Here is an 800,929-nt window from a genome sequence, read left to right on the forward strand (position 1 = left end):
TCGTTATGGGCCTGCGGCCAGTGCCAGGAGCGCTTCAGCCGCCAGCCGTCGATGATGTCGCCGACGAGATAGATCGTCTCGGCATCGTGCAGGCGCAGGAATTCGACCAGCATCTCGGCCTGGGCCGCCTTGGAGCCCAGATGCACGTCGGACAGGAACAATGTCCGGAAATGCCGCGCCGTCGTCAGCTTGTGCATGGTCGCCATCCCGTGCCTTGCCCCGGTTAAAGCCTTTGCGCTGCTCGGGAAATGCACGATTCTGATTGCAGTCGTGTGACGCTCCGGCAGCTCGCCCCGGCGGTGGACGAGCGGCGCGGTCCGGTTGCCTGCCGGGATCGATACGTTAGAAGAAGCGCGACACGTCGCCGCCGCCATCATCGCGCGGCGACGCCGGGATGGAGGAGCAGGAATGTCCGAACAGGAAACCGCCAAGGATCGGCCGAACATGGGCGATCTCGACGAACAGGCCCTCTTCTATCACCGCTATCCCAAGCCCGGAAAACTGGCGATTCAGGCGACCAAGACCCTGGGCAACCAGCGCGATCTGGCGCTGGCCTATTCGCCGGGCGTCGCCGCGCCGTGCCTCGCCATCGAGGCCGATCCGTCGCTGGCGGCTCTCTACACCAGCCGCGCCAATCTCGTCGGCGTGGTCTCCAACGGCACCGCCGTTCTCGGTCTGGGCAATATCGGCCCCCTCGCCTCCAAGCCGGTGATGGAAGGCAAGGCGGTCCTGTTCAAGAAATTCGCCGACATCGACGTCTTCGACATCGAGATCGACGCCCACGAGATCGACCATATCTGCGACGTCGTCGCGGCAATGGAGCCGACCTTCGGCGGCATCAATCTCGAGGACATCAAGGCGCCGGAATGCTTCGAGGTCGAGTCGCGGCTGCGTGAGCGCATGGCGATCCCGGTCTTCCACGACGACCAGCACGGCACCGCGATCATCGTGGCGGCGGCAATCCGCAACGGGCTGATGCTGGCCGGCAAGTCGCTGGAGAACGCCAAGATCGTCACCTCCGGTGCGGGCGCGGCGGCGATCGCCTGCCTCAATCTCCTTGTCGAGCTCGGCGCCAAGCGCGAGAACATCACCTGTACCGACATCGAGGGCGTGGTCTATGAGGGCCGCGAGAAGCGGATGGACCGCTGGATGGCGGTCTATGCCAAAAAGACCGACAAGCGGACCCTCGCCGAGGTCATCGACGGGGCCGACGTCTTCCTCGGCCTGTCGGCCGGCGGTGTCCTGAAGCCCGAGCTTCTGGAAAAGATGGCCGCAAAGCCGATGATCATGGCGCTGGCCAATCCGAAACCGGAGATCATGCCGGACCTCGCCAAGCAGGTGCGGCCGGACGCGATGATCTGCACCGGGCGCTCGGACTTCCCGAACCAGGTCAACAACGTCCTGTGCTTCCCCTACATCTTCCGCGGCGCGCTGGACTGCGGCGCCACCGGCATCACCGAGGGCATGAAGACCGCCGCGGTCGACGCCATCGCGGCGCTGGCCCGCGAGGAGGTCTCCGAGGTCGCGGCCAAGGCCTATGGCTCGGACACGCCGGTCTTCGGGCCGGACTATCTGATTCCCGCCCCCTTCGACCCGCGGCTGATTCTGAAGATCGCCCCGGCCGTCGCCCGGGCCGCGGTCGCCGACGGCGTCGCCACACGGCCGATCGAGGACATGCCGGCCTATCTCGACCGGCTGAACCGCTTCGTCTTCCGCTCCGGCCTGATCATGAAGCCGATCTTCCGCATCGCGACGGATTCCGGCAAGCGCGTGATCTTCTCCGACGGCGAGGACGAGCGGGTGCTGCGCGCCGCACAGGTGCTTCTGGAAGAGAAGATCTGCGCGCCGATCCTGATCGGCCGTCCCGGCGTCATCGCCGCCCGGCTCGAGCGCTACGGCCTGCGGATCCGGCCGAACGAGGATTTCGAGGTCATCAACCCCGAGGACGATCCGCGCTACCGCGACTATGTCGACCATTATTTCTCGAAGGTCGGCCGCAAGGGCGTCAATCCGGACACCGCCCGCACGATCGTGCGCACCAACACCACGGTGATCGGCGCCGTCGCGGTGTCGCGCGGCGAGGCCGACGCGCTGGTCTGCGGGCTGGAAGGACGCTTCCCGCACCATGTCCGCGACATCAGCCAGGTCGTGGGTGTGCGTGACGAGGCGCACAAATTCGCCGCCATGAGCCTCCTCATCTCGCAGGAGGACACCAAGTTCTTCCTCGACACCTATGTCCAGCGCGATCCGTCGGCGGAAGATCTGGTGGAGATGACGCTTCTGGCGGCCGCCGAGATGCGCCGCTTCGGCATCGAGCCGAAGGTTGCCCTCGTCTCGCATTCCAATTTCGGCTCCGACGACACGAGCGCGACCCGCAAGATGCGCGACGCCGTGAAGATGCTGAAGGCGCGGGCGCCGGAGCTGGAAGTCGACGGCGAGATGCATGGCGATTCGGCGCTGAACACGACGATGCGCGAGCGCACCATGCCGCAGTCGACGCTGAAGGGCGAAGCCAACCTCCTGGTCTTCCCGAATATCGACGCGGCCAACATCACGCTCAACGTGGTCAAGGAGATGACCGGCGCGCTGCATGTCGGGCCGATCCTGCTCGGCGTTTCCTCGCCCGCCCATGTGATGACGCCGTCGGTGACCTCGCGCGGCGTGGTCAACATGGCCGCCATCGCGACCGCCCAGGCGGTGCAGCTCAGCGACTGATCAGACGCGCCCGGCGAAGACTTGCCGGGCGCTCGCTCAACCGAGACGGGCGAGCGTGCGCTGCCGGCCGATGAGCGGCAGCAGGGCGGCGAGTTCCGGCCCGTGATCGCGACCGGTCAGCGCGAGGCGCAGCGGCATGAACAGCGCCCTGCCCTTGCGCCCGGTCGCCTGCTTCAGGGCGCCGGTCCATTCGCGCCAGGTCTCGGGGCCGAACGCGCCCTCCGGCAGGCTGTCGCGCGCAGCCGTCACGAACTGCCGGTCCTCGTCGGACAGCTCCGGCGTCCGGTCGAGATCGCCAAAGGCCACCTCGGCCCATTCCGCCGCATCGGCGACGCGGGCGCAGTTGGCTCGCACGGTCAGCCAGAACGCCTCGGCATCAGTTGACGGCACGCTCATCGCCGCGAGGCGGTCCGCGACATCGGCGTAGGGCATGGCGTGGACGAGATCGGCGTTGAGGCGGTCGAGTTCCGACGGATCGAACTTCGACGCCGATTGCGAGCTGCCCTCGAACTGCATCCGCTCGGCCAGCGCCGCCAGATCCGGCATGGCGTCGATGGCGCCCGGCAGGCCCACCAGCACCGCAAGGGACGCCACGGCCATGGGCTCGAGGCCGTCCTCGCGCAGCGAGACCAGCGACAGGGCGCCGGAACGCTTCGACAGCCCCTCGCCCGTAATCGTCGTCAGAAGATTGTGGTGGCCGAAGACCGGCGGCGTCAGGTCGAGCGCCTCGAAGATGGCGATCTGGACGCCGGTATTGGTGACGTGGTCGTCGCCCCGGATGACATGGGTCACGCCGACGTCGCCGTCATCGACAATGGACGGCAGGGTGTAGAGGTAGCTGCCGTCGCCGCGCATCAGCACCGGGTCCGACAGCGAGGCGAGGTCGACGGTCTGGGGACCGCGCACGAGATCGTCCCAGTGGATCTCGGTGCGCTGGGGCTGCAGCGGATCGTCGGCGAAGTTCGGCAGCAGGAACCGCCAATGCGGCCTGCGCCCCTCGGCCTCCAATGCCTGACGCTCGTCGTCTGTCAGCCGCAACGCCTCGCGGCCATAGACCGGCGGCAAATTGCGCGCAGCCAGCCGCTTGCGCTTGCGGTCGAGTTCGTCCGGCGTCTCGTAGCACGGATAGAGAAGGCCCGCCGCCTTCAGTCGCTCGGCGGCGCCGTCGTAGAGCGCCAGGCGCTCGGACTGGCGGATGACGCGATCGGGCGCAACGCCGACCCAAGCGAGATCGGCGGCGATCTGGTCGGCGAACTCGGTGCGCGAGCGCTGCTTGTCGGTGTCGTCGAAGCGCAGCACGAAGCGGCCGCCCTGCCGCTGCGCGAACAGCCAGTTGAACAGCGCGGTGCGCAGATTGCCGATATGCAGATGCCCGGTGGGCGACGGCGCGAAGCGGACGGTGACGGTCATGGCCTCGACCTAGCGAACGCCGCGCCGGGTGGCAATCGGCACCGGTAGCGACGGGCCGATCAGGTCTCGTGCGGCTGCGGGTCGATGCGGTCGACGGTGCGGCTTGCCCCCGGCGCGGGCGCGTTGCCCAGATTCGCTTTCGGCGCCAGCCGGCCGGCCAGCAGCGCCATGGCGATGGTCATCACCAGGCAATATAGCCCCATGGCGTCGATCTGCAGCGGGTAAGGCACCCCGAGATCGATGAGGATGCCGGTCACGCCCGGCCCGAGCGCCGAGGCCAGCACCATCAGAGCGACGGTCAGGGAGCGGATCGCGCCCAGATGCTTGACGCCGTAGAGCTCCGGCCACAGGGCGCCGAGCAGCGTCGAGGAGAAGCCGTTGGACACGCCGAGGCAGATCATGAAGACGAAGATCGCCGCCTCGGCGGTGAAATTGGCCGCGATGAAACAGGCGATCGTCAGTGGGATCAGGAAATAAGGCAGCAGTCTGAGGGCACTGTAGCGATCGACCATCCAGCCGCAGACGAGTGCGAAGACGACGGTGACCGCCGACATCACCGCGAAGCCCGCGGCGAAGACCTCCAGCGACCAGCCGCGCAGTTCGGTCAGATAGACCTGATGGAAGAACAGCGTCGTGCCGATGAACGGCGGCGCCAGTACGCTCATCGAGACGAGGTAGAAGCGCGGGCTGCGCAGGACCTCGGCCATGGTCCAGTCGGCAACGTCGGGGATCAGCGTTCCCGGCGGCTCCGACTGGGGATCGCGCTCGCGATGGACCAGCGCGACGATGGTCGGGAGCGCAACCAGGATGAGGATCGCGGCGCTTGCGACCCAGGTGCCGCGCCAGCCGAAGGCACCGGCGGCGAGCACGAAGATCAGCGGAAAGAAGCCGGTGCCCGCATGATTGCCAAGGGTCACCAGCGCCATGGCGCGGCCCCGATTGGCGGCGAACCAGCGCCCGGTCGTCGTCATGGAGATTTCGGTCATCATGCCCTGGCCGAACAGGCGCAGCAGGTAGATGGCGAGGATCAGCAGCGGCACCGAGCTCGACACCGCCATGGCCAACGTCGCGATGGCAAGGCAGACGACGGTGACCGCCGCGACCCGCCAGGCCGGATAGCGGTCGAGGGTCCAGCCGAGAAACGGCAGCGTTGCGGCGCTGGCGAGGGTCGCCAGCATGTAAATCATGCCGAACTCGCCATTCGTCAGATCGTAGTCGCGCCGGATATCGCCATTCGACAGCGAGACGAAGAAGGTCTGTCCGAAGGACGAGAAGAAGCACAGCAGGAAACCGCCGCCGAGCCAGCGCGCATTCGTGCCGATGAAGGTCAGAAACTGCATGGGACTCCGGGCCGTGGGCGGCGTCGCCGGGCAGGCCCGAAGGCGGCGCGGCGGAAAAGACCGCCTCCCTTAGCATTTGAGAGGCTGCCCGCGCCAGAGCGCCCCTGCCGCGACATCGCAGAGCGTCAGCCGGCCATGGTCCCGAGGGTCAGACCGCGACGCGAATGGGCACGCCCGTCGCCAGCAACCAGCCGAACAGCAGCAGGCCGGCGATCAGGAAGACGCCACCGAGCACGAGCTGGCGCGCGGCATAGCGGCGTTCGGGCTCGAGCTCGGCACCGAAGGCCCCGGACCGCAAGACTTGGAAATAGCCGCCGAACTGGAAGCTCACGCGGTGCCCCGTCGCCCTCCAGATGCGGCGCATGACGAGGAAATACCGCAGCATGAACAGCGCCCCGACGGCAACGCCGACGGTGGCGAGGGTATCGGGCGGTGGTATCTCCATCGGGTCGTCTCCTTGCATGTCCGCCGGCGAAGCGGTGGTCAGATGCGGCCGGTGCGCGGTGGGGTGGCTCTCGCATCCAGCCTGAGGCCGGGTGTGGTCGGCGACCGGCGCAGCGCGGTCCGGATCAGCCTCTCGGCGATCGCTTGTACCATTGCCCGGTCAAATCCCGCCGCCACGACCGCATCGACGTCGCCGTCACAGGCGAAGAGCCGCTCCGCGACCGTCTCGGCGTCCTGCGCGCCTGCGTCGTCTGTCGGCGTTCCCGTCGGCGCAGCAACCGGCCATTCGAGGAACGGCATCGCGTCCGCGCCAAGACTATCGGCAGGACGATGGCCACGCCGCCACCGGGCAAGGTCGGCGAGATCACTGCGGGATAGATCGGCGATCGGGTTCAATCCGGCGGCCAGAACGCCATCGGCCTCGCCGTTGCCCAGGCGCAAAGCCGTCCGATTTGTCGCGCCGAGCAAAGCCGCGCCGGTGCGCTCGGCCAGCGCGACAAGCAAGGCCCCACGCATCTGCGCGCGCGCCGCTCTCGACGCTGGTACGTCCGACACGTCGTCGTCGGCCGTCATCGCTGCGAGGACAGGCGTGAGGGGCAAAACATGGCACGCAATCCCAAGCTGGGCAGCGCCGGTCCTCACCGCGTCCGTATCGGCGGTGTCGCGGTCCGCGTCCGGCGTCAGCAGCCCCTTCACGAGCGACGGTCCCATCGCGTCCACGGCCATGGCCGCGACGATCGCCGTGTCGGCGTCGCCATGCAGTGCGAGCGCGACCGTCTCTGTGCCTTGCGCTTCGGCATGAGCGCGGATGGCGCAGACGCAGGCGCGCCAGATGGCTTCCTCCGGCCCCGGCAGATCGACCACGTCCCGGGTCTCGCAGCGCCAGCCCGACGCGGTCCGCTGCCAGTCGGACAGGAAGAGCCCGGCCCCGAATTGCGGGCTTTGCAGCGCCAGCGTCCGGTCGGCCTGGAAGGCGAAGGCGCCGCCGTCCATGACGCCGACGCCCTGCCCGCCGACTCCATTGACGAACACCATCGGCAGATCGGTCTCGATCACCTGCCGCAGCACCGCCTGGTGGCGCCGGTCGATCCCGTCGCGGCGGAACGGCATGGCGCTGGGCGCCAGCAGCAACTCGGCCCCGGATTCGGCCAGGGTCTCGCAGACGTCGAGATCGCCCCGGAGATCGTCGCCGATGGGAATGCCGAGGCGTAGGCCGCGAAAGGCCACCGGGCCCGGCATCGGTCCGGCCCGGTAGGCGGGCGGCTCCTCGAAGCTGCGGGCGTGCGGCAGGTCGACCCGGTCGCGCCAGGTCAAGATACGCCCGGCGTCAAGGACAGCGACCGAATCGTGCACACCGTCATCGCTGCGGCGCGGGCTGCCGATCACAAGGCCCGGCCCGCCATAGCCGGTGTCGTTGGCCAATTGATCGACGGCATCCATGCAGGCCGACACGAAGGCGGCGGCGAGCGGACTGTCGGGGTGCGGAGAGCCGGCCAGGAAGCCTGCGGGAAAGACGACGAGCTGGGCCCCGGCACCGGCCGCCTCGTCGCGGGCAGCACGGGCCTTGGCGAGATTGCCGGCGAGATCGCCCGGAATCGCCGCGATCTGGGCAATGGCCAGCCGCAGCCGTCCGTTGAGATTGTCGTCGTGCGGCATTGTCAGCCTGTTCCGGTTGTCGCCGCGCCGCGCCTTGCGGGATGGCGTTGCCGCCCCTTAGCAAGGCGGCCGGCCGCATGCGAGCCCACCGGTCATGCGAGCGCTCCGGCCCTTTCCCGAGGCGTCGCGAACCGCACCGCTGCGACACCGTGCATAGCGAGAACGCACGAAGCCACTTTTTTGCGCCTCAAAACTCTGCAACAAGCGCCGCCAGACTGGAACGCGACGGGACGGTCGGCGGCTGCACGCCGTTTCGCCGCGATGTTCGGAGCCCACGTGTACGAAATCCTGCGCCTCATTTCCGAATTCGGACCGATCATCGTCCTTGCCGGGACGTTCTTCGAAGGCGAGGTTTTTGCGATCATCGGCGGGTTTCTGGCCTATCGCGGCACCTATCCGTTCCAGATGATGATCGCGCTGGCCTTCGTCGGCTCCTTCATCGGCGACTTCGCCGTGTTCCTCTTTGCGCGCTATTCGTCGAATCACCGCTGGGTGGCGCGCTGGCGCAGCCGCAAGAAATTCGCCAAGGCGCTGCAGCTCGTCGAGCGCTACCAGGCGTTCTTCGTCATCGTGAACCGCTACATCTACGGCCTGCGCATGCCGGGGCTGATCGCGCTCGGGCTGTCGCGCATCTCGATCGCCCGCTTCGCCATTCTCAATCTGATCGGCGCGGCCCTCTGGGCCGGCATCTTCACCAGCGTCGGCTACGTCTTCGGCTATTCCATCGGCTCGGTCTTCGCGCGGCTGGAGGTCATGGAGCGCGGTCTCGGCATCACGCTGGCGGTCATCGCCGTCGCACTGACACTGTGGTTCGCCTGGCGGCAATGGGGACCGGCGCTGATCAGCCGGGTGCGCAACGGCCGCGGTCCCGACGACGACCAGCGCCGGCTGCCCTCCAAGCTCGCGCGGATCAAATCCCGATCGCAGCCTCTCCGCGGTCCAGGATCAGAGGAATGATCAGGTCCTCCTCGTCGGCGAGATGCCGCACGAGGCGATCGAGCAGCCGGCCGCTCGCTTCGGCATAGGCATCGCCCGCATAGCGTGCCGCATCCGGCGGCACCGCCCCGCCCCCCGTCTCCTCTGCCAGAAACCGGTTTGCCGTTTCGGCTACCGCCATCAGGTCCGCGTGGATCACCTCATGGTCGTTCTCCAGAAGCTCGAAGCCCGGCGAGAGACGGGATTCGGCGCGCACGAAGACCGGAAAGTAATGGTGGTCCTCGATCTGGTGATGATCTTCGAGCTGGGTCAGGAAGAATTGCAGCCGCGGCGCGAACCAGCGGCGAAACGGGTCGAGCGCCACTTCGCCCTCGCGGTGCTGCGACAGCGCCTCCTGCATCGCGGCGCCGAGTTCGCGGAACATGTCGTGGCGCTGCAGCCAGAACCGGGCCGTCGCACCGAGATTGGCATGATCGGTCCATGTCTCCCGCGGATATTTCCGCAGGAGTTCGGTCAGATCGACCGGCAGGCCGGTGCGGGTGTCGAGATCGAAACTCTGCTTCATCGCTGCTGAACCTGCGTTTTCATTCCGGTCCCTGCCGTCAGCGGAACGCGAAGGCGTCCATAGACAGGACGCCGAAATCCCGGCTGGCATGCAGCCATTCGCCCTTTGCGCCTCGCCCTGCCGCCCCGAGCGCGACATGCAGCGGCATGAGATGCTCGTCGGTCGGATGGTTCTTCTCGGCGAAGGGCGCCTGCCGGCGGTAGTCGGCCAGGGCCGCGCGGTCTCCGGCAACGAGCCGGTCGCCCATCCAGTCGACGAATCGCGCCACCCAGTCCGGCGTCACATCGACCCTGATGCCCTGCCTGATCCGGTCGAACGCTTCCGGCAGATTGTGGGTGAAGGACCCGGAGCCGATCACCAGCACGCCCTCGCCCCGCAGATCCGAGAGCGCCGCGCCGAGGTCCAGATGATAGGCGGCATCGCGCGTCGGATCGACCGACACCTGCACGACGGGAATGTCGGCGCCCGGATAGGCCAGCAGGAGCGGCACCCAGGTGCCGTGGTCGAAGCCACGCCCGGCGACGGCTTCCGCGTCGAACCCCGCCTCCGCAAGAAGGAAGACGATCCGCTGCGCCAGTTCGGGATCGCCCGGCGCCGGATAGCGCATCTCGAACAGCCGCGGATCGAAATTGCCGAAATCGTGGATCGTCTCCGGCGCCGCGTCGCTCGTGACGCCGACGCGGCCGTCACGCTCGAAATGGGCGCTGGCGACGAGGATCGCGCGGGGCACCGGCAGGTCGGCGGCGAGTGTCCGCAGGAATGCGGCGGCCTGCGTATCGGCGACGGCGGTATCGGGCGCGCCGTGGGAGAGGAAGAGCGTCGGCATCGCGGACATGGCGGGAACTCCGTTCGTATCTCAGCCTAACCGGTCATGGCCGCGGCGGCAGGCCCGCATATCCCGACAGACCGTCCACCCCTCAAACGAAAACCGGGCGCAGCGCTGCGCCCGGTCTCCATCATATCCTGTGCGCCGCCCATTGCCGGACGGCGCGAAGTGGCATGAGCCTCAGCCGGCTGCGACCTTGCGGGCCGCGTCCTCGGCATGGTCCTTCTTGACCAGCTCGGCGACGAGGAAGGCCAGTTCCAGCGCCTGGTTGGCGTTGAGGCGCGGATCGCAATGGGTGTGGTAGCGATCCGACAGATCCTCGGCCAGCACTGGCCGCGCACCGCCGGTGCACTCGGTCACGTCCTTGCCGGTCATCTCGATATGGATGCCGCCGGCATGGGTGCCTTCCGCCCGGTGGACGTCGAAGAAGGTCTGCACCTCCGACAGGATCCGGTCGAAGGGCCGGGTCTTGTAGTTGTTCAGCGTGATCGTGTTGCCATGCATGGGATCGCAGGACCACACGACCTTGCGGCCTTCCCGCTCGACCGCGCGAACGAGCTTGGGCAGATGCGCCTCGACCTTCTCGTGGCCGAAGCGGGTGATCAGCGTCAGCCGGCCGGCCTTGTTGTCCGGGTTCAGCTTGTCGATCAGGCGCAGCAGCGCATCCGGCTCCATGGACGGGCCACATTTGAGACCGATCGGGTTCTTGATGCCGCGGCAGAACTCGACATGGGCATGGTCTTCCTGGCGGGTGCGATCGCCGATCCAGATCATGTGGCCGGAGGTCGCGTACCAGTCGCCGGAGGTCGAATCGACCCGGGTCATGGCCTCTTCATAGCCAAGCAGCAGCGCCTCGTGGCTGGTGAAGAAATCCGTCTCGCGCAGCGAGGGATGGCTCTCCGCGTCGATGCCGATCGCCCGCATGAAGTTCATGGTCTCGGAGATGCGGTCGGCCAGCGCCCGGTAGCGCTCCGCCTCGGGGCTGCCGCCAACGAAGCCGAGCATCCACTGATGGACGTTGTCGAGATTGGCATAGCCACCCTGTGCGAAGGCGCGCAGGAGGTTCAGCGTCGCCGCCGACTGCCGGTAGGCCATCTCCTGGCGTTCCGGGTTCGGGATGCGCGAGGCCTCGTCGAACTCGATGCCGTTGATGATGTCGCCGCGATAGGACGGCAGCGTCTTGCCGTCGCGGGTCTCGTTGTTGGACGAGCGCGGCTTGGCGAACTGACCGGCGATGCGGCCGACCTTCACCACCGGCTGCGAGGCCGCGAAGGTCAGGACGACGGCCATCTGGAGGAAGGCGCGGAAGAAGTCGCGGATGTTGTCCGCGCCATGCTCGGCGAAGCTCTCGGCGCAGTCGCCGCCCTGCAAGAGGAATCCGCGGCCTTCTGCGACTTCGGCCAGCGAACGGGTCAGCTTGCGCGCCTCACCCGCAAAAACGAGCGGCGGATAGGTCGCCAGACGCTTCTCGGTGTCGGCGAGCGCCGCCGGATCCGGATAGTCCGGTACCTGCTCGATCGGCATGTTGCGCCAGCTCGACGGGGTCCAGTCCTTCGCCATCACATCACTCCTGACCGGTGCGCGCCGGCCGTTCTTCTCGTTGTTCGCTTTGCGAAATTGCGGCCGTGGACGTCACGATCTGACGATCCGCTCCGGCCGGGGCCGCGTTTAAGCATGTCCGGCCGAAATTGTCATCCTTCTCGGGTTCCGCGGCGTCAGATGGCCGGACCCGGATCGATCAGCCGGGCCCCGCGTGCCGCGACAAGCCGGTCGAAGAGCTCGGGTTCCCCGGGCTCCAGCGTCACCGGACGCGGGTAGCGCGGCGCCGCGCGGTCCCGCAGCACGCGGGTCTCGAAGCCTTCGGTCTCGTCGACGAAACGGCGCAGGCCGTCGTCGCCGTAAAGGGCCCGGAACCCCTGCATCACCGCATCGAGATAGCTCTGCAGGATCGCGGCCTGCAGATCGCCGGCGTCGGCCGCGCCACGATGCGCCTCGTAGATATAGATCGGAATGTCGGCGACGGGGGGCCCGTCTACCGTAAGCTTCGACAAATCGACGATCCGGCGAGCATAGCCGGCCTCGCGCTCGTCCACCGACGGCAGGTGGTCGGCGAGATCGTAGACGACGACGCCGTCGATGGCATGGGTGTCGTTCGGCTTGACCGACAGGAGCGCCATCTCGGCGGCAGCGTCGCGCGGCAGCCAGAAGCGCTGCCAGCCCGCCACACTGGCGCGGCGAATGCCGAGGAACCTGGTGCGCAGCGTCCGCCGGTTGACCAGCGAGCCGTAGCCGAAATAGGCGACGACCCGCCCTTCGGCGGCCAGTCGCGGCAGGTCCGGGTGATCGTCGTGAATATCCATGGCGCGGCTCTAACGGAATGGGCGCGCAGATCAAGAGTGGCGGCACCTTCGTCGCGGCGGCGTGACCGACCATGCGGTCTCGCCCAGCCATTTAACCGTTGACGTAAACGGAAGACTGGACACATTGGCGGCATGGATATCGCCGCGACTGCTCCCGCCTCCGCCCGCCCCGTTGCCGGGCGCGACCTCACCCTGACGACGGCCGATGGCGTGACGCTGCCGGCGACGCTGTTTCGCGGCGAGCGGGCCGGCGACGGACCGGCCGTGCTGGTCTCGGCAGCTGCGGCGGTCGAGCGCCGGTTCTATCGCGGCTTCGCCCAGCATCTGGTCGACCAGGGCGCCCGCGGCGTTCTCACCTATGATTATCGCGGCATCGGCGCTTCCGCCCGCGATCGAGGCGCCGGCGCATACCGGATGCAGCACTGGGGCACGCAGGACCTTCCGGCCGCCCTCGCCGCGCTGGAAGCGGCCGCCGGCCCCGGGCCGGTGGTCGGCATCGGCCATTCCTTCGGCGGGCTCGCCATCGGCCTTTGCGGCCTGTCGGCGCGGTTCGACCGCTACGTGATGGTCGCCTCGCTCAATGGCTGGTACGGGCGCACCCGTGAGCCCATGTCGGTGTTCGCCCGGATGAATCTTCTGGGCGTGCCGATGTCGCGGCTGACCGGTCGCATTCCCGGTTCGATCGGCTTCGGCACCGAACTGGCCGGTCCGGTCTTTCGCGACTGGGCGCGCTGGTGCCGCCGGCGCGATTTCTTCTTCGGCGATCCGGCCGTGCCGGAAGCCGCCCGCTTCGCCGATGTCCGGCTGCCATTGCTGTCGGTGGGGATCGAGGACGATCCCTGGGGCACGCCGGCCGCCGTCGGCGCGCTGCTGCAGCGCTTCGAGAATGCCGACCTGTCGGAAATCTGGCTGTCGCCGCGCGACGCCGGCGGCCCGATTGGTCACAAGGGCTTCTTCCGGCGCGACATGCAGGCGACCCTCTGGCCGGTCGTGACCGACTACCTGCTGGCCGGCGTGGAGCCGATCCGGCCCCCCTCGCCGGCCTGAGGGGCTCGCGTCAGCCGGTGATCTTCTCGCCGCCGCGGACCCGGTAGGTCGGCTCGTACATGGTCACCAGTTCCTCGGCGGCCGTCGGATGCACCGCCATGGTCGCGTCGAACTGGTCCTTGGTGACGCCCGCCTTCAGCGCGATGCCGAGTGCCTGGCTGAGTTCGCCGGCATCGGCACCGAGAATGTGGGCACCGACGACCTTGCGGGACGCCGCATCGACGATCAGTTTCATCATCATCTTGCCGCTGCGGCCCGACAGCGTGTTCTTCATCGGCCGGAACGAGGTCCGGTAGATTTCGATCTCATCGTAGGCCTTGCAGGCCTCGGCCTCGGTGATCCCGACCGTGCCGATCTCGGGCTGCGAGAACACAGCCGTCGGGATCGTCGCATAGTCCGGCTTCGTCGGATTGTTCCGGAACGCGGTCTCGACGAAGCACATGGCCTCGTGGATCGCCACCGGGGTCAGCTGCACCCGGTGGGTGACGTCGCCCAGGGCCCAGATGTTGTCGACGCTGGTGCGCGAATAGTCGTCGACGACGATGCCGCCGCGGGAATCGAGCTCGATGCCGACCGCTTCGCAGCCGAGATTCTCGGTGTTCGCCTTGCGCCCGATGGCCAGCATCACCTGGTCGACCACCCGCACCTCGCCGCTGTCGCAACGCGCCTCCATGCGGCCGTCATCAAGCTGCTTCACCTCCACGATGGTATCCTGGCAGACGACGTTGAGACCCTTGTCGACCATCGCCTGATGCAGGTCGTGGCGCAGATCGTCGTCGAAGCCGTTGAGGATCTCCATGCCGCGATAGATCAACGTCGTTTCGACATCGAGCCCGTGGAAGATGTTGGCGAATTCGACAGCGATATAGCCGCCACCCAGGATCAGAATCGACTTCGGCAACTCCGTCAGATGGAAGGCTTCCTCGGAGGTGATGCAGTGTTCGGCGCCGGGCAGGTCCGGATGCGGGTTCGGCCGGCCGCCCACGGCAATGAGGATCTGGTCGGCGGTGACGACGCGATCGTCGGCCAGAAGCCGGATCTCGTGCTGGCCCTCGAGCACGGCGCGGCTGTTGAAGATCTCCGCCCCGGTCTTGGCGACATTGGCCGCATAGAGGTTTTCCAGCCGCTCGATCTCGCGATCCTTGTTGGCCATCAGGGTCGACCAGTCGAAGGAGCGTTCGCCGAAGCACCAGCCATAGCCGGCCGCATCCTCATGCGCCTCGGAGAATTGCGAGGCGTAGACGAAGAGCTTCTTGGGCACGCAGCCGCGGATCACGCAGGTGCCGCCGAAGCGGTATTCCTCGGCGATGGCGACCCGCTTGCCGAGCATGGCCGCACGCCGCGCGGCGCGGACGCCACCAGAACCGCCGCCGATGACGAAGAGATCGTAGTCGTAGCTGTTGCCGCTCACGCTGGCGCTCCCGCTGCTGTCGCCGCCGCTATCCGGACCGCCACCCGGACGGTCGCGCTTGCGGCGCATCGTCGTCTGTCGCCAAAGCGTGCGGCGAGCGCCGCAGGATCGACGGACGTCATATCGGCACGATGACGGACGGCCGCTCCGGCCGACCCTGCCTTCCGTGCCGCCGCATCTTTACTGCGCGGCGTCGGCCGGCGTCATCGGCTCGATCGGCGCCTGGGCCTCGCCGTTCAACGGCGCGTCGCCGGCGGTGCCATAGAGCTCGTTCATGCCCTGGAAGGCGCTTTCGCGCAGATCGCGAACGATGCCATTGCTCCAGACCTGCGCCGCCGCCATCATCTCGCGGGTGGCCACGGGGCCCTGCGCCAGAAGCTTCTTGCCGGGCTCGGACTGGTAGAAATCGGCGATGGCGCGCAGCTCTTCCTCGGTGAACAGCTTGGCGTAGACACGGGCGACCTCGGTCTCCAGCGCCGCCCGGCGCGACGCAAGCGCCAACGCCCGGTCGTCGACCATGGTCGAGATCTTCTCTTCCATGTCAGGGTTGTTCGGGATCAGTTCCGCCTTGGTCTGGGTCGCCGCATTCATCAGGATATTGTCGAACTGGTCCGTCGCGTCGATGGCCTCGATCGTGTCACGGGCCGCGGCGAGATGGGATTCGGTGTATTCCTGAGCGATGGCGTTGGCCGGCAGCACCAGAAGCAGCGCTGCGGCGGCCGCGATGCGGCCCTGGCGTGTCACTCGACTAAACATCATGAACGTCTGTCTCCGTTCGGTTCGCTCCGACGCTGGTCGGACGCGTTCGGCGCTTGAGTATTGGAACTGGCGGCGTGCTGGCAAGGGGAAGCCGGTCGCAGGCACGGCGCGAGGCGCCCGCCATGCTCAGGCTTCGAGCGTTTCCAGCCCGTCGTCCCCGGCCAGGATCACGGTGTTCGCCATGCCGAGGAACAGCCCGTGCTCGACCACGCCGGGCACCGCGAACAATGCCTGCGAGAGGGCTTCTGGATCGCCAATGCGGCCAAAAGATGCGTCGAGAATCAGGTGGCCGTTGTCGGTGATGAAGGGCTCGTCGCCGCTGCGCCGCAGGATCATGTCGCCTTCCAGCCCCAGCCCGGCCGCCGCCTTGCGGATGGCCAGATAGGTGGCAATCATGCCGAAGCCGTTGATCTCGATCGGCAGCGGAAAGGCGCCCAGCGTCTCGACCTTCTTGGAGGCGTCGGCGATCACCAGGAAGCGCTCGGACGCGGCCGCGACGATCTTCTCGCGCAGAAGCGCGCCGCCACCGCCCTTGATCAGCCGCAGCGAACCGTCGACCTCGTCGGCGCCGTCGATGGTGAGATCGAGCTCGGGCACGGTCTCCAGCGTCTCGGTCGGCACGCCGAGTTCGGCGCACAAAGTCTCGGTGCGGTTGGAGGTCGTCACGCCGACGATCTTCATGCCATCGCGAACCCGCTCGGCCAGCACCCGCACGAAGGCTTCGGCGGTCGAGCCGGTGCCGATGCCGAGGCGCATGCCGTCCTCGACATGGGCCAGTGCGGCCTCGCCGGCCATGGTCTTCAGTGTCGCCGAATCCGTCATGGGCGTTCAATCCTCCGCTCGCGCCTCCGAAGCGTCTAGACGGTCCGGCCGGGACTGTCGATGTCACGCGCCGGCCGGGTCCCTGCCAGGCTTGACCTTGCGGACGCGGATTGCGAAGCAAACGCCGATCCGCGGCGTCAGCGCCGGCTCCCGTCACCTGCAAGGACAGATCATGACCGGCATCGCCGTCTTCGACCTCGACGGCACGCTCGTCGACACCGCCCCCGATCTCGCCGCGAGCCTCAACCATTGCCTCGCCGCCGCGTGCATGGCGCCGATGCCGCTCGACGTCGTGCGCCCGCATGCCGGCCATGGCGCCAAGGTGATGCTGCGCGAGGCCTATCGCCGCGACGGCCGCGATATCGACGAGGCCGAGATGCGCGATCAGGTGACGCGCTTCATCGCCTATTACCAGGACCATATCGCCGACCAGTCGCGGCTGTTTCCCGGCGTCCTCGACTCGATGAACCGGCTGGAAGCCGCCGGCATGCGGCTGGCGGTCTGCACCAACAAATACGAGCGGCTGGCCGGCCTGCTGCTGAATGCGCTGGCCGTCGCCGATCGCTTCGCCGCGATCTGCGGCGCCGACACGTTTGCCCGGCGCAAGCCCGACCCGCTGCATCTGAACGAGACGATCGCGCTGGCCGGCGGACGCTCCGACCTGTCGGTGATGGTCGGCGACACGGTGACCGACATCGACACCGCCGTCGCGGCAGGCGTGCCCTCGGTGCTGGTGGATTTCGGCTATGCGCCGGACGCGGCGGCAAGAGCCCGCGCCAGCGTCATCATCGAGGATTATGCCAGCCTCGATATCAGCCTCGTGGAACGGCTCGTCGCCGATGCGGGCAAAGTGACGCGAACGAAGCCGTGAATGGCGGTTGACGCGGGCCACGAAGCGGCACTATATCGCGGCGTCCCCGACGCGGCTCGCCGCGCCGGCTGGGGCGCGTAGCTCAGCGGGAGAGCACCTCGTTCACACCGAGGGGGTCACAGGTTCAATCCCTGTCGCGCCCACCATATTTTCCAGGCTCCGAGACCTCTCGGTTTCAGTCGTTCGACCCTTGCAGCGACTGTTGTCCGCACCGACAGGTGGTCGGCTATGAATTCCACGCTACCGGCGGCATTGCGCTTGCCGCCGGGTGAACTTCTCGCCCGCTCGGGCGTCAGGATGGAGATGTCCGTCGGGCCGAAAACCGGCGTTCGAAGCGTCTCCTCATTCATGCGGGTTCGCATTTGTAGAAGCCGCGATAACCGACCGTCAGCCCCTGATCGAGCGTGAAGACCAGCTCGGCATCGGATCGCCAATCGGCGTCTTCCCCCAACGAACGGACGGCGACGGACACGCCCGACGCACTGTAGGCGACGCCGGTCTCCGTCCGGTCCCGCGCTTCCAGCGGTACGAGAACGCCGTTCAGTTTCATCGCCCCGTCACCGCCGTCCTGTGCGGCCCAGAAGATCGGATCGGTTTCGCGGCTGCGATGGAAGACGCAGCGCGAACCGCCCTGAAGGATCTGATCTGCCTCGGCCTTCGGCATCGGAGAGGGATCGAGCGTCGAGATCAGGGCCTGGCCAAGGGCGTCCTCCACGGTGCCGACCTTCGCCGGCGGGTCCTGATAGATGGAATCGACCGTGTTGCCGTCCGACACCTCGGCGATGAGGTAGCGCATCTCGGCAATCTCGCGCCGCTGCGCCTCGATGATTTCGTCCGCCAGTTTCCGAACGCGCGGATCACGAATCTGGGCCCGCTCCGAGGTCATGATGGCGATGGAGTGGTGCGGAATCATCGCCTGCATGTAGCTCGAACCGGAAACCGTGACCTGGCTGCGCACGAGCCACAGGGAGAGCGCGAAGACGATGACGGCGCCCGCGAAGATCGCGATGTTCAGCGCCTTGTTGGCATACATTCCCAGCATGTAGGCCAGCATGATGACGGCCATGGTGGCGCCCATCAGGATCGCCATGTAGGTGCGCGTCTCCGAAAAGAAGACGTGCTCCAGGGCGTAGGTGTTGAGATACATCAGGACGAACATCACCACGGTCGAGGTGAGGATCATCAGTCCAAATCGCACGTAAGACATCAGTCTGGCTTCTCCCTAATCGGCCTTTGGGGCGGGGGCGATGCCGTCCCCATCTCGAGCTTCACCGCCACCCGCGGGCACACCGTTCCCGTCGGTATCGGCGGCGTCGCCTGTCATCATTCGAAAATCCTCAGAGGTCAGCCCGGGCAACCGCGCCACGAACGCGGTCAGGGCGACGATCTCGTCGGGTTTGTGGTGATCGCCGAAGGCCGGCATCCCCGTCATCCTGATGCCGTTCTCGATGATCCAGCGGATTTCTTCGGGTCGCCACTCTGCCGCTGCTTCCGCCAGATGTGGCGGCTCCGGTCGCATTCCTCGCGACCACTTCGCCGGGTCCTGACCCGGCGCGCCATGGCAGTAGACGCAACTTTCAGCGTAACGAGCCGCGCCTTCAGCGATAAGCTCGTCCGGGAAACTTTCGGGCAACACAACGTCCCCTGCACGTCGTTCGACTGAGCGACGCATCGTCGTGTCCAACGTCCAGCGCACGGCATCGGTATGCTGAGCGGAAGCAGCGATGTTGTATGCTCCGGTATATGTCACAGTGAGCCATATGGCGATTGCGGTCAGGACGGTTCCGAAGATGAGACCGAAACCGAACCTCTTCATCGTTCATCTCTCCCGATAACATCGGTTGCTTGCCGGGTTATGTCCGGAGGCGCCATGTCGGTGCGCATCCAGTTGTCGTATGGAACTGTTGGCGGAACGGAAAACGACCAGGAGGGTTCCGCTCAACTCTGGTGGGCGGCTACTCACCCCGGATTGCGAGAGGCCCCTACGTAACGAAAGTTCGATAACTGGAAACAGGGCGGTTGCTGAGCGGCGGACCTGCCGCTCAAGCCGTACGACGAGTTCGCCGCCGTGCCGCGCAGACGACACTTACGGCCGGCCTCTGCCCTGCCGAAAGACGGCGCCAGACGAGTTCGGCCTTCAGCATTTTGAATACTGGGCTGCAGCATCATTTTGCTGAACGCCTGCCTCCTCGGACAGCCAGATCGGGATGCCGCGCCGCCTCGGCTCAGATGTGCACTCGACGGCGCGGTGTCGTGGCGCGGTCGGTGTACCCATCTCGAGACTTTTTGCCTCTGGGTCGGCGGCACAAGCCGGGATGCTCGTTTCTACGTCCGCGTGCAGACAAGATCCCCGCACCCGTTGCATATTCGTCGGCAACTCTGCCGTGGACGCTCTAATGCGCCCTCCCTCGCAGTCGCGAAACCAGGTCCGTTCTTCCGCGCCGCACCGGACGGCGACGACGGGGCGGTGAGACTGAACGGCCTCCTCGTGCCGCAGGAAGCGCGCGGCCGGACGGAGGCCGGCCTCTCTTTGTGGGATGCCGCCGCCGGCGGTCACTGCAGCGTATAGAGATAGGCCGTGATGTCGCGGGCCTGCTGCTCCGTCAGTCCCATGTCGGGCATGACGCTGCCCGGTGCGATCGCCTGGGGCTCGCGCAGCCAGTGGATCATGTTGGCCGGCGTGTTGCGCAGCAGCCCGGCAAGATAAAGCCGGTTGGCCATATGGTCGAGCGGCGGGCCGACGAGACCCTCGGCCCCGTCGATGCCGGGGATGATGTGGCAGGCGCCACAACCGGCCTGGCGGATGCGAACCGCGCCGATCGCGACATCGCCGATGGCCTCGGCTCGCGAGTGCGCCGCATCGTCCCCGCAGCCGGCGAGGACGAGCATCACCAGGCCCGCGGCGGCACGTATTACAGACCGCATAGGCTCGTCCAGAACAGCGAGACGGTGTTGAAGGCGATGGCGACGGTGAACAGCGTGCCGATTCCCACGCCCCAGAGGGCGAGGAAGCAGCTTCGCCCCTCCGCCGTGTCCAGAATGTCCCGGTGGAGCCCGGAGGATTGCTTGCGGGTCTGGCGGTAGGCGAGGAGCGCCAGCGTGAGCGAGGCCAGGGCAAGGACTAGGGCCGCGAGATTCGCCGCGACGATCATCGCGCCGATCCCGTCGAGATCGACAACCGGACGTTTCGCGCCGTCGCCAGCGATGCAGGCGTTTCCGGCCAAGGCGGTGGCCGCCGACAATTGCAAGGTCCAGGCCGCCGGAGCCCCGACAATGCCGACGATGAGGCGCCAGTTCGCAACCATGCCCGAGGCCGGCGCCGGATGTCCGATATGGAAGATCGGGCGTGTCCGTTCCGTCATCCGCTCACCTCAGATGGGGCGTGATGTAGAGGCTGAAGAAGACTGCCAGCCAGACGGCATCGACGAAGTGCCAGTACAGGGCGCCGATGGCGACCGGCGCCATGCGCTGGCGGTCGAAATAGCCCAGAGTGCTCCACACGGTCAGCACGGCCAGGATGACCAGCCCGACCACGACATGGGCCAGATGGAATCCCGTCACCGTGAAATACATCGAGCCGTAGGAATGAGCCGACAGGGTGAAGGGCTTGTTGAGCCATTCCTTGAGCTGCAGACCGACGAATATCGTGCCCAGCAGAAGGCCGACCAGCAATCCCGCCACCAGCCGGCCGCGGGACCCGGTTTCGGCGCCCTTTTCCGCGAACCAGACGGCGATACTGCTGGCGATCAGGATGGCCGTGCTCGGCGCCGACAGCGTGAAGGACGGCAGTTCGGCCGGATACCAGTTCGGGCCGGACTGGGTGGCCAGATAGAAATAGCTGAACAGGAGATAGGAAAAGAGGACGGCCTCGGTCGCAACGAGGGTCACCATGCCCCACCAGCCCGAGGCCCGGCGGGCAATGCTGCCGACCGCCAGCGATCCGATCTGCAGGGGCGCCTCGCCCACGGGGACGGCATCACGCATGGCCCGGCTCCCGCTTCTGGCCGAGATCGGCCCGTGGCCAGAGCCAGGCAAGCAGGCCGACAAGGATCGCCAGCCCAGCACCGGCCGCAACCCACCACCAGTGCAGGAGAAGCGCGGCGAAGCCCAGGGTCATGGCGAGGGTCACCAGGAACGGCCAGGGATCGTCGCCGGGCATTTTCACGATCAGGTCCGGCTGGGCGTCGATCGGCGTCGTCACCAGCATCTCCTTGCCATCGTCGAGCAACAGCCCGCGTTCGAGGGAGGAATCGCCGCGGCCTTCGTCGAGCCGGCTCTCCCACAGGGGATGGCGGCTGGCGATGACAGGCAGCACCGCGAAATTGTAGGGCGGCGGCGGCGACGAGACCGCCCATTCCAGCGTCGGCGCGTCCCAGGGATTGGCGCCGGCCGGCGCGCCGCGCCGCAGGCTGACCAGGACGTTGACCAAGAGCATGGCGAAACCGACGGCGAAGATGAAGCTGCCCACCGTGGTGAGCATGTTCATCGCGCTCCAGCCGATGTCCTGCGGATAGGTATAGATCCGGCGCGGCATGCCCAGAAGCCCGGTCCAGTGCATTGGCAGGAAGCCGAGATTGAACCCGGCGAAGATGGTCCAGAAGGTCCAGCGCCCCAAGCGCTCGCCCAGCATCCGCCCGCTCATCTTGGGAAACCAGAAATGCAGCCCGCCGAGCACGCCGAACAAATTGATGCCGATCAGCACGTAATGGATATGCGCCACGACGAAATAGGTGTCGTGCAATTGCAGATCGGCGGGCACCGACGCGGTCATCACGCCCGACACGCCGCCGATGACGAACATGGCGATGAAGGCGGCGAAGTAGAGAAAGGCCGCCGAGACGACGATCCGGCCGGTCCAGATGGTGGCGATCCAGGCGAAGACCGCGATCGCACTGGGAATGGTGATGATGAAGGAGGCACCGCTGAAGAACGACATCGAGAGGTACGGGATGCCGGTGGTGAACATGTGGTGCACCCACACGCCGAAACCCAGCGCCATGGTGCTGATCGTTCCAAGCACCACGAGCGTATAGGCGACCAGGGGACGCCGACAGAACACCGGCAGGACGTCGGACGCCATGCCCATGGCCGGCAGCACGATGATGTAGACCCAGGGATGGGCGAAGATCCAGAACAGGTGCTGCCACAGGAGCGGCTCGCCGCCCCCGCCGGTCTCGTAGAAATGCGTCCCGAACTGTCGGTCCATCCAGAGCAGGAAGAAGGCGAGACTGACGGCGGGCACGGACAGGAGAATGCCCATCGAGATCGTCGTCGTTCCCCAGACCATGATCGGGATGCGGTTGATCGACATGCCGGGCGCCCGGCACCGCAGGAAGGTGACGACGAAGTTCGCCGCGCCGACCGTGGTGGATATGCCGAGGAAGATCATGCCGAGGGCATAGAAATCCATGTTCGGGCCGGGATTGAAGTCCTTCAGCGAATAGGGTGCGTAGTTGAACCAGCCGTCATTCGGCGCCGCGCCGATCAGGAAGCTTGAATACATGAACAGGCCGGAGGCGAGATACACCCAGTAGGAGAAGGCGTTCAGCCGCGGAAACGCCATGTCCCGCGAGCCGAAGAGCAACGGGAAAAGATAGTTCGAGAAGCCCGACAGGATCGGCAGGGCATAGAGGAAGATCATCGTGATGCCGTGCATCGAGAACAGCTGGTCGTACTGTTCCGGGGTCACCACGCTCTGCTCGGGCCCGGCGAGTTGGATCCGCATGATCAGTGCCTCGATGCCGCCCGCGATGAGGAAGGCGAAGGCCGTGACGATGTAGCGGATGCCGATTTCCTTGTGATCGACGGTGCCGATCCAGCCCATCAGGCCGGACTCCGTCTCCCAGATCGCCCGGAGCCGAGCTTCCAGTTCCGGCGTCGCGACGCCCGCCTGCGGGATTTTCTGATGCGGCTCTGCCACGGCTCTCCCCTCAGTCCAGCGTCGCGAGATAGGTGCGGATGGCGTGCAGTTCGGGGCCCGAAATACCCGTATCGGGCATGTGGCTGCCCGGCTTGAGTGCCTGCGGCGCGGCGATCCAGCCCGACAGATGCCCCTTCGTGTTGGGCAGCATTGCGGAGGCGATCGTCGTCCGGCTCATCAGATGGGTGAGATCCGGCCCGACCTCGCCTGCGGACCGGGTGCCGCGCACCGTGTGGCAGGCGCCGCAGCGCAGGCGAAACGCCTGCCGTCCGGCGACCGCCAGCGAGCCGGGCGATGCCGGCTCCGCGTCCGCGGCCTGCGCATCCCACCAGGCCGTGAAGTCGTCGGGCGCGTCGACGAACATGCGCATGGCCATGTTGGTGTGCTGCTGCCCGCAATACTCGGTGCACTGGCCGCGATAGACGCCGACCCGATCGCCCTGGATCCAGGTCTCGTTGATCTGTCCGGGAATGGCGTCGGTCTTGCCGGACAGCGCCGGAACCCAGAAGGAATGAATGACGTCGGTCGAGCGCAGCCTGATGCGCACCGGCTCCCCGAGGGGAATATGCAGTTCGTTGGCCGTCTCGAAGCTGCGTGCGGGATCGTCGGGATCGACGTAGCGCGCCTCCCACCAGAATTGCTGCGCCGTCACCTCGATCATGAAGGACGGCTCACGGCCAGGCGCGGCAATCCGGGCCATGAGGTCCACCGTCCAGGCGGTGAAGCCGATCAGCACGAGGGTCGTCAGAACGAGGCCGGCATGGATCCAGCCGATCCCGCCGGGCGGGCGCGAGACAGCGATGATGCGGCCGCCCGCCTGCAGATCCGGGTCGCGGCGACGCAGGATCCCGGTGATCACCATGGCGCTGATGACGACGACCACCAGCACCGAGACCGCGATCAGCGCCCAGAGCAACGGGACGGTCATGTCGCCCTTCGCGCCGAAGGTCTCCAGGTAATACATCGGCGTGTCGGCTGCGCGCGCCGGCAGCGGGGCGGCCGGAACCGTCCCCCCCAGGGCGACCGCCATCACGGAGGCCGGCCGCACCCGAAAGGGCCGGCCCGCCTCGCAAAGATCGACTCGGGAATGCGGATCCGTGGTCATGCGGCTCCCGGAAAGGTCCTCTGAGGAACAGGTGTCCTGCAGACCTTCGGTATTGTCCCCATCTGTCAGATCGCTCCCGATTGCCGATGATATCCGAGTGACATCTCCGGGATGTAGGCGGCGGACCTTCAGATCAACCGGGTTGCTCCGTCACGGGCAGATCTTCGACGCTGCCCTGACATTGGCGAAGCGGTCATTGCCGGCACCACCGGAATGATGAGCCGGAATATCTCGGCATCACCGATCCGGCCAGGATCGCCCGGCCCGCCGCCGCCCCTCTTCATAGGCGAAGCCGGCGAGCCAGATGGCGTGGTCGGCGGCGTTGGTGCCGGCAAAGCGCGCATTCGGGCCCTCTTCCCGGCAGGCGCGACGGCCCTCGGCCCACACGGCCCGTTCGCGTTCCGCCTCGCGCATGCTCGCCGCGAGAGCGCCGACCGACCGTTCGACCTCGCTCACCTGCTCGTCAGAGTGCCACGATGGTGCCGGCACCGTCGTTCTTCAGACGCTCGACGGCCTCCCGCGATCCCGGTTCCATGGCGACGCCGAGCCGCCCGCCTTCGGCGATGATGAACCGGGCGAGATCGTCGATCCGCTCCTCGTCGGTGATGGCATTGGCCGCGGCGATCCGCCTTGCGGTCTGGCGGACGATCATCAGCGAGCCCGTCGCTGCTGCGCGTGCTACGGCTTCCACTGCCTGCTTCTGGGTCTGATCCATCGAATACCTCCACATCTCCTCCGTTCTGTCGAAACGGCGGAGACGTGTCCCTAAAGTAGGATAAGCACCGCCGTGGCGATCACCGGCCCCGAGGGTAACAGCCCCTGCGCCAAAGGGCGCATCGGAATTTCTGTTGCTTGCCAACGAATGGCGTTTCGCTGGGCGATCGCCGCTTATGCTCCGCATTGCCATCCAAGGACGTCCAATCGGGGATCCCGGGTGTGCGTCTTCCTGTTTCCGGCGAAAGTCACATGATTATATCCCTTGGATGACGCCATCTTCACGAACAAGCGAGACGGAATGAGGCAGGGCACACCCCACGCGCCAATCGGCCATGGACACGAAGAGGCGGAGGCGCGCGCACCTTCCGCTCTGTTGCAGGCGGGACGGAACTGCCGCAGCGTCTCGCGCGCCGAGACGGCCACCGTGCTCGTCGATGGCGCGCGTTATTTCGCGCGTCTGGACGCGTGTCTCGAAGAGGCCCGGCGCTCGATCGTCATCGTCGGCTGGGACTTCGACGCCAGTGTCCGCCTGCGCCCCGATGCCGACGGCAACGGCACCATGCTGGGCGACCGACTGCGCTCTCTGGTCGAGGCGCATGAGACGCTCGAGATCCACATCCTGATCTGGAGCTTCGCGGTCGCGCATGCCCCCAGCCATGGCATGTCGCTGCTCTTCGGCGGCGACTGGCAGGACCATCCGCGAATCCATCTCAAGCTCGACCGCACGAACCGTTTCTACGCGTCCCATCACCAGAAGATCGTCCTCATCGACGGGGTTCTCGCCTTCGTGGGCGGGATCGACCTGACCGTCGGCCGCTGGGATACGCAGGAGCATCGCCCAGCCGACGAAAGACGGGTCGAGGCCGACGGATCGAAGGCGCGGCCGGTGCATGATTGCCAGGTCGCCCTGACGGGCCCCGTCGTGGACGACCTCCTGGCCATTGCGGCTGCGCGCTGGCAGCGGGCCACCGACGCGGCGCCGCGATTTGCAGGCCCGGCCACAGACCCGATCGCCGGCCAACCCGACCGATCCCCCGATTTCAGGCATGTGCCGGCGGGCATCGCGGTCACCGATCCGGGCGGCGGCTGGCGCGGTCCACCGCCCGTGCGCCACGCGGCCTGGCTGACGGTCGACGCGCTGCGCAGCGCACGGCGGACGATCTACATCGAGAACCAGTATTTCGCCGGCGCGCTTGCCCGCACCATCCTGCCCGAACTGCTCGAGGCCCCGGACGGCCCGGAGATCGTGGTCGTCACCACGCGCAGCATGAACGGCTTCGTCGAGCAGTTGTCAGAAGGCACGAACCGGGACCGGCTCCTGCGCCATCTGAAGCGGTTCGACCGGCACGACAGGCTGCGGGTCTTCCACCCGATGCAGGGTCCGGTCTCCGACCCCGACGAGATCTTCATCCATTCCAAGATCCTCGTCGCCGACGACAGCTTCCTTCGGGTCGGGTCGACGAATTTCAACAACCGCTCGATCGGCGTCGACACCGAATGCGACCTCGGCCTCGTCCCCGATACACCGGAGCATCGGGCGGCGATCCGCACGGTCATGGCCCGGCTGGTCGGCGAGCATCTCGGCGCCGATCCGGCGACGGTGCTGGAGACGTTCGCGGAAACCGGATCGCTGATCCGCACCATCGACCGGCTGAACGGCGGCGACCGGCGCCTCGTCGGCTTTCCCGCACTTGGCTCCTCAGGCCCGCAGCGGCCGCAACTCGGTACGCGTCTGCTCGATCCGATCGCTCCCTTCGGCACGGCAGCCTGGTGGCGCGGTCGCTTCAGCTGCTCCTGACCGAGGCGCCCCACGACGACGTCGTCGAGCGCCAGACGGCTTCGGTGATGGCCAGAACCAGGCCACCGATGGCGAGCGGCACGAGGAAATAGGTGAAGCGGAAGACCAGCACCGCGGTCAGCAGGCCGCGACCGGACAGAAGCGTCACCACGACGGCTTCGAAGACACCGAGCCCGCCGGGCACGTGGGTCAGCATGACGCCGGCATTGGCCAGCACATAGACCGTGGCCGCCGACAGATACGGGACTTCGGCGATCCCGAGCAGCGCCTGGTGGAGGCAGGCCGCGACCAGGGCGAAATTGGTGGCGCCGAGCACGACCTGCCCCAACGCCAGGCGCAGGCTCGGCATTTCCAGAACGAAGGAGCGGAATCTCAGGGGGCGGCGCAGGAAGGCGGCCAGAAGCAGATAGATGCCGACCCCCAGCGCCGCGACGACGCCGATGGCAAGGACCATGCCCTGGCCGAGACCCGTCACCTCCGCCGCGAGCGCGGGGCGCAAGAGCACGGCCAGTGCACCAAGAGTGGCGAGGCCGACGGTCACTGTGAGCCCGGAAAACAGGATCAGCTTGGCGACATCGCCGGTCGACAGGCCCCAGCGCCGGTAGAAGCGATAGCGGATCGCGCCGCTGCTCAGGCCGGCAAAGCCGATGGAATGGCCGAGCGATAGCGACACGAATGATGCCAGCGCCACCTTGGGATAGGCCAGCCGGTGCCCGACATAGCGGGTGCCGAGAAGATCGAACAGCGTGAGCGTCGCGTAGCTTCCCGCCGCAAACATGCCGGAAAGGGCCAGATGGTCGAGGGGAAACGCCCGCAGCGCCTGCATCAGTTCGTCAATGCTGTAGTCCCGCAGCGTCCGCCAGATCAGATAACCGGCCAGCGCCACGAAGCCGGCGATGCCGATGCGCCAGAGCCAGGTCAGCCATCGCCCCTTCGCATCCGCATCCATGTTCGTCTCCGATCGCAAGAAGTCAGTGGCCGGCGCCGCCGGATGCCGGCCGCGGCCCCGCGCCGCCGCCGAAGGCCACTGGAAAGCCGCCGCCCATCCGGCAGGCGGGCGGCGACGCGGCCGCGCCGCTCCATGCCGGCACGCTTGCAGGCCGCTGCCACGCGGCAGCGCCGCCCGATCACGCCTTACAGGGTCTCTTCGACCGCGCCGGCGGGCGGTCCTCCGACCTCGACCCGGACCTGGGTGGGATCGAAAGCGATATGGTCGCGCACGGCGCTCAGTTCGTCGACCGGGTCCGTATAGGCCCAGGCCGCGTCCTGGCCGGCGCGGTTCATCGCCGAGATCGTCCAGAACCGCGCCTGCCCCCTGGCTTCGGGTACGCCGCCGCGGTCGCTGTCGACGAAGAACGCCGTGTGAACGCGATCCTTGGGGATATAGTAGATCGGCTCGGCGCCCTCCTCGCGCACGAGAAGCGCATGGTCGGTGCTGGCGATGATGTCGTCGTGGAAATAGACCGTCACCGGCTTGCGGATGTGGTCGATGGCATAACAGCCGGTTTGCAGGGTCCGGGCATCGGACATGACATTCTCCTTTCCTTGACATGTGAACCGCCGCGCGGCGGACGGCGACGCGCCTCAAGCGGCGGGGTTCAGTTCCACTTTCACCCAGCCCTTGTTCTGGGCGTCGAAGGTCTCATAGGCAGCGATGACGTCGGTCATCGGTTCCATCTGGGACAGGATATGTTCGGGCTTCAGCCCGCCGCGCCGCACCAGTTCCACCAGTTCCTGGACGTACTTCTTGTGGTTGGCATTCCCCATCCGCATGGTGATGTTCTTGTTCATCGCCGTGCCGATCGGGAAGGCGTTGTGGCTCTGGGGATAGACGCCGATGATCGCCAGGGTGCCAGCCTTGGCCAGTGCCTCTGTGGCCCATTCGAGCGACAGGGACGGCGCGTCGCCGGCGGCAAAATGCGCCGCATTGGTGTCGGCACCCGCCTCGGCCAGCCGCTCGACCTGCTCGGCATATTGCTCGGCGCGCTTTTCCAGCACCCGCATCGGCCCCTTGGTGGGCATGAAGGCATCGACCCCGACGACATCGATCGCCCGGTCCGGCCCGATGCCGCCGGTGAGTTCGCGGATCGCCTCGATCGGGTTCTCTTCGTCGAAATTGATCGTCTCGGCGCCCAGTTCGCGTGCCTTGTCCAGCCGGTCCGGCAGACGGTCGACGGCGATCACCCGCTGGGCGCCCTTGTGCCAGGCCCCCAAAATGCTGAACAGCCCGACCGGACCGCAGCCCATCACCAGCACCGTCTTGCCGCGGCCGGCCTCGATATCGGCGATGTCGGCGCCGAACCAGCCGGTGGAGGCGATGTCCGAGAGGCAGATCGCCTGATGGTCGGTGATCTCCGGATGCAGCGGCACGAGATTGACGTTGGCATGGGGAATGCGGGCATATTCCGCCTGCAGCCCGTCGAACGGGCCGGTTTGCTGCGGGCCGCCATAGAAGGCCGTCCCGGCGAGGTGACCGTTCGGATTGGCTTCGTCGCACTGGGCGGTATAGCCGTCGCGGCAGTAGGAGCAGTGGCCGCAGGCGATCGTCGACGGGATCACCACGCGCTGGCCGGGACGCAGATTGCGGACGCTGCTGCCCACCTCCTCGATCACGCCGACACCCTCGTGCCCCATGACGGTGCCCTCGACCATCCCCGGCATCGATCCGCGGATCATGTGCAGGTCGGTGCCGCAGATGGCGCTCGACGTGATCCGCACGATGGCGTCGGTCGGGTTCTTGATCGTGGGATCGGGGACCGTGTCCAGGCGAATGTCGCGGATACCGTGGAAAACGACAGCTCTCATTTGCTGGATCCTCGTAGCTATGCGTGGTGGCTCGCTTTGATGGACAGGAGCAAGCGACAGCAGACACGGCGGACTGTGCCACTGCATTGAAGGTCAATGCGGACGGCCGGACCTTGATCCGTTGCAGTTTCGGTGGCTGGCTGCCGACCGCCCGTATGGTCGCGCCCCGCTGCGTTCGATCCGGCCCGCCTGGCGCTCATCGACGAAACAGGGCAGTCGATGAAGATGTTCCGCCGGCCTGCCCGGGCCCCCTCGCGGCGAACGTCGCCAAGCCTGGGTCCCTCACGGTCACTGCAGCCGATGACCCTCCCTGACGCCCTGCGACGGACCGGCATGGCCGCGCCGATGGTCCTCGGTGGTGCCGCGAACGGCATATCCTTGCGGGCCTGTGGCGAACAGGTGCACATGCCGACGCTCGCACGGGGGGAGACTCGACATCGTGTTCATGAATAGTCGAAGAAAGGAGAACTGGCGGGCTGGGACGCCGTCAGCGCTCCGATCCACATCGTCAAGCCGGGCGAATGCGCCAACTATGTTGCCGCGGCCGGCCAGGCACCGGATCAAGCCGGGTGTGTCTTGGTGGCGTCCCGGTGCTGGTCTGCGTTCGCGGCATCTGTCCGGACAGCTTCGATGTGCCCATCGCTTCGGTAAGCACGCCCCCGAAACGAACCGCCGGACAAGGATCGGCCGGGTGTCCCGTCGGCCGATCCATGGATGCAATCAGAATTCTTTCCATGCTGGCGCTGCTTCCGGCGCCCTGAGGGCAGCATTGCCGGCTACCGGCGCCGATCTCGACGTCGTCCTCAACTGGACGACCGACCCGCTCGCGACTGTCTTACTCTGCGATTGGACGCCGTCGTGGTCCGGCTGGACGACATCGAAGTGACCAAGCAGCCTGTTGAGCGTCGTTGTCTGATCCAGAAGATGATGGCAGGCGGCACTCGACTCCTCGACCATCGCGGCGTTCTGCTGCGTCCCCTGGTCGATCGAGCCGACTGCCTTGTTGATCTCGCTCAGACCGACGGCTTGGCTCCGGGCAGCTTCCACGATCGATGCGACATGCGCGCTGATGTCCTGCACCTTCGTGACGATCGCCTTGAGCGCCTGCCCGGTCTCCCCCACAAGCGCCGCGCCTGACTTCACCTGAGCATTGGATTCGTTGATGAGGGTCTTGATCTCTTTGGCCGCGGTCGCCGATCGCTGCGCAAGGGCCCGCACTTCCTGCGCCACCACGGCAAAACCGCGACCCGCCTCGCCAGCCCTGGCCGCCTCGACTCCGGCGTTCAGCGCCAGCAAGTTCGTCTGGAAGGCAATCTCGTCGATCACTGCGATGATACTGACGATCTGATCGGAGGATGTCTCGATCTTCCCCATTGCGGCAACTGTCCGCTCAACGACTTCCCCGGATGCCTCCGCCTCGTTTCGTGTCTGCGTGACAAGGCTCCCGACCTCTTCTGCGCGACGCGTCGACACCTTCACGCTGTCGGTCATCTCCGCAATGGCCGATGCCGTTTGTTCGACCGACGCGGCCTGCTGCTCAGTGCGTCTCGCCAGGTCGTTGGAGGCAACCTGGATCTCTTTCGTGGCGGCGTAGATGGACTGGGCTGTCTCGCCGACTTGCCGCATGGCTTTCTCGACGACCTCGAGCGAAGCATTGAAATCGACGCGAAGCTTGTCGAGCGTCGGGATGAAAGGCCTCTCCACCCGCTGCGCTATGTCGCCATCGGCAAGGCGCTTGAGCCCTTCGGCGATGGAATTGACCGCTTCGATGCGGCCCGTGATGTCGGTGGCGAACTTGACCACCTTCATGACCTTGCCGTTCATATCGAGGATCGGGTTGTAGGAGGCCTGGATCCAGACCTCGCGGCCATTCTTGCCGATGCGCTTGAATTCGGCGGACACGAATTGGCCACTACCGAGCTTTTCCCAGAAATCAGCATAGTCGGATGACGCCGCATATCTGGGCTCCACGAACATGCGGTGATGCTGGCCCTTGATCTCGTCGAGCCGGTAGCCGACGGCATTCAAGAAATTGTCGTTCGCATCGACGATCGTGCCATCGACGGTGAACTCGATCACAGCCTCGGCCCGGGAAAGTGCATCCAATCGTCCGGCGTTCTCGGCTGCCTTCAGCTTCTCCGCAGTGATATCCGTCGCCAGTTTCACGACCTTGATCACCTTGCCGCGGCGGTCGATCACCGGGTTATAGGATGCCTGGATCCAAACTTCGCGACCTCCAGCGCCGACACGCTTGTACTCGCGCGTGTCGAACGTGCCGCTGCCCAACTTATGCCAGAACGCCTTGTATTCTGCCGACCGTGCGTAGGCTGGCTCGACGAACATCGAGTGATGGCGGCCCACGATCTCGTCTGCCCTGTAGCCCATCGCCCGGCAAAAGTTCTCATTCGCCGTGAGAATGTTTCCGATCGGGTCGAATTCGATGATCGCCAGCGATTTGCTCAGCGCGTCAAACACGAGCGATGGATCGGCCAAGCGGGACTGGCTGGAAAAAGGAATGTGCATCGCGAACTGGCTCCCATGGATCGGCTCGGCTCAAGCGAGCTATCTCAAACCGAACTGTTGGCCCGAGATACCAAGGGATTTGCTCAATTCTGCCTAACGGCTTTGCGCCGTCGCTTCTTCTGCAATGGAGAAATCGTGAGAATTCGATCAAGGAAACAGTCTGTTAGCGACTGCGGACACGACTTATAAGGTCAGCATATCAAGAAAAAGTCATAGATGCGTCCGCGTGTCACATCCTCTCCTGGCCGCCTGCAAACGGGTATCCCCGGACCAACAGACGTTCGCCGCCATCGACTTGAAACCAAGGTTGCTGTGGGGACGGACCGGTCGCCTCAGGCCGGGCGCAGGGCTCTAAGGGCGTTGAGGATGACGGCGACGTCGATCAACTCCTGCAGGAGTGCGCCCTGCACGGGCGCCAGGTAGCCCGCCGCCGCCGCAAGCATGCCGAGGCCGGACAGCCCCAGTCCGACCACGACGCTCTGCAGCGCGATGCGGCGCGAGCGGCGGGCGATGGCCATGGCGTCGGCCAGCCCGTCCAGACCGTCGCGCAGGAGAATGATGTCGGCCGCTTCCGCCGAGGCGGCGGCGCCCTCGACACCCATCGCCACGCCGAGATCGGCCGCAACCAGCGCCGGCGCGTCGTTGACCCCGTCGCCGACCATCATCACCGAGCCGCCGGCCTTTTCGCGGCCGACCAGCGCGACCTTGTCCTGCGGCACGAGGTCGGCGGCGACGGCGTCGAGGCCGAGGTCCCCCGTCACGGCGAGCGCTACGTCGCGACGATCCCCCGTGGCCAGGACGATCCGGCCGACGCCAAGGGCCCGCATCCGGGCCAGCGTCGCACCGACACCGTCGCGCAGACCGTCCTGCATCAGGATCAGACCGGCAAGCCGGCCCTCCACCACCAGGGCGACGATCAGCGCGCCGGCGGGCACCGCCGCATCGAGCGCCGCAAGCTCGTCCGGCGCCAGGGCCGACGCGACGTGTTGGCGTCCGCCGACAAGCATCGCGCGGCCGTCGATCGTGCCTTCCACGCCCTCGCCGGCCACTTCGCGGCCCTCCTGCGGCATGACGAGGACGAGGTCCCGCCGATGCGCCTCGGCGACCAGCGCCCTTGCGATCGCGTGCTGCGAGAGCTGGTCGAGACTTGCGGCCAGACGCAGGATCTCGGCCTCGTCCCAGCCCTTCGACGCGACGATCCGGGTGACCGTCGCAATGCCGTGGGTCAGCGTGCCGGTCTTGTCGACCACGAGCGTGTCGATCCGGCCGAGGGTTTCGAGCGCCCCACCGCCCTTGACCAGGACGCCTCTTCCGGCCGCACGGGACATGCCGGCGACGATGGCGACCGGGACCGCCAAGATCAGCGGACAGGGCGTGGCGACGACGAGGACCGCGACGGCGCGCACCGCGTCGCCCGACAGCAACCATGCCCCGAGAGACAGAGCGATGGTCACCGCCATGAAGCCCAAAGCGTAGCGATCGGCGAGCCGGGCCATCGGCGCCTTGGCCCGCGCCGCCTCCTCGACCATGCGCACGATGCCGGCATAGGTGCTGCGCGCCGCCGATTCGCCCGCCACCAGATCGAAGGCGGCGCCGACATTGCTGGCGCCGCTCATCGCGGTCTCGCCGTCGCTGCGCGCGACCGGCAGCGATTCTCCCGTCAGCGCCGACTGGTCGAGCAGCGCCGCGCCGGCGACGGTTCCGTCCACCGGCAGCACGTCGCCGAGATGGATCAGCAGTCTGTCGCCGGGCACGATGGCGGCGATGGGCACGGTTTCCAGCGCGCCGTCGCGGTAGCGCGTCGCATGTTTGGGCACGCGGTCGAGCAGCGCGGTCATCTCGCGGCCGGCGCGGCCTTCGGCGAATGCTTCCAGCGCCTGGCCGCCGGCATACATCAGCGCCACCACCGCGGCCGCGAGCGTCTCGCCGACCAGAAGCGCCGCAAGCATCGCCAGTGCCGCGACGATATCGAGCCCGAAATTGCCCTGCCGCAGGCTGACGACGATCTCGCCGACGAGAATGACCAGGACCGGGATCACGCCCGCGGTCCACGCCAGATCGGCGATGTCGGGCCGGCCGATGCCCCAGGCGAGCAGGCCGAACGCCAGCCCGGTCAGCGCGCAGACGATCGCCCCGATCCGCGCCAGACGCCGGACCAGCGCCCCGTTCGGAGCGGCGGCCATACGCCCGTCCCTCGCCTCAGTCATGCGCGCGCTTCATTCCGGTTTTCCCTGCGATGAGACGATGCGTCGAACCACAGAACCACATGACATGCGAAAAACGTAATGTTTTCGTCCTGCGCGAGCGGACGGGCGTCCGAACGTCGCGGGATGACTTATCGCTCTCGGTCTGGCACCTGCTCGGGATCTGAGGCGGCATGACCTCGTTGCCATGTGCAAACGCCGCCGCAAGTTGCGGCGGCGCTCCGTCTGAGGTCTTTGGCGCCAGCGCGCCACCCGGCGGGCAGATGCGCGCCGGGTCTCGTCGGCTCAGGCCGCGGCGGCGCGTTGGGTGCGGGCGCGATCCTCCATCGACCGGCGGATCGTGACCGCCTGGCTCTCGGTCGCCTCGACATCGTCCCAGCTCAGCATCTGCCCCTCGGCGACGGCGCGCTTCAGCGGCATGTTGTGCGCCAGGCCGATCGGCAGGCCGCCCATGGCCAGGGAATCCTCGGCGCGGGCGATCCGGCCCCAGACGGTGTAGCCGCCCTCGCCGTCGAGCACATCGCCCGGCTTCAGGGCCTTCTTGGCGACGGCCACGACATCGGAGACGAGCCCGTTGGTCCGGCCGGTCGGCTCGCCGCGCAATGCGGCGCTGGCGACGCTGACGCCGAGCTCCAGCCCGATGAGATGGGAGGGGCGGAACAAGGTCGCGTAGCGGCCGGAGCTGTCGGTGACGACCTGATATTCGCGGAAGCAGCGGCGCACATAGTCGGCGCCGCGCCCGTCGTCCTCCATCGCCTCGAAGGTGATGTAGACGCCCCATCTCAGATCGCCGAAGACGTGCCGGCCGTCGCGCTCCAGACTGGAGATCACCTCCACCATGCCGGCCTGTTCGAGAATGCCGCCGGCCGAACGCGGCTTCAGGATCTCGGCGAGATCATGGGTGCCGACGGGGGGAAACAGCAGCCCGTCGCGCGGCGCCAGGAGGCCCGACGCGTTGGAGATCGCCGCCATTTCGAGCGCCGACTTGGTGCCGTCCAGAAACGAGTTGAACATCTGCGGGTTCATGCCGCCCTTCGCCGCCTCCTCGGGCGTCAGGCCGTAATGATCCCAGACCGTCTCCGGCGTCGAGGCGGCGTATTGCGGCAGGTACTTGGTGCCCTTGCCGGCGGCCACGACGCGGAAGCCGCAGGTGCGGGCCCAGTCGATCATCTCGCAGACCAGCGCCGGCTGGTCGCCATAGGCCATCGAATAGACCAGCCCGGCGCGGTCGAACTCCTCGACGAGATAGGCGCCGGCCAGAACGTCCGCCTCGACGTTCACCATGACCATGTGGCGACCGTGCTCGGCCGCCAGCAAGGCGTGGCGGATGCCGGCGGCCGGGTGGCCGGTCGCGTCGATCACCACGTCGAGGCCGTCGGCGCGGATCAGCGCCTCGCCATCCTCGGTGATGCAGGTTCGGCCCGAAGCCAGCGCATTCGCGAAGCTCGACGTGGTCGCCGCCTCGGCGTCCCAGCCGGTGTTGGTCAGCGCCGCCCGGGCGCGGTCGGCGGAGAGGTCGGCGATGCCGTAGAGATGCATGCCGGGAATGTGCCGGACCTGCGACAGGAACATCGATCCGAACTTGCCCGCACCGATCAGGCCGACGCGAATGGGCTTGCCGGCGCTCTGGCGTGCGAGAAGCTTTGTGTAGAGGTTCATGGCGAAGGGTCTCCCTTGAAATGATGTTCGAACGGCCCGGACGGTTCTGCTGGATCGGCTATGCGGAACTCGGCGATAGCCGCCGCAGAGCGACCGCTGCCGACCGCCGGAAGCCGCAGTCTCCCGCCGGGCGCTCGTTCCCCATCGGCTCAGGGCCTCCCTCCCCGGCATGAAGCGTGTCTCCCCCGATCTGCGGCGGGCCTTCCCCCGATCCGATCGCGCGCCCGTCCACCCGGACGTGCGATGGCCTGACGTCTGGAATACCGGCCGGAGACGGGCCGAGGCAAACGACTTTCGCCGGCGCATTGATTAGATTATCTAAATCCGATGCAGATCCCGTTCCGTGCCATTCTCGCCTTTCACGCCACCGCCCGCGCCGGCAGCATGGTCGAGGCGAGCGCCAGCATCGGCGTCACGCCGTCGGCGATCAGCCAGCAGATCCAGCTTCTGGAAGCCTTTTTCGGCATGCGCCTGTTTTCGCGGACCGGTCGCGGCGTCATCCTGACGGAAGCGGGCGAACGCTATTTCGATCTGATCCGGCACGAGGTCGAGCGCGTCGCGAGCGTCACCGAACAGATGCGCGAGCGCCATTCCTACACGGTGCTGAACGTGCGCATCGCGCCGACCTTCGCCAACACCTGGGTGCTGCCGCGTTTGCCGGGCTTCATCACGGCGAACCCCGACATCGAACTGCATGTCGACGCCACGAACGAGCCGCCGGACTACAGCCGCGAGGCGATCGACCTGGAGATCCGCCACGGCTCGGGCGGCTGGCCGGGCCTTTACACCGAATTTCTGCGGGACGAGGAAATGTCGGTCCTATGTGCACCGGGCTGCGCACCGGCCGGCTCGCTCGACATCGCCGATCTGGCGCGCTTCCGGCTGCTGCATTCGGTCAAGAACGTCGTGCAATGGTCGCACTGGTTCGACGCCCAGGGTGAGGCGCCGCCCAAGGGGCTGCAACGCGCCCTCTTCGACCGGGCCCACATGTCGATCGACATGGCGGTCGCCGCCGTCGGGCTGGCGCTGGAATCGGACCTGACCGCGCAGCGCGAGATCGCCGATGGCCGGCTGGTTCGCCCCATGCGACACGAAAAGCGCGTGATGCAACGCTCGCTCTGGCTGGTCTGCCCTCACCAGCACCTCAGTCGCCGCAAGGTGCAACGCTTCGTCGACTGGCTGAAAGCAACGCTCGCCGAGTAAGGCTTAGGACCCAGCGATGGCCAACGCGGGACCCGACCTTGGCGGGCCGATCGTCGCCTGAAGGAGCGTCCTCGCAACTCGCGCAAATCGCCGGATTGTAGAGTCAGGCGCCCAGTGACTGCTCGACCGCAGCGGCAGCCCGCACGACGCTCGCCTCGTCGAAGGCTGCGCCGGCGATCTGGAAGCCGATCGGCAGGCCGCGACTGTCGTCCCCGCAGGGCAGGCTGATCGCGGGCAGGCCAAGCAGGTTCCACGGATAGGTGAAGCGCCAGGAGGTTTCGAGCACGCTCTCGCGCCGGCCGCCCAGCACAACTTCGCGCTGGCCGATCTCCCAGGCGGTGATCGGCATGGTCGGCCCGACCACCACGTCGACCCGATCGAACACCGTCTGGAACTTGCCGGCCAGGAGCCGGCGATAGCGTTCCGCCTGGAGGTAGTCGGATCCGGTCACGAGGCGTCCCATCTCGACGAGCAGCCTGACGTCCTCGCTGTAGTCGTCGACGTCGCCGGAGGCCAGATGCGGAAGATGATAGGCGGTCGAGGAGGACAGCTCGATAGCGAAGATCGCGCCGAGGCCATGGGCGAGTTCCGGCACCTCGAATTCGACGATCTGCGTGCCCGCAGCGGCCAAGCGCTCGATCACCGCCTCGACCGAGGCCGCGACTTCGCTGTCGACCGCCTCGAAGAAATGGTTGCGGCAGACGCCGACGCGCAGCCTCGCAACGGGCGCGGCCGCGAGCGACGCCAGATCGGTCGGCGGCTCGTTCGCCGACGCCGCGTCGTGCGGGTCGTGCCCCGACATCACGTCGACGAGCAGTGCCGCATCGGCGACATTGCGGGTGAGCGGGCCGGCATGATCCAGCGACCAGCTGTGCGGCACAATGCCGGAGCGGCCGATCCGGCCGAAGGTCGGCTTGAAGCCCACCGTTCCGCAGAGGCTGGCCGGGATGCGGATGGAACCGCCGGTATCGGAGCCGGTAGCGGCGAGGCAGAACCCGGCGGCGACGGCAGCCCCCGATCCGCCGCTTGATCCGCCCGGCACCCGGCGCTCGTCATGCGGGTTGCGGGTCGGCGGGGTCTCCATGCCCCAGGCGAATTCATGCATCCGCGTCTTGCCGATGAGGATCGCGCCAGCCTTGCCCAGCCGGGCAATGGCGGCGCCTTCCTCCTTCGGAAAGGCGATCTCGGCGTCCGTACCAGCCGTCGTCGGCATGTCGGCCGTCAGGTAATTGTCCTTGACCGCGATCGGGATGCCGTGGAGCGGGCCCAATGCCCGACCGTCGCGCACGCTTCGCTCGGCCGCTTTCGCCTGATCCAAGGCGTCGCCGGCCAGATGGACGAAGGACTGGAGCGTTCCGTCGCGAGTCGCGATCCGATCCAGGCAGGCACCGACGAGATCTACCGGCGACAAACGCGCGTCCCGGATTGCTCTCGCCACCTCGCCGATCGGCGTGTCGAAGGCTGTGTCGATGTCCATCAGGCGTTCTCCCCGCGGCGCAGCGGCCGGAACACGATGGCCGGGTGGGTCTCGCCCAGATCGAGGCGACGCAGCGCGGCAATCTGTTCAGCGATCGCGGCGTAGGCCGCCCGCACCTCCGTCATGCGATCGGTGCGGATCAGCGTCTCGGGATCGATGTCGCGTTCGTCCTGCATCGGCTTCCTCCTCGTTCCGGTCAGGGCTGGCTGCTGCCGCCGCCGCCCGGTCGGTCCGGCGGTGATTTGAGTAAGAGGTCCATGACCTCCTGTGGGAAGGCGCTTGGCCGTTCGCGCCGGGGCATGCCGTCGATGAAGGGCAGGAGCTGGAGTTTGGCGATTTCGAAGGTCTGGCGAAGCCGCGCCACCGGATCGGCATCCTCGTCGACGCGCAGGTCGAGCCGCGCAAAGGCCTCGCCAGCATAAACGAGCAACGCCGCCGACTGCCTGCCGCGCATGTCGCCGCCGGCCACCTGAGCGGCTTCGAGGCAGCGCATCAGTCGTTCGCCGAGGGGCTCGTCCGCCGTCTCCTGGAAGCTGGCTTCCATGGCGGCGATGACCTCGGCGCCGGTCAGCATGTTGCCCTGCGCCGCATAGTCCGTACCGGTCGCCGCGGCATGGGCGGGCGTACAGCTTGACCCGGTCCAGGACGCCGAGCCGCCGGCCGCGTCGACGACGCCGACCTGCCTCAGATGCGCTTCCGGGTCGGCCGCCATAGCCGCCGCGAGCGCCGCTTCGGCGCCCGCCCCCTCCCCGATCGCATCGAGAATGGCCGAGGCGAGATAGGGATTGACCCAGGACTGGGTCGTCACCGCGCCGAGGGCCGGTCGCACATAGGGGCACATCGACCCGACGGCCGGGACCGCCGAAGCCACCGCGACGCCCAGTTCGCCGGTCCGCGCGCATCGCGCAACGATGGAGAAGGTGTTGGCTTCCATGGCAGTGACGCAGCTCCCGTCTGGCTTGCCGCTAGATCCGCAGATGCTGTTCGAGCGTCGCGGCGGTGTCGGCGTGGGCCGCATCCCCCTGCTCGACGATCTCGCCGATCTTCAGGATCGCGTAGCGGTCGGCGACCGACAGAGCGAAGGGCAGGTTCTGCTCGACTAGGAGCACGGCGACGCCGTTCTTCTGCTTGGTCTGACGCAGCACCTCGGCCATCTTGGTGACCATGGAGGGCTGCAACCCCTCGGAAATCTCGTCGATCAGCATGATCTTCGGCCGGGCGACGAGGCCGCGCGACAAAAGCAGCATCTTCTGCTCGCCGCCGCTCAGCGTACCGGCGCGCTGGCGAAAGCGCCGGGCAATGACCGGAAACGCCGCTTCCACGTCGCCCATCCGCTCGGCGAGGAGCCTGTCGCTCTCGACGCCGAGGCGGAGGTTTTCCTCCACCGTGAGGTCCTGGAAGATGGCGAATTCCTGCGGGGTATAGGCCACCGACTGGCGCGCGATCAGGTGCGGGGGACGGTTGGTGATGTCGCTGCCACCGAGGCGGATGGTGCCGCGCGACGCCCGCACATAGCCCATGATGGTGTTGAGCAGAGTCGACTTGCCCATGCCGTTCTTGCCGAGGATCACCAGGATCTCGCCGGGCGCGATGCCGAAGCTGACGTCGCGCACCACGGTTGCCGCGCCATAGCCGCTGCTGACATTCTCGACGCCGAGCCAGTTCTCTCGGTTCGTGAGGTTCTGCGCTGCGCTCATGCGGCGGTCTCCAGGTTCTGGCCGGCATAGACCGCCTTGACGAGATCGGACGAGACGACCTCCTCGACGCTGCCGTCGAGCAGGAGCTTGCCCTGGTGGAGGACGACGATCCGGTTGGAGATCTCCCGGACGAAGTCGAGATCGTGCTCGATCAGGAAGACGCAGAGCCCATATTCCTCGACAAGGCGTGTCAGGACATGGCCAATCGCGGTGCGCTCGGACTTGGTCAGTCCGGCGGTCGGCTCGTCGAGCAGGAGGACGCGCGGCTCGGTGGCCAGCACCATGGCGAGTTCCAGACCACGCTTCATGCCGTGGGACAGATAACGGGTTTCCAGGCCCAGCTGCTGGTCGAGCCCGGTCGCCTGCAGGATCTCCAGCGCCGGCTTCGGCAGCGCCACCGTCTGCTGCCGCACGAAGGCGGAGGCGCCGTCGATGCGGTAGCGCGCCAGCCGCAGGCAGTCGCCCACGGTCAGGCTGTCGAACAGGCTGGTGTTCTGGAAACTGCGGCCGACGCCGAGGCTCACGATCTTCTGAGGCGAACGGCGACCGATTTCCGTGCCCGCGACGGTCACCTGCCCGCTGGTGCGTTCGGTGCCGTTGCTGATGCAGCGCATCAGCGTCGTCTTGCCGGCGCCGTTCGGGCCGACGATACTGAGAAGCTGCCCTTCTCGGGCTTCCACCTCGATGCCGTCGAGGACGGTCAGGCTGCCATAGCGGCAGGTCAGGGCCGCGATGCGGATCGGCGCGACGGCGGTTGCCGTCGGCCGCACGCCGGTTCCCTCGGCCGCAACCAGACGCACGCTGGTGGCATGATGGCCCTCGCCGTCCGGATTGGAGCGCGCGCGATACCGGCGCCAGGCGCCCGTGACCAGCGAGGCGAAGCCGTTCGGCAGGAGGATGATCACCAGCACGAAGACGACGCCGACGATGAACTTCCACAGAAAAGGCAGGCTGCCGGACAGATACGAGGACGTCACGTCGATGCCGATGGCACCGAGGATCGGGCCGAGCAGCGTGCCGCGTCCGCCGAGCGCCACCCAGATCAACGATTCCGTGCCGAGCAGGAAGCCGCCGAGTTCGGGCGCCACGACGTTAGTGAAGGCGGCATAGCCGAATCCGGCGACCGCGCCGATTGCGCCGCAGGCCACGAACAGGCCGATCTTGATGCGCGAAACCGGGATGCCGAGATAGGCGCAGCGATCCTCGTTCTCGCGGATCGCCACGAGGATGCAGCCGTAATCGGAGCGCACGAAGAGCCACGCGACGGTGGCGACCGCCACGAGCAGGATGCCGGCGATCACAAACCAGGTGTCGATCGACCAGTAATAGGTCGGGAAGCCCGACAGGCCGCTGCTCGAGCCGGTGAACCGGCCGCCTGCGAAGATGATCTGGACGAGCACGATCGGCAGTGCCAGCGTCATGATCGACGAGTAGAGCGGCGAGGCGCCGTGATAGAAGGACAGCAGTCCCACCAGCCAGGCGGTCACCGCCGCGGCGACGATGCCGATGACCAGCGCCAAGGCGAACCAGCCCGGACCGAAGCCCCAGTGGGTGGCGACCAGCGCACAGGCATAGGCGCCGATGCCGAAGAAGGCCGACTGGCCGAAGGTCAGGACGCCGGTATAGCCCCAGACGAGATCCACCGTCAGTGCCAGAACGCCGAGGAAGAGCGCCCGGATCAGGACGTTGGTCATGTAGGTGTCGAGATAGAGCGGTGCAGTCGCCACGATGACCAGTGCGACGGCGGCCCCGGCGAGCGTCGTCCAGATCTGGCGGGACGAGCGCTGCGACGCGTTCGGAATGTTGTCAGCCACGGGACAGTCCTTGGGGTTTGATACGCAGGATGACTGCGGCGAGGACGACAATGGTGATACCGCCGAGGATCGGGCTGACGAAGGTGCTGACGAGTACCTGGGCGCCGCCGAGGAACAGCGAGGCGAGCGCCAGTCCGGGGATCGCGACCCCGGAGACCAGCACCAGCATGAAGGAGTTGACCAGCCAAGGCAGGCCCATGTTCGGGTCGACCGAGAGCAGTGGCGTGATCAGCGCGCCGGCGGCGCAGGCCAGCGCGGCACCTAGGCCGAAGGTCATGGCGCGCACCCGGACGCTGTCGATGCCGAGGCCGCGGGCCAGGTTCTCGTTCATGATCACCGCCCGCGCGTGAAGGCCGAAGCGGGTCAGATACAGAAGAGCCGTCAGAAGCCCGCCGATCATCACGGCGACGGCGACGAGGATCAGCCGCCAGGACGAATAGGTCGTGGCGAAGATGTCGGTCGTGCCGGAGATCGGGCTAGCGGCGAACTGCACTTCACGGCCGAAGATGAAGACGATGACCTGCGCGACGACGATGCCGAGCCCCCAGGTGGCGAGGATCGCGTCGAGCGGCCGCGAATAGAGCGGCCGCACGATCAGGCGCTCCACCACGACGCCCAGCAGGAATCCGACGATGGCGGCGGCCGGAATAGTCAGCCAGGGACTGAAGCCTGCATCGGTCACCACATGCGCGGCGTAGCCGCCGACGGTCAGAAAGGCGCCGTGGGCGAAATTGATCAGTTTCATCACGCCGAGGATGATCATCAGCCCGGCGGCCACGATGAACAGCATCGACGAGGTCGTCAGAATATCGAGAAAGAGCGTCGCCATCCGGTCTCCAGCGGCCTGTGCCTGTCGGGTGGAGATGGCCGGCGGACATCGCCCGCCGGCCATCTCTCATGGTGTGGGTGGTCGGCTCAGAGGTTCGGGCACTGCTCGCCGGGATCGACATTGTCGAAGGTCTTGATGACCTCGACGCCACCGGCATCGGTGACCTGGCCGAGATACATGGTCAGCGGCGTGTGATGCTGCTTGTTCATCTGGATCGCACCACGCGGGCCGGTGAAGGAGACCTCCGGCAGGGCGTCGACGATCGCCTGAGGCTCGACCGAACCGGCCTTCTCGGCGGCCGCCTTGTAGAGATAGATCGCCTCGTACTGCGGCACCGACAGATCGTTCGGGGTCTTCAGCTCGCTGCCGAACTTATTCTCCATGGCGGCGAGGAAGGTCTTGTTCTCCTCGTTGCCGATGCCGGTCAGATAGGACTGGGAGATGAAGATGCCGGCCGCGTCGGCGCCCATGTTCTTCGCGGTACCCTCATCGACGGCGAGGTTGCCATAGGGGATCGAGACGCCGGAATTGCGCAGCTGCTTGGTCAGCGTGACGTTCGGCGCGCCGCCGGCCGTCGAGGTGATCAGCGCGTCGGGATTGCTCGACTTCAGATCGCTGATGATCGCGGTCCAGTCGGAGCCGTCCATCGGCAGATACTGCTCGCCCAGGACCTCGCCGCCCCGCTCCTTGATGTAGTCGCGAGTGAATTCCAGCATGCCGCGGCCGAAATTGTAGTCGCTGCCGATCAGGTAGAAGGACTTGGCACTGAGGTTGTCGACGAAGTGGTCGACGATCGGCTTGACCTGCTGCTCGGGCACCCAGGCATCGACGAACATCCAGGGGCTGCAGGACCGGCCCTCGTAGAAGGACGTGTAGATGAACGGCTTGCCGGCGCGGTTGACGATCGGCAGGCCGGCGTTCCGGGCGGCGCTCGTCTCCATGGAGATCAGCACGTCGACCTCATCCTGGAAAACCAGGGAGTCGAACGCACGCTGGGCGCCCTGGGCACCGCTGCCGTCGTCGGCCACGACCAGTTCGACCTGCCGGCCGAGAATGCCGCCCGCCGCGTTGATCTCCTCGACGGCGAGTTCGCTCGACTGGACGACCGAGGGCGCCACGACGCTGTTGGCGCCGCTGAGGCCGACGGGAATGCCGATCTGGATCGGCTCCTGCGCTGACGCGCTGCAGGTCATGGCTCCCAGAAGCGCGACGCTCCCGGCTAGACTCTTGATGTTCATGACGTGTTTTCCCTGTTTGAGAGGCCTGTTTCAGTACCAGCCAGGCCGAACCGCCGTGCCCAGCATTTCCCCGTAAAGATCGGTCCGGCGATCGCGCATGACCTGGTTGAAGTCGTTCCAGTTGCGCTTCCTGCGGGCCTGCGACAGGTCGCAAATGGCGGTTACCAGCCCCGGCTCGCTCGCACTGGCGGGACCGGCGACCGGCCAGCCATTGTGGTCGACGATGAGGCTCTGGCCGATAAAGGGCTGGCCGCGCTCGGTGCCAACCCGGTCGCAGGCGGCGACCACCATAGAATTGCTGTGCGCCGCGCCCATGCACAGGACGTTCGCCATGGCCGGCATGCCGGCCGGCTGCTCGGCCATCGGCACCCAGTTGGTCGGTACGCAGACGATGTCCGCCCCCTGCAGCGCCAGAATGCGCCAGGCCTCGGGAAACCAGCCGTCGTAGCAGATCAGCACGCCGACCCGGCCGAATGGCGTGTGAAAAACGGGGAAGCCCAGATCGCCGCGCTCAAAATACAGCGCTTCGTCGGCCCACAGATGGTTCTTGCGATAGGTGCCGATGACGCCGTCGGGGCCGATGACGATCGCGCTGTTGTAGAGCTTGATCCCGTCGCGTTCGAGGAAGCCGGCGACGATGTAGAGGCCGCGCTCGGCCGCCAGCGACGCCCAACGGGCGATGGAACTGCCGGTCGCCACATCCTCGGACAGCGCATAGGCCTCTTCGCGGCTTTCCAGCACATAGCCGGAATTGCAGAGCTCCGGCAGGACGATCAGCCGGGAGCCGGAATCGGCGGCCTCGGCAATCAGTTTGAGGCTGGCTTCGACATTGCGCTCGACCTCGCCGATGCGCGGCTCGAACTGCGCACACGAGATCTGGATGCCTGCCGCCTGCGCCATGAAACTCCGCCCTCACTTTAGCGTTTTCGCCACCCCGCACCGGCCCCTATCGCCGTGCCGCGAAAGAGCGGCACACCAAGGGCTGCGATAGGGAAAGCCTACCCGATCCGGGTGCGCGTTCAAGTGACTTGAACGGATTTCTGAAAGAAATATAGGCGCGCACAATACGCAGGCAGCCTGCCGAATCCGCAGGCAGAACGCGCCGGGGTGGCAGCACCGCGGGCGCTGCGCACTACCGGCGAATGGCGTGCTCAGAAAGTAGGCGGCGTGTTGACCCAGAGCACCCGGGCGACCTTGTCGCCGTCATTGCGATATTCATGCGGACGCTCGGAGCGGAAGGCGAACGAGTCGCCCGGCGCGAGCACATGGGTGACGCCCTCGACGGTCAGCGTGAACGTGCCTTCGAGCACGAAGCCGATTTCCTCGCCGACATGCGAGAAGGCGCCGTCGGTCGAACCGCCGGGATTGACGATGTGGATGTTGGCCTCGAGGACATTCTGGGGCGCGGCAGGCGGCAGCCGCTCCAGCATGATACCGGCGCCCCGGCGGGACTGGCCGACGCCGATGACCTGTCGCTCGCCGGCTCGATGGACGATCGCTGCGTCCTCGTCCTGCGGCTCGAACAGGAAGGCGATGTTGATTCCCAGCGCATCCACGAGCTTGCGCAACATCGTCAGGGTGGGATTGACCCTGCCCGTCTCGACCTTGGACAGCATGCTTTCCGAACAGCCCACCGTCGCGGCGAGCTGCTTCAGCGAGAGATTGTGCAGGTTGCGCATGTGACGGAGCTTGCGGCCGACATCCTGCGGCACCGAGTTGCGCATCTGTTGCATCCGGCAAACAACCTCGACTTGGCGGACGGATCGCTCCAGCTACAACCGAACCCATCCATGGCTGGGGCCAGATAACCGCAAGTGGCATGCGACCGGAACCCCTCGTCGCTGTGCAAAGTGCGATGCGAGGATCGCTGCCGCGCGGCTCGACGCTCCGGGCGATGACGATCCTTTTCTCGGATCGTCCGGATTGTTGCAGAATGCCGCGATCCTTGCCGGGACAGGCGTTGCGCAGCGCGAGCGACCTTGCGAACTGGATAAGGGCCCACTGTAGGTCCGCGCGACGCGCGCTGTGGCACATGCTGCTTCCCGTCCGCAGCCCGACCAGGCAGTGGCCACCACGCTCGCAGCGCTTGACGGCGACATGCTCGCGTGGCGCGATGGCGCCCCATCAAATGCGAGGTTCTCGATGAAGATGGTCGCCGCCGCTTGCTTGGCTACGCTCGGCTTCGCAACGAGCACGCAGGCGCAGCTCCTCAATCCCCTGCGAATTGTGCAGTGGAGAACGCCGGTCAGCCCTTTTCAGCCGGACAGCGTCGGGTCGCTTCTTCGTCTGACGAGTCGGGGTGAAGCGTACGCATTGCCCCTGCCGCGCTATCTGGAGTTCCGCAACGACATGGTTCGCATCACGACGGCATCGGGATCCGCATGGCATCTGATACCACTCAGCCCCGAGCCTTCTCATTGCGGCGGAGCCTGGTGCGGGATGGTGGATTAAGATGCGAGATAAGGTGTCGACGCCGCAATGAGCCGCGCCACGAAGGCGGAATGCGTGCAGGCCACCCGTCGCACAGCCCACAGGAATTGATGGTCCCGCCGCCTATCGACATGGAATGTCCGGAGGCATCTCGGGGAAAGAGCCATTAGCCCCTTCGCAGTCACGGCATGTTCCTTGTGCCGGGGCCTTAGCGTCGCATCCACGATTGCCCCGCAATCGAAGTATTTTTCACACAGCCCTCTACGGCGAAATCCGTCTTCTATGATCGCTCGAAATGGTCGTTGGCGCGACAGAGCTCTGCCGGACGCCATCACACCAGCCTATGGCATGCAGCCACATGCCTCGAACGGAGGCGATATGTGCAGATTCTGCACGGACAGTGCCCAAAAGACGCTCATTTTCCTCTGCGTCACTAGAATATATTTCTTAATTAACCAGACCTTACCGCAAAAGTGAGCGGAGATTGACGCAAGACGCCGCGCCCTGTTTAAATCTGCATAGTCGTTTCGGGATTTAATCTGGCAGGCTCCCGCGCAAAAATAGTTGAGGTTTCGATGCTTAGGACAATCTTAGGTGGCATCTGGCTGGTGTGCGCATTGCTTTTCTTCATAATGGTCCAGCAACCTGTGAGCGTAGAGGCGCAATGGTTGATTGCGATTACTGCGCTGGCCGTAGCTATTGGCATATACACACTTCGTCTGAGCGGAACATGAAAATATATATTCCTCGGCGCCGTCAGCCTTGTCGTCCTGCGTTACGCGTACTGGCGCACGACATCGACCCTGCCCTCCGCGGACGATCTCACCAACTTCATCCCGGCCATCATCCTCTATGGCGCCGAGATGTATTGTTTGCTGATGCTGGCGATGAGCCTCTTCGTGTCTGCCGATCCGCTCGAACGCCCGCGGGCGCCGCAATATTCGGACGACGAGTTGCCCAGTGTCGACGTGTTTGTGCCCTCCTACAACGAGAGCTCCGACATCCTATCGCTCACCTTGGCGGCCGCGAAATCCCTCGACTATCCGCAGGACAAGTTGCGCGTGTATCTGCTGGACGACGGCGGCACGGACGAGAAGCGACTGTCGTCGGATCACAAGACCGCGCTCGCAGCGCAGACGCGTCACGAAGAACTGCAGTATCTGTGCCGTGATCTGGGCGTCGGCTATCTGACCCGGCCCGCAAACGTTCACGCCAAAGCCGGCAATCTCAACAACGGACTGGCGCATTCGTCCGGTGCGCTGGTGGTTGTGTTCGATGCCGACCACGCACCTGCCCGGGAGTTCCTGCGCGAGACCGTCGGCTTCTTCAAGCGCGATCCCAGGCTGTTTCTCGTCCAGACGCCGCACTTCTTCTCCAATCCCGACCCGCTGGAGAAGAACCTGTCGACCTTCCGAACGATGCCGTCGGAGAACGAGATGTTCTACGGCACGATCCAGAAGGGCCTGGACAAGTGGAACGCCGCGTTTTTCTGCGGTTCGGCTGCTGTGCTGCGCCGCTCGGCTCTCGACCAGGTTGGCGGCTTCTCCGGCGTGTCCATCACCGAGGATTGCGAGACGGCGCTCGATCTCCATTCGCGCGGTTGGAACAGCCTGTATGTCGACCGGCCGATGGTCTCCGGGCTGCAGCCGGAGACCCTTGTCAGTTTCATCGGCCAGCGGTCGCGCTGGTGCCGGGGCATGATCCAGATCCTGCTGCTGAAGAACCCGGCATTCCGGTCCGGCCTGACCTTGGCACAGCGCATCTGCTACATGTCGAGCGGGATGTTCTGGTTCTTTCCGTTCGTCCGCCTCGTCTTCCTGGCCTCGCCGCTGCTCTTCATCCTATTCGACATGAAGATCTTCGACGCCTCGGTGGACGAGTTCGTCGCCTACTCCCTCACCTATCTCTTCGCCGGCGAACTGCTGCGCAACTATCTCTACGGCCGCGTGCGCTGGCCCTGGGTGTCGGACCTCTACGAGTACATCCAGTCGGTCTATCTAGTGCGCGCCATCATGAGCGTGCTGATCAACCCGCGGCGCCCCACCTTCAACGTCACGGCGAAGGGACTGACGATGGACCGGGACCGCCTTTCGGACCTGTCCTGGCCCTACTTCGTGATCTTCGGTGCGCTCCTGCTCACCATGGGTGTTGCGATCTATCGCTATCAGACCGAGCCGGAAATCGGCGGCATGCTGCTGGTCGTCGGAACCTGGAATCTCATGAACCTGGTCGTCGCAGGCGCGGCGCTTGGGGTCGTCACCGAGCGGATGGAACGCCGGCAGGCGCCGCGGATGCCCAGTGCCCGCAAGGGCGAGCTGGTCGTCGCGGGAGCAACGGTTCCGGTGGTGATCGAAGACGTATCGCTGGGCGGCGCCAAGGTCGCGGTGCTCGGCAGGCTCCCCGAAGCGATCGATCGCGAGGATGCTCGGCTCCTCGTCTGGACGCAGGACGGCACCCGCGAACTGGGCTCGCTGCCGGTGACCGTGAAAAGCTTCGGCGGCGGCGAGGACGGTCTGGGCCTGGGACTACGGTTCCGCGCCGGCGTCACGCACTACCCGCTGATCGCCAACCTGATGCTGGCCGATCTCGGTCCGGTCCGTGCCGCCCGTCTGGCCCGTCGCAACCGCCGCGGCATCCTGGGGGGAAGCCTTGCCTTCATCGGATGGAGTCTCGCCTACCCGCTGGGCGCGTTCCACCATCTCATCTTCGATCGCGATGCGAAGCAGCCGGCGTTGGAGGCGGACACCGCACCGGCCCCGGCGGCTGCCCGGCCGAACTCAGCCAACGCCTGAAGGTATCACCATCATGATTTTCTCCAGGACCCTCCTGTCGACCACCATACTGGCGGTCGCCAGCCTCGCCCCGCTCGCGGCATCCGCCCAGCCTGCCAACCCCTTCGCGGCTCCGGCGCCCGCCATCCCGGCCCCGCCCGCGGCGGTAACGGCTCCTGCCAATCCAGGCGCATCCGCGACCCTGCGCAGGTTCAACGCAGGTTCGGCCGAACTGGCCTTCGCCGGCGAGCGTGTGGAACGGGCCTACCCGTTCTACGTCACGGCAGCGGAAACCGCCCAGGCGGCGCAACTCGTCCTGTCCTACCAGAGCGCCGTCTCGATCATGCCCGAGACATCGCGGATGGCCGTCTTCATCAACGACCTGCCAGTCGGTGAAACACAGCTCGGTCGCAGCGGCGAATTGTCGGTCGCCATTCCGGCGGGCGTCCTGCAGCCCGGCTATAACGGTATCCGCATCCTGGTCGACCAGCACCATCGCGTGGACTGTTCGATCGAGGGAACCTACGAATTGTGGACCCGGATTGCCCCGTCGCTCAGCGGCCTCGACTTCGGAACCCCCTATGTAGAGCTCTCCTCGCTCGCCGACCTGCCGGCGATCGCCCGTATCGGGACGGATCGGATGGCGATCAATCTCGTGCCGAGTGCCGGCCGGACGGCCGATCTCGACCGCGCGATGAGCGTCCTTCAGGCTACCGTACTCCTGGCTGGCATCGATCGTCCCGCCGTCACCGTTTCCGGCAGCGCCGGGAGCGGCCCCGGCCTCGACATCATCATCGGCACACCGCCGGGTGGCGTGCGGCCGGCTTCGACGCGTCCCGCCGTTCAGGTCGCCCCGGACGTATCCCTGATCGCTCCCGAGGCGGGCGGCAGGGCGACCCTGCTCGTCGGCTCGCAGATCACAGGTGACATTGACAGGACAATCGCCGCGCTCGTCGAGGAGGCACGGTCGAACGCTCCGATGGGAACGGCAGCGGGCCTGAGGTCGCTGTCCATTCCCCAGGGCCAGACTGTCTCGTCCGAGACATCCATCCCTCTTGTCGACCTGGGGCTCGACACGCGGGAATTCGCCGGCCGGGCCTACCGCTCCGAAATTGCCTTCGGCCTGCCCAGCGACTTCTACGCTGCAGACTACGACGCGGCACACATCACACTCGATGCCGCCTATGCTGCGGGCTTGTCGGAGGACGCCACGCTCATCGTCCGGGCAAACGGTCGGCAGGTGTCCTCGCTGCCCCTGAGTTCGACCAGACAGGGACGCATCGAACAGCAGACGTTGAAGGTGCCGCTGAGCGCACTCCGACCGGGGCACAATCGCGTCACCTTTGAGGCGACGCTCCTGAGCGGCAGCGACGAAACCTGCGAACCCATCGCATCGATCAGCGATATGCCAGCGCGCTTCGTCATCGGCCCAGGCTCTGCCCTGCATCTGCCGCGCGTCGCGCAGATGGGGCACCTGCCCGATATGGCGGCCATGTCGGCAGGACGAAGCGTAGCCGGCGACGAGAGCGAGACGCTGACGATCTATTCCACCGGCCTGAACGCGCCCGGCCTGGACGGGGCGGCAACTCTTCTGGCGCAGATCGCCGCCTCGTCCGGAAGCGTCCAGCCGGTGAAGGTCTCGCGCGACGTACCGATGGTCGCCTCGGGTGATCTGCTGGCCGTCGGCACCTATGCCGATCTCCCGCCTGCTCTACTGGATCAGGTCGGGCTGGCTGTCCCGTCGAGGCTCGGAGCGGAGGCGGAGACGGACGACACGCAGGCGTCCCTGTCGCAGGAGGAAGCGGGCGAAGCAGGGCTCGGCAACATCCGGATCGCCTCCTTTGCGGATGCCTTCGCTGCCCCCACCGACATCGCGTCCCGCATCGAGGAACTCGGCGGCTGGGTCAGTGGTCTCGTCAGTGCGCAGGCATCGAACTTTCTCGGCCTGGACGGGAACGACGCCTTCACCAACGGCGGAGGTCACGTGCCGGAACCAGCCAGCAGGCTGGTCATGGCGCAGGCCGCCACGCCCGGTGATCGCCCCTATGCCTGGACGGTCGTCGCGGCAGCGGATGCCGCTACACTGACGGCCGGCGTCCAGACAATGGCTGCCGCAGCAAACTGGGCGCAGCTCGGTGGCGCCGTCACGGTGCTTCACGATGACGGCCAGGTGGTCTCCCACGATGCCAGCGAGGAGCGCCTCTACGAGACGCAACCGCGATCCTTCGGCAACCTGCGGCTCGTCTTCGCCGGCTGGCTGTCTCGCCATCTGCAGGCATATGTGCTGACGCTGATCCTTCTGGCCCTGATGCTCGGCATCTCAACGCGCCTGTTCCTGTCGCAGGTCGGAAACCGCGACCGATGAGATCGATCCTCACACTCTGTGCCCTGGCGTCGCTGGTCCCCGCCATGACGTATCCTCCGGCCGCGCACGCCACCCCCGTCACGGCGACGTCTGCCGCACCCGAGGTCCTGCCGGCCGACTATATAGTCGGGTCGTGGCAGCTCTATCGTAGCCTCTTCATGTCCGCCGAAGGGCGGATCATCGACCGTGAAAACGGCTCGATCAGCCATAGCGAAGGCCAGGGCTACGGCATGCTGATCGCCGTTTCCGCGGGCGATCGCCAGAGCTTCGATGCCCTGTGGGACTGGACCGAACGCGAACTCATGGTGCGGGACGATAATCTGGCGGCGTGGAAATGGGATCCGGCCGCCTCGCCCCACGTCACCGACCCTAACAACGCCACGGACGGGGACATCCTGATTGCTTGGGCGCTGCTGCGGGCCTGGAAGCTCTGGGGCGTCAGAGATCATCTGCGCGAGGCCCGCGCCATCGTGGGCGACGTGGTGGCGCTTGCCACGACCGACAGTCGCTACGGCACGGTTCTGCTGCCTGGTGTCCAGGGGTTCACCGTCGAGGACAGCGCCGACGGGCCGGTCGTCAACATGTCCTACTGGGTCTTCCCCGCAATCTCGGAGCTCGGAGAGGCAATGCCCGAATTCAAGGCGCTGAACCTCGCAGCGAGCGGCTTCGCGTTGCTGCATGCGATCGACGCCAGACCCGAGAAGATCCCGTCCGACTGGACGGGGATTGGCGATGAGGTTCCGCATCCGGCCACCGCCTTCGCTCCGACCTTTGGCTACAACGCCGTCCGGATCCCGCTCTACATCGCCTGGCAGACGAACACCGAACCGCAACTGCTCGAAAGCCTTCAGCGTGCCTGGGGCGACGAAGGCCGCAGCGGTCTGGCGGTGCTTGACGTAACCACCGGGACGCCGATCGAGCCGATGGTCTCGCCGGGCTACGACGCAATCCTCGACGTCATCGCGTGCAGCCTGGGCCAGAGCAATTCGGCGCGTCGCGCGAAAGCGTTCGAGCCGTCAACCTATTATGCCAGCACGCTCCACATTCTCAGCCTGATGGCCCTCTCAGAAAGGTATTCCGAATGCTTCTGACGAGATCCCGCGGACTTGCGTCCGTCGCCTTTCTCACCGCCATGCTGGTCGCCCCCGTGTCGGCCGAATCCGATTCCGCGACTCCCGGGAGCCTGTCGTTCGGACTGTCTACGGGGGCCGCCGCACCAGGCGCATCTGCTCCCGATGAGAATGCTGCGCCTCCCGTATCGAGCCGCAGTGGCGAGATCCTGCGAACCTTTTATCCGCAGATTGACGCCGGTGCGATGGCCCCTGCTCCAGCCGGCCTCGCGCCGACCGGCGTCGCACAGACCGGCGGCACGGCTGCTGCCAATCCGTTCGCCATCCCTGCCCCGGTCACGGCGCCGGCAGCCGTGGCCGTCGCCCCAAATCCATTCGTCGTGCCCCCGGCAGCGACCACTGGCGCCCCCGCCGATGCGACGCATCGGAACCGTCCGGCTTTCTCCATCGACGGCGGCGTCGACGCCCAGACCGGATCGGGCGACAGGAGCGGGATCGACGAGAGTGCGCTGCGCTACTATGCGGAGCAGCGCAACCTCGAGCGGGTCGGCGCCGAGATCCGACGCCTGAAGACACTGTATCCGGCCTGGACCCCTCCCGCCGATTTGTTCGCTCCCAAGAGCGATGTCGACGAACAGCCGCTCTGGGACCTGTTCGCGGCCGGCCGCTTCGCTGAGGTGCGTAGCAGGATCGCGACCTACCAGGCGCAGCATCCGACCTATCGACCGTCGGCGGATCTGGCGACCAAGCTCGACGATGCCGATGCCCGCCAACGGATCAAGACAGCTTTCGAGGCCGGTGACTGGTCATCGTCGCTCGCTGCCGCCCGGGAGCGTCCGTCGCTTCTGGTTTGTGCGGAAATGGATGTTCTGTGGCAGGTCGGGGAAGCCTTCGCCCGATCCGGCGATCTGGCTCGTGCCTTCGATCTCTACGGCTACGTTCTGACCACATGCGACAATCCCGGCGAACGCCTCGCCACGATGCAGAAGGCGGCCCTGCTGTTGCCGCAGAAGGGCGTCGACGCCCTGATCACCTTCGGCGGAACCTTGGCGAACGGATCGCGCGAGTTCGACGGCATTCGCTTCCAGAAGCTGCGTGCCCAGATCGGCGAAGCGATCGCCGCCGGACAGAAACGCTCGCGCGTCTCCGCGAACGACCTTCAGGCCTACGAGCGTTTCGCCAAGGCGACTCTGTCGGCCGAGGATGCCAGCCTCCTGGGCTGGTACCATTACAATCTCCAGCGGTTTGACATGGCCAAGGAGTGGTTCAGTCTCGCCTCAGACATCAAGCCCAACCCGAAGCATCTGGAGGGCTATGTCCTCTCGCTCCGCAATCTGGACGAACTCGATACGGCCGAAGATCTGGCCTATCGCGAGTACGAGGACTCGCCCGAACTGGCGAAGATCTATGTCGAGCTGGTGGCCGACAGGATGAACGATCCAGCAGTCGCAGCGGATCTGTCCGTTGCCGATCTCGGTCGCTTCCAGACCGTGGTCGAGGATACACGTTCGGCCCTCGGCGCCCAGACGCTGGGCTGGCATCTTCTGGAAGACGAGAAGATCCACGAGGCCGGAACCTGGTTCGAGAAGTCGGTGGATTGGGACGTCACCGAAGAGGGCGTTCTGGGCCTCGCGGTCGTGGCCAGCCGGACCAAGAACAACGCCGGTCTGAAGCAGATCAAAGCCCGGTACGGCGACGAGTTCGCCACGCTCGCCGAGATCGAGGAATACGCCCCTCCCGCCCGCGTCGTGTCGTACCGGCCGGGCAGGTCTGCTGCGCCCCCTTCGCGCGGAACGCGGCGGGCACGGTCTGGCGGCGGCGACAAGCTGATGCGGCAGGCCAACCAGCAGTTCCAGGCAGGCGACTACAATGGCGCCTTGGCGACCCTCAACAAGCGAGAGGCACGAAGCGGCAAGTCCTACGGCGCCGAGGTGCTGAAGGGCTGGGTCAACATCAAGCTCCGGCGCTGGGACGAGGCCGACCGCATCTTCCGGAACCAGGACAAGAAGCGCTCCACACGGGACACCCGCTTCGGCATTGGTGCGGTTGCGAACTCGAAATACGGAATGTGGCCGGAGGACCAGAACAACTGCAAGGTCCGGTTCAAATGCTAGATCGTCGGGGACCGCTCATTTTCCGCCAACGGCCCATATCCACCGACAGCCACGCGATCCGTATGTCGGTATAAGGCCGACGAGTCTTGACCGACGCACCGGGTTGGTCGCGAGAGCCCGCGCTCGGCCTGAACGAGATGCACGACAACCTGGAGTACCTGGGCTCGTCCCGGTTCAGGCGCGATGCAGCATGGAATCGGTGCGGTACGGGGCACCAAGCGCGGCGTTCAGGGATTCGGGCCCCAGCCCCGCCTCGCGCCAGCTCTCGGCCACCACACTTGCGATGGAGCGGCGGAAGCGGCTGCTGGAGAATTGTTCAGCGTGAGCCCTGATCACCGTGGGCTCGAACGTATCTTCCCGCGCCTCGAACTCGCCGATGGCATCGAGCACCGCCTCGACGGTCTGATCCTGGAAATGGACCCCGACGGTATCGTCGATCACGGTTTCCAGCGCGCCGCCGGAGGCGTAGGCGATCACCGGACGTCCGCAGGCCATCGCCTCGACCGGCAGGATCCCGAAATCCTCCTCTCCGGGAAACAGCAGCGCCCGGCAGCGCGACAGATGATCCTTGAGGACATCAAAGGGCTGGAAGCCGAGAAACCACACCGTCGGCCCGGCGATCGCCTTCAGCTGCTTCGTCGCCTCACCCTCGCCGATGATCACGAGAGGCTTGCGGGCACGGGTGCAGGCCTCCACCGCCAGATCGACGCGCTTGTAGTGCGTCAGCTGGCCTGCATAGAGATAGAAGTCGCCGCGCTCCTCGCCGATGGCGAAATCGTCCACGGCGACGGGGGGATGCACCACTGCAGCCGGCCGGTTGTAGTAACGGGAGATGCGTCGCGCGACATGGGCGGAGTTGGCGATGAAATGGTCGACCCGTGCAGATGTGGTGACGTCCCACATCCGCAACATCGGCGAGGTCACCGACATGGCCAGCCGCCCGGCAGCGTTCAGGTTGTTTCGGTAGACGTGATAGTGGTCCCAGATATAGCGCATCGGCGAATGGCAGTAGCACAGATGCAGTGCATCCGGCCGGGTCACAACACCCTTGGCGGGTCCCGATTCGCTGGAGATCACCAGATCGTATTCCTGCAGATCGAACTCCTCGATCGCGAAAGGCATCAGCGGAAGCAGCTTCTGGTAGTGGCGCCTCGCTCCCGGGATGCGCTGGAGAAAGGATGTCACGATCCGGCGTTCGCGCAGCATCGGGGATAGCTTCTCGCGATCGCAAACCAGCGTGAAGATGTCGGCCTCGGGAAACATCTCGCAGAGGTTTTCGACCACCTTCTCCCCGCCACGCATGCCGACGAGCCAGTAATGAATGATCGCGACCCTAGCCGGACGATCGCGGCGGGCGATCCGCGGGCTGGGAATCCGCCCAGCGGAAAGAGGAGGTGCTGCCGGTTGCACCGGCGGAGACGCGCGAACATTCATGGCCTTATACCTCCAGAGCGGCGGCAAGCCGTCCGATGCCGGCGCGCGTTTCAGCGAGGATGCGCTCTCGACGCCGTTCCGAGGGAAACACCGCCGCCGCTGCGTCGAGACGGCGCGGAATTCCGGACGGAGCAGCATTCCCGATAGCCACAACCTGTTCCGACAGTCCGACCGACGCCATGAACGCGTCGAGCTTCGGATCCCAGTGCAGCGCCAGGGCCGGTACCCCGTAGGAATAGGCGACGATGATCGCGTGCATCCGGAAGGCGATCAGCCGGTCGAGCCCGGCGATGGTCTCGCAGAGTTCGGCCGGCGTGCGCGGCTCGACGAAAGCGACCGATGGTGCGGCCGCTTCGAGGCGCTCGGCGATCGCCGCCAGCATTGCCTTGTCCTCGGGGCTGCCATTGGTAAAGGCGACGACACTGGCGCCGTCCTGACACAGGGCAGAGGCGGCGGCGACGTACCAGTCGGCCAGTTCGCCGGGCCGTAGCACCACATCGGAATGGTAGCGCACCGCCGTGTCGCTCATGATGCCGAGACCCACCCGGCGCCCGACGGATATGGGCCGCGCGGCACGATATGTCTCGCTGGCGAGAAGACCCGGATCGCGGACCAGTTCGGCGAGAACATGCAGGGCATGACCGAACAGCCGGTTCCAGTTGATCCTCGAAGCGTCGTCGCGCACGAACACTGCCTTCAGATCGGTACGCGCCAGCACTCTCGCCAGCATATGCCGGCCGGTGTCCGACCAGCGGGCTGCGCAGCCGACGCCGTAGAAGGCGACGGGCAGATCGCGGCGGGCCGCCTCGTCCAGCGCCAAGGCGAGTTTCGTGGGAAAGTTGAGGTCGAGATCGGCGAGAAGATTGCCGCCGCCGATCACCACCGCATCGCAGGCCTTTAGCCCGGTCTTGTAGTGCGGTCGCCATTTGCGCCGCGACTGCAGCGCCAGTGGCAGACGGACAGCGGTCCGGCGGACCGGCTGCGGGAGGTTGTTCAGAACGGACAAGGCCAGATGACGCCCGGCGCCCGATCCGCCATAGGCCTCTCGCCCGGCCAGGTCGATCGACGCGACATCGGCGGCGCCGAGCCTTCGTGCCAAGGCTTCCTCCAGGCATTCCGACAGGACGCCGTCGCCGAGATTCGGGCTGTATTTGACATTGAACAGGCGGATGCTCCGACCCGCGACCGACGCGGCGCCTTTGCGTGTAACCGTGGCGCAGGAAAACGGCAGCGTGTGATCGTCGAGGGCGTTCAGTGTCATGGCCGCAGCCCGTCCGCCGCCGTCGTCGCAAGGACGTCGCGGTAATGTCCCAGAAGGGCCTCGCACCAGGCCTCCGGCGTCTGGGCAATACGCCCCGCCCGTGCGAAGGCCCGCAGGCTCATCGCCTTCGTCTCTGCGTCGGACATGGCCGCGAACCCTGCCATCGCCTCTTCCAGAGCCGAGGGATCGTCGCCGGGATAGGAAAGGCCGATCCCGGCCGCGTCCACATCGGCCGCAAGCAATGCGCGATCGGACAGGATGACGGGAAGACCACTGAACGAGGCCTCGGCGGTCACCAGGCCGAAGGGTTCGGCATATTGCGTCGGCATGACCAGTGCCCGTGCGCTCGCTGCCATGGCCACGATATCCTCGCGCGCAAGCCAGCCGGTGAATTTTGCCGATGGATGGCGCTGTTCCAGCGTCTCGCGCAGCGGCCCGTCGCCGACGACGATTGCGGCATGGTTCAAAGCGTCGGCCGCGGCGAGGAACGCCTCGATGCCCTTTTCCGGCACCAGCCGGCCGACGAACAGAAACGCCGTGTTCGCCTCCGCTCGGACCCGCTGCGAGGTGAAGGGCCGGACCGGATTCCGCACCGTATGCAGCGCGCTCCCCGGATAGCCGGCCCGCTCCAGAAAGGGCTGCATGCCTTCATGCAGCATCAGGATCCGATGCGAGCCGTGCCTGGGTAGGCTCGATGCGAGGGACAGCGACCGAGCGCTGCGCCAGAGTTTCTGAGCGTAGCTCCGCTTGTCACAATGGGTCCGCATGCACGACAGGCCAAGGGGCTTGCGCTCGCAGACCTTGCCGGCCTGATAGTCATGATACGCGCCATTCGGGCATGCGAGGAAGAAGTCGTGGGCATGAACGACCAGGCGCCTGGACACCACGGACAGCACACGAAACAGCGTTGGCGAGAGGATCTTCGACCAACCATGGACATGATAGACGGTCGCCGGTGTGTCGTTGGCCCGGATCCAGTCCGCGACGAACGTTGCGACCGAGCGATTGTGGATGCCGCTCACCGCCGCGCCCAGGCCCCGGTCGAGAATATGGGCCTCCCCCATCGCGACCAGGTCCACGCCGCACCCGGCCAGTTCGCCGTGATCGGTCTCGCCGCCCGAGAGATAGACGACGGGAATGCCGCGCATCCGGATCATCTTGGCAGAAAGGAGGGCGAGATCGGTCGCGCCTCCCCTGGCTATGGATACGTCGTTGAGGATGACGACCCGCTCGATGTCCGGACGTGCACCCGCCCCACAGGCTGCGCCATCTTGGAGATCCGCGACCGGGCTGCACGGTCGGTCCTCGTCCCGCAGCACCTCACCCTCCATCGTGGCCGCTCCGAATCATGGCGCATGCACCTTCCGGACGGGTGGGGCCGTGGGACGGACCGACATGCTGCGAAGGATGACCATACCGCCCAGCGAGGCGGCAGTTGCCGCTCTCACCCTGTCCACGCTTCACCGCCGCTGCCGTTTCGACACTCGAAGGGCGGGGAGCCGCTCTGGTGATTTGGCGAGGTTGCAGGATCAGCCCCACGGGGCACGGGATCGCAGAATGCGAAGGACGCCAAGACATCCGGCCTGAGAACCGTGATGGCTCCCATTCCGAGTTCGATCAGATTCTTCTCCTCCCAGTTGTGAAGGCAGCGGTTCACCTTCTCACGGGAGGCCGGCAGCATGCAGGCGAGGTCATGCTGGGAGATCGTCACCGTGTCACCGGTCTCGCCGTCGCGCTCTTCGGATTGCGCCAACAGGCGCAACAGGCAGGATGCCAGACGCGCAGGCAGGCTCGGCGTGGCACCGCAGACGACCTTGATCTTCAGATTGGCGATCTTTGCGAGCGCCTCCGTCCACATGGCCTGGCGAAATTTCGGCCAGACTTCCATAGCCTCAAGCAATGTTCGCCGATCGATCAGCAACGCCGTGCACCGGGTCTTGGCGACCATTTCCATCGCAACGGCCCTTGTCTCGGACAGGTTATTCCATCCGAAGAGCGAGCCCTTCGACAAGACATCGATGATGAACACGCGCCCATCAGCGAGATACGAAGTCGCGTAGGCTGTTCCTTCGATCACAATCGCGATCCCCCCCGACGAATGCTCGGAGGAGCTGATCACCGCCCCCTTGGAAAATACTCGGACGGTAGAAAGATTCGCGAAGTGCTCGGTCGCACCGTCTTCTATATTTGCGAGAAACGGGACGCTTCTCAGATACTCTACGCTGTTGCACCTCTTTTTCTCAGTTGTCATTTCAGCGCACCTTCCGAATAACCGCAAATCAGAATATAGTGCTCGGAAAGACACTTTCGAATGTACAGTGCGTCCATCGATCACAACCCATCGTTGCGTTTATTTCTAATATGCTTCATTATGCAGCGCACAAACACACTATGCATCGTTTATCTGGTACCGTTTTATTTAGAGATATCACGATTTTTTTTACGCTCCTATGACCTCGGTCACAGACTTCCTGACCTGACCTGCCGTTAGGTCCCCTTATCAAAGCGTTAACGGAATTGTGCATCGCACATTCGTCGTCTGGAGGTCTCATGCCGTCCGACCCGTCGCACGCCTCTCTGCTCACGAACACGGCCAGCTTTTCCGACGCCTCCGCATCACAACGCAACGTCAGCAGCACCGAACCTTACGGAGGGCGGGCCAAGCGCGTCATCGATTTCACTCTGGCGCTGGTCGGGCTGATCCTGCTGGCGCCGCTCTTCCTGCTCGCCGCGATTGCAGTGAAACTGTCGGATCAGGGTCCCGTCTTATTCTCGCACGAGCGAGTGGGGTTTCGCGGCGGCTCCTTCGGCTGCCTGAAGTTTCGCACGATGCGGATCGATGCCGCCGAGCGCCTTGCCGAGCACCTGCGGTCCGACCCGGAGGTCGTGGAAGAGTGGAACGCTACCCGGAAGCTCAAGAACGACCCGAGGATTACCGCGATCGGAACGCTGCTGCGCAGATCGAGCATTGATGAGTTGCCGCAGCTCATCAATGTCCTGCGGGGCGAGATGAGCCTGGTCGGGCCCCGTCCGGTGGTCGCCGACGAGCTGACAAAATACGGGGCGCTCGTTGGTCTGTATCTTTCGGCCCGGCCGGGCCTGACCGGCCTGTGGCAGGTCAGCGGCCGCAGCGACACGACCTACGACCAGCGGGTTCGGCTCGACGCCGACTACCTCTCCCGGTTTTCCCTGGTCGCCGACACGGAAATCATTTTGAAGACCGTCCCGGCCCTGTTCTCCCAGCGCGGCTCCTACTGAGCCGCCCAGACCCCGATCCCGCGGCTTCCGGGCCGCAGATCCACGACAACGCTACCCAACCCTTCTCATCCGGCGACCCGGGCCCTGCGAACGATCCGCACGCTCCCGCAACGCCATGACGGAGCACCGATGCAAGTCGAGTTGATTGGCCTGATAGTCTTGATTGCCGGCGCCCTGACGGTGCATCGGGGTCTTGGATTCGGGCTTGCGGCCCTGTCATCGTTCAGTCTGCTCGGCGCGTCGGCAGCCCTGATCCTGCCTGCGCTCGGTGGCGCCAGCATCCAGCCGGCACATCTGTTGCTGGCCTTCCTCTGCGCCGCATTGGCGCTGCGTCCGAAGACCTTCGGTATCGCGTTCTCGGCCCTCCACTACCCGGGTCCCGGCTTCTGGTTCGCTCTCTTCGTCGTCTACGGCGTCGTCACGGCGATGTTCCTGCCGCGCATCTTCGCCGGGTCGACCGTGACCTACTCGCTCGCCCGCGGCAACGATCTCCACTACATCCTCGCCACCCCGCTGAAGCCGACGGCCACGAACCTCACCCAAGCCGTCTATCTCCTCGGCGACCTCGTCTGTTTTGCCGCCGCCTTCGCCTATGCCCGGCTCGGCCGCGCGACAGCGCTGGCCAAGGCGATCATTGCCACCGGCGTGGTCTGCGTCGGCTTCGCCTTCCTCGACCTTGCCACCTACGCCACCGGTACGCAGGCGCTGATGGACGTCATCCGGAACGCGAACTACCGCATGCTGGAGGATGGCGAGATCAACGGCTTCAAGAGGATCGTCGGCTCGTTCAGCGAGGCTGGCGCCTATGGTTACGTCGCGCTCGCCTTCTACGGCTTTTCTCTGATGCTCTGGTTGGAGGGCGATCGTTCGCGCTTCGTCGGGCCGCTCGCCGTCACCCTCCTGGCGACGATCCTTCTGGCAACGTCGAGTACGGCCTATGCCGCAACGGCAGTCCTGTCGCTGGGCGTCCTAGGCTATTGCGTGGCGGCAGTGGTCCGGCGGCGCGCCGGCCCCCGCCACCTCCTCTACATCCTGGCCTTCGTCGTGGTCGTGCCGGTCATCGTCGCAGGTTCGACGCTGCTGCCGGAAGTGCGCGACACCGTCTCCGCTCTGGTCCAGGAAACCGTTGTCACCAAGTTGGAAAGCCAGTCGGGCGTGGAGCGCATGCGCTGGAACGAACGGGCGCTGACCTCCTTCGCCGACACCGCAGGCATGGGCGGCGGGCTCGGCAGCATCCGCACGTCGAGCTTCATCGTGGCGCTCCTGTCGAATGTCGGCATTCCGGGCGCCCTTCTCTTCCTGACCTTCTTCGTCTCGCTGCTGCGCCTCGCCATCGCCACCACCAAGCAGGCCGACAGTGATCCGATCGTGATCGCGGCACTGACGGCCTGTTTCGCCCAGATCACCGCCGCGTCGATCTCCGCCGGTTCGGTGGATCTGGGCATCGGCTTCTGTCTGATGGCGGGCCTTGCAACGGGGACAACCCAGGCCTCGAGCGCGCGGCAGGAGACGGCCCTGCCCTTTGCGCCCACATGGTTCGGCGGCCCGGCCCAAGCCCTTCGCATCCCGGCGGGTTTCGTCACAAGGCTGCCGCTCGCCCCGGCGCCGCTCGGAGGATCACGGTCTTGACGTCCCATCGCAGCCCCCTTGCCACGATCCCGGTCGGCTATCCGCTCACGCCCCACCATCCCGAGCGCGAGCGTCCGCTCGACCTGCGCAGGATTTTCGAATTCCTGATCGGCAGCTGGCTTCCGATCCTCGGCATGGCCGCGCTGTTCGGGGGTGCCGCCGCGACCTACGCACTGACCACGCCGCCGACCTATTCGAGCACCACCCAGCTCATGCTCAATCTCGGCCAGACACGCGGTCCTGAGGGCGCTTCCTCGATCGCCGAGCAGGCCATGATGGAAGGTCAGATCGAGGTCGCCCAGTCCAACAATGTCCTGGCCGCGGTGATCAGCCAGCAAAACCTGCTGGAAGACCCGGAATTCTCCGATACCAGCGTCTCGATCGTCGGGAGCCTTCGTGATCTCCTGGCGATGGCGACAAACGACCCGACCCAACCCGCCACGCCACCCCCAGCCGCGAAGGCGCCGGCCAGTGCCGGGGACGATACCGCCGAAGCACTGAGCGGGGTGCGGCCCCAGGATCGCGTCATGGCCGCCCTGAGAAAGCAGATCTGGGTGCGCCGCGTCGGCCAGTCGCCGGTCATCGAGATCGCCGTGACCTCGGTCGATCCGGTCAAGGCCGCGACGCTCGCCAATGCCTTCGCCGCCAACTTCATCGCCCACAACATCGCGATGAAGTCGTCGGCCGCACGCCTGTCGGCGAACTGGCTGGCCGAGCAGGTCAAGGCGCTCCAGCAGCAGGTTTTCGAAGCGGAGCGCGCGGTTGGCGACTTCCGCTCGTCCGGCGCGCCGACCGATCAGTACAAGCTCGCCGAGCTCGAAGCGGTCGCCGACACCACCCGGGAGCTCTACAAGACCTATCTCCAGAGGGCGGCCGAGACCCGTCAGCAGGTCTCCAACCCCCTGTCCGACGCGACGGTCCTTTCGGAAGCCACCGTGCCGATCGGCAAGAGCCATCCGCGCAGCGGCCTCATCGTCGCCCTCGCGCTGGTGCTGGGAGCCGGAGCGGGAACCGCCGGGGCCATCGTGCGCCGTGTCGTCAAGCGCGAGATCACTTCCGCCGATCGCGTGCGCAACAGCACGGGCATCTACAGCGTCAGCACGGTCCGGCGCCTACGCCGCCGCACACTGCTTCGGCGCCGCAGCCTGCCTTTCCCGACCCTGTGCGACGACAGCAAGACCGCCCGCATCAAGAGCCGCTTCTTTCGCAACGACATGGACGAACTGCGCGCCAGCCTCGACGGGCTTCGCCGCCGCCGCGACGCCCGGATCATCGGCTTCGTCGGGGCCGACGCCGATGTCGGTGCCACGACCATCGCGTTCAACCTGGCATGGCTCTGGTCCCGGTCGGGTGCCCGCACCTTGCTGATCGACGCGGACAGCGAGCGCCGTACCCTCAGCCAGACGCTGGGCGCGCCGGACGGGCCGGGGCTGTCGGACCTGCTGGAAGGAACCGCCCAGACAGCGGCGACCCTGCGCGATGTCACCCCGTCCTTGTCGTTTCTGCCGATCGGGCGCACCGACGACGTCACGCCGGCCGCACGGATCTCATCGCAGCGCACGGCGTGGCGCTTTTCCGACGCGGGCGATCAGTTCGATCTCATCATCGTCGACCTGCCGGCCATGGCCCATTCGGCTGATGCCCGGTCCATCGCCCCCCATCTCGACGCGCTGGTGCTGGTCACCCGCTACGGCACGACGCTGGTCGAACACGTCGTGACCCTCGTCGATTCCCTTCAGGAAATCGGGACCGAGCCCATCAGCATCGTCGTCAATCAGGCGCCGTCCGTATCGCAGCAGAGGTGATCCCATGAGCATTGCACAGATCGTCCAGAGCCCGGACCTGAAGGAAAAGGTCCGACGGACCCTGAAGTCGATCGGCTACGAGACCGACGACTGGGTTCGCGTGATGATGTACCGCGACGCCTTCGCCTTCATCCGCGAACTGGGTCCGCAGACCCTCGACACGCTGGAGATTTCCGGTGGGGTGCAGTGGCGCCGGGAGTTCGGTTTCCGCAGTTACCGCGCTACCGAATATCCCGGCTTCGACATCTGCGCCGAGACGCTCGACGAGCGCTTCGACCTGATCATCGCCGACCAGGTCTTCGAGCATCTGAAAAAGCCGACGGCGGCCGCCCGCAATGTCCACGCGATGCTGCGGCCGGGCGGCTACTTCATCATCGCGACGCCGTTTCTCCTGCGCGTTCACGCCTCGCCGATCGACTGCAACCGCTGGACCGAGACCGGCCTCGCACAGCTTCTGGAGGATGCAGGCTTTCCCGCCGACCACATCACCACGCGGTCATGGGGCAATCGCAGCTGTGTGAAGGCCAATTTCTCGCGCTGGGCCAAGCCCGGCCTGTTCGGCTCGCTGAAGAACGAACCCGATTTCCCGGTCATGGTCTGGGCCTATGCCCGCAAGCCGCTGGCCGGTGCAGAGGATCATCCGCAATGAGCCCCGCCGGCGCGTCCCCGCTGCGGATAGCCATCAGCATCGCGACCGCCGGCCGTCCGGACATACTGGAACGTGTCGTCGGCCTACTCGACCGTCAGGTCCGGCCACCCGATGCGATCCTCGTCTGCTCGCCGGATCAGCGAGACATCGACCGTATCGCGGCCGCCTTTCCGCAGGTCCGTGCCATGCAGGGCGAACGCGGCCTGCCGCGCCAGCGCAACCGTCTTCTCGCCGAGGCGCGCGACGTCGATATCCTGCTCTTCATCGACGACGATTTCCTGCTGGGCCCGGACTATCTGGCCACGCTGGAACGCATCTTCGCCGGACACCCCGACATCGCGATGATTACCGGACGGGTGGTCGCAGACGGCATCAAGGGACCGGGATTGTCCGTCGACGAAGGCTTGGCGCGGCTCGCCTCCGCCGCGCCTGCGACCGGTGCCGACCTGGCCGAGGTCTACAATGGCTACGGCTGCAACATGGCGGTCCGCATGGATGCCGTCCGTCGGCACCGGTTGCGCTTCGACGAGGCGCTGCCGCTCTATGGCTGGCTCGAGGACATGGATTTCAGCCGCAGCGTTGCGCCCTATGGGCGGATCATGCGCGCCCGCGACGCGGTCGGGGTTCATCTGGGGGCTAAATCCGGCCGCCAGCCGGGCTTGCGGCTTGGCTACTCCCAGATCGCCAATCCGGTGCATCTGATGCGCAAGGGCACCTGCTCCTGGCAGAAGGGTCTGGCGCAGATCGGCCGCAACCTCGTCGCCAATCTTTACGGCACGGTGCGCGGCGAGGCCGGCATCGACCGTCCGGGGCGCCTTGCCGGCAATGCAGCGGCGATCGCCGACCTCGTCCGCCTGCGCCTCAGTCCATCCAGAATCCTGGCGATGTGAGGCGGCCATGAGCAAGCTCGCGACGCTTCAGGTGCTACGCGGTCTGGCTGCGGTCACGGTCGTGGTCGATCACGCCATCCTGCGGCAGGCCGAGTGGTCGCAGACGTCGAAGACCGTCGTGCGTGCAGCCGAATACAGCGGCGCATTGGCGGTCGCGGTCTTCTTCGTGATCAGCGGCTTCATCATGCTCCACACCAGCGCGCGCAGCTACGGCGCGCCCGGTGCGGTCCGGGTCTTCCTGGTCAAACGCCTGTGGCGGATCGTGCCGCTCTACTGGATCGCGACATCGCTCGAACTCGTCCTGCGGCTGCGGGCCGGCGCGGAGGTGACCCTCGACCGGGTGCTCGCCGCTTATCTGTTCGTCCCCTACCCGGTCGCACAGGGCGAGTACATGCGGCCCCTCCTGGGGGTTGGCTGGACACTCAACTACGAGATGTTCTTCTACCTGCTCTTCGCCGCCTCCCTCGCCCTGCCCATCCGCCGCGGCCTCCCGCTGCTGTTCGCTGCCCTCCTTTCGATCGTCGCGCTCGGGGCGTTCTTCATCACGCCGCTGAACGACGTCTCGCCGCCTCACACGATCCTGAACTTCCTCAGCGAACCGATCATCCTGCTGTTCCCCGCCGGGATGCTGGTCGCGCTTCTGAACAAGTCCGGCTGGCTACCCGTCATTCCCGGAGCCCTGGCGATCATCCTGCTGCTGCTTGGCGAAAACCTTCTCGGATTTTCGCTCTTCGTCGACCGGACTCCGGCACCCTTCGTCTGGTGGGGCGCGACCTGGGTCGTGTGCGCGATCGCCATCGGCCTGAGCGTGGCCGCCCGCGAGGCACAACGCCCGACGCCCGTCTTGCGCTCGGGCGTCTGGCTCGGTGACGTCAGCTACGCCCTCTACCTCTTCCATTTCTTCACGATCGTGGCCGCCGAAAAGATCTGGTGGTCGCTGTTCGGCGTCGCGCACAGCCAGATCGCCTTCGTCGCCTTTGCGACCGCCGCGTCGATCGCCGCGGCCGGTGTCATCCACTTGGCCGTCGAGCAGCCGATCATGCGGCTGTTGCGCGGTCGCAGCGTTGCCTCCAGGCCCATCCCTCAGACGGCTCTCGCCAGCTTGATGCGCAATTCCGGGGGCTCCTGATGCGCGGCCTCTGTCTCCCCTCCCGATGCAACCAGCGAAAGTAGCGATCATGCGTCATGCCACCTGGACCGCCATCGAAGGCAATTCGGTCGCCATGGAAGCCTACCGGGCCTATCGGCGCCTGCCCGGCATCGTGCGCGCGCCGGCGCGCTGGCTCGTCGCCCCGCGCTGGCACGCTGCCTGCGCCTATGTCGTCGGCCGCTCCGGCGGGCGCGTGGTGGACGGGCCCTTCGAGGGCATGAAGCTGCGGCTCAGCGCCGTATCGAGCCGCCATCTCCTCGGCTACATCCTGGGGACGCAGGAACTCGAACTGCACGGGGTCGTCGAGGACATCATCGCCCGGGGATACCGCAACATCATCAATGTCGGCGTGGCCGACGGCTATTACGCCATCGGCTTCGCCCGCCGCATGCCGGCCGCCCGCATCATCGGCTTCGAGGGTCTGCCGGAACATCACCCGCTGGTGCGAAGCGCGGCCGAGGAGAACGGCGTCTCCGACCGGATCGTCCTGCGCGGCTTCTGCGAGACGCACGACCTCGATCGTGCGCTCGACGAAACCGGCCCGGGCAGCCTCATCCTCTGCGATATCGAGGGCGGCGAGAAGGCCCTCCTCGACCCGAGCCTCACGCCGGCCTTGGCCCAGGCCGATCTCCTCGTAGAGACCCATGACGGCCTCGTGCCCGGCTGCACCCGGACGCTGATCCAGCGCTTCGAGAAGACCCACGACATCCTCTCCATCTTCGCCGAACCGCGGACGGCGGCGGATTTCCCGTCGGAAAAGCTGCCGGCCCTGGTGAAACTGGCGCCGAGGACGGCGGTCGAACTGATGAACGAGCGCCGGACCGGCGTGCAGGAATGGCTCTACATGACGGCCCATGCGCGCGTCGGCCTTACCGACGGCTACGGGGAGCACAGGCTTTCATGAAGCTGCTCCTCGCCAGCGGTACCCCGCATCTGCCCCAGCTCTCGGGCGGGCTGGAAGTCAACTCGCATCTGGCGGCCCTGGAACTGACCCGCCGCGGCCACCGGGCCTCCGTGCTCGCCAAGCTCTCGGTGCGCGACGGCTTCGGCATGACCCGCTTCATGGCGAATTGTCTCGCCCGGCGGGACGTCTCCCGCGACCGCAAACTGGGCTACGACGTCTATCGTTCGATCCGTCCCTGGCGCGACCTGCGGGGCCTCGACCGGCCGGACATCGTCGTTGTGCAGAACGGCAACATGGTGGAGATGGGGCGCAATTTTCGCCGCGACGGCATCGCCAGCGTTGCGTATCTGCACGGACTGGAATTCGAAAGCGGCCCGCGTGCCTGGCAGGGCGCGGCGGCCGACCTGCCGTTCTCACACTACATCGCGAATTCGGAATTCACCGCCGACAAGTTCCAGCGGCGGTTCGGTATCCGGCCAAGCATCATCCCGCCGATCTTTCCGGCCGGCGAATACCGGACGGTGCCGCGCGCGCGCAACGTGACCTTCATCAACCCGGTGCCGGTCAAGGGACGCGATCTCGCCTTCGCCATCGCCGAACGCTGCCCCGAGATTTCCTTTCTCTTCGTGCGTGGCTGGCCCCTCTCGGGCAAGGCCGAGGCGGCGCTGCGCCGCCGGGCGGAGGCGCTGGGAAATGTCCATCTTCTCGACCGGCAATCGGCAATGAAGCCGGTCTACGAGCAGACACACATCCTCCTTGCCCCGAGCCAGTGGGAAGAGACTTGGGGCCGCGTCGCCAGCGAGGCGCAGTTCAGCGGCATTCCGGTGCTGGCAAGCCTGCGTGGCGGCCTGCCGGAAGCCGTCGGCCCCGGGGGCCGGCTTCTGGCACACAACGCCCCGGCCGACCTCTGGGCCGAGACGCTGCGCCACATGTGGCATGACGAACACGAGCATGCGCGCCTCAGCGAGGCCGCCTTCGCGCATGCGGCGCGGGCCGAGATCGATATTCGCGAGCAGACGGACCGCCTGGTCGCGATCGCCGAGGCGGCGGCCGCATGAGCCCCCGGCTGGTCCCTTACGGCGCGCGGCAGGACCGCACTTCGGCGGGCCTGCCGGCCACGGGCGGCCTACTCGCCCGCCAGCCGCCAAGCCTTCACGTAATCGACCTCCATGACCGAGGGATCCGGGGCGTCTTCGATGGGCCATCCCGCGCCGAGGCCGAGATCGACGAGCATGTAGAAGCTGCCGTCGCCAAGCTCGACCGGAGTCGGCTGCGACCAGACCTTCCGGCCATTGAAATAATAATCGATGGTCATCGGCCCGACAGCCACCCCGTAGGTGTGGAAGCCGGAATAGAGGCTGCTCTCGGACACAGGGACATGTCCGGTGGCACTGCGGCTGTTTTCCGGAACCTGCCGGTCCCAGACATGCAGCGACGCGCTGTAGCGGGCCGGCTCGTGGCCGTAATGCTCGACAGCATCGACCTCGATGGTGCGCGCCTCGTTGCGGTCGATCAGCCAGAAGGCCGGCCAGGTTCCGGCACCTTCGGGGAACCGCGCCCGCATCTCGAAATAGCCGTAGAGAAGGCTGAACCCATCGCCTTTTGGATCGGCGGACGCGAGAAGGCCGGATTCCCACTTGCCGGCCTCGTCGCGGCGCGCCTCGATGCTGAGCACGCCATCCTGGACGGTGAACGGAAATCCCTCGCGCGGATCGACGAATTTGGCGTCGCCGAAATCCCCGTTCCAGGGCGTGTGGGCGATCCAGCGGGTGCCCGGTCCCCAGGCGGACACATCGAGGGCGTCGAAATTGTCCTCGAAGACCAGTTCCGCCCCTTCCAGATCGATGCGCTCGCCAAAAAATTGGTCGAGTGCGCCCGTATAGGCAGCGAGGCCGGCAGCGGCGGCAAGCCCGACCGCCGTAACGGAAAGAACGCGGACGAAGAACGCCATCAAATCGGACCTTCCATTGCTGCGCACCGTTGTGCGCAGATATTCACTACGCGAGTATCGAGATATAATCAACAATATTTTAGTATATTATCTGAATTATACTTCACCCCACGGAGGATGTAGTGGATGCCTGATGCCCTCCTGAAGAAATCGACGGGATCGGCCATTGCCGGCGCGGCGACGTTGCTGGCAGGTTTCGTCAGCACGGTGGTCGTGGCCAACCTGCTCGGTGTCGAAGGCGCCGGGCTCGTTGCCTTGGCGGTGTGGCTGTCGGTGGTCCTGGCCCCGGTCATCGACGGAGGGACGTCGCTGAGCGTGCTGCGTTTCTTCGCCGACCGGTCCGGGCGCGAAGACCATCGGGGCGCTCGGGCGCTTGCCGGCTTCCTGTTGCGCCGGCTCCTCGGCTTCGCGGCGGTCGCGGCAAGCGCCGCGGTCGCTGTTGCCGTGCTCGCGCCGGGCCCCGCACGCGACGCGATCGCTACGCTGTTTCCTGCCGTCGACACGCGCACCGCGACCGCACTGGTCTCGCTGGTCGTCGCCCTGACCGTGGCCCAGGCTCTCGCCACCTTCACCATCAGCTACCATCGCGGTGCCCAAGCCTTCAGTTCGCTGGCAAAGATCGCGGCCCTCGCCTTCGTCCTGCAGGTCGCGGCCGTCACGATCGGCACGCTTCTCTACGGCGCGACCGGCGCTGTCGCCGGCTATGTCCTCGGCCAGACGACGCTGGCGCTCTTCGCACTGCCGCTCGTCCTGCACCGCGGGCCGCTCGATCGGGCCCTGAAGCGCGAGATCTGGCAATACGGGCGCTACGCTTGGGCCGCGAACATGTGCAACATCTTCGTCTGGTCGCGGATGGAGATCCTGTTCCTGCAGCTCTCCTGGGGGGCGGCCGAGGTCGGGTTGTTCAGCGTGGCGATCGCACTGTCGGCGCTCGCCTCGCAGGGCCCCCTGCTTCTGACCAGTGCTTTCCTGCCGGTCCTGGCCGGCCACAACAGCCGTGGCGACCGCGGCGCCGTGCAGACGGTGTTCTCCAACGGGACCGCCATCGTGGCGCTGCTGGCCCTGCCGGCCTGCTTTGGCATGGCGGCCGTTGCCCAGCCGATGATCGTGCTGCTCTACGGGTCGGATTTCGCCGCCGCCGGAACGGCCTCCGCGATCATCCTCGTCGCGGCCGCGATCTCGGTCTCCTCGACGATCGGCACCCATCTGGTCAATGCGCTCGGTCGTAGCGATTTCATCTTCTGGTCGTCCATCGCCGGAGCGGTCCTGGCCGTGGCGCTCGGCTTCCTGATCATCCCCGAATTCGGTCTCGTCGGTGCGGCGCTGACCCGCGCCTCGGTGCAGATCGCCGCCGTCATGCTCGGCATCTGGTTCATCACCCGGCGCCTGAGATACGCCTATCCCTTCGCCCGCCTGATCCGCCTGACCCTGGCCGCCGCTGCCCCGGCCGGCGCCGCATTCGCGGCCACTCAACTGGTCGCCGGGCCGCTCGGCCTTCTGGAGGCGATCCTCGCGGGTTTCGTGGTTTATCCGCTTTCGCTTCGGCTCTTCGGGGCTCTTGGCCCGGATGAACGCGCCGCGATCATCCATTTTGCAGAGCGCTTTCCGCCCTTTTCCCGTCCCGCGGCCAACGCCTTCGTGTCGTTTCTCGCGCCCGCCCATCAATCCTGACGCCACGCCTTCCGGCGATCGATCAAGAGGTGCCCCATGTTCACCCACCGTTCGACCACATGCAGCGTCCGGGCCAGCAGCCGGATGCGCTGGCTCTCCGGCCTTCTGGCGTTTCTCGCGGTCATCCTGTCCTCTGGACACGCAGCTCAGGCCGAGTCGCGCTCCGCCTACAGCCTCGTCGGCGACGACAAGGTGAAGGTGACCATCGTGGACTGGCGGTCGGGCGAAGGTGAATACCGGGAATGGGAGGCACTGGGCGGTGTCTACCGCATCGACGCCGTCGGCCGAATTGCGATCCCTCTCGTCGGCGAAGTGGACGCGGCGGGCGTGACGACCAGCGAACTCGCCGATCGGATCGCCGGCAAGCTCGCCGGCCGATCGTCCACCGGCAAGCCGCCGTCCGTATCGGTGGAGATTTCGGAATACGGCCCGATCTACGTCACGGGCGAGGTCGAGAAGCCAGGGCAATATCCGTTCGCGCCCGAACTCACCGTGATGAAGGCTGTGAGCCTGGCCGGCGGCTTGCGCCGTCCCTCGGATCCGGCTGAATCCCGCGTCGAGCGCGAACAGATCCAGTCGGCCCGCACCCTGAAGGAAGGCCAGATCGACCGGAACGACCTCCTTGTCCGCCAGGCTCGCTTGCGCGCAGAACTCGCTAGCGAAGACGATTTTGCCGTGCCCGAGGCGATTGTCGGCGCACCCAACGTCGAACAGATCGTGGCCGACGAACGCTCCTTTCAGAGACTTCGCTGGACCGAGTTTCAGGGTAAGCTCGAGGCTGCGCGTAGCCTGAAGGCGCTCTTTGCCGAGGAAATCGACTCGCTCGTCGCCAAGATCGCGTCGCAGGAGGAACAGGTCGCGCTCGTCGGCCGTGAACTCAAGAGCATCAGCGATCTCGTCCAGCGCGGACTGACGGTGTCGTCGCGTGAATTCGGCCTGCAGCGGATCGTGGCGGAATCACAGAGCCAGCTTCTGGATCTTCGCGTAGCCCTCACCCGCGCGCGGCAGGCGCAGGAGCAGGCCGAGCGCAGCCTGACGGAACTGGCGAACGAGCGCAATTCCCAGATTCAGTCGGAACTGGGCACGATCGCCACCCAGCTTCGGAAGGCCGAGCTCGCGATCCGCATTGCAGGCTTGATGATGGACGAGACAGCCTACTTTTCCGCTCGCCTGGATGCCGGTGACGCTGAGAATAGCACCCGGATCGCCTACCGGATCACACGGAAGAACGCCGCAGGAGGACAAGCGGTCATTGCCGCCGATCCGCAGACGATCATAGCGCCCAGGGATCTGGTCGAGGTGATCACGATGCCCCACGGGGCATCGACCTCCGCGGTCGATGGAGGAACGGGAAACAGTCCTCAGGCAGCCGACAGGCTCACGAGACCGAATTCAGGCGCGGCCGGGCCGAGCTGACCGCGCGCCTTGTCAGTGCGTGGGTTGTTCGGACTTGGCGTCGGGACGGGGCGTTGCAGCCTTGCCTGGAAACCAGGAACCGGAATCCCTGCTCGCGGATCTCGATACGCCCGGCTTGCTTCGCATCCGATCGGTCAATCCGGCATGCACCAGGAGGCCGGCGAAATAAGCGACCTGCCCGGCCAGATAGAAGATCAGAACGGCGAAGAGACTGGTGCCCATGGCCAGGGTGGCGACGAGCTTGGCTGCCAGTAGAATCGTGAGAAAGATCGCGAAACCACCGATACGCAGTTTGAAGCCGGCTGCAAAGCAGACGGCACTGACTGCAATCAACTCCCAGGGCACATCTTCCTCCAGCGGCTTGGTGCGGCCCGGTTCTGCCGAGCGCGTGCCTTATTCCCCACAGCATACTATATTTCTTCAGATACCGTTACAATTTTGAACCGTTGTCATAATTGTCGGCACTGTTCCGTTACGTCGCAGGGCTCCAAACGCAACGTCGAACCGCAGCATCTGCGGCCCAAGCGTCCAATCCAGACAAAACCCCATTTGCGCGATCCACCGGCATTAGCCGAGGATTCCCCTCGCGCAAGATGCTCGCTTCCGCATGGCGCAAACAGCCATGGTTTCCCGCCACGTCGTCGGACGGAAAGACTGCATTTCCCGCATCACTTCGCCGAAAAACAGACTATGACACCCAAGCTTGGCGCAATTCAGGCCGAGACTTGAGATCATCGCAATCAAATGATTATCGCGCGAGAATCAGCACACGCAAAGGTGGCATTTTGTAGGGGCTCGAACCTCCCGGCGATCTGGGGAGCGTCCCGCCGGTCTGGAGACCGATGGATCGCAGAAGGCCATCGCCGACATCTTTTCGCAGCCAGTGGTGCGCGGGTATCCGAGAACCGTGGAATGCCGGAACGCATATCGAACGCGATCCTAAGACCGTCGCTCAGGTTAATCGATGATATCGGGATTTGTCAGCGATGCTTCCACGCCGCGCAACTCGCTGGCGCTGCTCAGAGCGTACTGCGTGACGCGTCAGCCCCTAGGAGATTGCTCTTTGTGTGCCAGCGCCATGCGCTCTCGATGCTCGAAGCAAGATCGTGTTGCGGCTGCCAGCCAAGAACGTCCCGCGCGCGCCGGTTGTCGGCCAACAAGATGGAGGGGTCCCCTGGACGCCTGTCTGCCCTGCGGGTTTTGACCGGACGGCCGGAGACCAACGCCACTGTCTCCACAAGTTCGGCGACCGAGGTTCCGGTCCCCGTCCCCAAGTTCAGGGCCACGCTTGCCCCATCGTTCAAAAGATACTCGACGGCGCGGACATGAGCATCGGCGAGATCGATGACATGAACATAGTCGCGGATGCACGTGCCATCGGCAGTGTCGTAATCGTCGCCGAAAATCGTGAAACAGTCACGCTGGCCGAGCGCGGTCTCGATCACCAGCGGCACCGCATGCGTCTCAGGGGTATGCCATTCACCGATGCGCGCCTCGGGGTCCGCTCCGGCCGCATTGAAATAGCGGAGGATGGCGCAACGGATCCGGTCCAGCCCGGAAAGATCACGCAGGATATGCTCGACGAGGAGCTTGCTCCAGCCATACGGACTGATCGGGGCCTGGACGTGATCTTCGGTCAGCGGAGTGAACTGAGGAATTCCGTAGGTGGCGCAGGTCGAGGAGAAGACGATCTTGTCCACGCCCGCCGCTTCGGCCGCGGTGATGAGCGACAGCGTTCCCGAAACGTTGTTGTCGTAGAATGCGAGAGGATCGCGCACTGACTGTGCGACCTCGATCAACCCGGCGAAATGGATAATGGCGTCCGGCTGATACTGACTGAACACGCTGCGCAGCCGGTTCGTATCTCGAATGTCGCCCTGTTCGAACGCCCCCCATCTCACGAACTCAGCATGACCGTTTGACAGATTGTCGTACACGACTGCCTCGTAGCCACGCTCGGCGAGCAGCAGGCATGTGTGGGCACCAATATACCCGGCGCCACCGGTGATCAGGACTCTTTTGGTCATGCCGAACGCATCCTGCATACTTGTTAATCCACCGGCCAGCCGGCCGAACTGGCGGTTCCGACGCGTTACCATCGGGCAGACGGGAGCGGATTGGAAGCAGTTTCCCCTCGCAGACACACAGAAGGAAGATGCCCGATTGCCTTGCGCACCATCTCGGCCTGCCGTCGGACGATCTCATGGCGGGGATATTGGGTCGGATTGACGTCGCCCCGGGACGATTCCGGGCTATCGAGGGCTTCATGATCCTCGCCGGTCGGAACGCCAATCGTCCTGACCAAAGCCATCGCCGATGGCACGATGTCCGCTTCTGCGAAACCGGACGGGCCATCGCCGGCCGGACATTCCGCCCGGATCTTTCTACGAGGCGGGAGGAGACGCAAAGCCCATCGCCGCGCAAGATGAAGATGCGGAGGAGGATGGACCGTCTTCGTTTCCCCTCCAACCACACATCGTTGGAAGCGGTCATGTTCGCGGCTCGCACACTCGGGAGACGGCCTATGAACCGTCCTGCTCAATGAGCGAGGACCCGGTCGCCAGATATTTGGGGGGGGGCTGGGGCCGATGCAGCAGCCGGAGACGCCTTGACGTCGCCTCAGCTCATGGCGAGAACCGCATATCGATGCCAATGCCCTACAGGTGCTGGTGCTCTCCATACACGCTCCTCAGACAAGGCGGTCGACCATGGGAATTGTCGCAAAGGCGACTGCAGTCGTGGGTGGCGCTGTCGCGCTCGTCAGGCGCTTTGGTTCTCCGTCGCATCAAGCCGTCGGGCTGACACCCCAGATTCCGGAGGCGCGAAAGCAGGGAATCATGACCTTGAAACTTCCCGCCGCAGAGGGCTGGAAGGACGGGCGCCTGCCCACCTGCGCGCCGGGGCTTCAGGTCAATGCCTTTGCGTCGAACCTCGATCATCCCCGCTGGATCGAGGTCCTGCCCAATGGCGACGTCCTCGTGGCGGAGTCCAGGGAACATCCGGAGAGTCCGCGCTCCCTCATGGACCATGCTCAGCAGGCCACAATGCGCCGCGTCAAGGCGATCGGCCCCAGCGCCAATCGTGTCACCCTCTGGCGGGACGCGGATGGGGACGGTGTCGCCGAGCGCCGCGAGGTCTTCGTGGAAAACCAGAACCAACCCTTCGGCATGGCGCTGGTCGGCGACCGGTTCTTCCTCGGGAACACGGACGGCATTCGGTGTTTCGACTACCGGCCAGGCGATACGAGCCTCACGGGCGGTGGTGAAAAACTCGTCGACTTCAAGCCGCACGGGCACTGGACCCGCAGCCTGATCGTCTCGCCGGATCGGGCAAAAATTTACGCTGGCGTCGGTTCGCTGTCCAACATCGGCGACAAGGGGATGGCGGCGGAAGAGGGTCGCGCGGCGATCTGGGAACTGGACGTTACCACCGGAAAGGCGCGGATTTTTGCCTCCGGGCTGCGAAACCCGGTCGGCATGGCCTTCGAGCCGGTCACCGGAAAGCTCTGGACCGTCGTCAACGAGCGCGACGGGCTCGGGGACGAAACGCCGCCCGACTACCTTACGTCCGTCGAAGAGGGTGGCTTTTACGGCTGGCCCTATTGCTACTGGGGCAGCACCGTGGACGATCGTGTCACGCAGGCTCCGGACCTCGTCGCCCGTGCCATCCAGCCGGATTACGCTCTTGGCGGGCACACGGCATCGCTCGGCCTCTGCTGGATGCCGGGCGGCAACTTGCCGGGGTTCGGCGAGGGCATGGTGATCGGCCAGCACGGATCGTGGAATCGCTCGACGCTCAGTGGCTACAAGCTGATCTTCGTCCCCTTCGTCAATGGCGCGCCGAGCGGACCGGCTCGCGATATCCTCTCCGGCTTCCTGTCCGAGGACGAGAAACTTGCCTATGGACGTCCCGTCGGCGTGGCGATCGGCCCGGACGGCAAATCGCTGCTGATTGCCGACGATGTGGGAGACATCATCTGGCGCGTGACCGCCGCGTGACACGGTCGGTCGCACCATAGCGGATCGCGAAGGTTGAAACGAAGCCCTAGACCTGGAATGGGCGCATGCAGGTGATCCCGACCACGCGGGAGTCTCGACTGCGCGCCGCCACCCCGATGGTCGAGCGATTGCGGCGGGTTGCGTCAGCGAAACAGCAGTGAAGATCGGTCGAGGGCGGACCGCAAGGAGACTGGCGGCTCCCGGGCTCGGCCGGCGGAAAGCTGTGACAATGATGCGCAACCTTGCTGGCCGCATCACGGCTCTGTGGATTTCTTCGGTGATGACTGCACCATGGGGCGTTCTTCCTTCCAGAAAATAGCATGGAAAGAAGCTTAAAGAGACATATCAAGCAGTCGATGGTCCGTCTCCGCACTTACTCCAGGTAGATCCTCCCGAGAATACCTCTTCGCTATCATATTCATTTCTACTATCCCAATCGAAGCATCACCTAGCACAACCCCAACTAAAACTCTATGCGTACTAATTGAAGTGCTTCCCATTGAGACCCTCACGATGGGAATATCCGTGAGCTGCAACGACAACCTCTAGTCGATTACTCACATCTAGCTTCTGCATTATCATTGTCATGTAGTGTTTTACTGTCTTCTCTCTAATATTCAGCGCAGCGGCAATATTTTTATTGGTGCATCCCTTCATCAATAAGGCTACAACTTGCTCTTCCCTAATGCTCAAGACAGGCATCTCGCCCGCTGTTTGCTGAACGGGATGATGAAGTGCTCTGATAACCTTGGTAGCCAAACGGGGGTTGACGTAGTTATTACCGCTCATAACGCATGATATCGCGTTTTCTAATTCGTCCAAAGTGCTCTCTTTTAGCGCGTAACCATCGGCACCAGCCTCCAATGCTTCAATAGCACAGTCCACGCTTTCAGATGCCGTGAATACGAGAATACGCGCAAGATGTGACATCTTCCGAAAACTCACGATCGCCTCGATCACCCTCCCGGGCACTTGCGTGTCCAAGAGGATCACGTCTGGCACCGTCGACTTTCCGATATCTATAATATCGGAAGCACAGGTCCCAGCGCCTACTACCGAGTAATCAGCGCGCTCAGAAAAAATCTTAATTAATCCGTCGCGAAAAATAGGATGCCCATCGATGATCGCAATCTTGGTAGGGACCATCCCCCCACCTCCTTGACACTGAAATGCCGCAATTGATGATCGCATGCGCATTCCGAAGGGTAAAGGATTTATTGCGAGAATAGCAAAATAGATAATAAGGATTACAATTCAATATCGGCGTCGTGGCTAGCTTCACGTCCCCGGCCTACTTTTAATGGGCTGGGGTGCCAAGGTCGTGTCCCCATCCGTGGTGTAGCTCGGCGGTGGCGTCGTCGATCTCGTCCGCGCCTTTCATCGCGCTGTAGGACGGATCGGCGGCGCGGTGGTCACCAGCGGTTTCCGGTTAGGCTTGGGTTGCGACATCCAACCCGGACCGGAGATCCCCTGATGACCGACGACATGATGAGCCTGCGCAGCCTTCTGGAGAAGACCCCTGATGCCGATCTGCTGCGCGAGATGATCGGCTTTGCCGCCCAGCGGCTGATGGAACTGGAGGCCGGTGCTGCGACCGGCGCCAGCTATGGCGAGAAGAGTGCCGAGCGCCTCGCCCAGCGCAATGGCTACCGCGACAGGGACTGGCAGACGAGAGCCGGCACAGTCGAGTTGCGCATCCCGAAGCTGCGCAGGGGCAGCTACTTTCCCGGCTTTCTGGAACCGCGGCGTATGGCCGAGAAGGCGAGAAGGCGCTGACGGCCGTCATTCAAGAAGCCTATGCCCAGGGCATCTCGACGCGCTCGGTCGACGATCTGGTCAAGGCGATGGGCATGACCGGCATCTCCAAGAGCCAGGTGTCGAGGCTGTGTGAAGAGATCGACGGCAAGGTAAAAGCCTTTCTGGAGCGGCCGATCGAAGGCGATTGGCCCTATCTCTGGATCGACGCGACCTACCTCAAGGTCCGCCGCGGCGGCCGCATCGTCTCGGTTGCCGTGATCATCGCCGTCGGCGTCAACGCCGATGGCCGGCGTGAGGTTCTCGGCAGGGAGATCGGCACCTCGGAAGCCGAGCCGATCTGGACCGAGTTCCTGAGAAAGCTGACCCGACGCGGCCTGCGCGGCGTGAAGCTCGTCGTGTCCGACGCTCACGAGGGCATCAAAGCCGCGGTCACCAAGGTGCTAACGGCGACATGGCTCCCATCCAGCGCCTCGTCGGCGCGCTGCTGCTCGAGCAAAACGATGAGTGGGCGGTTCAGAGGGCCAGGTACATGACACTGGAATCCGTCGCTCCCCTGAGCGATGATCCTCTCGTCAGCCTGCCAGCAACGGCACACTGATCAGCCCGGCCTTGCCGGAAAGCGCCGTGCGATGCCGTGAGCTACACCATGCCCTAGGATACGACCTGGGCCAAAACCGGGCGGATTTTAAAGACAGGTAACGGTCTTGCCTAGGGTTGCTGTATCTGAACAGCCATCGCACTTCAAGGTCAGATGCGGTTCGCTTTGGCTTGGGAGCGGCTATTCCGCATGCCGACACGAGCCAAAAATGAGGGTTGCAGCAAACGCATTGTTGTATTGCTGCCCCTAACGTCTCGGTTCCACGTTGGGCAGCCCCGGAGCCGGCCGCTTTAGCGAGGATCATGGCCGATAAGCCTACCACTCGCTCAGCCTGTCCAAAACACGCGCCATAAGCAGCCAGAAAACCTGACCTACTTTTTGACGTGTACGGCCATTTGGGTCGTGACGTCTGAAACTCCGTCCCGAAGAAGATCAATCACTATGCGGTAGGTACCCGGCACGATCGTCCGGCGGCGACCGCTATAGGCGAGGTAGTTTGCCATCCGCCTCGGCAGAGGCTCGGTGCTCTGATCGAGCATTGTCGTCCCGTCCGGCTGAACGATCTGGATGCGGAATTGATCGCCCTGGCGCATATTAATGGCCCAAACCCAAGCGAGCGTGGCTTCACCACCGTTCTTTGCCACCGGCACCTCGCCCGCAACCAAGCTCGGTAGTGTAGGCGGCATGCTGGACAAACCCGTAGCGAGAATGGCGAGAGCAGGTCGTTCCATCATTCGTCGGACCGGTTCGGCGAATAGCCCGGATAGGGTCGGTCCGCAGCCATGCTCCTCTCGAAGGAAGCGCCCCGTCAATGGATCTATCGCAGCGCCGTCCCGTTGCATCGCAAAATGAACATGGGGAAACTGGGCCTGGCCTGACGAGCCGATGAGCCCTAGCTGCGTGCTTTGGGTGACAGGCATGCCTGGTCGCACGACGATACTGCCCATCCTCAGATGACAGTATTGCGATGTCAGACCACTTCCATGTTCGACAACCACCCCGTTGCCGCACTCAATCCCTTCCAGCTGCGCCGTATCATCGCCGTCCACCATGATGCGGTCCGGCACACCGTCGCGAACTCGGAGAACCCGGCCATCTGCAGCGGATACGACAGGCACGCCGCGGGCCACGTCCACCACCGACCGGACCCTAAAATCCCATCCGTCATGCCCGTCATAGGTCGCATCTCCGCAGAGCGGATCATTGGCCAATGGGCCCGGGCCAACGTCCGGCATCTGCTGGACGAAGCAATCTTTCCCGAGATTGCAATCGACGGGCAGCGCCAACTTTGACAGACTATGATCGGCCTTCGCCGCGCTTGCAAGCAAGCTAATCGAGGCGAGTACAACGATTATCGCTGCGGCGGCGCATCTTACGGATAGCTTGGAGCGCATGGGACAATCGTACTTCGCCGTCTCGGTCACTCTTCTCGGAACGAGCGCATCATCTGGTCGGTAAATGGCTTGACCAGATAGGATAGTGCCGAGCGTTCGCCGGTTTTGAGGAACACCTCAACGGGCATACCTGGAACGAGGATCTGCTTGCCGAGGCCCCGATCCTCGTCGGTGATGGCGATAGTGGAAAGGTAGTAGGTCTGCCCGCTGGCTGGATCGAGTGTCGCCGCGGCACCGACGATGTCAACTCTGCCGTCGATCTCGGGCGTAGTGCGCTGGTTAAAGGCGGAGAAGCGCAGCTTGACGTCTTGGCCCACGCTAACCTGGTCAATGTCGACCGGCGACAGCTTGGCTTCCACGACGAGTTCCTCGCCTTCCGGCACGATCCCCATCACTGTCTCGCCTGGCGAGATGACGCCATCGACCGTGTGTACTTTCAGATCGTTGACGAACCCGGCAATTGGTGCGCGCAAATCCATTCGCGAGAGGCGATCCTTTGCGGCCACGATCCGTTCAGACAATTCGGCCACGCGGGCGTCGACGTCTCTGAGTTCGCGCTGCGCGTCAGTTCGGGTCTGTTGATCCAATTCAATGATCTTCATTCGGGCTTCGCTGATTTGCCCTTTGACCCGAGCAATGTTTGCTTCGATCTCCCCCTTCAAACCGTCGATCTTTGCAAGATCACGTTCCATTATGCGGGTCCGGGTACCCTCGACCAGCTTCCGCTTTACCAGTGGAGCCAGACGGGCCAAATCCTCGGCAATCATCTGACGCTCCAAGGCGTTGGATTCCCGTTGCGATTCCAGTCCCCGAACTTGCTCGCCGTACTGCTCAATCTGGGACTGCAACTGATCGGCCTGGGCGTCGCGGGTGGCTCGGTTGTCACTGAACAGCCGGCGCTCGCCCTCTGCGATTGCAGCCGTCGCACCGGCCGTTTCGAAGACCTGCTCGAACAGGACATCATCAGCTCCGTCGCGTTCGGCGCGCAACCGTGCTTGCCGGCCGATCAGTTCCGACAACTGGGAGGAGATCACGCCGAGCTCCGCTTTGGTCTGGGTCTCGTCGAGCCTGATCAGGACTTCGCCGGCTTCAACCACGTCGCCATTCGCCACGAGGATTGCCCCGACAATCCCGCCGTCGCGATGCTGAATCTGCTTGACCTGCTTCTTCACCGTGACCTTACCTTGGGCAATAATCGCTCCGGAGAGGCTGGCTTGGGCCGCCCAGCCACCGCATCCCACGATCAGGGCAGTCGCCAGCAGGCCTGACGTGATAATCCGTGAGCGAATGCCGAAGCGCTGTCCGGCCTGCGTCGCCTCGCTTTCCTGGGCCTTTTGCGTGCCACTCATCTCATGCTCCTCCAAGGATTATTGCGTCGGCGATCGCGGCTGTCGGCTTCAACCGTCGTCGCGGCCAGCCAGGATAAAATCCTGTTCGGTCAGCAAATGCCGACCATGCAGGACGAGCTCGAATTCCATCTCGGGATCTTCGTCGAGATTCCCGCCCACAATGGTGATGTCCCGGTCGCCAGTCTCGTCGGCGATAAACTGATGACGATAGGTCACGGCGCCGATCTCCGCGGTCGTCGACGAAGCGGCGCCGGCAAAGAACAGCTTTTGCGCAGCGAAGTCGTCGAGGTCTCTGCCGAGACGCGACAGGTCGATACGGTCGCCGACCGAGAAGTCCTGGATATGGTCGCGAGGCCCGCCCTCGTTGGTCAAGGCGTCGAGGGAGCGGAACACGAAGATGTCGTTACCCGCACCGCCGACCATGATGTTGACCTCATCGTCGGCAACGAGCCGATCATTTCCATGACCACCGCGAATGTTCTCAATCTCGAAGAGACGAGCCTCGCGGGTGCCGTCGATCGTCACCCATCCATCAGGCAAGTTGATCGTCGCGTCGAAAACAATCTCGGACAGATCCAGCGTATCGTTGCCGCCACCGCCATAGACGGTGTCAGTCTCGCCATCTGCCACGAGGGCGATGCAATCATCGCCCTCTCCGCCCTCTAGGGTATCAACGCCGGCGCCGTCGAACAGCATGTCGTTGCCAGCGGCGCCGATGATGTAATCGTCACCGTCATCGCCGTGCAGAATGTCGTCGCCCTCGCCACCGTCGATCGCGTCGGCCCCCGCGCCGCCGTGTACTTCATCATTGCCGATGTCACCGAAGATCTGGTCGTCGCCGCCGTTCCCATGCAGAACGTCGTGGCCTTCACCACCGTCGATCAAGTCGGCCCCGGCGCCGCCGTGCGCTACGTCGTCGCCCTCGCCTCCATGGATTGCGTCGTTGCCGGCACCGCCGTGCAGCACGTCGTTGCCACTCGCTCCGAACATCGTGTCGTCGCCATCGTCGCCATGGAGGACGTCGTCGCCTTCGCCGCCGTCGAGTGCGTCATTGCCGCCACCACCGTGCAACTCATCATTGCCGATGCCGCCGAAGAGCTGGTCGCCACCATCATCGCCATGAAGGACGTCGTCATCGGCACCGCCGTCGATCATGTCGGCCCCAGCACCACCGATGAGGACGTCGGCTCCAGCCCCGCCCTCGATATGATCGTCGCCGTCGCCCCCATGGATGACGTCAGCGCCGTCTTCGCCAAAGAGCCGATCGTTTCCGACGCCGCCGTCGATGTAGTCGTTGCCGTCTCCTCCGTGGGCTTCGTCGTTGCCGTCGCCACCGAAGATGACGTCGTTGCCGGCATCGCCATAAAGAAGGTCGTCGCCCTGTTCGCCAAACAGCGTGTCATCGCCATCGCCGCCGAACAGGATGTCATTGCCGCGGCCGCCCCATAGAATGTCGTTGCCGGCGCCTCCGACCAGCCGATCGTTACCGTCGCCGCCATAAAGGATATCGTCGCTCTCGCGGCCGTAGATCATGTCGTTGCCGCCGCGACCATCGATCAGGTCAGCATAGGGCGTGCCGATCAGCATATCGTCGCCATCGGTGCCGACGATCGCTTCGGTTTCCGGCAGACGGATTTCCAGATGCGCTGTCTGCATGACGACTTCGTCGCCGTCGCTGACCTGGTAACGGAAGACCACCGCTCCGGTCTCGTCGGTTGCAGGCGTGTAAAGCCAACGGTCAAGACCGATACGCTCCAGTCTGCCGCCATCCGCCTCCAGATAACGCACGATCAGCGTGTCGCCGTCGGGGTCGCTCGCGCCGTGAAGCAGTTCCCCCATGGTGATGATCACCGACAGGTTAAGCAGCCCGTTGTCGAGATAGACCGGGCCGGAGAGAACCGGACGACGGTTTGTCTTCGTCGGCGCCGGGTCATCGTCATCTTCGTCGCCGGGTGTTGTTTGATCCGGGTCCGGATCGAGAGCGCCGGGGTCTTCGTGATCGCCGGGGCCAGGTCCGTCGGGTTGACCACTCGTGGGCGGTAGGCTCACGACGGGTTGGTTATCATTGGCTGTCGGCAGCGACGAATTTGTCCCCGTCGGATTGCCCGATCCCAACGGTCTGGAACCGACATTTGCACCAGTCGTATCGGCGGGTGCCATCTTCGTCGCTCGTTCAAAGGCGGCCTGAGAGGGGCCGTCCCCCGCTTGCGGGAACGCAAACTCCGACACGTCAAAGGCAGGCAGCGGCCTGCCCTTGGCTATGGCATCGAGGTAGTCCGAGATCCGGACAACCTTATCCAGAGCAGCCGCATCGGCTGCTTCGATGGGGGCAGCCGTCGTCGCCTGAACGTCCGGGGTCTGGTTCGGCTGCGGTGAGGACTTCTGGTTGCCGGGCGCTTCCTTCTCCTCCTCATCGTCCTGGAAGATCTGTTTGAGTATGCCCGCGAAGGCCACGACGAAGAGTGGCAGCACGGCCAGGGAGTTCACCCGCGAAGCGTTGTCCTTGATCTCGAAACGCTTCTTCGGCGCATTGGCCGCGTCCTGGTCCGGTATACCGAGTGTCAGCCTGTCTTCCATCGCCGCCACCTCCTAGACCTTCGATGCCGCAGCGACCGCAGCGGACGCATATCCCTTGCCGGCAGCTGTCATCGGCCGCGTCGCCTGACGAACCGGCTCGCGCAGGATCTCCTCCTTCGGGCCGAAGCCGACAAGCTTGCCCGCCTGGATCACCCCGACCATGTCGACGGCAGCCAGAGCACTGGGACGGTGCGCCACGACAATGGCGATACCACCGCGAGCACGCAGGTTGGTCAGCGCCTCGGTCAGAGCCGCTTCGCCTTCGGCATCAAGATTGGAATTTGGCTCGTCCAGGACCACCAGGAAGGGATCGCCGTAGAGAGCACGTGCCAGACCAATGCGCTGGCGCTGTCCAGCAGACAGCGCCATACCATGCGGTCCCAGCTCAGTCTGATAACCGTTTTCCAGTCTCACGATCATCTCGTGGACCCCTGCCGCCCGCGCCGCGTGGACGATCTTGCGGGCATCGGCCTCCGGATCGAAGCGGCCAATGTTCTCGGCAATCGAACCGTCGAGCAGCGACACGTCCTGCGGCAGATAGCCAATATGGATACCAAGCCTGTCCGTGCGCCATTGACCGAGCTCAGCGTCGTCGAGCCTGACGCTGCCTCGCAGCAGCGGCCAGACCCCGACGATGCCTTTGGCGAGCGATGTCTTGCCGCCGCCGCTGGGCCCGATCAGACCCAGCGCCTGTCCGGCCTTGAGCTCGAAGCTGACATCGCTGAGCAGCACAGTGCCGGTGCTGGGAGCGACCACGGTTGCATTCTCAAGCTTCAGGGACTGGGTGGGGGCCGGCAGGTCGAGGAGACGGGAATCGTCATCCATGGCCGCCAGCGTCTCCTTCAGTCTCGCAAAGCTGCGACGGGCGGCAACGACGCCTTTCCAGTTGCCGATGGCCAGATCCACCGGCGCCAGAGCCCGGGCGGAAGCTACCGAGCAGGCGATGATCGCACCAGCTGTGAGCTCGCCCTGGATCGTCAGATACGCGCCAAGGCCAAGAAGCGCCGATTGCAGCATCATGCGCAGCACTTTCGACAGGCCACTGAACGAGCCGCTGATGTCGCTGGTCTGGGTCTGCAGATCGAGATGGCGGGCATTGGCCTCCTCGAACCGTGCAACAGCCCGACCGCCAAAGCCCATTGCTCGCAGGATATCGGCGTTGCGAGCATGGGAATCGGCAAGGTTGGCGCGCTGCACCGCGGCACGGTTCATCTCCGTGCTGCTGCGTTTGGTCAGGACTTCGGTGATGACGGTCAACGCGATGAGAACGATGGCACCGCCGATGGTCAAGAGACCCAGCATCGGATGCAGCAGGTAGACGAAACCGATGAACAGCGGCATCCACGGCAGATCAAACAGTGCGATCGGTGCCTGGCTGGCAACGAAGCCGCGTACCGTATCAACGTCGCGGCCGCGCTCCAGCGCCTCCGACGTCGAGTACCCGTAGCGCGGCATCTCGATCACGACCTGGTGGGTGATCGGAGCCAGCCTGGCGTCCATGCGAGCACCAAACCGCACCAGAATTTGGGAACGCAGCACGTCGAACATGCCCTGGAAGAGATACAGGCCAATCGCCAGGACCGACAACGCCACCAGCGTTGGAACGCTGCCGCTGGTCAGTGCACGATCGTAGATCTGCAGCATGTAGAAGGCACCGGTCAGGGCGAGGACATTGATCACCCCCGAGAGGAGGAGCAGGAAGATTGCCAGACCGCGATAGTTGCCGATGCGCTCCGACATGGTCGTCGGATTGGGGCGCTGGCGGCGTCGTTGAGTGCCCATGAGAGCCGTCCCCTTGAATGGAAGCGATGATCGGAAAGCTGAGGCGGCGGGAGCTGACGCCCCCGCCGAGCGCTCATCAGGCGACGCCGATGAAGTCCGACTGGGTCAGGTGACGACCCGCGACCTCGAGCGTAAAGTCGGCCTCGGCTCCATCAGACACAGTTCCCTGGATCCGGGTGAGGGCTTCCCCGTCATCCCCCGTCAGATGCGTCACAAGCACCTGGCCAGCGCCGGTAAGGACCGTGGTCTCCAAGGTGAAGCCCTCAGAGCCATTCATGCCGCTCAGATCGATCTTGTCACCGCTCGCAAAGCCGTTGATCCGGTCGCCATCGGCATCCGCCGCCGTTCGGAAGACGAAGGTGTCGTTGCCGCCACCGCCATCCATGACGTTCACCACCGAGCTGGCGGTGATCTCGTCATTGCCCGCACCGCCGATGACGTTCTCGAACCCGAAGATCGCGTCATGACCGCTCTGGCTGCTGTGGACGCTGCCATGCTGCATCGTGCCGTTGCCGAGATCGATCGTCAGATTTGCCGTGATCGCGGCATAGTCCAGCGTATCGTTGCCCGCATCGCCCCAGTAGATGTCGTCGCCGTCACCCTGGCGGGCAATGAAGCGGTCGTTGCCCGCCCCGCCATAGACCGTGTCGAAGCCGCCACCGCCTTCCAGCATGTCGTCGCCGTCGTCGCCGAACATCCGGTCGTCGCCGGCGTCGCCGAAGATCATATCGTTGTCGGCACCGCCGAGCACGACGTCGTCACCGGCACCCCCGAAGATCATGTCGCGGCCGGCGTCTCCCTTGATCAGGTCGCTTCCGGACCCGCCCATCAGCGTGTCGTCGCCGAAGCCGCCAAGGATGATGTCGTCACCGTCGCCGCCGCTTAGGACGTCGGCCTCGGCGCCGCCCATCATGACATCCGCTGCCGCGGTCCCGGTTACCGCCAGGCCTGACACAACCGGCGGGACCGGTGCGAGCGCATCGTCATCATCAACAACCGTGTCGTCGTTGTTGTCTTCGCCAACTGTGTCGCTGTCACCATCTTCGTCGGAGGTGTCATCGCCAACGCCATCGTCGTTGTCGGCCGTGTCATCATTCTCGTCGTTGGCCCGGAAAATTTCTTCTGGAAGACCCGTTAGACCTGTATTCCTAGCTATAATATCAGAAAACTCCTGACCGTCTATGAAATTGTCATAAAAGTCGAAGTTGTCGAACCGTTCCAGATAGTAGAACCGGTCGCCTTCCTGCAGGCGGTCGAACTGTTCGTGCAGCACGACCCAGAACGTCTGGCCCACCATGCCACCCAGAACGTGCTTCTCGGCAAGACCGCCGACCCAGAGGTCAACGCGGTCGATACCCTTCACGATCTTGGTTCCGTTGGCTCCATCCGTCAGCTCGATGTCGGGATTGACCGCAATGAAGGCAGCGATTTCTTCCGGGGTCGACAGGATGAGATCCGGATAAGCCACCTTCATCTGGTCCATGATGGTGTCGCTCAACCCGTTCCGCGCCTGGAAATCGGCCCAGGATGCGTAGGGGTCGAGGTTGCCGGCAAAGCCGACCGCCTCCTGGATATACGGGTCGCCCGAGGCTTTCAGATCGGCGCGGACCTGGTTCAGCGTTCCAAGGCCGACATCCCAGCCGCGAGCGACGTTGAAGGCGAACAGATCGGCGTTGATGCGCACAAGATCGTTGCGGATCGCATCGACGATGTTGAAGTCGACCTCCTCGGCAGATTGTGTCGCGACACCCGCGAGAATGGCTCCTGCGCCAAGTTGGGCGTAGCCAGGTTGCGGGACGTACCCATCCGGAAGGCCCGGCTTGAATGCTCCCAGTTCGCTCGTGGGGTTGAGGAAAGCGTCGAAGAGTTCAACCTGGCGCGGCTGACCGTCGGGCCCGATGACCGTCATCGTCTGGCCGACCAGCGAATGCCCTACGCGGTAGACCGCCGAAGCGAACTCGTGGGAAATCCGCGCATCGGCATTCGGGTTGTAGTCGTTGAACCCGTGGTCCCCCTCACCGCGAATGCCGCCGATGAGCATGTCCGCGAACTCGGTGAAGACAACGCGCTGATACTCAGCCTCGTTGATCATCTTCGCCGCCTGGAACACCTCTTCCTCGGTGCCTTCGAAGCCGGCTTCGAGCAGCATCTCGACGTGGAAGTTATGGTTCCGCGCCCAGATCGTATGCATCGACGTCAGGGCGAAGTTCTCGTTGGCACGGCCATCACCCGCCACATAGTGATCGAGGAGGTTGATGTACGGGTTTGTGTCGAGAAGCAGCGGGTAACCGCCGCCCATGAAGTTGGAGACCATCGAGGCCACGACATCGGGGTCGTAGGCGCCGGTCGCCTCGTCGAAAATGCTGCCGGTCGCGTTGTCGCTGATCGGATAGTCCGTGAAGTAGTCGCGGAAGCTGACCGAGCCCCCCGGCAATGAGGGATCGACGAAGATCGTGTCGTTCTCCCAATGATGAGCAATGAGCTCACGCAGCGTTGGCAGCAGGTTGAAGTCGGGGGTCGAGGGGTCGGTCGCTCCAGAAAGGAGCCGCATGCCGACACCCTGGTCGCCGTCACTTTCTCGCAGGAACTGCCCCACGAGTGCATTGGAACCGTATGCCTGGTTCTGATCGACGAAGGGCGATGCCTTGTTGAGATGCTGAGGCACCCCGTTTTCGTCGATCGTGTACACCTCGCCGCGGGTCAGATCCGCCGGATTGTCGACACCCGGCGCTCGAGACGTACCCGGGCCGCCGATTGCCAGAACCCCGTTGGCCGAGTTCTTCGGCAAGAAGTCGAGACCATGGTCGAAGTATTGTCCGAACGCCATGAAGAAAGTATTGGCGCCCGATGCGGCCGGCGAAAGATCGGCCTCCTGATGACCAAGGACATTGCTGATCGTGCGGGCATCGAGGCCTGCAAAGATCGGATTAATGGCACGGTTGTTCGTCGTACCGTCGTACTCGCCGTAGCGAGCTTCGGTGAGACGGATGAAGACTTCGTCCGCTGCGCCGTATTCAGGATGCGACTCGTTGTTGTTGCGGCCAAGAAGTTCACGGACGCCTCCAGCACCCGCGGTATCGTCATCGTCCTCGAAAGCTTGGTGACCATTGACCAGGTTTTTCAGGCCAGCCAGGTCGCGAGCCGTCAGGGCGAAGCTGCCGCCCGGCGCCGACTCTCCGCCACCACCGCTACCGCCCTGCGACGATGAGTTGTCGGCGAAGGTTGGATGGCTTGTGCTCGGGAAGGCGATCGAATGCCCGCCGAAGGTCATTTTTGTCATGCCGTTCATGGACGTCGTTTGGTAGTCGGCGAGCGTGGCGCCCGGCGCGAGCTCGATCACATCCTGCGGACGAAGTGTCCCGATGATCGTGTCGTTGCCACCGTTGGACTTGAATACGATGCGGTGAGCGGACTGCAGCGCAGTGATATCGACCGTATCGTCGCCCGACGCGCCATCGATGGTGATGGTGTTCAGTGCCAGCGAAGTTGTGGTGAAATCACCGAAGATCTGGACCGTATCGCCGCGGGCGACCGTTGCTCCACCAATCGGCCGAGTATTGATTTCAAGTTCTTCGATGTTGCGAACAAGGGCGATCCGGTCCGCATTGGAATCTGGGGCGCCATCCACCGTACGAGTGATGACGATCTCGTTGTTGGGGCCTCCGGGGTTGATGTTGGCCGCGATGGCGGCAGCCCGGGTGTAGATCCGGAAGGTCTCCGCAACGCCTTCATCGCCGTTGATCGAGAGCGTATCCGTACCGCCACCACCGTTGACGGAGTCCCGACCATCGCCGGTAAACCAGAAGACCGTATCGTCGCCTGCTCCGCCGTTGACGGTATCGTTTCCTCTACCGCCGGCGAGGATATCGTCGTCCTCATCGCCGTTGAGCGTGTCGCTTCCGCCGTCCCCGAGAAGGAGATCGCGGCCGTCACCTCCGCTGATGGTATCGTTGCCGTTCAGGCCACGGATCGTGTCGTCAGCTACGACCCCGTCAAGGTCGCCATTGATGATGTTGTCCTGACCATTTCCTCTCTGGAAATTGGCAATTCGGTTCTCCGCCTGCCGTGTCGTCAGGATTTGACCGTCGCTGAATTCGACCTGTTCGATGTCGATCAGTTCGTCTTCGTCTGCCCCTGCAGCGATTTCGAGACTTCCGCTTGGCGTAAGGAAGAAGGTCGCATCGGCGACGGTGAAGTCGAGCACCGCAGTATCGTTGCCCGCACCGCCGTTGATGATATCGCTTCCTGCGCCTCCAACGAGAATGTCGTCGCCACCATGGCCGAGCAGATCGTCGTCCCCGGCGCCTCCGTTGAGAGTGTCATTGCCGCTCAAGCCCTGAATGGTGTCGTCTCCGGCACCTCCAGTGATCGTATCTTGTCCGTTTTGAGAGACGAAGGCGGTTCCGAAGCTCGGATTGCCGGCCATCGTCATGTCGATGGAATGCGTACCGACGAAGACGAGGTCACCGTTGATATCGGTAAGATCGGTAGCTGGTGACAGCGGTGCCGAGGCCGCGCTGACCACCGTTTCGCGGACGCCGTTCGCATCGGTAAAGCGGATGACCGCACGCACGCGTTCGCCATCGATTCCGGTCACGGGGTTTCCATTCGGGATGAACGTCAGGCCGCCAATCTGGGCGTCTACGAAGACACCGGTGCCCGGTGCGGCTTCGAGTTGCCATGTAACCGTGAAGTCGGTGATCACTCCGCCGTTCGGATTATCCGGATCGGTGACACCGGCGAGCGAACCGTCGGGATTCGTCGCGATCCTGAGCGGTAGCCCGGCCTGGAAAATCGCATTGCCGTCGGTGTCGACCAGTACCTGTAGCGTTGGAGTGCCAACGGGAACCTCGTCGAGACCTGCCGCCGCGTCGATTACGCCGTCGGCAAATTCTAGACGTTCGATACCCTTCAAATAGTCCACACCGTCAATTCCGAGCGTTACGCCGTCGGCAACGAGCGGATCAAGATGTCTCACTTCGATGAAGCCATCGCCGTTCTGGTCAGAAAAGTTCTGGCCACCGACGCCAGCCCCTTCAATGATGTACTCGGAAATGTTGCCTTGGAAGATGGCAGTATCGAAACTTGTGGCCGCATCATCCGCGTCGAACAGGATCTCGCGGACGATCTCCATTTGTGCAGGTTTCACCGTTCGTTCGACCAGAAGTTCGAAGAGCGATTTTCCCGCCCATTCTGCCGGACCACTAATTCCATCGAAGACGTGCCGCAACGTTGTCACGGTCGCGATCTCACCGCCCGAGTCCGGATCAGAGATGCTAATCCGAACGTGCAGCCAATGGTCGCCAGAGATGATGTCGTTGCCGCCATTGCCCTGAATGCGGTCGTTGCCACGTCCGCCCATGAGGATGTTTCCGTCCTCGAAGGCGATGATCTCTTCGAGTTCTTCGGCTGACAGTTGCGGGCGATCCGCGATCAGGACGTCAAGGAATTCACGCAGGTTACGAATCCGATCCACACCTGCCTGACTGAGACCGTCATGGAAGAGAATGTTCTCGTTCGCGGCGACCGTGTCGCCGCCAACACCTTCCTCGGCATTGATCGGGTTTTCGCGGTCATCGCCAAAGAGCTGGTCGTTGCCGTTCCAGCCGGACAGGGCTTCGACCTTGTCGAAGCGGTTACGCAGAATATCTTGCTGCTCGGTCGTGAAGATTTTGATGCGCATGTCGGCATAAGCATCGAGCGAATTACCCTGAAAGGTGGCCCAGTCGAAACCAAACATGCCTTCGTTGCGCATGACGCTTTCGCCCTGCACCATGATGTCGTCGCCGGACTCGGCGTCGAAATCGTGCTCGTCATTGCCGGCGAACATGACGTCATGGCCCAGTATTTTAGAATCAAAGAACAAATCTGAGTTGTCGCCTGCCGTGGTGTCGAACCCGCCGCCGCCTTCGATCCAGTCGTCGCCTTCGTTGCCGAGCAGGAAGTCCACCCCTTCGCCACCAGCAATGAAATCGTCGCCTTCGCCGCCGAACACCTCGGTGTCGTCCGGTCCGACGAAGATCACATCTTTGCCGCGACCGCCCATGAGAATGTCGAACGGACCGGCCGAGTTGGCGATCACGTCATCGCCGTCCTCGCCCTTGATGAAGTTGCCGGAATCCCCATCATCGAGGATAACATCGTCGCCCGAACCGCCCAGGATCAGGTCGACGCCCTGGCCGCCCTGAATGAAGTCGTCGCCGGCATCGCCCCAGATACCATCGTCACCGAAGCTGCCGATCAGCGTATCGTTGCCGCTGGTACCCCCAAGGACAACGTGTTCGCCGCCAGTGAAGCGGAGATAGCTGCCTGGGGTATAGGCCTGTGCAAGCCCCACCGGATCGATGACGGTCTCGTTCGTTGCAGGGCCGTCCACGATGGCCTGGCCAGTGCGCAGGACATTACCGTCAGCGTCGCGGGCAAACGGGTCCGCGGCGGGATCGTATGCCACTCCCATTTGAGCTGGCGTAAGGTCGGAACTGTAGAAAACCTCGGTTGTCGACGAGAAAGAGATTGTGTCGACCAGGATCTGATTGGCGCCGCCATTACCGTCCTGCTGGATCTCGATACGAAGTTCTTGACCCGCCAGGTTCGTTGGAATCGCCGAAGTGCTGATCGATACGTTGGACCACATGCCATTGCTCGGTTCGGGCAATAGCTGGAAAGCCAACAGCGTCGTATTGGCGCCATCGGTAGCAGAGATGCGGACCTGCCCGCCCGGCCACGGGTGATCCGTGCGATCGCCGATATCAAAGCTAAGCGTGTACACGGCGCCTGCGACTGCGCTCTCGCCTGTGTTCCTTGCGAGCGTAGCGCCTTGGCGCAACCACACGACATTGTTCCCGGACGGCCCGGCTTGATCCGTGATGATGGCGGCCGGATCGAAGAGTCCGCCCGATCCTCCGTTGATCTCCCACCCTACGGGTGCGCCTACGGTATAATTTCCGTTGGCATCGGTCGTGACGCCTGGTGCGCCGTCAGCCAAAGAAGTCGCTTCGAAGTCGTTATTCAGGACCGACGCCGTCGTCGTTGCGCCTGGCGTGGGGTTGAAACGGAGGGTTCCATCTGGATTCAGCTTCAGGACCGGTGCATTGGCGAGGTCTTCGTCCGTAAGGATGATGCCCAGGTGCTCGGCGTTCTCCCGAAGGTCGCCGACAGTGATACCCGGAATCACGTTTTCCGAACCATCGATCAGGATTCCCGTCGGGGTGCCGGAGGCGTCGTATTGTTTGACGAGCGCGTTGATCGAGGCGACGTACCCTGAGACAGCACTTTCGTCCTGTGGGGTGCGCGGGTCGTCGCGGATGACCTTGCCCAACCCAAGCGCCTCAAGAACCGGATCGACTCCAGTTGGATCCTCGATCAGCTGATTGGATTTGTTGACCTCGAGAACGTAGTCGTACTGGCCGAAGGCATCGACGCCGATGTGGCGCGCAATTACGTCGTCGCCCGTTCCGCGGATGCCGTCGGGGCCGGGATCGCTCAGATCGGTGTTGGCGATGATCAGCTTCGAGAAGGCGTTGTTTTCTAGCTCGTTGAGCAGGTTGAGGCCCTGCGTACGAGAAAGATAATAGAACCGATCACCATCCTGCAGCGCTTCGAGCTGCGCTTCGAAGATTGCCGCGAATGTCGAGCCGAGCATGCCGCCGAAAAGAAGGATTTGCTCCGCCAGACCACCGACCCAGAGATCAATATCGTTGAGACCAACGGACTCCGCAGTTTCGCCACCGGTGCTGTTCAGGAAGGCAAGGCGATCCGCCGGAGCGCCTTCAGTGTTGAAGACGAGCGCCATGGCCGCATTGCGTCGTTCCTGCAGATTGTTGCCAGCTGCGACAATAGTTTCATGAGTGCCGTAGGCCGCAATGAAGTTCACCACGGACATTGGGTTTTTCAAATTGGCCGCGAAGTCGACCCAGCTGTCATAGGGCTTCAGAAAGCTCGAACCGGTCGCTTGATAGAGTTGCTCGCGCGTTTCGTTCAGCGTCGGCATGCCGGTGTCCCGACCGCGGGCAATGTTGATCGCCGCAAGGTCAAGGGGCAATCCGAGCAGGTTGTTGCGAAGCGCGCTCGTGATGAACTCGTCGATCGCGTTGCCGTGTTCCGAAGTCATTCCTAGAACGATGGAAGCGGTCGCCTCATCGGCACTGACTGTGCTGTTTTTGGTAAATTCGACCGGATTGAGGAAGGCCTGGATCAGACCGATATTATCGGCCGAACCGTCATGAATGTTCGTCCGGGCCACGGTCTCGGTGAGCATCGAGTGGCCAAACCGGTAGACGACATTGGCGAACTCGGAAAAGATCGACGGGTCGATGTCGGTCGACGAATTGAAGACGAACGGGTCGATTGCCGGTTGAATCTTGCGGGCGAACTCTTCGAAAACCAGATGCTGGTACTGCATCTCGGTGCCGAAGCGAGCCGCCTGGAAGACGCGCTCGCCGTCCCAGTCGAGCGTGTTCGCGAAGTTGAGTAAAGGTAGCCCGTCAGCGGGAATGCCTTCCAGCGTGGCGATATCCGTCGCCAACCACTCGTTGATGAAGGCAAGATCGCCGGACTTGAGGACCTCCATCCGGGTCGCGTCAACAAGGCGATTGTGTTCGGAATGGAAGACATGGTGGACTGCAGTCAGCGCGATGTTCTCGTTGCCGCGGCCATCGCCGGTGATGTAGTGCCGGTCCAGAAGCTCGTTGTCGTATTCCGTGTTCTGGCCCTGCTGGCTCGCTACCGTGTTACCGGTAAGGACATCGGCATCAGGTTGCAGAACGCCACCGTTGATGACGGGAGCCGCATTGTGCGCAATGTCGTCAAGGAATGCGTGGCCGATACGGATCGCTCCTATGGCCATGGTATTGACTGGCGTGGTCAGATTGCCTTGCACCACGATGTCATCTGCAGTGTTCGGGATGCCGTCCGGACCGAGCCCGGTCACGATCATAGGCAAACCGTTATCGCCTCGGATGAACTCACCGTACGGGTCGGTCCGAAGTAGGGGAATATTCAGCGCATCTTGATCATCCAGCGCAATCCCCAGTTTCGCTGCCGCCTCGGCCTTGATCTGCCCCCAGGTCGCCAGCCCGCCTTCCAGCCCGTCCAGCAGACGGCCCGTGGAGACGGGCTCACCGTCTGCATTGAACTTGTACTCACGCAGGAAAACCTGGTGCGATGCATGGGATGTGTAGGTTTGATTCTGGTCGACGAAAGGCGTGGTCGTGTTCGTGTGGCTGACAATGTCGTCCGCCGTTCCTAACACCCCGTCCTCGCCTGGCAGATGCTCGGCCTTCGCCGCGCGGGTCAGCACCATGAAGTTTGTGAAACCACCCGGAACGTAAAGAGGATCGTCGGGCTGCAACGGAATGTAAACCGTTCCATTGGTGCCCTTCGTAATCAAGTCCAGGCCATGATCGAAGAACTGACCGAAGAATGTGGTCCAACCATTAAATGGCGCGGAAATACCTTCATCCGGCGCGATATTCGGGATCAATGCCAGATCCGCGTCCGTCACTGCAAGCTGTGTCGCCGAATTGACGACAGTTCCTGGGGCTACGGGTTCAAGTCCACCGTGAAGTTCCTTGAACGTCTCCACCGCCAGCTCATTGTTTAGAAATGCCAATACCGCTGCAGGGTTGTCCACCGACATATCGACGATGAGATTGGAGATGATGCGTGGATCGGTGTCCACAACGCTTCCAGGGGCAGCGTAGTTGTTGTTGGTAACGCCAAAAAACGCACCAGAATTGGTATCCGTGACGAAGCTGCCATCGAGGTAGCGCGGCATCACCGTGTCAGCGGCACCCCATTGTTCACGACCGTCGACAAGATTGTTGTAGGTGCCATCTACTGTGCGTAGGCCCCATGGCACATGCGGGTCCGGAACGAGATCATTGAGGTCGGCGCCAGCGGCGTGCGCTTCCGCGATTTTGATCTGGTCGAGGATGAAGCGCAGATCATTTTCGTTGAGTTTTACAGCCATTGTCCTCACTCCGATGGTGCGGGTAGCGACGCGCGAACCCGGAATTCTCTCGATCCGGCCTAAAGTCTGGGCCTGGCCGGAATTGCCGGGTATCTCCGGCAAGCTTCAAGTTCGGGCGTAATCTGATGGCTGATGATGACCGCAGATTCGAAGAGACCGTCAGGGTAGTAAGTCTGATTATTTTGCTCCACCTTGGTCGGAATATAGATGCGACCAAGGTCGGAATTCGTCTCGAGAAGGCTTTTACATAATCAACAGGTCATCGGCCATTCTTGGACGGCAAGGACTTGGAAATTCTAACGTTCCGGGTGATTGTTTCGGCTACGTCGGCGCATGCAACATGGCCTCCAAGATTGTTCTTTCCATTCTGAGCAGAACGTGACACCCCTCTCCCGGGGCGGTCTACCGTACGGAAAAGCCGGAGGGAAAAGCGTGCATCCATCAGTCGGCGGTCGTAAGAGTGGCCCGTCGACAACACGGTAGCCGTCTCTGCCAGAGATCGCGAAATCCGGCGAAGGAGGGTTACACAATGTGAAAGCAGGTGTTGTTTGAATTGATTTATTGACTGAGCGCGACTGCTTTCCTGTTGCATGAGCTCACAGGCAGCGACCCACGACTTCCAGCCGATTTCTGGCCTCAGGATTCTGCATGAGGATCGTCATGTAGTGCTTGGCAGTTTATATCAACGTGCACTGATCAGATCCGGTGTGGCCAATCTCGCATCCCAATGGAGATGATTCTCCATGGCTGATCGACGAACTTGTTCCACGCGTCGCAGCAGTGGGCGATGATGTCGTCGTAGTCGACGAAGATACGGTTCGACAGCCAATTGTCCCTCATGAATTGCCAAACCTTCTATCGGTCTACGAGCATGTTCTTTCCGAACAGGCCAAGATTGACAGGAAGCTTCAGGATGTCGCGCGATCCGATGAAGTGGTCCGCCGCCTCATGACTGTTCCCGGCATCGGCGTCGTGACCGCACTCGCCTATCGCCACACGATCGACGATCCGTCACGGTTTGCTTCGGCCCAGACAGTCGGTGCCTACCTCGGATTGACGCCGCGACGGCATCAGTCCGGAAAGACAGACACGCAAGGCGGCGTGTCGAAATGGGGCGACCGCGCCCTGCGTGTCTATCTTTACGAAGCAGCCACAGTGCTTCTGCATCGGACGAAGCGGTGGTCTCGGCTGAAAGCCTGGGGGGAACAGCTCGCCCGGCGTGTCGGCTACAAGAAAGCCCACACTGCGCTTGCCCGCAAGCTTGCTGTCATCCTCCATTGTATCTGGACCGATGGTACTGAATTCGAGTGGGGTAAGGAGCCCGCGATGATCTCATCCGTCTGATCGCCATTCCGATCGGTGTCGCATCGAAACTCGACGCGACCCGATGTCCCCGCCGGGACGGTGGTGACGGCGACCTCGGTCATTCGGCTGACGCAGGTATCTGACGTCGTTGCACACATCGAGGCGTCCACCCCCGAAAACCATCATGAGGCAGCGACCTCGAAAAGGACCCTGACCCCGGCGGAGACATCAAAGTGGGAGTTGACAGCGAGCCGCAATTAAAGGGCCGAATGACACGCATGACGGTGAAATCGCTGCTGAGGATGCCAACTGGTGTAACCTGAAGCCTAAAACTACCGAAATCATCAGCTCACACCATCGGTGGGGCTGCGTGGACGCTCGCCCAGCTCAACGCGCTCGGTATTTCGAGGCGTCCAACTTGCAACACGATCCAACAGAGCCAAATCGCCGGCGCCAAGGCCAGCGCGAAGGGGATCCGGCGTTGGCGCGACCATCCCCGTTTTCTGACATGGGAGAGGGCGACAACCATGAGGCATCCGATGGCCGATACCATGATTGCATAGCAGAACATTTCCCAACCGAGCCATATGCCAGCGGTCGCGCCCAATTTTACATCGCCGAACCCCAGTCCATCTACTCCCCTTACTTGGAAGAAGAGTTCGCGAACGGCGAGAAGCGAGGCGCCGCACACAATCCCGGACACCAGGGCCGCGACGATTCCAGCGGAGATATCCTGGTTTTCGGAAATCGAGATCTCGATAACAACGATCATTCCGACAAGCGCCGCAGAGGCGTTGGCCCATGCTGGGACCTGAAAGCGCTTTCTATCTTCGTCTGCAATAATCCCCATCAGGACAGCCAGAACGACGGCTTCAACCGTACGAACCGGGTCGGCAAACAGAATCCCACCGGTAAGGCTGGCAAGAGCCGCGAGTGAGAAAAATCCCGCCACCCTCACACCGATGCCTCCTACTTCAGGGATCCGCCGCCCATGTTCCACATTTGAGCTCGCAAACTCTCAGCTACATTTTGCGCATCGCGCCCGTCACGAATGACGGAGGGGCGGATGAGAATTAGAAGTTCCGTGCGAACATCGGCGCGGCTCTTGCTGCCGAACAGATTGCCAACGACCTTCAACCGATTCAGACCGGGTATGCCGTCCCGCCCAACATCGCTTTGTTCGCTGATCAACCCACCAAGCAGCACGGTCTGACCGTCGACCACAGAAATTGTACTGGCAACGCTCCTGTTGGAAATGACCGGTGTCAGCGAGCCCGCGTTGGCGGTCACCGACGAAATTTCCTGTTCGATGACCATCGTGACGACGCCGTTTTCCGCGATGCGCGGCCTCACGTTCATGATGATGCCGGTATCCCGATATTCGACTTCATTACTGATAGGGGCGTTGGCATCCTCAACGGAATTTACGGTTCGCGTGACAATTGGGATCTGGTCTCCGACACGGAACTTCGCCACTTCATTCTCCATCACCACCAACGACGGTGATGACAGGACCCGAACGTCGGTGACGGCATCGAGTGCATTGAGCACGATATCCGGCGAGCTCTCAGAGCCGACGACAAAATTGAAGCCGGGCACCTCACGAGCGATTCCGTCCGCGATCGTTCGGAACAGTCCGACAGAACCCTTGTCCCGTCCAAGCCCGATATCTCCACTCTTGATAAAATACTGTACCCCGTAACGCAGTTGGTCATTGAGGCGAACCTCAGCCATCGTCACGTTCACCGCCACCTGCATTTGTGGAACGTCGATGTGGGCGAGCGCCTGCAAGACTTTTCCGCGGACTGCTCGGTCGCCATAAATCACCAAGGAATTGTTTGACAGATCCGGTTCGATGCGGAGCGACGTGGCGCCGTCAAGCATGCCGCCGGAAGCGCCGAGGAAGAGTGATGTTGCGGAACCTGCGAGAGGCGCACTGAATGCCGCTTCCACCAGAGCGGAAGGGTCTGCATCTCGTTGTGGTGTAGCTTCCTCAGTAGCCGCGGCTGGATCCGCCGCGGATGACGAAAAAAGCCGCCCGAGCAGTTCGGACAGCTTCTGGGCGTCTCGATACTTGACTCGGTAGACGTGAACATTGCTGTTCAGATCCGGATTTTCCTTGTCGAGCCGCGAAACCCACGTCTGGGCTCGTTCGACCAGGCCTCGACTCTGCGAAACGACCAGAACGGCCTTCAGGCGCGGCATCGCCATGAACTGGATTACATCCTCGCTGGATTCGCCGCTTCGGGAGCCAAACACCCGTGTGAGTTCGGGAATAATTGTCTCTGGTTTGGTCGCGCGCAGCGGCAGAATGGCGACTGATTGGTCCTGCATCCAGTCGGTATCGAAGGACAGCGCCGTTCCCACGGCCGTTCGCCTCGCCTCGCCGCTTCCGGCAACGATCAGGAGGTTGCGGGTTTTCTCGACCCTTACAGATCCCGGCCTGATGGCAAAGCCGTCGATCAACCGCGTAAGGGTTTGCGCCGAGACATATTTCAGCGGAATAACGGAAAGTCCGTGGCCGGCAGTTGCCTGCCCCCTTTCAATGGGAGTGGCCGCGGTGGAAGCATCGGTCGTAATGCGGTAAAGCTCGCCTGCCTTGACAAGCGCAAGGCCATTGCCAGAAAGAACGCTTTCCAGGATCGCTAAAAGATCATCACGCGCCACTGGCCTTGCCGTCGACAGCGTCACCTCTCCCGTCACGTCCGGATCGAGGGTATAGCCAATCCCAAGGGCCTCTCCTAGAATGGCCTCAACTACCTCGGGGATTGCGGCGCCTTGGAAGTTCAAGTTTACTTCCCCTACGGAACTGGCAGAAACACCAGGAGGAAGTGGCGGCGCGTTCCTCGCTTCGGGCCCAAAAAAGGCTCCCGCAGCATCCTGCGAGGTAGCTTGTCCTGGAAATCCGCTCGGATCTGCACGAGGTTGCCTGGCGGAGAAATCCGGCCCGAATGCAGCCCCGTAAATCCCGGAACGATCCGTCGTCTCCATGATCCCGTCGAGGCCAGCGCAGCCGCCGGCAAAAAGCAGAACGCTGATGACGGGAATTGACGGAAGCATCTCAGAGCGCATGATCTCCCTCTCCAGCAGGCGGCTCGAAACCCGTCGTAGCTGTTTGCCCAACGCTTCCGTGAAGCGGCGCATTCAGTAATCCGTTTTGGGGATGCCCCCAAAGGTCCAAGCTCACTTTAATCGCAGAGTTCTATCACGTAACTATCGAACTTGGCCGTCGAAATCTTCGAATGGATTTGAATCATGGCTTCCAATCAGACGGTTGATGATAAATTTGTCACAGAGATTCGTAAGCGTACCGGAATTCCGTGCGCGTTTGATGCCGGAGAAAGGCTGACCTATCGCGACTATTGGGAGCAGCGGATACTTGCAGCGGACGCGCTGGCAGACGCAATAGCCGCATTTCATAATTTGCCTCGAGCGCAGCCCGCCTCGATCAAATATCGAGCGGAACTTTTTGAAGACCTATCTCTGCAATTCCTAAGGGAAGCATGGATTTTCCCATACGAATTCGGAGAAGAGACGGTGCTCGCCGTAGCAGACCCGACCAGGTTCGAAGCCATCCGATCCGCGAGGCTGGCAACAGGCGCCGTGTCGGAACTTCGCATCGCCGCGTTCGACGAGCTGGAGGTTCTTTTCGAGCAAGCCTTTGCGTCGGGACGCGCAGCGGCTTCATTGCCAGCGAGCACACTAATGCAGGACGCCAGATCCGAAGATGATCTGCAGAGATTGCAGGACCTCGCCAGCGGCGCTCCGGTCGTTCGGGCCGTAGATGAGATTTTCGACGCAGCTGTGATGCTGTCGGCGACGGATATTCACATTGAGTCCCAGGAAGATGGGCTGGCTATCCGCCTGCGTGTCGACGGCCTACTCCGGCCTTACGGGTTTCTCCCCGCCGCGCAGTCCCGCCCAGTCATCTCGCGTGTGAAAATCCTAGCGGGCCTTGACATTGCGGAACGCCGGCTGCCGCAGGATGGTCGAACGCGTATTCGCGTCGGCGGCGCTGACGTCGATCTCCGGGTTGCCACGGTTGCCGGGCTCCATGGGGAAACGGCGGTCGTCCGCCTGCTGAGCAGAGATGCAAAATTCCTGGATCTTGCGGCGCTCGGCATGGCCGAAGATGATCTCGCGGCGGTGAATGTGCAGATTCAGGAACCGCATGGCCTAGTCATTGTGGCGGGTCCGACCGGCAGCGGGAAGACCACGACGCTCGCCTCTATCCTGTCGGTCCTGAACACGCCCGACCGCAAGATCATCACAGTTGAGGATCCGGTCGAATATCAGATTCCCGGTCTCGTCCAGACCCAAGTCAAGCCCGCGATCGGCTACACGTTCGCCACAGCGATCCGTTCATTTCTGCGACACGATCCGAACGTGCTCATGGTCGGCGAGATGCGGGACCGCGAGACCGCAGACATCGCCATCCAAGCAGCATTGACGGGGCATCTGCTTCTGACGACGCTCCACACCAACAGTGCGGCGGAAGCGGTGGTCCGCCTCGCGGACCTGGGCATAGACTCGTTCCTGCTACGGTCAACTTTACGCTGCGTCGTCGGCCAACGTCTGGTACGCCAGCTCTGTGCCCGCTGCCGCAGACCCACCGAGGAATGCTCTGCGTCAGCTTCGGCGTTGGCAGATGCAGGTCGATTCCAACCGCGACCGGAAGACTCCTATTTCGTCGCGGTCGGATGTAGCTGGTGCGGCGGTACCGGATACCGGGGTCGTATCGGGCTCTTCGAGGTGATCCGACTGGATGAGGGTCTGCGTACTCTTATCCGCAGCGACGTCGACGCGAGTAAGCTGGCACAGGAAGCCAGTACTCGAGGCATGCGAACCATGCTCCAGGACGGGATGGAGAAATATCGGTGCGGCATCACCACAGTCGAGGAAGTGCTGCGCGCGACGATCTGAACGGGCCGAGACCGGCTATTTTGGCTCGAAAAGCCGAAAGGTCTGGCTTCGACCTGCCATCTGAAATTCGAGCGTCTTCAGGTTTGGTATGGTGGCCGTCCAGCCTTCGTATTGCTCACCGGTCTTCAAGCGCACGGTTCCTGTCCCGGGAATGGCAACCAAGGCCGTTCTTTTGCCACCGATGGCGATCACGCCGAGCAGATGGATATCAGGCGGCGGTGGCGGGACCGGCGGAGCGGGCAGGCGAATGGCGACGGGACGGGGGATAGGCGCCGGCGGGGGAAGAGGCTGGCGCCGCGAGGGGGCAAACAGGGGACGGGCGCGGGTTTGCGTCAAATTGGTCAAGTCCGCGTCATCCAGCGGGAGCCCCAGTTCAAGATCGCCGTCTTCGCTCGCGGCATACTCGGCCAAGGTCCTAATCGGCCCGGTAACGCAAAGCAGGAGTGCCAGCAGGTAGGCGAGAGAGCGCATTCAGTTGCCCTCGGGACTCAGGTAGCCTTCGACCGCCACCACAGTTCGAAGCATGTCCTCGCCATCCGGGACGTCCCCATCCGTCGACGATCCCCGCAGCGACAGGGAGGAAATGAGCATCAGCGGCTGCCGGCTTTCGATGTCGTAGAGAATGTCCTGCACATTCTCCAGTTTGGCGAGGAACGAGAGCCTGAGCGTCGCACGACGATCCGTGTCCTCTTGCTGGGTAAGGAATTCGACCTGCGACACCGCTCCTCCATGATCCTCGACGATCCGGGTCAAGATATTCTGCAGGGTGGCCTCCGCGATAGGAACGGTGTCGCCGGCAATGTAGAAACCGGGCCGATCCTCGGATGCTCCGGCTGGGGCGGACATGGGCGCAGAGGCAACTCGGTGACGCAGATCCGCAAGGATGTTCGACTTGTCCGCGGTTTCCGTTGCAATATCCTGGGACAATCGGTACTCGTTCAGAGCTAGAATGAGCATGCCCGGGGCGAGACAACCAACCGCCGCCCTCGCCCACCAGCGCATCTTCGATGGAGCTACATGGGAAGCCATCACCACGCCGACCTTTCGACGATCACGGCTTCGATCTCGAAGCTGTCCCTGTCCCCGTTTCGATCCCGCGTCACGGGAGCAGTGAAGCGCACGTGTGCCAGCAGCGCAGAGCCGTCCAGTATGGCGATCAGATCGGATGGCGCACTCGACAGACCGGATATTCGGAGCGTCCGGCCGTCCACCGACAGGTCGGTCAGGTATGTGCCATCCGGCAGTACGGCGGATAGGTCTTCCAAGACCAAGACCATCGGCCAGCTCCGCCGTTTGCGATCGAGCACCACGACGGTTCCCCCTGTCTTCGATGCCGCTCCGGTTCCGGCGAGAGCTCCACGAAGATGTTCGATCTCCTGCGTCATGATCGAGGACTGCACCTGACGCTGGTGGTTAGCCCAAGCCTGAAAAGCAAACGCCGCGGTCGCCGCGCCCGCGATAGCGGCCGCGATAAAGATGCCATACCCGCGGTGCGTCCTATGCAAAGGATCAACGTTGGGTTTCAGGTTGAGGATACTCGGACGATCGAGAGGATCATCGCTTACCCCGACCAACGCCGGTCGCAGACCAGCTTCGATCAGGGGAGCAGTTCGCGCCGAGAAGATGGCGCGGGACATCACGGTCAGACGCACCGTCAACTCACCCGGAGCGGCGGACGGGCTCTTCTCCAGGATCACGTGCCCATAGACAGCCTTCTCCGACGACCACGGTGTCAGTCGGTCGACCTGATGCTGAACGATCGAAGCGATGTGGTTCCGACCGGCCGCCGGAAGGCAGATCACGGTGGTGACCGTGTTCGCAGCGTCGAGCCTCAAGTCGAACGACTGACGCCGAAGGATGCGAGCCGTTCGTCCCGTCGGAACATCCTCGAAGGCCCCGCTGTCAATCAACGCCAGTTGACCGTTGCGCCGTCTACGGAAGCATTCGAACCGCCCGTCACGTTCCACAAGAAGAAGCGACGGTTGCCCGGCCTTGGAGACGACAAGCTGTGATAGCCATCTGGCCCAGCCCCGCCATGACACTGCAGGGGCAATTCTCGCCTCACTATTGACGGGGGAAACGAGGCTCATGTTTGGCCATCCCCACTTCCGACACCGTCTTGCAGCCGTGACCACATCAAAACCGCAAACGGCTTAGGAGCCTTATTCCTTTTTGCGATCACGGCCTCAGAGATTCCCACAGCGCCCATTATGGTCCGCGCGGTCAGGCGAACCCGGAACACGCCAGACCGCGCGTCCGTCTGTTCGTTATCCGCCGTAAGGTCATCGGCGCTTACATCCTTGTCGGCAATTCTCGCGGCTGATTTTTCGACTGCGGCCCTGACGGTGGCCGACGCGCCCTTCTCGAGGACGTGCGAACTCGGGCTAAAGACGGTTAGGAAGGGGCGCAGCCTCTGAAAATCCGTCGCGTCCAGCCCGTGCAGAAAGCGAAGCTCGTCGACCGAGCGGAAGAGCCGATTGGGGGGCATTCCGACCCTACCCGCGGCTGCATAGTCGAACCCCTCTGCTCCGTAGATCGAACTGAGACTATCCTCGTCGCGCCAATCCATCACCCTATCAGCAAAGGCTTTTGGGTCCAGCGAGGTGCCGCCCGCAGCATCGAAGAGGCTGGCGAGCAACGTGGGAGTGGCCTTGTTGAGATCGACCCGGATCGCTTCATCGACGACCTCCATTTCAACCGATCCCCCGCCCAGAGACAGGACCGTGGCATTCACGTCGTCGGGCTCCTGATTTTCAACGAACAGAAAATATCCGGCGCCCGTCAGACCGCTATCCAGCAGGGATTCGACCTGCAGCGCCTGACTACCTATCGACATCCTCTGGATGCCTTGCCCAGTCAAATGGACGAGGCCGACGGCGACCACCGACATGAGCCCGGCAAATCCCAGCACCGCGAGAGTGATGTAGCCGTCATCTTCACCGCGCATCTTCGGCTCCATTCGGGGGCGAATTTTCCTCCCCCCGACAGATCCCTTCGAGAGTAACGCAGTCGAAAACTGCGTCGACATGCGTGGCGGCGATCATGCTGGTCGCCAGTCCACGTGTTTTCGCGTCAGTGATATCCAGTCGAAGCAATGCCGGCAACGCGCTCCGCCCGTTCCATCCGGCGTTCCACAGCGACGCTTTGCCAGTACCGTCATGGGCATATGCAAACCGGAAGATCCAAGGGCCGGACATCAGGATCGCGGGGTTTCGCCGATGCAGGCGCGCCCGCGTCGGATCACCCGGGATGAGCGGGGTCTCCCAACGTAGCAACGTGCCGATACCAGACTCATAGTGACTCTCGATCCAGACCATCGTCTCCGGCACTTGGCCGTCGGCGGCGACCGCGTAGACGATGGACGTCTGAGATCCGCTGAAGAGCAGCGGACTGTCTTTCGTCGGACCAGTGCGGACGGCGATCATGCCTGAGACATCCCGCTTCAGCCGTGCAACGCCTGCGGCAAGCACCTCCATCTGGTTGTTCTTTGCGTTGGCAGCCTCGGAATGGCGGACTACCACGCCTGTCGCCAACGACAGCGTCGCAATCACCAGGGCGGACAGGGACAGAACACAGACCGCTTCGATCAGCGCGAAGCCGCCATTGTGCGGAGAGCGTTGACGGCTCACTGCGATACTCCCAGGGTGAGCGCCTCGAGCGTGATGACATGCCCGGACCTTGCCTCGACCGATACCCGGATAGCGAGCAGATCTGAGAATGCAAAATCCCCGTCATCCGCATCGGGTTCAGGCCCATCCCGGTAAAAGCGGGTTTCGGCCACCCATCTCAAGCCATTCTTTGTCCCGCTGCGGACACCAGCGCTTAGGGAGGTATCGCGTTGCTCCGCGGACAGCACTGCCTCCGCGACGATCTGCGCTTGGACCGTTTCTTCGATCCGTTCGATTCCGGCGCGGGACGATGCGACCGCCCGCGGCGCCAGCGAAACAAGACCGGTGAGAATGGCGGCCGCGACGATCATCTCAAGGAGGGTGGTCATAGGCCCCTCCTCGTTCGGTCCGTGTCGATGATGACGCTCGATGTCAGTGGGTTGATGGACACCTGCGCTGCAGCCTGTTGCCACCGGAGCGTCAAAACTCCTCCGGAGGATCGTCCGTCGGGCGAAAATCGAATGTGGGCATGTCCGTCCCGGATTATGCGGCCGCCCTGCCCAAGCTCCGTGGCGATGCCATCCGGGATTCTGAAGTGCGTGGATTGCAGGCCTGATGCGATGAGGCCCGTCTCTAGATCCAGCGTGGTGGCCACCTCGGCACCCGTTCGAGCCGCGCCATGCCGGTCGATCATGAGGACGTTTGCGATCGCCGTCGCCGTTTCCCGCAGATCGGCAAGCCCTTTCATCGGCAGGGCACGCGGCAGGGCGATTACTGCGACCAGTGCGGCAATCGCCAGCGCGACCACCACTTCCAGAAGGCTGAAGCCACCGCCGTGGTCAGCGGCTCGTGATGTCGATCGTTCCACTGCCGCCTCCACTGCCTTCAGGCCCCAGCGAGCGGATATCGAACTTGGTCCCGGTCGCCGTAGATCGGTACTGGTAGGGCTTCCCCCACGGGTCGACGGGGACTCTCCCCTGCTGCACGTAGGGTCCGTTCCAACCCGGAATACTGCTCGGCTCGACCAAGGCCGCCAGGCCCTCCCGTTCGGTCGGGTATCGGCCGATGTCCAGGAAGAAGAGATCGAGCGCCGATGACAAGGATTCGATCTGCATCTGTGCGGTCTTGGCGCGGGCATCGCCGAGATAGCTCAGGACCCGCGGTCCCACGAGCCCCATCACCAGACTCAGGATCACGAGGACGACCAGCAGCTCGACCAGCGTGAATCCGCCGTCGCGATCGCGTGGATGCGAGTAATCCGCCTTAGGCCTTTGGCGATGCGAGGTTTCGTATGGCTGGATCATAGGATCATCTCATTCATCGAAAGCAGGGCGGTCATAACCGAGATGATGATCCACGCGATCAGGCCGCTGACGAGCAACAGGATGGTGGGACCGAGAATGGCGACGGCACGGGTCATGCCGCGATCCAGCCTGGCTTCGTAATACAGCGCCGTTCGTGTCGCCGCGGCGCCCAGCCCCGACTCTTCCCCGACGCGCAGCATATGGACGGCATAAGTTGGCAGCAGGGACCTGGACTCGAGTGAATCGCTCAACCTGCGGCCTTGGCGAACTTCCGCCAGTACGGCGTCGATCGATTGGCGGTCGCGGTCGAAGATCATCGTGTCGCGGATCAACCGGAGAGCGGAGGAAATGTCGACATCGCTGCGGATCAGCAGGCCGAGATTGGCGCAGAACGTGACCGTGCGCGCATCGGACGCCAGTCTTCTCAGTCCCGGCAGACGGCAGAACAGTTCATAGCTGCGCTCTCTGATCGCCCGGCTGCGAGCACCCCACAGCCCGGCCAACAGTGCTACGATAGTCACGATCACGATCTCGGTGCCGTTGGTGCGGAATGTGCGAGACAGCCAGAATATCGTCTGGGCCGGGCCTTCCGGTGACCCGCTCCCCGAGAGGGCGCGATCGAACTCAGGGATGACCACTGCCAGCACGAACGCCAGTACGCCCACGGCTGCGGCGGCGAGGAAGCCGGGATAGGCGAGAGCCGAGGAGATGCGCCGTCGGAGTTCCTCGCTGCGCTGCCGCTCGCGAGCCAGGACGGCGAGTGTCTCCGGCAGGGTGCCTGCAGCCTCTGCGACCTGGACGATCTTGACGTAGTTCGCCGGGAAGGCGGTCGGGTGATTGCCAGTCGCCTCAGCGAGGCTCTGTCCCATCGAGATCGCTTGATGCAGGTCCCGAAGCAAAACGGCGATGACTGGCTTCGTGGCCGTCTGCGATATGATCAGAATAGCGCGATCCAGCGCCACGCCGGCCGTGAGGAGCGCCGACAGGTCTTCGGTGACGCGGGTGACGTCGCCGGCGCCAGGCCGCTGCGCGAAGAGTGCGGTGATCCCGGAGCTGAGGGATTGCCGGCGGGGCACGTCCTTGGCGATCTCGATGGGCAGCAACGACTGGCGCTCCAGCTCGATGCTGATCGCGGCCCTGGTCGGACCTTCGAGAGTGCCGGCGACGATGTGGCCGGTAGGGGTCAGTGCCTGGTAGGCGAAACTCGTCATGTCACCCTACCCTCTTGTGAACGCGACTTACAGGTCTGCTGATCGGGGCGATCAGTCGTGATGTGAACTCCGGGCACGGCCGCGTCCGCGGTCACGATGGTCGTGGGCGGAGTTGGGGTCGGTTGCGCCGTCATGGTGGTCGTGATGTGCGGCTGGCTGCGCCATGCCATGGTCGTGGGAGGGATTGCGGAGCGCCTCCTGTTCTCGCTCCTTGAAAAGCGCGGAACCCACCGCATCGACATAGGCAACGAGATCGGTGGCATCGTTGTCCGACAGGCCCAGCGTCGGCATGCGCACTCCTGGAAAGCGGGCGACAAGGGCGGCCAATTCCGGATCGGCGGTGGCGCGCTGCCGGTCCGGGCTGCGGATGAACGAAACCAGCCAGTCATGATCCCGCCGGTTCGTCGCCCCGAGAAGATCGGGACCCGCCCGATCGCCGGCCCCGATGGTGTGACAACCCGCACAGAGCTTCTTGTAGAGTGCCTGTCCAGGCTGTTCGCTAATCTGCCCGGCAACCGCTTCCCGAGACATGGATCTGTCCGAGAGTGCCCGGCCCGTCCGCCGCCATTCAGGATCCATAGCTAGGATGTCGACGACGAGGCGCTCGAGGTCGCCGAAGGTGCTGTTCCTGGCCCATTCTCCCGTCAGGTCGTTGCCGAGCACCACCTCGTTGCGATGTTCCGACAGCGAACGGCTCCTGTCGCCGAGTGCATGATTGATGACCTTCATGTCCTCCGGCATGCCGGTCACGAAAGTCCATCCGGATCCGACGTCGAACGCATCCGCAAAGGCATTGAGGCGTTCGGGCGTATCCCGCTCGGGATCGACGCTCAGGGAAACGAACGAGATGTTCGTGCCACCTCTTTCAGCTAGGCGGCGTTGCACTTCGACAAGACGGGCCGTCGTCAACGGACACAAATCAAGACAACTCGTGTAGATGAAACTGACGACGACGATGCGATCCTTGATGAGGTCGTCGTAGAAACGCAACTTTTCGCCGTTATGGGTCACGACCGGGCGGTTGGTGAAATAGTCGGCATTGTAGCGGGAGGATCCCGCCTCGGCATCGATCTCGCCCGTCATCGCAAGCAAGCCAAGCAGCAATGCGACCATTCTTTTGCGGAGGATACTCATCGAAATGACCTCATGCCGCTGAGATGCCGGTCAATCGTCGGAGGCGACCTAGTCATCGTCGTCACCGCTGGCGATCGTTGTCTGGAGTTGTGCGGTGCGCACACCTTCGTCGCTCCAGCCGCGAGGCAGACCCTCAGGCAGAATCTCGGGGTCGGTGAAAAATACGCCGTCCGGTGTCGGATTGGGCGTCGGCGTGATCGATGTCTGTGGTGACCCGGCAACGCCTGTCAGAAGCTGGATACGGGCCAGCATGGCGAAGTCCTCGTGGACCGTGTTGTGACAGTGGTTCACATATGAGCCGCCAAATTCTCCGAACTGCACCTGAAAAGTAACACTGCCACCCTCACCAAGTCGCCAGACATCCTTGCGTGCCAAGCGTTCCGTATCCGGCAATTGCATGCCGTTGCGACCCATGGTGATGCCTTCTTCGAAATGCAGATGGATCGGGTGGTCCCAGCCGCCTCCCCCGTTTTCATAGGTCCAATGCTCAACCTCACCGGGCGCCGGGATCAGCATCGAGATTCGGTTGGCGTTCATCGAATGATGGTCTTCACCATTGATGCGAATGGTCCAGGGAAAGGTTGCGTATTCCGGGCAGTCGGGAATGCATTTGCCGTCCGCGCCGCGGGAATCGCCTCCCGATTTCTTGAATTCCACATGACGCGTCCGAACAGGCGCAACGATCGGAATCTGCTCGGTCAGCAATGGGGGTATCTGGCTCTTGTCCGGATCGCTAGCCCTATGGAACACACCCGGGACGTCGACGCTCTCCACTTTGTTGACAATTCGGAATTCCATAAAGGCGCCCACTACAGGATCCTTATCGTCTCCGCGAATTGCCTGCTTAAGCGACAGCTCTTCCTTCATCCGCCGGCCATCGCGGTGCAGCGCCTGATTGACTAGGTATATTCTGTCGCCCTTCCGGAACTGCGAGAAGTCGACGATGATATCGAAGCGTTCCCCCATTCCCTGTGGTCCGAGGGTCGGGATTTGCAGGGGAGAAACGACAAGGTTTCCGTCGTTAGCTATGAAATGAACCGGCACCGCCCGCCCTTGTTGGTCGGCGAGCCCGATCTTCCAAAAGCGCGACATGCTCGCGTTCAAGAGGCGGAAGCGATACTTTCTCGGTAGAACCTCGAAGAATGGCGCATACGAACCATTGACTGCTGGAATATCGCCCAGCATTCCTTCCGTATCGAATATATCGAAGAACAATTGACCGCTGGCATCGTAGCAACAATCCCAGATCACCAAGTTGACGTCGAAATCCGTATTGCCCCAGTCAAGAAGCGTTCCGCTGGGTAGCCTCAGGTTGACGCCGTCGTCCATCTCCTCATTACCGCGATCGGGACCACTATAATAGTTGATGGCTCCGAAGTTTCCCTTGTAAACGTTCTCGGCTGTGAAGAAGAAACGATGGTCGTGCGCCCACATAGATCCCTGGATCTCTCGGAAGTCACCTGGCACGAGGTTAAGACCGCCATTGCCATCGGGGCCGGAAGCTCGCCTGTCCGACGCATCCGTGTTGATTTTGTCGGCACGGGCAAGTGTCGTGCTCCAGCGATAGTCATAGAAGGTACCTGGGAAATGATGGACGTTTGCGGCACCGTCGCTCTCGGCGCCGTTATGGGCGTTGTGGAAATGAAGCTGTGTCTCATTGCGGCCGAAACCGGCATTCTGTGACCGGTCAACTGGCATGTTGTTGTAGACACGGGTCAGCATCGGCTCACTGTACCGTGCCTTGATCAAGAACGGTGGCATACTTCCGACCGCGCTTCGGCCTGAGCCATAGCACCAGAAGCTATCGGAGTTTTGATAAGGAAAACTCTCGTGCATGTAGGTGTCGCCTGCGCATTGGCCGATCGACAGAAGGTAGCCAACCTCGGGGAAGTATTCTTCCCAACGCTGATGCGCGAAAATCTCGCCCGGCGGGCGACCTTCGATTGGTCCCCTTCCGGTCAGCGGATTGCGAAATTTGGCATTGTCCGGATTCTTCGAGAATTGCGTGTGATAGGATTTCCGCCGGCCTGGCAATTCGCCCAACTCGTTGGGAAATTTGGCAATCGACTCACCGTTGTTTGCGACTTTTCGCCGGAGTGGGATCGGTGCCTGTAACTGGCAGCGATGCAATTCCGTCGTGAATTTCTTCGCACCGAACAGCGGACTACGCGGAGCGCCGGTGGGAATGTCGGCAAAGGCGCTGCGGGCGAAGGGACTCAACCCATTGACCATTGCCAGCGTCCCGACCGTGGTAAACAAGCCCCATTTAAATAGTTCCCTGCGAGTGACCTGCTCCTGGTTGAGCGCCCGCACGATCTCGGCTCGGTTCTCTCGGGCTCTTTCCGCTTCGCGGTAGCGAATTCTCGATGCATTCTGCAGGATATACATGGGATCGCTCCGGTCCATTCGGGCCGGCCTGGCCCAAACCCAGACCTACTCGCCAGGCTCCATAACACCGTAGGCGTCATTTCGCCCTGTCCTTAGGGCACTTTGTCTTATCAAATATCAGACTTTATGCCGGTTCGTCGTAAGACCAAGGTCGTAATTGCCTACTGTCAATCGCCAGACGAGTGCGCCACCTCGGCTAGTTTGCTTGTTGGGTAGCCTTCAGCGCGTGCCTTTATTTGGTTTGCCCCCACTGAAGTGCGGCATTAGGTAGCAAAAGCCACAAGATCGATGCGCCGTTTCCGGGTACAAATCCGCGAGTTTCGCGGGAGTTTGGGCAATGGGTTTCGAGGACGATCTGAAGGCCCGAGGGCCAGTGTAGCGGCGGAGATTGCCAAGCTCAGTGCGAGGATTTCGGCGCTGGAGGAGGTTCTGTCATCCTTCGACGGCATTATCCGCTTCTACGACCCGTCGGCGGCCGTAGCGGTACCGTCACCGAAGGCTCAGGTCCAGCGGCAACCATTGCCGCTTCAGCTCCAGCAGATCAACAAAGCCGAGGCAGTGTTCCAGACGCTGCGCGAGGCCGGGCGGCCGATCTCGACGGGCGAGTGTGCGGAAACCATCGGCATGCGCCGCGGTGTTGATCCCGCAGATCCCGCACTGAAACGCTTCTCCAGTAACCTCTCCGCGACCCTCAGTAGCCTGAGGAAGCGCGAGCGTGTGCGTCAGGTGTCGTCCGCCGACGGTACCAAAAAACTTTGGGAAATCGCCGCATAGTGGAAACCTCACACTTGGTGCCCAAGCGGAACGGCAGGTCGACCCAATGCGGACCTACGGGTCGTCGCAGACGAAGCTGGACACCCGCAAGAACCCTCCGCTTTGGCGGTTTCACCGCGGGATCATGCGGAGCGCGGGTCTGGCGCCGTCCTTGGAGCGATCCAAGGTGTTCGCATGACGTTTCTGCCCGTTTCTGAACGGACTCATGCCGTGGTCGCGCGACGTTCGTGGAAGATCAGGCGCTCCATGTTGTAGGCGATGTTGGCGAGCATCAGTTTTGCCTCGGCTCGGGCAAGGCCGATGGTGCGAATGAAGAGACCGAAGCGGATCTTCTGGTGCGCGAACACATGCTCGACGGCAGCCCGAATGGATGACTTTTTCGCATTCGCCTTTGCCATCGCTCTCGGCATCGATTTGCCCGCTGGCTTGCGTCGGTGGATGCGGCTGGTCAGCATCCGTTCCGCTAGCCACTTCTCGTTCTCCCCCGAACGATAGGCGCTGTCGGCCCAGACTTGCGAACCGGTGTTCTGTCGGCTCACGAGATGCCGAAGTTGCCGTCCGTCCGGGGCCGCCGCAGAGGTAACCGCGCTCTCGCGGATGAAGCCGAAGCGCTGGTCGATGCTGATGTGGGACTTGTAGCCAAAGACCGGCGTCGCGATCATCGGCAGCGGCGTACCGCCCGGGCGATACCGAACCTTGCCGCCGATCTTCAGTGTCCAGCGGGCGTCGACATCCTTCTGAGCCGCCTTGGCCGGCTCGTTGGGCCAGATTTCGCGGGCGGACTTTCCGGCCTTGATCGCCGCCTTCTCGCCCTCGGTGATGCGTTGCTTCGGCGCCGGAACCAGCGAGGCGTCTACGATCTGGCCAGCCATCGGGATGTAGCCCTTCTTCTGCAGTTGCCAGTCGAAGGCCTTCATCACCCGCTTCAAAGTTCCCGTCTCGGTCAGCCTGTTGCGAAAGTGCCGGATGGTGTTCTCGTCCGGTGTCGGAGCGCCTAGGTCGAACCCAAGGAACCGCGTCCAGGAAAGCCGCTCACGGATCATGAATTCCATGCGCGCGTCAGAGAGGTTGTGTTGCGCCTGCAGGATCAACGCCTTGAACATCGCTACGGGGTCGAACGGCGGCCGCCCGCCTTTGGAGCCGTCGCCGTAGCCTAGCCCCTCGACCAACCAGCCGCGGAAATGCTCGAAATCCACGGTCGTCTCGAGCGTCTCAAGCGGATCGCCGTTCTTGCTCAGGCGTTCCAGATGCTCCGAGAGCCCGAAAAACGACCGCTGATCCATCGACCTGCCTCCAAATCAAGACAGCCCGAGTGAATCACGAAATCCCCCGCCAAGCGAGGTTCTTGCGGGTGTCCAGCTAACAGAACCAACCCTTGTATGCGAGTACAAGATCAAAAATTTGGTCGATCGCATCTAATCTATATGCGTCACCATTGCGAAGTGCTGGGCTTGAAATTAGCTTCTGCGCTCCGCATGGCTCGATATATGCGGAGGATCGCGTTCGAGGTGAACTCGGTCCCGTGGTCGGAAACGATCATCTCCGGCTTGCCGCGATGCCTGATCAGATCGGTCAGTTCACGTGCCACCCGCCGACCGGAGATCGAAGTGTCGGGGATCGCCGCCAGGGATTCGCGCGTGACGTCATCGACGATGTTGAGCACACGGAAGCGCCGCCCGCAGGCGAACTGGTCGTGCACGAAGTCATTGGACCAGCGCGCGTTCGGTCTCGCCGCGACCAGGATCGGCGCCCGCGTCCCCGGGCCCGGCGCTTGCGCACCGTCAGCCCTTCCTCCCGGTAGAGCCGATAGATGCGGTTGATCCCTGACGGCTCACCCTCCCGCCGCAGCAGGACGAACAGGCGTCGATAGCCGAAGCGCCGTCGCTCATTGGCAAGGTCACGTAGCCGGCCGCGCAGTTCGATCTCCGGCGGACGGCACGACTGGTAGCGGATCATCTTGCGATCGGCGCCGACGAAGGAACAGGCCCGACGCTCCGACAGGCCCATGACGGCCTTCAGATGCGCGACGGCTTCGCGCTTGGCGGCGGGCCCTACCATTAATGGGATGATCCGCCCCGCCCTCTCGCAGCATTATCTGGTTGGTCACACCGAAGGAGGTTGCAATGTCCCCACGCAATGCGCCGCGTCCTGCGGCAGTCTACGGGATCGATATCGGCAAAAACGTCTTCCACGTCGTGGGCCTGAACAGCGGCGGTGAGCCGGTCCAGCGCGCTCGCTTCCGGCGCGATACGCTGCTGCAGTTCTTTGAGCGCGCCGCGCCGGCGATCGTCGGCATGGAATCGTGCGCTGGATCACAATGGATGGCGAGGAGACTGCAGGCGCTGGGACACAAGGTTCGCCTGATCCCGGCGCAGTTCGTGAAGCCTTACGTGAAGTCGAACAAGAGCGACATCATCGATGCCGAGGCCATCGCCGAGGCAGCCACTCGGCCGACAATGCGGTTTGCGACGATCAAGAGCGAGGAACAGGCTGACCTCCAGGCGTTGCATCGGGTACGCGATCAGATGATCGGCACGAGAACTCGTCTCATCAACCAGATGCGGGCTTTCTGCCTGGAGTACGGCCTTGCATTGAGACAGGGAGCGGGCCTGTTCAAGCTCGACTTGCCGCGTGTCCTCGACGATGCGTCGAACGACCTCTCGCCGGCGATGCGCAGACTTCTCACGGACTTGTTCGCCGATCTGCGCCGGCTGGAGCAGCGTATCGACGGGATGACGAAAGAGATCGCTGCGATTGCGGACCGAGAAGATGTTGCCCGCCGGCTTATGACGATCCCCGGGATCGGGGCATTAGGCGCCACAGCCCTTCTTGCGGCCGTCGGCAATGGACGCCAGTTCCGGAAGGCTCGTGATCTGGCTGCATGGCTGGGCCTGGTTCCGAGGGAACATTCGACCGGAGGTAAGCAGAAGCTCCTCGGCATCAGCAAGCGCGGGAACCGCTACGTCCGCAAACTTCTTGTGCACGGCGCTCGATCCTGTTTCCGGCACCTGGATCGAACCCGGGACCGTCTTGGAAATTGGCTTGATGGGCTACAGAGTCGAATGCACCCGAACAAGGCGGTTGTCGCGCTCGCCGCCAAGATGGCGCGCATCGTTTGGGTTGTCCTGACCAAGCCGGGAGCGCTCTACGAACGCAGGGATCCTGCATTCGCCTGAATGCTTCCGGCTCGATTGCAAGGCTCGGGAATAGCGATGACGAAACAGTGGGTCAGCATGCCGTAAGCCCTGTGCAAAAAAGCGGGCTTCGTGCCCGAACCATTTATTGGGAACGGCGTGCGCGGATCTCATCATGGCCTGGCTGCAACGTACGTCTGCGGTGAAGGCCGCCTTGCGGGAGAGATGTTTTCGGCCTGAGAACAGTGCGTATGGACAGGAATACGCACAGAGCCTTTGAGCGGCTTGAGATCGTCGAGATGGGTCGGCGTCGTCGCTGGAGCGACGAGGAGAAGCTGAAGATCGTCGTCGAGAGCATGGCGGCCCCGCGGCTGGCGTCGGCGACGGCACGTCGATACGGGATATCGCGATCGCAACTGGCGACATGGCGGCGGACTTTTCGAGACGAGCCAGCCGGACCGGATCCCGTGCCGACGTTCGTCCCCGCGGTGCTCGCACCGGCACCGGAGTTGCCGAGGCAAGAGAGCGTGGCGACATCCTCTCGCATGGAGATCATCCTGACGGGCGGTCGGCGGATCGTTGTCGACGCCGGTGTCGCTCCCGAGGCTCTGGCGCGGGTCATCGCCGTTGTGGATCGGCGCCGATGATCCCGGTCCCGAGCGGGGTACGGGTCTGGCTGGCGACGGGGCATGTCGACATGCGCAAGGGCTTTCCCGGCCTGTCGCTGCTGGTGCAGGAGACGCTGAAGCGTGATCCTGCGAGCGGCCATCTCTTCGTCTTTCGTGGCCGGCGCGGGGACCTGATCAAGGTCATCTGGCATGACGGCCAGGGCGCCTGCCTGTTCGTGAAGCGGCTGGAGCGGGGCCGCTTCATCTGGCCGTCGCCGGCGGATGGAGCAGTGACGATCTCGCCGGCGCAGCTCGGCTATCTGCTCGAGGGGATCGACTGGCGTCATCCGCAGAGAACCTGGCGCCCGAGCGCGGGGGGATAGAACAAACTCCTTGTGTTGCAGGGGTTCTATGGCAGAATCGGCTTTGTCACGAACTGCTTCGGGCCTTCCGCCATGGCCGCCGCGCCGGACGACATCGCCACCCTGAAGGCCGCCCTCGCGGCGGCCGAACGGCGTGCCGATCGGGCGGAAGCCGAAGTGGCCAACAGAAGGGCGAAGGCCTCGCACGCCGAAGCCCTGATCGCGCATCTGACGCTGGAGATCGAGAAGCTCAAGCGCGAGCTCTACGGGACGCGTTCCGAGAAGAAGGCGCGTCTCCTCGACCAGCTCGAGATGCAGCTCGAAGACGCGCAGGCTGCCGCTACCGAGGACGAACTCGCGGCCGAGCAGGCCGCGGCGAAGACGACCAGCGTTCAGGCATTCATTCGCAAGCGCCCCTCGAAGAAGCCGTTTCCCGAGCATGTGCCGAGAGAGCGGGTGGTCGTTCCGGCGCCGACCGAATGCCCGTGCTGCGGCTCGGGCCGCCTGTCGAAGCTCGGTGAGGACATTACCGAGACGCTGGAGCGTGATCCCGCGACAGTGGAAGGTGATCCAGACCGTGCGGGAGAAGTTCACCTGCCGGGAGTGCAAGAAGATCACCCAGCCGCCAGCGCCGTTCCATCCCACGCCCCGCGGCTTCCTCGGCCCGAGCCTGCTCGCGATGATCCTGTTCGAGAAGTACGGCCAGCATCAGCCGCTGAACCGGCAATCCGAGCGCTATGCCCGCGAGGGGATCGACCTCAGCCTGTCGACGCTGGCAGACCAGGTTGGCGCATGCGTCCCTGTCCTTCGCCCGCTGCACGACCTGATCGAGCGGCATGTTCTCGCTGCAGAGCGCCTGCACGGCGACGACACGACGGTGCCGATCCTGACCAAGGGCAAGACGGTGACCGGCCGGGTCTGGGTCTATGTCCGTGATGATCGGCCGTTTGACGGTCCGGCGCCGCCGGCAGCCCTGTTCTACGCCTCCCGCGACCGCACAGCCAAGCATCCCGAGCGCCACCTCACAGGCTATGGCGGGATTCTTCAGGCCGACGCCTACTCGGGATATGGCCGCCTCTATGACGGCAACCGGCATCCGCGGCCGCTGACCCAGGCGCTGTGCTGGAGCCACGCTCGCCGCAAGTTCTTCGAACTCGCCGACATCGACCGGAGCGCCCGGCGGGGAAAGAACGCGGCACCGATCTCGCCGCTGGCGCTGGAGGCGGTGAAGCGCATCGACGTTCTGTTCGACATCGAGCGCGAGGTGAACGGCCGTTCTGCCGAAGAGCGTCTTGCCGTCCGGCAGGAGCGGAGCGTTTCCGTTCTCGCCGATCTGGAGGACTGGATGCGAACCGAGCGGGCGCGCCTGTCGCGCCACGCGCCGGTCGCCAAGGCCATGGACTACATGCTGACGCGCTCGGAGGGCTTTGCCCGCTTCACCACCGACGGCCGGATCTGCCTCAGCAACAATGCGGCGGAGCGGGCGATCCGCGGCCTGGCGCTCGGCCGCAAGTCGTGGCTCTTCGCCGGCTGCGATCGTGGAGCCGACCGCTGCGCCTTCATGCTGACACTGATCGCCACCGCCAAGCTGAACGACGTCGATCCGCAGGCCTGGCTCGCCGACGTGCTCGCTCGCATCGCCGACACACCGCAGTCCCGCCTCGGCGAGCTCCTGCCGTGGAACTGGCCGGCCAAACATCACCGGGTCGAGCGGGCAGCCGCGTAGCCGATGCTCAGCCCTCGCCCGCCGCGGTTCAGGCCGGATGGTTACGCTGCAACAGCAGTCCACTCGCGAGAGGCCGGATACATTTATGCAACTGGAATCGTCATCCGCGATGTCGCGATCCCTTGCACGGACGGGGCGGACCATACATTTTTTGATAATGGGAGACCGTAGATCGGACGTCGCGGAGTGCCGAGGCTTCCAGCATCTGGTCAGCGAGCAGCTTCTTCAGCTTCGCGTTCCCGTCTTCCAGTGCCTTCAGGCGCTTGGCGTCGGACACATCCATTCCGCCATACTTCGCCTTCCAGTTATACAGCGTAGCCTCATCCGCTACACCGAGCGGTTGGCCGAGGCCGGCATCGCGCCCTCCGTCGGAAGCGTCGGCGACAGCTACGACAATGTCCTGGCCGAGACGATCAACGGTCTCTTCAAGGCCGAGGTGATCCATCGGCACGGGCCGTGGCGCAGCTTCGAAGCCGTCGAGTTTGCCACCCTCGAATGGGTCGCCTGGTTCAATCATCGCCGGCTGCTCGAACCGATCGGCAACCTCCCGCCCGCCGAGGCGGAAGACGCATACTACGCCAAGTTTGAGGCCGTGCCGATAGCCGCGTAGGACTTGAAAAAAATGTTCTCCGGGAAACCCGGGGCGGTTCACCCTGATGCTTGAGACCAACGATGAATGGGCCGTGGCGCGACGCTACATGAGCCTTGAAACGCTCGCCCGCATCGCCGACAATCCATCCGTCAATCTGCCCGCCCTGGCCGCTCGATCAGTTCGAACCTCTCTGAAGGTCGGCGCTCCTACACAACGCCCCGGGACACGATCCGCGCCCAATCACGGCGTCAGCTATGGTGACTGAGCCATTTCTAGCCCCACGCCACAACGAACCGTCCTTGTTCAAGGTATTTTCCATTGAAACGCATTCTGATTACCGGCACCGCTGGTTTTATCGGCTTCCATCTTGCCAAGCTGCTGCTTTCTGAGGGTTTCGTTGTGCACGGTTACGACGGGATCACCGATTATTACGATGTGAGGCTGAAGCAGCGGCGTCATCAGATGCTTCTGCAAAACGCGAACTTTGCTGCAACCGAAGGCATGCTGGAGGACCAGGCGCTGTTCGTCCAGGTGGCGGACGACTTCGCGCCGGATGTCATAGTTCACCTCGCCGCCCAGGCCGGCGTTCGGTACAGCCTCGAGAACCCGCGCGCCTATCTCGACAGCAATGTCATCGGCACATTCAATGTAATGGAGACAGCACGCAGGCTGCGGGTGCAGCATCTGCTGATGGCCTCGACCTCATCGGTCTATGGTGCCAATACCGACATGCCGTTCGTCGAGACGGAAAGGGCCGACACCCAGCTCACGATCTATGCCGCGACGAAAAAGGCCAACGAGAGCATGGGGCATGCCTATGCTCACCTGCATGATTTGCCCACCACGATGTTCCGGTTCTTTACTGTCTACGGTCCGTGGGGAAGGCCGGATCTTGCGCTGTACAAGTTCGTCGACGCGATCCTCGATGGTCGCCCGATCGACATCTACAATCACGGCGACATGTACCGGGACTTTACATATGTCGATGATCTGGTCCGTGCCATCCGCCTGTTGATGGATGCGGTACCTGTTCGGACCGCAGATGGCGTCGTGCCAGATGGCGACAGTCTTTCGCCCGTGGCGCCCTACCGCGTGGTCAACATCGGCAATTCCGACAAGGTGCGCCTTTTGGATTTCGTGGACGCGATCGAGGAATGCCTCGGCCAGAAAGCCTCACGGAACTACATGGGCATGCAGACGGGCGACGTGCCCGCGACCTGGGCCAATGCCGAACTTCTGAAAAAATTGACCGGCTATCGACCCCAGACCGATTTCCGAGTCGGGATCGCGCGATTTGTCGACTGGTACAGAGAGTATTCGGGGAAATGATGTCAGATACCCACGCAATAGCCGTCATCGGCCTAGGCTACGTCGGCCTCCCCCTCGCCGTGGAGTTTGGCAAGACCCGCCCTGTCATCGGCTTTGACGTCAATGCGGGGCGTATCGACGCGCTGCGCAAGGGCAGCGACAGCACATTAGAGGTCTCGGAGGATGAACTTCGAAACGCTGCGCATTTGTCCTTCACAACCGACCCTGCAGATCTTGCAGCGGCGACCATTTACATCGTCACCGTTCCGACGCCGATCGACGCGTACAAGCGCCCAGATTTGACGCCGTTGCTCAGGGCGTCCGAAACGTTGGGCATGGTCCTGAAGCCTGGCGATATCGTGATCTACGAATCCACTGTCTATCCCGGTGCCACGGAGGACGACTGCGTACCCGTACTGGAGCGTGAATCGGGGCTGACCTTCAACGACGAGTTCTTCGTCGGTTACTCCCCCGAACGGGTCAATCCCGGCGACAAGACGCACCGGCTGACCGATATCCGCAAGGTGACATCCGGCTCTACCCCCGATGTCGCGGATACGGTCGACGCGCTCTATGCCAGCATCGTCACGGCAGGCACCTACAAGGCCGAAAGCATTCGGGTGGCCGAGGCTGCCAAGGTGATCGAGAACACCCAGCGCGACCTGAACATCGCGCTGGTCAACGAGTTGGCAATCATCTTCAACAAGATGGGCATCGACACCGAGGCCGTGCTGAAGGCAGCCGGCACCAAGTGGAATTTCCTGCCCTTCCGTCCGGGGCTCGTCGGTGGCCACTGCATCGGCGTGGACCCCTATTACCTGACCCACAAGGCCGAAGTGATCGGCTATCACCCCCAGGTGATCCTTGCCGGACGGCGCATCAACGATGGCATGGGTGCCTATGTTGCCGGGCAACTGGTCAAGGCCATGCTCAAACGCCGGATCCAGGTGGATGGCGCGCGGGTCTTGGTCCTTGGATTGACGTTCAAGGAAAACTGCCCTGACCTGCGCAACACCCGCGTCGTCGACGTGGTCCGTGAGCTGCAGGACTACGGTGTCCAGGTTGATGCGCACGATCCTTGGTCGGATGCGGAAGAGGCGCGTCACGAATACGGCCTCGATCTTGTTCAGATCCCGCAGGACGGCGTCTATGACGGGATCGTTCTGGCCGTGGCACATGAGGAGTTCAAGGCGATGGGTGCAGGCGCGATGCGCTGTTTCGGCAAGGCCGATCACGTACTGTATGACCTCAAAAACGTGCTTGATGTGCAGGAAAGCGATCTGAGGCTGTGATGCATGCGCCTTTGTCCCGTATCGACGGCATTCGCCTTTCTCTGCGGCTCGGCCTGCCGGACGACGCTGCTTACATGCACGGGCTGCGGATGGATCCGCGCTACAGCGGCCATCTGTCCACCGTCACAGGTACGGTCGAGGACCAGCGGGACTGTCAGGAATTCCGTGTGTGGGCGGGCGGTTGAACAATTTCAGGCCATGGCCTGTGTGAAGCGCTCACCGTAGAGGATGGCGAACTGCGCTTTGGCCATTGCCCACTCACGAGGCGGCATTTTCCACTCCTTCTCCGATTGATTCAAGACCAGGAAGAGAAGCTTCATCGCAGCGTCGTCGGTCGGGAAGTGGCCTCGAGCCCGGACAGCCCTGCGCAGTTTTGAGTTCAAAGCCTCAATAGCGTTGGTCGTATAGACCATTCTGCGGACCTCCTCGGGGAAGCCATAGAACGGAACGACCTCGGCCCAGGCCCGGCGCCAGCTCTGCCCAATGGCTGCGTATCGGTGGCCCCATTCGCCTTCCTCAAAGGCCGTCAGGGCCTTCTCGGCTGCCACCGCGTCGGCCGCTCGGTAAATGTCCTTTAGCGCGGCCGCGACGGCCTTGCGGTCCTTGTAGGACGTGAAGTCGAGGCTGTGGCGCAGGAGATGGACAATACAGGTCTGGACGGTGGCTTCAGGGAAGACGGCGACGATGGCCTCAGGAAAGCCCTTCAGCCCGTCGACGATGGCAAGCAGGACGTCCTCAACGCCGCGGTGCTTCATCTCGTTCATGACCCGCAGCCAGAACTTGGCGCCCTCGTTCTGCTCGAGCCAGAGGCCGAGGATCTCCTTGGTGCCGTCGGCGCGCACGCCAAGGGCGATGTGGACCGCCTTGTTTCTGACGAAGCCTTCGTCGCGGATCTTCACACGCAGAGCATCGAAGAACACGATCGGATAGACCGCCTCCAGTGGCCTGGCCTGCCAGGCGGCGACCTCTTCCAGAACGGCGTCCGTGACCACCGAAATCAGGTCCGCAGAAACATCGACGCCGTAGAGATCGTGAAGGTGCCCAACAATCTCCCGATTGCTCATTCCCCGGGCATACATCGAGATGATCTTCTCGTCGAAGCCCGGGAACCGCCGCTGATATTTGGCAATGAGCTGCGGGTCGAAGCTGCCCTGCCGATCCCGCGGCACGGCAAGATTGAACTTGCCGCTGTCCGTCGTCACGGTCTTGCGGCCGTAGCCATTACGGCCGTTTCCGGCGCCGTTCTCGCCGGCCAGATGGTGATCCATCTCGGCGTTCAGGGCACGCTCGGCGAATGCCTTCTTCAGGCCGTCGAGCAAACCGCCCGGGTCGAAGGCAGTCTTCGGATCGGCGCCAGACAGAAGCTGGTCGAGAAGCGCGTCAGGAATGCTGGGTTCTTTGCGGCGGGCCATGGGTCTCTCCTTCGGTCCCATTATGCCCGCTCACACACGGAATTCCTGACAGTCCCAGGACCAGCTCAGATGGATCGAAGCGTACAAGGCGCGCGAGGCCGCCGGTACGGAACATTACTTTGTGACCTAGCGGAAGGACAGGGTTCGCTGCGGGGTCGTGCGTCCTTACGACATTGCGGGTGATCGGTTCACCTGGGGCAGTTGGATCCTCGATCACAACAAGCTGAAGCGGGCCGGGTTTCCCGGAGACCGTTTGGTTTGTCCTACGCAGCGATCGGCATGGCCTCAAGATCGGGATAGTATGCAGCTTCTGCTTCAGCGGGCGGGATGTTGCCGATCGGTTCGTTGAATAGCCCCTAGTTTCTCGGACGCCCTCGGGCTAGATTTTTTCCTGCCGTTCGAAATCGACGGGAGACAGCACCCCGTTTCTGGCGTGCGTTCGCTTTGGGTTGTAGAACATCTCAATGTAGTCGAACACGTCCTGCCTGGCTTCTTCACGCGTCCGGTAGACCCTTCTCCGGATCCCCTCCGTTTGAGCAGGTTGAAGAAGCTCTCCGCCACGGCGTCGTGACAGTTTCCCCGCCGGCTCATCGAATGCTCAAGATTGTGGTGCTTGAGGAAGGCGGCCCAAGTCCATGCTGGACTTGCCTCAAAATTAGGGAAGAAGGCGTCTACAAATCTAGGGGCTATTCACGGCTCTCAGGATCGGATCACACAAGCAGGACGCGGCGAAGAGGTTATGAAGGCGCTCATGGGACATGCCGAGACCGGCATGACAAAGCGCTATGGGACGAAGAAGGCGCCGAGGCCGGTTGATATCGTCAAACTGAATGACGTCATACAGTCCCTGCCTTGGCCGTTCCTGCAAAATGTCCGCGCAGGCAATTCCGCTAGCGAGAGCGCACCGACGCAGGCGACGCGAGGGAGCAAGCCCTCAACAGCGCGCGATCGAGCGGCGCCGGTCCGCAAAGAACTTTGCGCAGAGAAAGCGCACCAGTGTGAATGAATGGTCGAAGGCCGATCCAGGCTTTCGGCAACATGATGAGAGAAGCCCAAACGACCCCGTCGCCAGTCGGATCTCCCCTGACTGCAGCTTTAGTGCGTATGGTGTGGTGGGGGAAAAATATGGCGTTTTCTATGGTCGGTATATGGTCGTTATGACGACCTCATATTCGGCGAAGCAGCCCCTCTTGCTGCAATTGTGAGTGTCAGTTCACCATCTGGCACTGTCCGGCGAAGGTGAGGACCGGCCAGCGGCCCTGCCGGACCGCCTTCTGCGGGATCCAGCCGGTGTAGCTGGCGACCTGGGCCTTGCACCACAACCCGTCTGACGCCGTCGTGCACTGGTCGACGACGACGCAGGTGTTGGCCGGGATGGTGGAGACGATTGGGGCGTCGGGGCGGGCTTCCGCCCGGGCGTTGAGGCGCACGAGCACCGAGGCCTTGGCCGCTTCGCCGGGCGCGGCGGACTCGGGCTGCACGAAGTCCTCCGGCTTGGCGCAGCTCGCGGTGTAGCCGTAGAAGACGCATTCCTCGTCGTTCACCGGCCGTGCCGGCGCGACCGCCGTCTCGCGGATGCGCTCGAAGACCAGCGCCTTGCCGGTCTCGGTGTCGCCGCTCATGCGGATCTGGTTGCCGCCCATGCGGGCCAGCACCTGATCGTCGGCGCCGAGCAGCGCGAGCTGCTTGCCGACGATGCCCCAGCCACCGATGCCGGCAAGGTCGCCGCCGCAATTGCGCGCCGTCAGTGCGTAATTGGCGCCCGACTTCTCGGACGCCAGCGACACGCGACAGGCGCCGCCGTCCGAATAGGCCGGATCCAGCGTCTGCCAGTCGCCGGAGAACGCGGCGACGAAGTCGCTTTCGCTCTGGGCCTTGGCCGCCGAATGGCCCGCCAGGGCCATGACGAGCGACAGCCCGGCAATATTCATGATGTTCATTCTTCCCCGTCCCCGTCCCTGGCCGTCTGACCGCGCTCTCTTGCGGCAGTCCGGCTTGTTCCTCGCGAAAACCGTCCGGCCGGAAGCGCTCCGGGCCGGACGGGTCGATCTCGTGTCCGCTACGGTGCCGTCTCGACGACGCTCCGCGCGATCGTCCGGCCGTCGACGCTCAGCACCAGTTCCACCGAGAGCGCGTCGCCCGCCGCCATGGACAGCCCGACCGTGGCCACGTCGGCACTCTCGCCCTTTTCGAGCGTGAAGCGCCCGCCCTGCGACGTCGAGGTGCGGCCGCCGCTGCCCGACCGCTCGATGGTCATCTTCGCGTCCACCGACAAAACCGAAAGCGCCACGGCCCGGCCGGTCATCCGCACGCCGTCGTCCGTCGGCTCCACCACGATCGCCGCGATCGCGCCCGGCTCGGCCGCCCGGCTCGCACCGCCGGTCACCAGCATGATCCCGGCGGCGAGGAGGGCCGAATGTCGTCCTGCCGCGCGCATCGCCGCACTCAGCGTGCGGTCTGGGTGACGGTCACGGCGCCGCGGGTCGCGACGCTGCCGAAGCCGGTCTGGGTCACCGTCACCGTGCCCGGCACGGTGGTGAAAACCTGGGCGCTGGTCCCCGGCGTCAGGTTGTTGCCGATCTGGGTGTAGACGACCGACGTGCCCGGCGGGGAGCCCTCGATGTCGAGCTCGTTGGTGTTGCCGCTGCCGAGCTGGACGACGGTGCCCTGCGTGCCGGCGCCGGCGTTGACGCTGCCGAGATTGCCGTTGCCGACCTGGATGACCGTCCCGTTGATGGCCTCGCCGCCGGTCAGGGTGCCGGAAAGCGGTCCTGTCACGTTGACCGTGGCATTGTTGCCGACGCCGTACTGGCCGACGAGCGCGTTGCTGCCGTTGAGGGCGTTGATGGTCGCGACGTTGGCTCCGTCGAGGTCGCCGACACGGGCCCCGCCCGGCTGGGTCGCCCCGACGGTCTGGCCGGTGTTGTTCTGGTAGAGATAGACCTCGCCGCCGTTCGCGACTGCATCTGCGCCGTCGTCGGTGACGGTGATCGTGGCGCGGTTGTTGCCGCCCAGCTGCGACGAGCTCTCGTCGAGGCTGAGAAGGCTTCCGAACCGACCGAGCGAGAGGCCGCCGATCGTGCTGCCGCTGGCTTGCGACTGGTCAACGAAGAGCGAGTTGCCCGTGCCGGTCTGCAGGATCGTCAGCGTGTTGTCCTCGGCGCTCGCCGGAACGACCGCGGACCACATGGCCAGGGCCGCGATGGCTGAGCCAAGAAGGGAGGGACGCATGCCGGAACCTTTCCGAATGCGAGATCCCTGCCTTAGCGGGACCTCTGGGTGATGCTGACATTGTTCCCCATCCCGGTCTGGGAGAAGGAGGCGAAGTTGTTGCCGCCGAACTGCTGGACGGCCGCCTGGTTGCCGATGCCCGAGATCGAGCCGACGATGGTGTTGCCGTCGCCCTGCTGCAGCATGGCGAAGAGATTGTTCGAGCCTATTACGTCGAGGCTCATCATGTTGCCCTGTCCGCGCTGCGTCAGCGTGCCCGGCATCAGGCCGGAGCTCAAGGCCGCACTGGTGAAGGTCGACCCCACCGGACCGCCATTGCGGTCGCCCGTCAGGCTGACGCGGACCTTGTTCGTCACGGCGGCGCTCAGCGGGACTTCCTGTAAGATGCTGAGGCCGTTGCCGCTGCCGGCGATCGTCAGTTCCGTAGCGTTCAGCGAATTCGGATCCGTCAGGATCACAAGAGAATTGTCGGCCGCGGCCGGAAAGGTCGTCAACAGGACCGCGACAGTGAGGCATGCACGCATCCGATACATCGAACTGCTCCGGGTTGATCTTACCCGGATTATGGCGCGCAAGCCTTAATAACATTTTTCGCCCACCTCTGGAATTTTGAGCAACAGCAGCATTTTCCGCACATCGGCGGCGCATTGTCGGCTTCTACTGCTGAATCACCAAGCCGTTCCCCTTTCCTCGCTGCGAGAAAGACGCAACGTTTGCAGTTCCCGCCTGGGTCACCACGGCCTGGTTCCCGGTGCCCGAGGCGAGGCCGTAGATCCGGTTGTCCTGGTCCTTCTGCGAGAAGGCGAAGGCGTTCAGGTCGCCGGTGACGATGACGTCCACCGTGTTGAGCGTGCCGGCCTGCACGATGTCGCCGGGCTTCAGCCCCTCGGCGGTGGCCACCGCCAGGCGGTCGCCGGTGAAGCCGGTCACCTGCAGGGCGTTGTTGCTGTTGCCGCTGACCGAGACGACCGCGAGATTGCCGGTGCCGTTCTGCCTGAGGGCGACCCGGTTGCGCTCCCCGGCGAAGTCCGCCGCGGCGGCGTTCGCCGTGCCGTTCTGCAGGAAGGTGAAGCTGTTGTCGTCGCCGATCTGCCGGACCGCCATCTCGTTCTCGTCACCCGACACGGTGCCGGTCGCGCCGTTGCCGTCGCCTTCCTGCGAGAAGCCGTAGAGGTTCCCGGTGCTGTCGTCGGAGGTGACGTAGCTGACGCTGTTGTCGTCGCCGATCTGCAAGATCATGGCCTGGTAGACGGCCGCGGCGTTGCGGATGATGCTGAAATTGTCGGTGGCGCCGTTGCCGCCATTGTCGCTGCCGGCGAGCGTCAGGGTGACCCTGTTGCCGGAGATCCCGACGCCGTCGTTGTTCTGCAGGATCTGCGCGACCTGGTTGCGCGAGCCGCTCTGCAGCAGTTCCAGGCGGTTGAGGATGCCGCTCTGCTCGACGCTGAGGACGGCGTTGTCGAGGCCGTTGGACTGCTCGATCCCGGCGGCGTTCTCGGTGCCGATCTGCCGGACCGTCCCGATCTGCTGGCCGGCCTGGGTCTGGAGGATGCCAGCGTTGTTGCCGGCGCCGTTCTGCAGGACGGTCACCACGGTGTTGTCGCCGGCGATGTCGCCGGTCTGCGTGATGGCGACGCGGTTGGTGACCCGTTCGTCCGGTCCGGCCGCGGTGTTGGTCTGGATCACCTGCCCGACCGACTGGGCGCCGGCCAGCGAGGACTGGCGCAGCACCAGCTCGTTCGAGGCGGCGCCGGCGGCGCTGAAGGCGGCGAGCGCCTGCTGCTGGATCGCCTCGATCGCCGTGCTGGCGAAGCCGAAGAAGGGCGTGTCCTGGATGATGTCGATGACGTTGCGGTTGCCGAGCTGGCCGGTGCCGGTGGCGACCAGCCCGAGGCTCGGCCGCACGCCCGTACGGGTGTTGGTGGCGACGGAATTGTTCGATCCGGTCTGCCGGATGGTGATCTGGTTGTCGCGGCCGTCCTGGCCGAGCGGCAAGCCGTCCGTCGGGCCGCCGACGACGTTGCCGTTGCCGTCCTGCTCGATGGCGATCGCGTTGGTGTTGCCGGTCTGGCCGATGAAGACGGAGTTGTCGCCGGCGGTCTGGGCGTTGGCGGCGGCAAGCGGAACAAGCATGGCGGACGCGATCAGCATCAAACCGGGTAAAGGCCGTCGGACCATTTTACGTCTCCTGCCACTGTGATGCGATCGACCGTCTCGACCGCCTTCTGATCGAATGGCGGGGCGGTCGGATGCACGCATCCAGCCGCCCCAACCGGTTTCTCGTCGCCTGGCTTACTGCCGGACGCCGATGTTGTTGAAGCTGCCGTTCTGGGTGAAGGTCGCCATGTCGCCACCCGACTGCGAGACGACGGCCTGGTTGTTGCTGCCCATGATAGTGCCGTTGATCGTGTTGTTGGAAGACGACTGGCGCATCGAGAACAGGTTGTTGTCGGACGGCGAACCGACCGCGCCCACCTTCAGTTCCATCGTGTTGTTGCTGCCGCCCTGCTCCAGGTAGCCCGGGGTCCGGTTGAAGAAGATCGACCCTGCATCGCCGGTGAAGCCGCCGAGCGACGTCGCGTTGTTGCCGGAACCGACTAGCGAAACGACCAGCGAGGACGTTGCATTGCCGTTCTGCGTCTGGGTGATGCCGAGCCGGTTGTTGCTGCCGTCGATGTCGATGTCGGCAGATACCCGCGCCGAGGCGCCGCTGTTGGTCGTCTGGTTGAGGCCGACGTCGTTGCCCGACCCCGTGATGGTGACGATCGCGTCGTCGCGCAGTGCCTGGCCGATGCCGATGTTCTGGCCGACCGCGAGCTGGTTGTCGGAGCCCCTGACCGAGGCCGTCAGACCCGCCGTCCCGGTCTGGATGAAGCCATAGGCATTGTCGTTGCCGTTGATGGTGACGTCGAGGCCGTTGGAGCCGGTCTGCCGAACGACGCTGCGCTCGAGTCCGGCCACGACGAAGCGCGAGTCCATGCCGAGGCCGGCCGCGAAGCCGGTGCCGAAGCCCGTCTGCCCGTTGTCGGAGCCCAGGATCTCGAGGCTCGCCTGGTTGCCTGCGGCAAAGCCCGTGGAATTCTGCGCCGCGACGTAGGTGCGGTTGCGATCGCCCACCGTCGAGATGGTCAGCGTGTTGTTGCCGCCGTTCTGGTAGATGCCGCTCTCCGTCTCGTTTTGGCTGCTCCGCGGCAGCGCACGGTACTGGCTGCGACCGACGAGGTTCTGGCTGCCGGTCTGGGTGACCGACACGCTGTTGCCGTCGCTCGACTGGGAAATCGAGGTGACGCCGTTGAAGCTGCCGGTCTGGCTCACAGTCGCGCCGTTGTCGTTCCCGATCTGCTTGAGCTGGAAGACGCGGTTCCGGTCGCCGTCCTGGCGGATCGTGGCGGTGTTGTCGTCTCCCTGCTGCAGGAAGCCGGCGTAATCATTGTCGACAGCGTCCACCGAACCGGCGCCGACGAAGTTCTGCCGGCCGCCCCGGATGTCGTCCGCGATCTGCTCGATCCGCAGCGTGTTGTCGTCGCCGTCCTGAGTGATGGCGTGATCGCTGGAGCCGGCGACGTTGCTGCCGACGCCGCTCTGAAGGATGAGGGCAGTGTTGTCCTGGCCCGACTGCAGGGTGAAAGCGTCGTTGTCGTCGGCGAAGGCGATGCTGGCGCCGAGGGCGAGGATGGACGCCGAGAGCAGCGTCGCCTTGAGGGACTTCTTCATGATCTTTTCCTTTGCTGGCGAGGGCATCGGCCTGACCGCTGTCGCGGTTCGAGGCACTGCCGCAGCGCGCTGGTGAAACGGGTCAAGGGGACGAGGGGCAGCCCGAAGGCCGCCCCCGGCTGATCACTGCCTCACGCCGAGGGTGTTGCCGGATCCGACCTGCGAGAAGGTCGCGGTGTTCGAGACCCCGTCCTGGTTGACGACGGCCTGGTTGCCGTCGCCCGCGATGCTGCCCGTGGCGCGGTTGCCGCGATTGGCCTGGTTGACCGAGAAGCGGTTGGAGTCGCCATCGACGTCGAGCGAGACGAGCTGGTTCGAGCCGAACTGCTGGATCAGCCCCGGACGCTGGAAGCCGTAGGCCGCCGAGCGGGCGTCGCCGGAGAAGCCGCCAAGGCCGTTGCTGTTGTTGAGGTCGCCAGTGATGGTGACATCCGCGATGATCCCGGCGCCGCCCTGGTTGAAGACCAGCGCGTTGCTGTCGCCGGCGATGGTGGCGGTTGCCACCGCGCCGTTTGCCTGACGCGCCAAGAGCTGGTTCGAGTCGCCGACCACGGAAGCGACGAGCGAGGTATTGCCGCCCGTCTGGCGCACGGCGAACTGGTTCGAGTTGCCGTCAGCACGATAGTTGAAGTTGTTGTTCGCGCCGCTCTGCGAGACCGAGGCGAGCTGCAGTCCGTTCTGCGCGGCGAATTCGGCGGCCAAGCTGAACCGCTGGAAGCCGCCGACGCCGTTGGAGGAGCCGTCCTGGACGATGGTCATGAAGTTCTGCGGGCCGGCGGCGGTCATCGTCTGCGAGATCGTGTCGACGACATTGCCGGTCCCGCCGGTCTGGGAGACCGATGCGACGTTCGTCGAGGTCGAGTTGGTCGTGAAGTTCGCGGTCTGCTGCACGTTCAGCACTGCATTGCCGCTCGATCCGGCGAACTGGATGATCGTCAGCTTGTTCATGGTGCCGGTCTGGTCGACGCCGAGCGTGCCCGTTCCGACCTGGCTGGTGGACCCGAGCTGCTTGATCGACAGCATGTTGCCGCTGCCGGCCTGCGTTGCGTTCTGCGCGACCGGCGCAAGACCGCCCTGGTTGCCCGACCCGCTCTGCTGGATGAGAGCGGTATTGTCCGTGCCCGACTGCAGGGTGAAGGCGTCGTTGTCGTCGGCGAACGCGCTGCCGGCGCCGAGGGCGAGGATGGACGCCGAGAGCAGCGTCGCCTTGAGGGACTTCTTCATGATCGGCTCCTTCGACGAGGGGCTTGGCCTGGCCGCCTTCGGCGGGGTGAGGCACGGCCGCAACGCCGGCTATGAAATGGGATGAGGCAAGGAAGGGGCGGCTGACGCCGCCCCTTCGCAGGACTTACTGGCTGACGCCGAGGACGTTGCCCGAGCCGGTCTGGCTGAAGGTCGCGCTGTTGCCGTTGCCGGCCTGAACGACCGCGGCCTGGTTGCCCGTGCTGATACCGGTTCCGGCACCGCCGTTGCCGTTGATCGAGCCGTCGATCATGTTGTCATCGCCGATCTGGGAGAAGGCGAAGACGTTGCCGTTCGAGGCACCGGCGTCACCGACACTCATGGTGATGTCGTTGCCCGCGCCGGCCTGGATCAGGTTGCCGGAGGTTAGGCCGAGCGAGCCGGCATCGTTACCGCCGAAGGCGCCGACGTTGTTGAAGCTGCCCCAGAGGGTGACGGTCGCCTCGTTGCGCTCGCCGAAGAACGAGCCGGTCTGGTCGATGTTCAGCTGGTTGCTGTTGCCGGCGGTGAGCGAGACGGTGGCGGTGTTGTTGCCGCCGAACAACGACGACGTCTGCTGGACCGTGAACGTGTTGTCCGAGCCGTTGTTGATGGTCACCGTGGCGTCGTTCGTCCGGCCGAAGCTGCCGATCGGGCCGTCCTGGCTGATGCCCACCTGGTTGCCGTTGGAAACCCCGTTGATCGAGACGCTGGCGTCGTTGCCGAAATCGAACTGCTCGATGCCGACATTGTTGGCGAGGCCGGCGATCATGGAGAGGCTTACGGCATTCTCGGTACCGATCTGACGGATGCCGAGCTGGTTGTTCGTGCCGGCGAGGTCGATGCCCGTCGCCGCGTTGTCGGAGCCGCTCTGGGTGATGCCGAACTGGGCGGTCGTGCCGGAGACGATCATGCCGATCGCGTTGCCTTCGCCGGTCTGCGACAGGGTGCTCGCGGTCGCACCGGAAGCGGCGGCCTGGCCGGAGAGTCCGCCGCCGCCATTGCCGTTGCCGGTCATGTCGATGGTCAGCGTGTTCTTGCCGCCGAGACGGTCGCTACGCTGGCTGACCGATGCGAGGACGTTGTTTTCGCCCGACTGCGTGACGGTCGCTTCGTTGCCGGGACGGGTGGTGGGGAGCCCGAAGAAGCTGCCGGGAACCTCGGTCTGCGAGAACGAGGTGACCAGGTTGCCGCCGCCGGACTGGTCGATCGAACCTTCGTTGTTCCGGCCGGTCTGGCTGGCGGTGGTCACGGTGTTCAGGGTCGCACCCTGCACGATCGTCAGGACGTTGGCGCCGCTGGTGCCGCGGCCCGCCTGCTGGACGTTGCTGATGGTGTTGTCCGTGCCGGTCTGGGTGAGCGTCGCCTCGTTCCGGCCGACAGTCTGGTCGACGCCGGCGCCGCCGGTGCCGATTTCGTTGCCCGAACCGACCTGCTCGACGTCGAGGACGTTCGACGTGCCCGTCTGGGTCATGGCATTGCCTTCAACGCCAGCGATGTTGTCGCCCGCACCCGACTGCAGGATGTCGGCCTCGTTGGTGGTGCCGTTCTGCAGAAGAAACGCTTCGTTGCCGGAGCTGTTCGACTGGGTGACGGAAGCGGTGTTGCCCTGCTGGATCTGTTCGACATCGGCGACGTTGCCGTTCGACTGGGCGTGAGCGGCGCCAGCCATCATGCCCATGGCCGTCGCGGCCAGAAGTACGCTCTTCAGGTTCGTCATGTGTTACCCCTGTTCCCCCGCCCGGCATCACGCCGCAGCGTCGTTGACCTTGCTTGTTGACCGGGGCCTCCCAGGCCTTCCGGGTCTGTTCGAGACACGTCTGGCGCCTCGGCATCGGCCACTGACGCGGCCAAGGTGGGAGAGGTCGTCGCCGTGGCGAAGCACGGACAAGCCGAAGGCGCTCGCAGAAATCTCTCCCTGCGTCGATCCCGTAAGATTTTCTTCGGACTTTCTCCCTCCCCTTTGCCGCTACTTCAGGATCGTTGTCTTTACCGTCCCTTTAACGACTTCCTAACCCTTTAGAAGATTTGCTGTCGAAGGGTCAATCACGGAACGTCGAGTGAGTCCTTTTACCCCTTGGTAACGTTAAGGGTGCGCTCGTTCGAAGTGGCGGCCCCCATCGCCGACGTCGGCCACGGATGCATTGAGCGGCATCGGTGCACCTGAGATAGATCAATAGTAACAGATGGATAGCGCAGCTCTATTCGCCCAAGACTGCCCCTTGGCTGAGCGACCTAGCCGAATGGATGAAGACTTGAGCCGTCTGACCAGGCTGAATGGCCGTCGATAAGAAGGGCCGGGATAACGGCCAGGCCGTTCAAAGCAGTCGGGCGGCCTCGAAGCGTGGCAAGGGGCATTTCAGCGAAAATGTCCTGCGGCAAACTGCCTGTGCATCCGATCGCGGATCGATTTCAAGAATTTTCTGAGGTTCTTGTGATGGGATTGGGTTCTGCATGTTACCAGTCACGACGAATTCTTCCGGCTTGCTATACGGCCCGATTTGTCGTTGCGCCTCAGCTCACAATGTGCACACGGATGACGCCCGCACGGGGGTTCAGCGATCGCTGCGGCGGCGACCGACAAGCTCCGTGCTAAGGAAATGATGGCTACCCGAAGCACTGCGGGTCAGGTCCGGGGCCAGACGCGATTCGGGGACGGGCGCACGAGGCGGCGAACCCGTCGGCTTCTTGCCGGGTGTGGCTGCGGATGGCGTCGTTGGCGAAACGGTGATCGGCTCTCCACCGGCGCCTGAGAGCTCCGGTGGCCCGCTCGTCGGCGCGACCTGCCACCACGCGATGGCCGGGTGCTCGCCAGATACCCAGACCTGGCGCGCGAGCACCGCTAATCCTGTCCGACGTTGGAACCTTCGGGTTCGGCGTCGGAGCCCAGGCGCCGGTCAGGCCTCGCCGCGCCGTCCACGCCATTCGTCTCGTCGCGATCACCGCGATGCTGCCACGGCGCATCGCCACTCGTCCAGCCGACCGCGCCGGCGCGCACCAGCGCCTCCGTCCGGTTGCGCGCGCCAAGCAGACGCAGAAGTCCCGCCACATGCGCCTTTACGGCGCCTTCGGAAAGGCCGAGCGAGCGGGCAATTTGCTTGTTGGAGGCGCCTTTGGCGAGGTGGTTCCACACCTCCGCCTGGCGCGCCGTCAGCGAAACGCGCTGCGGATCGGGGCGCTCGCCTGCCCGCACCCGTGGGAGCAGCGACAGGATCGTCGGCGGCAGATAGAATCCGCCGGCGAGGATGAGGTTCAGGGCCTGGATCATCAGGCGCGGCGAAGAATCCTTGGGAATGAACCCTGCGGCCCCGTCATCCAGCGCAGCACGGATCATTGCGGGCTCGTCCTTGCCCGACACGACCGCGACGGGTGCCCCGCCCGTGCGGCGGCGAATATTGCCGATCTCCGACCCGTGTTCCAGGCCGCCAAGAAGATGGTCGACGAGGATCAGGTCGTAGCTGCCGGCTGACAACAACTGCCAGAGTTCGTCGGCAGTGGCAGCCTCGTGGACTTCGACGACATCCGCCAGCTCCTGCAGGAGATAGCGCAAACCTGCCCGGAACAGCGCGTGCCCGTCCGCCACCACCAGTTTCAATGGCGTCGCCAACCCAGGATGAGACATCCTGTCCTGAGCTCCCGTTTTCGCCGAGACCTGAGCCAAGCGTTGCGCGACGGGTGGGGCACAGGACAACGGAGGGGAGACTGATCCATTCACCGGCCGGTTCAGCCGACGTTGGCTGCGACCCGTGCCGGGTTCGCCTCGCTCGGTTCCATCGATCCGACCGCGTCTTCGTCAGGAGCCGGTGCAGGCGGCAATTGCCGCGGTGCCTGTTCCTCGATCTGGCGCTGGATCGGCGCATTGCTCGGAACACCGGGCAACTGCCGCAGATTCTGCTGCGCAGGCGGCTGCGTTACCACGCGCGGCGCGGCTGCCGGCGAGCTCGCCGGACGGGCAGAGCGCTGGGAAACGCGCACCGGGGCCGCCGGGACCGTCTGCACGGAATCGGCGGCAGCCTCGGTCGCCGGACGCGGCAGGGTCTGGGCCGCCGCAGTCAGCTGTTCGCCGTACTCCTGCGCCTTGTAGGCCTCGACATAGGCGCGGCCGGCCGCCGGATCGCTGAACTCCCAGATCGAGAGATCGGCGCCCTCGACGATGAGCCCCTCGACGGCCTTCTCGATCGCCGACTGGACCGCGATCTGCTTCGGCTCGTTGTAGGTGACGCCGGCCTCGGCCATGAAGAGCTCGTCAATCTTCACGTAGCGGAATGCGCCGCCTTGGAGGGCATAGGATGCGACCGCCTTGCGGACCGTCACCGTGGTCAGGACCTCGCCGGTCTTCGTCGACACGGCCCGGAGCGTCACGGTCACGACGTCGTGGATGTATTTGGTGTCGGCGCTGATCCCGAGGAAGCCGGCGCCCACGCCACCCGTCATGATGTTGGTGTCGTAGCCGATGATGCCGCCCTCGATGATGATGTTGGCATGCAGAAGCGGCGGAACCACTTTCGGATCGAGCTGCGTCTCGTTACGGTACAGCCGGCGCATCTCCGTGATGATCTGACGCTCCTTCAGGAGGTTATCCAGCTCGGCGCGCTCCAGCACGGTGAACCAGCGCCGCTCGCCGGCGTCCTGCAATGCCTGGATCAGCATCGAGGCGCCACCCTGCGTCACCGCGCGCGATAGCGACTGGACGTTTTCCCGTTCCTTGAACTGGCCGGTCAGATCCTCATAGCCATAGACCGCGACGACGGTCTTCTGCCTCGGTGGCGGCACGCGACGGAGATCGTCATTAGGCCGCGATACCGGCGCGATCACGGGCGGCGTATCCGTGAACGCCTCCTGGGTCACGCAGCCGGAAAGCGAAGCCAGGGCGACGATCATCACTGCCAGCCGCGGGCCACCCCGGGTCCAGATACAACTCAACATGGTTTCCCCTCAGGCAAGCACGACCAGGTTCTGACGAACAGGGCCTCCTGCAGATCAATTTAGGCTTGACGTGACGAGTTGCGGAACGACGATGTCCGTCACGGTGCCGTCCGCGCCGTTCACGATGGTCAAACGGATCGAATCCAGCGTCCGCGAGAAGGTAACGCTCGTGTCGCCGAAGGTCACGGTGCCGCTATCCTGCGGGTTCTCGCCGAAGATCGCCTCGGTGACCTGGGAGGCGAGCGCCGAGAGCAGCCGCCCCTGAAGCTGGCTGACGAATAGATCAGCCTGGCTGTTGCCCGCTCCGCCGCCGCCGCCGCCGATGCTGCTGCCCCCCGACAGGCCATCGTCGGCATCGCTCGCCGTCGCGTCACGCTGGGCGTTGGCAATCGCGAAAAGGTGCGAGGAATTGAGCGGATTGCCGCCAAACGACGGGTTCACCGGCGTGTAGACGAGATCGCCGGCTGTCGCCGTATGCGACGCAGCAGCGAAAATAAGCACTGCCCAGCAAACGACGCCAATCTTCCTCACCATTTTCTTCCCCTCGGCCAAAAGTTGCTCCGCATGCTCCCTGAGCACCCGACCCTTACGTCACCTAGCACGCTGCAACCTGAAATAGGGAGTCCATGAACAGGCATTATGCCGACGTTGCGGCATTTTCGTCACACATCATGAACGACGTCTGCAGACGATTGGTGTCCACGACGGACGTTGTAGGTGCGCAGCAAGGAGCTCGGCGCGCATTGATGCTATGCCTTTTTCCTTTCTGTACACCGTTGATCAGGGCTACTGCTTCGCCGAAGTCGGCTTGCTATTCGCCGCTCGTAGCCGACGGAGCCTATATCGAGTGCAGGAGGCGGGATGCCGTGCTCGAGAGTGACGGGCGCCTGCGCCAGTTCTTCATCGAGCGCCTGTCGGAAGGCTGCTCGCCGGAGCAGGTCGCGGGCTGACTGAAGAATGGTGCGGAGCCGAAATTGCGCGTGCTCGCCACCGAGACCATCTACGCCTCCGTCTATCGCGCCTCGCTGAAGGCCCAGGAGCTCTGGCGCTATCTCCTGCGCCGGCGCAGGACGCGCCGCCCGATGAGAGCACGCCTGTCGCGCGATACGATCAAGAACCGCCGCTCCATCCATGACCGTCCGGCCGAGGTCGAGGATCGCCGACAGGTCGAGCATTGGGAGGTTGATCTTGTCATCTGCAAGCGCGCTCGCCCGGTTCTCGTCCTTCATGAGCGAAAGACCCGTGTGACGCTCGCCACGAGGCTGAACGGAAAGACCGCCGCCGAAACCATCGCAGCGATGACAGCCGTCTTCCGGCGTGTTGCTCCCGGCCTGCGCTCCTCGGTGTGGTCTGCCCCCACTGAAGTTCTCTAATCGCATGGGTCAAGGGTCGTTTGTAACGTAAGTACACACGCCGGGCTTCTTGGTTCTCTCCGCGGTCGATCTCGATGGTCGCCGCATGTTGGCGTCAGATGGTGGATCAGCCAAAGTGGTCCTCGCAGTTACCGGTTTGGCACTGCATTCAGAGGGTCGGCCTAATCCGCGCCATACGTCCCGGCGGGGACGCATCCGTTGGTCAGTCTGGCAGCATTTCGGTCATCATGCTGTCACTTGGCTCCAACGGAATGGGGCGTTTGTTTTCCACATGGCGTGGAGGATGACGGCGATATTTCTGGCTACGGCGATGCGCGCCTTCTTGAAGCCGGAAGCCTTGGCAATTTTCATTCCCCAGGCCTTGAGCGTGGAGAACTTCAGATTGCGCGTCAGCAAGGTCGTGGCAGCCTCGTACAGATGCTTCCGCGTCATGCAGTTTCCCTGCTTTGATATTCGCCCGTTGCGGCTCGTTTCGCCGGACTCATATCGACGCGGCGTCAGTCCGAGATAGGCTCCTGCGCTCGATGAATGTTTGAAGCGTGAGGCGTTATCGAACGCGGAGGCGACTGAAAGGGCGGTGATGACACCGAAACCTGGCGCCGTCATGAACAGGCGGGCGGTCGGCGTTGTCTTGGCGATCGCCATGAGACGCTTGTCTAGCAACCGAATCTGATCGTGGACCGAGCTTCTGGCCTTCATCAGCGCCTCGGCGATCAGGCGCATCTGGGGGAGACATCAAGTTCGCCATCAATGATCTCGTCGGCACGGCCTTCAAAGCCATCGACGCGCTTGCCGAATAGCACGCCGAAGGTGCGCAGAAGACCACGGATCTCGTTCTCGATTTTGACCCGTATGCGAACGAGCGTTTCTCGGGCTACGAGAAGAGAGCGGATTTGATAGCTGTTCGCGGCTCTTGATGCGCACCTGCTTGAACCAGCCTATCCGCATGATCTGCGCCAGCCCGGCAGCATCGTTGCGATCCGTCTTGATGGGGCGCATCTTCAAGGCGGCGTTCGCATGTCGTGCGTCGATGCACACGATCGGCAGTTCTCTGATCGCCAGCTCGTTCCACAGCCACACCGCCAACGGACCGGTTTCGAGACCAACCCTTTCCAGGTTGGGCGCGCTGATCTTCAAACAATCGGCAATCGCATCGGGACAGGTCGGGACTTTCTTCTCCAGGAGGATCTGACCGGCTTCGTCGACAATACAAATCGCGGTCATCGCTTGTGAGACATCAAGGGCGGCATAACAGGACATCGAGGCTCTCCTTCATTCGTCGGCAAAGCCGATCGTTGCTGCCTGACCACTCTGGAGGAACCGTTCTCGTCCAGGGAGAGGTGCCACCTGCGATTACGCTAAGTGGTCCTCCCTGAAGTATGGTTTTTGAGCCATTGGAGGACGAGAGCATGCCGCAGAAGAAGCACAAGCCTGAAGAGATCGTCGCGAAGCTGCGGCAGTTCGATGTCCTGGTATCGCAGGGGCGATCGGTTGCTGAAGCCGTGCGCGCGATCAGCGTGACGCAGTTCACCTATTATCGTTGGCGGAAGGAGTACGGCGGCCTGAAGGGCAACCAGGTCAAGCGCCTGAAGGACCTCGAGAAGGAGAAGGATCGCCTTCGAAAGGCGGTCTCCGACCTGACCTTGGAGAAGCTGATCCTTCGAGAGGCCGCATCGGGAAACTTCTGTGCCCTTCCCGCCGCCGGCGTCGCATCGAACATGTCAGGACGATGTTCAAGGAGCGATAGCTCTCTTCCATGTTATGCACGATGTTATGCAGTTCGGGCTCTGTCGAGTCCGAATTCGCGAAAACTGCAAGCGATTGCAATCACTTAGGTAGATCTTGGTGGGCCCGGCAGGACTCGAACCTGCAACCAAGCGGTTATGAGCCGCCGGCTCTGACCAATTGAGCTACAGGCCCGCCGGGGATCGGCGTAGCGCAAAGGCTGGCGCCACTCAAGCGGGAGCGTGGTGGGCGGGAAGCGCCACGCGGGTTCTGCGGGCGCAGCGAGCGATTTCGTGTTGACGCCGCAATGCGACCATAGAAGAGCGGTTCCTGTCACCTTCCATCAACGGAGAGTCAGCGTCCATGAACCGCCGCTTCAGTCCCCTGATCGCCACCCTGATTCTCGTCGCTTCGCCGGCCGTCGCGCTGGCGCAGGCCGGCGCGACGCAGCCCGCCGCCGAGGCGGCCGCGCGCACCCTTGTCGTGACCGGAACCGGCGAGGCCCGGGCGACGCCCGACGTCGCCATGACAAGTTTCACGGTGCTGCGCTCGGCCGAGACCGCACGCGAGGCCCTTGATGCGGCAAATGCCGCGATGCACGAGGTGACGACCGGCATGGGCGAGATAGGCGTCGCGGACCGCGACCTGCAGACCTCCGGCTTCTCGATCAATCCGCAATATCGCTACGACAACCAGAACGACGGCACCCAGAAGCCGCCGGAGATCGCCGCCTATGAGGTGCGCAACAGCCTGACCGTGCGCGTGCGCGACATTGCGAAGCTCGGCGAGATCCTCGACCGGGCGGTCACGCTCGGGGTCAATCAGGGCGGCGAGATCAGTTTCGATGTCGCCGAGCCACAGGAGGCGCGCAATGCGGCACGGCAGGAGGCGGTCGCGGACGCCATGGCCACGGCGGAGGTCCTGGCCGAAGCGGCGGGCGTGACGCTCGGCCCGGTGCGCGAGATCAGCGAAAGCGGCGGGCAGATGCCGCCGCAGCCCTTGGGCCGGTCGATGAAGATGATGGCGGCGGAGGCGGCGCCCAGCGTTCCGGTCGAGACCGGTGAGAACAGCTTCAATGCCAGCGTGCGCATGGTCTTTTCCATCGCCGACTGACACGCCGCGGTCCAAGCCGCGGACAGAACAGCGGTCCCCGCAGCGGCATCAGCCGCACGCGGGGGCTAAAACGGTCAGCGAAGGCGGAAGCTGATCACCGGGCAGCCGCGCTCGCGGGCAAAGCGCACCACGGCACGGTGGCCGCGCGAGTGACCGGCGACGACGACGGCGCGACGGTTGGCCCGGCGGACATGGGCCCGGTGGACGCCCATGTTGCGTGCCTTGCGCACGGCGCGGCGGGGCGAACAGGCGACACGGCCGTGGTGGCCGCGGCGGACATGGCGCACGGGCTGGGCCGCATGGCCGGAGCCGATGGTGACGCCGAAGCGCAGGCCGTCGGCGACAGCCGGGGCGGTTGCCGTCGCGACACCGCCGGTGGCGAGCGCGGCAACGACACAGATCGAGCGGGCGAAAGACTGGAACATCGGGGCGTCTCCTCTTTGGGGTCCGGCGGGCAGACACGCCGCCGGGACCGCATTGGCCGAAGTCCGATCGCAAGGCCGCTGGACAGCGCGTGGCGGATGATGCGATCGCCTCCCCGCCCGTTCGGCAAGAAGTGATCCGACATTAGGAGAGCGGGACTGAATGCTGCCGGAACCGGCCGTTCATCGACGGTTCAGCCGGCATCCGCCGGGACGGCGCGCATCCAGAACTGCATGGTCTTGTCGCTCTCGGCCGCCTCGCCGAGATCGCGCCACGCCATGGTCGCCGTCAGTCCCGACACCGGCCGATAGCCGCGCTTGTGCCAGAAGCCATCCAGGGGCCGGTAGTCCGCGGGCCGCGCCGGGTGATCAACCGGACGCTCGACAGCGCAGAAGGCGGTGACGGCAAAGCCCTGTTCGGCCGCGGCCGCCTCGCGTCCGTCGAAGAAGCGGTGGCCGATGCCCCTGCCCCGCCATCGTGGATCGAGGACCGATTCGCCGAGATAGAAGACGCCGGCCGGGTCGATGCCTTGAGCGGCGAAACTCGCGGCCAGTTGCGGCTGGTGATCGCCCAGCGGCGCCGCTGTCGCGGCACCGACGAGCTGGCCGTCCCCGGCGCGGGCAGCGACGATCACCGCCCCCGGCGACGCGGCATAGGTGGCAAGGTAACGTCGCTCGTAGTCCCGATCGCCCTCATAGAGATAGGGAAAGGCGCTGAAGACGGAGATCCGCAGGCCCGCCAGTTCGTCCAGCACGGCCTCGGCGGCCGCGCCCTGCAGCGTTGCGCCCGACAGACCGCCGGTGTCGTCCCGCGTCATCGCGCCGAGACAGCCGCGATCCAAGCCTTGAGATTGTAGTAGGTGGTGACCCGCGTAATCTTGCCGTCGTCGATCTCGAAGAACTGGCCGGCGGGCACCGTATAGCGCTGTCCGTTCGCTTCGGGCAGGCCCGGGGCGGTCGCCAGATATTCGCCATGGACGGTGTATTCGGCGGCCGCGCGGCCGGAGTTCGCGGCAGTCATGACGACGATGTCGCTCAGCGTCTCGCGGTATTGGCGAGCCATCATGGCGAGGAAGTCGCGGAAGGCGGCGTGGCCGATCTCGCGACCGCTCTCGTTCAAATCATGGGCGACGTCCTCGTGCAGGCAGTCGAGCATGGCGCTCCAGTCGCTGGCGTTGAAGGCCGCGAGATAGCGCTCGATCAGCGCCGCATTGTCGTTCATCGGAAGGCTCCGTCGGTTGGGCTGGGTGGGCTGCGGCCGTCTCGGGTTCAGCCGAGCAGGCGCTGCAGCTTGGTCGGCAGGGATTCGATCACCGCGTCGGGCACGAAGAAGTCCGCGACCGGATCGCCCCCGCCCTCAGGTCCGTAGACCGAGAAATCGGTGACGCCCGTCTCTCGCAGCAGCACCTCGTCGACGAAGAAATTGCCGGTGCATTCGCGCGACGGCCGGGTCAGGATCGCATGGGCGGCATCGGCGACGATCTGCGGCGAGCGGCTCATCCGCGCCATCTGGTCGCCGCCCAGAACGTTGCGAACTGCCGCTGTGTCGATGGCGGTCAGCGGCCAGAGCGAGTTGACCGCGATGCCGTCGCGGCGGAACTCCTCGGCCATGCCGAGGGTGCACATGGACATGCCGAACTTCGCCATGGTGTAGGCGACGTTGTTGCGGAACCATTTCGGGTCCATGTCGAGCGGCGGCGACAGGTTGAGGATATGCGGGTTTGCCGCTGCCTTCAGATGCGGAATGCAGGTCTTCGAGACGAGGAAGGTGCCCCGCGCATTGACGCCGTTCATCAGGTCGTAGCGCTTCATCGGCGTGTCGAGCGTGCCGGTGAGCTGGATCGCCGAGGCGTTGTTGATGCAGATATCGATGCCGCCGAAGCGGGCGACCGCCTGGTCGACGGCGGCCTGTACCTGGTCCTCGTCGCGGATGTCGCAGACGACGGCGAGGCCCCTGCCGCCGGCCGCCTCGATTTCCTCGACCGCGGTATGGATGGTGCCCGGCAGCTTGGGATGCGGCGTGTCGGTCTTGGCCGCCACGACCACATTGGCGCCGTCCGCGGCTGCCTTCAGTGCGATCGCGAGGCCGATGCCGCGCGAACCGCCGGACATGAAGATGGTCTTGTTTCGAAGTGTCACGGTTGGCCTCCCCGTTCGCCTGACCGGCGGGACATCATCATACTCGCCGGCACGTGTCGACCGCCGCTCCAAGGCCGCGTCGTGCGGTGGCGGGCGCTTCCCGGCAGGGCCCGATCACCTGCCCAGGGCGGCATCAGCCGGCGAAGATCGCCTCGCCCTGTTCGTCGATCACCTGCCGGCCCTTCATCAGCGCGAAGCGGGCCGCTTCATCCTCGCTCTGGAACAGGTCGGCGCGCACCAGCCGGTGCGTTCGGGTCTCGCCGTCGATGGTCCGGGTGATGGTGGCGCAGAGCCGGAACTGGCCGCCCTCGGCGATCGGTGTCGCGGCGATGTGGAACCCGTCATAGGTCTCTTCGGCAACAACCCGCGCCGGCTTCGGCGCGGATGGCGCGGAACCTCTGCCGAACAGCTTCTTGAGAAAGGACATGGCTTTCCTTCGCGTGCTGGTGGCACCGGGCGCTGATGCGCCATCGACAGGAGGAGATAGCGGCCTTGCCGGTTCGGCAAGCCCGGGCGGGTGTCGGCCATATCATGGAAGGAGATCGTGCCGGGTCGAAAGGGACCGCGCGGCGCCGGCGTGGAGCGGGCGCAGGGCTGCGCGAGGCAGCAGGCGGGCGTCAGCGCCCCCAACAAAAACGGCGCGCCGGTCCGGATGGCCGGAACCGACGCGCCGCCGATGATCGATCAGCTGTCGAGGAAGGAGCGCAGCTTGCGCGAGCGGCTCGGGTGCTTGAGCTTGCGCAGCGCCTTGGCCTCGATCTGGCGAATACGCTCGCGGGTGACCGAGAACTGCTGGCCGACCTCTTCGAGCGTGTGATCGGTGTTCATGCCGATGCCGAAGCGCATGCGCAGCACCCGCTCCTCGCGCGGGGTGAGCGAGGCGAGGACGCGCGTGGTGGTCTCGCGCAGATTGCCCTGGATCGCCGCGTCGATCGGCAGGATGGCGTTCTTGTCCTCGATGAAGTCACCGAGATGCGAATCTTCCTCGTCGCCGACCGGCGTTTCGAGCGAAATCGGCTCCTTGGCGATCTTCAGGACCTTGCGGACCTTCTCCAGCGGCATGGCCAGCTTCTCGGCCAGCTCTTCCGGGGTCGGCTCGCGGCCGATCTCGTGCAGCATCTGACGCGAGGTGCGGACGATCTTGTTGATCGTCTCGATCATGTGCACCGGAATACGGATGGTGCGCGCCTGATCGGCGATCGAACGGGTGATCGCCTGCCGGATCCACCAGGTGGCGTAGGTCGAGAACTTGTAGCCGCGGCGGTACTCGAACTTGTCCACCGCCTTCATCAGGCCGATATTGCCCTCCTGGATCAGGTCCAGGAACTGCAGGCCGCGATTGGTGTATTTCTTGGCGATCGAGATGACGAGCCGGAGATTGGCCTCGACCATCTCCTTCTTGGCCTGCCGGGCCTCGCGCTCGCCCTTCTGCACCATGTGGACGATGCGGCGGAACTCGGTGATCTCGAGACCGGTCTCGGTCGCCAGATTCTGGATCTCCTGGCGCAGACGCTTGATCTGCTCCTTCTCGGCCTGGACGAATTTCAGCCAGCCCTTGCCGGACAGATTGGCGATATGCCGCGTCCAGTTGGGATCGAGCTCGGTGCCCTGGTACTCGTTCAGGAACTCGTCGCGCTTGACGCCATGGGATTCGGCCAGCCGCAGCAGACGGCCCTCGTTGCCGACCAGCCGCTTGTTGATGTCGTAGAGCTGGGCGACCAGCGCATCGATGCGGTTCTGGTTCAGCGACAGGCTCTTGACCGCCGTGATCAGCTCTTCCTTGAGCTTCTTGTAGGACCGCTCCTGGCTCGGCGACAGGGTGCCCTGCGCGGCGAGACGGTTCTCGACCTGCTGGTCCTGCAGCTTGCGCAGCCGGCGATAGGCGTCGGCGATCTGGTCGAAGGTCTCCATGACCTGCGGCCGGATCTCGGCTTCCATGGCGGCCAGCGAGAGGTTGTTCTCGAGGTCGTCGTCCTCCTCGTCCTCCTCCTCGCCAGGCGCGCGGGCGCCGGTCGAATGAGGCGGGCCGTTGGGAACGCCGCTCACCGAGCCGTTGGAGCCCTCGACGGCAGGCGGCGTCGGGGTCTTGGCCTCGGGGCCGGCATAGGTCGCCTCGAGATCGACGATCTCGCGCAACATGATGTTGCCTTCGTTGAGTTCGTCGCGCCAGATGATGATGGCCTGGAAGGACAGCGGGCTCTCGCAAAGGCCCGCGATCATCGTCTCGCGGCCGGCCTCGATGCGCTTGGCGATGGCGATCTCGCCCTCGCGGGACAGAAGCTCGACCGAGCCCATCTCGCGCAGATACATGCGCACGGGATCGTCCGTGCGGTCGCCGGCTTCCTTCTTGGTGGTGGTGGCGACCTGGGTGCGGCCGGTCTCGGCGACTTCGGTCGATTCGGAGGACTCGGACTGTTCCTCGTTCTCGCCCTCTTCGTCGCTCTCCACGACATTGATGCCCATATCGTTGAGATTGGTCATCATGTCCTCGATCTGCTCGGAGGTGACATCCTCCGCCGACAGCATCGAGTTGAGCTTGTCCATGGTCACGAAGCCGCGCTTCTTGGCGGCCTTGATCATCTTCTTGACAGCGTCATCCGACAGGTCGAGCAAGGGTCCATCGGGAGCACCCTCGTTCCGCTCCTCGATCGGCGCCTCGCTTTCCTTGGCCTTGATCGCCATGCGTGTCATTCTCCAATTCGCGCGTACCGCGCTGTCCGCCGTCGCGGACCGCGGACGCTGCGGTCATCTCGCCCGCCACCATGCGGCACGAGCCGTAAACTTTCGCTTAACCATAAAGCGCCGTGCCACACGGCGCTGATCAAGCAGGACGACGCCCCCAAGAAGGGGCATGTAGCGGCAATTTCAAGCGCGGAGACCGGACGATTGCCCACGACCTCATCCATATGATGAGTCAAGTGCTTGAAAGCAATGGTCTACCTGCACGCAGCGGCAGTGCTCCAGGCTGCGGGCCGTCCGTCAGAATGGTTATATGGCCTTCGCAGGCCGCCCCGACAAGGTGCCGAAGCCCTCGATCAGGGCTTCCGTGCCGTCGACGCGCTCCAGTTCGCGCTTGACCTCCATCAGATGGGCGAAGGCCGCTTCCGAGGATTCGCGGCCTAGCGCCTCCTCGGCAAGTTTCAGCTCAGACGCCAGGGCCCGCGACCGGTGATGCAGGTGCAGCGCCTGGCGAACCGCCTCGCGCGCGTCCTCGGGCGCGGCGTCCGACAGGAAGGGCCAGAGCCGCACCATCCGGGCCTTGTTCTCGTAGCTCTCGAAGATGTCGCGGGCGCCGCGGGCCTGCAGTTCCGCCAGAAGCGCATCGCGATCGGCCGGCGGACTTTCGGCATAGGCGTCGAGGACGCAGGAGCGCAGCCGGTCGAGATCGCCTGTCGGCAGGTCGAGATCGGCGAAATAATCGAACTCCTCGTGGATCAGCGCCGGATGATTGACGAAGCCGAGGACGATGGCGATTTCGCGCAGCGACGGCTGCGGCCCCTGTTGCGGGCGCATCAGGCTGGAGCGCGCGAGGCGGTCCGAGATGGCCGAGCGCCGGCCGCCGGCCGCACCGCCGCGGCGCGGCCCGCCGCCGTGATCGTCCCTGTCCCGGCCCCCGCCCCGGTTGTCGCGTCCGTCGCGGCGATTGCCGTAGCCGGCCGTCTTGGCCGATCCGCCGAAGAAGGAGCGCAGCCGCTCCTCGACGTCCTGCAGATAGTGCCGGCGCACGCTCTCGTCGCCGACCTGGCGCAGCAGCGCCTTGACCCGGTGTTCGAGGTCGGCGCGGCGCTCCGGCGTGTCGAAATCGCCGCCGGCGGTCTCGCGCATCCACAAGAGATCGGCGAGCGGCCGGGCCGCGCCCTGGATCTCGCGGAACGCGTCCGGCCCGCCCTCGCGCACCAGATCGTCCGGGTCCTTGCCCGGCGGCATCAGGGCAAAGCGCAGCGACCGCCCGGGTTTCAGTGCCGGCAGCGCCAGTTCGGCGGAGCGGTGCGCCGCCTTCAATCCTGCAGAGTCGCCGTCGAAACACAGGATCGGCTCGCCGGTGGAGCGCCACAAAAGGTCGAGCTGGCGCTCGGTCAGCGCCGTGCCGAGGGGCGCCACGACATTCTCGAAGCCGGCCTGCGCCAGGGCGATCACGTCCATGTAGCCTTCGACGACGACGAGCGTGCCGGCCGCTTTCGCCGCGCGTCGGGCCTGGCCGAGATTGTAGAGCACCTGCCCCTTGTGGAAGATCTCGGTCTCCGGCGAGTTCAGATATTTCGCCTGGGCCTCGGCCGACATCGCGCGGCCGCCAAAGGCGATCGGCTTGTCATGCAGGTCGACGATGGGGAACATGATGCGGTCGCGGAAGCGGTCGTAGGAAACGGCAATCCCCTCGCCGTGGACGACGAGCCCGGCTGCCTCGATCTCGCTGCGGCCGACGCCCTTGGAGGCCAGATATTCCTTCAGCCGATTGCGCGAATTGGGCGCATAGCCGAGGCCGAATTTCTTCTGGGTGTGCGGGGTCAGGCCACGGTCGCGCAGATAGGCGCGGGCCTTGGCGCCCTCGGGCTCCTGCAGCATCGCCTGGAAGAAGCTGCTGGCATGGCGCATGGCGTCGACGATGGTCGCCTTGGCCGCCTCGCGCTGCTCGGCCTGAGCGTCGCGCGCCGGCATCGGCACGCCGGCCTCGGCGGCCAGCCGCTCCACCGCCTCCGGGAAGGACAGCCCCTCCAGCTCGGTCAGGAAGCGGAAATGATCGCCGGACACGCCGCAGCCGAAGCAATGGTAGCGGCCCTTGGCATCCTCGCAGTGGAAGGACGGCGTCTTCTCGCCGTGGAACGGGCAACAGGCCCAGTGGTCGCCGCGGCCCGGCTGCGACTTGCGCCGGTCCCAGGTCACACGCCGGCCGATCACGTCCGAGATCGGGATCCGGTCGCGGATGTCGTCGAGAAAGGCGGGAGAGAAGCGCATGAGGTGCCTGATACAGCCTTTGACGGCCGCTTGTCATCGACTCTCGACGTCGCGTCGGACGGATCGCCATCGCCGGTCGTCGCGAAGGGTCTGCAAAGCCTTGCGAAGCGTGCCCGGGGCAATGATAGCTGATCCGTGTCGCGACGAAGAGGTGCCCCCTTGCTGCAAGCCCTGACCGCCATCTTCCTGTGCCAACTCGCCGGCGAAGCGATCACGGTCGCCACCGGCCTGCCCCTGCCCGGGCCGGTCATCGGCATGGCGCTGCTGTTCGCCGTCCTTCTCATCAAGCGCAAGGTGCCGGACGATCTGGGCCGCGTCGGCGACGGCCTGCTGTCGCATCTGTCGCTGCTGTTCGTGCCGGCCGGCGCCGGGATCATGATGCATGTGGGGCGGCTGGAGGGCGAGATCCTGTCGGTCGGGGTGACGCTCGTCGTCTCGACCTTGGCGACCATCGCGGTCACCGCCTTCCTGATGAACCGTTTCGGCCCCGGCCGGAAGGCGGCGGCGCGCCGTGGGTGAGACACTCGTCGACGTCTGGGTCTATCTGGCCGCCAGCCCGCTTTTGTTCCTGACCATGACGCTGGTCGCCTATCAGGCCGCGACCTGGCTCTACCGCAAGGCCGGCTCGACCGCGCTGCTCAACCCTGTGTTCCTGACCGTGGCGGCGATCGTTGCGGTGCTGACGCTGACCGGCACCAGTTACCCGACCTATTTCGAGGGGGCGCAGTTCATCCATTTCCTGCTGGGGCCGGCCACCGTGTCGCTGGCGATTCCGCTCTATCGCCAGTTCGACCGGGTGCGCGACAGCGCGCTGGCGGTTGCGGCGAGCCTGTTTGCCGGCTCGCTGACGGCGCTCGCCTCGGCGATCGGGCTCGGCGTCCTCCTGCGGGCGGATGCGGTGAGTCTGGTCTCGATGGCGCCGAAATCGGTCACGGCGCCGGTCGCCATGGGCATCGCCGAGAAGCTCGGCGGCCTGCCCTCGCTGACCGCGGTCTTCGTCATCGCGACGGGAATTCTCGGCGCCTCGCTGGGGCCGGTGCTGCTGGACCTGATGGGGATTCGCGATCCGGCGGCGCGGGGCTTTGCCATGGGCACGGCCTCGCATGGCATCGGCACAGCCCGGGCCCTGCAGGAAAGCGAGATCGCCGGGGCCTTCTCGGGCCTCGCCATGGGCCTCAACGCCCTCGCGACGGCGATCATCCTGCCGCTGCTCTGGACGTTTCTGTTCTAGAGCGTCGGACTGAATCTCAGAATCCCCGGCCCGCTTCCCTTTAAGCCTTCACCGTGATTCCCTCGTGTTGGAGGTGGATCATGAGCAAAAGCTATTCGATTGATCTGCGTGAACGGGTCGCCGGCTTCATCGACAAGGGTCAGTCTCGTCGGGCGGCGGCTCGCCATTTTGGCGTTAGCGAGAGCTTTGCGATCAAGCTGGACCAGCGGCGGGTCCGGTCAGGATCGATCGCACCGCACAAGCAGGGCCGCCCTCGCGGTAGCGGAAAGCTGGAGGTGTTTGAGGCCTTCCTGATCGGCGCCGTCGAAGCCAAGCCCGACATCACCATGCCGGAACTGGCCGCGCTGCTGATGGAGGTGCACAGCGTGACCGCCGCCCCGGCGGTGCTGTCGCGCTTTCTGTGCCGGCGCGGCTTCACATATAAAAAAATGCCTGATGGCGTCGGAATGCGCACGCGCCGGCGTGCGTGAGGAGCGCCGGGTCTGGAAGACCAAGCGCCAGCCCCGGATGCGATTGGCGCCGCAGCGTCTGGTGTTCATCGACGAGACGTCGGTGACGACCAAGATGGCCCGGCTGCGCGGCCGTAGCCGGCGCGGCCGGAGACTGCGCGCCGACGCACCCTTCGGCCACTGGGGCACCCAGACCTTCATTGCCGGCCTGCGCTGCCACGAACTAACCGCACCCTGGGTCATCGACCGGCCGCTCAACCGATCCGCCTTCGACACCTACATCGAGACCCAGCTCGCGCCGACGCTGCGCAAAGGCGACATCGTCATTCTCGACAATCTTGCTGTCCACAAAAGTCAGCGGGCGGCCGAGTGCCTTCGACGAAGAGGCGCCTGGTTCCTATTCCTGCCACCCTATTCGCCGGATCTGAACCCGATCGAGATGGCGTTCTCAAAGCTGAAGGCACATCTGCGCAAGGCTGCCGCCAGAACATTCGACGATCTCTGGAAGGCCATCGGCGATATCTGCGGCCTCTTTGAACCAGAAGAGTGCTGGAACTACCTCAAGGCCGCGGGATATGCGTCTGATTAAGCGTCCGACGCTCTAGCTTGCGGGAATCGTCGTTCGGTCGCGGCGCCTAGCGCAGCAGGCCCTTCACCACGGTGGAGGCCTTGCCCATGTCCATCTTGCCCGGATAGCGCTCCTTGAGCGCGTTCATGCAGCGCCCGACGTCACGCAGACCGCGCGACTCGGTGTCTTCCACCACTTCGCGGCAGGCCTGTTCCATTTCGCCGGAATTGAGCTGCGGCGGCAGCAATTCGCGAATCACCGCGATTTCGCGGCGCTCCTGATCGGCGAGCGCCGGCTGGCCGGTCTCGTCGAAGCCCTTGGCCGATTCGATCCGCTGCTTGATCATCTTCGACAGGATCTGCAGCACCTCGTCGTCGCTGACCGGATCGCGCCCGGCTGTGCGATTGGCGACGTCGCGATCCTTGATGGCGGCGTGGATGAGCCGCAGCGTGGAGCAGCGGGTCTTGTCCTGGCCATTGGTCGCGGATTTGAGGGCGTCCGCAAGATGCTCGCGCATGGGGTCTTTGTCTTTCAGGTTTCGTGAACAGTCTGCATGACCGACGAATGCCACCAGTCCGATACTAATCCATACCTAACGGATGAAAAGGTAAAGCCGGGTCCGGGCGGCGATTCCAGCCTCGGCACAGGAGAGTGCCGCTGGTCCATGTCTGATCGGGCCGTCGAGGCCGCCGTTTTGCAATCCTGTCATCGTGCCGATCTGCGCGAATGCCGGTCCGGCACCCGCCGGCTTCTTGCCGTGCAGCGTGGCGCGCATGTAGAAAATCGCGGAAGACTCCGCAAGGTCCCTTGCAACGACCGCCGTCTCGGCAGATATCGCGGGGACATGCCGGCGCCGATTGTAGGCCTGCCGATGCGACGCTGCGGCCGCGATGGCTGGCCCGGCACGGACCCATAGACGAAAGAGGCGCCCCATGACCGAAGGCTGGACAATCCGCGAGCCGACCGCAGTTCTGGTGCTGGCAGACGGGACGGTCATTGACGGTTTCGGTCTCGGCGCCACCGGCGCGATCGAAGGCGAGGTGTGCTTCAACACCGCCCTCACCGGCTATCAGGAGATTCTCACCGATCCCTCCTATGCGCGGCAGATCGTCACCTTCACCTTCCCGCATATCGGCAATGTCGGAGCGAATGACGAGGACCAGGAAGACCTGGTTCCGGCCAACGCGACCGGCGCGGTCGGCGCGATCTTCCGGGCCGACGTGTCCGAGCCGTCGAACTATCGCTCCTCCGGCCACCTCAATGCCTGGCTCAAGGACCGCGGCGTCATCGCCCTGTCAGGCGTCGACACCCGCGCCCTCACCGCGCTGATTCGCGAAAAGGGTGCCGTGAACGCGGTCATCGCGCACGATCCGGACGGCCAGTTCGACATCGACGCCCTGAAGGCGCGCGCCGCCGCCTGGAGCGGCCTTGTCGGCCTCGATCTCGCCAAGGAAGCGGCGGGCTCCGACGCGGTGATCTGGGACGAGAAGCCCTGGGTCTGGAATGCCGGCTACGCCGCCGAGGCCGAGCCGCGCTACACCATCGTGGCCATCGACTACGGCACCAAGCGCAACATCCTGCGCCGGATGGCCGGCGAAGGCGCACGGGTGATACTGGTGCCGCCGACGACCAGCGCCGAGGACATTCTCGCCCACAATCCCGACGGCGTCTTCCTGTCGAACGGCCCCGGCGATCCGGCGGCGACCGGCGACTACGCCGTGCCGACCATCAAGACGCTGATCGAGAAGGATGTGCCGGTCTTCGGCATCTGCCTCGGCCACCAGATGCTGGCGCTGGCGCTCGGCGCCCAGACCGAGAAGATGCATCAGGGTCACCACGGCGCCAACCATCCGGTGAAGGACTTCACCACCGGCAAGGTCGAGATCGTGTCGATGAACCACGGGTTTGCCGTCGCAGCCGATTCGCTGCCCGAGGGCGTCGAGGAAACCCATCGCTCGCTGTTCGACGGGTCCAATTGCGGCCTGCGGCTCACCGGCAAGCCGGTGTTCTCGGTCCAGCACCATCCCGAGGCCTCGCCTGGCCCGCAGGATTCGCACTACCTCTTCGACCGGTTCTTCCGGATGATCGACGAGCACAAGGGCCGCAAGGCCGCCGCCTGACAGCGGCGACGAGGCCATGGCTACGACGAGCGCCCCCTGGCTGACTGGCCGCCTGCAAAACGTCGGGCGACAGCACCCAGAGATGCGCCGCCGCGACGGCGCCCCGGGCGCTCTGTTTCATCGCCTTGGCCGACGCGATAGCATCGGTGCGGATCTCGTTTCGGGCGCCGGCCGGCAGCGGCCGGTCGCAGATGTGCCGGTCCGGTCACGGGAGGGCTCATGAACGCTGATGGCTTCAGGGCCTGGCGCAAGGCGCTCGGCCTGAAACAGAAGGACGCGGCGGAGAAGCTCGGCCTGAAGAAGCGGGTCATCCAGTATTACGAAAAGGGTGCGCGCGACGGAAAGAGCGTCGAGATCCCGAAGACGGTCGAACTGTCCTGCCTGGCGCTGTCGCTCGGCATCGAGACCTATGACGGCCGCGGTCTGCCGCGCAGTGCCTCGGAGCTGTTCTCGGCCAAACCGCCGCTCCCGGACGCATGAGCGACCTGCCGGTCACACAGGCAGGGGACGCCGTCTTACCGCCCCTGCCGACCGACCGATCGCGTCGCACACAAGATTCCGGACGATCTACCCTTTCGCCATCCACGCCGGTTGCCTATAAGCCGGCCTCAGCCTCGACAGAACCTGAAGCGACCGGCCGTCACATCGTGCAGCCGGGCTTTTTGGCGCGCAACATAACCGGACGAAGCCTCGCCATGCCAAAGCGTACCGATATCAAGTCCATTCTCATCATCGGCGCCGGCCCGATCATCATCGGGCAGGCCTGCGAGTTCGACTATTCCGGCACGCAGGCCTGCAAGGCGCTGAAGGCGGAGGGCTACCGGATCATCCTGGTCAACTCCAATCCGGCCACGATCATGACCGACCCGGATCTGGCCCACGCGACCTATATCGAGCCGATCACCCCGGAAGTCGTCGCCAAGATCATCGCCAAGGAGCGGCCCGACGCGCTGCTGCCGACGATGGGCGGCCAGACCGCGCTCAACACGGCCCTGTCGCTGCGCCGCATGGGTGTCCTGGAGAAATACGGGGTCGAGATGATCGGCGCCGATGCCGACGCCATCGACAAGGCCGAGGACCGCGCGCTGTTCCGCGAGGCGATGGCCAAGATCGGCCTGGAAACCCCGCGTTCGCTGCTGGCCAACGCCACCGACGCCAAGTCGGCCGACCGCAAGGTCCACGACACCCGCCGCGCCGAGATCATCGCGACCATCACCGACGAGGCCGAGCAGGACGCCGCCCTCGCCGCGCTGGAGCACGAGTGGCTGATCGGCGAGCCCGACCGCAAGCAGCGCTACATGACGCGGGCACTGGCCGCGGCGGCCGAAGCGCTCGAGGACGTCGGCCTGCCGGCGATCATCCGGCCATCCTTCACGCTCGGCGGCACCGGTGGCGGCATCGCCTACAACCGCTCGGAATTCTTCGAGATCGTCGAGGGCGGCCTCGACGCCTCCCCGACGACCGAGGTGCTGATCGAGGAGAGCGTCCTCGGCTGGAAGGAATACGAGATGGAGGTCGTCCGCGACAAGGCGGACAACTGCATCATCGTCTGCTCCATCGAGAACATCGACCCGATGGGCGTCCATACGGGCGATTCGATCACCGTCGCGCCGGCACTGACGCTGACCGACAAGGAATACCAGATCATGCGCAACGCCTCGATCGCGGTGCTGCGCGAGATCGGGGTCGAGACCGGCGGTTCGAACGTGCAGTTCGCCGTCGATCCGCAGACCGGCCGCCTCGTCGTCATCGAGATGAATCCGCGCGTGTCGCGCTCCTCCGCCCTCGCCTCCAAGGCGACCGGCTTCCCGATCGCCAAGGTCGCGGCCAAGCTCGCCGTCGGCTACACGCTCGACGAACTGGAGAACGACATCACCGACGGCGCGACGCCGGCCTCCTTCGAGCCGTCGATCGACTATGTCGTCACCAAGATTCCGCGCTTCGCCTTCGAGAAGTTCCCCGGCTCCGAGCCGATCCTGACCACGGCGATGAAGTCCGTCGGCGAGGTCATGGCGATCGGCCGGACCTTCGAGGAATCGCTCCAGAAGGCGCTGCGCGGCCTCGAGACGGGGCTGGACGGCCTCGACGAGATCGAGATTCCGGGCATCGGCGAAGGCGACGACAAGAACGCCATCCGCGCCGCGCTCGGCACGCCGACACCCGACCGCCTGCTGATGGTCGCCCAGGCCCTGCGCATGGGCACCTCGCCGGAGCAGGTCCACCAGTCGTGCAAGATCGACCCGTGGTTCATCGCCCGGATCAAGGCGATCATCGACCAGGAAGAGAAGATCCGCACCCACGGCCTGCCGGACGACGCTGACAATCTGCGCTTCCTGAAGTCGGTCGGCTTCTCCGACGCGCGGCTGGCCAAGCTGATCGGCGGCGAGACGGCCGATGTCTCGGCCCTGCGCGACAGGCTCGACGTGCACCCGGTCTACAAGCGGATCGACACCTGCGCGGCCGAGTTCGCCTCGCCGACGCCCTACATGTACTCGACCTACGAGCGCGCCTTTGCCGGCGAGATGCGCTCGGAGGCCGCGGTCACCGACGCGAAGAAGGTGGTGATCCTGGGCGGCGGTCCGAACCGGATCGGCCAGGGCATCGAGTTCGACTATTGCTGCTGCCACGCGGCCTTCGCGCTGCAGGACGCCGGCTACGAAGCCATCATGATCAACTGCAACCCGGAGACCGTGTCGACCGACTACGACACGTCGGACCGGCTGTATTTCGAGCCGCTGACCGCCGAGGACGTGCTTGAGGTCCTGAAGGCCGAGCAGACCGCCGGCAGGCTGCATGGCGTGATCGTGCAGTTTGGCGGCCAGACTCCGCTGAAGCTCGCCGAAGCGCTGGAGAAAGCCGGTATCCCGATCCTCGGCACGTCGCCCGACGCCATCGATCTCGCCGAGGACCGCGATCGTTTCCAGCGGCTGCTGAACGAGCTCGGCCTGCGCCAGCCGCGCAACGGCATCGCGCGCTCGGTGGACGAGGCCCGCGATATCGTCGCCCGCATCGGCTATCCGGTCGTGGTGCGTCCGTCCTACGTCCTGGGCGGCCGGGCCATGGAGATCGTGCGCAACGAGGCGCAGTTCGAGCGCTACATGCACACGGCCGTCGTCGTGTCCGGCAAGTCGCCGGTGCTGATCGACTCCTATCTGTCGGACGCCATCGAGGTCGATGTCGACTGCCTCAGCGACGGCACCGCGACCTATGTCGCCGGCATCATGGAGCACATCGAGGAGGCCGGCATCCATTCGGGCGACTCGGCCTGCTCGCTGCCGGTCCACTCCCTGTCGACGGCAATGACCGACGAACTGGTCCGCCAGACCCGCGAAATGGCGCTGGCGCTCAAGGTCGGCGGCCTGATGAACGTCCAGTTCGCCATCAAGGACGACGTGGTCTACGTCCTCGAAGTGAACCCCCGCGCCTCGCGCACTGTGCCCTTCGTCGCCAAGACCATCGGCGCACCGATCGCCAAGGTCGCCGCCCGGATCATGGCCGGCGAGACACTGGATGCGGCCTTTGCGGCCTATGGCGGCGCACCGGACCCGCGCGCTTTGAAGCACATCGCGGTCAAGGAAGCGGTCTTCCCCTTCGCCCGCTTCCCGGGCGTCGACACGCTGCTGGGCCCCGAGATGCGGTCGACCGGCGAGGTCATGGGGCTCGACTACGATTTCGCGGTGGCCTTCGCCAAGTCGCAGCTCGGCGCCGGCGTCGACCTGCCCCAGGAGGGCACGGTGTTCATCTCGGTGAAGGAAGCCGACAAGGAGCGCAGCCTCGCGCCGGTCCGCCGGCTCTACGAGATGGGCTTCAAGATCATCGCCACCGGCGGCACCCACCGTTTCCTCGCCGATCGCGGCATCGCAGCCGAGAAGATCAACAAGGTGCTGGAAGGCCGTCCGCATATCGAGGACGCCATCCGCAACCGGCAGGTGCAGCTCGTCCTCAACACGACGGAGGGCGCCAAGGCGCTGTCGGATTCGCGCTCGCTGCGCCGCGCCGCGCTGATCCACAAGGTGCCCTACTACACCACGCTCGCGGGCATGGTGGCGGCCGCGGAGGCCATCGCGGCCCTGCGGAAGGGCAATCTTGAAGTTCGGCCGTTGCAATCGTACTTTAATGCTGCCTGATTGAAACGGCGCCCGACGCCCGGGCGCCCGGGCGTTCAATCTGGATAACCAAGCTGGTTCCAGCGACCCCGGTCGTATGGGACCGGTTTGTTATTGTGCTCCGGCCTGGCGCGTTCGCCGTCCGGCAATCAAAGAATAATGCAGATGCCGCGGCAGGGCCGCGCATCGGAAAGGTGGAGGCCATGGAAAAGGTCCCGATGACGAACCACGGTTACGACGCTCTGCGCGAGGAGCTCCGTCGTCGCCAGCAGGAGGAGCGTCCGCGGATCATCGCGGCGATTTCCGAGGCGCGCGCCCATGGCGACCTGTCGGAGAACGCCGAGTACCATGCCGCCAAGGAATCCCAGAGCCTGAACGAGGGCCGGATCTCCGAACTGGAAGACCTGACGGCCCGCGCCGAGGTCATCGACGTGACCAAGATGTCCGGCGCGACGATCAAGTTCGGCGCCACGGTCAAGCTGATCGACGAGGACACCGAGGAAGAGAAGACCTACCAGATCGTCGGCGATCAGGAAGCCGACGTGAAGAAGGGCCGCATCTCGATCTCCTCGCCCATCGCCCGCGCGCTGATCGGCAAGACCGACGGCGACACCATCGAGGTCGCTGCGCCCGGCGGTGCCCGCTCCTACGAGATCCTCGAGGTTCGCTGGGCCTGATCGCTTCTGTCTCCGCCCGCCCGTCGGCGCCGCGCCCTGGCGCACGCTGACACGGGTGGGCCCTTCCAAGACCGGCAGGCGGACGCGTCTCGCGCCCGCCGCCCCTGCCCGGCAATCGCAGAAGAACGGCCGCCATGGACATCCGGGACGTCGAGGTCATCGCCCCGAACTTCAAGCGCCGGCTGTCGGGCGTCACCTCCACCATCGTCCAGCTGCTGCCGCTGCAGGCCCGCACCCTCGGCATCGCCACCATGGGTCCGGACGTCCTGCCGCCCGGCGTTCCCCGCCTGGCCTGGTCGGCGCTGCCGAAGCTCTGGACGCGGCCGCGCCATCGCCGCCACCGCATCTGGCATGCCCGCCGCAATATCGAGATGATCGCCGGCATCGTCCTGCGCGACATTCTCCGCATGCCGCTGAAACTTGTCTTCACCTCGGCCGCCCAGCGCCATCACAAGGGCCCGACCCGCTTCCTCATCCGCCGGATGGACGCGGTGATCGCCACCAGCGCACGCAGCGCCGCCTTTCTGCAGGTGCGCTCGCGAATCGTCATGCATGGCATCGATCTCGACCGTTTCGGCCCGCACGGTCCGCTCCCCGAAGGCCCGCAGGGGCAGGCGCTCGAAGGCCGCAGGATCGTCGGATGCTCCGGCCGCATCCGGCACCAGAAGGGTACCGATCTCTTCGTCGAGGCGATGATCGCGCTGCTGCCCGCGCGCCCGGACTGGATTGCCGTCATCACCGGTCGCACGACCGCCGAACACGCTGCCTACGAAGCGAGCCTCCGCCAGCGCATCGCCGATGCCGGGCTTGCCGACCGCATCCTCCTTCTCGGGGAAGTCGCGGACGTCACCGCGTGGTTCCGGCGGTTCGACCTCTATGTGGCGCCGCCGCGCAACGAGGGGTTCGGCCTGACGCCGCTGGAAGCGATGGCCAGCGGCACGCCGGTGGTCGCCAGCGACGCCGGCGCCTTTGCCGAGCAGATCGTGGAGGGCGTGACCGGCCGCGTGGTGCCGGTGGGCGACGCCGGCGCGCTGGCGGATGCGATCGCCCCCTATCTGGACGACGCCGCGCTTCGCCAGCGTGCCGCGGAGGCAGGCCTTCTGCGGGTCAGGGACGCGTTTCCGCTGACGCGGGAAGCGGCGGAAATCCGCGAGGTCTACGAGACGCTCTGGTCGTCGTAGCGGCGCAATCGCGCAGCCATCGCGTCGCGCGATACCGGCAGGACGGCCGTGAACGCCGCTGCGTCGAAGCCTGCCGGACGAAACTCGACGTCGGCAAGACGGCGCGCCTGCACCAGCGCCAGCCGTAGCTGCGTGCCGATCCGACGTCCCGTATAGGGCAGATTGGCCCAGCTCAGCGGCAGGCGCTGGCGAGGCTGATGGATCGACGTCTGGGTCGACAGGCCGACATCGAAGCCGCGCTCTTCCAGGAGATGAACCTGCATGGTCGCCGCCGGCTCGACCTGCGCCGTCCGCAAGCGGCAGACGCCGAACATGAAGGCGTCCACCGGGGCGGCCTGCGTCTCGGCCTTCGCCAGCAGCGCCCGGGCGCCGTTCCGGGAGACGAAATAGGCGCCTGCTCCCGACTTCTCGCGCACCAGTTCGGTGAAACGGACCCCGCCAACGGTGGTGCCGCCGCGCTTGCGAAAGAACTTGCGGCGACCGACCGTCTCGAAATTGACGAGGTCGAAGTTGCTGGCCGCAGCGTTTGCGACAGCCCGCGGAAAATGCGTGCCGAAGACCGTGTCGTCCTCCAGGACGATCAGGCCGTCCTCGCTGGCTGCCGCCCGCTCCCACAGCCTGCGATGCGAGAGGAAGGCCGCCAGTTCCGGCCGGGTCATCGGCCGCTCCCAGCTGGTGGAGAGACGCGCGTAGCTCGCGTCGTCGATACCGGCGACAGTGCAGGCTTCCTGGCGATGCACGTCCAGCCCGATTGCTTCGGCCTGCACCTCGATGAGCGCCCGGCGTTCGCGGGCGTCGGCGAGATTGATGAACCAGATGTCGGGGATGGCGCGCACCGTTGTTGTCTCAGTCCGTCCAGACCGACGGGAACAGCAGGATCAGCACCGTCACCAGTTCGAGACGCCCCAGCAGCATCACGACCGACAGGGTCCACAAAGCGGGGTCCGGCAAGGAGGCAAAATTGCCGGCCGGCCCGATGATCTGGCCGAAGCCCGGACCGACATTGGCGATGGCGGTCAAAGTGCCCGAAAAGGCGGTGATCAGGTCGAGCCCGAACATGGTCAAGAGGACGGTGCCGAGGAGCAGCGTCCCGAAGAACAGGAAGAAGAAGATCGTCACCGTCTGGATCGTCTCGGACGAGATGTCGTCATTGCCGTATTTCAGCCGGATGATGGCGTGCGGGCGCACCAGCCGGCGGAAGCTGGAGCGCACGAGGCGGTAGAGGATGACGAGGCGGTTGGCCTTGATTCCGCCCGAGGTCGAGCCGGCACAGCCGCCGAGGAAGGTGGCGAGGAAGAACAGGCCGATCGCGGCGTTCGACCAGAGCGTATAATCCTCCGAGGCAAAGCCCGTAGTGGTGATCACCGAGACGAGGTTGAAGGCCGACGAGATCAGCGCCTCGCCGAAGGGCGTGTCGTTGACCACCCGCCGGGTCACGGCGATGGCGAAGCTGAGGACGAGGCAGGTCATCAGGAAGACGGCGATCTGCGGGTCGCGCCAGAGCTGGAAGCGCCGCGGCAGGAAGGCGCGGATATAGATGACGAAGGGCAGCGCTGCGAGGATCATGAAGAGCGTCGCGGCAACGAGTATGCCGTTGCTCTCGAAATAGCCCATCGAGGCGTCATGGGTGGAGTAGCCGCCCGTCGCCATGGTGGTCATGGCGTGGTTGACCGCATCGAAGAAGCTCATGCCGAGCGAGGTATAGGCGGCGGTGCACAGGATGGTGAGCACCGTATAGGCCGCGATCAGGCCACCGGTCAGCTGGTTCACCCGCGGCAGCACCTTGTCCGACTTGTCGGAGCTTTCCATGTGGAACAGCGCCAGGCCGCCGGCCCGCAGCGACGGCAGGACCAGAAGCACCATGCCGATGATGCCGATGCCGCCGAGCCATTGCAGCAGCGAGCGCCAAAGGAGAAGGCCGCGCGGCAGGGCGTCGAGGCCGGAGATCACCGTCGAGCCGGTCGTCGTCAGGCCGGACATGGATTCGAAGATCGCCCCGGCGAAGGTCACGTTGACGGAGGCGATGTAGATCGGCAGCGCCCCGATCAGCGTAGCGAAGAGCCAGACGCTGGTGACGAGCTGGAATCCCAGCCGCTGGGTGAATTTCGGACGCTCCCCGCGGGTGGCCGTGGCCAGGAGGATGCAGACCATCCCGACCAGCAGGCTGCAGCCGACGAAGACGCGCCAGTCCTCGTTCTGGTCGGCCACGTCGACGAGCGCAGGAATGAGCATCGCAGCCGCGAGTCCCAGCCCGAAATTCGAGGTGACGTACGCGATGGTCCTGAAAATGGAATGGCTCCGGGACGTGGCAGCTTCGGGAGGCGAAGGCCTCGCGTGAAGCGGTCTCTTACCCCCTTGGCGCGCGCTCGGCAATCGAGCGGGGGATGACCGACGCTACGGCAGTCGATCGTGTTGCAGCCCAGCACCCCCTCGTCTATTGAACGGGCGGGCGGCCGTCGCCATCTGCCGGGACGCCAATCCAGCGAGGCCAACATGACCGAACGCCATGCGGAAATCCTGATCGTCGGCTCCGGCCCGGCAGGCTACACCGCCGCCATCTACGCTGCGCGCGCGATGATGAAGCCGCTGCTCGTCGCCGGCCTTCAGGAAGGCGGCCAGCTGACGATCACGACCGACGTCGAGAACTATCCGGGCTACGCCGATCCCGTCCAGGGTCCCTGGATGATGGAGCAGATGAAGGCGCAGGCGCTCAATGTGGGTGCCGAGATGGCGAGCGACCTGATCGTGTCGGCCGATCTCGACCGGCGGCCCTTCCGCCTGACCGGCGATTCCGGCACCGTCTACACCTGCGACGCGCTGATTATCGCGACGGGGGCCCAGGCCAAGTGGCTCGGCCTGCCCAGCGAGGACCTGTTTCAGGGCTTCGGCGTCTCGGCCTGCGCCACCTGCGACGGATTCTTCTATCGCGGCAAGGACGTGGTCGTGGTCGGCGGCGGCAATACCGCCATCGAGGAAGCGCTGTATCTGTCGCACATCGCCAAGTCGGTGACGCTGGTGCATCGCCGCGACGAGTTCCGCGCCGAGCGGATCCTGCAGGAGCGTGTCTTCAAAACCGACAACATCGAGATCGTCTGGAACAGCGAGATCGACGAGATCCTCGGCGAGACCAAGCCGATGAAGTCGGTCACCGGCGTGCGGTTGCGTGACCGCGTCACCGGCGAAACCAGCGAGCGGGCAACCCATGGCGTCTTCGTCGCCATCGGCCATGCGCCGGCGGTCGAACTGTTCACCGGCAAGCTCAAGCAGAAGCCGTCCGGCTATCTGTGGGTCGAGCCGGGCACGACGCAGACCTCGGTTCCGGGTGTCTTTGCGGCGGGCGACGTTGCCGACGATGTGTACCGTCAGGCGGTGACGGCTGCAGGCATGGGCTGCATGGCGGCGCTCGAGGCAGAGAAATGGCTGGCCGTTCAGGCCGTGGAAGACAAGCGGCAGGCTGCCGAGTAGCTGATGCGGGCAGGCATCGTGCCTGCCGGGCCTCAGGCCGTCCGGGGATAACGACCTATGGCTCTCGACTGGGATAAACTGCGGATCTTTCACGCCGCCGCCGAAGCGGGATCGTTTACCCATGCGGCGGACGTCCTGAATCTCAGCCAGTCGGCGATCAGCCGGCAGGTCGCGGCGCTGGAGCAGGAAGTCGGAACGCCCCTCTTCCACCGCCATGCCCGCGGCCTGGTCCTGTCGGAACAGGGCGAACTGCTGTTCCACACCGCCAGCGATGTCCTGAAGCGTCTCGAGCAGGTGCGCATGCAGCTCACCGAGACGCGCGAGAAGCCGACCGGCAAGCTGCGGGTGACGACCACCGTCGGTCTCGGCTCCGGCTGGCTCACGGAACGCGCCAAGGAGTTCCTCGAGCTCTATCCCGAGCTCGAGCTGCAGCTTGTCTTCGACAACGAGGAAATCGACCTCACCATGCGCAAGGCCGACGCGGCGATTCGCCTGCGCCAGCCGCAGCAGCCGGACCTGATCCAGCGCCGCCTGTTCACGGTGCATCTGCATGTCTATGCGTCGCCGGCCTATCTGAACCGCTTCGGCACGCCGGAGACGGTCGAGGATCTCGACAACCACCGGATCATCACCTTCGGCGAGCCGGCTCCGAACTATCTGCGCAACCTGAACACGCTGGAGACGGTGGGCTTGCCCGACGGCAAGAGCCGCAGCCCGATCCTGCAGATCAACAATCTGATGGCGATCCGGTCGGCGATCGAAAGCGGCATCGGCCTGGCGCTTCTGCCGGACTACATGATCGACAAGCGGGTGAAGCTGGTACAGGTGCTGCCGGAGATGGAGATGCCGACCTTCGACACCTATCTCTGCTATCCCGAGCAGATGCGGAACGCCGCCAAGCTCAAGGTGTTTCGCGACTTCCTGATTTCCAAGGCGCGCACCTGGGCCTTCTGAGGGCCGGACTGCGCTGTCTTCTCCCGTAGCAAGGAGGCGCGACGTGCGTTGCTGGAAACCCACCGATCGGCACGGTGCGAGCGAACGCCCCGTGCCGCGCGGCGATCACCGCCGCGAAGGGGAACCGACCGGGTCGGTCCCCGCCGATTGCTACATTCCGGCCTTTTCGGTGATGCCCTTCAGCCCGGCGTCATAGATGCCGAGCATGACCTCTTCGGCCTCGGCATCGGTCGCGCCCTTGGCATCGAAGCTGCCGGTCCAACTGATCTGCGAGCCCTCGCCCGCTTCCGTCACCGTGATGGTCGATTCGTAATTGTCGACCGGCAGCGGGCCCTCCACGGCGGTGTAGGTGTAGCTCATGGCATCGTCGTCCCAGGCCACGAGTTCCTCGACGATCATGGCGCCGTCGCCGAGCGTCAGCGTGCGGCGGGTCTTGCCGTCGGCCTCGGCTTCCTCGCATTTGGCCACAGCCGGATGCCACGCGCCGATCCCGCAGAAATCACCGATCGCAGCCCAGACCGCGGCCGGCTTGGCGTCGACCTCGACCGTTCGGCCGATATCGAGCGCGTAGGCCGGCTCCGCCAGCATCATCGTCGCCGCGGCCACTCCCCAGGTCAGTTTGCGCATATGTCGTCTCCTCCGCACGCACGGCACGGCCGCGCGTCATTGCAGTGCCCGTGACCCAAGCTAGTTCGAACCCCTGGAACTGGAAGGGCGCGACGGGTGATCGACGCGGCGGATGAGGCGGAGACGGCCCCTCCCCCGGTACAATCCGGCGAGCAGGCAAAAAAATGGGCGGCACTGAGGCCGCCCGAAATTTGGCTGGAGTATCAGGCCATGAAAACCTGATGTCGTTCAAACGTGGCCGATACCGGATGGTTGCATCCGGGTCGTCGATTCCGTGGATCATGCGGTTTGCGGCCAAAGCGAAGGCGGAACTGTTCGCACCCGCAACCAATGCAGCACGGTGGCGTTAGGGGAGCGGGGCGCGATCTTACGACCGCAGGCGGGCAGTCGCCCGCCCAGTGGCAAGACGGCGCAGTCAAATTTCGACCTCAGGAGTCACATTCATGTTTCGCGACAAGCCTACCGCCTACGATCGCCTGTCCGACGCACTCAGCGACATCGGCGAGCGTCTCGCGGAGATCGAGGAGCGTGCGGTCGAGACAGTCCGCCCGCGCCCGACGCGCACCGAGCGCCTTCGCCGTTCGTTCGATCGCGCCAACCCGTTCCATTCCGAGCCGACGGGCCTTGCCCGCTATCTGCCGGATTTCGCCACGGGCTGGAGCCTGCCGAGCACCGACGAGGCCCGTCGCCATGCGCGCTCGCTGCGCGACAGCGCCGAGCACGGCGCCCATGACGCCCGCGGCTATTTCGACGACGCGCGCAATTATCTCTCCAGCGTCCGCCTGCCGCGCTCCATCCGGCGCAGCGAGCCCGAGCGGGTTCTCGACAGCCTGCGGGCCCGGCCCGAACTGACCGGCCTCCTCGTCGTCGGCGGCGCGATCGCCGTCGTCGGTGCGGCGTATTTCGTCACCAAGAAGGTGCAGGAGCACACCGAGGAGCCCGATTACGACGTCGTGCGTGACGATGGCGAGATCCAGATCCGCGACTATGACGGCATGGTCGTCGCCGAGACGATCAAGAGCGGCTACCACGAGAAGGCGCGCCGCAGCGGCTTCGAGACACTGTACGACTACATCGCGGCGAAGAGCCGGTCGGGCAAGAAGATCGCCATGACCAGCCCGGTGCTGCAGCAGCTCGCCGAGGGCGACGGCCACACCAAGGGCTGGGCCGTCCGCTTCATCATGCCGAAGAAGTACACGCGGGCCAGCCTGCCGGAGCCGACCAATACCGGCGTCACGCTGAAGGAAGTGCCGGCGCGCCGCATGGTGTCGATTTCGTTCTCCGGCAATTTCAACGCCACGCTGGCCAGCAAGCAGCTGATGAAGCTATACAATTATCTGGCAGACAACAACCTGACCCAGAAGGGCGATCCGGAATACGCCTTCTACAACCCGCCCTGGACGCCGGGCTTCATGAAGCGCAACGAGATCCTCATCGAGATCATGCGCTAACAGCCCTTGCAGCGGTGTCCGGAACCCTACGGAACCCCGGTCGCCGCGCCGATCGTGACGAAGACCTGAAAGCCCGCCACGCGCGGGCTTTCTGCTGTCCGGCAGAAAATCCCTACAATTCGACACATTAACTAGAGATCGTCTTTCCGTTCAGGCTGTCACTGAACATGTTGCAATTTCTTCTGCGCTCGTCTTGACTGTTCTCATCTGAGCAATCGCTGGAGTGTATGAGTATGAAGCGACTTGTTGCTTTGCTGACCGCGGGGAGCAGCCTGCTGCTCGCCGTCTCGCCATCCATGGCGGGCGGAAGCCGTGCCATCTCCTGCTACCAGCCGGTGCATGAGCCGGCGGAATACGCATCGGTTGCGGAAACCGTGATGGTGCGCCCTGCCGAGACCGTCTACGAGACGGTGCCGCCGGTCTATGGCACCGAGAAGCGCCACGTCCTCGTCGAGCCGGAGCGCGTCGTGCGCAGCGTCGTGCCCGCCCGCTACGAGACCGTCGCGCGCAAGGTTCTCATCCACCCGGCCCGGACCGTCCACCGCTCCTCCCCGCCCGTCTATCGCAAGGTCGCCGAAACGGTGATGGTGCATCCGGCGACCGAGCGCTGGGAATGGCGGGTGATCAACGGACACCGGGTCTATTGCCGCGTCGCGGTGCCGGCGCGCTATGAGACCCGGTATCGCAAGGTCGTCGTCGATCCCGGCGATAGCTGGACCGAGACGATCCCGGCCGAATACGGCGTCGAGCATGTGCGGGTGGAGGTCGAGCCGGCCCGGACCCGCGAGCATGTCGTTCCCGCGCGCTACGAGACGGTCCGCGAGACGGTGGTGCTGGAACCGGCGCGTTCGGTCGCACGCACCATTCCGGCCGAATACGATACCCGCCATCGCCGGGTGAAGGTGCGTGAAGGCCGCTCGGGCTGGCAGCAGGTGCATCTGCGCAACTCCTGCTGAGGCAGGCCGGCTGCACGTATTCCATGAACAGAAGAGCTGGCCGGGCGCATCGCCCGGCCAGTTTGTGTTTGCGGCAGATGCCGTCCGGGCAGTGGCGGACCGCCGGCATTCGCGAGTCCGGGCAAGGGCCTGGCCAACTGTCTTCAGGGATCGATTCAACGCCAGGCGACGGCGCGCGCGCCTTGCCCGCCGGCCGATCGGACTGCCGGAAACCGCTCAGACCTTGATGACGTAGTGCTTCTTGGTCGGCTCCACGACCTTCCAGCGTCCCTTGAAGCCGGGGCGGATGACGAAGCTGTCGCCGGCGACGAGCTTGACCGGCTCGCACCCGTCCTCGGTCAGGACGGAGACGCCTTCCAGGATGTGGAAGAACTCCCACTCATCATAGTCGATGTCCCATTCGCCGGCGGAGGATTCCCAGATGCCGGCATAGAGACCGTCGCCGGTCTCCTCCATGTTCCAGGTCTTGTTGCTCGGGCGGCCGCTGCGGATCTTGTCCTTGTCGGGCGCGCCGGTCTCGACGGGCACCAGCGCCTTGTCGAACCGGACGAAATGTTCGGTCATGTCGGTCTCCTTCGTCGATCAGCGACGGCCAGAAAGCGCGGCGCGCGCGAGGCGTTCCCGCCGTTGCAGAGAAAAGGGCCGGCCGCACGAAGCGACCGGCCCTTTCCGGATGGCTCGAGTGGCGGCGATCAGACCTTGGCGAGCGCCTGGTCCAGATCGGCGATGATGTCGTCGACATTCTCGATGCCGATCGACAGGCGCACCACGTCCGGGCCGGCGCCCGCCGCGATCCGCTGCTCGTCGGCGAGCTGCTTGTGGGTGGTCGATGCCGGGTGGATCACCAGCGAGCGGGTGTCGCCGATATTGGCGAGATGCGAGAACAGCTCCAGCGCTTCGACGAAGGTGACACCGGCCTCGAAGCCGCCCTTCAGGCCGAAGGTGAAGACGGCGCCGGCGCCCTTGGGCGAATATTTCTGCATCATCGCGTGGTTCGGATGGTCCGGCAGGCCCGAATAGGACACCCAGCTCACCTTCTCGTGGCCCTCCAGATGCGCCGCGACGGCCTTGGCGTTGTCGCAGTGGCGCTGCATGCGCAGCGGCAGCGTCTCGATGCCGGTCAGAAGCATGAAGGCGTTGAAGGGCGAGATCGCCGGTCCGAGATCGCGCAGGCCGAGAACGCGGCAGGCGATGGCGAAGGCGAAATTGCCGAAGGTCTCGTGCAGCACGACGCCGTTATATTCCGGCCGCGGCTGCGACAGCATCGGGTAGCGGTCGTTCGCCGACCAGTCGAAGGTGCCGGCGTCGACGATGGCGCCGCCCATGGAATTGCCGTGGCCGCCCATGAACTTGGTCAGCGAATGCACGACGATGTCGGCACCGTGCTCGATCGGCCGGCACAGATAAGGCGTCGCCATGGTGTTGTCGACGATCAGCGGAATGCCGTGCTTCTGGGCGATCGCCGAGATGCCGGCGATGTCGACGACGATGCCGCCGGGATTGGCGATCGACTCGATGAAGATCGCCTTGGTCTTGGGGGTGACCGCCGCCTCGAAGCTGGCGAGGTCGTCCGGGTCGGCCCAGTTGACGGTCCAGCCGAACGACTTGAAGGCGTGGCCGAACTGGTTGATCGAACCGCCATAGAGCTTGCGCGAGGCGACGAATTCGTCGCCCGGCTGCATCATCGCCTGGAAGATGATGAGCTGCGCGGCATGGCCCGAGGCCACGGCCAGCGCCGCTGTGCCGCCCTCGAGCGCGGCGACGCGCTCTTCCAGCACCGCCTGGGTCGGGTTCATGATGCGGGTGTAGATGTTGCCGAACTGCTGGAGCCCGAACAGCGAGGCGGCGTGGTCGACATCCTCGAAGACGAAGGACGTGGTCTGGTAGATCGGCGTCGCCCGGGCGCCCGTCGCCGGATCCGGCTGGGCGCCGGCGTGGATCGCCAGGGTCTCGAAATTCGGTCCGCTCATCTGTCTCTCTCCCCTTCCATGATGCCGTTCCGGACAGCCCTTCCGGGGCCTTACGGTGCTCGGCACGCTCTAGCATGCCGCGCCCGGGGCGGCGAGTTGCCGGCACGGATTTTCCAAATGTCGCAGGACCGGGGATGCAACCGCCGCGCATGCCAGCCATTCTGCGAGGATCGAACGAACCACCAGGGGGACAGCACGCATGCCGAATTCCAACGGACAGATCCGCTACGCCGTCGTCGGCGGCGGCTGGATCTCCCAGGGCGCCTTCATGCCGGGCGTCGGCCAGACGTCGAACTCGGTCATGACGGCGATCGTCACCGGCGATCCTGAGAAGGCCCGCGCGCTCGGCGAGCGCTACGACATCAGGCCCTATGGCTATGACAAATACGACGCGCTGCTGGCCAGCGGCGACATCGACGCGGTCTATGTGGCGACGCCGAATTTCCGCCACCGGGAATTCGCCGAGCCGGCGCTGAAGGCCGGCATTCACGTACTCCTGGAAAAGCCGATGGCCGGCAGCCTGGCCGACGCCGAGGCGATCGAGGCCTCGGCCCGCGCTTCCGGCGCCCGGCTGATGCTGGCCTATCGCCTGCATTCCGAGCCCGGCACCCAGGCGATCCTGGCGGCGATCCGCGCCGGCGAGATCGGCACGCCGCGCTTCTTCACCGCGACCTTCGCGCAGAATGTCGATGCCGCGAACCACCGCGCGCAGAACGGCTTCTGGGCCGGGCCGATCCCGGACATGGGCGCCTATCCGATCAACGCGGTGCGCAATTTCTTCGAGGCCGAGCCGATCTCGGTCACGGCCGTCGCGTCGAAGGTGCCCGAACGCGGACTCGGCTGCGCCGACACGGTCAGCGTCATACTCTCCTTCACCGAGGGTCGCGCGGCCAGCTTCACCGTGAGCTATTCCGGCGACAGCGTCGACCGGCTGCATGTGGTCGGAAGCGAGGGAATCATCGAGGCCAACCCGGCCTTCGGCTTCGGCGAGGGCGTGTCCATCGACTTCCGGCTGACGCGGGGTGGCAAGACCGAGGAGCGGACCCATCCGGTGGTCGACCAGTTCGCCGGCGAAACGGCGTATTTCTCCGACTGCATCCTGGAGGACCGCGAGCCCGAGCCGAATGGCGAGGAAGGCGTGCTCGACATGATCGTCATCGAGGCGATCGAGCGAGCGCTGGAGACCGGTCAGCCGCAGGCGCTCGAGCCGCGCAATCGCCAGCGCCGGATGGGAAAGGACCAGGTGCGCGACTTCCCGCTCGCCGACGTGCCGGACTTCGTCAACGCAGCGACGCCCACCGGGTAAGGCCATCGGGGCATCACGCCGGGTGATGCCCCTTTTGCTGCGAGGGAAACCGGCGGTGACCGCGAGGACACAAGGAACCGGTCGGAACGCCCGGTCACGCGTCCAGGGCGATCGTCGAGCCGGCCTCGCCGTTCAGGAGGCGCCTGAGGTGAAAGCTGCAAAGCTGGTCATCCGGCCGCTGCCCGACCTCGGCCGCGAATGCCGCGATCGCGCCCGGATCGCGCGCCACGAGCTTGTCGAAAGCGACGACATAGCCGGCCTGCGACGCGTCCGCCCCGCCGCCGGCCGGGAGCGGTTCGAGCACGCGGAGCGGTTCGTTCCGTCCCTTCAACACAAGGTCGCCCACCGGTCGCCAGCGAAACCCCGGCGCAGCATCGGCAACCCGCGCGCTGACGCAGATCCGCGTCCCGAGCGCCTTGTTGGCCGTTTCCAGACGCGCCGCGACGTTGATCGTGTCGCCATAAGCCGTGTAGTCGAAAAAGCGCTCGCCGCCGAAATTCCCGACGATCGCCGGACCGGAATGAACGCCGATTCGCGTCGCGCCGACGGCAATGCCCCTCTCCTGCCAGGCGGTTCGGAAGCGTTCGGCGAACTGGTCGAGTGCCACGGCGCAAGCAACGGCCCGTTCGGCATGATCCTCCTGTCGGTCCGGTGCGCCGAAGAGAATGTGCAGCGCATCGCCCACCACCTTGGCCAGTGTGCCCGCGTGGTCGAACACGATGGCCGTCATGCCTGCGAGATAGTCGTTCAGGAGCGCGCCGAGGACTTCCGGCTCCATCCTCTCGATCAGGCCGGTGAAATCCGTGATGTCCGTGAAAAGGACTGCGATCTCGCGCCGCTGCCCGGAGAGCTCGGCCATGCCGTTGCCGCTGGCCAGCCGCTCGGCCAGCCCGGGCGAGAAGTAACGCGATAGCACCTCGCGGTTGCGCGCTTCGAGCTCCGCGATCAGGCTGGTATTCTCGATCGCAATGACCGCCTGATCAGCGAAGGTCTGGACCAGTGCCACCTGCCGATCGGTGAAAAGGCGCGCTTCCCGGCGCGACAACCCGATCACTCCGACGACGATGCCGTCGCGTTTCAGCGGTACGGCCAGACCGCCTCGATAGTCCCCGAGCTGGTGCCCCGAGAGCGACCGGAACCGCGGGTCTGCAGGGATATCGGCTATGTTGACGACCTCGCCTGTGAACGCCGCCAGCCCTGTGGTCGTCGCCGCATCGGCAGAGGGCCTCACGGCCAGCTCTTGTGCGAATGTCACCCATTCCGCCGGATAGTTCAGCTGGGCCGCGAGACGGAGATTCTCCCCGCGCCTGAGCCACACGACGCCACGTGTCGCTTCGCACAGCACGATGGCCGAACGGATCAGGGTCGCCAGCACGGTATCGAGGTCGAAGCTGGAGCGACTGATCAATCTGAGAATGTCAGCCGTTGCCTGTTGCTGCATCAGGGCGTCGCCCAGCTCGGTCGCGTCGACCGTGGTGGCATCCGTGCCGGGTTCCTCCCGAGGTCCGGCGTCATCGCCCCGTATCTGCATCACGCTTGTCCTGCTGGCGCGCAGCGGCGCTTCCAAGCCGATGAGAGTGTTCCTGGCCGCGCGGGAAGTCCAGCGGGACGCTCAGCGCTGCGGTCATGGCGAGCAAGCCCTCGCCCTATGGGCACTGTGAGGCGACACTGGACGGCGAACCGGCAACACTTCTTCCATGACCTACGACATCCGCCCGGAACGCTCTGGCGACGCCGCCGAGATCCTGCATCTCGTCACCGCAGCCTTTGCCGATGCGCCACACAGCGGCGGCACCGAGGCCGCCATCATCGATGCGCTGCGCGCCGATGACGCGCTGACGGTGTCGCTCGTCGCGGCCGCGGACGGGAAGATTGTCGGTCATGCCGCCATCTCGCCGGTGACGATCGACGGACGCGCTGTCGGCTGGTTCGGCCTCGGACCGGTGGCCGTCTTGCCCGATCGCCAGAGGCGGGGGATCGGCGGCGCCCTCGTGCGGACTGGTCTCGACCGCCTCCGGAACCAGGGAGCCAGGGGCTGCGTGGTGCTTGGCGGTCCCGGCTATTATCGCCGCTTCGGCTTTGCGGCCGATGCGCAGCTTCGCTACCCGGATGCGCCGGCGCCGTATTTCATGCGCCTTGCCTTCGGTCCCGACATCCCGGCGGGCCGCGTCGCCTACCATCCGGGCTTTGCCGCGCGATGATCGGGTCGGCGCCCCGGTCGCGGAGCGAAGCGCCCTCGCCTATTTCGCCCGGTTCAGCCCGTAGCTCTGGAACCCCTTGCCCATGGCCGGCTTCTTCGACGAGAGGACGCGCGAATTGACGCCGTTCCAGCCGATCTCGCCGGACAGGCGCGCATATTCGATCTTCGGGCAGCGATCCATGACGACGGTGAGGCCTTCGGCCTCGGCCGTCCGCGCCGCCACGTCGTTGCGGATGCCGAGCTGCATCCAGATGACCGAGGGGCGCGGATCCATCCCCAGCGCCTCTTCGACGATCCCCGGCACGGCATCGGCGGAGCGGAAGATGTCGACCATGTCGACCGGCTCGGGGATGCTGGCGAGGTCGGCATGGCAGCGCTGGCCGAGGAGGTCCTGGCCGGCGAGGCCCGGATTGACCGGAATGACGCGGTAGCCCTTGGCCAGCAGGTATTTCAGGACGAAGTAGGAGGGGCGCACCGGCTTGGCGCTGGCGCCGACGAGGGCGATGGTCTTCACCCGGCCGAGCAGGCCGCGCATGGCGGCGTCGTCATAGACCAGCGGTGCCGGCGCGGCGGCACCCGGGGCGATCTCCGCCGGGCTCATTCGTGGGTCCATTCCGGCTTGCGCTTCTCCAGGAAGGCGCCGATGCCCTCTTCCGCGTCCTTGGCCAGCATGTTCTCGGTCATCACCGAGGCGGCATATTCATAGGCGTCCGACAGCCCCATCTCGGCCTGCCGGTAGAACGCCTCCTTGCCGGTCTTCACCGTCATCGCCGACTTGGAGGCGATGGTGGTGGCGTATTTGCCGACGATGGTGCCGAGATATTCCGGCGGCACGACCCGGTTGACCAGACCGAACTCGCGGGCCGAGCGGGCGTCGATGGTCTCGCCCGTCAGCAGCATTTCCATGGCGTGCTTGCGGCTGAGATTGCGCGACAGCGCCACCATCGGCGTCGAGCAGAACAGGCCGATATTGACGCCCGGCGTGCAGAACTGCGCTTCCTCGGAGGCGATGGCGAGATCGCAGGAGGCCACGAGCTGGCAGCCGGCGGCCGTGGCGAGGCCGTTCACCTCGGCGATCACCGGCGCGGGATGGCGGACGATCGCCTGCATCACCTCGGAGCATTTGCGCATCGTCGCCGCGAAGAAGGCGCGGCCGCGATCGGCGTCGCTGCGATGGGCGGTCAGCTCCTTCAGGTCGTGGCCGGCCGAGAAGATCTTGCCGGCGCCGGCGATGACGACGACGCGGTTGTCGGTGTCGGCAGCCGCATCGGCGAGCGCGGCGAGGATCGCGTCCATCATCGCCATCGACAGGGCGTTCGCCGGCGGGCTGGACAGGACGATCCGGGTCAGGCCCGTCGCGCGCTGGATTTCGACGGGATGCTGGCCCGCATCGGCGATTTCAAAGATGTCTGCCATGATCGGTTCCGGTCGACTGAAGGAAGGCGTTACCGCCACCTTCAACAGAATCGCCCCGCCCTCCGCAAGATCGTCGGTGCGCTCCGGCTAATGCTCCCCGCGATATCGTCAGTCCGACTGGCCATAGCAGGGCCCCGAAGCTAGGACGGTGCAGGTCGGGAGGAGGCATCTGCCCGGCCCGGACAGGAGCGGGAGGAACGCGCGCGTGCAGCCGATCATGACGAAAGCCGAACTCGAAGCCTTTCTCGACAGCGACTTTCCGCAGCTCGGCGGACGCGAGGGGGGCTTTTCCATCGTTGATGTCGCACCCGGCTCGGCGACCATGCGGCTCGACGCCGGAGACCGGCATCTGCGACCAGGCGGCACCGTCTCCGGCCCCAGCCTCTTCGCGCTGGCCGATGTCGCTGCCTATGTCGCCATCCTCGCCCATATCGGGCCGGTGGCGCTGGCCGTCACCACCAATCTGTCGATCAACTTCCTGCGCAAGCCCGAGCCCGGCGGCATCCTTGGCGAGGCCCGGCTCCTGAAGCTCGGCAAGCGGCTGGCGGTCGTCGACATCTCCCTGACCAATGCCGCGGACGCGGCGCTGGTCGCCCATGCCGTGGCGACCTATTCGATCCCGCCCCGATGAGACGCGCGCGGCACTGCGGTATCATGATACCTTGACGCCGCGATCCCCTGCATGACAGGGGCTCGCGAAGGGTGCCGATACGTCTTTTGACGTTGACAGACGCGGTGCGGGCCCGTATGTCCCGCTCCACGAAGAGCCGGCTCGCGCCGCCTTCCCAAGATCGACGGCCACAGCGGCCGGCAACGATGCTCACGAACACCCAAGGGCAGAATATGAAAACCTTCTCGCAGAAGACCGAGACGGTGGAGAAGAAGTGGATCCTGATCGACGCCGAAGGGCTCGTCGTCGGCCGCCTCGCTTCCATCGTTGCGCTTCGCCTCCGCGGCAAGCACAAGCCGACCTTCACGCCGCATGTCGATGATGGCGACAACATCATCATCATCAATGCGGACAAGATCGTCCTGACCGGCAAGAAGTACGAGAACAAGACGTACTACTGGCACACCGGTTATGCCGGCGGCATCAAGGAGCGCAAGGCGCGCCACATCCTCGAGGGCCGCTTCCCGGAGCGCGTCGTCGAGAAGGCCATCGAGCGCATGCTGCCGCGCGGCCCGCTCGGCCGTCGCCAGCTCAAGAACCTCCGCGTCTACGCCGGTGCCGAGCACCCGCATGAGGCGCAGTCCCCCGAGACGCTCGACGTCCGGGCCATGAACTCCAAGAACTCGAGGGCCGCATAATGTCCCAGCTCTCTTCGCTCGAAGAACTCGGCACGGCCGAAGTCACCGCACAGCCGGAAGCCCCGGTGCATGTGCAGAAGCTCGACCAGTACGGTCGCGCCTATGCTACCGGCAAGCGCAAGGATGCGGTTGCCCGCGTCTGGGTGAAGCCGGGCACCGGCAAGATCACGATCAACGATCGCGATTTCACCGCGTATTTCGCACGTCCGGTCCTGCAGATGGTGCTGCGTCAGCCGATCGTCGCCGCGGCCCGTGACGGCCAGTTCGACGTCGTCGCCACGGTGGCCGGCGGTGGTCTGTCCGGCCAGGCCGGTGCGGTCCGCCACGGCATCTCCAAGGCGCTGACCTATTACGAGCCGGGCCTGCGCGCGGTTCTCAAGAAGGGCGGCTTCCTGACGCGCGACTCGCGTACGGTCGAGCGCAAGAAGTACGGCAAGGCGAAGGCCCGCCGGTCCTTCCAGTTCTCCAAGCGCTGATCGGCGCGGCGGCGTCTGCCGCCGCCCTTTCTCCCGCGAAGTTCTAAGCCGCCGGGTGGTCGCCCGGCGGCTTTTTGCTTATGTGGGCGCGACAGGCTGGTCTGGCGCATCGGAGCTGCGCCCGGCCCCGGCCACCTTCGGCCCGCCGCCTCCCCGACGCTCCCTCGCGGAAGTGACCATGCCCAGCACGTCCATCGACCATGCCTTCACCGCCGACAGCGCCCACGGCGCGGCGGGCGACCCGACCTATGCCGGCGCCCTCTCCTTCATGCGGCGGCGCCAGACCAAGGCGGTCGACGGCACCGACGTTACGGTCTGGGGCATTCCGTTCGACGCCTCGGTCTCCAACCGCCCGGGCACGCGCTTCGGCCCGCAGGCGCTGCGCCGCGCCTCGGCGATCTTCGACAACGATCCGCAGTTTCCCTTCAATCAGGACCTCTTCGAGACCCTGAGCGTGGTCGATTACGGTGACTGCCTGCTCGACTACCGGCTGCCGGAGACGGCCCACGAGACCATCCGCGCGGAGGCGGCGGCCCTGATCGCCCGGACCGGCTTCCTGATGACGCTGGGCGGCGACCATTCGATCACCTTCCCGCTGCTGCAGGCGCATGTGGCGCGGCACGGCAGGCTGTCGCTGGTCCAGTTCGACGCCCATCAGGACACCTGGCCCGTCGCCACCGGCGGTGACGGCCAGTTCCGCGTCGATCACGGCTCCTTCGTCAAGGCGGCCGTGGATGCGGGCCTGGTCGATCCGGCGACCTCGATCCAGATCGGCATCCGCACCCACGCGCCGGAGGATTGCGGTCTGGCGATCGTCGACGGCGAGGCGGTGGAGGAGATGACCAGCGCGGCCATCGCCGAGGCGATCCTGTCGCGCACAAATGGCACACCGACCTATCTCAGCTTCGACATCGACTGCCTCGACGTCGCGTTCGCGCCGGGCACCGGCACGCCGGTCGCCGGCGGCCCGTCGAGCGCCAAGATGCTGGCGGTGCTGCGCCTGCTCGGCGATCTCCGGCTGGTCGGCGCGGACGTGGTCGAAGTCTCGCCGCCTTATGACCATAGCGACATGACGGCGATCGCCGGCGCAACGGTTGCCATGTATGTGCTCGGCCTGCTGGCGCAGAAGCAGGCGGGATGATGCGGCCCGGCGCGCTGACAAAGTGATTCAACACGCTGCCATCCTGATTCAGGACACGCGCCTAACCCGTTGAAACGACGCTCCGTAAGCAACTGATACGAATCTTGAGTAGCCGGACGCCGGCTTTTCGATCACCACGGCATCGCGCCTTTGCGGCGGCGATTCACCCGACCCAGACGAGCCCCATGACCCAGAACATCCCCTTCATCGACCTCGCCACCCAGCGTGACCGGATCCGCGACAAGGTGGATCACCGCATCGCGACCGTGCTGGACCATGGCGCCTTCGTCATGGGCCCGGAGATCCGCGAGCTGGAAGCTGCGCTCGGCGCATTCGGCCAGATGCCCTACACCCTGTCCTGCGCCTCGGGCACCGACGCGCTGGCACTGCCGCTGATGGCGTGGGGTATCAAGCCCGGCGACGTGGTGTTCTGTCCGAGCTTCACCTTCGCCTCGACCGCGGAAGTCGTCGCCTGGCTCGGCGCGACGCCGTATTTCGTCGATGTCGATGCCGACACCTTCAACATGGACCCAGCGCATCTGGAAGCCGCGATCGCCGAGGTTGCAAGCAAGGACAGGCTGACGCCGCGGGCGATCATCGCCGTCGACCTGTTCGGCCAGCCGGCGGACTATCCGGCGCTGCGCCGCGTCGCCGACGCGCACGGGCTGAAGCTCATCTCCGACGCCGCACAGGGTTATGGCGGAACCATCGACGGCGAACTGTCCAGCAAATGGTCGCATGTCGTGTCGACCAGCTTCTTTCCGGCCAAGCCGCTGGGCTGCTACGGCGATGGCGGCGCGGTCCAGACCGACGACGTCGAGCTCAACGAGATCATGGCGTCGCTGCGCGTCCACGGCCAGAATGCCGAGGACAAGTACGACAACATCCGCATCGGCATGAATGGCCGCATGGACACGCTGCAGGCCGCCATCCTGATGGAAAAGCTGGCGATCTTCCCGGACGAGATCGTTGCACGCGGCCGCATCGCCGCACGCTATTCGGAGATGCTCGCCGGGATCGTGACGCCGCAGAAGCTCCTGCGCGACGCCGTCTCGACCTGGGCGCAATATACGATCCGCCTGCCGGAGGGCACCGACCGCAACGCCTTCGCGGCCAGCCTGCGCGAGGCCGGCGTGCCGACGGCGATCTATTATCCCAAGCCCCTGCACCGGCAGACCGCCTATCGCCACTTCCCGGTGACGGGCGGCGAACTGCCGGTCTCCGACGCCCTGTCCCGCGACGTCATCAGCCTGCCGATGCACGCCTATCTGGACGAGGCGACGCAGGACCGCATCGTGGCGGCCGTGAGAGCAGCACTGCAGGCCTGACATCGGTCGCGGCGCGACACCCCGGTCTGGACGTCGCGCCAGATTTCGATAAACCCCGGCGATGACAGGGGCGCCGCGCGAGGTCGCTGCGGGCCCAAACCCATGCGAGGAGATGGCGATGGCCGACAAGATCAGGATAGGTGTGCTCGGAGCCAGCGGCTATACCGGCGCGGATCTCGTCCGTCTCGCCGCCCGTCACCCGAACATGGAGATCGCCGTCCTCACGGCGAACAGCCACGCCGGCAAGCCGATGCGGCAGGTCTTCCGCCACCTGTCCCATATCGACCTGCCGGATCTGGTGACCATCGAGGAAGCGCCCTGGAGCGACGTCGACGCGGTGTTCTGCGGCCTGCCGCACGGCACGACGCAGGCGATCACCAAGGAGATCTTCGAGACCTATCCGCAGACCAAGATCATCGACATGTCGGCCGATTTTCGCTTGCGGGACCCGGCCGCCTACAAGGAATGGTACGGGCTCGACCATGTCGCGACCGAGTTGCAGGGGGAGGCCGTCTACGGCCTGACCGAGCTCAACCGCGAGGCCATCCGCGACGCGCGGCTGATCGCCTGCCCCGGCTGCTATCCGACGGCCGCGCTGCTGTCGCTGGTACCGCTGACCAGTGCATCGCTGATCGATGCCACCGACATCGTCATCGACGCCAAGTCCGCGTGTCGGCGCAGGGCGCGGGCTGAAGGAGAACACCTGTTCTGCGAGCCGGCGAAGGCCTGTCGCCCTATGCGGTCGGCAAGCACCGGCATTCGGCCGAAATCGAGCAGGAAATCGGCAAGGCCGCCGGAATCGACGATCTGAGGGTCAACTTCACCCCGCATCTCATTCCGATGAGCCGCGGCGAACTCTGCACCAGCTATGTACGGCTCGCCGCCGGCAAGACCGCGGCCGATCTGCGCCAGCACCTGATCGAGACCTATCAGGGCGACCCGTTCATCACCATTCCGGACGAAGACGTCCTGCCCCAGACCCAGATGGTCCGCGGTTCGAACTATGTGGTGATCAACGTCGTGCCCGACCGCATCCCCGGCCGCGCCATCGTCATCTCGACGCTCGACAATCTGGTGAAGGGATCGGCTGGCCAGGCCATCCAGAACTTCAACGTCGCCTATGGCCTCGAGGAAACCACCGGCATCGCCCAGCTGCCGCTGTTCCCCTAAGCTGAGGCAAGCGACCGCGCGGCGTCAGGCGGCGGCGCGGTCGATGCTCTCGATCGCCGCTTCCAGGGCGGCGAAGCAGCGCGCGTCGATCGCCGTTCCCACATCGGCCCGCATAATCGCCAGCGCCTTCGAAACCGGCATCGCGGCGCGATACGGCCGCTCGGCGGTGAGCGCGTCGAAGATGTCGGCCGTGGTGATGATGCGCGTGTCGAAGCAGATGTCATCACCCGCCAGTCCGTTCGGATAGCCGCGACCATCCAGCCGCTCGTGATGGGCGCCGGCAATCCGCGCCAAGTCGGCAAAGATGCTGATGCGCGACAGGATCGCCTCGCTGAAGCCGGGATGGCCCTTGATCACTGCCCATTCGTCGGCGTCCAGCTTGCCCGGCTTGTCGAGGATCTGGTTGGAGACGCTGAGCTTGCCGATGTCGTGCAGCAGCGCGACGCGCTTCAGGAAGCGGCGGTGCTCGTCGCTCAGGCCCAGCTTCTCGGCGATCAGGTCGGTGAACAGCGCCACGCGTTCGCTGTGACCACCCGTATAGGGGCTCTTGGAATCGACGACCTGCGCGAAAGCCTCGGCGAGGCAGTCGAGGAACTCCTCGTCGGCGAGCTCGGCATTGTTGTGGGGGGCAAGGCCGATCACCGTTGCGGCAAGGTCCGGTGCACTGAGCGTCGTCCAGACCGCAGGGTCGGCGGCCACCGTCGTGAAGGCGTCGATCAGGGCCGGGTCGAACCAGCTGCCGCTGCGCGCCGTCACTTCGCGGAGGGCGAAGTCGGCGTCCGCGCTGGAGTGGAAGACGTCGACCACCTGGGCCAGCAGCGCGATGCGGCCGAACAGGGCGATCGCCTCCCCCTTCAGCGCCTGGGGCTGTCCCTTGCCGTTCCAGTGTTCGTCGAGATCGAGAATGCCGGCGGCCACGGTCTCGGGAAAGCGCATCTGGCGGACGATGTCGGCGCCGCGATGGCAGCGCGTCTCGATCAGCTCGCGGGAGATCGTGTCGCCCTTGGCCAGCGCCACCACCATGGCGCGGAAGCGTTCGGCGAGACTGGCCTTCAGCCCGGTGTGCTTGAGGACGAAATGCAGAACGTGCGGAAGGCTGTCGCTGACGGTCTTGATATCGCGCTTGAAGGCGATATCGTCGGTCAGGAAGAGCTGGCAGATGCGCGCCGCGTTCGAGCTGCAGCCGATGTCCTTGAGAAGCAGCGTGTAGTAAAGGTCGGCCATTTCCGGTTCGGACAGGCCGATGGCCCGGCCGACATTCATGCCGATCCAGCAGCAGCGCAGGCCGTGACCGTCGGGCTGGCCTTCGGTAAGGTCCAGCGCGTAGCTGAGGGCGCTGACGAGCTCGGCCTTGGACACCGCCTGCCGTCGTTCCTCCCTGGTGTTCACACTCATCGCGCGCCCCGGCCCTTGGTCCCGTTGGCGGGGATCATCGCAGCCCCAGGTTAACGGACCGACGAAGGCGGCGCGCGACGAAACGGCTCAGGCGACCGGCGCCGGCTCGGGATATTCGCCCTTCAGCGCGCGGGCATGGGTGACCGCCAGCCCCAGGACGATGACGCCGCCGGCCTGATGGGCCAGCGCCCAGTCGATGGGCACGGCCAGAAGCAGGGTCGTGATGCCGATCAGCGCCTGCACGAAAACGGCGGCGAAGAGCAGGATGGCGCGCTTCGTATGGACGCTGCCCGCCGCCTGCAGCAGGGACGCGACCGCGTGGATCGCGACCACCGCGAACAGCACATAGGCGCCGATCCGGTGCATGAACTGCACCGTCATGACGTTCTCGAAGAAGTTCCGCCAGGCCGGGTCCATGACGAACAGGCCGCCGGGGATCAGGGCGCCGTCCATCAGCGGCCATGTGTTGAAGGTCAGGCCGGCATTCAGGCCGGCGACCAGGCCGCCCATGTAGATTTGCGCGAGCGCCAGCAGCGCGATCAGCGCCGCAACGCTCGCCGAGCCGCGCGACGGCGGCATGTCGAAGCGTTTCGGCGCCAGCCCCCGCGCCACCCAGATGATCGCGGCGAAGATCACGCAGGCGATCGTCAGATGCGTCGCCAGCCGGTACTGGCTGACATCGGTGCGCTCGGTGAGGCCCGAGGCGACCATCCACCAGCCGACGGCGCCCTGCAGGCCGCCAAGGGCGAGAATGCCGACGAGACGGGGTTTCAGGAACGGCTCGATGCGGCCGGTCAGCCAGAAGAAGGCCAGCGGGATCGCGAAGACGAAGCCGATCGCGCGGGCCAGGAAGCGATGCGCCCACTCCCACCAGAAAATCGTCTTGAACTCGTCGAGGCTCATGCCGAGGTTGAGCTGCTGGTATTGCGGAATGTGCTTGTAGAGCTCGAATTCCTCGTCCCATTCGGCCGCCGAAAGCGGCGGGACGATGCCGTGGATCGGCTTCCATTCGGTGATCGACAGGCCGGACTCGGTCAGCCGGGTGGCGCCGCCGACGAGCACCAGCGCGAAGATCAACAGCGCGGTGACATAGAGCCACCAGCGGATCGCGGCGCGGTCGCGCAGACGGGGAGACCGGGCCACGGGGCCGGCGGCGGAATGGGAGATCGTCGTCATGTCGCGTGCCATGTGCACCGAAAGCGGCAGGCGATCAAGCGCAGGAAAGTCGCAGGGGCGAGGCTGGCATTGGCGGCCCGGCCGGCCTAGAGGTCGGGCACGGCGACGGCGATGCGGGACGACACCCTGCCTTCGGCGCAAAGGCGCGAACAGGAGAGGCGGATCATGCCGGTCAGAACCAGAAAGCTCATCGGCGCGGTCGTGCTGATCGTCCTCGTCATCGTCTATGCCGTCGTCGCGACGGCGATGGCGACGCTCTATCTGCCCACCGCCAGCGGCTGGGTGCATCTGGCGTATTTCTTCTTCACCGGAATTCTCTGGGTGGTGCCGGCGATGTTCATCATCGCCTGGATGGAGCGGGTGCCGCGCAAGGACCGGGCGGGCGGCAACGAGACGCGCCGCTGAACTTTCGGCTCAGTCCGGCTGATCCGGGGCGCGACGCCCCGCCCGCCGCGTGGCCGCGCACTGCATGAAGATCAGATCGTCGACGCCCAGCGACCTGAGTTCACCGGCGACGGTCGCGTAGCCGTCCGGCGTTGCCGCCTGTCCGGCCACCACGATCGCGGTTTCCTCGTCGAGGAGTGACGGCAGGCTATCCATGCGCCGCGCATCGAGCGCGACGATGGTGCAGTCATAGGCCTCGGCGCAGGCGGCCAGCACCAGCGTGACGTCGGGCGAATCCGGCTGCGGCGCGGCGCCCGTCGCCAGCACCACATGGCAAGCGCCTCGACTGTCGCGATGGATGATCTCGCCGAGCGGCGCCAGATTCTCGGCAAATTCGTGCAGGCCGGGACTGCCCGGCGCAATTCCCGTCTCCGCGGCGATCCGCTCCTCGCCGGTAAGATCGATCAGGATGCAGGACATGCCGGCGCGTGCGATGGCGCGGCCGAGCTCGACACCGCCGAGCCCTCCCTCCCCGCCATCGGCCGACAGCATCACCAGGCGGCCGATGGCGCTGCGATGCAGGGCCATGACGAGTTCGCGGCTGGTGACCACCTCGTCGCCATGGCGCGGCGCGGCGGGAGCGTCGGCAGGGATATCGTGCGGCATGAGCGCAGCCCTCGCTGTGCGTGATGGGACCGTCCGGTTCGCGAACCGCGCCGACGGGCGGCCGAGGCCGCGGGCGACGAAATCGCCGAGCGAGGCGCCGAGGGCGTGAATGCCGGGCCCCATCATCGCCGGGCCCTCGCACCGGGGCAACGGCAGCCGGGCCGCATCGCGGCCGGCATGCCGCGGCGCGGCGAAAGAAGGATTGTCTGGAAACAGGGCGACATGCGCACTCCGGTGCCTGAGCTTCGCCTGCAGCCTGCCATCGACCGGTAACTGTGCCGTTAAGCGACAGTTCGGCAGCGCTCGCCAATTCCCGCTCCCGGCGCCCCGGCATTTTACGGTCGATTAACCCTAACCGTCTATCAACGGGTCATGACGGTGCGATGCCAATTCGGCCGAAGTGCCACGGGAACCTTGACCATGAAGCCGAGACTGGCCTTCATCCTCGCGATCGTGATCAGCGCCCTCGCCGGCTGCGCGTCCTACAAGCCGGTGTCGCCGGCGTTCCACGCGGCGCTCAACCAGTCCTATCGCCTGGACAGTGGCGACGTCCTGCGTGTCACCGTCTTCGAACAGGCCGGGCTCACCAATGCCTATCCGGTGGACAAGGCCGGCTATGTCTCCTTCCCGCTGGTCGGCTCGGTCCCGGCCCGCGGCCGTACCACCACCCAGCTCGAAGCCGAGATCGCCAATCGCCTGCGCGACGGCTATCTCAACGATCCCGACGTCACCGTGCAGGTCGAGACCTACCGGCCCTTCTTCATCATGGGCGAAGTCGCGACCGGCGGGCAGTACGCCTATTTCCCCGGGATGACGGTCCAGAAAGCGATCGCGGTCGCCGGCGGCTTCAGCCCCCGGGCCGAACAGGGCACCGTCGACATAACCCGCCAGGTCGGCAAGCGAATCCTGACCGGCCGGGTGCTGGTCTCCGATCCGATCCTGCCCGGCGACACGGTCTATGTCCGGGAGCGCTGGTTCTGACACGACCCGACTGCGCCGCTGCGGGACGACCCCGCACCGGTCCGGTGAGGCGAATGACGGTCGTCGTTCGCGGGTCACACATGCGAAACCGAGGCATCGGTTTCAGCGCGAGAAGCGGGATCAGGTATTGCGTCCCCGCCCCTTGCCGCATTTCCAGGCAGGGCTCAAGCATATCTTAGCCCTTTGCCTCCATTCTGCGCGGTCGAGAGATCAGACGCGGCCCGCAAAGGTGGGCGCGTCGGCCACCGACCTTGCGGTCGCGGCCCGAACTGCTGGCGGAATGGGAGTCGACCAGACATGGCGAAGATCGAATCCAGCCTGCCTTTGAACGACGTGACGGTCGTCAGCTTCCCCGAGCCCGACGCGCCGGTCGAGCTGAACGCCTTCGCGGCGCGGGCGGCGGCCCAGTACAAGGACGATTTCATCACCCCGCGGATGCTGTCGGGCATCTGGCGCGGTGTCGAGTTCGTGCTGCTGACGCTGCTCGGGCTGGCTCTCTTCGTCGGCTATGTCGGCGTTTCGACGCATCTGTGGGAATCCTACGTCGTCCTGTCGCTGGTCGGCGCGGCGCTCGGCGTCCTCGCGATCAATCTGGCCGACGGCTACGAGATCTCGGTTCTGAAGGGTCGGGCCGCCCAGCTCTGGCGGATCGCCATCGCCTGGGGCCTGACGCTCTGCTTCCTCACGGTGGGCCTGTTCTTCCTGTTCAACGACGCGGCCTATTCGCGGTTCTGGATGGGCAGCTGGTTCGTCGGCGGCGTCGTGTTCCTGTCGATCGGCCGCCTGGCGCTGCGCGCCAAGATCCGCCGCTGGCTGCGCAACGGCCGCATGGAGCGCCGCGCGATCATCGTCGGCGGTGGTCGCGGCGCGGAAAGCCTGATCCGCAGCCTCGAGGGCCAGCCCGACAGCGACATCCGCATCTGCGGCATCTTCGACGACCGCGACGACCGGCGTTCGCCGCCCATCGTCGCCGGCTACCCCAAGCTCGGCAATATCAGCGAGCTGGTGGAATTCGCCCGGCGCACCCGCATCGACATGCTCATCGTCACCCTGCCGCTGTCGGCCGAGCAGCGCGTCCTGTCCCTTCTGAAGCGCTTGTGGGTGCTGCCGCTGGACATCCGGCTGTCGGCGCATTCGGCCGAGCTGCGGTTTCGCCCGCGCACCTATTCCTTCGTCGGCGACGTGCCGCTGATCGACGTCTTCGACCGGCCTCTGGCGGACTGGGACTGGATCGCCAAGCGGGTCTTCGACCTGGTCTTCGCCAGCCTCGCCATCGTCCTTCTGTCGCCGGTCTTCCTTTTGACCGCCCTCGCCGTGAAGCTGGACTCCAAGGGTCCGGTGATCTTCCGCCAGAAGCGGCACGGCTTCAACAATCACATCGTCGACGTGTTCAAGTTCCGCTCGCTCTATGCCGAGATGTCGGATCCGCTGGCCCGGCAGATCGTGACGAAGGGCGACAAACGCGTCACCCGCGTCGGCCGCTTCATCCGCAAGACCTCGCTCGACGAGTTGCCGCAGCTCTTCAACGTGTTGCGCGGCGACCTGTCGCTGGTCGGCCCACGCCCCCATGCCGTCCACGCCATTTCCAGCGGCAACGAGGCGTTCGTGGCCATCGTCGACGGCTATTTCGGTCGTCACAAGGTCAAGCCGGGCGTCACCGGCTGGGCGCAGATCAAGGGCTGGCGCGGCGAGATCGACCAGCCCGACAAGCTGCAGAAGCGCTTCGAGCACGATCTCTACTACATCGAGAACTGGTCGCTGCTGCTCGACCTCTATATCCTCGCCATGACGCCGATCAGCCTGTTGCGGACGAAATCGGCCTACTGACGCCCGGACGGCCGCGGCACGATCCCCGGCCGATCGAGCAGGTCGCGATCGCCGAGCGCGATGAAATGGGGATTGCCGAAGACGTCCTCGTCCGGCGCGTGGGTGCGGCCATAGGCCAGGGGTGTCCCGTCCATGGTGATGGTCAGGCCGCCGGCCGCGCGGAGCACTGCGTCGCCGGCCGCCGTATCCCACTGCATCGTCCGGCCGAAGCGCGGATACAGGTCGGCCTCGGCTTCGGCCAGAAGGCAGAATTTCAGCGAGGAACCGACCGACTTGCGCTCGGCCACGTCGAGGCGGCCGATATAGTCGCGGGTCGGATCGTCGAGATGGTTGCGGCTTGCAACGACATCGAGGGTGGCGCCCGCCCTGCGGCAGGCCAGCGGCGTCGCGGTGCCGTCGCGCTCGACCATGGCCGGCGTTCCGGCCCCGCCATGATAGATCGTCCCGGTCTCGGGAATGCCGACACACCCGAAGACCGGAGCCCCGTCCTCGATCACCGCGACATTGACGGTGTAGTCGGGCGTGCCGGCGATATAGCTTTTGGTACCGTCCAGCGGATCGACCAGCAGGAAGCGCCGGCCGACGGTCGGGATGTCGCCGTCCGAGAAGGCTTCTTCGGCAACAATCGGCAGGGTGCAGCCGCCGCCCTGGATGACCGCGACGATGGCCCGTTCGGCGGCCTTGTCGGCGTCGGTTACCGGAGACCGGTCGGATTTGTAGTCGACGCCGCTGCCGGTCTGGGCGCGGATCGCCGCCATGCCGGCGCGGACCGCCTCGATCATCAGCGCCGTGTCGATCCTGTCGTCGCTCATCGCGTTTCGTCCCTTCCGTGCTTGGCGCCCCGACCGGGCTAATCCGGTTCGGCCGCCCGCCGCAAGGCCCCGAAGTTCGGCCTGCGGTCACCTTTGGCTAACCGTTCGGGCGGATAGGCTCATTTGGCGCGACTTTCCTGAGGGAAAAGTAACCCCCGCGGGCGATGATGCCGGCTTGCGAACCAATTCGGGGACACAAGATCACCGTGCCGTTTCGACCCGCCAGTCCGAAGAAGAGCCCGCGCAAGTCCTTCGGTCGCGACACGTCCGGCGCGACCGCGGTGGAATTCGCCATGGTCGCCGCCCCGCTCTTCATGCTGATCTTCGCCATCGTCGAGACCTTCGTCATCTCGGCCGCCGGCATCCTGCTCGACACCGCCGTCGACGACGTCGCCCGGCAGGTCTTCACCGGTCAGATCCAGCAGTCCGACATCAAGCCATCGGTGTTCCGCGAGAAGATCTGCGACAAGGTCGATTTCCTCTTGAGCTGCGACAAGGTGAAACTCGACCTGCGCACCATCCCGGCCTTCGCCGATATCCCCACCGACGTGCCGATGAAGCTGAAGCAGGTGGACGACAGCCAGTTCTGTTTCGACCCCGGCGCAGCCAATTCGATCACCGTGCTGCGCGCCTATTACGAATGGCCGTGGACGGCATCCTTCCTGCACAAGCTGGCCGCCGAAACCGACGGCAACAGCGTCATGTTCTCCATCGCCGCCTTCATGAACGAGCCCTTCGGGGATCGTCTGAACAGCAATTCCAACTGCGCCTGAGGGATCGATGACCGCCAAATTCTTCGGCCCGCTCCGCCGCGCACGCGCCGCCCTCGCTGCCTTCGGTGGCGATCGCGGCGGCGTCGCCGCGCTGGAATTCGCCATCATCCTGCCCGGCCTGCTGCTGATCTATCTCGGCGGCTTCGAAGCCTCGAAGGCGCTGGAGGCGAGCCGGAAGGTGGAATCGACGGCGGAAACGGTCGGCAATCTCATAGCGCGCAACCGCACGATGACCGAGACGGGCCTCGAGAACATCTACAACATCTCCTCGGCGATCATGGTCCCCTTCTCCACCGACGGGCTGAAGATCGTCGTCACCACGGTGAGCGTCGACGACAAGGGCAAGGGCACAGTCGACTGGTCGCAGGCCAATACCGGCCCGGCGCTCGACAAGGGCGACCGCTACGACGTCCCCTCCGAGCTGGTCTTCGGCACCGAGACCTATCTCGTCGTGGTCAGCGTCAGCTACCCCTACAAGCCGGTCATGGATTATGGCGGGTTCTTCTCGGGCACCACCATGGCCAAGGAATACACCTTCCGGCCGCGCATCAGCAAAAGCATCGTCTGGGAAGGCTGAGCCGGCTCCTCCCGGTCAGCGGCGGGTGCGGTTCTCGCGCCACCAGATCGTCAGCCCACTGGCGATCAGGATCGCCGCGCCGGCCAGGAAGTTCCAGCTGAGCGGATCGCCGAGCAGCGTCACGCTGTAGATGCTGGCGAAGAAGACCTGCGCGTAGAGGAACGGCGAAAGCGCCGAGGCCGAGGCGTAGGCAAAGCCCTGCACGATGCAGAAATGACCCAGCGCCCCCAGCGTCCCGATCGTCACCATCATGGCGAAGACCGGCCAGGTCGGCGTTTCCCAGACGAAAGGCACGGCGATGGTCAAAAGCACCGCGCCGACCGCCGTCGTGTTGAACAGGGTGGCGGCGTTCTCCTGCGGGCCCGACAGGGCGCGGGTCATCAGAAAATAGCCCGACAGGATCACCGCCGACAGAAGCGGCAACAGGAGATACGGGCTGGTGTCGGCAAAGCCCGGCCGCACGATCAGGAGCACGCCGACGAAGCCGGCGAGAACGGCCGCGATGCGCGGCACGCCGATCCGCTCGCCGAGAAAGATCACCGACAGCACCGTGACGAGCACCGGTGCGAAGAACTGCACCGCCGTCGCGTCGGCCAGCGGCACATGCGCGAAGGACACGTACATCAGCGTCGTCGCGCACAGCAGCGCCGCACCGCGCGCGAGCTGCAGTCCCGGGCGCTTGCTGTGCAGGAAGGACGTGCCACGCGTCCGGGCGAGCCACGCCGTCATCAGGATCGCGTGGAAGAAATACCGGGCCCAGACGATCTCGAGCACCGGCAGTTCGCCGGTGAGATACTTGCCGAACGTATCCATGGTGGCGAGCAGCAGCCCGGACAGGATCGTCAGCAGGATGCCGGCCAGAACGCCGCTCGGCCGGGTCATCGAAGGCTGTGCGATAAGTGATGCATACGATCACTTCTGCCTTGCCGGCGGCGCGAAAGCGAGCCCGCGGGCATCAGGCCCACCGGTTTGTCCCCCGGCCGATCCGTCCCGCCATGTCCCGAAGCCTTGCCGGCGACGGGACTGGCGGGCGGGGCCGAGGAAGCAAGGACGGCGATCAGATCGATCCGGCTTCGACCATGTAGTTGTTGGCGCTGCACATGGCGGCGTCGTCGGAGGCCAGGAACAGCACCACCCGCGCCACATAGACCGGCTCGATCAGGTCTGGCAGGCACTGGCGCGCCTTGTGCTTGTCGAGCGCTTCCGGATTGGCCCAGAGCTGCTTCTGGCGCTCGGTCATGATCCAGCCCGGCACGACGGTGTTGACGCGAATCCGGTGAGGGCCGAGATCGCGGGCAAACGAGCGGGTCATGCCGTGCACCGCCGACTTGGCGGTGGTGTAGGCGGGCATGTTGCCGGCCGCCTCCCACCATGAGTTCGACCCCATGTTGATGATCGAGCCCTTGCCGGCCGCGATCATGCCCGGAGCGGCTGCCTGGATGGCGAAGAACATGTGGCGCAGATTGGTGGCGATCCGCTCGTCGAAATAGTCCGGCGTCACGTCTTCCCAGCCGTGGCGATCGTCGCGGGCGGCATTGTTGACGAGCACGGTGGCCGGTCCGTTGGCCTCGGCCAGGGCCGCGAAGGCGCGCTTCAGATCGTCGATGTCGCGCAGGTCGCAGGCCTCGAAGCGTACCTGCCGCCCGGCGCCCGTTAGTTCCCCGGCCAGCGCCGTACCGGCGTCGCGGTCGAGATCGACGAAACCGACGCGGGCGCCCTGTTCGGCGAACGCCCGGACCGTGTCGGCGCCGATGCCCGACGCGCCGCCGGTGACGATGACGCTGGCGTTTTCGAGACTGGGATAGCTGGCAAAGCGCATGGATCGTCCCCTCTAAATCCTGTTGTAGCTCGATAGTGAACTGTTGCGGGGGCTGGTAGCATGCCGGCCATGACCGGGCGAGCCCGCCGGCCCCGCGCATCTATTGCAGCGCCAGCCCCCCGCCCCGATTGCGCAGAGCAGCCAGTTTCAGCCGTGCAACCCTTGTATCCACAAGTATTGACCGCAGCAGGCGTGGTCACGGATCGCGGCGGTCACCACGATCCAAAGCGTAGCCATCCCTTCATGTTGCAGTGCTCACTCGACTTTCGGACTATTGCGCGATCGCAAGCCTTGCTTAGGTTTAGGCAGACTCATCGTATGAGATAACGAGGTCATTCGGGCCAAAGCATCGCCCGCTGCACAGGCTCGCTACTTCATGTGGAACTCGCAATACGAATACGGTCTGGACGACGTCGCCAGTATCGTCGAGCGGATCGCGCAGGACATCGAAGCCGGCGTGCTGCGTCCCGGCGACCGGCTGCCGCCCCAGCGCGAGCTGGCGAACGGGCTTGGCGTCAAGCTGTCCACGATCAGTCGCGCCTATCGCGAGGCGGCGCAGCGGCGCCTGATCGGCGGCGAGATCGGTCGCGGCACCTATGTCCTGGCATCCAGCTCTGATTCGCGGCTCTTCGCTCCCGACGTGTCTGCCGAGCGACTTGTGGACCTGTCCACCAACGTGCCCGTCGCCATGCCGGACGACACGGCGCTGGCCTTGCTGATCGACCGCTTCAGTCCCGCCGAGCGGACGCAGATGACCGGCTATCCCGGCTGTGCACTCGTCCATCGTGCCGCGGAGGCGGTCGGCGACTGGATGGTCTGGCGCGGCATGACCCGCAGACCGGCGACGGTCGTGCCCTGCGCCGGCGCCCATGCGGCGCTGCAGGCGCTGCTGGTCCATGCGACCCGCGAGGGCGACGCGATCCTTGTGGAATCTCTGACTTTCCCGGGCCTGAAGGCGCTGGCGCGGCAGTTGCGGCTGCGCCTGATCCCGGTGGAACTGGACGGCGAAGGCGTCACGCCGGAGGGCCTCGACGCCGCCGCGCGCAGTTCCACAGCCAGGCTGGCCGTGCTGATGCCCAACCTCCAGAACCCGACCGGCGCGGTCATGGGCGACGACCGGCGCCGGGCGATCGCCGGGATCGCCGAACGCCGCGACCTGACGATCATCGAGGACGATGCCTACGGGTCGCTGTCCGGCCGGCCGCCGCTGGCGGAGGATCTGGGTCCGCGCGGCATCGTGGTCTCCAGCCTGTCGATGACGGTCATGCCGGGACTGCGCTTCGGCTTCGTCGCCGGCGACCATCCGATGCTGGCCGCCCTCAAGCGCAACCTGCATCTCACCTCCTGGATGATGACGCCGCTCTCCCTCTTGGCCGGATCGGCCTGGATCGAGGACGGCACAGCCGCCGCGCGCACCGCCTGGCAGGCCGACGCGGTCCGCGAGCGCTGGCGTCAGATGGGGCAGCATCTGGGCCCATCCGACGCGGTGGCCGCACCCCATGTCTGGCTCGGGGTCGACGGCGATGCCGAGGAGGCCGCGACGCGGCTGCGCCAGTGCGGCGTCGCCGTGGTGCCGGCTGAAACCTTCGCCTCGGGACGCACCTTCCATTCGCGCGTGCGCGCCTCGCTGACGGCGGCCCCCACGCGTGCCGACCTCGACACGGCGCTGGCGATTCTCGCAGATTTCGGCGCGCGCCCCGCCGCGCTGCCCCGGGCCGGCGGTTCCACCCCCGCAAGATAGACGCCGCCTGCCCGATTGGGCGGCAGTCGCGGCGGCAGATTGCACAAACGCGCGTCAATCGACGGTCGCGGCCTGCGAGACCCTTGATTTTCCCGCCTGTCGCTTTCTCTTACTCAGAAGACAGGTCTGGAGGGTGCAGGTGACGGCGTTCGACGAAATGCTTCTCGATGACGACAATGTCCGGGAACCCTATGCGCGCTTCAACGAGTGGTTCCGGCAGCAGAACATCGAGGAACTGGCCGCCAAGACCAACGAGGCCGAGGATTTCTTCCGGCGCACGGGCATCACCTTCAACGTCTATGGCGAGGCCGAGGCGGCCGAGCGGCTGATCCCGTTCGATCTCGTGCCGCGGATTATGGCCAAGGCCGAATGGGAGCTTCTCGCCGAGGGCATCGAGCAGCGGGTCCAGGCCCTCAACGCGTTTCTCTACGACATTTACCACGACCAGGAGATCGTGAAGGCGGGCAAGGTGCCCGAGCGCCTGATCGTCGGCAACGAGGCCTATCTGCCGCAGATGGAAGGCTTCCGGCCGCCCGGCGGGGTCTACACCCACATCATCGGCACCGACATCGTGCGGTGCGGCGAGAACGAGTTCTACGTCCTCGAAGACAATGCCCGCACACCGTCCGGCGTCTCGTACATGATCGAGAACCGGGAAACGATGATGCAGATGTTTCCCGAGCTGTTCGCGCAGAATCGCGTGCGGCCGGTCGAGACCTACCCGCATCACCTGCGCCGCTCGCTCGCCGCGGTCGCGCCGCCCGCCTGCGACGGTCCGCCGACCATCGCGGTGCTCACGCCCGGCATCCACAATTCCGCCTTCTACGAGCACGCCTTCCTCGCCGACCAGATGGGTGTCGAGCTGATCGAGGGCGCCGACGCCAAGGTGATCGACGGCCGCATCCAGATGCGGACCACCGAGGGCTACAGGCCGATCGACGTCCTCTATCGCCGGGTCGACGACGAATATCTCGATCCCGAGGCGTTCAAGCCCGATTCCATGCTCGGCATTCCCGGGATCATGGAGGTCTACAAGAACGGCGGGATCACCATCGCCAACGCCCCCGGCACGGGCATCGCCGACGACAAGGCGATCTATTCCTACATGCCGGAAATCGTCGAGTTCTATACCGGCAAGCCGGCCCTTCTGCAGAACGTGCCGACTTGGCGCTGCGCCGAGGAAGACAGCCTCGCCTACGTCCTCGACAATCTGAAGGACCTCGTCGTCAAGGAAGTGCACGGCTCGGGCGGTTACGGCATGCTGGTCGGACCGGCGGCATCGACGGCCGAACGCGAGGCCTTCGCGGAGAAGCTGCGGGCCAGGCCGCGCAACTACATCGCCCAGCCGACGCTGGCGCTGTCGACCGTGCCGATCCTGTCGGACCAGGGTCTCGCCCCGCGCCATGTCGATCTTCGCCCCTTCGTCCTCGTCTCCGACAAGGTCCGGATCATACCCGGCGGACTGACGCGCGTGGCTCTCAAGGAGGGCTCGCTCGTGGTCAATTCCAGCCAGGGCGGCGGCACCAAGGACACCTGGGTACTGAGGGACTGAAGCGAAGCACATGGCACTACTCGGACGCACCGCCAACGGCCTGTTCTGGATGTCCCGCTATATCGAGCGGGCCGAGAACATGGCCCGCCTCGTCGACGCCGGACAGCGGCTGTCGATGACCAACCTCTCCTCGGACGAACCCGACGAATGGCAGTCGGTACTGGTCTCGGCCGGTGTCGAGGCCGCCTATCTGGCCAAATACACCGAATACGACACCGCCTCGATCATCGACTTCCTGCTGCGCGACCGGGACAATCCGTCGAGCGTGCGCTCGTCGATCGACACGGCACGGATGAACGGGCGGATGGTGCGGACCGCCCTCACCCGCGACCTGTGGGAAACGATCAACGAGAGCTGGCTGATCATCAAGAGCCGGCTCGACAAGCCGCTGAACCCGGTCGAACTGACAGCCATCCTGGAACTGGTCAAACGCCAGACGGCGCTGATCCGGGGCGTCTTCCACGGCACGATGCTGCGCAACGAGATCTTCGACTTCTGCAATCTCGGCGCCTTCATCGAGCGGGCCGACAACACGGCCCGCATCCTCGACGTGAAATACTGGGTGCTTCTGCCCGAGCATTCCTCCGTCGGCTCGTCGCTCGACAATTTCCAGTGGGCATCGATCCTGCGCTCGGTCTCGGCGCATCGCGCCTATGCCTGGGAATATGACGGCGAATACCGCGCGATGGACATCATCGACTTCCTGATGCTGAACCGCAGGCTGCCGCGCTCGCTGGCCTATTGCTACCTCTGCATCGAGGAAAGCCTGAAATATCTGAACCGGAACTACGAGACGCAGCACAAATGCTCCCGCACGGCCAGCGATCTCACACGCAGGCTGTCGAATGCGTCGGTGAAGGAGATCATCGACGGCGGCATGCACGAGTTCCTCGAGAACTTCATCATCGAGAACAACCGGGTGGCCAGGGAAATCGCCGAGAGCTACCGCTTCTACGCCTGATAGTGGCAACTCGGCTTCGCTGTCCGACGAACCGTACCCCTCACGGTCGAAAATTATTGCGGAAGGCGCGCGGCCTGCACAAAGATGCAGCCGCGCGCGGGCAGCTGATTCGCCCTGCGCCCCAGAGGGATGTCAGCCAAGATGACCTATTGCGTGGGGCTCCTCGTCGATCGTGGCCTCGTCTTCATGTCGGATACCCGCACCAATGCGGGCATCGACAACATTTCCGTCGTCTCGAAGATGAAGACCTGGGAGGTGCCGGGCGAGCGCTTCCTGTGCCTGCTCAGCGCCGGCAATCTCGCCACCACCCAGTCGACGGTGTCGCTTCTGGAAGAGCGTCTGCTTGCCCCGGCAGAGCGCCAGCCGGCGATCCTGACGCAGCCGTCGATGTTCCAGACCGCCAAGCTCGTCGGCGAGACGATCAAGGAGGTCATCTCCTACACGACGCCGGCCGGCCAGTCGGCCGATGCGCTGTTCTCGGGCACCTTCATCCTCGGCGGCCAGATCAAGGGCGGGCGTCCACGCCTGTTCCTGATCTATCCGGAAGGCAATTTCATCGAGGCCGGGCCCGACAATCCGTTCTTCCAGATCGGCGAGCACAAATACGGCCGGCCGATCATCATCCGCACCTATGATCCGCAGATGAGCCTGGAAGACTGCGCCAAGCTGTTGCTGGTCTCCTTTGATTCGACCATCCGCTCGAACCTGTCGGTCGGGGCGCCGATCGACATGCAGTTCTACGAGACCGACACGATGGTGGCCGGCTACAAGCGCCGCTTCGAATTGTCGGACGAGTATTACCAGCAGATATCGGGCGGCTGGTCCGATGCGCTCAAGGATGCCTTCGATTGTCTGCCGCCCTTCCAGCGTTAGGGTGATACAAAACAAGACACGTGCCGCGCATCGGCATTAATCTTGCGGAAAAGATTGTTCGCAATACTGACGGAACACAGGAAACTGTTTCGGCATGACGCGAACACTCACCCACCAGCCCTTGACGAGACGCGGATTCTGGAAGCTGGCAGGCATCACGCTGTGCGGGGTCCTGTCGTGCATGGCGGTGGCGCTTGCCTACAACGCGGCGCTGTTCCGCAATGCCGATCCCGAGGCCTTCCGGCTGGCGATGATCTGCGCCGTGGTCGTCCCCACCATTCTCGGAGGGCCGCTCTTCGTCTTCCTGTCGCTGAAGCTGCGCGAGCTGCGCATCCTGAACCGCCAGCTCGCGATCGTCGCCGCCCATGACGGCCTGACGACGCTGCTCAACCGGCGGGCCTTCACCGAGCGTGTCGAGGCGCGGCTGGAATCCATGGCCACGGATGGCCTGGCCGGCGCGCTGTTCCTCATCGACGCGGATTTCTTCAAGGCGATCAACGACCGATACGGCCACGCCACCGGCGACCGGGCGCTCAAGGCGATCGCCCTGCGGCTGCAGGATTCGGTCCGCAAGGGCGACGTCATCGGTCGTCTGGGCGGCGAGGAATTCGGCGTGCTGCTCGTTGACGTGGCCCCTGGCGAAGGAGATCGCCGAACGGATGCGCGAGGCCGTGGCGACGATGGAATTGTCGTCGCCGGAGGGCAAGCCGGTGCCGGTATCGGTCAGTATCGGCGGCGTCATCTTCGACCGGCCGGTCGGCTACAGCTATCTCTACCAAGAGGCGGACAACCGGCTCTACGAGGCCAAGGCCCGCGGACGGAACCGCGTGGTCGTGCGCAACACGGCCCCCGTCGCCGCCGAGCCGGATCGGGTCAGCGCCTGAGGCCGGCGCTGGCCTGCCTCAGCGTTCGCGGCGCAGACCCTTGGCGTCAAGCTCGGCCAGATAGGCCTGCCAGCGCGTGTCCTTCTCGCGGAACAGCTCCGCAAGGTAGCTCCAGCTGAAGATGCCGGTATCGTGACCGTCGTCGAAGCCGATGCGCACGGCATAATTTCCGACCGGCGCCACAGAGGCGATGGCCACGTCGATCTTGCCGCCGACGGTCTTGCGCTGGTCCGGCGAATGGCCCTGAACCTCCGCAGACGGCGACATCACCCGCAGCATTTCGGCCGACAGATCCTGGCGAGCGCCGCCGGCCTGGACGAGCATCAGCGTGCGCCGGTCGGGCGTGACGCGAATTTCCTGTGGCGGCGCGACGGTGTCGGTCATGGCAGTTTCGCCTCCCGGGCGTGTTTCAATTTGTCTGGCAATGGTTTGTTCGATGCGTTGCGCTTGACCCGCACGCACCGCGCTTCCACATTCGCGGGCATGGACATCCACATCACCCTCGCCTGCGAGGCCGCAATCTCATGAGTCTCGTCCCCGACATCAAGACCGCGGTCTCCGAAGGCCGGTTGCGAACCGACGCGTTTCCGGAGATGATCGACCCGTTCGGCCGGGCAGTAACCTATCTGCGCGTGTCGGTCACGGACCGCTGCGATTTTCGCTGTGTCTACTGCATGGCCGAGGACATGACGTTCCTGCCCAAGCGCGACCTGCTGACGCTGGAAGAGCTCGACCGGCTGTCCAGCGCCTTCATCGCCAAGGGCGTGCGCAAGTTGCGTTTGACCGGCGGCGAGCCGCTGGTGCGCAAGAACATCATGCATCTGGTGCGCTCGCTGTCGCGGCATCTGGAATCGGGCGCGCTCGAAGAGTTGACCCTGACCACCAACGGCTCGCAGCTCGCCCGCTTCGCCGACGAACTGGCCGATTGCGGCGTGAAGCGCCTCAACGTCTCGCTGGACACGCTCGATCCCGACAAGTTCAAGCAGATCACCCGCTGGGGCGAACTCGACCGGGTGATGGGCGGCATTCGCGCCGCGCAGGCCGCCGGCATAAAGATCAAGCTCAATGCGGTCGCCCTGAAGGGCTTCAACGAGGACGAGATCCCCGGCATGATCGAGTGGGCCCATGGCCAGGGCATCGACTTCACGCTGATCGAGACGATGCCGCTGGGCGAGATCGACGAGGACCGCACCGACCAGTATCTGCCGCTCAGCCAGGTCCGCCGCGATCTGTCGCAGCGCTGGACGCTGAACGACATCCCCTACAAGACCGGCGGTCCGGCGCGTTACGTGGAAGTGGCCGAGACCGGCGGCCGGCTGGGTTTCATCACGCCGATGACCCACAATTTCTGCGAAAGCTGCAACCGCGTCCGCGTCACCTGCACCGGCACCCTCTTCATGTGCCTCGGCCAGGAAGATGCCGCGGATCTCCGGGCGCCGCTACGCGCCTCGGAGGGCGACGAATTGCTGTCGAACGCCATCGACGAGGCGATCGGCCGCAAGCCGAAGGGGCATGACTTCATCATCGACCGCGACACGAGCAAGCCCTCGGTGTCGCGGCACATGAGCATGACCGGAGGATAATGATGCGCCTTGAAGGATTGTCCGTCGCCGCGCTGGCCCTGGCGGCGGCGCTGACCTCTGTCGCGCCGGCCAACGCCGACGACGTCACCTATCGCAACGAACGTTTCGGCACGACGGCGAGCTTTCCCGCCGAAGCCTTTCCGAACCAGCTGCCGGCGCCCACCAATGGCGACGGTCTCGGCTGGAGTTCGCCGGAGGGCGCGGAAATCTTCATCTATGCCCGGCCGCGCGCACCCGGCGAAACGCCGCAGGCGGTGGTCGGGCAGCGCGCAGATACGGACGAGGTTACCTATGACCGGTCCGGCAAGCGCTGGGCCGTCGTCTCGGGCTATCGCGACGGCCGGATCTTCTACGAGCGCTACATCTTCCGCGGCGATCTCGTGCATTCGGTCTCGATCCGCTACCCGGAATCGGAGCGCGCGACCTATGACAAGCTGGTCGGCCCGATCACCATGACGCTGGACGGTCCCGCGGGCAACTGAGCTGAAAAGGGAGGCGCCCGTCGCCGGGCGCCCGCAATCAGGCCCGTTCGCTTTCGCGATAGGCGTCCTTGACGGTCTCGACCACGGCCTGCGGCGCCTGCTGCGTGGCCTCGCCGACCGGCTCGTCTTCGGTCAGCAGCGTCTTCTGCGTCGCGGACGTCCCCAGATCGTCGATCATGCTCTGCGTGCGCATGGCCTCGAGATTGGCCATCGCGGCTTCGCGCAACTGGTCGATCGCCGCGGCAGTCCGCGGCGCGACGACCAGCGCCCGTGTCGCAGCCGCACCGGTCACCGGCGCGCTGTCGCGGCTCGCCGTGCCCGAAGCCGCTGCATTGCTGGACGATGCGCCCGCGCCGGATGACGAGGACGACGTGCCGGCGGTCCCGGCATTCGCCGACGCCGACTGGGTCTCGTTCGACGAGGTGCCGTTGGCGGGCGGTGCCGAAGCGCCCGAACCGCTGTTCGCTTCAGCCGGCGGCGGCGTCTGCTCGCTTGGCTGTGGCTGGCTGCTGGGCGGCGACGACTGCCGACTGCCGGGTGAGACGATGTCGATCAATGCCATAGGTTACGCTCCTGGATACAAAGAGCCGGAGCCTTAGGCCTGAAGGACTTTCCACGGTTTTGCCGGAATCGTTAAAGTTGCAATCACAACGACGTGACGGCGTGTTGCTGGCGGGGATGACGCTTTTCGTGTCGCGCCGTCGCCGCCAAAGCGCTAAGGCTGCCTGACACTTCTCCAGCAACCGATCCGGCGGCTCCCCTTGCTCAGCGACAATGCCCGCGCCGCGCTCTTCATGCTCGTTTCCATGGCGGGCTTCGTCGTCAACGACACCTTCGTGAAGCTGGCGGCCGACCACATTTCGCCACCCCAGATCATGGCCGTGCGCGGCGTCGTCGCCTCGCTGCTGCTGTTCCTCCTGGCCTGGCGGATGGGCGCGCTGCGCCCGCTCGCCATGGCGATGAAGCCGCGGCTGCTGGTGCGCACCATCGCCGACATCACCGCGACCCTGTCCTACATCACGGCCCTCTCCCACATGCCCATCGCCAACGCCTCGGCGATCTTCCAGGCGCTGCCGCTGACCGTCACGCTGGGCGCGGCGCTGTTTCTCGGCGAGCCCGTCGGCTGGCGGCGGTGGGCGGCGATCGCCGTCGGCTTCGTCGGGGTCCTCGTCATCGTGCGGCCAGGTACCGACGGCTTCACCATCTACTCCCTCGCCGTGCTGGCGTCGGTCGCCGCATCGGCGGTTCGCGACCTGACGACCCGGCGCATGGACCCGAAGGTGCCGTCGCTGTTCATCGCCATGATCACCGCGATCGCCGTCTCGCTGCTCGGCTGGCTGCTGATCCCGCTGGCGGGCGGCTGGCGGCCGATGCCGGCCTTGACGCTGGTCCATCTGAGCTGCGCGGCGGCGTCCATCGCCGTCGGCTACATCTTCATCGTCCAGGCGATGCGGATCGGCGACATGGGCTTCGTCGCGCCCTTCCGCTATGCCGTCCTCGTCTTCGCCCTGATCCTCGGGCTGGTCGTCTTCGGCGACCTGCCCTCGCCGCTGACGCTGCTGGGCGCGGCCATCGTGGTGGCGAGCGGACTTTACACCCTATATCGGGAACGGGTCCGGGGCGTCGCCGCGCCAATCAAGACACAGGTGCACTGATGCTGAGGGATACTCCCGGTCACGACGCCGAGCCGACGGTCCTGCCGACGGCCGGAACGCCTCCCGCCGCCGCAGCGGTCACGGGCGCCGCCGCGCGCCGCCCGATGCTGGTCACGCTGATGATCGCCTCGGCGCTGTCGCCGCTTGCCATCAACATCTTCATTCCGTCGATGGCCTCGATCGCCGCCGATCTGTCCGCCGACGGCGCGACGGTCGGCCTCGGCCTGTCGCTCTATCTGGTGGCGACGGCGCTGATCCAGCTCGTCGCCGGACCGCTCTCCGACCGCTATGGCCGGCGGCCGATCATTCTCGGCGGCATGGTGCTGTTCCTCGTCGGCACGCTGCTCTGCCTGATGGCCGACGACGTGGCGCTGTTCCTCGTCGGCCGCGTCGTGCAGGCCGCGAGCGCCACAGGCATCGCCCTGTCGCGGGCCATCGTGCGCGACGTCTACAGCCGCGAGCGGGCGGCCGCGATGATCGGCTACGTCACCATGGGGCTTGCCGTCGCGCCGATGATCGGTCCGCTGATCGGCGGCGTCCTCGACACCGCCTTCGGCTGGCGCAGTGTCTTCTGGCTGCTGACCGGCATCGGCATCGTGACGATCGTGCTTCTGGCCTTCGACCTGTCGGAAACCAACAGCGAGACCGGCCGGCCGATCCTGCCGCAGCTGCGCGCCTATGGCGAACTCGCCGGCTCCTCGGCCTTCTGGATCTATGTCGGCACCTCGTCGCTGACCTCGGCGGTGTTCTTCGGCTTCCTCGGCGGCGCGCCCTTCATCGCCATGACCGTGCTGGGCATGACGCCGGCCGGCTACAGCGTCTGGTTCGCGCTCTGCGCCATCGGCTACATGCTCGGCAATTTCGCCACCGCGCGGCTGTCGGAACGCTTCCGCATCAAGACCATGATGGTCACCGGGGCGGCGATCTCGCTGGCCGCGACCAGCCTGTCGCTGGCGCTGATCGCTGGCGGGCTCCTGTCGCCGCTGACGCTGTTCGCGCCGATGCTCTTCGTCGGCTTCGGCAACGGGCTGGTGCTTCCGACGGCGACCGCCGGCGGCGTCAGCGTCATGCCGCAGGCCGCCGGGGCCGCCGCGGGCATGCTCGGCGCCTGCCAGATCGGCGTCGGGGCCCTCAGCTCGATCCTCGCGGCGCTTCTGGCCACCGGCAGCGGCGGCGCCGTCGGCCTGCTCCTGCTGATGACCGGCATCGCCATTGCCGGCCTCGGCGTGGCGCTGTCGGCCAGGCGCGTGAACGCCGCCGGCTGACGCCAATGATGGTTTCATCCGAAAGCGCTTGACGGTTGCCTCCCCCGGCAAAAATTGCCAGCATTGGCGCCATAACAGGCATGCCTTCCTGACAGGCCACACCGGTCCGGGCATGCCGTCCACCCACAAGAGGTTTTCATGCGTCTCACCCGAACTCTCGCCCTTGCCGCCACCGTTGCCGCCCTCGCCCTCGGGCACGCCCAGGCGCAGGAGAGCGACGCCGACAAGGACTGGTCGAAGGTCGTCATCGGCACCGAAGGCGCATATCCGCCGTTCAACTTCCTCGACGCCTCCGGCGAACTTCAGGGCTTCGACGTCGACATCGCCAAGGCGCTGTGCGCCGAGATGAAGGTCGAGTGCAGCTTCGTCACCCAGGATTGGGACGGCATCATCCCGGCGCTGCAGAACGGCAATTTCGACGCGCTCGTCGCGTCGATGTCGATCACGCCGGAGCGTGAGGAGCAGATCGCCTTCACCAACAAATATTACCAGACCCCGCCGGCCATCGCCGTGCCGAAGGATTCCGACATCACCGAAGCCACCGCCGAGGCACTGGCCGGCAAGGCGATCGGCGCGCAGACCTCGACCACCCATGCCCGCGCCGCGGAGAGCTACTTCCCCGACGCCGAAGTCCGCCAGTACCCGACCGCCGAGGAATACAAGCTCGACATCGAGAGCGGCCGCGTCGACGCGGTGGTCGACGACGTGGTGGTGCTGGACGAGTGGCTGAAGAGCGACGCCGGCGCCTGCTGCAAGCTGCTCGACACGCTGAAGGCCGATCCGGCGATCTACGGCAAGGGCATCGGCATCGGCCTGCGCCAGGGCAGCGACAAGCTGGCCGGCATGTTCAACGACGCCATCGCCGCGATCCGCGAGAACGGCACCTATGACGAGGTGCAGAAGAAGTATTTCGAGTTCGACGTCTACGGCGAGTAAGCCCGGACCCGAGACATGCGAAGCCGCGGCGGGGCGACCCGCCGCGGCTTTTTCATGCGCGATCGACCGCGGCGGTCAGCCGAGATCGTATTGCCATTCGGACGGCCGGAAGGCGTAGGCGGCGTCGCCCGAACCCTCGACCACATGGCCGATGCTGGGAAACGCGATGTGCATGCCGGCGATGCGCGTGCGATTGGCGGCGACATCCGCCAGCAGCGCCTCGCGCGTGGCGATCGCCACCTGCGGATCGCCGTCGAAGGCGATGCCGACATCCGGCCGGGCGAACTGGATCGCGCCGGCATGGACGACGTCGCCCCAGACCAGGAGGCCATCTGCGCCCTCGCCGATCATGTAGCCGCAATGGCCGGGCGTGTGGCCGAAGAGCTCGCGCGCGGCAATGCCCGGTACCACCTCGCCGGCCGCCGCGAAGGTCTTTACCTTGTCGCCGGCGACCTCCATGGCGGTGCGGGCCGCGTCGAAGAAGCCCTTGACCGAATCCGGCGCCGCATCGCGGTTCTCGATGCTGGTCCAGAAATCGTATTCGGCCTTGTGGACATGGACCGTGGCATTCGGGAAGGCGAGCTTCCCGTCGAGCACCAGGCCGCCGACATGGTCGGGATGCAGGTGGGTCAGTAGCACCGCGTCGATGTCCTCGGGCGGGATGCCGGCCGCCGTCAGGCGATCCTGCAGCTTGCCCATCTGCGGGAAGGCGCCGGCGCCGCCGGTGTCGATCAGCACCGTCTGCTCGGGCAGATGCACGACATAGGCGTTGACGCCGGTGGTCACCGGCGGGGCGCCCTTGAAGGCCTCGTCCAGCAGGCGTTCGGCCTCGGACGCCTCGATGTTGGACAGAAGCGCGATGTCGAGGTCGAGATAGCCGTCGGAGACCGCGGTGACGATCGCCTCGCCGACGCGAATCTGCTGGACCGGCAGCACCTGGCTCGTCGGCGTGGGCGCCTTGGCGGCGGCCGGCAGCGCGCCGAAGCGCATGAGGATGGGGGCGCTCAGCGCGCCGGCAACGAAGTGGCGGCGGGAAACGGGCATGGGCAGGCTCCTTGAGGTTGCAGAGCGTGGAAATATCGCCGCGTCCGGCCAATGCAATGAAACGGTGTGTCTGCCCGGCTTGATGATCCCGCCGGTGGCGGCTAACCATGGATTTTGATGGATCATTACTGGACGCTCATCGGCTTTGGCCCCACGGGATGGGGAGACGACATCGCCTGGGGCGCCCTCGTCACCGTTTCGCTCGCCCTCGCGACCCTGCCGATCGGCCTCGTCTTTGGCTTCCTCCTGTCGCTCGCGAAACAGTCCGACGACCGCTATCTGAGCCTGTCGGCCAACATCTACACCACGATCTTCCGGGGCCTGCCGGAACTCTTGACGCTGTTCGTGGTGTATTTCGGCGCCAACGGCCTCCTGCGCTCCATCACCCAGTCCACCGGCCTGCCGGACATCGCCTTGTCGAGCTTCGTGTCCGGCATGATCGCGCTGGGCTTCGTCTTCTCGGCCTTCGCCAGCGAGGTCTTCCTGTCGGCCTTCCGGGCGATTCCCCACGGCCAGCGCGAGGGCGCCGCGGCGCTCGGCCTCGGTCCGGCGCGGATCATGATTCTCGTCATCCTGCCGCAGATCATCCGCATCGCCCTGCCGGGCCTCGCCAATCTGTGGATGAACCTCCTGAAGGACACGGCGCTGGTCTCGGTCATCGGGCTCGCGGACATCATGCGCCAGACCGGCATCGCGGCGCGCGTCACGCGTGAGCCGTTCTACTTCTTCGGCGTGGCGATCGTGCTCTATCTGGTACTCACCATGCTGTCCTCGATTGCCATCGGCGGCATCGACCGCTGGACCAGGCGCGGAGACGTGGCGAAATGAGCGATGCCGCAATGGCCGCGCCGCCGGTGGTCAAGCCGAAGCCGAAGATCGGCGGCCTGATCGCGATTGGCATCTGGATCGCCATCTCCATCGGCCTGGCGATCTACATCATCCGCGGCTTCGATCCGACCTTGTTCACACGCTTCGGCCCGTCCTACCTGTCGGGCCTGTGGATCACCATCACGCTGGTCGTCGGCTCCTTCGTCTGCGGCGCCGTCGTATCCCTGCCGGTGGCGCTCGGCCGCATGTCGGCCAACCCGGTGGCGCGCACCCTCGCCTTCGTCTTCGTCTATTTCTTCCGCGGCACGCCGCTGATCGCCCAGATCTTCCTCGTCTATTACGGCTTCGGCCAGTTCCGCGGCGCCTTCGAGACGGTGGGCCTGTGGTGGTTCTTCCGCGAGGCCTGGTACTGCGCGCTGTTCTCGCTGACGCTCAACACGGCGGCCTATCAGGCCGAGATCCTGCGCGGCGCCATCCAGAGCGTGCCGACCGGCCAGTGGGAGGGCGCCCGGTCGCTGGGCATGCCGCGGGTGGTGATCTTCTTCAAGGTCATTCTGCCCCAGGCGATGATCGTGGCGCTCAGGCCCTATGCCAACGAGATCATCCTGATGATCAAGGCCTCGGCCATCGTGGCGATCATCACCGTCTACGATCTTTTCGGCGAGACGCGGCAGGCCTATTCGCGCACCTTCGACTTCCAGACCTATGTCTGGGCGGCGGTGCTGTATCTCGCCATCGTCGAGGGGCTGAGACACGCGACCAACTTCATCGAGCGGCGGCTGACCCGGCATCTGAAGCGTTAGCTTGAGAGCCGGACGGCCACCGGATTGAAACGCGAGGCGACCGCGCAAGGTCACTCGCATCGCAGAACGACATATTGGGGGAGTGAGAACATGGCGAAAGTTGCATTCATCGGTCTCGGCGTCATGGGATATCCGATGGCCGGACATCTCAAGGCAAAGGGCGGCCACGACGTGACCGTCTTCAACCGGTCCGCCGCCAAGGCGCAGAAATGGGTCGACGCGCATGGCGGCGCCCATGCCGCGACGCCGCGCGAAGCGGCCAAGGACGCCGATTTCGTGTTCTGCTGCGTCGGCAATGACGACGACGTGCGCTCGGTGACCTACGGCGACGACGGCGCCTTTGCCGGCATGAAACCCGGCGCCATGCTGATCGACAACACCACCGCTTCGGCCGAGCTCGCCCGCGAGCTGGCGGAAGCGGCCAGCGCCAAGGGCTTCAAGTTCATCGACGCCCCCGTCTCGGGCGGCCAGGCCGGCGCGGAGAACGGCGCCCTCACCGTGATGTGCGGCGGCGAACAGGGCGATTTCGACGCCGCAAAGCCGGTCATCGACGCCTATGCCAAAATGGTCGGCCTGATGGGCCCGGCCGGCGCCGGGCAGCTCACCAAGATGATGAACCAGATCTGCATCGCCGGTCTCGTCCAGGGCCTGTCCGAGGCGATCGCCTTCGGCAAGAAGTCCGGCCTCGACATCGAGAACGTCGTCAGCGTCATCTCCAAGGGCGCCGCCGGCTCCTGGCAGATGGAGAACCGCCACAAGACCATGGATGCCGGCCAGTACGAGCACGGCTTCGCCATCGAATGGATGCGCAAGGATCTCGGCATCTGCCTCGCCGAGGCCAAGCGCAACGGCGCCACCCTGCCGGTCACCGCGCTGGTCGACCAGTTCTATGCCGAGGTCGAGGCGATGGGCGGCAAGCGCTGGGACACCTCGGCACTGCTCGCCCGCCTGGAGCGCTGAGCGCGCTTCACACATTGCATGAAGTGGCGGCCAGATCGATTCCGGTCTGGCCGCCAAGCAACTGATATCGCGCGCCGATCGCCGGCTCAGGTCTCGCGCGGTTCCTTGTCGAGGACCATGTAATCCAACGGCATCTGCGTCGTGTACTTGATCTGCTCCATGGCGAAGGACGAGGACACGTCGCGGATCTCGATCTTCGAGATCATGCGCTGGTAGAAGGCGTCATAGGCGGCGATGTCCGGCACGACGACGCGCAGCAGGTAATCCACGTCGCCGCTCATGCGGTAGAATTCCATCACCTCGGGAAACTCGCCGATCACCTCGGAGAAGCGCTTCAGCCATTCGTTGGAATGCGAATTGGTGCGGATCGAGACGAAGACGGTGACGCGGGCATTGACCTTGACCGGGTCGAGGATCGCAACGCGGCGGCGGATCACCCCCTCCTCCTCCAGCTTCTGGATGCGGCGCCAGCACGGCGTGGTCGACAGGCCGACACGCTTGGCGACGTCGGCTACCGCCAGCGTCGCGTCTTCCTGCAGCAGTCTCAGTATCTTCTTGTCCAGCCGGTCCATCGACGTGTCACTCCTGTCCTTGCGCCCGAGGATTACAGGAGCCGGCGGCAAATCGGTAGGGTGGCCGATCAATCGCCCGCTCAGACAAGCTCCCCGACGCGCCGGCGCAGTTCCGGCAGCAATTCCTCGCCGAACCAGGGATGACGCTTCAGCCAGCCGCTGTTGCGCCAGGAGGGATGCGGCAGCGGCAGCACCGGAGCGAAGCGTCCGCCCTCGGCGAGGATCGTCCGCCAGTTCGTCACCGTTTCGGTCAGGCTCCGTCCGGCACCGGACGCGATGTGGAAACGCTGGGCATGCTGGCCGATCGCCAGGATCAGCTCGATCTGCGGCATCGCCGCCATCGCCCGGTCGTGCCATGCGGCGCGGCATTCGATGCGCGGCGGCCGGTCGCCGCCCATTGGATCGGTGCCGGGAAAGCAGAAGCCCATGGGCAGGATCGCCACCCGCGCCGAATCGTAGAAGACCTCCGGCGACAGCCCCAGCCAGTCGCGCAGGCGGACGCCCGACGGATCGTTGAACGGCGTCGTCGAGCGGTCGGCGAGGTTGCCAGGGGCCTGGCCGGCGATCAGCAGCCGGGCCGTGCCGGAGAGGGCCAGCACCGGATTGGGCGTGACCGGCAGCGGCGGCCCGACCGGCGCGTCGCGGCAGATCCGGCAGGCGCGGATCGTGTCGTAGAGCGCTGCCGGATCCTCGGCCGCTGCCGATGCCAAGGGGACGTCAGGCCTTCGCGCTGGGCCGTGCCGAGGTCTCGGCGTACCAGCGCGCGACATTGGAGAGGTTGTCCGGCAGGTCGATCTTCGCCGGCTTCATGAAGTCCATGGCCACGAGGCCGGTGATGTCGGCGATGCTGTAGTCGGCGCCGGCGGCGAAGCGGTGGTCGGCCAGATGCTGGTCGAGAAGGGCCAGGAAGTCGAGCGCCTTGGGACGGTTCGCCGCGCCCCATTCGGCGATCTGCGGCACTTCCCATTCGGCCATCGCCGGATGGGTGTGGCGGAAGGCGGCGGCGACGCAGGCGTAGAAGCCGAGCTCGATGCGGCGGTTCCACATCTCGACCAGGGCGCGGCCGAGAGCGCCCGTGCCGAACAGCGCCGGCTCGGGATGCAGTTCCTCGAAATAGCGGCAGATGGCGACGGATTCGGTCAGGATCGTGCCGTCGTCGAGTTCCAGGACGGGAAGCCGCTGCAGCGGGTTGCGACTGCTGATCTCCTCCGACCGATGGCCGAGCTTGGCCATATCCACCGCTTCGGTCGGCACCGACAGGCCCTTCTCGGCCAGGAAGATCCGCACCCGGCGCGGATTGGGCGCGCGGCCACCATCGAACAGCTTCATCGCAAGGTCCTCCCACTCTTTTTTCACTCCGAGCATTAGGCACGCGCCCCTCCGGCGGCAAGCCCGCATCCGCCGCCATGGGGGCGCCGGCGCCGTGCGGCATCGGGTTCGCGACGGCGCTTTTCCCCAGAGAAACTCGACATTTCGCGATTCCTTAAGAGAGTTTCTTAATCTCCTCGAAACATCATGGGCACTCCGGCAAGCGTATGCAGGCGATCGATCGCGTTCATGACAATCGCAGCTCCCCATTCCTACGACCACACGGTCATCGCCAGACGACGGGCCACCCGCAATGGCGACCTGACCCGGACGCTGAAAGCCGCGCGGGAACGTCTGTCGGCGCGTGGCGGGCTGCAGCCGAACTTCGAACGCGAGCTCCTGGTCCAGCATGCCGCGGCGATCCAGGCGGCGGCGATCGTCCTGCCCCTGCCGGTCATTCTCACCGGGTTCGGCCTGTCGATCTTCACCGGGCCGCTGCCGGCGATCCTGTGGACCGGCTTCGCCCTGCTCGGCCATTTCGCCCTCGTCGTCGTGTCGCGGCGGTTTCCGGCCGACAATCTGACCCGTGCCGGCATCACCCGCTGGTCGCGGATCTTCCTCGCCGGCCATGTGGCGGCCGGCCTGTCCTGGGCGTATCTGGCGACGCTGGCCTGCGCCGAATGCCAGCCGCTGCGCTTCGAGCTCTTCCAGTTCACGGTGATCTTCCTCGCCATCGCGATGATCGCCATGGTCTCCTCGACGCTGCGCGCCGTCGTCCCGCTCACCTTCCTGCCGACCATCCTGGTGCTCGGCTATGGCATCGTCACCACCGCCCAGCCCATGGCGTCGGCGATGTACGGGGTCCTGATCGGCGCCGTGCCGTTCTTCGCCTTCGTCGCCGAGATGCTGCGCCGCGCCAGCATCGCCCGGCTGAAGCACCAGAGCGAGAAGGACGAGCTGATCGCCGAGCTGGAAATGGCGAAGATCATGTCCGACGAGGCCCGCAGCCGGGCCGAAGAGGCCAACCTCGCCAAGTCGCGATTCCTGGCCACGATGAGCCACGAGCTGCGCACGCCGCTGAACGCCATCCTCGGCTTCTCCGAAGTGATGAGCAACGAGATCCTCGGCCCCATCGGCAACGAATCCTACAAGGACTACATCGCCGACATCCATGCCTCGGGGCAGCATCTGCTCGGCCTGATCAACGAGATCCTCGATCTGTCGCGGGTCGAGGCTGGGCGCTACGCGCTGAGCGAGGAAGCCGTCGACATCGTCGCCATCGCCCGCGACTGCCTCGGCTATGTCCGGGTGAAGGCGGAGGCCAAGGATCTGGTGATCGGCGCGGAGTTCGAGGCGGACTTGCCGGCCATGTGGGCCGACGAGCGCTCGCTGCGCCAGATCATCCTCAACCTGCTGTCGAACGCGGTGAAGTTCACCCCGCGCGGCGGCGAGATCACCCTGCGCGTCGGCTGGACCGCCGGCGGCGGCCAGTATCTGGCGGTCAAGGACAACGGTCCGGGCATCCCCGAGGAGGAGATCCCGATCGTCCTGTCCTCCTTCGGCCAGGGCTCCATCGCCATCAAGAGCGCCGAACAGGGCACCGGCCTCGGCCTGCCGATCGTCCAGGCGCTGATGAAGATGCATGACGGCTCGTTCGAGCTGCGCTCGCGGCTGCGCGAGGGCACCGAGGCGATCGCGATCTTCCCCAATTCCCGCGTCCTGGAAGTCATGCCGGCCCTCGACGAATACGCCTGAGGCCTGTCCACCGTGGCGGCTCCTTAGCCGGACGCGAGGACGCGGCGCGCTTGTACGTCACGGCCCCAGAGGCCATATCCGGATGACGACACGCGGTGCGACGACGCCCGCCGACGCCCCGATTGTGACACCGACGCGCCGCGGACCCATGAGCATCGAAAGCCCCTGCATCTCCCTGTGCGCGATCGATCCGCGGTCCGGCTTTTGCTTCGGCTGCGGCCGCACGGGCGAGGAGATCGGCGCGTGGATCGCCTTCTCGCCGGAACAGCGCCGCGCCGTGATGGACACCCTGCCGGCGCGCATGGCGACGATCGAGCGCCCGGCCCGGCGCGAGACCAAGCGCCGGCGGCTGGAACGCGAGCGGGCCGAAGCGCAGGGAGCGGACGATGCGTAGAGGCAGCCTCCTCTGGATCATCCTCGCCGTTCTCGGCGCGGCGTGCCTGGCCCTCGTCCTCAACCAGGATGGCACCATCGCCGGCCTGCCGGACAACCAGTTCGCCAGCCTCGCCTATTACGGCGTCTGGGGGCTGGCGCTGGCTTCCGGCGCGATCCTGTTCCTGCGGACGAATCTCGCCGGCGCGCTGAAGGGCGCGGCGATCTGGGGCCTCGCCTTCCTCGTGCTGATCGCCGCCTATGGCTTTGCGCCGGAACTCTCGGCGCTGAAGGACCGAGTCGTTGCCGTTCTCGTGCCCGGCACGCTGGTTTCGGTCGGCGACGGCACTGAAGGCAGCCGCTTCATGTCGCTGCGCGGCGCCGACGACCATTTCCACCTCGACGGCGAGATCGACGGCAAGCCCATCTCCTTCATGGTCGACACCGGCGCCTCGATGATCGCGCTCGACCGCACGACGGCCGAATCCGTCGGCATCGACACGTCCCAGCTGCGCTATTCGCAACAGGTGATGACGGCCAACGGCGTCGTCGGCGCGGCGCCGGTGCGGCTCGACGAGGTGCGGGTCGGCGACATCGTGCGGCGCGGTGTGGCGGCGGCGGTGACGGAGAGCGACGGTCTCGGCGTTGCGTTGCTTGGCATGAGCTTCCTCAACACCCTCACCTCCTTCGACTTTCGCGGCGACCGGCTGATCCTGACCGACTGAACGATCGTCTCAGAGGAGCGAATAGGCGAAGCGCGCGGCGACGATCAGCAGGAAGGCGCCGAAGCCGAGCTCGAGCTGGCGGCGGGTCAGCCGATGCGCCAGCGCGGCCCCCAGCGGCACTGCCAGAATCGAGGCCGGCGCGATCAGCAGCACTGCCGCGAGACTGACGAAGCCGATGCTGTAGGCCGGCAGCAGCGGGTCGCCCCAGCCGCCGATGGCGTAGGAAAGCAGGCCGGGAACCGAGATCAGCACGCCGACGCCGGCGCTGGTCGCCACCGCCTCGATCATCGGCCGGTTGTAGAGCGTCATGAAGGTGTTGTTCAGGACACCGCCGCCGATCCCCATCAGCGAGGACAACAGGCCGATCAGGAAGCCGGCGACCGAGCGGCCGGCAAGGCCGGGCAGCTGCTTGCCGAAGGACATCGGCACCTTGCCGAAGACCAGCTTCAGCCCGAGCACCAGGGCCAGCGCCGCGAAGATGCCGCGCAATTCGCCCGACGAGGCCGCCGCGGCGACCATGGCCCCCGCGATCGCTCCCAGCGGGATCGCCACCACCCATTCCTTCAGGAGCCGCCAGTCGACGACGCCGCGCCGCCAGTGCGAGACCAGCGAACGGATCGAGGTGGGTACGATGATCGCCAGGGACGAGCCGATCGCCAGATGCATCGAGACCTCGTGGCTGACGCCGAGTTCCTCGAAGGTCTGGTAGAGCACCGGCACGAAGATCGCGCCGCCGCCGATGCCGAACAGGCCGGCGAGGAAGCCCGCGGCGGCAGCCGCTCCGAAGAGCGGCAGAAGGTAGGGAATCAGCGCGGACGCTTCGATCGGCTGCATGGTTCCTCATAGGGCGGAACAGTCGCGAATGCATCCGTTATGTTGCACCGCGCAAAAGCCGGCGCGTGGGCGCTGCGATTCTGTCGATGGTCAGCTCCGCAGCATCCCGGCGGGCAGCGCATGATTTGCAGCCAGGCATGGCAGTTATTCCCACGAACCGTTATACTGGCCGTTCTATCTTCTGACAAACCGATGGAACGCCATGACGAAAATCGAGTTTCGAGCCGCCTTGAAGTCTCTTGGCCTGTCCCAGAGCAAGTTCTCCGAGCGCATGGGCGTCAGGCCAAATACCGTCTCGACGTGGGCAAGCGTTGCGGCTGCCGTTCCCGGGCCTGTCCGCGCCTATCTTGAACTGGCGTTGGCCGTTCGGTCGCTACCGGTCTAGCGATTGACGCATCCCGAGGGAATCGTGCACCGTTCATGCACCCGCTCGGAAATGGTGAAACGGCGAAACGGATAGAGGTGGGATCATCCGATTGGATGATCACCACGACCTATCCCATTGTCGTGCATCGCGCCGTCGGCGCCAGTCGAACGGAGTTCCGCGGCCGCTACAGCGTTCTCGGCGCGATGTATATCGAGGCGGATCCGTTCGATCTCATCGACAACGAGCGTGCCAGCGCACGTAATAACCTTTTGACTTACTCTGAATGGCCGCGCAGCTTGAGAGCGTAGCAGGAGGCCCGCCGGCTTGGTGTCGACGGGGACTCTCGTCAAATGGCCGAAGCCGCTAACATCGCCGGTGGGAGGAGCGGAGGCTGCGGCCGGCGGTCTGGCTATCTGCGTTCCACCGGCTTTAAGACGCTTCGTTGCTTCTCGGGGCGGCGAATTATCAGACCAAAGTCCGTCGACAGCATACGCGGTGCAGGTCCACACAAGATCATATCCAGCGGGGAGGTCACTATGCGTCGCATTGCCCTTTGCAGCTTCGTAACTCTCGGCCTGCTTGTAGGCGGCGCCTTGGCGCAGGGGTCGATAGCACCTGAAATCGATCCAATCGAAGCGCGCCAAGCTATCATGTCCAACAATGGTGCTGCCGCAAAGCTCGGTGGCCAGATGGTGAAAGGCGAAACTCCTTTCGATGCGGCTGCCGCCGGAGTTGCCCTGCGAACATTGTATTCAGGATCTCTCGGCTTTGGGCACTATTTCCCAGAAGGTTCGGAGACTGGCGGTGACACTGAGGCCGCCCCGGCAATCTGGGAAAAGCCGGACGAATTTCGGGCGGCCCTCGCCAAATTCCAGAATGATGCGGCCGCCGCGATCGAAGCGAAACCAGAGAACGTAGACGCCTTCAAGCAGGCGTTTAGCTCGGTGACGACAAATTGCAAAAGTTGTCACGATGAATTTCGCGTAGAGAAGAACTAGAATTTCGCTGTCATCGCTCATCCCGGCCGGGTGTTGATTTCCACGCGGAACTGACTCGGGTTTTCCATCGAGAAGCGACCCGGCTTCGAGTTAAGTTGAGATGGTCATGTCTGGGTCAAGGTATGTTCGATTTTCTTCCTTTTGCGGTTCATGGTTGCGGTGTTCGCCCTGAAGCGGAAGCTGTCATTTCCGGTTTCCAAGTTGTGGCAGCAATGGGTGAGCCGATCGAGTAGAGCGGTGGTCATCTTGGCATCGCCGAAGACGGTGGCCCACTCGCTGAAGCCCAGATTGGTCGTGATGACAACGCTGGTGCGCTCGTAGAGCTTCCTCAGCAGATGGAAGAGCAGTGCGCCGCCGGAGGCACTGAACGGCAGGTGTTCAAGCTCGTCCACGGTCACGAGGTCGAGACGGGCAAGGGTCTCGGACAATTGGCCGGCCTTTCCCTTGGCCTTCTCTTGTTGGAGCGTGTTGACGAGAGAGGTGGCTCGGTTTGTCTGAACAGGCTCGTCGGCCTGGTAAGTGGATTGGCTGCCGGGTTTAGGCCGCTGCGAGAAGCGGCCGGTTGAAGTAGGCGCGGTCCGGTGTTTTCCGACCCAAGCTCGAATGCGGACGTCGTCCGTTGTAAAATGCCAGGTATCTGGCGATCGATGCGCGGGCATGGCTGACGGTCTCATAGGCTCGGAGGTAGACCTCGTCGATTTGGGTCGGCCCCCACCGAGTGGTCCAGGGCAAATCTCAGTTTATGAGCGGTCTTTGCGCCAAGGCTGGTGTGGCCAGCGAAGCTGGTCCGGATGGCGAAGCCGGACCGGGTTGGCTTCGAGAGTGGCAAGATGTCCGGCTGGCTCTGGCATGAGCTCGGTCGCTTGGGCCTCCCGGTTGTCTGCGTCGATGCCAGGCACGCTCATGCCGTCCTCTCAACGAGTGTCGTCTAACGCCAGAGGTCAACTTCTCCTGGCGCAGGGGGCAACCATAGTGACCGCCGACATGTCGGGTGATCGTCACCGGCGCGGCCGAACCGCGTCATGCCGCGTGGCGCTTGTCGCCATCCAGCCGCACGGCGGCGAAGGCCTCGCGCAGGAGCTGCGGCCCGGCGTTCGGGCGCACTGCGCCGTCCGATAGGATCTGGCGCCAGCGCCGCGCGCCGGGCATGCCGTTGAACAGGCCGAGCATGTGCCGAGTCACCTGCCCCAGCCGGCCGCCGCGTTCCAGATGCCGCGCCGCGTAGTCCGCCATGGTGTCGATCAACGCAGCGTAATCCACCGGCCGGGGCGCGGCGCCGAAGACGCGGGCGTCGACCTCGGCCAGGCGGTCCGGCGTCTGGTAGGCCGCGCGGCCCATCATCACCCCGTCGACGCGGTCGAGCTCCTCGACGGCCGCATCCAGCGTCGTCAGCCCGCCATTGAGGCCGACGAACGCCTCCGGCAATCGCTGTTTCAGGCGGTGGACGCGGTCGTAGTCGAGCGGTGGGATGTCCCGGTTTTCCTTCGGGCTCAGCCCCTGCAGCCAGGCTTTTCGCGCATGCACCCAGATCGTGGTGACGCCGGCGGCGATCGCCGCATCGGCCAGATCGTCCAGCGCCGGCTCCGGGTCCTGCTCGTCGACTCCGATCCGGCACTTCACCGTCACCGGCACGTCACTCGCTTCGGCCATGGCCGCGAGGCAACGGCCGACCAAGTCGGGCTCGCGCATCAGGCAGGCGCCGAACGCCCCGGACTGCACCCGGTCGGACGGGCAGCCGACATTCAGATTGATCTCGTCATAGCCGAAATCTGCTGCGATCCGGCAGGCTTCCGCCAGTTTCTGCGGCTCCGAGCCGCCGATCTGCAGTGCTAGCGGGCTCTCGACCGCGTCATGGCCAAGCAACCGGTCCCGGTCGCCATGGAGGATCGCGTCGGCGACGACCATCTCGGTATAGAGCAGCGCATGCCAGGTGAGCTGCCGATGGAAGAATCGGCAATGCCGGTCGGTCCAGTCGATCATCGGCGCGATCGCGAACGCAGAACCCTTTGTTGTGCTAGTTTTTGACGCTGATTCAGTCACTTGACCGGACTGCACTGATCTAATGTTCTCGACCAAACTCGGCCTTTTCCGACTGTCTTATAGCTATTGCTACGTCGTAGCGACCTCAGAGGCGCGTAGCAACTTGGGAGCCATCAACGCACGCAGACGGGCCGACGGATCGTCAACGTATACCGCACAAATTCGCATCCCGAGAGCCGAAGCGCTCGTTCACGGATGGCCGATTTGCCCTTCTTGATTGAGTAGAGGTTGCACGTAGAGGCAGAAGAGCACGCCGTGCGGATTCCCGTCGAGAAGCATCTAAGATGTGTCGTTCCCGCAACCATAGGATTGCGACGCTGAGGTAACTAGCGACTTCAAACAAGGATGGTCACCGAGATGCAAAGCCAGCCCGAACAAGCGCAAAACGCCAGTCAAAAACCGCCACTGGATTCAGAGGATCAGCATGATCCTTTCGTGAGCAGACGGTCGCGCTCGAACGACGACTACAGCTGGGATCGCTGGGAAACTGGAGACGTGCGAGGATAAGTCCTCCCTTCCGCGCAACCTGATCACTGAAAACGAAAGCCGTCGCACGCCAGGGGATGCGACGGCTTCGCCAAATGGTTCGCTCGCAAGGTCCACCCGGATGACTACTTCACTAGGATAAGATACTCACTCAAGCGATTCGCTAGGGTCGATACCCATTCATCCTATTGAAGCTTCGAAGCAAATCAGATTCCCTCGTGCGCAAAGGAGCCAAGGGAGGATCGGATGGCACGACTGTTCTGGCTGAACGACGAGGCGTGGGCCGCTATCGAGCCGCATCTGCCAAAGAACCAGCCGGGGGCGCGTCGCGTAGATGATCGCCGGGTCATCAGCGGCATCCTGCACGTTCTCAAGACCGGCAGCCGTTGGCAGGACTGCCCGAGCGAATACGGACCTGCAACGACGATCTATAACCGCTTCAACCGCTGGTCCCGACGGCAAATCTGGACCAGCATTCTGGAGCACTGGTCGCAACAGGTGTGCTAGGGAGCGGACTCATTAGGCATTGATCCAGATGCGGACGGCAGCCAGCTTGAGAGCGGCGGCGAAGTTGTCGGCGCGCCGGTCGTAGCGCGTGGCAAGGCCCCGCATCTGCTTGATGCGATTGGAGAAGCGCTCGACGAGGTTGCGCTGGCGGTAGACCCATCGACTGAAGGCGAAGGTGCCCTTGCGGATAGAGCGCGGCGGGATGTTCGCCCAGGCATTGCGGCTGGCGACGAAGGAGCGGATGCCGTCCGTGTCATAAGCTTTGTCGGCGATGACGGTCGCTCCGGGCGCGACGGCGTCGAGCAGCTTGGTCGCCATCGGCGCGTCGCCGGCCTGTCCGGCCGTCAGCTCAAGGCGCACAGGGCGCCCTTCGGCGTCAACGAGAGCATGGATCTTGGTGGTCAGGCCGCCACGGGAATGTCCCATGCAAGGATCGGCAGATCCCCCTTTTTCGCGCCGGCACCATGCTGGTGGACGCGAACGCAGGAGCTGTCGATCATGACGATGTCGCCGTCATAAGCCTTCGATACCGCTGCCAGGAGGCGATCCCACACACCGGCGGTCAGCCAGCGCGTGAAGCGGTTGTAGAGCGTGGTCCGAGGACCGTAACGCTCCAGGACATCGCGCCAGGATGAGCCGGTGCGGAACCGCCAGAGGATGCCGTTGATCACCCGCCGGTCGTCGACCCGGGCGACGCCGCGGCTGTTTTGCGGCAGCAGCGGCTCGATGACAGCCCATTCCTGGGGACTGTCAGGAATTCCGTGTGTGGGCGGGCGGTTGAACAATTTCAGGCCATGGCCTGTGTGAAGCGCTCACCGTAGAGGATGGCGAACTGCGCTTTGGCCATTGCCCACTCACGAGGCGGCATTTTCCACTCCTTCTCCGATTGATTCAAGACCAGGAAGAGAAGCTTCATCGCAGCGTCGTCGGTCGGGAAGTGGCCTCGAGCCCGGACAGCCCTGCGCAGTTTTGAGTTCAAAGCCTCAATAGCGTTGGTCGTATAGACCATTCTGCGGACCTCCTCGGGGAAGCCATAGAACGGAACGACCTCGGCCCAGGCCCGGCGCCAGCTCTGCCCAATGGCTGCGTATCGGTGGCCCCATTCGCCTTCCTCAAAGGCCGTCAGGGCCTTCTCGGCTGCCACCGCGTCGGCCGCTCGGTAAATGTCCTTTAGCGCGGCCGCGACGGCCTTGCGGTCCTTGTAGGACGTGAAGTCGAGGCTGTGGCGCAGGAGATGGACAATACAGGTCTGGACGGTGGCTTCAGGGAAGACGGCGACGATGGCCTCAGGAAAGCCCTTCAGCCCGTCGACGATGGCAAGCAGGACGTCCTCAACGCCGCGGTGCTTCATCTCGTTCATGACCCGCAGCCAGAACTTGGCGCCCTCGTTCTGCTCGAGCCAGAGGCCGAGGATCTCCTTGGTGCCGTCGGCGCGCACGCCAAGGGCGATGTGGACCGCCTTGTTTCTGACGAAGCCTTCGTCGCGGATCTTCACACGCAGAGCATCGAAGAACACGATCGGATAGACCGCCTCCAGTGGCCTGGCCTGCCAGGCGGCGACCTCTTCCAGAACGGCGTCCGTGACCACCGAAATCAGGTCCGCAGAAACATCGACGCCGTAGAGATCGTGAAGGTGCCCAACAATCTCCCGATTGCTCATTCCCCGGGCATACATCGAGATGATCTTCTCGTCGAAGCCCGGGAACCGCCGCTGATATTTGGCAATGAGCTGCGGGTCGAAGCTGCCCTGCCGATCCCGCGGCACGGCAAGATTGAACTTGCCGCTGTCCGTCGTCACGGTCTTGCGGCCGTAGCCATTACGGCCGTTTCCGGCGCCGTTCTCGCCGGCCAGATGGTGATCCATCTCGGCGTTCAGGGCACGCTCGGCGAATGCCTTCTTCAGGCCGTCGAGCAAACCGCCCGGGTCGAAGGCAGTCTTCGGATCGGCGCCAGACAGAAGCTGGTCGAGAAGCGCGTCAGGAATGCTGGGTTCTTTGCGGCGGGCCATGGGTCTCTCCTTCGGTCCCATTATGCCCGCTCACACACGGAATTCCTGACAGTCCCCATTCCTGATCTGACAGTTCATCGCGACGCATGGCAATCTCCCTTCCAGGAGATTGAATCAGATTACGCCACCTCGCTGAACCCGTTTATGGGGACGCTCTCTAAGCCGCTCAGCCTCGATCGACTCCACCTACGTGAAAGCACACCGATCTGCTCATGGAGGAAAAGGGGGGGGCGAAGGCGGAGACTATCGGCCCTTCTCAAGGTGGGCAGACAACAAAGATCCATGCCATCACCGACTGCCTCGGCCGCCCGGCGATCCTCCGGCTGACACCCGGCAATATCAGCGACGTGGGTGCTGCAAATGACCTGCTGGATGCTGCGGGACCGGTGCGCTGGTTCACCGCTGACAAGGCTATGATGCTGATGCTCTGCGGCAGCGGCTTCGCAATGTCGGCGGGGGCCCGTGATCCCAGGCAGATCAAGCCGGAAGACCCCAGTCGTATACGACAAACGACGCTACCGCGAGCGTTCGCGGATCGAAGCTGCCTTCTGCCGCCTCAAGGACTTTCGACGCATCGCAACCCGCTACGACAAGCTCGCCGCGAACTTCCTGTCCGCCGTCGCCCTAGTGACCATCATCGCTTTCCGGGTTTGATCGAGTCTCGACCCTAGATATCGTTCCGCCCTGCGGCCCAATCATCCACTTGCCGGTGAGCTTCATCTTTCACGACCCCGTAGGCTTCCTGGATTCGCCCAGCGAGCATGTCCTTGTTCCCCTCGACGCGATCAAGGTCGTCGTCAGTCAGCCTCCTCCACTGTTCCTTCGCGCTGCCCTTGAAGGGCTTTCACTTTCCTTCGATCTGATCCCAGGCAAGGTAAAAGCCTTTCTGGAGCGGCCGATCGAAGGCGACTGGCCCTATCTCTGGATCGACGCCACCTACCTCAAGGTCCGCCGCGGCGGCCGCATCGTCTCGGTTGCCGTGATCATCGCCGTCGGCGTCAACGCCGATGGCCGGCGTGAGGTTCTCGGCATGGAGATCGGCACCTCGGAAGCCGAGCCGATCTGGACCGAGTTCCTGAGAAAGCTGACCCGACGCGGCCTTCGCGGCGTGAAGCTCGTCGTGTCCGACGCTCACGAGGGCATCAAAGCCGCGGTCACCAAGGTGCTAACGGCGACATGGCAGCGCTGCCGCGTGCACTTCATGCGCAACGTCCTGGCCCATGCTGGCAAGAGCGGCCGTCGTGTCGTCTCCGCCTTCATCGCCACCGCCTTTGCCCAAGAGACGCCAGAGGCCGCCAGCCAGCAATGGCGCTCCGTCGCCGACCAGATCCGGCCAAAGGTGCCGAAGCTCGCTGCCATCCTCGACGAGGCCGAGCCCGACGTGCTGGCCTACATGACCTTCCCTAGGGAGCATCGGGCCAAATTGCACAGCACGAATCCGATCGAGCGGCTGAACGGCGAGATCAAGCGGCGCACCGACGTCGTCGGCATCTTTCCCAACGATGAGGCCATCCAGCGCCTCGTCGGCGCGCTGCTGCTCGAGCAAAATGATGAGTGGGCGGTTCAGCGGGCCAGGTACATGACACTGGAATCCGTCGCTCCCCTGAGCGATGATCCGTTCGTTAGCCTGCCAGCCGTGGCACGCTGATCAATCCGGCTTGGCCGGAACCGCACGGCCATCGCCGTCAGCTACACCACATGGTGGGACACTATCTGATCACCTTGGTCTGCGCCTCCGCTGCCGCGGTCTGATCGGTGATTTCTCCTGACAACGACCGCGCTATCCACGAGCGCGCAGGTCATCTCGACGGTGTGGCTATACCGTTGCGGACCACCGGCGCGGAATGGTCAGGGAACACACCCGGCAACACTTGGAGGTTGCCCATGCTGTTCCGTCTGCGCAGGTAAACTGTCAGATATCCGTCTTGGCGACGGGTGATTATTAGAGCGTCGGACACTTAATCAGACGCATATCCCGCGGCCTTGAGGTAGTTCCAGCACTCTTCTGGTTCAAAGAGGCCGCAGATATCGCCGATGGCCTTCCAGAGATCGTCGAATGTCCTGGCGGCAGCCTTGCTGCAGATGTGCCTTCAGCTTTGAGAACGCCATCTCAATCGGGTTCAGATCCGGCGAATAGTGTGGCAGGAATAGGAACCAGGCGCCTCTTCGTCCAGCTTGATCGCAAAGCTCTCGCTAACGCTAAAGTGGCGAGCCGCCGCCCGACAAGACTGACCCTTGTCGATGAAGCCGGCGACCCGTTCACGCAGATCAATCGAATAGCTTTTGCTCATGATCCACCTCCAACACGAGGGAATCACGGTGAAGGCTTAAAGGGAAGCGGGCCGGGGATTCTGGGAGTCAGTCCGACGCTCTAGCGGTTGCACATGCTGCGGGATACAGGCGTCACCAAAGAGAAAGCCGCCGCACTACGCTTCAACGAGTGCGGCGGCTTAGCCAATGGGTGGTCCTGCATGATTCATCCAGATGGCACAGTCGAACAATAGCACAGATGTGCAGTACACGGAATACGGAAAATGGCGCGCTCCCCGCCAGGACGGGCCGGTGACGCCGCTTATGTAATGGCTGACATCAGGTGTGCTGCTGTGCCTCACTTTCCGCGTCATGAATATAGATGTCCGCAGCATCTTGTAGGGCGTGTAAAGCGGATTTCGTTGGTGATACAAAGGTATTCCCGTAAACAGGCGTTGGAGAATCCAGCGCGGATCAGTCCACCGAATGCCTCCCCCAAGAATGCCCTCGATAGCTTTGGTTACCATCGAGCTCGACGTAGATATCTTCCGCCTGCAGTGCCAGAGTCAGGAGTGCTTGAGGAAATTCTTCCCAGCTGAAATCACCACCGTCGCTGTACGGGCCGCCTGGGCGGCGGCCCGCAATCTCCTTGGCCAGCCGGATTACGAAACCGGGCGCGGGAGGATAGGAGCGTATTTACAGCCTGAACCTATGTTTTTTCTTGCCCCGCGAGTTGCAGCATTCCGGGGCCCTTCGCGATTTCAGTGACGCGTCCCTAACGGGCTTGATGCCTGATCGTTCACAGAGGCTTTCGTCAGAGACGCTCCCCTGATCACCTTGGTCTGCGCCTCCGCTGCCGCATCATGATTGGTGATGGCAATCGCCTCACCGGTAATCTCTCGGGACCACTGCCGCACGGCCACGCTAAACACGAGCGCGCGGATCACCTAGGTGTTTGGTCCCGGCATGTCATGGCTTGGCCGACGAATGAATCGTTCCGGCTTTTCGAGGCTGATCGATTTGAGAGCCTCGAGTGGCGCTTTGAAGCGTAGTGCCTTGAGCTGCTTGGGGTAGTTGTAGGCGAGCAGCCATTCCCGGACGTGGCGTCGCAGGTTGTCGATCGAAGCGTAGTAGAATGCGCGGACGGTTGCCTCCTTGATCGTGCGGACCATCCGCTCGGCTTGGCCGTTGGTCCACGGGTGGTAAGGCTTGGTGAGCCGATGCTCGACGCCACGCTCGTTGCAGACCCTTCCGAAGACATGTGCGACGGACCGCCCTCGGCTCGTTTGTCAGGCTGGACGAACTGAACGCCGTTGTCGGTCAACACTGTGGGGATCCGGTAAGGAACCGCCCTGAGCAGAGCCTTGAGGAAGCCCGCAGCGACGAGCTTCGTCGCCTTCCTGTAAATCCTGGCGAAGACCAGCTTGGAGGCGCGGTCCACGGGCACGAACAGATAGGCCTTGCCGCCTTCGTAGCGCAACTCTGCGATGTCGATGTGAATGTAGCCGATCTCGTAAACCTTGAACCGCTTCGGCTTCTCGCGATCGGCCTTCGGCAGGCGGGAGATACCATGACGTTGCAGGCAGCGATGCAGCGACGAGGGCGTCAGATGGGGGATGACGTCCCTCAGCGTGACGAAGACGTCATCAAGCGGCAGGCGGGCCTGAACGCGTAGCGCCACGATCGCGGCCTCCTCAGTTGCTGAAAGGACGGAACTACGTCGCTCCTTTGGGCCCATTGGCTCGTCCTCGACCAACGCGCGTGATCGCCAGTTTCTCACGGTCTTCTGGTTGATCCCGAAGCGCCTCGCGAGCTCCGCAGAAGAAGCTTGCGATCGCTGTAGCTCCGCTCGAACGGCGTGCGTGGTCTTGGCGCTCCCGTGAAGAACCGGGCCCATAATGCGTTCCTCTCTGAACGAGATAACGATACGCCATTACACCGTGGGACTAAACACCTAGACGGTGTGGCCATCATGATAGCCCTGAGGGAGGTGCTAGGTGCCGGCGGCCTCTCCGACGTAGACGGTAACATGCCCGGAGATGCCATTCCGCGAGCCATGCCAGAACACCATCACCGCGCCGAGGCGGGCATGGTTTCGACACCGAACCAGAATCAGTTGCGGGCCAAGTGAGGATTGCCCGGGATCAAGCCGGTCGAGCTCTACTGGCCGAAGGCGCGGTCCAGGCCGTCGAGGCCGCGTTCCAGCCCGTCGCGCTCCTCGACGGTCAGCAGCGCCAGCACGTTGCTCTCGGCCTTTTCCACCTTGGGCATCAGCTCAGCGTAGACTCTCGAGCCCTCTACCGTCAGGGCGAGATATTCGAAGCGCCGGTCGGCGGTCGCACGGGTACGATGTAGCCAGCCCCGCTCATCGAGGGCGGAGACAGCGCGGCTAACCTTGGTCTTGTCCATCTCGGTGGCCTCGACGATATGCGAGGACGTCACTGTCTCGCCGTCAGCACTGCCGAGGATGACGAGGACACTGAATTCGGGGGCCGACAGCCGGTGCTCCCTTTTGTGGACCTGTGCGGCGACACGGCCCAGAACCGTGGCGGCACGGATCAGGCGACTGGTCAGGAGCAGGTCGGACCGGCGGTCGGCCGACCGGGATTTTCTTGCCGTGATCTGGCGCGCAGTCATCGTTCTTGTTCCCGGTGGCCGGAGGGGTCGCGGGGAAACAGCCGTGGCGATTGCCGTGCCGACACTTGCACCGCCAATCGTTGGAAACTGATCCGGTCTTGTCCTGTGAACGTCACATGAGCGCCGTGCGTTCCCGACCACCAACCGCTATTCGCCATGCCTTTGCCACAGGAAGGCGCCACGAGGGCCGCCGGCAACGCGCCGCAAGCGCGCCGGCCAAGGCATCACCACAGTCCTCGCTTTGCTTTTTCGGGCGAATTCCCTATAGCTTCGCGCCCAAATCGCTCTTCCAGACATGACAAGGATAATTCATTGTCTTCTACCTTCGACCGGGTCGCGGATATCATCGCCGAGACCAGCGAGATCGACCGCGCCGAGATCACGCCGGAAAGCCACACGATCGACGATCTGGGCATCGATTCGCTCGACTTCCTCGACATCGTCTTCGCGATCGACAAGGAATTCGGGATCAAGATCCCGCTCGAGAAATGGACCCAGGCGGTCAATGACGGCGAGGCGCCGACCGAGGAATACTTCGTCCTGAAGAACCTCTGCGCCAAGATCGACGAACTGCGCGCCGCCAAGGCCGGCTGACACAGCGGAACGGCGCCCGGCGCCGTTCGCCAGCGGGAGGCCCTCGGGAACCGATCGCCGGGCGGGACGGACGATTGGGATAGTGGAACGATTGCATGACACAGAATGCCAGAGACGTGGTGATCACCGGGATCGGGCTGGTGTCCTCGCTCGGCGAGGGCATCGCCACCCATCTCGACGCCATGGGCCGCGCGCCGGCACCGCAGCCGCGGATCGATGCCGAGACCTACGCGCCCTATTTCGTGCACCCGTTGCCGCCGATCGACTGGTCCAGCCAGATCCCCAAGCGGGGTGACCAGCGGCAGATGGAGACCTGGCAGAAGCTGGGCACCTATGCGGCCGGACTGGCGCTCGCGGATGCCGGCATTCCCGCCGACGAGGCCGTGCGCGCCAAGATCGACATGGTCGTGGCCGCCGGCGGCGGCGAACGCGACACCGCCGTCGACGCACTGGTCATGGACAAGGCGCGCGGCGCCAACGACCGCGACCGGATCGTCAACGAGACGCTGGGCAGCGAATTGCGCCCGACGCTGTTCCTGGCGCAGCTCTCCAACCTTCTCGCCGGCAACATCTCCATCGTCCACAAGGTGACGGGCTCCTCGCGCACCTTCATGGGCGAGGAAGCGGCCGGCATCTCGGCCATCGCCTCGGCGCGGGCACGGATCGCCGCCGGCCAGAGCGACATCTGCCTCGTCGGCGGCTCGTTCTCGGCCGAGCGCAAGGACCTGATCCTGAACTTCGACCTCGCCGGCCTGATGCTGCGCGACGACTGGCGGCCAGTGTCTTCGCGCACCGAGGGCCATGACGGCATCACCGTCGGCAGCGTCGGGGCGTTCCTCATCCTGGAATCGGCCGAACACGCGGCGGCCCGTTCAGCCCTCGCCTATGCGCGGCTGGTCAGCGCCTCCGGCGATCGCGGCAAGCGCGACGCCGAGCGCACGGCCGCGCGTTTCGAGGCGCTGCTGCCGCAGGGCGGATCGGCGAGCGACGAGACGCTGATCCTCAGCGGCGCCGCCGGCATCAAGCCGTTGCTGGATATGGAACGCAGCGTCCTGAACAAACGGTTTCCCGATGCCCCGGTCAGAGCGTATGGGACGATGCTCGGCCATGCCTTCGAGGCGCAGGTCCCGGCCGGCGTGGCGCTGGCCGCCGGCGCGCTGTCTCGCGGTGCGGTGATCCCGCCCTTCGATTTCGGCGAGGAACGCCCGGCTTCAGCGGCCCCGCGGCGCGCCATCGTGACCGCGATCGGTCACCTTCATGCAGAGGGTGCCTGCGAACTGGAAGCCGTGGACGGACGCAGACTGTAAGGATCGGATGATGAGCGCGAACGGCAACACCGCAGAGCTGGACTTTCTCGGGCGCCCGGTGATCGCGATCACCGGGCTCGGCCTCGTCTCGTCGCTGGGCCGCGGCGTCGACGACAATTGGGACGCCCTGTCCTCGGGCCGCTCGGGCATCCACCGGATCGAGCGCTTCTCGACCGACAGCCTGCGCACCACGATCTCCGGCTCGGTGGACTTCATGGGTCCCGGCTCGGAGACCTCGACGGGTCTCTCCTACATGATGGCGGAAGCCGCCGGCTCGGAAGCCGTGCGCATGGCCGGCCTCGCCGACGACGATTTCGGCGGTCCGCTGTTCCTCGCCGCCCCGCCGGTGGAGATGGAGTGGCAGCATCGCCTCGCCCTCGACGCGATGGACGGCGCGACCATCGAGGAGGCCGGCTACGACCGGCTGCTGCAGATTGCCCACAGCCGTCCCGACAAGGCGATCTACAACCTGACCCAGTGCAGCCGCATCTCCGAGCTTCTGGCCGACCGGCTGGGCACGCGCGGCCTGCCGATCACCCTGTCGACCGCCTGCGCATCCGGCGCCTCGGCAATCCAGCTCGGCGTCGAGGCGATCCGCCGCGGCGAGACCGACCGCGCCATCGCCATCGGCACCGACGGCTCGATCACCCAGGAATCGCTGATCCGCTTCTCGCTGCTGTCGGCCCTGTCGACCAACAACGAGTATCCGGAAAAGGCCTCCAAGCCCTTCTCCAAGGATCGCGAAGGCTTCGTCATGGCCGAGGGCGCCGGCGCGCTGGTGCTGGAATCGCTGAGCGCGGCCAAGGCGCGCGGCGCCAGGATCCTCGGCGTCATCCATGGTTGCGGCGAGCGCGCCGACGACTTCCACCGCACCCGCTCCAAGCCGGACGGCTCGCCGATCATCGCGACCATCGCGGCCGGCATCGCCGACGCCGGCATGGAGCCGTCGGACATCGACTACATCAACGCCCATGGCACCTCGACGCCGGAGAACGACCGCATGGAGGCAACCGGCCTTGCCGCGGTGTTCGGCGAGGCGCTGAAGACGACGCCGATCTCCTCGAACAAGTCGATGATCGGCCATACGCTGACGGCGGCCGGCGCGATCGAGGCGGTGTTCTCGGTGCTGTCGATCCAGAACGGCCTGCTGCCGCCGACGATCAATTACGAAGTGCCGGACCCGGCGATCGAGCTGGACACCGTGCCGAACAAGGCCCGTCCGGCCGAGATCGCCACGGTGCTGTCGAACTCCTTCGGCTTCGGCGGGCAGAACGCCTGCCTCGTCATCGGGCGCGAACCGCGCCACTGAATGCCAGGGCCGCGGCGGGATCGACCCGCCCGGCCGGCCATCGGCGTCGCCGCGGCCGCAAGGCTGCCTCGCAGCGCGTCACTATCCAGTCTGAGGATCTTCCCATGCGGGCATTGCAACTCGTCGGCGACCGCGAACTCAAGCAGGTGGACCTGCCGCCTCCGCCGCCGCCCGGCCCCGGCGAGGTGACCGTCGACATTGCCGCGGTCGCGCTGAACCATATCGACGTCTGGGGCTGGCGTGGCATGGCCTTCGCCAAGCGCAAGATGCCGCTGGTCATCGGCGCCGAAGCGTCGGGCGTCGTCTCGGCCATCGGACCCGGCGTCGCTTCGGTGCTGCCCGGCCAGCTGGTGGCGATCTACGGTGCGCAGACCTGCGGCCTGTGCCGCCCCTGCCGCGAAGGCCGCGACAATCTCTGCGAACACGTTTCGGGCGTGCACGGCTTCCATCTCGACGGCTTCGCCCAGGAAAAGGTCAATCTGCCGGCGCGCCTCTTGGTCCCCGCCCCTCCCGGCTGCGACGCCATCGGCGCGGCGCTGGCGCCGGTGACCTTCGGCACGGTCGAGCACATGCTGTTCGACAATGCCAAGCTCGAACCGGGCGAGACCATCCTCGTCCATGCCGGCGGGTCCGGCATCGGCTCGGCCGCGATCCAGCTCGCCAAGCGGCACGGCGCGACGGTGATCACCACGGTCGGTTCCGACGACAAGGCCGAGCGCGCCCGGGTACTGGGTGCCGACCACGTCATCAACTACCGCGTCGACCGCTTCGAGGGCGTCACCCGCAAGCTGACCAAGAAGAAGGGCGTCGACGTCGTCTTCGAGCATGTCGGCGCCGACACCTGGGCCGGCTCCATGCTGTGCATGAAGCGCGGCGGCCGGCTGGTCACCTGCGGCTCGACCTCCGGCGTGTCCACCCAGATGAACCTGATGCAGCTCTTCCAGCAGCAGCTGAAGCTGTTCGGCTCCTTCGGCTGCCGCATGGAGAACATGCGCGACGCCATGCAGAAGATGGCCCGCGGCATCGTCCATCCGGTGATCGACACGGAGATCGGCTTCGACCAGATCGACATCGCGCTGAAGCGGATGGAGGCGCGCGAGGTGTTCGGCAAGATCGTGCTGCGCGTCGCCGACGAGGCCGGCACCGAATGCGCAAAACCGCGCGCGGCATGAACCTCTTCGTCGCGCGCTATGCGCTGCGGGCCAAGCGCGCCGCGGACTTCGTCATTGCCCAGGTGCTGTTCGCCGCGCTGCGGACCATCCGGCTGCTACCGGCTGATGTCGGCCTGTCCTTCGCCGACCGCACGGCGCGGCTGCTCGGCCCGCGGACGAGCCGCCACCGGCTGGCCGTCGACAATCTGCAGCTGGCCTATCCGGAAAAGGACGCGGCCTGGGTCGAGCAAGTCGCGCGGGACAATTGGGGCCAGATGGGCCGGCTCGCCGCCGAGTTCGTGTTCCTCGACGATCTCTTCGATTTCGACCCCGAGAACCCCGAGGCCGGGCGCATTGAGGTCGAGGGCGCCGAGATCTTCGCCGAACTGCGCAAGCGCAAGGGGCCGTTCATCTTCTTCACCGGCCACCTCGGCTGCTTCGAGCTGCTGCCGATCGCGGCGGCCGCCTTCGACCTGGAGTTCACCGCCCTCTTCCGGCAGCCCAACAACCGCTACATCGCCAAGGAAGTGCAGGCCGCGCGGCGGACCAGCGGCGGCCACATGGTGCCGTCCAAGGCCGGCGCGGCGTGGTCGCTGGCCGGCATCCTGCAGCGCTCCGGCTCGGTCGGCATGCTCGTGGACCAGAAATTCCGCAAGGGCGAACCGACGACATTCTTCGGCCGGGAATGCCGCACCAACCCGCTCCTGCCGAAGCTGGCGCGCCAGTTCGATTGCGAGATCTACCCGGCGCGGTCGATCCGCCTGCCGGGCGGGCGCTACCGGCTCGAGCTGCAGCCGCGACTGGAGCTGCCGCGGGCCGAGAGCGGCGAGATCGACGTGACCGCCACCTGCCAGCTGCTCAACGACGTGGTCGAGGGCTGGGTGCGCGAGCATCCCGAACAATGGATGTGGTTTCACGACCGCTGGAAGAGCGGCAGGGCCCGCCGCAAGCCCACGCAGCCGAAGCCTGCTTGAAGGCTCGCCGTCGCGACCCGGCCGCTTGCGTGGCCGGGCGCCGGTCGTTCAGCGCTGGACGACGACCCTCGTGTTGCCCATGCCCATCTTGCGGACCATCGTATAGAAGATCTTGGCATTGGCCGTGTGCAGGCGCACGCAGCCGTGCGAGGCCGGGCGGCCGAGCCGGCTGACGGCACCGGTTCCGTGAATGGCATAGCCACGGTGGTAGAACACCGAATACGGCATCGGCGACATGTCGTATTTGCGCGAATGCCACATGCGGTGGATGCGCTTGGCCCGCCAGCTTCCCGTCGGCGTGACATAGCCGCGGCGGGCCGTCGAGACCGGCCAGCGATACATCACCCGGCCGTTCTTGATCACCGTCATCGTCTGGGCAGACAGGTCCACCTTGGCGACCAGGCCGGCGGATGCTGTCGAGATGCCGCAGCCGAGCACGCCCGCGATCATCACGATCGCCACCAGTAGTTTCTTCATGTTTTTGACTCCGACCCAAGAACTCCACATTCCCGCCGCAGAAAAACCTAGTTTCAATTCTGCTGCCGGGTCAACTGCCAAAAGCGTGAACAGATTAACACCTGCCGGCGGCGCGATATTCCGGCAACTGCACCCCCTCGCCCACTTACCGCTGGGTAAGGGTTTGCGCGCCATCAAGACGGCTCCGCGTCTCTTCTGCCGACCCCATCGATCAGCCCTTCGGCCAATGTTCGATAAATCTTTACGTCTTGGACATACGGTCGCAGCGAAATCGGCGCGGAATGGGCGATGGTGCTCAAGTTTTTTTACAGGAATGGACTGACTGTTCTCGGCGGGCTGGCGATCGCCGGCGTCGTCGTGTTCGGCGCGCTGTCCATCGGTGGCGCCACCGTCGGCGGTCTCGTCGAGACCGAGATGCGGACCAAGGGCGAGAACTTCGCCCGGCTCCTGACCCAGCCCGGCGGCAATGTGGATGCCTTCCTCACCGGCCTGTCGCGCGACCCCGACGCCGAAACCGACATCCGTCGGCTGGCCGACCTCGCCAATATCGAGAGTTTCGCCATCTTCGATCGCAACGGCGAAGAGGTCTATCGCACGCGGTCGGACCGCTATGAATGGCTGCTGCGCGACCGCCCCGGCGGCATGCAGTCGGGCGACCGGCTGTCCGAGAGCGTCCTGGCGCGCAAGGGCGACTGGCAGGTGGTCGAGGATGACGGCTTCACCAATCCGACGGTGATCATGCCGCTGATCCGGAACGACCGGACGATCGGCTATGTCTCGATGGTCGGCAACATGGTCGCCAACCGCAGTGCGTTCAAAACGACGCTGGCGCACGCCTCCGCCCTGCTGCTGGTGCTGATCTTCTTCGCCACCGCGGTACCGCTGCTTCTCTATATCCGCCGCAAGCGCAAGATCGCCGAGGCGGACGAGCGCATCATCTTCCTGGCCAATCACGACGCCCTGACCAAGCTGCTCAACCGGCATCGCATGCAGGAGGAGAGTGACCGGGTGCTGGCCACCGTGCGCGCCACCCGCGAGCGCATGGCCTATCTGTATATCGACATCGACGAGATGTCCGAGATCAACGACCGGCTGGGCCAGGCCGCCGGCGACGAGATCCTGCGCGTGGTCGCCGACCGCCTGATCGGCGTCGTCGACCGCAACGACCTGCTGGCCCGCCTCGGCGCCGACGACTTCGCCGTCCTGCAGCGCCGCGTCGCCTCGCAGGAAGATGTCGCGGCCCTGTGCAAGCGGATCGTCGACGCGGTGACCGAGCCCGTCGAGATCGAGGGCACGACGGTGACCCCGAGCGTCTCCATCGGCTGCGCGCTCGCGCCCCAGGACGGGCGCACCCATTCGGAACTGGTCAAGCATGCCGAGCTCGCGCATCTGCAGCACAAGACCGACAAATCCCGCAACCTGATCTATTTCGAACCGTCCATGGACGAGGCGATGCATCATCGCCGGCATATCGAAGGTCTGGTGCGTCGGGCTCTGGAGAACCAGAGCTTCGAACTGTTCTACCAGCCGATCGTCAATGGCGACGGGTCGCGGCTGCTCGGCTTCGAGGCGCTGATCCGCATGCGCGACGAAGAGGGCAACCAGATCTCGCCGGCGGTCTTCATCCCGATCGCCGAAGCGCGCGGCTACATCAAGACCATCGGCACCTGGGTGATCGGCGAGGCCGTCCGCCAGATCGCGCTGTGGCCGGAGCATCTCTTCGTCTCGGTCAATCTAAGCCCGGTACAGTTCGGCGACGGCGACCTCGTCTCGATCGTCAGGTCGGCCCTCGACACGGCCGGCGTCGACGGCAGCCGCCTCGAGATCGAGGTGGTCGAGTCGCTGGTCCTGGAGCGCTCCGACGAGATCCTCGCCCAGCTGCGCGAACTGAAGGCCCTCGGCATTTCCATCGACATGGACGATTTCGGCACCGGCTATTCCTCGCTCGGCTATCTCTGGCGCTTCCCGTTCGACAAGCTGAAGATCGACCAGTCCTTCATGGTAGCCTACGAGAATGGCGAGCCCAGCGTGCCGCAGATTCTCGACACCATCGTCTCGATGGCCCACCACATGAACATGAAGGTCACCGCCGAGGGCATCGAGACCCGCGAGCAGGTCGACCTGCTCAAGAGCCTTGGCTGCGACCAGCTTCAGGGCTTCTACTTCGGCAAGCCGATGCCGGCCGAACGCGTGGCCAGCGAAGCGCTGGCGCGATTCCGCCATGGCCCCTCCGACGACAGCGCGGTGCGTCCGTCAGCGACCGCATAGCGCCGTCGCTGCACTGGCGGGGACCTGCCCGCCGCCACGCCGGCGCAATATTCCGCCTCCCTCAAATCCCCGCGGCAGCCTGTCGCTGCCAGCGCGCCGGGCGCCCCTCTGCAGCGGCCGAATAGGCCGTGGATTTCGCCGCGAGCAGCCCTGTCCGGCTGCCCCACGAGCGCCATATTTGAGAAAACAGGTTGGATTCCGGCCGTTAGCAGGCTAGCCTCTCCAAGAACGTTCAAAGAGATGTCTGCCGTCTGGCAGCAACGAGTCGTATGCGGGCGACATGGGCACAATCACCCCGTGTTCGCGTCGCCATTCCTGCATACGATACTCGCCTCGCACAAAGAAGTAAGGATTACGCATGAAATTTCTTCTCGCCTCAACCTGTCTCGCAGCCGCCCTGTTCGGGTTCAGCGCCACCGCCTCGGCGCAGGAGAACTGTGAACTGAGCGTGTCGAACATGAACTGGGCGTCGGCGGAGGTTCTGGCGGCGATCGACAAGATCATCCTCGAAGAGGGCTATGGCTGCACGGTGCGCCTCCTGCCGGGCGACACCATGCCGACCTTCGCCTCGATGACTGAGAAGCAGGAGCCGGACGTCGCGCCCGAGATGTGGGTCAACCAGTTCCGCGACCAGATCGACAAGGCCGCCGAGGAAGGCACCGTCGTGTTCGGCGCCGAGGTCCTGTCGGACGGCGGCGAGGAAGGCTGGTGGGTCCCGACCTACTTCGCCGAGGCCCATCCCGAGATCAAGACCGTCGGCGACGCGCTGGAGCATCCCGAGCTGTTCCCGGCGAACGAGGATCCGTCCAAGGGCGCCGTCTACAACTGCCCGGCCGGCTGGGGCTGCCAGATCACCACGGCGAACCTGTTCAAGGCCTACGACGGCGAGGAGAAGGGCTTCACCCTGATCGACACCGGCTCGGCCGCCGGCCTCGACGGCTCGATTGCCAAAGCCTACGAGAACAAGGAGCCCTGGCTCGGCTATTACTGGGCGCCGACGGCGATCCTCGGCAAGTATCCGATGAAGAAGCTTCCCTTCGACGCCGAGCATGATGCCAAGGAATGGGCCGAGTGCACGACGCAGGTCGATTGCGCCGAGCCGAAGATCAACGCCTGGACCAAGTCCGAGGTCTTCACCGTCCTGACGCCGAAGGTGCAGGAACAGTCGCCCGAGGTGGCCGAGTATCTGAACACCCGCGCCTGGGGCAACGACACGGTCAACAAGCTCCTCGCCTGGAAGGAAGAGCAGCAGGCGACCGGCGAGGACACCGCCTACTACTTCCTCGAGAACAACCCGGAGCTGTGGACCGGCTGGGTTTCCGAGGACGCGGCCGAGAAGATCAAGTCGGCGCTCTGATCCGGGCCGGCTGACACGATGACGACGGACCTGCCGGTGGTCGCACCACCGGCAGGTCATTTTCGCCCCTGCCCGATTCCGGGTAATGCGCCTGGCGGGCGCTTAACGGCCGATCCCGGCCGACGCGCCCTGCCCCACGGTTGCGACCGGCACCACGGCCCCTTCGCGGGCCCATCGCCGGCGGTGCGACCGAAGGCCCGCCCCGGGCCCCATGATCCAGAAAACGTGCCAAGGAGACCTCGACTGTGGATTGGTTGACCGAATTTCCACAACTGGCGGGGCGAGACCTGCGCTTGATGTCGCGCACGATCGACCAGTACTACCGCTCGTTCTCGCGCGCCTATGGCGACACGATCGAAGCGATCTTCCGCCCGTTGCTCGAGTTCCTCCTGTGGTTCGAACGGCTTCTGATCCAGACCCCGTGGTGGATCATCCTGCTCGTGATCGTCGGCATCGTCTGGCTGGCCAGCCGGTCGAAGGCGATCACCGTCGGCACCTTCGTGGCGCTGATCCTCATCGGCGTGTTCGGCATGTGGGAAGACACCATGCGAACCCTGTCGATCATCGTCGTGTGCACGCTGATGTCGATCATCATCGGCATGCCGATCGGCATCATCATGTCGCGCTCCAACAAGGTGCAGGCGGTGATCAATCCGATCCTCGACGTGATGCAGACGATGCCGTCCTTCGTCTATCTCATCCCGATCGTCATGCTGCTCGGCATCGGCCTGATTCCGGGTCTCCTGGTGGTGGTGATCTACGCCATGCCGCCGATCATCCGGCTGACCAACCTCGGCATCCGGCTGGTCGACAAGGAAGTGCTGGAGGCCGCCAACGCCTTCGGCTCCTCGGGCTGGCAGAAGCTGACACAGGTGCAGCTGCCGCTCGCCTTGCCGACCATCATGGCCGGCATCAACCAGACCATCATGATGGCCCTCGCCATGGTCGTCGTCGCCTCGCTGATCGGCGTGCGCGGCCTCGGCCAGCCGGTGCTGCAGGCGATCACCAATCAGTATTTCACGCAGGGCGTCCTGAATGGCCTGGCGATCGTCGCCATCGCCATCATCTTCGACCGCTCCAGCCAGGCCTACGGCAAGCGCCTGCAGCGTCACCGGGAGGCCGCCCATGGCTGATGAGATCGCCATCAAGATCCGTAATCTCTACAAGATCTTCGGCCCCGAAGACAAAGCGATGGTGGATCTCGTACGCCAGGGGATGTCGAAGTCAGAGCTCCTCGCCGAGCACAGCCACGTGCTCGGGCTGAAGGACATCAACATCGACATCCCGGCCTCCGGCATCCAGGTGGTGATGGGGCTGTCGGGGTCGGGCAAGTCCACCCTGATCCGCCACATCAACCGGCTGATCGAACCGTCGGCGGGCGAGATCCTGATCGACGACGAGGATGTCCTCGCCATGTCGGATACGCGCCTGCGCGATTTCCGACGGCACAAGATCTCGATGGTCTTTCAGCGCTTCGGGCTGCTGCCCCACAAGACCGTGATCGACAATGTCGCCTACGGGCTGGAGGTGATGGGCAAGTCGCGCAAGGAGCAGCGCGACGGCGCAATGCGCTGGATCGAGCGCGTCGGGCTGAAGGGCTACGAGGACAATTATCCGGCGCAGCTGTCCGGCGGCATGCAGCAGCGCGTCGGCCTGGCGCGGGCGCTGGCGACCGACGCCGACATCCTGTTGATGGACGAGGCCTTCTCGGCGCTCGATCCGCTGATCCGCACCGACATGCAGAGCGTGCTCCTCGACCTGCAGACCGAACTGCACAAGACCATCGTGTTCATCACCCACGATCTCGACGAGGCGCTGCGGCTCGGCGAGCAGATCGCCATCCTGCGGGCCGGCGAGATCGTCCAGCAGGGCACCGCGCAGGACATCGTGCTGCGCCCGGCGGACGACTACATCTCGTCCTTCGTGCGCGAGGTGAACCGTGGCCGGGTGATTCAGGTCGAGACGGTGATGGAGCCGATCGTGCCGGGCGAGGCGCCGGCGCCGGAAAGCGTGCCGATCCAGCGCGGCACGATCCTCGAGGAAGCTGCGCGCCGCATGACCGGCGACGGCGTCACCAAGGCGCATGTGGTCAACGGGACCGGCATGCCGATGGGCACCCTGACCATGCGCGGCCTGATGGCGGCCATGGTCACCCCGGTCCTGAAAGACGCGCTGGACGCCAGCGAACTGTAATCCTGCCAGGATGGCCGGCGGCGCAGGGCGTCGCCGGTCGCCGCAGCGATCTCATCCGACCCGCGACATCCCCACGTCGCGGGTTTCGTGCGATCGGCGACGGCCGCGCCGCCGCAATCAGGCGGCGATGCGGTCCGACAGCGTGGAGGCGCCGGCGCCGAAGATGCGCTCGTAGCATTCGGCCAGAAGGTCGAGATCCACCGGCGCCTGGCGGATCAGCGCCTGCTCGATCCGGGCGCGGTCGTAGCCCTCACGGGCCAGCGCGCGAATGGCGGCCGTGACGATGTCGACGTCGTCTAGTCGCTTCGGCAATCGCTCGAACATGGAAAATCCCCCTGCTTCATCCCCTTGCGGCAATTCCCCTCGCGCCTTGCAGCGCGAATCGCCAACGTCAAATTATTAACAGAACCTTGCCGGAACTTTACAGCAACCCCGTTTGCCGCCACGGAAGGCCGCCTGCCATCCGGTGCGTGAGTTCCCTCTTGGCCGCCGAATGTGGCGGTTGCACCGCACGATCCGACTTGTCCCCAAGACATTGTGTCTCAGGTCCCCCGGTCTTCCGTTGCATGCACCGGTTGCCGCGCGCTGACTGCGCGATGACGCGTTCGGAGGATCGCGGCCGTCGCGAGGCCGGCATGATCCGGCCAGACGCACACGGACCGTCTGTCGCGAAGACCCGTGCCGCCGTCGCATCATCATCGGGCGTCGCCACGACGCCGCTCCAACCGGAGGTCGCCAGATGCCGCATTCGCTGACCCAGCTCCTGGACGCGAAGGGCGTCCTCCTCGCGGACGGGGCCACCGGGACCAATCTGTTCGAGGTGGGGCTGGAGGCCGGCGAAGCGCCGGAGATGTGGCTCGAGAGCCATCCCGACCGGATCACGGCGCTGCACCAGGCTTTCGTCGACAACGGCGCCGACATCATCCTCAGCTGCTCCTTCGGCGCCAACCGCCACCGGCTGAAGCTGCACCAGGCCGAAGGCCGCACCCATGCGCTCAACCGGATCGCCGCCGAACTGGCGCGGGCGGTGGCCGATGCGGCCGGCCGTCCCGTCGTCGTCGGCGGATCGGTCGGCCCGACGGGCGAGCTGCTGCAGCCGCTGGGCGCCCTCTCCTATGCCGAGGCCGTCGAGGCCTTCCGCGAGCAGATCGCAGGGCTGAAGGACGGCGGCGTCGACGTCGTGTGGATCGAGACCATGTCGGCGGGCGAAGAGGTGCGCGCGGCGGCCGAGGCCGCGCTTGCCTGCGACATGCCCTATGTCGTCACCGGCTCCTTCGACAGCGCCGGCCGCACCATGATGGGCATCCACCCCTGCGACTTCCACAAGGCGGTCGACGGCCTGTCGCGGCGCCCCGTCGCGGTCGGCGCGAATTGCGGCGTCGGCGCGTCGGACATGCTGGCGACGGCTCTGGAGCTGGAAACGGGCTCGCCGGACTCCGCCCTGGTCGTGAAGGCCAATTGCGGCATTCCGCGCTTCGTCGACGGCGGCACGGTCTATTCCGGCACGCCGGATCAGATGGCCGATTACGCCCGGCTGGCGATCGATGCGGGCGCCCGGATCATCGGCGGCTGCTGCGGAACCTCGCCGCAGCATCTCGGCGCCATGCGCCAGGCGATCGACAGCCATGTGCGTCGTCAACGGCCGAGCATCGCCGAGATCGTCGAGGCCGTCGGCCCGCTGGTCAACAAGGCGGCGTCGGCCGCCGGCGAAACGGCGCCGCGAACGGGCCGCCGGCGAAGCCGGGACTGAGCCGGCTTCGCGCTTTCCCGGTTAGTGGTAGCGCGGGATCTTGCCGGCTCGCAGCTTGGCAAGGTAGCCGGTCATCTCCCGCTTCACCACCGGCATCAGGAAGTAGAGGCCGATGATGTTGGCGATGCCCATGGCGAACAGCGAGGCGTCGGAGAAGTCGAGCACCGCGCCGAGGCTGACCGAGGCGCCGAGCACGACGAACAGGCAGAACAAGATCTTGAAGAACAGGTCCGAGGCCTTGGAATCGCCGAACAGGAACAGCCACGCCTTCAGCCCGTAATAGGACCAGGAGATCATCGTCGAGAAGGCGAAGAGCACCACCGCAAGCCCCAGCACATAGGGGAACCAAGGGATCGCCGTGCCGAAGGCCGCCGAGGTCAGCTCGACGCCGCTGAGCGAACCTTCCGTCGCGATCTGCCCGAGCCCCTGATCCCAGACATACATGCCGGTCGCCGGGTCCTGCTGCATGACGCCACTGATGGTGATCACCAGCGCCGTGGCCGTGCAGATCACCACCGTGTCGATGAAGGGCTCGAGCATCGACACGAAGCCCTCCGTGACCGGATGGTTGGTCTGCACCGCCGCATGGGCGATCGCGGCCGAGCCAATGCCGGCCTCGTTGGAGAAGGTCGCGCGCCGCAGGCCCTGGATCAGCGCGCCGACGATCCCGCCGGCAACACCCAGTCCGGTGAAGGCGCCTGCGAAGATCTGGCCGATCGCCCAGCCGATCCGGTCGTATTCGACACCGATGACGATCAGCGCCGCGCCGAGATAGAGAATGCCCATGAACGGAACGAGCTTCTCGGTGACCCGGGCGATCGACTTGATGCCGCCGACGATGACCATGAAGACGATGATCGCCATGACGATTCCGGTGATCCAGCCACGGCCGTTCAGGAAGCTCGCCTCGCCGCCGGTGATGACGACCAGCTGCGCATGGGCCTGGTTGGCCTGGAACATGTTGCCGCCGCCCCAGGAGGCGAAGACGCAGAAGATCGCGAAGAGAACGGCGAGGAACCGGCCGAGTTTGGCGTAGCCGAGTTCAGCCATGCCCTTGCGCAGATAATGCATCGGGCCGCCGGAGACGCGCCCGTCAGGATATTCCTCGCGGTATTTCACGCCGAGGGTGCATTCGGTGAATTTCGAGGCCATGCCGAGAAGGCCGGCGAGGATCATCCAGAAGGTCGCGCCCGGACCGCCGATGGACACCGCGACGGCGACGCCGGCGATATTGCCGAGGCCGACCGTGCCCGAGACCGCCGTCGCCAGCGCCTGGAAATGGGTGACCTCGCCCGCCGCATCCGGCGAGGTGTACTGGCCGCGCACGAGTTGGATCGCATGGCCGACCAGGCGGAACTGCACGAAGCCGAAATAGACGGTGAAGATCGCGGCCGCCGTGATCAGCCACAGGACGATCCAGGGCAGTTCGGTGCCGGGCAGCGGCGCGAAGATGAAGCTGACGAAGGGGGTCGTCACCGGCTCCATGATCGCCGAAAGGGTCGCGTCGATGGAAAAGCCCGGCTCGGCTTCCTGCGCTGCGGCGGGCCCGGTCAGGAGAAGGCTGGCGCCCGCCAGCGGCAGGAGAGCGGCGGTCTTCGGCATGACGCAACCTCTGTCTGGATCGATATTCCGTGCGGCGGATGCAAGGCGGCTCATGGCACGATCACGGTCGGGATGCGGGCGACCTGCGCCAATCCCAGGGTGACGCTGCCGAAGATCTTGTTCTGGACCGGGCCCCTGCCCGTGCGCCCGACGAAGATCATCGACGCCTTCTGATGCTCGGCGACCGCAAGGATGATCTCGGTCGGTGCGCCGAAGCGGATCTCGCAATCGACGGTGACCCCTTCCGCCGATATCTCGGCGACGAGCGGATCGAGCAGCGTGGTCTTGGCGCGTTCGAGTTCCTGGCGCCGACGCATCTTGCGCTCGTCGAGTTCCTCGGCAGTCAGGAAGCTGTAGGGCGACCATTGCAGCACGTGGACGATGTGCAGGGCCGCCCCGCTCGCCTTGGCCCGCACCACCGCGTAGTCGACGACGCTGCGATCATGCCCGTCATAGGCAACGACAAAGATCTCGGTCGCCATTGGCGATCACCCCTCTATCGGTCGGTCGGGCAGCAAGACGATCTGAGCCAAACCATCAATATTTATCATGGTAGGTTCAATTTCGCTGATGGCAAACGCTTTTCGCGTCATGCGTGTTGCCGCCGAGGCCGCAGCGCACGGCGCAGCCCCCGCCCCCCGATCCCAATCGGTGGGAAATCCTTCGTGTTTCCAGAGAGCTGAGCTCCAGCCACCGTCCGCGCCCGGTCGCGGGATGCGGCTCCACCACCGAAGATCATCCGGGCCTTTTGACGCCATCCGACGGGATGCGATGCCGCTGGGGCAGATTTTCGGTCAGGATGTCAGCGGCTGGCGGCGCTTCAGCGCTTCCACGGCATCGGTCAGGACGGCGTGCAGGCGGTCCCGCTCGACCTCGGTCAGCCGTTCCAGATCGAGGAAGATGCGGGCGCCCTCGGCATATTCGTTGATCACGCCGGGCGCCGCGTCCGTGGCCTCGTCGTGGATGCCCTCCACCACATAGGGGATCACCTCGCGGCTGATGCCCTTCAGCGAGATCGGCGCCAGCGGCCGGGCCCGCACATCGTCCTCCACATGGGCATAGGTTTCGTAGCTCATGACGATGCCGCCCGGCTCGGCGATCTGTTCCAGCCGGGCGGCGAGGTTCGCCTCGGCCCCGATGATCGTATAATCCATGCGGTCGGCGCTGCCGAAATTTCCGACATTGCAGAAGCCGGTATTGATGCCCATCCGGGCTTGGAACGGCTTCTCGATGCCGCGGCGGCGCCATTCGGCGTTGAGTTCGACCATTCGCCGCTGCATGGCGATCGCCATGGCGAGGCACGCCTTGGCATCCTCGCGCGGGCCCATCGTTTCGGGATCGCCGAAGAAGGCGAGGATCGCGTCGCCGATGAACTTGTCGACGGTGGCGCCGTGCTCCTGTGCGATCTTCGACATCTCGGTGAAATACTCGTTGAGAAGCTGGGTCAGCTCCTCCGGCTGCAGCCTCTCGGACGTGACGGTGAAATCCTTGATGTCGGAGAAGAAGATCGTCAGCTTCTTGCGCTCGGTCGAGATGGTGACGTCGCGCTCGCCGCTGAAGATGCTGCGATAGACCTGCGGCGATAGATATTTGGAGATTTTCATGGAAACCGAGGCGAGGAAGGAATTGGCCTCTTCCAGCTCGGTGTTCATGCGGCCGAAGGTGCGGGCCTGGCGCCATTGCAGCGCGGCAAAGCACACCCCGAACAGGCCGGCGCCGACGAAATAGGCCAGCAGATACTTGAAGGAGAGGAGATTGGCCGCGATCGGCTGCTCGATCTCGACCTCCTGGATGCCGCGGACGTCGCCGACCTTCCAGTCCCGCTTCGGGCTCTCGGGGTGGGCGTTGTGGCAGGCGACGCAGGCCTCCCCCATGACCACCGGCGCCGCCAGCCGGATGTGGCGGTCGAGCAGCGATCCGCTGACCTGCGTGATCAGCGGATGGTCGGCGCCCTTGGTCCGGAAGGTCTGCAGCGCGTCACGCTCGAAGGCGTCGAGATCATGCGGCGCGCGCTTGGCGAAGACGAGATCGGAGGCGAAGCGGTAGCGGATGTTCTCGCCGCGCCGGCCGATCACTTCGCCCAGCTCCAGTGACAGCGTGGCCGGGATCGGAATCGCGCCGGGCACCTCCAGATAATTGTGGGCGGCAATCGTCCGGCCGTCGGGATTGGCCAGCACCCGGCCAACGACGTTGCGCGCATAATAGCTGCGGATGTCGGTGATCATGGAATTCAGGCTGTTCGCCTGGGCGTTCAGCGCCGTGTCGGAGAGATGGCGGAGATCCATCCAGACCGCCACCGGCAATAGCGCCAGCGCCAGCGCCACCGTGATGGCGAAGTAGATCGGCCGTGCCATCAGATACCGGAAGATCGCGCCCATCGTTCTCTCCTCGAACGGGTGGCGCAAATATAACGACAAAACGCGGCAGATGTCTTTGCGTCATTTCCCGGGGCGCCGCGAGCTGAGGTCAGCGCACCCCGACCGCGCAGCCGGCGGCGGGCCCGGCCGGCAGGTCCGGCGCCACTTCGCCGTCAGCGCTCGTCGCCGCCGCGCCAGACCGCGCGGTGGATCGTCCGGGCGATCCTCGCCGCCGACGTGGTTTCGGGCTGGGCGGCCGGGTCCGCCTCACCCTTTCAGGCGAAGGCGTCCGCTTCGGCTGCCTTGCGCTTGGCCACGAAAGCCGTCAGCGCTTCGGCGATGGCGGGATCGAGCGCCGGCGCCTCGTAGGAATCCAGCCAGCGGCGGCAAAGCTGGCCGGCGCGGTTCTCGGCCCGCAACGCGCCTTCCGCCGACCATTGCTCGAAGGAATTGTTGTCGGCGATGGCCGAGCGGTAGAAGGCCGTCTGAAAATTGTCTTGGGTGTGCTGGCAGCCGAGGAAATGGCTGCCCGGACCAACCTCGCGGATCGCCGACATGGCCTGCCCGTTCTCCGACAGATCGACGCCGCGCGAGAAGGCCTGCATCATGCCGAGCTGGTCGCAATCCATCATGAATTTCTCGAAGCAGACGGCCAGTCCGCCCTCGAGCCAGCCGGCCGCATGCAGGACGAAATTGGTGCCCGCCAGCATGGTGGAGTTCAGCGTGTTGGCGCTCTCATAGGCGGCCTGGGCGTCGGGCGCCTTGGAGGCGCAGAGCGACCCGCCGGTGCGGAACGGCAGGCCGAGCCGGCGCGCCAGCTGGGCCGCGCCATAGGAGACCAGCGCCGGCTCCGGCGTGCCGAAGGTCGGCGCCCCGGACTGCATCGAGATCGACGAGGCGAAGGTGCCGAAGACCACAGGGGCGCCCGGCCGGCAGAGCTGGGTGAAGGCGGCGCCGGCCAGCGCCTCGGCCAGCACCTGCGCCAGCGTGCCAGCGACCGTGACCGGGCTCATCGCGCCGGCGAGGATGAAGGGCGTGACGATGCAGGCCTGGTTGGCGCGGGCATAGACCTTCAGCGCGCCGAGCATGGTGCCGTCGAAGGTCATCGGCGAATTGGCGTTGATCAGGTTGATCACCACGCAGTTCTCGTCGACGAACTTTTCGCCGAACAGGATGCGGCACATCTCCACCGTGTCGCGGGCCCGCTCCGGCGCGGTCACCGAGCCCATGAACGGCTTGTCCGACAGGGTCATGTGGGCCAGCAGCATGTCGAGATGCCGCTTGTTGACCGGGATGTCGACGGGCTCGCAGACGGTGCCGCCGGAATGGTGCAGCGAGGGCGCCAGATAGGCCAGCTTCACGATATTGCGGAAATCCTCGATGGTCGCATAGCGCCGCACGCCGTCGAGATCGCGCACGAAGGGCGGGCCGTAGACCGGGGCGAAGATGGTCGCCTTGCCGCCGATCTCGACCGAGTTCTCCGGGTTTCGCGCATGCTGGACGAAGGTGTGCGGCGCCGTCTTAAGAAGCTCGCGGCAGAGGCCCTTCGGAAACCGGACGCGCTCGCCCGAGACCTCGGCTCCCGCCGCCTTCCACATCTCCAGCGCCTCGGCATCGTCGCGAAACTCGATGCCGATCTCTTCCAGGATGGTGTCGGCATTCGCCTCGATGATCGCGAGGCCCGCCTCGTCCAGCAGCTCGTATTCCGGCACCTTGCGGCGGATGTAGCTCAGCTTCGTCCCGGACGCGCTCTGGACCCGGGCCGCACGTCGCGCCGTCGCCCCGCCGCCGGTGCCGCGGCCGCGCCGGCCGCCTTCGGTACGCGGCATCTCGCTCAGATGTCCGGTCTCATCGGTCATTGTCAGGTCTCCGGCCAAAGCGGCAGCCCGCGCCGGCTCAAGCCGCACGGGCATTCGATCTGTCCCCGATACTAGGAGCAGCGCCGGCCGCTGCCGTCTTACCTGCGAAGGCCGGTGACGCGCCGAGAACAATGGCGGCGCCGGTCCGCATCGGCCCGGACCCTGACGGGCCCTTCGGCGCCGAGTCGCGCGGCGGCGCGCACGTCGCTTTCGCAATGGCGGATGTCGCAGCAAAGAGATTGCGCGGCTGCGGCTACCCTAGAGTGAGGGCTGCGGACGGACGAGGCGGCGCAGTCGCTGAAAGTCGCGTTCGGGGCAGTTCCGGGTTCGTCCCGCCATAAGGAATGCGCCATGGCCGATGCCGACGACATCATTCTGGCCGAACTGTCGGACGACGATCTCGTCGCCCAGATGAAGGACGACCTCTATGACGGTCTGCGCGAAGAGATCGAGGAGGGAACGCAGATCCTCCTCGAACGCGGATGGACGCCCTACGACGTCCTGACCAGGGCGCTGGTCGGCGGCATGCAGATCGTCGGCGAGGATTTTCGCGACGGCATCCTGTTCGTGCCCGAGGTGCTTCTGTCGGCCAATGCAATGAAGGCCGGCATGGCCATCCTGCGGCCGCTGCTTGCCGAGACCGGCGCACCCAAGCAGGGCAAGATGGTCATCGGCACGGTGAAGGGCGACATCCACGACATCGGCAAGAACCTCGTCGGCATGATGATGGAAGGCGCCGGCTTCGAGATCGTCGATCTCGGCATCAATATCGACGTCGACAAATATCTCGCGGCGATCGAGGACCACCAGCCGGAATTCCTCGGCATGTCGGCGCTGCTGACGACGACCATGCCCTACATGAAGGTGGTCATCGACACGCTCGTCCAGAAGGGCATTCGCGACGATGTCATCGTCCTGGTCGGCGGCGCGCCGCTGAACGAGGATTTCGCCAACCAGGTCGGCGCCGACGCCTATTGCCGGGACGCGGCGGTCACGGTGGAGACCGCCCGGAACCTGATGGAACGGCGGCACAACCAGCTGTGACGCTGCCCCTGCCCGCTCATCCGGTAGCCGTCCGGGCCCCGGATACGCAAAAGGCGCGGCGACCGTCGGTCACCACGCCTTCTCGAACTGCGGACGGGCGCGTTTACCGGGCGACGTCGTTCACGGCGGCGCCGGTGGCATCCACCGTGTTGCCCACGTCGCGGCCGACGCCGCGCACCGTGTTGGCGCAGGCCGAAAGCGCCAGGGCTCCGGCGAGAAGAGTGGACACGATGGCGATGCGCTTGGTCATTGTGGGGTCTCCGGTTGGCAAATGTGACCGAAAAACGGTGCAGTGCCCCGCTGGTTCCCACTGTGTCCCGGTTTTTGACAGGCGTGGTGAATGTCAGGTCACCGGGCAATGAGTCTCCTGCTGCATGACGGCGTACCGACGTCGGCCGCGCCCGCCCCCGAAACGCTGACGATCATCGCCTGCGGCGCCATCGCCCGCGAGGTCCTCGCCATTCTGTCGGCCAACGGGCTGGCGCATGTCACCGTCACCTGCCTGCCCGCCGACCTGCACAACGCACCGCAGAAGATCGCGCCTGCCGTCGAGGCCGCCATCATGGCGGCCCGCGCAGACGGCGCCGGGCGGATCTTCATCGCCTATGCCGATTGCGGCACCGGCGGTCTCCTCGACGCGGTCTGCGCGCGCCACGGCGTCGAGCACATCGCGGGACCGCATTGCTATGCGTTCTTTGCCGGCAACGCGCGCTTCGCCGCCGATGCGGAGGCGCAGATGACGACCTTCTGGCTGACCGACTTTCTCGCCCGGCAGTTCGACGCCTTCGTCACCCGGCCGATGAAGCTCGACCGCCATCCCGAACTGATCGGCATGCTCTTCGGTCATTACGAACGCGTGGTCTATCTCGCCCAGACCGACGCCCCGGAACTCGACCGGCGCGGACGGGAGATCGCGGCGAAACTGGGGCTCGGCTACGAGCGCCGCTTCGTCGGCTACGGCGACCTGACCGCCGCCATCGTCGCTGCTGCGGCGCCCGTGCCGGAACACGCGCCTGCCTGAGGCCCCTGCCGCCGGCCCGTTTGCGCGGTTCGCGCCGTGGGCGGCGGCCGGCACGGTCATGGCCTATGCGACCTTCGCCGGGCCCGCGGGGATCACGTCTTGATCTTTACAGGGAAAACCCCGATTTAACGCCTTCAAGGGCACAGTGGATCGACGAAGCCCGGTCAGGCGGCAGCGTCGTTCGCGGACCGTTCCTCACACGCGACGGAACAGGCCGCATCATGAGCTTTTCTGAAGTCCCCGTTCCCAGAGCGTCCTCCGTGTCACCTGCCGTCTTTTCCAGCCTCCGACAATCGCTCCGGCGGCGTGGTGCCAAGCGGCAGAAGCGGATTTCGGCGATCCTGCGCGGCCTGTCGCATCGCAACCGTGCCGGCGCAACGATCGGCGAGCTCTCCCAGGCCTTCGACACCCGCTCCTTCGGCGCCTTCTTCATCCTGTTCGGCGGCTTGAACCTCGTGCCGCTGCCACCCGGCGCGTCGATCTTTCTCGGCCTGCCGCTGGTGCTGTTCACGCTGCAACTGGCGGTCGGCCGGCGTCGGCTGTGGCTGCCCGAGCGCATCCGCACGATCCGGATCACCTCCGAGATGCTGGGGCGCGTCGTCACCCGCATCGGACCGATGCTGCGCCGGATCGAGCGGCTCGCCCGGCATCGCTACTGGCCCGAGCCCGAATGGCTGCTGCTCTCGGGCATCGGCTGGTTCTGCTTCGTCATGTCGATCCTGATCGCCATTCCGTTTCCGCTGACCAACATGTTCCCGGGCGTCTCCGTCGCCATCGCCGGCATCGCCATCACGGCGCGCGACGGCCTCTGGCTGATCGCCTCGATCCTCGTCGGCATCGCCTCGACGATCTTTCTCCTCAGCGTCTACGGCGCCGCAGCCCTGGCCGTGATGGGGCTGTTCTAGCCGCCCTACGCCACCCCGGCCGCCGTGGTCGGGCCGCATCAGGACGCCTGTCCCCGCGCCCCGCGCGCCCAATGTCGCAAACGACATCACGGCCCGTCGCGCCCGGCATATCCGCACCGTTTCCATCGGACCACAGTGGGGTCATCGGAGGTGGCGGATGGCAGAACTGCAGATCGTCTACTGGCGTGACATTCCCGCCCAGATCGTGGTGCGGCAGGGTCGCAAATCCGCCCGCCGCGAACTTCCCTCCCGCTTCATCGAGGCCATCGACCGCTGCGCCATGCGCGTCGGCGCGAAGGACAGCGACGCCTATCTCGCCGAATGGCGGCGGGGCTCGTCGCCGGCCGAGGTGAGCGACCTCGAAGCCGAAGCCGAACGGCTGACCCGCGATATCGAACAGAGCTACGATGGCGACCGTCTCAAGGCGCTCGTCGCGAACGAGGGGCGCGAACCATGAAGCCGATCGGATACGACCTGCACGCCGGCCGCACGGCCATGCCCGCCTCCATCGAGATCGCCCCGCGCCAGGCGCTGGAATCGCGCGATCTGCCGGGGCTCTTTCCGCCCGGCACGAAGACCTATCTCTGCGATGTCGGCGTCGATGCGGTGAAGGATTTCGTCCGCGCCGTCCGCCGGGTCCGCGACCTCGGCTATGAACCGGTGCCGCACATTCCGGCGCGCCGCATGCGCAGTCGTGCCGAATTGCGCGATCGCGTCCAGGCCTATGCCGAGGAAGGCGGCGCCAGCGACGTGCTGGTGGTCGGCGGCGGACTGACGCGACCGGCCGGGCCCTACAGCTCGACCATGGAAGTCCTGTCGACGGGCATTTTAGACCGTCACGGCTTTCGCGACATCGGCGTCGCCGGCCACCCGGAGGGGACGCCGGACTTCTCCGCCGCCACCGCCGCCGAGGCGCTGCGGCTCAAACGCGATTTCGCCAGGCGCAGCGACGCCCGGCTGCGGATCGTCACGCAGTTCGGCTTCGACGCGGCGGTGTATCTGCAATGGGCGGAGTCCGTTCGCGCGGCGGGCATCGACCTGCCGATCCATCTCGGTGTCGCCGGCCCGGCGAAGATCGCGACGCTGATCCGCTTCGCGGCCCTCTGCGGCATCGGCAATTCGGTGTCTGTCCTGAAGAAGCGGCCGAGCGCTCTCACCGCGCTCGCCACCTCCCATTCGCCCGAATCCGTCGCCGGGCCGATCGAGCGGCACTGGGCCGAGACGCCCGACACACGCGTCCGGCAGCTTCACGTCTTTCCCTTCGGCGGGCTCGCGGCCTCGGCGCAGTGGCTCTACGGCCGCGGCTCCTGGATGGACGCGACGGCGATCCAGACGGTGGCGGGCACCCGCCAGCACGCCTGACGCCGCTTACCGCGCGACGCCTTCACCGACCGGAGCTTCGGCCATGACCCGCACCATTGTCGCATCCGCCAGCCGCGAGGTTGTGATCGGCTTCAACCAGCCCTTCTGCGTCATCGGCGAACGCATCAATCCGACCGGCCGCAAGATCCTCGCCGCCGAGATGGTCGCGGGCAATTTCGAGACGGTGACGCGCGATGTCCTCGCCCAGGTCGCCGCCGGCGCCACCATGCTCGACGTCAATGCCGGCGTCACCGCGGTCGACCCGAACGTCTCCGAACCGCCGCTGCTGGTCGAGACCATCCGCCTCGTCCAGAGCCTCACCGACCTGCCGATCTCGATCGACTCCTCCGTCTCCCCGGCGCTGAGCGCCGCGCTGGCCGTCGCCAAGGGACGGCCGCTGGTCAATTCGGTCACCGGCGAGGTGGAAAAGCTCGAGGCGATCCTGCCGCTGGTGAAGAAATACGACGTGCCGGTCGTTGCCATCTCCAATGACGAGACCGGCATCTCCGAAGACCCGGACGTGCGCTTCGAGGTGGCGAGGCGCATCGTCCGCCATGCCGCCGATTACGGCATCAGTGCCGCCGACATCGTCGTCGATCCGCTGGTCATGCCGATCGGCGCGATGGGCACCGCCGGCCGGCAGGTCTTCGCGCTGGTCCGCCGGCTGCGCGAGGAGTTGGGCGTGAACACCACCTGCGGTGCGTCGAACATCTCCTTCGGCCTGCCCCACCGTCACGCCGTCAACGCCGCCTTCCTGCCCATGGCCATCGCCGCCGGCATGACCTCTGCGATCATGAATCCCTGCCGGCCGCAGGAGATGGAGGCGGTGCGGGCCGCCAACGTGCTGATGGGCAACGACCCGTCCTGCGGCGAGTGGATCCGCCACTATCGCGACGTGGCGCCGGCGGGCAGCGCGTCCGCTGCGGCCGCCGCTCCTGCCACCGGAGGGGGCGGGCGGCGGCGCGGTGGACGCGAAGGTCGGAGGGCCGCGTCTTGACCGGCCGGCCGTTTAAGCTGCGGATCGTGTCGTTGCGGCGCTTTTTGCAGGTGCGAAATAAAGCTACTGACCGGGAGACCATTTCGCCATCTGGCGCGTTTGGTAGAAACTACCGAACAAGGAACACCCCGCATGAGCCGCAACCCGAACCCCGCGTCCTTCTTCCACGCACCGAAGACGGCGGCGGAACTTACGACGCTGATGCTGATGTCGCCCTTCGTCATCGGCACGCGCCTGACCCAGTTCTCGATGGCCGCCGCGTCGCCGCAGGCCAAGGATCGCGACGAAGTCTCCCGCATGCTGAGCGAAAAGATGCAGGCGGCCGGCGAATCCATCGTGGCCATGAACCTTGCCACCATCGAGGCGATGACCTCGCTCGCCATGGCAACGGTTTTCGGCTCCGGCCGCAGCAGCAACCATGGCGACACGATCCTGTCGGCCGGGCTGAAGCCCTATTCCCAGCGCGTGCGCGCCAACCGCAAGCGTCTCGCCCAGTAAGCCTCAGCCGGAACACGGCGCGCCGATGACCACCGGCGCCGATCCTCTCGTCCTGTTCATGCCGTCCGGCCGCCGCGGGCGTTTTCCCCGGGGCACGCCCGTCATCGAGGCGGCGCGGACGCTCGGGGTCTATGTCGAAAGCGTCTGCGGCGGGCGCGGCATCTGCGGGCGCTGCCAGATCGAGGTCGCCGAAGGCGTCTTCGCCAAGCACAAGATCATCTCGGCCGCCGACCATCTCTCCGCCTGGTCGGCCAAGGAAGCGCGCTACGCCGCCAAGCGGCCTTTCCCACCGGGCCGCCGCCTGTCCTGCTCGGCGACCATCGAAGGCGACCTCGTCGTCGACCTGCCCACCGGCATGGCGGTCAATTCCGCCGTCGTGCGCAAGGCCGTCGACACCCGCGACTTTCCCCGCGATCCGGCCATCCGCCTCCTCTATGTCGAGGTCGCCGAGCCCGACATGCACGCGCCGCTCGGCGATCTCGACCGGATCTTCGCGGCGTTGGAGCGCGATTGGGACGTGGCGGCGCCGATCGTCGATCCGGCGATCCTGCCCGAGGTCCAGGCGATCCTGCGCCGCGGCGGCTGGAGAGTGACCTGCGCCATCGCGCTGGACCGGGACGACGAGCGTCCGCGCCTCATGGGCCTCTATCCGGGCTTGAAGAACGAGGCCTATGGCATCGCGGTCGACATCGGCTCGACGACCATCGCGCTGCATCTCTCCTCGCTGCTGTCCGGCGCGACCATCGCATCGGCGGGGGCGCCCAATCCGCAGATCCGCTTCGGCGAAGATCTGATGAGCCGGGTGTCCTACGTGATGATGAACCCGCAGGGCCGGCCGCAGATGACCGTGGCGGTCCGCGCCGCGATCCAGGCGCTGATCGAAGAGGTCGCGGCGGAGGCGCGCATCGCCACCGACGACATCATGGACTGCGTCTTCGTCGGCAATCCGATCATGCATCATCTGTTTCTCGGCATCGATCCGACCGAGCTCGGCCAGGCGCCCTTCGCGCTGGCGGTTTCGGGCGCCGTCGCCGTGCCGGCCAGCGATCTCGACCTGACGCTGCATCCCGCAGCCCGCGCCTATCTCCTGCCCTGCATCGCCGGCCATGTCGGCGCCGATGCGGCCGCCGTGACGCTGTCGGAAGGACCGCACCGGCAGGACGAGACCATGCTGATCGTCGATGTGGGCACCAATGCCGAAATCGTGCTCGGCAACCGCAGCCGGCTGCTGGCCGCCTCCTCGCCCACCGGCCCGGCCTTCGAGGGGGCCGAGATCTCCAGCGGCCAGCGCGCGGCGCCCGGCGCGATCGAGCGCGTGCGGATCGATCCCCACACGCTGGAGCCGCGCTTCAAGGTGATCGGCGTCGAGACATGGTCGCACGAGCCCGGCTTCGCCGAGGCCGCGCGGGCCGTCGGCGTTACCGGCATCTGCGGCTCGGGCATCATCGAGGTCATCGCCGAGATGTTCCTCGCCGGGATCGTCACCGAGGACGGCGTTATCGACGGCGCGCTCGCCGCGCGGTCGCCGCGGATCGTGCGGGAGGGTCGCACCTTCGCCTATGTGCTGCACGAGACCGCCGACCAGACGATCCGCGTCCTGCAGACCGACATCCGCGCCATCCAGCTCGGCAAGGCGGCCCTTTACGCCGGTATCAAGCTGCTGATGGACCGGTTCGCGGTTCCGCCTGCGCTGGCCGTCCCGGCACCGACCTCCGCACCCGCCGCCGCTTCGGACGATCTGCCGCTCGACCTCGACCCGGCCGAAGCCCCGGCTCTCGCCGACGCTCTGTTTGCCGCGCAGGCCGGCAGGGCCGCCGAGCCGGCCATTTCGCCGCCGCCGCCCCTTCCCGTACCCGAGACGACCGCGACGGCGGCGCCGATCCGCATCGACCGGATCGCGCTGGCCGGCGCCTTCGGCTCCTTCATCGAGCCGCGCTATGCGATGATCCTGGGACTGGTGCCCGATTGCGACCTGGCCAAATGCGGCTCGATCGGCAACGCGGCGGGCGCCGGCGCCCGCATGGCGCTGCTCAACCGCGCCTATCGTCGCGAGATCGAGGCGACGGTCACCCGCATCGCCAAGATTGAGACCGCGCTGGAGCCCGACTTCCAGCGCCATTTCGTCGCCGCCATGGCGTTTCCGAACAAGCTCGACGCCTATCCCGAACTCTGCCGGGTGCAGCCACTGCCCAATCGCGGCGCGGACGGCAGCGTCCTCGCAAATCGCCCGGACACTGCCGGCAGTCCCGTCGGCGACGGGCGCCGGCGCCGCGCCGGATCGCGCGCGCGCGAGCGCCAGGCCTGACCGCAAACGCGGCGACGCTTGCAACACCGGACGCAAATTCAGCCCCGAACGGCGCGAATTTCCGCCGCATCAGCGAGAAACGATCGAAGTTTTGCCCGCCAACCGTTGCGCCGGGACGCGCGGAGGCTTATCCAACGGCATCCATAGCGATGACAGGCGACCCCGAAATCCGCGCAGGCATTGCGCGGCGCCGTACCGACGACCACTGGTGATGATTTGAAGCCCAAGGATACCGATTTCGCCGAACGCCGTAATGCGGCGCGCGATGCAAAGCTGGCGCTGCTGCAGAAGGCCAAGGAGCGGCTGGACAGCCCCGAGGCCGAGCAGGCCCGGCAGGAACGCGCGGAGATCGCAGCGGCCCGTGAGGAGCGCCTCGCCAAGAAGCGCGCCGAAGACGAGGTGAAGGCCCGCGAGAAGGCCGCGCGCGACGCCGAGGCGGAAGCCGAGCGGCTCGCCGAGGAAGAGGCCCGCAAGGCCGAAAAGAACCGGCCGCTGGCGCAGATGGTCGCCGACGAGGCCGCCAAGAAGGCCGAGCGCGACGCCCGCTACGCCGCCCGCAAGGCGCGCAAGGGCAAGAAGTAATCCGCACCCGCCGATCGCCGTCGACTGGCTGACATCGGCGGCCGTTCCCGGCTTGCGAAACCCGTCATTCCACTCCACCTTGGGCCGCGCACGCGATGCGTGAATGGCCCTTGATGCGGAGCGGGCGGTATGGGTCCAGGAAATGCGGGCGGCCGGATCGACAAGTCCCGGCTCGGCGCGAGCGAGGGCACGGGCTCCGGTCCGAAGCGGACCATCGTCTTCCTGCTCGTTCCGAACTTCTCGATGATCGCCTTTGCGACCGCCATCGAGCCGTTGCGGATTGCCAACCGGGTCGTCGGCCGCGAGATCTATCGCTGGCGCCTCGCCTCGCCGAACGGTGAGCCGGTCCACGCCTCCAACGGCGTCGAGGTGGCCGTCACCAGTTCGGTGGAAGCCGAGCGCAGGGCGTTGCCCTCCGAGCACCGGCCATCGATGGTGTTCGCCTGTTCCGGCGTCTTCGTCGAGGACTTCACCGACAAGACCAGCTTTTCCTATCTGCGTGAGAGCCACCAGCGCGGCATCAGCGTCGGCGGCCTGTGCACCGGGGCGTGGATTCTCGCCCGCGCCGGGCTCCTGGCCGACCGGCGCTGCGCCATCCACTGGGAAAACCTGCCCGGCTTCTCCGAGGCCTTCCCGCGGGTCGACGCCTATGCCGATCTCTACGAGATCGACCACAACATCTACACCTGCGCCGGCGGCACCGCCGCCCTCGACATGATGCTGACGCTGATCGGCGAGGATCTCGGCGAGGACGTGGTCAACCGGGTCTGCGAGCAGGCTTTGACCGACCGGGTCCGCAGTTCACAGGATCGCCAGCGCCTGCCGCTGCGCGCCCGGCTCGGCGTGCAGCATTCCAAGGTGCTGCGGGTCATCGAGATCATGGAGGCCAACCTCGCCGATCCGCTGTCGCTGGTCGAGATCGCCGAGGATGTCGGCCTGTCGCGACGCCAGGTGGAGCGGCTGTTCCACCGGGAGATGGGCCGCTCGCCGGCCCGCTATTATCTGGAGATCCGGCTCGACCGGGCCCGGCATCTGCTGCTGCAGTCGCAATTGCCGATCGTCGAGATCGCGGTGGCCAGCGGCTTCGTCTCGGCCTCGCATTTTTCCAAATGCTACCGCGAGCTCTATTCGCGCTCGCCCCAGCAGGAGCGCGCCACGCGTTCGGTCCTCGCCCCGGCCTGACGGGCGGCGCATCACCGCCTCTACGAAGCGCGGAGCTAGAAATCCTCTATCCAGCGGCGCTGCCGCTCCTGCCACTGACGCTCACCGATCAGGCAGTCGCTGCTGGCCGTCTCCTGCACCGGCACCACGGCAGGCACGTGCAGGGCCGGATCGGGCCAGCCATCGGCCAGTTCCATCACCAGCTTGCGGCGGACGGCGGCCGGAAACTGGTCCCATTCGTTGACCGGGATCATGAACGCGCCGGGGCCGCCGATGACGCAATCGGCGTAGTAGCGGTCGAGATCGGGGATCGAGCCCCATGAGCTGAAGCCGCCGGTGGTCATCAACGGCAGCCCGTTGATGACGATGCCGCGGGCGATCGCCGCGTCGCGCGCTTCGGTGACCATGCGGCCCTGGTTGTTCGGCCCGTCGCCGGAAATGTCGATGACCCGCCGCAGGCCGGCATAGCCATTGTTGTCGAAGAGGGTGGCGGCATAGTCGATGGCCGAGGAGATCGAGGTGCGCCGTTCGCGATCCGGCTCCTCCGTCTGCAGGCGATAGGCGAAGCCGTCAGCCGCCTCGCGGGAATCGATCAGCGTCCAGGACACCACGACCGCCTGCGACAGGGTGCCGGCCCATTCGATATAGGCGACGGCGACGCGGCCATGCGGCCCGCCGAGGATCGCCTTCTGCACGTCCTCGCTGCGAAAGGCGGCGGCATAGCCGGCCCGCTGAATCTCCTGTTCGCCGCGATCCATCGACCAGGAGACGTCGACGGCGAGAACCAGCTCGGCGTCGACCCTGATGCCGTCGTCCGGGCTGGCTCCGAGGTCGGAACCGAGATCGCGCAGGCCGCGCTGCTGTGCGCCGGCCGCCGCATGTCCGGTCAGCGCCGCCAGAAGCGCCAGCGCCGCCGACAGGAAGGCAAGGATCAGGGTGCGATGTCCCATTATGGAAGCGTCACGCCGGATGGCCGGCCGCGCAATTCACAAAGGCGTCACCTCGGCCCTCGCCTTCCAGCGAGGCCAATCAGGCCGCGAGTTCACCGCGGGTCGGGTAGCCCTTGTCGACGACGAAGCTCAGCCCGCCGAGGAGATCGTCGAGGCTCGGCCGCGTGAAGGGCACCGTCTGCAGCCACATGGCGTAGATCGTGCCATCCGGGCGAACCACTACGAGACCCGGCTCGGCAAAGCGCGCCGGCTCGGAATCCTGCGCCTTGGAGGAGATGTAGAGGCCCCATTCGCGGGCGCTCTCCTCGCTGAGGCCGTTGCCCACCGGCATGCCGTCGAGGTCCCATTCGGCCTGCTGGCGCTGCATGCGGGTCTCGTCATCCATCGAGACGGCATGGACGTTGAAGCCCTTGGCGCGGAATTCCTCGCGACGCTTCGCCAACTCGCCGATCTGCTTCTTGCAGATCGGGCAGTGAACGCCGCGATAGAAGAAGACCAGCGAGAAGTTCTCGGGATTGTCGTTTGCCAGATCGAGCTGGCCGCCGTCGCTCGTCGCGACCTTGAGGGCCGGTGCCTTGTCGCCGGGCATGGGCGTCGTATGGGGCATGCTATGTCCTTTCGATGATGAAAAACGCCGCCGGCGGCATTGCGCGGGCGGCGGAAGCTGCGCCAGCAACGGGTGGCCGGACGGCCCGTTCCATGTCAGCCGCGCAGACGGACATTCTCCGGGTCGAAGGGACTTTCGCCGATCACCGTAGCGTCGTGGCGCGTGCCGAGGATGCGGATCGTCAGCCGCGTCCCCTCGCCGGCATGGGCCGGATCGAGCATCGCCAGGGCAAGGCTCTTGCCGACCCGCCAGCCGAAGCCTCCATTGGTGACGCGGCCGACCAACACGCCGTCGGCATAGACCGGTTCGGAGCCGCGGGCGTCGGCGTCGGTCACGCCGTGTACCTCGAGGGTCGCGAACTGCCAGCGCAGGCCGTTCTCGCGGGCCGCCACCACGGCGTCCCGGCCAATGAAATCGCCCTTGCTGGGATGAACGAACCTCTCAAGGCCCGACTCGAAGGCATTGTATTCGATCGACAGTTCGCGCGGGATCTGGCGGTAGGACTTCTCCAGCGCCATCGCCCCCATGGCGCGAATACCGAAGGGGCGGATGCCGAATTCGGCGCCGGCCTCCATCAGCAGGTCGTAGAGCGCGTTCTGCATCTCGATCGGGTGGTGCAACTCCCAGCCAAGTTCGCCGACGAAATTGACCCGCAGCGCCGTGCAGGCCACCGGGCCGACCGACAGGGGCTGTCCGGTCAGCCAGGGAAACGCCGCGTTCGACAGGTCGGTGCGGGTGAGCTTCGCCAGCACCTCGCGCGATCTCGGGCCGGCGACGACGAGGACGCCGAGCGCGTGGGTCACCGGCTGCATCGCCACGCTGCCGTCGCCCGGCAGCGCCTTCTGCAGGATGTCGTGGTCGATGCCCTCATAGGCGCCGCCGGAGACGAGATAGTAGCTTTCCGCACCGGCCTTGTAGACGGTGAACTCCGAGCGCACGCCGCCGACCGGGGTCAGGAGATGGCAGAGCGCCACGCGGCCCGGCGTCTTGGGAATGCGGTTGGCGAGAAGGCCGTCGAGCCAGGCGGCTGCGCCCGGCCCGCTGACATAGGCCTTGGCGAAGGGCGTCATGTCTAGGAGGCCGACCCCCTCGTGGACCGCCCGCACCTCGGCGCCGACATGCTCGAAATAGTTGGACCGGCGGAACGACCAGCGTTCGCGGATGCGGCCGGTGTGATCGGCCGGCGCATGATTGTGCTTCATCAGGACGTCGGCGCCGACATCGAGCGCGGCCTCGGGCACCGCATAGCCTTCGGGGGCGAACCAGTTGGCCCGCTCCCAGCCATAGACCGAGCCGAAGACGGCGCCGAGCGCCTTCTGCCGCTCGTAGGACGGCGAGGTCTTCAGCGGCCGGGCGGCGGCGCGCTCCTCGTCGGGATAATGCACCGAGAAGACATTGGCATAGGCCTCCTCGTTCTTGGCGCGCAGATAGCCTTCGCCGGCATAGGGGCCGAAGCGGCGCGGATCGACGCCGGCCAGATCGACGGTGGGTTCGCCGTCGACGATCCATTCGGCGAGCTGCCAGCCGGCCCCGCCGGCCGCGGTGATGCCGAAGGAATGGCCCTCGTTGAGCCAGAAATTGGTGCGGCTCGGCGCCGGGCCGACAATGGGCGAGCCGTCGGGCGTATAGGCGATGGCGCCGTTATAGACCTTCTTGATGCCGACCTCGCCGAAGGCCGGCACCCGCGCGATGGCGGTCTCGATATGCGGCATCAGCCGGTCGAGATCCTCCTGGAAGAGCTCGTATTCGCTGTCGGCGTCCGGCCCGTCGAGATAGCAGCAGGGCGCGCCGATCTCGTAGGGACCGAGCAGCAGGCCGCCATTCTCCTCGCGCATGTACCAGGAGGAGTCGCTCTCCCGCAGCACCCCCATTTCCGGCAGGCCCTGGCGGCGGCGCTCGACGATCGCCGGATGCGGTTCGGTGACGATGTACTGGTGCTCGACCGGGATCACCGGCACGTCGAGCCCGACCATGCGGCCCGTCCGCCGGGCGAAATTACCGGTGGCCGAGACGACGTGCTCGCAGACGATCTCCCCCTTGTCGGTGACGATCTTCCACTCGCCGGAGGGGAGCTGCTCGATGGCGCTGACGGTGGTGTTGCGGTGGATGGTGGCGCCGCGCGCGCGGGCGCCCCGCGCCAGCGCCTGAGTCAAGTCGGCGGGCTGGATATAGCCGTCCTCGGGGTGCTGGATCGCGCCGAGAATGCCGTCGGTCTCGCAGAGCGGCCAGATCTCCTTCAGCTCTGCGGGCGTCAGCAGCTTCACCGGCACGCCGATCGTCTCGGCGACGCCGGCATAATACATGTACTCGTCCCAGCGGTCCTGCGTGCGCGCCAGCCGGATATTGGTGACGTTGGAGAAGCCGACATTCATGCCGGTCTCGTCCTGCAGCTCGCGATAGAAGCGCACGGAATAGCGGTGCAGCTGGCCGACGGCATAGCTCATGTTGAATAGCGGCAGCAGGCCGGCGGCGTGCCAGGTGGAGCCGGAGGTCAGTTCGCGCCGCTCGACCAGGACGCTGTCGGTCCAGCCCTTGCGGGCGAGATGATATAGCGTCGACACGCCGACCACGCCGCCGCCGATAACCACTGCCCGCGCCCGATCCTGCATGACCACCCCTCGTCTGCCAGACTGCCGTAGCGGCGTGTCGAGCCTAGTGGAGCAGTCGGGCGCGCGCGCAGTCTCTTTGCGACATCAGCTGTCGGGCGAACGGCGCAGCCGGACAGCCGACCGACCGGGACCGCCGACGGACCAACCGTCCGGGAAGGTTTTGTTAACCATGTTCGCCGAGGATGCGGTTCCGAGACAGGCTCGCGATGGGACGGATCCGTGACGCTCATTTCCTCCGTTGACCGACAGGATGCCGGAACGGTGAAATCCGCCCTCACCTCGCCACTCATTCTCCTCGCGCTGGTCTGTGCCGTCCTCGCCGTCCTCCTGACCTTGAAGCTGACGCTGCCGATCGGCGCCTTCTACTGGGACCTGTTCATCTATTTCGACGCGGCGAACCGGATCTGGAACGGTCAGCTTCCCGGTGTCGATTTCTTCACGCCGGTCGGCCCGCTGGGCTACTGGCTCTTCGCCCTGTTCGTGAAGCTGTTTCCCGACGGCCAGCCGCTGCTGATCGCGCAATGGTCGCTCATGGCGGTCACCGCACCGCTGCTGGCGCTGGTGCTGGCCGATGTCGACCGCCGCTCGCGGCTCATCTCGCTGGCGCTGCTGGTGCCGTTCCTGGTCTTCCAGATCCTGCCAATCAACGTCGAGACCTATTACAGCTTTCCCGGTGTCGACGGCTTCGGCATCTACAACCGGCAGATGTGCCTGCTGCTCTATGTGCTGACCGCCGGGCTGGTCTTCGCGAGGGGCCGCGCGACGGTTTTGATCACGATCGCCGGTTCGATGCTGGCGTTGTTCCTCGTCAAGATCACTGGCTTTGCCGGCGGCGCGCTGATCTGCGCCTTCGCCTTCGCGGCCGGACGCGTGTCCCTGCGCACCGCGATCGGAGCGCTTCTCGGCTTCCTCGCCGTGCTGGCGCTCCTGGAACTGACGACCGCCGTGGTCAGCGCCTATGTCGGCGACATCGCTGCGCTGGTGGCGCTCAACGAAGGCAGCATCCTGCCGCGCTTCCTGCAGGCCGCCTCGATCCATTTCATGGCCTTCGCGCCGCTGGCGATCCTGACCGCCGCGCTGGGGCTAATCGGGCTGCCCGACATCCTGCACGCAACGACGACGCTGGCCCGCTCGCGGCGGGTCGCCGCCTTGGTGGCGCTGCTCGATCGGGACGTCTTCTGGCTCGGCATGGTGACCTTCGCGGCTTTGTTCGTCGAAACCCAGAACACCGGCGGTCTTGCCTTCATCTTCGTCTGGCCGGTGCTCCTGCGCATTCTGGTGCGGGCCGGCGGCGCGCCGACATGGCGGCTGGCGCTGATCCTGGGCCTCGTTGCTGCCAGCGCCCTGCCGACCTTCGTGCAGGTGATCCATCGCGGCGCCCGCGCCCTCGTCGGGCAGATCGCCTATGTCGATCTCGATGCGCCCCGCCTCGGCACGCTCGCCGCCGTCTCGCAGCGGCCCGAACTGATCCGGCGCGCCGCCGTGATGCTGGACACCTACCAGCGCTTTCCCGAAGCCTTCGACCATCTGGCGGACGAGGAGCAGCTGCCGAGCTTCACCCTCTACAACGAGCCGGATTTCCACCTGACCTGGCTGATGGGGGTCGAGGAAGCGGTCAAGGCGATCGAGGCGCTGGAAGCGGCACGCGGCGTGCGCTTCGAAACGATCATGAACCTCAATTTCGTCAACCCCTTCCCCTGGCTCCTCGATCGGCAGGCGCCGCGCGGCATCGCCATCGGCGCCGATCCGTTCCGCGCCGTGCCAGACCCGGACCAGGCGGTGCTCCGCTCGGTGAAGCAGACCGACCTGCTGCTATACCCGCTCTGCCCGGTTACAGTGGCCAACCGCCTGCTGCGCGACCTCTACGCGCCAGGTCTGGCCGGCCACAGCCGCATTCGGCTCTCACCATGCTGGGACGCCTATGTTCGCGACGACCTGCTGGCGCGGCAGTAGCAGCAGGAGTGCTGCGGCGGTCGCCGCCCGCGATCTGGACGTGGTTCTGCAGCACAGCCGATCGCGCGTTGAGTGGGATCTTGTATCGAGACCGAACGGGTTTCGATAAGACGTCCGGGTCTGCCGCTCACACGTTGAGGAACAAGACATGATGGCAAGCAAGCCCCGCCTCGATATTGGAGAGCAGATGGCGACAGCCCTTTCTCATCGGACGCCCCATTGATCACGCGAGCCGAAACCGCGGAGCATGAACTGCTTTCCGCCCTGGGCTGGAGTTCCTTCTTTGCCGAACAGATCACGCCGGACGATGCGGATCTGCAGCCTGTTCGCATCGCGAGGGTCCACCGCTCGCGCCTCACGGCCCTGTCCCCACGAGGGCCGGTCGAACCGGTCCTGACGTCCGACGTCACGACGAGCCATTTCGCCGTTGGCGACTTCGTTCTGATCGACCCCGCCACCCTGCTTCTCCAGCGCCGCCTCGAGCGACGCTCCGTCATCGAGCGTCGCGTTTCGGGCGGCACGGTTCCGCAGCTTGCCGGGGCCAACATCGACACGCTGTTCATCGTCACATCCTGCAACATGGATTTCAGTCCGGCCCGGCTCGAACGGTATCTTGCCTGGGCCAACCAGGCAGGAATGGAGCCGGTCATCCTGCTGACGAAGGCGGATCTCACAGATGATCTCGACTCCTACGAGCGTCAGGCCCGCGCGCTGCAGCGCGGGCTCGAGGTGGTGATCGTCAACACAAAGTCGAGCGATGCGACAGCCTCCTTGGCGCAATGGTGCAAGCCCGGGCAAACGGTCGCGCTGGTCGGCTCGTCCGGCGTCGGCAAATCGACCCTGGTGAACACGCTTGTCGGCGTGACCGGGGAACCGCAGCAGGAGACCGGCTCCATTCGGGAAGACGACGCGAAAGGACGTCACACCACGACGGCCCGCTCCCTTCATCCGATTGCAGGCGGCGGTTGGGTGATCGACACGCCGGGGATCCGGACCTTGCAGGTCAGTGACGTCGCCGACGGCCTCGACATCCTGTTCGCCGAGATCACGGAACAGGCGGCGCAGTGCCGATTTCGCGACTGCACTCACGCCCAAGAGCCGGGATGCGCCGTCCAGGCGGCGGTGGCCGCAGGAGCCATCGATCGAGAACGGCTCGAACGCTGGCGCAAGCTGCAGGACGAGAACGCCGATAACGATCTCGCCAAGGCCCCCTGGGCCGCCGGCACAGGCGGAAGGCGCAACAAGAGGCGCTGAGATCAGGTTGCGCGACCCCGTCCGGGGAGCGGGCAATGCCTATAGGGGCCGATAGCGAACCGGCTGTTTCCGGCTCCCGGACGGCGAAAGCTGCCGTTCCGCCAGCGACCCAACGCAGACACTGACGCAGGGTGTCGAGAAGCTAGGAAGCAAACCAAGCCCGATGAAACCGAATACTAGACTCTGTTTCAAATATCAGCGTCTTTCTCCGTGTCGGCCATCGATTTATCCCAGCAAATTTTGGTCCCGCGCTTTCTCGGCTCTACCGTCATCTCAACCAGTCGGTGAAGACGCGGATACCAGTATTTGGCATCGAACTTTTGATAGCTGGGATGATGAATGCGAGAAAAAACGGATCGGCCATCGTCATAAAAGATGACGTCGCGGGGCTTGCCCTCGAAACCATCGAGATGCGGAGCAGCCCAATCCCACAGGGTCAAGCCGCAGACAATGACCGCTTCCGGTTCAAGCCGATCGAGGATTTTTAGGAAAGGTTCGGCCCCCGCCTCGAACATCCAGTTCTCGGGTCGACGAGCGTTTCCACCAACGGCATGGGCCCTGCCATCCACCAACACCGGGACGTAATTGTAGAAGGCGATCGAGTTCCAGAAATGCGCCGAATGTTGCTTCCAGATTGGTCCTGGGGGAAGACCCAAGGCCGCTCGGACGGTGTTGCGAAAAAACGGATTGTTGTGGGCAGCTAGACCAAACCACCGCACAATCTCATCGGTGAACCCGTCCGGCGCCGTGCCGATTTCTTCCGCCTTGCGCGCATAATGGGACTCGCCCAGAACCAAGACCCTCGTGCCTGCGAACAACCCGCCGTCCGATTTGTAATGAGGCCCTATCCACGGCTCGAACATTCAATCCCCCAGAGTCCACCGTTGGTTGTCGGCAAGATTTCTCTGGCACATTTCTGTCGGGGACGGCCACATGAAACCGAATTATCAATTCTGTTTCATGTGGCGAATTTCTTATGCGAGCGGCAGTTCTTAGTCTCCCACTCTCTGCATACCTGCCAGTCCGGTTTCGACCCGACGCAGCCGTCTTCCTGCGCTCCCGGCCGCGCCCGTTGATGCCCATGCAACCTACAACGCGAAAAGGCCGGGCAAATGCCCGGCCTTCCCATGTCTGTCGCGCGGGGTTGCCCGGCGGTCAGCCCATCTGGGAGCGGATGAAGTCCTTGACGATGGAGACGATGCCGCGGCCGAGCAGCGCGTCCAGCGCGTCGCAGAACTGGTCGACATGGCCCTCGTCGCAGATCAGCGGCGGCTCCAGTCGGATGACATTGCGATTGTACTCGGTGAAGGCCACCAGCACGTCGTGATCGCGCAGCAGGAGCGCGCCGACGAAGCCCGACAGCGAGCCCTTCAGCTTGTCGTCGAGGATCGCCACCATCGGACGCAGCGCCATCGGCAGGGTCCGCGAGAAGTCGTGGAACTCGAGGCCGACCATCAGCCCCTGCCCGCGCACGTCCTTGACGATGGACGGGTATTTCGCCTGGATCGCCTGCAGGCGCTCCAGGAGATACGCCCCGACCTCGGCGGAATTGCCGATCAGATCGTCGTCATAGAGGACGTTCAGCCCCTCGATGGCGGTGACGCAGGCCTCACCGATGCCGCCGAAGGTCGCCTGGGCATGGATCATCGCCGTCTTCGGCGTGCCATAGGCCTTCATATAGACCTCGCGCCGGGCGATCATCGCGCCGACGGCGGCCTTGCCGGCGCCCAGCGATTTGGCCAGCGCGGTCACGTCCGGCACCACGCCGTGATGCTCGAAGGCGTAGAAGCGGCCGGTGCGCCCGTAGCCGCACTGGACCTCGTCGGCGACCCACAGGACGTTGTGCTTGTCGCAGAGGGCGCGCACGCCCTGCCAGTAATCCGTCGAGGCGGTGATGATGCCGCCGCCGCCCTGCACCGTCTCCAGCACGACGACGCCGATCTCTGGGTCGCTGCGGATGGCATTGGTGAGGGCTTCGAGATCGCCGAAGGGCACCTTGCAGGTGTTGCCGACCAGCTTGAACTCACCCTGATAAAGCGGCGAATCCGTCAGTGACAGGACGCCCTTGGTCTTGCCGTGGAAGGAGTTCTCGGCATGGACGATCTTGCAGTTCTTGCGGCCCGAGGCACGCTCGGCGACCTTGATCGCCGCTTCCATGGCTTCCGAGCCGGAGGAGCCGAGGAAGACCATGTCGAGATCGCCGGGCGAGCAGGCCGCCAGGTTCCTGGCCAGCGCCGAGGCGTACTGCGACAGGAAGGCGATGGCGATCTCGTGCCGCCGCTCGTCCTGGAAGCGCTGGCGCGCCTCGATGATGCGCGGGTGGTTGTGGCCGAAGGCCAGCGAGCCGAAGCCGCCGAAGAAATCGAGGATCTTCCGGCCGTTCTGGTCGATGTAATACATGCCCTCGGCGCGTTCGACCTTCACCTTGTGAAAGCCGAGCAGCTTCATGAAATGAAACTGGCCGGGATTGATGTAGTCCTTGAACAGGTCCGCCATCGTCTTGACGTCGAGCGCCTTGGCGTCCTCGACGGTCAGAAGGTTCGGCTTGGCCGGCCCGCGACGATGGGTCGGGGCGAGGTCGGGGTTCGCAGCCATGGGACGGTCGAGCATCGTGTCTCTCCTCGCTAAGGGTCGGCTCACTCGGCCGTCTGCGGGTACGAACCGGCGGCGGGGGCATGGCCCTCGCGCTTGGCCCGATATTCGGAATAGGCGGCGATCAGCATGTCCCCGTCACGGTACTGGGGCACCCAGCCGAGGTCGCGTTCGCCCTTGCCGACGTCCAGCACGCACATCTCGTCGGCGATGAGATACTGCTCGGGATCCATCAGCGGCATGTTGATCAGGTCGAGGAAGTCGAGCGTGCGCTTGACCGCCCAGCCCGGCGTCGGGATCAGCAGCGACTTCGAGCCGGCATGTTTGACCAGGTCGCCGAGCAGCTTCTTGACCGGCGGCGGGTTCAGCGAGCCAAGATTGTAGGCTTCGTTCGGGACGCCCGCTTTCCAGGCCAGCCGCGCCGCCTCGGCGCAGTCGAAGACCGAGATGAACTGATACGGGTTGCGGCCCGAGCCGATCATCGGAACCGGCAGGTTGGCGTCGATCAGCTTGAAGAGCTTTTCCAGGATGCCGAGACGACCGGGGCCGATGATCAGGCGAGGCCGGAACAGGGTGATGTCCATGCCGCGCTCGCGCCATTCGGCCGCCAGATGCTCGGTGTCGAGCTTGGACTGGCCGTATTCGCCGAGCGGCGAGACCGGGTGCTCCTCGGTCATCGGATAGACCTGGGTATGACCGTAGATCATGTCGGTGGTGAAGTGGACGAGCTTCGTCGCCCCCGCCTCGCCCATCGCTTCCATGATGTGCTTGGTGCCGTGATAGTTCACCGGGTAGAAGAAGTCGTGGCGTTTGGCCCGCGGCATGATCGGCGACAGCATCTTGGCCGACAGATTGTAGACCATGTCGTCCGCCGCGATCGGCACGGCGCGCACGGCGGCCGGATCGGTGACGTCGGTGTGCAGGAACTCGCACTGGGCGTAATGCGGCAGGTCGCTTTTGACGATATCGGCGACGAGGACGCTTTCGCCGTCGGCGACGAGCTTCTGGGCCAGATGGCGGCCGACGAAACCGTCGCCGCCGAAGAGAACGTGCTTCATCGGGAAACCTCGTTTGCAGGAGCCTGGGCGACGTCGAGCGCGGGCTCCTCGCCGTGTATCGTGGTGCCGCCCTGGGCGATCAGAATCGTGCCGACGCAGATCAGGCCGATGCCGGCGATGCGCAGGGCGTTGAGGTCCTCGCGAAAGACGAAATAGGCGAAGACCGCGACCGCCACATAGGCCAGCGACAGGAATGGATAGGCAAAGGACAGTTCGACCTTGGACAGGACGAAGAGATGCGAGGCCATGGAGATCACGAAGGTGCAGAGCCCCAGGAACACCCAGGGGCTGAACAGGATCTGCAGTATCTTCAGGATCGGATTGACGCCGGCAAAGCTCAGCGGCCCGAGCTGCATCATGCCGTATTTCAGCATCACCTGCGCCGCGGCGTTGGTGAACACCGTGAACAGGATGAAGGGAAGGAATTTCGCCATCGGCACTGCCTCGTTCCAACGTCCGGACCGGCCGGATCTGCTGAATCTGATCTAAGGGAAACCCGTGTGATATGTTTTAAGATCGGCGTATTCGCGCCGCCGGGCGAGCGACGGTTCATGTCACGGTAAACAAACCCTTTGCCGCAACCTGACGGATTTACAGTTGCTTGGGCGTTTTCGTTGATGTCGTGTCGAGCCGGAGCGCTGTCCGCTTCCAGAAATCGGAGACGATGACCGGGTCGCGCAGCGCCTCCAGTTCGCGCCAGCGTAGAAAGCCCGCCGCGAAGGTGTCCGGCGACATGCGGGCATCCTTGTAGGGATTGACCGCGCCGCCGGCCGCGACGGTGATCCGGTCGAGTTCGGCCAGCAGTTTCAGGGTGATCTCGCCGCGGTGGGGAAAGTCGAGGGTCAACGTGTAGCCCGATCGCGGAAAGCTGGTGAGGCCGGGGCTCGGCCGGTCGCCGAAGCGCTTCAGCACGGTGAGGAACGAGCCCTGCTTGTGGCTGCGGGCGCATTCGATCAGGGCGCGCACGGCGTCCGGCCCGGTGGTCGCCGGCACGACGCTCTGGTGCTGGTGCAGCCCGCGCGGGCCGTAGAGCCGGTTCCACCGGCCCACCCGGTCGAGCGGGTAGAAGAACTGGTCGAAGGGGACCAGTCTTTGCGTCGTGCCGGGGCTGGCCTTGCGATAATAGGCTTCGTTGAAGGCGCGCAGCGCAAGGCCGCGGAGCGGGCTGATCGGCGGCGTGATGGGCACCGCCGCGAGCGGCGGGCGGGCCATGCCGGTCCGCTCGCCGTCGGGGGCATGGTCGCCGGCGATCAGATGACCGCGGCCCAGCGCCCGGCCCGTGGCCAGCGAGTCGATCCAGGCAACGGCGTATTCATGGCGTTCATCCGCCGCCTCGGCCAGTTCGAAATAGTCGGCCAGGCTGTCGAAGCGGGTCGTGGTCTCGGCGATCGTCAAGGACGGCACCTTGAGGAGCCGGATTGTCGCCTCGCGGATCAGCCCGGTCAGGCCCATGCCGGAGATCGTCGCGGCGAAGAGTTCGGGATGGGCGTCGCGGCTGCAGTGCAGGCGCTCCGCGTCGGACCGGTCGAGCACGATCGACTCCACCCAGGCGCCGAAGGTGCCACGGCGGTGGTGGTTCTTGCCGTGGATGTCGTTGGCGATGGCGCCGCCCAGCGTGACGAACTGGGTGCCGGGGGTCACCGGCAGGAACCAGCCGGCCGGCGCGACATGGCGGGTGATCTGGCTGAACAGCACGCCGGCATCGGCGGTGAGGAGTCCCGTCTGCGGATCGAAGGCGTGGATGCGGGCGCCCGGCCGGCTGTCGATCAGCGTGCCGGCATCGTCATGGCAACTGTCGCCATAGGAGCGACCATTGCCGAAAGGCAGGACGGTGCCGTCGCCGCCCCCTGCCCGCCGTTGCGCCTCGGCGGCCGACAGTCGCGGCAGGTCGCAGCCGGCGATCGCCCGGCGCGGCGTGCGGGTGGGGCGTCCCCAGTTCTCGTAGCGGGCCTCAGACAATGGCGGCCAGCAGGAACAGGAGGCCGCCGCCGGCGATCATCACCTGGCTGCGCCAGTCGCTCATGATGAAGACGACCGGGTCCTCGTGCATCTGGTTGCGGCGGGCGAGGATCCATATCCGCACGATGATGTAGAGAACCAGCGGGCACAGCGGCCAGACGAGGAAGGGCTCGGTGTACTGCTCGGCGCCCTCCATGCTGTCGATATAAAGCGCCAGGACCAGCACCGAGGCAAAGCCCGAGGCCATGCCAGCCTGGCCGAGGGTTTCCAGATCGGCGTCGACATAGCCGCGCCCGGTCGTGGCGCGCTCGGCGCCGATGCCGAAATCCTGCAGTTCGGTGAAGCGCTTCACCAGCGCCAGCGACAGGAAGAAGAACAGCGAGAAGGCGAGCAGCCAGAACGAGGTCTCGACCCCCGAGGCTTCCGATCCCGCGACGATGCGCATGGTGTAGAGGCCCGCGAGCGTCAGCACGTCGATCAGCAGCATGCGCTTCAGGGCGAAGGAATAGGCCGTCGTGGTGACGAGGTAGACGCCCAGCACCAGGAGGTAATAGTCGGGCAGGAACAGCCCGATGCCCAGCGAGGTGCCGAGAAGCACAGCGGCGAGCGTGATGCCCGTGGGGATCGCCAGCGCGCCACTGGCAAAGGGCCGGTTGCGCTTGGTGCGATGCCGGCGGTCGGCGGTCAGGTCGAGCAGATCGTTGAGGATATAGACGGCCGACGCCGCGAAGGAGAAGCTGATGAAGGCGAGCATGGCGCCGACCAGCATCTCGATATTGAAGAATTCGTGGGTCAGGACCATCGGCACGAAGATCAGGACGTTCTTCAGCCATTGATGCGGCCGCATCGCCCTCAGCGCCGGGCGCAGTCGGCTGCCGGGATCGTCGATCCGTTCGGCGCCGGAGCGCTTCTGCCATCGCGCCGCGGCCCGGTCCGGCGCCACGACCAGGGCCTCCGCCGCCTTGTCCAGAAGGCAGATGTCCTCGTGGGAATTGCCGACATAGTCGAAGCCAACCTCGCCGCATTCGTCGAGGATGCGGTCGAGCTTGCGGTGCGCGGTTAGATTAACCGTGTCACAGGAGCACATGACCGCGTCGAACAGTCCGAGATGATCGGCCACAGCGTGGGCAAGTTTCTCGTTGGCGCCGGTGGCCAGCACGATGCGGCGGCCATCGGCCCGCGCGCGCCGCAGCCGTTCGACGACCTCCTCGCGATAGGGCAGCAACGCCGGATCGAAATCGACGGCGTGGGCGAGTTCGGCCTTCAAGCGCGCTTTGCCGGCGGCGATCCAGCCGGGCACCTGCAGCATGACCCGGGGCTTCTGGCGCGCCGCCTGGAACAGGGTTTCCCAGAGAAGATCGCTGTGGATCAGCGTGCCGTCGAGATCGACGAAGATCGTCGTCCCGGTCTGCGGAGATCTGGCGTCCAACGCTTGGCTCCTCCTGCCGTCTCCTCTGCCGGGAGATCGCGAAGCTGGAGGTCGGTTGTGGCGCAGACGAGTTTCGGCCCGGTGAATTTCCGGTCCCTGCCGACCGCAAGGCAAGGGCAAGCTGCGGACTTGGTGAATAAATCACAAAGATTGGAGGCGGTCTTACGGAAGAGCCAGGTCGGGCACGCTGGCAGACGCAGCTGCGTCGCGATGCCTCCGCCGCCCTCTCCCGGCTCGGGCGCGCGTCGCCGGCTCAGTCGTTGAGCGCCATCAAGGCATCCCGGTCCTCGAGGACGACATGTCGGGTCGACGGTAGGGCGATCACGCGGTCGCGTTCGAACTGCGACAAGGTGCGCGACACGGTCTCGATAGTCAGGCCGAGATAATCGGCAATGTCCTGGCGGGTCATGGCCAGATGGACCGTTGCCGGCTCCTCGTCGTCGGCCATCTCGACGAGAAAGGCGGCAACGCGCTGGGCGGCGCTGCGTCGACCCAGCAGCAGCGCATGCTGCTGCGCGCGTTGCAGGCACTGCATGGCGAACTGGAAGACCTGCGGCGCCATCTGGTCGTTCCGGGCCGCCGCTGCGCTCAGACCGCGCCAGCGATAGGCGACGATCGTGCAGTCCGAGACCGCCTCGGCCGACAGGCCATGGGTATCGCCGAGCTCCAAGCCGAAGATGTCGCCGGCCGAATGAAATCCCTCGATCTGGCGCCGGCCGTCGCTCAGGAACTTGCAGGTGCGCACGACGCCGCCGACGACCTTGTAGAAGGAGCGGACCTCGCTGCATTCGGCGTAGATTTCGCTGTCCTGGGCAAAGTTCAGGACCTGCCCGGCGATCGTCACGCTGCCGGTCTCGGGCCGCGGGGCCGCTTGCGGACCGGCACGAAGGGCCTCTGCCGCTAGATGTCCTGCCGTGGAGTCCCGCTCGCTTCGCATTGCCAGAACCGTCGTCATGGGAACCTCCTGATGCCGTCCAAGTCGATGACCTGTTGTAGCGGCGGTAGGACCGGCTCTGAATTCGGTTTGCTCCTAAGGGAATCTACGTAAACGAGACTTGCTACGGCTTCGTCCAACTCCAGTCTCGATACGAAATTGAACCTCCCAATGCGAGTGCAGAGGTCCTCAACATATTTGCGGGAAAGTCCAACCACGTCACGGCGGCAATTGAACGTTCCATCGCTACGTCGCTTGGCGAGTAGCGCGCAAATGCCCACGATATTCTGCTGACGGCGGAAGGCTTGGCGCTGTTGTCACAGATCTCGACTTCATTCGTTTCAGAGCCGAGGCTGTTACCATTGCCCCCCTGTCCTTCGACTGGACGGTCATTGAGATCATACATCTCGACGATTTGCTGGCCACCGACTCGGCTGGTCCGCCGTCGGCGACGCCTGCGGCTGAGCAACGGGCGGACCCTCCCGCCCCTCGGCATCGAACGGGTCACCGGCTGCTCCGCCCCCCCTCCGGTGGGACTCCAGGCACACTGGTTCAGCACCGTCCCGATGGCGCGGGCCGTCGCGCCGAGATGCGGCCCGGTAGCGTCAGCCCCGGACCTCGGCCTCCGCCGCCGCCAGCCCCCAGGCAAGCAGCTCCGCCGCCTTCGCCTCCGATCCCGCCTCCACATAGCAGCGCAGCTCCGGCGCGTTGCCCGAGGCGCGAAAATGCACCACCGGCCCGGCGTCGAGGATCACCCGCACGCCGTCCAGCGCATCGACCGACGCGATCCGGCCCGCCGGCGCGAAGAAGCCATCGCGAAACTCCGCATCCTCGGCCAGCCGCGCCAGGAATTCGCCGCTCGCCGCCTGCGGCACATCCTGCAGCCGGTGCGCCGCCGCGTGGCCGGCATCGAGCTCCGCCACCAGCGCCGCCAGATCCATGCCGCGGCGCTTGGCGAAGGCCAGCGTGGCGAGGATCGGCAGCACGCTGTCGCGGGTCGGCAGCGCCGGCAGGCTGCGCCCGTCGCGGGTCACCGCCGAGCCGAGCAGCAGGCCGCCATTCGCCTCGAAACCGACAATGCCCTCGGCGCCGGCCTGCGCCGCCTCGGCCATGCCGGCAATGACGAAGGGCGAGCCGACCTTGGTGCGCACCACCTTGCCCGCGATGCCGGACGTCTCCACCGCCGAGCTCGACGTCACCGGGGTGACGATCGTCGTCAGCCCCAGCGCCCGGCTGGTCAAAAGCCCCAGCACGTCGCCGCGCAGGATCGTGCCCTTGGCGTCGGCCACCAGCGGCCGGTCGCCGTCGCCATCGGTGGAGACGATCGCGTCGAAGCGGCCCTCGGCCGCCCAGTCGCGGATCTGCTTCACGTCTTCCGGCCGGTGCGCTTCCGTATCCACCGGCACGAAGGAGTTTGAGCGCCCGAGCGCCACCGCCGTGCCGCCGAGGGCCGTCACGAGATCCGCCAGCAGGTCGCGCGCCACCGAGCTGTGCTGGAACACGCCGATGGTCAGCCCCGCCAGCGCATCGCGCGCGAAGAAGTCCTTATAGCGCCGGCCGAATACCGCCAGCGCGTCGCGTCCCGCCGCCTGTCCGCCGGCCTCCGGCCCGGGCCGCGGATCGGCCCCGGCAATGGCCGCGAACTCGGCCGCGATTCCCATCTCGTCGGCCTTGGTGATCTCGCCGCCGCGGCCGTAGAATTTCAGCCCGTTGCGGTCGTCGGGAATGTGGCTGCCGGTGATCATCACCGCCGGGCAGCCCTGGTGCATCGCCGCCAGCGCCAGCGCCGGGGTCGGCACCGCGCCGCAATCCACCGCCCGGAAACCGGCGGCATGCCCCGCCGCGATGCAGGCCTCGAGGATCTCCGGACTGCTCGCCCGCAAATCGCGGCCGAAGAACACCATCTGCTCGGCGCCAGCCCGGTCGCCGTCCCGCACATGGCGCAGGAAAGCCAGCGTGTAGCCGAAGCTCGGCCAGCCGATGAGGTCGCTCACCCGCCCGCGCAGCCCGCTCGTTCCGAATTTCAGCGAATCCATCCGTCGTCTCCCGCTTGTCCGTCCCGCGCCGCCAGCCGCAACGACCGGATCGCACAGCCATCGCGCACCACCCTGTCTCGGCACCAGCCTCGCCGCCTTCGATCGCGCCCGCAGCCACGCCCTCGCCACCGGCGTTTGCCCGGACCGCCGCTCTGATCTAAGGGCGAGACCCGCGGCCCCGGTCCGTACATCCTGCCGCCCAGCGGCGATAGCACGAGAAGGCCGTTTCGTGGAAAGACCCGCCGACACGCGGCCCTGCTGGGCAGGTCACATACAACCCAGAAGAAAAACTAGATGCTTCTACCATCATATTCACGCGATACCTTAGAAGAACACTCTGGTTACGAAAACTCCGACCACGAATCCGACTACGACACCGATCGCCCCACCGAACATGAACCATGATATAGCGCCAGATACCCGGTGTGTTTCCGCCTCGATCGCAGATTCGTACATATCATTATCAATTTTTTTATACATCATTTTGGCTCCACTGGTACGTATGTTTCTACGTATTGCAATATGTTAGCAATAATCAGATTTTATCAAATACCACTTTCTTTCATTGCCACTAGTTTTGGCGTATTATCAACCATCTCATTGCGATTTCTATCTATTCCTCTACGTTTTTGATTGATATTCCTTATTTGCATGCCTAATTCTCTTAACTGGAGAGGCGTCGGAAACATTCGGTTATTGTCTCATATGCTGGGTCGCCGCCGCGCCTTCAGGAGTTGTTAAATGGCGAATCAGGTCGGTCGTGATGTCGACAAATGCGCGACTACGCCTTGGGCAATCCCTTATATAAGACTCTCCTTCACCATCGATCTCGAGGTTTTCCGTTCGAATTTGGCAGTGGCGGTTCGTTATTGTAGCAGGAGCGCCAAGCGCCCCCCTGAGTTCCAGCGCGAGGTGCAACACCCCCTAGCCGATGTAGGATCGGCTTGGTTTCCAGACCTTTCGGGAGTGTTGCCATGTCATGCTACGAGCATCTTTCGTCCGCCGAAAGAGAGCGGATTGCCATTCTCCTCGCGGCCGGTCATTCGAAGGCGGGCATAGCCAAGACCCTTGGCCGGTCGCGGTCGACTATCAGTCGCGAACTGGAACGCAACGCGCTGCCAGGCGGCGACTATTCGCCGGTCGTAGCCGACGGAGCCTATATCGAGCGCAGGAGGCGGGATGCCGTGCTCGAGAGTGACGGACGCCTGCGCCAGTTCGTCATCGAGCGCCTGTCGGAAGGCTGGTCGCCGGAGCAAGTCGCGGGCTGGCTGAAGAATGGTGCGGAGCCGAAATTGCGCGTGCTCGCCACCGAGACCATCTACGCCTTCGTCTATCGCGCCTCGCAGAAGGCCGAGGAGCTCTGGCGCTATCTCCTGCGCCGGCGCAGGACGCGCCGCCCGATGAGAGCACGCCGGTCACGCGATACGATCAAGAACCGCCGCTCCATCCATGACCGTCCGGCCGAGGTCGAGGATCGCCGACAGGTCGGGCATTGGGAGGCTGATCTTGTCATCTGCAAGCGCGCTCGCCCGGTTCTCGTCCTTCATGAGCGAAAGACCCGTGTGACGCTCGCCACGAGGCTGAACGGAAAGACCGCCGCCGAAACCATCGCAGCGATGACAGCCGTCTTCCGGCGTGTTGCTCCCGGCCTGCGCTCCTCGGTGACGTTTGATAACGACACCGCCTTCGCCCGCCACCGCCTGCTCGACGACCTGTTCGGCATGTCGACCTGGTTCTGCGACGCCTACGCTTCCTGGCAGAAGGGAGGCGTCGAAAACGCCAACGGACGATTGCGACGATGGCTGCCCAGATGGCTCGATCTCGACACCCTGTCCGAAGCCGATCTCCAGGACGCCATTGTCAGCCTCAACACCACGCCGCGCAAATGCCTCGGCTTCATCACCCCTTTCCAGTGCCTCCTCCAGGAACTTGGCAAGGACGTCCGAATCCGCTTCTCATGAGCATGTTGCGCTTCGCGCTGGAATCCACCCCCCAGATATCAGTTCAGCTGCTGGATGCTAGATGTTCCAAGCGCTTCCCAGTGCCGAGTAGACAAGATTGGTCGGCTACCACATCACGCGCGCGATTGAGGAGTATTTTATGAGGGTTTCGCCGTCCGCCGGATCATACCCGGATCGGCACCCAACAGTTCCCTGCTCCGACCTACCGCTACGTAGAGCGGCCGCTGAGATGGGCCCTACTCGGGAATTACGAGGGCAGGCGATCCAAGTGCTCAGCGTCATTCTGATGCTCGGCCTAGTCTCGGCCGTCTGGGTGGAGAGCGACCTCTATCGCTATTGCGCGCCGTTTCTCCTGCTGCAGGCCCTTGTCACCTTCGTCAGAACCGACGAGCGGCCGTCAATCGGGATCATGGGCTGGCTGTGCATCGCCTGGGTGGTCTACATCCTCTTGCGCAATGCCGCCGTCTTCGTGCTGACCCCCGACATGGCCGGTGGCTCGGCCGAGGGGATCTATCTCTTCCCGCTGGTCTACCCGACGCTGGGCTACGCCTTCTTTTTGAACTGGCAGCGGATGCCCGCAACGGCCTGGGCGTTCCTGGTGATCAGCCTCGTCGCCCTTCTGGCGAGCCTCGAGCCGCAGACGATGCTGTCCGGCGACCGCGCGCCGCTGCTCTTCCACGGCAATCCCATCCACGCCTCGGTCGGCGCCGGTCTGATCGCGCTGGCAGCCATCTGCTTCGGCCTCTATCTCGCGAGACCGGGGCCGCACCACCGGGGCCTGCGGATCGGCGGCATCGCCCTTTGCGTCATTGTGGCCGGCCTGTGCTTCCTCGGCATCGCCGGCGCGTTCTCCAAGGGCGTCTGGCTGGCGCTGCTGGGTGCCCTGCCGGTCCTGTTCGCCATGGTCTTCACCGAGCGCACGCAATTGCGGCACTGGCTGCTCCTGGCCGCGGTCATGGTCGCCGCGGCGATCCCGTCGGTGCTGTTCTATCCGGAGATCTCGGCCCTGATCGCGCCGAACATCGCCACCGCCGTCGCGTTCGTCGCCGGGGCGACCGGCAGCGGCGATCCGCTTGCCGCGGTGGATGCGCTGATCGCCTCGGGCAACGTCCCGTTCAGTCTCCACGAGCGGCTGATGATCTGGATGAATGGCTGGGAGATCTGGCGCACGAACCTCGTCCTGGGAACCGGGATCGCCTGGGAGGCGCTTTGGGAGACGACCAGCTACGCGGGCGTCGGCTACCACCTCATGCACAATGGCTATCTGGAGGTGGCCGTGCGCTACGGCCTCGTCGGGCTCGGCTTCTATGCCGTTCTCATGGTGTGGAGCCTCCGCCAGGCCTTCGTCTGCCGCGCGCGTGGCCTGATCCCGTCATCGGCGCTGGTGCTCTACGTGACCGCGACGGCGTTCTTCGCGCTGACCATGCTGACCAATTCCAACAACCGGCTGGCGATCGGCGAATCCTTCATGCTGGTCGCGGCCGGCTTCGGCTTCTGCTGCTTCTACAGACTGCAACTCACTGTCGAGGAGGAAGAGTTCGGCTCGAAAGACGCAAACGGACGTGCCGATGATGCGTATTAGCGGGGCCGCCCCTCCAACAGGACACAAGCCATTATGAACAACTCACTGTCGGCCAGTGTCCACGACGTACGGGAACCGTTTGGCAAGGCAGGACACACCATTGGCCTCGAACGTACTGCCCAATCCACATCAAGTCGCGCTCTCATCCCCACGCACGCCCCTGCCCTGCACAAGTTCAGGTGCGGGCGTAGATGTCTTTGATCCGAACGATGTCGTCTTCTCCCGTATATGATCCAACCTGCACCTCGATTATCTTCAGGTCGATCTTGCCCGGATTGTGCATCCGATGTGTACATCCGATGGGGAGATAGGCGGCCTCGTTTTCGTGGTAGTGCTTCACAACGCCATCGATCGTCACCTCGGCCGTGCCGTGCACAATGACCCAGTGCTCGGCCCGATGATGATGGCGCTGGAGCGAGAGCGTTCCGCCTGGTTTTACGCAAATGTGCTTTACCTGGAAGCGATCGCCGATATCGATGCGCTGGTACCATCCCCACGGGCGGTGGATGCGAAGATGGTCCGTCGCCTCGCCGTATCCATCATTTTTAAGCTGCACGACGAGTTCTTTCACGCGAGGCGCTTGGCTCTTGTCGGCAACGAGTACCGCGTCGGAAAGCGCGACGACGACTACGTTCTCCATCCCGACTACGGTGGTCAACGGCCCCTCGGAGCGCACAAGACTACCGCTGGTGCCCAGAACCGAAACAGGTCCTTCCAAGACATTTCCGTCGGCGTCCGGCGTCTTGATATCGTAGATTGAATCCCACGAGCCGATGTCTGACCAACCGAATGTCGCGCGCATCACGCCGGCACGACGTGTATTCTCCATGACGGCATAGTCGATCGATATCTTTGGCGCGAGAGCGAAGGCAGCGCCGTCGAGGCGCAGAAAGTCGAGGTCCCGATGGCCACTGGCGAGCGCGGCCCTGGCGGCTTCCAGAACCTGGGGCGCGTATTCCTCGAGCTCTTCGAGCATCGTCTCGGAACGAAACAAGAAGTTGCCACCATTCCAGAGGAAACCCTGCGCGACATAATCCTTCGCGCGCTCGGCATCCGGCTTTTCGACGAAGCGGTCGATATCAAACGCGCCCTCATCACTAAGTGGCGCTCCGCACTTGATATAGCCATAGGCGGTGGAAGGCTGCGTCGGAGTGATTCCAAGCGTCATGATGCGGCGTTCGCGAGCTTCCCGCGCGGCTGCCCTGCAGTTGGCTACGAACTGTTCCGCATTCTGCACAACGTGATCGGCTGCGAGGACCAGGCAGATTGATTCCGGATCGCGTTCATGGCCAATCAGTGCGCCGGTCGCGACAGCGGCCGCCGAATCGCGACGCTCGGGCTCGAGGACAATCTCGCCTTGCACGTCGACGGCCTTCATCTGCTCGGCCACCACGAAACGGAAATCGTTCCCGGTGATCACGATCGGACGAACAAAACCTGGACCGCTTACACGAAGAAGCGTCTCTTGAAACGTCGAGCGTCCATCTTCCATCAGGTTGATGAATTGCTTAGGCATCGTTTCACGAGATACCGGCCAGAGCCTGGTGCCCGATCCGCCCGCCATGATGATGGGCGTAATGCTGGGCAGTCCGTCAAAATCACTCATAAAATCAAAGAACTCCAAAACTGCCATGTATCTACGTGTCCCAGCCAGTTCGCCTAGGTCCACATCCGCTATGCGTAAAGCTTTGCACCGATGGGCAATCCCAAAGAGAAGAGTGAGAAAGCGTATCCGCTGACGCGCCGAAACGGCGCTTCCGGTGAGACAAGTCAATCGCGCAACCAGGTCGAAAGAGTGAGATACGCTCCAAACTAAACCGGACAAGCCGCATCATCCGCGACCTTGGGTCAGAAGGCGCGTGTAAAGCGCGCAATAACGTCGGCCCATTGCTTCCGCCGTAAACAAATCGAGGTAGCGCCTCCGGGCAGATGCGCCCCACTGCTCCGCGCGCTCCGGCGCCCGAATAATTTCGTTCATGGCCGCCGCCAGCGCCTGCGCGTCATTAGGGGGCACCACCAACCCAGTCTCGCCGTCGAAGTTAACGTAGCTTGTTCCCGTACTGATCTCGGTCGAAATCATTGGCCTCGCGAACATCGCAGCCTCCACGAGCGAGAGTCCGAACGCCTCCGATCGCTCGTTGGATGGAAATACGAAAGCGCAGCACCGGCGCATTAGCGCAACCTTCTCCTCATCCGGCAAAGCGCCGACGAATCGCACGTTGGTCAGTCTTTCTGCCTGGGCACGTCGGCGAAGACGATCTTCCAAAGGTCCTGAACCGAGTATGACGATGTCGCCGGGGACAAGCGAAGCGGCGTCTAGTAGCACGTCTAGACCCTTGTAGTAGCGCAACACGCCGGCGAACAAGAAAAACGGCCTGTCCATTGCCAGGCTTGCCGGCAGCATTTCCTCGGCGTCGACCTCGTCTTCCAGTCCGATCGGAATGATCTCGAGCTTGTCGCGGTAGCGCGCCAGAACAGGGCTCGACGCCGCATAATTCGGCGAGGTGGCCACCAGCGAATCGACGCAGCCCAGAAAGCGCTGCATCAGCGGCGCATAGACCCGCTTCAGGGCCCGCTGCTTGATGATGTCCGAATGATAGGTGGCGACGCTAGGCTTGCCGTGCCGCACGAGGAAATGCGCCGCGTCCATGTACGGCCATGGGAAATGGTAGTGGACGATGTCCGCCTCGGCCGCCTCCCGCGCGAACTGGCCGAGGGCGCCCAAGGACAGGCCTGTGGAGGCGATGTCCAGATCGAGCCGAGCCTTTACGGCGCGATGGCCGTGAAATTCCACGCTGCGTTCCAGCGGCTTGCGACTGAGGGACAAGACGGTCGTTTCCACGCCCAGACCCGCCGTTGAGCGTGCAATCGCGTCAATCGTGCGCTCGATTCCGCCGAACGTGTCGGGCCAATAGGTTTTGAAGAAATGGAGGACGCGCATCAGGCGTTTTCGGGACAGTTCAAGAGCAATTCTCTGTTCGTGCAGCGGCGTGTGCGATATCGCCCAATCTGATCGACCCTTATCGTAGCCGGCGGGCGAATGAAACGTGCGGAGGCCTGGCGCCTTTCCTTTCATGTGCCTTACCCGCATCTTTGAGTCCGGACCCCGTCCTCGCGGCGAGGCATCGCAACCCTCGGCCTCGCATGCGGCCAGGGCGGGCCCTGTTCCACTGAGCCTGACCGCTCCGCCAAGCATTCGGACGAACTTTCCTGCCACCGTTGCCATTATGCTGTTGCGGCGTACGCCTGCGGTGAAGGCCGCCTTGCGGGAGAGATGTTTTCGGCCTGAGACCAGTGCGTATGGACAGGAATACGCACAGAGCCTTTGAGCGGCTTGAGATCGTCGAGATGGGTCGGCCTCGTCGCTGGAGCGACGAGGAGAAGCTGAAGATCGTCGTCGAGAGCATGGCGGCCCCGCGGCTGGTGTCGGCGACGGCACGTCGATACGGGATATCGCGATCGCAACTGGCGACATGGCGGCGGACTTTTCGAGACGAGCCAGCCGGACCGGATCCCGTGCCGACGTTCGTCCCCGCGGTGCTCGCACCGGCACCGGAGTCGCCGAGGCAAGAGAGCGTGGCGACATCCTCTCGCATGGAGATCATTCTGATGGGCGGTCGGCGGATCGTTGTCGACGCCGGTGTCGATCCCGAGGCTCTGGCGCGGGTCATCGCCGTTGTGGATCGGCGCCGATGATCCCGGTCCCGAGCGGGGTACGGGTCTGGCTGGCGACGGGGCATGTCGACATGCGCAAGGGCTTTCCCGGCCTGTCGCTTCTGGTGCAGGAGACGCTGAAGCGTGATCCTGCGAGCGGGCATCTCTTCGTCTTTCGTGGGCGGCGCGGGGACCTATCGACGCCTGTTCGTCCTGCTGCGGCGGGAGGGTGAGCCGTCAGGGATCAACCGCATCTATCGGCTCGACCGGGAGGAGGGGCTGACGGTGCGCAAGCGCCGGGCTCGGCGACGCGCGGTGGGGGCGCGGGCGCCGATCCTGGTCGCGGCAAGACCGAACGCGCGCTGGTCCATCGACTTCGTGCATGACCAGTTCGCCTGCGGGCGGCGCTTCCGTGTGCTCACCATCGTCGATGACGTCACGCGCGAATGCCTGGCCGCGATCCCCGACACTTCGATCTCCGGTCGGCGGGTGGCACGTGAACTGACCGATCTGATCAAGCGTCGCGGCAAGCCGGAGATGATTGTTTCCGACCACGGGACCGAGTTCACCTCGAACGCGATCCTCGCCTGGCCCCGCCGCCGTGGTCGGACGTTCAAGACGTATGGCCCGCCCCGTCTGCAAGCGACTTTTCGACGGCTGTTGGTCGGGCCAATCTGGAACGACATCGGCGGCGAGGTTGGGGAAGATTGCCTGATCGTGATCGCTGTCCGTCGTCGTTGTAAACCGACGGCACATGTGGCTGGAGAGCATGCTCTCGCATCAGACGAAGGATCTCTTGTGGTTGACGCCGAGGCCCTGCTGACAGAGGGCGGCACTGACACGGCGCCAGCCGGAATGCTAGAACTCATCACAGATCTCGGCGATCGCCTCGACGCCTGAAGGGTTTGTGCTCAAAGTGGAACGCGTACCCCGCCAGCCCACCAGCCGCAGCCCTCCTGCAGCACGGTGACGTCGAGGCTCATCCCCTGCCCGACCTGCGCCTTGGAGGAGATATGGACAGCGAGAACGGCCGTATCGCCGGGAATCAATACGTGCGGGATCAGCGATTGCGAGATGCTGTCAGCCAGGGCCGCGCCGTCGCTTGCACGCAGGCGTGCAGCCACCCGGATGCCGAACCGGCCAGTTTCATCACCCGTGCTCGACCAGACATGGCCGGAGAGGTTCGTCACCGCGACAATGATCCGAAGGTCGCCGCCCTGGCCGGGCGCCGGTTCCTCTACCACCTTGACGGTGAACCGGCGATCGCCCTCGCGGATCTCGCGCGACATCGCGGCCGCGCCGATATCGGTAAATGGGCGAAAGGCGGCGCCCTCGGGCGGCTCGTAGATCGCATACCAATCGCCATCGACGACGACCGCCTCCAGCTCGGCGGCGCTCTCGGCCCAGCCGGGCCAATTCGCCCGTGGCGCTTCCGCCGAGACGTCGCCCGCGGCGCGCCGCTCAAGAAACCGCCGGAGCGCCTGCTGCAGCGCCGCGGGGGAGCCGACCTCGAAGAACTCGGCCTCGCCAACGCCGCCAGCCACTTCGCGGAAGACCGGGATATCGCTGGCAATCACCGGCTTGCCGAAATGCGCCGCCTCGACGATGGGCAGGCCAAAGCCTTCGGCGTGGGACGCCGCGACAAGAGCATCGGCCTCGCGATAAAGCCGGACAAGCGCGGCATCGTCGACGCCCTTGTGCCAGACCAGACGCCCGCCGAGTTCCGAGCTTTCGCGGATGCGGTGCAGCAGCGGCTCGACGCCCCAGCCGGGCTTGCCGACGATGACCAGGCGGGCATCCACGCCGTCGGCCCAGAGCTGCTCAAATGCGTCGAGGGCGACCCGGTATCCCTTGCGCGGCTCGAGCGTGCCGACCATCAGGAAGACCGGCGCCTTTGCCGCATCTTGGCCAAACGGGGCCGGCGCGGTGGTGGCATCGTCGGCAAAGTCGGCGCCGAGCCGCCAGTAGCCGATCTTCATCGGGTGCGGATACTCGATCGCGCGCAACAGCGCGTGGAACTCGTCCGCGACGGCGCGGGAGATGCAGACGAAGCCGGTGGAAAAGCGGAGGGCCAACCGGATCCAGCTAGCGAAAGCCGGCGGCATGCCGCTGTCGCAGAAAGCCGGCGTCCGTAGCGGCACCAGATCGTAGAGGCAGGTGATGATTTCAGCCCCGCGAAGCCTAGCGGAAAGGAAGAACGGGGCCTGCCCTTTCTCGAATGTCCAGGAGCTGTCGAGCATCAGGATCCGGTCGCCCGGGCGAGGACGCAGACGCTCGGCAACCGTCTTGTCGGGCGGAAAGTCGACGACGCCACGGGCGTCGTACCAGCCGTCCGGCCCGTCGCAGTAGGAGAGAATGCGTCGAGGCTCGGACGCCGTCGAATCGGCGAACATCCGGTGGCAGATTTTGTTGACCACCCGCTGTATGCCGGTCTTCCGATCGGACTGCATAGTCGAGGTGGCGTCAACGATCAGGCGGCCCGGCTCGGTCACTGGTTCTGACAGGGCAAAGATCGTGGACGCGAGATTGATGTTTGCTGCTGTCTTCCCCAAGCGTTCCACACGCGGCTGCCGTGTTGGCTTCTCCGTTTCGACGGGCAAGGTCCCGAGATGCTCGCCGAGGGCGGCGACCGACGTGTCCGCCGACCGTGCCCAGGTGAAGCGCTGCGCGCGACGGGATGCCATCTTAATGCTTTCCGCCCTGAACGGAGCGTCGGTCAGAATTCGCGTCATCACGGTCGCGAGTTCATCGGCCGATGAGGGGTCGAACAGGAGACGCTCGTCGCCGATGACTTCGGGCAGCGCCCCACCTCGCGTCGCGGCGACAGGCGTGCCGCAGACCATGGCCTCTAGCGCGGTCAGGCCGAAGCCTTCCATGAAGGACGGCTGCACCAGGAGGCTGGCGCCACGATAGAGCCGGACGAGCTCGGCTTCCGAAACATGACGATGGCAGACAAGCTGGGACAGGGTGAGCCCCCTTGCCTGCCAGCGCTGCTTGATCTCATCCAGCGCCGCATCGGGATAGTCGCCGGCGAGTACCATACGGAAACTGTCGCGCAACGAAGCGTCGAGCTGGGCAAACGCCTCCGGCAGCAGGCCGACATTCTTCCGCCAGTCCAAGCCGCCGACATAAAGTATGTACGGCACACTCGGGGCGTCGTCAGCAACCGATTCATTCTCCGCAATGGCCTGGCTGAAGATGTCAGAGATACCTGCCGAGATGGTCACTGCCGGAACGTCCCCGAGTAGCTCCAGGAGTTCCGAGCGCGAGAACTCGGATATGCAAAGATTCAGATCATAGGACCGATGCGCTTCGAGACGCCGGGCGTAGGCCGCGGCGTGATTTGGGGTATACAAATAGCGATCGGGAAAGCGCCGGGGGATCGCGTCGTAAAATATCGACCCAATAGGGGTCGCGCTGCCCGGCTGTTTTAGCAGCGGGACCGCCGGATCGAACATCCCCTCGAACGGACTAGTCGAAACGGCAAAATCGGGCGCCAGCGCCTCGACATGGCGGACAAGCGCCGCCTCGCTTAGGCGTCGCCGCCCGGTAAAGCCATCGAGCACCTCGCCATTGTCGCGCGCGCTGTGCCAGACATGGATGTTCTCGAGCCGGAACCAAGGCCGCACCGCCTCGCGGGCCGAGATCGCCTCGACCGGCATCGCGGCGTTGAAAGAGATCAGCATCTCGACGTCGCGGTGATTTTCGGCGATCGCCTTGATCAGCTCGATGGTGTAGCGGCCGATGCCACGGCGATTGCTGGCAGTCTGAAGGCACTGCCCGTCGAACCAGAGACGCATGTCAGCAATCCGCCTTTCTCGTGGCGGGCCTGTCACCCAGCAGCGCCTCCCATTTTGCCTGCATCGCCGGCTCAGGTTCGAGGTACCACTCGCGCCCCGCCAAAAGGTCGAATTCCGGCATGCCGGCTGGCTGTTCGGCAGCAAGGCGGAAGAGCAGCGCCTGGAGCGAAGGCACCAGTGCCGTCAGCCGTATCGCAGCTGCTCTGGCACGGGGTTTGTCGCGGAGATACCCGACACTGGCGCGCGCCAGCCGCCCCGCCACACGCCTCGGTCGCGAGCCCGCCTTAAGCAGCAGCCAGGCGGAGGTACCGCGGACAAGCCAGTCGAGAGACGATGCTCGTCCCGGAGCGAGTGCCCCATCGCTCCCCCAGCGCCCCAGCTCGACAGCCGCATGCTGAAGTTCATGAATCCTCATCGTCTTCTCTGCGAGTTCCGCCGTCAGCGCCAGGCTAGCCCGCTCCCAAGCGGAAGCAGCGTTCTGGAAAGCCGCAAGCTGCTGAAGAGAAGCCTCCGCTTCTTGCGACACCCGCTGCCTGTCCGCGGCCAGGTGCTCCACTTCAGCTACTACCGCTTGAAGCTTCGACTCCAAATGAGCAGCATGCCGACCAACGTGTTCCGCATGCGGGCTGGTGCCTTGTAGCGCCTGCTCATATTCGGAGCGCGCCGCATCAAGCGCTTCCACTAGCCGGCGAAACCATACGATGCTGATTGTATCCGGCTCTGGCTCGGCGCTAGTATCGTTCGATTGTTCGGCTGAGCTACATTGGATAGCCTCCCTTAGTTCATGAAAACTCCAAGTGCCATCTTTTCTAAAAATTCTATCGACGCCGCGCCTAAGCGGCTCAGGCAAGTCGTCGTATTGTAATAATGCGCTGCGAATTGGATACGGATTCAACGAATCATCCGATAATATCTCACGCATAAATATTATGAAAGATAGAAAAAGATCGTATGGCCATGCACAATCTTCTTTCTTCTCTGAAATTGCACCATAGTCTATTATTTTTACGACGCCCTCGTCATTAATGAGACAATTCCATATACGAATGTCGGTATGATAACGATCATTTTCCTCTAGCCAAACCAGTGCATCTAAAACCTGTAAGATTACTTTTTGGCGCCCCGGCGCATCAATATGCCGAATTCTCTCCTCGAGCGGCACACCGTCAATCAGGCGTCTCACCAGCCAAGCCTGAGCTGCTGAGGCGCCAAAGGTGACTATTTTAGGACTGACCACTCCATCGCCAAACTCTCTTAAGAATGCGATTTCCCGCCGCCATTCTACCAAATTCGCTTCCCGGGTATCGCGATTTAAGAGATCATATACTTTGACAAACAATTCTTGCCCAAAGAAGAACCGGCGCGAGCCCTGGTGCACCCCCGGAGCATGAGGATTAGACGAGGCAGACCACTGATCGAACCTCCCCGCGATGTTCTCAAACAGCCAGATACTATTACTTGCCCAGCATAAAGGGCGCTGGACGTCGGACAAATGCGTGTCGTACACGCCCATCACATGATTAAAAGCGTATGCTTTCAGAAATTCATGATACTCCTCAGGTTGTGAAGACGACCAATAAGGCCCCTCCTCCCTAGTAGCGATTTCGAAAATCGCACCCTCAACTTTGCTCGATAGCCTCCTAAGCAGATCATGCGTTCTTTCTTTTCCAAATGAAAAGAACAAATGATGGAATACACTTAACCCCAAAACAACATCATAATCTGAAATATTTGTGGATTCAATTGTATCTGCAATATCTGCGAATTCAAATGAAACGTTACTTAAACCACTCTCTACTTTTAAGCATTCACAAACGTCAATATTTTCTTTAAGGTAGTCCACCCCGTGGACATAATGCCCGTGACTGGCCAGGGTAAACGTAAAAAACCCTTGCGCACATCCCAGATCCAATATTCGAACTGAGCGACCGAGCATTTTGGAGTAAGCCGAAACTGCCTGGCAGACACGATCCGCCCGCTCCACGCTGCTCCGCGATACAACGATCGACATCTCTGGATGGCCAAATATTGGCTGATATACTTCTGGTAGGCTATCCACTAGACGCTGTAGATGATTTGAATGGTCGCTCATCAGAGATGATCTCATATCACGATTTTTCTATCACAGAGAATTTTCCACCGAGATCGACCAAACCCGTCACCCCATCTTGACGTTCGACCGAAAAAATAACTGAATCATACCGCCTATCTAAGGGCTTAAGGTCCTGATCCTTGCCTTCGGAGATACCGAATGAGGCCAAGTAATGACCTGCCGCCACCCGCATCGGCAGCATGCATGAAAATTCATAAACCTCTCCCGCTTTAACTGAGAGATACATTGGGTTTTCGTCTATCATTGTATTTGTACCATAGACATAAGCCCCATCGTGCGTTTTTACGATGAACCCAGCCACTACTGAATCATAATCGTTCTCAAAAACCACTGAGAATCTGAATGACACCTCGGTGTTTGCACGGACTGAATGCGGGTATGATTTACCTTCGCAAATCATACCATAGTCAATTATCCTGGCGCCGCCTTCTCCCCACCGGTACTCTTCCTTCCGATAGTTGGGATGAATATGGAACTGATCCTCGTTATTGCTCAGTTCTGACAGCCGCGCAGACGTTTCTGGCAAGTCGGGTTGGTCGCCTCCAAAAAGTTCGTCGAGGTATAGGTTGCAGGCGTGCCTTGGCTCACCATCGAAAGCCGCTCGTCCCATTCGTAAGAACACCGCCCGATCGCAATGACGGAGAACGTCTGAGGTCGAGTGAGTTACCAAGAGCAATGATGTTCCTAGTCCCCGGAACTCTTCGAGACGGTCGAAACATTTTGCCTGAAACCTTGCGTCGCCCACCGATAGCACCTCGTCGACGATCAGGAGATCGGGCCGCCGGGCCGTGGCGAGGGCAAAGGCGAGGCGCGCCTGCATGCCGCTGGAATAGACCCGGAACGGCTGGTCGAAGAATTCCCCGATTTCGGCAAAGCTCTCGATCTCCGGCATGAGCGTTGCCAGTTCAGGCTGGGAGATGCCCATTAGACCACCGGCGTGGAACGCATTCTCGCGGCCGGTAAACTCCGGATTGAAGCCGAGGCCGAGTTCGAGGATCGCACTGATCGATCCGGCGACGGCCACGGAACCTGTGCTGGGCCGCACCGTGCCGGTGATCAGTTTGAGCAGGGACGACTTTCCGGCGCCGTTCTGGCCGATCAGTGCGACAGACTCACCCCGCCGCACCTGGAAGCTGATGTCGCTGACGGCCCAGAACTCCCCAGATGGCTTAATCCCGGCGCCGAACCAGTTGGCGAAACGCTGCAGATTGGAGGCGTAGGTCGTGTAGCGCTTGCCGACATGCACGACGTCGAGGAGAGTATCGCTCATAGTGCGTCCACTAGTTCGGGGCTGGCGCGACGGAACACAACGAAGGACAGGATCACTGCAACCGCAGCGGCCGCCGAAGGATAGACCAGGCTGGCTGGATTCGGCCATAGATCGTGCAGCAAGGCGTTCTGATAGATCTGCACGAGCGGCACCATCGGATTGAGCTCGGCCGCCCAACGCAGCTTTTCTGGGATGACGTTGGCGGGGTAGACAATTGGGGTCATCCAGAACCACAGCTGGAGGACGAGGGACTGTCAGGAATTCCGTGTGTGGGCGGGCGGTTGAACAATTTCAGGCCATGGCCTGTGTGAAGCGCTCACCGTAGAGGATGGCGAACTGCGCTTTGGCCATTGCCCACTCACGAGGCGGCATTTTCCACTCCTTCTCCGATTGATTCAAGACCAGGAAGAGAAGCTTCATCGCAGCGTCGTCGGTCGGGAAGTGGCCTCGAGCCCGGACAGCCCTGCGCAGTTTTGAGTTCAAAGCCTCAATAGCGTTGGTCGTATAGACCATTCTGCGGACCTCCTCGGGGAAGCCATAGAACGGAACGACCTCGGCCCAGGCCCGGCGCCAGCTCTGCCCAATGGCTGCGTATCGGTGGCCCCATTCGCCTTCCTCAAAGGCCGTCAGGGCCTTCTCGGCTGCCACCGCGTCGGCCGCTCGGTAAATGTCCTTTAGCGCGGCCGCGACGGCCTTGCGGTCCTTGTAGGACGTGAAGTCGAGGCTGTGGCGCAGGAGATGGACAATACAGGTCTGGACGGTGGCTTCAGGGAAGACGGCGACGATGGCCTCAGGAAAGCTCTTCAGCCCGTCGACGATGGCAAGCAGGACGTCCTCAACGCCGCGGTGCTTCATCTCGTTCATGACCCGCAGCCAGAACTTGGCGCCCTCGTTCTGCTCGAGCCAGAGGCCGAGGATCTCCTTGGTGCCGTCGGCGCGCACGCCAAGGGCGATGTGGACCGCCTTGTTTCTGACGAAGCCTTCGTCGCGGATCTTCACACGCAGAGCATCGAAGAACACGATCGGATAGACCGCCTCCAGTGGCCTGGCCTGCCAGGCGGCGACCTCTTCCAGAACGGCGTCCGTGACCACCGAAATCAGGTCCGCAGAAACATCGACGCCGTAGAGATCGTGAAGGTGCCCAACAATCTCCCGATTGCTCATTCCCCGGGCATACATCGAGATGATCTTCTCGTCGAAGCCCGGGAACCGCCGCTGATATTTGGCAATGAGCTGCGGGTCGAAGCTGCCCTGCCGATCCCGCGGCACGGCAAGATTGAACTTGCCGCTGTCCGTCGTCACGGTCTTGCGGCCGTAGCCATTACGGCCGTTTCCGGCGCCGTTCTCGCCGGCCAGATGGTGATCCATCTCGGCGTTCAGGGCACGCTCGGCGAATGCCTTCTTCAGGCCGTCGAGCAAACCGCCCGGGTCGAAGGCAGTCTTCGGATCGGCGCCAGACAGAAGCTGGTCGAGAAGCGCGTCAGGAATGCTGGGTTCTTTGCGGCGGGCCATGGGTCTCTCCTTCGGTCCCATTATGCCCGCTCACACACGGAATTCCTGACAGTCCCGGAGGACGACGGACATCACCTGGGCGACGTCACGGGAAAAGACGTTGAGGGTGCCGCACAGGACGCCGATGCCGAAGGCGAAGGCCGAGATCAGCATGATCCCGAGCGGCAGAACGAGCACCGCCGGACCCGGGAAATGGCCGAGAAAGGCGAAGACCACCAGGATGGCAGCAACCAGCAGCACGTGATTGACCAGCGCGCTTCCCCATACAACGACCGGCAGGCATAACCGTGGAAACGCGATCTTCTTCATCGCTCCGGCCTGCTCAAGGAAGATCGTGATCGAGCGGTTCAGAATCTCGGCGAAGAGGCTCCACGCTGCCATGCCGGACAGCAAGTAGATCGCGTAGGCCGAGTCGTTGTCGGTGTCGGGGAGGCGAGCCCCGAGGACTTCGGAGAGGACGATCGCGAAGATCAGCGCCTGTGCCAGCGGATGCAGCACGAACCACAATGCGCCGAGCTTGGATCGCGCGAAGCGACCCTTCAGGTCACCTCGGATCGAGGATGCGATGAAATAGCGGTAACGCCAGAGACTGATGAGCATGCGGCGTCCTTACATGAGGCACGTGGAGAATCGGAAAGCATTTCGCGATCGCCCCCCCGACGCTCGCGCCAGGGTCTCTTGAGATCGGATAGTGGTCTGCGCATGGCAGGATCAGCCTTGCCTGCGCCAGAATCTCAAAACATCGCGAAGCGTGTCCTCGAACGCAATCTCAGGACGCCAGCCGAGCGCCCGCGATGCGGCCTCCGGATTGCCGACGGCTCGCGGGACAAGGTTTGGGCGCAAACGCGCCGGGTCAACACGAACCTCGATATCCCTCCCCGAGAGCTCGACCAGATGGTCCAGTATGTCGCCGATTCGCCAGGCCCGCCCTGAGGCCAGATTGTAGACGCTGGACGGACCAACCGGCACCGACGGATCTAGTGCGGCAATGGCATAGGCCCGCACGACGTCCCGCGCATCGAGGAAATCCCGTTCCGCCTCGAGACTACCGACCGCGACCACGGGCGCCTGCTTGCCGGCCATGATGTCGGCGATCTGCCGCGCGAATGCCGAGACGACATAGGTATCCGCCTGCCTTGGCGCGGTATGGTTGAATGGGCGAAAGCGCACAGATTTCAGGCCGTCATGGGCCATCTGCCCGACCATTAGGTCAGCCGCCGCCTTCGTGGCGCCGTAGACGCTGGTCGGCTGCAATGGCGCTGATTCCGTCAGGGGCGCATCTGTCGACAGGAACGCATCGCCATAGGCTTCGGAACTGCCTGCATTGACGAAGCGGGCCTCCGGTGCATGCCGCAGCACAGCCTCCGCGACGTTCATCGCGCCAGTCAGATTGACGTCCCAGGCCCGGCGGGGCGAACGATTGGCTTCAGCCGGTGCCGCCATCGCAGCCAAATGCACGACGGCTGTGGGCCGCGCCACCTTCACGGCCCACTCGACGGCTTCCCGGTCGCAGATGTCGACTGCCTCGCCTTCGCGAGCGCCAAAAACCGCTACGGATGCGCCGTTACTGTCACGCGCCGCGAGATGGCGGACGAGCAGCGTGCCGACGAAGCCGCCGGCGCCCGTGACAAGGATTCGATGCTGACGATCCATCACGAAATCGCTCGCCCCCGTGGAATTCGCGCGGTTGATCGATCAACCTTCAACCGGCACCTGCCTCAGCGCGTCAGACGCTTGAGATCGGCCTCGACCATCTCGATGATCATGTCCTCGAGCGAGATCTCCGCTTCCCAGCCGAAGGCGGCCTTGGCCTTAGCCGGGTTGCCGAGCAGCACGTCGACCTCGGCCGGACGGAACAAGGCAGGGTCTATGATGAGATGATCATCGATCGAAAGCCCGGCATGCTCGAAGGCGATGCGGCACATGTCGCGGACCGTCGTCGTACGGCCGGTCGCGATGACGTAGTCGTCCGCCACGTCCTGCTGCAGCATCAGCCACATGGCCCGGACATAGTCCTTTGAATGGCCCCAGTCGCGCTTGGCGTCGATGTTGCCGAGGCGCAACTCGCTGGCCATACCGAGCTTGATGCGCGCAACCGCGTCGGTGACCTTGCGGGTCACGAATTCGATCCCGCGCAGCGGCGACTCGTGGTTGAACAGGATGCCGCTGGACGCGTGCATCCCGTAACTCTCGCGGTAGTTGACGGTCAGCCAATGGCCGTAGAGCTTCGCCACGGCATAAGGTGAACGGGGGTAGAACGGCGTCGTCTCGATCTGCATTGGCTCCTGGATGAGGCCGTACATTTCCGATGAGGAAGCCTGATAGAAGCGCGCTTCCGGCCGCTCCAGCCGCATGGCCTCGAGCATGTTGGTGACGCCGAGCCCAGTTACCTGACCGGTCAGGATTGGCTGCTGCCAAGAAGACTTGACGAAGGACTGGGCGCCGAGATTGTAGACTTCGTCCGGAACGACATCGCGCATCACCCGGATGATGCCGGAGATGTCGAGCAGGTTGCCATCGAGGATCCGCACATCCTTGTCGACGCCGAGCCATTTCAAGCGCACGTCGTTGACGTCGGCCGTGCTCGAGCGCCGCACCAGGCCGTAGACCTCATAGCCCTTTTCAAGCAGCAACTGCGACAGGTAGGCCCCGTCCTGGCCAGTGATGCCCGTGATAAGCGCGCGCTTTGTCATCGAATAATGCTCTTCAATCCGTCGTGGCTGTGCCGCAATAGTCTCCCAGCGGATTTCCGCTTTAACCATCCACGCACTGAGAGGCAAGTTCGTTTGGCGTTTCGGGAAGTGACCAATAACGGCGCGCGGTGTACTTCGATGGACCTCACTCGAGCGGCTGGGCCCGCCCGCATCCTGCGCCGCCGGGCAGCACTTTTCACTAGACCTAGGTAGGACGTGGACTCATCGCGCATTGATGCGGATGGCAGCGAGCTTGAGCGCGGCCATGCAGTCGTCGGCCCTTCGGTCATAACGGGTCGCGAGCCGTTGCATCTGCTTGATACGATTGAGGAAACGTTAAGCGAGGTTGCCCTGACGGTAGACCCAACGCCTGAAGGCGAAGGTGTCCTGCTGGTCGCACGTGGCGGTATGTTTGCCCAGGGTCCCGCGGTCGAGATGGACACCTTGGCGGGCGTAAATCTGCGCCTGGCGATAGAGCGGCAGATGGTCGGCATATTTGGACACGAGCACCTGGGCGACCGTCGCCTCGGTGGGAATGCCAACCTCAATCAACCGCGCCGGTGCGGGCGCCTGGACCACGATCCCTTCGCAGGATCGGCAGCCGTAACGTGGGCGACGGGTGACGGCACGCGGAACTCGGAAGGAACGATGTCGAGGCGTCCGGCGACGTCCTCGGCAATGACATGCAGGATATGCCGGCAGCGTGCGCAGGCCTTGTCCTCGATGTCAACGACGGTCTCGATCCGCGGCAGATGGGCAGGCAGCGGGCCCCGGTTTGCTCGGCGTTTGGCGGCGCGATCCGTCCGCCCTGACGAGGCCGCGGACTCTTCGGCTGCTTCGTCAGCCGCGACGCCCTGCTCGACCTCCTTGAGGCCTAGCAGGAGCTGGTCCTCGGGCAGCGTCTCGGCGCGTCGGCCGAAGCGATGACGCTGCAATTGGTTGATGAACTGAACGAGGCGCTCGGCGATCAGAATCGCCTTCAGCCTACCGGGATCGTAGGGAAGCTTGTCAGCCACAAGTTCATGCTAGGAGTGAGTTACCTCCCCACGCCGGGGGCAACAGGCTTTGTGCCCCTCCCTCAGCCCGATATTGTCGGCGATCGGATACCCCCTAGAAATCACATTTGATTACGCATCGTGATCGCACGCTCAAATACCTCAACCATTGTTTCTGCAAATTTATGCCATTGAAATCTATCAGCATTGGCGCGCGCGCGGCTTGCAAGCCGATCATGCAACGCGTCGTCCACCGCGAGGGTACGGAAGCCTTCAGCGAGCGCAATTTCGTTTCGTGCATCAACGCAAAGCGCCGCCGCCCCCCCGATCTCTGGCAGACAAGATCGGTCAGATACAAGTGCAGGAACGCCGAGAGCATTGCTTTCCACGATGGGCAAACCAAAACCTTCGTAGAGCGACGGCATGACCAGAAATCGAGCATTGGCGTAGAGAAAGCCGAGGTCGCCCTCTGAAACGTATCCGATAAGCTTGACATCCTCGCTGAGGCCTAGTTCCGTGATAATGGTCGGCAGGCCTGAACTCCGCCAGCCGGATCCGCCTATAATCGCCAACATGCAGGTAGCGCGAACCGCCGGTGGCTGAAGCGCGTACGCACGCAGCAGCTGCGGCAGATTTTTGCGTGGCTCGAGAGTACCGACAAAGAGCGCGTAGGGCCGACTGAGCGAGTGGCGCTCCCGGATCGTGGACCCGGCGTCGACATCAATCGCAGTCGCTCCGGGGTACGCGGTAACAACGGGTCCACGAAGCCCCACATAGCGCTTTTCGATATCACGCGCCGTTGCATTGGAATCGGCCACCACGATGTCTGCTGCGTGCACAGCAGAGTCCATAAAGATGCGCTCGCCGAGCCATGTCCGCCGGCGCATCGTGGCCGCGGAGTGGATCCAGACCAGATCATGGATGGTTACCACACGCGGCAACGTACGTGGCAGTTGCGCCGGAAGGCGGTGAGCTGGCCCCCAAAAGACGTCCAGCTTGTCACGCGCGGCGGTCGCCGGCAGGACAGTTTGCCCCCAGAACCCACGGGCCAAAGAACCGTAAAAGTGTCCGACATCGAGATTTAGTCCGCCGGGAATCTGTATGCTCTTGTGGGGAGGAGAAGGCAGATAGAGTTTTACGTCGCAACCTAACATTGAGAGATGCCGACTCGCCTCCAGCACTACTCGAGCAATGCCAGATGGTTGTGGCACGAGATTTCTAGCGTCCACCCCAATCTTCAAATCGTCACCGTTTCTTGCTGCGCCGTAGGGCGCAGGTTGAGCAATCGACGGAAACGCACCTCCCCATTAGGTGAAGCGTCTGATCCGATTGCAGTTAGGGTTCCGGCGAAAGCCGCAGGGTCTAATTTTGAAGCGATGAGTGCGGTATCTCGGTGTTGAATTCCTGCCTCCACGCGGCGATGGCGCCGCGGGCGTAACCTGGCGAAAAACAAGCCCCATGCAGAAACTCGTCGTGCGATCGACCTCTGAAGCTCTCGACATAGCATTCTGGATCGGCTTACCCGGGCGCTTGTATCGCCACTCGACGTAATTTTCCACCGACTCGGCGAGGATTGCGTTCAAAGTGAACTCCGTCCCTTGGTCGGAAACGATCATCTCCGGCTTGCTTCGACACCTGATCAGATCGGTCAGTTTAAAGGCCACTTGCCGACCAGGGATCGGTATGTCCGAAGTCGCGGCCAAACACTGTAGCACTACACGCTGGCGTGCCGCCGACGTCTGGGACCAACATCTGGCCGCAATTTCGCAAGCTTACGACGGCGATATTGCAATGATCGACAGCTCGTACATTCATAGCCGGCGGTATGGCGGCGGACGAAAGAAGCGATCTGCCGATCCGTACATGGGACCATCCGTCGCGGCCTGACATGCTCAATGACTTGATTGAGGCCGAAGGCCACTAGGTGCGCCTAGAACTGACCGCCGGACGGGCGGGCAAAGCGCAGATGGCGACCAGGTTGTTCGGGACAGTCGCGCCCGCTGCCACTGTGATCTCCGGCACAATCTACCATACCGACGACATCCGATCCTACGTTACCGGTCGAACCTTGGACGAACATTCTGCCACGGTCGATCCGCAATGACACCTTCACCTTCAGTCGGAGGATCTACCGCCAACACAATCTGGTCGAGCGCTTCTACAATAGCATCAAGCGGATGCGAGGCCTTGCCACCCGTCACGACGTGTGCGTTGACAACTCCTCGCCGCCTGCGGGATTGGCGTCATGAAGTTCGACCGGGCATACTTCACCATCCCCTCGACTTCCCTTGGTCATTCCCCTTTCCAGGGCGGCCGAAACGATCGGCAAAAAGGTAGTGGCTCTGGAGTTCCGTGAAGGCCCGGGTGCGCTCACGGCGGCCGTCGCCGCAGATCCTGGCCACGGCGATCGTGGTGTTGTCGTACAAGATCGACAGCGGCACCTTGCCGAAGAAGTCGAACGCCGACACGTGCCCGTCCAGGAAGGCTTCCGTCGTCTCCCGCGGATAGGCCTTCACGAACGGCGCGTCCGACTGCGGCACGTCCATGCAGAAGAAGTGGATCTTCTGCCGGACCCCGCCGATGACGCCGATCGCCTCGCCGAAGTCCACCTGGGCATGATCCGGTGAATGCGCCAGCGGAACGAAGGTCTCGCGCAGGCGCCCCGGGCAATCCGGACATAGTCCTTTACCACCGTCAGGCCGCCGCCATAGCCGTGTTCGTCGCGCAGACGCTCGAAGATCCGCTTGGCCGTGTGCCGCTGCTTGACCGTCGCCGCGCCGCCTCCAGGATCGAATCGATCACCGGCAGCAACGCTCCCAGCTTCGGCTTGCCAACCGGCTTCACCCCCGTGTAGCTCGGCGGTAGCGAGAACCGGCACATCTTCGAAACCGTCTCGCGGCTCAGCCCAAACACCCGGGCCGCATCTCGCTGGCTGTTGCGCTGGATAAGCACGAAATGCCGAACGGCGGCGTAAACTTCCACAGCGAACATTCCCGGCCGTTCCCCAAAGGAAATCAGCGTAACCACCGGCCGGACCTTACTCCGGCGCGCATGCCCCTCTTGCCGCCGCTTCTCGCCCTATATTCTCACTTCCCTACACAATCTCAGCCGGTCGACGCTGCCTCGTCAAAAGGTGCGTGCGCGCTCGGCGAGTAAGAACGTCGCGTCGATCTCACCCTGGCGCTGGAGGTCGTCAAACGGATTGATGCCCTGTTCTACATCGAGCGCGCATCAATGGCCGATCCGCCGTCGAACGCCTTACCGTTCGCCAAGCGGTGAGCATGCCACTCCTGCCGAGATGGAAGACTGGAGGCGGCCCAGCGGTCGAGGCATGCGCCAGGTTCATGGGTACCCCCGCGGCGACGACCGCGGTGGTGTTGCGCTTTTGGTCTTTCGTCTTTCTTGTTTTCGTAGCGCGAGTTGGCGCCAACCCATTTTGAGTTTTCGCCAACCTTTTTCGACGTGCGCAGGGCAGGAACGAAGCGTTGCCAACTCGGCGCGGGGCCGGCATACGCCGTATGGCTTTTTCGGCATACGGCGTATGCGGAGGTAACGGGGCGTTCCGGGGGATGAAGCATACGCCGTGACGCCTTGGGATGCGTCGGCTACGCGGCTGCCCGCTCGTTCCGTTGAATTTTGGCCGACCAGTTCCACGGTAGGAGTTCGCCGAGCTGGGACTGCGGTGTGTCGGCGATGCGGGTAAGCACGTCGGCGAGCCAGGCCTGCGGAACGATGTCGTTCAGCTTCGCTGTTGCGATCAGCGTCAGCATGAAGGCGCAGCGGTAGGCTCCGCGATCGGAACCGGCGAAGAGCCACGACTTGCGTCCGAGCGCCAAGCCGCGGAGGGTTCGCTCTGCCGTGTTATGCGTCAATCAAATCCGGCCGTCGGTGGCGAAGCGGGGCTTCGCAGGCGCGTTCATGGGCCAAGGCCAGGATCTCGACCATGAGGCGGTAAGCCTGACGCTCGACAAGCGCCTCGAGCAGGACCTCGAAGGTTCGCCGATAGGCGTCTCGCGGAAAGAGCTGGTCGCGGTAGACCAAGCCCAAAAGCGCCATGGGCTTCTTGCGCAGGGAATGGATCACGTGCCGGTAGTCGACGACGTGACCGTGCTTGCCGTTCGCGCCCGACCGCCCGCGGGGCAGCGTCATCCGCGGCGTCGCGCCGAGGAAGAGGCCGAGACGGCGTCGTAGAGACGGACCCGCAAACGTTGGCCGACGAGCCGGGATGGCACTGAGTAAAACACCTTGCGCAAGGTGAATCCGCTCGAGCTGGTGACCCGCACCACGGTCGCTTCGTACTTCTCGGTACGCCGGTCGGGAAGCTTGTTCAGTTTCGCCCGCTCTGCATCGATTAGCTTTGCACGGCTGGTGTTGTGGCGGCTGACGATCTCGTCGATGAAGCGGCGGTACTGAACCAGATCGGCGAAGTCGCGCGAGGCGCGCAGCAGAAGAGCATCTTCCACAGCCCGCTTGAGATGCCCGTGCACGCTTTCGATCACCCCGTCCTCATGGGCGATGCCCGGGTTGTTACGCGGCGGCTCCATCCGGTAATAGGCACAGAGCGTGTTGTAGCGGCAGGTCAGATCGTCCCGGGCGTTGCGATCGAGATTGCGGAAGGCGGCCGAGAGGCTGTCGCTGCGGTGCTCGAACGGTGCCCCGCCCAACGACCACAGGGCATCTTGCAGTCCCTTGGCCAAGGCCACATAGTCTCGCCGCCGAGGATAACGTGGGCATGCTCGAAGCCGGACTAGGCCAGCCGGAAGTGATAGAGCCGGTGGTCGAGCGGCTCGCCGGCGACCGTCACGCCCAGATCGGCCATGTCGGTGAAGTCCGACAGGCCGAGCCGGCCCGGTTCATGGATCTGACGGAAGATCACCTCCTGCTCCGGACCGCGGACCGCCCGCCATTGGCGGACCCGCCGTTCAACCGTGCGGCGGATGCCTGCGCCCAGATCCGGATGGCGCCGCAGCATCTCCTCGTAGACGGCGATCGACCGCAGATGCGGCGCCGCGGACAGCATCCGCACGATCTCGGCTTCGAAGACATGTTCGAGCGGATCGGGCCGTCGCCGCGATCGCGAAGCCCGCTTCGTGGAGGGAGGTCGGGGATCGGCCTCGATCCGGTAGCCGCTGGCGGTGCTGAAGCCGGCCTTCGCGGCGGCAATTGGCGTATTGTCGGTTTGGCGCAATGTCATGAGAAGCCTCATTTGGTGGTCGGTGATCTGTCGGCCGGGCATGGCGGTCCTCTTGACGTGAAGACCTATCCATCGCCCGGTCGGTCACGGCCGCCAGGGCGGCACGAACCCGAAAGTTCGCGCCATCGCGGACTCGGTTCCTCCGGTCGGGCTACGCCCTCCCTTCGCAACCAAGCTCGCGAAGCTCTCTCATCTTGACTGTCGCGCTGTTCTCACCCTGATTGTCGCGCCGCAGCTCGGGATAATCGGCCGTGCGGTCGCGGGAGGCGTAGAACAGCGCCGCTGGCGGTGCCGGACCGCCAAAGGGACGGTCGTCGCGAACATACACCCAGACCCGGCCGGTCACCGTCTTGCCTTTGGCCAGGATCGGCACAGTCGTATCGTTGCCGTGCAGCCGCTCGGCAGCAAGGACATGTCGCTCGATGAGGTCATGCAGAAGACGCAGGGCATGAACGCAACGCAGGCACCGACCTGGTCGGCGAGCGTCGACAGGCTGAGATCGATACCCTCACGGGCATAGCGCTCGTCCTGGCGGTTCAGCGGCTGATGCTGACCGAACTTCTCGAACAGGATTATCGCCAGCAGGCTCGGGCCGAGAAAGTCCCGCGGCATCGGACGATACGTCGCCGGCGGCTGGGTGATCGTCTCGCATTCTCGGCAGGCGAACTTCTCGCGGACGGGCTGGATCACCTTCCACTGGCGCGGGATCACCTCCAGCGTCTCCGTGAGGGTCTCTCCAAGCTTCGACAGTCGGGCCGGACCGCAGCACGAGCAAGAGGTTGGCGCCTCGGTCACCACCCGCTCCCTCGGCAGATGCTCCGGGAACGGCTTCTTCGACGGGCGCTTGCGGGGGAAGGCCTCGACGACTGTTGTCTGTGCCGCAGCCTGTACGGCCGCCAGTTCGTCTTCGGTCGCGGCCGCCCGAGCGTCCTCGAGCTGCATCTCGAACTGGTCGAGAAGACGCGCCTTCTTCTCCGAACGCGTCCCATAGACGCTCGCGCTTGAGCTTCTCGATCTCCAGCGTCAGATGCGCGATCAGGGCCTCGGCGTGCGAGGCCTTCGCCCTTCTGTTGGCCACTTAGGCTTCCGCGAGATCGGCACGCCGTTCGGCCGCTGCGAGGGCAGCCTTCAGGCCGACGATGTCGTCCGGCGTGGCGGCCATGGAGGAAGGCCCGAAGCAGTTCGTGACGAAGGCGACTCTGCGATAGAACCCCTGCAATGCAGGGCTTGTAAACTATCCTACCGCACTCGGTCGCCAGGTTCTCTGGGAATGAAGCCAGTCGATCCTTTCCAGCAGGTACCCGAGCTGCGCTGGCCAGATCGTCACCGTGCCGTCCGCCGGCGAAGGCCAGATGAAACGGCCCCGCTCCAGCCGCTTCGTGAACAGGCAAGCGCCCTGGCCATCGTGCCAGATCACCTTGATCAGATCGCCACGTCGGCCGCGGATTACGAACAGATGCCCATCGTTCGGATCGCGTTTCAGCGTTTCCTGGACTATGAGCGACAAGCCGGGAAAGCCCTTGCGCATATCGACATGCCCCTCGCCAGCCAGACCGGCACCCCGCTCGGAACCGGGATCATCGGCGCCGTTCCAAAACGGCGATGACCCGCGCCAGAGCCTCGGGATCTGCATCAGCGTCGATGGCGATCCGACGCCCGTCGGTCAGGATGATCTCCATGCGAGAGGACGTCGCCACGCTTCCTTGCCTCGGCGGCTCCGATACTGGTGCGGGTATCACGGGAACAAACGTCGGCACGGGATTCGACCCGGCCGGTTCGTCTCGAAAGGCCCGCCGCCACGTCGCCAATTTTGAGCGCGATATCCCGTACCGCCAGGCCGTCGCCGAGACCAGCCACGGGCCTGCCACGCTCTCAATGACGATCATCAGCTCTTCATCGCTCCAGCGGCTACGCCGGCATGTCTCGATGATCTCAAGCCGTTCAAAGGCTCTGTGCGTATTCTCTATAGGCACCGTTTGCAAGCTGGAAGCCTACTCGCCGCAAGACGGTCTCCTGCGTAGGCGTACGTTCATTGAGGCGATGGACTACATGCGGAAGCGTGGACGACTTCGCCCGCATCATGCCAATGGACGGACCTGCCTAACGAATAGCGCGGCCGAGCGGGCACCCAGCGGTCGGGGGCTCCGCCACAGTTCTTGGCTGTTCGCCGGCTCCTATCGCGGCGCGGACCGCTGCGCTCTTATGCACACGCTGATCGCAATGGCGAAGCTAATGACGCCGCCCCGCAGGCTTCGCTTGCCGACGTGCTCGCCGCATCGCGATATGCTGCAGAGCCGCCTGGAAGAGCTCCTGCCCTGGAACTGGGGAACCAAGCCGAGCAGATCAGACAGGCCACCGCCTGACGAACGCATGCTAAAGCCGCACGGCGTATGCCCCCCGAACGTCCCCGCTACCTCTTTGTGCGCCATACGCCGACAGCCCATACCCGCGTATGCCCGCAATCTTGGCGGCCACCCGAGCAGTGGCGCCGTCTCTTCTCAACACGGCGCCAAGCTGGCGACGCATCGTCCCAACTCCGCGCCACACCAAAGAGGATCGGCGGAAACTTGAAACGGGTTGGCGCCAACTCGCACTACGGAAATAAGAAAGATGTAAGATCAAAATCGCAACATCGCCGCAGTAATTCGGACAGACACTCAGGCGGCGTGCCGAAATGGGGCACACGCGCCTTGCGTGTCTATCTCTACACAGCAGCCATGGTGCTTCTGCATCCGACGAAGCGGTGGTCTCGGTTTGCATCCTAGGAGGTACGGCTTGCCCGGCGTGTCGGTTACGAGAAGGCCCACACCTGCGCTAGCCCACAAACTCGCTGTCATCCCGCACTATAGCTGGACTGACGGTACTGAATTCGAGTGGGGTAGATAGGCTGCGATGATCTCGCCTGTCTGATCGTCAGTCCGATCGATCTCGCATCAATCCCGACGCGACCCCGACGCTCTGCCCGAAAGGCCTTGACAGCGACCTCGGATATTCGGCTGACGCAGCCATCTGACGTCGTTGCACGCATCAATGCGCCCCCAAGCAGTCCAAGAGCGCCCTCGAAGACGACCACACTTTGCAGAGACATCGAAGCAGGAGTTGTCAGCGAACTGGAACCAAAAGGCCGCATAACAGGGTCGGGAAGGCGGCGTCGCGACAAACCCTCCGCTCTGGCAGCAAAAAACTGCGGAACATACTAGCGCTTTTTTCGGGACCGCAGAATCGACGCGATTTCTTCACAGAGATTCTTTCTTGTCGGCGTGGCTACGTAGGTGAACCGAAACCACGGAGCCAACCGCAATGACCCCTTTCATTTGTGTCAGGAAAGAATCGATAACCAACACGGCGGGTGCTGCCACTGGGGCGTCGCACGGTCGCCGCGCTTCGGAGGGCCGCGATCTCGGTCATTGCGATCCGGAACGCCGCAGTCTCATGTTGGCTGGAGCACCTAGACCTGTTGATCCGGCACGGGGGGCGGATCCCTTCGATGTCCGTGCTCGTATCGACGACGCAACAATGGCCACGAATGCCCAAAGGCGGATTGGTGCAGCAATTGCCACAGAACTGCTGTTCACAGTGACAGCAGATGCGCTCAAACGTACGGATGCTGTCGCAGATGAGGACGTTGCAAGTCCGCCGGCTAAAGCCGTTGGGTCGTGTCCCCATAGGTGGTGTAGCTCGGCGATAGCGTCGCCAATCTCGTCCGCGCCTTTCATCGCGCTGTAGGACGAGATTGGCGGCGCGGTGGTCACCAGCGGTTTCCGGTTAGGCTTGGGTTGCGAGACCTAACTGCAACCGGAGATCCCCTGATGACCAATGACATGATGGGCCTGCGCAGCCTTCTGGAGAAGACCCCTGATGCCGATCTGCTGCGCGAGATGATCGGCTTTGCCGCCGAGCGGCTGATGGAACTGGAGGTCGGTGCCGCGACTGGCGCCGGCTATGGCGAGAAGAGTGCCGAGCGCCTCGCCCAGCGCAATGGCTACCGCGACAGGGACTGGCAGACGAGAGCCGGCACAGTCGAGTTGCGCATCCCAAAGCTGCGCAGGGGCAGCTACTTTCCCGGCTTTCTGGAGCCGCGGCGCATGGCCGAGAAGGCCCTGACGGCCGTCATTCAAGAGGCCTATGTCCAGGGCATCTCGACGCGCTCGGTCGACGACCTGGTCAAGGCGATGGGCATGACCGGCATCTCCAAGAGCCAGGTGTCGAGGCTGTGTGAAGAGATCGACGGCAAGGTAAAAGCCTTTCTGGAGCGGCCGATCGAAGGCGACTGGCCCTATCTCTGGATCGACGCCACCTACCTCAAGGTCCGCCGCGGCGGCCGCATCGTCTCGGTTGCCGTGATCATCGCCGTCGGCGTCAACGCCGATGGCCGGCGTGAGGTTCTCGGCATGGAGATCGGCACCTCGGAAGCCGAGCCGATCTGGACCGAGTTCCTGAGAAAGCTGACCCGACGCGGCCTTCGCGGCGTGAAGCTCGTCGTGTCCGACGCTCACGAGGGCATCAAAGCCGCGGTCACCAAGGTGCTAACGGCGACATGGCAGCGCTGCCGCGTGCACTTCATGCGCAACGTCCTGGCCCATGCTGGCAAGAGCGGCCGTCGTGTCGTCTCCGCCTTCATCGCCACCGCCTTTGCCCAAGAGACGCCAGAGGCCGCCAGCCAGCAATGGCGCTCCGTCGCCGACCAGATCCGGCCAAAGGTGCCGAAGCTCGCTGCCATCCTCGACGAGGCCGAGCCCGACGTGCTGGCCTACATGACCTTCCCTAGGGAGCATCGGGCCAAATTGCACAGCACGAATCCGATCGAGCGGCTGAACGGCGAGATCAAGCGGCGCACCGACGTCGTCGGCATCTTTCCCAACGATGAGGCCATCCAGCGCCTCGTCGGCGCGCTGCTGCTCGAGCAAAATGATGAGTGGGCGGTTCAGCGGGCCAGGTACATGACACTGGAATCCGTCGCTCCCCTGAGCGATGATCCGTTCGTTAGCCTGCCAGCCGTGGCACGCTGATCAATCCGGCTTGGCCGGAACCGCACGGCCATCGCCGTCAGCTACACCACATGGTGGGACACTATCAGCCGTTGATGGAGCAGCGATCCTGCGGCGCCTGACGATTGAAAATCATTGGAAGTGTGAATGGCTTGACGACCTTCCCGCCGAAAAGGGGGCATCGTCGACCTCCAACCATAAACTGCAGCACAGATGGCCGGCACTGACGCGCATCGCAGGGGAAGAAACGCGGAGGTGGCTCGAAGCGTTCGATCCACATAAAGTCATGGCGTTCGCGGGGCTTGTGCTTGAGGCTTGTGTCTTGGACGAGCGCTGGCGCGTCGCTTGTTGGCGCCTCGATCTCGATGAAAAGACGCCTCATTTGTCGGTTTTCGTCGTACCGCTCAGGCAGAGCCATTCGAAAACAGGTGAATCAAAAACCTGGGTCAGCGTGCGTACACATCTCGGAAAAAGGCATCAGCTCAGCGCGCTGCAAGACTGGGCCGGGGAGGTTTGCGCTCCGATTGGCCTCGTCCGCGGACGGCCGTGGTCCGAGACAGGCGCGCGGCACGTCTCGCCGAGCCGCTATCGATTTCAGGCGCTGAAGGCGGCAGAAGCAGACCTCGCCCAGCGCGAAGCTGCGCTTCTGGCGAAAGAAGAAGAGTGCGAAGCCAGACAGAACGCTCTCGATGCCCGAGACGCAGCAGCCGCGGCGCGCGAAGCTGCAGATCAGAAGCGGCAAGCAGCCCAGAAGCTCGCCGAACGTGAACTTTCGCAGAAGCAATCGCTGCTGGACGACGATATGGATCGCGCCGCGAATGCGATCCACGCGGCCGCGGGGATCCTGAAACGTAGTCCATCCTCGGGGGCGGCTTCCTCGCTGTATCGCTTCCTCTCTGACTCTTTGCCTGAGCGGCCGGCGTCCAAGGCCGACGAAATTCAGGCGGTCCTTGGGGAATGGGTGCAGCGAACGAGTAGAGTAGCGCAATCATCGCCGCACCGCACCCCCGAGAAGCCGATGCTTCCGACCTTGGTCTTCGATGAACCCAAACTGTCAAATAACGATGGGGTCGATAAGGCGCGCCCGTAGAAGTGGTAAAAAGGCCTGCGTGGGCTGTCGCGCTTGCGCGTTCCTAGTCAGTGGACGCCGCTTCGATCAAGCAGTTGCGTTTGAAACCCCTCGCCTCATCGGCACGGCCAAGCGGGTTCGCGACGACCTGCGTTTCTCCAACCCTGTAGTCGCGGGCCGCATGGATATGCCCGTGGATCCAGACCCGCGGCCGCCACGTCTCAATCGCAGGCTCGAGGTCCGAAGCGTAGCAATGGTCCAGCGGGTCGTGCGGAAGCGCGAGGGAGCGCAAGCTCGGCGCATGATGCGTGACCACGACTGTACGGCGTGGGTCGATGTCTCCGGCGAATGCGTCGGCCAGAAACCGGCACGAGGCACGGTGCCAGGCGAGCGTCGTTGCCGGCGTGATCCGCCGCGAGCGCCGGGTCGACGAGGCGCGGTGGATGCAGCGGTAGTCGTTCATTCCGCGTCGTGCCGCCGCATGGGCCTGCGCTCGGCTGACGTGAAGGTGCGACCGCAGATCCGTCCAGAGCGTTGCTCCGAGGACTGTCATGCCATTGATCGTCGCGGCATCGTCGGACAGGAGCGTGATCCCGAGCCTGGCGGCCAGGTCACGGCCCGCCTGAAGCTCGTCCTCGACGGTGAAGCCATTCGGCGAGCCATCGCGGTACCAATCGTGATTGCCGGGGACATAGATCGTCGGCACCCCGGCAAACCGCTCTCCCAGCCATTTGAGCGAGGCCGTCAGCCTGCCGGCGCAGTCGCCTGCAACGATGGCAATGTCGAACGCCGCGGTGATCTCGGTTGCCGGATCGAAGAAGCGGCCGCCGTCATTCTGATGGAGGTCCGACAGGACGAGCAACCGTGTCATGCGGGCCCTCCGTGGTCAGGATCGATGAACCCATGGCCCCTTGCGAACTCTGCGAGCGCCGCTCGTCCGAGAACACGGCGATCGAGCGCTAGATCGGCGAGCGCTTCAATTGCCGCCCGGTGCCGGCGCACGAGAACGATCGTCTCGGCATAGAGCCGTGCCAGCCGACGATGGACGGCCGCGCCATCGATCTGTGCGCCATGCACGAGCGTGCCGCCGAACCCGAGGGACGTCTCCGCGTTCGCAACGATGCGGGTCACCTGGGCAAGGTCGGAACTGGCAGAGCCACCAGCGCCAGCCGAGGGCGAACCGAGGATGACCTCCTCTGCGGCACGACCGGCCAGCATGCAGACCGCCTCCCTGACGACATCACCGGGTAGGCCCTCGAACGACCCCTCGTCCACATCGAAGACAACCGCGCCGCCGCTGTGTTCCGTCTCGACGAGCGACAGCGATGTCGGCACCTGCCCGAAGTTCATCCGGGCAACGGCGTGGCCAGCCTCATGGATGGCAATGCGCCGGCGAACAGCCGGCGCACGCTCGTCGCCGGGAACCGCAACCGCGATCAGATCCTCGGTCTGGATGGACCGACCGGCAAGCCGGGCCCGGCGCCGTGCATCGCGGGCAATGCGCACGACATCCGCTCCCGACAGCGTTCCGGCAAACAGCGTCGCGACCCGATCGATCGCAGACGCGTCGATGCCGTCGCCAAGATGGTGGCGGAAGATGCCGGCCAGTGATGCTTCGTCGGGCAGATCGATCCAGAACCGCCGGTCAAGGCGTCCCGACCGGACAAGTGCGGCATCGAGGTTTGCATCGTCATTGCAGGCCGCGATGACCACGACGCCTTCGCGCCGACCAATCCCGTCGAGGCATTCCAGAAGGCAGGTCACGATCGCCGTGAACCAGGCGTCGGCGGACCTGTCGGATCCCCCGCGGCCCTGCACCGTGTCGATCTCGTCGATGAAGACGATCGCCGGCAAATTCTTCGCGGCCGCTTCGAACACGGCACGAATGGCCTTGGTGACGTCCCCCAGATGACCGGACCTGTTCGACTGCCATTGGGCATATGAGGTGGCGATGAAGTGGACACCGGCAGAGTTCGCGATCGCCTGGGCCAGCAGGGTCTTGCCCGTCCCGGGCGGGCCGACGAACAGCGCCCCGGCATCGACGTCCTCCCAGCCGATCGTGCCCTCACGATAGGCAGACAGATCGGCAACGAGTTGCAGGGCCCAGCGCCCGGCCTCACCATAGCCATGCAGGTCTTCTATGCGCGGCCGCGCTGCGCCGGTTGTGCCAGCGGGTCCAGCACCGGAGCGCGCGTCATCCGCCAGCCGCAGTCCACTGATCTCCTGGAGCAGGCTCAGACGCTCGGCGGGGGAGCGGCCGCGCCCGACCGCAAAGTCGAGTTCGAGCGGCCGGTAGGCCGAGCCCATCGTTCCGTCCGGCAGATGGGGCAGCGCGTCGCCCAGGCCGAGCAGGCGTTCGATATTCTCGCGTGCAGGATCGGCGATCTCGACGACAGCATCCGAGATAGCGCGCAGCATCTCTGGCGGTTCATGGTCAGGCGGAAAGAGGCAGAGGCAGGGTGACGCCTCGGCCAGCATCTCGGGCAGACGCTGAAGCTCGAACGGATAGCCGTGCTCGAGGCGGCTCTCGGACGTTGCCGTCAAAACGGTGATCGGCAGGTATTGATCGGGCCATGCGGCGCGGATCGACGCCTTCACCGCTTGCCGTGCCGTGTCGAGCCACTCAGGCGAGAACACCCTGACGGTGACGAGGAGCGTCCGCTCCCCTCGCGAGCGTGTGGCGGCCGCGACGTTGCCGTCGATGGCATCGAACAACAGGCGCGCGGACGGGCTCAGCGCCGCGACGATCCGATCCCTGTGCGAACCCGAATCCGCGATGTCGTCCACTTCGCCTTGCATGACGTATTGTTCCCTTCGCGCGCGCTCGCGCAGCTGTTCGAAGCCTGTTCGCAGATCTGTCGGCATCGGAGCCTTCCTCGCGTCTTCGGTCCGGTCGGCACGGCGGTTGCTGGCATCGCGGACGAAGGAGAGCGCTGATGGCAGCGCCCTCCCCTTCGCCGTGCCAAGCCGTTGCCCAGCGCAAACCGATGGCCTGACAACCTGGTGATGCCGGACGTAGGCGTCGTGGTTACGAGACCGATCCACTGCGCACGCGCAGCAGCGGCTCGAGATGATTGGCAAGGACCGCGGCCTTTGGATCATCGACCTGGCGAAGCCGACCGATCAGCGACGCAATCTCGCCGCGCGCCGCACCGGCGCGGCTGCGGCGGATGGTGTAGGCCACCAGGGTGGACGCCGGCATGGCGCAGATCCGCGCCGAGACCGCAGCCGGCTTGCACCTGTCACGCGAACCCTCCCGGTCACCTCGGGCAAACGGCACCACGGTCATGTCCGGCCCCGTTGCCGGGAGCGACTGCTACTTCCAGACACCAGTGCCAGCCGGCGGCGTTCATGCGGACCGACCAGGCGCTGCGGCAGACGGGGAGCGCAACCGACTGGCCTGGTTGACCTGACCGCGAGCTCCCTCGGTGCATGACCATCGCTCTCGGTCCACTCGTCCGCGCCGCCTTGTGTCACATCCGGCGTGTCAAACACTCGGCCAACCAACCGCTGCATCTCGGCCGAGTAACCCGTCGCGATCGTCTGGTTGAACAGCTCGATCAGCGGCGTGATCGGAACATCGAAGAACGTGTCGATCTCGGCGCCGGACACAGAGCGGTCTTTCGCAAAGCCGGCAGCACCCGCGAGATCAATGATCCCCCATGACGCCGAAGCGATCGAGACCTTCACGCGGCGAAGGGCGGCGGGAGCAGTGAGCGAACAGGCGGCCATCGCGGTGCACAGGTCGAGGCGCGCCCGCGAAGAGTAGAGGGCACTGCCGCGCTTGACGTCGAGCAACGTCGCATGGCCGGTGGTCCGGTCGATAACGATGAGATCGACCGCAAGGTACCGGACGGGTCGCTCCTCATCGCCGAGGACGACATTCCTGGCCGTCTCCTGGTCGCCGATGGAGAGTGCGGTTGCTGTGATGGGCAGGCGCGTTTCCTGCAGCACCTTCAGCCGCGGATCGGCTTCGAGACCGATCGCGATGACGCCCGGCAGCGCCTGCCCGACGCGGGTGGTGACCGAAAGCCCGAAGGCCTGGAGTGGCGTCCACGCACCGAAGCATGGATCTTCGACGGTCGGGCTTGCAGCGGCGGCGGCCGCCTTGGCGACGATATCGAGCGCAAGCGATTGCACACGCGCTTCCGGTGTCGACGCGGCGCGGGGTTCCTCCTTGGCCTGCTGGGAGTGGCGGCCGTCTGGTTTGCTGGTTCCAAGTTTGCTGGTTCTGGGCATAGCGGTTCCTCCGCGTCCGCGATGACGATCGGCGGACGACGTGTCTGGAATGATGAGATGAGCGAGAGCAGCGCCGATCGACACGGGGACACGTGACGATCGGGCGTCGGCCACCCCGCATGGCGGAATGGTCAGCGTCGGCTGTCTAGGCGGAGGTGACGATGTTGCCGAACGGGCCAGCGTCGACCCTGCAGATCACGCGGATCCGCGCGAGCCTGGTCAGCAGACCATCGTCGATCACGCAGCCGGGGGCATTGATCCCCTCAGGCGGGACCAGAAACAGCTGCCTGTCGCTGAGCGTCATCAGCAGCCAGCGTGTTGCGGTGATCTCGCTGGCGGAGAACACCGGGCCGAACGGCATGGAGACGGTCGCGGCCGCTCGTGCGTCGGGGACGCGCTCGTCATGGACAGACCGCGGAGCGGCCGCCGGCGAGCGTTCCAGTTCGCAGGGGGAGTTGGCCGGGCCCGCCCTGCCCTTCACGATGCTCGGCACCGTCGCGCCGGCAAATGCTGCCGGGACCGCCGGCGGCTCATCACAGGGCTCGAAGAGATCGTGCTGCGCGAAGGCCATGCCGGCACGCAATGCGGCATGCCGCGAGACCTCAGGCCTTGGCGCCAGGCTTGCCTGATGCTGAAGGGGCGGACGGATGGACGTGATTGGGGTATTGCAAGACGCACGGGTGCGCGTCATCACGGTGTGAGCCATTCTGATCTCCTAGCCGAGTCAGTGATGGTCAGGCTGCTGGGTGGAGTTCGCGCTCCCCCGGTAGCCGCCCTCTAAGCGCTACCTGCATTCCGACCGATGTTGCGACCGCGTGATTGCGGGCGTATCAGCGATATTGGCGGGAAATCGTGGATGACAAGTAAATGCCGGAAGTATTTTTGAATCACTCCGGCAAGTGTCACGCAGTTGAATAAAACTCGATCGAAATATCGATCCAGGCGTATAGCGTCCAGTCGCGTAGCAATTGTCACCTCTGCTAGTTGTGGACGCCACTTAAGCACCACCCCAACAGCATGACAGCCAGCACACAATGTGCTATCCCCACTGAAGCCTCCGCCCGGCATGCGGGAAGCTCTCTTGTGCTAAAACCACCACAAGCCACCTTCGCAACAGACTGCTCTTCCTTGGAAACGGACAAAGGCACCGCTTTCGACGGGAACCACGGAATTGCGAAACTTAGGTCAACAGCCTACGCCTATAAATGTTGTATTGCCGACTATCGTTCTCGATACATCCCTACTAACCATTGCCCAATTTATCCCGACGCAGGGCGCGGGCGAGCCGGCGGATCCGGATGGCGCGGTTGAGCTCGCCGCCGAAGATCAGCACCAGGGCGGCCAGATACAGGAAGTACAGCGCCGCGATGATCCCGGCGAGGCCGGCATAGTAGCTGGCGTAATTGGCGAACTGGCCGATATAGACCGAGAAGGCCGCCACGAGCGCCGACCAGGCGCAGAGCGTGAACAGGATGCCCGGCCACATGTTGCTGAAGCGCGAGCGCCGCGCCGGCAGGAAGACATGGGCGACGAACAGAGCCGTCGTCAGGATCGCCGCGGTCGCGGGATAGCGCACCAGGCTGGGCGTGACCGAGGACGGCTGGAAGCCCGGCATCAGCTGGTGCAGGAACGATCCGGCGCGCGGCGCCAGGACCAGGAGATAGCCGACGACGACAAGCACCAGCCCGGTCAGGACGACGGTCAGCACCTGCAGGAGATAGAGGACGATGGTCGAGCGGGTCTCGCGAATGTCATAGGCGCGGTTCAGGCCGACACGGACGCCGTCGACGCCGCCGATAGCAAACCAGATCGTCAGGAGAACGCCGACGCTGAGCACCCCGCCCCGCCGTATGGTGACGATGTTCATCACCTCCGACACCAGCGGCTCGGCCAGGGCCGGTGGAACGATGGCGATCAGGAAGGTGACGAGGCCGTCGGCCATTTCGCGATTGCCGATGAAGGCCGTGAGCGAACTGGCGAAGATCAGGAACGGAAAGATGGCGAGAACGGCGCGGAAGGCGATGTTGCCGGCCAGCCCCATGGCGTCGTCGTTCCACAGGCGCAGGATGGCTTCCCGCAGCACCGCCCAGACCGCCCGCCAGCCCGAGCCGAAGAGGAGATCCTCGGGATGCTCGCTCAGGACTCCGTTTGGCCGGCGCTTGTCGCGCGCGGTTTCGTTTTCGGCCTTTGCGTCCATTCAGCCGCTCTCGCACAGGCTTGCGTCCGCCGCAATCTCTCCTGCGGGGTCGGGCGGCACAACGCGGGACTCTGCCTCTGGCTCCGCGACCGCAGACCGGTCAAAGCCCGGTGGGCGGATCAGCGCGACCAGCGGGGCAGATGGCGCTTCCAGCGTTCGCCGGCGCGCAGGCCACCGGTCCGCTGGCGACGGCGGCCCGCCGGGCGTGCCTCGGTCGCGGCCGTCTCGATCTCGGCGAGGCTGGTTTCAGCCGTCTGCAGATCCGCCACCGGCGCCGGAGCGACTGGTGCTGCGTCGACGGCCGGGGTGCGGCTCCAGTCGCGCTTGATTTGCGGTTGCGACTGGCTCTCGGCCTCGACTGCGACCGGACGCTGCGGTGTCTCGGCGACCGTCTTGCGCGGCCGGCCGCGACGGCGCACCGGACGCTCGACCGGCTCCGGGTCTGCTTCCGGCTCGGCCATGACGGGTTCGCTCGGCCGGCTCTGGAGAATGCGCGGCTGGCGGGACGGTGTCGCGTCGCTCTTGCCCGCTGACGACTCGGCCTTTGCCCGCGCCTTGGTGGCGGCAGCGGCGGGTGCCTCGTACTCGTCACGGGCAAGGTCGCTCTCGGCCGCGGCGATCAGATGCGAAACATCCGACCAGACGGACTTCTTCTTGCCCTCCGGCGAAAGCTTGCGCCGTTTCACGGCGACGGTGAACGGTTTCGACTGTGGTTTCATCGTGCTCGTAGCTGTGTGCATGGAGGCCGGCCTCAGCCGGCGGTATATGCGAGGGATCAGGTGAATCACGGCCGCAACGACCGTCTCGCCTTATAGATATGTGCTGACAGGCGACTTGCCAATAAGGTTTGCCAGAATAAGCGCGGGAAAACTGTCGCGGCGGAGACAATTGCGTAACTTTCCTTGCCGCCGTCATGCGGTGTCTTGTCCTAAGCGCGCCAACAAACAGATCGGAATGCGTGATGGCAAGTGACGGCAAGTTTCCGCAATGAAACGCCAAATGGCCGGCGCCGCGAGATCGGCAGGACGCGCGGCGCGCCTGCCCTAGAATGGCAGTGATGGAACGGATCGCCGACGCAAGCTCACCGGACATCGACGCAACGCACCGGCGCGCGCTCATCCGCGCCTGGCCGGCGGCGCTCGGCATCGCCATTCTGGCGGGCCTGTGGCTCAGTCCGCTGGTCGAAATGAGCCGGCGGGCCTTTTCCGCCCACATGATCCTGCATCTGGGCATCGTCACCCTGGCCGCGCCGATGATCGTCATCGGGCTGCGGCGGATCGGCATCGGCCTGCACGTCATCCGCCCCGGCATCGGCTCGGCGATCGCTGCCTCCGCCTTCGACATGTTCGTCATCTGGGGCTGGCACACGCCGGTGCTGCACGAGGCCGCGGCGCGGGACGGCGGGGTCTTCGTGGTGCAGCAGGTCAGCTTTCTCGCCGCCGGCCTCCTCGTCTGGGCGGTCAGCTTCGCCGGCCGTCATTCCGGCGACGCGGCCATCGGCGCCTTCGCCATGCTGGCGACCTTCATCCACATGACCATGCTGGGCGTCCTTCTCGCGCTGGCCCCGGTCCTCGTCTACGCACCCGATGTCTGTGTCGGCGCCTTCGGCTTCGAGCGCCTCGACGACCAGCGTCTCGGCGGCATCCTGATGGCGGTGTTCGGCGGCCTTCCCTGCCTCGTCGGGGGCCTCGTGCTGGTGCAACGCCTGCTCGGGTCCGACACCGCCGCGGCGGTCAGGACGAACGGTCCCGGCCGGGGCTGACCGCGACATGATGTCAGGGTGCCGTGCCGCACTGTTTACGCCGGTTTGATAGCCGGCGACCTTTCACGCCGCGGTCGTGGCCCTATCCTGCTGACCCTCGCTGCCTGCAACGCCGGCGGTCGCGGCCAGAAACAGGATCGAGGAGCAGGGTTTGCATCGCAGTATTGCCGACTACGCCATGATCGGGGACTGCGAAAGCGCAGCCCTCGTCTCCAAGGACGGCTCGATCGACTGGCTCTGCCTGCCGCGCTTCGATTCCCGCGCCTGCTTCGCCTCGCTGATCGGCACGCCTGAGAACGGCCGCTGGCGCATCGCGCCGAGCGATCTGGAGTTCACCTCCTCGCGGCGCTATCGCGACGGTACGCTGATCCTCGAGACGACGTTCAGGACGGCAACCGGCAGCGCCATGCTCATCGACTTCATGCCGCCCCGCGACGGCATCGCCAACGTCATGCGCATCGTCGTCGGCCTCGAAGGCAGCGTCGATCTCGATTTCGACCTCGTCATGCGCTTCGACTACGGCCGGACGGTGCCTTGGGTGACGCGCATCGACCGCGACACGATGACGGCCGTCGCGGGACCGGAGATGCTGGTGATGCGCGCGCCGGTCAATCTGCATGGCGAGGACATGCACACCAAGGGGCGCTTCACCGTCTCGGCGGGCGAGCGCCTGGCCTTCACACTTCTGCACCAGCCGTCCAACCAGGAGCCGCTGGCGGGCACCGACCCCGAGGCGGCCCTCGCCGATACCGAAGCCTTCTGGACCGCCTTCTCCTCCCGCTGCCCCGAGGTCGGCAACTGGACCGGGGAGGTGCGCCGCTCGCTGATCACCCTGAAGGCGCTGACCTTCCGCCCGACCGGCGGCATCGTCGCGGCCGCGACGACATCGCTGCCCGAGGAGATCGGCGGCAGCCGCAACTGGGACTACCGTTATTGCTGGCTGCGGGACGCCACGCTGACGCTGATGGCCTTCATGGATCTCGGCTATTACGAGGAAGCCGAAGCGTGGCGCGAATGGCTGATGCGGTCGGTCGCGGGCGATCCGGCGCAGATGCAGATCATGTACGGCGTCGCCGGCGAGCGGCATCTCCTGGAATGGGAAGTGCCGTGGCTCGAAGGCTTCCGCGAGTCGCAGCCGGTGCGGGTCGGCAATGCCGCGTCCGAGCAGTTCCAGCTCGACATCTATGGCGAGGTCGCCGACCTTTTGGCCCAGGCGCGCACGGGCGGCCTCGCCCCGCATCCGCGCTCGGCCGCGCTGGCCCATTCGGTCATGCCGTTCCTGGAAAAGGCCTGGCGCCGGCCCGACGACGGCATCTGGGAAATCCGCGGCGAACACCGGCACTTCGTCCACTCCAAGGTCATGGCCTGGGTGGCCTTCGACCGCGCGTCGAAGATGGCCGCCGACATCGAGGGCGGCGAGAACTACGCCAAGCACTGGCGACGGGTGGCCGACGACATCCATGAGGACGTCTGCAAGAACGGCTATGACGCCGAGCTCGGGTCCTTCGTTCAGGCCTATGGCTCGACGGCGCTGGACGCCAGCCTGCTCCACATCCCACTGACCGGCTTCCTGCCGGCCGACGATCCGCGGGTGAAGGGCACGGTCGCGGCGATCGAGCAGCGCCTTTTGCGCGACGGTCTGGTGATCCGTTACGACAATGGCGAGACCGGCGATGGCCTCGAGGGCGAGGAAGGCGCGTTCCTGGCCTGCTCGTTCTGGCTGGCCGACGTCTACGCCCTCCTCGGACGGTTCGACGACGCGGTGGCCCTCTACGAGCGTCTCTGTAGCCTGAAGAACGATGTCGGCCTGCTGGCGGAGGAATACGATCCGGTGGGCGACGAGATGCTCGGCAATTTCCCCCAGGCCTTCAGCCATGTCGGAGTGATCATCACGGCGCTGAATCTGGCACGGGCCAAGGGTCCGGCCAAGGAACGCACCGACACGAATGGCCAGCCCGTCGCCTGACAGGCCCGCCGCGGGGCTGCCCGGCCTCGGGGCGGATCAGGGCGGCGCGGGCCGCTCGGCAGAGTATCGGCGGGCGGCCGCTCATCAACCATTGCGTGATCGGCCTGATCATTCAGGAGCCATTCAGCTTCCCGGACGTTGAATGGAACAGGATGGAATCTGTCGCCCGGAGGTCGGTATGAAATTGTTCAAGTCGTTTGCGGTCAGGTCTATGGCCGTTGCTCTCGCGCTGGCGGTGGCGCCGGCGACCCTGCCGGCGGGTGCCCCGCTAGGCATCGCCCAAGCCCAGGCCGAGCCCTTTGTCGGCGCCGGCGTTCACCTGGTGGGCGGGCGCCATTACGGCCGTCGCCATTATCGTGGCGGACGGCACTATCGCGGCGGGCGCCGCCATTATCGCCGCCATCGCGGCATCGATTCCGGTGGCGCGGCCGTTCTCGGCGGCATCATCGGCCTCGGCATCGGCGCGGCCATTGCCAGCCAGCCCCGCTATTACGATGCGCCGCGGCCGCTCTACCGCGTGGCGCCGCGCGGCTATGCGCCGGCCTATGGCACCGGCGAATGGTATCGCTACTGCGCCGACAAGTACCGGTCGTTCGATCCGCGCAGCGGCACCTACCAGCCCTATCACGGCCCGCGTCGCGTCTGCCGCTGATCGGCCGCAACGACCCGGCCATCCCCGCGCGTCCCGCGGGCAAGGCCTGCAACCGGAAGACCCGCCGCAATCCCTGCGGCGGGTCTTTTTGCGTCGGTGCCTACGTCAGGCGACGGCGGGCGGTCCGACCGGACGCGTCGCCGCGTCCAGCCAGTCGCGGTCGGTGGCGTCGAGCCGCTCGCCGAGCGCCGCGCGCACCCGCCGGTGATAATCATCCAGCCAGGCGATCTCGTCGGCCGTCATCAGCTCCGGCGCAACCAGCCGCGTGTCGATCGGGGCGAGCGTCAGCGTCTCGAAGCCGTGCATGGCGATGTCGCCGCCGGTGATCTTCGCCGCCGGTTCGGTCAGGATGAGGTTCTCGATGCGGATGCCGAAGGCGCCCTCGCGGTAATAGCCCGGCTCGTTCGACAGGATCATGCCGGCTTCGATCACAGCCATGCCGCGCCGCGAGATCGACTGCGGCCCCTCATGGACAGCGAGATAGGAGCCGATGCCGTGGCCGGTGCCATGGGCGAAGTCGCAGCCCGCCTTCCACAAAGCGATACGGGCCAGCGGATCGAGGTCGACGCCGCGCGTGCCCTTGGGAAACCGCGCCGTCGCAATGGCGATCATGCCCTTGAGCACCAGCGTGAACTTGCGGCGCATCTCGCTGGTCGGCTCGCCCACCGGCAGGGTGCGGGTGATGTCCGTGGTGCCGTCCTGGTACTGGGCGCCGGAATCCAGCAGGAACAATTCGCCCTCGCGCAGCAGCCGGTCGGAGTCGCGGTTCACCCGGTAATGGACGATCGCGCCGTTCGGGCCGGAGCCGGCGATGGTGTCGAAGGAGATGTCCTTCAGCGGAAAACCGTCCTCCTGCGCATGCTCGGCGCGCATCGCCTCCAGCTTTTCGGCGGCGGCGATCTCGGTGACCGTGCCGGGCTCCTGCCGGTCGAACCAGGCGAGGAAGCGCGTCACCGCGACGCCGTCGCGCAGATGCGCGGCACGCGCACCGGCGATCTCGCCGTCATTCTTGATCGCCCGCGGCAGCCGCGCCGGGTCCGGCATCTCGGCCACCGTGCCGCCGGCGGCCTCGACGATGGTCGACAGGCGCGCCGCGGCAAGCTGCGGATCAAGACCGATGGTGCGGCCGGACGCCTCGCGCCGGACCGCCGGCTCGAAGGCCTCCGGCGTATCGATGTCGGCCAGTGCCGCAAGGTGGTCCTGCACCGCGTCGTCCAGCTTGGCCGGATCGACGAAGAGCGTCGGGCGCCCGGTGGCCCGCAGGATGGCGAAGCCCAGCATCAGCGGCGTATGCGACACGTCCGAGCCGCGAATGTTGAAGGCCCAGGCGATCGACGACGGGTCGGTCAGGATCGTCGCGTCGGCCTTCGCATCGGCAATCGCCGTCGCCAGTTCGGCGAGCTTGTCGCCCGCCGGGCTGCCGGCAAAGCTCTCCGGATGGATGACGGCGCGGCCGGCCGGCGGTGCGGGACGGTCGTTCCAGATCCGGTCGATCGGATTGGCGGCCAAGGCGACGAGTTCGCCGCCCACCGATTCCAGCGCGGTGCGCAGGCGTTTCGCCTCGCCCACCGTGTGCAGCCAGGGATCGAAGCCGATGCGCTTGCCGGCTGCTTCATTCTTCAGGAAATCGGCCAGCGAGGTCTCCGCCGAGGCGACCGGTTCGAAGACGTCGAGATCGACCTGCTGGCGCACCTGCAGCGTATAGCGGCCGTCGACGAGAATCGCCGCGCTGCCGGCAAGCACCACCGCGACGCCGGCCGAGCCGGAAAAGCCGGTCAGCCATTCCAGCCGCGCCGCCGAGGGCGGGATGTATTCGCCCTGATGCTCGTCGGCGCGCGGCACGATGAAGCCGTCGACGCCGTCGGCGCGCAGGCCGTCCCGCAGGCGGGCGACCCGGGCCGCGCTCTGGGAGAAGTCGGCGATCTCGTCGAAGCTCTGGAACATCGGATGGCTCTTGCAAAGGAGGAGGCCGCTGCGGTGCGCGGCGATTGTCTGCGGGGCCGGAACATATGCATTTGGCAAGGAAGCGCAAAGGTTACCGGATTATGACGGGATCGCCGATGTTGCACTGCAAAAACGGGACGGACCTATGCAGTGCGGACTCTACCTGACGGGGACGCGGCAACGCATATTGGGGTCACCGGGAGGCCACGAGCCGAACAGGAGACTTTCCATGGCGACTTCCACCTATACCGACGTATCCCTGCGCAATTCCGCCCGCTCCAGGGGCTTCATGCGCAACATGCTCGACCGGGTGATCGAGGCCCGCGAGCGCGAGGCCCGTCGCTATGTCGACAACCACTTCACGATGATGGGCCGCGAGGAATTCGGCTCCAACGCACGCGAGTCGCTATTCGAGGGCCGCGCGCCCGAGCGGGGCTGAGCAGCCCGGCCGCGTCACCGCAGCCATTCCCGACCGAAACAGACGCCGGCCGCAGCCCCCCTGCGCGCCGGCGTTTTCGTGTCCGGTCCGGTGCTGTAGGCTCGGCCTCTCCTGTTCGCCGTGTGAGGCCGCCATGTGCCTGCAGTGCCTGAAGCCCGATGTGGTGTTCGTCGTGCCGAACGCCGTCTGGCGCGACTACGACGCCCTGCGCGCGCGCTGCGGTCCGCTGACGCTTCGGTTTCACCACGCATGCGAGCGCGAGGTGCGGGAAGCCGTCCGGCAACACGATCTCAGGACTGCCCTGCACTGGCGCGCCGTCGATCGTCTCGCCCTCGAATACCGCCGGTCGCCGGTCAGCGCGCTGGAGGTCGGCGGGGTACGGTTTCGCGAGACAGAGAAGCAAGCCTTCCTGCGCTATCCCGACGATGCCGACCTGCGGCCGGTTCCGATCGGTGTCGCGCCGGCCGCCTGACCCGCGCGAGGCCTAGCGCAGATGCAGGGTGACCCATTCGCCGCGCACCAGCGTGGCGACATGGTAGAGGCCCTGGTTGCGGAAGGCGGCGAGAACCGCATTGCGCTGGGTGGTCAAAATGCCCGAGAGGACGATGTCGCCGCCTTGGGCGAGATGCCGGTGGAACTCGGGCGCAAGCTTCATCAGGGGCCCGGCCAGGATATTGGCGACGATCAGATCGTAGGGCGCGCGCTCGCGGATCGCCTCGGCGCCGAAGCCGATGGCCGTGGCGCAATCGACGAAATTCGCCACGCCATTGGCCTCGACATTCGCCCGCGCCACGCGGACGGCCACAGGGTCGATGTCGGTCGCCAGCACCGGCACCCGGGCGAGCTTGGCCAGGCCGATGGCCAGGACCGCGCTGCCGGTGCCCAGATCCAGCGCGTTGCGCGGCTTGCGCCGGGTCGCCAGCCGCGCGATCGTCTCCAGGCAGCCGGCCGTGGTGCCATGATGGCCCGTGCCGAAGGCCTGCCCGGCTTCGATCTCGATCGCCAGATCGTTGGTCTTCACCTTGTTGCGGTCATGGGCGCCATGCACCAGGAAGCGTCCGGCGCGCACCGGCTTCAGCGCCGCCAGCACATCGGCCATCCAGTCCTTGTCGGGCAGGTCCTCGCGGCAGATCTCGCCGCCGCCGGCCTCGGCGATGGCGCCGGCGAACAGGCGTTCCGCCTCCTCGCCATCGGGCGCATCGACATAGGCCGAGACCTCGAAGATCGCCTTCGCCTCGTCGATCTCGGCCAGCGACACCGGCGTACCGAGATCCTCGAAGGCGGTCTCGACGGCGGCGTAGCAGGCGTCGGCCGCGGCCTTGTCCGCGGTGACGTAGAAACGGATCTGCGGCATTCCTGCTAGCCCTCTTTCGGCTTCACGGCTTCGCTGGTCATGCGGGCCTTCTCGGCCCGCGCCTCGCGCTCGGTGGTCGTCGCCTTGACGATCTTTTCCTGGTCGCGCTGGGGCGGCTTGGGTCCGAAGGAGATGATGGTGTCCCCCTCGCCCGGCTCGCCGGAGCCCTCGTTCGACGCAAAGAGCAGATTGCCGGACGGCCGGATCCACAGGATCACGTGGGTGCCTTCCGGCCGCGTCGCCGAAAAGCGCTCATAGTCGAATTCCTCGGTCAGCCGGGTCGCCTGGAAGTTCCAGCCGTCGACCACCAGATCGCGCAGTTCCGTGAAGGTCTTGGGCGGCTGGAACAGCGGCTGGCCGCCGATGGTGAAGTTCATCGAACGCCGGTCGGAGCCCTCGATCTTGCCGATCTGGAAGACCTCGGAGCGGCCGATCTCGGGACCGAAATCGGTACAGACCAGCGCGTTGTAGGCGTCGTTGTCGGTGGCGGCGACCATGTGGTCGAAGCGCGCGAGGTTGAGATTGTGGTGGGCCGCCTCGGAGAGAATCTCGCCGTACCAGACCTCGAGTTCGGCCAGCCGCGCCTCGGAGATGCGCGACCAGTTGGCATCGGCGATGAGCACCGGCACGTCCTGTGCCTTCAGCCGGCGGGCGAAGGCGATGGTGAAGCGCGAGGCGCCGACGAACAGGACGCCGGGCCGGTCGGCCGACCGCAGATCCAGCGCCCGGGCGAGCGGTCCCAGCGTGAAGCCGTGCAGGAGGATGGTCACCGCCACCAGCGCGAAGGTGTAGGCGATCATGCGGTCGGCATCGGCGACGCCGAGGCCGCTGAGGGTCGCGCCGAACAGGCCGGCGACCGCCACGGCGACGATGCCGCGCGGCGCGATCCAGCCGACCAGCAGGCGCTCCCGCCAGGTCAGGCCGGCGCCGAGCGTGCTGACGAACACCGCGACCGGCCGCACCACGAAGAGCACCGCCGCGAGGAAGCCGATGACGCGCCATTCGAGGCTCGCCAGCACCTCGCGCTGCAGCGAGGCGGTGAGGATGATGAACAGGCCCGAGACGAGCAGCAGCGTGATCGTCTCCTTGAACCGCCGCAGGTCGCTCAGGCTGGCGATCCGCGTGTTCGCCATGGTGATGCCCATGACGGTCACGGTCAGCAGGCCGCCCTCCTCCAGCACCAGATTGGTCAGCGAATTCATGCCGACCACGGCCACCAGCAGGATCGGGGCCTTGAGATATTCGGGCGCCTCGCCGCGGGCGAAGACCCAGCTCAGGAAGCGCCCGGCCAGGAAGCCGCCGGGAATGGCGATGATGATCGCCAGGATGACGTTGAGGATCAGGTTCTCGGCCTCGTGGCCGGCGTTCAGGACCAGATAGGTCTCGAAGGCGATCACCGCGAAGAGCGCGCCGATCGGATCGTTGACGATCGCCTCCCAGCGCAGGATCGAGGCCGGCCGGTTCTTCAGCTTGGCGTGGCGCAGCAGCGGCGTGATGACGGTCGGGCCGGTGACCACCAGGATCGCACCGAGGATGATCGCGGTCGGCCAGCTCAGATTGCCGATGTAATGGCCGGCGAGCGCCGTCATCACCCAGACCAGCGGCCCGCCGATGATGACCATCCGGCGCACCGCGGTCGAGGTCTCGCGGATATCGCGGAAATTCAGCGTCATCCCGCCTTCGAACAGGATGATCGCGACAGCGGTCGAGACCAGCGGCGTATAGAGGTCGCCGAAATCCTCGCGCGGATTCATGAAGCCGGTGATCGGCCCGAACAACAGCCCGACGCCGAGCAGGAGGATGATGGCCGGCACCTGGACGCGCCACGCCACCCACTGGGCCGCGATGCCGGCGACGCCGATGAGAGCGAGCTGAAGGGCAAGATCATGCATGAAGGAGATTCCCGGGGCCGGGCGACACGGCCAATGCGGCCTTCACGACCACGCCCGTTCCGACCAATGTTCTGCGATGAGCCGAAACTAGTCCAGCGTGCCGGATCGGAAACCCCTGCATGCCGGTATTCGCGCGGGTTGGATCAGACGCCGACGAGGCGTTCCAGCTTGGCCAGCGCCGTATCGGGGTTCTCGCCATAGGCCAGCGTGCCGGCGAGTTCCCCCGTCTCGTCGATCAGGAAGGTCGTGGCGGTGTGGTCCATGTTGTAGTCGTCGCCCTCGCCGATCTTGGCCGAGTAGACGCCCCAGCCCTTCAGCATGGCGGCGATCTTCTCGGGCGAGCCGCTCAGCGCGGTAATGTCCGGGGAAACGGCCTCGACATAGTTCTTCATCACCTCGGGCGTGTCGCGCTCGGGATCGACGGTGACGAAGACCACCTGCAGATCGCCGCCTTTTTCCGCGAGCTGCTTCTGGTAGCCGGCCAGCTCGTAGAGCGTCGTCGGGCAGACCTCGGGGCAATGGGTGAAGCCGAAGAACACCGCCGTGGGCTTTGCCCGCAGATCGGCCTGGGTGAAGGGCTGGCCGGTCTCGTCGATCAGCGAGAAGTCCGAGCCGTAGGGCTCGCCGCTGCGGCCGGGGCCGCCCTGGGCGTAGATCAGCGCCAGGGCCACCGCGGCGCCGGCAATCAGCGCCACGATCGTCCAGAGCGCGGCCCGGAACATCTTCACTCCACTCATGTCGTCCAGCGGGCGCCGCGTGCGGCCTCGCCCGTCCCCTGCTCGTGCATCGGTCGGTCTGTATTGCAGTGCCGATAGCACGACGGGATGCCCCTGCGCGACATGCGCGGTGCGTATGGGCGTTCACGAAGGCGCCAATCGCTGCGGCATCTTTGCCGACCCGCATCCTTTCAGAAGCAGGCAGCCCAGCCGGCCTCCAGGAGATGCAGGAAGATCGCCTCGCCATGCTGCGCCCAGCCGGCGACAGCGCCGCCCGACAGGAGGGCCAGCGCGACGACCGCCAGGGCGACCGGCAGCGCAGTCCGCGGGCCATGCGTGGCGGTGGCCTGCCGTGGTTCCTCGATCGTCGGGACATCCTGCGTCATCGGCCCGTCCTGCGCACGCCTTCGCTGTGCCGATCATAGCGCCGATCGGCCTGCCGCGCACCTGTCGCCCGGCAACGCTCAACGAACCGGTGCCGCGCCTGCCGCTCAGGCGGATGCGCTCGCCTCCGCGCCGCGATCGGCGACGAGGAAATAGGCAAGCGCCGCCCCCGGCATGGCGATGCCGATGACGCAGATACCGGTCCAGCCGAAGGTCTCCAGCACCGGACTGGTCAGGGCCGAGCCCAGCGCGCCGCCGAGGAAGAAGGTCGTCATGTAGACGGCGTTCAGCCGGTTCCGGATGCTGGCATCGAGCTGATAGATCTCGCGCTGGCCGAAGACGAGATTGGCCTGGACGCCGAGATCGATGAGGATGCCGGCCGCGACCAATGCGACCAGCGAGGTCTCGCCGAACAGCGCCGCGACGAAGGCCAGCACCACCGTCGCGATGGCCGCGATGGTGCCAACGCGGGTGTAGCCGCGATCGGCCAGCCGACCGGCGACCGGGGCGGCGAAGACGCCAAGCACGCCGGCCAGCGCGAACAGCGCGACGCCGCTCGGCGAAAAGCCGTAGGGCTCGCGCAGCAGGATGATCGGCGCCGCCGTCCAGAACAGCGAGAACGCCCCGAACATCGCCGCATGGTAGAGGCCGCGCCGGCGCAGGACTTTCTGGTGCACGAACAGCTTGCCGAGCGAGGCGATCAGCGCGCCATAGCCGCGCGTGCCCTCCGGACGCCGCTGCGGCAACAGCACCAGCGCGGCCACCATCAGCACCGCCACCAGCGCGCCGGACAGGCCGAAGACGCCGCGCCAGCCGACATAATCCGCCAGGAAGCTCGCCGCCGGCCGGGCAAGGAGGATGCCGGCCAGGAGACCGCTCATGACATTGCCAACGACGGCGCCGCGCTCGTCCGGCGGCGCCAGATTGGCGGCCAGCGGCACCAGCATCTGCGCGGCGGTCGACGAGACCCCGACGAACAGCATGGCCGCAAACAGCGCCGTCAGCCCCGGCGCCAGCGCCAGACCGGCCAGCGCCACGAGATTGGCCGCCATGGTGACGAGGATCAGCCGGCGGTTCTCGACGACGTCGCCAAGCGGGACCAGCAGCACGAGGCCGATGGCGTAGCCGAGCTGCGCCACGGTGACGATGGCGCTTTCGGCCGCCACCGACAGGCCGGTATCGGCGCCGATCAGCGCGACGAGGGGCTGGGCATAATAGAGATTGGCCGCCAGCGCCCCACAGGCAAAGGCAAAGAAGGTGGTCAGCACCGGGCCGAGGTTGGCCGGTTGCGCGTCGGTCTTCACCATGTCCTCTGGCGCGCCTGCGATGGCGGAAGCCTGTGTCATCTTCTGTTCCTGTCGATAGGGCCGCAGCGGGTTCGGCGGCATGACGGAGACCGCCGCCGTCTCGCAGTTGCGAGATAGGGCGCGCCTGGCGGCGATCAGCCCCGCTTGACGGTGCGTTCGTCAAACACGCTTGCTGCGGCTTGCAAGTGCCCGGCCGGCCCTTATGGTTCCCGCGATTGCGAAGACGACGAACAGGATGACGCGCATGCGCTTTACCGGGACCGACGCCTATGTGGCCGGCAAGGACCTCACCATCGCGGTCAACGCCGCGATCACGCTGGAGCGGCCGCTGCTGGTGAAGGGCGAGCCCGGCACCGGCAAGACCGAGCTCGCCTTCCAGATCGCCGAGGCGCTGGGGCTGCGGCTGATCCAGTGGACGGTGAAGTCGACGACGCGCGCAGCGCAGGGGCTCTACGAATACGACGCCGTCTCGCGGCTGCGCGACAGCCAGCTCGGCGACGAGAAGGTCAACGACATCCGCAACTACATCCGCCGCGGCAAGCTCTGGGAGGCCTTCGCTTCGGAAGAGCGCGTGGTGCTTCTGATCGACGAGATCGACAAGGCCGACATCGAGTTTCCCAACGACCTGTTGCAGGAACTCGACCGGATGGAGTTCGACGTCTACGAAACTGACGAGACGATCCGCGCGAAGCACCGGCCGATCGTCATCATCACGTCCAACAACGAGAAGGAACTGCCGGACGCCTTCCTGCGCCGCTGCTTCTTCCACTACATCCAGTTCCCCGACCCGGAGACGCTGGCGCGGATCGTCGATGTCCATCATCCGCACATCAAGCAGGATCTGGTGCGCGCGGCGCTCACCCAGTTCTACGAGATCCGCGAACAGCCCGGCATCAAGAAGAAGCCCTCGACGTCCGAGGCGCTGGACTGGATCCGGCTCCTGGTCGCCGAGGACATCGAGGCCAAGGATCTGCGCGACAGCCCGACCAAGGCTCTGCCCAAGCTCGCCGGCGCGCTTCTGAAGAACGAGCAGGACGTCCACCTCTTCGAGCGGCTGGCGTTCCTGGCGCGGCGGCAGGGGTAACGGGCGGTGCCGCACGTCGAACGGAACGGACAGGAGCCAGCATGAACGACGCGGTACGGATTCGCCCGATCGGACCGGACGACGAAGCCGAATGGCGCCGGCTGTGGACCGATTACCTGACCTTCTACGAGGCGAGCGTTTCGGAGGAGGTCTACGCCACGACCTTCGCGCGCCTCCTGTCCGGCGACGACAACGAATTCCGGGGCCTGATTGCGGAAGCGGGCGGCAAGCCCGTCGGCCTCGTGCACTTCCTGTTCCACCGCCATTGCTGGCGGGTCGAGAACGTCTGCTATCTGCAGGATCTCTATGCCGACCCGGAGGTGCGTGGCACCGGTGTCGGACGCAAGCTGATCGAGGCAGTCTATGCAGCGGCGGACGCGGCCGGCTCGCCGACCGTCTACTGGATGACGCAGGACTTCAACACGACGGCGCGCACGCTCTACGACCGCGTCGCGGCGGTGACGCCCTTCATCAAGTACCAGCGAAAGCTCCCGTGATGACCACCCTGCCCCTCTACCAGGTCGATGCCTTCACCGACCGGCTGTTCGCCGGCAATCCGGCGGCCGTCGTGCCGCTCGAAGCCTGGCTGCCCGACGCCGCCATGCTGGCGATCGCGGCCGAGAACAATCTGGCCGAGACCGCCTTCTTCGTGCCGGCCGGCCCGGCGCGCTGGGTGTTGCGCTGGTTCACCCCGACGATCGAGGTGCCGCTCTGCGGCCACGCGACCTTGGCCACGGCCTTCGTCCTCACCGAATGCCTCGGCGAGAGTGCAGCGACGCTGACCTTCGTAACGCGGGAGTCCGGCGAGCTGACGGTCACCCGCGGCGAGGACGGCTGGTTCGTCATGCGATTCCCGCGTCGGCACGAGGCCGGCACCGTCGATGCCGCCGAGATCGACCGTCTGGCCGCGGCTCTCGGCGCGCGGCCCAAGGTCGTGATCTCCTATGCGGTGCCGAACGACACCTCCTGGCTGGCGGTGATGGACAGCGCGGCCGAGGTGGAGGCGCTCGCCCCCGACATCCGGGCGATTGCCGCCCTGCCGCCGCGCAACGTCATCGCCACGGCACAGGGCGCGCCCGGCTCCGGCCTCGACTTCGTCTCGCGCATGTTCGCGCCCAAGGCCGGCATCGACGAGGATCCGGTCACCGGCTCGGCCCATTGCTCGCTGGTGCCCTATTGGGCCGGGCAGCTTGGCGGAAGCGCGTTCACCGCGCGACAGGTGTCGAAGCGCGGCGGCGATCTGCGCTGCCGGCTGGAGGGCGAAACGGTCGTTGTCGCCGGTCAGGCGGTGCTCTATCTGACGGGCGAGATCGCCGTTCCGGGCTGAGCGTCATCAGCGGGCCAGGGCGCCGCGCCCTACTCCGCCGCCTCGACGGTCTGGGCGGCGTCGATGGCCTCCATCACCAGTTCCGGGCGCCGGGCCAGCACGTTCAGCAGCACCCGGGCCGGGCCGGTCGGATAGCGCCGCCCCTGCTCCCAGTTGCGCAACGTCGCGATCGGCACGCCGATCTTCAGCGCGAAATCGGCCTGGGTCAGCTTCAGCTTGCGCCGCAGCCGGGCAACGTCCGGCACCTCGATCTTGTAGCGATGGACGGTGACCTGCGAATCGTCGCCCTGAAACCATTTCAGCGCCTGCTCCAGCGATTCGAGCATATGGGCGTCGGCTTCTTCCTGGGTCTTTCTTGCCTTCATCACGCGCTCACAATCCGAACAGTCGCTTGATTGCATTGATCCGGTCGATCACGGCGAACACCTGCTCCAGAGGCCGCCGCTGCCGAACCGACTGGGGCCTCAACTCGAGAAGCACCAGCTTCGAAAAATCGCCGCTGATCGCATAGATCAGATCGAACTCGCCGAAACTCCATTGCCAAAGCGCCGCGTTTTCCACGTGGGGGCGCCCGATCGCCGGGTCGTTCCCCAGAATATCCAGCGCGCGTTCCTTGGCCGCGCCGCCGAACTGGTAAAGCGCGCAGTCGAGTTCGAAACGCCGCGTCTCGGCGATCTGGATTTCCAGGCTCGAAGCCAATTGCCCCTCATATATACGCCGCTGGCGTAGCGCATTCAACTGCGGGAATGATAGGTTGCGCTTGCCCTCCAGACAATGACTTCCCGCCCCCGCTGCCCTATTCTCGCGGCCATGTTCCTGACCTTCTTCCTCAAGCTCAAGGCCGCCGGCGTGCCGGTCACGCTGCGCGAGCATCTCGCCCTGCTCGACGTCATGCGGGCCGATCTCGTCACCTACGATGTCGAGGGCTTCTACTATCTGGCCCGCGCGACATTGGTGAAGGACGAGCGCTTCATCGACCGCTTCGACCGGGTCTTCGGCGACGTCTTCAAGGGCGTCGAGGCGGTCTCCGGCGAGGCCGGCGACGGCGTCGACGCCCGCGAACTGCCGGAGGAATGGCTGCGGCGGCTGGCCGAGAAGCACCTCACCGACGACGAGAGGAAGCTGGTCGAATCCCTTGGCGGCTTTGACAAACTCATGGAGACGCTCAAACAAAGGCTCGAGGAGCAGAAGGAGCGCCACCAGGGCGGCTCGAAATGGATCGGCACCGGCGGCACCTCCCCCTTCGGCGCCTATGGCTACAATCCGGAAGGCGTGCGCATCGGCCAGAAGGAAAGCCGCCACCGGCGCGCCGTGAAGGTCTGGGACCGGCGCGACTTCCGCGACCTCGACGACAGCATCGAGCTGGGCACCCGCAACATCAAGGTGGCGCTGAAGCGGCTGCGCCGCTGGGTGCGCGACGGCGCCGAGCAGGAGTTCGACCTTTCCGGCACGATCCGCGCCACGGCCGAGCACGGCTATCTCGACGTCAAGACGCGGCCCGAGCGGCGCAACGCGGTCAAGGTGCTGCTCTTCCTCGATATCGGCGGCTCGATGGACGATCATGTGCGCGAGGTCGAGGAGCTGTTCTCCGCTGCCCGCTCGGAGCTCAAGCACCTCGAATTCTTCTATTTCCACAACTGCCCCTATGAGCGGCTGTGGCAGAGCAATCACCGCCGCCACGCCGAGGCGATGCCGACCATGGACGTCCTCAACCGCTTCGGGCCGGACTACCGCGCCGTCTTTGTCGGCGACGCCTCGATGAGCCCCTACGAGATCGCCATGCCCGGCGGCTCTGTCGAGCACTGGAACGCCGAGCCCGGCGCTGTCTGGCTCGACCGCTTCACCCGGCAATGGCCGAAATCGGTCTGGCTCAACCCGGTGCCGCGCCAGCACTGGGACTGGACCCAGTCCATCGCCATGATCCGCGAGGCCATGGAGGACCGGATGTTCCCGATGACCCTGAAGGGCATCGAGGCCGCGACCAAGACGTTGTCGCGGTGATCAGCGGCCGACAACTCGGCTTTCGCCCGTTCTGCATGCATAATTTTCAGGCAGCCATGGCGCGGTGATCCGGCATTCCCCATATTGGGTCCGACGCAACCAGACGGGAACCGACATGGCCAACCGCCTTCGCCTCGGCTCGCTTTTCGCGAGCCTTCTCTTTGTCTTCTCCTTCGTCGCGGTCGACTATGCCGACGCGCGGCGTGGCGGCAGCTTCGGCAGCCGGGGCTTTCGCACCTATCAGAGCGCGCCGGCGACCAGGACGGCCCCGAGCGCCGCGCCCGTGCAGCGCTCGATGACGCCCGGCCAGGCGACCCAGCCCGGCGGCAGCGCCGCGCAGAGCGCCGCCGGCGCCCGGCGTCCCGGCCTCTTCGGCGGCATCGGCGGCGGCCTTCTCGGCGGCCTGATGCTGGGCGGCCTGTTCGGCATGCTGATGGGCACCGGCTTCGGCGGCATGGGCGGCTTCCTCGCCCTTCTGGTCCAGGGCCTGCTGATCGGTCTCGGCGCGATGCTGCTGATCCGCTTCTTCCGCAGCCGCAATCCGAGCCCGGCCCGTGCCAACGGCGGCGGCCATACCGAGCGCCGCGCCTATGAGGAGCCGACGCAGCCGGCCGGCAATGGCAGCTTCCGCATTCCCTCGATCGGCTCGGGCGCAGGTCTCGGCGGTGGTAGCGCCGCGACGGGCGCGGCCACCGCGGCGGCCGAACCGTCCGACGAGATCGGCATCACCGACGCCGACCTCGACACCTTCGAGCAGAAGTTGCACGAGGTTCAGGCGGCGTTCTCGCGCGAGGATTATGCCGCGCTGCGGACGATCACCACGCCGGAGATCATGTCCTATCTCGCCGAGGAGCTGTCGGAGAACGCCACGTCGGGCCGCAAGAACGACGTTCTCGACGTCAAGCTCGAGCAGGGCGACATCGCCGAAGCTTGGCGCGAGGGCGACACCGAGTATGCCAGCCTTGCCATGCGCTATTCGTCGATCGACGTGATGCGCGACCGGACCACCGGCGAGGTCGTCGAGGGCGACCCGGACACTCCGACCGAGACGACGGAATTGTGGACCTTCGTGCGCGACAAGGGCGGCGAGTGGAAACTCTCCGCCATCCAGGAAACCTGATCAGTTACGGGCCGGCATTGCCGGCCCGTTTTCTTGTGGGGCTCTAGAAACCGGCGGCGCGGGCAAAGGCGACCATCGCCGTGCCGATCGCCACGGTGACGATCAGCGGCAGGCGCAGCGCCAGGACGATGCAGACCAGGATGGCGATGCGCTCGGGCCAGCCGCCGGAGACCAGCGCCGGTGTCACGATGGTCGTCAGCACCGCCGCCGGCACGGCGTTCAGCGCCGCATCGAGGCGCGGCGGAATGCTGCCGATCCGCGCCAGCAGCAGATGCCCGCCGGTGCGCGTCAGATAGGTCAGACCGCCGGCCAGCAGGATGATCCACCAGATCTCATCCATGACGATCCTCCCCTTGCGCGGGTGCGGCCGCCGGTTTCGGCGGCATGAGGGCGGCGACCGCGATGCCGGCAAGGCCACCCAGCGTCACGTGCCAGGGCGGCCCGAGGGTCAGATAGACGACGATGGACGCCGCGGCGCTGGTCAGGGCCACCGGATAGAAGCCGCTGCGGGCGCGAAACGTCATCAGCAGCGTCAGGAAATAGACCGGCAGGATGAAATCCAGCCCGTAACGCGCCGGATCGTCGATCAGCGACCCGAACACCGCGCCGAGCGCCGACGAGGCGAGCCAACCGACATACAGCACGCAGCCATAGGCGAAGTAGAAGGTCTTGGTCAGCGGCTGCACGCTGGCGCGCGCCTCGGCCGCGCCGAACACCGGATCGACCAGGAAGAAGAAGGCCATCGCCTTCTGCAAGCCGGAGAAGCGATGCAGGTGCCGGCCAACGGAGGCCGAATAGAGCACGTGCCGGAAGTTCAGCGCCACGACGGCCAGCAGCACCGACCAGACCGGCGCGCCCAGCCCGATGAGCTGGAGCGCCGCCAGCTGCGAGGCCCCGGCATAGACCGTTGCCGAAAAGCCCATTGTCTGGGCAAAGCTCAGCCCTTCCGCCGTGGCGATCGTGCCGTAGACCATGCCGAAGGGCACGACGGCGAGGAGCACGGGCAGAAGCTCGCGCAACGCCGCGCGGATCTCCGATCGGGTGGTCTCGGTCACTGGACACTCGGGGTTTGTGGATGGGCGCGCGCCGATTACTCAGCCCGGCTTATGCTTCTTCGATGCGCTGCACACAAGCCGTGCCCGGATGCAGGGCGCGTTGCGCCGCTCCCGGCTCAGAGCGACGGGTCGAGAATCTGCGCCTCGAACTCGGCCAGCGCGATGGTCCAGCGATCGAAGGCGTCGTTCAGCTGCGTACGGGTGACCCCGCCGCGCAGCGACAGGTTCAGCTCGACCACCGGGTACTGGTCCTCGGTCTGATACGCCTTGTGAAACGGATGCGTGCGGTTCCAGGCGTTCAGCGCGTCGAGCGCCACGTCGGGCCGGCCCCAGATGGCGTAGAAGTTCGCGACCTCGCAATCCGTCCCGTCGGTGCAGTCGAGGAAGAACAGCTGGTAGGCGACGCCGTTGATGATGCCGGTGATGACCGGATCGCCCGTCTCGGTCGTCACGAGCTCGGCCTCGCCATAGCCTTGGGCGATGTCGAGGATGGTGTCGGTTTCGTCGGCGCGCAGCATGTCGACAGTCATTTCGGCCGCTTCGGTGCCCGACTTCGCTGCCAGCGACCGCGACAACAGGCCCGGCTCCTCGTCGACGGCCATCGGAGTCGAGACGGCGGTGGCCGAGACGGCTCCCGCGGAGATGGTGATCAGGGCGACGGCAAGACCGGTGCGCAAGAGGCGCGGCGGGCAGAGGAGCATAGGGATTCCTTGTTCGGACGCCGCCAATCTCTGCCTTGTATCAGAGACCTGCAAGCCGCGATCGGCTCCGCCCTGCGGTTCTGGCGGCGACCGTGGCGGGGATACATCGTGCCAGCCCGGCGGCCCCGACGTCAGCCGCCACGCGCGGTTGCAAACGACGGTTCCCGCCGCCGCCCGGTCATCACGCCACAGCGCGAGCCTGGACCGGAAATCTTCGCGGCGAATCGCGATCAGGCGTCGCGGCCGATCCGCACGAACCAGGCGTCCTCGTCGATCACCTCGACGCCCAGCTCGGCGGCCTTCTTCAGCTTCGAGCCGGCACCCGGCCCGGCGACCACGAGATCGGTCTTCTTCGACACCGAGCCGGCCACCTTGGCCCCCAGCCCCTCGGCCATCGCCTTGGCCTCGTCCCGCGTCATCTTCTCCAGCGAACCGGTGAAGACGATGGTCTGACCCGAGACGGGCGACGTCGCCGCCGGCTGTTCGGCGGGCTGCACGTCGAGCTCGGCGACGAGATCCTCGACCAGCTTCAGATTGTGGTCCTCGGAGAAGAACCGTGCCGTCGCGGTGATCACGGCGCCGCCGATGTCGTCGAGCGCGTCCATCTCGCCGCTCGCCTCCTCGTCGCCGGCCGCCACCTTCAGCGCCGCCTCGTGGAAGGCCTCGAAGGTGCCGTAGGCGCGGGCCAGCGTCTTCGCCGTCGTCTCGCCGACATGGCGAATGCCGAGGGAGAAGATCAGCCGGTCGAGCGGAATGGTGCGCCGCGCCTCGATCGCCGCGAAGAGGTTCTTCGCCGAGACCTCGCCGAACCCCTCCTTGTCCTTCAGCTTCTTCAGCCCCTCCTGATTGCGGCCATGCATGCGGAAGATGTCGGCCGGCGTGCGGACCTGGAAATCGGGATCGTCGTAGAAGAGGTCGATCTGCTTGTCGCCAAGGCCCTCGATGTCGAAGGCCTTGCGCGAGACGAAGAGCTTCAGATGCTCGCGGCGCTGGAAGGGGCAGGCGAACTCGCCGGTGCAGCGGCGCACGACGCTCTGGGCGCCCGAGGCGGTTTCCTCGCGCACCACGTCGGTCTTCAGCTCGCAGGGACAGACCGACGGGAAGGCGAAGGGCTCGGCATCCTCCGGGCGCTTGTCCGCGACGATTCCGAGCACCTGCGGAATCACGTCGCCGGCGCGCTGGATCTGCACCGTGTCGCCGACGCGCACATCCAGCCGCTCGATCTCCTCGGCATTGTGCAGCGTCGCGTTGGCGACCATGACGCCGCCGACATTGACCGGATCCAGCTTGGCCACCGGCGTCAGCGCGCCGGTGCGGCCGACCTGGATCTCGATCGCCCGCAGCACCGTCGTCGCCTGCTCGGCCGGAAACTTGTGGGCGATCGCCCAGCGCGGCGAGCGCGAGACGAAGCCGAGGCGCTTCTGCAGCGCCAGATCGTCGACCTTGTAGACGACACCGTCGATGTCGTAGCCGAGCCCGGCCCGGTTCTCCTCGATCGCATGGTAGTGCGCGATCAGCCCCTCGATGGTCTCGAAGCGCTTCATCCGTTCGTTCACCGGAAAGCCGAAGCCCGCAATCGCCGCGACGACCTCGGTCTGGGTTTCGCCCGGCACCTCGCTCGCCTCGCCCCAGGCATAGGCGAAGAACTGCAGCTTGCGGGCGCGGGTGATCCCGGCGTCGAGCTGGCGCAGCGAGCCGGCGGCGGCATTGCGCGGATTGGCGTAGACCGGCTTGCCCTCCTCCGCCTGGCGGGCATTGAGGTCGGTGAAGGCGGCGTGGCTCATATAGACCTCGCCGCGCACCTCGAAGACCTCTGGCGCCTTGCCCTTCAGCCGGTTCGGGATGTCGTCGATGGTCCGCGCGTTGCGGGTCACGTCCTCGCCGGTGGCGCCGTCGCCGCGGGTCGCGGCCGAGACCAGTTCGCCCTTCTCGTAGCGCAGTGACAGCGACAGGCCGTCGATCTTCGGCTCGGCGGTAATGGCCAGCGGCGCGTCGTCGTCGAGCTTCAGAAAGCGGCGCACGCGCTTGGCGAAGTCGGCCACGTCCTCGTCGGAAAACGCATTGTCGAGCGACAGCATCGGCACGGCATGGCGGATCTTGCCGAATTTCTCCGACACCTCGGTTCCCACCCGCGCGGACGGGGAATCCTCGCGGATCAGCTCGGGAAAGCGCGCCTCGATGGCGGCGTTGCGCCGGCGCAGCGTGTCGTATTCGGCGTCGGTGACGGTCGGCGCGTCCTCGCGGTAATAGGCCCGGTCATGTGCGGCGATCTCGCCGGCCAGTCGTTCCAGTTCGGCCGCCGCCTCGTCCCTGTCCAGCGTCTCGACCGCCTTGTCGCTCATCGCCCGTCCGAATCCCTGATCGTTGTCCGGCCCGTCATAGCCATTCGGGCTGTGGCAGGTCGAGGCCGAGTATGCGGTCCGCGATCCGCCCGCGCAGCCACGGGGTCCACGCCGCCAGTGGCATCAGATAGCGCATCGCCAGCAGCGCGGCCGGCGGCGGCGCCGCAATGAAGTCGGTGCCCCTGCGGGTCGCCTCCATGACGGAGCGCACGGAGGGCAAGCGGCGCATCTCGTATTCGGTCTCGCGGGTCTCGCTGGCCAGGAAGGCCAGGGTCGCCGCGTCCCAGATGCCAAGATTCATGCCGCGCCCGCCGACCGGCGAATGGACATGGGCGGCGTCGCCGGCGAGGAACACCCGGCCCTTGGCCATGCGCTCGGCATGGCGGAAGCTGACATGGAAGCGCGAGGCCCAGGTGACCGACTCGATGCCGGGCACGTCGCCGATCAGCGCTTCGGTCGACGGCGCGATGCCGACATAGCGGCCGCGCCGGGCGCCCAGCGGCAGCATGGCGACGGCGCCGCCGGGATCGCCCGATCCGCTGCGCAGATCGATCTGGCCGACAGCGGGATCGACCGGCTTGTCGAAGACCACGTCGGCCAGCGCGAACTCCGCCGGATAGCCCGCGCCGCTCCACGGAATGCCGACATCCTCGCGTACCGCCGAATGGGCACCGTCGGCGCCGACGACGATGTCCGCCGGGATCGTTTCGCCAGTAGAGAGCGTGACGCGCGGCGCATGGGTGTCGGCGACCGTCTGGAAGGCGACGCCCCATTCGACATCGACGTCATGGGCGGCGAGCCATTCGATCATCAGCCGCTCGGTGCGCCCCTGCGGCAGCACCAGGATGAAGGGGTGGCGGGTATGGCCCGCCGCCGTGGACAGTTCGAACAGAGGTCGGCCATTGTCGGCGACGGCCATGCGCGAGATCCGGTTGCCCTCGGCCAAGAGGCGCTCGCTGATGCCGGACGCCGCGAGGATGTCGAGTGTGCGCGGCAGGACGCCGAGCGCCCGCGACTGGTCCTCCGGCGTCGGCCCCTCGCCGGCATCGACGATGCGCGGTGCAAAGCCCCGGCGGCGAAACTCGACCGCGGCGGCCAGTCCGACCGGCCCGGCGCCTGCGATCAGGACGCGGCGGGCCGTCACGGTCACGCTCCCGCGCCGATGAGCCGGGCAGCGGCTGCGCGGGCCTCGTCGGTCACGGTCTCGCCGGCCAGCATGCGGGCGATCTCCTCGCGCCTTCCGTCCTCGCCGATCGGCGCAACGCGGGTGGCCACGCGGTCCTCGCCGGAAGCGGCACTGCCCTTGGAGATCAGGAGGTGGGTCGTGGCGCGCGCGGCCACCTGCGGGGCATGGGTGACGGCCAGCACCTGCACGTTGCGCCCCAGCCGGCCGAGACGGCGGCCGATGGCGTCGGCCACGGCGCCGCCGACGCCGGTGTCGATCTCGTCGAAAACCAGGGTGGGCGCCGAGCCGCGATCGGCCAGCGCCACCTTGAGCGCCAGCAGGAAGCGCGACAGCTCGCCGCCCGAGGCGACCTTCATCATCGAGCCGGCGCGGGTACCGGGATTGGTCTGGACGTAGAATTCGATCTGGTCGATGCCGGCCGCGGACGGGCTCTGGGGGTCGCTGGTCTGCTCGACGAGGAACGTCGCGCGGTCGAGCTTCAGATCCGGCAGTTCGGCCATGACCGCGCCTTCCAGCAGCCGCGCGGTGGTGCGGCGCTTCTCCGACAGTTCGGCCGCGGCGCGGTCGAAAAGCCGGCGCTTTTCGGCGAGCTCGGCTTCCAGCTTGCCCATGCGCTCCTCGCCAGCGTCGAGATCGGCCAGATCGCCGATCATCCGGGCGGTCAGTTCCGGCAGATCGTCGACGGGCACCGAATATTTGCGGCCCGCGGCGCGCAGCGCGAACAGGCGTTCCTCGGTCTCCTCCAGCGCCCGCGGATCGAACTCCAGCGAGCGCAGCGCCGTCTGCAGCGCCATCTGCGCGTCGGACAGCGCATCGAGCGCCGTGTCCAGCCGGTCGATCGGCTCGTCCAAAAGGCCCGGCAGCTCGTCGCGCTTGCGGTCGAGACGCTTCAGGAGGCCGGCGAGCTGCGGGATCGGCGAGGACGAGCCGGACAGCTCCTCATGGGCGTCGTTGACGTCGGTGGCGATCTTCTCGGACCGCATCATCACCTGCCGGCGCTCGGCCAGTTCCTCCTCCTCGCCGGCGATCGGTGCCAGGTCGGAGAGTTCGTCGACGGAGGAGCGCAGATAGTCGGCCTCGCGGGCCGCCGCCTCGACGCGGGCGCGATGGGTGCGCAGCTCGTGCTCGGTGGCGCGCCAGTCGGCGTGGGCGCGCGCGACGAACGCCGCTTCCTGCTGCAGCCCGCCATACTGGTCGAGCAGCGTGCGGTGGGCCTGCGGGTCGATCAGCGCGCGGTCGTCGTGCTGGCCGTGGATCTCGACCAGCGCCTGGCCGACGCTGCGCATCAGGGAGACGCTGGCGGGACGGTCATTGATGAAACCGCGGGTGCGGCCGTCGGCGGTCTGGATGCGGCGCAGGATCAGATCGCCTTCGCTGAGATCCTGCTCGTCGAAACCGTTGTCGAGAAGGATCGCCCGCACGCCGGCGCCGGACGGCAGGTCGAAGGCGGCCGTCACCTCGCCCTGCTTGGCGCCGTGGCGCACCAGGCCGCCATCGCCGCGCCCGCCGAGGGCGAGCGACAGCGAATCGAGCAGGATCGACTTGCCCGCGCCGGTCTCGCCCGTGAGCACGGAGAGACCCTCGTCGAGGGCAATGTCGAGCCGTTCGATGAGAACGATGTCGCGGATCGAAAGATGAACGAGCATGACCGGGATCGTCGGTACTGAACCGCCACCGAAATGGCAATGGCTCGTCAAGATAGTGCGGATCGAAGCCAAGCGCACCGGCTATCGGCGAAAGCCGCCAGAGGCGTCACCGCGTCCGCGGCGCGCGGCCTGCCGCGCCTGCCCTTGGGCCTGATGACGCAGGTTCCGCAGCCAGGCAGGCCCCGTGCCCGTCTCAAGCGTCGTCGGGAATGCGGACCGGGGACAAACCCCGGCCCGGTCTGTCTCAGGCGCCGGTGATCTTGCGCGCCGCCACGCCGAACCACGACGTCGCACTGCCTTCGCGCGGCGACAGGCCATTGGACTGCAGCAGCTGGTAGGAATCGCGGTACCACTGCGAATCCGGGAAGTTCTGGCCGAGCACCGATGCCGCCGCCTGCGCCTCGCGGGTCAGACCCATGGCGTAATAGGCTTCGGTCAGGCGGGCCAGCGCCTCTTCCACGTGCCGGCTGTCGGAATAGACGTCGACGACATTCTTGAAGCGGTTGATCGCCGCGACGTATTCGCGCCGCTCCAGATAGTACCGGCCGACCTGCATCTCCTTGCCGGCGAGCTGGTCGCGGGCAATGCGCAGCTTGGCGCGCGCGTCGTCGGCATATTCGGAATCGGGGTATTTCTCGAACACCTCGCGCATGGCCGCAGCCGCGCGGGCCGCTTCCTTCTGGTCGCGGGTGACGTCCGGGATCTGGCGGTAATAGGCCAGGCCCATGATGTACTGGGCGTAGGCCGCCTCTTCGCTGCCCGGATAGAGCGACAGATAGCGCTTGGACGAATTGATCGCGGTGTCGTAGTCGCCGCCGCGATAGCTGGCGAAGGCGCTCATCACCAGCGCCTTGCGGGCCCATTCCGAATAGGGATGCTGGCGGTCGATCGCCTCGAACTTCTTGGTCGCCTCTCCGAGACGGCCGCCTTCGAGATTGGCGAGACCCTGATTGTACAGGACGTCCGGCGGATCGGTCTCGGCGGCGAGCGCGAGCGCCTCGACGTCGCTGGTGTCCGAACTCATGCAGCCCGACAGGCCGGCGGATGCGAGACCCAGCGCCAGAGCGCCGGTGAGTTTCGCCACCCGCAGTCGGCGCAAGGCCGGATGGTCGTGCGGATTGCTCATTCGTGCTGATCCCCCTGCTTTCGAAAGCCCGGCTGTCTTACGCCGCGCCTTTGTCGTCAGCAACGCTCAAGCCGGTTCAACCCGTCTTTTTTGTGACGCAGCGTCCCGATCGAGTGCACGTCGTCGTGTGCGACACCGGTTTGTCGACCGGACGAGGCGGTTGCGCGATACCGATGTCAGAGAGTCTGCGGACCGTAGGCGGGCGCCGCGACGGCGACCAGCGGCGCGTGACGGACCGGATCGACCCGGCGCGACGGCGCCTCGACGATCTCGTAGGCCCGGCGGTCGGCCAGAAGCGCCTGCAGCGCGAGACCGTTCAGCTTGTGGCCGCCACGATAGGAACGGTAGCAGCCGAGCACGCGGGCGCCGGCCAGCGCCTGGTCACCCACCGCGTCCAGCGCCTTGTGGCGGACGAATTCGTCGTCGTAGCGCAGGCCGTCCGGGTTGATCACCCGGCCGTCGTCGCCGATGACCACCGAATTGTCGAGCGAGGAGCCCAGCGCGGAGCCGGCGGCCCACAGGCGCTCGACATCCTTCATGAAGCCGAAGGTGCGGGCGCGGGACAGGTCGCGGGCGAAGCGCTCGGCGGTCAGATCGGCCTTGTAGACCTGCCGGCCGATGGCCGGGGTGGCGAAGTCGATCTCGATCTCGAAGCGGGTGCCGTTGTGGGGCAGATATTCGGCGCGGGCGCCGTTCATCTCGACCGAGACGGGCTTCAGCACGCGCACATAGCGGGCCCGGGCCGACTGGCCGACGACGTCGGCCTCGCGGATGCCCTTGATGAAGGCGGCGGCGCAGCCGTCCATGATCGGCGTCTCGTGCGCGTCGAGCTGCACGACGACATTGTCGACGCCCATGGCGTAGAGCGCGGCCATCAGATGTTCAATCGTCGCGACATGGGCGCCGCGCGGATCGCCGACGACGGTCGCCAGATCCATCGGCGCGGCATTGCCGGTCAAGGCCTTGATCTCGTGCAGGTAGCCCTGCTTGTCGCACAGGTGGAAGACGATGCCGGTGTTGACCTCGGCCGGAAGCAGGGTGAGCTGGACCGGGAGACCGCTATGGACGCCAATGCCCTCGAAATAGACCCTGGATCCAATCGTCTGCTGGAACATTCGCACTATCGGCAACCTTTCCCGCCAGCATCGGCGCGGTGTTCCCGCGGCTCAGATACCGGCATCCCCGCTCGGGAGCTTCGTCGTCAGTGCTGACCCGCCCCCTCTCCCCCCATGGAGGAATCGGGCCATCCCGCACTCTGCAATTCGTGACAAATTCCCTAGACCGAACAGGCCCTTCGACAAAATCACGGTTCGTTACCCGTTGTTACTGCCGCTCCGGGGCCAAAAACTCCAATGCCAGCAATTTCATACGCTTGTCATAAAAAAGGCCCGCCGAACGTGCCGGCGGGCCTTGTGTCAAACCTGCAACGTTGACGGTCAGTTCGCCTGACGACGCAGGAAAGCAGGAATTTCGAGCTGGTCTTCCTCACTGACGGCGCGCGGCTGCGGGGCCGGACGGGCCGCCGATTCCGCCGCCTGACGGCGGGGTGCGTAGGGGTTCGGCTCGACCACGGCGCGACGCGGCTGCTCGGCCGGTGCGTGACGTGCCTCGTGCGGTGCAGCCTCGTCCTCATCGCGGCGCGACAGGCCGGTCGTCAGGCGACGCAGCAGGCCCATCGGGCCCCGCTCGTCATGGGCGTCGGCCGCCGCACGGCTCTCGATCTCGGCCCGCACATTCGGCGGGAAGTCCTCGACCTGGGGCATGCGCGGTGCGGCTGCACGCGGCGCCGGCTCGGCGGCCGGGCTGACCTGGGCGATCTCGGCCTCCAGGGCGGCGGTGAAGTCGTCCACCATCTCGGCCTGGGGCGCCGGAGCGGCTTCGGCATGGACCGGAGCTTCGTAGGCGGGCGCGGCGGCCGGGGCCGGCTGCTGGGCCGCCGGACGCACGGCCGCGGCCTGCGTTTCGGGCAGTGCACGCGGGGCCGGAGCCGCCGTCGGACGGACCTGGTAGGCTGCGGTCTGCTCGGCCGCTTCCATTTCCGCCTTGTCGATGCCGGTGGCCACGACCGACACGCGGATCACGCCTTCCAGATTCTCGTCGAAGGTCGCGCCGAGAATGATGTTGGCGTCGTGGTCGACTTCCTCGCGGATGCGGGTCGCCGCCTCGTCCACCTCGAACAGGGTCAGGTCACGGCCGCCGGTGATCGAGATCAAGAGGCCGCGGGCGCCCTTCATCGAGGTCTCGTCGAGCAGCGGGTTGGCGATCGCCGCCTCGGCGGCCGCCATGGCGCGGCCCTCGCCCGACGCTTCGCCGGTGCCCATCATCGCCTTGCCCATCTCGCGCATCACCGAACGCACGTCGGCGAAGTCGAGGTTGATCAGGCCTTCCTTGACCATCAGGTCGGTGATGCAGGCCACGCCCGAATACAGAACCTGGTCGGCCATGCCGAAGGCATCGGCGAAGGTGGTCTTGTCGTTGGCGATCCGGAACAGGTTCTGGTTCGGAATGACGATCAGCGTGTCGACGTTCTTCTGCAGTTCCTCGATGCCCTGGTCGGCGATGCGCAGACGGCGCTGGCCCTCGAAGTGGAACGGCTTGGTGACCACGCCGACCGTGAGGATGCCCTTTTCGCGCGCCGCACGGGCGACGACGGGAGCTGCACCGGTGCCGGTGCCGCCGCCCATGCCGGCGGTGACGAAGCACATGTGCGAGCCGAGCAGGTGATCGCAGATCTCGTCGATGGATTCCTCGGCGGCGGCGCTGCCGACTTCCGGCTGCGAGCCGGCGCCCAGACCCTCGGTGACGGCGACGCCCATCTGGATGATGCGTTCGGCGCGCGAGGAGCGCAGGGCCTGCGCGTCGGTGTTCGCGATGACGAACTCGACGCCTTCCAGCCCGGCATTGATCATGTTGTTGACCGCGTTGCAGCCACCGCCGCCGACGCCGAAGACGGTGATGCGGGGCTTCAGCTCGGTGATGTCGGGCTTCTTCAGGGTAACGCTCATGGTTCGATCCTCTTTCACGCAGTTCTGGCCGGTTCGCCGCGCGGCCGTTCGTTGGTGACTCTTCAGCGGCGCGCGGCGCGCACCGATCTCGTTGTTCGCCCGGCCGTCCACGCGGCCGGGTGCGTTGTCAAAGGCTGCGTCTCAGCCAGGATCCGATCCGGCCGGCGCGGGTGTTCTCGTTGAAGGCGACCGTCGCGATGGACGGCGCCGAGACGTTCTCGCGGTGGGCGACCTGCGGGTAGATCAGCAGGCCGACGGCCGTCGCGAAGGCCGGGCCCTTGCTCGACGGATTCAGTCCCGACACGCCCATCGGCCGGCCGAGCCGGACGTTGCGCTGCAGGATGGTGCGGGCCGTGTCGCCGAGACCGGCAAGCTGGCTGGCACCGCCGGTGAGGACGATGCGCTTGCCGATGACGTGGCCGAGACCGGACGAGGCCAGCCGGTCGCGGACCAGCTCCAGCGTCTCCTCGACGCGCGGCCGGATGATCCGCGCGACCAGCGAGCGGGCCACGGTGACCGGCGCGTCGTGGCCGTCCTCCCCGAGTGCGGCGACCTGCACGGTCTCGCCGTCCTGCATCAGCTCGGTCAGCGTGCAGCCATGCATGACCTTCAGCCGTTCGGCGTCGGCCAGCGGGATGGACAGGCCGCGGGCCAGATCCATGGTGATGTGCCGGCCGCCCATGGCGACCTGGTCGGCATAGACGAAGCGACCGTTCTGGAAGATCGCGATGGTCGTCGCACCGCCGCCCATGTCGATGCAGGCCGAGCCCATGGCGGCCTCGTCCTCGACGAGGGTCGACAGCGCGCTGGCATAGGGCGTGGCGACGAAGGCCTCGACCATCAGCTGGGCGCGGTTGACCACCGCCTCGAGATTGCGCAGCGGCGTTTCCTCGGCCGACAGCACATGCATCGAGGCGCCGAGCCGCGAGCCGGTCATGCCGACCGGATTGTCGAGGCCGCCCTCGCCGTCCAGCGCCAGATCGTAGGCCATGGAATGCAGCGCCACGCGGCGCTCCTCGAGCGGCACGCGGGCGGCCATGCCGAGGACGCGCTCGACGTCCATCCTGTCGATCTCGCCGGATGTGGCGATCTCGGCCGAGCCGCTGTGGCTCTTCAGTCGCCCGGCGGTGACCGAGACGATCAGGGATTCGATGGTCAGGCCGGCCATGCGCTCGGCGGCATCGACGCACAGACGGATCGACTGTTCGGCCGCGTCGAGATCGACGACGACGCCGGACTTGATGCCGTGCGAACGCTGGTGACCGACGCCGATGACCTCGATCGTATGGGTGCGGCCGGGCAGCATCTCGCTGGCCAGGCGCGGCTTCAGGCGCGCGATCAGGCAGGAGATCTTTTCCGAGCCCACGTCGAGCACCGAGATGATCCGGGCGCGGCGCTTCGGCAATGCCTTGATGCGGGGCAATTCGTCCCCGCCGCGATTGAACAGACTCATACCGGCTTGTCCTTCCGGCTACGCTTGATGAGCTTCTCGCGCTCTTCGAGGGCCGCGTTCCGGCGCACCAGGGCGTCGGGGGTGAGCTTGACGACCATGCGATCGGACAGCCGCATATCGACGGAGACGATGTCCCGCGACAGAAGTCCGTTCTCCCGATCCATTCTCGCTACCTCGGCCAATGCTTCTACCGGCTGGTCTTCGGGCAACAGGACGGACAGGCCGTTCTCCAGTCGCAGATCCCACCGGCGGTCTCCGACGCGAACATACGCCTTGACCCTTGCGCGAAGCTCGGGAAGCACTTCCATTTCATCGATCAGGGCCGCGGCATGGGTTGCCGCGCCGGCGCCCACGACGATGGGCAGCGCGGCGAAACGGCCGGCCACGAAGGGGACGATTTCCTGCCCCTCGCGATTGACCACGACGAATTCCCGGCCCTTCTGCCAGACCGCATAGGGGCGGTGTTCGGAAATGCCGATCTTGACGCGGCCGGGGAAGATCTTGGCGACCGAGGCGCGGTCGATCCAGGGCATCGCCTCCAGCGTCTGGCGCGCCGCGGACGGGTCGAGCGAGATCAGGCTCTGGGAGCCGGTCTGCCACAGCGCCTGCAGAACGTCGATTTCCGAAGTCTCGGCATTGCCGACGACGTCGATGTCCTCGATCGCGAAGCCCAGCGGCTGGGCGACGGAATCGACCACGGTGACCGTATGGCCGCCCTGGACGACGCCGTAGACGACCGATGCGCCGACGACGACGGCCGCCAGGCTGCCGAAGCGCGGCAGCGGCAGCTGCGCCACGTCGCCGGCCAGCGCCGAGATCCGGCGGCCGAAGCGCGCGGTGCGCAGCATCAGCCGGCCGGCGGCACCCGGCCGCGGGTCGTCGTGGTGATCATGATAGGCCCCGTAGGGGCGCTGGGCGGTCATCGGCGACATGAGGCATCCTCCACCATCCAGCTGAGAAGTTCGGGGAAGCTGTGACCGGACGCGGCAGCGATGTCGGGCACCAGCGAGGTCTCGGTCATGCCCGGCTGGGTGTTGACCTCCAGCCAGACCACCTCGCCGCCCGGACCGAAGCGGTCGTCATAGCGAAAGTCCGAGCGCGACACGCCGCGGCAGCCGAGCGCCGCATGGGCGGCCAGCGACCAGCCCTGGATCTTGCGCGCGACATCCTTGGGCAGGTCGGCCGGCACGATGTGGCTCGATCCGCCGGGCACATATTTGGAATCGTAATCGTAGAAGGCGTGGCCCTCGGTGACGATCTCGCAGACCTCCAGCGCCACGTCGCCCATCACTGCGCAGGTGAGCTCGCGACCGGCGACGAAGCGCTCGATCATCACGATGTCGCCGTAGGGCCAGTCGTCGCCATAGAGCTGCTGCGGCGGATGCGGCTGGTCCTCGCGGACGATCAGCACGCCGAAGCTCGAGCCCTCGGCCACCGGCTTGATGACGTAGGGCGGCGGCAGGACATGGCTTTCGGCCGCGTCGAGGCGATGGCGGAGCTTGGCTTCGGCCACCGGCACGCCGGCTGCCTTGGCGACGATCTTGGCCCGTTCCTTGTGCATGGCCAGCGCCGAGGCCAGCACCCCGGAATGGGTGTAGGGAATTTCCAGATATTCGAGGATGCCCTGGATGGTGCCGTCCTCGCCGAAGGGCCCATGCAGCGCATTGAAGGCGACGTCCGGGCGCAGACGGGCCAGGGTCTCGGCGACGTTGCGGTCGACATCCACCGTGGTCACGGTGTAGCCGGCGGTCTCCAGCGCAGCCGCGCAGGCCTTGCCGGAGGCCAGGCTCACGGGCCGCTCCGACGAAAACCCACCCATCAAGACTGCTACATGCTTGCCCATAGAACCCGATCCATCCTCAAAACGAGGGTATCGGCCATTCATCGCAGCCAGATGGTTAAGCGCGGGTTAAGGCACTCACGCTGAAGCAAGAAAATCGTAACGTTGCCACAATGGGGGTGGCAGATACGGGTCTGTCGTTCCGTTCAAATTTGCCTTCGCAGACAGCCGGTCCGTTAACGAATTGTCGATCATCTCCATGGTCGTGACCGTCAGGAGACATGCAATGTCGAACGATCTGCATGATGCCGTCGAAGAAGTCGTGATCCGCGCCAAGCAGGAGCGCACGGTGCTGACGCTGGCCGATGCCGCAAGGCAGATCGCCATCGCCAGAGGCGCCACCGACCGCCGCGGGGACGGCGATCTGATGCTCGCCCTGATGAAGGAATCGGCGCGCCGCGGCGTCGCCATGCGCTTCAACTGAGACGCGGCGAAAGAGTCAGGTGCGCGTTGATCGCCCGCGCGGCGCGTTAAGATGGCGTGCGGGTGTCAGTTGCCGAGAAACGGCTCCACCACGGCGCCGTCGCGGAACCGGCCGAGCCGCTTGATCTCCCATTCGAGCCGGATGCCAGACGCCTCCAGCACCCGGGCGCGCACCGTCTCGCCGAGACACTCCAGGTCGTAGGCGGTCGCCGACGCGTCGTTGATCATGAAATTGCAGTGCAGCTCGGACATGTGCGCGCCGCCGACGCGAAGCCCACGGCAGCCAGCCTTGTCGACTTCCTTCCAGGCGGAACTGCCGACCGGGTTCTTGAAGGTCGAGCCGCCGGTCTTCTCGCGGATCGGCTGCACCGTCTCGCGGTGATGCTGGACCTCGTCCATCTTCGCGCGGATCTCGGCCTCCTCGGCCGGATAGCCCTCGAAGACCGCCGAGGTGAAGATCAGGTCGCGCGACGCCGCCGAATGACGATAGGCGTAGCCCATCTCCTCATTGGTGAGGACATGCACGGCGCCCTGGCGATCGAGCGCCCGCACCTCGACCACCCGCTCGCAGGTCTCGACGCCGTTGGCGCCGGCATTCATGCGCAGAGCGCCGCCGATGGCGCCGGGAATGCCGTGGTAGAAGTGAAAGCCGCCGAGCCCCGCCTCGAGCGCCGCCGCGGCGAGCCGCTTGTCGGGCAGCGCGGTGCCGGCGCGCAGGGTGCGCTCTCCGATGCGCTCGACCTGGCCGAAGCCCTTGGCGGACAGGCGGATCACCACGCCCGGCACGCCGCCGTCGCGCACCAGGAGGTTTGAGCCGATCCCGACGACGAGCACCGGGATCTCCTCGGGCAGCGCCGCCAGGAAGGTCGCCAGATCCGCCTCGTCGGCCGGCTGGAACAACAGTTCGGCCGGACCGCCAGCGCGGAACCAGGTGATCTTGTCCATGCCGGCGTCCGGCGTCAGCCGACCCCGGACCGTCTCCAGCCTGTCGCCGAGGGAGGCCAGCAGATCCGCACCCGCCATCAGGCCGAGGCCCGGCCATTGCCGGACGCCAGCGCTTCCAGATCCTTCGGCAGCGCATAGGCCCATTGCGAGATCGAGCCGGCGCCGAGGCAGACCACCATGTCGCCGGGCTCGGCCAGATTGTGGATCAGCGGGGCGAGTTCTTCCGGTCCGTCGATCAGGCGCGCATCGCGATGGCCACCGAGCTTCAGCCGTTCGACCAGGATCTCGGAGCTGACGAAGTCGATCGGCTCCTCGCCGGCGGCATAGACCGGCGCGATGATCACCGTGTCGGCGTCGTTGAAGCAGGCGGCGAAATCGGCGAACAGCGCCTGCAGCCGGCTGTAGCGATGCGGCTGGACCACCGCGATGACCCGGCCGCTGGCCGACGAGCGCGCCGCCGACAGCGCGGCCCGGATCTCCACCGGATGGTGGCCGTAATCGTCGTAGATGGCGACCTCGCCGACGACGCCGGTCAGGGTGAAGCGCCGCTTGACGCCGCCGAAGCCGGCAAGGCCCTTGCGAATGGCGTCTGCCGAGATGTTCAGGCGGTGCGCCACGGCGATCGCGGCGGTCGCGTTGGAGACGTTGTGGCGGCCCGGCATCGGCAGGACGAGGCCGTCGATGCGCTCGGTCGTGCCTTTCACCCGGTCGCGGATCGAGATGTCGAAATGCGACTTGCCGGCGGTGAAGCTGACATTCTCGAAGCGCACGTCGGCCTGCAGGTTCTCGCCATAGGTGATGATGCGGCGATCCTCGATGCGCGAGACCAACGCCTGCACTTCCGGATGGTCAAGGCACATCACGCCGAAACCGTAGAAGGGCACGTTCTCGACGAAGGCGCAGAACGCCTCGCGGACCTTGTCGAAGGTGCCGTAATGGTCGAGATGCTCGGGATCGATGTTGGTGACGACGGCGATATCGGCCGGCAGCTTCAGGAAGGTGCCGTCGGATTCGTCGGCCTCGACGACCATCCACTCGCCCTCGCCCATGCGGGCATTGGTGCCGTAGGCGTTGATGATGCCGCCATTGACCACGGTCGGATCGAGTTCGCCGGCATCCAAGAGGGTCGCGACCATCGAGGTGGTCGTCGTCTTGCCATGGGTGCCGCCGATGGCGATGGCATGGCGGAAGCGCATCAGCTCGGCCAGCATCTCGGCGCGGCGCACGATCGGCAGCAGCCGCTCGCGGGCGGCGGCGAGCTCCGGATTGCTGCGCTTGATCGCCGTGGAGACGACCACGACTTCGGCCTGGCCGAGATTGTCGGCGGAATGGCCGACGAAGATCTTCACGCCCAGTTCCCGCAGACGCTGGACATTGGCGTTCTCGCCCTGGTCGGAGCCCTGGACGTTATAGCCGAGATTGACCAGCACCTCGGCGATGCCGCTCATCCCGATGCCGCCGATCCCGATAAAGTGGACCGGTCCGATGTTCGGCGGCATCTTCATGACCGCATCCCCCTGATTTCATGTGTGTTCAGCTTGGTTTCACGGCCTGCGGCATAGACTCAACGAGGTCGGCAAGCAACTCCGCCGCGTCGGGTATCCCCGTCGCACGCGCCGCTGCGGCCATCGCAGCTGCCTTGGCCGGGTCGTCGGCGATGCCGGCGATCAGACCGGCGAGGCGCTCGGGCGTCAGTTGCGCCTGCGGCTCGACCAGCGCCCCGCCCTCGGCCTCGAGCCGCGCCGCATTGGCGGCCTGGTCGTGGTCGAGCGCATAGGGATAGGGCACGAGGATCGCCGGCCGGCCGACCACCGCGATTTCCGACACCGTCGAGGCGCCGGAGCGGCTGATCACCAGATGCGCCGCGCCGATCCGCTCGGCCATGTCGGAGAAGAACGGCGCGACCGTCGCGGGAATGCCCTCGGCTTCGTAGAAGCGGCGCACGGTCTCCTCGTCCTCGGCCCGCGCCTGCTGGGTGACGACCAGCCGCCGGCGCAGCGCCTCGGGCAGATGCGCAATCGCCTCGGGCATGACCTGCGAGAAGAACTGGGCGCCCTGGCTGCCGCCGAAGACGACGAGATTGAACGGCGCATCCGCCTCGGCCGGCTTGTAGGCCTGGCGTGCGGCGAGGATGACCGCGGGGCGCACCGGATTGCCGGTCACCGTAATCTTGCTGACGATGGCCGGATCGGCCTTGCCCTGCGGGATGCCGGCGGCGATGCGGTCGACCCGCGGCGCCAGGAACTTGTTCGCCCGGCCCATCACGGCGTTCTGCTCGTGGACCATGGTCGGGCGCCCGGCGCGCTGCGCCGCCATCAGCGGCGGCACGGTCGGATAGCCGCCGAAGCCGACGACCACCGCCGGGCGGATCTCGCGGATCAGCGCGCCGGCCTCGCGGAAGCCCCGCCACAGGGTCCACAGCGCGGAGAAGACCTTGACCGGGTTCTTCGAGGCGAAGGTCGCCGAGCGGACGCGGTGGATCTCCTTGACCGGAAACCGGTCGGCGAAACGGCCGGCGCGGTCGTCGGTGACGAGATGGACGTCGTGGCCGCGCGCGACGAGTTCGTGCGCCAGCGCCTCGGCCGGGAACAGATGGCCGCCCGTGCCGCCGGCGGAAAGCAGGATCGTGGTCATGGTCAGGCGATATCCATGCGGGCCGCCGGACGCAAGCGCGCGCCGCGACGGGCTGTCATGCACCGACGGCCTCTCAGGGCACGGCGGCGTTTGTATGGCCGCAGCCGTTCAGGCAGGGCTGTGCATCTGCCAGGTCCGCTCCAGAAGCCGGTCGGTATGCGAGCGGTTCTCGGGGCGCCGGCGCGTCAGCGCCAGGATGAAGCCGGCGGAGACCGCCACGGCCAGCATTGACGAGCCACCGTAGGAGATGAAGGGCAGCGTCATGCCCTTGGCGGGCATCAGCTGCAGGTTCACCGCCATGTTGATGATCGACTGCAGGCCGAACAGCAGGACGAGCCCGGCGATCGCCAGCCGGTTGAACACGTCGCGCTGGACCAGCGCCACCTGCAGCCCGCGGATCACGATGAAGGCGAAGATCGCCGCCAGCAGCGCGCAGGTGACGATGCCGAATTCCTCGGCGAGCACGGAGAAGGCGAAGTCGGTGTGGCTGTCGGGCAGCATCCGCTTGACGGTGCCCTCGCCCGGTCCCTGCCCCAGCCAGCCGCCGCGCATGATCGCCTCGCGGGCGGTGTCGGTCTGGAAGGTATCGCCCTCGCCGGTCAGGAAGCGGTCGATGCGGCTCGCCACATGCGGGAAGGCGACATAGGCCAGCAACGCGCCACCGGCGCCGATGCCGCCGAGAACGGCGATCCACAGCCAGGACAGGCCGGCCATGAAGAACAGCCCGCCCCAGGCGCCGGCGACCAGGATGGTCTGGCCGAGATCGGGCTGGGCAACGAGCAGCGCCACCGCCACCAGCAGCAGGATCAGCGCGAAGAGATTGCCGGGGATTTCGGGACGGCGCTGGTTCTCGGCGAACAGCCAGGCGCAGATCACCACGAAGGCGGGCTTCATGAATTCCGACGGCTGCAGGTTGAGCGGGCCGAGGTCGATCCAGCGCCGCGCGCCCTTGATCTCGGTGCCGAAGAACAGCGCCAGCACCATCAACCCCATGGAGACGGCCAGCATGATCAGCGCGGCGCGCCGCACGCCGCGCGGGCTGAGCAGCGAACAGCCGAACATCACCAGCGCAGACGGGATCAGGAAGACCGCGTGCCGTTTGACGAAGTGGAAGGGCTCGAGCCCGATGCGCTCGGCGACGGGCGGGCTGGCAGCGAAGGACAACACCAGGCCGCCGACCAGCAGCGTCAGGAACGCCGCCAGGAACCAGCGATCGACGCCCCACCACCAGTCACTGATCACACCACGCTTGATCCGGCTCGTCATCGTCATCCCTTCCGGATCATCGCCACGTCCGGCAGCTTGCGTACCGCGTCGCGGAAGGCATCGCCCCGAACCTCGAAATTGCGAAACTGGTCGAAGCTGGCACAGGCCGGCGACAGGAGGACGACCGCCTCCGCCCCCTCGCCCTGCGCTGCCGCGTCCACTGCCGCATCGGCCGCCGCGCGTTCCACCGCGACCTCCAGCGTACCGGAAATTTCGTAAGGAATTCGTTTACCAAGCGTGGCGGCAAAGGACGGCGCCGCTTCGCCGATCAGATAGGCCTTGGCGATCCGCGGGAAGAACGGCGACAGTGAACCGATGCCGCCCTCCTTGGGCAGGCCGCCGGCGATCCAGTGGATGCGCGGGAAGGCCGCCAGAGCGGGCGCTGCGGCCTCGGCATTGGTCGCCTTGGAATCGTTGACGAACAGCACGGAGCCGGCCCGGCCGACCTCTTCCATGCGATGCGCCAGCCCGGGGAAGCTCTCGAGGCCGGCAACGATCTCCTCGTCCGACAGGCCGAGCGCGGTGAAGACGGCGACCGCCGCGGCGGCGTTCTGGCCGTTGTGACGGCCGCGCAGCGAGCCGATGGCGGACAGGTCGAAGCTCGCCTCGGGGCGGCCCTCCATGCGCCGGTGCAGCATCCGGCCGTCGAAGCCGACGCCGGCATCGAGCCCGTCGGTCTGCGAGATCCGCACGACGGTGTGGCCTTCCGATTCCAGTTCGTCGGCGATCTGGCGGCAATGGGGATCGTCGACGCCGACGATGGCGAGCTGCGAGCCCGCCACCAGCCGCGCCTTGACCGCGGCGTAGCTGCTCATCGAGCCGTGGCGGTCGAGATGGTCGGGCGTCAGGTTGAGCAGCAGCCCGATGGACGGCTCGATCGTCGGCGCGAGGTCGATCTGGTAGGATGAGCACTCGACGACGTAGTGGCGCTCGGGCGCCGGCGGCGCGAGGGTCATCACCGCGACGCCGATATTGCCGCCGAGCTGTACGTCGCGCCCGGCATGGGCAAGACAATGGGCGATCAGCGCCGTCGTCGTCGACTTGCCGTTGGTGCCGGTGATGGCGACGAACGGCGCCTCGGGCGCCAGCGCCCGGCGCTCGCGGCAGAACAGTTCGATGTCGCCGATCACCTCGACGCCGGCCGCATAGGCCAGAGCGACGGTCCAGTGCGGCCGCGGATGGGTCAGCGGCACGCCCGGCGACAGCACCAGCGCGGCAAAGCGCGTCCAGTCGGCCGACGCCAGATCGACGGTCGGGATGCCCTCATCGATCGCCGCCTCGACGCTGGCCGGGTTGTCGTCCCAGGCCGCGACCTCGGCGCCGCCCTCCTGCAAGGCGCGCGCGGTCGCCCGGCCCGAGCCGCCCAGCCCGAACAGCGCCACCGACTTGCCAGAGAATGCGCGCGCCGGGATCATCTGCTACCTCAGCTTCAGGGTCGACAGGCCGACGAAGGCCAGCATGAAGGCGATGATCCAGAAGCGGATCACGACCTGGCTTTCGGTCCAGCCGAGCTTTTCGAAATGGTGGTGGATGGGCGCCATCAGGAAGACCCGCCGTCCGGTCAGCTTGAACCAGCCGACCTGGATGATCACCGACAGCGCCTCGATGACGAACAGGCCGCCGATGATGGCGAGGACGATCTCGTGCTTGGTGGCGACCGCCACCGTGCCGGTCATGCCGCCCAGCGCCAGCGAGCCGGTGTCGCCCATGAAGATGGCGGCCGGCGGCGCGTTGAACCACAGGAAGCCGAGGCCGGCGCCGATCACCGCGCCGCAGATCGGCGCCAGTTCGCCGGTGCCGGCGACATAGTGGATCTGCAGATAGTTGGCGAAGTTCACGTTGCCGGCGACATAGGCGATCAGGCCGAAGGCACCGGCAGCGATCATGATCGGCACGATCGCCAGGCCGTCGAGACCGTCGGTCAGGTTCACGGCATTGGCCGCGCCGACGACGACGAAGGCGGCGAAGCCGACATAGAACCAGCCGAGATTGAGGAGGATTTCCTTGACGAAGGGAAACGCCAGCGAGGTCGCGAAGTCGCCGGTGCCGGCATAGATGATCAGCACCGCCGCGACGCCGGCGATCAGGAACTCCAGCGCCAGCCGCATCTTGCCGGAAAAGCCCTTGTCGCTCTGCTTGGTGACCTTGAGATAGTCGTCGTAGAAGCCGATCGCCCCGAAGCCGAGCGTCACCAGCAGCACCGTCCAGACATAGAGATTGCGCAGGTCCGCCCACAGCAGCGTCGCCGTCAGGAAGCCGGTCAGCATCATCAGGCCGCCCATGGTCGGCGTGCCGGCCTTCTTGAAATGGGTCTGCGGCCCGTCGGCGCGGATCGGCTGGCCGCGGCCCTGGCGCACGCGCAGATTGGCGATGACGACGGGGCCGAACAGGAAGACGACGAGGAAGCCGGTGATCATCGCCGCGCCGGTGCGAAAGGTGATGTACCGGAAGACGTTGAACAGCGGAAAATCGGCACCGAACTGGCCGAGATAGGCAATCATTAAGCGGCTCCCGCTGGGTCTGTATCGTCCGCCGGCGGCTCGGCCGGGGACATGGCGTCGCCGGAGGAGGTCTCCGGCGCGTCGGTTTCGGCCGCCTTGGGCGGATAGAGGGCGAGGAGCTTGTCGACCAGCGGCGAGAAGCCGATGCTCTTGGACGCCTTGACCATGACGACGTCGCCGGTGCGCATGGTCTTCAGCAGGCTCTCCAGCAATTCGCCGGCATTCTCGTGCCATTCGCGGCGCACGCGCGATTCCAGCACGTCGTCGAGCGCCTTCATCTCGTCGCCGGCCAGGAAGACGAGGTCGACGCCCGCCGCCTCGATCGGCTCGACCAGGCCGGCATGCAGGCCGGGCGCCTTGTCGCCGAGTTCCAGCATGTCCCCGAGCACGGCGATGCGGCGACCGCCCTCGCCCGGTCGCGAGGCGCTCAGCACATCGAGCGCGGCGCGCATCGAGGCCGGGTTGGCGTTGTAGCTCTCGTCGATCAGTTCGACATGGCCGCCGGCCGGCATCGGCAGGAGGTCGCGCCCGCCGCGTCCCTTGACGGCGCGCCAGTCCTTCAGCGCGCCGGCGACCCGGTGGAGGTCGGCATGGGCCAGCGACGCCGCGCCGAGGACGGCCAGGACGTTCTGCGCCATGTGGCGGCCGCGGGAGGTCAGTTCGACGCGCACGGTCTCGCCGCCCATATTCGCTTCCATCACCGAATGCTCGCCGGTCGGCGCGAAGGACAGCAGCCGGAAGTCGGCGCCGGCACTTTCGCCGAAGGTGCGGATCTCGGTGACGCCGGCCTTGCGGGCCATGGTCGCCAGCGGGCCGCATTGCGGATCGTCGGCGTTGAGGATGGCGGTGCCGTCACTGACCAGCCCCTCGAAAATCTCGGCCTTGGCCTCGGCGATCTCGTCGAGGTCGCGGAAATGGCCGAGATGGGCCGGCGCGATCAGGGTGATGATCGCCAGATGCGGCCGCACCAGCTTGACCAGCGGCCGGATCTCGCCGGGATGGTTCATGCCGATCTCGAAGATGGCGAAGCGGGCGTCGCGCGGCAGGCGGGCGAGGCTCAGCGGCACGCCCCAGTGATTGTTGAAGGAGGCGGCGCTCGCATGGACCTTGCCCTCGGCGGCCAGGCCATGGCGCAGGGCCTCCTTGGTGGTGGTCTTGCCGACGCTGCCGGTCACCGCGACGATGGTCGCCTTGGAGCGCGCCCGCGCGGCTTCCGCCAGCCGCGACATCGCCTTCAGGACGTCGTCGACGATCAGCAGCGGCGACTGCACCCGGCCGAGCGCCGGCAGCTTCTGCTCGGAAACGACATGCAGCGCCGCCCCCGCCTTGGTCGCGGCGGTCAGGAAGTCATGGCCGTCGAAGCGGTCGCCCTGGATGGCGAAGAAGGCGTCGCCCGCCTCCAGCGTCCGCGTGTCGATGGAGATGCCGGAGATCGCCGCCGGCAGATCGCCGAGCGGACGGGCATGCATCGCCGCCGCCATGGCGTCGACGTCCCACAGTGCTTCGTTCATCGGGCCGCCTCCGTGAGTGCTGCGCGGACCTCTTCATGGTCGCTGAAATGATGGGTGATGCCGGCCACCGTCTGGCCGACCTCGTGCCCCTTGCCGGCGATCACCACGGTGTCGCCGGTGCGCGCGCTGGCGACGGCCTCGCGGATCGCGGCGCGGCGGTCGCCGATCTCGCGGGCGCCGTTGGCGGCGGTCATGATCTCGGCGCGGATCGCCGCGGGCTCCTCGGAGCGCGGATTGTCGTCGGTGACGATGACGATGTCGGCGAGGCGCGCGGCGATCTCGCCCATCATCGGCCGCTTCGCCCGGTCGCGGTCGCCGCCGCAACCGATCACCACCACCACGCGGCCCGTCGTGAACGGGCGCACCGCCGCCAGCACGTTCTCCAGCGCCTCGGGCTTGTGGGCGTAATCGACGAAGACCGGCGCGCCGTCCGCCGTGGTGCCGGCAAGGTCGAGCCGTCCGGCCGCGCCCTTCAGATGCTCCAGCGCCGCCAGCGCGTCGGCGGTCGCAACCCCGGTCGCGATGGCGAGACCGGCGGCGACGAGAGCGTTGGCCATCTGGAACTCGCCGGCCAGCGGCAGCACGACCCGGTGGATGCGGCCCTCCGCCTCGATCTCGGCGATCTGGCGCTGGCGCTCCAGCTCGAGCCGCTTTAGCGTCAGGAAATTGCCGCCACGGCCAACCGTCATCACCTTCGCGCCGACGCTCGTCGCCACGTCGATGGCGCGGCCCGACCAGCGGTCGTCGGCGAAGATCACCGCCGGCGCGCCCTTCGGCAGCAGCGTCGTGAACAGCCGCATCTTGGCGGCGAAATAGGACTCGATGTCGGGGTGATAGTCGAGATGGTCGTGGCCGAGATTGCTGAAGGCCGCCGCCGCCAGCCGCACGCCGTCGAGCCGGCGCTGGTCGATGCCGTGGCTCGACGCCTCCATCGCCGCATGGGTCACACCCTCGCCGGCCAGTTCCGCCATCAGCCGCATCAGCGCGATCGGATCGGGGGTGGTCAGCGAGCCGTATTCGTCGCGGCTCGGCGAGACGACACCGGTGGTGCCGACCGAGGCGGCGGCCAGGCCGCAGCGCGCCCAGATCTGGCGGGTGAAGGTGGCGATGGACGTCTTGCCGGCCGTCCCGGTGATGGCGACGACATGCTCCGGCTGGGCGCCATGGAAGCGCGCGGCCATCAGGGCGATCGCCCTACGTGGATCGGCGGCGCGCAGGACCGGCAGCGTGGTTGCAATCTCCGCCCCCTCGCCGGCCAGGATCGCGGCGGCACCGCGCGCCTCGGCATCGGCGACGAAGCCGGCACCGTCGGCACGGCTGCCGGCCAAAGCGGCGAACAGGAAGCCGGCACCGGTCTCGCGCGAGTCGACGCACAGGCCGGCGATGTCCGGATCGGACGTCGTCTGCCCCGTGGCAAGATCCTCAGCGAGTTTGGAAAGCTTCATTAACCATGTTCCGAGCTGGACCGAAAAGCCGGCGCATCGCCCGCCGGCCCGTCGGTCTTCTATAGGCAAGCGCCCGTCCGGTGAAGCGCACATCTCGCTACGGCCCGACGCTTCGGTCCGGCTGTGGCTTTCCTGCGGCAGCGGTTCCGGCCGCCGCAGGTGATCCCCGGTCTAGTAGGAGACCAGCAGCGACTTGCCCTCGTCGCCGAACTCGGGCCGCACGCCCAGGAGGGTCGCCGAACGCCGGATGATGTTGCCGACGGTCGGCGCGGCGTTCATGCCGGCGGTGGCGTAATACTGGCCATCCTCGGGCTTCGGCTCGTCGATGACGACGAGGACGATGTAGCGCGGATTGTCTATCGGGAAGGCCGACAGGAAGGCGTTGAACTTCTTGGTGTCGGAGTAGCGCCCGTTGACCACCTTGTTGGCCGTGCCGGTCTTGCCGCCGACGCGGTAGCCGGTGACGTCGGCCTTGTTGCCCGAGCCGCGCTGGTCGGCGACGTTCAGGCGGAAGAGATAGCGCATCTCGTCGCTGGTCTTCTCGCTGAGAACCCGCGTGGCGACGGCCTCGGCCTCGGCGCGGCTGCGCGGCAGGAAGGTCGGCGGGATCAGCTTGCCGCCGTTCATCAGCGCGGCGGCGGCGACGGCGGTGTTCAGCGGCGTCGTGGACACGCCGTGACCGAAGGAGATCGTCACCGAGTTGATCTGCTTCCAGACCTTCGGCTGGGTCGGCGTGGCGACTTCCGGCAGCTCGGTCGTCATGCGCGACAACAGGCCGACGCGGGTCAGGAATTCCTGGTGCCCCTCGATGCCGACGGCCTCGGCTTCCTTGGCGCTGCCGATGTTCGAGGAATAGATGAAGACCTCGGGCACGCTCAGCACCCGGCGCTTGCCGTGGAAGTCGGAGATGGTGAAGCCGCCCATGCGGATCGGCCGCGTCGCGTCGAAGCTGTCGGTGATCTTCACCTTGCCGGAATCCAGCGCCATCGCCGTGGTGAAGGCCTTGAAGGTCGAGCCCATCTCGTACAGGCCCGCCGACATGCGGTTCATGCGGTCCTTGTCCAGCGCCTGGCTCGGCTGGTTCGGATCGTAATCCGGCAGCGAGGTCATGGCGACGACCTCGCCGGTGTGGACGTCGAGCACGACGCCGCCGGCGGCGATCGCCTTGTAGCGCGCCATGGCGGCGGCCAGTTCGTCGCGCACGATGTGCTGGACGCGCAGGTCGAGCGACAGCTTCACCGGCTCCAGATCGGTGCCGACGGCAAGGCCCGCATCCTGCAGGGCGCGGTAGCCTTGGTCGTCGATGTATTTCTCCATGCCGGCGGTGCCCTGATTGTCGACATTGGTATGTCCGACAATGAAGCCCGCGGTGGTGCCGCCCGGATAGAAGCGCCGCTTCTCGGTGCGGAAGCCGATGCCCGGAATGCCGAGATCGAGCACGGCCTGCTGCTGGCCCGGCGTCAGCTCGCGGCGCAGCCAGACGAAGCCGGCATTGCTGGCGAGACGGCGATAGAGCCATTTCGGGTCGAGATCCGGCATGACGCCGAGCAGCAGTTCGCTCGCCTCGTCCGGATCGATGATGCGGCGCGGCTCGGCGAAGAGCGAGGCGGTCTTGATGTCGGTGGCCAGCACCTCGCCGTTGCGGTCGAGGAGGTCCGGCCGGTCCGACATGATCTTGTCGGCGGCGCCATAGGCCGCGGCGCTTTCGGTGGGCGCGACGCCCCACATGACGAGGCGGCCGCCGATGACGCCGTAGATGCCGACGAACAGGCCCATGGCGATGACGAAGCGGCTGCGGTTCTTCGGGCCGCCGCGATGGCGGCGGGGCCGGCCGAAATGGTCGCAGTCCGGCAGCATGGTGCCGGCGGCGACGGGCTTGTTGCGCTTGAACGGATTGGGGACTCGCATCACCGCACCACCGTGTCGGAGCTGTCGGCATAGCCGCCGAGATTGCCGCCGGTCTCGGGCACGAGGTTCACCGGACGCCGGGGCAACTCGTCGGGCCGCACGATCTGGTCGGGACGCATGGGCTGCAGCTGCAGCTCGTCCTGGAAGGCATTGGCGATGCGCTGCAGCCGGTTCGGCTGGTCGAGCAGGCTCCAGTCGGCTTCTAGGAGCGAGATCGTCTCGCGCTCCAGCGCGATGCGGCGCTCGACCTTGGCGACCTCGGTCTCCAGCGTCTCGGCCTCATGCTTGATCTTGTAGGTCCAGGCCGCCGCAGAAATCATGATTGCAATCAGGACGATATCAAGAGTTTTCAACATGGTACTCAAACTCCGGTATCTGGGAGATCGGCGAGCGACGGCAGTCCGGCGAAGCCGAGCTCGTCGGCGTCCTGGCGGGCCGGCTCGGCGGTGCGGATGCCGGCGCGCAGCTTGGCCGAGCGGGCACGCGGATTGCGCTCCGCCTCGGCGTCGGTCGCGCCGACGGCGCGGTTGCGCGCCACGAAGGTCTGGGTGGCCGGCGCCATGTCCGGCAGATGGCGCGAGCCCGAAGGCGGCGAGGACCGGTCGCGCAGGAAGCGCTTGACGATGCGGTCTTCCAGCGAATGGAAGCTGACGATCACCAGCCGGCCGCCCGGCTTGAGCACCCGCTCGGCCGCCACCAGCGCCCGGGCAAGCTCGCCCAACTCGTCATTGACGAAGATGCGCAGGCCCTGAAAGCTGCGCGTCGCCGGATCGATCTTGTCCTTGGGTCCGCGCCCGACGACCTTGCCGATGACGCCAGCCAGATCGAGGGTCCGCGTGAAGGGCTGCTCGAGACGGCGCGCCTCGATGGCGCGGGCGACCCGGCCTGCCTGCTTTTCCTCGCCGAGAATGCCGATGACCCGCAGGAGGTCGCCGACCTTCAGGCGGTTGACGACATCGGCGGCGCTCGGACCGGCGCCGCTCATGCGCATGTCGAGGGGACCGTCCTTCTGGAAGGAAAAGCCGCGTTCGGCCTCGTCGAGCTGCATGGAGGAGACGCCGACATCGAGAACGATGCCGTCGACCCGCCCGCCGGCGGCCTCGGCCTGGGTCTCGACGATGCGCTGCAGATCGCCGAAGCGGCCTTCGACCGGCGCCAGCCGGCCGTCGTAGCCCTCGGCCAGCCCGCGCGCCGTCGCGATCGCCGCCGGATCGCGGTCGATGGCGATGACATCGGCGCCGGCATCCAGGATGGCGCGCGTATAGCCGCCGGCCCCGAAGGTACCGTCCACGATGACTTCACCCGGCTTCGGTGCCAGCGCCTCGAGCACTTCCGCGAGAAGCACCGGAATGTGGCGAGCCGGTCCGCCAACCACGGGATCGTCGATCCCGCCGTGACCCGCCGTCATTCCGGTGCCCCCGCAGAAGCCTTGCCGCCCGGCGATGTCGCCAGAAGCCGCGCCCGTGCCTCGCTGCGTGCCGCCTCGAACCGCGCCGGCTCCCACAGCTGGAAGTATTTGCGCGTTCCCACGAAGGCGACCTTGTCCGTGATGCCGGTATGCGAGCGGATGAAGTCCGTCACCACGATCCGCCCCTCCGCATCGAATTTGAGATACGCGCCGTCGCCGTAGGCGAACAGCGCAAGGTCCTGATAGGCCTCGCTGAACGGATCCTGGGCATCCATCTGGCGCTCGAAGCGCTCCAGCAGATCCGGGCCGCCCACTTCCATCACCGGCAGCGACAGGCTGCGCATGGCGAACAGGTCGCGAATGCCCCGCGCGGCGATCACCTGCCGGAACGAGGCCGGCACGGACACCCGACCCTTGGAGTCGATGTTGTTGACGTAGTTGGAGAGGAACCAGTCCATCAGCCGCAGCGCTGCCCGTCGCGACAGATTCCCATCTCATCAAGGCCCCCGCCTGCCTGCCGTGCGACCGGTGCACCATCCCCACGGCGCTGCCCGACTTGCGGCGTCTCAAGTCCGCCCCGAACAGTCCGGGACACGTTGCTTTCTGCCCGAAACGGGGTCCCGACCGACCCCTTAATGATGGCTTATGGAATATCATGGGCACTCTTGGTCGTCAATGGGATCGCCCCACATGAAGGCTGCGCACGGCCTTCTGAAATGGCCTAGCATGCAGCCATTAATGGCCTATTAACATTGACGTTTTCCAAACACTTCGGGATTTCTGGCGGCCATGAGTTCAGTCGCAGCAAGGCCTTCGGCCGCCGTCTGACGGAACGGAAATTCCATAGGAATTCGGGGTGCTTGCGGCGCGGGGGGGGACGCCAGCCCATGGCCGAACAGAAATATCTGCCGGAACGCTTTCGGCGGACCGCCGACCGGGACGATCGGCCGATCGCGGCGACGCGCCCGAAGTGGGGAAGTGGGAATGAAAAGTGCCAGCCGGCCTGTAAGCCGGGTTCTGTCAGCGGATTGACCGCCGGACGACCATTCCTCTGGGACGACCCTTGCGGGCCGCCTCTAGCAACCTACCCGAACGACCGGCCCGGAGAGGGCTGGCGACCCGTCTTGCGACGGACCGACCGCGTCGTTCCTATTCGGTCTTGCTCCCGGTGGGGTTTGCCGTGCCGTCGCTGTTGCCAGAGACGCGGTGGGCTCTTACCCCACCGTTTCACCCTTACCCCGCCAGCACTGCGGCTCCGTCGCGCTTCGTCGCGCGAGCCGCACTGCAGGCGGGGCGGTCTGTTTTCTGTGGCACTTTCCCTGGGATCACTCCCGCCGGACGTTATCCGGCACCGTTTCTCCGTGGAGCCCGGACTTTCCTCCCCCGCCGTCTTTCGACATGTGACGGGAGCGGCCGTCCAGCCGGCTGGCGTCCGCTACGTGTTCCGCACGGCCGGCGAAGTCAACGCCTAATCGTCATCGACCGCAGCGCGCCTGTCATTCCGGTGTCGTCGCAGCCAGCCTCGCCTCGGCCTTGGACGGCAGCGCGAACAGCGCCACGAAGCGCTCGGCGACAGCCCGGTCGCCGGTGACGGTCAGCGCGCCGTCGGCCTCCAGTGCCGCCAGTGGCACCTTGCCGTAGACCGCGCCGGCGATCACCGGCGGCTCGGCGGCCAGGACCACGTCGGCCGTGTCCGGCGTCTCGGCGGCGATCTCGATCCGGCCGTCCGCGACATCGGCGAGGAAGCTCTGGTCGCCGACGACGAAGCCGAGCCGCGCGGCAAAGCCGTCGGCCTTTTCGGGATCGAACATGGTGCGCAGCGACAGCATCAGCGAGGACGCGCTGAACGGCATCGCCGGATCGTGCGCGGGCGAGCGCACCGCCCAGCGCCCCAGCGCCTGGAAGATCGGCTCGCTCTCGTAGCCCCATTCGGTGAGCTCGTAGACCTGCGAGGCCGCCGGCGGTGGCAGCTTTCGCCGCAACAGCACGCCGGCCGCCTCCAGACCCTCCAGCCGCTGGGTCAGGACATTGGCGCTGAGCCCCGGCAGGGCCGACCGCAGATCGGAGAAGCGGCGCGGCCCCCACATCAGCTCGCGCACGACCAGAAGCGCCCAGCGCTCGCCGAGCAGGTCCATGGCGTGGGCAGCGGCACAGGCATCTTCATAACGACGGCGCTGGCGGGTGTCAGGATTCTTAGTTATTTTTTCTAACTTCATTGTTGTCTTTTATAACTGGATGCGCCATCAATCGCAAATACGAGATCGCGAGAGGTGTTCATGTCCCGCCTGATATTCGTCAATCTGCCCGTGGCCGACCTGCCACGCGCCATTGCCTTCTACGAGGCCGTCGGCGCCGTGCGAAATCCGCAATACTCCAACGAGACCGCCGCCTGTATGGTGTTTTCGGAGACCATCCACGTGATGATCCTGACCCATGCGCGCTTCGCCGACTTCACCCGCAAGCCGATCGCCGACGCACACGCCACCACCGAGGTGCTGCTCTGCACGACGGTGGACAGCCGCGAGACCGTGGATGCGGTGGTCGGATGGGCCGGCGCGGCCGGCGGCGTCTCCGACCCGACGCCCAGCCAGGATCACGGCTTCATGTACATGCGCAGTTTCGAGGATCCCGACGGTCACATCTGGGAAGTCGCCTGGATGGATCCGGCCGCGGTTCCGGCCGACAGCGAGATGGCGACGGCCTGACACGCCGCGGGGCGGATCGCCGGCTCGGCCCGGCGCGTGGCCCATCACCCGCCGCGGCATCGGCGCGAACCGGACACCGGTCGCGGCCATCCGCCCCCGGCACGGCGACCCTCGCCGTGCCGCAGCGCAGACAGTCCAACGAAGGAGGAACGCATGGAATATGTCGATGGATTCGTGGTGCCGGTGCCCGCCGGCAACAAGGACGCTTATCGCGAGATGGCGGTGAAATTCGCGCCGCTGTTCAAGGAGTTCGGCGCCCTGCGCATGGTCGAATGCTGGGGCGACGACGTTCCCGACGGCAAGGTCACCGACTTTCGCCGCGCGGTGCAGGCCGAGGAGGGCGAGGTCGTCGTCTTCTCCTGGATCACCTGGCCGGACAAGGCGACCCGCGATGCCGGCATGAAGCGGGTGATGGAGGATCCGCGCATGCAGCCGGGCGGCGACATGCCCTTCGACGGCAAGCGGATGATCTACGGCGGCTTCCAGGTCATTCTGGACGGCTGAGCCCATGTCGAAGATTTCCCCCTGCCTCTGGTTCGACACCGAGGCCGAGGCGGCGGCGCGCTTCTATGTCGAGACGTTCCGCGCCTGTGGCCAGACCGCCTCGCTCGGCGACACGCTGCTTTACGGCGAAGCCTTCCCGGACCGGGAGGGCAGCGTCCTGACCATCGGCTTCACGCTGGCCGGACAGGACTTCATCGCGCTCAACGGCGGAACGAGCTTCAAGATCACCCCGGCGGTGTCGCTGTTCGTGTCCTGCGCCGACCAGACCGAGATCGACGCCTTCTGGGAGCGCTTCCTCGACGGCGGCACGGTGCAGCAATGCGGCTGGATCACCGACCGGTTCGGCCTGTCCTGGCAGATCGTTCCGGCCGCCCTCAAGCGGATGACCCACGACCCGGACAAGGCGCGGGCGGCCCGCGTCATGCAGGCGATGATGGGCATGGTGAAACTCGACCTGGCGTCCCTCGAAGCCGCATATCGAGGCGAGGCCTGACGGGAGCGCGGGCGCGCATTGTCACCCCTCTGCCCGCCGCGATCCCGATGGAAGCGGCCGCAGCCCCCTCGCGGCCGCTTCCATCGCATGTAAGGCCGATCAGGCCTGGGCGAGCTCGCGCTTGACCTTCGAGCAATAGCGCTGGGAGATCGGGTTCATCCGCTTGGCGTAGTGACCGGCATTGTACTTCAGGATCGTGCCGCAGGTGGTGCCGCCGCCGCGCTGGACGGCGCCGGCCAGGTAGCGCATGCCCCATTTGATGTTGGTGGCCGGGTCGTAAAGCGCCTTGGTGCTGCCGCGATAGCCCATGCCCCGCGCCGTCGCCGGCTTGATCTGCATCAGCCCGACTTCGCCGGCCGCGCCGGTGACCGAGGAGCGGTAGCTGCTCTCGATGTTGATGACCGCGTGAGCCAGGTTCAGCGGCACGCCATGGGCGGCGGCTTCCTTGGCAATGATCGTCGCGAACGGCCGGTTGGCGAAGCGCTCGAGCGCTGCAACCTGCGTGGCGGGCGTGATCTCGGATGTCGTGTCGTTGGCGAAAGCAGTCGTCGTATGGCCGAATGCAAGCGTCGCGGCGAGAGCCACGGCAGTCAGTCTGTACATAAAAACCCCAAGTGATCGATGCCGGCCATCCCCTTGCAGGGCCGGCGCTATTTCCCTCGAAAGCGGCGCACCGCAGTTGCGAAGGACCGCTGTGTGCGGCGCAAAACCATCGGGATTGTGACGAAGCGATCACGCAACATTTCAGGGTGTAACAAACACCGTGAATCAGACGCCTGTGATTGCGCTTTCATCGGCGTCGAAGGGCGACCGGGGCAGGCTGGTCAGAAGCCGGTGCAGGGTTTCGATCGTCGAGGCGTCGGCGATGCCGTCGACCCGCTCCTGGCGGAAGTGCCGCTGGAAGGCGACGGTCGCCTGACGCGTTGTGTCGTCGAAGGTTCCGTCGCATGGCACGCCGTAGCCATAGGCCGCCAGCAGCGACTGGTAGGCGGCGACGGGCTCGCCCCGATCGCCGAGGCTGAAATAGCGTCCGCCCCGCAATGGCGCAGGATCGACCGCATGGCCGATGCCAGCGGAAAAAAGTTGAAGCCAGGGGAACTTTTCGCCGGGATCGGACTTTCGCGCGGGAGCAACGTCCGAGTGCGCCAGCACGAATTCAGGCCGGATCGGCCACCGGGCGACACAATCGGCACACAATCGGGTCACCGCATCGATCTGTGCGGGCGGGAAATCGGGATAGCCGTTGCCGTGCCCGACATTGACGATCTCGATGCCGATCGAACGCGAATTGATGTCGTCGCGGCCGCGCCAGCTGCCGGCGCCCGCATGCCAGGCGCGCCTTTCCTCCGGCACCAACTGCACGACCCGCCCGTCCTCATGGACGAGATAGTGGCAGGACACCTCGCTTTCGGGGGTGCAGAGCCAGCGCATGGCCGCCTCCCCGGTACCCATGCCGGTATAGTGCAGGATCAGCATGTCCGGGCGCAGCCCGTCGCGGCGTTCGGTATGGTTCGGCGACGGACAGATCTCGTCGACGCCGGCATGGTCTGGAATCACGCCGCGGTCTTTCCTGCAATCTGGCTGTAGGCGTTGTTGATCGCCTTCATCCGCTCGGTGGCGATGAACATGAACTCGTCGGGCACGCCGCGGGCGGCCAGCCGGTCGGGATGGTTCTCGCGCACCAGCGTCAGATAGCGGGCGCGGGTCTCCGACGGCGCGGCGTCCGGGTCGAGCCCGAGCACCGCATAGGGATTGCTCGGCCCCAGAATGTGCCGGTTCTTCACGTCGGTGAACTCGGTCTCGCTCAGGCCGAAGATGCGGGCCACCTCGGCCAGGAACTCCAGCTCGCGCTCATGCACCAGCCCGTCCGCCTTGGCGATGTGGAACAGCCCGTCGAGAACGTCGGTCAGGAGTTCGCAAGTCTCGCCTTCCTCGCGGCACAGCCCCTTCAGCCGCATCGCGTAGGTGTCGAAGCCGGCGATGTCCTGCTTGGCGATGTCGTAGAGACGGAAGACGTTGCGCAGCTCCTCAGGCGGAATCTCGAGGATCTCCTGGAACGCCGTCACCTCGCGCGGCGAGACGATGCCGTCGGCCTTGGCCATCTTGGCGGACAGGGCGATCACGGCGACACCGAAGGCGACGCGCTTGCGGGTGTCGCGATCGCCGCCGAAGATCGCACGGATGCTCTCGAAGATGGCGTCCAGCGTCGCGCGGCTGCCGGCCGGTATGCCCTGCAGCAGCGTGTTGAGGCTCGTCAGAATGTTCATCGCGCCGCCCCGCCGGCCATGTTGTCGAATCGAGATTATCTGCGATCGTTCGCTGCGACGCAAACAGAAGGGCGCGCAACGCCTGCGAACAGCCCGTCACCGCCGCAAAAGCGTGTCGGTCCGTGCCAAACGACGCCATCGCCCGTTGGTTTCGTGCGCCCGCGCCGGAATTTCGCGTCTGCGTCGCCAGCCCCGTTCCAGCCAGCCATGATCAATGGGAGAGCGGCGCAGACCGTCCGCCGTCGCCGATGCGGAACCGTGCGTGCGATCCGGGCCGTGCGGCGACCTTCCTTCTGCTGAATTCGAGTGACCCGATGCGCGACCGCCACGAGACCATTTCTTCCCCCGCCGCGCGCCGCCGCACCGGACGCCGCCTCGCCATGGCCGGCATGGCGCTGGTCCTGGCGCTTGCCGGCTGCCGCTCCACGGCGCTCAGCGTCGCCGAGCTCGGCCTGTCCGACATGGCGGTCGAGGCCTCGCACCAATACCCGATCCACGGCATCGACGTCGCCAAGTACCAGGGCGACATCGACTGGACCGCGGCCCGCCAGGGAGGCGTCGCCTTCGCCTGGCTGAAGGCGACCGAGGGCGGCGACCGCCTCGACGACCGCTTCCAGGAGAACTGGCGCGAGGCCCGCGCCGCCGGCGTGCCGCGCGGCGCCTATCATTTCTGGTATCATTGCCGGCCGGGCATCGAGCAGGCTCGCTGGTTCATCGACAATGTCCCGCGCGAAAAGGGCGCCCTGCCCCCGGTGATCGACGTCGAGTGGACGCCCTTCTCGCCGACCTGCACCAAGCGGCCGCCGCGCGAGGACCTGATCCGCGAGGTCATGGCGATGTCCGACGCGCTGGAGCGCCATTACGGCCAGCGCCCGATCCTCTACGTGCCCATCGACGTGCATCGCGAGCGTCTGGTGGCCGCCTTCCCACGCCATGAATTCTGGGTGCGCGCCGTCGCCGACCACCCCGACAATGTCTATGAGGACCGCAAATTCCGCTTCTGGCAGTACACCGCCACCGGTTCGGTGCCGGGCGTCCGCGGCGAGGTCGACCGCAACGCGTTTGCCGGCTCGCGGGCCGACTGGGCGAAATGGCTGCAGGCGCGCATGCGGCGTTGACCTTCTTCAAAGCGCCATGATGATCGCCTAGGCGCGGGCCAAACGCTCTGTGTCCTGTTTTGGAGGAATTCGCCGATGCCTGTTGCCAGCCGTTTCGCCCTGACCCTGTCGCTTCTCCTGTCCGGCAGCGGCTTCGCGGCGGCCCAGCAATGCGGCGGCGATTTCGGCGCCTTCCTGCAGGGCGTGCGGGCCGAGGCTCAGGCCAAGGGCCTGTCGGCCGGCGCCGTCGGCGCGGCCGTTGCCGACATGCGGCAGGACCCGAAGGTGCTCGCCGCCGATCGCGCCCAGGGCGTCTTTGCCCAGGACTGGCAGCAATTCGCCACCCGCATGGTCAATGGCTACCGGCTGCAGCAGGGCAAGGAAAACCTGCAGAAATACGCCAGCGTCCTGTCGCGCATCGAAGCCGAGACCGGCGTGCCCGGCCCGGTTATCGCCGCGTTCTGGGGACTGGAGACCGATTACGGCGCCGTCCTCGGCAATTTCGACACGCTGGCGGCGCTGGCCACCCTCGCCCATGACTGCCGCCGTCCCGAACTCTTCCGCCCGCATCTGCTGGCGGCGATCGAGATCGTCGATCGCGGCTATCTGACCCCGTCCGAGATGAAGGGCGCCTGGGCCGGCGAGATCGGCCAGACCCAGCTGCTGCCCGAGGAATATCTCGAATTCGGCACCGACGGCGACGGCAATGGCCGGATCGACCTGCGCCAGGACGCCGCCGATGTCCTGTTCACCACCGGCAAATACATCCAGTCGCTCGGCTGGCGCGGCGGCGAGCCGTGGCTCGAAGCGGTGCAGGTGCCGTCGGAATTCCCATGGGACCGCGCCGCTTTGGTCAACAAGGAGCCGCGCGCCAATTTCGCCGAGCTCGGCGTGACCAGGGCCGACGGATCGGCGCTGCCGTCCGACCAGCTGCCGGCCTCGCTGATCCTGCCGATGGGACGCGGCGGCCCGGCCTTCCTCGCCTATCCGAATTTCGACATCTATCTGAAGTGGAACAAGTCGCTGGTCTACTCGCTGACTGCGGCCTATTTCTCGACGCGCCTCGCCGGCGCCCCCCCGGTCGACATGGGCAATCCGCAGCCGGGCCTCGATCTGGAGGCCACCAAGCGGCTCCAGCAGCGCCTGACTGATCTCGGATACGACACCGGCGGCGTCGACGGCATCATCGGCGAGAACACCCGCGCCGCCGTCCGCAAGGAGCAGATGCGCCTCGGCCTGCCGGCCGATGGCTGGCCGACGGCCGATCTCCTCCGCGCACTCTAGAGACGACGGCGCCCCGGCGAACCTTAGCCGGGGCCCCCGCCGGATCGCCGATGGCCGCGTGCCCTCGCCATCCGGTGCCGAAGACGCTAAGCACGGCTTATCTCCATCGATGCCCGCGCCCAGCCATCTGCGGCGCGGGCGGCAGGACGTGCCCGTGACCCGACCCCGTCTCCCCGCTCTTCCAGCCATCGCTCCCTTACGGGCCGGTGCGGAGCGGCGGTGCACCCGGCCAGCTTCGCGGCCCCGCGCGTGAGGGACGACGCCCTTCCGCCCGTCGAGACGCCCGGCGCGGTGAGCCGGACGCCGGTGCCGCTCCAGTGGCTGGCACTGCTGGCGCTCTCGATTCTGATCGGCAGCCTGCTCGAACTCGTCGGCATGCCGGCCGCGATGCTTTTGGGGCCGATGATCGCCGCCATCGTCATCGCGGTGTTCGGCACCACGATCGCCGTGCCCAAGGCGCCCTATCACGGCGCCCAGGCGGCGATCGGCTGCCTCGTCGCCTCGTCCATCACGCTGGAGATCCTCGCCACCTTCCTGCGCGACTGGCCGCTCTATGTCGGTGTCGTCCTTGCCGTGGTGACCGCCAGCGGCGTGCTCGGCGCCCTGATGAGCCGCTGGCACGTCCTGCCCGGCACGACCGCCGTCTGGGGTTCCTGGCCCGGTGCCGCCACCGCGATGATGGTCATGGCCGAAGCCTTCGGGGCGGATGCCCGGCTCGTCGGCTTCATGCAGTATCTGCGGGTGATCTTCGTCGCCTTCGCCGCTGCGCTGATGGCGCGATTCTGGACGGGCAGCGATGCGGCGGCCTATGCCGGCGCGGCAATTGTCTGGTTTCCGGCACTCGACTGGTCGCATTTCGGCCCGGCGCTCGGCTTCGTCGGCCTCGGCATTCTGGTCGGCCGCTTCCCGAAAGTTCCCGCCGGTCCGTTTCTGTTGCCCATGGCCATCGCCGTCGCGCTCACGCTCGGCGGCGTCGTCCAGTTCCAGCTGCCGGAATGGTTCCTGGTTCTCGGCTACGGCATTCTGGGATGGAAGATCGGCCTCGGCTTCACCCGCGCCGTCCTCGCCCATGCCTGGCGGGCGCTGCCCAAGATCGTCGGCTCGATCGTCCTGCTGATGGCGTTCTGCGGCGGCATCGCCGCGCTCTTGCATGTCTGGCTCGGCATCGATCCGGTCACCGCCTATCTGGCGACCAGCCCAGGCGGCATGGATTCCATCGCCATCATCGCGGCGTCGACCGATGTCGATCTGCCCTTCGTCATGGCGCTGCAGACGGTGCGCTTCGTCATCGTGCTGGTGGCCGGCCCGCCGATCGCCCGCCTCGTCGCGAGCCGCATCGGCGCGCGCGACTGACAGCGGGCCCCGGTACTGCGCTATTCGCGCGGTGCCCGCTCGCCGGTCTCGTCCTCGGCTCCCGTCTTGCCGTTGCGCCGGGCGACACGGCGCCGGGTCATCGCCCGACGCAACGCGCGGCCGCGCACCTTCAGCCAGACGCCCATGTCCTCGACGGTCTCGATCCGGTCGCCATAGAGCTCGGTCAGGGCGGCGCGGAACTCGGCGTAGCCGAAGCGCGCCTCGCCCTCCAGATGGCGGATCACCACCATCCAGGCCGGCGAGACCAGCAGCGACACGGCGGTCACCGCCAGCGCCAGCCGGTAGACGTCGCCGCCGATCGCGCCCGAAGCGAAGGCCGCCGCCGCCAGCACGAAGGAGAACTCGCCGATCTGCGCCATGGAGAGCCCCGCCTCGACCGCGGTCTTGTGCGGCAAGCCAGCGAGGCGGATCAGCAGGATGTTGAGGACGGTCTTCGCCAGGATCACGAAGAGCGAGGCGACCAGCACCAGCACCCAGTTCTCGACGATGTAGTTCAGGTCGATCAGGAGGCCGATGGACAGGAAGAACACCACCAGCAGCAGCGCCTGGATCGGCTCGACCACGTGGATGACCGGCGAGCGCAGGGTCGAGGCGCCGACGACCAGCCCGGCGATGAAGGCGCCATAGGCCGGCGACAGGCCGACGAGACCCGAAAAGGAGGCGGCGGCGAAGCAGAAGGCGAGCGAGCCGAGCGCCAGGATCTCGACATTGTTCTCCACCGCCGGCGCGAAGGACGGCTTCAGCTTCGGCCGCCGGCCGAGGAACCACAGCAGCCCGCCGAGAACCGCCACGGCGACGGCGATCTTCAGCCCGACATCGACCCAGCTCACCGCTTCCTCGCCGCCCAGCGAGGTGGCGAGGATCAGCATCGGCACCACCGCCAGGTCCTGGGCGATCAGCACCGCGACGGCGATCCGCCCCGGTTCTTGGCGCAGCTCGCCGATATCCTCCAGCATCTTCATCGCCACCACGGTCGAGGACAGCGCGATGATGAAGCCGAGGATGATCGCCTCGGCCAGCGTCGCCTCCGAGATCGCCATCAGGCCGAAGGAGATCGCCATGGCGGCGATGAGCTGGCCGCCGGCGATCTGCACCGCCGGCTTCAGCGAGGCGACGAAGGCCTTCAGCGACAATTCCATGCCGATGAAGAACAGGAGCATCAAGACGCCCATCTCGGCGAGCATGGTGACGTTCTCGTTGGAGGTGGAGATGACGCCCAGCGCCGAGGGGCCGAGCAGCACGCCGGCGAGGATGAAGCCGACCAGCGGCGGCTGCCGCAGCCGCATCAGCCCGAGGCCGGCGGTCACCGCAACGACGATCACGAAGGCGATGGCGGTCAGCCCGTTGTCGGCGCCGTGGCCGCCATGGGCCCCCTGGGCCACCTCCGCGACCGCGTGTTCGACCGTCGCCGTGGCCTCGGTGACCGCTTCCTCCATGTTGTCTCCCTTTGATCCGCCTGCCTGATTCGCGGTTGCGGCACGAAAGGCGAGAACCTTGGCCCGCTTGTGTCCGGCACCCGCGCACGGGCTGCTTTCCTCGGCATCGGCAGGTCGGGGACGGTCGCGATCACCCTATCACCCTGCCCACGCATCTGTTTCGCCGCTCGGGCGTTCCCATATGGAAACCACCATCGAACCGGAGAGCCGTCCATGAATGCCGCCGACCCTTCCCATCATGCCGACCACCAGCGGCGCCTGACGCGCATCAGCCGGGTCGCGCGGCTGATGGACACGGCGATCCGCATTCCCGGCACCGGCATCCGCTTCGGCGGCGATTCCGTGCTGGGCCTCATTCCGGGCGTCGGCGACGCCGCCGGCAGCCTCATCGGCATCTACATCCTGAACGAGGCCCGGCGGCTCGGCGTGCCCAGGCACAAGCTGGTCAAGATGGCCGGCAATCTCGGCATCGACTTCGCCGTCGGCGCCGTACCGCTGCTCGGCGACGTCTTCGACGTCTTCTACAAGGCGCACCGGCGCAATCTCGACATCGTCCTCGACCATTTCGGCGAGGCCGGCACCGCCTATGGCGACGCCTTGCGCGATCCGCCGATGAAGGACATCACGCCGAAGCGCGCCTGACCGCTTTCGCGCCTTCGCGTCGACATTCATCCGTGCCACCCTTGGCCGCGGTCACGCAGGCGGGGGACGACGGGTGAAGGATGCAGATGCGGCAGCACGCGGGGACCGGGCAGCGGATGCGGTGGCGGGATCGGAACGGCCCGCCCACACTCCGCAGGGCTCGCCCGGCGAGGTGTTCCGCGCCTTCCTGAAACTCGGCGTCTCGGCTTTTGGCGGGCCGATCGCCCATCTGGGCTATTTCCGCGATGAGTTCGTCACCCGGCGACGCTGGGTCGACGAGGCCGGCTATGCCGATCTGGTGGCGCTTTGCCAGTTCCTGCCCGGCCCGGCCTCCAGCCAGGTCGGCTTCGCGCTGGGCCTGATGCGGGCCGGCCCGCTGGGCGCGCTGGCGGCCTGGACCGCCTTCACCCTACCCTCGGCCATCCTGTTGATCCTCTTTGCGGCCGGCGCGTCGGCCTTCGAAAGCGGCATCGGCGCGGCGATCGTCCATGGCCTGAAGATCGTCGCGGTCGCCGTGGTGGCGCAGGCGGTGTTCGGCATGGCGCGTAGCCTCTGTCCCGATCGCACGCGCGCGACCATCGCGGTCGTCGCCGTCGTCGCGGCGGCCGCCCTGGCCGGCTCGCTCGGCCAGATCGCGGCAATCCTCATGGGCGGGCTCGCCGGCCTCTGGTTCTGCCGCGCCGATGCCGCGGCATTGCCGCCGATCCCCATGGTCCCCGTCTCGCGTACCGCGGGGCTCGTCGCCCTCGCCGTCTTCGCCGCTCTCCTGATCCTGCTGCCGGTCTTCGCCGCCATGGGCCCGGCGGCGAACGCTGCCGGTCCCGTCGCGCTGTTCGACGCCTTCTACCGGGCCGGCTCGCTGGTGTTCGGCGGCGGCCATGTCGTCCTGCCGCTCCTGCAGGCCTTCGTCGTCGAGCCGGGATGGGCGAGCGACGATGCCTTCCTCGCCGGCTACGGCGCCGCCCAGGCCGTGCCCGGCCCGCTCTTCACCTTCGCCGCCTATCTCGGCGCCATCGCCTCGCCGCAGGGCTACGGCCTGCCGGGGGCGGTCATCGGGCTGGTGGCGATCTCGCTGCCCGGTCTGCTGCTCGTGGTGGCGGCGCTGCCGTTCTGGGACGAATTTCGCCGCCGCGTCACGGCGCAGGCCGCCATGCGCGGCGCCAATGCCGCCGTCGTCGGCATTCTCGGCGCCGCGCTCTACGATCCGGTGTTCGTCAGCGCCGTGCGCGGACCGGCCGACTTCGCCCTGGCACTGGCCGGCTTCGTGGCGCTGGTCGTCTGGAAGGCGCCGCCCTGGACGGTCGTCCTCGCCTCCGCCCTCGCGAGCATCGCCATCGCCTAGTCCACAGCAACGTCAACGAAGCCGTGATCGGATCATAGCAATCCCTTAAGCGACCCATGGCATTCTTGTGGCCATCGAGAGCAGGCGTGCGCGCGATGCCGGTGGGGGGATGGGGATGAATTCGCGGGTCGACATGGATATCGGCGTCGATGTTCAGACGCTGTTCCTGACCAATGCCATGATCCTCATCGTCATGGGTCTCGCCTTCTATGCGGCCTGGCGCAAGCAGCCGGACGAAACCTACTGGCCGGCCTGGATCGGCGCGAATTTCGTCATCGCGGGATCGCTGTTTTCCTACATGGCCTTTCCCGGCAACGAGCCGAGCTTCGGCCTGGCGCTGCCGAACAGCCTGCTGGTCCTCGGCTTCGGACTGCGCTGGACGGCGTCCCGCCTGTTCGCCCGGCGCCGCGTTCCCATGTCGCTGATCGTCGTGCCGACACTCGTCGTTGCGCTCATGTTCGGCCTTCCCGGCTGGATCGACTATCCTTTGGCCTATTACACCGTGAACGCCATCCTGATGCTGTTCGCCGCCGCGACGGCCTGGGAGTTCTATACCGATCGCGAGACCGGCCTGCCGTCGCGCTACGGCCTGCTCATCGCCTACGGCGTCATGGCGCTGTCCTTCGCCGGCCGCATCGTGCAGGGCATCAACGCCCATACCGCGGAGACCGCACATCTGGTCTTCGACAGCGTGCTGCAGATCCATCTGCTGATCGCGGTGATCCACACCACCGCCAGCGGCGCCTTTGTCCTGTCGGTTGCCTATGAGCGGATGGCCAGGGACCTGCGCCACGCGGCGATGCATGATGCCCTGACCGGACTTCCCAACCGCCGCGCCTTCGAGCAGCGGCTGGAGAAGGCCCTGCAGGACCGCGGCCACTTCGCGCTGGTCGTCTTCGATCTCGATCACTTCAAGAGCATCAACGACCGCTACGGCCACGCCGCCGGCGACGAGGCGCTGAGGCGCTGCGCCCTGCTCTGCCCGTCGGTGCTGCGCCAGCAGGACTTCGTCGCGCGGGTCGGCGGGGAGGAGTTCGCGGCGATCCTGCCCGGTGTCACCCCGACCGAGGCCTTCATGCTGACGGACGGGGTACGTTCCACCGTCGCGGCGACGCGGATCGCGGCCGACGACGTCAGCTTCGGGCTGACGCTCAGCGCCGGCATCGCCCATTCGGCCGAAGGCGAGGCCAGCTTCGACCGGCTGATGCGCGCGGCCGACGCCAATCTCTACCGGGCCAAGAACGGCGGCCGCAATCGCATCGCCGAGACCGCCGCCGCCTGACGCCTCGCCGGCGTTACCACCGCCTGGTGCGGGCGATATAAGCCTCCGCCTCGGCGCCGAAGGCCGACCGCAGGGCCGCCTCCTCGCCGCGGATGAAGCGGGCGGTGATCACGAAGGGAAAGACCAGGGCGATCGCTACGGCCGACAGGGCGCCGATCCAGAACGCGATCCCGACGAGCACCAGCGCCATGCCCGTGTAGATCGGGTTGCGGTTGATCTTGAACGGGCCCTCGACGATCAGCACCTTCGGCACGTCCCGCGGCTCGATCGAGGTTCGCTTGCGCCGGAACCACAGCGCCGACCATGCCGCCAGAACGACGCCGACCACGATCAGCCCGATACCGATCAGCGTCGCAGGCGCCGACACGAAGACGGCGATCGGCAGCACCGACGCGGCGACCACCTCGGCGACGAGAAAGCCGGAGGCCCAGACCGGCGGAAGGTCGGGGAAATCGCGCTTCATCGACATGGTCGTCTCCGTTGGTTTCGTCGCCGGCCCCGCATATGGGGGGCTACGCGGCCGGGCACGAGGCCCTGCGGCCCCGCGTCGGCAGGCAGGGTCTTGCGGGTCGGTTCCAGCGTTGGGTTCAAGATTGGGCGCCCGGCGGGCGCCGGACCGGTCAGGCGGCGCGCGAGCGCAGCGGGTTCTGCATGGTCGAGCTGAACATCCGATAGGCGTTCCGGCCGGACGCCTTGGCGGCGTAGAGAGCAGAATCGGCGCGGCAGAACAGCGTGTCCGGCGCCATCCCGGCTTCGGCCATGGCGATGCCGACCGAGGCGCCGAGATCGGACGCCGTGCCGTCGGCGGCAGGACCGTTGAGGAGATCGACGATGGTCGCGGCCAGGGTTTCGACGGCAACGGCATCGCGGTGGCTGCCGAGCAGCACGGCGAACTCGTCGCCGCCGATACGGGCGACCAGCTCGGCGTCGTCGCAAACCTGCCGCAGCCGGGTCGCCGTCGCTTTCAGGCAAACGTCGCCGAAGGCGTGCCCATAGGTGTCGTTGATCGCCTTGAAGCCGTCGAGATCGATCAGGAGCAGCGCGCCGACGGGACGCTTGCCGGCCGTGGTGCCTTCCAGGTCGGCCAGCCGGGTCTGGAACTGGCTGCGATTGGCGAGACCCGTCATCACGTCATATTCTGCCAGATAGCGCATCTTGTCGGCCAGCAGCTTCTCTTCGGTGATGTCCTGCTTGAACCCGAAGATGCGGACCGGCTCGCCGTTCTCGCACTCCACCGAGGCGGTGATGCGGATCCAGCGCTGGCGACCGGTGGCCGTGGTGATTTCCACGTCGAGGCCGAAACCGCCGCGCGTGGCGATCGCCTCGTTGCGGATCTTCTCCAGGGTCCGCCGGGATTCTTCCGGATAGCATTTGAGGATCGTCTTGCGGTCGAGCGGCGCGCCCCGAGGCAATTCGTAGAGATCGTAGACGACGTCGGTCCAGCGCAGCGTGTTCTGCGGCAAGGCGCATTCCCACACCCCCATCCGCGCGGCCTCGGACGCCCGGTCGAAGATCTTGGTCATGTGCGCAAGCTGGGTGTTCTTCTGGCGCAACAGGCGCGAGGTGGCCTCCAGCGCCGCCGACAGGCGGGCAATGCGCGCGGTATTATTCGTCCGGAAGATCATCGCTGGCCGGCTCCGTCCCGACCCGGCCGAAAGGCCACCTGGCGGCCCGACGCGACGCACGGCGCGGTGACGGAAGCAACGGCTTCGGCGCTTGGCGGGCTCGGCACGACAGTCGGCATGGCGGGTCACGGTTCCTCGGTCGCGATCACCCGACATTCTTAGGCGGCTACGACTTAAGATTTCCCTTGCGCCGGCCGTCTTGATCGATCGGTCAATCCGCCATGGTTTCCAGACTGGCGTAGCTCTCGGCCGCGTCGCCCTCGTCGAACGGGGTTTCCACCTCGACAAAGGTGTCGGGATAGAAGCCGTTGAAGCGGGTGCGCAGCGACAGGGAATAGGCCCCGATATGGCCGATCTCGATCCAGTCGCCGGTATCGACGGTCTCTGGCAGCCAGAACGGCCGCGACAGGATGTCGACGCTGTCGCAGGTCGCGCCGCAGACCTTGAAGGCCTGGATGTTCGCCGGGTCGCCATTGCGGCTCTGGCGGGCCGGATCGGGGATGAAGCGCGCCGGCAGGGTGATCTTGCCGGTCCACGAATCCGACAGCGACGCCCAGATGCCGTCGTTGATGTAGAGCCGCTTGCCCTTGCGCAGCAGCACCCGCACGATCAGCGAGAAGGCCCGCGCGACGACCACCCGGCCCGGCTCGGCGACCATCGGCATGTCCGAAAAGCCCCATTCCTCCATGTCGGCGGTCAGCCGCGTCATGATCGCGCCGAAGCCGGGCATCTCCTTCTTGCGGCGGCGCGGATCGTGGCCGTACTCGGCCGGAAAGCCGCCGCCGACATCGATGCCGGCCAGCGGCACGTCGGCCCGGTTGCGCACCCAGTCGGCCGAGGCGAGCGCCCGCTCGTAGGTGTCCGGGTCCTCGATCTGCGAGCCGACATGGAAGCAGATGCCGACCTTGAAGCCGATCCGGTGGCAGCGCTGCAGGAGCTCCACCGCATGGGCCGGCGCCGCGCCGAACTTCTTGGACAGCTCATAGGCGGCGCTGCCCTTGGTCTGGATGCGGATGAACAGGGTGATCTTGCCCGGATCGAGATCGAGCGCCCGCACGACGCGCAGGATCTTCACCACCTCGTCCTCGTGGTCGAGGGACATCACCCGGATGCCGTAGGTCTCCAAGGCCAGGCGGATGTCGGACTGGGCCTTCACCGGGTGCATGTAGAGCATCTCGGCATCCGGCTGGGCGGCGCGCACCGCCTCGAACTCGCCGGGGGAGGCCACGTCGAAGATGCGCACGCCGGCCCGGCTCAGCGTCTCCAGCACCATCGGCTCGCCATTGGTCTTCACCGCATAGGCGGTGTCGCCGGGAAACGCCGCCATGAAGCGCTCCGCATCGGCGGTCAGGACGGCGGGACGGAAGCAGTAGACCGGCACGTCGGGCCGAAGCGTCAGGGCGGCATCCTTGGCGGACTTGAAGGTCTGCAACAGGCGGTTCTCCACGGGTGACACTCGGGTCACGAAACGGCTCGGACGAACTGCGAATGGGGAATCACCCGCACTACCCGTCATCGCGGCGCAACTAGAGCATGGATCGGCGTTGTCAGCGCCCCTGCCCGCGGCCCGCCTGCGGATCGGCCCCAAGACCCGGCAATTCCGGCGGCGGAAAGCCGGCTCGCGTGCCGCCCGCAGGAGCCGCTTGTCCGACAGCCGGACAGCGCTCTAAACAGGGACACCCGCCAACAGGAACCATCGCCATGTCCGCCGCCCCGCTTCGCCTGACCGACATCGTCCGTGACATCGAGGCCGGGCGCACGACGCCGCAGGCGGTGCTGGCCGCCACCAACGAGCGGATCGACGCGGGCGACGGCGCGCTCGGCGTGTTCACCCACCGCGCGCCGGAGACCTCTCGCGCCGAGGCGGCGGCGGCCAAAGGTCCGCTGGCCGGCGTGCCCTTCGGCGCCAAGGACGTCTTCGACAGTTTCGACATGCCGACCGAACACGGCTCGGCGATCTATCGCGGCCACCAGCCGGCGGCCGATGCCCCGGTCATCGCGCTGGCGCGGGCCCAGGGCGCGGCCATCGTCGGCAAGACCGCGACGACCGAATTCGCCTCGCTCGATCCGACCCCGACCCGCAATCCGCACAATCCGGACCACACGCCGGGCGGCTCCTCCTCCGGCTCGGCGGCGGGCGTTGCCGCCGGCTACCTGGCTGGCGCCTGCGGCACCCAGACCGGCGGCTCGGTCATCCGCCCCGCCTCCTTCTGCGGCGTCGCCGGATACAAGCCGAGCTTCCGGCTGTTTCCGACGGTCGGCGTGAAGACCTATTCCTGGTCGCTCGACACGGTCGGATTCTTCGCCGCCACGGTGCCCGACGTCGCGCTGCTGGCCGCGCTGATCAGCGGCCGGCCGCTGGCCGACACGCCGCCCGCCGATGCGTCGGGGCTGACCATCGGCCTCTACCGTTCGGCCGTCGACGACCTGCTCGAACCCGACATGGCCGCCGCCTGGGACACGGCCGCCCGCGCCATCGAGGCGGCCGGGGCGAAGCTGATCGAGATTGCCGAGCCGGCCTCGCTGTCGGCGGCCCGCGAGATCCACGCGCCGCTGCAGAATTTCGAGGCGGCGCAGGCGCTGTTCCACGAGCGCACCCGGCACCGCGCCCTGATGGGCCCGAAAGTGCTGGAACAGCTCGACCATGGCGCGAGCGTGACTCCGGAGGAATACGACGACGCGCGGCGCACGGCCCGGATCGGCCGCAAGGCGGCGACCACCCTGTTCGAGAATGCCGACGCGCTGCTGGTGCCGTCGGCCATCGGCGCGGCGCCCTACAGCCTCGGCTCGACCGGCGACGCCATGTTCAACAAGCTCTGGACGATCACCGGCAATCCCTGCGTCAATGTCCCCGGCCTGCACGCCGCCAACGGCCTGCCGGTGGGCCTGACCATCGTCACCCGTTTCGGCCGCGACGCACGGGCGCTCGCCATCGCCGCCATGCTGGAACAGCGGCTCGCGGTGGACTGAGCGTCGTCGCGCCGCTTTTCCACCACAATTGCTGGAACCGAACCGACCTCCCCCCGTTGAGACCCCGCCTGTCAACGAGGGGAACAAGCAATGCGGATCGAAACTCTGGTCACCGTCTTCGGCACGGTCGTCTTCTTTGGAATGCTGGGCGGCATTACCACCGTCGGCGCGATCGTCCTCTTCCCCTGATCGCCGCGACGCCGCTCCCTGGCGGCGTCCACGATCGGGTCCATTCCCAAATTCGGCAGCTTCGCCACATTTGCCCCGCTTCGGGGTCGCGTGCCGTTTCGCTCCGTCGCCTGGCCACGACGGGCGCCAATCGCCTGATCACGCTGACTTTCCTGCTGCGTAGACCCTTCAGAGAGAGCCCGGTCCTGCCGCACGCGGCAGCTCGCGTTCCCGCCATTGTCCCAAAAAAACACAGGCCGGATGGCGCAGTGCATCGCCGCGCTCACAGGGGCTGCGCGAATTTGGCACGCCGTCCTTCCGCAGTGCAGCGACGAATTCGCATTTACGCACTGTGTCACGCCGTTACTCTTCGTGTGTCCGTGAACGAGGAGGCAATGCAAATGGAACTGACGCGTCCGCTGAATTTGCTGATGATCTGTGCCGCGTTTGCATTCGTCGGAGCCATGGTGATCGGCGTCGTGCCCTGATCCCATCCGTCCGACGGGCGCCTGACGGTGCCCCATCGACAAAAAAGCCGGGGTCCTGCCCCGGCTTTTCTCGTTTCGGTCGATGCCTTTCGCTCGCGGCCGGCTCAGGCCGCGGCGGCCTCGCTCTTCGGGGCGGCGGCCGTTCCGGCCCGCATGCCGAGGATGTGGCAGATCGAATAGACAAGGTCGGCCCGGTTCATCGTGTAGAAATGGAAGTCCGACAGGCCGCGCTTCTGCAGGTCCAGCACCTGCTCGGCACAGACCGCCGCCGCCACGTGACTGCGGGTCTGCGGGTCTTCCTCCAGCCCGTCGAAGCGTTCGGCCAGCCAGGACGGGATCTTGGCGCCGGTGGCGTTGGAGAAGCGTGCGACCTTGACGAAGTCGTGGATCGGCACGATGCCCGGCACGATCGGAATGTAGATGCCAGCCCGGCGCACCCGCTCGACGTAACGCTCGAAGACGTCGTTGTCGAAGAAGAACTGGGTGATCGCGCGGGTCGCGCCATTGTCGACCTTGCGCTTCAACAGGTCGATGTCGGTGGCGAAATCCGGGCTCTCCGGATGCTTCTCGGGATAGGCCGCGACGGAGATCTCGAAATCGGCGAAGGCCTTCAGCCCGGCGACCAGCTCGACGGCGTTGCGATAGCCGTCCTCGCGCGGGACATATTTGCCGCCGACGCCGTTCTGCCCGTCGCCGCGCAACGCCACGAAATGGCGCACGCCGGTCTCCCAGTACTGGCGCACCACCTCGTCGACCTCTTCCCGGGAGGCATCGACGCAGGTCAGATGCGCGGCCGGGGTCAGCGTGGTCTCCTTGAGGATCCGCTCGATCGTCTGGTGGGTGCGCTCGCGGGTCGAGCCGCCGGCGCCGTAGGTCACCGAGACGAAGCTGGGGCCGAGTGGCGCCAGACGCTCGATCGAGCGCCAGAGGTTCTCTTCCATCTTCTCTGTCTTCGGCGGGAAGAACTCGAAGGATACGCGAAGTCCGGAACCGGCAAGCGGCGGGGTCTGGCTCATGACGGGGCTCTCTATCAGCTGACGAGGGTTGTGCGGTTCGGGCTGTCGCCTGCCACAAGCAGGCGGGGGTCCCGGGCGATGCAGATGGTCACGGTGAGTTCGCCGGTCTCGTCTCCGCTGGAGACGAGATGGTCGAGGGACACCAGTTCGAGGCCGGCATCGTCCAGATAGCCGGCCAGCGTGTCGTCGGAGAAGCCGAGGCGCAGATGCGCATGCTCGGCGCGCAGGAACTCCAGCTCGTGCGGCGCGAAATCGATGATCGCCAGGCGGCCGCCCGGCGCGACGGCCCGGGCCGCCTCGGCCACGGCGGCCTGCGGGTCCTCCAGATAGTGCAGCACCTGATGAATGGTGACGAGGTCGTAGGCCTGACGCTCGACCGGCAGGTGATAGGCCTCGCCCTGGCGCACGACGGCATTGCCGATCCCGGCGCTGTCGAGCTTGGCCCGGGCGATCGCCAGCATCTCGCGCGAGGCGTCGATGCCGACGGCGCGCTCGCAGCGCGGCGCCAGCACCTCCAGCATGCGGCCGGTGCCGGTGCCCACGTCGAGCAGCGTGCCGATGCGCTTGTTGCCGAGCGCGGCCAGAAGCGCCTGCTCGACTTCCGCGTCCGAGGCATGCAGCGCCCGGATCGTGTCCCAGCTTCCGGCATTGCGGGCGAAATAGTCGGCGGCGCGGCGGGCGCGCTCCACCCGGACCGCGTCCAGCCGCTCGCTGTCGCGCTCGACCACCGGATCGGCCTCGTCGGCCCAGTTCAGAACAGCATGGACGAGACCGGAGACGCTGGCCTCCTCCGACAAGCGGAAATAGGCCCAGGCGCCTTCCTGATAGCGGGTCAGCACGCCCGACTCGACCAGCAGCTTCAGGTGCCGCGAGATGCGTGGCTGCGACTGGCCGAGAATCGCGGTAAGGTCGCTGACCGTCAGATCGCTTCGTGCCAGAAGCAGGACGAGCCGCAGGCGCGTCGGCTCGGCGACCGCCTTGAGGGCATCGACCAGTCGGCCGAAGGAGAGCTTCTGAATGTCCAGCATGTTCCGTCCCGATTTCGATATAAAGATATCTTTATGTGAAAATACGGACCGATGCAAGCGATACCATGCGCCGCTGACGACTGGCCGGAGCCACCGCCCCGCCGCCATGGCCGTCGCAGCGCCATGACGCCGCCTGCCGTTTCCCCGGCCGACCGGGACGCCACCGTCGCGCGGCCCGGCGAGCGCCGCTTCGAGGGGCCCGCACCGGCCTATGACGATGCCGGGCTGGTCTTCATCGGCCGCATCCGCTCGCCCTGGACCGAGCGGTCGCAATGCCCGAAGAATGTCGGCCGTGCCCGCGAGGCGGGCCAGCCCGCCGAAATCCGGCTCGACCCGCGTTGGCGCGAGGGCCTTGCGGGTCTGGGCGCCGGGCAATGGGTGCTGCTCCTGACCTGGCTCGACCAGGCGGATCGCGATCTCGCCTTGCAGATGCCGCGCCACGCCGACGGGCCCCGTGGCACCTTCTCTCTGCGCTCGCCGGTGAGGCCCAATCCGGTCGGCCTGCATCTCGTCCAGATCGTCGCCCTCGACCGCGAGACCGGAATCATCGGCATCGATGCCATCGACGTCCTCGACGGCACGCCCCTCCTCGACATCAAGCCCTATCTCGCGTCGGTCGACGCCCCGCCGGCCTGACCGACGGAGTTCCCTTGGCCACCGAACGCCAGAAGCGCATCGCCCGCGCCCTCACCGCCCTGATCCCGCGCGCGCCCTTTATCGACGCCGAGGCGATCCGCGAGGCGGCGCGCGCCCGGCACATGCGCTCCCTGCCGCCCGAACGCGCCGTCTGGCTCGCCGCGGTCGCCCATATCCGCCATGTCCATACCGACTATGACGAGCTCATGGACGACGGCTACGACAAGGACGCGGCACGCTTCTTCGTCCTCGACGACACCAATGCGGTGCTGGACGGCTGGGGCGCCACCCGCCATCTCGCCCCCGACGCTATCGACGAAGAGCCGGGGCTCAACGAAGCGGACGACGACGCTTCCGATTCCGGATGAACGAGCGGGCGCCGCGTCACGCGGCGTTCCTGTCCGGTGACGGCCGGCAAGGCCGCGAGGTCATGCGCGTGAGGTGGCCTGATCCCGCACAATCCCGGCCATCCAGCTGACGAAAATCCCCAACCGGCGCGTAAAACCGACGGGATCGATGTCCGGCGTGATCGCCTGCTCCAGAAAGTAGAGGATCTGTTCGCCCTGCGCCGGGTAACGGCACCGGAACGCCTGAGCATGCTCTGCGAGCGTTCCCGGCCAACACGGATCATCCTCGCTTCGCAACACGTTGGTCGAACGGATCAGCTTGCGCGACGCCTCCCTGACCAGGCGGTTCGCAATGGCGTCGGACCGCGCCACCAGCAACGCGTTACGATAGTCCCCCAGAACGCGCTCGAAATCCCCGTTTACCGCGAGGGCGAGTGTCATCGAGGGACGGAACAGGGCGATACCATCCGCCAGATCCTCACCGACGAGGCAGCGGCAATGGTGCCTGATCCAGTAGCGCCATGCCATACCGGCGTCCTCCGACGTAACCTCCTTGAGCAAGCCCATGTCGAAATCGACCTTGCTGATGACCGGGTGAGCCAGATCGATTTCAAGCCTGATCGCGTCGAGGACAGCCGCTTCGCGATCGGACAACGGTCGGCGCATGATCAGTGACAGGTCGAGGTCCGAACACCCTGGGACTGCACGGCCGGCCGCGATGCTCCCATAGACATAGACGCTGTGAATCGAACGAACCGAATCCAGGGACAGCCGGTCCCGGACCTGCGCGAGGACGGGGAGGAACGCGCCCTGGAACGGGCGGTCTCCGATCACCGGAATGAAACCTCGTTGGTCAGCGGTCATCGTGCCAGCATGCTTCCAGCAATGGGACGGGCCCAGTCAGCCTATCCGCGCATGAGGGCTCCCGTAAGAGCGAAGCTAGTTCTGCTGCACTCACCGGAACGTCCGCTCGGGGCGGGGCACCTGAGCCTCATCGGCAGGGGCCGGATGCCGGGCTCTCAACCCTCTCCGCGCAACGGCAACGTCACGAGAAAACCTCAGGCGTAGATCCACTGCTCGGGAATGCGCGCCTCGACGGCCTCGCCGACAGCGATGCGGCCGGGCTTCTCGACCCAGGCGACGAGGCCGCGGCGGTGCATGGCGGCCTTCACGAAGCCCAGTTCGATGTCGCCGCGATCCGGGTAATGCGCCGCGATCGCTGCGCCGGAGGATCGGCAGGGGCCGTTGTCGCCGTCGACCCGCAGGGTCACGCCGCCGGCAAACATCAGGAGCGTGCGCGGCGGCAGCCAGGTGAGATGCGCAATGCCGCCGACGAGCAGATTGCCGCCGATCCATTCCGGCCGGATCTCGGGAATGCCGAGCGCAGCTGCGGCCTCGGCCAGTTCGTCGGCGGCCAGCAGCGAGAGCTGGCGCTCGTTGCGCATCCTTGTGCCGCGCGGATACCAGGGCTCGCGCCCCCCTGAACGCCGCGTCATCCCGCCATGGCGGTCGCCGTCGATGCCGTCGAAGCCGAGGTCGAGATGATCGACCGGCACGGTGGCAAACCCTTCGCCCTGCGTGCGGAAGAGCCCTTCGATCGTGGCGGCGATCTTGCGCGCCCGCGTGCGTTGCATCTGCATCCGTCGGTGTCGTCCGGCATCGTGTTGGCGGGGACGGCCCGCCTAGCGCGGCGAATCGTCGGTGGTCTCCGCCCGCCCGTGGCTGCGGTCGAAGGTGGCGACACGATAGATGTAGAAGCCGACGATGGCGATGAGCACGGCGTTGGAAACCGGCCCGACATAGGATTCCACCGCCTCGTAGTTCTGGCCGAGCGCATAGCCCGCATAGGCCAGAAGCGTCGTCCAGGCGGCGCTGCCGATGGCGGAGAAGATCAGGAAGGTCAGGAAGGACATCTTCGCGATGCCGGCCGGGACCGAGATCAGCGTGCGCACCGCCGGCACGAGGCGTCCGAACAGGACGGCGGCGATGCCGTATTTGCGGAACCAGCGATCGGCCGCGTCGACGTCTTCCGGGCCCATCGTCAGCCAGCGGCCATGGCGCTCGGTGAAGCGCTTCAGCCGCCGCTCGCCGACAAAGCGGCCGGCATAGTACCAGGGGATGACGCCGAGGAGCGACCCCACCGTGCCGGCGAGGATCACCGTGACCAGCGACATCTGGCCGGTCGCCGATTGGTAGCCGGCCAGCGGCATGATCAGTTCGGAGGGGATCGGCGGAAAGACGTTTTCCAGGAACATCAGAAGCGCGATTCCGAAGGGGCCGAGCGTTTCCATCATGCTGCGGACAAAGGCGTCCATGTCGTCTCCGTTCAGTCTCGCCGCGCGCGGCGCCATTCGTCGGGAAGAAAGCCCCGCATGGCGATTCGGGTTCCGCCCCGCATGCGGCCTGTGGGCATCCCTTCGCGTAAGGCCGGCGCGCTTGCCGGCATCGCGGGAGACTGATCTGTTGCCTGGATGACGACCGGTCTCGACACATTCGACGGCTTCAGCTGGGCGAGCCTCCTCGCCGGACAGGACGTGCTCGTCCTCGACCCCGACGCGGCGCGGGGCCTGCACACAGCCAACGCGCTCGATGCCGCCGGGGCCCGCGCCAGCCGCGTCGCCACCGCGGAGGCGGCGCGCGACCGCATGCTGCGCCGCGCCTTCGTCGTCGCGGTGGTCGCTCTGCCTGGCGAGGCCAGCCTCGACGAGAGCCTGCACGCGCAGTTCGCGGCGGCGGGCCTGCATCTGATGCTGCTGGCCGCGCCCGCGCGCCACGCCGCGCTGCGGGCCCGTTATCCCGGCGCCCGCGTCGCCGGCCTCGACCTCGGCGAACGCCAGTTCGTCATGCTGCTGACCGGCACCGCCGACGAATAGGCCGCGCCTCTCCCCGGACGATCGCGGCAGGCGGCAGCCCTGCCCGTCGCCGTTCCGCCAGCCTCGCCCGCGTCAGGGGGCCGGATGGCTGTCCGCCAGGCACTGGTCGTGATCGGCCAGCACCTCGATCACCCGGCACTCCTCGACGGTCTCGTGGCAGCAGCGGGTCATCCGTTCGACCTCGACGCGCAGCGCTGACAGCCGCGCGATCTTGCGGTCGATGTCGGCCAGATGCGCGGTGGCGATCTCGTCCGCCTTGGCGCAGGGCCGCGTCGGATGTCCGGCCAGATCGAGCAGCTCCCGGATCGCGTCGATGTCGAAGCCGAGTTCGCGCGCATGGCGCACGAAACCGAGGCGGCGCAGATGCGCCTCGCCATAAAGCCGCCGGTTGCCGGTGCTGCGCGGCGGCGCCGGCAGCAGGCCGATCTCCTCGTAATAGCGGATGGTCGGGATCTTCACGCCGGTGCGGCGCGACAGCGCGCCGATCGCGAGATTCATCGGATTTTCCCCTTGCTTCTCCAGTCACTGGAGATTGTAGGGTCGCGCCGAACGCATGAAAAGGAGCCCTGCGATGGCCGACCATTGCTGCGCCAGCACCGCCACACCCGCCGCCCCGACCGAGCCGGCAGCGGCCGAACCCGCACCGACCGCTGCCTGCGGCTGTTCGGGCGGGGTTCCCGTCTTCGACGGCGTCGATCCGCGCTACAAGCGCATCCTGTGGACCGTCATCGCCATCAACGGCGCGATGTTCTTCGTCGAGATGGGCGCCGGCCGCATCGCCGGATCACAGGCGCTCATGGCCGATGCGCTCGACTTCCTCGGCGACACCCTGACCTACGGCCTCAGCCTGGCGGTCATCGGCGCAAGCCTGAAGATCCGTGCCTCGGCGGCCCTGTTCAAGGGCGTCTCGCTCAGCCTGATGGCGCTGTGGGTGTTCGGCTCGACGGCCTATCAGGTGCTGGTGCTCGGCGTTCCCAGCGCCCAGATCATGGGGCTGATCGGACTGCTGGCGCTCATCGCCAACCTGGCCTCGGTCGCCCTCTTGATGCGCTACAAGGACGGCGATGCCAATGTGCGCTCGGTCTGGCTGTGCTCGCGCAACGACGCGATCGGCAATGTGGTGGTGATGGTCGCCGCCCTCGGCGTCTGGGGGGCGGGCTCGGCCTGGCCCGACCTCGCCGTCGCAGGGGTCATGGCCGGCCTGTTCCTCACCTCGTCTGTCGCCATCCTGCGCCAGGCCTTTGCGGAATATGGCGAAACGCCCGCCGGGCTCGCAGCGTCAGAGACCCGCTCCTGACAGGGCACGGCGTGGGAGCACATGGCTCCCAACGTCAGCCAGCCGCACGCGCCTGGACGCGAACCGGCTGTCCTCAGTCGGTGACGGCGAGGATGGAATGCTCGATCTGGCTGGCGCTGTAGGGCTTCTGCAGCACCGGGCAAACCTGCCATTCCGTCTCCAGCCCCTCGCGGCCGTAGCCGGTGGCGAAGACGATCGGGATGCCGGCCTCCCGCAGCCGCGTGGCGATCGGATAGATCTTCTCGCCGCCGATATTGACGTCGAGAATGGCCACGTCGATCGCCATGCCGGAATCCAGCATGTCATGGGCGCGCTTCAGCCGCATGGCCAGTCCGACGACCTCGCAGCCGAGGTCGAACAGCATGTCTTCCAGTTGCATGGCGACGAGGCTCTCGTCCTCGACCACGAACACCTTCAGTCCGGCGACGTCACGAGCAGTGTTATGCGGCTGTGCTTGCAAATTCCTCCACCTCGGACAGGGCTAGTTCGATACGGCAGATGAGGCCGCCGGAGGCAAGGTCAAGGGACAGCGTACCGGATAGTTCGCCTTCGACCACACGGTGCAGCATGCGCATCCCGAACCCCTCGACGAGCGGGTTCGCGGAAACCGGCGTTCCCGCCGTCTCCGTCCAGGCGATCGACAGGTGGCGCCCGGCGCCTTCGCCGGCGACCTGCCAACTCACCGCCAGCTCGCCCTCGTCGCTGGACAGCGCACCGTAGGCGGCCGCGTTGGCGGCCAGCTCGTGGAACACCATGCTCAGGGCGATCGCCGAGCGGGCGGTCAAATGGACCTCCGGCCCGGACATGGTGACCCGGCTGCCCGGGAACGGCGACAGCTCCTGGCGCAGGAGCACGCGGAGCCCTGCCGCCTCCCAGCGCCGCTCGGCCAGAACGTTGTGGGCGTGGCTGAGCGCCAGGATGCGCGCGTCGAATGCGGCGCGCGCCTCCTGGGCCTGCGGCAGCTTGCGGAAGCTCTGGCGCGCCATGGACTGGACGGTGGAGAGCGTGTTCTTCACCCGGTGATTGAGTTCGTCGATCAGCAGCCGCTGGCGATCGGCGGCGCGGATCGCGTCGGTCCGGTCGGCGCCCTGCACGAAGACGCCGGTCACACGGCCTTCGGCATCGCGGATCGGATTGTAGGTGAAATCGATGAAGGTCTCGCTCAGCCCCTCGTCGCCCTCCCCGTGGATGAGCAGGCGCACGCCCTCGCCGGTGAAGGACTTGCCCTCGGCATAGACCGCGTCGAGCATCTCGAAGAAGCCCTGCCCCTCCACCTCGGGCAGCGCCTGGCGGATCGGCAGGCCGATCACGTCGCGATGGCCGACGAATCGGGCATAGCTGTCATTGGCGAAGACGGGGACATGATCGGGTCCCTGCAGTACCGCGATCATGCCCGGCGCCTGTCGGAACAGGCGGCGGAACTCCTCGCTCTCGGAGCGGGTCTCCTGATAGGCCTCCTCGACCTCGCGCGCATTGCGCAGCAGCGCCAGTTCGCCCGGCACGGCGCTGCTCGGCACGGTGTTCGCCTGTTTCAGCCGGACGATCTCGGTGACGTCCACGGTGTTCTGCACGATGAAGGCAACCGCGCCGTCATCGTCCAGGATCGGCGTGTGCGTGGCGGTCCAGTAGCGTTCCTCGACGCCCCCGCCCTGTGATTGCGGCCGTGGGATCTCGTAGGGGATGAAGGCGATCGTGTCGGGTTCGCCGGTCTCCAGGACCTCGGCGAAGGAGGCCCTGAGCCGTCGGCCGCTCTCGCCCTCGTTGGGAAACAGGTCGAACAGCAGCCGGCCGACGAGTTCGTCGCGCGGCTTCAGGAGGGCCTGCTCGTAGGCGCGGTTGACCGACACGTAACGCAGATCCCGGTCCAGCACCATGTAGGGGCTGGGAAGCACGTCGAAAATGTGGGCGAAGAGGGGATCGTTCATGCCAGCGCGGGGGACCTGCAATCCGTACCCGTCATCCCATCGGGTCCGCACCCCGGTCCGGCCGGATCGCGGGGCGATGTCGGGCGGCATCGGGCGGACGCCTTCGTGAATTTCGGCTTGTCTGTCGGCACATCCGCGCCCTTGTTGACGGCAGGCGACCCCAGGTCGGCGCCGAGCGAATTCGTCTCGTCTTCAGTGGAGGCCGGACGGACACCGGCACCGGTATGCACCGTTATTCCACCCCTCGTCCCCCGTAATCCTAAAATGCCATCCCTGCCATTTGGTTGCTGATGCCATGATGAATCTTCACAGGGAAGCGACAGCGCGAACAAAACCTTACCAGGCGCAGATGCGCGTATCGGTCGCGGCGCTCGACCAGCAGGCCGGGTCGCCGCGCTCGCGCACATAGGTGCCGGGCAAGGGAACGTTGCGATGGCCCAGATTGACGAAGCCCGAGGCATAGCCCGGACTGTCGATGACGAGGATATAGGTCACGTCCGGCCCGGTGATGGTGAAGCTGCCAGCCGAATCGGTCATCTGGAAGTCGCAGTCGAAATAGCCGTCGTCGGAGCTGTAGCAATCGGCCGGTTTCGCCTGCGCACCCGCATGGCCGAGGATCAGAAGCCCCGCTCCGGCGAGGGTCGCGATCATGGATAGACGTCTGTTCGTCACGGCTGCCCTCCCTCGCGCCCATTGCGCGAGGACAAAGTAGCAGGACACAACCGGGACCGATAGCCGGCTAACACCCTGTTAACCGTTCGGTCCCGGCCCCCGGTCCGGCTCCCTTCCGGAAACCGGACCGGTGCGAGCCCGTCAGCGGGTCAGGCGCTTGTAGGTCGGACGCTTCGGATTGACCGACTCGGGACCGAGGCGGCGGATCTTGTCCTGCTCGTAATCCTCGAAGTTGCCCTCGAACCATTCGACATGGCTGTCGCCCTCGAAGGCGAGGATGTGCGTCGCCAGCCGGTCGAGGAACATGCGGTCATGGCTGATGACCACGGCGCAGCCGGCGTATTCCTCCAGCGCATCCTCCAGCGCGGTCAGCGTCTCGGTGTCGAGATCGTTGGTCGGCTCGTCGAGCAGGATGACGTTGGAGCCGGACTTCAGCATCTTGGCGAGATGGACGCGGTTGCGCTGGCCGCCCGACAGGGTGCCGACCTTCTGCTGCTGGTTCGGACCCTTGAAGTTGAAGTTGCCGACATAGGCGCGGCTGTTCATCTCGTATTTGCCGAGCTTCATGATGTCGACGCCGCCGGAGATTTCCTCCCAGACGGTGTTGTTCGGCGTCAGGTCGTCGCGGCTCTGGTCGACATAGCCGAGATCGACGGTCTCGCCGATCTTGATCTCGCCGCTGTCGGGCTTCTCCTGGCCGGTGAGCATCTTGAACAGCGTCGACTTGCCGGCGCCGTTCGGGCCGATGATGCCGACGATGCCGCCGGCCGGCAGCTTGAAGGAGAGGTTCTCGATCAGCACCCGGTCGCCGTAGCTCTTGGTCAGGTTCTCGACCTCGATGACCCGGTTGCCAAGGCGCTCGCCGGTCGGGATGACGATCTTGCCGTCCGCCGGCTTGCGGTTCTCGGCGGCCTCGACCAGTTCGTTATAGGCCCGGATACGCGCCTTCGACTTGGTCTGGCGGGCCTTGGCGCCCTGCTGGATCCACTCGCGCTCGCGGGTGATGGCACGCATGCGGGCGTCGTCCTCGCGGCCCTCCTGCTGCATGCGCTTCTGCTTCTTCTCCAGATAGACCGAATAGTTGCCCTCGTAAGGCACGCCATGGCCGCGATCGAGCTCGAGAATCCAGCCCGTGACGTTGTCGAGGAAGTAGCGATCATGGGTGATCATCAGCACCGAGCCCTCGTACTCGCGCAGGTGCTTTTCCAGCCACAGGATCGTCTCGGCGTCGAGATGGTTGGTCGGCTCGTCGAGCAGCAGGATGTCGGGCTTGGACAGGAGCAGCTGGCAGAGCGCGACGCGGCGCTTCTCACCGCCCGAGAGCGGCGCGATCTCGGCGTCCGGCGGCGGACAGCGCAGCGCGTCCATCGCCATCTCGACCTGGTTCTCCAGGTCCCACAGGTTCTGGGCGTCGATGACGTCCTGGAGCTTGGCGCCCTCCTCGGCGATCTCCTCGGAGTAGTTCATCATCAGTTCGTTGTAGCGGTCGAGGATCGCCTGCTTGTCGGCGACGCCTTCCATGACGTTCTCGAACACCGTCTTCGACTCGTCGAGATGCGGCTCCTGCGGCAGGTAGCCGACGGTCGCGCCCTCGGCGGCCCAGGCCTCGCCCGTATAATCCTTGTCTTCGCCGGCCATGATCTTGAGCAGCGTCGACTTGCCGGCGCCGTTCGGGCCGAGAATGCCGATCTTGGCGTCGGGGTAGAAGGAGAGATGGATGTTCTCGAGGACCTTCTTGTTGCCGTAGGCCTTCGAAAGTCCGGACATGTGATAGATGAACTGGCGTGCCATTGCGCGCTGCCGCTCCGTATCGAGATGGAAAGAGAAGTTGCGCCGTACGTAAGCCATCGGAGCAGGCGGAGCAACGGCAGCGACGCGAAGAGGCGCGGCAGACGCTCCCTCGCAACAGCGCGCAGCTCGCCTATCCTTGTCGCCAGCCGCAACGCTGCCGAGGAGCCAGCCCATGTCCATCGCCCTGATCGTGGGGGTCGGCGACGGCCTTTCCGCCTCGCTGGCCCGCCAGCTCGCCGCCCGCGGGCATCATCTGGTGCTGGCCGCCCGGAACACCGACAAGCTCGCCGATCTCGAAGCCGAGACCGGTGCGACGACCGCCGCCGGCGACGCGGCCGATCCGGCTGCCGTCTGCCGCCTGTTTGAACAGGTGGACGGCATCGACGGCGACCTCGCGGTGGCCATCTACAATCCGTCGGCGCGGGTGCGCGGCCCGCTGGTCGATCTCGACCCTGCCGAGGTCCGCCGGGCGCTGGACGTCACCGCCTATGGCGCCTTCCTCGTCGCGCAGGCCGCCGCCCGGCGCATGCTCGCACAGGGCCACGGCACCATCCTGTTCACCGGGGCCTCGGCCGGCGTGAAGGGCTTTGCCCAGTCGGCCCCCTTCGCCATGGGCAAGTTCGCCCTGCGCGGCCTCGCCCAGTCCATGGCCCGCGAGTTGCATCCGCAGAACATCCATGTCGGCCACGTCGTCATCGACGGCGCCATCCGCAATCCCGGCCGCAGCGAGCCGGCCGACAAGCCCGATTCCATGCTCGATCCCGACGCGATCGCCGAGACCTATCTGGCACTGATCGACCAGCATCGCTCGGCCTGGAGCTGGGAGATCGAGCTGCGCCCCTTCGTCGAGCGCTTCTGACCGCGGCAGGCGCGCGCCGTCCCACTGCCCGATCGTCCCCGGCATCGCGGTTGCCAAGCGCGACGCCCTGCCGCATCACTGGCGCCACGAGGGATCGCAAGCGAGGGGAAGAGACATGCTGACCGTATGGGGACGCCGGAATTCGTCGAATGTGCAGGTGGTGATGTGGGGCATCGCCGAACTCGGGCTCGAGGCGACACGCCACGATGCCGGCCACAAATACGGCGGCACCGACACGCCGGAATACCGGGCGATGAACCCCAACGGCCTCGTGCCGGTGCTCAAGGACGGCGATGACGAGCCGCTGTTCGAATCCGCCGTTATCCTGCGGTATCTCGCCAGCCGCTACGGTGACGCGCCGTTCTGGCCGGACGACGTCCCGGCCCGCGCCCAGATCGACAAATGGGCCGAATGGGCCAAGCTCAACATCTGGCTGAATTTCAGCGGCCCGGTGTTCTGGCAGATCGTCCGGGTCCCGGAGGCCGACCGCAACGCGGCCGCCATCGCCGCGGCGGTCCAGGCGCTCAAGCCGCGCTTCGACATCGCCGAGGCGCGCATTGCCGAACACGGCTACATTGCCGGCAAGGACTTCACCCTCGCCGACCTGCAGTTCGGCCATCTGCTCTACCGCTATTACGACCTGCCCATCGACCGGCCGTCACATCCGGCCATCGAACGCTACTACGCCGCCCTCACCGAGCGCCCGGCATATCGCGAACACGTCATGGTGTCCTACGACGACCTGCGCGTGGTCTGATGCCCATGCCCCGGCAGCGCCCCTCTCGACGGGCGCTGGCCGGCCGGCATGTCGCGAGCGATCCGGCGGGCGCTTGCTGCCACGTCCGGGGGCCGGCGCCTACTGGCAGATAAAGCTCGCATAGACCCAGCCGGTCGGCTCGCCATCGGCCTCGACGACGTACCAGGACCCGTCGTCATTGGCATCGATGATGTCGACATAGGTCCGCTGACCCAGCCGGGTCAGTTCCGGATAGCGCGAGCCCGGGCCTTCCCGGACCGACAGGTAATAGTCGCCATTGGGATCGAGGCCGCACACTTCGGCGGCATGGGCAGGCGCCGTGCCCGCCCCGATACGCAGCATGGCCAGCATCACTCCCGAGATCGTCGCGGACCGCAGCATCGCCTTGAACTCCCTGTGCGCGACGCCGGATCCGTGCCGGCGTCCCGCCATGAGTGGCGTGTCTGGCAGGGCGTGACCATGCCCCGGCGTCCGGATTGCACGTCCGGGCGTCCGCTCGCGATCACCAGGCGTGGCGCGGCGGGAAATATCGGCTCCGCCGCGTGCGGGCTCAGTCCTCCGCGAGGATCGCCTGGATGCGCCGGGTCAGGTCGCCCATGTCGAAGGGCTTGGTCACCACCTGCATGCCGTGTTCCAGATGGCCGTGATTGAGAACGGCGTTCTCGGCGTAGCCGGTGATGAACAGCACCTTCAGGCCGGCGCGAATCTGCCGCGCCGCTTCGGCCACCTGCCGCCCGTTCATGCCGTTCGGCAGGCCGACATCGGTGATCAGCAGGTCGATGCGGGCCTCGGACTCGATCACCTTCATGCCCGACGGACCGTCGCCGGCCTCGAGCGCGGTGTAGCCGAGCTCCTCCAGAACGTCGACGACCAGCATGCGCACCAGCGGCTCGTCGTCGATGACCAGCACCGTCCTGCCGGTCTCGGTCGGCGCAACCGCCGGCGCCGGCGGCGCCGCGTCCTCGCTGTCGTCCTTGGTGCCGAGGTAGCGCGGCAGGTAGATGCACACCATCGTGCCCTGGCCGAGCTCGGAATAGATCCGCACCTGGCCGCCCGACTGGCGGGCAAAACCGTAGATCATCGACAGGCCGAGGCCGGTGCCCATGCCGATCGGCTTGGTGGTGAAGAACGGGTCGAAGGCCTTCTCGACCACGTCCGGCGTCATGCCCGAGCCGTTGTCGCTGACGCAGAGCGAGATGTACTGGCCGGGGGCGAGATCGCGCTCTCGCGCCGCGCGCCCGTCGAGCCAGCGGTTCGCGGTCTCGATGGTGATCTTGCCGCCGTCCGGCATGGCGTCGCGCGCATTGATGCACAGGTTCAGCAGCGCGTTTTCGAGCTGGTTGGGATCGACGAGAATGCTCCACACCCCGCCGCCGCCGACGCTCTCGACACCGATCGCCGGCCCCACCGTGCGCCGAATCAGTTCCTCCATGCCGCTGATCAGCGTACCGGTGTTGGTCGGCTTGGGATCGAGCGTCTGGCGCCGCGAGAAGGCGAGCAGCCGGTGCGTCAGCGCCGCGGCGCGCTTGGCCGCGCCCTGGGCCGCCACGAGATAGCGGTCGGCTTCGCTCAGCCGCCCCTGCGCCAGGCGCGTGCCCATCAGGTCCAGCGAGCCCGAAATGCCGGCCAGCAGGTTGTTGAAATCATGGGCCAGCCCGCCGGTGAGCTGGCCGACGGCTTCCATCTTCTGCGACTGGCGCAGCGCTTCCTGCGCCCGCTCCAGCTCGGCCGCGGCGTCCTTCTCGGCGTTCACGTCGCGGGCGACCGCGTGGATGAACTGCTCGTCGGGGACGGCGGTCCAGGACAACCAGACATAGCTGCCGTCCCGTGTGCGGTAGCGGTTCTCGAAGCGCAGGGTCGAGAGCCCCTCGGAGAGCCGGGCCGCCTCGGCTTGCGTCGCTTCGGTGTCGTCAGGATGGATCAGGTCGAGGAAGGAGGTGCCGACGAGGTCCGCCTCGTCCCAGCCGAGCAGCGTCGTCCAGGCCGGATTGGTGGCAAGGATCGTGCCGTCGAACCGCGCCACCAGCATCAGGTCGGTCGACAGCCGCCACATGCGGTCGCGGTCCGCCGTGCGCTCGGCCACCAGACGTTCCAGGTCCTCGCTTTGCCGCGCCTTGGCATCGCGCGCCTCGACGATGTCCTGCATGTCGACGCAGGTGCCGATCCAGCGCAGCGCCGCGCCCTCCTGCGCGGCTCGGGCCGGCACGCAGCGTCCGAGGAACCAGCGATAGACCCCGTCGTCGCGGCGCAGGCGGTACTCGATCTCGAACGGCTCCTCGGCGGCGCGCCGCTCGTCCCAGACCGCCAGCGCCCGGGCGCGGTCGTCCGGATGCAGCGCCTCGCTCCAGCCGAAGCCCGCCAGCGCCTCGGCCGACATGCCGGTAAAGGCCTGCAGGAACGGATTGGTGTAGTCGTAGCGCCCGTCGGCATCAGTGGTGAACAGCACCAGCGGCAGCGCCTCGGCAAAGGTCCGGAAGCGCGTCTCGCTCTCGCGGAGCGCCGCCTGGTTGCGGCGCTGCTCGGTCAGATCCAGCATCGCCCCGAGCATGCGCACCGCCTGTCCGCTGTCGTCGCGGATCACATGGCCGCGGTCGAGCACATCCGCATAGCTGCCGTCGGCCCGCAGAAACCGGTATTCGTCGACCCAGCTGGTCTCCGTCCCGTCGATCGCCGCATGGATGCTGGCATCGACCCGCGCGCGGTCCTCCGGATGAATACGGCCGATCCACCATTCCCCGGTCGGCTCGACATCTTCCGGCTTGTGACCATAGGCGGTCTCCAGCGCCTCGTTCCAGAGCACGTGGTTGCTGGCGAAGTGCCAGTCCCAGATCGCGTCGTTGGTGGCCCGGACCGCAAGGCGGTATCGTTCGGCCGTTTCGCGCGCGACAGCCTCGGTCTGCTTCTGCTCGGTCACGTCGCGGAAGAACACGGCGAGCCCGTCCTCGACCGGATAGGCGCGCGCCTCGACCCAGACCGGGCGACCATCGGGCCAGACGTGGCGATATTCCAGCGCCACCGGGACCCGTTCGCTCATCGCCTTCTTGTATTGGCGGCCGAGTTCGCTGTCCTCGGTTCCGGGATAGAGCTCCCAATGCAAGTGTCCGACCAACTCCTCGCGCGGGCGGCTTTCGATCCGCTGGGCCTCGACATTGAGATCGATGACCCGGAACTCCCGGTCGAGCAGCGCGAAGCCTTCGCCCATCCCGTCGAGAACGCCCTTGGCCCGCGCCTCGCTCTCGCGCAGGCGGCGTTCGGCCAGAACCTGGCCGGTGATCTCGTTGCAGGGACAGAAGAAGCCGGCGATGGCACCGGTCTCATCGCGCACGGGGGTGTAGGAGAAGCTGAAATGCGTCTCCTCGAGATAGCCCCGCCGCTGCATGTGCAGCGTGATGTCGTCCATGTGCACGGGTTCGCCCGCATAGGCCTGGTCGACGATCGGCACCAGGTCGGCGCGGATCTCCTGCCAGACCTCCAGGAAGTCGCGGCCCAGCCCTGCAGGGTGCTTCGACGCGAGAATCTCGGAATAGGCGTCGTTGTAGATCAGCGTGCGCTCCCGCCCCCAGGCGATGAACATGGCCTGGTTGGACGACAGCATGACGCCGACCAGCGTCTTCAGTGCCGTCGGCCAGTGCTGCGGGGCCCCGAGCGGCGTGTCGGCCCAGGCGAATGTGCGCAGGCATTCGCCCGTCGCGCCGCCGCCGGCCAGAAACGCTGGAATGGCCGTAGAGGCGTTGCCAACCTGCTGATCTGTCATGGTCTCCGCATCGCCTCTGCTACCCCGGCCATCAGTTAGTGCCCGTGGCCGTATCCGCCATCCCCGCCTTCCGGCTCTTCGTTGCCGATGAGCCGGGCGATGGCCGGTGCGGGCGCGGCAGGCGCGCGGTGTCTGGGATATTGCGTTCGCGGGCCGTCTTGAGCGGCCCCTTCAGGCTTCGTATCGGTCACAGAACGCCCGTTTACGCAAGAGGCAGACCGGCCGAGTCCCACATCCGGCTACCGACCTGCGCTGCCGTGCCGCGCGGACAGGCGCCGCATGGCCCTGCGCCTGGTGCCCTCCGGCTCGACCGACCCGGATTCTCAGATCGGCATGCGGAAGGTAAACCGGGTCTCGTCCCGGGTCGAAGCAGCATCCAGCGTCCCGCCATGGGCCTCGGCGATCTGCGCGGCGATGTAGAGGCCGAGACCCAGCCCCTGCTGGCTCGGACGCGTGTCGGCGCGAAAGAACGGCTGAAACAGGCTGGCCATCGCCGCGTCGGGGATCGGCGTACCGTGATTGCGGACCGACAGCTCGAATCCGCCGTCGTCGGTGCGCGCCTCGACCATGATCGGCCGGTCCTCGGCACCGTGGGTCAGCGCGTTGCCGAGAAGGTTCGACAGGAGCTGGCCGACCCGCGAGCGGTCGCAGGGCACCGGGCGGTCGATCGTCAGATCCACCTCGACCCGGGCATCCGGCCGAATGGAGCGCAATTCGTCGACCACCTGGCGCAGCGTCTCCTCGATCGGCACATCGGCGTCGCGAGACAGGCTGAGGCCGCCGCCGAGCCGCGACCGGGCGAGATCGAGCACGTTGTCGATGATGCCGCCCATGCGCACGACGCTGCCGCGCATCAGCCCGACGATGTTCCGGGCGCGCTCGTCCAGCGGCCGCTTCGCCAGCATACTGACGCCGGCATCGATGGAGGCGAGCGGGTTGCGCAGATCGTGACCGAGAACCGCGATGAACTGCTCGCGCAGATCGGCTACATGGCGGGCCGACGCCAGTTCCGCCTCGCTGGCCGCCAGCTTCTCCTGGTCGTCGAGATGCGAGGCGATCAGGTCGGCGAACAAGGTGAACGTGCCGACAATCGTCTCGTCCTTGAGCGTCGCCGGCAGCGGATCGATGGCGCAGAGGGTGCCGAAGAACCCGCCGTCGGCGCGGATGATCGGCACCGAGATATAGCTGCGGAAGCCATACATCTGCGGGGTGGGATGATTGCAGTAGGCACCGTCCGTTTCGACGTCGTCGATGATGACGGGTTGGTGGCTCTGCTCGATCTCGTGACAGATGGTGGTCTCCACCTGCAATTCGTCGCCGGGGGTAAGCCCAAAGCCGATCCGGTCGAGGGAACTGCAGGTCACCCAGCGCTCGCCCGTGACCCGCGCCACGGCGACAAAGCGCATCCCCGTTACACGGGCGAGGACATTGAGAATTGTCGGCACCGACGGGATTCGACCTATGGCGTCGATGTCGAACTGCAAATCGGTCTGCACGCGTCAGAAACTTTCCTGCTGGGTCAACCATTTGTTCCGGCAGATCATGCCGGCTCGGTTTTCAAGGCGCAAGCGCGCGGTCCGCGCCGCCAGCCTCATTGCAGGCCGACGGCGTCGACGATCCCTGCGGCACAGCCGCCCCGCATGCGCGGCGCCGCCCGGATCAGCGCGCCGACATCCGCCTGCGGCGTGATCTCGCCCTTCAGGCCAATGATCAGGTCCCGCACGATCCGGCGGCCGCCGTCATCGACGCAGCCGACCCGCACCCGCTCGCCAGCGCCGTTGCCGAACGCCGCGTCGAAGGCCTCGCGGATCTGCGACGCCGTCACCTCCCGCCCGATCGCCCCGGCAAACAGGCGGCGCACCGGCGAGGCGTTGATCGCGCCCAGGACGATCAGCGAGTCGGCAAAATATTCCTCGGCATCGGCCCGGTAGCAGGTGCCGTGGCGCAGCCATTCGTGGCGGTCGAGGGCGGAGCGGGCGCCGGGCATCGCCTCGGCCAGCGCCGCCGCGGTGTCGGGCTTCAGCGGCAGCGGGGCGAGGTCGGACCAGCGCCCGGCCTTGTCGAGCCGCTGCTGTGCCGGTGCGACGCCGCAATATTCGGTGCCGCGCGGCTGTGGCCACAGGCCATGCAGCGAGAAATTGTCGACGTCGAAGCGGCCCTGGTGCTGCGACCGGCATTCGGGCCGCCCCGGCCGGGTCTCGCAGAAGGCCGGCTGCCAGCTGATCGCCAGCACCAGATCGCGATGGGCATTGCGCCCGGCATCCGCGTCCCGCTGGCTGGCCGGCGCGGATATTTCGCCGGCCGTCTCGACGCGGCGCACACGCTCGCCGCAGGTCTTGGCGATCCAGCGCCGTGCCGGATCGGCGCCCGGAATCTGGACCTGGTAGTGGCTGCCGTCGCGGCGGTTCTCGCCGATCAGCCTGTAGGCCCGGTCGACGACCAGCCGCTCTCTCTGCCGGTCGGGACCGCCGCGGATGGACAAAGTCGCGTCGCAGGCCTCGCGGGCGATGACGAAGCCCTCCAGCGGTTCCTGCGCGCGCGCGCCGCTTGTCCCGGGCCATGCCAGGACCAGCGCCAGCCCCATTGCGATCATGCCGTTCCGTGCGAAGCCGTTCATGCGGCGTCCTCCTCCCGTCCAGCCCGAGCCGATTGTGCACGCCGGACGGCGATCGGCCAACCGCCTGACGGTCCGCCGCAGGCGTATGCGCGACTTGCGGTCAGGACGCCGCGTTGTCGGCGGCCGCCTCGATCCGGCCGCAGCCGACCGCGACCCAGCGCCGGGCCGGCTCGGCGCCCGGAATGCGGACGAGATAATGCGTCGCCGGCGCGCCGCTGCGCGCGATCAGCGCATAGGCCTTGCCGGGCTCGGTGGCGACGGTCCCGGGATTGGACGGATCGGTCAGCGAGGCCAGCGCCGGACAGCGCGCCTCGGCGATGAAGCGGCCGGTCACGGGCGTCTGGGCGGCAACCGGCAAGGCTGCGAGAAGAAGGAGGGTAGCGAGAACCGTGCGTGTCATGATCCCGGCGATAGAGCGGAACCACGGCGGACGAAAGGCGAAACCCGCATCAGCGCCCGGCAGCGCACGCGCGCAACGACCGGCCGCCCATTCTGCCGCCATTCCGGCCGCCGATCGCCGTGCGCGGCCCGGCGAATCCGGCTATCGTCCGGCATTGCGACGCGGAGAGACGACATGTTCGACGGCAGCTACACACTGGATACCAAGACCGGCGCCGCGCTCCATGTCCATCATGCGCGGGCAACCGGCCCCGCGCGCGCCATCGTCCTCGTCCATCACGGCCTTGCCGAACATGCCGGACGCTACGGCGATCTCGCCGCGGCGCTCGCCGCGAAGGGCTGTCACGTCTTTGCCCACGATCATCGCGGCCATGGCTCGACCACGGCGGCGGATGCGCCGCTGCGCCGTTTTGCCCGCCGCAACGGCGCCGAAAAGGTGCTGACCGACTGCCGCGCCGTGCATCTGGACGCAACCGCCCGCCATCCGGGCCTGCCGGTGATCGTCTTCGGCCATTCCATGGGCGGCCTGATCGCCCTCAATTACGCCGAACGCCATGGCCGCGAACTGGCCGGCGTCGCCGTCTGGAACGCCAATTTCACCGCCGGGCTCGAGGAGCGCGTCGGCCGTCTGGCGCTCAAGGTGGAGAAGGCGCTGAAGGGCTCCGACGTGCCCAGCGGCATCCTGCAGCGCGCCACCTTCGAGGCCTGGGGCAAGGCGATCTCGCCCCGCCGCACCATGCAGGACTGGCTGTCCCACGATCCGGCGGCGGTCGACGCCTTCATCGCCGATCCGCTCTGCGGCTTCGCACCGACCCTGTCGATGATGGAGGACGTCATGGCGCTGATCTTCCAGGGCGGGTCGGAGGCCGGGCTGGCGATGCTGCCGGCCGAGCTTCCCGTCCACTGCCTCGGCGGCACCGCCGACCCGGCGACGGACAAGGGCGAGGCGGTCACGGTGCTGGCCGGACGGTTGCGCCTCGCCGGCGTCAGGGACGTGACCCTGCAGATCGTCGAGGGGGCGCGCCACGAGACGCTGAACGAGGTGCCGGTCTATCGCGCGCCGGCCATGGCGGGACTGTTCGGCTGGCTCGACCGGATCGTGCCGGCCGGCGGCGCCGCGCCCCGCCCCGGCTGAACGCACGCCGTCCGCGCGCCGCCCCTTGCCGGAGCGCAACGCCGGCGCATTCTCCTCCGCATGTCCGAATTCGTCATCGCGACCTCGTGTCCGGCGCGCGCCGACCGGGTCGCGACAGCGGGGAGAATGCCATGATCGATTTCTTCAGCGAGCCGGCCCTTCGGGAGGTCCTCCAGCAGACCGCGCGGCTCTTCGCGGCGGCGATCTTCGGCGGCATCGTCGGCTACGAGCGCGAGAGCGGCGAACATGCCGCGGGCCTGCGCACCCACATGCTGGTGGCGATCGGCGCCTGCCTCTTCACCCTGCTGATGGTCGTGCTGATCGACCGCTTCGACAGCGACTCGACCCGGGCCGACCCGATCCGCATCGTCGAGGCGGTGACCAGCGGCATCGCGTTCCTCGCCGCCGGCGTCATCATCCAGGCGCGCGGCCGGGTGAAGGGGCTGACCACCGGCGCCTCGCTCTGGTTGGCCGGCGCCGTGGGTCTCGCCTGCGGTCTCGGGGAATATCTGCTCGCGGTGATCGCCGTCGTCCTGACGCTGATCATCCTGCGGGTCGTCAAGCACCTGGAATAGTCAACGGCTTGCTCACCGAATGCGAAGCGCAAGCAGCAGCTTCCGCTGCGTGCGACGGTCGCCGATCCGTCAGGTTAGCTGAGCGAACACGCCGCAGCGTCAGCCGGAACTGTCCGATGAGGCCGGGTCAGCCGCGCCGTCACCCGCCACCGACAGCGTCGGAACCGGCAAGGCCGGCGGCGCCGGCGGGCCGATGAAGCTGGTGTCGTCGGGGAACGGACGCACCATGCGAAAGGCGATCAACTCGTCGCGCGTCAGCACGTAGAGGCTGTCCGCCGGCGTCTGCATCGCCTTGATCCACACCGCCGGGTCGACGCCCATCGCCACCAGCAGTTCCTGGCACCGGGCGATGGTTTCCTGCACGCCGGCGATGGAGCGGTCGACGTCGCGCGACACGTCCGAGAGCGGCAGCGCATAGACCTGGTGGACGCCCACCCAGGCACCCTCCCCCGCGTTTCGGGTCAGGCCGCCGGCCAGCAGCAGCGGACAGGCCGAGGCGCAATAGCCGTCGGCCGGCACCATGGCGGACAGGCGCCGCTCGCGCAGCTCCCGCGCCATGAGGATCGCGTCGTCCACCGCGCCGCCCGGCGAATGCAGGTAGAGCGTGCGGGCTCCGGCCGCCTCGGGGCTCGCCAGGAAATCGCGGAAATCGCCCGCCGTGCCGATCTCGATCCGCCCGATCGCGCTGATCGCACCGTCCGGCCCGGCGACGAAGCGCATGCGCTCGGCCATCGCCTCGCCGTCCACCGGACCGTCCCAGCCGGGCAGGCTCGGCACGCCCCGGTCGGGTGCCACCGGAATCGTCTTCGGCAGATAGGGGCGAACCTGGTCGCCCGGCTCGGGACGCGCCAGCGGCATCGGTTCGGTGCGGCTGATCCGCTCGCGGTCGGCCGTCGCCTCGGCCAGCTGCCGGTAGTCGAGGAAGGCGATCGAGCCGGCGATGACGAGCAGCGCCACGAAGACGCCGCGCAGGACCGCGCCCTCCGGGATCGCCCGGATCAGCCGTTCGACGCGTCCCGGTGATGCCTCCTCGCCGATCATCGCGGTTCAGCGCACCACGGTCTTGGGAAACGGCGTCGGCCCGCCGGCAGTGTTGGCCTGGACGATGTCGTCGTCGGGGACCTCCCGCGGATCGTGCGCCGCCATCTCGGCGCGCGCCGCCGCCGGCAGCGCCTCGTCGGCTTCGGCCGTGCGCAGCTTCTTCTGGATGCGGATCGCCCGCATCAGCTCGGCCGCGCTCATGTCGCCGGTCTCCATCTCCTCGCCGTCCTCGCGGCGGATGACGTCCTGGACGATGCAAAGGATGAAGATCAGCACCGCCGGCAACAGGTCGATGGAGATCGCGCCGGCCCAGGACGGCAGGAAGTCGCGGGCATAGCGGATGACGGCTTCGGGCGACGACAGCGGCGTGAAGCGCACCGGCACCACCACCGGCCGCGCGAGGATCTCGTCGGCGGCGGCCGCGAGAGCCTGGCTCTGGGCCTGCACCGCGGTCTCGACCCGGCCCACGACCTCGCTCTGGCGGGTGCGCAGGTCGTCGTCGGCCCCGTCGGCGATCGGTGCGATGAAGGTGCGGCCGAGATCCTCCGCCGCGCGGCGCACGGTCGGCGCCACCGAGGTCTGCTGCAGGGCGGTGATCAGGCCGGACAGGGCGACCGCCTGCTCGGCATAGGCATTGGCGCGGTCGGCGATCGGCCCCTGCGAGGACACGAGCTGGCGCATCGCCGCCAGGCGCTCGCCGCCCTCCCCGAACAGCGTCTTGACGTCTTCGCGCGAGGCGGTGATCTCGCCCTGCAGCCCAGTGAGCTGGTTCGACATCTGGCGCAGCAGCTGCACCACCGTTCCCGAGCCGGACGTGCCGGTGAGAATGCCCGAACGGGCTTCCTGCTCGGACAGCCGGGCAAAACGCTGCGAGGCGAGCTGGATGTCGGGCAGAAGGCTCTGGGCGGCCAGGGCGTTCTCATGCGCCTCGTTCAGCTTGCCCTGATATTCCTCGGTGGTGACCGCCAGATGCTGCTCCAGCGCCGCCGCGCCGGCCAGCGCCGCGGCGTTCAGCCAGGACGACATGGCGATGATCATCGCCGCGCCGAGGCCCATCGCGACATAGAGCATCCGCCGGCTGCCCGGCTGGCGCACATGCGGCATGAACCGCATCAGATAGGACCAGAAGGCGTAGATCGCGACGGAGACCGCCGAGGAATAGACGATGGCGCCCAGAAACACCGTCGTCGCCGTGCCGTCGAGCAGCTCGCGCACGCCGAGATAGGTGTAGACGCCGCTGGCCAGTGCCAGGACGGCCAGCGTGATGCGGGTGGTCGTATCGAGGCGGGTCAACTGCCCGCGCAGCGTATAGGATTGCGATGCGCTCATCGGCCCCTGGCCCTTCAGACATTCGTCGATGCGGGTCGAGCCGCTCAGCGTTGTTAACCCGACATTAGGGCTATCGCATGTTGGCGGGTAGCCGGGTGCCGCCGAAAGCTGCGCATGCGGTTAACCGCCGCGCCACCCCATCGGTTTTGCCAATCGGCCGATCGGGTTTTGCTATGACGACCAAGCAGAGGCGTCGCCCGCAGTCATGCATTAAGCGCATGGCTCACATACCGAATTGGGCATGGTGCCGAATCCGCCGATGACTATGTTCCACCGCAGTCAGCCGCCGACGGCACCTCCTCCCGCCGTTTGGCACTGGCTGTTTCCTCCCAAGGGTTTTTCGGAATCCTTCCTAATTCAGCCGGGTTCTCGCGAACCCGGCTTTTTTTCTGTCCGGGCCCTGCCCGCACCTGCGCTTCCGACCATCGCCCACGTAAAAAGGCGGCCCCGGGGAGCCGCCTTTCGTCACAGAATCAGTTTCGGAATGTCAGGCCTTGAGGCTGGCGCAGAATCGCTGGATCCGCTTGCAGGCTTCCTCGAGCGCCTCTTCCGACGTCGCATAGGAGATGCGGAAGTTCGGGCCGAGGCCGAAGGCCGAGCCATGCACCACCGCCACGCCCTCGGCCTGCAGCAGTTCGGAGACGAAGGTCTCGTCGCTGTCGATCACCGTGCCGGCTTCGGTCTTGCGGCCGATCAGGCCCTGGCAGGACGGATAGACGTAGAAGGCGCCTTCCGGCGTCGGGCAGTCGATGCCGCTGGCCTGGTTCAGCATCGACACGACGAGGTCACGCCGGCTCTGGAAGATCGCGCGGTTGGTGGCAATGAAGTCCTGCGGACCGTTCAGCGCCTCGACCGCCGCCCATTGCGAGATCGAGCAGGCGCCGGAGGTCTGCTGGCCCTGGATCATGTCCATGGCCTTGATCAGCTGCACCGGGCCGCCGGCATAGCCGATCCGCCAGCCGGTCATGGCATAGGCCTTCGACACGCCGTTCATGGTCAGCGTGCGCTCGTAGAGCGCGGGTTCGACCTGGGCGGGCGTCGTGAAGGTGAAGTCGCCATAGACCAGGTGCTCGTACATGTCGTCGGTCAGCACCCAGACATGCTCGTGGCGCATCAGCACGTCGGTCAGCGCCTTCAGCTCGTCGCGCGTATAGGCGGCGCCCGACGGGTTGGACGGCGAGTTGAACAGGAACCACTTGGTCTGCGGCGTGATCGCCGCTTCCAGCGCCTCCGGCGTCAGCTTGAAATTGGTCTCGATGCCGGCCGGCACGAAGACCGGCGTGCCGCCGCAGATCGACACCATCTCCGGATAGCTGACCCAGTAGGGCGCCGGGATGATCACCTCGTCGCCGGGGTTCATCGTCGCCATGAAGGCGTTGAACAGGATCTGCTTGCCGCCGGTGCCGACGATCACCTGCTCCGGCTTGTAGTCGAGGCCGTTCTCGCGCCTGAACTTGGCGGCGATCGCCTGGCGCAGCTCGGGAATGCCCGAGACCGGCGTGTACTTGGTCTCGCCGCGGTTGATCGCCTCGATGGCCGCCTGCTTGATGTTGTCCGGCGTGTCGAAATCCGGCTCGCCGGCGCCCAGGCCGATGACGTCACGCCCCTGCGCTTTCAGCTCGCGCGCCTTCTGGGTGACGGCGATGGTCGCTGACGGCTTTACGCGGTCAAGGGCGGCGGCAAGAAATGCCATGGGTGCTGAACTCCGATCGTAGCTGCGGGAAGACCCCTGCGGGCGCGCGGACCCTAATGCCAGCGGCGTCGGCCTGCAAGCCGGACCCCGCGCAAGCGCGTCGCTATTGGCCGGCCACCACTGCCGCCGCGACGATGGCGGCAAGACCACCCGCCGCCCGGCCCTCCCCGGCCGCGCCGCGCCGATCCGCGCCGATCCGAGTCGCCACGGCTGCGGAATATTTTCCGATGCGTCGCTATAAGGGCTTATTTTTAAGGCGTTTTAAATCTCATCGGCGCAGTAATAAGACAGCCCTATAGTTCATGCATTGGCGCTCGATGAAACCCTCCGCCCTTCGGTCCAGCTTCCTGCGCGCCAAAGCCGGCAGCATCCCGGTCATGACGGCCCTGATGCTGGTGCCGATGATCGTCATCTCCGGCGGCGCCATCGACCTCATCGCCCATGAACGGCTGCGCTCGGTGCTGCAGGACGGGCTCGATCGCGGCGTCCTGGCAGCGGCCTCCCTGACCCAGACGCGCCCGCCCCGCGAGACCATCGAGAGCTTCCTCAAGGCGGCCGTGACGAAGGGCAGCTACGCCCTCGACGTGAAGGCCGACGAGCTCAGCAACGCCAAGCGGGTCGAGGCCAGTGCCACCGCCGTCACCGACACGGCCTTCCTGCGGCTGATCGGCATCGACAAGCTCACGGTGGAGGCCCATGCGGAGGCCGAGGAGAAGCGCAAGAACATCGAGATCTCGCTGCTGCTCGACATGTCCGGCTCCATGCGCTTCGACAAGTCCGGCAGCTATCCCGGCCCCAGCGGCGCCATGCGCATCAACTACCTGCGCCCGGCCGCCAAATCCTTCATGGACATGGTGCTGGCCGACGGCGCCGAGGACTACACCACCGTCAGCATCGTGCCCTATGCCGGCCAGGTCAGCATCGGCCCGGTGCTGTTCGACGCCCTGGCGCGCAACCGCCGGCAGCACGATCGCTCGTCCTGCTTCCAGTTCGGGCGCAACGACTTCACCCTCGGCGTGCCCGATTTCGCCAATCTTCCCCAGACCCAGCACTTCACCCAGGCGAACCATCACGATGCGCTGAAGAAGGCCGGCGAGGCGCAGATCACCGAACCCTGGTGGTGCCCGGACGATCCCCACGATCCGCGGCCGGGCACGACGCCCGACTTCGTCGCGGGCGAAGGCAAGGACACCGACCGGACCAGCGTCTCATTCCTGTCCAACGACCGCGAATATCTCAAGCGGCAGATCGACAACTACAAGCTCTATGACGGCACCGGCACGCCGATCGCGCTGAAATGGGGGCTGCTGCTGCTCGACCCGGCGATCCAGCCGATGCTGCGCGAAGCGGCGCGCTACCGGGCCCTGTCCGAGGAGCTCGACATCGACGCGCGCTTCAGCAACCGGCCGGCCAGCTTCACCGATCCCGACACGATGAAGTTCCTCGTGCTGATGACCGACGGCGCGATCAGCAGCCAGCGCATTCCCAAGGATGCCAGCAAGCCGGTCCAGTACTACAACAATGGCAGCCTCAACACCGACCTCTATTCCGTCGGCGACGCCGAGCGCTTCGCGGCGGCCCTGTGCACCGCGGCCAAGCAGAAGAACGTCATCGTCTTCACCATCGGCTTCGACGTCAACGACACGGCGGCCAAGCAGATGTCGAACTGCGCCAGCGGCGCGGAGCGCTTCTACCGGGTCAACGCCCTCGACATCCAGGACGCGTTCAAGTCGATCGCCACCGCGATCCAGAAGATCAAGCTGATCGGATGACGCGTCCCCTGCCGCTCCCGAAGGCTCTGCTGCGCCTTGCCCGCGACCGGCGCGGCGCGACCGCCGTCGAGTTCGCGCTGGTGCTGCCGCTGTTCCTTGCCATGGTCTTCTCGATCTTCGAGGCCGGCTGGCTGATGACCCAGACGATCATGCAGGACGGCGCGCTGAACCGGATCGTGCGGCAGCTGCGCATCGCCGACAATGCGGCGATCTCGGCCGACGACCTGAAGCGGCGCATCTGCGCCCAGGCGATGGTCTTCACCAATTGCGCGGCCAATACGACGGTCGAGCTGATCGTCCTGAGCAATGCCTCCGACACGATCCCGAAGACGGCGGCCAGCTGCGTCCATCGCGGCACCGTGCCGGCCTATCGGCCGGGCGAGCGCTCGGAGCTGATGTTCGTGCGGGTCTGCACCTCGGTGCGGCCGATGACGCCGATGCTCGGCCTCGCCGTGGCGCTGCCCGACGGCGACACCGGCGCCTATGGCATCAATTCCTACGCCGCCTTCGTCAACGAGCCGCAATGATGGCCGATCCGGACCCCACGGATGGCGCTCGCCCGCCCGCTCCGCATCGGCGCCTCCTCGGCGACCGGTCCGGCGTCGCGGCGGTCGAGTTCGCGCTGATCGCGCCGCTGCTCGTCCTCGTCCTGCTCGGCACTGTCACGCTCTTCGACTTCTACCGGGAGAGCCTGGCGCTCGAACGCGCCACCGCCTCGATGAGCGACTACATGTCCCGCCAGACCGAACTGCCGAAATCGGTGCTCGACAACCGCATCATCGCCACGCTGAAGGCGCTGGTGCCGCAGCCCGACGGTGCGCTCGAGGTCCGGATCTCCAGCCTGACCCGCTCGTCGCGCGGCTTCGACACCGACTGGACCTACCCGCCGGACGCCTCGTCCGCCTTCGCGGACCGCCCCATGCCCGTCGATCTCCTGCCGTCGGTCGCCATCGGCGACTCGATCCTCGTCACCGAGACGATGATCCCCCAGAACGCCATGTTCGACGTGGTCCGGCTGAAGGGCATGACCCACAGTTCCGTCGCCGCCGTCCGCCCGCGCTTCACCAAGCGCATCGCCGGGCCGAACTGAGCCGACGCGACACGCCCGGCCCGCGCCCGACCTCACTCCACGGCCTGCGCCGCATCTTCATTGCCGGCGGCGGCCGATGCTATGCTGCCCATTCAGGCAAGCGGCGCGAGAGGCACGCGATGTTGACGATCCACGGCATGTCCGATTCCGGCAATTGCTACAAACCCCGGCTGCTGATGGCGCTGCTCGGTCGCCCGTTTCGCCATGTCGAGGTGAGTTCGCTCGACGGCGGCACGAAGCAGCCCGCCTTCCTCGCCGCCAATCCCAACGGCAAGGTGCCGCTGCTCGAACTGGAGGACGGCTGCACCCTGCCGGAATCCAACGCCATCCTCTGCTATCTCGGCGACGGCACGCGCTTCGTGCCGGACGACCGCTTCGCGCGCGCGCAGATGCTCGGCTGGATGTTCTTCGAGCAATACAGCCACGAGCCACAGGTCGCCGTGCGGCGCTCGCTGCTGGTCTATCCGCAGATGCGCGCAGCCGCGACGCCGCAGCGTCTGGCCGACACGCTGGCCGGCGGCCACAAGGCCCTGGCGGTGATGGAGCAGCGTCTGTCCGGGGCGCAATGGCTGGTCGGCGACGCGCCGAGCCTCGCCGACATCGCGCTCTATGCCTACACCCACCGGGCCGGCGAAGGCGGCTTCGAACTGGCGGATTATCCGGGCATCCGGGCCTGGCTGGCACGGATCGAGGGCCTGTCCGACTACCGGCCGATCAGCTGGCTGCCCGGCGCCTGAGCGCCGAGCATCGCTTGAAGTGGCTGCCGGCCTGCGCCGGCAACCCGTTCTGTCAGCGGTCGGCTTACTGGCCCGAATAGACGACACCGCAGGCAATGCGGTTGCCGGCGTCGCCCGAGGGCTGCGAAGAGTAATCGTCGGTGCCGCCGTGCACGACGATCGCCGAGCCGTCGGCATCGTTCAGCGGCGCCTCGCCGCCGGTCAAGGTCAGCGCCGGCGCGAAGCTCTCGAAGCTTGCCGAGCCGTCGGTGGTGGTGAAGTTCGGCAGGTCGCCGGCATGATGGCCGCCCTCGACCTTGTAGCCATGCTCCTTGTCGGTCGGGTTGTAGTGCCCGCCGGCCGAGGAGAAGTCGCCTTCACAGACGCCGGTCTCGTGGACGTGGAAGGCATGATCGCCATCGGCGAGATTGGCGAGATCGGCCGACAGCAGCAGGCCATGCGGCGTCGGGGTCACCGTGACCGTGCCGGCCGAGCTGCCATCGGCGCCCTTCATCTCGACGGTGATCGGCTCCATATCATTCTGCATGCCGGCATTCATGCCGTCGGACGGCGCGTTGGCCGGCTTGTCGGTCGGGGTCGGCGTCGAATCCTGCGCCATGGCCGGAACGGCGAACAGGGCGGAGGTGGCAAGAGCGAGGGTCGCGATGCGAAGCATGGGACGGTTCCTTCCGGTTTCGCAGGCCCGCGTGAAGATTGGTTCGCAGACCTGAGTGTCGTCCCCGCAACGACCGCCCGCCGGCGATCGTTCCGCTCTGATCAGCGAGGTGTGACCGCGCCGGCTGCCCGCAGGCGTTGTGGACGGAAAGGCAAAGCATGGCCCATCTTCTCGAGGCGCTCTGGATACGGCTGGGCGGGCCCGCCGACCAGGGACCGGTCGATCTGGCGACGCTGACGCGGCGCTCCGTGCCGAACGACAGCGTCGCGGCGTCGCCCGGCGCGACCGCGGCCCGGGTCGATGTCGCCCTGCCCGTCTTCGCGCTCCCGCCGCAGGCGCTGCTGGCCCGTCTCGACGTGGCCCTCGCCGAGGACGGCGACGTCGTGCGGGTCGACCACGGCCAGACGCCGAACTACCGCCGCTATGTGGCGCGCAGCGCCGTCCTGCGCTTTCCCGACACGATCGACGTGGATGCCTTCGGCGCGCCGGACGGCACGCTGATGCGGATCTATGCGCGCTCACTGCTCGGCCGTGCCGATCTCGGCGCCAACGCCAGGCGCCTCAGCCGCTGGGCGGAGCTTCTGGCAAACGCCGCCCGCTGATCGCGCGCGCCGATGGCCGGCGCGGCGCTGGGCCTGCCTTGCCTCGCCCCACCGGCTCCGATAGTCAGCGAGGCGATCGGTTCGCGGCGCTCCCAGGCCCTCGCGGACCTCTCCCATCCGTTCTCCGGTCGCCATGACACGCCTTCGCGCCAATTGCCTGCTGCTTCTCGCCGGTGCTGTCTGGGGCATGGGCTTCGTCGCCCAGTCGACGGCGATGGCCGCGGTCGGTCCCTGGACCTTCACCGCGGCGAAGTTCGGCATCGCGGCGCTGACCCTCGTGCCCTTCGCCATCGCCGAAGGCCGCCGTGCGGCCACGCCGGTACCGCCGCGCACCCGGATCGGCTTCGTCGGCATCGGCGCGCTGCTGTTTCTGGCCGCCATCACCCAGCAGATCGGCATGGTCACCACGACCGTGACCAATGCCGGCTTCCTGACCGGTCTGTATGTGGTGCTGACGCCGATCCTCGGCCTTGCCCTGCTGCGGAGCCGGCCGCACTGGGTGGTCTGGCCGGCGGCGCTCACCGCGCTGACCGGCATCGCCCTTCTGGGCGGCGGCAGCCTGGCGGCGCTGAATGTCGGGGATGTGTGGATGCTGGTCTGCGCCGTGTTCTGGGCGCTGCAGATCGTCTTCGTCGGGCTGTTCGCCGGCCCGAGCGGCCGGCCCTACACGCTGTCCTTCGTGCAGTTCGCCGTCACCGCGATCCTTGCCGGCCTCGGCACGCTGGCCTTCGAGACGCCGACCCTGGCCGGCCTGTGGCAGGCCTGGCCGGAAATCGTCTATGGCGGCGTCCTGTCGACCGGGCTCGCCTTCACCCTGCAGATCATCGGGCAGCGTCACACGACGGCGGCGCAGGCGGCGATCTTCCTGTCGTCGGAATCGCTGTTCGCGGCGCTGTTCGGCGCGATCATCCTCGGCGAGCGCATCGCGGCCATCGGCCTCGTCGGCTGCGCCCTGATCTTCACCGCCATGCTGGCGGTCGAACTGGTGCCGATGCGGCGCTGGGGCAAAGCGCGGCACGCCGGGGCCTGACGGCACGCGGCTTGGCATCGCGCGGCGCTGTCTCAGCCGCGCTGTTCCGCCCGGCGCCAGTCGGCGCCGATCCTGCCTACTCGATCATGCCGCGATGGTTGCGGCGGTACTCGTCGCGCATGCGGCGGGCATCCTCGATGACCGCGGCGGCCTCGACGAAGAAGCCGGCGACGCGCTGGTGAAAGCGGCGGGGACGGCTGGGAGAAGTCTGAGGGGCCATGATGGGTCTCCGGTCTGTTTCATGTTGCAATGCAACAGATAGGCCGCTCCGGGGTCGCGTGGCACCGGGCCGCGTGCAAGGCAGCCATGCAGGATTGCCGCGATCGGCGCGCCGCACCGCCTCCTGCCGCTGCCGCCTCACCCCGCTTCACGTTTTCGGGATCGGATCGCAGCGTGCCGCGTTGGCGCTGGACGCTTCCTCTTCACCGCTCCTTAACGGCCCCGATCCGGAACACTCGCCATGATCCTTCTCTCGCTTCTCGGCGCGGCCCTCGTCGCCTGGACCATCATCGAAATCGGCCTGACCACCCTGACGGCCCGCGGCGCCGGCCCGCTCACTGCCTGGTCCATGCAGGGGGCATGGCGGCTGGCGCTCCGGATCTCCGATGGCGGCGAGCGCGGCCATCGGCTGCTGTCGGCCGCCGGCCCGCTCATTCTCGCCGGCTCGGCGCTGGTCTGGTTCGTCGGCCTGTGGCTCGGCTGGTGGCTGATCTTCCTCGGCGGCGGCGACGGCATCGTCAACTCCCAGACCAAGGCGCCGGCCGATGCGGTGGAAATGCTTTATGTCGCCGGCTACACGCTGACGACCCTCGGCCTCGGCGACTTCCAGCCGTCGGGCGCGCTGTGGCAGTTGCTCACCGCGCTCTGCGCCGCCAACGGCCTTCTCGCCCTGACCCTGTCGGTCACCTATCTCGTGCCGGTGATCTCGGCGGCGGTCGCCAAGCGCCAGCTGGCGATCATCATTCACGGCCTGGGCAGCACGCCGGACGGCATTCTGAGCCAGTGCCGGGACGGCGCCGGCTATGGGCGGCTCGCCAGCGTCCTCGATACGCTGTCCCCGAACATCATCACCCTCGGCCAGCAGCATCTGGCCTATCCGGCGCTGCATTACTTCCACTCGGGCGAAGCGGCGGCGGCGCTGCCGCTGCGCCTGGCCGCACTCAGCGAAGCCATCGACAGCATCGCGGCTACCGTGCCCGCCGATCGCCAGCCCGATCGGCTGTCGATGATCCGCTGCCAGTCGGCGATCACCTCGTTCCTCTGGTCGCTGCGATCCGGTCACATCAAGCTGGCCCGGGAGGAGCCACCACGGCTGCATGGCGACGATGCCGCCCGCCCCGCACCGGCCGGCGGCATGGACGGGGTGCCCGCCGGCCATGCCGGATCGGTCGATCGCCGGCTGCTCCTGTCGCTGGTCCAGAGCGACGGCTGGCCCTGGCAGGCGATCAATCGCTGCGACAGCGACGACGACGCCCTGGAGCGCCAGACCCGTCAAAACAGCGACTGACGATCACTGGCCGCGCGGATTGGCCGGCCGCAGATCGGCCAGCTCCGGTCGGAAGAACAGCCCGGCCTTCAGGCTGTCGGCGATCCGCTCGGCCTTCTCGTGGAACACTGCGGCCGTCGCCGCCGGAAACCGCCGGCTGGTCGTCTCGCGCCACAGGCCGAGCCAGCGATCGAACATGGCGAGATCGATCTCGCCGCGATGGCGGTGGTGGACGGCGAAGGGATTGCCCTTGTAGCGGCCCGAGGTGAGCATCACCGACGACCAGAAGGCGGTGAGCCGCTCCAGATGCGCCGGCCAGTCCACGACGGCCCCCTCGAAGACCGGCCCCAACACCGGGTCGGCGCGCACCCGATCGTAGAAATCGGCGACCAGCAGGCACAGCGAATCCTCGTCGACGATCAGCGAAGCAATGCGGTCCTCGGACATGGGTCGACCTCGCGGCAGGCCGGCGGCGTCGCGCCGCTGGCTAAACATGTATTTCTGATATATGTTTTATCCGCACAGCGAAAGGGAGCCCGGCGCATGCGCCTTACCCGCTACACCGACTATGCGCTGCGCGTCGTGATCTACCTCGCCGCGCGGCCCGACGGCCTCTCCTCGGTGGCCGACATTTCCGAGGCCTACGGGATTTCGCGCAACCATCTGACCAAGGTGGTCCACGAGCTCGGCAAGGCCGGCTATGTCACGACCCTGCGTGGGCGGTCCGGCGGGATTCGCCTTGCCCGCCCCGCGTCGCAGATCTTCGTCGGCGAGCTGGTGCGGACGACCGAGGACGGGTTCGACCTTGCCGATTGCAATCGCTGCATCATCCAGCCGGCCTGCGGCATGAGCGGCGTCCTGGCCGAAGCGGTCACTGCCTTCCTCGCCGTTCTCGACCGCTACAGCTTTGCCGACCTGCCGAAGCGCGAGATCGACATCCTGTCGCTGTTCCCGCTGGCCGAGCCCGGCAATGCGCCCCGCGTGGCGGCGCGCGCCTGATGGCCGATCACGCTCCCCAGGACGACAGCGGCGACGTCGAGGTCGACAGCACGGCGGTGGCCGCCGCCTTCGGCCTGCCACTCGCCTTCTTCCGGACCGAGCTGCGCCGCGGCAATGTCCGCGGCACGGTGGAGCGCGGCGTCGGCGCCGATGCCGGGCGCCACCGGCTGGTCTTTCGCTATCGCGGCCAGCGCCGGGTGCTGATCCGCCAGCCCGACGGGCATCTGGTCCCGGAAGAACCGGAGAGCGGCGTCCCGCCCTGCCAGAGCTGATCGCGGCCGAATACCGCCGCAGGCTCCGCCAGGATGCCGCTGCGCCCTCACCCCGCGCGATCCGTCCGTCACCGCTGCCAAGTCCCGCCGCGTCTGCTATGCCATTCGGGCCAATCAGGAGACGCGCGATGGACGAAACCGACGAACAGCCCCGGGGCGAACTGACCATCCGGCTGCCGGCCATGCCGGCCGACGCCAATGCCAATGGCGACATCTTCGGCGGCTGGGTGATGTCGCAGATGGATCTGGCGGCCGGCATCCGCGCCGCCGAGCGGGCCCGCGGCCGGGTCGCCACCATCGCGGTCAACACGCTGATCTTCAAGAAGCCGGTGAAGATCGGCGATACGCTCTGCGTCTATTCGACCATCGACAAGGTCGGCCGCACCTCGATCACCCTGTCCATCGAGGCCTGGGCCAAGGGCCGTGCCCGCCACGAGCGCACCAAGGTCACCGAGGGCACCTTCGTCATGGTGGCGATCGATGACGAGGGCCGCCCCACCGCCGTGCCGGCCGAGACCATCGCCGACTGAGCATAAGCCGTCAGGCGCCGCGCGGCGCCCACAGGATGATCGCCGCGCCGACGAGGCAGAGCCCGGCGCCGGCCATGTCCCAGCGGTCCGGCCGGCTGCCCTCCACCAGCCACAGCCAGCCGAGCGAGGCGGCGATATAGACGCCGCCATAGGCCGCATAGGCCCGTCCCGCCGCCTCCACCGGCACCAATGTCAGGAGGAAGGCAAACAGCGCGAGGCTGGCGAGGCCCGGCACCAGCCAGAGCCCCGACGCGCCGGAGCGCAGCCACGACCACATGGCGAAGCAGCCGGCGATCTCGGCCAGCGCGGCCGCGACATAGGTGACGGCGGTGAGTGCGGGCGTCATCGGATCTCCCTCGGCGCCGCCCGGCCCGGCCCGGCCCGGCCCGGTTCGGTTCGGTTCGGTTCGGTTCGGTTCGGTTCGGCGCATTGCATCAGCGGCAGGCAACCCGCAACCGCGACGGCCGCAAGGATGTCACCGCCATGTCGGCCGGCAAGCCGCCTTTCCCGCACGGCGCAGCATCGGCCGGACATGCCTGCTGCCCATTTCCGGGCGGTCGTTCCCGCAGCGAGGCCCCCCGCCCGGTTGCCTTGTCGTATCGGGGACCGTTATGCCGGACCGGCAGGGTTCGGCCCGCCGGCCGCCGCAGACTGGGCAAGGCAGCGGGTGCCGCCCTGCCGTCGTCACCACACAGACGCCACGCATTCCGAAGGTCCAAGATGCTGCAAATTCTCGTTCGCGACTTCGGCTACGTCCATCTCGGAATCGGCCTCGTCGGCAATCTGCTCTTCGTCATCGGCTCGGTGCTGTTCTTCAAGGCCTTCGAAGAGTGGTACACCCTGGCCGTCTGGATGTTCGTCGCCGGCTCCACCGGGATGTTCCTCGGCTCGCTCGGCGAACTCGCCAAGACGATCTACGAGGCCAGGGAAAAGCGCCGCGACAAGCGCTGACCGGGCGCGGGCCAGCCTCAGGCACCTCACCGCCCCGGCCGGCCTGCCACAGCCGAACGCCGCGTCATCACGCCTTGCGCGTCTTCCGGTCGATCAGCACCGCCTGCTGCCAGGCGCCCGGCGCCTTGTCCGTGCGGTGGATGCAGCCGGCCCAGCAGCAGGGCCGCTTCCGGCCCTCGCGCAATTCGTCGATGGTGCGTGCGATACGCCGCTGCCGCGTCTTCGCCTGCATGGCATCCTCGACCCAGCAGATGAACTCGTTCCGCCCAAGCGGTGTCAGCTTCTGCCAGAGATCCAGCACCTCCGGCTCCGCCGTCAGCGCCGCCTTCATGTCCTCGCCGACCCGGTGGACCGTCCCCTGGGCAAAATCGTCGGCCATGATGCCTCCCGGCATGTCTCGTCCGGTTGCAGGTTCGTGGAAGTCAGGCAACCCTACGGTCCGGACCGGCGCCGCCGCAACCCGCCCTGGCGCTATTTGCAGACGACGCGGCGGCGGTTCTTGGCGTCGAGATGCAGATGGTCGCGGTGGTCGTAATTGTAGCCCGGCCCCAGAACCGTGCCGAAATAGCGGCAGGCCGAATGGCGCACGGCTTTCTGAAAGCTCTTCTCGCGGAAGGAAAAGAAGCCCTTCTTCTCCACGTCGAACACCGAGCCGTCGGAAAAGGCGAAGCCGCGCACGTCGAGGGCGTTGCCCGTGGCGTGCTCGGACACCGTGCGCGAGCCGGCGATGCGCGAGCAGCGATAGGACGAGGCGTTGAGCACCGCCGTCGGTCGCTTCCAAAGTTTCCAGCGGGCGGCGGATTTCACCTCGTCCTCGACCCATTGCGAGATCCGAGCGGCGGCCGCGCAGTTCATCGTCGCGGCGGGCTTCATCGCGACGCCCTTGGCGATCGCGGTGATCTTCACCGGATGGGCGATGCCGCAGGATTTGCTGCTGCCGACCGGATCGATGTCGACGAAGCTCACGCCCATCTTGCGCAGCGCCGTCCGGCACATGGCTTCCGAGCGCGGCATGGTGCGATAGCCGCTCGGCGTCTGGTTCTCCAGCGCGCCGCGGCCCGGCACCGGGCTCTGGGGCGCCGGCTTGCGCGCTTCCCCCAGCGAGGCGACGACGCTGCGCTGCGGCACGATCTTCGAGGTCGCGGGGGCCTGCCGTCGCTGCGGCGGCGGTGCGGCGGTCACGGCCTTCAGGCCGGTCCAGGGATCGGCGGCCGGCGCGGCAGAACTCGTCTCGCCGCCGACGCTGCGCGGCGCGTCCAGCGGCGGCAGGGCGCCATTGCCGGCCGGCTGCATTGGGGCAGCGGCGGGCACGCTGGCGCGGCGGCCGAGAAGATCCTGATAGAGCGAGCTCGTCGTCGATGCCGAAGGCGCAGCGGATGCCGGCGCGGCGGGCGCGGCGCGGACGATCGGCTGGGTCGCGGCAAGCGGTTCGGGGGCCGCCGGCGGCGCGGCGGCGACGCCATCGGGCCGGCCGACGCTCGGCCGGTAGCCCTCGCCGGCCGACGGAACGTGGCCGCCCCAGACCATGCCACCCGTTTGCGGAATGTCGCCGGGCGGGACCGGGGGCGCGAAGCCTGTCTGGGCGGCGGCATGCTGCGAGGAAAGGCTCGCCGTCACGATACAGGCGACGGCGAGCGCAGCGAAGCGCCATTCGCGAATACGCGATACCATGCGATGGCCTTTCGTCTTCCGCGAAACTCGAGCGGACAGCCGAAAGCTAGCCGGGTTTGGTAAGCGAAGAATGAACAGGCGGCGCTTTGTGCCGGGATGGAACAGCGCAGCCCACACGTGAAAGGCCGACCCGGCGCGTCAGGCGCGGCCGTCGTCGCGCAGCGCACTGGCCAGCCAGCCGGCCTCCGCCTGCCGCAGCCGCCGGGCCGCGCGGGCCATGGGCGGTTCGGCGGACAGCGGCCCGGGCAGGTCGCCGGCCGCCGCGCAGCGCTCGCCGGAGGACGGCGCGACCGGCCGGCCCGGCGCGCTCCGCAAAGGGCGGGCCGGCCGGCGGTCTGGAGCCGCAGCGGGGCGATGGCGAATGGTGATCATGGCCGCCAGCATGGTGGCCGGCGGCTGAACCTCGGCTGAACGGCACGGCACTGGCCGTTCATTTGCAGGTCAATGCGAACCTGCGCCCTATATGAAGGGGAACGCAGCGCCCGACGGGCGCGCGCGGCGTCCAACCAACGGAGCTGACGTATGTCTTCCCTGAATTTCGATCTGCCCGCCGATTTCTTCTGGGCCAAGTCGGCGCGCCGCGTCAGCCCGCGCGGCGGCGTCTCGCACAAGCGCTTCGACACGCTGGCCGAGGCGATCTGCAGCGCGATGGAAAACCAGGACACGCCCCGCTACAGCGTCTCGATCGACACCGACGAGACTTCCCTGACCATGGACGAGGTCGACGCGCTGTATCGCAGCGACGATTTCGCCGCCTATCGCAAGCGCTACAGCGCCGCCTGACCCCCGCATCGCCGGCCGCGGGCGCCGCAGAGCCGCGTCCGCGCAGGCCGGAGCGGAGCCGATCCGCATCCCCGACGCCTGACCTCAATCCGGCCGCACAATGGCGGCCGGCATTCCTCAGGCGCGCTCGCGGTTGCGCATGATCCAGGTCAGGAACAGGGCGGTCGGCAGCGCCACCGCCACGATCTTCGCCGTGCCGTGCCGCCGATGCAGGAAGTCTTCCAGTTCCTCGCGCCGGGTCGGCAGGTCCGGCTCCTCCAGCGACACCGAGGCCCGGCCGACCGTGTCGGCCATCGTGGCGCCGCGCGAGCCCAGCGGCTGGGCCGGCGCGCGGGTCGTGTCGCGGGCGGTCTGGTGCTCCATCTCGGCATTCACCTCGCCGCCGACGATCAGGATCGTGGTGGAGATCCAGATCCAGGTCATGAAGCCGATCAGGGCGCCCAGCGAGCCATAGGTGGCGTTGTAGGAGCCGAAATTGGCCACGTACCAGGAGAACAGCATCGAGACGACGACGATCACCACCACCGTCAGCACGGTGCCCGGGGTGATCCAGCGCCATTTGGCGCGGGTGCGGCTCGGGCCCCAATGGTACAGGGCCGCGATGCCGAAGGACACCAGCAGGAAGATGCCGGCATAGCTGGCGATGCTGACCAGCCATTTCGTGTCGGTGCCGATGCCCAGGAGGTCCAGCGCCAGCGGCAGTGCGATGACGAGGCCGATGAACAGGATCGCCGCGACGATCGCCCCCAGCGTGAAGACGAAGGAGGTCAGGGTCAGCGTGACGAAGCTGCGCTTTTCCGCTTCGTCATAGGCAACGTTCATCGCCTCGAACAACGCCTTCATGCCGGCATTGGCGCTCCACAGGGCGATGGCCAGCGAGATGGCGAAGGTGAAGCCCAGCGTGGTGTCGCCCTGCGACGCCAGCCGCGTCAGCTGTTCGTTGATGATCTCCATGCCGCCGCCGGGGATCAGCGCCTGCAGCATCGCGGCGTGCTCCTGCACCGTGGCGGGATCGGCGAACAGGCCATAGACCGAAACGAGCGCCGACAGCGCCGGAACGAAGGCCAGCAGCAGGTAATAGGTCACGCCGGCCGCCACGAGCATCACCCGGTCGTCGCTGATCTCGGCGAGGACCCGCCAGGCCACGTCCTTCCAGCCCGCGGCCGGGATCTGCGACGGCCGCACGGCCCCGCGTCCCCTGCCCGCTTGGTCGGCCCGCCCCGCCGCGTTCCGGGTATCACTCGCCATCGATTGCGCTCCTTGGTCCGTCCATTCGCAGGACAAACGGCGGAAACGCCATTCCGTTGCCACATTGCAGCGAGGTGGGGATGGGGGCCAGTGCGGTAGCCAGATTGCATGACGTAAGCTGCGATTTTCCATTTCCAGCCTGTCATCGCGGATTAGGCTTACGAGGGCCGAGGCACCAAGGCAGCTTCGGCTGTGGGCGCGACGAAATTACGGGGTAAGGTGGATTGCCGACGGTCGGCTTCCACAAGCTGGTGCAGAGAATGCGGCCGCTAACCGAAGCCTTTCATCGGCGCGCCTCTATGCTTCCGGCTTGGCCTCCGCCCATGTCAGAAGGGTGTCAAGCGCCGGGCAGAGTGACTGTCCCCATTCGGTGAGCCCGTACTCGACCTTCGGCGGCACCTGATGGTGTACGAAACGGGTCACGATTCCGTCCGCCTCCATCTGCCGAAGCTGCTGGATCAACATCTTTTGCGAGATGCTGGGAATGGCTCGCTCCAGGTCGGAGAAGCGCATAAGCCGGCCGCCGAAGAGGTGGAATAGGATAACCAGCTTCCAACGCCCTTCGAGCATCCGAAACGCCGCTTCAATGCCCTTGGCTGCCGTCACAGGAGTATGCTGAACGGGCTTACTCTCGGGTAAGTACCCGACTTTTTCGTGCGTACTTGTCATGGCCGTTTTGTAGAGCGATCTCTCAGGCATCACAACTGTCAAGACAAAGGACAGGCCATGACCGCACTTCCCGAAATCATCGCCAACTACTTTTCGCTTCCGGCGAACGCCTCGATCCCCGAACTCGGCCTTATCCTTGCAGAGGATGCCGTCGTCCGGGACGAGCGTCGCGCTCACCAGGGCCTTCGCGCCATCCGCCACTGGCGCATCGACACGATGACCCGCACGCCGTTCCAACTGCGTCCGCTCGACGTCGAGGATCGCGACGGTACCGTGGTCGTGAGGACACAAATCTCGGGCGCCTTCCCAGGCAGCCCCGTGGTACTCGACCATCACTTCACGCTACGCAACGATCGCATAGCCGCGTTGGAGATCGTCTGATGAGCGGCGGCTGGATAGATCTCTCAGATCAGCGCGTCGCTGTGTCAGGCGGCACAAAGGGAGTGGGCGCGGCCGTCGTAGCCGCACTGCTTTCGGCCGGCGCCCGGGTCGCGACTGCTGCACGTACGGCTCCGAACGCAGTGCCGACCGGCGTTCATTTCATGCCCACCGATCTTCTGTCGGCCGAAGGCTCGGCCACCTTTGCGGATTTCGCCCTGTCCGAACTCGGGGGGATCGACATCCTCGTCAATGTGCTCGGCGGCTCCGACGCGCCTGGTGGTGGGTATGCGGCTTCCACCGACGCTGTCTGGGCAAGCGAAATCGACCGGAACCTGATGAGCGCGGTCCGGCTCGACCGCGCATTCCTGCCAGGAATGATCGAGCGAGGCTCAGGCGTCGTGATTCACGTCACCTCGATCCAGCGCGAACTGCCGCTGCCCGAATCAACTATCGCCTACGCCGCGGCCAAGGCCGCGCTCTCGACCTACAGCAAGGCGCTGTCCAAAGAGGTTTCGCCGAAGGGCGTGCGGGTTGTACGGGTCTCTCCCGGTTGGATCGAGACGGAGGCCTCGGTACGGCTAGCCGAACGCCTCGCCGAGGCGGAAGGTACTGATTACGAAGGCGGCAAGCGTATCATCATGCAGGGACTCGGCGGTATTCCGATTGGTCGCCCGGCCAGGCCGGAAGAGGTCGCCGACCTCATCGCTTTCCTCGTCTCGCCGCGGGCTGCTTCCATTACCGGTACGGAGTACGTCATCAACGGGGGGACGGTGCCGACTGCGTAGGAGCGACCGCGGCCTCAGGGCCCTGATCCAATGACCTGCGCCGACATCCGCCACGCAACGTCCGAGCGCCTCGATCGAAAGTCGCCTGCGTGACGGCTCTTGTCCAGATGCCGCACCGTACACGAAAACGGGCCCGGCCTTGCGGCCGGACCCGTCGGTCTCAGTGTCGAGGAATCGCCTCTTAGCGGAAGAGCGACAGCAGCGACTGCGAGGAGGAGTTGGCGATCGACAGCGCCTGCACACCCAGCTGCTGCTGCGTCTGCAGCGCCTTCAGGCGGGTCGATTCCTCGGTCATGTCCGCATCGACCAGCGTGCCGACGCCCTTCTCGATGGAGTCGCGCAGGTTGGAGACGAACTCCGACTGGATATCCATGCGGCTCTTGGCGGCGCCGAGGTTCGAGGCGGCGGTGGTCATCTTGCCCAGCGCGGTCTCGACATTGGTGATCATCTTGCTGAGCACGTCGTCGACCGACAGATAGTTGGGCTGGCCGGCGACAGCCTCGCCCGTGGCGGCGTTCACCTTCGCCTGGTTCAGCGCCGTCGTCGAGATATCCAGACCCGAGACATTGAGGATCAGCTGATCCCCCAACGTCGAGACATCGCCGTCATTGTCCAGGATCGTCGTGCCCAGGGTGCGGATGTCGAGGATGCCGTTCTTGTAGAGGGTCGCGGGGACCGCACTCGAATTGTCACCGAAGAGCTTGAGGCCCGCCGTGTCGATGTCGATGGTGCCGACGCTGACGGCGCCCGCCGAGGAGCGGTTGAAGGAAGCGACGACGCTCTTCGAGGTGCCTTCAACGTCGTTGAAGCTCAGCCAGTTCTCGCCGGAGAAGGAGGCCGAGGTGGCGATCGAGGACAACTGGTTCTGCAACTCGGCGATTTCCGACTGGATCTTGTTGCGGTCGACGCCGGGCTCCTTGGCCGCGACCAGCTTGACCTTGATCTCGTCGACCACGTCGATGGCGGCATTCATGCCCGTATAGGCGGTGTCGACCTTGGCCTGGCCGAGGCCGAGGGCGTCCTCGACGGCGCCCAGCGCCTTGTTGTCGGAGCGCATCGTGGTCGCGATCGACCAGTAGGCTGCATTGTCGGACGCCGCGCCGACGCGGTAACCGGTCGAGATCCGGTTCTGGGTCTGGTCGAGGTTGCTGTTGATCATCGACAGGCTCTGCAGCGCCGTCATCGCCGATGTATTGGTATTGATCGAGGTCATCTGTTCGAAGTCCCATACGCATGACAGGTTTGAAGGGACATTCCGGCTCCCCGGAAAGACGGGACGACATCATGTCTGCGAGACGACTTTCTCTCCCGCCCTGTCTTGAACCATAAGTGCGCCTTAGATGATCTCCGACATGCTAATTTTCATGGTTACCAAGACCTTATATAACTTAGCCGTGCACCGATCGCGCATTGCAACCCGGCGCCTTTGAGGCCGCATCGCGCGCGGCGCCGCGGCGGTTGTCGTCCGCGCATTTTTACGGCGGGGTTCCGGCGAAGAGGTCCGCGCCTGGCTGCTGCGGCAGCGCGCCGCACAGGGGTCGACACGCCGCCGCATTTTGCCCCGTCCGCCCGGCTTCCAACCCCCGGGGGCGGTCCCTATATGTTCCGCCATGGCTTCCAGATCCCGCACCACCCGCTCGCGTCCCGCCTCCGACACCGCCGAGGACGAGGCGCCCTTCGATCCGGGCGCGCCGGCACGGCGCGGCGGCTTCGCGGAGGCCCCGCAGGCCGATTTCGAGGCGGCTCGGGAATTCGCCGGGCCGGTCTCCGGCTGGGCCGACGAGATCGCCCAGGGGCTGGAGACCACGGCCGAGCATGTCGCCGACGGCGACAACCCGGCGCCCGCCGCTGCCGAGCCCGAGCCGGCGAAGGCGAAAGCCAAACCCGCCGCCAAGTCCTCCAAGGCCGCCGCCAGCACCGGCGCGCGCCCCGGCAAGACGTCGCGCGGCACGTCGATGGGCGGCACCAGCGATCCGAAGCAGCGGGCCGCCGCCGGGCTCAACCCGGTCGCCGGCATGGATCTCAGTCTCGAGGACGCCAAGGGCCTGCCCGAGGGCGGCGTCACCGCCACGGTCGACGCCCTCACCAAGCTGATCTCCGAGGGCGACCCGCTCTTGAAGAACGGCGAAATCTGGGTGCCCCACCGCCCGGCCCGGCCGGACAAGTCCGAGGGCGGCGTGCCGTTCCGCATCGCCTCGGACTACACGCCCCAGGGCGACCAGCCGACGGCCATCGCCGACCTCGTCTCCGGCATCACCGACCACGACCAGACCCAGGTGCTGCTCGGCGTCACAGGCTCGGGCAAGACTTTCAGCGTCGCCAACGTCATCGAGCGCACCCAGCGTCCGGCGCTGATCCTCGCCCCCAACAAGACCCTGGCGGCGCAGCTCTACGGCGAGTTCAAGAACTTCTTCCCCGACAACGCCGTCGAGTATTTCGTTTCCTATTACGATTATTACCAGCCCGAAGCCTACGTGCCGCGCTCCGACACCTTCATCGAGAAGGAATCCTCGATCAACGAGCAGATCGACCGGATGCGCCACGCCGCCACCCGCGCCCTCCTGGAGCGCGACGACGTCATCATCGTCGCCTCGGTCTCCTGCATCTACGGTATCGGCTCGGTCGAGACCTACACGGCGATGACCTTCCAGATGTCGATCGGCGACCGGCTCGACCAGCGCCAGCTCCTCGCCGACCTCGTCGCCCAGCAGTACAAGCGCCGCGACATGGATTTCCAGCGCGGCTCCTTCCGGGTGCGCGGCGACACCATCGAGATCTTCCCGGCCCATCTGGAAGACCGGGCCTGGCGCATCTCGCTGTTCGGCGACGAGATCGAGTCGATCCAGGAGTTCGACCCGCTCACCGGCCAGAAGACCGACAGCCTCAAGTCGGTGAAGATCTACGCCAACTCCCACTATGTCACGCCGCGCCCGACGCTGAACCAGGCCGTGCGCCTCATCAAGGAGGAGCTGCGCCACCGCCTCGTCGAGCTGGAAAAGGCCGGCCGCCTGCTGGAGGCCCAGCGGCTGGAGCAGCGCACCCGCTTCGACATCGAGATGATCGAGGCCACCGGCTCGTGCCCCGGCATCGAGAACTATTCGCGCTACCTCACCGGCCGCCAGCCCGGCCACCCGCCGCCGACCCTGTTCGAATACCTGCCCGACAACGCCCTGGTCTTCATCGACGAGAGCCACGTCACCGTGCCGCAGATCGGCGCCATGTATCGCGGCGACTTCCGCCGCAAGGCGACGCTGGCCGAATACGGTTTTCGCCTGCCCTCCTGCATGGACAACCGGCCGCTGCGCTTCGAGGAGTGGAACGCCATGCGGCCGCAGACCGTCGCGGTCTCGGCCACCCCCGGCTCCTGGGAAATGGAGGAGGCCGGCGGCGTCTTCGCCGAACAGGTCATCCGCCCCACCGGCCTGATCGATCCGCCGGTGGAGATCCGCCCGGCCCGCAGCCAGGTCGACGACCTCGTCGGCGAGATCCGCGACACCGTCGACAAGGGCTACCGCGTCCTCGCCACGGTGCTGACCAAGCGCATGGCCGAGGACCTCACCGAATATCTCCACGAGCAGGGCATCCGCGTCCGCTACATGCATTCGGACATCGACACGCTGGAGCGCATCGAGATCATCCGCGACCTGCGCCTCGGCGCCTTCGACGTGCTGGTCGGCATCAACCTGTTGCGCGAGGGCCTCGACATTCCCGAATGCGGCCTCGTCGCCATTCTCGACGCCGACAAGGAGGGCTTCCTGCGCTCCGAGACCTCGCTGATCCAGACCATCGGCCGCGCCGCGCGCAATATCGACGGCAAGGTCATTCTCTATGCCGACCGCACCACCGGCTCGATGGAGCGGGCCATCGCCGAGACCAACCGGCGCCGCGAGAAGCAGGAGGCCTACAATGCCGAGCACGGCATCACCCCGGCCTCGGTGAAGGCGCAGATCGCCGACATTCTCGACAGCTATTACGAAAAGGACCATGTGCGGGTCGATGTCGGCCCGGGCGCGAAGGAGGGCGCCATGGTCGGCAACAATCTCAAGAGCCATCTCGAGCATCTGGAAAAGCAGATGCGCGACGCCGCCGCCGATCTCGACTTCGAGACCGCCGCCCGGCTGCGCGACGAGATCAAGCGGCTGCAGGCCAAGGAGCTGGAATTCGGCGGCCTGCCCGGCGGCGATTCCGGCTCCGGCGGCAAGAAGGCCAGGGGCGGCGGCAATGTCGTCGACGCCGCCGACCCCATGGCGATCGCCGCCGAGCTGGAGGAGGAGGCGATCTCCCCGGTCACCGGCCGCTCCAAATACGGCCGCAAGACCAAGCGCGACCGCCAGCCCGCCGGCGGCGAACGGTTCGGCCCGCGCGGCGAACCGCTGAAACCCCGCGGCGAAGGCTCCGACCGCCGCCCCGCGCCGCTGGCCCGTCCGCCGAGGCCCGGCGACGCCGCCGCCTCCCCCGCCGGCCACGACGCCAGCGCGCCGAGCGACGGCGCCTCGGGCCAGCACGGCGGCGACACGGCGGCCGGCTCCTATTTCCAGAAGCCGTCCCTCGACGACATGGGCCCGGGCACCGACACGGCGCGTCCCGACCGGCCGGGCCTGTTCCGCAAGAACTCGCTGGACGAAATGACCGTCGGCCGCACCGAAAAGCCGGTCGGCAAGCCCGCCCCGAAAAAGCCCGCGCCCCGCAAGCCCGCGGACACCGCCTCTCCCAAGGCGGATACCGGCTCCGGCACGGGTCCGGGCATGGGCAAGAGTACGAACACCAACGCCCCTCATGGTGAGCCTGTCGAACCACGCACCAGCTCGGACGACGCCGCCCCCATCCGCCGCGAACGCATCGGCCGCGGCTCCTACGAGGACCCCACCGACCAGAAGCGCAAGCGCCGCCCAGGCAAGACCGGCCGCCCGGGGCGGTAGCGTGCGACGGCCCCCACCCCCTGATCCCTCATCCTGCGCCTGTCGAAGGATCGGGGATCAGGGCTCCCGCCAGGCGGAATGCCAAGCGCCCCTCGCCCTTCGACAGGCTCAGGATGAGGGCTACGGCAACGCCGCGACCGACGCTGCACGGCGACCGCCACACCAACACCGCGCGACGTCGCAGAACGCCCCCGCACCCCGCCACCGCGTCATCCTCGGGCTCGACCCGAGGACCCATGCCGCCGCGCTACCACAGCCGCTCCAGCGCAGAACCAGCCGCGCCCCCTGATCCCTCATCCTGAGCCTGTCGAAGGATCGGGGATCAGGGCTCCAGCCAGGCGGAACACCAAGCGCCCCTCGCCCTTCGACAGGCTCAGGATGAGGGGCTGTTGCGACGCGCTGCGTCCAGTTTCGAAGGGGCTGGCGTCATCACCGGCACCCCTCATGGTGAGCCTGTCGAACCACGCACGCCATCAGACGCCGCCCCCATCCGCCGCGAACGCATCGGCCGCGGCTCCTACGAGGACCCCGCCGATCAGAAGCGCAAGCGCCGGCCTGGCAAGACCGGACGCCCCGGGCGGTCGAGGGTGACGTTTATCGCCGCACTGAACGCCAGATCAGAGCTCGAATGAAGATATTCGCAGTAACTTGGCGCCATCGGAGGCTAAGCCAACAATCTGTCGCGAGGGTTGGGCAGAACGTAATTAATGGGGGCGTCGTCGCGTTGCTGACCCGCTATTCGCGCATTTCGGAAATGCTAACAGTTCAGCAACTTCAAACTCATCATACAACGCCAACCACAGGCCGATGATATTCTCCCTCATCAGTGCATAATTTCATTGCAAGATATAAGGTATGAATCGCCCTTAAAATGAATCAGATTGATCCGCATCATCAGTTTCGTCCCACTCAGGTTGAAACTCCGACAAATCGATTATCTCCGATTTCCTATCATCGATTTCTTTCTCGATTTCGACTATAATTGATTTTATTTCTGCAATCAGTTTATTCGAAAACGCGACAAAAGGTGGTATATTTTTGAGCGAATCTCTTTCGTCTTGGACGATCTATACAATATCTTTCATGCAATCCCCTTTCTGGCATTGGTCGCTCGCGGATCAGCCATCTTGCTAAATCTGGATACCGTCGGTTGTCGTTTAATTCTTTAGCTAATATTGCATTATACTTGAAGAGTGGAGTTCTCTCTCTATCTTCTCCAATCCAGAAGGCGAGACCCTTATCAACCAGTGAACCATCATCCTCTATAGACTTTCCGGCGAAAGCCCCAGGTATAGATTTTCCGGCGAAAGCCCCAGGTATAGATTTTCCGGCGAAAGCCCCAGGTATAGATTTTCCGGCGAAAGCCCCAGGACTTATGCCTATCTTTTCATAGATGTCTGCAAGCCACGTTTCCTGCCGACCGTCATCCTCAAGTTCTTTGTGACGTCTTACTATTATTCTCGCAGCTGGGAGTACGTATTTTTCCCTAAATCCGTTTCTATTGATCCATCTGGTAAAATTTTGCATATCGTCGCTGAAACGATACGATGCAACCGCAAACGCTTCGAAGTATGCGTTATTCGAATTCTCAACGAACTGCCGAGCGGCAAAATACTCCTGATAAGATCGGTGCATAAATGTATAAGACTCACCGTCTTGTATTAGCATGCATATAGACTCGGATAAGTCTTTGAAAAATTCTCGCAAATCGACATTTATATTGTCCATTTTTGTCGCTTTTTCGCCTAATTCCAAGAATTTATTTATATCAAACCTATACTGGTTTCGCATATAAGATACGAAGCAAAATGTCTGCCATATCCTTTTGAAATCATCCTCGGCAACCAAACAATGGAATCTGCGCTTATATAAAAATTTGGTATTATCATGCGCTGTATAGAATGTTTCGAAGGATTTTTCATAAATTAGATGCTCTTTATCTGGAATATGGTTGTTTTTCCAAAAAGTAAGAAACATCATTCCAATAAGCAGTGGATTCTTTAATAGCTTTCCGTATTTTTCTAGAAAATCCGGATTAATTTTCGAGAGAAACTCTTTCTTGACTTGTTCATCTATCGGTATTTTATTGATTACATCAGCGGCCTGCTCGGGGGTGTAATCGCAGATTTGCGATTCCAGAAACGAGTGCCAACTATTAAACTCCTGTAGTGGCCTACTGGTTATCACCACCGCGCAACGATCAAAAGTGTCGCTAAACCTCATAATCTGGCGCTGGACATGATCGCGAACTGCAGGGGGCACTTCATCATACCCATCTAGCATGACTAAGAACGAGCCATTCTGCAATAAAGCTTGGAGGAACTCTTCACTATGCTGCTTCGTTAGCCCATTCAATCTATCCAGTATAGCAGCCTCGACAGAAAAATCCTCTCCGGCATATTGCCGTAGTTCAATGAAGACCGGGACGAATCCGATATCTATCGTGCATGCATCTAAAAATAAGCTCTTTAGAAGTAATGACTTTCCCTGACCTGCAATACCGGTAACAACTACCCTTCTCTCCCTTATAAATCTATAGAGGATCTCATCGTAGGATAATAACTCTTCGTGAAAATTGACGATCGGCCCTACATAAATATCTTTTAGGTTTAATTGCTTTTCGGGTAAAACTAGAGTCTTTATTTTGGTAAAATTTTTCGTCTCCCTTGAAATGTATCTCTCAATTCCCTTCCTAAAAAATATGTGCAGAGTGTCTCGTGAACTTCTAGCGGCTATTTTTGCTGATTTGTATGCATCTAACGTTATTGCTTCTATCAACGGCTTCAGGCCCGCAATTCGTACTGGCATCTTTAGACGGTTCTCCTAGGAATCTAGCTTTAGAGTAAGTTTCCTCCTATCTGTCGTGGACGCAAGGAGAATCTTAGCTTCAGTAAAGTCTTGTCCCGTCCCCCTCGCAAGGTGAGGGTCTTACCCGCCGCGCCTTCGGCCAGTCAGTTTGATTCGGAACGAATTTGGAAGTCCAGTTGGGATCGGAGCCACGCATCTCCCCCCAACTTATCCCCACCCCTCGCCCCTTCCGCATAATCGCCGCATCGCTGCCCACGGCGGGCACGGACGATCGCCGGGATCGGTCGGGGGTGGCGAGCGGTGTCCGCGACGGGGTGTCTTCCGGAGACGCGCCGGCCCGGACGGCCCGAGACAGCGCCGGACAGTCCCCCTCCCCGAGGGCGCCGCGGATCGCTCGGCTTGAGCCCGCAAGGGCGAAGAGCCGCCCGGAAGGGGATGTCCCGCCCAGCTGAGGCGGACCGCGCCCGCCCCGCGCCCGCAGCACCGTCCCTCCGGCGCACCAGCCACCGCGCGGATCGCCGACGGCGTGCCGCTTCCAGTTCTGCCAGGCGTGCCGTCGGCGATCCGCCGCCCCGCCGCTGCACCGCCGGCCCGGTCCTCCGGGCGCGGCGCCGCTGCCGCACGCCCCTGTCCTTTGACCATCGCCCGCCCCCAGCCGAGGAGCCGCCGACCATGGAGACTGTCGACCCGCCGCTGACACAGGACGAGATCGCCGAAGGTCTTCGCCTGTCCGCCGCCTATCTGGCGCTGGTGCGCGCCGCACTGTCGGGCTATCCGCCACCGCCGCGCACCGCCCGGCGCCGGCGCGCCACGTCGCCCGGTCCTGCCGGCACCCAGCGCGGCGACCGGATGCTGCCCAGCGCCGCCTGGCTCTTCGCCGCCATCTGCAAGCGCGGCGCCTGCCGCCGGGTCCGCGCCTGCCGCTATGGCGAGCGCCCCGGCGACGGCACATGCGACGCCACCGGCCAGCCGCCCGCCCCCTGCTTCGAGGCCCTGCCGCGCGCCGTCCATCTCGCCCTGCCCTTCGCGCTGCAGCGCCAGATCACCCCCGCCGCCTTCCGCGACCCCTACCATCTGCGCCGCGAAGCCGAAGCCATCCGCGCCGCCAGAAGCGACGTGGCGGCGATGCGCAGCGATGGGGTGGAGGCGGGTGCGGGGTCACATGAAGCCGGGCGGCCGGCCCCCGATCCCTCACCCTGAGCCTGTCGAAGGGTGAGCGTGAGGGGGTTCCGCCAAACGCAGCGCCGAGCGCCCCTCGCCCTTCGACAGGCTCAGGATGAGGGGCTGCGGGATGGGATGCGCCAAGGGAAAAACGGAGGGAGGGAGGGAGGGTATAATGCGAGATGCACCCGCGCTGCACTCCACCGCTTGCCGGGGCCAACATCCCCCTCATCCTGAGCCTGTCGAAGGACGAGGGCTCCAGCCAGACGCCTGCCCTAGCCCCAGTCGCGGCGCATGGTGGCCATGCCGTTGCGGCGGCCGAGTTCCTCGTAGCCGGCGGCCTCGTAGACCCGAAGGGCCGGCTCGTTGTCGAGCTCGACCTTCAGCGTGACCGAGATGGCGCCGAGATCGCGGGCGGCCTGTTCGGCCAGCGCCGCCAGCTGCGCCCCGGCCCCGCCGCGGGCCGCCGCCTCGACGAAGACATAGACGAGGTGGCGCACCTCCGGTCCGATGCCGACCCGCAAAGCGAAGAAGCCGACCTCGCGGCCGGTCGCGTCGACCAGGTAGAAGGAGGCGTCGTCGGCCTCGTTCAGCCATTTCTCCCGCCATTCCAGCGGGTCGAACGGATGCTTGGCGTTCGGATTGACCAGCGCGAGGTCGTCGGCCGCGACCAGCAGCCGGGCGAGCGGTGCCAGGTCGAAGGGCACATTGGGGCGAAGGGCGAGGTCGGACACGAGCGGCTCCATGGCGGTGTCGTCAGGGAAGATGGGCGCGCCCCTCGCACGGACCAGCCGCCGTTTCAACCGCCCGCACGCCCAAAGCCGGCCGCACGAAGCGTCCCGCAGGCGGTCCGCCCCCTCCGGCGTCATCCCCGGGCCTGACCCGGGGACCCATGCCAAACCCTCACCGCCGCCGCCAACGCCGACAACGGGACCACCGGCCCGTCAGCGCGGCACGGCGCCGTCCATCATCGCGGCGTTGTTCTCCCAGCGGGCGCTGCGCACCTCATCGGACGGCGTCGCGCAGGCGCCCAGCATCAACAGGGCGAGAAGGGGAAGCAGTTTCATCGGGTCGGCTCCCGAAAGAGAACTATCGGCAGAGTTCGGCGAGGCGCCAGCCGCCGGCCGGGCTCGCGACGTCGGAGAGTGCAAACGAGGAATCTCCGGCAATCTCGCCCGGCGCCCTGCCCCTGTCCACCCGCATCGGCTTCCCGGTCAGTGCGGGTTCTGTCCCGGCACGATGCCGCCGGCCGGAGTATCGGCCATCACCGAGGGCGTCACGCCGTTCACCAGCGGCTGGGCCGATGCCTTGCCGTAGACGCTGCCGACGCCGTAGAGCCACGGCAGGCCGGGGCTGTAGGGCCGCAGCACGACGCGTCCGTCCGGCAGCACCACCCGGCGCGACTGCTGCTTCTCGCGCTCCGACAGGCGCACGCCCACCGGCTCCTGGGCGGCGGCCGGTAGCACCGGTGTCATGAGCGCGGTGGCGAGGAGAGCGGCAAGCATGCGGCGCATGGCGGGAGTCCTTCCTGTTCCGATATCGGCCTCAACGCGCAAGCGGCCATCCGCGTTGCAGGCCATCAGTCGGAGATCTGCCCCGGCACGATCCCGCCCGACGGAGTCCCACGGTCGGCGGAGCTGTTGGCCGAGCGCGTGCCCTGGCAGCCGGCCGCGACTAGAAGCGCGCAGGCGGCGGTGATGGTTAGGATTCTTCGCATGACAGTCTCCGGCAGGTTGGGGTCTGCTCGCAGAACGGCCCGGCCCCGCCGGAGTTGCCGCGCCGCGACGCACGCCTGCGTGAACGGTGCCCTCAGCGCTTGCGGGCCAGCACCAGATGCCCCGGCGCCGGCTCGCCCTCCTGGCGGCGCACGACGATCGGCGTTGCCTCCAGCGTCTCGAAACCATGCGCCGCCAGCCGGTCGCGCACGTAGCTTTCCTTGTGGTGAAAGCGTTGGTGCGGCCCGACCATGAAGTCCCGTGCGCCAAAGGTCGCGTCCGGCATGGTCTCGGTCGAAAAACCGAAGATGCCGCCGCCGCTCATCCGCGCGGCGGTGGCAGCGAACAGCGGATCGAGCCCGCCGAGATAAGGCAGCACGTCGGTCGCCACGACCAGATCGAAAGGCTCGGGCTCGTCGAACTCCTCAAGAAAGCCGACCGCCTCGCCGATATAGAGATGATCGTAGACGCCCTTGTCGAAACAGGTCTCGATCATGCCTTCCGACAGATCGACGCCGATCAGCGTCGCGATGCGGTCCCGCAGCGCCTCGCCGGCCAGCCCGGTACCGCAGCCCAGGTCCAGCGCGCGCTCATAGGGCCCCGGCGCGACCGCCGCCAAGCGCTCGGCGATGAGGCCCGGCACGCCATAGCCAAGCTGACGCACCAGAATGTCCTCGAAATCGTCGGCATGCTGGTCGAACAGCGTCGCCACATAGGCGTCACCCGCCGAGGCCGGTGTCTCGCCTTCGCCCATCGCCGCCATCCGCACCGCGGCGCCGGCATGGTCGTCCGGATCGAGCGCCAGGCAGCGGCGATAGGCGTCGGCTGCAGCGGTGCGATCGCCGGCTTTCTCCAAAGCCAGCGCCTCTTCATAGGCTTCGGCCAGGGCCGCCTCGTCGATGGGGGTGTCGCTCATTGCCGGCTCCTATGGGGTTCGCGGTGCCTCTTAGGGCAAAGTTGAGGCCGGCGACAGCCGACCTGCATTGCTCCGCGGATCAGACGGCGGCCGTGCCGCTGCCCAGTTCGTCCACGAGGGCCAGCGCCGCGGCGGCAATCCGCGCCGCCGGCATGCTGCAGAAGACCTCGGGCATCCCCTCGATCTCGTCAGCCTGCGCCGCAGCCTCGTCGCTCAGCGGCACATGGAAGAAGCCGAAATCGCGCACCCCGAGCGCATCGGCGTTGAAGGCCAACCGGTAGAGCGTGTCGTTGCAAAGATAGCCGCCCGCATCCGACGACCATTCGAAGGACACGCCGGCGCCGCGCAGTGCCGACGTCACGGCCTTCCATGGCATCCGGCAGGCGAGCGCCTCCGGTCCGTCGAGCACCGCCGGCCCTGCCGGAAACGCGCCTGTCGCATCGGCCTGTCCGAGCTTGCGGCGGTTGCGGGCGACCCGTTCGATGCGCAGTCGCTCGGCCCGCTTGTGCAGACCGAACAGGACGACGCTGGTCGGCGCCAGGGTCTCGATCAAGGTGCGCAGGCGCGGCCAGCTCGTCTCCCACTCGACCGGCAGGACGGCGGCGTGAAACGCTTCACCGTGACGAGGGTCGGATTCGAGGGTTCGCACCATCGTTTCCGTCGGATTGCGGGGCGCACCGGGGAAGGAGGAAAATCCGCAAACGAGTATTTTCATTTGAGATGAATGCCTTGGGAAGAGCCCGCCAATTGCGGCGTCGATCCGTCTTTACAGCGGGTTTTGGATGGTGGAAGCTGTATTGCCTGTCCCGAAATGGCACGCGACACGCGCCCTGAATACGTCGCTCGTCGGGCCGGAAACGGGATAGCAATGTAGGAGGCTCCGGGCAATCTCGCGAACAAGGGTCATGGACGAACTGCGTATCGGAGGCGCATCCTCCGGGTGGTCTGCCGTATAATTTCAGGCCACGATGTATCGGTTCCTTTCCTAGTCAAGACTTGCCTGCCACCGCCAGACGGCGACTCGTAATGCCAGGATAAGGGATACCGACGATGGCACAGACCGGTACGGTCAAGTTCTTCAATACCGAAAAGGGCTTCGGTTTCATCAAGCCCGACGATGGCGGCGCGGACATCTTCGTCCATATCTCCGCCGTCCAGGCCTCGGGTCTGCCGGGGCTCGAGGAGAACCAGAAGGTCTCCTACGACACCGAGCCGGACAAGCGCGGCAAGGGCCCGAAGGCCGTCAATCTCGCCGCAGACTGATCTCGCGTCACGATGGTCGCGGTTGGCTTCGGCTCCCGCCCCTTCGTGACGTCCAGACCGGGAAAGCTCGTCACGCGGTTGCGCCGGGCTTTCCTTTCCAGCCACCATCCTGTCCCAGTTCGATACGGAAACGTCTGGCACGCCACGTGCAAGGCCACACCCGAACGCCAGAAAAAGGCGAAAACGGGAGTGCAATCCATGTCTCAACGCCACCGGCAGGCCTGCGCCAGATCCAGCCATATCGCTGTGATCGCCAGCCTTACCGCCATGTTCCTTGCTACAGCACCCGCCAGCGCCCAGACCTATCTCGATGGTGGCGGCGGCAGCAGTTCGCGGCCGCAGTCCAGCGACCCGACAGGTGGCTTCCTCGACGGCGGCGGTCCCCTGCAGCCCCGGCGCGGAGTCCGGAACGGCCAGCGTCGCGATGGTTTCCTCGACGATGGCGGGGGGGTCGGCAGACGGCCCGACATCGTCGCTAGGTCAGGCGGTGATCGCGAATTCCTGAGGGACGGAGGATCGATTCGCACGCCGGCCGATATCGTCTATTCCGACGAGCGGGAAGAGTTTCTCGAAGACGGTGGGTCGATCGTCGTCGAACCGGACATCCTGGTCGACGACCGGCGCCTGCGTCGCGGTCGCGGCTGGCGGGAGGTCGCGGCTCCAAGGACCGTTCAGCGCTCGTCCGGCTCGTTCACCGTCATCACCAGTGATCTCGGCGACCGCGGCTACGGCTCGACCACCCAGGTGTCGGGAAAAAGCGCGAACCGGATGCGAACGAAAGCGAAGATCATCGATGTCGAGAGTGCGCGGCTCGACCGCCGGCCGATGCCGGCCTCCGGCGTGGAGGTGATCTACAAGATCGGCGGACCACAGATCATCCGGATCGCCCCCGGATATGGTCAGCGCGTCGCGGCGCTCGCAACGGACAGCGCCGATGTGCCTCGGCCAACCGCCCGTGCCGAACCGGAACAGGTCGATCGTGCCGCCCCCTGGACCCGCGGATGGCTGGACCGCTGCACGAGCGAGCATGAGAGCTTCGACCCCGACTACGGGACCTATGTCGACGCACAGGGTCAGTCGCAGTTCTGCGACTGACGGAGACGGGGAGCCAGGCTCCTCAGGTCAGGAACGGATTGCCGCGGCGCTCGTCGCCGAGGCGTCCGCCGGGCCCGTGGCCGCAGATGAAGCCGACGTCGTCGCCGAGCGGAAGGACCTTGTCCTTGATCGAGGCGATCAGCGTCGCGTGGTCGCCGCCAGGCAGATCGGTGCGGCCGATCGAGCCGGAGAACAGGACGTCGCCCGCGTGCAGGAACTTGGCGGCCCGGTTGTAGAAGACGACATGGCCCGGCGCATGTCCCGGCGTGTGCAGCACCTCGAAGCGATGGTCGGCAAAGGCAAGGGTCTCGCCCTCCTCCAACCAGCGGTCCGGCGTGCAATCGCGGACCGCGCCAGGAATTCCGAACATCCGCGCCTGTTCCGACAGTCCGGCCAGCAGGAAGTCGTCGGCCTTGTGCGGGCCGACGATGTCGACGCCGAGGTGCTCCTTCAGCTCCATCGCCCCGCCGGCGTGGTCGATATGGCCGTGGGTCAGCCAGATCGCCTCGATGGCGATCCCGGCCTTCTCGATGGCCTCCAAGATCCGGTCGACGTCACCGCCGGGATCGACCACGACGCCGATCTTGTCCTCGACATCGAAGAGGATGCAGCAATTCTGCTGGAATGGCGTGACGGGAACGATCTGGGCGTTGAGTGTGGTCACGTGGGCCTCGGGCGTCGGTTGCTGTGCCCGGCTGTTAACGCGGGGCAGACGCCGCAGGCAAGCATGCGAACGGCCGCAGCGAGTGCCGCGGCCGGAAAGCTGATGATGTCAGCAGCGGGTGTCCGCCTATTCGGCGGCGGCACGCTGGGGCTGCACCACGGCGGTATAATCCTCGACCAGCCGGCGCGTCGTCTCGCCCGGCGTGAAGCGCCATTCGGCGATCTCGGACACCGGCGTCACCTCGGCAGCCGTGCCACAGAGGAAGCACTCGTCGAAATCGGCCAGTTCCTCGGGCATGATCGCCCGCTCGCGCACTTCGATACCGCGACGCTTGGCCAGTTCGATCACCGTGCGGCGCGTGATGCCGTCGAGGAAGCAGTCCGGTGTCGGCGTGTGGATGATGCCGTCCTTGACGAAGAAGACGTTGGCGCCGGTCGCCTCGGCCACCTGGCCGCGCCAGTCCAGCATCAGCGCATCGGCATAGCCCTTGGCCTCGGCCGCGTGCTTGGAGATGGTGCAGATCATGTAGAGGCCGGTCGCCTTGGCCTTCGACGGCGCGGTGCGCGGATCGGGACGGCGATATTCGGCGAGATCCAGCCGGATGCCCTTCATCCGCTGCTCCGGATCGAAATAGCTCGGCCACTGCCAGATGGCGATCGCGACGTTGATCCGGTTCTTCTGCGCCGAAACGCCCATCATCTCGGACCCGCGGAAGGCGATCGGGCGGACATAGGCATCGGTGAAGCCCTGGCGCACCAGGAGTTCGTTCGTTGCCGCGTCGATCTCGTCGGCGCTGTAGGGAATTTCGAACCCGATCATGCGGCCCGATGCGATCAGCCGCTCGGTGTGCTCGCGCAGCTTGAAGACCGTGCCACCATAGGCGCGCTCGCCTTCGAACACGGCGCTGGCGTAGTGCAGACCATGGGTGAGAACGTGGACCTTGGCGTCTTTCCACGGCAGGAACTCGCCGTTGTACCAGATTTCGCCGTCAAGCTGGTCGAATGGAACACTGCTCATGGTTGTCGACGCCTGTCCCGGCGTCCTCCCTATCCGTGGTGTAACGGCGATCGGCTTCTGACCGATTCGTGGCTTGTCTGCCGACTGCGTCCGGTCTTCCTGATGCGGATAGCCCGAAGCCGACAATGGGCCGGGAGGGGAATGGTCGCAAGCGACGGTTTCCACTCTCGCAGGCAAGGTGTAACAATAGAACCAAATTACGTCAACACTGCTGACCTAAATTATGGATGCCGCCCTGACCTCCGATGATCGCGTGCCGGACGCCGAGGACGCGATCGTGCGAGAGCCGCTGCCCACGCGGGGCGAGCTCGATTTTCGCATGATCGAACTGCTGTTCTTCGCCTATCGCGAATTCACGACGGACGCGGACTCGATCCTGATGCGCTATGGTTTCGGCCGGGCCCATCACCGGGTGCTGCATTTCGTCAACCGCGATCCGGGAATGACCATCGCCGAACTCCTCGACCTGCTCCAGATAACGAAGCAGTCGCTGTCGCGGGTGTTGCGCCAGTTGATCGATGGCGGCTTCGTGCGGCAGATGCCCGGCGTAGAGGATCGGCGCCAACGCTGTCTGTTCCCGACCGAACGCGGGCGCGAACTGACGCTGGAACTGTCGCGGGCGCAGGCGCGGCGCATCGAGGCGGCGCTGGGCAACACCTTGCCGGGCGATGCCGGACCGATCGGCGCTTTCCTGATGGAGATGGCCGACGATCGGCCGACGACGCGCGAGTGGTTCAGGAAAAAGGGCATCGATCGAAAGGAGCCGCTATGAGCGAGATGACGGAGACGAAGGCGGTGCAACGGCAACGGCAGGCTCCCTCGCCGCTCGGCGACGATGCGCCTCATATCCTCGTCATCGACGACGATCGCCGGATCCGCTCACTGCTGCTGCGGTTCCTCAGTGAACAGCAGTTCCGGGTCTCCGTGGCGGCGGATGCCGCCGAGGCGCGGCGGATCCTGGAAGGGCTCGACTTCGACCTTCTGGTCGTTGACGTGATGATGCCGGGTGAAAGCGGCATCGAGTTGGTCCGATCGCTACGCACCAACCGGCAGGCGCCGGTGCTTATGCTGACGGCACGCTCGGAGACCGAGCATCGCATCGAGGGTCTGGAAGCCGGCGCCGACGATTATCTGGCCAAGCCTTTCGATCCGCGCGAATTGCTGCTGCGGGTCAACAACATTCTGCGGCGCGGCAGCCAGGCGCCGATCCAGAAACTCGAACATATCCGCTTCGGTCCTTTCACCTTCTCGCTTTCTCGTTGCGAATTGAAGCGCGGGGGCGAGATCATCCGCCTGACCGACCGCGAAAAGGCGATGATGTCGCAATTCGCCGGCAATCCGGGCGAGACGATCCCCCGGCAGGATCTCCTCGGCGACGAAACCGAGGTCGGCGAGCGTACCGTGGACGTCCAGATCAACCGTCTGCGACGCAAGATCGAGGGCGATCCGGCCAACCCGCTCTGGCTGCAGACCGTGCGCGGCATCGGCTATCGCCTGAACACGGACTGAGCGGGTCATGTCGGTTCTCGGACGGCTGATGCGGGAACGGCGCCGGTGGAACCCGTTCCGCCGCGATGCGACGACATCGCATGAGACCGCCCGGCGGTGGCGCCTCGGTCGGCTCCCGTCACTCGACATCTGGCGGGGCCCCCTGCGGCCGATCCCGCGGATCATCCAGCGCTATATGCCGAAGGGCCTCTATGCCCGGTCGCTGATCATCATCATGGCGCCGCTCGTCCTCCTGCAGTGCGTCGTCACCGTGGTGTTCATGGAGCGTCACTGGCAGCTTGTCACCCAGCGCCTGTCGGAGGCGGTGGTGCAGGATATAGCCGCGATCACTGCGCTCGTGCAGACCCGGCCGCCAGGGTCGGACTACAGCGACATCATCCGCATCGCGCGCAACAATCTCGACCTCAACGTTTCGGTGCTGCCGGCCGAGCCGCTGCCGCCGCCTGCGCCGAAGCCGTTCTTCAACATCCTCGACGGCATTCTCAGCGAGGAACTGACACGGCAGATCGGCCGACCGTTCTGGATCGACACAGTCGGCAATTCCAAGATCGTCGAGATCCGCATCCGGCTCGACGACCGGGTGATGCGGATCTTCGCCACGCGCAACTCCGCCTATGCATCCAACACGCACATCTTCCTCGTCTGGATGGTCGGCACATCGCTGGTGCTAATGATCATCGCGGTGCTGTTCCTGCGCAACCAGATCCGGCCGATCCAGACCCTCGCAGCCGCGGCAGAAGGCTTCGGCCGCGGCCAGCCGATGCCGCCGGATTTCCGGCCCCGCGGTGCATCGGAAGTCCGGCTCGCATCGCTCGCCTTCATCCAGATGCGCGACCGGATCGAACGACAGATGGAACAGCGGACCGCCATGCTGACTGGCGTCAGCCACGATCTGCGGACCATTCTCACCCGCTTCCGGCTGCAACTGGCGCTGCTCGGGGAAGGCGAGGACCAGGACGAGCTCAACGCCGACGTCGACGAGATGCAGCGCATGCTGGAGGGCTATCTGGCCTTCGCCAGGAACGAGGCGGCCGAGGAGATCGGCGAACTCGATCTGGCCCCGATGCTGACGAAATTCCGCAACGAAGCCAAGCTCAAGGGCAAGCATCTGGAACTGATGATCGACGGCGACCCGCGCATCGCGGTGCGACCGGATTCCTTCACCCGCATGGTCACCAACATCGTCACCAACGCCATGCGTCACGGCGATCGCGTCAAGGTGGCGGCAACCCACGAGGATCGCTGGCTGACCATCACGGTGGAGGACGACGGGCCGGGTATCGCCGCCGAACAGCGCGAAGAGGTGTTCAAGCCCTTTGTGCGCCTCGACACCGCACGCAACATCGACAGCGGCGGCACCGGTCTGGGCCTGGCCATCGCCCGTGACATCGCCCGCAGCTTCGGCGGCGACATTCTCTTGTCGGATTCCAGGCTCGGCGGGCTGCGGGCGCTGATCCGCGTGCCGGCCTGAGCGTTCGCCTCAGTAGAGGCGGCCGCCCTCGGGGACCTGTTGGCTCGGGCCAATCAGCACGACCTCGCCGTCGGCGTCCGGCACGCCGAGGGTGAGCACCTCAGACATCATCGGCCCGATCTGGCGTGGTGGGAAGTTGACCACCGCCAGCACCTGTCGGCCGACCAGCTCTCCGGGCTCGTAGTGCCGGGTGATCTGGGCCGAGGATTTCTTACGCCCGAGCGGTGCACCGAAATCGATCGTGAGCTTGATCGCCGGCTTGCGCGCTTCAGGGAACGGCGCCGCCTCGACGATCGTGCCGACACGGATGTCGATCTTCATGAAGTCGTCGAAGCCGATCTGCGCTGATGTGGTGTCGTCGTTTTGCGGGCTCAAACGCTACTCCTTCGACAAAGCTTCAGCGCGGTCGCGCGCAGCCCGTACGGCCCGTTCTATGAGCGGGGCCAACCCATCCTCGGCCATCAGCACGTCGAGAGCCGCCTGGGTGGTGCCGTTCGGCGAGGTTACGTTCTGGCGGAGCTTCGCCGGCGTCTGGTCCGAGCGGATCATCAGTTCGCCGGCGCCTGCGACCGTATGGCGAGCCAGACGCATGGCGAGATCGGCCGGCAGGCCTGCCGCCTCTCCCGCCTTCGCCAGGCATTCGGCCATGTGGAAGACGTAGGCCGGACCGCTGCCGGAGACCCCGGTCACTGCGTCGATCAGCGGCTCCGTGTCGACCCACTCCACCGGCCCGTTGGCCGACAGCAACTCGTCGGCCGTTTTGCGGCCCGCCGCATCGACGCGCTCATTGGCGAAGGCTCCGGTCACGCCGCGGCCGATAAGCGCCGGCGTGTTCGGCATGGCCCGTACCACCGGATGCTCGCCGAGCAACCCCTCGATGGAGGCAATGGTCGTACCGGCGGCGATCGAGATCACAAGGCTGTCCGATATCAGCGCGTCGCGCAAATCCGGCAGCGCCGCGCCCATCATCTGCGGCTTCACGGCCAGCAGGGCGACGTCGAAGGTCTCCTGCGGCACGGAAATGGCGTGACGCACGCCGTAGCGTTCGATCAGCGGCCGCAGCGTGTCGCCGACCTTCGGATCGACCACCAGCACCCGGGCCGGATCGAGCCCCTTGTCCAGCCAGCCCCCTAGGAGGGCCGCCCCCATGTTGCCGCCGCCAAGAAGCAGGATGCGCTGGGCCGCCGCTGCCATATCAGGCCTCGCCCTGGGTCTCGAACAGCGCGCAAGCGAGCGCTTCCTGCGCCGTCTTGTCGGCCCAGATGACGAACTGGAACGCTTGGTAGAACCGCTCGCAGCTTTCCAGAGCACTGGTCAGCATGCGCTCGGCCTGCTGGCTGGTCGGCTCCGCACCGCCGGACAAAAGCAGTGCATGGCGGAACATCACCGCATTCTCGTTCTGCCAAAGGTCGAAATGGCCGACCAGGAGCTTCTCGTTGATCGAAGCGAGGAGTTGCAGAACCTCGGCGCGGCGGTGCGCCGGAATGCGAAGATCGAACGCGCATCCCAGATGCAGCGCCTCGATATCCTCGACCCAGGAGAAGGAAACCGAATAGTCGGTCCAGACGCCGGCGACAGCGACCGCAAGCTCGTCGTCGCAGGATCGTTCGAATGCCCATTCCCGCGCAGACGCAACCCATTCGATCATGTCGACCGGGTTGGATTGGCGCAGTGTGGCAAGTTCAGTCAATTGCATGGTGAGTCCCCGTATTCGCATCGGCGGGATCACCATTTGCCGCAACGGCTCCCACCGGGAGTGAGACACCGCTTCGTGTCGAATCACCCTTATGAATCAGCATATAGACGGGGAGTCGCCGGCTTAAGGGGATTAAGGATTTATTCACCACTCGGTGGATTCGAGCGAGATGGCCGGCCGCTGGCGGCGAGTCTTAAGCGACTCTCGCCAAAGGCTTTTCGGGCGCATTGAGCAACGCCCGAAACCTGTTGATAGACTGTGGAAAACTCGGTTGGACGCTCAGTTGGCGTCGCCGGCTCCGGCCATTCGGGCTTCGAGATCAGCAAGCCGCTTCTTCAGCGCTTCGTTTTCCGTACGCGCCTTCATGGCCATGTCGCGGACCGCTTCGAACTCTTCGCGCTGCACCAGGTCCATCTGGTTCAGAAGCCGCTCGCCCTGCGCGCGGAAGACGGTCTCCATCTCGCGGCGCACGCCCTGCGCGGCACCAGCCGCATCGGTCATGACACGGGCGAACTCGTCGAGCATCCGGTTGGGGCCTTGGCGGCCGGGTCCTGTCCTGGACATGAATGGGTCTCCGTTTTGCGCCATTGCGCGGTCTCTTCAAGGTGGAGGTAGAGAGCGCCGGGGACGATGGCAATGGCGACAGGGCTGGCTTACGGCAGTGCCAGCCTGCCTGAACGCTGACCTGTTCAGATAGCAGTGCACGCGAAGGTGAAGGCTTCAGGGCCACACAGGTGGGACGGCAGCGATCTCCGGCGCCAGCCCACGCTTGACCCTGTGAAGGTCGCGGGCCAAGGTCGCGCCGCTTCTGCAAGGGCGCCAAGCGCCCGCTTTCTCCCAATGGCGGACCGATGCTCACCCTCCCCTATCTCGGTGTCCTGACCTATCCGCAGATCGATCCGATTTTTCTGGATCTCGGACTGATTCAGCTGCGCTGGTACGGCTTGTCCTATGTCGCGGGCATTCTCTGCGGCTGGCTCTATGGTCGTCATCTGGCCGGCAACACGCGGCTCTGGCCGAATGGCATCTCGCCGGTCACCAAGCTGCAGATCGACGATTTCATCCTCTACATCACGATCGGCATCGTGGTGGGAGGTCGGCTCGGCTCGGTATTCTTTTACGAATTCGAACGCTACGTCGCCGATCCGCTGGCGGTGTTCCGGGTCTGGGAAGGCGGCATGGCGTTCCACGGCGGCCTGATCGGCGTGGTGGTGGCGATCGCGGTGTTCTGTCGCGTCTACAAGGTGCCTCTCTTTAGCCTGATCGACATCGTCGCCGCCTCGGTGCCCTTCGGTCTGTTTTTCGGCCGCATTGCCAACTTCATCAACGGCGAATTGTGGGGCGCGCCCACGACGGTGCCCTGGGCGATGGTCTTTCCCGATGCCGGCCCGATGCCGCGACACCCCAGCCAGCTCTACGAAGCGCTGCTGGAAGGAATTCTGCTGTTCATCGTGCTGCGGATCGCGACGCACCACTTCAAGATGCTCGGTCGTCCGCGTTTCATCGGCGGCCTGTTCCTCTTCGGCTATGGCTGCTCGCGCATCTTCGTCGAGTTCTTCCGCATGCCGGATGTGCAGCTCGGCTACCTCTATGGCGGCTGGTTCACCATGGGCATGCTGTTGTCGGTTCCGATGCTGATCATCGGCATCTGGGCCATGGCGACGGCCAAACTCCGCGCCTACGAGCCCCAGCCGGTGGAGGACGATCAAGCGGGCGCCGCCCGTCCGTGAACGCCCTCGCCCGCAAGATTGCCGAACATGTCAGGGTCGAAGGTCCACTCGGCGTCGACCGCTACTGGAACTTCGCGCTCTACGATCGCGAGCACGGCTATTATGCGCGTCGCGATCCGTTTGGCCGAGCCGGCGATTTCGTCACCGCCCCCGAGGTGAGCCAGATGTTTGGCGAACTTCTCGGTGCCTGGGTCGCCTCGGCCTGGACGGGGCTCGGCGGACCGGACGCCTTTCTGCTGGTCGAATGCGGGCCAGGCCGCGGCACGATGATGGCCGACATGCTGCGCGCGCTACGCTCCGCCGCCCCGGACTGCATGCGGGCGGCCGATGTGCGGCTCGTCGAAACCAGCGACCGGCTGGCCGACGAGCAGATGCAGACGCTGGGACGCTTCGACCTGCCGATCCGCCGGGTGCGCCGCATTGAGGATCTGGAGCGCCGTCCGATGGTCGTCGTCGCCAACGAACTGTTCGATGCGGTTGCGGTCCGCCAGTATGTCTTCGACGGCAGCGAGTGGCGCGAACGCTGCGTGTCGACGACCGACAGCGGACGCTTCGAGTTCGTGCTGTGCGAAGCCCGCCCGCAGGTTTCCGATGCCGTCCGGGCGATGGGGCTGGTGGAGCCCAAGGCCGGCGCGGTGCTGGAAGTCTCACCGGCACGCGAACGGATCGCCGCGGGCCTGGCCGAGCGGCTGGCCACGGACGGCGGCGCAAGCCTCTTCATCGATTACGGTCATTCCCGCAGCGGTTACGGGGACACATTACAGGCGATGCACGGCCATGCCTTCGCCGACCCGCTGGACCGCCCCGGCGAGAACGACATCACCAGCCACGTCGACTTCGACAGGATTGCTGCCCCGTTCCGCGCGAGCGGGCTTTACGTATCGCCGACGGTCACGCAGAGCGACTTCCTTTTAACCCTCGGCCTTCTGGAGCGGGCTGGCGCGCTCGGTGCCGCGCGTGACGAGAAGACGCGGACGGAAATCATCGGAGCGGTGCAGCGCCTGGCGGGGACGGGCCCCGGCGATATGGGCCAGGTCTTCAAGGTTCTGTGCGCTGCCTCGCGCCCGATGAGACTGTCACCCTTCGGCCTGAACGAGGCCGGATTGCCCGACACAACCGACGGTCCCGCTGCGGATTGACTTCGCCCTGCCCCTCGACCACGATCCCGCGCCATGTCCGAAATTCGAAGCCGATCCGCGTCGCCGCTGCCTGATTCCGCCGTCGTCCGGTCGGACCGTCTGGCAGGACCAGGCATCGCCCATGCCTTTTTCACCCGCATCGGCGGGGTCTCGGAAGGGCTCTATGCCGGGCTCAATGTCGGGATCGGCTCGAACGACCGTCCCGAGCACGTTCTGGAAAACCGAACCCGCGCGCTCGCCACTCTCGCCAGCGCGGATCTCGCGACACCTTGGCAGGTTCATTCGGCGGACGCCGTGGTGGTGGATACCCCCTTCTCCGGCGACCGCCCGCGTGCCGACGGGATCGCCACGCGCCGTAAGGGCCTCGCTATCGGCGTCGTGACCGCCGATTGCGGGCCCGTCCTTTTCGCTGACGCAAAGAACGGCGTGATCGGCGCGGCCCATGCCGGCTGGCGTGGTGCGCTGAACGGCGTCCTGGAAGCGACAATCGCCGCCATGGAAGGGCTCGGCGCAAAGCGCAATTCCATCCGTGCCGTGCTGGGGCCGACGATCACGCAGCCCAATTACGAAGTCGGCTTCGATATGGCGGCGGAGTTCCTCGACGCGGAGCCTGCACGCGAGCGGTTCTTCCAACCCGGGCGCAGCGCCGACAAGCGCCAGTTCGACCTGCCCGGCTTCATCGTCGCGCAACTGCAAGCCAGCGGCGTTGAGGGCAGCTTCGTCGACCGTTGCACCTATGGCGAGCCGGACCGCTTCTTTTCCTTCCGACGCACCACGCATCGCGGCGAGCCCGATTACGGCCGCCAGCTTTCTGCCATCGCCCTCGCGGAGTAACCTCGGATGCTGCATTTCTCACGCGACGAGTTCGACGCCCGCCGCGACCGGCTGATGCTGGAAATGGGCGAGCAGAAGCTCGACGCACTGATGCTGTTCGCCCAGGAATCGATGTACTGGCTGACCGGCTACGACACCTTTGGCTTCTGTCACTTCCAGTGCCTGGTGGTGAAGGCCGATGGCGAGATGCAGCTTCTCACCCGCTCGGCCGATCTGCGGCAGGCGCGTCACACCTCGACGCTGGAATCGATCAGCATCTGGCGCGATCGGGGCAGCGCCGATCCGGTCATCGAACTGCGCGACATGCTCGACGACATGGGCCTTCTCGGTGCCCGCATCGGCGTCGAGTGGGCGACCCATGGCCTGACCGCGGCCAACGGCCAGATGGTACAGGAGCGGCTCGGCTCCTTCGCCACGCTGAAGGAGGCCTCGAACCTCGTCCCACTGCTGCGCGCGGTGAAAACCCCTGCCGAGATCGAGACCGTGCGCGAGGCTGCGCGGCTCGGCGACGAGGCGTTCGATGCCGCCCTGCCGTTGATCAGGGCGGGCGCCAACGAGGCGGACATCCTGGCGGCGCTTCAGGGAGAGGTGCTGCGCCAGGGCGGCGACTACCCGGCCAACCCGTTCATCGTCGGCTCCGGCCGCGATGCCCTGCTGTGCCGGTACAAGTCGGGCCGCCGCATCCTCGACGATCAGGATCAGCTCACGCTGGAATGGGCCGGCGTCAAATCGCAGTACCACGCCGCCTTGATGAAGACCGTGATCGTCGGCCGCCCGAGCGAGCGCCATGTCGAACTGCACACCGCCGCACGCGAGGCGCTGGATGCCGTCGAGGCGGCGATGGTTCCGGGCAGCAGCTTTGGCGATGTCTTCGATGCCCATGCGGCGGTGATGGAAGCCCATGAACTCGTCCGCCACCGTCTTAGCGCTTGCGGCTATTCGCTGGGGGCGCGCTACGCGCCGTCGTGGATGGACACGCCGATGTTCTATTCCGGCAATCCGCAGCCGATCGTGCCGGACATGACCCTCTTTGCACACATGATCATCATGGATTCCGACAGCGATACGGCGATGACCCTCGGCCGGACCTACCTGACGACGACGGGCGCGCCCGAGCCCTTGTCGCGGCTCTCCCTGGATCTGATATCGGTCTGATTCAGGCGGCCGCCGACGCCAGATTGAGGGCCCGTGCCTTGTGGCGCAGGGCTTTCGCAGAAAATCGACCGCCTTTTAACGTTATCTTGCGACTCACGGTCCACGATCCCGGTCGAACGCTGGCCGTCAGTCGCAAGGAACGAGCTCCGTGGAATCCAATCCCCGCCGCCGCGTGCCGATGATCGCCCTGACGCTCGGGATGGTCGGTCTCGGGACCAGCCTTTCCGGATGTACCGAGGCATCGATGGATTTCGGGCCCGACGGTCCGGTGCCGAGCGTCGGTATCGGATCCCTGGGCAGCGGGTCGATGAGCGCGTCCGTCCCGTCCCGGCAATTCGCCGCCGCGCCCCCACCGACTGCCTCAAGCACCATGGGTTATCCGCAGCCGGCCATGTCGCAGCAGCAGCCGATGAACCAGCAGGCCTATCCGCCGGTCCAGCAGCAGTCGGTGTCCTCCGCTCCCATCGCGCCCGTTCAGCAGCAGGCAGCGCTAGCCCCGCAGTCCTCCCAGCCTGTCGCGGCTGCCCCGACGACGTTGGCGGCTGCTCCCGCGCCGGCAGGCCCTGCCCCCGCGTCCGTCAGCGCCGGCCAGAGCGTCGGCGAAGTGCAGTTTCTGCCGCTTGTCGGCGCGCCCGAGGAAAAGGCAGTGCTTCTGGCGCGCGCCCTGTCGGAAAGCGCTGCAGCCAAGGGTGTCAGGATCCGCCCAGCGGCCGAAGCACCGTCGAGCGTCCGGCTGAAGGGCTATTTCTCGGCGTTCAACGACGGGTCCTCCACCACCCTCGTCTATGTCTGGGACGTGCTCGATGCGAGCGACCGCCGTGTCCGGCGCATTCAGGGACAGGAGAGCGTTCCCGGTGCCGCCGCGGACCCGTGGGCTGCCATCGGCCTGTCGACGCTCGCAGCCGTCGCCGACCGCACGCTGCAGGAAGCGGCGCAGGTCGCAACCGGCACCGGCTGAGCCTCCTCGATGCCCCGAACTTATCCCGCATTGCGAAAGGCGGCGGGTTGAAGTTTCGCGCGATGTTGCTATGAGCCCCTGCATCGAACCGGAGGCGACGGAATGGCCCACCGTAGCGGCATAGCCAAGCCGTCCCGACCGGTACCCGCTATCGGAAAGAACGCGATGAAACTCTTCAGCGGCAACTCCAACCGCGTCCTCGCTCAATCCATCGGACGCTATCTGGAATTGCCACTCGGGGAGGCCATGGTCCGGCGCTTCGCCGACCAGGAAGTCTTCGTGGAGATCAAGGAAAACGTCCGCGGCGAGGACGTCTTCATCGTCCAGTCGACGTCCTATCCGGCCAACGATCATCTGATGGAACTGCTCATCATGATCGACGCAATGCGCCGCGCCTCGGCCCGCCGCATCACTGCAGTACTCCCCTATTTCGGCTATGCCCGGCAGGACCGCAAGGCCGGCGGGCGCACCCCGATCTCCGCCAAGCTGGTCGCCAATCTGATCACCGAGGCAGGCGCCGACCGCGTCATGACGCTCGACCTGCATGCCGGTCAGATCCAGGGCTTCTTCGACATCCCGACCGACAATCTCTTCGCCGTGCCGCTGATCGCGCGCGACGTGAAGGAGCATCAGGATCTGTCGAACCTGATGGTCATCTCGCCCGACGTCGGCGGCGTGGTCCGCGCCCGCGCGCTCGCCAAGCGGCTCGATGCGCCACTGGCCATCGTCGACAAGCGCCGCGACCGGCCGGGCGAGTCGGAGGTCATGAACATCATCGGTGACGTCACCGGTCGCAACTGCATCCTGATCGACGACATCATCGATTCCGGCGGCACGCTGTGCAACGCGGCCGACGCGCTGGTGCAGGCCGGTGCCAACAGCGCCTCGGCCTACATCACCCATGGCGTGCTGTCGGGCGGCGCGGTCTCGCGCATCACCGCGTCCAGCCTCAAGGAACTGGTGATCACCGACTCGATCCAGCCGACCAAGGCGATCAACGAGGCTGCGAACATCCGCGTCGTCACCACCGCCAATCTTCTCGGCGAAGCGATCGCCCGCACGGCGTCCGAGGAATCGGTCTCGAGCCTGTTCGACTGAGCATTGCGGCCCGGTCCGCGCCGCTTCACGGCGTCGATAAAGTGCTTCTGGCCGGCTTTCCGTTGCGCTAGACTGTGCGTCTGGCCACACGGGCCATCGGACAGATGCCATGTTCGCGCGACTGGGCAAGTTGGGCACGCAAGGAGTTGTGACGGCCACCGTCGGTCTCGTCGCCATTCTTCTTGCGATCGGCTGGCTCACCCGCGAAACCGACGCGGACCGTCCCTATCTGACGATCGCCGGCTCGAGCTTCATCTTCAATTATCGTGAAGCCGAGGCCTTCTATGGCTTCACCGCGGTCGTGCAGCGGCCGGTGAAGAGCTATTCGCGCATCGAGGCGGTGTTCGAGGATCCTGGCGGCGGCCCGCCGATCCCGGTCAGCGCGAAGCTCACCGCCCGCACGACGCGCTACGCCCTGCGCACGCCGCCCCTGCGGGGGATCGTCAAGGGGCGGCCCTACCGCGTCGACGTGCGCCTGGTGCAGAACGGCGACGGGGCCGTGCTGTTCGAGGACAGCTTCACGGTCACCTCGCAGATGTCGGACGCGGTGATGCCGCCCGCGCCACTCACCATCGGCCCGGGCTATACCCGCAATCCCGATCTGCCGGATGGCTGGAAAGCTTCGCAGGCCGACAAGACTGACGCAGCCCGCCCTTAGGGCCGCCATTCACGGCGCTGTCTTGTCCATCCGCGCGCCTTGGGGTATAGGCACGGCGTCCGCGCAGACACCCTTGGAGGCAGCGCGGAGTTGAGCGGTCCCTCGCAGGTCCGCTCTTCGTCGTTTCAGGCACACCGTCTGACCGACCACCTCACAGCACGAAGGACAAAGCCATGAGCGAGACCTTTACGGTCAAGGCCGAGGCGCGCGAGAAGGTCGGCAAGGGGGCCGCCAGACATCTTCGCCGCAACGGTATGATCCCCGCAGTCATCTACGGCGACAAGCAGGACCCGCTGCCGATCGCCATCCCCTACAAGGAAACCTTCCTGGCGCTTCACGCCGGCGGTTTCATGACCCACGTCGCGACCATCGAGGTCAACGGCCAGAAGATTTCAGTCCTGCCGAAGGACTATCAGCTGGAGCCGGTCCGCGACTTCCTGATGCATGTCGACTTCCTGCGCGTCTCCGAGAAGACCCGCGTGACGGTCAACATTCCCGTGCATTTCGAGAACGAGGAAGCATCCCCGGGTCTCAAGCGCGGCGGTGTCATCAACGTCGTCCGCCACGAGGTCGAGGTCCATGCCCCGGCCAGCGCGATTCCGGAGTACTTCACGCTCGACCTGACCGGTCTGGAAATCGGCGACTCGATCCACGCCTCGGCACTCACCCTGCCGAAGAACGTCGAAGTGACGATCACCGACCGCGACTTCACCATCGCGACGATCGCCGCCCCGGCCGCCCTGCGGTCCGAGGATGACGAGGCCACCGAGGTCGAGGCCGATGCGGTCGAGGCCACCGAGGTCAGCGAAGACGGGTCCGGCGAGGACAAGTAAGTCCCAGCTTCGGCTCAACGCCGAACGAAACAGAAAGGAGCCGGGCGATGTTGCTGATCGCAGGATTGGGCAATCCCGGCTCCCGTTATGCCGGCAATCGCCACAATATCGGGTTCATGGCGCTCGAAGAGATCGCCCGCGACCCGGCCTTTTCCCCCTGGTCGAAGAAGTTCTCGGCGGAAATTTCCGAGGGCCAGATCGGCGGCGAGAAGGTCGTCCTGATCAAACCCCAGACCTTCATGAACGAGTCCGGCCGCTCGGTCGGCGACGCCGCGCGCTTCTTCAAGCTGGAGCCGTCGCAGATCGTCGTCATCCACGACGAGCTCGATCTGCCGCCCGGCAAGCTGCGGGTGAAGACCGGCGGCGGCAATGGCGGCCATAACGGCCTGCGCTCCATCGACGCCCATCTCGGCACGAAGGACTACCGCCGCGTGCGCATGGGCATCGGCCATCCGGGCAACAAGGACGCCGTCTCTCCTTATGTCCTCGGCGATTTCGCCAAGGTCGACCGCGAATGGCTGGAGCCGTTCATCGAAGCCGTCGCCCGCCATGTCGACAGCCTCGCCAAAGGCGAGGACGCGATGTTCATGAACAAGGTCAGCCTTTCCACGAGCTCGAACGAGCCGTCGGGCGCCAAGGGTGCGGCGAGCGCGAGCAAGCCCGCGGGCCCGCCCAAGGGGCGCAGCCACATTCGTCAGGCGCGCGGGGCGCCACCGCAAGTGAAGGTGCCCGACAAGGGCCCGATGGCCGACATGTTGAAGCGGCTCTTCGGCAAGGACTGACCGTCGCCGCCTTCCCGGGCGGCGGCAGAGTTGACCCCTCGCCGCGAAGGCTGCAAACAGCCCCCAAGATCGGCGCGATACGCGTCAGACACGACCATCTTCGAAGGACCACCCCATGGGTTTCAGATGCGGGATCGTCGGCCTGCCGAATGTCGGCAAGTCGACGCTGTTCAACGCTCTCACCAAGACTGCGGCCGCGGCCGCAGCCAATTATCCGTTTTGCACGATCGAGCCGAACACCGGCGACGTGCCGGTTCCCGATCCGCGGCTGAAGGACATCGCCGGCATCGCCAAGTCGGCGAACATCCTGCCGACGCGGATTACCTTCGTCGACATCGCCGGACTGGTGCGTGGCGCATCCAAGGGCGAAGGCCTCGGCAACCAGTTCCTTGCCAACATCCGCGAGGTGGACGCCATCGTCCACGTGCTGCGCTGCTTCGAGGATGACGACGTCGTCCATGTCGAGGGTCGCGTCGATCCCGTCGCTGATGCCGAGACGGTCGAGACCGAACTGATGCTGTCCGACCTCGAGAGCCTGGAGCGCCGCATCGTGGCGACCCGCAAGAAGGCGACCGGCAAGGACAAGGAAGCGATCCAGGCCCTCCCCGTGATGGAAGCGGCGCTGGCCAAGCTGCAGAACGGCGAACCGGTCCGCGTGCTCCTGGCCGGGATGGATGCCGAGGAGCGCAGCGAACTGAAGACGCTCAACCTCCTGACCTCCAAGCCGGTCCTCTATGTCTGCAACGTTGCCGAGGACGATGCGGCGAGCGGCAACGCGCATTCGCAAGCCGTCGCGGCGATGGCCCAGAAGCAGGGCGCCAAGAGCGTCGTCATCTCGGCCGCCATCGAGGCCGAGATCGCGCAGCTTCCCGCCGAGGAAGTCGGCGACTATCTGGAGGCGATGGGCCTGACCGAGCCCGGCCTCGACCGGCTGATCCAGGCGGGCTACTCGCTGCTCGACCTGATCACCTATTTCACGGCAGGCCCGAAGGAGACCCGCGCCTGGACGGTGCGGCGCGGCGCCAAGGCACCGCAGGCGGCCGGCGTGATCCATACCGATTTCGAGAAGGGCTTCATCCGAGCCCAGACCATCGCCTTCGACGACTTCGTCTCGCTCGGCGGCGAGGTCGCGGCCAAGGAAGCGGGCAAGGCCCGCGACGAAGGCAAGGAATACGTCGTCCAGGACGGCGACATCCTGATGTTCAAGTTCAACAACTGAGCTTGCGGGGCCGGCGCAGAGCTGCGTCGGCCCCTCGGAATCCGGCGGGGGAGGAGAGCCTTTCCGCCACTGGGAGGCCCGATGCGCACATACGAGGACTTCACGGAAGGGCTCGAGATCGATCTCGGCCCCTATCCTGTGACCCGGGACGAGGTGATCGAGTTCGGCCGCGAATTCGACCCGCAGCCTTTCCATCTTGATGAAGAGGCGGCGAAGGACACGCTCCTCGGCGGTCTGTCTGCTTCAGGCTGGCATAGCTGCGCGATGATGATGCGCATGATGGCCGACGCCTACATTCTCGACTCCTCGTCGCAGGGCTCGCCCGGTGTCGATTACGTCCGGTGGAAGCGGCCCGTCCGCCCGGGCGACGTTCTTCACGGTACCGCCCGCGTGGTGTCCCGCCGCCTGTCCTCCAAGCGTCCGACCCTTGGCATCCTCAAGATCACGACGGATCTGCGCAACCAGACCGGCGAGACGGTTCTGGAAAGCGCCTACACCCTGCTCGCTCTGACGCGGGAGGGCCTCGCCGCATGACCTTCTGGGACAGTCTGATCGTCGGCGAAGCCCGTGAGATGGGCTCGCACACCTTCCTCGCCGAAGACATCAAGCGCTTTGCGGCCAAATACGACCCGCAGGCCTTCCACCTCGACGAAGACGCCGCGAAGGCGTCCGTTCTCGGCGGCCTGTGCGCATCCGGCTGGCACACCGCCGGTGTCTGCATGCGGCTGAATGTCGAGAGCCAGGTTGCGCTTGGCCGAGCATGGGTCGCCGCCGACAACCAGCCGCCGCGCATGGGCCCCTCCCCCGGCGTGAAGAACCTTGTCTGGCCGAAGCCGGTCTATGCCGGCGATACGGTGACTTTCACCCAGACGCTGACGGGCAAGCGGGCGTCTGCCAGCCGCAAGGGCTGGGGCGTCCTCGAATTCACGACGCAAGGCGTCAATCAGCACGGCGACACCGTGTTCTCGTTCGACGGCGCTGCCTTCTGCGGAACCGACTGAGCGTCGTCGCCCGTCGCGATCCGGCACAGAGCCTCGATCATCACGCCCAACCGGGGCTACGGGCAGCAGCCTCAGCCGCTTCGTCGCGGATGTCGGAGCGTGGCTGCTACGCTCATACTTTTGACCTAAACCAATCAAAAATCTGCGATTACGCGCGCCACTTTACGTAATGTTAGATGGCAACAGACATTGATGGGTGGATCAGTTCGTCAGCGGTACCCATCCATCATGTTCGACGCATCATCCGCCAAGCCTGCCCGGGAGGAGCCTCAGGGCCACGCCGCTGATCGTCTGCGCGGCGTCCAGCTGACGAGCATCCTCAAGACCACCCCGGTCATGATGTTCGGCAACGTGATGAACGCGATCATCATTCTCGGCATGTCATCCGGCGAGGCGTTTTCTCCCTGGGCGCTGATCTGGCTCCTGGGGCTGTCCTACATCGTTCTGGTCTCGATCCGCGCCTGGTCGCGCTTCCAGCGGCGTGCACCGCTGGTGTCGGCGTCGAGCCGCGCCACCGCGCATGCTGTGCGAAGCGCTTTCATCCTCGGCGCCTGGTGGGGTCTGGCGATCCTAACCTTCTACCCCTCCTCCGATGGTGATGCGAAGAGCGTCATCGCCGTCATCGCCATGGGAATGATCTGCGGCGGCGGCTTTGCGCTGTCCGCGCTGAAGCGAGCCCTGCAGGCCTTCATCATCCCGCTGTTCGTCGGATCGGTGGTCGCACTCGGCATCTCGCAGGGGACGAACGACTATTTCCTCCTGGCTCTGCTCTTGGGCTTCACCTTCATCGTCTATCGCGCGAGTTGCGCACGCGGCGAACTGCTGCAGGAGAATCTCGAAGGCCATCAGAAGCTCGCCGAACAATCCTCGATCATCGAGCTCCTCCTGCGCGAGTTCGAGGAAGGCACGAGCGACTGGATCTGGCAGACGGGTCACGACGGACAACTGGTGCGCGGCGGCGACCGGTTCTCGCAGATCTTCGGTCGCGGGACCGACCGTCTGATACCGAACGGCGACCAGACATTCGCAGGACAAGGCCTCGATCTGTCGCCCATCGCCCAGCCGATGCTCGAACGCACCCCGTTCCGCGAAACGATCATCGAGATACCCAGTCCGCAGGGGGCGGCCTGGATCGCCATGACGGGCAAGCCGATCTTCGGCCATGATGGCGCGTTCACCGGCTATCGCGGGGTGGCGTCGGATATCACCGCGACCACGCATGCCGAGCGCCGAATCGCCTATCTCGCCCATCACGACAGCCTGACCGGCCTGGCCAACCGCAGCTGGTTTGCCGAAGAGATCGACCGCATCTGCGCGTCCCCGCCGCCGCAAGGCCCAACCTCCAGCCTGCTGTATCTCGACCTCGACAATTTCAAGCTGATCAACGATCGCAATGGTCACCTCACCGGCGACCAGCTCCTGCGGCAGGTCGCGGCCCGTCTGCTGCGTATCGTGGAGCCGGGCGACATGGTGGCGCGGATCGGCGGCGACGAGTTCGCCATCGTCGCCCACTCGGCGCCTGATACGGCCTCGGCCGACAGTCTGGCGACAGCCATTCTGGCGTGCTTCGCGACGCCCTTCAGCCTTGGCGCCGAACTGGCCAATGTGGGCTGCTCGGTCGGCATCGCCTTTCCGGGGCTCGATGGCGCCAATCCCGACGACCTCCTGCGCAACGCCGACCTGGCGCTCTACGAGGCCAAGGCAGCCGGTAAGAACACCTTCTGCTTCTTCGAAAGCGAGATGGCACAGCGCCTGCGGGACCGGCACCGCCTCGAATACGATCTGCGATGTGCCGTCGAACGCAACGAACTCGTTCTCAATTACCAGCCGATCGTCGACAGCCGCACCCGCCAGACGCTCGGGTTCGAGGCCCTTGTCCGGTGGGAGCATCCCCTGCACGGGCGCGTCCAGCCCGACCATTTCATCCCGCTCGCCGAACAGACCGGCGCGATCTGCGGGATCGGCGCCTGGGTCCTGCGCGAAGCGTGCCGCAACGCGGCCTCATGGGGCGATCATCTGACCGTGGCGGTCAATGTCTCGGTCGATCAGTTCCGGCACGGCACGATCATGACGGATGTGGAAGACGCACTCGCCAGTTCCGGCCTTGCGGCGGACCGGCTCGAACTGGAAATCACGGAGAGCCTGTTCATTGACGACCCGGAGGCGGTCGTGACGGTGCTGCATCGGCTGCGGTCGCTCGGCGTACGGATCGCGCTCGACGATTTCGGAACCGGCTATTCCAGCCTCTCCTATCTGCGCAAATTCCCGTTCGACAAGCTGAAGATCGACCGGTCCTTCGTCAACGCGATCAAGGACGATCGGATTGCCCACGGAATCCTGGAAACGATCCTGGCGCTCGGCCGCGTGCTCGATCTCAGCGTGACGGCGGAAGGCGTCGAAGATGCCGAACAGATCGACATCCTCACCCGAATGACCTGCAACCAGTTCCAAGGCTATTATTTCAGCCGCCCGATGGAAGCCGCCGATCTCGGCGCCTACCTCCTGCGCGATTTCTGCGCCACGGCCGAGACAAGCCGGGCGTCCTGCGTGGCTCTGGCGACCACCTGACTGGAAAGTCAGCCCGCCATTGCCGCCCGCGCCGTCAGTCGCCTTCGAATGCGATCAGCGTACGCACTTGCACGCCGAGCGCTTCGAGCCGCTTGCGCCCGCCCAGATCGGGCAGATCGATAACGAAGCAGGCCGCGACGATCTCCGCTCCGAGTTCCCGCAGCAGCTTGACCGCACCTTCTGCCGTGCCGCCGGTCGCAATCAGATCATCGGTGAGCAGCACGCGCTGGCCCGGACGGACCGCGTCGCGGTGCATCTCCATCTCGTCGACGCCGTATTCGAGGCTGTAGGCCACGCGGATCGTATCGTGCGGCAGCTTGCCCTTCTTCCGGATCGGCACGAAGCCGGCGGAGAGCTGGTGGGCGAGCGCACCGCCGAGGATGAAGCCCCGGGCTTCGATGCCGGCGACGAGATCGACCTGCTCGTCCCGATGACCATCGACCAGCGCATCGACGGCGCCGCGGAATGCATCCGCATCGGCCAGAAGCGTCGTGATATCGCGGAACTGGATGCCCGGCTTGGGGTAGTCCGGGATGGTCCGGATCGCCGCAGTGAGGTCGAAGCCCTTGGCCATCGAAGCGGCTTTGCTCGTGCTCACGCCCCGTCCTCTCGTCCAATGGTCTGGATCACGTCGAAGCCTTCAAACTGCGGATGCCCGTCATAGAGTGGGCGCGTACCGCCGGCCTTGCCGTGAGCGGCGCGGAACGCCTCGGATCGCGTCCAGGCTTCGAACGCACCATGATCGCGCCAGACGGTGTGCGAGGCATAGAGCGTATGGCCTTCGCTGGCCGAGCCCTTCAGCATATGGAACTCGACAAAGCCCGGCACGTCCTGCAGCCGGGATTCCCGGTTGAGCCAGAGCGCTTCGAACTCCTGTTCGGCGCCCGCCAGCACCCTGAAGCGGTTCATCGCGATATACATGCAACGCGTCTCCTTGGCTGAAGTGGATCATGCGAACGGGTCGGCAGGGCACATGCTGCCCTTGCACCGGCGCAGGAAAAAGGGGGCCGTAGCCCCCTTCGATTCCGTCATCGTTCACGTCGTCGTCGACGACGATCAGTGCGGCGTGCCCGCCCATACCCGGCGCTTCACCAGGAACAGCATCGCGGCGAAGATGATCAGGAAGACCATCACGATCAGGCCGGTTGCCTTGCGCTCCACCATGTGCGGCTCGGCGGCCCACATCATGAAGGCGGTCACGTCGCGCGAATACTGCTCGACGGTCTGGGGTGCCCCATCCGGATACTCGATCAGGTCGTCCGACAAGGGCGGCGGCATCGCCAGAGCGGGGCCCGAGAGGAAGTACGGGTTGTAGTAGGTCCCCGGCTGGATCGTGATATCGGCGGGTGCCTCTTCGCCATATCCGGTCAAGAGGGCATGGATGTAATCCGGACCGCCTTCGGCATACTGGGTGAAGATGTCGAACACGAAGGTCGGGAAACCCCGTTCGACGGCGCGCGCCTTGGCGAGCAGCGAGAAGTCTGGCGGATGGGCACCGCCATTGGCCGCGGCGGCGGCTGCCGGGTTCGGGAACGGCGCCGGGAAGTGATCCGACGGGATACCGGGCCGCTCGAACATCTCACCGGAATCATCCGGGCCGTCCTGGACGGTGTATTCGGCGGCGAAGGCCTTCACCTGGGCGTCGCTGTAGCCGAGATCGGTCAGCGTACGCATCGCCACGAGATTCATCGAGTGACAGGACGCGCAGACTTCCTTGTACACCTTCAGACCGCGCTGAAGCTGGCCGAGGTCGTAGTGGCCGAACGGGCCGGCAAAACTCCAGCTCATCTCTTCCGGCTTGCGAAGCGGGTAATGCGGCGTTTCGCCGTGCCCCCCTTCGGCTGCGGCCTCGTGTTCCGCCTCGGTCTCGGCTGCACCTTCGGCCGCCGCACCCTCGGCTGCCGTGCCAATGGCGTCGGCCTGGGCCTCGACTGCTTCCGACTGTGCGTCCTGAGCCATCGCCACCGACATCGGAGCGGTGAAGACGCCGGCCGCGAGCAGGGCTGACAATAGTCTAATCATGGAATGTTCTCTCCGAAGCCGTCCGAGCTCAGCCTTTGGTCTCTGGTGAAGCAGTCGCGCCGGCCGGCCGACCGCTGCCGCCATGCTTGGCCAGCACGGCCTCCGTGATCGAGTTCGGCAGCTTCTTCGGCTTCTCCACGAGACCGAGGATCGGCAGGATGATCAGGAAGTGCGCGAAGTAGTAGATCGTACCGATGAGGGCGAGCGTCGGGTAGATGCCCTCCGCCGGCTTCGCACCGAGCCAGCCCAGAAACACGCAATCGAAGGCGAAGACCCAGAACAGGACCCTGTAGATCGGACGATATGCCGCCGAACGCACCCGCGAGGTATCCAGCCACGGCAGGAAGAACAGGACGATGATCGATCCGAACATCACCAGCACGCCGCCGAGCTTGGAGTCGATCGGGCCGATGTTGAAGGTGATGGCACGCAGCATCGCGTAGAACGGCAGGAAGTACCATTCCGGAACGATGTGAGCCGGCGTTTTAAGCGGGTTCGCCTCGATGTAGTTGTCGGGATGGCCGAGGAAGTTCGGCAGGTAGAAGACGAAATAGGCGAAGATCGCGAGGAACACGACCATCGCGAAACCGTCCTTGACCGTGGCGTGCGGGGTGAACGGAACCGTGTCCTTCGACGACTTGACCTCGACGCCGGTCGGGTTGGTCTGGCCGGTCACATGCAGCGCCCAGACGTGCAGGATCACGACGCCGGCGATCATGAAGGGGAGCAGGTAATGCAGCGAGAAGAAGCGGTTCAGCGTGGCGTTGTCCACCGAGAAGCCGCCGAGCAGCAACTGCTGGATCGGATCGCCGATCAGCGGGAAGGCGGTGAAGAAGCCGGTGATCACCGTGGCGCCCCAGAAGGACATCTGGCCCCACGGCAGAACGTAGCCCATGAAGGCGGTCGCCATCATCAGGAGGAAGATGATCACGCCGAGGATCCAGAGCACTTCGCGCGGCTGCTTGTACGAGCCGTAATAGAGGCCGCGGAAGATGTGCAGATACACCGCGATGAAGAAGAACGAGGCGCCGGTGGCGTGCATGTAGCGCAGCAGCCAGCCCCAGTTGACATCACGCATGATCTTCTCGACCGACTCGAAGGCGATGCCCGAGGAGGCCGCGTAGTGCATGGCCAGGACGACACCGGTGAGGATCTGAGAGACCAGGAAGATCGCGAGGATGCCGCCGAAGGTGTAGGCGTAGTTCAGGTTGCGCGGCGTCGGATATGCCACGAAGGAATCGTAGACGAGACGCGGCAGCGGCAGACGGGCGTCCATCCACTGCATGACACCGCTCGACGGAACGTAGGAAGAATGACTGCTCATTATGGGTAACCTTCTCCCGGATCAGCCGATGCGGACAGTGGTGTCGGACGTGAACGTGTAGGGCGGGATGTCCATGTTCGTCGGGGCCGGCCCCTGGCGGATACGTCCTGCCGTGTCGTAGGCCGAACCGTGGCACGGGCAGAACCAGCCGTCGAAGGGCCCGGAATTGCCGAGCGGGATGCAGCCGAGATGCGTGCAGACGCCAACCATCACGAGCCAGGCTTCCTTGCCGTCTGTCGCACGGTTTTCGTCGGTCGCCGGCGCGTCACCCGACAGATTGGCGTTCCGGGCGATCGGATCCTTCAGCTCTTCGAGCGGAACCGCGCGGGCCTCTTCGATCTCGGCTTCCGTGCGCTGGCGGATGAAGATCGGCTTGCCGCGCCATTTGGCGGTGATCGACTGGCCCACCTCGACTTGGCTAACATCGACGTCGATCTCGGCGAGAGCGAGCGTCGCGGCATCGGGGTTCATCTGGTCGATGAACGGCCAGGCCAACGCCGCCGCGCCGACTGCGCCGACCGCACCAGTGGCGATGTAGAGGAAATCCCGACGGCTGGGTTCGGTGGTTTCGTTGAGGCTCACGGCGGCTGCCACTCCTTGACTGATCGTGCGCGGATCGCCCCGCTTGTTGCGGATTCGACCCCGTGCGGCAAGAGGAGACATGACGCAATATCGCCACGCTCCTGACAGGATTACGATTTCGGGCGTTTCTATGCGCGAACCTTGGCGCTTGTCCAGACTGGAAGGGCTCCAAGGTCCAAGTGTCGCTGTGCGATCACAAGCCTCAGGGCAGCCGGGTGGGTGCCGGCGGACTAGTCTTGGCCTTCATACAGCGGCGCGATCGGCCTCCTGAGGAACCGGTTCGGTCCTCGTGGCGTCGCCCGCGTAGAGGAAGCCGCCGGACTGGCGTGCCCACAGGCTGGCATACAGCCCTCCGCCCGCGACCAGCGCGGCATGAGTCCCCTGCTCCACAATCCGCCCCTCGTCGAGCACGATCAGCCGGTCCATGGCAGCCAGCGTCGACAGGCGATGGGCGATGGCGATCACGGTCTTGCCCTGCATCATGGCGGACAGATTGTCCTGAATGGCAGCCTCCACCTCCGAATCGAGCGCCGAGGTCGCCTCGTCGAGAACGAGGATCGGGGCGTCCTTCAGGAGGACGCGGGCAATCGCGATCCGCTGGCGCTGGCCACCCGAGAGCTTGATGCCCCGCTCACCCACATGGGCATCGTAGCCGCTGCGGCCCTTCGGGTCGCGCAGCCCCGGAATGAACTCCTCGGCGCTGGCGCGCTCGGCCGCCGACAGGATATCGCCATCGTCGGCGCCGGGCCGGCCATAAGCGATATTGTCGCGGATCGAGCGGTGCAGCAGCGACGTGTCCTGCGTCACCACGCCGACGGCACCGCGCAGCGAGGCCTGGGTCACCGCGGCGATGTCCTGCCCGTCGATCAGAATTCGGCCGCCCTCGAGGTCGTAGAGCCGCAGCAGCAGGTTGACGAGCGTCGTCTTGCCGGCACCGGAGCGGCCGACGAGCCCGACCTTCTCTCCGGCCCGGATCGTGAGCGACAGATCCTCGATGATCCCGCCGCCCTTGCCATAGTGGAACGTCACGTTCTCGTAGCGGATCCCGCCGCGCGTCGCCGTCAGCGGCTGGGCATCCGCCCGGTCGATGAGCGCGGGCTGTGCCGTGACGGTGGCCACGGCATCCTGGATCGTCCCGTAATTGCGTACCAGACCGTTGATATTGAACATCATCCAGCCCGACATCTGGTTGAGGCGCAGAACCAGGCCCAGTGCGATCGCAACTCCGCCGGTGGTGACGCTGCCCGCCTGCCAGCCAAGGATCGCGACGGCTCCGACCCCGGTCATCATCAGGCCGTTGAGGACGGCGACCGCGGTGCGCACGCCGGTGAGCGCCCGGGTCATGCGCCGCACCGCCTCGACGAGGTAGCTGAAGCCGTCCTTGACGAAGGCATCTTCGCGCCGGGACGAGTCGAACAGCTTCACCGAGAGGATATTGGTGAAGCTGTCGACGACGCGGCCGGAGACGACGGACCGGGCCTCGGCGGCCGCCCGGCCGTTCTCGCGGATCTTCGGCAGGAGATTGCGGATGATCCAGAGATAGCCGAGCGTCCACAGGCCCAGCACCATCGCCATACGCCAGTCGATGGCGCCGAGGATGCTGACGGTGAGGATGATGAAGGTAACGAAGGACCAGAAGGTCTGGAGGATCGTCGTGATGAAGTCGCCCGTGGCCTGCCCGACCTGCTGGACCTTCTGCGACAGCCGTCCGGCAAAGTCGTTCTGGAAGAAGGTGTAGGTCTGCTCCATCAACCGGCGATAGCTCTGCCAGCGGATTCGATTGTAGAAGCTCGGCGAGATCACCTGCTCTTCCAGCACCGAGGAGGCAAACAGCACCAGGGCGCGGCCGATCAGCGTCAGGAAGGCGAGAATCGCCACCAGCCAGAAATTCTCCGCCAGGAACGTCGCCGGCGAGGACCGCTCCATCGCGTCGATCAACCAGCCGACGCCGGTATAGAGCGCTGCTTCGATGCCCCCAGTCAGCCCGCCCGTGATCAGCAGAGCCCCGAGTGGCCATTTCGCCTGACGGGCGAAGTGCCAGATGAAGCGGTTGATCTCCGACGGCAGCGGGGCCAGATGGCCGGTGCGATTGAGCCGCGCATCCTCGCGGTCCTCGCCCTGATCCTCGAAGGGATCGAGCAGCGTCTCGAAGCGCCGGAGAAAGCGGTCCATCATTCGGCGGCCCTTATGGTCGAGGCCGCACCTGCGTCGGGGTCACCGAGCAGGAAGCCGCCCGTCTGGCGGGTCCACAATTGCGCGTACAGGCCGCCCCGGTCGAGCAGTTCGGAGTGGGTGCCCTCATCCACGATGCGGCCCTCGTCGAGAACGATCAGCCGATCGAGTGCCGCAATGGTCGAGAGACGATGGGCAACCGCAATGACGGTCTTGCCTTCCATCAGCCGGTAGAGATTGCCGGCAATCGCCGCCTCGACCTCGGAGTCCAGTGCCGAGGTGGCTTCGTCGAGAAGCAGGATCGGCGCGTCCTTCAGCATGACGCGGGCAATGGCGATGCGCTGGCGCTGGCCGCCCGAGAGCTTGACGCCTCGCTCGCCGACCTCCGCATCAAGCCCGCTGCGTCCCTCGATGTCCGGCAGTTCGGCGATAAAGTCGGCCGCCTCGGCGCGCTCGATGGCGCGCAGAAGATCGGCCTCGCCGGCGTCGGGCCGCCCGTAGAGGATGTTGTCGCGGATCGAACGGTGCAGCAGCGAGGTGTCCTGCGTGACCATGCCGATCTGGCTGCGCAGCGATTCCTGCTTCACCGTCGCGATATCCTGCCCGTCGATCAGGACGCGGCCGGATTCCACGTCGTGAAAGCGCAGGAGAAGATTGAGGATGGTGGACTTGCCCGCCCCCGAGCGCCCGACAAGGCCGACCTTCTCGCCTGGCCGAACCGTCAGCTCGAAATCCTGCAAGACGCCGTCGCCGCGGCCATAGTGGAAGGCGACGTTCTCGAAGGCGATCTCGCCGCGGTCGACGACCAGCGCGGGCGCGGTCCTGCGGTCGGTGATGGCGTGCGGGAGCGTGAAGGTGGACATGCCGTCGCGGATCGTGCCGATGTTCTCGAACAGCGCCGACACCTCCCACATGATCCATTGCGACATGCCGTTGATCCGCAGAACGAGGCCGATCGCCGCGGCGATGGCGCCGACGCTGACCAGTTCGCCGTGCCACAGCCAGATCGACAGGGCGCCGACGGCGAAGAGCAGCAGCGAGTTCAGCGCGTAGAGCGAGACGTAGAAGAGGTTCACCAGTCGCATCTGACCGTAGACCGTGCCGAGAAAGCCGCGCATGGAGCGCTGCGCGTAGTCGGCCTCGCGCCGGGTGTGGGCGAACAGCTTGACGGTCGCGACATTGGCGTAGGCGTCGACCACGCGGCCGGTCATCTCGGCCCGGGCATCCGCCTGGCTCTGCGAGACCCGGTCGAGGCGCGGGATGAAGTACCACAGGATCAGCGCGTAGATCGCGACCCAGGCGGCGAAGGGCAGAACCAGCTTCCAGTCGGCCGCGGCCACGAGGACGACGATACCGGTGAAATAGACAACCACATAGAGAAAGACGTCGATCGACTTCATCACCGTCTCGCGCACGGCGAGCGCGGTCTGCATCAGCTTGGTCGAGATCCGTCCGGCGAATTCGTCTTGATAGAAGCCCATCGAATGGCCGAGCATCCAGCGATGCACCATCCAGCGGAAACGCATAGGGAAATTGCCGGCCAGGCCCTGGAAGGTGACGAGCCCTTCGAGAAAGACGAGGCCGGGCAGCAGCACCAGCACAACCGCCGCCATCAGCGCCAGCGTCAGGCCGTTTTCGGCCATGAAGGTCTCGCGCGAGACGCCGGAGAACCAGTCGACGATCTGGCCGAGGAAACCGAACAGCGAGACCTCGACGATCGAGATCAGCGAGGTCAGGATCGCGGTTGCGACGAGCAGTGGCCAGACGGGCTTGGCGTAGAACCAGACAAAACGGAACAGGCCGCCCTGCGGCGGCGTGGTCAGATCCCGCGGCGGGAACGGCTCCACCATCCTCTCGAACAACGAGAACATCAAAAAGGCTTTCCAATCGGTGTGTCGGGCGGTTCCGGCCGCTCCGGGAACACCCGAATTGCGACGGAGCGGCGCTCCCGGATCCCGGCGACCATGCCGCCGGACATGTGACTGCAGACTGTGTCGTCGTTGCGAAGGATGGCGCGTTCGCCCCGTCAGGAGCATCGCCGACATATTCGGGATATAGGAAGCCTGGCTGCGGAATCACGGGGCCGGACAGCGCAGGCGAGCGACAGCATCGTGAAACCAGACAGCACCGACAAGTTATTTCAGGAAGGGCCGGGGATCTCGTTGGCGCTGTACCAGCCCGACATCGCCGGAAACACCGGCACGATTATGCGGCTGGGAGCCTGTCTGGGCTTGCCGGTCGAGATCATCGAACCGGCCGGCTTCGACCTGTCGGACCGGGCGCTGAAGCGTGCGGGGATGGACTACCTCGCCATGTCGCGGCTGGTTCGGCACGTCGATTTCGCCGCGTTCGATGCGGCGCGCCGCGCGGCCGGACGGCGTATCGTGCTGTTCACGACCCGCAGTTCCGAAATCTATACGGATTTCACCTATGAGCCGGGTGACGTCCTGATGTTCGGTCGCGAGAGCGCCGGCGTGACCGACGCCATCCATGCGACCGCGGACGCGAGCGTGACGATCCCGATGGAGGGTGGCGGACGGTCGATCAATCTGGCCGTGGCCGCCGGAATGGCGGCTGGTGAAGTTCTTCGACAGTTACGGTGGCAACAATAACTCAAGTCGGAATCGTCATCGTTAGCGTCCAATTAAGCAAATCCAAGCAATATGAGGAACCGACCTGCGAAAGGCACGTTGCCTGTCCAACGTTGGAACTTTGCTCTCTTCTACCTGAAAGGCCAATGAAATGAGTGAACTGGCCAGAACGCTTTCGAACAGACGGCGCCAGTCGGAGATCGCGCGTTTTCTTCAGAACACGCCAAGCTTCTCGGCGCCGACAGGACTGCCACAGTCGATCCGCGAGCAACTCGAGCGTCTGCAGGTTGCCGAAGCGAAGATGCCGCAGCCGGGCAGCAATCCACGCTGATCGCGAAGCCGCGCCGTTCCAGGCGCGGCACTGTCGCTGGTCCCTGATCAACGAAACCGGCTGGCGTCGACGATGTTCCGCAGCCTGTCATCGCCCATTACGCGCGATGGCTTCTCTCCCCCTTCCCCTCTTACAATTACCCCATTCGTCCGCGGCGCCTTGTCGCTGGCGTTCGAGATGCGGTTTATGCCGCATCCAGCGCCCGCGGCGCTTGGCGGAACTCGGATGGCTTCCCACATCGTCGGTGTCGGACAGGCAACTCGCCTGAACCATCACCGGGCTTGCTGCCTTCGAATTTCGGGTTGAGACCGCATTGCCGATCGTCTGGGATATCGCCTCCCTCGTCGCCGGTGCCATCCTGCTGTTCGGTGGCGGCGAGTTTCTGGTTCGCGGCAGCGTCGCCATCGCCACCCGCTACGGGATCTCGAAGCTGGTCGTCGGCCTGGTCATCGTGGGCTTCGGCACGTCGGCGCCGGAACTGCTGGTTTCCGTGCAGGCGGCGCTCTCCGGTTCGCCGGACATCTCGGTCGGCAACGTCGTCGGCTCCAACATCGCCAATGTCCTGCTGATCGTCGGCGCTGCGGGTCTCATCGCGCCGGTCGTCAACAGCGATCCAGCGATCCGGCGCGACCTGATCATGATGGTCGTGGCCTCGCTCATCGCCGTGGTGCTGTTCCTGACCGGCAATATCGGCCGGCTCGCAGGCGCCGGCCTCCTCGCCGTGCTCGCCGTCTACCTCTTCACCACCTATGCGCTGGAGCAAAAGCGGCGGCGGCGTGCGAAAGGCTCGGACCGCGCCGACGCGGACGGCGATGACGACGAAGAAAGCCCCGCGCTCCTGCCGGCGCTGCTCCGCGTGGTCGCCGGTATCGTGATGCTGGTGGTCGGGGCCCGGCTGATGGTCACGGGCGCGGTCGGCATCGCTCGCGACTTCGGCGTATCGGAAGCCGTGATCGGCGTGACCGTCGTCGCGATCGGAACGTCCCTGCCCGAACTGGCGACGGCGCTCATCGCCGGATGGAAGCGGCAGTCGCAAGTCGTTCTCGCCAACGTCGTCGGCTCGAACATCTTCAACATCCTGAGCATTCTCGGCGCGACCGCGGTAATCGCCCCGATCACCGTATCAGGCCGCTTCGCCATCTGGGACGGGCCGATCATGGCCGCGATCGCGGTGGCCATGCTGGTCTATCTGTTTGCATTCCGCACCATCGGACGGCCGATGGCGGCGGTCATGCTCGTCGCCTATGCCGGCTACATCGCAGTTCAGGCGGGGCTCTGAAACGCCGCAGCCCAAGACGCGCTGCGATCGGCCGTGCTTTCGCCGTCAGTCGGCGCTGGGCAAGCGGCGCATGGTGAATTCGATGTCGCCCTCCGGCAAGGCGCGCCAGCTTTCCACCGACGTCCAGTAGGCCGCCTTGGGGTAGCGATCGAGCCATTCGCGCGCCTTGTTGCGCGCGGCGTCGCGCGGCAGGATGAAGGTCTCGCGCACGAAGCTGTCACCTGCCGATCCCGCCATTCTGCTGGCGTCGCGGCCAACGCCGCGTGAGCTGCGCGTCCGTTTGAGCTGGCGGGAAAGACCGCCAAGCGGCGGCGGTGTCAACCGGGACATGCTGGTCGTCTCTCGAACTTCCGATCGTCAGGACCCACAAGATAGCGGGCAGCGAACGCTTTTGCGAATCGCGCGATACCGGCACAACGGAGTTCCTCCGCCTCGTCACGAGGTTGGCATTTTGCGGTTCGGCTCCAGATGTCGTGCCTGTAAGACCGGCGGCGCAACGATCCGGGTGACCGGCGCAAGTGCCAGACAGTCAGTGCGGGACGTCCCGCCAGCAGCGAAAAGAGTGCGTCGCATGGAACGGCCGACTTTGCCCGAGGGGCTTCCCGAAGACATCGAAACCAAGAAGGCGACCGCCCAGGCCTGGTTCGAAGCCCTGCGCGACCGCATCTGCAAGGTGTTCGAGGAGATCGAGGACGGTTTCGGCGAGGAGACCGGACTGGAGCCCGGCCGGTTCGAACAGACCGAATGGTCGCGCGAGAACGAGGGCGGCGGTGGCCTGATGTCGATGATGCATGGCCGCGTCTTCGAGAAGGTCGGCGTTCATACCTCGACGGTGCATGGCGAGTTCTCGCCCGAGTTCCGCAAGCAGATCCCCGGCGCCGAAGAGGATCCGACCTTCTGGGCCTCCGGCATCTCGTTGATCGCCCATATGCGCAATCCCAACGTGCCTGCCGTCCACATGAACACCCGCATGGTGGTGACGACCCGGCAGTGGTTCGGCGGTGGCGCCGACCTCACCCCGACGCTCGACCGGCGCAGGATCGACGACGACCGCGACACGCTCGCCTTCCACAAGGCGCTGCAGTTCGTGTGCGACCGCCATTCGGGCGTTGCGGACTACGCCAAGTTCAAGGAATGGTGCGACACCTATTTCTATCTGCCGCATCGCAACGAGGCGCGCGGCGTCGGCGGCATCTTCTATGACTGGCTGCACTCGTCCGACGAGGCCGGTGGCTGGGATGCCGATTTCGCCTTCACCCGCGATGTCGGCAAGGCGTTTCTCGTCGTCTATCCGCACATCGTCCGGCAGAATGTCGTGCAGCCGTTCACCGAGGCCGATCGTGAAGAGCAGCTCATTCGCCGTGGCCGCTACGTGGAGTACAATCTGCTCTACGACCGGGGCACGCTGTTCGGCCTGAAGACCGGTGGCAACGTCAATTCGATCCTGTCGTCGATGCCGCCCGTAGTGAAATGGCCCTGACAGGCGACGAAATTTCCCCTTGAACTTGAACCATTTAAAAGATCGGACGTTTTCCCTGCTCTAGTCGTGACGGATCAGGGAGGATCTCATGTATGAGCTGGATTGTTCAGGCGTAATTCCCGGTTGCCGCCGGGTCATCCGCGCCGATTCCGAGGCGGAAGTCATCCGCAGGGCCATCGTTCAGGCCCGGCAGTTCGGTCTCGAGCACATCTCACCGGCGATGCTGGATGCGATGCGGACCCGCACCCGCGAAGAGACTGATCTCCGTCGGTCGACGATCGCGGCCTAGAAGAAGCGGGCGCGAGGCCCGCTTTTTTTGTCGGTGGATGCCGCGGGCCGTGTCAGACCCGTTTGAGCAGGCTCTCGCGCCCGAGAACGAAGCCGCTGCTCGCCCAGAGCTTGCGCAGCCTGTCGAGGGTCTTCCCCATCTCTGGGCCCGGCGCGATGCCGGCCGATTTCAGGTCCTCGCCGCTGACCGGAAAGGCAGGTGGCGCGAAGGTAGCGACGATCTCCAGCTGGCCGGTCAGCCTAGCGATGGCATCGAGCGTCTCGCGCGAAGACTCCGCCTTGCCGCGCGCCGATGCGACGGCGAGCCGCAGCCCGTCGGCGATCGCGACCCCATCCCCGAAATACAGCCGGGTGCGAAAGGCGGAGTCGCTCTCTTCCGGCTTCGCCGGTTCGGCGATGGCGAAGCCGACGATGCGATCGCGGTCGGCGTTGGACAGCTTCAACCGTTCGGCCATCTGGGTCAGGCGCGCCGGGTCCGGCGGCACGATGGCCGCGAGCCGCAGCATCGGATCGGGTGCCCAGCCGAAGGCTCCCTCGCTCTCCACCAGCGAATGGATCGCGTCGATCCCCCAGCGCTCGCTTTCCGGCAGAATTCGGGTCAGGACGCCGGTCTGCCGCATCCACAGCAGCGCACGGGACGGGTCCGGTGCGGCAAGGAGCTTCTTCAGCTCGGTCCAGACCCGCTCGACCGACAGTCCGTCGAGCCCGTCCTTCAGGCGCGTCGCAGCCCGGATGCCAGCGGCGTCCGGCCGGCCCTTCCCGTACCAGGCGAAGAAGCGGAAGAAGCGCAAGATGCGCAGATAATCCTCCCTGATGCGGGTCTCCGAATCGCCGATGAAGCGCAGAGCCTGACTTCCGAGATCCTCGATGCCGCCAACGAGGTCGACGATGCTGCCGTCGGCACGCGCATAGAGCGCGTTGATCGTGAAGTCGCGGCGCTCGGCATCGGCCTTCCAGTCGCGACCGAAATGCACGGCCGCGTGGCGGCCGTCGGTCTCGATGTCGCGGCGAAGGGTCGTGACCTCGTAGGCATGCTCAGGCGTCACGACGGTCACGGTGCCGTGCTCGATCCCGGTCGGCACCGCCCGGAAGCCGGCCGCCTCCACGCGGCGCACCGTCTCGTCCGGCAGCGTCGTGGTGGCGATGTCGATGTCGCTCACCGGATGGCCGAGCACCGAGTTGCGGACGGCGCCGCCGACGATCCGCGCCTCCTCGCCATCGGCCGACAGGGTTGCCAGCAGCGTCTGCAGGCCTGGCGTCGTCAGCCAGTCTGCCTCGATCGTCGTGGCGGTCATGCGTAAAGTCCTTCGTACAATGTGCGGATGATGCCTGCGGTGACGCCCCAGATGAAGCGCTCGCCGAAGGGCATCACATAATAACGCCGCTCGATGCCCTGCCAGATGCGGCTTTCCTCGCGGTGGTTCGCTTCGCTCATCAGGAAGCCGAGCGGCACCTCGAAGACGTCCTGCACCTCGTCGGGATTGGCGACGAGGCTGAAACCCGGCCGCACGATCGCGACGACGGGGGTGATGCGGAAGCCTGTCGTGGTCAGGTAGCGCGGCAACCGGCCGACCGGTTCCACATGCTGCGGATCGAGAGCGATCTCCTCCACGCTTTCCCGGATCGCGGCGGCTTCCGGCGACACATCCTCCGGATCGACCGAGCCCCCCGGAAAGGCGATCTGACCCGAATGCTTGCGCAGATGCGCGGTGCGGGTGGTCAGGATCACCGTGGCGCCCTCGCCCCGGTCGACGATCGGCACCAGCACCGCGGCCTCCCGCGCCCGGTCGCGCTCCATCAGCTGGACGAGATCGGGGTTCAGCAGATGATCGCCATATTCGCGGGTCGGCGCGGCATCGCCGGCCCAGCCGCGCGCGGCGATCCGCGCCCGCAGATCGGCCGTGGTGAAGTCGGTATAGCGCCCGGCATGCGCGTCATCGGCGACACCCCGTCCGGGCCGGTCGTCGGCTAGCACGGTCAGGACCCGGCCTGCGATGCGGCTATGTCAAAGGTCGCGCCGCCTGAGCGGACGAACTGGCGTTCACCGTCGGTCTTCACATGGTCGGCAAGGTCGAAGGCCAACGCCCGGGTCAGTCGCGCCTCCAGCCGGCCGCGCACCGTGACATAGGGGCGAAACTCGCCGTTCGGCCCGATGGTCAGGCGCAGGGGATTCTCCGGCCCTGCGGCGCAGATGTCGCCGACATCGGTGCGGAACGTCAGAAGCGGCTCCCCGTCATGGATCTCGCGATTCATCTCGACGGCCTGGAAATGCGCGTCCTCGACCGTGATGCCGAGCTTTTCCACAGGGGTGACGAGATAGGTGCGCCCGTCGACATCCTTGCGCAGGACGGTGGAGAACAGGCGTACCAGAGCGGCGCGGCCGATCGGCGAACCATTGTAGCTCCACCGGCCATCGGCGTGGATCACCATGTCGATATCGCCGCAGAACTCCGGTTCCCACCGATCCACCGGCGGTGCGCCCTTGCCTGCACGCTCGGCACGGGCGACAAGAGCCGCGAGGCTGGCGCCGGCATCGCTCGGCACGGTTCCTGTTGCGTCGTCCTGCATGTCGCTGGGCTGGTGCGGCAATGGGTCCTCCGATCGGGATTCGTCTTATTTTGGCCGGCCTTCGCAGTCACGAAATAGTTGCTCCTCGCCAGCTTGCCAGGAGTCCCGGTGGCCGATTTGATGAGTGGAAGCGGCCGTGCGACGGCCATCGCACATCGACGCTGATCTGGCCATTTCCCTTCGATACCTGACGGAGACCGTCCCGATGACGATGATGAAACCCGAGGAGGAGACCCTCAGCGAGGACGCCATCGTGGGGCTGGCGGAAACGGCACTGACCGACATCGCACGGGTTCGCGAATCCGTCGGGCGGGTCATCTTCGGCCAGGAAAGCGTCGTCGAGCAGAGCCTCATCGCGATCCTCTCCGGCGGGCATGCGCTGCTGGTCGGTGTTCCTGGCCTTGCCAAGACCAAGCTGGTCGACACGCTCGGGCTGTCGCTCGGTCTCGACGCCCGCCGCATCCAGTTCACACCCGACCTGATGCCCTCCGACATCGTCGGCACCGAGGTGATGGACCAGGACGAAACTGGCCGCCGGTCGTTCCGCTATGTGAGGGGGCCCGTCTTCGCCCAGCTTCTGATGGCCGACGAGATCAACCGCGCCTCGCCGCGCACCCAGTCCGCGCTGCTGCAGTCGATGCAGGAATACCACGTGACCGTCGCCGGCGAACGGCATGATCTGCCCAAACCCTTCCATGTGCTGGCGACCCAGAACCCTCTGGAGCAGGAGGGCACCTATCCGCTGCCCGAAGCCCAGCTCGACCGCTTCCTGATGCAGGTCGACGTGTTCTACCCCGATCTGGAATCGGAACGCCGCATCCTGCTGGAGACCACGGGCGGCGCCGATCAGGTCGCCGAGCCGGTGATGACGTCGGACCGCCTGCGCGAGATCCAGACGCTGGTGCGGCGCCTGCCGGTCGCCGAGAACGTCGTCGATGCGATCCTGCGACTGGTGCGGTCGGCCCGGCCGGGCAACGGCCACAAGGAGGCCGACGCCCACATCGCGTGGGGGCCCGGCCCGCGTGCCAGTCAGGCGCTGATGACCTGTGTGCGCGCCCGCGCCCTCTATGACGGGCGCTTCGCGCCGTCGGTGGACGACGTGATGGCGCTGGCCGAGCCGATCCTGCAGCATCGCATGGCGCTGAACTTCTCGGCCCGCGCCGAGGGCATGAATGTCCGCGACGTCATCGGCGCGCTGAAGCGCGACGCGGCGTAGAGGCAGGGTCCAGCATGCCGATCGGCTCCACCGTCGACCTCACCGCCGCACCGGACGCGCTGGCCCGTTCGCGCCAGCGCGCCGCCTTGATGCCCGACCTTCTGGTCGAGGCACGGCGCGTGGTATCGACGGTCATCGCCGGCTGGCACGGCCGGCGGCGGCGCGGCGTCGGCGAAAATTTCTGGCAGTTCCGGCCCTTTGTGCAAGGCGAGCCGGTCTCGCGCATCGACTGGCGCCGCTCGGCCCGCGACGACCATGTCTATCTGCGCGACCGCGAGTGGGAAGCTGCCCAGACCGTATGGCTGTGGGCCGATCCGTCGCAGTCCATGCGCTTCATGTCGAGTGCCGCCCAGGTCTCCAAGGAATCGCGCGCGCTGGTCATCGTGCTGGCCCTCGCCGAAATCCTGTCGCGCTCGGGCGAGCGCATCGGCTATCCGGGCGTCGTCGATCCGATCTCCGCGCGCAATGCCGCCGAGCGGATCGCCGGCGCGCTGCTGTCCCGGCGCCCCGACGACCCCTTTCCGCCGGACGACCGGCTGAAGCGTTTCACCGAACTGGTTATCGTCAGCGATCTTCTCGATCCGGTCGACGAGGTGGTGGCGCGCATCGACCAGCTCGGCCGGCGCGGCATTCGCGGCCACATCGTGATGATCTCCGATCCGGCGGAGGAGATGTTCCCCTATGCCGGCCGGACCGAATTCCGCGATCCCGAGACCGGCGCGACGCTGACGGCAGGACGTGCCGAGACGCTGCGCGAGAAATACGCCACCGTCTACCGGGCGCGCCGCGAGCACATCGCCGAGCATTGCCGCCGGCTCGGCTGGAGCTTCATTCCCCACCGCACCGACCATCTGGCCTCCGAAGCGCTGGTGGCTGTCCACGGGCGCTTGAGCGGCGCACCGCAGGCCGTCGCGCCGCGCGCAGCGGGAGCCTCGGCATGATCGGCGGGCTCGCCCTCTCCTTCGGCGCACCGCTGGTGCTGTTCGGGCTTCTGGCCCTGCCAGCGATCTGGTGGCTCCTCAAGCTGACGCCGCCGCGGCCGCAGATGGAACCGTTTCCGCCGTTGCGCATCCTGGAACGGGTGCTGAAGCGCGAGGAGACGCCGTCGAAGAGTCCGTGGTGGCTGACGCTGCTGCGCCTGCTGCTCGCGGCGCTGATCATTTTCGCCCTCGCCGCCCCGACCCTCAATCCGCGCGAAGGCCAGTTGACCGGTACCGGACCGCTGGCGCTGCTGGTCGACAATGGCTGGGCGAGCGGCGGCGATTTCGACGTACGGCGGACGGCCGCCGAAGGGCTGATCCGTGAAGCCGGCGAAGCCGGGCGCCCGGTCTCCCTCGCCTTCACGGCCGAGGGCCAGTCCGACGACGCGACGCCCGTCGAAGCCAATGCCGCGCTGGAGCGCCTCGCCGCGGCAGCACCGCGTCCTATTCCCACCGACCGCGCAGCCGCAGCCGAGCGCATCGCGACCGCGCTTGCGGGCAACCACATCGGCTCGCTGGCCTTCGTCGCCGACGGTCTCGATGCCGAGGGAACCGACGCCGCCAGCCGCAGCCTTGCCGCCCTCACCCCGTCGCAGGCCATCGTCTATGCGCCGGACGTCGGCGGCCTCGTCGGCCTCACCGGCGCCGACAATTCGACGGAAGCGCTCGTCGTGCAGGCCGTCCGTCCAGGCGCAGCGGCCGAAACGCGCAGCTTCGCCGTTCGCGCGATCGACGCGCAGGAGCGCGAAATCGGTCGCACATCGCTCGATTTCGCTGCCGGATCGGCCAGCGCCGAAGCCCGCTTCGCCATCCCCGTAGAACTGCGCAACGACATCGCCCGGCTCGAGGTCGACGGCGCCGAGACCGCCGGTGCCGTGCGGCTGGTCGACGACAGCTTCCGTCGCCGGCGCGTCGCGCTGGTGTCGGGCGAATCCTCCGACCTCGCCCAGCCGCTGCTGTCGCCGCTCTACTACATCACCCGGGCGCTGGAGCCCTTTGCCGATCTCGTGCGACCGCAGAGCGCCAATCTGTCCGAATCTATCCCTGCGCTGATCGCGCGGCGGCCCTCGGTCATCGTCCTGGCCGATATCGGCATCCTGCCCGACAACGCCCGCGAGGCGCTGCAGGGCTTCGTCGAGGATGGCGGCTATCTCCTGCGCTTTGCCGGCCCGCGCCTTGCTGCCGCGCCTGGCGACGACACGCTGGTGCCGGTGCGCCTGCGCACGGGCGAACGCCAGCTCGGCGGCGCCATGTCCTGGTCCGAGCCCCAGAAGATCGCGCCGATGCCCGACGACGAACCCTTTGCCGGGATCGCCGTCCCGGAAGACGTCACCGTGACCCGCCAGATCCTCGCCGAGCCGGCGGCGGACCTGTCCGAGCGGACATGGGCCAGCCTTGCCGACGGCACGCCGCTCGTCACAGCCGAGACGGTCGGCGCCGGCACCATCGTCCTGTTCCACGTCACCGCCGAGGCGACCTGGTCGAACCTGCCGATCTCGGGTGCCTTCGTCGAAATGCTGCGGCGGATCGTCACGCTGTCGCGGGCCGGTGCCGGCCCCAGCGAGGGCCGCACCGCCGCCGACAGCCTGCCGCCCTATCGCGTGCTCGACGGTCAGGGCCGCCTCACCAGCCCCGGAGCTGACGTCCAGCCGCTGCAGCCCGTCGCCGATGGCGACCAGCCGGTAACACGCGAAAACCCGCCGGGCCTTTATGGCAGCGAGGAAGGCTATCTCGCCCACAACCTCCTGCCGGCCGACGCCGAATTGCTGCCCCTGCCGGCGCTGGATCTCGGTGCGCCGGTCGAGGCGCGCGGCTATGGCGGCGAGAATTCAGTCGACCTGGCGCCCTGGCTGTTTGCCGCCGCCCTCGTCCTCTTCGCCCTCGACGCGCTGGCTCTGCTCTGGCTGAACGGTGCCGCGACCCGCATCGGCAGCAGCTTTTCGCGCGGCCGTGCCGGCGCGCTCCCGGCGATCCTCGCGATTGCCGCGATTGGACTGATCGCCACGGTCCCGGACGCCCGCGCACAGGAGCCGGCACCGACGCCATCCACCGAGCAGGTCGCGGACCACGACGTCGATGTCGAGCGTGCGATCCGGGCGACGGAAACGACGCATCTGGCCTATGTGCTGACCGGCGACGAAGCGACTGACGAGATCTCGCGCCAGGGCCTGGCCGGCCTGTCGCAATTCATCACCGCCAAGACGGCATTGGAGCCGGGCGAGCCGATGGGCGTCGACATCGCCGCCGACGAACTCGCCTTCTTCCCGATCATCTACTGGCCGATCGACGCCAGCGCGCCGATGCCGAGTGAAACCGCGATCGGCCGCATGGATGCCTACATGAAGCAGGGCGGCACGGTGCTGTTCGACGTGGCCGACGACCCGATCTCCGGCCTGTCCAGCGGCAACGTGTCTGCCGGTCAGCGCCGGTTGCGCGAAATCCTCGCCGATCTCGACGTGCCGCCGCTCGATCCGGTGCCGACCGACCACGTCCTGACCAAGGCCTTCTACATGCTGGACGACTTCCCCGGCCGCCACACCGGCTCCCAGCTCTGGGTGGAATCGCTGGTGCGCGATAGCGAAGGTGGTGCGCGGCCGGCGCGCGGCGGTGACGGCGTCTCCTCGATCATGATCACGTCGAACGATTTCGCCAGCGCCTGGGCGGTCGACAGCCAGGGCCTGTTCCTGTTCCCGACGGATTCCGCCGATCCCGCCCAGCGCGAATATGCCTATCGGGCGGGCGTGAACATCGTGATGTACGTCCTGACGGGCAACTACAAGGCCGATCAGGTGCATGTCCCGGCTCTGCTGGAAAGGCTGGGCCAATGAACTGGTCGGTCGATTTCGCGCCGTTCTTCTCCTGGACGGTGATCGCCCTTCTCGCGGTCCCGGCGGTGCTGCTCGCGCTGGCGTTGGTGGTCGCGCGCATCCGCGGCGCACTGGTGCGCATCCTCGCCATCGCGGCGCTGCTGCTGGCGATCATGAACCCGGTGGTGCTGCAGGAAGAGCGTGATCCGCTGAAGAGCGTCGTCGCCCTCGTGGTCGATCGCAGCCAGAGCCAGACCATCGGCGAGCGCAACGCGCAGGCCGACGCCACGGAAGCGGCGCTGAAGGAGAGCCTCGCCCGCTATCCCGAATTCCAGGTGCGCACCGTCGAGGCCCGCTCCGGCGCCTCGCCCACCGACGGCGCCACCACGGCTCTGTTCGGCGCCCTCTCCGGCGCACTCAAGGATGTCGCGCCGGCCCGCGTTGCCGGCGCCATCATGGTGACGGACGGCCAGATCCACGACATTCCGGCCGAAGCCCAGGCGCTCGGCTTTGACGCGCCGGTCCATGGGCTGATCACCGGTCAGCCGGACGAGTTCGACCGCCGGATCGAGATCACCACCAGCCCGCGCTTCGGTCTGGTCGACGAGGACCAGAGGCTGCGCTACCGCGTCCTCGATGACGGCCCGGCCGCCTCCGACCGGCCGGTCGAGGTGCAGGTCTTCCTGAATGGCGACCTGATCTCCCGGGAGAGCGTGCGCCCCGGCGGCGATGCGGAGTTCGTCTTCCAGCTCCCCCGCGCCGGCAAGAACATCCTTGAACTCGTCGCCGCCCGCGCCCCGAACGAGATCACTCCGGTCAACAACCGCGCGATCGCGGTGGTCGACGGCATTCGCGAGAACCTGCGGGTGCTGCTGGTCTCGGGCGAACCCCATGCCGGCGAGCGCACCTGGCGCAATCTCCTGAAATCCGACGCGGCCGTCGATCTGGTGCATTTCACCATCCTGCGGCCACCGGAAAAGCAGGACGGCACGCCGATCGACCAGCTGTCGCTCATCGCTTTCCCGACGCGCGAGCTCTTCGTCGAGAAGATCGACGATTTCGACCTGATCATCTTCGACCGCTATCAGGAGCGCGGCGTGCTGCCGTCGCTCTATTTCGACTACATCGCCCAGTATGTGCAGAATGGCGGCGCAATGCTGATCGCCTCCGGCCCGGAATATGCCAGCCAGGAAAGCGTCGCCCGCACCCCGCTGCAGTCGATCCTGCCGGCCCTGCCAACGGGCGACATCGAACAGAGCGCCTTCCGGCCGCAGATCTCCGAGATCGGCCGCAAGCATCCGGTGACGCGCAACCTGCCCGGCTCGGCCAGCGAGCCGCCGGACTGGAGCCGCTGGTTCCGCTCGATCGACGTGAGCGAGTCAGAGGGCGAAACGGTGATGGACGGGCCGGACGGCAAGCCGCTGCTGGTGCTGGACCGGGTCGGCGAAGGCCGCATCGCGCTTCTCCTGTCCGATCAGGAATGGCTCTGGTCGCGCGGTTTCGAAGGCGGCGGCCCGCATGTCGCCCTGTTCCGCCGCCTTGCCCATTGGCTGATGAAGGAGCCGGAACTGGAGGAAGAGGCGTTGGACGCCGAGGCCCGCGGTTCCGACCTCGTCGTCACGCGCCAGACCATCGGCGATGCCCCCGGCCCGGCAACCGTCCTGACGCCGTCCGGCGAGGCGGTCACCCTGCCGCTGAACGAGGTGGGCGCCGGCCGCTACGAAGGCGTGCTGGAGACCGAAGAACTCGGCCTGTTCCAGGCGGCCAACGACGATCTGCGGGCGCTGGCCAATGTCGGTCCGGTCAATCCGCGCGAATATCGCGAAGCCATCTCCACCGGCGACAAGCTGCAGCCGCTTTCGGACGCCACCCGCGGCAGCGTGCGCCGGGTGGCCGATGGTGACGGCGAATTGTCCGTCCCGCGGGTCGTGCCGGTCAGCGGCCGTGCCAATGCCGACGGCCGCGACTGGATCGGCCTGAAGACCACCGACGAGACCGTACTGCGCGGCGTCGACCGTACGCCCCTCTTCGCCGGCTTCCTCGGCCTTGCCGTGCTCCTCATGGCGCTGTCGGCGACCTGGTATCGCGAGGGCCGGTAGGGCTGCGTCTCTGTCGAGAGCCTTGCCTAACGCTTCGGCACCTCTAGTGTGGGAACACGTCGACACGCCGAACATGCTGGAGCCGCCATGTGGTTTCGTCTGCTTGCCACGGTCTTCGCGGTGCTTCTGCTGCAAGCCCCGGCCTTCGCTGACGTCAAGGACAGGATCGCGTCCCTGGCGCCCTCCGGGCTGGTGTTCGTGCTGGACGAAGACGGCAACGAGCTGCTTGCCCAGAACGCCGACCAGCCCTTCGTCCCGGCGTCGGTCGCCAAGCTCGTCACGGCGTGGCTGGCGATGGAGGAGCTGGGCGGCGATTATCGCTTCAAGACGCAGTTCTATCTCGGCGACGACAGGGTGCTGTATGTGCGCGGCGGCGGCGACCCGTTCCTGGTTTCCGAGGAACTCGCCGTGCTCGCGCCGAAGCTCCTCGACGAAACCGGCACGGAGCCTTTCACCGGCATCGTGGTCGATGCGAGCTACTATCCCGCCGAGCTCCGCATCCCGGGGATCGAGGCCACCGACGAAGCCTACGACGCGCTGAATTCGGCGCTCGCCGTCAACTTCAACACGATCAACGCCCGTCGCAATGGCAAGACGGTCCGGTCGGCCGAGGAGCAGACACCGATCACGCCGCTCGCCATCAGCCAGTTCCGTGCGCGCGGCCCCAACGGTCGCAGCCGGATCAGCCTGACCCAGGAAGATCCGAGCATCGGTATCCGCTATGCGGGTGAGCTGCTCGCCGCCTTCATCGAGCGGTCCGGCGGCAGTGTGAAGGGCGAGATATCGCTCGGACCGGTCGCCGCCGGACTGACACCGGTCTATGTGCACGAGCAGTCGCGCGATCTTGCGGAAATCCTGCGGCAGATGCTGATCGGCTCGAACAACTACATCGCCAACCAGGTCTTTCTAGAAATCGGTGCGCAGCGCGAAGGCGGACCGGTCAGTCTCGGAAAATCGATCCGTGTCGCGCGCGAGATCTTCGCCGCGCATGACGTGCCCGACGCCATGCAACTGGTGGAGGGCTCGGGCATCAGCCGCGACAATAGCTTCACGGCGCGCGGCCTCGCCCGCGTGCTGGGCCATTTCGCGCCCCACGCCGAGCTCCTGCGCAAGACCCGTGCGGGCTCCCGCTACAAGACCGGCACCTTCTCCGGCGTCAGCACGCTGGCCGGCTTCGCCAGGACCGCAGAGCACGGCGACGTGCGGTTCGTGATCTCGCTGAACGGCGGCGGCAAGCTACGCTTCCGCCTGCTCACCGCCATCGAACGTGACTTCTGACGGGAGCCACCGCGCATTGGACTGCATTGTCGTAGGGACGCATGCGCGTTGGCAAACGGCAGATCTGCCCCGCCCGGACAAACGAGGACTATCCGGTCGGGGCGTCGCTGAGGGGTAGACAATCGTTCGAAATCGAAGCTGTCAGAAACCTTCGAGCACGATCTTGCCCTTGGCCCGGCCGGCTTCGGACTTGCGATGTGCTTCCTTCAGGGTCTCGGCATTGATCGGCGTCATCACCTCGCCGAGCGTCGTGCGGATTCTGCCGGTGTCGATCAGCTCGGCGACGTTGTTCAGCAGCTTGCCCTGCTCGTCCATGTCGGCGGTCTCGAACATCGATCGGGTGAACATGAACTCCCAGTGGGTGGACACGGACTTCTGCTTGAAGGCCGAGACGTTCAGCGCCTCGGGGTCGTCGATCAGGCCGAAATGTCCCTGCGGCGCGATCAGTTCGACGATCGCGTCCAGATTGTCGGCGGTCCCGTTGGTCGAGAAGACGAAGCCGGGCGAACCGATGCCGAGGGCCTTGATCTCGTCGGCCAGCGGCTTGCTGTGATCGATCACATGGTGCGCGCCGAGATCCATGACCCAGTCGCGGGTTTCGGGACGTGACGCCGTGGCGATGACCGTCAGGTCGGTCAGGGCCCGAACCAGTTGGATGGCGATCGAGGCGACCCCGCCGGCGCCGCCGATGATCAGGATGGCGTTCGCCGAGCCCGGCACCTTCCGGGTCAGGTCGAACCGGTCGAACAGCATTTCCCACGCCGTGATCGCGGTCAGCGGCAGCGCCGCCGCTTCGGCGTCGGAGAGCGAGGCCGGCTTGTGTCCCACGATGCGCTCGTCGACGAGATGGAACTGGCTGTTGGCCCCGGGACGCACCAGCGATCCGGCATAGTAGACGTCGTCGCCGACCTTGAAGCCCGCGACGGATTCGCCGGTCTCGACGACGCGGCCCACCGCGTCCCAGCCTAGCACTTTCCACGCACCGTCCGGATCGACATTGGCCCGGATCTTGTAGTCGACCGGGTTGACCGAAATCGCGCGGACCTCGACAAGAAGATCGCGGCCCGCCGGAACGGGCCGGTCGAGTTCCACGTTGACCAGCGCGTCCGGCCGATCGATCGCTCCGGCATTCCTGTACGCAATCGCTTTCATCATCCTGCTCCGTCACACCATCCGATTGAACAGGGCCGAAGATGTCTCTATGCTTGCGTGACAGCAATACGCACAAATGACGCCACTAGTATCAAATAGGATACCACCATGGCGAAGGTCCGGCATTCCCGGTTCGACTGCACCCCGGGCTGTTTCGTCGAGGCGGCGATCGGGCTGATCGACGGCAAGTGGAAGTCGGTGATCCTGTTCCACCTGCTGGACGGAACGTTGCGGTTCGGCGAACTGAAGCGGCATCTCGTCAGCATCACGCCACGAACGCTGACGAACCAGCTGCGGGAGATGGAGGAAGACGGCCTCATCGACCGCAAGATCTATGCGCAGGTGCCGCCGAAGGTCGAATACAGCCTGACGCCGCTCGGCCGCAGCATGGAGCCGATCCTGCGGGCGCTGAAACAGTGGGGCGACGCCAATATCGGCCTTTACGGCAAACCGCAGAAGCCGGAATCGCACGGCAAACTCGCGGCTGCGTGAGCCGAGCGCGATGCAGAGGCGCCGGTCGCCGCGCCCGAGGACATTGTTTCCGGCACCTGCCCGCGCACCGCGCCTCTGACCCGGTTCTGTTCAGTCCCGCCGAGCTCCCACCGTACCCCTCACTTCAGCCAACGCGCCTGCGATCAGTTCGAGGCCCAGGAGCCGGGCCAGATCGACGGGCCCCGGCATGATCACCGAGCCGCGCGGCAGAGGGCGATAGCCGAGCGGCGCGTAATAGGGCGGATCGCCGACGAGGATGATCGAGTTCTCGCCCGCCTCGCGGGCTGCCGTCGCGGCGCGTTGCATCAGCGCCTTGCCGACGCCACGGTTCTTGAAGGCAGGCCGGACCGCGAGCGGCCCCAGCATCAGCGACGGCGCGTCGCCGATCGCGATCGGGGTCAGCCGGACCGAACCGATGATCGCCCCGCCGTGCTCGGCGACGAAGGAGAGCCCCGGCGCATGGCGGGCCATCTCGCGAACACGCTCGGCGGCGCGGGTGAAGCGACCAGGGCCGAACGCCTCGGCGGCGATGGCATCGATAGAGGCATGGTGGTCAGGGTGTTCCGGCAGATACCGGACGTCGGAAAGGGCAAGCATGACGGGCATTCCAGGTCGGGCGGGCGTCAGCGCCGCTCGCTGGGCTCCCATCGGCTGATCGGGATACCGGCAAACGACGACGGTCAGTGCGCGTTCGCGCAGATCCTGTGTCGTCGTCGGCGGATGATCATCGGGCGCTCCTCAATCCTGGCAATCCGGTTAGCACTGCGATCCGGGAAGGTCCAGCCGGAGCCCATCCGGCCGGTTGGTGCCCGATCGTTGACGCTGCGTCGCGGCTGCCACAGGAACGGGCCGGTGCCACTTCGGTTAGTCTGGCGAACCCGAACCGAAGGAGATCGCCAATGGGACTGCTCGTAGACGGCCAGTGGCAGGACAAATGGTACGATACGAAATCGACAGGTGGCAGCTTCCAGCGCTCGACCACGAGCTTTCGCGACTGGATCACCGCCGACGGATCGCCCGGCCCGGACGGCCAGACCGGCTACAAGGCCGAGCCTGGCCGCTACAATCTCTACGTCTCCCTCGCCTGCCCCTGGGCCCACCGCACGCTGATCGCCCGCAAGCTGAAGAAGCTAGAGGACGTGATTTCCCTGTCGGTGGTCGACTACCACATGGGCGAGGAAGGCTGGGTCTTCTCCGACCGTCCCGGGGCAATTCCCGATCCGATCTTCGGCAAGAAGCGGCTCTATGAGATCTACTTGGAAGCCGACCCGCACTACACCGGGCGGGTGACCGTGCCGGTCCTCTGGGACAAGCAGACCGGGACCATCGTCAACAATGAGTCTGCCGAAATCCTGCGCATCCTGAACCGCGGCTTCGACGCCTATGGCGATGCCTCGGTCGACCTGTCACCCGACGAGCTGCGGGACGACATCGATGCGATCAACGCGGACGTCTACGACCACGTCAACAACGGCGTCTACAAATGCGGCTTCGCGACGACGCAGCGGGCATACGAGAAGCCCTTCGAGCAACTCTTCGATGCGCTCGATCGGCTCGAGGCGTTGCTGTCGAAGCAGCGCTACCTCGTCGCCAGCGCCGCGCCGACCGAGGCGGACTGGCGGTTGTTCACGACGCTGATCCGGTTCGACCCGGTCTATTTCGGGCACTTCAAATGCAATCTGCAGCAGATCAGAGACTACCCGAACCTCTTCAAATACATGCTTGAACTGTATCAGGTTCCGGGCGTGGCCGAGACGGTCGACTTCGACCATATCAAGGGCCACTACTATTCCAGCCACGCGACGATCAATCCGACCGGCATCATTCCTGTCGGTCCGAAGCAGGATCTCACCGTGCCGCACGGGCGCGAGCGGCTGGCCGTTCACCAATAGGGATCGCGCGTCGTCTCGCCGGCCAGTTCGGCGAGACGACGCCGGGTTGCATTGGTGGTGCCATCCGGCAGCTCGCCGGGCGCAAAGAACCCCATCTCGGCAATCTCGGCGCCCGGCTTGTAGTTCGCCTCGCGCCGGAACGCGCCGCAGCGATAGAGCAGCACGTGGTCGCGGTTGGAGGCGTTGCGGTTGAAATGGGCCGAGACCAGCTCCGGCTCGTCCGAAAGTACGATCCCCGCCTCCTCTCGCACCTCGCGGGTCATCGCCTCCGCCGCCGTCTCGCCGGGATCGACACCGCCGCCGGGCAGGTACCAGCCCGAGACATAGGTGTGTCGCACGAGGCAGATCCGCCCCGCGTCGTCGAAGACGAAACCGCGGACGCCGAGGGTCATGGGCCGTGCCACCACATGCACGCCATGCAGAATGCGCACCATCAGTTTCTCGAAACGCATCGCCGTCCTTCGTTCGCCAACCCTAGCAATCCGTCGCTCCTCACCTAGGATGACAGGCATGTTTCGTCTTGCCCATCTCTCCGATATCCATCTCGGTCCATTGCCTGAATTGTCGATCCGCGAACTCGCGTCGAAGCGGGTGACCGGTTACGTCAACTGGCATCGCAATCGCCGCAGGGTGATGTTCGGCGACACGCTCGCCAACCTCATCCAGGACCTGCAGCAGGAAGCGCCGGACCACATCGCCGTCACCGGCGACCTCGTCAATCTGGCCACCAAGGTCGAGACCATGGCGGCGCGCATCTGGCTCGAGGAGCTCGGCAAGCCGCACGACGTCTCCGTGGTGCCGGGCAATCACGACGCCTATGTGCCCGGCGCGCTGAAGCGGTCCTACCGGGAATGGTACGAGTACATGATCGGCGACAATCCGCTGAACGCCATCGGCAACTCGTTCCCCTATGTGCGGGTCCGCGGTCCCGTCGCGATCTTCGGCGTCTCGACTGCTGAAGCGACGGCGCCGTTCTTCGCCACCGGCACGTTCCGCCGGCGCCAGGCGATGGCGCTGGCAAAGCAGCTAGAACACGCCGGCGCGCACGGCCAGTTTCGCGTGGTGCTGATCCACCATCCGCCGATCTCCGGCTCGACGGCCTGGCACAAGCGGCTGATCGGCAAGCAGTTCTTCTCGAAGGTGATCCACGAGATGGGTGCCGAGCTCGTGCTGCACGGCCACACGCATCTCGATACGCTGCACTGGCTGAAGGGGCCGCAGGGCATGGTGCCGGTGGTCGGCGTGCCGTCGGCGAGCCAAGCCCCCGGCAGCTCGCATCCGGCCTCGCGCTACAATCTGTTCGAGATCGACGGCGAGCCGGGAAAATGGTCGCTGATCCAGCGCGAGCGCGGCGCCCGCGAGGAGCGTCCGGGCATCGGCTGGGTGCGCCAGCGCGAACTGCTGACGGACGGGCGCGCCGTCAACACGACCTCGCGCGAGGATTCGCGGCCGGCGGCCTGATCAGCCGACGGAAACGCCGAGATAGGAAGAGATCGCCAGCAACAGGCCGGCGCCGACGACGACGCCGATCATCAGCCAGACGGCGGCGATGACGAAGTCGGTCGAGCGGGAGCGCTGCGGCTCCGGCTGGCGCAGCGGCGCCTCGTTGGTGCGGCGAACCGGATGCGCCGGCTTGGCGATCTGCTCATTCAGCTCGTCGTTGACCGCGAAGGCCTTGTCGCGCTCCACGATCCGCTCGGCGACGTAGTCCGTCACCCGATCGGCGATAATCCGGGCTTCGGTGGATTCCACCAGTGTGACCCGGCCGAGGCGCGTTTCACGAACAAGCCGATAGGTGCGCCGGTCGCGGGCCATGACGACGTTAGCGGTGCCGTCGATCCACAGCCGCGCATGGGCGCCGCCCGACAGGGTGAAGTCGAACATGTCCTCGCCCGCCGGCAGTTCGTCGATCAGCGGCTGCAGCTCTTCCTGCAGGATTTCGAGCCGCGCGCGATCGGCCTCGCGGATATCGACGACGACGTCCGAGCGCTGCGCGGCAGCGATCTTGGCCTGTCGCACGGCATCGGCCAGTCGCTTCGTCCCCATCAGGGTCGCGACATTGTCCTTGCCTTCGCCCATCGATCGTAGCCTCGAATCCAATTCATTAACCGGGGGTTTATCATATTCGGATTCGCGATTGGAAGAAACTGCGTGACGCTTCGGCTCAGGCGCCATCGACCTGCTCGATCGACGCCAGAATCGCGCTCTCGCAGGCGTCTTCCGCCTCCAGCATCAGCATGTGGCCGTGCCCGGCCAGCGCGGTCAGGGCGAAGCCAGGCGGCGCCTCGGCGCCCTGCGAAAACGGTGTGACCGGATCCTCTGTGCCCCATACGAGCGAGATCGGCACGCCGCTCGCCGCGATGGTCTCGAGCGGCAGAACGCCCTGCGTCCCTCCCCCGCCGCCATCCTTGGCCGTGAACAGGAGATCGAACATCTGCGCGACCGCGGCGCGATCCTCCGGCGTGCGGGCGGCGGCGATCGCGGCGGCCGTCTCGCTGTCCGGCTGCCAGTCCGGGGCGCCCATCGCGCCAAGCGACGCGCGGACTGCCTCGGCGCCCTCGGCCGTCATCACCGCTGCGATCAGGTCGCTGCCGATCTTGGGGCCGAATCCGCCCGGGGCGAGCAGCGTCAGCGAGGCCACGCGGTCCGGTGCGAACAGGCTGACGAGGCAGGCGATGGCGCCGCCCATCGAGTGGCCGACGAGGTGGGCGGAGGCGATGCCCCGCGCCTCCATCTCGGCGATCACCGCCCGCGCCGCCACCTTGGGCGGACCGAAGCCGGGATAGTCCCGCGACCGGCCATGGCCCGGCAGGTCGAAGGCGAGAACCCGCCGTTTCGGGGTGGCGAGGCGCCGTTGCAGCGCCCCCCACACGGCCGCCCGGCCGTCGAAGCCGTGCAGCAGCACGACGGGCCGCGCCGTACCGCCGGTCTCGCCGCCCTGTTCGATGGCAAACAGGCGCGGTGCTTCGGCGTCGCTCATCAGCGCGTTGCCAGGAGGCGGTTCGCCGAGGCGACCAGCGCCTCGAGCGAGGCGGTCACGATGTTCTTGTTCATGCCGACGCCGAACAGCCGTCCGCCCTCATGCTGCACTTCCATGTAGCAGATGGCGCCCGCGTCGGAGCCCGCCCCCAGGGAGTGTTCCGAATAGTCGAACACCGAGAAGTCCAGCCCCAGATGGCGGCAGAGCGCGTTCACGAACCCGTCGATCGGCCCGGTTCCGATCCCCTCGATCGTGGTCTCCACGCCATTGTCGAGGATGGTCGCCTCGATGATCCGCTCGCCCTTCACGTTCGCGCTCGGCCGGGTGGTGTGCTCGACGAACCGGATGCGACCGTCCGGCTGCTCCACGTAACGCTCGATGAAGCGCTCGTAGATGCGCTTGACCGGCAGTTCGCGGCCTTCCTCGTCGGTGATGTGCTGGATGTCCTCGCGGAACTCCACCTGCAGGTTGCGCGGCAGGTTCAGACCGTAATCGGCCTGCAGCACATAGGCGATGCCGCCCTTGCCCGACTGCGAGTTGATGCGGATGATCGCCTCGTAGGACCGACCGACATCCTTCGGATCGATCGGCAGATACGGGACTTCCCACAATTCCTTGTTGGCGACCTTGCGGGCCTTCATGCCCTTGTTGATCGCGTCCTGGTGCGATCCGGAGAAGGCCGTGTAGACCAGTTCGCCCACATAGGGATGACGTTCGTGGATCGTCATCTGGTTGCAGTACTCGAAGATTTCCTTGATGTGGTTGATGTCCGAGACGTCGAGACCCGGGTCCACCCCTTGCGTGAACATGTTCAGCGCCAGGGTGACGAGATCGACATTGCCGGTGCGCTCGCCATTGCCGAACAGCGTGCCCTCGACCCGGTCCGCCCCGGCCATCAGGCCCAGCTCGGTCGCCGCGACCGCGGTGCCACGGTCGTTGTGGGGATGCAGCGAGACGATCAGGCTGTCACGATTGTCAAGGTTGCGGCACATCCATTCCATCTGGTCGGCATGGATGTTCGGCGTCGACATTTCCACCGTCGCCGGCAGATTTAGGATCAGCTTGTTGTCCGGCGTCGGCTGGACGATCTCGGCGACCGCGTTGCAGATCTCGACGGCGAAATCGAGCTCGGTCCCGGTGAAGCTTTCCGGCGAATACTGGAAACGATAGCCGCCGCCGGCCTTGGCCGCCATGTCGACGACCATCTTGGCGGCGTCGGTTGCGATCTCGCGAATGCCCGCGCGATCCTTCTGGAACACCACGCGGCGCTGCAATTCGCTGGTGGAATTGTAGAAATGCACGATCGGCCGGTGCGACCCTTCCAGCGACTCGAAGGTGCGCGAGATCAGCTCCGGCCGGCACTGCACCAGCACCTGCAGCGACACGTCTTCGGGTGTCTCGCCCTCCTCGATGCACCAGCGCACGAAGTCGAAATCGGTCTGCGAGGCGGACGGGAAACCGATCTCGATCTCCTTGAAGTTCATCGCCTTCAGGAGCGCGAAGAACCGGGCCTTGCGGTCCTGTCCCATCGGATCGACCAGCGCCTGGTTGCCGTCGCGCAGATCCACCGAACACCAGATCGGCGGCTCGGTGATGGTCTTGGACGGCCATGTCCGGTCGGGCAGATCGACCTGGCCATAGGGATGGTACTTGCGGGAGGCCGACGGCATCGTGCCGCGGCGCTCGGCCGTTTCGGGCGGCGCCTGCCGGACGTCTGCGGCCGGACGGGTGGCGGGTGTAACGGACATGGTCTTCGCACCTTGATCGCTGGGCGGATGACGACTGCGGCGGCTTCGCGCGCATCTGGCCGGTCATCGGCAATTGGAACCGTCTTGTAAAGCGAGAGGGGCTGAGCGCGCGGGCCGGGTCGGACCACAGTGCCGGCTCGACCGCCGGACGCCCCCTTCAGGTCAACGGGTCCGACGGCCGCAGCTAAGAAGGAGAAGGCGTAGAAGCGAGAGCGGACGCACCGCGTCGCCGGCCCGGCTCGGGGCCGCGATCATGCCGAAAATGGATGGCGTCGCGTTCATGCGGCGAAGATTAGCCGCAAATCCGTCGATGGCAAGCCGAAAATGAAGCCGTCGCGGGTACCCGCTCAGTCCGTCGGCGACGCCGCGAAGGCCGGCCGGGCCTCGAAGGCGAGCGTCGCCACCGCGCCGCCGTCGTTCGACGTCTCGAAGCGCCCACCAATCTGCTGGGTCAGAGAGGCGACGATGCGCATGCCGAGATTGCGGGATGCGGCGATGGAAAAGCCGTCCGGCCAGCCCGGTCCGTCGTCGGCGACCTGCAGCCGTTGGGTCCAACCCTCGCCCGCATTGCCTGCCATCTCCTCGCGGCGAAGCGAGACCCGGATGGTGCCCGGCCGGCCATCGGCGCAGCCATGCTCGATCGCGTTGGAGATCAGTTCGGTCACGATCAATGCCAGCGGCACGGCCGTCTCGGCATCCACCTCGGTGGGCGCGACATCGGTCAGATAGGTGACTTTGGTCACCCCCGATGCCGCCAGGAGGTCGGGGCCGAGCTGTGCCAGATAGGGCGCCATGTCGAGGCTCTGGCGGCTCGGATCATGGAGCTGACGCTGGATCTTGGAGACGAGGCCGATGCGGGCAGAGGCCTGCTGCAGGGCGGCGGTCACCTCGGCGGAGGAGGACACGCGCGCCTGGGTGTTCAAGAGCGCCGACACCACCGCGAGATTGTTGGAGACCCGATGCTGGAGTTCGCGGAACAGCAGATCGCGCTCGTTGGCGTAGCGGGCGGTCGCCTCCTTCTCGACGGTCAGCCGGTCGAGCGCGACGTGCATCCAGTGGATCAGCACGATGTCGACCGTCACGATGAAGACGTAGAAGACCAGCGCCAGCAACGAACCGCCGGTGAGCAGGAAGGAATCGAAGGGCGGAATGAAGAAGTACCAGGCGGACAGCCCGCCGAGGATACCAACCAGCGCTCCCGGTGCTGTGCCGGCAAGGAAGGTCGTGATGATGACGGCGGGAAAGAACGACAGATACGGGAAGCCGGCCGGCAATTGCTCGTCCAGCCCATAGCGGACCCAGAAAGCGAGCCCGATCGCCATGATGGCGAAGACCCAGCGAAGCACCGGCCTTTCGCGCCAGGATATGGCGACGAGAAACGCCTGCACGCCGTTCAGGCCGGCAAGATTGGCCCTGCCGCGCGGCGCGCCGATGTCGACCCCCATGGTGATCCCCGTCCAGTTGCAGTGCGCCGCGAACCCGTCGCGACTCCAGCGTCCCCTCCGCCGCCAGCTATTGCCGTTGCGGCGGGAAATGGCAAGCAATCGTCGTTTGATTTCAAGGGGCTGCCCCCGATCTCAGAGCCATGGCGAGGCGGCGGGGTCAGAGAACCGGCACGCCCGTCTGCTTGGCCTCGCCCTCAGGCTCGACATGGATCGACACCCGGGCTCCATCGAAGGCCACCTGCAGCGCATCCTCGATGCGATCGCAGATTTCATGGGCAATGCCGACGGTCATGGTTTCCGGCACGACCATGTGGAACTCGATGAAGATCGCCCGGCCGGCCAGCCGGGTCTTCAGATCGTGAACCTCGAGCGCTCCATCCGCATGCGAGGAGATGATGTCGCGGACGGTGGCCTCCTCCTCCGGGTCGATCGCACGGTCCATCAGCCCGGACAGCGAGCTCATGACGACGAGATACCCTTCGCGCAGGATGTTCAGGGCGACGAGGGCCGCCATCAGCGGATCGAGGATCGTCCAGCCGGTGCTGGTGGCGATCAGCAATCCGCCGATGACGCCGACGGAGGTCACCACATCCGCCATGATGTGACGCCCGTCCGCCGCGAGCGCGGGCGAGCGCCGGGCGGCGCCCTGGCGGATCAGATAGGTCGCCCAGACGGCATTGATGGTCGTTGCCGCGGCATTGATGGCGATGCCGATCAGCGGCTCCTCCATCGCCCGCGGCACCAGATAGGCCTGCCATGCCTCGCGCAGGATAAGCAGCGCCGCCAGAACGATCAGCACGCCCTCGATCACTGCGGACAGATATTCCGCCTTGGTGTGGCCGAAGGGGTGATCGCTGTCGGCCGGCTTATAGCTGAGCGTGACGGCCCAGAGCGCGATCAGGCCGGCGACGACGTTGACGATGGATTCCAGCGCGTCGGAGAACAGCGCGACCGACCCGGTCATCCGGTAAGCGGCGTATTTGATCGCGAGCACGATCACCGCCACGGCGACAGACGCCATGGCGATGCGCTTCACCAGCGGGGCACCGGCACCCGCCGCCGTCTCCGGGCCGCCGCTCACCGTGTCAGGCCGCCTGTTCGCGGGCCCGGCGCGGCAGTCCCGCGACGATGTTCTCGATCATCCGCATGCCGGCATCGCCGCCCAGGCTCATGATGCTCTCCGGATGAAACTGCACGGCCGCGACCGGCTCGGTCCGGTGCTCGAAGGCCATGACGATGCCGTCCTCGGTCTCGGCGGTCACGTTGAACTCCTTGGGCAGGCGCACGGGATCGGCGAAGATCGAGTGGTAGCGCCCGACGGTGACCTCCGCCGGCAGGCCGGAGAAGATGATGCCCGGATCGGAAATGCGGATGCGCGACGGCTTGCCGTGCACCGGCATGTGCAGCGTCCGCAGCGTGCCGCCATAGGCTTCGGCCAGGGCCTGCAGACCGAGGCAGACGCCGAAGATCGCCGCGCCGTGCTCGCGCGCCCGGGCAATGGTGCCCTTGCAGTCGAAGTCGGACGGATTGCCTGGGCCCGGCGAGAGCACCACCAGATCGGGTGCAATCCGCTCGAAGATCTCCGCCGACACCGGTGTGCGGACCGTCGAGACCTCGGCTCCGGTCTGGCGGAAATAGTTCGCCAGCGTATGGACGAAGGAATCCTCGTGATCGACGAGGAGAATGCGCAGCCCCTCCCCCACCTTGGCGGAATCGCGCTTGGCGGCGGCCGGATCGGGCGCGCCCGCCTCGCGGATGGCGCCGATCAGCGCCGAGGCCTTCAGTTCGGTCTCGGCCTCTTCGTCCTCGGGGTTCGAATCGTAGAGCAGCGTCGCGCCGGCCCGCACTTCCGCGATGCCGTCCTTCAGGCGGATCGTGCGCAGGGTCAGGCCGGTGTTCATGTCACCGTTGAAGTGCACCATGCCGACGGCGCCGCCATACCAGGCGCGCGGGCTCTTCTCGTTGTTCTCGATGAAGCGCATGGCCCACAGCTTGGGCGCGCCGGTCACGGTCACGGCCCAGGCATGGGAGAGGAAGGCGTCGAAGGCGTCCATGCCGTCACGCAGCCGGCCCTCGATGTGATCGACCGTGTGGATCAGGCGCGAATACATCTCGATCTGGCGCCGGCCGATCACCCGCACGGAGCCCGGATCGCAGACCCGGCTCTTGTCGTTGCGGTCGACGTCGGAACACATGGTCAGCTCCGATTCGTCCTTCTTGGAGTTCAGGAGCTTCAGGATCTGCTCGGAATCGGCAATGGCGTCGTCGCCGCGCTTGATCGTGCCGGAAATCGGGCAGGTCTCGACCCGGCGGCCGTTGACCCGCACGAACATCTCCGGCGAGGCGCCGATCAGGAACTCGTTTGATCCGAGATTGACGAAGAAGGAATAGGGCGACGGATTCACCGCCTTGAGCCGGCGCGAGATTTCCGACGGCCGGTGTTCGGCGCGCTCGTAGAAGACCTGCCCGGGCACGACCTCGAAGAGATCGCCGCGCATGAACTTCTCCTTGGCGGAGCGCACGAGGTCGGCATATTCGCCCGGCTTGTGGTCGCCGCGCGGCGGGATCCGGTCGGAGGGCGCGAAGGGCGCATCCGGCCCGCCCCCCTCCAGACCTTCCGTCGAGGCCCCGTCCATGGCGAAGTCGTAGCGGGTCCGGAACGCCGAGGCCGAATAGTGGTCGACCTCGAGCAACTCGTCGGGCAGGTACAGCACCAGGTCGCGGCGCTCGGCATCGCGCTCCAGCACTTCCGGCACCGGCTCGAACTGATAGGCGAGATCATAGCCGAAGGCGCCGTAGAGGCCGAGCTCGCGGCCCTCCTCGGAGCGGAACAGCGACACGATGGTCCGCAGCACGGAAAAGACGCTCGGCATGCGCGAACGCTCTTCCTCGGTCACCGCCGCGGTCGGCTCGACGATGGTCAGGTCGATGATGTCGTCGCTACGCGTGCGACCCGCGATGTCGTCATTGCCAGCCAGCGCCGCGTCTATGAAGCCGAGCAGCACACGGCCGCGCGGGTTCAGCGCCTCGATGCGCATGTCGCGCCTGTCCGACGAGATGACCAGCGGCGGATCGACGAAGGCGACGTCCTGGCGCGTGTAGCGGCCGGGATATTCGTAGTTGGAGAACAGGACCGCCCCGCGGCGCGTGTCGAGCCAGTCGAAATAGGGCTCGATCGCGCCTTCATACGCCACGGCCTGCCGGCTGCGGGTGATGACGATGCCTCCGGCGGTCACATACCGTTCCCGTCCGTCTTCGGTCTGTTCGGTCACCATGAATCTTCTCCGGGTCTTGCGACAAGCTCGTTGCGGGTCTCGTGCCCGGACCCCCGGCGACATAGCAAAAAGGCCGCCGGATGATCCGAGGCGGCCTTGAGGTACTGATCACATGCGTGATGGTCCGGCCGCTATCAGCGAGCCCACCACCAGGTCTTTGCAGAGATCATCGTGTCCATGGGAATCGGATAGACGACCCGGCCTCAAAGGGCAATGGGAAAGGCTGCCGCCCGGCGGCGCGATCGGTTCCGGCGATCTTCCGAAACCCTATGCGGCGTTGGCGAGAAGCTGATCCCGACGGTTTGCGTCGGCAAGAAAGGTCGCGAAAGGCTCGATCCCGAGGGGTCGCGAGATGTGGTAGCCCTGCACAAAGTCGATCGCCGGGCGGAAGGCGCGCAGTTCTTCGAGGCGCTCGGCCGTCGCGATTCCCTCGACCACCATCATCCGACCGGACGAATGGATCATCTCCACGGCATGATACAGCATCCGGGACATCATGCTGTCGGCCGGTGCCATGGCGAAGGCCCGATCCAGCTTGACGCCGTCCACCGACAGCGCCGCCAGGTTCTGGATGTTCGAGTAGCCGCTGCCGAAATCGTCGATATAGGTGCGGATGCCGGTGTCGCGCAATTTCCCGATCTCGAGCTGTGCCGCCTCAACGTCGATGGCGTCGCTTTCGACGAGTTCGATGATCACCCGGAAGCGCTCGGGCTGGGCGAGGAACGGCCCGAAGATGTCGCAGAGCAGGGCACTGTCGAGATCGCGGGGGAAGACGTTGAACGTGACCTTCAGCAACGACCCCGCCGGCATCGCGACGGAGAGTTCGCGGTGCGCCTTCTCGACCACCATCCGGGTGAACTGCCGGGTCAGGCCGTAGCGCTCGACCAGCGGAATGAAGCGGTCCGGATAGACGATGGTGTCGTCGATGTCGCGCCAGCGCGCCAGCACCTCGCAGCCGGCGATGCGGCCGGTCGCGAGCTCCATGATCGGCTGGTAGGCGCACACCACGGTCTCTGCGTCGAGATAGCGGCGAAAGCGTGCATCGAAGGCCCAGCGCCGGACGATCAGCGCGCGCGCCTGGATGGCGAGGACAGCGGCTAGCAACGCGGCGAACAGCAGCGCCACGACGGCTTAGGGCGCTCCGCGTGCGAGCAGGGAGGTCAGCGAGGCCTGGGTGGCCACGCAAATCATTCCGTCGTCGCCGCAATCGATGCTGCGAACGGTGCCGGACAGCGGCGCGGTGCCGTCGATGGCGGCCTGGCGGTTGGCATCGAAGACACCCTCGACGCCATCGAGGTGCCATCGACGACCGCTCGAAGCAGTTGCAACGGTCTCGAACTCCATCCATTGCGAGACCGCGTGCGGCACTTCGTCCTGGCGCACGACAATGGCGAAGTCGCCTTCCTGGACGATGCTCCCGAAAAGACCTTCGAATCCCGAGAAGGACAGGTCGCGCTGCATCCAGACGACGGTCTCTGCCCCGACCCGGATGTCCGGCTCGCCGAACTCCAGGGGTGTCTCGAACACCCCGATGCTGGCCGAGCAAAGCGCCGCGCCATCAACAACGTAGAGGAACTCGTGGAAGCCGTCCGGAAGGAAGGCCACGCGGCGGAGCTGTTCCCGGAATTCAGCGCTGCAGGGCTCGGCCGTGACCTGCTTTTCCAGCTCGGCAAAGGTCGAGTCGAGGTTACGGCGGATCTGGGCGTAGGGCGCCAGCGCCACGCGGCTCTCGGCCCGCATCGACTGACGCGCCTCGTACAGCGCGAACAGCCCGGCCGACACGGTCAGAAACAGGAAGATCATGCTCCCCAAAACGATCGCGATGATCGTCTGCTGGCGACGGGAGATGAACAGACTGACAAGCTTCGCCATGGCGTTTAAGGCCTATTTCCGGTGACGTCAGTGAATGCGAAAACCCTCTATGAGTGCTTAAGAAGCAGGCAAATGCCGCCGGGCTGGCCAAGGCTTCACGCGATGGCGGGGGCGCGACTTCCGTAACGGCTGCACGCGATCGACGGCACCGGCCGACATTCCCCAAGCCGAAAGTTTCGGCTAGAGCGAAGGCATGGAAGAATTCGACTATATCGTCGCCGGGGCCGGTTCGGCCGGATGCGTCCTCGCCAACCGGCTCTCCGCCAATCCGCGCAATCGCGTGCTGCTTCTGGAGGGGGGCGGCAAGGACAACTGGATCTGGTTCCACATCCCGGTCGGCTATCTCTTCGCCATCGGCAATCCGCGCTCGGACTGGATGTTCAAGACGTCGGCCCAGGCCGGGCTGAACGGGCGGGCCCTCTCCTATCCGCGCGGCAAGACCCTCGGCGGATCGTCCGCGATCAACGCCATGATCTACATGCGCGGCCAGGCGGCGGACTACGACCATTGGCGCCAGCTCGGCCTCCAGGGCTGGGGCTGGGACGACGTCCTGCCGCTGTTCAAGGCGATCGAGGACCATGCCGACGGTCCGAGCGAGTATCACGGCGCGGGCGGCGAATGGCGCGTCGAGCATCCGCGCATCCGCTGGGAGATCCTCGACCGGGTCCGGGACGCGGCACATGCTGCGGGCGTGCCCAAGATCGACGACTTCAACACCGGCGACAACGAGGGCTCGGCCTATTTCCAGGTCAACCAGAAGGGCGGGCGGCGCTGGAGCGCGGCACGCGGCTTCCTGAAGCCGGTCCTGCACCGGCCGAACCTGAAGGTCGTGACCGGCGTGATGATCGACCGGGTCACCGTCAAGGACGGGCGCGCCGCCTCGCTGCAGTATCGCCGCGACGGCCAGACCTTCGAGGCGAAGGCGGCCGGCGAGATCGTGCTGTCGGCCGGCGCGGTCGGCACGCCGCTGATCCTCGAGCGGTCCGGCATCGGCGACACCGACCGCCTGCGTCCGCACGGCATCGCCCCGGTCCGGCATCTGCGGGGCGTCGGCGAGAACCTGCAGGACCATCTGCAGATCCGGCCGATCTACAAGGTCGACGGCATCAAGACGCTGAACAGCGAATACAAGAACCTCTTCCGCCGGGCGATGATGGGCGCCGACTACGCGCTGCGCCGCCGCGGGCCGATGACCATGGCGCCCAGCCAGGTCGGGGCCTTCGTCAAGTCGCGACCGGACCGGGCGACCGCCGATCTGGAATTCCACTTCCAGCCGCTTTCGCTCGACGACTGGGGCAAGGGCCTGCACCCGTTCTCGGCCTTCACCGCCAGTGTCTGCAATCTGCGCCCCACGAGCCGCGGCAGCGTTCATCTGACCGGCTCTCTGGTCGAGGACACGCCGGACATCTCGCCCAACTATCTCTCCACGGACGACGACCGACAGGTCGCGGTGGACAGCCTGAAATGGGCCCGCCGGATTGTCGCCCAGTCGCCGCTCGCGCCTTACAAGCCGGAAGAATACAAGCCGGGTGCCCATGTGGTGTCGGACGATGACATGCTGGTCGCGGCAGGCGACCTCGGCACGACCATCTTCCATCCGGTCGGGACGGCGAAGATGGGCCCGGACGGCGATACCGACGCGGTGGTCGACGAACGGCTGCGGGTGCGCGGCATCGAAGGACTGCGCGTCGCCGACGCCTCGGTGATGCCGACCATCACCTCCGGCAACACCAACTCGCCGACGATCATGATAGCCGAAAAGGCCGCCCGGATGATCGTCGAGGATTCCCGCAACTGATTGCCACAACGCCGTCCGCTGGACCGCCCGTCATCTTCCTGTCACGGGTGACGCTGTAGTCGCCCTGCCCGTGGGGCGCCGACGTTTCCGCGAACCCCGAACACGATCTGAGGAGACCGCCATGATCCGCAGCCTCGGCTTCGCTGCCGCCACTCTCGCCGCCATTCTCCTCTCCGGCACGGCCTTCGCCCAGTCCGGCAAGCTGGTGCTCTATACGAGCCAGCCGAACGAGGACGCCCAGGCGACCGTCGACGCCTTCAAGGCGAAGCATCCCGATGTGGACGTGGAATGGGTCCGCGACGGCACGACCAAGATCATGGCCAAGTTGCAAGCCGAGTTCGCCGCCGGCAATCCGCAGCCGGACGTGCTGCTCATCGCCGACAGCGTGACCATGGAAGGGCTGAAGCGCGACGACCGGCTGATGCCCTATGCCGACGCCGACACGACTGGCTTCGCGGACGGCCTGTTCGACACCGACAAGACCTATTTCTCGACCAAGCTGATCACCACCGGCATCGTCAACAACACCCGCGCCGAGACCACGCCGTCCTCCTGGAAGGATCTGGCGGACCCCGCGCTTCAGGGCCAGACGACCATGCCGAGCCCGCTGACCTCGGGCGCCGCGCTGGTGCATCTGGCCACGCTCACCCAGAACCCCGATCTGGGCTGGGACTATGTCGCGGCGCTCGCCGAGAACGGCGCCACGGCGTCCGGCGGCAATGGCGGCGTCCTGAAGGCGGTCGCCGGCGGCGAGAAGGCCTACGGCGTGATCGTCGACTTCCTGCCGATCCGGGAAGCTGCGAACGGCTCGCCGGTCAATTTCGTCTTCCCCAAGGAAGGCGTTTCCGCCGTCACCGAGCCGGTCGCGATCCTGAAAACGGCGCAGAACCCGGAGGCCGCAAAGGCCTTCGTCGATTTCGTCCTCAGCGAGGACGGTCAGAAGCTGGCGGCGAGCCAGGGCTATCTGCCGGCCCGCGACGGCGTCGAGGCGCCCGCCGGATTCCCGGCCCGCGACGCGATCAAGCTGATGCCCTTCGATGCGGCCAAGGCGCTGGCCGACGAGGACGCGAACAAGAAGCGCTTCGCCGAACTCTTCGGCGGCTGACCTCTGCCCGCCATCACTTCCATTGCCAGACGCTGGAACGGCGAGAGCATCACTCTCGTCGTTCTCGTCGTTTTCGTCGGCCTCGTGAGCGTCCTGCCGGTCACGCGGCTCGTCATCGAGGCCTTCGCGCCCGGCGGCACGCCCGACCTTGCCAATATCCGCTCCGTGCTCACCGCCGGTTCCACCTGGACGGCGGCCTGGCACTCGCTGGTCACGGCAACGCTCGGCACCGCGATTTCGCTTGTTCTCGGCACGCTCTTCGCGCTGATCGTCGCCCTCACCGATATCCGCGCCAAGGCGGCGCTGGTGTTCTGCTTCCTGCTGCCGCTGATGATCCCGCCGCAGGTGACTGCGCTATCCTGGGCGCAATTGTTCGGGCCGGCGAGCCCGCTCCTGATCACGCTCGGCCTCGCCCCGCCGCTCGGCTCGCCAAACCCGATCTACAGCCCCGGCGGCATCGTCCTGCTGCTCGGCATCCAGCATGCGCCGCTGGTGTTTCTCGCCGTGCGCGCCGGTCTGCGCGGCCTGCCGCGCGAGATGATCGAGGCGGCACGCGCCTGCGGTGCCGGCCGGCTCCGGGTGATGGCGACCATCGTCCTGCCGATGATGACCCCGCCGCTGGTCGCCGGCGGTGCCCTGGCCTTCGTCTCGGCCGTCGGCAATTTCGGCATTCCGGCCCTGCTCGGCATTCCGGCCGGCTACACCGTTCTGCCGACCCTGATCTATCAGCGGCTGGCGAGCTTCGGCCCGTCGATCATCTCGGAGGTCGCGGTGCTGTCGATCGTCGTCGGCGCCCTCGCCTTCGTCGGCTTCGCCGTGCAGGCACTGGTCATCGGCAAGCGCGACTATCGCACCGTCGGCGCACCTGCGCAGGCGCTGCGCTACGCGCTCGGCCGCTGGCGCGGACCGATCGAGGCGCTCGCCTGGGCGATCATCGTCGCCATTCTGGTGGTGCCGCTGATCGCGCTCGTCGCCACCTCGCTGGTCACGGCCTATGGCGTGCCGCTGACCGGCCAGACGGTGACGCTGTCCAACTACGCCGAGGTGCTGTTCCGGCAGGATTCCACCGTGCGCGCCTTCCGCAACTCGTTCCTTCTGGCGGCCGGCACATCGCTGTTTCTCGTCGCGGTCTGCGTGCCCTTCGCGGCCTTCGTGGTGTGGCGCAAGAGCCGGCTTCTGGATGCCCTGGCGATGATGGCGGAACTGCCCTACGCCCTGCCGGGCATCGTGCTCGGCATCGCCGCGATCCTGATCTTCATCATGCCGCTGCCGGTGCTCGGCATCAGCCTCTACAACACGATCTGGATCATCTTTTTCGCCTATCTGGCGCGCTTCCTCACCCTGTCGCTGCGCCCCGTCGTGGGGGCGGTGCAGCAGGTGGACCGGGCGCTGGAGGAAGCTGCGCGCATGACCGGCGCGCGCTATCTGTTCCGGCTGCGCACGGTGGTCTTCCCGCTGCTCGCGCCGGCCGCCGCGGCGGGCGCGATCCTCACCTTCATGACCAGCTTCAACGAACTGACCGTCTCGGCGCTGCTGTGGTCGGCGGGCAACGAGACGCTCGGCGTCGTGGTCTTCAATCTCGATGATTCCGGCGCGACGGTGCTGGCGTCAGCGGTGGCGGCGGTCACCGTGGTGGCCATCGTCGCGATCATGGGCGGGACGGCGCTTCTTGCGCGCCGCCTGCCGCGCGGCGTCCTGCCCTGGACCGACTGACCGCCGGATCGCCGGGTCAGGCCGCGCGTGCCGGCTTCACCGCAGCGGCGTGACCGGACGGCAGCAGCCAGCCATCCTTCGCCCGCACCCGGATCATGCTGCCGATGGCCGCCAGGTGCGGGGCCCAGACCGGCAGCACGGTCTCGGGCGCCGCCTCCGGCGACACGTCGAGGATCACATGCGAGCCCTTGAAGGTCGCCTTGCGGACGGTCGCGGCAAAGCCGGCGCCCTCGGTCGGCTCCAGATGCTCGGGCCGCAGGCACAAAAGCACTGTGGCGCCGGCCGCCGGCATGGCGTCCGGATTGCACCGCACCGCCACCTCGCTACCGAACAGTTGGACGGCGATGCGATCCGGCCCGAGGCCGCGCAGGATCCGGCCGTCGACGATCTGGCCGTTGCCGACGAACCGGGCCACCTGCTGCGAGCCCGGCTCGGCATACAGCGTCACAGGGTCCGCGACCTGCAGGATCCGGCCCGCCTCCATCACCGCAACCCGGTCGGCCATGGCCATCGCCTCGGCCTGGTCGTGGGTGACATAGACCATGGTCGCGCCGGTGCGCTGGTGGAACTCGCGGAAGGTGTCTTCCATCGAGGCACGCAGATTGACGTCGAGATTGGCCAGCGGCTCATCGAGCAGCACCACCGCCGGGTCCATGGCGAGGCACCGCGCCAGCGCAACTCGCTGGCGCTGGCCGCCGGACAGATCGGCCGGACGCCGCGCCTCGAAACCGGTCAGATCGACCGCCGCCAGCGCCTCGGCGACCTTGCCGGCTCGCGCCGCGCCCTTCAGGCGGCGCACCCGCAGCGGATAGCCGACATTCTCGGCCACGCTCATATGCGGCCAGAGCGCATAGGACTGGAAGACGATGCCGACATTGCGGTCCTCCGGCGGCACGTGCCGGCCGCCGCCGGCCACCAGCGCCCCGTCGAAGCGGATCGCACCGCCGGACAGCGTGTCGAATCCGGCGATCAGGCGAAGCAGGGTCGTCTTGCCGCAGCCCGACGCGCCGAGCAGTGCGACGAACTCGCCCGCCCGGATCTCGAGGGAGACGTCGTCGACGGCCGCGGTCTCGCCGAAGCGTTTGGTGACGGCGGCGAGCGAGATGGCGGACATGCAAGGCTCATGGCTGGACTGCGGACGGCCGGAGAATAGTGCGGGCGGGCGCAAAGGGCGAGCCGCCCGCACACCGGTTCCCGGAGCTACGGTCCTATGCGAAGGACGGCAACGCTGTCATGACGGACGATCGCGAGACGGCCTGTCCCTCTCGGCGATCAGAACAGCCCCTCGACCTCGCCGTCGGCGTTCAGACGGATGGTCTCGGCAGCCGGTTTCGACGGCAGGCCCGGCATGGTCATGATCTCCCCGCAGATGGCGACGACGAAGCCGGCGCCGGCGGACAGACGCACTTCGCGGACGTGGACGGTGTGGCCGTCCGGGGCGCCGCGCAGGGTCGGGTCGGTGGAGAAGGAATATTGCGTCTTGGCCATACAGACCGGCAGGTCGCCATAGCCGGCCTCCTCCCAGGCGGCGAGCTGGTCGCGCACGCTCTTGTCGGCGGTCGCCTCGGCGCCGCGATAGATGCGCTTGACCACCGTCTCGATCTTGTCGAACAGGCTCATCTTGTCCGGATAGAGCGGCGCGAATTGCGACGCACCGCTGTCGGCCAGCGCAACGACCCGATGCGCCAGCTCCTCGATACCGGCCGAGCCGTCGGCCCAGTGACGACAGACGATGGCCTCCTCGCCGAGTTCCGCGACATAGGCCTTGATGGCCTCGATCTCGGCATCCGTGTCGGTGACGAAATGATTGATGGCCACGGTGGCGGGCACGCCGAACTGGCGGATGTTCTCGATATGCCGGCCCAGATTGGCGCAGCCGCGCGTCACCGCTTCGACATCCTCGGTCCCCAGCGCGTCCTTGGCGACGCCGCCATTCATCTTCAGCGCCCGGACGGTGGCGACGATCACGGTCGCGGCCGGCTTCAGCCCGGCCTTGCGACACTTGATGTCGAAGAACTTCTCGGCACCGAGATCGGCGCCGAAGCCGGCTTCGGTCACCACATAGTCGGCCAGTTTCAGCGCCGTCGTCGTGGCGACCACCGAATTGCAGCCATGGGCGATGTTGGCGAAGGGGCCGCCATGGACGAAGGCCGGGTTGTTCTCCAGCGTCTGCACGAGGTTGGGCTGCATGGCGTCCTTGAGGAGGACCGCCATGGCGCCGTCCGCCTTCAGGTCGCGCGCATAGACCGCGCTCTTGTCGCGGCGGTAGCCGACGATGATCGCGCCCAGGCGTTTTTCCAGATCAGCGAGGTCCTTGGCCAGGCACAGGATCGCCATGACCTCGGAGGCGACGGTGATGTCGAAGCCGGTCTCGCGCGGATACCCGTTGGCGACACCGCCGAGGGAGGCCACGATGCCGCGCAGCGCCCGGTCGTTCATGTCCATCACCCGACGCCAGGTCACGCGGCGGGTGTCGATCTCCAGGGCGTTACCCCAGTAGATGTGGTTGTCGATCATCGCCGACAGGAGATTGTGGGCCGTGGTGATGGCGTGGAAGTCGCCGGTGAAGTGGAGGTTCATGTCCTCCATCGGCACGATCTGCGCATAGCCGCCGCCGGCCGCACCGCCCTTCATGCCGAAATTGGGGCCGAGCGAGGCTTCGCGGATGCAGATCGCGGCGCGTTTGCCGATCCGGTTGAGGCCGTCGCCGAGGCCGACCGTGGTGGTGGTCTTGCCCTCGCCGGCCGGCGTCGGATTGATCGCGGTGACGAGGATCAGCTTGCCGTCCGGCCGATCCTGCAGCGACTTGATGAACGGGGCGGAGATCTTTGCCTTGTCGTGGCCGTAGGGGACGATGTCCTCTTCCGCGATGCCAAGCTTGGCTGCGATCTCGCGGATCGGCTTCTTCGCCGCGGCACGCGCAATGGCGATGTCGGTTTTGATCTCGGCCAAGCCCGGTTCTCCCTGTCTGGTCTGCCTCGCAGGCGACCATAGGCAGCCTGATGCGCCAATGCCAATGCCTGCCCGCGTCAGGATTTCCTATCCCGCGATAAGCCGCACTTGGTGCGGCGGCCGCGCTGGAAGCCGGCTGGCCATGGCGGATGCCGGAAGACCGAAACGGAAAGAGCCCGGGCGCAGGCGCACCGGGCTCTTCATTCCATGATCACGATGGGCGGCGTTGGGAGGAGGAACACCGCACTCGGATCGGTATCGCGGCTGTGGTGTCGAACGAGCCCGTCAACAGGGAGGATGAAGTCGGGCTCCCCGTCCGTCCAATACCGCAATAACCAGACTGTAACCCAAGTCGCCGCAAGACGCTGTCACTATTTTGCTACGGACCGTGCCAAATTCGCACAGTTGATGCCCTGAGGAGACATACCCACCATTGCGGAAAATGCCCGAACGGCGTGTAGGCCGCCCCCCCGCATCCAGCCGGGAAAGCCCGGAATTACCGGCTGTTCGAGGCGGTGCAAGGCGCTGTCATGGCCGACAATAAGTCCTGCGAACTGTTGCGTTCACAGGCTACCGCGGCAATAACAATCGCCATCACATTCATGCAGCAGCGGGGCGTGCCAGCGTCCCCGGCCTGCCGATCAGGAGACGATTCCCATGAAGCTTTCCCGAATGTTCGCAGCCGCCATGCTCGGCACCGCTTTCATCGGAACCCCGGCGCTCGCCCAGGAAGCGGAGTCCTGTTCGACGGTCCGCTTCTCCGATGTCGGCTGGACGGACATCACGGCGACGACCGCCGTCACGACGGAAATCCTCAAGGGCCTCGGCTACGACACCGACACCAAGGTCCTGTCGGTGCCGGTCACCTTCGCCTCCATGAAGAACGAGGACATCGACGTCTTCCTCGGCAACTGGATGCCCTCCATGCAGGCCGATATCGCGCCTTATCTCGAGGACGGGTCGGTCGAGGACGTCAAGACCAACCTGACCGGCGCCAAATACACGCTGGCGGTGCCGCAGTACCTGTTCGACGAGGGGCTCAAGAGCTTCGCCGACATCGCCAAGTTCTCCGACCAGCTGGACGGCAAGATCTACGGCATCGAGCCGGGCAATGACGGCAACCGCCTGATCCTCGACATGATCGAGAAGGGCGCCTTCGATCTCGGCGACTTCGACATCGTGGAATCCTCCGAGCAGGGCATGCTCAGCCAGGTCGCCCGCGCCACCCGCTCCGAGGATGCGATCGTCTTCCTCGGCTGGGCACCGCATCCGATGAATAAGAACTTCGAGCTGCAGTATCTGGCCGGCGGCGACGATTTCTTCGGCCCCGACTTCGGCGGCGCCACGGTCCACACCACCGTACGCAAGGGCTATCTCGAGGAGTGCCCGAATGTCGGCGCCCTGCTCTCCGACCTGACCTTCTCGCTGGAGATGGAGAACGCCGTGATGGGCGCGATCCTCGACGATGGCGAGAAGCCGGAAGCGGCGGCCCAGGCATGGCTGAAGGCCAATCCCGACCAGATCGGCACCTGGCTGGAGGGCGTAAAGACCAAGGACGGCGAAGATGGCCTGCCGGCGGTCAAGGCCTATCTCGGTCTGTCGTAAGCCGCAGAATGCCTGACGAGGGCCGGCTGGCGCCGGCCTTCCGTGGCATTGGCAGGCCGGGCCGCTTGTGGTCCCGACTGCGTCCCGCACGGGGCGCCCGATCTGGTTCCGGGCGCCCGGCCGAAACGGCCAGACTCGCGCCAACATCTGCCGTTATGGCGCTTCAGCCGCCGTGACGCGACCTGAAGGACCCTATTGCCCGTGCAGTGGCTCGTAGATCACCCGCTCCCCATCGGCGATTACGCCGAAGCCTTCGTCGATTGGCTGACCGCCAATTTCACGTTCCTCTTCGACGCGATCCGCGACGGGCTGGGCGCCTTCATCGAAGCCATTCTGTTCATCCTGCAATGGCCGCATCCGCTCATTGTCGTCGCGGTCTTCGCCGCCATTGCCTATGCCGCACGGCGCTCGATCCCGATCGTCATCTTCACGGTGGCCGGACTGCTGCTGATCATCAATCTCGGCTTCTGGGAGGAGACGACGGAGACACTGGCGCTGGTGCTGGCCTCGACCGCCGTGTGCATGCTCATAGGCGTGCCGGTGGGCGTGGCGGCCGCCCGGCGCGAATGGCTCTACGCCATCCTGCGGCCGATCCTCGACCTGATGCAGACGATCCCGACCTTCGTCTATCTGATCCCGGCGCTGATCCTGTTCGGCCTCGGCCTGGTGCCGGGCCTCGTGGCGACGGTTATCTTCGCCCTGCCCTCGCCGATCCGGCTGACGCGGCTCGGCATCGCCTCGACGCCGCGCCAGCTTCTCGAAGCGGGTGACGCCTTCGGCGCAACGCCGATGCAGCGGCTGATGACCATCGAGATCCCTTACGCCCTGCCGCAGATCATGGCCGGGCTGACCCAGACCATCATGCTGTCCCTGTCGATGGTGGTGATCGCCGCCCTCGTCGGCGCACCGGGCCTCGGCGTGCCGGTGCTGCGCGCCCTGAACACGATCAATATCGGTCAGGGCTTCGAGGCCGGGCTGGCGATCGTGCTTCTGGCGATCATCCTCGACCGCTTCTTCCGCATCGACGAGGAAGGCCGTTCATGAGCCCGATCGTATCCTTCCAGAACGTCTCGATCGTCTTCGGTCGCAATCCCGAGCAGGCGCTGCCGCTGGTCGATGCCGGCAAGAGCCGCGCCGAGATCCGCGACGAGACCGGCGTGACCCTCGGCGTTGCCGATGCTTCCCTCGACATACAGGAGGGCGAGATCGCGGTGCTGATGGGCCTGTCGGGCTCCGGCAAGTCGACGCTCCTGCGGGCGGTCAACGGTCTTGCCCCGATCACCCGCGGCAAGGTGCTGATCGATACGGGCAAAGGCATCGTCGATCCGAAGGATTGCGGTGCCAAGCGGCTGCGGGATCTGCGCCGCCACGAAGTCGCGATGGTGTTCCAGCAATTCGCCCTGCTGCCCTGGCGCACGGTCGCCGACAATGTCGGCCTCGGGCTGGAGTTTTCCGGCGTGCCGCGCAGCCAGCGACGCGAGCGCGTCGTCGAGCAGCTCGAGCTCGTCGGCCTCGGCGACTGGGTCGACAGCCGCGTCGGCGAACTGTCCGGCGGCATGCAGCAACGCGTCGGCCTTGCCCGCGCCTTCGCCACCAATGCGCCGATCCTCCTGATGGACGAGCCGTTCTCGGCCCTCGATCCGCTGATCCGCTCGCGGCTTCAGGACGAGCTTCTGGAAATCCAGCAGCGGCTGAAGAAGACCATCATCTTCGTCAGCCACGATCTCGACGAGGCATTCAAGATCGGCAATCGCATCGCGATCATGGAAGGTGGCCGCATCGTCCAGGTCGGCACCGCGCAGGACATCGTGCTGCGCCCGGCCGACGACTATGTCGCGGACTTCGTCGCCCACATGAACCCGCTCAACGTCCTGACCGCGGCCGACGTTATGAAGCCCTACGACCGCACCGGCGAGGCGAGCCCTGCCAGTGTCGCCCAGATGGCCGAGCCCGGCACGCCACTGCAGAAGGTCATGTCCGCCGTGAGCCACGGCAAGGGCACCGTGGTCGTCGCGCGCAAGGGCGAAATCCTCGGCCAGATCGGCCCGCAGGAGATCGTCGACGCGCTGGAGCGGCACCAGGCCGGCTGAGAGCCGGCCCGCGGAGCGTCACGGAAAAACTGAGCGGGAGTTCACCGCTCCGCTCGATCAGGGCGGCGGAAGCCGGCCTTCGTCCACCGCGAAACAGGCGACCTTGGTCTCGCCGTGCTGGGTCAGCACCGGCAGCTCGGAGCGGCAGCGCTCGTTGGCATAGGGGCAGCGCGGATTGAACGAACAGCCCGGCGGCGGGTTGAAGGGCGACGGCAATTCGCCCGACAGGCGGATACGCTCGCCGCGGTCGCTCGGCCGGGTCGCCGGCGTCGCCGACAACAGCGCCCGCGTATAGGGATGCAGCGGGTTGGCGTAGAGCGCGTCGACCGGCGCGATCTCGACCGGACGGCCGAGATACATGACCATCACCCGGTCCGCGACGTGCCGGACCACCGACAGATCGTGGCTGATGAAGATGTAGGTGAGGCCGAGCCGTTCCTGCAGATCCGCCAGGAGATTCAGGATCTGCGCCTGGATCGACACGTCGAGGGCCGAGACCGGCTCGTCGAGCACGAGGATCTTCGGCTCCAGGATGATCGCCCGCGCGATCGCGATGCGCTGACGCTGGCCGCCGGAGAACATGTGCGGATAGCGGGCGTAATGCTCCGGACGCAGTCCCACCTCGGCTAGGGCCGCCTCGGCCTTCCTGCGCCGCTCGGCCGACGACAGGTTGGTGTTGATCTTCAGCGGCTCCTCGATGATCGTTCCGACCTTCTGGCGCGAATTGAGCGCGCCATAGGGATTCTGGAAGACGATCTGCACGGTGGAGCGGAGCTTCTTGACGTCGCCCTTGTCCTTGCCAGACACGCGAACGCCGTCGATATCCAGCACGCCCTCGGAGGGGGTCTCGATCATCGTCAGCATGCGCGCGAGGGTGGACTTGCCGCAACCGGACTCGCCGACGATGGCGAGGGTCTCGCCTTCCTCGACGACGAAATTGGCCTCCTTCACCGCCCGCAGGTCGAGCGGCTTCTGGAACATGCCGCGCCTGACCTCGTAGGACTGGCTGAGATCGGTCGCGGTGACGATTGCGGTCATCGTGCGTCTCCCCGCAGATCCGTTGCGATATCGGCGGGGCGGCCCGTCCCCTCCTGAAAGCCACCATCCGGGCCGAAGCCCGCCGGCACGTCGCCCGGCGCACGCGGATCGGCGCCCAGCGGATAATGGCAGAGCGCCTCGCCCAGCGCCGGCGGTTGTCGCGGCGGCACAACCGTGCGGCACACATCGTCGGCCTTGGGGCAGCGCGGATTGAACAGGCAGCCATCCGGGCGGTCGCCCTGCCCCGGCACCACACCCGGAATGGTCGGCAGGCGCGTGCCGGTCGCCCGCTCGGGGATCGCCGAGAGAAGCGCCGCCGTATAGGGGTGATGCGGCTCGTCGAACAGGGTCGCCACCGGCTGGCGCTCGACCTGCTGGCCGGCATATTGCACCACCACCCGCTCGGCGGTTTCGGCGATGACGCCCATGTCGTGGGTGATCAGGATCATTGCCATGCCATGCTGCTTCTGCAGGTCGAGCAGAAGATCGAGGATCTGCGCCTGAATGGTGACGTCGAGCGCGGTGGTCGGCTCGTCGGCGATCAGCAGCTTGGGATTGCAGGCGGTGGCCATGGCGATCATCACGCGCTGGCTCATGCCGCCCGAGAGCTGGTGCGGGAATGCCGTCAGCCGCCGCTCGGGTTCGGGAATGCCGACGAGCTGCAAGAGCTCGACGGCCCGCGCCTGCCGCGCCTTGCGGTCGAGATCGGTATGCGCCTTCAGCGCTTCCTTGATCTGGTAGCCGACATTGAAGCACGGGTTGAGGCTGGCCACCGGCTCCTGGAAGATCATCGCGATGTCGCGGCCGATGATCTTGCGGCGCTCGCGGGCCGACATCGCCTGCATGTCGCGCCCCTCGAAGGCGATCTCGTCGGCGGTCACGGTGGCCGACGGCGGCAGCAGGCCCATCAGGCCGAGCATGGCCACGGACTTGCCGGAACCGGATTCGCCGACGATGCCGAGCACCTCGCCGGAATCGATGACGAGATCGATGCCGTCGACCGCCTTGAACGGACCGGAGGCGGTGTCGAAGGTCACCGACAGATTGCGGATGGAAAGCAGGGGCATGGCTGTCAGCTTCGCTTCATCTTCGGGTCCAGCGCATCGCGCAGGCCGTCGCCGACGAGGTTGATCGCGAGCACCGTGATCAGGATGGCGAGGCCCGGGAAGGTCACCACCCACCAGGCGCGCAGGATGAACTCGCGTGCCTCGGCCAGCATGGTGCCCCATTCGGGCGTCGGCGGCTGCGCGCCCATGCCGAGGAAGCCGAGCGCCGCGGCGTCGAGAATGGCGTTGGAGAAGGACAGGGTCGCCTGGACGATCAGAGGGCCAAGGCAATTGGGCAGGATCGTCACCAGCATCAGCCGCAGCGGCCCGGCGCCGACGACGCGGGCGGCGGTGACGTATTCGCGCTGCTTCTCGGCCATCACCGAGGCGCGCGTCAGGCGGACGAAATGCGGCTGCAGGACGAGCGAGATGGCGATCATCGCATTGGTCAGGCCCGGCCCGAGCACGGCCACGAGAACCAGCGCCAGCAGCAGCGAGGGAAAGGCGAGGATGATGTCCATCACCCGCATGATCACCGTGTCGACCCAGCCGCCGACATAGCCGGCGATCAGGCCAACGGCGATGCCGACACTCACCGCGATGACGACGACCACGACGCCGATGAACAGCGAATAGCGCGAGCCGTAGATCAGCCGCGAGAGGATATCGCGCCCGATCGCGTCGGTGCCGAGGAAATACGCCCACTGGCCGCCTTCCTGCCAGGCCGGCGGCAGCAGTTGCGCGTTGGAATTCGTCAGCACGGCCGAATGGGGCGCCAGCAGCGGAGCCGCCAGGGCGATGAACACGATCGTCAGGAACACGGCGAGGCCGACCACCGCGCCCTTGTTCTCGGAGAAATAGAACCAGAACTCGGCCAGCATCTGCCGGCGCACACTCTTGGCCGGCTTGCGGTCCGGAATGTCGGCGCCAACGCCTTCGGCGGCTTCCTGGGCTTCGATATGGCTCATCGCTCGCCTCCTACTTCGCCCGAACGCGGGGATTGATGACGCCGTACAGGAGATCGACGATCAGGTTGACGAGCATGATCATCATGGCGATCAGCAGCAGGCCGCCCTGGACGACCGGGTAGTCGCGCCGGAAGACGCTGTCGACCATCCACTTGCCGATGCCGGGCCACGAAAAGATCGTCTCGGTGAGGATCGCGCCTGCCATGAGCACGCCGACCTGCAGGCCGATGGTGGTGACGACCGGGATCAGCGCGTTGCGCAGCGCATGGACACCGACCACGCGCTTGCGGGCCAGACCCTTGGCACGGGCGGTGCGGACATAGTCCTCGCCGAGAACCTCCAGCATGGCCGACCGGGTCTGCCGGGCGATGACGGCGAGCGGGATCGTCGCAAGCACGATCGACGGCAGGACGAGATGCGAGAGCGCCGAGGTGAAGGCGCCCTTCTGACCCGACAGCAGCGAATCGATCAGCATGAAGCCGGTCTCGGCGGGGAAATAGTAGAGCAGCGAGATGCGGCCGGAGACAGGTGTCCACTGCAGGGTGCCGGAGAACAGGATGATCAGCAGCAGGCCCCACCAGAAGATCGGCATGGAATAGCCGACGAGCGCCGCGCCCATGACGCTCTGGTCGAACCAGGAGCCGCGCTTCACCGCCGCGATCACGCCGGCCGGAATGCCGAGGCAGATGGCGATCACGATGGCGCAGAAGGACAGTTCCAGCGTTGCCGGGAACAGCGTGAAGAACTCGCCGGCCACGCCGCGCTTGGTGACGATCGAGGTCCCGAAATCGCCTTGGAACAGCCCGAACAGATAATCGAAATACTGGACGAAGAGAGGCCGGTCGTAGCCGAGTTGCTGCATGATCGCCGCGTGGCGCTCGGGGTCCATGACCCGCTCGCCGGCCATCAGCGCCACGGGATCGCCTGGCAGAAGCCGGATGAAGGCGAAGGCGACGATCGAGACACCGATGAAGGTCGGGATCAGGACCAGTAGTCGGGAGAGAAGAAAGCGCTGCATATTGGCTTGTCGCATGTTTTGGGTGAGGCCGGTAGCGGTCTCGCGGCAGCGTCCTACACCATCCCGGCACCAAAGCGAACCCGCAAACGGCGGGAGTTCTGCGTCTTTTCAACCGCTTAGCATTCCGCCACGGCATCGGCGACGGATGCCCGGCGCCCAACGCAAACGGGGCGGCTCGATGCCGCCCCGTTCCATCCTCGCAATGTCGCGTCGAAGTTACTCGGCGATGTCGACGCCGTCGAAGCGGTGATAGCCCAGCGGGTCCTGAACGAAGTTCTGAACCGGCTTCTGCATCGGCATGAACACCGTCGAATGGTCGATGGTCATCCAGGGCGCCTCTTCCTTGAAGACCTTCTGCGCCTGCTTGTAGAGCTCGACGCGTTCGGCCTGGTCCGAGGTTTCCTTGGCCTTGCTGACCAGCGAATCGAACTCCTCGCTGCACCACTGGGCGCGGTTGTTGCCGCCAACAGCGTCGCAGCCGAGCAGCGTGTCGAGGAAGTTGTCCGGGTCGCCATTGTCGCCGGTCCAGCCCAGCATCACCGCGCCGTCGCGGTCCTTGGCCTTGGACTTGTCCAGATACTCGCCCCATTCGTAGGAGACGATCTCCGACGTCACGCCGACCTTCTGCAGATCGGCCTGCATCAGCTCGGCTGCGCGGCGCGCGTTGAGCATGTAGGGACGGCTGACCGGCATCGCCCAGAGCTTCATGGAGAGATCGGTCACGCCAGCCTCCTCGAGCATCTTCTTGGCGGCTTCCGGATCGTAGGTGTCGTCCTCGATGGTGTCGTCATAGGACCACATCGTCGGCGGGATCGGGTTCTTGGCGACGGTGGCGGCGCCCTGGAACACGGCGTCGACGATCGCCTGCTTGTTGACCGCCTTGTTCAGTGCCTTGCGGACCTCGACCTTGTCGAAGGGCGCCTGGGTCGTATTGTAGGCGAGATAGGCGACGTTCAGGCCTTCCTGCTCGAGAACCGTCAGGCTCTCATTGGCCTGCATCGACTCCACGTCGGCGGCGTTCGGATACGGCATGATGTGGCATTCGCCGGCCAGCAGCTTCTGGGCGCGGACCGACGCATCGGTGGTGATCGCGAAGACCAGATCGTCGATCGGCTGCTTGCCGGCCCAGTAGTCCGGATGCGCGCCATAGCGGATCACGGCGTCCGGCTGATAGGCCACGAACTGGAACGGCCCGGTGCCCAGCGGCTGCTGGTTCAGCGTCGCCATGTTGCCGTCAGCTTCCAGCTTGTCGGCATATTCCTTCGACATGATCGAGGCGAAGTCCATCGCCAGATCGGCCAGGAACGGGGCTTCGGGCCGGGTCAGCGTGAACTTGACGGTCAGGTCGTCGACCTTCTCGATCGACTCGATCAGGTCCGGGAAGCCCATGCCGTTGGCATATTCCCAGCTGGCGCCGGTCACATACTGGTTCCAGGGATTGTCGGACTTCAGCTGGCGCTCGAAGGAGAAGATCACGTCGTCGGCGTTGAGCGGCCGGGTCGGCGTGAAGAAGTCGGTGGTCTGGAACTGCGCGTCGGAGCGCAGCTTGAAGGTGTATTCCGTGCCGTCCTCGGAGACTTCCCAGGATTCGGCAAGACCCGGCTCGATCTCGGTGGAGCCGTGCTTGAACTCGACGAGGCGGTTATAGACCGTGCGCGACGCCGCGTCGAAGGTGGTGCCGGCGGTGTAGAGCGCCGGATCGAAGCCCTCGGGCGACCCTTCCGAGCAATAGACGAGCGTCTTGGCCGATGCGGCCGAGCCGAGCGCCATGGTCAGCGCGGTCGCGGCCAGCAGCCGGGTTGCAAACTTCATGGATGACATCTCCCGAATAGCGATGCGGACGGAGAGTCCGCGGAGGCCGGCATCCCACAAGTTTTGCAAAAATCATGCAAGCGCAATTTTTGACCAGTTACTCAAAAACGATCTCGGGAGCCGGCGCCGCATGAGCCCCCAGTTCCAGGCGGGCCAGCGTGCGCGCGGCGATGTCCTTGTAGATGGCGGCATGCGGGCCGTCCGGCTCCCCGGCGACGACCGGGTGGCCGCTGTCCGAGCTCTCGCGGATCGCCATCTCGATCGGCACTTCGCCGAGAAACGGCACGCCCAGCCGCTCGGCCTCGTCGCGGGCGCCGCCATGGCCGAAGATGTCGTAGCGATGGCCGGTATCGGGTGCGATGAAATAGCTCATGTTCTCGACGATGCCGAGCACGGGAACATCGACCTTCTGGAACATGGCGAGACCCTTGCGGGCGTCGATCAGGGCCAGATCCTGCGGCGTCGAGACGATGACCGCCCCGGCCAGCGGCACGTTCTGCGCCATGGTGAGCTGCGCGTCGCCGGTGCCCGGCGGCATGTCGACGACCAGAATGTCGAGCTCGCCCCATTCCACCTCGCGCAGCATCTGGGTCAGCGCCGACATCACCATCGGCCCGCGCCAGATCATCGGCACCTCCTCGTTGACGAGGAAGCCCATCGACATCGCCTTCAGCCCGTAGGCCTCGAGCGGGATCATGGCGCGACCGCCGGAGGTGCGCGGCTTGCCTTTCAGATTGAGCAGACGCGGGATCGACGGGCCGTAGATGTCGGCGTCGAGAATGCCGACCTTCATGCCGACCGCGGCAAAGCCGAGGGCCAGATTGACCGCTGTCGTCGATTTGCCGACGCCGCCCTTGCCCGATGCGACGGCAACGATGCGGGTAATGCCGGGGATGCCGGGCTTCTGCGACGGCTGACGCTGCGGGGCCGGCGACGATGGCGCCTCGCCCGGCCGGATCGCCTGCCCCGGACGTGCGGACGGTGCCGGCCGCTCGGGCGCCGAGCCGGCGGGGCGTTCGGCGGTCAGCGCGACCAGTGCGCTGGTAATCCCTTCGACGCCCGCAACGGCACTTTCGATGCTGCGGCAGAACGGTTCGAAGCGCTCCGCTTCGGTCGTGGGAACCGACAGCGAGAAGAACGCCTTGCCGTCGGCGATGAAGATGTCGGAGACCATGTCGCGGGAAACGACGTCGCCCTTGCCGTCTGGCGCGTCCATCGCTTTCAGGATGGTCAGGATGCGCGACTTCTGCGCTTCGCTCATTCTCGGCTCCTTCGGTCTTGCCGCCCCCGCCGATCCGCTACCGCCTTCGAAGGCATGCTGCGGCCCATGCGGACGATGCCGGCGCGTTCGCCCCGGCTCGGCCCCGTGCTCGTGTGCTTGATGCTTCTGCGCTGATATCGTGCCTCGGCGGCGATATCCAACCGGAATGCCCGGACTTAATGCAACGCCGCCCGTCCTGATGCGCATCGCCGCACGTCGGGCTAGTCTGCCGGGATGACCGATCGCACCGCAACATCCGGGATCTCCGCCGCCCCTGCAGAAAGGGACGCCACGCCCGCGCCGCGCGATGGCGATCCCGCGCCGCGCGATGGCGATCCCGCGCCATCCGTCCTGCAGCAAGTGGACGATTCGGCCCGGCGACTGGCACGATCGCTGCTGCGCGGTGCGCGGGACGGAATGCTGGCGGTGCTGCGACCCGGCGACGGACATCCCGCGGCGAGCCTGGTTCTCGTTGCAACGGACTTCCAGGGACGACCGCTCCTGCTCGTCTCCGCGCTGGCGCTGCATTCCGCGGCGCTCGACGCCGACCGGCGCTGTTCGCTGCTGGTGTCGCGCCCCGGCAAGGGCGATCCCCTCGCCCATCCCCGCCTCACGGTTTTCGCAACCGCCAGTGTCGTGGCAGCGGACGATCCCGAGCGGCCGGGGCTGCGGGACCGCTTCCTGGCGCGACACCCGAAGGCAGCGCTCTACGCGGACTTCGCAGATTTCCGGATGATCCGGCTGGAGCCGGAGACGGCTTCGCTCAATGGCGGCTTTGCCCGCGCCTTCGCCCTCGAACGGGGCGACCTCGTCGACACGCCTGCGCCGGAACTCGCGGCGACGGCAATGCGCGCCCGCGACCACATGAACGACGACCACCGCGACGCCATCGACACGCTGGCGGCGTCAGCCGGGCTTTCGGAAGACGGATGGCGCATCGCGACCATGGATCGCTTCGGGTTCGAAGTCGTTCGCGGAGATCGTCTGGCGCGGATGGAGTTCGGTCTCGATGCGGCCGCGCACGGCTATCGCGACGCGTTTGTGTCGCTCGTTCGCAGTCAGGCGGACTGAACCCGATCGGCGCGGATCGCGAGCGCTAGAGCCTGTAGCCATCCGGGCAGGATGAGCGGAACCGCAGATTGCTATTGCCGCGCACATAGATGCACTGGCCGGCGGCATTGGCGGCCTGGCCGATGACCCGGTCGCCCGGCTCCACGGCAACCTCTGGAAGGCGCCCGACGCGGTAGGGCGCATCCTCTGCGCCTTCCAGTCCGAAGACCGCGCCGAAGACCGGCGGCAATCCCGTGCCGGAACATCCCGAGACGAGCAGCAGGCCGGCCAGTCCCGCTCCCCAAGCAATGAGAGCCGGCCGCCGCCGCTTGCCCAATGCCTGACGGCAATCCTTCGTCATGTGAGCCAGATTCCCTTGATCCGCGAATAGCTGCCTGTGCACCCAAACGAAAAAACGGCCGCCGAGCGCAAGCTCGACGACCGTCATTCTCGTCAGCGGGTCGCGAGACCCGAAGTGATCAATAACCGTCCGGGCAGCGGTAGATGTTACCGTCCGAATAGCGGCAATAACCGTCGCGCTCCTTGGAGCGGCCAATCACGTTACCCGCGATGGCGCCACCGGCCGCGCCGATCGCGCCGCCGATCAGGGCACCCTCGGCATTGCCGCTTACGCCCGCTCCGATCGCCGCGCCGCCGAGGCCGCCGAGCGCCGCACCGCCGGCAGTGTAGCGATCTTCAGTCGTGCAGCCTGCTGCCGCCAGGGTCAGTGCGGCGACAGCCGCGATCGAAAGCTTCTTGAACATATTTCCACCTCTCACAAACACAGTCGTCCCACCACGGAACGCTACGCTATCAGTTTGGTTCCATCACCAGTGCACGATCGTATCCCCCGGCCAATTCGGCCGAACAATCCTTAGCGTGAGGCGACCATCTGCGGCTCGGCATCAAAGGTGATCAGCAGCTGGCCGTCCCGGCTGACCGCCCAGTCGATGGACGCGGACTGTTCGAAGACCTCTTCATCGACAGCCTTGCAGGCGCCGTAGACCTTGCGCTGTTCCGAACCGCTCAAGCGGATCTGCAGACCCAGATCCTGCTGGCATTCGGCAACGGTTTCGTAAGCGGGGACGGGAACCGGAATTTCCTTGCAGACGGAAGCATCGCCTGAACATCCGACCAGCAGCATGAAAGCAGCAACGTGTTCCATCGAACCTCTCCTTTGGCTCTACAACGGGCCTTCGGCAGAGAGGTTCCACAGCGACAGGTTCGGATCGCGATTTTTCCGAAACTACATGATCACGGGGGCGGAACCCGGATCTGACGTTACGTAGGGCTTCCGAAATCGGCGTCAGGCGGAATCGCGCCGGCCGTTGGAGGTGATCTCGTATTGCGCCGCCGGGATGACCAGCGTGTAGCGGATCCCGTCGGGGAGATATTCGAGCCTCGCTTCGCCGCCGACGGCGTTCGGAACGATGCGCTCGAGCGTCGAGGTGCCGAAGCGCGGGTCGCGCTCCAGCCGCACCCGCGGCCCGTTGCGCTCCTGCCAGACGAAGACAATCACCTGATCGTCGCCGCGCCAGTCGAAGCTGGCACGGATCGAGACGGAGCCGCCGGGAACCGACAGCGATCCGTAGGAGGCCGCGTTCACCGCCAATTCGTGCAGCGCCAGCCCGACATGGAGCGACGCCGTGGGCGACAGATAGACGTCGAGCGCGTCCACTACGATCTGGTCCATTCCGTCCGGCGCGTAGCGCTCGACCTGCATCCGCACGAGGCTCATCAGGTCGGCGCCGCGCCAGTCGGCGTCGGTGACGATGTCCTGCGAAGAGGCCAGCGACTGGATACGGCCGCGAAAGCGAACAAGGAATTCGGGAACGGTCACTGAGTGCCGCGCGGTCTGGCTCGCCAGGCTCTGGATGATCGCCAGGAGATTCTTCGACCGGTGCGACAGCTCGCGCAGCAGCGTCTTGAGCGTGTCTTCGCGGCGTTTCTGCTCGGTGATCTCGACCGACGTGCCGATAATCCCGCAGACGTCGCCGGCCTCGTTCTCGTCGACGTCGATGCGGATATCGAACCAGCGCACGGACGCGCCCTTGATCGTCGACAGCTCGAACCGGGCCGGCTTGCGGGTGTCGATGACGTTCTGCTTGAGCTTTTCGGAGCGTTCGGCCGCGCCGACCGGCAGGATGTCGCGATCGGCCATGCCCTCGACCGCCAGAGCAAGCCAGGACTCGCCGGCATTGTAGACCCACGCATAGCGCAGATCACAATCCTGGGCGAAGACGGACACCTCCGTATTCGCCAATGCCCGCAACACCTTGTTCACCAACATCGTATGCTCAATCGACACGAATACAACGGAGCGCGTCCGCCACCATTCGGGTTGCCGCCTCGCTTTGCGAAACGACCGCCCGTCCTCGACGACGCCCTGCCCCGTCCGGACCGCGGGGACCGGCGCCCGGTGTCGGGCGATGCCCCCGCGGCACCGCAAGCAAAGTGCTCCCGGCGGGTCGCGTCCGGCCCATCACGGGTCGACACGCTCCGCGCCGGGGACAGCAGGCGACGTCCGTCAGGCCGCCGCCTTCTTGTCGGTCTCGAAGAACAGCGCCTGGCTGATCAGCGCCTTGACCATGTCGGGATTGAACGGCTTGGTCACCAGGAAGGTCGGTTCCGGGCGTTCACCCGTCAGCAGCCGCTCCGGGAAGGCGGTGATGAAGATCACCGGCACCGACACCTTGTTCAGGATGTCGTTCACCGCGTCGATGCCCGAGCTGCCGTCGGCAAGCTGGATGTCGGCCAGCACCATGCCGGGCCGCTGCTTGTCGAAGAGCTCGATCGCTTCCTTGTGGGTCCGGGCGATGCCCGTCACCGCATGACCGAGGCTCTCGACCATCTGCTCGATGTCCATCGCGATCAGCGGCTCGTCCTCGATGATCATGATCTCGGTCGAAACCTGACGCCCGATATCGGTGCTGGCCTGATCGATCAACTCGGAAAAGCGCGTCTCATCGATGCTCAGGATCGTCGCGGCTTCCTCCGAGGTGAAGCCCTCGACGGCGACGAGCAAAAACGCCTGCCGCGGCAGCGGCGAGATCGCCTTCAGATTGTGCGACGCCTTCTCTTCCCAGGCCGAGGTCGGGGCATCCTCGCGGATGTTCACTTCGACGGACTGCCAAAGGGAGGAAAACAGCTTGTAGAGCGAGATGCGCGGCGTCTGGTCGTCCGAGAACAGGCTCGGATCGGCGATCAGCGCTTCCAGAACCGCAGCCACGTAAGCGTCGCCGCTCGCCTGCGAGCCACTCAAAGCCCGGGAATAGCGCCGAAGATACGGAATATGCGGCGCTATGCGGGATGACATCGACATATAAAAACCCCTCGAGTCGATCGAGACAAACACGTTCACAATGCGCTCGGAAACGTCCTTGTCGAAATAAAGTTCCGTGACCGGGAACCGGATCCGCCTCCCAGCCCTTACAGATGGGATGTTGAAGGCGGATGGAAACCTCGGCGCTTGGATTCCAGGGCAAAAATTGCCTTGGACTTGAGGCGCCGATGTCTGCGTCTATATTCCGGCCTCGACTGGAAGCAATGCGAGCTACGAATGCACACCATGCCGAACGCCAGACACGCGAATTCGAACAGAGCGCCGCGCTCCGGGACTGCCGTAACCGTGCTTCGAGACGCGTGATGGACGACCGGAAGAGCAAGGACGAGAGCATGCAGACTTCCCACGCACAGCGATCGGAGCGCTCGTCGGACACCGGCGTCCAGTCCGCCATCGGCAAGCGTCTGAAGGCCTATTACGACGATGTCGCGAGCGAGCCGGTCCCTGACCGCTTCCTGTCGCTGCTGGATGCGCTGGATGCCGCCGAGTCGTCGTCCAAGGCGGGCAGCAAGTAGGCTCCCATGACAGAACAGACGGATTTCCGTAGCGATCTGATCGCCATCATCCCGAATCTGCGTGCTTTCGCGGCGTCGCTCGCCGGGTCGTTCGACCGGGCCGACGACCTCGTGCAGGAGACCCTCGTCAAGGCGTGGGACAAGCAGCACACCTTCCAGCCGGGCACCAACCTGAAGGCCTGGCTGTTCACCATCCTGCGCAACGAGTTCTACACGCAGATGCGCAAGAAGGGCCGCGAGGTTCAGGATGTCGACGGGATCCACGCCATGCAGCTGGCGGGCCACCCCGAGCAGCACGGCCATCTGGATCTGCAGGATTTCCGCAAGGCGCTCGACATGCTGCCGGACGATCAGCGCGAAGCCCTGATCCTGATCGGCGCATCCGGCTTCTCCTATGAAGAAGCGGCCGAAATCTGCAAATGCGCCGTCGGCACCATCAAGAGCCGCGTGTCGCGGGCCCGGACCCGCATCGGCGAACTTCTCGGCATCGAGGGGGACGGCGAATACGGGCCGGACTCGATCTCCTCCCAGATCATCGGCGTCGCGCCCGCCGCCTGAGGCCACGTCAGTAAACAGCGCGGCGCCGCGCTGCATCGCGAGAAAACCCTCGCGAAACCGGGAACCCCAAGCCCTCGAAACAGTTTCAGTCAGAACCGGATCGCTCACCCCCGAATGGAGGAGACAACCGGATCGTCAGTTTCATTTCGAATGAGGTTCAGCATGGTTTCCGATACCACCCCCCACAATATCCAGTCCGGCGGCACTCCGGGGGGCGCTTCCACCGCTGAGGACAAGGCGGATTTGGAAACCCAGATCGATCATCTCCGCAAGGATCTCGCCGGCGTGACCGATGCGCTGAAGTCGCTGGCCTCCAACCAGGCCGACGATGCCCGTCGCAACGTCTTCGCCCTGCGTGACGACGTGCGCGAGCGCGGCGAGCGCTACATCCAGCAGGCTCAGGACGCAGCGTCAGACCTCGAAGAGCAGCTGAGCGAGCGCGTCCGGGCCGAGCCGATCAAGAGCGTCCTGATCGCCGCGGCCGCCGGCTATCTCTACGCGCGCATCTTCCGCCGCTGATCATGCTCTCTCAGCTAGTTACGAAGCTGATCACCGGCGAGGCGGGCGTCTTCCTCGCGCGGATGAAGCGGGTCGTCGCGCTCTATGTCGTGATGGCCGTCTTCGCCCTCGGGATGGCGATGTCGCTGCTTCTGGCGCTGTTCGTCTACCTCGCCCAGATCTTCGGCCCGCTTCCGGCCGCACTCGGTTTCGCCGGCGTGTTCCTGGTGCTGGTGATCCTGACCTACATCGCGGTCATCATCGCCCGACGTCCGCCGAAGAAGCGGGCGGACGACCGGCTGCAGCGTGACATCGCGTCGATCGCCGGTGTCGCCGCGGTCTCCAACCTGCCGCTGATCCTCGGCACGGTAAAGCGCAAGAAGAGCCTGCTCATCCTGCCCATGGTCGCCGCCGGCGGCTGGGGCGTGTGGCGAGCGATCGCCGCCTACAAACGCGACAGCCGCCACCACTGAGACGTTCGGCGCGCCCACGGCCCGGTCGCGCCGAGCCTCATCCTCATCGCGGTCTCGAACGAAACGAGGTGTTCCCATGGCAGCTCCGACCATCGACCACGAAACATGGATCCTCGTCGCCGACGGGCAGAAGGCACTGTTCCTCTGCAACGAGGGCGATGATGAACTCCGCAACTTCGCGGTTCGCCGCGTCGAGGAACAGAACAATCCCCCGGACCGCGAGCAGGGTACCGATCGCCCCGGACGGATGGGCGATCAGGGATCGGCGCATCGCTCGTCGGTGGCGGAGACCGACTGGCATCAGCTTGCCGAAGACCGGTTCGCCAAGGACCTCAGCGATATCCTCTATCGCATGGCTCACAAGAACCGCTTCGAGAAGCTTGTCCTCGTCGCTCCCCCGAGGGTTCTCGGCGAATTGCGCCAGGAACTGCACAAGGAAGTCCAGGACCGGATCGTCGGTGAAGTACCCAAGACGCTGACCAATCATCCGATCGACCGGATCGAGACGCTTCTCGCCGACTGACAACAATCGACGCCACCGGCCGCCCAGACGCGGCGGGGCCGTCCGGAGGAACCCATATGTCCAATATCGATCCCGATCGCGCCCGCCAGGGCGAAAAGGGCACACCGGTGCTGATGATCCTCGTCGCCGGCCTTGCCCTGTGCGCCGTGGTTTTTGCCGGGCTCGGCATCTACGCCTGGACGATGCCCGACGCGGATGTCGCCGTCGAAGGCGAGGCCATCGAAAAGCCGGCCGAGGCGCCGACGACGGACGGCAGCGGACTTGCGACGCCGCAGGATTCCGATACGGCCGCGCCCGAGTCCGAGACCGCCCAGTAAGGTCGCATATCGGCGTCCGTCATGGACGCCCAACCCAGGGAGAGGTGCCATGCCCGATCCGAACGAACATCCGCAGAGTGAAGTGATCGCGGTCGATCAGGAGCCCGGCGGTGACGCCGACCAGCCCGGCATCGCCCAGCCGATCTCGCAGGACGAGATCAGCGACCTGATCAACAACAGTCAGATGCCGATCGAGGAACGAGAAGCCCGCCTGCACGCGATCGCCCAGCGTCTGGGCACCCGCGAAAACATCGATCTCGCCGACGAGTTCGATCCGATGCGCGAGCAGGTCAACGAGGCGCTGAACATGCTGGCGAGCGGCGGCCACAGCTACGGCTCGCTCGACGCCGCAGGCTTCGATCCCGACGAGCGCTCGGATGCACAGGCGCCGGACGATACCGGACCGTCCAAGGTCTGATATTGCGGATCGCCGCAGCCGCAGCGACATGAGAGCAGATATGAGAAGGGGCGCAGCCGGGCTGCGCCCCTTCTTGCGCTGTCAGCGCAGATAGGTCGCGTCGCTCGGGGCGAGGACGTTCAGCCCCTTCGGCGTCAGCGTGACGGTCATTTCCGGCTCGATATCGACCAGTTCGCCATCCCGGACCGCCCGGTTGCGATGGTGGCGTCCCCGGTAGAAAATCCGGACTTCGTGCGCAGAGGTCACCTTCAGGCTCGGATTCTGGCGCCAGGTTCCCAGCATGATGTCCACGGCGACCTTCAGGACCGAACGCAGGTCGCGGTCGATGCAGATATAGATGCCGAGCTCGCCGCCCCTGGGGTCGTCGGCATAGGGAATATGGCCGTCGCCGTAGAGATTGTTGGAGATGGCGATCGCCGGGCTGGCGATCCGCTGCATGACGCCGTCGATTTCCAGTTCCAGCTCGACCACCGGGAAGCGCCGCAGCGCCATGAACACGGCGCGGGTCGTCGCCATCATCTTGCCGAGGCGCGAGGCGTAGGAGATCTTCTTGCGCATGCGCACCATGCGGGCATGCAGGCCCACGGCATACTGGTGCACAAAAGGCGTGCCGTTGACCGAGGCGATGTCGACCGGCGTGATGACGCCCGACGCGAGCGCGGCCACCGCCTGATCCAGCGGCAGCGGAATCTGCAACGTGCGGGCGAAGAGGTTCATCGTGCCGGCCGGCAGGATGCCCAGTGCAATGCGCCCGTTCGCCAGCGCCGTGGCCGCCGCCGACACGGTTCCGTCGCCGCCGCCGACGAGGAGAACGTCGATATCCTCGCGCTCGGCAGCCTTTCCGATGGCAGCGACAATTTCGTCCCCCGAGCAGTCGTCCACGGTCAGCTCGTGGCCGTGCATCCGGAACTCGTCCTGCATCAGGGTGGTGAGTTGTCCGAGATCGGTCGTCTTGAGACTGCCGCCGTCGCGGTTGAGGAGAGCGAGAATCTTCATGGGGGTGATCCGGAACGCGTATTGCGGGAGCCTGGGCAGCGGACGACTAACTAGGCCGTCCCTGTAGCATCGCCACCTCCGCCGGACACGACCAATCGTATCCATCGATAGTTGCCGATCGGAACCACCGGGGCGATGGGGCGTTCGCCCCCCATACAAACGCCAGGCGCCCGTTCCCTCCGCGCCCTCACTAGGAGACTACCATGATCGAATGGATCGTCATTCTGCTCATCGTCGCCGCCGTCGCCAGCCTGCTCGGCTTTCGCGGCGTCGCCGGTGCCTCTGCCGGCATTGCGAAGATCCTGATCTTCATCGTGCTGGTGGGCCTGCTGCTCATGCTGCTGTTCGGCGTTCTGGTGTTTGCCTGAAGCAGGACACAAGCATGCATCCGGCGCAGCTCGGCTGCGCTGGATGGCAAAAAACAGGAAGCGAACCGGAACCTTAAGCCCGCTCAGTTCTTCCTCTCCCAGATGCCGCGCGACACATGTTTTCCACGACACCATGCCGCGCGGCAGTCGCCTATCGGAAACAATAGACCAGGAGGTCTTATCATGATCCGCACGTTGCTTGCCACTACCGCTCTCGCATCCGTTATCGCAACGGGTGCCTATGCGCAGGACGCCGCCACGACCGCAGAGACCACGGCCCCGGCCAAGGTCGAAGCATCCGCCGATGCCAATGCGACCGCGACGGCCGCCCAGTCCGGCAATTATCTCCGCAATCTCTCCGCCGACCAGTATCTGGCGTCGGAGCTGAACGGCAAGACCATCTACGCGAGCGACGCCGAGGATGCAGAATCGATCGGCGAGATCGAGAACTTCCTGGTCGGCAGTGACGGCAAGGTCGTCGCCGCGGTTGTCGATGCGACCGTGAACGACGAGTCGCGCCGCGTCGCCATTCCGTTCGATCAGATCTCCTGGTCCATGACGGATGAAGACGATGTCCGCGCCGTTCTGAGCGCCGGTGCCGATCAGCTGGCACAGGCTCCCGAGTTCACCATGCCGGACGAGCAGCAGGCTGCTGCAACCGACGCCGGCATGAGCGGCGACGCGATGGGTACGTCAACTGCATCGACGCCGCAGACCGAGACGGCTACCGCACCGGCGGCGCCGGTCGCAGCAGATGATGCCGCCGAGACCAACACAATGGCTGCCGGTTCCGCGACCTCGGAGACGGCTTCCCAGCCGGTCGAGACCGCTGCTGCCGGTCAGGGCGAGTATCCGAGCACCGTTGGTGCCGACCAGTATCTCAGCGAGAACCTCATCGGCGCGTCGGTCTATTCCGGCCCGGGTGAGGATGCCGAAAGCCTCGGCGACATCGGTGATCTCGTCGTCTCGTCGTCCGGTCAGGTCGAAGCAGGCGTCGTGGGCGTCGGTGGCTTCCTCGGCATTGGCGAAAAGGACGTCGCCGTTCCGTTCGACCGTCTCGAGATGACCCGCGCCGACGGTGACGAGGTTCGTATCGTAGCCTCCGCCACCCGCGAGGAGCTCGAGCAGGCCTCCTCCTTCGAGGACGAGCGTCCGTCCGAGATGACGGCCGAGAACGAAGGGGAAATGACGCCGACGGCCGAAGCTCCGACCGATGAGCCGACCGAGCGCGTTGCCGATGCAGCCGAGAACACCGAGCAGCCGGCGGACAACATGGCCGCGACGGACGGTGTCGTGACGACGACCGGTACGGCAGCCGGCACGGGCATGGCGGCGAACTCCACCGCCGAGAACGACACGACCGCTTCGGTCGGTGGTTCGTCCGAGCGTTCGCAGATGACCCCGGTCACCGACTCGGCTCAGCTGACCGCGGACAACCTGATGGGCACGACCGTCTATGGCCCCGATGACTCGACCGTTGGTGACATCGGCGACATCGCCCTCACCGCCGAGGGTTCGGTCGACGCCGTGATCGTCGATGTCGGTGGTTTCCTGGGCATCGGCGAGAAGCCGGTGGCCGTGGCCATGGACAACCTGCAGTTCATGCAGGACGCGAACGGCTCGATGTATCTCTACACGCAGTTCACCGAGGAGCAGCTCGAGAACGCGCCGGAGTACAACGCTGACACCTACGCCGACAACCGCGAGACCATGCGGATCCAGAACGGCGGCATGATGGGCAACGACGCCTCGACGTCGGAGGCGCCGGCCGTCGCAAACTAAGCGACATCCGACTGCACGCATCGAAGGGGCTCGCCGAAAGGCGGGCCCCTTTTTCGTTCGGCGGTCGGCGCGGAAATGGCCACCCGTGCAGAAGTGCCGCCCTTGTGATCGCGTTGTTACGGCTGAATTACAGTTCGTAACAAATCCAGCCGCAAACCGCCGAAATCTCTCCTATACTGGTAGCATCGGCCACGGCGGCCGGACCTCGCGCAATCCTTACGAGTACAAGCGATCCCATGGGTTTCCTGAAGCAGATCTTCGTCACGATCCTGGCGCTGGCCGTCGCGGGTGCGGCCTACATCAAGTTCGACCCGTCGGCGGGGCGTTCCCTGCTCGCAGCGGATCTGCCCCTGCCCGATCCGCTGCGCTCGGCCATTCTGTGGATCGCCCCGGAAGCCGGCGAACCCGCCCCCGAGATCGCCAGCGGCGAGGGTCAGCGCTCCGGCGGGCGTCGCCGCGGCGGTGGTGCGACGATGGTCGTCTCCTCACCCGTGACCACGGGCTCCACGCGGACCCGCATGCGGTCCATCGGCACTGGCGAAGCCGCCCGTTCGGTGGTCGTCCATCCCGACAACACCGCCGGCATCATCGAGGAAGTCGTCGTCCAGTCTGCCGACATGGTGGAGGAAGGCACGGTTCTGGTCCGGCTGGAACGGGCAAGCGAGGAACTCGCGGTCGATCGCGCCCGGCTCGCCCTCGATGCCGCGGAGGACAAGGTCGCCCGCTTCGAGCGCCTGCAAAGGGCCAACACACTCAGCGCCGTCGAGGTCACCGACGTGACGCGCGAGCGCGACAATGCCAGGCTCGACCTGCGGTCCGCCGAGATCGCGCTCGGCAAGCGCGACATCCGCGCGCCGATCCCCGGGCGGGTCGGTATCATCGCCGTCGATCGCGGCGATCTGGTCTCCAACGATACGGTGATCGCCACCGTTGACGACCGCGAGCAACTGAAGGTCATTTTCTACACGCCGGAAAGCTTCGTGCAGCAGCTCGCCATCGGCACGCCGGTCGAGGCGGTGTCCACCGCGCGGCCCGACACGGTCTATGAGGGCGAAATCACCGCCATCGACAGCCGTCTCGACGAAGCGAGCCGGACCCTGCGTACCGAGGCCCGGATCGAGAACGGCTCCGATGACCTGCGTCCGGGCATGTCGTTCAGCGTGTCCTTGTCGCTGGAAGGCGAGACCTTCCTGTCGGTCGACCCCATTTCCGTCGTCTGGGAGCGCACCGGGCCGATCGTCTGGAAGATCGTCGACGGCAAGGCGCAGAAGGCGCCGGTACGGATCGTCGAGCGGACGATCGACCGCGTGCTCGTTGCCTCGGACGATCTGGCCGCCGGCGACTCCGTCGTCGTCGAAGGGCTGCAGTCGGTTCGCGAAGGCGGCGCGGTGGAAAGCGTCAATGATGCCCCCGCGCCGGACGGCACCGCGCCGGCCGCGCCAGTCCCGTCCGCCAGCACCATGCCGAAGTCCGGCGGCGACGACCGCGCAACGGCGCATGGCCTCGTCGGCATTGCACAGGCCAACGCGGCCGAGCAGCCACAGGCTGACGGTCAGGCTTCCGCCGGAGCCGCCCGCTGATGAGCACGCCGGCCAAGCCCGACGGCATCACCGCCTTCACCAGCCTGTTCATCCGCCGGCCGGTGCTGACCATCGTCGTCAATCTGCTGATCGTGGTGGCGGGCCTCGCCGCCTTCGGCGCCATCGAAGTGCGCGAACTGCCGAATGTCGACCGCCCCGTCATCAGCGTGTCCATCGACTTTCCCGGCGCGTCTCCCGAAACCGTCGACCGGCAGATCACCAGCGAGATCGAAAGCGCCGTGGCGCGCGTTTCGGGCATCGCCTCGGTGTCGTCGAAGTCGGAATTCGGCGACAGCCGGGTGACGATCGAATTCACCGACGCCACCGATCTCAACGTCGCCGCCAGCGACGTGCGCAATGCCGTCAGCCGCATCGCCAACAGCCTGCCGGAGGGCGCGGAGGAGCCGCGCATCGTCAAGGCCGACGCCGACGCCTCGGCGATCATGCGCCTGGCGGTCACCGCCCCCGGCCTGTCGATCGAGGATCTGACGACGCTGGTCGAGGACCGGATCGCCGACCAGCTCGCCGCCGTGGAGGGCGTTGCCGACCTGCAGATCTACGGCGAGCGCGAGAAGGTCATCTATGTCGACGTCGACCCGGACAAGCTGGCGACGCGCGGCCTCACGCTGGGCACCGTCTCGACGGCGTTGCAGAACGCGGCGCTCGACGTGCCCGCGGGCTCGCTCGGCTCGCCCTCGCAGGATCTGATCGTGCGCGCCGACGCCAACGTGACCTCGCCGGAAGAGTTCGAGACCATCTTCCTCGACGACCGCACCCGGCTCGGCGATGTCGCCAGCGTGCGCTTCGGTCCCGATGACGCAGCGTCGCAGCTGCGCCGCAACGGCGAGACCGGCGTCGGCATGGGCGTCGTGCGCCAGGCCGGGTCGAGCACGCTCGACATCTCCGACGGCATCCGCGCCGAGGTCGCCAATCTCAACGAGACCCTGCCCGACGGCGTGACCGTGCGCGTCACCAGCGACGACGCGACCTTCATTAATGGCGCCATCCACGAGGTCGAGATCGCCCTCGGCATCTCGGTCGCCGTGGTGATCTTCGTGATCTTCCTGTTCCTGCTGAATGTCCGCGCGACGATCATTCCGGCGGTGACGATGCCGATCGCGCTGATCGGCGTCGTCGCCTTCATCTATCTCGTCGGCTTCTCGATCAACATCCTGACCCTTCTGGCGCTGGTGCTGGCCACCGGCATGGTCGTCGACGACGCGATCATCGTGCTCGAGAACATCGTGCGCCAGCGCGACATGGGGGCACGTCCGCAGGCGGCCGCGGTGCTGGGCACGCGCGAAGTGTTCTTCGCGGTCATCTCGACCACGGCAACGCTGGCGGCGGTCTTCGTGCCGATCTCCTTCCTGCCCGGCCAGGCCGGTGGCCTGTTCCGCGAATTCGGCTTCGTTCTGGCCATGGCGGTGGTGATCTCCTCCTTCATCGCCCTCACCCTCTGCCCGATGCTGGCGGCGTATTTCCTCAAGGCGCGGGAAGCCGAGCGTCGGCCCGGGCCGTTCCAGCGGTCGGTGCGCTGGTTCGGAGCGCGCCTCGCCGGCATGTACGCCGTCTCGCTGCGCTTCTGCCTCGCCTTCCCGCTGCTGATCGTGGTCGGCGCTGGCATCTTCTCCTTCGCGGCCTATCTCACCTTCCTGCAGATGCCGCAGGAGCTGACGCCGACCGAGGACCGCGGCGTCGTCCTGATGAGCATCAGCGCCCCGCAGGGCGCCAGCCTCGAATACACCAACGCCCAGCTTCGCCGGGTCGAGGACGTGGTCATTCCCTATGTGGAGAACGGCGAGGCCGACAACGTTTTCGCGATCTCCGGCCGCGGCTCGGCCAATTCGGCCTTCCTCGTCGTGTCACTGAAGGACTGGGCGGTGCGGGCGCGCAGCCAGCAGGAGATCGTCGCCGAGATCAACGGCAAGCTGCGCCGGATCACCGGCGTGCGGGCCTTTGCCATTCAACCGAACTCGCTCGGCATTCGCGGCGGCGGCCGCGGCCTGCAGTTCGCCATCGCCGGCCAGAATTTCGAGGAGTTGGCGGAAAGCGCCGACGAACTGCTGGCGGCGATGCAGGCGGACGGCCGCTGGGGCGACGTGCGACTGTCCGAAGATGCCACCCAGCCACAGTTGTCGGTGGTGATCGACCGCGCCCGGGCCTCCGACCTCGGCATCGACATCGACGGGCTGGCGACCGCCATGCAGGCGCTGCTCGACGGGCGCGAGATCGGCCAGACCTATGTCGAGGACAAGCAGATCCCGATCCGGCTGATCGCCAGCTCCGATCCGGTCAACGACCCCGATGACATGCGCAACATCTTCCTGAAAGCGAGCGACGGGCGGATCGTGCCCATGTCGACGGTGGCAAGCGTCGAGGAAAAGCCGATCGCTCCGGCGCTGACACGTGAAAACCGCTCGCGGGCGGTCTCGCTGTCGGCGCAGATTCCCGACAACTACTCGATCCAGGAAGGCTGGACGGATCTGCAGGTCTTCGCCGAGGAGATCCTGCCGGCCGACCAGCGCCTCGTGCCGCTGGCCGAAGCCGCTACGCTGAACGAGACCAATAGCGGCCTCGCCCTCGTCTTCGGCTTCGCCATCGTCATCATCATCCTGGTGCTGGCGGCGCAGTTCGAGAGTTTCGTCTCAGCCTTCATCATCATTGCGACCGTACCGCTGGGCGTCGCCTGCGCGATCTTCGCGCTCGACTTCTTCGGCATGAGCCTCAATCTCTACAGCCAGATCGGCCTCGTGCTGCTGGTCGGGATCATGGCCAAGAACGGCATTTTGATCGTCGAGTTCGCCAATCAGTTGCGCGAGGAAGGCCTGTCGGTCCGCGAGGCCGTGGAGCAGGCGGCGCTGATCCGGCTGCGGCCGGTGATGATGACCATGATCGCCACCGTCGTCGGCGGCGTGCCGCTGGTGCTGGCCTCGGGCGCCGGCGCCGAAGCGCGCGTGGCGCTCGGCTATGTCATCGTCGGCGGGCTCGGCCTCGCCACCTTCTCGACGCTCTATGTCACGCCGGTCGCCTATCTCATTCTCGGCCGGTTCTCGACGCCGAACGCCGAAAAGTCCGCCCGGCTGCAGCGCGACATCGCCGAGGCGGAAGCGGCGCAACGCGAGCGGGGCCGAGATCGGGATGCGGGAACGGTGGCGCCGGCCGAATAGGCCGGCTGACGCCGCCCACAAGCAGAGGCCGAACAGGCGAAAGGCCACTTCCCCCACCCGCCCATCCCCGCTAGAACGCGGCCATGGCACCCCCTCCCCTATTGCGCCTCGATGGCGTCCGCCTCACCTTCGGCGGCACGCCGCTCCTGACCGGCGTCGAGCTGAACGTCCTGCCCGGCGAGCGCATCGCGCTGGTCGGTCGCAACGGCTCGGGCAAGTCGACCCTGATGAAGATCGCCGCGGGCCAAGTCGAGCCCGACGGCGGCGAGGTCTTCCTGAAGCCCGGCACGACCCTGCGCTACCTGCCGCAGGAGCCGGATTTCGGCGACTTCAAGACGGTCGGCGCCTATGTCGCCTCGGGCCTCGGCCCCGCCGACGATCCCTACCGGGTCACCATGTGCCTCGACGCCCTGGGCCTGACCGAGGACATGGAGCCGCATCACCTGTCGGGCGGCGAGGCCCGCCGCGCCGCTCTGGCGCGCACCCTGGCGCCCGAGCCGGACATCGTGCTGCTCGACGAGCCCACCAACCATCTCGACCTGCCGACGATCGAATGGCTGGAGGACGAGGTGCGCCAGATGAAGAGCGCCGTCGTCGTCATCAGCCATGACCGCCGCTTCCTGGAACGCGTCACCCGCTCTACCGTCTGGATCGACCGCGGGTCGGCCAAGCGTCTCGACCAGGGCTTCGGGTCCTTCGAGGCCTGGCGCGACAAGGTGCTGGAGGAAGAAGAGCGCGACCTGCAGAAGCTCGACCGCAAAATCGTGCGCGAGGAGCACTGGCTGCGCTATGGCGTGACCGCGCGGCGCACCCGCAACATGCGCCGGCTGGGCGCCCTCCACGATCTGCGCCAGCAGCGCCGCGACACGCGGAGGGCCGTGGGTCAGGTATCGATGGAAGCCAGCGCCACACGCGAAAGCGGCAAGCTGGTCATCGAGGCCTTCAACGTGTCGAAGGCCTATGACGGCCGCACGCTGGTCGACGATTTCTCCACCCGCATCGCCCGCGGCGACCGGGTCGGCTTCGTCGGTCCCAACGGCATCGGCAAGACGACGCTGCTGAAGATGCTGATCGGCGAGCTGAAACCGGATTCCGGCCGGGTGAAGCTCGGCACCAATCTCGACCTCGCCTTCCTCGACCAGAAGCGCGCGGCGCTGGCCGACGACCTCTCGGTGCAGGACGCGATCACCGACGGCCGCGGCGACCAGGTGATGGTCAACGGCGAGCCGCGCCATGTGGTCGGCTATCTGCGCGACTTCCTGTTCACGCCCGAGCAGATCCGCACCCCTGCGGGCAAGCTGTCCGGTGGCGAGCGCGCGCGCCTGCTGCTGGCCAAGACGCTGGCAACGCCGGCGAACTTCCTCGTCCTCGACGAGCCGACCAACGACCTCGACATGGAGACGCTCGATCTCCTCGAGGAACTGATCGCCAATTATCCCGGCACCGTGCTTCTCGTCAGCCACGACCGCGACTTCCTCGACCGCACCGTGACCAGCGTCATCTCGCCCGACGGCAACGGCCACTGGCTGGAATATGCCGGCGGTTACAGCGACATGGTCGCCCAGCGCCGCGACGCGGCCAAGGCAGCCGCCATCGCCGGCAAGCCGTCCGACAAGGGCAGCGCGAAGAACGGTGCCAGCAAGAGCGGCGGCGGCACGTCAGGCGCCTCCAGCGGCGCCGCCGGCAAGGGCGGATCGTCCAAGCTGTCCTTCAAGCAGAAATTCGCGCTCGAAAACCTGCCCAAGGAGATCGCCAAGCTGGAAGCGGCGATCGCCAAGGCCGAAGCCGAGATCGCCGATCCCGCCCTGTTCACGAAGAACCCGGACCGCTTCGCCAAGCTGGCGGCCGGGATCGACAAGCACCGTGCGGCGCTGGCCAAGGCCGAGGATGACTGGCTGGAGCTGGAAATGGTCCGCGCCGAAGCGGAAGACTAGGACGGCGGCGCCTGCGGGCGCGCCTCCCGGCCCGAAGGGGTCAGCCCGGTGCAACCTTCGTCTGCGACGAACGAGCGCCGGATGATATGGCGCAATGGGCGATGAAGCCCGTCTGAGCTTTGGGGTCTGGCGGAACGCAATGCCGCAGAAGGGCCCCCTATGGCCGTCGACACGCTGAAACCCATAGCCTCCGTCGAATCCAAGGGTGGGCGCGACATCGGCTTTGCCGTTGCCGTCGTCTTTGTCCTGACCGTCCTGTTCGTTCCAATCCCGGCCTTCATGATCGACATGGGCCTGGCGCTGTCGATCGCCCTGTCCGTCCTGATCCTCATGGTCTCCCTGTGGATCCAGAAGCCGCTCGACTTCTCGGCCTTCCCGACCGTCCTGCTGCTGGCGACCATGCTGCGGCTGTCGCTGAACATCGCCACCACGCGCGTGATCCTGTCCGAGGGCCACCAGGGCGTGAACGCTGCCGGTCACGTCATCGGCGGCTTCTCGCAATTCGTCATGAGCGGCGACTTCTTCATCGGCATCGTGGTCTTCGTGATCCTGATCGTCGTGAACTTCATGGTCATCACCAAGGGCGCCACGCGTATCGCGGAAGTCGGCGCCCGCTTCACCCTCGACGCCATCCCCGGCAAGCAGATGGCCATCGACGCCGACATGTCGTCGGGCCTGATCGACGAGAAGCAGGCGCAGGCGCGCCGCAAGGAGCTCGAAGAGGAAAGCGCCTTCTTCGGCTCCATGGATGGTGCCTCGAAATTCGTGCGCGGCGACGCCATCGCCGGCCTGATCATCACCGCCGTCAACGTCTTCGGCGGCATCATCATCGGCATCACCCGCCACGACATGGACGCCGCCGGCGCCGCCGAGGTGTTCACCAAGCTGTCGGTCGGCGACGGCCTCGTCTCGCAGATCCCGGCGCTGATCGTCTCGCTGGCCGCCGGTCTGCTCGTCTCCAAGGGCGGCACCCGCGGCGCCGCCCAGACCGCCGTTCTCGGCCAGCTCGGCTTCTACCCGCGCGCCCTCGCCGTCGCCGCCGGCCTGATGGCGCTGCTGGCGTTGCTGCCGGGCCTGCCGTTCATTCCCTTCATGCTGCTCGCCTGCATAATGGCGTCCATCGCCTATCTCGTGCCCAAGCGCCGCAACGAGGAACTGCGCCAGGCCGAGGCGACCGTCGCCGAGGAGAAGCAGGTCGCCCAGAACGCCGAGCGCAACTCGGTCAAGGAATCGCTGAAGATCGTCGAGATCGAGCTGGTCTTCGGCAAGCAGACCTCGGCGCATCTCCTCCTGCAGCGCGACGAGATGGCCCACCGCGTCCAGAAGATGCGTCGCCGCTTTGCCGCGCGCTACGGCTTCGTCGTGCCCGAGATCAAGCTCTCCGACGATCTGACGCTCGATCCGAAATCCTACGCGATCAAGATCCACGGTACTACTATCGCCACCCAGCCGCTGCGGCTCGGCGAGTCGATGATCGTCCTGGGCGACGCCGGCGCGCCCGACGTGCCGCACGATCTCACCAAGGAGCCGGCCTTCGGCATGCGCGCTGCCTGGGTCTCGGAAACCTTCGCCACGGAGGTGCGCCGCCAGGGCTTCGAGCCGATCGACACCCTGTCGATCGTCCTCACCCATCTGTCGGAGACGATCCGCAACAATCTGGCGCAGCTCCTGTCCTACAAGGACATGCGCACCCTGCTCGATCGCCTTGAGCCGGAATACAAGCGCCTGATCGACGAGATCATCCCGGCCAACATGTCCTATTCGGGCCTGCAGGCGGTGCTCAAGCTGCTGCTCGCCGAGCGCGTCTCGATCCGCAACCTGAACCTCATCCTGGAGGCCATCGCCGAGATCGCGCCGCATGTGCGCCGGTCCGAGCAGATCGTCGAGCATGTGCGCATGCGCATGGCCCAGCAGATCTGCGGCGATCTCCTGCACAACGGCCAGCTCGGCGTCCTGCGCCTCGGCAACCAGTGGGACCTTGCCTTCCACCAGGCGCTGAAGCGCGACGCCAAGGGCGAGGTCGTCGAGTTCGACATCGACCCGCGCCTCGTCGAGCAGTTCGCCACCGAGGCCACCAAGGTGATCCGCGAGAAGATGGACCAGGGCGAGATGTTCGTGCTGGTCGCGGCGCCCGACGCCCGCCCGTATGTGCGCATGATGATCGAGCGCATCTTTGTCACCCTGCCGGTGCTCTCGCATCTCGAGATCGCACGCGGCGTGGATATCCGGGCGCTCGGTTCGATCTCATGAGCGTGGAACTGTCGGAACTCGTCTTTTCGCTGTTCCTGATCTTCTGCCGCTTCGGCTCCTGCCTCCTGTTGATGCCGGGCTTCTCGTCGTCGCGCGTGCCGCTGCAAGTGCGCCTGTTCCTGTCCCTCGCCGTCTCGGTGGCGCTGTCGCCAGCCCTCCTGCCGACCTTGCAGCCGCTGGTCGCGGCGGCCGACGACAACGGCAAGCTGGCGCTGATGATCTCCGAGATCCTCAACGGGCTGTTCATTGGCCTGCTCGGCCGCAGCTTCATGATCGCCCTGCAGTTCGCCGGCCACGTCGTCGCCAATTCCATCGGCATGGGCATGCAGATGGGCGTGCCGATCGACGAGAGCGATCCGATGCCGGCCGTCGCCTCGCTGATCACGCTGACCGCCACGACGCTGATCTTCGTGCTCAACCTGCATGCCGAGATCGCCCGGGCGCTGGTCGCGTCCTACACGGCCATGCCGGCCGCCGCCGGCTTCTCGATCCGCGGCAGCCTCGTCAACATCACCGACAATCTCGACGAGGCCTTCCTGCTCTGCCTGCGCATTTCCAGCCCGTTCGTGCTCTACGGCGTCGTCGTCAATTTCGCCATCGGCCTCGCCAACAAGTTGACCCCGACCATCCCGATTTACTTCATCTCGCTGCCTTTCGTTCTTGCCGGCGGCCTCGTGCTGCTCGGCTACACGATCAGCGACTTCCTCATCTTGTTCATGCAGGATTTCGAACGCTGGGTGCTGGTGGGATGAGCGACGACAGATCGCGCGTGCGCCGGCTCGACCGCATTCTCAAGGTTCAGGGCCAGAAGCGGCTCCTGGAGGAATGGCGCCTGTCGAACCTGCGTCAGGAGCGCGAGACCATCGACAAGGACGACGTCGCCCTGCTCGACAGTCTCGGCACGGAATCGCAGCTGCACGGCCTGTTCATCGAGGCCAAGGTCCGCAATCTGCGCCGCAACGAGGTGAAGCGCAGCGCCAATCTGGCCGACCAGAGCGCCACCGAGCAGCGCATCACCACGACGCGCCGCGCCGAAAAGGGTGTCGAGAAGGTGCGCGACGACGCCCGCCGCAACCGCGACGCGGAGGAGGAAACGCGTAGCCTCGAAAGCAGCGTCGAAGGGCATCTGGCCCGCCGCCACCCCAGCTTCGAATAAGCCTGCGCCGGTAGAAGCGGTTCGAACCTTCCCGTGTTTGAACCGCGACCCCGCCGATGACCAGCACCGCCAGCCTCCATGCCCTCCTGCCCGCCGCCCAGTCGGCGAGTGCCAGGACGGCACCTGCCCGCAAGAGCCCAGACGGCGGCAGCGAGACCTTCGTGGCGGCCCTCGACGCGGCCAAGACCGACAAGCCCGATGGTGGCAGCGCCCCCGCCGCCCCCATCGTTCCGCTCGTCAAGCACCGCTCCCGGGAGATCTCGCCGCTCGAACAGTTCGAGGGCTTCGTCCTGCGCAATTTCGTCGAATCCATGCTGCCGACCGAAGCCTCGAACTATTTCGGCGAAGGCACGGCCGGTGAAGTCTGGCGCTCGATGATGGCCGAGGAAATCGGCAACGAGCTGGCCAAGAACGGCGGCATCGGCATCGCCGATTCGATCCGCAGCCGCGAACAGGTCGATCTTGCCTCAGCCAGCGGCGCCGTGTCGGCAACCAACGGCCTCGAGCGCATGCTGCGGCAGGCGGATATCGCCCGCGCCGGCGCCATGCGCGACAACATCGCAGAATAGGAGTTGCACACCGTGGACCTCGCTCTCAGCAAAGCCGTCGACCGCCTCGAAGCGGTCCTCACCGCCGAAACCGGTGCACTGGCCAGCGGTACGCCGATCGATCTCGGCGAGATCGCGGCCCGCAAGAACCAGAGCCTTCTGGAGTTCAGCCGCCTCAGCCGCCGCATGCCGGCGCGCGACGATGTCGAGCCGGAATTCGGCGACCGCCTGAAGCGGCTGGCCGGACTTCTCGAGCAGAACCGCCGGACGCTGGAGCTGCACGTCACGGCCAGCCACGAAGTCTCGGAGATGATCTCGCGCTCCATGACCGAAGCGGAATCCGACGGCACCTATAGCGCCCAGATGGGCCGCCGGGCAGCCGCACGGTGATCAAGCTCCTCGCGGTCGGTCTGTGGGTTTGTGCCGTGACGCTCGGATCGAGCTACGTCATGGCGTCGATCAACTCCGCCCCGAGTGAGGAGGCGGAGCCGAACTATTTCGAAGGGCTCGACTACCGCAAGACCGAAAACATCACGATCCCGATGATCAAGGATTCGGCGATCCGGGGCTATATCCTGGCGCGATTCGTCTACACGATCGACGGCAAGACGGTGGCCCAGCTCAAGGTGCCGCCGGACCCGTTCATCCTCGACGAGGCCTTCCGCCGGCTCTACACGACCGACGGGTTCGACTTCGATGAGCCGACACGGTTCGACCTGAGTTCGCTGACCGACGGGATTCGCGACGCCGTGAACGCCCGCTACAGCGAGGAACTCGTCAAGGAGATCCTGGTCGACCAGTTCGACTACATCGCCAAGGACGACATCCGCAACGGACGGCAGGGGTAAGCACCCCGCGCCGTCAGCCGGTGACGGCGTAGAAGCGTCCGGTGAGGCGGTGGACGTCGGCCCGCGTGCCGGCGCGCGGCGTTCCCACGAAGCGCACGCCGATCTCAGGCCCCCGCGACCAGATCACCAGCGCAAGGCGGAAGCTGTTGTCCGCCTCGTCATAGACCGCCAGGCGTGCGGGAACCCGGCCGGTGTTGAACCGCCGGATGCGGCAGCCGGTCTCCGACACGTCGATCGCGGTTCCGTCCTCGATGAAACGCCCGGCAACGGTGACGAGCTTGACCGGGCGCAGGCGCGTGCGGCGGCGCGACGCCATCCGGCTTTCATGACTGTCGGGATTCGGGGTTCCGGCCATGCCCGATGATAGCCTGCACAAGCCGAACAAATCCTGAAGGCGATGCCTGAGCCCGTTGCACCGGCGGCGCAGAAAGCATTAACCGTTCGATGCGATGTTGGATGGGCAATCCAGCCCCGGACCAGTTCCGGCGGCCGGTTCCCTGAAGTCCAGCCTTCCTCGAGGTCGTCTTGTCCGCGTCAGGTTCCCCATCATCCGACGCCGGTCGCAGGAGCGCTGCGGCCGAACCCAGCTCCGACCGGATCGGGTTCCTGGGCGGCACGCTGTTTGCGCTGTCCATCCTCTTCTTCGGCGGCGTCAACGCCATCTCGTCGCTGGACCCGGGCTATTTCGACCGGCTGCTCTTGTCGGCGATGCGCGACGATGCGATCGACCCGATCGAGACAGGATCGACCGACAAGGGCGAGACGCCCGCCGTCGCCGCCATGCCGGTGTCGACCGTCGTGCGAGCGGTACCGCTGAAGCCCGAGGATTTTCAGATCATCATGGTCTTCCAGGCCGAGGCGCATCTGGCCTCGCCGGGCGAACTCTGGCGTGTGCGCGTCGGCTCGCAGGTGCCCGGCCTCGGCCGCATCCTCGCCATCGAATCGGGCCGCAACGGCGGTACGGTGAAGACCGAGAAGGCCACGCTGATGGGCGTCCTGAAATAAATCTATCGACCTTGCAAGAGTTGCACGGTCTTCCTCCTAATCGGAGATTCCATGCCTGCAGATTATGGCGTGGCCTTAGTCGGCTTTATTGGAGCAATAATCGGCGCAGCAGCTTCATTTGCTGGTCAGTGGTGGCTTCGGCACTTAAGCGACCAAAAGGAAACCCAGGCGCTTGCGTCTGCGCTATCCGCTGAAATTGAGGGCTATGTTAGCCTGATGGAACGCAGAAACCACGTGACGGGCGTGCGCGAAATGGCCATTCGGGCTCGTCAGGGGCATGCTATCGACCTTGGATCACTTATGACCTCGAAAGAGATCGACAGCGAACCATTTCCCGTCATGCATGCGCACTTGGATCGCATAGGCCTTCTTGGACGCTATGCTGGGAGACTCCTCCAGTTCTACTGGCTGATATACGGCGTGCGAATGACCATCATCGCCAACTGCGAAGGCAAGCACGCCGGGTGGACACCTGAACAAATCGCCAGTTTGATCGACAGGGAATGCGATGTTTGGGATGAGGCCATGGCTAAGGGCCGCACCCTCTGCCGCGAGTTGAATAGAATCGCTATGCCGAGTTCTCTGCTATCAAAACTCTCCAAGCGATCGATTTGCGGCTGAACGCCGCCCTACTTCTTTTCGAGCAGGATCTGGCCTTCCTTGCGCAGGCGACCCTTCAGCTTCTCGGCGATGGCGGCGAGGAAGCTTGGCAGGTCGATCTCCAGATGCACCGACTCGTCGAGAACGTCGAGGCGGCCAGTGACGCGCTGGCCCATGACCCGCGCGGTGAAATCCAGATGGTCGCCGGTCCAGGTGTCCTCGAACTTGACCATGCCGCCCAGCATGTCCTGACGCACGCGGTCGAAGCCGTCGTCGATGCGCTGGCGCGCGGTCTCGCGGGTCAGCTTGTGCGGGATGTCCACCTTGATGGTCTCGGCCATGAATAGCACCTCGTCTCGTTGCGCCTCATATGGCGACACCGCCGTCGCCAGACAACGGTCACGCCCGCTACCGGCTCCGGCGCCGTTCGCGGAAATCGTGCCGGACGCCCTGAAACGCAAAAGGGGCGGCCCGTAAGGCCACCCCCTGTCGATGTCGGTTGCTGTGCCGGCCCGCTCTTTCGAGGGGACGGCGAGCGATGTCAGGCGTAGGTCGCCGAACGGTTCGAGGTGCCGCTGCGCCGCGGACGGCTGCTGCGACCGCCGGGCTTGCCGCCCTCGGTGCGCTGGCCACGGCCTTCGCCCGAGCGCTGACCGCCCGCACCCTGGCCACCGCCGCCGCCACGGCGACCGGCGCCCTGCGGCTTGTTGCCGAAACGCTTCGGCGCGCCGCGCGGCGGACGCTTCTCTTCCGGCGCGTTCAGGTCGACATGCGCCGAATAGTCGGTCTGCTGCAGGTCGAAGTTGAGACCGGTCAGACGCTCGATCTGGCGCAGCTTGGAGCGCTCCGACGGATCGACCAGCGCAACCGCGATACCGGACTTGCCGGCGCGGGCGGTGCGGCCGATGCGGTGCACGTAGCTTTCCGGCTCTTCCGGCAGGTCGAAGTTCACGACATGGGAGATGTCGTCGACATGGATGCCGCGGGCCACGATGTCGGTGGCGACGAGTACGCTGACCGTGCCGGTCTGGAACTCGCCCAGCGCCTTCTGACGAGCGCCCTGGCTCTTGTTGCCGTGGATCGCGCGGGCATCGATGCCGGCTTTCTCCAGATCGGCTGCGAGCTTGTTGGCGCCGTGCTTGGTGCGGGTGAAGATCACCGTCTTCTCGAAGTCAGGCTTGGCCAGATGCTCGATGAGCCAGAGCTTCTTGGCCTTCTGCGGCACCAGAAAGACGCTCTGGTTGATCTTCTCGACGGTGACGACTTCCGGCGTCACCTCGACCCGGACCGGATTGGTCAGGATCTTGGCGGCCAGCTCTTCCATCGCACGCGGCATGGTGGCCGAGAACAGCAGCGACTGGCGGTCGGCCGGAAGCTGCGAAACGATGCGCATGACGTCCTTGACGAAGCCCATGTCGAGCATCCGGTCGGCCTCGTCGAGAACGACGTGGTGGACTTCGGACAGCGTCAGGGCACGCTGGTTCAACAGGTCGAGCAGACGGCCCGGCGTCGCGATGACGATGTCGACGCCGCGGCGCATCGCCTCGATCTGCGGACGGATCGAGACACCACCGAAGATCACATGATGGGTCAGCTTGGTGCCGGCGGTGTAGGATTTGACGTTGCCGGCGATCTGCGAGGCGAGCTCGCGGGTCGGGGTCAGGACGAGGACCTTCGGGGTCTTCGGAGCCGGGCGACCGCCCTTGGCGATCAGCGCGTCGATGACGGGCAGCGAGAAGGCCGCGGTCTTGCCGGTGCCGGTCTGGGCGATACCCAGAACGTCGCGGCCCTTCATGACCGCCGGAATCGCCTGGGCCTGGATCGGCGTCGGCTGGGTGATGTCGAGACGCGCAAGCGCGGAAAGAAGCGTGTCGGCGAGGCCGAACGCCTTGAAATCGGTATGGGTCAAGATATGCCTTGCGGAAGGCGGACACTGTGGGTCCGCTTGAGATGCCGATCGTCTTCGCGCTGGCGGACGGTTCGGCGGGCCGTGTCGGAACGCGGGACCCCGCAAGCTTCAGAAGCTGCGGGCCGGTCCGATGGCGCTGGCTAAGAATTCCGTCAGGTGTCGGGAAACAAGCAGGCGCTGCGCGATCACGGCGTGCAGGCTCCATATCGACGTTTAGGTGCGCCGCGTCAAGGCGTTTGTGCGCCGCCCCATGTGAGGTGCCGGGCCAAGGTGTCGGCGATCCGCTGAAACAGCCCCGCCTCCTCGACCGCCGTTTCGGCCACGAGCGGCACCTGCCGCAGGCTCTCGTCGCCCCGGCCGAACCGCACCCAGCCGAGCCGCTGGCCCTTCGCGACGGGCGCTACGAAGGGGCCATTCTCGACCACCTCGCGTTCGACGTCGGCCAGGCTGCCGCGCGGCACCAGCATCCGCAGGTCCTCGGCCGCGGCCATCCCGACGGTCTCGGAGACGCCGCCCCGCACCTGCACGTTGCCGAGGGTTTCGCCCGCGGTCACCAGCACCACTTCCTCAAAATCCTGCAGGCCGAAATTCATCAGCCGGCGTGCTTCGCTGGCCCGCTCGGCAGTCGAGCCCATGCCGCTCATGGCCAGGACGATGCGCCGGCCGTCGCGTTCGGCCGAAGCGACCAGACCATAGCCCGCAGCCGACGTATGCCCCGTTTTCAGGCCATCGGCGCCCAGATCCAGAAGCGGATTGCGGTTCTGCTGCTTGATGCCGTTATAGGTGAAGCTCTCCTCGGCGAAGATCGGGTAATCCTCGGGGAATTCGCGGATGAGATAGGTGGCGAGGCGGGCGAGATCGCGCACGCTGACATGCTGCTCGGGGTCCGGCAGTCCATGCGGATTGGTGAAGTGGGAATGGGTCAGGCCGATCTTTTCGGCCTCGGCGTTCATCCGTCCTGCAAAGGCTTCGACGGAGCCGGACAGGCCTTCGGCGACAACGATCGTCGCGTCGTTGCCGGACTGGACGATGATTCCGCGGATCAGATCCTCGACGGCGACCTCGGAGTTCAGCGGCAGGAACATGGTCGAGCCGCCGGAGGACGCGCCGCCGGTGCGCCAGGCGTGTTCGGACACGACAAAGCGGTCGTCGCGCTGCACCCTGCCCTGTTTCAGATCGTCGAACAGGACCGCGATGGTCATCAGCTTGGCTAGGCTGGCGGGGGGAATCTCGGTATCGGCGTCCTTCTCGTAAAGGACGCGGCCGGTGCCATAGTCCACCAGGATGGCGGTCGGCGCGGTGGTCTCGAAGGCGGCGGCGGGCAGAGCGAACAGCGCAGCAAGCATTGCCAGCACGGCAAAGCCGCGACGCAGGCCGGCGCGAAGGGCGCCGCCGAGACGGCGCGGCATTCCACAAGATGTCTTGTTTCGACTGGTCCTCAACGCCACCTGCCTGCCCTCTTTCCGTCCGCGACGCGGCCTACCGGTCGGGCGCCGCTCCTGTCACGCTGGGTCAACCTACAGGGTTTGACCGGTCTGCGTGAACAGGAAACGGTGAGTTGCGGCGCCAGTGCGCTCAGCGGAAGCCGTTCTCGATGCGCGAGTAGGATTCCTGGGTGAAGGCGTAGACCTGCGCACCGGTGAAGGATGCGGTCAGCGCGATCACCACGAAGATCGCCAGGATCTTCGGGACGAAGGTCAGCGTGACCTCCTGGATCTGGGTGAGTGCCTGAAACAGGGCGATCAGGACACCCACGAACATGGCGGCGCCGACGGCCGGCCCGCAGGCGGCGACGATGGTCCAGACCGCGGACTGGACGATATCGAGTGCGTCGGCTTCGTTCATGTCTTCTACCCCACGGTGGTGCCGGAGATCAGCGGCAGGCTGTCGCCGCTCTCCAGGATGGCCTCGACGACACCATTGACCGCGCGTACAGCAGCAACCTTGCCGGACAGCGTGCCGTCCGCCGAGGTCGCCGTCTGACCGATCAGCGAGTTCGCCTGGGTCAGCGCGGAGACCGTCATCATCGAGTCCAGCTTCTTATTGGTCTGGATGGCTTGCTCGACGCTGGAGAAGGACGCGAACTGGGCGACATATTCGGTGGAATCCGTCGGGTTGAGCGGATCCTGGTTGGACATCTCGGCGACCAGCAGCTTCAGGAAGGCGTCGTAATCCATCCCGGTCTTCTGGGTGGCGGCGCTGATGCCGGTCTGGGCCGCGGTGGCGCTGGTAGCGCCGACACCGGTCACGTTCATCGCATTCCTCCGGCGGCAAGCCGCAGTTCGGGTGTGTGGGGGACGACCGGCGCGCGCGCCTCGCCCTGCCCCTGGATGACGCCGTCCTCGATCGGGATCAGCGTCCGCAGTCCCTTCAGCGCCTCGAAATTGCGCTCGCGACCGACCAGTTCCTTGATCTCCAGAAGACCCTCGATGATGTCGCGATTGCGGTAGGTGCCGATCATCGCCGCGTGGGTGGTGCCGAAGAGTTCGCGGGCGGCCTCGGCACTGCCCGGCTCGATCAGCATCATCTGCACGATGAAGTAGAGCTGGCGCAGCGGGGTCGTGGCATCCTCGGCCTGCATCACGTGGCTTTCGAGGAGGAAGGTCACGTCGTTGAGGAATTCCAGCGTGGTCTTGCGGTCGACCTTCAGGACGGCCCCGTTGACGAAGATCCGTTCGCCTGCCCGCAGGGTGATGCGCAAACTTGCCATGGTTATTTCAAGCCTTCGCGGATGAGGGTCGTGATCTCGATGATGCCCTTGAAGTTCTCGGACTTGCCGAGACGGATCGCTTCGGCCTCGCGCATGATCCACAGGCCGATCGAGATCAGCTCGGCGCGCAGCGCCTCGGGCAGGCCGTTGTCGGCGCTGGCCAAATCCTCGATCACCAGCGCCCAGAGGCTGCGGGTGGTGTAGATCGCTTCGATCGCCGCACGCGAACGTGGCCCCTCGGCATCGGCTTTCTTCAGCTGCTCGATCGAATGATCGAGCGCCTGCCGCTCGCGCTCACGGGCATCGACTTCGATGTCCTGCGCCACTTCCGCGTATGAGAACTGATACATTCCATCCCCTTGTGATCGTCAGATCGGTTAGGCAGCGCCCCGGACCGACCCTTGCGACCTGTCGTTTTCATGTGCCCGGCCGACAGTCCCCGACGCCGGCCGATCGCTCGGTTGCCGGAGGATTTCGGGTCCGGCGCCCGCTGAAACTACAGGTAGTTCATGATGCTGAGCCGCGAGATGCGGGCGGTCAGCGCGTAGGAAGCCTCAAGCAGATTGGTCAGCGTGGTCACTCGCGTCGATGCCTCGTAGGCGTCGACATCCTCGAAGGAGGAGATCGACATGGTCAGGACGTTCTTGCGGGTTCCCAGCGTCTCGTTGGTGATCTCCAGCCGGCTCTGCTTGCCGCCGATCTCCGCCCGGATTTCGGTCAGCTGCGACAGGCCCAGGCTCAGAGTTTCCACTGCCCGGCTTGTGAGAAGCTGACGTTGGCTCTCGTCCATGGTCTTCGCGCCAAGATCACTGATCATGACGTAGGCCTTGACGATGTTGCGGAACGCTTCGTCGCTGGCAGGATAGGACACGTCGAGGGTTTCGCTGTCGCTGATCCGGTTGACCACCGGGGACGAATCCGCCTTCGACCACATGTCCCAGCCGGTGCCGTCGCTGGGCTGCGGGACCTTGAAGAGGTCGTTGAAGGCGCCGTCGAGGAAGGCTTCCAGATCCGCCGCGCTCGCCGGAGCCGCCGCGGTCAACGCGTCGTTGACGGCCTTCTTGGCGGTCGAATTGTCCTCGTAGCTGGACGCGACACCGCCGCCGACCTTGGTGAAGGCAAGCGCCGGCTGGTCGGTCGCGGCGCCCGAGAACAGGAAGCGCGAGCCCGAGGCGGCGTTGATCGCGCCCATGAACTGCTGCAACCCCGCCTTGGCCTGCTGCACGCTGGCCGAGATGCCGGCATCGGCGGGGCCGTTCGAGATCAGCGACGCCAGAAGGTTCTCGCCGGTCTTGGCGATCGATTCCAGGGCCGTCTGCATGGTGTCGAAGCGCTGCCCGATCAGGGTGTTGGCTTCCTGGATCCGGATGGCGCTCTCGCGTTCGACGCGCAGCGACACGGTCTGGTTGGTCCGCGAGCCGAGGGTGAGGCCGACATCGGCGAAGCGGCCGGTCGTGACCTCCTTCTGCGCGTTGCGCAGTTCATCCTGGATGCGGAAGACGGCGGAGCGCGGCGCCGAGGAAAGCGAGAAGCTGGAGACGAGGAAGTTGCTCATCGATGGTCCGTTCAGGCGATCGCAAGGAGGGAGTCGATCATCTGACCGACCGTGGAAATCAGCTTGCTGGACGCCTGGTAGGAGCGCTCCAGGTCGAGCAGGCGCGTCATCTCGTCGTCGATGTTGATGCCGGTCGCGTCTGAGAGCGTCTCCTGGGTCCGCGACAGCAGCACCGTCTGGTAGGACGAGGCGTCGTTCGCCGTGGCGCGGCGGCCCTCGAACCAGCCGATCGACGAGGCGGTATATTCGGTCAGGGTCGCCGAACTGCCCGCGCCGAAGGCCGCATCGAAGCTGCGCGGCATGGAGAAGCCGGCGATCAGGTCGTTCAAGCGGCCGGTGAAGCCGCTCGAGCCATTGGCGTTGTAGCTGAAATACTGCTCGTTCGCGGTGCCGGCGAAGGCGATGCCGCCATCGCGCAGACGGGCCGGTTCGCCGCCGGGCTTGGTCGGATCGACCCCGGCCGCGATCTGGATGGTGCCGGCAAGCCCCTTGGCGCCGGCCATGCTGGCCGGGATGGCATTGCTGCCGCCATCGGTGAACAGGCCGGCATAGCTGCCGGGCAGGTAGCCGGGATCGCCGGCGGCCCGCTGATCGGTCTCGGCGAAGGCCTGGACCAGCGCATAGGCGATGCCGTCGAGCTGGCCCTGGAAGGTCGCGGCGGTCTCGTCGCGCAGGGTGATCAGGCCGTAGACGCTGCCGCCCTTGATCGGCATGGGCGAGGAGGCGCCGGCGACGACGACGCCGTCGATCTTGAAGCTGTTGCCCGCCACGGTGGCGTCATAGGCCGGCTGCGGCGTGAACTCGACCGACCGCGCGGTCTTGTCGAACATCGTGATGCCGGAGTCGGTGTAGAGCGCCATGTCGTTGCCGGCCCGCACCTGCACGTTCAGGCCGACATAGCCCGACAGGGTGCGCACGATCTGGTCGCGCCGGTCGACGGCGTCGGTGACGTCCGAGCCGCTCGCGCTGCCGGCCATGATCTTGGCGTTCAGGGTGCCGAACTCGCCGAGCAGGCGGTTCATGTCCTTGGCGGCGAGATCGAGCTGGTCGTCCGCGTCCTTGCGGGCGGACTGCACCGCGCTGGTGGCACGGTTGAGGCTCAGCGCCATGTCACGGGCGGCGTTCACCGCCGCCTCGGCGGTCTGGCCGTTCTCCGGGGAGACCGCGAACTGCGACAGGGCCGCCTTCAGCGACGACAGGGTCGCCGCCGGCGAGGTCGGGGAATCGACGTCGCCGATGACCTCGCGGATCCGGTTCAGTGACTGGGCACTGACGCTGGCAGAGCCGAGCGCGGAATTGGTCGTGATCAGCGAGCGGAACAGGGCCTGGTCGCCCGACTGGGCGATCGACATGATCCGCACGCCGCCGGTCTGGCCGACGGTGAGGCCGGCATATTTCCGGGTCGCGTAGGGACTGTCCGCATTCGCGATGTTGCGCGACACGAGCGCCGACTGGCTGGCGACGCTCGAAAGCGACGCCGTGGCGTTGGAGAAGGCTGACAGAAGTGACATGATGAGGGCTTATCCGGTACGCAGCAAAGAGCGGGCTCGCGCCTATCGCTTCAGGTTCACGAGGACGTCGAGGATCTCGGCGCCGGTCTGGAAGACTTTCGAGTTCGCGCTGTAGCTGCGCTGGGACTCGATCATGCTGGTCAGTTCCGAGGCGAGGTCGACATTCGACTGCTCCAGACCGCTGGAGACCAGCGAGCCGTAGCCATTGGTACCTGGTCCACCGAGGGCCGCGACGCCCGAAGAGGCGGTGGCGCTGTAGACGTTGCCGGCGGAGGCCTGGAGCTGGTCCGGGCTGGCGAAACGCGCCAGGCTCATCTCGTAGAGCGGAATCAGCTGGCCGGTGTTCATGACGCCGCTCAGCGTCCCGTTCTCGGCAAAGGCAAAGCCGGTGAAGCTGCCGGGAGGATTGCCGTTGGTGACGAGTTTGGACGAAAAGTCGGTGGCATACTCGGTCAACGAACCGAACTCGATGTCGACGGTGTCGCCGTTGACATGGGTATAGGTCATGTTGGCCGGAGCGGCCGTCGGCCGGCCGGTATTGGGATCGAAGACGATGGTCGTGGTCTGCGGCCCGCCGGAATCCGTGTAGCTGACCGTCCAGGTGTTGGCGGCGGTCTTTTCCATATCGACCGGCACTTCGATCGCCTTGCCGATGCTGTCATAGACGACCATCGACGACTTCTTGGTGTCGCCGACCGCGGCCGATTCAGGGAACTGGATGGTAAAGGCGCCTGCGTCGGTGGCCTTCGGGGCGACGATCGCGCCGACAGGCAACTCGATGGGCGCGGCCGCGCCGCCGCCGACGGGCGAGCCGGTCAGGCGGTAGCCGGCGGTATTGACCAGGAAGGTGGTCTCCTTGCCGCCGATCGTCTCGGTGCGCTGCACGAAGGAACCGGCGCGGGTATAGAATTCGCGGCCGGCCGTATCCTGCACGACGAAGAACCCGTCGCCCTGAATGGCGAGGTCCGAACCCGACGAGGTGGCGGCGATACTGCCCTGCTGGCTGATCGACTGGCGAACCTGGGTCTTCACCGAGCCCGGATTGTACTCGCCGCCGCCCTGGGCGAGGACGAGAGAGGCAAATTCGGTGGAATTTCGCTTGTAGCCGTTCGTGCTGGAGTTCGCGATGTTCTCCGACACGGTGGACAGCCGGTTGGCCTGTGCATTCATGCCGGACACGCTGGTCCTGAAGACACCGTTGATGCTCATTGCCTGGTACTCCGTGGCGTAGATCTCTCTTCCGCAATACGGAGTGAAGCTTGCGCCGAACTGTCAGGAACCGGCCTTCTCAGTATATCGACGAAATAAAAGGCCCCGCCGAACTAACGACGAGACCTCTATTCTTAATAACTTGTTAACCAGTTTGTATCAGTCGACGCCGATGCCGTAGCCGAGATAGCGCTTCGAGGAGACCGGATCGTAGCCGAGGCGCATCTTCAACTTCTTGCGCAGCTTCGAGATGTGGCTCTCGATGACGTTCTCCTCGACGTTCTCGTCGAAGATGCCGTAGATCGCGCTGAACAGCTGCTGCTTGGAGACGCGGCGGCCGCGGTTGGCGACCAGATATTCCAGGATCCGGCGCTCGCGGCGCGGCAGGGCCATCGGCTTGCCGGCGACTTCGGCGTCGCGACCGTCCTGATAGACGGAGATCTCGCCGACGACGGTGCGGGCGTCCTCGGTCTCGTTGCGGCGACGGATGGCGCCGACCCGGGCGAGGATTTCCTTGACGTGGACCGGCTTGGCGACGACGTCATCGACGCCGGCGGCGAACAGGTCGAGCGTGCCATCCAGGTTGCGGCCTTCCGACAGCGCGATCATCGGCGCCTTGGAGCGGGCCCGGATCAACCGCGGGCAGATCGTGCGGTCATCGAAATCACCGAGCAGGAAAGCCTCGACGGCCGAGAGATCAGACTCCGGCGCGGTCTCGACCCAGTCGCGGAATTCGTCGGCCTTGAAGCCTGCTGCCGACACGCCTTCGCGACCGAACATGGACTCGTAGCCGTCCGTCACGAGTTCCCGGTTGTCCACTACAACGATCATTTCCGTCACCCTCGGTCCGCCGTTTGTCTGTGAACAGAGAGTTAAACTGACCCCGAACTTGCGCCTATCCTGAAATTTAGTGATCCGTTAACCATGCCGTTCATTTTCGGACTAAGTCACGAATCCGACTCACGAATTTTTTTCGTTAACGAAGTCTTAACGGCCCGATCGCCGCCATGAATGCGCCATGGCCGGTCCATCGCGTCGCCGCGATCGCGTCCCGTCAGGCTGTGTCGTGTCAGAGATAAACGGAGGGATCGAGTTCGCGGCGGCGTGCGCCGGTCTCTTCGGCGGGCGATGCCGTCATGGCCTGCTCCGGTCGCCCACCCCCCTGGCGCGCGGAACCCTCGCCGCCGAAGCCCGCGGCGCCGTCACGGGCCGCGCCATTCTGCGACTGGCCCGTCGACGCCTGGCCATCGGCCTGGCCCTGCGCATTGGCGATGCCACCACGCGGCGCGCCGGCGTCACGGACACCGATGCTGATCGCCGCTTCGTCGACCGAGAAGCCGGCCTTGGTCAAGAGCTTGTTCAGGCCTTCGGCATCGTCCTTGATGCGCAGCGCCGTGTCGGCCTCGCTGGCGACGATGTGGATCGCCAGCTTGCCGTCGATCAGACGCATGGTGACGTCGAGCTTGCCGAGCTGCTCGGGCTGAAGCTGGATCTGGATGGTCTTGAGCGCTGCGCCGCCGGCCCGCATCTGCACCCGGGCGGCTTCGGCAGTGTCGCCCGTCGGCAGCGGTGCCCCGGTCAGCGAGGTGGTCACGGCGTCGGCGACCTGCCGGCCAATGGTCGGCGTCGCGCCTGCAACGGCCATGCCGGTCGCCGCGGTCTCGGAAACCTTCGGGCTCATGCCGGCCGCGGCGTTCCTGTTGCCGTCATTGTCGGCCCGCGGATTGCGGTCGAAGGCGGCGCGCTCGCCCCTCGGCTCGCTGCGGCCGCGGCGCGTCCCGTTGCCCTCGCCGGCTGCGAAGACGTCGCCGGTCTCGCCGTCGACTGCCGGTCCGCCCTCGCCGTCCGGCGTCGTGCCGTTGCCGGCGCGCATGTCGACGGATGCCAGCAACTGGCGAATGTTCGTGGTGGCAGCGCCGCCCGGCTTGCCTGCGGCAACGGCGGATGCGCCGGCGGCGGTGGTCGCCGGTTCGAAATCGGTGCGCTGCGAGACCAGGTCGACCCGCGCACGCGCCTGTTCACCAGCGGCTTGCGCCTTGCTGACATTCGCCGTCGCCGTCTTGCTGGCGCCAAGCGCTTCGCCCGCTGCTGCGGCGATCCGCGACACGGTCTCGTCAGCATCGTTCGCGGCAAACCGCGCGAGCGGATTGGCGGCCTTCTCGTCCTTGCCCATGGCGGTTCTGGCGAGAGGCGCATCGGCAGCCGGCCCTGCCTTGCCATCAGTGGCAGTCCCCACATCAGCATCGGCGACGTTGGTCATGGTCGCGGCGGTCGCGGTTCCCGAGCGCAGCAGCCGGTCCATGTCGGCAAGGATTGCGGCAAGGCCGTTGTCGCGCGGCCGCCCGGCCAGTGCGGCGTCGGCCTGCCTGTCGCTGGCCTGCGTCGTCTCGGCGGCGTCCTCGGAGCCCGCGGCCTTCGTCTCGTCGGTCTCGGCCTCGCGGGTGTCCCGGTTCTCGCTGTCGGACCGCGTCGCCTTCGGAGCCTGCTCGGCGTCCTTGACGAAGCTGTCGAAGGCATCGCGCGCCTCGGTGGCGCTTTCCGCGCCACGACCGGCCGGCGAGCGGGTTGCTGGAGCGCGCATTTCGACGGAGGTGCTGACGGATGCGGTCACGGCATGGCTCTCTTCAGATCGCCGCGAACGGCGTCGAGGAGCGCGGCTCCCCTGGTCAGGACGGCGGATTGCTCCGCGGGCGGCTGCGGCCCGTAGCGCTCGGCGGGGTCGATATTGGCGGCCATCAGCGGCTTGCGCATCTCGCTGAGCACCTCGTAGGCCGCCTCGTGCAGCTTGCGGTCGGCGGGATGAAGCGTCGCGACGTCGATCGCTTCCAGCGCGACACGTGCCTCGACGGGATCGCCCGTCGTCAGCGTGGCGGCGGTCTTGTAGAGCAGCGCGCGCTGGCTGTCGGCGGGAACGGCATTGCCGCTTTCCAGCGCCTCGGTCGCCATTGCGGCGGCGAGCGGCAGATTGCCGCCGACGAGCGCCCGGCGCGCCACGGCGAGGAAGATCGCCAGCCGCTGGTCGTCGGGAATCCGGGCAGTCGCATTGTCGATCGTGGCGACCGTTTCGTCCTTGGTCTCCGCCGGCCGCGCCGCGTAGACCGCCGAGAAGCGGGCGCGGAAGTTGCCGGCATAGGCGGAATCGGCGAAGCGGTCGAAATATTGCCGCGCATAGCGATCGGCGGCCGCGTGGGAGCCGATGTCCTCGGCGAGCAGCACGCCCATTCGCAGCGCCGCCTCTTCCAGAAGCGTGCCGGGCGCCGCCAGCATCACCTGCTCCAGCCGGTGCAGTGCATCGGCCGGGGCGTCCTTCTGCAGGAGCTGCGCAACCGCCAGGTTCAGCTGGGCAGCAAGGGCGGTGTCCATCTCCGACACGTCGATCGGCACCAGGGCCGCGCGCGCGTCGCGCGCACGGTTCTCGACATAGGCCAGGGCGCCGTCGAGAAGGGCCCGCTCGTCGCCATCGATGGTGGCGGTCGACAGTATGCCGCGCAGGACCGCAGGCGGCCCTCCGCTCAGGACGAACAGGGCCGCGGCGCGCAGATTGCGCGGGTCGGTCCACACTTCGGGCGGCTGTTCGAGAAAGGTCGGGCCGTAGCGGCGCAGGAGCTGCGCCTGCACGCGGATCGCCGCGCCGTTGCCGCGGGCGACCTGGTCCTGCAGGAACTGCACCGAGCGCACGATCTCGTAGGGCATGGGGGCCCGTTCGCGCGGCCAGGGCCCGGTGCCGTCGCCGTTCTCGTCCTCATGCGCGTCGGCATCGCCATCCGTCGCGACCTCCGCATGCTCGCTTGCGGCCTCGTCCGCATGGGCTTTCGGTTCGCCCGCAGGACCGCCTTCGGAGCGGATCGCATCCTCGCCGGCCTGGCGCACCCGCTCGGCGACGCTGGCCGGCTCCGATGCGCTCTCTCCGGCCGCCCATGCCATCGGCATGGCAGTCGTCAGCATCAGGGCGCAGGCGATCACGCCCAGCCCCAGTCGGCGTTCGGTGGACAAGCAACCCATTCTCATTGCGCCGGCTCGGTCAGCAGGATCTCGATCCGGCGGTTCGCCGCCGCCTCGGGGTCGTCGGCAATCTTCGGCGCGCGGTCGGCGACCCCCTCGATCGCCTTGACGCGGTCCTCGTCCAGGCCGCCGCGGGCCAGCATGTAATAGGCCATGTGGGCGCGGGCGGTGGACAGGCGCCAGTTATCGTACTGGGCGCTGCGGAACGGCCGGGAATCGGTATGGCCGCGGATCGACACGTTGCCGGGCTGCTTCGACAGGACGGACGCAATGCGCTCCATCATGGCGACGACCTGCGGCGTCGGTCGGGCCGATCCGACCTCGAACATGCCCGACATCATGTCGTCGGCGATCGAGATGGTCACGCCGCCTTCGCCCGGCACGACCTCGAAATTGGTCGGCAGAGGCTCGCCCTGACGGGCGAATTCGGCGGCAATCTCAGCCTTGAGCTCGTCGGCCCGGTCGGCCTGCGCAACGGCTTCGCCATCCGCCGGCTTGGCGTCCGCATCGGCCTCGGCAAGCTCGGCCTCTCCGGCATCAGGAGTCTCGGCTTCGGCCTCAGCATTGGCCTCGGCGACCGCCTCGGCCTGCGTCTCCGCATCCACCGGCACCGGCTCGTCCGACATGTCGTTCGGCAGCACTGCGGTCTTGAATTCGCTCGGCGGGGCCTCGTCGATGACGGCTGCGCTTTCGGTGGCGTTCGGGGCCAGCTGCCAGGAGGCGGGATCGAACGGATCGCGATAGGCGTCGCCGCCATTCAGGCCCGGCAGGCCCGTCCCATCCGGCTTGCCCTGCAACTCGCCCGTGGTCTCGGACGCGCCCTCGGCGGCGATCTCTGCGAGCACCGCATAGGGATCGCGGAACAGCGCCTCTTCCTCGCCGCCTTCCTGGTCGCCAGCCAGCGGCTTGCCGTGGGGATCGCCGTTGGTGTCGGCCTTGCTGATGCCGTTCTCGTTCTCGTCGCGCGAGGCGCCGTCGTCGGACTGCTCGACGCCGCGCGTCGCCGGCGAGGCGTCGTTGAGGCGGATCGGATTGAAATACTGGGCGACCTGCTTGCGCGTCGCCATGTCTGAGGCCTGGGTCAGCCACATCACCAGGAAGAAGGCCATCATTGCCGTCATGAAGTCGGCGAAGGCGATCTTCCAGACGCCGCCGTGATGGGCTTCCTCGCCGTGGCCGCCGCGGCGGCGCACGATAATGATTTCCTGACGGTCCAGATGCCCCGCCCCGGACTGATCGGTCACGCGAGCGCCTCTTCCAGTGCCGTGCGCCAGCCCATCAGCCGTGTCTCGACGACGGTCTGGTCGCATTCAATTTTCACCTCGACCATGTCGGGGTCGGGTTCACAAACGATGAAGGCCTTGCGCTTGCCGAGCGCCTGTTCCAGCGCTTCGAGCAGATCGGCCGGGCCGGTGACGCGGATGTTCAAGGCCTTGCCGTCGCCGATCAGCATGTGGACCGCGTCGGCCAGTTCCAGAACGGTCTGGCGCCGGCGCGCATCGAGCGCGATCGGCTTCAGGACGCTCGACAGCGAGGCCCGCACGATGGTCTCGATCCGGTCGAGCCGATCGGTCAGGAGCGCGCCCATCTGCTCACCCTCCTCGCCGGCCCATTCGCCGCGTGCCGCCTCGACGGCTGCGGCCTTCGCCGCTTCCGCCGTTTCGCGCGCCTCGTTCAGCGCCGCCGCGGCCTCGGCCTCGGCTTCCGCCCTGCCCTGCTGGATGCCCGCCTCACGGGCGGCTTCCAGCGGATCGAGTTCGCCTGACGGTGCCGCTGCCAGATCCGGCAGACCGGCCTCCGCCTCGTCGCCGAAACCATTCATCGCCGCATCGGGATCGAAGTCCGGCGCATCGAAGCCGCCAAGATCCGGCAAACCGCCGGCGGCGCCATCCGCATCGTCGTCATCGAGGTTAAGCGCGGAGAAGTCCGGCAGCATGCCGGCCGGTGCCGGGGTCTCGCCATTGTCCTCGCCGGCGAACTGCGCGGCAAAGTCGATGTCGGCTGCGCCGGTCTCGGCCTCGTCCTCTTCCTCGATCTCCATCTCGGGGATCGGCGAGGTCTTGGTCTGGGCCGCGGGGCGCGCCTGGTTGGCGGCGACCAGCGCCAGCGGCTCGAAGATTGTCGCCTCGCGGGCCGACGCCCCCGGGCGGGCCGGCATGTCGGTATCGGCGTCCAGCTCGGGCAGGTACTGAGCGAGAGAGATCATGGCTTAGGCCGCCTCTTTCTGGTTGAGCCACTGCTTCATGACGGTGGCGGCATGCTCTTCGTTGTGATCCAGGAGCCGCTCGAGGCGGGCTCTCGGCGAATTGCCCACATTGAAGTTGAGGTCGTCGAGGAAGCCGATCTCGTTGCCCGAGCCGCCGGCCGGATCCGAATCGTAGTTCAGGTTCTCCAGGAGGCTTTCCGACAGGGCGCGGGCATCGTCGTCCAGCTCCGGCATCTCGTCGTCGTCCAGCGCGGCCAGGGTGGTCCCTTCGGCGGCCGGCATGGCGGCGATGGCGCGGACGGCCGGCTTGAGGCCGAACCAGATCAGCATGATCGCCACGGCGAGGATAGTCAGAGCGTTGATGAGCGTGCCGGACTGGCGCATGAACATCTCGCCGAGGCTTGGGGCCGGGATCGGCTCGAGGGCGTCGTCGGAGGCGATGAAGTCGACGGCGGTCACCTCGATCTGGTCGCCGCGATCGGCCGAGAAGCCCGACGCCGAGGCGACCAGAGCCTTGATCTCGCCGATCCGCGCGTCGATCTGGGCGTCGGTCGGGTTCTCGCCGATGGCTTCGAGCACGCGCTTGCGGTCGACGACCACAGCCACCGACAGGCGCTCGACCTGATAGCCGTCGCTGGTCGTGGAGATGGTCTTCTCGTTGATCTCGTAGTTGGTGAGTTCCTCGCGGCGCTCGGTCTCTTCCGACGACTGCTCGCCGCCACCGCCGCCCGCCGGGGCCGCGTCGACTTCGCGGACGTCCTGCTCGACGCCCACCGGGGTCTCGCTGGCGCGGTTGGCCGACTGGTTGTTCTCGCGAATGGTGCGGGTCGAGCGCTCGACCCGGCTTTCGGGATCGAAGATGCGCTCGCTGATCTGCTTGCGATCGGTGTCGAGCCGGGCAACGACGCTGGTCTGGAAGTTGCCGATGCCGAGATAGGGCGCGAGGGTGCGGCGGATCGACTGCTCGATGTCCTTGGAGACGACGCTTTCGATGCCGAAGAGCTTGGTGGGCGCGGCCGAAACGCCTTCGTCGCCGGACGCCAGCAGCGTGCCGTCGGCATTGAGGATGGTCACCTCTTCCGGCGTCATGGACGGGATCGCCGAGGCGACCAGCGAGCGGATCGCCTGGGCGGACCCGAAATCATTGCCGTTCTCGGTGCGCACGACGACGCTGGCCGAGGGCTTCTGCTGTTCACGGCGGAACGAGCCCTTGTCGGGCAGGACAATGTGGACGCGGGCGGCGCGCACGTTGCGCAGGGTCTGGATGGTGCGGGCGATCTCGCCTTCCAGGGCGCGAACCCGGGTAATCTCCTGCATGAAGGAGGTCAGGCCGATCGAGCCGAGATTGTCGAAGAGTTCGTAGCCGGCGTTCTCCGAACGCGGCAGGCCCTTTTCGGCAAGCAGCATGCGCGCCGGGGCCGTCTGCGAGAAGGGCGTCAGGATGGCGTCGCCCTTGGAATCGACGTCGAAGGGAATGCCCGCTTCGGTCAGGGCCGCGCCGATGCGCGTCACGTCCGTGCGGTCGAGCCCCGAATAGAGCGTCTCCATGTCGGGACGCGACAGGTAGTAGCTGCCAAGTCCGACCAGGGCGACCACGAGCAGTCCGACCAGACCCAGAGCTCCGAGCCTGCGTGGACCGAGCGCGGTCAGATTCGTCAAAAGCTGCTGAGCTTTTCCGCCAACGGCAAGCGCCATGGATCTCTCTACCCTGCCTTAACTGTGTCTGCGAAGTGACGAGCGGACCATGCCGGTCGAAGCTTGCGCGAGACCACGGTTAATGAAGGGTTAACGCGAGAAACCTGTCGGTGAATGCAATCTGGACGGGTACCCAGTGCTCTGCGGCGAAAGGCCGGAGATGTCCGGGCCGGTCAGGAGGCCTGGGAGAACAGTTCCATCTCGCCGTCGGAATCGTCCGGCTTCACGGCGCCAATGCCGTGCGCCGAGGGGACGAGCCGCAGCTTGAGATCGTTCAGGCGCACGGTCTCGAGCGCCGATTTCAGCGCGACTTCGTAGCTTTCCGGCAGTTCGTCCCGGGCCGCCTCGAGGAAGGTGGAGAGATTGCACAGCGTCTGCTGGGTGCGGTCGATGCGCTGCACGGCGCGCACATAGGCGGCGTCCTGCGTCGCGTGGTCCGGACAGACGAGCTCATGCATCGCCTCGGCATCCCTGGCGAGTTCCCGCAGTTCGAGGGAGAGGGTCCTGAAAAGGTCGGACAGGGAGCTCATCGACATGGCATTTCGCTTCGATCGCTAGAATTGTACGAGACAGTGGCTCGAGACGGCTCGCCAGAGTACGTCGCGATCCTTTCAGAAAAGTTCCACGTCGCCGATGGCATCGGGCTTGCGAACGGGACGGGCCACCGGGATCTGCGGCATGGCCGTCGGCTCGAACAGGATCTGCCGGGCCCGTCCGGAATGCGGCCAGTACTCGATGCGTCGGCCCGATTCCCCGCCCAGGCTGCCACCCAGATAGGTGATCTTCTCCGTGCGCAGGAAGCGCTCGGCGAAGACCGCATTCTTGGAGCCGACATTCGACAGGCGATCGACGGTCTGGGCGCCGCCGAACAGCTTAGCCTCGAGATTTTCGCGGCGCGCGCCCTGCTGCAGCAACCCGTTGATCAGCAGTTCCATCAGATAGAGGCCGAAGCTCTCCGTGCGGCCGCTTTCCGCGTCGCCGGCGCCCGGCAGCAGGAAGTGGTTCATGCCGCCGACCCCCGCCACCCGATCGTGGATGCAGGCCGCAACGCAGGATCCGAGAAGCGTCGTCAGAACCGTATCCGGCCCCGTCGCCACCCGGGCTTCGCCCTGCATGACATGGATGCGCTGCATTCCAGACCGGTTCAGCATCACTGAAGACGACCGACCACCGCTTCCATGGTCTTCTTGAGGACGGGGACCGTGATCGGCTTGGCCAGGAAGTTGTTGACCCCGAACTGCGCCGCGCGCTGCACCAGTTCGCGGTCGCCCTGTCCCGTCAGAATGATGAAGGGCGTCTTCTTCGTCGGTGCGTAGGACCGCACAGCCTTCAAGAGCTGGATCCCGTCCAGCTTGGGCATGTTGAAGTCCGAGATGATGATGTGGCAGGGCGCCGTCATCATCGTCTGCAGTGCTTCTTCACCATCGACGGCAAAGATGATCTGCTTGATTCCAAGTTGTTCCAATGCGTCGCGTATCAGCATCCGGCTGGTACGATGATCGTCGACGATGAGAACTCTGATCCGGTCTGCGATGCTCATGGGGTCTATCCTTGTCGGATCCCTATTAAAGGGGAATTTTATGAAGAGATTCTCTCATCCGGATCGCATTTTGCGCCGACTTCAAACAATGTCCGGGAACATCGGCTGGTCAGGCAAAGATTTGCCGTGTCATTCTGGCAAGAGGGACTCTCTTCTCCGCGGCGCCGATCTCGTAGGCCACCCGCGGCATGCCGTAGACGAGCGAACTCGCCTCATCCTGCGCCAGGGTGCGCGAGCCACCCTTGCGCATTTCCAGGAGCCCCTGCGCGCCGTCGCGGCCCATGCCGGTCAGGATCACGCCGCTGGAGCGGCCCTTGAAGTTCTTGGCGATGGACGCGAACAGGACGTCCACCGAAGGTCGGTGCCCGGACACCGGATCGTCGGCGACGAGCGAGATATAGGGCTGCATCGCCTTGCGCAGGACCATGTGCCGGCCGCCACCGGGGGCGAGATAGACATGGCCGGGCCGCAGGACGTCGCCATCCTTGGCTTCGCTCACCCGGGCCGGGCACAGGCGGTCGAGCCGGGCGGCGAAGGAACCGGTGAAGGCTGCGGGCAGATGCTGTACGATCAGCGTCGGCGGGCAATCGGCCGGAAACTCCGCTAGGACCTGGGTCAGCGCCTCGACGCCGCCGGTCGACGACCCGATGCCGATCAGCTCGGGCCCGGTCGGCGAACAGGTGACCTCATGCGGCGCGCGCGCCGACGGCGCGGTGCGGGTCATCGGTGCCGCCACCCTGCCCCGGCGCTTGACCAGACGGCCCTTGGCCTGCGCTGCCTCCTTGATGAGCCCCGGCAGGGTCTCGAACGTGTTGCTGCCGGCACCGGGCTTGGCGATGCAGTCGAAGGCGCCGATCTCCAGCGCTTCGAGGGTCGCCGACGCTCCGGGCGCGGTGAGGTTCGACACCATGATCACCGGCGTCGGCCGCAACTGCATGATCTTCTGCAGGAAATCGATGCCGTTCATGTTGGGCATCTCGACGTCGAGGGTGACGACGTCGGGATCGAGCGCCTTCATCTTCTCGCGCGCCTCGAAAGGATTGGCTGCTTCGCCGACCACCTCGATGCCCGGATCGTTGCGCAGCACGTTGCGGATCAGCGCCCGCATGGTCATCGAATCGTCGACGATGAGAACGGTCGCGGGTGCCGTCATCGGTGCTTTGCTCCGTCCGGAATCACGAGGGCCGGATCCACTGGACGAATCCGCAATCTGGTTCGGATCGATGCGGTCCATCACGGTCAGCCACCAGCCTTGCGATAGGAGGTGTTGGATTCGTAGCTGAGCGTGTTGGATGCCGGTCCGGTGACCCGCTCGGAATGGCCGACATAGAGGAAGCCGTCGGGCAGGATGCGCTCGGCGAAGCGGTTCCACACCTTTTCGCGGGTCGTCTGGTCGAAATAGATGGTCACGTTCCGGCAGAAGATCGCGTCGAACAGGCCCTTCATCGGCCACTGGCCGATCAGGTTCAGTTCACGAAAGGCGACGAGATCGCGCATCGTGTCCGCGACCTCGAAGGCCATCTCGTCGGTCGCCCCGCGCTTGCCGCCGGTGGCGCCGTGCACCGGGCGGAACCACCGCCGGCGCAAATCCGCGGGCACGTTCTGCAGGTCGCTCGACAGGTAGATACCGGCGCGGCCCGTCGCCACGACGTTCGGGTCGATGTCGGAGGCCAGGATGCGCACGTCGTGATCGGCCGCATCCGGCATCATCGACAGGACGGTCATGGCGATCGAATACGGTTCATGGCCGTTGGAGCAGCCTGCCGACCAGATGCGCACGCGCCCGCCCCGCTTGGCGCTCGCCAGGAGCGGCGGCAGCAGGTTGTTGCGCAGATGGTCGAAATGATGTTGCTCGCGGAAGAAATGCGTGACGTTGGTGGTCAGCGAGGCGAGCATCTTCATCCGCTCGTCGGCGCCACCCGCACCGGCGACATGCTCGCAATAGTCGCGGAAGCTCTCCATGCCGAGGCTGCGCAACCGCTTGGACAGCCGCGAATAGACGAGTGTCGCCTTGGAGGGCGACAAATGGATGCCCGCGTCATCGTAGAGAATGCGCGCGATATTGGTGAAATCCGCCTCGGTCATCGGGAACTCGCCCGCCCCGATCGACGCGGAATCGGCCCGCCGCCTGCCTACCGGCTTTTCCTGCTGATGTCCGGCCGCCAAACGCCCCACTCCACTTCGGGCGCGGGAACCGGGCAACCTATGCCCGGCTCCATCGCACCATTCCTGTCATCTTGTCTGCTGTTGCGTACCGTGCTGCGCCCGGCTCAGGCCGCGTCGCGCAGCTGCGGCAGCACGTTGTCGGTGGCGATCAGGGAGACCATGCGGCCTTCCAGCGCCATGACGCCGCGCACGAACTGCTTGGCGAATTCCGTCGCCATGTCCGGCGGCGGCTGCAGGGCGTCGTCGGTCACCGTCAGTATATCGGAGACCGCATCCACCAGCAGGCCGAAGAGCTGCTGCTGCGAACGGGCGACGATGATGACGCTGCGCGCCGTCGGCTGCGTCTTCGGGAAACCGAGACGAGCCGCCAGGTCGACGATCGGAAGAACCGCGCCGCGCAGGTTGATGACGCCGTTGACGTAGGATGGGGCGTGCGGGATCGGGGTCGCCGGGGTCCAGCCACGGATTTCGCGCACCGACATGATGTCGACGCAGAATTCCTGCTCGCCGATGCGGAAGGCGACGAGCTCGCGGCCGTTGCCTTCACCGCGATTGTCGTTCTGGGCGGGCTTGCCGATCTGGTTGTGAGAAGTCGTCATCTATCCTACTCCGCGGCCTGTTGCATGGCGTTGCTGGCGAAGGCGATATCGCCCCGCGATGTTGCGACGACGGTATCGACGTCGAGAATGAGGGCGACACGACCGTCGCCGAGAATGGTGGCCGCGGCGATGCCGGGCACGTTGCCGTAATTGGTCTCGAGGCTCTTGATCACGACCTGGCGCTGCCCCTGGATGGCATCGACGAGGAGCGCCGAACGCAGGCCCTTTTCCGCCTCGACCAGGATCGCGACGCCGCCGGTGGCGTCCGTCGGCTGATCGGTGAAGCCGAGCTCCCGCCCGACATCGACCAGCGGCAGGAAGCTGTCGCGTACCTTCACCAGCCGCGCGTCGCCGCCGAAGCTCTTCACCTCTTCGGGCTTGGGCTGCAGCGTCTCGATGATCGCGGTCAGCGGCACGACGACGGTCTGGTCGCCAACCGAGACGATCATGCCGTCGAGGACAGCCAGCGTCAGCGGCAGGCTCATCGTGAAGATCGAACCCTTGCCGGGTTCGGAGGTGATCGACACGCGGCCGCCGAGAGCCTGGATCGAACGCTTGACGACATCCATGCCGACACCGCGGCCCGAAAGCTCGGACACCGAAGAGGCGGTCGAGAAGCCCGGCGCGAAGATCAGATTGTCGATCTCCTCGTTGGTCAGGTTCGCATCCGCCGGGACGAGGCCCTTGCTGACGGCGATCTCCTGGACCTTCGGACGGTTGATGCCGGCGCCGTCATCGGTGATCTCGATGACGATGCGGCCCGAACGGTGCATCGCCGCGACCTTCACCACGCCTTCGGCGGGCTTGCCGGCGGCAAGCCGCACGTCAGGCTTCTCCAGCCCGTGGTCGATGGCGTTGCGCAGCATGTGGGTCAGCGGATCGGCGAGGCGCTCGATGACCGTCTTGTCGACTTCGGTCCACTCGCCTTCCGTGACGAGGCGCACGGTCTTGCCGGAGATCTCGGCGACTTCGCGGGCAAGCCGCGGCAGCCGCTGGAAGACCGACTTCACCGGCTGGGCGCGGATCGCCATGACGCTGTCCTGGATGCCGCGGGTGAGCTGCTCGAGTTCGTCGAGACCGACCGCCAGTTCCGAGGTGCGGGCAAGGCCTGCCTGATAGGCGCGCTGGGACAGCATGACCTGATGGATGACCAGCTCGCCGACGAGGTCGATCAGCCGGTCGACGCGCTCCAGATCGACACGGATGGTCTGGGCTGCCGCGGTGGTCGCCGTGGCCGGCTTGCCGTCGGATTCGGAAGCCGCCCTGGCCTCGGAGGGCATCGCCTTCGGCACGGCGTTGACGGCCGGGGCCGGTGCTGCGGCCGCAACACTTGCCGGCTCGGGCGTGGCGGTCGCTACCGGAGCGGCCGGCGCCTCGTCCGCGGCGACGGGTCCGGCATCGGGCGCGGCTGCTTCCGGTGCCTCGGCGATCTCCTCAGGAGCTTCCGCCGGCACGTCACCGCGGATGCGGGCGAGAATCTCGGCCAGATCGGAATCGAAGCCACCGGCGTCGCCTTCCGGCGTGTCGGCCTCGATCGTCAGGTCGCAATCCCACTCGACGAATTCGAAGATCTCGCGCACGGCCTCTTCGGTCGCGGACGTGCGCAGCTCGATGTTCCAGGTGAGATAGGCGCTCTCGGGATCGAGATCCTGCAGCTGCGGCAGCTCGCTGGTGTCGCAGGTCACCTCGGCCTCGCCGAGCTTGCAGAGATCGCGCAGGACGACCGCCGCCTCGTTGGCCTTGGAATAAAGCCCCTCATGCGGCTTGAAGGAGATCTGGAAAACGGTCTCGCCATCATCGTCCGCGTCATCGCCGCCGCCGAGAAGATCGTCGAGATCCACGGCGATCGGGACGAAGTCGAGATCGCCCATGCCCTGGTTGTCGTCCTCGCCGGCCGCATCCTCGGTCTCGACCGCGCCGCCGCCGACCAGTGCCTTGAGTTCGGCGGCCAGGCCGTCATTGCGGGCCGCGTCCGCCACGCCGCCGTCGCGGGCGACGGTGACGAGGTCGGCCAGCGCGTCGCCGGAACGCAGCATCACCTTGATGACCGTGTCCGTCGCTTCCAGCCGGTTGGAGCGCAGCTCGTCGAGCGTCGTCTCGAAGATGTGGGCGAAGCGCACCAGATCATCGAGGCTGAAGGCGCCGGCGCCGCCCTTGATCGAATGGACAGCCCGGAAGACGGCGTTGACCGTATCGGAATCGGCCTCGCCATTCTCGATCGCCAGCAGCCCGGCTTCCAGCTCTGCAAGCTGCTCGGCACATTCCTCGAAGAATGTCTGCCGGATTTCGGCCATCGCGTCCATGTCGCTACCTTCTTGTTCCTGCTCGGACTGCTGTCTGCGTCGCGGTCACCGGCCCGCTCGGGCCACGCGACCGTCGACAGGGCGCTCTGCCTAGGCGGCGACGCGGTTGATCGCGTCGACCAGCTTGACCGGGTCGAACGGCTTGACGATCCAGCCGGTCGCACCCGCGGTGCGGGCCCGCTGCTTCTTCTCGGCGTCGCTCTCGGTGGTCAGCACCAGGATCGGGATGGCGCGGCGCCGGGGATCGACCCGCACTTCCTCGATGAACTGGAAGCCGTCCTTGCGGGGCATGTTGATGTCCGTGATGATGACATCCGGCTCGACTTCCATGCCTTCCAGGACTTCGATCCCGTGGGCACCGTCCTCGGCCTGCACGACAATGAAGCCTTGCGACGACAGCGTCGCCCGCAGCATCTCGCGCATGGTGCGCGAGTCGTCGATCGTCAGAACTGTCCTGCTCATGCGAGGCTTCCCTTGTCGCTGATGTGCTCGGGCGACAGCCCGAGAAGCTCGAGGCCGCTCAAAAAGGCGTCCGAAGGTGTGTCGAGGTCGAACGGCGTGTCATCGACCTTCCAGGTCGCGGCTGCGGAGAGCAGAACCTGAACGCACTGGCCGCCGAGCCGGGTGACCTTGGAGGCGTCGACCTTGACCGGTCCGCCGCGCAGGGCCAGGAGCTGTTCCGCCAGTGGCGCGGCTGCCTTGATGTCGAGAACTTCCGGCAGGCCGACGGATGTCGCCTTGCGAGTTGCGGGCTTCCGGGCCATCAGAACTCCTCCCAGCTATCTTCTTGAATCTGCGTGGCGCGGGCGGCGCCGCCCGAACCGGTCGTGCGCATCTGCGTCACGCCGCGGGACGGCGCATGGCGCTGCGGCTGCGCCCGGCCTTCGCTGCGGCGGGCGCCGGCATTGCCGGCACTGGTGCTGAACTTGGCCATGGCATGGGCCAGCTCGTCGGTCTCGTTGGCCAGCGTCTGGCTGGCCGCGGTCGCCTCTTCCACCATGGCGGCGTTCTGCTGCGTGACCTTGTCCATCTGGTCGGCCGCACCCGAGACTTCCCGCAGGCTCGTCGCCTGTTCGCGAGCGCTCGAAGCAATGGTCGAGATGACCTCGGCCATGGCGCTGACTTCCGTGACGATCTCCTCGAGCGACTTGCCGGACGCCGTCACCAGCTCGACGCCGGTGCCGACCTGCTCGCGGGAGGTGGCGATCAGCGTCTTGATCTCCTTGGCCGCTTCCGCAGAGCGCTGGGCGAGCCCGCGCACTTCCTGCGCGACGACCGCAAAGCCCTTGCCCGCCTCGCCGGCCCGCGCCGCCTCGACGCCGGCATTCAGCGCCAGCAGGTTGGTCTGGAAGGCGATCTCGTCGATGACCGAGATGATCGAGTTGATCTTCTCCGAGGACTGCTCGATCTGGCCCATGGCCGCGACCGCCTTGCCGACGACCTCGCCGCCCTTCTGGGCCTTCTCACGGGCACCCGACGCCACCTGCTGGGCCTTGCCGGCGCCCTCGGCGGTCTCGTTGACGGCCTGGGTCACTTCACCCAAAGCAGCAACGGTTTCTTCCAGGCTCGCCGCCTGCTGCTCGGTGCGGTGGGCGAGATCGTTGGACGCGGTGTTGATCTCGCCGAGACCCGTGCGGATCGAGGCGATGGACGTCACGACATGGCCGATGGCCTCTTCCAGCGACGCGACGCTGGCGTTGAACTTGGCGCGGATCGGCTCGAATTCCTCGGCCACCTTGTCCTGCATGCGCACGGTCAGGTCACCGGCCGACAGGCGCTCGAAGCCCACTTCGACGACGCCGACAAAGGCCCGCAGGTCTTCCGCCTTGGCGTTGTCGAGCGCCGCCTGGCGCTTCTTGGCCTCGTCCTGGCTGATGCGGGCGGCCTCGGCCGTTGCGGCGAGTTCGTCCCGCTCGATCGCGGCCTGCTTGAAGGTCTCGACCGCGCCGGCCATCTCGCCGACCTCATCCTTGCGCTTGGCGCCAGGGACGATGATGGTCTTGTCGCCATCGGCCAGCTTGCGCATCACGCCGGTCATCTGGACGATCGGGGTGGCAATCCCGCGGGACAGGGCCCAACCGAGACCGGCGGCAACCAAGATCAGCGCGCCCATGCCGGCCAGAAGGGCGGTCTCGGCAGCGACATTGGCAGCGGCTTCGGCGCTGCTGGCCGTGGCGACACCCGCCGTCGACGTCTCGCGAACGCCATCGAGAATGGTCTCGATCGGCTCGATGAACGCGTCGGCCTTGCCCGAATTGAACAGCGCCAGCGCCTGCGGGTAGGTGAGTTCGTTGCCGGCATCGCGGATCACCGGGTCAGCGATCTCGGTCTGCCAGGCCTGCATCGCGACCGACACCTGCGGCAATTGCGCGGCGATCGGGCTGCCGACGCCGGCGACCTCGCCGAGATTTGCGACGTTCTTCTGGAAGGTCGCGTAATGCTCCTTCACCCGGCCCGAGAAATAGGCGTCGCGGGTGATCATGAAGCCGCGCAGCGAGTTCTCCTGGCGGGCCAGCGCAAAACGCGCATCGATCGCGGCATTCGACAGCGCGACCTGATGGTTCTTGTCTTCTGCCGCCGTCTCGATCTGGAGCATCGACTGGAACAGCAGTGCCCCCATGCAGGCGGCGATCACGACGAGGATCGCGAAAGCTGCGGCGATCTTCGTTGATATCTTGAGATTGGCCATTTGCATGATGGGGAACGTCCTTGGAAAGCGGCGGCGGCAGTTCCGAGATTCTGGAGTGACGCCAATGGGAAATTAGGGGAGCGATGGTTAACGGATTCTTATCGTCGGCCCGTCGAAGCTTGCGTCAGGGATGCGCTGCATCGTCGTTGCAGTCGCAGGACCATCTGGACCGAAATTGCTTTCATTTGTCTTGCGGAGCCGGTCACGACGTTCATTTCCGCAAAATTTAATCAGTAAGATTCTCTTGGCTTTGCGGTGCGTAAGCTAAGACTGCCGTACAGTTCGTAGCCCGATCTGTTATGCACCCCTCCCCCCGCGCTCGTACCGGACGCCGGACGCAAAACGGGCCCGGCCTTGCGGCCGAACCCGTTCGGTCCCTTCGGACTGTGCGAACCGATTAACGGAAGAGCGACAGCACCGACTGCGAGGACGAGTTGGCGATCGACAGCGCCTGGACGCCGAGCTGCTGCTGCGTCTGCAGCGCCTTCAGCCGGGTCGACTCCTCGGTCATGTCCGCATCGACCAGCGTACCGACGCCCTTGTCGATGGAGTTTCGCAGGTTGGAGACGAACTCCGACTGGATATCCATGCGGCTCTTGGAGGCACCGAGATTGGAAGCCGCCGTGGTCATGTCCGAAAGGATCTTGTCGACGACCCGCACCATGGCGTTCACCTGTGCATCCGTTGTGGTGCTGGCCAGTGCAATCACCGTACCCGTGGCCGAAGTCGTTTCGCCGGTGACGTCGATCAGTCGGTAATTGTCCGGCGTGGTCGTCGGCGTCGCCAGCAGCTGGTCGGCATCGTAGTCCTTGGTCAGCAGACCCAGGGTCTCGTCGTCGGTTCCGATCAGCGTCATGCTGGAGACGTTCAGGCCGATGGTGCCGACCGAGACGTTGCCGCCGGAATCGCGGTTGAACGACGAGACGACGTTCTTGGTGCCGGCTGCGGTCGCGGTCGAGTTCTGCAGCCAGTTCTCGCCCGAGAAGCTGGCCGAGGACGCGATGCTGGACAGCTGGTTCTTCAGCTCGGTCAGTTCCGAATTGATCTTGGTCTTGTCGACGCCCGGCTCGAGAGCCGCCAGCAGCTTGGACTTGATTTCGGAGGTGACGTCGATCGCCGCTTCCATGCCCGTATAGGCCACGTCGACCTTCGCCTGGCCAAGGCCGAGGGCGTCCTCGACGGCGCCGAGCGCCTTGTTGTCGGACCGCATCGTGGTCGCGATCGACCAGTAGGCGGCGTTGTCCGACGCCGCACCGACGCGGTAACCGGTCGAGATGCGGTTCTGGGTCTGGTCGAGGCTGCTGTTGATTGCCGACAGGCTCTGCAGAGCCGTCATCGCCGACGTATTGGTGTTGATGGAAGTCATTGTGTTGTCCCGTAACGCGGAATTTCAAACAGGGGACAGTCCGGATCGGCCGGCATAACGAAGCGGCATCATGCCCGTGACCGACGATCTGTTCGCCGGTCACCTCGCTATGGGGGCACCATCGGCCGGCATCGACTACCGGCTACTTAAATTCATTGGTTAACGCGTGGGCAGGACCGGCCCGGATCGCAGTCATCCTCAACGAAAGATTAACAAGACCGCTAAAAGTCGAGAGATAGGCTGGCAGGCTTTTATGGGCAGACACGAAAACGGGCCCGGCCTTTCGGCCGGACCCGTCTGTCTCCAGTGTCGAGATGTCGTGTCTTAACGGAAGAGCGACAGCAGCGACTGCGAGGAGGAGTTGGCGATCGACAGCGCCTGGACGCCCAACTGCTGCTGCGTCTGCAGCGCCTTCAGGCGGGTCGATTCCTCGGTCATGTCCGCATCGACCAGCGTGCCGACGCCCTTCTCGATGGAGTCGCGCAGGTTGGAGACGAACTCCGACTGGATATCCATGCGGCTCTTGGCGGCGCCGAGGTTGGAAGCAGCGGTGGTCATCGCACCGAGGGCCTCGTCCACGTCCGAGATCATCGTCGAGATGTTCGCGTCGGTGGTGGCACCGGTCAGCGTGAAGGTGGAGACGACCGTGCCACCCGTGCGACCCGTGTCGAGAATGCCGGCCGCGCCGTTCGAATCGAACAGCTTGGTCTTCGACGTGTCGACGCCGATGGTGCCGACCGAGACGTTGCCGCCGGAATCGCGGTTGAACGACGCGACGACGGACTTCGTCGCCGTGTAGCCCGCAGCACCGCTGTTGACCGACAGCCAGTTCTCGCCCGAGAACGACGCCGACGAGGCGATCGAGGTGAGCTGGCCCTGCAGTTCCTTGATTTCCGAGTTGATCTTGGTCTTGTCGACACCCGGCTCGCGCGCGGCAACCAGCTTCGACTTGATCTCGTCGACGACGTCGATGGCGGCGGTCATGCCGGTATAAGCCGTATCAACCTTCGCCTGGCCGAGGCCGAGGGCGTCCTGAACGGCACCGAGCGCCTTGTTGTCGGACCGCATCGTGGTCGCGATCGACCAGTAGGCGGCGTTGTCCGACGCCGCACCGACGCGGTAGCCGGTGGAGATGCGGTTCTGGGTCTGGTCGAGGCTGCTGTTGATTGCCGACAGGCTCTGGAGAGCCGTCATTGCCGACGTATTGGTGTTGATCGAGGTCATTGTGTTGTCCCGTAACGCGGAATTTCAAACAGGGGACAGTCCGGATCGGCCGGCATAACGAAGCGGCATCATGCCCGTGACCGATGATGTGTTCGCCGGTCACCTCGCTATGGGGGCACCATCGGCCGGCATCGACTACCGGCTACTTAAGCCAGATAGTTAACGTCAGGTCCGGGCCCGGCTTTGCCGTGGCATCCTGAATCAAGCGCTAATGAAACCTTGCGGAATCGCTGCAATGCGCGCCCGCATCAACGCGAAAACGGGCCCGGCCTTGCGGCCGGACCCGTCGGTCTCAGTGTCGAGGTGTCGTGTCTTAACGGAAGAGCGACAGCAGCGACTGCGAGGAGGAGTTGGCGATCGACAGCGCCTGCACACCCAGCTGCTGCTGCGTCTGCAGCGCCTTCAGGCGGGTCGACTCTTCGGTCATGTCCGCATCGACCAGCGTGCCGACACCCTTCTCGATGGAATCGCGCAGGTTGGAGACGAACTCCGACTGGATATCCATGCGGCTCTTGGCAGCGCCCAGGTTCGAGGCAGCGGTCGTCATCAGCCCGATCGCTTCGTCGACGTCCGAGATCATCGTCGAGATCGCCGCGTCGGTCGTCGCGCCGGTCAGAGCCAGCGTCGACACGACAGTGGTGCCGGTGCGTGCGCCGTCCAGGATACCGTTGGTATTGTCGGTATCGAACAGCTTCGTCTTGGTGGTGTCGACGCCGATGGTACCGACCGAGACCGTGCCGTCAGCGGCGCGGTTGAACGAGGCCACGACGTTCTTGGTGCCGGCGGCGATACCCGTGCCGATCGACAGCCAGTTCTCGCCCGAGAAAGAGGCGGAGGACGCGATCGAGGTCAGCTGGCCCTGCAGTTCCTTGATTTCGGACTGGATCTTGGTCTTGTCGACACCCGGCTCGCGCGCGGCAACCAGCTTGGTCTTGATCTCGTCGACCACGTCGATGGCGGCGGTCATGCCGGTATAGGCCGTATCGACCTTCGCCTGGCCGAGGCCGAGGGCGTCTTCGACGGCGCCGAGCGCCTTGTTGTCGGACCGCATCGTGGTCGCGATCGACCAGTAGGCGGCGTTGTCCGACGCCGCACCGACGCGGTAGCCGGTCGAGATGCGGTTCTGGGTCTCGTCGAGGCTGTTGTTGATCGCCGACAGGCTCTGCAGAGCCGTCATTGCCGAAGTATTGGTATTGATCGAGGTCATTGTGTTGTCCCGTAACGCGGAATTTCAAACAGGGGACAGTCCGGGCCGGCCGGTATAACGAAGCGGCATCATGCCCGTGACCGGCGTTCCCTATGCCCGTCACCTCGCCATGACGCTACTTTGCGCCGCCGGACCTACCCACTACTTAAATTTGATAGTTAACGACATCTGCCGATCTTCGCTTCAAAGTTCATCCTGAATCAAATGCTAAGATGCGGGCTAACCGCCCTGCCCCGAACGCAAAAACGGGCCCGGCCTTGCGGCCGGACCCGTTCGCTTCAGAATGGCTGCGTTCCGGATTAGCGGAACAGCGACATCAGCGACTGCGAGGAGGAGTTGGCGATCGACAGCGCCTGCACGCCCAGCTGCTGCTGCGTCTGCAGCGCCTTCAGGCGGGTCGACTCTTCCGTCATGTCCGCATCCACCAGCGTGCCGACACCCTTCTCGATGGAATCGCGCAGGTTGGAGACGAACTCCGACTGGATATTCATGCGGCTCTGGGCGGCGCCGAGATTGGACGCGGCGGTGGTCATGCTCTTCAGCGCCGTGTCGACATTCGAGATCATCGCGTCGATGACGGTCTCGACGGTCTCGGCGGTCGTGTAGGCGCCATCGACCGCGGCCTGGTTGAGGACCGCCGTGCTGATGTCGATGTCCATGACGTTGCCGGCGATCTTCGTGGCATCGTCACCAATCAGCGCATCCTTGTTGAGGATACCGTCGTCGTCTGCCGGTGTCGGGACACCCGCACCATTGTTGCCGATGAGCTTCACCGCCGATGCGTCGATGGCGATCGTCCCGACAGAGACGGCGCCCGCGCTGCTGCGGTTGAACGAGGCGACGACGTTCTTGGTGACGGCCGCTCCGTCGAAATTCAGCCAGTTCTCGCCGGAGAAGGAGGCCGATTCGGAGATCGACGTCAGCTGGTTCTTCAGTTCGGCGATCTCGGACTGGATCTTGTTGCGATCGACACCCGGCTCGCGCGCGGCAACCAGCTTGGTCTTGATCTCGTCGACAACGTCGATGGCGGCCTTCATGCCGGTATAGGCCGTATCGACCTTCGCCTGGCCGAGGCCGAGGGCGTCTTCGACCGCGCCGAGGGCCTTGTTGTCCGAGCGCATCGTGGTGGCGATCGACCAGTAGGCGGCGTTGTCCGACGCCGCACCGACGCGGTAGCCGGTCGAGATGCGGTTCTGCGTCTCGTCGAGGTTGTTGTTGATCATCGACAGGCTCTGCAGAGCCGTCATCGCCGACACGTTGGTATTGATCGAGGTCATGTTGTGTCCCGTAACGCGGAAAAATGAACAGGGGGACAGTCCGGGTTGGCCGGCATAGCGAAACGGCATCATGCCTGTGGCCGGAACTCTGGCAGACCACTTCGCTATACCCTCAGGCTGTCAGCTTATCGCTACGTTTCGCTTAAGTAGAATGGTTAACGCTTTACTTCGTGGAAGCTTTCTGCTGCTGCATGGGGAGATGGACAGCGTCATGCAGCTTTCTTCCCGAACGCAAAAACGGGCCCGGCCTTGCGGCCGGACCCGTCTGTCTCAATGTCGAGGTGTCGTGTCTTAGCGGAAGAGGGACAGCAGCGACTGCGAGGAGGAGTTGGCGATCGACAGCGCCTGGACGCCCAGCTGTTGCTGGGTCTGCAGCGCCTTCAGGCGGGTCGATTCCTCGGTCATGTCCGCATCGACCAGCGTGCCGACACCCTTCTCGATGGAATCGCGCAGGTTGGAGACGAACTCCGACTGGATATCCATACGGCTCTTGGCGGCACCGAGGTTCGAGGCACCGGTGGTCATCGACTGGATCGCGCCGTCGACGGCCGAGATCATCTCGCTGATGTCGGTGTCGTCGATGTTCGCTGCGGTGATGTCGAGTGTGCTCACCGATACGGTGGCAGCGCCGGCGCCCGTGGTGGTGAAGGCCGTGTTCAGGATGCCGTTGTTGGCACCGCCGACGCCGACCGTGTCGTCACCGAACAGCTTCGTACCACCGATGACGATGTCGATCGTGCCGACCGACACCGCACCGGCCGCGCTGCGGTTGAAGGACGCCACCACGCTCTTCGACGTGTTTGCGGCACCGTCGAAGGACAGCCAGTTCTCGCCGGAGAAGGAGGCGGACGAGGCGATCGAGGTCAGCTGACCCTGCAGTTCCTTGAGTTCCGCCTGGATCTTCGACTTGTCGACGCCCGGCTCGCGCGCTGCGACGAGCTTCGACTTCATCTCATCGACGACGTCGATGGCGGCCTTCATGCCGGTGTAGGCGGTGTCGACCTTCGCCTGGCCGAGACCGAGCGCGTCCTCGACGGCGCCGAGCGCCTTGTTGTCCGAACGCATCGTGGTGGCGATCGACCAGTAGGCCGCGTTGTCCGACGCCGCACCAACGCGGAAGCCGGTCGAAATGCGGTTCTGGGTCTCGTCGAGATTGCTGTTGATCATCGACAGGCTCTGGAGAGCCGTCATTGCCGACACGTTGGTATTGATCGAGGTCATGTTGGTGTCCCGTAACGCGGAAAATGAACAGGGGGGACAGTCCGGGCTGGCCGGGATAGCGAAACGGCTTCATGCCCGTGGCCCAATTGGCCACCTCGCTATGCCCGCAACATGCCAGCGGCTGGCTACCAAGCGCCTAAGGAATGTGGTTAACATATTCTTTTTCAAAACGAATTCGAAACGGTAGCAAATTTCAACCATTCTTCTGTCGATGGCGGCTATTTGGTCCGCCCCCGCTGACCGCCCGTCCGCGCATGCAAAAACGGGCCCGGCCTTGCGGCCGGATCCGTCGGTCTCAGTGTCGAGGTGTCGTGTCTTAGCGGAAGAGCGACAGCAGCGACTGCGAGGAGGAGTTGGCGATCGACAGCGCCTGGACGCCCAGCTGCTGCTGGGTCTGCAGGGCCTTCAGCCGGGTCGACTCTTCCGTCATGTCCGCATCCACCAGCGTGCCGACGCCCTTCTCGATGGAATCGCGCAGGTTGGAGACGAACTCCGACTGGATATCCATGCGGCTCTTGGCGGCGCCGAGGTTCGAGGCAGCCGTCGTCATCCGCTGCAGGGCATCGTCGACACCGCTGATGTAGGAGTTCAGCGTCGTCACGTCGCCGGCAGCGTCCGTCAGGGCCGAGATGTCGAGGGTCGAGACGTTGAAGCCAGCAGCGGTCTGATCGGCGAGGTAGCTGCCGTCGGCTGCGCTGTACATACCGTCGAGGATGCCGGTACCGGCGGTGGCGGCGTCCGTGGCGGCGTCGAACAGCTTGGTCTTCGAGGTGTCGACCTCGATCGTGCCGACCGAGACGGCGCCTGCACTGTCACGGTTGAAGGAGGCGACGACCGACTTGGTGGCGTTGGCCGGTGCCGTGGAATCGACCGACAGCCAGTTTTCGCCCGAGAAGGAGGCCGAGGTCGCGATCGAGGTCAACTGACCCTGCAACTCGGTGATTTCGGACTGGATCTTGGTCTTGTCGACGCCCGGCTCGCGCGCCGCGACCAGCTTCGCCTTGATCTCGTCGACCACGTCGATGGCGGCGTTCATGCCGGTGTAGGCCGTATCGACCTTCGCCTGGCCGAGGCCGAGCGCGTCCTCGACGGCGCCGAGGGCCTTGTTGTCCGAGCGCATGGTGGTGGCAATCGACCAATAGGCGGCGTTGTCGGAGGCGGCACCGACGCGGAAGCCGGTCGAGATGCGGTTCTGGGTCTCGTCGAGGTTGCTGTTGATCATCGAGAGGCTCTGCAGAGCCGTCATCGCCGACGTATTGGTATTGATCGAGGTCATGATGGTGTCCCGTAACGCGGAAAAATGAACAGGGGGACAGTCCGGATCGGCCGGCATAACGAAACGGCATCATGCCCGTGGCCGAAGAACAAATGGCCACCTCGCTATAGGGACACCATGCCAGTAGCTGGCTACCAAGCACCTAAGGAAGGTGGTTAACGCTTTCTGTTTCCTGCAATTTCTGAAGTGAGCCGGATTGCGGCGTTTTCCGTCACCGGGCGGCAGGCCTCCCTGCCCTGCCCGACAGAGACCGTCTGCAACGCAAAACGGGTCCGGCCTTGCAGCCGGACCCGTCGATCTCAATGTCGAAGCGGCGTGTCTTAGCGGAAGAGCGCCAGCAGCGATTCCGAGGAGGAATTGGCGATGGACAGCGCCTGGACGCCGAGCTGCTGCTGCGTCTGCAGCGCCTTCAGGCGGGTCGACTCCTCGGTCATGTCCGCATCGACCAGCGTGCCGACACCCTTCTCGATGGAGTCGCGCAGGGTCGAGACGAATTCCGACTGGATGTCGACGCGGTTTTTGGCGGCGCCCAGGTTCGAGGCGGCCGTCGTCATGGCCTGCAGCGCCTCGTCCACGTCCGAAATCATGGCGGAGACCTGAGCGTCCGTCGTCCCAGCGGTAATCGTGAAGGTGGAGACGACGGTGCCGTTGGTGCGTCCCACGTCCAGAATGCCATCGGTGTTGTCGGTATCGAACAGCTTGGTCTTGGTGGTGTCGACGCCGATGGTGCTGACCGAAACCGAGGCATCGGCCGCGCGGTTGAACGAGGACACGATCGTCTTGGTGCCGGCCACGATGCCGGTGCCGATCGACAGCCAGTTCTCGCCCGAGAAGGAGGCCGAGGTCGCGATCGAGGTGAGCTGGCCCTGCAACTCGGTGATTTCCGCCTGGATCTTGGTCTTGTCCACGCCCGGCTCACGAGCCGCGACCAGCTTCGCCTTGATCTCGTCGACCACGTCAATGGCGGCCTTCATGCCGGTATAGGCGGTGTCCAGCTTGGCCTGGCCGAGACCGAGCGCGTCCTCGACGGCGCCGAGCGCCTTGTTATCCGAGCGCATCGTGGTGGCGATCGACCAGTAGGCGGCGTTGTCGGACGCCGCGTTGACGCGATAGCCGGTCGAGATGCGGCTCTGCGTCTCGTTGAGGTTGTTGTTGATCATCGACAGGCTCTGGAGAGCCGTCATAGCCGACACATTGGTGTTGATCGAGGTCATGATGATGTCCCGTAACGCGGAAAACTGAATGGGGGGACAGTCCGGGTTGGCCGGTATAGCGAGACGGCATCATGCCCTACGTTCCCGACCTGCAAGGTGGAACGCATCGCTATGAGCGACGACTATCGCGGCAGGCTCCTTCCGAGGCGTTAACGGTAACGCCCCGTTGTCTTTCATGGTTAACGGATGCTTTCGGGCCGTCTCCCCTCACCCCGGCCTGCGCAGTACTTCAGAACGCAAAAAGCCGCCCCGGAGGGCGGCTTTCGTTCGTCATACCGGCGTCCCGCCAGGGGCGCCGCCGGAGTCTTGCGTCGGTCAGTTCTGGAAGAGCTGCAGGATCGCCTGGCTCGAGGAATTGGCGATCGACAGCGCCTGGACGCCGAGCTGCTGCTGCGTCTGCAGCGCCTTCAGCCGGGTCGATTCCTCGGTCATGTCCGCATCCACCAGCGCGCCGATGCCCGACGAAATCGAGTCGGTGAGATTGGAGACGAAGTTCTGCTGCAGCTCGATACGCGACTTGGCGGCGCCGAGATTGGCGGCGACGTTGGTCATGTCCTTGAGGATCGCGTCGACGACCTTGATCATCGACGAAATCTCGAGGGTGGTGGTCGTGCCGGTCAGTGCAATCTCGGTGCCGCTCGCGGCCGTGCCCGTCGCGCCGGCATCCAGCAGAACGTAGTCGGTGGCGTCGCCGATCGGAGTGCTGATGCCGTCGGCATGGTAGTTCTTGGTCAGAACACCGGTGGTCTCGTTCACCGTGCCGATCAGGGTCATCGCCGTCACGTCGACGGTGATGGTGCCGATCGAGACCGCGCCGGTGGAGTCGCGGTTGAAGGAGGCGACGATGTCCTTGGAGCCGGCAGCCACCGACGCGTCGTTCTGCAGCCAGTTCTCTCCGGAGAACGAGGCGGAGGACGCGATGCTCTGCAGCTGCTTCTTCAGCTCGCTGATTTCCGACTGGATCTTGGTCTTGTCGACACCCGGCTCGCTGGCCGCGACCAGCTTGGCCTTGATCTCGTCGACGACGTCGATGGCGCTTTCGAGCGCGGTGTAGGCGATGTCGACCTTGGCGGCGCCAAGCCCCAGCGAATCCTCGACCGCCGACAGGGCCTTGTTGTCCGAGCGCATGGTGGTAGCGATCGACCAATAGGCGGCATTGTCCTTGGCTTCGGCAACGCGGAAGCCCGTCGAGATGCGGTTCTGGGTCGCATCCATCGAACGGTTGGTCGCCTGCAGCGTCTGCAAGGCCGCCATGGCCGCGATATTGGTATTGATGCTGGTCATGACACTCTACCCTCGGTGCTAACTTCGCCCGCATTCCGCCGGCGACGCACGGAGGCCCGCCTGCGCTCGCCCCCATTGGTCATGAAGGTAGTTTGTTAACCTTAATGGGGAGTTAAGGCTGACGGCGCGGCAGGCGGGACGCGCCCGGAAAATCGCGTCGTCAGAAGAAGGATCGGACCAGGGATCCGACCAGCATGTTCCAGCCGTCGATCAGGATGAAGAACAGGATCTTGAACGGCAGCGAGATGATCGTCGGCGGCAGCATCATCATGCCCATCGACATGGTCAGGGTCGCGACGATCATGTCGATCACCAGGAACGGCAGAACGATGAGGAAGCCGATCTCGAAGCCGCGGCGCAGCTCGGAGATCATGAAGGCCGGGATCAGCTCCCGCAGATCGACGTCGCGCTCGTCAGCAGCGCCCTGCTCTTCCGGCTCGACCCGCTCACGGCTGGTGGCCGCGGCGATATCGCCGAACAAAGTCAGGTCTTCCGGCCGCACCTGCGTCAGCATGAAGTCCTTGAACGGCTCGCTGATCCGGTAGAACGCCTCCTCCTCGGTGATCTCGTTGTTCAGGAGCGGCTGCAGGCCGTCGTTCCAGGCCCGGTCGAAGGTCGGCGCCATGACGAAGAAGGTCATGAACAGCGACAGCGAGATCAGGATCAGGTTGGCCGGCGTCGTCTGAAGGCCGAGACCGGTGCGCAGGATCGACAGCGCGATGACGATGCGCGTGAAGGACGTGACCATGACCAGGAGGCCCGGCGCGATCGACAGGATGGTGACGATGCCGAAGAGCTGGACGATGCGGCCGGACGCGGTCGAATCGCCAGCCGGCAGGAGGGCGGCGAGATCGGGCAGCCCTGAGGTCTGGGCGGTCTGTGCGAGAGCTGGTCCCGCAAAGAGCAGCGCCGCCAGAAAGAGGAGCGTTCTCATTCGGCGATCATCGTCTGGATGAGGTAGTCGACAACGGCCGGCGAGCGCAGCTTGGCGCGCTGGCGCAGATCCTCGCGCAGATGCATCAGGCCGCGGGTGCCCTCGACCTGGGACAATTGCACCGAGCGCAGGAAGGCCAGCGTGTCGGCCTCGATCTGGGCGGCCAGCACCTCGGGATCGGCCGAGCCGTCGTCGCGATAGACCAGGGCCGCCTCGACGCGAAGCCAGGTCTGGGGCGGCGAATAGATGTTGGTGAGGACCGGTTTGAGCGGCATCAGCTTGAGCGGCAGCTTCTCCGCGCTCTCGGCCAGATCGCCGGCCTCGATGTCGACGATCTCGGCGCCAGGCGTCTCGGCTGGCGCCGTCGTGGCCGCTGCGGGTTCAGGCGAAGCGAGCATCATGCCCAGCACCGCGCCGCCGCCGCCGCCCACGAGCGTCAGTATCGCCACTGCGATCGCCGTGGGGATCAGGCCCCCTGCCTTTTCGGTCTCTTCGTCCGATGCGCCAATGCTGGCCATGCGCCGAACCCTTCCGCTGTTTCGTCGACGGACGGACCCTCATGGTCCAGCCCTGCCCGACGATCGAGCGTTAGCGGTTCAGCCTGACGCGAGACTTGCCTTGACGGCAGCGTCCCCTACTGGATGGCGACGGCGTCGTAGATCTGCTGCCCCCAGCCGGGCTGCTGGACGTCGGTGATCCGGCCGCGGCCGCCGTAGGAAATCCGCGCCTCGGCGATCTTGTCGTAGTTGATCGTGTTGTCCGGCAGGATGTCGCGCGGCCGGATGATGCCGGCGATCGACAGCACGCGCACCTCGAAATTGACCCGCACCTCCTGCTGGCCCGAGATGAACAGATTGCCGTTCGGCAGCTTCTGGCCGACGACCGCGGCGACCGACAGGTCGATGTCCTCGGAGCGCTTGATCTTGCCCTTGCCGGTCATGTCGGAGCTGTTGTCCGAGCCGAGCTGGGCGCCGACCGTCGGCAGCGTGTACTGGCCGAGATTGCCGGCCAGATCGAGACCGGCAGCGATGCCGGACTTGCGCGAGCGTTCCGAATTGTTGTCGATCGAGGCCTGGTCGCGGATGCGGATCTTGACGGTGACGATGTCGCCCTCGCTCAGAGCCCGCGGGTCCTGGTAGAAATCGGCCCGGGCGTCGGACCACAGCGAGTGCGACGTGTGCGGCTTGCTGGCCGGGAACGACGCCGGTTGGGCGATGATTGGCGGATACTCGTAAAGCCCTGCGCCGACCGGCGAGAGCGACGGCTCGCGCAGCGCGTCGTTGCCGGCTGTCGAACAGCCGGCGAGGGCCGCGACGGCGAGAAGGATCAAGGGCTTCACGTGCGCTTCTCCGCAACCTGCTCGGCGCCCTGCGTGCTGCCGGCCGACGTCTTGGCGACGATGAGCGATGCGATCTCGGCGGCCACCTTCGGCTCCATCTCGCTGAGGATGTCGCTCGCCAGGCGCGATTTCAGGCGCACCAGCACAGACGCGGCATCGCTGCGCGAGACGATCGCAAGCTGCGACGCGGCGGCGACGGAATCCATGTTGGTGTAGATGTCGACGACGATCTTGGAGGCGTCGTCGAGGAAGCGCTGACGCTCGGCGAGCCAGGCGTTGTAGTCCTCGCGCTTGGCCTGCAATTCGTCGATCTGCTCGGAGACCGCCGCTTCCAGTTCGGTCAGCTGCTTCTGCTCGAGGGCATAGCGCGCGTCCTGGGCCTTGTCGGCGATGCTCAGGCAATAGGCCTCGACCTCCGTCGAGGGCTTGGGCGGCGTGATCACCTCCCCCTTCGGCCCGACGACCCGCACTTCCTGCGGCGGCAGTTCGTCCGGCTGCACCGGCTTCCTGGCTTCGACCGCTTGGGCCGTGCCCGCGGCAAGGGAGACGGTGAGGAACAGGGCGAGGCACCGCCAGCGGGGATGGAAAGCCTGGGTCATCATTGCACCACGAGTTCGGCCTGAAGGGCGCCGGCCGTCTTGATCGCCTGCAGGATCGCGATGATCCCGGTCGGCTTGAGTCCGATACGGTTGAGGCCGCGGACAACTGTTTCGAGATCGGCGCCGCCGACGAAGGCGAAATTGCCGCCGTCCTCGCGGGCATCGATGATGGTCTCCGACGTGACAACCGTCTGGCCGTCCGAGAGTGGGGCCGGCTGCGACACCGACGGCATCTCGCTGATCCGCACCGTCAGATTGCCGTGGGTGACGGCGACGAGGGAGATCTGCACGTCCTTGCCGATGATGACGGTGCCGGTGCGCTCGTCGATCACCACGCGGGCCGGCTGGTCCGGTGCGATCCGCAATTCGCCGATCTCGGCGATGAAGCGCGTGCTGGAAACCTCGGACGGGCGCTTGAGATGCACCGTGCGGAAATCCTCCTCGCGCGCCACCGGCTGGCCCCAGCGGCTGCGGGCATAATCGTTGATCACGTCGACGACACGGATCGAGGTGCGGAAATCGGGATTGCGCAGCTCGATCGCCAGCTTGCCGTCGTCGTTGAAGCCGCCGGGCACTTCGCGCTCGACCAGCGCCCCGTTGGGCACGCGGCCTGTGGTCGGCACGCCCTGGGTCAGCTTCTCGCTGTCGCCTTCGGAGGCGAAGCCGCTGACGGCGAGCGAGCCTTGTGCAACCGCATAAATCTCGCCGTCGGCGCCGTAGAGCGGCGTCATCATCAGCGTGCCGCCCATCAACGAGGTGGCGTCGCCGAGCGAGGACACGGTCACGTCGATGCGCGAGCCGGTGCCAATGAAGGCCGGCAGTTCGCTGGTCACGGTGACGGCGGCGACGTTCTTGCTGCGCGAATTCTGCGAGCGGATGTTCACGCCCATGCGGTCGAGCATCGACTGCATCGACTGTTCGGTGAAGGGCGAGTTGCGCATGGAATCGCCGGTGCCCTGCAGGCCGATGACGAGACCGTAGCCGACGAGCTGGTTGGCGCGCACGCCGCGGATGTCGACGATGTCCTTGATGCGCACGCTGCCGCGGGCGCTCGCTGCATCGCCGATGACCGGCGCCGGCAGCGACGGCACGCCGCCGCCCGAGCCGGGATAGTCGGCCGCCAGGCTGCTGTTCACCAATGCGGCGACAAGGCCGGCAACGAGGATCAGACGCTTGCGGATCATCCCGATATCCTGATGCTTCCGTCCGCCGACACGATGCCGGAGACGATGATGCCGCTGTCAGCATTGCGGACGCGCACGGTCTCGCCGGCGCCGGCGGAGCGCAGCGCGGTGCCCTGGCCGGTGATGACGAGGCCGGCCTCGCTGTAGACCAGGGTAACGGCGGCTCCGGCGCGCACCAGATCCGGCTCCTTCAGGTCGGACAGGCGAATCGCCTTGCCCGGCAGAAGGGTACGGCGGGCAACCCGACCGACCAGCGCGCTGTCATCGACGGCGTAGAGCCCGATCTTGTCGTCCTTGACGTAGAAGGCCTTGTGGTGGAGGCCCGGCCCGGTGACGCTCTGGCCGGGATAGATGACCGTCGTCGGCACCGGCAGTTCGAGCTCGGCCGCCAGGGCCCGAACCGGAACCGACAGGATGACGAGGGCCGCGAGCGCCAGCGCCACGGCGTAGAGTACGGCCATGACCCGGCCGGGATCGCGCGTACCGCCGCCCATGATTCAGCGAATCCCCTTCGAGACGACGCTCGCCATCTCGTCGGCGGCCGAGATCACCTTGGAGTTCATCTCGTAGGCGCGCTGGGCCGAGATCAGCTCGGAGATTTCCTTCACCGGATCGACGTTGGAATCTTCCAGATAGCCCTGCTGAAGGGTGGCGTAGCCCTCGTCGCCCGGCACGCCGGCCGTCGGGGCACCCGAAGCGATCGTCTCGCGGAACAGATTGCCGCCCTGCGCCGCAAGGCCGGCATTGTTGGCGAAGGTTGCGAGCGTCAGCTGGCCGAGCTCTTCCAGATCGGCAGCACCGCCGACGCGGGCGAAGACCTGGCCGCTCTCGTTGACGATGACTTCGCTGGTGTTGGCCGGCATGGTGATCGCCGGATCGACCAGCAGGCCGTCGAGGGTCACGAGCTGACCGTCGCCATTGGTGTTGAAGGCGCCGTCGCGGGTGTAGAGGATTTCGCCGCCCGGCCCCTGGACCTGGAACCAGCCTTCGCCGTTCAGGGCGAGATCGAGCTTGTTGCCGGTCTGGTTGAGCGTGCCCTGGATGTGCAGGTTGCGGATGGCTGCAAGCCGCGTACCGAGGCCGAGCTGGGCGCCCTCGGGCACCACGCCCTGCCCGCCGCGGGCCGCGACGCCCTGGGCGCGCTCGACCTGGTAGAGCAGATCGGTGAACTCGGCACGGGCCCGCTTGAAGCCGGTCGTGTTGATGTTCGCGATGTTGTTGGCAATGACCTCGACATTGGTCTGCTGCGCATTCATGCCGGTCGCGGCGATCGCAAGGGCTCGCATCGGATGCTTCCTTCAGGACGGTGTACCCGGTCCCCGTCGATGCGGGGCGCCGTGGGAAATTTCAGGTGGCGGAGACCGCCGGATCAGATCGCCATTCGCGACAGTTCCATGTAGGCGCTGACCGCCTTGTCGCGGATCGAGACCGCAGTCTGCAGCGTCCGCTCGGCTTCCATGACAGCCTCGACGACGGCCTGGGTCGTCGCCTGGCCGTTGATCCCCTTGATCGAGGTGGCCTCGGCGGACTGGACGGTGGTGACCGCGTCCTTGGCGATCTGCGACAGGACGGCGCTGAAATCGGCGCCGGCGCCCTGCGGGGACGCGGTCGCGCCGGTGGTGGCGAGGCCGGCGTCCACACTGCCGGTCTGGATGCGGGGCAGGCTCGCTCCGATAGCAGGAATCATGGTCAGCTCCTCAGCAGGTCGATGGTCATGTTGATGATTTCACGCGCCTGCTTCACCACCTGGATGTTGGCTTCGTAGGAGCGGTTGGCTTCGCGCATGTCGGCCATCTCGACCAGCATCCGCACATTCGGCATCTTCACGTAGCCGTCGGCATTGGCGGCCGGATTGCCGGGATCGCTTTCCAGGATGAAGGGCGTGTCGTCGCGACCGACCTTGTCGACCGAGACCATCTGGGCACCCGAGACCCGGTCGAGCTCGCTCTGGAAGCTGACCATCTTGCGCTGATACGGGTCGCTGCCGGGCGTCGTGCCGGTGGTCTGCGCATTGGCGATGTTCTCGGAGACGATGCGCATGCGCGTCGACTGCGCCTGCAGGCCGCTGGCGGCGATCTTCAGAGACGAGAGCAGTGGATCGGCCATCGGATTATCCCTTCGCGGACATGATGAGCATGCGGTGGAACGACTTCACCACCGACGTGCCGAGGGCGTATTCGCGCGACACTTCGCCGGCCTTCAGCATTTCCTGCGGCAGGCTGACGGAGTTGCCCGAATGCTTGACGCTCCAGGGCATCTCGTTGACGACGTCCGAACCGCCGCCCGCACTGTCCAGCGAGGCCAGATGCATGGCCTGCGACCGCGACATGCGCAGCGCCGTGGCGTCGAGCGCCTCGGTGAAGGACGAGAGATCCTTGGAGGTGTAGCCGGGCGTGTCGACATTGGCGACATTCTCGGCGACCACCGTCTGGCGCTGGGCCAGATAGGCGGTCCGCTGCGATGCGAGCCCGAAGATGTAGAGACTATCCATGACGATCCGCGCTGAAAAACTTGCGACGGGTCCAGCCTTAGGACGAGGCGCTTGTCCGAAGCTTGATGGATCGGCAGGAACGACTTGGAATGAAACGTCCGGGGGACAGTATTGCCCGCAGGAGGCCAGAATCCCGCATCCGCGGCATGGCGCGCGGAGCGGGGCTGGTGCGTGACTTGCGGAGAGGGATCGCAGCGGTCCGCCGGACCGCCCGGATCAGGACGCGCGGGGCTTCAGATGCGCGTCGTGGATGGCGTTTTCCAGACGCTCGACGCCCTCGTCGGGGCAGGCCGGGCTGTCGAAGGAGATGTAGGTGATGTCGACGGCCGCTGTGGCGGCGCCCAGTTCGAGCTGGAAATGCGCCGTCACGCCGTCATAGACGAATTCCAGCGCCAGGCAGACGATTGGCACCGTGCCCCACGACACCCGGACATGGCCGGAATTGGCGAAGCGCAGGACACCCGGCTTGAGAAACAGCTCCGCCGAGGAGGTCACGATGTCGGACAGATTGCCGTAGCGCTCCAGTCGCAGGAAGGCGATGTAATCGACCACTTCGACCAGCCGCAGCTCGGCGGCGACTTCCTTGATGCCTTCGGCGAGCGCGCGCTCCCGGGACAAAGTCCTGTGCTTGCGAATATCCAGCATGGCTACGCTGTAGCAACTCCTACCTTGGATCCCGTGCGGGAGTGGAGGAAATAGATAATCTCAGCGATCGCCTTGAAGAACTTGGGCGGAATCATCTGATCGATTTCGACATGATCGTACATCGACCTTGCCAAGAGCTTGTCTTCGATCACCGGAACATCGTTGGCTTCGGCGATTTCACGAATTTTCAGAGCGACCAGATCGGCGCCCTTGGCGACCACCATCGGAGCGCCGCCCTCTTCGCGATTATAGCGCAGCGCGATGGCGTAATGGGTCGGGTTGGCGATCACCAGGGTGGCCAGGGGGACGTCGGCCATCATGCGGCGGCGCACCCGGTCACGGCCGATCTGGCGCTGGCGGGCCTTGATCTGCGGATCGCCCTCGGCCTGCTTGTTCTCGTCCTTGATTTCCTGCTTCGACATCATCAGGTCGCGGCGCCAGTGAAACCGGGTCATGGCCAGGTCGGCGGCGACGAGGACAATGGTGGCGATCGAGATGCCCGACAGCAGCTTCATCGCCATCTGCAGGATCAACTCGGGCACCAGCACGGGGTCCGCGAACATGGCCTGCATCATCGTCGGGAAGCTCGACACGAGCAACATGCTGACGACGACGCCGATGGTGATGAACTTGAACACCGCCTTGCCGAACTCCGTCAGCCCGCGCAGGCCGAAAATGCGCGTGAAGCCGGATGCCGGCGACACGTTCGACCATTTCGGACGAATGCGCTCGATATTGATCTGGGGCGGATTCTGCAGGACGGAAGAGATGACGCCGCCGGCGACAAAGAGCCCTGCGGCCGGCAGGATGAACCAGACGGCCTCGCGGGCCAGCATGTGCAGGACATGTAGAGCATCGGCACTCGTATCCAAATCCCACTGGAGCGGGTTCTCGAACGTCGTCTGCAGCGACAGCAGGAGGCGCTGAACACCCTCACGGGCCTGCAGCGCGATGAACGCCATGATGGCCAGAAGCGAGGCCAGAATAGGCGCTTCCCGCGAAACCGGAAGGTTGCCCTTCTCGACCGCGTCGCTGATCTTCTTCTCGGTCGGGAACTCTGTTTTTGAGGATTTGTCCTCGCTATCCGACACTGGCGATTAAGCTCCGCAGGTGTTGACGTTCAGTGAAGAGAACGGCTTTCCCGGCCGATGACGGGAAAGCCGTGGAGGACACGCGGCGCGTTTGCGCCGCTATTCCTCGGATTCGCCGTGCAGATCCAGCTTGCCCTGGCTCCACAGCTCGAGCGCCGTGCTGGCCACCTGGCGGCGGGCGCGATCGATGTCGGCTGCCGGCTTTTCGTCGCCGCGCTTGAACTCGGCCTCGACCATGCGCCGCGAACGGGCGCTGAGCGAGGACAATGCGGCCTCCTTCAGCTCTTCGCTCGCGCTGACGAAGGCGGTGATGATCACCTCCGTGTCGATCGCATCGAACAGCACCATGCGGGCGCGCTTGTCGAGCGCCACGATGTCGTCGAAGGCGAAGAGCAGGTTGCGGAGCTTCTCGGCATCCTTCGGCGAGGTTTGGTCGAGCATCACGATCAGGTCGTCGGCATGGCTCTTCGACATGCGGTTGACGATGTCGGCGAGGATCGTGTGGCTGCTCTGCTGCTCGCCCCTGTCCGGCGACGCCAGATAGGCCTGCCGCAGATGGACTTCGAGCAGGCGCTGCACCGGCCGCGTCAGCGACTTCAGCGTCAGCACCCGGCGCATGACGTCATGGCGGAACGCCGGATCGAATTCGCGGGCGACGGTCGCCGCCGTATCGGGCCGGATTTTCGACAGGAGCACGGCCACGACATGCGGGTGTTCGCGCGACAGCCGCGGCGCAAGGATCTCGCCCTGCAGCTCGGCGACCGAATCCCAGACATTGCGGGAGTCGCGCTCGGCAGCCTTGACCCCGTCGTCGCCTTCGCCGGGCGACACCGAGAAGATCGTCTCGAATTCTTCTTCCGACAGCGATTCCTTGAGCAGATTGGTCATCTGCAGAGACGGCGCGTCCAGCCCCGGCGCCTTCTTGAAGGCGTCCTGGAACTCGTCGACCAGTTCGGCGATCTGTTCGGGCGTGACCGATTGCAGGCCGGCCGCGCTTTCCTTCAGAAGCTTGATCTCGCTGGCGGAGAAATGCTTGAGCACCCGGGACGTGCCGGGTGCTCCGAGGGTGAGGAGCAGAACAGCCACGCGGGCCTTGCCGCTTGCCGGCAGTTCCGGAACGTTATCCTGAAAAGCGGCGATCATCGACATGATCGTCAGGCTGCCCGCTGGTTCTTGGTGGCGATGCGCGCGCCCGGCTTGGCCACCTCGGTGAGGGTGACGCCGAAGCGCTGCTCCTCGTTGTCGAGGACGACGATCTCGCCGCGGGCGATGACACGACCGTTGATGATCACGTCGACCGGGTCGCCGACCTTGCTCTCCAGCTTGACCACGGCACCACGACCCAGGTCGAGCACTTCGGCGACCGTCATGCTGGTCGAGCCGAGCACGATGTGCATCGTGACCTGCAGATCCTTCACCAGGTCCAGATCCATCCGGCCGGTGCCCAGGTCAGCGCTGCTGGTGGCGAAGTTGTCGTCGGTCATGGCGTTTTCGTCCTTGGGTCTTCAGCCGTCCGCATCATGCGGGGGCCGTGTCACACGGGAGTGATCAATCCGATTTAGCCGGCCAGACTGGCGTGAAGCCTGCGATCGGTCCATTCGCCTGCCGGCGGCAGGACGCGATGGACGCGGCCGGCCTCCACACGGCGCGGCAGGGCGTCCGCCTCGGCGATCAGCCGCTCGAGCCGATCGGTGGCGTCATCGGCTTCGGCAATCCGGAACTCCAGGCGGCGCAGCGTCTCGACGCCCTCGTGCTTCAGCCCGACCACCACTTCGGCGGCGCGGGTGATCGAGGCATCGGCCTGCGCCAGCGAGGCGGAGAGCGCGCTCTCCGAGGAGCGCAGGGTTCGCAGTTCGCGCTGCATGCGGGTGCAGCGGAACGCCGTCACGACGAGCGCCACGACGAGAACGAAGTCAAGCAGATAGGATATCATCAATAAACTCCTCGGCGGGGTCGATGCGCTCTTCGATGCGGACGACGTAGGAATCGCGCGACCGGCCCATATGGGCGCGGAACAGCGGCTGGTCCTCGCATTCGATGGCGATCAGGCTGTTGGCGCTGACATCCAGCGGAATGGTGTCGCCAACGGCGAAGCCGGCGATCGTTCCCAGGTCGATCTTCTTCTTGGTGACGATGGCACTGAGACGAAGATCGCTCTTGGCGAAGCTTTCCTTGATGGCGTTCGACCAGCTTTCCTCGCGATCCGGCGGCGGCATCTTCGGCGGCTCGCGCAGGAAGCGGAGATGCGGCGCAAAGAGCGCGCCCGGCAGCGCGAAGGTGATGGTCGTAGACAGAGAGGCGACCGTCAGATCGAAGCGGAACAGGATGAACCGGTCGGTCTCGCCGGCAAGCTGCTCGCCGAGTTCGGCCGCGTTGATGATGTTGCCCACCGACAGACGCAACTCGCCGATCATTTCGAACACCGACAATGCGGAGTCGGCGATGGTCGCCAGCCCCAGCTTGACGATGCTGCGGTCGAGATCGGTCGGCGTGCGCGGCGGGGTTCCCGGCGGTGACGGCTCGGCGGCGAAGAGCGCGGAGATCAGGGCCTCCAGCGCCTCGTGGTCGAGCATCGCATAGCCCGGGCTGCGAAAACGCGGCGAAGACAATGGCGCGTACATGGTGCCGTCGTCTTCGGCCTCGTCGAGCTCGGGACCGAAATCCGATTCCACCTCGCGAAGCGTCAGGTCGAGGCTCGCACCGGCGATCGCAGAGATCTTGGTCGCGGCCGAGGCCGCCCAGGTCTCGGCCATGTGCTTGAGGCGCGGCAGGCGCCGGGGTTCGAATTCGGCGGCATTGCGAAGGCGTTCGCCGACATCCGCCCCGCTGATCTGTTCGGTCTGGCTCATCGGATCAGGCTCCACCGCCGATGGTCTCGGTCTCGACCTGGTCGATGGACGGGCGGTCGTAGGCAGAGATGGTCTTGCGGCCGTATTCGAGCGCGACCTGCGGGATGGCACCGTTCATGTAGGCGATCAGGGTGGAGCGCACGATGACGAAGACGCGGATGTTCTTCTCGCGCACCGACTTCACCTTGGTGGCGACCGGGCCGACCACGCCATAGGAGAAGAAAATGCCGGCGAAGGTGCCGACGAGGGCGGCGCCGATCAGGTGACCGAGCACTTCCGGCGACTGGTCGAGCGCGCCCATGGCCTTGATGACGCCGAGAACGGCGGCGACGATGCCCAGTGCCGGCAGGCCGTCGGCCATGTCCTGGAGCGCGTGCTTGGGCTTGAGCCGGTCCGAGGAGATCGTCTGGATCTCTTCTTCCATCAGCGCCTCGATCTCGTGCGGACGGGCGTTGCCGATGATGATGAGGCGGCAATAGTCGCAGATGAAGTGGACGAGCGACTCGTCCTTCATCAGCTCCGGGTAGGCCTGGAAGATCGGCGATTCCTTCGGCTCGTCGATATGCGCCTCGACCTCGCCGCGCGACTTGGAGCGCATCTCGCGCATCAGCTGATGCAGTAGCGCCAGCACCTTCAGATAGTCGTTCTGCGTGGGCACCTTGTTGGCGAAGGCTTCCTTGATCGCCTTGCCGGTGTCCTTGACCACCTTGGTGGGGTTGGCGACCAGGAAGGTTCCGATCGAGGACCCCAGAATGATGACGTACTCGAATGGCTGCACGAGAACGCCGAGATGGCCACCCATGGCGACGAAGCCGCCGAGAAGGCAGCTCAAGGTGACGATCAGTCCGACTAGAATGCCCATGCGGCCCCCGAATGCGAATGTTGCAGACCACCGGTAGGAAGTACCGCTTGTGCGAGCCTTGCCCCCGCACCAATCCGGAGGCGCTGGCGACCGGATCGGGCTTGAGCGGCGCGGGGCGACAGGCTGGCGCAAGGGTGAGCCCGGATTTTCACGGCATACATTCTTCTACCGGAGGCCCGTATGCCGGCCGCAACCACCCGATCGACCCTCAAGCGCCGCGATATGCCCGGCGCCATCGTCCGCATGGCCGGACGGGCCCGTATCGAGCGCGTTCTTGACCGGTCGACCCTGTCCGTCGGTTCGGCAGCCACGTCCGGTCTCCTCCAAGACAGTCGGGATATCTGACGATGGAAACTGCTCTTCCAGTCGCCCTGTCGGCGCAGCTCGCCATGTCGAAGCGGCTCGACACCATTGCCCACAACGTCGCCAATTCGCGCACGACGGGCTTTCGCGCCGAGGAGATCAAGTTCGAGGAGCTGATCTCGCTCAGCGCGCCCGAGCCCGTCTCCTTCGCCTCCGAGGGCACCACCTATTTCTCCACCCGCTCCGGCGAGATGACCCAGACCGGCAATCCGCTGGACATGGCCGTGGACGGCGACGCCTTCTTCGCCTTCCAGGGGCCGAACGGGCCGGTCTATACCCGGGACGGCCGCATGCGGATCAATGCCCAGGGCATGGTCGAGACGATCAGTGGCTATCCGCTCGTCGATGTCGGCGGCGCACCGCTGCAGGTCGATCCGAATGCCGGCCCGGTGACCATCACCCGCGACGGCATGATCACCCAGAACGGCGCCCAGGCCGGCGCCGTCGGCCTGTTCCAGCTGCCGGCCGGCGCCAAGCTGACGCGCTTCGAGAATTCCGGGCTGATCCCGGACCGCGCGGCCGTTCCGATCGTCGAATTCGCCGATGTCGGCGTGATTCAGGGCTTCCAGGAAGGCTCGAACGTCAATCCGATGCTCGAGATCAGCCGGCTGATCTCCCTGCAGCGCGCCTTCGAGAATGCGTCCAACCTCGTGCAGAGCTCGGAGCGCACGCTGGATGACGCGGTCAAGACGCTCGGGACGAACTCGTGACGGCTACGCCGACCTCCGGTTCCGGCCAGACCCGGCTCGACGACCATTGCCTGTCGATCACCGGTCACATCATCGACGTCTCGCCGCAGGCGTTCCGCGTCGCGGGCCTTTCGCCCTTCGTACGGCTGGGCGACCGCATCGCCTGCCCGGGCGATGACGGCGACGCCATCGGCGAAGTGGTGCGCATCGAGCAGGCCAGCCTGACCGTCAAACCCTTCGCCAACCGCTTCGTGCGCGGCGTCAAGGCGCCGGCCCGTCAGATCGGGCCCTTCATGGTCTCGCCCTCGCGCAGCTGGAAAGGCCGCGTTCTCGACGCGTTCGGCCAGCCGACCGACGGCAAGGGACCGGTGAGCGAAGGCGACGATCCCCGCCGCGCCGACGCGCCGCCGCTTCCCGCCATGCAGCGTGGCCGCACCGGCAAGCCCGTCGCCACCGGCGTACGCGCCCTCGACATCTTCACGCCGCTGGTCCGCGGCCAGCGCATCGGCATCTTCGCCGGTTCCGGCGTCGGCAAGTCGACGCTGATGAGCATGCTGGCGCGCGCCAAGGGCTTCGACACGGTGGTGGTCGCCCTTGTGGGCGAGCGTGGCCGCGAAGTGCGCGAATTCCTCGAAGAGACCATGGCCGGCAATCTCGCCAAGGTCGTCACCATCGTCGCCACCGGCGACGAGAGCCCGATGATGCGGCGCCTGGCACCGCGCACCGCCACCAGCGTCGCCGAATATTTTCGCGACCGGGGCGACAGCGTGCTGCTGATCGTCGACAGCGTCACCCGCCTCGCCCATGCCGCCCGCGACGTGGCCCTTGCAGCCGGCGAGCCGCCGGTTGCGCGCGGCTATCCGCCGAGCGTCTTCTCCGAACTGCCGCAGCTCCTGGAGCGCGCCGGACCGGGGCTGGAAGGCTCCGGCTCGATCACCGGCATCTTCTCGGTGCTGGTCGATGGCGACGATCACAACGACCCCATCGCCGACGCCATCCGCGGTACGCTGGACGGCCATATCGTGCTGGACCGCGCGATCGCCGAACAGGGCCGGTTCCCGGCGGTGGACGTCCTGAAATCGATCTCGCGCCTCGCCGACCGGGCCTGGAACCCGCAGGAGCGCGAGCTGGTCAGCCGCCTGCGCAGCATGATCTCGCGCTACGAGGACACGCGGGATCTGCGCCTCCTTGGCGGTTATCAGCGGGGCAGCGACCAGACGCTCGACCAGGCCGTCGATCTGGTGCCGCATGTCTACGAACATCTCGTCCAGCATCCGGAGGAAGGGCCCTGCAAACAACCCTTCGAGGATCTGAGTGCGCGGCTGAAGAAGAGCTTCCAGCCGCCCGCTCCCGTCGTCCCCACGGGGCCGGGCAAGCCCGCCGCCGGCTGATCGGCCTCCTTCTGTGACATTCAGCCATAGCTGAACGATTTGTCTTCGTTCAGTCTTGATTGAACGGCCCGGCGCACGTATCTGCGCCGGATGAACATCGTCCTCGATCCCCAGCCCGTCCCGACCGACGACGGCAGCGCCGTGTGCGCGCATTTCGTCGACCGCATGGGTCACCATCTCGAAGTGGAGGGCCTGCCGCGGATCGCGGGCCGTCTGTTCGGCTATCTGATCCTTGCGCCCGTACCGGTCAGCTTCGGCGCGCTGGCGGAGACGCTCGGCGTCAGCCGCGGTTCGATCTCCACCAATGCCAGGCTCCTCGAAAGCAAGGGGCTGATCGAGCGGATCGCCGTGCCGGGCGAGCGCCAGGACTTCTTCCGCCTCGCCGAGCGCCCTTATGCGAACATGATGCGCGGCATCATCGCGCGGATGCAGGACATGCTCGCCACTCTTGCCGAGACCGCCGATGCCCTGCCCGGCGACGCTGCCGTCGAGCGCGCCCGGCTCGACGAAGCACGTCAGTTCTTCGAAACGTCGGTTTCCGCCTTTGCCGACATCGCCGCGCGCCTGGCCGATCAGCCAGTGCCCGCGCAAACCCCGGACGACCGATGACCAGCACCGACGAAAACCGGACGCAGACACCGGCCGCCGACAGCACGCCCCCGGCCAGGGAACCGAGGTCCTATGCCGGCTGGCTGGCGACCCTCTTCGTTCTCGCCCTCGTGGGGTGGATGGGCTCGGGCTATCTCTACCCTGCCGAGGACACCGCCACGGCGCCGCAGGCGCGCCAGCAGCAGCCCTTCACCGTCGAGGCCTTCGCCTCGAACGCCAAGGCGGTGACCCAGTTCGTCGCCGCCGAGGGGCAGGTCTCGCCCGACCGCATCACCCCGGTGCGCGCCAAGGTGGGCGGCACGGTGGAAGAGGTGCTCGTCGCCAAGGGCGATTTTCTCGAGGAAGGCACGTTGATCGCCCGGATCGCGCTCGACGATCGCAGTGCCCAGGTCGCCCAGGCCGAAGCGGAACTGTCGCGCCGCCAGGGCGAGTACGATCGGGTCTCGGGCCTGGCCGATCGCGGCTATTCGACCGCCGCCGAAGTCGAGGCCGCACAGGCCGAACTCGCCAGCGCCAAGGCGGCACTGGCGGCGATCCGGCAGACCACCGGCGATACCGAAATCCGCGCGCCGATCACCGGCGTTCTCGACGCCTTCGACCTCGATCTCGGCGAGTTCGTTGCCGCGAGCGCCGAGATCGGCCAGCAGATCGACATCGATCCCCTGACCGTCGACGTGCAGATCGCCCAGCAGAATGTCGGCAAGGTCAAGGTCGGCCAGCCGGCCGCCGTCACCTTCATCACCGGCGAGGCGCGCGAGGGCACGGTGCGCTACATCGCCGCCAATGCCGATACAGCCACCCGGACCTTCCCGGTGGAGGTCGTGGTGGAAAATCCCGACCGCGACATCCCGGCCGGCATTTCGGCGCAGGTCCGCATCCCCACCGGCGAGACGCCGGCACATTTCATCTCGGCGGCCCTGCTGGCGCTCGGCCCGGACGGCACGCTCGGCGTCAAGGCGGTCGGCGAAGACGACGTCGTCAGCTTCCATCCGATCGAACTGGTGCGCGCCGAAACCGACGGCATCTGGGTAAGCGGACTGCCCGAAGAGCTGCGCATCATCTCGGTGGGTCAGGGCTTCGTCGCGGCTGGCGAGACCGTGCGCGTGGTTGCGCCCGAACCGGGTGAATCGGGCGAGCCGGAGACGGCGGCGGACCCGCAGGTGGAGCTTCCCGAGCCGGCCCCCGACATCGTCGGCGAGACCGCCAGCGAACAGGAACAGGGCGCTGGCGGGATCGTGGCGCAGGGCGATACGGACGCCGACATGCCGCAGGCCGCGACAACCGACGAGAGCACGGAGACCGCTTCGATCGCTCCGCAGACCGCCGCCGAGATCGAAGCCTCGCTGGAGGCCCTGCCGGTGCGGGCGCTGCAGCAGCGGCTGGAGACGCTCGGCTATTCGCCCGGCACCGTGGACGGCGTTCTCGGCGCATCGACCCGTGCGGCGATCCGCGCCTATCAGCGCGACAACGGCTTGGAGGTGACGGGCGAGGTGACGCCGGCGCTGGCGGGCGCGCTGCTTCTCGATGACGCCGCGGAGACGGCCCGATGAGAGCCCTCATCGACGCCGCCTTCGACCGGTCGCGAACGGTCCTCCTGTTCCTCATCCTGGTGCTGATCGCTGGTGTCGCCGGCTATCAGGCGATCCCGAAGGAATCCTCGCCCGACATCCCGATCCCGGTGATGTATGTCAGCGCGGTGCTGGAAGGCATCTCGCCGGAGGATAGCGAGCGCCTGCTGGTGCGGCCGCTGGAGACCGAGCTGTCGTCGCTCTCAGGGCTCGACGAGATGGAGGCGCATGCCTCCGAGGGCTTCGCCTCGGTGCAGCTGAAGTTCGAGGCGGGCTTCGACGCCGACGAGGCACTGACCGACGTCAAGGACGCCGTCGACCGCGCCAAGCCGAACATGCCGGCCGAGGTCGACGAGCCGGTGGTCACCGAGGTGAACACCTCGCTGTTCCCGATCCTGACCGTCGTCCTGTCCGGGCCGATTCCCGAACGCTCGTTGGTCAACATCGCCAGCGATCTGAAGGACGATCTGGAAGCGCTGTCGGGCGTTCTGGAAATCGACATCGGCGGCGAGCGCGAAGAGCTGATGGAGGTCCTGATCGACCCCACGGTCTTCGAGACCTACAATCTGTCCTTCGACGAACTGGTCAGCCAGATCAGCCGCAACAACCGGCTGATCGCCGCCGGCGCGCTCGACACCGGGGCCGGACGGATCGTCCTCAAGGTACCCGGCCTGATCGAGGACGCGCAGGACGTGCTCGACCTGCCGATCAAGGTCGACGGCTCGACCGTCCTGACCTTCAAGGACGTCGCCATCGCGCGGCGCACCTTCGAGGACCCGGAGGGCTTTGCCCGCATCGACGGCGAACCGTCGCTGGCACTGGAAGTGAAGAAGCGCTCCGGCGCCAACATCATCGAGACGGTGGACGCCGTCCGCGAAGTGGTCGCGCGCCAGAAGGAAGCCTGGCCCCAAACGGTGAGCGTGCGCTACCTGCAGGACGAGTCCGAGCAGGTGAAGACCATGCTCGGCGATCTGGAAAACAACGTCATCTCGGCCATCGTGCTGGTGATGATCGTCATCGTCGCGGCGCTCGGCTTCCGCACCTCGGTGCTGGTCGGCTTGTCGATCCCGGGCTCCTTCCTCGCCGGCATCGCGATCCTCTGGCTCGCCGGCTACACGATGAACATCATCGTGCTGTTCTCGCTGATCCTCGTGGTCGGCATGCTGGTCGACGGAGCCATCGTCACCACCGAGCTCGCCGACCGGCGGCTTCTGGAAGGCGCCTCCCCGCGCGACGCCTATCGCCAAGCGGCCAAGCGCATGGCCTGGCCGATCATCGCCTCGACGGTGACGACGCTCGCCGTGTTCCTGCCGCTTCTGTTCTGGAGCGGGATCGTCGGCGAGTTCATGAAATTCCTGCCGATCACGGTGATGATCACCCTCACCGCGTCGCTGTTCATGGCGCTGGTCTTCATCCCGGTCCTCGGCGGCATGATCGGCAAGGCCCAGCCGATGCCGGCGCGCCAGCGTGCGGCCATCGAGGCCGCCGAGACCGGCGACATGTCGCAGATCGGCGGCTGGACCGGCACCTATCTGCGCGTCCTGCGCAGCGCCGTGAAGGCACCCTTCGCCACCCTCGTCATCGCCACCGTCCTGCTCGTCGGCGCCTTCTACGGCTATTCGCAGCACGGCAAGGGCGTCGAGTTCTTCCCGTCGATCGAACCGGAATTCGCCCAGGTGCAGATCCGCGCCCGCGACAATTTCTCGATCTTCGAGCGCGACGCGCTGGTGCGCCGGGTCGAGAGCCGGCTGCTCGGCATGGAGGAGGTGCAGACTGTCTATGCCCGCACGCTGAGCGAAGGCGGCGCCCGGCAGGTCGGGGCCGACGTCATCGGCACCGTCCAGCTGGAGCTCGACGAATGGGACGAGCGGCGCAAGGCGACGGCGATCTTCGACGACATCCGAGCCCGTGTGGCCGACATTCCCGGCATCACCGTGCAGGTGCAGCAGGAACAGAACGGCCCGGCCAGCGGCAAGCCGGTCAATCTCAAGCTGCTCGGCCCGTCGCTGGAAACGCTGGCCGACGGCATCGCCACGGCGCGCGGCCTGATGGAAGAGATCGGCGGCTTCACCAACGTCACCGACACGCGCCCCCTGCCCGGCGTCGAATGGCAGCTGCAGGTCAACCGCGAGGAGGCCGCGCGCTATGGCGCCGACGTCTCGCTGCTCGGCCAGGCCGTCCGGCTTCTTACCGCCGGGATCGAGGTTTCCAACTATCGGCCGGAGGATGCCGGCGGCGACGGCGAGGTGCCGATCCGCGTGCGCTTCCCGGCCGGCGACCGGACGCTGGAGCGGCTGCAGGATCTAAGGATCCCCACCGCGCAAGGCCTCGTGCCCATCCGCAACTTCGTCTCCTTCAAGCCGGCGCCCAAGGTCGGCACGATCATCCGCATCGACCAGCGCCGGGTCATGGCGGTGGAGGCGGACGTCGCCGAGGGCCTGCTGGTCAACGACCAGATCGTCGCCCTGCGGCAGGCGCTGGAACAGGCCAGCCTGCCGCCCGGCGTCGATTTCCGCTTCGGCGGCGAGGCGGAGGATCAGGCGGAAGCGATGAGCTTCCTCGCCGGCGCCTTCGGCGCGGCGATCTTCCTGATGTTCCTGGTGCTGGTGACCCAGTTCAACTCGATCTACCAGGCCATCCTGGTGATGAGCGCCATCGTGTTCTCGACGGCCGGGGTGTTCTACGGCCTGCTCATCACCGGACGGCCGTTCGGCGTGGTGATGGGCGGCATCGGCGTGATCGCGCTGGCCGGCATCGTGGTCAACAACAACATCGTCCTGATCGACACCTACAACGATCTGCGGCGCTCCGGCCAGCCGCCGCTGGAAGCGCTGTTGCGCACCGGCGCCCAGCGTCTGCGGCCGGTGTTTCTGACCTCGATCACCACCGTTCTGGGGCTCATGCCGATGGTGATCGGCGTCAACATCGACTTCATCCACCGCACCATGGCGTTCGGTGCGCCCTCGACCCAGTGGTGGACGGAACTGTCGAGCGCCATCGCCGGCGGCCTGACCTTCGCGACGGTGCTGACGCTGGTGCTGACCCCGGCCATGCTGATGCTGGGCGAATGCCTGGTCGCCTGGTTCAAGCGCAGGCGCGGCGAGGACGCACCGAGCCCGCTCATCGGCGATCCGCTGGCAAAGCACGCACCGGCACCCGCAAGCGCCGCGCCCGCTCCCGCTCCCGCCTGACGGCATCGCACTGGCGGCGTCGCCGAACGGGTCGATCGACGCGGCTCCCTAAACGCAGAAAGGCCGGGGACATGCCCCGGCCTTTCGCTTGTCCGCACTGACCGGCAGGCGGTCAGTCCATCTCGGCAGCCTTGTCGGTGACGACGCTGGTCCAGGCGCCCTCGGGCTCCTTGGTGATCACCGGGTCGGAACCGCCCGACATCAGGACGCCGACGGTGTTGTCGGCCGCCGCGGTGTCGAGCGCGCCGTCGTCACCGAGAAGCTTGGCGATCTCGCCCATCATGAAGGTCTGGTGCGCCATGGTCTGGGCGCCGGTCATGTCGTTGTCGAGAACGATCTCGGCCGCCTCTTCCGGGTTTTCGGCCGCATATGACCAGCCCTTCATCGACGCCTTCACGAAGCGGGCATAGGCATCCACCATCTCCGGCTTCTGCAGATCCTCTTCAAGGACATAAAGGCCGTCCTCGAGCGTCGCGACGCCCTGGTCGGTGTAGTTGAACACCACCAGTTCCTCGGCCGGGATGCCGGCGTCCAGAACCTGGCCGTATTCGTTGTACGTCATGGTGGAGATGCAGTCGGCCTGCTTCTGGATCAGCGGGTCGACATTGAAGCCCTGCTTGATGACGGTGACGCCGTCATCGCCGCCTTCGGTCGACAGGCCGAGCTGCGACATCCAGGACAGGAACGGATATTCGTTGCCCGAGAACCAGACGCCGAGGGTCTTGCCCTTGAAGTCCGCAGGCTTCTCGATGCCGGTCTCCTTGCGACAGGTCAGCATCATGCCCGAGCGCTCGAAGGGCTGGGCGATGTTGACCAGCGCAACGCCCTTTTCGCGGGCGGCCAGTGCCGACGGCATCCAGTCGACGACGATGTCGGCGCCGCCACCAGCCAGCACCTGCACCGGGGCGATGTCGGGTCCGCCCGGCTTGATGGTGACGTCGAGATCGGCCTCCTCGTAGAAACCCTTCTCCTTGGCGACGTAATAGCCGGCGAACTGCGCCTGGGTGACCCATTTGAGCTGCAGCGTCAGCGCATCCTGCGCCATCGCGGGCATCGCCAGACCAAGACCTGCCAACGCCACCGTGGCGCCTGCCAGTAGCTTCCTCATGCGCATTCTCCTTTGCTGCTGCGTTGCGTCGCCGCCTAGCCCTTGCGGTAGGACGGATGCCAGAAGGTCGTGATCCGCTCGATGACGGACAGAATGCCATAGGTCAGCGAACCGGCGAGCGCGGCGACCGCGATCTCGGCCCAGACCATGTCGGTGTTCATCCGGCCGATCTCGGCCGAGATGCGAAAGCCCATGCCGACGATCGGCGTGCCGAAGAACTCCGCCACGATTGCACCGATCAGGGCGAGGGTCGAGTTGATCTTCAGCGCGTTGAAGATGAAGGGCATGGCCGCCGGCAGCCGTAGCTTCAGAAGGCTCTGCCAGGGTCCGGCAGCATAGGTGCGCATCAGGTCGCGTTCCATCGCCCCGGCCGCCGAGAGGCCGGCGACGGTGTTCACCAGCATGGGGAAGAAGGTCATCACCACGACCACGGCGGCCTTGGACGGCCAGTCGAAACCGAACCACATCACCATGATCGGCGCGACGCCGACGATGGGCAGTGCCGAGACGAGGTTGCCGACCGGCAGGAGGCCGCGCTTGAGGAAGGACGAGCGATCGACCAGCACCGCGACTACGAAGCCGCTGGCACAGCCGATGACGTAGCCGGCGATTACCGCCTTCAGGAAGGTCTGGACGAAGTCGACCCACAGGATCGGCAGCGAGCTGGCAATCCTGACACCGATGTCGGAGGGGGCCGGCAGCAAGACGATCGGCACCTGCAACGCCCGCACCACGAACTCCCAGAGGAACAGCAGCGAGACGCCGAAGACGATCGGAATGAGCACCTGGAGCGCGACGCGCCCTGCCCGCCCCCGCGGCTCGATCGCGGCGAGACTGACGGTCAGCCGCCAGGAGGCGGCCCAGAAGGCGAGGATCGCCAGGATCAGAAGCGGGCCGCGCTGGTCCACACCGAGCAGCGCCAGCGCGGCGATCGCCGCCATTGCCGCAAGGCCACCGGTCAGGGCGATCGCGCCGGGACCGGGGCCGGCGCCGTTCCGCACGGCGCTCATGGCCGGGCCCCCATGCGCTTGAGCGACGCCTTTTCGCCGAGCCCGATCAGCCAGACGAGGACACCCGCCATGATCGCGGCGGCGACGAGCGCCGACCAGATCTGGATGGTCTGGCCATAATAGGAGCCGGCCAGAAGCCGCGCGCCGAGACCGGCTACGGCGCCGGTCGGCAATTCGCCGACGATGGCGCCGACGAGAGCCGCCGCCACGGCGACCTTCATGGAGGTGAACAGGAACGGCATGGACGCCGGCCAGCGCAGCTTGACCAGCGTCTGGCGGCGGGACGCCGAATAGGTGTGCATCAGATCGATCAGCATCGCGTCGGGCGAGCGCAGCCCCTTCACCATGCCGACCGCCACTGGGAAGAAGGACAGATAGGTTGAGATGATCGCCTTGGGCAGAAGGCCGGTCACGCCGACGGAATTGAGGACGACGATCACCATCGGCGCGATGGCAAGGATCGGGATGGTCTGCGAGGCGATGATCCAAGGCATCAGGCTCTTGTCGAGCGTGCGCGAATTGAGGATGCCGACGGCCAGCAGCACGCCCAGGGCGGTGCCGATGAGAAAGCCGAGCAGCGTCGAGGAGAGCGTCACCCAGGCGTGGTAGAGCAGCGAACGCGGCGAGGACGGTTTCACCCCGACCGTCGAGTTCCAGATTTCCACGACGATCTGGTGCGGCGCCGGCAGCACCGGCCGCTCGGCCGACCAGGCGGCCGCGACCGTATCGAGGACGCCATAGGCCTCGCCGGCGCGCTCCAGCTTCACCGTCTCGGTCGCCCAGTTCATGCCGATGGCGGCAAGATACCAGATGGCGAGGATTGCCAGGACGACGGTGAGCACCGGTACGGTCCGCCCGTCGCGCATGCGCCGGCCGAGCCGCCGCAGCGGACCGGCATAGCCGATCCCAGCCCCCGGCTCGGCAATGGGTGTCGGCGGCGGCGTCATTGGCACCGCTCAGTCATAGCCGTGCCCTGCCCGCAGCCCTTCGCGCACCCGGTGGGCGATGGCGAGGAATTCCGGCGTGTCGCGGATGTCGAGGGGACGGTCCGGCCCGAGATCGCAGTCGATGATTTCGTGGATGCGACCGGGGCGCGGGCTCATCACCACGATCCGCGTCGACAGGAACACCGCTTCCGGGATCGAATGCGTCACGAAGACGACGGTCTTCTGCGTCTTGGCCCAGAGCTTCAGCAGTTCCTCGTTGAGATGGTCGCGGACGATTTCGTCGAGCGCGCCGAAGGGTTCGTCCATCAGGAGGAGGTCCGGATCGAAGCACAGGGCGCGGGCGATCGACGCCCGCTGCTGCATGCCGCCGGACAATTGCCAGGGATATTTGCGGCCGAAGCCGGCAAGGCCGACCAGTTCGAGATTGGCGTCGATCCGGCGTTTCCGCTCGGCCCGGTCGAAACCCATGATCTCCAGTGGCAGCGCGACGTTCTTCTCGATCGTGCGCCAGGGATAGAGCGCCGCGGCCTGGAAGACATAGCCATAGGCCCGCGCCTGGCGCGCCTGATCGGGCGTCATGCCGTTGACCGAGATCGATCCGCCGGTCGGCTGCTCAAGGTCGGCGATAACCCTGAGCAGCGTGGTCTTGCCGCAACCGGACGGCCCGATGAAGGAGACGAATTCGCCGCTGTTCACGGTGAGGTCGATGCCCTTCAGCGCATGAACCGGCGTATCGGCGGTCTCGAAGACGAGGTCGAGATTGCGTGCTTCGATGACGTTCACGTTGCGCCTTTACTCACCGCCACCACGATTGGGTGGCCCACTTTCGCTTCGGCTAAAGACCGCAGTGCTTCAATACCACCGACAGCGTGTTCGATGGCGGCGCGCAATCGCTGGTCATGTCCGGGCCGGAAACGACCACCGTTCGTCGTTTCTTCACAACCACATATGCAACGTGGGCTGCTCACCGTAGTCAGACCCCGCTCGCCGGAATGCCGGTGCGCTCGATCCTGCGCGGCGCGGTGAGTTCCTTCCAGGTCGACAGCGCCTTGGCCGCGGGCGCACTGGCGGGACGCTCGACGAAGCGGCCATTGCCCTTTTCGGCGCGCACGTCGCCCTCCTTGTAGGCGAGACGGCCGCGCGAGAACGTCATCACAGGCAGGCCGGTCAGTTCAATGCCCTCGAAGACGTTGTATTCGATCACCGATTTCTGGGTCTTGGCTGAGATGGTCTTGGTGGCGGCCGGATCGAAGATCACCAGATCGGCATCGGCCCCGACGAGGATCGCGCCCTTTTTCGGATAGATGTTCAGGATCTTGGCGATGTTGGTGGAGGTAACGGCGACGAACTCGTTCATCGTCAGCCGGCCGGTGCCGACGCCCTTGGTCCACAGAACCGCCAGCCGGTCTTCCAGGCCGCCGGTGCCATTGGGGATCTTGGTGAAATCGCCAAGCCCCATGCGCTTCTGCTCGTCGGTGAAGGCGCAATGGTCGGTCGCGACGACCTGCAGCGAGCCGGCAGCGAGCCCCGCCCAAAGGGAATCCTGGTTTTTCTTGTCGCGGAAGGGCGGCGACATCACCCGGCGGGCGGCGTGCTGCCAGTCGGGATGGAAGTACTCGCTCTCGTCCAGCACCAGATGCTGGATCAGCGGCTCGCCATAGACCCGCATGCCCTTCTGGCGGGCCCGGCGGATCGCTTCATGGGCCTGTTCGCAGGAGGTGTGGACCACGTAGAGCGGCACGCCGGCCTGATCGGCGATCATGATGGCGCGGTTGACCGCCTCGCCCTCGACCTCGGGCGGGCGCGAATAGGCGTGACCCTCCGGCCCATTGTTGCCCTCGGCCAGCAGCTTCTGCTGCAGGAAGGCGACGACGTCGCCGTTCTCGGCATGGACCAGCGGCATGGCGCCGAGTTCGGCGCAGCGGGTAAAGGACGCGAACATCTCGTCGTCATTCACCATCAGCGCGCCCTTGTAGGCCATGAAGTGCTTGAAGGTGTTGATGCCGGCCTCGACCACCCTGGGCATCTCGTCGAAATATTTCTGGCCCCACCAGGTCACGCCCATGTGGAAGGAATAGTCGGTGCGGGCCGGGCCGGCCTTCTGGAACCAGGTCTGCAGCGCGTCCAGCGGTCCCTGGTCGGGGGCCGGCAGGCAGAAATCTACGGTCATGGTGGTGCCGCCGGCCAGTGCCGCGGCCGAGCCGGAATCGAAATCGTCGGCCGAGTGAGTGCCCATGAAGGGCATTTCCATATGGGTGTGCGGGTCGATGCCGCCGGGCATGACGTAGGTGCGTGAGGCGTCGATCACCTCGTCGCCCGACAGGTCCGGCCCGATCGCCGCGATGGTGTCGCCGTCGATCAGGATGTCGGCCTTGTAGGTGAGATCGGCGGTGACGATCGTGCCGCCCTTGATGACGATGGTCATGGTGACTCCTGGCTGGACGATGGAAGAGTGGAAGACGCAGCGCCGGCGACGCCTGCCAGTTGCAGGAAGATCATCAGGGCGCGGTCGACCTCGAGCATGCGGTCCGGGTCGACACTGCCGATCGGTGCATAGACCTTCTCGCGCGGATAGGTCTGGAGCTTGTCGACCATCAACTGCGACCGCTCCCGCAATCCGTTCGACGGCGCCGGCTCGACGGGAATGCTGATGGAGATGTCCTTGCCAAGATCGGTGGTGAAGGGAACGACGGTGACGCTGCCCAGATGTTCGGCGAAATGGTCAGCCTGCACGACAACGGCCGGCCTGGCCTTGCCGTAGTCTCCCTTCCCCGAGACGAGCACGACATCCCCTCTTCTCATTGAGGGAGATCGTCCCACAGATCGGCGACCTCTTCCGACAGGCGATCGATCTCTCGCGACCGGCGATCCGCCGCGTTGATTGCCCGGCAGTCTTTGTCCAACTGCGCCTGAAAGGCCGGATGGTTCCAGTTCGGCACCCAGACCTCCACAGGACGATATCCGCGAGCTAGAAGATCGGCCCGTTCCGCTTCGGTCAGTTCCTTCGGCCTGCCCATGACGACCTCCTGGCGTTGCGCGATCCCGGTCCAGCCTACTCCACGATCCCCGCAGTCTCCACGACTGCGCGCATCAGGACGTTGGCGCCGGCCGTCGCCCATTCCTTCGAAATCTCTTCCGCCTCGTTGTGGGACAGGCCGTCGACGCAGGGGCACATGACCATGGCGGTCGGCGCGACGCGGTTGATCCAGCACGCGTCGTGGCCGGCGCCCGAGACGATGTTGCGGTGGGAATAGCCGAGCGCCTCGGCGGCATCGCGGATGGCCCTCACGCAGGTCTCGTCGAAGGTCACCGGATCGAAATGGCCGACCTCGTCGACCGACACGTCGATGTCGAGCGCGTCGGCGATCAGGTCGATGCCGTCCTCGATGCGCTCGCGCATCGTGTCGAGGGTCTCCTTGGACGGCGAGCGGATGTCGACGGTGAAGACGCAGCGGCCGGGAATGATGTTGCGCGAGTTCGGATGGACGTCGATCTGGCCGATCGTGCCGACGGCGTTCGGCTGATAATCCATCGCCACCTCGTGGACGAGCTCGATCACCCGCGCCATGCCGAGGCCGGCATTGCGCCGTTTGTACATCGGGGTCGAACCGGTGTGGCTCTCCTTGCCGGCCAGGGTGACCTCCAGCCAGTAGAGCCCCTGCCCGTGGGTGACGACGCCGATGTCGATCCCCTCGTCCTCCAGGATCGGCCCCTGCTCGATATGCAGTTCGAAGAACGCCTTCATCTTGCGGCTGCCGACCGGCTCGTCGCCCTGCCAGCCGATACGTTCGAGTTCAGCGCCGAAGCTCTTGCCGGCGGCGTCCTTGCGGTCCTTGGCCCAGCTCTCTTCCAGCACGCCGGCGAAGACACCCGAGGCCAGCATGGCCGGCGCGAAGCGGGTGCCCTCCTCGTTCGTCCAGTTGGTGACGACGATCGGATGCCTGGTGCGGATGTTGAGGTCGTTGAGCGTGCGCACCAGTTCAAGCCCGGTCAGCACGCCGAGCACGCCGTCATACTTGCCGCCGGTCGGCTGGGTATCGAGATGACTGCCGACATAGACCGGCAGCGCTTCGGGATCGGTGCCCTCGCGGCGGGCGAACATGTTCCCCATCGTGTCGAGGCCCATGGTCAGGCCGGCGGCCTCGCACCACGATCTGAACAGCGACCGGCCCTCGGCGTCCTCGTCGGTCAGGGTCTGGCGGTTGTTGCCGCCGGCGACGCCCGGTCCGATCTTCGCCATCTCCATCAGCGAGTCCCAGAGGCGGTCGCCGTCGATCTGGAGATTGGTGGCTGGGCTCATGGGGTCACTCTCTCGATCTGTTGCGGTGCCGTCAGGCAAGGGTCTTCAGAATGCCGCGCAGCGTCTCGACGATCTCGCCGATCTGGTCCTCGGAGATCATCAGCGGCGGCGACAGGGCGATGATATCGCCGGTGGTGCGGATCAGCAGCCCCTTTTCGTAGGCTTCCAGGAAGGCCGAGAAGGCCCGCTTGGTCGGCGCGCCGGCGATCGGCTCCAGCTCGATGGCGCCGATCAGGCCGATGGTGCGGATATCGATGACATGGGGCTCGCCCTTCAGCGAATGGATCGCCTCGGCCCAGACCGGCTCCAGCGCCTTCGCCCGTTCGAACAGCCCGTCTTCCTTGTAGGTCTCCAGCGTCGCCAGACCTGCCGCCGCGGCGATCGGGTTGCCGGAATAGGTATAGCCGTGGGCGAACTCGATCAGATGCTCCGCGCCGCCCATGAAGGCGTCGTAGATCTCGTCCTTCACATAGACCGCACCCATCGGGATGACGCCGTTGGTCAGCCCCTTGGCGGTGACCATGATGTCCGGCGTCACGCCGAAATAATCGGCGGCGAAGGCCGTGCCCATGCGACCGTAGCCGGTGATCACCTCGTCGAAGATGAGCAGGATGCCGTGCTGGTCGCAGATTTCGCGCAGCCGCTTCAGATAGCCCTTGGGCGGCGGCAGGACGCCGGTCGAACCGGCCACCGGTTCGACGATCACCGCGGCGATGGTCGAGGGATCGTGCAGGGTGGCGATGCGCAGGAGGTCGTCGGCCAGCTCGGCGCCGTGCTCGGTCTCGCCGCTGGAATAGCCGTTGCGGACAGGGTCGTGGGTGTGACGCATATGGTCGACGCCGGTCAGGAGCGTGCCGAACATCTTGCGGTTGCCGACGATGCCGCCGACCGAGATGCCGCCGAAATTGACGCCGTGATAGCCGCGCTCGCGCCCGATCAGGCGGAAGCGGGCACCGTCGCCCTTGGCCCGGTGATAGGCGAGCGCGATCTTCAGCGCGGTCTCGACCGACTCGGAGCCGGAATTGGCGAAGAACACGTGGTCCAGGCCGGACGGCGCGATCGCGGCAAGGCGCGAGGCCAGCTCGAAGGCCTTCGGGTGCCCCATCTGGAAGGCCGGCGCGTAGTCGAGCTCGGCCGCCTGCTTCTGGATCGCCTCGACGATCCGCGGCCGGCAATGACCGGCATTGACGCACCACAGGCCGGCGGTGCCGTCGAGCACCTGCCGCCCATCGGAGGTGGTGTAGTGCATGTCCTTGGCCGCGACGAACATGCGCGGCGTCTGCTTGAACTGCCGGTTCGCGGTGAACGGCATCCAGAAGGCTTCGAGATTGTTGGGCGCGATCGGTGCGTTCTCGTTCATCGGCTGCCGCCTCAATGGGACGGTTCCGAAGCCCGGATCGTCCGAAATCTTGACTAAATGGTCAAAAGCGAGGCTAGAAGGTCGTCAGGAACCGGTCAAGCGTCCTGCTGAAGAACTGCGCAGAATATCGCAGTGCAAAATAGGCGGGCAGACCCCGGTTTGGAGAGGGCGGAACGCGTGGACCAGACAGTCGAGCATTCCGGCACGGAGCCGCCGCATGGCGACCGCCAGCCGACCCGCATCCAGGCGATCAACCGCGAGATCATCCTGGACGCTGCGCTGGACGTGTTTTCGGTCAACGGCTTCCGGGGATCGACCGTCGACCAGATCGCCGTGCGGGCGAAGATGTCGAAGCCGAACCTCCTCTATTATTTCCGCCGCAAGCAGGACATCTACCGGGCAGTGCTGGAGCACACGCTGGATGACTGGCTGGCGCCGCTGGAAGCGATGAACGCCGACGGCGACCCGATCGAGGAGCTGCGCCGCTACATCACCGCGAAGCTCGCCATGTCGGAAGACAATCCGGCCGCCTCGCGCCTGTTCGCCAACGAGGTCCTGGCCGGCGCCCCGGTGGTCGGCGACTTTCTCGCCACCCGGCTCAAGCAGCTCGTCGACGTGAAGGCGCGGGTCATCCGCGACTGGGTCGATCGCGGCCAGCTGGCGCCGGTCGATCCGTACCATCTGATCTTCATGATCTGGGCGACGACCCAGCACTATGCCGATTTCGACGTGCAAATCCGCGCGATCGTCGGTCGTCAGGTCGATGCGCCCGGCTTTCGCGAGCAGACCGCGCAGGCTGTGCTGACGGTCGTCCTCAACGGCATCCGGCCGCGGGACTGACGTTCATTCGCTTGTCGGACGATCTGCGCTCGTCCGCCGTTCAGGCGGCGGTGGCGGCAGCGCTGCGCGGCTCGATTGCTTCCTGGGTCAGCGCCTCGAATTCATGCGGCCAGCGGTCGGCGATCTCCACCAGCATCTTCGGCAGGTCCGAAGCCGGGCGCGGCCGCGAGAAATAATAGCCCTGCATCTCGCGGCATCCCTCGGCGTAGAGGATGCGCATCTGCTCCGGCGTCTCGATACCTTCGGCGATGACCCGCATGTCGAGGGCGTTGGACAGGCCGATGACCGAACGCACGATGGCGATGTTCTCCGGCCGCGACATGTCGCGCACGAAGGACTGGTCGATCTTGATCTTGTCGAAGGGGAAGCGGTTCAGATAGCCGAGCGAGGAATAGCCGGTGCCGAAATCGTCCATCGAGATGGTCAGGCCCATCCGGCGGAATTCCGTCAGGATCGAGAGTACCTTGTCGCCCTCGTCGAGGAACAGGGATTCGGTGACCTCGATCTGCAGTCGCGACGGCTGCAGCCCGGACTTGGCCAGAACCCGCCGCACATCCGCGACGAGGGTCGGGCTCTTGAACTGCACCGCCGAGAGGTTGACCGAGATGGCGAGATCGCTGACCCAGTTCGATGCCTGCTCGCAGGCGGTTTCCAGCGCCCACAGGCCGATCGGCGTGATCATGCCGGTTTCCTCGGCCAGCGGGATGAAGGTGGAGGGGCTGACGCGGCCGCGTTCAGGGTGATTCCAGCGCAGCAGGGCCTCGAAGCCGCTGATTGCGCGGCGCCCAGTATCGACGAAGGGCTGGTAGAACAGCTCGAACTGCCCCTCTTCGATCGCCTTCTGCAGGTCGATCTCCAGTTCGCGGCGCTGCTGCAGCTTCTGGCGCATGCTCGGCTGGAACATCCGGTAGCTGCTGCCGGCCGACTGCTTGGCCTGATAGAGCGCGAGGTCGCAATTCTGCAGCGCGATCGCGGCGTCGAGATCCACGGGACGCTTGCCGCCGGCAACATACAGGGCACCAACACTGCCGGCGGCGCTGATGTGGCGACCCTCGACCTCGAAGGGCTCGTCGAAGCTGGCGACCATCGAGCGGGCCAGATCCTCGGCATCGGCGGCGGAGCGGCCGCCGAGGAGGATGACGGCGAATTCGTTGCCGCCGAGGCGCGCGACCGTCGCCTTCGTGCCGGCCTTTTCGATCAGCCGCGCACCGCACTGGCGCAGGATGGCGTCGCCGACGGGATGGCCATAGGTGTCGTTGATGGTCTTGAAGCCGCGAATGTCGATGACCGCGATGGTCAGCGCCTTGCGGCCCTTGCCGAGCGCCTCGTCGAGGATTTCGGCGAAGACGCCGCGATTGGGCAGTTCGGTCAGGGCGTCGTGACCGGAGAGGTGCTGCAGGCGCCGGGCGATGGCCTCGCGTTCGGTGATGTCCTCGAAGGTGATCAGAAGGCCGTCGCCGGACATGCCGCGACGCTTCACTTCCATGATCTGGCCCTCGCCGACTTCCTGGATGTGCGACGCCGTGTCGTTCGGGGCGACACGGCCGGTCAGCCGCGCATCGGTGAAGAAGTCGCGGGCGTTGGTGCCGGCCGGGTGGTCGCCGAAGAGTTCGGTGAAGGTCTCGTTGCACAGGATCATGCGCTTCTGGCCGTCCAGCATGCAGAGCGCCTGGGTCATGTTGTTCAGGGCCGCAGTCAGCTGATCCTGCTGCGTGTCGAGCCGGCCGGCCATCAGGTCGACCTTGTCGAGCATCATGGTCTCGAGCTTCTCGCAATGCTCCTGCATCTGCCGCAGGGCGTTGAGGACGTCGCGCACCTCGCTTGGGCCGCGCGCCTCGATCATGTCGCACTCGATACCGCTGGCCAGATTACGCGCAAGGCCCGACACCCGGCGCAGCGAGGCGCCGACGGATCGCGACAGGAAAACGGCAAAGCCAGCCATGCCGATGAGGATCGCGGCCAGGCCGGCAAAATTGCGCAACCGCGCGCTCTCGATGGCGCCGACCGCAACGGCCTTGGTCTGCACAAGGTCCGCGTTCAACGCCGTGACCGCGCGGTCCAGAACCAGTGCGGTGCTGGCGATTTCGCGAGCCGCCATCCGGGCCGACATGTTGCCGCCGGAGGCTTCCAGCCGGCTCAACGGATACAGGAGTTCGGACAGGATGGCCTGAACCTCGGCGGAACCGGACTGGTCGAGAGCTGTCTGCACGTCGGCCTTGATCGACGAAATGGTGCGCATCGCCGGCTCCAGCCGCACCTGCGCGTCGTTTCCGACGGCTGCCCCTTCGGCGCCAAGGCTCTCGGCCAGCGCCACCGTCTTGCCCTTGGCGACCTGAAGCCGCCCCAGCGGATCGATCCCGCCATCGTAGAAATTCTGCGCGAAACCGAGGGACACGGACTGGGAATGATAGGAAAAGGCCGCGAACAGGAGCGCCAGCACCGCGAAGATCGAACTGCCGATAATGAGACGCAAATGGATCGACATACAGCTCATTTCCCAATCGGCTGCCATTCCAGGCAACCGCATTCTCGACGCGCACGCCGCGGTTCTGACAGAAGAATGCTTCGGCTAGGTTACTTCACGGTTACGTGACGACGGGTCGCGCAAATTATTTTCGCCGGTTTTTCAACCTGTGGCTTCGGCGGCATACCGGCCGGCCCGGCGTCCGGAGAACAGGCAGCCGCCAAGAAAGCCGCCTTCCACCGCATTTTATCCGTGAACGCCGCCGCCGCCGAAGCCGGCGATCTCACCGGCGGCATACAATCCGGGGATGGGTCGTTCATCCGCCGCGAGCACCCGGCCGTCGAGATCGGTATGAAGACCGCCGAGCGTCTTGCGCGTCAGGACGTTCAGGCGGACTGCAATCAGCGGCCCATGGGCGGAATCGAGAATTGCATGCGGCTTGGCGGTCCGGATCAGCCGGTCGCCGAGATACCGGCGGGCGCCGCGCAGCGCGATGATCTGCGCGTCCTTGGAGAAGGGGTTGGCGATCTCGCGATCGCGCGCGACGATCTGCGCTTCCAGATGCGCCCGGTCGAGCCTGGGCTCGCCGGCGATCGCATTCATGCCGTCGACCAGTTCGCCCAATGTGTCGGCAACGACGAAATCCTCGCCATGCCGCTTGAACGCCTCGACCGGTGGCGGTGCGTTGCGTCCGCGCCGGTTGCGCAGCACCGCGCGCCAGTCCTTGCCGGTCATGTCCGGGTTCTGCTCGGACCCGGACAGCGCGAATTCCTTCTTGATGATCGACTGGGTCAGCACGAACCAGGAATGCCCATGGCCGGTCGACAGGATGCGCTTGAGGGTCGCCAGCGTGTCGAAGCCCGGCAGCGCCGGCGGCTCCATGCGGTCGCCGAGCGCATCGAACCACAGGGACGACGGGCCGGGCAGGATGCGGATGCCGTGCATCGGCCAGATCGGGTCGTGGTTGGTGACACCCTCGGTATAGTGCCACATGCGGTCGCGGTTGATGACGCGGCCGCCGGCCGCCTCGGCGATCTCCAGCATGCGACCGTCGACATGGGCCGGAACGCCCGAGATCAACTTCTGCGGCGCCGGTCCGATCCGGGCGGTCGGCCAGTTGCGCCGCACCATCTCGTGATTGCCGCCGACCCCGCCCGCCGTCAGGAGGATCGCACCGGCCTCGATCTCGAAATCGCCGATCACCGCGCGCGACGAGGTTTCTCCGCGTGCTGTCGTGGCCGGGGCGAGAATCTCGCCCGCCACGCCCGTGGCGGTGCCGTCGACGATCCGCAATTCGCTGACCCGGTGGCGGCCTTTCAGGATGATGCGCCCGGCCGCCATGTGCGCGCGCACGCGCCGCTCGAAGGGCGCGAGCACGCCGGGACCGGTGCCCCAGGTGATGTGAAAGCGCGGCACGGAATTGCCATGGCCGGTGGCCAGGCTGCCGCCGCGCTCGGCCCAGCCGACGACCGGAAACCAGCGCAGGCCCATCGCATGGAGCCAGGGCCGCATCTCGCCGGCGGCGAACTCCACATAGGCCTCGGCCACAATGCGCGGCCAGTGATCCTCCTCGCGGTCGAAGCCGGCCGATCCCAGCCAGTCCTGCAGCGCCAGTTCGCGGCTGTCGCGAATGCCGAGGCGGCGCTGTTCGGGGGTGTCGACCATGAACAGGCCACCGAGCGACCAGAAGGCCTGCCCGCCGAGATGCTCGGCGCTCTCCTGATCGACGATGACGACACGGCGTCCGGCGTCGGCCAGTTCGCTCGCAGCCACCAGTCCGGCCAGACCGGCGCCCACGACGACCGCATCGCTGCGTTCGCTCAAATCGATCCCCTCCCCCGGATGCTTCTCCCGATGCCGCCCTCCGCCAGCCCGGACATGCCTACCGGCGTTCTGCGCGCCGCTACTCGGCGGCGTCGGGCAGCACCACCGGCTCGGCGGCGTGCTGCCGGCGCTCCTTTGCCATCGGATTGTTCGGATGGCTGGTCCAGTTGCCGTATGTGTCGGGGATCGGCCGCTTGGTGCGCGGATCGAAGCCGGTGATCCGCTCCATGGTGATGCAGTCCTCGACCGGGCAGACGTCGACGCACAGATTGCAGCCGACGCATTCCTCGTCGATCACCTCGAACTTGCGGATGCCGTCGAGCATGCTGGTGATCGCCTGATGCGAGGTGTCCTCGCAGGCGATGTGGCAACGCCCGCAGGAGATGCACTTGTCCTGATCGATCCGCGCCTTGGTGACGTAGTTGAGGTTTAGATACTGCCAGTCGGTCACGTTGGGGGCGGCGCGGCCGCGAAAATCCTCGATCGAGGCATAGCCCTTCTCGTCCATCCAGTCGGACAGGCCGGAGCTCATCTCCTTCACCACCTTGAAGCCGTAGGTCATCGCCGCGGTGCAGACCTGCACGGTGCCGCAGCCGAGCGCGATGAACTCCGCCGCGTCGCGCCAGGTGGTGATGCCGCCGATACCCGACATGGGCATTCCGATCGTCTCGGGATCGCGGGCGATCTCCGCCACCATGTTGAGAGCGATCGGCTTGACCGCCGGACCGCAATAGCCGCCATGGCTGCCCTTGCCGTCGATGGTCGGGGTCGGGGCGAAATTGTCGAGATCGATGGAGACGATCGACGAGATGGTGTTGATCAGCGACACGGCGTCGGCGCCGCCCCTCCTGGCCGCCCGGGCCGGGAAGCGGATGTCGGTGATGTTCGGGGTCAGCTTGACGATGACCGGCAGCTTCGAGTGCTGCTTGCACCAGCGCGCGACCATCTCGATATATTCGGGCACCTGGCCGACCGCCGCGCCCATGCCGCGCTCGCTCATGCCGTGCGGGCAGCCGAAGTTCAGTTCCACCCCGTCGGCGCCGGTCTCCTCGACCAGAGCCAGGATCTTCTGCCAGGGCGCCTCCTCGCAGGGCACCATCAGCGACACGATCATCGCCCGGTCGGGCCAGTTGCGCTTGACCCGCGCAATCTCCTCGAGATTGGTATCGAGCGCCCGGTCGGTGATCAGCTCGATGTTGTTGAGGCCCAGCAGCCGCCGGTCGGGGCCATAGATCGCGCCGTAGCGCGGGCCGTTGACATTGACCACCGGTGGGTCTTCGCCGAGGGTCTTCCAGACGACGCCGCCCCAGCCCTGCTCGAAGGCGCGCTGGACGTTGTATTCCTTGTCGGTCGGCGGCGCCGAGGCGAGCCAGAACGGGTTCGGCGAGGAGATGCCGAGGAAGTTCGTTGCGAGATTGGCCATGGCTCATTCTCCCTAGATCCGACCGGGGGTCAGTGCTTCGACCGCATCGGACATGACACCCGCAATCCGGGCGCCGAGCCCGTTCTCCGCCGCCAGCGCCGCATGGATGCTTTCGGCCGCAACCTTGCCGTCCTCGACCGCCACGACGGTGAGGTCCTCGCCCTCGAAAATGCAGTCGCCGCCGGCCCAGACGCCCTTGAGCGACGTGCGCCGCTCGGCATCGACGCGGATGCGGCCGCGCTCCAGCGCAATGCCGTCGCTCTCGTCGTCGAGACCGTCAGGCAGGAAGCTCTGGCCGATCGCCTTGAAGATCTGGTCGGCCTCGATGGTCACCGTCTCGCCGGTGCCCGCCAGCCGCCCATCCTCGACGCGCGTGCGCTCCAGTTCGATGCCGCGGACATGGCCGCCCTCGGCGAGAATGCTCTTCGGCTGCAGATGGCAGCGGATCTGCACGCCGCGGGTCTGGGCGATCTCCTGCTCGTAGGCCGAGGCGTTCATCGCGTCCTGGCCACGGCGATAGGCGATGGTCACCTCCTCCGCGCCGAGCGCCTTGGCCTGCACCGCCGCGTCGACGGCGGTCATGCCGCCCCCGATGACGACGACGCGGCGCCCGACCGGCAGGTTGGCGAGATCGGTGGTCTGGCGCAGATCGGCGATCCAGGCGACGGCGTCGGCCGAACCGCTGCTCGTCTCGCCCTCGGCGCCGAGCGCATTGACGCCGGCCAGCCCGAGCCCGAGGAAGACCGCGTCATAGTCGCGGCGCAGATCGGCGAGATGGATGTCGCGGCCGAGCGCCTTGCCGGTTTCCAGCGTGATGCCGCCGATGGAGAGGATGAAGTCCACCTCGCGCTGGGCGAACTGTTCCGTCGCCTTGTAGGCGGCGATGCCGTATTCGTTGAGGCCGCCGGGCTTGGGCCGTGCGTCAAAGAGCGTGACGTCGTGCCCGTGCAGGGCGAGGCGATGGGCGCAGGAGAGGCCCGAAGGACCGGCGCCGACGACGGCAATTGTCCTGCCGGTCGGCTCGGCGCGGGTGAAGGGATGCTCGCCCGCCTCCATCAGATGGTCGGTCGCATAACGCTGCAGGAGGCCGATCTTCACCGGCTTGCCCTCGCCCACCTCGCGGACGCAGACTTCTTCGCACAGGGTCTCGGTCGGGCAGACGCGGGCGCACATACCACCGAGTATGTTCGCTGAGAGGATGGTCTTGGCCGCGCCGGTCGGATTGCCGGCCTGGATCTCGCGGATGAACAGCGGGATGTCGATCGACGTCGGGCAGGCCGTCATGCAGGGCGCGTCGTAGCAGAAATAGCAACGATCGGCCTCGACCAGTGCCTCGTGCTGCTCGAGCGGCGGATGGATGTCCGAGAAATTGCCCGCCAGCTTGTCGGGAGCGAGGCGCCCCGCGCCGATATCGGGCCGGAACGGTCGGGTTTCGTTCATGCGTCGCATCCCCCTCGAAACCTTCCAGGGAGCCGGCGACGGCGATTTTCCGGCCTTCGACGGCTCGTGGAAGATTAGAATGATGCCAGTTTTTCAAAAGGTCAAATTTTTTATCGTCTGGTCAAAAATTGACCCGATTGCCTCTCGGGCAACACCGACAATTGCCGCCACCGGCGAGGCAATGAACGCGATCCGATGCGCGCGTGCCGAACGACACGCCGTTCCCACCGCGCGCCGGTCCTGCGCCCGAAAGCCGAAGGCGATTGCGGCCCGGCCCTACTGGCCGGTGGCCGTCTGCAGGGTGCCACCGAGATTGCGGCCCATATTGCCGACCTGCCGGCCGAACTCCTCGCGGCCGCGCTGGCTGATGAGCGCGCCGGGGGCGGTGACGACGGCGCCGGCCGCCGAGCCGACGGTCTGGGCCGTGCCGAGAGCCGCCGCGCCAAGGGTCTCGCCAAGGGAGATGCCCTCTTCGCCGATCGCCTGCCCGGCGATCAGCCGTTGCCCGATCAGCCGCACGATCTGCGGGCTCTCGGCGAATTTGCTGTGATTGAGGGCCGAGCCTGACTGCAGCGCGGAGAGGTCGATCACGTCGACACCCTTGGCCTCGATGCCGCTGCGATACGGTTCCTGCGACACGTCGATGGCGCCGAGGCGCTGGACGCCGCCGGCCAATCGTCGCGACACCTGCAGCGCCCGGTCGTCGGTCGAGGCGAAGATCGTCAGCCGCGTGCGCTGCGTGTCGATCTCGTCGAGCTGGCGTGAGAAGACATCGACGTCGAGATCGGGCGAGGCGAGGATCACGTTGCGGACCTTGGCCGGCAACTTGCCGCGGCGGATCGACAGCTGGCGCAGCGCCTCCATCGTCAGCCAGCTTCCCATCGAATGGGCCATCACCGTGACATTGCGCACGCGCGGATCGTCGGCGGCCTTCTCGATGATTTCTTCCAGCGCGTTGCGCGAGAAATTGGCGCTCTCGCGGTCGTAGAGATAGTCGAAGACGCTGCCGTGGGATGGCCAGGAAAACAGGATCGGCGCCGCCGAGGCCGCCGTGTCATGGGCGATCTGGGCGAAGCGGAAGACCGATTCCTCGTAGGTCGTGTTGAAGCCGTGAACGAAGATCAGGACGTCGCCCTGCTTGGTTCCCGCAACCCTGTCGAACCAGCGCTGTGCCGCCGCATCGTCCATCGGCGCCAGCTTCAGCACCGCGAATTCGGTCTGCGGATTGGCCGCGTTGGCGGTGGGATAGGTCAGTTCGCCGGCATTGCGATTGGCGGAGGGCGGGACCGAGACGACGATGTTGTCCACCGACAGGGTGTTGCCGCGATCGCCGGTATAGACGACGCCGGCGACCGGCGACGGCGCGCGCGTGGTGGCGACCAGCATGTCGACCGTGCTGGCGCCGGCGACGGTTCCGGCGATCGGCACCATCGTGCCCAGGGGCCGCCCCGCGCAGCCCGCAACGGCGAGAAGCAGGCAGACAAGGAGCGACAGGCCGGGGCGAGGAAGGCTGCAGGTCAGGATCGAAGCCTCCGATGGGCGCGGAACGGGACAGGCTGGCGGGCAACCCGCCTCGCTGGACATCACGGCGTCACAGCGGCCGACGTCCAGCATCGAAAAGCCGACGTTGCGTTGCCAGTGAACCGCCCCTTCGGCATAGCCGCTCCGCAGGCGAATCTCCAGTCCGCCGGAGCGTCCGGCATGCCCCCGCACTGCCGTTCGCGGAGCCCGCAAGACCGGTGCCGCGGCGGCCTTCCCGGCAAACCCACCGGAATTTCAGACAATTTTAACGATGCCGGTCGAGAGGCCTCCGGTTGCCGCGTCGTCTGAACGTCCGGTTAAGAAATTTCGGCGATTTGTCGGGTTTGGGCGCCGGCGATGCTGGCCGTGCCCCGACACCCTGCTGAGGCTTGCCGCATGGCATTTCGAACCACCATCACGCGCGCCCGGGCGACACTGGCGCTTCTTGCCCTGGTCACTGTGCTGGGCGCCTGCGCCGGCGGGCCGCGCCTGCGGCCGATGACGGCGCATGAATGCATGACTCGGGTGATGTATTTCGAATCCAACCGCAGCAGCGAAGAGGGCATGATCGCGGTCGGCACCGTGGTGATGAACCGGCTGGAGAGCGGCCGCTACCCCACGACCGTCTGCGGCGTTGTCGGCCAGAAGAACCAGTTCGCGCCGGGCGTCCTCACCCGCTCGATGGAAAAGGGCAAGGATCTCGCCTCGCGGACCGCGACCAAGGTGCTGAACGGCGCCCGCCACCGCAATGTCGAGAAGGCGATGTTCTTTCACACCGCCGGCATGACCTTCCCCTACACCAACATGCATTACCTGATCGAAGCGGGCGGCAACGTCTTCTACGAAAAGCGCAAGAATGCCCGGCGGCTGAGCGATCCGCCATTCCGCAATCCCGAGCCCTACGATCCCCGGCGCCCGGCCGCCCAGCCGTCCGGCATGACGACCATGGCCGCATCCCGGTCGGCAGGTTCCACCAGCGCCGCGCTGGAGCCGATCAGCATCGACGACCTGATCCGCGCCGACCGCTACTGATCGCCGCCTCGCTCGCCTCACCATGGCGAGTCTTTCCGCGACGGCCCCTTTGCGTCCAGATCACGCATGGGCCATAGCGGGGCCTTGCGTATCCACAGGGGATGCGCAGCGCCTTCTGGAGATCAGCCGTGCCGACGATCCGCTTTTCCGCCAATCTCGGATTCCTGTGGCAGGAGCTTGCCCTGCCCGACGCCATCCGGCGCGCGAAGGACGCAGGCTTCGACGCGGTCGAGTGCCACTTCCCCTATGCGGTCGATCCGGCTGCGGTGAAGGCAGCGCTCGACGAGACCGGCCTGAAGATGCTCGGCCTCAACACCAGCCGCGGTGATCGCGAGGGTGATTTCGGCCTCGCCGCCCTGCCCGACCGGGTCGAGGAAGCCCGCGCCGCCATCGACCAGGCCGTCGACTATGCCAGCGCGATCGGCGCCGGCGCGGTGCATGTCATGGCAGGAAAGTCGCAAGGTGTGGACGGCGCGCAGGCGACGTTCGAGGCCAATCTCGCCTATGCCTGCGAGGCCGCCGGCGACATGACGATCCTCATCGAGCCGATCAACCAGCGCGATGCGCCGGGCTATTTCCTGTCCTATCAGGCGCAGGCCGCCGACATCGTCGCGCGGGTCGGCAAGCCCAATCTGAAGATCATGTTCGACTGCTATCATGCGCAGATCATGGAGGGTGACCTGCTCAAGCGCTTCGAGCAGCATCTACCGATGATCGGCCATCTGCAGATCGCCGCCGTCCCCTCGCGCGGCGAGCCGGACGAGGGCGAAATCGCCTATGACCGCCTGTTGCCGGCCATGGCCGGCTTCGGCTGGGACGGCCATGTCGGCGCGGAATATCGCCCGCGCACGACGACCGACGCCGGCCTTGGCTGGATGACTGCCTACAAGTCGGCCGCGCGCAGCTGACACCCAGCACCAAATCACCCGGCTGCCGATTCATTCACCGCGTGACACCGCGTCACGGGTTGGAACCGACGCCGGGTTAATGTATACATTGCGTCAGAGGCTGCCCGCGTTGCGGATGCAACCAGAGATCGACGTTCCGGAGACCCCATGACCAACGACATCAAAGCCGGTCCGCTGCGCTCGCGCGCGTGGTTCGACAATCCTTCCAATCCGGACATGACCGCGCTGTATCTCGAGCGCTATCTGAATTTCGGTCTCAGCCAGGAAGAGCTGCAGTCGGGCAAGCCGATCATCGGCATCGCCCAGACCGGCTCCGATCTCAGCCCCTGCAACCGCCATCATCTCGAACTCGCCAAGCGGGTCCGCGAGGGCATTCGCGAGGCCGGCGGCATCGCGCTGGAGTTCCCGGTCCATCCGATCCAGGAGACCGGCAAGCGCCCGACCGCGGGCCTCGACCGCAACCTCGCCTATCTCGGCCTTGTCGAGGTGCTCTACGGCTATCCGCTCGACGGCGTCGTGCTGACCATCGGCTGCGACAAGACGACACCGGCCATGCTGATGGGCGCGGCCACCGTCAATCTGCCGTCGATCGCGCTGTCGGTCGGCCCGATGCTGAACGGCTGGTTCCGCGGCGAGCGCACCGGTTCGGGCACGATCGTCTGGAAGGCCCGCGAGATGATGGCCGCCGGCGAGATCGACTATGCCGGCTTCGTCAAGCTGGTCGCCTCCTCGGCGCCGTCGACGGGCTATTGCAACACCATGGGCACGGCCTCGACGATGAACTCGCTGGCCGAGGCGCTGGGCATGCAGCTGCCGGGCTCGGCGGCGATCCCCGCACCCTACCGCGACCGCCAGGAAGTGGCCTATTTGACCGGCAAGCGCATCGTCGAGATGGTCCATGAGGACCTGAAGCCGACAGACATCATGACCAAGGACGCGTTCATCAACGCGATCCGCGTGAATTCGGCCATCGGCGGCTCGACCAATGCGCCGATCCACCTTAACGGCCTCGCCCGTCACCTCGGCGTCGAGCTGACCATCGACGACTGGCAGACCTACGGCGAGGAAGTGCCGCTGCTGGTCAATCTGCAGCCGGCCGGCGAGTATCTCGCGGAGGATTACTACCACGCCGGCGGCGTGCCGGCGGTGGTCAACCAGCTGATGGAAAGAGGCCTGATCCACGAGGACGCGCCGACCGCCAACGGCAAGACCATCGGCGACAATTGCCGCGGCGCGATCATCGAGGACGAGAACGTCATCCGGCCGATCGACCGGCCGCTGATCGACCATGCCGGCTTCCGGGTCCTGAAGGGCAACCTCTTCGATTCCGCCATCATGAAGCTGTCGGTGATCTCCAAGGAGTTCCGCGACCGCTACCTTTCCAATGCCGACGACCCGATGGCCTTCGAGGGCAAGGCGATCGTCTTCGACGGTCCGGAGGACTACCACCACCGGATCGACGATCCGGCGACGGCGGTGGACGAGCGCTCGGTCCTGTTCATGCGCGGCGCCGGCCCGATCGGCTATCCGGGCGCGGCGGAAGTCGTGAACATGCGGGCCCCCGACTATCTCCTGAAGCGCGGCATCCATTCCCTGCCCTGCATCGGCGACGGCCGGCAGTCGGGCACGTCGGGCAGCCCGTCGATCCTCAACGCCTCGCCCGAGGCGGCGGCCGGCGGCGGTCTCGCCATCCTGAAGACCGGCGACATGGTGCGCATCGATCTGGGCCGCGGCACGGCCAACATCCTGATCTCCGACGAGGAGCTCGCCGAGCGTCACAAGGCGCTCGAGGAAGCCGGCGGTTACGCCTATCCGGCGCACCAGACGCCCTGGCAGGAGATCCAGCGCGGCATCGTCTCGCAGCTCTCCACCGGCGCGGTGCTGGAGCCGGCGATCTCGTATCAGCGCCTCGCCCAGGGCGGCATCGACGGCAAGTCCGACCCGGTGCCGCGCGACAACCACTGATCTGACGGGGCGGACCGCGCATGACGCGGCCCGCCCTTTTCACACCATCGCCGCGCATCGCTACGCGCACCGAGAGGAACGGGACAGAGCCATGACGAAACGCCTGGACGGCAAGACCGCCGTCTGCACTGCGGCCGGCCAGGGGATTGGCCGCCAGGTGGTCGAGACCTTCCTGAAGGAAGGTGCCACCGTCTATGCGAGCGATCGCGATGCCGAGAAGCTGGAAGGCCTCGACGCCTTCGGCCCGGTCCATACCGCCGCGCTGGACGTCACCGACAGCGAGGCGGTGAAGGCGTATCTCGCCGGCGTGCCGACCCCGGACATCCTGTTCAACTGCGCCGGCTACGTTCATCACGGCACCATCCTCGACTGCGACGATGCGGCCTGGGACTTCTCCTTCGACCTCAATGTCCGCTCGATGCACCGGATGATCGCCGGCCTGCTGCCGCGCATGCTGGAGGCGGGCGGCGGCTCGATCGTCAACATCTGCTCGGCCGCCGGCCCGGTCAAAGCCGCCCAGAACCGCTACGTCTACATGGCGACCAAGGCCGCGGTGGCGGGCCTCACACGCTCGGTCGCGGTCGACTTCGTCGGCAAGGGCATCCGCTGCAACGCTATCTGCCCCGGCACGATCGAATCCCCCTCGCTGGAAGAGCGGATCGCCGATCTCGGCAAGACCATCGGCGGCACCGACAAGGCCAAGGCGATGTTCATCGAGCGCCAACCCATGGGCCGCCTCGGCAAGCCGTCGGAGATCGCCATGCTGGCAGTCTATCTCGCCTCGGACGAGAGCGCCTTCACGACAGGAACAATGCAGGTGATCGACGGCGGCTGGACGCTCTAGGAGCGCAGCACACGCGACGACACCACGACAACAGGGAAGAGGACACGATGCGGATTCTGGTACTGGGCGCCGCCGGCATGGTCGGCCGGCAACTGATCGAGGCAATCATCGCCGACGACACGCGCCTCGGCGACAAGGTCACCGAGATTGATGCCTTCGACGTCGTCAAACCGGCCTTCGACAGCCAGGCCGGCGGCATCACCATCGCGTGCAGCGCCGGCAACATCGCCGACGAGGCGACGGTGCGCGCCCTGGTCGACAAGCGGCCCGACATGATCTTCCATCTCGCCGCGATCGTTTCCGGCGAGGCCGAGGCCGAGTTCGAGAAGGGCTACGCCATCAATCTCGACGGCACGCGCTATCTGCTGGAGGCGATCCGCCAGCAGGACGGCGTCTACCGGCCGCGCCTCGTCTTCACCTCCTCCATTGCCGTCTTCGGCGCGCCGTTCGAGGACCCGATCACCGACACCTTCCTGTCGGCCCCGCTGACCAGCTACGGCGCCCAGAAGGCGATCGGCGAACTGCTGCTGTCGGATTACAGCCGCAAGGGCTTCGTCGACGGCGTCGGCATTCGCCTGCCGACCATCGTCGTGCGCCCAGGCAAGCCGAACAAGGCCGCGTCGGGCTTCTTCTCCGGCATCATCCGCGAGCCGCTGGCCGGCCACGAAGCGATCCTGCCGGTCGACGACAGCGTGCGCCACTGGGTTGCCAGCCCGGCCGCAGCGGTCGGCTTCCTGCTGCATGCCGCGACGATGGACACCGAGACGCTGGGCGCCCGCCGCTGCCTGACCATGCCCGGCCTGTCGATCACCATCGGCGAGATGATCGAGGCGCTGCGCGAGGTCGCCGGCAACGAGGCCGTCGCCCTGATCCGCCGCGTGCCGGACGCCACCATCGAAAAGATAGTCGCCGGCTGGCCGCGTGACTTCGACGCCTCGCGGGCGTCCGACGTCGGCTTCGTCGCCGACAACAATTTCGCGAACATCATCCGCGCCCATATCGCCGACGAAGCGGCACGCAATGCCGCGGCCTGACCGCCGCGCAGCGTCCCCGGCATTCGAACAGGAGTTTACATGACAGACCGTCCCAGCATCGGCTTCATCGGCGTCGGCCTGATGGGCCACGGCATGGCCAAGAACATCGTCGAGGCCGGCTACACGCTGACCGTCCTTGCTCATCGCAACCGCGAGCCGATCGAGGATCTGAAGTCCCGCGGCGCGAGCGAGGCCGACAGCGTCGCCGACGTCGCGAAGTCCGCCGAGATCGTCTTCCTCTGCCTGCCCGGCAGCCCGCAGGTGGAAGCCGTCGTCGACGAGATCCTCGCCGCGAACGGCGCTTGCAAGACGATCATCGATTCCTCCACCGCCAATCCGGTCTCGACGCGGGCGCTGGCCGAGCGCTGCAGCGAGGCCGGCGTGACGCTGATCGACGCGCCGTTGTCGCGCACGCCCAAGGAAGCCTGGGAGGGCACTCTCGACACGATGGTCGGCGCCTCCGAGGCTGACTTCGAACGGGTGAAACCGCTGCTGGAGACATGGGCCGGCAAGATCGTGCGGGTCGGAGACACCGGCGCTGGGCACACGATGAAGCTGCTCAACAACTTCGTCTCGCTCGGCTATGCTTCGCTCTATTCCGAGGCGCTGGCGATCGGGGCCAAGAACGGCATCGACGCCAAGACCTTCCACGGCGTCATCAGCGGTGGCCGGATGGATTCGGGCTTCTACCAGACCTTCATGAAATACGTGGTCGACCGCGATCGCGACGCCCATAAGTTCACCATCCGCAACGCCCACAAGGACATGCGCTACGTCGTGTCGATGGCCGACCAGAGCGGTATTGCCACTCATGTTTCGGCGTCGGTGAAGAACGGCCTCGCCACCGCCGAGGCGATCGGCCGGGGCAGCGACTATCTGCCGATGCTGTCCGACATCGTCTTCGAGCTGAACGGCGTTCCGATGCCCGACGGTTCGAAGAGCTGACGAAACGATCGGGGCAGCACGGCCCCGGCACCTGAACGAGGGAGGCCGGCACTGACGAAACAGGATGCGACGAACGCACCCCATCGCCGTCCTCCCGCCAGCGGCTCGCGGCCCCGGCCCAGTATGCAGGGCGTCGCCAAGATGGCGGCGCGTGAGCGGGCCTATCACGAGCTGAAGTACCGGATCCTGGAGGGTCGGCTGCCGCCCGGCACGACGCTTCTGGAGACGGAGGTCGCCAACCTCCTGTCGCTCAGCCGCACGCCGATCCGCGAGGCGCTGATCCGCCTCGAGGAGGAAGGCCTGGTCGAGGTGAAGCCCCGGCACGGGGTCACCGTGCGCGCCCAGTCCCTCGACGATCTGGCGGAAATCTACGAGGTCTTCTCGGCGCTGGAGGTGCAGGCCGCGCGCCTTGCCGCCGTGCGGGGGCTCGAGCCGAGCGAGAGCGAACGGCTGAAATCGCTGATGGACCAGATGGAAAAGGCGACGCGCAGCGACGACATCGAGCGCTGGTCGCAGTTCGACGACGCCTTCCATTCGGACATCGTCTCGCTGTGCGGCAATTCCCGCCTGCAGGCGACCCTGCGGCAATATTGGGAACAGCAGTACCGGGCCCGCATGGCGATCATCCCGCTGCGCATCAAGCCGGTCCAGTCCGACCAGGAACACCGGCAGATCGTCCAGGCGATTCTCGACCGCGACAGCGAGGAAGCCGGGCGCCTGCATCAGTTGCACCGCGACCGCACCGACCGGCAGGCGCTGGAACTGCTGCGCCGGCAGGCCGGCAAGCTCTAGCCCGCCGGCGCCCGCCCCGCGACGCTTGCGCTCGACGCTGGGGAACCTTCAGCGCCCCGGACCCGGTTTGACGGCCGGAAGGCTTGACCTTGCGCGGCCTTGCCGCTAGTCACAAATCGCAATTCTGGGCGTGGCACTGCCGCGCCTGTTTGTTTTCGCCCATTCAGTAACCGACTGACAAGAAGACGGTCCGGGTCCTGCGGGACACGAGAACCGATCGAACGAACGGAGCTAAAATGTTCGCAGTCATTAAGACCGGTGGCAAGCAGTACCGCGTTGTCCCCAACGACAAGTTCACCATCGAGCGTCTCCCGGGCGCCGCCGGTGATCTCGTGACCTTCAACGAGGTCCTGATGGTCGGTTCGACCATCGGTGCGCCGTTCGTTCAGGGCGCTGCCGTCACGGCCGAGATCGTCGAGCAGACCCGCGGCAAGAAGGTGATCTCCTTCAAGAAGCGTCGCCGCCAGAACTCCAAGCGCACCCGTGGCCACCGTCAGGATCTGACGATGATCCGGATCGCCGAGATCCTGACCGACGGCAAGGCCCCGTCGCAGACCGCCGCCGCGCCGAAGCCGGCCAAGGTCGCTGCGCCCAAGCCGTCCGCCGAGACGACCGACGCCACGCCGGACGTGCCGATGTTCACCGCCCCGACCGGCGGCGAGCAGGACAAGCTGACCAAGATCAAGGGCATCGGCCCGGTCGCCGAGAAGCAGCTCAACGAGCAGGGCATCACCACCTACGCCCAGATCGCGGCCCTGTCCGACGAGGACGTTGCCCGTATCGACGCGAACATGCCGTTCAGCGCCGCGCAGATCGAAGACTGGCGCGCCCAGGCCGGCGAACTGGCGAAGCAGTAATTCCGGGGCCATATCCCCCGCGAGCCCTGACAGGCAAGGAGACCTACGATGGCACATAAAAAAGCAGGCGGCTCTTCGCGCAACGGTCGCGATTCGGAGTCCAAGCGCCTTGGCGTGAAGAAGTTCGGTGGCGAGTCCGTCATTCCGGGCAACATCCTGATCCGTCAGCGCGGCACGCGCTGGCATCCGGGTGCCAATGTCGGCATGGGCAAGGACCATACCCTCTTCGCGAAGGCCGAAGGCAACGTGGCGTTCCAGCACAAGGCGAACGGTCGCACCTACGTGGCCGTCATGCCGAAAGCCGAAGCCGCCGAGTGACCGGAGCTTCAGAGCGCCGGCGTTCCACCGACCCGGCACTCTGAACCCTCCGAACGATCGGACCTTCAGAGCACGACAGGGGAGATGGACCGCCATCTCCCCTTTTCGCGTCTGGAAGGAACGATGCGATGCTTGAGGACACGACCGCCGAACGGGACGGCGAGACGATCGAGACCCGCAGGCTGCTGTTGCGGCCGCTGACGATGGACGATGCCGGCGCGCTGGCGAAGCTGATCAACGACCGCGAGATCGCCCGGATGCTGGCCCGCGTGCCGCATCCCTACGGTCTGGCCGACGCCCGCGCCTTCATCAGCGACCACGCACCGGAAACGGTCTTCGCGCTCTGCCTGAAGGACGGCGGCGACCTCGTCGGCTGCTGCAGCCTGAAGCCCGAGAGCGTGCCGGGCCGGTTCGACATCGGCTCCTGGGTCGGCCGCCGTTTCTGGGGCAAGGGTTTTGCCACCGAGGCAGCGCAGGCCGTGATCGATTTCGGATTCGTCGCACTGAAGGCCGACGCCATCGCCGTCGATTGCCGCGTCGTCAACGAGGCCTCGCGCAGGGTGATCCGCAAATGCGGCTTCCACTTCACCGGCAGCGGCCTCATCGACACGATCAGTTCCGGGCGCGTGGCCAGCGAGCATTTCGTCATGGACCGGCGGTGCTGGACGTCGCTCAAGGCATGGGGTCGGGCATGAGCCGCCGGATGATCGTCGCGCGCAGGATCGGCGGCGCCCTCACCGGGGCGCTGCTGCTGGCCGGACTTGCGGCCTGCGGCGACGGTCCTGCCGACGTGCCGCCCGCCTCCGTCGCCGACGGCCTGGCGCTGGAGGAGTTCTTCGCGGGGCCGTCCCATTCGAAGGGGTCGGTCACCACGGCGCTGTTCTTCACGGAGGACTTCACCGCGAACTTTTCCGGCACGCGCCAGGACGGGCGGCTGCTGCTCGACGAGCAGTTCAGCTTTCCCGACGGCGACCGGCTGCAGCGCTGGGACCTCGGCATGACCAGCCCCGGCCTCTATACCGGCACGGTGCGGACCGAGGGCGACGACGGCGAATTGTCACCACCGGTGGCCGTTTCCGGCAGGCTGGCGCCGAACGGTGTCGTTCTCGACTATGACGGCTACGCGCCGGGCGGCGGCGACACGCTGCTGCACTTTCGCCACCGCATGACGCGACAGTCGGACGGAACGGTCGCCAACCATGTCAGCGTGTCGAAATTCGGTATTCCGCTGGCCACGTCCGATGTGGTCTTCGCCAAGGACAAGGCTGCGCTCGACATCCACTGACGCCGCGGGCCTACCAGGTCCGCCAACACGAACCTCCTGATCGCCCGCCTCTTGGCCGGCGATCCGTTCACAAGTCCCGACCGGCCCGCTAGAAGGGGCCGTCCGCCATACCGACCGCAGGCTCAGGAGAGCACAGAGATGAAATTCCTCGACCAGGCCAAGGTCTATGTCCGATCCGGTGACGGCGGTGCCGGCTCGGTGTCGTTCCGCCGCGAGAAATACATCGAGTTCGGCGGCCCGGACGGCGGCGACGGCGGCCGCGGCGGCGACGTGTGGGTGGAGGCGGTCGCCGGCCTCAACACGCTGATCGACTATCGCTACCAGCAGCATTTCAAGGCCAAGACCGGCGGCCACGGCATGGGCCGCAACCGCAATGGCGGCAAGGGCTCGGACATCACGCTGAAGGTGCCGGCCGGCACCCAGATCTTCGCCGAGGACAACGAGACGCTGCTGTTCGACCTGACCGATATCGGCGAGCGTCACTGCATCGCCGCCGGCGGCAATGGCGGCTTCGGCAACGCCTATTTCAAGACCTCGGTGAACCAGGCGCCGCGGCGCGCCAATCCCGGCCAGGAGGGCGAGGAGCTGACGATCTGGCTGCGGCTGAAGCTGATCGCCGATGTCGGGCTCGTCGGCCTGCCCAATGCCGGCAAGTCGACCTTCCTCGCCTCGGTGACGCGGGCCCGGCCGAAGATCGCCGACTATCCCTTCACCACGCTGCATCCCGGTCTCGGCGTCGCCAAGGTCGACGAGGCGGAATTCGTCATCGCCGACATTCCGGGCCTGATCGAGGGCGCCCATGAGGGCGTCGGCATCGGCGACCGCTTCCTCGGCCATGTCGAGCGCACCAGCGTGCTGCTGCATCTCGTCTCGTCCAGCGAGGACGACGTCGCCGGCGCCTACCGCACGGTGCGGCGCGAGCTCGAAGCCTATGAGCACGGCCTCGCTGACAAGACCGAGATCGTCGCCCTGTCGAAGGTCGACACGCTGACGCCGGAGGCGCGCGAGGAGAAGCTGGCGGAGCTGCAGGAGGCCGTCGGCTACGCCCCGCTCGCCCTGTCGGCGGTGAGCCGCGAGGGCATGACCGAGGCGCTGCGCGAGCTGAAGAGCCGCATCAGCCGCCTCGCCCCCACGGAAGAGGAAGAGCCCGACCGCTTTGCCGTGGCCGCGGCCGAACGCGCCGAGGCGGAAGAGGCCGAGAAGAAGGACGCGGAGTGATGAGCAATCCCCTCCACGGCTACCGGCGGATCGTCATCAAGATCGGTTCGTCGCTGCTGGTGGACCGCGAACGCGGACTGAAGCGGACCTGGCTGGAATCGCTGGGCGAGGACATTGCGCGCCTCGTCGGCGAGGGCCGGGAGATTCTCATCGTGTCGTCGGGCGCCATCGCGCTCGGCCGCAAGATCCTGAAGATGCCGCGCGGTCCGCTGCGGCTGGAGGAAAGCCAGGCAGCCGCCTCGGTGGGCCAGATCGCCCTGTCGCGCACCTATCTGGAGATCCTCGGCCGCCACGGCATCGAGACCGGGCAGATCCTGCTCACCCTCGGCGACACCGAAGAGCGCCGGCGCTATCTCAACGCGCGTGCCACCATCGCGACGCTGCTGGCCCTCAAGGCCGTGCCGGTCATCAACGAGAACGACACGGTCGCCACCTCCGAGATCCGCTACGGCGACAATGACCGGCTGGCCGCCCGGGTCGCCACGATGATCGACGCCGACATGCTGGTTCTCCTGTCGGATGTCGACGGGCTCTACACGGCGCCGCCGCATCTCGACCCGAACGCCGAGCACATTCCCCTGGTCGATCAGATTACGCCGCAGATCGAGGCCATGGCGGGCTCCGCCGGTTCGGAACTGTCGCGCGGCGGCATGAAGACCAAGATCGACGCGGCGCGGATCGCGACCGGCTCCGGCACCGCCATGATCATCACGGCCGGCAACCGGCTCTATCCCCTGTCGGCCATCGAGACGGGCGAGCGCGCCACGCTGTTTCGCGCGGTCGATACGCCGGTCGGCGCCCGCAAGCGCTGGATCGCGGGGCAGCTCCATGCCACCGGTCGCCTGTTCGTCGATGCCGGCGCCGTCAAGGCGCTGGTCGCCGGCCGCAGCCTGCTGCCGGCGGGCGTCAGCAACGTCGAGGGCGAGTTTCGCCGGGGCGACACGGTGGCGGTGTACGACAGCGCCCGCCGCGAGATCGCCCGTGGCCTGATCGCCTACGATTCCGACGAGGCGCGGCTGGTCGCCGGACTTCGCTCCTCCGAGATCGGTGCAGCGCTGGGCTATGAAGGTCGCGCGGCGATGATCCATCGGGACGACCTCGCCGTCGATCCGGGTGCGGCGGAGACGCCGGAACAGCAGCTCACCTCGGCCTGAAACAGACGGCGCGAAGGGACGGCGACAGGCCCTGCCCGTTGCCGCGACGCAGTACAGATTTCGGAGACCACACCCATGCGTGACAGCACCGAGACCGGATCGATCGACACGCTGATGGACGCCATCGGCAAGCGGGCCCGCGCAGCGGCGCGCCGCCTCGCACTGGCGCCAACGGACACGAAGAACGCAGCGCTTCTGGCGATGGCCGATGCGCTGGTCGCAGCCACCGACACCATCCTCGCCGAGAATGCCGCCGATCTCGACCGCGCGGCAGAGGCCGGCATGGCCGCCTCCTTCGTCGACCGGCTGACGCTGACGCCCGACCGCATCAACGCAATGGCCGAAGGCCTGCGCGCCATCGCCGCCCTGCCGGACCCGGTCGGCGCGACCGTCGCCGCCTGGGACCGGCCGAACGGCCTGGCAATCGAGCGGGTGCGGACGCCGCTCGGCGTCATCGGCGTCATCTATGAGAGCCGGCCGAACGTGACCGCCGATGCCGGGGCGCTCTGCCTGAAATCCGGCAATGCGGTGATCCTGCGCGGCGGCTCGGATTCGGTCCGATCCTCGGCCGCGATCCACGCCACGATGATCGCCGGTCTGACCTTGGCCGGCCTGCCCGAGGACGCGATCCAGATCGTACCGTCCACCGACCGCGCGGCTGTCGGCGCCATGCTGCGCGGCCTCGACGGCGCGATCGACGTCATCGTGCCGCGCGGCGGCCGTTCGCTGGTTGGCCGCGTGCAGGACGAGGCGCGGGTGCCGGTTTTCGCCCACCTCGAAGGGCTCTGCCACGTCTATGTCGACCGGGCAGCCAATCTCGACATGGCGCGGGACATCGTCGTCAATTCCAAGATGCGCCGCACCGGCATCTGTGGGTCGGCCGAAACCCTGCTGATCGATCGCGCCGTCGCGGACACGCATCTGCTGCCGCTGATGGAGGCGCTGCGCGAGGCCGGCTGCGAGATCCGGGCCACCGACGAGGTGCGCCAGCGCTACCCGACCGCCGAACCGGCCAGCGACGCCGACTTCGTCACCGAATATCTCGACGCCATCATCTCCGTCGCGCTGGTCGACGGCGTCGCGGGCGCCATCGACCATATCGAGAGCCATTCCTCGCATCACACCGAAGCGATCGTGACCGACGACGCGGCGATGGCGGAGACCTTCTTCGCCGGCATCGATTCGGCGATCCTCCTCCACAACGCCTCGACCCAGTTCGCCGACGGCGGCGAATTCGGCATGGGCGCGGAGATCGGCATCGCCACCGGCAAGATGCATGCGCGCGGCCCGGTCGGAGTCGAGCAGTTGACCAGCTTCAACTATCGCGTCCGCGGCAACGGCCAGACGCGCCCGTGAGGCTGGGCGATACCGCCGCCGACGCCCTCAAGGGCGTCGATGCGGCGGCGCTGGCCATGCCACCGGCGCAGCCCGGCATGCGGATCGGCCTGTTCGGCGGCTCGTTCAACCCGCCGCATGAAGGCCATCTGCTGGTCGCCGAGACGGCCCGCCGGCGGCTCGGCCTCGACCGGGTCTGGTGGATGGTGACGCCGGGCAATCCGCTGAAGGATCACGGCAAGCTGCGGCCGATCGGCGAGCGTCTCGCCGCGGTCCGGGCGCTGGCGCCGGGTCGCCATTCGGTGCCCACCGCCTTCGAGGCGCGCCATCGCATCCGCTATTCGGCCGATACGGTCGCCTTGCTGCGGCGGCGCCATCCGGGCGTGCATTTCGTCTGGATCATGGGCGCCGACAGCCTCGCCAGCTTCCACCGCTGGCAGGACTGGCGGGAGATCGCGACCAGCCTGCCGATCGCCGTGGTCGACCGGCCCGGCTCGACCCTCTCCGTCCTCTCGGCGATCACGCCGCAGGTGCTGGCGCGCTTCCGACTGCCGGAGACGGCGGCGAGGGCCCTGCCGCTGCGCCAGCCGCCGGCCTGGGTGTTCCTGCACGGGCCGCGCTCAACCGTCTCATCCACCTTGCTGCGGCGGCAGAACGGCGACTGAGCCGCCCTTGACGCGTCCGGTCAGGCGTCGAGCAGGCCGTAGCGCTCGCGCAGCAGGAAGCGGGCGTTGAGCAGCAATGCCGCGGTAGACAGGCCGAAGGCCAACCCCCACCACAGGCCGACGCCGCCCCACCCCACCATGAAGGCGAGGACATAGGCCACCGGCATGCCGACCAGCCAATAGCTGAACAGCGCGATCAGCATCGGCGTGCCGGTATCCTTCACGCCGCGCAGGATACCGGCGGCCACGACCTGCAGCGCATCGGCGATCTGGAAGAGCGCGGCGACCACCAGCAGCGGCACGCCATAGGCCAACACCGCCTCGGCGTTGGCGTTGCCCCGATCGAGATAGAGGCCGATCAGCTCCTGCGGCCAGAACCAGAACAGGCATGCACCGCCGATCGAAATCAGCGTGCCGATGCCCAGCGCCACCGCCGACGCGCGGTCGAGATCGCGGCGGTCGCCGCGCCCGAAGGCGAGCCCGACCCGCACCGTCGCGGCACTCGACAGGCCGAGGGGCACCATGAAGGCGATGGAGGCGATCTGCAGCGCGATGCCGTGGGCGGCCAGCGGAATGGTGCCAAGCCAGCCCATCATGATCGAGGAGGCCACGAACAGCCCGACCTCGGCGATGATCGTCGCGCCGATCGGCCAGCCGAGCCGCAGCACCTCGAAGAAGTCCGGCCAGTCCGGCCGCCAGAAGCGGGCGTAGAGTTCGTAGCGGCGCAGACTCGGCGCCAGCGCCGTATAGGCGACCAGCAAGCCGGTCATCAGGAGATTGCTGCCGAGCGTCGCCACCGCCGCCCCGACGATGCCGAGCGCCGGCGCACCGAAATGGCCGAAGATCAGGAGGTAGTTCAGCCCGGCATTAACCACGGCGCCCACGAGGATCACCGCCAGGACGAGATAGGCGCGATTGACGACGGTCAGGTAGGAGCGCAGCCCCAGGACCAGCAGCGCCGGAAACATCGACCATAGGGCGACGCGCATATAGGCCCCCGCGAGGGCCGAGATTTCCGGGTCCTGGCCCAGCGCCACCAGGATCGCCTCGGTGTACCAGAGCGGCAGCATGACGAGCGCGCTGTAGAGCATCAGCACCCACAGGCCCATGCGGATCGAGCGGCGCACGTCGCGCACGTCGCCGCGGCCCTCGGCGCCGGCCGCCAGCGGCAGCACGGCCTGCGCGAAGCCGGCCCCGAAGATGAAGACGATGAAGAAGGTCTGGGTGGCCAGGACGCCGGCCGCCAGTTCGGTGGCGCCGAGCCAGCCGATCATCACCGTGTCGGTGACGTTCATGGTCATCTGCGCCAGCTGCGCGCCGATCAGCGGCACCGCCAGAACGACCGTCGCGACGGCGTGGCGCAGCCACGACTGCACCGGCCCACGGCCATCGGCGCGGGGCAGCGGCTGCGTTTGCGCGCTGGACCGTTCTGATACATTCGTCTGCATGACATCACCGCCTGATGCCGGTGGCCTAGAAGGGTGCGACGGGGAAGTCCAGCGCAGCCGTGACGGGGCAACGCCCCGCCGCAAGAACGGGTGTCACGACATCGCAATGTCGACTGCCGGTTTTCGTGAAAGTTGCGTTCGAAGCCGAACTGTTCGGCTTTGCAGCGCCGCAGCTTTCCAGTAAGCAACGCTTAGCAAAGGCGTCGATCCCGTGAAATCCTTCAGTTCCCTCCTGACCGGCATCCTGTTGACGGTCCTTGCCGGCAGCGTCTTTGCGGGCATGGATTCGCTTGGCAAGCATCTGACCACGCTCCTGCCCGTGCTGCAGGTGATCTGGGGCCGCTATTTCTTCCAGACGCTGGTGCTGGGCAGCTACCTGGGCGCCACGACGGGCACCCGCTTCCTGAAGGCCCGCCATCCCTATCTGCAGCTGGTGCGTGGCATGCTGCTGCTGGCGGCCACGATCTGCATGTACAACGCCCTTGCCCGCGTGCCGCTGGCCGATGCGACGGCCGTCCTGTTCTTCACCCCGATCGTCGTCACGATCCTGTCGGTCATGGTGCTGAAGGAAACCATCGGCATCCACCGCATCGGCGCCATCATCGCCGGCTTCTGCGGCATGCTGCTGATCCTGCGGCCGGGCTTTGCCGGCATCGAGCCGGCGCTTGGCTTCGCCCTGGCCGCGTCGGGCTTCAACGCCTGCTACCTGTTGATGACCCGACGCCTCGCCGGCACCGAAGATGCCGCCTCGACCCAGTTCAACACGACGGCGGCCGGTGCGGTCATCCTGACCCTCGTCATCATCCCCTTCTGGGAGACACCGGCCCCGGCGACGCTGGCGCTTCTGGTCCTCAGCGGCGTTGCCGGATCGATCGGCCATTTCACCCTCGTCACGGCCTTCTCCCACGCCCCGGCCTCGCTGCTGTCACCCTTCCTCTATTCGCAGGTGCTGGTCGCCAGCATTCTCAGCGTGGTTCTGTTCGGCGACCCGCTGCAGCCACCGATGATCCTCGGCACGGTGATTTTGGTTGCCAGCGGTCTATACATCTGGTGGCGCGAGAACCGCTGAGACGCATCGCGACGGCCCGCCACGCCGTGTCGGTCCTCCATATCCCGCGTGCGCCCGGCAGTCTTCTCCGCCCCCGGTCCGGTAATGCGGCTGTATCGCCGGCAGATACCTTTGCGGTTGCGTTCGCAGAGCGGTTTCGATTGTATCCAAATTCACATGGGGAGGATCGGAACCGGCCATGACCGGGAAGAGGAACCAGAACGCCAAGCAGCGGACCGTCGATCGCGTCTACGAGGATGTTCGCGCCGACATCATCCGCGGTCAGCATCCGCCGGGCACACGCCTGACAGAGGAGATGCTGGGCGACCGCTATCAGGTCAGCCGGACGCCCGTCCGGGCCGCACTGCACAAGCTGGCGGCCGACGGTTTCGTCGACATGGTCCCGCGGATCGGGGCCCTCGTAAAAACGCGCTCGCAGGCCGAGATCGCCGAAATCTATACCGTCCGCGCCCTGCTGGAGGGCACCGCCGCGGGGCTGGCCGCGAGCCGGCGCAGCGAGGCGGATCTCGCCGCACTGCGCCGGATCGCCGACGAGATGGAGCGAATCGTCGCAGACCGCCGGCAGATCGAACCGCTGTCGCGGCTCAACCAGGAGTTCCACCAGGTGATCGCCGCCGCCAGCGGCAACAAGACGCTGGAGGAAGCCGCCCTGCGGCTGATGGGGATCGGCTTGCTCGTCCACACCTATGGCAGTTTCCGCAGCCCCGACATCGCCCGCAGCCTCGCGGAACATCGCGTCCTGATCGATGCCCTGTCGGCACAGGACGGCGAATGGGCAACTGCCGTCATGCGCTCGCACATGCTGGCGACGCGCACGGCGCTGCTCACCGTGATGGATCCCGATGCGGCGGCCGGGCACCCGCTCCAGGACTCCTGATGACCACCCGCCACCCCGTCATTCTTGCGAGGCAGCGGCCGTACCGGGCGTCGGCGTGTGCAGTGCAGGATTGACGGATTGGATACAATCCCGCTAGCATTGTCGCGTGGCTCCTGTGGGAGCGATGTCGGGCTCGGTGGGACGAGGCCGTGGAGGACATGCCCGGGAGGATCGATGAAGGCGCTAGACGGAATCCGTGTGCTCGAAATGGGCCAGCTCATCGCCGGCCCCTTCTGCGGGCAGCTCCTGGCGGATTTCGGCGCCGAAGTCGTGAAGATCGAGCCGCCGCGCGTCGGCGACGCGATGCGCCAGTGGGGCCGCACCGATGCCGAAGGCCATCCGCTGTGGTGGCCGGTGATCGCCCGCAACAAGAAGTCGATGACGCTCGACCTGCGCAAGTCGGAAGCGCAGGAGTTGGTCCGCGAACTCGTCGCGTCGACCGACATCATCGTCGAGAATTTTCGCGCCGGACGCATGGAGGCCTGGGGCCTCGACTACGAAACGCTGAAGGCGATCAATCCGCGCCTGATCATGGTCCGCATCACCGGCTTCGGCCAGACCGGCCCCTACAGCAACCGCGCCGGCTTCGCCGCCGTCTGCGAAGCGATGGGCGGCATGCGCTACATCGGCGGCTATCCCGACCGCCCGCCGGTGCGCATCGGCCTGTCGATCGGCGACACGCTGGCCGGCCAGAGCGGCTTCCAGGGCGCGCTCTTGGCGCTGCAGCACCGCCATGTCACCGGTGAAGGCCAGATGGTCGACGCCTCGATCTACGAGTCGGTGCTGTCGGTGATGGAGAGTGTCGTCACCGAATACGACCGCGGCGGCCATGTGCGCGAGCGGTCCGGCAGCTTCCTGCCCGGCATCGCTCCCTCCAACGCCTATCCCACCAAGGACGGCGACACGATCATCATCGGCGCCAATCAGGACAGCCTGTTTCGCCGGCTGACGGCCCTGATGGGCCAGCCGGAGCTCGCCGACGACGCGCGTTTCGCCAATCACCAGGCGCGCGGCCGCAACCAGGCGGAGATCGACGCGATCATCGGCGAATGGACACAGACGCAGGAGGCGCATCCGCTGGTCGAGCTCCTGGCCGAGGCCGGCGTCCCGGCCGGCCTGACCTATCGCGCCCACGACATGCTGGAGGACCCGCACTTCATCGCCCGGGAATCGATCGTGCGGGTCGAGGACGAGACGCTGGGGGCGACCGCCATGCAGAACGTCTTCCCCCGCCTCTCCGCCTCGCCCGGCGCCGTGGAGCGGACCGGGCCGAAGCTCGGTGAACACACCCGGCCCGTGCTGCGCGAATGGCTGGACTACGACGACGCGCGGATCGACGCGCTGGAAGCTGCCGAAATCATCTAGGGAACGGGACCGGACGCGCGACGCGGCAGGGAGCCGGGCGCCGCGTGAACCGGCCAGTGGGAGGAACGTCATTGCCACTCGAATTGCGGATGCGCGCGACTAAGGCTGATGCCGGCCGCCGGTCGGCCCCCGGTGCAGAGCGCACGCGGCGGCCCGCCGCGCACGGCAAGGCGGGCACGCGATGATCGAACCCATCCTCGTCGTCGTCATCCTTCTGGCGATGATCGCCATCGGGGCGCCGATCTTCCTCGCGCTGGGCGCCGCCGGCCTCACCGGCCTCTACATGGCGCGCGGGTCGATGGCCTTCTTCTTTGGCCCAACCTCGCTGTTCGGCCAGCTCAACAGCTTCGAATTGCTGGCGCTGCCGCTGTTCGTGCTGATGGGCAATTTCCTTGCGGCGACGCCCGTCGGCAAGAACCTCTTCCATGCCGCCGTCGTCTGGCTGCAGTGGCTGCGCGGCGGACTGGCCATCGCCACCGTTGGCGCCTCGGCGGTCTTCGGCGCGGTCTCCGGCGTGTCCATCGCCGGCGTCGCGGCGGTCGGCTCCATCGCCGTGCCGGAAATGCTGGCGCGCGGCTACAGCCGCTCGATCGCCGCCGGCAGCGTCGTCAGCGCCGGGGCGCTGGCCATGCTGATCCCGCCCAGCGTGCCGCTGATCATCTACGGCGCGGTCTCCGGCGTCTCGGTGGCCGACCTGTTCATCGGGGGCATCGTGCCGGGCGTCGCCCTGGCCCTGGCGCTGTCGGTCTATCTCTACTTCCGGGTCCTGCTGAATCCGTCGGAAGCGCCGCGCCAGGCCCATGTGGAATACAGCTGGGGTGACCGCCTGCGCGCCATCGGCGGCATCTGGCACGCGCTCCTGCTCGTGGCCGTCGTACTCGGCACGATCTACACGGGCGTCGCCACGCCCAGCGAGGCGGCAGCCTTCGGTGCCGTCGGGGCCTTCCTGATCGCTACCGTGATCTTCCGCAGCGTCGGCCTGCGTGGCACGATGGAGGTGCTCGGGTCGAGCGCCCGCATCTCCGGCGCGATCCTGCTGATCATGGGCTGCGCCCGGATCTTCGGCGACTATCTCAATCTCGTGCGGGTGCCCGACGCGATCACCGGCCTCTTGATCGGCACCGATCTGCCGCCGGAGGTGATCCTCGTCCTGATCATGCTGGCCCTTGTCGGCCTCGGCATGCTGGTCGATGCTGTGTCGCTGATCGTCGTGACCACGCCGATCCTGCTGCCGCTGATCACCACCCTCGGCTACGACCCGTTGTGGTTCGGCATCATCCTGGTGATGAACCTGGAGATTGCCGTCGTCACGCCGCCGGTGGGCCTCAACCTCTACACGCTCAAGGCGGTGGCCCCGATGCTGAAGATCGAGGAGATCGTGCGCAGCGTGGTGCCCTTCGTCATGGTGCAGTTCGTGATGCTCATCATCTTCGTGCTGTTCCCCGCCATCAGCCTCTGGCTGCCCAATCTCATGCGTTGAGTTTCATCAAGGGAGGAAAGACATGACCATCGACAGACGCAGGCTCATCACCACCACGGGCGCCGTCGCCCTGGCTTCGGCACTGGGCCTCCGCACCACCCGGCAGGCCGCCGCCGCCCAGAAGCTGACCGGCGTCACCTACCTGCCGCCGTCCTATGCCGACCTCGCCTATGGCTCGCAGGGCCTGGTCGACCGGATCAACGAGAAGGCCGGCGAGACCGTCGCCATCGATTTCTACGATTCCGGACGTCTGCTGTCGGCCGACGAGCAATTGCCGGCGCTGCGGTCGGGCACCATCGACTTCATGTTCCACACCACGTCCTACATCACCCGGTCGCTGCCGATCCTCGGCATCACGGGGCTGCCGGGCGTCGTCGGCGATCTGGCCAAGAACCCCGACCGGCTGAAGCGCGGTTCGCCGCTGTTCCAGCTCATCCAGGACGAGCTGAAGAAGAACGGCCTCACCGTTCTCAGCCTCGGCGGTGGCATCATGGAGCCGGAATATATCTGGAGCACCGAGTCGGCGCCGATCCGCAGCCTCGACGACGTGAAGGGCAAGAAGATTCGTGTCGTGTCCTTTGAGGCGACCAAGGTGATGGAAGACCTCGGCGGCGCGGCGGTGCGCATCCCGTCCTCCGAGCTCTATCTCGCCATGCAGCGCGGCACGGTCGATGCGGCGGTCGCCAACATCTCGACGATCAACGGCCGCAGCATCCAGGAGCAGGTCGGCCAGGTCTACCGCATGCCGCTGACCGCATTCGCGATCGGCGTGTTCGTCCAGACCGATCGCTGGGAAGCGATGGACCAGGCGGTGCGCGACGCCTTCATGGATGGCGTCGAATGGTTCGACACGCACAGCGCCAAGGTCGCCAATACCGAGTATTTCGAAGAGAAGTACTGGCCTGCCTTCCGTGAGCTCGGCATCGAGGAAATCGAGCCTGACGCGGCAGCCGTGGAGCGCTTCAACGAGATCAGCGCCGGCGTGCGCGACAGCTGGGTGCAGGAGGTCGGTGAGGACGTCGGCCGCCGCGCCATCGCGCTGGCGCACGGCGAAGACGCGTAAGGGGAACCATCATGCTCGCCGTTCCGGTCAGGCTGTTCGAACATTTCGCCAGGCTTCTGCAGATCATGGGCCAGGTCGTGCTCGCCTTCATGGCGCTGACGATCACGTATGACGCGACGATGCGCTACATCTTCGCGGCACCGACCTCGTGGAGCCTGGAGATCAACGCCTTCCTGGTCGTCTATCTGGCGGTCATGACGGCGGCGGACGTGCAGCGGCGCGGCGAGCATATCGGCATCACGCTCCTGCCCGACAGCATGGGCGACAACGGGCGGCGCGTGCTGTCCACCATCGTCGGCATCGTCGGCTGCGTGTTCTGCGCGATCATCACCTGGCGCGGCGGCCACATGGCCTACGACGCCTGGGCCTACGGCGAACGCGTCTCGAGCGGCTTCGGCACGCCGATGTGGCTGCCCTACGGCATGCTGCCGATCGGCTTCGGCGCCCTCGGCCTGCAGTTCCTGATCAACACCCTGCAGGGCCCGCCACCCCGCTCGGACGTGATCCACCACGTCTGAGCCCGAAATTCCTGAGCGACGGCGGTCTGAGGATCGTCGCCGCTCAGGCCATCATGCCGCGCGCGGCGACCGGCCAGACGGCCTCGACCCAGCCGTCCCGCACCCCGACATACCAGTCGTAGCGATCGACCGTCGGGTCGCAATGCCCCGGCACCAGCCGCAGGCGCTCGCCCACCGACAGTTTCGTGCCTGCCGCACAGGCCAGTTGGCCGTGCTCGTCCGACGCGCCGGCATAGGTTACGCCGGGCCGTTCGTGGACCAGCGGCAGCCCGCTTTCGATGGCGATGCCCTTGTGGCCGCAATCCACCACCGCGACACCCTCGCGCGCCGCACTCATTACCGTCGCCGCGACGAACAGCGACTGGCGAAAGTCCGGCGCCGGGCGGTTGCGGCCGTAATCGGCATCCATGAAGGCGTAGGAGCCGGCCTGCAATTCGGTGAAGACGCCGCTTGCCGCCTCCAGCTCGAAGGTGCCGGTGCCCGCTCCGGTCACCGCCGGGCAGGCGATCCCCTTCGCGGCAAGACCATCGACGACCGCCCGGGCGGTATCGGCCACCGCCGCAATGGCGGCGCGGCGCGCATCGAGGTCGCGCAGATGCTGGGCGCCGCCGTGATAGGCCTGCAGGCCGCCGAAGATCAGTGTGTGACTGCTTGCGATGCGCTCGGCCAGGGCGATGGCGGCGGCTGGCGAGCCGACGCCGGCACGATTGGCGCCGACATGGATCTCGACCAGCACGGTCAGCCGGCAGCTGGCCGCTTCGGCGGCAGCCTCGATGAGGGCGACCACGCCCGCGTCGTCGGCGCAGAGCGCGATGTTCGTCATCTTCGACAGCGCCGCGACGCGCGCCAGCTTGCGCGGAGAGACGATCTCATTGGTGATGAGAATGTCGGGAACGCCCGCCCAGGCGAGGATCTCGGCCTCGCCGACCTTCTGGACGCATTGCCCGACGGCGCCGCGCTGGGCCTGCCAATGGGCGATGACCGGCGATTTGTGGGTCTTGGCGTGGGGCCGCAGGCGGATGCCGGCGCTGGCTGCGAAGGCCGCCATGCGATCGAGATTGTGTTCCAGCGCATCGAGGTCGACGAGGAGCGCCGGGGTGTCGACCTCCTCCTCGGCCATGCCCGGCTCGGCCGGCGGGTTCTGCAGCATGCGCGGCGGTCCGTTCTTGTCGTAAGACGCCGGAAAGGCCGGCGTGCCTTTCCGGTATTGTCGACGCTCAGGTCGCGGCGGTCCAGTCCGTCAGGTCGAGCTGTACCTTCATCGCCTGGCTGCGGTCACTGGCCAGATCGAAGGCTTCCACCGCCCGGCCCGCCGGCATCCGGTGGCTGATCAGCGGCGCCAGATCGACAAGATGGCGGGCGACGAGATCCGCGGCCAGCGCGAATTCCGTGTCGAAGCGGAAGGAGCCGACCATCTCGATCTCCTTGGCGACCAGCGAGGCGAGCGGGAACTCGACCGGGCCGCCATTGCCGACCGCGACCAGCCGGCCGCGCGGCCGCACGCATTCGACGGCCGTGGTGACGGCGGCCGGGTTGCCCGAACATTCGAACACCACGTCGATGCGGCCCTTGTCCGCCTTCAGCGCGTCGAGCCCGCTGCGGTCGCTGCCGAGATCGATCACCGTGTCGGCGCCGAGCTTGCGGGCAGTCTCCAGCGGTTCGCCGACGACGTCGCAGGCGGTGATGTGCGCCGCCCCGGCGCGGCGGGCCGCGGCCACCGCGAGGCAGCCGATCGGGCCGCAGCCCGAGACCAGCACGCTGGCGCCGAGCAGCGGACCGGCCTGACGCGCGGCGTGCAGGCAGACGGCGAAGGGCTCGGCCAGCGCGGCGAGGCCGGTATCCGTCGCCGCGCCCACAGGCACGGCCTGTGCCGCCGGCACCACCAGCACTTCGCGGAACATGCCCTCTACATGCGGGAAGCGCATGGCGCTGCCGCTGAACACCATGTCGAGACAGTGATTGCGCATGTCCCGGCGGCAGTATTCGCAGTTCTCGCAGGGCCGCGACGGATTGATCGCGACCCGGTCGCCGATGGCGAGGCCGGAGACGCCGGCGCCCAGTTCCTCGACGATGCCCGAGGCTTCGTGCCCGAGGATCATCGGCTCCTTGATGCGGATCGTGCCGAAGCCGCCGTGGTGGTAGTAGTGCAGGTCGGAACCGCAGATGCCGCCCGACTGGACGCGCAGCCGCACCTCGCCCGCCCCCGGCGCACCCGGATCGGGGCGCTCCTCGATGCGCAGATCGTGGGGCCCGTATGCAACGATCGCTTTCATGATGTCTCCAGCTTTCGCGGTCTTAGAGGACCGACAGCATGCCGCCGTCGACATAGATGATCTGGCCGTTGACGTAGTCGGAGGCCGAGGACGCCAGGAAGATCGCCGTGCCGACGAGTTCCTCGGGCTGGCCCCAGCGCCCGGCCGGCGTGCGGCTCTTGACCCAGTTGTCGAAATCCTTGTTGGCGACCAGCGCCTCGTTCATGTCGGTCAGCATGTAGCCGGGTCCGATGGCATTGGCCTGGATGCCGGACGCGGCCCATTCGGCGGCCATGCCCTGGGTCAGGAGCTTGATGCCGCCCTTGGCGACCGTATACGGGATCACCGTCGCACGGGCGAGCGCGCTGGTCAGCGAGCCGATATTGATGATCTTGCCGCGGCCGCGCGGGACCATGCGGCGGGCCGCCTCGCGGCCGATCAGGAAGGCGCTGGTGAGATTGGTGTCGATCACCCGCTGCCAGTCGGCCAGGGCCAGTTCGAGCATCGGCTGGCGATGCTGGATGCCGGCATTGTTGATGACGATGTCGATCTCCAGGCCCTCGGCATCGAACTTCTCGAAGGCGGCGACCACGGCGGCTTCGCCGGTGACGTCGAAGATCGCCTCGTGGACAGTGTGGCCGGCGTCGCGCAGTTCCCTGGCGGCGGCGGCGACCGTCTCGGCATTGCGCCCGTTGAGGATCACGACCGCTCCGGCCTCGGCCAGCCCCTGCGCCATCGCCTTGCCGAGGCCCCGCGAGGAGCCGGTGATCAGCGCCGTGCGGCCTGTCAGGTCGAAGGATGCGGTTTCGGTCATGATGTCTTCCCCTCTAGATTTCACTGATGCGGCGCACGAGATCGCTGCGCTCGAACACGTCGGATTTCAGCTCGACGCCGAGGCCCGGCCCCTCCATCGGGTAGACGTAGCCACCCTCGATTCTCGGCACCGCCGTCACGAGTTGCGTATACCAGCCGCGGTAGAACGCCCTAACGGATTCCTGGATCAGCGTGTTGGGCTGGCTGAATGACATGTGGACGGCGGCGGCGAAGCCGACCGGCCCGATGCAGTCATGCGGCGCGAAAGGCCGGTGCCAGGTCTCGGCCAGCGCGGCGATCTTGCGGCCCTCGGTGAGGCCGCCGGACCAGCACAGATCGACCATCGCCACCGAAAGGGCGTCGCGGTCGAGCATGTCCTTGTAGGGCCAGCGCGAGCCGAGGGTCTCGGACGCGCAGACCCAGACGTCGGTCGAGCGGGCATATTCGGCGAGCGCCTGCGGCGAGTTCATGCGGATCGGGTCTTCGAACCACATGGGCTTGTAGGGCTCGAGTTCCTTCGCGATCATCTTGGCGGCCGGCAGGTTCCACAGCGAGTGGAACTCGACCATGATGTCGATCCTGTCGCCGACGGCCTTGCGGATCTTTTCGAAGGGTTCGAGCCCGCGCCGCATCTGCTCCGCGTTGAGGTAGAGGCCGCCGGTCTCGTTGGCGATCGGGTCGAAGGGCCAGATCTTCATGGCGTCGATGCCGTTGTCGAGGAGGTCCTCGGCCAGCGCGCCGGCATCGGTCATGAAGGCGTCGAGGTCCTCGTAGGGACCGGACGTCTCGCCGAGATTCCAGTTCGACACCGGCCGGATGTTGGTGGAACTGACATAGCGGGTGCCGGCGCAGGTGTTGTAGATGCGCAGACGGTCGCGGCACAGGCCGCCCAACATCTGGTGCACCGGCTGGTCGCAGAGCTTGCCGAAGATGTCCCACAGCGCGATGTCGATCGCCGAGGCGGCGCGATATTCGACGCCGGTCGAGGATTGCGCCATCGGCAGATTGACCATCTCCTTCGACAGCGCCTCGATATGCAGCGGATTGCGGCCGATCAGGCGCCCGGCCAGCGTGTCATGGATATGGGCCGCGACCGCGCCGGCGCCGTAGAAGGTCTCACCGAGCCCGATGATCCCCGCGTCGGTGTGGACGCGCACCCAGACGACATTGGCGAATTCCTCGGTCCCCAGCGTCTCGATGGCGGTGATCTTCATGCCTGCAGGCTCCCCCTTTGCGATTCCCCGGCTCTTCTTCGTCGGGATGGCCGGCCGCGGTCAAGGCATGCGCCTGATGCGAAGCGTGTCATGCCGGGCGGATCGCCACGGTGCCGTCACCGCCATCGGCGCTGGCGTCGATCGCCACGACATCGCCGTCGCCGATGCCGGCAATGTCGCAGACGACGATGGGGCAGTCCCGGCCGTAAAGGGATGCGGCGACCATCGCGCCGACGGTCAGGATCGGATCGGCGCGCGCCAGAAGCACGCCAAGCGGCCCGGTGCCACGCCGGATGGATTCGGCGAAGACGGAGGCGGAGGACGACGAGCCGCGACCACCGGGCATGACCAGGATACGCCCGGTGACGCGGGCACCGAGCGAAGGGTGCGAATGATCGATGATGGTGCCGGTCTCCACGTCGATCCCGCCCCAGAAGCTGAGCGGCTCGCCAAGAACCAGCGCCGTCCCATCCGCGCGGCCGGCGACGACGATCGTTCCCTTGCGCGTCATGTCCGCGTCCTCACGACGCTGCCGCTCGCGGCCGAGAGGATGCAGTCCTCCAGCGAGCCGAAGCCGACCGAGACGCCGATATTGCCGGGTGCGTAATGTGCCCATTTGCCGGAATTGGTCATCACCGCCCCCTCCAAGTCGCGCAGAATCGCGGTGACATAGGTGCAGGTGTCGACGACCGGAACGAGGCCGGTGCCCTCCAGCCCCGCCAGCGCCGCGTCGCGGCGCAGTTCGTCCAGCGTCGCGCGGCTGGTGTTGACGTAGATCGGCAGGCTGCGGTCCGGCCGGATTTCGCGCAAGAGCGGCAGCAGCCGGTCCCATTCGCCGCGCGAGAAATGCGGAGTGCCGAGACAGACCGCGTCGATCGGCGCGCCCTCCGGCACGGTGGACAGGCGGGCAAGAACCGCGTCGACGGAGGCCGGGGTAATCGCAACGACGCGGTCCGGTTCGTGGCCACCGAAGGCGTCCGCCAGCGTCGGAGCCTCCGGCGTGATGCCGACCGCGTGAAACAGGCCGACCGCACCGGCGGAGGCGGCGGCGGCACCGAGTGCTTTCAGCTGGTCCTCGTCGCGCGGCGGCGGCAGGCCCTCGATCACCGGCCCCTGCTCGCCGGAGGCCGCGCCGATGATCAGCCCGACGGCCACATAGAGGGCATCGTCGGGCGTGAGCGACGGCGCGAACCCCTCCAGGCGAAACAGCACCTGACCGCGGCGGTGCTCGTCCAGATGCAGGCCGTAGGCAGGAGCACGGCCGGTGATCGCGCAGCACAGGTCGATGAAGTCGCCATAGCGGTTGGTGCGCGCGCCGATCACCGAATTGGCGAAGACGATGGCGTTGGATTCGCCCCAGGCCACCTGCTCGCCGAAGCGCGGCCGGAACAGGGTCTGATAGGGCGCGCAGGTGAAGGAGGCCTGGCAGCCAAGCGCCTCGTGGGCCTGCATGAGCCGTTGCCGTGGCCGCCGCTCGTCAGCCTCGAGGCGCACGAGTTCGGGATGGATGAGATCGAGCGAGCCGACATTGAGGGTGGTCGGGACACGGACGCGGCCGCCCCCGGCCAGCAGCCGCTCGACGAAATCGAGGCTGACGGCGCCGTGATAGAGGCAGCCATCGACATGGGCGCCGGCAATGTCGAGCAGTGCCTCGGCGCCCACCGACCGCGCAAAGCCGGTCAGGATCTCCATGGCGAAAGCCGCGGCGGCGCCCGCCTCGCCATTCTGCAGCGCGCGGTCATGGTCGCTGAGGTGCAGAGTCATCGCGCACCGCCTTGCAAAACGTGAATCGTGGGGGTGGCGCGGCCGATCCGGCGGCCCTTGCGGACATATTGCTTCGCCCGTCGTCCACAGATCAGTGGCGCGGGATCGCCAGAGTTAAGGATCCGGTTACCGACCCCGTCGATATTGCGGCTCCGGATTCGCGAAGGAGAAACCATGAGTGACACGGCCATGATTGCGGGCGGACAGATCCGTTCGTTCGTCGAGCGCATCGAGCAGATCGAGAGCGAGATTCAGGACCTCAACGACGGCAAGAAGGAAGTCTTCGCCGAGGCCAAGGGCGAGGGTTTCGACGTCAAGGTAATCCGCGAGATCATCAAGCTGCGCAAGCAGGACAAGGACGAGCGGGACGAGCACGAGACGCTGCTCGACCTCTATATGCGGGCGATGGAAGAAGCCCCGTCCGCCGTCGCCGCTTGAGCCGGCGAGACCCGATCATCGCAGACGGCGCCGCATCCGAGGCGCCGTCTTGCGTTTCAGGGCCGGCGCGCGGCACCGGCGCCGCCCTCAGGGAGCGGCATAGTCCAGGTCGCTGACATGCTCCAGCCAGTCGATGGCGACGCCGTCGAGCGCCTCCTGGATCGAGACATGGGTCATCATCGTGTCGGGTCCGGCGCCGTGCCAGTGCTTCTCGCCCGGCGGGATCCAGATCACGTCGCCGGCGCGGATCGTCTCGATCGGCCCGCCCTCGGTCTGGAACCGCCCGGCTCCCGCCGTCACATAGAGCGTCTGGCCGAGCGGATGGGTGTGCCAGGCGGTGCGGGCACCCGGCTCGAAGGTCACCAGGTTGGAGCGCACGCGTGCCGGCTCCGGCGCCTCGATGATGGGGTCCTGCCAGACCGTGCCGGTGAAATAGCTGGCCGGCCCGCGCCGTGTCGGGACCGATCCCCCGCGCCTGATGTCCATGGTCTTCTCCTCCTCGCAGGATTGTCCGGTGCCCCGCGCCGAACGCACCATGGCATCGCCCGCGGCCCGATGCCAGCCGGCCCGCGCACCGTGAAGGCAGGGCGCCGACATGCGGGAAAACCCTATCGCAGCACGGCAATCCCGGACGCTGCATATGCGAACGATACAGGCAACCTTATCGCAACTGTATGTCCCTACGCTGGGTGTTTTCGTCGTGGCGACGCATGGGAGACCCGGTGCAGATATTTACGAGGATCATGCGGTTTCGTCGCGAGAAGGCCGGCAATGTCGCCGTCGTCTTCGGACTGACGCTGCCGGTCCTCGCGCTCTGCTTTGCGACCGCGGTGGACCTGTCGGGCATCTACGGCGCCAATCGCAGCCTGCAGCAGGCGGCCGACGTCGCCGCCCTCGCCGCCGGCCGGGAGTACGGCCGGACCCAGGACGCGGACTATCTCAGCAGCGTCTCGGAAGCCTTCTTCTTCCACAATGCCGGCGATGAAACCCGCGGCACCACCCAGTTCAGCTATGACGGCGTGTTTCGCGAGGACGGTCTGACGATCCTCAAGGTCACCGCCCGGCGTCAATTGCCGACCTTCTTCGGCGATGCGCTGATGTGGGTGACCGGCGGCAAGCTCGACTGGCGGCAGTTCCCGCTCTACGCCAAGAGCGAGATCGTCGTGCAGAACCGCTCGATCGAGTTGGCGCTGGTGCTCGACAATTCCGGTTCGATGCAGGACCGGCCACGCTCGGGCGGCAGCAAGAGCAAGATCGACATCATCAAGGACGCCGCCGAGGACCTCGCCAAGCAGTTCCTGTCGTCCGACAAGGGCTCGACCGAAGAGTTTCCCGTCCAGTTCGCGGTGGTCCCGTTCTCCAGTTCGGTGAATGTCGGCCCGCAATACAAGAATGCCGACTGGATGGACACGCAGGGCCGCTCGCCGATCCATCACGAAAATCTCGACTGGGGCGGCTGGCTGTCCGGCGCGACCAGCGGCGGCTGGGAGTGGATACGGGACAGGGGCTGGGTCTACACCGCTCCATCCAGCGGCGCGCCCATGGCCAGGTACAACGGATCCTACTGGACGCGGATCACCACCGGCGAGCCGCTGACCCGATTCTATGTCTACGACAATGCGCGCTACAAGAGCCAGTTCGGCACCTGGCGGGGCTGCGTCGAGGCGCGGCCGAACGGGCTGGCCGCCACCGACACCGCGCCGGTCAGTTCCAAGCCGGAGACGCTGTTCGTGCCGACCTTCGCGCCGGACGAATACGACGATTCCGACTATGGCTGGAACGACTATCTCGACAGCGGCAGCGGATCGCCCGGCTCGGCCAAGGAGGCGATGGCGGAGCAGGCCAAGGTCGCCAAATATTTCGACAGCGGCTACTCCATCACGACGCCGAGCAGCAATCGCAGCGACTGGGGCCCGAACTCCACCTGCGCGACGACGCCGATCACGCCGCTGACCAAGACGCTCAAGACGGTGACCGACGCCATCGACGTGATGGGCGCCCAGGGCGCCACCAACATTCCGCACGGCCTGGCATGGGGCTGGCGGCTGCTGACGGCGCGGCCGCCCTTCACCGAGGGGCGCAGCCACGACGAGCCGGACAATCTGAAGGTGTTGGTGCTGATGACCGACGGCAACAACACCTACAATCTGAACTCTGGCGGGCGGCCGCTGGAAATCCGCGACTACAACCGCTCCACATACGGCTCCTACGGCTATGGCGCGGCCTATTCCCATGGCAGCAGCAGCCGCAAGCCGGGCCGCATCTACGACGGCACCACCGGCAATGCGAAGGATTACAGCGTCGACAGCTATGTCGCCGCCATGGACCAGAACGTCGCCAAGGTCTGCGAGAACGTGAAGGCCGATGGCCGCAAGCCCGGCGGCACGGACGGCATCCTGATCTTCACCATCGCCTTCGACCTGCGCGACGGCGAACCGGTGAAGAAGCTGATGGAGGACTGCGCCTCGAACGGCCTGATCGATGCCAGCGAAAAGCTCTATTACGACGCCCAGAGCCAGGAAGAGCTGGCGGCCGCCTTCCAGTCGATCACCGAACAGATTTCCAGCCTGCGCATCGCCCGCTGACGCGCGGACACCAGATGGCCGCTGTGGCCAAGCCGTCCGACAGTCAGCGTGCATCTGATCCAGCGTTGCGCGGATCGGCACGTCATCCCGCCCGCGCCATGATCGCGGATCTCATCGTTCCTCGTCCCGGAGGCATCGGCACATGCTCGCAACGACCCTCGTCCTCCTCAGCTTCGGGCTCGCCCAGCCGGTCGCCGCGCCCGGGCCGGTTCCGCTCCCGTCCGGCATCTCGGCCAGCGTCGCCCCGGCGGGCGAACCGACCGAGGCGTTCCGCCTCGTGCAGCATCGCGGCGACGGGCGTCATCACCGGCGCGGCGGCGACCGGCGGGGTCGTGACGGGATTGACCGCGGCAGTCTCGACGCGGACCGTTATCTCTACGATTTCCGCGACGCGCCGCGCTGGCGCGCCGAGGAGCGCGCGCGCCATGACGGCCGCGGACGCGATGGCCGACGCGACGACGGGCGCCGGGATGGCGACCGGCATCACGACCGCGACAGGCATGACCGCAATCATCGCGATCGCGACGACCGGCATCGCGCCGACCATCGCGACCGGGACGAGGATCGGCGCGATTGGGGCTCGGACGGCGACTGGGACTATGGCCGCGGCTTCGACAATGACCGGACCCACGACGGCCAGCGCGGCGACAGCCGGTTTCGCGAACGGCGCGAGCGCTTCGAGGAACGCCGCAAGCGCTGGTAGCCTTTCGCCGAACGGCGTCAGGCGGGCGCCGAAGCTCCGGGGAGACCGGTCTCGGCCAGGACGAAATCCGCCAAGGCCGCGATGTCATCGAGCCCGAAGATCGGTAGCGCGCTGTCCGTGACCGGATGATCGGCGGCGATCGCCGCAATACTTGGTGCGTGGTCCTGCATCGGCCGGCGATCGCGCGCCTCCTGTCGCCGGCACTCGATCTTGGGGTGCGGCTCGCGCTTGTAGCCCTCGACGAGAACCAGGTCGCAGGGCGACAGCCGCGCGACGATGTCGGCAAGGCTCGGCTCGGGCGCGCCGCGCAATTCGTGCATCAGCGCCCAGCGCGTGCCCGAAACGATCGCCACCTCGCCGGCGCCGGCGCTGCGGTGGCGGAAGGAATCGGTGCCCTCCCGGTCGATCTCGAAGGCATGATGGGCGTGCTTGACCGTCGCGACCCGGTAGCCGCGCGCGGTGATCTCGGTCACCAGCCGCTCCGTCAGGGTCGTCTTGCCGGAGTTCTTCCAGCCGGTGATGCCGAATATGCGCTGTTTCACCTGGCACCCGTCCCTTCACTGCATCTGCCCCGCCCGGCGGGGTCCCTGCCCTTCTATGCGAGGAAGGAAAGCGCGGTCGAGATGCGATGCGTCCTGTTGGTTCGCAGCCCACACGACGGCGAAGAGACGTTGCCGCCGCCAGACGCTTGGCGATAGATGGAGCGATGTCCGATACCGCGCCCACCTACCTGACCACCCGCGAACTCGCCGATCTGATGCGCATCAAGGAGCGCAAGGTCTACGATCTGGCGGCCAGCGGCGAGGTGCCCTGCATCCGCGTGGTCGGCAAGCTGCTGTTTCCGCGCGAGGAGGTCGCCGCCTGGATGGCCGCCGCGCGCTCCGGGCCGGTGGCGACCGAAACCCGACTGCCGATGATCCTCGCCGGCAGTCACGACCCGCTGCTGGAATGGGCGCTGCGCCAGTCGGGCAGCGGACTGGCCGCCTTCTTCGACGGCAGCTCCGACGGCATCGGCCGGGTGGCGCGGCGCGAGGCGGCGGCCTGTGCCACCCATATCCGGGAAGCCGGCGGCGACTGGAATGTCGCCACGGTGCGCGACATGCTGGGCGACGCCCCGGTGGTGCTGATCGAATTCGCCCGCCGTCAATGCGGCCTGATCGTCGAGCCCGGCAATCCGCACGCGATCGAGGCGGTCACCGATCTGGCACCGCTGCGCTTTGCCCGGCGGCAGCCCGGCGCCGGCGGACAGAAGCTGTTCGAGGCGCTGGCGACGGAAGCCGGGCTCGATCCGGCCGCACTCGCCGGCCCGCCGGGCGTCGCCAAGACCGAGGACGACGTCGCCCGGCTGGTGTTGGACGGCAAGGCGGATGCGGGCTTCGGGCTTGCGGCGATGGCGGCCCAGTACCGGCTCGGCTTCGTGCCGCTGGCCGAGGACCGCACCGATCTTCTGGTCTGGCGGCAAGCTTTCTTCGAGCCGCCGCTGCAGGCGCTGATGCGGTTTCTGCACACGCCCGAGTTCCGCGAACGCGCGGCCGAGATGAGCGGCTACGACGTCGCCGCGGCAGGCATGGTACATTACAACGCGCCCAGCCCCTGACCGGCAGAGATGAAAGCGCGCCGGCCACGGATGGCCGGCGCACGTGTCAGCTTCGATCGCCGGTCATGTCGGCATTCGGAAAGAACAGCTGCTGACCATCGACCCTGTAGTTCGCGATGGCCGCCTGCCCCTCTTCTCCGGTCAGCCAGTCGATGAAGGCCTGCCCTGCTTCGGCCTTGACCGCCGGATGCCTGTCCGGGTTCACCAGGATCACGCCATACTGGTTGAACAGTTCCGGATCGCCCTCGACGACGACCGTGTGATCGCCCTTGTTGCCGAAGGAAATCCAGGTCGCGCGGTCGGTCAGGACGTAGGCGCCCATGCCGATTCCGGTGTTGAGCGTGGCGCCCATGCCCGATCCGGTTTCGCGGTACCAGCCGCCGGAGGCGGCGGCGAGGTCGATCCCGGCGTCCTTCCAGAGGCGCAATTCGGCCTTGTGGGTGCCGCTGTCGTCGCCGCGCGAGGCGAAGGGCGCCTTGGCGGCGGCGATCTTCCCGAGCGCCGCCTCGGCGTCTTTCATACCGGCGACACCGGCGGGATCGGCGGCCGGGCCGACGACGACGAAATCGTTGTACATCACGTCGAAGCGCTCGACGCCGCCGCCGGCCGCGACGAACTTCTCCTCGGCGGGCTTGGCGTGAACGAGCAGCACGTCGCCATCGCCATTCTCGGCGTTCTTGATCGCCTGGCCGGTCCCCACCGCGACGACGCGAACCTCGATGCCGGATTTTTCCGTGAAGGCCGGCAGGATGGCGTCCAGCAGCCCGGAATTCTGGGTGGAGGTCGTCGACTGGACGACGATGAAGTTCTCCTCGGCCGTCGCCGGAGCGACCATGGCGCCCAATGCCAGCGTGGCGGCGGCGATGGCCCCGATCAGTTGCGTCTTCATGCTTTCCCTCCTTCGCCGCGAACGGCGTTACAGAACCAGTCCGCCGGCGAGAAACTGCCGCGCCGGCTGTGAGACGGGTTCATCGAAAAACCGGTCGACCGGCGTCTGCTCGACGATGCGGCCACCGTGAACGAACACGATCTCGGCGGCCAGGCGTCGCGCCTGGCCGATGTCGTGGGTGACCATGACGATCTTGGTGCCGGCCGCCGCGACGCGGCGCAGCAGGCTCTCGATCGCCTGGGTCGCCCCCGGATCGAGGCTCGAGGTCGGCTCGTCCATGTACAGGATGTCGGGCGCGGTCGAGATCGCGCGGACCACCGCCAGCCGCTGCTGCTCGCCGCCCGAGAGCGTGCGCGCCGGCTGGTTGGCGCGGGCCGCCAGATCGCCCATGGCCAGAAGCGCAGCGACGCGTTCGCGGCGCGCGATGCGCGGCATGCCATGAACCTTCAGCGCGTAGTCGACATTGGCGGCGACGGAGCGGCGCAGCAGCACCGGCCGCTGGAACACCATGGCCTGACGCCGGCGCACAGCCTTGTCGAGACCCTGGCCACTGTAGCGCAACTGCCCGGAAGCCGGCGTGATCAGCCCGTGCAGCAACCGCAGGAGCAGGCTCTTGCCGGCGCCGTTCGGCCCGAGAATCAGGGTGGGGCCACCGGCGGCGATGGTCAGTCCGCTAACGTCCAGCAGGGTCCGCCCCCCGGCCCGGAACACAAGATTCTCGGCCTGCAGCGGCAGGACCGAGGCCCGAGTCGTGCCGGCGTCCGGCAGCGCGCGCACCGGTGACAGGTCGGCGTCGCTGTGCAGCAGGGCGATATCGTCACGCATGGGCGGCCTGCGGGCGGTCGGCGCCGATGAGCCCGACCGACGCGTTGATGGCGATGGCGATGATCAGCAGGATCGCGCCGAGCGCCAGGGCCAGCGACAGATTGCCCTTCGAGGTTTCCAGCGCCACCGCCGTCGTCATCACCCGGGTCACGTGGTTGATGTTGCCGCCGACGATGATGACGGCGCCGACTTCGGCGATGGCCCGACCGAAGCCGGCCAGCAGCGCGGTGACGAGGCTGTGCCGCCCGTCCCAGAGCAGCGTCGGGACCGCCGCGAGGCGCGAGACGCCGAAGGAGCGGAGCTGCTCGGAATATTCGGCGTCGAGATCCTCGATCACCTGACGGGTCAGCGCGGCGATGATCGGGACCACCAGGACGACCTGCGCGATGATCATCGCGGTCGGCGTGTAGAGCAGCTGAAGCACGCCGAGCGGGCCGGCATTGGACAGCATCAGATAGACCAGCAGGCCGACCACGACCGGCGGCAGCCCCATGAGCGCGTTCAGGAGCACGATGGCGAGGCGGCGCAGCGGGAACCGGCCGACGGCGAGGAGCGCACCGAGCGGCATTCCGACCATTGCCGCAATGATCACCGCGGTCATCGAGACTCTGAGCGACAGCAGCACGATGGCCCACAATTCGGGATCCCCCGAGAGGATCAAACCGGCCGCCAACGAAAATGCGTCTGCGAAATCCTGCATTTTCTCCGTTTTAGTCCCCGGTTACAGCTCGTTTCGCTGAATTATGCGCCAGAAGCGCATAGAAGTCCAGATTAAGGAACAGTTACTGCAATTGCGCCTTGGTGAACGCAGCTGCGAGATGATCCCAACCGAGGGCAACGCAACGCGCAGTAGTTAAAGTGGAGTATGGTGATCATGTTTAAGTAAGCGCCTGTGCGACAACGCCGCATATTCAGAAAACCGTTGTGAATCGGACGATTTGTTGCTCTACTGGAGTGGGAGAACAGCCTTGCAGAACCACAATCTCGCTGTAACGACGGAACCGGCCGAGGCCGAGGCCTTGCGCGCCAACCTCTACAGGTTGCTTGCGCGCCTTCTGGCGCGTCCGGCCGACGAGGCGTTGCTGGCGATGCTGCAGGGCCTGTCCGGCGATGACAGCCCGCTCGGCCGGGGCATCGGCGATCTCGCCGGCGAGGCGCGCGCGATATCGCTCGGCGCGGCCCGCGAGGAATATCAGGAGTTGTTCATCGGCGTTGGGCGCGGCGAGCTCGTGCCCTACGGCTCCTACTACCTGACCGGATTTCTCAACGAAAAGCCGCTGGCGCGGCTGCGCTCCGACATGGTGCCGCTGGGCATCGCCCGCTCCGAGGACAGCCGCGACCCGGAGGATCACGCCGGCGCGCTGATGGAGATGATGGCGGGGCTGATCGACGGCAGCTTCGGGCAGATCCAGCCGCTTGCGGTCCAGAAGGATTTCTTCCGCAAGCATGTCGGCTCCTGGGCCGGGCATTTCTTCGCGGATCTGGAGACCAACCGCTCGGCGCGGCTCTACCGCCCGGTCGGCACGATCGGCCGCCAGTTCATGGCCATCGAGGAATCGGGCTTCGACATGTAGCCGCACAATCCGCGGGGACGGCGGCACCCCGCAGAAAGAACGAGACCAGGGCACGGCCCTTCGACCACGGAGAAACGAGATGAGCGACAAGAGCACGGGAATGAAGGGCGGCACGCAGGCCGATCGCCGGGCTTTCCTGAAGTTCGCAGGGCTGGGCGGCGTGGCCGGCGGCGCCGCGCTGGTCACCGGCGCACCCGCCGAAGCGGCAATCACCGAGGACGACACGGCGGGCGCGGGCTACCGCGAAACCGACCATGTCAGGACATTCTACAAGTCGGCACGGTTCTAACCCACCCGCCAGTCAAACGGATCGCGGGCGGCCGCACATCAAGGATCGGAGGCAGATATGCTCAGGAAAAAGGCAAACGGCGCGGCGCGGAGCAACCGGATGGCGTCGGCGCTGTCGGAGCTGGGGACGGCCGCGGTTGATCGCCGGACCTTCCTGAAGCGTTCGGGCCTGACCATCGGCGGTGCCGCGGCCGTGGCGACGCTGTCGGGCGGCATGGTGCGCCGCGCCGAGGCCGCGGGCGAGACCGCAACCGGCGAGATGGAAATCCGCAAGTCGGTCTGTACCCATTGCTCGGTCGGCTGCACGGTGCTGGCGGAAGTGTCGAACGGCGTCTGGGTCGGCCAGGAGCCGGGCTTCGATTCCCCGTTCAATCTCGGTGCTCACTGCGCCAAGGGCGCCTCGGTGCGTGAGCACGCCCATGGCGAGCGCCGCCTGAAGTACCCGATGAAGCTCGTCGGCGGAAAGTGGCAGCGCATCAGCTGGGACGAGGCGATCAACGAGATCGGCGACAAGATGCTGGAGGTCCGCGAGGCCGCCGGTCCCGATTCCGTCTACTGGCTCGGCTCGGCCAAGCATTCCAACGAGCAGTCCTACCTGATCCGCAAGTTCGCCGCCTATTGGGGCACGAACAACATCGACCATCAGGCCCGGATCTGTCACTCCACCACGGTCGCAGGTGTTGCCAACACCTGGGGCTACGGCGCGATGACCAATTCCTACAACGACATCCACAATTCCCGGGCGATCTTCCTGATCGGCGGCAATCCCGCCGAGGCGCATCCCGTCTCGCTGCTGCACCTGCTGAAGGCCAAGGAAGAGAACAACGCGCCGCTGATCGTCTGCGATCCGCGCTTCACGCGCACCGCGGCCCATGCCGACGAGTATGTGCGGTTCCGGCCGGGCACCGACGTCGCGCTGATCTGGGGCGTTCTCTACCACATCTTCGAGAATGGCTGGGAAGACAAGGAATTCATCAACAGCCGCGTCTGGGGCATGGACCAGATCCGCACCGAGGTCGCGCGCTGGACGCCCGAGGAGGTCGAGCGGGTCACCGGCGTTCCGGGCTCGCAGCTCCAGCGCGTCGCACGGACCATGGCCGAGAGCCGTCCGGCGACGCTGATCTGGTGCATGGGCGGCACCCAGCACACCAATGGCAACAACAACACCCGCGCCTACTGCATCCTGCAGCTCGCTCTCGGCAACATGGGCAAGGCCGGCGGCGGCACCAACATCTTCCGCGGCCATGACAACGTGCAGGGCGCGACCGATCTGGGCGTCCTCGCCGACACGCTGCCGGGCTATTACGGCCTGACCGCCGGCTCCTGGGCGCACTGGGCCCGGGTCTGGGAAGAGGAACTCGACTGGCTCAAGGGCCGCTTTGCCGTGATGCCGGGCGCCGGCGACGAGGGCAAGGACCGCCTGATGATGAACGAGACCGGCATCCCGGTCTCGCGCTGGATCGACGGCGTCCTCGAGGCCAGGGAGAACCTCGAGCAGCCCGACAACACCAAGGTCATGGTGTTCTGGGGCCATGCGCCGAACTCGCAGACCCGCCTGCCGGAAATGCAGAAGGCGATGGGCATGCTGGAGATGCTGGTCGTCATCGACCCGTATCCGACCATGACCGCCGTCCTGCAGGACCGCACCGACGGCGTCTATCTGCTGCCGGCCTCCACGCAGTTCGAGACCTCCGGCTCGGTGACCGCGTCGAACCGGTCGCTGCAGTGGCGCGAGAAGGTGGTCGAGCCGCTGTTCGAGTCCCTGCCCGACCACACGATCATGCACAAATTCGCCGAGAAGTTCGGCTTCGCGGACCGCATGTTCCGCAACATCGAGGTCAAGGACGGCGAGCCGGTCGTCGAGGACATCACCCGCGAGTTCAACCGCGGCATGTGGACGATCGGCTATACCGGCCAGTCGCCGGAGCGCATGAAGTCGCACATGCAGAACCAGCACACGTTCGACAGGACGACGCTGCGCGGCGTCGGCGGCGCGCATGACGGCGAGTTCTACGGCATGCCCTGGCCGTGCTGGGGCACCGCCGAGATGAAGCACAGCGGCTCGGCCAATCTCTATGACACCTCGATCCCGGTGGCGCAGGGCGGCATGGGCTTCCGCGCCCGCTTCGGCGTCGAGCGTGACGGCGACAACCTTCTGGCCGAGGGCTCCTGGCCGGTCGGCTCGGAGATCGAGGACGGCTATCCCGAGTTCACCTTCGCCATGCTCAAGGAGCTCGGCTGGGACAAGGACCTGACGCCCTACGAGCGCCGCTACATCGATTACGTGGCCGGCTTCGCCGACCAGCGTCCGAACCAGGGCGACGACGTCGGCGAGCAGTCGCAGACCGGCGAGATCGATTCCGACTACGACGAGAAGGTCGGCGGCGTGAACTGGAAGACCGACCTGTCGGGCGGCATCCAGCGCGTGGCGATCGCCCATGGCTGCGCCCCCTACGGCAACGCCAAGGCCCGCGCCGTGGTCTGGACCTTCCCCGATCCGGTGCCGATCCATCGCGAGCCGCTCTACACGCCGCGCCGCGATCTGGTGACGGATTATCCGACCTATGAAGACAAAACCTTCTGGCGCGTGCCAACGGCCTACGCCTCGATCCAGAAGAACGACTATTCCAAGGACTTCCCGATGATCATGACGTCGGGGCGTCTGGTGGAATACGAGGGCGGCGGCGACGAGACCCGCTCCAATCCGTGGCTCGCCGAGCTGCAGCAGGACATGTTCGTCGAGATCAATCCGTCGGACGCCAACGATCTCGGTCTTCGCGACCGCGACACGGTGTGGCTGCACAGCCCGGAAGGCGGCAAGATCCGTATCATGGCTATGGTCACCGAACGCGTCGGTCGCGGCGTGGTGTTCACGCCCTTCCACTTTGGCGGCTACTTCCAGGGCAACGATCTGCGCGGGAAATATCCCGATGGCGCCGATCCCTACGTGCTCGGCGAAGCCTGCAACACGGCACAGACATACGGCTACGATTCGGTGACGCAGATGCAGGAAACCAAGACCACGCTCTGCCGGATCGAACGGGCGTAAGGGAGGATCAGACCAATGGCACGAATGAAGTTCCTCTGCGACGCCGAGCGCTGCATCGAATGCAACGCCTGCGTGACCGCCTGCAAGAACGAGCACGAGGTTCCGTGGGGCGTGAACCGCCGGCGCGTCGTCACCATCAATGACGGCAAGCCGGGCGAGCGGTCGATCTCGGTCGCCTGCATGCACTGCTCCGACGCACCCTGCATGGCGGTCTGCCCGGTGGACTGCTTCTACCAGACCTCCGACGGCGTGGTTCTCCACTCCAAGGATCTGTGCATCGGCTGCGGCTATTGCTTCTACGCCTGCCCCTTCGGCGCGCCGCAATATCCGCAGGCGTCGAATTTCGGTTCGCGCGGCAAGATGGACAAGTGCACCTTCTGCGCCGGCGGTCCGGAAGAGGACAATTCGGCGGTGGAGTTCCAGAAATACGGCCGCAACCGTCTGGCCGAGGGCAAGCTGCCGCTGTGCGCCGAGATGTGCTCAACCAAGGCGCTTCTCGCCGGCGACGGCGACACGGTGTCGTCGATCTACCGCGAGCGCGTCGTGGCCCGTGGCTTCGGCGCCGGCGCCTGGGGCTGGGGCACCGCCTACGACCAGAAGCTGGGCGGCTGACCCAGCCGCGCATGCAATTCCGGCGGACGGCTCCGGCCGTTTGCCGCCTGACGATGACCGGTGGCGCACCGCGTTGCCCATTCCCGCCGCATCTTTCACCCGAACGGGGATAGAGGACATGCCTAGCCTCAGAGCGTCTCTCGCTGTCTTGTCACGCTCCGCCCCGCTACGGCGTCTCGCAGCTCTCGTGCCGGTCCTCGCCATCGCCGTCCTGATGCTGTTCGCCGCAGCCGGCTCCAGCCACGCCCAGAGCTCGGTCCGGCCGCCGGACAATGCCTCGCCGACCGGCGGCGCCGTTCCGGGCGACGCGCTCGGCACCACCTCCGACGCCGAGATATGGCGGTCGGTGCGCCAGGGCATTTCCGGCGGCGTCTCGATCCCCGACAAGAAGGCCTCGGTGCTGGTGCAGTCCGAGGGCGAGTCCTGGCGCCTTCTGCGCAACGGTCCGATGTTCGACTATCTCGGACTGGCGATGATCGGCATGCTGGTCCTCCTCGCCGTGTTCTTCGCCGTTCGCGGCCGCATCCGCGTCCAGCACGGTCTTGCCGGCGTCACCATCAAGCGCTTCGGCCTGATCGAGCGCACCGCCCATTGGGTGATGGCCCTGTCCTTCATCATCCTCGCCATCAGCGGGCTGAACATCTCCTACGGCCGCGAGCTGATCATGCCGCTGATCGGCAAGGAGCTCTTCGGCCCGATGTCCGGCTTCCTGAAGATGTCGCACAACTACGTGGCCTTCGCCTTCATGGCCGGGCTGGTGGTCGCCTTCGTCCTGTGGATCGTCCACAACCTTCCGTCGCGCACCGACTTCGTCTGGCTGATGAAGGGCGGCGGCTTCTTCTCCAAGGGCGCGCATCCGCCGGCCTGGAAGTTCAACGCCGGACAGAAGGTCATCTTCTGGCTGGTGATGATCGGCGGCCTGTCGCTCAGCGTCTCGGGCTGGGCGCTGCTGTTCCCGTTCGAGCACGGCTTCTTCGGCGACACCTTCACCGCCCTTGCCGGCATCGGCCTCGACGTGCCGGCCTGGCTCGGCCTGCCGCAACCGCCCTATTCGGTGATCCAGGAGCAGCAGTTCAACACCATCTGGCACGCCGTCATGGCGGTGTTCATGGTCTGCGTGATCTTCGGCCACATCTATATCGGCACGATCGGCATGGAAGGCGCCTTCGACGCCATGGGCAGCGGCGACGTCGATCTGAACTGGGCGCGCGAGCATCATGCGCTCTGGGTGGACGAGGTCCTGAAGAAAGATGGTCGCCCCGAGGCCGGGGCGCATCCCGCACCCGCGGAATAGCGGCCGGCGTGACGCGATCATGCGCCCCGCTTTGAGACTGGCGGCGCTCGCCGCCGGCGCAATCCTCGCGATGCTGTCGAACCCGGCCGGCGCAGACGCGCTGCCGGAGCGGCTGGTCGGCCACGGCGGCCCGGTGAAGGCGGTCGCGTTGTCCGATGACGGCACCCGCGCGCTGACCGCCTCCTTCGACTATTCGATCATCCTCTGGGACATGACCGGCCCGGACGGCACCGTCGCCACCCAGCTCGCCGGCCACGACGCGGCGGTCAACGACGTCGCGTTCGTCCCCGGCACGGACAAGGCTGTCTCGGTCTCCGACGACGGCTCCTTCGCCATCTGGGATCTTGCGACCGGCGACCTCGAACAGCGGATCGCCGATACGCCGGTCAAGGTGCTCGACGTCGCCGTCAGCCCGGACGGCCGCTTTGCCGCAGCCGCGCGCTGGGACGGCACGGCGCGGATCTTCGACATTGCGGAGGGCCGCGAGATCGCGCGCGCCGAGGGCCATCAGGGCAATGTCAACGCGGTCGCCTTCGCGCTGGACGGACGGCAATTGTTCACCGCCGGCTATGACGGCGCGATCCGTGCTTGGCCGCTCGACGACGGTCGCATCGCCGGTTCGTCGCGGGTGCTCTACACCCATGGCTGGGGCGTCAACGTCATCACCCCCCTGCCCGGCGGCACCCTGCTCGCCTTCGGCAGCCAGAACGGCGTGACCGGTCTCGTCGACCTGCCGACGCTGGAAACCGTGGAACTCGCCGCGAAAGAGAACCCGGTTCTATCGATCGCGGTGTCACCGCGGGCCGGATGGTTCGCCACTGGCAGCGCCGACGGGCGCATCCGGGTCTTCGACATCGAGACCGGCACGCTGGTCGAGGAATATGGCGACGTCTATGGCCCGGTCTGGGGGCTGTCCTTCACGCCGGACGGCAAGGAGCTCTACCGGGTCGGGCTCGACGATTTCGCCATTCGCTGGCAGGTCTCGCCGCGCCGGCGCATGGAGGCGATCCAGTCGGTCTATCCGCGGCGGTTCCAGGCGCATGGCACGGACGATCCCGGCGAAAGCGAGTTCCTGCGCAAATGTTCGGTCTGCCATACGCTGACGCCGGATGACGGCAACCGCGCCGGGCCGACGCTGTTCGGCCTGTTCGGGCGCAAGGCCGGCACCGTTCCGGGCTATCCCTATTCGAAGGCGCTGACGGAATCGGATATCGTCTGGACCGAGGACACGGTATCACAGCTCTTCGACCATGGACCCGACGTCGTGACGCCGGGCACGAAGATGCCCGTGCAGCGGCTGAAGAGCGTCGAACGGCGCGACGCGCTGATTGCCTATCTGAAGCGGGCGACCGCAACCGATGCCGAAACGCCGCCGCCAAGCGGGCGACCGGCACCAGAACCGGGGGAGACCACACGACAATGAAGGCATTCCTGCTAAGCGTGGCCATCGTGCTGGTCATCGGGCTGGGCGTCGGCCTCTTGCTCAACACCGAGCTGGAACAATCGGCGAGCGAAGCCTATTCGACCGAGAACGTCCGGCTGCAATAGGCCCGATCGACCGCCCACGCACACGTGGCGGGACGCGGCGGCACGGCGCCTTCACACGCCCGGTGCGAGACGGATCATCACGCGGAGCGCGACCGGCGGCACCGCGACAGCAAGGAACAGGACCGATGAGCGAAGAAGCCTTCAACATGTCACTGCGCAAGTTTCTCAAGCAGGTCGGCGTGACCTCGCAGCGCGAGATCGAGGAACTGGTGCGCTCCGGCAAGGCCGGCTCCGGCCCCCTGAAGGTGCGCATGCATCTGACCGCCGAGGGTGAGCCGCTGGACCATGTCGTCGAGGGTGAAATCCAGCTGCCGTGACGCTCAGCCAGATCGACATCGCGCCCCTGGCGGACCCCGAATTCCCGCCCGCCTTCACCGGTCACCCGGTGGCTGCGGGCGTCGACCCCTTCGCGGCGGCGATCGAAGCCGCGCGCGCGCAATCCCATGGCGCGGGCGATCTGTTCTGGAGCCGCGACACGGACTGCGCCGCGGCCGCGCTGATCCTGGAGCCGGACGTCGCGCTCGCCAAGGCCGCGCAGATGCTGCCGCTCCTGATGGTGGCGATCGGCGACGCGTTGGGCGGCATCGGACCGCCCAATCTGGCGCTGACCTTCCGCTGGCCCGGCACGATCCTCGCCAATGGCGCGACCGTCGGCGCCGTGCGCCTCCATGTTCCCGGACCGCGCGATCCGGCCGGGATCCCCGACCACATGGTCGTCGGCTACGCACTGACCATCGAGGCGTCGCGGAACGGGCCCGCCGAACCGGGCCACGACCTGGCCGCGACCGCGCTGATGGAAGAAGGCTGCGGCGAACTCGACCGCACCCTCATCGTCGAGGCGGTGGCGCGCCATTTCCTGTCGTGGATCGACGGATGGACCCATGACGGGTTCCGTGCCGCGCATCAGAGCTGGACGTCCCGCGCCGATGCGATGGGCGAAACCGTGGACATCGTCCTCGACGGTGTCCGGCATTCCGGCACCATGATCGGCCTCGACGACGCCGGCGGGGCCCTGTTGAAGACCGACGGGCGCACGGTGCTGCTGCCCCTGACCGATGCCGCAAGCGGAGCCGATTCCTGATGCAGATGCCTGCGAAACCCCTCGCGCTACAGGGCCGTGTCGTCTGGAAATCCGCCGGCCTGCATCTGACCCACAAGCTGGACAATGGCTGGCTCGCGGTCACGCCGGATTTCCTGCGCGCCTACTACACCCGGCCGGAAATCCACCCGATCGAGGAAAGCTGCGACAACGAGCACCGGTTGTTCGAGCGGCTGATGGAGACGCCCGACGCGACGGTCACCGAGGCCGATCTGGCGGCGCTGGCCGATGCCGACACGGCGGACAATTACCGCATGCTGCTGGCCTATCGCGACCACCTCCTGCGGCACGGCTCCATCGAGGCCGGCTATCTCGCCCTGTTCCGCCCGGATGCACCGCGCGTGCCGCCGGTCTTCATCGAGCAGCTGGTCCATCTGATCCTGGGCGGGCTTCTGGCCCACGAGACCGACCCCTTCGTCCTGCGCGCCGCCGAACTGTTCTTCCGTGACCAGATGGCGACGACGGGCGATGGCCAGCTGACGCTGGCCGATGCGGAAGTGGTCGAGATGTATTCGGAATCCGGCGGCCTCGGCGGGCTGGGCTCGCTTCTGGCCGAAGCCGGCACGCCGATGCGCGAAGTCTCACTCGACGTTTTGAGCGAGGAGAATTGCGAGACCTATTGGGGCCGGGCCGACCAGTTCAATTTCGCCCTCGATTTCCGCTTCACCCAGCCGGGGCAGGATGCGCTGGCGCGGGTGATCGAACGCTGGGTCGCGCATTTCCTGCATCTGCCGGTGCGGGTCCAGGCGATGCAGTCGATCACCGACCAGCACTGGTCCTGGCATGTCGGGCTCGACGCCGAGGCAACGCAGATCCTGAACGGCCTTTACGAGGGCGAAACGGTCGACGAGGACCGCATCGGCCGGATAGCCGCGCTGTTCCGCATGGAGTTCAAGGACGACGACCGGATCCTGCCGACCATGCGGGGCAAGCCGGCCTATCTCGGCGTGGCAGTGAATCCCACCGGTCTCATCCGGCTGAAGCCCCAGAACCTTCTGACCAATCTGCCCCTCACCTCCGGCGTCCAATGATCAAGGAATCGACATGACGACTTCATCACACAGCGTCGCGAACTCCCCCTGGATGCGCCTCGTGGCGCTAGTCTTCGCGATCGCCCTCGCCGCTCTTGCCTTCCTCGTCTATGTCCAGACCGAAGAATGGGTGGCCGGTGTCCAGGAGCGGGGCGAGGAGCTCGGCACGCTGCGGGTCGACCCCGACGTCGCGGCCTGCATGGACAAGCGCTTCGCCGACATCGACGTCATGGTCCAGCAGGATCTGATCACCGCTGAGGCCGCGGAGAAGTCGCGCGCCGACGCGCGCTCCCTCTGCTACCAGCGCAACTGATCCTCAATCGGTGGTGAGGAAGTCGTCGACCGTCAGGCCGCGCCGGCCGGCTTCCAGATAGTCGTCGGTGGTGCGGACCTTGGGGCGCTGGGCGATGGCGAAGGGGTCGCCGCCGTCCGCCGCCAGAGCTTCCAGCCGGCAGCTCTCGCACATGTGCAAAAGCGCCACCCGCTCCTCGGTCTGGAACATCCAGTGCTTGCCGCCGAGCGTTTCCCTGACCCGGTCGAGCATGCCGCGCGCGGCGAAGGGCTTGCCGCAGCAGGTGCATTCGGCCGGCTCGTCCTCGTTCAGCGTCACCGGCTGCATTACTGTCGGCGCCAGATTGTAGCGTGGGTCGAGCGTGATCGCGGTTTCCGGACAAGTCGCGGCACAGATGCCGCACTGGACGCAGGCCGCCTCCACGAAGCGCAGTTCCGGCTTGCCCGGCGTATCGCGCAGGGCGTCGGCCGGACAGGCCGAGACGCAGGCCATGCAGAGCGTGCAGCGTTCCTTGTCGACGAGAATGTTGCCGTAGGGGGCCGAGGCCGGCAGGCGGATCAGATCGTCGCCCGGGCCTGAACCGGCGGCCGCGGCGACGGCGATGCCGGCGCGCGCCACCTCGCGCTTGCCGCCGACCGGCGCGAACGCCGTGCGGGCGATCTCGGCAGCCTCCTGCCGGTCGTACAGCAGCGCCTCGACGATTTCCGGATCGGGCTCGGCGACGATCCGCACCCGGTCGGGCGCATGGCCGAGCCCGGTGAGCAGTGCCTCGGTCAGCCCGATTTCCTCGTGCAGCGCGTGCAGTTCGCCCGATTTGCGCGGATCGACCAGGACCACCAGCGAGCGGAAGCCGGCGGCCAGCGCCGCGACGATCAGGTCGTGGCCGAGCGCCGTCGTCGAATGCATCTCCAGCGGAATGACATTGGCCGGCAGGCCGCGGCCGAAGCGGGCCATGGCGTTGATCAGCGATGCGCCATGCTCGCGCTCATGCACCATCAGCACGGGCGCCACGCCGCCGGCGGCCAGATAGGTGCGGGCCAGCGTCTGCACCCGTTCGATCGACTGGGCACGGGCCGGATAGTCGTAGGAGACCGCGCCGGTCGGGCAATGGGCGGCGCAATTGCCGCAGCCGCCGCAGATCGCCGTGTCGATCAGGATGTTGTCGCCGTCGGGCGAGATCGCGCTGGGCGGGCAATTGTCGATGCACTTGGTGCAGCCGGTCTTCTTCGACCGCTCATGGGCGCAGATCGACGCGTCGTAGCTGACATAGATGGGCTTTTCGAACTCGCCCTCGTAGCCGCTGGCGTCGAAGACGCCCCGCATGACCGCCGCCGGATCGGCGGGATCGGCGCGGAAATAGCCGTCGCGACCGGTCGGGCGGGCGAACAGCGGCGCGTTGCCGGTCATGTCGAAGAGGACGCTGCAGGACGATTTGGCGCCGTTGCGCGGCAGGGCGAATTGCGGCTCGCCGCGCGACGAGGGCAGCATGCCGGCGTAATCGTCGACGACGATGTCGAAACCGCCGAGCGTGCCGGTGGCAGAAACCACCCGGCCGCGGAAGACCGGGAAGTCGAGCACCTCGGGCAGCAGGATATCTTCGGCATCGGTCAAGAGCAGCGTGACCGACAGCGTGCGGTTGAGCAGCGCCGCGGCGTCCAGCGCCGCCTGCCCCCGACCGGTCACCAGGCACAGTCCGTCGCTTTCGATGGCGCGCAGCCGGGCCGGCGCTACCGGCAGCGAGGCCGCGCCGATCAGCGCCGCCATCTTCGGCGCGATCGACGCCTTGTCGGCGGTCCATCCGGCCATTTCGCGGATGTTGACGAAGGCGGAAACCTCGCGGCCCTTCTCCTCGGCGATCTCGGCGAAGAGCGGGCTCTCCTGGGTACAGGCGACGACCACGGGCGCGTCGCCCTCCATCGCGCCTTCGAAGGTGCCGATCTGGCTGCGGCAAAGATGCGTGTGAACCGGCAGCTCCGCGCCGCCGAGGGCATGGCCGATCGCCTTGCCGTCCACCCGCATGGTCTTCTCGCAGTTGCAGACCAGAATCCGTTGGCTCGTCGCGCTCATGACTTCTCCCTTTGTCGATGAGGAATAACACGTTACGCTGTTTATGGCGGGTGAAAAACAAGCTCGCGGACTGCGAAAGGTGCGCCAATTTGGCCCGTGAACTGACGATCATGCTGGGTGTTCTGGCCGAGCGGCGCCGATCCGTCTCGCGCTGGGCGAAGGAGTACTGGATCCCGGTGGGAATCGCCCCGGCATCCGGAGGCCTGACCACCGGCGACGTGATGCTGAGCGACGACGAGCGGACGCGCTATTTCATGGGCGTGCATGCGCTCACCTGCCACGCGGCCGACACCGAGGCCTATGTGCACAATTTCAACAGTCAGGTGCCGGCACTGTTCATCGTGCTGCGCCGCTCCCCGTCGGAAGATGGCCACCCGCTGCCGTGGTTCGTCCATAGCGTCACCGCCTCGCCCTATCTCGCGCAGGATTACGACGACAGCGGCGAAGACATCGTCGAGCGCGTCCCGATGCCTCCGGACATCACCGAGACGCTCAAGGACTTCGTGAACCGCTATCACCAGGAAGAGGAATTCAAGAAGCGGCGGCGCGACAAGCTGGATCTCAAGGACCACAAATTCGGCAAGGACCCGATCTTCCTGCAGCGCGAGAAGCCGGCCGGAGGAAATCTCGATGGCTGACGAAACCGGTGACGACGGCGGCTTCCTGTCGCGCTGGTCGCGGCGCAAGCGCGAGGTCGAGGCGGCCGAAGCCGCCGAAGCGGCGGACGCCCAGACGCCCGACGCCGTCGATCCCGAGGCCGTTGCCCGCGAGGCCGAGGAGCTCGAGCAGAACCGGCTGGCGGCGGAAGCGGTCGACATCGATTCCTTGAAGGCCGGCGACGATTTCGGCCTGTTCATGAAGCGCGGGGTGCCGGAGCTTCTGCGCCGCAAGGCGCTGCGCAAGCTGTGGCGGTCCAATCCGGTCTTCGCCAATCTCGACGGGCTGAACGATTACGACGAGGATTTCCGCAATCCCGCCCACAATCGCTACACCTCGCTGTGGCAGCTCGGACGCGGCTTTCTGAGCACCGAGGAGCAGAGCACCCAGCAGGCGACCGGCCGCCTGACTCGGCCCGAGCCCGAAACGGATGCCGTGTCGGCCGAGGCGGAGGATCAGAGCGAAGCGGGCGCGGTCGCAGACAGTGCGGCAGATGCGCCCGAAGACGTCGCCGTGGCCGAAGACTTGGGGGCCGCGCCGGAGATGGCTGCCGCCGATGCGGGGCCGCAGGCTGCCGGCGACGACGAGCGCCTGATCACGGAGGAGACAGGCCCGCCGATCGCCGTTGCCACGGCTTCCGCGCCGGAGCCCGAGCCGGTCGAGCGGATCGAAAGTCCGGCACAGCCTCCAGCGCGGCGCGTGTCGATCCGCCAGCGCCTGCAGGGTTAGGCCGGCGGCGAATCAGAGATTCGGATCGGCCAGATGATTGCGGAGCATCTCCTTGTAGGTGGCCGCCATCTCTTCGATGTAGACCTCGTGATCCTCCACTTCCCGCACCTTGTTGCCGACGAAGGCGTTGTAGCGGGCGGCGGCGTAGAGAAACGCCATGTGGATGTCGGTCGCCAGAACCTTCTGGTTGGCGCGGTTGGCCACGTCGATGAAGCGGTCCGCCAGCTTCAGGAAGGCGTCCGGATCGAGCGTCGGCGGCGTGCCTGCGGCGCGGCGCTGCTTGCGGTTTCCCTTGGATTCCAAGTCTGCGGGCCTCCGTTCGCGCTGTGAGGTCCGCGCCGATCCGCTCCGGGATCGCGATTGGCCAGGAGCAGCAATTGCCGTAAGAGACGCGGACCCAATTCATAGCAGCGAGAGACCCTTTGGCAATCGACAAGGCAGACATCCTGGAGCAGCTCAAGCGGGTGAAGGGACCGGATCTCACCGGCAACATCGTCGACCTCGGGCTGGTCTCCGACATCTTCGTCGCCGACGGCAAGGTGTTCTTCTCCCTGACCATTCCGGCCGACCGGGCGGAAGAGCTGGAGCCGCTGCGCGCCGCCGCCGAGAAGGCCGCGTCCGGCGTTCCGGGCGTCGAGAAGGCGACCGTCGCGCTCACCGCCGAAGCGACCAAGTCCTCCGCCAAACCCGTACGCCCGGCGCCGAGCCCGTCCCAGGCCGCCGCCGTGCCGCCGCCGATGGCTGGGCGCGCACCGCAGCCTCCCAAGGCGCCCGAGAAGGCCGGCGTACCGGGCATCGGCGCGATCATCGCGGTCGCCTCGGGCAAGGGCGGCGTCGGCAAGTCGACCACCTCCGTCAATCTCGCCCTCGGCCTGCAGGCGAACGGCCTGAAGGTCGGTATCATGGACGCCGACATCTACGGCCCGTCCATGCCGCGGCTCCTGCACATCTCCGGCCGTCCGCAGAACGTCTCGGGCCGGATCATCCGCCCGATGGAAGGCTACGGCCTGAAGGTGATGTCGATGGGCTTCCTCGTCGACGAGGAAACCCCGATGATCTGGCGCGGGCCGATGGTCATCTCGGCGCTGACGCAGATGCTGCGCGAGGTCGAATGGGGCGAACTCGACGTGCTCGTGGTCGACATGCCCCCCGGTACCGGCGACGCCCAGCTCACCATGGCGCAGAACGTGCCGCTGGCCGGCGCGGTCATCGTCTCGACGCCGCAGGATCTGGCGCTGATCGACGCGCGCAAGGGCCTTGCCATGTTCCGCAAGGTGGACGTGCCGATCCTCGGCATCGTCGAGAACATGAGCTATTTCGTCTGCCCCGACTGCGGCGGCCGGCACGACATCTTCGGCCATGGCGGCGCCCGCAAGGAAGCCGAGCGCATCGGCGTGCCGTTCCTCGGCGAAGTGCCGCTGGACATGCAGATCCGCTCGACCTCGGACGGCGGCACGCCCATCGTCATGTCCGAGCCGGACAGCGTGCACTCGAAGACCTATCGGGAGATCGCCCGGACCGCCTGGGAGCGGGTCGGCGAGGAGCGCCGGATGGTCAGCGCGCCGTCGATCGTCTTCGAATAGGCGACCGGTTCAGTATCCGGCGGCCCGGTGATCTGCGCTCCGGGCCGCCGTCGATCCTGCGATCGCTGCCGGTTCAGAACAGGCTGGCATAGGGGATGAAGCCGACGATCTCGCCCGGCGCGACGGCGACGACATCCTCGCCCAGTTCGACCAGGCCGTCGGTGTCGACCAGCGACGACAGGAGGCCCGCCCCCTCGCGCGGGAACTTCTGCACCTCCAGTGTGCCGTCGGCGGCGTGGCGGACGCTCGCGCGGACATATTCGCGCCGGCCGAGTTTCTTCCTGTAGGCAAAAGCCGCCCGCACCGGCGTCGCCACCGTCGCTTCGGGCTCCGCTCCGGCCAGCGCCAGGATTGCCGGGCGGGCGACATGGGCGAAGGTCACGAAACTCGCCACCGGATTGCCCGGCAGGCCGATCAGCGGCGTGCCGTCGATCACCCCCATCGCCACCGGACGGCCCGGCTTGATGGCGATGCGCCAGAACACCATCCGGCCCGTACCCGCGACAGCGTCCTTGACGAAATCCGCCTCACCCGTCGAGACGCCGCCGGAGGTCAGGACCAGATCATGATCCCTCGCCGCGCCGCGCAAGGTCGCCGCGATCGCGTCGCGGTCGTCCGGCAGGATGTTGAGGTCCGAGACCGAGCAGCCGAGGCGCCGCAGCATCGCCATCAGCATGAAACGGTTGGAATCGAAGAGCTGCGACGCGGCGCGTTCGGCGCCCGGCGCGACGATCTCGTTGCCAGTGGAGAAGATCGCCACCCGCACGGGACGGCGAACCGTCAGTTCCACCTGCCCCAGCGCCGCGGCCATGGCGATGTCCTGCGGCAGCAACCGGCGCCCCGAACGCAGCACGATGGCGCCTGTCGCCACATCCTCGCCGGCCGGCCGCATGTTGGCCCCCGGCTTCAGGCCGGCAGGCAGCATCACCGCCCCGTCGGGCTCGACCTGCACATCCTCCTGCATGAAGACGGTATCGGCGCCGCCGGGCATCGGCGCGCCGGTGAAGATGCGCGCGGCCTCGCCGGGCTGAACGTCCTCATCGGAACGCGAGCCGGCCTGGACGCGGCCGGAGACGGAAAAGCGTCGCTCGGCCTCCTGCGGCAGATCGGCGCTGCGGATGGCGTAGCCGTCGACGGCAGAATTGGCGAAGGGCGGCAGCGGCAGCGACGCGACCAGATCGGCGGCAAGGATGCGGCCATCGGCCTCGGCCAGCGGAACGGCCTCGATGCCGGCCAGCGGCTGCAAGCGGGCCGCGATCAGCGCCACGGTCTCGTCGACGGTCATCATCGGCCCGCCGAATGCGAAGCAATCGTCCGAAAGTTGCGCCATCCCCGCACCCGTTCATTGCATCGGCCGCCGCGGTGACCCGCGCGACCGGTCCGGTCCCTATATGAGCGCCGGATCACATTCTACCCTTGCACGACACGCCGGACGCCCGCACACCTTCGGATGCGCCGCCCATGCAACAGCCTATCGACAGGACCCCCCAATGTCAGACACCGACGATCGGCCGACCGTCACGACCATCATGCCGGAGCCCGGCAATCCGCGCCTGACCGAGCGCGTCACCGGGCTCGACCAGACAGGGGCGCAGGTGGCGGTCTCGGTGCCGGTCGAGCGCGCGCTGACGCTCTATCTCAACGCCCAGGAGATCGTCACGATGATGACGATCAACGACTATCCTGAATATCTGGCGCTCGGCTATCTGCTCAACCAGAACATGCTGAAGCCCGACGATGTCGTCACCGGCGTCGATTATGACGACGATCTCGAGGTCGTGGTGGTGCGCACCGAGCGCGGCACCAATTACGAGGATAAGCTGAAGAAGCGCACCCTGACCTCGGGCTGCGCGCAGGGCACGGCCTTCGGCGACCTGATGGAAGCGCTGGACGAGATCGAACTGCCGGCCGCCAGCCTGCACACGTCATGGCTCTACCAACTGGCGAAGACGATCAACACCACCCCGTCGCTCTATCTGGAGGCCGGCGCGATCCATGGCTGCGTCCTTTGCGTGAAGGGCCGGCCGCTCTGCTACATGGAGGATGTCGGCCGCCACAACGCGGTCGACAAGATCGCCGGCTGGATGTTCCGCCACGGGGTCGACCCGGCCGACAAGATCCTCTACACGACCGGCCGCCTGACCTCGGAAATGACCATCAAGACCGTGCGGATGGGCATTCCCATCCTGGTGTCGCGGTCGGGCTTCACCGCCTGGGGCGTGGCGCTGGCGCGGCAGATCGGGCTGACCCTGATCGGCCGGGCCAAGGGCAAGCGCTTCGTGGCGCTGTCGGGCGCCGAGCGCATCGTCTTCGACCAGGATCTCGCGACGGTGGACGACGAACCGAAGCGCAGCAGACGCAAGGGCGCAGACCATGACAGCTGACATTGCCGCGCCGATCGGCGTGATCCTCGCAGGTGGCCTTGCCCGACGCATGGGCGGCGGCGACAAGCCGATGCGCACCATTGCCGGCCGGCCGATTCTCGCCCATGTGATCCACCGCTTCGCGCCGCAATGCGCCGGGGTGATCCTCAATGCCAATGGCGATCCGGAGCGGTTCTCCGGCTTCGACCTGCCGGTGGTGGCGGACAATGTCGAGGGCCATCCCGGCCCCCTCGCCGGCATCCTCGCGGCGCTCGACTGGACGGCGGAACACCGGCCCGATGCGAAGTGGGTCGTCAGCGTCGCCGGAGACTGCCCGTTCCTGCCACGCGATCTCGTGGCGCGGCTGGGTGCAGCGCGCGATGCCGAGGACGCCGACCTTGCCGTCGCCGCGTCGGGCGAGCGCACCCATCCGCCCATCGGCCTGTGGAAGGTCGCCCTGCGCGGCGCCCTTCGCGAGGCGCTGGTCGGCGAGGAACTGCGCAAGATCGATCGCTGGACGGCACGCTACAGGCTGGCGACCGTCTCCTGGCCGGCCGAGCCGGTCGACCCGTTCTTCAATGCCAATACGGTGGAGGATCTCGCCGACGCCGAGGCGCTGGCGCAGCAGACCGCCGACTGAGCGTCAGGCCGGCCGGAACCCCGCCTGCGCAAGGGCATCCCGCACATCGGGGGACTTCAGCGCGGCCAGGAAATCCTGCACCGCGGGCCGGTCCCGCCGCGCCGTCACCAGCGCGAAATCGTAGGATTCCTCGGCCAGCGGCAGGAAGCCGAGACCGGCCGCCTTCGCCACCGGCGCGATGGTCACGCCCCAGTCCGCCCGGCCCTGAATTACGGCCGCTGCGACCGCGTTGTGGGATTTCGGCTGGTTCCAGTAGCCGTCCGGCCGTGCCGTGCCGATGAGCCGGTCGATCAGGATGCGCGTTCCAGCGCCCTGGTTGCGGTTGACCATCAGGCAGTCCGGATCGGCCAGCGCCGCCGCGACCGCATCGTCCGCCGAGCGGCCGGCAAAGCGTGGATCGCCGTCCCTGAAGACGATGCCCTGCATCCGCCGCCAGCCCGGCACGAGCTCCAGCCCCTCGGTCAGGAAGGGCGCGTTGTAGCTCTCGGTGCGCGGGTCGAAGAGGTGGATCGGCGCCAGATCGCATTCGCCGCGCTTGGCTGCCGCGAGCCCGCCCAGACTGCCGACCGCGAGCGTGCGCACCGCCCGCCCCTTATGTGCCAGCGGTGCCAGCACCCGGTCGAGCCCGGTGCAATGGCTGCCGATGATGACGAGATCGGGGATCCGCAGCGACGGCGTGAACAAGGTGACGGACGCTTCGGTCCCGGCCGGCAGATGATCGGCCAGCGCCTCGATGCGCAGGAAGCCGTCGGCCTGGGTGAAGGAGGTGATCGCGCCCGAGCCCTTGCCTGTGGGATAGGCGATCAGTCCGTCCTCGCTTTGGACCAGCGACACCATGGCGAATTCGGTGCGGCCGAGTTCGGAGGGTATGCGCAGCGGGATGTGCGCCGTCACCTGCGTCTCCGCCCGCGGCGGCAGGCCGCCCATGCGGCGCAGGACCGGCACGACCATGTCGTGGAAGGTGAACATCGCCGAGGTCGGAAAGCCCGGCAGGATGACCACCGGCTTGCCGTCGCAGACGGCGAGGCACAAGGGTTTGCCCGGCTTCAGCGCGACGCCGTGGGCGACGATGCCCGGCGCGCCGAGGCGGTCGATGATACGGTGGCTGACATCGCCGGCGCCCTTGGAGGTGCCGCCGGACAGGACCACCATGTCATTGTCCGCCAGCGCCGTCCGCAGCACGGCCTCGAGCCCGGCCTCGTCGTCGGGAAAGGCGCCGAGACGCGCCACGTCGCCGCCATTCTCGCTGATCGCCGCCGCGACGATCGCACCATTGGTGTCGTAGACCGAGGCTGGCCCCAGCGGTTCGCCCGGCTGCACCAGTTCGTCGCCGGTCGACAGTACCGCCACGCGGACCCGGCGTGTCACGGGGATTTCGGGGATGCCGCTGGCGGCCAGCATGCCGATCTCGCGCGAGCCCATGACGGTGCCGGCGCGCAGCAGCAATTCGCCGGCGGCCATGTCCGAACCGGCATGGGAGACGAACTGGCCCGGCGCCGCCGGACGCCTGATCTCCACGCCCCCATCGCCGGCCGGTTCGGTATGCTCGACCATCACGACCGCGTCGGCGCCGCGCGGCACCACGCCGCCGGTGGCGATCGGCGTCGCCGTCCCCGGCGCGACCGGCAGGGTCGGGGCGACGCCGCAAGCCAGCGTTTCGGCATTCAGGGACAACCGCACGGGCCGGCCCTGCCCGCTCGCCGCGACATCCGCGGCACGCAGGGCAAAGCCGTCGACATTCGCCCGGTCGAAGGGCGGCACGTCGATGGGCGAGAGGATGTCGGTCGCCGAGACGCGCCCCAGCGCGTCACCCAGCGCGACGGTCTCGCGAGGCAGGGGCCGCGGAAACAGCGCCGCCTCGAAGCGCAGCAACGCCTCTTCCCGCGACAGGATCGACAGGAATTGCTGCTGGTCGAGGCCCGGCTTCGCCGTCTCGGCGGGCGCGTCGCGGGGATCGGTGGTCATGGCGCCTCGTTGAGGAGTGAGCCGAACAGCATACTGCCAGCGGCATGGCCTTCGCTGGAGGCCGGCATGAGGCACCAGGCATCGGCGGCGGCCATCTCGGCGAGCGGAAGGGCGCCGCATGCGAGCGGCGTCCAGTCATCGTCCGAGCGCTTCAGGAGAGCGAGTTCCACCATGCCGATGGCCGAGGATATCTTGTGGGTCAGCGCGCGCGCAACCATCGGCCGCGGGCGGGTACCGGCAAGGCGCGCCAGCAGCGTCTCCCCGAGCGCAAGCCACACGGCCATGGCCTGATCCGGCTGTCCCGGCAGCGCGATGACCGGCACTCGGTCAATCCGGCCGATGGCTGCGGTCCGCCCGGGGCGAAGCGCAAGCCCGTGGGCGTGAAGCGCGCCGGCGCGGCCGAGTGCCGTGGGCGTGGCGTCGTCATGGCCGGCGCCGGTACCGCCGATGACGACCACCAGATCCACCGCTCCCGTCATGGCAACGGCGATGGACGCCGCGTCGCGCTCGGTCGTCACCCGTATCGTCTCGGCCCCCGCCGCCACCGCCCGTGCGGCGATCAGATCGGCCGTCAGTCCGACGCCGTCGGATGAGAGGTTCACGAGCCGCAGGCGTGGCCGGCGGACCGGCAGGGTCGCAAGGCCGAGGGCTTGCGCGCAGGCGATATCGAACGCCGAAATCCGCCGCCCCGGCCGCAACAGGCCGGCACCGGTGGCGATATCGTCGCCGGCGCGCCGCACGCCCTCGCCGGGTATGGCCTCGCAGGTCGCCTGCGCGAAGGGGCCGTCCACCTCCACCCATTCGGCGTCCACGACGCAGTCGCAGCCCTCCGGCATCGGCGCGCCGACCGCAATCCGGCTCGGCGGTACGGCCAACATCGCCGGCGCATAGGACGACGCGCCGACGAGGTCGGCGGAGGCCAGTGCCCAGCCATCCAGCGCCGCCTCGTCGCGGTCCGGCACGGCGCGCGGGGCCGGCACCGCGTTGGCCGCGATCAGGCCTGACGCACCGGCCAGCGCCATGTCGATGGGTGCCACGGCCTCCATGCCATCCAGCAGCCATGCCGTGACGGTCTCGACATCGGCCAGCGATCCGCCCGGTCCCCGAACCGTCATGCGCCGTGACCGCGGGAGGCTGCGCGCAGGCCGGCCCGCGCGCGACGGGATGTCGACTCGCTGGCGGACAAGCGATCCCGGGCGCGCGCCGGCGTCGGGGTGTGGAGGGAGATCATCGGATATGGCACGTCGTTGTCATGTCGCGGCGGCAGCCTGCGAGAAGATTACCGTCTTTGCCGGGTCGGGCAAACCCGTGAACCGCGCGGGGATCTGCATCTTGCACTGCACAACAGGCGGTGCGCCCCTCCCTTGTTTCCGCTATGGCGGTCGTGCAGTCTCGTCCAAACCCCATTCACGCCGCTGTCCAGCACTCGTTGCGCGCGCGTCTGTCAGCCAAGCCAGGTGACGCATGACTCCAGAAACGACCGCCGCCCTTCGTGGCACCGGTGACCGTGACGCCGTGCGGCAGCGCTATGGCGAGGACGAGGCCATTGTGGTGAAGGATCTGGCCGCCCGGATCAGCCTGAGCGAGACCGACCGCGCCGCCATCAGTGCCGCCGGCGCCGACATCGTCCGGCGGGTGCGCCGCGAGACGTCCCCCAGCATGATGGAAAGCTTCCTCGCCGAATACGGCCTGTCCACCGAGGAAGGGGTCGGCCTGATGTGCCTCGCCGAGGCGCTCTTGCGCGTTCCCGATGCCGAGACTGTCGACGAACTCATCCAGGACAAGATCGAGCCCTCCGACTGGGGCGCGCATCTCGGCCACTCCTCCTCCTCGCTGGTCAATGCCTCGACCTGGGCACTGATGCTGACCGGGCGGATTCTCGACGACGATCCGAGCCGCCCCGCCGCGGCCTTGCGCGGCCTCGTACGCCGGGTCGGCGAGCCGGTCGTGCGCCGCGCCGTCGCCCAGTCCATGCGGCTTCTGGGACGGCAGTTCGTGCTTGGCCAGACCATCGAGGAAGGCATGCGCAACGCCCGCGAGCGCGAGCGCCAGGGCTATACCTATTCCTACGACATGCTCGGCGAGGCGGCCCGGACCGAGGCCGACGCGCTGCGCTATCTCAAATCCTATTCCGATGCGATCGCCTCCATCGCAAAGGCCGCCAAGGGCGACGTGCGCTCCAATCCGGGCATCTCGGTCAAGCTGTCGGCGCTGCATCCGCGCTACGAGACCACCCATCGCGACACGGTGATGGCGACGCTGGTGCCGCGGGCGCTGGAACTCGCCCGGCAGGCGGCGAAGGCCAATATCGGCTTCAACATCGACGCCGAGGAGCAGGACCGGCTGGACCTGTCGCTCGACATCATCGAGGCGGTACTGTCGGATGAGAGCCTCAAGGGCTGGGACGGCTTCGGCGTCGTCGTCCAGGCCTATGGCCGGCGCGCCGTGCCGGTCATCGAATATCTCGACACGCTGGCGCGCCGGCTGGACCGGCGGATCATGGTGCGGCTGGTCAAGGGCGCCTACTGGGACACCGAGATCAAGCTCGCCCAGGAGATGGGCACGCACACCTTCCCGGTCTTCACCCGCAAGGTGAACACCGATCTCAGCTACATGGCCTGCGCCCAGATGCTGCTCGACCGGCGCGACCGGATCTACCCGCAATTTGCCACCCACAACGCCCATACCTGCGCCGCCATCCTGAAGATGGCCGGCAATGATCGCGACAGCTTCGAATTCCAGCGCCTCCACGGCATGGGCGAATCGCTTCATGATATCGTCCACCGACAGAACGACACGCGTTGCCGCATCTATGCGCCGGTCGGGGCGCATCGCGACCTTCTCGCCTATCTGGTGCGGCGGCTCCTGGAGAACGGCGCCAACAGCTCCTTCGTCAACCAGATCGTCAACGAGGCCATTGCGCCGGAAAACATCGCCCGCGACCCGCTGTCCGAGGTCGAGGCGCTGGGCGAAGCCATCGCCAATCCGACGATCCGCACCCCGGCCGAACTCTTCGCGCCCGAACGGCGGAACTCGAAGGGCTTCCGGGTCAACGAACCCGCCTCGATCACCCCGCTGATCGAGGCCCGGCAGGCCTTTGCCGACGCGGTCTGGACCGCCCGGCCGATGCTGGCCGACGATCTTCCGGTCTCCGGCGAAGGTCGCGCGGCCACTTCGCCGGCCGATCCGGGCCGACGGGTCGGCACGGTGCATGAGGCCAGCGTCAAGGACGTTCACCGGGCACTCGCCGCCGCCGAGGCGGGCTTTGCCGCCTGGTCCGCCGTTCCCGTGGCCGAGCGCGCCACCACCCTGCGCGCCATCGCCGATCTCTACGAAGCCAACATCGCCGAGCTGACCGTGATCGCCACCCGCGAGGCCGGCAAGACGCTGGCCGACGGCATCGCCGAGATCCGCGAGGCTGTCGATTTCCTGCGCTACTACGCCGACGAGGCCGAGCGTCTCGAGGTCGAGGAGCCCGGCACGCCGCGCGGCATCTTCGTCTGCATCAGCCCGTGGAACTTTCCGCTGGCGATCTTCACCGGCCAGATCGCCGCGGCGCTCGCCGCCGGCAACGCCGTCCTCGCCAAGCCGGCCGAGCAGACGCCGCTGATCGCCACCCGCGCGGTCGAACTGATGCGCGAGGCCGGCCTTCCCGCCGCAGCGCTGCAATTGCTGCCCGGCGACGGTCCGAATGTCGGTGGCCTGCTGACCTCCGACAGGCGGATCGCCGGCGTCTGCTTCACCGGCTCCACCGAAGTCGCGCAGATCATCCACAAGGCGCTGGCTGCCAATGCCGGCCCCGATGCGGTGCTGATCGCCGAGACCGGCGGGCTGAACGCCATGATCGTCGATTCCACTGCCCTCACCGAGCAGGCGGTGCGCGACATCCTCATCGCCTCCTTCCAGAGCGCCGGCCAGCGCTGCTCGGCGCTGCGCATGCTCTACGTGCAGGAGGACGCGCGCGACCGGCTGCTGCACATGCTGGAGGGGGCGATGGACGCCCTCGTGGTGGGCGATCCGTGGCGGATCGACACCGACGTGTCGCCGGTGATCGATGCCGACGCCCGCGACGACATCGCCGGCTATATCGCAAGCCGCAAGGCTGCCGGCCAGGCGCTGAAGACCCTGCCGGTGCCGCAGGACGGGCTCTATGCCGCGCCCTCGGTGGTCAGCGTCGGCGGCATCGACGACCTCGAACGCGAGGTGTTCGGGCCGGTGCTGCATGTGGCGACCTTCAAGGCCCGCGAGATCGACGGGGTCGTCGATGCCATCAATGCGCGCGGCTACGGCCTGACCTTCGGCCTGCACACCCGGATCGATGACCGGGTGCAGCAGATCGTCGAGCGCATCCAGGTCGGCAACACCTATGTGAACCGCAACCAGATCGGCGCTATCGTCGGCTCGCAGCCCTTCGGCGGCGAAGGCCTGTCGGGCACCGGACCGAAGGCGGGCGGACCGTTCTACGTCGCCCGCTTCCGCCGGACCGAGCCCGCCGAGGACCTGCCGGCACCCGCACCGCCGGATATTCCCGCCGCGACGGTCGCCGAGGCCATCGCCAGGCTCGACGCCCGCAACTGGGCGGCCCGCGGCGACCGCGTCGCGGTGCTGCGCCGGGCGCTCTCCGGCAAGGGCGGCATTATCCGCCGCGCATGTTCGGCGGTCGGCGCCTTCGATCCGGGTCCCTTCACGCTGCCGGGGCCGACGGGCGAGAGTAACCGGCTGAGCCTCTATCCGAGGGGCACCGTCCTCTGCCTCGGCCCGACGGCGGAGATCGCCCTCGCGCAGGCAGTGCAGGCGCTGTCCGCTGGCTGTGCGGTCATCATCGTGGCACCCGGCGCCGCAGCCCTTGCCGGGCCGGTGATCGCTGCCGGTGCCCCGCTCGCCGTGTTCGACGGCACGCTGGCGCCGGGAGACCTCGAACATCTTGACGGCATCGACGTGGTCGCCGCCGCCGGCCGCTCGGACTGGACCTGGGCGCTGCGCAACGCGCTGGCCGCCCGCAAGGGCGCGATCATCCCGCTCGAGACCGCGATCATCGGGCCAAGCCGCTATGTCGTCGAACGGCATCTGTGCATCGACACGACGGCGGCCGGCGGCAATGCCAGCCTGCTCGCCGCGGCCGAATAACCATCGACGCAACCGGCACGGCGGCACCCCGTCGCCCGCCGCCCTATCTGCCGGAACGCCACGCGCCCCTGTCGGCGACAGGCAGTCTCCGGTGCCATGGAACGGCCATTGGCCGTCAGACGAGGAAATGCCCGTGAACCAGTTTTCGCCCCTGCGCCGCGCCTCCGGGCGCCTGACCTTCCGCGCCGCCGATCATGCATCCCAGGCCATCGGCCGGGTTCTTGATCTCGACGAGGATGTCGCCGGCCGCATCTTCACCCGCTTCGACGCCGGGCGCATCGTCGCCGAGGCCGAGGCGCTGGACCGGGACCCGGCGCGCCTCGCCGGGCCGCTGGCCGGTCTTCTCGCGGCGATCAAGGATCTGTTCGACGAGGAGGGCGAGGTCACGACCTCCGGCTCCGTCCACTTCGCGGGCAATGCTCCGGCAACGCGCGACGCCGTCGCCGTGGAGCGGCTACGGGCGGCCGGCGCCATCGGCTGCGGCCGCACCAACATGTCGGAATTCGCCTATTCCGGCGTCGGCCTCAACCCGCATTACGGCACGCCGCCCAACAGCCACGATCCCGAGCGCATTCCCGGCGGTTCGACCTCGGGCGGCGCGATCGCGGTGGCCTTCGGCATCGCCGATTTCGCGCTGGGCTCCGACACTGGCGGTTCGGTGCGCATCCCCGCCGCCTTCAACGCGCTGGCCGGTTTCAAGCCGACCCAGGCGGCCGTCCCGCTCGACGGCGCCTCGCCGCTGTCGGGCACCTATGACAGCGTCGGCCCGCTGGCGCTCGACATCGCCACCTGCGCGGCGGTCCATGCGGTGCTGTCCGGCGAAGACCGGCCGGCACCGACGACAGGCGACAAGCCGCTGCGGCTGGGCGTGATGCGCACGCTCCTGACCGACGACATGGACAAGCAGGTCAAGGCCGATTTCGAGGCCGCGCTGAAGGCGCTGCGCGACGAAGGCATCGAACTGGTCGATGTGGAACTGGCCGAGATCGCCCAGGCGGGCGCGGTGAACCGCATCCTCGTCGCCAGTGACGCCCACGCCATCCATCGCGGCTATCTCGACGCGCTGGAGACGGCCGGCGATCCCCGCGTTCTCAAGCGCATCCGGGCCGCCGAGAGCTTCGGCCCCGGCGAGGCCGCCGCGGCCCGGCAGACCCGCGCCGAGGCGATCGTCGCCTTTGCCGATCTCGCCGACGGCTTCGACGCGATCATCGCGCCGACCGTTCCGATCGTGCCGCCGCTGCTCGAAGAGGTCGAGGACGATTTCGACCGGCTCAATGCGCTGGTCCTGCGCAACCCGTCGACCATCAACTTCCTCGACGGCTGCGCCGCGACGGTGCCGATGCACCGCTCCGGTGAGCTGCCGACCGGCCTGACGATCTTCGGCCCCGGCGGACGCGACTGGCATGTGCTCGACGTGGCCGAAGAGGTCGAGGCCATCGTCGGCGACCGCTGAATTCGTCGCGGCGGCCGGTTCGTTCCGGCCGCCGCGTCTTCATCCGAGAACTTTGCGGATGGCGCGCAGGAAGATGCGGGCGCCGAGTCCGATCAATTCGTCCGGAAAGTCGTATTGCGGCGTGTGCAGGCCGGAATGGTCTTCGCCCGATCCGAGCAGAAACATCGCCGAACGGGCCTTTGCGCCGAACCGTCCGAAATCCTCCGATGCGCGCGTGGGCAGAAGGCTGGTGTCGTGGGGCACGCCCTCCTCGTCCAGCGCCCGGCGCAGGATGGCGGTTGCCTCGCCGTCATTGACGCAATGGGCGAAGACGTCGTCGTAGCGGATCGCGACACCGAGGCCGGACCTCTCCGCAGCGTCCCGCACCAGCGCCTCGGCGCGGGCCACGAGATCGCCCATGCGGGCGTCGGTGAGGGTCCGCAGCGTCGCCCAGAGCTCGGCCGTGCCTGGCGCGATGCCGGCTTCGCGTTCGCCCATCGACGCATGGGTGATCGTCACCAGCGAGAAATCCGCGTCGAGGTCGCCGCCGCAGCCGAGCGCCGTCAGGCCGGGCATGAGCTCGCAAAGCGCGGTCATCGGCGAGCGCCCCTGATCGGGCGAAGAGGCATGCGCCGTCGTGCCCGACAGTGCGATCTGCAGGCTGCGCGAGGCACAGTTCGCCGGCCCCTCGATCAGCGCCGCCCGGCCGCGGGCGATCCCCGGCATGTTGTGCAGGGCGATGGCGATGTCCGGCGCAATGGCGTCGAAGGCCGGGTCGGCCAGCACCGCCGCCGCGCCGCTGCCGTCTTCCTCGGCCGGCTGGAACAGCAGGACCGCGCGGCCTTGGCCCGGACGCTCCCGGCCGAGCGCCAGCGCAACGCCCGCCAGCGTTGCCATATGGCCGTCATGACCGCAGAGATGCGACGTACCCGGCCGCGTCGAGCGCCAGGCACGGTCCGACTTCTGTTCGATCGGCAGGGCGTCCAGTTCGGCACGGACCATCAGCGTGGGGCCCGGCTCACCACTGTCGTAGACCGCGGCCACACCGTGACCGCCAAGGCTCGTCACCAGCCTGTCGGGCCCGGTTTCGCCGAGGAAGGCGGCCACCCGGCGCGCGGTCTCGGCCTCCTCTCCGGAGACCTCCGGTTCCCGGTGCAGCGCGTGGCGCAGGTCGCGCAGCACGCCGAGATCGGCGGCAGACAGGAGCCGCTCGGCGACCTTCTCCATCACCCGTTCCTCAGCTGTTGCGAGCGTTGCCGCGCAGGGTCGGCAGGCCGATGCCCGTCGCCCCGAAGCCGCCATCGACGCCGAGAATCTGGCCGGTGATGTAGCTCGCGCGATCACTGCAGAGGAAGAAGATCGCTTCGGCGATTTCCTCTTCCAGACCGTAGCGGTTGAGCGGGACCGTATCGTGGTAGTCGGCGCGGATGGCGGGGCTGTGCACCGCCTTGGCCATGGCCGTGTCGACCGGCCCCGGCGCCACCGCATTGACGCGGATGCCGAGCTCCGCCAGTTCCACCGCCTGCTGCTTGGTGAGATGGGCGAGACCGGCCTTGCTGGTGCCGTAGGCGACGCGGAGCGTCGAGGCGCGCATGCCGGAGATCGACGTGATGTTGACCACGCTGCCGCCGCCGGTCTCCGCCATGATCGGCGCGGCCTTCTGGGTGCACAGGAACGGCCCGCCGAGATTGACCGCCAGCGAGCGCTGCCAGTCCTCGAACGAGGTCTCGAGCATCGGCTTGAAGACAGCGATGCCGGCGTTGTTCACGAGGGAATCGAGCCGGCCGAAGCGCTGGATCACCGAATCGAGCGCGGCAGCAACCGCATCGGGGTCGGCAACGTCGCAGGTGACGGCGAGCGTGCGGTCCGGCCGGCCGAGCTCCGCGACCGCGGCCTCAAGCGTCTCGCCGTCGATGTCGAGCAGAGCGACCTGCCAGCCTTCGGCCAGAAACCGTCTGGCAGTCGCCAGCCCGATGCCGCGTCCCGCGCCCGTGATCAACGCGACCTTGTCCTGATGCTCCAACGCTCTGCCCTCCCCAGATGAAATTTCCAAGGCAGACATACCGTTGCGGCGCGTCCATGGCGAGGGCCGGCGACGCCGCCCGGCCGAAGCCCGCACGCCGCCGCGCGGATTGCGGCGTCAGCTGTCAGGGATGTTGAGTGGGAATGACCGCCTAGCGACCGTGGGCTATCTGCTTGGGCCATTCGACGCGATCACAGCCCCAGCCAGCGTCCTCGTGTTCGAGCCCGGCCTTGGCGTAGAGACTGTCGATGCTCTCGACGAGCGACTGCTCGATCGCTTCTGCTTCGGTGATGTGGCCGCGCTCCAAAGCGCTCACGATCTCGGATGCCAGCATGTCACGATCTTTCGTTTGTTACTTGTGTGCCAACGCGGCACATGCCGGCCGGTTCCGAAGAAATCCTCCGTTCGGTCATGTCACGTGCCGCTGCGGCATCCGGCCCCGGCCGGACCCGGTTCCGGCACTGCCGGGCGAAGGCTTCAGCGAAGGCCGTAGGCCACTCCGTCGCGGCCCGGATCGGCGGCGCCTTCCATCGTGCCGTCGGGGCGGATTCCGACGGCATGGACCCAGCCGATCGTATGTCCGTACGGATTGCGGATCACCTCGTAGCCCTCGCTCTCCAGCTCGCGGGCGATGGAGCGCCGGATGCGATTGGAGACGTCGATGGGATTGCCGGTCGAGGAAAAGCGCGGCGCGGCCACCGCTTCGCCCACGGACATGCCGAAATCGACGACGTTGAGGATGGTCTGCAGGACGCCCATGACGATCTGGGTGCCGCCGGGCGCGCCCAGAACCAGTTCCGGACGGTCACCATCGAAGACGATGGTCGGGCACATGGCGCTGAAGCGCGACTTGCCGGGCGCGATGCTGCCGGCGCGGCCGGGGCGCGGGTCGAAGACGCCCATGCAGCCATTGTAGAGGAAGCCCAGCCCGTCGGTAATGACGCCGGACGGCATGCCCAGCGAGTGGGTCATGGAGACGCAATTGCCGTCGCCATCGACCACCGACAGATGGGTCGTGTTGACCGGCACCGCATTCGGCGCCTGAAGCCGCGGTACCTCGGCGCGCACGCCGGCGCGGATCTCGCCCGCCAGTTCGCGCGCATAGGCCTTGTCGGTCAGATACGCCAGCGGCACGTCGAGGAAGCGGGGATCGCCGACATGGCGGTCCTTGTCGATGGTGGCGCGCTTCATCGCCTCGCAGACGGTGCGGATGTAGTCCGGCGAATTGTGCCCGAGCCCGGCGAGGTCGAAATTCTCCAGGATGTTCAGCATTTCGACCAGCATCACGCCGCCGCCCGGCGGCTGATTGGTGGTGATGCGGCGGCCGCGATAGCTGGCGGTCAGCGGTGCTTTGCGCTGCGGGGAATAGTCGCTGAGATCGTCGCCCGACAGCAGCGCGCCGTTGGCGGCCATGTCGGCGGCGATGCGGGCACCGATCTCGCCGGTGTAGAAATCCTCCGCGCCGTGTTCGGCGATCCGCCGCAGGGTCGCGGCGTAGTCGGGATTGCGGATCGGCTCGCCGACCGTCAGCGGCGTGCCGTCGGGGCGGCAGTAGAGTTCGCGCCCGGTGGCGCTGAAGGCGAGGCGCTCGGCCGTCGCCGCGCGGCCCATCTTGGAGCCCTCCATGAAGAAGGTGTACATGGCCGGGCGCACGAAGAAGCCGTTCTCAGCCCACTCGACCGCCGGCTGCAGGATGGTCTCCCAGGACAGGCGGCCATGGGCCCGATGCACCTCTTCGTAGGCGCGCAACGCCGCCGGAACGCAGATCGCGCCATAGCCGAGATCGTTGACCCGGTCCTTCAGGACGAAGCCGAAGCCGTCGCGCGTCTCGCCCTCGACGCGATCTTCCCACATGTCCGGGCGGGCGGCCTTCGGTGCCGGGGCGTGGAAGTCGAGATATTCGTGCAGCCCCTTCCCTGGCATGTAGAGGCCGAGACTGCCGAAGCCGGCGATGCCGCACATCAGCGGATCGACGACCGTCTGGGCGAGCGCGCAGGCGATCGCCGCATCGACGGCATTGCCGCCCTTTTCCAGCATCTCGATGCCGGATTCGGCCGCTTCGGGCTGCGGACAGACGACCATCGCCTGAGACTGCATGCTGTCGCTCCTGTCGGGGATCGGAAAGGTCAGAGACGCACGAGGTGGCGCGGCCGGCCCCATTCGCCGGCATCGGCGACCGCGCGGGAGACGTCCTCGCGCAGCATCAGCCCGTCGGCGACCAGCGCCTCCGCGGCCTGGCGGATCGCCGCCACATAGCCGTCGGCGGTGCCGTAGCGGGCAAGGACCGAGCGCCTCGGATCGCCGGTCTGGCCGCGTTCGTCCTCGCTGTCGGGAAACGGAATGTAGCTGCCGGTGATGCCGACCATGGCGCCATGGCCGACGTCACGGCGACGCACGCTCCAGCCGGTATAGGTGCCGAGCGGCGCCTGGACCATCGGCGCGCGGATGCCGGCCAGATCGTTGCCGTCGCCGTCGACGGCCGGCACCTGCACCGGGTAGCACTCGCCGGCCAGGATCTCCGGCGGCTCGTTGGCGATCAGCCCCGCATCGATGTCGGGTCCGAAATCGAGCCGTTCCAGCTTGCTCGGGCCACGCGGCAGGGCGACGCCGGGAATATGCGGGAACGCGGCCCGCCACATGTCCTCGGCGACCAGCGTGCCGTCGCCGCGCGCCGGAATGCGGCTTGCCGGCGGCGGCGTGCCTTCGCTCGCCCAGGCGTCGAGATTGTCGAGCCCGGCGCGAAACAGCATCGAGGTGGCGACGACGTTGAAGCATTCCTGCGCCAGCCCCTTGGCGGGCGCGTCGACGAGGGGCGAGGCGTAATGCTGGGAACTCGCCCACAGATACACCCGGACATTGTCCGGCTGGGGCAAGTCGCGGCCCTTGGTGTCGGTGTGCACCAGCGAGGCCCGGCGATGCCAGTATTCGCAGGCGGTGTCCGTATGGATGACCAGCGGATCGGTGTCCGGCCGCGTGAGGATGGCGTCCTCGCAGCCCGTATAGTGATCGGTGGACATCGCATAGGAAAAGGGGAAGCGATCGGCCGGCGAGAAATGGTTCTCGTGTTCCTGGCCCGGCAGCAGCACCAGATTGGCGAAGCGGTGGTTCATCCACATCTTGCCGGCCCCGGCGACGTGCGGCATCACGCCGTCGAAGACCTTGCGGTTCTTCGCGCCGGCGTTGAAGCCGAGATACAGGAAGTCGCGGATGCAGCGCCCGGTCTGGGAGCGGCCCCAGGCATAGGCCTTCTCGACGCCGATGCCGTTGTCGCGCAGGGGATTGGCCTGCCCGCTGGCGGTCGTCTCCCCGTGCTTCAGGAAGCTGACGAAGTCGCGCACCGCAACATGACCGACGCCGAGAACCAGCGGGTCGCGCGCCTCGTAGACGATCTCGTAGATCCAGCCGGCCTCGAAGCCGTCGGGCAGGAAGACATGGCTGTCGGAGGCGATGATCGCCTCTTCCATGCCTTGGTTGTCGACGCCGCCACCGCTCTCGATGCGGGCAAATGCCCAGGCATCGGCCGGGATCTCCTCGCGCACGCTTTGGGCGTAGCGCCGGCGGGTCAGCCGCGCGGTGCGGGTGTCGAGCGAGACGGTGGGATAGCTGCGCGTCGAGACCAGCGAACTCAGCGGAAACACCCGCGTGCCGGGCTCCACCGCGATGAACTCCGAGCGGGTCCGGCCGGTGATCGGACGGCCGTTCTCGCTCGCCACCGGTGCATCGAGCAGCATGCGGCCATTGCCGGGCAACAGATCGCCCTGCCAGGCGAGCCAGCCGACCGAATAGCCGCGCCGCATCAGGAAGCCGTTGCCGGCATCGGCGCGGCTGCGCGGGTCGTTGGTCGGCGGGGCGTCGTTGAAGAACTGCAGCGCGCGCTTGTTGCCGCGATTGCCGTAGTCGAAGAACAGCCGGCGATTGCCGCGCGACAGATCGACCGGCTTGAGGATGCAGAAATCCGCCTCGAAGACGACGCGGCCGTCGGCATCGACGGGGGCAAGGCCGATATCGGTGACGACGCGCTGGGCCTCGGCCGCGGGATCGACCCGGAAGATCATCCGGCCGGACAGCCGCTCGTAGGAACCCGCGGCGCCGAAGCTCTCGCCCTCCGCGAAGAGGCAGCGCTCGTCCAGCCGGTAATCGATCTCGGAATCCATATGCGGTCCCCTCAGCCTGCCGCGCGCGTGGGATGCGCCGCAGCGCCGAAATTGTTCGGGTGGTGACAGCGAAAGACGGGGTCGATGCCGGCAGGGTTGGGATCGACCTCGGTGCACAGCGCGTCGGCCTTGGGGCAGCGCGGATGGAAGGCGCAGCCGGACGGCGGATTGACCGGGCTGGGGAACTCGGCCTCGAGGCCGAGTTCGGGCAGGCGGGCGCCGGCGCGCGGCGGCAGCACCGCCTTCAATAGGGCGTCGCTATAGGGGTGGCAGGGCCGCTCGAAGATCGCGTCGGCGTCGCCGCGCTCGACGATCTGGCCGAGGTACATCACCGCAACCTCGTCGGCGAGGTGGTGCACCACGGCGAGGTTGTGGCTGATCAGGATCATCGTCAGGTTCAGTTCCTGCTTCAGGCGATGCAGGAGATTGAGGATCTGGCTCTGCACCGAGACATCGAGGGCCGACGTCGGCTCGTCGCAGATCAGAATCTCCGGCTCGCCGATCAGCGCCCGGGCGATCGCGACGCGCTGGCGCTGGCCGCCCGAGAGCTGGCTGGGATAGGCCTCGACCAGATGCCGCGGCAGGCCGACCTCGCCCGCCATCTCATGGACGCGCGCCCGCCGCGACGCGGCCGTGCCCTCGCCGCGCACCTTGAGCGGCGCGCCGATGATCGCCTCGACGGACATGCGCGGATTGAGCGAGGAATAGGGATCCTGGAACACTGGCTGGATCAGCCGGGCCCGGGCCAGACGCTCGTATTCCTGGATCGGCCGGCCGGAGACCAGCACAGTGCCGGCGGTCGGGTCCTCGATGCCGAGGAGAATGCGGGCGAGCGTGCTCTTGCCGCAGCCGGACTCGCCGACAAGGCCGAGCGTGCGGCCGCGGTCGACTGTGAGATCGATGCCGCGCAGAGCCCGCAGGGTCGCCTTCTTGCGGAAGGCACCGCCGACGGCATAGTCGCGCGTGACGCCGCGCATGCTGAGAACGGTCTCGCTCATGAGCTTGCCTCCGACTGCCGCGTCCAGGCTTCGGGATCGCGTCCGCTGCCATCGGCCGGCAGGACGCAGCGCATCAGATGGCCGTCGCCGGCATCGCGCAACGCGATCGGCCCTTCGGCGCAGGGCGCATGGGCATAGGGACAGCGCTCCAGGAAGCCGCAGCGCGTCAGGTCGCCTGTCTGGCGCGGCACGACGCCCGGAATGAAGCCCAGCGTCTCGCCGCGACGGGTCTCGCCCGGCACCGGGATCGAGCGCATCAGCCCCTCGGTATAGGGGTGCAGCGGGCGGGCGAGCACGTCGTCGCAAGTCCCCGCCTCGACCACCTCGCCGCCGTACATGACGACGATGCGGTCGGCCATGCCGGCGACCACGCCGAGATCGTGGGTGATCAGGATCAGGCCGATGCCGGTCTCGCGCTGGATATCGCGCAACAGCCGCAGGATCTGGGCCTGGATGGTCACGTCGAGAGCCGTGGTCGGCTCGTCCGCGATGATCAGCTCGGGCTCGCACAGCAGCGCCATGGCGATCATCACGCGCTGGCGCAGGCCGCCGGAGAGCTGGTGCGGATACTGGTTCAGCCGCTCCTCGGGCGACGGGATGCCGACCTTGCGCAGCAGTTCCAGCGAGCGTTCGCGGGCCGCGCTGCGCGAGACCTTGCGGTGCTGCTTCAGGATCTCGGCCATCTGGTCGCCGATCCGGTAGCAGGGATCGAGGGCCGTCATCGGATCCTGGAAGATCATCGCGATGCGGTCGCCGCGCAGCTTGCGCCAGCGCCGCGGCGAGGCCTCGCTCAGGGATTCGCCGTTGAGGTCGATGCGCTCCGACGTCAGCTTCGCCTGGCGCGGCAGGAGGCCCATGATGGCCAGCGCCGTCAGGCTCTTGCCACAGCCGGATTCGCCGACGATGGCGACCGTCTCACCCTTGGCGACGCTGATGTCGATGCCGCGGACGGGGCGCAGGACCGTGTCCCGGACGGGAATCTCGACCTTGAGGCCGGTCACTTCGAGGATGGGGGCGGTCATGCTCATGCCTTGCCCTCCGGCGTCGTGACATCGCGCAGGGCGTCTCCGACGAGGTTGATCGCGAAGATCAGCAGCACCAGCGCGGCGCCCGGCACGGCGATCATCCAGGGGCGGAACAGGAGCTGGCTCTTGGCTTCCGCTACCATCAGCCCCCAGGACACGTTCGGCGGCTGGACGCCGAGGCCGAGGAAGGACAGCGCCGCTTCCAGAAGGATGGCGTGGGCCAGCTCGATCGAGGCGACGACGATCAGCGGCCCCATGATGTTGGGCAGGATCTCCCGGATCAGGATGCGGGTGGTGGAGCTGCCGATGGTACGCGCCGAGGTGATGTATTCGCGCGAAGCCAGCTGCTGGGTGGCGCTGCGCATGACGATGGCGAAACGATCCCAGAGCAGGAGCCCGATCACCATGACCAGCAGCGACAACGAGCTTCCGACCAGCGCCACGACGACCAGCGCGACGAGGACGACCGGCAGCGTCAGGCGGATGGTGATGATGAAATTGACCACCAGATCGACCCAGCCGCCCCAGTAGCCGGCGGCGACGCCCATGGCGGTGCCGATGGTGCCGGAGATGAGAATGGTCAGGAAGCCGATCATCAGCGAGATGCGGGCGCCGAACAGAAGCCGCGTGAGGTAGTCGCGACCGAGCCCGTCGGTGCCCAACGGATGCGCCCAGCTGCCGCCCTCGGCCCAGACCGGCGCGACGAAGCGCTGGCCGAGATCCTGGATCGACGGATCGTGGGGCGTCAGCCACGGCGCGAAGATGGCGGCGAGGAAGATGACGAGGATGATCAGCCCGCCGACCCAGAAGCTGCCATGCCGAAGGGCGCGGCCGACGGCCACGCGGGTCGGCGAGACCGCGATCTGGAGAGGCGGAGCGTGGGTGACTGGGGGCATGGAACTCACGAGATGCGGATCCGCGGATCGAGGGCCGCGTTGAGAAGGTCGGCGACGAGGGTCAGGATCGCGTAGGCGACGGCGATCAGGAGCAGGATCGCCTGGATCACCTCGATGTCGGCGCGCTGGATGGACTCCCAGGCGAGATGGCCAATGCCCTTGAGGGAGAAGATCGTCTCGATGACGATCGAGCCGCCCAGCATGAAGCCGAGCTGGACCGCGGCGAGCGAGACGACCGGTACGATGGCGTGGCGCAGGCCATGGCGCACAACGACCCGCCAGGGCGTCAGCCCATAGGCGCGGGCCGTGCGCACGTGGTCGGCCTGCATCACGTCGAGCATACCGGAGCGGGTCAGGCGCATGATCGCCGGGGTGGCGTAATAGCCGAGCGCGACCGAGGGCATGATGAAATGCGCCCAGGTGGAATCGCCGGAGATCGGCAGCCAGCGCAGATAGACGCCGAAGAGATACATCAGCCCGAGCGCGAAGAGGAAGGACGGCAGCGCCTGGCCGGCGACCGCCAGCCACAGCGAGATGCGGTCGATCACCGTGTTGGGGCGCAGCGCCGCCAGAACGCCGAGCGGAATGGAGAGCGCCAGCGCGAAGGTCAGCGCCAGAACGCCCAGTGTCGCGGTGACCGGCACGTGTTCGGCCAGAACATCCACCACGTCCATGCGCAGGTAATAGGAACGGCCGAAATCGCCCTGCAGGAGACGGCCGATCCAGTCGAGATATTGCAGGATCAGTGGCCGGTCGAAGCCGAAGAGTTCACGCACCGCCGCAATGTCGCTGGCCGAAGCTCCCTCGCCGGCCATCGCCGCCGCGGGATCGCCGGACATGTGGACGAGGAGGAAGGCGATCACCGAGGTGACCGCCACCACGAGAAACGTCACCAGCAGGCGTTTGAGAATGAAGAAGAGCATTGAGCCTCGGGTCAGTGGCCGGGGAGCCTGAAGCTCCCCGGCGGACGCTGGTTATTTCCACTTGGCGAGATAGAAATGCGCCATCTCGTCAGGGGTCACCGGATAGTCCAGGTCCTTGTTGAAGGCGTAGGTCCGGCCATAGATGAAGAGCGGGATGTAATAGGCTTCATCCGCGATCTTCTTGAGCGCCTTGGAGTAGAGCGCCTCGCGGGCCTCGGTATCCGTGGTCGTCTCGGCTTCCGTCAGCCAGTCGCGCACTTCCTCGTCGCGGGCGTAGTCGTCCGGCCCGAACTGGAAGTAGTAGCCCGTCGACGCCGAGGCATCGAGCATGCCGTTGGAGCCGAAGGTCAGATGCGCGATCTGGGTCTCGTCGCCAACGATCAGCGGACGCAGGGCCCGCCACTGCAGGAACTGCAGGTCACCCTTGATGCCGACGGCACGCAGGTAGTTCAGCACCGCTTCCGAATAGGGCCGGTCACGATAGGCGTGGAACGGGAGCTCGAAGCCGTCCGGGTAGCCCGCCTCGGCCAGAAGCGCCTTGGCCTTCTCCGGATCGTAGGGGTACTGGGTGACATCGGTCTCGCAGCCGAACTGCACCGACACGCACATGGACTTCTGCACCGTCGAGCCTTCGCCGACGAGGTTCTCGGTGATCGCCTCACGGTCGATGGCATGGGCGATGGCCTGACGCACGCGCACGTCCGTCATCGGCGTCTCGCCGGTGCGGCCCGCGGCGTCGAGAGCCAGGAACGACATGCGCATGGTCGGCGCCGAGACGACGGTCAGATTGTCCATGTCGTTGAGCATGCCGGCATTCTCGGGCGGCACGCCCCAGATCCAGTCGACGCCGCCGGTGACGACCTCGGCGATCTGGGTCTCCGGGTCCTTGATGGTCCGGTAGATGATCTTGCCGATGGACGGCTTGCCCTTCGGGCTGCCCTCGAAATAATCCGGGTTGAGTTCCAGGGTCAGCGACTCGCCGGCCTTGTAGTCGGTCAGCTTGTAGGGACCGGTGCAGACCGGGATGACGGCACCCCAGTCGCGGCGCGTCGTGCCGTCGGCACCCGGCACTTCCGGCGCGCTGTCATAATGGCCGGCCGGATAGATCGGCGAGGTACCGGACAGATATTCGAAGGCCGCCGGCGTCGGCGCCTTGGCGTGGATGCGGACCTTGTGGTCGTCCACCACCTCGACATTATCGATCCAGTCGACGATCACGCGGATCTTCATGTCGCTGTCGGGCGCGGCGACATGGTTCAGCGTGTCGGCCACGTCCTGGGCGTCGAAATCGGTGCCGTCGTGGAACTTCACGCCTTCGCGCAGGTCCATCTCCAGCGTCTTGTCGTCGACCCATTCCCAGCTGGTCGCCAGCAGCGGCTGGTACTCGTTGGTCTGCGGATCGCGGTGGATCAGGCTGTCGCACTGGGCGTAGGCGGTGATCAGCGCCTCGCGCTGGTTGCCGTAATAGAGGTCGGGCGTGTCCATCTCGGTGGATGTCGCCCAGACGAAGGTGTCGTTGTCCTTGCCGGCCAAGGCCGGCGAGGCCGCGAGCGTCATCGCGCAGGCGGCCATCAGGGTATTCCTCAGCGTCTTCATCGTGCGTCCCTCTCCTGGTTTCTTCATCGCGGCTGGCTCACCGTCATCGGCAGTTCGACCAGCGACCCGCCGGCTCCGCCTCGAACGATCGTCAAAAGGGGCGGTCGCCCGTGCGGCAGCTGCACGTAATGATCGCAGTCCGCACCAGCGATCGAAAGGCGAATGCGGCTCCCGGCGCCGAACCTCCACGAGGTCGGCAGCAGTGCAAAGCGCATCCGCGCCGGCTTGCCGGGCACCATCGGGGCGGCGCTCGCCCGGCTGAAGTCGCGATAGGGCCACGACCAGTCCTGATCGGCCGGCGCCGGCATCTCGTGCCGGTGCAGGGCCCGCAGCACGCCTTCGGTCACGTAGCGAACGGTGCCATCGGCCTCGACCTCCGACAGATAGACGTGGATCACCGCATCGCCCTCGCTGGAGGCGATGGACAGGTCGATCACCGGATGGCCGGACATACGCGCGGCGGCTTCGAGCGGCGCGCTGGTATAGGACTGCATCGCCGCGTCGCGGCCCTGCCAGTCGGCGTAATAATCGGTGGTGTTGAGGGCGGCGAGGCGCTCGTGGCGCGTGTCGTTGCCGGTGCCGACGGTATAGTCCACCTGGTAGGCGTCCTCGCCGGCCACGCCTCTTGCAGGTGCCAGACGGCCGCCGTCGTCCAGATGCAGGACCTGCCGCTGTTGATGCGGCGGCCATGCATCGGCGGCCTGCCAGACGTCCTCATGCATAGAGAAATAATGGATCGGCGCCTCGTCCTTCAGCCCGGTGTCGAGGCCCATCAGATATTCGTCGAAGAACCGCAACACTTCAGCCAGGACGTCGAAGTCCGGGGCGGTGCGATCGCGCCAGGGCGACACATTGGTGCGGGCGCCATGGTCCCACGGACCCAATAGCAGATGCTGCCTGCGATTGGGGAGTGACCGGTAGCGGGCGATGGCGCCATTGGCGAAGCCGGCCCCGTCCATCCAGCCCGAAATCGAGTAGATCGCCACGTCCGGCGCGATGTCGGCGGCGTAATGGTACGGGCTGAAGGAGTGCGCCCCGAAGGACGGATCGTAGGGTAGCCGGTCGTCGGCGAAGGGAAACTCGCCGATAAAGTCCGGCATGTGGAAATTGCCGAGATGCTCGCGCACCGCTGCGCGGCAGAGCGTGCCGTCGCCGTCCGCGTCCACCGGCTGCGGCCCGGCGAAGTCGGGATTGTCGAAATAGGGCTGCTTTGCCAGCACGTCGCGGCGGTCGTGGTCGAGCCCGACCATGATGTCGTCATAGCTCGCCGCCAGCTTGTTGAGCAGCACACCGCCCGGATAGAGATGATCGACCCAAGTGTTCCAGACCGCGAAGAGCGGCGCGATCGCCTTGACCGCCGGATGGCCCGTACTGGCGAGGAAACAGGCGGCGGCGCCGAGATAGGAAATCCCGGTCGAGCCGATGGTGCCGTCCGACCAGGGCTGGGCGACGATCCAGTCGGCGATCTCGCGGAAATCCTCGCGCTCGGCGGGCGAGCGGAAACTGTCGCGGGTGCCGAAGCTGGCGCCGGTGCCGCGCACGTCGACCACCACCACCGCATAGCCGCGCGGCACGAAGGCGTCGCGGTAGCGCGCCGCGTTAGGGCTGGGCTCGGTATCGGCGGAGGCCCCGTCCCGCAGCGCGAACCGGCGGTAATAGGGCGTCAGGATCAGGATGGTGGGAATGCGGTCCGGCCGTCCGGGCCCTTCCGGCAGGTAGATGTCCGCGGCGATCCGGCAGCCATCGCGCATCTCGACGTAGCAGGAGGCGGGACGGGCCGGGAGCGCAAAGCCCGCAGGGCGCTCGGCCCGATAGCGCGACGGCGGCTTTCGCCAGGCGTCACCCTTCGTATCGCTATCAGACATCAAAACTCCGTACGCGCCTCTCGGGGTGGTCAGCGTACGGGGCCTGTGCCATGCGTCAATTTCGATCTTCGCAAGATTTCATGCGCAAAGCGAATGGAGTGAACTGGTGAATCTGAAGGGTCTGGAAGCCTTGCGCGCCTTCATGGAGGGCGGCTCGCTGAACGGGGCCGCCGAGCGTCTGCACCGCACCCAGCCGCAGGTCAGCCGGCTTCTGGCCGCGCTGGAGGACGAGGTCGGCTTCGCGCTGTTCACTCGCACGAAGCGCCGGCTGGTGCCAACCACCGAGGCGCGCGAATTCTACAGCCATGTGGAGCACGCGCTCTACAGCCTCGACGACGCCATGCACGCAGCGCAGCGGGTCAAGGCGCGCCAGCGCCGGCATGTGCGTATCCTGACCGCGCCGAACATCACCGGCGCGCTTCTGGGCGACGCCATCGCCACCATGACGGCGGAAGACCCCGGCTTCACGGCTGCCATCGATTCGCGATCGCGCCTCGACATCGAGAAATGGCTCGGCCGCGAGCAGTTCGATCTCGGAATCACCGTTTTGCCGATGGACAATGACGCCATCGACATCGAGCCGATCGCCTCGATCCGCGCCGTCGCCGTCATGCGTCACGACCACCCTTTGGCAGGACGCCGACGGATCAATGTCCGGGACTTGCTCGGGCTGCCTGTCATCGCCAATGCGCCGCGCACGGTCATGCGGCACTGCCTCGACGCCGCGTTCCGCAAGATCGACGCCACGCCGACCATCCGGCTGGAAACACCGAACGGCATCGTGGCCTGCGAACTCGCGGGGCTCGGCGTCGGCGTCGCCGTCGCAGACGGCTTCGTGGCGCGCTCCAGCCTCAAGCCGGGCATGGTGATCCTGCCCTTCGAGCCGGCAATCGAACTGCGCTACGTCTTCATCCTGCCGAAATGGCAGGCGCGCACGCCGACGATCAACCGGCTGACCTCGCTGGTGCGGGCGGCGGCGATCGAGGAGGCGGCGCTGGCCGATCTGCAATGGGCGGAGGCGAACGATAAGCACGACTGACCTTCATGCGCGGGGCGCAAGCTCACTTGTGCTTTTGGCATTTGACGCGAGAGCGCCCGGTGGCGAGGCTTCGCGCGAAGTCGAGGAGGAGATCTGCCCGTGAGTCGTGACGCCGCCATCGCCCTTGCCCAGAAATCGTTCGATTCCGGTCGTTTCCGCGCCGAGCTTGCACGCCGCGTGGCGATGCCGACCGAGAGCCAGAACCCCGACCGGCGGGCGGAATTGCTGCGCTATCTCGAAGACGAGATGACCCCGGCGCTGGAGAAGCTCGGCTTCACCACCGAAATCGTCACCGACGACAGCGCGCCGGGGCCGTTCCTGATCGCCGAGCGCATGGAAGACCCGGCCCTGCCGACGGTGTTCGGCTACGGCCATGGCGATGTCATCCGCGGTCTCGATGCCGAGTGGGAAGACGGGCTGTCGCCCTGGTCGGTCACCGATCGCGGCGATCGCTGGTACGGCCGCGGTGTCGTCGACAACAAGGGCCAGCACGGCATCAATCTCGCCGCGCTGGAAGCGGTTCTGGAAACCCGCGGCCGGCTCGGCTTCAACGCCAAATACCTGATCGAGATGGGCGAAGAAGTCGGCTCGCCCGGCCTGCATGCGGTCTGCGACACATATCGCGACCGGCTGAAAGCCGACGTCCTGATCGCCTCCGACGGACCGCGCCTGTCGGCCGACCGGCCCACAATCTTTCTCGGCTCGCGCGGCGGCGTGAACTTCGACATCTGGATCGACGCCCGCGAGGGCGGCCGGCATTCCGGCAATTGGGGCGGTCTCCTCTCCAATCCGGCGGTGCAGCTTTCCCACGCCATCGCCAGCCTTGTGGGGCCGACCGGCCAGATCCGCATTCCCGAGATGGTGCCGACCCATGTGCCCGAAGCGGTGCGCCGGGTGCTGGCCGATTGCGACATCACCGCCGGCGAGGAAGGCAAGATCATCGAGCGGGACTGGGGCGAGCCCGGCCTGACGCCGTCGGAGCGGGTCTTCGGCTGGTGCGCCCTGGAAGTTCTGGCCTTCGAGGCCGGCAATCCGAAGACGCCGGTCAATGCCATCCCGCCGCGGGCCTGGGCCCGCATGCAGCTGCGCTACGTCGTCGGCATCGATCCGCAGGCGGTGATGCCGGCGATCCGCCGGCATCTCGACCGGCAGGGTCTCGGCATGGTGCAGATCGGCCTGACCAGCGACGGCATCTTCAAGGCGACGCGCCTCGATCCCGACGACGCCTGGGTCGGCTGGGCGGTGGATTCCATCGCCAAGACGACCGGCGCCAAGCCGGCGATCCTGCCCAATCTCGGCGGCTCGCTGCCCAACGACGCCTTCTCCGAAGTCCTGGGCATGCGCACCATCTGGGTGCCGCATTCCTATCCGGGCTGCTCCCAGCATGCGCCCAACGAGCATGTGCCCACCGGCATCGTGCGCGAAGGCCTCGCAATGATGGCCGGTCTCTATTGGGACCTCGGCGAGAACGCCCCCGCCGTCGCGCGCTAGGACCTCACAAAACAGGGCCGGGAGCCTGGCGCCCGGCCCTGCCTCCTCCGCATGTCAGCGCGGATACGGGCCGCTCAGCCCCATTTGGCCAGCGAGGCGGCCAGTTCGGGATGGTCCCGGGCCTTGTCGGCCAGCGACAGGCCCTCGGCCGCCGCGTCCCACGCCTGGCGGATGGCGCGCACGCCCGCGGCTGGCCCCATCGGATGGCCATGGATGCCGCCACCGCCGAGATACATCAGGTCGAGCGTGCGGCCGGTGCGCTCGTAGGTCTCGACCGCCTGCCCGCCCCACTGGCCGGAACAGACGACCGGCAGCGGCCGGTCGGCCTCGGAGAAGATCGGCGTCATGCAGTCTTCGAAGGAGCGCACGAAGCTCTCGTCCGGCTCCCAGTATTTCGCCTGGATGCCGTTGATCTGGAACTGGTCGACGCCGAGCAGCCGCCAGATCTTCTGATAGGCGCGGAATTCGAGGCCGAGGCCGGGATGGCGGGTGAGGATGTCCCAGCCATTGCGGTGGGCGTGCAGGCACAGCGCCGAGCGCTTGCGCAGGAAGGTCATGCCGCCATAGCCGATGGAGTTGATGTTGACGACGGCGGCGTTGCCGCCGGCCTCGACCACCAGGTCGTGGTTGCGCATCATCGTGTCGGGATCGGCGGAGGAAATGCCGAACGCGTACATCACCCGCTTGCCGGTCTTCTGCTCGTGGTCGCGGATCACTGGCATGATGGCCGCGATGCGCTGCTCGAGCGGCGAATAGGCCGGGCTCATCAGCTTTTCGTCGTCCTTGATGAAATCGACGCCGGCGGCGCAGAGATCGGCGACGACGGCGGCGGTCTCGTCCGGCAGAAGCCCCAGCGACGGCTTGATGATCGAGGCGATCATCGGCCCCTCCTCCACGCCCATCAGTTGGCGCGAGCCGGCGATGCCGAATTGCGGCCCGGGATGGCACGCCCAGGCTGACGGCAGGTCGATGTCCATCACCCGGATGCCTGTGACGCCCTTGACTGCGAAGACGCCGCCGATCGCGATGGTCATCAGCGCGGCGACATCGGTGCCGATCGCCTCCAGCGGATAGGCGATGGTGACATCGGCGCGGTGGTAGGGACCCTGCCCCGCCGGATCGGGAATCGACGGGACGGTCAGGGGCTTGAGCGGCATGACCTGCTCGACGCGGGCGGCGCAGCGGGCGCGCACCGCCTCGGTCTCGGCCGGCAGTTCGGTGAAGGTGCCGGTCGACTGGTCCGAGGCGATCTTGGCCGCCAGCGCCTCGACGTCGCCGGCGCATTCGATGCGATAGGTCACCCTGATCATGTCGTCCGCCATCGCATTATCCTTCCCGTCGCACGCCATCTCAAATACTCATCATACCTGTTGACATAGTAATGACGATCTCTCAAGCTTCCGGCCGATCTAGGGAGGAGGGCATCCGCACTGGGTGCCACGAATGATCGGGAGGAGCCTTTCATGCTGATCAACCGTCGTATTCTCGTTTCCGCGCTGGCTGGCGCTGCCAGCCTGATCGCGATGCCGGCATTCGCCCAGGACAAGGGCCTGATTGCCATCATCACGCCGAGCCATGACAACCCGTTCTTCAAGGCCGAGGCCGTCGGCGCCGACAAGCGCGCCCAGGAACTCGGCTACGAGACCCTCGTCCTCGTCCATGACGACGACCCGAACAAGCAGTCGGAAATGTACGACACGGCGATCGCCCGCGGCGCCAAGGCGATCATTCTCGACAATGCCGGCGCCGACGCCTCCGTCGCGCCCGTGCGCCGCGCCAAGGAAGCCGGCATCCCGTCCTTCCTGATCGACCGCGAGATCAAGGAAAGCGGCATCGCCGTCAGCCAGATCGTCTCCAACAACTACCAGGGCGCCCAGCTCGGTGCGGAGAAGTTCGTCGAGCTGATGGGCGAGGCAGGCAATTACGTCGAGCTGCTCGGCCGCGAAGCCGACACCAATGCCGGCATCCGGTCCTCGGGCTATCACGACATCATCGACCAGTATCCGGACATGAAGATGGTGGCCCAGCAGTCCGCCAACTGGTCGCAGACCGAAGCCTACGAGAAGATGGAGACCATCCTCCAGGCCAATCCCGACATCCAGGGCGTCATCTCCGGCAACGACACCATGGCGATGGGTGCCTGGGCGGCGCTGGAAGCAGCGGGCCGCACCGACGTCATCCTCGTCGGCTTCGACGGCTCCAACGACGTGCGCGACTCGATCAAGAAGGGCGGCATCAAGGCCACTGTGCTGCAGCCGGCCTATCGCCAGGCCCAGCTCGCCGTCGAGCAGGCCGACCAGTACCTGACCGAAGGCTCCACCGGCCAGTCGGAGAAGCAGCTCATGGACTGCGTGCTGATCGACGAGAGCAACGCCGACAAGCTCGAGACCTTCGCGCTCGCCGACTGACGCTCTCCGTCTCCCAAGACACGCTCGTGCCTGGCCATAGTGCCAGGCACATCACCGTTCAGGGGCAGGCCTGCCATGCGCAACAGAACCATCCGCACCACCATTCTCGCCGCCTCGGTCCTCTGCCTCTGCGGCTTCACCATCGTCTGGGACTCCGAGAAGACCGCCGACGAGAGCGCTGCGGCCGCCGCAACCGACGAGACCCGCATGGCGGCCTATGCCGAAGAGGCATGGGAACCGAAGGTCATGCCCGAGATCGCCAGCCACGTCGTGCCGCTGACCGATCTGCGCGCCGCCATCGCCAGCGATCCCGACGCCGCCGGCGAACAATACGGCTTTCCCCGCGACGGCGAAACCAGCCCGTGGAACTTCGCCGTCTCCGGCGAGGGCAAGATCGTCGACGCCAAGCTGAAGAGCCGGGCCGCCAAGCTGCAGGTCGACACCGACGGCGACGGCAAGGGCGACGTCACCGTCCAGCTCGGCCCGATCATCCGCGGCACGGCGCTGCGCGACGCCATGCCGTTCATCGTCTTCACCGATTTCCGCGACCAGATCGAATTCGCCAAGCTCGCCAATGCGCTGAACGCCGTCGCCCATTCGCGGCTGACGCTTCCCGAGGGCGACGTGGTCGGCCAGACCGCCCGCTTCGAGGGCGTCATCGCGCTGAAGGGCGACGCGCAATCGGTCGAGCTGGTCCCGACCCAGCTCCAGATCGGAGAGTGAAATGGCCGACGCTGCCCATCCGATCGGCCTGTCGATCCGCAACGGCCTGAAGGTCTATCCGGGCACGGTCGCCCTCAAGGACGTCGATTTCGACCTCCATATTGGCGCCGTGAACGTACTGGTCGGCGAGAACGGCGCCGGCAAGTCGACGATGATGAAGGTCATCGCCGGCGTCGAGCAGCTCACCCAGGGCACCATCATGATGGAGGGCGAGGAACGGGTGTTCCGCTCGACCGACGAGGCCGCCCGCCACGGCATCGGCATCGTCTTCCAGGAGCTCAACCTCTTCCCCAACCTGTCGGTCAGCGACAATATCTTCATCGCGCGCGAAAAGACCCGCGCCGGCGTCGACATCGACATGGCCGCGCAGCGCGAGGAAACCCGCCGCCTCCTGCGCCGGCTGGAGCACGACATCGACCCCGACACGCTGGTCGGCGACCTCAAGGTCGGCCAGCAGCAGATCGTCGAGATCGCCAAGAGCCTGGCGCAGGACGCCCGCATCCTGATCCTCGACGAGCCGACCTCGGCGCTGTCGGCCTCCGAGGTGGAGATCCTGTTCCGGGTCATCGCCGATCTGAAGGCCAACGGCGTCGGCATCGTCTACATCTCGCACCGGCTGGAAGAGCTGATCCGGGTCGGCGACTACATCACGGTCCTGCGCGACGGCGCCATCACCGGCGCCCGCTCGATGGACGGCGTCGACGTGCCGTGGATCGTACGCAACATGATCGGCGAGGCCTCGAAGGATTTCGCCAAGGAGGTCGAGCACGATTACGGCGCCGAGATCTTCCGGGCCGAACATATCTCGCTGCCCGACAAGAGCGGCGGACTGGCCGTCGACGACGTCTCCTTCTCGCTGCGCGAGGGCGAGATCCTCGGCGTCTACGGCCTGATGGGCGCCGGTCGCTCGGAACTGCTCGAATGCATCATCGGGCAGCAGCGCGATTATGCCGGCGCCTTCTTCATGCGCGGCGAGCTCCTGGCCAAGCGCGGCGTCTCCGACCGGATCGCCCGTGGCCTTGCCCTCATTCCCGAGGACCGCAAGCAGGACGGGCTCGTGCAGATCCTGTCGATCCGCGAGAACATGACGCTCTCCAGCCTCGGCGCCTTCACCCGCGGCATCCACATGTCGCTGAAGCGCGAGGCCGAAACGGTCGCCGACTTCGTCCGCCGCATGACCATCAAGATCGCCTCGCCCGAGCATGAGGTCTCCTCGCTGTCGGGCGGCAACCAGCAGAAGGTCGTCATCTCCAAGGCGCTGATGACCGATCCGAAGATCCTGCTCATGGACGAGCCGTCCCGCGGCATCGACATCGGCGCCAAGGCCGAGGTGTTCCGGGTCATGCGCAAGCTGGCCGCCGACGGCCTCGGCATCGTCTTCGTCACCTCCGACCTCGAAGAGGTGATGTCGCTCTCCGACCGGATCCTGGTGATGTCGAACGGCCGAGTGACCGGCGTGTTCGGCAAGGACGAGGCGACCGAAACGGCACTCGTCGAGGCTTCCGCGCTGGGGCACGCGCCCGACCACGCTCCCAATACCGCCTTCAAGGAGGCCTCGTGATGACTGCCCAGACCGCCACCGCCGTTCCGCGCCAGCAGATGGACAGCACCTCGATGCTGCTCGTCATCCTGAAGGCGCGCACCTTCATCGCGCTGATCCTCGTCTTCGTCTTCTTCGCCTTCGCCGCGCCGAACTTCCTGTCGACGGCGAACATGGTCATCATGTCGAAGCACGTCGCGCTCAACGCCTTCCTCGCCATCGGCATGACCTTCGTCATCGTGTCCGGCGGCATCGACCTGTCGGTCGGCTCGATCGTCGGCCTGTGCGGCATGGTCGCCGGCTGGCTGATCCTCAACGGCATCGACCTGGGGCTCGGCTGGTCGATCCAGTTCAACACGATCGAGATCTGCCTCCTGGTCATCGTCGTCGGCGTGATCGTCGGGGCGATCAACGGCTTCCTCATAACCAAGCTCAACGTCGCACCCTTCATCGCGACGCTGGGCACGCTCTATGTCGCGCGCGGCGCTGCCATGCTGTCCTCGGACGGCCGGACCTTCCCGAACCTCAACGGCAGCGCCGAATACGGCTCCGACACCTTCCGGATGATCGGCGCCGGCGATTTCCTCGGCATTCCGATCTCGATCTGGATGCTGATCGCGGTGGGCTGCGTTGCCGCCTACATCGCCAAGCGCACGCCGCTTGGCCGCTACATCTACGCCGTCGGCGGCAACGAGAAAGCCGCGGCCCTGTCGGGCGTGAAGGTCAACCGGGTCAAGTATTTCGTCTACATGTTCTCGGGCTTCTGCGCCGCGCTGGTGGGCATCATCATCGCCTCGCAGCTCGTCGCCGCCCATCCGGCCACCGGTGACACGTTCGAGCTCAACGCCATCGCCGCGGCGGTTCTCGGCGGCACGTCCATGTCGGGCGGTCGCGGCAAGATCGGCGGCACCATCATCGGCGCCTTCGTCATCGGCGTCCTGTCGGATGGCCTCGTGATGATGGGCGTCTCGGCCTTCTGGCAGACCGTGATCAAGGGTCTCGTCATCATCGCCGCCGTGGTCATCGACCAGGCCCAGCAGCGCGTCCAGAGCCGCGTCGCCTTGCAGGCCCAGGCGGCCCTTGGCAAGTGAGGAGACTTCCATGAAAGGCGCATTGATCGGCTGCGGCTTCTTTGCACAGAACCAGCTGCATGCCTGGCGCGACATCGACGGCGCGGAGATCGTGGCGCTCTGCGACCGCGATCCGGAGCGGCTGGCCGCCACCGCCGAGACCTTCGGCATCACCCGCACCTATACCGACGCGGCGGCGATGTTCGCAGCCGAGGAGCTGGACTTCGTCGACATCGCGACGACCGTCCAGAGCCACCGGCCGCTGGTCGAGATGGCCGCCGGCGCCGGCTGCCACGTCATCTGCCAGAAGCCCTTCGCCGAGACGATGGACGACGCCCGCGCCATGGTGGCCGCCGTCGAGGCTGCCGGCCGCACGCTGATGGTGCACGAGAACTTCCGCTGGCAGTCGGCCGTGCGCAAGGCCATCGAGACCGTGCGCAGCGGTGCGATCGGCACGCCGTTCTTCGGCCGCGTCGCCTTCCGTTCGGGCTACGACGTTTATTCCGGCCAGCCCTATCTGGCGGAAGGCGAGCGCTTCATCATCGAGGATCTGGGAATTCACATCCTCGACATCTCGCGGGCGCTGTTCGGCGATGTCGAGCGCATCGCGGCGACCACGAAGCGGGTCAATCCGAAGATCAGGGGCGAGGACGTGGCCACCATGCTGCTCGCCCACGAAGGCGGGGTGACCTCCGTCGTCGACTGCTCCTATGCCACCCGCCGCACGCCGGAGACCTTTCCGCAGTCGCTGCTGGAGATCGACGGCGCCGAGGGCACGCTGCGCCTCGACGCCGGCTACAGCCTGGTCGTCCAGACCGGCGGCAACGAGACGGTGACCGACGTGTCGCCGCCCATCCTGCCCTGGGCCGAGCGTCCCTGGCACAACATCCAGGAGAGCGTGCGGATCATCCAGCAGCACTTCGTCGCCTGCATCGACGCCGGCACCCAGCCGGAAACCTCGGGCGCCGACAATCTGAAGACCCTGGCGCTGGTTCAGGCCGCCTACCGCTCGGCCGAGACCGGCGAGACGGTGAGGCTGTCCGGCATATGAGCGATCCGGTCGATCTCTACGGCACGGCCCAGCCGCTCGAAACGGCACGTTCCGTCGAGCGCGGCCCCGTCGCCTTCGCTTTTCGCAACGGCGCGATCTCCCACCTCACCGTGGGAGGCCGCGAACTCCTGCGGCAGGTGGCGTTCCTCGCCCGCGACCGGGACTGGGGCACACTGTTTCCCGAGGTCGGTCCTGTGCACGAGAGCCGCGAGGGCGATGCGCTGGTGCTAAACTGCGCCCTCGCCTTCAGGAACCCGCCGGGCCGGCTCGACGTGGACCTGACCATCCGCGTCCGGCCGGACGGGCTGGATTTCGAAGCGGTCGGCAAGGCGAGCGGCCGGTTCGAGACCAACCGCACCGGCTTTACGGTTCTCCACCCGATCACCGGCCAGGCCGGGGTGCCCGTCACCGTCACCCATACCGACGGACAGGTCGAGGAGGGCCATTTCCCGGAGCGCATCGCGCCGTGGCAGCCCTTCATGGACATGGCCGGCATCACCCATCGGGTCGGCGACAAGGAATGCCGCGGCCGTTTCGAGGGCGATGCCTTCGAGATGGAGGACCAGCGCCAGTGGGGCGACGCCTCCTTCAAGACCTACAACCGGCCGATCGCCCTGCCCTGGCCCTACGACATCGCCGATGGCGAGGAGCTGCGCCAGGCCGTGCGCCTGACATGGTCGGACGTCCCGGCGGCCGCGCCGAAGCCCGCGGCGCCGCCGGCCGGCGGAACGGCGTTCCCGCAGACGGCCATCCTCGTCACCGCCGACCATGCCCGGCGGGCCGTCTCCAGCCCCGGCGATCTCGACGCGGTCAGGCCGCAGCGCCTGCTCTGCCATGTCGACGCCAGCCTCGGCGACGTGGCCGGGCAGTTCGCCGCCCATGCCGCCCTGCAGGCTGCTGCACCGTCCCACGGTTTCGACCTGGAGATGATCGGCGATTTCGCCGGCGGTGCGGAGATTGATCCAGACCCGATCCTCGCCGGCTATGCCGACGCCATGCGCGCGGCGGGCTTTGCGCCGGACAGCGTCATGGTCTGCCCCTCGGTCGACCGGCAATCGACGCCGCCCGGATCGGCCTGGCCGCCCTGCCCGCCGCTCGACGCGATCCATGCCGCCGCGCGCCGCCGATTCGACGTGCCCCTGATGGGCGGCGGCATGGCGAGCTTCTTTCCCGAGCTGAACCGCAAGCGCCCGCCGGTGGAGATGCTCGACTTCGTCACCCATTCGCTGTGCCCGATCGTCCACGACGCCGGCGACCGCGCCGTGATGGAGACGCTGGAGGCCGTCGCCCACATCACCGCCTCGGCGCGGGCGATCATCGGCGATCGCGACTACCGCATCGGCCCGTCGACCATCGCCATGCGGCAGAACCCTTATGGCGCCCGCACCATCCCGAACCCGGATCGCCGCCGCGTCGCCATGGCCGACGACGATCCGCGCCATGCCGGCCGGTTTGCCGCCGCCTATGCGGTGGGGCTGGCCAGCGCGTTCGCCGCGGCGGGGATCTCGGTCTGGACGCCGGCCGAACTCTACGGGCCGCGCGGCCTCTTCGCGCCGGACGGCAGCCGCCTGCCCCTGACCGATGCGATCGGCGCGCTGGCCGCCTGCGCCGGGATGGCGGTGGTATCGAGCGAAGTGGACACACACCGCGCCCGACTTGTCCTGTCGGGCGCCGTGTTCGACGCAAACCTCACATCAGAAGCCTTCGAAGACTTGCCACCTTTCGGTTGGAAGGTAAGAGACGACGTCGGCGCAACGCTGCGGCAGGGCGGCGCGACGAGATCGAAGAGGTAAAGCGGTGTTCCAGCTCGATTCAGGCCACGAGGGCGAGAAAATCGTCCGGCGCAAGCTTTCGGATCAGGTGCTGGACAAATTGCGCCACATGATCCGGTCGCGCGAATTGCGCGCCGGCGACTACATGCCCTCCGAGCGCGCGCTGATGGAGCGTTTCGGCGTCGGCCGCCCGGCGGTGCGCGAAGCGCTGCAATCGCTGCACAATGCCGGCCTGATCACCATCAGCCATGGCGAGCGCAGCCGCGTCAACGAGATCACGGCGGGTACCGTTCTTGACCAGACCGACGAGATCGCCCGCCTGCTGCTCAACGCGGTGCCGTCGAATCTGGAGCATCTGAAACAGGCGCGGCGCATGTTCGAGCTCGGCATCGTCCGGGTGGCCGCCGAGAACGCCACCGACGCCGATGTCGCGGAACTGCGCGAACTTGTGCAGCGCCAGCGTTCCCTCCTCGGCGGCGATCCGGTACCGTTCATCGAGGTCGACATGGCGTTTCACACACGCATCGCCGACATTGTCGCCAACCCGATCATCTCGGCCGTCTCGGTCGCCATGCTGCGCTGGCTGTTCCAGTACCACACCTCGCTGCTGCACTGGTCGAACAACGAGGAGATCACCCTGACCGAGCACGACTGCATCGTCGACGTGATCGCCGCGCACGATCCCGACAAGGCGGTGGAGACCATGCGCGGCCATCTCAACCGGTCGCTCGACTTCTACAGCTTCGGCGACGGCGAGACGCCGCCGCGCTGATCGCCCGGGCCCAGTGACTGCGGTTCAGCCGCGCGGGCCGCCGCCGTCCCTGATCCAGCCGAAGAAATCCTCCGAGCCCATCTGGCCGCCCTTCAGGGCGATCTGCAGCCCGTCATGAGAGCCCTTGCCATAGGCGGTGGACAGCGACGCCCCCGGAATCGTCGGGGCGCAGGCGACCAGCGCGTCGAGACCCAATTGCCGCATGCCGTGGCCCGACGTGTCGCCGCCCGAGATGACGGCGCGGCGGATCCCTGTCACGCTGAGCGTCCGGTCGAGGATCCGGCCCAGGGCCTCGCCGATGCGCCGGTTCGCGATCTCGATGGTCAGGCCGCTCGCCGAGACCGTCGACCGGAAGGCCGCCACCGCCTTGTCCTGGTTGCCGAGCGCCGAATGGACCAACGGGCTGGCGCCATTTGAGGCCACCTCGCAGGCCGCCGCGACGAGCCGGTCCTCCTCCGCAGCCAGTTCCTCTGGCGAACCGCAGACACGGGTCGCGTCGAAGGGCAGCAGCGCGAAACCGTTGGCGCCGGCCCAGGTGAGTTGCGCGCCGGTCATCGGCGATACCGACCCCGAGATCACGGCGATCCGATCGACGCGACCGGCGCTGCCGGCCGGTTCGGCCGGGGCGATCAGGCCGATCTCATGCCAGTGGCGCAGAAGTGCGAATTCGATGCCCTGGCTGCCGACCACGAAGCCGAGCCGGTCGCGGTTTTCCCACAGAAGCCGGCCTGCCGCCGTCTCGCTCGCCGGCTCCATCGAATCGATGGATAGGAGCCGCGCCCCGTCGCGCAGGACCGCCTCCAGCCGCGGCTGCGGCCCGGACCACAGCGCCTCCAGGTCGATCAACGCCGACGGCAGCGACGTCTGTTCGGCCAGATGCTTCAGGAGATCGGCCTCGTGCATCGGTGTAACCGGATGATCCGACATCACCGGATGCCGGTCGAGCCGGTAGACGCCGTCGAAGGTGCCGGCGAAGAGATGGCCGAAGGCCTGGTAGCGGCGCATCTGCGGCGCGGCGGTCAGGATCGGCACCGCGTCGGCCGGACGAATGGCGAGGCCGAGATCGATCGCCTTGCCGATATTGCCGGTCTGCGGCGAGGAATCGAAGGTCGAGCACACCTTGTAGTGCAGCAGCGGCGCGCCGAGATCGTGCAGGAACTGCAGCGGCGCCGGCATGTGCTCCGCCATCCAGTCCGGCCCGTGGCTGCGCGCGGTGGAGGCGATGCCGATCGCCCGGCAGTCGCTGAAGCGGGCGAGCAGTTCGGGGTCCGGAACGTCGCTGAACAGCACGGTCGGCACGCCCGCGAAGGCCAGTGCTTCCATCACGGCGGCCGATCCGGTGAAGTCGTCGCCGTACCACGTCACCCACGGCGTGACGGGCTCTGTCTCTCGCATGAAGCTACCTCGGAGGCCCGCTGCGGGCGTTGACATTTCGGTCCTATTATTATCTCATCATACCAGTTTAGGAAAGGTCCCGTTGGACCTCGGAGGAGTGTAGGCAATGACCACTGTGGCGCTGTTCGGCGCAGGCGGCAAAATGGGTGTCCGTCTTTCCCGCAATCTGGCCAAATCGGATTTCGACGTCCGTCATATCGAGGTCGACCCGAAGGGGCAGGAGCGCCTCAAGGATGCAATCGGCGTCGATTGCGTCGACCAGGAGACCGGTCTGGACGGCGCCGACGTGGTGATCCTCGCCGTGCCGGACACGGTGATCGGCAAGGTCGCGTCGCTGGTGGTCCCGAAGGTCGCGCCAGGCACGATCGTCGTCGTGCTCGACGCCGCAGCGCCCTTCGCCGGCCATCTGCCCGAGCGGGCCGACATTACCTATTTCGTCAGTCATCCCTGCCATCCGCCGATCTTCAACGACGAGAAGACGGAAGCCGGCCGCAAGGACCATTTCGGTGGCATCGCCGCCCAGCAGGGCGTCGTCAATGCGCTGATGCAGGGCCCGCAGGAGCATTACGAGATCGGCGACAAGGTCGCCCGCGCCATCTACGCGCCGGTCGCCCGCACCTATCAGGTGACCGTCGAGCAGATGGCCTATCTGGAGCCGGGCCTGTCGGAGACGGTCTGCGCCTCGCTGCTGGTCGTCATGCGCGAAGCGATGGACGAAGTGGTCAAGAAGGGCGTGCCGCATGATTGCGCCCGCGACTTCCTGCTTGGCCACATGAACATTCTCGGTGCGGTGATCTTCGACGAGGTCGACGGTGTGTTCTCCGACGCCTGCAACAAGGCCATCGAATTCGGCAAGCCGATGCTGATGCGCGACGACTGGAAGCGCGTCTTCGACCGCGACGAGATCGCCGCAAGCATCCAGCGCATCACCTGAAGCACGACGCTTCATCGACATGACAGGAAACGGGCGCGTCGCAGGACGCGCCCGTTTCGTTTGCGAACGACGCCGCCCGCGCTTCGTCTGCCGTCTAGCCCGGCGGCATCTCGGCAAAGCTCTTCAGGCCCGGACCGACCCGGTCCCATTGCTGGGCGCGGGCCGCATAGGTCACCATGCCCGGATGGAAGCAGCTCGGGTCGTCGAGACTGCCGACATGGATCGCGATCATTTCGGGCATCGCCTCGAACGTCACGAAGACGGACGAGCCGCAAATCGGGCAGAAGGCGTTGTGCTTGACGTTGCCGCTGTCGCCGGCGACCGGCCAGGTCTGCAACTCGCCCCGGACGATCAGGTCGTCGCGCCGGTCGAGAACCACGTAGGACGCATGGCCGGTGCCGCTGCGCTGCTGGCATTGGCGGCACTGGCAATGAAGCGCGGCGATCGGTGCGCCGGCCTTCTCATAGCGGATCGCGCCACAGGCGCATCCGCCGGTATAGGCTTCAGACATCTCCTGTCTCCTCGAAGAATGCAGTGCTCCGCGCCGCGTCAGGCGGCCCTCGCCCTGCCGGACAGATCGAAGCCCCGGCCGGTTTCCAGATAGGATTTCAGGCTGGACAGGACGAGCGGCCAACCCTTGCTGACCCCGGCGGCCATGCCGCTGCCGACCTGCAGGTCGTCATGGCTGACGCTCAGCCGGACGCCGTGATCGTTCGGCTCGATCTGGAATGTCACCCGGCTGTAGCTGTCCGGTTCGGATGCCTGGGACGCGCCCGTCCAGGTCATGACCAGACGGTGTGGCGGCGCGCTCTCGACCACCTTGCCGACGATCTCCACCGGCCGCTCGTCATTGTCGCGGACATGCCGCCAGGTCGAACCCGGCGCCCAGTCCGAGACATTCTCGTGCCCCCAGTAAAGCCGCGCGACGTCCGGCCGGGTGATCGCCTCGAAGACCTTCTCCGGCGTCGAAGCAATGTAGGTAATGTAGACAAAGCTGGTCCTGTCCTGCGTCATTTCCATTCTCCTTCGAGTTCGTTCTTCAGGTCGTGCAACAGGGTGAGCCGGTGCGTTTCGAACTTGCGCACCCAGCGCTCGTAGATGTCGTGCAGCGGCACCGGGTTGATGAAGTGCCGCTTCTCCCGCCCGCGTTTGACGGTGCTCACGAGATTGGCCGCTTCCAGGATCCCCAGATGCTGCGTGGCCGACTGGCGGGCCATGTCGAGATTCATGCAGAGCTGCCCGAGGGTCTGGCCATTCTCTTCGCAAAGGCGGTCCAGCAGCTTTCGGCGGGTCGGATCGCCGAGCGCCTTGAAGACCTTGTCATCGTCCATCGATCTCATTTCCATGCTGACGGCCCATAATATGCAGGTTTTCACCTGCATGTAAAGACAGGCAGGCTTATACCTGCATATCTCGGCGCCGCGCCTTGTCGGGTATGTCACGGAAAGGCAATGCTCATAGCCATTCTGCGGTCCGGCAATGTCGCACGAGGCGGGGCGGCAACAGGTCCTGCCCGGTCGGCGTGAAGGGATTGGTGAACCGTCTTTGCCGAAATCGCCGTGCTTGTGATACCGCTGCGCCAGATAGACCGAGGGCGCATCACATTCGGCCCGGATCGGCAGACTGCGAGCAGCATGACCCCTCTCTGGCAATCCCTCTTCGCCAATCTGGCGCTTGTTTCGATTCTCGTGCTCGCATGGGATTTCGTCACCGAATGGACGACCCGCCTGTCACCGAAGATCCAGTCCCTTTTGCTCGGGCTGATTCTCGGCATCGGCGCCGTCGTCTCCTTGGCCTCGGCGCAGCCGCTGATCGCCGGCTTCGTGATCGATTTGCGCGCGCCGCTGGTCGCCGCCGCCGGCTTCTTCGGCGGGGTGCCGGCCGTCATCATTGCCGGCGTCGGCGCCCTGCTCTACCGGCTGCATCTGGGTGGCGCGGGCGCCATGGCCGGCGTCGCGGACATCGCCATCACCATCGTCGTCGGACTGGCCGCCCACTGGTGGACCCGCACGCGTCCGCGCACGATCAACGTCATCCTGGTCTTCGGCCTGGCCGTCGCCTTCGGGCGGCTGGTGGCGTTCCTGGCGATCCCGGCGGATCTGCGGCTGTCGCTCCTGGCCCGCACCGGCGTGCCCTTGTTGGTGCTGACCTTCATCAGCGCCGTGCTCATCGCGGTCGTCCTGCAATGGCAGGCGCGCCGCCGCGAACTGTCGGCGACCAATGCCATTTACCGCGCCATGGTGCGGGAGCTTCCGGATTGCCTCAACGTGAAGGACGTGGACGGGCGGTTCATCGCCGCAAACCCGGCCACCGCCGCCATGATGCGGGTTCGCGGCGCCGCCGACCTGACCGGCAAGACCGACTTCGATTTCTACCCGCCCGAACTGGCGACACGCTTCCGGGCGGACGAGACCGCCATGCTGGAGAGCGGCAAGGCCATCCGGATCGATCAGATGACCGTATTCCCGGACGATTCCGAGGGCTGGCTCAACACGCTGAAGGCACCGTTCCGCGATCATACGGGCCGGATCGTCGGCATCATCACCTATAATCGCGACGTCACCGAGCAGAAGCGCAACGCCGCCGTGAAAAACGAGTTCATCGCCACGATCAGCCACGAGCTGCGCACGCCGCTCACCTCGATCCGCGGCTCGCTCGGCCTGATCACCGCAGGCGTCACCGGGGAATTGCCCCCCAAGGCCGCCCACATGGTCGAGATCGCCCACAACAACAGCGAACGGCTGGTGCTGCTGATCAACGACATTCTCGATCTGGAGAAGCTGGAATCCGGCAAGATGCCCTTCGACCTCCAGCACACGCGGCTGCGCCCCCTGCTGGACCAGGCGATCTCGTCGAGTTCAAGCTACATGCCCGAGCGCCGTGTCACCATCAGGCTTGTGGACGAGGCGCCTGACATCGAGGCAAAGACCGATCCCAACCGTCTGCATCAGGTCTTCGCCAATATCCTCTCCAATGCGATCAAGTTCTCGCCCACCGGGGGAACCGTCACCGTCACCATCGCGCGGCTCGGCGACGACTGGGTGCGCATGTCGGTCTCCGACGAAGGTCAGGGCATCCCCGAATCCTTCCGCAAGCGCATTTTCGGCAAGTTCGAACAGGCAGACGCCACGGACAATCGCCAGAAGGGCGGCACGGGGCTCGGTCTCAGCATCGCCAAGACGATCGTCGAGAAGCTGGGCGGCCGGATCGGTTTTGATACCGGCGACACCGGCACGACCTTCCATGTCGACCTGCCAGAACAGGTCGCCCGGCAGAACGACCCGGCTGGTGTCATCGACCACCGGCCGCGCGTTCTCGTCTGCGAGGACGAGCGGGATATCGCCGAGATCGTGGCGGCCCATCTCGACGCGCAGGGGTTTGCAAGCGACATCGCGCCGGGCATCGCCACGGCGCGGACGCTTCTGTCCAACTTTGAATATGTCGCGGTCACACTCGACATCCGGCTGGCCGGAGACAGCGGCATCGAGCTCTTCCACGAAATCCGCCGGTCGCCGCGCAACCGCGATTTGCCGGTTCTGGTCATTTCGGCCGTCGCCGACGAGACCCGCGAAGCGCTGAACGGATCGGCCGTGGGCATCATCGACTGGCTGGCCAAACCGATCGACACGGACAAGCTGCGGGCCGCCCTGGACCGCGTGGCGATCTGCTCGGCCGAGAGCCGGCCGCGCATCCTGCATGTGGAGGACAACCGGGACGTGACCGAAGTGCTCGCCGGCGGCCTGGGCGGCGATGTCTGCGTCACCTCCGCGCGCACGCTGGAGGCTGCGCGCGAGTTGATCTCGCGGCAGCCCTTCGATCTGGTCATTCTCGACATCAACCTGCCGGACGGCTCCGGCCTTGACCTCTTGCCGGACCTTTCGTCGGATGTTGCGGTGATCATCTTCTCGGCCGACGAGGTCGATCCGAACCTGCCCCGCCGGGTCAACGCGACCCTCACCAAGACCCGCGCCTCCGAGCTCGACGTGGCGCGGCTGGTGCGCAGCTACCTGCCCGTTGGACCGAAGTCCGGCAATGCCTGATCGCCTCGTGGCGGCAGGCGCGAACGGCCTGCTGGTCGCGTTCTAGGCCCGGAGCCTTCTCGGCTCGGGGGCCTCGTTCCCGCCGCTGGCCAGCGACAGGATCGACGCGACGATGCGGGTTTCGGTCACCCGGGACTTCACCAGGATCTCGGCGACGCGGTCGTCGTCGATGATCACGTCGGCGGCCGACAGGACCAGGGTCGGCACCCGCGCGCCGTCAGGGCTGGTTAGTTCGTCGAGAAACGCCAGTCCGTGGCCGTCGGGCAGCGTCAGGTCGAGCACCGCGAAGTCGAAATGCCGGTCCCTCAGCGCCTTCCGCGCCTCGGCGAGGCTGCCGGCGCTGACGAGCTCCACCTTGTTGCGCAGCATCGCCGACAGGATCTCGACGAAGTCGCCGTCGTCCTCAAGATGCAGGCCGACCGGCAGGCCGCGCGGCCCGTCATACGCGGCTTCCGCCTCCGGCGGGCCGGGCGGCAAGGCCGCAGACTCGGCGGGCTGGCACGGCATGTCGATCCAGAACCGCGCGCCCGCCCCCGGGACATTGGCAAAGTCGATCGTCCCGCCCATCGTTTCGATGATCTGGCGCGTGATGTGCAGGCCGAGCCCGGTCCCGCCCTTCTCGCGGGTGGCCGAGGAATCGGCCTGGGTGAAGCGGTCGAAGATGCGCGACTGGAACTCGGCGGGGATGCCGGTGCCATGGTCCGTGACCGAGATCCGGATCGCGCCGTCGATCGGCTCGATCGCCACGTCGATGATTCCCCCTTGCGGCGAGAATTTCGCGGCGTTGGATAGGAGATTCGCCAGAACCTGCTGGAAGCGGGCCGGATCGACCGGGATCCACGCCTCCCCCTTGCCGGTCGCGTTGAACGCGACGGAGACGCCGAAGCGCGCGAAATAGGGCTGATTGGCTTCGATCGCTTGGCTGACCGCCGCGTTCGGATCGACGAGGACGGTCTCGAACGCCATCATTCCGGCGGTGATCTTCTCCAGATCGAGAATGTCGTTGATCAGGGCGACCAGGCGCTCGCAATTGGCGACCGCGATGGTCAGGAGACGCGTCGCCGCCGGCGGAACGTCCTTGGCCATCACGCCCTGGATCAGGCCGAGCGAGCCGCGGATCGAGGTCAATGGCGTGCGCAGCTCATGGCTGACCGTGGCGACGAACTCGTTCTTCAGACGGTCCATCTCCTTGCGGTCGTTGATGTCCTGGACGTGGGAGACGAGATAGGCCTGGCCGTCGTGATCATGCACAAGCGACACGCTGAACAGGCACCAGAGCGCACGGCCGTCGCGATGCAGGAAGCGTTTCTCGACCTGGTAGGTCGGCAGCGTCTGGGCGATCATCTGCGCCATCTGCTCGCGGTCGATCCCGACGTCGTCAGGATGGGTCACGGCGGCCAGATCGCGCTGCAGAAGCTCGTCCTCGCTGTAGCCCAGGAAGGCACAGAGCGCCTGGTTGACCCTGATCCAGCCGCCGTTCAGATCGAGCATGGCCATGCCCACCGGCGCGTCGCGCAGGGCCAGCCGGACCCGCTCCTCGCTGGAGCGCAGGGCCGCCTCGGCGGTTTTCAGCTCGGTGATCTCCGATTGCGTACCGATCACCCGCATCGGCTGGCCGGCCTTGTCGCGCTCGATGACAATGGAATCCGAACGCAGCCAGATCCACACATTGTCCTTGCGGCGGATCCGGTATTCCGCCTCAGACCGGAATGTCGCGGTGTCGTAATAGGCGTCTTCGACCGCCTTGAGGGCCGGAAGATCCTCGGGATGGATGCGGGCCAGCCATTCGGCCCGCGGCTCGATGTCGTCGGAGGGCGAGAAGCCCAGCATCTGCTTCCAGGTGTCGGAGACGAAGGACTGCCCGCGGCGAAAGTCGATGTCGAAGACGCCGATGCCGGCCCCTTCGAGCGCGTGGTTCCAGCGGCGCTCATTGGCTTCCAGCGCCTCGACCGCCAGGCGCTGCGCCGTCACGTCCCGGATGATCAGCGTATGACGCAGATCGCCGGATTCCGTCGACCAGTCGTTGCGCTGCACATCGAGATACAGAGGCTTGCCGGCCTTGCTGCGCGTCCTGATCACCACCGGCGAATCCGACGCGGGCTCGCCCTCGCCGACCGCCGTGGCGAGCGTGACGGCGGTGATGGCGTCGTAGCTGAGGATGGTCTCCACGTGCCGGTTGCGGATCTCGTCGGCGGTGTGACCGAAGATCGCCTCCACGGCGCGGTTGACCGACAGGATATGGCCGGCGCAGTCGAGGACGATGAAGCCGACCACGGCGGTGTCGACGATCGCGCGGTTCTCGCGTTCGCGCGCGGCGATGGCGTGGGTCTTCAGCTCGACGGTGTTGCGGATCGATTCCTCGCGGCGGGCGTGGGAGTACAGCAGCGCGCCGAACAGCACCGTCAGCAGCATGCCGCCGACCAGGATCAGCGTCGGCTCGTTGCTGGCAACGCCCTCCTCGAACTCGGGCGTGCTCTGCCAGAACACCGTCCATTGCTGCCCCATGACCGGCAGCACCTTCTTCACCCGGTAGGCCGGATCATGGTCCTCGGCCGCGGCCGCCTTGCTGGAATAGATCAGCTGTTCGGGATCCGCCATCTTGCCGTCATAGACACTGAGGTCGACCCCGACGCCCTGGCTTGCTGTGAGATTGTCCATGAACAGCGACGCCATGAAGGGCGCATAGACCCAGCCGCGGAACGCGCTGCGCCGTTCGGTGATGCTGCGCAGCGGCCGGCCATTGGCATAGAGCGGGCGCAACAGCAGGAAGCCGGCGCTCTTGGTCGTGTCCTGCACCAGAAAGATCCGGCGGGTGATCACCGCTTCGCCGGTGTCGCGCGCACGCACCGCGGCCTCGTAGCGATTGGTTTCGAAGGCGATGTTGAGGCCGAGGGCCTTCAGGTTGCGATCGCGCGGTTCGATATATTTGATGACGAACTGTGCCGGTGCCGGCGTGTCGGGATGCACCTGCATCGGCCCCACCCCGTCGCGGAACGCCTGGTCGAGGAAGCTCTGCAAACCGCCCGGGGCGACCGGCTGGATGAAGCCGATGCCGTTGATGCCCGGCAGGTTCTCCTCGATGTTCAGGGCTTCGACGAAGGTCTCCCACTCCGGTGCCGTTGTCGATGAAGAGGCCAGGAACAGGCCCGAACCGCCGTCGAGACTCTGCTTGTAGGAAGAGATGCGGTGCAACAGCGCCTGAAGACTGTCCTCCGCCAGCACCGCGAAGGACGCCTGGTTCTTCTGCTCGGAAATCTCCGTCGTCATCTTCCAGGCGTAGAGGGTCAGAGCAAGTGGAACGATCAGCGCCAGCAGCGACGGGGCGGTGAAACGTGTGACCGGCTGGCCCGACCAGCGCAGGCTCCAGTTCCGCCAGGGCGCGACCAGCGCAAGGGGCAGCACGATCAGCACGCCGGCGACATCGCCGAACCACCATGTAAACCAGTTGCGGGCCAGCGCCTCCTGGCTAGCAAGGCCGGCGAGATAGAGAGAGGCGACGCCGATCGAGGCGGCGACGAGGCACGGCAGCGGCCCGGCGCACAGCGTGAAGAGGACCAGATCGCGGCGGCTCGACAGATTGACCGGCACGCCGAAGACCCGGCGCACGAGACCGGCCGCGACCAGCGCCTGGATGGTCGAACCGACGGCAATCGCAACCGCGACGGCAATGCCGGTCGCAGCGATCCCGTCCGGCGCGGCCGCATGCCCGGCGCTCAGATTGACGATCAGCGAGCCGAGCAGCACGCCCGGCCAGAGGCCGGATCCGTAGAGCAGCAGCGCCGCCACGGCGATACCCGAGGCGGGCCACAGGACCGTCGCGTAGCCCGGCGGCACGGCGAGGAGCAGCCCCAGCCAGCCCGCCAGGCCATAGAGAATGATCACGATCGCCAAACGGATCGGATAGAGCTGGGTAAGACGGTGCAGGCCGGTCATGACAGTATCCCCGCGCACCGGACGGCAAGTGTCGACCGGGCAATGCTAGGCGAGCATTCCGTCTTTCCTTTGAGAATAGCTTAAGCTGACGCGACGAGATTGCGCCCTGCGACAAGTCGGCAGTTCCCTACCCCGCCCGTCGGCACGATCGGCCGTGTTCCGGCAGACCGGTCAGCGGTCCAGGTAGCTGCGGGCCTCGCCGGCCAGGGCCATCGGATCGAACGGCTTGGGGATCACGCCGAGGGCACCGAGACCCAGAAAGCGCTCGACATCGGCCGATTGCGTGCGGGCGGTCATGAAGACCACGGGCACCTCGGCGGTGCGCGCGTCTTCGCGCAGGCGTCGCAATGTCTCTGGACCGTCCATGCCCGGCATCATCACGTCGAGCAGAACGAGATCGGGCACCCATTCGCTGGCCACCGCCAGGGCTTCGGCGCCCGAGCTCGCGCCGCGAACCTCGAAACTCGGCTCCAGTTCGAGACACATCACGGCGATTTCCCGTATGTCAGCCTCGTCGTCGACATGGAGAATGCGATGGGTCGCCATGGATATCTTCCTGTCCTGACAGTCTCCGGTACGGCGCATGCCCGGCCCCTCGCGAGGGCTGCGGACGGCGCCCTGCCCGCAATGGCACGAAAGCGCCCCGATGTCGAAGAGCGGGGTGGCAGTGCAACTGCTCTTATTCGTAACCAACTGGATTCAAAGCGCTATCAATTCATCCTTAACGCCGATCCCACATTATCCGGCCCCACACCCATCCTTGGACATATTCCGGGTCCAGGCAAACGGACGGATTGCATATGGACCGCGATATCGGCCTCGCCGTCGTAGACGATGACCCGCTCTTTCTCGACTATGTCTCCAATCTTCTGGCCCTGCAGGGCGGAATGCGGGTGACCTGTCTGGAATCGGAGACCGCGCTGTTCGAGACCCTCGGCCAGGAGCCGTTCGACTGCATCCTCATGGATTACGACCTCGGACAGAACAACGGCCTGTCTGTTGCCGAGCGCGTCAATGCCATGCTGTCGGACCCGCCTCCCATCGTCATGCTGACCGGCGGCGGCAGCGAGCGGACCGCGGTCAAGGCCTTCCGCAGCGGCTTCAGCGACTATGTTTCGAAGCGGGATCTGAAGGTCACCGAACTGGTCGGCGCCGTGCGCGGCGCGGTCGACCGTCACGAGGCCGCCCGGGGCGCCCGGGCCCGGACCGAAGCGCTGCAGGAACGGCTGGAATTCAACGCCACCACCGGCCTCTACGACCAGCGCTTCATGCAGGCGCGGCTGGCCGACTTCACCGCACCCGGCGCGGCCCGGCGCTTCGCGGTCATCGTCATCGACATCGGCGAACTCGCCACCGTGCGCGCCGAGCTCGGCTACATGGCCGGCCAGCGGCTGTCGAACGCCTTCGCCGCCGAATTGCGCAACCATCTGTCCGCCGGCGACATCGCCGGTCATCTCGGCGAGGACGGCTTCGTCGTCATCGTCGACCGGCCGGCGGCCCTGACGGATGTGGACACCATGGTCCAGCGCCTGCGCCAGGCGCTGACCCGGGGCTTCACCCTCGACCGGGCGCAGGTCCACCTCGCGCCGCAGATCGGCGTCGCGCTGCACCCGGACACCGGCACCAGGGGGGACGGCCTGATCGCCGCAGCGCGCCCCGCGACCAGCGGCGAAGCCGCGACCGTAACGGCCTTCTCAGCCACGACGACTGTCGGCGACGGGGCAATTGCACCTGCCGCACGGGCTGAAGCGCAGGCGGGCCAGACGCCGATCACCCAAGCGACGGAGCGCCGCAAGGAGCGACGCCAGCGCGTGCTGCGACAGGCCAAGATCCTGATCAATGGCCAGAGCACCATCATCGACTGCAATGTCCGCGACCTGACCGCGTCGGGCGCCCGGCTCCGGGTCGGCAGCTATTTCGCCGTGCCGGCGGAATTCGACCTCGCCATCGTAGGAACCGGAATGACCCGCCGGGTCACCACGCGCTGGCAGATCGGCCGCGACATCGGCGTCGAATTCGTTGTCGGCGCCGCATGACCGCGCCGCAGCCCGACACCGCCGCCATCGAGGCTAGGCTGATGCGCCTGCGCGAACAATTCGCCGCGCGCGCCGCCACGCATGTCGCGATGCTCGACGCGCTGGCCGGACGGCTCGCGGACGGCGGCGCGCCCGCCGATCGCGAGGAAGTGCGCCGCATCGCCCATTCGCTGGCCGGTGCGGGCGGGACCTTCGGCTTTGCAGTCATCTCGAAAAGCGCCGCCGAGCTGGAAGACTTCATCGCCGCCGACCCCGATGACGCGGCACTCGCCGCGCGCATTCGCGGTGTCGTCGCGGCCATCCGCGACAATCTTACCGCAGACGGGCTCGTAGCCAGCGAACCGGCAGAAGGAGATGGCGCATGACCGCCCAGGCAGCCCCCCTCGCCGTTTCCGAACTCGACAGCGCCATGCGCAGGCAGGATGAAGGCCCGGCGCGCCAGATCGTCTGTGCCTTTGCCGATGACGGCCATATTCCCGGCCTGCTGCGGGCCTTGTCCGGCCTCGGCTATGAAGCGGTGGACGGCCGCTCCGGCGTGCCCGACGGCTGCCTCGCAGCCGTCGTCTGCGGCAGTTACGATCCCGATCTGGCGCGGAGCCGCGTTCTGAAGAACCAGGTGCGGGTGGTACTGGCCGATGCAACGCCGTCCTTCGCCCGGCGGCTCGCCGTCGCGCGGGCCGGCGTCGAAGCGATCATCGCCACGCCCGTCGACACGGTCGAACTCGGCGCGTGGCTGTCGGATTTCGAGACCAGCGGCGACCGCCAGCAACGCTTGTCGATCCTCATCGTCGACGACGATGAACTGATTGCCGAAAGCTACGCGCTGGCGCTGGAAGCGGCCGGCATGGACGCACGCGTGGTCACCGATCCCGCCGACGCGTTGCGGCACATCGCCGAGGTCACGCCTGATCTCGTTCTGCTCGACATGCACATGCCGGGTGCCAGCGGCCTCGAACTGGCGCAGATCATCCGCCAGTCGCGCCAAACCCTGCCCCTGCCGATCGTCTTCCTGTCGGCCGAGCGCGATATCGCCGCCCAGACGCAGGCCCGCCAGATCGGCGGCGACGATTTCATCCGCAAGCCGGTGGACCTCGCCCATCTCGCGGCCACCGTGCGGATGCGGGCCGAGCGGGCGCTGGCGCTGCGCCAGATCATGGAGCGCGACAGCCTGACCGGCCTGTTGAACCACGCCCGGTTCAAGGAGCGGGTGACGCTGGAACTGGAGCGCTCGCGGCGCACCGGCGCACCGCTCACCGTAGCGCTGATCGACATCGACCATTTCAAGCAGGTCAACGACACCCATGGCCACCAGACCGGCGACCGGGTGATCCAGGCCCTGTCGCAATGTCTCGTCGGCGGATTGCGGCGCACCGACGTGGTGGCCCGCTATGGCGGCGAGGAATTCGGCCTGCTGCTGCTCGACACGCCGGTGGCGGCTGCGCAAACCGTGCTCGACCGGATCCGCGTGCGGTTCTCGCAGATCGGCCATGCCGGGGACGATGCCTCGTTCCGGGCGACGTTCAGTGGCGGCGTCGCGGGGACGGCAAAGGGGATCGACAGCACCGCGATGATCGCGGCCGCAGACGCAGCGCTCTATGGCGCCAAGCGCGCCGGACGCAACCGCATCGTCGGCGCCTGACCGCAGCGCTGCCGGCAAGGCTCGGTGGGTTCAGCCTGTCGCGGCTCGCCCCGGAGCCTGCCGCGCCCTTCCGTTCACGCTCGAAACAACCCTGACGCGCTTCCGTCGACCTGAAAGGTCATCCAGACTGACTGTTCGCCGGACGCCATGGGGGACCCGGCGCGATCCGTCTGGGAGGACATCATGAAATTGCTCGTCAACGCCGCGGTCGGCCTGATCGCCGGCCTTCTTGCCGTCACGGGGCCGGCACACGCCTTTCCCGATCGGCCGATCTCGATCATCGTGCCCTGGGCCGCCGGCGGCGGCACCGACGCCGTGGTGCGCACCTTCGCCGCGGGTTTCCAGGAAGAGCTCGGCGTGCCGGTCAACGTCATCAACCGCACCGGCGGCGGCGGCATCACCGGCCACTCGGCCATCATCAATGCCGAGGCCGATGGCTACACGCTCGGCGCCGCCAGCCCGGAGATCGGCCTCTACCGCACCCTCGGGACGGCCGACATCTCGCTCGACGATCTCGACCTGTTCTCGCGCCTGGCGATCATTCCGGCCGGCGTCACCGTGGCGGCGGACTCGCCCTTCGAGACGCTGGAGCAACTGATCGCGGCGATCCAAGCCGAGCCGGCCGGAACCTACTCGTCCTCGGGAACGGGCGTCGGCGGGTCCTGGCATGTGGCCGCGGGCGGGCTTCTCGCGGCAGCCGACATCGACCCGCAGAAGCTGAAATGGGTGCCGAGCCAGGGCGGCGCACCGGCCCTGATGGAGGTGATGTCCGGCGGCATCACGATGTTCACCGGCTCGCCGGTCGAGGCGTTGAGCCTCATCGAGGCCGGCCGGGTGCGCACCCTCGCGGTGATGCTGGACGAGCGTTCCGAGACCTTCCCGGATGCGCCGACCGTCAAGGAGGCGATCGGCAAGGACTGGTCCTATGCCAACTGGTTTGCGCTGGTCGCTCCCAAGGGGATCGACGCCGAGGAGCGCGAGGTCCTCTATCAGGCGGCAGCGCGTGCCAACGCCCGTCCCGAGGTCCAGTCGGCGCTGAAGGAACGGGGCATCACGCCGGTCTGGGACGAACCCGGCGAATTCGACGCCTTCGCGGCGGAATTCACGACAACGGCAAAATCGGTTCTCGAGGGCCTGGGGCTCGCCAAGAACTGAGGCTCCGCCTCGTCATCAATCCCGGCCGGGCGACTGGCCGAGATTGCCCTGGCGGTGGCCATGGGCGCCGGGCTGACCGGGACTGGCAGGAGGACGCCGACCAACAGCTTTGGACTGGCCGCCGATGTTTGTCGGGCGGAACGAAAACGCGGATGCGTCTTTCTTGGCGGCGGTCCGTAACTTTGATTCCCGCCGCCTGACGACAGTCCTTCATGCCCTTCGATCATCTGCGCGAACTCGGCCGTCTCCCGAACCCCGGGACGATGACGCGTCGCGCCATCCTCGCCTGGGGTGGCGCCGCCATGGCCATCGGCTGGGCTCTGGCGATCCTGATCGCCCTGTCGATGATGTGAGCCGGTCGGCGGCCGTCAGACGGCGCGGGCGGTCAGGAACAGCATGCCCGAATAGCCGCTGCGGATCTCCGCCTCAACGATGCCGATCCGCTCGGTCCGGATGTTCGTTGCCAGGGGCGCGAAGACGTCGAGAATGTCGGCCTCCGAGACATTGAGCACTGGAAACGGCCGGCCGGCCACGGCATAGCCCGACGAGCCGACGAGGAACGCCGCGATCAGGCTGCCGCCCGGCTTCACGCAGCGGGCGAAGCGGTGGCAGGCCAGATCGAATTCGCTGCGCTTTTCGGTGATGGACTCGGCGCAGAAAAACATCGTGGCCGCGTCCCATGTGCGCTCCGGCAGATCATAGACCGACCCGCGCCGGACCTCGGCGGCCGCGCGCAGCATCGGCAGCGGATCCTCGGGCAATGACAGTTCCGGCTCACAGGCGGCCTGCGCGACCTGCCAGAAGTGCTGCCATTGCGGGCGCAGGGTGGTCGTCGCGAGTTCGGCCTGCAGCCAGCCGACATTGCTTTCGGCATATTCCCAGGCGGTGATCCGCGCCGCCCGCGGCGCCGCGCACATGAGCGGGAAGAGGTTCGGCCCGGTGCCGACATCGACGATGTCGAGCTTTTCGCCCAAGGGCTCGGCGCGCTTGAAGGCGGCGCAGGCGGACCGGATGACCACCTCGTCGTCGGCGTGCGGCTCGCCGTAATAGTGATTGAAATAGTATTCGGGGTCGAAGTCCGACCAGCTGTAGCTGGCGTTTCCGGCCGGCCCGTCACTGTCTGGCGTCACGCTGTTCCCCCCGGCTCGTCGATCCTGCCATGGCAAGCGCTGGCGCTTTCCATCGCGCAGGCGTCGCTTCTACCGACCAGCCTTTAGCCGACGTTGCCGTTCGATTGAAGCAGATTGCTCGCCTCGTCGAACTGCAGCGCCACGCTGGAGGAATTGTACGAGCCGATGAAGGCGATGAGCTCGTCGGCCGGCAGCGGCCGCGAGAAGAAGTAGCCCTGCAGGTGATCGCTGCCCCAGAAGCGCATGGTGACACTGTCCGTCACGGTTTCCACGCCCTCGGCGACCACTTCCATACCGAGCGCATGACCGAGGCGGATGACCGCCTGCACGACGGTCTGAGCCGACCCCGCCTGGGAAATCGCGCTGACGAAGCTGCGGTCGATCTTCAGCTTGTCGAAACGGTACTCCACCAGATAGCTCAGGCTGGAAAATCCGGTGCCGAAATCGTCCAGCGCGATCTGGAACCCCAGATCCCGGATCGCCTGCAGCGTCGCCATGATGCGGGGCGAGGGTTCGAGCAGCAGCCCTTCGGTGATTTCCAGCGTGACCATCGTCGGGGAGACGCCGGTCTCCGCGATCAGTTCCCGCAGCCGGATTTCCAGATCGCTCTGGTAGAACTGGGCCGGCGACAGGTTGATCGTGACTTCGATGTCCGGCCAGAGTGCAGCCGAGGTCATGGCGCGTTTCAGCACCCAGTCGCCGAGCTTGGACATCAGCCCGATCTCTTCGGCGATCGGAATGAAGACGCTGGGGCTGATCATGCCCTTGACCGGATGGTTCCAGCGCAGGAGTGCTTCCGCGGCGACGATCCGGTTGGAGCGGGCCGAAATGATCGGCTGGTAATGGAGGTCGAACTGTTCGCCGTTCAGCGCCTCGAGAAGATCCATCTCGATCTCGCGCTTCTGGCGCAGGCTCGCCGCCATCTGGGTCGTGAACCAGGCGGCATGGCCGCGGCCGAGCCGCTTGGCCTCGTAGAGCGCAATGTCGGCATGGCGCATCAGATCCTCGATGGAGGTCCCGTGCTCCGGGAACTGGGCCAGGCCCAGCGACGCGGTGACCGTGATCTCGTGACCTTCGATCAGCAGGGGCTGCTCGAACGCCTCGACGACCAGCGAGGCCAGCGGCTTGGCGAAGCTGACACCCCTGCGCGACCGGAAGATCGCAAATTCGTCGCCACCGAAGCGGGCGAGAAAATCGTGCGGCCCCAGATGCTGGCGCAGCCGCTCCCCGAACGCCTTGATCAGCCCGTCGCCGATATGATGGCCGAGCGTATCGTTGATGTCCTTGAAGCGGTCGACGTCGAGATAGCCGATGGTCAGACTGCCGCCCCGGCCCCGCTCCTGAAGACCGTTGAGTGCCTGGTTGGCGGCAAGGACGAAAGCCGGCCGGTTGGGCAGCTTGGACAGGGAATCGTGGGCGGCCTCGTAGCGGGCGGCGGCTTCGCGGGCCGACAGTTCGTTCGAGGCCCGGATCAGCCGGCGCAGCATGACGGCGCACAAAAGGCTGAGGCCGATCACCGCAACGGCAACCAGCGGCAGAACGATCGTCAGGAGCGGCTGTCCCGGTCGCTTCGTGGTCCAGTTCAGATACCCGGTGGAGAGATTGTCGTCTGTGACGAAGGCCTCGGATATGGTCGCAGCGCCGGTGTTCTGACCGGCCGTGAAGGTGATGTCCGGGATCAACAGGAACTGGCTGAGCTGCTTCAGGAAGTCGGCGTCGATCCAGTCCACGCTCAGGAGGACGTAAGGCGGCTGGCGCAGCAGCGTCATGTCGACATTCGGGACGATCGTGATGGCGGTCACGATGGCCGGTTTTTCGTCGACGGTCAGGATCGCGCCTTGCCAGGACGCGACGCCCAGCACCTTCTTCAGCACCTCGTAGTGCTTCTGGCGCTCGGAGAAGAAGTCGTCGCGCTCCGCCAGACCGGCATTGCCGCCGGTGCGCGTCGCCGTCAGCACCTGCAGCACTTCCTGCCGCCGGGTCTCGAAGGCATCGGGCTCCTGCCGCCCCTGGTCGCGATAGGCGTAGACCGGCTCGTTCTGGGAATTGACGATGTAGACCTCGTCGTGTCCGTAGGTCTCGGTCAGGAAGATACCGAAATTGCTGTCGATGAAACCGGGATCGGGCGTATCGACGATCAATCGGACGGCATCGTCCCACCAGGCGACGCTCTTCTGCTGGTCGAGGGTCCGCGCGACGCTCTGGTTCAGCGCATTCTCGATCCGGGCCCTTTCGGCCTGGACCTCGGTGCGGTTCGCCTTGATGCCGGTATACACGATGACACAGATCAACAGGGCGCTGGCCACGGCCACGGTGCCGCCGACGACCTGCGCGAGGCGACGCAGATTGGGCCGGGGGCGAGCCTCATTTTTCTTCGGGATGTCACGCATCTCAATCTCGCTTTCCCCTTTGGCTTAGGGGCGAAGCGCTAAGAATAGCTGAAGGAATGGTGGGTTAGGCTGATTCCCATCCGGCACATTCCTCGCCCGAGGAGCCGCCGACCCCACAAAGGATGGACCTGCCCATGCCGCTTGACATGGCCGCCGCGGCGTTCGGAAGCTGGGTCCCTTCACTGGTGGCTGACAGCCTCCGGCGCAGTGGCGAGACGCAACAGCCGAGCGAGGCCGTCATCGCCGCACATCGGGGATTCCTCGCAGCCAACGAGCCCCGGGTCGCGAATCTCGAGATTCTCGCCGCCTATCTGGCGCCCGGCGCCACGCTGCGGGAGGCGCCGGTCCCGCCCGACATCGCCGATCAGCACGGCGATGTGCCAACCCTGCCGGACGCTCTCGCCGACCTCCTCGCCCTCACCCGCTCCGGTCTGGCCTCGGCCGACGAAGCAGTGCAGCTCTTCCGGTTGCTGCGCCCCTTCACCATGGGCAATGGCCGCATCGCCCGCGCCCTGTGGCTGTGGCGCACGATCCGCGAGCCCGGCATGAGTGCCGAGACGCTCGCGGCCCTGTCGTTTCCGCAAACGCCGGCGTCAGCCGACGGAGACAGTGCCCCGGCGCTGACGGCTTACGTCGGCCATCCGAAGGGTCAGTGCGTGTAAGCCACCCAGACATTGGGTTCCGAATAGGTGCCACACTGGCGTTCGACGTCGATGGCGACCGGCACCAATCCGCCGGCCAGCGTATAGTCGCCCGAGGTCTCGAACCGCCGCCCCGCCCAGGTTTCCCAGAAGGCGATATGCTCCCTGACGACCATGGAGCGTTCGCAGGGGTGAACCACCCGGCCGCCTTGCGCGAGATGGCTGCGCAGCCAGGGATCGAAGCAACGGCCGCGCTCATCCTGCCAGCCGATGTAGTCGGTCATGGTCGCATGCGGATGCACGGTCTTGGCGGAAGGGCGCACCGGCGCAATCATCCGCTCGAAGCCATTGACCTCGGCGATCCGGTGCAGCTCGCCGATCATCCGGAAGGCATAGCCCTTGCCGCGCTCGGCGACCGGCACCGAGATGGCCAGCGCGCCCAGAACATTGGCCTGGCTGCGGCGGCCGGTCCCGCCGGTCTCGACCAGCCAGTCCCAGCCTTCCGCCGGGAGTTCGGAGAGATCGCCCGCGAACGCCACCGGCACGCAATTGGCCAGCGCAACCGGACGTCCGGTCGCCTCGTCGACGAGGCAGAGTTGCAGGTCGGCATGGTCTTCCAGCAGCCTGTCGTAATGTTCGCGATGGGCCCGTGTATGGTTCAGGAAACCCAGCGGGCCCCAGACGGCATCCTCGACCTCGACCGCCTGCCGGCGCAGCGCATCGCTGTCCGCCCGTGTCCGTACAACGAGTTCACTCACAGCCATGCCATTTCCCGCCCGTTAACCATTCGCTCAAGTTCTAATCAAATCTTAATGATCATGGCCAGCTTGTAATTCCTTGCGATCGCCCCGGTCGAACGTGCCGACGAAAGCTGACGCGAGGCCGTCCAGCGAAGAGGCGTCGGGCGGCGATGGTGAGGATGACGGCCAGATGCAGAGGGCGGTGTTCGCGAGGGCTTGGACGCCTACATCTCGCGGGCGCCAGCGCGCTCCTCACGGAACCCAGTTGCAAACGATTTGCACTTGCAAAAGTCGGAAATGGCAGGCAGCGTGCATCGACCGACAGAGATTGGAGACCCCATGCCGTTCGTTCGAACGACAATCCTCGCCACCTTCGCCGCAGCGCTCCTGGCGACGGGCGCGGCCGCGCAGGAGCGGCTCAAGGTCGTGACGACCTTCACGATCCTGTCCGATATCGCGCAGAACGTGGCCGGCGAGCATGCGGATGTGGTGTCCATCACCAAGCCCGGCGCCGAGATCCACGGCTACCAGCCGACACCGCAGGACATCGTGCGGGCCAGCGGCGCCGACCTGATCCTGTGGAACGGCCTTAATCTGGAGCGCTGGTTCGAGCAGTTCGTCGCCAATCTCGGCGACATGCCCTCGGCCACCCTGAGCGACGGCATCGCCCCGATCTCCATCGCCGAGGGCGATTACGAGGGCCTGGCCAATCCGCATGCCTGGATGGGACTGGAGAACGCGATGGTCTATGTCGACAACATCAGCGACGCCCTCGCCACCCACGACCCGGACCATGCCGACGCCTACCGGGCGAATGCCGAGCGCTACAAGCAGCAGATCACGGCGACGATCGCGCCGCTGCGCGACCGGATCGCCGCCATCCCGGAAGACCGGCGCTGGCTGGTCACCTGCGAGGGCGCGTTCAGCTACCTCGCCCGCGACTTCGGCATGAGGGAGCTGTATCTGTGGCCGATCAACGCCGACCAGACCGGCACGCCGCAGCAGGTGCGCAAGGTGATCGACGCGGTGCGCGAGAACGACATTCCCGCCGTGTTCTGCGAGAGCACCGTCAGTTCCGCGCCGGCCGAACAGGTGGCGCGCGAGACCGGCTCGACCTTCGGCGGCGTCCTTTACGTGGATTCGCTGTCCGAGCCGGGCGGGCCGGTGCCAACCTATCTCGACCTCCTGCGGACTGACGCCGAGACGATTGCCGACGGCCTGGCAGTGGACAGCCGGTAACCGCCTCTCCATCTACGGTGGCAAGCCGCGGCGACCTTCGCGCGACGGCTTCCCCATCCGAGCAGCCAAGGGATCTGACAGGCACCACATGACCATCACGCGCGAGACGTCTGACGTAGCGGACGACCGGCCCGCCGGCAGAACTGCGACCGGCGACGGCATCTCGGCGCACAACGTGACCGTGACCTATCGCAACGGCCATACCGCGCTGCACGACGCGACCTTCCAGATCCCGCGCGGCACGATCACCGCGCTGGTCGGCGTCAACGGCGCCGGCAAGTCCACCCTGTTCAAGGCGATCATGGGCTTCGTGCCGGCCGCGCGCGGCGAGATCACCCTGCTCGGCCGTTCGGTGAAGCAGGCGCTGCGCGAGAACCTCGTCGCCTATGTGCCGCAGTCGGAAGAGGTGGACTGGGCGTTCCCCGTCCTCGTCGAGGACGTGGTGATGATGGGCCGCTACGGCCATATGGGCTTCCTGCGCCGCCCCGGCGCGGCCGATCGCGCCGCCGTCGACCAGGCGCTCTCGCGCGTCGGCATGCAGGATCTGCGGCTTCGCCAGATCGGCGAGCTCTCCGGCGGCCAGCGCAAGCGGGTCTTCCTCGCACGGGCCCTGGCGCAGGACGGCCAGGTGATCCTGCTCGACGAGCCCTTCACCGGCGTCGACGTGAAGACCGAGGAACAGATTGTCGCCCTCTTGCGCGAGTTGAAGGCCGAAGGCCGGGTGATGCTGGTCTCCACCCACAATCTCGGCTCGGTGCCGGAGTTCTGCGACCGGGTCGTCCTGGTGAAGGGCACGGTGCTGGCCTACGGGCCGACCGCGGCGATCTTCACCCGGCGCAATCTGGAGCGCGCCTTCGGCGGCGTGCTGCGCCATGTGACGCTGGCCGGCGCCGCGCTGCACGACGACGACGATCCGCGCGAACTCTCGATCATCACCGACGACGAGCGCGCCTTCGTCCATTACGGCGAACCGCGTGCCACCGCCGCACCGGCCAAGATGTCCGGCAAGGCCCCCCAGGACGGGGAGCGGCGATGATCACCACGCTGCTCGAGCCGTTCCAGTACAGCTACATGACCAACGCCATGTGGGTCTCGGCCCTCGTCGGCGGCGTCTGCGCCTTCCTGTCGGCCTATTTGATGCTGAAGGGCTGGTCGCTGATCGGCGACGCGCTCAGCCATTCGGTCGTGCCGGGCGTTGCCGGCGCCTTCATGCTCGGCCTGCCCTTTTCCCTCGGCGCCTTCATCGCCGGCGGGCTGGCGGCCGGCGCCATGCTGTTCCTGTCGGGACGCTCGGGACTGAAGATCGACGTCATCATCGGCATCATCTTCACCTCCTTCTTCGGGCTCGGCCTGTTCATGGTGTCGATCAGCCCGGTCTCGGTGTCGATCCAGACCATCGTCATGGGCAACATCCTCGCCATCACGCCCCAGGATACGCTGCAACTGGCGATCATAGGCCTCGTCTGCCTCGTCGTGCTGCTCGCCAAATGGAAGGACCTGATGGTCACCTTCTTCGACGAGAACCATGCGCGCTCGATCGGCCTGCGGCCGGACCTTCTGAAGGTGATGTTCTTCATGCTGCTTTCGGCAGCGATCGTCGCCGCGATGGTGACCGTCGGCGCCTTCCTCGTCATCGCCATGGTGGTGACGCCCGGCGCCACCGCCTATCTCCTGTCGGACCGGTTTCCGCGGCTGATCGGCCTGTCCGTGGCCATCGGTGCGGTCACCAGCTTCGTCGGCGCCTATCTCAGCTACTTCCTCGACGGGGCGACAGGCGGGGTGATCGTCACACTGCAGACGGTGATCTTCCTCGTCGCCTTCGTCTTCGCGCCCAAGCACGGGCTGATCGCCGCCCGGCGCAAGGCCGCCGCCGCGCTTGCCACGCCGCGGCCGGACACCATCCGAGAGGAAGCAGCATGAGCCTCGAGCAGCTTCTCCTGCCGTTCCAGTTCCCGTTCATGCAGAACGCCTTCTGGATCGTCCTGATGGTCGGGCCGCCGACCGCCCTCCTCTCCTGCTTCCTCGTGCTCAAGGGCTGGGCGCTGATGGGCGATGCCGTCAGCCACGCCACGCTGCCGGGCGTCGTCCTTGCCTGGGTGCTCAACATCCCGCTGATCGTCGGCGCCTTCGTCGCCGGCATGACCTGCGCGCTGCTCACCGGCTATCTGTCGCACAACAGCCGGGTGAAGCAGGACACGGTGATGGGCGTGGTCTTCTCCGGCATGTTCGGGGTCGGCATCATCCTCTACACCTCGATCCACACCAACGAGCATCTCGACCACGTCCTGTTCGGCAACATGCTGGGGATCGGCGGCCAGGACCTCCTGACCTCGGGCATCATCGCGCTGGTCGTCTCGGGCCTGTTGCTGCTGAAATGGAAGGACCTGCTCCTCCATGCCTTCGATCCGGCGCAGGCCCAGGCTTCGGGGCTCAACACCGGCCTCCTGCATTACGGATTGCTCGCCAGCCTGTCCTTGACCATCGTCGCGACGCTGACCTCGGTCGGGCTGATCCTCGCCGTGGCGCTGCTGGTCACGCCGGGCGCGATCGCCTTCCTTCTGGTGCGCAGCTTCGGCCGGATGCTGGTCGTCTCGGTCGCGGTCTGCGTGTCGGCGATGCTGATCGGCACCTATCTCAGCTTCTTCCTCGACAGCGCACCGGCGGCGACAATCGTGCTGGTGCTGACGGCGATCTTCATCGCCGCCTTCGTCAACCGTCTGCGCACCACCCGCCGGCACTCGCGCCGCGCCCGCAAGGACGCGCCGGTCATGCTGGCACGCACCGCAGCGGAGTAACGCGGGTCGTCCTCTAGTCATCACCGGCCCCGCGACGCCGGACCGGTGATCTCTGCCGCCTGCGCTCAGGCCTGTCCGCGACGCCAGAAGCGGCAGAGCGCAAGATCGAGCGCCAGCATAACGATCAGCGAAAGGCCGACCAGCAGAAACAGCACCCCGCCGACCGCAACGATCGCCAGCAGACCCGCAAAGACGCGGTGCGACGCCGTGACCGATCCTGCGATCGCTCATGGATGAAGGAGACGCCGCTGGGACGCGCTCCGCGCGGGGACCGCAAAACGGCGCGTTGGCGCTGCCTTGCGATCCCTCGTCGGCGCAGTCTGCAGACTACCTTCGGAGAGGGCGCGGCCTAGTGCTGGTGCGGCTCGGCGCTCTCGCCCATCGCACCGTGGCCGGCCGTACCGGCCGGCATGTCGCCGGCACCGTGCGACATCGCGGCCCCGCCATGCGCGCCGTGGTCCATGGCGGCCGGGGCCCGGGCGCCGATGCCCTCGACCGCCAGCTCCATCTCGACCGGACCGGCCTTCTCGAACCGAAGGGTCAGCGGCACGCGGCTGCCTTCGGTGAGCGGCTCTGTCAGGTTCATGAGCATGAGGTGATAGGCGCCGGGCTCCAGCGCGACCGTGGCGCCGGCGGGCACCGCGACGCCATCCTCGAGCCGGCGCATCTTCATGACGTCGCCGTCCATCTCCATGGTGTGGATCTGGACCTCGCCGGCGACGGGCGACGCGCCTCCGAGCAGCCGGTCATCCGACGATCCGTGGTTCTCGATGACCAGATAACCGCCGCCGACGGAGGCGTTGGGCGGCGTGGCACGGCTCCACGGATGGGCGATGGTGATGTCGCCGACCTTGTAGTCGTGGGCAGAAGCAGCCGACAGCAGGCCGAGCGTGAGGGCTGCCGCGGCAGCCAGCGTGATGCGAAGGGACATGGAAGTCTCCATTTGAACAGGACAGGCAGGGCCGCGACGGAGTCGGGCCGTTTGTTCAGACGGAGAGAAGCGGTGGGCCGCGCTGCAAAGCGAGTCCCGGCGGCGGCGCGCGGGGGCCGAGGGCGGCGGCTGAAGGCGTCCAGGCCACGACAGCGTCGGTGGCGCCGGCGGCAATCGCGTAGGAGGCGAGATCGGCCATCGCCGGCAGGGCCGGGCTCTGGCCGCATCCCGCCGCGGAGGGGCAATCGACGCAGCAATCGTGCCCGGACGGGTCACCCGCCGGAACCGACCGCGTCTCGAAGCCGTCGCCGACGCAGATGACGGTCACGCCGGCTGCGGCGGACGCGTCCATCCTGGCGCAGGCAAAACCCGATGCCGCCGCCTGTCCCAGCAAAAGCTGGGTCAGGATCAGCATGGCCGCGAGGGCCGCGGATCGGTCCGCAAGGAAGCGCCGGAGCGTCGTCATGTCCGGCAGATATCACGCGATCCGCGGCAAGGGTAGCTGCCGGATCGCGCTTTCAGCCGTTCATCCCATGTGCGGATGCCGATGCTCAATCGTCGAATTCCTCGTGGCTGTCCTTGGTGCCGAGCTTCCAGTAGCCGCTGGATTTCAGCCATTGCTTGGGATGCCCCCAGACGTCGGTCACATGGGCGCGGACCGCCTTGGCGACGCGGCTTTCCGCCGCGATCCAGACGAAGCCCTCGCCCTCCGGCAGCGACAGATCGGCAAGCGCCTGAAGAACCGGCGCGGGATCGGAGGCGGCGGCAAGCGGCCGGTGCACCCAGAGCGGCCGATACGCGGCCCGGGTCGCGAGCGCCTGCTCTTCCGCCGGCCCTTCAACCGCGACCAGCGTGGCGACCGGCGTGCCCGGCGCGAACTCTTCCAGCCGCCGGCCGATCGCCGGCAGCGCGGTCTCGTCGCCGACCATCAGCCACCAGTCGAAATCATGCGGCACGATGGACGATCCGCGTGGCCCCCCGATCTGCAGGCGATCCCCCTCCTTCGCCGAGCGCGCCCAGAGCGTCGCCGGTCCGCCGTCATGCAGGGCGAAGTCGAGGACCAGCGACTGGCTCTGCGGATCGTAGCGGCGCGGGGTGTAGTCGCGCATCGCCGGCTCGCCGTCCGGCTGCGGAATGAACAGCTTCACATGGTCGTCGGCGGACGGGCTGTGAAACCCTTCCAGATCCTCGCCGGTCAGGGTCATGCGGAGCATGCCGGGCGTCGGATATTCGACCCGGCTGACCGCCAGGTCCCGTCGCCGCAACTCATGGCGAACGCGAATGATCTCGTGCTTCATGCGGCATTGCTTCCCTGTCTGTCTTCACGGCGGCGGGCCGTCGTTGCCCGCCCGTCCGGCACGGCGCCCTTGGGCACCGCCGAGGCTTCCGGGCCGCCATAGCCCGGGCCAAACATGATTTCAATTATCAGGTTATGTTGAGCGGTCGCGGAAACCGCATCGGTTCGTGCCCGGCCCCCGGAGCACCGCTAATCTTGACAATTACTTTCATCTTATCCACTCAGCCCTGTCGGCCCGCCGTCCGGGAGACTCGCAAAGGATCAGACATGTCCGCATTCCAGCCCGTTTCGGCCCGCCATGGCGCGCAAGCGTCCCGCGGCGGCCGCCGCCTGTTGCCCCGCCTGATCGCGGCCTGGTGCGCCCTGACGCTGTCCATGGCCCCGGCGCTCGCACAGGAGCCGGCATCCGGCGAGATGACGGTCTCGACCTATCGCGGCGACGTCGTCATTCCGGCCGAGCCGAAGACGGTCGTCGTCTTCGACATGGCGTCTATCGATACGCTCGACGCGCTGGACGTTCCCATGGCCGGCCTGCCGGCCGCGCCGTTCCCGGACTATCTCGCCCATTATGCCGGCGACGCCACACCGAAGGTCGGCTCGATCTTCGAGCCCGATTTCGAGGCGGTCGCCGCCCTCGCACCCGACCTGATCATCGCCGGCGGACGCTCCAGCGAACAGACCGAGGCGCTGGCACGGATCGCGCCGACCATCGACATGACCGTCGATGCCGGGAAACTCCTCGCCAGTTCCTTCGAGCGGATCACCACTCTGGGCGCCATCTTCGGCAAGGCCGAACTGGCCGAGAAGCGGATCGCCGATCTGCAGGGCCGGATCGCCGCGCTGAAAGAGACGTCGGCCGGGATCGGCACCGGCCTCATCGTCATGACCACCGGCAACCGGATCAGCGCCTTCGGCGCCGGCTCGCGTTTCGGGCTGTTGCACGCCGAGTTCGGCGTCACGCCGGCGGATACGGGCCTCGAAGCCGCCAATCACGGCGAAGCGGTCTCCTTTGAATATATCGCCGACACCGATCCGGACTGGCTGTTCGTGATCGACCGCGACGCGGCCATCGGCCAGGGCGCCGCAGCGGCGCTGCTGGAGAACGAACTGGTCGAGAACACCAAGGCGTGGCGTTCGGGCCATGTCGTCTATCTGAACCCGGCCACCTGGTATCTCACCGCCTCGGGCCTGACCGCGCTCGAAACCAATGTCGAGCAACTGACGGCGCGCTTCGACAAGGGCTCCTGACGCGGAGGGGCTCCGCCCCGACGCACGCTTCTTTCGCTCCCTGCCCCGCCCCGCGCCGGCAGCAACCACGACCGTCATGTCCCACTCCCGCATCATCGCTGGCCTGATCGCTACGATCGTCCTCCTGGCTCTCGCCAGCGTCTTCGTCGGCGCGGGCGCATTGACGGTCGGCACGCTCGCGGCCGGGGGGCTGGACGCGGACGGCCTGCGGTTGCTGCTGGTCAGCCGGATTCCGCGGACGCTCGCGGCGCTGCTGGCCGGGGCCGGCCTCGCCGTCGCCGGCCTGATCATGCAGATGCTGTCGTCGAACCGCTTCGTCGAGCCGTCGACCGTCGGCACGACGGAATCGGCGAGCCTCGGCCTGCTCGCGGTGACCATCCTCGCCCCCGGCCTACCGGTCTTCGGCCAGATGCTGATCGCCGCCGGATTCGCGCTGGCCGGCACGGCGCTGTTCATGGCGATCATCGCCCGGCTGCGGCTGCGCTCCGGCATGCTGGTGCCGCTGGTCGGGCTGATCATGTCGGGCATCATCGGCGCCGGGGCGAGCTTTCTCGCCTATCGCTTCGATCTGATGCAGTCGCTCGGCGCCTGGATGAGCGGCGATTTCTCGATGGTGCTGCGCGGCCGCTACGAGCTGCTCTGGATCGCCTTCGGCCTGACGATCCTGGCGGTCTTCGCCGCCGACCGCTTCACCCTCGCCGGCCTCGGCCGCGACGTGGCGACCAATCTGGGGCTCTCCTACGAGCGCGTTCTGGCGCTCGGCCTCGTGGTCGTCTCGCTCGTCGCCGCCGTCACCATCGTGTCGGTGGGCAGCATCCCCTTTGTCGGCCTCGTCGTACCGAACCTCGTCTCCATGCTCGTCGGCGACAATGGCCGGCGCACGGTGCCCTATGTCGCCCTGTTGGGTGCGGCGCTGGTGCTGGCCTGCGATCTCGTCGGGCGGCTGGTGCGGACACCCTACGAGATCCCGGCCGGCACGATCATGGGCGTTCTCGGTACCTGCGTGTTCCTGGCGATCATCTTCCGCCGGAGGCCGAGCCTTGGTTGACCTCGGCGCCCCCCACGGCCGCACCGGGACCGCACGCTCGACGACGCCGCCCCGGCGGAGCGACCGGCCCGAACGCCTGACCCTTTTCGCCCTGGCGGCGCTGGCGATCCTCGCCTGCGTCCTCTTCCTGACGCTCGGGGCGCGCGGCAACTGGTCGTTCGTGCTGCCGTTCCGCGGCGCCAAGCTGGCGGCGATGCTGCTGGTCGCCCACGCCATCGCGACGTCCACCGTGGTGTTCCAGACGATCGCCGGCAACCGAATCCTGACGCCGTCGATCATGGGGTTCGATGCCCTCTACCGGCTGATCCAGACGCTGCTCGTGTTCCTGACCGGCGCCGCCACCACGGCGGCGATCGCTCCCACCGTGCTGTTCGCCGGCGAGCTCCTGGTCATGGTGCTGTTCGCCTGCGGTCTCTACGGCACGCTGATCGGCGCCGGCACGCGCGACATCCACCGGCTGCTCCTGGTCGGCGTCGTGCTGGGTATCCTGTTCCACTCCACTGCCAGTCTCATGCAGCGGCTGATCGACCCGAACGACTTCGTTGTCCTGCAGGACCGGCTCTTCGCCAGCTTCAACACCATCGAGACCGGCCTTCTGGGCATCGCCGGCGTGCTGATCGGCGGCGCCAGTCTCGTTTTGTGGCGCATGACCGCGACGCTCGACGTCCTGTCGCTCGGCCGCGACCGCGCCATCGCGCTCGGCATCGCCCATCGCCGCGCCGTCATGCTGGTCCTCGCCACGGTGGCGGTGCTGGTATCGGTTTCCACCGCGCTGGTCGGCCCGGTCACCTTCTTCGGCCTGCTGGTCGCCAGCCTGGCGGTCAGCCTCGTCGGCGCGCGCAGCCATCGCCTGACGATGACGGCGGCCTCGCTGATCGCGGTCATCTGCCTCGTCGGCGGCCAGACGCTGCTCGAACACGTCCTGCATTTCGATACGGCGCTGGGGATCCTCGTCGAGTTCGCCGGCGGCCTCGTCTTCCTCGCCCTCATCCTGAAGAAAGGCATCGCATGATCGAGGCCGAGCACCTGACCAAGCGCTACGATCGCGCCCTGGTGGTCGATGGCGTCAGCCTGTCGCTTCCGGCGGGCGGGGTGACGGCGATCATCGGGCCGAACGGCGCCGGCAAGTCGACGCTCCTGTCGATGATCGCGCGGCTCCTGCCGATGGATGGCGGCCGCGTCCTCGTGGACGGCCTCGACGTCACCCGCACCAAAGGCGACGAACTCGCCAAACGGCTGGCCATCCTGCGGCAGGAGAACGGGCTGTCGGTGCGGCTGACCGTGCGCGATCTCGTCGGTTTCGGCCGCTTTCCCCATTCGAAAGGCCGGATGGGCGCGTCCGACCACGCCAAGGTGGCCGAAGCCATTGCCTATCTCGATTTGTCGGATCTGGCCGAGCGCTATCTCGACGAACTCAGCGGCGGCCAGCGCCAGCGGGCTTTCGTCGCCATGGTGCTGGCGCAGGACACCGGCACCATCCTCCTCGACGAGCCGCTGAACAATCTCGACATCCGCCATGCGGTGGCGATGATGCGGCTGATCCGCCGCGCCGCGGACGAACTGGGCAAGACGATCGTCGTCGTCCTGCACGACATCAATTTCGCCAGTGCCTATGCCGACCGCATCGTCGCCATGTGCAACGGCAAGGTCGCCCGTGAGGGCCCCGTCGCGACGGTGATCACCGAGGAAGTGGTCGAAGCGGTGTTCGGCCTGCCGGTGATGATCCGCGAGATCGAGGGCCAGCGCACCTGCCTGTTCCGGCGCTGAGATGACGCTGGCCGAAACGACGACGGCCCGCCACCTGAAAGGATGGCAGGCCGTGCGTTCGGTGACGGAACAGGCTTGTCCCGGCAGATCAGCGAGCGGACCCTTCTGCCAGGCGAATCTCTGGAACGGCTTGTCGACCGGGGTCTGCGCCAGATGGTTGGTGTAGTTCGACATCACCCTCTGCGGATAGCCAAGCACCACGTCGAGAATGTTGCGCCTGGTGAAGCCGGCGTCGAGGAACGCCTGCACCTTCACATCATCGACGTTGGCGCGATCGCGCACGACGCTGAGGGTGAAGTCGCGCAGCGCCTCGGTGATGGCATCGTCGACGTCCATCGCCTTGGCGATGCCGGTATGGGCCGGGACGCAGTCATGGCAGGTGTTCTCGACGTTCACCGTCTACCAGACGACGGCGGTCTCGTCCTTGTCGAAGCTGGAGTTCAGGAACAGCTCGTAGACCTGTTGAAAGGCATCCGGCAGTCCCCGGCGCCTCGGCCATGACGGCATGCAGGCCCGGGACCATCCCGAAGGCCTTCTGGGACTTGGCGAGCAGCGGCTTGCTGTTGTCCGGCGCGGTGGTTTCGTCGTGCAGGGTAAAGTCGGTCACGATCGCTTCCTGATGTCGGTGCCGGACGGCTGTCCGGAATACCTGCGGGGGACGGTCCGTGTTCCGGCCGTCGTTCGATGAGCAGGAAGCCAATCATCTTGAGCGATTGCTCAAGATGAGAATTGAGCAACCACTCAAACTTGAAAGCCGAGGAACCCGGCGGTACAGACAGGCTGCCTCGCGCGACCTACATTGGACGACATGAAACGCAGCCGCCCCAATGCCCGGCCCTACGACCGCGACGCCGCCCTCGATGCCGCCCTCAGGCTGTTCTGGGCGAAGGGCTATCACGCGACGTCGCTGAAGGATCTGGAAGCCGCGCTGACGATGAAGCCCGGCAGCATCTATGCGGCCTTCCGGAACAAGGAGGCGTTGTTCCTGGCGGCGCTGGAGCGCTATTTCCTGCGCAACCGCGCCGGCCTCGCCGCGCAGCTGGCGGCAGCGCCCACGCCGATCTCCGGCCTGACCGACCATCTGCGCGCCCTGGGGCGCGGCGAACTCGGCGAGGACCCGGTCCATGCCTGCATGCTGGTCAAGACGCTGCTCGACGCAACGCCCAACGATCCGGCGATCGCCAATGCGGCGCGGCACTATCTCGACCTGATGTGCGCCGAGATCACCGCCGCCTTCGAATGCGCCAGGACGGCCGGCGAGATCCCGCGCGATGCCGATGCCGAGCGGCTGGCGACGCGATTCCAGTCCGACGTCACCGCCCTGCGCATCGAGGCGCATCGCGGCACCGACCGGGCAGCGCTGGCGCAGCTGGCTGACAGCATGGCGGCGGATATCGCCCGCCACTGTCAGCCGGCCTGACCGGCGGACGTCGCGACACTCCCTTCAAACCCGACCCGCAACGACAGATTGGCAATCGACATGACAGACGGTCTGCAGGCGATCTATTTCGCCGACCCCATGTGCTCCTGGTGCTGGGGCTTCGCACCGACCATCGAGACGATCCGCAAGACCTATGGCGACGCCTTGCCGGTCCGGGTGGTGATGGGCGGGCTGAGGCCGGGCACCGAAGAGCCGATGACGGCACAGTCCAAGGCGGAAATCCGCAATCACTGGCAGCATGTGCACGAGCGCTCGGGCCAGGCCTTCGACTTCGACTTCTTCGAACGGGACGGCTTCGTCTACGACACCGATCCGGCCGCACGGGCCGTCGTGGCGGTCCGGGCCGAGAACCCCGAGCTGGAACTGCCGTTCCTCGAGCGCGTCCAGCGCGCCTTCTACGCCGAGAACCGCGACGTCACGCAGGCGGAGACCCTGGCCGATCTCGCCGAGGAGATGGGTCTGGAGCGCGAACCGTTCCTGATGCGGCTTCAGTCCGACGCGGTGCGCGATGCCACGCGCCTCGACTACGCCACCTCTCGCAATGCCGGGGTGCAGGGCTTCCCGACGCTGGTCGTCGGACCGAACGCCGAAGGCACCTACACGATGCTGACCCATGGCTATCGCGGGGCGGACGAGTTGATGCCGCTGGTGGCGAAGGTGCTGGAAGCGCACGGCGCCGCCACCTGATCGACGGCACGCCATTCACCCGGCGGCGGTGACGGCCGCCGGGTATCGCGCTAACGTCTCGCGCTACCTCGCGTCGGGCGCGATCTTGTCCTGCGTCTTCGTGTCGAAGTCGGACGCGTCATGGCGCTCGTGGAGCTGGCTCGACGGCTCGCCCATCACGCGGTTGACCATCCGGCCGCGCTTGACCGCCGGGCGGGCATAGACCGCTTCGGTCCAGCGCTGGACGTTCTTGTAGTCCTGCACCTGCAGGAACTCGCCCGCATCGTAGAGCAGCCCCTTGGCCAGCGCCCCGTACCAGGGCCAGATCGCCATGTCGGCGATGGTGTATTCGGGCCCGGCGACGAACTCGTTGTCGGCCAGCCGGCGATCGAGGACGTCGAGCTGGCGCTTCACCTCCATGGCGTAGCGATTGATCGGGTATTCGTATTTGACCGGCGCATAGGCATAGAAATGGCCGAAGCCGCCGCCCAGGAACGGCGCCGAGCCCATCTGCCACTGCAGCCAGGACAGGCACTCGGCCCGCGCGGCCGGGCTGGTGGGCAGAAAGGCGCCGAACTTCTCGGCCAGATAGATGAGGATCGCACCGGATTCGAACACCCGGATCGGCTCCGGTCCGCTGCGGTCGTTGAGCGCCGGGATCTTGGAGTTCGGGTTGATCTCGACGAAGCCGCTGGAGAACTGGTCGCCCTCGCCGATCTGGATCAGCCAGGCGTCGTATTCGGCGCCACTGTGGCCAGATGCCAGAAGCTCCTCGAGCATCACCGTCACCTTGACGCCGTTCGGCGTCGCCAGCGAATAGAGCTGCAGCGGATGCTTGCCGACCGGCAGTTCCTTGTCATGGGTCGGGCCGGCGATGGGACGGTTGATGCTAGCGAACTTGCCGCCGCTTTCCTTGTCCCAGGTCCAGACGGCGGGCGGCGTGTATTCGGCATTGTCGGTCATCGACATCTCCATTTTCGAATTTTTGCGGGTGAAGGGCGACCGGGTCCGGTGGCTGGCGGCGAATGTCGGCCGCGCCGACCTGCCGTTTTCGGGAAAACCGCGACGGATCCCGGGAACGGGTCCTTGCGCCTTGCAGCCCACTATAGATGCACGGTCGCGCGCCTCAAGCGAACGATGCGGGCGCGAACGGCAACGGAGCGTCACCGTCGGGCAGACAGCGGCACCGCCCGTTCGCGGGCAAGAACGCCTCAGCGATGGCGTCCGGCGCACGCAAAAAAGGGCCGGGAGGTCTTATTCCCGGCCCTGTCCATGATGGGATCTTTCGGTGCGGCGAGCCCTTCGCCCGCCGCCGTCTCGATCAGAACTCGATGCGGGCCGAGACGCCGAAGGAGCGGCCGGGGCTGCGCAGCGGCACGACGGTGGAGAATTCCTGGCCGTAGGTGGCGCGGTCGGAATAGGTCTCGTCGAAGATGTTGTCGACCTTGGCGCGCAGCGTGACGTTGCTGAGCTGCGGCGGGACGTATTCGACGAAGGCGTTGACGACGGCGTAGCTTTCCAGCGGCTGCACGCCAGCCGGGTCGGCACCGTTCTTGGCCGGAGCCTCTTCCTCCAGCGCGAACTCGGCATCGGCGCCGAAGGTCAGACCGTATTCGTCGACCCGCTGGACCAGGGCGAGGGTGAAGATCTCGCCCATCGGCACGGTGAAGTAGTTGCCGACATAGGAGTCCACACCGCTGCCATCCATTTCGGTGGTCACGCTTGTGAAGCCGCCGCGCACATTGCCGGTGCCCCAGTCATAGCCAGCCGCCAGGTCGAAACCGGTGCTGGTGAAGTCGTGGGTCAGCGACGGGCCGCCGCGATATTCCGGCGTGCGGCCGTTCTCGATGTCGGTGCGGAACAGCTGACCGTCGAGCATGAAGCCGGCATAGCGGAATTCGAAGCCCGCAAAGCCGTTGTCGCCGCGCACCGGATCGATGTCGGTGTAGATCCAGGCCGGGTTCTGGATGAAGGTTTCGGCGAGGACGATGCCGCCGAAGACGCTGGAGACGCCGGCCTTCAGGGCGAAATGGTCGGTCAGGGCATACTTCACCGAAGCGTTGCCGCTGGCGCCGGTGTTGCGCTGGTCTCCGCCGTTGGTGCCGGTGAAGACCTGGTGGTCGATACGGCCACCGAAGGAGAGCGACAGCTGGTCCGTCGGATCGAGACGGGCCTGTGCGAAGGCGCCGATATTGTCGGCCTTCTCACCGGTCGAATAGGTCGCGTCGTAGAAATCCGCGGTCTCGCGATAGACGTCCACACCGGCGTTCACCGATCCCATCTCCAGATGGAATTCATTGGCGAAGGTGGCGTTGAAACTCTCGGCCTTGGCCTCGTAGCGGGCCTTGTTGCCGCTGGGCACGCCGCCGAGCAGGATGTCTTCCTCGGTTTCCAGATTGGTCGTGCTGTAGGCGAGCGTCACCTTCGGGTCGAACCAGCCGGTCGCCTGCGTGTTCTCGTAGGAGAAGACGACATTCTGGCGGTCGAGATCGTAGATGCGCGTGTCGGGAACCGGACGGCCGCCGATGATGGAGCCGATATTGGCGCGATAGGGGCGCACGCCGTCGTCGGTCACCCGCTCGTAGCTGAACTCGAAGCGATCTCCCGACAGACCCTCATAGGCCACCTTGCCGAGACCGCTGACGAGGCCGGCGCCGGTGCCGGTCACGGTGCGGCCGTCGCCATCCTCGTAGTCGTCGCCGTCGACACGGTTCAGGAAGCCGAGCACCTCGAAGCCGTTGGAACGGGCATAACCGGCGCCGAGCGTGCTGAAGGTGTCGCCATTGGTCTGGAAGCCGCCCTCGACATAGCCGCCCCAGTTGCGTCCGTCGCGCAGCAGGTCCTCGACATCGACGGTCTCGTAGGCGATCGCGCCGGCCAGGGCGCCCGGACCGGCGTCGGCGGCGGCAACGCCGGCATCGACGCGGGCTGCCTTCAGGAGCCGCGGATCGATGACGTTGGTGGCGTTGTGGTGGAACAGCTTGTTGTTCTGGCGCGACCCGTCGATCGTCACGGCAAGGTTGGTCTCCTCGATGCCGTGGACATAGACCTTCTGGTTGCTCGCGATGGTGCCGCCGACCGACACTGCGGACTCGCGGCGGAAGAGGTCCTGCACCGTCTGCGGGCGGAAGGTCTCGATCTCGGTGTAGTCGACGACGGCGACGGTGTTGCCGTCCTCGATGGACTCCTCGCTGCCGCCGGAACCCGCCACGACAACTTCGCCGAGCAGGACCGTTCCCGTCTCACCGGTGGCGGCGGTGGCCTGCGTATAATCGCGAGCCGGCGATTGCGCGAAAGCCGTGCCGGCCGCGAAGACACAGATGACGGGACTGACCGTCACGAGAAGCATGCGGCGCAGCGAGGTCGTCGCCCGGTCGTCGGTCATCGATCATTTTCCTTTACTCGAACCATGGGAACACGCGCTCGGCACCGTGGCGGACAAGTTGCGTGTGAGAAGATGCGTTACAAAACATGACTCGTAGAATCAACTTTGCATATTGCCGTTGCGACCGCGACACCGCGAGTGTGGCAAAACTGCACTGACTCTGGAATCCCTGTAAGAAAGGGCCTGGAGACCACCGGTCCGGTGCTAGCCACGTTCTGCGGGCCGCCATCGCGGCGCATTCCCGCCCTGCCATCGCCACACTGCCTTCCCGGCTGAGTTGCGGCCAAGGTCCCGTCTCCGCTTCCTTCACCGCCAGCCACTACAAAACCTGATTCTTTTTATCATGTTTATTGTCACGAGGCGGGAAGCCGGTTAGGCAACGCCACGCAATCGGGCGGCACGCGGGTGCGGCCCGGACGCCTGCCCGGAGAGGATCAATGGCTCAGCGCGACAGAATGGTCGGTGACGGAACGGATTCGGACCGTCGTCCGCAATCCGGGCCCCTGCCGGTGATCGTCGCGCGTGCAACGGATGATGCCGCTCGCCCGGTCGGCGCCGAATCGGCATGGCGGCGCCCGGCGGCTTATGGACCGAGGCTCGCCCCGACCCTCGAGCCGAGCTGGACCGTGGCGGAACGCGCCGCGTTCCGCGCCTTCGCCAATTGCTATCTGCGCGAGATCGATGCCGGCCGCTTCGTCGCGCGCGACGGCCCGGCGCCCTCCTTCATCGAATGGCGGCTGACGGGTCAGCGCCGGCGCCTGCGTGCCGCCCTGGCCTATCGCTCGCTCTGCGGGGCGCATGAATTCGGCCTCGTCCAGGCCGCCGATTTCGGGGACGGACGCTTCCGCTCGATCAGCTGGCTGACCGGCATCCAGCTGATGATCGCCGAAGCGAGCGAGCGCAATGGCGGCGCTCTGGCCGGCAGCGCCAACAGCGCCGCGCTCCTCTCCCGGGTGATCCAGAGCATCCGCGCGATCGACGCCAATCTGACGCGCACCCGGACCACCGTTCCCGGCCACGATTTTCTCGCGACGGAGCAGTCGCTGGTCTATGGCCACTGGCTGCATCCGACGCCGAAGAGCATGGAGGGCATCACGCCCTGGCAGCGGGAGGTCTACGCGCCCGAAGCCGGCGGCCGCTTCCAGCTCGTCGCCTTCGCCGTCGACCGGCACCATGTGCGCGAGGATCATGCCTATGGTCCGAAACCCACCGAAATCGCCGCCAGGCTGGCCGGCGACGATCTGGCCAGATGCGGACTGGGCGATAAGGAGGCCATCCTCCTCATGCACCCGCTGCAGGCGGAATATCTGCAGCTGTCCCCCCATGTCGCGGCCGCGCGCCGGGACGGCATCCTGCGACTTCTGGGGCCCGTGGGACCCGACTTCTTCGCCACCTCCTCGATGCGCACGGTCTGCTCGGCCGATGCCGGCTACCAGCTGAAATTCTCGCTGCCGGTACAGATCACCAATTCGGTCCGGCGCAACGGCCTTGAGGAGATGAAGGCGGGCGTCGCCATGGCACGCTGGCTGAAGCGTCAGGGCGCCCTTGCCGAAGCCGGCGGCCTGTCGTTCCTCCCCGACCCGGCCTGGGTGACGGTGGAACTGCCCGGCCAGACCGACACCGGCTTCGAGACCATCTACCGCGAGACCGTCGCGCCCGACGCGGAACCGCCGGTGATGGTCGCGGCGCTGACGGCCGCGCCCGTCCGGCCGCGCCCGTCGATGCTCAAGGGGCTGATCGCGCGGCTGGCCGCACGCGACGGCGCGACACCGCAGGCCACCGCCGCCCGCTGGTTCGATGCCTATCTGAAGGCCAGCGTGGAGCCGGTCATCCGCTTCTTCGACCGCACCGGCATCGCGCTGGAGGCGCATCAGCAGAACTGCCTCTTGCGCCTCGTCGACGGCTGGCCGGACGGTCTGGTCTATCGCGACAATCAGGGCTTCTACCTGTCGGAGTCCGAACGGCCAGCGCTTTCCACCAACTTCCCAGAGGCGAGGGGAATCGACGGGCTGTTCTTCCGCGAGGAAGAGATCGTCGGGCGCCTCACCTACTACCTCCTGGTCAACCAGGTGTTCTCGGTCATCGCCCGGCTAGGCGAAGACGGTCTTCTGCCGGAAGATGCCGCTATTGGGCAGTTGCGCCAGACCCTGCAGACGCTGGCCGGCCGCACATCGCGTGGCGGCCGCCGCTTCTGCGACACCGCGCTTGCCGCGCCCGATCTGGTGCTCAAGGCCAATCTCGGCCTGCGGCTGGCCGATACCGACGAACTCGCGAGCCCCACCGGCGCCGGCGTCTACACGCGCTGGCCCAATCCCCTCATCGCGCCGGGCCCGAGCCGGCCGCAACGGCTGGCCTCATGACATTCGTGCTCGATCTCCCCGGCCCCGACGGCGCCGCGCCCCGTGTCCTGGCGCAGCTCGTGTCGGCAGCCCTCTACGAGGGTTTGCTGGCGGTCGAAGCCGAGGGCGCTCCCGCTCGCGACGGGCGCAGGACCGTGCGCCTCGGCGTCGCCGGTCTCGTCATCGACGCGGAGCTCTACACCGGCGCGTTCGGCCGGCCCCGTGTCGTACCGGACACCGTGCGGCTGAACGGCCTGCCGGCGCATGCCGATGCCGTGGCATCGATCGTCGCGGCGCTGGTGCCGGAGCCGGTGCGCCGCACGCGCCTTCAGGAAGAGTTCGCCCGTACGGCCAGCGGCCTCGCCCATGCCATCCGGGTGGCCCCGGCCAATCGCCGCGAGTTCGACTTCGCCCGGCTCGATTCGGCGATCTACGAAGGCCATCCCTACCATCCGGCCTTCCGGAGCCGGCTGGGCTTCAACGACGCCGACGACATGCGGTTCGGGCCGGAAGCCAAGGCCGGGTTCCTGCTTCGCTGGCTGCTCGTCCGCGACGACCGGCTGCACCGCAGCGGACCGGACCTGCGCGGGCCGGACGGCTGGGCGCAGCTGGCCGGGCCGGTGGTGGCCGCGATGGCGCTGGACCGCGTCGGCGCGGAGGCGGCGGCGCAATGGCAGCTGATGCCGGTCCATCCCTGGCAATGGCGCGCGAAGACCGCCGCCATCGTCGCCCCGGCAATCGCGCTCGGCGAGGTCCACGACCTCGGCGTCGCCGGCGAAAGCTATCGCGCCACCCAGTCGCTGCGCACATTGGTCAATCTCGACCGTCCCGACGCGCCGCACCTCAAGTTGCCGCTGGCGGTGGTGAACACCTCCGTCGCGCGGACACTGGACCCGCACTGGGCGCTGGCCGGCCCCTCCATCTCCGACTGGTTTGCGACACTGGTAGCGAACGACCGCTGGTTGAGCGATGGCGATCGCCTCGTCGTGTTGAAGGAAGCCCGGGCTCTCGTCTTCGACCGGAACGGCACCGAAGCCGAACACACCGGCGCGATCTGGCGCGACAACCCGGCCGCGAGGCTGGCACCGGGCGAAGAGGCGGTGCCGCTCAACGCCCTCTTCGCGGTCGAGGCAGACGGCGACCCGTTCGTGGCCCCCTGGATTCGCCGCTATGGCTGCGCCGGCTTCGTCACGCAGCTGATCGAAGTGGTCGTGCGGCCGATGGTTCACTTGCTTCTGGCCTACGGCCTGGCATCCGAGGCGCATGGCCAGAACCTGGTGCTGATCCATCGCGACGGTTGGCCGGTGCGGATCGCACTGCGGGACTTCTCCGACAATCTGGAATGGGTGCCGGACTTCCTGCGCGGCGCCCCACCACTGCCCGATTTTGTGGCGATCGACCCGCTGTTCGCCGACCGCACGCCCAACCGCTTCTACTGGATGCAGGACGTGGAGGAGCTGCGCTGGCTGTTCACCGACGCCGTGCTGATCTTCTCCCTCGCCGACTTCGCCTTCCTGATGGAGCGACGCTACGGCCACACCCAAAAGGCCTTCTTCGACGAGACCCTGTGCCTCGTCACGAACCACGCGAAGGCCCTGAAGCTGGAGCACCGGGCCGATCAACTCGGGCTGCACACACAGACCGTGGTCACCGACCGGCTGCTCTCCGCCAAGCTCGGACATGCCGCCGAAGGCCCGCTCGTCGTCCCCAATTCCCTTGCCCGCAAGCCATGGAAGGCCCTGGCATGATCCGTTTCGATGATCGCGACTACGATTTCGCCGCGCTGCTCGCCCTCGCCGCGCAGATGCAGCAGGGCGGCCGGCTGGGCAGCACGCTGCACGGCACCCACGCCGTCTGCCTGACCGATCCGGCCGAACTGATGGCGGCGTTCCTGCTGATCCGGCAGGAGGGCGGCAGCATCATGCCGCTGCACCCGGCGACGCCGTCGACGGCGGCCCGGCGCATCGCGCTCAGCGCCTGCTGCGACACGCTGACCTTCGGCCGTGCGCCGGCCGAGGCGCTGGAGCCCGACGCCCGCCAGCGCGAATTCGGCCATCGCCTGATCCAGACCAGTTCCGGCACGACGGGCGAGGCGAAGATCATCGCCCGGACCTTCGAGGACATCGAGGCCGAGATCGAATCCTATGTCGGCTTCTTCGAGGGCGCCCATGACAAGGTGCCGGTGGTGGCCTGCCCGATCAGCCATTCCTACGGCCTGATCTGCGGCCTTCTGGCCGGTGTCGCGCGCGGCGTGACCCCACTGGTGCTGTCGCCGGACAATCCGAAATACGTCCTGTCCCGCATGGCCGAGATGGAGCGGCCGCTCCTCTACGCCGCGCCGGCCTTTCTCAACGTGGCGGCCCGCTTCCTGAAGCCGGGCGAGACCATGCATGCGGCGATGACCTCCGGCACGCTGCTGCCGGCGCCCTGGTTCGAGGCAATCCGCGCCAGGACCGGCACCCTGTTCCAGCAATATGGCTGTTCGGAAGCCGGTGTGGTCGCGGTCAGCGAGGATCTCGTTGCGGCGAACGAGATGGGCCGGCCGCTGCCCCATCACCGGCTGCGGGCCGGCACGGCGGCGGAACCGGCGGAGATCATCGTCGACACGCCGTGGGGCACGGTCGGCACCCGCGATCTCGGCCATCTGCGCGACGACGGCGTTCTCGTCTTCGACGCGCGCCTCGACGACACGATCATCGTCTCGGGCCTCAACGTCTATCCGCGCGAGGTCGAGGACGTGGTCATGGCCATGCCGGGCATCGAGGACGCCGTGGTGTTCGGCCTGGACGACGCCTTTGCCGGCGGGCGCGTCGCGCTCGTCTACACCGGCGCTGACGACGTCACCGAGGCCGCCATCGCGCAATGGTGCGGCACGCAGCTCGCCGGCCACCAGCGCCCGCGCGCGATGCGCCGCGCCGCCGCGATCCCGCGCGGCGGTACCGGCAAGATCAGCCGCCGCGAGATCCGCAGCCTCTACACTGAAGACCGACTCTAGAGATCATCATGGACCAGCCCGCAGCACCTTCCCTTCTCGACACCGTCCGCATGGTCCTCGCCGAGGAGATCCGGCATCCCGGCATGGAACGCTTCGCCCTAGCCGCCCGGCTGCGCGAGGATCTCGGGATCGATTCCGTCATCCTGATGGAGCTTCTGGTGCGGCTGGAAACCGGCCACGGCTTCGAGGTGCCGAAGACCGCGCTGGACAGCGCGCGACTGATCACCATCGGCGATCTGCTCGCCCAGTTCGGCCCCGACCAGGCCGGCACGGACCTCGCGCCGCGGGTGCGGCCGGCGATCGATCCGGCGGCCGGGCGCGCCGAGGCCCGGGCGGCGGCCGGCGTGCACGGCGAAATGCCCATGGACATCAAGGTCCATTGCTATGTGAGCTGTCTCTGCGACGGGCTGAAGCGCCGCGATGGGATCGACCACCGCCCCTTCTACGCGGCCATCCCGGATTCGCCCTTCGCCCTCGATGACCGGATGCGGATCCGCTACCACGCGGCCGGCATGACCCATGGCGATTTCCGCGACTGGTTCGCGTCACTGTACGGCGCCACGATCACGCCGGTCGCGGATTCCGACACGCTGCTCGCCGCCGCAAAGAGCCCCGCCGAGGGCATCGACACGATGGTGATGGTCGATCTCCACCGCCTGCCGGAGCGCGAGAACCCGTTCGACCGCGATCCCTTCCCCCATTACGCGCTGCTGGCGCCCCATGACGAGCCGGGCAAGCTGCTCATGCGGGACGTCGATTTCCGCTGGGAAGGCCCGCTCGCGGCCGACCGGCTGGCCGCCGCCATGGCCAGCCCGCATGTCTCGGGCGGCTTCCTGATCGACCATCGGGGCAGCCGTCCACCTGAGCAAGCGGCGCTCGCTGCCTTCTTCCGGTCGGTGATCCGGCTCGACGTGAACCCCTTCGCGACCGGGCTCAGACGCGTCCTCGCCGCCCATGCCGGCGCCCGCGCGACACGGCCGCTGGCCGATCTGCCGGAGGCGGTCGCCGAACTGCCGATCCTGGTGATCCGCAAATATGCCTATGAGCACGTCATCGCCTTCTTCTGGCGCACGCTCGGACGGGACACGGCGAGCTTCGACTTCTGGGCCGACGAGATCGAGCGGCTGGTGCAGGGCTATCGCAGCGCGCATTTCGAATGCGCCAAGCTGGCCGCCGGCCGGGCGCCTGTCGACACGACCCAACTGGAACGGCTGATTGCCGGCCTGGAAGCGCTGGAGGGTGCGATCAAGGCCGAGATCCTGCGCTGCACGAGCGAGCTCGAGCAGGCGGCCTGAGCGCCGCCTGCGCCCGCCTGTCGCCCTCGGTAGCCATTGACAGAACCGGCAAGCTCCGGCCGTCTGTCCCCAACGCCAGACCGCCAGCCTCACCGGCTCACGGCCGGGCGTCGGGGGACGGCATGGAGAGGTCGGCGCGATGACGAGAGATTGCCAGGCAGGGGCGCCCAAGCCGGCGCGACGGTCCGCTTAGGCGCGGGCATGTTGGACCTTCCCAGCCTCACGCTCACCTATCTCCTGTGCGAATGGGCCGTCCGCCTGGTGATGATCGTGGTCATTCCGCTGCGCCGGCCGCCGGAATCGGCGCGCAGCTGGCTCTTGCTGGTCCTGTTCCTGCCGATCCCGGCCCTGATCCTCTACCGCCTGATCGGGCGGGCGAGTTTTCCGGCCTGGCGCACCGCGCGCTTCGCCGCGACGGCGTCGGAACGCTCCCGGGTGGCGCGCGACCTGCCCGTCCCCGCCCACGCCCCGGACCGGCTGTCGCGGCTTGCCGAGGCGCTCGGCGGCTTTCCGGCCTGCGACGGCAACCGGGTCGACCTCTTCACCGACTACGACGCCACGATCGACGCCATGGTGGCGGCCATCGACGGCGCCCGCACGCAGGTTCATCTCCTCACCTACATCTTCGCCGACGACCGGACGGGCACCAAGATCGCCGACGCGCTGGGGCGGGCCGTCGCCCGCGGCGTGGCCGTCCGGGTGCTGATCGACGCGCTCGGCTCGCGGCCCTGGATCAAGCGCAGCCTGCCGATGCTGACCGCCCGCGGCGTCGACGCCCGGCTCGCCCTGCCGGTGCGCTTCGCGGCCCTGCGGCGCACCCGCAGCGACCTTCGCAATCACCGCAAGCTCTGCCTGATCGATGGCGAAATCGCCTTCGTCGGCTCGCAGAACATCGTCGACCGCGACTTCAAGCCGGGCATTCGCAACGACGAACTGGTCGGCCGGGTGGAAGGCCCCGCCACCGCCGCGCTGGAGGCGGTCTTTGCTGGCGACTGGTATCTGGAGACCGAGACGCGGCTCGCGCCCCTGCCCGTTGCGCGTACAGCCGGCGATGCCGTCCTGCAGGCAATGCCGAGCGGACCGGATTTCGGCGTTCCGGGCTATGAGAGGCTGCTGATCGAACTGGTCCACGGCGCCGAACGCCGGGTCGCGATCGTGTCGCCCTACCTCATTCCCGACGAAGCGCTACTGACCGCCCTGAAGAATGGCGTCACCCGCGGCGTGGAGATCAATCTGATCGTCTCGCAGGTCGTCGATCAGCGGCTCGTCAGCCTGGCCCAGCGATCCTATTACGACGAGCTTCTGGCGGCCGGCGTTCGCCTCTACCGCTATCGCGACCATCTGCTGCACGCCAAGAACGTGTCGATCGACGGGCGGGTCGGCGTCATCGGCTCCAGCAATACCGACGTGCGCTCTTTCATGCTGAACGCCGAGATCAGCCTGATCCTGCATGGCGAGGAGGCCAGTGGCCGTCTCGACGCCGCCCAACGCCACTACATCGCGCATAGCGACCCGCTGACGCTGGACGACTGGCGGGCACGCCCGCGCGGCACACGGCTTCTGGAAAACCTCGCCCGGTTGGTCAGCCCGCTCCTGTAGCGCCATCGGCCGAGGCGGCGTTCCGACAAGTGCGGTGCCCGCCGCTATTCGGTGGCCGCGACATCCTCTTCGGCGACGGCGTCGCCCCAGGGCGAGACGATCTCGGTGGCGCCCCAGTTGGTCGCCCCCTGCCGCGCCACGCCGGAGGGACAGGCGAAGGCATAGGGAAAGACCGTCCGCGGCACGGTCTCGACCCGGTGGGTTCGCCGCAGCGCAGCCAGATCGGCGTCCGGGATCGCTTCGTCGGCAATCACCATGTCGCCGCCCGACACGTCGATGCGCGGCGCGTGGAAGGCGGCGTCGAGGTCGCGTCCCGACAGCATGTGGCGGGCAAGCTGGAACACGGCCGGCAGGATCTTGCGTCCGCCCGAGGCGCCGAGCGCAAACCGCGTGTTTCCGCTTTCGCCGAGGATCGGGCAGACATTCATCAGGCAGCGCTTGCCGCCGGCGAGCGCGTTCGGCCCGCCCTGTTCGGGATCGAACCACATGATGCCGTTGTTCAGAAGCAGTCCGGTCGAGGGCGAGACCACCCGCGACCCGAAGACCGACAGCAGCGTCTGGGTCATTGCCACCATGTTGCCGCGCCTGTCGACGATGGAGAAATGCGTCGTCGAGCCGGGCGCGGCCGGGCTGTCATGGTCGCCCATCCGGGCCAGACGATCCGCATAGGCTGCGGACAACGCATCCGCGGTCGCCGCCAGTTCGTCGCCGGGCCTGGCGAAAGATCCCGCCGCCGCGTAGCGCGCAAAGGCATCGGCCAGCGTCGGCCCCGCCGTCAGCTCGGGCGTCACGTGCAGCCGGCCGCCCGGCGCCGCGAAGGAGAGCGGCGTCTGGATTTCGGCACGATAGGCGGCGAGATCCGTAAAGGTCAGCGAGCCGCCCTTCTCGGCGACGTCGCGGGCGAGCTCGCGGGCGACGTCGCCCTCGTGCATCTCGCGCGGCCCGTTGCGGGCGATGGCGTCCAGCGTGTCGGCCATCCGGCCCATGGCGAGGCGGATGTCGGTCAGTGCCGTCCACCCGCCGACCGGTGGCCAGACCCCGTCCTCCAGGAACAGCGCCGCGGCGTCGGGATCGCGCGCCAGCGACCGCGCCGCCGAGGCGATCATCAGGCCGGCGTACCAGTCGATCTTCAGCCCCTCGCGGGCCATCGCCGCCGCCGGCTGGACGAGATCGTGCCAGGGCATGCGCCCCCAGCGAGCATGGGCGATGCCGATGCCGTCCACGACACCCGGCACCGCCACCGCCGTCGCGCCCTCGATATTGCGGTCGCCGACCACCCGCTTCCAGGGAAAAAGATCACTCGCGCGGCCCTCCCCGGCCAGCGGAAACGCCGCCGGGTCGAGCCCGGCCGGGGCCCGCATGCCGTAATAGACTGCGTAGGGTTTCGCCTCGTCGGCCCGCCACACCATCATCGCGCCGCCGCCGGCCGGGCCGCTCATCCAGGGCTCCAGCACGCCCATGCCGAAGGAGACGGCGGTCGCCGCGTCGAGGGCATCGCCGCCGGCCGCCAGGACTTGTGCGCCGAGTTCCGCAACCCGGCGATGCTGGGCGGCGACGATGCCGGTCTGCGACATGCGGGCCGGCTTGGTGACGATCTGGGAGCGGGAGAAATTGGTCATGGACGTCCCCGGATACGGGTGAGTGGGTGCATGGCAGGACGGGTGCGGTGTTCCGCCCGCGACCCTTCGGCATGGGCGGCCGGTCAGCCGACGCCGTTGGCGGCATCGAGCAAGGGCGGGATGATCTCGGCCTCCAGCCGTTCGCGGGTCCAAGCGGTGCCGCTGACCGAGCAATGGATCGCCCCGCCGGTCTGCGGGTCGCGGCCGACGGCCACGGCGACGCCGAGCTCGTTCATCTGCACCTCGTTCTCGGCGATGGAGTAGCCGGTCTCGGCCGCTGCCTCGACGAGGGCGCTGACGGCGCCGCGGTCCATCACCGTCGCAGGCGTGAACCGCCGCATCGGCCATTCCTCGACGCAGCGGCGGCGGGTCTCGGCGCCGAGGCGCGAGAGCATCACCCGGCCGCTCGACGTGTTCAGCGCCGGAACCCGGCGCCCGACGATGGAAGCGCCAAAGCTTGTGCGGGCGCTGGGCAGGCGGACGATGTAGACGATGTCGGGGCCGTCGATGCGCGAGAAATTGATGGTTTCGCCCAGCGACTGGTGCAGGTCGATCAGCTTGGGCATCGCCGTATGGACCAGCTCCTGCGACCAGAAATAGGCGTTGGCGAGCTCGGTCATCCGGATCGACGGACTGTAGCGCCGGGTGGTCGGGTCCTTGTCGAGATAGCCCAGACGGGTGAAGGTGGTGACCAGACGCTGAACGCTGCTGCGGTCGAGCCCGGTCGCCGCGGACAATTCGGTCAGGCCCATGCGCGAACGCTCGGGCGCGAAGGCCTCCAGAAGGGTCATCGCCTTGCCGAGCGAGGCAACGAAGTGGCCGTCCTTTTGAATGTCCCGGTCTGCCGGCATGCTGCGCTGCACACTATTTGATCAATTCGGAGTGTTGACTGAATCGTAGCCGTGTTCCTACGATACCACAATCCGCAAACGGTTATCGGCATGCGATAACGGGCGGAGATGTCCCGGCCCCCGAGCCCTACCCTTCGGAGACGCATTGATGTCCTTCTTCTCTGCCGCTTCCACCTTCCGACCAACGCGGGCGATCCGAACCGCCCTGCTCGCCTCCGTCGTCGCCATGACGGGCCTTGCCGGCGGCCCCGCCGCCGCCCAGGAAATCCGCGCCGTGATGCATTCGGGCATCCGCGTCCTCGATCCCGTGATCACCACCGCGCACATCACGCGCAACCACGGCTACATGATCTACGACACGCTTCTGGGCATGGACGAGAACCTGAAGCCGCAGCCGCAGATGGCCAGCTGGGAGATCTCCGACGACAAGCTCACCTACAGCTTCACCCTGCGCGACGGCCTGAAATGGCATGACGGCGCGCCGGTGACGGCGGCCGACGTGGTCGCCTCGCTGAAGCGCTGGGGCGAACGCGACGGCGGCGCCCAGATGATGTTCAAATACGTGGCGAGCCTCGAGGCCAAGGACGACAAGACCGCGGTCCTGACCCTGTCCGAGCCGTTCTCCTACGTCCTCGAACTGATCGCCAAGCCGTCGGGCCTGCCGTCCTTCATCATGCCGGAGCGCGTCGCTAAGACGCCCTCCGGCGAGGCGATCACCGACTATACCGGCTCCGGCCCGTTCACCTTCGTCGAGGCCGAGTTCGAACCCGGCGTGCGCGCCGTCTACGACAAGAACCCCGACTATGTGCCGCGCGACGAGGCACCGAGTTGGACCGCCGGCGGCAAGGTGGTGAATGTCGACCGCGTGACCTGGGTGGTCATGCCGGACGCGCAGACCGCGGTGAACGCCATCAATGGCGGCGAGATCGACTATATCGAGCAGACACCGACCGACCTTCTGCCGCTGCTTCAGGGCAATCCCGAGCTGACGGTGATGACCCTCGCCGATTACGGCTACCAGACCATGGGCCGACTCAACTGGCTCTACCCGCCCTTCGACAATGTCGAGATCCGGCGTGCCGCCATGGCGGCGCTCGGCCAGGAGCCGATCCTCGCCGCCCTCGTCGGCAATCCGGAATATCAGGACACCTGCGGCTCGATGTATGGCTGCAACACGCCGTTCGCGACCGAGGCCGGCGATGAGCTGATCATGAAGGGCCCGCAGCCCGAGGTCGCCAAGAAGATGCTCGACGAGGCCGGCTATGACGGCACCCCGGTCGTCCTGATGCAGCCGACCGATGTCGGCTCCGTCGGCCCGCAGCCGGTGGTCGCCGCCCAGCTCCTGCGCCAGGCCGGCTTCACCGTCGACATGCAGCCGATGGACTGGCAGACCCTCGTGACCCGACGCGCCAGCCAGTCCGCGCCCGCCGACGGCGGCTGGAACATGTTCTTCACCAACTGGATCATCCCGGAGGTGTGGAGCCCGCTCAACAACCCGATGCTGAACGGCGGCGGCAAGGAAGCGGCCTGGTTCGGCTGGCCGGACGATCCGAAGCTGGAGGAACTGCGCGTCGCCTTCGCCAAGGCCGGCGACGAGGCCGAGCGAAAGAAGATCGCCGAGGACATCCAGGCCCACGCCTATGACGTCGTCAACTACATCCCGGTCGGCGAGTACCGGATCCCGACGACGATCTCCAACAAGCTGACCGACGTCATGAAGATGCCGGTTCCGGTGTTCTGGAGCGTCCAGAAGACCGACTGACGCCATGCCCGTAACGCCGCGTCGCTGACGGCGCGGCGTCACCCGTTCCCTTCTGCAGCGTCCTGCGCCGCGAGGCTCGACCAATGCTCGCCTACATCTTCCGCCGCGTCCTGGCCTCCGTGCCGGTGCTGATCGTCGTGGCGCTGTTCGTTTTCCTCTTGTTGCGGCTGACGCCGGGCGACCCGGCCGCGATCATTGCCGGCGACATGGCGACGCCCGAACAGCTCGCCCAGATCCGCCAGAGCCTCGGCCTCAACGAGCCGCTGGTGACCCAGTTCATCACCTGGAGCGGCCAGTTGCTGAGCGGCGATTTCGGCCGCTCGCTGATCTCGCGCACGCCGGTCCTGACCCTGATCGGCCAGCGGCTGGAGCCGACCCTCAGCCTCGCCCTCGTGACCATGGCGATCACGCTTCTCCTGTCGATCCCGATGGGCGTCCTCGCCGCCTGGCGCCACGGCACGCTCACCGACAACGTCATCATGGCGATCTCGGTGCTGGGCTTCTCGATCCCGGTCTTCGTCACCGGCTACATCTTCATCCAGATCTTCGCCATCGACCTGAAGCTGCTGCCAGTCCAGGGTTTCAAGAGCATCTTCGACGGGGTCGGGCCGTTCCTGGCGCGCATCATCCTGCCGGCCTTCACCCTGGCGACGATCTACATCGCGCTGATTGCCCGCATGACCCGCGCCGCGATGCTGGACGTTCTCGACGAGGACTATGTGCGCACCGCGCGGGCCAAGGGCCTGTCGGAGCGGATCGTCCTGTTCCGCCATGCGCTGCGCAACGCCGCCGTGCCGATCCTCACCGTCGTCGGCACCGGTTTCGCGCTCATGATCTCCGGCGTCGTCGTCACCGAAAGCGTCTTCAACATTCCCGGCCTCGGGCGGCTGACCGTCGACGCCATCCTTGCCCGCGACTACCCGGTGATCCAGGCGCTGATCCTCCTGACCAGCGGCATCTACGTGGTGATCAATCTCCTGATCGACATCTCCTACGCGTTCATGGACCCGAGGATCCGATACTGATGGCGAGGAGAGACACCCTGCCCCCGATTGCCGAGCCGGTCATCAAGCGCCGCTTCCTGCCACGGATCGAACTGGCGGATCTGCGCTTTGCGCCGACCCTCGCCGCGATCTGCCTGGGGGTCATCGTCATCGGTGCCCTGCTGGCGCCGGTCATTGCGCCCTTCGACCCGATCGCCATGAACCCGATGGAACGGCTGGCGGGCGCCAGCGCCACCCATCCCTTCGGCACCGACGCCTATGGCCGCGACGTCTTCTCGCGCACGCTCTACGGCGCCCGCGTCTCGCTGATCGTCGGCATCGGCGCGGCCATGGTGGCGGTGCTGATCGGCCTGCCGCTCGGCCTGATCTCGGGCTTCTTCCGCTGGCTCGACGCCATCCTGATGCGGATCATGGACGGCCTGATGGCAATCCCCAGCGTGCTCCTGGCCATCGCCATCGTGTCGCTGGCCGGCTCCAGCCTCTGGACCGTGCTCATCGCCATCACCATTCCGGAAATTCCGCGCGTCGTGCGGCTGGTGCGCTCGGTCGTCCTGTCGGCGCGCGAGGAGCCCTATGTCGAGGCCGCCATCGCCGTCGGCTCCAGCCTGCCGAAGATCATGTGGCGACACCTGACGCCCAACACCATCGCGCCGCTGATCGTCCAGGGCACCTATGTCTGCGCTTCGGCGATCCTGACCGAGGCGATCCTGTCGTTCCTGGGCGCCGGCATTGGCACCGAGACGCCGTCCTGGGGCAACATCATGTCGGAGGGCCGGCTCTACTTCCAGCTCAAACCGTCGCTGATCTTCTGGCCGGGCCTGTTCCTGTCGCTGGCCATCCTGTCGATCAACATTCTCGGCGACACCGCCCGCGACGTCATGGACCCGCGCCTCGGCAAGAAGAGGGAGGCCTGATGAACGACCACGCCCACCCCGCCGCCGCGAGCAGCGGTGACGTCCTCGTCGTCGAGAATCTCGTCGTCACCACACGCGGCCGCCAGCCGGCCCCGATCCTCGACGGCATCTCGCTGCGCGTCGGTGCCGGCGAGACCGTCTGCCTCGTCGGCGAGAGCGGCTCCGGCAAGTCGGTGACGTCGCTGGCCACGATGGGGCTGTTGCCGAAAGGCGCGCTCACCGCCCGTTCGGGCCGCATTCTCGTCGAGGGCGAGGATGTCCTGACCGCCAGCCCGGCGCGGCTGCGCCAGCTGCGCGCCACCCGCATGTCGATGATCTTCCAGGAGCCGATGACGGCGCTCAACCCGGTGATGACCGTCGAGAGCCAGTTGGAGGAAGTGCTGAGCGCCCATGCCAGCATGAGCACAGCCGACCGCCGGACGCGCATCCGCGACATTCTCTCGCTCGTCCATCTGCCGGATGTGGAGCGCATGTGCCGCTCCTATCCGCACCAGCTTTCGGGAGGCCAGCGCCAGCGGGTGATGATCGCCATGGCGCTGGTCCTCGAACCCAGGCTGCTGATCGCCGATGAGCCGACGACCGCCCTCGACGTGACGACCCAGAAGCAGATCCTGAAGCTGATCCGCGAGATCCAGGAGCGGCTCGGCACGTCGGTCCTGTTCATCACCCACGACATGGGCGTCGTCGCCGACATCGCCGACCGGGTCTATGTGATGCGGGCCGGCGAGATCGTCGAATCCGGGCCGATCGAGGCGATCCTCACCGCGCCGACCAAGCCCTATACCCGCAACCTCCTGACCGCCGTGCCGGCACTGCGCCCGCGCGACGCCCGCCCCGCGGCCTCCCGCGAGATCGTCCTGGAGACCAGCGAACTCGGCATGACCTACAGCCAGGGCTCGCTGTTCCGCAAACGCGAGGGCACCGTCGCGGCGAAGGACGTCAACCTGATCCTCGGGCGTGGCCGCACCCTCGGCATTGTCGGCGAGAGCGGCTCGGGCAAGTCCACCGTGGCGCGCTGCGTCATGCGGCTGATCGAACCCACCGCCGGCACCATCCGCCTGCGCGGCTCCGACATTTCGGGCCTGTCGCGCCGGGCGCTGCGGCCGTGGCGCAAGCGCATCCAGATGATCTTCCAGGACCCCAACCGCTCGCTCAATCCGCGACTGACGGTAGGCGACAGCATCACCGAAGGGCCGATCAACTACGGCACCTCGCCCCGGGAGGCGCGCGAGCAGGCCAAGACCCTTCTGGAACTCGTCGGCCTGCCCAAGGACGCCATCGACCGGCATCCGCACCAGTTTTCCGGCGGCCAGCGCCAGCGCATCGCCATCGCCCGGGCGCTCGCCATGGAGCCGGACGTCCTCGTCGCCGACGAGGCGGTGTCGGCCCTCGACGTCTCGGTGCAGGCCCAGGTCCTCGACCTACTCGACGACATCCAGGCGCGGCTCGGCGTCGCCCTCCTGTTCATCACCCACGACCTGCGCGTCGCCGCGCAGATCTGCGACGAGGTGGTGGTGATGCAGCGCGGCCGGGTGGTGGAATACGGCCCGACCGCCGAGGTGCTGGGCAATCCGCGCGAGGCCTATACGCGCGAACTGATCGATGCGGCCCCAGGCCGCTACTGGGACTTTCCGAATTTTTGCCCGCTGCCCGGCGCAGCAGGCTTCAGGGACACGACCGTGCCGGCATGACAGACGACAGCACAAGGACGCCCGCCCCGCGCATCGCGGTCGGCGGGTTCATGCACGAGACCAATACGTTCGCGCCGACCAGAGCGGACTACGCCGCCTTCGAGCATGGTGGTGGCTGGCCGGCGCTGGCGGAGGGCCCGGCGATGATCGCGGCGACGCGCGACGTCAACATGGGCATCTGCGGCTTCGTCACCGAAGCCGCGCGACGCGGCTGGCACCTCGTGCCGACGCTGTGGTGCGCAGCGGTGCCCTCCGCCCATGTCACCGAAGACGCCTATGAGGCCATCGCCGCCCGCATCGTCGCGGCGATCGAAGCCGCACTGCCGCTCGACGCGGTCTATCTCGATCTCCACGGCGCCATGGTCTGCACCCATCTCGACGATGGCGAAGGCGAACTGCTGGCGCGGGTGCGCCGGGTCATCGGCCCCGACGTTCCGCTGGTCGCCAGCCTCGACCTTCACGGCAACGTCACGCCGCTGATGGTCGCCGAGGCCGATCTCCTCGTCGCCTACCGCACCTATCCCCATGTCGACATGGCCGAGACCGGACGCCGCACCGCCGAGCAGCTGGTCCCGCTGCTCGCCGGCCAGCGCCACGCCAAGGCATTCCGGCAGATCCCCTTCCTGATCCCCATCGCCTGGCAATCGACCACCATGGAGCCGAACGCCACGCTCTATGGCGCCCTGCTGGAGATGGAGACCGGCGGGGTCGCCAGCGTCTCCTATCTCTGCGGCTTCCCGGCCGCCGACTTTCCCGATTGCGGCCCGTCCGTCCTCGCCTATGGCGCCGATCAGGCGGCGGCCGATGCCGCCGCAAACGCCTTGGCAGACAGGGTCGTCGCGGCGCGTTCCGCCTATGCCGGCAAGGCCTTCGCCCCCCTGGACGGGGTGCGCGAGGCGATGCGGATCGCGGCAAGAGCCACGCGCCCGGTCGTCATTGCCGACACCCAGGACAATCCCGGTGCCGGCGGCGATTCCAACACCACCGGCATGCTGAAGGCGCTGGTCGAAGCCGACGCGCAGCGCGCCGCGATCGGGGTGATCTTCGATCCGAAGGCGGCGGCGGCCGCCCATGCGGCGGGCGTCGGGGCGACGGCCGAGATCACCCTCAGCGGCGCCGACGGCGTCGCCGGCGACACGCCCTTCACCGGCATTTTCGAGGTCACCGCCCTGTCCGACGGCGACTTCATCGCCTCCGGTGCCTTCTATGGCGGTGCGCGCATGCGCCTCGGCCCCTCCGCCTGTCTGAAGATCGGCGGCGTGCGCGTCGTCGTCGCCTCGGCCAAGGCGCAGATGGCCGACCGCGAGATGTATCGCTTCGTCGGCATCGAACCCGAGGGGGAGGCGATCCTCGTCAACAAGAGCTCGGTGCATTTCCGTGCCGATTTCGCACCGACCGCCGAGACGATCCTGACCTGCACGGCACCGGGACCCATGCCCCTGTCGCCGGCCGACCTGCCCTTCCGACGGCTGCGGCCCGGCATCGACCTGTCACCCACCGGCCCGGTGTTCGATCCCGCCGAATCCCATCCGTCGTAATGCCTGCGACCGCCTTGCCGCGGCCGCGAAACGAGGAAACCCGACCATGACCATCATTCCCGAGATCAAGAGCTTTGCCGAAGACCTGACCGCGATCCGCCACGATCTGCACGCCCATCCGGAGATCGGCTTCGAGGAAAAGCGCACCGCCGCCATCGTCGCCGAGGCGCTGAAGAGCTACGGCGTCGACGAGATCCACGAAGGCATCGGCGGCACCGGCGTCGTCGGCATCCTCAGGGGCACCGGCGGCGACGGCCGGACCATCGGCCTGCGCGCCGACATGGACGCCCTGCCGATGGAGGAGTTCACCAACCTTCCCTACCGCTCGACCAATCCCGGCCGCTTCCATGGCTGCGGCCATGACGGCCACACCACCATGCTGCTCGGCGCGGCGCGCTACCTGGCCGCAAATCGCGACTTCAAGGGCACTGCGATGTTCGTCTTCCAGCCCGCCGAAGAGGGGCTGGGCGGCGCCCGCGCGATGATCGCCGACCGCCTGTTCGAGCGCTTCCCCTGCGACGAGATCTACGGCCTGCACAACATGCCCGATCTGGAGCTGGGCGAGGTCGCCGTCTTCCCGGGCAAGGCGATGGCCGGCGCCAAGTTCTTCGACATCCGGATCAAGGCGCGCGGCAGCCATGCGGCGATGCCGCACAATTCCAAGGACCCGATCGTCATCGCCATGGCGCTCGGCCAGAGCCTGCAGTCGATCGTCAGCCGCAACGTCAATCCGCTGAAGCCGGCGGTGCTGTCGATCACCAAGTTCACCGCGGGGTCGGCCTACAACGTCATCCCGGAAGAGGCCGATCTCGGCGGCACGATCCGCTACTTCCACGACGATGTCGGCGAGCTCGTCGCCACCCGCATCCGCGAGATCGCCGCCGGTTTCGCGGCGAGCTACGACTGCGAGATCGTGGTCGACATACGCGACGTCTTCTCGGTGCTGGAAAACCACGAGGCCGAGACCGATGCGCTGCGCGAAGTCGCCGTCGAGATCGTCGGCGAAGACAAGGTCTTCACCGATCCGCGCCCGACCATGGGCAGCGAGGATTTTGCCGACATGCTGCACGCGGTCCCCGGCTCCTATTGCTGGGTCGGCCATGGCGGCACCATGCCGCTTCACAATCCCGGCTTCATCCTCGACGACGGCATCCTGCCGATCGGCTCCAGCCTTCTGGCGCGCATCGTCGAGAAGCGGCTGGCGGCCTGATCGGCCGGTTCGAGACCTCAGGAAAGCGAGAGTGACGATGGACGTGACCAAGATCCCGTTGGATGCGGAACGGATGCTGAGTGGGCTGAGGCGCTGGGTCGAGTGCGAGAGCCCGACCTATGACAAGCCGTCGGTCGACCGGATGATGGCGCTGGCCGCCGAGGACATGCAGGCGATGGGTTTCGAGGTCGAGACCATTCCCGGCCCCGAGGGGCTGGGCAATTGCGTGCGCGGCGCGTTTCCGCATCCCAGGGCCGGCGAGCCCGGCATCCTGATCATCGGCCATCTGGACACGGTGCACCCGCTCGGCACGCTGGAGAAGCTGCCGTTCCGGCGCGAGGGCGACATCTGCTGGGGACCCGGCATCTGCGACATGAAGGGCGGCAACTACATCGCCATCAGCGCCGTCAAGGCGCTGGCCGAGATGGGCGTCGAGACGCCGCTGCCGGTGCATGTGCTGCTGACCTCCGACGAGGAGATCGGCACGCCCGGCACCCGTGCGCTGATCGAGGCCGAGGCCGCCAAGCACCGCTACATTCTGGTGCCGGAGCCGGCCTGGGCCCGCAACACGGTGGTCACCGGCCGCTACGCCATCGCCCGCTACCATCTGACCGCCATGGGCCGCCCGAGCCATGCCGGCGCCGCGCTGAAGGCCGGCCAGTCGGCGGTGAAGATGATGGCCCGGCAGCTGATCGCCATCGAGGACATGACCGACGAGGACTGCACCTTCTCGGTCTCGGTCATGCATGGCGGCCAGTGGGTCAATTGCGTGCCGACCATCGCGCGGGCCGAGTGCCTGTCCATGGCCAAGCGCCAGGAAGACCTCGACCGGGGCACCGAGAACATCCTCGCCTTCGACAGGCGCGAAGCGGACGGCACCGGCTTCGTCGTCGAGAAGAGCGTCGTGCGCCCGGTGTGGGAAGCCAGCGCCGGCACGATGGAACTCTACGAACGCGTCCGGCGGATCGGCAACGCGCTGGGATTCGACCTTGCCCATGCCAGCGAGGGCGGCGGCTCGGACGGCAATTTCACCGGCGCCATGGGCCTGCCGACGCTGGACGGCCTCGGCGTCGTGGGCGCCGACGTCCATACGCTGAACGAGCATATCGAGGTGTCGAGCCTGGTGTCGCGGGGACGTCTGCTGGGCGGCCTTCTGGCAGAACTCGGCGCCTGATGCGGCGCCCCGAGGGAGGCCTGCGCCCGTGACATCCGGCGGGACAGATCAAGGTTCGAACGGCGAGACGCTCTCGCCGTTCGACGGGCCGGACCATCTGCGCGCACCGGACGCGGTGTCCGGGATCTGCGCCATGGATGCGATGGCGTTGATGGCGGAGATGCGTGCCGGGCGCCTGTCCTCGGTGGAGATCGTCACCGCCTTCCTCGACCGGATCGACGCGCTCAACCCGACCTACAACGCCATCGTGTCCCGGCGCCCGCGGGACGCGGTGCTCGCGGACGCCGCGGCCGCCGACCGGGCGCGGGCCAGCGGCGCCGCCACCGGTCCGCTGCACGGCCTGCCCATCGCCATCAAGGATCTGTCGCCGACAAAGGGGCTGACCACTACCTTCGGCTCGCCGATCTACCGCGACCACGTGCCCGATTGCGACGGCCGCTCGACGGCGCGCATCCGGGCGGCCGGCGCGATCATCGCCGGCAAGACCAACACGCCGGAATTCGGCCTCGGCTCCCACACCTTCAACGCGGTCTTCGGCGCGACCGGCAACGCCTTTGCCCCGGAGCGCAGCGCCGGCGGCTCCAGCGGCGGCGCGGCCGTCGCCATCGCGACGCGCATGCTGCCGCTCGCCGACGGCTCAGACATGGGCGGCTCGCTGCGCAATCCCGCCGCCTTCAACAATGTCTACGGGCTGCGCCCCTCCTTCGGCCGGGTGCCGAGCCTGCCGGCCGGCAATGTCTTCGAGGCGGCGCTCGCCACCGACGGGCCGATGGCGCGGACCGCCGACGATCTCGCCCTGCTGCTCGGGGTCCAGGCCGGCGCCGATCCGCGCCAGCCACTGTCGGAGGGGCTTCCCGGCCTCGAGAGGACGACGCGCGACGAGGACGCGCCCGTCCGGATCGGCTGGCTCGGCGATTTCGACGGCCATCTCGCCATGGAGCCGGGCATCCTCGATACCAGCCGCGCGGCGCTGGAACGCATTCCGGGCGCCGTGGTCGAGGCGGCGGCTTTGGGCTTCAACGCCGAGCGCCTGTGGCAGAGCTTCGTGATCCAGCGCCATGTGGCGGTCGCGGCCAGATATGCCCCGCTCCATGCCGATCCGGCGACGCGCGACCTCTTGAAACCGGAAATGGTCTGGGAAATCGAGAACGGCCTGAGTCTGTCGGCCCTGGCCGTCGAGGCCGCCCGCGAGGTGCGGACCGCCTGGCATCTGCGGCTCGTCGACCTCTTCGCCCGCTTCGACCTGCTGGCCCTTCCGGCCGCGCAGGTCTGGCCGTTCGCGATCGGCGAGCGCTGGCCGCAGGCGATCGATGGCCGGGCGATGGACAGCTATCACCGCTGGATGGAATGCGTGGCGCCCGCCACCCTGTCCGGCTGCCCCGTCCTCGCCCTGCCGGCCGGCTTTCGCGGCGGCCTGTCGACGGGCGTCCAGATCATCGCGCCGCTCGGCCGCGAAGCCGATCTCCTGGCGCTGGTACGGCGGGTCGAGCGGGCGAGCTGAGCCCCTCGGCGCTGCCGATCCCCACTTTCTGCGCCGTTGCCGGCCGGCCGTTCAGTCGGCGTCGCGCTGGGCGATCCAGTCGTGGTCGGGGTGGTTCTCGAACCGCCACTGGCGACGGGGGCCGGCCATGACGTTGAGATAGTACATGTTGTAGCCATGCGGCGCGCCGCAGGGATGGTGCCCCTTCGGCACGAGAACGACGTCGCCGTCATGGACGGTCATGGTCTCGTCGAGGCTGCCGTCGTCGGTGAAGACCCGCTGGAAGCCGAAACCCCGCGGCGGATCGAGCCGGTGGTAATAGGTCTCTTCCAGATAGGTCATGCGCGGGAAATCATCCTCGTCGTGCCGGTGCGGCGGATAGGACGACCAGTTGCCCGCCGGCGTGTAGACCTCGGTCACCAGCAGGCTGTCGGCAACGTCGCGCTCTTCCATGGCAATGGCGTGCACCTTGCGGGTGTTGGCCCCCTTGCCCTTGACGATGGTGGGAATGCCCTGCGGGCCGATCACCCGCGCGGCGTGGCCGCCCTTGCCCGGGGCGCGGCAGACCGCCAGCGTCAGCGTCGTCGTCGCCGTGACCTGCCAGCGCGAGCCGTTCGGCACATAGACTGCGTGGGGCGGCACCAGCTCGAAGACCGACATGCGCGCGCCGAGCTCGCCGAAATTCTGGTCGCCGGCACTGACCTCACCCTTGCCTTCCAGCAGAACGAGGATGGCTTCCTCGTCGCCGGTCTCCGCCGACGCCGTCTCGCCGGCCTCCAGCCGATGCAGCGCGAAGCCGACATAGGACCAGCCGGCATCGGCCGGGGTGATGTCGTGCACCAGGCCATGCCGGCCGTTCGGGCGACGAAGAAGGTCGGCCATCGTGATCCTCCGCAATGCTGTTGATCGTCCGCAGGGCGCGCCCGCGATCCGGGTCCGCCTGTTCAGTCCGCGACGAGGCCGGCTTCGGCGGCCAGCGTCTTCAGGGTCTTCAGGCCGAGGCGCTGATATTCGACCGGATCGCGGACCTCCGGGTCCTGCTCGGCCTCGATGACGATCCAGCCGTCGTAGCCATGCTCGGCCAGGACCGCGAGGCAGGGGCCGAATTCGACCCCGCCCTCCGCATCGCCCGGCACGGTGAAGACACCGCGGCGCACGCCTTCGAGAAACGACAGCCCGTCGCGGCGCACATCCGCCATCACGGCCGGCCGTACGTTCTTGGCGTGGAAATGCGCCACGCGATCGACATGCCGGGCGAGATAGGGCGCCGGATCGACGCCGTTGCCGCCGAAATAGAAATGCCCGGCATCGAACAGCAGCCGGGTCGCCGGCCCGGTATGGGCCATGAACAGGTCCAGTTCGGCCGGCGTTTCGACGACCGTGCCCATGTGATGATGGTAGACCAGAGGCACGCCCTCGGCGGCGCAATGGGCCGCGACCTTCTCGACCCGGGCGCCGAACTCCGCCCATTGATCCACATTCAGCACCGGCGAGGCTGCCAGCCCGACCGCGTCATTGCCGTGGATCGCGTTGGAAGTCTCGCAGGCGATGCAAACGGTGCAGCCCATCGCCTTCAGCCGATCAAGATGCGGCTGAATCAGCGCGATCTCCTGCTCGGCCGAATGGACGAGGAGATTGAGCGAATACCAGGCCGAGACGAAGGCGAGGCCGTGCGGCTGAAGGACCGCCCGCAAGTCGGCCGGGTCCCAGGGAAATTTGTGGCCGTTCTCGATGCCGTCGAAGCCGATGGCCGCGGCTTCACCGAGGCACTGGTCGAGCGGGATATGGGCACCAAGGCTCTGGTCGTCGTCGTTCGACCAGGCGATGGGGTTCGTGCCGAAGCGGATCATGGGCAGTTTTCCATTCAGGAGATCGAGGGACGGGGCGGCGGCCGGTCAGCCGCCGGCGCGCATCCGCAATTGCGCTTCATAGGCCTTGCGGGCCGCTTCCACCGCCGGGCGGGCCGAGACCTCCGGCACCGCCACGTCCCACCAATGGCCACCCGGCCCGGTGCTCGGATAGGGGTCGGTGTCGATCACCAGCACCACCGGCCCGTCTGCATCGCCCGCCGCCGCCAGCGCGACTTCCAGCTCGGCGATGGAGGTGACATGGGATGCGGTGGCGCCCATCGATGCGGCGTGGGCGGCGAAGTCGATCCGCGACGGGTGCACGTGATGGGCGTGTTCCAGAAGATTGTTGAACTCGGCCCCGCCGGTGCTCATCTGCAGCCGGTTGATGCAGCCATAGCCGCGATTGTCGGTGACGACGACGGTGAACTTGATCCCCAGCATCGCCGCCGTGGCGAGCTCGGAATTGGCCATCATATAGCTGCCGTCGCCGATCATGCAGACCACGTCGCGATCGGGCTCGGCCATCTTGATGCCCATTGCGCCGGCGATCTCGTAGCCCATGCAGGAGAAGCCGTATTCCATATGGTAGGCGCCCGGCCGCGGCGCCTTCCACAGCGTGTGGAGTTCGCCGGGCATGGTACCGGCGGCGCACATGACGACGTTATCGACGCCGCTGGCCCGCTGCACCGCGCCGATCACCTGCTGGTCCGTCGGCAGGGCATTGCTGTCCTTTGGCGCCGCGGTCAGCGGATCGACGGCGGCGAACCAGTCCCGCTTCAGGGCCGCATCGGGCGCGGCGAATGCATGGTCGCCGAGGGCTTGCGACAGCGCTTCGAGGCCCACCAGTGCGTCGCAGCACAGCGGTTCGGCGCCGTGCTTCATGGCGTCGTAGGCGGCGACGTTGAGGCTGACGAGCCGGCGCCGGGGATTTCGGAAGAGGTTCCACGATCCGGTGGTAAAGTCCTGGAAGCGCGTGCCGACGCCGAGGACGAGATCGGCCTCGGCGCAGATCGCGTTGGCCGACGCCGCTCCGGTCACGCCGACCGGGCCGAAATTGAGATCGTGGTCCCAGGCGAGCGCCGACTTCCCGGCCTGGCTCTCGACCACCGGAATCCGGTGCCGGCGCGCAAAGGCTTCCAAGGCATCGCAGGCACCGGCGTAGTGCACGCCGCCGCCCGCAACGATCACCGGCTTTTCGGCACGGCGCAGGAGTTCCGCGACACGTTCCAGCTCGACCGAATCGGGATGCGGCCGCCGGGTCCGCCAGACGCGCGGTTCGAAGAAGGTGGCCGGATAGTCGTAGGCCTCGGCCTGCACGTCCTGGCAGAAGGCGAGGCACACCGGCCCGCATTCGGCCGGATCGGTCATCACCCGGAAGGCCCGCGGCAGGGCGGTGAGAAGCTGTTCGGACCGCATGATACGGTCGAAATAGCGGGTCACCGGCCTGAAGCAGTCATTCACCGTCACGGTGCCGTCGCCGAAATCCTCGACTTGCTGCAGCACCGGATCGGGGCCGCGATTGGCGAAGACGTCGCCGGGCAGGAGCAGCAGCGGCAGACGGTTCACATGGGCGAGTGCGGCGGCGGTCACCATGTTGGTTGCGCCGGGCCCGATGGACGAGGTCACCGCCATGGTCCGCCGGCGCTGCAGCTGCTTGGCATAGGCGATGGCCGCATGGCACATCGTCTGCTCGTTATGACCGCGCAGCGTTTGGATCTGGTCCTTCTCGGCATGCAGCGCCTCGCCGAGCCCGGCGACGTTGCCATGGCCGAAGATCGCCCACACGCCGGCAATGAACGGCTCGCCGTCCTCGGTCATCTGGGCGGTGAGATATTTCACCAGAGCCTGCGCCGCTGTCAGACAGATCGTCGTCATGCCGCTTTCTCCCCTGCCCGGCGTGCGTCGTCCCACAGAGCGCACAGCCTGCTGTATCGTTCCGCCATCTGGCGCACCGCCGCCTCGGGCGTGATGTCGCCGGTCATGTAGGCCTTCGCCGCGTCGGCGAAGATCGTCCGGCCGACGGCAAAGCCCTTCACCAGGTCGAACCGGGCGGCGACGGAGAAACTCTCGATGAGCGCCGCCTCGGAGGCTTCGAGGCCCAGAACGACGATGCCGCGCACATTCGGATCGTTGTCGCGGACCGCCGCGCAGGCCTTTTGCCAACCGGCCTCGCTGGTCATCGGCTCCAGCTTCCACCAGTCGGGATAGACTCCGAGGTCGTAGAACCGCCGGATTACCGTCGCCGCGGTGTCATCGTCGACCGGACCGACCCTGGAGGGAATGATTTCCAGCAGGAATTCCAGCCGGTTGCGCCGGCAGGTGTTGTAGAGGCGCAGGATGGTCTCCTCCTGCGCGCGCCACAGATCCGGGGCGTCGTTGGGATGGCAGAAGCACAGGCATTTCACCACATGCTCGCTCGGCCATTCCGACAGGCCGCCAAAATCGGAGCCGATCTCCGGCTCCAGCGACAACGGCCGCGATCCGGGCCATTCGACCGGCCGGCCGATCCACAGGCCGCGACCGGCGGCCCGGTAGAGCGCCTGCCTTCCCAGCCGGCCGTCGCACAGAATGCCGTGGCCGGGCGCACCGTCCTGGACCCGCAGTGCCGCGTCGAGGCAGAGCTGCTTGAAGGCCCCGATCCGGTCGGGCGTCGCCCCCTCCATTTCCTCGAACTGCATGCGGTGGTCGAAGGCGAAGACCCGCATGGTCGACCAGTCGGTCTTGCGGGTCGTCGACCAGTGGATCTGCTCCAGTTCCGCGTCCTTGCGCAGCGCTTCCTTCTCCTTCAGGACGCCGCGCTTCAGGAAGAACTGCAGTTCCTGCCAGCTCGGATAGGCCGGGGTGCAGCCATGGCGCGACACGGCGAAGGCGCCGCAGGCATTGGCATAGGTCAGCGCCGTCGGCCAGGACTCGCCGTCGAGCCAGCCCTTCAGCAGGCCGGAGATGAAGCCGTCGCCGGCGCCCAGCACGTTGAACACTTCGATCGGGAAGCCGGGCCCCGCCTGCCCCTCGTCGAGGCTGCTGCGGATCGGGCCCTCGAAGGCGACCGCGCCGGCCGCGCCGCGCTTGCAGACCAGCGTCGCGCCGGTGACCACGCGAACCGTCCGCAGCGCCGCGATGGTGTCGGTGGTGCCGCCGGCGATGTGAAACTCTTCCTCCGTGCCGACGATCAGGTCGAAGAGATGCAGGGTGGATTGCAGCTTCGCCGTGACCGCCGCGGAGGCGATGAAGCGTTCCTCACCGGCGCCGTGGCCGGCTAGGCCCCACAGATTGGGGCGGTAGTCGATGTCGAGCGCGGTGCGGGCGCCGTTGGCACGGGCAAGCTCCAGCGCCTTCAGCACCGCGGCCTCGGTCCGCGGATTGCTGAGATGGGTGCCGGTGACGACGACGGCCCGCGCCCTGGCGATGAGGGCCTCGTCGATATCGTCCTCGCACAGCGCCATGTCGGCGCAGTTCTCGCGATAGAAGATCAGCGGAAACTGCTCGTCGTCGCGAATGCCGAGGATGACCAGCGCCGTCAGCCGGTCGGGGTCGGTGACGACGCCCGTCGTGTCGACGCCCTCGCGCTGCAGTTCCTCGCGCAGGAACCGGCCCATATGCTCGTCGCCGACGCGGGTGATCAGCGCCGAACGCAGGCCCAGCCGGGCGGTGCCGGTGGCCATGTTGGTGGGCGAGCCGCCAACATATTTCTCGAAGCTGCGCATGTCCTCGAGCCGGCCGCCCACCTGTGCGCCATAGAGGTCGACGGAAGACCGGCCGATGGTGATGAGATCGAGATCCTTCGCCGCCATCACACGGTTCCTCCGAGCGAGCCCTGCAGGGTCGCCAGTTCCTGGCCGCCGGCCATCAGGTCCTGCAGTTCGTTGGCGGTGATCTCGCCGCGCGGCGCGGTGCCCAGCGTGCGGCCGCGGTTGAGGACGGTGAAGCGATCACCCACGGCCATGGCGTGGCGGACATTGTGGGTGATGAAGACGACGCCGATGCCCTGGTCGCGGACCTTCTCGATGGTCGCCAGGACGTTGGAGGTCTGGCGCACGCCGAGCGCCGAAGTGGGCTCGTCGAGGATCAGCACCTTGGCGCCGAAATACACCGCGCGGGAGATCGCCACCGTCTGGCGCTCGCCGCCCGACAGGGTGCCGACCGCCTGGTCGGGACCGCGCAAAGCGATGCCCATCTTGCGCATCTCCTCGATGGTCACCGCATTGGCCGTCTCGATGTCCATGCGCTTGAACAGCCAGCGTCCCTTGGTGGGCTCGCGGCCCATGAAGAAGTTGCGGGTCACCGACATCAGCGGGATCATGGCGAGATCCTGGAAGACCGTCGCGATGCCGGCCTCCATGGCGTCGCGCGGACTGTCGAAGGACATCGGCTGGCCTTCGAAGTAGATCTCGCCCTTGGTCGGCTTGTGGACCCCGGACATGGTCTTGATGAAGGTCGACTTGCCGGCGCCGTTGTCGCCGAGAAGGCAGTGGCACTCGCCGGGCAGGACGTCGAAGCTGACGCCGGCCAAAGCGATGATGTTGCCGAAGTGCTTCTCGATGTTTTCCATGTGAACGATGGGCTTGGTCATGTTAGCGCTCCCCGGTCACTTGCTTGCGGATGTAGTTGTTGAAGAGCACCGCCACGAGCAGCATGCCGCCCAGGAAGATCTGGAACCAGTCCTGGTCGAAGCTCGTGTAGGTCAGGCCGATCGTGACCATGCCGAAGATGATCGCGCCGAAGAAGGCGCCGATCGCCGAGCCGTAGCCGCCGGTCAGGAGGCAGCCGCCGATGACCGCCGCGATGATCGCCTCGAACTCCTTCATGAAGCCGCGGCGGGCGTCGGTGGAGCCGGCGTCCATCACCGTGATGATGGCGACCAGGGCCCCGCAGCAGGCGGCGAACATGAACAGCGAGATCTTCACCTTGCGCACCGGCACGCCGGAATTGGAGGCCGCGACCTTGTCGCCGCCGGCAGCGAAGATCCAGTTGCCCTGCGGCGTGCGGGTGAGGACGTAGGTCGCCACCAGCGCCAGGCCGACGAACCAGAGGATCTCGACCGGAATGCCCGGCACCTTGGGCGTGCCGTTGTTGAAGGTGTCGATGATCCCGGTCTCGGCCATCCAGCCGAACAGTCCGGTGAAGGCGTCGCCGGAAAAGATCGGCATCAGCCAGTCGCTTTCCACCGCGTCGCGGACGCCGCGCAGCTGCGTGGAGCCGCCGGTGGCGATCTTCAGGCCCACCAGCGAGGCGCCGCGCAGGATGAAAAGGAAGGCCAGGGTGACGATGAAGGAGGGCAGCCCGGTCTTCAGGACGATGGTGCCGTTGACCGAGCCGATCGCGGCCGCGACCATGAAGGTGATCGGGATCGCCAGGATCAGCGGCAGGCCGAGCGTCACCGTGCAGGCCGCGAAGATCAGGCCGGCGAAGGCGACCATGGAGCCGATCGACAGGTCGAACTCGCCGCCGATCATCAGCATCGCTGCGCCGATCGCCAGGATGCCGAGCTGGGCAGCGGGGGTCATGAAGTTCATGATGCCCGACAGGGTGAACATGGAGCTGTCGGCGGTGACCATGAAGAACACCGTGACGACGACCAGACCGGCGATGGCGCCGAGCTCCGGCCGCTTCATCAGCCGGGCCCCGAAACTCTCCCGCTTGAGGCGCTCGTCGGCGACCACCTGGGGTGTGTCAGACATCGTGTCTCCTCCTTCTCGACATGGCTTCGCCGTGGCCGCGGGGCCGGCATGCCGGGTCGAAGATGCTTCGGGTCGTCGTTCCGCTGGATGCGGGCTGCCGTGCGGACGGACCGCCGGGCATGGCGCGGCATGCGCGCAGGCACCTTGACGGCGGATCGGCCGGCAAGGTCGGGAAGCGGTCCCAAGGACCCCTTCCCTCACCGGGGCTGCGGTCGCACCGCAGTCCCGGCGTCGTGATCGGGCCCTGTGGCCTAGCGGATGCCCTGCGCGGACAGTTCGACGACCTGGCCGGCCTTGTCCTGCGTAACGAGGTTCGGACCCGACGGCACGTTGCCGCCCGGGACCAGACCGTATTTCGCGTTGAGCGCCAGGAAGGTCACCGGCAGGTAGCCCTGCAGGAACTGCTGCTGGTCGATAGCGAAAGTGGCCTTGCCCTCGGCGACAGCCTCGAGGAAGGTCGCCGACAGATCGAAGGTCGCGATCTTGACGTCGCCGGTCCGGCCGACGGCTTCGACGGCCTTCAGGGCCGGCTCGCCGACGAGCGAGGCGCCTAGCCCCAGCACGGTGTCGATATCCGGGTTCGAGGTCAGCGCGGCCTGGATCTTCGACTGGACTTCGGCCGGATCGTTCTGGGTCGGCACGACCTCGACCTGCCCGCCGAAGCCCTCGGCAAAGCCCTCGGCAAAGCCCTCGCAGCGCTGGTCGAGGGAGACGTTGCCGACTTCCTGATTGACGCAGATCGCGACCTTGCCGCCATCCTTGGCGAGCTGCTCGCCGGCCGCCTTGCCGGCGGTGAACTCGTCCTGCCCGACATGCAGCAGCGCACCGAGCCCCTTGGAGGCGTCGGAGCCCGAATTCATGGAGATGACCGGGATGCCGGCCTGCACGGCCCGCTCGATCGAGGGTCCGAGCGCGTCGGCGTCGGGGATCGACACGACCAGCCCGTCCGGCTCCTGATTGACCGCGGCGTCGATGAGCTGGCTCATCTGCACCATGTCGAAGGTCTCGGGCGCCCGATAGTCGACGTCGGCGCCGCTGTCCTTGGCGGCCTGGTCGACGCCGTTCTTGACCACGGACCAGAACGGGTCGTTGGCCTGACCGTGCGAGACCACGATGATCTGCTGGGCGAAAGCCGGACCGGTGAAGGCGATGGCCGCTGCGGCGATGGTCGATTTCAGGAAATTGTTCATGGGTCCTCCCGTTGAGCACATGCGGGTTCTCCCGCATTTGGAACCGGCCGGAGCCGGGTTCAGGTTGTTCCACAGGCCCTCACTCCCGAGCGTTTTTTGGAACAATTATTCTATAAACGCCCTCCCGGCGGCCGGAGTCAACCCTTTTCCTTACGTAATCCGCCAACCGCCACGGCCAGGGCCGTGACGAGCGCCAGCCCGGCATTGGGCGCACGGAAGCCGCCGACCTCCACCTCCCGCGCGATCAGCAGGTTTTCCGCGACCTCGGCCAGCGGACAGCTCGTCGTGTCGCTCATCGCCAGAACCGGAATCCCGCGCTCCGAGACCCGGGCGGCGAGTGTCAGGGTCTCCTGCGAAAACGGCGCGAAGGTCACCGCGAACAGCGCGTCGTCCGGCCCGATCGCATGGTCGCTTTCGATCTGTCCGGTGGTGTGGTGCAGCATCGAGGCCACGCCCATCTTGTCGAGGAGATAGGCGAGATAGACCACCACCGCGAAGGCGCGCCGCAGGCCCACGAGATGGATGGTGCGGGCGCCGGCAAGTCGCTCCGCCACCGCCTGCAATTGCTGAGCATCCAGCTCCTTCGACATGTCCATCAGGGATCTGATGCCGGCCTCGGCGAAATCCGCGGCCAGGCGCCCGGCACCCGAGACGCCCTCCGCCCGCAGCCGCGTCAGGCGCTCGGTGTAGTCCGGCCGCATCTGGGCGTATTCGGCCCGGAACAGCGCCTGCATCTCGGAATAGCCGGAGAGGCCAAGGGTCTGGCAGAAGCGCATGAAGGCCGAGGGCGGGACCTCGGCCAATTGCGCCATGTCGGCGACCGTGGAGACGGCGACGCGATCGAGATTGGCGCGCAGGCAGATGGCGCATTGCTTCAGCCGCTTGGGCAGCGTGCCGTCGATCCTGTCGAGGCTGGCGAGCAATTCGGCGACACTGGCCGGCGCCCGAGGCACCCCCTCGGCAGAACTGTTCATCTCGCTCTCCTGACTTGACTCCCGCCCGCTGCGAGCGCATCCCTTTATGGAATTTATATTCCAATCGGCGGGAGGAGTCGATGGTGGTGGGTCTTGGTCTCATCGGGACCGGCTTCATGGGCAAGGCCCATGCGCTGGCCTATGGGGCGGCACGCGCGGTGTTCGGCGACGTGCCGGCGGTCCGCATGGCATGCCTGTGCGACGCCGAGCCCGCACGCGCAAGGGCGTTCGCCGATCAGTTCGGCTTCGCGGCTGCCACGTCGGACTGGCGGGCCGTCATTGCCGACCCGGCGGTCGATCTCGTCTCGATCACCACGCCCAACGCCCTGCATCGCGACATGGCGCTCGCCGCGATCGCCGCGGGCAAGGCCGTCCATTGCGAAAAGCCGCTGGCGCTGACGCTGGCCGACGCCCAGGCCATGGCGACCGCTGCCGACGCGGCCGGGGTCGCCACGCTCGTCGGCTACAATTACGTCCACAACCCCGCCTTCACCCATGCCTGCCGGCTGATCGCCGAGGGCGTCATCGGCAAGCCGGTCCATTTCCGCGGCTGGGTGGACGAGGATTACCAGGCCGATGGCGATCTCGCCTGGACATGGCGCGCGAAGCGGGCCGATGCCGGCCTCGGCGCGCTGGGCGATCTCGGCTGCCACCTCGTCTCCATGGCCGTCGCGCTGATGGGGCCGATCGAGAGCCTGATCGCCGACACCCAGATCGTCCATGCGACGCGGCCCATGCCCGACGGTTCCGGCGAGGCCGCGTCGAGAACGAGGACACGGCCTCGGCCATCGTGCGTTTTGCCAGCGGGGCGCAGGGGACATTGTGCACCTCGCGTGCCGCCTGGGGCCGCAAGAACCGTCTCGACTGGGAGGTGCACGGCACGCGCGGCACGCTCCTCTTCAGCCAGGAGCGGCTGAACGAGTTGCAGCTCTATGTGAACGAGGGCCCGGCCGGCCGCCAAGGCTTCCGCACCATCCTCACCGGTCCTGCTCACGCGCCCTACGGCGCCTTCTGCCCGGCGCCCGGACACCAGCTCGGCTTTGGCGACCTCAAGACGATCGAGGCGGCCAGCATGCTGCGCGCCATCGCCGGCGGCCCGCCAGCCCGGCCGAACTTCACCGACGCCCTCGCCTACGAGGCCGTCATCCACGCCATCGACGACGCCAGCCGGACCGGCCAGCGCGTCACGCTCCAGACCTCCTGAGGACATCGCCATGAAAGTCGCACTCTTCGGCGCCGGCCGCATCGGCAAGGTGCATGCCGCCTCGATCCGCATGGACCGGCGCTGCGAACTCGTCGCCGTCACCGACGTAATGAGCGACGCCGCCAACGCGCTGGCGGCCGAGTACTGCATCGCCGCGCGGCAGGCCGACGACATCCTCGCCGACACCAGCATCGACGCCATCCTCGTCGCCTCCTCCACCAACACCCATGCCGACCTGATCGAGAGGGGCATTGCCGCTGGCAAGGCGGTGTTCTGCGAAAAGCCGATCGACCTCGACCTGGAACGCGCGCTCCGGGTCAAGAAGGCCGTGGCCGCAGCGGGGCGGCCGGTGATGATGGGCTTCAACCGGCGGTTCGATCCGAACTTCTCGGCCCTGCGCGAGGCCTTCGTCGCCGGCGAGATCGGCAAGGGCGAGCTGCTGGCCGTCACCTCCTACGATCCGGCGCCGCCGCCCGTCTCCTACATCAAGGTTTCCGGTGGCCTCTTCCGGGACATGATGATCCACGATTTCGACATGTGCGCCTGGCTGTTCGGCATGCCCGAGACGGTGACGGCGACGGGCTCCTGCCTCGTCGACAAGGAGATCGGCGCGGCCGGCGACATCGACACGGCCGTCGTGGTGCTCGGCTATGCGGACGGGCGCATCGCGACGATCCTCAATTCGCGCCGGGCCGTCTATGGCTACGACCAGCGGGTGGAGATGCTCGGCTCGGACGGCATGCTCGAGGCGCAGAACGTCGCCGAGAACACCGTCGCCAAGTCCACCACGGCCGGCGTCGTGTCGGCCAAGCCGGTCTATTTCTTCCTCGAACGCTACATGCGCGCCTATGCGATCGAATGGTCGCGCTTCGTCGACAGCGTCGTCGACGGCGCGCCGCTGGCGGCCACCGTCGACGACGGCGTGAACGCCCTCGCCCTGGCGGAAGCCGCCAACATCTCCTTTGCCGAAAGCCGCCGCGTCGCCATCACCGCGGCGATGACCGGCCATTGACCGCGACACGGCAGGACAGGACAGGACAGGACAGGACAGGACAGGACAGGATCGCGACATGCCCCGTGGACCGTTTCAACTGGCCGCCTGCGCGGAGATGATCTGGCGGGACCGGCCGATGGAATGGCGGCTGCAGCGCCTGACCGAACGCGGCCTTGCCGTCGGCCTGTGGAACTGGCCTGACCATGATCTGGCTATGCTGGAGCGCTCCGGCGCGTCCTTCTCGATCATGAACGGCTATCTGCGCGGCCGTCTTGCCGACGACGAGGGCGCGGCCGAACTCCTCGCCACCGCCCACGAGACCGCCCATGTCGGCAAGCGGCTCGGCGTTGCGCGCCTCAATTTGCACGGCACGGGGCTCGGCGATGGCGGCCTGCCGGTGGTGCCCAGCGAGACGATGAGCGGGGCCATGTGGCTGAAAGCCCGCGATACGCTGGCGAGGATCGCCGACCTCGCCGACGAGATGGAAGTCGTCTTCACGCTGGAAAATCTCAACCTGCCGGTCGACCACCCCGGCGTTCCCTTCGCCCGGGCGCAGGACACGCTGGCGCTGGTCGCGGCCATCGACCGGCCGGGCCTGCGGCTGAACCTCGACCTCTATCACGCCCAGATCGGCGAGGGGAATCTGATCGAACTCTGCCGCAGCGCCCTGCCCTATATCGGTGAAATCCAGGTGGCCGACGTGCCCGGTCGCATGGAGCCCGGCACCGGCGAGATCGCCTATGACCGCATCGCGCGTGCCCTTGCCGCCATGGGCTATCGCGGTCCGGTGACGATGGAGGCCTTTTCCAGCGGCGAGCCCGACGCCGCCCTCGACGCCTTCGAACGCACCTTCACGCTCTGATCAGGCGAAGCGACGGGCGCCGGCGACGCACGCGACCACCAGGGCCGAGGCTCCGATCATCGTCCAGGCGACCGGCTCGCCCAGGAGCAGGCCGGCCAGCGCCAGGCCGAAGAAGGGCTGCAGCAACTGCAATTGTCCGACGCCGGCGACCCCGCCGAGCGCCAGGCCGCGATACCAGAACACGAAGCCGACCAGCATCGAGAAGACCGACACATAGGCAAGGCCCGCCCACGCCGGCGCGGCGATGTCCGCGAAGCTCGCGGGCCATGTGAGAGCGGCGATCGCCGCCATGACCGGCAAGGCGAAGACGAGGGCCCAGGAGATCACCTGCCAGCCGCCGAGGCGCCGGGACAGCGTGGCGCCTTCGGCATAGCCGAGCCCGCACAGCACGATCGCCGCGATCATCAGGAGATCCCCCGCCAGTGAGGCTGCACCGTCCTGCGCGAGGGCAAAGCCCGCCACAACCGCCGCCCCGGCCACCGAGAACAGCCAGAAGGCCGGCCGCGGCCGCTCGCCGCCACGCAGCACCGCGAAGATCGCGGTCATCAGCGGCAACAGGCCGATGAAGACGATCGAATGGGCGGCCGTCACATGCTGCAGCGCCAGTGCCGTCAGCAGCGGAAAGCCGACCACCACGCCCGCCGCGACGATGACCAGCGGCGCGACATCGCCGATGGCGGGCCGCCTCTGGCGGAGCAGGAGCAGCAACAGCGTGCCGAGGACGGCGGCAATGACCGCCCGGGTCGACGTCAGGAACAGCGGCGTGAAACCACCGACGGCAACGCGCGTCGCCGGCAGCGAGCCGCTGAAGATAATGATGCCGAGGAGACCGCTGCCCCAGCCCGCTGTCGTTCGATCCATAGAAAAGCTCCGCCTGTTCGTACCGCGTCCTTGTAGGTCGGCCCGGTCTGGTGTCGGTAGCGACAATCCCCTACAATTTTGCCGAACTGTATGGGTTACGGAGGCCGCACATTTGGACGTTTCCCGACACGCGACCGGGCCGGGAACGACCCGCACCGCGGCGCTGATGGACGAGATCCGGCGGCGTCTGGCAGCCCGCAGCCTCGTGGCCGGCGAGAAGCTGCCATCGGTGCGTGCCTTCGCCCGGACCATGGGCGTCTCGCCCTCGACCGTCGTCGAGGCCTATGACCGGCTGGCCGCCGAGGGGCTGATCCGGTCGCGGCCGGGGTCCGGCTTCTATGCGGCGGCCGGCACGGCGCCGCCGCTGGCCCTGGCCGAAATCGCGCCGCGGGCCGAACGCGACATCGATCCGCTATGGGTGTCGCGCCAGTCGCTGGACGCCCATCCCGACACGCTGCGCCCCGGTTGCGGCTGGCTGCCGGCGGACTGGATGCCGAACGAAGCGGTGCGGCGCGCCCTGCGCAAGCTCGCCCGGGCCGACGACGCCGTCCTGTCCGACTATGGCGGCACCCGCGGTTCGCTGCCGCTGCGCCAGCATCTGGCCCGGCAGTTCGCGGCGGAGGGCATCGCGGCCGGGGCCGAGCAGATCCTCCTCACCGGATCGGGCACCCAGGCCCTCGACCTTCTGTGCCGGTTCTTCCTGCAGCCGGGCGACACCGTGCTTCTCGACGATCCCTGCTACTTCAATTTCCAGGCCTTGCTGCGCGCCCACCGCGTGCGGATCGTCAGCGTGCCGCACACGCCGAGCGGGCCGGATCCGGCGGCCTTCGCGGCCGCGGTCGCGGCCCATCGCCCGAGGCTCTACGTCACCAATTCGGCAATCCACAACCCGACCGGCGCGACACTCTCGCCGCAGACCGCCCACCGGGTCCTGACCCTTGCGGCGGCGCAGGACATGGTCATCGTCGAGGACGGCATCTTCGCCGATTTCGAACCCGAGCCCTCGCCGCGTCTCGCGGCGCTGGACGGGCTCGACGGGGTGGTCCGGATCGGCAGCTTCTCCAAGACCCTGTCGGCCTCGGTGCGATGCGGCTATATCGCGGCGCGGCCCGACTGGATCGACGGGCTGGTGGACCTGCAGGTCGCGACGCATTTCGGCAGCGCCAGTCCGGTCGCCGCCGGGATCGTCCATGCCGCCCTCAGCGATGGCAGCTATCGCAAGCACATGAGCGCGCTGCGGGCGCGTCTCGCCCGGCGGCAGAAGCAGACGATCGCGGCGCTCGGCGCCCTCGACATCACACCCTGGACCCTCCCCCGCGGCGGCTTTGCGCTGTGGTGCCGGCTGCCGGACGGGGCGGACGCCACCGAGCTTGCGCGGCACGCCCTGCGGGACGGGGTGCTTCTCGCCCCCGGCAACGTCTTCAGCGTCGCCCGGACCGCCCCCGACATGATGCGCGTCAACGTCGCGCAGATGGAGGACAAGGTGATCGCGGTCCTCAAAGCGTCGCTCGCAAGCCGGCGGTGAGCACGCGGCGGCCAGCCCTCCCGGTGACGCGGCTGCCCGCCTGTCGTCGGTGACCCCCTGTGCATCTTCCCGTCTGGCGCTGTCCGGACGCCCAGAATCGTCTACGGTCGAGCCGCCAGACGCCAACGACGGACCCTTCCCGATGATCTGTGAAGAACGCGACTGCCCTATCCGGCCGGGCAAGCCCGGCGCCTTCCTCGCCAGCTGCCGCATCGAGCGCCAGAACACGCGGACCCTGATCCCCGCGGACGTCTCGTCGCTGCAATGACCGACTTTTCCGTTTCCGCCGGCGATGGCGCCGTCCTCAAGGCGAGCCGCGAGGGCGCCGGCGCCCCGCTTGTCCTGATCAGCGGCCTCGGCGGCACGGCCGGATTCTGGGCGCCGGTCGTGGCGGGGCTGCGCGACCGCTTCGAAATCCTCACCTTCGACCAGCGCGGCATCGGCGCCTCGACGCGGGGCACGGCCGAAACGGACATCGCACAACTGGCCGATGACGTTCAGGCGGTGCTCGACGCCGCCGGGATCGAGGCTGCAACCATCGTCGGCCACTCGACCGGCGGCTGCATCGCCCAGAGCCTGGCGGCACGGGCACCGGAACGGGTAACCGGCCTCGGGCTCAGCGCCACATGGCTGCGGCCCAGCCGCTACATGACGGCCCTGTTCCGGACGCGCCTGGACCTGTTGCGCCTCGACCCCGTCGCCTACACCGCCACGGCGACGCTGATCTCCTATGCACCGGAATGGCTGGAGGCGAACTGGTCGGCCTATGAGCGCGCCGTGGCAAAGGCCCCCACAAGCGACACGGCCCGGCAAATCGTCGCCGAGCGGATCGAGGCGTTGCTCGCCTTCGACGGCAGCGCATCGGTGCCGCAACTGACGATGCCCGCGATGATCATCGGCGCTGCGGACGACATGATTGTGCCCGCCTTCCTGCAGCGCGATCTGGCAACGGCACTGCCCGCAGCCCCCCTGACCCTTCTGCCCGAGGGCGGCCATTTCTTCCCGGCGTCCCGGACAGACGCTTTCGTCGCCGCCGTCGCGGACTGGGCCGCCGGCCTCCAATGACCCAACCGCCCGACTGTCGCGCCCGGCATCGTTTTCTTGCGTGCAGAATGGCAGAACGTGAGGACAATGGCCCGGCCGCGTGAGGGTGCGGGGCATCCGACTCGCACGACCAGACAGACGAAGGCAGGAATGTCATGCTGATCAAAGACCACAATGACGGCGTCCTCGAGAAATGGCGCGACGGCGTCATGACCCAGATGCGGGTCTCTGCCGTGACCGGCGCCCACCAGATCTGCATCTTCGAGCAATGGTGCGAAAAGGGCCTCGGCGCTCCGACGCATCATCATGCGGTCGAGGAGATCCTCGAGGTCATGGGCGGCACCGCGGAGATCCACGTGGGCGGCGAGACCGTGGTCGTGACGGCCAACCAGTCGGTGCTGGTTCCGGCCGGGGCCCGGCATGGCTTCCGCAATGTCGGCGACGACATCCTGCATGTGCGCGCCACCATCGCCTCGCCGATCTTCGAGGGACGCTACGAGGACGAGAGCGAGCAGACGCGCCGCTGGGTTCCCGAATTCTGAACGCCTGCGGCGCCGCTGGACGCCGCCATTCCCTGCCCTGTGCGATGCGTGCCCCGCGTCGCGACGATGATCGGACGTCACATGAACATTGAAAAAGTCGCCATCGCCGGTGCCGGCATCATCGGCGCATCCTGGGCGATCGTCTATGCGCGCAGCGGCCTGCAGGTCGCGATCTTCGACCACAGCGCCGAGGGCCGGGCCGCCCTGCCCGGCCGGCTGGCTGAGGCGATCGCCATTTCCGACGCGCTGCTGCGGCCCGGCGAGACCGTTGCGCAGGTGACCGCCCGCATCACGATCCACGACAATCTCGCCGACGCGGTGGCCGACGCCGATTTCGTCCACGAATGCATTGTCGAGAAGCTCGACGCCAAGGTGGCGATCTTCGCCGAGCTCGACCGCCTGGCCGGCCCGGACGCAATCCTCGCCACCACCACGTCGAGCTTCCCGGTGTCGAAATTCGCCTCGGAGCTGGCCTGCCGCGACCGCTGCATCGTTGTCCATCCGGCGACCCCGCCGCATCTCCTGCCGGTGACCGAGATCTGCCCGGCGCCCTTCACCCGGGCCGACGTGACGGACGCGACCTTCCGCTTCATGGAGGCCTGCGGCCAGACGCCGGTGCATATCAAGCGCGAGATCCCGAGCTTCGTTCTCAACCGCATGCAGGCGGCGCTGGTCGTCGAGATGTTCCGCTGCCTCAACGAGGACCTGATATCGGCCGAGGACATCGACAAGATCATCAGCCAGGGTTTCGGCATGCGCTGGGCGTTTCTCGGCCCCTTCGAGGGCGTCGACCTCAACGCCAAGGGCGGCATTCGCCAGTATCTGGAAAATTTCGGCTTCCTGTTCAACGAGATGGCCAACGAGTTGGGCTTCGCCGACGTGGTGACGGACAAATCCATCGACGCGCTGGAGGCCTATGCCCGCAACAAGATCCCGCTGGACAAGCTGCAGGAGAAGGTCTCCTGGCGCGATCAGTCGATCATCGCGCTGCGCCAGTTGAAGGACGCGCGCGGCACGGTCGACAGGGGTTGAGGATGGCGGCGGTCCCGGACATCCGGCGCATCGGCCTCATCGGCTACGGCGCCGCCGGCCGTTCCTGCGCGGCGCTGCTCGCCGCCGAGACGGATTGCCGGGTCATGGTCCTCACCCGCCGGCCCCCGGCGGACGGCATTCCGGAGCGGGTGGCCTTCTCGGCCGATCTCGACGCTCTGATCGCCTGGAAGCCCGACGCGATCATAGAAGCCGCCTCGGCGGACGCCTTCGCCGAGATGGTCCCGGATTGCCTCGACAGCGGCATCGACGTCGTCCCCGCCTCGGTCGGCGCCCTGCAGTCGCCGGAGATGGCGGCACGCATCCATGCCATCTGCGCGCGCAGCGGGGCCCGGCTGATCATCCCGGCCGGCGCCGTCGGCGGGCTCGACTACATCGCCGCCGCCGCTCTGACCGGCAACATCGCCGTGACCTATACTTCCCGCAAGCCGCCTGCCGCCTGGGCCGGCGAACTCGCGGCCCTGGACCTTGCCGACACCGCCCGCACCGAGCCGGTCACGCTGTTCGAGGGCAGCGCGCCGGAAGCGGCGAAGCTCTATCCCAGGAACCTCAATGCCGGGCTGACGATCGCGCTGGCCGCCGGTTTCGAGCGCACGCGGGTCCGGGTCATCGCCGACCCCGGGGTCACCCGCAACACCCACGAGATCGCGATCACCGGCGCGGCCGGCGACGCCGTCCTGCGGTTCGAGAACCGAGCCTCGCCGGACAATCCCAAGACCTCCGCGATCACGGCCCTCAGCCTTGTCGCCACGGCCCTGCGCCGCTACGCGCCCGTCGGCACCTGACGACCAGGGCAGCCCGAGGGCTGTCGCCGGCAGGCGTGCAATCAGGCGAGACCGAATCGATCGCTGGGTTGGAAGCCGCCACCATGCCCGAGGAACTGGCAGCGGAGGTGCTGTGGCGCTTCCATCATGCCAATGCGCGCCGGCGCCTCACCGCGACCGCGCCGCACCAGGAATCGCTTGTACTGGAAGCGGTGCCGCCGCCGTCGCGGGAAACCCCGGCGCTTCTCGCCCGACTGGCGGAGAAGCCGTCCCTGCGTGCATTGCTGAGATAGCGGCGACCGGGATCCACGGCGACGCATGGGCGATCGCCGCGCCCCGTTCATTTCGGGTCGCGGTCTGGCACGGGCTTTGCAAGGGGAGCGTCGGGCCGTTCCGCGGCCCGGCCCGACCGGCGCAATCTGTTGCACTCCCCCTGCAACGGCCTCACCGTTGCGTCTCGTCCCCTCCTCAATCCGCTTTGCAGGTGTTTCCTTGTCCCCAACCCTCAGCTTCGAACGCGTCGGCCACGGCCCGCTGTCGATCACCATCCGCCAGGCCGTCATCGCCGGCTGGACCGGCCGCGACCGCGGAGCGGTCGATCACCATATCGCCGAACTCGCCGCGATCGGCGTCCCGCCCCCCTCCGAAGTCCCGCTGTTCTACCGGATCAGTGCGCAGCTTCTCACCAGCCAAACGGTGATCCAGGTGGTCGATGCCACCTCGTCGGGCGAGGTCGAGCCGCTGCTGATCGACGACGGCGAAAACCTGTATCTGGGTCTCGGCTCCGATCACACCGACCGCGAACTGGAAAGCCATTCCGTCGCCCTGTCCAAGCAGGTCTGCGCCAAGCCGGTGGCGACGACGCTCTGGGACTATGGCGAGGTTCGCGACCATCTCGACGCCATCCTCCTGCGGTCCTTCGTGCGCGACGATGCGGCGGCGGAGTGGACGGCGTATCAGGATGGCGGCGTGGCGAAGATCCGGCCGCTGGACCAGTTGATCGCGGCGTGTCCCTTCGCGGCCGGCGACGGGCGGCTGGAACCCGGCACGGCGATGATGTGCGGCACGCTGGGCGTCCTGTCGGGCGGGGTGCGTCCGGCACGGTTCTTTCGCATGGAGATGCACGATCCGGTCCTCGATCGCACACTCGTCCATGAATACGAGACCGCCAGTCTTCCCGCAGTGAAATAGGGGGCGAGGCTGGCCGCTCCGTATGGGGCGCCAGCCCTCCGTCCGCCGCCGCGTTCCGCTGGCTCCACAGCGCGGCCAGGCCTGCCGTCCAAGGGCCGCTTGGGTGCCTCGCGCGTTGCCGGCGCGCCCGAGCGGCGGCGACGATTCTGCTTCGCCCTGCAGGCCTCGCGCCGTACCTCCAGCATCCCGCTGCGTCAGGCGGCCAGCCTGGGCCAAGCCTCCAGACGGCGGCGCAACGGCCTCCGCGACCGCCGCTGAATTGGGCAGCCTGCAAGAATTTACGCCAGTCATTGGCGTATATTTCAGCGCAGACAGGGGTTTACACTGAATTCAATTAACAATTGAATGCTGCTCATCGAAAGACGTTGCGGCGAGGATGAACCCAGTTGACGCAGGCAGGGGCCGAAAGGCCAGACAGTCGGAAGGCAGGCGCGCCGCTTCGCATCGGGATGCTGACGCCGTCCTCCAACACCGTTCTCGAACCCTACACGGCCGAGATCCTGCGTCCCTTCGGCGCCGAGGCGAGCGTGCATTTCGGCCGCTTCAGGGTCACCGAGATTTCCATGTCGCAGGGCTCACAGGCCCAGTTCGATCTCGCCCCGGTCCTCGACGCGGCGCGCCTCCTGGCCGATGCCCGTGTCGACGTCATCGCCTGGAACGGCACCTCCTCGGCCTGGCTCGGACTGGAGCGCGACGTCGAACTGTGCCGCGAGATCGAAGCGGCGACCGGCATCGCCGCCACGACCACCATGCTGGCCTATGACCGGCTGTTCCGCGCCGCGGGCGTCACGCGCATCGCCCTGGTGACGCCGTATCTCGGCGAGGTCCAGGAGCAGATCGTCGCCAATTACGCCCGCCAGGGCATCACGGTGGTGGCCGAACGGCACCTGGAAGACCGCGGCAATTTCTCGTTCTGCGAATATGCGCCCGAAGCGATCGCCGACTGCGTGCGCGCCGTGGCGGCGGCCAGGCCGCAGATGATCGCCATCGTCTGCACGAATTTCCGCGGCGCGCCGGTCGTGGCCGCGCTCGAGCAGGAATGCGGCATCCCCGTCGTCGACTCCGTCGCCATCACCGCCTTTGCCACGGCTCGTCTCGTCGGGCTCGACACCGCCCGGATCACCGGCTGGGGCCGGCTGTTCCCGGAGTTTTCCCAGATGACAGACCTGCGGCCAACGCAGGCTTTCGCGACAGGCGTCCCGTCCGCTTCGGGCCCTGACACATCCCCAGCCGGACAGCCGGCATCAACGGAGAGTGCAACATGAAGATCAAAGCCCTGCTTCTTGCCGCCGCCTGCACGGCAGCCCTTGCGGCGCCCGCCCTGTCTCAGACCATCAGCCTGAAGGTGATGGGCCAGCCCTCGTCCACCGGGCTCATCCAGAAGAACTACGAAGCCCCCTTCTTCGAGAACATGGCGGAGAAGACCGGCCTCGACGTCAGCGCCACCTACACGCCGGTCGACGTCACCGGCGTCAAGGACACCGAGCAGCTGCGGCTTCTCAAGAGCGGCCTGTTCGACATCATCTCCCTGCGCATGTCCCAGGTCTCGCGCGACGAGCCGACCATTCTCGGCCTCGACCTCGTTGGCCAGAACCCGGACTATGCCACCGCCAAGAAGGCCGTCGACGCCTTCAGTCCGGTCGTCGACAAGCAGCTGCAGGAGAAGTTCAACACCAAGCTCCTCGGCGTCTGGCCGTTCGGTCCGCAGGTTCTGTTCTGTCAGCCCGACATCGCCAAGCTGTCCGATCTCAGCGGCAACAAGGTCCGCGTCTACGACCAGAGCCTGGCCAATTTCGTGTCCTCGGTCGGCGGAACGCCGGTGCCGCTCGGCTTCTCGGAAGTGCAGCAGTCGCTCGCCCGCGGCGTGATCGACTGCGCGATCACCGGCCCGAGCTCGGCCAACACCGCCGGCTGGCCCGAGGAAACCAGCAACATGCTGCCGATCGCCTTCCAGATCGCGGTGCAGGGCTACGGCATCAACCTCGACACCTGGAACAAGTTCTCCCCGGAAGACCAGGAGAAGCTGCAGGCGGCCTTCGACGGCCTCGTCTCGGAAATCTGGGCCTATTCGGAAGAGATCTTCGAGGACGCCGTGCGCTGCAATGTAGGTGACGAGCCCTGCGACACGGTGAAGGCCTACGATCTCAAGCTGATCCCGGTGTCCGAGGAAGACAAGGCGACGATGCAGAGCGCGCTGCGCGACATCTCGTTCCCGGGCTGGAAGGAGATCTGCGACAAGGTCAACCCGACCTGCTCGGAAGACTGGCAGAAGACCGTGGGCAAGGCCCTCGGCTTCTAGTCTCCCCTCGCCAACAGACCGGGCGGCCCGCCGGCCGCCCGGCACCCTGCGGCGATCTCCACGCGCTGCGCTCACGAACGGGGACGGTCCATGCATCACTTCGCCAGGTTCGCCAGCTGGGTCTTCGGCCTGTCGCTTGTCGCGCTGTCCTTCTTCGTGGCGGCCGAGACCGTCGCCCGAAAACTGTTCAACTTCTCCTTCGAAGGCGCCGACGAACTGGGCGGCTATGTCCTCGCCATCGGATCGTCGCTGGCCTTCACGGTCGCACTGGTCGATCGGGCGCATGTGCGCATCGATTTCCTGCATCGCCGCCTGCCGGCAACGATCCGGTCGGTCCTCGACTGGCTGTCGATCGTCTCGCTCGCCCTGTTCGGCCTCTTCCTCGTCTATGTCGGCCGCTTCGTCATCGCCGACACCATCGCCTATGGCAGCGTCGCGCCGACGCCCTGGGCGACGCCGATGATCTATCCGCAGGCCGGCTGGTTCGCCGGCTACGTGCTCTTCGCCTTCGTCGCCGTCGGCCTCGCCCTCTACGCCACCTACCTCCTCCTGCGGGGTCGTCTCGACGCCTTGTCGGAGGCCTTCGATCCGAAGGGGGTGGAGGACGAGATCAAGGAGGAGCTGGGCAATGTCCATGCGCGCTGACCGCCTGCCCCGTCCTTCCCTGACCGTTCCGGATCCCCGCCCATGACCGTCTCCGCCGTCCTCATCGGGTTCGTCGCCATGCTGGCGCTGCTCCTGGCCAGCGTGCCCGTGGCCGTCATCATGGTCGTCACAGGCGTCGTCGGCGGCACGCTGCTGTTCGGCTGGCCGCTTGTCCAGTCCATGGGGCCGGTCGCCTGGGGCGTGCAGAACGAGAACGTCCTGACCGCGATCCCGCTGTTCATTCTGCTCGGCGAACTGCTCCTGCGCGGCGGCCTCGCCGACCGGATGTACACCGCCCTCGCCGTCTGGTTCGTCCGGCTGCCCGGCGGGCTGCTGCACACCAATATCGGCTCCTGCGCCCTGTTTGCCGCCACCTCCGGCTCGTCCGTCGCCACCGCCGCGACCATCGGCACGGTGTCGCTGCCCAATCTCGACAAGCGCGGCTACAAGCCGAGCCGGTCGCTGGGCTCGCTGGCTGCCGGCGGCACGCTGGGCATCCTCATCCCGCCCAGCGTCAACCTGCTGGTCTACGGCTCGCTCGCCGAAACCTCGATCGGCCAGCTGTTCATCGCCGGCATCGTGCCCGGCATCCTCCTGACGCTCAGCTTCATGATCTTCATCGCCGTCCAGAGCCTGATCGAGGAACACGGCTCCACCGTCGAGCGGGAGCCGCTGCTGCCCCTGCGCGAACGCATCGCCCTCGCCCGGCATCTGGTCCCGCCGCTGATCATCTTCCTCGTCGTCATGGGCTCGATCTATGCCGGCATCGCCACGCCGACGGAATCGGCGGCGCTGGCCGTCGTCGTGGCCATCGGCTTCATCTACCGCGAGGGCCAGCTGAACTGGCAGGTGATCGACATCTGCTTCCGCCAGTCGGCCAAGACCACCGGCATGATCCTTCTGATCATCACCGCGGCCTTCATGCTCAACGTCACGCTGGCTCTTGGCGGCGCGGCCCAGGCGATGACCCAGTGGGTCGCCTCCTTCGGCCTCTCGGCGACCGGGCTGCTGCTCATCCTGATCGTCTTCTACCTCTTCCTCGGCATGTTCATGGACGTCCTGTCGATGCAGGTCCTCACCATCCCGATCGCCCTGCCGGTGGTCACCGCCGTCGGCGTCGATCCGATCTGGTTCGGCATCTTCGTCGTGCTGATGTGCGAGCTCGGCATGATCACCCCGCCGGTGGGCATGAACCTTTATGTCGTGCAGGGCGTGCGCAAGGACGGCGGTCCCTTCACGGACGTAGTCTATGGCGCGTTCCCCTACGCGCTGATCATGATCGCCTTCACCATCCTCCTGATCTTCGCGCCGGACATCGTCCTCTGGCTGCCACGCAACATGTCGGGCTGATCGCACATGACTTCTTCTGCAACCGAGGCCTGGCGCCTCGACGCATCGGCGCTGGTCGAGCAGTACCGGCAGGGCGCGAGCGACCCGGTGGCGATCGTCGATCTTTGCCTCGCCCGGATCGCCCGCATCGATCCCTCGCTGAACGCCTTCGTCTGCCTGTCGCCGACGGCGCGGGACGAGGCCGCCGCCTCGGCCGCGCGCTGGCGGAGCGGCGCGCCCATCGGCCCCCTCGACGGCGTGCCGATCGCCGTGAAGGACAATCTCGTGGTGAAGGGCATGCCCGCCACATTCGGCAGCCGGCTCTATGCCAGCACGATCGCGGCGCGGGACGAACTGCCGATCCGGCGGCTTCGTGACGCTGGCGCGATCGTCATCGGCAAGACGAACACGCCGGAATTCGCCGTCGAGGGCTACACCTCCAACGACCTCTTCGGCGTCACCCGCAATCCGTGGGCACCGGCGCTGACGCCGGGCGGTTCCAGCGGCGGCTCGGTGGCGGCCGTCGCCGCCGGGCTCGTGCCGGTGGCGATCGGCACCGATGGCGGCGGATCGTCCCGGCGCCCGGCGGCCTACACCGGTCTCGTCGGCGTCAAACCCGGGATCGGCCACGTGCCACGCGCCGACGGGCTACCGCAGGTGCTCCTGGATTTCGAGGTGGTCGGCACCTTCACCCGCTCGGCGCGCGACGCAGCGCTGCTCGACAGCGTCCTTGCCGGCCCCGACCGCGCCGATCCGGCCTCGCGCTGTCCGCCCGACGCGCCGGCCGCCGATCGACCGCTCCGCATCCTGCTGGTCGAACGGATCGACGCCAATCCCTGCGCGCCGGAGATCCTGACCGCCCTGCACGCTGCGGCGGACGCATTCGCCGCGCTGGGCCATCGGGTGACGTGCACCGAACTGCCCTTCGACAGCGCCGGCCTCGCCGCGATCTGGTCGTCGATCGCCGAGATCGGCCTGGCGCGCCTTCTGGCCGTCGAGCCCGACTTTGCCGACAAGGTGAACCCCAAATACGTCGCCATGGCCCGGCGCGGCGCGGACTGGTCGGCAAGCGACCTCCTGGGCATCCTCGAAACGGTGGCGGCCCTGCGCCGGCAGGTCTCGCAGGGTTTCGCGGACTTCGACCTGATCCTGATGCCGGCCTGCGCCGCCATGCCGTGGGCGGCCGACACGCCCTTCCCGGACAGGATTGATGGCCACACCGTCGGGCCCCGCGGCCACGCCGTCTATACGGGCTGGGTCAATGCTGCCGGGCTGCCGGCCATCGCGCTACCCTGCCCGGTCCCGTCCGGCACCCTGCCGATCGGCGTCCAGCTGATCGGCGATCGCGGCGCGGAGCCGACGCTTCTGGCGCTCGCCGCCGCCTACGAGGAACGCTGTCCATGGGACGATCGCTGGCCGGACATCGCCGCATCCTGACCGCCGCCGGAAGCGGCGTAAACGAAGGCGGTGCGCACGGGACCGAGGCCGGAAATCCAGCCTTCGATCACCGTGCCGGGCGCAACGAAGGGCAGGCCGGACAGGGTCCCGGTCGTCACGATCTGCCCCACCTGCAGGCCGCCGCAATGATCACCGACCATTCGGGCAAAGGCCAGGAACACGGAGAAGGCGTCGCCGCCCGGCACCGCGTGACGGCCGGTCACGACCTCGCGGCCGTCGAAGGTCAGCCGCACCTCCGGCTCGGTGAGGTCGAGCGCCGCGTCGTCGGACTCAGTGCCAAAGACGAGGCCGCCATTGCTCTGGTTGTCGGCCAGCTTGGCCAGCGGCGCAGCGTCCATGAACCCGTCGATGCGGCCATCGACGATCTCGATCACCGCCAGCGGAGTCACGCAATCCCGGGCCAGGGTCTCGAATTCGGCGGCATCGAAGGGCGGCAGGGGGCGATCGAGACGGAAGCCGATCTCCAGCTCGACGCCGCAGGCGCCGAGTTCAGCGGTCGAGAAGCTGGCACCGGAGGCGCGCAGATCGCCCGCGAGCACCGGCGCCGCGATCACCGGATCGGCGACGCGCTTGCGCCCGGTCTTCCAGGCGGCGACCGGACCGAAGGCCTCGCAGACCAGCCGCTGGACGCCATAGGCGCCCTCGGGACCGATCATGCCGGCCAGACGGTCGGCCTCGTTGCGCGGCATCGGCGCGCGCGCGCGCCGAGCGGCGATCAGGGCAGTTGTCAGCGCCTCGACGGGCGTCGCGTCATCGGCCATCAGCGTGCGGCTTTCGGCCGGACAGGCGGCACCGGGCGGAATGATGGGCTGGCTGAGAGCATGCGCAGTTCTCCGAAAGAGCGATGCACCTACATAGAACCGATCATGCCGGTCGAGAAAGTCCCCCGTTGAGCCCGAACCCCAGCGCCGCCGCCAGTCCTGCCCGCGCCCTCGGCGACAAGCCGCGCAAGGCGCGCATCCGCCGCCATTCGCTGCACCAGGAAGTGGCCGAGACCCTTCGCCAGATGATCATCCATGGCGAGCTGATGCCGGGCGAGAAGGTCCCGGTGGCGAGCCTGTCGGACAGCCTCGGCGTGTCGCCGACGCCTTTACGCGAAGCGCTGAAGGTGCTGGCCGAGGAACGGCTGGTGGTGATCGAGGTGAACCGCGGGGCAAGGGTCGCCTCCTACACGGCCGAGGAGGCAATCAAGCTGTTCGAGGTCATCGCGGCCGTCGAGAGCCTTGCAGCGGAACTCGCGACGCGGCGGATGGGCGAGACGGAGATCGCCGAGATCGAGGCCGTGCACGCCGCCATGACCGCAGCCTTCCATGCCGACGACAAGGACGTCTATTTCAACCTGAACTCGACGATCCACCAGATGCTGGTGACCGCGAGCGGCAACGAGGAACTGCAATTCGTCCACGAGCGGCTGATGCTGCGGGCCCAGCGCGGCCGCTACATGGCCATTCTCGACGCCGACCGCTGGCTGCAGGCCTTCGAGGAGCACGAGGCCCTGATGGCGGCACTCCGCATCCGCGACAGCGCCGGAGCCGCCGCGATCTGGCGCGTCCATCTCCTCAACACCGGCAAGACCCTCGGCGACGTCCTGCGCCAATAGCGCGGCTCCGCGCCCGCCCCCGCATCGGGCGGGATCAGGCACCGGGCGCTTATGAGTCTCACCCGGCACCCATTTTCCTCGGGCAAGCACGGGCCATGTCTCTGCAAACCGACCGTGCAGTCCAGACGGTTCAGCCTTCGACCTCGGGTTCTTCGTAATTGACGACGTCGCCTTCCGGCGCGTTCGAGGCTTCGGATCCGTAGAAGGCGATGACCCCGACAATGATGAAGAGCACGACGCCGATGGCGACGATGATGCCGGTTTTCCCTGCCATGCCGATCTCCCTGGCTTGCGTTTTGCGCAGCAATGCCCCTCCCGGCGCGCGGGTTCCCGGACGCTTAGCCGCCGAAGGATAAGGTTCGGCCGGCCGGGGGATCGACCGAGCACAACCAGAGGGTTACTGGCGCTTGCGCTTGGTGAAGACGCGTTCGACGTGGTGGGTTTCGACGAAGGCGGCGAGACGTTCGGCGATCTCCGGCGGCATCGGCGCGATCTCGACCATCAAATCGCCGATCTCGGTCAGGGATTCGCCCTCGGCCGGATCGGCGGTCACCGAGATGAGCCGGATTCCGGGCTCTTCGTCGGTGAGGGCCAGGGTCACCCAGAGGCCGGGGCTGCCCGAGGTCAGATTGTCGCGATAATTGCCGGTCTCGACCCGGTGGAATTCCACCGACCGTGCGCCGGCATAGAGCAGCACCGCCTCGCCGTCGTGGCCAAGGACATGGCCGGGCTCGGTGCCGATCGCCTCGGGAATGATCGCCACGATGCGCCAGGCATGGTCGACCCACGGGCTCTTCGACGGCCGCCGCTCGACCACCACCCCGACGCGAAAGGTCGGCGCATCCATGCTCACGCCACCTCCGCCGGCGAGCGCAGGGGCAGGCCGACAATGAGGTTCTGCGGCTTCAGCCGCACGACGCCGTCCTTCGGCCTGGCGAGGAACAGCCAGACGGGCCGCGCGCCGATGGCCGGCAGTGCCTCGGCCGGATCGGTGAAGGTCAGGGCGAAGATGCCGATGATCTTCTCCAGATCGGCGGGGGCCACCGTATCGCCGCGCCAGACCTGGTTGCCGATCCGGCTGGCCTCGGCGTCGAGGCCGACGAACCAGGCCCAGTCGTCGTCATCCACCCGGGCGACCGGCTCGACCTTCACCCGCACCCCGAGGAGATGCGCGATCCAGCGCTCGATCGCCTCGGCGAGGCCGGCCCGCGCCGCCGGCCCCGAGGCGAAACTCAGCACCAGCTCGAAGGCTTCGTCGCGGTGGAAATAGGAGGCGGCGTTCTCGCCATCGAGGACGTCGAGTTCGCTCACCGTCGGCTCGGCGAACATCGCCAGGAGCGGCGAGGCATGGCGATCCTGCTCCTGCATCTCGACGATCTCGGCATCGGCAAGGAGCAGCGCGCCATCATGCACGCTTGCCCGCTGCGGCCGGAAGAACAGCTCGGCCGAGCGCAGGACGAACGGGTCCGTGCAGCCATCCAGCGCGTTGCGCAGGACGACCTGCGCCAGCTGGTTCACGAACAGATGCGGCGTGCCGGACATGTCGCCGCGCACCAGCGTCAGATAGGCCGCCTCCAGCGTCGGCGCGGCCATGAGCCTGTCGCGGAAGGCCAGCATCACCTGCCAGTTCTCGCGCGCGTCCGCATCGTCGAGCCCGGCGATCTCCGCCTCGCTGACCGGGCGGCGCGGATCGGCCAAAAGGCTGGCATGCAGGGCCAGCTCGGCAGCGCAGGCCTCGGGCGGCGGCACCAGTTCGGGCCGGGCGAAATAGGCCTTCAGGAATTCGTCGGTCAGCATCAGATGGCCCGACGCATTGCGGTCGAGAAGCTGATGGCCGCAGGACACCCAGAACTCGCTCATCTCGTCTCTCCAGCGTCCGGGTTCATGGCTGCGTCTTGCCGAGAGTGCGGATGTCCACATGCTCGGCATAGGCGTCGTCGTCCTCGTCGATCTCGACGAAGCCGAAGGCGCGGGAATGATCGACGGCACCCTCGCGCCGATGCAGGGTGCGGAAGCGCTCGCGAATGTCGCCATTCTCGACGCTGCGCTGCACCGCCAGCATGGTGTTCACCGGGTGGTCGCAGAGCGAGGTGGCGAAGGCCACCTCCTCTTCCGCCGCCGGCCGGGCGGTGTCGACGTCCGGCGCGCCGAGATGGGTCACGAGATGGCGGGCCAGATCCTCTACCACCGCGTCGCGCTCGGCCTCGCTCGCCTCGCTGACGATCGCCAGGGTCGACCAGCCGAAGCTCGCAACGCCCAGAAGCCCCGAGCGAAATGCCTGGCGCTCCTTGCCCGCAAGGGCCGCGACGTCGCGGTTCCAGAAGCGGAATGTGCCGCTGACGGCCCATTCGCCGGGTTCGGCCGCCTCAGTGAAGACGAAGGCGTCGGACGGGTCCATGCGGATCGTGCGCGGCAGTTTCAAAGCCATGGGGCCCCCATTGCGGGCGCGCGCCGTAACGGCGGCGTTCCGGCCGCAGCGAGCAGCCGGCGCTCCCCATCGCGCATCGGGCCATCGCTGTCCAGCCGCCCCCGCCCATGCCGATCCGCCGTACGGGAACGCCCCCACGCGGGAAAACGCCGCAGGCGGACCGGCGCATTGAGACCGGAGCGGCAGTAGCCGCCCGTCTTGCGGGTTCCAGATGGGGAGACAAGGCAGCGAAACGGGCGGTGATCGAGCCCGAGGGTCGATGGCGACGACATGAAAAAACCACGTGATACTATTGACTTGCGCCAGTTTAAAATCGTTCTACGCCAACGGTGGACGGTGAGACAACCGGCTGCCTGAAATGCCGTACACGCCCGAAGGATTGCGTCCATCGTGACCGATACGCCAGCCCATACCGGCCCCCGCGACACCGCCGTGGCGGCGCTCGCCGCCCTGCCCCCGGCGCAGCCGCCGCTTCTGTCCCTCGTCAGCGACGGCACGATCCTGATCTGCGGTGACGGCGCGGCCGCGATCGATGCGGGCCTGCGGCTGGCCGCGTCCCTCGACGTGACGGTTCTCCTCGACGATGGCGGCCTGACGCCGGTGCCCGATGGCCTGTCGTTTCCGGTGGCGCGCGGCCGCATCGCCAGCGCCACGGGGCATTTCGGCGCCTATCAGGCGGTCGTGGACGGCTACGTGCCGCCGGACGGCATGGCGCTGCCGCGCGACGGCGCCGTGTCGCGCTGCGACGTGATCCTCGATCTCGCGGCCCGTCCGCCGCTGTTTCCCGCCCATGAGGCCCGCGACGGCTATCTGCGGGCCGAAGTCGCCGACCCGGCCGCCTTCGACGCGGCGATCGCCGAAGCATCGGAACTCGTCGGCGAGTTCGAGAAGCCGCAATATATCGCCTTCCGCAAGGAGCTCTGCGCCCATTCGCGCTCGTCGATCACCGGCTGCACCCGTTGTCTCGACGCCTGCGCCATGCAGGCGATCGCGCCGGCCGGCGAGCATGTGACGATCGACGCCTATGTCTGCGCCGGCTGCGGCAATTGCGCCGCGGTGTGCCCGACGGGCGCCGCCTCCTACACGCTGCCGACGGTCGACATGCAGCTCGACCGCCTGCGCACGCTCCTGACCAGCTACCGGGCCGCGGGCGGTCGTGATCCGGTCGTCCTCTTCCATGACGGCTATGTCGGTCAGCCGCTCATCGACGCCGCTGGTCCGGCGCTGCCGGCCCATGTGCTGCCGATGGCCGTCAACGAGATCAAGCAGATCGGGCTGGAAAGCCTCGCTGCGGCGTTCGCCTATGGGGCGGCCGGCATCGGCATCCTGGCGCGCCGCGCGCCGCGGAACGGCGTGGCCACTCTTGCCGGGACCGTCGATCTGGCCGGCGCCTTTGCGGCCGCGCTCGGCTATGGCGAGGATTCCTGCCGGATCCTCCATGCCGATACGCCGGACGATATGCTCGCCGAACTGGCGGCCCTGCCGCTCGGCCATGCCGCACCGGCGCCCGCCAGCTTCGCCCCGGTCGGCAGCAAGCGCGAGCTTCTGGAGCTGAGCCTGCGGATGCTGCACCGGGTCGCGCCGGCGCCGGTCGAGCAGGTGGCGCTGCCGCAGGGCGCGCCCTTCGGCAAGGTTCATGTGCAGACCGACGGCTGCACGCTGTGCCATGCCTGCGTGACCGCCTGCCCCACCGGTGCACTGTCGGCCAGCGAGGACCGTCCGCTTCTCAGTTTCTCCCACGGCGCCTGCGTTCAGTGCGGCCTGTGCGAGTCGACCTGCCCGGAACAGGTGATCACCCTGGAGCCGACGCTCGATTTCGCCGCCTGGAACGCGCCGCGGCAGATCCTCAAGGAGGAAGAGCCCTTCTGCTGCATTCGCTGCGCCAAGCCCTTCGGCACGAAGAGCACGATCGAGCGGATCATCGCCAAGCTGGAAGGCAAGCACTGGATGTTCGCCGGCGAGAATGCCCGCCGTCTCGACGCGATCCGCATGTGCGAGGACTGCCGGGTGGAGGCGGTGCTGAACGAGGGGATCGATCCCTATGCCGGCACGGCCCGGCCGAAGCCGCGCCTTGCCGAGGATCACCGGGCGCCGATAGACTTTGACGGCCGCCGACATTGATGAGGCCCACACCCTCGACCCGCTCGGATCGCAGGCTAGTTTTCCCTGCGGCAGATCCGGAAGCACGAACGGGACGGCAAGGACGACCGGATTGAGCAACGATTTCCTCTCCCGCTGGTCCCAGCGCAAGCGCGAGGTCGCCGACGCGGACCGAACGGCCGCCGCCGGAGCGGATGCCGGCCATGAAGCGGAGGCCGCTGGCGTATCGCCTGAGCACGCTGCAACGGACGACGCGCTGCAGGCCTCCGTCGATGCGCCGATCACCGCCGAGGAGCTGGCGGCGCTGCCCGCCCCGGCGGATCTGACCGCCGCGTCGGACATGACGGCGTTTCTGCGCAAGGGCGTTCCGGCCTCCCTGCGCAATCGCGCCATGCGGCGGCTCTGGTCGCTCGATCCCGCCATCCGCGACTATGTCGGTGACGCCAGGGACTATGCGTGGGACTGGAACGTGCCCGGCGGCGTGCCGGTCTCCGGGCCCTTGTCGGCGACCACCGACGTCAAGCAGATGGTCAAGGACATCTTCGGCCGCGAGAAGGCTGCGCCCATCGAGGCCGCGGAGCCGACCGTCGCGGCGGATCAAAGCGACCCCGCCGGATCGCCTGCCCAGATGACCGTGGCCAACGCCACGCAGGCCGCGCCGAACGAGACGGTTTCCGCCGCGCCCGGCTCACAGGATTCGGCTCTAACGGAGACGCCGGACACCATGCCCGAAACCGCTGCCGAAACACCGCAGCAAGGTCCGCGAAACCGGCCGCTGCGACATGGCAGCGCGCTGCCGATTTGAATAGCCGTCAACGAAACTGGAATGGTTCAAAAGACGCTTGCACAAACCCCGGAACCAACTAGGTTCTCGTTCCAGATCAACGGGTAACCGGACACCCATGAAAGCGCCACGATGACCGACGGGCCTTCCGAACCGAGCGCTCACGACGTTGCCGCAACGGCGACGGCGCCCGTGCGCGCGGCGCTCGATTCGGTCGATCAGTTCCGGGTCCAGCATTACGGCCTTCTCGCCGTTCTCATGGCGCGCGAACCGAGCGCCGAAACGCTGGCGCTGGTCGCCGGGCTCAGCGGCGACGCGACCCCGCTCGGCCGCAGCCACGCGGCGCTGGCCGATGCCGCCCGCCGGGCCGATCCGGCGCGCCTGGAGCGCGAGTATTTCGACCTCTTCATCGGCGTCGGCCGCGGCGAACTGGTGCCCTACGGCTCTTATTACCTCACCGGCTTCCTGCGCGAAAAGCCGCTGGCCCGCCTGCGGCAAGATCTGGCGCGGCTCGGCATCGAACGGTCCCGATCCCTCGTCGAGCTTGAGGACCATGTCGGCGTCCTCTGCGAGACCATGGCCGGGCTGATCGACGGGCGCTTCGAGGCCCCCGAGGGCGCCGCCCGCGACTTCTTCGCCCGCCACATGCAGCCGTGGATGGGCCGCTTCTTCGCGGATCTCGAGACGGCCCGGTCGGCGGATTTCTACCGCTGTGTCGGCCGTGTCGGCCGCAGCTTCATGACAATCGAGACCGAGTCGCAGGCGCTGGTCGCATGAGCGTGCCGCGAAACGACCGCACGGCCCGCGCGCCGGCAGCGAAATGGGAGACGACCATGGCCACGGACAAGCCTGATCTCAATCGACGCGCCTTCCTTCGCAAGGCCACGGGTGCGGCTGGCGCGGCGACCGCGGTGGCCGTGACGGCGCCGGCCTTCGTCGACGAGGCCGAGGCCTACGATCCGGGGACCGACGAGACCCAACCCAAATATCAGCCCGACAGCCCGGACGTTCAGGCGTTCTACCGGACCAACGGCTACGAAACGCTGCAGGACAAGTGAGGCGGACATGCTCACCAAACGCAAGGCCGGTCAGCCCGGCCAATTCTGTTCTTCCGTCTCGTCGACCCGTCCTGCCGGACTCGATCGCCGCGCCTTTCTGAAGCAGTCGGGCCTCGCCGTCGGCGGCCTCGCCGCCTTCGGCACCATGATGCCCGGGGCCGTGCAGAAGGCCGAGGCGGTCAGCGCGCCGATGCCCGGCGTGCCGATCGAGATCAAGAAGAACATCTGTACCCATTGCTCGGTGGGCTGCACGGTGACCGCCGAAGTGCAGAACGGCGTCTGGACCGGCCAGGAGCCGAGCTGGTCGAGCCCGATCAACCGCGGCACCCACTGCGCCAAGGGCGCCGCGATCCGCGAGATCGTGCATGGCGACCGGCGGCTGAAATACCCGCTGAAGCTGGTCGACGGCCAGTGGCAGAGGCTGTCCTGGGAACAGGCGATCAACGAGATCGGCGACAAGATGCTGGAGATCCGCGAGGATTCCGGCGCCGACGCCATGTATCTCCTCGGCTCGGCCAAGTTCACCAATGAAGGCGCCTATCTGTTCCGCAAGTTCGGCGCCTTCTGGGGCACCAACTCGGTCGACCACCAGGCCCGCATCTGCCATTCCACCACCGTGGCCGGCGTCGCCAACACCTGGGGCTACGGCGCCCAGACCAATTCCTACAACGACATCCGCAACGCCAAGACCATGATCATCATGGGCGGCAATCCGGCGGAAGCGCATCCGGTCGCGATGCAGCACGTCCTGGCCGGCAAGGAGCTGAACCGCGCCAATCTGATCGTCATCGATCCGCGCTTCACCCGCACCGCCGCACACGGCACCGAATATCTGCGCCTTCGCGCCGGTACCGACATTCCGGTTATCTGGGGCATTCTCTGGCACGTCTTCGAGAATGGCTGGGAGGACAAGGAGTTCATCCGCACCCGCGTCTACGGCATGGACGAGGTCCGCAAGGAAGTCGCCAAGTGGACGCCGGAAGAGGTCGAGCGCGTCTCGGGCGTATCCGGCGAGCAGCTGAAGCACGTCGCCTACTTGTTCTCGCAGGAGCGGCCCTCGACGCTGATCTGGTGCATGGGCGCCACCCAGCACACGGTCGGCACCGCCAATGTGCGCGCCTACTGCACCCTGTGCCTGGCCACCGGCAATGTCGGCAAGCCAGGCACCGGCGCCAACATCTTCCGCGGCCACACCAATGTGCAGGGCGCGACCGATCTCGGCCTCGATGTCACCTCGCTGCCGCTCTATTACGGCCTGACCGAAGGCGGCTGGAAGCATTGGTCGCGGGTCTGGGAAGTCGAATATGAGTGGCTGCAGAGCCGCTTCGACGAGGTCCCGGCCAAGGGCGGGCGCGAGCCGCGCACCCGCAAGGAGAACATGGAGACCCCGGGCATCACCTCGACCCGGTGGTTCGACGCGGTCAGCATGCCGCCGGAGGAGATCGACCAGCGCTCGCCGCTGCGCGGCATGTTCATCATGGGCCATGGCGGCAACACCGTCACCCGCATGCCGGAAATGCTGCAGGCGCTGGAGAAGCTGGAACTGCTGGTGGTCGCCGACCCCCACGCCACCACCTTCGGCGCCATCAAGGGCCGCCGCAACGGCACCTATCTCCTGCCCATCGCCACCTCGCTGGAGACCAATGGCTCGCGCACCGCGTCGAACCGCTCGCTGCAATGGGGCGAGCAGATCGTCGAGCCGGCCTTCGAGTCCCGCGACGACTATGCGGTGATCCACGACTTCGCGGTCAAGCTCGGCTTCGCCGACCGGATGTTCAAGAACATCGGGGTGGAGAACAGCAAGGTCTCGGCCGAGGACATCCTGCGCGAGATCAATCGCGGTGGCTTCTCCACCGGCTATTGCGGCCAGTCGCCGGAGCGGCTGAAGGCGCATATGCGCAACCAGGACAAGTTCGACCTGGTCAGCCTGCGCGCCCCGGCCGACACGCCGGAAGTCGGCGGCGAATATTACGGCCTGCCCTGGCCGTGCTGGGGTACGCCGGAGATGAAGCATCCGGGCTCGCCGATCCTCTACCGTACCGACGTCCCCATCTGGGAAGGCGGCGGCACCTTCCGCGCGCGCTTCGGCGTCGAGCGGAACGGCGAGACGCTGCTGGCCGAGGATTCCTATTCGGAGGGCTCCCAGCTCACCGACGGCTATCCCGAGTTCAATTACGGCATCCTGCGCAAGCTCGGCTGGGACGCCGATCTGCGGCCGGAGGAACTGGCGACGATCCAGCGGGTCGGCGGCGACAAGGTCGACGCGGTCAGCTGGGCAACGGATCTGTCCGGCGGCATCCAGCGCGTCTGCATGGATCACGGCGTCATGCATTACGGCAACGGCAAGGCCCGGGTGGTCGCCTGGAACCTGCCCGATCCGGTGCCGGTGCACCGCGAGCCGATCTACACGCCACGGCCGGACCTCGTCGAGAAATACCCGACCCGGCCCGACGAGCGGCAGTTCCGCATCCCGAATATCGGCTATTCCGTGCAGCAGGCCGCGATCGAGCGGAACGTCGCCGGAAACTTCCCGATCCTGCTCACCTCGGGCCGGCTCGTGGAATATGAGGGCGGCGGCGAAGAGACCCGCTCCAACCGCTGGCTGGCGGAGCTGCAGCAGGAGATGTTCGTCGAGATCAATCCGGCCGACGCCACGGCCCGCGGTGTCGAGGACGGGCAATATGTCTGGGTCTACGGCACGGAGAACGATGCGAAGACGCGGGTGAAGGCGCTGGTGACCGAGCGCGTGGCGCCCGGCGTCGCCTTCATGCCCTTCCACTTCTCCGGACATTACCAGGGCGAGGACTGGCGCGAGCACTATCCGGCGGGCACCGACCCGATCGTGCTCGGCGAATCCGTCAACACCATCACGACTTACGGTTTCGACCCGGTCACCGGCATGCAGGAGACCAAGGTCGTGCTGTGCCAGATCGCGGCGGCATAAGGGGAGCGACAGACAATGGCGCGGCTTAAATTTCTCTGCGACTCCGATCGCTGCATCGAGTGCAATGCCTGCGTGACGGCGTGCAAGAACGAGCACGACGTGCCCTGGGGCATCAACCGGCGTCGCGTGGTGACGCTGAACGATGGCAAGCCGGGCGAGCGCTCGGTGTCGATGGCCTGCATGCACTGCACCGACGCGCCCTGCGCGGCGGTGTGCCCGGTGGACTGCTTCTTCACCACCGAGGACGGCGTCGTGCTGCACTCCAAGGATCTGTGCATCGGCTGCGGCTACTGCTTCTACGCCTGCCCGTTCGGCGCGCCGCAATATCCGCGCGTCGGCAATTTCGGCTCGCGCGGCAAGATGGACAAGTGCACCTATTGCGCCGGCGGTCCGGAAGCCGACAGCTCCGAGGCGGAATACGCCAAATACGGCAAGAACCGCATCGCCGAGGGCAAGCTGCCCATGTGCGCCGAGATGTGCTCGACCAAGGCGCTTCTGGCGGGCGACAGCGACATCATCGCGACGATCTACAAGGAGCGGGTCGCCAAGCGCGGCTACGGCACCGGGGCCTGGGGCTGGCAAACGGCCTACCGCGAAACGATCGAGGCCTGAGATGGCGACGATGACCACGCTTCGCACCATCCTCGCCGCCGGCGGCGTGGCGCTCGCCCTCCTGGCGACGCCCGTTGCCGCCCAGCAGGGCGACGACAATCTCGCGCCCCAGAGCGACGTCGCGCCGACCGACGGCGCGCAGGCCGACCCCAGCGGCCAGAACCCCACCGCCGAGGTTCCGACCGAGCAACAGCTCCTCAACGCGCTGCAGGGCGGCCAGATCAGCGGCAGGGTCACCATCCCGGACAGCAAGGCAGCGGTGCTCGAGCAGCCCGAAGGGCGCGATTACCAGAGCTTCCATGAAGGCTGGCTGCCGTGGATCGGCGCCATCGCCATCATCGGCATGGTCCTCGCCCTTGCCGCCTTCTACTTCTCGCGCGGGCGGATCATGATCGAGGACAGCCCTGAGGTCGGCCGCAAGCTGCTGCGCTTCAGCTTCTTCGAACGGCTGAACCACTGGATGACCGCCACCGCCTTCATCCTCCTGGCGATCACCGGCCTGAACTACGTCTTCGGCAAGCGGCTGCTGTTCCCGTTGATCGGACCGGACGCCTTCGCGACCTGGAGCTACTGGGCGAAATACGTCCACAATTTCGTCTCCTGGGCGTTCATGGTCGGCCTCGTCTTCATGATCGTCGTGTGGATCAAGGACAATCTGCCGAGCCGCACCGACATTCGCTGGATCCGCGAGTTCGGCGGCTTCGTCGGCGACAAGCATCCGCCGGCGCACCGCTTCAATGCCGGTCAGAAAATGATCTTCTGGTCGGTGACGCTCGGCGGCCTCGCCCTGTCGATCAGCGGCCTCCTGATGCTCTTCCCCTTCTCGGTGCTGAACATCGAGGGCATGCAGATTGCGCAATATGTCCATGCCACGGTCGGCATGGTGCTGATCGCCATCATCATCGCCCATATCTATATCGGCTCGCTCGGCATGGAGGGCGCCTACGACGCCATGGGCAACGGCAAGGTCGACCTTGCCTGGGCCCGCGCCCATCACAGCCTCTGGGTCGAGGAAGAACAGGCCAAGACCGCCAAGGGACCGCAGCCGGTCCCCACCACACAGCCGGCGGAGTGAGCACCATGCGCCACAGTTTCATCCTACTCTTCGCGACCACGGCGCTGGCGACGGCGGCCGTCGCCCAGACGACGTCAGAGCCCGCCACCGATGCGCCGCAGGCACCCGCGGCAAGCGAGGCTCCGGCCGCGAACGCCCCCCAGGCGCCCGCGCCTGACGGCACGCAGCCAGCGGAGCAGAGTCCGGCAGCCGACGCTGCTCCGGCAGATCCCGCGGCGAATGCCGGCACCGCAACGCCGGCGGCCGGCGAGACCGGCACGGGCACGGCTTCGTCCGGCCCCGCCAATATCTGCACCGAACTGGTGGCGTTCCTGACGCCGGTTCCGGCCGAAGACGCAGCCGCCGCGCCCGGCCAGCCGGCAGCCGCTCAGGCGAGCGCTGACCAGGCCCCCGCGGCGCAGGCCGGTGAGGCCTCAACGACGCAGCCGTCGACCGAACGCGGCACGGACCGGGAGCCCGCCGGTGGCGCGGCCTCGGACCAGCCGCAGCAGCAGGCGACGTCCAACGGCGAAGCGGCGGCCGAGAATGAGCAGCAGGCCGCGGGCGTGCCCGACGGTAACGAGTCGGGTTCGGCCCAGGAAGCCTCCAACCAGGCCGGCGCCGCGGTCGAGGCCCCCAGCGACGCCAATGCGCCGGCTCCGAAGGCCGGCAATGCCGACAACGCGCCACAGACCTCGGGCCTCAGCGCGCCGATCCCCAAGACGCCCGAAGCCACCAAGAAGCAGCCGGACATGACCCTCGCCGAGGGCCAGGCGCTGGCCGACGCCAACGATATCGCCGGGTGCCATGGCGCGACCCGCGAGATGCGGCGCGCGGGCGTCGACCTGCCCCCAGCGCTGATCGCGCTGGCGGCGCTCGACCTGCAATATCAGCAGAACGTGGCGCCCGCAGCGCCGACGACGGGAGACGCGCGTTGAAGGCCATTCTCATCGGCATCGCGATCGCCGCCGTGATCGGCGTGGTCGCCGGGCTCGTCCTTCCCATGGCACAGGTCCCGGCCTTCCAAGCCTTCGCCACCGACAGCGTCCGCGTCGGCAATCCCGGCGAGAACCTGATCGGCCCCGAATGGGACGAAGCCGCCGAGGACCAGGAACGCCATTGATCCGAAGCCCGGCCGCCATCGCGGCCGGGCTTCGGACATGCGCGGCGCAGGCGCCTGCCGTGTCGTGCTGCCCCGCATGAGCCTCCGGCGGCGGTCACCTCGGCCCAATCTGCCGAAGAAGAACCCCCACCATGGAAGCGGCCCACCCCCTTCCAGCCCCGCAGACGCAGCCGCCTCTCACCCTGGCAGAGGACGACCGACCGGTCGTTGCGCCAGAATGCTGTGCGCGAGCGCGGCGATCAGATCGGTGCGGGTGACGACGCCGACGATCCGCTCGTTCTCGATCACCGGCACGGCATCGGTCTGGCTTTCGGCCATCAGATGGAAGAAGGCGGCCACCGGGGTCGAGGGTGCCGCGCGCGGGCATGCCGTATCCATGATGTCTTCCGCCCGCAGGCGCCGCCTTCCCTTGCCGAGGAGCCCTCTCGTATCGCTACCTCTCAAGGCGATCAGGTGGATCTGCAGGATCACGCCGAGGAACCGGCCATCCGCAGTCTGGACGGGGAGCGAGGTGAAGCGGTGTTGCGCGAACAGCGCCGTGATGTCTGCAAGCGACGCGTCCGGCCCCACCGTGACGAGGTCGCGCGACATGAAGTCGGCAGCGACGGTCGGATCGATCCTGTGGGTCGCGGCCTGCATCTGCGCTGCGCCGATCAATCGCGCCAGATCCTCGACCCCCAGATTGAACGATTGCCGGTATCGCTCGAGGATGTTCGTCAGCTCCGCGCTCGACAGCCCGAGCCGCTCGAACGGTTGGCGATCCCCCGTTCCATGCGGGTTCGGGTCGTCGAACTGGCGGAACGGATAGCGCCTGCCGGTCACCCGCGCGTAGATGATGGCGATCAGAACCAGGAGCGCCGTGCCGATCGCGACCGGCGTGACGGCGAAGCGGAACCCCAGTTCGGCGATGGCCTCGGGGTTCATCGCCGCCGTCATCGCGACCGCGCCTGCCGGTGGATGGACGGCGCGGCACAGGATCATCGCCGTGATGGCCAGGCCGACGGCGAGCGCGATACGCAGGGCCGGATCGGCGACGACAAGGCAGACCGCGACGCCCACCAGCGCGGCAATCGTATTGCCCCCGATCGCCGACCACGGCTGCGCCAGCGGGCTGTTCGGGACGGCGAAGAGCAGGACCGAACTCGCACCGAACGGAGCGATCAGGTACAATCCGAGTTGCAGATCGACGGTCGGCGCCAGCACCAGCAGGCCGCACAATGCGAGACCGATGAGGGCGCCGGTTCCGGCCCGAACGGCTTCCATGGGTGTCGTCTGCGGCACGGCCGGGCCGAAGGATTTCAGGAATGACGGCATCACGGTCCTTCATGGGTTGAAGCGACCGGGATCGCAGACGCCGTCCGCCGCGGCAAGGGATGGAATTTCGCCCGACGCGCCAAGTGTGCAACGCCATGCTTTCGGCGGCGCCGCAGGGCTGTCCCACTCTGCGTCAGCGACCCCGAGCCGTCCGCAGGACGCGGTCGGACTGCTGGTAAGGGCGGTGCAAAATCGGGCCGCGACCGCAACCGCGGTTTCCGGAACCAGTGAGATCACCGAAACCTGGTGCCTAGGGGAGCCCCCGCGGCTGAGTGCGAGGGAGCGGCATCCAGGGGATTGCGGGCGGCGAACCGCCGTGAATTCCCGAGACCTCATTTTTCGTCAGATCAGGTCTGCCTTCGCGCCATTCGCCGTCGACACACCGCCTGCGACGGGTCGGCCGCTGGCAGGATTCCTGTCACGCCAGCGCATCCAGCCCTGCCCGCACGACATCCGGGTCGGGGACCGCGGCCTCGACTGCCGCCTGGGTCGCGCGCCAGATCGGCACTGCCTCCGCGAGGACGGCCCTCCCCTCCGGCGTCAGCGAGAGCAGCCTCGCCCGTCGATCGGCGGGATTCGGCGTCACCGACAGGAGGCCGCGTTTCTCCAAGGGCTTGATATTGGCCGTCAGCGTGGTGCGATCCATCGCCAGAAGCTCGGCGACGGAACCGAGTGTCGGCGGCTTCGGACGATTGAGCGACATCAGCAGGGAGAACTGGCCGCTGGTGATCCCCACGGAGCGGAACGCCTCGTCGAAACGCCGCGCCATGGCGCGCGCCGCGCGCTGTGCCCGCAGGCATAGACAATGATCCCGGACCAGAAGCGTGGTCTCGTAGGGAACGGTTGTCGGCGAATCGCTGAACGTTGACATGACCTCTTTATGTTGATATCAACATTTTAGTCAAGCGATAAGCGGCGCCGTTGGCATGGATCCGGTCTGTGGATCATCGGGAAGCGCGGTGCCGATATCAACCGTCAGGTCAACGCGATGCCCGGTCGTGCACGACCTGGCAAGGCTTGAGGACGCAACCATGCAGAACTCCGCCATCGGTGTGACGGCCTATGACTGGGTGCCGCCCTTCGCGCAGGGACAGGTCCGCGATCTGCGCGTTCGTTGGGCGTTGGAAGAGGCCGGGCTGGCCTACAGGCCGATCATTCTCGAACAGGGGTCGCAGCGAAGCGCGGAGAATATCGCCCGCCAGCCCTTCGGCCAGGTTCCGGCGATGGAGATCGACGGGCAGACCATGTTCGAATCCGGGGCCATCGTCTGGCGGATCGCCGAGGCGAGCGACGGGCTGCTGCCGTCCGATCGCCATCGACGCGATCTCGCCCTGTCCTGGGTCTTCGCCAGCCTGAATACGGTCGAGCCGCCGATTGCCGCGCTTGTCGATCTTGACTTCTTTGCGCGCGACGCCGATGCGGCAGCGAAGTTGCGCGCCGGTGCCATCGAGTCCGTCAGCAAGCGTCTTGGGCAGCTTCAGGCGGCGCTCGGCGATCGCGACGGCCTCCTCGGCGATTTCTCGGTGGCCGACCTGATGATGACGGCGGTCCTGCGCATCCCGCGCCACACCGACATTCTCCAGAATTTTCCCGCGCTCGACGCCTATGTCGCGCGTCACACGGCGCGGCCAGCTTTCCGAAAGGCCCTGGCCGATCAGCTGGCGCCATTCCGGGACAATGCGGCGCGCTACGAGCGCGCGGCCTGATCCTGAAGGATTTCGGACGGGGAGACGCGCGATATCGCGCGCGGTTGAAGACGGGAGAGGAGGAAGGTCTCATGCGCCAGATCACGGCAGGCCTGTTCCAGTCGATGGACGGCGTCGTCCAGGCACCGGGCGGTCCCGACGAGGACCGCAGCGACGGTTTCTCACTCGGCGGCTGGATCGTGCCCCATGTCGGCGAGACGGTCGGAGGCTTCATCGACACAATCTTCGACGGGGAGTTCGACCTGCTGCTCGGCCGAAGCACCTACGACATCTTCGCCGCGCACTGGCCCCGCATCACCGGTGACGCCTTTGCCGACAAGTTCAATCGCGCCGCGAAATACGTCGTCACCTCGTCGAGCGAGCCACTTGCCTGGGCCAATTCCCACGCGCTGCCGGACATCGATGCGGTGGCGGCCCTCAAGCGCACCGATGGCCCGAAGCTGATCGTCCAGGGCTCCACCACGCTGTACCCGGCGCTGCTGTCGGCCGGTCTCGTCGACCGGCTCTACCTGATCACCTTCCCGCTGATCCTCGGCCGCGGCAAACGGGCCCTGCCGGGCGCAGACCCCGGTGCCTGGCGCCTTCTGGAACACAGCGTTTCGGAAGGCGGCGCCATCATCGCGGTCTACGCCCCGGCCGGTGCCGTGGCGACGGGCTCCTTTGCGCTCGACGATTGAGGCCGACCATGCTGACGCTCTTTCTCCATCCGTTCTCGTCCTACTGCCAGAAGGTGCTGATCGCCCTCTACGAGAATGCCACGGTGTTCGAACGCCGCATCCTCGGCCCCGACGATCCGGCGGCGATGGACGAACTGCGGGCGATGTGGCCGATCGGCAAGTTTCCCCTTCTGGTCGATGGCGGCGACACAGTCGTCGAGGCCTCGATCATCATCGAGCATCTGGGGCTTCGTCATCCCGGCCCGGTCGCCCTGCTCCCCGCCGACCCGGTCGCGGCGCTGAAGGTCCGGTTCTGGGACCGCTTCTTCGACAATTACGTCGCCACACCGCAGCAGAGGATCGTGCTCGATGCGTTGCGTACGGACGGCAAGCGTGATCCCGAGGGCGTCCGCATCGCACGACAGGCTCTCGATGCCGCCTATGCGTATCTCGACGGGCGGATGGCGGATCGCGACTGGGTCGCCGGCGACAGCTTCAGCCTCGCGGACTGCGCCGCCGCGCCGCAACTCTTCTACGCCGACTGGACCCACCCGATCGCCGAGCGCTTCGTTCATGTGCGGGCCTACCGCAATCGCCTGAACGCCCGACCGTCCTTCGCCCGTTGCATCGACGAGGCCCGCCCGTACCGTCCACTCTTTCCGCTCGGGGCACCGGAGCAGGACTGATCGCCACGGCCGGAACGGGGTGGCAGGAGCCGGCGGGAGAAGCCCACATCCGGTGGGAGCGTCTATCTCGGCGGACCGAATCGCCTGAGCACTGCCCAGCTTCGCAGATCCCACAGGGCCCTGGCGGTCGCGGTGAGGACGAGGGCGCAGAGAGCGACCTTCGAGACCGTGCCCATCGTGCCCTCGATCAGCAGCGCATGGACGACGCTGCCGACGACGACCACGCTCGCCAGCGCCGTATGGGCGAAACGCCAGATCGCCGGTCGCAGGCGCAGCGTCCGGCGCAGGGCGGCCAGCAGGGCCGCCGCGAACAGCGCCCACATGGCGATAACGCCCCAGGCGGAAAACGGCGTCGGCGAGGCAAAGAGCAGCGCATCCACGACATCGGGCGGGCTCGTCAGCCAGAGCCCGGCCACATGGGCGACGATCGCGGCAACAAGGGCCGTTCCGACCCAACGGTGAATACGGCGTCCCTCCCGCATGCCCATGCCGGGCAGATAGCCCGCCGCCAGAAGCGGCTGGAGAAGGAGCAGCGCCATCGCCACGATCCCGGCGAAGCCGGCCGCGATATAGATCCCGCTGCGATAGGCGAGATACTCGCTCGTCGCCGCGATGGCGACGGGGCCGAGAACCGCGACGGCCAGCGCCGACCAGCCGAGAACGGCCCGGATGGACAGCGTCATGGTGTCAGGCCGGCTGCAGAACGAAGTCGGCGCTCAGGCTCGTATCCTTGGGGCTGGACATGACGGGCCGCAGGAAGACCGTCTCGAATTCGGGATCGTCATAGGCCAGATGGCCATGTGCCTGGCCGAATGCGGGCACGATCTGCGGCATTTCCAGCCGGAACGTGCCGTCGGGGCCGGTCAGCGTGGCTCCATGGCTTTCCGGATCGCGCTCATAGGCCTCGGTCGTATGCGCCCAGATCTGGATGCGGATGCCTTCCAGCGGCGCACCGTCGCCGGCCCGGCGCACGCGCCCCGACATCCAGAAGCCGCCATTGCCGATCCGTTCGACGACCGGCGCGCCGGGGCGATAATTGTTCGAGCCGCCGCGCATGGAGGGGGTCGGGGCGAGGCCCTGTGCCCGCGCGGGAACGAGCAGGCCGGACATGCAGACCGTCACCAGGGCGCCGCCGAAGGCGACGCCGGCCGCCAGCATCGTTCTGCGGTTCAGACGGGTCCGAGACAAGGCAGCCTCCCAGTCGCTTCGGCAGACGACATGGTCGCCCCGTGAAATCGAGGATCGGACGCGCCCGTCGGCGGGTCGCTTTCGCAACAGTTCGCAAACGCCGCGTGTTTTCTCTGAAATGGAGGCCGCGGCGGGCCGAAGCAAGTCGGCACGCTTCACAAAACGCTGAGATGTCTTTCGGCCGGTCTCGCGTTCCAGCCTGCCGAGCGAAGGCATCGGTTTACCGCCTCTGTCTGGCCAGACTCAGGAAGTGCCGTACCCTGGGTGGCAGATCGCCTTCATGGAAGCGCTGCAGTTCCGCCTGAACCTCCGCATCGGCCTTTGTCACACGCCCGTGCTGACGCAAATGCTCTGCCCATGACGGAACCATGAACCACTCGAGGATCGTGGCCGGCTTGGCGGCATCCTCCGCCACGCCCCAGGCGAACGCGCCATCCCTCCTGCGCTCGGACGCGAGCCGGAAGAGAACTTCGAGGAATGCGCTCCGATTGCTCGGGGCGACGCAATATTCCACGGTGATCATGACCGGGCCGCGGTCCTGCGCTACCGGTCCTGCGACGAACGGCTCGGGCCAATGATGGGAGGCCTCGAGGTCCGTCTCGCCCTTCGGCAGTTTCGCACGGTGCATGGCGAGAGCGCTCGCGGTGAGCCCGGCAGCGGCGACGAGAAGTGCCCCCGGCACGCCGATTTGCTGCGCGACCAGCCCCCAGGCCAGGCTGCCCGCGGCCATCGCGCCGTTGAACACGGTCAGGTAGACCGCCAGCGCCCTCCCCCGAACCCAGTTGGGAAGAACGGCCTGAGCCGTACCGTTGAGGGTCGTCAGCGCCATGATCCAGGCTGCGCCGAGGACCAGGAAGAGCGGCAGGGCCGCCCAGCGAGGCGGAGCAAGGGACAGGAGCGCCATGACCGCTGCGGCTAGCAAGGCCGCGAGAAGCACCACCCCGTCGACATCAAGCTTGGCCTGGATCTTGGGCATCAGCACGGCGCCGAGGATCGCCCCTGCACCGACAGTCCCCAGCAGAATGCCGTAGAAGCTCGCATCGCCGCCCAGCAGGTTGCGTGCGATGAGGGGCAGCAGCGCCCAGACCGAACTGGCCATGGCAAAGAACACGAAGGCGCGCAGCAGGACGCGATGGATCTCAGGGCTGGCGTGGACGTAGCGCAGACCAGCGCGGAAGGCGCCGTTGAAGCTTTCGGAGAGGTCGTTACGGGGGGCGGCAGGACGCTTCCACCACCAGAGCGCCGCGATCACGAACAGATAGCTCGCCACATCGGCGCCATAGGTCGCCGCCGCCCCGGCACTTGCGAGGATCAGTCCGCCCGCCGCCGGGCCGATGGAGCGCGCAATGTTGATGCCGAGCGAGTTGAGTGCGACGGCACGCTTGAGTTCGTCCCGGGGCACGAGGTCCGGCACGATCGACTGCCAGGCGGGGCCGATCAGGGCAGCGCCTACGCCGCCAAGGAACGTCAGCGCGACCAGCGCCTCGATCGTCAGGGAGTGCGTGGCCGCAAGCATGGCCAGCGAGAGACTGACGCCGGCCAGGAAGACCTGGACGCCGATCAGGAACCGGCGCCGGTCCAGAACGTCCGACAGCACACCCGCCGGGATGGCGAGCAGAAACACCGGCAGCGTCCCCGCCGCCTGGATCATGGCGACGGCGGCGGGCGATGCCGTGAGGTCCGTGACGAGCCACGCGCTCGCAACGTCGCGCATGAAACTGCCGACATTGCCGAGGATCGTCGCCGCCCACAGGACGGCGAAGACAGGGTGGCGCAGAGGCGCAAAACCTCCGTCGGCGACGACGGGTCGGGACGCCGGGCTCGCCACGTCGGCTCAGCTCTTCACGAAGGCAAGGAGGTCGGGATTGAGGACTGCCCCATGCGTGGTGAGCATGCCGTGCGGGAAGCCTTCATAGACCTTCAGCGTCCCGTTCTTCAGGAGCTTGATCGACTTCAGCGCTGCATCCGCGATCGGCACGATCTGGTCGTCATCGCCGTGCATGACCAGGGTCGGAACAGAGATGGCCTTCAGATCCTCCGTCTGGTCGGTCTCGGAGAAGGCCTTGATGCCGTCGTAATGCGCCTTGGCGCCGCCCATCATGCCCTGACGCCACCAATTCTGGACGACACCCTGGTGGATTGTCGCGCCCTCGCGATTGAAGCCGTAGAACGGGCCGGAGGCCACGTCGAGGAAGGTCTGGGCCCGGTTTTCGGCAGTGCCTTTCCGAAATCCGTCGAACACTTCCAGCGGCAGGCCTTCGGGGTTGGCCTCGGTCTTCAGCATCAGTGGCGGCACCGCGCTGACGAGAACCGCCTTGGCGACGCGGCCGCTGGGCTCGCCGTGCCGGGCGACGTAGCGTGCGACTTCGCCGCCACCGGTCGAGTGGCCGATATGGACGGCATTCTTCAGGTCGAGCGCTTCGACCACCGCGAAGGCATCGGCCGCGTAATGATCCATATCGTGCCGGTCGCTGACCTGCGCCGAGCGTCCGTGCCCGCGCCGGTCATGGGCGACGACACGGTAGCCATTATGCAGGAAGAACAGCATCTGGCTGTCCCAGTCGTCCGACGACAGCGGCCAGCCATGATGGAACATGATGGGCTGCGCGTCTGTCGGCCCCCAATCCTTGTAGAAGATCTCGACGCCGTCGCTGGTTTTCACGGTAGCCATAGTGTGGGTCCTTTCCGGGTGGGTGGTGGTTGCGGACAACACCGTGCCGGGCAGCATGGCCGCGGCGGCGAGGCTGGTACCGCCGATGAGGGCATCGCGACGCGATACGGGCAACGTCGGGAATGGGCCGGTCATGGAACGTCTTCTCGCTTGAACCGAGCAGGCCGATCGAGACCGGCGACGATGACGAAGGCACCGACGAGACCGAGGTGCTCGAAAAAGGCGTCGGCGGTCATCTGGCGTGCCGTGCCCGGCTCCATCTCCCAGAAGCGCAGGGCCAGCATCGTCGCGGCGAGCGTGAAAGCGGCCAGGGCCAGAGCCGCGGCGCGCCGCCCGACGCCCGCCACGACCATGCCGGACGCGGCCAGCTCGAACGCGATCACAGCGATGGCGAACAGCGCGGACGGGCGGAGACCGAAATACGCAATCTCGTCCACGGCTCCGGGAAAGTCGGCGAGTTTCGAGATCGGCCCCTGGATGTAGGCGCCGCAGAGAGCGACCAGCGCCAGCCGTTCCGGCAACGTGCGGAACAGGGCGTCGTGTCCTTGGGAAAGCGGAAGGGTCCTCATCGTCAGACCGCCCAGCATGCGCAGCCGAGCGCGCCCCAGAAGCCCTTCAGGTCGGAGATCGGCAGGCTCGACGACCAGGCCGTCGCGTGGTCATGGCCATGCACGCCGCAATCATTGGCACAGCCGCAGGACGAGATCGCCGTGCGACGAAGCGAATTGCGCCCAGCGCCGTCCGGCTCGCCCCAGGCGGCATAGCCGCCGAAGCTTCGCACCGGCGACCAGTCCGGCATGGCGGGAGGGATGTCGGTTTCGTCTTCGGCGGAAAAGTCGCCCGCGCCATACACCACACGGCCCCCCACCATGGTGAGATCGGAGGTGAGGTGCGAGATCTCGTCTTCGGCACAGACGAAGAAGTCCTTCGACGGAACGACGAGGTCGGCGAACTGGCCCGCCTCGATCCGTCCCTTCCTGCCCTCCTCGTTCGAGAACCAGGTGACGTTCTCCGTCCACATGCGGAGCGCCGTTTCGCGGTCGAGGCAGTTCCTGGGGGGCGTGATCCGCAAGCCGCCGACCGTGCGGCCGGTGATCATCCAGGCGAGCGAGACCCAGGGATTGTAGGAGGCAACGCGCGTGGCGTCGGTTCCGGCCGAGGTTCGAACGCCCTTCTCCAGCATGCGGGCGACGGGCGGCGTGGCTTCCGCCGCACCGAAGCCGTAGCGTTCGACAAAATACTCGCCCTGATAGGCCATGCGGTGCTGCACCGCGATGCCGCCGCCGAGTGCCGCGACGCGGTCGATCGACTGGTCGGAGATGGTTTCGGCATGGTCGAAGAACCAGTTCAGCCCCTCCAGCGGGATGTCCTGATTGACCTTCTCGAAAACGTCCAGCGCTCTCGAGATCGTCTCGTCGTAGGTCGCATGCATGCGCCACGGCCAGCGGTTCTCGGCGAGCACACGCACGACGCCTTCGAGATCACCCTCCATTTCGGGCGGCATGTCCGGCCGCTCGACCCTGAAATCCTCGAAATCGGCAGCGGAGAAGACAAGCATCTCGCCCGCTCCGTTGTGCCGGAAGTAGTCGTCGCCCTGCTTGTACCGGGACGTCGCCGTCCAGCGAAGAAAGTCCTCCTTCTCCTCCTTCGGCTTCTGGGTGAACAGATTGTAGGCCAGGCGGACGGTCAGCAACTTCTCGTCCGCCAGCTTCTGGATCACCGCATAGTCGTCCGGATAGTTCTGGAAGCCGCCGCCGGCGTCGATTGCGCCCGTGACGCCGAGCCTGTTGAGTTCGCGCATGAAATGGCGCGTGGAATTGAGCTGGTAGTCGAAGGGGAGTTTGGGGCCCTTGGCGAGCGTCGCGTACAGGATGGCGGCGTTCGGCTTGGCCAGCAGCAGTCCCGTCGGGCTGCCGGACGCATCGCGCACGATCTCGCCTCCAGGTGGCGCCGGCGTCTCCTTCGTATAGCCGACGGCGCGAAGCGCCGCGCCGTTGAGCAATGCGCGATCGTAAAGATGGAGGAGGAAGACCGGCGTATCCGGGGCGACCGCGTTGATCTCGTCGATGGTCGGCAAGCGCTTCTCGGCGAACTGATGCTCGGTGAACCCGCCAACGACCCGCACCCATTGCGGCGGGGGCGTCACCGCAACCTGCCGCTTCAGCATGTCCATGGCGTCGGCAAGGCTGCGCACGCCATCCCAGCGCAGCTCCATGTTGAAGTTCAGACCGCCGCGAATGATGTGGAGATGATTGTCGATCAGGCCGGGAAGGACGCGGCGCCCCTTCAGGTCGATCACCCTCGTGTCGGGCCCGCGATGCGCCATGATCTCGCTCGTGCGGCCGACCGCAAGGAAACTGCCGTCCTTGACGGCGATGGACTCGGCGCTCGGGTTGATGCGGTCGAGCGTCGACACCAGTCCGCTGTGGAGAATGAGATCGGCAGTCATGCGCGGGTCTCCGATGAATGGAATCGCCCCTGCGGGAGCGGAGAAGCCGAGAGTGAAGGCGACGCGGGGAACGGTTCCGGCTCCGGCATCAGCCTTTCCTCGATGCCGGAGTAGCGGCGTCCGACGTGCGCTCGCCTGTCGGCAGGTGCCCGAAGACGTGAGGACGGATCTGGCGGTTCAGCACGGCGGACGTATCGGTCGACCGGCCCACCGCGGCCTTCACGAGATGCGGGATCTGCTCGCCGAGGAGGATGCCGAGGAGCCCGACGAGCGCAACGATCGGCGGCGCGGGAGAACGCACGTTGATCAGGGCGTAGACGACGCCAACGAGGAGCCCTGCGCCGATGGAGGCGATGTAGATCCTCATGTCGATTTCCTTCCGTCCAGAGATCGGGCGAGACAGGCCGCAAGGTTCCGAAGATCCCGGCGAAGCCCGAGCGATTGGCCCTGGTGGTCCGCACGGCGCGGGCCCGGTCGGACCACCAGCGTTTTCGCTTCAGTGGCCTTCCGACGCGCCGAACATGGTCTTGGCGTAGGTGACACCGAGGCCGTAAGCCCCGCCGAACTGCCGTGCGATCCCGGTGGTCATGTCGTAAGTTTCGCCACGCGCCCAGTCTCGCTGGAGCTCCAGCAGATACTGCAGCGACGTCATCGGACGCACGCCGGCCTGGATCATGCGCTCCATCGCCCGCTCATGCGCCTCGTCGGAGACGTCGCCGCAGGCGTCGGCGATCACATAGGCTTCGAACCCCTGATCGAGGGCCGAGAGGGTCGGCCCGACGATGCAGACGCTGGTCCACAGGCCGGCGAAGACGATGCGCGTCTTGCCGATCCGGTTGACCTCGTCGATCACCGCTGCGTCCTCCCAGGTGTTCATTGACGTCCGGTCGAGCAGGGTCTGCCCCGGAAACGCGGTGGTGATCTCTTCGAACATCGGCCCGGAGAAGCTCTTTTCCGCGACCGTCGTCAGGATGGTGGGCACGTCGAACCCGGCGGCGGCACGCGAGATCAGTGCAGCGTTGTTGCGCAGCATCACGGCGTCGATGGACCTGGTGGCGAAGGACATCTGCGACTGGAAGTCGATGAGAACCAGCGCGTGATCCGTCGGAGAGATCAGGAGCGGCCCGGCAGTGGCAGTGGCTTTGATCGGCATGTTGTGTTTCCTGTGTTGTCGATGAGCACGGAGGGGCGTTCGCGCCGGCGCTTGCCGCGCGTGTCATGTCCCGATTGGGTCGATGCTTGGCAGTTCGGAGCCGGTGCCCCGACGCCGCGTTCAGGTCGTAGAGGGATCCACCGGCAGGCCCGGCTCCCCGTCTTCTTCGCCGAACGCTGCCGCGATGGCGGCCGCAAGCGGGCCCGGTTCCAGCGGTTTGGTCAGGACCGCAAGGATGCCTTCCGCCCTTGCCCGTTCCATGACCGGTGCGGTCGGGAAGGCCGTGATCAGGATGGTCGGCAGGCGCCGGCCGGTCTCGTGCAGCCGGCGGTGCAGTTCCAGGCCGGTCATGGCCGGCATCCGGATATCGGCGATGAGGCAGTCGGGTTCGATCATGGGCATCGTCTCCAGAATCTCCGGTCCGCTGCCGAACTCGGCGACGCGAAACCCCATGGCGCGCAAAAGGGCGGACAGAGCCTGGCGCGCCGAAGCGTCGTCATCGACGATCGCGATCAGGCGTGCCTCACTCATGGCTGACCCTCCCGCCGCCGCCGAAGTGGCCCTGCTGGAAGCGTCCGCTGGCGGAGGATGCGACCGCGAAGCAGCTTGTCGCTTCAGGGGAGACAGTGCCGAAAAGGGGAGGTTCGGCGCAATTGTGCGGTGGTATAACCGCGCTACGCCCTCTGGATGGCGGCGTCGTTGGCCAGCCTGTCGGCCGCCCGGACGAGATCGGGCAGACCGGCCACCTGCATCTTCGTCATGACGGCGGCACGGTGAACCTTCACCGTCACCTCGCTCAGACCGAGATCGCCGGCGATCTGCTTGTTCAGCCGACCGGTCACCACCTGCGCCATCACCTGGCGTTCGCGCGGGGTCAGCGTCTCCCAGCGTTGCCGAATGACGGCGAAGGCCTCCCCCTCCGCCCGCTGCCTGCGGTCGATTTCCAGCGCCGTGTGAACCGCGTCGAGGAGATCCTGTTCGCGAAACGGCTTGGTCAGGAACTCCACCGCACCGTCCTTCATCGCCGCAACGGACATGGGAATGTCACCATGTCCAGTGATGAAGACGATCGGCGGATGGGAGCCCAGCGCCAAAAGTTCCCGTTGCAGGTCCAGCCCGCTGGCGCCCGGCAGCCGGATGTCGAGAACGAGGCAGGAGGGTTGCTGGCCGCGCTCGACAAGCAGGAAGTCGCCGGTGGTGGCGAAGCCGGCCACGTCGTAGCCGACCGACCGCAACAGGCTCGAGACCGCCTCGCGGACCGATGCGTCGTCGTCCACCACGAATACCGTCGCGTTCATGGTCCGGCCCGATCATCCGATGATGCGTCGCGGGACACCGTAGCGGCCGGAAGCGCGATCGTGAAGATCGTGCCCTGCGGATGATTGGGGGCGTGGGTGACCCGGCCGCCATGGGCCTCGGCCACGACGCGGCAGAACATCAACCCCATGCCCATCCCGTCCAGCTTGGTGGTGACGAAGGGCTCGAAGATCGCATGACCCGTCGCCGGCTCGATGCCGATCCCGGTATCTGCCACGGACAAAGTCACGCGATCTTCCTGCCCGCTCGTCGCCACCAGCAGACGTCGCGGATCGCTCGGCCCGGCCAGCATCGCGTCGACGGCGTTCGAAACGAGATTGGCCACCAGCCGCTGGATCTGGGCCGGATTGCCGAGCACACGGGGGAGCGGCGCATGCAGGCACGTCGTCACCGCGATCCCGGCGAGACGCGTCTCGTCGGCCGCCCGGCGCAGCGCGTCCGCGACGATTGCGTTGAGGTCCAGAGGCTCGCAATCTCGCGCGCCGCGCCGGAACATCGTGCGCACCCCGGCGACGACTTCGCCGGCGGCATGGCCATCGGCGACGATCCGCCGGAAGGCGTCTCCGGCTTCCGCGAGATCGGGTTGCGGCCGGTCGAGCCAGCGAAGGCCCGCCGACGCATTGGTCACCATGCTCGCAAGGGGCTGATTGACCTCGTGCGCGACCATGGCCGAGAGCGCCTCCATCGCAGTGAGGCGATCGCTGCGGGCGCGCTGCTCCGCGGCCATCGAGCGCGCGAGGCGCCCCTGCATCAGTACCGCTTCCGACAGGAGCACCATCAGCACGAGGCTGGCCGACGCCAGACCGTACACGCGGCCCGCCCACCATCCGAGGCTGAGCCGCAAGCCCGCGCTGACATAGGCAAGAAGAACGGTCTCGATGGTCAGGGCGACGAGGACCACGATCAGCCATGTGTCGACGACGCTGCGCACGCCGCGCACCAGAAGGGCAATGCCCGCCGCGTAGAGAAGCAGCGCGATCGCCGGAACGAGCATCCAGACGATCGTCAGGGTTCCGCCAGCCGAGAGAAACGGCGGCAGCCAGCCCGCCGTGCCGAGGACGTAGAATGCCACCGTCAGCGTCCAGAGCAGGACCGCCACGACACAGGTCGCGATCCGCCTGCGCATCCCGCGCAGGCCGACGGGTCCGACCGGCCGGTTCTTGAGAAGCGCATAAGCGACAACGGCCATCGGGAAGAGCAGCCGCCGCAACGCCGCGATGGCGGCCGTGCCCTGCGGGCCGCTGTCGAGGCCGAACGCCTGGAACACTCCGGGAAAACTCAGCATCCATGGAACGATGCTCAGTGCCGAGACGAGATAGCCGGCCGCCAGGATGAGGACCGCGGTGCGCGGCATGACGTAATACAGCGAGAACAGAAGGCCGGCGGTGATTGCCTCAGCCAGAAACACTGCCGCTCCATAGGCCGGAAGAAGCCCCTCCGTTCCCGGCAGATGAATGCGGGCGAAGGGCGTAACCAGAAGCCCCGCGATGCACAGGACGGCGATCGTGCCCCAGGCGAGCTTCGCCTGCCCCGGGGTCGGCATCGATGTCGACAGGAGAAACCGATTGTCGTCCAAGTCTCGTCTCCCGCGCCAATGGTATCTTTGCTCCAGTCGGCACCGCACTCCAAGTCGGTCATTCCATTGTTTACAGGAACGCGAAGGGCGAACTGAGCTTCTGAGCCACTGCCGACCGGCGCAATCGATGACGCGACGCCGCCAAATGCCGACATCGAAGACACTGTCGCAGAATTTCTCGTGACGGGGCGCCAGACGGCGGGCAGCAACGCAGTCTCAATTGGGGTCGTCGGGCTCCGCCGATCCGGCCGAAGGAGCAATCCCCGGCGTCGGAGGAGCGGACGCAAGGGCCGAACCTTCGCGTTTGACGGCCGGCACCGGCAGCGCGGCGGGAACCTTCCGAGTTTTTTATTCCGATCGGTATTGAAGTCCTTGAACCGGCCGACGCGCCCATCTATCTGATCGCTACCAATCGGTACATATCGCACCGATCCGGACGCTCGCCGCCTCTTCCGATGATCTGGGGCCTGGCGCAGCGCCTGTCACAAAGGGCACGATCATGACCCGTCTTCTCGCCACCAGTGCCGGCGCGCTCGTTCTGTTCGGCACGACCCTGGCTTCCGCGCAATACGTGCCCGGTTCCGACGCGACCAGCCGCGCCAACGGTTTCGCCGAGCGCGAACGGATTGCCGCCGGATATCCCGATGCCGTTACCCGGCCGACAACGCGCAATTCGACCTACGGCTATCCGGTCGCCGGTCCGTCATCGGCCAACATTCCGGGCTCCGAATACGCCCGCAAGCGAGCCGAAGAGGCTGTCCGGGCGAGCGTCCTGCGCCCGAGCCGCGCTGGCGGCTTCTAACATTCCAGCCTGAGGGCCGGTTTCTGCCTTGG

General features: G+C 66.3%; 729 protein-coding genes, 2 tRNA genes, 1 other RNA gene and 32 pseudogenes (1 of these 764 running past the window's edge). 342 read left to right on the top strand and 422 right to left on the bottom strand.

Features of this window, described 5'->3' with window-relative positions:
* On the bottom strand, positions 1-206 hold the 5' end (the start) of the coding sequence (locus tag SI859A1_RS11215; RefSeq protein ID WP_009209883.1) for a UDP-2,3-diacylglucosamine diphosphatase. It extends 637 nt beyond the left edge of the window; 206 of the gene's 843 nt are visible here — the first part of the coding sequence; its start codon is at positions 204-206; its stop codon lies off the left edge, out of view.
* A 202-nt stretch (positions 207-408) separates the two neighbouring features.
* Here SI859A1_RS11215 and SI859A1_RS11220 point away from each other — a divergent pair, with 202 nt between their 5' ends.
* Positions 409-2,715 (top strand): NADP-dependent malic enzyme, encoded by a 2,307-nt coding sequence (locus tag SI859A1_RS11220; protein ID WP_009209884.1) that lies wholly within the window; start codon positions 409-411, stop codon positions 2,713-2,715.
* A gap of 36 nt (positions 2,716-2,751) precedes the next feature.
* Here the strand turns inward: SI859A1_RS11220 and gltX are convergent, their stop codons facing one another.
* The 4 genes from gltX to SI859A1_RS11240 form a co-directional block, all read right to left on the bottom strand.
* Positions 2,752-4,125: a glutamate--tRNA ligase gene (gene gltX, locus SI859A1_RS11225; RefSeq protein WP_009209885.1), complete on the bottom strand. Its 1,374-nt coding sequence runs from the start codon at positions 4,123-4,125 to the stop codon at positions 2,752-2,754.
* Positions 4,126-4,184: 59 nt separating this feature from the next.
* Positions 4,185-5,465, bottom strand: coding sequence for an MFS transporter (locus SI859A1_RS11230; protein ID WP_009209886.1), 1,281 nt, complete (start codon positions 5,463-5,465; stop codon positions 4,185-4,187).
* 148 nt (positions 5,466-5,613) lie between these two features.
* Complete coding sequence (locus SI859A1_RS11235; protein WP_040325705.1) at positions 5,614-5,910, bottom strand: hypothetical protein; 297 nt, start codon at positions 5,908-5,910, stop codon at positions 5,614-5,616.
* 38 nt (positions 5,911-5,948) lie between these two features.
* Positions 5,949-7,565 (bottom strand): nitrilase-related carbon-nitrogen hydrolase, encoded by a 1,617-nt coding sequence (locus SI859A1_RS11240; RefSeq protein ID WP_009209887.1) that lies wholly within the window; start codon positions 7,563-7,565, stop codon positions 5,949-5,951.
* Between the two features lie 405 nt (positions 7,566-7,970).
* Here SI859A1_RS11240 and SI859A1_RS11245 point away from each other — a divergent pair, with 405 nt between their 5' ends.
* Entirely contained in the window at positions 7,971-8,522 is a 552-nt protein-coding gene (locus SI859A1_RS11245) for a DedA family protein (RefSeq protein WP_420804768.1), read from the top strand.
* Here the strand turns inward: SI859A1_RS11245 and SI859A1_RS11250 are convergent.
* The 4 genes from SI859A1_RS11250 to SI859A1_RS11265 form a co-directional block, all read right to left on the bottom strand.
* Complete coding sequence (locus tag SI859A1_RS11250; protein WP_040325706.1) at positions 8,476-9,066, bottom strand: hemerythrin domain-containing protein; 591 nt, start codon at positions 9,064-9,066, stop codon at positions 8,476-8,478. The two genes, SI859A1_RS11245 and SI859A1_RS11250, sit on opposite strands and share 47 nt — an antisense overlap.
* Positions 9,067-9,103: 37 nt before the next feature.
* Positions 9,104-9,901, bottom strand: a complete 798-nt coding sequence (locus tag SI859A1_RS11255; protein ID WP_009209890.1) for a dioxygenase family protein — start codon at positions 9,899-9,901, stop codon at positions 9,104-9,106.
* Positions 9,902-10,072: 171 nt separating this feature from the next.
* The gene (locus SI859A1_RS11260) at positions 10,073-11,452 is read right to left on the bottom strand and encodes a class II 3-deoxy-7-phosphoheptulonate synthase (protein ID WP_040325707.1); all 1,380 of its coding nucleotides are present in this window, start codon (positions 11,450-11,452) and stop codon (positions 10,073-10,075) included.
* 155 nt (positions 11,453-11,607) lie between these two features.
* A complete protein-coding gene (locus SI859A1_RS11265; RefSeq protein WP_009209892.1) occupies positions 11,608-12,252 on the bottom strand; it encodes a gamma-glutamylcyclotransferase family protein in 645 nt (214 codons plus the stop codon).
* A gap of 132 nt (positions 12,253-12,384) precedes the next feature.
* On the opposite strand from SI859A1_RS11265, the gene SI859A1_RS11270 reads away from it, so the two are divergent.
* Complete coding sequence (locus tag SI859A1_RS11270) at positions 12,385-13,299, top strand: alpha/beta hydrolase family protein (protein ID WP_009209893.1); 915 nt, start codon at positions 12,385-12,387, stop codon at positions 13,297-13,299.
* Positions 13,300-13,309: 10 nt separating this feature from the next.
* On the opposite strand, the gene gor is transcribed toward SI859A1_RS11270, so the two are convergent.
* The 3 genes from gor to rpiA all read right to left on the bottom strand — a co-directional run bounded on the left by gor (position 13,310) and on the right by rpiA (position 16,291).
* Complete coding sequence (gene gor, locus SI859A1_RS11275) at positions 13,310-14,710, bottom strand: glutathione-disulfide reductase (protein WP_009209894.1); 1,401 nt, start codon at positions 14,708-14,710, stop codon at positions 13,310-13,312.
* A 180-nt stretch (positions 14,711-14,890) separates the two neighbouring features.
* The gene (locus tag SI859A1_RS11280) at positions 14,891-15,469 is read right to left on the bottom strand and encodes a DUF2059 domain-containing protein (protein WP_148233811.1); all 579 of its coding nucleotides are present in this window, start codon (positions 15,467-15,469) and stop codon (positions 14,891-14,893) included.
* Between the two features lie 126 nt (positions 15,470-15,595).
* A complete protein-coding gene (gene rpiA, locus SI859A1_RS11285) occupies positions 15,596-16,291 on the bottom strand; it encodes a ribose-5-phosphate isomerase RpiA (RefSeq protein ID WP_009209896.1) in 696 nt (231 codons plus the stop codon).
* Between the two features lie 172 nt (positions 16,292-16,463).
* On the opposite strand from rpiA, the gene SI859A1_RS11290 reads away from it, so the two are divergent.
* The gene (locus SI859A1_RS11290) at positions 16,464-17,162 is read left to right on the top strand and encodes an HAD-IA family hydrolase (RefSeq protein WP_040325708.1); all 699 of its coding nucleotides are present in this window, start codon (positions 16,464-16,466) and stop codon (positions 17,160-17,162) included.
* A gap of 71 nt (positions 17,163-17,233) precedes the next feature.
* Positions 17,234-17,308, top strand: a tRNA-Val gene (locus SI859A1_RS11295).
* Between the two features lie 200 nt (positions 17,309-17,508).
* On the opposite strand, the gene SI859A1_RS11300 is transcribed toward SI859A1_RS11295, so the two are convergent.
* The 9 genes from SI859A1_RS11300 to SI859A1_RS11340 form a co-directional block, all read right to left on the bottom strand.
* Positions 17,509-18,369 carry a DUF6692 family protein gene (locus SI859A1_RS11300; protein WP_009209898.1) on the bottom strand — a complete coding sequence of 287 codons (861 nt, stop codon included), beginning with the start codon at positions 18,367-18,369 and terminating at the stop codon, positions 17,509-17,511.
* Positions 18,370-18,384: 15 nt separating this feature from the next.
* Positions 18,385-18,978 (bottom strand): c-type cytochrome, encoded by a 594-nt coding sequence (locus tag SI859A1_RS11305; RefSeq protein WP_009209899.1) that lies wholly within the window; start codon positions 18,976-18,978, stop codon positions 18,385-18,387.
* A gap of 737 nt (positions 18,979-19,715) precedes the next feature.
* Entirely contained in the window at positions 19,716-20,087 is a 372-nt protein-coding gene (locus tag SI859A1_RS11310; RefSeq protein WP_009209901.1) for a c-type cytochrome, read from the bottom strand.
* Positions 20,075-20,524 (bottom strand): hypothetical protein, encoded by a 450-nt coding sequence (locus SI859A1_RS11315; protein ID WP_040325709.1) that lies wholly within the window; start codon positions 20,522-20,524, stop codon positions 20,075-20,077. The genes SI859A1_RS11310 and SI859A1_RS11315 overlap by 13 nt, the downstream gene beginning before the upstream one ends.
* A 4-nt stretch (positions 20,525-20,528) precedes the next feature.
* Complete coding sequence (locus SI859A1_RS11320; RefSeq protein ID WP_040325710.1) at positions 20,529-21,146, bottom strand: cytochrome c oxidase subunit 3; 618 nt, start codon at positions 21,144-21,146, stop codon at positions 20,529-20,531.
* Positions 21,139-23,082 (bottom strand): cytochrome c oxidase subunit I, encoded by a 1,944-nt coding sequence (ctaD, locus tag SI859A1_RS11325; RefSeq protein WP_009209903.1) that lies wholly within the window; start codon positions 23,080-23,082, stop codon positions 21,139-21,141. The genes SI859A1_RS11320 and ctaD overlap by 8 nt, the downstream gene beginning before the upstream one ends.
* A gap of 10 nt (positions 23,083-23,092) precedes the next feature.
* On the bottom strand, positions 23,093-24,112 hold the full coding sequence (gene coxB, locus SI859A1_RS11330) for a cytochrome c oxidase subunit II (protein WP_244400974.1): 1,020 nt from the start codon (positions 24,110-24,112) through the stop codon (positions 23,093-23,095).
* Positions 24,113-24,424: 312 nt separating this feature from the next.
* Positions 24,425-24,643, bottom strand: coding sequence for a hypothetical protein (locus SI859A1_RS11335; protein ID WP_040325711.1), 219 nt, complete (start codon positions 24,641-24,643; stop codon positions 24,425-24,427).
* 7 nt (positions 24,644-24,650) lie between these two features.
* On the bottom strand, positions 24,651-24,902 hold the full coding sequence (locus SI859A1_RS11340) for a hypothetical protein (protein WP_040325712.1): 252 nt from the start codon (positions 24,900-24,902) through the stop codon (positions 24,651-24,653).
* Between the two features lie 300 nt (positions 24,903-25,202).
* Here SI859A1_RS11340 and SI859A1_RS11345 point away from each other — a divergent pair, with 300 nt between their 5' ends.
* Entirely contained in the window at positions 25,203-26,702 is a 1,500-nt protein-coding gene (locus SI859A1_RS11345) for a phospholipase D-like domain-containing protein (protein WP_081451372.1), read from the top strand.
* Here the strand turns inward: SI859A1_RS11345 and SI859A1_RS11350 are convergent.
* From SI859A1_RS11350 to SI859A1_RS11375, 6 genes and pseudogenes are all read right to left on the bottom strand, one after another.
* A complete protein-coding gene (locus SI859A1_RS11350; RefSeq protein WP_009209907.1) occupies positions 26,689-27,651 on the bottom strand; it encodes a lysylphosphatidylglycerol synthase domain-containing protein in 963 nt (320 codons plus the stop codon). The genes SI859A1_RS11345 and SI859A1_RS11350 overlap by 14 nt on opposite strands.
* Positions 27,652-27,836: 185 nt before the next feature.
* Entirely contained in the window at positions 27,837-28,232 is a 396-nt protein-coding gene (locus tag SI859A1_RS11355; RefSeq protein ID WP_050767507.1) for a DUF427 domain-containing protein, read from the bottom strand.
* Positions 28,233-28,733: 501 nt separating this feature from the next.
* Positions 28,734-29,594, bottom strand: a pseudogene (locus SI859A1_RS22450) (alcohol dehydrogenase catalytic domain-containing protein); the annotation flags it as partial.
* 633 nt (positions 29,595-30,227) lie between these two features.
* The gene (locus SI859A1_RS11365; protein WP_009209910.1) at positions 30,228-32,030 is read right to left on the bottom strand and encodes a methyl-accepting chemotaxis protein; all 1,803 of its coding nucleotides are present in this window, start codon (positions 32,028-32,030) and stop codon (positions 30,228-30,230) included.
* A gap of 332 nt (positions 32,031-32,362) precedes the next feature.
* Positions 32,363-34,213 (bottom strand): heavy metal translocating P-type ATPase, encoded by a 1,851-nt coding sequence (locus SI859A1_RS11370; RefSeq protein ID WP_148233813.1) that lies wholly within the window; start codon positions 34,211-34,213, stop codon positions 32,363-32,365.
* A 306-nt stretch (positions 34,214-34,519) separates the two neighbouring features.
* Positions 34,520-35,893 carry an NAD(P)H-dependent oxidoreductase gene (locus SI859A1_RS11375; RefSeq protein ID WP_009209912.1) on the bottom strand — a complete coding sequence of 458 codons (1,374 nt, stop codon included), beginning with the start codon at positions 35,891-35,893 and terminating at the stop codon, positions 34,520-34,522.
* Between the two features lie 327 nt (positions 35,894-36,220).
* Between SI859A1_RS11375 and SI859A1_RS11380 the strand changes: the two genes are divergently transcribed.
* Positions 36,221-37,096, top strand: coding sequence for a LysR substrate-binding domain-containing protein (locus tag SI859A1_RS11380; protein ID WP_009209913.1), 876 nt, complete (start codon positions 36,221-36,223; stop codon positions 37,094-37,096).
* A 103-nt stretch (positions 37,097-37,199) separates the two neighbouring features.
* Here the strand turns inward: SI859A1_RS11380 and SI859A1_RS11385 are convergent, their stop codons facing one another.
* From SI859A1_RS11385 to SI859A1_RS11420, 9 genes are all read right to left on the bottom strand, one after another.
* The gene (locus SI859A1_RS11385; RefSeq protein ID WP_009209914.1) at positions 37,200-38,573 is read right to left on the bottom strand and encodes an Asp-tRNA(Asn)/Glu-tRNA(Gln) amidotransferase GatCAB subunit A; all 1,374 of its coding nucleotides are present in this window, start codon (positions 38,571-38,573) and stop codon (positions 37,200-37,202) included.
* Positions 38,573-38,749, bottom strand: coding sequence for a hypothetical protein (locus tag SI859A1_RS21645; protein ID WP_154653367.1), 177 nt, complete (start codon positions 38,747-38,749; stop codon positions 38,573-38,575). The genes SI859A1_RS11385 and SI859A1_RS21645 overlap by 1 nt, the downstream gene beginning before the upstream one ends.
* Positions 38,750-38,769: 20 nt before the next feature.
* Complete coding sequence (locus tag SI859A1_RS11390) at positions 38,770-39,507, bottom strand: DUF1028 domain-containing protein (RefSeq protein ID WP_009209915.1); 738 nt, start codon at positions 39,505-39,507, stop codon at positions 38,770-38,772.
* Positions 39,508-39,538: 31 nt separating this feature from the next.
* A complete protein-coding gene (locus SI859A1_RS11395) occupies positions 39,539-40,270 on the bottom strand; it encodes an ABC transporter ATP-binding protein (RefSeq protein WP_009209916.1) in 732 nt (243 codons plus the stop codon).
* The gene (locus SI859A1_RS11400; protein WP_148233968.1) at positions 40,267-41,964 is read right to left on the bottom strand and encodes a branched-chain amino acid ABC transporter ATP-binding protein/permease; all 1,698 of its coding nucleotides are present in this window, start codon (positions 41,962-41,964) and stop codon (positions 40,267-40,269) included. The genes SI859A1_RS11395 and SI859A1_RS11400 overlap by 4 nt, the downstream gene beginning before the upstream one ends.
* 112 nt (positions 41,965-42,076) lie before the next feature.
* Positions 42,077-42,913, bottom strand: a complete 837-nt coding sequence (locus SI859A1_RS11405; RefSeq protein ID WP_040325714.1) for a branched-chain amino acid ABC transporter permease — start codon at positions 42,911-42,913, stop codon at positions 42,077-42,079.
* Positions 42,914-42,999: 86 nt separating this feature from the next.
* Entirely contained in the window at positions 43,000-44,151 is a 1,152-nt protein-coding gene (locus SI859A1_RS11410; protein ID WP_009209919.1) for a substrate-binding protein, read from the bottom strand.
* Between the two features lie 30 nt (positions 44,152-44,181).
* Positions 44,182-45,051: a nitrilase family protein gene (locus tag SI859A1_RS11415; RefSeq protein ID WP_009209920.1), complete on the bottom strand. Its 870-nt coding sequence runs from the start codon at positions 45,049-45,051 to the stop codon at positions 44,182-44,184.
* Between the two features lie 251 nt (positions 45,052-45,302).
* Positions 45,303-45,875 carry a cupin domain-containing protein gene (locus SI859A1_RS11420; protein ID WP_148233814.1) on the bottom strand — a complete coding sequence of 191 codons (573 nt, stop codon included), beginning with the start codon at positions 45,873-45,875 and terminating at the stop codon, positions 45,303-45,305.
* Positions 45,876-46,215: 340 nt separating this feature from the next.
* Here SI859A1_RS11420 and SI859A1_RS11425 point away from each other — a divergent pair, with 340 nt between their 5' ends.
* From SI859A1_RS11425 to SI859A1_RS11445, 5 genes and pseudogenes are all read left to right on the top strand, one after another.
* Positions 46,216-46,602: a hypothetical protein gene (locus SI859A1_RS11425; RefSeq protein ID WP_040325715.1), complete on the top strand. Its 387-nt coding sequence runs from the start codon at positions 46,216-46,218 to the stop codon at positions 46,600-46,602.
* A 749-nt stretch (positions 46,603-47,351) separates the two neighbouring features.
* Positions 47,352-49,058 (top strand): annotated as a pseudogene (gene bcsA, locus SI859A1_RS22100) (UDP-forming cellulose synthase catalytic subunit); the annotation flags it as partial.
* 121 nt (positions 49,059-49,179) lie between these two features.
* Positions 49,180-51,717: a cellulose biosynthesis cyclic di-GMP-binding regulatory protein BcsB gene (locus SI859A1_RS21925; RefSeq protein WP_148233815.1), complete on the top strand. Its 2,538-nt coding sequence runs from the start codon at positions 49,180-49,182 to the stop codon at positions 51,715-51,717.
* A complete protein-coding gene (locus SI859A1_RS11440; protein ID WP_009209924.1) occupies positions 51,714-52,808 on the top strand; it encodes a family 8 glycosyl hydrolase in 1,095 nt (364 codons plus the stop codon). Before SI859A1_RS21925 ends, SI859A1_RS11440 begins: the two co-directional genes overlap by 4 nt.
* A gap of 224 nt (positions 52,809-53,032) precedes the next feature.
* Positions 53,033-54,901, top strand: coding sequence for a hypothetical protein (locus SI859A1_RS11445; protein ID WP_244400979.1), 1,869 nt, complete (start codon positions 53,033-53,035; stop codon positions 54,899-54,901).
* A gap of 174 nt (positions 54,902-55,075) precedes the next feature.
* Here SI859A1_RS11445 and SI859A1_RS11450 read toward each other — a convergent pair whose 3' ends face one another.
* The 4 genes from SI859A1_RS11450 to SI859A1_RS11465 form a co-directional block, all read right to left on the bottom strand.
* Complete coding sequence (locus SI859A1_RS11450) at positions 55,076-56,335, bottom strand: glycosyltransferase family 4 protein (protein WP_040325716.1); 1,260 nt, start codon at positions 56,333-56,335, stop codon at positions 55,076-55,078.
* 4 nt (positions 56,336-56,339) lie between these two features.
* Positions 56,340-57,596 carry a polysaccharide pyruvyl transferase family protein gene (locus SI859A1_RS11455; protein ID WP_009209927.1) on the bottom strand — a complete coding sequence of 419 codons (1,257 nt, stop codon included), beginning with the start codon at positions 57,594-57,596 and terminating at the stop codon, positions 56,340-56,342.
* Positions 57,593-58,744, bottom strand: a complete 1,152-nt coding sequence (locus tag SI859A1_RS11460) for a glycosyltransferase (protein ID WP_161600120.1) — start codon at positions 58,742-58,744, stop codon at positions 57,593-57,595. Before SI859A1_RS11460 ends, SI859A1_RS11455 begins: the two co-directional genes overlap by 4 nt.
* Before the next feature lie 296 nt (positions 58,745-59,040).
* Positions 59,041-59,847, bottom strand: a complete 807-nt coding sequence (locus tag SI859A1_RS11465; RefSeq protein ID WP_040325717.1) for a Crp/Fnr family transcriptional regulator — start codon at positions 59,845-59,847, stop codon at positions 59,041-59,043.
* 299 nt (positions 59,848-60,146) lie between these two features.
* Here SI859A1_RS11465 and SI859A1_RS11470 point away from each other — a divergent pair, with 299 nt between their 5' ends.
* The 8 genes from SI859A1_RS11470 to SI859A1_RS11505 all read left to right on the top strand — a co-directional run bounded on the left by SI859A1_RS11470 (position 60,147) and on the right by SI859A1_RS11505 (position 68,939).
* Positions 60,147-60,854, top strand: a complete 708-nt coding sequence (locus SI859A1_RS11470; protein ID WP_009209930.1) for a sugar transferase — start codon at positions 60,147-60,149, stop codon at positions 60,852-60,854.
* 129 nt (positions 60,855-60,983) lie between these two features.
* The gene (locus SI859A1_RS11475) at positions 60,984-62,483 is read left to right on the top strand and encodes a hypothetical protein (RefSeq protein WP_009209931.1); all 1,500 of its coding nucleotides are present in this window, start codon (positions 60,984-60,986) and stop codon (positions 62,481-62,483) included.
* Positions 62,480-64,288, top strand: coding sequence for a CpsD/CapB family tyrosine-protein kinase (locus SI859A1_RS11480; RefSeq protein WP_009209932.1), 1,809 nt, complete (start codon positions 62,480-62,482; stop codon positions 64,286-64,288). The genes SI859A1_RS11475 and SI859A1_RS11480 overlap by 4 nt, the downstream gene beginning before the upstream one ends.
* Positions 64,289-64,292: 4 nt before the next feature.
* A complete protein-coding gene (locus SI859A1_RS11485) occupies positions 64,293-64,937 on the top strand; it encodes a class I SAM-dependent methyltransferase (protein ID WP_009209933.1) in 645 nt (214 codons plus the stop codon).
* Positions 64,934-65,827: a glycosyltransferase family 2 protein gene (locus SI859A1_RS11490; RefSeq protein WP_009209934.1), complete on the top strand. Its 894-nt coding sequence runs from the start codon at positions 64,934-64,936 to the stop codon at positions 65,825-65,827. Before SI859A1_RS11485 ends, SI859A1_RS11490 begins: the two co-directional genes overlap by 4 nt.
* Complete coding sequence (locus SI859A1_RS11495) at positions 65,763-66,956, top strand: acyltransferase family protein (protein ID WP_081451377.1); 1,194 nt, start codon at positions 65,763-65,765, stop codon at positions 66,954-66,956. Before SI859A1_RS11490 ends, SI859A1_RS11495 begins: the two co-directional genes overlap by 65 nt.
* 49 nt (positions 66,957-67,005) lie before the next feature.
* A complete protein-coding gene (locus tag SI859A1_RS11500) occupies positions 67,006-67,881 on the top strand; it encodes a class I SAM-dependent methyltransferase (RefSeq protein WP_040325718.1) in 876 nt (291 codons plus the stop codon).
* The gene (locus SI859A1_RS11505; protein ID WP_009209937.1) at positions 67,878-68,939 is read left to right on the top strand and encodes a glycosyltransferase; all 1,062 of its coding nucleotides are present in this window, start codon (positions 67,878-67,880) and stop codon (positions 68,937-68,939) included. Before SI859A1_RS11500 ends, SI859A1_RS11505 begins: the two co-directional genes overlap by 4 nt.
* 68 nt (positions 68,940-69,007) lie before the next feature.
* Here SI859A1_RS11505 and SI859A1_RS11510 read toward each other — a convergent pair whose 3' ends face one another.
* Positions 69,008-69,832: a glycoside hydrolase family 16 protein gene (locus SI859A1_RS11510; protein WP_148233816.1), complete on the bottom strand. Its 825-nt coding sequence runs from the start codon at positions 69,830-69,832 to the stop codon at positions 69,008-69,010.
* Positions 69,833-69,958: 126 nt separating this feature from the next.
* On the opposite strand from SI859A1_RS11510, the gene SI859A1_RS11515 reads away from it, so the two are divergent.
* Together SI859A1_RS11515 and SI859A1_RS11520 are read left to right on the top strand one after the other, a co-directional pair.
* Entirely contained in the window at positions 69,959-71,503 is a 1,545-nt protein-coding gene (locus SI859A1_RS11515) for an oligosaccharide flippase family protein (protein WP_040325719.1), read from the top strand.
* 36 nt (positions 71,504-71,539) lie between these two features.
* Entirely contained in the window at positions 71,540-72,919 is a 1,380-nt protein-coding gene (locus SI859A1_RS11520; protein ID WP_009209940.1) for a polysaccharide biosynthesis/export family protein, read from the top strand.
* 12 nt (positions 72,920-72,931) lie between these two features.
* Here the strand turns inward: SI859A1_RS11520 and SI859A1_RS11525 are convergent, their stop codons facing one another.
* Positions 72,932-73,264 (bottom strand): hypothetical protein, encoded by a 333-nt coding sequence (locus SI859A1_RS11525; protein WP_148233817.1) that lies wholly within the window; start codon positions 73,262-73,264, stop codon positions 72,932-72,934.
* 674 nt (positions 73,265-73,938) lie between these two features.
* The gene (gene galE, locus SI859A1_RS11530; RefSeq protein WP_040326489.1) at positions 73,939-74,946 is read right to left on the bottom strand and encodes a UDP-glucose 4-epimerase GalE; all 1,008 of its coding nucleotides are present in this window, start codon (positions 74,944-74,946) and stop codon (positions 73,939-73,941) included.
* 681 nt (positions 74,947-75,627) lie between these two features.
* Between galE and SI859A1_RS11535 the strand changes: the two genes are divergently transcribed.
* On the top strand, positions 75,628-76,917 hold the full coding sequence (locus SI859A1_RS11535) for a PQQ-dependent sugar dehydrogenase (RefSeq protein WP_009209943.1): 1,290 nt from the start codon (positions 75,628-75,630) through the stop codon (positions 76,915-76,917).
* A gap of 480 nt (positions 76,918-77,397) precedes the next feature.
* On the opposite strand, the gene SI859A1_RS20910 is transcribed toward SI859A1_RS11535, so the two are convergent.
* Positions 77,398-78,063 (bottom strand): LuxR C-terminal-related transcriptional regulator, encoded by a 666-nt coding sequence (locus SI859A1_RS20910; RefSeq protein ID WP_009209944.1) that lies wholly within the window; start codon positions 78,061-78,063, stop codon positions 77,398-77,400.
* A gap of 327 nt (positions 78,064-78,390) precedes the next feature.
* Here SI859A1_RS20910 and SI859A1_RS20345 point away from each other — a divergent pair.
* Positions 78,391-79,130: pseudogene (locus SI859A1_RS20345) on the top strand (IS256 family transposase); the annotation flags it as partial.
* Between the two features lie 514 nt (positions 79,131-79,644).
* On the opposite strand, the gene SI859A1_RS20915 reads toward SI859A1_RS20345, so the two are convergent.
* The 6 genes and pseudogenes from SI859A1_RS20915 to SI859A1_RS22105 form a co-directional block, all read right to left on the bottom strand.
* Positions 79,645-80,667, bottom strand: coding sequence for a M23 family metallopeptidase (locus SI859A1_RS20915; RefSeq protein ID WP_081451380.1), 1,023 nt, complete (start codon positions 80,665-80,667; stop codon positions 79,645-79,647).
* A gap of 26 nt (positions 80,668-80,693) precedes the next feature.
* Positions 80,694-82,016 (bottom strand): HlyD family type I secretion periplasmic adaptor subunit, encoded by a 1,323-nt coding sequence (locus tag SI859A1_RS11560; protein WP_050767509.1) that lies wholly within the window; start codon positions 82,014-82,016, stop codon positions 80,694-80,696.
* Positions 82,017-82,064: 48 nt separating this feature from the next.
* Complete coding sequence (locus SI859A1_RS20350; protein ID WP_050767510.1) at positions 82,065-84,593, bottom strand: calcium-binding protein; 2,529 nt, start codon at positions 84,591-84,593, stop codon at positions 82,065-82,067.
* 12 nt (positions 84,594-84,605) lie between these two features.
* A complete protein-coding gene (locus tag SI859A1_RS11570) occupies positions 84,606-86,375 on the bottom strand; it encodes a type I secretion system permease/ATPase (protein ID WP_009209950.1) in 1,770 nt (589 codons plus the stop codon).
* Between the two features lie 76 nt (positions 86,376-86,451).
* Positions 86,452-96,345 carry a peroxidase family protein gene (locus SI859A1_RS11575; RefSeq protein WP_009209951.1) on the bottom strand — a complete coding sequence of 3,298 codons (9,894 nt, stop codon included), beginning with the start codon at positions 96,343-96,345 and terminating at the stop codon, positions 86,452-86,454.
* Positions 96,346-97,041: 696 nt separating this feature from the next.
* Positions 97,042-97,197 (bottom strand): annotated as a pseudogene (locus tag SI859A1_RS22105) (IS630 family transposase); the annotation flags it as partial.
* Here SI859A1_RS22105 and SI859A1_RS11580 point away from each other — a divergent pair.
* Positions 97,198-97,689 (top strand): annotated as a pseudogene (locus SI859A1_RS11580) (IS110 family transposase); the annotation flags it as partial.
* A 310-nt stretch (positions 97,690-97,999) separates the two neighbouring features.
* Here SI859A1_RS11580 and SI859A1_RS20355 read toward each other — a convergent pair.
* Together SI859A1_RS20355 and gspD are read right to left on the bottom strand one after the other, a co-directional pair.
* Positions 98,000-98,602, bottom strand: a complete 603-nt coding sequence (locus SI859A1_RS20355; RefSeq protein WP_148233818.1) for a prepilin peptidase — start codon at positions 98,600-98,602, stop codon at positions 98,000-98,002.
* A 17-nt stretch (positions 98,603-98,619) separates the two neighbouring features.
* On the bottom strand, positions 98,620-100,794 hold the full coding sequence (gene gspD, locus SI859A1_RS11590) for a type II secretion system secretin GspD (RefSeq protein ID WP_244400983.1): 2,175 nt from the start codon (positions 100,792-100,794) through the stop codon (positions 98,620-98,622).
* A gap of 111 nt (positions 100,795-100,905) precedes the next feature.
* Between gspD and SI859A1_RS11595 the strand changes: the two genes are divergently transcribed.
* Positions 100,906-102,573 (top strand): GspE/PulE family protein, encoded by a 1,668-nt coding sequence (locus tag SI859A1_RS11595; protein WP_009209954.1) that lies wholly within the window; start codon positions 100,906-100,908, stop codon positions 102,571-102,573.
* 15 nt (positions 102,574-102,588) lie between these two features.
* On the opposite strand, the gene SI859A1_RS20360 is transcribed toward SI859A1_RS11595, so the two are convergent.
* Genes SI859A1_RS20360 through SI859A1_RS11650 form a run of 11 tightly spaced genes read right to left on the bottom strand, consistent with a single transcriptional unit; the run spans position 102,589 to position 112,218 of the window.
* On the bottom strand, positions 102,589-103,044 hold the full coding sequence (locus SI859A1_RS20360; protein ID WP_050767512.1) for a hypothetical protein: 456 nt from the start codon (positions 103,042-103,044) through the stop codon (positions 102,589-102,591).
* Positions 103,045-103,602 (bottom strand): type II secretion system protein GspM, encoded by a 558-nt coding sequence (gene gspM / locus SI859A1_RS11605; protein ID WP_081451381.1) that lies wholly within the window; start codon positions 103,600-103,602, stop codon positions 103,045-103,047.
* A complete protein-coding gene (locus SI859A1_RS11610; RefSeq protein WP_081451382.1) occupies positions 103,602-104,663 on the bottom strand; it encodes a PilN domain-containing protein in 1,062 nt (353 codons plus the stop codon). Before SI859A1_RS11610 ends, gspM begins: the two co-directional genes overlap by 1 nt.
* The gene (locus tag SI859A1_RS11615) at positions 104,660-105,520 is read right to left on the bottom strand and encodes a type II secretion system minor pseudopilin (protein WP_009209956.1); all 861 of its coding nucleotides are present in this window, start codon (positions 105,518-105,520) and stop codon (positions 104,660-104,662) included. Before SI859A1_RS11615 ends, SI859A1_RS11610 begins: the two co-directional genes overlap by 4 nt.
* Positions 105,510-106,202: a PulJ/GspJ family protein gene (locus tag SI859A1_RS21475; RefSeq protein WP_009209957.1), complete on the bottom strand. Its 693-nt coding sequence runs from the start codon at positions 106,200-106,202 to the stop codon at positions 105,510-105,512. Before SI859A1_RS21475 ends, SI859A1_RS11615 begins: the two co-directional genes overlap by 11 nt.
* On the bottom strand, positions 106,199-106,570 hold the full coding sequence (locus SI859A1_RS11625; protein ID WP_040325727.1) for a type II secretion system protein: 372 nt from the start codon (positions 106,568-106,570) through the stop codon (positions 106,199-106,201). Before SI859A1_RS11625 ends, SI859A1_RS21475 begins: the two co-directional genes overlap by 4 nt.
* Entirely contained in the window at positions 106,567-107,049 is a 483-nt protein-coding gene (locus tag SI859A1_RS20920; protein WP_161600123.1) for a prepilin-type N-terminal cleavage/methylation domain-containing protein, read from the bottom strand. Before SI859A1_RS20920 ends, SI859A1_RS11625 begins: the two co-directional genes overlap by 4 nt.
* A complete protein-coding gene (gene gspG, locus SI859A1_RS11635) occupies positions 107,021-107,485 on the bottom strand; it encodes a type II secretion system major pseudopilin GspG (RefSeq protein ID WP_009209959.1) in 465 nt (154 codons plus the stop codon). Before gspG ends, SI859A1_RS20920 begins: the two co-directional genes overlap by 29 nt.
* On the bottom strand, positions 107,482-108,696 hold the full coding sequence (locus SI859A1_RS11640; protein WP_009209960.1) for a type II secretion system F family protein: 1,215 nt from the start codon (positions 108,694-108,696) through the stop codon (positions 107,482-107,484). Before SI859A1_RS11640 ends, gspG begins: the two co-directional genes overlap by 4 nt.
* A gap of 51 nt (positions 108,697-108,747) precedes the next feature.
* On the bottom strand, positions 108,748-109,830 hold the full coding sequence (locus SI859A1_RS11645; RefSeq protein ID WP_009209961.1) for an SCO family protein: 1,083 nt from the start codon (positions 109,828-109,830) through the stop codon (positions 108,748-108,750).
* Positions 109,831-109,878: 48 nt separating this feature from the next.
* The gene (locus SI859A1_RS11650; RefSeq protein ID WP_040325729.1) at positions 109,879-112,218 is read right to left on the bottom strand and encodes a multicopper oxidase family protein; all 2,340 of its coding nucleotides are present in this window, start codon (positions 112,216-112,218) and stop codon (positions 109,879-109,881) included.
* 288 nt (positions 112,219-112,506) lie between these two features.
* Here SI859A1_RS11650 and SI859A1_RS11655 point away from each other — a divergent pair, with 288 nt between their 5' ends.
* Positions 112,507-112,992 (top strand): hypothetical protein, encoded by a 486-nt coding sequence (locus tag SI859A1_RS11655; RefSeq protein ID WP_009209963.1) that lies wholly within the window; start codon positions 112,507-112,509, stop codon positions 112,990-112,992.
* A gap of 203 nt (positions 112,993-113,195) precedes the next feature.
* Here SI859A1_RS11655 and SI859A1_RS11660 read toward each other — a convergent pair whose 3' ends face one another.
* Entirely contained in the window at positions 113,196-114,275 is a 1,080-nt protein-coding gene (locus SI859A1_RS11660) for an IS5/IS1182 family transposase (protein ID WP_009209964.1), read from the bottom strand.
* A gap of 209 nt (positions 114,276-114,484) precedes the next feature.
* A pseudogene (locus tag SI859A1_RS11665) lies at positions 114,485-115,050 on the bottom strand (DDE-type integrase/transposase/recombinase); the annotation flags it as partial.
* Positions 115,051-115,115: 65 nt separating this feature from the next.
* On the opposite strand from SI859A1_RS11665, the gene SI859A1_RS11670 reads away from it, so the two are divergent.
* The 4 genes from SI859A1_RS11670 (at position 115,116) to tnpC (SI859A1_RS11685) (ending at position 118,822) form a co-directional block, all read left to right on the top strand.
* Positions 115,116-116,168, top strand: a complete 1,053-nt coding sequence (locus SI859A1_RS11670) for an IS110 family RNA-guided transposase (protein ID WP_009209966.1) — start codon at positions 115,116-115,118, stop codon at positions 116,166-116,168.
* Positions 116,169-116,377: 209 nt separating this feature from the next.
* On the top strand, positions 116,378-116,773 hold the full coding sequence (tnpA, locus tag SI859A1_RS11675) for an IS66-like element accessory protein TnpA (protein ID WP_040325730.1): 396 nt from the start codon (positions 116,378-116,380) through the stop codon (positions 116,771-116,773).
* Positions 116,770-117,117 (top strand): IS66 family insertion sequence element accessory protein TnpB, encoded by a 348-nt coding sequence (tnpB, locus tag SI859A1_RS11680; protein ID WP_009209967.1) that lies wholly within the window; start codon positions 116,770-116,772, stop codon positions 117,115-117,117. The genes tnpA (SI859A1_RS11675) and tnpB (SI859A1_RS11680) overlap by 4 nt, the downstream gene beginning before the upstream one ends.
* Positions 117,118-117,189: 72 nt before the next feature.
* A protein-coding gene (tnpC, locus tag SI859A1_RS11685) for an IS66 family transposase (RefSeq protein WP_085931395.1) occupies positions 117,190-118,822 on the top strand; the annotation gives its coding sequence in 2 pieces (ribosomal slippage) (positions 117,190-117,639 and positions 117,641-118,822; 1,632 coding nt in all).
* 175 nt (positions 118,823-118,997) lie between these two features.
* Here tnpC (SI859A1_RS11685) and SI859A1_RS21480 read toward each other — a convergent pair.
* Positions 118,998-119,141: pseudogene (locus tag SI859A1_RS21480) on the bottom strand (transposase); the annotation flags it as partial.
* A gap of 3 nt (positions 119,142-119,144) precedes the next feature.
* Between SI859A1_RS21480 and SI859A1_RS11690 the strand changes: the two are divergent.
* From SI859A1_RS11690 to SI859A1_RS11705, 5 genes and pseudogenes are all read left to right on the top strand, one after another.
* Positions 119,145-119,432, top strand: a pseudogene (locus SI859A1_RS11690) (integrase core domain-containing protein); the annotation flags it as partial.
* 46 nt (positions 119,433-119,478) lie between these two features.
* Positions 119,479-119,679 (top strand): hypothetical protein, encoded by a 201-nt coding sequence (locus SI859A1_RS21850; RefSeq protein WP_081451385.1) that lies wholly within the window; start codon positions 119,479-119,481, stop codon positions 119,677-119,679.
* Between the two features lie 53 nt (positions 119,680-119,732).
* Complete coding sequence (locus SI859A1_RS11695) at positions 119,733-120,743, top strand: NAD-dependent epimerase/dehydratase family protein (RefSeq protein ID WP_009209970.1); 1,011 nt, start codon at positions 119,733-119,735, stop codon at positions 120,741-120,743.
* Positions 120,740-122,014 (top strand): Vi polysaccharide biosynthesis UDP-N-acetylglucosamine C-6 dehydrogenase TviB, encoded by a 1,275-nt coding sequence (gene tviB / locus SI859A1_RS11700; protein ID WP_040325731.1) that lies wholly within the window; start codon positions 120,740-120,742, stop codon positions 122,012-122,014. Before SI859A1_RS11695 ends, tviB begins: the two co-directional genes overlap by 4 nt.
* Positions 122,014-122,199: a hypothetical protein gene (locus tag SI859A1_RS11705; RefSeq protein ID WP_040325732.1), complete on the top strand. Its 186-nt coding sequence runs from the start codon at positions 122,014-122,016 to the stop codon at positions 122,197-122,199. Before tviB ends, SI859A1_RS11705 begins: the two co-directional genes overlap by 1 nt.
* 6 nt (positions 122,200-122,205) lie before the next feature.
* Here SI859A1_RS11705 and SI859A1_RS11710 read toward each other — a convergent pair whose 3' ends face one another.
* From SI859A1_RS11710 to SI859A1_RS11765, 13 genes and pseudogenes are all read right to left on the bottom strand, one after another.
* Complete coding sequence (locus tag SI859A1_RS11710; RefSeq protein WP_040325647.1) at positions 122,206-123,426, bottom strand: IS256 family transposase; 1,221 nt, start codon at positions 123,424-123,426, stop codon at positions 122,206-122,208.
* A gap of 379 nt (positions 123,427-123,805) precedes the next feature.
* Positions 123,806-124,056 (bottom strand): annotated as a pseudogene (locus tag SI859A1_RS20940) (IS3 family transposase); the annotation flags it as partial.
* Between the two features lie 578 nt (positions 124,057-124,634).
* The gene (locus SI859A1_RS11715; RefSeq protein WP_009209973.1) at positions 124,635-125,366 is read right to left on the bottom strand and encodes an AprI/Inh family metalloprotease inhibitor; all 732 of its coding nucleotides are present in this window, start codon (positions 125,364-125,366) and stop codon (positions 124,635-124,637) included.
* Between the two features lie 119 nt (positions 125,367-125,485).
* Positions 125,486-125,863 carry a curli-like amyloid fiber formation chaperone CsgH gene (gene csgH, locus SI859A1_RS11720; protein WP_009209974.1) on the bottom strand — a complete coding sequence of 126 codons (378 nt, stop codon included), beginning with the start codon at positions 125,861-125,863 and terminating at the stop codon, positions 125,486-125,488.
* An 8-nt stretch (positions 125,864-125,871) separates the two neighbouring features.
* Positions 125,872-126,657, bottom strand: coding sequence for a hypothetical protein (locus SI859A1_RS20365; protein WP_050767515.1), 786 nt, complete (start codon positions 126,655-126,657; stop codon positions 125,872-125,874).
* Between the two features lie 32 nt (positions 126,658-126,689).
* Positions 126,690-127,151, bottom strand: coding sequence for a hypothetical protein (locus SI859A1_RS20370; protein ID WP_161600124.1), 462 nt, complete (start codon positions 127,149-127,151; stop codon positions 126,690-126,692).
* 163 nt (positions 127,152-127,314) lie between these two features.
* Positions 127,315-128,790: a hypothetical protein gene (locus SI859A1_RS11735; RefSeq protein WP_161600125.1), complete on the bottom strand. Its 1,476-nt coding sequence runs from the start codon at positions 128,788-128,790 to the stop codon at positions 127,315-127,317.
* 159 nt (positions 128,791-128,949) lie between these two features.
* Entirely contained in the window at positions 128,950-130,371 is a 1,422-nt protein-coding gene (locus tag SI859A1_RS11740; protein ID WP_040325734.1) for a hypothetical protein, read from the bottom strand.
* A gap of 123 nt (positions 130,372-130,494) precedes the next feature.
* Entirely contained in the window at positions 130,495-131,595 is a 1,101-nt protein-coding gene (locus SI859A1_RS11745; RefSeq protein WP_040325735.1) for a hypothetical protein, read from the bottom strand.
* Positions 131,596-131,719: 124 nt separating this feature from the next.
* Positions 131,720-133,312: a beta strand repeat-containing protein gene (locus tag SI859A1_RS11750; protein WP_009209979.1), complete on the bottom strand. Its 1,593-nt coding sequence runs from the start codon at positions 133,310-133,312 to the stop codon at positions 131,720-131,722.
* A 1,122-nt stretch (positions 133,313-134,434) separates the two neighbouring features.
* Positions 134,435-135,199: a response regulator transcription factor gene (locus tag SI859A1_RS11755; RefSeq protein WP_161600126.1), complete on the bottom strand. Its 765-nt coding sequence runs from the start codon at positions 135,197-135,199 to the stop codon at positions 134,435-134,437.
* Positions 135,200-135,315: 116 nt separating this feature from the next.
* On the bottom strand, positions 135,316-136,518 hold the full coding sequence (locus tag SI859A1_RS11760) for a CsgG/HfaB family protein (protein ID WP_009209981.1): 1,203 nt from the start codon (positions 136,516-136,518) through the stop codon (positions 135,316-135,318).
* 54 nt (positions 136,519-136,572) lie between these two features.
* Positions 136,573-137,052, bottom strand: a complete 480-nt coding sequence (locus SI859A1_RS11765) for a curli assembly protein CsgF (protein WP_050767518.1) — start codon at positions 137,050-137,052, stop codon at positions 136,573-136,575.
* Positions 137,053-137,330: 278 nt separating this feature from the next.
* On the opposite strand from SI859A1_RS11765, the pseudogene SI859A1_RS11770 reads away from it, so the two are divergent.
* A pseudogene (locus tag SI859A1_RS11770) lies at positions 137,331-137,864 on the top strand (IS30 family transposase); the annotation flags it as partial.
* Positions 137,865-138,116: 252 nt separating this feature from the next.
* Here the strand turns inward: SI859A1_RS11770 and SI859A1_RS22110 are convergent.
* Positions 138,117-138,614, bottom strand: coding sequence for an IS110 family transposase (locus SI859A1_RS22110; protein ID WP_009209984.1), 498 nt, complete (start codon positions 138,612-138,614; stop codon positions 138,117-138,119).
* 48 nt (positions 138,615-138,662) lie between these two features.
* Positions 138,663-139,151, bottom strand: a complete 489-nt coding sequence (locus tag SI859A1_RS22115; RefSeq protein ID WP_009209985.1) for an IS110 family transposase — start codon at positions 139,149-139,151, stop codon at positions 138,663-138,665.
* Positions 139,152-139,300: 149 nt separating this feature from the next.
* Between SI859A1_RS22115 and SI859A1_RS11780 the strand changes: the two are divergent.
* A pseudogene (locus SI859A1_RS11780) lies at positions 139,301-139,617 on the top strand (transposase); the annotation flags it as partial.
* 117 nt (positions 139,618-139,734) lie between these two features.
* Here the strand turns inward: SI859A1_RS11780 and SI859A1_RS11785 are convergent.
* Positions 139,735-139,811, bottom strand: a tRNA-Ile gene (locus SI859A1_RS11785).
* Positions 139,812-139,979: 168 nt separating this feature from the next.
* Between SI859A1_RS11785 and SI859A1_RS11790 the strand changes: the two genes are divergently transcribed.
* On the top strand, positions 139,980-140,729 hold the full coding sequence (locus SI859A1_RS11790) for an SIMPL domain-containing protein (protein ID WP_009209987.1): 750 nt from the start codon (positions 139,980-139,982) through the stop codon (positions 140,727-140,729).
* 74 nt (positions 140,730-140,803) lie between these two features.
* Here the strand turns inward: SI859A1_RS11790 and SI859A1_RS11795 are convergent, their stop codons facing one another.
* The 7 genes from SI859A1_RS11795 to dnaG all read right to left on the bottom strand — a co-directional run bounded on the left by SI859A1_RS11795 (position 140,804) and on the right by dnaG (position 148,243).
* Positions 140,804-141,154 (bottom strand): hypothetical protein, encoded by a 351-nt coding sequence (locus SI859A1_RS11795; protein WP_040325737.1) that lies wholly within the window; start codon positions 141,152-141,154, stop codon positions 140,804-140,806.
* Positions 141,155-141,345: 191 nt separating this feature from the next.
* Entirely contained in the window at positions 141,346-141,969 is a 624-nt protein-coding gene (locus SI859A1_RS11800; RefSeq protein WP_009209988.1) for a GNAT family N-acetyltransferase, read from the bottom strand.
* On the bottom strand, positions 141,966-142,373 hold the full coding sequence (locus tag SI859A1_RS11805) for a ketosteroid isomerase-related protein (protein WP_009209989.1): 408 nt from the start codon (positions 142,371-142,373) through the stop codon (positions 141,966-141,968). Before SI859A1_RS11805 ends, SI859A1_RS11800 begins: the two co-directional genes overlap by 4 nt.
* Before the next feature lie 47 nt (positions 142,374-142,420).
* On the bottom strand, positions 142,421-143,290 hold the full coding sequence (locus SI859A1_RS11810; protein WP_040325738.1) for an SDR family oxidoreductase: 870 nt from the start codon (positions 143,288-143,290) through the stop codon (positions 142,421-142,423).
* A gap of 133 nt (positions 143,291-143,423) precedes the next feature.
* Positions 143,424-143,717, bottom strand: coding sequence for an HlyU family transcriptional regulator (locus SI859A1_RS11815; protein ID WP_040325739.1), 294 nt, complete (start codon positions 143,715-143,717; stop codon positions 143,424-143,426).
* Positions 143,718-143,974: 257 nt separating this feature from the next.
* Positions 143,975-145,972 (bottom strand): RNA polymerase sigma factor RpoD, encoded by a 1,998-nt coding sequence (gene rpoD, locus SI859A1_RS11820; protein WP_024351281.1) that lies wholly within the window; start codon positions 145,970-145,972, stop codon positions 143,975-143,977.
* A 306-nt stretch (positions 145,973-146,278) separates the two neighbouring features.
* The gene (gene dnaG / locus SI859A1_RS11825; RefSeq protein ID WP_009209992.1) at positions 146,279-148,243 is read right to left on the bottom strand and encodes a DNA primase; all 1,965 of its coding nucleotides are present in this window, start codon (positions 148,241-148,243) and stop codon (positions 146,279-146,281) included.
* A gap of 159 nt (positions 148,244-148,402) precedes the next feature.
* Here dnaG and SI859A1_RS11830 point away from each other — a divergent pair, with 159 nt between their 5' ends.
* The 3 genes and pseudogenes from SI859A1_RS11830 to SI859A1_RS20945 all read left to right on the top strand — a co-directional run bounded on the left by SI859A1_RS11830 (position 148,403) and on the right by SI859A1_RS20945 (position 150,512).
* Entirely contained in the window at positions 148,403-148,762 is a 360-nt protein-coding gene (locus tag SI859A1_RS11830; RefSeq protein WP_040325740.1) for a CidA/LrgA family protein, read from the top strand.
* The gene (locus tag SI859A1_RS11835; RefSeq protein WP_009209993.1) at positions 148,755-149,474 is read left to right on the top strand and encodes an LrgB family protein; all 720 of its coding nucleotides are present in this window, start codon (positions 148,755-148,757) and stop codon (positions 149,472-149,474) included. The genes SI859A1_RS11830 and SI859A1_RS11835 overlap by 8 nt, the downstream gene beginning before the upstream one ends.
* 80 nt (positions 149,475-149,554) lie before the next feature.
* Positions 149,555-150,512: pseudogene (locus SI859A1_RS20945) on the top strand (IS630 family transposase).
* A gap of 46 nt (positions 150,513-150,558) precedes the next feature.
* Here the strand turns inward: SI859A1_RS20945 and SI859A1_RS11850 are convergent.
* A complete protein-coding gene (locus SI859A1_RS11850; protein WP_040325742.1) occupies positions 150,559-151,008 on the bottom strand; it encodes a GatB/YqeY domain-containing protein in 450 nt (149 codons plus the stop codon).
* Between the two features lie 75 nt (positions 151,009-151,083).
* Positions 151,084-151,266 (bottom strand): hypothetical protein, encoded by a 183-nt coding sequence (locus SI859A1_RS21485; RefSeq protein WP_148233822.1) that lies wholly within the window; start codon positions 151,264-151,266, stop codon positions 151,084-151,086.
* Positions 151,267-151,423: 157 nt separating this feature from the next.
* Between SI859A1_RS21485 and carA the strand changes: the two genes are divergently transcribed.
* The 5 genes from carA to SI859A1_RS11875 all read left to right on the top strand — a co-directional run bounded on the left by carA (position 151,424) and on the right by SI859A1_RS11875 (position 158,575).
* On the top strand, positions 151,424-152,611 hold the full coding sequence (gene carA / locus SI859A1_RS11855; protein WP_009209996.1) for a glutamine-hydrolyzing carbamoyl-phosphate synthase small subunit: 1,188 nt from the start codon (positions 151,424-151,426) through the stop codon (positions 152,609-152,611).
* A 219-nt stretch (positions 152,612-152,830) separates the two neighbouring features.
* A complete protein-coding gene (locus SI859A1_RS11860) occupies positions 152,831-153,091 on the top strand; it encodes a helix-turn-helix domain-containing protein (RefSeq protein WP_050767520.1) in 261 nt (86 codons plus the stop codon).
* Positions 153,092-153,306: 215 nt separating this feature from the next.
* On the top strand, positions 153,307-156,738 hold the full coding sequence (gene carB / locus SI859A1_RS11865) for a carbamoyl-phosphate synthase large subunit (protein WP_009209997.1): 3,432 nt from the start codon (positions 153,307-153,309) through the stop codon (positions 156,736-156,738).
* A 182-nt stretch (positions 156,739-156,920) separates the two neighbouring features.
* Positions 156,921-157,394 (top strand): transcription elongation factor GreA, encoded by a 474-nt coding sequence (gene greA, locus SI859A1_RS11870; protein WP_009209998.1) that lies wholly within the window; start codon positions 156,921-156,923, stop codon positions 157,392-157,394.
* Between the two features lie 134 nt (positions 157,395-157,528).
* Entirely contained in the window at positions 157,529-158,575 is a 1,047-nt protein-coding gene (locus SI859A1_RS11875; protein WP_009209999.1) for a glycosyltransferase family 4 protein, read from the top strand.
* Here the strand turns inward: SI859A1_RS11875 and SI859A1_RS11880 are convergent.
* Positions 158,551-159,411 carry a glycosyltransferase family 25 protein gene (locus SI859A1_RS11880; RefSeq protein WP_009210000.1) on the bottom strand — a complete coding sequence of 287 codons (861 nt, stop codon included), beginning with the start codon at positions 159,409-159,411 and terminating at the stop codon, positions 158,551-158,553. The genes SI859A1_RS11875 and SI859A1_RS11880 overlap by 25 nt on opposite strands.
* Before the next feature lie 10 nt (positions 159,412-159,421).
* The gene (locus SI859A1_RS11885; protein ID WP_040325743.1) at positions 159,422-160,807 is read right to left on the bottom strand and encodes a TrkH family potassium uptake protein; all 1,386 of its coding nucleotides are present in this window, start codon (positions 160,805-160,807) and stop codon (positions 159,422-159,424) included.
* Positions 160,808-161,068: 261 nt separating this feature from the next.
* Here SI859A1_RS11885 and trxB point away from each other — a divergent pair, with 261 nt between their 5' ends.
* Together trxB and SI859A1_RS11895 are read left to right on the top strand one after the other, a co-directional pair.
* Positions 161,069-162,040: a thioredoxin-disulfide reductase gene (gene trxB / locus SI859A1_RS11890; protein ID WP_024351294.1), complete on the top strand. Its 972-nt coding sequence runs from the start codon at positions 161,069-161,071 to the stop codon at positions 162,038-162,040.
* Positions 162,041-162,097: 57 nt separating this feature from the next.
* Entirely contained in the window at positions 162,098-162,994 is an 897-nt protein-coding gene (locus tag SI859A1_RS11895; protein ID WP_009210003.1) for a LysR family transcriptional regulator, read from the top strand.
* 150 nt (positions 162,995-163,144) lie between these two features.
* On the opposite strand, the gene SI859A1_RS11900 is transcribed toward SI859A1_RS11895, so the two are convergent.
* Positions 163,145-163,621, bottom strand: coding sequence for an SRPBCC family protein (locus tag SI859A1_RS11900; RefSeq protein ID WP_040325744.1), 477 nt, complete (start codon positions 163,619-163,621; stop codon positions 163,145-163,147).
* Between the two features lie 443 nt (positions 163,622-164,064).
* On the opposite strand from SI859A1_RS11900, the gene SI859A1_RS11905 reads away from it, so the two are divergent.
* Both SI859A1_RS11905 and SI859A1_RS11910 read left to right on the top strand, forming a co-directional pair.
* Positions 164,065-165,072, top strand: a complete 1,008-nt coding sequence (locus SI859A1_RS11905) for an SOUL family heme-binding protein (RefSeq protein WP_050767521.1) — start codon at positions 164,065-164,067, stop codon at positions 165,070-165,072.
* A 233-nt stretch (positions 165,073-165,305) separates the two neighbouring features.
* Positions 165,306-166,028 (top strand): hypothetical protein, encoded by a 723-nt coding sequence (locus SI859A1_RS11910; RefSeq protein WP_148233823.1) that lies wholly within the window; start codon positions 165,306-165,308, stop codon positions 166,026-166,028.
* 216 nt (positions 166,029-166,244) lie between these two features.
* Here SI859A1_RS11910 and SI859A1_RS11915 read toward each other — a convergent pair whose 3' ends face one another.
* Together SI859A1_RS11915 and SI859A1_RS11920 are read right to left on the bottom strand one after the other, a co-directional pair.
* The gene (locus SI859A1_RS11915) at positions 166,245-166,592 is read right to left on the bottom strand and encodes a cupin domain-containing protein (RefSeq protein WP_009210007.1); all 348 of its coding nucleotides are present in this window, start codon (positions 166,590-166,592) and stop codon (positions 166,245-166,247) included.
* A 128-nt stretch (positions 166,593-166,720) separates the two neighbouring features.
* Positions 166,721-167,998, bottom strand: a complete 1,278-nt coding sequence (locus SI859A1_RS11920; RefSeq protein ID WP_009210008.1) for an O-acetylhomoserine aminocarboxypropyltransferase — start codon at positions 167,996-167,998, stop codon at positions 166,721-166,723.
* Between the two features lie 199 nt (positions 167,999-168,197).
* Here SI859A1_RS11920 and SI859A1_RS11925 point away from each other — a divergent pair, with 199 nt between their 5' ends.
* Positions 168,198-169,304 carry a Gfo/Idh/MocA family protein gene (locus SI859A1_RS11925; protein WP_009210009.1) on the top strand — a complete coding sequence of 369 codons (1,107 nt, stop codon included), beginning with the start codon at positions 168,198-168,200 and terminating at the stop codon, positions 169,302-169,304.
* 94 nt (positions 169,305-169,398) lie between these two features.
* Here the strand turns inward: SI859A1_RS11925 and SI859A1_RS20950 are convergent, their stop codons facing one another.
* Positions 169,399-170,835 carry an adenylate/guanylate cyclase domain-containing protein gene (locus SI859A1_RS20950; protein WP_009210010.1) on the bottom strand — a complete coding sequence of 479 codons (1,437 nt, stop codon included), beginning with the start codon at positions 170,833-170,835 and terminating at the stop codon, positions 169,399-169,401.
* A 166-nt stretch (positions 170,836-171,001) separates the two neighbouring features.
* Here SI859A1_RS20950 and SI859A1_RS11935 point away from each other — a divergent pair, with 166 nt between their 5' ends.
* On the top strand, positions 171,002-171,505 hold the full coding sequence (locus SI859A1_RS11935) for a GNAT family N-acetyltransferase (RefSeq protein ID WP_009210011.1): 504 nt from the start codon (positions 171,002-171,004) through the stop codon (positions 171,503-171,505).
* A gap of 39 nt (positions 171,506-171,544) precedes the next feature.
* On the opposite strand, the gene SI859A1_RS11940 is transcribed toward SI859A1_RS11935, so the two are convergent.
* Positions 171,545-172,039, bottom strand: a complete 495-nt coding sequence (locus SI859A1_RS11940; RefSeq protein ID WP_009210012.1) for a CoA-binding protein — start codon at positions 172,037-172,039, stop codon at positions 171,545-171,547.
* 62 nt (positions 172,040-172,101) lie between these two features.
* On the bottom strand, positions 172,102-172,920 hold the full coding sequence (locus SI859A1_RS11945) for an enoyl-CoA hydratase (protein ID WP_040325745.1): 819 nt from the start codon (positions 172,918-172,920) through the stop codon (positions 172,102-172,104).
* A gap of 217 nt (positions 172,921-173,137) precedes the next feature.
* Here SI859A1_RS11945 and SI859A1_RS11950 point away from each other — a divergent pair, with 217 nt between their 5' ends.
* From SI859A1_RS11950 to argC, 6 genes and pseudogenes are all read left to right on the top strand, one after another.
* Complete coding sequence (locus SI859A1_RS11950; protein ID WP_050767711.1) at positions 173,138-173,551, top strand: PaaI family thioesterase; 414 nt, start codon at positions 173,138-173,140, stop codon at positions 173,549-173,551.
* Between the two features lie 212 nt (positions 173,552-173,763).
* Entirely contained in the window at positions 173,764-174,228 is a 465-nt protein-coding gene (gene rplM, locus SI859A1_RS11955; protein ID WP_024351306.1) for a 50S ribosomal protein L13, read from the top strand.
* Positions 174,228-174,704: a 30S ribosomal protein S9 gene (gene rpsI, locus SI859A1_RS11960; RefSeq protein WP_009210016.1), complete on the top strand. Its 477-nt coding sequence runs from the start codon at positions 174,228-174,230 to the stop codon at positions 174,702-174,704. Before rplM ends, rpsI begins: the two co-directional genes overlap by 1 nt.
* A gap of 178 nt (positions 174,705-174,882) precedes the next feature.
* Entirely contained in the window at positions 174,883-175,845 is a 963-nt protein-coding gene (gene speB, locus SI859A1_RS11965; protein ID WP_009210017.1) for an agmatinase, read from the top strand.
* 185 nt (positions 175,846-176,030) lie between these two features.
* Positions 176,031-177,173, top strand: coding sequence for a DegT/DnrJ/EryC1/StrS family aminotransferase (locus SI859A1_RS11970; RefSeq protein WP_009210018.1), 1,143 nt, complete (start codon positions 176,031-176,033; stop codon positions 177,171-177,173).
* Positions 177,174-177,291: 118 nt separating this feature from the next.
* Positions 177,292-178,343, top strand: a pseudogene (gene argC / locus SI859A1_RS11975) (N-acetyl-gamma-glutamyl-phosphate reductase).
* A gap of 24 nt (positions 178,344-178,367) precedes the next feature.
* Here the strand turns inward: argC and SI859A1_RS11980 are convergent.
* Positions 178,368-179,738: an HD-GYP domain-containing protein gene (locus SI859A1_RS11980; RefSeq protein WP_009210021.1), complete on the bottom strand. Its 1,371-nt coding sequence runs from the start codon at positions 179,736-179,738 to the stop codon at positions 178,368-178,370.
* A gap of 87 nt (positions 179,739-179,825) precedes the next feature.
* Positions 179,826-180,926 (bottom strand): COX15/CtaA family protein, encoded by a 1,101-nt coding sequence (locus tag SI859A1_RS11985; protein WP_420804753.1) that lies wholly within the window; start codon positions 180,924-180,926, stop codon positions 179,826-179,828.
* 153 nt (positions 180,927-181,079) lie between these two features.
* Here SI859A1_RS11985 and SI859A1_RS11990 point away from each other — a divergent pair, with 153 nt between their 5' ends.
* Positions 181,080-181,319: a DUF2842 domain-containing protein gene (locus SI859A1_RS11990; RefSeq protein WP_040325747.1), complete on the top strand. Its 240-nt coding sequence runs from the start codon at positions 181,080-181,082 to the stop codon at positions 181,317-181,319.
* A 9-nt stretch (positions 181,320-181,328) separates the two neighbouring features.
* Here the strand turns inward: SI859A1_RS11990 and SI859A1_RS11995 are convergent, their stop codons facing one another.
* Positions 181,329-181,964, bottom strand: coding sequence for a P-loop NTPase family protein (locus tag SI859A1_RS11995; protein WP_148233825.1), 636 nt, complete (start codon positions 181,962-181,964; stop codon positions 181,329-181,331).
* A gap of 420 nt (positions 181,965-182,384) precedes the next feature.
* On the opposite strand from SI859A1_RS11995, the gene SI859A1_RS12000 reads away from it, so the two are divergent.
* Positions 182,385-182,945 carry a polysaccharide biosynthesis/export family protein gene (locus tag SI859A1_RS12000; RefSeq protein ID WP_009210024.1) on the top strand — a complete coding sequence of 187 codons (561 nt, stop codon included), beginning with the start codon at positions 182,385-182,387 and terminating at the stop codon, positions 182,943-182,945.
* Positions 182,946-183,242: 297 nt separating this feature from the next.
* Positions 183,243-184,772, top strand: coding sequence for an undecaprenyl-phosphate glucose phosphotransferase (locus SI859A1_RS12005; protein WP_009210025.1), 1,530 nt, complete (start codon positions 183,243-183,245; stop codon positions 184,770-184,772).
* Here SI859A1_RS12005 and SI859A1_RS12010 read toward each other — a convergent pair.
* Positions 184,766-185,584, bottom strand: coding sequence for a 3'(2'),5'-bisphosphate nucleotidase CysQ family protein (locus tag SI859A1_RS12010; protein WP_009210026.1), 819 nt, complete (start codon positions 185,582-185,584; stop codon positions 184,766-184,768). The genes SI859A1_RS12005 and SI859A1_RS12010 overlap by 7 nt on opposite strands.
* A 206-nt stretch (positions 185,585-185,790) precedes the next feature.
* Between SI859A1_RS12010 and SI859A1_RS12015 the strand changes: the two genes are divergently transcribed.
* Positions 185,791-186,357 carry a TadE/TadG family type IV pilus assembly protein gene (locus SI859A1_RS12015; RefSeq protein WP_161600128.1) on the top strand — a complete coding sequence of 189 codons (567 nt, stop codon included), beginning with the start codon at positions 185,791-185,793 and terminating at the stop codon, positions 186,355-186,357.
* Between the two features lie 7 nt (positions 186,358-186,364).
* A complete protein-coding gene (locus tag SI859A1_RS20375) occupies positions 186,365-186,934 on the top strand; it encodes a TadE/TadG family type IV pilus assembly protein (protein ID WP_009210028.1) in 570 nt (189 codons plus the stop codon).
* A 15-nt stretch (positions 186,935-186,949) separates the two neighbouring features.
* On the opposite strand, the gene SI859A1_RS12025 is transcribed toward SI859A1_RS20375, so the two are convergent.
* Entirely contained in the window at positions 186,950-187,816 is an 867-nt protein-coding gene (locus SI859A1_RS12025) for a DMT family transporter (protein ID WP_040325748.1), read from the bottom strand.
* Between the two features lie 175 nt (positions 187,817-187,991).
* The gene (locus SI859A1_RS12030) at positions 187,992-188,753 is read right to left on the bottom strand and encodes an SDR family NAD(P)-dependent oxidoreductase (RefSeq protein WP_009210030.1); all 762 of its coding nucleotides are present in this window, start codon (positions 188,751-188,753) and stop codon (positions 187,992-187,994) included.
* Between the two features lie 376 nt (positions 188,754-189,129).
* On the opposite strand from SI859A1_RS12030, the gene SI859A1_RS12035 reads away from it, so the two are divergent.
* The 6 genes and pseudogenes from SI859A1_RS12035 to SI859A1_RS22305 all read left to right on the top strand — a co-directional run bounded on the left by SI859A1_RS12035 (position 189,130) and on the right by SI859A1_RS22305 (position 194,764).
* Positions 189,130-190,494, top strand: coding sequence for an aminotransferase-like domain-containing protein (locus SI859A1_RS12035; protein ID WP_009210031.1), 1,365 nt, complete (start codon positions 189,130-189,132; stop codon positions 190,492-190,494).
* Between the two features lie 157 nt (positions 190,495-190,651).
* Positions 190,652-192,046 carry a circularly permuted type 2 ATP-grasp protein gene (locus SI859A1_RS12040; RefSeq protein ID WP_009210032.1) on the top strand — a complete coding sequence of 465 codons (1,395 nt, stop codon included), beginning with the start codon at positions 190,652-190,654 and terminating at the stop codon, positions 192,044-192,046.
* A 10-nt stretch (positions 192,047-192,056) separates the two neighbouring features.
* Entirely contained in the window at positions 192,057-193,007 is a 951-nt protein-coding gene (locus SI859A1_RS12045; protein WP_009210033.1) for an alpha-E domain-containing protein, read from the top strand.
* Positions 193,008-193,148: 141 nt separating this feature from the next.
* On the top strand, positions 193,149-193,880 hold the full coding sequence (locus tag SI859A1_RS12050; RefSeq protein WP_009210034.1) for a proteasome-type protease: 732 nt from the start codon (positions 193,149-193,151) through the stop codon (positions 193,878-193,880).
* Positions 193,881-194,130: 250 nt separating this feature from the next.
* A pseudogene (locus SI859A1_RS22300) lies at positions 194,131-194,454 on the top strand (GGDEF domain-containing protein); the annotation flags it as partial.
* A gap of 106 nt (positions 194,455-194,560) precedes the next feature.
* Positions 194,561-194,764, top strand: coding sequence for a nucleotidyl cyclase domain-containing protein (locus SI859A1_RS22305; RefSeq protein ID WP_276324896.1), 204 nt, complete (start codon positions 194,561-194,563; stop codon positions 194,762-194,764).
* An 18-nt stretch (positions 194,765-194,782) separates the two neighbouring features.
* Here the strand turns inward: SI859A1_RS22305 and SI859A1_RS12060 are convergent, their stop codons facing one another.
* Positions 194,783-195,148: a gamma-butyrobetaine hydroxylase family protein gene (locus tag SI859A1_RS12060; RefSeq protein ID WP_009210036.1), complete on the bottom strand. Its 366-nt coding sequence runs from the start codon at positions 195,146-195,148 to the stop codon at positions 194,783-194,785.
* 209 nt (positions 195,149-195,357) lie between these two features.
* Here SI859A1_RS12060 and moaA point away from each other — a divergent pair, with 209 nt between their 5' ends.
* Positions 195,358-196,347 (top strand): GTP 3',8-cyclase MoaA, encoded by a 990-nt coding sequence (gene moaA, locus SI859A1_RS12065; protein ID WP_024351327.1) that lies wholly within the window; start codon positions 195,358-195,360, stop codon positions 196,345-196,347.
* Positions 196,347-196,829 (top strand): hypothetical protein, encoded by a 483-nt coding sequence (locus SI859A1_RS12070; protein ID WP_009210038.1) that lies wholly within the window; start codon positions 196,347-196,349, stop codon positions 196,827-196,829. Before moaA ends, SI859A1_RS12070 begins: the two co-directional genes overlap by 1 nt.
* 37 nt (positions 196,830-196,866) lie before the next feature.
* Here the strand turns inward: SI859A1_RS12070 and SI859A1_RS21650 are convergent, their stop codons facing one another.
* Positions 196,867-197,040: a hypothetical protein gene (locus SI859A1_RS21650; RefSeq protein ID WP_154653368.1), complete on the bottom strand. Its 174-nt coding sequence runs from the start codon at positions 197,038-197,040 to the stop codon at positions 196,867-196,869.
* Here SI859A1_RS21650 and SI859A1_RS12075 point away from each other — a divergent pair.
* From SI859A1_RS12075 to SI859A1_RS12090, 4 genes are all read left to right on the top strand, one after another.
* Positions 197,033-197,428 carry a hypothetical protein gene (locus SI859A1_RS12075; protein ID WP_040325749.1) on the top strand — a complete coding sequence of 132 codons (396 nt, stop codon included), beginning with the start codon at positions 197,033-197,035 and terminating at the stop codon, positions 197,426-197,428. The two genes, SI859A1_RS21650 and SI859A1_RS12075, sit on opposite strands and share 8 nt — an antisense overlap.
* A 162-nt stretch (positions 197,429-197,590) precedes the next feature.
* Positions 197,591-198,484, top strand: a complete 894-nt coding sequence (locus tag SI859A1_RS12080) for a DMT family transporter (protein WP_009210040.1) — start codon at positions 197,591-197,593, stop codon at positions 198,482-198,484.
* Positions 198,484-199,749 (top strand): multidrug effflux MFS transporter, encoded by a 1,266-nt coding sequence (locus SI859A1_RS12085; RefSeq protein WP_244400985.1) that lies wholly within the window; start codon positions 198,484-198,486, stop codon positions 199,747-199,749. The genes SI859A1_RS12080 and SI859A1_RS12085 overlap by 1 nt, the downstream gene beginning before the upstream one ends.
* A gap of 138 nt (positions 199,750-199,887) precedes the next feature.
* Positions 199,888-200,685: an ABC transporter substrate-binding protein gene (locus SI859A1_RS12090; RefSeq protein ID WP_009210042.1), complete on the top strand. Its 798-nt coding sequence runs from the start codon at positions 199,888-199,890 to the stop codon at positions 200,683-200,685.
* Between the two features lie 75 nt (positions 200,686-200,760).
* Here the strand turns inward: SI859A1_RS12090 and SI859A1_RS12095 are convergent, their stop codons facing one another.
* On the bottom strand, positions 200,761-201,729 hold the full coding sequence (locus tag SI859A1_RS12095) for an MBL fold metallo-hydrolase (protein ID WP_009210043.1): 969 nt from the start codon (positions 201,727-201,729) through the stop codon (positions 200,761-200,763).
* A 117-nt stretch (positions 201,730-201,846) separates the two neighbouring features.
* Between SI859A1_RS12095 and SI859A1_RS12100 the strand changes: the two genes are divergently transcribed.
* From SI859A1_RS12100 to SI859A1_RS12110, 3 genes are read left to right on the top strand one after another with little or no spacing between them, the layout of a single operon-like run.
* Complete coding sequence (locus SI859A1_RS12100; RefSeq protein WP_009210044.1) at positions 201,847-202,557, top strand: ABC transporter permease; 711 nt, start codon at positions 201,847-201,849, stop codon at positions 202,555-202,557.
* A complete protein-coding gene (locus tag SI859A1_RS12105; protein ID WP_040325750.1) occupies positions 202,554-203,360 on the top strand; it encodes an ABC transporter permease in 807 nt (268 codons plus the stop codon). The genes SI859A1_RS12100 and SI859A1_RS12105 overlap by 4 nt, the downstream gene beginning before the upstream one ends.
* Positions 203,361-203,384: 24 nt before the next feature.
* Positions 203,385-204,320, top strand: coding sequence for an NAD(P)-dependent oxidoreductase (locus tag SI859A1_RS12110; protein ID WP_338024708.1), 936 nt, complete (start codon positions 203,385-203,387; stop codon positions 204,318-204,320).
* 86 nt (positions 204,321-204,406) lie between these two features.
* Here SI859A1_RS12110 and SI859A1_RS12115 read toward each other — a convergent pair whose 3' ends face one another.
* The 3 genes from SI859A1_RS12115 to SI859A1_RS12125 form a co-directional block, all read right to left on the bottom strand.
* Entirely contained in the window at positions 204,407-204,892 is a 486-nt protein-coding gene (locus SI859A1_RS12115) for an Lrp/AsnC family transcriptional regulator (RefSeq protein WP_009210047.1), read from the bottom strand.
* Between the two features lie 80 nt (positions 204,893-204,972).
* Positions 204,973-205,602, bottom strand: a complete 630-nt coding sequence (locus SI859A1_RS12120; RefSeq protein WP_009210048.1) for a uracil-DNA glycosylase family protein — start codon at positions 205,600-205,602, stop codon at positions 204,973-204,975.
* Between the two features lie 7 nt (positions 205,603-205,609).
* Entirely contained in the window at positions 205,610-206,221 is a 612-nt protein-coding gene (locus SI859A1_RS12125; protein WP_009210049.1) for a glutathione S-transferase, read from the bottom strand.
* 228 nt (positions 206,222-206,449) lie between these two features.
* On the opposite strand from SI859A1_RS12125, the gene SI859A1_RS12130 reads away from it, so the two are divergent.
* From SI859A1_RS12130 to SI859A1_RS12140, 3 genes are all read left to right on the top strand, one after another.
* Positions 206,450-207,955, top strand: a complete 1,506-nt coding sequence (locus tag SI859A1_RS12130; RefSeq protein WP_009210050.1) for a sensor histidine kinase — start codon at positions 206,450-206,452, stop codon at positions 207,953-207,955.
* Between the two features lie 148 nt (positions 207,956-208,103).
* A complete protein-coding gene (locus SI859A1_RS12135) occupies positions 208,104-208,349 on the top strand; it encodes a DUF1289 domain-containing protein (RefSeq protein ID WP_040325751.1) in 246 nt (81 codons plus the stop codon).
* Positions 208,342-209,052 (top strand): retropepsin-like aspartic protease family protein, encoded by a 711-nt coding sequence (locus SI859A1_RS12140; protein WP_009210051.1) that lies wholly within the window; start codon positions 208,342-208,344, stop codon positions 209,050-209,052. Before SI859A1_RS12135 ends, SI859A1_RS12140 begins: the two co-directional genes overlap by 8 nt.
* A gap of 9 nt (positions 209,053-209,061) precedes the next feature.
* Here SI859A1_RS12140 and SI859A1_RS12145 read toward each other — a convergent pair whose 3' ends face one another.
* Positions 209,062-209,886 carry a sulfite exporter TauE/SafE family protein gene (locus SI859A1_RS12145; protein ID WP_009210052.1) on the bottom strand — a complete coding sequence of 275 codons (825 nt, stop codon included), beginning with the start codon at positions 209,884-209,886 and terminating at the stop codon, positions 209,062-209,064.
* A gap of 480 nt (positions 209,887-210,366) precedes the next feature.
* Here SI859A1_RS12145 and SI859A1_RS12155 point away from each other — a divergent pair, with 480 nt between their 5' ends.
* Together SI859A1_RS12155 and SI859A1_RS20960 are read left to right on the top strand one after the other, a co-directional pair.
* Entirely contained in the window at positions 210,367-210,561 is a 195-nt protein-coding gene (locus SI859A1_RS12155; protein WP_040325753.1) for a hypothetical protein, read from the top strand.
* Between the two features lie 228 nt (positions 210,562-210,789).
* Positions 210,790-211,251: a c-type cytochrome gene (locus SI859A1_RS20960; RefSeq protein WP_081451389.1), complete on the top strand. Its 462-nt coding sequence runs from the start codon at positions 210,790-210,792 to the stop codon at positions 211,249-211,251.
* Between the two features lie 104 nt (positions 211,252-211,355).
* Here the strand turns inward: SI859A1_RS20960 and SI859A1_RS20390 are convergent, their stop codons facing one another.
* Together SI859A1_RS20390 and SI859A1_RS20965 are read right to left on the bottom strand one after the other, a co-directional pair.
* Positions 211,356-211,856, bottom strand: coding sequence for an ATP-binding protein (locus SI859A1_RS20390; protein ID WP_081451472.1), 501 nt, complete (start codon positions 211,854-211,856; stop codon positions 211,356-211,358).
* A pseudogene (locus SI859A1_RS20965) lies at positions 211,789-211,965 on the bottom strand (integrase core domain-containing protein); the annotation flags it as partial. The gene SI859A1_RS20390 and the pseudogene SI859A1_RS20965, both read right to left, overlap by 68 nt.
* Before the next feature lie 89 nt (positions 211,966-212,054).
* Between SI859A1_RS20965 and SI859A1_RS22470 the strand changes: the two are divergent.
* Positions 212,055-212,168 (top strand): annotated as a pseudogene (locus tag SI859A1_RS22470) (IS110 family RNA-guided transposase); the annotation flags it as partial.
* A 103-nt stretch (positions 212,169-212,271) separates the two neighbouring features.
* Here SI859A1_RS22470 and dusA read toward each other — a convergent pair.
* Complete coding sequence (dusA, locus tag SI859A1_RS12165) at positions 212,272-213,291, bottom strand: tRNA dihydrouridine(20/20a) synthase DusA (RefSeq protein ID WP_148233973.1); 1,020 nt, start codon at positions 213,289-213,291, stop codon at positions 212,272-212,274.
* 732 nt (positions 213,292-214,023) lie between these two features.
* On the opposite strand from dusA, the pseudogene SI859A1_RS12170 reads away from it, so the two are divergent.
* Positions 214,024-214,257, top strand: a pseudogene (locus tag SI859A1_RS12170) (transposase); the annotation flags it as partial.
* 39 nt (positions 214,258-214,296) lie between these two features.
* Here SI859A1_RS12170 and SI859A1_RS20970 read toward each other — a convergent pair.
* Together SI859A1_RS20970 and SI859A1_RS12185 are read right to left on the bottom strand one after the other, a co-directional pair.
* A protein-coding gene (locus SI859A1_RS20970; RefSeq protein WP_420804769.1) for an IS5 family transposase occupies positions 214,297-215,042 on the bottom strand; the annotation gives its coding sequence in 2 pieces (ribosomal slippage) (positions 214,297-214,724 and positions 214,724-215,042; 747 coding nt in all).
* Positions 215,043-215,071: 29 nt separating this feature from the next.
* Positions 215,072-216,292 carry an IS256 family transposase gene (locus SI859A1_RS12185; protein WP_040325647.1) on the bottom strand — a complete coding sequence of 407 codons (1,221 nt, stop codon included), beginning with the start codon at positions 216,290-216,292 and terminating at the stop codon, positions 215,072-215,074.
* Positions 216,293-216,458: 166 nt separating this feature from the next.
* Here SI859A1_RS12185 and SI859A1_RS22130 point away from each other — a divergent pair.
* Positions 216,459-216,946 (top strand): annotated as a pseudogene (locus tag SI859A1_RS22130) (IS5 family transposase); the annotation flags it as partial.
* 13 nt (positions 216,947-216,959) lie between these two features.
* Here the strand turns inward: SI859A1_RS22130 and SI859A1_RS20980 are convergent.
* Positions 216,960-217,211, bottom strand: a pseudogene (locus SI859A1_RS20980) (CsbD family protein).
* On the opposite strand from SI859A1_RS20980, the pseudogene SI859A1_RS12190 reads away from it, so the two are divergent.
* Positions 217,155-217,940, top strand: a pseudogene (locus SI859A1_RS12190) (IS256 family transposase); the annotation flags it as partial. The pseudogenes SI859A1_RS20980 and SI859A1_RS12190 sit on opposite strands and share 57 nt — an antisense overlap.
* Before the next feature lie 310 nt (positions 217,941-218,250).
* Here the strand turns inward: SI859A1_RS12190 and SI859A1_RS20985 are convergent.
* The 4 genes and pseudogenes from SI859A1_RS20985 to SI859A1_RS12205 all read right to left on the bottom strand — a co-directional run.
* A pseudogene (locus SI859A1_RS20985) lies at positions 218,251-218,455 on the bottom strand (transposase); the annotation flags it as partial.
* Positions 218,413-218,583 carry a hypothetical protein gene (locus tag SI859A1_RS21655; RefSeq protein ID WP_154653369.1) on the bottom strand — a complete coding sequence of 57 codons (171 nt, stop codon included), beginning with the start codon at positions 218,581-218,583 and terminating at the stop codon, positions 218,413-218,415. The gene SI859A1_RS21655 and the pseudogene SI859A1_RS20985, both read right to left, overlap by 43 nt.
* 906 nt (positions 218,584-219,489) lie before the next feature.
* A pseudogene (locus SI859A1_RS20990) lies at positions 219,490-220,439 on the bottom strand (IS481 family transposase).
* Positions 220,440-220,702: 263 nt separating this feature from the next.
* The gene (locus SI859A1_RS12205) at positions 220,703-221,179 is read right to left on the bottom strand and encodes a MarR family winged helix-turn-helix transcriptional regulator (RefSeq protein ID WP_050767526.1); all 477 of its coding nucleotides are present in this window, start codon (positions 221,177-221,179) and stop codon (positions 220,703-220,705) included.
* A gap of 312 nt (positions 221,180-221,491) precedes the next feature.
* Between SI859A1_RS12205 and SI859A1_RS12210 the strand changes: the two genes are divergently transcribed.
* The 5 genes from SI859A1_RS12210 to SI859A1_RS12230 all read left to right on the top strand — a co-directional run bounded on the left by SI859A1_RS12210 (position 221,492) and on the right by SI859A1_RS12230 (position 226,514).
* The gene (locus SI859A1_RS12210; RefSeq protein ID WP_024351348.1) at positions 221,492-221,773 is read left to right on the top strand and encodes an acyl carrier protein; all 282 of its coding nucleotides are present in this window, start codon (positions 221,492-221,494) and stop codon (positions 221,771-221,773) included.
* A gap of 95 nt (positions 221,774-221,868) precedes the next feature.
* The gene (locus SI859A1_RS12215; protein WP_009210062.1) at positions 221,869-223,080 is read left to right on the top strand and encodes a beta-ketoacyl-ACP synthase; all 1,212 of its coding nucleotides are present in this window, start codon (positions 221,869-221,871) and stop codon (positions 223,078-223,080) included.
* A 7-nt stretch (positions 223,081-223,087) separates the two neighbouring features.
* A complete protein-coding gene (locus SI859A1_RS12220; RefSeq protein ID WP_009210063.1) occupies positions 223,088-224,389 on the top strand; it encodes a beta-ketoacyl-ACP synthase in 1,302 nt (433 codons plus the stop codon).
* A 104-nt stretch (positions 224,390-224,493) separates the two neighbouring features.
* Positions 224,494-225,561 (top strand): zinc-binding dehydrogenase, encoded by a 1,068-nt coding sequence (locus tag SI859A1_RS12225; RefSeq protein WP_009210064.1) that lies wholly within the window; start codon positions 224,494-224,496, stop codon positions 225,559-225,561.
* A complete protein-coding gene (locus SI859A1_RS12230) occupies positions 225,558-226,514 on the top strand; it encodes a lipid A biosynthesis lauroyl acyltransferase (protein ID WP_009210065.1) in 957 nt (318 codons plus the stop codon). Before SI859A1_RS12225 ends, SI859A1_RS12230 begins: the two co-directional genes overlap by 4 nt.
* Before the next feature lie 48 nt (positions 226,515-226,562).
* Here the strand turns inward: SI859A1_RS12230 and SI859A1_RS12235 are convergent, their stop codons facing one another.
* Entirely contained in the window at positions 226,563-226,991 is a 429-nt protein-coding gene (locus tag SI859A1_RS12235) for a L,D-transpeptidase (protein ID WP_009210066.1), read from the bottom strand.
* Between the two features lie 288 nt (positions 226,992-227,279).
* Here SI859A1_RS12235 and SI859A1_RS12240 point away from each other — a divergent pair, with 288 nt between their 5' ends.
* From SI859A1_RS12240 to SI859A1_RS12255, 4 genes are all read left to right on the top strand, one after another.
* Positions 227,280-229,259, top strand: a complete 1,980-nt coding sequence (locus SI859A1_RS12240; protein ID WP_148233828.1) for a putative bifunctional diguanylate cyclase/phosphodiesterase — start codon at positions 227,280-227,282, stop codon at positions 229,257-229,259.
* Between the two features lie 358 nt (positions 229,260-229,617).
* The gene (locus SI859A1_RS12245) at positions 229,618-230,616 is read left to right on the top strand and encodes an ABC transporter substrate-binding protein (RefSeq protein WP_009210068.1); all 999 of its coding nucleotides are present in this window, start codon (positions 229,618-229,620) and stop codon (positions 230,614-230,616) included.
* A 245-nt stretch (positions 230,617-230,861) separates the two neighbouring features.
* On the top strand, positions 230,862-231,749 hold the full coding sequence (locus SI859A1_RS12250; protein WP_009210069.1) for an ABC transporter permease: 888 nt from the start codon (positions 230,862-230,864) through the stop codon (positions 231,747-231,749).
* Complete coding sequence (locus SI859A1_RS12255) at positions 231,742-232,809, top strand: quaternary amine ABC transporter ATP-binding protein (RefSeq protein ID WP_009210070.1); 1,068 nt, start codon at positions 231,742-231,744, stop codon at positions 232,807-232,809. The genes SI859A1_RS12250 and SI859A1_RS12255 overlap by 8 nt, the downstream gene beginning before the upstream one ends.
* A 117-nt stretch (positions 232,810-232,926) precedes the next feature.
* Here SI859A1_RS12255 and SI859A1_RS12260 read toward each other — a convergent pair whose 3' ends face one another.
* Positions 232,927-233,133 carry a hypothetical protein gene (locus SI859A1_RS12260; protein ID WP_040325756.1) on the bottom strand — a complete coding sequence of 69 codons (207 nt, stop codon included), beginning with the start codon at positions 233,131-233,133 and terminating at the stop codon, positions 232,927-232,929.
* Positions 233,134-233,548: 415 nt separating this feature from the next.
* On the opposite strand from SI859A1_RS12260, the gene bmt reads away from it, so the two are divergent.
* The gene (gene bmt, locus SI859A1_RS12265) at positions 233,549-234,559 is read left to right on the top strand and encodes a betaine--homocysteine S-methyltransferase (protein WP_009210071.1); all 1,011 of its coding nucleotides are present in this window, start codon (positions 233,549-233,551) and stop codon (positions 234,557-234,559) included.
* A 21-nt stretch (positions 234,560-234,580) separates the two neighbouring features.
* Here the strand turns inward: bmt and SI859A1_RS12270 are convergent, their stop codons facing one another.
* From SI859A1_RS12270 to SI859A1_RS12285, 4 genes are all read right to left on the bottom strand, one after another.
* Positions 234,581-236,161 carry an alanine/glycine:cation symporter family protein gene (locus SI859A1_RS12270; RefSeq protein ID WP_009210072.1) on the bottom strand — a complete coding sequence of 527 codons (1,581 nt, stop codon included), beginning with the start codon at positions 236,159-236,161 and terminating at the stop codon, positions 234,581-234,583.
* Between the two features lie 50 nt (positions 236,162-236,211).
* The gene (locus SI859A1_RS12275; protein ID WP_009210073.1) at positions 236,212-236,643 is read right to left on the bottom strand and encodes a universal stress protein; all 432 of its coding nucleotides are present in this window, start codon (positions 236,641-236,643) and stop codon (positions 236,212-236,214) included.
* A gap of 312 nt (positions 236,644-236,955) precedes the next feature.
* Positions 236,956-238,515: an adenylate/guanylate cyclase domain-containing protein gene (locus tag SI859A1_RS12280; protein ID WP_040326520.1), complete on the bottom strand. Its 1,560-nt coding sequence runs from the start codon at positions 238,513-238,515 to the stop codon at positions 236,956-236,958.
* Between the two features lie 278 nt (positions 238,516-238,793).
* The gene (locus tag SI859A1_RS12285; protein WP_148233830.1) at positions 238,794-240,377 is read right to left on the bottom strand and encodes a trimethylamine methyltransferase family protein; all 1,584 of its coding nucleotides are present in this window, start codon (positions 240,375-240,377) and stop codon (positions 238,794-238,796) included.
* Between the two features lie 351 nt (positions 240,378-240,728).
* Between SI859A1_RS12285 and SI859A1_RS12290 the strand changes: the two genes are divergently transcribed.
* Positions 240,729-241,421, top strand: a complete 693-nt coding sequence (locus tag SI859A1_RS12290; RefSeq protein WP_009210077.1) for a cobalamin B12-binding domain-containing protein — start codon at positions 240,729-240,731, stop codon at positions 241,419-241,421.
* Between the two features lie 103 nt (positions 241,422-241,524).
* Here SI859A1_RS12290 and SI859A1_RS21855 read toward each other — a convergent pair whose 3' ends face one another.
* Positions 241,525-241,671: an entericidin domain-containing protein gene (locus SI859A1_RS21855; RefSeq protein ID WP_169513634.1), complete on the bottom strand. Its 147-nt coding sequence runs from the start codon at positions 241,669-241,671 to the stop codon at positions 241,525-241,527.
* A 108-nt stretch (positions 241,672-241,779) separates the two neighbouring features.
* Between SI859A1_RS21855 and SI859A1_RS12295 the strand changes: the two genes are divergently transcribed.
* From SI859A1_RS12295 to SI859A1_RS12335, 9 genes are all read left to right on the top strand, one after another.
* Positions 241,780-242,442 carry a DUF1638 domain-containing protein gene (locus tag SI859A1_RS12295; protein WP_050767528.1) on the top strand — a complete coding sequence of 221 codons (663 nt, stop codon included), beginning with the start codon at positions 241,780-241,782 and terminating at the stop codon, positions 242,440-242,442.
* Positions 242,443-242,702: 260 nt separating this feature from the next.
* Positions 242,703-243,347, top strand: a complete 645-nt coding sequence (locus SI859A1_RS12300) for an exopolysaccharide biosynthesis protein (RefSeq protein ID WP_009210079.1) — start codon at positions 242,703-242,705, stop codon at positions 243,345-243,347.
* Positions 243,348-243,504: 157 nt separating this feature from the next.
* Positions 243,505-243,804 carry a virulence factor gene (locus SI859A1_RS12305; RefSeq protein ID WP_009210080.1) on the top strand — a complete coding sequence of 100 codons (300 nt, stop codon included), beginning with the start codon at positions 243,505-243,507 and terminating at the stop codon, positions 243,802-243,804.
* A complete protein-coding gene (locus tag SI859A1_RS12310) occupies positions 243,801-244,709 on the top strand; it encodes a methylenetetrahydrofolate reductase (RefSeq protein WP_009210081.1) in 909 nt (302 codons plus the stop codon). The genes SI859A1_RS12305 and SI859A1_RS12310 overlap by 4 nt, the downstream gene beginning before the upstream one ends.
* Before the next feature lie 43 nt (positions 244,710-244,752).
* Positions 244,753-245,706, top strand: a complete 954-nt coding sequence (locus tag SI859A1_RS12315) for a methyltetrahydrofolate cobalamin methyltransferase (protein WP_009210082.1) — start codon at positions 244,753-244,755, stop codon at positions 245,704-245,706.
* 132 nt (positions 245,707-245,838) lie between these two features.
* A complete protein-coding gene (locus SI859A1_RS12320; RefSeq protein WP_050767529.1) occupies positions 245,839-246,204 on the top strand; it encodes a hypothetical protein in 366 nt (121 codons plus the stop codon).
* Between the two features lie 25 nt (positions 246,205-246,229).
* Positions 246,230-248,509 carry an ASKHA domain-containing protein gene (locus tag SI859A1_RS12325; RefSeq protein WP_009210083.1) on the top strand — a complete coding sequence of 760 codons (2,280 nt, stop codon included), beginning with the start codon at positions 246,230-246,232 and terminating at the stop codon, positions 248,507-248,509.
* Positions 248,510-248,725: 216 nt separating this feature from the next.
* A complete protein-coding gene (locus SI859A1_RS21180; RefSeq protein ID WP_040325757.1) occupies positions 248,726-249,091 on the top strand; it encodes a DUF6481 family protein in 366 nt (121 codons plus the stop codon).
* Positions 249,092-249,334: 243 nt separating this feature from the next.
* A complete protein-coding gene (locus SI859A1_RS12335) occupies positions 249,335-250,273 on the top strand; it encodes a GlxA family transcriptional regulator (RefSeq protein WP_244401160.1) in 939 nt (312 codons plus the stop codon).
* 35 nt (positions 250,274-250,308) lie between these two features.
* Here SI859A1_RS12335 and SI859A1_RS12340 read toward each other — a convergent pair whose 3' ends face one another.
* The 3 genes from SI859A1_RS12340 to SI859A1_RS12350 form a co-directional block, all read right to left on the bottom strand.
* The gene (locus SI859A1_RS12340) at positions 250,309-251,202 is read right to left on the bottom strand and encodes a DUF1194 domain-containing protein (RefSeq protein ID WP_009210085.1); all 894 of its coding nucleotides are present in this window, start codon (positions 251,200-251,202) and stop codon (positions 250,309-250,311) included.
* A gap of 79 nt (positions 251,203-251,281) precedes the next feature.
* Complete coding sequence (locus tag SI859A1_RS12345; protein ID WP_009210086.1) at positions 251,282-251,809, bottom strand: peroxiredoxin family protein; 528 nt, start codon at positions 251,807-251,809, stop codon at positions 251,282-251,284.
* A 95-nt stretch (positions 251,810-251,904) separates the two neighbouring features.
* Positions 251,905-254,418, bottom strand: a complete 2,514-nt coding sequence (locus SI859A1_RS12350; protein WP_009210087.1) for a GcvT family protein — start codon at positions 254,416-254,418, stop codon at positions 251,905-251,907.
* A 261-nt stretch (positions 254,419-254,679) separates the two neighbouring features.
* Between SI859A1_RS12350 and SI859A1_RS12355 the strand changes: the two genes are divergently transcribed.
* Both SI859A1_RS12355 and rsgA read left to right on the top strand, forming a co-directional pair.
* A complete protein-coding gene (locus tag SI859A1_RS12355; RefSeq protein ID WP_244400987.1) occupies positions 254,680-256,371 on the top strand; it encodes a hypothetical protein in 1,692 nt (563 codons plus the stop codon).
* Positions 256,372-256,590: 219 nt separating this feature from the next.
* A complete protein-coding gene (gene rsgA, locus SI859A1_RS12360) occupies positions 256,591-257,625 on the top strand; it encodes a ribosome small subunit-dependent GTPase A (RefSeq protein WP_009210089.1) in 1,035 nt (344 codons plus the stop codon).
* 188 nt (positions 257,626-257,813) lie between these two features.
* Here the strand turns inward: rsgA and SI859A1_RS12365 are convergent, their stop codons facing one another.
* The 8 genes from SI859A1_RS12365 to SI859A1_RS12400 form a co-directional block, all read right to left on the bottom strand.
* Positions 257,814-258,488, bottom strand: coding sequence for a hypothetical protein (locus SI859A1_RS12365; protein WP_009210090.1), 675 nt, complete (start codon positions 258,486-258,488; stop codon positions 257,814-257,816).
* A 292-nt stretch (positions 258,489-258,780) separates the two neighbouring features.
* Positions 258,781-260,220: an aspartate aminotransferase family protein gene (locus tag SI859A1_RS12370; RefSeq protein ID WP_050767713.1), complete on the bottom strand. Its 1,440-nt coding sequence runs from the start codon at positions 260,218-260,220 to the stop codon at positions 258,781-258,783.
* A gap of 41 nt (positions 260,221-260,261) precedes the next feature.
* Entirely contained in the window at positions 260,262-261,275 is a 1,014-nt protein-coding gene (locus SI859A1_RS12375; RefSeq protein WP_009210093.1) for an NAD-dependent epimerase/dehydratase family protein, read from the bottom strand.
* Positions 261,272-261,709, bottom strand: coding sequence for a DMT family transporter (locus tag SI859A1_RS12380; RefSeq protein ID WP_040325758.1), 438 nt, complete (start codon positions 261,707-261,709; stop codon positions 261,272-261,274). Before SI859A1_RS12380 ends, SI859A1_RS12375 begins: the two co-directional genes overlap by 4 nt.
* A 157-nt stretch (positions 261,710-261,866) precedes the next feature.
* On the bottom strand, positions 261,867-263,234 hold the full coding sequence (locus SI859A1_RS12385) for an FAD-binding oxidoreductase (protein ID WP_009210094.1): 1,368 nt from the start codon (positions 263,232-263,234) through the stop codon (positions 261,867-261,869).
* On the bottom strand, positions 263,227-264,663 hold the full coding sequence (locus SI859A1_RS12390) for a UbiA family prenyltransferase (protein ID WP_009210095.1): 1,437 nt from the start codon (positions 264,661-264,663) through the stop codon (positions 263,227-263,229). The genes SI859A1_RS12385 and SI859A1_RS12390 overlap by 8 nt, the downstream gene beginning before the upstream one ends.
* Before the next feature lie 253 nt (positions 264,664-264,916).
* Positions 264,917-265,618 (bottom strand): helix-turn-helix domain-containing protein, encoded by a 702-nt coding sequence (locus SI859A1_RS12395; RefSeq protein WP_009210096.1) that lies wholly within the window; start codon positions 265,616-265,618, stop codon positions 264,917-264,919.
* A gap of 584 nt (positions 265,619-266,202) precedes the next feature.
* Positions 266,203-267,633 carry a phosphomannomutase gene (locus tag SI859A1_RS12400; protein ID WP_009210098.1) on the bottom strand — a complete coding sequence of 477 codons (1,431 nt, stop codon included), beginning with the start codon at positions 267,631-267,633 and terminating at the stop codon, positions 266,203-266,205.
* Between the two features lie 974 nt (positions 267,634-268,607).
* Between SI859A1_RS12400 and SI859A1_RS12405 the strand changes: the two genes are divergently transcribed.
* Both SI859A1_RS12405 and SI859A1_RS12410 read left to right on the top strand, forming a co-directional pair.
* Positions 268,608-269,594, top strand: coding sequence for an IS30 family transposase (locus tag SI859A1_RS12405; RefSeq protein WP_040325759.1), 987 nt, complete (start codon positions 268,608-268,610; stop codon positions 269,592-269,594).
* A 268-nt stretch (positions 269,595-269,862) separates the two neighbouring features.
* On the top strand, positions 269,863-271,176 hold the full coding sequence (locus SI859A1_RS12410; protein WP_050767530.1) for an O-antigen ligase family protein: 1,314 nt from the start codon (positions 269,863-269,865) through the stop codon (positions 271,174-271,176).
* Positions 271,177-271,351: 175 nt separating this feature from the next.
* Here the strand turns inward: SI859A1_RS12410 and SI859A1_RS12415 are convergent, their stop codons facing one another.
* Positions 271,352-272,782, bottom strand: a complete 1,431-nt coding sequence (locus tag SI859A1_RS12415) for a mannose-1-phosphate guanylyltransferase/mannose-6-phosphate isomerase (RefSeq protein ID WP_009210101.1) — start codon at positions 272,780-272,782, stop codon at positions 271,352-271,354.
* A gap of 225 nt (positions 272,783-273,007) precedes the next feature.
* Positions 273,008-274,117 (bottom strand): glycosyltransferase, encoded by a 1,110-nt coding sequence (locus SI859A1_RS12420; protein WP_009210102.1) that lies wholly within the window; start codon positions 274,115-274,117, stop codon positions 273,008-273,010.
* A 359-nt stretch (positions 274,118-274,476) separates the two neighbouring features.
* Here SI859A1_RS12420 and tnpA (SI859A1_RS12425) point away from each other — a divergent pair, with 359 nt between their 5' ends.
* From tnpA (SI859A1_RS12425) to SI859A1_RS12430, 3 genes and pseudogenes are all read left to right on the top strand, one after another.
* Entirely contained in the window at positions 274,477-274,872 is a 396-nt protein-coding gene (gene tnpA, locus SI859A1_RS12425; protein WP_040325760.1) for an IS66-like element accessory protein TnpA, read from the top strand.
* Between the two features lie 50 nt (positions 274,873-274,922).
* The gene (tnpB, locus tag SI859A1_RS21000) at positions 274,923-275,063 is read left to right on the top strand and encodes an IS66 family insertion sequence element accessory protein TnpB (RefSeq protein ID WP_369405918.1); all 141 of its coding nucleotides are present in this window, start codon (positions 274,923-274,925) and stop codon (positions 275,061-275,063) included.
* A pseudogene (locus SI859A1_RS12430) lies at positions 275,026-275,427 on the top strand (DDE-type integrase/transposase/recombinase); the annotation flags it as partial. The gene tnpB (SI859A1_RS21000) and the pseudogene SI859A1_RS12430, both read left to right, overlap by 38 nt.
* A gap of 314 nt (positions 275,428-275,741) precedes the next feature.
* Here the strand turns inward: SI859A1_RS12430 and SI859A1_RS12435 are convergent.
* The 17 genes and pseudogenes from SI859A1_RS12435 to SI859A1_RS22460 form a co-directional block, all read right to left on the bottom strand.
* Positions 275,742-278,630 (bottom strand): glycosyltransferase family 4 protein, encoded by a 2,889-nt coding sequence (locus SI859A1_RS12435; protein ID WP_009210104.1) that lies wholly within the window; start codon positions 278,628-278,630, stop codon positions 275,742-275,744.
* Between the two features lies 1 nt (position 278,631).
* Positions 278,632-280,722 carry a methyltransferase domain-containing protein gene (locus tag SI859A1_RS21005; RefSeq protein WP_161600130.1) on the bottom strand — a complete coding sequence of 697 codons (2,091 nt, stop codon included), beginning with the start codon at positions 280,720-280,722 and terminating at the stop codon, positions 278,632-278,634.
* 16 nt (positions 280,723-280,738) lie between these two features.
* Positions 280,739-282,013 carry an ABC transporter ATP-binding protein gene (locus SI859A1_RS22310; RefSeq protein ID WP_009210106.1) on the bottom strand — a complete coding sequence of 425 codons (1,275 nt, stop codon included), beginning with the start codon at positions 282,011-282,013 and terminating at the stop codon, positions 280,739-280,741.
* Complete coding sequence (locus tag SI859A1_RS12450) at positions 282,010-282,237, bottom strand: ABC transporter permease (protein WP_050767531.1); 228 nt, start codon at positions 282,235-282,237, stop codon at positions 282,010-282,012. Before SI859A1_RS12450 ends, SI859A1_RS22310 begins: the two co-directional genes overlap by 4 nt.
* Before the next feature lie 67 nt (positions 282,238-282,304).
* Positions 282,305-283,525 carry an IS256 family transposase gene (locus SI859A1_RS12455; RefSeq protein ID WP_009210107.1) on the bottom strand — a complete coding sequence of 407 codons (1,221 nt, stop codon included), beginning with the start codon at positions 283,523-283,525 and terminating at the stop codon, positions 282,305-282,307.
* A gap of 30 nt (positions 283,526-283,555) precedes the next feature.
* Entirely contained in the window at positions 283,556-284,125 is a 570-nt protein-coding gene (locus SI859A1_RS12460; protein ID WP_009210108.1) for an ABC transporter permease, read from the bottom strand.
* A gap of 111 nt (positions 284,126-284,236) precedes the next feature.
* Positions 284,237-285,178 carry a GDP-mannose 4,6-dehydratase gene (locus SI859A1_RS12465; protein WP_040325762.1) on the bottom strand — a complete coding sequence of 314 codons (942 nt, stop codon included), beginning with the start codon at positions 285,176-285,178 and terminating at the stop codon, positions 284,237-284,239.
* Between the two features lie 65 nt (positions 285,179-285,243).
* A complete protein-coding gene (locus SI859A1_RS12470) occupies positions 285,244-286,218 on the bottom strand; it encodes a GDP-mannose 4,6-dehydratase (RefSeq protein WP_009210110.1) in 975 nt (324 codons plus the stop codon).
* A gap of 417 nt (positions 286,219-286,635) precedes the next feature.
* Positions 286,636-287,234 (bottom strand): annotated as a pseudogene (locus SI859A1_RS12475) (transposase domain-containing protein); the annotation flags it as partial.
* Positions 287,235-287,335: 101 nt separating this feature from the next.
* The gene (locus SI859A1_RS12480; RefSeq protein WP_009210112.1) at positions 287,336-288,454 is read right to left on the bottom strand and encodes a glycosyltransferase family 4 protein; all 1,119 of its coding nucleotides are present in this window, start codon (positions 288,452-288,454) and stop codon (positions 287,336-287,338) included.
* 121 nt (positions 288,455-288,575) lie between these two features.
* Positions 288,576-288,704, bottom strand: a pseudogene (locus SI859A1_RS22455) (integrase core domain-containing protein); the annotation flags it as partial.
* Positions 288,705-289,436: 732 nt separating this feature from the next.
* Positions 289,437-290,204, bottom strand: a pseudogene (gene istA / locus SI859A1_RS12485) (IS21 family transposase); the annotation flags it as partial.
* A gap of 614 nt (positions 290,205-290,818) precedes the next feature.
* A pseudogene (locus SI859A1_RS12490) lies at positions 290,819-291,112 on the bottom strand (transposase domain-containing protein); the annotation flags it as partial.
* Positions 291,099-292,449: pseudogene (gene istA, locus SI859A1_RS12495) on the bottom strand (IS21 family transposase); the annotation flags it as partial. The pseudogenes istA (SI859A1_RS12495) and SI859A1_RS12490, both read right to left, overlap by 14 nt.
* Before the next feature lie 193 nt (positions 292,450-292,642).
* Positions 292,643-293,569, bottom strand: a pseudogene (tnpC, locus tag SI859A1_RS12500) (IS66 family transposase); the annotation flags it as partial.
* Positions 293,570-293,641: 72 nt separating this feature from the next.
* Entirely contained in the window at positions 293,642-294,040 is a 399-nt protein-coding gene (gene tnpB, locus SI859A1_RS12505) for an IS66 family insertion sequence element accessory protein TnpB (protein WP_009210119.1), read from the bottom strand.
* Positions 293,985-294,293, bottom strand: a complete 309-nt coding sequence (locus SI859A1_RS22460) for an IS66 family insertion sequence element accessory protein TnpB (protein ID WP_148233833.1) — start codon at positions 294,291-294,293, stop codon at positions 293,985-293,987. The genes tnpB (SI859A1_RS12505) and SI859A1_RS22460 overlap by 56 nt, the downstream gene beginning before the upstream one ends.
* 1,923 nt (positions 294,294-296,216) lie before the next feature.
* Between SI859A1_RS22460 and SI859A1_RS12515 the strand changes: the two genes are divergently transcribed.
* Both SI859A1_RS12515 and SI859A1_RS21495 read left to right on the top strand, forming a co-directional pair.
* Positions 296,217-297,416, top strand: coding sequence for an IS256 family transposase (locus SI859A1_RS12515; protein ID WP_009207891.1), 1,200 nt, complete (start codon positions 296,217-296,219; stop codon positions 297,414-297,416).
* A 301-nt stretch (positions 297,417-297,717) separates the two neighbouring features.
* The gene (locus SI859A1_RS21495) at positions 297,718-298,485 is read left to right on the top strand and encodes a plasmid recombination protein (protein ID WP_148233834.1); all 768 of its coding nucleotides are present in this window, start codon (positions 297,718-297,720) and stop codon (positions 298,483-298,485) included.
* Positions 298,486-298,528: 43 nt separating this feature from the next.
* On the opposite strand, the gene SI859A1_RS12525 is transcribed toward SI859A1_RS21495, so the two are convergent.
* The 7 genes from SI859A1_RS12525 to SI859A1_RS12550 form a co-directional block, all read right to left on the bottom strand.
* On the bottom strand, positions 298,529-299,335 hold the full coding sequence (locus tag SI859A1_RS12525) for a metallophosphoesterase (protein ID WP_009210122.1): 807 nt from the start codon (positions 299,333-299,335) through the stop codon (positions 298,529-298,531).
* Entirely contained in the window at positions 299,332-301,329 is a 1,998-nt protein-coding gene (locus tag SI859A1_RS12530) for an AAA family ATPase (protein ID WP_161600131.1), read from the bottom strand. The genes SI859A1_RS12525 and SI859A1_RS12530 overlap by 4 nt, the downstream gene beginning before the upstream one ends.
* Positions 301,330-301,492: 163 nt before the next feature.
* Positions 301,493-301,753, bottom strand: a complete 261-nt coding sequence (locus SI859A1_RS21775; RefSeq protein ID WP_161600132.1) for a hypothetical protein — start codon at positions 301,751-301,753, stop codon at positions 301,493-301,495.
* The gene (locus SI859A1_RS12535; RefSeq protein ID WP_148233836.1) at positions 301,750-302,703 is read right to left on the bottom strand and encodes a hypothetical protein; all 954 of its coding nucleotides are present in this window, start codon (positions 302,701-302,703) and stop codon (positions 301,750-301,752) included. Before SI859A1_RS12535 ends, SI859A1_RS21775 begins: the two co-directional genes overlap by 4 nt.
* Before the next feature lie 145 nt (positions 302,704-302,848).
* Entirely contained in the window at positions 302,849-303,409 is a 561-nt protein-coding gene (locus tag SI859A1_RS12540; protein ID WP_148233837.1) for a hypothetical protein, read from the bottom strand.
* Positions 303,410-303,946: 537 nt separating this feature from the next.
* Positions 303,947-304,900 (bottom strand): YihY/virulence factor BrkB family protein, encoded by a 954-nt coding sequence (locus SI859A1_RS12545; RefSeq protein ID WP_009210127.1) that lies wholly within the window; start codon positions 304,898-304,900, stop codon positions 303,947-303,949.
* Positions 304,901-305,019: 119 nt separating this feature from the next.
* Entirely contained in the window at positions 305,020-305,619 is a 600-nt protein-coding gene (locus SI859A1_RS12550; protein WP_050767533.1) for a hypothetical protein, read from the bottom strand.
* A 338-nt stretch (positions 305,620-305,957) separates the two neighbouring features.
* On the opposite strand from SI859A1_RS12550, the gene SI859A1_RS12555 reads away from it, so the two are divergent.
* From SI859A1_RS12555 to SI859A1_RS12565, 3 genes are all read left to right on the top strand, one after another.
* Positions 305,958-306,662 carry a cytochrome c oxidase assembly protein gene (locus tag SI859A1_RS12555; RefSeq protein WP_148233838.1) on the top strand — a complete coding sequence of 235 codons (705 nt, stop codon included), beginning with the start codon at positions 305,958-305,960 and terminating at the stop codon, positions 306,660-306,662.
* A gap of 151 nt (positions 306,663-306,813) precedes the next feature.
* Positions 306,814-308,628, top strand: a complete 1,815-nt coding sequence (locus SI859A1_RS12560) for a glycoside hydrolase family 15 protein (protein WP_009210130.1) — start codon at positions 306,814-306,816, stop codon at positions 308,626-308,628.
* 211 nt (positions 308,629-308,839) lie between these two features.
* Positions 308,840-309,280: a BA14K family protein gene (locus SI859A1_RS12565; protein WP_040325767.1), complete on the top strand. Its 441-nt coding sequence runs from the start codon at positions 308,840-308,842 to the stop codon at positions 309,278-309,280.
* 105 nt (positions 309,281-309,385) lie between these two features.
* Here the strand turns inward: SI859A1_RS12565 and SI859A1_RS12570 are convergent, their stop codons facing one another.
* Complete coding sequence (locus SI859A1_RS12570) at positions 309,386-311,224, bottom strand: aminopeptidase P family protein (protein WP_009210131.1); 1,839 nt, start codon at positions 311,222-311,224, stop codon at positions 309,386-309,388.
* A 229-nt stretch (positions 311,225-311,453) separates the two neighbouring features.
* Here SI859A1_RS12570 and SI859A1_RS12575 point away from each other — a divergent pair, with 229 nt between their 5' ends.
* Complete coding sequence (locus SI859A1_RS12575) at positions 311,454-311,663, top strand: hypothetical protein (protein ID WP_024351970.1); 210 nt, start codon at positions 311,454-311,456, stop codon at positions 311,661-311,663.
* Positions 311,664-311,823: 160 nt separating this feature from the next.
* Positions 311,824-312,135: a hypothetical protein gene (locus tag SI859A1_RS12580; RefSeq protein ID WP_148233839.1), complete on the top strand. Its 312-nt coding sequence runs from the start codon at positions 311,824-311,826 to the stop codon at positions 312,133-312,135.
* 12 nt (positions 312,136-312,147) lie between these two features.
* On the opposite strand, the gene SI859A1_RS12585 is transcribed toward SI859A1_RS12580, so the two are convergent.
* From SI859A1_RS12585 to SI859A1_RS12605, 5 genes are all read right to left on the bottom strand, one after another.
* Positions 312,148-313,017 carry a 50S ribosomal protein L11 methyltransferase gene (locus tag SI859A1_RS12585; RefSeq protein ID WP_009210133.1) on the bottom strand — a complete coding sequence of 290 codons (870 nt, stop codon included), beginning with the start codon at positions 313,015-313,017 and terminating at the stop codon, positions 312,148-312,150.
* Positions 313,018-313,022: 5 nt separating this feature from the next.
* The gene (locus SI859A1_RS12590) at positions 313,023-314,909 is read right to left on the bottom strand and encodes a cation:proton antiporter (protein WP_009210134.1); all 1,887 of its coding nucleotides are present in this window, start codon (positions 314,907-314,909) and stop codon (positions 313,023-313,025) included.
* Positions 314,910-315,052: 143 nt separating this feature from the next.
* The gene (locus SI859A1_RS12595) at positions 315,053-315,646 is read right to left on the bottom strand and encodes an SCO family protein (RefSeq protein ID WP_009210135.1); all 594 of its coding nucleotides are present in this window, start codon (positions 315,644-315,646) and stop codon (positions 315,053-315,055) included.
* 170 nt (positions 315,647-315,816) lie between these two features.
* A complete protein-coding gene (locus tag SI859A1_RS21865; protein ID WP_040325769.1) occupies positions 315,817-316,011 on the bottom strand; it encodes a hypothetical protein in 195 nt (64 codons plus the stop codon).
* 105 nt (positions 316,012-316,116) lie between these two features.
* The gene (locus SI859A1_RS12605) at positions 316,117-317,355 is read right to left on the bottom strand and encodes an MFS transporter (RefSeq protein WP_420804754.1); all 1,239 of its coding nucleotides are present in this window, start codon (positions 317,353-317,355) and stop codon (positions 316,117-316,119) included.
* A 205-nt stretch (positions 317,356-317,560) separates the two neighbouring features.
* Here SI859A1_RS12605 and SI859A1_RS12610 point away from each other — a divergent pair, with 205 nt between their 5' ends.
* Genes SI859A1_RS12610 through SI859A1_RS12620 form a run of 3 tightly spaced genes read left to right on the top strand, consistent with a single transcriptional unit; the run spans position 317,561 to position 319,727 of the window.
* Positions 317,561-318,400, top strand: a complete 840-nt coding sequence (locus tag SI859A1_RS12610) for an AAA family ATPase (protein WP_009210137.1) — start codon at positions 317,561-317,563, stop codon at positions 318,398-318,400.
* A gap of 41 nt (positions 318,401-318,441) precedes the next feature.
* Positions 318,442-318,897, top strand: a complete 456-nt coding sequence (locus SI859A1_RS12615; RefSeq protein ID WP_009210138.1) for a GNAT family N-acetyltransferase — start codon at positions 318,442-318,444, stop codon at positions 318,895-318,897.
* Positions 318,897-319,727, top strand: a complete 831-nt coding sequence (locus tag SI859A1_RS12620; protein WP_009210139.1) for a PhzF family protein — start codon at positions 318,897-318,899, stop codon at positions 319,725-319,727. The genes SI859A1_RS12615 and SI859A1_RS12620 overlap by 1 nt, the downstream gene beginning before the upstream one ends.
* Positions 319,728-319,756: 29 nt before the next feature.
* On the opposite strand, the gene SI859A1_RS12625 is transcribed toward SI859A1_RS12620, so the two are convergent.
* Together SI859A1_RS12625 and SI859A1_RS12630 are read right to left on the bottom strand one after the other, a co-directional pair.
* Positions 319,757-320,092 (bottom strand): type II toxin-antitoxin system RelB family anti-toxin transcriptional regulator, encoded by a 336-nt coding sequence (locus SI859A1_RS12625; RefSeq protein ID WP_024351980.1) that lies wholly within the window; start codon positions 320,090-320,092, stop codon positions 319,757-319,759.
* Positions 320,093-320,099: 7 nt separating this feature from the next.
* Complete coding sequence (locus SI859A1_RS12630; protein WP_040325770.1) at positions 320,100-320,426, bottom strand: hypothetical protein; 327 nt, start codon at positions 320,424-320,426, stop codon at positions 320,100-320,102.
* A gap of 111 nt (positions 320,427-320,537) precedes the next feature.
* Between SI859A1_RS12630 and SI859A1_RS12635 the strand changes: the two genes are divergently transcribed.
* Together SI859A1_RS12635 and SI859A1_RS12640 are read left to right on the top strand one after the other, a co-directional pair.
* A complete protein-coding gene (locus SI859A1_RS12635; protein WP_040325771.1) occupies positions 320,538-321,728 on the top strand; it encodes a vWA domain-containing protein in 1,191 nt (396 codons plus the stop codon).
* 115 nt (positions 321,729-321,843) lie between these two features.
* Positions 321,844-322,848: a Tim44 domain-containing protein gene (locus SI859A1_RS12640; protein ID WP_040325772.1), complete on the top strand. Its 1,005-nt coding sequence runs from the start codon at positions 321,844-321,846 to the stop codon at positions 322,846-322,848.
* A 43-nt stretch (positions 322,849-322,891) separates the two neighbouring features.
* Here the strand turns inward: SI859A1_RS12640 and SI859A1_RS12645 are convergent, their stop codons facing one another.
* The 12 genes from SI859A1_RS12645 to SI859A1_RS12700 all read right to left on the bottom strand — a co-directional run bounded on the left by SI859A1_RS12645 (position 322,892) and on the right by SI859A1_RS12700 (position 337,205).
* Positions 322,892-323,188, bottom strand: coding sequence for a branched-chain amino acid transport AzlD family protein (locus tag SI859A1_RS12645; RefSeq protein ID WP_024351984.1), 297 nt, complete (start codon positions 323,186-323,188; stop codon positions 322,892-322,894).
* Complete coding sequence (locus tag SI859A1_RS12650) at positions 323,181-323,903, bottom strand: AzlC family ABC transporter permease (RefSeq protein ID WP_009210143.1); 723 nt, start codon at positions 323,901-323,903, stop codon at positions 323,181-323,183. The genes SI859A1_RS12645 and SI859A1_RS12650 overlap by 8 nt, the downstream gene beginning before the upstream one ends.
* Positions 323,904-324,019: 116 nt before the next feature.
* Entirely contained in the window at positions 324,020-324,604 is a 585-nt protein-coding gene (locus SI859A1_RS12655) for a YbjN domain-containing protein (protein ID WP_040325773.1), read from the bottom strand.
* Positions 324,605-324,834: 230 nt separating this feature from the next.
* Positions 324,835-326,946, bottom strand: coding sequence for an NAD-dependent DNA ligase LigA (gene ligA / locus SI859A1_RS12660; RefSeq protein ID WP_009210144.1), 2,112 nt, complete (start codon positions 326,944-326,946; stop codon positions 324,835-324,837).
* A gap of 34 nt (positions 326,947-326,980) precedes the next feature.
* On the bottom strand, positions 326,981-328,090 hold the full coding sequence (locus SI859A1_RS12665; RefSeq protein ID WP_244400990.1) for an FAD-dependent oxidoreductase: 1,110 nt from the start codon (positions 328,088-328,090) through the stop codon (positions 326,981-326,983).
* A gap of 2 nt (positions 328,091-328,092) precedes the next feature.
* The gene (gene recN, locus SI859A1_RS12670) at positions 328,093-329,778 is read right to left on the bottom strand and encodes a DNA repair protein RecN (protein WP_009210146.1); all 1,686 of its coding nucleotides are present in this window, start codon (positions 329,776-329,778) and stop codon (positions 328,093-328,095) included.
* A 244-nt stretch (positions 329,779-330,022) separates the two neighbouring features.
* Positions 330,023-330,904 carry an outer membrane protein assembly factor BamD gene (locus tag SI859A1_RS12675; RefSeq protein ID WP_009210147.1) on the bottom strand — a complete coding sequence of 294 codons (882 nt, stop codon included), beginning with the start codon at positions 330,902-330,904 and terminating at the stop codon, positions 330,023-330,025.
* A 176-nt stretch (positions 330,905-331,080) separates the two neighbouring features.
* Positions 331,081-332,019 carry a UDP-3-O-acyl-N-acetylglucosamine deacetylase gene (lpxC, locus tag SI859A1_RS12680; protein ID WP_009210148.1) on the bottom strand — a complete coding sequence of 313 codons (939 nt, stop codon included), beginning with the start codon at positions 332,017-332,019 and terminating at the stop codon, positions 331,081-331,083.
* A gap of 321 nt (positions 332,020-332,340) precedes the next feature.
* Positions 332,341-333,909: a cell division protein FtsZ gene (gene ftsZ / locus SI859A1_RS12685; protein ID WP_009210149.1), complete on the bottom strand. Its 1,569-nt coding sequence runs from the start codon at positions 333,907-333,909 to the stop codon at positions 332,341-332,343.
* 127 nt (positions 333,910-334,036) lie between these two features.
* Complete coding sequence (gene ftsA, locus SI859A1_RS12690) at positions 334,037-335,362, bottom strand: cell division protein FtsA (protein ID WP_009210150.1); 1,326 nt, start codon at positions 335,360-335,362, stop codon at positions 334,037-334,039.
* Positions 335,359-336,294, bottom strand: coding sequence for a cell division protein FtsQ/DivIB (locus tag SI859A1_RS12695; protein ID WP_244400992.1), 936 nt, complete (start codon positions 336,292-336,294; stop codon positions 335,359-335,361). Before SI859A1_RS12695 ends, ftsA begins: the two co-directional genes overlap by 4 nt.
* Complete coding sequence (locus SI859A1_RS12700) at positions 336,282-337,205, bottom strand: D-alanine--D-alanine ligase (protein WP_040325775.1); 924 nt, start codon at positions 337,203-337,205, stop codon at positions 336,282-336,284. Before SI859A1_RS12700 ends, SI859A1_RS12695 begins: the two co-directional genes overlap by 13 nt.
* Positions 337,206-337,428: 223 nt before the next feature.
* Here SI859A1_RS12700 and SI859A1_RS12705 point away from each other — a divergent pair, with 223 nt between their 5' ends.
* Positions 337,429-337,626 (top strand): hypothetical protein, encoded by a 198-nt coding sequence (locus SI859A1_RS12705; RefSeq protein ID WP_040325776.1) that lies wholly within the window; start codon positions 337,429-337,431, stop codon positions 337,624-337,626.
* 65 nt (positions 337,627-337,691) lie between these two features.
* Here SI859A1_RS12705 and murB read toward each other — a convergent pair whose 3' ends face one another.
* The 14 genes from murB to SI859A1_RS12770 all read right to left on the bottom strand — a co-directional run bounded on the left by murB (position 337,692) and on the right by SI859A1_RS12770 (position 353,459).
* Positions 337,692-338,648: a UDP-N-acetylmuramate dehydrogenase gene (gene murB, locus SI859A1_RS12710; protein WP_009210153.1), complete on the bottom strand. Its 957-nt coding sequence runs from the start codon at positions 338,646-338,648 to the stop codon at positions 337,692-337,694.
* Positions 338,648-340,075: a UDP-N-acetylmuramate--L-alanine ligase gene (gene murC / locus SI859A1_RS12715; RefSeq protein ID WP_009210154.1), complete on the bottom strand. Its 1,428-nt coding sequence runs from the start codon at positions 340,073-340,075 to the stop codon at positions 338,648-338,650. The genes murB and murC overlap by 1 nt, the downstream gene beginning before the upstream one ends.
* A 28-nt stretch (positions 340,076-340,103) precedes the next feature.
* Positions 340,104-341,210 carry an undecaprenyldiphospho-muramoylpentapeptide beta-N-acetylglucosaminyltransferase gene (gene murG, locus SI859A1_RS12720; protein ID WP_192847167.1) on the bottom strand — a complete coding sequence of 369 codons (1,107 nt, stop codon included), beginning with the start codon at positions 341,208-341,210 and terminating at the stop codon, positions 340,104-340,106.
* Between the two features lie 102 nt (positions 341,211-341,312).
* Positions 341,313-342,470, bottom strand: coding sequence for a putative lipid II flippase FtsW (gene ftsW, locus SI859A1_RS12725; protein WP_009210156.1), 1,158 nt, complete (start codon positions 342,468-342,470; stop codon positions 341,313-341,315).
* Positions 342,471-342,472: 2 nt separating this feature from the next.
* Complete coding sequence (gene murD / locus SI859A1_RS12730; protein ID WP_009210157.1) at positions 342,473-343,885, bottom strand: UDP-N-acetylmuramoyl-L-alanine--D-glutamate ligase; 1,413 nt, start codon at positions 343,883-343,885, stop codon at positions 342,473-342,475.
* A gap of 3 nt (positions 343,886-343,888) precedes the next feature.
* Positions 343,889-344,971, bottom strand: a complete 1,083-nt coding sequence (mraY, locus tag SI859A1_RS12735; RefSeq protein WP_009210158.1) for a phospho-N-acetylmuramoyl-pentapeptide-transferase — start codon at positions 344,969-344,971, stop codon at positions 343,889-343,891.
* Positions 344,971-346,482 carry a UDP-N-acetylmuramoylalanyl-D-glutamyl-2,6-diaminopimelate--D-alanyl-D-alanine ligase gene (locus tag SI859A1_RS12740; protein ID WP_009210159.1) on the bottom strand — a complete coding sequence of 504 codons (1,512 nt, stop codon included), beginning with the start codon at positions 346,480-346,482 and terminating at the stop codon, positions 344,971-344,973. The genes mraY and SI859A1_RS12740 overlap by 1 nt, the downstream gene beginning before the upstream one ends.
* On the bottom strand, positions 346,479-347,927 hold the full coding sequence (locus SI859A1_RS12745; protein ID WP_009210160.1) for a UDP-N-acetylmuramoyl-L-alanyl-D-glutamate--2,6-diaminopimelate ligase: 1,449 nt from the start codon (positions 347,925-347,927) through the stop codon (positions 346,479-346,481). The genes SI859A1_RS12740 and SI859A1_RS12745 overlap by 4 nt, the downstream gene beginning before the upstream one ends.
* Positions 347,928-348,098: 171 nt before the next feature.
* A complete protein-coding gene (locus tag SI859A1_RS12750; RefSeq protein WP_148233978.1) occupies positions 348,099-349,784 on the bottom strand; it encodes a peptidoglycan D,D-transpeptidase FtsI family protein in 1,686 nt (561 codons plus the stop codon).
* Positions 349,785-349,834: 50 nt separating this feature from the next.
* Positions 349,835-350,191: a cell division protein FtsL gene (ftsL, locus tag SI859A1_RS12755; protein ID WP_040325778.1), complete on the bottom strand. Its 357-nt coding sequence runs from the start codon at positions 350,189-350,191 to the stop codon at positions 349,835-349,837.
* 5 nt (positions 350,192-350,196) lie between these two features.
* Positions 350,197-351,243, bottom strand: a complete 1,047-nt coding sequence (rsmH, locus tag SI859A1_RS12760; protein ID WP_009210163.1) for a 16S rRNA (cytosine(1402)-N(4))-methyltransferase RsmH — start codon at positions 351,241-351,243, stop codon at positions 350,197-350,199.
* Entirely contained in the window at positions 351,240-351,701 is a 462-nt protein-coding gene (gene mraZ / locus SI859A1_RS12765) for a division/cell wall cluster transcriptional repressor MraZ (RefSeq protein WP_009210164.1), read from the bottom strand. Before mraZ ends, rsmH begins: the two co-directional genes overlap by 4 nt.
* A gap of 532 nt (positions 351,702-352,233) precedes the next feature.
* Positions 352,234-352,672, bottom strand: an RNA gene (gene rnpB, locus SI859A1_RS20575) — RNase P RNA component class A.
* A 67-nt stretch (positions 352,673-352,739) separates the two neighbouring features.
* Positions 352,740-353,459 (bottom strand): winged helix-turn-helix transcriptional regulator, encoded by a 720-nt coding sequence (locus SI859A1_RS12770; RefSeq protein ID WP_009210165.1) that lies wholly within the window; start codon positions 353,457-353,459, stop codon positions 352,740-352,742.
* Positions 353,460-353,519: 60 nt separating this feature from the next.
* On the opposite strand from SI859A1_RS12770, the gene SI859A1_RS12775 reads away from it, so the two are divergent.
* From SI859A1_RS12775 to SI859A1_RS12785, 3 genes are all read left to right on the top strand, one after another.
* The gene (locus tag SI859A1_RS12775; RefSeq protein WP_009210166.1) at positions 353,520-353,948 is read left to right on the top strand and encodes a VOC family protein; all 429 of its coding nucleotides are present in this window, start codon (positions 353,520-353,522) and stop codon (positions 353,946-353,948) included.
* Between the two features lie 153 nt (positions 353,949-354,101).
* The gene (locus SI859A1_RS12780; RefSeq protein WP_009210167.1) at positions 354,102-354,452 is read left to right on the top strand and encodes a DUF1428 domain-containing protein; all 351 of its coding nucleotides are present in this window, start codon (positions 354,102-354,104) and stop codon (positions 354,450-354,452) included.
* A gap of 4 nt (positions 354,453-354,456) precedes the next feature.
* Positions 354,457-354,945 (top strand): VOC family protein, encoded by a 489-nt coding sequence (locus SI859A1_RS12785; RefSeq protein ID WP_009210168.1) that lies wholly within the window; start codon positions 354,457-354,459, stop codon positions 354,943-354,945.
* Positions 354,946-355,044: 99 nt separating this feature from the next.
* On the opposite strand, the gene SI859A1_RS12790 is transcribed toward SI859A1_RS12785, so the two are convergent.
* From SI859A1_RS12790 to SI859A1_RS12800, 3 genes are all read right to left on the bottom strand, one after another.
* Positions 355,045-355,548: a lytic transglycosylase domain-containing protein gene (locus SI859A1_RS12790; protein WP_009210169.1), complete on the bottom strand. Its 504-nt coding sequence runs from the start codon at positions 355,546-355,548 to the stop codon at positions 355,045-355,047.
* A gap of 165 nt (positions 355,549-355,713) precedes the next feature.
* Positions 355,714-356,502, bottom strand: a complete 789-nt coding sequence (locus SI859A1_RS12795) for an N-acetylmuramoyl-L-alanine amidase (protein WP_009210170.1) — start codon at positions 356,500-356,502, stop codon at positions 355,714-355,716.
* The gene (locus SI859A1_RS12800) at positions 356,499-357,212 is read right to left on the bottom strand and encodes a J domain-containing protein (RefSeq protein WP_009210171.1); all 714 of its coding nucleotides are present in this window, start codon (positions 357,210-357,212) and stop codon (positions 356,499-356,501) included. The genes SI859A1_RS12795 and SI859A1_RS12800 overlap by 4 nt, the downstream gene beginning before the upstream one ends.
* 314 nt (positions 357,213-357,526) lie before the next feature.
* On the opposite strand from SI859A1_RS12800, the gene SI859A1_RS12805 reads away from it, so the two are divergent.
* From SI859A1_RS12805 to SI859A1_RS12815, 3 genes are all read left to right on the top strand, one after another.
* A complete protein-coding gene (locus SI859A1_RS12805; RefSeq protein ID WP_009210172.1) occupies positions 357,527-358,330 on the top strand; it encodes a glycoside hydrolase family 25 protein in 804 nt (267 codons plus the stop codon).
* Positions 358,331-358,405: 75 nt separating this feature from the next.
* Positions 358,406-359,593 carry a lytic murein transglycosylase gene (locus SI859A1_RS12810; protein ID WP_009210173.1) on the top strand — a complete coding sequence of 396 codons (1,188 nt, stop codon included), beginning with the start codon at positions 358,406-358,408 and terminating at the stop codon, positions 359,591-359,593.
* 249 nt (positions 359,594-359,842) lie between these two features.
* On the top strand, positions 359,843-360,946 hold the full coding sequence (locus SI859A1_RS12815; RefSeq protein ID WP_161600133.1) for an AbrB family protein: 1,104 nt from the start codon (positions 359,843-359,845) through the stop codon (positions 360,944-360,946).
* Between the two features lie 20 nt (positions 360,947-360,966).
* Here SI859A1_RS12815 and SI859A1_RS12820 read toward each other — a convergent pair whose 3' ends face one another.
* Positions 360,967-362,403 carry a cation:proton antiporter domain-containing protein gene (locus SI859A1_RS12820; protein ID WP_009210175.1) on the bottom strand — a complete coding sequence of 479 codons (1,437 nt, stop codon included), beginning with the start codon at positions 362,401-362,403 and terminating at the stop codon, positions 360,967-360,969.
* A gap of 213 nt (positions 362,404-362,616) precedes the next feature.
* Here SI859A1_RS12820 and SI859A1_RS12825 point away from each other — a divergent pair, with 213 nt between their 5' ends.
* The 3 genes from SI859A1_RS12825 to SI859A1_RS20395 all read left to right on the top strand — a co-directional run bounded on the left by SI859A1_RS12825 (position 362,617) and on the right by SI859A1_RS20395 (position 365,669).
* Positions 362,617-363,045, top strand: coding sequence for a DUF4112 domain-containing protein (locus tag SI859A1_RS12825; RefSeq protein WP_040325779.1), 429 nt, complete (start codon positions 362,617-362,619; stop codon positions 363,043-363,045).
* A 121-nt stretch (positions 363,046-363,166) separates the two neighbouring features.
* Positions 363,167-364,387, top strand: coding sequence for a chromate efflux transporter (gene chrA / locus SI859A1_RS12830; protein WP_009210177.1), 1,221 nt, complete (start codon positions 363,167-363,169; stop codon positions 364,385-364,387).
* 115 nt (positions 364,388-364,502) lie between these two features.
* The gene (locus tag SI859A1_RS20395) at positions 364,503-365,669 is read left to right on the top strand and encodes a GGDEF domain-containing protein (RefSeq protein WP_050767535.1); all 1,167 of its coding nucleotides are present in this window, start codon (positions 364,503-364,505) and stop codon (positions 365,667-365,669) included.
* 13 nt (positions 365,670-365,682) lie between these two features.
* Here SI859A1_RS20395 and SI859A1_RS12840 read toward each other — a convergent pair whose 3' ends face one another.
* The 3 genes from SI859A1_RS12840 to SI859A1_RS12850 form a co-directional block, all read right to left on the bottom strand.
* On the bottom strand, positions 365,683-366,138 hold the full coding sequence (locus tag SI859A1_RS12840; RefSeq protein ID WP_040325780.1) for a methyltransferase family protein: 456 nt from the start codon (positions 366,136-366,138) through the stop codon (positions 365,683-365,685).
* Between the two features lie 151 nt (positions 366,139-366,289).
* Positions 366,290-367,294 (bottom strand): diguanylate cyclase domain-containing protein, encoded by a 1,005-nt coding sequence (locus SI859A1_RS12845; protein WP_040325781.1) that lies wholly within the window; start codon positions 367,292-367,294, stop codon positions 366,290-366,292.
* A gap of 211 nt (positions 367,295-367,505) precedes the next feature.
* Entirely contained in the window at positions 367,506-368,726 is a 1,221-nt protein-coding gene (locus SI859A1_RS12850) for an alanine racemase (RefSeq protein ID WP_009210180.1), read from the bottom strand.
* A gap of 269 nt (positions 368,727-368,995) precedes the next feature.
* Between SI859A1_RS12850 and SI859A1_RS12855 the strand changes: the two genes are divergently transcribed.
* Positions 368,996-370,264 (top strand): amidase, encoded by a 1,269-nt coding sequence (locus tag SI859A1_RS12855; protein WP_009210181.1) that lies wholly within the window; start codon positions 368,996-368,998, stop codon positions 370,262-370,264.
* A gap of 760 nt (positions 370,265-371,024) precedes the next feature.
* Here the strand turns inward: SI859A1_RS12855 and metF are convergent.
* Positions 371,025-371,936 (bottom strand): methylenetetrahydrofolate reductase [NAD(P)H], encoded by a 912-nt coding sequence (gene metF / locus SI859A1_RS12860; protein ID WP_009210182.1) that lies wholly within the window; start codon positions 371,934-371,936, stop codon positions 371,025-371,027.
* 14 nt (positions 371,937-371,950) lie between these two features.
* A complete protein-coding gene (locus SI859A1_RS12865; protein WP_009210183.1) occupies positions 371,951-372,964 on the bottom strand; it encodes an ArsR/SmtB family transcription factor in 1,014 nt (337 codons plus the stop codon).
* A 123-nt stretch (positions 372,965-373,087) separates the two neighbouring features.
* Between SI859A1_RS12865 and tsaA the strand changes: the two genes are divergently transcribed.
* Together tsaA and SI859A1_RS12875 are read left to right on the top strand one after the other, a co-directional pair.
* The gene (gene tsaA / locus SI859A1_RS12870) at positions 373,088-373,600 is read left to right on the top strand and encodes a tRNA (N6-threonylcarbamoyladenosine(37)-N6)-methyltransferase TrmO (RefSeq protein ID WP_040325782.1); all 513 of its coding nucleotides are present in this window, start codon (positions 373,088-373,090) and stop codon (positions 373,598-373,600) included.
* 14 nt (positions 373,601-373,614) lie between these two features.
* On the top strand, positions 373,615-373,968 hold the full coding sequence (locus tag SI859A1_RS12875) for a DUF2293 domain-containing protein (RefSeq protein WP_050767536.1): 354 nt from the start codon (positions 373,615-373,617) through the stop codon (positions 373,966-373,968).
* A 60-nt stretch (positions 373,969-374,028) separates the two neighbouring features.
* Here SI859A1_RS12875 and SI859A1_RS12880 read toward each other — a convergent pair whose 3' ends face one another.
* The 3 genes from SI859A1_RS12880 to SI859A1_RS12890 form a co-directional block, all read right to left on the bottom strand.
* Positions 374,029-374,811 (bottom strand): nucleotidyltransferase domain-containing protein, encoded by a 783-nt coding sequence (locus SI859A1_RS12880; RefSeq protein WP_009210185.1) that lies wholly within the window; start codon positions 374,809-374,811, stop codon positions 374,029-374,031.
* Between the two features lie 194 nt (positions 374,812-375,005).
* The gene (locus SI859A1_RS12885) at positions 375,006-375,587 is read right to left on the bottom strand and encodes an MOSC domain-containing protein (protein WP_009210186.1); all 582 of its coding nucleotides are present in this window, start codon (positions 375,585-375,587) and stop codon (positions 375,006-375,008) included.
* A gap of 42 nt (positions 375,588-375,629) precedes the next feature.
* Positions 375,630-376,262, bottom strand: a complete 633-nt coding sequence (locus SI859A1_RS12890) for a DedA family protein (protein ID WP_009210187.1) — start codon at positions 376,260-376,262, stop codon at positions 375,630-375,632.
* Positions 376,263-376,418: 156 nt separating this feature from the next.
* On the opposite strand from SI859A1_RS12890, the gene SI859A1_RS12895 reads away from it, so the two are divergent.
* Complete coding sequence (locus SI859A1_RS12895; protein WP_009210188.1) at positions 376,419-376,820, top strand: hypothetical protein; 402 nt, start codon at positions 376,419-376,421, stop codon at positions 376,818-376,820.
* Between the two features lie 72 nt (positions 376,821-376,892).
* Here SI859A1_RS12895 and SI859A1_RS12900 read toward each other — a convergent pair whose 3' ends face one another.
* Positions 376,893-377,318: a MerR family transcriptional regulator gene (locus SI859A1_RS12900; RefSeq protein ID WP_009210189.1), complete on the bottom strand. Its 426-nt coding sequence runs from the start codon at positions 377,316-377,318 to the stop codon at positions 376,893-376,895.
* 73 nt (positions 377,319-377,391) lie between these two features.
* Between SI859A1_RS12900 and SI859A1_RS12905 the strand changes: the two genes are divergently transcribed.
* Complete coding sequence (locus tag SI859A1_RS12905) at positions 377,392-378,117, top strand: cation efflux transmembrane domain-containing protein (RefSeq protein WP_040325783.1); 726 nt, start codon at positions 377,392-377,394, stop codon at positions 378,115-378,117.
* A 73-nt stretch (positions 378,118-378,190) separates the two neighbouring features.
* Here SI859A1_RS12905 and SI859A1_RS12910 read toward each other — a convergent pair whose 3' ends face one another.
* The 4 genes from SI859A1_RS12910 to ettA all read right to left on the bottom strand — a co-directional run bounded on the left by SI859A1_RS12910 (position 378,191) and on the right by ettA (position 382,505).
* Positions 378,191-378,577: a response regulator gene (locus SI859A1_RS12910; protein WP_009210191.1), complete on the bottom strand. Its 387-nt coding sequence runs from the start codon at positions 378,575-378,577 to the stop codon at positions 378,191-378,193.
* A complete protein-coding gene (locus tag SI859A1_RS12915) occupies positions 378,558-380,042 on the bottom strand; it encodes a sensor histidine kinase (protein WP_040325784.1) in 1,485 nt (494 codons plus the stop codon). Before SI859A1_RS12915 ends, SI859A1_RS12910 begins: the two co-directional genes overlap by 20 nt.
* A 336-nt stretch (positions 380,043-380,378) precedes the next feature.
* Positions 380,379-380,693, bottom strand: coding sequence for a hypothetical protein (locus SI859A1_RS12920; RefSeq protein ID WP_040325785.1), 315 nt, complete (start codon positions 380,691-380,693; stop codon positions 380,379-380,381).
* A 162-nt stretch (positions 380,694-380,855) separates the two neighbouring features.
* Positions 380,856-382,505: an energy-dependent translational throttle protein EttA gene (gene ettA, locus SI859A1_RS12925; protein ID WP_009210194.1), complete on the bottom strand. Its 1,650-nt coding sequence runs from the start codon at positions 382,503-382,505 to the stop codon at positions 380,856-380,858.
* Between the two features lie 172 nt (positions 382,506-382,677).
* Between ettA and SI859A1_RS12930 the strand changes: the two genes are divergently transcribed.
* Both SI859A1_RS12930 and SI859A1_RS12935 read left to right on the top strand, forming a co-directional pair.
* Positions 382,678-383,364: an SDR family NAD(P)-dependent oxidoreductase gene (locus SI859A1_RS12930; protein ID WP_040325786.1), complete on the top strand. Its 687-nt coding sequence runs from the start codon at positions 382,678-382,680 to the stop codon at positions 383,362-383,364.
* A 115-nt stretch (positions 383,365-383,479) separates the two neighbouring features.
* A complete protein-coding gene (locus SI859A1_RS12935) occupies positions 383,480-384,121 on the top strand; it encodes a glutathione S-transferase family protein (RefSeq protein ID WP_009210196.1) in 642 nt (213 codons plus the stop codon).
* Positions 384,122-384,220: 99 nt separating this feature from the next.
* On the opposite strand, the gene SI859A1_RS12940 is transcribed toward SI859A1_RS12935, so the two are convergent.
* The 5 genes from SI859A1_RS12940 to SI859A1_RS12960 all read right to left on the bottom strand — a co-directional run bounded on the left by SI859A1_RS12940 (position 384,221) and on the right by SI859A1_RS12960 (position 390,892).
* Complete coding sequence (locus SI859A1_RS12940; protein WP_040325787.1) at positions 384,221-384,502, bottom strand: SH3 domain-containing protein; 282 nt, start codon at positions 384,500-384,502, stop codon at positions 384,221-384,223.
* 169 nt (positions 384,503-384,671) lie between these two features.
* Positions 384,672-387,875, bottom strand: coding sequence for a hybrid sensor histidine kinase/response regulator (locus SI859A1_RS12945; protein WP_009210197.1), 3,204 nt, complete (start codon positions 387,873-387,875; stop codon positions 384,672-384,674).
* 323 nt (positions 387,876-388,198) lie between these two features.
* Positions 388,199-389,371 (bottom strand): GAF domain-containing sensor histidine kinase, encoded by a 1,173-nt coding sequence (locus SI859A1_RS12950; protein ID WP_009210198.1) that lies wholly within the window; start codon positions 389,369-389,371, stop codon positions 388,199-388,201.
* 95 nt (positions 389,372-389,466) lie between these two features.
* The gene (locus SI859A1_RS12955) at positions 389,467-390,492 is read right to left on the bottom strand and encodes a ribonuclease T2 family protein (protein ID WP_040325788.1); all 1,026 of its coding nucleotides are present in this window, start codon (positions 390,490-390,492) and stop codon (positions 389,467-389,469) included.
* Between the two features lie 100 nt (positions 390,493-390,592).
* Positions 390,593-390,892, bottom strand: coding sequence for a BRO-N domain-containing protein (locus SI859A1_RS12960; RefSeq protein ID WP_040325789.1), 300 nt, complete (start codon positions 390,890-390,892; stop codon positions 390,593-390,595).
* 174 nt (positions 390,893-391,066) lie between these two features.
* On the opposite strand from SI859A1_RS12960, the gene SI859A1_RS12965 reads away from it, so the two are divergent.
* Positions 391,067-392,026 carry an alpha/beta fold hydrolase gene (locus tag SI859A1_RS12965; protein ID WP_009210201.1) on the top strand — a complete coding sequence of 320 codons (960 nt, stop codon included), beginning with the start codon at positions 391,067-391,069 and terminating at the stop codon, positions 392,024-392,026.
* Between the two features lie 131 nt (positions 392,027-392,157).
* Positions 392,158-392,601: an MgtC/SapB family protein gene (locus SI859A1_RS12970; RefSeq protein WP_040325790.1), complete on the top strand. Its 444-nt coding sequence runs from the start codon at positions 392,158-392,160 to the stop codon at positions 392,599-392,601.
* 99 nt (positions 392,602-392,700) lie between these two features.
* Here SI859A1_RS12970 and SI859A1_RS12975 read toward each other — a convergent pair whose 3' ends face one another.
* The 3 genes from SI859A1_RS12975 to SI859A1_RS12985 form a co-directional block, all read right to left on the bottom strand.
* Entirely contained in the window at positions 392,701-393,642 is a 942-nt protein-coding gene (locus SI859A1_RS12975; RefSeq protein ID WP_009210202.1) for a COG3904 family protein, read from the bottom strand.
* A 6-nt stretch (positions 393,643-393,648) separates the two neighbouring features.
* Positions 393,649-394,971, bottom strand: coding sequence for a hypothetical protein (locus tag SI859A1_RS12980; protein WP_009210203.1), 1,323 nt, complete (start codon positions 394,969-394,971; stop codon positions 393,649-393,651).
* Positions 394,972-395,458: 487 nt separating this feature from the next.
* On the bottom strand, positions 395,459-396,664 hold the full coding sequence (locus SI859A1_RS12985; protein ID WP_009210204.1) for a pyridoxal phosphate-dependent aminotransferase: 1,206 nt from the start codon (positions 396,662-396,664) through the stop codon (positions 395,459-395,461).
* A gap of 317 nt (positions 396,665-396,981) precedes the next feature.
* Here SI859A1_RS12985 and SI859A1_RS12990 point away from each other — a divergent pair, with 317 nt between their 5' ends.
* From SI859A1_RS12990 to SI859A1_RS13005, 4 genes are all read left to right on the top strand, one after another.
* Complete coding sequence (locus SI859A1_RS12990) at positions 396,982-398,436, top strand: pilus assembly protein TadG-related protein (RefSeq protein WP_161600134.1); 1,455 nt, start codon at positions 396,982-396,984, stop codon at positions 398,434-398,436.
* Positions 398,433-398,963, top strand: a complete 531-nt coding sequence (locus SI859A1_RS21780; RefSeq protein WP_040325791.1) for a TadE/TadG family type IV pilus assembly protein — start codon at positions 398,433-398,435, stop codon at positions 398,961-398,963. The genes SI859A1_RS12990 and SI859A1_RS21780 overlap by 4 nt, the downstream gene beginning before the upstream one ends.
* Entirely contained in the window at positions 398,960-399,526 is a 567-nt protein-coding gene (locus SI859A1_RS13000) for a TadE/TadG family type IV pilus assembly protein (RefSeq protein WP_040325792.1), read from the top strand. The genes SI859A1_RS21780 and SI859A1_RS13000 overlap by 4 nt, the downstream gene beginning before the upstream one ends.
* A 119-nt stretch (positions 399,527-399,645) precedes the next feature.
* Complete coding sequence (locus tag SI859A1_RS13005) at positions 399,646-400,263, top strand: glutathione S-transferase family protein (protein ID WP_009210206.1); 618 nt, start codon at positions 399,646-399,648, stop codon at positions 400,261-400,263.
* Positions 400,264-400,327: 64 nt separating this feature from the next.
* On the opposite strand, the gene SI859A1_RS13010 is transcribed toward SI859A1_RS13005, so the two are convergent.
* Positions 400,328-400,918 carry a superoxide dismutase family protein gene (locus SI859A1_RS13010; RefSeq protein WP_040325793.1) on the bottom strand — a complete coding sequence of 197 codons (591 nt, stop codon included), beginning with the start codon at positions 400,916-400,918 and terminating at the stop codon, positions 400,328-400,330.
* Positions 400,919-401,076: 158 nt separating this feature from the next.
* On the opposite strand from SI859A1_RS13010, the gene SI859A1_RS20400 reads away from it, so the two are divergent.
* A complete protein-coding gene (locus SI859A1_RS20400) occupies positions 401,077-401,520 on the top strand; it encodes a DUF1499 domain-containing protein (RefSeq protein WP_050767537.1) in 444 nt (147 codons plus the stop codon).
* A gap of 133 nt (positions 401,521-401,653) precedes the next feature.
* Positions 401,654-402,550 (top strand): DMT family transporter, encoded by an 897-nt coding sequence (locus SI859A1_RS13020; RefSeq protein WP_009210209.1) that lies wholly within the window; start codon positions 401,654-401,656, stop codon positions 402,548-402,550.
* A 76-nt stretch (positions 402,551-402,626) separates the two neighbouring features.
* On the opposite strand, the gene SI859A1_RS21660 is transcribed toward SI859A1_RS13020, so the two are convergent.
* On the bottom strand, positions 402,627-402,770 hold the full coding sequence (locus SI859A1_RS21660; RefSeq protein ID WP_154653370.1) for a hypothetical protein: 144 nt from the start codon (positions 402,768-402,770) through the stop codon (positions 402,627-402,629).
* Between the two features lie 240 nt (positions 402,771-403,010).
* On the opposite strand from SI859A1_RS21660, the gene SI859A1_RS13025 reads away from it, so the two are divergent.
* Entirely contained in the window at positions 403,011-404,057 is a 1,047-nt protein-coding gene (locus SI859A1_RS13025; RefSeq protein ID WP_009210210.1) for an ion channel, read from the top strand.
* A gap of 3 nt (positions 404,058-404,060) precedes the next feature.
* Here the strand turns inward: SI859A1_RS13025 and SI859A1_RS13030 are convergent, their stop codons facing one another.
* Positions 404,061-404,483, bottom strand: a complete 423-nt coding sequence (locus tag SI859A1_RS13030; protein ID WP_040325794.1) for a group III truncated hemoglobin — start codon at positions 404,481-404,483, stop codon at positions 404,061-404,063.
* Positions 404,484-404,579: 96 nt separating this feature from the next.
* On the opposite strand from SI859A1_RS13030, the gene SI859A1_RS13035 reads away from it, so the two are divergent.
* From SI859A1_RS13035 to SI859A1_RS13045, 3 genes are all read left to right on the top strand, one after another.
* The gene (locus SI859A1_RS13035) at positions 404,580-405,035 is read left to right on the top strand and encodes an Rrf2 family transcriptional regulator (protein ID WP_009210212.1); all 456 of its coding nucleotides are present in this window, start codon (positions 404,580-404,582) and stop codon (positions 405,033-405,035) included.
* Positions 405,035-405,307, top strand: a complete 273-nt coding sequence (locus SI859A1_RS13040) for a DUF6522 family protein (RefSeq protein WP_040325795.1) — start codon at positions 405,035-405,037, stop codon at positions 405,305-405,307. The genes SI859A1_RS13035 and SI859A1_RS13040 overlap by 1 nt, the downstream gene beginning before the upstream one ends.
* A 128-nt stretch (positions 405,308-405,435) precedes the next feature.
* Positions 405,436-405,837, top strand: coding sequence for an acyl-CoA thioesterase (locus SI859A1_RS13045; RefSeq protein WP_009210213.1), 402 nt, complete (start codon positions 405,436-405,438; stop codon positions 405,835-405,837).
* Between the two features lie 10 nt (positions 405,838-405,847).
* Here the strand turns inward: SI859A1_RS13045 and SI859A1_RS13050 are convergent, their stop codons facing one another.
* The gene (locus SI859A1_RS13050) at positions 405,848-406,183 is read right to left on the bottom strand and encodes a YnfA family protein (protein WP_040325796.1); all 336 of its coding nucleotides are present in this window, start codon (positions 406,181-406,183) and stop codon (positions 405,848-405,850) included.
* Positions 406,184-406,557: 374 nt separating this feature from the next.
* Here SI859A1_RS13050 and SI859A1_RS13055 point away from each other — a divergent pair, with 374 nt between their 5' ends.
* Positions 406,558-406,788: a YrhK family protein gene (locus SI859A1_RS13055; protein ID WP_040325797.1), complete on the top strand. Its 231-nt coding sequence runs from the start codon at positions 406,558-406,560 to the stop codon at positions 406,786-406,788.
* A 67-nt stretch (positions 406,789-406,855) separates the two neighbouring features.
* On the opposite strand, the gene SI859A1_RS13060 is transcribed toward SI859A1_RS13055, so the two are convergent.
* From SI859A1_RS13060 to SI859A1_RS13070, 3 genes are all read right to left on the bottom strand, one after another.
* Positions 406,856-407,167, bottom strand: coding sequence for a YdeI/OmpD-associated family protein (locus SI859A1_RS13060; RefSeq protein WP_009210215.1), 312 nt, complete (start codon positions 407,165-407,167; stop codon positions 406,856-406,858).
* Between the two features lie 92 nt (positions 407,168-407,259).
* On the bottom strand, positions 407,260-408,459 hold the full coding sequence (locus SI859A1_RS13065) for an extensin-like domain-containing protein (RefSeq protein ID WP_148233841.1): 1,200 nt from the start codon (positions 408,457-408,459) through the stop codon (positions 407,260-407,262).
* 138 nt (positions 408,460-408,597) lie between these two features.
* On the bottom strand, positions 408,598-408,882 hold the full coding sequence (locus SI859A1_RS13070) for a hypothetical protein (protein WP_161600135.1): 285 nt from the start codon (positions 408,880-408,882) through the stop codon (positions 408,598-408,600).
* A gap of 99 nt (positions 408,883-408,981) precedes the next feature.
* Between SI859A1_RS13070 and SI859A1_RS13075 the strand changes: the two genes are divergently transcribed.
* Positions 408,982-409,242: a hypothetical protein gene (locus SI859A1_RS13075; RefSeq protein WP_040325799.1), complete on the top strand. Its 261-nt coding sequence runs from the start codon at positions 408,982-408,984 to the stop codon at positions 409,240-409,242.
* Between the two features lie 117 nt (positions 409,243-409,359).
* On the opposite strand, the gene SI859A1_RS13080 is transcribed toward SI859A1_RS13075, so the two are convergent.
* A complete protein-coding gene (locus SI859A1_RS13080) occupies positions 409,360-410,490 on the bottom strand; it encodes a YihY/virulence factor BrkB family protein (protein ID WP_244400996.1) in 1,131 nt (376 codons plus the stop codon).
* A gap of 297 nt (positions 410,491-410,787) precedes the next feature.
* The gene (locus SI859A1_RS13085) at positions 410,788-411,159 is read right to left on the bottom strand and encodes a winged helix-turn-helix transcriptional regulator (RefSeq protein WP_009210218.1); all 372 of its coding nucleotides are present in this window, start codon (positions 411,157-411,159) and stop codon (positions 410,788-410,790) included.
* A gap of 57 nt (positions 411,160-411,216) precedes the next feature.
* Here SI859A1_RS13085 and SI859A1_RS13090 point away from each other — a divergent pair, with 57 nt between their 5' ends.
* Positions 411,217-411,540 (top strand): nuclear transport factor 2-like protein, encoded by a 324-nt coding sequence (locus SI859A1_RS13090; RefSeq protein WP_040325800.1) that lies wholly within the window; start codon positions 411,217-411,219, stop codon positions 411,538-411,540.
* Positions 411,540-412,325 (top strand): SDR family oxidoreductase, encoded by a 786-nt coding sequence (locus tag SI859A1_RS13095; protein ID WP_009210219.1) that lies wholly within the window; start codon positions 411,540-411,542, stop codon positions 412,323-412,325. The genes SI859A1_RS13090 and SI859A1_RS13095 overlap by 1 nt, the downstream gene beginning before the upstream one ends.
* Before the next feature lie 181 nt (positions 412,326-412,506).
* On the opposite strand, the gene SI859A1_RS13100 is transcribed toward SI859A1_RS13095, so the two are convergent.
* A complete protein-coding gene (locus tag SI859A1_RS13100; RefSeq protein WP_009210220.1) occupies positions 412,507-413,538 on the bottom strand; it encodes a flagellin N-terminal helical domain-containing protein in 1,032 nt (343 codons plus the stop codon).
* A 397-nt stretch (positions 413,539-413,935) separates the two neighbouring features.
* On the opposite strand from SI859A1_RS13100, the gene uvrB reads away from it, so the two are divergent.
* Complete coding sequence (gene uvrB / locus SI859A1_RS13105; RefSeq protein ID WP_009210221.1) at positions 413,936-417,244, top strand: excinuclease ABC subunit UvrB; 3,309 nt, start codon at positions 413,936-413,938, stop codon at positions 417,242-417,244.
* 1,005 nt (positions 417,245-418,249) lie between these two features.
* Here uvrB and SI859A1_RS21030 read toward each other — a convergent pair.
* Positions 418,250-420,052, bottom strand: a complete 1,803-nt coding sequence (locus tag SI859A1_RS21030) for an NACHT domain-containing protein (RefSeq protein ID WP_009210222.1) — start codon at positions 420,050-420,052, stop codon at positions 418,250-418,252.
* 672 nt (positions 420,053-420,724) lie between these two features.
* Here SI859A1_RS21030 and SI859A1_RS13110 point away from each other — a divergent pair.
* Complete coding sequence (locus SI859A1_RS13110; protein WP_040325801.1) at positions 420,725-421,252, top strand: hypothetical protein; 528 nt, start codon at positions 420,725-420,727, stop codon at positions 421,250-421,252.
* A gap of 236 nt (positions 421,253-421,488) precedes the next feature.
* On the opposite strand, the gene SI859A1_RS13115 is transcribed toward SI859A1_RS13110, so the two are convergent.
* The 6 genes from SI859A1_RS13115 to SI859A1_RS20405 form a co-directional block, all read right to left on the bottom strand.
* Positions 421,489-421,959 carry a GNAT family N-acetyltransferase gene (locus SI859A1_RS13115; protein WP_244400998.1) on the bottom strand — a complete coding sequence of 157 codons (471 nt, stop codon included), beginning with the start codon at positions 421,957-421,959 and terminating at the stop codon, positions 421,489-421,491.
* Positions 421,960-422,157: 198 nt separating this feature from the next.
* Positions 422,158-422,280, bottom strand: coding sequence for a hypothetical protein (locus SI859A1_RS22315; protein ID WP_276324897.1), 123 nt, complete (start codon positions 422,278-422,280; stop codon positions 422,158-422,160).
* 147 nt (positions 422,281-422,427) lie between these two features.
* Entirely contained in the window at positions 422,428-422,727 is a 300-nt protein-coding gene (locus SI859A1_RS13120) for a hypothetical protein (protein WP_024352083.1), read from the bottom strand.
* Positions 422,728-422,792: 65 nt separating this feature from the next.
* Positions 422,793-422,930: a hypothetical protein gene (locus SI859A1_RS21665; protein ID WP_154653371.1), complete on the bottom strand. Its 138-nt coding sequence runs from the start codon at positions 422,928-422,930 to the stop codon at positions 422,793-422,795.
* 92 nt (positions 422,931-423,022) lie between these two features.
* Positions 423,023-423,844: a class I SAM-dependent DNA methyltransferase gene (locus SI859A1_RS13125; RefSeq protein WP_009210226.1), complete on the bottom strand. Its 822-nt coding sequence runs from the start codon at positions 423,842-423,844 to the stop codon at positions 423,023-423,025.
* A gap of 79 nt (positions 423,845-423,923) precedes the next feature.
* Entirely contained in the window at positions 423,924-424,559 is a 636-nt protein-coding gene (locus tag SI859A1_RS20405; RefSeq protein ID WP_081451397.1) for a pyroglutamyl-peptidase I, read from the bottom strand.
* Positions 424,560-424,894: 335 nt separating this feature from the next.
* Between SI859A1_RS20405 and SI859A1_RS13135 the strand changes: the two genes are divergently transcribed.
* The gene (locus SI859A1_RS13135) at positions 424,895-425,107 is read left to right on the top strand and encodes a cold-shock protein (RefSeq protein WP_040325802.1); all 213 of its coding nucleotides are present in this window, start codon (positions 424,895-424,897) and stop codon (positions 425,105-425,107) included.
* Between the two features lie 12 nt (positions 425,108-425,119).
* Positions 425,120-426,202, top strand: coding sequence for a hypothetical protein (locus SI859A1_RS13140; protein ID WP_009210228.1), 1,083 nt, complete (start codon positions 425,120-425,122; stop codon positions 426,200-426,202).
* 22 nt (positions 426,203-426,224) lie between these two features.
* Here SI859A1_RS13140 and SI859A1_RS13145 read toward each other — a convergent pair whose 3' ends face one another.
* Both SI859A1_RS13145 and SI859A1_RS13150 read right to left on the bottom strand, forming a co-directional pair.
* On the bottom strand, positions 426,225-426,866 hold the full coding sequence (locus SI859A1_RS13145) for an MBL fold metallo-hydrolase (RefSeq protein WP_009210229.1): 642 nt from the start codon (positions 426,864-426,866) through the stop codon (positions 426,225-426,227).
* Positions 426,867-426,992: 126 nt separating this feature from the next.
* The gene (locus SI859A1_RS13150) at positions 426,993-427,883 is read right to left on the bottom strand and encodes a branched-chain amino acid aminotransferase (RefSeq protein WP_024350441.1); all 891 of its coding nucleotides are present in this window, start codon (positions 427,881-427,883) and stop codon (positions 426,993-426,995) included.
* A 223-nt stretch (positions 427,884-428,106) separates the two neighbouring features.
* Here SI859A1_RS13150 and SI859A1_RS13155 point away from each other — a divergent pair, with 223 nt between their 5' ends.
* The 3 genes from SI859A1_RS13155 (at position 428,107) to SI859A1_RS13165 (ending at position 430,863) form a co-directional block, all read left to right on the top strand.
* On the top strand, positions 428,107-428,655 hold the full coding sequence (locus tag SI859A1_RS13155) for a MarR family winged helix-turn-helix transcriptional regulator (protein WP_009210231.1): 549 nt from the start codon (positions 428,107-428,109) through the stop codon (positions 428,653-428,655).
* A complete protein-coding gene (locus tag SI859A1_RS13160; RefSeq protein WP_009210232.1) occupies positions 428,652-429,392 on the top strand; it encodes a response regulator in 741 nt (246 codons plus the stop codon). Before SI859A1_RS13155 ends, SI859A1_RS13160 begins: the two co-directional genes overlap by 4 nt.
* Positions 429,393-429,567: 175 nt before the next feature.
* Complete coding sequence (locus tag SI859A1_RS13165; protein WP_050767715.1) at positions 429,568-430,863, top strand: ATP-binding protein; 1,296 nt, start codon at positions 429,568-429,570, stop codon at positions 430,861-430,863.
* Between the two features lie 9 nt (positions 430,864-430,872).
* Here SI859A1_RS13165 and SI859A1_RS13170 read toward each other — a convergent pair whose 3' ends face one another.
* The 4 genes from SI859A1_RS13170 to SI859A1_RS13185 form a co-directional block, all read right to left on the bottom strand.
* Positions 430,873-431,238 carry a tRNA-binding protein gene (locus SI859A1_RS13170; protein WP_009210234.1) on the bottom strand — a complete coding sequence of 122 codons (366 nt, stop codon included), beginning with the start codon at positions 431,236-431,238 and terminating at the stop codon, positions 430,873-430,875.
* Between the two features lie 3 nt (positions 431,239-431,241).
* Complete coding sequence (proC, locus tag SI859A1_RS13175; RefSeq protein ID WP_009210235.1) at positions 431,242-432,057, bottom strand: pyrroline-5-carboxylate reductase; 816 nt, start codon at positions 432,055-432,057, stop codon at positions 431,242-431,244.
* Position 432,058: 1 nt separating this feature from the next.
* Complete coding sequence (locus SI859A1_RS13180) at positions 432,059-432,559, bottom strand: type III secretion system chaperone family protein (protein WP_009210236.1); 501 nt, start codon at positions 432,557-432,559, stop codon at positions 432,059-432,061.
* Between the two features lie 279 nt (positions 432,560-432,838).
* Positions 432,839-433,123 carry an accessory factor UbiK family protein gene (locus SI859A1_RS13185; RefSeq protein WP_040325804.1) on the bottom strand — a complete coding sequence of 95 codons (285 nt, stop codon included), beginning with the start codon at positions 433,121-433,123 and terminating at the stop codon, positions 432,839-432,841.
* A gap of 287 nt (positions 433,124-433,410) precedes the next feature.
* On the opposite strand from SI859A1_RS13185, the gene lgt reads away from it, so the two are divergent.
* The 13 genes from lgt to SI859A1_RS13250 all read left to right on the top strand — a co-directional run bounded on the left by lgt (position 433,411) and on the right by SI859A1_RS13250 (position 446,534).
* Positions 433,411-434,289, top strand: coding sequence for a prolipoprotein diacylglyceryl transferase (gene lgt, locus SI859A1_RS13190; RefSeq protein ID WP_009210238.1), 879 nt, complete (start codon positions 433,411-433,413; stop codon positions 434,287-434,289).
* Positions 434,286-435,428 carry a class I SAM-dependent methyltransferase gene (locus SI859A1_RS13195; RefSeq protein ID WP_009210239.1) on the top strand — a complete coding sequence of 381 codons (1,143 nt, stop codon included), beginning with the start codon at positions 434,286-434,288 and terminating at the stop codon, positions 435,426-435,428. The genes lgt and SI859A1_RS13195 overlap by 4 nt, the downstream gene beginning before the upstream one ends.
* 33 nt (positions 435,429-435,461) lie before the next feature.
* Positions 435,462-436,262: a peptidoglycan editing factor PgeF gene (gene pgeF / locus SI859A1_RS13200; protein WP_009210240.1), complete on the top strand. Its 801-nt coding sequence runs from the start codon at positions 435,462-435,464 to the stop codon at positions 436,260-436,262.
* A gap of 6 nt (positions 436,263-436,268) precedes the next feature.
* On the top strand, positions 436,269-437,417 hold the full coding sequence (locus tag SI859A1_RS13205) for a M24 family metallopeptidase (protein ID WP_009210241.1): 1,149 nt from the start codon (positions 436,269-436,271) through the stop codon (positions 437,415-437,417).
* Positions 437,418-437,595: 178 nt separating this feature from the next.
* Positions 437,596-438,375, top strand: a complete 780-nt coding sequence (locus SI859A1_RS13210) for a hypothetical protein (protein WP_148233843.1) — start codon at positions 437,596-437,598, stop codon at positions 438,373-438,375.
* A gap of 165 nt (positions 438,376-438,540) precedes the next feature.
* Positions 438,541-439,473, top strand: coding sequence for a ribose-phosphate pyrophosphokinase (locus tag SI859A1_RS13215; protein WP_024350429.1), 933 nt, complete (start codon positions 438,541-438,543; stop codon positions 439,471-439,473).
* 109 nt (positions 439,474-439,582) lie between these two features.
* Positions 439,583-440,131, top strand: a complete 549-nt coding sequence (locus SI859A1_RS13220; protein ID WP_009210244.1) for a hypothetical protein — start codon at positions 439,583-439,585, stop codon at positions 440,129-440,131.
* A gap of 173 nt (positions 440,132-440,304) precedes the next feature.
* Positions 440,305-440,964 (top strand): 50S ribosomal protein L25/general stress protein Ctc, encoded by a 660-nt coding sequence (locus SI859A1_RS13225; RefSeq protein WP_009210245.1) that lies wholly within the window; start codon positions 440,305-440,307, stop codon positions 440,962-440,964.
* A gap of 47 nt (positions 440,965-441,011) precedes the next feature.
* Positions 441,012-441,746, top strand: a complete 735-nt coding sequence (gene pth, locus SI859A1_RS13230; protein WP_009210246.1) for an aminoacyl-tRNA hydrolase — start codon at positions 441,012-441,014, stop codon at positions 441,744-441,746.
* Between the two features lie 115 nt (positions 441,747-441,861).
* Positions 441,862-442,965, top strand: a complete 1,104-nt coding sequence (gene ychF / locus SI859A1_RS13235; RefSeq protein ID WP_009210247.1) for a redox-regulated ATPase YchF — start codon at positions 441,862-441,864, stop codon at positions 442,963-442,965.
* An 81-nt stretch (positions 442,966-443,046) separates the two neighbouring features.
* The gene (locus SI859A1_RS13240; RefSeq protein WP_009210248.1) at positions 443,047-443,499 is read left to right on the top strand and encodes a MaoC family dehydratase; all 453 of its coding nucleotides are present in this window, start codon (positions 443,047-443,049) and stop codon (positions 443,497-443,499) included.
* Positions 443,496-443,966 carry a MaoC family dehydratase gene (locus tag SI859A1_RS13245; protein ID WP_009210249.1) on the top strand — a complete coding sequence of 157 codons (471 nt, stop codon included), beginning with the start codon at positions 443,496-443,498 and terminating at the stop codon, positions 443,964-443,966. Before SI859A1_RS13240 ends, SI859A1_RS13245 begins: the two co-directional genes overlap by 4 nt.
* 228 nt (positions 443,967-444,194) lie before the next feature.
* Complete coding sequence (locus SI859A1_RS13250) at positions 444,195-446,534, top strand: putative bifunctional diguanylate cyclase/phosphodiesterase (protein ID WP_050767539.1); 2,340 nt, start codon at positions 444,195-444,197, stop codon at positions 446,532-446,534.
* Between the two features lie 34 nt (positions 446,535-446,568).
* On the opposite strand, the gene SI859A1_RS13255 is transcribed toward SI859A1_RS13250, so the two are convergent.
* The 7 genes from SI859A1_RS13255 to SI859A1_RS13285 form a co-directional block, all read right to left on the bottom strand.
* A complete protein-coding gene (locus SI859A1_RS13255) occupies positions 446,569-447,108 on the bottom strand; it encodes an adenine phosphoribosyltransferase (RefSeq protein WP_040325805.1) in 540 nt (179 codons plus the stop codon).
* Positions 447,109-447,128: 20 nt separating this feature from the next.
* Positions 447,129-447,455: a heme-degrading protein HmuQ gene (hmuQ, locus tag SI859A1_RS13260; protein ID WP_009210252.1), complete on the bottom strand. Its 327-nt coding sequence runs from the start codon at positions 447,453-447,455 to the stop codon at positions 447,129-447,131.
* Positions 447,456-447,590: 135 nt separating this feature from the next.
* Positions 447,591-448,493, bottom strand: a complete 903-nt coding sequence (locus SI859A1_RS13265; RefSeq protein ID WP_009210253.1) for a cytochrome c1 — start codon at positions 448,491-448,493, stop codon at positions 447,591-447,593.
* A gap of 91 nt (positions 448,494-448,584) precedes the next feature.
* Positions 448,585-449,883: a cytochrome b gene (locus tag SI859A1_RS13270; RefSeq protein ID WP_085931398.1), complete on the bottom strand. Its 1,299-nt coding sequence runs from the start codon at positions 449,881-449,883 to the stop codon at positions 448,585-448,587.
* An 18-nt stretch (positions 449,884-449,901) separates the two neighbouring features.
* Positions 449,902-450,462, bottom strand: coding sequence for a ubiquinol-cytochrome c reductase iron-sulfur subunit (gene petA / locus SI859A1_RS13275; RefSeq protein WP_040326553.1), 561 nt, complete (start codon positions 450,460-450,462; stop codon positions 449,902-449,904).
* 243 nt (positions 450,463-450,705) lie between these two features.
* Complete coding sequence (locus SI859A1_RS13280; protein WP_009210256.1) at positions 450,706-452,637, bottom strand: ABC transporter ATP-binding protein; 1,932 nt, start codon at positions 452,635-452,637, stop codon at positions 450,706-450,708.
* The gene (locus SI859A1_RS13285) at positions 452,634-454,505 is read right to left on the bottom strand and encodes an ABC transporter ATP-binding protein (RefSeq protein WP_040325807.1); all 1,872 of its coding nucleotides are present in this window, start codon (positions 454,503-454,505) and stop codon (positions 452,634-452,636) included. The genes SI859A1_RS13280 and SI859A1_RS13285 overlap by 4 nt, the downstream gene beginning before the upstream one ends.
* A gap of 240 nt (positions 454,506-454,745) precedes the next feature.
* On the opposite strand from SI859A1_RS13285, the gene SI859A1_RS13290 reads away from it, so the two are divergent.
* From SI859A1_RS13290 to SI859A1_RS13300, 3 genes are all read left to right on the top strand, one after another.
* Positions 454,746-455,246, top strand: coding sequence for a tRNA (cytidine(34)-2'-O)-methyltransferase (locus SI859A1_RS13290; protein ID WP_009210258.1), 501 nt, complete (start codon positions 454,746-454,748; stop codon positions 455,244-455,246).
* Between the two features lie 130 nt (positions 455,247-455,376).
* A complete protein-coding gene (locus SI859A1_RS13295) occupies positions 455,377-455,556 on the top strand; it encodes a hypothetical protein (protein ID WP_024350414.1) in 180 nt (59 codons plus the stop codon).
* A 313-nt stretch (positions 455,557-455,869) separates the two neighbouring features.
* On the top strand, positions 455,870-456,835 hold the full coding sequence (locus SI859A1_RS13300; RefSeq protein ID WP_009210259.1) for a calcium/sodium antiporter: 966 nt from the start codon (positions 455,870-455,872) through the stop codon (positions 456,833-456,835).
* Positions 456,836-456,880: 45 nt separating this feature from the next.
* Here the strand turns inward: SI859A1_RS13300 and SI859A1_RS13305 are convergent, their stop codons facing one another.
* Positions 456,881-457,165, bottom strand: a complete 285-nt coding sequence (locus SI859A1_RS13305; RefSeq protein WP_081451399.1) for a hypothetical protein — start codon at positions 457,163-457,165, stop codon at positions 456,881-456,883.
* 241 nt (positions 457,166-457,406) lie between these two features.
* Between SI859A1_RS13305 and hemF the strand changes: the two genes are divergently transcribed.
* Together hemF and SI859A1_RS13315 are read left to right on the top strand one after the other, a co-directional pair.
* Positions 457,407-458,315 carry an oxygen-dependent coproporphyrinogen oxidase gene (gene hemF, locus SI859A1_RS13310; RefSeq protein ID WP_040325809.1) on the top strand — a complete coding sequence of 303 codons (909 nt, stop codon included), beginning with the start codon at positions 457,407-457,409 and terminating at the stop codon, positions 458,313-458,315.
* An 88-nt stretch (positions 458,316-458,403) separates the two neighbouring features.
* Positions 458,404-458,604, top strand: a complete 201-nt coding sequence (locus SI859A1_RS13315) for a DUF1059 domain-containing protein (protein WP_040325810.1) — start codon at positions 458,404-458,406, stop codon at positions 458,602-458,604.
* A 52-nt stretch (positions 458,605-458,656) separates the two neighbouring features.
* Here SI859A1_RS13315 and SI859A1_RS13320 read toward each other — a convergent pair whose 3' ends face one another.
* Genes SI859A1_RS13320 through SI859A1_RS13330 form a run of 3 tightly spaced genes read right to left on the bottom strand, consistent with a single transcriptional unit; the run spans position 458,657 to position 461,171 of the window.
* The gene (locus SI859A1_RS13320; protein WP_009210261.1) at positions 458,657-459,898 is read right to left on the bottom strand and encodes a CCA tRNA nucleotidyltransferase; all 1,242 of its coding nucleotides are present in this window, start codon (positions 459,896-459,898) and stop codon (positions 458,657-458,659) included.
* Entirely contained in the window at positions 459,895-460,578 is a 684-nt protein-coding gene (locus tag SI859A1_RS13325) for a CoA pyrophosphatase (protein ID WP_009210262.1), read from the bottom strand. The genes SI859A1_RS13320 and SI859A1_RS13325 overlap by 4 nt, the downstream gene beginning before the upstream one ends.
* Positions 460,579-460,580: 2 nt before the next feature.
* Positions 460,581-461,171 (bottom strand): DUF1285 domain-containing protein, encoded by a 591-nt coding sequence (locus tag SI859A1_RS13330; protein WP_050767540.1) that lies wholly within the window; start codon positions 461,169-461,171, stop codon positions 460,581-460,583.
* A 205-nt stretch (positions 461,172-461,376) separates the two neighbouring features.
* Here SI859A1_RS13330 and SI859A1_RS13335 point away from each other — a divergent pair, with 205 nt between their 5' ends.
* The 5 genes from SI859A1_RS13335 to SI859A1_RS13355 all read left to right on the top strand — a co-directional run bounded on the left by SI859A1_RS13335 (position 461,377) and on the right by SI859A1_RS13355 (position 469,551).
* Entirely contained in the window at positions 461,377-462,387 is a 1,011-nt protein-coding gene (locus SI859A1_RS13335) for an AAA family ATPase (protein ID WP_009210264.1), read from the top strand.
* A gap of 14 nt (positions 462,388-462,401) precedes the next feature.
* Positions 462,402-463,328, top strand: coding sequence for a DUF58 domain-containing protein (locus tag SI859A1_RS13340; protein ID WP_009210265.1), 927 nt, complete (start codon positions 462,402-462,404; stop codon positions 463,326-463,328).
* Positions 463,325-466,195 carry a DUF4159 domain-containing protein gene (locus SI859A1_RS13345; protein ID WP_009210266.1) on the top strand — a complete coding sequence of 957 codons (2,871 nt, stop codon included), beginning with the start codon at positions 463,325-463,327 and terminating at the stop codon, positions 466,193-466,195. The genes SI859A1_RS13340 and SI859A1_RS13345 overlap by 4 nt, the downstream gene beginning before the upstream one ends.
* Positions 466,192-468,273 carry a membrane protein gene (locus SI859A1_RS13350; protein WP_009210267.1) on the top strand — a complete coding sequence of 694 codons (2,082 nt, stop codon included), beginning with the start codon at positions 466,192-466,194 and terminating at the stop codon, positions 468,271-468,273. The genes SI859A1_RS13345 and SI859A1_RS13350 overlap by 4 nt, the downstream gene beginning before the upstream one ends.
* An 87-nt stretch (positions 468,274-468,360) precedes the next feature.
* Positions 468,361-469,551 carry a D-alanyl-D-alanine carboxypeptidase/D-alanyl-D-alanine-endopeptidase gene (locus SI859A1_RS13355; RefSeq protein ID WP_148233844.1) on the top strand — a complete coding sequence of 397 codons (1,191 nt, stop codon included), beginning with the start codon at positions 468,361-468,363 and terminating at the stop codon, positions 469,549-469,551.
* A 141-nt stretch (positions 469,552-469,692) separates the two neighbouring features.
* Here SI859A1_RS13355 and SI859A1_RS13360 read toward each other — a convergent pair whose 3' ends face one another.
* Positions 469,693-470,703 (bottom strand): zinc-binding alcohol dehydrogenase family protein, encoded by a 1,011-nt coding sequence (locus tag SI859A1_RS13360; RefSeq protein ID WP_040326557.1) that lies wholly within the window; start codon positions 470,701-470,703, stop codon positions 469,693-469,695.
* A 108-nt stretch (positions 470,704-470,811) separates the two neighbouring features.
* Between SI859A1_RS13360 and SI859A1_RS13365 the strand changes: the two genes are divergently transcribed.
* On the top strand, positions 470,812-471,195 hold the full coding sequence (locus SI859A1_RS13365) for a winged helix-turn-helix transcriptional regulator (protein ID WP_009210270.1): 384 nt from the start codon (positions 470,812-470,814) through the stop codon (positions 471,193-471,195).
* A 90-nt stretch (positions 471,196-471,285) separates the two neighbouring features.
* Here SI859A1_RS13365 and SI859A1_RS13370 read toward each other — a convergent pair whose 3' ends face one another.
* Positions 471,286-471,792 carry a GNAT family N-acetyltransferase gene (locus SI859A1_RS13370; protein ID WP_148233845.1) on the bottom strand — a complete coding sequence of 169 codons (507 nt, stop codon included), beginning with the start codon at positions 471,790-471,792 and terminating at the stop codon, positions 471,286-471,288.
* A 302-nt stretch (positions 471,793-472,094) separates the two neighbouring features.
* Here SI859A1_RS13370 and SI859A1_RS13375 point away from each other — a divergent pair, with 302 nt between their 5' ends.
* On the top strand, positions 472,095-473,087 hold the full coding sequence (locus SI859A1_RS13375) for a glutathione S-transferase family protein (RefSeq protein ID WP_009210272.1): 993 nt from the start codon (positions 472,095-472,097) through the stop codon (positions 473,085-473,087).
* Here SI859A1_RS13375 and SI859A1_RS13380 read toward each other — a convergent pair.
* Complete coding sequence (locus tag SI859A1_RS13380) at positions 473,078-473,539, bottom strand: NUDIX domain-containing protein (RefSeq protein ID WP_009210273.1); 462 nt, start codon at positions 473,537-473,539, stop codon at positions 473,078-473,080. The two genes, SI859A1_RS13375 and SI859A1_RS13380, sit on opposite strands and share 10 nt — an antisense overlap.
* Positions 473,540-473,597: 58 nt before the next feature.
* On the opposite strand from SI859A1_RS13380, the gene SI859A1_RS13385 reads away from it, so the two are divergent.
* Entirely contained in the window at positions 473,598-474,548 is a 951-nt protein-coding gene (locus SI859A1_RS13385; protein ID WP_024350394.1) for a metallophosphoesterase family protein, read from the top strand.
* Here the strand turns inward: SI859A1_RS13385 and SI859A1_RS13390 are convergent, their stop codons facing one another.
* The 8 genes from SI859A1_RS13390 to SI859A1_RS13425 form a co-directional block, all read right to left on the bottom strand.
* Complete coding sequence (locus SI859A1_RS13390) at positions 474,549-475,166, bottom strand: hypothetical protein (RefSeq protein WP_009210275.1); 618 nt, start codon at positions 475,164-475,166, stop codon at positions 474,549-474,551.
* 85 nt (positions 475,167-475,251) lie between these two features.
* Complete coding sequence (locus SI859A1_RS13395) at positions 475,252-476,067, bottom strand: alpha/beta fold hydrolase (protein ID WP_009210276.1); 816 nt, start codon at positions 476,065-476,067, stop codon at positions 475,252-475,254.
* The gene (gene leuA / locus SI859A1_RS13400) at positions 476,067-477,737 is read right to left on the bottom strand and encodes a 2-isopropylmalate synthase (RefSeq protein WP_040326559.1); all 1,671 of its coding nucleotides are present in this window, start codon (positions 477,735-477,737) and stop codon (positions 476,067-476,069) included. Before leuA ends, SI859A1_RS13395 begins: the two co-directional genes overlap by 1 nt.
* 425 nt (positions 477,738-478,162) lie before the next feature.
* Positions 478,163-479,260: a sensor histidine kinase gene (locus SI859A1_RS13405; RefSeq protein ID WP_009210278.1), complete on the bottom strand. Its 1,098-nt coding sequence runs from the start codon at positions 479,258-479,260 to the stop codon at positions 478,163-478,165.
* Positions 479,261-479,417: 157 nt separating this feature from the next.
* On the bottom strand, positions 479,418-480,281 hold the full coding sequence (locus SI859A1_RS13410; RefSeq protein ID WP_081451479.1) for a cation diffusion facilitator family transporter: 864 nt from the start codon (positions 480,279-480,281) through the stop codon (positions 479,418-479,420).
* A gap of 64 nt (positions 480,282-480,345) precedes the next feature.
* Positions 480,346-482,535 (bottom strand): anthranilate synthase, encoded by a 2,190-nt coding sequence (locus SI859A1_RS13415; protein WP_009210280.1) that lies wholly within the window; start codon positions 482,533-482,535, stop codon positions 480,346-480,348.
* Positions 482,536-482,802: 267 nt separating this feature from the next.
* Positions 482,803-483,660: an EAL domain-containing protein gene (locus SI859A1_RS13420; RefSeq protein WP_009210281.1), complete on the bottom strand. Its 858-nt coding sequence runs from the start codon at positions 483,658-483,660 to the stop codon at positions 482,803-482,805.
* 6 nt (positions 483,661-483,666) lie between these two features.
* Complete coding sequence (locus SI859A1_RS13425) at positions 483,667-484,407, bottom strand: CSS-motif domain-containing protein (RefSeq protein WP_040325813.1); 741 nt, start codon at positions 484,405-484,407, stop codon at positions 483,667-483,669.
* Positions 484,408-484,600: 193 nt separating this feature from the next.
* Between SI859A1_RS13425 and SI859A1_RS13430 the strand changes: the two genes are divergently transcribed.
* The 3 genes from SI859A1_RS13430 to SI859A1_RS13440 all read left to right on the top strand — a co-directional run bounded on the left by SI859A1_RS13430 (position 484,601) and on the right by SI859A1_RS13440 (position 489,023).
* Positions 484,601-486,205 carry a GMC family oxidoreductase gene (locus tag SI859A1_RS13430; RefSeq protein WP_009210283.1) on the top strand — a complete coding sequence of 535 codons (1,605 nt, stop codon included), beginning with the start codon at positions 484,601-484,603 and terminating at the stop codon, positions 486,203-486,205.
* A gap of 121 nt (positions 486,206-486,326) precedes the next feature.
* A complete protein-coding gene (locus SI859A1_RS13435; RefSeq protein WP_009210284.1) occupies positions 486,327-487,310 on the top strand; it encodes an ABC transporter substrate-binding protein in 984 nt (327 codons plus the stop codon).
* A gap of 12 nt (positions 487,311-487,322) precedes the next feature.
* A complete protein-coding gene (locus SI859A1_RS13440; protein ID WP_040325814.1) occupies positions 487,323-489,023 on the top strand; it encodes an ABC transporter permease in 1,701 nt (566 codons plus the stop codon).
* A 16-nt stretch (positions 489,024-489,039) separates the two neighbouring features.
* Here SI859A1_RS13440 and SI859A1_RS13445 read toward each other — a convergent pair whose 3' ends face one another.
* Together SI859A1_RS13445 and SI859A1_RS13450 are read right to left on the bottom strand one after the other, a co-directional pair.
* Positions 489,040-490,137, bottom strand: coding sequence for an ABC transporter ATP-binding protein (locus SI859A1_RS13445; RefSeq protein WP_009210286.1), 1,098 nt, complete (start codon positions 490,135-490,137; stop codon positions 489,040-489,042).
* A gap of 158 nt (positions 490,138-490,295) precedes the next feature.
* On the bottom strand, positions 490,296-491,975 hold the full coding sequence (locus SI859A1_RS13450) for a formate--tetrahydrofolate ligase (protein WP_009210287.1): 1,680 nt from the start codon (positions 491,973-491,975) through the stop codon (positions 490,296-490,298).
* Between the two features lie 657 nt (positions 491,976-492,632).
* On the opposite strand from SI859A1_RS13450, the gene SI859A1_RS13455 reads away from it, so the two are divergent.
* The 3 genes from SI859A1_RS13455 to choV all read left to right on the top strand — a co-directional run bounded on the left by SI859A1_RS13455 (position 492,633) and on the right by choV (position 495,670).
* Positions 492,633-493,580 carry a choline ABC transporter substrate-binding protein gene (locus SI859A1_RS13455; RefSeq protein WP_009210289.1) on the top strand — a complete coding sequence of 316 codons (948 nt, stop codon included), beginning with the start codon at positions 492,633-492,635 and terminating at the stop codon, positions 493,578-493,580.
* A 201-nt stretch (positions 493,581-493,781) separates the two neighbouring features.
* Positions 493,782-494,624, top strand: coding sequence for a choline ABC transporter permease subunit (gene choW / locus SI859A1_RS13460; RefSeq protein ID WP_040325816.1), 843 nt, complete (start codon positions 493,782-493,784; stop codon positions 494,622-494,624).
* A complete protein-coding gene (choV, locus tag SI859A1_RS13465) occupies positions 494,621-495,670 on the top strand; it encodes a choline ABC transporter ATP-binding protein (RefSeq protein ID WP_009210291.1) in 1,050 nt (349 codons plus the stop codon). Before choW ends, choV begins: the two co-directional genes overlap by 4 nt.
* 57 nt (positions 495,671-495,727) lie before the next feature.
* Here the strand turns inward: choV and SI859A1_RS13470 are convergent, their stop codons facing one another.
* The 6 genes from SI859A1_RS13470 to SI859A1_RS13495 form a co-directional block, all read right to left on the bottom strand.
* A complete protein-coding gene (locus SI859A1_RS13470; RefSeq protein WP_009210292.1) occupies positions 495,728-496,708 on the bottom strand; it encodes a dipeptide ABC transporter ATP-binding protein in 981 nt (326 codons plus the stop codon).
* Positions 496,705-497,775: an ABC transporter ATP-binding protein gene (locus SI859A1_RS13475; protein ID WP_009210293.1), complete on the bottom strand. Its 1,071-nt coding sequence runs from the start codon at positions 497,773-497,775 to the stop codon at positions 496,705-496,707. Before SI859A1_RS13475 ends, SI859A1_RS13470 begins: the two co-directional genes overlap by 4 nt.
* A 5-nt stretch (positions 497,776-497,780) precedes the next feature.
* Positions 497,781-498,722: an ABC transporter permease subunit gene (locus tag SI859A1_RS13480; protein ID WP_009210294.1), complete on the bottom strand. Its 942-nt coding sequence runs from the start codon at positions 498,720-498,722 to the stop codon at positions 497,781-497,783.
* A 10-nt stretch (positions 498,723-498,732) separates the two neighbouring features.
* Entirely contained in the window at positions 498,733-499,740 is a 1,008-nt protein-coding gene (locus tag SI859A1_RS13485) for an ABC transporter permease subunit (RefSeq protein WP_009210295.1), read from the bottom strand.
* A 216-nt stretch (positions 499,741-499,956) separates the two neighbouring features.
* Complete coding sequence (locus SI859A1_RS13490; RefSeq protein WP_040325817.1) at positions 499,957-501,552, bottom strand: ABC transporter substrate-binding protein; 1,596 nt, start codon at positions 501,550-501,552, stop codon at positions 499,957-499,959.
* Between the two features lie 97 nt (positions 501,553-501,649).
* Entirely contained in the window at positions 501,650-502,813 is a 1,164-nt protein-coding gene (locus SI859A1_RS13495; RefSeq protein ID WP_009210297.1) for an Mrp/NBP35 family ATP-binding protein, read from the bottom strand.
* A gap of 234 nt (positions 502,814-503,047) precedes the next feature.
* Between SI859A1_RS13495 and SI859A1_RS13500 the strand changes: the two genes are divergently transcribed.
* Positions 503,048-503,884, top strand: coding sequence for a HugZ family pyridoxamine 5'-phosphate oxidase (locus tag SI859A1_RS13500; RefSeq protein WP_081451400.1), 837 nt, complete (start codon positions 503,048-503,050; stop codon positions 503,882-503,884).
* Positions 503,885-503,909: 25 nt separating this feature from the next.
* Here the strand turns inward: SI859A1_RS13500 and SI859A1_RS21500 are convergent, their stop codons facing one another.
* The 5 genes from SI859A1_RS21500 to SI859A1_RS13525 all read right to left on the bottom strand — a co-directional run bounded on the left by SI859A1_RS21500 (position 503,910) and on the right by SI859A1_RS13525 (position 507,185).
* Positions 503,910-504,311, bottom strand: coding sequence for a hypothetical protein (locus SI859A1_RS21500; protein WP_148233846.1), 402 nt, complete (start codon positions 504,309-504,311; stop codon positions 503,910-503,912).
* 31 nt (positions 504,312-504,342) lie between these two features.
* Positions 504,343-504,627: a YMGG-like glycine zipper-containing protein gene (locus SI859A1_RS13510; RefSeq protein ID WP_040325819.1), complete on the bottom strand. Its 285-nt coding sequence runs from the start codon at positions 504,625-504,627 to the stop codon at positions 504,343-504,345.
* A gap of 110 nt (positions 504,628-504,737) precedes the next feature.
* Complete coding sequence (locus SI859A1_RS13515) at positions 504,738-505,028, bottom strand: hypothetical protein (RefSeq protein WP_040325820.1); 291 nt, start codon at positions 505,026-505,028, stop codon at positions 504,738-504,740.
* Between the two features lie 141 nt (positions 505,029-505,169).
* A complete protein-coding gene (locus tag SI859A1_RS13520) occupies positions 505,170-506,126 on the bottom strand; it encodes a sensor histidine kinase (protein ID WP_244401001.1) in 957 nt (318 codons plus the stop codon).
* A gap of 264 nt (positions 506,127-506,390) precedes the next feature.
* A complete protein-coding gene (locus SI859A1_RS13525; protein ID WP_009210301.1) occupies positions 506,391-507,185 on the bottom strand; it encodes a response regulator in 795 nt (264 codons plus the stop codon).
* Between the two features lie 353 nt (positions 507,186-507,538).
* On the opposite strand from SI859A1_RS13525, the gene SI859A1_RS13530 reads away from it, so the two are divergent.
* The 7 genes from SI859A1_RS13530 (at position 507,539) to SI859A1_RS13560 (ending at position 510,508) form a co-directional block, all read left to right on the top strand.
* Positions 507,539-507,721, top strand: coding sequence for a NepR family anti-sigma factor (locus SI859A1_RS13530; RefSeq protein ID WP_148233847.1), 183 nt, complete (start codon positions 507,539-507,541; stop codon positions 507,719-507,721).
* Between the two features lie 6 nt (positions 507,722-507,727).
* Complete coding sequence (locus SI859A1_RS13535; RefSeq protein WP_009210302.1) at positions 507,728-508,279, top strand: sigma-70 family RNA polymerase sigma factor; 552 nt, start codon at positions 507,728-507,730, stop codon at positions 508,277-508,279.
* Between the two features lie 162 nt (positions 508,280-508,441).
* The gene (locus SI859A1_RS13540; protein WP_040326564.1) at positions 508,442-508,798 is read left to right on the top strand and encodes an ElaB/YgaM/YqjD family protein; all 357 of its coding nucleotides are present in this window, start codon (positions 508,442-508,444) and stop codon (positions 508,796-508,798) included.
* Between the two features lie 2 nt (positions 508,799-508,800).
* Positions 508,801-509,250: a hypothetical protein gene (locus SI859A1_RS13545; protein ID WP_040325823.1), complete on the top strand. Its 450-nt coding sequence runs from the start codon at positions 508,801-508,803 to the stop codon at positions 509,248-509,250.
* Positions 509,251-509,326: 76 nt separating this feature from the next.
* Positions 509,327-509,773: a host attachment family protein gene (locus tag SI859A1_RS13550; RefSeq protein ID WP_009210304.1), complete on the top strand. Its 447-nt coding sequence runs from the start codon at positions 509,327-509,329 to the stop codon at positions 509,771-509,773.
* A gap of 56 nt (positions 509,774-509,829) precedes the next feature.
* Positions 509,830-510,090: a hypothetical protein gene (locus SI859A1_RS13555; RefSeq protein WP_040325824.1), complete on the top strand. Its 261-nt coding sequence runs from the start codon at positions 509,830-509,832 to the stop codon at positions 510,088-510,090.
* A 49-nt stretch (positions 510,091-510,139) separates the two neighbouring features.
* The gene (locus tag SI859A1_RS13560) at positions 510,140-510,508 is read left to right on the top strand and encodes a hypothetical protein (RefSeq protein ID WP_040325825.1); all 369 of its coding nucleotides are present in this window, start codon (positions 510,140-510,142) and stop codon (positions 510,506-510,508) included.
* Positions 510,509-510,589: 81 nt separating this feature from the next.
* On the opposite strand, the gene SI859A1_RS13565 is transcribed toward SI859A1_RS13560, so the two are convergent.
* A complete protein-coding gene (locus SI859A1_RS13565) occupies positions 510,590-511,504 on the bottom strand; it encodes a diacylglycerol/lipid kinase family protein (RefSeq protein WP_009210306.1) in 915 nt (304 codons plus the stop codon).
* A 203-nt stretch (positions 511,505-511,707) separates the two neighbouring features.
* Between SI859A1_RS13565 and SI859A1_RS21035 the strand changes: the two genes are divergently transcribed.
* The 11 genes from SI859A1_RS21035 to SI859A1_RS13620 all read left to right on the top strand — a co-directional run bounded on the left by SI859A1_RS21035 (position 511,708) and on the right by SI859A1_RS13620 (position 525,137).
* Complete coding sequence (locus tag SI859A1_RS21035; RefSeq protein ID WP_024350361.1) at positions 511,708-511,872, top strand: DUF1328 domain-containing protein; 165 nt, start codon at positions 511,708-511,710, stop codon at positions 511,870-511,872.
* Positions 511,873-512,055: 183 nt separating this feature from the next.
* Positions 512,056-513,654 carry a PRC-barrel domain-containing protein gene (locus tag SI859A1_RS20410; protein ID WP_050767542.1) on the top strand — a complete coding sequence of 533 codons (1,599 nt, stop codon included), beginning with the start codon at positions 512,056-512,058 and terminating at the stop codon, positions 513,652-513,654.
* Between the two features lie 236 nt (positions 513,655-513,890).
* Complete coding sequence (locus tag SI859A1_RS13580) at positions 513,891-515,234, top strand: efflux RND transporter periplasmic adaptor subunit (RefSeq protein ID WP_009210308.1); 1,344 nt, start codon at positions 513,891-513,893, stop codon at positions 515,232-515,234.
* Complete coding sequence (locus tag SI859A1_RS13585) at positions 515,234-518,401, top strand: efflux RND transporter permease subunit (RefSeq protein ID WP_009210309.1); 3,168 nt, start codon at positions 515,234-515,236, stop codon at positions 518,399-518,401. Before SI859A1_RS13580 ends, SI859A1_RS13585 begins: the two co-directional genes overlap by 1 nt.
* An 83-nt stretch (positions 518,402-518,484) precedes the next feature.
* Positions 518,485-520,335 (top strand): ABC-F family ATP-binding cassette domain-containing protein, encoded by a 1,851-nt coding sequence (locus tag SI859A1_RS13590; protein WP_009210310.1) that lies wholly within the window; start codon positions 518,485-518,487, stop codon positions 520,333-520,335.
* Between the two features lie 159 nt (positions 520,336-520,494).
* Positions 520,495-522,585 (top strand): flagellar biosynthesis protein FlhA, encoded by a 2,091-nt coding sequence (gene flhA / locus SI859A1_RS13595; RefSeq protein ID WP_009210311.1) that lies wholly within the window; start codon positions 520,495-520,497, stop codon positions 522,583-522,585.
* A complete protein-coding gene (locus SI859A1_RS13600) occupies positions 522,582-523,337 on the top strand; it encodes a flagellar biosynthetic protein FliR (protein WP_009210312.1) in 756 nt (251 codons plus the stop codon). The genes flhA and SI859A1_RS13600 overlap by 4 nt, the downstream gene beginning before the upstream one ends.
* On the top strand, positions 523,334-523,741 hold the full coding sequence (locus SI859A1_RS13605; RefSeq protein WP_040325826.1) for a hypothetical protein: 408 nt from the start codon (positions 523,334-523,336) through the stop codon (positions 523,739-523,741). The genes SI859A1_RS13600 and SI859A1_RS13605 overlap by 4 nt, the downstream gene beginning before the upstream one ends.
* Before the next feature lie 56 nt (positions 523,742-523,797).
* The gene (locus SI859A1_RS21930; RefSeq protein ID WP_050767543.1) at positions 523,798-524,310 is read left to right on the top strand and encodes a rod-binding protein; all 513 of its coding nucleotides are present in this window, start codon (positions 523,798-523,800) and stop codon (positions 524,308-524,310) included.
* A 12-nt stretch (positions 524,311-524,322) separates the two neighbouring features.
* A complete protein-coding gene (locus SI859A1_RS13615) occupies positions 524,323-524,679 on the top strand; it encodes a hypothetical protein (RefSeq protein WP_040325827.1) in 357 nt (118 codons plus the stop codon).
* Positions 524,676-525,137 carry a hypothetical protein gene (locus tag SI859A1_RS13620; RefSeq protein WP_009210314.1) on the top strand — a complete coding sequence of 154 codons (462 nt, stop codon included), beginning with the start codon at positions 524,676-524,678 and terminating at the stop codon, positions 525,135-525,137. Before SI859A1_RS13615 ends, SI859A1_RS13620 begins: the two co-directional genes overlap by 4 nt.
* A gap of 13 nt (positions 525,138-525,150) precedes the next feature.
* On the opposite strand, the gene SI859A1_RS13625 is transcribed toward SI859A1_RS13620, so the two are convergent.
* Positions 525,151-525,492, bottom strand: coding sequence for a hypothetical protein (locus SI859A1_RS13625; RefSeq protein ID WP_009210315.1), 342 nt, complete (start codon positions 525,490-525,492; stop codon positions 525,151-525,153).
* Positions 525,493-525,662: 170 nt separating this feature from the next.
* On the opposite strand from SI859A1_RS13625, the gene SI859A1_RS13630 reads away from it, so the two are divergent.
* On the top strand, positions 525,663-526,142 hold the full coding sequence (locus tag SI859A1_RS13630) for a hypothetical protein (protein ID WP_040325829.1): 480 nt from the start codon (positions 525,663-525,665) through the stop codon (positions 526,140-526,142).
* Between the two features lie 51 nt (positions 526,143-526,193).
* On the top strand, positions 526,194-526,763 hold the full coding sequence (locus SI859A1_RS21505) for a hypothetical protein (protein WP_009210317.1): 570 nt from the start codon (positions 526,194-526,196) through the stop codon (positions 526,761-526,763).
* Between the two features lie 8 nt (positions 526,764-526,771).
* Here the strand turns inward: SI859A1_RS21505 and SI859A1_RS13640 are convergent, their stop codons facing one another.
* The 51 genes from SI859A1_RS13640 to motA form a co-directional block, all read right to left on the bottom strand.
* On the bottom strand, positions 526,772-527,083 hold the full coding sequence (locus tag SI859A1_RS13640) for a polyhydroxyalkanoic acid system family protein (protein ID WP_040325831.1): 312 nt from the start codon (positions 527,081-527,083) through the stop codon (positions 526,772-526,774).
* A 200-nt stretch (positions 527,084-527,283) separates the two neighbouring features.
* Entirely contained in the window at positions 527,284-528,651 is a 1,368-nt protein-coding gene (locus SI859A1_RS13645; RefSeq protein WP_009210319.1) for a DEAD/DEAH box helicase, read from the bottom strand.
* Positions 528,652-528,878: 227 nt separating this feature from the next.
* Complete coding sequence (locus SI859A1_RS13650) at positions 528,879-530,060, bottom strand: D-alanyl-D-alanine carboxypeptidase family protein (RefSeq protein WP_009210320.1); 1,182 nt, start codon at positions 530,058-530,060, stop codon at positions 528,879-528,881.
* A gap of 166 nt (positions 530,061-530,226) precedes the next feature.
* Entirely contained in the window at positions 530,227-530,496 is a 270-nt protein-coding gene (fliQ, locus tag SI859A1_RS13655; protein WP_024350345.1) for a flagellar biosynthesis protein FliQ, read from the bottom strand.
* A gap of 5 nt (positions 530,497-530,501) precedes the next feature.
* Positions 530,502-530,906: a flagellar hook assembly protein FlgD gene (gene flgD, locus SI859A1_RS13660; protein ID WP_009210321.1), complete on the bottom strand. Its 405-nt coding sequence runs from the start codon at positions 530,904-530,906 to the stop codon at positions 530,502-530,504.
* Positions 530,903-531,361, bottom strand: a complete 459-nt coding sequence (gene flbT, locus SI859A1_RS13665) for a flagellar biosynthesis repressor FlbT (protein WP_009210322.1) — start codon at positions 531,359-531,361, stop codon at positions 530,903-530,905. The genes flgD and flbT overlap by 4 nt, the downstream gene beginning before the upstream one ends.
* A gap of 2 nt (positions 531,362-531,363) precedes the next feature.
* Positions 531,364-531,711 (bottom strand): flagellar biosynthesis regulator FlaF, encoded by a 348-nt coding sequence (gene flaF / locus SI859A1_RS13670; protein WP_009210323.1) that lies wholly within the window; start codon positions 531,709-531,711, stop codon positions 531,364-531,366.
* Between the two features lie 146 nt (positions 531,712-531,857).
* Positions 531,858-532,916 carry a flagellar hook-associated family protein gene (locus SI859A1_RS13675; RefSeq protein WP_009210324.1) on the bottom strand — a complete coding sequence of 353 codons (1,059 nt, stop codon included), beginning with the start codon at positions 532,914-532,916 and terminating at the stop codon, positions 531,858-531,860.
* A gap of 11 nt (positions 532,917-532,927) precedes the next feature.
* Positions 532,928-534,427 (bottom strand): flagellar hook-associated protein FlgK, encoded by a 1,500-nt coding sequence (gene flgK / locus SI859A1_RS13680; RefSeq protein WP_009210325.1) that lies wholly within the window; start codon positions 534,425-534,427, stop codon positions 532,928-532,930.
* Positions 534,428-534,469: 42 nt separating this feature from the next.
* On the bottom strand, positions 534,470-535,636 hold the full coding sequence (locus SI859A1_RS13685) for a flagellar hook protein FlgE (RefSeq protein ID WP_009210326.1): 1,167 nt from the start codon (positions 535,634-535,636) through the stop codon (positions 534,470-534,472).
* Between the two features lie 159 nt (positions 535,637-535,795).
* A complete protein-coding gene (locus SI859A1_RS13690; RefSeq protein ID WP_009210327.1) occupies positions 535,796-536,467 on the bottom strand; it encodes a response regulator transcription factor in 672 nt (223 codons plus the stop codon).
* A 238-nt stretch (positions 536,468-536,705) separates the two neighbouring features.
* The gene (locus tag SI859A1_RS13695) at positions 536,706-538,247 is read right to left on the bottom strand and encodes a flagellar hook-length control protein FliK (RefSeq protein WP_040325832.1); all 1,542 of its coding nucleotides are present in this window, start codon (positions 538,245-538,247) and stop codon (positions 536,706-536,708) included.
* The gene (locus SI859A1_RS13700; RefSeq protein WP_148233848.1) at positions 538,244-539,629 is read right to left on the bottom strand and encodes a MotC family chemotaxis protein; all 1,386 of its coding nucleotides are present in this window, start codon (positions 539,627-539,629) and stop codon (positions 538,244-538,246) included. Before SI859A1_RS13700 ends, SI859A1_RS13695 begins: the two co-directional genes overlap by 4 nt.
* A gap of 11 nt (positions 539,630-539,640) precedes the next feature.
* Positions 539,641-540,882 carry a MotB family protein gene (locus tag SI859A1_RS13705; RefSeq protein WP_009210329.1) on the bottom strand — a complete coding sequence of 414 codons (1,242 nt, stop codon included), beginning with the start codon at positions 540,880-540,882 and terminating at the stop codon, positions 539,641-539,643.
* Positions 540,879-541,844 carry a hypothetical protein gene (locus SI859A1_RS20420; RefSeq protein ID WP_009210330.1) on the bottom strand — a complete coding sequence of 322 codons (966 nt, stop codon included), beginning with the start codon at positions 541,842-541,844 and terminating at the stop codon, positions 540,879-540,881. The genes SI859A1_RS13705 and SI859A1_RS20420 overlap by 4 nt, the downstream gene beginning before the upstream one ends.
* Before the next feature lie 3 nt (positions 541,845-541,847).
* A complete protein-coding gene (gene fliF, locus SI859A1_RS13715) occupies positions 541,848-543,539 on the bottom strand; it encodes a flagellar basal-body MS-ring/collar protein FliF (RefSeq protein ID WP_009210331.1) in 1,692 nt (563 codons plus the stop codon).
* Positions 543,540-543,712: 173 nt separating this feature from the next.
* A complete protein-coding gene (locus SI859A1_RS13720; RefSeq protein WP_040325834.1) occupies positions 543,713-544,075 on the bottom strand; it encodes a DUF8776 family protein in 363 nt (120 codons plus the stop codon).
* Positions 544,076-544,150: 75 nt separating this feature from the next.
* On the bottom strand, positions 544,151-544,687 hold the full coding sequence (locus tag SI859A1_RS13725) for a chemotaxis protein CheD (protein WP_420804770.1): 537 nt from the start codon (positions 544,685-544,687) through the stop codon (positions 544,151-544,153).
* Between the two features lie 2 nt (positions 544,688-544,689).
* Positions 544,690-545,079 (bottom strand): response regulator, encoded by a 390-nt coding sequence (locus tag SI859A1_RS13730; RefSeq protein ID WP_009210333.1) that lies wholly within the window; start codon positions 545,077-545,079, stop codon positions 544,690-544,692.
* Between the two features lie 109 nt (positions 545,080-545,188).
* On the bottom strand, positions 545,189-546,232 hold the full coding sequence (locus SI859A1_RS13735; RefSeq protein ID WP_009210334.1) for a protein-glutamate methylesterase/protein-glutamine glutaminase: 1,044 nt from the start codon (positions 546,230-546,232) through the stop codon (positions 545,189-545,191).
* 86 nt (positions 546,233-546,318) lie between these two features.
* A complete protein-coding gene (locus SI859A1_RS13740) occupies positions 546,319-547,164 on the bottom strand; it encodes a CheR family methyltransferase (RefSeq protein WP_081451480.1) in 846 nt (281 codons plus the stop codon).
* A gap of 185 nt (positions 547,165-547,349) precedes the next feature.
* Entirely contained in the window at positions 547,350-547,844 is a 495-nt protein-coding gene (locus SI859A1_RS13745) for a chemotaxis protein CheW (protein ID WP_009210336.1), read from the bottom strand.
* A 5-nt stretch (positions 547,845-547,849) separates the two neighbouring features.
* Positions 547,850-550,147, bottom strand: coding sequence for a chemotaxis protein CheA (locus SI859A1_RS13750; protein ID WP_009210337.1), 2,298 nt, complete (start codon positions 550,145-550,147; stop codon positions 547,850-547,852).
* 90 nt (positions 550,148-550,237) lie between these two features.
* On the bottom strand, positions 550,238-550,609 hold the full coding sequence (locus tag SI859A1_RS13755) for a response regulator (RefSeq protein WP_009210338.1): 372 nt from the start codon (positions 550,607-550,609) through the stop codon (positions 550,238-550,240).
* Positions 550,606-550,911 (bottom strand): STAS domain-containing protein, encoded by a 306-nt coding sequence (locus tag SI859A1_RS13760; RefSeq protein ID WP_024350327.1) that lies wholly within the window; start codon positions 550,909-550,911, stop codon positions 550,606-550,608. Before SI859A1_RS13760 ends, SI859A1_RS13755 begins: the two co-directional genes overlap by 4 nt.
* Positions 550,911-552,842: a methyl-accepting chemotaxis protein gene (locus SI859A1_RS13765; RefSeq protein ID WP_009210339.1), complete on the bottom strand. Its 1,932-nt coding sequence runs from the start codon at positions 552,840-552,842 to the stop codon at positions 550,911-550,913. The genes SI859A1_RS13760 and SI859A1_RS13765 overlap by 1 nt, the downstream gene beginning before the upstream one ends.
* A 391-nt stretch (positions 552,843-553,233) precedes the next feature.
* Positions 553,234-554,202 carry a flagellin N-terminal helical domain-containing protein gene (locus tag SI859A1_RS13770; protein WP_009210340.1) on the bottom strand — a complete coding sequence of 323 codons (969 nt, stop codon included), beginning with the start codon at positions 554,200-554,202 and terminating at the stop codon, positions 553,234-553,236.
* A 324-nt stretch (positions 554,203-554,526) separates the two neighbouring features.
* Positions 554,527-555,426 (bottom strand): flagellin N-terminal helical domain-containing protein, encoded by a 900-nt coding sequence (locus SI859A1_RS13775; protein ID WP_009210341.1) that lies wholly within the window; start codon positions 555,424-555,426, stop codon positions 554,527-554,529.
* A gap of 313 nt (positions 555,427-555,739) precedes the next feature.
* Complete coding sequence (locus SI859A1_RS13780) at positions 555,740-556,633, bottom strand: flagellin N-terminal helical domain-containing protein (protein WP_009210342.1); 894 nt, start codon at positions 556,631-556,633, stop codon at positions 555,740-555,742.
* Between the two features lie 299 nt (positions 556,634-556,932).
* Positions 556,933-557,910 (bottom strand): flagellin N-terminal helical domain-containing protein, encoded by a 978-nt coding sequence (locus SI859A1_RS13785; protein ID WP_009210343.1) that lies wholly within the window; start codon positions 557,908-557,910, stop codon positions 556,933-556,935.
* A 291-nt stretch (positions 557,911-558,201) separates the two neighbouring features.
* On the bottom strand, positions 558,202-559,131 hold the full coding sequence (locus SI859A1_RS13790) for a flagellin N-terminal helical domain-containing protein (RefSeq protein ID WP_009210344.1): 930 nt from the start codon (positions 559,129-559,131) through the stop codon (positions 558,202-558,204).
* 316 nt (positions 559,132-559,447) lie between these two features.
* On the bottom strand, positions 559,448-560,407 hold the full coding sequence (locus SI859A1_RS13795) for a flagellin N-terminal helical domain-containing protein (protein ID WP_009210345.1): 960 nt from the start codon (positions 560,405-560,407) through the stop codon (positions 559,448-559,450).
* A gap of 320 nt (positions 560,408-560,727) precedes the next feature.
* A complete protein-coding gene (locus SI859A1_RS13800) occupies positions 560,728-561,621 on the bottom strand; it encodes a flagellin N-terminal helical domain-containing protein (RefSeq protein WP_009210346.1) in 894 nt (297 codons plus the stop codon).
* 315 nt (positions 561,622-561,936) lie between these two features.
* Positions 561,937-562,905, bottom strand: a complete 969-nt coding sequence (locus SI859A1_RS13805) for a flagellin N-terminal helical domain-containing protein (RefSeq protein WP_009210347.1) — start codon at positions 562,903-562,905, stop codon at positions 561,937-561,939.
* Between the two features lie 160 nt (positions 562,906-563,065).
* Positions 563,066-563,839, bottom strand: a complete 774-nt coding sequence (fliP, locus tag SI859A1_RS13810; RefSeq protein ID WP_009210348.1) for a flagellar type III secretion system pore protein FliP — start codon at positions 563,837-563,839, stop codon at positions 563,066-563,068.
* Positions 563,836-564,357 (bottom strand): flagellar basal body-associated FliL family protein, encoded by a 522-nt coding sequence (locus SI859A1_RS13815; RefSeq protein WP_040325835.1) that lies wholly within the window; start codon positions 564,355-564,357, stop codon positions 563,836-563,838. Before SI859A1_RS13815 ends, fliP begins: the two co-directional genes overlap by 4 nt.
* A gap of 116 nt (positions 564,358-564,473) precedes the next feature.
* Complete coding sequence (flgH, locus tag SI859A1_RS13820; protein WP_009210349.1) at positions 564,474-565,178, bottom strand: flagellar basal body L-ring protein FlgH; 705 nt, start codon at positions 565,176-565,178, stop codon at positions 564,474-564,476.
* A complete protein-coding gene (locus SI859A1_RS13825) occupies positions 565,175-565,777 on the bottom strand; it encodes a MotE family protein (RefSeq protein WP_148233849.1) in 603 nt (200 codons plus the stop codon). Before SI859A1_RS13825 ends, flgH begins: the two co-directional genes overlap by 4 nt.
* Complete coding sequence (gene flgI, locus SI859A1_RS13830; protein ID WP_081451402.1) at positions 565,777-566,961, bottom strand: flagellar basal body P-ring protein FlgI; 1,185 nt, start codon at positions 566,959-566,961, stop codon at positions 565,777-565,779. The genes SI859A1_RS13825 and flgI overlap by 1 nt, the downstream gene beginning before the upstream one ends.
* The gene (gene flgA, locus SI859A1_RS13835; protein WP_009210352.1) at positions 566,958-567,455 is read right to left on the bottom strand and encodes a flagellar basal body P-ring formation chaperone FlgA; all 498 of its coding nucleotides are present in this window, start codon (positions 567,453-567,455) and stop codon (positions 566,958-566,960) included. The genes flgI and flgA overlap by 4 nt, the downstream gene beginning before the upstream one ends.
* 3 nt (positions 567,456-567,458) lie before the next feature.
* Positions 567,459-568,247, bottom strand: coding sequence for a flagellar basal-body rod protein FlgG (flgG, locus tag SI859A1_RS13840; protein WP_009210353.1), 789 nt, complete (start codon positions 568,245-568,247; stop codon positions 567,459-567,461).
* Positions 568,248-568,330: 83 nt separating this feature from the next.
* Positions 568,331-568,648, bottom strand: coding sequence for a flagellar hook-basal body complex protein FliE (gene fliE / locus SI859A1_RS13845; protein WP_040325836.1), 318 nt, complete (start codon positions 568,646-568,648; stop codon positions 568,331-568,333).
* 2 nt (positions 568,649-568,650) lie between these two features.
* The gene (gene flgC, locus SI859A1_RS13850) at positions 568,651-569,067 is read right to left on the bottom strand and encodes a flagellar basal body rod protein FlgC (protein ID WP_009210354.1); all 417 of its coding nucleotides are present in this window, start codon (positions 569,065-569,067) and stop codon (positions 568,651-568,653) included.
* A gap of 4 nt (positions 569,068-569,071) precedes the next feature.
* The gene (gene flgB, locus SI859A1_RS13855) at positions 569,072-569,452 is read right to left on the bottom strand and encodes a flagellar basal body rod protein FlgB (RefSeq protein ID WP_009210355.1); all 381 of its coding nucleotides are present in this window, start codon (positions 569,450-569,452) and stop codon (positions 569,072-569,074) included.
* Positions 569,453-569,668: 216 nt separating this feature from the next.
* On the bottom strand, positions 569,669-570,097 hold the full coding sequence (locus SI859A1_RS13860) for a BspJ family T4SS effector nucleomodulin (RefSeq protein ID WP_081451403.1): 429 nt from the start codon (positions 570,095-570,097) through the stop codon (positions 569,669-569,671).
* Between the two features lie 2 nt (positions 570,098-570,099).
* Positions 570,100-571,188: a flagellar biosynthesis protein FlhB gene (flhB, locus tag SI859A1_RS13865; protein ID WP_009210356.1), complete on the bottom strand. Its 1,089-nt coding sequence runs from the start codon at positions 571,186-571,188 to the stop codon at positions 570,100-570,102.
* Positions 571,189-571,287: 99 nt separating this feature from the next.
* The gene (locus tag SI859A1_RS13870) at positions 571,288-572,331 is read right to left on the bottom strand and encodes a FliG C-terminal domain-containing protein (protein WP_161600136.1); all 1,044 of its coding nucleotides are present in this window, start codon (positions 572,329-572,331) and stop codon (positions 571,288-571,290) included.
* Positions 572,332-572,342: 11 nt separating this feature from the next.
* Complete coding sequence (gene fliN / locus SI859A1_RS13875) at positions 572,343-572,672, bottom strand: flagellar motor switch protein FliN (protein ID WP_040325837.1); 330 nt, start codon at positions 572,670-572,672, stop codon at positions 572,343-572,345.
* A gap of 74 nt (positions 572,673-572,746) precedes the next feature.
* Positions 572,747-573,121: a DUF6468 domain-containing protein gene (locus tag SI859A1_RS13880; RefSeq protein ID WP_040325838.1), complete on the bottom strand. Its 375-nt coding sequence runs from the start codon at positions 573,119-573,121 to the stop codon at positions 572,747-572,749.
* Positions 573,102-574,037, bottom strand: a complete 936-nt coding sequence (locus SI859A1_RS13885) for a FliM/FliN family flagellar motor switch protein (RefSeq protein ID WP_024350304.1) — start codon at positions 574,035-574,037, stop codon at positions 573,102-573,104. The genes SI859A1_RS13880 and SI859A1_RS13885 overlap by 20 nt, the downstream gene beginning before the upstream one ends.
* A gap of 4 nt (positions 574,038-574,041) precedes the next feature.
* Positions 574,042-574,899, bottom strand: a complete 858-nt coding sequence (gene motA / locus SI859A1_RS13890; protein WP_009210360.1) for a flagellar motor stator protein MotA — start codon at positions 574,897-574,899, stop codon at positions 574,042-574,044.
* Between the two features lie 347 nt (positions 574,900-575,246).
* Here motA and flgF point away from each other — a divergent pair, with 347 nt between their 5' ends.
* From flgF to SI859A1_RS13915, 5 genes are all read left to right on the top strand, one after another.
* Entirely contained in the window at positions 575,247-575,972 is a 726-nt protein-coding gene (gene flgF, locus SI859A1_RS13895; RefSeq protein WP_009210361.1) for a flagellar basal-body rod protein FlgF, read from the top strand.
* Complete coding sequence (gene fliI / locus SI859A1_RS13900; RefSeq protein WP_009210362.1) at positions 575,969-577,342, top strand: flagellar protein export ATPase FliI; 1,374 nt, start codon at positions 575,969-575,971, stop codon at positions 577,340-577,342. The genes flgF and fliI overlap by 4 nt, the downstream gene beginning before the upstream one ends.
* Before the next feature lie 90 nt (positions 577,343-577,432).
* The gene (locus SI859A1_RS13905; RefSeq protein WP_050767545.1) at positions 577,433-577,951 is read left to right on the top strand and encodes a GbsR/MarR family transcriptional regulator; all 519 of its coding nucleotides are present in this window, start codon (positions 577,433-577,435) and stop codon (positions 577,949-577,951) included.
* The gene (locus SI859A1_RS13910; RefSeq protein WP_009210363.1) at positions 577,948-579,501 is read left to right on the top strand and encodes an efflux RND transporter periplasmic adaptor subunit; all 1,554 of its coding nucleotides are present in this window, start codon (positions 577,948-577,950) and stop codon (positions 579,499-579,501) included. The genes SI859A1_RS13905 and SI859A1_RS13910 overlap by 4 nt, the downstream gene beginning before the upstream one ends.
* The gene (locus SI859A1_RS13915) at positions 579,498-582,710 is read left to right on the top strand and encodes an efflux RND transporter permease subunit (RefSeq protein WP_009210364.1); all 3,213 of its coding nucleotides are present in this window, start codon (positions 579,498-579,500) and stop codon (positions 582,708-582,710) included. The genes SI859A1_RS13910 and SI859A1_RS13915 overlap by 4 nt, the downstream gene beginning before the upstream one ends.
* 112 nt (positions 582,711-582,822) lie before the next feature.
* On the opposite strand, the gene SI859A1_RS13920 is transcribed toward SI859A1_RS13915, so the two are convergent.
* The 9 genes from SI859A1_RS13920 to aptA form a co-directional block, all read right to left on the bottom strand.
* Positions 582,823-583,818, bottom strand: a complete 996-nt coding sequence (locus SI859A1_RS13920; protein ID WP_009210365.1) for an ABC transporter substrate-binding protein — start codon at positions 583,816-583,818, stop codon at positions 582,823-582,825.
* A 35-nt stretch (positions 583,819-583,853) separates the two neighbouring features.
* Complete coding sequence (locus SI859A1_RS13925) at positions 583,854-584,759, bottom strand: ABC transporter permease (RefSeq protein WP_050767721.1); 906 nt, start codon at positions 584,757-584,759, stop codon at positions 583,854-583,856.
* A gap of 65 nt (positions 584,760-584,824) precedes the next feature.
* Positions 584,825-585,775, bottom strand: coding sequence for an ABC transporter permease (locus SI859A1_RS13930; protein WP_009210367.1), 951 nt, complete (start codon positions 585,773-585,775; stop codon positions 584,825-584,827).
* A 9-nt stretch (positions 585,776-585,784) separates the two neighbouring features.
* Positions 585,785-586,558, bottom strand: coding sequence for an ABC transporter ATP-binding protein (locus tag SI859A1_RS13935; RefSeq protein WP_009210368.1), 774 nt, complete (start codon positions 586,556-586,558; stop codon positions 585,785-585,787).
* A 190-nt stretch (positions 586,559-586,748) separates the two neighbouring features.
* On the bottom strand, positions 586,749-588,200 hold the full coding sequence (gene hydA, locus SI859A1_RS13940) for a dihydropyrimidinase (protein ID WP_009210369.1): 1,452 nt from the start codon (positions 588,198-588,200) through the stop codon (positions 586,749-586,751).
* Complete coding sequence (locus SI859A1_RS13945; RefSeq protein WP_009210370.1) at positions 588,197-588,577, bottom strand: type II toxin-antitoxin system PemK/MazF family toxin; 381 nt, start codon at positions 588,575-588,577, stop codon at positions 588,197-588,199. The genes hydA and SI859A1_RS13945 overlap by 4 nt, the downstream gene beginning before the upstream one ends.
* Entirely contained in the window at positions 588,574-588,792 is a 219-nt protein-coding gene (locus tag SI859A1_RS13950; protein WP_040325839.1) for an antitoxin MazE-like protein, read from the bottom strand. Before SI859A1_RS13950 ends, SI859A1_RS13945 begins: the two co-directional genes overlap by 4 nt.
* Before the next feature lie 35 nt (positions 588,793-588,827).
* Positions 588,828-590,075 carry a Zn-dependent hydrolase gene (locus SI859A1_RS13955; protein ID WP_009210371.1) on the bottom strand — a complete coding sequence of 416 codons (1,248 nt, stop codon included), beginning with the start codon at positions 590,073-590,075 and terminating at the stop codon, positions 588,828-588,830.
* Between the two features lie 31 nt (positions 590,076-590,106).
* The gene (aptA, locus tag SI859A1_RS13960; RefSeq protein ID WP_040325840.1) at positions 590,107-591,435 is read right to left on the bottom strand and encodes an omega-aminotransferase AptA; all 1,329 of its coding nucleotides are present in this window, start codon (positions 591,433-591,435) and stop codon (positions 590,107-590,109) included.
* A 177-nt stretch (positions 591,436-591,612) separates the two neighbouring features.
* On the opposite strand from aptA, the gene SI859A1_RS13965 reads away from it, so the two are divergent.
* On the top strand, positions 591,613-592,275 hold the full coding sequence (locus SI859A1_RS13965) for a TetR family transcriptional regulator C-terminal domain-containing protein (RefSeq protein ID WP_050767546.1): 663 nt from the start codon (positions 591,613-591,615) through the stop codon (positions 592,273-592,275).
* A gap of 40 nt (positions 592,276-592,315) precedes the next feature.
* On the opposite strand, the gene SI859A1_RS13970 is transcribed toward SI859A1_RS13965, so the two are convergent.
* From SI859A1_RS13970 to SI859A1_RS13990, 5 genes and pseudogenes are all read right to left on the bottom strand, one after another.
* Positions 592,316-594,760, bottom strand: a complete 2,445-nt coding sequence (locus tag SI859A1_RS13970) for a putative bifunctional diguanylate cyclase/phosphodiesterase (protein ID WP_148233850.1) — start codon at positions 594,758-594,760, stop codon at positions 592,316-592,318.
* A gap of 141 nt (positions 594,761-594,901) precedes the next feature.
* Positions 594,902-596,563: pseudogene (locus tag SI859A1_RS13975) on the bottom strand (FAD-binding dehydrogenase).
* Between the two features lie 79 nt (positions 596,564-596,642).
* Positions 596,643-597,986 (bottom strand): NAD-dependent dihydropyrimidine dehydrogenase subunit PreA, encoded by a 1,344-nt coding sequence (gene preA, locus SI859A1_RS13980; protein ID WP_009210376.1) that lies wholly within the window; start codon positions 597,984-597,986, stop codon positions 596,643-596,645.
* Between the two features lie 12 nt (positions 597,987-597,998).
* A complete protein-coding gene (locus SI859A1_RS13985; protein WP_009210377.1) occupies positions 597,999-599,435 on the bottom strand; it encodes an NAD(P)-dependent oxidoreductase in 1,437 nt (478 codons plus the stop codon).
* A gap of 267 nt (positions 599,436-599,702) precedes the next feature.
* A complete protein-coding gene (locus tag SI859A1_RS13990) occupies positions 599,703-600,857 on the bottom strand; it encodes an alpha/beta hydrolase (protein WP_244401005.1) in 1,155 nt (384 codons plus the stop codon).
* 600 nt (positions 600,858-601,457) lie between these two features.
* Between SI859A1_RS13990 and SI859A1_RS22155 the strand changes: the two are divergent.
* The 15 genes and pseudogenes from SI859A1_RS22155 to SI859A1_RS14065 form a co-directional block, all read left to right on the top strand.
* Positions 601,458-601,868 (top strand): annotated as a pseudogene (locus SI859A1_RS22155) (cell wall hydrolase); the annotation flags it as partial.
* A gap of 239 nt (positions 601,869-602,107) precedes the next feature.
* Positions 602,108-602,887, top strand: coding sequence for a hydroxypyruvate isomerase family protein (locus SI859A1_RS14000; RefSeq protein ID WP_244401007.1), 780 nt, complete (start codon positions 602,108-602,110; stop codon positions 602,885-602,887).
* A gap of 147 nt (positions 602,888-603,034) precedes the next feature.
* Positions 603,035-604,852, top strand: coding sequence for an IlvD/Edd family dehydratase (locus tag SI859A1_RS14005; RefSeq protein ID WP_009210381.1), 1,818 nt, complete (start codon positions 603,035-603,037; stop codon positions 604,850-604,852).
* Positions 604,853-604,943: 91 nt separating this feature from the next.
* Positions 604,944-605,696, top strand: a complete 753-nt coding sequence (locus SI859A1_RS14010; protein ID WP_009210382.1) for an SDR family oxidoreductase — start codon at positions 604,944-604,946, stop codon at positions 605,694-605,696.
* Positions 605,697-605,743: 47 nt separating this feature from the next.
* Positions 605,744-606,730: a D-erythronate dehydrogenase gene (gene denD / locus SI859A1_RS14015; RefSeq protein WP_009210383.1), complete on the top strand. Its 987-nt coding sequence runs from the start codon at positions 605,744-605,746 to the stop codon at positions 606,728-606,730.
* 39 nt (positions 606,731-606,769) lie between these two features.
* Positions 606,770-607,675: an NAD(P)-dependent oxidoreductase gene (locus tag SI859A1_RS14020; RefSeq protein WP_009210384.1), complete on the top strand. Its 906-nt coding sequence runs from the start codon at positions 606,770-606,772 to the stop codon at positions 607,673-607,675.
* 123 nt (positions 607,676-607,798) lie between these two features.
* Positions 607,799-608,467 carry a GntR family transcriptional regulator gene (locus tag SI859A1_RS14025; protein WP_009210385.1) on the top strand — a complete coding sequence of 223 codons (669 nt, stop codon included), beginning with the start codon at positions 607,799-607,801 and terminating at the stop codon, positions 608,465-608,467.
* Between the two features lie 236 nt (positions 608,468-608,703).
* Positions 608,704-609,324, top strand: a complete 621-nt coding sequence (locus SI859A1_RS14030; protein ID WP_009210386.1) for a 50S ribosomal protein L21 — start codon at positions 608,704-608,706, stop codon at positions 609,322-609,324.
* 48 nt (positions 609,325-609,372) lie between these two features.
* Positions 609,373-609,642, top strand: a complete 270-nt coding sequence (gene rpmA, locus SI859A1_RS14035) for a 50S ribosomal protein L27 (protein WP_024350276.1) — start codon at positions 609,373-609,375, stop codon at positions 609,640-609,642.
* A 128-nt stretch (positions 609,643-609,770) separates the two neighbouring features.
* Entirely contained in the window at positions 609,771-610,337 is a 567-nt protein-coding gene (locus tag SI859A1_RS14040; RefSeq protein WP_009210387.1) for a GNAT family N-acetyltransferase, read from the top strand.
* Positions 610,334-610,927, top strand: coding sequence for a DUF3833 family protein (locus SI859A1_RS14045; RefSeq protein WP_161600137.1), 594 nt, complete (start codon positions 610,334-610,336; stop codon positions 610,925-610,927). The genes SI859A1_RS14040 and SI859A1_RS14045 overlap by 4 nt, the downstream gene beginning before the upstream one ends.
* A 138-nt stretch (positions 610,928-611,065) precedes the next feature.
* Positions 611,066-612,145 carry a GTPase ObgE gene (gene obgE, locus SI859A1_RS14050; RefSeq protein WP_009210389.1) on the top strand — a complete coding sequence of 360 codons (1,080 nt, stop codon included), beginning with the start codon at positions 611,066-611,068 and terminating at the stop codon, positions 612,143-612,145.
* On the top strand, positions 612,145-613,299 hold the full coding sequence (proB, locus tag SI859A1_RS14055) for a glutamate 5-kinase (protein WP_009210390.1): 1,155 nt from the start codon (positions 612,145-612,147) through the stop codon (positions 613,297-613,299). Before obgE ends, proB begins: the two co-directional genes overlap by 1 nt.
* Positions 613,300-613,374: 75 nt before the next feature.
* Positions 613,375-614,655, top strand: a complete 1,281-nt coding sequence (locus SI859A1_RS14060) for a glutamate-5-semialdehyde dehydrogenase (protein WP_009210391.1) — start codon at positions 613,375-613,377, stop codon at positions 614,653-614,655.
* A gap of 56 nt (positions 614,656-614,711) precedes the next feature.
* The gene (locus SI859A1_RS14065) at positions 614,712-615,299 is read left to right on the top strand and encodes a nicotinate-nucleotide adenylyltransferase (RefSeq protein WP_009210392.1); all 588 of its coding nucleotides are present in this window, start codon (positions 614,712-614,714) and stop codon (positions 615,297-615,299) included.
* 20 nt (positions 615,300-615,319) lie between these two features.
* Here the strand turns inward: SI859A1_RS14065 and SI859A1_RS14070 are convergent, their stop codons facing one another.
* Positions 615,320-616,747 (bottom strand): MATE family efflux transporter, encoded by a 1,428-nt coding sequence (locus SI859A1_RS14070; protein ID WP_009210393.1) that lies wholly within the window; start codon positions 616,745-616,747, stop codon positions 615,320-615,322.
* 211 nt (positions 616,748-616,958) lie between these two features.
* Here SI859A1_RS14070 and SI859A1_RS14075 point away from each other — a divergent pair, with 211 nt between their 5' ends.
* The 6 genes from SI859A1_RS14075 to SI859A1_RS14100 all read left to right on the top strand — a co-directional run bounded on the left by SI859A1_RS14075 (position 616,959) and on the right by SI859A1_RS14100 (position 623,119).
* A complete protein-coding gene (locus tag SI859A1_RS14075) occupies positions 616,959-617,816 on the top strand; it encodes a DMT family transporter (RefSeq protein WP_009210394.1) in 858 nt (285 codons plus the stop codon).
* Between the two features lie 178 nt (positions 617,817-617,994).
* Positions 617,995-618,693, top strand: coding sequence for a GntR family transcriptional regulator (locus SI859A1_RS14080; protein ID WP_009210395.1), 699 nt, complete (start codon positions 617,995-617,997; stop codon positions 618,691-618,693).
* A gap of 174 nt (positions 618,694-618,867) precedes the next feature.
* A complete protein-coding gene (locus SI859A1_RS14085; RefSeq protein ID WP_040325842.1) occupies positions 618,868-620,058 on the top strand; it encodes a CaiB/BaiF CoA transferase family protein in 1,191 nt (396 codons plus the stop codon).
* A 181-nt stretch (positions 620,059-620,239) separates the two neighbouring features.
* Positions 620,240-621,538 (top strand): TRAP transporter large permease, encoded by a 1,299-nt coding sequence (locus SI859A1_RS14090; protein ID WP_009210397.1) that lies wholly within the window; start codon positions 620,240-620,242, stop codon positions 621,536-621,538.
* Between the two features lie 22 nt (positions 621,539-621,560).
* Positions 621,561-622,601 (top strand): TRAP transporter substrate-binding protein, encoded by a 1,041-nt coding sequence (locus tag SI859A1_RS14095; RefSeq protein WP_009210398.1) that lies wholly within the window; start codon positions 621,561-621,563, stop codon positions 622,599-622,601.
* Between the two features lie 11 nt (positions 622,602-622,612).
* Positions 622,613-623,119, top strand: coding sequence for a TRAP transporter small permease (locus SI859A1_RS14100; RefSeq protein WP_009210399.1), 507 nt, complete (start codon positions 622,613-622,615; stop codon positions 623,117-623,119).
* Positions 623,120-623,162: 43 nt separating this feature from the next.
* Here SI859A1_RS14100 and SI859A1_RS14105 read toward each other — a convergent pair whose 3' ends face one another.
* The 6 genes from SI859A1_RS14105 to SI859A1_RS14130 all read right to left on the bottom strand — a co-directional run bounded on the left by SI859A1_RS14105 (position 623,163) and on the right by SI859A1_RS14130 (position 629,162).
* On the bottom strand, positions 623,163-624,269 hold the full coding sequence (locus SI859A1_RS14105) for a DSD1 family PLP-dependent enzyme (RefSeq protein ID WP_009210400.1): 1,107 nt from the start codon (positions 624,267-624,269) through the stop codon (positions 623,163-623,165).
* Positions 624,270-624,336: 67 nt separating this feature from the next.
* Positions 624,337-625,392, bottom strand: a complete 1,056-nt coding sequence (locus SI859A1_RS14110) for an L-idonate 5-dehydrogenase (RefSeq protein WP_009210401.1) — start codon at positions 625,390-625,392, stop codon at positions 624,337-624,339.
* Positions 625,393-625,414: 22 nt separating this feature from the next.
* Entirely contained in the window at positions 625,415-626,185 is a 771-nt protein-coding gene (locus SI859A1_RS14115; protein ID WP_009210402.1) for an SDR family oxidoreductase, read from the bottom strand.
* Between the two features lie 13 nt (positions 626,186-626,198).
* Positions 626,199-627,398 carry a mandelate racemase/muconate lactonizing enzyme family protein gene (locus tag SI859A1_RS14120; protein ID WP_009210403.1) on the bottom strand — a complete coding sequence of 400 codons (1,200 nt, stop codon included), beginning with the start codon at positions 627,396-627,398 and terminating at the stop codon, positions 626,199-626,201.
* An 88-nt stretch (positions 627,399-627,486) separates the two neighbouring features.
* Positions 627,487-627,909, bottom strand: a complete 423-nt coding sequence (locus tag SI859A1_RS14125) for an aconitase X swivel domain-containing protein (RefSeq protein ID WP_009210404.1) — start codon at positions 627,907-627,909, stop codon at positions 627,487-627,489.
* Entirely contained in the window at positions 627,906-629,162 is a 1,257-nt protein-coding gene (locus tag SI859A1_RS14130; RefSeq protein WP_009210405.1) for an aconitase X, read from the bottom strand. Before SI859A1_RS14130 ends, SI859A1_RS14125 begins: the two co-directional genes overlap by 4 nt.
* A 174-nt stretch (positions 629,163-629,336) precedes the next feature.
* On the opposite strand from SI859A1_RS14130, the gene SI859A1_RS14135 reads away from it, so the two are divergent.
* Positions 629,337-629,600 carry a DUF2312 domain-containing protein gene (locus SI859A1_RS14135; RefSeq protein ID WP_024350256.1) on the top strand — a complete coding sequence of 88 codons (264 nt, stop codon included), beginning with the start codon at positions 629,337-629,339 and terminating at the stop codon, positions 629,598-629,600.
* An 87-nt stretch (positions 629,601-629,687) separates the two neighbouring features.
* Here SI859A1_RS14135 and SI859A1_RS14140 read toward each other — a convergent pair whose 3' ends face one another.
* A complete protein-coding gene (locus SI859A1_RS14140; RefSeq protein WP_040326588.1) occupies positions 629,688-630,086 on the bottom strand; it encodes a (R)-mandelonitrile lyase in 399 nt (132 codons plus the stop codon).
* A gap of 257 nt (positions 630,087-630,343) precedes the next feature.
* Here SI859A1_RS14140 and SI859A1_RS14145 point away from each other — a divergent pair, with 257 nt between their 5' ends.
* Together SI859A1_RS14145 and SI859A1_RS14150 are read left to right on the top strand one after the other, a co-directional pair.
* Entirely contained in the window at positions 630,344-632,185 is a 1,842-nt protein-coding gene (locus tag SI859A1_RS14145; protein WP_040325843.1) for a VWA domain-containing protein, read from the top strand.
* Between the two features lie 142 nt (positions 632,186-632,327).
* Entirely contained in the window at positions 632,328-632,888 is a 561-nt protein-coding gene (locus tag SI859A1_RS14150) for a hypothetical protein (protein ID WP_009210409.1), read from the top strand.
* A gap of 17 nt (positions 632,889-632,905) precedes the next feature.
* Here the strand turns inward: SI859A1_RS14150 and mobB are convergent, their stop codons facing one another.
* Complete coding sequence (gene mobB / locus SI859A1_RS14155; protein ID WP_009210410.1) at positions 632,906-633,430, bottom strand: molybdopterin-guanine dinucleotide biosynthesis protein B; 525 nt, start codon at positions 633,428-633,430, stop codon at positions 632,906-632,908.
* Between the two features lie 164 nt (positions 633,431-633,594).
* On the opposite strand from mobB, the gene SI859A1_RS14160 reads away from it, so the two are divergent.
* Positions 633,595-634,485: a substrate-binding domain-containing protein gene (locus tag SI859A1_RS14160; RefSeq protein ID WP_009210411.1), complete on the top strand. Its 891-nt coding sequence runs from the start codon at positions 633,595-633,597 to the stop codon at positions 634,483-634,485.
* 46 nt (positions 634,486-634,531) lie between these two features.
* On the opposite strand, the gene SI859A1_RS14165 is transcribed toward SI859A1_RS14160, so the two are convergent.
* Genes SI859A1_RS14165 through SI859A1_RS14175 form a run of 3 tightly spaced genes read right to left on the bottom strand, consistent with a single transcriptional unit; the run spans position 634,532 to position 636,899 of the window.
* Positions 634,532-635,374, bottom strand: a complete 843-nt coding sequence (locus tag SI859A1_RS14165; RefSeq protein ID WP_009210412.1) for an ABC transporter substrate-binding protein — start codon at positions 635,372-635,374, stop codon at positions 634,532-634,534.
* 27 nt (positions 635,375-635,401) lie between these two features.
* The gene (locus tag SI859A1_RS14170) at positions 635,402-636,199 is read right to left on the bottom strand and encodes an ATP-binding cassette domain-containing protein (RefSeq protein ID WP_081451408.1); all 798 of its coding nucleotides are present in this window, start codon (positions 636,197-636,199) and stop codon (positions 635,402-635,404) included.
* Positions 636,192-636,899 carry an ABC transporter permease gene (locus SI859A1_RS14175; protein WP_009210414.1) on the bottom strand — a complete coding sequence of 236 codons (708 nt, stop codon included), beginning with the start codon at positions 636,897-636,899 and terminating at the stop codon, positions 636,192-636,194. Before SI859A1_RS14175 ends, SI859A1_RS14170 begins: the two co-directional genes overlap by 8 nt.
* 268 nt (positions 636,900-637,167) lie before the next feature.
* On the opposite strand from SI859A1_RS14175, the gene SI859A1_RS14180 reads away from it, so the two are divergent.
* From SI859A1_RS14180 to SI859A1_RS14225, 11 genes are all read left to right on the top strand, one after another.
* Positions 637,168-637,773, top strand: coding sequence for a TorD/DmsD family molecular chaperone (locus SI859A1_RS14180; RefSeq protein WP_040325844.1), 606 nt, complete (start codon positions 637,168-637,170; stop codon positions 637,771-637,773).
* A gap of 79 nt (positions 637,774-637,852) precedes the next feature.
* A complete protein-coding gene (locus SI859A1_RS14185) occupies positions 637,853-638,062 on the top strand; it encodes a twin-arginine translocation signal domain-containing protein (RefSeq protein WP_202797869.1) in 210 nt (69 codons plus the stop codon).
* A gap of 57 nt (positions 638,063-638,119) precedes the next feature.
* Positions 638,120-641,110 carry a formate dehydrogenase subunit alpha gene (locus SI859A1_RS14190; RefSeq protein WP_009210416.1) on the top strand — a complete coding sequence of 997 codons (2,991 nt, stop codon included), beginning with the start codon at positions 638,120-638,122 and terminating at the stop codon, positions 641,108-641,110.
* 15 nt (positions 641,111-641,125) lie between these two features.
* The gene (fdh3B, locus tag SI859A1_RS14195) at positions 641,126-641,722 is read left to right on the top strand and encodes a formate dehydrogenase FDH3 subunit beta (protein WP_009210417.1); all 597 of its coding nucleotides are present in this window, start codon (positions 641,126-641,128) and stop codon (positions 641,720-641,722) included.
* Positions 641,723-641,840: 118 nt separating this feature from the next.
* Positions 641,841-643,016, top strand: a complete 1,176-nt coding sequence (locus SI859A1_RS14200) for a formate dehydrogenase subunit gamma (protein ID WP_148233854.1) — start codon at positions 641,841-641,843, stop codon at positions 643,014-643,016.
* A gap of 19 nt (positions 643,017-643,035) precedes the next feature.
* On the top strand, positions 643,036-644,439 hold the full coding sequence (locus tag SI859A1_RS14205; protein WP_148233855.1) for a c-type cytochrome: 1,404 nt from the start codon (positions 643,036-643,038) through the stop codon (positions 644,437-644,439).
* Positions 644,436-644,564, top strand: coding sequence for a hypothetical protein (locus SI859A1_RS22320; protein WP_276324898.1), 129 nt, complete (start codon positions 644,436-644,438; stop codon positions 644,562-644,564). Before SI859A1_RS14205 ends, SI859A1_RS22320 begins: the two co-directional genes overlap by 4 nt.
* Positions 644,565-644,689: 125 nt before the next feature.
* A complete protein-coding gene (locus SI859A1_RS14210; RefSeq protein ID WP_009210420.1) occupies positions 644,690-644,881 on the top strand; it encodes a DUF6494 family protein in 192 nt (63 codons plus the stop codon).
* Positions 644,878-645,645, top strand: a complete 768-nt coding sequence (locus tag SI859A1_RS14215; RefSeq protein WP_009210421.1) for a biotin/lipoate--protein ligase family protein — start codon at positions 644,878-644,880, stop codon at positions 645,643-645,645. Before SI859A1_RS14210 ends, SI859A1_RS14215 begins: the two co-directional genes overlap by 4 nt.
* Before the next feature lie 5 nt (positions 645,646-645,650).
* Positions 645,651-646,694 (top strand): DUF6352 family protein, encoded by a 1,044-nt coding sequence (locus SI859A1_RS14220; protein WP_192847170.1) that lies wholly within the window; start codon positions 645,651-645,653, stop codon positions 646,692-646,694.
* A gap of 13 nt (positions 646,695-646,707) precedes the next feature.
* Positions 646,708-647,007 (top strand): hypothetical protein, encoded by a 300-nt coding sequence (locus SI859A1_RS14225; protein WP_009210423.1) that lies wholly within the window; start codon positions 646,708-646,710, stop codon positions 647,005-647,007.
* A gap of 3 nt (positions 647,008-647,010) precedes the next feature.
* On the opposite strand, the gene SI859A1_RS14230 is transcribed toward SI859A1_RS14225, so the two are convergent.
* The gene (locus tag SI859A1_RS14230; protein ID WP_009210424.1) at positions 647,011-649,053 is read right to left on the bottom strand and encodes a 4Fe-4S binding protein; all 2,043 of its coding nucleotides are present in this window, start codon (positions 649,051-649,053) and stop codon (positions 647,011-647,013) included.
* An 89-nt stretch (positions 649,054-649,142) separates the two neighbouring features.
* Between SI859A1_RS14230 and SI859A1_RS14235 the strand changes: the two genes are divergently transcribed.
* Together SI859A1_RS14235 and SI859A1_RS14240 are read left to right on the top strand one after the other, a co-directional pair.
* Positions 649,143-649,691 (top strand): DUF3305 domain-containing protein, encoded by a 549-nt coding sequence (locus tag SI859A1_RS14235; protein ID WP_244401013.1) that lies wholly within the window; start codon positions 649,143-649,145, stop codon positions 649,689-649,691.
* Complete coding sequence (locus SI859A1_RS14240; protein ID WP_009210426.1) at positions 649,684-650,439, top strand: DUF3306 domain-containing protein; 756 nt, start codon at positions 649,684-649,686, stop codon at positions 650,437-650,439. Before SI859A1_RS14235 ends, SI859A1_RS14240 begins: the two co-directional genes overlap by 8 nt.
* Before the next feature lie 12 nt (positions 650,440-650,451).
* Here SI859A1_RS14240 and SI859A1_RS14245 read toward each other — a convergent pair whose 3' ends face one another.
* A complete protein-coding gene (locus SI859A1_RS14245) occupies positions 650,452-650,742 on the bottom strand; it encodes a DUF3144 domain-containing protein (protein WP_040325846.1) in 291 nt (96 codons plus the stop codon).
* A gap of 119 nt (positions 650,743-650,861) precedes the next feature.
* Here SI859A1_RS14245 and SI859A1_RS14250 point away from each other — a divergent pair, with 119 nt between their 5' ends.
* On the top strand, positions 650,862-652,022 hold the full coding sequence (locus SI859A1_RS14250; RefSeq protein ID WP_009210427.1) for an Mrp/NBP35 family ATP-binding protein: 1,161 nt from the start codon (positions 650,862-650,864) through the stop codon (positions 652,020-652,022).
* Positions 652,023-652,095: 73 nt separating this feature from the next.
* Here SI859A1_RS14250 and SI859A1_RS14255 read toward each other — a convergent pair whose 3' ends face one another.
* The gene (locus SI859A1_RS14255; protein ID WP_009210428.1) at positions 652,096-653,352 is read right to left on the bottom strand and encodes a molybdopterin molybdotransferase MoeA; all 1,257 of its coding nucleotides are present in this window, start codon (positions 653,350-653,352) and stop codon (positions 652,096-652,098) included.
* 160 nt (positions 653,353-653,512) lie between these two features.
* On the opposite strand from SI859A1_RS14255, the gene SI859A1_RS14260 reads away from it, so the two are divergent.
* On the top strand, positions 653,513-654,406 hold the full coding sequence (locus SI859A1_RS14260; RefSeq protein WP_009210429.1) for a formate dehydrogenase accessory sulfurtransferase FdhD: 894 nt from the start codon (positions 653,513-653,515) through the stop codon (positions 654,404-654,406).
* Positions 654,396-655,025, top strand: a complete 630-nt coding sequence (gene mobA / locus SI859A1_RS14265) for a molybdenum cofactor guanylyltransferase MobA (RefSeq protein ID WP_040325847.1) — start codon at positions 654,396-654,398, stop codon at positions 655,023-655,025. The genes SI859A1_RS14260 and mobA overlap by 11 nt, the downstream gene beginning before the upstream one ends.
* A gap of 3 nt (positions 655,026-655,028) precedes the next feature.
* Here the strand turns inward: mobA and SI859A1_RS14270 are convergent, their stop codons facing one another.
* Both SI859A1_RS14270 and SI859A1_RS14275 read right to left on the bottom strand, forming a co-directional pair.
* Positions 655,029-656,990: a molybdopterin biosynthesis protein gene (locus SI859A1_RS14270; RefSeq protein ID WP_009210431.1), complete on the bottom strand. Its 1,962-nt coding sequence runs from the start codon at positions 656,988-656,990 to the stop codon at positions 655,029-655,031.
* A complete protein-coding gene (locus SI859A1_RS14275; RefSeq protein WP_009210432.1) occupies positions 656,987-658,105 on the bottom strand; it encodes a molybdopterin-binding protein in 1,119 nt (372 codons plus the stop codon). Before SI859A1_RS14275 ends, SI859A1_RS14270 begins: the two co-directional genes overlap by 4 nt.
* A 349-nt stretch (positions 658,106-658,454) precedes the next feature.
* Here SI859A1_RS14275 and putA point away from each other — a divergent pair, with 349 nt between their 5' ends.
* A complete protein-coding gene (putA, locus tag SI859A1_RS14280) occupies positions 658,455-662,117 on the top strand; it encodes a bifunctional proline dehydrogenase/L-glutamate gamma-semialdehyde dehydrogenase PutA (protein WP_009210433.1) in 3,663 nt (1,220 codons plus the stop codon).
* A 127-nt stretch (positions 662,118-662,244) separates the two neighbouring features.
* The gene (locus SI859A1_RS14285) at positions 662,245-663,570 is read left to right on the top strand and encodes an amidase family protein (protein ID WP_009210434.1); all 1,326 of its coding nucleotides are present in this window, start codon (positions 662,245-662,247) and stop codon (positions 663,568-663,570) included.
* Positions 663,571-663,609: 39 nt separating this feature from the next.
* Here the strand turns inward: SI859A1_RS14285 and SI859A1_RS14290 are convergent, their stop codons facing one another.
* The 11 genes from SI859A1_RS14290 to SI859A1_RS14340 all read right to left on the bottom strand — a co-directional run bounded on the left by SI859A1_RS14290 (position 663,610) and on the right by SI859A1_RS14340 (position 677,029).
* Positions 663,610-664,776: an amidohydrolase gene (locus SI859A1_RS14290; RefSeq protein WP_009210435.1), complete on the bottom strand. Its 1,167-nt coding sequence runs from the start codon at positions 664,774-664,776 to the stop codon at positions 663,610-663,612.
* A 10-nt stretch (positions 664,777-664,786) separates the two neighbouring features.
* A complete protein-coding gene (locus tag SI859A1_RS14295; RefSeq protein WP_009210436.1) occupies positions 664,787-665,611 on the bottom strand; it encodes an SDR family NAD(P)-dependent oxidoreductase in 825 nt (274 codons plus the stop codon).
* A 112-nt stretch (positions 665,612-665,723) separates the two neighbouring features.
* The gene (locus SI859A1_RS14300) at positions 665,724-665,906 is read right to left on the bottom strand and encodes a hypothetical protein (protein WP_040325850.1); all 183 of its coding nucleotides are present in this window, start codon (positions 665,904-665,906) and stop codon (positions 665,724-665,726) included.
* 143 nt (positions 665,907-666,049) lie between these two features.
* A complete protein-coding gene (gene ggt / locus SI859A1_RS14305; protein ID WP_009210437.1) occupies positions 666,050-667,669 on the bottom strand; it encodes a gamma-glutamyltransferase in 1,620 nt (539 codons plus the stop codon).
* Between the two features lie 29 nt (positions 667,670-667,698).
* On the bottom strand, positions 667,699-669,726 hold the full coding sequence (locus tag SI859A1_RS14310) for an alpha/beta hydrolase domain-containing protein (RefSeq protein ID WP_009210438.1): 2,028 nt from the start codon (positions 669,724-669,726) through the stop codon (positions 667,699-667,701).
* An 11-nt stretch (positions 669,727-669,737) separates the two neighbouring features.
* A complete protein-coding gene (locus tag SI859A1_RS14315) occupies positions 669,738-670,724 on the bottom strand; it encodes an ABC transporter ATP-binding protein (protein ID WP_009210439.1) in 987 nt (328 codons plus the stop codon).
* Entirely contained in the window at positions 670,721-671,752 is a 1,032-nt protein-coding gene (locus SI859A1_RS14320; protein ID WP_009210440.1) for an ABC transporter ATP-binding protein, read from the bottom strand. The genes SI859A1_RS14315 and SI859A1_RS14320 overlap by 4 nt, the downstream gene beginning before the upstream one ends.
* Complete coding sequence (locus SI859A1_RS14325; RefSeq protein ID WP_009210441.1) at positions 671,749-672,645, bottom strand: ABC transporter permease; 897 nt, start codon at positions 672,643-672,645, stop codon at positions 671,749-671,751. Before SI859A1_RS14325 ends, SI859A1_RS14320 begins: the two co-directional genes overlap by 4 nt.
* 5 nt (positions 672,646-672,650) lie before the next feature.
* Positions 672,651-673,568: an ABC transporter permease gene (locus SI859A1_RS14330; protein WP_009210442.1), complete on the bottom strand. Its 918-nt coding sequence runs from the start codon at positions 673,566-673,568 to the stop codon at positions 672,651-672,653.
* 51 nt (positions 673,569-673,619) lie between these two features.
* Entirely contained in the window at positions 673,620-675,164 is a 1,545-nt protein-coding gene (locus SI859A1_RS14335; RefSeq protein ID WP_040325851.1) for an ABC transporter substrate-binding protein, read from the bottom strand.
* Positions 675,165-675,187: 23 nt separating this feature from the next.
* Positions 675,188-677,029: a CocE/NonD family hydrolase gene (locus tag SI859A1_RS14340; protein WP_040325852.1), complete on the bottom strand. Its 1,842-nt coding sequence runs from the start codon at positions 677,027-677,029 to the stop codon at positions 675,188-675,190.
* 106 nt (positions 677,030-677,135) lie between these two features.
* Between SI859A1_RS14340 and SI859A1_RS14345 the strand changes: the two genes are divergently transcribed.
* Together SI859A1_RS14345 and SI859A1_RS14350 are read left to right on the top strand one after the other, a co-directional pair.
* A complete protein-coding gene (locus SI859A1_RS14345; RefSeq protein WP_009210445.1) occupies positions 677,136-678,068 on the top strand; it encodes a LysR family transcriptional regulator in 933 nt (310 codons plus the stop codon).
* A 99-nt stretch (positions 678,069-678,167) separates the two neighbouring features.
* Positions 678,168-679,559, top strand: a complete 1,392-nt coding sequence (locus SI859A1_RS14350; protein WP_009210446.1) for a M20 family metallopeptidase — start codon at positions 678,168-678,170, stop codon at positions 679,557-679,559.
* Positions 679,560-679,633: 74 nt separating this feature from the next.
* Here SI859A1_RS14350 and oiaX read toward each other — a convergent pair whose 3' ends face one another.
* On the bottom strand, positions 679,634-680,881 hold the full coding sequence (oiaX, locus tag SI859A1_RS14355; RefSeq protein WP_009210447.1) for a 3-oxo-isoapionate-4-phosphate decarboxylase OiaX: 1,248 nt from the start codon (positions 680,879-680,881) through the stop codon (positions 679,634-679,636).
* A gap of 141 nt (positions 680,882-681,022) precedes the next feature.
* On the opposite strand from oiaX, the gene SI859A1_RS14360 reads away from it, so the two are divergent.
* The 7 genes from SI859A1_RS14360 to nanR all read left to right on the top strand — a co-directional run bounded on the left by SI859A1_RS14360 (position 681,023) and on the right by nanR (position 688,895).
* A complete protein-coding gene (locus SI859A1_RS14360) occupies positions 681,023-681,967 on the top strand; it encodes a D-ribose ABC transporter substrate-binding protein (protein WP_009210448.1) in 945 nt (314 codons plus the stop codon).
* 75 nt (positions 681,968-682,042) lie between these two features.
* The gene (locus SI859A1_RS14365) at positions 682,043-682,690 is read left to right on the top strand and encodes a DUF2291 family protein (RefSeq protein ID WP_148233858.1); all 648 of its coding nucleotides are present in this window, start codon (positions 682,043-682,045) and stop codon (positions 682,688-682,690) included.
* A 1-nt stretch (position 682,691) separates the two neighbouring features.
* Entirely contained in the window at positions 682,692-684,251 is a 1,560-nt protein-coding gene (locus SI859A1_RS14370; protein WP_009210450.1) for a sugar ABC transporter ATP-binding protein, read from the top strand.
* The gene (locus SI859A1_RS14375) at positions 684,251-685,321 is read left to right on the top strand and encodes an ABC transporter permease (protein WP_040325853.1); all 1,071 of its coding nucleotides are present in this window, start codon (positions 684,251-684,253) and stop codon (positions 685,319-685,321) included. Before SI859A1_RS14370 ends, SI859A1_RS14375 begins: the two co-directional genes overlap by 1 nt.
* Positions 685,322-685,331: 10 nt before the next feature.
* The gene (locus SI859A1_RS14380) at positions 685,332-686,351 is read left to right on the top strand and encodes a Gfo/Idh/MocA family protein (RefSeq protein ID WP_040325854.1); all 1,020 of its coding nucleotides are present in this window, start codon (positions 685,332-685,334) and stop codon (positions 686,349-686,351) included.
* Positions 686,348-688,144: a D-apionate lactonase family protein gene (locus SI859A1_RS14385; RefSeq protein ID WP_009210452.1), complete on the top strand. Its 1,797-nt coding sequence runs from the start codon at positions 686,348-686,350 to the stop codon at positions 688,142-688,144. Before SI859A1_RS14380 ends, SI859A1_RS14385 begins: the two co-directional genes overlap by 4 nt.
* 4 nt (positions 688,145-688,148) lie before the next feature.
* Complete coding sequence (nanR, locus tag SI859A1_RS14390) at positions 688,149-688,895, top strand: transcriptional regulator NanR (RefSeq protein ID WP_009210453.1); 747 nt, start codon at positions 688,149-688,151, stop codon at positions 688,893-688,895.
* A 24-nt stretch (positions 688,896-688,919) separates the two neighbouring features.
* On the opposite strand, the gene SI859A1_RS14395 is transcribed toward nanR, so the two are convergent.
* Positions 688,920-690,290, bottom strand: a complete 1,371-nt coding sequence (locus SI859A1_RS14395; RefSeq protein WP_040325855.1) for a four-carbon acid sugar kinase family protein — start codon at positions 690,288-690,290, stop codon at positions 688,920-688,922.
* Positions 690,291-690,396: 106 nt separating this feature from the next.
* Between SI859A1_RS14395 and SI859A1_RS14400 the strand changes: the two genes are divergently transcribed.
* On the top strand, positions 690,397-691,224 hold the full coding sequence (locus SI859A1_RS14400; RefSeq protein WP_009210455.1) for a phosphogluconate dehydrogenase C-terminal domain-containing protein: 828 nt from the start codon (positions 690,397-690,399) through the stop codon (positions 691,222-691,224).
* Positions 691,225-691,318: 94 nt separating this feature from the next.
* Here SI859A1_RS14400 and SI859A1_RS14405 read toward each other — a convergent pair whose 3' ends face one another.
* Genes SI859A1_RS14405 through SI859A1_RS14415 form a run of 3 tightly spaced genes read right to left on the bottom strand, consistent with a single transcriptional unit; the run spans position 691,319 to position 692,555 of the window.
* Positions 691,319-691,735, bottom strand: coding sequence for a GFA family protein (locus tag SI859A1_RS14405; protein WP_009210456.1), 417 nt, complete (start codon positions 691,733-691,735; stop codon positions 691,319-691,321).
* Between the two features lie 38 nt (positions 691,736-691,773).
* Positions 691,774-692,238: an SRPBCC family protein gene (locus SI859A1_RS14410; RefSeq protein ID WP_009210457.1), complete on the bottom strand. Its 465-nt coding sequence runs from the start codon at positions 692,236-692,238 to the stop codon at positions 691,774-691,776.
* Positions 692,235-692,555, bottom strand: coding sequence for an ArsR/SmtB family transcription factor (locus tag SI859A1_RS14415; protein ID WP_040325856.1), 321 nt, complete (start codon positions 692,553-692,555; stop codon positions 692,235-692,237). The genes SI859A1_RS14410 and SI859A1_RS14415 overlap by 4 nt, the downstream gene beginning before the upstream one ends.
* Before the next feature lie 303 nt (positions 692,556-692,858).
* Here SI859A1_RS14415 and SI859A1_RS14420 point away from each other — a divergent pair, with 303 nt between their 5' ends.
* Positions 692,859-695,264, top strand: a complete 2,406-nt coding sequence (locus SI859A1_RS14420) for an ATP-binding protein (protein ID WP_040325857.1) — start codon at positions 692,859-692,861, stop codon at positions 695,262-695,264.
* A gap of 42 nt (positions 695,265-695,306) precedes the next feature.
* Here the strand turns inward: SI859A1_RS14420 and SI859A1_RS20425 are convergent, their stop codons facing one another.
* Together SI859A1_RS20425 and SI859A1_RS14430 are read right to left on the bottom strand one after the other, a co-directional pair.
* Positions 695,307-699,197 carry a PAS domain S-box protein gene (locus tag SI859A1_RS20425; protein ID WP_050767547.1) on the bottom strand — a complete coding sequence of 1,297 codons (3,891 nt, stop codon included), beginning with the start codon at positions 699,195-699,197 and terminating at the stop codon, positions 695,307-695,309.
* Between the two features lie 171 nt (positions 699,198-699,368).
* Positions 699,369-699,743 carry a response regulator gene (locus SI859A1_RS14430; RefSeq protein WP_009210461.1) on the bottom strand — a complete coding sequence of 125 codons (375 nt, stop codon included), beginning with the start codon at positions 699,741-699,743 and terminating at the stop codon, positions 699,369-699,371.
* Positions 699,744-699,997: 254 nt separating this feature from the next.
* On the opposite strand from SI859A1_RS14430, the gene SI859A1_RS14435 reads away from it, so the two are divergent.
* The 5 genes from SI859A1_RS14435 (at position 699,998) to SI859A1_RS21670 (ending at position 704,380) form a co-directional block, all read left to right on the top strand.
* On the top strand, positions 699,998-701,233 hold the full coding sequence (locus tag SI859A1_RS14435) for a GGDEF domain-containing response regulator (RefSeq protein ID WP_040325858.1): 1,236 nt from the start codon (positions 699,998-700,000) through the stop codon (positions 701,231-701,233).
* A complete protein-coding gene (locus SI859A1_RS14440) occupies positions 701,230-701,598 on the top strand; it encodes an Hpt domain-containing protein (protein ID WP_050767548.1) in 369 nt (122 codons plus the stop codon). The genes SI859A1_RS14435 and SI859A1_RS14440 overlap by 4 nt, the downstream gene beginning before the upstream one ends.
* Entirely contained in the window at positions 701,595-702,872 is a 1,278-nt protein-coding gene (locus SI859A1_RS14445) for a GGDEF domain-containing protein (protein WP_050767549.1), read from the top strand. The genes SI859A1_RS14440 and SI859A1_RS14445 overlap by 4 nt, the downstream gene beginning before the upstream one ends.
* Positions 702,873-703,055: 183 nt before the next feature.
* Entirely contained in the window at positions 703,056-704,027 is a 972-nt protein-coding gene (locus SI859A1_RS14450; RefSeq protein ID WP_040325859.1) for a tripartite tricarboxylate transporter substrate binding protein, read from the top strand.
* A gap of 212 nt (positions 704,028-704,239) precedes the next feature.
* Complete coding sequence (locus SI859A1_RS21670; protein WP_154653372.1) at positions 704,240-704,380, top strand: hypothetical protein; 141 nt, start codon at positions 704,240-704,242, stop codon at positions 704,378-704,380.
* Between the two features lie 15 nt (positions 704,381-704,395).
* Here the strand turns inward: SI859A1_RS21670 and SI859A1_RS14455 are convergent, their stop codons facing one another.
* A complete protein-coding gene (locus tag SI859A1_RS14455; protein WP_148233859.1) occupies positions 704,396-705,157 on the bottom strand; it encodes a class I SAM-dependent methyltransferase in 762 nt (253 codons plus the stop codon).
* Positions 705,158-705,240: 83 nt separating this feature from the next.
* Positions 705,241-707,547, bottom strand: coding sequence for a bifunctional diguanylate cyclase/phosphodiesterase (locus SI859A1_RS20430; protein WP_050767550.1), 2,307 nt, complete (start codon positions 707,545-707,547; stop codon positions 705,241-705,243).
* A 134-nt stretch (positions 707,548-707,681) separates the two neighbouring features.
* Here SI859A1_RS20430 and SI859A1_RS14465 point away from each other — a divergent pair, with 134 nt between their 5' ends.
* Complete coding sequence (locus tag SI859A1_RS14465) at positions 707,682-708,209, top strand: hypothetical protein (RefSeq protein WP_161600138.1); 528 nt, start codon at positions 707,682-707,684, stop codon at positions 708,207-708,209.
* On the opposite strand, the gene SI859A1_RS14470 is transcribed toward SI859A1_RS14465, so the two are convergent.
* The gene (locus SI859A1_RS14470) at positions 708,197-708,952 is read right to left on the bottom strand and encodes a hypothetical protein (protein ID WP_009210467.1); all 756 of its coding nucleotides are present in this window, start codon (positions 708,950-708,952) and stop codon (positions 708,197-708,199) included. The two genes, SI859A1_RS14465 and SI859A1_RS14470, sit on opposite strands and share 13 nt — an antisense overlap.
* A 315-nt stretch (positions 708,953-709,267) precedes the next feature.
* Between SI859A1_RS14470 and SI859A1_RS14475 the strand changes: the two genes are divergently transcribed.
* From SI859A1_RS14475 to SI859A1_RS14490, 4 genes are all read left to right on the top strand, one after another.
* On the top strand, positions 709,268-710,167 hold the full coding sequence (locus SI859A1_RS14475) for a metal ABC transporter substrate-binding protein (protein ID WP_009210468.1): 900 nt from the start codon (positions 709,268-709,270) through the stop codon (positions 710,165-710,167).
* Positions 710,168-710,255: 88 nt separating this feature from the next.
* Positions 710,256-711,203 (top strand): manganese/iron ABC transporter ATP-binding protein, encoded by a 948-nt coding sequence (locus SI859A1_RS14480; RefSeq protein ID WP_009210469.1) that lies wholly within the window; start codon positions 710,256-710,258, stop codon positions 711,201-711,203.
* Entirely contained in the window at positions 711,200-712,087 is an 888-nt protein-coding gene (locus SI859A1_RS14485) for a metal ABC transporter permease (RefSeq protein WP_009210470.1), read from the top strand. The genes SI859A1_RS14480 and SI859A1_RS14485 overlap by 4 nt, the downstream gene beginning before the upstream one ends.
* Positions 712,084-712,962 (top strand): metal ABC transporter permease, encoded by an 879-nt coding sequence (locus SI859A1_RS14490; protein ID WP_009210471.1) that lies wholly within the window; start codon positions 712,084-712,086, stop codon positions 712,960-712,962. Before SI859A1_RS14485 ends, SI859A1_RS14490 begins: the two co-directional genes overlap by 4 nt.
* 349 nt (positions 712,963-713,311) lie before the next feature.
* Here SI859A1_RS14490 and SI859A1_RS14495 read toward each other — a convergent pair whose 3' ends face one another.
* The 3 genes from SI859A1_RS14495 to SI859A1_RS14505 form a co-directional block, all read right to left on the bottom strand.
* Positions 713,312-713,893: a copper chaperone PCu(A)C gene (locus SI859A1_RS14495; RefSeq protein WP_040325861.1), complete on the bottom strand. Its 582-nt coding sequence runs from the start codon at positions 713,891-713,893 to the stop codon at positions 713,312-713,314.
* Positions 713,894-713,948: 55 nt separating this feature from the next.
* The gene (locus tag SI859A1_RS14500; protein ID WP_009210473.1) at positions 713,949-714,359 is read right to left on the bottom strand and encodes a hypothetical protein; all 411 of its coding nucleotides are present in this window, start codon (positions 714,357-714,359) and stop codon (positions 713,949-713,951) included.
* Between the two features lie 85 nt (positions 714,360-714,444).
* On the bottom strand, positions 714,445-715,191 hold the full coding sequence (locus SI859A1_RS14505) for a siderophore-interacting protein (protein WP_009210474.1): 747 nt from the start codon (positions 715,189-715,191) through the stop codon (positions 714,445-714,447).
* Between the two features lie 266 nt (positions 715,192-715,457).
* On the opposite strand from SI859A1_RS14505, the gene SI859A1_RS14510 reads away from it, so the two are divergent.
* The 8 genes from SI859A1_RS14510 to SI859A1_RS14540 all read left to right on the top strand — a co-directional run bounded on the left by SI859A1_RS14510 (position 715,458) and on the right by SI859A1_RS14540 (position 721,381).
* Complete coding sequence (locus SI859A1_RS14510; RefSeq protein WP_009210475.1) at positions 715,458-716,438, top strand: siderophore ABC transporter substrate-binding protein; 981 nt, start codon at positions 715,458-715,460, stop codon at positions 716,436-716,438.
* Between the two features lie 76 nt (positions 716,439-716,514).
* The gene (locus tag SI859A1_RS14515; RefSeq protein ID WP_009210476.1) at positions 716,515-717,486 is read left to right on the top strand and encodes an ABC transporter permease; all 972 of its coding nucleotides are present in this window, start codon (positions 716,515-716,517) and stop codon (positions 717,484-717,486) included.
* Entirely contained in the window at positions 717,479-718,498 is a 1,020-nt protein-coding gene (locus SI859A1_RS14520) for an iron chelate uptake ABC transporter family permease subunit (protein WP_009210477.1), read from the top strand. Before SI859A1_RS14515 ends, SI859A1_RS14520 begins: the two co-directional genes overlap by 8 nt.
* A complete protein-coding gene (locus tag SI859A1_RS14525) occupies positions 718,495-719,253 on the top strand; it encodes an iron ABC transporter ATP-binding protein (RefSeq protein ID WP_009210478.1) in 759 nt (252 codons plus the stop codon). The genes SI859A1_RS14520 and SI859A1_RS14525 overlap by 4 nt, the downstream gene beginning before the upstream one ends.
* A 75-nt stretch (positions 719,254-719,328) precedes the next feature.
* Positions 719,329-719,754 carry a hypothetical protein gene (locus SI859A1_RS21675; protein WP_154653373.1) on the top strand — a complete coding sequence of 142 codons (426 nt, stop codon included), beginning with the start codon at positions 719,329-719,331 and terminating at the stop codon, positions 719,752-719,754.
* Between the two features lie 4 nt (positions 719,755-719,758).
* The gene (locus tag SI859A1_RS21680) at positions 719,759-719,941 is read left to right on the top strand and encodes a hypothetical protein (protein WP_154653374.1); all 183 of its coding nucleotides are present in this window, start codon (positions 719,759-719,761) and stop codon (positions 719,939-719,941) included.
* Between the two features lie 120 nt (positions 719,942-720,061).
* Positions 720,062-720,673, top strand: a complete 612-nt coding sequence (locus tag SI859A1_RS14535; RefSeq protein ID WP_009210479.1) for a TetR/AcrR family transcriptional regulator — start codon at positions 720,062-720,064, stop codon at positions 720,671-720,673.
* A 60-nt stretch (positions 720,674-720,733) separates the two neighbouring features.
* Entirely contained in the window at positions 720,734-721,381 is a 648-nt protein-coding gene (locus SI859A1_RS14540; protein ID WP_040325863.1) for a DsbA family protein, read from the top strand.
* A gap of 63 nt (positions 721,382-721,444) precedes the next feature.
* Here the strand turns inward: SI859A1_RS14540 and yghU are convergent, their stop codons facing one another.
* A complete protein-coding gene (gene yghU / locus SI859A1_RS14545) occupies positions 721,445-722,323 on the bottom strand; it encodes a glutathione-dependent disulfide-bond oxidoreductase (protein ID WP_009210481.1) in 879 nt (292 codons plus the stop codon).
* Positions 722,324-722,681: 358 nt separating this feature from the next.
* A complete protein-coding gene (locus SI859A1_RS14550) occupies positions 722,682-724,745 on the bottom strand; it encodes a TonB-dependent receptor domain-containing protein (RefSeq protein ID WP_009210482.1) in 2,064 nt (687 codons plus the stop codon).
* A 626-nt stretch (positions 724,746-725,371) separates the two neighbouring features.
* Here SI859A1_RS14550 and SI859A1_RS14555 point away from each other — a divergent pair.
* The 5 genes from SI859A1_RS14555 to cls all read left to right on the top strand — a co-directional run bounded on the left by SI859A1_RS14555 (position 725,372) and on the right by cls (position 732,973).
* Positions 725,372-727,105 (top strand): IucA/IucC family protein, encoded by a 1,734-nt coding sequence (locus SI859A1_RS14555; protein ID WP_040326607.1) that lies wholly within the window; start codon positions 725,372-725,374, stop codon positions 727,103-727,105.
* Positions 727,102-728,832: an IucA/IucC family protein gene (locus SI859A1_RS14560; protein ID WP_009210484.1), complete on the top strand. Its 1,731-nt coding sequence runs from the start codon at positions 727,102-727,104 to the stop codon at positions 728,830-728,832. Before SI859A1_RS14555 ends, SI859A1_RS14560 begins: the two co-directional genes overlap by 4 nt.
* Entirely contained in the window at positions 728,829-730,079 is a 1,251-nt protein-coding gene (locus SI859A1_RS14565) for an AMP-binding protein (RefSeq protein WP_009210485.1), read from the top strand. Before SI859A1_RS14560 ends, SI859A1_RS14565 begins: the two co-directional genes overlap by 4 nt.
* Before the next feature lie 8 nt (positions 730,080-730,087).
* Positions 730,088-731,374: a DUF6005 family protein gene (locus SI859A1_RS14570; protein WP_009210486.1), complete on the top strand. Its 1,287-nt coding sequence runs from the start codon at positions 730,088-730,090 to the stop codon at positions 731,372-731,374.
* 201 nt (positions 731,375-731,575) lie between these two features.
* Entirely contained in the window at positions 731,576-732,973 is a 1,398-nt protein-coding gene (cls, locus tag SI859A1_RS14575; RefSeq protein WP_009210487.1) for a cardiolipin synthase, read from the top strand.
* A gap of 44 nt (positions 732,974-733,017) precedes the next feature.
* Here the strand turns inward: cls and SI859A1_RS14580 are convergent, their stop codons facing one another.
* Both SI859A1_RS14580 and SI859A1_RS14585 read right to left on the bottom strand, forming a co-directional pair.
* Positions 733,018-734,592, bottom strand: coding sequence for a gamma-glutamyltransferase (locus SI859A1_RS14580; protein WP_009210488.1), 1,575 nt, complete (start codon positions 734,590-734,592; stop codon positions 733,018-733,020).
* A gap of 83 nt (positions 734,593-734,675) precedes the next feature.
* Positions 734,676-735,455, bottom strand: coding sequence for an IclR family transcriptional regulator (locus tag SI859A1_RS14585; protein WP_009210489.1), 780 nt, complete (start codon positions 735,453-735,455; stop codon positions 734,676-734,678).
* Between the two features lie 136 nt (positions 735,456-735,591).
* Between SI859A1_RS14585 and SI859A1_RS14590 the strand changes: the two genes are divergently transcribed.
* The 8 genes from SI859A1_RS14590 (at position 735,592) to SI859A1_RS14625 (ending at position 746,237) form a co-directional block, all read left to right on the top strand.
* A complete protein-coding gene (locus tag SI859A1_RS14590; protein ID WP_009210490.1) occupies positions 735,592-737,205 on the top strand; it encodes an ABC transporter substrate-binding protein in 1,614 nt (537 codons plus the stop codon).
* A gap of 83 nt (positions 737,206-737,288) precedes the next feature.
* Positions 737,289-738,230: an ABC transporter permease gene (locus tag SI859A1_RS14595; RefSeq protein ID WP_009210491.1), complete on the top strand. Its 942-nt coding sequence runs from the start codon at positions 737,289-737,291 to the stop codon at positions 738,228-738,230.
* Positions 738,230-739,123 carry an ABC transporter permease gene (locus SI859A1_RS14600; protein ID WP_009210492.1) on the top strand — a complete coding sequence of 298 codons (894 nt, stop codon included), beginning with the start codon at positions 738,230-738,232 and terminating at the stop codon, positions 739,121-739,123. Before SI859A1_RS14595 ends, SI859A1_RS14600 begins: the two co-directional genes overlap by 1 nt.
* Positions 739,123-740,814: an ABC transporter ATP-binding protein gene (locus tag SI859A1_RS14605; RefSeq protein WP_009210493.1), complete on the top strand. Its 1,692-nt coding sequence runs from the start codon at positions 739,123-739,125 to the stop codon at positions 740,812-740,814. Before SI859A1_RS14600 ends, SI859A1_RS14605 begins: the two co-directional genes overlap by 1 nt.
* Positions 740,811-742,352 carry a M81 family metallopeptidase gene (locus SI859A1_RS14610; protein WP_009210494.1) on the top strand — a complete coding sequence of 514 codons (1,542 nt, stop codon included), beginning with the start codon at positions 740,811-740,813 and terminating at the stop codon, positions 742,350-742,352. Before SI859A1_RS14605 ends, SI859A1_RS14610 begins: the two co-directional genes overlap by 4 nt.
* Before the next feature lie 46 nt (positions 742,353-742,398).
* Complete coding sequence (locus SI859A1_RS14615) at positions 742,399-743,562, top strand: M20 aminoacylase family protein (RefSeq protein WP_009210495.1); 1,164 nt, start codon at positions 742,399-742,401, stop codon at positions 743,560-743,562.
* Positions 743,563-743,599: 37 nt separating this feature from the next.
* The gene (locus SI859A1_RS14620) at positions 743,600-744,736 is read left to right on the top strand and encodes a M20/M25/M40 family metallo-hydrolase (RefSeq protein ID WP_040325864.1); all 1,137 of its coding nucleotides are present in this window, start codon (positions 743,600-743,602) and stop codon (positions 744,734-744,736) included.
* Between the two features lie 28 nt (positions 744,737-744,764).
* Complete coding sequence (locus SI859A1_RS14625) at positions 744,765-746,237, top strand: amidase (RefSeq protein WP_009210497.1); 1,473 nt, start codon at positions 744,765-744,767, stop codon at positions 746,235-746,237.
* Between the two features lie 51 nt (positions 746,238-746,288).
* On the opposite strand, the gene iolB is transcribed toward SI859A1_RS14625, so the two are convergent.
* The 8 genes from iolB to SI859A1_RS14665 form a co-directional block, all read right to left on the bottom strand.
* Complete coding sequence (gene iolB, locus SI859A1_RS14630; RefSeq protein WP_009210498.1) at positions 746,289-747,098, bottom strand: 5-deoxy-glucuronate isomerase; 810 nt, start codon at positions 747,096-747,098, stop codon at positions 746,289-746,291.
* Positions 747,099-747,160: 62 nt separating this feature from the next.
* Complete coding sequence (iolE, locus tag SI859A1_RS14635) at positions 747,161-748,066, bottom strand: myo-inosose-2 dehydratase (RefSeq protein WP_009210499.1); 906 nt, start codon at positions 748,064-748,066, stop codon at positions 747,161-747,163.
* Between the two features lie 45 nt (positions 748,067-748,111).
* Positions 748,112-749,941: a 3D-(3,5/4)-trihydroxycyclohexane-1,2-dione acylhydrolase (decyclizing) gene (gene iolD, locus SI859A1_RS14640; protein WP_009210500.1), complete on the bottom strand. Its 1,830-nt coding sequence runs from the start codon at positions 749,939-749,941 to the stop codon at positions 748,112-748,114.
* Positions 749,938-751,857 carry a bifunctional 5-dehydro-2-deoxygluconokinase/5-dehydro-2-deoxyphosphogluconate aldolase gene (locus SI859A1_RS14645; RefSeq protein ID WP_009210501.1) on the bottom strand — a complete coding sequence of 640 codons (1,920 nt, stop codon included), beginning with the start codon at positions 751,855-751,857 and terminating at the stop codon, positions 749,938-749,940. Before SI859A1_RS14645 ends, iolD begins: the two co-directional genes overlap by 4 nt.
* The gene (locus SI859A1_RS14650) at positions 751,857-752,636 is read right to left on the bottom strand and encodes an ATP-binding cassette domain-containing protein (RefSeq protein ID WP_009210502.1); all 780 of its coding nucleotides are present in this window, start codon (positions 752,634-752,636) and stop codon (positions 751,857-751,859) included. The genes SI859A1_RS14645 and SI859A1_RS14650 overlap by 1 nt, the downstream gene beginning before the upstream one ends.
* Before the next feature lies 1 nt (position 752,637).
* A complete protein-coding gene (locus SI859A1_RS14655) occupies positions 752,638-753,744 on the bottom strand; it encodes an ABC transporter permease (protein WP_009210503.1) in 1,107 nt (368 codons plus the stop codon).
* Between the two features lie 251 nt (positions 753,745-753,995).
* The gene (locus tag SI859A1_RS14660; protein ID WP_009210504.1) at positions 753,996-754,934 is read right to left on the bottom strand and encodes a sugar ABC transporter substrate-binding protein; all 939 of its coding nucleotides are present in this window, start codon (positions 754,932-754,934) and stop codon (positions 753,996-753,998) included.
* Positions 754,935-755,071: 137 nt separating this feature from the next.
* The gene (locus SI859A1_RS14665; protein WP_009210505.1) at positions 755,072-755,908 is read right to left on the bottom strand and encodes a MurR/RpiR family transcriptional regulator; all 837 of its coding nucleotides are present in this window, start codon (positions 755,906-755,908) and stop codon (positions 755,072-755,074) included.
* Between the two features lie 116 nt (positions 755,909-756,024).
* On the opposite strand from SI859A1_RS14665, the pseudogene SI859A1_RS22380 reads away from it, so the two are divergent.
* The 4 genes and pseudogenes from SI859A1_RS22380 to SI859A1_RS14680 form a co-directional block, all read left to right on the top strand.
* Positions 756,025-756,549 (top strand): annotated as a pseudogene (locus SI859A1_RS22380) (Gfo/Idh/MocA family protein); the annotation flags it as partial.
* Positions 756,504-757,112: a Gfo/Idh/MocA family protein gene (locus SI859A1_RS22165; protein ID WP_244401166.1), complete on the top strand. Its 609-nt coding sequence runs from the start codon at positions 756,504-756,506 to the stop codon at positions 757,110-757,112. The pseudogene SI859A1_RS22380 and the gene SI859A1_RS22165, both read left to right, overlap by 46 nt.
* Before the next feature lie 10 nt (positions 757,113-757,122).
* Positions 757,123-758,124 (top strand): inositol 2-dehydrogenase, encoded by a 1,002-nt coding sequence (gene iolG, locus SI859A1_RS14675; RefSeq protein WP_009210508.1) that lies wholly within the window; start codon positions 757,123-757,125, stop codon positions 758,122-758,124.
* 58 nt (positions 758,125-758,182) lie between these two features.
* Positions 758,183-758,968 carry a TIM barrel protein gene (locus SI859A1_RS14680; protein WP_009210509.1) on the top strand — a complete coding sequence of 262 codons (786 nt, stop codon included), beginning with the start codon at positions 758,183-758,185 and terminating at the stop codon, positions 758,966-758,968.
* Here the strand turns inward: SI859A1_RS14680 and SI859A1_RS14685 are convergent, their stop codons facing one another.
* The gene (locus SI859A1_RS14685; RefSeq protein ID WP_009210510.1) at positions 758,969-759,829 is read right to left on the bottom strand and encodes a DMT family transporter; all 861 of its coding nucleotides are present in this window, start codon (positions 759,827-759,829) and stop codon (positions 758,969-758,971) included. It lies immediately after the preceding gene.
* Positions 759,830-759,995: 166 nt separating this feature from the next.
* Here SI859A1_RS14685 and SI859A1_RS14690 point away from each other — a divergent pair, with 166 nt between their 5' ends.
* From SI859A1_RS14690 to SI859A1_RS14745, 13 genes are all read left to right on the top strand, one after another.
* A complete protein-coding gene (locus tag SI859A1_RS14690; protein WP_009210511.1) occupies positions 759,996-761,354 on the top strand; it encodes an aminotransferase-like domain-containing protein in 1,359 nt (452 codons plus the stop codon).
* Positions 761,355-761,496: 142 nt separating this feature from the next.
* On the top strand, positions 761,497-761,622 hold the full coding sequence (locus SI859A1_RS22325) for a hypothetical protein (protein ID WP_276324899.1): 126 nt from the start codon (positions 761,497-761,499) through the stop codon (positions 761,620-761,622).
* The gene (locus tag SI859A1_RS14695) at positions 761,619-762,419 is read left to right on the top strand and encodes an alpha/beta fold hydrolase (RefSeq protein WP_009210512.1); all 801 of its coding nucleotides are present in this window, start codon (positions 761,619-761,621) and stop codon (positions 762,417-762,419) included. The genes SI859A1_RS22325 and SI859A1_RS14695 overlap by 4 nt, the downstream gene beginning before the upstream one ends.
* Before the next feature lie 134 nt (positions 762,420-762,553).
* Positions 762,554-762,940 carry a cupin domain-containing protein gene (locus SI859A1_RS14700; RefSeq protein WP_040325865.1) on the top strand — a complete coding sequence of 129 codons (387 nt, stop codon included), beginning with the start codon at positions 762,554-762,556 and terminating at the stop codon, positions 762,938-762,940.
* An 81-nt stretch (positions 762,941-763,021) separates the two neighbouring features.
* Positions 763,022-763,972 (top strand): 3-hydroxyacyl-CoA dehydrogenase, encoded by a 951-nt coding sequence (locus SI859A1_RS14705; protein WP_009210513.1) that lies wholly within the window; start codon positions 763,022-763,024, stop codon positions 763,970-763,972.
* A gap of 2 nt (positions 763,973-763,974) precedes the next feature.
* Positions 763,975-764,775 carry an aspartate dehydrogenase gene (locus SI859A1_RS14710; protein WP_009210514.1) on the top strand — a complete coding sequence of 267 codons (801 nt, stop codon included), beginning with the start codon at positions 763,975-763,977 and terminating at the stop codon, positions 764,773-764,775.
* An 83-nt stretch (positions 764,776-764,858) separates the two neighbouring features.
* On the top strand, positions 764,859-765,047 hold the full coding sequence (locus tag SI859A1_RS14715) for a hypothetical protein (protein ID WP_148233861.1): 189 nt from the start codon (positions 764,859-764,861) through the stop codon (positions 765,045-765,047).
* Between the two features lie 199 nt (positions 765,048-765,246).
* Complete coding sequence (locus tag SI859A1_RS14720) at positions 765,247-765,945, top strand: DUF2848 domain-containing protein (RefSeq protein ID WP_202797870.1); 699 nt, start codon at positions 765,247-765,249, stop codon at positions 765,943-765,945.
* A gap of 449 nt (positions 765,946-766,394) precedes the next feature.
* On the top strand, positions 766,395-767,210 hold the full coding sequence (locus SI859A1_RS14725) for a maleate cis-trans isomerase family protein (protein WP_161600139.1): 816 nt from the start codon (positions 766,395-766,397) through the stop codon (positions 767,208-767,210).
* A complete protein-coding gene (locus SI859A1_RS14730; protein WP_009210517.1) occupies positions 767,207-768,244 on the top strand; it encodes a TRAP transporter substrate-binding protein in 1,038 nt (345 codons plus the stop codon). Before SI859A1_RS14725 ends, SI859A1_RS14730 begins: the two co-directional genes overlap by 4 nt.
* A gap of 90 nt (positions 768,245-768,334) precedes the next feature.
* Complete coding sequence (locus SI859A1_RS14735; RefSeq protein WP_009210518.1) at positions 768,335-768,889, top strand: TRAP transporter small permease subunit; 555 nt, start codon at positions 768,335-768,337, stop codon at positions 768,887-768,889.
* Between the two features lie 42 nt (positions 768,890-768,931).
* Positions 768,932-770,239: a TRAP transporter large permease gene (locus tag SI859A1_RS14740; protein WP_009210519.1), complete on the top strand. Its 1,308-nt coding sequence runs from the start codon at positions 768,932-768,934 to the stop codon at positions 770,237-770,239.
* A 6-nt stretch (positions 770,240-770,245) separates the two neighbouring features.
* Positions 770,246-771,655 carry an amidase gene (locus SI859A1_RS14745; protein WP_009210520.1) on the top strand — a complete coding sequence of 470 codons (1,410 nt, stop codon included), beginning with the start codon at positions 770,246-770,248 and terminating at the stop codon, positions 771,653-771,655.
* Here the strand turns inward: SI859A1_RS14745 and SI859A1_RS20435 are convergent.
* Positions 771,601-772,437, bottom strand: a complete 837-nt coding sequence (locus tag SI859A1_RS20435; protein WP_050767552.1) for a hypothetical protein — start codon at positions 772,435-772,437, stop codon at positions 771,601-771,603. The two genes, SI859A1_RS14745 and SI859A1_RS20435, sit on opposite strands and share 55 nt — an antisense overlap.
* A gap of 128 nt (positions 772,438-772,565) precedes the next feature.
* Here SI859A1_RS20435 and SI859A1_RS14755 point away from each other — a divergent pair, with 128 nt between their 5' ends.
* Entirely contained in the window at positions 772,566-773,276 is a 711-nt protein-coding gene (locus SI859A1_RS14755; RefSeq protein WP_009210522.1) for a GntR family transcriptional regulator, read from the top strand.
* A gap of 130 nt (positions 773,277-773,406) precedes the next feature.
* On the opposite strand, the gene SI859A1_RS21685 is transcribed toward SI859A1_RS14755, so the two are convergent.
* From SI859A1_RS21685 to SI859A1_RS14770, 4 genes are all read right to left on the bottom strand, one after another.
* Complete coding sequence (locus tag SI859A1_RS21685) at positions 773,407-773,550, bottom strand: hypothetical protein (protein WP_154653375.1); 144 nt, start codon at positions 773,548-773,550, stop codon at positions 773,407-773,409.
* A 123-nt stretch (positions 773,551-773,673) separates the two neighbouring features.
* Positions 773,674-774,123, bottom strand: a complete 450-nt coding sequence (locus SI859A1_RS14760; protein WP_040325868.1) for a DUF3305 domain-containing protein — start codon at positions 774,121-774,123, stop codon at positions 773,674-773,676.
* Positions 774,124-774,125: 2 nt separating this feature from the next.
* Complete coding sequence (locus SI859A1_RS14765; protein WP_009210524.1) at positions 774,126-775,136, bottom strand: DUF6352 family protein; 1,011 nt, start codon at positions 775,134-775,136, stop codon at positions 774,126-774,128.
* A 22-nt stretch (positions 775,137-775,158) separates the two neighbouring features.
* Positions 775,159-775,704, bottom strand: a complete 546-nt coding sequence (locus SI859A1_RS14770) for a DUF6505 family protein (protein WP_009210525.1) — start codon at positions 775,702-775,704, stop codon at positions 775,159-775,161.
* 390 nt (positions 775,705-776,094) lie between these two features.
* Here SI859A1_RS14770 and SI859A1_RS14775 point away from each other — a divergent pair, with 390 nt between their 5' ends.
* The 9 genes from SI859A1_RS14775 (at position 776,095) to SI859A1_RS14815 (ending at position 785,379) form a co-directional block, all read left to right on the top strand.
* Entirely contained in the window at positions 776,095-777,825 is a 1,731-nt protein-coding gene (locus tag SI859A1_RS14775; RefSeq protein ID WP_009210526.1) for a 4Fe-4S dicluster domain-containing protein, read from the top strand.
* On the top strand, positions 777,806-778,609 hold the full coding sequence (locus SI859A1_RS14780; RefSeq protein ID WP_081451411.1) for a DUF3306 domain-containing protein: 804 nt from the start codon (positions 777,806-777,808) through the stop codon (positions 778,607-778,609). The genes SI859A1_RS14775 and SI859A1_RS14780 overlap by 20 nt, the downstream gene beginning before the upstream one ends.
* A gap of 111 nt (positions 778,610-778,720) precedes the next feature.
* Positions 778,721-779,365, top strand: coding sequence for a TorD/DmsD family molecular chaperone (locus SI859A1_RS14785; protein ID WP_009210528.1), 645 nt, complete (start codon positions 778,721-778,723; stop codon positions 779,363-779,365).
* The gene (locus SI859A1_RS14790) at positions 779,362-779,646 is read left to right on the top strand and encodes a twin-arginine translocation signal domain-containing protein (protein WP_338024712.1); all 285 of its coding nucleotides are present in this window, start codon (positions 779,362-779,364) and stop codon (positions 779,644-779,646) included. The genes SI859A1_RS14785 and SI859A1_RS14790 overlap by 4 nt, the downstream gene beginning before the upstream one ends.
* A gap of 7 nt (positions 779,647-779,653) precedes the next feature.
* Complete coding sequence (locus SI859A1_RS14795; RefSeq protein ID WP_009210529.1) at positions 779,654-782,590, top strand: formate dehydrogenase subunit alpha; 2,937 nt, start codon at positions 779,654-779,656, stop codon at positions 782,588-782,590.
* A 15-nt stretch (positions 782,591-782,605) separates the two neighbouring features.
* Positions 782,606-783,202, top strand: coding sequence for a formate dehydrogenase FDH3 subunit beta (gene fdh3B, locus SI859A1_RS14800; protein ID WP_009210530.1), 597 nt, complete (start codon positions 782,606-782,608; stop codon positions 783,200-783,202).
* A gap of 10 nt (positions 783,203-783,212) precedes the next feature.
* Positions 783,213-784,277, top strand: coding sequence for a formate dehydrogenase subunit gamma (locus tag SI859A1_RS14805; RefSeq protein WP_148233862.1), 1,065 nt, complete (start codon positions 783,213-783,215; stop codon positions 784,275-784,277).
* Complete coding sequence (locus SI859A1_RS20440; protein ID WP_148233863.1) at positions 784,274-785,194, top strand: hypothetical protein; 921 nt, start codon at positions 784,274-784,276, stop codon at positions 785,192-785,194. Before SI859A1_RS14805 ends, SI859A1_RS20440 begins: the two co-directional genes overlap by 4 nt.
* Positions 785,191-785,379, top strand: a complete 189-nt coding sequence (locus SI859A1_RS14815; RefSeq protein WP_040325870.1) for a hypothetical protein — start codon at positions 785,191-785,193, stop codon at positions 785,377-785,379. The genes SI859A1_RS20440 and SI859A1_RS14815 overlap by 4 nt, the downstream gene beginning before the upstream one ends.
* A gap of 177 nt (positions 785,380-785,556) precedes the next feature.
* On the opposite strand, the gene SI859A1_RS14820 is transcribed toward SI859A1_RS14815, so the two are convergent.
* Both SI859A1_RS14820 and SI859A1_RS14825 read right to left on the bottom strand, forming a co-directional pair.
* Entirely contained in the window at positions 785,557-786,693 is a 1,137-nt protein-coding gene (locus tag SI859A1_RS14820) for an HPP family protein (protein WP_009210532.1), read from the bottom strand.
* A 418-nt stretch (positions 786,694-787,111) separates the two neighbouring features.
* Positions 787,112-787,564: a MarR family winged helix-turn-helix transcriptional regulator gene (locus tag SI859A1_RS14825; RefSeq protein ID WP_009210533.1), complete on the bottom strand. Its 453-nt coding sequence runs from the start codon at positions 787,562-787,564 to the stop codon at positions 787,112-787,114.
* A gap of 55 nt (positions 787,565-787,619) precedes the next feature.
* Between SI859A1_RS14825 and SI859A1_RS14830 the strand changes: the two genes are divergently transcribed.
* The 3 genes from SI859A1_RS14830 (at position 787,620) to SI859A1_RS14840 (ending at position 789,741) form a co-directional block, all read left to right on the top strand.
* Positions 787,620-788,399 carry a glutathione S-transferase family protein gene (locus tag SI859A1_RS14830; RefSeq protein ID WP_244401018.1) on the top strand — a complete coding sequence of 260 codons (780 nt, stop codon included), beginning with the start codon at positions 787,620-787,622 and terminating at the stop codon, positions 788,397-788,399.
* A 71-nt stretch (positions 788,400-788,470) separates the two neighbouring features.
* Complete coding sequence (locus SI859A1_RS14835) at positions 788,471-789,076, top strand: dihydrofolate reductase family protein (protein WP_009210535.1); 606 nt, start codon at positions 788,471-788,473, stop codon at positions 789,074-789,076.
* 8 nt (positions 789,077-789,084) lie between these two features.
* Positions 789,085-789,741, top strand: a complete 657-nt coding sequence (locus tag SI859A1_RS14840; protein WP_040325871.1) for a glutathione S-transferase family protein — start codon at positions 789,085-789,087, stop codon at positions 789,739-789,741.
* 62 nt (positions 789,742-789,803) lie between these two features.
* Here SI859A1_RS14840 and SI859A1_RS14845 read toward each other — a convergent pair whose 3' ends face one another.
* The 11 genes from SI859A1_RS14845 to SI859A1_RS14895 all read right to left on the bottom strand — a co-directional run bounded on the left by SI859A1_RS14845 (position 789,804) and on the right by SI859A1_RS14895 (position 800,095).
* Positions 789,804-790,424, bottom strand: a complete 621-nt coding sequence (locus SI859A1_RS14845; RefSeq protein ID WP_009210537.1) for a ferric reductase-like transmembrane domain-containing protein — start codon at positions 790,422-790,424, stop codon at positions 789,804-789,806.
* Between the two features lie 4 nt (positions 790,425-790,428).
* The gene (locus SI859A1_RS14850; RefSeq protein WP_009210538.1) at positions 790,429-790,929 is read right to left on the bottom strand and encodes an intradiol ring-cleavage dioxygenase; all 501 of its coding nucleotides are present in this window, start codon (positions 790,927-790,929) and stop codon (positions 790,429-790,431) included.
* 220 nt (positions 790,930-791,149) lie between these two features.
* Positions 791,150-792,757: an MFS transporter gene (locus tag SI859A1_RS14855; protein ID WP_009210539.1), complete on the bottom strand. Its 1,608-nt coding sequence runs from the start codon at positions 792,755-792,757 to the stop codon at positions 791,150-791,152.
* A 6-nt stretch (positions 792,758-792,763) separates the two neighbouring features.
* Positions 792,764-793,600: an alpha/beta fold hydrolase gene (locus SI859A1_RS14860; RefSeq protein WP_420804755.1), complete on the bottom strand. Its 837-nt coding sequence runs from the start codon at positions 793,598-793,600 to the stop codon at positions 792,764-792,766.
* A gap of 131 nt (positions 793,601-793,731) precedes the next feature.
* Entirely contained in the window at positions 793,732-794,169 is a 438-nt protein-coding gene (locus tag SI859A1_RS14865; protein ID WP_085931422.1) for a DoxX family membrane protein, read from the bottom strand.
* A 2-nt stretch (positions 794,170-794,171) separates the two neighbouring features.
* Positions 794,172-796,049: an amidohydrolase gene (locus SI859A1_RS14870; RefSeq protein WP_009210541.1), complete on the bottom strand. Its 1,878-nt coding sequence runs from the start codon at positions 796,047-796,049 to the stop codon at positions 794,172-794,174.
* A gap of 88 nt (positions 796,050-796,137) precedes the next feature.
* The gene (locus tag SI859A1_RS14875; protein WP_040325873.1) at positions 796,138-796,416 is read right to left on the bottom strand and encodes a DUF1427 family protein; all 279 of its coding nucleotides are present in this window, start codon (positions 796,414-796,416) and stop codon (positions 796,138-796,140) included.
* Between the two features lie 129 nt (positions 796,417-796,545).
* A complete protein-coding gene (locus SI859A1_RS14880) occupies positions 796,546-797,196 on the bottom strand; it encodes a hydrolase (RefSeq protein ID WP_040326615.1) in 651 nt (216 codons plus the stop codon).
* A gap of 126 nt (positions 797,197-797,322) precedes the next feature.
* Positions 797,323-797,733: a response regulator transcription factor gene (locus SI859A1_RS14885; RefSeq protein ID WP_040325874.1), complete on the bottom strand. Its 411-nt coding sequence runs from the start codon at positions 797,731-797,733 to the stop codon at positions 797,323-797,325.
* A 143-nt stretch (positions 797,734-797,876) separates the two neighbouring features.
* The gene (locus SI859A1_RS14890; protein WP_009210543.1) at positions 797,877-798,500 is read right to left on the bottom strand and encodes a response regulator transcription factor; all 624 of its coding nucleotides are present in this window, start codon (positions 798,498-798,500) and stop codon (positions 797,877-797,879) included.
* Positions 798,497-800,095, bottom strand: coding sequence for a sensor histidine kinase (locus SI859A1_RS14895; protein WP_050767554.1), 1,599 nt, complete (start codon positions 800,093-800,095; stop codon positions 798,497-798,499). Before SI859A1_RS14895 ends, SI859A1_RS14890 begins: the two co-directional genes overlap by 4 nt.
* Positions 800,096-800,594: 499 nt before the next feature.
* On the opposite strand from SI859A1_RS14895, the gene SI859A1_RS14900 reads away from it, so the two are divergent.
* Complete coding sequence (locus SI859A1_RS14900) at positions 800,595-800,897, top strand: hypothetical protein (protein WP_009210545.1); 303 nt, start codon at positions 800,595-800,597, stop codon at positions 800,895-800,897.
* Positions 800,898-800,929: the final 32 nt, after the last annotated feature.

This window comes from Aurantimonas manganoxydans SI85-9A1, from assembly GCF_000153465.1.
Taxonomy (GTDB): domain Bacteria; phylum Pseudomonadota; class Alphaproteobacteria; order Rhizobiales; family Rhizobiaceae; genus Aurantimonas; species Aurantimonas manganoxydans.

Coding starts and splice junctions, on each gene's coding strand:
- SI859A1_RS11220 (WP_009209884.1), top strand. CDS start 409: ATGTCCGAACAGGAAACCGCCAAGGATCGGCCGAACATGGGCGATCTC.
- gltX (WP_009209885.1), bottom strand. CDS start 4,125: ATGACCGTCACCGTCCGCTTCGCGCCGTCGCCCACCGGGCATCTGCAT.
- SI859A1_RS11230 (WP_009209886.1), bottom strand. CDS start 5,465: ATGCAGTTTCTGACCTTCATCGGCACGAATGCGCGCTGGCTCGGCGGC.
- SI859A1_RS11235 (WP_040325705.1), bottom strand. CDS start 5,910: ATGGAGATACCACCGCCCGATACCCTCGCCACCGTCGGCGTTGCCGTC.
- SI859A1_RS11240 (WP_009209887.1), bottom strand. CDS start 7,565: ATGCCGCACGACGACAATCTCAACGGACGGCTGCGGCTGGCCATTGCC.
- SI859A1_RS11245 (WP_420804768.1), top strand. CDS start 7,971: ATGATGATCGCGCTGGCCTTCGTCGGCTCCTTCATCGGCGACTTCGCC.
- SI859A1_RS11250 (WP_040325706.1), bottom strand. CDS start 9,066: ATGAAGCAGAGTTTCGATCTCGACACCCGCACCGGCCTGCCGGTCGAT.
- SI859A1_RS11255 (WP_009209890.1), bottom strand. CDS start 9,901: ATGTCCGCGATGCCGACGCTCTTCCTCTCCCACGGCGCGCCCGATACC.
- SI859A1_RS11260 (WP_040325707.1), bottom strand. CDS start 11,452: ATGGCGAAGGACTGGACCCCGTCGAGCTGGCGCAACATGCCGATCGAG.
- SI859A1_RS11265 (WP_009209892.1), bottom strand. CDS start 12,252: ATGGATATTCACGACGATCACCCGGACCTGCCGCGACTGGCCGCCGAA.
- SI859A1_RS11270 (WP_009209893.1), top strand. CDS start 12,385: ATGGATATCGCCGCGACTGCTCCCGCCTCCGCCCGCCCCGTTGCCGGG.
- SI859A1_RS11280 (WP_148233811.1), bottom strand. CDS start 15,469: ATGATGTTTAGTCGAGTGACACGCCAGGGCCGCATCGCGGCCGCCGCA.
- rpiA (WP_009209896.1), bottom strand. CDS start 16,291: ATGACGGATTCGGCGACACTGAAGACCATGGCCGGCGAGGCCGCACTG.
- SI859A1_RS11290 (WP_040325708.1), top strand. CDS start 16,464: ATGACCGGCATCGCCGTCTTCGACCTCGACGGCACGCTCGTCGACACC.
- SI859A1_RS11300 (WP_009209898.1), bottom strand. CDS start 18,369: ATGTCTTACGTGCGATTTGGACTGATGATCCTCACCTCGACCGTGGTG.
- SI859A1_RS11305 (WP_009209899.1), bottom strand. CDS start 18,978: ATGAAGAGGTTCGGTTTCGGTCTCATCTTCGGAACCGTCCTGACCGCA.
- SI859A1_RS11310 (WP_009209901.1), bottom strand. CDS start 20,087: ATGCGGTCTGTAATACGTGCCGCCGCGGGCCTGGTGATGCTCGTCCTC.
- SI859A1_RS11315 (WP_040325709.1), bottom strand. CDS start 20,524: ATGACGGAACGGACACGCCCGATCTTCCATATCGGACATCCGGCGCCG.
- SI859A1_RS11320 (WP_040325710.1), bottom strand. CDS start 21,146: ATGCGTGATGCCGTCCCCGTGGGCGAGGCGCCCCTGCAGATCGGATCG.
- coxB (WP_244400974.1), bottom strand. CDS start 24,112: ATGGCGGTCGCCCTGGGGGGGACGGTTCCGGCCGCCCCGCTGCCGGCG.
- SI859A1_RS11340 (WP_040325712.1), bottom strand. CDS start 24,902: ATGGATCAGACCCAGAAGCAGGCAGTGGAAGCCGTAGCACGCGCAGCA.
- SI859A1_RS11345 (WP_081451372.1), top strand. CDS start 25,203: ATGAGGCAGGGCACACCCCACGCGCCAATCGGCCATGGACACGAAGAG.
- SI859A1_RS11350 (WP_009209907.1), bottom strand. CDS start 27,651: ATGGATGCGGATGCGAAGGGGCGATGGCTGACCTGGCTCTGGCGCATC.
- SI859A1_RS11355 (WP_050767507.1), bottom strand. CDS start 28,232: ATGTCCGATGCCCGGACCCTGCAAACCGGCTGTTATGCCATCGACCAC.
- SI859A1_RS11365 (WP_009209910.1), bottom strand. CDS start 32,030: ATGCACATTCCTTTTTCCAGCCAGTCCCGCTTGGCCGATCCATCGCTC.
- SI859A1_RS11370 (WP_148233813.1), bottom strand. CDS start 34,213: ATGGCCGCCGCTCCGAACGGGGCGCTGGTCCGGCGTCTGGCGCGGATC.
- SI859A1_RS11375 (WP_009209912.1), bottom strand. CDS start 35,893: ATGAACCTCTACACAAAGCTTCTCGCACGCCAGAGCGCCGGCAAGCCC.
- SI859A1_RS11380 (WP_009209913.1), top strand. CDS start 36,221: ATGCAGATCCCGTTCCGTGCCATTCTCGCCTTTCACGCCACCGCCCGC.
- SI859A1_RS11385 (WP_009209914.1), bottom strand. CDS start 38,573: ATGGACATCGACACAGCCTTCGACACGCCGATCGGCGAGGTGGCGAGA.
- SI859A1_RS21645 (WP_154653367.1), bottom strand. CDS start 38,749: ATGCAGGACGAACGCGACATCGATCCCGAGACGCTGATCCGCACCGAT.
- SI859A1_RS11390 (WP_009209915.1), bottom strand. CDS start 39,507: ATGGAAGCCAACACCTTCTCCATCGTTGCGCGATGCGCGCGGACCGGC.
- SI859A1_RS11395 (WP_009209916.1), bottom strand. CDS start 40,270: ATGAGCGCAGCGCAGAACCTCACGAACCGAGAGAACTGGCTCGGCGTC.
- SI859A1_RS11400 (WP_148233968.1), bottom strand. CDS start 41,964: ATGACCAACGTCCTGATCCGGGCGCTCTTCCTCGGCGTTCTGGCACTG.
- SI859A1_RS11405 (WP_040325714.1), bottom strand. CDS start 42,913: ATGGCGACGCTCTTTCTCGATATTCTGACGACCTCGTCGATGCTGTTC.
- SI859A1_RS11410 (WP_009209919.1), bottom strand. CDS start 44,151: ATGAACATCAAGAGTCTAGCCGGGAGCGTCGCGCTTCTGGGAGCCATG.
- SI859A1_RS11415 (WP_009209920.1), bottom strand. CDS start 45,051: ATGGCGCAGGCGGCAGGCATCCAGATCTCGTGTGCGCAGTTCGAGCCG.
- SI859A1_RS11420 (WP_148233814.1), bottom strand. CDS start 45,875: ATGCGCAACTCGGTGCCGCAGGATGTCGGCCGCAAGCTCCGTCACATG.
- SI859A1_RS11440 (WP_009209924.1), top strand. CDS start 51,714: ATGAGATCGATCCTCACACTCTGTGCCCTGGCGTCGCTGGTCCCCGCC.
- SI859A1_RS11445 (WP_244400979.1), top strand. CDS start 53,033: ATGGCCCCTGCTCCAGCCGGCCTCGCGCCGACCGGCGTCGCACAGACC.
- SI859A1_RS11450 (WP_040325716.1), bottom strand. CDS start 56,335: ATGAATGTTCGCGCGTCTCCGCCGGTGCAACCGGCAGCACCTCCTCTT.
- SI859A1_RS11455 (WP_009209927.1), bottom strand. CDS start 57,596: ATGACACTGAACGCCCTCGACGATCACACGCTGCCGTTTTCCTGCGCC.
- SI859A1_RS11460 (WP_161600120.1), bottom strand. CDS start 58,744: ATGCGCGGCATTCCCGTCGTCTATCTCTCGGGCGGCGAGACCGATCAC.
- SI859A1_RS11465 (WP_040325717.1), bottom strand. CDS start 59,847: ATGACAACTGAGAAAAAGAGGTGCAACAGCGTAGAGTATCTGAGAAGC.
- SI859A1_RS11470 (WP_009209930.1), top strand. CDS start 60,147: ATGCCGTCCGACCCGTCGCACGCCTCTCTGCTCACGAACACGGCCAGC.
- SI859A1_RS11475 (WP_009209931.1), top strand. CDS start 60,984: ATGCAAGTCGAGTTGATTGGCCTGATAGTCTTGATTGCCGGCGCCCTG.
- SI859A1_RS11485 (WP_009209933.1), top strand. CDS start 64,293: ATGAGCATTGCACAGATCGTCCAGAGCCCGGACCTGAAGGAAAAGGTC.
- SI859A1_RS11490 (WP_009209934.1), top strand. CDS start 64,934: ATGAGCCCCGCCGGCGCGTCCCCGCTGCGGATAGCCATCAGCATCGCG.
- SI859A1_RS11495 (WP_081451377.1), top strand. CDS start 65,763: ATGCAGCGGCGATCGCCGACCTCGTCCGCCTGCGCCTCAGTCCATCCA.
- SI859A1_RS11500 (WP_040325718.1), top strand. CDS start 67,006: ATGCGTCATGCCACCTGGACCGCCATCGAAGGCAATTCGGTCGCCATG.
- SI859A1_RS11505 (WP_009209937.1), top strand. CDS start 67,878: ATGAAGCTGCTCCTCGCCAGCGGTACCCCGCATCTGCCCCAGCTCTCG.
- SI859A1_RS11510 (WP_148233816.1), bottom strand. CDS start 69,832: ATGGCGTTCTTCGTCCGCGTTCTTTCCGTTACGGCGGTCGGGCTTGCC.
- SI859A1_RS11515 (WP_040325719.1), top strand. CDS start 69,959: ATGCCTGATGCCCTCCTGAAGAAATCGACGGGATCGGCCATTGCCGGC.
- SI859A1_RS11520 (WP_009209940.1), top strand. CDS start 71,540: ATGTTCACCCACCGTTCGACCACATGCAGCGTCCGGGCCAGCAGCCGG.
- galE (WP_040326489.1), bottom strand. CDS start 74,946: ATGACCAAAAGAGTCCTGATCACCGGTGGCGCCGGGTATATTGGTGCC.
- SI859A1_RS11535 (WP_009209943.1), top strand. CDS start 75,628: ATGGGAATTGTCGCAAAGGCGACTGCAGTCGTGGGTGGCGCTGTCGCG.
- SI859A1_RS20910 (WP_009209944.1), bottom strand. CDS start 78,063: ATGGTCCCTACCAAGATTGCGATCATCGATGGGCATCCTATTTTTCGC.
- SI859A1_RS20915 (WP_081451380.1), bottom strand. CDS start 80,667: ATGCGCTCCAAGCTATCCGTAAGATGCGCCGCCGCAGCGATAATCGTT.
- SI859A1_RS11560 (WP_050767509.1), bottom strand. CDS start 82,016: ATGAGTGGCACGCAAAAGGCCCAGGAAAGCGAGGCGACGCAGGCCGGA.
- SI859A1_RS20350 (WP_050767510.1), bottom strand. CDS start 84,593: ATGGAAGACAGGCTGACACTCGGTATACCGGACCAGGACGCGGCCAAT.
- SI859A1_RS11570 (WP_009209950.1), bottom strand. CDS start 86,375: ATGGGCACTCAACGACGCCGCCAGCGCCCCAATCCGACGACCATGTCG.
- SI859A1_RS11575 (WP_009209951.1), bottom strand. CDS start 96,345: ATGGCTGTAAAACTCAACGAAAATGATCTGCGCTTCATCCTCGACCAG.
- gspD (WP_244400983.1), bottom strand. CDS start 100,794: ATGCGCCGCTTCACGGAAGCGTTGGGCAAACAGCTACGACGGGTTTCG.
- SI859A1_RS11595 (WP_009209954.1), top strand. CDS start 100,906: ATGGCTTCCAATCAGACGGTTGATGATAAATTTGTCACAGAGATTCGT.
- SI859A1_RS20360 (WP_050767512.1), bottom strand. CDS start 103,044: ATGCGCTCTCTCGCCTACCTGCTGGCACTCCTGCTTTGCGTTACCGGG.
- gspM (WP_081451381.1), bottom strand. CDS start 103,602: ATGGCTTCCCATGTAGCTCCATCGAAGATGCGCTGGTGGGCGAGGGCG.
- SI859A1_RS11610 (WP_081451382.1), bottom strand. CDS start 104,663: ATGAGCCTCGTTTCCCCCGTCAATAGTGAGGCGAGAATTGCCCCTGCA.
- SI859A1_RS11615 (WP_009209956.1), bottom strand. CDS start 105,520: ATGCGCGGTGAAGATGACGGCTACATCACTCTCGCGGTGCTGGGATTT.
- SI859A1_RS11625 (WP_040325727.1), bottom strand. CDS start 106,570: ATGACCACCCTCCTTGAGATGATCGTCGCGGCCGCCATTCTCACCGGT.
- gspG (WP_009209959.1), bottom strand. CDS start 107,485: ATGATCCAGCCATACGAAACCTCGCATCGCCAAAGGCCTAAGGCGGAT.
- SI859A1_RS11640 (WP_009209960.1), bottom strand. CDS start 108,696: ATGACGAGTTTCGCCTACCAGGCACTGACCCCTACCGGCCACATCGTC.
- SI859A1_RS11645 (WP_009209961.1), bottom strand. CDS start 109,830: ATGAGTATCCTCCGCAAAAGAATGGTCGCATTGCTGCTTGGCTTGCTT.
- SI859A1_RS11650 (WP_040325729.1), bottom strand. CDS start 112,218: ATGTATATCCTGCAGAATGCATCGAGAATTCGCTACCGCGAAGCGGAA.
- SI859A1_RS11655 (WP_009209963.1), top strand. CDS start 112,507: ATGCGCCGTTTCCGGGTACAAATCCGCGAGTTTCGCGGGAGTTTGGGC.
- SI859A1_RS11660 (WP_009209964.1), bottom strand. CDS start 114,275: ATGGATCAGCGGTCGTTTTTCGGGCTCTCGGAGCATCTGGAACGCCTG.
- SI859A1_RS11670 (WP_009209966.1), top strand. CDS start 115,116: ATGTCCCCACGCAATGCGCCGCGTCCTGCGGCAGTCTACGGGATCGAT.
- tnpA (WP_040325730.1), top strand. CDS start 116,378: ATGGACAGGAATACGCACAGAGCCTTTGAGCGGCTTGAGATCGTCGAG.
- tnpB (WP_009209967.1), top strand. CDS start 116,770: ATGATCCCGGTCCCGAGCGGGGTACGGGTCTGGCTGGCGACGGGGCAT.
- SI859A1_RS21850 (WP_081451385.1), top strand. CDS start 119,479: ATGCTTGAGACCAACGATGAATGGGCCGTGGCGCGACGCTACATGAGC.
- tviB (WP_040325731.1), top strand. CDS start 120,740: ATGATGTCAGATACCCACGCAATAGCCGTCATCGGCCTAGGCTACGTC.
- SI859A1_RS11705 (WP_040325732.1), top strand. CDS start 122,014: ATGCATGCGCCTTTGTCCCGTATCGACGGCATTCGCCTTTCTCTGCGG.
- SI859A1_RS11710 (WP_040325647.1), bottom strand. CDS start 123,426: ATGGCCCGCCGCAAAGAACCCAGCATTCCTGACGCGCTTCTCGACCAG.
- SI859A1_RS11715 (WP_009209973.1), bottom strand. CDS start 125,366: ATGAACATCATGAATATTGCCGGGCTGTCGCTCGTCATGGCCCTGGCG.
- csgH (WP_009209974.1), bottom strand. CDS start 125,863: ATGCGCGCGGCAGGACGACATTCGGCCCTCCTCGCCGCCGGGATCATG.
- SI859A1_RS20365 (WP_050767515.1), bottom strand. CDS start 126,657: ATGCGTCCCTCCCTTCTTGGCTCAGCCATCGCGGCCCTGGCCATGTGG.
- SI859A1_RS11735 (WP_161600125.1), bottom strand. CDS start 128,790: ATGCTTGTTCCGCTTGCCGCCGCCAACGCCCAGACCGCCGGCGACAAC.
- SI859A1_RS11740 (WP_040325734.1), bottom strand. CDS start 130,371: ATGAAGAAGTCCCTCAAGGCGACGCTGCTCTCGGCGTCCATCCTCGCC.
- SI859A1_RS11745 (WP_040325735.1), bottom strand. CDS start 131,595: ATGAAGAAGTCCCTCAAGGCGACGCTGCTCTCGGCGTCCATCCTCGCC.
- SI859A1_RS11750 (WP_009209979.1), bottom strand. CDS start 133,312: ATGACGAACCTGAAGAGCGTACTTCTGGCCGCGACGGCCATGGGCATG.
- SI859A1_RS11760 (WP_009209981.1), bottom strand. CDS start 136,518: ATGTTGAGTTGTATCTGGACCCGGGGTGGCCCGCGGCTGGCAGTGATG.
- SI859A1_RS11765 (WP_050767518.1), bottom strand. CDS start 137,052: ATGGTGAGGAAGATTGGCGTCGTTTGCTGGGCAGTGCTTATTTTCGCT.
- SI859A1_RS22110 (WP_009209984.1), bottom strand. CDS start 138,614: ATGCGCCTGATCGCCGAGGCGCTGATGAAGGCCAGAAGCTCGGTCCAC.
- SI859A1_RS22115 (WP_009209985.1), bottom strand. CDS start 139,151: ATGTCCTGTTATGCCGCCCTTGATGTCTCACAAGCGATGACCGCGATT.
- SI859A1_RS11790 (WP_009209987.1), top strand. CDS start 139,980: ATGAACCGCCGCTTCAGTCCCCTGATCGCCACCCTGATTCTCGTCGCT.
- SI859A1_RS11795 (WP_040325737.1), bottom strand. CDS start 141,154: ATGTTCCAGTCTTTCGCCCGCTCGATCTGTGTCGTTGCCGCGCTCGCC.
- SI859A1_RS11800 (WP_009209988.1), bottom strand. CDS start 141,969: ATGACGCGGGACGACACCGGCGGTCTGTCGGGCGCAACGCTGCAGGGC.
- SI859A1_RS11805 (WP_009209989.1), bottom strand. CDS start 142,373: ATGAACGACAATGCGGCGCTGATCGAGCGCTATCTCGCGGCCTTCAAC.
- SI859A1_RS11815 (WP_040325739.1), bottom strand. CDS start 143,717: ATGTCCTTTCTCAAGAAGCTGTTCGGCAGAGGTTCCGCGCCATCCGCG.
- rpoD (WP_024351281.1), bottom strand. CDS start 145,972: ATGGCGATCAAGGCCAAGGAAAGCGAGGCGCCGATCGAGGAGCGGAAC.
- dnaG (WP_009209992.1), bottom strand. CDS start 148,243: ATGCGCTTCTCTCCCGCCTTTCTCGACGACATCCGCGACCGGATCCCG.
- SI859A1_RS11850 (WP_040325742.1), bottom strand. CDS start 151,008: ATGCGCGAGCATCTTGCGGACGCCCTCAAATCCGCGACCAATGGCCAG.
- SI859A1_RS21485 (WP_148233822.1), bottom strand. CDS start 151,266: ATGCGCGCCACGCTGCACGGCAAGAAGCCGGCGGGTGCCGGACCGGCA.
- carA (WP_009209996.1), top strand. CDS start 151,424: ATGACCGAAGGCTGGACAATCCGCGAGCCGACCGCAGTTCTGGTGCTG.
- SI859A1_RS11860 (WP_050767520.1), top strand. CDS start 152,831: ATGAACGCTGATGGCTTCAGGGCCTGGCGCAAGGCGCTCGGCCTGAAA.
- carB (WP_009209997.1), top strand. CDS start 153,307: ATGCCAAAGCGTACCGATATCAAGTCCATTCTCATCATCGGCGCCGGC.
- greA (WP_009209998.1), top strand. CDS start 156,921: ATGGAAAAGGTCCCGATGACGAACCACGGTTACGACGCTCTGCGCGAG.
- SI859A1_RS11875 (WP_009209999.1), top strand. CDS start 157,529: ATGGACATCCGGGACGTCGAGGTCATCGCCCCGAACTTCAAGCGCCGG.
- SI859A1_RS11885 (WP_040325743.1), bottom strand. CDS start 160,807: ATGCTCATTCCTGCGCTCGTCGACGTGGCCGACCAGAACGAGGACTGG.
- trxB (WP_024351294.1), top strand. CDS start 161,069: ATGACCGAACGCCATGCGGAAATCCTGATCGTCGGCTCCGGCCCGGCA.
- SI859A1_RS11895 (WP_009210003.1), top strand. CDS start 162,098: ATGGCTCTCGACTGGGATAAACTGCGGATCTTTCACGCCGCCGCCGAA.
- SI859A1_RS11900 (WP_040325744.1), bottom strand. CDS start 163,621: ATGCGCAAACTGACCTGGGGAGTGGCCGCGGCGACGATGATGCTGGCG.
- SI859A1_RS11905 (WP_050767521.1), top strand. CDS start 164,065: ATGTTTCGCGACAAGCCTACCGCCTACGATCGCCTGTCCGACGCACTC.
- SI859A1_RS11910 (WP_148233823.1), top strand. CDS start 165,306: ATGAAGCGACTTGTTGCTTTGCTGACCGCGGGGAGCAGCCTGCTGCTC.
- SI859A1_RS11915 (WP_009210007.1), bottom strand. CDS start 166,592: ATGACCGAACATTTCGTCCGGTTCGACAAGGCGCTGGTGCCCGTCGAG.
- SI859A1_RS11920 (WP_009210008.1), bottom strand. CDS start 167,998: ATGAGCGGACCGAATTTCGAGACCCTGGCGATCCACGCCGGCGCCCAG.
- SI859A1_RS11925 (WP_009210009.1), top strand. CDS start 168,198: ATGCCGAATTCCAACGGACAGATCCGCTACGCCGTCGTCGGCGGCGGC.
- SI859A1_RS20950 (WP_009210010.1), bottom strand. CDS start 170,835: ATGCAGATACGGGGCGATGACGCCGGACCTCGGGAGGAACCCGGCACG.
- SI859A1_RS11935 (WP_009210011.1), top strand. CDS start 171,002: ATGACCTACGACATCCGCCCGGAACGCTCTGGCGACGCCGCCGAGATC.
- SI859A1_RS11940 (WP_009210012.1), bottom strand. CDS start 172,039: ATGCGCGGCCTGCTCGGCCGGGTGAAGACCATCGCCCTCGTCGGCGCC.
- SI859A1_RS11945 (WP_040325745.1), bottom strand. CDS start 172,920: ATGGCAGACATCTTTGAAATCGCCGATGCGGGCCAGCATCCCGTCGAA.
- SI859A1_RS11950 (WP_050767711.1), top strand. CDS start 173,138: ATGACGAAAGCCGAACTCGAAGCCTTTCTCGACAGCGACTTTCCGCAG.
- rplM (WP_024351306.1), top strand. CDS start 173,764: ATGAAAACCTTCTCGCAGAAGACCGAGACGGTGGAGAAGAAGTGGATC.
- rpsI (WP_009210016.1), top strand. CDS start 174,228: ATGTCCCAGCTCTCTTCGCTCGAAGAACTCGGCACGGCCGAAGTCACC.
- speB (WP_009210017.1), top strand. CDS start 174,883: ATGCCCAGCACGTCCATCGACCATGCCTTCACCGCCGACAGCGCCCAC.
- SI859A1_RS11970 (WP_009210018.1), top strand. CDS start 176,031: ATGACCCAGAACATCCCCTTCATCGACCTCGCCACCCAGCGTGACCGG.
- SI859A1_RS11980 (WP_009210021.1), bottom strand. CDS start 179,738: ATGAGTGTGAACACCAGGGAGGAACGACGGCAGGCGGTGTCCAAGGCC.
- SI859A1_RS11985 (WP_420804753.1), bottom strand. CDS start 180,926: ATGGCACGCGACATGACGACGATCTCCCATTCCGCCGCCGGCCCCGTG.
- SI859A1_RS11990 (WP_040325747.1), top strand. CDS start 181,080: ATGCCGGTCAGAACCAGAAAGCTCATCGGCGCGGTCGTGCTGATCGTC.
- SI859A1_RS11995 (WP_148233825.1), bottom strand. CDS start 181,964: ATGCCGCACGATATCCCTGCCGACGCTCCCGCCGCGCCGCGCCATGGC.
- SI859A1_RS12000 (WP_009210024.1), top strand. CDS start 182,385: ATGAAGCCGAGACTGGCCTTCATCCTCGCGATCGTGATCAGCGCCCTC.
- SI859A1_RS12005 (WP_009210025.1), top strand. CDS start 183,243: ATGGCGAAGATCGAATCCAGCCTGCCTTTGAACGACGTGACGGTCGTC.
- SI859A1_RS12010 (WP_009210026.1), bottom strand. CDS start 185,584: ATGAGCGACGACAGGATCGACACGGCGCTGATGATCGAGGCGGTCCGC.
- SI859A1_RS20375 (WP_009210028.1), top strand. CDS start 186,365: ATGACCGCCAAATTCTTCGGCCCGCTCCGCCGCGCACGCGCCGCCCTC.
- SI859A1_RS12025 (WP_040325748.1), bottom strand. CDS start 187,816: ATGACCCGGCCGAGCGGCGTTCTGGCCGGCATCCTGCTGACGATCCTG.
- SI859A1_RS12030 (WP_009210030.1), bottom strand. CDS start 188,753: ATGCGCTTTGCCAGCTATCCCAGTCTCGAAAACGCCAGCGTCATCGTC.
- SI859A1_RS12035 (WP_009210031.1), top strand. CDS start 189,130: ATGTGGAACTCGCAATACGAATACGGTCTGGACGACGTCGCCAGTATC.
- SI859A1_RS12040 (WP_009210032.1), top strand. CDS start 190,652: ATGCTTCTCGATGACGACAATGTCCGGGAACCCTATGCGCGCTTCAAC.
- SI859A1_RS12045 (WP_009210033.1), top strand. CDS start 192,057: ATGGCACTACTCGGACGCACCGCCAACGGCCTGTTCTGGATGTCCCGC.
- SI859A1_RS12050 (WP_009210034.1), top strand. CDS start 193,149: ATGACCTATTGCGTGGGGCTCCTCGTCGATCGTGGCCTCGTCTTCATG.
- SI859A1_RS22305 (WP_276324896.1), top strand. CDS start 194,561: ATGGAATTGTCGTCGCCGGAGGGCAAGCCGGTGCCGGTATCGGTCAGT.
- SI859A1_RS12060 (WP_009210036.1), bottom strand. CDS start 195,148: ATGACCGACACCGTCGCGCCGCCACAGGAAATTCGCGTCACGCCCGAC.
- moaA (WP_024351327.1), top strand. CDS start 195,358: ATGATCGACCCGTTCGGCCGGGCAGTAACCTATCTGCGCGTGTCGGTC.
- SI859A1_RS12070 (WP_009210038.1), top strand. CDS start 196,347: ATGATGCGCCTTGAAGGATTGTCCGTCGCCGCGCTGGCCCTGGCGGCG.
- SI859A1_RS21650 (WP_154653368.1), bottom strand. CDS start 197,040: ATGGCCAATCTCGAGGCCATGCGCACGCAGAGCATGATCGACGATCTG.
- SI859A1_RS12085 (WP_244400985.1), top strand. CDS start 198,484: ATGCTGAGGGATACTCCCGGTCACGACGCCGAGCCGACGGTCCTGCCG.
- SI859A1_RS12090 (WP_009210042.1), top strand. CDS start 199,888: ATGCGTCTCACCCGAACTCTCGCCCTTGCCGCCACCGTTGCCGCCCTC.
- SI859A1_RS12095 (WP_009210043.1), bottom strand. CDS start 201,729: ATGCCCGTTTCCCGCCGCCACTTCGTTGCCGGCGCGCTGAGCGCCCCC.
- SI859A1_RS12100 (WP_009210044.1), top strand. CDS start 201,847: ATGGATCATTACTGGACGCTCATCGGCTTTGGCCCCACGGGATGGGGA.
- SI859A1_RS12105 (WP_040325750.1), top strand. CDS start 202,554: ATGAGCGATGCCGCAATGGCCGCGCCGCCGGTGGTCAAGCCGAAGCCG.
- SI859A1_RS12115 (WP_009210047.1), bottom strand. CDS start 204,892: ATGGACCGGCTGGACAAGAAGATACTGAGACTGCTGCAGGAAGACGCG.
- SI859A1_RS12125 (WP_009210049.1), bottom strand. CDS start 206,221: ATGAAGCTGTTCGATGGTGGCCGCGCGCCCAATCCGCGCCGGGTGCGG.
- SI859A1_RS12130 (WP_009210050.1), top strand. CDS start 206,450: ATGACAATCGCAGCTCCCCATTCCTACGACCACACGGTCATCGCCAGA.
- SI859A1_RS12135 (WP_040325751.1), top strand. CDS start 208,104: ATGAGCATCGAAAGCCCCTGCATCTCCCTGTGCGCGATCGATCCGCGG.
- SI859A1_RS12140 (WP_009210051.1), top strand. CDS start 208,342: ATGCGTAGAGGCAGCCTCCTCTGGATCATCCTCGCCGTTCTCGGCGCG.
- SI859A1_RS12145 (WP_009210052.1), bottom strand. CDS start 209,886: ATGCAGCCGATCGAAGCGTCCGCGCTGATTCCCTACCTTCTGCCGCTC.
- SI859A1_RS12155 (WP_040325753.1), top strand. CDS start 210,367: ATGATCACCACGACCTATCCCATTGTCGTGCATCGCGCCGTCGGCGCC.
- SI859A1_RS20960 (WP_081451389.1), top strand. CDS start 210,790: ATGCGTCGCATTGCCCTTTGCAGCTTCGTAACTCTCGGCCTGCTTGTA.
- SI859A1_RS12185 (WP_040325647.1), bottom strand. CDS start 216,292: ATGGCCCGCCGCAAAGAACCCAGCATTCCTGACGCGCTTCTCGACCAG.
- SI859A1_RS21655 (WP_154653369.1), bottom strand. CDS start 218,583: ATGAGCAAAAGCTATTCGATTGATCTGCGTGAACGGGTCGCCGGCTTC.
- SI859A1_RS12205 (WP_050767526.1), bottom strand. CDS start 221,179: ATGACTGCGCGCCAGATCACGGCAAGAAAATCCCGGTCGGCCGACCGC.
- SI859A1_RS12215 (WP_009210062.1), top strand. CDS start 221,869: ATGACACAGAATGCCAGAGACGTGGTGATCACCGGGATCGGGCTGGTG.
- SI859A1_RS12220 (WP_009210063.1), top strand. CDS start 223,088: ATGATGAGCGCGAACGGCAACACCGCAGAGCTGGACTTTCTCGGGCGC.
- SI859A1_RS12225 (WP_009210064.1), top strand. CDS start 224,494: ATGCGGGCATTGCAACTCGTCGGCGACCGCGAACTCAAGCAGGTGGAC.
- SI859A1_RS12230 (WP_009210065.1), top strand. CDS start 225,558: ATGAACCTCTTCGTCGCGCGCTATGCGCTGCGGGCCAAGCGCGCCGCG.
- SI859A1_RS12235 (WP_009210066.1), bottom strand. CDS start 226,991: ATGAAGAAACTACTGGTGGCGATCGTGATGATCGCGGGCGTGCTCGGC.
- SI859A1_RS12240 (WP_148233828.1), top strand. CDS start 227,280: ATGGTGCTCAAGTTTTTTTACAGGAATGGACTGACTGTTCTCGGCGGG.
- SI859A1_RS12245 (WP_009210068.1), top strand. CDS start 229,618: ATGAAATTTCTTCTCGCCTCAACCTGTCTCGCAGCCGCCCTGTTCGGG.
- SI859A1_RS12255 (WP_009210070.1), top strand. CDS start 231,742: ATGGCTGATGAGATCGCCATCAAGATCCGTAATCTCTACAAGATCTTC.
- SI859A1_RS12260 (WP_040325756.1), bottom strand. CDS start 233,133: ATGTTCGAGCGATTGCCGAAGCGACTAGACGACGTCGACATCGTCACG.
- bmt (WP_009210071.1), top strand. CDS start 233,549: ATGCCGCATTCGCTGACCCAGCTCCTGGACGCGAAGGGCGTCCTCCTC.
- SI859A1_RS12270 (WP_009210072.1), bottom strand. CDS start 236,161: ATGCCGAAGACCGCCGCTCTCCTGCCGCTGGCGGGCGCCAGCCTTCTC.
- SI859A1_RS12275 (WP_009210073.1), bottom strand. CDS start 236,643: ATGGCGACCGAGATCTTTGTCGTTGCCTATGACGGGCATGATCGCAGC.
- SI859A1_RS12280 (WP_040326520.1), bottom strand. CDS start 238,515: ATGGCACGGCCGATCTACTTCGCCATCACGGTGGCGCTGGCGCTGGCG.
- SI859A1_RS12285 (WP_148233830.1), bottom strand. CDS start 240,377: ATGACCGATGAGACCGGACATCTGAGCGAGATGCCGCGTACCGAAGGC.
- SI859A1_RS12290 (WP_009210077.1), top strand. CDS start 240,729: ATGGCCGATGCCGACGACATCATTCTGGCCGAACTGTCGGACGACGAT.
- SI859A1_RS21855 (WP_169513634.1), bottom strand. CDS start 241,671: ATGACCAAGCGCATCGCCATCGTGTCCACTCTTCTCGCCGGAGCCCTG.
- SI859A1_RS12295 (WP_050767528.1), top strand. CDS start 241,780: ATGAGTCTCCTGCTGCATGACGGCGTACCGACGTCGGCCGCGCCCGCC.
- SI859A1_RS12305 (WP_009210080.1), top strand. CDS start 243,505: ATGGCAGAACTGCAGATCGTCTACTGGCGTGACATTCCCGCCCAGATC.
- SI859A1_RS12310 (WP_009210081.1), top strand. CDS start 243,801: ATGAAGCCGATCGGATACGACCTGCACGCCGGCCGCACGGCCATGCCC.
- SI859A1_RS12315 (WP_009210082.1), top strand. CDS start 244,753: ATGACCCGCACCATTGTCGCATCCGCCAGCCGCGAGGTTGTGATCGGC.
- SI859A1_RS12320 (WP_050767529.1), top strand. CDS start 245,839: ATGAGCCGCAACCCGAACCCCGCGTCCTTCTTCCACGCACCGAAGACG.
- SI859A1_RS12325 (WP_009210083.1), top strand. CDS start 246,230: ATGACCACCGGCGCCGATCCTCTCGTCCTGTTCATGCCGTCCGGCCGC.
- SI859A1_RS12335 (WP_244401160.1), top strand. CDS start 249,335: ATGATCGCCTTTGCGACCGCCATCGAGCCGTTGCGGATTGCCAACCGG.
- SI859A1_RS12340 (WP_009210085.1), bottom strand. CDS start 251,202: ATGGGACATCGCACCCTGATCCTTGCCTTCCTGTCGGCGGCGCTGGCG.
- SI859A1_RS12345 (WP_009210086.1), bottom strand. CDS start 251,809: ATGCCCCATACGACGCCCATGCCCGGCGACAAGGCACCGGCCCTCAAG.
- SI859A1_RS12350 (WP_009210087.1), bottom strand. CDS start 254,418: ATGCAGGATCGGGCGCGGGCAGTGGTTATCGGCGGCGGCGTGGTCGGC.
- SI859A1_RS12365 (WP_009210090.1), bottom strand. CDS start 258,488: ATGTTCGAGCCGTGGATAGGGCCTCATTACAAATCGGACGGCGGGTTG.
- SI859A1_RS12370 (WP_050767713.1), bottom strand. CDS start 260,220: ATGGCTGCGAACCCCGACCTCGCCCCGACCCATCGTCGCGGGCCGGCC.
- SI859A1_RS12375 (WP_009210093.1), bottom strand. CDS start 261,275: ATGAAGCACGTTCTCTTCGGCGGCGACGGTTTCGTCGGCCGCCATCTG.
- SI859A1_RS12380 (WP_040325758.1), bottom strand. CDS start 261,709: ATGGCGAAATTCCTTCCCTTCATCCTGTTCACGGTGTTCACCAACGCC.
- SI859A1_RS12395 (WP_009210096.1), bottom strand. CDS start 265,618: ATGACGACGGTTCTGGCAATGCGAAGCGAGCGGGACTCCACGGCAGGA.
- SI859A1_RS12400 (WP_009210098.1), bottom strand. CDS start 267,633: ATGGATTCGCTGAAATTCGGAACGAGCGGGCTGCGCGGGCGGGTGAGC.
- SI859A1_RS12405 (WP_040325759.1), top strand. CDS start 268,608: ATGTCATGCTACGAGCATCTTTCGTCCGCCGAAAGAGAGCGGATTGCC.
- SI859A1_RS12415 (WP_009210101.1), bottom strand. CDS start 272,782: ATGAGTGATTTTGACGGACTGCCCAGCATTACGCCCATCATCATGGCG.
- SI859A1_RS12420 (WP_009210102.1), bottom strand. CDS start 274,117: ATGCGCGTCCTCCATTTCTTCAAAACCTATTGGCCCGACACGTTCGGC.
- tnpA (WP_040325760.1), top strand. CDS start 274,477: ATGGACAGGAATACGCACAGAGCCTTTGAGCGGCTTGAGATCGTCGAG.
- tnpB (WP_369405918.1), top strand. CDS start 274,923: ATGCGCAAGGGCTTTCCCGGCCTGTCGCTTCTGGTGCAGGAGACGCTG.
- SI859A1_RS12435 (WP_009210104.1), bottom strand. CDS start 278,630: ATGCGTCTCTGGTTCGACGGGCAGTGCCTTCAGACTGCCAGCAATCGC.
- SI859A1_RS21005 (WP_161600130.1), bottom strand. CDS start 280,722: ATGAGCGACCATTCAAATCATCTACAGCGTCTAGTGGATAGCCTACCA.
- SI859A1_RS22310 (WP_009210106.1), bottom strand. CDS start 282,013: ATGAGCGATACTCTCCTCGACGTCGTGCATGTCGGCAAGCGCTACACG.
- SI859A1_RS12450 (WP_050767531.1), bottom strand. CDS start 282,237: ATGACCCCAATTGTCTACCCCGCCAACGTCATCCCAGAAAAGCTGCGT.
- SI859A1_RS12455 (WP_009210107.1), bottom strand. CDS start 283,525: ATGGCCCGCCGCAAAGAACCCAGCATTCCTGACGCGCTTCTCGACCAG.
- SI859A1_RS12460 (WP_009210108.1), bottom strand. CDS start 284,125: ATGCTCATCAGTCTCTGGCGTTACCGCTATTTCATCGCATCCTCGATC.
- SI859A1_RS12465 (WP_040325762.1), bottom strand. CDS start 285,178: ATGGATCGTCAGCATCGAATCCTTGTCACGGGCGCCGGCGGCTTCGTC.
- SI859A1_RS12470 (WP_009210110.1), bottom strand. CDS start 286,218: ATGACAAAGCGCGCGCTTATCACGGGCATCACTGGCCAGGACGGGGCC.
- tnpB (WP_009210119.1), bottom strand. CDS start 294,040: ATGCAGATCCCGAGGCTCTGGCGCGGGTCATCGCCGTTTTGGAACGGC.
- SI859A1_RS22460 (WP_148233833.1), bottom strand. CDS start 294,293: ATGATCGTCATTGAGAGCGTGGCAGGCCCGTGGCTGGTCTCGGCGACG.
- SI859A1_RS12515 (WP_009207891.1), top strand. CDS start 296,217: ATGACCAATGACATGATGGGCCTGCGCAGCCTTCTGGAGAAGACCCCT.
- SI859A1_RS12525 (WP_009210122.1), bottom strand. CDS start 299,335: ATGACACGGTTGCTCGTCCTGTCGGACCTCCATCAGAATGACGGCGGC.
- SI859A1_RS12530 (WP_161600131.1), bottom strand. CDS start 301,329: ATGCCGACAGATCTGCGAACAGGCTTCGAACAGCTGCGCGAGCGCGCG.
- SI859A1_RS21775 (WP_161600132.1), bottom strand. CDS start 301,753: ATGACCGTGGTGCCGTTTGCCCGAGGTGACCGGGAGGGTTCGCGTGAC.
- SI859A1_RS12535 (WP_148233836.1), bottom strand. CDS start 302,703: ATGCCCAGAACCAGCAAACTTGGAACCAGCAAACCAGACGGCCGCCAC.
- SI859A1_RS12540 (WP_148233837.1), bottom strand. CDS start 303,409: ATGGCTCACACCGTGATGACGCGCACCCGTGCGTCTTGCAATACCCCA.
- SI859A1_RS12545 (WP_009210127.1), bottom strand. CDS start 304,900: ATGGACGCAAAGGCCGAAAACGAAACCGCGCGCGACAAGCGCCGGCCA.
- SI859A1_RS12550 (WP_050767533.1), bottom strand. CDS start 305,619: ATGAAACCACAGTCGAAACCGTTCACCGTCGCCGTGAAACGGCGCAAG.
- SI859A1_RS12555 (WP_148233838.1), top strand. CDS start 305,958: ATGGAACGGATCGCCGACGCAAGCTCACCGGACATCGACGCAACGCAC.
- SI859A1_RS12565 (WP_040325767.1), top strand. CDS start 308,840: ATGGCCGTTGCTCTCGCGCTGGCGGTGGCGCCGGCGACCCTGCCGGCG.
- SI859A1_RS12570 (WP_009210131.1), bottom strand. CDS start 311,224: ATGTTCCAGAGCTTCGACGAGATCGCCGACTTCTCCCAGAGCGCGGCC.
- SI859A1_RS12575 (WP_024351970.1), top strand. CDS start 311,454: ATGGCGACTTCCACCTATACCGACGTATCCCTGCGCAATTCCGCCCGC.
- SI859A1_RS12585 (WP_009210133.1), bottom strand. CDS start 313,017: ATGCCGCAGATCCGTTTCTACGTCACCGCGGACAAGGCCGCGGCCGAC.
- SI859A1_RS12590 (WP_009210134.1), bottom strand. CDS start 314,909: ATGCATGATCTTGCCCTTCAGCTCGCTCTCATCGGCGTCGCCGGCATC.
- SI859A1_RS12595 (WP_009210135.1), bottom strand. CDS start 315,646: ATGAGTGGAGTGAAGATGTTCCGGGCCGCGCTCTGGACGATCGTGGCG.
- SI859A1_RS21865 (WP_040325769.1), bottom strand. CDS start 316,011: ATGACGCAGGATGTCCCGACGATCGAGGAACCACGGCAGGCCACCGCC.
- SI859A1_RS12605 (WP_420804754.1), bottom strand. CDS start 317,355: ATGACACAGGCTTCCGCCATCGCAGGCGCGCCAGAGGACATGGTGAAG.
- SI859A1_RS12610 (WP_009210137.1), top strand. CDS start 317,561: ATGCGCTTTACCGGGACCGACGCCTATGTGGCCGGCAAGGACCTCACC.
- SI859A1_RS12615 (WP_009210138.1), top strand. CDS start 318,442: ATGAACGACGCGGTACGGATTCGCCCGATCGGACCGGACGACGAAGCC.
- SI859A1_RS12620 (WP_009210139.1), top strand. CDS start 318,897: ATGACCACCCTGCCCCTCTACCAGGTCGATGCCTTCACCGACCGGCTG.
- SI859A1_RS12625 (WP_024351980.1), bottom strand. CDS start 320,092: ATGAAGGCAAGAAAGACCCAGGAAGAAGCCGACGCCCATATGCTCGAA.
- SI859A1_RS12635 (WP_040325771.1), top strand. CDS start 320,538: ATGTTCCTGACCTTCTTCCTCAAGCTCAAGGCCGCCGGCGTGCCGGTC.
- SI859A1_RS12640 (WP_040325772.1), top strand. CDS start 321,844: ATGGCCAACCGCCTTCGCCTCGGCTCGCTTTTCGCGAGCCTTCTCTTT.
- SI859A1_RS12645 (WP_024351984.1), bottom strand. CDS start 323,188: ATGGATGAGATCTGGTGGATCATCCTGCTGGCCGGCGGTCTGACCTAT.
- SI859A1_RS12655 (WP_040325773.1), bottom strand. CDS start 324,604: ATGCTCCTCTGCCCGCCGCGCCTCTTGCGCACCGGTCTTGCCGTCGCC.
- ligA (WP_009210144.1), bottom strand. CDS start 326,946: ATGAGCGACAAGGCGGTCGAGACGCTGGACAGGGACGAGGCGGCGGCC.
- recN (WP_009210146.1), bottom strand. CDS start 329,778: ATGCTCGTTCATCTTTCGATCCGCGACATCGTTCTCATCGAACGGCTC.
- SI859A1_RS12675 (WP_009210147.1), bottom strand. CDS start 330,904: ATGAGCAATCCGCACGACCATCCGGCCTTGCGCCGACTGCGGGTGGCG.
- lpxC (WP_009210148.1), bottom strand. CDS start 332,019: ATGTTCCAGCAGACGATTGGATCCAGGGTCTATTTCGAGGGCATTGGC.
- ftsZ (WP_009210149.1), bottom strand. CDS start 333,909: ATGAGCGTTACCCTGAAGAAGCCCGACATCACCGAGCTGAAGCCCCGC.
- ftsA (WP_009210150.1), bottom strand. CDS start 335,362: ATGAGTCTGTTCAATCGCGGCGGGGACGAATTGCCCCGCATCAAGGCA.
- SI859A1_RS12695 (WP_244400992.1), bottom strand. CDS start 336,294: ATGTCGCCGATGACCGCCCAGCGCCCCTACGGGGCCTATCATGATCAC.
- SI859A1_RS12700 (WP_040325775.1), bottom strand. CDS start 337,205: ATGGGCAAGCATGTAGCAGTCTTGATGGGTGGGTTTTCGTCGGAGCGG.
- SI859A1_RS12705 (WP_040325776.1), top strand. CDS start 337,429: ATGTCGAACGATCTGCATGATGCCGTCGAAGAAGTCGTGATCCGCGCC.
- murB (WP_009210153.1), bottom strand. CDS start 338,648: ATGGCGGGTGCGGATCTGCTGGCCTCCCTCGGCGACAGGCTGGAGACG.
- murC (WP_009210154.1), bottom strand. CDS start 340,075: ATGAAGATGCCGCCGAACATCGGACCGGTCCACTTTATCGGGATCGGC.
- ftsW (WP_009210156.1), bottom strand. CDS start 342,470: ATGACGAGCCGGATCAAGCGTGGTGTGATCAGTGACTGGTGGTGGGGC.
- murD (WP_009210157.1), bottom strand. CDS start 343,885: ATGATCCCGGCGCGCGCATTCTCTGGCAAGTCGGTGGCGCTGTTCGGG.
- mraY (WP_009210158.1), bottom strand. CDS start 344,971: ATGATTGCCTATCTCGGCCAGTTCGGTGCCGATTTTCCGCTGTTCAAC.
- SI859A1_RS12740 (WP_009210159.1), bottom strand. CDS start 346,482: ATGAACGAAGCACTGTGGGACGTCGACGCCATGGCGGCGGCGATGCAT.
- SI859A1_RS12745 (WP_009210160.1), bottom strand. CDS start 347,927: ATGAAGCTTTCCAAACTCGCTGAGGATCTTGCCACGGGGCAGACGACG.
- SI859A1_RS12750 (WP_148233978.1), bottom strand. CDS start 349,784: ATGCTGCCGGACTGCGACCATTTCGGCCGGCCCCGCCGCCATCGCGGC.
- ftsL (WP_040325778.1), bottom strand. CDS start 350,191: ATGTTGAAAACTCTTGATATCGTCCTGATTGCAATCATGATTTCTGCG.
- rsmH (WP_009210163.1), bottom strand. CDS start 351,243: ATGACGGCGGGTCACGGCGGGATCGACGATCCCGTGGTTGGCGGACCG.
- mraZ (WP_009210164.1), bottom strand. CDS start 351,701: ATGGACTGGTTCCTCTCCAACTACGTCAACAACATCGACTCCAAGGGT.
- SI859A1_RS12770 (WP_009210165.1), bottom strand. CDS start 353,459: ATGAAGTTAGAAAAAATAACTAAGAATCCTGACACCCGCCAGCGCCGT.
- SI859A1_RS12775 (WP_009210166.1), top strand. CDS start 353,520: ATGTCCCGCCTGATATTCGTCAATCTGCCCGTGGCCGACCTGCCACGC.
- SI859A1_RS12780 (WP_009210167.1), top strand. CDS start 354,102: ATGGAATATGTCGATGGATTCGTGGTGCCGGTGCCCGCCGGCAACAAG.
- SI859A1_RS12785 (WP_009210168.1), top strand. CDS start 354,457: ATGTCGAAGATTTCCCCCTGCCTCTGGTTCGACACCGAGGCCGAGGCG.
- SI859A1_RS12790 (WP_009210169.1), bottom strand. CDS start 355,548: ATGTACAGACTGACTGCCGTGGCTCTCGCCGCGACGCTTGCATTCGGC.
- SI859A1_RS12800 (WP_009210171.1), bottom strand. CDS start 357,212: ATGAACATTCTGACGAGCCTCAACACGCTGCTGCAGGGCATACCGGCC.
- SI859A1_RS12805 (WP_009210172.1), top strand. CDS start 357,527: ATGCGCGACCGCCACGAGACCATTTCTTCCCCCGCCGCGCGCCGCCGC.
- SI859A1_RS12810 (WP_009210173.1), top strand. CDS start 358,406: ATGCCTGTTGCCAGCCGTTTCGCCCTGACCCTGTCGCTTCTCCTGTCC.
- SI859A1_RS12820 (WP_009210175.1), bottom strand. CDS start 362,403: ATGGAGGAAGCGGTCACCGAGGCCACGGCGACGGTCGAACACGCGGTC.
- SI859A1_RS12825 (WP_040325779.1), top strand. CDS start 362,617: ATGAATGCCGCCGACCCTTCCCATCATGCCGACCACCAGCGGCGCCTG.
- SI859A1_RS20395 (WP_050767535.1), top strand. CDS start 364,503: ATGAATTCGCGGGTCGACATGGATATCGGCGTCGATGTTCAGACGCTG.
- SI859A1_RS12840 (WP_040325780.1), bottom strand. CDS start 366,138: ATGTCGATGAAGCGCGATTTCCCCGACCTTCCGCCGGTCTGGGCCTCC.
- SI859A1_RS12845 (WP_040325781.1), bottom strand. CDS start 367,294: ATGATCTTCCGGACGAATAATACCGCGCGCATTGCCCGCCTGTCGGCG.
- SI859A1_RS12855 (WP_009210181.1), top strand. CDS start 368,996: ATGTCCGCCGCCCCGCTTCGCCTGACCGACATCGTCCGTGACATCGAG.
- metF (WP_009210182.1), bottom strand. CDS start 371,936: ATGAGCCAGACCCCGCCGCTTGCCGGTTCCGGACTTCGCGTATCCTTC.
- SI859A1_RS12865 (WP_009210183.1), bottom strand. CDS start 372,964: ATGCTGGACATTCAGAAGCTCTCCTTCGGCCGACTGGTCGATGCCCTC.
- tsaA (WP_040325782.1), top strand. CDS start 373,088: ATGACGCCGCCTGCCGTTTCCCCGGCCGACCGGGACGCCACCGTCGCG.
- SI859A1_RS12880 (WP_009210185.1), bottom strand. CDS start 374,811: ATGACCGCTGACCAACGAGGTTTCATTCCGGTGATCGGAGACCGCCCG.
- SI859A1_RS12885 (WP_009210186.1), bottom strand. CDS start 375,587: ATGCAGATGCAACGCACGCGGGCGCGCAAGATCGCCGCCACGATCGAA.
- SI859A1_RS12890 (WP_009210187.1), bottom strand. CDS start 376,262: ATGGACGCCTTTGTCCGCAGCATGATGGAAACGCTCGGCCCCTTCGGA.
- SI859A1_RS12895 (WP_009210188.1), top strand. CDS start 376,419: ATGACGACCGGTCTCGACACATTCGACGGCTTCAGCTGGGCGAGCCTC.
- SI859A1_RS12900 (WP_009210189.1), bottom strand. CDS start 377,318: ATGAATCTCGCGATCGGCGCGCTGTCGCGCCGCACCGGCGTGAAGATC.
- SI859A1_RS12905 (WP_040325783.1), top strand. CDS start 377,392: ATGGCCGACCATTGCTGCGCCAGCACCGCCACACCCGCCGCCCCGACC.
- SI859A1_RS12915 (WP_040325784.1), bottom strand. CDS start 380,042: ATGAACGATCCCCTCTTCGCCCACATTTTCGACGTGCTTCCCAGCCCC.
- SI859A1_RS12920 (WP_040325785.1), bottom strand. CDS start 380,693: ATGATCGCGACCCTCGCCGGAGCGGGGCTTCTGATCCTCGGCCATGCG.
- ettA (WP_009210194.1), bottom strand. CDS start 382,505: ATGGCACGCCAGTTCATCTATCACATGTCCGGACTTTCGAAGGCCTAC.
- SI859A1_RS12930 (WP_040325786.1), top strand. CDS start 382,678: ATGTCCATCGCCCTGATCGTGGGGGTCGGCGACGGCCTTTCCGCCTCG.
- SI859A1_RS12935 (WP_009210196.1), top strand. CDS start 383,480: ATGCTGACCGTATGGGGACGCCGGAATTCGTCGAATGTGCAGGTGGTG.
- SI859A1_RS12940 (WP_040325787.1), bottom strand. CDS start 384,502: ATGCTGCGGTCCGCGACGATCTCGGGAGTGATGCTGGCCATGCTGCGT.
- SI859A1_RS12945 (WP_009210197.1), bottom strand. CDS start 387,875: ATGACAGATCAGCAGGTTGGCAACGCCTCTACGGCCATTCCAGCGTTT.
- SI859A1_RS12955 (WP_040325788.1), bottom strand. CDS start 390,492: ATGAACGGCTTCGCACGGAACGGCATGATCGCAATGGGGCTGGCGCTG.
- SI859A1_RS12960 (WP_040325789.1), bottom strand. CDS start 390,892: ATGACACGCACGGTTCTCGCTACCCTCCTTCTTCTCGCAGCCTTGCCG.
- SI859A1_RS12965 (WP_009210201.1), top strand. CDS start 391,067: ATGTTCGACGGCAGCTACACACTGGATACCAAGACCGGCGCCGCGCTC.
- SI859A1_RS12970 (WP_040325790.1), top strand. CDS start 392,158: ATGATCGATTTCTTCAGCGAGCCGGCCCTTCGGGAGGTCCTCCAGCAG.
- SI859A1_RS12975 (WP_009210202.1), bottom strand. CDS start 393,642: ATGATCGGCGAGGAGGCATCACCGGGACGCGTCGAACGGCTGATCCGG.
- SI859A1_RS12980 (WP_009210203.1), bottom strand. CDS start 394,971: ATGAGCGCATCGCAATCCTATACGCTGCGCGGGCAGTTGACCCGCCTC.
- SI859A1_RS12985 (WP_009210204.1), bottom strand. CDS start 396,664: ATGGCATTTCTTGCCGCCGCCCTTGACCGCGTAAAGCCGTCAGCGACC.
- SI859A1_RS12990 (WP_161600134.1), top strand. CDS start 396,982: ATGAAACCCTCCGCCCTTCGGTCCAGCTTCCTGCGCGCCAAAGCCGGC.
- SI859A1_RS21780 (WP_040325791.1), top strand. CDS start 398,433: ATGACGCGTCCCCTGCCGCTCCCGAAGGCTCTGCTGCGCCTTGCCCGC.
- SI859A1_RS13000 (WP_040325792.1), top strand. CDS start 398,960: ATGATGGCCGATCCGGACCCCACGGATGGCGCTCGCCCGCCCGCTCCG.
- SI859A1_RS13005 (WP_009210206.1), top strand. CDS start 399,646: ATGTTGACGATCCACGGCATGTCCGATTCCGGCAATTGCTACAAACCC.
- SI859A1_RS13010 (WP_040325793.1), bottom strand. CDS start 400,918: ATGCTTCGCATCGCGACCCTCGCTCTTGCCACCTCCGCCCTGTTCGCC.
- SI859A1_RS20400 (WP_050767537.1), top strand. CDS start 401,077: ATGGCCCATCTTCTCGAGGCGCTCTGGATACGGCTGGGCGGGCCCGCC.
- SI859A1_RS13020 (WP_009210209.1), top strand. CDS start 401,654: ATGACACGCCTTCGCGCCAATTGCCTGCTGCTTCTCGCCGGTGCTGTC.
- SI859A1_RS21660 (WP_154653370.1), bottom strand. CDS start 402,770: ATGGCCCCTCAGACTTCTCCCAGCCGTCCCCGCCGCTTTCACCAGCGC.
- SI859A1_RS13025 (WP_009210210.1), top strand. CDS start 403,011: ATGATCCTTCTCTCGCTTCTCGGCGCGGCCCTCGTCGCCTGGACCATC.
- SI859A1_RS13030 (WP_040325794.1), bottom strand. CDS start 404,483: ATGTCCGAGGACCGCATTGCTTCGCTGATCGTCGACGAGGATTCGCTG.
- SI859A1_RS13035 (WP_009210212.1), top strand. CDS start 404,580: ATGCGCCTTACCCGCTACACCGACTATGCGCTGCGCGTCGTGATCTAC.
- SI859A1_RS13040 (WP_040325795.1), top strand. CDS start 405,035: ATGGCCGATCACGCTCCCCAGGACGACAGCGGCGACGTCGAGGTCGAC.
- SI859A1_RS13045 (WP_009210213.1), top strand. CDS start 405,436: ATGGACGAAACCGACGAACAGCCCCGGGGCGAACTGACCATCCGGCTG.
- SI859A1_RS13050 (WP_040325796.1), bottom strand. CDS start 406,183: ATGACGCCCGCACTCACCGCCGTCACCTATGTCGCGGCCGCGCTGGCC.
- SI859A1_RS13055 (WP_040325797.1), top strand. CDS start 406,558: ATGCTGCAAATTCTCGTTCGCGACTTCGGCTACGTCCATCTCGGAATC.
- SI859A1_RS13060 (WP_009210215.1), bottom strand. CDS start 407,167: ATGGCCGACGATTTTGCCCAGGGGACGGTCCACCGGGTCGGCGAGGAC.
- SI859A1_RS13065 (WP_148233841.1), bottom strand. CDS start 408,459: ATGGTATCGCGTATTCGCGAATGGCGCTTCGCTGCGCTCGCCGTCGCC.
- SI859A1_RS13075 (WP_040325799.1), top strand. CDS start 408,982: ATGTCTTCCCTGAATTTCGATCTGCCCGCCGATTTCTTCTGGGCCAAG.
- SI859A1_RS13080 (WP_244400996.1), bottom strand. CDS start 410,490: ATGGCGAGTGATACCCGGAACGCGGCGGGGCGGGCCGACCAAGCGGGC.
- SI859A1_RS13085 (WP_009210218.1), bottom strand. CDS start 411,159: ATGACAAGTACGCACGAAAAAGTCGGGTACTTACCCGAGAGTAAGCCC.
- SI859A1_RS13090 (WP_040325800.1), top strand. CDS start 411,217: ATGACCGCACTTCCCGAAATCATCGCCAACTACTTTTCGCTTCCGGCG.
- SI859A1_RS13095 (WP_009210219.1), top strand. CDS start 411,540: ATGAGCGGCGGCTGGATAGATCTCTCAGATCAGCGCGTCGCTGTGTCA.
- SI859A1_RS13100 (WP_009210220.1), bottom strand. CDS start 413,538: ATGACCTCGATCAATACCAATACATCGGCGATGACGGCGCTGCAGAGC.
- uvrB (WP_009210221.1), top strand. CDS start 413,936: ATGGCTTCCAGATCCCGCACCACCCGCTCGCGTCCCGCCTCCGACACC.
- SI859A1_RS21030 (WP_009210222.1), bottom strand. CDS start 420,052: ATGCCAGTACGAATTGCGGGCCTGAAGCCGTTGATAGAAGCAATAACG.
- SI859A1_RS13110 (WP_040325801.1), top strand. CDS start 420,725: ATGGAGACTGTCGACCCGCCGCTGACACAGGACGAGATCGCCGAAGGT.
- SI859A1_RS13115 (WP_244400998.1), bottom strand. CDS start 421,959: ATGGAGCCGCTCGTGTCCGACCTCGCCCTTCGCCCCAATGTGCCCTTC.
- SI859A1_RS22315 (WP_276324897.1), bottom strand. CDS start 422,280: ATGAAACTGCTTCCCCTTCTCGCCCTGTTGATGCTGGGCGCCTGCGCG.
- SI859A1_RS13120 (WP_024352083.1), bottom strand. CDS start 422,727: ATGCGCCGCATGCTTGCCGCTCTCCTCGCCACCGCGCTCATGACACCG.
- SI859A1_RS21665 (WP_154653371.1), bottom strand. CDS start 422,930: ATGCGAAGAATCCTAACCATCACCGCCGCCTGCGCGCTTCTAGTCGCG.
- SI859A1_RS13125 (WP_009210226.1), bottom strand. CDS start 423,844: ATGAGCGACACCCCCATCGACGAGGCGGCCCTGGCCGAAGCCTATGAA.
- SI859A1_RS20405 (WP_081451397.1), bottom strand. CDS start 424,559: ATGAAAATACTCGTTTGCGGATTTTCCTCCTTCCCCGGTGCGCCCCGC.
- SI859A1_RS13135 (WP_040325802.1), top strand. CDS start 424,895: ATGGCACAGACCGGTACGGTCAAGTTCTTCAATACCGAAAAGGGCTTC.
- SI859A1_RS13140 (WP_009210228.1), top strand. CDS start 425,120: ATGGTCGCGGTTGGCTTCGGCTCCCGCCCCTTCGTGACGTCCAGACCG.
- SI859A1_RS13150 (WP_024350441.1), bottom strand. CDS start 427,883: ATGAGCAGTGTTCCATTCGACCAGCTTGACGGCGAAATCTGGTACAAC.
- SI859A1_RS13155 (WP_009210231.1), top strand. CDS start 428,107: ATGGATGCCGCCCTGACCTCCGATGATCGCGTGCCGGACGCCGAGGAC.
- SI859A1_RS13160 (WP_009210232.1), top strand. CDS start 428,652: ATGAGCGAGATGACGGAGACGAAGGCGGTGCAACGGCAACGGCAGGCT.
- SI859A1_RS13165 (WP_050767715.1), top strand. CDS start 429,568: ATGCCGAAGGGCCTCTATGCCCGGTCGCTGATCATCATCATGGCGCCG.
- proC (WP_009210235.1), bottom strand. CDS start 432,057: ATGGCAGCGGCGGCCCAGCGCATCCTGCTTCTTGGCGGCGGCAACATG.
- SI859A1_RS13180 (WP_009210236.1), bottom strand. CDS start 432,559: ATGCAATTGACTGAACTTGCCACACTGCGCCAATCCAACCCGGTCGAC.
- SI859A1_RS13185 (WP_040325804.1), bottom strand. CDS start 433,123: ATGTCCAGGACAGGACCCGGCCGCCAAGGCCCCAACCGGATGCTCGAC.
- lgt (WP_009210238.1), top strand. CDS start 433,411: ATGCTCACCCTCCCCTATCTCGGTGTCCTGACCTATCCGCAGATCGAT.
- pgeF (WP_009210240.1), top strand. CDS start 435,462: ATGTCCGAAATTCGAAGCCGATCCGCGTCGCCGCTGCCTGATTCCGCC.
- SI859A1_RS13205 (WP_009210241.1), top strand. CDS start 436,269: ATGCTGCATTTCTCACGCGACGAGTTCGACGCCCGCCGCGACCGGCTG.
- SI859A1_RS13210 (WP_148233843.1), top strand. CDS start 437,596: ATGATCGCCCTGACGCTCGGGATGGTCGGTCTCGGGACCAGCCTTTCC.
- SI859A1_RS13215 (WP_024350429.1), top strand. CDS start 438,541: ATGAAACTCTTCAGCGGCAACTCCAACCGCGTCCTCGCTCAATCCATC.
- SI859A1_RS13220 (WP_009210244.1), top strand. CDS start 439,583: ATGTTCGCGCGACTGGGCAAGTTGGGCACGCAAGGAGTTGTGACGGCC.
- SI859A1_RS13225 (WP_009210245.1), top strand. CDS start 440,305: ATGAGCGAGACCTTTACGGTCAAGGCCGAGGCGCGCGAGAAGGTCGGC.
- pth (WP_009210246.1), top strand. CDS start 441,012: ATGTTGCTGATCGCAGGATTGGGCAATCCCGGCTCCCGTTATGCCGGC.
- ychF (WP_009210247.1), top strand. CDS start 441,862: ATGGGTTTCAGATGCGGGATCGTCGGCCTGCCGAATGTCGGCAAGTCG.
- SI859A1_RS13240 (WP_009210248.1), top strand. CDS start 443,047: ATGCGCACATACGAGGACTTCACGGAAGGGCTCGAGATCGATCTCGGC.
- SI859A1_RS13245 (WP_009210249.1), top strand. CDS start 443,496: ATGACCTTCTGGGACAGTCTGATCGTCGGCGAAGCCCGTGAGATGGGC.
- SI859A1_RS13250 (WP_050767539.1), top strand. CDS start 444,195: ATGTTCGACGCATCATCCGCCAAGCCTGCCCGGGAGGAGCCTCAGGGC.
- SI859A1_RS13255 (WP_040325805.1), bottom strand. CDS start 447,108: ATGGCCAAGGGCTTCGACCTCACTGCGGCGATCCGGACCATCCCGGAC.
- hmuQ (WP_009210252.1), bottom strand. CDS start 447,455: ATGTATATCGCGATGAACCGCTTCAGGGTGCTGGCGGGCGCCGAACAG.
- SI859A1_RS13265 (WP_009210253.1), bottom strand. CDS start 448,493: ATGGCTCAGGACGCACAGTCGGAAGCAGTCGAGGCCCAGGCCGACGCC.
- SI859A1_RS13280 (WP_009210256.1), bottom strand. CDS start 452,637: ATGATGGACCGCTTTCTCCGGCGCTTCGAGACGCTGCTCGATCCCTTC.
- SI859A1_RS13285 (WP_040325807.1), bottom strand. CDS start 454,505: ATGTTCTCGTTGTTCGAGAGGATGGTGGAGCCGTTCCCGCCGCGGGAT.
- SI859A1_RS13295 (WP_024350414.1), top strand. CDS start 455,377: ATGAGTGAACTGGCCAGAACGCTTTCGAACAGACGGCGCCAGTCGGAG.
- SI859A1_RS13305 (WP_081451399.1), bottom strand. CDS start 457,165: ATGTCCCGGTTGACACCGCCGCCGCTTGGCGGTCTTTCCCGCCAGCTC.
- hemF (WP_040325809.1), top strand. CDS start 457,407: ATGGAACGGCCGACTTTGCCCGAGGGGCTTCCCGAAGACATCGAAACC.
- SI859A1_RS13315 (WP_040325810.1), top strand. CDS start 458,404: ATGTATGAGCTGGATTGTTCAGGCGTAATTCCCGGTTGCCGCCGGGTC.
- SI859A1_RS13320 (WP_009210261.1), bottom strand. CDS start 459,898: ATGACCGCCACGACGATCGAGGCAGACTGGCTGACGACGCCAGGCCTG.
- SI859A1_RS13330 (WP_050767540.1), bottom strand. CDS start 461,171: ATGCAGGACGACGCAACAGGAACCGTGCCGAGCGATGCCGGCGCCAGC.
- SI859A1_RS13335 (WP_009210264.1), top strand. CDS start 461,377: ATGACGATGATGAAACCCGAGGAGGAGACCCTCAGCGAGGACGCCATC.
- SI859A1_RS13340 (WP_009210265.1), top strand. CDS start 462,402: ATGCCGATCGGCTCCACCGTCGACCTCACCGCCGCACCGGACGCGCTG.
- SI859A1_RS13345 (WP_009210266.1), top strand. CDS start 463,325: ATGATCGGCGGGCTCGCCCTCTCCTTCGGCGCACCGCTGGTGCTGTTC.
- SI859A1_RS13350 (WP_009210267.1), top strand. CDS start 466,192: ATGAACTGGTCGGTCGATTTCGCGCCGTTCTTCTCCTGGACGGTGATC.
- SI859A1_RS13355 (WP_148233844.1), top strand. CDS start 468,361: ATGTGGTTTCGTCTGCTTGCCACGGTCTTCGCGGTGCTTCTGCTGCAA.
- SI859A1_RS13360 (WP_040326557.1), bottom strand. CDS start 470,703: ATGAAAGCGATTGCGTACAGGAATGCCGGAGCGATCGATCGGCCGGAC.
- SI859A1_RS13365 (WP_009210270.1), top strand. CDS start 470,812: ATGGCGAAGGTCCGGCATTCCCGGTTCGACTGCACCCCGGGCTGTTTC.
- SI859A1_RS13370 (WP_148233845.1), bottom strand. CDS start 471,792: ATGCTTGCCCTTTCCGACGTCCGGTATCTGCCGGAACACCCTGACCAC.
- SI859A1_RS13375 (WP_009210272.1), top strand. CDS start 472,095: ATGGGACTGCTCGTAGACGGCCAGTGGCAGGACAAATGGTACGATACG.
- SI859A1_RS13380 (WP_009210273.1), bottom strand. CDS start 473,539: ATGCGTTTCGAGAAACTGATGGTGCGCATTCTGCATGGCGTGCATGTG.
- SI859A1_RS13385 (WP_024350394.1), top strand. CDS start 473,598: ATGTTTCGTCTTGCCCATCTCTCCGATATCCATCTCGGTCCATTGCCT.
- SI859A1_RS13390 (WP_009210275.1), bottom strand. CDS start 475,166: ATGGGCGAAGGCAAGGACAATGTCGCGACCCTGATGGGGACGAAGCGA.
- SI859A1_RS13395 (WP_009210276.1), bottom strand. CDS start 476,067: ATGAGCGACGCCGAAGCACCGCGCCTGTTTGCCATCGAACAGGGCGGC.
- leuA (WP_040326559.1), bottom strand. CDS start 477,737: ATGCCGTCGGCCTCCCGCAAGTACCATCCCTATGGCCAGGTCGATCTG.
- SI859A1_RS13405 (WP_009210278.1), bottom strand. CDS start 479,260: ATGGGGGTCGACATCGGCGCGCCGCGCGGCAGGGCCAATCTTGCCGGC.
- SI859A1_RS13410 (WP_081451479.1), bottom strand. CDS start 480,281: ATGGCGTCTGTCGCCGTGGCGGTGATCGTGCTCGCGATCAAATACGCC.
- SI859A1_RS13415 (WP_009210280.1), bottom strand. CDS start 482,535: ATGGTGACCGAACAGACCGAAGACGGACGGGAACGGTATGTGACCGCC.
- SI859A1_RS13425 (WP_040325813.1), bottom strand. CDS start 484,407: ATGGCGAAGCTTGTCAGTCTGTTCATCTCCCGTCGCCAGCAGACGATC.
- SI859A1_RS13430 (WP_009210283.1), top strand. CDS start 484,601: ATGGAAGAATTCGACTATATCGTCGCCGGGGCCGGTTCGGCCGGATGC.
- SI859A1_RS13435 (WP_009210284.1), top strand. CDS start 486,327: ATGATCCGCAGCCTCGGCTTCGCTGCCGCCACTCTCGCCGCCATTCTC.
- SI859A1_RS13445 (WP_009210286.1), bottom strand. CDS start 490,137: ATGTCCGCCATCTCGCTCGCCGCCGTCACCAAACGCTTCGGCGAGACC.
- SI859A1_RS13455 (WP_009210289.1), top strand. CDS start 492,633: ATGAAGCTTTCCCGAATGTTCGCAGCCGCCATGCTCGGCACCGCTTTC.
- choV (WP_009210291.1), top strand. CDS start 494,621: ATGAGCCCGATCGTATCCTTCCAGAACGTCTCGATCGTCTTCGGTCGC.
- SI859A1_RS13470 (WP_009210292.1), bottom strand. CDS start 496,708: ATGACCGCAATCGTCACCGCGACCGATCTCAGCCAGTCCTACGAGGTC.
- SI859A1_RS13475 (WP_009210293.1), bottom strand. CDS start 497,775: ATGCCCCTGCTTTCCATCCGCAATCTGTCGGTGACCTTCGACACCGCC.
- SI859A1_RS13480 (WP_009210294.1), bottom strand. CDS start 498,722: ATGAGCCATATCGAAGCCCAGGAAGCCGCCGAAGGCGTTGGCGCCGAC.
- SI859A1_RS13485 (WP_009210295.1), bottom strand. CDS start 499,740: ATGCAGCGCTTTCTTCTCTCCCGACTACTGGTCCTGATCCCGACCTTC.
- SI859A1_RS13490 (WP_040325817.1), bottom strand. CDS start 501,552: ATGAAGTTTGCAACCCGGCTGCTGGCCGCGACCGCGCTGACCATGGCG.
- SI859A1_RS13495 (WP_009210297.1), bottom strand. CDS start 502,813: ATGAGCGAAGCGCAGAAGTCGCGCATCCTGACCATCCTGAAAGCGATG.
- SI859A1_RS13500 (WP_081451400.1), top strand. CDS start 503,048: ATGACCGATCGCACCGCAACATCCGGGATCTCCGCCGCCCCTGCAGAA.
- SI859A1_RS21500 (WP_148233846.1), bottom strand. CDS start 504,311: ATGACGGTCGTCGAGCTTGCGCTCGGCGGCCGTTTTTTCGTTTGGGTG.
- SI859A1_RS13510 (WP_040325819.1), bottom strand. CDS start 504,627: ATGTTCAAGAAGCTTTCGATCGCGGCTGTCGCCGCACTGACCCTGGCG.
- SI859A1_RS13515 (WP_040325820.1), bottom strand. CDS start 505,028: ATGGAACACGTTGCTGCTTTCATGCTGCTGGTCGGATGTTCAGGCGAT.
- SI859A1_RS13525 (WP_009210301.1), bottom strand. CDS start 507,185: ATGTCGATGTCATCCCGCATAGCGCCGCATATTCCGTATCTTCGGCGC.
- SI859A1_RS13530 (WP_148233847.1), top strand. CDS start 507,539: ATGCAGACTTCCCACGCACAGCGATCGGAGCGCTCGTCGGACACCGGC.
- SI859A1_RS13535 (WP_009210302.1), top strand. CDS start 507,728: ATGACAGAACAGACGGATTTCCGTAGCGATCTGATCGCCATCATCCCG.
- SI859A1_RS13540 (WP_040326564.1), top strand. CDS start 508,442: ATGGTTTCCGATACCACCCCCCACAATATCCAGTCCGGCGGCACTCCG.
- SI859A1_RS13545 (WP_040325823.1), top strand. CDS start 508,801: ATGCTCTCTCAGCTAGTTACGAAGCTGATCACCGGCGAGGCGGGCGTC.
- SI859A1_RS13550 (WP_009210304.1), top strand. CDS start 509,327: ATGGCAGCTCCGACCATCGACCACGAAACATGGATCCTCGTCGCCGAC.
- SI859A1_RS13555 (WP_040325824.1), top strand. CDS start 509,830: ATGTCCAATATCGATCCCGATCGCGCCCGCCAGGGCGAAAAGGGCACA.
- SI859A1_RS13560 (WP_040325825.1), top strand. CDS start 510,140: ATGCCCGATCCGAACGAACATCCGCAGAGTGAAGTGATCGCGGTCGAT.
- SI859A1_RS13565 (WP_009210306.1), bottom strand. CDS start 511,504: ATGAAGATTCTCGCTCTCCTCAACCGCGACGGCGGCAGTCTCAAGACG.
- SI859A1_RS21035 (WP_024350361.1), top strand. CDS start 511,708: ATGATCGAATGGATCGTCATTCTGCTCATCGTCGCCGCCGTCGCCAGC.
- SI859A1_RS20410 (WP_050767542.1), top strand. CDS start 512,056: ATGATCCGCACGTTGCTTGCCACTACCGCTCTCGCATCCGTTATCGCA.
- SI859A1_RS13580 (WP_009210308.1), top strand. CDS start 513,891: ATGGGTTTCCTGAAGCAGATCTTCGTCACGATCCTGGCGCTGGCCGTC.
- SI859A1_RS13585 (WP_009210309.1), top strand. CDS start 515,234: ATGAGCACGCCGGCCAAGCCCGACGGCATCACCGCCTTCACCAGCCTG.
- SI859A1_RS13590 (WP_009210310.1), top strand. CDS start 518,485: ATGGCACCCCCTCCCCTATTGCGCCTCGATGGCGTCCGCCTCACCTTC.
- flhA (WP_009210311.1), top strand. CDS start 520,495: ATGGCCGTCGACACGCTGAAACCCATAGCCTCCGTCGAATCCAAGGGT.
- SI859A1_RS13600 (WP_009210312.1), top strand. CDS start 522,582: ATGAGCGTGGAACTGTCGGAACTCGTCTTTTCGCTGTTCCTGATCTTC.
- SI859A1_RS13605 (WP_040325826.1), top strand. CDS start 523,334: ATGAGCGACGACAGATCGCGCGTGCGCCGGCTCGACCGCATTCTCAAG.
- SI859A1_RS21930 (WP_050767543.1), top strand. CDS start 523,798: ATGACCAGCACCGCCAGCCTCCATGCCCTCCTGCCCGCCGCCCAGTCG.
- SI859A1_RS13625 (WP_009210315.1), bottom strand. CDS start 525,492: ATGGCCGGAACCCCGAATCCCGACAGTCATGAAAGCCGGATGGCGTCG.
- SI859A1_RS21505 (WP_009210317.1), top strand. CDS start 526,194: ATGCCTGCAGATTATGGCGTGGCCTTAGTCGGCTTTATTGGAGCAATA.
- SI859A1_RS13640 (WP_040325831.1), bottom strand. CDS start 527,083: ATGGCCGAGACCATCAAGGTGGACATCCCGCACAAGCTGACCCGCGAG.
- SI859A1_RS13650 (WP_009210320.1), bottom strand. CDS start 530,060: ATGCCGCGCCGTCTCGGCGGCGCCCTTCGCGCCGGCCTGCGTCGCGGC.
- fliQ (WP_024350345.1), bottom strand. CDS start 530,496: ATGAACGAAGCCGACGCACTCGATATCGTCCAGTCCGCGGTCTGGACC.
- flgD (WP_009210321.1), bottom strand. CDS start 530,906: ATGAACGTGACCGGTGTCGGCGCTACCAGCGCCACCGCGGCCCAGACC.
- flbT (WP_009210322.1), bottom strand. CDS start 531,361: ATGGCAAGTTTGCGCATCACCCTGCGGGCAGGCGAACGGATCTTCGTC.
- flaF (WP_009210323.1), bottom strand. CDS start 531,711: ATGTATCAGTTCTCATACGCGGAAGTGGCGCAGGACATCGAAGTCGAT.
- SI859A1_RS13675 (WP_009210324.1), bottom strand. CDS start 532,916: ATGAGCAACTTCCTCGTCTCCAGCTTCTCGCTTTCCTCGGCGCCGCGC.
- flgK (WP_009210325.1), bottom strand. CDS start 534,427: ATGTCACTTCTGTCAGCCTTCTCCAACGCCACGGCGTCGCTTTCGAGC.
- SI859A1_RS13685 (WP_009210326.1), bottom strand. CDS start 535,636: ATGAGCATCAACGGTGTCTTCAGGACCAGCGTGTCCGGCATGAATGCA.
- SI859A1_RS13690 (WP_009210327.1), bottom strand. CDS start 536,467: ATGATCGTTGTAGTGGACAACCGGGAACTCGTGACGGACGGCTACGAG.
- SI859A1_RS20420 (WP_009210330.1), bottom strand. CDS start 541,844: ATGATCTCTCTCGCTCAGTACCTGCCCGAGCTGGACGCCGATACCGAC.
- fliF (WP_009210331.1), bottom strand. CDS start 543,539: ATGGCGCTTGCCGTTGGCGGAAAAGCTCAGCAGCTTTTGACGAATCTG.
- SI859A1_RS13720 (WP_040325834.1), bottom strand. CDS start 544,075: ATGTCGATGAGCTCCCTGTCCGACCTTTTCAGGACCCTCTCCCTCGAA.
- SI859A1_RS13730 (WP_009210333.1), bottom strand. CDS start 545,079: ATGAGCATCGCAGACCGGATCAGAGTTCTCATCGTCGACGATCATCGT.
- SI859A1_RS13735 (WP_009210334.1), bottom strand. CDS start 546,232: ATGACGGCACCCGCGACCGTTCTCATCGTCGACGATTCGATGACCATG.
- SI859A1_RS13740 (WP_081451480.1), bottom strand. CDS start 547,164: ATGACCGAGGCGGATTTCACCAATATCGCGCGCATTCTCTACGATGAC.
- SI859A1_RS13745 (WP_009210336.1), bottom strand. CDS start 547,844: ATGACGACTTCTCACAACCAGATCGGCAAGCCCGCCCAGAACGACAAT.
- SI859A1_RS13750 (WP_009210337.1), bottom strand. CDS start 550,147: ATGGACGCGATGGCCGAAATCCGGCAGACATTCTTCGAGGAATGTGCC.
- SI859A1_RS13755 (WP_009210338.1), bottom strand. CDS start 550,609: ATGAGCAGGACAGTTCTGACGATCGACGACTCGCGCACCATGCGCGAG.
- SI859A1_RS13760 (WP_024350327.1), bottom strand. CDS start 550,911: ATGGCCCGGAAGCCCGCAACTCGCAAGGCGACATCCGTCGGCCTGCCG.
- SI859A1_RS13765 (WP_009210339.1), bottom strand. CDS start 552,842: ATGCAAATGGCCAATCTCAAGATATCAACGAAGATCGCCGCAGCTTTC.
- SI859A1_RS13770 (WP_009210340.1), bottom strand. CDS start 554,202: ATGACTTCCATCAACACCAATACGTCGGCGATGACGGCTCTGCAGAGC.
- SI859A1_RS13775 (WP_009210341.1), bottom strand. CDS start 555,426: ATGACCTCGATCAACACCAATACGTCGGCAATGACGGCTCTCCAGAGC.
- SI859A1_RS13780 (WP_009210342.1), bottom strand. CDS start 556,633: ATGACCTCGATCAATACCAATACTTCGGCAATGACGGCTCTGCAGAGC.
- SI859A1_RS13785 (WP_009210343.1), bottom strand. CDS start 557,910: ATGACCTCGATCAATACCAACGTGTCGGCGATGACGGCTCTGCAGAGC.
- SI859A1_RS13790 (WP_009210344.1), bottom strand. CDS start 559,131: ATGACCTCGATCAATACCAACGTGTCGGCAATGACGGCTCTCCAGAGC.
- SI859A1_RS13795 (WP_009210345.1), bottom strand. CDS start 560,407: ATGACCTCGATCAATACCAATACGTCGGCGATGACGGCTCTGCAGAGC.
- SI859A1_RS13800 (WP_009210346.1), bottom strand. CDS start 561,621: ATGACCTCGATCAACACCAATGTGTCGGCTATGACGGCTCTCCAGAGC.
- SI859A1_RS13805 (WP_009210347.1), bottom strand. CDS start 562,905: ATGACCAGCATCAATACCAATATCGCGGCCATGGCGGCCTTGCAGACG.
- fliP (WP_009210348.1), bottom strand. CDS start 563,839: ATGAGAACGCTCCTCTTTCTGGCGGCGCTGCTCTTTGCGGGACCAGCT.
- SI859A1_RS13815 (WP_040325835.1), bottom strand. CDS start 564,357: ATGGCCAGCATTGGCGCATCGGACGAAGAGACCGAAAAGGCAGGGGGC.
- SI859A1_RS13825 (WP_148233849.1), bottom strand. CDS start 565,777: ATGACCCAGGCTTTCCATCCCCGCTGGCGGTGCCTCGCCCTGTTCCTC.
- flgI (WP_081451402.1), bottom strand. CDS start 566,961: ATGATCCGCAAGCGTCTGATCCTCGTTGCCGGCCTTGTCGCCGCATTG.
- flgA (WP_009210352.1), bottom strand. CDS start 567,455: ATGGGCGGCGGTACGCGCGATCCCGGCCGGGTCATGGCCGTACTCTAC.
- flgG (WP_009210353.1), bottom strand. CDS start 568,247: ATGCGAGCCCTTGCGATCGCCGCGACCGGCATGAATGCGCAGCAGACC.
- fliE (WP_040325836.1), bottom strand. CDS start 568,648: ATGATTCCTGCTATCGGAGCGAGCCTGCCCCGCATCCAGACCGGCAGT.
- flgC (WP_009210354.1), bottom strand. CDS start 569,067: ATGGCCGATCCACTGCTCTCGTCTCTGAAGATCGCCGCCAGCGGCCTG.
- flgB (WP_009210355.1), bottom strand. CDS start 569,452: ATGGATAGTCTCTACATCTTCGGGCTCGCATCGCAGCGGACCGCCTAT.
- SI859A1_RS13860 (WP_081451403.1), bottom strand. CDS start 570,097: ATGCTGGATATTCGCAAGCACAGGACTTTGTCCCGGGAGCGCGCGCTC.
- SI859A1_RS13870 (WP_161600136.1), bottom strand. CDS start 572,331: ATGATCGCCGCTTTTCAGGATAACGTTCCGGAACTGCCGGCAAGCGGC.
- fliN (WP_040325837.1), bottom strand. CDS start 572,672: ATGACCGACGACAACTTCGCCACCAGCAGCGCTGACCTGGGCACCGGC.
- SI859A1_RS13880 (WP_040325838.1), bottom strand. CDS start 573,121: ATGATATCCTATCTGCTTGACTTCGTTCTCGTCGTGGCGCTCGTCGTG.
- SI859A1_RS13885 (WP_024350304.1), bottom strand. CDS start 574,037: ATGAGCCAGACCGAACAGATCAGCGGGGCGGATGTCGGCGAACGCCTT.
- motA (WP_009210360.1), bottom strand. CDS start 574,899: ATGGGCATTCTAGTCGGACTGATCGTCACCTTGAGCTGCCTTCTCGGC.
- flgF (WP_009210361.1), top strand. CDS start 575,247: ATGGAAACTGCTCTTCCAGTCGCCCTGTCGGCGCAGCTCGCCATGTCG.
- SI859A1_RS13905 (WP_050767545.1), top strand. CDS start 577,433: ATGAACATCGTCCTCGATCCCCAGCCCGTCCCGACCGACGACGGCAGC.
- SI859A1_RS13910 (WP_009210363.1), top strand. CDS start 577,948: ATGACCAGCACCGACGAAAACCGGACGCAGACACCGGCCGCCGACAGC.
- SI859A1_RS13915 (WP_009210364.1), top strand. CDS start 579,498: ATGAGAGCCCTCATCGACGCCGCCTTCGACCGGTCGCGAACGGTCCTC.
- SI859A1_RS13920 (WP_009210365.1), bottom strand. CDS start 583,818: ATGAGGAAGCTACTGGCAGGCGCCACGGTGGCGTTGGCAGGTCTTGGT.
- SI859A1_RS13925 (WP_050767721.1), bottom strand. CDS start 584,759: ATGGCGGCGATCGCCGCGCTGGCGCTGCTCGGTGTGGACCAGCGCGGC.
- SI859A1_RS13930 (WP_009210367.1), bottom strand. CDS start 585,775: ATGACGCCGCCGCCGACACCCATTGCCGAGCCGGGGGCTGGGATCGGC.
- hydA (WP_009210369.1), bottom strand. CDS start 588,200: ATGACCATCGTCATCAAGGGCGGCACGATCGTCACCGCCGATCTCACC.
- SI859A1_RS13945 (WP_009210370.1), bottom strand. CDS start 588,577: ATGAGAAGAGGGGATGTCGTGCTCGTCTCGGGGAAGGGAGACTACGGC.
- SI859A1_RS13950 (WP_040325839.1), bottom strand. CDS start 588,792: ATGGGCAGGCCGAAGGAACTGACCGAAGCGGAACGGGCCGATCTTCTA.
- SI859A1_RS13955 (WP_009210371.1), bottom strand. CDS start 590,075: ATGAGCCCAGCCACCAATCTCCAGATCGACGGCGACCGCCTCTGGGAC.
- aptA (WP_040325840.1), bottom strand. CDS start 591,435: ATGAACGAGAACGCACCGATCGCGCCCAACAATCTCGAAGCCTTCTGG.
- SI859A1_RS13970 (WP_148233850.1), bottom strand. CDS start 594,760: ATGTCGATCCATTTGCGTCTCATTATCGGCAGTTCGATCTTCGCGGTG.
- preA (WP_009210376.1), bottom strand. CDS start 597,986: ATGGCCAATCTCGCAACGAACTTCCTCGGCATCTCCTCGCCGAACCCG.
- SI859A1_RS13985 (WP_009210377.1), bottom strand. CDS start 599,435: ATGCGACGCATGAACGAAACCCGACCGTTCCGGCCCGATATCGGCGCG.
- SI859A1_RS13990 (WP_244401005.1), bottom strand. CDS start 600,857: ATGGTGCCGATCGCCGGAACCGTCGCCGGCGCCAGCACGGTCGACATG.
- SI859A1_RS14005 (WP_009210381.1), top strand. CDS start 603,035: ATGACCAACGACATCAAAGCCGGTCCGCTGCGCTCGCGCGCGTGGTTC.
- SI859A1_RS14010 (WP_009210382.1), top strand. CDS start 604,944: ATGACGAAACGCCTGGACGGCAAGACCGCCGTCTGCACTGCGGCCGGC.
- denD (WP_009210383.1), top strand. CDS start 605,744: ATGCGGATTCTGGTACTGGGCGCCGCCGGCATGGTCGGCCGGCAACTG.
- SI859A1_RS14020 (WP_009210384.1), top strand. CDS start 606,770: ATGACAGACCGTCCCAGCATCGGCTTCATCGGCGTCGGCCTGATGGGC.
- SI859A1_RS14025 (WP_009210385.1), top strand. CDS start 607,799: ATGCAGGGCGTCGCCAAGATGGCGGCGCGTGAGCGGGCCTATCACGAG.
- SI859A1_RS14030 (WP_009210386.1), top strand. CDS start 608,704: ATGTTCGCAGTCATTAAGACCGGTGGCAAGCAGTACCGCGTTGTCCCC.
- rpmA (WP_024350276.1), top strand. CDS start 609,373: ATGGCACATAAAAAAGCAGGCGGCTCTTCGCGCAACGGTCGCGATTCG.
- SI859A1_RS14040 (WP_009210387.1), top strand. CDS start 609,771: ATGCTTGAGGACACGACCGCCGAACGGGACGGCGAGACGATCGAGACC.
- SI859A1_RS14045 (WP_161600137.1), top strand. CDS start 610,334: ATGAGCCGCCGGATGATCGTCGCGCGCAGGATCGGCGGCGCCCTCACC.
- obgE (WP_009210389.1), top strand. CDS start 611,066: ATGAAATTCCTCGACCAGGCCAAGGTCTATGTCCGATCCGGTGACGGC.
- proB (WP_009210390.1), top strand. CDS start 612,145: ATGAGCAATCCCCTCCACGGCTACCGGCGGATCGTCATCAAGATCGGT.
- SI859A1_RS14060 (WP_009210391.1), top strand. CDS start 613,375: ATGCGTGACAGCACCGAGACCGGATCGATCGACACGCTGATGGACGCC.
- SI859A1_RS14065 (WP_009210392.1), top strand. CDS start 614,712: ATGCCACCGGCGCAGCCCGGCATGCGGATCGGCCTGTTCGGCGGCTCG.
- SI859A1_RS14070 (WP_009210393.1), bottom strand. CDS start 616,747: ATGCAGACGAATGTATCAGAACGGTCCAGCGCGCAAACGCAGCCGCTG.
- SI859A1_RS14080 (WP_009210395.1), top strand. CDS start 617,995: ATGACCGGGAAGAGGAACCAGAACGCCAAGCAGCGGACCGTCGATCGC.
- SI859A1_RS14085 (WP_040325842.1), top strand. CDS start 618,868: ATGAAGGCGCTAGACGGAATCCGTGTGCTCGAAATGGGCCAGCTCATC.
- SI859A1_RS14090 (WP_009210397.1), top strand. CDS start 620,240: ATGATCGAACCCATCCTCGTCGTCGTCATCCTTCTGGCGATGATCGCC.
- SI859A1_RS14095 (WP_009210398.1), top strand. CDS start 621,561: ATGACCATCGACAGACGCAGGCTCATCACCACCACGGGCGCCGTCGCC.
- SI859A1_RS14100 (WP_009210399.1), top strand. CDS start 622,613: ATGCTCGCCGTTCCGGTCAGGCTGTTCGAACATTTCGCCAGGCTTCTG.
- SI859A1_RS14105 (WP_009210400.1), bottom strand. CDS start 624,269: ATGCTGCAGAACCCGCCGGCCGAGCCGGGCATGGCCGAGGAGGAGGTC.
- SI859A1_RS14110 (WP_009210401.1), bottom strand. CDS start 625,392: ATGAAAGCGATCGTTGCATACGGGCCCCACGATCTGCGCATCGAGGAG.
- SI859A1_RS14115 (WP_009210402.1), bottom strand. CDS start 626,185: ATGACCGAAACCGCATCCTTCGACCTGACAGGCCGCACGGCGCTGATC.
- SI859A1_RS14120 (WP_009210403.1), bottom strand. CDS start 627,398: ATGAAGATCACCGCCATCGAGACGCTGGGGACCGAGGAATTCGCCAAT.
- SI859A1_RS14125 (WP_009210404.1), bottom strand. CDS start 627,909: ATGACGCGCAAGGGAACGATCGTCGTCGCCGGCCGCGCGGATGGGACG.
- SI859A1_RS14130 (WP_009210405.1), bottom strand. CDS start 629,162: ATGACTCTGCACCTCAGCGACCATGACCGCGCGCTGCAGAATGGCGAG.
- SI859A1_RS14135 (WP_024350256.1), top strand. CDS start 629,337: ATGAGTGACACGGCCATGATTGCGGGCGGACAGATCCGTTCGTTCGTC.
- SI859A1_RS14140 (WP_040326588.1), bottom strand. CDS start 630,086: ATGGACATCAGGCGCGGGGGATCGGTCCCGACACGGCGCGGGCCGGCC.
- SI859A1_RS14145 (WP_040325843.1), top strand. CDS start 630,344: ATGCGGTTTCGTCGCGAGAAGGCCGGCAATGTCGCCGTCGTCTTCGGA.
- SI859A1_RS14150 (WP_009210409.1), top strand. CDS start 632,328: ATGCTCGCAACGACCCTCGTCCTCCTCAGCTTCGGGCTCGCCCAGCCG.
- SI859A1_RS14160 (WP_009210411.1), top strand. CDS start 633,595: ATGTCCGATACCGCGCCCACCTACCTGACCACCCGCGAACTCGCCGAT.
- SI859A1_RS14165 (WP_009210412.1), bottom strand. CDS start 635,374: ATGAAGACGCAACTGATCGGGGCCATCGCCGCCGCCACGCTGGCATTG.
- SI859A1_RS14170 (WP_081451408.1), bottom strand. CDS start 636,199: ATGCGTGACGATATCGCCCTGCTGCACAGCGACGCCGACCTGTCACCG.
- SI859A1_RS14175 (WP_009210414.1), bottom strand. CDS start 636,899: ATGCAGGATTTCGCAGACGCATTTTCGTTGGCGGCCGGTTTGATCCTC.
- SI859A1_RS14185 (WP_202797869.1), top strand. CDS start 637,853: ATGAGCGACAAGAGCACGGGAATGAAGGGCGGCACGCAGGCCGATCGC.
- SI859A1_RS14190 (WP_009210416.1), top strand. CDS start 638,120: ATGCTCAGGAAAAAGGCAAACGGCGCGGCGCGGAGCAACCGGATGGCG.
- fdh3B (WP_009210417.1), top strand. CDS start 641,126: ATGGCACGAATGAAGTTCCTCTGCGACGCCGAGCGCTGCATCGAATGC.
- SI859A1_RS14200 (WP_148233854.1), top strand. CDS start 641,841: ATGCCTAGCCTCAGAGCGTCTCTCGCTGTCTTGTCACGCTCCGCCCCG.
- SI859A1_RS14205 (WP_148233855.1), top strand. CDS start 643,036: ATGCGCCCCGCTTTGAGACTGGCGGCGCTCGCCGCCGGCGCAATCCTC.
- SI859A1_RS22320 (WP_276324898.1), top strand. CDS start 644,436: ATGAAGGCATTCCTGCTAAGCGTGGCCATCGTGCTGGTCATCGGGCTG.
- SI859A1_RS14210 (WP_009210420.1), top strand. CDS start 644,690: ATGAGCGAAGAAGCCTTCAACATGTCACTGCGCAAGTTTCTCAAGCAG.
- SI859A1_RS14220 (WP_192847170.1), top strand. CDS start 645,651: ATGCCTGCGAAACCCCTCGCGCTACAGGGCCGTGTCGTCTGGAAATCC.
- SI859A1_RS14225 (WP_009210423.1), top strand. CDS start 646,708: ATGACGACTTCATCACACAGCGTCGCGAACTCCCCCTGGATGCGCCTC.
- SI859A1_RS14230 (WP_009210424.1), bottom strand. CDS start 649,053: ATGAGCGCGACGAGCCAACGGATTCTGGTCTGCAACTGCGAGAAGACC.
- SI859A1_RS14240 (WP_009210426.1), top strand. CDS start 649,684: ATGGCTGACGAAACCGGTGACGACGGCGGCTTCCTGTCGCGCTGGTCG.
- SI859A1_RS14255 (WP_009210428.1), bottom strand. CDS start 653,352: ATGGCGCAACTTTCGGACGATTGCTTCGCATTCGGCGGGCCGATGATG.
- SI859A1_RS14260 (WP_009210429.1), top strand. CDS start 653,513: ATGTCAGACACCGACGATCGGCCGACCGTCACGACCATCATGCCGGAG.
- mobA (WP_040325847.1), top strand. CDS start 654,396: ATGACAGCTGACATTGCCGCGCCGATCGGCGTGATCCTCGCAGGTGGC.
- SI859A1_RS14270 (WP_009210431.1), bottom strand. CDS start 656,990: ATGACCACCGATCCCCGCGACGCGCCCGCCGAGACGGCGAAGCCGGGC.
- SI859A1_RS14275 (WP_009210432.1), bottom strand. CDS start 658,105: ATGACGGTTCGGGGACCGGGCGGATCGCTGGCCGATGTCGAGACCGTC.
- putA (WP_009210433.1), top strand. CDS start 658,455: ATGACTCCAGAAACGACCGCCGCCCTTCGTGGCACCGGTGACCGTGAC.
- SI859A1_RS14285 (WP_009210434.1), top strand. CDS start 662,245: ATGCCCGTGAACCAGTTTTCGCCCCTGCGCCGCGCCTCCGGGCGCCTG.
- SI859A1_RS14290 (WP_009210435.1), bottom strand. CDS start 664,776: ATGGAGAAGGTCGCCGAGCGGCTCCTGTCTGCCGCCGATCTCGGCGTG.
- SI859A1_RS14295 (WP_009210436.1), bottom strand. CDS start 665,611: ATGTCTGCCTTGGAAATTTCATCTGGGGAGGGCAGAGCGTTGGAGCAT.
- SI859A1_RS14300 (WP_040325850.1), bottom strand. CDS start 665,906: ATGCTGGCATCCGAGATCGTGAGCGCTTTGGAGCGCGGCCACATCACC.
- ggt (WP_009210437.1), bottom strand. CDS start 667,669: ATGCAGTCTCAGGCGATGGTCGTCTGTCCGCAGCCCGAAGCGGCCGAA.
- SI859A1_RS14310 (WP_009210438.1), bottom strand. CDS start 669,726: ATGGATTCCGAGATCGATTACCGGCTGGACGAGCGCTGCCTCTTCGCG.
- SI859A1_RS14315 (WP_009210439.1), bottom strand. CDS start 670,724: ATGAGCGAGACCGTTCTCAGCATGCGCGGCGTCACGCGCGACTATGCC.
- SI859A1_RS14320 (WP_009210440.1), bottom strand. CDS start 671,752: ATGAGCATGACCGCCCCCATCCTCGAAGTGACCGGCCTCAAGGTCGAG.
- SI859A1_RS14325 (WP_009210441.1), bottom strand. CDS start 672,645: ATGCCCCCAGTCACCCACGCTCCGCCTCTCCAGATCGCGGTCTCGCCG.
- SI859A1_RS14330 (WP_009210442.1), bottom strand. CDS start 673,568: ATGCTCTTCTTCATTCTCAAACGCCTGCTGGTGACGTTTCTCGTGGTG.
- SI859A1_RS14335 (WP_040325851.1), bottom strand. CDS start 675,164: ATGAAGACGCTGAGGAATACCCTGATGGCCGCCTGCGCGATGACGCTC.
- SI859A1_RS14340 (WP_040325852.1), bottom strand. CDS start 677,029: ATGTCTGATAGCGATACGAAGGGTGACGCCTGGCGAAAGCCGCCGTCG.
- oiaX (WP_009210447.1), bottom strand. CDS start 680,881: ATGGCGGACGACATGATCAGGGTGACCTATCGCATCGAATGCGCCGGC.
- SI859A1_RS14360 (WP_009210448.1), top strand. CDS start 681,023: ATGCTGATCAACCGTCGTATTCTCGTTTCCGCGCTGGCTGGCGCTGCC.
- SI859A1_RS14365 (WP_148233858.1), top strand. CDS start 682,043: ATGCGCAACAGAACCATCCGCACCACCATTCTCGCCGCCTCGGTCCTC.
- SI859A1_RS14370 (WP_009210450.1), top strand. CDS start 682,692: ATGGCCGACGCTGCCCATCCGATCGGCCTGTCGATCCGCAACGGCCTG.
- SI859A1_RS14375 (WP_040325853.1), top strand. CDS start 684,251: ATGACTGCCCAGACCGCCACCGCCGTTCCGCGCCAGCAGATGGACAGC.
- SI859A1_RS14380 (WP_040325854.1), top strand. CDS start 685,332: ATGAAAGGCGCATTGATCGGCTGCGGCTTCTTTGCACAGAACCAGCTG.
- SI859A1_RS14385 (WP_009210452.1), top strand. CDS start 686,348: ATGAGCGATCCGGTCGATCTCTACGGCACGGCCCAGCCGCTCGAAACG.
- SI859A1_RS14395 (WP_040325855.1), bottom strand. CDS start 690,290: ATGCGAGAGACAGAGCCCGTCACGCCGTGGGTGACGTGGTACGGCGAC.
- SI859A1_RS14400 (WP_009210455.1), top strand. CDS start 690,397: ATGACCACTGTGGCGCTGTTCGGCGCAGGCGGCAAAATGGGTGTCCGT.
- SI859A1_RS14405 (WP_009210456.1), bottom strand. CDS start 691,735: ATGTCTGAAGCCTATACCGGCGGATGCGCCTGTGGCGCGATCCGCTAT.
- SI859A1_RS14410 (WP_009210457.1), bottom strand. CDS start 692,238: ATGACGCAGGACAGGACCAGCTTTGTCTACATTACCTACATTGCTTCG.
- SI859A1_RS14415 (WP_040325856.1), bottom strand. CDS start 692,555: ATGGACGATGACAAGGTCTTCAAGGCGCTCGGCGATCCGACCCGCCGA.
- SI859A1_RS14420 (WP_040325857.1), top strand. CDS start 692,859: ATGACCCCTCTCTGGCAATCCCTCTTCGCCAATCTGGCGCTTGTTTCG.
- SI859A1_RS20425 (WP_050767547.1), bottom strand. CDS start 699,197: ATGACCGGCCTGCACCGTCTTACCCAGCTCTATCCGATCCGTTTGGCG.
- SI859A1_RS14430 (WP_009210461.1), bottom strand. CDS start 699,743: ATGGCGACCCATCGCATTCTCCATGTCGACGACGAGGCTGACATACGG.
- SI859A1_RS14435 (WP_040325858.1), top strand. CDS start 699,998: ATGGACCGCGATATCGGCCTCGCCGTCGTAGACGATGACCCGCTCTTT.
- SI859A1_RS14440 (WP_050767548.1), top strand. CDS start 701,230: ATGACCGCGCCGCAGCCCGACACCGCCGCCATCGAGGCTAGGCTGATG.
- SI859A1_RS14445 (WP_050767549.1), top strand. CDS start 701,595: ATGACCGCCCAGGCAGCCCCCCTCGCCGTTTCCGAACTCGACAGCGCC.
- SI859A1_RS14450 (WP_040325859.1), top strand. CDS start 703,056: ATGAAATTGCTCGTCAACGCCGCGGTCGGCCTGATCGCCGGCCTTCTT.
- SI859A1_RS21670 (WP_154653372.1), top strand. CDS start 704,240: ATGCCCTTCGATCATCTGCGCGAACTCGGCCGTCTCCCGAACCCCGGG.
- SI859A1_RS20430 (WP_050767550.1), bottom strand. CDS start 707,547: ATGCGTGACATCCCGAAGAAAAATGAGGCTCGCCCCCGGCCCAATCTG.
- SI859A1_RS14465 (WP_161600138.1), top strand. CDS start 707,682: ATGCCGCTTGACATGGCCGCCGCGGCGTTCGGAAGCTGGGTCCCTTCA.
- SI859A1_RS14470 (WP_009210467.1), bottom strand. CDS start 708,952: ATGGCTGTGAGTGAACTCGTTGTACGGACACGGGCGGACAGCGATGCG.
- SI859A1_RS14475 (WP_009210468.1), top strand. CDS start 709,268: ATGCCGTTCGTTCGAACGACAATCCTCGCCACCTTCGCCGCAGCGCTC.
- SI859A1_RS14480 (WP_009210469.1), top strand. CDS start 710,256: ATGACCATCACGCGCGAGACGTCTGACGTAGCGGACGACCGGCCCGCC.
- SI859A1_RS14485 (WP_009210470.1), top strand. CDS start 711,200: ATGATCACCACGCTGCTCGAGCCGTTCCAGTACAGCTACATGACCAAC.
- SI859A1_RS14490 (WP_009210471.1), top strand. CDS start 712,084: ATGAGCCTCGAGCAGCTTCTCCTGCCGTTCCAGTTCCCGTTCATGCAG.
- SI859A1_RS14495 (WP_040325861.1), bottom strand. CDS start 713,893: ATGTCCCTTCGCATCACGCTGGCTGCCGCGGCAGCCCTCACGCTCGGC.
- SI859A1_RS14500 (WP_009210473.1), bottom strand. CDS start 714,359: ATGACGACGCTCCGGCGCTTCCTTGCGGACCGATCCGCGGCCCTCGCG.
- SI859A1_RS14505 (WP_009210474.1), bottom strand. CDS start 715,191: ATGAAGCACGAGATCATTCGCGTTCGCCATGAGTTGCGGCGACGGGAC.
- SI859A1_RS14510 (WP_009210475.1), top strand. CDS start 715,458: ATGTCCGCATTCCAGCCCGTTTCGGCCCGCCATGGCGCGCAAGCGTCC.
- SI859A1_RS14515 (WP_009210476.1), top strand. CDS start 716,515: ATGTCCCACTCCCGCATCATCGCTGGCCTGATCGCTACGATCGTCCTC.
- SI859A1_RS14525 (WP_009210478.1), top strand. CDS start 718,495: ATGATCGAGGCCGAGCACCTGACCAAGCGCTACGATCGCGCCCTGGTG.
- SI859A1_RS21680 (WP_154653374.1), top strand. CDS start 719,759: ATGCAGGCCCGGGACCATCCCGAAGGCCTTCTGGGACTTGGCGAGCAG.
- SI859A1_RS14535 (WP_009210479.1), top strand. CDS start 720,062: ATGAAACGCAGCCGCCCCAATGCCCGGCCCTACGACCGCGACGCCGCC.
- SI859A1_RS14540 (WP_040325863.1), top strand. CDS start 720,734: ATGACAGACGGTCTGCAGGCGATCTATTTCGCCGACCCCATGTGCTCC.
- yghU (WP_009210481.1), bottom strand. CDS start 722,323: ATGACCGACAATGCCGAATACACGCCGCCCGCCGTCTGGACCTGGGAC.
- SI859A1_RS14550 (WP_009210482.1), bottom strand. CDS start 724,745: ATGACCGACGACCGGGCGACGACCTCGCTGCGCCGCATGCTTCTCGTG.
- SI859A1_RS14560 (WP_009210484.1), top strand. CDS start 727,102: ATGACATTCGTGCTCGATCTCCCCGGCCCCGACGGCGCCGCGCCCCGT.
- SI859A1_RS14565 (WP_009210485.1), top strand. CDS start 728,829: ATGATCCGTTTCGATGATCGCGACTACGATTTCGCCGCGCTGCTCGCC.
- SI859A1_RS14570 (WP_009210486.1), top strand. CDS start 730,088: ATGGACCAGCCCGCAGCACCTTCCCTTCTCGACACCGTCCGCATGGTC.
- cls (WP_009210487.1), top strand. CDS start 731,576: ATGTTGGACCTTCCCAGCCTCACGCTCACCTATCTCCTGTGCGAATGG.
- SI859A1_RS14580 (WP_009210488.1), bottom strand. CDS start 734,592: ATGACCAATTTCTCCCGCTCCCAGATCGTCACCAAGCCGGCCCGCATG.
- SI859A1_RS14590 (WP_009210490.1), top strand. CDS start 735,592: ATGTCCTTCTTCTCTGCCGCTTCCACCTTCCGACCAACGCGGGCGATC.
- SI859A1_RS14595 (WP_009210491.1), top strand. CDS start 737,289: ATGCTCGCCTACATCTTCCGCCGCGTCCTGGCCTCCGTGCCGGTGCTG.
- SI859A1_RS14600 (WP_009210492.1), top strand. CDS start 738,230: ATGGCGAGGAGAGACACCCTGCCCCCGATTGCCGAGCCGGTCATCAAG.
- SI859A1_RS14605 (WP_009210493.1), top strand. CDS start 739,123: ATGAACGACCACGCCCACCCCGCCGCCGCGAGCAGCGGTGACGTCCTC.
- SI859A1_RS14610 (WP_009210494.1), top strand. CDS start 740,811: ATGACAGACGACAGCACAAGGACGCCCGCCCCGCGCATCGCGGTCGGC.
- SI859A1_RS14615 (WP_009210495.1), top strand. CDS start 742,399: ATGACCATCATTCCCGAGATCAAGAGCTTTGCCGAAGACCTGACCGCG.
- SI859A1_RS14620 (WP_040325864.1), top strand. CDS start 743,600: ATGGACGTGACCAAGATCCCGTTGGATGCGGAACGGATGCTGAGTGGG.
- iolB (WP_009210498.1), bottom strand. CDS start 747,098: ATGGCCGACCTTCTTCGTCGCCCGAACGGCCGGCATGGCCTGGTGCAC.
- iolE (WP_009210499.1), bottom strand. CDS start 748,066: ATGATCCGCTTCGGCACGAACCCCATCGCCTGGTCGAACGACGACGAC.
- iolD (WP_009210500.1), bottom strand. CDS start 749,941: ATGACGACGATCTGTCTGACAGCGGCGCAGGCTCTGGTGAAATATCTC.
- SI859A1_RS14645 (WP_009210501.1), bottom strand. CDS start 751,857: ATGGCGGCGAAGGATCTCGATCTCATCACCATCGGCCGGTCTTCCGTC.
- SI859A1_RS14650 (WP_009210502.1), bottom strand. CDS start 752,636: ATGACCAAGCCCATCGTTCACATGGAAAACATCGAGAAGCACTTCGGC.
- SI859A1_RS14655 (WP_009210503.1), bottom strand. CDS start 753,744: ATGTCTGACACACCCCAGGTGGTCGCCGACGAGCGCCTCAAGCGGGAG.
- SI859A1_RS14660 (WP_009210504.1), bottom strand. CDS start 754,934: ATGAACAATTTCCTGAAATCGACCATCGCCGCAGCGGCCATCGCCTTC.
- SI859A1_RS14665 (WP_009210505.1), bottom strand. CDS start 755,908: ATGAACAGTTCTGCCGAGGGGGTGCCTCGGGCGCCGGCCAGTGTCGCC.
- SI859A1_RS22165 (WP_244401166.1), top strand. CDS start 756,504: ATGGCGCGCGAAGCGGGCCGATGCCGGCCTCGGCGCGCTGGGCGATCT.
- iolG (WP_009210508.1), top strand. CDS start 757,123: ATGAAAGTCGCACTCTTCGGCGCCGGCCGCATCGGCAAGGTGCATGCC.
- SI859A1_RS14680 (WP_009210509.1), top strand. CDS start 758,183: ATGCCCCGTGGACCGTTTCAACTGGCCGCCTGCGCGGAGATGATCTGG.
- SI859A1_RS14685 (WP_009210510.1), bottom strand. CDS start 759,829: ATGGATCGAACGACAGCGGGCTGGGGCAGCGGTCTCCTCGGCATCATT.
- SI859A1_RS14690 (WP_009210511.1), top strand. CDS start 759,996: ATGGACGAGATCCGGCGGCGTCTGGCAGCCCGCAGCCTCGTGGCCGGC.
- SI859A1_RS22325 (WP_276324899.1), top strand. CDS start 761,497: ATGATCTGTGAAGAACGCGACTGCCCTATCCGGCCGGGCAAGCCCGGC.
- SI859A1_RS14695 (WP_009210512.1), top strand. CDS start 761,619: ATGACCGACTTTTCCGTTTCCGCCGGCGATGGCGCCGTCCTCAAGGCG.
- SI859A1_RS14700 (WP_040325865.1), top strand. CDS start 762,554: ATGCTGATCAAAGACCACAATGACGGCGTCCTCGAGAAATGGCGCGAC.
- SI859A1_RS14705 (WP_009210513.1), top strand. CDS start 763,022: ATGAACATTGAAAAAGTCGCCATCGCCGGTGCCGGCATCATCGGCGCA.
- SI859A1_RS14710 (WP_009210514.1), top strand. CDS start 763,975: ATGGCGGCGGTCCCGGACATCCGGCGCATCGGCCTCATCGGCTACGGC.
- SI859A1_RS14715 (WP_148233861.1), top strand. CDS start 764,859: ATGCCCGAGGAACTGGCAGCGGAGGTGCTGTGGCGCTTCCATCATGCC.
- SI859A1_RS14725 (WP_161600139.1), top strand. CDS start 766,395: ATGCTGACGCCGTCCTCCAACACCGTTCTCGAACCCTACACGGCCGAG.
- SI859A1_RS14730 (WP_009210517.1), top strand. CDS start 767,207: ATGAAGATCAAAGCCCTGCTTCTTGCCGCCGCCTGCACGGCAGCCCTT.
- SI859A1_RS14735 (WP_009210518.1), top strand. CDS start 768,335: ATGCATCACTTCGCCAGGTTCGCCAGCTGGGTCTTCGGCCTGTCGCTT.
- SI859A1_RS14740 (WP_009210519.1), top strand. CDS start 768,932: ATGACCGTCTCCGCCGTCCTCATCGGGTTCGTCGCCATGCTGGCGCTG.
- SI859A1_RS14745 (WP_009210520.1), top strand. CDS start 770,246: ATGACTTCTTCTGCAACCGAGGCCTGGCGCCTCGACGCATCGGCGCTG.
- SI859A1_RS20435 (WP_050767552.1), bottom strand. CDS start 772,437: ATGGCCGATGACGCGACGCCCGTCGAGGCGCTGACAACTGCCCTGATC.
- SI859A1_RS21685 (WP_154653375.1), bottom strand. CDS start 773,550: ATGGCAGGGAAAACCGGCATCATCGTCGCCATCGGCGTCGTGCTCTTC.
- SI859A1_RS14760 (WP_040325868.1), bottom strand. CDS start 774,123: ATGGATGCGCCGACCTTTCGCGTCGGGGTGGTGGTCGAGCGGCGGCCG.
- SI859A1_RS14765 (WP_009210524.1), bottom strand. CDS start 775,136: ATGAGCGAGTTCTGGGTGTCCTGCGGCCATCAGCTTCTCGACCGCAAT.
- SI859A1_RS14770 (WP_009210525.1), bottom strand. CDS start 775,704: ATGGCTTTGAAACTGCCGCGCACGATCCGCATGGACCCGTCCGACGCC.
- SI859A1_RS14785 (WP_009210528.1), top strand. CDS start 778,721: ATGACCGACGGGCCTTCCGAACCGAGCGCTCACGACGTTGCCGCAACG.
- SI859A1_RS14790 (WP_338024712.1), top strand. CDS start 779,362: ATGAGCGTGCCGCGAAACGACCGCACGGCCCGCGCGCCGGCAGCGAAA.
- SI859A1_RS14795 (WP_009210529.1), top strand. CDS start 779,654: ATGCTCACCAAACGCAAGGCCGGTCAGCCCGGCCAATTCTGTTCTTCC.
- fdh3B (WP_009210530.1), top strand. CDS start 782,606: ATGGCGCGGCTTAAATTTCTCTGCGACTCCGATCGCTGCATCGAGTGC.
- SI859A1_RS14805 (WP_148233862.1), top strand. CDS start 783,213: ATGACCACGCTTCGCACCATCCTCGCCGCCGGCGGCGTGGCGCTCGCC.
- SI859A1_RS14820 (WP_009210532.1), bottom strand. CDS start 786,693: ATGCCGTCATTCCTGAAATCCTTCGGCCCGGCCGTGCCGCAGACGACA.
- SI859A1_RS14825 (WP_009210533.1), bottom strand. CDS start 787,564: ATGTCAACGTTCAGCGATTCGCCGACAACCGTTCCCTACGAGACCACG.
- SI859A1_RS14830 (WP_244401018.1), top strand. CDS start 787,620: ATGGATCCGGTCTGTGGATCATCGGGAAGCGCGGTGCCGATATCAACC.
- SI859A1_RS14835 (WP_009210535.1), top strand. CDS start 788,471: ATGCGCCAGATCACGGCAGGCCTGTTCCAGTCGATGGACGGCGTCGTC.
- SI859A1_RS14840 (WP_040325871.1), top strand. CDS start 789,085: ATGCTGACGCTCTTTCTCCATCCGTTCTCGTCCTACTGCCAGAAGGTG.
- SI859A1_RS14845 (WP_009210537.1), bottom strand. CDS start 790,424: ATGACGCTGTCCATCCGGGCCGTTCTCGGCTGGTCGGCGCTGGCCGTC.
- SI859A1_RS14860 (WP_420804755.1), bottom strand. CDS start 793,600: ATGGCTACCGTGAAAACCAGCGACGGCGTCGAGATCTTCTACAAGGAT.
- SI859A1_RS14865 (WP_085931422.1), bottom strand. CDS start 794,169: ATGAGGACCCTTCCGCTTTCCCAAGGACACGACGCCCTGTTCCGCACG.
- SI859A1_RS14870 (WP_009210541.1), bottom strand. CDS start 796,049: ATGACTGCCGATCTCATTCTCCACAGCGGACTGGTGTCGACGCTCGAC.
- SI859A1_RS14875 (WP_040325873.1), bottom strand. CDS start 796,416: ATGAGGATCTACATCGCCTCCATCGGCGCAGGGCTCCTCGTTGGCGTC.
- SI859A1_RS14885 (WP_040325874.1), bottom strand. CDS start 797,733: ATGAGTGAGGCACGCCTGATCGCGATCGTCGATGACGACGCTTCGGCG.
- SI859A1_RS14890 (WP_009210543.1), bottom strand. CDS start 798,500: ATGAACGCGACGGTATTCGTGGTGGACGACGACGCATCGGTCCGCGAG.
- SI859A1_RS14900 (WP_009210545.1), top strand. CDS start 800,595: ATGACCCGTCTTCTCGCCACCAGTGCCGGCGCGCTCGTTCTGTTCGGC.